Genomic DNA, 917,132 nt, shown 5'->3' with positions numbered 1-917,132 from the left:
GGCGGCGGCGCCGATCTGGTCGCGATGGCCTCGGCGCAGCGCGCCCTGGGCGTCGCCGATCCGTCCACGGCCATCGCCCTGAACATGCACTCGTTCACCGTGGGGCTGATGGCCGACTACTGGCGGCGCCACCGCGACACCAGCTGGATGCTCCTTGAAGGCATCGCGGGTTCGCACGCCCTCGTCGCGTCGGCGTTCGCGGAGCCGGGGGGCAGCCCCAACTTCATGAGCAGCCGGTCGACGGCGGTCCAGACCGACAAGGGCTACCTGGTCTCCGGGGTCAAGTACCCGTGCTCGCTGGCGTCCACGGCCACGCTGGTCTGCCTGACCGCCCGCGTCGAGGCGACCGGCGAGACGATCCTCGCGCTGTGCCCCGCGGCCTCGCCGGGTCTCACCGTGGAGGGCGACTGGCCGTCCCTGGGCATGACGGGCTCGGACACGGCCAGGCTGGTGCTGAAGGACGCGGAACTCGACGACCGTCTCGTCTTCCACCGCGGCCCCGCCGACGTCATCGACGACACCGTGATCTCCGGGATGGTCTGGTTCGCGGTGCTGCTGAGCGCCACCTACCACGGGGTCCTCAGCGCCCTGCTCGACACGGCGTACCGGCAGGTGACCGGCGCCGGCCGTTTCGGCCAGCGCGTCCCCCTGCTGGGACGCGCGACACGGGAGCTGCTGACGCTCGGCGGCGCCTGCCGCCAGCTCGGCCGGGACTTCGAGGACGGCCTGGTGTCCGGTGACGCCGCCCTCGCCGCGGCCGTCGCGCTGCGCGCCACGCTCAGCGACGTGCGGGACCGTGTCGTGGCGGCCGTCACCCCCGTCGTCGGCGGCCGCCTGTACACCCGCGACCAGCCCGCCGCGAGGCTCCTGATCGACTCGCTGGCCGCCCACCACCATCCACCGAGCCTGCTGGTCTGTGACCAGGTGGTCGGAGACCACTGCTGCGGCCGGGAGATCACCTTCGACCCGGCCGTGTGAAGGTCATGGCCGCCCGAGAGGCCCGGCCGTCCGAAAGGAGAGTCAGAAATGCCCTATGTCGAGGTCAGCCTGCGGATCGAGTCGCCCGTCGAGGAGACCTGGCGGGCCGTCACCAGGCTGGAGGACTACGCCACGTACATGGACAACGTCGAGTCGGTCGACGTGCGCGGCGAAACCGAGGACGGCAAGCGCGTGAGCGAGTGGGCGGTGCTCCTCAAGGGCTCGGTGCTGGAATGGGTGGAGGTGGACGAGCTCGACGAGGCCACCCGCACGATGACGTTCGACCAGGTCTCGGGGGACCTGGACCAGTTCACCGGCTACTGGCGGGTCGATCCGCAGGACGACGGCGCGTCCGTGGTGACGTTCTCCGTGGACTTCGAGATCGGCATCCCGCTGCTGGCCGACATGCTCAACCCCGTCGCCACCAAGGCACTGCGGGAGAACTCCGAGCAGATGCTCCGGGCGATCGAAAGGAGGCTCGTCGTCTCGTGACCTCCTCCCAGCGCATTCTCGTCACGGGCGCCACCGGAGCGGTCGGCAGCGCCATCGTGCGCCGGCTGACCGCGGCGCGTCACGACGTGTACGGGGTCAGCAGCCGGGGCGGCCCCTCCCCGCGCCAGCTCGCCTGGCGCATCGGCGCCGAGGAGCCCCCCGGGGAACTCCGCGGTCCCTGGGACGCGGTGGTCCACTGCGCCGCCGACACACGCTGGAGCCTCACGGTCGAAGAGGCGGAACAGGCGAACGTGGCACCGTTGCGCGCCCTGCTGAAGTGGATGGACGACGACACCCACTTCGTCCACCTGTCGACGTCCTACGCGACCGGGCTGACCGGCAGCGTGGAGCCCACCTCGGCGGACGCGTACCGCAACACCTACGAATGGTCCAAGGCCGCCGCCGAACGGCTGATCACCAGCGAGCGCGCGTCGGCCGATATCGTCCGCTTCCCGATCGTGATGGGAGCCCGGGACGACGGCTTCCTGGAGCGGTACAGCGGGTTCTTCTGGCTGCCCGCCGCCATGTGCAGCGGCGCCGTCCCCGCGCTCGTCGCGGAGAAGGACGCCTACCTCGACATGGTCAGCACCGACGATGTGGCCGAGCACGTCCGCGCGCTGGCCGGGCAGGGCCCGCCGGGCGAGGTCAGGCTCGCGATCCTCGGCGGCGGCGACGGCGCCCCGCGGATCGTGGAGACATTCGACACGGTCCTGGCCGCCATCAACGGCTGGCGCGAGGAGAACGGCATCCCGGAGATCCGGCCGCTTCCCTACGTGACGATGGACCAGTGGAACCGCTTCTATCTCCCCTTCGCACGGGAATACCTGGACCGGGTGCAACTGATGCGCGTCACGGCTTTCCAGGCATATCAGGGATATCTGTCGGTGACCGAGCCTTTCGACGTCACGCACAGCGTGGAGCCGATCGTCCCGACCATTTTCCGCTCCATTCGCCGCTGGGCGGAGAAGCACGAGTCGACCGCACGCCGAATCCCCCGGCCGTGGCGCCCCTGAGCGCGTCGGATCCGCCGCGGCGGCGCCGGGCTCACTGCGCGGTCGAACTGTAGGAGCCGAGGTGGAAGAGCAGCGCCCGGTCTCCATCACCCGGCACGGCGGCGCTCACCCTGCCGACCACGATCCAGTGGTCCCCACCGCCGAACACCTCCTCGACCGTGGCGTCCAGCCAGGCGGCGGCCCCCGCCAGCCGGGGGGCGCCGTTGCCGGGACCGCAGGTGAACCCCACACCGGCGAACCGGTCGACACCCGCCTCGGCGAAGGTCCGTGCGATCTCCGCCTGCTCCGCGGCCAGCACGTTCACACAGAAAGCACCGGCGGCCCGGATAACAGGCCAGGTGCCCGAGAGCCGCGCAACGTTGAACGAGATCAGAACGGGGTCCAAAGACAGCGACGTGAACGACTGACAAGTGAATCCGACCGGCCCGCTCCCGGACATCGCGGTGATCACTGCGACACCGCTGGGAAACCTCCCGGCCACGGCCCGGAAGACGGAGGAGTCGGCCATCGTCGTCGTGAACGTCATCAGACCCTCAGCGCCGGAGAAATGGATATCGAGGTCACTCGCCACACTTCTCCAAGTATGCATCAGATTCGAGAATATGGCATCATCGAGCAACGAATGGCGCCCCGGGCTCCCGCGGGATGCGACCGCGGCCGGGCCGCTGACCCGGCCGGGTCCTCCAGGCGGCGGGTCAGCCGTCCAGGGGAATGTGGGTCGAGCCGGTCTGGGTGAGCTTCTGGATGGCGTAGACCTCGGATCGGCCGGGGCGGGTCGAGTCGGTGAACTGGAACACCGCGCGTCGGCGCACGACCTCTGTGCGGAGGTCGGCCGGGTTGACCAGCTCGACACGCTGCGCTTCCGGGCCCCAGGCGAAGCGCGGGCACTCGACGTGCGTGCGGTCGCCGACCGCCTGCTTGCGCAGAAGGGCGTACGCGGCCTCGGTCGCGGGGATCACGGGAGCCTCGACGATGGTGATGTCGAGCTGCACCACCGCCGGCTTCACCGGGCCCGAGTCGACGTGCAGGACGAGCCGTAGACGCTCGCCAGGGGTGAACGGGCCGTTCGCCTTCTGGAGTGCCGCCAATGAGAGCTCATACAGTTTGCCCGGGTCGAGTGTTTGCGGCCCGCCTGCGGCGTTCGGGTTCGTCAGCTCGCGCGGGGTCTGATCCAGGTCGATCTTCTGGAGTGTGAGCGTGACCCTCGGGCTGCCCGGGGGTGCTTCGTCCCAGTCGAAGCGGATGGCCAGCGTGCTGCCGGGGTTGCACTCCCGCCGCTCGGCGGAGAGGGTGATGACGCGCTGCGGGCTTGTGCCACCCGCTGCCTGCTGCGGGAACTGCACCGAGACGCTCGCGTGGGCGGACGGCGAGGCGAGCCGCCGGTTGTATTCAGGGTCTTCGAAATGGACGTAGCGCGGGACGAGGGGCAGGTAGGGCGCGCTCGGGTCGGCCACACGGAGCGGGAAACGCAGCACATGGCTGTAGCCGTCGTGATACGGCTCCGCGCCGGGCTCGCGGGGGGCGAACCGCGCTCCGACGCGGGCATGGATCGTCGCGCCGGGCGCCATGCCGGCGATCAGCCCGCGGGCCCGGTCGGCGCGGGTCTTCGCGTCGCCGGGGAGCCCGAACTGGTGGATCGACAGCTTCGCCGTCTCGACGGTGTCGACCTCCGGGCCCGGCAGGGGCACGCCGACCGCGGCGAGCTGGGCCCGCAGGGCCGGTGTCAGCGCCAGGGTCGGGGTGGTGATGTTCTCAAGCGCGGTGACCCGCCCGGCGCCTACGAGCTCCAGGGCCAGGCCCCAGTCGGCGATGCGGGTCTCCGGTGTCTCCGGCTTCTGCCCGCCGACCAGCGGGATGGCGCCGTCGACCCGGTAGACGAAGGTCAGGACTCCGTCCCAGCCCACGTCCAGTGCGGAGCGGTCGACTGCGGCGAGCTGGAGCCGGAGGCGCTGGGCGGTCGGCCGGTACGTCGGATTCTCAGGCGGGTCGTCGAAACCGGCGCGGAATGCCTCATCGGCCGGGGACGACGTGACCAATGCCGGCTTCTCGGGGTCGAAGTGGCTTGCCCAGGTGCGCAGCGCGACTCCCTGCCGGCCGTCGACATTGGCCGGCAGTGGCACGGGACGCGGGGTCCGGTGCTGAACCGGGAGCCCGCCAGAGAGCATGGCGAGGCCGCGCGGGCGTGGGTGCTCACCGGACAAGGTGATGCCGCTCTGGCGCAGGACATGGTTGCGGAGCGTCACGAACACACCGGGACGCGCGCCGCTGACCAGATAGCGCAGCCCGCCGGGCAGGACCGGCTGCCAGCGTTCCAGGGCCAGGCCCTCCGGGATCCCCGGCTGCCGGCCGTCCGGCTTGGGGAGGTCGGGCTGATCGAACAGCGGCCCGGTCAGCGCCGGCAGTGGCGGGTCGGGCGGTGCGGGGAGCAGGCTGCGGACGGCCGGTGCGCGGAAGCGCCGCGGCAGGCCGCCGGCCGGCCGGCCGGTGTGCAGGGCCGAGCGGAACTGCACCGTGCGCTGGACGGTCTGCCACCAGAGCGTCTGGCCCGCCGCACCGGGGGTGGCGGCGCCGATGACGCCCCGCTGTCCCTTGGTGTAGTGCACGCTGACGCGCAGCGCGCTGAGACCCCAGGGCCACGCGGGCAGGTCCTCGCGCACCGGGCGCCGGGTGAGGTGGAGCGGCTGCACCCCGGCCGTCTGCGGCGGCGCGAGCTCGAAGTCGCGGGGGCTCGCGGGGATCGCCGCGACATGGCACTGGCCCTCGCGGTAACGCAGGCCGGCGAGTCCCGGGCGGATGCGGAACAGCCGCTTCGCCAGTGGCGACGTGGTCGTCACCCGGACGAGGGCGAAGGCGTAGCCCGTGGTCAGGGCCGCCTCCCCCACGTCGTCCGGGCGGGTGTTGTCACTGATCGTCCGGTAGCGCAGAACAGCGATCGGCGACTCCGGCGCCAGGAGGCGCTGGGACTGGACGGCCCAGCTCTGGGCCTGGGCACGCAGCTGGTCCTCGTCGGCCAGCTCGGGCGTTTCCGGCCGGACGCTCCACATGCGGCTCGCGACGGGCTGCAGCCGGGTGGTACCGGGTGCGAGGCAGAGCAACTCGGCCACCAGCAGCCGCGGTTGCAGCGGCGAAGGACCGCCCGCCGGGACCGTCGGAGCCGGTCGCCACTGGAGCCCCAGGTACGGGCTGACCACGATGTTCAGCGGACGCGGGTTCTCCGCCCCGTCGACAGTCAGCGGCGCGGGGATGAGAGTGGCGGCGGGATAGCGGCGAGGGTCCTGTCCGTCGGCGGGCGCCTGGCCGAGCAACCCGCTGCCCGTGATGAGCGCGGCGGCCAGGGTCCAGCCGTAGGGCGGCTTGTTGGTCGGCGCGAGAGTGCTCACGGCTTGGGTCAGCAGCAGCCCGTCCTCACGCCAGACAGGGTCGGCGTAGGGGGAGGGTTCGGGGAGGGCCGGCCGGCTGTCCGGCTGTGGCGGGTAGACGGAGCGGCGCGGGTCGAAGGCCCGGCGCAGGGCGACCGGGCGGCTCAGCCGGGCCGGTGTCTCGGGGAGGGCCGCGAGGATGCTCTGCAGGAGGGCGTCCTGCGGTTCGGGGGGCGGGTTCTGAGCCCGGAACCAGCTTTCCTCCAGAGCCAGGGGATCGAGCCGGGCGAAGCTGCGTCCGACGACGGTGTCCAGGCTGGCGAAGGTGACGGCCAGAGGGGTGCTGTCCGCCCAGCCGGAGAGGGCGAGGGCCAGGGCGGGCAGGGCGGTGGCGGGGGCCGCGGCGCGCAGGCGGGCGATGAGCAGCAGCGGGTCGATCTGCAGCGGGCCGGCCTGCCCGGCGGCTGGTTGGGCCAGGTCACGGGCCGTGTCCTGGAGCCTTCCCACGAAGGGCATGGTCAGCAGCAGCCAGCGCGGGTCGGCCGGGTCACTGGGCGCGTAGTCCGCCGGGCTGCTGAGCAGGGCGCCCTGGCTGCCGGTCGGGAGGAACTGCAGCGTGGTGGCCACGCTTTCCGCGACGGGCGTCTGCCTGATCAGGTGGTGGGCGCTCGCCTCGATGAGCAGTGTGTCCCGGGGCAGTGCGTCGAGCGCCGCCCCCGAATCGGCCAGCAGGGCCGACAGCCCGGCGCCCAGGTAGCCGGCGCTCACGCTGCCGAGCGGGCTGACGCCTTCGACGGGGTCGGTGGTCTTGAGGGCGGCCATGGCGCGGAGGAACTGTGCGGCGCGCTGGGGTGCGAGCAGGCGCACCTCCTGCACGGCCGTCCAGCGGGCCTCGCGGCCGAGGGTCCCGCCGCTCGCGTCGGACGCCGGCGTCACCTCGACGAGCTGGTGCTCGACCAGGGCCAGGGTCTGCCAGCTCTGGCCCTGGGCGAAGGTGAACAGCAGGGGGCCCTCGGCGCCGGTCAGGACGGAGCCGGGCAGTTCGTGCTGGTTCAGCAGCACCCTGATCGTGTGACGCATATGCGTCAAGGGCGGGGGCCCGGCGGCGCGTGCCGCCGGCAGGGTGATGCGCGCGGCGACCGGGTCGTGGTTGAGCTGCTGCGGCCAGGAGACAAGGTTGGTCGCGGTCAGCATCCCGTTGAACAGGAAGCCCTCCTGCCAGTCGGAATCCTGCAGCCGCGAGGTGAAGCCCACGACGAGGTCTCCGGCCGAGGAGCCGAACAGCTCTGCCGCGTCGGCGCTTCGGCCCGGACGGGGATCATGCAGCGAGCGGCCCCAGTGGGCTATGAGCAGGGCCTCCACGAAGGCGCCGGTCAGGGGCAGCTTCGGCAGGTCGTCCGGCCGGGCGGTGGCGCGGAACGTGACGGTGGCGAAGCCGGGGGCGGCGCGTCCGCTCAGGCCGGGCGTCTGGGCATCGGCGAGGCGCATGCCGGGCAGCAGCTGGACGCCCTCGGGCTGTGCCGCGCTGTAGCCGTGCCAGCCGAACTGCAGCGTGGTGTCGTCGGCCAGGGCGGCGGGCGAGCCGTCGGGGAGCTCGACGGCGAGGGCGAGGTCGCCGAAGAGGCTCGCGGAGTCGAGCGTGAAACGATCCGCCCCCTTCGCCATGAGATCGAAGGTCAGCGCGGCCGCGACGGCCTCGCCTCTGGTCGTGGCGGGCACCGCCGCCGGACCCGCGCCGAAGCGCGCGGCCACCTCCTCGGCGGTGAGGGCACGGTCGTGGACCGCGAGCATGCGGTAGGTGCCCAGCCAGGCACGGCCGCCCGTGATCTCATCGCCGAGGGCCAGTTCGAACCGGTCGTCCCACGCGGCCAGGGTCCCGCCCACGTCGTGCTCGGCCTTGAGCTGCCCGTTGATGTAGATCCGGGTCCGGCCGTCGGCGGAGCGTGTGCAGGCCAGGTGGGTCAGGGACGTGCCGAGCGAGCCGGCCGGGGTGGCGAGGTCGGGGGCGCCCTCGTCGCTGGTGACACCGGTGCGCAGCCACAGGTCGGCGAAGGACGAATCCAGCAGTCCCTTGCGCTGCTGAAGGGCCACGTTCCGGTGCCCGGCGTCGGACGAGACGGTGACGATGGTGAATTGCCCGCCCGTCAGCCCGCCGGTGACGGGCTTCACCCACGCCTCGACGCTGATCTCGTTGCTCGCCTTCACCGCGGCGTTCAGCTTCGTGGCGGGGACGCCCGAGCGGATGAGCGTCGCTTTGGTGAGGGTCAGGCCGTTGGGGCTCCAGCTCAAGCCCTGGGTCGTGGCCGCGCTCAGGTGCAGCGGCTCCCCGATGCCGGAGGAGTCGTGGACGATCGCGCCGCCGCCCTCGTCGAAGCGGTAGAGGGCCCGCAGGCCGGTGGGCGGTCTGCCGACCCGCACGGCGAGGGTGAGCTTCAGTGTGTGCTCGCCGCCGGTCATGTCGAGGCCGAGGGCGACCCGCTGCGGCACGATCGGGTCCGGGCTGGACGCGCCGGACAGGGTGAAGGGCGGCGTCGTGGGACCGGGGAAGCCGATCGGCGGCAGGGCGGCCGTCCACTCCACCCGGAACAGGTGGAAGGAGAGCCGCACCTGCCCGGCGGTGAGCCCGGCACCGCCGGACGCCAGTGCGATGCCGCCGACCCGCAGGCGCGGCGCGTCACCGGCCTCACCGGCGGAGACGGCCAGCGGCCACTCCAGGGCGCCGCCGTCCAGGCCGATGGCGCTGAGGTTCAGCGCGGTGCCGCCGCCGGAGAAGGTCAGCCGCACGCAGTTGCCCAGTTCGGCCTGCTCGTCACCGGAACCGGCCACCGGGAGCTGCAGCCGCCCTATCACGTCCACCGTGGTCACGCCGTCACCGGCGAAGACCACGCGGTCGAGGACCAGCGGGAAGAACCGCAGGCCGAACAGGTCGAGGCCGGGCGGGGGCGCGTCGGGGTCGTCGTCGAGCGGGCGCAGGCGCCACTCGTACCCGGTGCGGTGCTCGTAGTCGCTGCTGCGCGCCTCGGGGTCGTTGGCGTCGAGGTCGAGCTCGACGGCCTTCGGCGAACGGGCGGAGGCTTTGCTGTAGGTGGCCCCCTGGGCGGGCAGGTCGCGGAACCAGAGCCGCCAGGACGCCGCGCCGTGGCCGAGGGCAAGGGGCACGCGGGTGGTCGTCAGCTGCACGTCACCGGCCGTGGGATGGCCCAGCGGAGTCCTGATCAGGTTGGACGTGGGCAGGCTCGCGCCGCGTACCAGGCCGCGCTGGTCGGCGAAGCCGCCGTCACCGGCGAGGCGGGCGGCCATGCTTCCGGCCGTCAGCCGGTACCGGGCCGGGTCCGCGGGCGTGTCCGGGGGCAGGCGGCGCAGGCCGCCCGCTCCATCGGCGAAGTCGCCGTCGATCCCGAGCAGGGCCGCCTCCCCCGTCAGCGCCAAGGGGGCGCTCGGGGCGGGGGCGGCGTTGTCCAGGCGGAGTTCGCCGGGATATCCGTCCAGGGCGAGCGTCGCCTGGACCGGCCAGGCGTGGATCGAGGCCAGGTGGCGCAGCACGGTCCGGCCGTCCTGCCGGGCGAACGCGGCGACGCCGTCGGCGGCGGCGAGGCCGGCGCGCTCGGCGAGGCGCCGCCAGTGGCCGGCGTAGTCCGCGCGGGTGAGCGGACGCGGTGGCTCGGGCCGCGCCGTGTCGGGCAGCGGAGAGCTCTCGCGAGGATCTTTGAGGATCTTGGGAAGCTGGGCCAGGGCCCGGACCTCGTCGGTGTAGGGCAGGTCGTAGCGGTACTGAAGGGGCAGGCCGAGCGCGGCGTCGTTCTGCGGAGCGTCGCCGTCGGGACGCGGGTCGAGCACCAGGCCGGGCAGCGACAGCGCCGTCAGGGGCAGGTCGTACAGCTTCGCCTCGTCCGTGCCGAGCCATTCACGGGCGGGCGAGAGGGCGCCGCCGTAGCGCGGCCAGCCCTCGGCGCCCTCCGCCGCGAAGCGCCACCCGGCAGGCAGATCGATGCCGTCCTGGCGGGTCACCGGCAGCTCGAACGGGACGAGCTGCCGGCCGGCGATCGGCACGTTGGGCGGGCTGACGCTCTGGGTGAGCGCGAGGGCCTGCACCATCGGCAGAGCCGGGTGGCGGCGCCAGACGAGAGGCAGGGCGGCGCCGAGGGTGTCGGACGGCAGGGCACCGGCGTCCACGAGGGCCCGCAGCAGCGCCGGGTCGACACCGTACTGGAAGGCCCAGGCGCTGAGACCGGCCGAGGGGACGGGCTTGCTCCGCCATGCGAAGCTGATCGTCTCGAAGGCGAGCCGCACGAGGGGCGCGAACAGCTCGCGTCCGGTGACGGTATGCAAGGGCAGGGTTTCCAGGCCGCCGATCCAGTCGTCGAGACCGGGCAGGGCGTCGGCCGCGGTGGGCGCCTCGGTGCTCAGCCAGAACAGGCCGTTGAGCGCCACCTCGGGGGCGTCCAGCGCCAGCTCGGCCGACTGGAGCCGGTACTCCTGGCCGCTCGGGGCGAGCACCCACGTGGCGGTCATGCGCTGGGCCGCGGCGAGGGTCAGGCTCCAGGGCTGCTCGCCGGGGACCCGGCCGCCCCCGGCCGGGTCGTCATTGCCGAAGCCGACGGCGCCGAGCAGCAGGTTGCCGGGCGGCGGGGCGGGCTCCTCCCGGGCCGCTCCCGCGTCGAGGTAGACCTGCTCGGACAGGTTGGGCAGCGGAAGCTGCGCCCAGCCGTCGTCCAGCGGCGTGAATCCCCACAGCACGGCCGGCGTGACGGGGCGGGTGCCGCCTTCCGCCGCCCGGGTCCAGGACGGCTCGGGCTCCCGCAGTGTGGCGCGGAGCCGGCGCGCGGCCTCGTTGGGGTCGAAGGCGAGCGTGGTGGCGGCGAGGGTGACCCGTTCGCTCCAGCCCGTGCCGTCGCGGGCGGCCTGGTAGCCGAGCACGCCGGTGGAGCCGGCCGGCGGCCCGCCCGCCTTCAGCTCCACCCGCAGTTTCGCGCCGTCGACGGCCACGCGCGCGCTCGCGGGCGTGATCCGGGCGAGTGTGTCCGGCTGGGCGGCCGGGTCGTAGGGCCGACGATCACTGAGGAGCACGCCGAACTCGTCCCCGGCGAAGCCGATCGGACGTGTGCCGGGCTGCTCCTGCCAGGGTGCGATCTCCCAGAAGAGACGCGGGATCGCGAGCGGGTTGGCGAGCTCCAAAGTGGCCCATTCCGGCATGGGCAGCGGCTCGGCCAGGCCGTTCAGCGGGTTGTTCGGGTTGAGATAGCGGTTGAGGCGCCGCCAGGAGGCGATGACCGCCGCGCGCTCGCCCTCCGTCAGCCGCTCCGCCTCGATCGTCATCCGGAAGCCTCGCACCGCGGTCCCCGCCGGCACGGGGTCGGGGACGACCCGCGCGAGCTGGAACACGGCTTTGACCGGCGCGCCGTCCCAGAGCAGGCGGATCTGGCCGAAGGCCGAGAGGCCGCCGGCGTGGACGGCGAGGGCACCGAGCAGGCGGGCCGGCCCGGTCCGCTGCGTGATCGCCGCCGGCTCGATCCCCAGCGCGGTGTACAGCTTCTGCGTGGCGCTCGCCTGGGCCGTCATCGGATCGAGGATGATCTCGCCGCCGAGGCAAGTGAAGGTCGGCAGCTTGCCGGCGACGCCCTTCGCCCAGCCGTCGGCCGGGGCCTGCAGGAGCAGCAGGCTGGCGGTGCCCGCGCTGATCGCGGCGCGGATCGCCTGCGGTGAGAGCTTGCCGTCGGGCTTGTTCCCGCTGCGCTTCCACACGTACTGCGGTGTGCCGCCGCTGGTCGGGCTGATCGTGACGGCGGTGACGTAGACCAGCGCCAGCAGGGAGCCCGGCAGCAGCACGTCGTCCTCGCCGGCGGCCTGGCGTGGCGTCGTGTCCGCGAACAGGGTGCGGAACGCGAGGTTGGTGGCCGGGTCGGCCAGCCGGATCACCTCGGCCTCGGCCGCCCAGAAGGGGCCCGCGATCTTCAGCTTCGGCAGCTCGGGGAGTTTCGCCATCTGCTGCTCCTGGTCCGCTCATGGCCCCGGGGGCCGCCGTCAGAGGCCGTTCCGCCTACACGTCCGCGGGGTCGATCGGCCGCGGCCCGCTCGGCGCGGCGCTGCCGCGGCGGGCGCGGACCACCAGGGATCGGCCGCGCATCCCGCTCCCCTGGCTCGCGCGGTGCAGTCGCCTGAGGGCGAGCTGGTCGGGCCGTCCGGGGTAGGACGGCAGCAGCGCGGCCGGATCGTCCGCGCGCATCATGCCGTGGTACCGCATCAGCACGGCGCCGAGCAGCAGCTTCTCGGCGAGGACGCCGCTGAGCCCGGCCTGGATGGGGCGCACGGCGACGGTGAAGGGGACCGTGACCGACGGCGCCTGCGCGTCCCCCGCGGCGGCGTCGCGGACTGCGACGATCAGTTTCTCCACGGCTTCGGCGAACTCGGGGAACCGGGCCCAGCGCCGCAGAGCGGCGATGTCCGCCGTGGTCATCGCGCCGCTCCACCCGATGGCGGTGTACTGCGTCCCCGGCGCGTTGCGCGCGAGTTCCGCCTTGCCCTGGAGCTCGTCGGGGATCTGCTCCGGTCCGGCGGGGATCTCCACGCGGGTGACGGTGTCCGGGCCCGCGCCCGCCGCCTGGGCGACGATCTGCGCGATCGCCCCGGTGAAGGCGCTGTCGCCGGGGAGCCGCCGCAGATCCTCCGCGGCGGCGTCCGACGGCCCTTCCCAGACCAGGGTCAGGGTCTGCGTGGGCAGGAAGTCGATCAGCGTGCCGAGCCGGCCGGGCAGGGCCCCGGCGGGGGCGCCCACCGGCTCGGTGGCGTACCAGCCCTCGAACAACTGCCGGATCTTCGCCGCGTCCGCCTCGCTCATGAGCCCGGCCAGGGCGTCGCGGTCTCCCCTGGTCATCACACCGGCGAACAGCAGGCGTCCATGCTCGTCGATGGCCGTCCGGTTGCGCGTGTCGAGCGGCAGGTCCGCCGTCGAGTAGCCGTGGCCCAGCTGCTCCTCGCTCACCTGGACCAGATCGACCATCAGCGGGAAGTCGCCGAGAGCGCCGGCCGGGGGCATCAGCGTCGTCCGCGCCACCAGGAAGCGCTCGCCGAGCTGACGGTGGGCGAACCTCTTGGCGACGGGGTCGTAGAAGCACTCGGCCTGCACCTCGATGTTGCCGCTGAACAGCTCGACGATCTGGTAGACGACCTCGGGGTCGGGCAGAGCGCCGGGCTTGCGCGCCGTCGCCCCGCCGGTCACCGGGTCGGGCTGCTCGGCGGGCCAGCGCTGCTGGGCCTCGTCGGAAAGGCTGTCCCAGAACCGGCGCAGCGGGATGGCGATGCTGCGCACACGGGTGTCGGGCTGGAGCGGGGCGTCGCCGGGTATCGCGTCGGGGAAGGGCGGCAGCCGGTGCCACACGATGTCCGCGCCGCTCACGGTGGCGCTGGGCAGGGGCGAGCGGTACGTCAGGTCGCGCTGGGTGACACTGTTGATCTTCGAGACGGTGCCGTCGGTCTGGGCGATCACCAGCAGGCGATGGTCGTAGTAGAACGGCAGGGCCCGCCACTGCAGGGCGAGGACGCCCTGCGAGAAGTCGCCGACGCGTTCGGGGAGGTCGAGGCCGCGCAGCTCGTCCTGGTCGGCCGCGCCGTCGAGGACGAGATGGTCCGGCCGGTCCGGCAGGTGGTCCGGGATGTCCGGGTATTCGTCCTCGACAAGGCGCACGGGCAGCTCACGCTGGTTGTCATGGGCGAAGCCGCGCACCCAGTGGTACCAGCTCGTGTAGCCGAACCGGCGCAGCAGGCTGAAGGCGATCTGGCGGAAGGCGAGCCGGCGGACGAGGGTCTGGTTGTGCTCGGCCAGGGTCTGCTCATGGTGCTGGGCGACGATCACCTCCCAGATCGCGCCGGGCGCCGGCGGGCGGGCCGGGGTGGCCGGCTCATCGAGCCGGCGCGAGCCGAGTATGAGCGGGGCGTCGACGGCCTGCGTGCGCTCGATCACCACGTCGAGCCCGCCCGCGGCGGGGTCCACCTTGACGGCCGGGACGTCGATCTCGGCGGCGGCGCGGCCGGGGAAGAGCGTGGGCGATCGGCGAAGGCTCTGCCAGAGCAGGTCATAGCGGCCGTAGGGCTGGAAGTAGTAGCGCAGCGTATGGGCCCAGCGGTCCTCAAGCAGCTGGGTGTAGGTCAGGCGTCCGCCGGCGTCGGGCGTGGCCGGCGCGGGCGATCCCGCGCGGGGGTAGGCCGTGGCCGCCCAAGGCCCGGCGCCGGTCGCGGCCATCCCGCCCTGCCCCGCATACACCGCGCCGCCGGCGTCGAAGAAGCGCGCCGTCCAGGCCAGCACGTCGGGCAGCACCTTGGCGATCTCGGCCTCGCCGGTGGGGAGGCTGACCTTGCCGGTGTCCGGCACCTTGGGGTCGTTGCTGTTCAGCGTCTCCAGGTAGTACTTGAGCCGCAGCCATTGGACGTGCTCGGGCACGTCGTCGTCCGCGGTGGCGAACACCTTGGCCAGCGCGCCGGTCGCGACGGTGAAGTGGTTGGCGCGCTCGTCGGTCGGGCCGAACTCCTCGCTCCGCACCGTCCCGGCGAGGCTCTCCACGGCCTGGAGGTCGGCCGGGGCAAGGGAGGGACGCAGAAGCTTGATCTGGTCGGCGCTGAGCATGGTGCGGGCGCGGAGCAGCTTGCGGGCCGGGTCGTAGTCCAGCAGGGGCGCGACCGCCGGGTCGAAGGGTTTCGGTTCCGCGCTCAGCTTGGCCGACGGCCGTACCTCGATCGTCGCGGGGAGCGCCGCACCGCGCAGGAGCAGGGCGGCCTCGCCGTTGAGCGGCAGCCTGATCGTGCGGGTGAGCGGGGACGGCTGCGGTTCGAGCTCCACCTGGCCGGTCCCGCCGTCGGGCCGGCCGACCAGGCTGCACGGCGCGGTGAGCGTGAAGCGCACCTCGACGTCGGTGTTCGAGCGCCCGCTGATGGTGACGGCGCGGTAGCGCAGCCGCTGCCGGACGGTGGGCCGCAGGCTGATCTGGACGAGGGCGAGAAGATCGTCGCCCGCCGCAGGCCGCTCGCCGAGCTGGATGCTGCGTCCCGGCTGGAAGAGCAGTTCCACATGGAGGTGACGGCGGACGGCGGCGAAGGCCGCGGTGTCGGGGTCGGCTTCGGGGTCGGCGATGACCTCGCCGCTTCCGAGCTGCGCGAAGAGCCCCTGGAGCAGTTCCAGCAGCTTCGGGCCGCGCACGGCGCCCGAGATGGGGTCGTGGAGGCTGAAGGTCACCGCCAAGCCGAGGCGCTGGAGCACACCCCAGCCGTACCGGTCCGCGCCAGGCGGGCAGCTGGCCAGGAAGTCGGCCAGGTCGTTGGGCAGCGTGGGCGGGCTGACCTGCAGTGCGGCGGCGTAGCCGTCCGATATCCGGCCTTGCGGGTCGGTGACGCTGCCGGGGCGCATCGCGCGCAGCCGCTCCACCAGCCGTTCGAGCAGCGGATGCAGCGCGGTCTCACGCTTCCCGCCCGGCCGGGTGACGCCTTCCCACGTCGGCCACTCCAGATAGGAGTCCTGCCAGGAGTACCAGGGGCCGCGCTCGTCCTGGACGCCCTGGGCGGAGGGATCGGGCCGGCGGCGGCGCTGGACGGCGCCGGGGTACCAGGCCTCCCACTGGCTGGTGTTCAGTGTGTCGCCTGGCACGAGCGGCAGGTCGTCGGCCGGGAGCATCTGGACCTCTTGCAGGAGCCGCAGCTCCTCGGCGAGCCGCGTGGCGCTGGCGAAGGTGTCGGTGGTGGCCGCGTCGATGTCCAGCTCGTACAACCGGTAGCCGGCGTTCAGCTCCAGAGGGTAGGCGGCGTCACCGCTCGGGCCCTGGTTCCAGCGGAAGCGGATCGCCCGGATCCCCAGGGGATGCGGGCGGAACCCGACGATGGCCCCGATATCACCGGTGAAGACGAAGGGGTCCGGGCCCGCCGCCTCCGCGTCGGATCGAGTGATGTCCTGGAGCGGCATCGGCGCGTGGGCCAGGCCCGGCTCCGCCCGCTCGTCCTCGGGCCTCACCACGTCGAAGCCGGCCGGGCGCGGCAGCCACTCCAGCTCGGCCGGGCGGCGTTCCTCACGCGGGTTGCCCGAGTGCTCGATGCGGTCGTCCGGCGCGGGGGACGCGGGCGGCGCGGCCACCGCTTCGGCGGCGAGCCTGAGCTGCACCGGCGCCAGCGCCGAGGGCACGTCGCGGTCGGAGACGGTCTGGAAGTAGACCCGCCACGCCTCGGGACGCCAGGCCCCGTCGGGCAGCACGCCCCGCTCGCGCAGTGTGGCGACCGGGACCACTGCGGCGCGCGCGCCGGGCGGCCCGAAGACGTGATCGAGATCGATCTTGATGTCGGCGGGCAGGGGCCGGGCGTTCGACGTCGGCAGCCCGGTGGTGCGCCCGCGCTGGGTCGTGCTGTCCAGCCCGTAGGAGCCGATCGGCACGGTGCTCTCGCGGCGGAAGATCAGCCGGTGGGTGCGGATCGGCACCGCGGGGCCGTTCTGGCGGGCCGGCTCGCTCCACTCGACGTAGACCTGGCGCGGTGGCATCACCTCCGGGGTCGCCGCGCTTCCCGCCGGATCGAGGTCGGACGGGGCGATGCTGTAGGCCACCGTGAGGTCGCCGTCCACCGGTACGGCGGGCGGGGTGTTCGGGTAGCGCGTCGCGATCAGGGTGAGCGGGCGGCCGGAGCCGCCGGAGAAGTCGACGGGGGTGATCGTGTAGACGTAGCCGCGCCCCTCGCGCGGGAGCGCGGCGCGGTCGTCCGCCGTGTCGGGGAAGTGGTCGACCACCTGGAAACGCGGCTGGAGCAGCGAGAGGGTGTCGGTCGGCGTGGCCTGGTCCGCCCCTTCGGCGCCGGCCACGTCGGTCGTGTGGCGGTGCAGCACCTTGACGGGTTTCACCGTGGTGGTGTGCTCGGCCTCGTCGCCGTCGAGGGCGCGCCTGCGGACGAGATAGTGGGCCAGGTGGTGGTCGGGGTCGTTCTGGGCCCGGCTCGTCCCCGGCATGGCCTGACGTCGCCAGCCCAGGTCCCAGGTCAGGGCGATCGTGCTCGCGTCACTGTACTGGCGCACCTGCTCGAACTCGGGCGGGAACAGGCTGAACTGCGCCTGGGCGACGTTGAAGGCGCGCACGCCTTCGGCCGCCGGGCCGGGTCCGGTCGCCTCGGGCCGCTCGCGCTGGCTGATCGCCGGCTGGGCGTCCAGGCCGGTCGCGACCTGGTCGAGCCAGGCGGGACGGCGGTTGTCGGCGGTCCGCACCGCGAACACCAGCCCCATCTGGAAGGCCGTCGAGCCGGCGACCAGCGTGTCGCGCCTGGCCTGGTCGCCCTCGGCGTGGAAGGCGCGCAGGTCCGAGATGATGTCGTGGATGATCACACCGCGGAGCTGGTGGGCCTGCTGGTCGGCCTGGACCGGGCCGACGGCGCCGGGATCGCCGTCGTCGTGCGCGGCGCCGTCGGCGGCGTAGATCGTCGTGCGCGGGTCGAAGGCCGACTCCAGGAGTTGCCCGTAGAGCTCCTGCGGGTCGCGCTTGAGGAAGGGCGAGCCGCTGAACTGCTCGTAGGCGCCGCGCACGGCCGCCTCGAAGGAGCTGTCGGAGGGGTTCTGCACCCGCGGGTCGCTGACCGGGGGACGGTAGCCGGGCAGCGCGCCGGGGTCGCCGACCGGGCGGGCGGTCGCGCCTTCTCCCGCACCGGCGTAGTGCTGCTTGAAGGCGTTGGCGAGGTGCTGCGCCAGGCTGAGGCCGTTCTCCAGAGGCACGGGGGCACCCGGTGCCCCCGTGGCCTGGTTCACGACGCGGCGCTCGGCGGAGCCGTCGGTGTAGAGCCGCGCGGCCCAGTTCACCGCCCAGGTGATCGGCTGACCGGCGGCGACCGCGTTGCTCACGTCGACGAACCGTTGTCCGGCCAGGGGCTCGTAGTGCAGGAGCGTGTAGTTCTCGCCGTCCGCCGGCTTCGGCACGCGCAGGGCGAAGTCCTTCCCCACGACGGTGCCCTCGGCGGGAGGCGGCGGCAGGAAGCCCGGTTCGGGCTCCGCCACCGGGAAGCCCTCCTCGTCGAGGACGAGCCGTCCCTGCGCGTCGCGGTGCAGCCGTTCACCCTGCGGCAGCAGCACGAAGTAGATCTTGTGCTCGCCGTCCCAGCCCGGCGGCTCGCGCAACACGAAGATGACGTAGCCGGGCACATGGAACACGTCGGCTTCGGCCGGGGCCGGCGCCTCGCCGATCACGGCCGCGAGGGCGCGCGGCGGCAGGGCCGGGCGGCGCGCGGACTGCAGGCGCGTGAAGGCCGGCGCGGCGGCCGGCGCGCCCTCGGTGCCCGGCACCGGCTCGACCTCGGTGGCCTCCAGCCCCAGGGACAGGAACTCCTTGGTCCGGTCGAGGGCGGCCTGGACGTTGTCCTCCTCGAAGGCCACCCTGACGGTGGCCTGGAGGCTGTGGCCGCAGCAGGAGACGCCGACGGTGCCGACGCCGCGGACGCCGGGCACGCTCAGCCCCTTGACGCCGATCTCAAGGCCGGCACTGAACGTGATCTCAAGGCTGAAGCGGAAGGAGAGCCTGATGGTGGTGAAGACGAGCGGGATCTTGATCCAGAACTCGATGGCGAAGGAGACCTGCACCTCCAGCCCGATCGCGCCGTAGACGGCCGACTCGCCGGTGGGGTCCCGGAAGTCGATCACGCCGATGTAGCGCGCTCCGAAGGCCACCCGCGCGGTGGCGCTGATGCGCATGCCGACCAGCCCGAGGTCCACGCCGGCGCTCAGCTGGAGTCTCCCGCGGGCCAGGAAGCTCGTCCCGAGGACCATTTCCGTGGTCGAGACGCGGAAGATGAACCCGCCTTCGACCTCCACGGCCAGCGGGCCGAGCTCGGTGTGCCAGCGGAGCATGTTGGGCCAGCCCAGCTCGTAGTGGAACAGGCCCGGCTCGATGAGCAGCGTGGCCGAGAAACGGCTGTCGGCGATCGCGTCGCGGACGAAGTCGGGCAGCGGCGGGTGATCGCCCGGCTTGCCGCCCTCGGGCTTGGAGATGTGGGCCAGGAAGCGCTTCTGGCGCGGTGAGAGCAGCACGAAGCCGCTCAGGATGGGGTTCTCGCGGGCACCGTCCCGGTTGCCGACGTAGTCGGCGTAGTTGGTGTTGAACCAGCCGCGCACCGACATGAAGAAGGTCAGGTCGCTGCGGAAGGCGATGATCGCGTCGACGAGGAAGACGCACGCGAGATCGGCCTCGGCGAACGCCTCGTAGCGCAGGGGCGAGGCCGACGCCGACGTCTGCGAGATCATCGCCCGCAGCACGATCGTCCAGCGCGGGTCCTGGCCGGCCTCCTCCAGGTCCACCGCCCAGCGGTCGCGTTTGGACAGGTCCCCCTGCGTGCGCGAGAGGCCCTCCAGGGTCTTGAGCAGCTTCCGGACGTCGTTCTCGGCGTCGGCGGCCTTGATGGCGGCGATGGTGAAGCGGTAGCCGAAGCCCATGCCGATCTCGCGCAGGTAGATCTGGATGACCGGGATCATGAAGCTGACCTGGCGGATCTCCAGGTAGAGGAACCAGGCGCGCAGCCATGGCAAGCCGGCGCCGCGGCGCACGCGCAGGAAGCCGAAGCTGGCCGCGATGGCGGGCAGGCCCTGGATCTGGACGAGGCCCTCGCCGACCAGCCCGGTCTGGTCGGGCTCGTCGACGAAGTCGACGACGCCGTTGAGCCGGAAGGCGGCGCCGATGGCCAGGTTCACCGCCAGGCGCGTGAAGTGGATGCGCGGCACGAACTCGCCCGGCAGCGGCAGGCCGATGAACAGCTCGTGGTAGTCGGGCCGCGAGTCCGGCGTGTCGCCGGGGCCCTGGGCGAACTTCAGCTGGCCGGTCACCAGCATGGCCCCGTCGCCGCCGAAGAACTCGCACTGCGGCACGAAGCCGATCGCGCGCAGTTCCATCTCGAAGCAGCCGAGGAAGCCGAACGACGTGGGCTTGGGCAGCTCGATCAGGAACTTCACGTGCTTGCCGATCACCCGGGCGTCACCGGTGAGCGGGCATTGGACGAGGTCGATGCGGGTCTTGCCGAGCAGCGCCAGCGGGCCGTCGGGATCGTCGCCGGGGGCCGGGACGAACTGGGCGGAGCCGGTGACGGTGAAGTAGAGGTGGAAGGCGCCGTCGTCGACGAAGCGCAGGCCCAGGGCGTCGACGGAGAACTGGAAGCGCGTGCCCTTGCAGTCGAGCAGCTTGACGCCGCGCAGGTTCGCGGCGCCCTGCACGAGGGTCAGGTTGCCGCCGTCACGCTGGGCGAACTGCAGGGCGATGTCGGCCGTGGCGTCGCCCACGAGGTCGGGTGGCAGCGGGCCCGAGCCGGCGATGGTGAAGTCGGCGATGCGGTTCTCGCGTATCACGAAGCCGCTGTCGGTGAAGCGGAAGCGCGTGCGCAGGCCGTTGAGGCGGGCCGGCCGGTCGGTGACGGTGGCGGCGAGGGTGACGCCCTTGGGCGTGAGGGCGAAGTCCCGCACGCTGAAGGTGATCGGCTCCTCGCTGGCCCGCGTGAAGTCCAGTTCCAGCGCGGCCCCTTGGGGCTGCTGGATCTGGTAGTGGTAGTCCTTGGTGGCGATGGTGAAGTAGTGGAAGGTCTTGTCGCCCAGGTCCTTGCCCTTGAACCGCCAGCGCAGCCCGAACAGGTCGGGGAACTCGCGCTCGGACTCCGGGGAGCGCAGCTCGATCCCCCGGTCATGGTCGACCTTGAGGGCGAAGGTGCCGAGGTCGAAGGTCAGGCGGCACAGCAGGTCGAAACCGAGGCTCAGGACGCGCAGCCGCACGCCGATGTCGAAGCCGACCTCGCCCTGGGGCAGGGTGATCGGCAGCCCGGTGAGCGGTGTGGGGGTGTAGAGCTGCAGGAACTGGGCGTCGCCGCCCTGGCCCTGCTTGAGGAAGGGCAGGGTGAACGCCCCGCCGCCCGCGTCGATGTTGACGCTCAGCTGGGCGCTCCAGCCCTCCTGGAGGTCTGCCGGGTCGAAGACCACGGGCGTGCAGAGGGCGGCCGGGTCGTTGAGGTCGAGCGGGGCGATCGGCGTGGTGAGCTGGCGGAAGAAGCCGGGCAGCTTCGGCTCGCCGAGGGCGACGTCGAGCAGCACCACGCTGCGCGGCCCGTCCGCCGGTTTGAGGGTGACGCTGAAGAGGGGCTTGTCGGGCGGCTGGGGTGGCTCGTCGTTGTGCAGCTCGCGGTCGCCGTCGCGGCCCCAGGCGAAGGTGCTGCCCGCCGTCACCGGGTCGCCCCCGGTCAGGGTGACGACGAAGGCGGCACGGCCGAGGCCCGCGCCCTGGCGCAGCAGCAGAAGCGAGAAGCGGCCGGTGGCCGGCACGCCCACGCTGAGGCCGGGAAGGGTGAAGGCGGCGCCGGGAGCGGCGGCCTGCCAGTCGAGGCGCAGCTCTTCCGGGCCGTCGCCGCCGATGATCAGGCGGAGGGTGACCTGCTGCTCGCCTGCCGGGCTGCGGTCCCCCAGGTTGGGGACGAGCCCGCCGAGCAGCCGGTTGAGGGCGCCCTCCTTCCACTGCAGGACCAGGCACGCCTTGCCGCCCGCGCGGTGGAAGCCGACCGCGGCGCCGTCGACCACCAGCCCGGTGTCGCCGATCATCACGGGGTACGGGAGCTGGGCCGTGAACGGCGCGTCGAACGTGATGCCGTCCCGGCTGGCCCTCCCGCTGAGCTTCGGCACGTCGAGCTGGACGAACGGGCGTCCGGGGTCGGGCTCGTAGCGGGCGTCGCCGCCGCCGGTCACCTTGCGCATGGGACGCAGCAGCTTCGGGCCGAAGCGCAGCGCGACGGGCATGTCGGTCACGCGCAGGACGGTCTGCGGCAGTATGTCGATCCCGAGGCTCAGCCCGACGGGCGCGCCATCGCCGCTGCCGGGGGCCAGCACGAGGCTCACCGCGTCTAGGCCGGGCAGGCCCAGCACGAGTTCCCGCTCGAAGAGCAGGCGCGTGGTGAGGCTGACGTCGTCGGGCTTGGCGGTGATCTGCGGCGGCTCCAGCCAGACATGGTCGAGCACGGCGGGGTCGGGCGGCCTCGGCAGGAAGTCCGGCCACTTGTCGCCGAGGTAGTCGTTGACGGTGACGAACATGCTGCTCACGGCAGGCAACCCCCCCACGGCTGGCGCGAGTCGACGTCGACGTAGCGGTCGCGGCGTTCCTTGTCACGGGCGCTGAGCACCGTTTCCGCGGTGGGGAGCACGACGGTGGTGATGGTGGACGGCACGCCGACCCCGCTGCCCGGCGTGCCCCAGGCGCTGTTCCAGACGTTGAGCGCCTTGTCGATGTCGGCGATCTTCTGCTGGTCGGCCGGGGTCTGCAGGCCGAGATGATCGCTCCAGAGCCGCACCCGGTACTGCCGTGCCAGCACGTCGTCCTCGTCGAGGATGCCGACCGAGTGCTCGATATCGCTGTAGAGACTGCGCTGGAAGGCGTTCGCCGAGCCGATGATCACCCAGTGGTCGTCGACGATCGTGCTCTTGGTGTGGACGACCACGTTGCGGCTGAACATGCGCACCCGGTTGCGCTGCTGGTCGTTCAGATCGTGGAGCAGGCCGTTCCAGAGCGAGACCTTCGCGTACGGAGGGTAGTGCGAGTCGTTCGGGTCGGCGATCCCGGTGAACAGGATCACCTTGAGATCGTCGCGGGCCTTGAGGGCGGCCCTCAGCCAGATCATGACGTCCAGGCTCCAGAAGCCCTGGTCCTCGATATAGACATAGCGCTCGGCGGCGAGGATGGCGTTGAACCAGGCGGAGCGCACCTCGAACAGGCCGTCCGGGGCGAAGGAGATCTTCTTGTTCTCCGGCAGGAGATTGAACGTCGTGTAGTTGAAACGAGGAATGGTGCGCAGCGACTGGACGTGATGCTTGCCCACGGGCGTGGCCGGCAGGACGCGCGCCGGCACGAGGGGTGTGGTGGGCGTGTGGCTATAGACCTTGGCGTCGTCATAGCGGAAGGGTTCGGGCTCGCGTGCCTTGACCTCGTTCCACATTCCGCGATAAAGGTCGTACATGGCCTGCACCGCCGGGCCCTCGACCTTCGCTTGGACGTCGTGCCATTGCAGGCGAGGGTGCGGCTGGCTGCCGTGGCGGTCGCCCACCAGGTCGAGCCCGCCGGTATAGCCGATGACGCTGCTGCCGTTGCCGACGAGCACCATCTTGGTATGGGACGCGCCGGCCGAGTGGGCGATGATGTTCAGGCACGCCTTCTCGGCGAGGGCGGGTTCCTTGCGCAGCTCGCGGATGGACGCCAGGGTGCCCACGTTGACATTGCGGATGTCGACGGCCCCCGACTGGATCGCCGGGCTCAGGATGAAGTAGTCGCTCATGATGGAGAACGAGATCCAGCCCAGGACACGGACGTCGACTCCGGCGGCCGCCTTGGCCTTGAGCAGGTCGATCAGGTGGTTCGGGGCTCCGGGGCCATCGAGTGAGAACGGCTGCCCCAGCCCGACCGAAGGCCCGGTCGAGGCTCCCTGGGAGCCGGGCGCGGGATTGACCTCGCCGCCCATCAGATGAAGCCACCAGCCGGCGATGTAGAGGAACTGGCCGCCGTTCTCGCTCGGAGTCCCGTTGCCCAGGGCCGCGATCTGCGTGGCGAGGTCGCTGAAATAGCCGACGCCGTCGATCAGCGGGGTGACCCGGCAGCCGCTGAACGTGGCCGGCAACGGCTCCGAAGGGGGATCCGTATCGTCGGGCTGAACGAAGTACTTCTTTCTCAGAGCATCGATGTCAGCCACCGGATGGCCCCCGAAACTAGAAGCGACCGCACAACAGAATTCAGCATCCCGATCGCATGGGAAAACGGCAGGCGGGTTATCGGCTGGGAACGACTATCGCACCACGGAACGATGAGGGCGGGACGAGCGAGGGCTCAACTTTCTCACGAGGGGCACACCTCCACAACTGTCCGGCCCGATCCGGTCGCCACGGTTTCACTGACGGATTGCGACCATCACCCGCCCGACAGCTGATTGTGTCGGCTCCAAGTCTTGTAGAACTCGGGGTAACCCCCATCACATCCGGTCTCCACAGTGAATCGAGAAAGGGGCACACCAGGACCGCCACCGGACGGCCCTGAGAACAATCGGCCCGCCGGGGTATCGCTCCGCCTCGTCCCGTTTTAAGCCGTTTATACCGAATGAAGGCAGGGATGCCGCCGGTGCACTCGGCCCCTTTTCGTTTCAGTCGGCGTGGCAGGCTTCGGTGCCCGAGGCAGGGACGTCGAGCGTGGGGTTGGTGTCGAAGAAGCCCACGGGCTTGAGGATGAAGCCGCAGGTGTCGACCGGCATGACCGGCCAGTCCTCGGGGCGGGGGAAGTGGGTGGCGCCGAAGGCGTGCCAGACGACCAGATCCTGTTCCTCCAGAGGACGGTCGCCGGCGATGAAGGCGGGAAGCCCCTGGCCGGGCGGGCTCTGGTTGACGAACTCCCCCGCCGGGAAGCGCTCGTCAGGGTCGTACTGGGTGACCCACAGATGGTGCCCGGCGAAGGCGGCGCGGCCGCGGATGGATGCGCCTTCGGCCGCCAGCAGCGGCGGGCGGGCGTCCGGCAGCAGGACGTAGCCGACCGGCCGTCCCAGGCGGTTCAGCGAGCCGGGGTTGGTGATGTGCCAGGCCCGTCCGCTCACCGGGTCGGCGTCGCGGACGGCCTCGGACTCGGTGCGCAGCGGCGTGACCTTGTAGGTGAAGGCGTTGCCGTAGCGGTTGCCCGGCCCGATGGGGACCCGCTCGACCTCGTGCTCGGCGATCGAGTTGGCCGTCCCGTCGACCGTCATGTCCAGCCTGGCGCAGTACAGGTGCTGGTGGAAGGCCGCGGCCAGCCCGGGGGCGACATGGGCGGCGTGGCGGCCGCCCTCCACGTGCGCGGAGGTGAACAGGATGCCGGTGGCCTTGACCTCCAGCTGGATGGCGCCGTCGAGGTACAGGTACCAGTAGAAGCCGTAGTCGTAGTTGCCGACGGTGAGGAAGAAGGAGATCACCAGGCGCCGCTGGCGGCGCACCTCCTCCGAGCCGGTGAAGATGTCGGTGTGCTTCCAGAGGATGCCGTGATCCTCCTCGTGCAGGCAGATGGCGTTCTCGATCACCTTCGGCCGGCCGTCCCCGTCGGCCAGGACGGCGTCGAAGTAGTGGATCTCGCCGAGGCAGTCGCAGCCGAGGCTGAGGGAGTTGGTGGACTGGCCGAGCAGGTACTCGCCGGCGTCGAAGTAGTTCTGCCAGAAGCGCGTCGGGCTGGGATCGCCGTACGCCACGACCATCTCCGCGATCGAGGCCCGGTAGACGAGCGGCCGGCCGGCGAACGAGAGCTGGTGCAGCGTCAGGCCCTCGCGGGCGTCGAAGCCGATCCGGAAACGCCAGTTCTCCCACTCCACGACGTCGTCGGTGACGGTGAACGACGCGCCCTCCGGCTGGGTGATCTCGATGGGCTTCTGCGTGTCGCGCAGGCTCGCCGGACGGTCGAAGTTGCCTTCCTCCGCGGGGATGGGCAGGTCCTCGTGGTCGTGGAACTCGGTCACCTTGCGGGCGATGACGTCCACGTAGGCCACGACACCGTCGATCGGGTGGGCCCAGCAATGGTCGTCGGGACGGTTCTGGAGGAACATGAGCGCGCGCAGCATCCGGCGTCCGCTCTCGCCCTCGATCCCGTAGTCACCGGCCGACAGCGGCGCCACCCTGACCAGGTCGAGGTCGGTGACACCGCGCCGGCCCATGGCCTCGGTGAACCGGGGATCGGCCTTGACGATCTCCTCGACGGCCGGGAACTCCTCCATGAGCACCGGGGGCCGTCCGCCGGTCACCGCATCGACCCGGTCGATGGCCCCGCGCGTCAACGACGCGATCACGGTCCGGGCGTCGCCGGTCGCCAGGTCGAGCAGGACGGCCCGCACCCGCCGGTCGATCGGATCGCTCTCCTTGCGGGCCAGCACCTCGGCCTTCGGCGGCTCCTCCAGTCCCAGGTAAGGGAAGCGTGTCGTCTCGGTGACCAGTCCCTCCGCCTCCAGCAGGGCGCGCGCGGCGATGATCTCGTCGGCGGTGAGACGGGCGAGCGGGCTTGCCATGATGCCTCCGTTTCGGAACGTGGACGCGCGGGGCGGCGGCGGGTCAGCCCCGGAGAGGAGTCCATGAGCCGTGCGCACCCGAGCGCAGCAGCGAGGACAGGCCCGCGTCGTGGAAGGCGCGCTCGATGTCGGCGCGCGAGCTGCTGAAGTGCTCCCAGCCGTCGTGATGGGCGGCGATCACCACCGGCTCCCCCAGGATCACGGCGGCGGCGCAGACCCCGGAGCCGTCCAGTGTCAGGGGCCGGCCCTCGAAGAGCATCGGGACGCGCGCCGACCCGCCGAACAGGACCGCCGCGTCGATGGCCGGCACCCGCCCGGCGATCTCGGCCACCGTGCCCAGGGACGCGTTGTCGCCGCTGACGTATACCGTGGGCAGGCCGTCCCCCGACAGGACGAAGCCGGTCACCTCGCAGAGGACGTTGCCGTCGGCGTCGCGGGGCGCGTCCACGGGCCCGTGGACGGCGGGCACGGCCAGCACGTCGAGGTCACCGCCGCCGTCCGGACGCGGCACCCGATGGACGGTCCAGACCGGCAGGCCGACCGCCGGGGGGCCCAGCCGGGCGGCCGTCAGCGGCCCGGTGAGGATCAGGGGCGACGCCAGGGCGAACTCCCTCCCCCGGTCGTCGAGGTTGTCGGGGTGCTCGTCGTGGCTGATGAGCACGAGATCGACCGCGCCGAGCTTGTCCTCGGCGACGGCCGGGCCCGCCGTCTTGGCGACCGGCCCGTGCCGGCCCGGCTCGTCGAAGGTCGGGTCGACGACGATGCGGAGACCGCCGAGGTCGAGAACCGTGGTCGGGCCGCCGAGGACCATCGCCGCGCAATCCTGCCGTTCCAGCATGTCGTCGTCACCGATTCCTTTGGGAGTCATGGCCGCTCATCACGGTTCATGCCCAGAAGGAATGGATGCAAGGCATGGGGACCGCATGCGGTCCTGAGCGACCAAAACCCTCAGTCCGGCGCGGACCTTACGCTAAGGAGCACGTCGGGCGGCGCGGGTTTACCCGGTGGTCCGTGGTCGGCGGCGACGATGCGGTCGTGGTCGCTCACGGACAGGCACCGGGACGGAACTCCATGCGGGTTCTCACAACCAGGCGGAAATAGCACGAATTAAGGTGCAATCCGCAATTTTCCCCTTTTCGACTTCCGAAGTCGCACTCCAGGATCATCGGGTGCCGGGCGACGTCAATGTGCGGCCACCGCGGCTTCATTCCCGGCCCGGCCGCCTGAACCGCGTCACTCACGCCCTCAGGGGGAGGCGTCGTCCGGGGGCGGGGAGACCGAGTTGGCGTTGCTGAGGAGGAGGCGCGGGCCGCCGGGCCCGGAGGCGGGGACCGTCCAGGTCTGGTTGGTCCCGTCGCTGAGCTGGAGGGCGTAGGCGATCGTGCGCTCGTCCAGCCAGACCGGCTGGTCGTCGACGCTCCGGCTCTCGGCGAGCCGGGTGGTCCTGAGTGTGGCGAGGTCGAGCGTGGACAGGCGCCAGCCTCGCTTCGGGTCGCCGCCGACGGCCGCCTTGTAGGCCAGGCGGGTGCCGTCCGGTGACAGGGACGGGCATTCGACGTTGCCCGCGAGCGTCCGGATCGTCCGGGCCGCGAGGTCGCCTTGGACGAGGTAGCGGTGCCCGCCGGTCGACAGCGTCGCGTAGAAGCGGTTGTCGTCGGCGGTGAAGGTGACGCCCCAGAAGTTGACGTCCTTGTTGCGGTACGGGACGCCGTCCTTGGTGATCGTGAAGTCCTCCAGGGTCTTGACGAGGTGGCCGGAGCGGGTGTCGAGGATGCCCGCCTGGGTGGAGAACCCGGTGGTCGCGTACGAGTGGCCGTCGATGAAGAGCGTCCAGGCGACCATCCGTCCGCTGGCCGACACCCGCAGGCGGTTGGGGAACCCGGTGAGCGGGATCCGCCGCCGTTCACGCAGGCGGGCGTCCATGACGACCAGCGCGCCGGAGCTCAGCGCACCGACCGGCCGCAGGCAGGCGACCGTCCCGGCGGCCGCGTAGGCCCGGTCGCACTCGACCGGCGTCACCTTGCGCGGGCCTGCGGGGAGCGTGTACGAGAGGCGGCCGTTGGTGAGGAGCTGGAGGTGCCGTCCGGCGGCCCCGTCGTTGGCGGGAGCGGGTCGGGCGCCGTGGAAGACCGTGTAGAGGACGGCCGCCACGACCAGGACCACGGCCGAGGCCGTCAGGGCGATGACGCGGGAGCGCAGGTTCATGGTGTCGCCTTTGCGGAGGGACGGAGCAGGACGGCGGTTCCGGCGAGGGCGATGACGCTGATCACCGCGGCGGTGAGGAGGGCGGGACGGATCCCCCACAGCTGCCATGCCACGCCGAAGAGCACCGAGGAGACGAGGTAGGCGGTGGCCTGCCCGCTCTGGACCAGCGCGATGCCGGTCGTCCGCAGCCCGGGCGGCAGCAGCGGCGCGGCGAGCGCGATCTGCCCTCCGTCGGTCGCGGCGTAGAACGTCCCGTGCAGGACGACGACGGCGCCGACGAGCCAGAGCCCGCCGGGTGCCCCGGCGAGCAGCAGGTAGGTGGCGGTGAGGGTCAGGTAGCCGCCGAGCACCACGGGCATCCGCCCGATCCGGTCGGCGAGCATGCCCGCGGGCGTGGCGAGGAGCAGGTAGACGCCGCTCGTGGCGACCGCGAGCAGCGGGAACCAGCCGAGCGCGAGATCCGCGCGCTTCTGCAGCAGCAGGTAGGTGAAGCCGTCGCCGATCGTGGCCAGCCCGAGCAGGCAGGACGCGGGGACCAGCCGCTTCGCGCCGGGCCCGCCCAGCAGGGCCCGCCATCGCAGTGCCTCGCGGGGCGGCTTCGGGCCGGGGGTGTCGCGGACGAAGAGCGCGAGGACCATCACGCCGAGGAGGGCGACGCAGAAGCTCGTCATGATGACCGAGTCATAGGAGCCTGGCGCCGCGGCGAGGACGGCCAGCGCGACGAGCGGGCCCGCGAAGGCCCCGGCGGCGTCCATCGTCCGGTGGACGCCGAAGGCCCGGCCGAGGTGTTCGGGCGGGGTGCACAGCGTGATGAGCGCGTCCCGCGGTGCGGTGCGCAGGCCCTTGCCCGCGCGGTCAGCGGTGATGGCGAGGCCGATCCCGACGCCGGAGCCCGCCGCCGCGAGCAGGCCGAGCTTGGCGACGGCGGACATGCCGTAGCCGAGGAACGCCACGGGCTTGCGCCGGTCGGAGAGGTCGGCCACGTAGCCGCCGACCAGCCGGAGCAGCACCGTGGCCCCGGTGTAGACGCCGTCGACGGCGCCATAGGCGGCGGGGCTGAACTGCAGGCCCACCACGAGGTAGAGCGGCAGGATCGCGGTGACCATCTCGGCGGAGACGTCGGTGATCAGGCTGACGGCGCCCAGGGCGACGACGTTGGCCGCGACGGGGCCCGCGCGGCCCCCGGCCGCCGGGCGCGAAAGGGTGGACAGGTACACACCGGCTCCTCGGGAGGGCCCGGCACGTCGCCGTGCCGGGCCCGGACGATCAGTGACAGCTGGTGGTGCCGCTGTCGGCGTAGGTCTTGCCGGCCTCGGGGACGAACTGCCAGTCGTAGCTGCCGGAGTGCAGCGTCAGCTTGAGGACGCCGTAGGTGTCGCTGTTGCGGGCCTGGCTGTTGGGCTGGATGGTGCCGAAGGCGTAGTGGCTCGCCCCGCCCATCCCGGCGACGAACTCCCGGATGCCGCGCGCGGGGTCGGAGGCGCCACTCGGGTTCATCGGCGCGAACCGCTCGTACTGGTGGTTGTGGCCGGTGACGATGACGTCGGCGTTGTTGTCGTAGAGCGCCTGGACGAGCGGGCCCACCGCGGTGCTGGGGGCGTGGTTGGCGCCGGACGTCCACCGGGGGTGGTGCCAGTAGGCGATGGTGCAGGGCCTGGCATTGGCGGCGAGGTCGGCCCGCAGCCACTGCTCCTGGGCGCCGCCCGCGCCGCAGCCGCCGCTGATCGACCCGCAGTTGGAATTGAGCGCGACCACGTGCCAATTCGAGCCGATGTCGTAGGAGTAGTAGCCCTTGGACGGGTCACCGGCGGCGGCGCCGAAGTAGCCGTAGTAGCCCGTCGCGCCGCTGGTGTTGTAGTCGTGGTTGCCGGGCGACGGGCGGGTGCGCGCCTTGTGCCGTCCCCAGGTCGGGTTGTAGTAGGTGGTGAATTCGCTCGCCGTGCCGTTGTCGTAGACGTTGTCGCCGGCGGTGAAGACCGTCCCGGGAATGTTGTCGAGCAGCGCCGCGGTGGCGGTGTCCCCGGAGCCGGAGTTGCTGATGTCGCCGGCGCCGACCAGCACCGGGTCGCCGCCCGGCGGGGGCGTGGTCGCGGTGGTGACGACGAGCTGCGGCGCGAGCGCCCCGGCCTCACGGGAGTCGTAGTCCGCGCCGTCGCCGCTGGAGGAGGTGACGCCGATGCTGTACGTCCCGTTGCCGGTGACCAGCGACGTCACGTCGACCTCGTACCAGGTGTTGCGCGCCACCGAGCCGAGCGAGCCGAGCGTGGCGCCGTTGATGGCGGGCTGGTCGTCGTAGGTCACCCCGGTCTCGGACCACGCGGTGTCGGTCATGGCCTTGAAGGTGCCGCCGTTGTTGCTGACGGCTCCGGCGGAGTCGTCGGTGTGCACGCGCAGCTTCACGCTGCCGACCGTCCCGGTGACGCCGCTGACGGTGAACTTGAGGAAGGTCCTCTTGACCGGCGAGTTGTCGATCCCGAGGGTTCCGGCCGTGCCGAAGTTGCTGCCGGCGGCGTCGCCGGCGACGTGCGTGTCGGCCACGGGGGTGAAGGTCTGCACGGCCGCCGACGCGGCGCCGCCGGACAGCGTGAGCGCCACCAGGGCGGACGCGCCGAGGACGCCCGTCAAGGCGGCCGCGAGCACGCTTCTGGTTGGGGACATGTCCACTCCTCTGCGGGGGATCGGGCAGTCCGGAGAGTAATTTCACCAGTGCACGTTTCGGCGGTTTCTGAGCGAGCGGACGTCGTCCACCGGGTGAATGACCTCGTTTATCAATGGCTCGTAAGAAACGACAGTCATGAAGGGGATGCCGGCGCCACCCGAGACGGTGATCCAAAATTTCAAGGCACGTTTTTCCGCGTGAATTCCGACCGCCAGGCCGGACCAATGGCGCGGGTCAGAATCCCGGCGGACGCCGGAACCCGCCGATCACCTCGGCGAGGCACTGGACGAACCGGACCGCTGTGCGGTCGTGCAGGTAGGGCGCTATCACCTGGATGCCGACCGGAAGCCCGTCCCGGGTCGTCCCGGCAGGCGCCACCGCCGCGGGCAGGTAGTTGACCGACGCCGGCGCCACCCACGTGAGCATCTCGCCATACGCCCGGTCGGTGCCGTTGACCTTGAGGGTCCGGACGGACCAGCCGGGATCGGGCCGCTGGTCGTGGGGGAAGGCGGCCGTGGGGCTCACCGGGCACAGGAGCACATCGACGTCCCGGAAGAACCCGGCCCAGCGGCGGCGGGAGTGTTGCCGCCGTTCATCGAGCGCGTGCCAGTCACGGAAGCCGACCGTCATGTCCGATGCGAACCCGCCCTCGGCACCCTCCGCCGCGGCGAGCCCCAGAAGCGCGGCGTACGACTCCTCCGGTTCGATCAGCCCGCTCTGCGCCATCAGCAACGGCAGATAGAGGGCCATCGTCTCTTCGAGCCCGACCGGCCCGGCGCGCTCGGCCACGGCGGCGCCCTCGGCGCGCACCGCCTCCAGCACGGCCTGCATGATCGCGGCCGGCTCGCCGTCGACGGGGCAGAACGGGTCGTCCAGCCAGGCCGCGACCCGGAACCCCCGCAGGGTGTCCGCCCTCGGCGCGGGCAGTTCCAGCCGCCATGCCGGGGCGTGGTCCCGGTCCGCCCCCGCGAGGACGTCCAGCCCCAGGTCGAGGTCGTCGGCGTGCCTGCCGAGCGGGCCGAGTACCGCCATGTCGAACTCCGCGAGCGAGCCGGGAGCATGGCCCGAGACGCTCCCGTGCCTCGGCACGATCCCGTACGACGGGCGCAGCCCATAGACGCCGCAGAAGTGGGCGGGCACCCGGATCGAGCCCGCCGTGTCGCCGCCGAGTTCCAGACCGGTCAGCCCCGCGGCGAGTGCCGCCGCGGACCCGCCGGACGAGCCGCCGGGTCCGCGCGCCGGGTCCCACGGATTGTTCGTGGTCCCGTAGATCTCGTTGTAGGTCTGCCAGTCCCGGGCGTCGGCCGGCAGGTTGGACTTGCCGAACACGACGGCCCCCGCGTCCTTCAGCCGCGCCACCGCCTCGGCATCGGCGGTCGAGACGTGATGTCCCCAGCGGGCCGATCCTCCGGTCGTCCGCATGCCCGCGACCTCGATGCTGTCCTTGATCGTCACGGGGACGCCGTGCAGGCGGCCGAGCGGCCCGCCCTGCGAGACCGCCCGGTCGGCCGCCAGCGCCGCCGCCCTCGCCCCCTCCTCGTCCCGGGCGACGATGGCGTTCACCTGCGGATCGAGCCGCTCCACCCGGGCGAGGTAGTGGTCGAGCAGCTCGACGCTCGACACCTCCTTCGCCGCGACGGCGGCAGCGAGTTCGCCCGCGGAGCGGAACGTCAGATCGGTCATGCGAACCTCCTGGAGAGCCTGGGCCGGTGCTGGGCGCGGGTCGTGGTGACGGTCACGGACGGGAGGGCCGAAGCTCAGCCGAGCAGGATGCGCAGCCGGTACGCCTCGTGCGGAGTCTGGATATCCGTCGCCACCAGCTCACCCCGGGCGTTGCGATAGGCGCCCGTGCCACCGGTGATGGCCATGGTCAGAGGATCGGCCCCCCGCACCCACAGGGACTGGACGGTCAGCGCGCCCCGCGGAAGCCGGAGCGAGATCACGCAGTTGGTGGTGATCTTCTCGCCCTCGACGCACGTTCAGGTCGAGGACGCGGCTCCCGCCCCTGTCGCCGTCGGCCTGAGCGGACGTCATCCAGGCGGCCATGGTCCCCCCGAGCACCATGGCCGACGCCACGACGGCACCTCTTGCGATGAACGCTCTCATGTCCTTCTCCTTCGTTGGGCGTCGCACGCCTCGGCGCGCAACCACCAGGTCACCGGCCCGGCCTCTGCACGTCTCCGGCACCGTGAACCGCGAACGCCGGACGAACCAGCCCCCTTTTCCGGCGGGCGGAACGAACCGGCGGGTGTCCCGCCCCTCGGAACGACCGTGTTGCGTCGAAGCGCGTCGAGCCCGGGTAATCCGGTTGACGGTGGGAGGTGCCCGGCGATCTCCTCGTCGCGTGGTCAAGATGCATGCGGACGAGGTGGACATCGACGCGGATCTCGTCAGGCGGCTGGTCGGCGGACGGTTCCCGCAATGGGCGGACCTGCCCGTCGAGCGGCTGGCCTCCGGCGGAACCGTCAATGCGATCTACCGCCTCGGTGACGCGCTGACGGTACGGCTTCCCCTCACCGCCGGAGGGGTCAAGGCGCTGAACCGGGAGAACCGCTGGCTACCGCACCTCGCGGCCGCTCTGCCCGTCACGATCCCGACCGTGGTCGGGGTCGGCGAAGCCGCGGAAGGGTATCCCTTCGCCTGGTCGGTACACCGGTGGATCAGTGGTGAGAACCCGATCGAGGGGCGGCTGACCGAGGCCGGACCATTGGCTCGCGACCTCGCAGTATTCGTCAAGGCATTGCGGGGTATCGACGCGAACGGCGGCCCGTCCAGTTATCGCGGTGTGCCGTTGTCGGATGTCGATGCGGAGACGCGCACCGCGATCGGGGAATTGCGGCACATGGATGAGCCTTTCCACGCCGATGCCGCCTTGGCGGCGTGGGAGGAGGCGCTCACCGCCGCGCCTTGGACCTCAAGCCCCTGCTGGGTGCACGGCGACCTCATGCCCAGCAACCTCCTCGTTGCCGGAGGCAGGCTCGTCGCCGTACTGGATTTCGCCGCCGCCGGAACCGGCGATCCCGCCTGTGACCTGATCCCCGCGTGGAACCTCCTCCCGCCCACGGCTCGGCGCGTATTCCGGGATGTGCTGGAAGTCGATGACGAGACCTGGATGCGCGGACGTGGGTGGGCGCTGTCCATGGCCCTCGTCCAACTCCCGTATTACCGCGACACCAACCCGGTCGTCTCCGCCAACGCCCGCCACGTTCTCCGCGAGATCCTCGGTTCCCAGGGCGCGCCACCGTCCCCGGGCGCCAAGAGGTAGGCGGCCACCAGCACCCGGTGCGCGCCGTCCGTCCAGCAGCCGTGCCACCGCCCGCACGTCGGCCAGCCCGCGAGATCGCGTGGGCCGCGCGCCACCGCAAGCAGCGTCGGGACGCGGTGGCCCTTTCACCCGGCCCGGCGGTCATCCTCCGGCGTCCGCTCCGGCCACCGTGACCACCCGCGGGTCACAGGCCAGCCGGTAACCGCGTTTGACCACGGTCTCGACGATTCCCGGGCGCCCTAGGCCGCGCCGCAGGCGGGCGACCGCCATCTCCACGGCGTGCTCGTCGGCTTGCGGCCGGCCGTCCCGTGGCCAGGGGCGGCCGCCGACGTTGAGCCGGCTCGGGAGCACGTCGCACAGCTCGGCCCGCGACACCACGTGCCCGGGACGCCGCGTGAGGGCCCGCAGGATCGCCATGGGCGCGGGGGCGATCGGACGCAGCAGCCCGTCCATCACGACGGCGTGCCCGCGCAGTTCCAGCGAGACCCCGCGCACCTCCAGCAGCTGTGACCGGCGCCGGGGAAGGTCCGACACGAGCGTCCGCACCAGCGAGCCGAGCCTGGCCCGCTCCGGCTCCATCGTCGGCACGCCCCGTCTGACCAGCGGCTCCACCGTCACCTGGCCCACGCAGGCCGCGATGACCCGCGTGCGCAGGGCCTCCAGGAGCGGCTCTTCGAGCCCGTCCTGCGCGGCCACCGCGAGCGTCGCGACCACCGCGGGCGCGGAGGTGAACGTGATCGCGTCGACCGTCCCGGCCACCGCCTGCCCGACCAGCCTGCGCAGCGGTGTGGAGTCCCCGGCGCGCGACCATCGGTACACCGGGATCTCGATCACCTCGGCCCCGGCCGCGCGCAGTGCCTCACGGAACTCCGGGACTTCCTCGCCGTACAGCTGGAGCGCCACGCGCCTGCCTCGCAGGTCCTGCTCCAGCAGGTGCTTCAGCACCTTCGCGCAGCTCTCCGACTCCGGCGACCAGCGCTCCTTCAGGCCAACCTGACGGATCGCGCCGCGCGCCTCGGGGCCGCGGGCCAGGATGCCCGCGCGGCCGAGCGCGTCGATCAGCCCGTCGTGCATCCCCCGGCCGTCGGCGGTCTCCAGCCAGGCCCGGAACCCGATGCCGGTGGTGATGACCACATGGTCGGGCGGGCGGCCGACGCATTCGGCGGTGGCCCGGACCAGAGCGGCGTCGTCCGCGAGCGGGACCAGCCGGATCGCGGGAGCGCTGACGACCCGGGCCCCGCGGCGTTCCAGCAGCGCGGCCAGTTCCTCGTGGCGGCGGGCGGCCGTCACGCCGACGGCGAATCCGGCGAGGGGCTCACTCTCGGTCTTCATACGGAAGCGCCACCTCCACGCGGTCTCCGTCCGGGACCCGCCGGATCACGAAGGTGGGCAGCGCCGGCTCGCCCAGGCAGCATCCGGTGCGCGAGTCGCAGACCCGCTTGAACATGGGCGAGGCGACGGCGGGAACGGTGCCGCGGGTACCGAGGATCCCTCGCGATATCACGTACGCGTCGCTGAACAGGCCGAGGTCGGGCGTGGCGAACAGCTCGCCCTCGAAGGTCCGGAAGAGGGACCACCTGCACGCAGTCCGCCATCGCGGACCTCGCGGGCGCGTCTCCTTCGTCGTCCATGAGCCGATCCTCATCGGAAGCCGTTTCGCGGTTGCGTCCGCTTTGTCACCGGCGTGTTAAAACACGCTCACGCCGACCTGGAACCGTGGTCATCTACAAGCGCCGCACGAAACAATTCCTGATCCTTTTCTGGATGCGGGCCCGCGCCTCTGTTCCCGGGTACGGTTCCGCGCCCGGCTCGCCGCCCTCCGGCTCGTCCGGTGGGCCCATGGACTCAGGGCGCGGGGACCGATTCCTGCTCGGTCAGCCACGAGACGATTCCCTCGACGGCGTCCCGGCGGCCGCCGCAGCCCGTCCGGCGCAGGTCCGCGCGCACACCTCGTCGGCCGTCCAGGCATCGTCCTCCCGTACTGGGAGCACTCCCCGATCGCGGCTGGATGGCCGACCGGCTCGGCGGGGCCAAGGTCACCTTTTGGAACTTCGTGGCGATGGGGCTGCGGCCCCACGCCAACGGCTCGCTGTCACCGACGGCGGCGGACCGTGACCGCCGAGGACGATGCCCGGCGTATGACCGGTGCGCTCCTCGGCATCGCGGGCGCGTTCGGCGGGGTACTGGTCAGCATCGCCTTCTACCACTGTGTTTCGTGTTGACCTGGCTCGTTTACCTCCGTGCCCACCTCGAGAAGCTGGCGGGAGTCTGAGGCGGGCGGATGTCATTCGCCCTTTGTCAATCCCGTCCCGCCTCGACGATCTTCTTCGCGAGCCTTTCGGGATCGGTGAAGAGCACCTCGTGACCGCCGGGCATCTGAACAAGGCGGTAGAGGCCGAGGCGCCCCGACATGCGCGGATGCCAGCCCCATTCGCCGGGTGGGAGCGCGATGTCCTCGGTGGCGTTCAGATAGCTCTTCGCAATTTCCAGCTGGTAGAACTTCGACAGGTCCAGCTTCTCCAGAAACGGTCGGTACGGCTCCGGGGAGAGCTGTTCATAGGCGGATTTCGCGAGTTCGAGGTCGGCGTCCTGAATGAACGTCTCCCGCCAGATCGGGAACGGCAGCGTCACCGTGTCGTCGTCCGACTCGGCGGCGAGGCGGGCGAACAGTTCCCGATAGTGCGGGGGGATGTCGTCGTTGACGCTGCCGCCCTGCCGGAGTACGAACGCGTTCCAGAAGACCAGGCGCCGAAGCAGCTCGGGGATCTCTTCGGCGACCCGGGCGATCACCGTCCCGCCGAAGCTGTGCCCCACCAGCACCACGTCGGAGAGATCCTTGTCGACGATGTACCGCACGACCGACTGCACACAGTCGTCGTGTCCGACCGCCTTGTCGACGTCCTTGCCGTGCCCAGCGAGCGTGGGCGCATAAGCGGTATGGCCGAGCTCCTCCAAACGGCCGGCGACCTGCGTCCAAGCCGAGCCATCGTGCCATGAGCCATGCACAAGTACGAAAGTCGTCACCTTTGCCACCATCCGAACGGTAGTCAGCTCAGGTCTGAGACGCACGAAGTCCCCGGTTATGTACGCGGATGAAATCACTGATGGGGGCGGTCGCCAAAAGGTCATACCGTGAAGAATTCGTGTGTCCGCGGGCTTGACCGGCGCTCATGGCGGTGATCGCGGATCGGGCCCGCGGTCGACCGTGGTGAACGGTCTGATGGGCTTTGGCTGTGGGAGGATCTGCCCGTGTCCGAAACCGCGTCCGAGGCCGTGGAGGTCGGCGCTCCCAAGGTGCGTCCGCAGTCGCTGACGCTGACGTTCCTGGGCAACTACGTGCTCGGACGCGAGGTCGCGGTGTTCTCCGGGAGCTTCATCGAGGTGCTGGGGCGGCTCGGGGTCGGCGAGCACGCCGTCCGCTCCACGCTGGCCCGGATGGTGGCGCGTGACCTGCTGGCCCGCTACCGGGACGGCCGCCGCATGTTCTTCGGGCTCACCGAGCGGTCCCGCCGGATCCTGGCCGACGGGGAAGAGCGGGTCTGGCGGCGCAGCGTGGTCAATGACGACTGGGACGGCCACTGGACCGTCCTGGCGTTCTCGCTGCCGGAATCGTGGCAGAGCCGTCGGCACGAACTGCGCTCGCGGCTCACCTGGGCCGGGTTCGGCCCCGTCGGCAACGGCCTGTGGATTTCGCCCGCCCGGGTGGACGTCACGGAGGTGACCGCCGACCTCGGCCTGGACGCGCACGTCAGGGTCTTCGACGGGCCCGCCGTCGCGCCCACCGACGAGGCGGGCATGATCCGGGACGCGTTCGACCTGGACGCGATCGCCGCCGGCTACCGGGCCTGGCTGGACCGCTGGGACCGGCCCGCGCCCGCGCCCGAGGCCGCCGACGACCTGATCCGCTATCTGCTCCTGGCCACCGAGTGGCTCGACCTGGTCCGGGTGGACCCGCGCATCCCGTTGTGCCACCTGCCGGCCGAGTGGCCCGCGATCCGCGCGCAGGAGCTGCTCTCCGCGCTGCGCGACCGGTACCAGGCCGCGGCACGGGATATCGCCGACCGCACGATCACGCTGATCGAGGTCCCCTGAGCCGCCTGCCGCAGCGCGGGATGCAGGCCGTCCCCCACGGCTCGTGCGCCGGTGACGCCACCGCCTATATTCGGCACCTTCTTGACTGTTGCTAGATTTTTGCCGAGTATTACGTCCTGGCCATCGGAGGTCCGTTTGACGACGACACTGGTTGACGAGCACGGCGAGACGGCGGTCCTGAGGATCTGCCGGGCGGCCAAGCGCAACGCCCTCGACGACGCGACGCTGCTGGCGGTGGAGGGGTTCTTCGCCGCGCCACCGCCGCACGCCCGCGCGATCGTGCTGGCCGCGGACGGCGGGCACTTCTCGGCGGGGCTGGATCTGGCCGAGCTGACCGGGCGTTCGACCGAGGAGGCGCTGGAGCACTCACTCATGTGGCACCGGGTCCTGGACCGGATCGAGCAGAGCCCGGTCCCCGTGCTGGCCGTGCTGAAGGGCGCGGTCGTCGGCGGTGGCCTGGAACTGGCGGCGGCCGCGCATCTCCGGGTGGCCGAGCCGACGGCGTTCTACGCGCTGCCCGAGGGGCAGCGCGGGCTGTTCGTGGGAGGCGGCGGCTCGGTGCGTCTGCCCCGGCTGATCGGCGCGCACAGGGTGGCCGACATGATGCTGACCGGCCGGGTCCACGACGCCGAACAGGGCCAGGCGATCGGGCTGTCGCACTACCTCGTGGGCGAGGGCGAAGGGTTGTCCAAGGCGCTGGAGCTCGCCGGACGCGTCGCGTCCAACGCGCCCTTGACCAACTTCGCGGTGCTGCGGGCGCTGCCGGGCATCGCCGAGGCGGCACCCGCGACCGGCTATCTGCTGGAGTCCCTGATGGCCGCGGTCGCGGCGAGCAGCGACGACGCCAAAGCGCGGACGCGGGCCTTCCTGGAACACCGAGCGGCGAAGGTGGCACGATGACCGGGCCGGCGGCACCTCCAGGGGACGGGCCGCAGGCCGACGCGCCCGGGCAAGCCGAGACCCTCAGTGTCCCCGACCCGCGGACGCTGGCGGGCAGCCGGCTCGGGGGGTATCTGCGCTGGCTGGAGACAGAGCGGGGGGCGTCCTTCGGCGACTACGACGAGCTGTGGCGATGGTCGGTCGGTGATCTGACCGGTTTCTGGTCCTCCATCTGGTCGTACTTCGGGGTCCGCGCGCACACGCCGCCCCGCGCCGTCCTGGGCCGTCATGCCATGCCGGGGGCCACCTGGTTCCCCGGCTCGACCCTCAACTACGCCGAGCACGCCGTCGGCTCGCCTGAGGACCGGGACCGCCCGGCGGTGATCGCCCGCTCACAGAGCCGTCCGCCGGCGGAGCTGACCTTCGGTGAGCTGCGCGACCAGGTCGCGCGGGTCCGGGCGGCGCTCCGGCGGCTGGGCGTACGCGAGGGCGACCGGGTCGCGGCGTATCTGCCCAATATCCCCGAGACGCTGGTGGCGTTCCTGGCCACCGCGAGCCTGGGCGCGATCTGGGCGAGCTGCGCCCCGGAGTTCGGGCCGCGTGCCGTGATCGACCGGTTCGCCCAGCTCGAACCCGCCGTCCTCCTCACCGTCACCGGGTACCGCTACGGCGACCGGGACATCGACCGGCGCGCGCAGGTCTCGGTGATCCGGTCCGCGCTGCCGACGCTGCGGCACACCGTCCACGTCCCCTACCACGACGCCGACGACGGCCTGCCCGGCGCGCCCTCCTGGCACGATCTGCTCGCCGGGCCCGCGGAACCGGGATTCGAGCCGGTGCCTTTCGACCACCCGCTGTTCGTGCTGTTCTCGTCCGGGACCACCGGACGGCCCAAGGCGATCGTGCACGGCCACGGCGGCATCCTCGTCGAGCACCTCAAGAACCACGCGCTGAGCTGGGACCTGCGCCCGGGCGACCGGATGCAGTGGTTCAGCACCACCGCCTGGATGCTGTGGAACGCCCAGGTGTCGGCCCTGCTGCTGGGCGCCTCGATCGTGATGCTCGACGGGAACCCCCAGTACCCCGACCTGGCCGAGCAGTGGCGGGTTGCCGCCGAGACCGGCGCCACGCTGATGGGGGTGAGCCCCGGCTACGTCATGGCGTGCCGCAGGCAGGGTCTTCGCCCGGCCCGCGAGTTCGACCTGACGGCGCTGCGGCAGCTGGGCGTCGCCGGCAGTCCGCTTCCTCCCGACGGGGCCCGCTGGGTGGCCCGGGAGTTCGGTGAGCGGGTCCTGCTCAACGTCGGCAGCGGCGGCACGGACGTGTGCACCGGGCTGCTTCAGGGCGGGCCGATGCAGCCGGTGCACGCCGGCGCCATCTCCGGCCCCTGCCTGGGCGTCGCCGCCCGCGCCTACGACCAGAAGGGCGAACCGGTCGTCGGGGAGCTCGGCGAGCTCGTCATCACCGAGCCCATGCCCTCCATGCCGGTGGGTTTCTGGGGTGATCAGGACGGCTCCCGCTACCGCGCGGCCTACTTCGACCAGTACCCGGGTGTGTGGCGGCACGGTGACTGGGTGCGCTTCGACCCCGCAGGCCACTGCGTCGTCGCGGGACGGTCGGACGCCACCTTGAACCGGGGCGGCGTGCGGCTGGGGACCGCCGAGTTCTACGCCGTCGCCGAGAACCTGCCCGGGATCGAGGACAGCCTGGTCGTCCACCTCGACGACCCCGACGGCGGCGGCGGCGAACTGCTGCTGTTCGTGGTCGCCCCGCGAGGGCTCGACGACGGCCTGCGCCGCGATCTCGCCCGCGGCCTGCGGGACGCGCTGTCCCCGCGCCACGTCCCCGACCTGATCATGGCGGTGCCCGCGATCCCCCGGACGCGGACCGGCAAGAAGCTGGAGGTCCCGGTGAAACGCATCCTGCTCGGAGCGCCTCCCGATCAGGTCGTCGATCCCGATTCCCTGGCCGATCCCGGCGCGCTGGCGGCCTTCACCGCCTACGCGCGCCGGCGCGGCGCGGGCCCCGCCGAGGACGCTCCATGAGGGTCGCGGTCGTCGGCACCGGCGCGATCGGGGCGAGCTGGACACTGCTGTTCCTGCGCCACGGCCACCGGGTCGTGGCCACCGACCCCGACCCGTCCGCCGAGCAGCGGCTGCGCGCCTGGATCGACGCCCACGACGACACCCCGGACGCGTCCGTGCGGCAACGGCTCGCCTTCGTCTCCGACCCCGCCGAGGCCGTGCGGGAGGCCGACTTCGTGCAGGAGAACGGGCCGGAGCGCATCGAGGCCAAAGCCGAGATCCTCGCGGCACTCGACGGCTCCGCCGGGCCGGACGCCATCCTGGCCAGCAGTTCCTCCGGCCTGATGCCGTCCCAGCTTCAAGAGCACTGTCCCCGCCACCCCGAACGCGTCCTGGTCGGGCACCCGTTCAACCCGCCGCATCTGATCCCGCTCGTCGAGGTCGTCCCCGGCCGGCGGACCGGCGAGGCGGCGGTCCGGTCGGCGCTGTCCTTCTACACCGCGCTCGGCCGGCGGCCCGTCCTCGTGCGCCAGGAGCGGCCGGGCCATATCGCCAACAGGTTGCAGGCGGCGCTGTGGCGCGAGGCGTACGCGCTCGTCGGCAGCGGCGCCGTGTCCGTGGCCGACATCGACGCCGCCATCGCCCACGGCCCCGGCCTGCGGTGGGCACTGCTCGGGCCGTTCCTCACCCAGCACCTGTCCGGCGGCCCCGGCGGGATCGCCCACATCCTCGACCACCTCGGCCCGCCGATGCAGACCTGGTGGGACGACCTCGGCGACGTGCGGCTGACGCCCGGCCTGGTGGACAGCGTCGTCACCGGGGTCCGGGACGCGCTGGCCGGGACGGACCAGGCCGCCCTCCTCGCCGACCGCGACGCGCTGCTCGGCCGGCTCATCGCCGCCAAGGCCACCACCACGACACTGTGAGGCCGCCGTGCATCCCACCGCCCTGCGGGCGATCGACTTCCACGTCCACGTCGAACAGGACGCCCACGGAAACCTCGCCCTCGACCACGAGCTGATGGACGCCTCGGCCCGCTACTTCAGATCCGGCACCGACCGCACGCCCACCCTGGAGCACATCGCCGACCACTATCGCCAACGCCGGATCGGCGCGGTGGTGTTCACCGTGGACGCCTCGCACGCGCTCGGCCGTCCCGCCTTGTCCAGCGAGGACATCGCCGATGCCGCCGCCCACCACGCAGACGTGCTCATCCCCTTCGGCTCGGTCGACCCGCACGACCCGGCCGCCGCGGACCGCGCCCGGAGCCTGGTCAACGACCACGGCGCGCGCGGCTTCAAGTTCCACCCGAGCCTGCAGGACTTCAGCCCCGACCACGAGCGCCACTACCCGCTCTACGAGACCATTCAGGAGCTGGGCGTCCCGGCACTCTTCCACACCGGCCAGACCGGCATCGGCGCCGGGCTGCCCGGCGGACGCGGCATCAAGCTGGGCCGGTCGAACCCGATGCTGCTCGACGAGGTCGCCGCCGACTTCCCCGGCCTCACCATCGTCCTGGCCCACCCCTCGGTCCCCTGGCAGGACGAAGCCATCGCCATGGCCACCCACAAGGCCAACGTCTACATCGACCTGTCCGGCTGGTCCCCCAGGTATTTCCCGCCCCAGCTCGTCAAGGCCGCCTCCACCTACCTCAGTCACAAGGTGCTGTTCGGCTCCGACTTTCCCCTCCTGACGCCCGAACGCTGGCTCAGCGAATTCAACGACCTCGAAACCATCACACCCGAGGCCAGATCACTGATCCTCAAGAAGAACGCCCAACTCGTCCTCGGCTTGGACGAGGCCGCCCTCGAACTCGACAGGGAGTGACGAGGCGCACCGCTGGACGACATCTCCCCAAGACCGCCACCTCGATGGACCCCTGCGGCGGAGAAACGATCGGCGCCGTGAACAATGGACCTTGAATTGCGTCACCTGCACACCGTGTGCGCGATCGCCGAAACCGGCAGCCTGACGAAGGCCGCCGCGGCCATGCACATATCCCAGCCCGCGCTGACCGCGAGGCTCAAACAGATCGAAGGCGAACTCGGCGCCGCGCTGTTCGACCGCAGCAGCCGCGGGATGCTGCCGACACCGGTCGGCGAGCTCGTCCTCCTGCAGGCGCGCGCGATCCTGCACGGCGTCGCCGGGCTCCGGGGCAGCGTCACGCGATCACGGCAGTCCGGTGGCGCGTCCATCAGCCTCGGCGGCGTATGCAGGGGCCACCTCGCGATCGGCCTGGCCGAACGGCTCGGCGACCACCTCGACGGCGCCGACGTCCGGCTGACCCTGCACTACTCCCCGTCGCTGCTCTGGGACCTCGTCGGCGCCGGCCGGTTCGACCTCGCCACGACGGTGGACTACCGAGGCTACGAACTGCGGCCCTCCGCGGAGGTGCGGTGCGCCACGATCGTCCGGGAACCGATCTTCCTCGCGCTGCCCGCGGCCGACCCGCTCGCCCGCCTGAGCGAGGTCCCGCTGGGCGATCTCGCCGACCGGACCTGGATCATGGGTCCCCCGGACGGCGCGGGCTGGCCCGACTGCTTCATCGCCACCTGCGGGCAGGCCGGATTCGAACCCCGGGTGCGCTACATCACCCCGAGCCCCGACTCCGTCCGCGCCCTCGTGGCGGCCGGACGGGGCGTCGCCGCCTGCCAGGCCGCCTGCGGTCCCGCTCCCGGACTCGCCATCCGGCCGATCGCCGGGCGTCCCCTCACGCTGCGGCACGTCCTCCTCAGCCCCCGGGACGGGCGGCTCGCCGACCGGATGACCACCATGCTGGAACTGGCGCGGGCAGCATACTGGTCCCATATCCGCGACCAAACCGACTTCTACCACCTGCTGCGCACAGAGCCGAGCATCGCCCACGGCGCCTGACAAGCCGGCCTATCATCGGCCGCCGTAAACCGATCCGGGATCAGCGCACCCGAATAAAAGAATCCGATGCCGTATATCGGCACCGTTCTTCCATCGAGGTTCGGGATCACAAGCGATCGAGTGTCCTCTACCCAAGCCCAGGCCATACCGAAATCGATTCGTTCGGTTTATGCCAAAGAGAAGTTCCTGCTCAACGCGCCGACGCCCGGCTTCGCATTCCGGATGACATGATCAACCGTTGACGGCGGGCCGGGCGGTCGCCTACCGTCCGGAGGCGAAGGAAACAAATCCCGGGAGTAGCCCCCCGCTGATGCGCCCGCAAAGGCGCATCGAACTTCACCCGAGGAGATTCATGAAAATGCGAACCGGCGTGGCGATCGCCGCTTCGGCGGCATTGCTGGGCATGACGGCCGGCATGACGCCGGCGTCGGCCCGGGAGACCCGCCTGGCCGAGGTGATCAAGGACGTCGCCTACGCTCCCGCGCAGCCCGCGACCAGCAAGGGCCACCTGCTCGACCTCTACCTGCCGGCCGGCGGCGAGGCCCGTCCGCTGGTGATCTGGACGGCGGGTTCGGCCTGGCAGCGCGACGACGGCAAGTCGCGTGCCGACAGCTTCGCCGGCGTCCTCAACGCCAGGGGGTACGCCGTGGCCGGGGTCAGCATCCGGTCCAGCTCGCAGGCGCAGTTCCCGGCCCAGGTCTACGACTTCAAGGCCGCGATCCGCTTCCTGCGCGCGAACGCCGCCAAGTACCGGCTCGACCCGAAGCGGTTCGCCTACATGGGCGACTCGTCCGGCGGCTGGACCACCCAGATGGCCACCCTCACCGGTGGCGAGGAGTCCCTGGAAGGCGACATCGGCACCACCGGCCAGCCCAGCAACGTGCAGGCCGGTGTCGCCTTCTACGGCGTCAGCGACCTGAGCAAGCTGGGCGGCGGCGGGGGCAACAGCCCGCAGGAGAAACTGCTCGGCTGCGCTGTGACCGCCTGCAAAGAGAAGGCCGCCCAGGCCAGCCCCATCACCCACGTCGACAAATCCGATCCGCCGCTGATGCTCCTGCACGGCCAGGCCGACAGTGTCGTCAACCACGAACAGTCGGTGATGCTGTACCAGGCCCTCAAGGCGTCCTGCCGCGAGACCCAGTTCATCTCCGTGCCCGACGCCAACCACAACATGAACGACGTCATGAACCCGTCCCGCTTCGGCAAGCAGACGGGCTACACGGTCAGCAACTGCAAGGAGACCGTCAGCAACGGCAGTCCCAATCCCACCTGGGATCACATCATCACGTTCCTCGATACCGCACTCGGCACCGGCGTCACGCGGTCACACGACCACGGTTAGAACCCGTTCGGCGGACCCGTCCAACGCCCTTGACCGCGCTCAGTGGGGCGGCCCGCCTCGCCGCGTGAGGCACGTGATGCCGACACGCGAATGAAGAACGCCGGTGCCACCGCCGGGGCCACAGCCCGGCGGTGGCACCGGCGCTGTCAGCGCCCAGCCCCGCCACGAGGACTGCCCAAGCGAGGCCCACGTCTCGGACGCGAACGCGACCGTCGCGACGCCTGCGATGAGCGCTCCGTTATCCCCGCGAGTGGCGTCCGAGACCCGCGCCGAGGATCGGGCCCGAGCAGATCTGCGTGGTGAACAGCGCAAGGCCCAGGTGGGAAGAGGCCGAGATGATCGAGGTCGAGGCCGACTTCACGCCAAGCCGCTGCGGCGGTTCGATCTCGCTGACGCCCCGGCCCATGTCCAGCGTCAGGAAGGCGATCCGGATCTGTTCGCGGGCATGGGTGTGCCCGGTCCAGCTTCCCTACCCCTGTAGAGAGAGGCCGGACCGGGCACGTTCTGACTGTGTTAGTGGTCGCTGCTGGTGGTGTCCCGGATCGCGGTGTCAGCGGATCCGGGTGGGGTCAGGACCGCCTGCTGGTGGCAGGTGGTGCCTGGGGGCTGACGGCGACCTTCCACAGGGCGTGGGCGATCGCGTCGGAGCAGCGGTCCAGGGCGGTGGTGTCGATGTTGTCGGGGTAGCGGTCGCAGGCCTGGTGGTAGCAGCGGTCGAAGGCCTGGTTGGCGGTGCCGCCCCATTTTTGTGCCTGGGCGGCGGATTTTTTGGCCGGGGCGCCGGTGAACAGGAAGGTGGTGGCGATGCCGGCGTCGCGGAAGGAGCCGTCGTCGCTGCAGCATTCGGCGACTTCTTCGGTGGGGATCTTCAGGGTGTCGAAGTATTCCTTGAGGTTGCCGGCCAGGGGGGTGCTGAGGTTGTCGATGAAGTAGCCGGGGTTGGGGGAGCCGACCATGTCGAAGTTGAAGTAGCCCTTGATCTTGGTCTTTTCGGCGGCGGTGAGGCGGCCGACGTAGGATTTGGAGCCGCGCAGGCCCTGTTCTTCGTCGGTCCACCAGCCGAAGCGGACGTGGTTGAGCATGGCGGGTTTGGCTTTGGCGAGCTGGAGTGCGACCTCCAGCTGGGCGGCCGAGCCGGTGCCGTTGTCGTTGATGCCCGGTCCGGCGGCGACGCTGTCGAGGTGGGCGCCGAACATGTAGACGGTGTTGTCGTTGCCGCCGGGCCAGTCGGCGATCAGGTTGGGTCCGGCGCCGCTGGTGCAGCCGGAGGTGCAGGGCTGGCGGGCCACGGTGAACCCGGCCTCTTTGAGCTTGCCCTCGATGTAGGACACCGAGCCGGTGTAGCCGGCGCCGGTGGAGCGGCGGGTGCCGCCGTTGGCCGTCGCGATCGTCTGCAGCTGCTGCAGGTGCGCCTTGACGTTCTCGACAGGGACGTCAGGCGCCGCCGTTACTTTTGGGGAACCACCGCCGATCGTGTAGGCGCTCGTGTCGCCGACACCCGGGGTGCAGGTCGGGTCACCGGACTGCGCGCCCAGCTGGACGGCGTCCCACGCCGCCTTGACCTTGTTGAACTGCTCACAGGTCTTGTCGAGGTTCTTCGCCGCGGTCAGCGTCAGCGTCCGGTACTTGGGGTAGCTCGTGCCGGAGGTCTTGAGCATCATCGCGTTGTAGAAGATCTTCGCGGCGTTCATGACGCCGATCCCCGTCAGCTGGCCACCGGCGCAGACCGGGCTGTTCGGCTTGCCGTTGCCCGGGCTGGAGCCCTCGGCGAGCAGGTAGAACCAGTGGTTGCCCGGACCGGCCGCCTTGTGGACCTCCATCCGCGGGACGGAGGCGGAGTAGCAGTTCGGGTCGTTGTTGACCTGCGACGGGTTGTACATGTTGCGGATCGGGCCGTTCCCGACCAGGTTGACGAGCTCACCGACGGTGTAGTCGGGGGTGTCGGCCGGGTTGTTGAGGAAGTGCTCGACGACCGCGCCCCACACGTCTCCGACGAACTCCTGGGTCCCGCCGCCGGACATGCCGCCCGGGGTGAAGTTGTCCAGGCCGTGGCCGAACTCGTGGTCCACCACGTCGGTCGAGGTGATCCACTGGTTGCTCTGGTTGTGGCCGAAGCTGGCGTCGGAGCCGTTCCAGTAGGCGTTGACCTCGTTGAGGCCGACCTTCGCCGGGGCCCACTGGTTGTTGCGCAGGCCGGTACGCCCGAAGCTCTTCAGCAGGTCCCAGAAGCCGGCGGCGGCGTACATGACGTCCACGCAGCCGGCTTCCTTGTCGGTCTTGGACGTGCTGCCCCAGGTGTCGTCCGGGCCGGTGAAGATCCGGTTGCCGCTGTGGTCGGCGCACGTCATGCCGGCCCGGTTCGGGTCGCGCATCGTGTAGCTGCCGCCGGACTGCGTCGTCCCGATGGTCAGGTTCGGGCCCTCCCAGATACCGGTGCCCGTACCCGCGTGGATGGTCTCCTGCTCATCGAAGCGCTTGCCGGTCTGGGCGTCGATGTAGACCTTCTTGCGGCTCGGCTGCTTGCCGTCGCGGCCGGAGACGACCGTCTCCCACGCGAGCCGGGGCTTGGACAGCGCGTGCACGACCAGGCGCGGCTTGAGCTCGGTGCCGTCGGGCTTGGTCAGCGCGCTGCGGGAGCTGCCCGCGGCCGCGGACTCGCTGACCTTCGGGGTGACGCCGACCGTGATCTGCTGCTTCTGCGCCACCGACAGGGTGCGCACCTGGCCCTTCCCGTCGGTCGCGACGACGAAGTCGCCGCCGACCACGGGAAGGCCGTGGTACGTGCGCTCATAGGCGACGTAGTACTGGTCCCACGGCGTGCCGACCACCTGCGACCGGATGTACTTCTCGTCCTTTCCGGTGTGCAGGTCGGCGGCGTTCTCGGCGATCAGCCGGTCCGCCGACGCCATCGCGGCCGCCTTCGGATCGGCCTTCTTTCCTTGGCTGCTCTGGGTGGACGTCATGGCGGGAGCCGCCATGCCCGTGACCGCGAGCGCGGTGACCACGGTGGTCACGAGGAGATGATTTCTGCGTTTCACAGCCGCATGCCTCCATCAGGGCGGGGGTGAGGCCGCCCCGTGGGGTCGGGGCGGCGGCCGACGCGACGACGGAACCGGGAATGGCGACGCGCACACGGACTGGGGAGCTGTGCGGCGCGTGGACGGTCATCGCGTCTTACGCAGATGAGATTGACATCTCATGAACGCTTGGGGGCCCTCGCATTTGGGCATAGCTCCGCGGCTATACGGCTTGAGCTGCGCGGCTTTCGCGAAAACTGCCAAATTGCCGCGGCGGGCAGGGTCGCGCGCACCGCCGCAGACCCGGCCGTTCCCAGCCCGCGCCGCCTGTGAAGGCTTGCCGTATCGAATAGGCGTTCGCCGCATCACCCTTCCGCTTGAGGGCCGATCGAGTCCCATCCGGATGATCGTCATGGCCCTGCTGCAATGGGCCCGGCACCATTCCCGATTGCGACGGCCCCACTCCCCGGGTGAGGCCGTCGTCCGGCATTACGCAGACGGGGAGGCCGAAGTTCGGGATCCGGCTCCGGTCATACTGGGGGCCGACGAGCAGATCCCCGGGGAGCGGCCGCATGCCCATCGACGAGCGTACGAACGTCGTCCCCGGCGGCCCGCCGTCCGACGCCCCCGTGCCGGACGCCGCGTCGAACGGGATCGGGCTGGCCCGCCGCCGCGCCGGCGCCACCGGACTGGACGGCGCGCAGCCGGCCGCGTTCGCCGGCGCCGCCGATGTGGTCGGCTGGTTCGGGGCGCTGCAGTCGCAGGACTACCACCCCGCGAAGTGGGCCGTCGCGCAGCGGCTCGGCACCGGGGTCACGGACGCCGGCCTGGATCGCGTGTTCGACGACGGCGGCATCCTGCGCACGCATGTGCTGCGTCCGACATGGCACTTCGTGGCCCCCGCCGACCTGCGCTGGCTGCTGGGGCTGACGGCGCCGCGGGTGCACGCGCTCAACGCCTATCCCTACCGCCGCAGCGAGCTCGACGGCCCGCTGCTGCGCCGATCCACCGATCTGATCGCGGACGCCGTCGCCGGCGGAAACCACCTGACCCGCACGGAGGTCGCGGCGCTGCTCGCACGCCACGGCATCGCCGCGGCGGGTTTCAGGCTCGGATACATCCTCATGCACGCCGAACTGGAGCGGGTGATCTGCAGCGGACCGCTGCGGGGCAGGCAGCACACGTACGCCTTGCTTGAGGAGCGGGTCCCCCAGGCGCCGCACCTGGAACGCGAGGCGGCGCTGGCCGAGCTCGTCCGCCGGTACTTCACCGGCCATGGCCCGGCGACGGTGAAGGACCTGGCGTGGTGGTCGAGCCTCACCCGTGCCGACATCTCCGCTGGTCTCTCCCTTGCCGCCGAAACGCTGGAGAGCATCGACATCGGCGGCGTCACCTACTGGTCGGCGCCCGGAGAGGCTCCCGCGCCGGCGCCGTCCCCGTCGGTGCGGCTGTTGCAGGGGTACGACGAGTTCATCGTCGGCTACAGGCAGAGCAAACACCTGCTCGACCTCGCCGGTCTGGCGTCGGCGGCATCGGAGGAGACCTCCCTCCCGAACGGCGTCATCCTGGTCGACACGCAGGTGACAGGCCGCTGGAAGCGCACGGTCAGGGCCGGAGGCGTCGCGGTCGAAGCGGCGCTCTACCGGCCGTTCGACGCCGCCGAGACCGCCGCGCTCCAGGCCGCGGCCGACGAGCTGGGCGCGTTCCTCGGTGTCCGCGCAGTCGTTTCGACGAGGCTGTTGTAAAGCCGGTCCCGGCGACCGCTCCGCCCCGGACGTTCGTCACGGCTGCGCGGCGTCGACGGTTCTGCGGGAACATTCGTTCAAGACCGGCAGGCGGCCGTCCACGCATCATCCCTTCCATGAGTGAGTACGACGTCGAGTCCCCGCATGGGATGCACGTGGTCCACGACGGCCCGCGGCACGCGCCCGCGCTGGTGCTCATCCACCGATCGGGGGCCGCGGGAACCTTCTGGAGCCCGGTGGTCCCTGCGCTTGCCGAACATCACCACGTCATCCGCGTCGACCTTCCGGGCTGCGGCCAGTCCCCTCCCGCACCGTCGTACGAGGTGCCCCGCCAGGCGGACCGGGTCGCCGCGCTGCTCGACGACCTCGGGCTTCGCCACGTCACCGTGGTCGGGCACTCCAGCGGCGGCTACGTCGCCACCTCGCTCGCCGAGCGGCGCCCCGGGCTGGTGGGCTCGCTCGCGTTGATCAGCACCGGCCCGAGTACCGGCGCGCTGCTCCCCGAGCCGCCGATCCTCAGGTTCCTGCTGGGCCCGCCGCTCGGCCCGCTGCTGTGGACACGGCGTTCGGACGCGCGGATCCGCAGCGCGATCGACGCGACGGCCGCGCGCCCGGTCGACCTCCCGGACGATCTGGTCCGCGATGTCCAGAGGATCACTTACCGCGCGTTCAGGGCGGTGTTGCGCTGCTATGGCGCGTACCTCGCCGAGCGGAGCGTGCCCGAGCGCCTCGCCGCCCTCGGCGTCCCGGTGCTGGTGATCTTCGGTGATGCCGATCCCCGCTGGGACCCGTCGTCGGCCCGCCAGTACGACGCGGTGCCGGGCGCACGGGTCGAGATGGTCCCCGGCGTCGGGCACCTGCCCGTCTTCGAGGCGCCCCAGGCCACGGGCGGGCTGCTGCTGGACTTCGTGGCGGCGGGCCGCGACGCCGGCGGGCCCGTGGCCCCCAAGGGTTAGTCTCGGCACATGCCGCCGAGCGGAGCATCATTCGACTGGACGTGGGTGGACGTGGCCGTCCCGCGCCGGACGCATCGCCTGCCCGGGGTCGGCATGGCCGGATTCCGTCAGCGCTTCTCCGCGCCCGTGGACATCGCGATGGTCGCGCATCCGTCCGTCACCCTGATCGTGGATCTGAGCGAGGACGGGGGCATCGTCCACGACGCGCACGGGCGGCGCCGGCGGGGCAGCTTCGTCGCCGGGCTCCTCCCGGACCGGCTCCGGGCGGGCGGGCGGAGCGGCGAGTGCCTCCAGATCCGCCTGTCGCCGATCGCCGCGGCGGCGGTGCTCGGCGCATCGGCCGAGCTCAGCGGGATGGTGGTCCCCCTGGAGGACGTCTGGGGCCGCGCCGCCGGGCGGTTCGAGGAGCGGCTGCGGGCCGCCGCGTCGTGGGACGAGCGGTTCGCGATCACGAGGGACCTCCTCGTCCGGCGGCCGGCCCTCAGGGACGTCGATCCCGAGGTCGCCCACATCTGGCGCCGGACGCTCGGCGGCCGGGGACGCGTCAGGGTCGACGAGCTGGCCGGCGACGTCGGGTGGAGCCGCAAGCGCCTGTGGTCGCGCTTCCGGACCCAGCTCGGCATCACGCCCAAACGCGCCGCCCGGCTGGTGCGCTTCGACCACGCCGCCCATCTTCTCGCGGCGGGTCACGGCGCCGCGGCCGCCGCCGCCCGGAGCGGCTACGCCGACCAGGCCCACCTCCACCGCGAGGTCACGTCGTTCACCGGGCTCACGCCCACGGCCGTCGCCGACGCGCCCTGGCTCGCGATCGACGACGTCGCGTGGCCGGACTCATGGCCGGGCCGACCTGCGACGATCCCCGCCGTCCGCTGAACGGCCCGGGCACGAGGCGGGGCCGCCCCGCGCCCACCGATCCCGGCAGCCATAGGGTGATGCTTTCGCGGCCGGACGAATTGGCCGACTATCTGGTCCGGGCCTCCGCCGTCGGCCCGCCGCCCCTTTCCGCCTTTTCGAAATCGAGATGCGCGGCCCGCACCGGGACAGTAGCGTTGCGCCTCGTCACATGAGGGGGAGGACAATACCGGTGGCGAAGCTGAATCAGATCATCGCGGTCGAGAAGGGCGCGAAGTCGCGCGCGCAGCGTGAGCTGACCGACATCCATCACCGCGTTCAGAAGATGCCGCTGCTGACGGGGATCTCCCGGACCTACCAGCCGCTCGACGACGAGGGCGAGGTCCTGCCGCCCGAGTCGACGCGGGTGCAGGTGAAGGCCGAGGAGATGCTGGCCGAGGCGGCGAGGGCGCTCACCCGGCTCTTCGACGTCGTGGCGACGAAGGACTGGGCGAACTGCGACGCCCGCGCCGACGTGGTCGTGGACGGGCGGACGATCCTCGCGCAGGTCCCCGTCTCGTATCTGCTCTTCCTGGAGAAGCAGCTCACCGACCTCCACACGTTCGTGGACAAGCTTCCGGTGCTGGACGCCGCCGAGTCGTGGACGTTCGACGAGTCCGCGGACGTGTGGCGGACCGAGCCGGTGAAGACGACGCGGACCAAGAAGATCCCGCGTGCGCACGTGCTGTACGAGGCGACCACGGAGCACCCCGCGCAGGTGGAGACCTACACCGAGGACGTCATCGTCGGGACGTGGACGAAGACCGCGTTCTCCGGCTCACTTCCTGCCCGGCGCGTGAACGAGCTGCGTGAGCGCGTCGCCAAGCTGCAGTCCGCGGTGAAGTTCGCGCGCGAGGAGGCCAACGGCATCGAGGTGACCGACAGGAAGGTCGGCGAGGCGGTGTTCGCCTACCTTTTCTCCTGACCGAGGACTCCCCCGCTGGAGCGCGGGGGCCGGGGCGCAGGCCCCGGAAGCTGAGAATGAAGTTCAATCTGAAACGCGGTGACAGTGGAGGTTCGAGTCCTCCCCCGGGCATTCGGGCCCGGGTGGCCCAACAGGCAGAGGCAGCCCGTCACACTCAGATTCTCGCTCCAGACTCAGCACTCTCCGCTCATCGCCGGATCGAGCGGAGGCGGACGGCACTCGCTGGATGCCAGTTCGAATCTGGCCCGCGGCTCTTCCTGCCGCGGTAGCTCAAGGGCAGAGCACAGCGGCCTCAGGACTGATCCGCCTCCTTAAACGCCGTCGGCGTGTGCACGTGGGCGGAACACCGAGGGCCCCGGAGCATGGGCATGCTCCGGGGCCCGCTGCCGTCACGTGCGAGGAGTCTCAGAGCGCCCGCCCTTGACCGTGCCGCGCCGGGCGGCGCCTTCTCCTGGACGAGCATCGCGCCCCCACCGGAGAGTGCCGGTCGGAAGGAGCTTCGGCCATGCCGCGCGTCTTCTCCAGCCGGTGACGCCGGGATGAGGATTCATTCGATGGATCACGCGGACATGAAACGATCGCGTCATGCTGGACGAGGTGGACCGCGGCCTGGTCCACGCGCTGCACGTCGACGGGCGGGCGCCCTTCAGCAGGATCGCCGACGTCCTCGGCGTCTCCACGCAGACCGTGGCCCGCCGCTACCGGCGCCTGCGCGCGCACGCGGGACTGCGGGTGGTGGGCCTCGCCGAGCGGGACAGGGCGGGCCTTTCCTCATGGGTCGTGCGTCTCACGACCACGCCCACCGCCTCCCAGGCCGTCGCGCACTCGCTGGCCCGGCGCGCCGACACCTCCTGGGTCAAGCTGACCTCCGGTGGCACGGAGATCTTCGCGGTCGTCCAGGCGCCGCACGACGCCGACGCGTCGCGCTCGCTGCTGCTGCACGACATCCCGCGCCGAGGCGGGATCACCGCGGTGTCGGCGCACCTGATGCTGCACACGTACCTCGGCGGCCCCACCACCTGGCGCGGGCGGCTTCGGGCACTCACCCCCGCGCAGCAGGAACGGCTCGCGCCCCCCGCCGTCCCCCCGGGCGGGCATGCACCGCCGCCCGCCGACGCGGACCGGCGTCTCATCGAGGCCCTCGGGCAGGACGGCCGCGCCTCCTACTCCGTCCTCGCCGCGGCCACCGGCTGGTCCCAGGCCACGGTGGCGCGCCGCCTCACCGGCCTGCGCGCCTCCGGTGCCCTCTTCTTCGACGTCGAGATCGACACCGCCGTCTACGGGGTCACCACCCAGGCCCTGCTGTGGATGTCGATCGCGCCCGCCCACCTTGAGGACGTGGCGTCCGCGCTCGCGACCCACGACGAGCTCGCGGTCGTCGCGGCCACCACCGGCCCCACCAACCTGCTCGCCCAGGCGCTGTGCGCCTCCCCCGCCGACCTCTACCACTACCTGACCTGCAAGCTCAGCGCGCTCGAACAGATCGGCGCGATCGAGACCGCGCCGGTGCTGCGGACCGTCAAGGCCGCCGGGACGCTGCCCGGCGGGCGGCCGCCGAGGTGAGCGGCGCGACGGCCCCGGCCGCCGACGGACGCTCCTCCCCTCCGGGCGCCGCCCGCCACGTACCCCGCCGGGTCGCCTGTGCCCGGGTCGCCGGGGTCAGCGCTCGAAGCGCCAGCGGGTCGCGCCGTGAGGTTCGGCGGTGGCCACTCCGAAGGCGACGTCGAAGGCGAGCCGGTAGAGATACCAGGGCGGGGGTCCCGCACTGGGCGCGCTGAAGGGGGCGGTCAGCGCGTCGCCCTCCGCTTCGGCGGGCCAGCCGCTCTCGCTGTAGGCGCGCGCGACCCTCTGCACCGTCGCGCCGTCGGTGACCCTGGTCGCCTCGCCTTCGAGGACCAGGTCCATCCCCTCCAGCCGCAGGGAGAGCGTGCACGCCGGGTTGGACGCCAGGTTGCGCGACTTGCGGGTGCGCGGCCCGCTGGTGAAGTAGATGTCATCACCGACCTTCAGGGCGCCGATCCCCGTGGAGTGGGGACGGCCGTCGGGCCCCGCCGTCGCGAGGAACCCCGCGGTCTCCATCTTGGGCAGGTCGGCTTCCACCCGGTTCCATGCCCTGCTCCAAGGCAGCGGCTTGTTCCCGTAGCCGTCGAGGTTGGTGGTCTGGACGGGCTCGTGCGCGGCCATGTGATCACCTCCGGTCGAATCGCGTGTCAAAGGGTGGACCATCACGCGACCCAGAAGTCATCGGAATCGGAACGGATGGCGGCGGCCGGGCGACCGTCCCCGGGGCGCGCGTGCCGCCGGACTCCGTGGGACCGGCCGACGGCCGGGTGTCCTCTTGCGGGCAATCCGGACTGACCGGGCGCCGAAGACGGGCCGGGGCGGGCATTCTGGCTTTCCGGAATCGGATGACCACTGGGGGGTGTCTGTCGTGGGCGAGGAGCGTGCGGCGCTGAACGTCATCGCGCTGGGTGCGCCCGGCGCGGGCAAGACGACCTATCTCGCGGCGTTGCACAACGAGGTGAAGAGCGATCCGTTCCCGGGTGTGGCGGTGTCACTGGCCCAGTCGGCGCAGGCGGCGGAACTCGACCGGATCCACCGGCAGGCCGCGGATCCGTGCCAGGAGTGGCCGGCGAGCACGCTGACGGGCGAGGGGATCAGGGAGTTCACCTTCCGCCTGGTCGTCGAGGCGTCGAGGATCACCTGGCGGAACCAGCTCGTCGGCAGCAGGTATCCGGTGCTGACGCTGACCTACCTCGACTACGCGGGCGAGTTCCTCCCCGACGCCGACCTGTTCCAGGAGGAGGCGGCCGAGTTCGACGAGCGTCTCGCCGCCGCGGACGCCCTGCTGGGCATCATCGACGGCCACCAGTTGCTGAAGTACATGCTGCGCTCCGGGCCGCGGGACGAAAAGGCGTTCCTGGACAACCTGGCGCGGGTGGTCGGGCGTCTCAAGGGCGCCGCGCAGCCCGTGCACTTCCTGGTGACCAAGTGGGATCTGTTCGAGGGTCGCTTCACGTTCACCGAGGTGCGCGACGCGCTGCTGGCCACGCCGCCCGAGACGGGGTTCGCGGTGTTCGTCGCCAACCGCACCTCCCGGCGCCAGCGGTTCAGGAAGTCGCTTCTGGGCCGGGTGCGCCTGATCCCCGTGAGCGGCTATGGCGGGGTCGCGTTCCTCGGCGAGGATATGACCGTGCAACGTGATCCGGGCGGGCGCCTCAGCCGGCAGAACGTGATCGTCCCGCTGGCGGCGGCCGTCGCCGACATCACCGACCACTTCGTGCAGATCGCGACCGTCCCGCGGGACCCGGCGGAGATCGAGGCGGACCGGCGCGCGGCCGTCGAGTTCGGGCGGGCGGCGCAGTCGGCGTCGGAACTGAAGGTCGGGCCGACCGGCGTGCACATCAACGTGTTCGCGGTCCTCACCGCGGCCCTGGTGGGGGTGCCCAAGGTCGGGCGGCTGCTGGTCGTCCCCGGCATGGCCCTCGGCCGGTCGGCGCGGCGGCAGTACCGCAGGGTCCGGGCGCGGCGGCTCGCCGGGGTGCGTACCGTGGAGGGCGCCGCGTTCTATCTCGCGAGCCTGATCGACGAGGAGATGCAGGCGTTCGACGCCCGCTTCCAGGAGTCGAAGCTGACCTACGAACCGCCCAGGCGGAGATGAGGGGGGCGCGCCGGTGGACGAGGGGGCGGTCCCATTCCTGCTGGCCCGCCGTTACTCGGTGGGCGAGCGGCTCATTCTCGGCCCGGACGGGGACGCCGGGCATGACCTGCGCCGGGCCGTCTCCCGGAACACCGGACGGGCGTTCCCCGCGGACCCGCGCTACCGCGTCGTCCCCTACGGATCCGGGCACCACGCCGTCTACAGGGAGATCGAGCTGACGGCGGCGGACCTCGATGTCCCCGGCCCCGTCCGGGACGAGCACGGACGCGCGATCCGCGCCATCGAGGGGCTCGCCGTCGCCGGGGAGCCGTCCTCGGTGGGCGCCGCCGACCTCGTCGCCGCCCACGAGCGCGGGCTCCGCAGGTATGCCGAGCTCTGGCGGGCCGAACGGGCCGAGCGGACACCCCGGACCCGTCCCGTCCCCGTGCCGGCGCGCCCCCGGGAACCGGAGCCCGCCGCCGCGCCGTCCCGCCCCGTGTGGATCTGGATCGTCCCGCCGGTGGCCGGGCTCGCCCTGCTCCTCCTGGTCATCATCCTGGTCCGCTGAGCACGACGGCCGCCGGGACGCCGGCCCGCTCACCACCGCGCCGCCGCGCGAGCGTGCCCGCGCCGGGACAGCAGCGACTCCAGCACCACGAGCCCGCCGAGGACGAGGACGGCCACGCCGATGACGCGCAGCCCGTCCTGCGCGGCTGAGACGAACGCCATGACGACGACGTCGTGCCCCGCCGCCGTCGTGCCGAGCGCCTGCGCCACGGTGTGCGGATCACCACCGGCGCGGACGTCCGGGGGGAGCGCGGCGACGAACCGCGCGGTGAGCACGCTGCCGATGACGGCGACGCCGAGCGCGCTGCCGAACTCGCGGGTGGTGGCCTGCAACCCGGCTCCGACCCCGGCCTGGGCGGTGGGCAGCGAGTTCGCGATGGCGCCGGAGAGCGTCGGCAGGGCCAGCGTCACGCCGGTCCCCGTCACGACGAGCCACGCCGCGTACGCGGCGTACGGGGTCCCCGCGCCGCCCGTGGACAGGCCGAGCAGCCCGCAGCCGACGAACAGGAAGGCCAGGGCGGTGGTGCTTTCGAGGCCGATGCGCCGCGACAGGCGTCCGGCGTGCCGCGTGCCGCAGATGATGGGGACGGTCATCGGGACGATCCCGAGGCCGGTCCGGAGGACGTCGAACCCCTTGCCGTACTGCAGGAACGACGCGTTGACGTAGAAGAGCGCGAACATGCCGAAGAAGATCGCCGTCATGCCCAGGCAGGCGCTGCGCAGTCCCGGGAGCCGGAACAGCCGGGGATCGACGAGCGGGTGCCCGACCTTCAGCTCCACGAGCGTCCACGCCGTGAACAGCAGGGCGGAGCACGCGAACCCGCCGATGACGACGGCGCTGCCCCAGCCCGCCTCCGGGCCCTGGACGATGCCGAGCAGGAGCGCGATCGACGCGCCGACGAGCAGGGCCGTGCCGAGCGGGTCGAGGCGGCGGTCATGGCGCGGCGACACCGGCGCGACGCGTCCGACGAGCACGGCGAGGGCCAGCGCGACGGGCACGGCGGCGGCGAACAGCCAGCGCCATGAGCCACCCGACAGGACGGCCCCGCCGCCGACGTTGCCGACGATCCCCCCGATGCCCGTCATCGACGCCCACGTCGCGATCGTCGTGTTCCTGCGCCCGGCGGGCACGGCGTGCAGCAGGACGGCGAGCGTGTTGGGCAGGACGGCGGCGGCACCGACCCCCGTGATCGCCCGGCCGGCGAGGAGCACCGGCACGTTCGGGGCCGCGGCCGACATCAGCGCGCCCGCCGCGAACAGGACCAGGCCGCAGAGGAGGACTCCCTTGCGCCCGAAGCGGTCCCCGGCGGCACCGCCGGGGATCACCAGGCAGGCGAAGAAGACCACGTAGGCGTCGACGATCCACACGAGCGCCGACGCGGACGGCGCCAGCGCGCTCGCGGCGAGCATGGGGACCGCGAGGTTCACGGCGGCGACCATCCCGATGACGAGCACGACGCATGCGCACATGACCGTCAGCAGGCCGCGCCGCGGGGCCGGGCGCGCCACCGGGTCCCGCGGCTCCGGAGCATGATCGCGGCTAGGGCTGTTGAGCTGCATGACCACGACGCTAGGGACATCTAGGAACATCGCGCCACGCAACCTCGGCAACGGCCTCTTGCGTACGATGCAACTATGGCGGACCATCTCGACTTGAACCTGCTGCGCGTGTTCGACGCGCTTCTCCAGGAGGGCGGCGTCACGGCCGCGTCCGAGCGCCTCCACCTGTCCGTCCCGGCGACCAGCCGGGCGCTCGGACGGCTGCGGCGGGCGATGGGCGATCCGATCCTGGTGCGCGCGGGCCGCGGGATGGCCCCGACACCGTTCGCGCTCCGCGCCGCCCCGCGGGTGCGGTCGCTGCTCGACGAGGCGTCGGCGCTGATCAGCGCCGACCGCGAGGTCACTCCCGCCGAGCTGGAGCGCACGTTCACGATCCGCATCAACGACGGAGTGGCCGCGACCCTTGTCACGGCGGCGGTCGAGGCCACGGCCGCCGCCGCACCCGGGGTGACCCTGCGCTTCGTCGCCGAGGGCGGCGAGAGCGACGAGGCCCTGCGCGGCGGCTCGGTCGACCTGGACATCGGCGCCGGCGACGTCACGGCCCCCGACCTCCGCACGGCCGTGCTGTACAGGGACCGGCACGTCGGGATCGTCCGCGCCGGCAGCCCGCTGGCCCGCCTGCGCCGGCCGGCCCTGGAGGACGTCTGCCGGTATCCCCACGTGTCGGCCTCCCGGCGCGGGCGGGCGCGCGGGCCGCTCGACGCCGTGCTGGACGCGGCGGGCCTCCAGCGCCGCGTCGCCGCCGTCGTCCCCACCTTCGCCGTCGCCGCACTCCTCGTCGCGTCCAGCCACTATGTCGGGCTGGTCCCCCAGCGCCTCGCCGAGCAGCACGGCCGGGCCCTCGGCATCACCTGGTTCCCCATCCCCGCGACGCTTCCGGCTCTCGACGTGCGGCTGCTCTGGCACGCGCGGCTCGATGCCGATCCCGCGCAACGCTGGCTCCGCCGGACGATCCTCGATCAGGCGTCCCTTCCCCGGGGCGCAGGGGCCGGTGGCCGCTGAGGGACCGTCCCCGCGGGCCGGGTCACCGCCACGGCCGGCCGAACCCGATATCACACGGTATTGGCGCCCGATCGGGCGGAGCCGCACGCCGATCGCCCATCGACTTCCTCTGAACGATGTGCGCACGCGACCATTGCTCTAGGTCATTGCGAAGTGACAGGTGACGGCCCTGGAAATCGGCATCGACGCACGTCGTTGACAGCGATGCCCAGCGTGCCGATCCCCGGCCATAGCGTCACCGCGAGGCTGGTCTTAATGGTAACAACCTGTTCGTCCCGACTCGAACAGCACGGTCGTCTTGGCAGGGATCACCGGCCGAACGGACAGCATCCCCTCCCCCACCAGCACAAAGACGGAGGCACGATGTCACATCCCGTGTCCGGGAGGAGTGGGTCCCGCCATTCCAGGGATGCGCGCCCTGCACGCCCACACCCCGGGGACGGCGCTTCGGAATGCCGGGACATTTGATGGAACGGTCCTTTGTCAAATTTGGACATTGACATTCGATAATCGATGATCAAGTTGAACGGGGCACTCCCATTCGTCGACTCAACGCAAATCGAAATAAGTGGAAAGTTCGCGATTGACATCACTTGGCATGAAAGTTACTCTCCGTTGAGATCCTGGATCTATCGCCATTCACGGCGCTTGTTCAATCCGGAAAAACCGGCGCCGACCTCTTCGGCAACGAAGAAAAAAACGCGTCCACTCTCCAGCGAAGAGGACCCTATGCGTAAAGGGATCGCCATTTCCGCTGCCGCCGCCGCCACCCTGGCCGTGACCGCGACGTCCGCTGCCCCGGCCGTCGCGTCCGAACCCCTCCTCACCCGCGGTCCGGATGGGGTCACGATCGAGATCGCGACCGTCAACGGCTCCGGCTGCCCGCTCGGCACCGCCGCGATCGCCGTATCGGAGGACAAGGAGGCATTCACCGTCACCTACAGCAGCTACATGGCCCAGGCAGGAGGCTCGGCACCGCCCACGGACTTCCGCAAGAACTGTCAGATCAACATGAAGGTGCACGTCCCGCAGGGCTTCACCTACGCCATCGCGTCGACGGACCACCGCGGCTTCGCCTACCTCCAGCCGGGCGCGTCCGCCGTCCAGCTGGCCAGCTACTACTTCCAGGGCAGCAAGCAGACGGCGGAGGTCCCGCACCACCTGCCCGTCGGGCCCTACAACAAGAGCTGGCAATTCACCGACGACGTTCCGGTGGAACAGCTCGTCTGGAAGGCATGCGGCGAGGAGCGGAACTTCAATATCAATACGCAACTGCGAGTGGACAAGGGAAGCTCGGACGCCTCGAAGGTCAGCTTCGCCACCATGGACTCCACCGACGGCAGCATCAAGACGACCTACCACTTCGCCTGGAAGCGCTGCCCGTAGTCCGCGAACCCCCACCCTGAAGGAGAAGAATCCATGCGTAAAGGATTGGCTGTTTCGGCAGCATGCCTGTCCGCTCTGACACTGACCGCGGGAATGGCCCCCGCCGCGTCGGCGAGCCTGAAGGCCGACCCGCCGCCCCCCGGGCGGATCACCCTTCAGGTCAACACGGTGAACGGCTCCGGCTGCCCGGCCGGGACCGCGGCCGTGGCCGCGTCGAGCGACAACACCGCCTTCACCGTCACCTACAGCGACTACCTGGCGCAGACGGGCGGCAGCTCGAAGCCGACGGACTTCCGTAAGAACTGCCAGCTCAGCCTGGGCGTCCACATCCCGCAGGGCTTCACCTACGCGATCGCGAGCGCCGACTACCGCGGCTTCGCGAGCCTGGCGGACGGCGCGTCCGGGTTGGAACGCGCGAACTACTACCACCAGGGCATGCAGCAGTCGACGCCCGTCAGCCACACCGTCCGCGGCAAGTACTCCGACAACTGGCAGTTCACCGACCGGACGCCGGTCGCGGAGCTCGTCTGGAAGCCGTGCGGTGAGGAGCGCAACTTCAACATCAACACCGAGCTGCGCGTCGACAAGGGCACCTCGTCGCCCGACGAGACCAGCTTCATGTCCTTCGACTCCACCGACGGCAGCGTGAAGACCGTCTACCACTTCGCGTGGAAGAAGTGCCCCGGACACTAGTCCGGTCCGGCCAGGCCGTGCCCTTCCCGGAGGGGCGCGGCCTGGTCCGCCCTCCCGCCTCGATCTTGACGGAGCCGGAGACGCCCTTGGCGGGCGGTGGCGATCAGCATCGCCATGAAGCCGTTGTCGCCGTCGCCGTGCACGGTCGGCGCGAGCCGCATCACGGACGGCCGGACGCCGCGGGAGGCTAGGGAGAGCGTCCTCCTCGCGGTGGCGTGCCGGTCGCCGAGGCCGCCGTATTCCGCCGGGTCCCGCCCGTCCTCCTCGGTCGCGACGCGTCCCGGCGCGATCCCGAGCAGCCCGGACGCGATGACCAGCGGGCGGCCGGTGCCGGCGAGCGCGTCACCGAGGGCCTCGACGGCGCGGCGGTCGGCCAGGGCGGCGTCCTGGAAGCCGCCCGAGAAGGCGAGGTCGTGCTTGAACGCCAGGTGGATCACGCCGTCGGACCCGGCCGCCTGAGAGCGCAGGACGGCGAGGTCGTCGAGCGTCCCGCGGCGCACCTGCGCCCCGGCGGCGGCCAGGGCCGCGGCGAACCTCCTGGGAGACCCGGCCTTCCTGGGCGGAAGGAGATCTGTCGAGCGCGGCGTCACCGAACCGGCCGCGACCCTGACCGCGGAGGCGGGGATCGCCGTCTTCAGGGTGGCGTTCGAACGCTGGGTCGGCGAGGCGGGCGAGAACAGCCTGGGCGCGGCACATCCGGGAGTCGCTCGACATGCTCGTCGCCGTCACCGCGGAGACCGCGCCTCGGTGACGGACGCCGGATGCCTCCGGCGTCCAGGGCCTACCGTGATCGTCCCGGAAGCGTTCAGTCCTCACCGAGGACGGCACGCAGCGGCGTGACGAACCGGGCCGGGTCCTCGGCGAAACCGGTGTGATCCCCGGGGAACATCGTGGGCTCGATGCCCAGGGCCGCGGCGAGCGCCCGGGAGGTGCGGTCGCATTCCTGACCGGCGGAATCCTCGCCGATGCCGATCACGATGCGGGCCGGGGTGGAGCGGAGCGCGTCGAGGTCGGGGCTCCAGCGGGTCGTCCCGCGCAGTTCGTGGGCGAACCAGCGGCGCTCGTCGGCGACCTGCCGCGGGTCGCGTTCACCGCCGAACATCTGCTCCAGGACCTCGCGGGGGATGCCGATGCCGGCGTTGGCCATGAACGCCGCCCAGGCGCCGATGACGTCACCGGCCAGGTAGGTGCCGATGACGTCGTCGGTCTGCGCGCGGATCCGGTCGCGGTCGTCGAGCAGGTCGACCACCGGCGGCTCGTGGGCGATGACGGTGCGGAGCTGATCCGGGCGGGTCTGGGCGAGGGCCAGCGCGGTGACGGCACCGCCGCTGGACCCCAGGATCGTGGCCGGCCCGGCGTCCAGGTGGGCCAGGAGCCGGGAGAGGTCGTCGGCGCGCAGCTCGGGGGTGGAGTCCTGGCCCGGGTCGTCCAGGACGCTGCGGCCGATCCCGCGCGGGTCGGTGGTCAGCACCGTGTGATCGGCGGCGAGCAGGTCGGCCAGCAGCGCGAAGGAGTCGGCGCCCATGGGGGCGCCGACGAGTGCCACCAGGGGCCCCTTCCCCCGCACCTCGTAGTGCAGGCGGGCTCCGGGGACCCGCAGGGTCCGGACGGTCACGTGGGCGGTCGACGCGGAGGCCATCGTCTCTCCTTGGAACGGTCGTGTCAGTGAAACTGAACTGTACTGTACAGGACAGTTGTTCCTGTACTCAAGAGTTCAGTTGGAGAGGGGACGGGGTGCGCCGACCGGCTGGGCTCGGCTCGGCCCGTGCGCCGCGCGCCTCATGTCGCGGGACGGAAGCGGTAGAGCCTCGCGCGGGCGCCGCCGTCCGCCTCCTCGGGGACCGGGACGTCGAACACCAGCGTCACGGGGTCGCCGATGCGCACCTCCGCCGGGTCGCTGTCCACGATGTTGGTCAGGATCCGGGGCCCCTCGGCCAGCTCGACGTAGGCCACGACGTAGGGGGTCAGCTCGCGGTACTCTCCGCGGGCCTTGCGCACCACCGTGTAGGAGTAGACCGTCGCCTCGCCCGACGCCGGCGACCACGTGAGGTCGCGGCCGCCGCAGCGGGGGCAGAACGGCCGCGGGTACCAGAACGGCTTCGCGCATGACTCGCAGCGGGGAAGCATCAGCCGTCCCTCGGCCGTCGCCGCCCAGAACGTTCCGTCCGCTCCGGCCGGTGCGGGACCGGCCCCCGGAAGCGCCGCGCTCATGCGTCCTCCCGTCCGAGGATCAGTGTGGCCGCGGAGCTGCGGGTGGCCAGCCGGCCGCCCGAGCCGTGCACCACCGCCAGCCGGCAGTCGGGGACCTGCACCTCCGCCGCGGCCTCGCCGCGCAGCTGGCGCACCGCCTCGATCATCCGCGCCATCCCTCCCCGGTTGTCCGGCTGGTTGTTGCACAGCCCGCCGCCGTCGGTGTTCATGGGCAGCCGGCCGTGCGGGGCGACCAGCGCGCCGTCCTGGACGAACCGTCCGCCGTGGCCCTTCTCGCAGAAACCGAGGTCCTCCAGCGCCATCAGCGCGGTGATGGTGAAGGAGTCGTAGATGGAGGCGTAGTCGATGTCGGCCGGGGTCACGCCCGCCTCGGCGAAGGCGGCGGGTCCGGACCGGACCGCCGCGGTGCACGTCAGGTCCGGACGGCCGCCGCCGGTGCCCTTGGCCGCCTCGCCGTGGCCGAGGACCGCGGCCGCGCGGCGCGGGAGCAGCCGCGCGACCTCCGGGGCCGCCACGACCACCGCGCCGCCGCCGTCGGTCATGACGCAGCAGTCCAGCCGGTGCAGCGGGTCGCTGATCATCGGCGAGGACACCACGTCGTCGACGGTGACCGGCGTGCGCAGGAACGCGTTCGGGTTGTGCCGCGCGTGCAGCGACGCGGCCACCTTCACCTCGGCGAGCTGCCGGGCGGTGGTGCCGAACTCGTGCATGTGCCGCATCGCTGCCAGCGCGTAGTTGTGGACGGTGTCGGTGATCCCCCAGCGCGTCTCGTAGGGCGTCTCGGGCGCCCCGGACAGGTCGGGTCCGGAGGCGCGCCGCAGGCTGCGCGGGCGTCCGCCCATGACGCACAGCGCGACCCGGCACTTGCCGGCCGCGACGGCGGCGGCGGCGTGCCCGACGTGCGACAGGTACGACGCGCCGCCGGTCTCGGTCGTGTCGAGGTACCGGCAGCGCAGACCCAGGTACTCGGCCATCGACAGCGGCCCGACCCCCGGTGCGTCGGAGTCGCAGAAGTACGCGTCGACGTCCGACGGCGACAGCCCGGCGTCGTCCAGCGCGGCGAAGGCCACCTCGGCGTGGATCTCCGCCACCGACAGGTCGGGGATGTCGCGGCGCGGATGCTCGTGGGCTCCGACGACGAAGGCCCTGGCCCGTGCCGTCATGGCGCGGCCCCGTCGAGCCCGCCGGCGGCGTCGAAGTCCTTCACCCAGCGGTCGAAGCGTTCCGCGAAGTCCGGGATCTCCTCCATCGGGTAGTGCCCGATGCCCGGCATCAGCTCGAAGGCCGCGTGCGGGACGAGGCCGGCGATGCGCCGGACGCGGCTCGGGGGCACGAAGAAGTCGTCCTCGCCGGTGAGGATCCGCACCGGGCAGGTGATGGCGGCCAGCGCCTCGCGGATGTCGTGGGTGAGGGCGCCGTGGATGTCGCTGACGGTGATGTGCCAGTCCTCGCGGCAGTGCATCTGCGCGATCAGCTCGGCGCGCTCGGCCGGGACCGACCGGCCGCACGCCTCGATGGTGCCGAAGTAGGTGCGGTCGCGCATGCTCGGGGACGCGGAGTCCTCCAGGGCCGGGGGCCGCGGCGGGCCGTCATCGCTGGGGAGCACCCCGGACGGGTCGAGGGCGACCACGCCGGACAGGCCGCCCGGCATCCGCGTGGCGATGTCCAGCGCGATGCTGCCGCCGATCGAGCAGCCCAGCAGGTAGGGGCGCTCCAGCTCCAGCGCGGCCATGAGCCGCATGCACCAGCCGGCGTACCAGGACAGGTCGCTGACCGGCCCGCCGGGCGCCGGCTCGGACCGGCCGTGGCCGGGCAGGTCGGCCACGACCACCCCGAAGCCCAGTGCCGCCAGCCCGTCGGCGACGTGCCGGTACTGCACGCCGCTCTGCCCGGCGGTGTGCACGCACAGGACGGCGGGGCGGCCGCCCGGCCAGGTCTCGACGAACGCGAGCCGGCCGTCGATCTCCATGTAGTCGGCGTTATGCACCGGTCGCCTCCGCCGTGACCTCGTGCGCCGTCCCGCGGGCCAGGGCGCGGGCGTGATCGATCATGATCATGACCGCCTTGATCATGCGGAGGTACTGGTAGCCGCTGCCGGAGACGCGGAACCGGCCGTCGCTGGTGCGGCGGACGAAGTCGTTGGACGCGGCGGTGAGCAGCCCGACCCACGCGAGGTCGGTGCCCTCGATGACGAACGTGGCGCCGTCCAGGGACTTGCGCGCGACGTCGATCACCGCGCCGCGGTAGATGCGCAGGTGCACCTGCCGGTCCGCGGCCGCGAACGCGATCACGCCGTCGAAACTGCGCGTGGTGCGGGCGAACCGGGGGTCGCCGGCCAGCCGCTCGCGCAGCCGCCCGCCCCAGCGCACGGACGCGAAGTCGGCGGCGTCCCACTCCGCGGCCGTGTCCGGGGAAAGCGCGACCGGCGTGCTCCAGGCCACCGACGCGCCCGCGCGCACGCGGTCGCGGTCGTCCACGACGTCCACCGACTGGTGGATCGTCGCGCGCGCCGGGTCCGCGCCGGGGACCCGCCGGGTGACGGTGGCCTCCAGCCGCACCGCCGCGCCCGCGGTGCCGCCGCCGGTGCCGGGCGGTCTCCGGTCCCAGCGCAGCGACACCAGTTCCGCGTCGCACGCCGGGCGCACCTGCTCCAGCAGCCGCAGCAGGACCGGCAGCCCGGCGGCGAACGGCGGGTCGTCCGCGGCGTCGGGGCCCGCCGTGACATGCCGGGCACTGCGCGAACGCGCGCCGACGGCGGGTGCGGCGTCCTCGGGCATCGGATCCCCCTCTGTGGTCGGGTTCGGGACGGGGCCGGGACGTGTTCTCACGCGCCCTCCATGGGGGTGTCGGGGGTGCCGAGCTCCCGGGACAGCGCCTGCGCGCGCGATGCGACGAGCTTCCCGATCGTGTGGACCTGCGCGTCCGAGATCCGGAACGTCGGGCCGACGACGCTGACCGCGGCGGCGACGCTGCCGTCCGGCCAGTGGACGGTCGCGGCGATGGCGGTCACGCCGTCCTCCAGGGTGTGGCTGGCCGTGACGTAGCCGGACTCGCCGCACCGGTCCTGCAGCGCGGTGCCGATCGCGGTGCCCTTGAGCGGCACGGTCTTGCCGAGCCAGCCCCGGTGCCGGATCGACTTGTCGCTCTCCGCCAGGCGCGCGTACAGCACCGTGTCCTGCGGCCCGGCGACGCCCAGGTAGGCGCTCTCCCCCACCTCGTCGCGCAGTGCCGCGAGGTGCGGTTCCGCGAGCCGGTACAGCGGGACGCTGCTCATGAACCGGGCCGCCACCTGGATGAGCCGGCTCGCACCGTGGTACGCGCCGTCCTCCTCGCGCCGGACGAACTCGGTCGCCTCCAGCGTGCGCAGCAGCCGTGACGCGGTCGCGGGGCTCAGGTTGACCCGCCGCGCGAGCTCCACCAGGCCGAGGCCGTCGTTGGTGGCGACCTCCACCAGCAGCGTCAGAGCCCGTTCCACGGTGCGCGTCGGCACCCGACCGTTGTCTGTCGACACCCTGTTCGTCCTCCGTGGTCGTCTTGCACCGATTGCTTGCCCTGGCACTCGGCCGTGTGCTTTCATCTAGTGACCTTCGATTTTTACTAGATGACAGGGTGGCAGATGAGCGGCGAGCTGTCCAGCGGCGGGACACCGACACGGGTCGACCTCGTGATCGCCCACGCGGCCGAGGTGCTCACGTGCCGGCCCGTGTCGGGACGGGGCGTCCGCGGCGCCGCGCTCGGCCGTCCCGAGCGCATCGCCGACGGCGCGCTCGCCATCGACGGCGGCCGCATCATGACGGTCGGCGCCTCCGCCGAGGTGCTCGCGCGCTTCGCCGGACGCGAGGTGCTCGACGCCACCGGCAAGCTGGTCACGCCCGGGTTCGTGGACACGCACACGCACCTGGTGCACGAGGGTTCCCGGCACGAGGAGTGGGGGCACAAGGTGCTCGGCACCGCGCCCGGCACGCTCGCCGGCGGCATCGAGCACACCGCCCGCACGACCGGGGCGGCCGGGTTCCGGCGGCTGCGCGAAGGCGCGCTCGCCCGGCTGGACACGATGCTGGCGCACGGCACGACCACCGCGGAGGCGAAGTCGGGCTACGGCCTGACGCCCGCGTCCGAGCGCCGGATCCTGGAGGTCACCGCGGCCCTCGACCATCCGGTCGACCTGGTCGGAACGTTCCTGGGCGCGCACGTCCCGCCGGAGGGCACGCCGCGCGGCCGCCACCTCGACGGCGTCGTCGCGCAGCTGGCCGAGGTGCGCCACCTGGCGGAGTACTGCGACGTGACCTGCGACCCGGCGGGCTTCACCCCCGCCGAATGCGAGCGGATCGCCCGCGCCGCCCGCGAGCACGGGTACGGGCTGCGCGTCCACGCCGACCAGACGGGCTACGGCGGCGGCGCGGAGATGGCGATCGAGGCGGGCGCCGCGTCGGTGGACCACCTGGAGCACGTCTCCGACCGGGCCATCGGGATGTTCGCCGACTCGGGCACCGCCGCGACGCTGCTGCCCGGCGTGACCTATCACCTCATGGACATGGTGCCCGGGCCCCGCGGGGGTTCGTGGTCGGACGCCCGGCACCCGCGGCTGGCCGAGCGCTACCGGCGGCTCATCGACTCCGGTGCGCTGGTCGTGCTCGCCACCGACTACAACCCCGGCAGCAGCCCCACCCTCTCGATGCAGGCCGTCATGCAGCTCGCGGCCCGCCTCTACCGGCTCGGCTACGGCGAGGCGTGGCACATGAGCACCATCAACGCCGCCGTCTCGCTGGGCAGGGACGCCGACATCGGCAGCTTGGAAACGGGCAAGCGGGCGGATGCCGTGGTCTGGAACGTTCCGTCCCACGAGATGGTCGTCAACCGCTTCGGAGCCAACCTCGTGTCATCGGTGATCAAGGACGGTGTCGTCGCACGCGGCGGGGCACGGCGCCCGGTGACCGTCGCGGGCCGCACGGACGCGGAGGCCCGGGCATGACCGCGCGGAGACGACCCCCGGTGGCCGAGGGCGGTGCGCGGTGAGCGATCAGGCACGGGGACCGCACGGGCCCGCCGCGCTCGGCGGCATCAGGGTGCTCGATCTCGGGCGTGTGCTGTCGGGTCCCCTCTGCGGCCGGATCCTCGCCGACCTCGGCGCCGAGGTCATCAAGATCGAGCCGCCCGGGGGCGTCGACGCCCGGCGGTTCGGGCCGTTCTACCAGGGCACCAGCAGCTACCACCGGCTTCTCAACCGGAACAAGTTCGGCATCACGCTGGACCTGAAGTCCGACGGGGGTCGCCGTGCGCTCACCGGGCTCGTCCGGCGCTCCGACGTGCTCGTCGAGAACTTCCGGCCCGGGGTCATCGACCGGCTCGGCTTCCCGCCCGAGCGGCTGCTGGAGATCAACCCGCGGCTGGTGGCGGTCAGCATCAGCGGCTACGGCCGCACCGGGCCGCTGTCCGGCCGGCCCGCCTACGACCTCATCGTCCAGGCGGCGTCGGGGCTGATGTCGGTGACCGGGCCGGACGGCGGGCCGCCGGCGCGGGCCGGCGTCAGCGTCGGCGACGTCGTGCCCGGCCTGTACGCCGCGACCGCCGTGCTGGCGGCGCTGCACGAGCGGGCGAGGACCGGGCGCGGCCAGCACGTCGACGTGGCGATGTTCGACGGGCTGCTGTCCATCCTGGAGTCCGTCGCGATGCGCGCGCTGCTCACCGACGAGCCGATCGGGCCCGCCGGCAGCCACCACGCGATCAGCGCGCCGTTCGGCACCTTCGCCACCCGCGACCGGCCGGTCGCGATCGCGGTGGCCAACGACCCGCTGTTCGCCGCGCTCGCGTCGGCGCTCGGCCACCCCGAGTGGACCCGCGACGCCCGCTTCCGCACCGACGACGAGCGCGGACGGCACCGGCGCGACCTGCAGAAGGAACTGGAGGCGGAGCTCGCCGGCCGGACGCGGGACCAGGTCATCGAGGTGCTGTCGGCGGCGGGCGTACCCTGCGGGCCGGTGCTCGGCGTCCGCGAGGCACTGCGCCACGGGCAGGCCGAGGCGCGCGGCATGGTGCGCGCCGAGACCGACGGCTTCCCGACGCTGGACAACGGCTTCCGGGTGACGGGCTCGCGCCAGGACGCCTTCCCGGCGCCGGAGCCGGGCCAGCACGACCACCTCGTCGCCGGGTGGATGGACGAACCGGTGCGCACCGGGGGCGGACGGGAGGACCACGATGTTTGACCTGCTCGACGACCAGCGGCAGGAGTTCCGCGCCACCCTGCGGGAGTTCTGCCGCAAGGAGGTGATGCCCGGCGCGGCGCGGCGGGACGCCGAGGCGGAGTACCCGGCCGAGCTGGTCGGCCGGCTGGCCGGCATGGGGCTCATGGGCATCACGGTCCCCGAGGAGTTCGGCGGCCTGGGCCTGGACATGGTCACCCAGGTGCTCGCGATGGAGGAGGTCGCCTACGCCGACGCGTCGCTGGGATCGGTGTTCGCCGGCCACTACCTCGGCATGGAGACGCTGCGCGGGTTCGGCTCGCCCGAGCAGCGCAAGCGGTACCTGCCCGGCCTCGCCGCCGGATCGTTCCGGGCCGCCTTCGCCCTGACCGAGCCGGACGCCGGCTCCGACATCAGCCGGATCCGGACCCGCGCCACGGCCGGGCCGGACGGCTGGACGCTGACGGGCGGCAAGACCTTCACCAGCAACGCCCGCGAGTCCGACGTGCTCGTCGTGTTCGCCATGACCGAACCCGGCGCGGGCTTCCGGGGCATCACCGCGTTCCTCGTCCCCACCGGCGCCGAGGGCCTCGGCTTCTCCTCACCCATCGAGAAGCTCGGCATCCGCGGCGAGCACGCCTACGAGGTGTCCCTCGACGGCGTCCGGGTGGAACGGTCCGCCACGCTCGGCGATCCGGGCGAGGGCGGCCGCATCGCGCTGGAGGTCCTCAACAGCGCGCGCATCGACGTGGCGGCGCTGGCCAACGGCGTCGCGATGCGGGCCCTGGACCTCGCGACCGGATACGCGTCCACGCGGATCCAGTTCGGCCGCCCGATCCGCGAGCTCCAGGCGATCCAGCTGCTGCTCGCCGAGATCGACACGCTGGTCCGGTCGGGGCGCCTGCACGCCTACCACGCGGCGGCGCTGCGCGACCGGGACGAGGACGTCCGGCGGGAGGGCTCGATCGCCAAGTACGTGGCGAGCGAGAACTGCTTCCAGGCCGTCGACAAGGCCCTCCAGATCCACGGGGGCTACGGCTACGTGAAGGAGAGCGAGATCGAGCGTCTCTACCGGGACTGCCGGATCTTCCGGATCTACGAGGGCACCTCGCAGATCCAGCTGCTCACCATCGCGAAACTGCTGGCCCGGCTCCACGACAGGCACGGAACCGTGGTCTAGCCACGAGCGGACCATGGTCCCGGCCGCGCGGGGCGGCCGGCCACGACAACGAACAGGCAGATCCACAACAGACGGCGTGGCACGGGAGAGGCGCCACGCCTTGGGCGAGACGTGCCCTGCGGGCCGTCCCCCGCGGTGGCGCGCCCGCCGCGTGATCGTCGATCCCTTCTTGGAGTTCGGGTGATGGTGGAGACAGTGAGAGAACCGGTGACCGGGCGGAGCGTCTGGACGGCGGCCGACATCGGCGACGAGGAGTCCTACGCGCGGAGGTTCACCGAGGACGACCTCCTGGAGTTCGACCGGGCGCTGGCGGGCGTCCGGGACACACCGGCGCAGGGGCTGTCCAAGCGCGACTTCCCGCTGCCGGGCTTCGCGGAGAAGGTCCGCGACGTCGTCGACGAGCTCGAGCACGGCACCGGGTTCGTGCTCCTGCGGGGCCTGCCGATCCACGACCGCTACAGCGTCGAGGAGGCCACGAAGATCTACTGGGCCATCGGCCTGCACATGGGCGAGCTGGTCCCCCAGAACCGCAAGGGCGAGCTGATCGGGCACATCCGGAACCTCGGCGCCAAGGGCCACAACGCGCGGGGGTACGCGACGGCCTCGGCGGCCGCGTTCCACACCGACCAGACCGACATCGTCGGGCTGATGTGCCTGAACCAGGCGCGGAGCGGGGGCATCAGCCTCGTCGCCAGCGCGATGACCGCCTACAACATCGTGCTGGAGGAGCACCCGGAGTGGCTCGACATCCTCTACAAGCGGTTCCCGACCGACTGGGTCAGCGAGGAGCCGCCCGGCAGCCCCGGCTGGTACTACTCGCGCCTGTACTCCTCCGTGGACGGCCTGCTGTCGGCCGCCTACCGCACCGGCCGGATCATCAGCGCGACCCGGTTCCCGGACGTGCCGCGCCTCAGCGCGCGTGAGGTGTCGTGCCTGCTGTTCCTCGACGAGATCCCGACCCGGCCGGGGATCGCGCTGGACATGACGCTGGAGGTCGGCGACATCCAGTTCGTCAACAACTTCGTGACGGTGCACAGCCGCACCGGCTTCGTGGACGACCCCGACGACCCGCGTTTCCAGCGGCACCTGCTGCGCCTGTGGGTCAGCCGCCCCGACACCGGCCGGGTCGTGTGCCCCGAGTACCACTACTGGCGCAGCGGCATCCCGCGCCTGGAGTGGGCGCGGTCGGCGTGACCCCCGTCCCCGCAGCGATCAGGAGTTCATCGTGAGCACGCAAGTACTGAACCGGCCGGTGACCGGCCCGAACGTGTGGACCGCCGCCGACCTGCCGTCCGACGAGGCGTTCGTGCGGCACCTCACCCCCGCCGAGCTGGACGCCGCCGACGAGGCGCTCGCCGCGGCGGCCGGCCGCCCGGTCCACGGGCCGGCGCGCGGGGACCTTCCCGCCCCCGGCCTCGCCGGGTTGGCCGCCGACCTGGTCGAGAGGCTTGAGAACGGCGCGGGCTACGTGGTCCTGCGCGGCCTCCCGCTCGGGACGCGGTACTCGCCCGAGCAGGCGTCGCGGATCCAGTGGACGCTCGCCCGGCACATCGGCGAGGTCGTGCCGCAGAACCGCGACGGCGACCTGGCCGAGGTCCTGGAGGACCCCCGCCACCCCGCCCAGCGGAGCGGGAGCCACGCCAGCAAGGCGGGCGCGCCGTTCCACACCGACCCCGCCGACGTCACGGGCTACCTGTGCCTGGCCCCGGCCCGGAGCGGCGGCGCACGCGTGGTGGCCAGCACCGCGACGATCTACAACGCCCTGGTCGCCGAGCATCCCGAATGGCTGGAGCTGGTCTACCGGGACTTCGCCACCGACTGGGACGGCCGGCAGCCCGACGGCGAGCCCGGCTGGAGCCCGCGGCCGATCTTCTCCGTCGCCGGCGGCGCGCTGACCTGCTCGCTGTCGCCCAAGCGGATCATCAGCGCGATGCGGTTCGAGGAGGTCCCGCGGCTGAACGCCGAGGAGATGACCTGCCTGATGTACCTGGAGTCGCTGCTGCGCCGCCCGGGGACGGCGGTCCACGTGGAGCCGCGGCCCGGCGACATGGAGTTCGTCAACAACCACACGGTGATCCACTCGCGTACCGGGTTCGTCGACGACCCGTCGGACCCCGGCCACCGGCGCCGGCTTCAGCGCCTGTGGATCAGCCGCGGCGCCGACGGGCGGCCGCTGGTGCCGGCCCTGCGGCGGTGGCGGGCGGGGATCGCGTGAGGACCCCGGCGGCACCTCACCGCGGCGGCCGCGCGGGCGGCCCCTCGAAGGTCATGCGCGCCTCCGACCACTCGTCGAGCGGCCGGGCGGCGTGGTCGGCCCACTGCCGCAGCCACGCCATGCCCTCGGTCACAACGTGGCGGGGGGCCGAGCCGAGCGCGGCGGCGAGGTCGAGGGCGGCCGCGAGCGCCTGCCCGGCGGGCACGGCGTCGGTGACCAGGCCGTGCGCCGCGGCCTCCTCGGTGTCGAAGTACCGGCCGGTCAGCGCCCAGCGCAGCACGACGTCCGGCCGGACCCGGCGGACCACGTTGGGCACCGCGCCCATCGGGAAGTATCCGGACCGCGCCTCGGGGAACCCGAAGCGGGCCGAGGAGCCGGCCACGGCGTACGTGCACGCGCCGGCGAGGCCGAGCCCCAGGCCGAGCGCCCAGCCCTCGACCGCGGCGACGACCGGCAGCGCGGTGGTGCGCACGGCGCGGAGCAGCCGCGCATGAGGTGTCTCGCGCCACGGGACGGCCGCCGGGTCCGGCGCGGGCTCGCCCGTGTCGGCCCCCGAGGAGAGGTCGCCGCCCTCGCCGCACAGCACGATCGCGGTGACGCCGGGGTCGGCGTCGAGGCGGGCGACCGCCTCGGCCAGGAGCGTCGCGGCCGCCGAGTCGATGGCGTTGCGCCGGTGCGGCCTGCGGATCTCGACCAGCCCCACCGGGCCGTTCACATCGGTACGCAGCGGTTCGGTACTCACGCGCTTCTCCTCGCGGTCGGGCGGCGCGGTCGATCGTACCCACAGGCGACGACCGAAGTTCGCCGCAATGGACAACGCAATCGACCAAAAGGCTGTAATCGAAGGGGCGATTCGAAGTGAGTGAACCGCATATCACCGCTGAATCGTCGAACGCCGTGGCGATCGGCGCGCTGCTCGCGGCCGGGCTCTCCCTCTCCGAGGAGGAGATCGGCCGGATCACCGCGGGGCACCCCGTGCTGCGTGCGAAGGCCGACGCGCTGGCGGCCCTGGACCTGCGCGAGGACCCGCCGGCCGACCCCGTCGCCATGACGCTGACCTCCGCGCTGCCCGGAGAGGACGGGCACCCGCGATGACACCGCCCCTGCCGCTGACCATCGAGGACGCCGCCGCCGAGCTGCGCGCCGGCACGGTGACCTCGGCGGACCTGACGCGGACGGTGCTCGACCGGATCGCGCGGCTCGACGGCGGGCTGGGCGCCTACGTCACCGTGTGCGGGACGGAGGCGCTCGCGGCGGCGGAGGAGGCCGACGCGGACTTCGCGCGCGGCCGCGACCGGTCGCCGCTCCAGGGGATCCCCCTGGTGGTCAAGGACGTCATCGCCACCCGCGACGCCCCGACCCGGGCCAACAGCGAGGTCCTCGACCCCGGCTGGGGCGGCGGCGCGGACGCTCCGGCCGTGGCGCGGCTGCGCGCGGCGGGAAGCGTCCTGCTCGGCAAGGCCACGACGAACGAGTTCGCCTGCGGCCTTCCCGCCGAGCCCGCGCACGGCGGCACGGCGCGTTTCCCGTTCCCCCGCAACCCCTGGAACCCCGGCCACACGCCGATGGGGTCGAGCTCGGGGACGGCCATCGCGGTCAGCGCGGGGCTGGCGCTGGGCGGGCTCGGCACCGACACGGGCGGGTCGGTGCGCGGCCCGGCCGGCGCGAACGGCCACACCGGGCTGAAGGTCACCTTCGGCCGGGTGCCCAAGAGCGGCGTCGTCCCGTGCGCGTTCAGCCTCGACACCGTCGGGCCGATGGCCCGCAGCGCCTACGACTGCGCGCTGATCCTCGACGCCGTCGCCGGCCACGACCCCGGCGACCCGTACTCCTCGCCGGTTCCGGCCGGCCGCTACGCCGAGCACACGCGCGGGGGCGGGGCCGACGGCATCCGGATCGGCGTGCCGACACGGTACTTCCTGGACTCGCCGCTGCTCGACGGCGAGGTCCGCGGCGGCGTGCTGCGCGCCGCCGGCGAGCTGGCGCGGGCCGGCGCGACGCTCACCGACGTCGTCGTGGCCCACGCGCAGGAGGCGAACGACGCGAACAACATCACGTTCCTCTCCGAGGCGTTCGCCTACCACCGGAAGAACCTGGTGGGCAGGTGGGACGAGTACGGGCGGTCGACCCGCGAGCTGCTCGCGCGCGCCGCGTTCTTCACCGGCGCCGACTACGTCCAGGCCCAGCGGGTCCGGGCGCTGTTCCGGCGGGTCCTGGCGAAGGTCTTCGCGGAGGTCGACGTCCTCCTCACACCGGTGGCGCTCACCGCCGCCGCGCCGATCGCGTCGGCCGACATGGCCGCCGCGCTGACGCGGCCGGGATTCCACGGACTGTGGAACGCCGCCGGGCTCCCCGCGGCCGCCGTGCCCTGCGGCTTCACCGCGACCGGACTGCCCCTGTCGTTCCAGGTGGTGGGCCGGCCGTTCGGTGAGAGCACGGTACTGCGCGTCGCCGACGCCTACCAGCGGAGCACCGACTGGCACCTCAGGGTGCCGCCGGCCGCCCGCGAGGGGGTCGCGCACCAGAGTCCGGCACACCAGAGGGTCGCGCACCGGGAGATCGCACGGTCATCGCACACGGCACGAGAAGGAGCAGGATGACATGTCTTCCCAGAGAATGCACGCCCGCGGCGGGCGCGAGAGGCCCGGCCGGCTGACGGTCCTCGTGGCGGGGGCGCTCGCGGCGGCCGTCGCGGCCACGGCCGCCGGCTGCGGTTCGGGCTCCGACTCCGGCGGCGGCTCCGGCCGCACCCTGGTCATCGCGGGCTGGGGCGGGTCGTTCACGGCCGCGAACAAGGAGTTCTTCTACGACCAGTTCGAAAAGGACACCGGGATCAAGGTGACCATCGCCACGCCCGGCGGCGGCTTCGCGGCCAAGGTCGCCGCGCAGCGCGCCGGGAACAACGTCGAGTGGGACCTGCTGGAGGCGCCGGGCGGGGACACCTCGAAGCTCGTCCTGGACGGCAACCTCGAGAAGTTCCCCCCGTCGCTGGTCACCGACATCTCGCCCGTGGTCGCCGACGGCGCGATCCGGCCCAGCCCCTCGGAGCCGTACTACCTCGACCACGGCGGCACGGTGAACCTCATCGGCTGCAACACCAAGCTGGTGAAGAAGTGCCCCACGAACCCGCGTGAGTTCTTCGACGTGAAGTCCTTCCCCGGGACGAGGGGCATCACCGCGAACAACCCCATCTTCACCAGCCTGTTCGCCTTGGAGGGCGACGGGGTCGCGCCCCAGCAGTTCTTCCCCGTCGACGTCCCCCGGGCGATGAACGCCCTCAAGAGGATCAAGCCGAACGTCCCGGTGTGGTCGACGAGCCCGGCGCAGATGCAGCAGGCCGTGGTGGACGGCGAGGTCGCGATCATGCAGGCGCCGAACACCGTGCTGGTGTCGGCGATGAAGCAGGTCCCGGAACTGAAGCTCTTCTGGAACGGCGGCCTGCTCTTCGACGAGGGCTGGTGCGTCACCAAGGGCGCCAAGAACAAGGACGCCGCCTTCGAGTTCATCAAGTGGTACGCCAACCACCGGGAGAACCAGGCGAAGTTCACCGAGAAGATCTACAGCGGCACCGGCGGGCGCGACATGGAGAAGTACCTGTCGCCCGAGGTCGTGAAGAACCTGCCGATCAACAAGACCGGCGTCACCCTCGTCGACGGCAAGGCCGGGGCCAAGCAGCAGCAGGAGCTCGGGAAGGCGCTCCGCGAGATCCTCGTCGGCTGACGGCGGGCGTGCCGGCGGCGAACGGGATCCGCCACCGGCACGCCGCGCCGGCCGGGCCGCCCCTCAGGGCGCGCCCCGCGCCGCGCGACGCCCGGCGACGAACCGTCCACCGACGAGCCCGGATGGGAGATGACCAGGAGATGAGCACATGCTGCGGATGAGCCGCCGAACACGCACCAGGGGATGGCAGTCCACGTTCTCCGGCCTGACCGGGCTGGGGCTGATCGCACCGTTCCTCGTCGCCGCCGGCGTGTTCATCCTCTACCCGTTCGTCGAGCTGCTGCGGACGGCCTTCGGCGAACCCGACGGATTCGGGAACTTCAGCGACTTCTTCCACAGCCCGGCGGCGCGGCGCACGCTGTGGACGACCTGCGTCACCTCGCTGATCGTCACGGTGATCGTCGTGGTGGTCGGCGCCGTGCTGGCCTGGTCGCTGCGCACGACCAGGAGCCGGGCGACCCGCATGGTCATCGCGCTGGCGGTGTTCATGCCGCTGTGGATGGGAGCGGTGATGAAGATCTACGTCTTCACCGTGCTCCTGGAACGCTTCGGCGTGGTCAACCGGACCCTGACGTCGCTCGGCGTCATCGACGAGCCGATGCAGCTGCTGCGCACCCGGTTCGCGGTGGTGGCCGGCATGACCTACCAGATGCTGCCCTACGCGGTGCTGCCGCTGTACGCGGTCTACGTCACCATCGACCTGAACCTCGTCCAGGCCGCCGAGAGCATGGGCGCCTCGCGGGTGCGGGCGCTGCGGGACGTGGTGGCGCCGCTGGCGCTGCCCGGGCTGCTGGCCTCGACGGTGATCGTCTACGTGATCTGCATCGGCTACTACCTGACACCCGTCCTGCTCGGCGGGGCCACGGCGCCGTTCACCGCGAGCCTCATCGCCGACGACATCTTCAACCTGTTCGAACCCCAGCAGGCCGCGGTGGCCTCGGTGCTGCTGCTGATCGTCGCCGCCCTGGTCATCCTCGGCGGGCTGCGCCTGGTGGGCAAGGAGCGGATGCGGAGGGCACTCGGATGACGACCGGCATCCTGCGGCCGGCGGCCGCAGCCGACACCGCCCCGCGGACCGTGCCCGACACGGCGGGGCGCCGGGCCCTCGCCCGCGGCGTGAAGGTGGCCGACCTCGTCGTGCGCGCGGCCGCGGTGCTGTTCCTCGGCGTCCCGATCCTGTGCGTCGTCGTGCTGTCCTTCTCCAACGCCGAGGTGCTCCAGTTCCCGCCCGAGGAATGGGGGCTGCGGCAGTACCGGTCGTTCTTCGGCTCGGGCACCTGGATCGACGCGATGGTGCTGTCGTTCAAGCTGGCGACCGTCTCGGCGGCGATCTCGCTGCTGATCGGCATCCCGGCGGTGTTCGCGCTGCACCGGTCGCGGCTGCCGCTGAAGGGGCTGCTGCAGGCCATCGGCCTGAGCCCGCTGGTCATCCCGGGCGTCGCCTACGCCGTGGCGCTGTACACGCTGTTCGTGCAGTTCCGGCTCACGAGCAACCTCGGGGCGCTCGTGCTGACCTACGCGGTGCACGGGCTGCCGTTCGTGCTGCTGATCCTCGGCTCGGCGATGGCCCGGCTGCCCGCGGAGACCGAGCTGGTCGCGATGACCCTCGGCGCGTCACGGCCGCGGGCCATGGTCGGGATCACCCTGCGGCAGCTGCTGCCGGCCATCGGGGCGGCCTACATCTTCGCGTTCATCACCGGCTTCGACGAGGCGGTGCTCATCAACTTCCTCGGCGGGCCGGGGACCGTGACGCTCCCGAAGGCCATCTTCGACAACGTCAAGACCGGACTGGATCCCAACATCACCGCGATCGCGACCCTGCTCATGGCGGGCACCGGAGTCGTCGGCTCGCTCGCATTCATGCTGCGGAGGAAGGTATGAACGTCAGGGCACGGAAGGAGCCGCGGCAGGAGGCCGGGACCGGACCCGGACCCGCCGCGACACCCGCGCCGGCCGGGCTGGAACTGCGCGGCCTGATCAAGCGCTTCGGCGGCACCGAGGCGCTGCGCGGCATCGACCTGGTCGCCGACCGCGGCAGCTTCGTCACGGTCCTCGGGCCGAGCGGCTCGGGGAAGACAACGATCCTGCGGGTCGTCGCCGGGTTCCTCGCCCCCGACCGCGGCGAGGTCCTCATCGACGGCCGGGACGTCACCCGTGTGCCGCCGGCGTCGCGCGAGATCGGGATGGTGTTCCAGAACTACGCGCTGTTCCCGCATATGACCGCCGCGGACAACATCGCCTACGGGCTGAAGATGCGCCGCCGGCCGAAGCAGGACCGCGAACGGCGGGTCGCCGAGATGCTGGAGCTCGTCGGGATGGGCGCGCTGGGCGGCCGGCTGCCGCGGGAGCTGTCGGGCGGGCAGCAGCAGCGGGTGGCCGTCGCCCGCGCGCTGGCCTTCCGGCCGCAGCTGCTGCTGATGGACGAGCCGCTCGGCGCGCTGGACCGCGAGCTGCGCATGCGCATGGCCGTGGAACTGCGCCGGCTGCACCAGGAGGCGGCGGCGACGACCGTCTACGTCACCCACGACCGGGAGGAGGCGCTGACCCTCTCGGACTGGATCGTCATCATGCACGACGGGCGCATCGACGCGACGGGCACCGCCGAGGAGCTCTACACCCGCCCGCGCAACGGGTTCGTCGCGAGCTTCTTCGGCGGGCACAACGTCGCCGAGGCCACCCTCGCCGGCGTCACCGGCGGCCGGGCGCGCGTCGGGTTCGCGGGCCGTGACATCGAGGTCGCGTGCGGGCAGCCGCTGGAGTCCGCCGAGCGGGTCGGCCTCAGCATCCCCGAGGAGGCGCTCAGCCTGGCGCCGGCCGGGTCGGCGCCGGCCCGCCTCGACCTGCACGTGCTCGACGACCTGTACCTGGGCAACGCCGTGCGCGTCACCGTCCGCACCGCCGAGGGCGTGCCGCTGCGCGCCACCCTCCCCCGCGACGCCCGGGAGTCGATCCGGCACGGCGGCACGCTGACGGCCTACCTCGACACGACCCAGGTGGTGGCGGTGCCCCATGAGCGGTAGCGGCCGGACCTACCGCCAGCCCGCGCTGGCGGACCTGCTCGACCCGAAGAGCATCGTGATCGTCGGGCTGTCGGCGCGGCCGGGCTCGACCGGCGGCCGGATCCTCGGCAACCTCCGGCGGTCGGGCTTCGGCGGCGCGGTCTACGGCGTCCATCCGAGCGGCCGGGACGTCGGCGCCGTCCCGGTGTACCGGTCGCTGGCCGAGGTGCCCGACACCCCGACGGTGGCGCTCGTCTGCACACCCGGCGACAGCGTGGCGGGGCTGGTCGAGCAGGCCGGTGAGAAGGGCTGCCGGGGTGTCGTCGTCTACGCCTCGGGGTTCGAGGAGACCGCCGGCGGCGCGGAGCGTGCCGCCCGGCTGCGGGAGCTGGCGGGCCGCTACGGCATGAGCCTGGTCGGCCCGAACTGCATGGGGGTGTTCAACCCCGGCCGCGGCCTGTGGCTGACCGGGGCCGGCTACGGCGCGGACCTGCGCCCCGGGCCGGTCGCCGTGGTGTCCCAGTCGGGCTCGGGATGCATCCTGCTGGCCGGTTCCGGGCGGCTCGGGTTCTCCTACGTCGTCTCCAGCGGCAACGAGACCGTGACCGGCCTGGCCGACTACCTCGACTACCTCGTCCAGGATCCGTCCACCCGGGCGGTCGGCCTGGTGGTGGAGGGGCTCAGCGACGCCGAGGGCGTCATGGCCGCGGTCCGGAAGGGACACGACCACGGCGTCGCGGTGGTGGCCCTGAAGGTGGGCCGGACGGAGCTGGGCGCGCGCAACGTCGCCTCCCACACCGGCGCGATCGCCGGGGACGCGCGGGCCTACGAGGCGTTCTGCCGGCGGGCCGGGATCGTCGCGGCCGCCGACTTCGACGAGCTGACCGAGGCGCTGGTGGCGCTGTCCACCCTGCGCACCCGCCCCGCCGGGGACCGGGTCGCGTTCGTCGGGCTGTCCGGTGGCGAGACGGGTCTGGTCGCGGACGTCGCCGCCGATTTCGGGGCCCTGCCTGGCGACGCGGGAGACCGTCCCGCCGACGACGAGGGCGGCAGGGGCGGCGGGGGCGGCGGGCCGCTGCGGCTCGCGCGGCTGTCGCCGGGGACCCGCGATGAGCTCGCGCGGATCCTGCCGGACTTCGCGACGATCGCCAACCCGCTCGACGGGACCGGGCAGCTGGTGGGCGATCCCGAGCGGTTCGGGCGGCTCGCGGCGGCCGTGGCCGCCGACGAGGGGGTCGACCTCCTCACCGTCATCCTGGACGCGCCGCCGTCACTGGGCGAGCGGCTGGCCGGCTCCTACACCCGCCTGCTGGAGACCCTTCCGGGCGTCCGGCGGAGCACGGGCACGCCGGTCATGGTGCTGTCGAACTACGGCGGCGGGCTGCACCCGTTCGCCGCCGTGGCGCTGGCCGGATCGGACATCCCCGTCGTCCACGGCACCCGCGCCGGCATGGCGGCGGTGGCCGCGGTGACCACCGTGGCGGCGCACGCCCGCGCCGCGCCGGACGGCGCACCGTCCGCGGCGGTGGCCGACACGGCGGCAGGCGCGGCGGCCGACGACGGGCGGCGGGCGGCGTCCCTGGCGGCGGTGCGGCAGGCGCTCGACGCCTCCCCCGCCGGGCAGGTGCCGCACGACGTGCTCGCCGACCTGGCCGGGCGGTACGGGCTGCGGCTGCCGCGGCGGGTCATCGCCGAGTCGGCCGGCGGCGCGGCCGCGGCGGCCGGCTCGGTCGGGTACCCGGTCGTGCTCAAGACCGCGTCGCCGAAGGTGGTGCACAAGAGCGACCTCGGCGGCGTCGCGGTCGGGCTGTCCACGCCGTCGCAGGTGCGCGGGGCCTACGAGGCCGTCACCGCGTCGGTGGCGCGGCACCTCGGCGAGCCGGCGCCGCGGGTCATGGTGGAGGAGATGGTCACCGGCGGCGTCGAGGCGTTCGTCGGGTGCGGGCTCGACCCGGTGTTCGGGCAGGTGCTGGCGCTCGGCGCCGGCGGGACGCTCGTCGAGCTGCAACCGGACCCGGCGCTGGCGCTGCCGCCGGTGTCGTCCCGCGAGGTGCGGCGGATGGTGGACGGCACGCCGCTGGCGCGCCTGTTCGCCGGCTACCGCGGTGCCCCGCCGGCCGACGCCGACGCGTTCGCCGGCCTCGTCCTTCGCGTCGCGCGGATGGCCGCCGACCTACGCGAGGCCGAGGTGGAGATCGACCTGAACCCGGTCGCCGTGCTGCCGGAGGGACAGGGCGTGCGGGTGCTCGACCTGCGGATCGTCGCCGCGTCCGGGCGGACGGCGCCATGAGCGGCCCGGCACCCGCACCCCGCGCCGGCCGGGCGGACGGCGACGGCCACCGGACCGTCGTCCGAGAGCAATCCGGCGGCACCAGGGCGTCCCTGGGCGGAAGCACCGCCCCGGCCCTGTGCCCGCCGCAGACACGTGAGGAACACACCCCCGTGGACTACGCAACGATCCTGTACGAGGTGGACGACGCCGTCGCCACCATCACCCTCAACCGGCCCGAGGTCATGAACGCCCTGTCGTTCGACCTGGAACGGGAACTGCACGACGCCCTGCGCCGCGCCGGCGCCGACCCGGACGTCCGCGCGATCGTTCTGACCGGGGCGGGCCGGGCGTTCTGCTCCGGCTACGACATGTCCGCGGCCACAGGCCAGAACCAGTCCGGCCCCGCGTCCCGCTACCCGTCGGACGTCATCGCCGACTGGTACGAGCGCAACTACGAGGAGCTCGACCACCTCAGGGAGATCTGGAGCCTGTCCAAGCCGGTGATCGCCGCGGTCAACGGCTGGTGCATGGGCGGCGGGTTCTGGTACAGCCTGGCCTGCGACATCACCATCGCCTCCACAGACGCGGTCTTCGCCCAGCCCGAGGTGCGGATGACCTCCAGCTCCATCTTCCTGTTCGCGGCGCTGTGCGGGTGGAAGAGCGCCAACCGCTACGCCCTGACCGGCGACCACTTCGACGCCGCCGAGGCGCTGCGCATCGGCGTGGTCAACGAGGTCGTCGAGCCCGGCGAGCTGCTGGCGGCGGCGCGGCGGCTGGGCCGGCGCATCGCGCTGGTGCCCGAGGCGTCGGTGCGGCTGAACAAGGCGATCACCATGCTGGGCCTGCGCGCGGCCGGCCTCGACAGCGGCCTGCTGCTCAACGGCGCGCTCAACGCGCTGGCCCACTCCTCCTACGGGCCGCAGCGCGAACGGCTCAACGAGGCGAAGGCCGAGGGCGGCCTGCGGGCGTTCCTCGGCGCCCGCGACGACCCGTTCCGTCCCGAGCCGTTCGGGCCGAGGTCCGCGAAGCCGGGCGAATAGGTGGCAACCCACGTGAGCGGAGGAGAGTCGATGACGGGAACGGCGGGAGCACGGACGGTCAGGGCGCCCCACGGCGGCGACCTGACCTGCCGGGGCTGGGCGCAGGAGGCGGCCCTGCGCATGCTCATGAACAACCTGGACCCCGACGTCGCCGAGCGCCCCGGCGACCTGGTCGTCTACGGCGGCAACGGCCGCGCCGCGCGGTCCTGGCGGGACTTCGACGCGATCGTCGACACGCTCCGCCGGCTGGGCGGCGACGAGACGATGCTGGTGCAGTCGGGCCGCCCGGTGGCCGTGTTCCGCACGCACGAGTGGGCGCCGCGGGTGCTCATCTCCAACGCGATGATCGTGCCGGAGTGGGCGACGCTGGAGGAGTTCCGCCGTCTTGAGGACGCCGGGCTGACGATGTTCGGGCAGATGACCGCGGGCTCGTGGGCCTACATCGGATCGCAGGGCATCCTCCAGAGCACGTTCGAGACGTTCGCGGCCGTGGCGTCCCGGCGCTTCGGGGGGACGCTCGCCGGGACGCTGACCGTCACCGCGGGCCTCGGCGGCATGGGCGGCGCGCAGCCGCTGGCGATCACCATGAACGGCGGTGTCGCCGTCTGCCTGGAGGTCGACCAGGCGAAGATCGCCCGGCGGATGCGGCTGGGCTACCTCGACGTCCAGGCCGACGATCTCGATCACGCCCTGGCCCTGGCGCGGACGGCCCGTGACGAGCGCCGGGCCCTCTCGATCGGGTTGCGCGCCAACGCCGCCGAGGCGCTCCCCCAGATCGTCGCCCGCGACGTCGCCGTCGACATCGCCACCGACCAGACCTCGGCGCACGACCCCCTGCTGTACGCCGTGCCCGGCCTGACGCCGGAGGAGGCCGGCCACATGCGCGCGCACGACCCCAAGACCTACGTGATGCGCGCCCGCGCGAGCATGGCCGACCACGTGGAGGCGCTCTGCGCGCTTCTGGACCGCGGCGCCGAGGTGTTCGAGTACGGCAACGGGATCCGCGTGGAGGCCGACCTCGGCGGGTTCAAGCGGGCCTTCGACTACCCGGGGTTCATCGTGGCCTACATCCGCCCGCTGTTCTGCGAGGCCAAGGGGCACTGCCGCTGGATCGCGCTGTCGGGCGACCCCGCCGACATCGCCGTGATCGACGCCGCGATGCTGGAGGAGTTCGCCGGCGACCCGTCGGTGACGCGGTGGCTGCGGCTGGCCGGGCGCCACGTCCGCGTGCAGGGCCTGCCCGCGCGCACCTGCATGCTCGGCTACGGCGAGCGCGCCCGCGCGGGCAGGGTCATCAACGACCTCGTCCGCGACGGGAAGGTGCGCGCGCCGGTCGCGATCGGGCGCGAGCACCTCGACGCGGGCTCGGTCGCCTCGCCCTACCGGGAGACCGAGGCGATGGCCGACGGCAGCGACGCCATCGCCGACTGGCCGGTGCTCAACGCGCTGCTCAACGCCTCCAGCGGGGCGACGTGGGTGGGCGTCCAGCACGGCGGCGGCACGGGCGTCGGCCGTTCGGTCCACACCGGGATGGTGGTGGTCGCCGACGGGACGGCGCTGGCCGCGCGGCGCGTGGACCGGGTGATGACCAACGACCCCGGCAGCGGCGTCGCCCGCCACGCCGACGCCGGGTACCGGCGCGCCGTCGAGTTCGCCGCCGAGCAGGGCATCTGGATGCCGAGCCTGGACACCACCGTGATCCGGGACGGCCAGGGCACGGGAGAGGTGACCCCATGAGCGCCGCGCCCCTGAGCGGCATCCGCGTCCTGGAGTTCGGCCACTACATCGCCGGGCCGTTCTGCAGCCAGATCCTCGCCGACCAGGGCGCCGACGTGATCAAGGTGGAGCCGCCGGAGGGCGACGCCAGCCGGGGCACCGAGCCCCTGTCGTATAACGACGTCTACTTCCACGCGCTGAACCGCAGCAAGCGCAGCGTCATGCTCGACCTGAAGTCCGACGGCGGGCAGGAGTCGCTGCTCACCCTGCTGCGCTCGGCCGACGTGGTGGTCACCAACTACGCCGTCGGCATCCCCGAGCGCCTCGGCTTCGGCTACGACCGCGCCCGGGAGATCAACCCGCGGCTGGTCTACGTGCACGCGAGCGGCTTCGGCAACGACAGCCCGTACGCGCGGCGGCCCGCCTTCGACGGCATCATCCAGGCGATGTCGGGCCTGGTGCACCTGACCGGCGAGCCCGACGGGACGCCGATGCAGGCCGGCCTGTTCGTACCCGACCACGTCACCGGCCTGTACGCCGCGCTCGCGGTGATGTTCGGGTTGAGCAGGCGGCAGGCCACCGGCGAGGGCTCGTTCACCGATCTGAGCATGCTCGACAGCATGATGTCGCTGCTCGGGCCGTGCCTGGCCGAGGCGCTGCAGCTCGGCGTGAGCCCGACCCGGGTCGGCAGCAAGGTGCGGCGGTCCTACGCCGGCACCTACACCGCGTCCGACGGCTACGTGTACCTCGCGCCGATGACCCTGCGGATGTGGACGGCGCTGGCGGGGGTGGTGGAGGCGCCGCGGCTGCTGGCGTACTTCACCGGCGCGGGCGCCGACACCCGCCTCGACCACCGCGACGACCTGGACGGCGTCATCGAGGAGTGGACCCGCGCGCACCCGGTGGCGGAGGTCGTCGCGAGGATGGGCGAGGTCGGCGTGCCGTGCAGCCCGATCTTCAGCGTGGACACGCTGGTGTCCGACCCGCATGTCCGGCACCGCGGGATGGTGCGGTCGATCCCCCTGGAGAGCGGGTCCGGCGAGGTGGTCGTGCCGGGTTCGCCGCTTCCGGTGGTCGAGTCGGCGTTCACCACGGGGCCGCCCTCGGTCGGCCAGCACACCGAGGAGATCCTCGGCACCGGCCCCGACGACGCCGGCCGCCCCTTGGAACCACTGTCCCGCCCCTCCCGAACGGAGTAACCGTTGCTCGCCGCCTACGCGACCGCACCCGACCCGGACGACCCGCTCTCGGCGCTGGAGGTGGGAGAGCGCCCCGATCCCGTGCCCGCCGACGGGTGGACCACGGTGGCGGTGCGCGCCGCCGGCCTCAACCACCACGACCTGTGGACGCTGCGCGGCGTCGGCATCGCCCCCGGCCGCTTCCCGATGATCCTCGGCTGTGACGCGGCCGGGGTGGACACGGCGACGGGCGAGGACGTCGTCGTGCACGCGGTCGTCGCCGGCCCCGGCTGGACGGGGGACGAGACGCTCGACCCGGCCCGCACGCTGCTGAGCGAGAAGCACCAGGGCACGCTCGCGCAGTACGTGAGCGTGCCCGCGCGCAACGTGGTGGCCAAGCCGCCCGAACTGTCCTTCGAGGACGCCGCCTGCCTGCCGACGGCGTGGCTGACCGCCTACCGCATGCTCTTCGCGAAGGCCGGGGCGCGACCGGGCCAGACCGTGCTCGTCCAGGGCGCGTCCGGCGGCGTGGCCGGCGCCGCGATCGCGCTGGGGCGCGCGGCGGGCCTGCGGGTGTGGGCCACCGCGCGCACCGAGGCCAAGCGCGCCGCGGCGCTGCGGCTCGGTGCGCATGAGGCGTTCGAGCCCGGCGCGCGGCTGCCCGGGCGCGTCGACGCGGTCATGGAGACCGTGGGCGAGGCGACGTGGGCGCACTCGATGAGGGCGCTGCGTCCCGGCGGGCGGCTGGTGGTCTCCGGCGCCACCACGGGTGCGGCGCCTCCGGCCGAGCTGAACCGGCTGTTCTTCCTGCAGCTGGAGGTGGTGGGCTCCACCATGGGCAGCAGGCAGGAGCTGGAGGACCTGATGTCCCTGCTGGTCCACACCGGCCTGCGTCCCACGATCGACCGCACGCTCCCCCTGGCCGAGGCCGCCAAGGGGCTGGCGGCGCTGCACGCCGGGGAGATGATCGGCAAGATCGTCCTCACGGCCTGAGAGGCGCGTGGTCCCCGGAACGCCCGGCCGGGAAGATCCGGCCGGGCGGTCCGGGGGATGTCAGACGCCGGCGATGGTGCGGATCCAGGCGCGGCTGGGGGCCACGCTCCCGTACGTCTGCTCCGACTTGCCGTCGGCGGTGGACGCGACGGCGACCTGCTTGTCGTTGTACCGCTGCGGGCCGCCCGAGTCACCGCTCCAGGCGGCACCGTTGATCTTGGTGCTGCAGATCGCCGGGCCGTAGCGGTGGTCGTAGCAGGTGGTGGACGTCACTTTCACGTCGGCGCACTTGAGCTGGTCCGAGAACGGGCCGTTGTAGCTGGTCTTGCCCCACCCGCAGATCTGGTTGGTCGCGTCGACGGGCGGATCGGCGTCGGCGAGCTGCGAGTAGGTGGTCTCGTGGGGGCTGGCGAGATGCACCAGGGCCAGGTCGCCCTTCGGCGCCACCTGGTAGTCGCTGACGTTGATCGTGGTGGCGCGCGACCGGTAGACGCTGCCGACGTTCACCGTCAGGCCGCTGCCGACGCAGTGCGCCGCCGTGAGGACCCACGTCGGCGCGATGATGGTGCCGGAGCAGGTGAACGCCCCGCCCTTGTTGATCGATACGGCCCACGGGGCGTCGGTGACGAGATAGCCGCCGATGATGGGGGCCCGGAGGTCGGCGGACGGGGGGCGGGGCGGTTCCGCCGTGGACGGCAGGGCCGTCCCGAACAGCAGTGCCAGGGTGGCACCTGCCAGGGTCATGGCGCGACGGGGGGGCATGCACAGCTCCTTTGCCGGTATGCACAAAGCCTCGTCAAAATAGACCGGCGACCGGCTTCCGGAGTCCTTCCAGCACGCACCAGTTTTTCAGACTTGATTCTCTTCCCTTAGAAGACCGCTCTTCAAGATCATGTTTCTTTGATCGAAGCACCCCTCGGGAAACAATTCCTCAGCCCTTTTTCGAGTTTCGCCGCTATCGCATAGTCGATCTCGGCATCGCGATAGAAGACGCGGGAGGGGCGCTTCAGCCCATCAAGACGATTTTCCCGCGGGCATGGCGGCTCTCGCTCAGCTCATGCGCGGACGCGGCCTCGGCGAGGGGGAACACCGCCGCGACCGGGATCCGGAGCCGTCCCCGGCCGGCGAGGTCGGCCGCGATGGCGAGGCCGTGGGCCGCCAGCGGATCGGCGTCGGTCACGAGGGCCTCGCCCGTCTCACCGGCCGGGGCCCCGTGCGACAGGTGCACGCCGTGGGCGGCCGCGGTGAAGTCGGGAGCGATCGTCACCACGCGCGCCGGGTCGCCCGCGATGGCGACGAGGTCGGGCAGCGCTCCCCCGGCGCAGTCGAACACCGCGTCCACCCCGGCGGGTGCCAGCGCGCGGACCCGTCCGGCGAGCCCCGTCCCGTACGTCGTCGGCCGCGCTCCGAGCGAGCGGAGGAGGTCATGGTTGTGCTCGCTCGCCGTGCCGATGACGGTGGCACCGCGGGCGGCCGCGAGCTGGACGGCGATCGTGCCCACCCCTCCGGCCGCCCCCTGGATCAGCACGGTGTGCCCGGCGCCGACCCCGAGCCGGTCGAGGACCCGGGTGGCGGTCTCGGCGCCGCCCGCCTCCTCCCAGCTCCACGCGGCCGGTTTCGGCGCCCAGATGGACAGGACCGCGTGATCGGCGTTCGCGCCGCGCACGGTCATGCCGGTCATGCCGAACACCTCGTCGCCGATCCCGGTGCGGGTGACGCCGTCGCCGACCTCGTCCACCACGCCCGCCGCGTCGAAGCCCGTGCGGTACGGGAGCGTCGTGGTCACCACGTCGCGGAACGCCCCGGAGCGGATGTAGGTCTCCCCCGGCGAGACCCCCGACGCCCGGACGGCGACGCGGATCTCCCCCGGTCCGGCATGCGGCTCCTCGACCTCCGCGACGTGCAGGACGCGGGCCGGTCCGTACTCGGAAAACTGAACGGCTCTCATACCCCCGGACCGTAACGGAACACCCCGTCCGCTTGGCTAAAGTGAGAGCGGTGACGGCCCAAGTCGCTCGGAAGCTGCGCTCGGACGCCCGGGACAACCGGGACCGCATCCTCGACGTGGCCCGCGAGGCCTTCGCCGCCGAGGGGCTCGACGTGCCGATCCGGGAGATCGCCCGGCGCGCCCAGGTCGGCGCGGCCACGGTCTACCGGCGCTTCCCGACCAAGGAGGCGCTGCTCGCGGCCGCCTTCGCCGAGCAGATGGCCCTGTGCATCACGATCGTCGACGAGGGCCTCGCCACGGCCGATCCGTGGCGGGGGTTCCGCCTGGTCGTCGAGAGGCTGATGGAGGCGCACGCCCTCGACCGGGGCTTCGCGCGCGCCCTCCTCTCGCAGTATCCCCGGGTGTTCGACCTCGCCGAGCACCGCGACCGCACGCTGCGGGGGCTGGTCGAGCTCATGCGGCGCGCGAAGGAGGCCGGCGGGCTGCGGAAGGACGTCGTGCTGGAGGACGTCGTGCTGGCGCTGATGGCGAACGAGGGCATCCGCGCCGAGTCGCGCGGGACGCGGGTCGCGGCCTCCCGCCGTTTCGCGGCGCTGATGATCCAGTCGTTCCACGCGGAGCCGGTCCCCGCGCCGCTGCCGCCCGCCGTCCGGCTGCCCCTTCCGGGGAACGGATGACGCGCGCGGGCGCCGGGCCTCAGGGCTTGCGGCCGACGCCTCCGGCGCAGGCGACCTCGGGAACCGCCTCCTCCGGGCCGGGATCGGGCCGCCACCGGGTGACCGGGACGACACCGGGTTCCACCAGGTCGGTGCCGGCGAAGAAGGCGGCGATCCGCTCCTGGCCGCGCGGGGTATAGGGGACGACGCCGGGACGGGCGTTGTGGGCACTGATGGCCGCGGTGTACGCGGGGTCGGTGTCGGTGCCGTCGTAGAGGGCGAGGTGACTGCCCGGCGGCAGCGCCTCCAGGAGCCGCGCCACGACCGCGCGCGCCTGGTCGTCGTCGCCGATCAGCCCGAGGATCCCCATGAGCATCAGCGCGACGGGACGGTCGAGGTCGAGCGTACGGCCGGCCCGGGCCAGGATGGCCCCGGGGTCGCGCACGTCCGCTTCGAGGAAGTCGGTGGCGCCCTCCGGGGTGCTGGTCAGCAGCGCCCTGGCATGCGCTCCGACCATCGGGTCGTTGTCGACGTAGACGACCCGCGACCCCGGCGCCAGCCGCTGCGCGACCTCGTGGGTGTTGTCCATGGTGGGGAGCCCGGTGCCGATGTCCAGGAACTGCCGCATACCCGCTATGCCCGTCAGGTACCGCACCACCCTGGTGAGCATCCGCCGGGACTGGCGGGCCATGTCGACCATGCCGGGAAAGGCCGTGAGGACCTGCTCTCCGGCCGCCCGGTCGACGGGGTAGTTGTCGGTTCCACCCAGGAAGAAGTTCCAGATCCGTGCGGAGTGCGGCACCGTCGTGTCGATCTGGTGCTGTGGGTCCATGGTCGGCGGCTCCCCCGCGTCCTCGTGACTGCCTACGCGTCTGGTACCCACTCCGGTTCCTTCGTCCCCGATCTCCGGCCGGGCGCCTGAACCGGTCAACCTGCGGCAACACCAAGTGCAAACAATCGGTCACTTTGCGTGATGGAACTCCTCCGCGCAGCCAGACTCCTGAGCGTCCGTACCTCGACCGGAAGGGGTCTCGTGAGGAAGACCGCACTGCTGGCATCCGTGATCGCGCTGTGGACGGCGCCTGCCGTCCCCCTGGCGACGGCCGTGGCCGCCGAACCCGCGCCGCCCGCCGCGGGCGGCCCGGTCCTGAAGGCCGGTGATGATTACCCCTACCGCAACGGCGACTGGGACAAGCCGGACCGCTGGAACTTCTTCCAGCGGGAATGCACGTCGTTCGCCGCGTGGCGGCTGAACCAGCGCGGCGTCCGCTTCAACAACAACTACAAGGGGGTGCGCTGGAGCAACGCCAGCAACTGGGACGACGCCGCACGACGCGCGCGGATCAGGGTCGACAAGAACCCCACGGTGGGCTCGATCGCCCAGTGGAACAGCGGCAGGTTCGGCCACGTCGCCTATGTCGCCCGCTCCAGCGGCGGCACGGTGCTGGTGGAGGAGTACAACCGGCGCGGGACGCACCGGTATGGGCAGCGGGAGATCAGGGTCCGGGAGGTGGAGAACTTCATTCACATCGCCCGCTGAGACCGCGCGCGGCCCCGGGTTCCGCGTCGCCGGAGCCCGGGGCCGCGCCGTCCGGCCGGACCGAGGAGCCTCCGAGCACGCCTTTCATGAGAGCCGGGACGGATTTTCTGCTCCGGCCGATGAGTTTTCGCGTCGCCCCGGGTCTCTTCCGGCATGACCTCCACACATGAACCCGCAGACGAGCCGCGCGGCGGCCTGAAGGCCCGCGCGCGCCGCCAGGCCGCGGACGGCGGACGCCCCCGGTCCCGCACGACGCCCGCCGTGGTCCGGTTGCTGGTGCTCGCCACGTTCGTGGTCATCCTCAACGAGACGATCATGATCAACGCGATCCCGCGGCTGATGTCGGACCTGGACGTCACCGAGCAGGCGGCGCAGTGGCTCTCGACCGCGTTCATGCTGACGATGGCGGCGGTGATCCCGGTGACCGGCTGGTTCCTCCAGCGCGTCAGCACGCGCGGGGCCTACGCCACCTCCATGGTCGTCTTCCTCACCGGGACGGCGCTGGCCGCCGCCGCGCCGGTCTTCGAGGTGCTGCTGCTCGCGCGGATCGTCCAGGCGGCCGGGACCGCGGTGATGATGCCGTTGCTGATGACGACGCTGATGACGGTCGTCCCGGAGGAGGACCGGGGCAGGGTGATGGGCAACGTGACCATGGCGATCTCGGTCGCGCCGGCGATGGGCCCGGCGGTGTCGGGCCTGATCCTGCAGCTCGGCTCGTGGCGGCTGCTGTTCGCGGCGGTGCTGCCGATCGCGGCCCTGATCACCTGGCGGGGGCTGGCGCGGCTGGAGAACGTCGGGGAGCCGCACGCCGGCACCATCGACTGGTTCAGCGTCGTGGCCGCGGCCGCCGGGTTCGGTTCCCTGGTGTACGGGCTGAGCCGGTTCGGCGGGGACGGGACGGCGGCGCCCACGGCGATCGTCTTCACGGGCCTGGCCGCGATCGGGGTGTTCGTGCTCCGCCAGCTCCGGCTGCAGCGCCGCGGCACCCCCCTGCTGGACCTGCGCATCCTCCGGCACACCACCTACGCCCTCTCCCTGCTGCTGATGTCGCTCGGGTTCATCGCGATGCTCGGCTCGATGATGCTGCTGCCGATCTACCTGCAGAACCTGCGGGGCCTCAGCCCGCTGCAGACCGGGCTGCTGGTGATGCCCGGCGGCCTGGCGATGGGGCTGCTCGGCCCGACCGTCGGACGCCTCTTCGACCGCTTCGGCGGGCGGAGGCTGGTCATCCCCGGGTCCGTCGGCATCGCCCTGGCCCTGCTCGGCTTCACCCAGGTCTCGGCGACGATGCCCTACTGGCAGATCCTCGGCCTGCACGCGCTGCTCATGGTCGCGCTGGCCACGACGTTCACGCCGGTGTTCACGCTCGGCCTCGGGGCCCTGCCCGCGCCCCTGTACTCCCACGGCAGCTCGATGCTGGGCACCCTCCAGCAGGTCGCCGCGGCGCTCGGGACGGCCCTGGTGGTGACCGTGATGACCGGCCGGGCCGAGGCCCGGATCGCCGACGGTGTCACCGAGACCCTCGCCCAGCTCGACGGGATGCGGCTGGCGTTCGCCGTCGCCACCCTGCTGTCCGCCGTCATGGTCGGGATCGCCTTCCTCCTGCCGAAGCGGGCGGGGTCGGCAGGCGGCAGCGGCCCGGCCCCCTCATCGCCCGGCGCCGGCGAGGACGAGGCGACCGGGCTGAACCTCGAACCGGCTCGCTGACCCCCGCGGACCGGCGGGACGATGCCGCAGACGAGGCCGCGGCGCCCGGGCGTGAACAGCCCGGGCGCCGCGGCGGACGTCATCGGTAGAGGGCGTTCCAGAAGGCGTAGTGGTGCTCGTCCGCGAAGTCCACGTGCCGGATGCCGCCCTTGCCGGGTGCCAGCACCTGAGCGGGGTTCCCGCCTTCACGCCACGTCGGCGAGCCCGGGCCGTTGGGGTCCCCGGTGCGGGCGAACCGCGTCCAATAGTCCGTCATCTGGTCGGCGAGGCGCCGCTGAACGGCGCTCAGCCGGCTCCGGTCGAAGTAGTCGGTGTCGAACTGGTACTGCAACTCGGCGGCGTGGAAGGCGCCGGTCGGGAAACCGGGCGTCTCCACACCTTTCACCCACGGAGCCCCGGCGTCGGCGAACTCGTAGGCGTAGACGGGGACCCGTCCCCTGATGGACCGGGTGACGTCGGTGACGGAACGGGCGAACGTCGCGTCGGTGACGAGGGCGGACCACGCCTCGCTCGGGGAGCGGTAGTCCCGGAGCGGGTACCGGGCCAGCACCTTGGGCGCCTTGCCCGCCCCGACGTAGGTGCGCACACGCGCGGCGTACTCCGCCTCGTCCTTCATCGGCGGGACGCCCATCAGCTGCTGCGCGGCCTCGAACGTGCGGTGCTCGTCGCGGGTCATGCCGTGCATGACCGGCACCTTCGAGAACGCGCCCCGGGCCAGGGCCTCCTTGGGCGAGCGCGGGAGCACGCCCCCGCCCCCGTAGACCGGCGCGAACCCGTACTCCGACTCCTTGAGCAGCGTCGAGGTCGGCAGCGCGCGCAGGCACGCCGCGGCCGTCGCGGGATCGGCGCAGCCGAGCCTGGCGGCCACCGTCAGGCCCTGGCGCTCGGCGAGGCGCCTCGGCCGCGGCAGCCAGCTTCCGGCCGGGTCGGGCGTGCCGTCGAAGTCGGGCCAGTTCGCGACCGTGCACGGCCCGCTCTGGACGATCGCCCGCTGGAACAGGCCCCGGGCGCCCGGGGCGGTGAGCTGCGAGCACGTGCTGACCCCGCCCGCCGACTCCCCGAAGACCGTGACGTTGCCGGGGTCGCCGCCGAACGCGCGGGCGTTGGCCCGCACCCAGCGCAGCGCCGCCTGCTGGTCCTCCAGGCCGAAGTTCCCCGAGCGGTTCCGCGCCGGGCCGCCGTCCAGGGACGGGTGGTCGAGGAACCCGAAGAGCCCCAGCCTGTAGTTCACCGTCACGACGACGACGTCCCCGCGGACCGCCATGTCCCTCGGCCTGTACAGGGCACCGGAGCCGTTCCGGAATCCGCTGCCGTGGATCCAGACCATCACCGGCCGCCGCGTGCCGTTCGCGGGACGCCGGGGCGTGGTCACGTTCAGGAAGAGACAGTCCTCGCCGTCGCTGGCCTTCTCCCCGAAGAAGCCCGCGTTCTGGGCGCAGGCGCTGCCCGGCTTCGTCGCGTCCCGGGGCTCCTTCCAGGGCTTCGCCGGCTGGGGCGAACCCCACCGGACGGGCGGCGCGGCGTACGGGATGCCGAGGAACTCCCGGTGGTCCGCGCCTGCGTTGCCCCGCACCGGGCCGTCGCCGGTGACCACCAGCGCGCCGTCTTCGGCGGCCGCCGGGACGGCCGGCGTGGCGGCGCCCGCGATCCCGATCGCCGCGACGCCTGCCAGCGCGGCGAAGGTGACTCCCGGCGTGCGCCGCTTCCGAGCTGCGTTCATGACATCTCCCGTTCGGTGGGGTGGCTCCCTCCAACCGTGGCGGGGACGCCGCGCGGGCACACGGGTCCTTCCTCTAGGACGGCGGTGGGTCTAGACCCACCGTCCGGAGGCCCTCACCGGCGCCGCGCGTCGAGCTCGCTCTGCCACAGCAGGTCGGTCAGCCGCTCGATCCCCGCGAGCAGATGGCGGCGGTAGGTCGTCATCGGCAGGCCGAGCAGCCCCGCCGCGAGCTGCTGGGTGCCGGCCGGGCGCAGGTAGGTGTGGTGCAGGGCGCGGAAGGCCCGCCGGTCGCGGGGCGACGCCTCCAGCAGGCCGGCGCGCTCGTGGATCGTGTCGCGGAGCGCGGCGGCGCGGTCGGTCCCGCCGCCGGGAGGGTCCGCCAGGCTCGTCCGCAGCAGGGGGGAGTCCCGCAGCCCGTCGGCGCGGCCGAGGTCGCGCAGCGCGGCCCGCACCGCCTCGGCGAACGCCGTCCGGTCCAGGGGCGGCTCGCCCGCCGCCGGGGGCCTGGCCTCCCGGTCGGCCATCAGCGACAGCCACGCGAGCGGCGGCACCCGGCGCCAGTCGTGGCCGTACACGCCGTAGCGGCGGCCGCCGATCTCGGCGTCGGCGGACGGGATCCGGTGGTAGTCGAGGTGGCCGCACCCGTCCGCCCAGAAGTCCGGGTCGCGGAAGGTGAGGAACGTCCCGGCGAGGAAGGGCGTGGACAGGTACGACCTGGACAGCTGCAACGTGATGAAGGTCTGGACGCGGGAGATGTCCTGGAAGGCGTCCCGGTCCATCCAGAAGCGGACGAGCCTGGCGGTCTCCGGCCCGCTCAGCCCGCCGTCCCGCTCCAGGTGCGCGGCCACCGCTGCGGCCACGGGGTCGGCGCGCCGGTCGCGGTCGTCCATGTCCTCGACCGCGAGCTGGAACGAGAAGCCCGCCGGTTCGCCCGCCTCGTCGCGGACCACCAGGATGCCCCCGGGCTGGCGGGCGGCCCAGTGGTCGAACAGGGCGGCGGCCTCGGCGCCCTCGTGCGCCGCCACCCATGACCGCAGTAACGGGCGGTCGCCGTCCGCCGCCGCCGTCGCCTGCAGGGTGTCGGCGTCGGTGCCGCCCGGTCCGAGGTTCCCCAGGAACGGTTTCAGGACGGACCTGTCACGGTGCAGGTAGGCGAAGTCCAGGAGCAGGTTCCGCTGCGCGGCGGGTTCGGCGCGCTGGAACTGCGCGCGGTAGTAGGCGGCGGCCCGGCGCTGCGCGGCGGCGTGGCCGTCGGGGTTCCGCCAGCGCGCCTCGGCGGCGAGGACCTCGCGGACGAGGTCGTGCGGGTACAGCCCGCGCGTCCCGTGCTCGATGATCGACAGGTCGCGGAGCCAGTCGAACAGCGGCGCGGTGCCGGGACGGTCGAGCATGGCCGCCAGCAGCGGTTCGGTGAGCCCGAGGACCTGGGCGCACGCTTCGAGGGCCGCGCGGTGGCCGGGGGACGGGACGGTGTCCACGAGGGTCCGCAGCAGCGCCGCGATGACGTCGGGGGCGGCCGGGGCGACGGCGGAGCCGCGCTGCGCGCGGGCGTCCGCCACCAGGGCCAGCGCCAGCGGATGGCCGCGGGTGAAGGCGAGCGCGGCGTCGCCGTCGGCGTCGGGGAAGCCGCGCGCGGCCAGCATCCGGCGCCCGTCCGCCGGGTCGAGGTTGCCCAGCGGCATGGTCTCCAGCAGCTCCCGCCATCCGGGGTCCGCGCGCCACCCGAGCGAGGGCCGGTCCCGGCCGGACAGGACGGCCAGCGCGTCCGCGGGCAGGCGGGGCATCAGCTCCTCGCGGAGCCAGCGGTCCAGCGGCGCGAGGGCCTCCAGCGTGTCGATGAGGAGCAGCAGGCCCGGGACCTCCCCGATCGCGGCCGGCGGGTCGCCCCCGGGTTCGCCGAGCTGCGCGCCGAGGGCGGCGGTCACCGCTGACGTCACCGGGGCCAGCTCCCGTCCGTCCAGCCGGACGAGGCGGCGCCCCTGCCGCTCCCCCAGCCATCCGAACTGGTGCAGCAGCGCCGTCTTGCCGACGCCACCGGGCCCGTGGACGAACACCACGCGCGGGGCGTCCCGGTCGGCGAGGAGCTCCCGGAACCTCGCGAGCTCGCCGTGCCGGCCGACGAAGCCGCGGCGGCGGGCGGTGGCGAGACGGTCGGCGAGTCGCTGGGCCATATCCGGTGCCCCCTCGGCCACGACGGCTCCCGGTGGTTCCACCAGGACATCGCCCATCCTCCCGGCATCCCGCCTTACCTGGCAGAGACCTCAGCCTCACCGGCGTGCGGGCCCGCCGCCCCCGCGGCGGGCCCGCACGGCGCGCTCAGGCCGTGTCGATGCTGAGGAGGTTCAGGTACACGCTCGTCGTGCCGTTGTTCTTCGCGCACGCGGTGTAGTCGCCGGGGCCCTGCCAGTTGTACCAGCCGGCCTGGGTCTGCGCCCCCCAGGCGGTCACCGGCCCGGGCGAGCCCGTCCCCGTCACCACGCTGCCGCCCTGGCCGATGAGCTTGAACTTCAGTCCCGGCTGCCTGGCGCTGCCCGTGGCCGTCACCGAGGTCTCGGCGTGCGCCGCCGTGCACGCCTCGCCGCCCGGGTTCAGCACGATGTTGGACAGCGAGCCGCCGCTCGCGTGCGCCGCTCCCGGCAGGGCCAGGACGCCGAGTGCGGAGGCGCCGGCCAGCGCCAGCCCGGTGGCGACGCGGCGCCCCCGTCCCGGCCGCCCGTCCCGGTCATCGGTCGTGGTCATCGTTCAGTCCTCTCTACGGTCCGGTCCGGGCCGAGCCCGCGGACCGCCGGTCGTCGGCCGTCCGTCCCGCTGACGTCCGGCCCGTCGTGCGATGGCAGGAAGGTACGGACGGGCGGCGCCCGTCCTGCAGACCGTTCCGCCGCCGCTTTCCGTCCGATCCGCATCCACCGGCCGGGGGCGCCCTTCCGGTCGCTAGGGGTGGGTGATTAGGGGTCGTCCCCAGCTTCAAGATCACGTACGGTGATCTTGAAGTTAGGGACGGAACTCCCCGCAGGAGCGGTCCTCCACGAGGGCCCCCGTCCGGTTCTGCGCCCGCTCCTCGACCTCCTGTCATCGCGCAGAAGGGAAAACAGGTGAGGCGTCTGAGAACGGCCCTGATCAGCGGAGCCACGCTCGTGGCACTCCTCGTTCCCGTCCACGCGGCCGCGGCCGCCCCGGACGGTGCCACCCCGGGAGGGGCCGCCCGGCCACCGGTCCCCGTCCCCCCGGGTCCCGCCTTCGAACTCGGCCACAGCAGGATCAAGGCCCCGGCGCGCAAAGCCGGGTCCGCGGACCACACGATCACCCTCCGCGGCATCGACATCGACGGCACGAGGGTCGCCCCCCTGGCCGTCCTCATCGACCTGGCCACGGGCGCCGAGATCGGGCTGACCGAGAGCGGGGACACGCTCACCGGCAGCGCGCCGCCCGGGGACTACAGCCTGACCGGCATCGTGCTCACGGGCGCCCGGGACGCCCCCCGGGACCTGGCCCTCTACGGCGATCCCACGTTGTCCGTGCACGGCGACGTCGACCTGACCCTGGACGCCCGGACGGCGGCGGAGCTCAAGGCGGTCGGCCCGTCCGCGGCCGCCACCGAGATCCACAGTCACGCCCAGCTCGTGCAGACGATCGCCGGCCAGCAGATCACGGCGACGATCAGCGGCAGGCCCGAGGTCGGCCTGCGCGCGTGGCCGTCCGCCGCGACCACCCGCCCGTACCACTTCCTGTACGTGGAGAGCCAGTCGGAGCCGCCGGCCACACGGCCCTCGCCACGCGTCTACAAACTGGCGTTCCCGACGACGGGCCGCATCCCGGCCGCGCTGACCTTCACCGCCGCACCGGCCGGCCTCGCACTGGTGAACACCACCTACGCGTCTCAGGGAGTGGCCTCCACCGGGGCGGGCCCCCACGTCGTGATCGCCGACTTCGACGGCGTCACCGGCGAGTCCCTGGGGCTCACGCACCTCGCCTCCGCGCCCGGCACCCAGCGGGTCTACTACACCGCGAACGGCGTGAAGTGGAGGGGGGACTTCTTCTACACCGTCGGCCCGATCCAGGTGGCCGAGCGGCAGTCCGCGTTGCGCTCGTTCACCGCGGGCGCCACCTACTCCGAAGTCTGGAACAAGGCCGCGTTCGGCCCCACGATGAAGGTCGGGCACGGTCAGGGGCTGCTCCTCGCCCGTCCGCTGCTCGGCGACACCGGCCAGGTGGGACGCGAGAATCTCGCCGGCAACTACAGCACCGGCACGACGGGGAAGCTCACCCTCTTCCGCGACGGGCAGAAGGTCGGTGAGAGCGACAACCCCCTCGCCGGAGACTGGACGGTCCCCGCGGAGGACGCCGCGTTCCGGCTCGACCTGACCATGAGGCGCAAGGTGGCCTGGTCGAACTACGTCACCGGCATCGACGCCCGCTGGGGCTTCCGCTCCGCCGAGCGGCCCGGCGACCCGTTCGAGGACCAGCGGCGCCTGCTCCAGCCGCGGATCACCGGCGGCTTCGACAGCGCGGGCCGCGCGCCGTCGGGGACCACGTTCCCGCTCGACGTCGGCGTGGAGCGGGAGGTGGACGGAAGCGCGGTGACGTCGGCGTCGCTGGAGGCGTCCTTCGACGACGGCGTCACCTGGAGCACCGTGCCGCTCACCTCCGGCGGCACCGACCGGTGGACCGCGAGGGTCGCCCACCCCGCAGCCCACAACGGCTACGTGGCCCTGCGCTTCAAGGCGGCCGACGGTTCCGGGAACTCCGTGGAACAGACGGTGACCCGCGCCTACGGCCTGCGCTGACGCCCGCGGCGGCGGTCCCGGGTGCCCGGCCGGGCGCGTCCTCCGCGCCCGCATCGCTCACCCGGCCGCGCCGGGGCGGCCCGGTCCGGAATCCCGGCCGCCCCGGCGCGGGGTCATTCCGCCTCGACGACGGCCGCGACCGGCCCGCCGCCCGACGGGCCCTGGTGCACCGCGGCGACCGACACGAAGACCGCGGGATCGCCGGTGACCGCGGCGGTGACCCCGCCGACGGTGGCCTTGATCTGCCGGTGCCAGTGCACGTCGGAGTCGTCCAGCATGACGGTGCGGCGCCCGCGCACCCGCCCGGTGGGGTCGGCCTCGCACTTGAGGAAGACGTTCACCAGGCGGCCGTCCAGGTCGTCGGGGTGCGGCCGCTCGGGCAGGTCCAGACCCGCCGAGCGGATCGCCTCCCAGATCCCGTCGGCGTCCAGGGCGTCCTTCATGACGCTGTGGCCGATGCGGTAGCGCCCGCCGACACCGCGCGCGTTGCCCACCACGACGATCTGCGCCCGGTCGAGCTCGACGCCGGACGAGCACGAGGCGACCGAGGAGTACAGGGACAGGTCCTGGTGGATCTGCCCCGCGTCCGGCATGGAGATCTCGCCGAGCGCGACCGCGATGCCGAGCGCGGTCGTGGAGTTGGAGACGTCCATCGACTTCAGGGTGTCCTCGGTCCACACGTCGAAGCCGCGCGCCTTGGCGTCGTTGACGGTCTCCAGGACCAGCAGCGGCGTCTTGGTCTGCACGTAGTGCACGTCCGCGGGGTCGGTGATGCCCGCGGCCTTCATCGCCGCGCGCACCCCCTCGGCGACCTTCTCGACCATCGCCGGGCGGCCGATGTCCTCCGGCCGGATGGGCTCGCTCATCGCGACGCCCACGACCACCCGCGGCTCGTCGGTGGGCTGGTAACGGCCCACCGGCGCGTAGGCGAACACGGTCGCGTGCGGCGAGATGACGCCGTCGGTCCCGCCGGACCAGACGAGCGGCACCTCCTTCACCGCCGCCTCCGAGCGGGTGCCCTTCGCCGTGAGCACCTCGCGGAAGGCCCGGTCGGCGAGGATGCGGGTGTAGTCGTTGACGCCCCCGTTGCCCTCGGTCTTGCCGATCACGGCGAGGACGTCGTCGGCGGCGAACACGCCGTCGTCGATGAGCCGGGCCAGCCCGGACGCGTCGGTCACGCTCTCGATGGCCACCTTGTGGACCTCAATCGGCCTCGGCACCTGTTCCACCTCGTTCTCTCGTTGTTCCTTGGTCATGGTCTTGCCGGATGTTGTTTCCATCGCCGGGTCCCGGGATGTCAGGCGTCGCGGTCCTCCACGACGGTGCCGCCGCCCTTCTCCACCGCGTCGGCGATCCGGCCGAGCGATGTGATCACGGCGCGCCGGCCGCCGTCCTCCACGAAGCGGACCGCGGCCTCGACCTTGGGGCCCATGCTGCCCCCGGTGAACTGCCCGGCCGCGGCGAAGGCGCGCAGCTCGGCCGGGGTCGCCCGCTCGATCGGACGTTCCCGGACGGTCCCGAAGCCGACCATCGCGTAGGGCACATCGGTCGCGATGACCAGGACGTCCGCGCCCACCTCCGTGGCGAGCAGCGCGGCGGTCAGGTCCTTGTCCAGGACCGCCTCCACGCCCGCGCCGCCGTCCGCGGCGACCGGGATCCCCCCTCCCCCGGCGGCCACCGCGACGAACCCCGCCGCCAGCAGGGCGCGGACGGCGTCGGCGTCGGCGATGGCGACCGGCTCCGGCGACGGGACGACCCGCCGCCAGCCGCGGGCGCCGCGGTCCTCCCAGTGCTGGCCGAGCGCGATGAGGCGCTCGGCCTCGGCGCGCGGAAGATACCGGCCGACCGGCTTCGTGGGCCGGCCGAACGCGGGGTCACGGGAGTCGACGAGGGTGCGGGTGACCACCGCGGCGACCGGTTCCGCCCGTCCCCGGCGGCGCAGGGCGTTCTCGAGCGCGGAGACGATCGTGAACCCGAGCGTCCCCTGGGTCTGCGCGACGCACCAGTCCAGCGGCACGGGCGGGACGACGCCCGCGGTCATCTCGTTCTTCACCAGCAGGTTGCCGACCTGGGGGCCGTTGCCGTGGGTGAGGACGACGCCGCGCCCGGCGGCCACGAGGTCCGCGACGCATTCCATGGCCGCCTCGATCGCGGAGCGCTGCGCCTCCGGCGTGGCGCTCCCGTCGGGTCCCGTCATGGCGTTGCCGCCGAGGGCGACGAGCACGCGTCCGGGCTCGGGAATCGGCATGCTGTGGGCTCTCCTGTCGTGATCCGGGGCGGTCCCGCCCCGGCCGGGTGTCAGTGGGCGGTGGGGTGACCGGGCCCCGGCCCGGACGGGGCGTAGCGCGCCAGGCGCGCGGCGCGCCGCTGGTCCGCGGGGCGGTTCAGCAGGCCGGCCAGCTCGTACTCGACGACGCGCGCGAGGCGGGCGAGGAAGTCCGCCGGCTCGTCCGCGGCGTCGGGACGCTCGGCGACGACACGGTCGACGACGCCGTCGCGCAGCAGGTCGAGCGAGCGGATGCCCTGGGCCCGGGCGATCTCGGCCGCGCGGCCGGGCGTGCGGTAGCGGATGGCCGAGGCGCCCTCGGGCGGCAGCGGCGACAGCCAGCCGTGCTGGGCGCACAGCACCCGGTCGGCGGGCAGCAGGGCGAGCGCGCCGCCGCCCGCGCCCTGCCCGAGGATCAGGCAGAGGGTCGGCACCGGCAGGGTCACCATCTCGGCGAGGCAGCGGGCGATGCCGCCCGCGAGCCCGCCCTCCTCGGCCTCCTTGCTCAGCGCGGCCCCGCCGGTGTCGACGACGCTGAGCAGGGGCAGGCCGAGCTCGGCGGCCAGGCGCATGCCGCGCCGGGCCACCCGCAGCGCGGCCGGTCCGAGCGGGCCGTGCCTGTCCTGGCGCTGCCGGTCCTGGCCCAGGACGACGCACGGCGCCCCGCCGAAGCGCGCCAGCGCCAGCAGGAGGCCGGGGTCGCTTTCGCCCTCGCCGGTGCCGTGCAGGGGGACGGTGTCGGCGGCGTACCGCAGGAGCGCGCGCACTCCCGGGCGGTCAGAACGGCGGGACCGTTCCACAGAGGTCCAGGCGGGGATGTCCGCCAGTTCCTCCAGAGGCACCGCGACGGCCTCGGGCAGCCCCTCGCGCCGGGCGCCGGCGATGTCCAGCACGCGGGCCGCGACGGGCCGCAGCCCGGCGGGCTCGACGACCGCGTCGAGGATCCCCCGCGCGTGCAGGTTCTCGGCGACCTGGACGCCGGGCGGGAACGGCTCGCCGTGCAGCGCCTCGTAGACCCGCGGGCCGAGGAAGCCGATCAGAGCCCCCGGCTCGGCGGCCGTGACGTGGCCGAGCGACCCCCAGGAGGCGAGCGCCCCTCCGGTCGTCGGGTGGCGCAGGTAGGTGAGGTAGGGCAGCCCGGCGGCCCGGTGCGCGGCGACCGCCGCGGAGATCGGGATCATCTGCACGACCGCGCTGGTGCCCTCCTGCATGCGGGTGCCGCCGGACGTCGGCGAGGCGAGGAGCGGCAGGCCCTCGGCGGTCGCGCGCTCGACGGCCGCGATCAGCCTCCGCGCCGCTGCGATGCCGATCGACCCGGCCAGGAAGGAGAACTCGCAGGCGATGACGGCGACCCGCCGGCCATGCAGGAGCCCCTCGCCGGTGGTCACGGACTCGTCGGCGCCGCTGCGCTCGCGCGCGCCGCGGAGCTCGTCGGCGTAGCCGGCGTCCAGGCCGGCGGGCTGGGCGGGCGGGGTGTCCCACGTGCGCCAGGTGCCCGCGTCCAGGACGAGCCGGATCAGCTCCATGGCACCGGTGCGCCCGCGGCGTGCCGCCGAGGCGGCCTGCGCGTGCCCGGCGTCGCAGGGCCGGGCAGGGGCGTTCACGCGCCCACCGCCGCGGTGCCGCGCCCCTGCCGGGCGGCGGCGTGCTGCTCGCGGGCGTCCTCGGCGTCGAGCCAGTCCAGGACCGCGTGCGTGTGCTGGCCCAGGGCAGGGGGCGCCTCGTGCCGGCGACGGCCGCCGCCGTCGAGGCGGACGGGCGGGCCCGGGATGCGCACCCGCCCGAGCGTGCTGTGCACGAGGTCGAGCACCAGCCCCTGGGACCGCGTCTGGTCCCACTCGTACACCCGGTCCAGGGTGCGGACCTCGCCCGCCGGGATCCCGGCCTCGGCCAGTTCCGCCAGCAGCTCGTCCACGCCCCGGCCGGCGAACGCCGCGTTGATGGCGTCGGTGAGCTCGTCGCGGTTGGCGACGCGGTCGGCGTTGAGGGCGAACCGCGGGTCGTCCGCGGCGAGCCCGACCAGCGGGGCGAAGCCCTGCCAGAGCCGCTCGCCGCCCACGGCGACCTGGATGACCGCGTCCCGGCACCGGTAGGAGCCGTAGGGCTGGAGCGAGGGGTGCAGGTTGCCCTGCGCGCGCCCGACCTTCCCGGCGACCGTGTAGTTCGTGCCCTGGAAGGCGTGCACGCCGACGATCGCGGCCAGCAGCGAGGTGCGGACCACGCGCCCGGCGCCGGTGCGCTCGCGCTCGTGCAGCGCGGCCAGCACGCCGTACGCGCCGTACATGCCGGCCAGGACGTCCCCGACCGGCACGCCGATGCGGGTCGGCTCGTCCGGGCCGGGCCCGGTCAGGCTCATCAGCCCGGCCTCACCCTGGGCGATCTGGTCGTAGCCCGGCCGCCCGCCCTGGGGGCCGTCGTGCCCGAAACCGGTGATCGACAGGACCACCAGGCGGGGGTTGAGCCGGTGCAGCTCCTCCATCGGGAAGCCGAGCCGGTCCAGGACGCCGGTGCGGAAGTTCTCGACCAGCACGTCGCTGCGCCGGACCAGCCGGGTCAGCGTGCGCCGCCCCTCGTCGGACTTCAGGTCCAGGAGCACGGACTCCTTGTTGCGGTTGCAGGACAGGAAGTACGTCGACTCGCGGGCGTCCTCGGGCCCGACGAACGGCGGCCCCCAGCCGCGGGTGTCGTCCCCGCCCCGGGGGTGCTCGACCTTGATGACGCGGGCGCCCATGTCGCCGAGCATCATCGCGGCATGGGGGCCGGCGAGGGCGCGGGAGAGGTCGAGGACGACGAGGTCGCACAGTGGTCCGCTCACGTCGGGGTGTCTCCTTTCTTGCGAGTGGCCCGGCGCACGGGGGCATCGGGCCGGACGGTGGGGAGGTCCTCAGGCTAGGCAGGCGGGAGTTCGGCGCACGTCGTCAATATCTGCCCGAGGTTCGCGGTTTCTTTGGCTGATTCCGCGAACCCCGGGCGCGCCGTGCCTGCTCGGGGACGATGCCCTCAGCCGTGGGGGAAGGGCGTCCTCGCCGGGCGCACCAGATCGTCCGCGTAGTGGCGGACGAGTTCCAGGTTGCGGTCGGCGAGATGGTCGAACACCTGGGGGACGCTCGACCCGGGGGTGAGCCCGGCGAGGGCGCGGGACGGGTCGAGGCGCGCCGTGACCCACCCCTCGTGGGAGGACCCCCGGGCGACCACCTCCGCCCCGGGCGTGACGATCATCGAGTTGCCGAAGTAGAGCACCCCGGCGGGGTCGGCGCCGGTCGCGTTGGCCCCGACCACGTACACGTGGTTGTCGTAGGCGCGGGCCCGGCAGGTCAGTTCCCACAGGTCCGCCGACCGCAGCAGCGCCGAGGGGCGGCAGATGACCTCCGCCCCCCGGACCGCCTGGATCCGGCTCAGCTCCGGAAAGTCGCCGTCGAAGCAGATGATCATGCCGATGCGCCCGAGGGCGGTGTCGGCGACCGTGACCCTGTCCCCCGGGACCACCCACCCGCCGTTGGACCGCCGCTCGCCCCCGAAGGGATGGGTCTTGCGGTAGACGCCGAGCACCCGGCCGTCCGGCCCCGCCAGCACCGCCGCGTTGTGGACCGTTCCGCGTCCCTGGCCGCGCTCATAGGTGCCCCACACCAGGTGCACCCCCAGTTCGCGGGCGCACTCCTGGAACGGCTCGGTGAGCGTCCCGGGCACCTCGTCGACGAGGTCCCAGAGGGCCTCGGCGCCGATCCCCGGGGTGAAGCCGGTGGTGACGCTCTCGGGCAGCACCACCAGCTCCGCGCCGGTGGACTCCACGCATCTCCTGGTCCAGGCGAGGGCGTGGACGGTGTTGTCCTTGACCACGGCCGGGGTGAGCGGGCCGGGCCTCGGGGCGACCTGGACGGCCGCCGCGGTGAACGCGCGCATCGCGATCGTTCCTCCTTGCGTCGGGCCTGCTGGCGTAGGGGCCTGCCGGCGTCGGGCGTGCTGCCGTCGGGGCCTACGTCGAGGGGTGCGGCGCGTTGACCGCTCCGGTGGGCGGGGGCTCGGCGCCCGTCCGGCCGTCCGCCGCGGGCTTCGGGCCGCGGGTCCGGGCCAGGGCGCGCAGGACGTGGTACGAGACCAGCGTGATGATCGTGCCGAGCGCGATGCCCTGGACGGTGAAGTCGTCGGAGAACTTCAGCGTGACGCCGCCGATGCCCATGATGACCCCGGCGGCGACCGGGATGAGGTTGACGGGGTCGCCGAAGTCCACCGCGCCCTCGAACCAGATCTTGACCCCGAGCAGGCCGATCATGCCGTACAGGACGACCGTCACTCCGCCGAGCACCCCGCCCGGCGTGGCGGCGATGACCGCCCCGACCTTCGGGCAGAAGCCGATGAGGATCGCGACGAACGCCGCGACGTAGTAGGCGGCCGTGGAGTAGACGCGCGTCGCGGCCATGACGCCGATGTTCTCGGCGTAGGTGGTCGTCGGGGAGCCGCCCACGCCGCTGGCCACGGCCGTCCCCAGGCCGTCGGCGAAGATCGCCCTGCCGAGGCTGCCGTCGAGGTCGGTGCCGGTCATCTCGGCGACCGCCTTGACGTGGCCGGCGTTCTCGGCGATGAGCGCCACGACCGCCGGGAGGGCGAGGAGGATCGCCGAGGTCTTGAAGTCCGGCGCGTGCGTCGTCGGCAGCCCGAACCAGTCGGCCCCGCCGACCGCCGACAGGTCGATCCGGTCGTGCGCGAACGCCTTGCCCCCGTTGGCCCCGGGGATCACGGAGGTGATCGGGCCGAACAGCCCGTCGAAGGCCCACGAGAGCGCGTAGCCGAGGACGAGGCCGAGGAAGACCGCGATCCGGCCCCAGAAGCCGCGCAGCAGCACGATCATCGCGATGACGCCGATCATGGTGATGAACGCGATCCACTGGTCCTGCGGCCAGTACGTGGAGGCCACGACGGGCGCCAGGTTGAAGCCGATCAGCAGGACCACGGCGCCGGAGACCACCGGCGGCAGGACCTTGTTGATCGCCTGCGCGCCGACCGCGCGGATCAGCAGCCCCGCGAGCGCGAGGACGACCCCCGCGACGAGGATGGCCCCGGTCACGGTGGCGCTGTCGCCGCCTCCCGCGCGGATGGCCGCCACAGCGCCGAAGAACGAGGCGCTGGTGCCGAGGTAGCTCGGGACCTTGCCCTTGACGATGAGCAGGAACGCCACGGTCGAGACGCCCGACATCAGGATCGCCAGGTTGGGGTCGAGCCCCATGATGATCGGGAAGACGAACGTCGCGCCGAACATCGCGACGACGTGCTGGGCCCCCAGCCCCATGGTGCGGCCCCAGGAGAGCCTCTCGTGCGGGAGCACGATCTCGCCGGGACGCGGCGTGCTGCCGTCCCCGTGTAGTTTCCAGCCGAAGCCGAGTGCCATCTTCTGCCGCCTTCCAGGCATGTGGGGTGTGTGAGGGCATGGGCACCTCGCACCGCCCGGCACCAATGAGTGTGGAGACCTGCGGAACGCCTTCAGGCGCCGAGGTGGGGGCAACGCTACGAGCGGTTTTTGGAAGCGGCATGAGCTGTATCTGCCATGTCCCCGCCGGATCTGTTGGCAGAATCGTCCAAGGACATCGCATGGCCGCCGGGACGGCCGGCTCAGGGCCGTCCCGATACCGGGTCCGGCCCCCTGTGACCGGGCCGCGCTCGCTCAGGACGTCGTGATATCTGCCAACCGCGGCCCGTCCTCGTTGGCACTGTGCGCTGTCGCTGACCGCATATGCGCTGGTTAGCGTCGCCTACCAAGCGTGAGCAAGGTGTCGTGCGGGAAGGCGGGGCATCCGCCAACCGGGACGTCGCCGGCTGACCGGCGCAGGCACCACCGGCCGGACCTCTCCACGCGCCCGTGGAGAAGCGAAAGGAAGAAACCGAGTATGGCTGCAGATCAGGATCCCCCGTTCGACCTCGTCGTCCGCGACGCCCGGCTCCTGGACGGCCGGGTGGTCTCGCTCGGGATCCGCGGCGGGCGCTACGGGGCCATCGCCGAGGATCCCGCCGGCGCGGCGGCGATGCGCGGCGACGCGGTGATCGCGGCGGAGGGACGCCTGGTCACCGAGTCGTTCGTCAACGGCCACATGCACCTCGACAAGGTGTACACGCTCCCCATGGCCGGCGAGGCCGCGCTGCGCGAGTACACCTCGGGGGCGATGGGGGCGGCGATCCGCTCGATCGTGGAGTCGGCGTCCGCCGTCAAGGCGCGGTACGACCGGGCGTGGATCATGCCCAACGTCCGCAGGGCCCTCGACGAGGCCGTGCTGAACGGGGTACTGCACATCCAGGCGTTCGTGGACGTGGACACCACCGCCGGGCTTGAGGGCATGGAGGCGGTGCTCGCCGTCCGGGACGAGTACGAGGGGCTGCTCGACCTCCAGGTGGTGGCCTTCCCCCAGGACGGGCTGCTGCGCGACGAGGGCGCCGCGAAGCTGTGCGAGCAGGCGCTGCGGATGGGCGCGGACGTCGTCGGCGGGATCCCGTGGATCGAGCACTCGGACAGGGACTCCCGCGCGCACGTCGAGTGGGCGTGCGAGCTGGCGGCCGGCAGCGGCAAGCGCGTGGCGATGCTCGTGGACGACGCGGGCGACCCCTCGCTGCGGACGACCGCGATGCTGGCCGAGGCGATGCTGGACCACGGGCTGGCCGGCCGCGGGGTCGCCTGCCACGCCCGCGCCGTCGGCCTGTACCCGCTCCCGACCGTCCACCGGCTGATGGACCTCGCCACGGCCGCCGGGCTCGGGTTCGTCTCCGACCCGCACACCGGCCCGCTCCACCTGCCGGTCCGCGAGTTCCTCGACGGCGGCCTGCCGGTGGCGCTCGGCCAGGACGACATCGAGGACGCCTACTACCCGTTCGGCCGGCACAACATGCTGGAGGTGGCCTTCCTCGCGGCCCACGCCCTCGGCTTCCTGTCCGCCGGGGAGCAGGCCGACCTGATGGACATGGTCACCGGCCGCGCCGCGCGCGTCCTCGGGATCGGGGGGCACGCTATCGCGCCGGGGAATCCCGCGAACCTCTGCGTCCATCACGACGAGCGGGTGGTCGACGTCCTGCGCGAGCACGCCAGGCCGCGCTGGGTGGTGCGCGACGGACGCGTGATCGCCGAGACCGAGCGCAGCAGCCACATCGTGAGGTGAGAGAACCGGCGCCACGGCGGCCGTTCCCCCTGGGGGACGGCCGCCGTCGTCGTGTGCGGGGACTTTGTCCGCGACGCGGGCACCGCCGTGCCGTCCGCCCGCACAACCGGAAAGGCCCCGGCCCCGCACCCGTCCCGGGGACGTAGGGACGGACGCGGGGCCGGGGTGCTCGCGGGGCCGGGGCCACAGGGGCGGTTACAGCGGCGGCGCCGCCTCGGCCAGGGCCTCGATCGCCGCGGTGAAGCACACGGCGGGAGGCGTGACCAGCCCGGCGCCGACCTGCCCGGTGCCGGGCACCCGGCCGGCGATCCCGGTGTTGATCTGCGGCAGGATCCCGGTGCGGACGACCCTGGTGACGTCGATGCCGGTGGGCGTGCCCCGGAAGTCCAGCACCGGGACCTGGTAGGCCGGGTTCTCGGTCAGCGTGATCTCGTACATGCGCCGGGTCGCCGCCAGCGCGTCGTCCACCTGCCCGCCGACGAACCGCACGATCGCCGGTGCCGCCGCCATCGCGAACCCGCCGATGCCCGCCGTCTCGGTGATCGCCGAGTCACCGATGTCGGGATTGGCGTCGCCGGGCCCGTACGCACCCAGGTACAGCCCTTCGGGGACCGCGGCCGGGCCCGTGAACCAGCGGTCGCCGGTGCCCGACACCTGGATGCCGAAGTCGGTGCCGTTGCGGGCCATCGCCACCACCAGGGTGGAGCCCGGAACGTCCCGGGCGGCGTCCATGGCCAGCTTGCAGGCGGGCATGTCCAGGTTGAGGAAGAAGTGGTCGTTGCCGCCGACGAAGCGCACCGCCGCGGCCACGTCGGACGACGGGGCGCCGCTCTCGACCATCGCGGGCACCAGGTCCCGCAGCAGCATCAGCGTGCCCGCTCGGTTGCGGTTGTGGCCCTCGTCGCCCATCTGGAGCATCTGCGCGATGATCGTCCGGATGTCGAGGGGGCCGTGCGCGCGCACCGCGGAGCGCAGCAGCGGCCCGAGCACGGCCGACATCCAGCCGAGCCGCTCCAGGACCTCCGGGCCGTACGCGCCGTAGCGCAGGACCTTGCCGAGCCCCTCGTTGAGGGAGCACCAGGCGCGGGTGCCGTGGGTGGTGTCCAGCAGTTCGAGCATCCACATCGAGGGGCTGACCACGCCCGCCATCGGGCCGACGGCGCGGTGGTGGTGGCAGGGGTCGAGCTCGGCCCGGCCGGACTCCAGGTACGCCTGCGCCTCCTCCGGGGTGTCCGCCAGCCCTTCGAACAGGACCGCGCCGATCAGCGCGCCGCGCAGCGGACCCGACGCGCGCTCCCAGTCCACCGGCGGCCCGGCGTGCCGGAACTGGCCCGGCGCGAGGCCGAGGGCGTCGGCCGCGGGACGGACGTCGACGAGGTGCGGGGTGGAGGCGAGCACGCGGGCGACGGCGCGCGCGTTGGCGTCCTCGCGGCGCGGGTCGGCCAGGACCCGGGCGGCGGCGGCCTCGGTGCCCGGCATGGGGGGACGCCAGTCGACCGGCGTGACCGGGACGGCCTGCGCCGACAGCGCGTCGGCGAACATGGCGGCCCCCACGGTGACCACGGACGGGTCCCGGGAGAGGAGATCGTTCTCGGTCATGCGCGCGGCCCTTCTGCGCCGGATTCCTCGATGAGCGCCACGGCCCGGCGGGCGGCCTCGGCGTTGGACAGGTACACCTCGGCCCCGGCGTCCGCCAGGGCGCGGGCCTGCGCGTGCAGGCCCTGCGCGTCCAGGTCGGTGCCGCACAGCGACACGACGACGGGGGGCGCGCCCGGGCCGGCCGCCCGCAGCGCCGAGGCCACGCCCGCCGCCGGATCGGGGTGGGCGCCCGTCCCGATGACCACGTCCAGCAGGACCGCGCCGGTCGCCGGGTCGGCGAGCTCCTCGGCCAGCCGCTCCAGGCGCAGGCCGGGGTCGATCATGGGGTGCGCGCGGCCGGCGGTCAGCGCGTCGTCCCCGAAGTCGATCATGAGGTGGCCGCCGGGCCGGTGATCGGGAGGAAGCGCCCAGCCGGGCTCCAGCGGGATGTTCGAGGCGATCGGGCCCAAAGCGCCCGCGGCGATCACCATGGCCTCATCGCACAGCGTCCCGCCGCAGAACAGGCCGCGCAGCGCACCGGGCCTCGGGGCCGGCGGACGATCCGGCAGCCACGAGGGCCAGCCCGGGTGACCGTGGCCGAGCGCGGCCAGGGCCTTGGTCGCCGCGGCGGTCAGATCGTCCTGGCCGCGGCCGAGGAACGCCAGTTGCACGGGAGTCGACAGCGTCGCCGCGAACCGGGCGACCTCGGCGGCCACCGCGGGGGCCGGGGGCTTGGACACCACGACGATCAGCCCGGTCCCCGGGTCGGCGTCCAGCAGGGCCAGCGCCTGCCGGGTCGAGCGGCCCCCGACCTGCTCCGACAGGTCACGGCCGCCCACGCCCAGGCAGTGGCCGACTCCCGAGCCCGCCGCGTGCAGCAGGCACATGAGCTGCTGCGCGCCGGTGCCGGAGGCCGCGACGACGCCCACGGGGCCCGGCCGCACGGCGTTGGCGAAGCCGAGCCCGACCCCGCCGACGACCACCGTGCCGCAGTCCGGTCCCATCACCAGCCGCCCGCGCGCGCGGGCGGCCTCCTTGAGGCGCACCTCGTGCCCGACGGGCACGTTGTCGCTGAACACCAGCACGTTCAGCCCGGACTCCAGCGCGTCCATGGCCTCGGCGAACGCGTGCCGGCCGGGGACCGACACCAGGGCGAGGCTGGCGCGCACGGCCGCCGCGGCGGCCGTGCGCACCGTCCGGGGCGCCTCGCCGCCGCGGGCGCCGTCGCGCGGCGGGGCCGGCACGGGCGCGTCCAGGACCTCTTCCAGCACCTGGCGGGCCCGGCCGAGCGTCTCGTCGTCGGCCGCCCGGATCGCGATCAGCAGGTCGTTGGGGCCCGCTCCGTCCGGTGCCTCGAAACCCATCCCGGCCAGCAGGGCAAGGTTCAGCTCGGTCGCCATGGCCACCAGGGCCTGGTCGACTCCGTCCACCGCGGTGACCGAGCGGCTCACCTCCATCAGGCTCACCGAATCGCGGTATGTTCCGCGGCGCACTTCCAAAGCGCTGCTCACGAAATTTCCTCTCCTAGGGGATATGGGGGTACCGGGCCGGCAAGGGGGGTGTCCGAGGCCGCCCTGGACGGGCACCGGACGAGCGGCCACGGCGGGCCGGGGCGGGGCGCGGGGGGCGGCGCGTCCGTGCCCAGCACCGCCCGGGCGGCCGCCGCCACGCCGAGCGCGAGGTCCGCGCCCGAGGTGTGGCCGACCGGCAGCAGGTCGCCCAGCCGCGAGGCCACGGACGCGTGGCCGGCGACCGCCTCGACCAGCCCGATCAGCTGCGGGCAGCCCTCGCCCCGGGCGGCGTGCCCGAGCAGGTCCGCCGAGAGCGCGGTCGTCCGGCCGTCCGCCACGGCGCCGAGACGGGCGGCGAGCGCGCCGGCGAAGCCGGCGAGCGGGTGCGCGGGCGGCGTCAGGTGGCGGTGGGCGACCAGGAAGCCCGCCAGGACGTCGTCTCCGCTGGGCGTCAGCCCGGGGCCGAGGCCGACCAGGCGGGACGCCGCGCGCGCCGCGCGGTCGAGATCGCCCTGCCCCGCGCCGCCGACGAGGCCGTCCAGGTCCGCGAGCGCGGCCTGCGGCAGCCCGCTGGGCACCATGGCGGCCTCCAGGACGCCGAGGCCGGCGCCCAGCGCGTCCGTGCCGGACACCGGAAGCGGGCGGCGGGGCGTCCACCAGCGGGTCACGGTCACCGCCAGCGGTCCCGCGCGCAGCCTCCCGGCGCCCAGCCACGCCGGGCCGGTGACCTCGACGTCCGCGAACGGGGCGGCCGCGCGGGGCGCCGCGAGCACCACCGAGTTCGGCAGCCGGACGGCGTCCGTGGCGCACACCGCGACCACCGCGCCGCCCTCGTGGAGCAGGTAGACCACGGCCGGGAAGACCCCGAGCACCCGGGCGGGACGGAGCGGGCCCATCAGGACCGCGCGCAGCCGCCGCGAGGCGGCGCCGGGCATCGCACGCCGTGCGGAAGGGCCCGCAAGGGCCTGTGGCCGGAGCTGTCTGACCGGGTACACGCGGTGCCTCCCGTGGCTGTGATGAGGGCGTGGTGCGCCTGTTGCGCAAGTTCGGCTACCGGACGGTCAGATCGGTGACGGTCCAGTGGACTGACCGCTCAGGAGTCCGCTTTTTCGGCAACGGACGTGTGGAGCACCTGGTGTGAACGTAGTCGAGGCGTTACGGTGCACCCATGGGCAGATTTGCCAACCAAAAGCCGGATACTTTGCGGATTGTGCCAACAGGTCATGAGGAAGCCCACTCTGACCCGTCGTCCGGCGGCACCGAGGTCAGGCCGTTCCACAGCGGCACGCTCGGACGCGGCGTGCCCGTCAGCGAGGTGCTCAGCGTGTCCAGCCTGGCGGGCGCGCAGCTGGTCGCCGGGGCGAGCGGCCTGCACCGCACCGTCCAGCGGCTGAACGTCATGGAGGTGCCCGACATCCTCCCCTGGACCAAGCCCAACGAGCTGCTGCTCACCACCGGCTACCCGCTGCGCGAGATCCCGGACCGGCTCGCCGAGCTCGTGGCCCAGCTGCACGCGCGCCGCCTGGCCGCCGTCGGCGTCAAGCTCGGCCGGTACCTGGACCGGCTCCCGCCCGAGATGCTGGAGGCCGCCGACCGGGTCGGGCTGCCCGTGATCCGGCTGCCCGACGACGTCGCGTTCGACGACATCATCAACCAGGTGCTCACCGACATCCTCAACCGGCAGGCCGCCGTCCTCGCCCGCTCGGAGGAGGCGCACCGCGCGCTGGTCGAGGTCGTCCTGGCCGGGGGCGGTCTCGACGCCATCACCGACCAGCTCAGCCAGATCCTCGACGGCACCGCGCTGGTCACCACGCCGGGCGGCCAGGTGCTGGCCCAGTCGCCTCCCCCGCAGGAGGACTGGCCGGCGGGCGGCCCCGACCTGTGGGATCCCGACGGGCGCCTGCGCGTCGAACGCCTCAAGCACGGCACCGGCGTCCCGGAGGAGCGCGGCGCCCCCGTCGCCATGGTGCCGATCATCGCCGGGGCCCTCGACCACGGGTGGATCGTGCTCGTCGCGGGCGGGCGCCTGCTGGAGGAGAGCGACGTGCACGTGCTGGAGCGGGCCGCGGCCACGGCCGCGCTGGTCATCACCAAGGAGCTCGCGGTCAGCGCCGTGGAGAGCAAGTACCGGGGCGACTTCCTGCACGACCTCCTGGCCGGCCACGCGGGCGACACCGGCCACGCGGTGCGGCACTGCGCCTCGCTCGGCTGGGACATCGACCGGCCGCTGATCGTCCTCGTCGCCCAGCTCGACCCGGGCGAGGCGCCCGGGCCCCACGCCCGCGACCTGCGCTCGGCGACCGAGCGGTTCGCCGCCACCTGGCGCCGCGTGGTGGCCGAGCACGACCCGAAGGCGGCCGTCGTCGGCTACAGCCAGGAGCTGGTCGTCGTGATGGGCGTACCCGCTCGCGGGTCGCCCCGCGAGACGGTGCGCCGGATGGTCGCCCAGCTCTCCGGCGACGGCGGTGTCATGGGACCGTTCTCCACCGGCGTCAGCCGGGTCGTCACCGAGCCCGCGCTACTGCCCCAGGCGTACGCGCAGGCGCGGCGCGCGGCCACCGTGGGCCAGCGGATGCACGGGCCGGGATCGGTGGAGGACTTCGACGGCCTCGGCGTGTACCGGCTGCTCAGCCTCGTCCCGGACTCCGCCGAGCTGACGGGCTTCATGCGGGAGACGCTGCGCGACCTGGCGTTCGGCGACGACCCGGAGACCGCCGACCTGCGCACCACGCTCCAGGTGCTCCTCGACACGAACAACGTCGCCGAGACGGCGCGGATCCTGCACTTCCACTACAACACGCTGAGGTACCGCGTCGGCAAGCTGGAGCGGCTCCTCGGCCCGTTCACCACCGACCCGCACCTGCGGCTGAACCTGATGCTCGCGCTCCAGGTCCAGCGCATGCAGGGCCTCTGACCCCGGGCGGGACGCCCGCGGATCCCTGTTGTCAGGGCCGGGCGGCGGGCTCCGGCGGCAGGTGGATGCCGACCAGGCAGGTGTCGTCGTCGGTGTCGGCGTTGCTGTGGGTGAGGAGGTGGTCCAGGCGCGCCTCCAGGTTGATGGCCGGCTGCCGCGCCGTCGACAGCAGGTGGGCGAGCGCGTCCTGCTCGGAGCCGTCCCTGCGCTCCACGAGCCCGTCGGTGTACATCAGCAGGACGTCGTCCGCTTCCAGGTCGATCGTGCCCTCGTCGTACTCGCTGTCCTCCAGGGCGCCGAGCAGCATCCCGCCGACGGCGGGCAGCGCGCCGGCCTCCCCGCCGCGGACCAGCACGGGCGGCGGGTGGCCGGCCCGCGCCCAGCGCAGGACGCGGGTCCCGGGGTCGTAGAGACCGCACAGGGCGGTGGCGGTGACGTGGTCGGTGAGGTGATGGGCGACGAGGTTGAGCCAGCCCAGCAGCTGGCCGGGGCCCGCCCCCGTGGCCGCGAGGCCGCGCATGGCGTTGCGCAGCACGACCATGCCGGTGGCGGCGTCGATGCCGTGCCCCGCGACGTCCCCGACGCCCAGCAGGATCTCGCCGGACGGGAGCCTGACCGCGTCGTACCAGTCGCCGCCGACCAGGTGGTCGTGCTCGGCGGGACGGTAGCGGACCGCGACGCGCAGCCCGGCGGCCTCGACCGGTCCCCGCGAGGGCGGCATGATGGCGCGCTGGAGCTGCAGGGCGAGGCGGTTGCGCTCAGCGGCCTCCTGCTCGCTGTGGGCGAGCCGGTCGCGGGTCGCGGCGAGCGCGACCTCCGTCCAGTGCTGCGCGGAGACGTCCTGGTAGGCGCCGCGGACCGCGAGCAGGTGGCCGGCGCCGTCGAGCACGGGCTCGGCGACGACCCGCAGGTGCCGGACGATCCCGTCGGGACGCTGCAGGCGGAACGCCGCCGACGCCGGTTTGCAGTGGTGCAGCAGCGCGCGCAGGAACCGGCCGATGGCGGGCTCGTCGTCGGGATGCGCGTGCGCCGGCAGGGCGGTGAGCGGCGGCGGAGGGGCGTCCTTGGCCAGCCCGTAGAGGTCGTAGAGCTGGCCGTTCCAGGTGATCTGCCCGGTGACGCGGTTCTCCTCGAAGCCGCCGATGCGGCCGAGGCGCTGCGCGTGCTGCAGGAGGCTCGCCAGGCGGGTGGCCTCGTCCTCCACCCGCGAGACGAGCAGGACCGCGCCGGCGTGCCGGATGATGCTGACGTCGGCGACGGTCTTCAGCGGCACCTCGTCGACGAGGGCGGTGAGCGTCATCTTCCCGGCGCGGAACGGCTCGCCGGTCGCGTGGACCCTTTCGATCTTCTCCAGCAGCCCGCCGTGGTCGGCGGCGAACGGGTACGCCTCCAGCAGCAGCGATCCCATGACGGAGCCGCGCGGCCGTCCCGCGAGGTCGACGAAGTGGTCGTTGACATGGTGGATGCGGAAGTCGGCCAGCCCTCCCGCGCCGTCGTGGTGCGGGACGAGGACGAAGGCGGGGTCGTGCAGCGCGTCCGCCAGGTCGACCAGCTCCCCCAGCCCGGGCCGCGGGTCCCCCGCGTCCGCCGGGCCGTCCCCCGGCCAGGTCTCCAGGGTGCGGGCGCACAGTTCGGCCAGGGCCTCCACCTGCCGCTCGATCCGCGGGGAGCGCGGCTCCGGCGGGCCGGGCCAGCAGATCTCCAGGACGCCGATGATGCGGCCGCCCGTCCCGGCGGGGACGGTCACCCGGCCGCCGCCCGGCAGCGCGGGGTGGCCGATGGAGGGAAGGCCGTCCCCGGCGCCGGGGACCGACCACACCGGCGACCGCTCCACGAGCGCCGTGCGCGCGGGCGTCGCCACGCCGGGCGGGACGTAGCGCCAGCGGGCGGCCTCCTCGGCGCCGAACCCCGCCGCCCCCGCCAGCGTGAGCGACGCGTCGGCGCCCGCGGCCCAGACGGCGACGGCGACCGCGCCGAGCGGCCGCAGCGCGTGCTCCAGCAGCGACTCGGCCACCGCCTGGGCGTCGGGGGCGGCCAGCACGCCGCTCTCGGCGGTGCGCAGCCGCGCGGCGACGGCGGCGGCCCCGCCCGAGGCGCCTTCCGGCCCGTTCGGGTCGGCGTCGTCCGCGGTCAGCCGGAGGAAGCTCTGCGTCGCCTCGGTGACGCGGTCCCGGGCCGCCTGGTTGATGATCTCCGCGGCGAGCTCCAGCGGGGCCAGGCCCGCGTCGGCGGCGAGGGCCTCCAGATGCCGGGCCGCCTCCGCCGGGCCGCAGCGGAGCCGCTCCACCAGCACGCCCTTGGCCAGTTCGAGGACGCCCCGCCCGTCCGCGGTCGCCTGGGCCTGCTGGACCTTCCTCCGGAGCCGGTCCACCGTGGCGGCGAGACGCCCGACGTTCGAGGCGTCCCCGTCCACGCCGAGGGCGTCGGCGGGCGGGACGGCCGACGCGGCCGGGGTCTCCCCCGGGCTCCGCGGGGACGTCCCGTTGGCGTCCTCGGTCATCCGGTGCCGCCGTCCGGCGGAGCCGGCTCGGCCCCGTTCGGACGCGCCGGGCCGTCCGGATGCTCCGGGCCGGGCGCGGCGCCGTTCTGGAGGCAGCGGCGCACGCACGCGATGAGGTCGTCGGCGTCCAGCGGTTTGGTGATGTAGTCGGTCGCGCCCGAAGCGAGGCTCTTGTCCTGGTCACCCGGCATGGCCTTGGCCGTCACCATGATGATGGGCAGGTCGGCGTGCTCGGGCATCGTCCGGATGAGCGTCGTCGCGGTGTAGCCGTCCATCTCCGGCATCATCACATCCATCAGGACGAGGTCGATACCCGGGTGCTCGGCGAGGGCCTGGAGTCCCTTGCGGCCGTCGTCGGCGTGCAGCACGCGGATGCCGTGCAGCTCCAGGATGCTGGTGAGGGCGAAGACGTTGCGGGAGTCGTCGTCCACGATGAGGGCGACGCGTCCCGCCAGCGACGTGTCGGCCTCGCGGGCCGGCCCCTGGCGGGGGGCGCCGGCGCGCACGAGCGGGAGGACGTCGCCGGGCTGCTCCGCCGCCAGGTGCAGCGCGATCCGCTCGCGCAGCTCGTCCAGGCTCCGCAGCAGTTCGAGCGGCTGGGTCCGGGCGCGCTCCCGGAGGACGCGCTCCTGCTCGGCGTCCAGGCGCCGGTTGTCGTGCGCGAGGACGGGGAAGCCCCGCAGCGCCGGGTCGCCGTCCATCGCCTCCAGGAAACGCAGCGCGGCGCCGCCGGGCATGTCGAGCTGCAGGACGACGCAGTGGCACGGATCGGCCGCGAGGACGGCCGCGGCCTCCTCGGCGCCGACCGCGGTGACGATCTGGACGCCGCCCCCGTCGCCGGAGGCGTGGCGGCCGTCGGCGACGGCGCTCTCGGCGACCAGGGACATCAGGCCGCCCTGCCGCTCCTCGATCACCAGCAGCCGGCGCGGCCGGGCCCGGGACGGCGCGGACGCGGCCCGCGGGCGGGGCGCCGGCCCGTCCCCGGTCTCCTCCGCGGCTTCGGGAGCGGCGGCTGGCTGCGCGTCGGGACCGGCCGTGGCGGCGGTCTGGACGGTCAGGACACCGGCCTGGAAGTCCGGGCGGGCGACGGGCATGTAGAAGGTGAAGGTGCTGCCCCGCCCGGGAGCGCTGTCGGCGTGGATGACGCCGCCGAGCAGGAAGGCGAGCTCCCGGCTGATCGACAGGCCGAGCCCGGTCCCGCCGTACTTGCGGCTGGTGGTGCCGTCGGCCTGCTGGAACGCACCGAAGATCGTTTCGAGCTGGTGCTCGGCGATGCCGATCCCGGTGTCGATCACCCGGAGGGCCAGGGCCCGGCCGTGCATCCGCATCGTGGCCGGAAGCTCGGCCGGGTCGGCGGTCTCGATCCGCAGCTCGACGCCGCCGCTGTCGGTGAACTTCACCGCGTTCGACAGCAGGTTCCGCAGGACCTGCTGGAGCCGCGAGCCGTCGGTGAGCACGTGCTCCGGCACCCCCGGCTCGGTGACGATGCGGAAGTCGAGGCTCTTCTGGGAGGTCAGCGGGCGGAACGTGGCCTCGACGTACTCCAGCAGGTGGCGGAGCGGCACCCGCTCGGGGGTGAGGTCCATCATGCCCGCCTCGACCTTCGACAGGTCGAGGATGTCGTTGATGAGCTGGAGCAGGTCCGACCCGGCGGAGTGGATGATGCCCGCGTACTCGACCTGCTTGGGGGTCAGGTTGCGCGACGGGTTCTGGGAGAGGAGCTGGGCCAGGATCAGCAGCGAGTTCAGCGGGGTCCGGAGCTCGTGGCTCATGTTGGCGAGGAACTCGCTCTTGTACTTGGACGCCAGGGTCAGCTGCTGGGCACGCGCCTCCAGTTCCTGCCGCGCCTGCTCGATCTCCAGGTTCTTGGTCTCGATGTCGCGGTTCTGGCTGGCCAGCAGCGCCGCCTTCTCCTCCAGCTCGGCGTTGGAGCTCTGCAGCTCCTCCTGCCGGGCCTGCAGCTCCTCCGAGCGGACGCGCAGCTCCCCGGCCAGCCGCTGGGACTCGGCCAGCAGCTCGTCGGTGCGGGCGTTGGCGAGGATGGTGTTGACGTTGACGCCGATGTTCTCCCGCAGCTGCTCCAGCAGGTCCCGCTGCACGGCGCTGAACGGCCGCAGCGACGCCAGCTCGATGACGCCGAGGACCTGGTCCTCGACCACGATCGGCAGCACGATCACGCTGGCGGGCGCTCCGGCGCCCAGGCCGGAGGAGATGGTGACGTACCCGGCGGGTACCTCCTCGACCACGATCGTGTGGCGGCTGCGGGCCGCCTGCCCGACCAGCGAGCGCCCGGACCGGAACCGGGTGGGCCGGGACGCGGCGGCCGGGTCGCCGTCCTCCGGGTAGCCGTAGGAGCCGACCAGCTCCAGCTCCAGGCCGCCGTTGTCCTCGGCGAGGTAGAACGCCCCGTACTGGGCCGCGACCAGCGGCGTCAGCTCGTCCATGATCAGGTCGGCGACCACGGGGAGCTCCCGGTGGCCCTGCATCAGGCCGGAGATCCGCGCGAGGTTGGTCTTCAGCCAGTCCTGCTCCTGGTTGGCGCGGGTGGTCTCGCGCAGCGACTTCACCATCAGGTTGATGTTGTCCTTGAGCTCGGCCACCTCACCGGAGGCGTCCACGGTGATGGAGCGCGTCAGGTCGCCGGAGGTCACCGCGCTCGTCACCTCCGCGATGGCCCGGACCTGCCGGGTCAGGTTCCCGGCCAGCTCGTTGACGTTCTCGGTGAGCCGCTTCCACGTCCCCGACACGCCTTCGACCTCGGCCTGCCCTCCGAGCCGCCCCTCGCTGCCGACCTCGCGGGCCACGCGGGTCACCTCCGCGGCGAACGCCGACAGCTGGTCGACCATCGTGTTGATCGTGGTCTTCAGCGCCAGGATCTCGCCGCGGGCGTCCACGTCGATCTTCTTGGTCAGGTCGCCCTGCGCGACGGCGGTGGTGACCTGGGCGATGTTGCGGACCTGGTTGGTGAGGTTGGTCGCCATCGAGTTGACGTTGTCGGTGAGGTCCTTCCACGTCCCGGCGACGTTGGCGACCTGCGCCTGCCCGCCGAGCTGCCCCTCGGTGCCGACCTCGCGGGCGACGCGGGTGACCTCGCCCGCGAACGCCGACAGCGTGTCGACCATCGTGTTGATCGTCTGCGCCAGCGCGGCGACCTCGCCCTTGGCCTCCACGGTGATCTTCTGCGACAGGTCGCCGCGGGCCACCGCCGTGGCGACCTGCGCGATCGACCGGACCTGCCCCGTCAGGTTGGAGGCCATCACGTTGACGTTGTCGGTGAGGTCCTTCCACGTCCCGCTGACGCCCCGGACGGTGGCCTGCCCGCCCAGGTTCCCCTCGGTGCCGACCTCGCGGGCGACGCGGGTGACCTCGTCGGCGAACGACGACAGCTGGTCGACCATCGTGTTGATGGTCGTCTTCAGCTCCAGGATCTCGCCACGCGCGTCCACGGTGATCTTCTGCGACAGGTCGCCCTGCGCGACCGCGGTCGCGACCTGCGCGATGGACCGCACCTGGCCGGTCAGGTTCCCGGCCATGAAGTTCACCGAGTCGGTCAGGTCCCGCCAGGTCCCCGAGACGCCCTGCACGTCCGCCTGGCCGCCGAGCCGTCCCTCGCTGCCGACCTCGCGGGCCACGCGGGTGACCTCGTCGGCGAACGACGACAGCTGGTCGACCATCGTGTTGACGGTGTCCTTCAGCTCCAGGATCTCACCGCGCGCGTCCACGGTGATCTTCTGCGACAGGTCGCCGCGGGCGACCGCGGTCGCCACCTGCGCGATGTCGCGGACCTGGGTCGTCAGGTTCCCCGCCATGGCGTTCACCGAGTCGGTGAGGTCCTCCCACGTTCCCGACACCCCGGGGACCTCGGCCTGCCCCCCGAGCCGTCCCTCCGTGCCGACCTCGCGGGCCACGCGGGTGACCTCGGAGGTGAAGAGCGCGAGCTGGTCGACCATGCCGTTGAACACCACGGCGATCTCACCGAACAGTCCCTCGCCGTCGCCGGGCAGCCGGGTGCCGAAGTCGCCGTCGCGGACCGCGGTCAGCCCGTCCAGCAGCCGCCGCAGCCCCGCCTCGTCGGCGTCCGCCCGCCCTGTGGAACCACCGGCCGGGATCTTCGGCGTCCCAGGAATATCAGCCATGTCGAATTTCCGATCTCCTCAGCGGCGACCCGGCCGGGGGCCGGTCGGGGCCTGCTGAACCGCGGGCGGGGGACAGATCACGCGGTCATTATAGGAGAGTTTTTTGATGAATAAATTTTCACGTAATATATTGACACCTTCACCGGGCGCCCGGTGACCTGCCGCCGCCCGGACGCGGCAGGGCGCATGCCGTGACGGCATGCGCCCTGCCCTGTCGATACGTGCCTGCGGGGACCGCCCGGCGTCAGCGGCGCGCGCCGCCCGCCGAGGGCGTCCTCGGGCTGTCTTGCGTCAGGGCGTAGGACTTGCCTCCGAAGGTGAGGATGAAGTTCGAGGGCGTGACGATGGGGAGCTGGTAGCTGAGAGCGACGGTGGCCGTGCCGCCGTTGGGGATGCTGGAGGAGTTCGGGACGGTGAGGGTGCCCCGCTGGAAGTCGCCCTTGAGGCCGCCGACGTTGCTGCCGGAGTGGCCTGCCTGGACCGAGAGCGTCCAGCCGGACTGCTGGGTCATCGTGGCGGGGGCCGAGGTGCCGTAGTCGAACTTGAAGACGGCGCCGCCCGGGATGGTCTGGCCGGAGTTGTTGGTGATCCGCAGCTTGGGCGTGATCGGGTAGTTGTTGTCACCGACCGGGAAGTTGACGAGGTCGAGCTTCACGTTGAGGACGTCGGTGGGCATGGTGTGGTCGGACTTGAGGTTCTGGTACGGGGCGGCGGTCTTGAGCTTGTCGTCGATCAGCGTGGTGAGGGTGTTGCCGATGAAGTACTCGCCCTTGCCGTCGTTGCGCGCCGGGTCCCAGGCGTAGTCGCCCGCGAGCTCCCAGAACATGACGCCGCCGATGCCCTTGTCGACCACCCACTTGAGCTTGGCGGCCACCGACTGGTCGTCCTCGGTGGACAGGAACACCTTCTTGGTGCTGTTCCACAGCCACGGCGAGGCCATCGTGTTGTCGTACTGGCGCGTGTAGGTGCCGGTGAGCCGGTCGTCGGGGTCCTTCTCCGGGTCGAGGCCGTAGGCGCCGATGTAGCTGCCGGGGAGGCCCTTCTCAAGGTTCTTGGCGTGCCACATCGGGTTGCTGCCCGACGCCATTTCCTTGCCCTTGTCGTCCAGGTCGTGCCACAGGTTGTCGAGGCCGATCGCCCCGTTGCCGCACGGCGTCGTGGAGCCCACGTTGCCGCCCGTCCCCGGGGGGCACTGCTTCTGGTCGGGCAGCGCGGCCTTGCCCCACAGCCCGTTCGTGCCGCCGGTGACGCCCTGCCATCCGCGGGTGTAGAAGGGCAGGCCGATATTGATGCGACCGGCCTGCATCGCGCCACGGAAGTAGTGGTACGCCCAGTCGGTGTTCAGATATCCCATTCCGTAGGTGCTGTAGACGGCACCGTCGACCTGCTCGTTGTCCTTGCCGTCGTCGAAGAGCGCGGCATTGGGGCCGACGAAGTGGTTCCAGGAACCGTGCAGGTCGTAGGTCATGATGTTGGCGTAGTCCAGGTACGGGACGACCTGGTAGCTGTCGTGCCCGCGCAGGATCCAGCCGGACGCCGAGACGGCCGCGGTCAGCATGTAGTACTTGCCGTCGGCGGCGCTCGCGGCGTCCAGCTTCTCGCGCAGGGTCTTCATCAGCGACACGTAACCGGCCATCAGCTTGGCGCGCCGCGCGTTCGAGAACGTGAAGTCGTCGGGGTGCCCGGCGAACTTCATCGAGGTGGCGTACTCGTAGTCGATGTCCGCGCCGTCGAACCCGTACTGGCGGAGGAACGAGACGACCGAGTCGGCGAAGGTGTTGATGGTCGACTGGTTGTCGGTCATCGTGTAGAAGCCGCCGGAGGCGACGCGCTTGCCGCTGTCGTCGATGTAGCCGCCGGACTCCGCCCAGCCGCCGATCGAGATCAGCGACTTGACGTTCGGGTGCTGCTTCTTGAACTTGTTGAGCAGGTTGAAGTGGCCCTTGTACTTATAGGCCGGGTCCATCTCCGCGCCCTTGACGTTCGGCCACTCCATCCCGATCGCCGGGTTGCCGGGAGAGTCGCCGCCGACCGAGACCTTGTTCTGGCCGTCGATGTGCGCGAACGCGTAGTTGATGTGGGTCAGCTTCTCCCACGGGATGTCGCTGGCGAGGTAGCGCGGGGTGTTGTTCTTCCCGTCCCGCCATCCGGTGAAGTAGCCGATGGAGCGGCGCGGGTGGCCGGTGCCCATCTTCTCCCGGCCGTCGTTGTCGTAGACCGAGCAGTAGGGCGGCGTGACGCCCGGCGTCTGGTAGAGCCCGTCGGGGCGGCAGTCGGCGGCGCTGGACGGGGCCGTCGTGGCCCCCGTGGGGGCGGTCACGGCCATGGAGAGGCCGAGCATCAGGAGGAGCGCGGTACATCCAGTGAGGATCATCCGGAGTGGAGAGCGGCTTGTGGCCACAGCAATCCGGTCCCTTCTATTAGGAAACTATACTAATTATTCGGACCATAACCGCACTTCAACCGGTGGGCAAGAACTGAAATTTCACCGACGTTGTCCACAATGGATCGATCCAGCCAGAAATCCGCCCGCTGAAAACACCACCGCGGAAGCGTGGTCTCGGACGCGACCCTGACGGGGTCGCCGCCACTGCCAGAGGGGCCCGGCGGGGACGCAGGCGCGGGTCCGGGCCGTATGCGCCCCCGGATCCACTGTGCGGCGAGCGCCGCCTGTGACAGCTGTTTCGACAGGGCCGTGACGCTTCGGCCCGCCATGGATACGGACGGCACCGCGCGGTTGCGGCGTCAGCCGGACCCGTCGTCGTCCAGGAGCACCTGCGCCCGCTCCATGAGGAGTTCGAGCAGCGCGAGGGTGGCGGCCCTGCCGCCGAACGCCTCGGGGAGCCGGCCGGCGGGCGGGGTGGGCGGCTGGGGCGGCAGCGCGGCCCAGGCCACGCAGAAGGTCTCCTTGTTCTCGACCAGGAGCGGCTCGAACTCCTTCTTGTCGATCAGGCCCATCCCCCAGCTGACCACGCGCCCGTACACGTCGTCCGACACGATCAGCGCCAGGTCGCCCTGCTCGAAGCGCGCACGCAGGATGGGCGCGTCGAGCAGCCGGAACAGCATGTTGAGATCGGGTCCGACCACCCCGTGCTCGTCGTGCACGATCTCGCCGTGATGCACCGCCATCCGCAGGCGCAGGCGATGGTCGGCGGGCAGGGTCTTGTTGACCCGGCCGAGGCCGCCGCGGACCAGGGGCGCGAGCGGGTCGACCAGGCTGTGGACGCTGTAGCCGGGAGGCGCCAGCAGATACAGCCCGTCGCCCCGGTCCTCGCGCTCGCAGTCCGCCCACGACATCTGCGCGGCCTCGGCCGCGCCCCGCACCACGTCGTACATGCAGCGGCGCATGTGCCGCATCACATGGGGATCGCCGGTGTCCCCGAAACCGCATATGTCGAACGCGACCATCGCGCGGTATTGGGGCGGTTCCGCGGGAACCGCCGGGCGGGCGGTGCTCCGTTTGATCGGGTCGTGAGGAGTTTCGATCGAACTCACCTTTTCCCGTGCAGTGCCTGACGTCCGGATGGTGCCGCGCCAATGCTGCCACACCCAAACGGTCATGGTGCCCTATTACGAGAGGATCGGAATTACGCCCCCGAGAACCGGATATGCAGGTCAGCAGCCCGTCAAACACATCTTCTGCGTCCCATGACACACCAGAACAAGGCACACAGGCACACCGGGCCCTCAGACCGGCGTCAATCAGAAAGGGTATTTCTCAACAGAAACATATATGTACTGGTAAGTCCCATATTTCGGCCATAGTGTCGCAATCAGCGGGCGGGGACGCCCTGCCGGCGCCGCGCCGGGGGCCTCGTGCCGCGCGCCGTGAGCGCCAGCGCGGCGACGGTCATCACCGACAGGAGGGCCCAGGCCGGGGCGAAGCCGTGGGTGACGTCCCGGAGCAGGCCGAGCACCGGCGGCACCAGGACGATGGCGACCTGGGTGACGGCCATGACCAGGCCGAGAACGGAGCCCGTTCTGCCCGGCGGCGCCGATTCGGCGACGTGCGCGACCCATGGGCCGTACCAGCCGATCCCGAAGAAGCCGAGCCAGAGGAACAGCGGGCAGGCCGCCGCAGGCGCGTGCCCGAGGGGCGTCGTCAGCGCGGCCGTCCCCGCGGTCGTCGCGACCATGCAGGTCATGACGGTGCCGTGGCGTCCGAACCTGCTGCGGTCGCTCCAGGCCGCCAGGCAGATCCGTCCCGCGACACCCGCGCCCTGGGCCGCCACGAGCACGAGGGCCGCGGCGCCCGCCCCGAGCGAAGCCGTCTCGTGGAGGTGCAGCACGGTCAGGACGTTGATGCCGCAGTGCACCGAGACGAGGGCGGTCCCCGACAGCACGATCTTCACGATGGCCGGTTCACGGAGCGTTCGCAGGCCGGAGGCGAGCCGCTCCCCTGCCCGCGCGTCGTCACCGGCGCCCGCCGGGAGATCGCTTGCGGAGGGCGGCGGGCGATGGAGGCAGAGGAAGACGGCCGCGCCGAGGAGGGCGGCGGCGCCTCCGGCCACGAACGTCGCCCTCCACCCGGCGGACGCCGCGAGGAGGGGCAGAAGGGCCGCGGCGAGGACACCGCCCAGCGGCACGCCCGCCTGGCGGATGCCCATCGCCAGCCCCCGCTGTGAGCCGGCGAACCAGGACGCCACCGATTTGCTCCCACCCGGCTGGACGGTGCTGTATCCCGCGCCGACGATCAGCAGGACGCCGAGCAGCGGCACATACCCGGGGGCGAGGCTTCCCAGCCCCAGGCTCAGGGCGACCACGAAGGTGCCCGTGCCGACGACCCACCGTTCGCTGTAGCGGTCGAGGAGTTCCCCGGCCACCAGCAGCCCGGCCAAAGGGACGATCTGCGTCGCCGAGAGCAGGAAGCCGAGCTGGGCCGTGCTCAGGTCCAGGCCGCGTTGCAGGTGGATGCCCATCGCCCCGATGCCCTGCACGAAGAAGCCGGACGCGGCCTGGGTGAAGGTGGCGGCGCCGAGGATCGTCCACCGGTACCGGTCCGCGCGGTGGGGTCCGCCGGACGGCGCGCGGCCTCCCGCCCGGTGCGGCCGGACGTCCGTCATGGGCGCCAGCAGAGCGCCGGGTCGGGATGGTCGAAGAAGCCGAGTTCCCGGTAGAGCGGTTCTCCCCCGTGCGAGGCGTACAGGTCGACCCGGGCGGCTCCGCCGGCGCGGAACCAGTCGAGCAGGCTCCGCATGATCGCGCGGCTGTGACCGCGCCGCCGGTACGCCGGATCGGTCACGACCCCGATCACGTGCCCGACCCGCCCGTTGCGCGAGTGCGGGCCGGGGAACCACTGCTCGATGGTGCCGATGCCGCAGGCGGCCAGGCCGTCGTCGCCGTCCACCACGAGGATGCGCGCGTCGTCGGCCGCCAGCTTCTCCTTCAGGACGACGGCGAGCGCGGCCCGCCAGTCGTCGCCCGCCGACGAGGGGTTGAAGAAGTCGCCGCCGAGGGTCTCGAACAGCAGTGCGCGCAGGCGCACGAGCTCCGGGACGTCGTCCTCCACGGCCTGTCGTACTCGGGTGTGGTGCGTCATGCGGGCCAGCCTGGTGTAATGGGCTTATGCACCTCAACCCTTACGGCGAGGACGCCGTGAACCTCGCCGCGGACCTGGCCAACCGGCGGCCGGGGGACGCCGCGGAGCTCGCGGACCGGTGCCGCACCGCCGGGCTCGTCCTGGAGCGCCCGGTCACGCCGGGCGACCTGGAGCTGACCCTGGCCGTCCTCGACGCGTGGGAGAAGGTCGTCGACGCCGGGGACGATCAGGAGCGGGCCGGGCTGCTCAACCGGATGCTGGCGGCGGCGTCGGCCTATCCGCGGCTGACCGACCACACGGGCGGCGGCTGGCATCTGCACTACCGCGGCGACCGGCAGCCGCTCGGCCCGGTGCTGTCCTCCCTCATCTCCGTGGGCACGGCGCTGCACCTGGCCGGACGGGGCATGCACCGGCTCCGGCGCTGCGCCGTGGACGAGTGCACCATGATCTTCGCCGACACCACGCGGACGGGACGGCAGCGCTACTGCTCCCATCCGTGCGCCAACCGCGACGCGGTGCGCCGGCACCGCGCGCGCACCAGGGACACCGGTCGCGCCGCGCGGTCACGGGCACTCCCCGCCGACTCCGGTCACCAGCAGCAGCCCTGACCGCCGTTCCATCCGGGCCTCTCGCGCAGATACAGCGTGTCTACGGCGCCGGGCGGGCGAGACGGGAAGGTGTGGCCTCCACCGTGCTCCGCGGTGCACGGTGGAGGCCACGCGGACGCGGCCGCCGACGTGGACGGCCGCGCTAGGCGCGGGCCGGGTCGGCCGACCAGACCGGGGCGCCGTCAGGACGGTAGATCACCACGTTCGCGTCGTCCTGGACGACGAGGTGGGAGCCCGGGTGCCCCCGGGTCCCGGAACGCCACACGACGGCGCCGCCGGGACGGTAGACGACCAGGTCGCCGTCGCGTTGCATGACGCAGACGCCCGGCGTGCCGCCGGCGGTGCCCGAGGACCACAAGGGGCCGTCCTCCCCGGAGAGGACGAGGTCCCCGTCTTCCCGGAACCCGAACGTGCAGCTGCCATCGGGGGACGCGATCGACTGCCCGGGCAGCAGCACCTCGTCGGGCCGCATCTCGCGGCCCTCCGCCTGGGGGCCGGTGAGGTGGGCGAACTCCAGCACGCGCGTGCAGTCCTCGCCGCGGCAGCCCGTGTCCGGGCAGACGAGGGAGACGTTGCAGTCGCCCTGTCTCTTGAAGTCGTTCTCGCCGCGCACCAGGATGCCCTCGACCTGGTGGGTGACCGAGTTGAACACCGGCGACCCCGAATTGCCGCCGTAGGTGTCGAGGTTGGCGACGAAGAAGGCCGCCGGAGTGTTGTCGCGCACCCGCGACCCCGCGGCGAACTTGGCCGGCAGGCCGTTGGGGTGCCCGATGACCTGGACCCGGGTCCGGTCGGCGATCCTCCCCGTGCGGCGCAGCGAGACGGTGCGGTGGTCGGGCACCCGCCGGTCGAGCCGCACCAGCGCCCAGTCCGGCCCGTCCTCCACGTTCCGCATCCCGATCAGCGCGGCGCCGCTGTAGATCTGGTCGTTGGGGATCACGGTGGCGGCCGTCTCGCGGTCCCGCATCCTGAACCCGAAGACGAAGCGCAGGTTGGTCACGTCGTTGACGACGGCCGTGCAGTGGCCGGCGGTGGCGATGACGTCCCGGGCGACCAGGAAGCCCGAGCAGAACGCCCCGATGGGCTGGTCGCGGAACGGCTCGCCGGCGCACAGCCGGTAGCGCGAGCCGTACTCCTCGGTGAACAGCGTGGACGTGCCGTCGCCGTTGTCGGTGATGTCGATGCCCTGGAAGATCGCGACGACGCTGTCGGCGTCCGCGAGGTCGGCCGGGTTCCTGACCTGGAAGATGTCGAGCCGGTCGTCCACCCCGTAGATGACCTTCTGCTTCTCCCGGAGAACCTTGATGAGGGAGGCGTCGTCGACGCCGTCCAGCCATGCGGCCGATGACGCCGCCACGGCCCCCTTCTCCCGCGCCTCCCGCCTTTCCAGTTCCTCTTTCAGCTCGTCGATCGACATGTCCTGCAGTCGTGTCGCATCGGTCATGAACCGTGCCCCCGTTCCCGAATGCGCGGCGGCCGCCCCCGGCCGTCTCGCCCATGGAGCCGCGGCCTTCACCGCCACGGCCCTCCAGCTTCTGAGTCAGGACCTTCTGTGACGGATCCCGACCACCCCTGTCAGAAAGACAAACGGTGCAGGCGTGTTCCCAGTGGCCCGATAGGCGTCTTCCGGCCGGGAATGGCCAGTGCACCGCTCCAAGGCACGTGGAAGACAATCCGGGCGCTATTCTGCGCCCCCGTCACTCCGGCCCCCCGGCCGGCGGAGCGGTCAGAGCTGGTCGTCGTCGACCGCGAAACGGCGCGGGGCCGTCTCCGACCGCGATCCCGCGTCAACGGCGGGCCGCCGGTCCACGACGGTGATCCCCGGCCGGCCCGCCTCGACCTGGAAGCGGGCCGCGGTGGCGGCCGTCGTCCCGTCGGGCCTCCATACCGAATCGACGGTCCGGAGCGAGGCCAGGAGCCGGTCCGGTCCCACGTCGCAGACGACGTACCCGCGCTGGTTGCCGATGTACTTCCAGTGCGGGCTCTCCGCCATGATCGGGTCGAAGGTGCGGTGGAAGGAGACGGGGTCGGCGTCGCCGCCCGAGCTGACCGACGTCCCGGTGATCTCCGCGCCCACCACCGGGGACGCCGGGTCGTCGAAGTCCGGCCGCAGATCGCACACCCAGGTGGCGTGCCGGTCGCCGGTGAGGACCACCGGGTTGGAGACGAGGCCGGACCCGAAGAACTCCAGCATCCGGCGGCGCTGCACCCGGTAGCCGTCCCAGTTGTCGAAGTCGAAGACCTGCTCGGGCCCCGCCTTGCGGTCGTTGGACGCCCACATCACCTGGTTGGCCAGCAGGTTCCAGCGGGCTCCCGAGCGGGCCAGGCCCCCGGTCAGCCACCTCTCCTGTTCGGTGCCGGTCATCGTGCGGCGCGGGTCCCCGGCCTCGGCGAGGGTGTCCGGCTGGTCGCTGCGGTACTGCCGGGTGTCGAGGACGTGCACGGCGGCGAGCCGGCCGAAGCCGAGGCGGCGGTGCAGCCGCATGCCGATGCCGTGCGGGACGGCGGGCCGGCGCAGCGGCATGTGCTCGTAGTAGGCCTGGAACGCCGCGGCCCGGCGCGCGAGGAACTTCTCGCGCGGCTGCCGGTCGGGGTCCTGCGGGATCTCGTCGGCCCAGTTGTTGTCGACCTCGTGGTCGTCCCAGGTCACGATCCAGGGGAACGCGGCGTGCGCCGCCTGCAGCGCGGGGTCGGTCTTGTACTGCGCGTGCCGGTTGCGGTACTCGACCAGCGTGTACGGCTCGCCGGTGCCCTCATGGGCGCGGACGGTGTCGGTCCGCGGGACCGTCTCGTAGATGTAGTCGCCGAGGAAGGCGACGAACGCCAGGTCCTCCTGCGCCAGGTGGTGGTAGGCGGTGAAGTAGCCGTCCTGCCAGTTGTGACAGCTCGCGAAGGCGAACCGCAGCCGCCGGTTGCCGGCCCCGGGCCGGGGGGCCGTGCGGGCGCGGCCGACCGGCGAGATCTCCGGGCCGGCCCGGAACCGGTAGAAGTACTCGCGGTCCGGCCGCAGGCCGCCGGCCTCGACGTGCACCGCGTGCCCGTGCTCGGGCCGCGCGGTCGCGACACCCGCCGCCCGGATCTGGCGGAACCGCTCGTCGTCGGCGATCTGCCAGGCCACCGGCACCGCGCGGTCGGGCATGCCCCCGCCGTCGACGGGCCGCGGCGCCAGCCGCGTCCACAGCACGAACCCGCCGGGCGACGGGTCGCCGGACGCCACGCCGAGGGTGAAGAGGCCGGCCGGCACCGGGGCGCCTCCGTGGGCGCGGACCGCGGCGACGGCGCCGTCCGGCCCGAGCAGGACCGGGCCGAGGAGCACCTGGCCCGCCGTGACGAACGAGGCGGCTCCGCCCGTGGCGAGGAACCGGCGGCGGGGGATCCCGACGGACATACATCCTCCAGAGGTCGCCTCAGGAGGATGACCGGGCACCGTGAACAAGAACAAGGGCACAAACCGACACAAAGTCAACAAGGACACGAACATCATCCGGACGCGGCGGCTGGACCGGCCCGGGCCGTTCGGGAAGTGTGGGGGGTCGTCCCCCCGCAGGTGACGGGCCCGGTCCCAGAAACTCCGGAGGCCGTGTCGATCCGCCTCGTTCCCGTTCGACCTGGGGATGAGAGGCTCCGAGACAGGGGCCCGGACGATCGAGGAGACGAGACCATGAAGTACATGCTGATCATGCGCGCGAGCGACGAGGCCTACGCGGGGATGGCCGAGGTCGACTTCACCGAGATGATCGAGACCATGGGGCGGTACAACGACGAGATGATCCGGGCCGGGGTGCTGGTCGCCTCGGAGGGGCTCGACGACGCCGCCGAGGGCGTGGTCGTGGACTACTCCGCCGAGCCGCCCGTGGTCACCGACGGCCCGTACGGCGAGACCAAGGAGCTGTTCGGCGGGTTCTACATCCTCAACGTGGCGTCGAAGGAGGAGGCCGTCGAGTGGGCGAAGCGCTCGCCCGTCACCGGCGCGGGCTTCAAGACCGAGATCCGCCGTGTCACCTCGATCGACGAGTTCCCGCAGGACAACGAGTGGATCCAGAAGGAGCGGGCGTGGCGCGAGGCCACCGGGCAGCTCTGAGCGGGCGGGACGGCGGGCAGGGCGGCGGACATGACCGATTCCACGGGCCGTGAGGCCGTCGCCGCCGTCTGGCGGATCGAGTCCGCGCGGATCGTCGGCGCGCTCGCGCGGTACACCGGCGACTTCGCGCTGGCCGAGGACCTCGCGCAGGAGGCGCTGGCCGAGGCGCTGGTGAGCTGGCCGCGCGACGGCGTCCCCCGCACGCCCGCGGGATGGCTCCTCACCGTCGGCCGGCGCCGCGCGATCGACGCGTTCCGGCGGCGTTCCGCCCGTGACGAGAGGTACGCCGCCCTCGCCCACGGCCTGGGCGAGGGCGGCGCCGTCACGGGGAGGCCGCCCGGCGCGTCCCGGGACGAGGACGTGCTGTGGGATCCGGACCAGATCGACGACGACGTGCTGGCGCTGATGTTCATCTCCTGCCATCCCGTGGTCGCGCGGGAGGCGAGGGTGGCGCTCACGCTGCGGGTGGTCGGCGGGCTGACGAGCGATGAGATCGCCCAGGCGTTCCTCGTCCCCACCGCCACCGTGCAGGCCCGGATCACGCGGGCGAAGAAGACCCTCGGCGCGGCCCGGGTGCCGTTCGGGGTGCCGCCCGCCGGGGAGCGGGCCGGGCGGCTCGGCTCGGTGCTCAGCGTCATCTACCTGATCTTCACCGAGGGCTCCTCGGCCAGCTCCGGCGGCGATCTGATCCGCCTCGACCTGGCGGGCGAGGCGCAGCGCCTCGCCCGGGTGCTGGCCCGGCTGATGCCGGACGAGCCCGAGGTGCACGGGCTGCTGGCGCTGCTGGAGCTGACCGCCGCGCGCTTCCCCGCCCGGGTGGGGCCGGACGGGGAGCCGGTGCTGCTGGAGCGGCAGGACCGCCGCCGCTGGGACCGCGCGTCGATCCGCCGGGGGCGCGCCGCCCTCGCCGCCGCGGAGCGGCTCGGACGCGGGCTCGGCGCCTACGGCCTGCAAGCGGCGATCGCCGAATGCCACGCGGTCGCCCCGTCGGTCGGCGCGACGGACTGGGAGCGGATCGTGCTGCTCTACGAGGCCCTCGGCCGCCTCGCGCCGTCGCCGGTCGTCGATCTGAACCGGGCGGTGGCCGTCTCGATGGCCCGGGGACCGGCGGAGGCGCTGCCGATCGTGGACCGGCTGGCGGCCGCCGGGGCGCTGGCGAGCTCGCATCACCTGCCGAGCGTCCGCGGGGAGCTGCTCACACGCCTGGGACGCGACGGGGAGGCCCGCACCGAACTGGAGGCGGCCGTGCGGCTGTGCGGCAACGAGCGTGAGCGGGCCGTCCTGGAGCGCAAGCTCGCCGCACTCGGCTGACCGGCGGGGCGCGCGGGCGTCCCCTGCCGGTGACCCAAGGTGGCCAGCGGCGAACGGGGAGTCGGAGGCGGGCGTCCCAGTTCCGACGCCCCCCGCCCCGGACTCGCGCGGGAGTGGGCATGTTCCTTTCCAGCAGGCTGGCGCCGCTGCTTCTGCTGCCACTGAGCGGATGCTCCTTCGTCGGGGGCGCGACCTACCAGCCTCCGGTCCTGCCCCTGGTGTTCAGCATCGACCAGGACGGGAGGTTCGCCGCGAAGCTGGTCGGCGGCGTCACGACGCCGCTCGGGCGGTTCGCGATCGAGGGCGGCCTCAAGGAGGCCGGCGACGACGAGATGGTGATCGGGATCTCGCGGGACGGGGACCTCGGCGAGCAGCGGTTCCTGCTCAAGGGGCGCGCCAGGGTGGCCGTCTGCTCGGACGGCCCGTCCATCACCTACGTGACGGCCGGCGCGGTGCGTGTGAACGTGCGGCGGACCGCGACCACGGTGCGCGTGGTGCGGGCGGACCGGGTCATGGCGGACTGCGCGGGGGGCACGCCCGCGGCGGCGGTGCCGGGCGGAGGAGGCCGGAGCATTCCGCGGGAGCCGGTGGCCGGGGGGCGGCTGGACCCCGCCGAGACCGCGACCGTGATGGTCGCGCTCGGGGGCGGCGTCCACCGCATGGCGCTCGCGGACACCCCGCGGAAGACCTCGCTGGGAATGATCGGCTGGACGCGCGCCGACCTGGGTGGACGCGCCGGGATGCTGTACCGGTACCCCGCGCCCGGCTACGGATCGCACGTCATCGGGGGCTACACCTTCACCACGGACCTGCTGTTCTTCGACGCCGGCGGGCGGCTCATCCGCGGGTTCACGGGGCAGCCGTGCCCGCTCGGGTCGCCGTCGTGCCAGCGGTACGACCCGGGATTCCCGTTCTCCTACGTCATCGAGGCGCCCAACGGGAACCTGCCCATCCTGCCGCTGGGAAGCCTGCTGCGGTTCTAGGCCGCGCGCCCGCCGGCGCGTCCCCCGCCACGGCATGCGGCCGGGGAGCTGGGAGCGCCGCGCCCGGGAAGGGCGCCCGCCCGGCGGCGACTGGACCGGTTCAATGGCACGCCGCGCAACACAGATGATCACCGCGGCGGGCCGCCCGGCACGGCCGCGCGCCCGGGCCATTCGACGCCAACTTTGTACAATGTGGAAATACGAATAGCGCTATTCATCCAGGTCGCGGCGCTCCGCGTCCGGCACGCCTTGGATTATGTCGTATTATTGGACGCATGCTCCGGCGTCCGTTTCCCCCGTGTGCGCCGTGGTCGGAACGGTCCGACCCGGACGGCACGTGAATTGCGGGGCCGATAGGCGTGGAGAGTGATCGTCCATGAGGGCCGACGCGGCACTGGAACAGCGGTCGAACGCCGTGCGGGTGATCATCGCCAGTGACAATCCGGTGGTGCGGATCGGCCTGCACGCGCTGCTGCGGTCGGCGCCGATGGTGGACGTCGTCGGCAACGGGGCGATCGGCGACTCCATGGGCGAGGTCCGCCGGCAGGAGCCCGACGTGGTGCTGCTGGACTCCTCCCCGCCGTCTCCCGCCAGCATCGGCGCGCTGGCACGCGTCAGAGGCGGCAGCCGCATCATCGTGGTGACCGCGGCGGAGGATCCGTGCCTGCTCGTGCAGGCAGTGCTGGCGGGTGCCTGCTGCTGCCTCGTCTACGGGCACTTCGAGCCGCAGGGCCTCGCGGACGTCGTGCTGGCAGCCGACCGCGGCGAGGCGCACCTGTCGCAGCCCGCCGTGACGGCGCTCGTGCAGTGGATGCACGAGGGCCATCCCTCCCACGAGCAGCACGATCCGGGGCTCACACCGCGCGAGGTCGAGATCCTGGAACTGATCACCGCGGGTCTCACGAACCGGCAGATAGCGCGGCATCTCGTCATCTCCGAGAAGACCGTGAAGAACCATGCCCACCAGATCTATAAGCGTCTGGGAGCCGACGGAAGGGAACACGCCATCACCCGCTGGCGGGAATTGAATTCGGCAGCTGCCGGGGATGGCACCGGACTGACATAAAAGGTGCCACCCGGATGCGGCCACCGGGTAGCCCCTGCACAGGAGAGTCCTAGGACCGGGCCCACGGCAAGATAGGCCCCCGTCCGTCTTTACTTCAAGATCCGCGTACCTCATGCTCTGGTAGCTGAGTTCCAAACCCCCCTATTTCATTACCGACCGCGGATGTGAATCGCTGTGAAATTCTACGAACCGGCCGGGGAGGCATCATGAGAGCCGCCCGCCGTCCCGCTCTCGGCGCACTTTTCGGTGTGCTGACCGCGGCCGCACTCACCGTCTGCCCGCAGGCGTCCGCCAAGGCCGCCGGCCCCCGGATCGACCTCCAGGTGCTGGTCGTCACCAACGGAAGCGCCTCGGTGACCGCCGTCGCCGAGCAGCTGCGCACCGAGGGCGTCCCGTACAAGACCGTCGACCTCCGGCAGAGCAACAGGCCGGTGATCAACGAGGCCTTCCTGTCCGACACGGTCGACGGGACCCCCCGCGCCAAGTACCAGGCCGTGGTGCTGCCCAACGCGGTGCCGTTCGAGAACGCCGCCGAGGCGACCGCGCTCGCCGCGTACGAGACGAAGTTCGGCATCCGCCAGCTCGACGCCTACGCCTACCCGGCCGACAACGTCGGGCTCAACGCGCCCAGCTTCTCCGGCCAGCTCGACGGCGCGACGGCCACGGTCTCCCCCGCCGCGCGGGCGGACGCGTTCCGCTACCTCAAGGGTTCGCTGAAGTTCGACGACATCAACCCCACCGCGCAGGAGAGCTACGGCTTCCTCGCGACCCCGCTCCCGGACGACCCCGCCACGGGACGGTCCTTCCAGCCGTACGTGACCGCCACCATCGGCAACGCCACCGGGGTCGCCGCGGGCGTCTACACCCACGACGGCCGCAGCGAGCTGGTCCTGACCTTCTCCGCCAACAGCGACCAGCGGCAGTTCCGGGCGCTCGGCCACGGCCTGATCACCTGGCTCACCAAGGGCGTGCACCTCGGCCACAGCCGCAACTACCTCGGCGTCCACGTCGACGACGTGCTGCTGCCCGACGCCCGCTGGAGCGTCGAGGACAACTGCACCCCCAGCGAGGACTGCCCCAGCGACGTCACCACGCCGCCGATCCGCATGACCCCGGACGACGTGAAGTACGCCGCCGACTGGCAGACGCGGAACCGGCTCGTCCTGGACATGGCGTACAACGCCTTCGGCAGCGACGACGCGATCGCCAAGAACGGCTCCGACCCGCTCACCGACGCGTACCTGGAGGCCAAGGACCGGTTCCGGTGGCTCAACCACACCTACGCGCACGCCTTCCTCGGGTGCGTGCAGAACAACACCGTCAAGCCGTGGCGCTGCAGGGTCGACGAGGACACCGAGGAGATCGAGTACGTCAGCGAGGACGTCATCAAGCAGGAGGTCACCAAGAACCTCGCATGGGCGTCCAACCACAACATCACCCTCGACAAGAGCGAGCTGGTCACCGGTGAGCACTCGGGCCTGCGCATCCTGCCGCAGCAGCCCGACGACAACCCCAACCTCACCGAAGGGCTGTCGGGCACCGGGGTCAAGTGGCTGGCCGGGGACGCCTCCCGCGACAAGGGGCAGCGCGCGATCGGCTCACTGCGCACCGTCCCGCGCCACCCGCTGAGCGTCTTCTTCAACGTCGCCACGCAGGAGGAGGAGGTGGACGAGTACAACTGGATCTACACCAAGCGGGACGACGGCGGCAGCGGCATCTGCGAGGACAACTCCAACACCGTGACGTGCATCGACCCGCTCGACCCCAAGACCGGGTTCGGCTCGTACATCGTCCCGACCGACGCGAGGATCACGCTCTCGCACGTGCTCGCCAACGACCCGCGGCCGCACTACGCGCACCAGTCGAACCTCACCGAGGGACGCATCCTCTACCCGGTGCTGGAGCGGACCCTGTCCGACTACCGCGCCCTGTTCGCCGACAACACCCCGGTCATCTCCGAGTCCATGTCGGTGCTGGGCACCGAGCTCCGCAGGCAGGAGCTGTGGCGCGCGGCCCTGAGCGGCGGCGCGATGGACAAGGGCACGCTGACGGCCTACATCCAGGACGGCAAGGTCACCGTCCGTCCGCCCTCCGGGCTGGACGTGCCGGTCACCGCGCCGGAAGGCACGCGGGAGGGCTCGGGCTCCGACCCGTTCGGCCAGGGCTACGCAGGTGAGCGGTCCGCCTACAAGGCCGGGGAGTTCACGCTGACCCCGCCCGGGAACTGATTTTGGATATCACCCTTGTGACCGAGGGGACCTATCCGCACAACTTCGGTGGTGTGAGCGTCTGGTGCGACCAGCTCGTCCGGGGGATGCCCGAGCATTCCTTCCGGGTCCTGGCCATCACGGCGAGCGGGGCCGAGCCCGTGGTATGGGATCTGCCCGGCCATGTCACCGCCGAGTCCGTGCCGATGTGGGGGCCGCCCGCCGGGCGGCCCCCGTCCCGCGGCGCGGCGCGGCGCTTCGAGCGGCTGTGCCGCGCGTTCCTGCACGCGATCCTGTCCCCCTCCGGGCCGGAGGCCGAGGTGTTCCCGCACATCCTGCGGGCGCTCTTCGAGTACGGGCAGACCGACGACCTGCAGGGCGCGCTGCGCAGCGAGGGCCCCGTGCGGTGGCTCATGGACGCGTGGCGGGCCCGCAAGGCCGAGTTCGACAAGATCGGCGTCCGGCCGACCGTCCATGACGCCCTCACCGCCATCGACCTGCTGGAGCACCAGCTCCGCCCGTTGATGCGGCCGGCTCCGCGCGGGGACGTCACCCACGCGGTGTCCAACGGCATCCCGGTACTGCCGGGGCTGGCCGCCAAGTGGACCTACGGGACACCGCTGTGCCTCACCGAGCACGGCATCTATCTGCGCGAGCGCTACATCGGGTTCCAGCGCTCGCCCTACCCGTGGCCGGTCAAGTCGGCGCTGCTCGGCTTCCTGCGCCTGCTGTGCGGCACCGGCTACCGCGCCGCCGACCTCGTCACGCCGTCCAACCTGTACAACCAGCGGTGGCAGGTACGGTGCGGCGCCGACCCCGGCAACCTGGAGACCGTCTACAACGGGGTCGATCCCGCCTGTTTCCCGGCGGCGGGCGCCGAACCCGCCGTCCCCACGATCAGCTGGGCGGGGCGGGTGGACCCGATCAAGGATCTGGAGACCCTGATCCGGGCGTTCGCGCTCGTCAAGGAGGAGGTCCCGGAGGCGCGGCTGCGCATGTTCGGCGGGACGCCCAAGGGAGGTGAGCGGTACCGCGAGCGCTGCGAGACGCTCGCCGCCGACCTGGGGCTCGCCGAGGACGCCACTTTCGAGGGCCGGGTGGACGACATCCGGGACGCCTACGCGGCGGGGACCGTGGTCGTGCTGTCGAGCATCTCCGAGGGCTTCCCCTACACCCTCATCGAGGCGATGACCTGCGGCCGGGCGACCGTCGCCACGGACGTCGGCGGGGTCACCGAGGCGGTCGCCGACACGGGACTGGTCGTGCCGCCGCGGGATCCGCGCAAGATGGCGGACGCGTGCGTGCGCCTGCTGAACGACGAGATGTCCCGCCGGCGCCTCGGGCACGCCGCCCGGGACCGGGCCCTGGAGCTGTTCACCGTCGACCGCGCCGTCGAGGCGTTCCGGTCGATCTACCACGGGCTGGGCGAGATGCCCGCCGAGTCCGTGCCGGGCTCGGCGGCCGCGCCGTCCAAGACCTCCGCGGCGTCGGCGGCGTCCGTGTCCGAGCGCCGGCCGGCCGAGACGAGGAGGCTCGCATGACCGTCATCGCTCCGGACCGGACCGACGAGCTCCTGGAGCGCATGGAGGAGCTCTGCGCGAACGCCGTCGACCCCCTGGAGGTCACGGCGGCGCTGGAGGCGGACGGGATCAACGACGAGGCGGCCCGAGGCTACGGCCACCCGGACGTGTTCGCGCTCGCCGAGGACCTGTACGACCGGACGCCGCGGCGGCCGCCGGCCATCGGGGTCTCGGACTCGCCGTGGCGGGCCGTGCCGTGGAGGCATCTGCTGCGCGGCGTCCTGTTCGGCATGCCCGGGCTCTGCTTCGTGGCCGTGCAGCCGGTGCTGGCCCGGTCCGGCGCCGGCGTCCTGCTCGTGCTGTCGCTGCTGCTGTCCTGGACGGTCAGCCAGGGGACGGCCTACCTCGGGTACGTGCGGCTGGGCCTCGGGGACCGGGCCTCGGCGGCGCGGGTGCTCAGGTACGGGCTGGCCGCCGGGGTCCTGGTGGTGGTGCCGGTGACCGTCGCGGCCGGGTCGCTCCTCGCGGCCGGGAAGGCGGCGACGGCGCTGGCCGCGGGCCTGTGCGCCTACCTGCTGTCGGCGATGGTGGCGCAGGTGAACGGCGCCGAGCGCCGGCTCCTGCTCGCGCTGCTGCCGGGCAGCGCGACCGTGGTGGTCTACTTCGCCCATCGGGGCGGCCTGTCGGCATCCGGGAGCGTGCCGACCGGTATCTGGATCGCCTGGCTCGTGACGCTGGCGGCCACGGTCGTGCTGGCCCTCGTGTGCACGTCCGGGGCCGGCCGCCCGCGGCGCCCGGTGGGCGCCCTCCGCGACATCGCCTCGGCGCTGCCCTTCGCCGTCTTCGGGCTGCTGACCGGGGGCCTGCTGACCTTCACGCTGCTCTGCGCGCTCGCCGGGCGGCCGGTGCCGCCCGGGCCGACGACCGTGGCGGTGCTCGCGCTGTCGGTCTCGATGGGCGTCGCCGAGTGGATCCTGTACGCCTTCCGCAAGCGCGTCCACCACCTGCTGCGCGTCCACTCGGACATCGCGGGCTTCGCGCGGGCGGCCCGGGTCGCCCTGGCGACGGCCCTCGGGCGGTATCTGGCGGCGCTCGTCGGGCTCGTCGCGGTCGCGGCGCCCATCGCCGGGCTGTCCGCCACGCTGGCGACGCTGCGGCTGCTCGCGGGTTTCCTCGGGCTGGGCGGCGCGTTCTTCCTCGCCCTGGTGCTGCAGGCCTGCGGGCGGGTGCGCGTCGTCCTCGGCGCGTCCGCCTGCGCCCTGCTCGCCGAGGTCGCCTCCGCCGTGGGCGTCCCGGCGGCGGAGCCCGCGACGGTGCAGATGACCGTGGCCGGGGCCCTGCTCCTGACCCTCTCGATCTACGCGGGCACGGTGCTGTCCCGCGCGACCTCCCATCGATGAACCCTCGCTGAAAGGCACGAATCCGATGAAGAGCATGGTGGCCGTGACGGGAGCCGACGGATTCATCGGCTCCCACCTCGTCGAGCTGCTCGTGGAACGGGGCCATCAAGTGCGGGCCATGGTCCAGTACAACTCGTTCGGCACCTGGGGCTGGCTCGACACGCTGTCACCGGACGTCATGGACTCCGTCGAGGTGCTGCCGGGCGACGTCCGGGACCCGGAGTCGGTGTACGACCTGATCAGCAAGGCCGACGCCGTCTACCACCTCGCGGCGCTGATCGCGATCCCCTACTCCTACCGGGCGCCGCAGTCGTACGTGGAGACGAACGTCCTCGGCACGCTGAACGTCCTGGAGGCCGTGCGGAGCCTCTGCACGCCCCGGATGGTGCACACCTCGACGAGCGAGACCTACGGCACGGCCCGCGAGGTGCCGATCGCGGAGTCGCACCCGCTCCAGGCGCAGTCGCCGTACGCGGCCACGAAGATCGGGGCGGACAAGCTGGTGGAGAGCTACCACGCCTCCTTCGGCCTGCCGGTGGTGACGCTGCGGCCGTTCAACACCTTCGGGCCCCGCCAGTCCGCCCGCGCGTTCATCCCGACGGTGATCAGCCAGATCGCCGCGGACGCCGACGTCGTCAAGGTGGGCGCGCTGGAGCCGACCAGGGACTTCACGTTCGTCAAGGACACCGCCGAGGCGTTCTTCACCCTCGGGACCGCCCCCGAGCAGGCCGTCGTGGGCGGCCTGTTCAACTCCGGGACCGGACACGAGATCTCCATGGGCCGGCTCGCCCGCACGATCGCCGAGCTGATGGGCGCCGACACCGAGTTCCGCTCCGACGCGGCCCGGGAGCGGCCCGCGGCCTCGGAGGTGATGCGGCTGGTCTGCGACAGCGGCAGGCTGCGCCGCGACACCGGCTGGCGGCCCCGGTACACGCTGGAGGAGGGGCTGAAGGACACCATCGAGTGGTTCCTGGACCCGCTCAACCTGGCGCGCTACCGGCCGTCCCTGTACAACATCTAGCACGGAGAGGAATCATGCACGCCGTTATCCTCGCTGGCGGCAAAGGGGTGCGGCTGCGGCCGTACACGACGACACTGCCCAAACCGCTCGTCCCGATCGGCGACGAGTACGCGATCCTCGAAATACTGCTGCACCAGCTCTCCCGCCAGGGGTTCCGGACGGTGACGCTGGCGATCGGGCATCTCGGGCATCTGATCCGGTCGTACGTCGGGAACGGGAGCCGGTGGGGGCTGCGCATCGACTACGCGGCCGAGGAGGCGCCGCTCGGCACGATCGGCCCTCTGCTGACGCTGCTCGACCGTCTCCCGCCCGACTTCCTGGTGATGAACGGCGACGTGCTCACCGACCTGGACTTCGCCGGGCTGCTGGACGAGCACATGGCGACCCGTCCCCCGCTGACCGTGGCCACGTACGCGCGCCAGGTGGACATCGACTTCGGCGTGCTCACGACCAAGGACGGCCGGGTCGTGGAGTTCAGCGAGAAGCCGACGCTCGACTACCAGGTGAGCATGGGCGTGTACGGGGTCTCCAAGGAGGCCCTCGGCAAGTACGAGCCGGGCATCGCCCTCGGCTTCGACGAGCTGGTCCTGGACCTGCTCGCGGAGGGACGCCACCCCCGCGAGTACCGGTTCGACGGCTACTGGCTGGACATCGGCCGCCCGGACGACTACGACCGCGCCAACGCCGAGTTCCCGCGCCTGCGCCCGCAGCTGATGGAGGGCCGGGACCGGGTGGTGGCGGCCGGCGGGCGCGGCGAGCAGCCCGCCCGCAAGGAACCGGTGATCCGGCGATGAGCCGTGTCCTGCTGATCGGCGCGACCGGCTTCGTCGGCCGGCACGTCCGGGTGCGCGCCGCCGCGGCGGAGGTCGAGGTCGTCGCGGCCGCGCGTTCCCCGGAGCCGGGAGGGCGGGAGCTGGACCTGGCCGCCGGGCCCGCGGCGATCGCCGAGACCATCGCCGACGTCGCGCCGGACGCCGTCATCAACTGCGCCGGGGTCACCGGCGGCACTCCCGGGGAGCTGGTCAGGGGGAACGTCGTCGGGGTGGCGAACCTCGTGACGGCGCTGACGTCCGCGTCCGCGCCGGTGCGGCTGGTCCACGTGGGCTCGGCCGCCGAGTACGGCGAGGTGGAGTACGGGACGCCGGTGACCGAGTCGGCCCCGCCGCGTCCCCTCGGGCTGTACGGCGTGACGAAGCTGGCCGGGACGGAGCTGGTCCGCGCGGCCGCCGAGACCGCGCTGGACGCGGTCGTCCTCCGGGTGTTCAACCCGATCGGCCCGGGCTCGCCCGGGTCCACGCTGGCGGGGCGCCTCGTCAACGAGCTGCGCCGCGCGGGCACCGACGAGGACGTCCGCGTGGGGCCGCTGACGGCGAGCCGGGACCTGGTGGACGTCCGAGACGTCGCCGACGCCGTGCTGACCGCCGCCCTCGCCCCGGGGCGGCTGCCCGTCGTCCTCAACGTGGGCAGCGGCCGGGCGACGCGGCTGCGCGACCTGACGGCGCTGCTCCAGCGCGTCACCGGGTCGAGGCGCCGGATCCTGGAGGCCGCCGCGCCCGGCTCCGAGCGCTCCTCGGGCGTGGCCTGGCAGCAGGCCGACATCCGGGCGATCGGCCGCGCCCTCGGCTGGAAGCCCGCGACCGACCTGACGACCTCGCTGCGCGACCTCTGGGCGGAGACGGTATGCCCGGGCTGACCGGCCGGGTCGGCTCGGTGGCGGTGCCCGCCTACTTCCATCCGGCCGCTGTGGACTGGGCGGACCTCGCCGACGCCCGGCTGGGCGTCGTCGTGCTCAACGTCGACAGCGGGGCGGGCACCGTCCGGGACCGCGAGTTCGCCGCCGTGGCGGACCGCACGTCCGCCGCCGGGGTGCGGCTCGCGGGGTACGTGGACACCGCGTACGGCCGCCGCCCGCCCTGCGAGGTCGAGGAGGAGCTGAGGCGCTACCGGACGTGGTACGGCATCCGGATGGCCTTCCTCGACCAGGTGTCCGCCGAGCCGGGGCACGTCCTGCGGTACAGGCGGATCACCGCCGGGGCGCGGGGCCGCGGCATGGAGTACATCGTCTTCAACCACGGCACCTACCCCGACGCCGCCTACTCCGGGCTCGCCGACCTCCTGGTCACCTTCGAGGGGCCGTGGTCGGCGTACCGCCGTCTGCGTGCGCCCGCGTGGGCGAGGCAGCTCCCCGCCGAACGCTTCTGCCATCTGGTGTACGCAGCACCACGTCCCGTGCTGGCGCGCGCGCTGGCGCGGGCGCGCCGGTGCAACGCGGGGGTCGTGTACGTGACGGACCGCAAGGGCGCGAACCCCTGGGACGGCCTCCCTGAGTACTTCTCCCGCGAGCTGTCACTCGTCTACTCCCAGCAGTGAGCCGGCTCAGGACGGATACCGGTAGACGAACACGGGTTCCGGCGCGGGGGCCTGCACTGCCTCGGTGACCGGGTCCCGGACCAGGTGGTGGTCGGGTGACAGGGAGCAGGCCGGGTCGGTGCGCGCGGCGTCGCCGGTCAGCGCGTACGCCTGGCAGCGGCAGCCGCCGAAGTCGGTCTCACGGCGGGGGCAGCCGCCGCACGGGCCGGTCATCCATGCGGTGCCCCGGTAGGCGTTGAAGGCCGCCGACTCCGTCCAGATCCAGGACAGCGGACGGTCGCGGACGTTCGGCGGCGCCAGGTCCGCGATCGCGTAGGCGGCGGGGCACGGGAGCGCCGTGCCGTCCGGGCCGACGGTGATCGAGCGCATGCCCCAGCCGCCCATGCACGGCTTCGGGAGCCCCTCGTAGTAGTCGGGCATGACCCACACCAGCTCGGGCCCGCCGCCGGCGTCGTAGGCGGCGACGGTGGCCTTGGCACGGTCGAGCTGGTCCCTGGTGGGCAGCAGCGCCGCGCGGTTGCGGAGCGCCCAGCCGTAGAACTGGGTGTTGGCGAGCTCGATCCTGCCCGCCCCCCAGCGGGCGCCGAGCTCGATGATCTCCGGGAGGTGGTCGAGGTTGTGCCGGTGCAGGACGACGTTCAGCCCGAAGGGCAGCCCGGAGGCGCGGATCACCTCGGCGGCGTGTTCCTTGGCGGTGTACGAGGCGGTCCCGGCGATCAGGTCGGAGCCGGGGCGGCGGGCGTCCTGGACCGAGAGCTGGACGCTGTTGAGCCCGGCCTCCGCCAGCCCGCCGAGCCGGTCGGCGGTGAGGCCGAGGCCGCTGGTGACGAGCTGGGTGTAGACGCCGGCCCGGTGGGCGGACGCGACGATCTCCGGCAGGTCGGGGCGCAGCAGCGGCTCGCCTCCGGAGATGTGGGACTGCACCACGCCGAGGTCGGCCGCCTCGGCGAAGACGCGCGCCCAGTCGCCGGCGGACAGCTCCGCGCTCTTACGCACCAGTTCCAGCGGGTTCGAGCAGTACGGGCAGTGCAGCGGGCACGCGTGGGTGACCTCCGCGAGCAGCGCCCAGGGTGCGGGGAGGTTCCGCGCCTCCTGGCCGGTCGCCGTGGCCGGGCCGGTCACCGGAGCCAGCCTTCCTCGCGGACCCGCTCCAGGAAGGCGGGCACCTCGTCGGACAGCGGCGCGTCCGGGAACGCCCGGCTCAGCTCGGTGATGATGCCGTCGACGGTGCGACTGCCGTCGCACAGCCGCAGGATCCGGCCGCCGGTGCCGCTGAGCCGCACCGCGCGCTCGGGCATGAGCAGCAGGTCGGCGCCGCGGACGCGGTCGTACCGCAGCACGATGGAGTCCTCCAGCGCCGGCCGCCAGTGGTCCTCAGACGGCATCGGACGGTCCCCGCGCGTGCTCCGCGGCCTTCTCGCCCGCGCGCTCGACCGCGTCCAGCAGGGACCAGAGCACGTCGCACTTGAACGCGACCGCCTCCAGCGCGAGGTTCTCGTCGGCGCGGCGGCCGCGCGTCCAGCGCTCGACGAGGGCCAGCGCCTCCTCGGCGTCGCGGCGGCCCTGGCCGACCCGCATCTGGAAATACCGCAGGCCCTCCGGCTCGACCCACGGGTAGTGGCGTTCCCACGCGGCGATCCGGGTCGTCATCAGGTCGGGCGCGAACAGCTCGGTCAGCGAGGACGCGACGGCCTCCAGCACCGTGGCGTTGCGGCAGAAGTTCACGTAGCCGTCCACGGCCAGCCGGACCGCGGGCAGCACGCCCTCGCCGGACATCAGCAGCCCGCGCTGCAGGCCGGCCGCCTCGCCGAGCCGCAGCCACCGCTCGATCCCGCCGTCCTGCGCGGGACGGCCGTCCTCCCCGGGCACGCCGTCGTGGTCGTGGATGCGGCGGATCCAGGACTGCCGCAGCTCGCGCGTGCCGAGCTTGGAGAGGATCAGCGCGTCCTTCACCGGGATGTGCCGCTGGTAGTGGAACCGGTTGAGGATCCACGTGCGCAGCTCGTCCGGGGACAGCAGCCCCTCGTGCATGCGGAGGTTGAAGGGATGCCGGTGGTGGTACCGGTCCGCCCCCAGCCTGCGGAGGCGTTGCTCCAGCCCGTCCACGGGCCGTGCCGTGCTCACAGTTCGATCACCGTTCTCTCGCTGGCCACCTCGATCCCGGCCGCGGCGAGCCGCCGGTGTCCTTCGTCGGACGGGTCGATGAGGGGGTTCGTGTTGTTCAGATGGGTGTACAGGCGCCGTTCGGCGGGCAGGGCCGCCAGCCGCTCCTCCGTCCCGTTCGGGCCGGTGATCGGCAGGTGGCCCATCTCGGTGGACGTCCGGGTGGAGCATCCCGTCCGGCGGGGCTCCTCGTCGTCCCAGAACGTGCCGTCCACGAAGACGCAGTCGGCGCCGCGCAGGACGCCGTCCAGCTCGTCCGGCCAGGCGGCGAGCGCCGGCGCGTACACGACGACCTTGCCGTCCCGGGCGTCGCGGATGCGCAGGGCGACCACCCAGGCGTCACCGGCGTCGACGTCCTCGTCCACCGCGTAGCGGGGCCGTTTGCCCGACACCCGGATGCCCTGGACCTCCAGCGGCCCGCCGTCCAGCGGCTCGGGCGCGTGTTCGGGGAGGGTCGTCCAGGACAGCGCGGTGTAGGGGGCGAGGACGCGGTCCAGGCGGAGTCCGCGCGACAGCGCGGCGCGCACCGTGGCGGTCGCCACGACACGCACGCCCGACGCCTCCCGCAGACGCGGGAGGCCGAGCGTGTGGTCGAGCTCGGCGTCGGTGAGGATCACACCCGCGACGGGCGTGTCGCGCCGGCCGGGGCCGGGGTGCAGCTCGCCGCACTCCTCGATCTGCTCGCCGATGTCGGGCGTCGCGTTGACGACGAACCACCGTCCCCCGCCCGCCTCGACGGCGATCGAGGCGTGACGGCGACGCCATGTCGGCTCGGCTCGGGCGGCGGCGCACCCCCGGCATGCGCAGTTCCACTGGGGCACGCCGCCGCCCGCCGCGGTGCCGAGGACCAGCAGCCGCATCGCGGCCGGGTCAGATCTCGACGCCGAAGTAGGCCGTGACCTCGAGTGACGTCTCCACGATCTGGTAGTCGGGCGTCACCCACAGAGTGTCGCCGTCGTTCCGTTCCGTTGTTCCGGTCATGGGAGCACCTTCCTCTGGGTTGACCCGGAGCGTATGCCCGCCCGCCCGCCGTCCCCTATGCACGGAGTGCCAGGAACATGGGCCCCAGTGACCACTTGGCTTCTCCGGGACTTGACTCGGAGCCGCAGAGGGGCCACCTTACTAAAAGGAAAGTTTCCTTTGAGTTGGTTGCCGGGCCGGCTCGACTCCGCCTCCAGGTACTCGTACCTCCCCGCCAAGGAGAAGCAGGATGCCAAGGAAGTCCAGTCTCGCCGTAGCCGCCACCATCGCCGTCGGCCTGCCCGTGGTGATCGCGGTGCCGGCGTGGTCGCACGGCTTCACCACATCGCCGCCGAGCCGCAGCTATCTGTGCGGCACGCACAAGGTCCAGGACTGCGGCGAGGTCCAATGGGACCCCGACGGCGTCGAGGGCCCGAAGGGGTTCCCGGCCTCCGGCCCCCGCGACGGCACCATCTGCGCCGGAGCGGACGGACGCTGGTCGCCGCTCGACGACCAGCGCGGCGGCACCGGCTGGCCCGGGACGAAGGTCACGAGCGGCTCCGCCCTCAGCATCAAGTGGCAGTTCACCGCCCCGCACTCCACCTCCTCCTTCCGCTACTTCATCACCAAGGAGGGCTGGAACAGCAGCCAGCCGCTGACCCGCGCCGCGCTGGACCTCACCCCGTTCGTCCAGCAGAACTACAGCGGCAAGATGCCGTCCAACCCGACGACCCACAACGGCACGCTCCCGCAGCGCACGGGTCGCCACATCATGCTGGCCGTCTGGGACATCGCGGACACCGGCAACGCCTTCTACCAGTGCTCCGACCTCGACTTCAGCTGACCTCCGGTAGCTGACCGAGACCGGGACGGGAGGCCGCGCCAGGGCTACGCGCGGCCTCCCGTCCCATGTTCGGCGGGCGTTCCATGTTCGGTAGCGTCGCCTTCATGCGGCTTCACGTGGGATGCGCGATGTGGACCCACGCGCCCTGGCAGCGGCGCTTCCTGCCCCACCCGCTTCCGCCGGACGAGCGCCTGCGCGCGTACGCGACCTGGTGCAACGCGGTCGAGGGCAACACCACCTTCTACGCGACCCCCGCGAGGACCGCCGTGGAGTCGTGGGCACGGCAGACGTCCCCGGACTTCCGGTTCGTGGTCAAGCTGCCCAAGGCGATCACGCACGAGCGCCGCCTCAACGGCGCCGACGACGAGGTCCGCGCGTTCCTGGACGCGGTCGAGCCGCTCGGGCCCCGCGTCCACGCGCTCTGGATCCAGCTGCCGGGCTCGTTCGGGCCGGCCGACCTCGGCGGCCTGGCGCGCTTCCTGCACCGGCTCCCCCGCTCCCACGCCCGCGCGGTCGAGGTCCGCCACCGCGCCTTCTTCGAGGACGCGCGGTCCGAGCGGCTCCTCGAACAGGTCCTCACAAGTGCCGGCGCCGAATGGGTGCCCTTCGACACCACCACCCTCTTCCGGAGCCGCCCGACCAGCGACGCCGAACGGGACGCCTGGACGAAGAAGCCCCGCGTCCCCCGGCGGTCGCGGGCCCTCACGGGCCGCCCGATCGTCCGCTACCTCGGCAGGGACGACACGTCCGGGACGGTCGAGGGCTGGCGCGACTGGGCGGGGACGGTCGCGGGGTGGCTGCGCGAGGGCCGTTCGCCGACCGTGTTCGTCCATACGCCCGACAACGCCGAGGCGCTTCCGCTCGCCCGCCGCTTCCACGACGACGTGCGGGCCCTGGTGCCGGAGGTCGAGCCGCTGCCCGAACCGGAGCCGGCCGAGCCCCCCACCCTGTTCTGAAGCAGTTCCGCCAGAGACAGGGGATTTGGAACGCCGCACTCCCCCGGCCACGCGACGGCGCGGTTGAGTAGGGGTTGCTCATGCGCGCCCGGCCGCCGAGGGCACAGGGTCGGGGCATGGACACCTATCTGGCGAAAGCCGACGCCGCGCGGGCCTCGGAGCTCGCCGCGACGGACTCCCCCTTCACCATCGAGATCCGCTTCCTCGGCGGGCTCTCCGATGAGCAGCAGGCCGCGTTCGCGGGGGCCGCGGACCGCTGGGCGCGCGTCATCGTCGGGGACCTGCCCGACATCGAGATCGACGGCGACCTCATCGACGACGTGCTGATCCTCGCGCAGGGACAGGCGATCGACGGCGTCGGCCACGTGCTCGGCCAGGCGGGGCCGACCCACGCGCGCCGCGCCGCGGACGGCACGTGGCTCCAGCCGTGCAAGGGGCACATGGCCTTCGACACCGCCGACCTCGGGCAGATGGAGGCCGAGGGGACGCTGCTCGACGTCATCACCCACGAGATGGGGCACGTCCTCGGCATCGGGAGCATGTGGGGGCTGAAGGGCCTGGTCAGCCCCCCGGCGGACGCCCCGGACGCGCTCGTGAACCCGGTGTTCACCGGGCCCGCGGCGATGGCCGAGTACGGGCGGCTGCTCGGCGGCGGGCCGCTCCCCGTCCCGGTGGAGAACCGCGGCGGCGGCGGCACGGCCCGCGTCCACTGGCGGGAGAGCGTGTTCGCGAACGAGCTGATGACGGGCTTCGTCGGGGCGGCCGGGAACCCGCTGAGCCGTCTCACCATCGCGGGCCTCCAGGACCTGGAATACCAGGTCGACCTGGAGGCGGCCGACGAGTACGCGCTGCCCGACCTGCTGTCGCTCGCCCAGGCCGGGTCGCTGGTCACGCACGTCGCGCCCGTCGACCACGGGTTCATGCTCCCGACGATCCCGGTGCCGGTGGAGGCGAAGTAGCGGCGGGGGTCCCGCCGCCGCGGGCACGGAGCGCGTTGAGGTAGCCGTCGATCGCGTCCCTGTTGCGGGTCAGGCAGGCGATGCGGACGGTCATCTGGTCGCGTTCCCGTTCGAGGGTGGCGATCATCTCCGGTGTCGCGCCGGTGAGGTGGATGACCCGCGGCCCGTCGAGGCACGGCAGGATGTCCCTGATGATCCTCGTCGGCAGCCCGGCGCCGAGGAGGCCGCGGATCTGGGCGACCCGGTCCACGAGCCGCTCGTCGTAGTCGCGGTAGCCGTTCGCCGAGCGGGCGGGGGTGATCAGCCCTTGCTCCTCGTAGTAGCGCAGCAGGCGGGGTGTCGTACCGGTGCGCGCCGACAGCTCTCCGATCCGCACGTGCCCCGCCCCCGTCCGGCCCCCTGAACGCGACGGTTCGAGAATACGTATCCGGACGGACCCGGCATACTCCCTGGCCGGAACTGTAGGGTTCGTCCGTGGACCATCACCCTGAGGCCGTCACCACCGCCGGGGCGGTGCGCGGCAGGCGGGAGGACGGGCTCGCCGTCTTCCGCGGCGTCCCGTTCGCCCGCCCGCCGGTCGGCCCGCTGCGCTTCGCCGCCCCGGAGCCGCCCGAGCCGTGGGAGGGCGTCCGTCCCGCCGAGGCGTTCGGCCCGCCCCCGCCGCAGTCGCCCGGTCCCGGCCCCGCCCGTCCGGTGGCCACCGGCGACGACTGGCTGACCTGCAACGTCTGGTCGCCCGACCTCGGAGCCGGCGGCCTCCCGGTGATGGTGTGGATCTACGGCGGCGCCTACCTGTCCGGAAGCTCCGGCGACCCGGGTTACTCCGGCGCCGTCCTCGCCCGTGAGGGCGGTGTCGTGGTGGTGACGTTCAACTACCGCGTCGCCATGGAGGGGTTCGGGCAGATCCAGGGCGCCCCCGCCAACCGCGGGCTGCTCGACCAGGTCGCCGCGCTGACCTGGGTCCGCGACAACATCGCGGCCTTCGGCGGCGACGCCGGTAACGTCACCGTCTTCGGCGAGTCCGCCGGCGCCGGCTCGATCGCCGCGCTGCTGGCGATGCCCCGCGCGGCCGGGCTCTTCCGGAAGGCCATCGCGCAGAGCGTCCCGGGCACGTTCCTCTCCCTCGCCCTCGCCGACGACATCGGCGCCGCCATCGCCGCCGAGGCCGGAGGGCCGCCCACCGTCGAGGCCCTGTCGGCGCTGACGCCCGGCCGCCTGCTGAAGGCCGTCGAGGCGGTGACCGCCACGATGCCGTCGAGGGGGCGCTGGGGGCTCGTGGCGCGCACCCCGACCCCGTTCTCCCCCGTCGTCGACGGGGACGTCCTGCCGCGCACGCCCTGGGACGCGCTCGCCGCCGGGGCCGCCCACGACGTCGCGCTCATCGCCGGGCACAACCGCGACGAGTACCGCTTCTTCCTCGTCCTGCAGGAGCTCCTCGGGAAGGTCACCGACGAGCAGGCCGCGGCGGCGCTCGACGCCTTCGCGCCCGATCCGGCCGCCTTCCGCGCCGCGTTCCCGGACGCCTCGGCGGACGACCTGTACGAGACCGTCCTGTCCGACTGGCTGTTCCGCATGCCCAGCCTGCATCTCGCCGAGGCCCAGGCCGCGGGCGGCGGGCGGGCGCACCTGTACGAGCTGGCCTTCCCGGCCCCGGGGCTGGGCGGGGTCTTCGGCGCGTGCCACGTCCTGGACGTCCCCCTGGCGTTCGGCAACCTCACCGGCGGACCGGCGGACCTGCTCATCGGCGACGGCCGGGCGGCGGCCGAGCCGGTGTCGGCCGAGATCCGCCGGGCGTGGACGCGTTTCGCGACGTCCGGCGACCCCGGCTGGCCGGTCTACGACCCGGACCGCCGCCCCACCCAGATCTTCGACACGGAACCCGCCGTCACGCCCTATCCGGAGGGGACGTCGCGTTCGCTGTGGGCGTCGCACACCTTCCCCGAGCTTCCCCTCCTCCCCTGACGGCGGCCTCGGCCCCCGGTTCCGTCGGTGCCCCCGGCTAGCATCGGACGATGTCATCGCGCTTCCGTCGGCGGGAATCACCATGATCGAGAAAGACACGCTCCAGCGGGTGCAGGAGATTTGCCTGGCCCTCCCCGAGGCGGCGGAGAAGCCGTTCGGCGGTCATACGGCCCCGTCCTTCAGGATCCGCGAGAAGCTGTTCCTGATGACGAGCGAGGACGGCCTGTCGATGATGTTCAAGGCCGGGCCCGGGGTCCAGGAGGCCCTCGTCGGCGAGAGCCCCGAGCGCTTCTTCGTCCCCAAGTACGTCGGGAGCAAGGGCTGGGTGGGGGCGCGGCTGGACGTCGAGCAGGACTGGGCGGAGCTCGCCGAGCTCATCGAGGACAGCTACCGCCTCATCGCCCCCAAACGCCTGTCCGCCCTCCTCGACCAGCGCTGACGACCGCCCCGGCGGCCCCCGGTCACCCCGGCCGCCGGTAGGCGAGGACGGCCCGGACCCGGCGGTGGCCGTCGTCGTCGAGGGCGAGGCCGAGCGTGGCGAAGACACCGCCAACGCGCTTGTGGACAGCGTTGTGGGCGATGCCCAGCCGTCCCCAGCGGGCTGGTGCGCCGGACGATGCCGACGAGGGCCGCCACGCGGCGGCGGATCCCGGCGATGCCGGTGCCGCGACGCTCGTCGGCGCCGCCGATCCCGGCGTCGCTCACCCAGACCGTCAGCCGGGCCCCGTGTGCCGGACGTGGACGTCGGCGCCGGTGGGGCGTCCGTGCCTGGCGGCGTTCGCGAGGGCCTCGGCGACCCCGAAGCAGGCCACCGCCTCGACCGCCGCCGGGACCGCGTCCAGCGGCCCGGCGTCGAGCCGGGCCAGCACACCGGATCCCGCCGACCAGCGCCCCGCCCAGGCCACGGTCGGCGAGGATCGACGGGTAGGCGGACCGGACCACGCCACGCAACTCGGCCATGGCCTCCTCGACGTCCTCGTACGCCTCCCCCACAAGGCCGCCGCCGTGGCACCGCTGAGCGACTCACGGCCACGGCGAGCCGCACCACCACGACCACCAGCCGCGCCTGCACGCGTAATGCAGGTCGCGCTCGTCCTCCGCAGCTCGGCGCCGTGGGCGTCGAAACCCCCGCCCGCGTGCGGGTCAGCGTCTCCACCCGCTGGGACAGCCGCTCACCGGCCGAGGGCGACGTGGCCCGGGCCGCCGCGCACACGCCGTACGAGGTCGGCGGCGGCCTCCGGCCACCGGCCGTGGTCGAACGTGAAGCCGGCCTCCAGCAAGCGACCTGGGACGACGCGGCGGCTCTTCAGCAACAGCTCGGTGTCCGAGCGCAGCGCGAGCGCACCGAGCTCCGCCATCCACCGCGTCGCGGGAAGCCCGACCGGGACGCCCCACGCACCACGCAGCTCACGCATGAACGCCCGATGGGGCAGCGGAGAGGGAGCGGCGAGGTTCACCGGCCCGGCGAGATCGTCCCGTGAGGCCAGGAACTCGACCGCGCGGACGAAGTCACGGTCATGGATCCACGACACGTACTGCGCGCCGCCCGCCACGGCACCGCCGAGGCCGAGCCGCGCCAGCCGCAACAGCACGTCGAAGACACCACCGCGATCGGGGCTCATCACCATGGCGGAGCGCAGCGCGACCTTCCGTGTGGACGGCGTCTCGGCCCGCTCCTGCTCCCGCTCCCACGCCTTGGCGATCGCGACGCTGTAGGCCCAGTAGCCCGGGACACCGGCCTCACCACCGCCGATCACACCCGCCGCCTCGTCGTTGGCCGCGTCGAAGCGGTGGGCATAGATGGTGGCGGTGCTCATCTGCAACCAGACGCGGGGAGGCCGCGCGGAAGCCGCGATCGCCTCCCCCACGACCCGGGTCGAGAGCACCCGCGAATCCATCATGGCCTGCAGGTTGGTCGGCGTGTAACGGCAGCTGACACTGCGCCCGGCCAGATTGACCACGACGTCGGCGCCATCGATCACCTCCGCCCAGGAGCCCGGCGTCGCTCCGTCCCACCCGACCTCGCGTTCGCGTGCCGGCCTCCGGGTCAAGACCACGACCTCATGCCCCGCAGCGCTCAGGGCACGATCCAGGATCCCGCCGACCTGCCCGGTCCCCCCGGGCATCACGATCTTCATCGCCTCACCCCACGCGGCCACCCTAACGCATGACTTGAACACGTTCAAAAATGCGGCGGACACCACACGGGAACAGCCGGATGCCAGAACCAGTAGCCCACACCCGGGAGCATGCCGCGCGCGAGCAAGCACGCCATCTGCGCCGCCGCATCGGAGCGAGAGTGACGTGCTCCGACATCACCCCAGCCAATACAAGGGCGACCGGCCGAGTGTGATGATTGCCTTCATGGCATCCTCCGAACCGGCCTCCTCAGTCGACGGCTACCTCCTGGACAACGCCCGGCCAGAGGCAGGCACCCGCTTCGATGCGCTGAGCGAGCTGTTCGACCCGTCCACGTTCCGGCACATCGAGCAGCTCGGCATCACCTCGGGGTGGCGCTGCTGGGAGGTGGGGGCGGGCGGTACCTCGGTGGTGACCTGGCTCGCCGACAAGGTCGGGCCGACAGGCCAAGTGGTGGCGACCGACATCGACACATCGTGGATCGCCGGAACGGCCGGAGGCGCGGTGAAGGTCCTGCGCCACGACGTAGGACGTGACGCGCCCCCCGAAGGCGGCGGCTTCGACCTTGTGCACGCCCGCCTAGTGCTTGTGCATGTCACCGGCCGGGAACAGGCCCTGCGCACGATGGCCGAATCACTGCGGCCCGGTGGCGTGCTCCTATTGGAGGACGCAGACCCGGCGTTGCAGCCTCGGATCTGTCTCGATGAATACGGTCCCGAGCAGGCGCTGGCCAACAAGCTGCGCAATGCCTTCCGTTCATTGCTGGCCTCCCGTGGCGGCGACTTGGCCTATGGACGCAAGCTCCCCCGGCTCCTACGGGAGGCAGGACTGGACGACGTCCGAGCGGACGCGTACTTCCCGATCACCTCGCCCGCTTGCGACATCTTGGAAGCGGCGACGGTCCGCCACGTCCGCGATGCCCTCGTCGCCGCAGACCTCGCGACGGACACGGAGATCGACACCCACCTGGCGAACATCGCCACGGGCCACCTGGACCTGTCCACCGCCCCCATGATCTCCGCCTTGGGCCGCCGCCCCTAGTGGGCGACGCACCACCACCCCATCGAAGCCAACAGACCACGCACGACGTCCACCCACCACACCGCCGGACGCCCGCCCAGGCCCCACGCGCCGTCCACCCACCCCGACGAGGACACCGGCAATAGCACCGGGCCCGGCATCGGCACCGGCATCGGCATCGGCATCGGCATCGGCCGAATCAACCCATAAGCGGCCACTGAGCACAACCCAACAGCGGCCGCACGCGAACTCCGCTCCCGCATGTGGAGACGCACCACATCGATCGCCGAAGCCCGCGACCCCGTGCACGCCCGGCGTCTGCACACCACACCGCTCGCACCAGAGCACCGCGGCGGACCACCGCATCACCGACCCACATCCACGCCGGACGCACACCGACGCGATGCGGAAGCCGTACTGGCTTCGTCGCGAGAAGCGACAACGTTCGCCGGTCACCTCGGACAGCAGTCAGCGATCTTGGGTCGGGAAGACGCCGATGGGACATGAGAGCGTTCGCCGCCCTGGCAGGCCATCCGCCCCGCTGGCAGGTTTTGCCTTTCTTGCATCGGTAAGTATAGACTAACGGTTCGTGGCCACTTACCGATCAGACGACGACGCATGGAGCGCGCTGGGCGATCCGACGCGGCGGACGATCGTCACGACCCTGGCCGAGCGTCCGCGCTCGGTCGGGGAACTCGCCGACGAGCTGCCGGTCAGCCGGCCCGCGGTGTCGCAGCATCTGAAGGTGCTGAAGGACGCCGGGCTCGTGGACGAGACCGCCGCGGGCACCCGCCGGATCTACCGGCTGAACCCGGCGGGCGTGGCGGCGCTCCGCGATCAACTCGACCTGTTCTGGGACCGGGCGCTGTCGGGTTTCCAGGACGCGGCCGAGCGGGACCGTCCGGCCGTTCCGGACCAGCACGAGGAGCAGTCATGACACAGACGGCCGTGAACCGGAGCGTCGTGATCGACGCACCGGTCGAGCACGCCTTCAAGGTCTTCACCGAGCGGTTCGGCGACTTCAAGCCGCGTGAGCACAACCTGCTCGCCTCACCCATCGCCGAGACCGTCTTCGAGGCCAGGATCGGCGGGCACATCTACGATCGCGCCCAGGACGGCAGCGAGTGCCGGTGGGCGCGGGTCCTGGCCTACGAGCCGCCCTCCCGCGTGGTGTTCTCCTGGGACATCGGCGTCCAGTGGCAGATCGAGGAGGACACCGCCAACACCAGCGAGGTCGAGGTCCGCTTCATAGAAGAATCGCCCTCCCGAACCAGGGTGGAGCTGGAGCACCGGCACATCGACCGGCACGGGCCCGGCTGGGAGTCCCTCGCTGAGGGCGTCGGCAATGACCAGGGCTGGCCGCTCTACCTGGACCGGTACACCGCACTCTTCGACTGAGCGCACGTCCGTGGTCCTCGCGCAGGCGGTCGGCAGCATCAGCGCCCGGCCGCCTGCCGTACGTCCGGCCTGGAGAGCACCTTCAACTGACCACACGCAGAGGCTCGTGTGCCTGCGAGCGACGGCTACGTGCGGGTGGCGGTGATCCAAGTGAAGTGCTACACGGCGCCGCAGGGAGGTGATGCTCGGCTGCGGAGGCGGCCAGGGCGGCGGCCGAGACGTCCAGGACGATCACGTCGATGTGACCTGCGGCGGCCGAGACGTTCAATACGGTCCCGTTGCTGGGACTGGCGGCGGCAAGGCGGGAGGACAGCGGGCTCGCCGCGCCGCCGACATCGATGCCCGCGCCGCGGGACCCGAGCCGACCGCCCGGCGGATGAGATCCAGGGACGGTGCCGGGTCAGCCTGGTACCAGGAGACCTCGTCGGGAGCCTTGCGGACGTAGAGATCCTTCCATTGGTGCTGTGGTTCCTGGCTCATCGCGGTCGGCCTCCTTCGCCCACCACGGCAAGGACTCTTGGAGGGATGGTGGGGAGCGAGCCGAAGACCGTGCTGTGGCAGCAGTTCGCGCGGTCGCCAAGGTGCTGGCGTCGCCGTCGCGGCTGATGCTCCTGGATCTGCTCCCCCAGGGCGAGCACCGGGTGTGGACGCTCGCGGCCGCTGCCAAGTTGCGGGCGTCGAACTCACCGGCTCACCTGAAGGTCTTGGCCGCAGGGGGCCTGATGGACTCGCGGCGGTCGGGGACGCGGGTGCTGTATCGGGTGGGCGATAGGCGGGTGACGGTCCTGGCCGAACAGCTCAAGCGCCTCGCGGTCGAGGTACTGCCCGCCGCCGACACGGCCGCCCGCAGCCCGCTGGATCCTGACGCGCTTTCGGTGGACCGGACCGAGCTGAACGCGCGGCTCGCCGACGGCAGCGCGGTCGTGGTGGACGTGCGACCGGCCACCGAGTACGCCGCAGGCCACATCGACGGCGCGCCCTATATTCCCCTGCACGAGCTGGAGGCGCGGCTGGGCGAGCTTCCTGAGCATGCGGAGATCGTCGCCAACTGCCGGGGCCGGTACTGCGTCCTGTCGGCCGACGTCATCGTCGTACCGTACGCGCACGGCCGCACCGCCCGGATCCTGGACGGCGGCATCGCCGAATGGGCCGCCGACGGCCTGCCCACCGCATTCACCGTGTGAACACGGCGCCGGTAGTCATCGTCGGTTCTCACGCCTGCAGAGAACGCCGTCCAGGCAATCACCCCTCGCGACATCGCCCGCTGCCAGGTCAATTGGGCCATTCACGGTGGCGGTCGGGGGCCTGCTGGTGGTGGATGGGCACGGTGCCCAGTTGCGCTTCTCTCTGCACGTGTGCCTTGCGTTGGGATCATGCGGATTCCGGCTCCTCAGCCCAGTGATTGCCAGAGCAGTTGCAACAGCTCACTGCACTGGCATCACTGCGGCGGCCTGGTTGCGGCTTGGGCGTAGCGGCGGTGGTAGCGGGCGGGCGTGGCAGCGTTGGTAGCGACGTGGGCGCAGCGGCGTTGGTAGCGACGTGGGCGCAGCGGCGTTGGTAGCGGCGTGGGCGCGGCGACGGTGGTAGCGGCGTGGGCGCGGCGACGGTGGTAGCGGGTCGGTGCGGTGGCGTGAGTAGCAGGCGGGTGCCGCGGCCGGGGGGCAGCGGCGTTGGCATCTGGTGGCCGTGGCAGCGTTCGTAGCGGCGTGGGCGTGGTGGCGCTGCCGCAGCGGCTGGGGGCAGCGGCGTCGATAGCGGGTGACGTAGTGGCCTGGGCGCGGCGGCGGTGGTAGCGGGTCGGTGTAGCCGCGTAAGTAGCAGGTGGGTCCGGCGGCCGGAGGGCCAGCCGCATTGGTAGCGGGTCGTCATGGCAGCGTGGGCGCGCGAGGCTTGGACGCGGCCACGCTGATAGCAGGCGGGCGTGGGGGCCGGGCCCGGCGGCGTGGGTAGCGGGTCGCTATGGCGACCTGGGACGGCGGCGGTGGTAGCGGGTGCGTGGGCGTGGCGGCGGTAGTAGCGGTGGGGGCGGCGGGGTTTGGGCGGCGGGGTTTGGGCGGCGGGGTTTGGGCGGGCGGGTTTGGGCGGGCGGGTTTGGGCGGCGGGGTTTGGGCGGCGGGTTGGTTGCGGGTGGGTGTGTCGGTGGTGTTGTCGTGAGGCGGGGGTCGTGGCTGATGGGCTCGTCTGTCTCGGGTGCGGGGCGCTTGCCCTTGTGGCTGGTCAGTGGATTCGGGATCGGCGGGGGCGGCGGGAGAGGGAGGCCAGGCGGGTGGCGATCTCGTCCATGGTGGCGTCCTCTGGGTTCCAGCCTCGTTTCAGCAGTGCGGTCAGCAGGGCTTCGAGGTAGGGGGCCGGGCGGGACAGGAAGTCCTTGGTGACGGGAATGATCTCCCAGCCCTGACTCTTCCGGAGCCATTCGCGGCGGCGGTGGTCGTGGGCGCGGGCCTTGGGGCCGGTGTGGTGACGTTCGCCGTCGTACTCCATTCCGACGCGGTAGCCCGGGTAGCCGAGGTCCACGTAAAGGTGGTGCCCGTGTGGGCCCATCACCGGGACTTGCGTGGCGGGACGTGGGAAGCCCGTGTCGACCACCGTTACGCGCGTCCAGCTCTCGGCGGGGGACGCGGCGCCGCGGTCGCCGAGACGGATGATCTCCCGGAGGCGCCTGTTGCCGCGGTAACCCGGTAAGGCGCGTGCCATCCCGGAGAGTTCGGCGGCTTCCACGCCGCGGCGGAGGAACTGGTCGAGCGCGGCGACCGCCTCGGCGCGGGGCAGCCAGCGGGCGCAGTCGAGCGCCGTGCGGTGCAGGGACGTGACACGTACATCGTCCTCCTCAAGGACGTGCTCTGGCGGGAGATCGACGGTTCCGGGGGCGAGCGCGGGCGGGTCGGGCGCGGTGTCGACCGGTCTCGGGGTGATGAGCTCCACGCTCCAGTCGGACTCGCTCATGCCGGGCGGGAGAACGTCCAGCCCCCATATCCACGCGGCGGTGCGCCGGGCGACGACGGCCTCCGCCGGAAGGACGGAACGGAACGCCTTTGCGCGAGTCCTGAACGAAGACTGCTGGGCGGGAATGAATCGGGTGCCCGGCCCGACGGGGCTGATGGAGCCGGTGGGGTCGCGTTGCCAGGTGATGTTGTTCATGTCATCAAGGGTGGCGCGGCGGAAGAGGCGGCGGAAGGGGACTGCGAGATTGTGGATAACTTGCGTTTTCGCAGGTCTATGAAGGTTGACGAGCGGGGGCGACAGTGGTTGACGCCCAAGCTCCGATGCGGTCGATCAGGGCCGGGGACGCGGCCGCCTCCGCATGCCCGAAGCCCGGCTCGATCCACAGTTCGCGCGGATCCCCGGCCGCTTCGTACAGCTGCCGGCCGTGCTCAAGCGGAAAGAACGGGTCCGCGTCTCCGTGGACGACCAGGAGCGGCGCGGGCGCGATCCGCCCGGCGACCTCGTGGGGCGCCTCGGGGGTGGGGTCCCAGCCCTTCGGTGCGACTCGGGTGCCTCGCGCCAGGCGTACCGCGAGCCGTCCGGCGCGCCTTTCGATCGCCCAGTGCACGCGCCGCATCGGCACCGTGCCGCGGTAGTACCAGCGGGCGGGGGCGCTGACGGAGACGACGGCGTCCACCCCGCCGTGCAACGCCGCGTGCCGGACGGCGATGGCCCCGCCCATCGAGAATCCCGTGACGGCCACCCGGTCGTAGCCCCGGCGGCGCGCGGCGGCGACCGCGGCCTCCACGTCGAGGATCTCGCGGTCGCCGACCGTCGAGTGTCCGCCCGATCTGCCGTGGCCGCGGAAATCGAGGCCGATGACGCCTCCGTGCCGGTGGAGGGCACCGGCGATCCCCCGGAGCGCCGGTTGCCGCCACGAGCAGGTGAAACCGTGCGCCAGGACGAAGCACAGGGAGCCGTCGCCCCGGAGATGCCCCGCGTCGATACGGACGCCGTCGGGGGTGTAGAGGGTCAGCGGCTCCGGAGTCTGCACAGCGTCAATGATGCGCCATCGCGGCCGGGCCTCACTCTCCCGCGCGGTAGTGGTAGCCGGCGATCTCGGTGAAGCCCGCCCGTTCGTAGAGGCGGAGCGCCGGGGGGTTGGCGCGTTCCACCTGGAGGTACATGCGGTCGGCCCGGCTCGCGGCCCAGCCCGCGAACGCGGTGATCAGGTCGCGGGCCGCGCCCTTTCCCCGGGCCTCGGGAAGCGTGGCCATGCCGAACAGACCCACCCAGCCCGTGTCGGCGACCGCGCGGCCCACGGCGACGACGTCGTCTCCGAGCGTCGCGCTGGCGTAGGCGGACGGCTGCCGTATGCGGTCCAGCATGTCCCATTCGGCGCGGCGGTCCCGGCCGTGTCCGAGCACGGTGTGCCAGATCTCGAACCACGCGTCGTTCGGACGGTCGTCCAACCGGACCCGCAGTGCCCCTGCGGGCGCCTGTTCCAGTATGTCGGTGGCCAGGGCTACCTGGAGCGACATCAGGCTTTCGCGCCTGTAGCCGCGTTCGGCCAGGAGCGTGTCCAGACCGTCGGGGCACGCCGGTGGGCTGATCTCGAACCGCGCGATCATGTTGTGACCGGCGTAGTACCGCTCGGCCTCGACGATCCTCCGGAGCATCTCGTCCGGCCCGGCGTGGCCGTGCGGCTGCACCGTGCCCGCCCACCAGGCACAGCCGGGTGCCCGTCGCAGCGACCACCCTCCGACGTCCTCGACATGCTGGGCCGGAAGGGCGCGAGCGGCCCGCTCGTGCAAACCTCTCAGCGTTTCCGCACTGCTCGTCACTGGGAGCACATCGACACCCGCACCTTCTCCAAAAATCAACCAACGTCCGAGTGACTCTAGGTCGCACCTATCAAGCCCACATCCGAATTTCGTCCCTTTTGGCACATTTGTGGTGCTAGTGACGAGGTCAGCAGCGGTTTCGATGTGGGCCAGGGCCTGAATAGTGTGGTTACTGGGTAGATAGAGCAACGTGTCGAAAAGGCTGGTCGTTCGACGAGCCCGGGCGTCAGGTTCGCTGTTATGGGCAGTGACGACCGCGCGCTTCGGGTGAGGACCCTGAACAAGCTTCCCGCTCGGACGCGCCGGAGCGGGCGGGGGGACGACGTCTGCGCGGACGAGGACGTCCGCGCCGCCGACACCGTCCGCGAGCGGCGAAAGCCCAGTTCACGCGGTGCACGCCTGAAGGGTGGCGAAGGTCCGGAGCAGGGCCCGTCGCGCGGCAAGAGCCGTAAGAGGGCGGCCACGGCCGGACGAGATGCGCGCGCCGGTGTCGAGGCCGACACCGTGGTGAGGGCTGCGGCAGGCGGCAATCCGAAGGCGCGTTCGGCGCCGGGCACCGTACGGGGCAGAGGGCGTTCACGACCAGCGGCCAAGAAACGCCGGAAGTCGGACGCGGCGTCTCCAAGTGCGGGCATCAAGGTCGAGGAGCGCTTTGGCCTGGACGAGGTGCTCCGCAAGGCCGGTGAGGTCCCGATACCACCGGCCGCCGACCTCGGTCTGGGTCCCGGCACGGCGGAGGATGTGTTCCGCGAGGTCGATGAAGTCTGCGACGTCGCGTTCGGAGGCGACGTCGCGTTCGGAGGCGACGTCGTCGACCGGCCCGGCGCGACGTCGTTCGAGGGGTCCGCCGGAACCGAGGCTTTCGGCGGATGGCCGGCGGAAGACGTCGCCGATGACCGCGGCGCGGCCGTGCAGGTGTACCGGGGCCGGGTGAGACGCGGGTGCGGGAAGTACGCGCTGGAGGCCATGATCTCTTCGGCCCGCGCCCACGACCGGGCGGCGGCACTGCTGGAGTGGATGGCGGACGCCCATCCGGAGGAGGCGGAGGCGCATCTGGAGTCGGCCGCGCGGCATCGGAGGTGGGCGGTGAACGACCGGGTGCTGGCCGAGGAGCACGCGCCGGAGGGCGGGGCGTGCTGAGGGCCTTTGTCATCGGGCGGATGGCAGTGCAGGGTGGGTGCTACGTCCGACGTGAGGAGCAGCGCCGTGGATCCGAAGACTCTGGGGACGACCCGCCGTTCGTTGCACGGGGTGGCGGAGCTGGTGCTGGCCGGACCGCAGTACCGGGAGAGCGGGACGATCCGGCTGCGGATCGTCCCCGGTGGGTTCGCGACGGTCGGGGCTCCGGAGCTCCGGGTGAACGTGACGGAGCTCGTGGCCGGTGACCGTGCGGTGCCCTTGAACGGCTCCACCTGCCGGGAGCTCGCCACGGCGGCCGGGACCGAGGCGGAGGCCGCGGACGTCTACGCGGATGGCAGCGGGGTCGGGCCGGACGACACGCTGGGCGTGGACGCGGAGGCCGCGGCGCACATCCTGGAGTCCTTCGGGCGCGGGCAGGAGGCCCTGGTCCGTTTCATGCCGGACGCGACGCCCGTCCTATGGCCCGAGCACTTCGACTTGGGGATCTCCGTGGACGAGGTCAACTATGGCGTCTCGGCAGGGGACACCTACCTCGGCGAGCCGTACGCGTACGCGGGGCCTTGGAAAGCGAGGCAGGGCGCGTTCTGGAACACCCCGTTCGGGGCGGCGCATCCAATGCGGCTCCTGGCGGACGACAGGGCGTTGCTGGACTTCTTCGAAGAGGCGAGGGAGCGGGCCGCGCAGGATCCCGTCGAGCGTTCCTGAACCGGCTGCCTGGCCGAGGCGGGATACAGCCAGCGAGCCCTGTAGGTAGGCCGGGGTTCGCCCGTACGATGCGACGCAAGTGTCGCAGGCCATCTGTCGCGGACGAGGCGCGGCGCAGCGCGGGTCGGCTCGGCTAGGTCAGGGCGCGATCAGCTCGTAGAGGTTGCCGCTGGAGTCGGAGAAGTACAGGCCGCGCCCGCCCAGGGGGTGGCCTGTGTCGACCTGTCCGTTGTCGGGGTGGGCCGGGTCGTCGCCGTAGGGGATCTCGCGGGCGCGCAGGCGGTCGAGGATGTCGTCGAACGTGGCCGCGTCCACGTCGAAGGCCAGGTGGTGGCCCTGCGGGTAGGCGACGCTCATGAAGTCGAGGGTGAGCGCGCCGTTCACCTTGATCGGGATGAAATGGCGCGCGTGGGGGTGCGGCCCCGTGTAGGCGAGGCCCATGACGGTGGCGAAGAAGCGGGCGGCCTCGTCGTTGTCGGCGGCGGTCACGATCGTGTGGTTCAGGGTGATCGTCATTCGGGGTTCCCTTCCTTGAGCGCGCCGTGCAGGAAGACGTCCAGGTACTCCTCCAGGGAGGGACCTTGCGTGCCGGGCCCGGCGGGCGGGCGGGCGCGGGTGAACGCTAGGCCCATGAAGAGGCCCGCCACCTGCTGTGCGGGCAGGCGCAGGCGGTCGCGGTCGGGTTCCAGGAGTGCGGCGAGGGCGTCGCGGGTGCGGCTCATGGCGGCGTCGCGGCCGGATTCGCCGGGCGGGCCGTGGCTCCGCGGGCGGGGGGCCTGACCACGGCCGGTGGCGTGGAGCGCGCCCAGGACGGTGCCGATGCGCGCCAGGTACGCCTCGATCGCGGAGAACGCCTCGGCCAGGCGGTCCCGCAGGGGCTGGTCCAGCGGGACGGCCTCGATCTCGGCGAGGACGTGGTCGGTGCGCAGGGCCTCGGCCACGCAGGCGTCGAGCAGCTCGTCCTTGTCGGCGAAGACACGGAAGACGGTCGCCTCGCCGATGCCCGCCGCGCGGGCGATCTGGCCGGTGGTCACCGCGGTGCCGTGCTCGGCGACGAGGGGCAGCGCGGTCCGGACGATCATCTCGCGGCGCCGCTCGGGGGTCATTCCGGGGGCGCGTCTGCGGTTCATGCCCGCCACGGTACGGAGTGAGTACTCACTCCGTCAAGATGGGAGTGAGTACTCACTCCGGGGAGGGAGCGGAACCGGACTCACCGGCTGATAACGTTGCAGATCAAGCGCGCCCTGGAGCGAAGTCCGGTGCGAACCCGGCGCTGTCCCGCAACTGTGGTGCCCCTCCCCGAGTGGCCTAGCCAGGTCGTCTCCGCGCGCGCCGACGACTCTCGACCTCGTGGAAGGCGATCCGTCATGTGCGGGCCCCCGCCCTCCCGGCAGCCAGGAGGCTCCTGTGAGATCCGTACGTGCCCTCGGCGCGGCCCTCGCCCTCGGTGTGGTGACGCTCGCGGCCGGCTGCGGCGGCGGGGACGATGACGGCGAGGGGGCGCCCGCGTCCGGAGCGGAGGTCACCGTCCAGGCCGCCAACGGCGCGGTGACGGTCCCGGAGCGTCCCCGGCGGATCGTGTCGCTGTCGCCCACCCACACCGAGTCGCTGTTCGCCATCGGCGCCGGGCCGCAGGTCGTGGCCGTGGACGGCTACTCCACCCACCCGGCGAACGCGCCGAGGACGAAGCTGTCGGCGTTCAAGCCGAACGCGGAGGCGATCATCGGGTACAAACCGGACCTCGTCGTCGTGTCCGACGACATGGACGGCATCGTCAAGGCGCTGGCGAAGCTGAAGGTGCCCGTCCTGCTGGAGCCCGCGGCGGCGAACCTGGACGAGGCGTACGACGAGATCGGGGACCTCGGGCTGGCGACCGGGCACGCCGCCGAGGCCAAGCGGGTCACCGACGACATGCGGGCCAGGATCCGGCAGACGGTCGCGGCGTCGCCCGGGGGCAAGGGCCGCAGCTACTACCACGAGCTGGACAACCAGCTGCACACGGTGACGTCCAAGACCTTCATCGGCCAGGTCTACGGCCTGTTCGGGCTCCGCAACATCGCCGACGGGGCGGACAAGGCGACCGGCGGATACCCGCAGCTGTCGCGCGAGTACCTGGTCAAGCAGGATCCGGACCTCCTCTTCCTGGCCGACACCAAGTGCTGCGGGCAGAACGCTGCGGCCATCGGCAAGCGGCCCGGATGGGCGGCGCTGAAGGCGGTCGAGCGGCAGGGCGTGATCGAGCTGGACGACGACATCGCCTCCCGCTGGGGGCCGCGCCTGCCCGAGTTCGTCAAGGCGATCGGCGACGCGATCCAGAAGCCGCGGTGACGGGCGGACGTCCCGGAGGGCGGCTGTGAAGCCGCACGGCGCCCATCCGCGGGCCGCCCGGCTGCGTGCGGTCCCGCTGGCGGTCACGGTGGCGGCGCTCGTGGTGACCCTGCTGGGCGGTCTGCTCGTGGGGGCGGCGGACCTGCCGGCCGGCGGGGTGCTGAAGGCGCTGCTCGACCGGGTCCCGTTCGTGCGCGCCGACTCGGGGCTCAGCGCGATCGAGGAGAACGTGCTGTTCCAGCTCCGGGTGCCGAGGGCGCTGATGGCGGCGCTGGTCGGGGGGATGCTGGCGATGGCGGGCGCCGGGTACCAGGGGGTGTTCCGCAACCCCCTGGCCGATCCGTACCTGCTCGGCGCCGCCGCGGGCGCCGGGGTCGGCGCGACGCTGGTGATCGTGCTCGTCCCGGGCGACCCGGCGTACGGGGTGCCGCTGGCGGCGTTCGCGGGCGCGCTCCTGGGGGTCTTCCTCGCGTACGTGCTGGGCCGGACGGCCGGGCAGTGGAACGGCGCGGCGACGCTGGTGCTGGCCGGGGTGGCGGTGTCGTCGTTCCTCGCGGCGGTGCAGACGTTCCTGCAGCAGGTGAAGGCCGAGGAACTGCAGCGGATCTTCTCGTGGATCCTCGGCGGGGTCGGCTCGGCGGACTGGCGCCAGCTCGCGCTCGTCGCGCCGTACGCGCTGGTCTCCGCGGTGGTCCTGCTCGCGCACGGGCGCCTGCTGGACGTGCTGGGCGTCGGCGACGACGAGGCGGCGTCACTGGGCCTGTCGGCGCCGCGGGTCCGGATGGTCGTGCTGGTGGCGGCGTCGCTGGCGACGGCGTCCGCGGTCGCGGTGAGCGGGCTCATCGGGTTCGTCGGGATCGTGGTGCCGCACGCCGTCCGCCGGCTGGCGGGCGGCTCGTACCGGATCGTCCTGCCGCTGTCGCTGGTCGGCGGGGCGGCGTTCCTGGAACTGGCCGACCTGGTCGCGCGGACGGTGATCTCGCCCGGAGAGCTGCCGCTGGGCGTCGTGACGGCGTTCGTCGGCGGGCCGTTCTTCGTCGCGGTGCTGCGCGCGAGCCGCCGGCAGGTGGAGGCGTGACGGTCGTGGTGCGCGGCCTGGACGTGGCGCTCGGCGGGCGGCCCGTCCTGCGGGGCGTGTCCCTGGACGTGCCGGGCGGGTCGTGGACGGCGGTCATCGGCCCTAACGGGGCGGGCAAATCGACGCTGCTGCGCGCCGTGCTCGGGCTGCTTCCGTCGGACGGAGACGTCACCGTGGCGGGCACGGACCTGGGGCGGCTGAAGCCGAGGCAACGGGCACGGGTGGTCGCCTACGCTCCGCAGAATCCGAATCTCCCACCCGGGATGACCGTGTTCGACTACACGCTCCTAGGGCGCTCCCCCTACATCCCGCATCTCGGACGTGAGGGGGCGCGCGACCGGGCCATCGCGTCGGATGTGCTCGACCGGCTCGATCTGACCGCTTTCGCAGGCCGCCCTCTGGATCACCTGTCGGGTGGTGAACGGCAGCGTGTCGTGCTGGCGCGCGCGCTGGCGCAGCAGACGTCCGTCCTACTGCTGGACGAACCGACCACGGCGCTCGACATCGGCCACCAGCAGCAGGTAATGGAGCTGGTCGACCAGCTGCGGCTGTCCGACGGGCTGACGGTGGTGACCACGATCCACGACCTGACCCTCGCCGGGCAGTACGCCGATGACCTGGTCCTCCTGTCCCGAGGGCGGGTCGCCGCGGCCGGCGCGCCGTCCGACGTCCTGACCCGCGAGGCGGTGGAGGAGCACTTCGGCGCGCGCGTGCACGTCTCCTCCGGGCCCGGTGGACGGCCCGTCCTCTCCCTGGAGCGCGAGTGAGACTGGAACTGACCTGGCGCGAGGAGGACGGCACCCGCCTCGCCTCGACCGTGTGGCGTGCGGGCGGCGGGCTGCGGATGATCTCCTCGGCGATGCTCGGCGGCGGGATCGGGCCGTCGGGCTGGGTGCTGAACGCGCAGGTCGCGGGGACGTACGCGCGCACCGACCCGGTCGCGCACCTGGCGGAGCTCGCGGCGTCGCACGGGCTGGACGGTCCCGGAGTCGGGATGCTCACCGCCGCGCCGGTAGCGCGGACGGTGCGGCGGGACGACGAGGGCGTGCGCGTCTCGGCGACGGTGGGGCTCCGGGTGCCGACCTGGGCCGCCTCCCCCGCCGGGACGCCCGATCCCGAGCTCGCCCCCATCGCCCTCGACGGCGCGGGCACGCAGGACGCGCCGCCCGGGCCGCGGCCGGGGACGATCAACGTCGTGGTCGCGGTGCCCGCCGCGCTGAGCGACGCCGCGCTGGTGAACGCGGTCGTCACGGTGACCGAGGCGAAGACGCAGGCGCTCCTGGAGGCCGGCTACCCCTGCACGGGCACCGCGTCCGACGCGGTCTGCGTGGCCGCGCTCGCGGACGGCGAGGAGGAGCCGTTCGGAGGGCCCCGCTCGACGTGGGGCTCACGGATGGCCCGCGCGGTCCACGCCGCCGTGCACGCGGGCGCGCTCGGCTACACCGCCCATCTGCACGCCCTGGGCATACCGGCCGCCGCACCACCCCGGTGCGGTGCGGCGGCCGGTTCAGGGCCAGTGCAGTGACGGTGGCCTCACCTCCTCGTGACTCACATCAGCCGGAATTGGGCAAGTGTTGGCCGTTGCGCCTGCGCGGGTCGGCGGCCGTGGGGGCCCCGTTGAAGGGGCCGAGCGGGTGCAGTCCCGTCGGCGGCTCCCGGTCGATGCCGGGGCGCGGGCCGGGCGGGCCGGGCGCCTGCCTCGGGCCGGGCGGGCGGGTGAGCGCGTCGACCTGCCGCCGCGCGCGGTCGGCCTCGGCGCGGGCGGCGTCACGCTCGGAGGTCAGCGCCTTGACGGCGGCGCGCAGCTCGTCGGCGATGCGGGCCAGCTGCCAGTTGTGCTGCTCGAACTCGCTGGCCCGCGCCTGGATCTGATCGCGGTCGGCGACGGCCTGGCCCCGCTTGGCCTCGGCGTCGCGGACGGCGGAGCGCAGGTCCTCGGCGGTCCGCAGGGCGATCTCCGTCTCGGCGCGGCGCTCCTCGGCGCGGGTCTGCGACTCCGCCACGCGCGCGTGCAGGGCGACCAGGTCGGCGCGCGCGGACTCCAGGGAGGCGACCAGCTCGCCCTCCCGGGCGGCGACCCGGTTGCGGTCGCTCTCGGCGGCGAGCCTGGCCGCGGCGGACGCCTCGGCGACGTCCTCGGCCTCCTGGCGTTCCTGGCGGGCGACGTCGAGCTCGGTGGCGGCGCGAGCCGCCTCGGCGCGGATCTCCGACAGCTCGGACTCGGCGGCCTCCGCGCGGGAGCGGGCGGTCGCCGCGTCCCGCCACGCCAGCTCCGCGCGCCGCTGCGACGCGTCGCGCTCCCGCTGGGCGACGGCGATCTGCTCGGCGGCCTCGGCGCGGGCCTCCGCCACCCGCCGCTCGACCCCGGCGACGCTCAGCTCCGCGGTGAGCGACCCGGCGAGCCGGTCGGCGACGCTCTCCAGCCGCTCGACCATCTCCCAGGTCCAGGCGACCTGGCCGGTGAGGCCGGGGGCGTCCCGCGCGTCGTCGCGGCCGGCGTGCGCGGCGCGCTCGCATCCGCCGTCGCTGTCCTCGCAGTACCTGACGGTCCGGGCGCCGCGCACCGGCTGCGGTACGGGCCTTCCGCAGCCGGCGCACGGCCAGATCGCGACGGGTTCGCCTGCGGGGGCGTTCCCGTCGCGAGGTTCCCGGGCGGGCGCGTTCTCGCCCGCGGCGGGGTCGGGGACGATGGGAAGGTCGGTCATCGTCGGGGAGGCGGGGGTCGGGGTGACGGTGGGGAACGGGGCGACCTTCTGGTCCTTCATGTGCGGTTGTACGCACACGTCGCCGGGGACGTTCGACCGTTCCGGGGACGAGTTTGCCGAAAAGCCCTCGACCTCGCCGTCGTCGCAGGCAGGAGGCCCCGAGGCGGCCCCGGGCGAGCTGGCCGGAGGGGGTGTGCAGGAGCGCGCCGCCCCTCTGGAGGCGGCCCGTGGCCCGTCAGGGGGCGGCGGCCTCCAGGGCGGCGCGGGCCATGGCGTGCAGGAGCGCGGCCATGTCGGCACGGTCCAGGCCGGCGGCGCTGCGGGGGGTGGAGTTCAGGAGGCCGAAGCAGGCGTGGACGGCGGCGCGCGTCCGGGCGTCGGGGAGGCCGGGGCGCAGGCGGCGCAGCACGGCGACCCATTCCTCCACGTAGGCGCGCTGGAGACGGCGGACGCGGTGGCGGTCCGGCTCGGGGACGTTGTCCAGCTCCCGCTCGTGGACGGTGATCAGCGCCGGGTTGTCGAGCGCGAACGCGATGTGCCAGCGCAGCAGGGAGTCGAGGGCCCCCGCGGGGTCGGATCCGGCGGCGCGGCGGGCGCCCTCGGCGAGCAGGCGCTCGCTGATGTCGAGCAGCATCTCGGCGAGCACGGCCTCCTTGCCGCTGAAGTGCCGGTAGAGCGCCGGTCCGGTGAGGCCGACCGAGCGGCCGAGGTCGCCGATGGACACCCCGTGGTAGCCGCGGCGCGCGAACAACTCGGACGCGGCGGCGAGGATCTCCGCCCGGCGCGGGTTGGCCGGTCCGGCGCCCCCGGCCGGATCCGGGCGCCGCGCCGCCTCGGCGGGGTGGGACGTCATGGCACGCAGTCTAGACTAGAGTTGTTAATGAGCGTTAACATCGGCTTTGTTAACGGGCATTAACAGGGGAAGGGGAACATGACCGGACCCGAGATCGGCTCCCGCGCCGACACCGCGGGCGAGGCGTTCAAGGCCAACGCCGCGCACAACGAGGCCCTCGCCGCGGAACTGCGCGAGCGCGTCGACCGGGCCGGGCGCGGGGGTCCCGCGCGGGCCCGCGAGCGGCACGTCGCGCGCGGCAAGCTGCTCCCCCGCGACCGGGTCGACACACTCCTCGATCCCGGCTCGCCCTTCCTGGAGCTGTCGCCGCTCGCCGCGGACGGCATGTACGACGACGAGGCCCCCGGCGCGGGGATCATCACCGGGATCGGGCGGATCTCCGGCCGAGAATGCGTGGTCGTCGCCAACGACGCCACCGTCAAGGGCGGCACCTACTACCCGGTGACGGTGAAGAAGCACCTGCGGGCGCAGGAGGTGGCGCTGCACAACCGGCTGCCGTGCGTCTACCTGGTCGACTCCGGCGGCGCGTTCCTGCCGAGGCAGGACGAGGTCTTCCCCGACCGCGAGCACTTCGGCCGGATCTTCTACAACCAGGCCACGATGTCCGGGCGCGGCATCCCGCAGATCGCCGCGGTGCTGGGCTCGTGCACGGCGGGCGGCGCCTACGTCCCGGCCATGAGCGACGAGGCCGTCATCGTGCGCGGCCAGGGGACGATCTTCCTCGGCGGCCCGCCCCTGGTGAAGGCGGCGACCGGCGAGGTCGTCACGGCCGAGGAACTGGGCGGCGGCGAGCTGCACTCCCGCACGTCCGGGGTGACCGACCACCTCGCCGAGGACGACGCGCACGCGCTGCGGATCGTCCGCGACATCGTCGGGACGCTCGGCCCCCGCGCGCCGCGCCCGTGGGAGGTCGCGCCCGCCGAGGACCCGGCGGCGGACCCGGCGGAGCTGTACGGGGTCGTCCCGCCCGACCCGCGCACCCCCTACGACGTGCGCGAGGTCATCGCGCGGATCGTGGACGGCAGCCGCTTCCAGGAGTTCAAGAGGGAGTACGGGACGACGCTGGTCACCGGGTTCGCCCGCGTCCACGGGCACCCGGTGGGGGTCGTCGCCAACAACGGCATCCTGTTCGGCGAGTCGGCGCAAAAGGGCGCGCACTTCATCGAGCTGTGCGACCGGCGCAGCGTCCCCCTGGTGTTCCTGCAGAACATCACCGGGTTCATGGTCGGGCGCGAATACGAGGCGGGCGGCATCGCCAAGCACGGCGCGAAGATGGTCACGGCCGTGTCGTGCGCGCGCGTCCCCAAGTTCACCGTCGTGATCGGCGGGTCGTTCGGCGCGGGCAACTACGCGATGTGCGGGCGGGCGTACGCGCCGCGCTTCCTGTGGATGTGGCCGAACGCCCGCATCTCGGTCATGGGCGGCGAGCAGGCGGCGAGCGTGCTCGCGACCGTCCGCCGCGACCAGATGGAGGCGCGCGGCGAGCAGTGGCCCGCGGACGCCGAGGAGGCGTTCAAGGCGCCGATCCGCGAGCAGTACGAGGCGCAGGGCCACCCGTACTACTCGACGGCACGGCTCTGGGACGACGGGGTGATCGACCCGCGCGACACGCGGCGCGTGCTGGGGCTCGGGCTGTCGGTCGCCGCCAACGCACCGCTGGAGCCGGTCGGCTACGGCGTCTTCCGGATGTGAGGGACCCCATGTCAGCCCGAAGCGGAGAATCAGCGTCCGCCCCGATGTTCGGCAGCGTGCTGGTCGCCAACCGGGGGGAGATCGCCGTCCGCGTGTTCCGCACGCTGCGGCGCCTCGGCGTGCGGTCGGTGGCCGTCCACACCGGCGCCGACGCGGGGGCGCGGCACGTCCGGGAGGCCGACGAGTCCCTGCTGATCCCCTCCTACCTCGACATCGGCGCCGTCATCGGCGCGGCGCGGGCGGCGGGCGCCGAGGCCGTCCACCCCGGCTACGGGTTCCTCGCCGAGAACACGGCGTTCGCCCGCGCCTGCGGCGAGGCGGGGCTGGTGTTCATCGGCCCGCCCGCCGGGGCGATCGAGGCGATGGGCGACAAGATCCGCGCGAAGCGGACGGTCGCCGCGGCGGGCGTGCCCGTCGTCCCGGGACGCGACGAGCCCGGCCTGACCGACGCCGAGCTGGAGGCCGCCGCGCTGGACATCGGGCTCCCGGTGCTGCTCAAGCCGTCGGCGGGCGGCGGCGGCAAGGGGATGCGGCTCGTCCGGGACGCGGCGGACCTGCCGGAGGCCATCGCCTCGGCCCGCCGCGAGGCGCGCGGCTCGTTCGGCGACGACACGCTGCTCGCCGAGCGGTTCGTGGAGAACCCCCGGCACATCGAGATCCAGGTGTTCGCGGACGGGCACGGCAACGCCGTCCACCTGGGCGAGCGCGAGTGCAGCCTCCAGCGCCGCCACCAGAAGATCATCGAGGAGGCGCCGTCGCCGCTGCTGGACGCCGCGGCCCGCGACCGGATGGGGACCGCCGCCGTCGCCGCCGCGAAGGCCGTCGGCTACGTGGGCGCGGGCACCGTCGAGTACATCGTGTCCGCCGACCGGCCGGGCGAGTTCTTCTTCATGGAGATGAACACCCGCCTCCAGGTCGAGCACCCGGTGACCGAGCTGGTCACGGGCCTCGACCTCGTCGAGCTCCAGCTCGCGGTGGCCGCGGGCCGCCCCCTCCCCCTGGCCCAGGACGACGTCCGGCTGGACGGCCACGCCGTCGAGGCTCGCGTCTACGCCGAGGACCCCGCCCGGGGCTTCCTGCCCACCGGCGGGCGCGTCCTCGCGCTGTCGGAGCCGGACGCGCGCGTCGACTCCGGCCTCGACGTCGGGACGGACGTCGGCGGCTCCTACGACCCCATGCTCGCCAAGGTGATCGTGCACGGCGCGGACCGCGCCGAGGCGCTGCGCCGCCTCGACCGCGCGCTGGCCTCGTACACGCTGCTCGGCGTCGCGACGAACGTCGGGTTCCTGCGCGCGCTGCTCGGGCATCCCGCCGTCGTGGCGGGCGCGCTCGACACGGGCCTGGTCGAGCGCGAGCTGGACGGGCTGCTGTCCGGCGCGGCCGTCCCGCCCGAGGCGTTCGCCGCGGCGGCGCTGGAGCGGATGCGCGCCCTGGAGTCCGGCGACGACCCGTGGACGATCCCGGACGGCTGGCGGCCCGGGGCGCACGCCTGGACACCGTGGATCATCACGCCGTCCGGCGGCGTCCCGGTCGAGGTCCGCGTCCGGGGGCGCGCCTCGTCCGCCGAGGTCAGGATCGGGGACGCGGAGCCGGTCGCGGCGTCGCTGGCCGGGTCCGTGCTGACCTACGGCGGCAGGACGGTCGCGTTCGCGTCCGCCCGCGACGGCGACACGCTCTGGCTCGGCCGCGAGGGGCACGCGTGGGCGCTGAGCGAGCACGTCCGCGCGGAGGGCGGCGCCGCGTCGGCCGCGTCCGGCGACGGCGTGCTGCGCAGCCCGATGCCCGGGACGGTCCTCGCCGTCAAGGCCGCCGAGGGCGACCGGGTCGAACCGGGCCGGCCGCTGGTGGTCGTCGAGGCGATGAAGATGGAGCACACCGTCACCGCGCCGCTGGCCGGGGTCGTGACGCGGCTGCCGGTCCGCGCGGGCGCGCAGGTCGCGCTCGACGCGGTGCTGGCCGTGATCGAGGAGGCATGATGCGGGCACCGCTGCCGGGCCTGCCGGACCGCGTGACGATCTACGAGGTCGGGCCGCGGGACGGCCTGCAGAACGAGAAGGCGATCGTCCCCGCCGCCGTCAAGGCCGAGTTCGTGACGCGGCTCGCGGACGCGGGCCTCCGCACGATCGAGACCACGGGCTTCGTGCACCCCGCGTGGGTGCCGCAGCTCGCCGACGCCGAGGAGCTGCTCGGCGTCCTGCCCCGCTCGCCCGGGCTGCGCTACCCCGTCCTCGTCCCGAACGAGCGGGGCCTGGACCGCGCACTCGCCAACGGCGTCACCGAGATCGCCATCTTCGGCAGCGCCACCGAGACGTTCGCCCGCCGCAACCTCAACCGCACCGTGGACGAGTCGCTCGCCATGTTCGCCCCCGTCGTGGAACGCGCGCGCGCAGACGGACTCTGGGTCCGCGCCTATGTGTCGATGGTGTGCGGGGACCCGTGGGAGGGCGACGTCCCCCTAGAGCAGGTCGTGTCCGTCGCGTCCCGCATGATGGACATGGGCTGCTCCCAGCTCAGCCTCGGCGACACGATCGGCGTCGGCACGCCCGGCCAGGTGACCGCGCTCATCGAGGCGCTCGTGGCCGCGGGGATCGGCACGGACCGGCTGGCCGTCCACTTCCACGACACCTACGGCCAGGCCCTCGCCAACACCCTCGCCGCGCTCCAGGCCGGCGTCACCGTCGTCGACGCCTCCGCGGGCGGCCTCGGCGGCTGCCCCTTCGCCGAGAGCGCGACGGGCAACCTGCCCACCGAGGACCTCGTGTGGATGCTCGACGGCCTCGGCGTCGCCACCGGCGTGGACCTCGGCGCGCTCGCCGCCACCAGCCGGTGGATGGCCGGGCACCTCGGCCGTCCCAGCCCGTCCCGCGTCGTCCAGGCCCTTTCTCCCGGAACGGAGTGACCAATGATCGACTTCACGCTCGGCGACGAGCAGGAGGAACTGCGGAGCACGGTGGAGCGGTTCGCCCGTGAGACCGTGGCGCCGGTGATCGGCGACCTGTACGAGCGGGGCGAGTTCCCCTACGAGATCGTCGCCGCGATGGGCAAGATGGGCCTGTTCGGGCTGCCGTTCCCGGAGGAGCACGGCGGTATGGGCGGCGACTACTTCACCCTCTGCCTGGCTTTGGAGGAACTGGCGCGGGTCGACTCGTCGGTGGCCATCACGCTGGAGGCGGGCGTCTCACTGGGCGCGATGCCGATCTACCGGTTCGGCTCGGAGGAGCAGAAGGCGCACTGGCTCCCGCAGCTCACCTCCGGTGAGAGGCTCGCCGGATTCGGCCTGACCGAGCCGGGCGGCGGCTCCGACGTGCCCGGCGGCATGCGCACCACCGCCCGGCTGGACGGCGACTCCTGGGTGATCAACGGGTCCAAGGCGTTCATCACCAACTCCGGCACGGACATCACCGCGTTCGTCACCGTGACGGCCTTCACCGGGGACGGCGAGATCTCCACGATCATCGTCCCGAACGGCACGCCGGGCTTCACGGTCGGACGCAAGTACTCCAAGGTCGGCTGGTCGGCGTCCGACACCCGCGAGCTGTCGTTCGACGACGTGCGGGTGCCCGCCGCGAACCTCGTCGGCGAGCGCGGCCGCGGCTACGCCCAGTTCCTGCGCATCCTGGACGAGGGCCGTATCGCGATCGCCGCGCTGTCGGTGGGCCTCGCGCAGGGCTGCGTGGACGAGTGCCTGCGCTACGTCCGCGAGAGGGAGGCGTTCGGCAAGGAGATCGGCCGCTACCAGGCGGTGCAGTTCAAGGTCGCCGACATGGAGGTCCGCGCGCACACCGCCCGCCTCGCCTACTACGCGGCGGCGGCGCGGATGCTCGCCGGGCTGCCGTTCAAGAAGGAGGCGTCGATCGCCAAGCTCGTCGCGTCCGACGCCGCTATGGACAACGCCCGCGACGCGACGCAGATCTTCGGCGGCTACGGCTTCATGAACGAGTACGCGGTCGGCCGCTTCTACCGCGACGCGAAGATCCTCGAAGTGGGCGAGGGCACCTCGGAGGTCCAGCGCATGCTCATCGCCCGCGCCCTGGGACTCCCCCCGTCCTGACGCGTCCCGTCCAGGACGCGCCCTGTCCTTGAGGCACCTGTCCGCGCGCGTCCCGCATGGCGCACTTGACCCACTTGCTTGATCGTAAACCGTAGGATGGCAAGTCTCGCTAATGTGTGAACGCGTGCCAACGCCGACCTCTGGGGGCCTCCGATGCCGGACACACCAGACCGTGAGCCGTCCTCGGCGGAGCTCAACACCGACGTGGCGCACTCGGCCCGGGTCTACGACTACCTCCTCGGAGGCAAGGACCACTATGCCGCCGACCGCGCGGCGGCGGAAGAGGTCGTGAAGGTCGCCCCCTACATGCGGACATCCGTGCGCGCCAGCCGCAACTTCATGGTGAGGGTGGCGCGTCACCTGGCCGCCGAGCGCGGTGTGCGGCAGTACCTGGACATCGGGACGGGCCTGCCGACCTCGCCCAACCTCCACGAGATCGTCCAGGGCGTCGACCCCACCTCCCGGGTGATCTACGTCGACAACGACCCCATCGTGCTCGTGCACGCCCGCGCGCTGCTCACCAGCACCCCCCAGGGGCGCTCCCGCTACATCGAGGCGGACGTGGGCGACCCGGACGCCATCCTCGGCGCGCCCGAGGTCCGGGAGACGCTCGACCTGGACGAGCCGGTGGCGCTGTGCCTGATCGCCGTCCTGCACTTCATCCACGACGAGGACCGCGCCCGCGGCATCGTCGAGCGGCTCATGGAGCCGCTCGCCCCGGGCAGTTTCCTCGCCCTGTCCACGATCGCCAGCGACAGCGCCCCCCAGCAGGTCCGCGCCGCCGTCGCGAAGTACAACTCCCGGGGGATCAAATCCAAGGCCCGTCCGAGGGCCGACATCGAGAAGCTGTTCGGCGACCTGGAGATGGTCGAGCCCGGCGTGGTCCCCGTCCACCACTGGCACCCGGACGCCGAGGCCCGCGCGATCGACGACTCCCAGGTCTCGATGTACGGCGGCCTGGCCCTGAAACGCTGACCGCTTTCCCGCCCACAGGTACCGAGGCCCCGGAGGCAGGGGTCACTGCTCGTGGCCGGGAACGTTCCCTGTGGTCGACGTCGACCGACGTCCGCTCCCGGCCAGCGGGAGCGCTTGCCGCCGAAGGGCGCCGTCACAGCGGTGACGGCCCTCAAGGGCGGCCGAATGTGGAAACGCTCCTTCTGTCCTAGCGAGTACCACATAGCTAGGATTTCACTGCTTCCCGCCATTACCCACCACGGGGGACGGTGTAATGCGGACCTTGTCGCGACTCCTGGCCATCTCCACCGAGGCCGGCCGGCCCGCGCCGGCTCCGGAGACCGCTGCGACCGACCTGGGACCGGACGGCACCGCCGCCCTGGTGCTCCGGCCGCACGACCATTCCTTCGCCGAGCCGGACCTGCTCACGCTCCGGGAGCGGGTGCTGACCGGGAAGGGGCTGTCGGAGCTGTCGGCGCCGTTCGCCGGTGTCGCCGCCGAGAACGGCGCGCTCACCGCGGCCACGGACTGGCTCGGGATGCGGCAGCTCTACGGGATCCAGGGTGAGGGATGGGCGGCCATCGGGACGTCCGCCCGTGAGCTGGGCCTCCTCGCGGGGCGCGGGCCGGACCACGAGGCGCTCGGCGTCTACCGGCTGGTCGGCCACTTCCTCGACCAGGACACCGCCTTCGACGGGGTGACGACGCTGCGCGCCGGGCACGGCTGGACGCTCGCGGACGGGAGGCTCACCGAGAACGAGATCCAGCCGGGCGACTTCCGCGCCGAGCGGGCCCCCTCCGCCGAGGAGGCGGTGCGGGAGCTCGCCGAGGTGCTGCGGGCGAGCATGGAGCACCTGCTGGACGAGTATCCGGACGCGGTCCTCCAGCTGTCGGGCGGCCTGGACACGCGGCTGGTGCTGGCGGCGATCCCCCCGGCCCGCCGGGTGGGGCTGGGGACCCTCACGCTGAGCGCGAGCGACAGCGGCGACGCCGCCACGGCCGCCCTGCTCGCCGAGAGGACCCGGATGCGGCGCGAGGTCATCGACCTGGCGGAGCTGGAGCGGCTCGACCCGCCCGAGGTGCACCGGCTGGTCCTGGAGGCGTCCCGGCGGCACGAGCAGATCCTCAACCCCCTGCACCTGGCGCTGCTCGACTGGGTCGAGGAGCGGACGGACGACGCGCCCCGCATCAGCGGGCTCGGCGGGGAACTCGCCCGCGGCATGTACTACCCGATGCAGCGCCAGCACCCGGGGGTCACGCCGAAGCTGGTCGACCGGCTGGCGAAGTGGCGGATCTTCAGCCTGGACCCCGTCGACGCCGCGTGCCTGGACCCCGTCTTCGCGCGCGAGTCCACGGCCGCCACCATGTCGCGCCTGCACGACATCTTCGGCGGCATCACCGGCGACTGGCTCTCGGCCACCGACGCCTACTACTACCGGCAGCGGTACCACCGCGCGGTCGGCGGGGTCATCACGAGCTCCTGCACCGAGCACACGGGGCTCAACCCGCTGCTGCATCCGCGGTTCGTCGCCATCGCCGAGACGCTGCCGCCGTCCGTCAAGCGCGGGTCGCGGTTCAACGCCCGGCTGCTCTCGGCGCTCGACCCGGACCTCGCGTCCCTGCCCATGGACACGGGCGTGCGCCCGTCGGCGCTGATGGCGCCCCGGCCGCTCGCCCTGGTCCGGACGGCGCGCGACAAGGGCACCAAGATCGTGCACAAGACCCGGCAGCGGCTGTCCCGCCGCGGCGACGCCGGAAGCGTCCACAGCGCGCTCGCGCGCTCGCTCGTGGCGCACTGGCGGTCGGAGCCCCGGCTGCTGGAGCCGGTCGCCGCGAGCGGGCTCGTGGACCTCGGGTGGATGGACCGCCTCCTCGCCGGACCGGACGTCCCCGCCCCCGCCACGACCGGGTTCATCGCCCTCCTGGAGGCCGCCCTTAGCCCAGGCTGAGCCTGCGTCACACCGGCCGGGCCGCAGCGCCGCCGGTGTCGCATGCGTCACACCGGGCCGACCTCGACCAATGGCGAGGTCGCAGCCTGGAACACGTGGAACTGGAGTGATCCGGCCTGAACTGTCAGACCCTGCCGGAATACTCCTGAAGGCGGCGGAGTTAAACCGTTCGCGAAAGTGTCAGTCTCTGCAGTATTTTGCTGCGGTATCCCCCGAGAACGTTCCCCCGGTCCCCGCGCGCCGCCCCGACGTGCGGACCCTTGACGATTGGAAAGAGAGTTGACCGCTCCCGCGTCACCCACGACGGCGGACGGCCCGAAGGAGGCCCCGGCCTCCGGCGGGGGCCTCGACCGCGGCGTGCTCGCGGTGGCCATGGTCGTCGTCCTCGGCGCGATCATGTCCATCCTGGACGTGACCGTCGTCAACGTCGCCATCAACGACCTCGCCCGGGAGTTCGAGACTCCCCTGTCCACGATCCAGTGGGTGGCCACCGGGTACACCCTGGCGCTGGCCACGGTGATCCCGATCACCGGCTGGGCGTCGGCGAGGTTCGGCACCAAGCGCCTGTACATGATCTCGATCGCGCTGTTCGTCGTCGGCTCGATGCTGGCGGGCCTCGCGTGGTCGGCCGAGTCGCTGATCGCCTTCCGCGTCCTGCAGGGACTGGGCGGCGGCATGATCATGCCCGCGGGCATGACGATCCTGACCCAGGCGGCCGGGCCGCAGCGGGTCGGCCAGGTGATGAGCATCGTCGGCGTGCCGATGCTGCTCGGCCCGATCCTCGGTCCCATCATCGGCGGCTACCTCGTCGACGACGTATCCTGGCGCTGGATCTTCTTCATCAACCTGCCCATCGGCGTCGTGGCGCTGCTGCTGGCCGCGCGGATCCTCCAGCGCGACACCCCGAAGCCCGCCGAGCGGCTGGACGCCATCGGGCTGGTCCTGCTCTCGCCCGGGCTGGCCTCGCTCATCTACGGCCTGGCCAAGGGCGCCGAGCTGAAGGACTTCCTCGCGGCCGACTCGCTGATCTACACGGCCGTCGGCGCGGTGCTCACCCTCGGCTTCGTGTTCCGCGCGCTCAGCGCCACGAACCCGCTGATCGACCTGCGGCTGCTCAAGCGCCGGTCGGTGCTGGCGGCCTCCGGCACGATGGTGCTGTTCATGGCCGCGTTCATGGGCGCGATGCTGCTGCTGCCGCTGTACTACCAGACGGTCCGCGGCGAGGGCGCGCTCGAGTCCGGCCTCCTGCTGGCCCCGCAGGGCCTCGGCGCGATGATCACGATGCCGGTCGGCGGCAGGCTGACCGACCGGATCGGCCCGGGCCGGGTCGTCCTGGTCGGGATGGTCGTCGTCGTGGCGTCGGTGTCGGGCTTCGCCTCGATCCTTGAGGCCGACGCGTCCTACTGGGCGCTCAGCGGGGTGCAGTTCGTCATGGGCCTCGGCCTGGGGATGACGATGATGCCCACGATGGCCGCGGCGATCCAGACCCTCGCGCACGAGGAGGTCCCGCGGGCGAGCACGATGCTGAACATCATCCAGCAGGTGTCGGCGTCCCTCGGCACCGCGCTCATCTCGGTGCTGCTGGCCAACAGGCTCGCGTCCAACCTCGGCGGCGGCGCCGGGGGCGAGATCGGCTCCACGCAGAAGATCCCGCCCGCGGTGATGGAGAAGATCGCCGGTCCGATGTCGGACGCGTTCCAGCACACCTACTGGTACGCGGCGGGCCTGCTGCTGTTCGCCTTCCTGCCGGCGCTGCTGCTGCCGCGCAGGAAGCCGGAGACCCCGGCGGCCGACGCGCCCATGCCGATGCACTGACACGCTGACGCCGATGCGCTGAGGCGCCGCCAGGGCGCTTCTGGCGCGTTCCAAGCCCCGGTCCGGGATCTCGTTCCCGGGCCGGGGTTTTCGCCGTTCCGGTCCTTGTGAGCGCTTGCGGGGCGTCCGCCCTGCGGTCGCCCCGGCCTGCGCCGCCGCGTCTCACCGGTCGCGGCGGTGGGATGGTACCCCGCCGGGTTCCGTCGCGGGATCAGACGAGGATGTGGTCGAAGTCACCGTCCTTGGCCCCGCCCACGAACGCCTCCACCTCCTCGCGCGTGTAGACGAGGACCGCACCTTCGGGATCCCGGGAGTTGCGCACGGCGATCTCCCCGGTGGGGAGTTCGGCCATCTCGACGCAGTTGCCGCTCGGATTGCTCCGCCGGCTCTTCTGCCAGACGAGACCGCTACGCCGGATGCCCGGCATCTGTTGGCCGTCCATCTTTGCCCCCTCAAGGCGTTCTCGGCCTCCATGCGGGAGACCTCGATCTCGCCCCACCCCACACAATGGTACGAGATGCACGTGCATTCGTTCTTGCATTCGTTCATGCAGACGGTCTTGCATCTGCACGACTTGGGGAGCAAGATAGCGAACCATCGCCGGTGCACCATCCGCTCGCCTCTGAGGTTTGACAATGACCCTTGACCAGGCAGACGACGTCGCAGCTCTCGCCGCCAAGGGAGGACGGCGGACGCGGCACGCCGCGGCCGCCCATACGACCTGGCCGGATTCGCCCCCGCACGCGCCCGCGCGCACCCACGCCCCCGCGGCGAGGCCCGCACCCGTGCCCGCGCCCGGGCTCCCCGGACTCTGGCCCACACCCCACGAAGGCGCCCCGCGGACGGCGCGCCGCGTCCTGCCCGCGGAGATGGGCGCCCCCCGGACGGCGCGCGACTTCGTCCAGGCCACGCTGCGCGAATGGGCCGTGGGCGGGGACCGCGAGAACGTCGTCATCGCCGTCTCCGAGCTCGTGACCAACGCGCTGCGGCACGGCATGGACGGGCTCCCCCGTCCGCTGCCGCCGTGCCCCATCCAGGTCGTGCTCCTCGGCCACCCGCGGCGCCTGGTCGCCGTGGTGAGCGACCCGGGCCTCCGGGTCCCCGAGCCGGTCGCGCCCGAGCCCGACCGGTTCGGGGAGGGCGGGCGCGGCCTGCTCGTCGTCGGCGCCGTCAGCGACACCTGGGGATGGGCGCGGCTCGCCACCGGCGGCAAGGCCGTCTGGGCGGCCTTCGACCTGCGGGTCAGCCCTCCAGCACCGCCTCACTGAGCGGAGGCGCCGGGACGGGGTGCGCCGGGTTCTCCAGCTCGCTGAGGAACTCGCGCGCCCAGCGGTCGACGTCGTGCTCGATGACGCGCCGGCGCATCGACCGCATCCGCCGCGCCTGCTCCGCGGGCTCGGCGTCCAGCGCCGCCAGCAGCGTGCCCTTGAGCCCGTCGATGTCGTAGGGGTTGACCTGGAAGGCGCCCCGCCTCAGTTCGGCGGCGGCGCCGGCGAACTCGCTGAGGACCAGGGCCCCGCGCATGTCGCGGCGGCATGCCACGTACTCCTTGGCGACCAGGTTCATGCCGTCGCGCAGCGGTGTGACCACCATCACGTCCGCCGCGAGGTAGAGCGCGGTCAGCTCGGCCCGGTCATACGAGCTGTGCAAATAATGGACGACCGGAAACCCGATCTCGCCGTACTCGCCGTTGATCCGCCCGACCTGCTGCTCGATCTCCTCCCGGAGCAGCTGGTACTGCTCCACACGCTCGCGGCTCGGCGTGGCGATCTGCACGAACACGGCCTGGCCCGGTTTCAGGTCCCCGTCGCCGAACAGCTCGCCGAACGCCTGGAGCCGCTGCGTGATGCCCTTGGTGTAGTCGAGCCGGTCCACGCCCAGCAGGATGGTCGCGTCGCCCAGGTCAGAGCGGATCTCCTGCGCCCTGTCCAGCACGTCCTCACGCTCGATCAGATCGTTCAGCTCGTCGACGTCCACAGAGATGGGGAAGGCGCGCGCGCGGACGATCCTGTCGTCCCAGTACACGTCGTGCCTGACGTAGCGCGCGTCCAGGAGGCGCTTGCAGAGGCGGACGAAGTTGGCGGCGGCGCCCGGCAGCTGGAACCCGACCAGGTCGGCTCCCAGGAGCCCTTCGAGGATCTGGCGGCGCCACGGCAGCTGCCAGAACAGCTCCAGCGGAGGGAACGGAATGTGCAGGAAGAAGCCGATCCGAAGGTCGGGACGCAGCTTGCGCAGCATCGACGGCACGAGCTGGAGCTGGTAGTCCTGCACCCAGACGATGGCGTTCTCCCCGGCGACCCGGGCCGCCGCCGCCGCGAACCGCTCGTTGACCCTCACGTAGGCGTCCCACATGGCCCGGTCGTAGACGGGCGGGGCGACGACGTCGTGGTACAGCGGCCACAGTGTCGCGTTGGAGAAGCCTTCGTAGTAGAGCTCGACCTCCTCGGCCGACTGCGCGATGGGGACGAGCGCCATGCCGTCCTCCTCGAACGGCTCCAGGTCCTCACCGGGCGCCCCGGTCCAGCCGATCCATGTCCCGTGCCTACGCCGCATCACGGGGGCGATGGCACTGACCAGCCCCCCGGGGCTGCGGCGCCATGCCGGCTCCCCGTCCTGTCCGATGATCCGGTCGACCGGCAGCCTGTTGGCCACCACCACGAACTCACTACCGCGCGACACCAGCGACCCGCCTCTCCAGGAAACCTTGGGACCACCATGCCCAGAAACGGTCATCAGGAACATCTTGTCACTTCGACGTAAAGACCAGATGTCAGAAAGACCGGGTGTCAGGAACTCGGGGCGTCCGCTCTGCGGGATTGGAGCGGGCCATATCCCTTTCGATGCAGGTGACCGTTGTTAACCGTTTTGTCACCTTTGGGTGATTTATGGCAGAAAGTTACTTTCGTCACAGATCACCGTCACAGATCACCGTCACGATGCCGTCCACCGTCCGGGGCGTGCCGCCCGGGGCCGGGACGACGCGGCCCCGCGCCGGGGCGGAACGGCCGCCGGCGCGGGGCGCGGTCGAGGCGGGGCGGGCCCCGCACGGGATACGGGATCAGGCCGCCGAGTGCCGGGGGGCGGCCTCCTCACGTCCGCGGAACAGCAGGGCGTCCACGGAGAACCGCCCGCCGCCCGCGAGGGCGAGCAGCACCGCGAGGGCGCCGAGCGCGAGCACCAGCTCGTACCCGCCCTTGTCGGCGAACAGGCCCTTGTCCATGTGGACGAACCAGAACGCGCCCGCCATGTCCACGGCGAGCAGCAAGCCCACGACCGGGAGCAGGACTCCCGCGATCAGGGCGATGCCCCCGACGAGCTCCACCCAGGTGGAGAAGGCGGCGGCCACGCCCGGCATCGGGATGCCGAGGCCGTCGAACATGGCGGTGACACCGGCGTGCCCCATGTCGTCCAGTTTCTGCCAGCCGTGCGCGATGAAGACCACGCCCAGCGCGAGCCTGCCGATGAGCAGGCCCGCGTCGGGCAGGAGGGGGTACCGGCGCGCGGGATGCATAGGCTCTCCTCTACTTGAAGGTTCAAATCTGAACGAACCTACGCCAGCGAGGTGGTTCAAATCCATACCATCTAGAATCTTTCACCAGATCAGAGGCCAACTAGAATCATCTTCATGACCGAAGCGGACGGGGGCGGGTCCCTCGACGGACGGGAACTGCGCGCCTGGGTGGCGTTCCTGGCCGCCGGGCACCTGATCGACCACGAGATCGAGCAGCAGCTGCGACGGGACGGCGGGCTCTCGCACCCCGAGTTCGAGGTGCTGGTGAAGCTGCGGATGGCCGAGGGCGGCCGGCTGCGCATGTCGGACCTGGCGCGCCAGGTGATGGTCTCCAAGAGCCGGCTCACCTACCAGGTCACGCAGCTGGAGCGGGCCCGGCTCGTCAGGCGCACCGGCTGCGAGACCGACCGGCGCTCGGTGTGGGCCGAGCTGACCCCGGAGGGCGCCGCCACGCTCGACCGCGTGCGGCCGGGCCACCGGCGGGTCGTCCGCGAGACCCTGCTCGACGTGCTGTCCCCGGAGGAGATCGACCTGCTCGGGGACGCCTTGAGCCGCGTGGCCGACCGGCTGCGGAGCCGGTAGGGGTGCGCGACTTCGGCGGCGTCGTCGAGCGCTCTCCGGCCCGGGTCGTCCGGCCGGAATCACCGGAGGAGGTGGCCGCCGCGGTCCGCGAGGCCGCGGTTCTCGGCCTGGACGCGGTGCCGCGCGGCCTCGGCCACTCCACGTTCGGGCAGTCGCTGACCACCGGCCTCTGCCTCGACATGCGCGGGCTCGCCGGGGTGACCGAGGTCGGCCCCGGCCACGCCGTCGCGGGCGCCGGCACGACCTGGCGGGAGGTGCTGGAGGCGACCCTGCCGCACGGCCTCGCGCCGCCCGTCCTGACCGACTACCTGGACGTGACGATCGGAGGGACGATCTCGGCGGCCGGCGTCGGCGGTTCCTCACATCTGCACGGGACCCAGGCGGACAACGTCCTCGCCCTCGACGTCGTGGCCGGCGGAGAGCCGGTGACCTGCTCCCCCGGTGTCCGGCCGGAGCTGTTCGACGCCGTCCGGGCGGGGCTGGGCGGGCACGGCGTGATCACGGGGGCGACGCTGCGGCTCGTCCCCGTCCCCGGCCGGGTCCTGTCCTGCACGATCCCCTGCCGCGACGCGGCGGACCTGCTGCGCGTCCAGCGGGAGGTCCGCGCCGACCACCTGTCCGGGCAGGTCAGGCCGTCCGAGGACGGGTGGGTGTTCGAGGTCAAGGCCGCCCTGTACTCGGGCGGGCCGCCGCCGGGGGCGGTGGAGGCCGAGCACCTGCCCTTCCTGGAGCACGCCGACCGGCTCCGCCCCGACGTCGAGGAACTGATCGGCCTGGGCGAGTGGGCGCGCCCGCATCCGTGGGGCATGGTCTTCCTGCCCGCGTCCCGCGCCACGGAGGTCATCGGGGCCACGCTCGCGTCGATGACGCCCGCCGACATCGGCCTCAGCGGCGTCGTCCTGGTCAAGGCGCTGCGCGTGGGGCATCTGCCGATGCTCGGCGCGCCCGCCGACCCGGTGCTGTTCAGCCTCCTGCGGACGGCCTCGCCCGGGTCGGCGGCGGTCGGGGAGATGCTCGCCGCGAACCGCGCCCTGCTCGCCCGTGCCGAGGCCGCAGGCGGCTCCCGTTACGCCGTGGACTCCGTCCCGCGCTGATCCGGCGGACCCGAACCCTGGCCGTCCCGGGCGCGGCCCCGCCGCGGGATCACTGGGCGAGGGCGATGACCTGCGCGCCGGGCAGCGCCGCGAGCGCCTTGCCCGGGACCAGCAGCTTGGACGCGCGCAGCCCGCTGCCGATGACCACGTGGGGGGCGGCGGCGACGGCCTCGTCCACCAGGACCGGCCAGCCGCCGGGGAGGCCGACGGGGGTGATGCCGCCGTACTCCATCCCGGTCAGCGCGGTCGCCTCGGCCATCGGCGCGAACGACGCCTTCCGGGCGCCCAGGTGCCTGCGGACGACGCCGTTGACGTCGGCGCGGCCGGTGGCGAGGACCATGCAGGCCGCGTAGGTGACCTCGCCGCCGCGCTTGGCCGCCACGACGACGCAGTTGGCGCTGACGTCCAGGGGGACGTCGTAGTGCTCGCAGAAGGCGGCGGTGTCGGCCAGCGCGGGGTCGATCGCAGCGACCTCCCCGCCGACCGGGCCCACGGCGGCGGCCACCGGGTCCGCGAGCAGGTCCGGGCGGTCCCCCGCCGGTGTCCAGTCGAGTGTTCCGACCATGCCTCTCCCTCGTCCCGTCCCGCCGGAGCCGCCGCGGCGGCGCGGTCCCGGGCCTGATCGCCGTCGTCCGCCGCGTCCCAGCCTGCCACGGTCAGGAGCCCAGGTACCGCAGGACGGCGAGGACGCGGCGGGCCGTAGCCGGGCCTTGGTGCCGTGCCGGGCGGACCACGCCTCCGTCCGGTCGAGGTCGGCGAGCCTGACCACCGGCAGCCGCGCCCAGCCGGTCCATCAGGTCGGTCGCCCAGCCCGCGACGCCACCGGCGCCGGGACGCCCGGCCGCGCACCGCACCCCCGCACTGCGGAAAACCACACCCCCGCCGCCCCGGCCAAGTCATGGCAAACGCCGCTGACCCCCCGCTATCGTGCGGTTGCGCACAACTGAAGGGGCGGCGAATGCGGGGGCGGACGGCGGCACGCGTGCTCCTCGTCGGCGGTTGCCTGGCCGTCCTGTTCGGGCCGTCCGGCGCCCCGGCCGAGGCGGACGACAAGGACGCGGCGGACGCCCGCGCCGTCTACTGCCTGGCACGCGACCATCGCGCCGGTCTCGCGGACGCGGCCGTGTCGCTGCGCCTGGCCACGGCCTCGCCCCGGCCCGGCCACGTCGTCGCGGACGGCGCGGACCTGGACCTGGACGCATGGCGCGCGAAGCACGCCAAGTCCTTCGAACGGGCGTGCAGGGCCTTTTACACCGCGTCCAAGGAACCGGCGGCCGCCCCCGGCGGGCCGGGCGGCGGGCTCGGGCTCATGGCGCTGGTGGCCGTCCTGCTGCCGGTCGCCGCCGGCGCCGCCCTCACCCTGCTCACCACCGAGTGGCGCGCCGCCCGCGACGCCGGCCGCCTGCGCGCGGACGCGCTGCGGAGCGCGGCCCGCGCGTTCGCGGAGGCCGCGACCGGATACGCGCAGGCGTGGACCGAGCACAGCATCGGCCCCCAGCCGCCCGACCGGGAGGTCGCCCGCGCCCGCGCGGAGCTGGACGCCCGGCTCCGCGAGACCGAGGTGCTGCGCCGCCGGTGGACGGCGGTCCCGGCCCTGCGCGCCGCCATGGCGTCCGGCCCGCTCGGCGCGGCGCTCGCCGAGGGCTGGCGGGACCTCGGCCCGGACGAGCGCCGGACCCGCGCCGAGGGCGTGCGGGACGCCGCCGACGACCTGGGCGCCGCCTGCGGGCGGACGGCGCGGGCGCTGGAGCGCCCCGGGCGCCGCCACGGCGCGATGAGGACATGAACGGAGGAGGAACGCGGTTGAACCCCTTTCCCGGCCTGGAGCCCCTGTGCCCCTGGGAGTCGCCCGAGCACACCGACCACTACGCCGAGGTCGACCATTCCAAGCCCGCGTTCGAGGAGTTCCAGAAGGCCCTCGCGGACGGCTCCAGGGTCGTGCGCCACGGCCTGGTCGTGCTCACCACGGGCGGCAGCGGATGCGGGAAGACGTCGCTGATGCACCGGTGCGCGGCGTGGGTCAAGGGCGCGCCCCCGCCCGGCCACGCCGCGCAGATCGTCGATCTCACCCGCGAGGGCCGGAGCGGCTGGGACAGCGAGCGCCGGGTCCGGCATCTGTTCGAGCGCCTCGCCGACGAGCTGGAGTCGCTGTTCGACGATGACGCCATGAGGATGCTGGACGAGCGGCGCGGCGACCCCGACCGGGTCGCGCCGGCGCTGTCCAAGGCGCTGCGGGCCGCGTCGGAGATCGCCGTCGTGCTGCTGCCGCCCTCGGAGGTGCCCGACGAGGTCGTCAGGATCGCCGGGCTCACCGGGAAGAGCATGCTCCTGCTCGCCGAGACCTCCGTCGAGCAGGTGGCCGCGGCGTGCGCGCACACGCTCGGCCCCGCGTGCGCGACCCCCGTCCCGCAGCTGCGCGTCGGCGAGCTGGCCGCCGAGGACGGATGGCGGTACGTCAGCCACCACTTCGCCCGGCACCGGCACCGGCACGGCGGCGGCGCGTGGCGGGACGTCACCGAGGACACGATGCGCACCCTCGTCGAGAAGCGCGGGCGGATGTCGGTGAAGGAACTCCAGATGCTCCTGCACGGCAAGTACCAGGAGATCGCCGACTCGGGGCAGGCGAACGGCCCGGACCTCACCTTCGAGGACTTCAGCGAGTACTACTTCCGGACGGCGCGCGGGATATGAGCCGCGGCAACCCGTTCCCGGCGGCGGCGGTCGCACGGCTGTCCGACACGGCCCTCAACACGATCACGATCCCCACCCAGGCCGTCCAGCGCGCGCTCGGCTTCGTCGACGCCTACCTCGCGGGCGACCGCGCCGGGGGCGGGTCCGCGTCCGGCAACGTCATCGCCGTCGTCGGCGAGTACGGCACCGGCAAGACCCACCTGGCGCTGGAGATCATCCGCCACATCTCCCGGCCCGGCGACGCCCACGTCCGCCACCTGTACCTGGACGCGCCCGCCGACACCTTCCTCGCCCTGTACCAGCAGCGTTTCGTGGTCGAGCTGTCCAAGACCGACGTGCGCGCCCGCGTCGGCGAGTACTACGCCGACATCGTCGCCGCGTCCCTCGGCCGGTCGGAGCTGACCCAGGAGGCGGCCCGGCGGCTGCGCGAGCGCGAGGTCGACGCGGAGGACGTCGTCAGCGGGCTCGGGCTGATGGAGAGCGACCTGCTCCGCGATCTCCAGGAGCGCCTCCGCGTCGTCACCGAGAACGACGCGTTCGGGACGGCGCTCACGCTGTTCCTGCGCCCGGAGTTCGAGGACGCGGTGTGGGAGTGGCTGCGCGGCGTCCCGCCCGACCGCGTCCTGGTCGAGCGGGGCATCACCACGGCGATCGACACCGACACCGCCGCGCTGGAGGCGATCGGCGTCTTCGCCCTCCTGCACGGCGGGCAGAACCGCCGCTTCGTCCTGGTCATCGACGAGCTGGAGAAGGTCCTCTCCCCGCCGCACCCGCCCGCCGCCGACGCGATCCTCGCGTTCAAGAAGCTTTTGGAGATCTTCACCGGGGCGCGCGCCTTCCTGGTCCTGTGCGGCCTTCCCGACTTCCTGGAGGCCCTCCCGGAGGACGCGCGGCAGCGGATCGGATCGATCGTCCGGCCGTCCGCGCTCGGCCTGGAGGAGACCCGCGCGTACATCCTGGACGCGCAGGAGCGCGCGGGCGCGGGCCGCACCCTCGGCCCGTTCGACGACGACACCCTCGCCTACCTGGTGGAACTGGCCGGCGGGACCGCACGCAAGATCATCAAACTCTGCTACCACGCCTACCAGAACGCCGCCGCCGCGGGCACCGCGGTGACCCGCCCGATGATCCGCGAGGTGGCGCGCGAGCAGTTCGAGCTGACCAGCCGCGACGACGTGCGCGCCGCGATCGCCCGGGTGCTCGACGCCGGCGGCTGGCTGTTCGAGACCGACCACGCGCCCGGCGGCCGCAGGGACGCCCGCGCCGACTTCTGGGTCCCCGAGGGCGAGGACGGCTCCGGATGCGCGGTGCTGCTCAGCGACTCCGTCCTGTACGAGCAGCAGGTCGACGGGCTCGCGCGGCGGGCCGAGGCCATCCGCGGGGACGATACGGCCCGCGCGGTGCTGATCGTCGTCAACGGGCACCTCGCCGACGCCCTCGCGCCCCGGCTCGCCGGGACGGGCGACCGGCCGCCGCTCGTCTACAGCGCCCGCCGCTTCGCCGAGGACTTCGACGCCGCCGTCAAAGGGATCATGCAGCGGCTGGAGAGGGCCGTCCACGAGGACGCCCTGACCGCCCTGCGCGACCGTGTCGAACGCCTCGGCCGCCAGCAGGCGCTCGTCCTGGAGACGGTCACCGAGCTGCGCCCGGCGCTGCACCACCTGGAGAACGAGCTCGTCGGCCAGAAGGCCCTCCTGGTGGAGGGGCGGGAGCTGTACCAGGCCACCCTCGCCAGCGCCGAGCGGAGCGCCGAGATGATCCGCGCCCTGGGCGACATGCCCGTGCCGCAGGTCACCGAGCCCGCCCCGGCCGAGAGATCCGGCCGCAGGAGGCTCAGGGGCCCGCGGCCCGAGGACACGCCGGACGAGGCCGCCGAGGCGGAGGAAGGCGGGCAGGACGGACCGCTGCCGCCGCGGATCGCGGTGGAGTTCGACGTCACGATGGGACTGCTGGAGAAGCTCGACGTCCTCGCCCGCGACTCCGAGCGCCGCTTCAGCGAGGGCAGGCTCGTCGAGGCCCCCCGCTTCTCACGCGACGCGGTGACGGCGCTGGGCGTGCGGGCCGCGCTCCAGTCGGCGGCCGAGCAGTTCCGGGCGGCGGCCGAGCGGTGGTTCGCCGAGTCCTGGCCGACCGACGACTCCAGCGGGTTCGTGGGTCTCTGCGAGACCTACGACGACACCTACCTGGCGCTGCCCGTGCACACGCTGCCCGCGCTGCTCGCGCGCAGGCCGGACGGCAGCACGCCGCTCCAGCCGCGGCTGCGCCCGGCCGACGTCGAGGGGCCGGACTCCCTCCTGTTCAGCCTCGGGCCGCGGGTCTACAGGGCCCTCCAGGCGGAGATCCGCGACCTCCCGGACGAACCCCGTGGAGACGGGGCCTAATCCGGCGGCGGGACGGCGCGCGCGAGGGCATGCGATGGCGGGCGCGGCGGCGGGACGGCGCGTCCGGCGAGGTGGGAGGCGCGTCCCGCGAGGTGGGAGGCGCGTTCCAGCTCGTCGTCGAAGGCGATGACCGTCATGTCGGGGGACGCGGGCTCCGGGCGGACCAGCAGGTAGGGGACGCCGCCGCGTTCGGCGAGGTAGGCGGTCCCGTCCTCGCCGTGCTCGTAGAGCCGGGCGCCGGTGAACCGGGCGAGCACCTCGTCGTGCGGGGCGGTCTCCTCGCGCATGGGGTCATTCCCGCATCACCGCGTGTCGCGGCCCTTGCGCCGGGGTGAAGGCGCGCCCAACTCCAGGCGTCCGCCGCCCGCGCCGCGTCGGCCGCCGCACGTCCTGCCACGGCGGGGGCCTGATCACCCCGGATTCAGCGGTCAGTGAAACCGGAGCCGCCCGCCGTATGGTCGCCAGGACGGCCACGCGTCCCGGATCTCCCAGGCAGCAGGGGTTCTGGCCCCTGGTTGGGCCTGGTTTCGGACACCGGCCCCGCCGCGACTCGCGCAAAGAATCTTTTCTGATCGACTTTTCCGTTAAGACCCTTTCTTGTAGCGTTCGCAGCGTTTTGTGAAGTGAATTCATGATCGGACTTTCCCGCCACAAGATCATGTAAGGACGCCGCGATGCCCATGGCGACAGGCTTGGCCGCGGCCGTGCTCCTCGGTCTGCTGACGCTGCTGGCAGCCGCACGGCGCGGCCGGCGCCGCCACCGCTCCCCCGACGCGCATCCCGAGTCGCTGACGGCCGTCCTCGATCCGGGCGACGAGGAGTACCTCGCCTGGCTGGCCGACCACCACTGGCCTGCCGACGAGTACCTCGACCTGGAGCAGGAGTGGCGCGGTGAACTGGACCCCGGCGGCCCGTCCGAGGACTACGAGTCCCCGATGTGCCCCCAGTGCAATCTCCGCCGCGAGGACGTGTGGCCCTGCCCGCAGTGCGGCCGGCTCCTGCACTCCTCGTGCGGGCACGGGATGCGGCGGCGCCGCGTGGACCGCCCGTACCGCACGCACAGCACCAACCCCGAGGCGGTCATCGCGGAGTGGATCTGCACGGGATGCACTTCCGTCGTCGGCCTCGACGTCGACCACGGCGACGAGCCGGACGGCGGGCTTCTGCACTGAACGTCCCTAAATGCCCGATCTTGCCGTGATCCACACACCGCGCAAGGTAAAGAATTCCCCATCCACTTGCATATTTCGGACGAGCGACGGCAGGCTTCAACTATGTCCTTAATCACTAGGGACACCGTGGAGGAACCCGTGACCGCTCAACCCCGGCCGATCTGCCCGCACCAGCCGCCCTGCCCGACCCCGGACGCGCTGGACCGCGAGGCCGCCCGCACCGTCGCCAACCACCCCGAGCAGGGGTGGAGCCTGCTCTGCAACGGCATCGTCGTCTTCGAGGACACCGGCGAGCTCCTGCCCGACGGCCGCGTGATCGCACCGCACCGTCCGACGACGGCCGCCTAGACACCGGCGGCGCCCCGCCCTCCCCCCGCGCGCAACGGCCACCTCCCCCCGACCGCGCCCGTCCACCCTTTGCGCCGCGCCCACCCTCACTGCGTCGCGCCCGCTTTCTTTCTGCGCCGCGCCCGTGCCAGGTCCGGTCGCACACTCGCCGAGTCCCTCGCGGATCCCCGCCGCCCCGCCCGATCCCGGGCCCGCACTCTGGGCGATCATGCCCTCACCCTGCGCGATCTTGTCCGAGCCGGTCGGTATCGTGCCGTTGCCGCACGCCCGCCCGCGCGCCCGCCGCATCGCCTGCGCCGCCGCCCGCGTGTCGTGGCACCGCGGCGCGAGGATCGCGTCAGCCTGGGGAAAGGGGGTCCGGACGGCCCGAGCCCGCCCGCGCCCGCCCGGGGGGCACGGCGGACCGATCGTCTCCGTCGTTCCGCATGTCGGGGCTCCCATCCGCTAGATCATCCAGGTAGCGTTCAAGTGTTTTGCTCCTTACGCAAGAATCATGTGGAACTCGACCGCGAAAGGACGGGGTGGTGTGATCACAGTCCTGGTCCTCGTATCACTGGTCGCCCTGTTCGGCCTGTGCCTGCCCAACCTGTTCCGGCCCATGGCGTCCCCCCTGCCCGAGACCGCTCCCCCCGTGATCCCCGCCGTCCACCCCGAGTCGATGACCGCCGAGCTCGACCAGGGCGACGAGGAGTACCTCGCCGGCCTCGCCGACGAGCTCTGGCCCGACGACGAGTACCTGGAGATGGAGCCCAGCGACGGCGAGGAGGAGCCGGGCGGCAGCGGCATGCTCCGCGACCGCTAGGCGGCCGTCAGGGCGCGTCGAACAGGGCGCTCACGGACTCGCCGTCGTGGATGCGCCGGACGGCCTCGGCGAGCGCGGGGGCGATCGAGAGGATCTTCAGCTTGCCGTCCCCGTCGGGGACGGGCACGGTGTTGGTGCAGACGATCTCCAGCACGTCGGGCTGGGCGGACAGCCTCCGGAGGGCCCCGGCGGCGAACAGCCCGTGCGTGCAGGCGACCCGGATCGACCGGGGGCCGAGCTCGCGCAGGCGGTCCAGCAACTCCAGGACCGTGCTGCCCTTGGCGATCTCGTCGTCCAGGACGATCAGGTCGCGGCCCGCGACGTCCCCGATGACGGCGCTGATCTGGACGCGGTCGTCGGCGAAGCGCTGCTTGGCCCCGGCCGCCACCCGCACCCCGAGGAGCCGGGCGAAGGCGGCGGCCTCCTTGGCGTTGCCGAGGTCCGGGGAGACGACGGTCGTCCGCGACAGGTCGTACCGGCGGAAGTGCTCGGCCAGCTCGCGCAGCGCGTGCAGGTGGTCGACGGGGACGGAGAAGAAGCCGTGCACCTGCGGCGAGTGCAGCGTCATCGCCAGCACCCGGCCCGCCCCGGACGCGACGAGCAGGTCGGCGACCAGGCGCCCGCCGATGGAGATGCGCGGCGCGTCCTTCTTGTCCGAGCGCGCGTAGGCGTAGTGCGGCATCACGACGGTGATCCGGCTCGCGGACGCGCCGCGCGCCGCGTCGCACATCAGCAGCAGCTCGACGAGGTGCTCCTGGACGGGCGCGACGAGCGGCTGGACCAGGAACACGTCCCGCTCACGGCAGTTGGCCTGGAGCTGCACCTCCAGGCAGTCGTTGGCGAACCGGTCGACGCGGACCGGGCTCAGCGGGACCCCGAGGTGCGCGCACACCTCCGCCGCCAGGCCGGGATGGGCGCTCCCGCTGAACACGACGATCTCTCGCACCGGCGGCCCCCAAGTGATCGACTCCGGCCGGGGCCATGCTAGTGCCCGCCGTCCCGGAGCGGCCGGCGTCAGGACGCGGCCAGAGGGGTCCGGCGGGCGTGGACGACGCGGTGGGTGATCCGCCAGCCCTGGGGGGTGCGGGCGAGGACGTCCCGGTAGGTGACGCTCGCACACGTGCCGTCGGCGCGGACGCCGAGGCCCTTGGACGTGGCGCGGGCCCCGCCGCCGGGCGTCCCGGCGATGATCACGTTGGTGACGTGGTGCGCGACCGGGTTGCCGTCGCCGAGGGCCAGCGCGGCTTCGCGGAGGGCGTCGAGGCCGACGATCGGGCCGGAGCCGAGGTCCGTGACGTCGTAGGTGACGTCGTCGGTGAAGACCTCGCCCATGCGGCCGAGCTCCCCCTCGTCGACGAGATGGCCGTGGGAGGCGATCAGCTCGGCGATGGCCGTGCGGTCTTCCTGGGTGAGCGGCATGGCGGCGTCCTCCGGAAATAAATGGGGAGTTCCCCGTTTACGTTAACGGGGAACCCCCTCCGGGGCAATCGCGCCCGCGCTCACGCGGCCGGCGCCCCCTCGCCGAGGGGCCGGCCGGTCTCCAGCAGCGTCTTCAGCGCCGAGACGATCTCCGGCCAGCCGCCGCCGACCATGCCGCGCAGCGTCGGCCCGGCGTCGGCGTGGGTGACCGTCAGCTTCACCGTGCCCTTCCCGTCGAGCTGCTCGATCTCGAAGGTGACCTTGGAGCGGCCCTCGGCAGCCAAGTCCGCGCGGACGTCCTCGCCCACGCCGGCCGCCTCCGCCCACTCCGGGGTGAAGGTGTGCCAGGTGTAGGACAGGCGGCGGTGCGGCTCGGACTCCAGGACGACCTGGTCCGGATCGGTGATCGTCACGCCACGCTCCGTCCAGGCCATCGCCGAGCCCGGCCGCCAGTCGGTCTCGAAGGCCGCCCCCCAGTACCGGCTGGTGAAGGCCGGATCGGTCAGGGCCTGCCAGAGCCGCTCCGGCGTGGTGTCGATGTAGATCGTGTAGACGAACGGGCCGTCCGGCATGGGGGCCTCCTCAAGAGCGGTCTTCAGGTCGGCGAGCACCTGGACCCGCGCGCGGTCGTACCGGCTGATCCAGCGCTCGGCTATGGCGTTGATCGGGACGGCGTTGAGATGGTGCAGCTTCTCTCTGCCCCGCCACACCGTTGTCACCAGATTGGCGGCCTCCAGCACGGCCAGGTGCTTGCTGACCGACTGCCGGGCCATGTCCAGCCCGGCGCACAACTCCCGGAGGGTCTGCCCGTTCCGGGCGTTGAGGCTGTCCAGCAGCCTGCGGCGGCTGGGATCGGCCAGCGCCTTGAACACCTCGTCCATCCTCGTCCCATCAACATGCAGCCGTTCGGCTGCATGAGTGACTATAGGCAGCCGTACGGCTGCATGTCAAGGCGGCGGCAAAGCACCGGCGCGCCAGGACGGGCCGTCGTAGCATCGTCCAGGGGCCGTCCTCCGCGACACCGCGCAGAGAGCAGACATGACAGCCGCAGTCGAGCAAGCCGACCATGGTCGCCACCGGGCCTCGGAGGCAGGGCCGTCGGTCCCGCGCATGGTGCTCGGCGCCCAGCTGCGGCGGCTGCGCGAGGCGGACGGGTACAGCCTGGAGGATGCCGGCGCCGCGCTCCGCATGCCCGAGGACTGGATCAGCGGGCTGGAGGTCGGGCGGATCCGGCTCCGGCTCCGCGAAGTCGCCGACCTGTGCACGGCGTACGGGGTCACCGACCATGCCGCGCGCGCCACACTGCTCGGCCTCGCCCGCCAGGCGAACGTCCCCGGCTGGTGGTCGGCCTTCCAGGACGTGATCCCGCCGTGGCAGGAGCCCTACATCGGGCTGGAGCAGTCCGCGAGCGTGATCAGGACGTACGAGACGCACGCCGTCCCGGAACTCCTGCAGACCACCGACTACGCCCGCGCCGCGCAGTGCCGCGGCCTGCCCCGGGCCACGGCGGACCGCCTCGTCCGGCTGCGGGCGCGGCGGCAGGGCATCCTGCACCGGTCCCCGCCGGTGCGGCTCTGGGCGGTGATCGACGAGGCGGCCCTGCACCGGACGTTCGGGAACCGCTCGGTGGCGTTCGCGCAGCTGGAGCACCTGATGGACGCCTGCGACCTGCCGCACGTGACGCTCCAGGTGGTGCCGTTGAACGCGCAGGCGCCCGTGGTGCCCGGAGGCTCCTTCACGCTGCTGCGCCCGCCCGAGCCCGAACTGCCGGACGTCGTGTACCTGGAGCGGCTCAACGGCGCCGTGTACCCCACCGATCCCGAGGCGGTGACCTGCTACTGGCACGTCATGAACTGGCTCGTGGTGAAGGCGGCCCCCGCCCGCGCCACGCAGTCGATCCTCCTGGGCCTCCTCCGCGACCTGTAATAGCCACAAACGGCTACGAACATCGTGAATCGGGGCGTTCACCACCCTCCCGGACTGCCATGACCGGCGCACAGAACGAGACAGGACAGCTCATCAGGGCGGCGCGCCCCCGGACGTCCGATACGCCTGGCAGCATGACGATAGAGACCATGGTCCGCAGGCACGGACAATGAGGACGACCAGACATGACCGACGACAGCGCCCGGCCCACGGGGCCGGAAGACTTCATCGCCGAACTCAACGCGTTCTACGAATCCTGCAACCGGCCTCCCTACCGTAAGCTCGCCGAGACCTCCGAGCACCTGGGCGAGCTGTACGGGAGGCGCGGCCTTCCCGTCCTGTCGGCGACCGCGGTGTTCGAGGTCCTGGCGGGCCGCCGGAAGCGGGTGCCGACCTCGGCCTGGGTGGCCAGCTTCATCCTGTGCTGCCAGCGCCGCGCCTGGGAGACGGGCGTCCGTTCGTCCGACCCCGGCATCAGCACCCTCCCCCACTGGCAGTCCCGGCTCCGCGCCGCCCAGGGGCCGCCCTCCGCCCCGCCGTCCGCACCTCCACCGGACGCCACGGAGACCGGCGGTCCCCCCGGCCTGATCCCCGAACCCCGTGTGGCGGGCACCGTCCCCGCGCCGGAGGCCCCGCGAGGACGGGACTTCGACCGGGCCGCGGACGGGCCGGGCGCACCGGGCGCGACGGTGCCGGTGCGGCTGACGGTGTCGCAGCGGGCGGCGGTCGCCGACTACGGGGAGCACGGGCGGGAGCTCGTCGAGCGCGCGGCGGAGGGTGACGCCGACGCCGTCTACCGGGTGGCGGTGCTGATCGGCACCGACTCGACGCGGGGCCCCGAGGCCGTCGCGCTGCTGATCGAGGCCGCCGCGGGCGAGCACCCGCAGGCCCTCGACCTGCTGGACGCCAGCCCCAACGGGCTCGACCACCATCAGGCGGCGCAGCACGCCTTCCGGCTCGGCGAGGCGGCGGCCGGGGCCGGCGCGCCGGCGACGGCGCTCGCCTACTACAAGGCCGCGGTCGGAGGCGGGCTGCTGGACGCCGCCTTCAAGATCACCGAGATCCTGCAGGGGACCGGGGCCGCCCTCGCGGACCCGTCGTGGTTCGCGCCCGCCGGGGGGCCGGAAGGCGCCTGACCGTGCCAGGCGACGGCTGATCGAGGTGCGGGCGGACGTGAGGGGGACCCCGGCTAGGGCTTGCGGCCCAGGCCGCCGAAGGCGTCGACGGCCTCCGGGGGCTCCCCAACCGTCACCTCGGGCCGCCAGCGCGTCACCGAGACGACGCCGGGCTCCAGCAGCTCCAGCCCGTCGAAGAACCGGGTGATCTGCTCGGGGCTGCGCAGGACGAGGCCCGCGTTGCCCGAGGCGTTCCACACCTCCACGATCCGGTCGGACGCCTCGCCATGGACGACGTTCGTCCCGTCGTACATGGCGAAGTAGCTGCCGGAAGGCAGCCCGTCCAGCAGCCGCCGCACGATCGAGTAGGCCTCGTCGTCGTCGGTGATGAACTCCAGGATGCCCATCAGCGTCAGCCCGATCGGCCGGGAGAAGTCCAGCGTCCCGGCGGCGGCCTCAAGGATGTGGCCGGGATCGCGCAGGTCGGCGTCGATGTAGGCGGTCGCGCCCTCGGGGGTGCTGGTGAGCAGCGCCTGGGCGTGGGCGAGGACGAGCGGGTCGTTGTCGACGTAGACGATCCGCGACTCGGGCGCCGCCCGCTGGGCCACCTCGTGGGTGTTGTCGACGGTGGGCAGGCCCGTCCCGATGTCGATGAACTGGCGGATGCCGGCCTCGGCCGCCATGTGCCACACCACCCGGTTGAGGAAGAGCCGGGACGCGCGCGCGAGCCGCGCCACGTCCGGCAGCATCCCGAGGATCTGGTCGCCGACCTCGCGGTCCACGGGGTAGTTGTCCTTGCCGCCGAGCCAGTAGTTCCAGATGCGCGCCACGTGCGACACGGTGGTGTCGATCTCCGGTTCCGGACCCTGGTCGCTCATGCGCGCCTCCCCTGCTCGCGGTGTCACCGGTGGTGTCCATCCTCACCCCGCGGCGCCCGCGGGGACAGGGCGGACACGTCCCGCCGCCACAGTCGGCCATTTCCCCCTCACACCGCGTTTCAGTCCTCGTCCACCGCGGTCGCGGGCGCCGCCCGCTATCCGAGGAGCTGGCGGGCGATGACCAGCCGCTGGATCTGGTTGGTCCCCTCGTAGATCTGGGTGATCTTGGCGTCGCGCATCATCCGCTCGACCGGGAAGTCGCGGGTGTAGCCGTACCCGCCCAGCAGCTGCACCGCGTCCGTCGTCACGTCCATCGCCACGTCCGACGCCAGCGCCTTGCACGCCGACGAGACCAGCGTCAGATCCGCCACCCGCTCCCCGCGCATCGCCCGCTCCGACTTCACCGCCGCGTGGTAGGTCAGCTGCCGCGCCCCCTCCAGCCGCATCGCCATGTCCGCCAGCATGAACCGCACGCCTTGGAAGTCGCCCACCGGGCGCCCGAACTGCCGCCGCTCCCGCACGTATCCCAGCGCGAAGTCCAGCGCCCCCTGCGCGATCCCCAGCGCCTGCGCCGCGATCGTGATCCGCGTGTGGTCCAGCGTCGCCAGCGCCGTCTTGAACCCGGTCCCCTCCGCCCCGATCATCCGGTCGCCGGGCACCCGCACGCCCTCCAGCACCACCTGGCGCGTGGGCGACCCCTTGATCCCCAGCTTGCGCTCCTTCGGCCCGAAGGACACGCCCGGGTCGCCGGCCTCCACCACGAACGCCGAGATGCCCCCGGCGCCCTTCTCGGGATCGGTCACCGCCATCACCGTGTAGTACCGCGACTCCCCCGCGTTGGTGATCCAGGACTTCACCCCGTCGAGCACCCACCCGTCGCCGTCGCGCACCGCCCGCGTCCGCATCCCGGCCGCGTCGGAGCCCGCCTCGGCCTCCGACAGGGCATAGGAGAACATCGCCTCCCCCGAGGCCACCGGCCCCAGGTACCGCTCCCGCAGCTCCGGCGACCCCGCGAGCAGCAGCGGCACCGTCCCCAGCTTGTTCACCGCGGGGATCAGCGACGACGACGCGCACACCCGCGCGACCTCCTCGATCACGATCGCCGCCGCCAGCGCGTCCCCGCCGACGCCCCCGTACTCCTCGGGCACGTGCACCGCGTGCAGCCCGTGACCGACCAGCGCGTCCAGCGCCTCCTGCGGGAACCGCGACTCCTCGTCCACCTCGGCCGCGAACGGCGCGATCTTCGCCTCGGCCAGCTCCCGCACCGTCGCCCGCAGCAGCTCGTGCTCCTCCGACGGCGCGTACATGGGAAAGTCGCTCATCATTCCTCCGCGGGGCCACGTCGGGGCGTATTACTTGGACGACCAATATTTGGACGCCAAAATAATCGAGCCCTCCGCGCCCCGTCAAGCGCCGCGACCACCCCCGCACGCGGCTCACTTTCCTGGCCAAAGCCGGACACATACCGGTATCGGCCCAGTCCAGTGACGACTGATGTGCCCAGAGTTACCGTCATTTGTGCCGGTCACGCCGGCGCCGGCGGGTGGCGCCGGCGAGGGAGAGGGAACCCCATGCCATTGAGCCTCATCAAGGGCCAGTACCGCATCCTCCGCACCGAGCCCGACGGCGACTCCGTCCGGTTCGTCCCGGACGACCGCGAGGCGTTCACCAAGATCCGGCTGAGGGCGCGGGTGAACAAGACCGGCGGCGCGCAGCTCCGCCTCGACGCCATCGACGCCCTGGAGACGCACTACGCGCCGACCACCCACGGCGGGCACTCCCACCACCAGCCCCTGGACCTGGCGCACGCCGCCCGCGACCGGCTGCTCGGCCTGCTCGGCTTCCAGGAGGTGCGGCACGACGGCGAGCGGGTCGTCCAGGCGTCGCCGGAGCAGGCGCCCGGATACATCCTCACGCGCTTCGCCGACGTCCACGGCCGGCCGGTGTCGTTCGCGTTCGCCGGGGAGGCCGACCACGACGACCTCGCACCGGTCCGCGTCGACGCGGCCCTGCTCAGGAAGAGCGCCAACCACAGGCTCGTCGCCGACGGCCTCGTCTACCCGACGTTCTACAGCAAGCTCTTCCCCGACCTCCGCGAGGAACTGACCGCGGCGACCGAGAAGGCCCGCGCCGCCGGGACGGGCGTGTGGGCGCGGGACGTCACCACCTCCGGCGCCACCATCACCGAGGTCGCCGACCTGGACGAGCGGCTCGTCCTGCTGCCCAAGCTGTACCGGCGCCTCGCCGACTACTTCGCGCTCGGCGGCGGGGATCCCGGCCTCGACGGGTTCGGCGCGTTCCTCGCCACGCGGGACGACCGGCTCTACGTCATCTCCGCCGCCCACGCCACCGGGCTGGACACGGTCGTCGAGGTGGACGGCCGGACCGTCCGCCTGACCCGCCCGCCCGAAGATCTGATCTTCGTCGAGGCGTAGCCGGGACCGTCCGATCGGCACGGGGCGGAGCGGCGAGAGTGCCCTCCGGCGGACGGTGGCGTCCGTTCCGCCAGGGCACGGGTGGACCGGCCGGGGGTCGTTACTCCCGCCGGTCCAGTCCAAGAGCCGTACTCGGGAATCGAACCCGATTCTCCTGGGTGGAAGCCAGGTGCCTCACCATTTCGGCTTGTACGGCGTGCGCGGGGCCCTCGGTCCCGCAGCGCCCCCACCAGGACTCGAACCTGGGGCCTTCGCGTTCGTAGCGCGACGCTCTCATCCACTGAGCTATAGAGGCATGAAAAAGAAACAGGCCGCCGGGATCTCTCCCTGGCGGCCTTGGTGGAGCCTGTCGGCCCTATCCAGAGGCGTCCGAGGGAGCGACGCGACCGCCATGCGGGCGGGTCCCGGAAAGGCGCCGCATTCGCTTGGCGATGATCCCGTTCATCTTCGCGGCTCCTTTCCCGCTCGGTCCGTCATCACTATGGTGCGGCACGCCGCACGGCCGGAGCAAAGGTTTTTCCCTCATCGGTCACGCGTGAGGGGAGAAGGGGCCCAGCGCCCCTTCTCCCCTTTTTCACGCGTCCGTCAGGCGGCTCTGCGGCGGCTGGTGCGCGAGCGTGCCGGGCGGCCCCGCCCCGGGGACAGAATTCGGCCGAGGACGCGGAACGGCAGGGTCACGACACTGATGATCGTGCCGATGACCGCGCTGAGCGCTGCGGTGATGCGGCGCATGGACTTTCACTCCTTCGATCGTCGTCTGTCTCCGACCCCATACCCGGTCAGGGATTTCTAATCGGAATCGTGCCGATGACCACGGTCGAGTAAAGCTCTTCCGACCGTGCGACCTCGATCTGCATGCCCGCGGCCGCCACGATTCCCGCCGCCGCGGGGACCTGCCGCTCGCTCACCTCGGACAGCAGGCGCCCGCCGCGCGCGAGCCAGCGCGGAGCCCCGTCCGCGACCCGGCGCAGGACCTCCAGGCCGTCCGCGCCGCCGTCGAGCGCGATCCGAGGCTCGTGCGCCCGGGCCTCGGCGGGCAGCAGCGCCACCTCCCCGGCCGGGACGTAGGGGACGTTGGCCAGCAGGACGTCCACGCGGCCCTCCAGCGTGCCGGGCAGCGGCGCGAACAGGTCGCCCTCGTACACGCGCCCGGCGGCGCCGACGTTGCGGCGGGCGCACCGGACCGCGGCGGGCTCGATGTCGGCGGCGTGCAGCTCGGCGCCGCCCAGCGCGGCGGCCAGCGCGAGCCCGAGGGCCCCCGAGCCGCAGCACAGGTCGAGGACGACGGCGCGGCGCGGCGCCCGGGTGGCGGCCTGCCGGACGAGGAACTCCGTGCGGCGGCGGGGGACGAAGACGCCGGGGTCCACCTCCACGCGCAGGCCGCAGAACTCGGCCCAGCCGAGGACGTGTTCGAGGGGCAGGCCCCCGGCGCGCCGCTCCACCATGGCGGACAGCTCGTCCGGCGTACGGGCGGCGGACATGAGGAGCCGTGCCTCGTCCTCGGCGAACACGCATCCGGCGGCGCGGAGACGGGACACGACGGTTTCGGAACAGGGTGCTGGCATCGGGTGCCCTTCAGGGAAGCCTCGCGGGCGCGCCGCCCTAGCCCCTGCGGCGGGACGGGAGCGCCCGGCCTGTACGTGCGGGAACGGGACTCACCTCCTCGCCTGATCGCCGATCGACGGGAAAACCCTACCGCGGCCGCAACGCACGGTACCCGGCCGGGGTTCAACGGATATGAGCATCTACGCGAGCAGGGTCGCGCGTGGCGACTGGGACGCGCTCGGCCGCGAGGTCGACGCCTACGGTTTCGCCGTGACGCCCGAGCTGCTGGCCGAGGACGAGTGCGCGGACGTGGCCGCCCTGTACGAGGAGGCGGGACGTTTCCGATCCACGATCGATATGGAGCGCTACCGCTTCGGGGCCGGACAGTACCGGTACTTCGCCGAGCCGTTCCCGGAGGCGGTCCGTGAGTTGCGGACGGCGCTGTACCCGCGGCTGCTGCCCATCGCGCGGGACTGGGCCGGAAGGCTCGGACGCCCCGCACCCTGGCCGGACACCCTGGAGGAGTGGCTCGGCATGTGCCACGCGGCCGGGCAGTCCAAGCCCACGCCGATCCTCCTGCGATACGGGCGGGACGGGTGGAACGCGCTGCACCGCGACCTTTACGGGGACCTGGTGTTCCCGCTCCAGGTCGTCATCGGCCTGGACGAGCCCGGCGCGGACTACACCGGCGGAGAGTTCCTCATGGTCGAGCAGCGGGCGCGGGCCCAGTCGCGCGGGACGGCGACGCTCCTCCCCCGGGGCCGCGGGCTGATCTTCACGACGCGCGACCGGCCCGTCCGGACGAAACGGGGGTGGTCGGCCGCCCCGGTCCGGCACGGCGTCAGCGTGGTCAGGTCCGGGCACCGGCGCACGCTGGGACTGGTCTTCCACGACGCGGCCTGACACGGCGTCATCGGGTTCGACACGGCGCCCTCGCGCCTGACGCGGCGCCGCGGCCCTCGGGGGATGGCCGGAGCGTGTGAACGGGCGCGCGGACCGGCGAATAGCATGGTGCGGTGCCGGGGCTGAAAGCGGATTGCGCGCGCTGTTTCGGCTTGTGCTGCGTGGCGCTCCCCTTCGCGCGGTCGGCCGATTTCGCCTTCGGCAAGGACGCCGGGGAGCCCTGCCGGAACCTGCTGGCCGATTTCCGATGCGGCGTCCATACCGATCTGAGGGGACAAGGATTTCCCGGTTGTGCCGTTTTCGACTGCTTTGGGGCAGGTCAGAGGGTCTCCCAGGAGACGTTCGGCGGGCGCGACTGGCGTCAGGGCGGCGCGTCCGAGATGTTCGCGGCCTTCTCGGTCATGCGGCGGCTCCACGAGCTGCTGTGGTACCTGCGTGAAGCACTGGCGATGCCCGCCGCCGGACCGGTCGGCGGCGATCTCCGGCGGGCGGTGGCGCGGGTCGAGCGCTTCTCCGGCGGCGGTCCCGGCGACCTCGCGGCCGTGGATCAGGAGGCGCTCTGGAAGGCCGTCGATCCCCTGTTGCGCAGGGTCAGCGAGCTGGCGCGCGGCCCCGGCGGCAAGGACCTGCGGCGGGCCGACCTCATCGGCGCCGTGCTGGAAGGCGCCGACCTGCGCGGCGCGAGCCTGCGGGGCGCCCGGCTGATCGCGGCCGGTCTCCGCGACGCCGACCTGCGGGACGCCGATCTGCTCGGGGCCGACCTGCGGGACGCCGACCTGCGCGGCGCGGACCTGCGGGACGCGCTGTTCCTCACGCAGGCGCAGGTCAACGCTGCCAGAGGCGACGGCGCGACCCGGCTTCCGGCGGCCCTGGAGAGGCCCGCGCACTGGACATGAAGCCGTTTAGCGGCTGAACGGGGGGTATGCCCGCGGAACATGGCATGTACAGGGCCATGTCCGTTCCGGGGGGCCGGGTGACGCGGGTCAGATGGTGGGGCACCGGTCTCGTCGCGTGCGTGCTGCTCGTGCTCGGGGCGGGGTTACCGCTGCTGGACGCGGCACTGGGCGCCGGCGGGCGGCCGGTCCGCCCGGGGACGGTGCTGTCGGTCGGGACGGAGCGCGACGGCACCCGGCCGGTGTCGTTCGCGGTCCCGTCCGCGGGCTGGACGCTCAGCGAGGAACGCTCGTTCCTCGGCGGGAACGCGTTCCTGACCAGGGATGAGGTCGCGTTCAACATCAGCGTGGTGGTCCCGCTCGCGCCGCTGGACGCCCCCGCGCTGTGGGACGGCCTCGCGAAGCTCGTCACGGTGGGCCGGGACAGGCGGCTGGGCACGGCACCGGCCACGATCACCACCGTGCACGGGCTGAGGGGCCTCACCGGACACCTCACCGGGGACGGCCGGGCCGGGACCGCCGCCGTGTTCGCGACCAGGAGGCTCGGCGCGACGGTCACCGCGTCGGGACCGCCCGGGGCGTACCGGCGCGTGGCGGCGCAGGTCGACGCCATGATGCGGACCGTGCGGATCTCACCGTGACCGGCCGTCCGGCGTTCTGGCTGTGGGCGGCCACCTGCCTGATCGGCGCCTGGGTCGCCCGCGACGCGCTCCAGGCGCAGGTCCGCGCGTTCCCGGCCGGGGCGCTGGCGGGGTTCGCGCTGCTGACGCCCGTCCTCGTCGGCGGGATCTGGGTGCTCCGGCGGCTGCACCCGGTGCGGACACGCCCGCTCGGCCACGCGCTGATCGCCGTCGGATGGGGAGGGCTGGCCGCGTTCGGGCTGGCGCTGCCGGTCAACGCCGCCTTCCAGGCGGTGCTCGGCAAGACCGCGGGCCCGGACTTCGGCGCGACGTGGGGCGCGGCCATCATCGCGCCGGTCGACGAGGAGATCCTCAAGCTGCTCGGCGTGGTGGTGCTGGCGTTGATCGTGCCGCACGCCGTCCGGGGGCCGCTGGACGGCTACGGGTACGGGGCGCTGGTGGGCCTGGGCTTCCAGGTGTCGGAGAACTTCCTCTACGTGCTGAACACGATCGTGCTGACCGGCGCCACGCAGGACGCGAACGCGGCGTTCTTCTCGTTCGGGAGCCGGATGGTCGGCGGGGCCTGGGCGAGCCACTGGGCGATGACGGCGGTCGGCGGCGCGGGCCTCGGCTGCGTGCTGGGTCGCGCGTCCCGGTGGTCCGTGGCGCTCGCGTGCGCCGCGGTCGTCCTGGCGATGGCGCTGCACTCGTGGTGGGACGCGCCGGTGATGCCCGGTGTGGCGCTGCTGCCGTTCAAGGGCGCGCCGATCCTGATCGTCGCGGTGGTGACCTACCGGGCCGCGCGGTACCGGTACATGGTCCGGTTCCGGCGGGCGGCGAACGCCGAGACCTTCCGGGGCGTCCTGGTCCCGGGTGAGAGCCACGTCCTCACCTACCGCAAGTGGCGGCGCAAGGAGCGGTGGGACGTCCCGGCCGGTGAGCCGCGGCGGCTGCTCGCCCGGCTCCGGGCCGCCGAACTGGACCTGCTCGACGACGGTCTCGGCGGCCTGGAGCCGGATCCGGGGGCGGCGGAGCGACTGCGCGCCGACATCCGGGACCTGCGGCACCTCCTCAAGGCGGCCCAGCGCCCCCGGCTCGCGTGACCACGGCGCCCGCCTCCACCGGCCCGCGCGGATGACGCGTTCGGAATAGCCGAAAGATTTCGCCTCGTTGTCGGTGCATGGAGCTGCGCCAGCTGCGGACGTTCGAGGCCGTCGCCGAGCACGGGACGGTCACCGACGCCGCCAACGCGCTCGGGCTCGCGCCCTCGTCGGTGTCGGAGCAGATCCGGGCCCTGGAGCGGTCGCTGGACGTGGCGCTGTTCGACCGGGGCCCGACGGGCATGCGGCCGACCGCCGCGGGCGAGCGGCTGCGCGGCTGGGCCGGGCGGCTGCTGCTGCAGGCGGAGCAGGCGCGCCGGGACGTCGGCGGAACGTGGCCCGCGGTGCGGCTCGGCGCGCTGGAGACCATCGCCGCGACGCACGTGCCCGGCGTGCTGGCGCGGCTCGCCGAGCGGCGGCCCGGGCTGCGGGTCGAGGTCCGCTCGGACGTCGCCCGCGACCGGCTCCTGGCCGGGGTCGCCGCCGGTGACCTGGACGCCGCGCTCCTGCTCGACCGCGGCGCCGGGCTCGGCGGCCTCGGATTCGCGCCGCCGTCCGCGCCGCTGGACTTCGTCGACCTGGAGCCCGTCCCGCTCGCGCTCGTCGCCGCGCCCGGGCATCCCCTCGCCGGGGCCCCGCCCCTGGCCCCGGAGGATCTGGACGGGGAGAGGCTGCTGGTCAACGTCCCCGCCTGCTCGTTCCGGCTGGCGGGCGAGCGCCTGCTCGGGCCGGGCGTCGAGCGGGTCAGGGCCGGGAGCGTGACCGTGATGGCCTCCTGGGCGGAGCGGGGGCTCGGCATCGCGCTCCTCCCCGAGTCCGCCGTCCGGGAGCGGCTGGACGCGGGGACCCTCGTGCGGCTCGCGCTGGACGCGCCCAGCCTCAGCCTGCGCCTGGTCTGGCGCGGCGACCGGGAGTCACTTCCCGGGCTGCGCGACGTCCTGTACGCGGCGCATTCCGGTAGGCCCGCGGCGTCCCCAGGACCGTGACGAGGTCGGCGGACGCGACCAGCGGGCACACCCGGCTGCGGATCGGATACGCCTGGGCGGCGATGGGCCGTCACACGGTCTGACGGCCGGGCTGTACGGCGGGCGCTGAGGCGCCGCCGTTTGACCATCCCGGCCCCGGGTATCGCAGATCACCGTAACCCAGCTGGCCAGGGAGAACGCTCATGGCGGCACGGAACGGCGGGGCGGCCGCCGGGAGGCTGACCGGGGATCTCGCACGGGGTGTGGACGACCGGCTCGGCGCCGCCGGGTTCCTGAGGCGGAACCTCCGCAAGGCGTTCCCGGGCCACTGGTCGTTCCTGCTCGGCGAGATCGCCCTGTACTCGTTCGTCGTCCTGCTGCTCACCGGCGTCTACCTGACGCTGTTCTTCCAGCCCAGCTCGGCCCCCGCCGTCTACGACGGGTCGTACGCGCCGCTGCGGGGACTGCGGGTCAGCCAGGCGTACGCGTCCACGCTGCACCTGTCGTTCGACGTGCGCGGCGGGCTGCTGATGCGGCAGATCCACCACTGGGCCGCGAACGTCTTCGTCGCGGCGATCTGCGCGCACCTGCTGCGGATCTTCTTCACCGGCGCGTTCCGCCGTCCCCGCGAGATCAACTGGCTGATCGGGGTCACGCTGTTCACGCTCGCGCTCGCCGAGGGCTTCGCCGGGTACTCGCTGCCGGACGACCTGCTGTCGGGCACCGGCCTGCGGATCGCGCAGGGCATCATGCTGTCGATCCCCGTCGCCGGCACCTACGTGAGCATGTTCGTGTTCGGCGGCGAGTTCCCCGACGAGGACTTCATCCCCCGGCTGTTCACGGTGCACATCCTGCTGGTCCCGGGCCTTCTGCTCGGCTTGATCACCGCCCACCTGATGATCCTCTGGCACCAGACGCACACCCAGTTCCCCGCGAAGGGGCGCCGCGAGTCACGCGTCTCGGGCCATCCCGCGTACCCGCACTTCGCCGCGCAGAGCGGCGCCTACTTCCTCTACACCCTCGGCGTCCTGGCCGCGATGGCGACGTTGCTCCAGGTCAACCCGGTGTGGCTGTACGGCCCCTACGAGCCCTCGCAGGTCTCGACCGCCTCGCAGCCGGACTGGTACGTGGGGTTCCTGGAGGGCGCGCTGCGGATCATGCCGCCGCTGACCACGACGGTGGCGGGCCACACCGTTGGCTGGAACGTGTTCCTGCCCACGATCGTGCTGCCCGGGGCGTTCTTCACATGCATCGCCCTCTACCCTTTCGCCGAGCGCTGGGCGACCGGGGACCGCCGCGTCCACCATCTGCTGGACCGGCCGCGCAACGCGGCCACCAGGACCGGCATCGGCGGCGCGGTGATCGCCTGGTACGGCAACCTTTGGGCGGCCGGGGGCAACGACGTCCTCTCCTACACCTTCGGCCTTCCGCTGTACGCGACGACGTGGTTCTTCCGCGTGGGCTTCTTCGTCTTCCCGTTCCTGGCCTTCGCGCTCACCCGGCGGGCCTGCCTGAGCCTCCAGCGCCGCGACCTGCGCGTCCGGGAGGAGGGCGTGGAGACCGGGCTGGTCAGGCTGACACCGGACGGCGGGTTCGCCGAACGTCACGAGCCGCCCTCCGACGAGGAGGAGGCCGTCCTCCTGACCCGCAGGCCGCAGGAGCTGGTGGCCTCCTATCCGCGGCACATCATCCCGCTCCCGACGCCGGGCCGCGCCCGCGCCCAGGTCCGCACGCGCCTGAACCGGTTCTACTTCGACTACCAGTGCGAGTCCCGCGGCGGCGGCCAAGGCGACCACGAGCACGCCGGCCATGAGGGGCACGACGGGCATGACGGGCAAGCCGGGGGCCCCGCGACGCCGGACGGGCGGCCAGGGGACTAGCCGGCCCGGCGGCGCGCTCAGCCGTACGGCGGGGGCTGGGGAAGCGCGGGCTCGGCCTCCTGGGGCGGCTCCGCCGGCGGGTAGTGCAGGTCGAACGCGGGCCGCAGCGACCTGATGCGCGGCATCGCGGTGAAGTTGTGGCGGGGCGGCGGGCAGGAGGTCGCCCACTCCAGCGACCCGCCGAAACCCCACGGATCGTCCACGCCGACGCGCTCGCCCCGTTTGTGCGTCCGCCAGATGTTCCACAGGAACGCGAACGTGGACGCGCCGAGGACGAACGAGCCGATCGACGACACCATGTTCAGCGTGGCGAACCCGCCGGCGTAGTCGTCGACGCGGCGGGGCATCCCCTCGGCGCCGAGCCAGTGCTGGACGAGGAACGTCGTGTGGAACCCGGCGAACAGCGACCAGAAATGGATCTTCCCCCAGGTCTCGTCCAGCTTCTTGCCCGTCATCTTGGGCCACCAGAAGTAGAAGCCGCCGAACATCGCGAACACGACGGTGCCGAACAGGACGTAGTGGAAATGTCCGACCACGAAGTACGAGTCGGTGAGGTGGAAGTCCATCGGCGGTGAGGCCAGGATGACCCCCGTCAGGCCGCCGAACAGGAACGTGACGAGGAACCCCAGGGCCCACAGCATCGGCGTCTCGAACGTCAGCTGCCCCTTCCAGATCGTCCCGACCCAGTTGAAGAACTTGATGCCGGTCGGCACGGCGATCATGAAGGAGGTGAAGGAGAAGAACGGCAGCAGCACCTGGCCGGTCGCGAACATGTGGTGGGCCCACACCGTCATCGACAGGCCCGTGATCGCGATCGTGGCCGCGACGAGCGCGAGATACCCGAAGACCGGCTTGCGGGAGAACACCGGGAGGATCTCGGTGACGATGCCGAAGAACGGCAGCGCCACGATGTACACCTCGGGATGGCCGAAGAACCAGAACAGGTGCTGCCAGAGCAGCGCTCCCCCGTGACCGGGGTCGTAGACGTGCGCGCCCAGCCTCCGGTCGGCCTCCAGGGCCAGCAGCGCGGCGGCGAGCACGGGGAAGGCGATGAGCACCATGACGCTGGTCAGCAGCACGTTCCAGGTGAAGATCGGCAGCCGGAACATCACCATCCCCGGCGCGCGCATCGTGATGATCGTGGAGATCAGGTTGACCCCGGTGAAGATCGTCCCGAAACCGGACAGGACGAGGCCCATCACCCACAGGTCGCCGCCGTGCCCCGGCGAGAACGTCTCCGACGACAGCGGCGTGTAGGCGAACCAGCCGAACGACGCCGCGCCGCCCGGCACGACGAAGCCCAGCAGCACCATCAGGGCGCCGAACAGGAACAGGTAGTAGCTGAGGGTGTTCAGCCGCGGGAACGCCACGTCCGGCGCGCCGATCTGCAGCGGGACGATCACGTTCGCGAACCCGGCGAACAGCGGCGTCGCGAACAGCAGCAGCATGACCGTGCCGTGGATCGTGAACATCTGGTTGTACCGCTCGTCGGTCACGACCTGCATGCCCGGCCTCAGGAGCTCCGCGCGCATCACCATCGCCATGACACCGGCGATCAGGAACATCGTGAACGAGGTGGCTAGGTAGAGGTACCCGACGACCTTGTGGTCGGTGGTGGCGAGGACGTCGCCGAAGCGCGTGCCCTTCCGGTGCCGCTCCAGCGCGTCCGCGACGCCGGTGTCCCGCCGGTCCTGGACGGCCGTCATCCGGCACTCCCCCCCTCGCCCCCCTGTGGTGACTTGCCGGAAGGACGGGCGTTCAAACGCCGGGGCGCGCCTACCGGGCGGCGGCGACCCTCAGCCGCCGCTCCGGGCGGACGGGGACCGGGGGTGGCAGGGACCCCGTCCCCTCGGCGGGCGTGAACGGCGAGCCGACGGGGCGCCCGGCGGTCAGGGCGTCCAGCCGGTGCAGGAAGATGCCCTCGCGGAGCGCCCACGGGCAGACGTCGAGGGCTTCGAGCGAGAGGACGTCCATCACCGCCTCGGCCACGATCGCCCCGGCGAGGATCTGGTGGGCGCGGGACTCCCGGACCCCGCGCAGGCCGGCCCGCTCCTCGTTCGACAGCGTCGCGAGCCGGGGAATCCAGTCTTGCAGGTCGCGCCGCGCCAGCCTGCGGGCCGCGTACGGGCCCGCCTTGCTCTTGGGGGCGCCGCACAGCCGCGCGAGCTGGGTGAACGTCTTGGACGTGGCGACGGCCCGCACCGGCGCGGGGCGTTCGGCGATCCCGGCCGCCGTCTCGGCGAGGACGGACCGGACATGCCTGCGCAGGGCCTTGCGCCTCTTCTTGGGGACGGGCGGGCGGGCGGGCAGGTGGTGGCGCGTGAGGCGGCCCGCCCCGAGCGGCAGGGACAGCGCGATCTCGGGCTCCTCACCGGCCCCGTAGGCCAGCTCCGTCGACCCGCCGCCGATGTCGGCGAGCAGCACCGGCCCCGCCGACCAGCCGTACCAGCGGCGCGCCGCGAGGAACGTCAGGCGCGCCTCCTGCTCGCCCGACAGGAAGCCGATCGAGATCCCGGTGGCGGCGCGGACCTCCGCGGCGACGGCGTCGCGGTTGGCGGCGTCCCGCAGGGCGGACGTGGCGAGCGGGACCAGCTCGTGGACGTCGCTGACGGCGGCGGCGACGGCGGCCTCGCGCACCGCGCCGACCAGCCGGCCGACGGCCGGGCGCCCGATCACGCCCTCCCGGTCGGTGGCCTCGGCCAGCCGCACGGCGCTCTTGACCGACCGCACGGGGGCCGGCCCGTGTCCCGGGCTGAGGTCGGCGATGCGCAGGTGAGCGGAGTTGGAACCGATGTCGAGGACTCCGAGGCGCAGGCGGGGGTGGTCCATGGCCCAGCCTTTACCCCCGTTTGACCAATCCAGTCCGGAAGGCCGGAACCAGGGGCGGCGCGACGGTAGAAGCCGTCATCTTCGGGAAGGCCGCGGGAAGACCCGTCCGTTCGAAGGAGTCCCGGTTTTGCGACAGGACAAGCCGACCTCGCGGCCCTGGGAGGAGGCCGGGCGGGGCCCGGCGGCCGCCCGGCGCCCGGGGGGCCGCGACACCGGCGTCACCACCGGCGTCACCACCGGCGTCAAAGACGCGCGCGACGAGGCGGCCCGCGCGCTCGCCGCCCTGGACACCGCGTACAGGCGCAGCGTCCGGGCCCGCCGGGCGGGAGACGGCGTACCGCCCGCGATGGACGACGGCCGGCTCACCGAGGCCGCCCACGCCCTGGCGCAGGCGGCCCGTGACCTGGCCCGGACCCTGCACGTCCAGGACCGGCCCGCCGCCCGGCCCTCCGCTCCGTCCCGGGCGAGGCGCCCGGCGGACAACGAGCCGCTCGTCACACTGGACCTCGCCCACCGCATCGGCCCGGGCTGGCGGCTGTGCCAGTTCACCCACGCCGACCGCGACGCCCACCGCTGGCACGTGCGGCACGACGGGCACGTCGCCGGGATCGTCACGCACTACCTGAACCTGCGCGGCGAGCGGGCGGGCTGGGAGGCGCACGACGCGCGCGGCTTCCGGCTGCGGCCCGGCACCGGCCACACGTCCGGGCGGCCCCCGGCGCATCTGTGGGAGACCCGGGTGGCGGCCGTGCGCGCGGTGGCCGACGTCCACCCGTGCCCCGAACCCCGACCACCGACCCCGAGAGGAAGGCGGCGATCATGAAGGCGCTGACCTGGCACGGCAGGCGGGACGTCCGCGTCGACACCGTGCCCGACCCGGCCATCAAGGAGCGGGACGACGCGATCATCCGCGTCACCTCGTCCGGGATCTGCGGTTCGGACCTGCACCTGTACGAGGTGCTCGGGCCGTTCCTCGAAGAGGGGGACGTCCTCGGCCACGAGCCGATCGGCGTCGTCGAGGAGACCGGGCCCGAGGTCACCCACATCTCCCCCGGCGACCGGGTGGTCATTCCGTTCAACATCGCCTGCGGCCACTGCCACATGTGCGGGATGAAGCTGTTCGCGCAGTGTGAGACCACGCAGGTCCGCGAGCACGGGATGGGCGCCGCGCTGTTCGGCTACACCCGGCTGTACGGGCAGGTGCCGGGCGCACAGGCGGAGTACCTGCGGGTGCCGCAGGCCCACTTCGGCCCGATCAGGGTCCCCGAGGGGCCGCCGGACGAGCGGTTCGTCTACCTCTCCGACGTGCTGCCCACCGCGTGGCAGGCCGTGGAGTGGGCGGAGGTCCCCGACGGCGGCTCGGTGACCGTGCTCGGCCTCGGCCCGATCGGGCAGATGGCCGCCCGCATCGCGCGCCACCGCGGCCACCGGGTGATCGGCGTCGACCTCGTCCCCGAGCGGCTGGAGATGGCCCGGCGCAACGGCGTGGAGGTGATCGACTCCGACGAGGCCGACGACGTCGCGGACGCCGTCCGGCAGCTCACCGGCGGCCGCGGCACCGACTCGGTCATCGACGCGGTCGGCATGGAGGCGCACGGCTCGCCCGGCGCCAAGTTCGCGCAGGCGCTCACCGGGCTGATGCCCGGCAACGCCGCCGCCCCGCTGATGCAGCGCGTCGGCGTGGACCGGCTCGCCGCGCTGGCCACCGCGATCGAGGTCGTCCGCCGCGGCGGGACGATCTCGGTCAGCGGCGTGTACGGCGGCATGACCGACCCGCTGCCGATGCTGCGGATGTTCGACAAGGGCATCGCGCTGCGGATGGGCCAGGCGCACGTCAAGCGGTGGATCGGCAAGCTGATGCCGCTGGTCGCCGACGACGCCGACCCGCTCGGCGTGATGGACCTCGCCACCCACCGGGTGTCCCTGGACGAGGCGCCCGCGGCGTACGAGATGTTCCAGAAGAAGCAGGACGGCGCCATCAAGGTGCTCGTCCAGCCGGGCGCCTGAGGGCGGACGCCCGAGGGGCGTGCGCGTCGCGTCACCCGGCCCCCGCGTGCCCGGTCCGTCGCCGATCTCCGGGAGGGGACTCTGACATCCTGTCCGCAGGACCAGTCAAGGAGGTGGGCCGATGCACCCGCTGCGCGCGGCCGTCGAGCGGGGCGACATGGACGCCGTCCCGGCGCTGCTGGCCAAGGACGTCACCTTCCTCAGCCCGGTGGCGTTCGCGCCGTACGACGGCCGGGAGATGGTGAGCGCCATCCTGCGGGGCGTGATGCGGGTCTTCGAGGACTTCCGCTACGTCCGGGAGATCGGCGACCCCGCCGGACGCGACCACGCGCTGGTGTTCAAGGCGCGGGTCGGCGACCGGGAGGTGCACGGCTGCGACTTCCTGCGGCACGACGCCGACGGCCTCATCGACGAATTCTGCGTGATGGTCCGCCCGCTGTCGGGCGCGAACGCGCTGTCGGAGGCGATGGCGGCGCAGTTCGAGGCGATCCGGCGCGAGGCCGGGACGCCCTGACCCGCCACCGGGAGCGCGGTGGCCCGGTGGCGGGGGCCCGGAGGGCGGCCGTCAGGCGGGGACGTGGTCCTTCCGGCGGGTCCAGTGCCGGTGCGCGGCGACCGCCTTGACCAGCTCGTCGGTGAAGTCGCCGCCCGCTCCCTCGGCCGTGACGACGCCGGTGTCGGAGACCGTGTCGCCGTCGGCGAACCGCACCCCGGTGATCCCGGCCCGCTCCAGCAGGCCGATCCCCGCGTCCAGCGCGCCGACGGCCTTGCAGTGCACGAACGCCTCGGCGACGAAGTGGACGGCGTCGCCGTCCTGCGCGAGCGTGCGGACGCTCTCCTCCCCGCCCGGCACCACCACCGCGTCGTAGAGGACGGACGCGACGGTCGGCATCGCCCTGGTCACCTCCACCCGCCCGCCGTTGGCGGCCTGGATGAAGCCGTCCTGCGCGGCGAGCACCTCGCACACCGCGCCCGCCCCGGTCAGCGCGTCCCCGACCGCCGCGACGGCGCCGGAGTCGACGCCGTCGGCCGCCAGGATCGCGATCTTGCGGCCCTGGACGGAGTCCTTCGGCGCGTTGTCCTGGCTCAGCGCGGGCGACACGCGGCCGTGGTTGGCGGTCACCGGGGCCTGCGGCGGCTCCACCCCTACGCCCTGCGCGACCTGGACGGCGAGATCGTGGTCGACATGGGCGAGGTGCCCGATCACGCCCTCGCGGACGTGCTTGTGGTCGCACTTGCCGAGCTCGAACCGGAACGCGCCGACGATGTGCTCCTTCTCCCAGTCGGACATGCTGTTCCAGAACAGCGTCGCCTGGGAGTAGTGGTCGGCGAAGCTCTCGCTGCGCTTGCGGATCTTGTTGCCGTCCACGCGCTCCTGGAAGTGCGTGTAGGAGCCCTCGCCGCCGACGGCCGGGCAGCCGCCCGACAGCGAGTTCTTGTGGTAGGCCGACTGCCCCCGCTGGATCGCCATCTGGTGGTAGCCCTCGCGGTGGTGGTTGCGGACGTCGGCGACGGGCCGGTTCACCGGGATCTGCGGGAAGTTCGGGCCGCCGAGCCGGATGAGCTGCGTGTCCAGATAGGAGAACAGCCGGGCCTGGAGCAGCGGGTCGTTGGTGAAGTCGATGCCCGGCACGACGTTGCCGAGGTGGAAGGCGACCTGCTCGGTCTCGGCGAAGAAGTTGTCGGGGTTGCGGTCCAGCACCAGCCGGCCGACCGGCCGCACCGGCACCTCCTCCTCCGGAATGATCTTCGTCGCGTCGAGGAGGTCGAAGTCGAACCGGTGCTCGTCCTCGGCCGGGACCAGCTGGACGCCGAGCTCGTATTCGGGATGGTCGCCGTCCTCGATGCGGTCCCACAGGTCGCGGCGGTTGAAGTCGGGGTCCTTGCCGGCGATCTTCTGCGTCTCGTCCCAGGCCAGCGAATGGGTGCCGAGCTTGGGCTTCCAGTGGAACTTCACGAACGTGCCGCGTCCCTCGGCGTTCACCAGCCGGAACGTGTGGACGCCGAACCCCTGCATCATCGCGTAGCTGCGCGGCAGCGCCCGGTCCGACATCAGCCACATCATCATGTGCATGGTCTCGGGCTGGAGCTGCACGAAGTCCCAGAGCGTGTCGTGCGCCGAGGACGCCTGCGGGATCTCGTTCGGCGGCTCCGGCTTCACGGCGTGGACGAAGTCGGGGAACTTGATGCCGTCCTGGATGAAGAACACCGGCATGTTGTTGCCGACGAGGTCGAAGTTGCCCTGGCGCGTGTAGAACTTCGTCGCGAAGCCGCGGACGTCGCGGACGGTATCGGCCGAGCCGCGCGAGCCCGCGACGGTGGAGAAACGCACGAACACCGGCGTCGTCAGCGAGGTGTCGCACAGGAACTCGGCGGTGGTGTACTCGGCGAGCGACTCGTCGAGATGGAACCGGCCATAGGCCCCCGCGCCGCGCGCGTGGACGACACGCTCGGGAATCCGCTCGTGGTCGAAATGGGTGATCTTCTCGCGGAGATGGAAGTCCTCCATCAGGGTCGGCCCGCGCTCGCCGGCCTTCAGCGAGTTGTCGGTGTCGTCCGGCCGGATGCCCTGGTCGGTGGTCAGCGCGGTCCCCTCCGGGCTCACCCTGTACTGCTCCAGCTGCTCCTGCTTCGGGTCGTCCCGCCCGGCGGGGTCGGCCATGATCCAGCTCCCTCGGTGGTGATGTGGTTCCGTCGCACCCGCTACCCGGCACCGTTCGCGACATGCACGGTTTGACCGGAACTTGAGTTCCGCCGGGAACAGCACTGTCGTACCGCGAACGCCGTGCCCCTGTCCGCGCCGGCGGCCCGTCCCCCATGTCGCGACTGCCGTTTCCCGTGTCGCCCGCGCGCATGGCGTCATGCCGGGGCCCGGAATCCGCTACGGTCAAGGTCGCCGCGTCGGCAAGGGAAGGAAGTCAGAGCACACATGGCCGAGAAGGTCATTCGCGTGGACGACATCGACGGCTCCGAAGGGGACGATGTCGCAAAGCGAGACTTCGAAGTCTTGGGTCGGACGTTCACGATCGACTTGAGCGATGACAACTACAAGCGCCTGAACGGGATGCTGGACGCCCTCGCGCCCTTCATCGGCAACGCCGTCGAGGTGAAGCCCGCCGGGAAGGGCCGCAAGTCGGCACGGGCCGCGAAGATCAAGGGCTACACGAACGGCGATGTCCGCGCCTGGGCATTGCGGGAGGGCAACGAAGTCTCCGAACGTGGCAAGATATCGGATGAGGTCTATGCTGCATTCATCGAGGCCCATCCGGACGCGAAGCCGGACGCATAGCTAGTAGGGAGTCCCCGCATGGCACAGAAGGTCGAAGTCCTTCTCGTGGACGACATCGACGGCGGCGAGGCTGACGAGACCGTCAGCTTTTCGCTCGATGGCACCACTTACGAGATCGACCTGAGCAAGAAGAACGCCGCCAAGCTCCGCGGCGGTCTCGAACCGTTCGTCGCCGGCGCGCGCAAGGCCCGCAAGACGACCGGCCGGGCGGGCCGCACCCGCACGACCAACAGCCGCGAGCGGTCCGCCGAGATTCGCGAGTGGGCGAAGAGCAACGGCATCAAGGTCAATGAGCGCGGCCGTATCCCCGCCAATGTGATCGAGAAGTACGAGGCTGCGCACTAGCACCGGCCGCGGAGTCGGCGGCGTTCCGGCGACGCGCCGGGGGCCGGGGTGGAAATCTCACCCCGGCCCCTTGCGTATGTCCACGCGGGCGAATCGGCGCGAAGGAATTACGCATCACAGAGATCAACCGCTAGGCCCTCCTTAATGGGGCGAATTGGGCGAAGGAGGCAGAGCCGGTTGGCTCGAGCGACGCGCCGGGACCGGGTCCGGTACTGGTTCGACACGACCATGTCCAAGGGCACTCCGGCGCTCATCGGCTGGCTCGCCCTCGCCTCGGCCGCCCTCGTGCTCGTGGTCGCCACCGGCGCCGTCCTGATCGCCCCGCGCGACAGCGGCGCGCACGGGCACTGGCCCGGCATGGTGTGGCGGAGCCTGCTGCGCACGCTCGACCCCGGCACGATGGGCGACGACACCGGCACGGGACCGTTCCTGGCGCTGATGCTCGTCTCCACCATCGGCGGGATCTTCATCGTCAGCTCGCTGATCGGCGTGCTCACCACCGGGCTGGAAGCCAAGATCGGCGAGCTGCGCAAGGGCCGGTCGCGGATCGTCGAGCACGGCCACACCGTCCTGCTCGGCTGGTCGGAGCAGGTCTTCACGGTGGTCGCCGAGCTGGTCGAGGCCAACCAGAGCGAACGCCGGTCCTGCGTGGCGATCCTCGCCGACCGCGACAAGGTCGCGATGGAGGACGCGATCCGGGCCCGGGTCGGCGACCTCGGCCGCACCCGGATCGTGTGCCGCACCGGCAACCCGCTGAAGGTCGCCGACCTGGAGCTGGTCAGCCCCGGCACCGCCCGCTCGATCATGGTGCTGTCGCCGGAGGTCCCCGACGCCGACACCCACGTCATCAAGGTGCTGCTCTCGCTCGGCGCGCGGGCCTGGGACCTGCGGCGGCCGCACGTCGTCGCCGCCGTCCACGACTCGGCCAACCTGCCCGCGGCGCGGCTGGCGGGCGGCCCCGCAGCCCGGGTGATCGACGCCGACGACATCGCGATCCGGCTGATCGTCCAGTCGCACCGGCAGTCCGGGCTGTCGCAGGTCTGCACCGACCTGCTGGACTTCGCCGGCCACGAGTTCTACATGCGCCGCGAGCCCGCCCTGGCGGGCACGGCTTTCGGCGCGGCGCTGTCGGCCTACGACCTCGGCGTCCCGGCGGGGCTGCGGCGCGGCGACGGCACCGTCCTGCTGAACCCGCCGGCCGGCACCGTCATCGCCGACGACGACGAGATGATCGTGCTGGCCGAGGACGACCTGCTGATCCGGCTCGGCGGCACTCCGCCGCCCGTCCGGGAGGAGCAGATCACCATCGCGACGCCCCGGGCGCCGGTGCCCGGACGCACGCTGCTGCTCGGCTGGAACCACCGCGCCCCGAAGATCATCGAGCTGCTGGACGACTTCGTCGCGGCGGGCTCGGAGCTGGTCGTGGCCGCCCCGCGCGAGGACCCGACCGGGGACCTCGGGCCGTTCGCCAACCTCAAGGTCGGCTTCGCCCGCGCCGAGCCCACCGACCGCCCGTCCCTGGAGTCCCTGGACGTGGGCTCCTACCAGCACGTCGTCGTGCTCTCCGACGCCGGCTTCGGCCGCGAGCACGCCGACGCCCGCACGCTGGTGACGCTGCTGCACCTGCGCGACATGGAGGACGCGCTCGGCGACCCGTTCTCGATCGTCAGCGAGATCAACGACGACGCCAACCGGGAGGTCGCGCAGGTCACCAAGGCCGACGACTTCGTGGTCAGCGACAAGCTGATCAGCCTGATGCTCACCCAGCTCAGCGAGAACCGGCACCTGTACGACGTGTTCGCCGACCTGCTCGACCCGGCCGGGTCGGAGATCTACCTCAAGCCCGCCGGCGACTACCTCATCCCGGGCGGCACCGCCGACTTCGCGACGCTGATCGAGTCCGCGCGGCGGCGCGGCGAGATCGCGCTCGGCTACCGGCTGCACGCGCGGTTCCACGAGCCGCCCGGCTACGGCGTGGTCCTCAATCCGGACAAGACCGAACCCCTCGTCCTCGCCGCCGAAGACCGGGTCATCGTCCTCGCGGAGAACTGACCGGGTTTCGGGCCGTCCGCTAATCGCTCATGCGGAAAAAATGATGTGCGAAAACGCACGGTAATCGCGCACAATCGTCACACGGGGTGATCATTGTGGGCGAGCAGATGCTGACACTCGGAGCACGGATAGCGGAGATCGAGGCCCTGTACACCTGCGTCCTGGACGCGGCCGGCACGCCTGCCCGGCGCCGGTTCCTCGCCGAGCTCGCGGAGGCGGGCGCCCGGCTGGCGGACGAGGCCGCGGGCCACACGGGGCGGGCCGTCGCACCTCTGCCCGGCCCGGCCGGGCCGGGCGGCGGCGCCCGGCCTCCCCGGCCGCGTCCCCGGGCGAGGGTGCGGCGCCGCATCGCGCGGACGCAGCGCACCGCCGACTGGATCATCGCGCGCACGGCGCGCCGGGCGGGCTGATCCGGGCGCTCAGCGTTCCGGCTCCGCCGGGACCGTGAGCTCGTGCCCGGCGCGCAGCGCGACGGTGATCCGCTCGCGCAGGGCCGTCTCCGCGCGGCGGGCGTCCTCGGCCATGCCGTGGATCTCGGCGCCGGCCATCGCGTCGCCGACGGTGCTGGCGAGCAGATCCCGGTAGCGGGCGTTCTGCCCGGGCAGGTCCTGCAGCACCTGCGACTCGTGGAAGGCGTCGTCCGCCTCGCCCGCACGGCGCGCGTAGGACTCCAGCGCCTCGATCCGCCGGGTGACGGAGCCGACCGACAGGCTCAGGGCGCGGTCCTGCGGCTCCAGGAGCGCGCGCACCCGGGCCGAGAGCCGTTCGGGCTGCTGGGCGCTGCGCTCGCGGCGCAGCCGGGTGTGCTCGGCGAGCGCGACGGCGATCGACCACTCCTGCCGCGGCAGGACGACCGCGTTGTTGACGTCGTCGAGCAGCCCGGCGGCGTGCGCGCGCGAGCCGAGGACGGCGTCGATCGCCCGCTGCGCGCGCGTGAGCAGCCGCGCGGCGGGACGGTCGAAGTCGGCGGGCAGCAGGTAGGAGCCGTGGTGCTCGCGCGCCGCGCGGGCGGCGGCCGGCTCCCGGACGTACCGGAGCGCGCCGATCGCCCAGCCGGTGAAGCTCGCCGCCGCCAGCGCCAGCGCGGCCTCGGGCTGCCCCAGCAGGATCAGCAGGATCTGCAGCGCGGGGGTGAGCATCATCGCGAGGACGGGCCGCCGGCCCCAGCGCTCCGCGCCGCCCAGCAGTTCGTCCTGGTCGAGGGAGGCCAGGAAGAACAGCCGCAGCCAGCCGCCGGGCAGCACGCCGTAGAAGAAGGCGAACGCCGGGATCCAGACGAGCCTGGCGGCGGCGGTCGCGGCGCTGACGCGGGCGCGGGGCGGCGCGGGCGCGCAGGCCGCGACGAGCCGTCCGGGCTCCCCGGTGAGCAGCGCGCGGTCGGGCGCGGGGATCTCGGGGTCGAGCACCGGACGGGGACGGCTCTCTTCGTTCATCGGCTCTCCCCACCGTGTCAGGGGACCATTCGCCCGCGTCCCCCCGTGCTATCACGCGGGCCCCGGCACTCTCCAGATTGTCACGGGATCCGAACATTCACCGGATGTCATCCGGTGAGTCCATCGTTCCCGGATCCTTTAGCCATGTCCTAAATAACTGCCCAGCGCGTGGGGTCCCGCGGTGGGGTGGCGGCATGAACGTCGCCCTCGCCGTGATCCTCGCCGGAGCCCTGCACGCCGTGTGGAACGCCCTCGCCAAGGGCGCCGCCGATCCCTGGGCGGCGTTCGCGCTCATCGGGCTCGGGCAGACGGCCGCGGTCGCGCCGCTGCTGGTGTCCGGCAGCGCCCCGGACACCGCGGCGTGGCCGTGGCTGGGCGCGTCGTCCGCCGTCCACCTCGTCTACATGGGTCTGCTGCTGAAAGCCTACGAGCTCGGCGACTTCAGCCAGGTCTACCCACTGGCCCGCGGCAGCGCCCCGCTGATCGTGACCCTCGCGGCGGCGGCCGCGCTCGGCGAGCTGCCCTCGCCCGCGCAGGCCACGGGGATCGCCGCGGTCTGCGCGGGGCTCGCCGGGCTGGCCTTCGCCGGGCCGGACGCGCGAGCGCCCCGCGAGCCGAGGGCGGTGGCCGCCGCGCTGCTCACCGGTGCGGCCATCGCGTCCTACACCATGCTGGACGGTGTCGGCGTGCGCGCCGCGGGCGGCGCGGTCTCCTACACCGCGTGGCTGTTCGGCCTGGAAGGGCCGGCCACCGTCGTGGCGGTGCTGGCGCTGCGCGGGACCGGGACGCTCACCGGCCTGCGGCCGCGGGAGTGGGCGGCGGGACTCTCCGGCGCGCTGATCGCGATCAGCGCGTACGGGATCGTCCTGTGGGCGCAGACCCGCGGCGCGCTGGCGTCGGTGGCGGCGCTGCGCGAGACGGGGGTGGTCTGGGCCGCGGTCATCGGCGCGGTGTTCTTCTCCGAGCGCCTCGGGCCGCGCCGGATCGCGGCCGCGTGCGTTGTCGCGGCGGGCGCCGTCCTGATCACCGCGCGCTAGGGGCCGGGACGGGGCGGGCGGTGAAGCCGAGGGCCCGGCGGAGGGCGGCGGCGACGCCCGCCCGCGACGGGCGCGGCAGGATCGCGGCCAGGTGCGCGTCGGGCCGGACGAGCCAGACCTCGCCGGGCCGGAGCCCGAGCGTGGTGGCGAGCCCTCCCCCGGGGTCCAGGTCGGCGGGGCGCAGGACGCGGAGCGGGACACCGGCGGCGGTCTCCGCCAGGCCGGCCGCGAGGTCGCCCGGCACGTCGGCCGCGAGCAGCAGGGTGAAGCCGTCGCGCAGCAGCTCGCGCAGCCGGGTCCGGCCGGGCAGCGGGGCGTCCGGCACGATCACGCCCGGGGCGGGCGGGTGGACGGCGCCCTTGGGCGGGCGCCCGGTGGGCGGCCTCGTCGGCTCGGGCGTGGTCAGCGGCGACGCGGTGTACCAGAACGGCTCCGCGAACCGCCCGGAGTCGATCGCCGTGGCCGCGGCGGGGTCGGCGGCGGCGCGTTCCAGGGCGCGCCGGCGCGCCGTCCAGCCCGGCTCGGACTGCGGGACGAGGAAGCGCATGGTCGCCGACGTCACCTCCAGGTTCTCCAGGGCCGCCGCGCGGCGCTCGGTGTCGTAGCTGTCCAGCAGCTCCGGCGGGGCCCATCCGCGCAGCACGAAGGCGATCTTCCAGGCGGCGTTCTCGGCGTCGGGGACGCCGGAGTTCAGGCCGCGGGCTCCGAACGGCGCGAACTGGTGGGCGCAGTCGCCCGCCAGCAGGACGCGCCCGCGGCGCATCCGGTCGGCCACCCGGGAGTGGAAGGTGTACACCGAGGCCCAGCCCACCTCGTACGGGCGGGGCCCGATGATCTGCCGGATGCGGCGGTCGAGGCCGGGGCCCATCTCGTCGGCGAGGGAGAAGCCCGGCGGCACCTGCCAGTCGATCCGGTACCGGGAGTCCGGGCAGGCGTGGATGAGCACCTGCCGCCCGGGGTTCCAGGGCGGATCGAAGTAGAAGCGGCGCTCGTGCTCGAATCCGGGAAGGTCGGCGTGCAGGTCGACGATGAGGAAACGGTCGTGGAAGCTCTCTCCCGGCAGCCCGATGCCGAGCGACTCGCGGATCCCGGGCCGTCCCCCCGGGCACGCGACCACGTAGGGGGCGCGGACGGACGAGCCGTCCGCGCAGCGCAGGGTGACGCCGTCGGCGTCCTGGTCGAGGCCGGTGACGTCGTGGCCCCAGCGGATCTCGATGAGGTCCTCGGCGGCCGCGCGCTCCTCCAGGATCTCCTCGGTGCGGGACTGGGAGATGTTCACGCACGGGGGCAGCGTCCCGGCGTCGTCGAACCGCCAGGAGAACAGCTCGCGGGTGCGGTAGAAGGTGCGCGCGGTGGTCCAGGCGAGTCCCTCCTCGGCGATGGCGCCCGCCCCGGCCGCGGCCCAGATGTCCAGGACGTCCCGCTGCTGGCAGATCGAGCGCGACCCGATCGCCTCCCGGACCGGCCGCCGCTCCAGCACGACCGAGGGCACCCCCCACCGGGCCAGCAGCAGCGCGGTGGTCAGGCCCACCGGCCCCGCGCCGACCACGGCGACGGGATCGGCCCCGGTCAATCCTGGAGCTCCGCCCAGACCTCGCGGTCCCGGTCGGCCGTCCAGACGCGGGGCCGCTCCACGCCGGACAGCTCGTCCCAGAGGCGGGAGACGTCGAACGGCAGGCAGTGCTCGAAGATCGGCCAGCCGCCGTAGGCGGGGGCGAGGGCGGTGTGCACGGCGGAGAACGCGTCCTTGAGCGTCCCGCCGGCCTCGTGGACGCGGCCGGTCTCGCGGAGCATCGTCTCCAGGAAGTCGCGGGTCTGCTCGACGGCGGCGCGGGCGGCGGCGCGGCCGTGCGCGACGGCGCCGCGCCCGCCGACGAGCGTCTCGGCGCCGAAGGAGGCGACGTGGTCGAGGGTGCCGGAGGCCCACTCGCGGTGGAAGGCGTCGCCGGTGTAGAGCGCCGCCTGCGTCTCGACGAGGTCGCCGGCGAACAGGACCCGCTGCCGGGGCAGCCACGCCACGATGTCGCCCTCGGTGTGGCCGCGGCCGCAGTAGGCGAGGTCCAGGTCGCCGCGGTCGCCGCCGAGGTCGATGGTGAGGGTGCTGGAGAAGGTGACGGTCGGCCAGGTCAGCCCGGGGATGGACTCCGGCTCCTTGAACAGCCGCGGCATCCTCCCGAACTCGGACTCCCAGTCCTGCTTGCCGCGCTCGGCGATGAGCGCGCGCGTGCGGTCGTGCGCGATGACCACCGGTGCCCCGAAGGCGCTCGCGCCCAGCGTCCGCACCGCGTGGTGGTGCGACAGGACGAGGTAGCGGATCGGCTTGTCGGTGTGGGCGCGCAGCACGGCCAGCCAGTCGCGGGCCGCGGCGGGCGTCGCGAGGGCCTCGAAGCAGACGAGGAAGTCCTCGCCCTCGACGGCCCCGACGTTCGGGTCGCCCTCGGCCGTGAGCGCGTACACGCCGTCGGCCAGGACCTCCAGGGTCTGGGTCTTGTCGTCCAGGTCGGCGGACGACGCGAACGGTCTGGGCACCGCTTGCCCCCTCGCACTCGTGGCCGTGCCATGCCACTTCGGCCACGGCCGTTCCCGTGGAGGTTTTCATTCCACATCGAGACGTTCGATAACCGTCGAAGCCGGATCTTCGCGACCGTGGGGGTGCGGTCCGGGGAAGGGGTAGGAAGATCTTGGACAGTGGGCGGGACGGCAGTCACGGAAGGGGAACGGTGTCCGGCAAGACCGGCGGCCGGGGCGGGACGCGCCCCAGTGGGGGACGCGCGTGAACGCCCTTCTCGGACTGCTCGCCGTCCTGGTGCTGACCGCCGCGACCGGGTACTTCGTCGCGCAGGAGTTCGCGTTCGTCACCGCCGACCGCCCGCTGCTCGACCAGCGCGCGGCGGAGGGCGACCGGGCGTCCGCGCGGGCGGTGCGGGTGATGGAGCGGCTGTCGTTCATGCTGTCGGGGGCCCAGCTCGGGATCACCGTCACGGCGCTGGTGGTCGGCTTCATCGCCAAACCCGCGCTCGCCGACCTGATCGCCCCGGCGGCGCGGGCCGCGGGGGTGCCTCCGGCGGCGTCCGGCGGGGTGGCCGTGGCGATCGGTTTCGCGCTGGCCACGATCGTCCAGATGGTCTTGGGCGAGCTGTTCCCCAAGAACCTGGCCTTGGCCAAGCCCGAGCCGCTGGCGCGCGCGCTGGCCGCGTCCACCCTCGTCTACCTGACGGTGGCGTCACCGCTGATCCGGCTGTTCGACGCATCGGCGAACCGGCTCGTCCGGGCGGTCGGCATCGAGCCGGTGGAGGAGCTGCACCACGGCGCGACGCTCGAAGAGCTGGGGCACATCATCGGCGAGTCCGGTGAGCAGTTCCAGGAGGGCCACGCCGACCTCCTGGAACGGGCATTGGTCTTCTCCGAGCGCGACGCCGAGGAGGTCATGGTGCCGCGGGTGGACGTGGTCACCGTCCCGGCGTCCGCATCGGCGGCCGGGCTGACCGAGGTCATCACGGCGAGCGGGCACTCGCGCTACCCGGTCGTCGGCGAGAGCGTGGACGACGTCGTCGGCGTGGTGGGCCTGGAGGACCTAGTCCTGCTGGACCCGGACGAGGCGGCCCGCACTCAGGTCCGCGCGCTCGCCTCGCCGCCGCTGCTGGTGCCCTCCAGCCTGCCGCTGCCGGACCTCGTCGCCCGGCTGCGCGGCGCGGACGCGCCGCTGGCCTGCGTCGTCGACGAGTACGGCGGCTTCGCCGGCATCGTCACCTGGGAGGACGTCGCCGAGGAGCTGGTCGGGGAGATCGCCGACGAGCACGACGCCGAGGAGGACCTGGCGGTCCGGCGCGGCGAGTGGTGGACGACGGACGCGGGGCTCCGGGTCGACGAGGTCGCCCATGAGACCGGCATCGCGCTGCCGGAGGGCGACTACGAGACGGTCGCGGGCCTGCTGCACGAGCGGCTCGGCCGGGTCGCGCGGCCTGGCGACGTCGTCACCGTCGAGCTGCCCCCCGGCGGGATCGGCGACCCGCCCCGCGCCGCCGTGGTGGAGGTGCTGACGATCCACCGGCACGTCCCGGAGCTGATCCGCGTCCGCACCGTCCGGGAAGGGGGCCCGGGCCGGTGAACCTCACGCTGGGCGCACCGCTCACGCTGGCGCTGCTGGCCGGCAACGGCTTCTTCGTCGCGGCGGAGTTCGCGCTGGTGGCGGCCAAGCGGCCGCGGCTGGAGCGGGCCGCCGCGCGGGGCAGCCGGGCGGCGGCCGCCGCGGTGGCCGGCATCGGCGAGCTGCCGCTGACCCTCGCGGGGGCGCAGCTCGGCATCACGATGTGCTCGCTCGGCCTCGGCCTGGTCTCCGAGCCGGTGTTCGCCGGGACGCTGACCCCGCCGCTGCACGCCGCGGGGCTGCCCGGGGGCGCCGCGCACGCCGCCGCGTTCGTGCTCGCCCTGGCGGTGGTCACGTTCCTGCACATGGTGGTCGGCGAGATGGCCCCGAAGTCGTGGGCCATCGCGGGCCCGGAGCGGTCGGCGACCGTGCTGGCGCCGCCGTTCCGCGCGTACACCGCGCTCGTCCGCCCCGTCCTGGCGGTGCTGAACGGCGCCACGAACCTGATGCTGCGCGCGCTCCGCGTCGACCCGGACGCCTCGCGGGACGTCTCGCGGACCCCCGAGCAGCTGCGCAGCATCGCGGTGGAGTCGCGGCGGCTCGGGCTGATCGAGGAGAGCGATCTGTCGCTGCTCACCACCGCCCTCGACGCGCCGCGCGCGCCGCTGTCGGAGCTGCTGATCCCGGTCTCGCGGATCGTGTCGGTGCCTCCTGCGGCGACGCCCCAGGAGGTCCTCGACACCACCGCCCGCACCGGCCGCACCCGGATCATGCTGCGCGGCGTCTCGGCGCCCGTGCAGGCGCGGATGGTGCACGTCCGCGACGCCTACGTCGCACGCGCCCGGGGGCGGGAGACGCCGGCCCGGGAACTGGCGCACCCGGTGCCCGCGATCCCCGTCGGCACCCCGGTGGGAGAGGCGGTCGCCGTGCTGCGCGACCACCACAGCAGGCTCGGGCTCGCGGTGACCCCCGACGGCCGGATCGCCGGCCTGGTCAGCCTGGACGACCTGCTCACGACCTTGCTCACACCGTCCTGAGCCCACCTGGACCGTCAACGTCGGTTGACATGCTCCATCTGTCAACCTACATTGACACCATGAGCGATGGAGTGACGCTCGCCAAGGAGGCGGGCAGCAGGGACCCCGCGGTCGGGCTGCGGGCGGTGCGCGCCCTGCGCGAGCTGGCCGAGCGGCTGGAGGCGCTGCAGGTCGCCAGCGCCCGCGAGAAGGGCTGGTCCTGGCAGCAGATCGCGGAATGCCTCGGTGTCAGCCGGCAGGCCGTCCACAAGAAGCACGGCGGCGGACGCCGCCTTCTGAAGAAGGAGCGGTAGGAGGATGTTCGAGCGTTTCACCGACAGCGCGCGGCAGGCCGTCAAGGGTGCTCAGGGTCAGGCGCGCGCCCTGGGGCACCACCACATCGGCCCAGAGCATCTGCTGCTCGCCCTCCTGGAAGGCGACGGGCCCACGGGCCGTGAGCTGCGGCGGCACGGCCTGGAGACCGAGGACCTGAAGGCCCGGCTCACCCGCATGAGCGCCGATCCCCTCGACCCGGACGCGCTGCGCACCATCGGCATCGATCTGGAGGCCGTGCGGCAGGCGACGGAGGAGACGTTCGGCGAGGGGGCCCTCGACGTTCCCGCCGGGCGGTCCCGCCCCTCCCCCGGCGGCCATGTCCCGTTCTCCCCGCAGGCGAAGAAGTCCCTTGAGCTGGGCCTCCGTCACGCGCTGCGGCTCAAGCAGAAGCACATCGCCGCCGGGCACGTGCTGCTCGGCGTCCTGCACGACGACGGGTCCCTCGCGGCACGGCTGGTGACCGACGCGGGCGCCGACGCCGACGCCCTGCGCGCGGGCGTCACCCGCCTCCTGACCTCCGAGGCGGCCTGACCTGGGGGAAGGTCACCGGCCGAACGTGCCCATGAGGACGGCGGCGCAGGCGCCCCTGCGCCCCGGATCGTAGGGGAAGCGCCTGAAGCACTCCGCGGCGACCCACGGTGGCGTCCGCTGCTTGGCGGGCGCCTTGGGGGCCTTGTGCGCCCGGGGACGAGGCGCGGGGCGCGGCCGGGGGGCGCGCGCGGAGCGCGGACGCGGCGCGGCGGCGCCGGATCCGGAACGCCCACCCGGACCCCCCGTCGGCTTCGCCGTGGACGGGCCGCCCGCCGGGGGCCGCCCCCCGCCGGGCGAGGACGCCGCCGGAGCGGACCCGGCCGTCCCGGACGGCGCATACGGCGGCGAGGACGCGGCCGCAGGCGGTGACGGAACGGACGGCGGCGGAACGGACGGGACCGTTGGGACCGCGTCCGGCGTCACCCGGTGGGGCGGGGCCGGGCGGAGCAGGCCGTAGCCGGCGGTCAGCACGACACCGGCCGCCAGCACGACCGCGAGCACGACGGCCGGGAGCGGCGAGCCGGCCCGGTACGGGCGGCGGCGCGGCGGGGCGGGCGCGGCGCGCGTGTAGCCCGCCGGCGGGAAGTCGCGAGATTGACGCACAGGACGATGGTCACGCCCCGCGCCCGTCCAGACACGGAGAATCGCCGCGACCGTTGCGTCCTCGATACAGAATCACGGTCCGAATTAGCCCTTAACCAGGCTAAATACCTCGATCTAACATCAGCCCATCACACTTCCTTCCTGACATCTTGGTCAGCTTATGGCAAAGGTCCTTGACCCAATCGGTAAACGGACGCACCATCTTCACGGCGCGCCTCATCCCGCTTCACCACCCCCTGTGAGGAACATGCCATGAGGCCCTTCCGGCGGATGGACCGTGCCGCTGAAACGGCGGCAGAACGCCTGCTGAGAGCCGGTACGCTGCTCAGACAGGCCGAGACGACACCCGATCTGCGCGCCGAGTACCGCCGCGACGAGATCGTCAACGACTCTCCCTATCGTGAGCGCTGGGCACACGACCGCGTCGTCCGGTCGACCCACGGAGTGAACTGCACCGGCTCATGCTCATGGAAGGTGTATGTCAAGGACGGATTGATCACCTGGGAAACCCAGCAGACCGACTATCCGAGTGTCGGGCCCGACCGTCCGGAGTATGAGCCCCGCGGCTGCCCGAGGGGCGCGGCCTTCTCCTGGTACACCTACTCGCCGACCCGGGTGCGCACGCCCCACGCGCGCGGTGTGCTGGTGGAGATGTACCGCGAGGCCCGGCGGCGGCTGGGCGACCCCGTGGCCGCGTGGGCGGAGATCACCGGCGACCCGGTCAGGCGGGAGCGCTACCAGTCGGCGCGCGGCAAGGGCGGGCTGGTCCGCGTCGGCTGGGACGAGGCGCTGGAGATCGCCGCCGCCGCGCACGTGCACACCATCCGCGAGCACGGCCCCGACCGGGTGGCGGGCTTCTCTCCGATCCCGGCCATGTCGATGGCCTCGCACGCGGTGGGGGCCCGGTTCATGGCGCTGATCGGCGCGCCCATGCTGTCGTTCTACGACTGGTACGCCGACCTGCCGGTGGCGTCACCGCAGGTGTTCGGCGACCAGACCGACGTCCCCGAGTCCGCCGACTGGTGGGACGCCGCCCACCTGATGCTGTGGGGCTCCAACGTCCCGGTGACCCGCACGCCCGACGCGCACTGGATGGCCGAGGCCCGCTACCGGGGCCAGAAGGTCGTGGTGGTCTCGCCCGACTACTCCGACGCCACCAAGTTCGCCGACGAGTGGGTGCACCCCCATCCCGGGACGGACGCGGCCCTGGCCATGGCCATGGGGCATGTGATCCTCACCGAGTCCTTCGTCGAACGGCCGGTCCCCTACTTCACCGACTACGTCAAGCGCTTCACCGACCTGCCGTTCCTGGTCGAGCTGGAGGAGCGGGACGGCGCCCACGTTCCCGGGCGGTTCGTCCGCGCCGCCGGGCTCGCCACCGCGACCGGCACCGACGCCGACCGGTGGAGGCCCCTGCTCATCGACGCCGCGACCGGGGAGCCCGCCTCCCCCAACGGCACGGTCGCCGACCGCTGGGGCCCGGAGGGCGAGGGCCGCTGGAACCTGGACCTCGGCGACGTCGAGCCGCTGCTCACCCTGTACGCCGGCGAGGACGGCGACGCCGCCGAGGTCGTGCTGCCGCGCTTCGACGTCCCGGACGCGACGGTCCGCCGCGGCGTCCCGGTCCGGCGGGTGGGGGGCCGCCTCGTGACGACCGTGTACGACCTGCTGCTCGCCCGCTACGGGGTGGGCCGCCCGGGGCTGCCCGGCCGGTGGCCCGGCGGCTACGAGGACGCCGCGGAGCCCGGCACCCCCGGCTGGCAGCAGGAGATCACCTCCGTGCCCGCCGCGCAGGCGGTGCGCCTCGCCCGCGAGTTCGCCGGGACCGCGGAGAAGACCCGCGGCCGGGTCATGATCGTGATGGGCGCGGGCACCAACCACTGGTTCCACTCCGACACGATCTACCGGTCGCTGCTGTCGCTGCTGATGATGACCGGCTGCCAGGGCGTCAACGGCGGCGGCTGGGCCCACTACGTCGGGCAGGAGAAGATCCGGCCGCTGGCGGGGTGGCAGCAGCTGTCCACGGCCGCCGACTGGGCGCGCCCCTCCCGGCAGATGGCCGGGACCCCGTACTGGTACCTCCACACCGGCCAGTGGCGGTACGAGCGGTACCCGGCGGACGCGCTGTCAGCAGCCACGGGCCGCGGGCTGTTCGCCGGGCGGCACACCGCCGACCTCGTCGCCGAGTCCGCGCGGCGCGGCTGGATGCCGTCCTACCCGACGTTCGGCGCCAACCCGCTCGACCTCGGCGACCGGGCCCGCGCCGCCGGAGGCGACCCCCGGCGGTGGGCGGCCGCGGAGGTCGCGGCGGGCCGGCTGCACTTCGCCGGGGAGGATCCCGACGCCCCCGGGAACTGGCCCCGGGTCCTGACGGTGTGGCGCGCCAACCTGATCGGGTCCTCGGCCAAGGGCAACGAGTACTTCCTGCGGCACCTGCTCGGCGCGTCCGACAACGCCACCGCGGCGGAGGCGCCGCCGGGCGACCGGCCGCGCACGGTGGCGTGGCGGGACGACGCGCCGCGCGGCAAGCTCGACCTGCTGCTCGCGCTGGACTTCCGGATGACGTCCACGACCCTGCACGCCGACCTGGTGCTGCCCGCCGCGACCTGGTACGAGAAGCACGACCTGTCGTCCACCGACATGCACCCCTACGTCCACGCGTTCTCCCCGGCGATCGACCCGCCGTGGCAGGCCCGCACCGACTTCGAGATCTTCCACGGGCTGGCGCGCAGGTTCTCCGGGCTGGCCGCCGAGCACCTGGGCACCCGGCACGACCTGGTCGCCACGGCCCTCCAGCACGACACCCCGGACGAGCTCGCGGAGCCGGACGAGGCCGGGCCCGGCGACGCGTTCCCGTCCGTCGCGCTGGTCGAGCGCGACTACACCGCCGTCGCCGACCGGCTCGCCGCGCTCGGCCCGCTGCCGGAGCGGGCGGGCATGACGGTGAAGGGCGTGACGGTCCGCGCCGGCGCCGAGTCGCGGTGGCTCGCCGCCCGCGGCGGGACCGTGCAGGACGGCGCGGCGCGCGGCCGGCCCCGGCTGGACACCGACGTCCTGTTCTGCGAGGCCATCCTGGCACTGTCGGGCACCACCAACGGCAGGATCGCCGCCGAGGGCCTCGAGCGCCTCGCCGAGCGCTGCGGCGCCCCGGGCCTGCGGGAGCTGGGGGCGTCCGTCGCCGAGCGCCGGGTGGTGTTCTCCGACACCCAGCAGCGGCCCGTCGCGGTCGGCGCGAGCTTCGAGTGGTCGGGCAAGGAGGCGCCCGGCCGGCGGTACTCCCCGTTCACCATCAACACCGAGAACGGCAAGCCCTGGCACACGCTGACCGGCCGCCAGCACTTCTTCCTGGACCACGCGTGGATGGCCGAGCTCGGCGAGCAGCTGCCGGTGTACCGGCCCCCGCTGGACATGACCGCGCTCGGTGAGGGCGGCCGGGCGGAGGGCGACGCCGGCGCGGACGGCCCGTCAGTGACCGTCCGGTACCTGACGCCGCACTCCAAGTGGTCGATCCACTCGGAGTACCAGGAGAACCTGCTGATGCAGACGCTGGCGCGGGGCGGGCCCGTGATCTGGGTCAGCGTCGAGGACGCCGCCGCCATCGACGTCGCCGACAACGACTGGATCGAGGCGGTCAACGCCAACGGCGTCGTCGTGGCCCGCGCGATCGTCTCCCACCGGATGCCGCCCGGCACGGTCTTCATGTACCACGCGCAGGACCGGCTGGTGAACGTCCCGAAGTCGCAGGCGACCGGACGGCGCGGGGGCACCCACAACGCCCTGACCAAGCTGCTCATCAAGCCCACCCACCTCATCGGGGGCTACGCCCAGCTGTCGTTCGCCCCCAACTACTACGGCCCCACCGGGAACCAGCGGGACGCGGTCACGGTGATCCGCCGCCGCTCACAGGAGGTGCGGTACTGATGCCCGGCCGCGACGCGCCCCGCGTGATGGCCCAGATCGCGATGGTGATGAACCTCGACAAGTGCATCGGGTGCCACACCTGCTCGGTCACGTGCAAGCAGACCTGGACCAACCGGCCCGGGACCGAGTACGCGTGGTTCAACAACGTCGAGACCCGCCCGGGTCAGGGCTACCCGCGCGGCTACGAGGACCAGGACCGCTGGAAGGGCGGGTGGCGGCGCACGGACGCCGGGCGGCTGAAGCCACGGTCGGGCGGGCGGGGCCGCCGCCTCGCCCGGCTGTTCTCCAACCCGGAGCTGCCGGCGCTCGACGACTACTACCAGCCCTGGACCTACGACTACGGCAACCTCACCGGCGCGCCCCTCGGCGACGACCTGCCCACCGCCCCGCCCCGCTCGCTGATCGACGGGCGGCCCACCGAGGTCACCTGGGGTCCCAACTGGGACGACGACCTCGGCGGCGGCCCCGGGCATCTGGCCGGGGACCCGGTGCTGCGGCAGGTGGCCGACAAGGTGCGGCTGGAGTACGAGCAGGCGTTCATGTTCTACCTGCCGCGCATCTGCGAGCACTGCCTGAACCCGTCGTGCGTGGCGGTGTGCCCGTCCGGCGCCCTGTACAAGCGCATCGAGGACGGCATCGTCCTCGTCGACCAGGACCGGTGCCGCGGCTGGCGCATGTGCGTGAGCGGCTGCCCGTACAAGAAGGTCTACTTCAACCACCAGACGGGCAAGGCCGAGAAGTGCACGATGTGCTACCCGCGGATCGAGGCGGGCGAACCGACCGTCTGCTCGGAGACCTGCGTGGGGAGGCTGCGCTACCTCGGGGTGATCCTCTACGACCCCGACCGCGTCGGCGAGGCCGCCTCCGTGGAGGACGAGAAGGACCTGTACGAGGCGCAGCTCGGCTGCTTCCTCGACCCGCACGACCCGGCCGTCGCCGCGGCGGCCGAGTCGAGCGGCATCCCGCACGACTGGGTGGAGGCCGCCAAGCGGTCCCCGGTGCGCGCGCTGATCAGCGACTACCGGGTCGCGCTGCCGCTGCATCCCGAGTACCGCACGATGCCCATGGTCTGGTACGTCCCGCCGCTGTCGCCGATCGTGGAGGCGCTCGCGGAGGGCGGGCACGACGGCGAGGAGACCGGGAACCTCTTCGGCGCCATCGACGCCCTGCGGATCCCCGTCGACTACCTGGCGGGCCTGTTCACCGCGGGCGACCCGGCACCGGTCGAGGCGTCCCTGCGGACGCTCGCCGCGATGCGCTCGCACATGCGCCGCGTCAACCTCGGCGAGCCGCCCGATCCCGCCATCGCCGCGAGCGTCGGCATGGACGAGGCCGGGATCGAGGCGATGTACCGGCTCCTCGCCCTGGCCAAGTACGAGGAGCGGTACGTGATCCCCACCGCGTACACGGCCGGGGCCGCGAGCGGCGAGGAGTTCGGCGGCTGCGGGCTCGACGGGCCGGGCGGCCCCGGGATGATGGAGGAGTCCTTCCACGCGCCGCTCGTCACCCCGGCCCCGGCGGGCGCGGCGGCTTCGACGGGCACGGCGGGCACGGCCGCGGCCGGGAGCCTGCGCGGGCGCGTGAACCTGCTCGGCTGGAACGGCCGGGGGCGCCCCAAGGGGCTGTTCCCCGCGCGCGAGGAGGAGGACCGGTGATCGAGGTGGTGATCCGGCAGGCGGCCTCACTGCTGCTGCGCTATCCCGGGCCCGGTTGGGCGGAGACCTTGCGGCTCGTCCGCGACACCGCCGGGGGGCTTCCCGACGGGCGGTGCGCATCCCTGCTGCGGTTCTGCTCGGACGTCGCCGCCGTCCCGCCGCTGGAGCTGGAGGCCCGCTATGTCACGACGTTCGACCGCAGCCCCCGCCGGACGCTGCACATGACCTACTACACCGATGGCGACACCCGCCGGCGCGGCGCGTCCATGGCCGGGCTGAAGGGCGAGTACCGGCGGCGGGGCTGGCGGCCGCCCGACGACCAGCTGCCCGACTTCCTGCCGGTGATGCTGGAGTTCGCGGCCCGGTGCCCGGAGGCCGGGGAGCGGCTGCTCGCCGGTCACCGGCCCGGGCTGGAGCTGCTCCGCCTGGCCCTGCGCGACCACCGCAGCCCCTACGAGCGGGTGATGGAGGCGGTGTGCGGGACCCTTCCCGGGCCGTCCGTCCGCGACCGGCGGGCGGCTCTGGAGCTGGCCCGCACCGGTCCGCCGGCCGAGGCGGTCGGCCTGGAAGGGTACGGCGCGCACGCCCGGCCCGTCCCCCTGGGAGGCCGGCCGTGAACCATCTGCGGGTGACGCTCTGGGGCGTCCTCCCCTATGTGTCCTTGATCCTGTTCGTCGCGGGCTCCCTCTGGCGGTACCGGTACGACCGGTTCGGGGTGACGACCCGTTCGAGCCAGCTGCACGAGAGCCGCCTGCTGTCGGTCGGCGGCCCCCTCTTCCACTTCGGGCTGCTGTTCGTCCTCGCGGGGCACTTCGTGGGGCTGGTGGTCCCCGAGTGGCTGACGGAGGACGCGCACGTCAGCGAGCACCTCTACCGGGCGAACGCGCTGGTGGTCGGGGGCATCGCGGGGACGGCCACGGCCACCGGCCTGGCCGTCCTGCTCTGGCGCCGGATGCGGGTGCGGGCGGTCCGCGCCGCGACCGGCCGCACCGACCGCGTGCTGTACCCGGTGCTGGCCGCGGTCGTGCTGGCGGGCCTCACCGCGACCCTGCTGGGCCCGGTGTCCGGCAACTACGACTACCGGCTCGGCGTGTCGGTGTGGTTCCGGAGCGTGTGGGAGCTGGACCCGGACGTGTCGGCGATGGCGTCGGCGCCGCCGGTCTACCAGGTGCACGCGCTGCTCGGCATGGCGCTGTTCGCGCTCTGGCCGTTCAGCCGGCTCGTCCACGCCTTCGCGGCGCCGGTCGGGTACGTGGCCCGGCCCTACGTCGTCTACCGGTCGCGGGGCGACGCGCGGCGGCCGGTGCCGCCCGGCGAGGTCCGCCGGAGCGGCGGGGTCACCCCGGGTTGACCGTGAAGCGGCGGAGGGCCAGCGCCGGGTTCCTCTCCCGGACGGCGGCGACGCGCTCGGGGGCGACGTCGCCGGACGCGACGCCGGTCCCCTCGCCGAGCGAGGCCACCACCACGCCCATCGGGTCGACGATCATGCTGTTGCCCGCGCCGGTCGGGGCGCACTGGTCCGCGGCGGCCACGTAGATGGTGTTCTCGATCGCGCGGGCCCGCACCAGCGTCCGCCAGTGGTCCTCCTTGAGCGGCCCCGGGACCCATTCGGCGGGCAGCGCCAGCACGTCGGCGCCCGCGTCGACGATCCGCCGCGTCACCTCCGGGAACCGCACGTCGTAGCAGGTCTGCATGCCGAACGTGACGCCGTCGGCGGTGAAGGTCTCCGGGTCGGCGATCTCACCGTGCCGCACCAGCGAGGACTCCTTGTACCCGAACGCGTCGTACAGGTGCATCTTGCGGTACACGGCCGAGATCGCGCCGTCCGGGCCGACCGCGACGAGCGTGTTGGAAATGCGCCCCGGATCGTCGAGCCGCTCGTTGACGCCCGCGACGACGTACACGCCGTGCCGCCGCGCCGTCTCCCCCAGCCCGGCGGTGTACGGGCCGTCGAGCGGCTCCGCGGACTCCACGAACCGCTCGTCCATCTTCGGCGCCGTGAACATCGCGAACTCGGGCAGCACCACCACCCGCGCGCCGCGTCCGGCCGCCTCGCCCACGAGCTTGCGGGCGGCGGCCAGGTTCCCGTCCTTGTCCTCACCCGGCGCGAACTGCGCCACGGCGACATGCACCACGGTCATCCCCTCCCCATCAGAGCCGGTCGACGGCCGTCACACGGATGACGGCCTCCCCCTCCTGGTCCGATCCCGCCAGGTCGACCTCCGCGGAGATACCCCAGTCGTGGTCGCCCTCGGGATCGTCGAAGACCTGCCGGACGCGCCACAGCGCGTCCTGCGGGACCTCCTCGATCTGCAGCAGCTTCGGCCCGCGCGCGTCGGGCCCGGTGAGCAGCTCGTCATGCTCGGCGAAGTAGCCGTCCATCGCCTCCCGCCAGGCGTCGCCGCCGAAGTCGGGATCGAGCTCCGCCAGGTCGCCGTACCGCTCGGTCGCGGCCAGCTCCACGCGGCGGAACAGCGCGTTGCGCACCAGCACCCGGAACGCGCGCGCGTTCGCGGTCACCCTCGTGACCCGCTCCTCGATCGGCTCGTCCACCTCCTCGGCCGGGTTGGCGAGCTGCTCCCACTCGTCCAGGAGGCTGGAGTCCACCTGCCGGACGAGCTCGCCCAGCCATTCGATCAGGTCGATGAGGTCATCGGTCTTGATCGACTCCGGGACGGTCTGCTGGAGCGCCTTGTACGCCCCCGACAGGTACCGCAGGACCAGGCCCTCGCCCCTGGCCAGCTCGTAGAACGCGATGTACTCGGTGAACGTCATCGCCCGCTCGTACATGTCGCGCACCACCGACTTCGGGCGCAGCGGATGGTCGCCCACCCACGGGTGCCCCGCCCGGTAGATCTGGTACGCGGCGTCCAGCTCGTCCTCCAGCGGCTTCGGGTGGTCGACGTCCTGGAGCAGCTCCATGCGCTCCTCGTACTCGATGCCCTCGGCCTTCATCTCCTGGACGGCCTCGCCGCGCGCCTTGTTCACCTGCGCCGCGATGATCTGCCGGGGGTCGTCCAGGGTCGCCTCGATCACCGACAGCACGTCCAGCGCGTACGAGGGCGAGGCGGGGTCGAGGATCTCGAACGCCGCGAGCGCGAACGTCGACAGCGGCTGGTTGAGCGCGAAGTCCTCCTGGAGGTCCACGGTGATCCGCGCGTACCGCCCGGCGTCGTCGGGCTCGGGCAGCAGTTCCACGACGCCGCCCGCCAGCAGCGAGCGGTAGATCGCGATGGCCCGCGAGATGTGCCGCCGCCGCGCCGCCGGGTCCTCGTGGTTGTCGGTCAGCAGGCGCTTCATCGCCTGGAACGCGTTCCCGGGCCGCGCGATCACCGACAGCAGCATCGCGTGGCTCACCTGGAACCGCGACCGGAGCATCTCCGGCGCGGCCTCCTGGAGCTTGGCGAAGGTGTCCTCGTCCCACCCGACGAACCCCTCCGGGGGCTTCTTGCGCTGCACCTTCCGCCGCTTCTTCGGGTCGTCCCCGGCCTTGGAGAGGGCCTTCTCGTTCTCCACGACGTGGTCGGGCGCCTGCGCCACCACGAACCCCACGGTGTCGAACCCGGCGCGCCCGGCCCGCCCGGCGATCTGGTGGAACTCCCTCGCGCGGAGCCTGCGCACCCGGTGCCCGTCGTACTTGCTGAGCGCGGTGAACACGACCGTCCTGATGGGCACGTTCACGCCGACGCCCAGCGTGTCCGTCCCGCAGATGACCTTCAGCAGGCCCGCCTGCGCCAGCCGCTCCACCAGCCGCCGGTACTTCGGCAGCATCCCCGCGTGGTGCACCCCGATCCCGTGCCGGACGAACCGCGACAGGTTCCGCCCGAACCTCGTCGTGAACCGGAAGTTCCCGATCAGCTCGGCGATCCTGGCCTTCTCCGACTTCGTGCACACGTTGACGCTCATCAGCGCCTGCGCGCGCTCGATCGCCGCCGCCTGCGTGAAGTGCACCAGGTAGACCGGGGCCTTCTGCTCGGCCAGCAGCTCCTCGATCGTCTCGTGCAGGGGCGTCACCCGGTAGTCGTAGATGAGCGGGACGGGCCGCTCCGCCGACGTCACCAGGGCCGTCGGGCGTCCCGTCCGCCGTGTCAGGTCCTTCTGGAAGAACGCGACGTCGCCCAGCGTCGCCGACATCAGCAGGAACTGCGCCTGCGGCAGCTCCAGCAGCGGGATCTGCCACGCCCAGCCCCGCTCGGGCTCGGCGTAGAAGTGGAACTCGTCCATCACCACGACGCCGATGTCGGCCTCCGCGCCGTCCCGCAGCGCGATGTTCGCCAGCACCTCCGCCGTGCAGCACACGATCGGCGCGTCGGCGTTCACGCTCGCGTCCCCGGTCATCATGCCGACGTTCTCGCGCCCGAACATCGCGCACAGGTCGAAGAACTTCTCCGACACCAGCGCCTTGATCGGTGCCGTGTAGAACCCCACCTGCTCCTTGCCCAGCGCCGCGAACAGCGCCCCGGCCGCCACCAGGCTCTTCCCCGACCCGGTCGGGGTCGAGAGGATCACGTTGGCGCCGGAGACCACCTCGATGAGCGCCTCCTCCTGCGCCGGGTACAGCGTGATCCCCCGGCCCGACACCCATCTCTCGAACGCCTCGAACAGCGAGTCGGGATCGGCGTCGTTTCCAGAGGGCAGCTCATCGATAAGGCTCACCCCTCCATCCTGCCCCCGCCCGCGCACTCCCCGTGTCACCGCCGCCTCCTCCAGCGCCCCAGGGCGGTGACGGCGCCGATCCCGGCCGCCACCACGTTCAGCACGCCGCCGATCATCGGCGCCAGCTCCACGATCGTCCCCATGCCCATCACTCCCGTCGCGTCCTTGCTGACAGGAGCAGCCTGTGCCGCCGCGCACACCGGTGTCTGTGACCGCCTGTGACCCGCTGCGAGCGCACCCAGCATCACGGCTCTGACCTGCGATCTCCCTGCCTACGACGGCACGCTCGCGCACACCTGGCGCACACCCGCTACGGGAGCCGGGGCACCCTCCGCAGCCCCTCCGCGACCCTCTCCTCGACGTCGGGGACCTTCATCCCCAGCCACCGCAGCCGAGCCGCCGCCTCCTGCACGCCGATCCCCAGTTTCCGCGAGACCCGCAGCAGATGGAGGAGCGGAACCGGGAAATAGGACTCCAGCCAGAAGGCGCTCTTATGCCTGACGTACCGGAGCAGCACGAGGTCGGCGGGGTCCGCGACCTCCGGTATGTCGCCTTCCGGCAGGGTGAATCCGAGGGACGCCAGCCGCCCGGCGGCCTCCCGGGGGCCGATGCCGAGTTCCACAGACGCCTGGACGAGGTGCCTGCGCGGCACGGGGGCGTCGACGTCGAGCAGCCTCATGCTGCGCCCGTAGTTGTCCGTCATCAGGCGCAGTGTCGGGTCGTCGATCGCGGCCGGAAGGTCTCCGGAAGGGACGTCCATCCCGTACTCGGTGAGCCGCGCCGCCACCGCCTCCGGCGCCAGCCGCGCCTTCCCGCTGGTGAAGAGCAGCTCAGGCAGGCGGATCCGCGCGCCGACGGGCCAGCAGGACCCGAGCAGGGCCCCGTAACGCCTGAGCACCTGCAGATCAGGCTCTTCGACGCGCTCCGGCAGCCCGTCGGGCACCGGCACGCCGTAAGCGGCCAGGCGGGCCGCGACCTCCGTGACCGGCACCCGCAAATCGAGAGCCGCCCGCACGAGATGACCGGGCGCGAGTGGCAGGGCAGGGTCGATCTCCTTCTCTTCAAAGGCGAGCTGCCAGTTGAAGAGCGTGCGGTCCTCGGCGGAAGGGCGGGCCGGAAGCGCGCTGCCGTCCACACGGAAACCGAACTCCGACAGGCGGGCGCAGACATCGGCTGTCGGAAGCCCCAACTCCCATGCGCATTGGACGGCATGCGACGCCGGAAGAGGGAACTCCCGGCTTTCGATGGGGAGTTCGGGGTCCACCGACCAGCTCAGCAGCCGCAGGTCCTGCGGGGACACCTTTCGCGACGGGACGTCCTCGGCCGGCAGGAGATGCCCATAGGACCTCAGTCTCGTTTTGAGCTCTGGCACCGGGATGCCGTATTGGAGGGAGAGGGCAGCCAGATGGAACAGAGGGACTACATCGGTGCTCCTCCACCACATGGGCCGACCCGTGCGTTGCGTGCTGAGAAGAGCGAGATCCCTGCCGTCGACCTCGGGGTCGGCCGAGAAGCGTGCCGGGTCGACGTCGAGGCCCAGGTCCAGCGCACGCTGAGCCGCCTCCCTCGGCGAGGTCCCCGTCAGCATCGCGATCCAGGACATATGGCCGGGGTAGGTGGTGACGTCGTCGAAGGCCCAGCCCCATTCGGTGATGGAAAGCCCCTGCGGGGAATTGATGAATTCGTTATTGAATGCCAGCAGGAGGACGTCGGAGGGAAGGGCGGGCCGGACGGCCCCGGTTTCAACGGCCCCCAAGGCGGCGAGTTCCTCCTGCGCCCCGCGCGCGATGAGCCTCCAGAGCAAAAGGTGATCATCGATGTGCACACCGAAGTCCCACGTCGCAAGGTCGGGCGCCACCGCGGCCCCGCCGATGCCCTCCTCTTTCACACCCAGGAGGTGGGTGTCCTGCAGGAAGCATCCGGTGCTCGCGACATCGATCTTTCCGTCTCCGTCGGCGAACGGGCGGCCGGCCTCGGCGGCCTTCTCCGTGACGAGGTCGGCCAGGCGCGGGTTCGCCGCCCCCACCGCGCTGACCCAGCCGACGTCCAGAAGCTCCGTCCCCGAGGTCATGAGCTCACCGGCCGCCGCCGCGAGCAGCCGCTCGACCGTGCCGGAGGCGTCGGACAGCACCGTCCGGCGGTCCACGGACAGCCGCGCGGGCGCGGACGCGCCGGTGAGATTGACGACCGCGCCGCGCAGATCCCCGTCGCCGATCCCGGCGAGGACGCCGCGGCGCAGGGCGGGACGGGCGTAGATCCCGTCGACCAGCAGCCCGCCGCCCTTCTCGCACCAGACGACCTGGCCGCCGTCCGCGTCCCGCCAGTGGACGAGCCTGCCGTGGGCGTCGAGCCCGTCCTCCTGCCATGACGGGCGGACACGCGGCTTGAGCACGCCCGGTTCCCAGTGCTCGTCCTGGTCCTCGCGCCTGGCCCTGGTCTCGAACTCGGCGATGCCCAGCAGGCGGCGCAGTTCGTCCACGCAGGACGGCGCGTCCTCCCCTTCGCGGAGGTAGAGCCTCACGCGCGTCCCGGCGGGCCGGTCGGCGGGGAGATGCTCGATCCGGAACAGGTGGCCCGGCCCGAAGATCGATACCTTGAGGGTCGGATGGGGGCGGTTGCCGCGGTCGAGCGGCCGGGTGACGACCTCGATCTCGTCCGCGATCATGAAGTAGCTCAGGACGCCGATGCCGAAGCGGCTGTTGGCGTGGAACGGGATCGGCGGGTCGGAGCTCCTCCATTCGGCCGACTCGACCAGGAATTCCGCGGTGTGGGTGAAGCGGGTGCCCGCCTGGGAGAAGACGTCGGTGAGGACGGTCTCCGTCATGCCGATCCCGTTGTCGAGGCATTCCAGGTAGGCGCGGCCGTTGGCGTCCACTCCCTGGGTGAGGAGGATGCGGCCCCTCCAGTCGTCCTGCCAGTCGCCTTGGCCCCGGTAGGCGAGACGGGCGCGGCGGTAGCGGCAGGCGTCCAGCGCGTTCTGGTACAGCTCGCGGATGGCCAGGCCGCGGTCCTGGTAGAGCTGCTCCCCCATCAGCAGTTCCTGGACGCGTCGCTCGTCGAGCCGGAACCGGCTGACCCGCTGGAAGAGCGCGCGGCCGTCGTCGTCGGTGGCGGCTTCGACGCCCTCGGCCGACGCCCGGGCGGGCAGGTCCGCGAGCACGTTCAGGGTCGGATGGTCACCGCGGCCCTGCCGGACGGTGTGCAGGAGGGCGTCCACTTGGACCGCGTACTGGCGCAGCCCTTCGAGTTCCGCGGGGTGGCGGCATTCGGCGCTCAGGACCAGGCAGTCCAATCGGCGCACCCAGTTCGCCCGGTCCAGGACGGTCGCCCGCAGCTCGGGCAGCGTGACCGGATGCGGGATGCCCAGGTGCCGGGCGACGACGTCGGGGAGCCGGGCGAGATCGAGCGTCAGGGCGTGGGAGACCGTGAGGACCTGGCCGATCAGCAGTTCCCTGACGCGCTGCTCATGCGGCTCACCCGCGAACAGCACGGCCTCGAACTGCGGCGCGTTCTTGCGTCCGGTGTCGCCCAGCTCGGACAGGTCGAGCCGCAGCGTGGCGAGGAACCTCTGGACCGTCTTGGCGTCCAGGATCCCGTCGCGCATCCGCGGGTCGGGGACGCCCGCGTCGTCCAGGAGGTCCCGGACGGCGCCCAGCCGGTAGGAGGGCGGGAAGCGCGTGGCCCAGCGGCGGAACAGCCACCAACCGATCTCGGTGGCGGCGGTGTCGCGGTCGGGCAGGGTGCGGGCCCGGGCCCGGTCGACCATCTCCCGCTGCCCGCCGAGGAAGGACTCGTACTCCCGGCGGGGGCCGTCGCCCAGGCCGGTGCCGAGGTCGAGCGGGCCGACCTCGCGGAGCCCGGCGAGCGTCCGGGCCAGATGGGCGTGGTGCAGCGGCGGCACCAGCGCCAGCAGCGCGGCCTCGGCCGGTGAGAGATCGCTCAGGGAGCCGGCGAAGGTGGTCCGCAGCAGCCAGTCGGTCCACTTGGTGAAGCGGCCGGCGAGACCGGTGTCGAGCCAGGGATCGTCGTCGAGGTCCGCCTCGGCCTCGGAGCAGAGCACCCCGAGGCGTTCGGCGAGCGCGGCCGCCGCCCCCCGGAAGGGCGAGGCGTCGCGCCGTTCGTCGACCAGCGTCCAGGCGGCGTGCCCTTCGGCCTGGGCCGTCCACGGGTGCGGGGACGGCTCGGCCCTGGCCGACCTCGCCTCCTCGTACAGGCGGACGGCGGCGCGGACGTCGCCGTCGCCGCCGTCCATGGCCCGGACGAGGTGTTCGAGCTGCCGCCCGTCGACCGGGAGCCGCAGGCCGCGCAGCCAGTCGTTGATGTAGGACGCCGACTCGATGTGCATCTGCGCGCCGATGTCGCGGCGGCTCTTCTGGCCGTTGTCGCGGTGGACGCGGTCGAGGAGTTCCAGGAGGCGGCGGTGCGGGCCGTCACCGGGCCAGTTCGTCCGGTCGATCCGCTGCCCGCGCCCCACGCCGCCTCCCCGTTGCCGCCCGGGAACCTCTCTACACCTCCGATAGGCGGCAGACCACCCGAATCCGTCAACGCGGGCCCGGGGAGCGGGGCACGGGGCGTCCTTCTTGCAGCGGCGTCAGGACTCCACTTCGGTGCGGTCGCCGCCCCAGAGGGTGTGGAAGGAGCCCTCGCGGTCCACGCGGCGGTAGGTGTGGGCGCCGAAGAAGTCGCGCTGGCCCTGGGTGAGGGCGGCGGGCAGGCGGACGGCGCGCAGGGAGTCGTAGTAGGCCAGGGCGGTGGAGAAGCCGGGCGCCGGGATGCCGAGCCGGGCGGCGGTCGCGACGACGTCGCGCCAGGCGCCCTGGGCGTCGCCGACGGCCTCGGAGAAGTGGTCGTCCGTGAGCAGGGTGGGGGTGTGGGGGTCGGCCTCGTAGGCGGCGCGGATGCGGTCCAGGAAGCGGGCGCGGATGATGCAGCCGCCGCGCCAGATCGTGGCCATCGCACCGGAGTCGATGTCCCAGCCGTACTCGGCGCTGCCCGCCTGGATCTCGTGGAAGCCCTGCGCGTAGGCGACGATCTTCGAGGCGTAGAGGGCCTTCTCGACGGCGTCGGCGAAGGTGGGGTCGGCGACGCGGGCGCGGGGCGGACCGGGGAGGTTCCGGGACGCGTCGCGCAGCGCCGCGTGGCCGGAGACCGAGCGGGCGAACACCGCCTCGGCGATGCCGCCGACGGGGACGCCGAGGTCGAGGGCGGTCTGGACCGTCCAGCGGCCGGTGCCCTTCTGCTCGGCCTGGTCGAGGACGACGTCCACGAACGGCCGCCCGGTGGCGGCGTCGGTGTGCGCGAGGACCTCGGCGGTGATCTCGATGAGGTAGGACTCCAGCCGCCCGGTGTTCCAGGTGCGGAACACCTCGGCGATCTCGGCGGGGGTGAGGTCCGCGGCGTACCGCAGGAGGTCGTAGGACTCGGCGATCAGCTGCATGTCCGAGTACTCGATGCCGTTGTGCACCATCTTGACGAAGTGGCCGGCGCCGTCCGGGCCGACGTGGGCGCAGCAGGGGATGCCGCCGACCTTGGCGGAGATGTCCTCCAGCAGCGGGCCGAGGGCGTCGTAGGACTCCGCGGAACCGCCCGGCATGATGCTGGGGCCGTGCAGCGCGCCCTCTTCGCCGCCCGAGATCCCGGCGCCGACGAAGTGGACGCCGCGCTCGCGCAGGGCCGCCTCGCGGCGGCGGGTGTCGGCGAAGTGCGCGTTGCCGCCGTCGACGATCATGTCGCCGGGCTCCAGGAGGGGCGCGAACTCGTCGATGACCGCGTCGGTGGGGGCGCCCGCCTTGACCATCATGACCAGGCGGCGGGGACGTTCGAGGGAGGCGACGAACGCCTCGGCCGTCTCGGCGGGCAGGAAGGCGCCCTCGTGCCCGAACTCCTCCACCAGGGCCTTGGTCCGGGCGGGGGTGCGGTTGTGGACGGCCACGGGATGACCGTGCCGGGCGAGGTTGCGGGCCAGGTTCCGGCCCATCACGGCCAGACCGGTGACGCCTATGCGCGCCTTCTCCATTGGCTCTCTCCTCCTGTTGTGCGAACCTGGCCAAGGGTGGTACGCGGGGGACCCGTCCCCCGTTCGAGCGCGACCGTCCCGCGCATGGCGTTGTTCCAGGCGGGAACGGGATCACGCGACGACTCGTCCGATACTGACATTTCAGGGGGTGCGGATGCTGGGACTGCCCGACGATGCGCAGGCGTGTCTCTTCGATCTCGACGGGGTGCTGACCGACACGGCGGCCGTGCACGCCGCCGCGTGGAAGGAGATGTTCGACGGCTTCCTGCGCGAGGGATCGGAGCGGACGGGCGAGCCGTTCGTCCCGTTCGATCCCGTCAAGGACTACGGCTCCTACGTCGACGGCAAGAAACGCGAGGACGGCACGCGGTCGTTCCTCCAGTCCCGCGGCATCGGCCTTCCCGAGGGGAGCCCGGACGACCCTCCGGGGAAGGAGACGGTGCGGGGGCTCGGCAACCGCAAGAACGCCCTCGTCCTGCGGTTCATCAAGGAGAAGGGCGTCACCGTCTTCGACGGATCGGTGGACTATGTCCGCGAAGTCCGCAAGGCGGGGCTGAAGACGGCCGTGGTGTCGTCCAGCGCCAACACCGTCCAGGTACTGGAGACGGCGGGCATCACCGGCCTGTTCGACGCCCGTGTGGACGGCGTGGTGGCGGCGGAGCGGAACCTCCCCGGCAAGCCCGCCCCGGACATGTTCCTCGCCGGCGCGCGCGAGGTTGGGGTCCCCGCCGAACGGGCCGTGGTGTTCGAGGACGCGCTCGCGGGCGTCGAGGCGGGACGCGCGGGAGGGTTCGCCTTCGTGGTGGGCGTCAACCGGGTGGACGCGGCGCACGCGGCGGCGCTGTCCGAACACGGCGCGGACGTGGTGGTGGCCGACCTGTCCGAACTGCTGGAGGGCGAGTGACACAGAGCGAGGGGCAAGCCGACCGCCCGGTGTACCTGGTGGAGCCGTGGTGCGTGCGGGAGCCCGAGCTGCGGCTGGACCGGCTGGCGCAGAGCGAGTCGGTGTTCGCCCTGTCGAACGGGCACCTCGGCATCCGCGGCAACCTGGACGAGGGCGAGCCGCACGGGCTTCCGGGCACCTACCTCAACTCCTTCTACGAGCAGCGGCCGCTGCCGCAGGCCGAGGCCGCCTACGGCTACCCCGAGTCCGGCCAGACGGTGATCAACGTCACCAACGGCAAGGTGATCCGGCTGCTGGTGGACGACGAGCCGTTCGACGTGCGCTACGGCCGCGTCCACCATCACGAGCGGATCCTGGACCTGCGGGCGGGCACGCTCACCCGCCACGTGGAGTGGACGTCCCCGGCCGACCGGCGGATCAAGGTCACCTCGGTGCGGATGGTGTCGCTGACGCAGCGGGCGGTCGCGGCGATCTGCTACGACGTCGAGCCGGTGGACGCGGCGGCCCGGGTCGTCGCGCAGTCGGAGCTGGTGGCCAACGAGGCGCTGCCGGGGGGCGGCAAGGATCCGCGCGCGTCGGCGATCCTGGAGAGCCCGCTCGTCGGCGAGGAGCACGTCGCCAACGGGACGAAGGTGCTGCTGCTGCACCGCACGCGCAAGAGCGGCCTGCGGATGGCGGCGGGCATGTCGCACCACGTCGAGGGCCCGGGGTCGATGGCCGTCGAGACCGAGAGCTCACCGGACGTCGGGCGGCTGACGGTCGCGACGCGGCTGGAGCCGGGACAGCGGCTGCGGATCATCAAGTTCCTGGCGTACGGGTGGTCGAGCCAGCGGTCCCGGCCCGCGCTGCACGACCAGGTGGTCGGGGCGCTGGCGGGCGCGCGGCAGACGGGATGGGACGGCCTGCTGGAAGAGCAGCGCACCTACCTCGACGACTTCTGGTGCGGCGCGGACGTCGAGGTGGACGGCGACGCCGAGATCCAGCAGGCGGTCCGGTTCGGGCTGTTCCACATCCTGCAGGCGGGCGCGCGCGCAGAACGCCGGATGATCCCGGCCAAGGGCCTGACCGGCCCCGGCTACGACGGGCACACCTTCTGGGACACCGAGACGTTCGTCTTGCCCGTCCTGACGTACACCTCCCCCGGCGCCGCCGCCGACGCGCTCGCCTGGCGGCACATGACCCTGCCGCTGGCGCGCGAGCGCGCCGCCCAGCTCGGCCTGCGGGGCGCGACGTTCCCCTGGCGGACGATCCGGGGCCACGAGTGCTCGGGATACTGGCCGGCGGGGACCGCCGCCTTCCACGTCAACGCCGACATCGCCGACGCCGTCGTCCGCTACGTGGACGCGACCGAGGACGAGCGGTTCGAGCGGGAGATCGGGCTGGAGACGGTCGTGGAGACCGCGCGCCTGTGGCGCAGCCTCGGCCACCACGACGTCGGCGGCGTGTTCCGCATCGACGGGGTCACCGGCCCCGACGAGTACAGCGCCATCGCGGACAACAACGTCTACACCAACCTCATGGCGCGCCGGAACCTGGAGTCGGCCGCCGAGATGGCGATGCGCCATCCCGACCTCGCCGACAGGCTGGGGGTGACGACGGAGGAGGCCGCGTCCTGGCGGGACGCGGCGGCGGCCATGCTGATCCCCTACGACGAGCGGCTGGGTGTCCATTCGCAGAGCGAGAACTTCACCAACCACGCGCGCTGGGACTTCGCGGCGACCAAGCCCGACCGCTATCCGCTGCTGCTGAACTACCCCTATTTCGACCTGTACCGCAAGCAGGTCGTGAAGCAGGCCGACCTCGTCCTCGCGCTCCACCTGTGCGGGGAGGCGTTCACGCCGGAGCAGAAGGCCCGGGACTTCGAGTACTACGAGGGCCTGACCGTCCGGGACTCCTCGCTGTCGGCGCAGACGCAGGCCGTCGTCGCCGCGGAGGCGGGATACCTGGACCTGGCGCACGACTATCTGGGCGAGACGGCCCTGCTCGACCTGCACGACCTCAACCACAACACCCGCGACGGCCTGCACATCGCGTCGATGGCGGGCGGATGGAGCGGTCTCGTGGCGGGATTCGGCGGGATGCGCGCGCGGGACGGGACACTGCGGTTCGCGCCGCGGCTGTGCGGCGGCATCAGCCGGCTGGCGTTCCGGATGCGGTACCGGGGCAACCGGCTGCGGGTCGAGGTGACCGCGGAGTCCGCCCGCTACGAGCTGCTCGACGGGCCCGGCCTCAAGCTCTGGCATCACGGCGAGGAGGTCACGCTCGCCGACGAGCCCGCCGAGCTGCCCATCGAGCCGGTGCCGTCCCGTCCCGCCCCGGCGCAGCCGGCCGGGCGGGAGCCCGCGCCCCGCCGCGTCGACCCGCACGGCCGCGACGCGCGCCGGGCCTGAGCACGCAGGCCGGGGCCCGTCTCTCACGGCGGCCCCGGCCATCGCGCCATGGGCCGGACGTCGCAGCGCCGCCGCTACCCCTCGGGGGTGCAGGCCGGGGCACAGCCGTCCGGCAGGCCGTCCTGGACGGCCGGCGTCCCGACCGGCGTGCCGCCGCCCTCGCCGCCGGTGCCGTGACCGGAGTCCTGTGCGGGGCGGGGCCCGGCGGCGTCGTCGCCGTGGCCGCACGGCCCGCCGGGGACGACGAGCCGGCGCGGCCCCGGTCCCTCGTCGCCGAGCCGGTCGTAGGGGTTGGCGAGCGCGCACTTGCTGATGGACAGGCAGCCGCAGCCGATGCATTCTGTGAGGTCGTCGCGGAGCCGTTCGAGCTGGGAGATGCGGGCGTCCAGGTCGGTGCGCCACGCCTCCGACAGGCGCGCCCAGTCCGCCACGGTCGGGGTGCGCTCCTCGGGGAGGGTGGCGAGGGCGTTCTTGATGTCGCTCAGCGGGATCCCGACCCGCTGGGACACCTTGATGAACGACACCCGGCGCAGGGCGTCGCGGGCGAAGCGCCGCTGGTTGCCCGCGGTGCGGCGGCTGCTGATCAGGCCCTTGGCCTCGTAGAAGTGCAGCGCCGAGACGGCCACGCCGCTCCGCTCGGCGAGCTGCCCGACGGTCAGTTCGTGTACCCGGTGCTCCAGCCGTGTCATGCCCCGCATCCTATGCGGGCTCAACCTCGGTCGAGGTTCGCCGGCGGGCCGCTGGAACGCCGTCCGGACGCCGCCTGGACGCCGCCCGGGGCGCCGCTAGTACGCCGCCGGCCGCGCGCCGCCCACACCGTGCCCGGCCCGCGCGTCCCTGCCCAGCTTGCGCAGCCGGAACGCCGCCCCGACCATGACGGCTCCGAACACGATCGAGCACAGGCCGATCAGCCAGACGATGGCGACCGCGCCCGACGCCGGCCAGGCGAACAGCAGGATCCCGAACACGACCGAGACCACGCCGGTGAGCGCGTACCCCCACTCGCCCTGGATCTCCTTGCGCAGCGCGAACGCGGCGATGATCTCCATCACGCCGGTCGCGACCGCCCAGGCGGCGATCAGCATCAGCAGGACGAACGCCGTGACCCCCGGCCACGCCATCGCCGCGATGCCGAGCGCGATCCCGGCGACGCCGGACAGCACGAGCAGCCCCCGGGGCTGCCCGCGCGTCCCGCGGAACGCCGCGGCCAGCGCGAACACCCCGTCCACGAGTGCGTAGGCGCCGAACAGCACCACCAGCGCCCACACGGTGATGTCGGGCCAGACCCAGGCGACGACACCGAACAAGATCGCGAATGCGCCCCGCAGGGCGAGGACCCACCAATGGCGGGTCATCAGTTCGAACATGTCTGCCTCCCCCCGTTCAAAGGGCCCTTCCCCGATTTCGGCCCCTCACACGGCGGCGCGCCCGCCGGGGCAGGGCCGGCGGGCGCGTGACGGACGACTTGCGGGCCTCTACTCCTCCAGGCGCCGGACCAGGCCGTGGTACTCGTCCCACAGCGCCTTGGGCAGGTGGTCGCCGAAGGTCTCGAAGTGCTCGGGGACCAAAGCGGCCTCCTGCCTCCAGACCTCGGTGTCGACCGACAGGAGGGTGTCGAGGTCGGCGTCGTCGATGTCCAGGCCCTCGGTGTCGAGCGCCGCCCGCGTCGGCAGGTGCCCGATCGGGGACTTGACGGCGTCGGCCTGCCCGTTGAGCCGCTCCACGATCCACTTCAGGACGCGGCTGTTCTCGCCGAAGCCGGGCCAGATGAACGCGCCGTCGGCGTTCTTGCGGAACCAGTTGACGTAGTAGATCCGCGGAAGCCGCTCGGCGTCGGTGGCCTTGCCGATCTCCAGCCAGTGGCCGAAGTAGTCGCCCATGTTGTAGCCGCAGAACGGCAGCATGGCGAACGGGTCGCGGCGCAGCTCGCCGACCTTGCCCTCGGCGGCGGCGGTCTTCTCGGACGCGACGTTGGCGCCGAGGAACACGCCCTGCTGCCAGTCGAAGGACTCGGTGACCAGCGGGACGGCCGAGGCGCGGCGGCCGCCGAACAGGATCGCCGAGATCGGCACGCCCTTCGGGTCCTCCCACTCGTCGGCGATGATCGGGCACTGGCCGGCGGGGGTGGTGAAGCGCGCGTTGGGGTGGGCGGCCGGGGTATCGGAGCCGGGCGTCCAGTCGTTGCCCTTCCAGTCCGTCAGGTGCGCGGGCGGCTCGTCGGTGAGGCCCTCCCACCACACGTCGCCGTCGTCGGTGAGCGCGACGTTGGTGAAGATGCTGTTGCCCCACAGGGTCTTCACGGCGTTGGCGTTGGTGCTCGCGCCGGTTCCGGGCGCGACGCCGAAGAACCCGGCCTCGGGGTTGATCGCGTAGAGGCGGCCGTCGTCCCCGAACCGCATCCAGGCGATGTCGTCGCCGATCGTCTCGACCTTCCAGCCCGGGATGGTCGGCTCCAGCATGGCGAGGTTGGTCTTGCCGCACGCCGACGGGAAGGCCGCCGCGACGTAGCGGGTCTCACCGGTGGGCGGGGTGAGCTTCAGGACGAGCATGTGCTCGGCCATCCAGCCCTCGTCGCGGGCCATCGTCGAGGCGATGCGCAGCGCGTAGCACTTCTTGCCCAGCAGCGCGTTGCCGCCGTAGCCGGACCCGTAGGACCAGATCTCGCGGGTCTCGGGGAAGTGCGTGATGTACTTGGTGGAGTTGCAGGGCCATGCGACGTCGGCCTGGCCGGGCTCCAGCGGCGCGCCGACGGAGTGGACGGCCTTGACGAACGAGCCGCGCTCCTCGATCAGGCGCAGCGCGCCGGTGCCCATCCGGGTCATGATCCTCATCGAGACCGCGACGTAGGCGGAGTCGGTGATCTCGACGCCGAGCTGGGAGATCGGGCCGCCGAGCGGGCCCATGCAGAACGGCACCACGTACATGGTGCGGCCCTTCATACAGCCGTCGAACAGCCCGTCGAGGGTCTGCCGCATCTCGGCGGGCGCGATCCAGTTGTTGGTGGGGCCCGCGTCGGCCTCGCGCTCGGAGCAGATGAACGTCCGGTCCTCCACCCGCGCGACGTCGGTGGGGTCGGAGGCGGCGTAGAAGCTGTTGGGCCGTTTGGCCGGGTCGAGCCGCGTGAAGGTGCCCTGCTCGACGAGCAGGCCGGTCAGGCGCTCCCACTCCTCGTCCGAGCCGTCGCACCACTCGACGCGGTCGGGCCGGGCCAGCTCGGCGATCCCGCGGACCCAGTCAATCAGTTCGGTGTGACCGGTTGGGGCCTGGTCAAGGCCGGGGACCTGGTGGGACACGGGCTACTCCTTCAGCGGTTCGCAGGATCTTTGCATGATGAACAAGACCGGCTGTTTTTGCCATTTGGTCTGGACCAATCCCGTCGCTTTTGGGCCTTCTCGCCCGGTTTTGTGACTGATATCACGAAGGCACGGACACCGTGGCGATGGAGGGCCGCCACCCGGTATGCACGCCCTCAAGCTGGGTAAACGTGAGTCTCGGTGGCCTTCACGGCCGCCCATACGACGCTGCCCTCGGACAGGCCGAGTTCCGCGACGGCCGCCGGGGTCACCTCCGCGACCGCGGCGAACGGCGGCGCCGAGAGCTGCACCCGCACGCGGTGCCCCTGCTGCTCGACGGCGGCGACGCGGGAGCGCCAGAGGTTGCGGGGGCTGCCGTCGGGACGGGTCCGGTACAGCGCCACCGAGGATGGCGCGAACGCCAGGAATACATCACCTTCGAGTGAGTCCACAGTGTCGATGCTGGCGGTCCCGTCGCCGATCAGGACCGTTCCCGCGTCCGCGCGGCCCCGGTAGAGGTTCAGGCCCATGAGCCGCGCGACGTAGTCGGTCCGGGGCCGCCGCGCCACCTCGGCGGGCACCCCCTCCTGGACGAGCCGTCCCCCTTCCAGGACGACGATCCGGTCGGCGAGCACCATCGCGTCCAGGGGGTCGTGGGTGACGAGGACGGCCGCGCCGGAGAAGCCGGCGAGGTGACGGCGGAGCGCGGCGCGGATCTCCAGCCGGGTGTGGGCGTCGAGCGCGGCGAGCGGCTCGTCCAGCAGGAGCAGCCGGGGCCGGACGGCCAGCGCGCGGGCCAGCGCGACGCGCTGTGCCTGCCCGCCCGACAGCTGCGCGGGCCGGGCGCCGGCGTGGGCGGCGAGCCCGACCCGTTCCAGCCACCCTGCGGCGCCGCGGCGCGCGGCGCGGCGGCCCTCGCCCTGGGAACGCGGCCCGAACGCGACGTTCTCCAGGGCGCTGAGGTGGGGGAACAGCAGGTAGTCCTGGAACACCATGCCGACGGCCCGGCGCTCGGGCGGGAGCGGGCGCAGGTCTGTCCCGTCGACGGTCAGGTGCCCGCCCGCCATCGGGACGAGGCCCGCGAGGGCGCGCAGGGCGGTGCTCTTGCCCGCGCCGTTGGGGCCGAGCAGCCCGACGACCTCGCCGGGCGCGACGGTCAGGGCGAGGTCGAGGTCGAACGCGCCCCGCCGCACGACGAGCCGCGCGTCGAGGCCGGCGGGCGACGTCACGGCGCGCTCACCCACCGGTCCCTGAGAGCGGCGAGCACCAGCACCGAGACGGCGAGCAGCACCAGGCTCAGCACGATCGCGGCCTGCGGGTCGGTCTCCAGCGCCAGGTAGACCGCCAGCGGCATGGTCTGCGTGCGGCCGGGGAAGTTGCCCGCGAACGTGATCGTCGCGCCGAACTCCCCCAGGGCCCGGGCCCAGCAGAGCACGGCGCCCGCGGCGATGCCGGGCGCGACGAGCGGCAGCGTGACCCGCCGGAAGATCGTCCAGCGGGAGGCGCCGAGCGTCGCTGCCGCCTCCTCATAGCGCGGATCGGCGGCCCGCAGCGCCCCCTCGACGCTGATCACCAGGAACGGCATCGCCACGAACGTCTCCGCGAGGACGACCCCGGCCGTGGTGAACGGCAGCGTGATCCCGAACGCCTCGTCCAGCCACCGCCCGGCCAGCCCGCGCCGGCCGAGCACCAGCAGCAGGGCCACGCCGCCGACGACCGGCGGCAGCACGAGAGGCACGGTGACCAGGGCCCGGACGAGGCGGACGCCGGGGAACGGCACGCGGGCCAGCACCCAGGCCAGCGGCACCCCGAGCAGCACGCACAGCCCGGTGGCGAGGGTGGCGGTGAGCAGCGACAGCCGCAGCGCCTCCAGGACCGGCCCCTCGCCCAGCCGGGTGCCGAGCGTCGGCCACGGCGCGCGGATGAGCAGCCCGGCCAGCGGCAGCACCAGGAACGCGAGCCCGGCGAGGGCGGGCAGCAGCAGGATCCAGGGCGGGCGCGCGGACGGGTTCACGGGAGGGCTCACCGCACGTCCCACCGCACGGCCCGCCGTGCGCTCGCGGCCGGGGTCACGGCGCCTCGAACCCCGCGCGGGCCAAGGCGTCCCTCCCCTGCGCGCCGAGGACCAGCGCGATGAACTCCTTCGCCAGCGCGGGCCTCGGCGCCTTCGCGACGCGGGCGATCGGATAGTCGTTGATCGCCTTGGCCGACTCCGGGAACTCGATGCCCTTCACCTGCGTCCCGGCGGCCTTCGCGTCGGTGCGGTAGACGAGCCCGGCGTCGGCCTCACCAAGGCGGACCTTGGTCAGCACGGCCCTCACGTCCTGCTCCTGCGACGCGGGCTTCACCGTGACCCCGGCGGCGCCCAGGGCCTTCTTCGCGGCGGCGCCGCAGGGCACCTGCTCGGCGCACAGCACGATCTTCAGCCCGGGGCGGGACAGATCGGTGATCGCGCCGACCTTGCCCGGGTCCTTCGCCGGGACGGCGATGACCAGGCGGTTCCTGGTGAAGACCTGGGGCGGGCCGGCGGCGTCCCCGGCGTCCGTCACCGTCTTCATGGTGGCGGGGCTGGCGGCGGCGAACACGTCGGCGGGCGCGCCCTGCGTGATCTGCCGGGCCAGGGACGAGCTGCCGCCGAAGTTGAACCTGACCTTCACCCCCGGATGCGCGGCCTCGAAGTCCTTGCCGAGGGAGGTGAAGGTCTCCGTGAGCGAGGCCGCGGCGAACACCGTCAGCGTCCCGCCCCCCGACGAGGCGGACGAGCCGCCGGTGTCGCCGCAGCCCGTCACGATCACGAGCAGCAGGGCCGCCGTGGCGGCGGCGGCCGGGGTGCGCTTGGGCACGGTTCCTCCAGAGGGGCCGGGGGTCAGCCCGGGTCGGCCAGTTCGACGACGACGTTGGTGGACTTCACGACGGCCTCGGCGACGACGCCGGGGTGCAGCCCGAGGTCGTCCGCGGCCTCCCGGCTCATCAGCGAGACGACGCGGAAGGGGCCCGCCTGGATCTCCACCTGGGCCATGACCCCGTCCCGGACGACCTCGGTGACGATGCCCCGCAGCCGGTTGCGCGCCGAGGAGAACCGCTCGCCGGGCTCGGGCTCGGTGCCCCGCCGCGCCTGGTCCCGCACGAACGCGGCGAGATCCTCCCCCGGCACGCGCCGGTGGCCGTTCCCGTCGCGCGCGGCCGGGAGGCGCCCGCCGTCCACCCAGCGCCGGACGGTGTCCGCGCTCACGCCGAGCAGCGCGGCCGCCTCACCGATGCTGAACGTCGTCATCGGTTGATCCTAGCCGCTCGCACATGCCAGGCATATTCGTACAAACCAAAGGAAATACGAGCCAACCCATACAAGAACTCTGGCAGATGCGACGAACGGCGGGCTGGGAGCGCCAGATCGGGCCCGCGGGTGCGAGATTTGACCTGAAGTCTGCTTGAGGTCCTAGCGTCGGCGCCGTCCCCATGAAGACCGCGGAAGGAGAACGACCATGACCGCGACGGACCCGTTCACGGCGGCGGAGCGCGCCTACCTGGCGGGGAACGCCCTCGGGCGGCTGTCGACCATCGGCCCGGGCGGCCCGCACGTCCGGCCGGTCGGCTACCGGCTGAACGGCGACGGCACGATCGACATCGGCGGACCCGCCAACGCCGCCAGCCGCAAGTACCGCAACGTGCAAGACGACCCGCGGGTGTCGTTCCTCGTCGACGACATGACCGCGGCGGACGACCCGGACGCGCTCAGGCCCGGATGGGGGCGCGGCGTGGAGGTCCGCGGGCGCGCGGAGCTCGTCAAGGGCCGGATGCACATCGGCGAGGGCTTCTTCAGCGACGACCTGATCCGCGTCCACCCGGTCCGCGTGATCAGCTGGCACATCGACCCCGCGCATCCGGACCAGCTGTCCCGGACGGTCGCCTGACCGCCGAGCCGCCGCCGGGCCGCCGCCGGGCCGCCGCCGGGCCGCCGCCGGGCCGCCGCCGGGCCGCCGCCGGGCCGCCGCCGGGCCGCCGCCGGGCCGCCGCCGGGCCGCCGCCGGGCCGCCACTGAGCCGCCGTTCCGGGCGCGGCGCCCGCGCTTGGAGCGGTCCGGCCCGGGTAGGGGTGACCGGACAGGATCACCTCACCCGGGCTGGAGGAGCGATCATGACGGGGACCATGCGGGTACCGCGCAGCCGGGGCGGCGTCAGCGGCGTCCTGCTGGTCCTGCTGGGCCTGTGGGGCGGCCTGCTGCCGTTCGCCGGGCCCTACCTGGACTTCGGATTCGCCCCGGACGACCCCTGGGTCTACGACACCGACCGGCTCCAGCTCAGCGCCGCGCCCGGCGCGGCGACGGTCCTCGGCGGCCTGATCGTGCTGTTCTCCGCCAACCGCGTGCTCGCGATGTGCGGCGCGTGGCTGGCGGCGCTCGGCGGCGCCTGGTTCGCGGTCGGCGGCCCGGTGGCCGCGCTGTGGGACGTGCCAGGCGTCGGCTCCCCGCTCGGCACCGAGGAGGGACGCCGGGTCGCCGAGCAGCTCGCAGGGTTCACCGCCCTCGGCGTGGTCATCGTCTTCCTCGCCGCGCTCGCGCTCGGCCGGTTCACGGTCGTCGGCGTGCGGGAGACCGCAGGCGGGGACGACGACGACCTGCCCGGCGAGTCCGGATCGGCGCCGCCGCCGGTGTACGGGCGTTACGCGCGCCAGAACCCGCCGTCCGCCCCGCCCCTGTACGGGGCCCCGCAGAGCGGCACCGCGGGCGACCAAGGCCGGTAACGGTAAGGCCCCAGGTCAGCGGTCGCGGTCGCGCATGTTGCGGACGCTCGTGGACGTCTCGCAGGCGTCCTTCTCGTCGGCCACGGACACCTCGTCACCGTCGGTGAACATGGCGATGAAGGCGACCAGGAGCCCCGCGCCGCCGATCCACGGCTGCTTCCAGGCGAAGCCCAGCACCACGCAGACGACGGCACAGGCGATGAGCAGCAGAAGCTTCACGTCGCACCCCTCGGCCCGCGCCCTGGGACGGCCCGGGCCCCGTCACCGCGACACCGGGTAAGGGGCAGCTTACATCGTGCGGCTACCTCTTGGGCTTGCCGCGCTTCTCGCGGATCTTCATCGCGATGTCGAGGGGCGTCCCCTCGAAGCCGAACTCCTCCCGCAGCCGCCGCTCGATGAACCGCCGGTAGCCCTCCTCCAGGAACCCGGACGTGAACAGCACGAACCGCGGCGGACGCACGCCCGCCTGCGTCGCGAACAGCACACGCGGCTGCTTGCCGCCGCGCACCGGATGCGGATGGGAGTTGACGAGGTCGGCGAAGAACTGGTTGAGCTTGGACGTCGGGACGCGGGTGCTCCACCCCTCCAGCGCCGTCTCGATCCCGGGCACCAGCTTCTCCATGTGCCGCCCGGTCTTGGCGGAGATGTTCACCCGCGGCGCCCAGCGCGCGTTGTGCAGCTGCCGGTCGATCTCGCGCTCCAGGTAGTGGCGGCGCTCCTCGTCCAGCAGGTCCCACTTGTTGTAGGCGACGACGAGGGCCCGCCCGGACTCGACCACCATCGTGATGATCCGCAGGTCCTGCTCGGCGAGCGGCTCGTCGGCGTCGACGAGGACGACCGCGACCTCGGCCCGCTCCAGCGCCGACCGCGTCCGCAGTGTCGCGTAGAAGTCCGCGCCCTGGTTCTCCCGGTGCCGGCGCCGGATCCCGGCGGTGTCGATGAACCGCCACGTCCGCCCGCCCAGCTCGATCATCTCGTCGACCGGGTCGCGGGTCGTGCCGGCCACCGCGTCCACCACGGCCCGGTTCTCCCCCGCCAGCTTGTTCAGCAGGCTGGACTTGCCGACGTTCGGCCGGCCCAGCAGCGCGACCCGCCGCGGGCCGCCCGGCTCGTCGAACGTCTCGGCCGGGGCCTCCTCGGGCAGCGCGTCCAGCACCGCGTCGAGCAGGTCGCCGCTGCCGCGCCCGTGCAGGGCGCTGACCGGGTGCGGCTCGCCGATGCCGAGCGACCACAGCAGCGCCGCGTCCGCCTCGGCGCCCACGTCGTCGACCTTGTTGGCGACCAGCACCACCGGCTTGCCGGAGCGGCGCAGGATCTCCACCACGGCCTCGTCCACGTCCGTCGCCCCGACGGTGGCGTCGACCACGAACATCACGACGTCGGCCAGCTCGACCGCCAGCCGGGCCTGCTCGGCGATGGCCGCGGCCAGGCCGGACGCGTCGGGCAGCCAGCCGCCGGTGTCCACCACCGTGAACCGCCGCCCGGACCAGGTCGCGTCGTAGGCGACGCGGTCCCGGGTGACGCCGGGCACGTCCTCCACGACCGCCTCGCGGCGGCCGAGGATCCGGTTGACCAGGGTGGACTTGCCGACGTTCGGGCGCCCGACCACCGCCACGACCGGCGCGGGACCCGCGTCCTCGGCGACGTCGCCGGCGGCCTCCGCCGTCTCGATCTCGTATTCAGTCATTCCGTGTACCCCGCGGGGCTCATCCCGTCTCTTTCGCGAGGCGGACGACCGCCTCGATGACCTCGCCGAGCCCGAGCCCGGTCGAGTCGATCTCGTGCGCGTCCGCCGCCTTGGCCAGCGGCGACGCGGCGCGGGTGGAGTCCAGCCGGTCCCGCCGCGCCTGCTCGGCCCGGGTGAGGGTCACCGACGCGCCGGGGTCGGCGGCCGGGTCCTGCGCGCGGCGCCGGGCGCGGACCTCCTCGCTGGCGGTCAGGTACACCTTGACCTGGGCGTCCGGCGCGACGACGGTGCCGATGTCGCGGCCCTCCACCACGATCCCCCCGATGCCGATGATCTCACGCTGCAGCGCGACGAGGCGCGCCCGGACCGCCGGGACGGAGCTGACCGCGCTCACCGCGTTGGTGACCTCGCGGGAGCGGATCGGGCCGGACACGTCCTCGCCGTCCACCGTGATCGTCGGCGCGGCGGGGTCGGTGCCGGACTCCAGCGCGGGTTCGAGGGCGCGGGCCGCGACGGCGCCGGGGTCCTCGACGGGCACGCCGTTGTGCAGCATCCACCACGTCATCGCGCGGTACATGGCGCCGGTGTCGAGGTAGCGCAGGCCGAGCGCGGCGGCGACGCCCTTGGACGCGCTGGACTTCCCCGAACCTGACGGGCCGTCCATGGCGATGACGAGCGGCACGATCGCTCCCTTTCCTCGGGCGTCGGAGTGCCCGCCGGCGTGGGCGGCGGGCGAAGCGGCTGCGGTGCGTACGTGTCCCCCGTACGGGTCCCAGCGCACCAGGCTACCGGCCCCCCGGCGCCCCCGGGACCGACCGGCCGGGCCGCGCCGGGCTAGCCCGGAACCGACCAGCCCCGGGCGCGGAGCTCGGCGGCCAGCCGCTCGGCCTCCTCCGGGACGACCGCGATCTCCAGGACGCCCAGCGGACGGCCGGGCGAGTGCTCGATCGTGACGTCCTCGATGTTCACCCGGGCGATCCCCGCCGCCTGGAAGATCATCGCCAGCTCGCCGGGGCGGTCGGGGATGACCACCTGGACGGTCGCGTACGCGGACTGGTCGCCGCCGTGCTTGCCCGGGATGCGCGACCGGCCCGCGTTCCCGCGCAGCAGCAGGTCGGCGACATGGGTGGCGGCCTCCTCGCTGCCGTCGCGCAGCAGCGACGCCGCAACGGCCAGGTCGGTGGCGACGGCCTCCAGCACGTCGGCGACGGGCGCCGCGTTGGCCGACAGAATGCCGATCCACAGCCGGGGATCACTCGCGGCGATCCGCGTGACGTCCCGGACGCCCTGCCCGGACAGGCCGAGCGCCACGTCGTCGGCGCCGGTCAGCCGGGCGGCGACGGCGGCCGACACCACGTGCGGGGCGTGCGAGACGAGCGCGACCGCCCGGTCGTGGTCGGCGGCCGCCACCGGGACGGGCGTCGCGCCGCAGCCCCGCGCCAGCGCGGTGACGATCTCGACCGTCGCGGGCGTGGCCTCGGGCGGCGCGCACAGCGCCCAGGGCCGTCCGAGGAACAGGTCCGCGCGGGCCGCCGACGGCCCCGACCGCTCGCTGCCCGCCAGGGGGTGGCCCGCGACGAACACCGACAGGTCACATCCCAGCTCGGCGGCCTGCTCCAAGGGCAGCGCCTTCACGCTCGCCACGTCGGTGTAGGCGGTGGCAAGGCTGCGCTTCTGCGCGTCCAGAAGGGTCACGGCCACCGCGGCGGGCGGCACCGCGAGCACCGCGAGATCGGCGGGACCGCCGGGACCGCCGTCGGGGAGCGGATCCCCCGCGCCCAGCTCCACGGCCAGCGACAGCGCCGCCGCGTCCCGGTCGGTCAACAGCACCTCGGCGCCGCGCTCGCGCATCGCCAGCGCGATCGACGTGCCGATCAGCCCGGTGCCGACCACGACGACGCGCCGGCCGGCCATCTCCTCGTCCACCATGTCACCCTATCGGCGGCGAGCACCCGCCCGCGCTGCCGCACCACTCCCGGGCGCGCAGTTGAACACCGGCCTCCGCCTAGGGGTGCACTACCGCACCCCACCCTTGGTGCACTACCGCACCCCACCCATGGCGCACTACTGCGCGATGTCCAGCCGGAGCGCCGTCGCGCCCCGCAGGTAGACGTGCTGGACGTCGGCGCGGGGCCGCGCGGTCTCGACGTGCGCCATCAGGCGGATCACGCGGGGCAGCGCGTGCGGGACGCCGATCTCCGTCGCGCACAGCAGCGGGACGTCGTGGAAGCCGAGCTTGCGCGCGGCGAGCGCCGGGAACTCCGCCGTCAGGTCCGGCGTGACCGTGAAGATCACGCTGATGACGTCGTCGGTGCCGAGCGCGTTGCGGGCCATCACCTCGGTGACCAGCTCCGTCGTGGCCTCCAGGATCTGGTCCCGGTCGTCGGCGTCGATCTGCGTCGCCCCTCTGACCGCGCGTACCGCCACTGTCGTCCCCCTCCGTCGGTGGTCTCCGGCCCTGCTCGTCGGTGCCCCTCTACAGTCCCACGGCCTTGTAGAGCTCGCCGACCTCCCGGACGGTGAGGGCGCGCATCGTGCCCGGCTTCAGCGAGCCCAGCTTGATCGGCCCGAACTCGACCCGGGCGAGCTGCTGCACCGGGAAGCCGACCTCCTTCAGCAGCCGCCGGACGATGTGCTTGCGCCCCTCGTGCAGGGTGATCTCGACCAGGACGCGCCGCCCGGCCTGGTCGAAGATGCGGAACGCGTCGGCCTTCGCGGGGCCGTCGTCGAGCGTCACCCCGGCCTTGAGCCGCCTGCCGAGGTCGCGCGGGATCGGCCCGTGCACCTCGGCGAGGTAGGTCTTAGAGACCCCGTAGGAGGGGTGGGTGAGGCGGTGCGACAGCTCCCCGTCGTTGGTGAGCAGGATCAGGCCCTCGGTGTCGGTGTCGAGGCGGCCGACGTGGAAGAGCCGCTCGGGGACGTCCACGAACTCGGCGAGGGACTTGCGGCCGCGCTCGTCGGCCATGGTGGACACCACCCCGCGCGGCTTGTTGATCGCGTAGTAGCGCATCTCGGCGCGGGTCTCGACGCGCCGGCCGTCGACGTGGATGACGGCGCGGCGGGGGTCGACGCGCTCACCGAACCGGAACACCCTCTTGCCGTCGACGGTGACGCGGCCCTCGCCGATCAGTTCCTCGCAGTGGCGGCGGCTGCCGATCCCGGCCTCGGCCAGGACCTTCTGCAGCCGCACGCCCTCGTTGTCGCTCACGTGTCCTCAACTATGTCTTCTGGCAGGTCGTCGGGAAGGTAGGGGGCGAGCTCGGGCAGCTCACCGAGGTCGCGCAGGCCCAGCCTCTCCAGGAAGTACCCGGTGGTGCGGTAGAGGTGCGCCTGCGTCTCCGGCTCCTGCCCGGCGTCCTCGATCAGGCCGCGCAGCGTCAGCGTCCGCATGACGCCGTCGCTGTTGACGCCCCGGATCGCCGACACCCGCGCGCGGCTGACCGGCTGCCGGTAGGCGACGACGGCGAGCGTCTCCAGCGCGGCCTGGGTGAGCCGCGCCTGCTGGCCGTCGGTGACGAACCGCTCCACGACCGGGGCGCACACGTCCCGGGTGTAGAACCGCCAGCCGCCGGCGACCTCCCGGAGGTCGAACCCCCGGCCCTGCCCAGTGTATTCCGCGGCCAGCTCCCGCAGGGTCGCCGCGATCTCGCCGCGGGGCCGCTCCAGCAGCTGCGCGAGGGTGATCTCGGCGACCGGCTCGTCCACGACCAGCAGGATCGCCTCGATCGACGCCCGCAACCCGGGCAGCTCGGGGTGGCCGTCCCCGGCGGGCCCGTCAGTCATCGTCCACCCCGTCCTCGCCGCGCCCGTCGGGCGCGCCGTCCTTGTCCGGCTCGCGGGAGCCCTCGTAGTCGTCGCCGACCTCGACGTCGCCGTCGTCGGCGCCGGTCCAGGTGACGTGCAGCTCGCCGAGCGGCTCCAGCTGCTCGAAGGTGACCGCCCGCTCGCGGTACAGCTCCAGCAGAGCCAGGAACCGGGCGACGACCTCGTAGGTGCCCTCGGCGTCGGCGGCGAGGACCCGGAACGTCGTCGTGCGGAGCCGCCGCAGCCGCTCCACGACGATCGCGGCCTGCTCCTTGACGCTGGCCCTCGGCTGGTACATGTGCTCGACCGACACCGACGGCGGCGCCTTGGGTGCGAGGGCCTTGGCGGCCAGGCGCGCGAACTCCTCCGGGCCGAGGCCGAGCAGCACCTCCGGCAGCAGGTTGGCGAACTTCGGCTCCATCGGCACCAGCCGCGGGAACCGCCGGTTCTGGTCGGCGATGCGCCCGGCGATGACCTTCGCGACCTCCTTGTACGCGCGGTACTGCAGGAGCCGCGCGAACAGCAGGTCGCGGGCCTCCAGCAGCGCCAGGTCCTCCTCGTCGTCGACCTCCCCCGACGGCAGGAGCCGCGCCGCCTTGAGGTCCAGGAGGGTCGCGGCGACCAGCAGGAAGTGGCTGGCCTGGTCGAGGTCCCACTCCTTGCCGAAGGAGCGGATGTGGGCGATGAAGTCGTCGGTGACCTTGTGCAGCGACACCTCGGTGATGTCGAGCTTGTGCTTGGAGATCAGCCCCAGCAGCAGGTCGAAGGGGCCCTCGAAGTTGTCCAGGTGGACGCGGAACCCGTGCTCGTCCTCGCCCTCGCCGGGGTTCGGCGGCGTCTCGTCCACGCCGCTCACGGTAGCGGAGCCCACCTCAGGAGGTCTCGCGCCCGGTCATCCGGCGGATCAGGTCCCGCACCTCGGCCTGGGTGAACCGGCCGCTGATCGTCAGGGCGCCGCCGGTGATCGGGCCGCCGGCGATCTCCGGCGCGGCCAGGACCGTCCCGCCGGTGACCATGGCGATCTGCCGGGACGGGGAACCCTGCGGGTTCTGCGCGGCCTGCCCGCTGAGCCGCGCGAACCCGGCCGCGTCGGCGGTGTCCAATTTCAGCAGGACGCCCCACTGCGTCTGGCCGGTCGCGGCGTCGGGCGCGGCCACCCTAATGTCCTTGACGTGCGTCACGGACATGCCGCCGGAGGCCGCCCGGTAGCAGGAGGTGCCCTTGGTGTCGGGGAGCGTCCCGGCGGCGCAGGGCGGGCGGGTGACCGCCTCGACCTGCTGGAACACCAGCGGCTGGCGCAGGTCGGCGGGACCGGAGATCTCGGCGTCGGCGTCCCCGTCCCGCAGGAGCAGGTAGCCGGCGACGCTCGCGATCAGCAGGAGCACCACGGCGGCCACGGTGGACAGGACGACGAGGAGACGCCCCGGGCCGCGCGGTGCGGGCGGGGGCGGTGGCGGCGGGAAGGCGCCGGGCGGTCGAGGCCCGTACGGCGTTCCGGGGGGCTGGGCCATCTCGATCCCTACCGGCGGCGGTCCCTCACTCGGCGTCCGCCCACCGCACGAGGACCTCCCGCGCGAGGCCGCGGTAGGCGTTCGCGCCCATCGAGTTCGAATCGAAGTAGGTGATCGGCTCGCCCGCGACGGTCGCGTCGGGGAACCGCACGGTCCGGTTGATGACGGTGTGGAAGACCTTGTCGCCGAACGCCTCGACGATGCGGCCGAGGACCTCGCGGGTGTGCAGGGTGCGGGAGTCGTACATGGTGCCGAGGACCCCGTCGATGACCAGCTCGGGGTTGATCCGCCCCTGCACCTTGTCGATGGTCTCCATCAGCAGCGCGACGCCGCGCATCGCGAAGTACTCGCACTCCAGCGGGATCAGCACGCCCTCGCTGGCGGCCAGCGCGTTGATGGTGAGCAGGCCGAGCGACGGCTGGCAGTCGATGAGGATGTAGTCGTAGTGCGGGACGGCCGACTTCAGCGACTGCTGGAGGATGTACTCGCGCCCGACCTCGTGGACGAGCTGGACCTCGGCGCCCGACAGGTCGATGTTGCTGGGCAGCAGGTCCATGCCGTCGACGCCGGTCTCGATGACGACGTCCTCCCACTCGGTGTCCTTCTCCAGCAGCATGTTGTGGATCGTCAGGTCGAGCTGGCGCGGGTCGCCCTTGCCGAGCCCGACCGACAGCGCCCCCTGCGGGTCGAAGTCCACGAGAAGGATGCGGCGGCCGTACTCGGCGAGCGCCGCGCCCAGGTTGATGGTCGTGGTCGTCTTGCCGACGCCGCCCTTCTGGTTGCAGACGGCGACGATCCGCGCCGGTCCGTGTTCCGCGGGCGGTTCGGGTTCCGGGAAGACGGGCACGGGTCGCTGAGTGGGGCCGAGGGCCCGACTCGGATCGGTCTCTATGGTGGCGGAGGAGAGCACTCCCTCCGCACCCTTTGTGTTGGTCACCAGATCCCTCCCCGGACGGGCCGGAAACGCCATCCAGAACGGGGACTCTAAGCCCCCGCCTCCCGCGGCTCAAGCCGACGCGCGCCGATCGTCGGGAATTGTCAGCTCCGCGCGCGGGGATGCGAGGTGGCGTAGACCTCGCGCAGCAGCTGCACCGTGACCAGAGTGTAGACCTGTGTGGTCGTCACGGAGGCGTGTCCGAGCAACTCCTGGACGACGCGCACGTCGGCGCCGCCGTCCAGCAGGTGGGTGGCGAAGGAGTGCCGCAGCGTGTGCGGGGAGACGTCCGACAGGCCCGCACGTCCGGCGGCGGCGCGCAGCACCATCCAGGCGCCCTGCCGGGAGAGCCGCCCGCCGCGCGCGTTGAGGAACAGCGCGGGGACGCCGCGTCCCGCGCGCACGAGCGCGGGGCGTGCGCGGACGAGATAGGCGTCCACCGCCTGCCTCGCATAGTCGCCGATAGGAACGATACGGGTCTTCCCCCCTTTTCCCGCGACACGGGCGAATCCATCCCGCAGGTCGAGGTCGTCGACGTCCAGGCCGACGGCCTCGGAGATCCGGGCGCCGGACCCGTACAGCACCTCCAGCAACGCGCGGTCGCGGAGGCCGCGGGCGGTGTCCTCGCCGCCGTCGGACGCGGCGAGGAGCCGCTCGACCTCGTCCAGGGAAATGGCCTTGGGCAGCCGCCGGGGCGGCGTCGGCGGCTTCACGTCGTGGGCGGGGTCGCCCGCGCTGAGGCCCTCCCGCAGCGCGAACCGGTGCAGCCCGCGGACGGCGACGAGCGCCCGCGCCGCCGAGCCCGCCGACAGCGGCGGATGGTCCTCGTCGCCCTCGCGCAGCCCCACCAGGAACGCCCGCACGTCGTCCTCGGTGATCTCCCCGACGGACACGCGTCCCCGCGCGTCCTGGACGAGCGCGTAACGGCGCAGGTCACGGCGGTAGGAACTGAGGGTGTTGGCGGCCAGCCCGCGTTCGACGGCGAGGTGCCCGAGATAGGTGCGCACGGCCGAGTCAAGCGGGGAACCCGCGCCGGCGTCCTCCGCGGGGGGCGACGCGGCGCTCCGGCCGGTCGTGCTCGTGGACAGTGCGGCACCTCTTCTGACGCTCTGGGCGGGGCCGGTCGGCCGTACCGGTCGTGCCCATCATGCCCCCTCCCGCGACCCCGGGAGACCTCATCCCCCCGGGCGGGCCCGTCAGCCCTCGGGCGCGTCGACGGGCCGCAGGTCGCGGTAGCCGCCGGCGCGGGCGGCGTGCGCGGCGAGGATCCCCGCCGCGGCGACCATGTTGTGCACCTCCCCCGTGAGCACCTTCCGGACGGCCTCCTCCAGCGGGACCCACACGACCGGCATGTCCGCCTCCTCGTGCACCCGCTCGAAGTCGATCTCCTCGGCGGGCACCTCGGTGAGGTCCCGGGCGAGGAAGATCCGGACCCGCTCGTCCGACATGCCGGACGAGGGGAACACGTCCACGAGGGTGTCCCAGCGGTCGGCGCGGTACCCCGCCTCCTCCAGCAGCTCCCGCTCGGCGAGCTTGTGCAGCGGCTCCCCCGCGACGTCGCGGAGCCCGGCGGGCGCCTCCCACAGCAGGTGGCCGACGGGGTGCCGGTACTGGCGCAGCAGCAGCACACGGTCCCGGTCATCAAGGGCGAGGATGCCGACGGAGCCCGGGTGCACGATCACGTCCCGCCCGACGACCTCGACGCCGTCACCGCGCGGCATCTCCACCTGGTCACGGCGGACATCGAACACATGCCCCTCGAACACGGTCTCCCGGCCGGTGACCGTCCACCGCTCCGGGACGTCGCGCACGGGCCCGCTCACGGGGCGACCTCCCCGCGCGCCTCGGCGTAGTCGAGGGCCGCGGACACCAGCCCGGTGAACAGCGGATGCGGGCGGGTCGGCCGGGACCGGAACTCCGGATGCGCCTGGGTTCCGACGAAGAACGGATGCTGGTCGCGGGGCAGCTCGACGTACTCGACGAGCCGCCCGTCCGGGGACAGGCCGGAGAACCGCAATCCCGCCCGCTCCAGCCGCTCACGGTAGGCGTTGTTGACCTCGTACCTGTGCCGGTGCCGCTCGGAGACCTTCGCCTCCCCGTACAGGTCCCGGACGGACGAGCCCTCGGCGAGGTCGGCCGGGTAGAGCCCCAGCCGCATCGTCCCGCCCATGTCGCGCTCCCCCGCGATGACGTCGAGCTGGTCCGCCATCGTCGCCACGACGGGATGCGCCGTGGTCGCGTCGAACTCGGCGCTACCCGCGTCGGCGAGCCCACCGAGCGCCCGCGCCGCCTCGATCACCATGCACTGCAGGCCGAGGCAGATGCCGAGCAGCGGGACCCGGTTCTCGCGGGCGTGCCGGATGGCGCCGAGCTTGCCCTCGATGCCGCGGACCCCGAACCCGCCCGGGACGAGCACCCCGTCCACGCCGTCCAGCTCGCGCTTGGCGCCCTCGGGGGTCTCGCAGTCGTCGCTCTTCACCCACCGGATGCGGACCCGCGCGTCGTTGCCGAACCCGCCGTGCCGCAGCGCCTCGGTGACCGACAGGTACGCGTCGGGCAGGTCGATGTACTTGCCGACCAGCGCGATCGTGACCTCGCGCGCGGGCTTGTGGACACGCCGCAGCAGCTCGTCCCAGGCCCCCCAGTCGACATCGCGGAAGGGCAGCCCGAGGCGCCGCACCACGTAGGCGTCCAGCCCCTCGGAGTGCAGCACCTTCGGGATGTCGTAGATGCTGGCCGCGTCGACCGCGGACACCACCGCCTCCCGGTCCACGTCGCACATCAGGCTGATCTTGTGCTTGAGCCCGTCGGTGATCGGCCGGTCCGACCGGCACACGATCGCGTCGGGCTGGATGCCGATGGACCGCAGCGCCGCGACCGAGTGCTGCGTCGGCTTGGTCTTCAGCTCACCGGACGGCCCGATGTAGGGCAGCAGCGACACGTGCAGGAAGAAGCAGTTGTCACGGCCGATCTCGTGCCTGATCTGCCGCACGGACTCCAGGAACGGCAGCGACTCGATGTCCCCGACCGTCCCCCCGACCTCGGTGATCACGATGTCGACCTCCGAATCGGCGGCCATGCCCCGGATCCGGTCCTTGATCTCGTTCGTGATGTGCGGAATGACCTGCACGGTATCCCCGAGATACTCGCCGCGCCGCTCCTTGGCGATCACGTTCGAGTACACCTGGCCCGTGGTGACGTTCGCGGACCCGTGCAGCTCCGTGTCCAGGAACCGCTCATAATGCCCGATGTCCAGATCGGTCTCGGCGCCGTCGTCGGTGACGAACACCTCGCCGTGCTGGAAGGGGTTCATCGTCCCCGGGTCGACGTTCAGGTAGGGATCCAGCTTCTGCATGGTGACCCGCAGGCCACGAAGCGCCAGAAGCCGCCCAAGGCTGGACGCGGTCAGTCCCTTGCCGAGGCTAGAGGCGACACCGCCGGTGACGAAGAGATGCTTGGTAGACCGAGTGCTACCAGTCGCTGCCGAAGGCAAGAAACGCTCCCGTGGTCGTTGCGAGGCGGAACAGACCCCCTGTCCACGGAGCACCAGCTTATTGCATTGTCCTCGGCGGTCGGGCGCTGAGCGCCCTCCCTTCCACGGACAATGCGGCGATCGCTGCATCGCTCCGACTCGCCCAGGGGCTCGCTGCGCGATCAGGTTCTCGCAAGCTCGAACCTGGCTTCGCACGCGATCGCAACGCCCCCCGGTCCCTCAGGCTTGGGCCCTGGCGGATCTCGGTGGCCAACCTCAGCGCCCGAACTACGCCGGACAAACGCACCAACCCCGGCCCTTGCCTCAGCCCCAGCGCCCCGAGCGTGTGATCGCGTCCGAAGGCAGGTTCGAGCGAAGCCAGAACCTGATCGCGCAGCGAGCCCCCCGGGCGAGTTCGGAGCGATGCAGCGATCACCGCAGTGCCCGCCGAAGGGAGGGCCCCCAGGCCCGACCGCCAAGGGCACTGCGGTGAACACGGTGATCGCGTCCGGAGGCAGTTGCGAGCTTGCGAGCAACTGATCGCGCAGCGAGCCCCCTGGGGCGAGTTCGGAGCGATGCAGCGATCACCGCGGCGCCCGTGGAAGGAGGGCCCCCAGGCCCGACGCCGAGGGCTCCGCAGTCAACACAGCGATCACTGCATTGTCCGTGGAAGGAGGGCCGCCGAGGCCCGACGCCGAGGGCAATGCTTAGAGTCTCGGAGCGGCTGTGGGCATGATGGTTCTTAGTTGGCGGGTGAGTTCGTCGATCAGGGATCGGGCCTGGTCGGCGGCGTTGCGGGCGGCGTCGCGCTCTTGGGAGAGTTCGGCGATCGAGGCGCGCTGTTCGGTGACGGCCTGGGCGAGCTGGTCGACCCATTGGTCGCGTTCGGCGAGCTTCTCGGCGACGGCGTCGCGTTCGGCGGCCATCTGGCGCATCCCGGCGACGGCCTTGTCGCGTTCTCGGCCGGCCTGGTCGGCGCGGCCGCGGGCGAGGGTCAGCTCGGACTCGGCGCGGGCCTGGGCCTGGACGGCGGCCTCACGGGTGCGTTCGGCGGACTCTCTGGCTTTGGCGTTGACGTCGCGTTCGCGTTCGGCCTTCTTGGCGGCCTCCAGTGACTGCGCGGCGGTGTCGAGGGCCTGCTGCCGCTCGGTCTCGGCGGCGTCGGCGCGGGCGGCGGCCTCCTGGGCGCGTCGTTCGGCGTCTTGCGCGCGTCGTTCGGCGTCCTGGGCGCGGCGTTCGTTCTCTTGGGCGCGCCGTTCGGCGGCCTCGGCGCGGCGGCGGCTCTCGTCGGCCTCCTTGCCCGCGGAGACGACGGCGTGCTGGAGGTTCTGGGCGGTCATCTCGGCGTCGGTGACCTTGGCGCGCAGGGTCGCCAGCTCGCTGTGCGCGTTCTCCAGGGCGCGCGACAGCTCCGCGGCCTGTTCGCTGACGCGGTCGCGTTCGGACTCGGCGGAGCGGCGGCCGCCGACGGCGTCCTCGACGGCGCGGAGGGCGTCGTCGCGGGCCTCGCTCATGGCGTCGCGCTGCTGGATCGCCTGCCGGACGGTGGCCTCGGTCTCGGCGACGCGGCGTTCGGCCTGCTCGACCTGCGCCTTGAACTGCTCCATCTGGGCGCGGGCCTGGTCGGCCTGCGTGCGCGCCTGGTCGGCCTGGACGCGGGCCTGTTCCGCCTGGCCGCGCAGTTGGTCGGCCTGCGCGCGGCCCTGCTGGGCCTGGTTCCAGGCGGCGGCCGCGTCGCGCTGGGCGGACTCCTTCTCCGTCTGGAGCGCGGCGATCTGGGTGACGGCCTCGTTCTGCACCTCGGCGGCGCGGCGCTCGGCCTCGCCGACCTTGCGTTCGGCCTCGACGGCGCGGCGGTCGGCCTGCTCTGCCTGACCCCGGGCGCGCTGCACCTCACCCCAGGCGGCGGCCGCGTCCCGCTGCGCCGACTCCTTCTCGGCCTGGACGGCGGCGACCTGCGCGGCGGTCTCGGTCTGCGCCTCGGCGACGCGGCGTTCGGCCTCGACGGCGCGGCGGTCGGCCTGCTCTGCCTGACCCCGGGCGCGCTGCACCTCACCCCAGGCGGCGGCCGCATCGCGCTGCGCCGACTCCTTCTCGGCCTGGACGGCGGCGACCTGCGCGGCGGTCTCGGTCTGCGCCTCGCTGACCTTGCGCTCACCGGCGGCGAGGGCGTCGCCGATGAGGTCGGCCATCTGGCGGAGCCGCTCGACGATGTCCCAGGGCTGCGCCTCGGGTTTCTCGGTCTCGGGGCGCGGCTCGGGGAGCGCCGGCTCGCCGGGCAGCTGGGGCTTGGTCATCTGTATCGGCTGCTGGGCGGCAGGGACGGGCACGTCGGTCCCCCTGCCGGGGTCGCGCCCCATCGCGGGCCAGGGGGAGCCCGCGTCCGGGACCCCGCGCGAACCACCCGATCCGTTCAGCTCACTCACGTTGTTCCTCGCCTGGCGGCTTGCGGGGCTGCCATGGACATGGTGCTCGCTTCACTCCTCGCCCTGCGGCTCGTCGCTTCGCTCACGAAAGGCACTCTAGTGCCGAGCCGCGCAGCGTTTGCCCAGTTTGGGGTTTAGTTTCGTGATCCTCGTGGCGCGTTCGCGCACGCCGGACGCCTGATCAACGCCCGAGCGGGGCCCGGACGGCCGTTCCGACGGTGCGGCGGGTCACATTTCGAGGGCGCGGGAACGCGGCGGAGGGGGGCTCCGGTGGAACAATCACGCCCCATGGAGCCTCGCACCCTGTACCCGCCGATCGAGCCGTACGACTCCGGGCTGCTCGACGTCGGCGACGGAGACCGGATCTACTGGGAGGTCTGCGGGAACCCCGCCGGGAAGCCCGCGGTGATGCTGCACGGCGGGCCCGGCGGCGGGTGCAGCCCGGCGCATCGCCGGCAGTTCGACCCGGATGCGTACCGGATCGTGCTGTTCGACCAGCGCAACTGCGGGCGGAGCCTCCCGCACGCCAAGGACCCGGAGGTGTCGCTGGAGGCGAACACCACCTGGAACCTCGTCGCGGACATGGAGCGCCTGCGCGAGTTCCTGGGCATCGAGCGCTGGCTGGTGTTCGGGGGAAGCTGGGGCAGCGCGCTGGCGCTGGCGTACGCGGAGACCCATCCGGAGAGGGTCACGGAGCTGGTGCTGCGGGGCGTCTTCACGCTGCGGCCGTTCGAGCTGTACTGGTTCTACCAGGAGGGGGCGTCGCTCATCTTCCCCGACCTGTGGGAGAGGTACGTCGCGCCAATCCCGGAGAACGAGCGGGAGGACCTCATGTCCGCCTTCCACGAGCGGCTCAACTCGCCCGACCGGGAGGTGCGGGTCGCCGCGGCCAAGGCGTGGGCGACGTGGGAGGGCTCGACGATCACGCTGCGGCCGGACGCGGCGATCGCGGGCGAGTTCGAAGAGCCGGACTACGCGGTCGCGTTCGCCCGCATCGAGAACCATTACTTCGTCAACGGGGGCTTCTTCGAGGACGAGCAGCTGATCCGGGACGTGGGCAAGATCCGGCACATCCCGGCCGTCATCGTCCAGGGCCGCTATGACGTGTGCACGCCGGTCGCGACGGCGTGGGATCTGCACCGCGCGTGGCCGGAGGCGGAGTTCCACATCGTCGACGACGCCGGGCACGCCTACAGCGAGCCGGGGATCCTGCACCGTCTGGTCGAGGCGACCGACCGTTTCAAGAACGATCGCTGAATGTCCGCTGGAAGCATTCTGGAAGGACGCCGAGCGCCGTCTGACCGGATGCGGCAAGCCGTCATTCCGGGGCCGCCGCGGCGGAGCAGGGAGCGGGCCCGGAATGGACCTAGGACTTGCGTGATCCTGGAGAGCACGAACCGTTGCCAGGACGATCCGAAATCACCGCTTCACTTACCAGCAGGCAAGTGAAGCCTTACTCAGATATAAGCCAAGTGTTGATCGGGGGAGAGTGTGACGTCCGTCCCGCAACCCGTGTGGGCGCCTTGATCCCCATCCGCCCCAGGACGCGCGCGACCGGCCCGACCTCCGCAGACATGTGACGACGCCCGCACACAGGGCCGCGTTGTCAGCGAATCTCAGTGATTCACCTCACACAACTGATACACAAAACCACTCCCATCACTCGGGGGATTCACTAGAGTGACCCGCAGGTCGACCACTAGAGGTACCGACGGCCCATTCCGCAGTCCCGCCTGCGTAGCGCGGGGAAATGCACGCTTGGGGTCCGCCGTAACATGGCCGAAATACCCCCGGATTTAGCAAGCGTACTGCCATACCCGTTACGGCTGTGGATCAAACATCCTGCAGATAACATTCCAGAACGATCACCTCGCGGGGTTCGCTAAGTTGCCTGGATATGGCTGCGCAATCCCTGGAATCACCGACCCGACGCCCCGACGAGACGAACGCGGACGTGCAACTCCAGGAGCCGAGCCTCGCCGACGGCCCCGGGCTCTGGCGGATCGCCCGTGACACCCGCGTCCTGGACGTGAACTCGCCCTACAGCTACGCGCTGTGGTGCCGCGACTTCGCCGAGACGTCCGTGGTGGCGCGTGACGGCGGCGTCCCCTGCGGGTTCGTCACCGGCTACGTCCGGCCGTCGAGCCCGGACACGTTCTTCGTCTGGCAGGTCGCCGTCGACGAGGCCCACCGCGGACAGGGGCTGGCCCGGCGCATGCTGGACCGGCTCGCCGCACGGCTGGTCCCCCGCGGGCACCGCTTCATGGAGGCGACCGTGACGCCGGGGAACACCGCCTCCGCCGCGATGTTCGAGTCGTTCGCCCGTGACCACGGCGGCGCCCTCGTCCGCGGCCCGCTGTTCGGGGCGGAGCACTTCCCCGAAGAGGGACACGAGCCGGAGGTCCTCTTTCGGATCGGGCCGCTCACCGCCGCGGGCTGACCGCGCGTCCGCGGCGTCAGGCCCGGCCCCTCACCGACCCCGCACAGACCCCGCTCCCATCCACACCTGCCGGAGGCAGATCATGGACGTTTTCGCCCGTATGGAATCGGAAGTCCGCGGCTACTGCAGAGGCTGGCCCACGGTGTTCACGACCGCCCGGGGCAGTCACATGACCGATGAGAACGGACGCACCTACCTGGATTTCTTCGCCGGTGCGGGGACGCTCAACTACGGGCACAACCACCCGCAGCTCAAACGCCGGCTGATGGACTACCTCGCCGGTGACGCCGTCGTGCACGGCCTGGACATGTACACGGCCGCGAAACGCGATTTCTTGGAACGGTTCAACGACTACGTGCTCGCCCCGCGCGGTCTCGACTACAAGGTGCAGTTCCCTGGCCCGGCGGGCAACCACTCGGTGGAGGCCGCGCTGAAGCTGGCGCGCAAGTACACCGGCCGTGAGACGGTCGTGAGCTTCACCAACGCCTTCCACGGCATGACCCTCGGCGCGCTCGCGGTCACCGGGAACTCGATGAAGCGGATCGGCGCGGGCGTGCCGCTCGGGCACGGCGTCGCGATGCCCTACGACAACTACCTGGACGGCCGGACGCCCGACTTCCTGCTGTTCGAGACGATGCTGGAGGACAGCGGCAGCGGGCTGGACAAGCCCGCCGCCGTGATCGTGGAGACCGTGCAGGGCGAGGGCGGCATCAACGTCGCCACCGCCGAGTGGCTGCGGGGCCTGCAGGACCTGTGCCGGCGGCACGACATCCTGCTCATCGTCGACGACGTGCAGATGGGCTGCGGCCGCACCGGTCCGTTCTTCAGCTTCGAGGACGCCGGGATCGTCCCCGACATCGTCTGCCTGTCCAAGTCGCTGAGCGGCTACGGGCTGCCGTTCGCGATCACTCTGCTGCGCCGTGAGCTGGACGTGTGGGAGCCCGGCGAGCACAACGGCACCTTCCGCGGCTTCAACCCCGCGTTCGTGACCGCCGTCGCCGCGCTGGAGGACTTCTGGACCGGCGCCGGGCTGGAGAAGCAGACCCTCGCCAAGGGCCAGCAGATCGAGACGGCGCTCGACCAGATCGCGCTCGCGCACGCCGGGGCCGTCGATTCGGTCCGCGGCCGCGGCATGGCCTGGGGCCTGGTCATGTCGGACGCCGACCTGGCGCCGAAGGTGTGCGCGGAGGCGTTCAACCGCGGGCTGCTGATGGAGACCTCGGGACCGGAGAGCGAGGTGGTCAAGCTGCTGCCGCCGCTCACCACGACCGAGGCCGACCTCGGCCGCGGCCTGGAGATCATCGCGGAGTCGGTCGAGGCCGTCCGCACGGCGGTCTCGGTCTGACCTGCCCCGGAACCGCCCGTTTCAGGGGTGTGGGGGTCGTTCCCCCACAAGAGACCGGCCCGGCATCTGCGAAAGAGGAGATTCATGATCGTTCGTTCCCTTGACGAGATCATCGGCACCGAGCGCGACGTCCAGGCCGAGACCTGGTGCAGCCGCCGTTTCGTCCTGGCCAAGGAGGGCGTGGGGTTCTCGCTGCACGAGACCATCCTGTACGCCGGCACCGAGACGAAGATGTGGTACGCCAACCATGTGGAGGCCGTGTACTGCATCGGCGGTCAGGGGGAGCTGATCAATGAGGAGACCGGCGAGAAGCACCGCATCGAACCCGGAGTGATGTACCTGCTGGACGGGCATGAGCACCACACGCTGCGTGCTCACACCGACGTGCGGACCGTCTGCGTCTTCAACCCGCCCTGCACGGGCCGGGAGGTCCATGACGAGAACGGCATCTACCCGCTGCTCACCGAGGAGGACGCCTGATGAGCATCATCGAGTCCCACCCGACGATCGACGACGCCTACCCCACCCGCAAGGCCGCCGAGGCCGCGCTGCTGTACCGGCAGGACCCGGTCGTGTACGGCGGCCCGCAGGACGGCCCCATCGACGCCGCCACGCTCGACTCGTTCGACGCGAACGGCTATCTGTCGGTCCAGGAGCTGCTCGCGCCGGCGGAGGTGGAGGACTACCGCGCCGAGCTGCGCCGGCTGGCCTCCGACCCCGAGATCCTGGCCGACGAGCGCACCGTCACCGAGCGCGGGTCGGACGAGGTCCGCTCCATCTTCGAGGTCCACAAGATCAGCGAGGTCTTCGCCACGCTCGTCCGCGACCCCCGCGTCGTCGGACGGGCCCGGCAGCTCCTCGGCTCCGAGGTCTACGTGCACCAGAGCCGGGTCAACTACAAGCCGGGGTTCACCGGCAAGGACTTCTACTGGCACTCGGACTTCGAGACCTGGCACGCCGAGGACGGCATGCCGCGTATGCGCGCGGTGAGCATCTCCATCGCGCTCACCGAGAACTTCGTGCACAATGGCGGGCTAATGATCATGCCTGGCTCGCACAAGACGTTCGTGGCCTGCGTCGGGGAGACCCCGTCCGACCACTACAAGGAGTCCTTGCGCGGCCAGGAGATCGGCACACCCGACCCCAACAGCCTGTCGATCCTGGCCGACAAGCACGGGATCGAGCTGTTCACGGGCCCGGCGGGCTCGGCGACCATGTTCGACTGCAACTGCATGCACGGCTCGAATGGGAACATCACCCCGTTCCCCCGCTCCAACGTGTTCATCGTGTTCAACAGCGTCGAGAACACGTGCGTCGAGCCGTTCTCAGCGCCCGCGCCGCGTCCCTCGTTCATCGGGGCGCGCGACTTCACGCCGGTCGCCTGACAACAATTCGATAACCCCGACCCATCGGCCCCGCGCCCGCGGGGGGCTCCGGCCCCCCTCGGGCGCGGTGGCGCACCTTCCAGGAGTTCAACGATGACTTCCTCGAGACGCGACTTCCTCCGCACCGCCGTGCTGCTGTCCGCCGCCGTCCCGCTGGCCGCGGCGGGCTGCTCCACGACGGATCCGGACGAGGAGAAGTCGGGCGGCGGCTCGCTGCAGAAGGCCAAGGACGCGGGCAAGATCACGGTCGGCTTCGCCAACGAGGCCCCGTACGGCTACACCGACAAGTCGGGCAAGCTGACCGGGGAGGCGCCCGAGCTCGCACGGGTGGTCTTCAAGGAGCTCGGCATCGGCAAGGTGGAGGGCGTCCAGGTCGACTTCGCCGGCCTCATCGGCGGGCTCAACGCCAAGCGGTTCGACGTGATCGCGGCAGGGATGTTCATCACCCCCGAGCGCTGCGGCTCGGTGGCGTTCTCCGACCCCGAGTACGTGGCCAAGAGCGCCTTCATGGTCCGCAAGGGCAACCCCAAGGGGCTGACGAAGCAGGACGATCCCGGCAAGAAGGGCGCGAAGGTCGGCGTTCTGGAAGGCGCCGTCGAGCAGGGGTACGCCGAGAAGAGCGGCGTCAAGAAGGGCGACGTCAAGGTCTTCCCCGACCAGGCGAGCGCCTTCGAGGGACTGAAGTCCGGGCGCATCGACTGCATCTGGCTGACCCGCATCTCACTGGCCGACCTGCTGTCCAAGCACCAGGGCGAGCCGTACGAGGTCACCCCCCCGTTCACGCCGGTCATCGACGGCAAGGAGCAGCTCGGCGCCGGCGCGTTCGCGTTCCGCAAGGCCGACACCGAGCTGCTGAACGCCTTCAACGGCAAGCTCGCCGAGCTGAAGAAGGGCGGCCGGCTGCTGCCGATCATCCAGCCGTTCGGGTTCACCCAGGCCGAGATCCCCGCCCCGGACGACACCGCCGCCAAGTTCTGCAAGGGTTGATCGGGTGTCAGAGGTCCTCGACGGCTACGAGCAGTGGCTGAAGGGCGCGTGGCTCACCCTTCAGCTCACCGTCTACGGCAGCGGCGTGGCGCTGGTGCTCGCGCTGGTCTTCGGGCTGGCGGGCACCTCGCGGCACGGCGGGGTCCGCGCGCTGAACCGGATCTACGTGGAGTTCTTCCGCGGAACCGCGACGCTCGTCCTGCTGTACTGGTTCTTCTACGCGCTGCCCCTGGTCGGCATCAAGCTCACCTCGACGATGGTCGCGGCGGTGCTCGCGCTCGGCCTGAACGTCGGCGCCTACGGCGCGGAGGTGGTCCGCGGCTCGATCAAGGCGGTGCCGCGGGCGCAGTACGAGGCGACGGTCGCGCTGAACTTCACGCCCTTCCAGCGGCTGCGGCGGGTGCTGCTCCCGCAGGGGTTCGCGCTGATGCTGCCGCCGTTCGGCAACCTGCTCATCGAGCTGATGAAGGGGACGGCGATCGTCTCGCTGGTCGGCCTCGTCGACCTGACCAAGGTGTCCAGGAATCTGCAGGGCAGCACGGGCGAGACCGTCGCCGCGTTCACCGTGGTCCTCGTCCTGTACTTCGTCGTCGCGCAGGTGCTGCAGCAGTTCGTCCGCCTCGCCGAGCGCCGCGTCGACCGGATGCTCGGGCGGCGCCCCTCCCGTGAGCCCTCGCTGGGAACGATCTCGGCGGGCGCGCCCGGAGCGGGGGTGTCCAGCTGATGGAATGGGACTGGCATTACACCGGCGACATCATCCCCGACCTGCTGAGGGGCCTGCGCTACACCGTCGTCGCGACGCTGCTCGGCTACGTGATCGCCGTGCTGCTCGGCCTGGTGTGGACGCTGCTGCGCCGCACGCCCAACGTCCTCGTCCGGCAGGCGGTGCGGTGGGTCACCGAGTTCATCCGCTGCACCCCGCTGATCCCGCAGCTGTTCTTCGTCTACTACGTCATGCCCGTGTGGGGGGTGACGCTCTCGTCGCTGACCGCCGGGGTGATCACCCTGGGGGTGCACTACTCGACCTACACGGCCGAGGTGTACCGGGCGGGCATCTCCGACGTCCCGCGCGGGCAGTGGGAGGCGGCGACCGCGCTGAACCTGCCGAGGTCGCGGGTGTGGCTGGACGTCGTGCTGCCGCAGGCGGTCCGCAAGGTGATCCCGACGCTCGGCAACTACCTGATCGCGATGTTCAAGGACTCGCCGCTGCTGCTGGCGATCGGCGTCACCGAGCTGCTCAGCACCGCGCAGTCCATCGGGTCCAGGACCTTCGAGTACCTGGAGCCGATGACCATGGTGGGCGTCCTGTTCATCGTGGTCAGCGTCATTTCCTCGATCCTCGTCCGCCGCCTGGAGAGGCGTTATGCCACCAACTGACACCCCACCAGAGAAGGGCGCGGTCCTGCCGCACGGCGACGCCCCGGGGATCCGCTTCGAGAAGGTCGTCAAGCGGTTCGGCGGCAACGTCGTGCTCCGCGGCCTCGACTTCACCGTCGCGCCGGGCGAGCGGGTCACGCTCATCGGGCCGAGCGGGTCGGGCAAGACCACGATCCTGCGGCTGCTGATGACGCTGGAGAGACCCGACGAGGGCCTCATCTGGGTCGGCGACGACACGCTGTGGCACATGGACCGCGGCGACAAACGCGTCCCGGCGAACCAGAAGCACCTGCACGAGATGCGCAAGCGGATCGGCATGGTGTTCCAGCAGTTCAACCTGTTCCCCAACATGAACGTGCTGCGCAACCTCACCGAGGGGCCGGTGCGTGTGCTCGGGGTGCCCAAGGACGAGGCGGTCGAGCGCGCGCGGGGCCTGCTCGACATGGTCGGCCTCTCCGACAAGATCGACGCGCATCCGTCGCAGCTGTCGGGAGGGCAGCAGCAGCGCGTGGCGATCGCGCGGGCGCTGGCGATGGAGCCCAGGGTGCTGCTGCTGGACGAGGTGACGTCCGCGCTCGACCCCGAGCTCGTCGTCGGCGTCCAGGACCTGCTGCGCGACATCGCCCGGCAGAGCGACCTGACGCTGCTGTGCGTCACCCATGAGATGACCTTCGCCAAGGACATCTCCGACCGGGTCCTGATGTTCGACGAGGGGCAGATCGTCGAGGAGGGCCCCCCGGAGCAGATCTTCGGTGAGCCGTCCGAGCAGCGCACCCGGGACTTCCTCCAGGCCGTGCTCGCCTCCTAGCGGCTCCCGGCCCGACCCGAGCGTCGCCCGTGTCCCCGTCGCCCCGGGGACGCGGGCGATCCCGGGCTCAGCCGGTGCGGGCGAGCCAGGTGACCTGGGTGCCGTTGTCGAACTCCTCGCGGGCCGTGGGGGTGAACGGGGCCGGCCCGAACCCGCCCGCGAAGACGGGGACGCCGGCGCCGGCGACCACCGGGTAGGTCTTGATGATCAGCTCGTCGATCTCGGGCAGCAGGGACGCGGCGAGCCGGCCGCCACCGGCGAGCCAGATGTCGCCGTCACCGTCCGCGGCCTTGAGGGAGCGGACCAGGCCGAGGGGGTCGCGGACGAGCGTCACGGCGGGATCGGCGATCTCCGGCAGCGTCGTGGACGCGACGTACTGGCGGACGTGCGCGTACGGGCTGGTCACGCCGATGTCAAGGGCGGGCCGGTAGGTGCCGAGGCCCATGACGAGGGTGTCGAACCGCCGGTTCGGCGCGTCCTCAAGGCCGAGCTTGGAGCGGATGTGCGTGGGGAGGGTCTCCGGGTAGCTCTCGGTGATCCAGCGCATCATCTGGTCGCTGACGGGATAGAAGTCGATCTCCCCGCCGGGACCGGCGATGTAACCGTCAAGACTGATCCCGACGTAATAGACGAGCGCGCGCATTATCGACTCCGTTTATAGTACTCTACTTGAAGTGGTTTGAACGTAGTACTACAAGCGGAGTGGTGTCAAGTGCGCAAGAACGCCGAGCGCAGGGCGGCCCTGGTGGACGCCGCGATCGAGGTGCTGGCCAGGGAGGGTGCCCGCGGGCTGACGTTCCGCGCGGTCGACGCGGAGGCCGGGGTGCCCATCGGCACGGCCTCCAACTACTTCGCCCGACGGGACGACCTGTTCACGCAGGCGGGCGGGCGGATCTACGAGCGGCTCCAGCCGGACGCGGCGACGCTCGGCGGGATGGCGGAGGGGCCCCGCGACGTCGCCCAGGTCACCGCGCTGCTCCGCGACGCGGTCGGGAGGATCTCGGCGTACCGGACGGGCTACCTCGCGCTGCTGGAGCTGCGGCTGGAGGCGACCCGGCGTCCGGAGCTCCGCGCCGTCCTGACCGAGCGGGTGCGGGAGGACGTGGAGGAGAACGTCGCGCGGCACCTGGCGTCGGGGATGCCCGGTGACGCCACCTCGGTCCGGCTCCTGTACCTCGCGCTGAACTGGCTGATCGTCGAGCACCTCACCCTGCCGGGGGTGTTCGCCGAGGAGGACGTGCGGCGGCTCGTCGGCGAGGCCGTGGAGCGGGCGCTCCCCCGCGAGGAGACCCGGCCCCGCTAGGAGAGCCGGCGGCCGGGGCCCTTCTTGATCTGCTCGATGAACAGGCCGGCGAGGGCGTGCTGGCCGTTCACGGTCGGGTGGTAGCTGCGCGCCTCGGCCTGGAATGCCGACAGGTTCAGCGTCAGGCCGTTCATGTACGGGTCGGAGCTGCCCACCTCGTGTCCGGCGAAGGCGCTGTAGGCGTCGACGAACTCGACGCTGCCCTGCCCGCGCCGGGCGGCGATCCGCGCGTCCGCCTCGGCGGCGGCCTGCCGGACGAGCTGGCCCAGGTCGTAGGCGCGCGCGTTCAGCCACTGCTGCTCGGTCACGCTGATGTTGTCGCCGCTCGTGCCCTTGACCTCGGAGAACGCCTTCGGGTAGCCCATCAGCACGATCCGGGCGCGCGGCGCGCGGGCGTGCACCTCGGCGATCAGCGCGGGCAGGTTGCGGCGCAGATCCGACATTTTCCCGGCGATGTCACCGCCCTGCCGGGTGCAGCTACCGCTCCACGGGAGCTTCACCACGCACCCGGCGACGACCTTGGAGAAGCCGATGTCGTTGCCCCCGACGCTCATCGTGACGAGGCTCGTGTCGGCGCCGATCCGCCCGAGCTGCGAGGGCTCGCCGTGCCGGCCGTCCCGCACGTCCGCGGTGGTGGCCCCGGAGCACGCCCAGAACGCGGAGCCCTTCGGGAAGGCGAACGCCTTGGAGACCTCGTGGTAGTACGCCTTGGACGTCCGGTGGCAGCGCTCAAGGGGGTTCTGGTCGGCGATGGACGCTTCGGCGCCGACACCGGCGGAGTAGGAGTCGCCGAGCGCGACGTAGGACCCCCACGTCGCGGCCTCGACGGGGGTGAGGCCCTTCCCGGGCGCCGACACCGGATCGGCGCGCACCTCCTCAGGCCGGGGTTCACGGCAGCCGCCGCCGAACACCTCGCACCGGACGGCGGGCAGCGCCACCAGGGGCACGCCCCCGAGCGCCAGCAGCCCCGCCATCGCCGCGACGGCGAGACCCCGCTCGCCGAGACGGCCCCGCACCCATCGCACCCACGACCCCGGGCTCGTCATCGCTCTCCTTCGGCTCCATCGGGCAGACGTCCGCGGGGCGCCACGGGTTCCCGCCTTTACGTTGTAGATTTATTTCAGGGACACGGGCGGGGTCAGCCGCGTCCCACGGGCCCACGATACGCGCGGAGGGCGCCCGGCCGGAGGCGCTCAGGCGGACGGCGCCCACATCACGACGCGCGGGCCGAGGTCGTGCAGGCCCGCCTCGATCTCGGCGTCCCAGTGGGCACGCAGACCCGGCCCCCAGCGCTCCTCGGGGAGCTCGGCGAATCCGTGCCGGGCGTACCAGGGCCCGTTCCAGGGGACGTCCCGGAACGTCAGCAGGCTGACGCCCGGCGACCCGGCGGCCGCCGCGCGGTCCAGGACGGCTTTCAGCAGCCGGACGCCGATCCCCCGGCCCACCAGATCGCCCCGCACCGAGATCTGCTCCAGGTGCGCGGCGCCGTCCACCCGCCCGACGGCGGCGAACCCCACCGGCGGGTCCCCGGCCACGAGGATCTCCGCGTCCGTGCCGGTCAGCTGCTCGACGACGGTCGGCCCCGGCGGGAAGACGATCCCGAGCGGGGCGAACATCGGGTCCGCCGAATCCTCGATCGCCGGCAGGTCCGCGAAATCCGCAGGGCCCGCCAGGCGCACCTCGTGCTCCATACCGCGATCGTAGGACCCCGCGCCGGTCCCTCCGAGGCCGTCAGGGCGGCGCCGTCACCGGCAGGGCGACGTCCCGTGCCCCGCCGCACCACCGCGTGAATGCGGTCGCCAACGCCGAGAGCGGGGAGACGCGCAGCAGGTGCATCTGCCCGCCATCGCGTCGCCCGCGCCGAGGCAGAACATGAGCGCAGGAACCGACCGTTGATGACGCTCCGGGGTGCCCCCGCGCTCCACCGGGCGGCGCGTACAGGAAGACTCTTCCTGGTGACGATGCTGCCGGACCCCGCCGCGCCGCGGCGGCGACCGGCTGGACGTCCCGTCCGCCGATCGGTGGACCCGCAAGAGAAGGAGCCGCATGATCTACGCCGAGACCCCGCTGACCGGCCCGATGCGGGAGGCGGTCCGGCGGTCGTGGGGCCACCCGGCGGGCGGCCCCGCCGAGCGCCTGTTCGGCGGCGAGGAGTCGGCCGCCTACCGCCTCGGCGACGTGGTGGTGCGCGTCAGCCCCGCCTGGCGGGGCGAGGCCGAGACCGAGTGGTGCCACGCGGTCGCCGCGCACGCGGCGGCGCGGATGCCCGAGGCCGTGGCGCCGCTGCGCGCCCGGGACGGCGCCACGGTCGTCCGGGTGGACGGCCGCCCCCTGTCGCTGTGGCCGCACGTCGAGGGCGAGTGGCCCGACGAGGACGATCCCGGCATGCGGACGCTGGCCGCCGGAGTCCTCGCCCGGCTGCACCGCGCGCTGGCGTCGTACCGCCCCCCGCCGCGCCCGGCGGCGTCCTTCGCGGCGACCGGCATGGACGGCAAGCCGCCCGAGGACGTGCCGGGGCTCGCCGACCCCGCCCTCGACCGGTGGCTGGCGGCCTTCCACGGCCGGGGGACCGCGCGGCAGGTCGTCCACGGCGACTACTACTCCGCCAACACCCTCGCCCGCGGCGGCCGCCTCGTCGCCGTCCTGGACTGGGACGAGTGCTTCGTCGCGGCCCCCGAATACGAGGTCGCCGCGGCGGCCCTGGAATGGACGGACGCGCCCGCCGGGACGCAGGAGCAGCGGCGCCGCTTCGTCGCCGACTACCACCGGGCGGGCGGCACCGCGGGCCCCATGGACGACGAGACCGTGGCCCAGCTCATCCGGCACCGGCTGCGCCGGGAGGCCGCCTACTTCGAGCTCGCCAGGCGGCGCGGCGTCCAGCACGACGAGGACGATCTCGCCTACCACGAGGAGCGCAACGCGGCCTTCTTCAAGCTGAGGCCGTGACACGGCGGAAAACAGGATGCGGCCACAAGAAGCGGACTCCCATCATGGGGGATGGGCTGGACGCTGACGGACGACGCCGAGGAGTTCGCCGCGGGCGCGGAGACGTTCCTGCGTGAGGACCCCATTGGCAACACGGTGCTGCTCACCGTGCTCGGGAGCCTTCGCACCAGCGGCCGGGACGGCCCTGCGGTGAAGTTCGGCTGGTGGTCGGAGGGGGCGGGCACCGGCGGGGCGTTCGTGCTCACCGGGACACGTCCCTTGCTGCTCAGCGCGCTGGCGGTTCGGGCCGCCCGCGAACTGGCTGAGGAGCTGCGCTCGCGCGGCGTGTCCTTGACGGCGGTCAACGCGGGCGAGCCGACCGCGGAGGGCTTCGCGGACGCGTGGGCGCGGCGCACGGGCGCCACGGCCACGGTGCGTAGACGGATGTCCCTGTACCGGCTGGACCGCCTCCGGCACCCGGACCCGATGCCCCGGGGCGCCGCGCGCGTCGCGTACGGCCCCGACCGCGGACTGCTGATCGACTGGTACGCGGCCTTCACCGCGGACACGGGCGAGCCCGGCGGCCCGGCCTCGGCGGCGATCGACGACAAGCTCGGATACGGCGGACTCCTCCTGTGGGAGGTGGACGGGACCTCCGTGGCCATGGCCGGGCGGACGCGGGCGGCGGCGGGCGTGGCACGGGTCGCGCCGGTCTACACGCCCGCGCGGTGGCGCCGCCGGGGGTACGGCGCCGCCGTGACCGCCGCCGTCACGGCCTCGGCCCTGCGGGACGGCGCGAACGACGTGGTCCTGTTCGCCGACGCCGCGAACACGACGAGCAACGGCGTATACCGCCGGCTCGGCTACCGCGCCGCCCGCACGTGGTCCATCGTCGCGTTCACCTGACCCCAGACCCACGAACCCCGGAGACCGAGGCTCCCAGAGACCCCGGCTCCCGAGAACGCGGAGACCCGAGAACCCGGGAACCCGGAGACGCGAAGAGTCTGGGGACTCCGAGGACCTGGGGACGCGGGAGCGTGAGAACGCGGGGATCCGGAGACGCGAAGACCCGGGGACCCAGAGAGCCGGAGAACCAGAGAGCCGGGACTCGGAGACCCGGGGACCCGGGAACACGGTGTACCCGGGAGACGCGGGGACGCGGGGACGCGGAGAGCCGGGGACCCGGGAACACGGTGTACCCGGGAGACGCGGGGACGCGGGGACGCGGAGAGCCGGGGACCCGGGAACACGGTGTGCGGCGGTTCGGCGGCCTCCGCGCGCGGGAGACGGGCGTGGGTTGCGCGGGGTTGCGCGTTGGCTGTCGGCTTGCCTTGGAGGACCGCTTCCCTGCGGCCGCGGACGTCGTGTGGGCGGCCGTCGCGGGCGTGGTCAGCTGACGCCGGCCTCCTTCATGTCGCGGAGTTCGCGCTTGAGCTCCTTGATCTCGTCGCGGAGGCGGGCGGCCAGCTCGAACTGCAGGTCGGTGGCGGCCTGGTGCATCTGGTCGGTCATCTGCCCGATGAGGCCCTCCAGTTCCTCGCGGGGCCGCTCGCCGACGAGGTCGGCGGCGTGCCGGCCGACCTCCTTGGTGCGGGAGGCGAGGCCGGGGACGGGGGCCTTGCCGCGGCTGCGCTGGCGGCCGGCGCCGCCGATGAGGGTCTCGGTGTCGGCGTCCTCGCGGGCGAGGGAGTCGAGGATGTCGGCGATCCGCTTGCGCAGGGCCTGCGGCTGGATGCCGTGCTCCTCGTTGTAGGCCTGCTGCTTGGCGCGGCGGCGGTTGGTCTCGTCGATCGCGCGTTCCATGGACGGCGTGACCGTGTCGGCGTACATGTGGACCTGGCCGGAGACGTTGCGGGCCGCGCGGCCGATCGTCTGGATGAGGGAGGTCTCGGAGCGCAGGAAGCCCTCCTTGTCGGCGTCCAGGATCGCGACGAGGGAGACCTCGGGCAGGTCGAGGCCCTCGCGCAGCAGGTTGATGCCGACCAGCACGTCGAACTCGCCGGCGCGCAGCTCGCGGAGCAGCTCGATGCGGCGGAGCGTGTCGACCTCGCTGTGCAGGTAGCGGACCTGGATGCCGAGTTCGAGGAGGTAGTCGGTGAGGTCCTCGGCCATCTTCTTGGTCAGGGTGGTGACGAGGACGCGCTCGTCGCGTTCGGTGCGCAGCCGGATCTCGTGGATGAGGTCGTCGATCTGGCCCTTGGTGGGCTTGACGACGATCTCCGGGTCGATGAGGCCGGTGGGACGGATGACCTGCTCGACGACGTCGCCCTTGACCCGGTTCATCTCGTAGGTGCCGGGCGTCGCCGACAGGTAGACGGTCTGGCCGATGCGGTCGAGGAACTCCTCCCACTTCAGCGGGCGGTTGTCCATCGCGGACGGGAGCCGGAACCCGTGCTCGACCAGCATCCGCTTGCGGGAGGCGTCCCCCTCGTACATCGCACCGATCTGCGGGACGGTCTGGTGCGACTCGTCGATCACCAGGAGGAAGTCCTCGGGGAAGTAGTCCAGGAGGGTGTTGGGCGCCGTACCGGGGCCGCGGCCGTCGATGTGGCGGGAGTAGTTCTCGATGCCGGAGCAGGTGCCGACCTGCCGCATCATCTCGATATCGTAGGCGGTGCGCATCCGCAGCCGCTGCGCCTCCAGCATCTTGCCCTGCCGCTCCATGACGGCGAGGGTGTCCTCCAGCTCGGCCTCGATGGCGCCGATGGCCCGCTCCATGCGCTCGGGCCCGGCGACGTAGTGGGAGGCGGGGAAGACGTACAGCTCCTCGTCCTCGGTGATGACCTCGCCGGTCAGCGGGTGCAGGGTCGCGAGCTTCTCGATCTCGTCGCCGAACATCTCGATGCGGACGGCGAGCTCCTCGTACTGCGGGATGATCTCGATCGTGTCGCCGCGGACGCGGAAGGTGCCCCGGGTGAAGGCCAGGTCGTTGCGCGTGTACTGCATGCCGACGAGCTGGCGGAGGAGGTCGTCGCGCTCGATCTCCTGCCCGACGCGCAGCCGGACCATGCGGTCGACGTACTCCTGCGGGGTGCCGAGGCCGTAGATGCAGGACACCGACGCGACGACGACGGTGTCGCGGCGGGTGAGCAGCGAGTTGGTCGCCGAGTGGCGGAGCCGGTCGACCTCGTCGTTGATCGAGGAGTCCTTCTCGATGTAGGTGTCGGTCTGCGGGATGTACGCCTCGGGCTGGTAGTAGTCGTAGTAGGAGACGAAGTACTCGACGGCGTTGCCGGGCATCATCTCGCGCAGCTCGTTGGCGAACTGGGCGGCGAGGGTCTTGTTCGGCTGCATGACCAGGACGGGCCGCTGGAGCTTCTCGACCAGCCACGCGATGGTGGCGGTCTTGCCGGTGCCGGTGGCGCCGAGCAGGACGGCGTCCTTGGCGCCGCCGCCGATGCGCTCGGCGAGCCCGGCGATGGCCTGGGGCTGGTCGCCGGACGGCGTCATCTCGGTGACGACCTCGAACGGCGCCACCCGGCGCCGAAGATCGGTGACTGGCCGCATGCCGGCTCCCCCTCCTCTGGCTACTCCCCCACTGTATGCAGGGACTACGACAATCGCGGACGCCCCAATATTTCCGCAGGTCAGGAGGCGGGAAGCGGGAGCCGCGCGCGGACCGCGTAGCCGCCGTCGGCGCCCGGCCCGGCCTCGAAGCTGCCGCCGAGGGCGGTGACCCGCTCGCGCAGGCCCACCAGGCCGTTGCCGCCGCTCGGCAGGCCGTGGTCGGGCGGGGCGGTGGGGGCGCAGTTGGCGATCTCGACCTCGACGGCCTCGGGGAGGAGCCCGAGGTCGATCCGGGTGTCGGCGGCGCCCGCGTGCTTGTGCACGTTGGTGAGGGCCTCCTGGACGAGCCGGTAGACCGTCCGCCCGACGGCGGTGGGCATGGGACGCTCCTCGCCGCGGATCGCCAGGTCGACGCGGAGCCCGGCGGCGCCGGACTGGCCGACGAGCTCGCGGACGTGGGCGAGGGTCACCGCCTCCTGCGGCAGTGCCTCCTCGCCCTGCCGCAGCACGCCGATGACGTGGCGGAGCTCCTCCAGCGCCTGGCGGCCCATGTCGCCGATCACCCCCGCGGTCTCGGCGGCGCGGGCGGGGTCGCGGACGGCGATGGCCCGGAGCGCGCCCGCGTGGACGACCATGACGCTGATGCGGTTGGCGACCACGTCGTGCATCTCGCGGGCGATGCGGGTACGTTCCTCGCCCCGCGCGCGCTCCGCGAGGAGGTGCTGTTCGCGCTCCAGCCGCGCCGCCCTCTCCTGGAGGGAAGCGAGCAGTTGCTTGCGCGCCCCCATATAGAGGCCCAGGAGGACGGGGACGGCGGTGAAGGCGACGCCGAAGACGACCTGGGCCAGGAGCGGCTGGTCGCTCGCGGTGGGCCCCGGGAACGCGAGGGCGACCGCGAACCCGATCGCCGCCAGCCCCCACGCGGTGCGCCGGGACGGGGCGTAGGCGGCCAGCGAGTAGAGGATGACGAGCCCGGTGAACATGCCCGCGCCCGTGACGGTCGCGAAGGCCATCGCGAAGACGGTGAGCCGGACCGGGTGGCGGCGGCGGAAGACCAGCGCCAGGCCCATGATCACGCTGCACGCCGACACGACGGGCGGCGGAAGCCAGAACTTTTGGTCGGCGAACCACAGGGCGATGCCGTCCACGGTCGCCAGCGACACCGCGAGGGTGATGTCGAGCGCGCGTGAACGCCGCGCCGGCCACGCCGCCGACCACCAGCCCCGCAGCTGCATGCGACCGAGTCTATGGGCAGGGCGGGGACCAAGGTCGTTTTGGGAAAAGAAGGTGATGCGCGGCACCCCGCGCCCGGCCCGCCCCAGGTCGTCCCGGGGAGCCCGGAACGCCTGACCTGCAGGGGCTTGCGCACGGTGGCCGCCTTCCCGGTGCTGTGGTTACGATGACGGCGCCGACAAGGACTGGGGTAACCGCATACAATGACCCGTTTCGCCACCTGGCTCGGGAAGAACGCCGACGCCTTCATCGCGCTGGTCCTGGCCATCGCCGTCGCGGTGCTCGGCGTCGGGGTGGACCTGCCGCACGAGGACGACGTCACCAACAGCGCGATCCTCGCCGTCATCGGCCTGCTGGCGACGTCGGTGCTGCGCGACCGGGGGCGGCGCATCCCCGTGGAGGCGGAGGTGCGCGACACCCTGCGGGCCTCGTCGGCCACGCTGGACGACCTGAGCGGCAAGCTGACCCACATCGAGGCGTTCGAGGGCGTCCTGTCCGACACCAAGCGAGCCCTGGACGAGACCACCGTCGTCCGCGTCATCGGCGGCGCGCAGGTGGCGCACGTCCTGGCGGAGGCGCGCCGCGACACCGACCGCTGGTTCTTCAAGGGCGGCACCGGGACCTATATCCGCGCCAAGACGCTGCCCGAGTGCGTGGCGGCGGCCCGCCGGGAGCGGCGGACGCTGCTGTTCCGCCTGGAGATCATCGACCCGACGGACGTGGAGGTCTGCGAGGCGTACGCGCGGCACCGCCGCTCGGTGGCCGACGGCCCGGACGCCACCGGCGAGCCGTGGACGGTGGAGCGCACCCGCAAGGAGGCGTACGCCACGCTGCTGGCGGCCTGCTGGCACAAGCAGCGGTTCGGGATGCTCGACATCGACATCGGCCTGGCGCGGACGATGACGACGCTGCGCTACGACCTGTCGTCGTCGCGGGTGGTCGTCACGCGCGACGACCCGCGCGGCGAGGCGCTGGTCATCGACAGCACGAAGTTCTACTACAGCTGGGTGAGCGCCGAGCTGCAGACCAGCCTGGACCAGGCGCGGCGCGTCCCGGTCGAGCAGGCGAGGCTGGCGCCGCTGGACGACGAGCCCACCGTCGAGGAGGTCCGCGAGCTCTTCAAGGTGATCGGCATCGACCTCGCCCAGGGCTACACCGACCGGGACGTCATCGAGATCATCAGGAAGGCGCTGCGGGCCAAGGACCCGTACGAGTGAGACCGCCGAGTGCGGCAGCGATCGATTGCGAGCGATTGCGGGCGATGAGGTACGAGGAGATCCGCGGGGAGATCGGCGCCGGGACCGCGGCGCGCACGCTGCCGCCCTGGGCGCGCCGGGTCCTGGAGGAGGTCGCCGCGGGGGAATCCCCCGTCCCGGCCGTCCGCCATCCGCTGGGATTCCTGTGCCTTCCCGTGGAGCGGACCGGCGACTACGGGGTGTGCCTGCACATCTGGACGCCGGAGGTGGAGCCGGCCCCGTCGACGACCTCGTCCGTGCACTGCCACAGCTGGGATCTGATCAGCTTCGTCCTGTACGGGACGGTGCGGAACGTCCGGATGGACGTGCACGACGGCCCGGACGGCGCGGCGCGGCAGGTCTTCGAGGTGGTCAGCCGGGGCGACGTGGACGAGCTCAGGGCCACCGGCCGGGCCGTGCACTGCTCCCCCGGCCCTTCCACCACCCACCGGACCGGGGAGTCCTACACCCTCCCGGCGGGCGTGTTCCACAGCACGCTCATCGAGGACGGTCAGGACGCGGCGACCGTCGCGCTCGGCCGCCAGACGCCCGGGGGCGGCGACCTCTCGCTGGGCCCGCTGGACATCGCGTCCCATCGGGTGCATCGTTCTCGGTCCGACCCCGGTGAGGCCGTGCGCGCGCTCCGGCGGTCGGCGCGCCGCATCGCCGACGCGCATCCGCCCGAGGGCGGCCCCCCGGCCGCCGACCCGTCCCCGGACCCGCCCGGCGGGCCCCGACCGTCCGTCCCGCACCCGCGGCGTCACCGCTCGGCGCGCCGGTAGGGCGCGCCGGACATCCCTGGAGAGGCCATGATGAGATCCGGCTCCCCGTCACCGGCCCCTCCGGTCGATCTCGCCGAGGCCCGGCGGGTGGCGGTCGGCGCCGCGGAGGCCGCCGGGGCCCTGCTCCGGGCCGGGACGGGCGGTCCCGTGGAGGCCCGCCCCAAGGGCGACGGCGGGGACGTGGTGACCGCCCTGGACACCGCCGCCGAGGAGCTGATCCTGGGACGGCTGCGCGCCGCGTACCCGGGGCACCGGATCATCGCCGAGGAGTCGGGGGTGCTCGACGGGGCCGCGGACGCGGACGGGTCGGGCAAGGACCTGGTGTGGCTGGTCGATCCGCTGGACGGCACCAACAACGTCGCGATCGGGATGCCGGTGTACGCGGTCGGTCTCGCGTTGTGCGCGCGCGCCGTCCCCGTCTTGGGGGTCGTCCACGACCCGGTGTCGGGACGGACGTGGTCGGCGGTGCGCGGTGAGGGTGCGCTGGGCCCGGACGGCTCACCGCTGACGCTCGCGGTGCGCCCGCGTCCGGGGCGGGAGAGGAACCCGGTGCTGGCCTGGACGCAGGGGCACCAGGTCAGGTCCGACGATCACGTGGCGTTCGCGCTCCGCTCGGCGCTGGAGATGCGCTGCTCGCGGATGCTCCAGCTGTGGGCGCCGCTGGTGGCGTGGGTGATGCTGGCGCGCGGTGACATCGACGGGATCGCCGGGTACCTGCCCGAGATCGTGGACCTGCCCCCCGGCGCGCTGCTGGCCGCCGAGGCGGGCGTGGAGCTGCGCCGCCTGGACGGACGCCCCTACGAGCTGGGCATCGACCGCACGCCGTCGGAGCTGGGGTTCGTGGCGGCCCGGCCGGAGCTGCTGGACCGCCTGCTGGAGACGACCGGCGCGGTCCTGGGCGAGGTCGGCGGCGCGGGCGGGGACGGCCGCACCCGCCGCACCCCCCTCGCCCGGTGATACCCGGCACCCGGTAACGCCGGACGGCCGCGGGTCGCTGCTCAGCCCGTCGCCAGGAGGGCGCCGACCGTGGCCGCGCAGCCCAGCACGGCAAGCACGGTGCCGGTCAGGACGAACTTGCGCATCGGCACGCGCACGTCCCACCGGCGGCACCATTCGAACCACAGCAGCGTGGCCAGCGACCCCCACGGCGTGATGACGGGGCCCACGTTCGTCCCGATCAGCAGGGAGAGGAGCTGGTCCCTGTTGGAGACGGGGACGGCCGACTCCCCCGCGACGTAGGCGGGCAGGTTGTTCAGGACGTTCGACAGGCCCGCGCCGGCGAAGCCCGCCCTCAGCGCGCCCGCCACACCGTCGTCGCCGCCGACGAGGGAGCGCATCACCTCGTCCAGCCCGTAGCGTTCGAGCGTGGGCACCACCAGGAACAGGCCCGTCACGAACACCATGAGCTGCCAGGGGATCAGGGCGGGCCGCAGCGCCGACCGGTCCCGCACGGCGAACGCGGCCACGGCCAGGACGGCGGCCACCGCCGCCGCGACGCCGAGCTGGACGCCGGTGTGCACGCCCGCGAGGATCGCCCCGATGAACAGCAGGCAGGCGATGCCCGTCGCGGAGAACAGGACCTTGTCCCGCACGGGGGCGACCTCGGGCAGGTCGTAGGACTCGGCCCCGCGCATCCCCCGCCGCCAGAAGAACACCCACAGCAGCGCCATCGTGACCGCCAGGACGGCCACCTGCGGGAACCACATCCGGGCGGCGAACGCGGGCGTCTCCAGGGCGACGCGGTCGGCGGCGAGCAGGTTGGTCAGGTTGGACACCGGCAGGAGCAGGCTCGCCGTGTTCGCGAGCCACACCGTGGTCATCGCGAGCGGGAGCGCCGCGATCCGCGCGCGCGCCGCCAGCGCCAGCATCACCGGCGTGAGCAGCACGGCGGTCGTGTCCAGGTTCAGGAACACGGTGATGACGGACGCGAACGCCACGCACATCAGGAACAGCGCCGCATAGTTGCCGCGTCCCGCGCGCGCCATCCGCTGGGCGATGGCGTCGAAGACCCCCGCCTCCTTGGTCAGCTCCGCCAGCACGATGACGCTGAACAGGAAGAGCAGGAGCGGCGCGATGCGCCCGACGCTCGACCGCGCGGTCTCCGCCGGGAGCAGTCCCGTGGCGACGAACACCAGCCCGAGCGCGAGCACCCCGGCGCGCACCCAGTCCAGGGCGCCCAGCGAGCGGGCGGCCCTGCGGAGGGAGGCGTTCGCGGACGGCACCGCGACATGATCCCATAGGGAGCGGGCACACCCTCTTCGCGGCCGGGGCACGCGATACTTGCCGTATGACACCCCCCGGCGACCACACCCGGCAGGAGCGCCCGACCGACTTCTTCATCAGCTACTCGCCCGCGGACGAACGGTGGGCGTCCTGGATCGCGTGGCAGCTGGAGGCCGCCGGGCACCGGACGATGATGCAGGCGTGGGACTTCGTGCCCGGCACCAACTTCATCGACTTCATGGACCGGGGCCTGTCGGAGGCGAAGGCCGTCGTGGCGGTCCTGTCGAGCAACTACCTCAGGTCGCGGTACGGGCGGCTGGAGTGGATGGCGGCGCTGCGCGCCGACCCCGACGACCCGGCGCGCAAGCTGGTCACGGTCCGGATCGAGGACTGCCCGATCGACGGCCTGCTGTCCACGATCACCTACGTGGACCTGGTGGGGGTGGACGACCCGGACGAGGCGCGCGGCCTGCTGATGCGGCGCATCCAGGAGGCCCTGGCGGGCCACGCGCGGCCGGTGAACGGCCCAGGCTTCCCCGGCGGGGGCCCCGGCCGCGCGGACCGCGCCCCGCTCGTCGGCCACGTCGAGGGCGGCGGGAACGGCGGCGGAACGGGGGGGAACGGCGGGGGCGGGCTGCCGGACCCGGCCGGGGAACGGCCCGTCCGCCGCGCCCCCGTGGCCGCTCCCGCGTTCCCCGCCCGCGAGGGCTCCCCGGACCTGGAGCGCGAGCACGTGAGCGTCCTGCACGTCTCCGGGCCCCGCTTCGGGCGGACGCTGGCCGAGCCCGGCGAGCCGACCACGGCCGCGGAGCTGCAGGACCGCATCTGGAGCGACGTGACGCGGCTGGCCGACTCCGGCGTCCCGCGTCCCGACCTGCTGGTGGTCACCGGCAACCTCACCCACTCCGGCAGCCGCAAGGAGTTCACCGAGGCGCTGTCGTTCCTGACGAGCCTGCGGGCGCTGCTGGGCCTGGAGGCGCAGCGCGTCATCGCCGTCCCGGGCACCCACGACGTGACGCGGGCGGCCTGCCAGGCGTACTTCTCCAGCTGCGAGGCCGACGACATCGAGCCGCAGCCGCCCTACTGGCCGAAGTGGCGGCACTTCGCGGGCCTGTTCAAGGAGTTCTACCAGGGGCTGGACTCGCTCATCTTCGACAGCGCCCAGCCCTGGACCCTGTTCCCCGTCGCCGACCTGAAGGTCGTCGTGGCCGGGCTCAACTCCACCCTGCCGCAGACCCACCGCCCGGAGGACCGCCACGGCCGGATCGGGCAGGCGCAGGCGGCGTGGTTCAACGAGCGGCTGCGGCACTTCGAGGACGAGGGGTGGCTGCGGCTCGGCGCCGTCGAGCACACGCCCGTCGCCGGCGAGCCGGGCGCGCTGCGCGACCCCGAGACCGTCGAGACGCTGCTGAGCGGGCACGTCCACGCGTTCTTCCAGGGCGCGGAGTCGGAGCTGCGCGCGATGCCGCTGCTCGGATCCGGCGTCCCGTGCGTCCCCGCGCTGGGGCCGGGCCGCCACCAGATCGTCGTGCTGCGGCGGGACGGCCTGGAGCGGTGGGTGCCCGAGGACGCGGCGCGGCGCGGGCCCGAGCGTCTCGGCGTGGCCTGGGCGGACGCGGGCGGAGCGTTCCCCCCGCCACGAGGTCAGGCACCGCCCGCGGGACCCGCGCCCCAGCTCGGCGCCGGGCCGGAGGCCGGTGCCGGGGCCGCCGGCGCCGACCCGGCCCCCGGCCCGACCGAGCGGCTGCTGGACCGGTTGACCGAGGCGTGCGAGACACGCTTCGAGCGCGCCACGATCCGGCGCGTCGTCCCCCCGCCCCGCGCCGACGGGCGGACCGACCCGCCGCACCTGCTGCTCACCCACATGGAGGACGGCTTCGTCCGGCAGTACCGGATCGGCGCGCACGTCGGCCAGGTCACCGGGGACGACGTGGACGCGTTCGTCCGGCACGTGCACGCCGACGGCGCCGACCACGGGTCGGAACTCGTCTACCTCGGCCCGGCCCCGGCCCGGTCCCTGCGCGACGACGCGCTCCGGCGGGGCATCCGGGTGCGCAGCCTCACCGAGTTCCAGGGGCTCCTCGACCTGTCGGAGTACGTCACCGCGCAGACGGGCCGGCTGTCGGCCGGCGACCTGTACCCGCCGTCGCTGTACGTCCCGCAGCGCTACCGGGAGCTGGACCGGTTCCGGCCGGCGGGCCCGTCCGACGCCGACGACGCCGCGGACCCCGGCGACGGCGGCGAGGTCCATGACGACGTCGTCGGCGAGATGCTGCGGCTGCTGGCCGCCGACCACGGCCGGTTCCTGCTGCTGCTCGGCGACTTCGGGCGCGGCAAGACGTTCTCGCTGCGGGAGCTGGCCCGCCGGATCCCCGGGGAGCTGCCGCACGTCGTCCCGATCCTCATCGAGCTGCGCGCCCTCGACAAGGCCCACTCGGTGGACGGCCTGGTCGCCGCGCACCTCGCGAACCACGGCGAGGAGCTCATCGACCTCAAGGCGTTCCACTACATGCTGCGGCAGGGCCGCATCGTCCTGCTGTTCGACGGGTTCGACGAGCTCGTCACCCGGGTGACCTACGACCAGGCCGCCGACCACCTCGACACGCTGCTGCGCGCCGCCCAGGACAAGGCGAAGATCGTCGTGGCGAGCCGCACCCAGCACTTCAAGTCGCAGGCGCAGGTGCTGACCGCGCTCGGCGAGAAGGTCGGCGTGCTGCCGCACCGGCGCGTGCTCGGGCTGGAGGAGTTCACGCCCGCGCAGGTCCGCTCGTACCTGGTGAACCGGTATGGCGACGAGCAGGCCGCCGACGACCGGCTCGGCCTGCTGTCGGGCGTCGAGGAGCTGCTGGCCCTCGCGCCCAACCCGCGGATGCTCAGCTTCATCGCCGACCTGCCCGAGGAGCGGCTCCGCGCCGTCGCGCAGGCCCGCCGCGCGGTCAGCCCCGCCGACCTCTACCAGGAGATCCTGTCGTCCTGGCTGGCGCACGAGGCCGAGCGGGTCCGGCCCGCGGGCGGCCCGTCCGGGCTGCGGGAGGAGGACATGTGGGAGGCGGTCGGCACGCTCGCGCTGCGGCTGTGGGAGGGCGACGAGCAGTTCCTGCGCCTGGCCGAGCTCACCGACGTCGCCGACGCCCTCACCGGCCTCGCCGACGGGCGCCTGTCCCCCCACCAGGTGACGCACGCCGTCGGCGCCGGGAGCCTGCTCGTCCGGACGAACGAGGGCCTGTTCGGCTTCATCCACACGTCCGTCATGGAATGGCTCGTCGCCCGGCACATCGCCGGCGCGTTCCGCGGTTCCGGCGCGCCGGCGGCGCTCGCGCGGCGCGCGCTGACGCAGCTCACCGTCGACTTCCTGTGCGACCTCGCCGACACCCGCGCCTGCCAGGAATGGGCGGACGGGGTGCTCGCCGACCCTGGCGCCGGCGACGTCGCCCGCGCGAACGCCATCCGGATCACCACGCGGCTGCGCACCCCCGCCCACACCGACCTGCGCGGCGCCCGCCTCCAGGGCGAGGACCTCTCCTACCGCGACCTGCAGGAGGTCGACCTGACCGGCGCCGACCTCACCGACGCGCAGCTCGTCGGCGCGAACCTGTCGCGGGCCGTGCTGCGCGACGCCTCCCTCGCCGGCGCCCGCCTCGACGAGGCGCGGCTCACGGGCGCCGACCTGCGCGGCGCCGACCTGTCCCGCGCCCGGCTCGCCCGCGCCGACCTCCGCGACGTCGCCGTCGAGGGGAGCCGCTGGACGCGCGCCGCGCTCGTCGACGCCGCGCTCCCGAGCCGGATCGCCGCGGCGCCCGAGCTGCGCGAGGCCGCGATCGCGCCGGGCCGTCCCGTCGAGATCCAGGTCGCGCCCGCGGCGGTCGGCGTCCCCTACGGCTTCCACTTCCAGACGAGCCGCCTCCCCCAGCCGCTCGCCTACAGCCCCGGCGGATCCGTCCTGGCCGTCGGCAGCGAGGACGGCGGCGTCCTCATCTGCGACGCGGTCACCGGAGTGCCCATCCGCACCCTCCAGGGACACCGCGACCGCGCCTACGCCGTGGCGTTCGACGCCGACGGCAACCTGCTCGCCAGCGGCTCCGCCGACGGCACCGTCCGCATCTGGGACCTCGCCACCGGGGATTGCGCGCACGCCCTCGACGTGCACCCCGAGGGCGTCTGGCCCGTCGTCGCCGGTGGCCCCGGCCTGGTCGCCGCAGGCGCCGCCGACGGGACGATCCGCGTCTGGGACGCCGCCACCGGCGCCCCCCTGCACGAGCTGCGCGGCCACACCCCGCCCGTCTACACGGCCGTCTTCGACCCCGCCGGAACGCTGATGGTCACCGGCGACGCGGGCGGGACGCTCCGCGTGTTCGACCTCGCCACCGGCGCCCTCCGCCGCGAACTGACCGGCCACCGCGGCGCCGTCTTCCGCGCCGTGTTCCACCCCGGCGGGTCGCTGCTGGCCGCCGGGGACGAGGCGGGCGTCGTCCGGCTCTGGGACATCCGCACCGGCGAGATCCGGCAGGAGCTGCTCGGCCACACCGGACGCGTCTACGCCATCGCCTTCCACCCGGGCGGGCGCCTCCTCGTCACCGGCGACACCGACGCGTCCGTGCGCCTGTGGGAGGACGGCGTCCACCGCGCCACCCTCACCGGGCACGGCGGCGCCATCTACCAGGCCGCCTTCAGCCCCGACGGGAGCCGCCTCGCCACCGCCGACGGCGCCGGGTCCGTCCGGCTGTGGGACCACGAGACCGGGCGGCAGCGCCTCGAACTCGCCGGGCACCGCGGCGCCGTCTGGCCGTTCGCGTTCCGCCCGGACGGCGCGCAGCTCGCCACCAGCAGCAACGACGGCACCGCCCGGCTGTGGGACGCCGGGACCGGGCAGTGCCGCGTCGTGCTGCGCGGCCACGGCCGCCGCGTCACCGGGGTCGCGTTCAGCCCCGACGGCGGGCTGCTGGCCTCCAGCGGCAACGACGGCCTCGTCCGGCTGTGGGACCCGCGCTCGGGACGGCTCGTCCGCGAGCTGCGCGGCGTCGCCGACAACCTCACCTCCGCGCTGTTCAACACCCGCGACTCCCAGCTCGCCACCGCCACCAACGACGGCGGCGTCCACCTGTGGCAGGCCGGGACAGGCGCGTTCGAACGCGAGCTGAACGTCGAGACCGACCACGTGTGGGCGCAGGCGTTCGCGCCCGAGGGCGACGTCCTCGCCACCGCCAACGACGACGACAGCGTCCGCCTCTGGTACTGGACGACCGGCCGGGAGATCGTCAACCTCGCCGCCCACAAGGGCCGCGTCCGCTCGATCGACTTCCACCCGTCCGGCGCGCTCGTCGCCACGGGCTGCGACGACGGGCTCGTCCGGCTCTGGGACACCGGGACCGGCGCCCTCACCGCCACCCTCCGCGGCCACACCGCCCGCGTCTACCGGGTGGTGTTCTCCCCGTCCGGCGGCGTCCTCGCCAGCAGCAGCAACGACGGCACCGTCCGGCTCTGGAACCCCGGCACGGGGGCGACGCTGCACGTCCTCACCGGTCACGCCGGCCGCCTCTGGACGGCCGCGTTCCACCCGTCCGGCACCATGCTGGCCAGCGCCGGCGACGACATGGCGGTGCGGCTGTGGGACCCGTCCACCGGTGCCCTCCTGCACACCCTCACCGGCCACACCCGCCGTGTCTGGTCCGCGGCCTTCAGCCCCGACGGCGCCCTCCTCGCCACCGCGGGCGACGACGGCGCCGTCATCCTCTGGGACGTCGCCGGGCCGTCCGCCCCCGAGCGGCGCGCGACCCTCCTCGGACTCGCCGGGGGCTGGGCCGCGCTCGCGCCCGACGGCCGCTACAAGTGGGAGGGCGACGCGACCGCCGAGTTCTGGTACGCCGTCGGCATGTGCCGCTTCGAACCCGGCGAGCTCGACACCTACCTTCCCGAGGTCCGCCAGATCCCCATGGAAAGCAGTTTCTGACAAGGCCGGCGCCTGCGTCTCCGGCCCCAGGCTCGTCCCGCGACACGTCATCCGCGGGCGGTGAGGGCCTTCCAGAGGGCGTCGACCTGGGCCTTGAGGTCGTCCAGGGTGCCGGAGTTGTCGATGACGCGGGTGGCGATGGCACGGCGCTCCTCGGAGGTGGCCTGGTTCGCCATGCGGGCGCGGGCGTCCTCCTCGGTCATGCCCCGCCGGGACGCCAGGCGGCGCAGCCGCGTCTCCTCGGGCGCCTCGACGACCACGACCTCGTCGTACATGGAGGCGAGGCCGTTCTCGGCGAGGAGGGGGACGTCGTAGACGACGACGGCGTCCGGGGGCGCGGCGTCCATCAGCTCCCGCGTCCGCTCCCCCACCAGCGGGTGGACGATCGCGTTCAGCGCCTTGAGCCGCTCGGGGTCGGCGAACACGATCGAGCCGACCTTCGCCCGGTCGAGCGCCCCCGACGGCAGCAGCACGCCCTCGCCGAACTCGGCGGCGACGGCGGCGAGGCCGGGCGTGCCGGGCTCGACGACCTCGCGGGCGATCCGGTCGGCGTCGATGACCACGGCGCCGTGCCCGGCCAGCAGCGCCGACACCTCGCTCTTGCCCGATCCGATCCCGCCGGTGAGTCCCACTTTCAGCACGGGTTCACCCTAAGCCTCACACCGTCCCGGCCGGGACGAGGGACTTGCGCATGTGGACGAGGGTCAGGTGCGCGGCGACGCGCTCGCGGTGGGTCTCGGTGTAGCCGAGGCGCCTGTACAGCCGCAGGTTCGACTCGCTGAGGTGGCCGGTGAACAGCACGCACGCGTCGGCGCGGCCGGTGATCTCCTCTTCGAGCGCCCGCATGAGGAGGGCGCCGAGGCCGCGGCCCTGCATGTCGGGGACGACGACGAGCCGTCCGACGAGGCAGGTGTGGTCGCTGAACTGGGCGCGGACGGCGCCGACGAGCCGCCCGTCCAGGGTCGCCTTCAGCACGACCGCGTCACCGGCGAGGACCTTGCCGAGCTGGTCGAGGGACTCGACGAGCGGCGGGATGAACGGGTCGCCGTACAGCTGCGCCTCGGCGACGTAGGCGGCGCGCTGGACGGTCAGCAGTTCGCCCGCGTCCGGCGGGGCGGCCCGCGCGACGGCGACGGTCGGTTCGCTCATGCGCCCGACCCTAGTGCCGTCCGCCGTCCCGGTCCCCTCACCGCCCGATCCGGACGGTCACCGCTACGGGATAGTGGTCGGACGCGTCCGATCGCGGCACGTCGTAGTCGGTGAACATCAGCCCGTCGGAGCCGAGGACCTGGTCGACGCGGCGCCCGTCGGACGTCGTCGGGGGGGTGTCGGCGCCGAGGGCGGCGCTGCGCAGGTCGGTGTCCACCAGGCCGCCGAGCTCGGGGCTGCCGGGTTCGGCGTTGAAGTCCCCGCCGATGACGGTGCGGGGGGCGCCGCCCCAGGCGCGGACGAGCGCGGACACCTCGCGGGCCCGCTCGTCGGCCTGGTCGCCGCCGCCCTCCAGGTGGGTGGACCACACGTCCATGGTGGTCGGCCCGACGGCGAGGCGCGCCCACACGTAGCCGCGGATCTGCGACCAGTCGCCCTTGGCCATCCGTCCCGTCCCGGACGAGCGGACCGGCAGGGAGGTGAGGATCGCGTTGCCGAACTGGCCGTCGGCGGCCGGGCCCCAGATCAGCTTCATGCCGAGGCGGCGCGACAGCCACACCCCGACGTCGGTGGTGCCCGACAGCAGCGACCCGCGGCTCGCCTCCTGCAGCAGGACGACCTGGGCGCGCTGCGCCTCGATGGTGCGGGCGACGCCCTCCGGGTCGAGCCGCCCGTCCTGGTTGACCGAGTCGTGGATGTTGTAGCTGAGCAGCCGCACCTGGCCGGGGACGGGCCCGGCCTTGGCGGTCCCGTCCGGCGCGGCCACGGTGAAGATCAGGGTGCCGGCCAGCAGGAGCAGCGCGGCGGCGCCGGCGGTCAGCGCGCGCAGCGGCGCCCGGGCCGGCAGCGGCCCGCCGCGGGCCGCCGCGGCGGCGGCGAGCGCGCCCAGCAGGATCCCGGCGAGGCCCGGCAGCACGTTGTTGGGGAACGGCAGCGGCGAGACGGCGCTGACCTGGTACGGGACGAGGATCAGCGCGACGAGCAGGCCGCCGAGGGCGGCGCCGACGTCGATCCGCCAGACCGGGCCGCCCGCTCCGGCGCGGCGCAGCGGCGCCCGGCACGCCACGGCCAGCAGCCACGCCGACAGCACCTGCCCGACGATCACGATGGGGACGACCTCGATACCGGACACGGCGTAGGTCCCGGCGACCGCCCCCGCGCCGACGCCGAGCAGGGTGCCGCCGAGCACGCACACCCCGCCGGGCACGGCCCGGACGGCGAGGCCGGAGGCGAGGAACGCGAGGGCGAGGCCCTGCCCCACGACCACGACCACGTGCGCGGCGGTCAGCGACCGCCAGCCGGAGGACGCCACGAACGCCGGGCTGGACAGCACCAGCACCTGCAACGCCAGGAACGGCCCGATCGCCGCCGCGCCCAGGGCGTCCCGCCAGGAGATGCCGGGCGCGGTGACGGGGCCGGAGGCGATCTCACGGTAGACGGCGGCGGCGCCGAGGCCGACGAACGCCAGGCAGGGCAGCCACGGCGCGACCCCCTGCCGCCACACCGGGTCCCAGGTGGCGAAGCACATCCGGACGGCCGAGTCCGCGGAGAGGCCCGCGACGGTGGCGGTGGCGAAGCCGACGCCCGACAGCCCGCGCGCGCCCTCGAACAGCGCCGCCACCGCGATCATGCCGATGGCGGTGCCGGCGAACGCCAGCCAGGTCTGCGGGCCGATGGCCTGGGCGAGCAGCCGCACCGCGAACAGGCCGCCGACCCCGGCGAGCAGCAGTCCGCGGGGCCCGGCGGCGCGCCGGATCGCCGGCGCCGCGAAGCCGGCGAGGTAGACGGCCAGTACCGCCAGCGCGGCGACGGCCGTTCCGGTGCCGTCGGCGAAGTGGTCGAGCTGGGGCAGCGAGAAGCGCAGGGTCTGCGCCAGCACCGCGACCGTGATCGCGATCAGCGCGAGGCGGGCGGGCCCCTGCGGGACGATCGAGGGTCCGGCCGCGGCCGGGCCGCCGGTCTTGGTGCCTACGTCTGTGCTGGCCAATTGAACGAGTGCTCCCGGGGACGAGCGGACCTACGGGTGACGGCGGTTCCCGCGGCTCCGGGGGACCACCGCGGCGGCGCGAGCGCGCCGCAGGGGGACTCTATTGCCCCGGCGGGTGGTTCCGCGCGTGAAACCGGCCACGGCCGGAGCGCGATCCCTGAAGATCGTGCTCCGGCCGTGGCCAGGATGTCATCGGCGCGCCGGTGGGCGGTGACGGGTCACTGACCGCCGGACAGCTTCTCCCGCAGGGCCGCGAGCGCCTCGTCGGTGGCCAGCGCGCCACCGGTCGACTCGCTCTCGCCGCCGCCGGAGTAGGACGTCTCGCCGCCGCCTCCTCCGCCGCCGCCGCCCGCGGGGGCCGTGTCGGCCTCCGCCTCGGCCTTGCGGGCCTCTTCGATCTGCTTGCGGTGGGCGTCGAAGCGGGCGCGGGCCTCGGCGTACTGCCGCTCCCAGGTCTCGCGCTGCTCGTCGAAGCCCTCCAGCCACTCGCCGGTGTCGGCGTCGAAGCCCTCGGGGTACTTGTAGTTGCCCTGGTCGTCGTACTCGGCGGGCATGCCGTACAGCGTCGGGTCGAAGTCCTCTTCCTCGATGCTGGCGGCGCCCTCGTTGGCCTGCTTGAGCGACAGGCTGATGCGGCGCCGGTCGAGGTCGATGTCGATGATCTTCACGAAGATCTCGTCGCCGACCTGCACGACCTGCTCGGGGATCTCGACGTGGCGCTCGGCCAGCTCGGAGATGTGGACCAGGCCCTCGATGCCCTCCTCGACCCGGACGAACGCGCCGAACGGCACCAGCTTGGTGACGCGGCCCGGCACGACCTGGCCGATCTGGTGGGTGCGGGCGAACTGCTGCCACGGGTCTTCCTGGGTCGCCTTGAGCGACAGGGAGACGCGCTCGCGCTCCATGTCGACGTCCAGGACCTCGACCGTGACCTCCTGGCCGACCTCGACGACCTCGGAGGGGTGGTCGATGTGCTTCCAGGACAGCTCGGAGACGTGCACCAGCCCGTCCACGCCGCCGAGGTCGACGAACGCGCCGAAGTTGACGATCGAGGACACGACGCCCTTGCGGACCTGGCCCTTCTGCAGCGTGTTGAGGAAGGTCTGGCGGACCTCGCTCTGCGTCTGCTCCAGCCAGGCGCGGCGGGACAGGACCACGTTGTTGCGGTTCTTGTCCAGCTCGATGATCTTGGCTTCGAGCTCGCGGCCGACGTAGGGCTGCAGGTCGCGCACGCGGCGCATCTCCACGAGGGAGGCGGGCAGGAAGCCCCGCAGTCCGATGTCCAGGATGAGGCCGCCCTTGACGACCTCGATGACGGTACCGGTGACGATGCCGTCCTCGTCCTTGATCTTTTCGATCGTGCCCCAGGCGCGCTCGTACTGGGCGCGCTTCTTGGACAGGATCAGCCGGCCCTCCTTGTCCTCCTTCTGGAGGACGAGGGCCTCGACGTGATCCCCGACGGCGACGACCTCGTTGGGGTCGACGTCGTGCTTGATGGACAGCTCGCGCGAGGGGATGACGCCCTCGGTCTTGTAGCCGATGTCGAGGAGGACCTCGTCACGATCGACCTTGACGACAGTGCCCTCGACAATGTCGCCGTCGTTGAAGTACTTGATGGTCTCGTCGATCGCGGCGAGGAAGGCTTCCTCTGACCCGATGTCGTTGACCGCTACCTGCGGGGTGGTCGAGGTGGCCTCGGTGCTGCTCGTCATGTGTCGGCTGGCTCCGGTACGGACATGGTAGTCGTATGGGTTATGCGCGGAGGGCCGTTATCCGCCCTGCCGAGGACCGGAAGGAGACGCGGGCGGAGCCGCGTCGAAGAACCGAACCGAAGTCGCCGACCTGACCGAGCGCGAGCCTGCTCCGTCCGAAGCGCGCGCAGGCCCACAGCGCAGCGATCAGGATATGGGACCAATCTCTCGTGGTCAATCCGGTACCGGCGCGTCCGGCTAGTAGAGCCGCCCCCAGTCCCTGTACTCCTTGGCCAGCCGGTCCTCCGAGGTCTTCGGAAACGTGATCGTATTCGGATCACCGTCAGAGGTGTACCGCTCCGCCGGGTTCTTGTCCAGATGCTCCAGCCAGGCGGTGGAGCAGAACCGCGTGCAGTCGTTCTCCTCGATCTTGCCCTCGGACCGCACCCGGTTGATCGCCCACCGGTCGAACGAGCCGTCGAACGGGGACTCCGACGGCTTCCACCCGGCCAGGAAGATCCCCCTGAACCCGTAGCGCCCGTCCTGCCTCTGCGCCCACGCCTTCTTGCGGGGCGCGGACCCGAACGGGTAGGCCAGCGTCGTCGTGTGCGCGCCGGTGATCCCGACGATCTGGTCCTCCATGCCGCCGATCTCCGCGCGCACCGCCTTCTCGGACATGCCGGAGAGGTCGGGATGCGTCGAGGTGTGGTTGCCCAGCTCGAACCCGTGCTCGGCGAGCCACCGCAGGCCCGCCGCCGCCTGGGCGCCGGTGAGCTGGAACAGGTCCTTGTTCAGGTAGAACGTCGCCACCGGGCGGAACCCGGGGTTCTCCCGGGCCACCCGCTGGATGATCGCGACCGCCGTCTCCGGCAGCGGATTGCCCTGCGGGTCGAGGGCGAAATGGCCGGGCGTGCTGTCGTCGAACGTCAGCACCACCGGATGCCTCCCCGCCGGAATGTCGATCCGCCCGGCTACGAACTCCGCGGCCGTCACGGGGACGTACCCGCCCTTGGCGAGCCGGGTCAGCTCGTCGTAGAGCTCCTTGCCCGTCCGGTCGAGGGACAGCTCGGCCTTCTTCATGATCCGGTGGTACATCAGCACCGGCACCTGGCCGAGCTCGTTGGCCTTGGCCGCCACCGCGGCGGGCGCCGCCGCCGCGATCGGCCGCGTGACGGGCCGCGCGGCGCCTCCCTGCCCCGGCGGCGCCGGGGCGCCCGCCCCGGGCCCGGCGCGCGCGGGCGGCGTCGCCCGGGAGGCCGCTCCGGCCTGGGTCGCGGTGGCCCCCCTGTCCCTCCCCCGCCGCTCCGCGGGCAGGGCCAGCCCCAGGATCACGGCGCAGACGATCACGACTCCAGCGATCTTGTGAAGGAGAGGCATCGTTCCTCCCGCCGGTCGACCCGAACAGGACCAGGGGACAGCGTACGGCGCCCCGGACATCCACGGACACCTACTCGCTTACCCGTCCGATCCCCACGCACCACCCCCACGCCGCCCCGCATCCGCTCAAGTCCAAAAAGCCCCCGGTAAAACCCCACCTTCCCCACACCCGAAACCCCGGATCCCCCCGCCCCAAAAAGAACAAACCAGACAAACAAGAACCCGAAAATCCCCCCACACCACCAAAACGCACAAATCAGCCAAACAACCCGACCGAACACTCCTGCAGACCAGAGCACGCCAGGAAGTTCACAAAGAAGTCACCCAAGAGCCCACGCGAGCGCCCCACGACCCGAAGACGAGCCGCAGAGCGCGCCTCCAGCGGGGCGAGGCGGAAGCGAATGCGTGAGCCGTATCAGTGGAGAGCTGACCGCCGCGCAGGCCACACCAGCAACGCGGAGACGAGCCGCAGAGCGCACGCCCAGGCGGGAGAAGCCGCCTTCAGGTGCGGGGAGACCTCAAGTGGCACGCGAGCGCGCTACCAGCCCGCGTGAGGCAAAGCCGAAGGCGAGCCTCACGCGGGCTGATCGCGAAGCGATGACGCGCTCGCCCCAAGCACGGTCAGGGTCCGAGCCGCCAGGCGAGGACCCTGGGCCGGGATTGCATTTAATGAGCAGCGTCTTGCCAGGTGCGGCCGGTGCCCATGGAGACGCCCAGGGGGGCGCGCAGTTCGTAGGCGCCCGCCATCTCCTTGCGGACGAGGGTCTTCAGCGCGTCCAGTTCTCCGGCGGCGACCTCGAAGACGAGTTCGTCGTGGACCTGGAGGAGCATGCGGGATTCCAGGGCGGCGGCGCGGAGGGCGCGGTCGACGTTGAGGCTGGCGACCTTGATGATGTCGGCGGCGGAGCCCTGGATGGGGGCGTTGAGGGCCATCCGCTCGGCCATCTCGCGGCGCTGGCGGTTGTCGGAGTTCAGGTCGGGCAGGTAGCGGCGGCGGCCGAGGATGGTCTCGGTGTAGCCGTCCTGGCGCGCTTTGGCGACGACGTCGCGCAGGTAGTCGCGGACGCCGCCGAACTGCTGGAAGTACTCCTCCATGAGGCCGCGCGCCTCGTCGGGGGAGATCCGCAGCTGCTGGGACAGGCCGTACGCGGAGAGGCCGTAGGCGAGGCCGTAGTTCATCGCCTTGATGCGGGCGCGCAGTTCGGAGTCGATCTGGTCGGGCGGCAGCCCGAAGACGCGGGAGGCGGTGATGGTGTGGAAGTCGGCGCCGGAGCCGAACGCCTCCAGGAGCGCCTCGTCCTCGGACAGGTGGGCCATGATGCGCAGTTCGATCTGCGAGTAGTCGGCGGTCAGGAGCGACTCGAAGGGGGCGCCGACGACGAACGCCTCCCGGATCTGGCGGCCCTCGGCCGTGCGGATCGGGATGTTCTGCAGGTTGGGGTCGGTGGAGGAGAGGCGGCCGGTGGCGGCGACCATCTGGTTGAAGGTGGTGTGGATGCGCCCGGCGTCGTCGGCCATGGGGATGAGGGAGTCGACGATGCTCTTGAGCTTGGCGACCTCCCGCCAGCGCAGGATGTGCTCCAGGACGGGGTGGCCGTCCTTCTCCAGGAGGGTGGTGAGCGCCTCGGAGTCGGTGGTGTAGCCGGTCTTGGTGCGCTTGGTCTTGGGGAGGTTCAGCTCGTCGAAGAGGACCTGCTGCACCTGCTTGGGGGAGCCGAGGTTGAACTCGTGGCCGACGGCGTCGTGGGCGCGCTGCTCCTGCTCCTTGACCTGGCCGCCCAGGGAGGCGGAGAGGCCGGCGAGGTGGTCGGCGTCGACGGCGATGCCGGCGCGCTCCATGGCGGCGAGCACGCCGACGAGGGGCAGCTCGACCTCGTGGAGGAGGCGGGTGGCGCCGCGCTTGTCGAGGTCGGCGTCCAGGACGTCGGCCAGCTCGGCGACGGCGCGGGCGCGGACGGCGAGGGCCTCGGCGGCCTCCTCCTCGCCGGAGCCGTCGAGGGTGAGCTGGCCGGAGTCCTCGGTCTCGTTGCGCAGCTCGCGGTGCAGGTAGCGCAGGACGAGGTCGGACAGGTCGAACGTGCGCTGGCCGGGCAGGGCGAGGTAGGCGGCGAGGGCGGTGTCGCTGGTGACGCCGTCCAGGGTCATGCCGCGGGCGGCGAAGGCGAGCATCGGCCCCTTGGCCTCGTGGATCGCCTTGGGGCGCGCCGTGTCGGCGAGGTAGGCGGCCAGGGCCCGCTCGTCGTCCTCGATGAGCCCGGCCGGGTCCAGGTGGACGGCGGGGCCCTTCTTGGACGCGAGGGCGATGGCGGTCAGCTCGCCGGTGCCGCGGCCCCAGGCGCCGGTGACGGCGATGCCGAGCCGGTCGCCGGAGCCGGCCTCCAGCCAGGAGCCGAGCGCCCCGGGCTCCAGCGCCTCCAGGTCGACCTCGAAGCCCTCGTCGGCCTCGGGCTCGGCGGCGGAGATGGTGGAGTACAGGCGTTCGCGCAGGACCCGGAACTGCAGCGAGTCGAAGAGGGTGTGGATCTCCTCGCGGTCCCACTGGCCCATGGCGAGCTGCGGCGGCGTCAGCTCCAGGCCGACCTCGGTGTCGAGCTTGTTGATCTGCTGGTTGCGCAGGACGCCGGCGAGGTGCTCGCGCAGGTTGTCGCCCGCCTTGCCCTTGATCTCGTCGACGCGGGCGACGAGGGTGTCGAGGTCGCCGTACTTGACGAGCCATTTCGCGGCGGTCTTCGGGCCGACGCCGGGCACGCCGGGCAGGTTGTCGCTGCTCTCCCCCACCAGCGCGGCCAGCTCGCGGTACCGCTCGGGCGGCACGCCGTACTTGGCCTCGACGGCGGCCGGGTCCATGCGCGCCAGCTCGGAGACGCCCCGCACGGGGTACAGGATCGTGACGTCGTCGTTGACGAGCTGGAACGCGTCCCGGTCGCCGGTGACGATCAGCGTCTGGAGGCCGGCCGCGGTCGCCTGGACCGACAGCGTGGCGATGATGTCGTCGGCCTCGTAGCCCGCGACCGACAGCCGCGGGATGCGCAGGGCGTCCAGCACCTCGAAGATCAGGCTGACCTGGCTGCGGAACTCGTCGGGCGTCTTCTGGCGGCCCGCCTTGTACTCGACGTACTGCTCGTGCCGGAACGTCGGCTCGGAGCGGTCGAACGCCACCGCGATGTGGGTGGGCTGCTCGTCGCGCAAGACGTTGATGAGCATGGACGTGAAGCCGTACACGGCGTTGGTGGGCTGCCCGTCGGTGGTGGAGAAGTTCTCCACGGGCAGCGCGAAGAACGCGCGGTAGGCCAGGGAATGCCCGTCGAGCAGGAGGAGCCGGTCGCGCTTGCCAGGGGTCGATGCTGTCTTCGCCACACCAGGACTCTAGTCTGCGCGTGGGACAGATTTGCGGAGGCTTGAGTGGGCGACACCGGTGACGGGCCGGCGCGGGAACCGCTGGCGGAGATCTTCTCCGGCACGGACGACGCGCACGGCGACTTGGCGCGGTCCATGGGCGTCGAGTACGTGGAGGGGACGCCGGAGCGGGTCGTGGGCCGCATGCCCGTGAACGGGAACACGCAGCCGTACGGGCTGCTGCACGGCGGCGCGTCCTGCGTCCTGGCGGAGTCGCTCGGCTCGGCGGGTGCGGCGCTGCACGCCGGCCCGGGGCGGATCGCGGTCGGCATCGAGATCAACGCGACGCACCACCGGTCGGTGACCGGCGGATACGTGACGGGCGTCGCGACGCGCGTGCACGGCGGGCGGACGCTGGCCACCTACGAGATCGTGATCACCGACGAGCAGGACAGGCGGGTCTGCACCGCGCGGCTCACCTGCATGCTCCGCGACCGTCCCTGAGCTTTTCTTTGCGATGCACCGCCCGGGGTCTGTAGCGTGGATCGGAACGGCCCGGGATCACCGAGTAGACAACGTACGCGCCCGGGGAAGGTTCGTACGGCCCCAAAGGTGATCCCGGGTCAGCACGTGTCCGGGGAGGCCGCGGCCCCGCGACACCGGCAAGAGCGCGTCGGTGGTCGCGGTTGGGTTGCGATCTCCCCCGGGGCGTTCACCCGGACCGGGCTCCGGCCGTACGTTCCCCTCATGCCTCCACGTTCCGTCCTCGCGGGCGCGGCACTCGTCCTCTCCGCCGCCGCGCTGGCGGGCTGCTCCGGCTCCGGGGACGGCGACGCCCGCCCCGGCTACCGGATCCCGTCCGAGAGGGCGCGCGAATCGGAGATCGCCACGGAGGGCAAGGCGGGGCGCAGCGCCGACATGCGGTTCACGGTCATCGGGTTCCGCGAGGGGATCACCGAGGTGATGGGCACCCACGCCGCCATGGGGGCGCATGGCACCTTCACCCGGATCCGGCTGATCGCGGAGAACACGGGCCGCGACATCCAGGTCTTCGACACCTGGAAGCAGCGCCTCGTCACCACCGACGGCGCGGTCCACGAGCCGGACGTCAACGCCACGATGATCAAGCGGCAGCCCGAGCGGCTGTCGGTGGGCGCGGCGATGCGCTGCGAGTTCGACGTGTGGTTCGACGTGCCGCGCGGCGCGCGGACCAAGGCCGTCCGCCTCTACGGCTCACCGCCGGTGGGCGCGGTCGGCCAACCGGACCCGGCCGAGATCCCGCTCCCCTGACCGGAACGCGGAGCGCCCGCCGGGTCCGGACGGACCGGACCCGGCGGGCGCCTGGAAGCGGACTCGCCGTCCTACCCGGCGGGATCCTTGCCCGTGTCACCGGTGGGCGTGCCGTCCGGCCGGGTGTCACCGGGGCCGGGGGCGTCCAGCGGGGCGTCCTCCGGCGGTCCGGCGCCGTCGTCCGGCGGGGCCGTGCCGCCCCCCGCCGCGGCGGCGCCGAGGTCGCCGCCGAGGTAGGCGGCGCGGACCTCCGGGTCGTCCAGCAGGTCGGCGGCGGGCGCCGACTTCACGACCCTGCCGGTCTCCAGCACGTACGCGCGGTGCGCGATCTGGAGGGCCTGCTGGGCGTTCTGCTCGACGAGCAGGACGGTGACGCCGCGCCGGTTGATCTCCTGGATGATCGTGAAGATCTGCTGGACGAGCATGGGCGCGAGGCCCATGGACGGCTCGTCCAGCAGGAGCACCTTCGGCTTGGCCATCAGCGCCCGGCCGATCGCGAGCATCTGCTGCTCGCCGCCGGACATCGTGCCGCCGGCCTGCGACTTGCGCTCGGCGAGCCGCGGGAACAGCTCGTAGACCTCGGCGAGCTCCTTGGAGGGGTCGTCCTTGCGGGCGTAGGCGCCCATCTGGAGGTTCTCCTCCACCGTCATGCCGGGGAAGATCCCCCGGCCCTCCGGTGCCTGCCCGATCCCCGCGAGGACCCGCTTGTGGCCCCGCATGGCGCTGATGTCGGCGCCGTCGAAGCGGATCGCCCCGGACGTGAGCGGCCGCAGCCCCGAGATCGTCTTCAGCGTGGTCGTCTTCCCGGCGCCGTTCGCGCCGATCAGCGTGACGATCTCGCCCTGGCCGACGGAGGCGGTGATGCCCTTGAGCGCCGCGATCTTGCCGTAGTGGACGTGGATGTCCTCGATCTCAAGAAGCATCGGCCGGAGCCCCCAGATACGCCTCGATGACCCGCGGGTCGTTCTGCACCTCGGCCGGCAGCCCGTCGGCGATCTTCTGGCCGAAGTCCAGTACCGCGATCCGGTCGCTGATGCCCATGACCAGGCTCATGTCGTGCTCGATGAGCAGCACCGTCACGCCCGTGTCACGGATCTTGCGGATCAGCTCCTGGAGCGCGACCTTCTCCGCCGGGTTCATGCCGGCCGCCGGCTCGTCCAGCAGCAGCAGCTTCGGGCCCGTGCCGAGCGCCCGCGCGATCTCCAGCCGCCGCTGGTCGCCGTAGGGGAGGTTCTTGGCGGCCTCCCCCGAGCGGTGCGGGATGCCGACCAGCTCCAGCAGTTCCCGGGCCCGCTCGCGGCCCTGGCGCTCCTCGCGCCGGTGCCACGGCAGGCCGAGCGACGCGCCGGCGAGACCCGTCCGGTGGTGGGCGTCGGTGCCCACCAGGACGTTCTCCAGGGCGGTCATGTTGTGGAACAGCCGCACGTTCTGGAAGGTGCGGGCGACGCCCAGCTTGGTGACGGCGTAGCGCTTCTTGCCGTCGATCCGCCGGCCGTCGAACACCACCTGGCCCTCGGTCGGCCGGTAGACGCCGGTGGTCACGTTGAACACCGTGGTCTTCCCGGCCCCGTTCGGGCCGATCAGCGCGAAGATCTCGCCCTCGCCGACCGTGATCTCGACCTTGTTGAGCGCGACGACGCCGCCGAAGCGCATGACGACCTCACGCAGCTCCAGCACCGGGGTCCGCTCGCTCGTCCCGCTCACTTGCCCACCTCCGCGGCGGCGGCGGACTGTCCCGGCCCCGCGACCTCGGCTCCCATGCTGCCCATCCCGCCGGTGCCCTCGGCCAGCTCGGCCTTGCGGCGGCGGGACGGCCACAGGCCCTCCGGACGGAAGATCATCATGACCACCAGCGCGGCACCGAAGATCAGCATCCGGTAGTCCTGCATGAACCGGAACCGCTCGGGCAGCCACGCCACCAGGAACGCGCCGAGCATCACGCCCGGGATGTTGCCCGAGCCGCCCAGCACCACCCCGGCGAGGATCAGCGCCGACACCAGGAACGTGAAGTTCTCCGGGTTGATCGACGTCTGCTTCGCGGCGAACACGACGCCGCCGCTGCCGCCGATCGCCGCGCCGATCGCGAAGGCCGCGAGCTTGAACTTGAACGTGGGGACGCCCATCAGCTCGGCGGCGTCCTCGTCCTCGCGGATCGAGGCCCACGCCCGGCCGACCCGGGACTTGTCGAGCCGCCGGACGAAGATGATCGTCAGGATGATGAAGGCGAGCAGCAGGTAGTAGTACGGCCGCGAGTCCAGCAGCCCGTACTTCAGCGGCTGCACGCCCATGACCTCGAACTCCGACAGCGTCGGCGGGTGCGGGATCCCCTGCACGCCGCGCGGGCCGTTGACGTAGGAGCTGTTCTGGGCGGTCGTCTTGACGATCTCACCGAAGCCGAGCGTGACGATCGCGAGATAGTCGCCGCGCAGCCGCAGCGTCGGCGCGCCGAGCAGGACCCCGGCGAGCGCGGAGAAGGCGATCGCGAGGACGAGCGTCTCCCAGAACGTCCAGTCGTACTTGGTGGCGAAGATGGCGATCGTGTAGCCGCCGACCGCGTAGAAGGCGACGTACCCGAGGTCGAGGAGGCCGGCCATGCCGACCACCACGTTCAGGCCGAGCGCCAGGAGCACGTACACGGCGATCTGGTCGCTGAGCATCGTCGGCCAGTCGCTGCCGCTCGGGGCCATGAGGTTCCCGACCGGCTGGCTCGGCAGGAAGATCCCCGCGACGATGACCAGGAGGTAGACGGCCCAGCGCGCCCAGCCGGGCGCCTCGGCCCAGCGGTCGCGCACGGCGTCGAGCGAGAGGGCGGGCGAGCGCCCCTTTCCGTTCTTCGAGGGGCTCATGCGCGCGCCTGCTGGAGGGACTCACCGAGGATGCCGGTGGGACGGAACATCAGGACGAGGATGAGGATGGAGAACGCGACGACGTCCCTCCAGCCCGAGCCGAACAGGCTGGAGCCGTAGGTCTCCAGCAGCCCGAGGAGGAAGCCGCCCGCGAGGGCGCCGCGGATGTTGCCGATCCCGCCGAGGACCGCCGCCGTGAACGCCTTGATGCCGAGCAGGAACCCGACGAAGTAGTTGGTGGTCTCGAAGCGCACCATGTACAGGGCCGCGGCGACGCCCGCCATGATGCCGCCCACCAGGAACGTCACCGTGACGACACGGTCGATGTTCACGCCCATGAGCACCGCGGTCTCCGGGTCCTGGGCGGTGGAGCGGATGCCGCGGCCGAGCTTCGTCCGGTTCACGAACTGGTCGAGCGCGATCATCATCAGGACGGCGCCGAGGAACACGATCAGCTTGTCGTTGCTGATCTGGATCGGCCCCGCGTCCACCACGTTGGTGAGCTTCTTGAAGTGCTCGTTGACGTCGAGCTTGCCGCCCTCCTTGGAGGTGCCGAACACCTTGTGGATGATCACGGTGCCGAAGAGCTGCTGGATGAAGATGGACGCGCCGATCGCCGAGATCAGTGCCGCCAGCCGGGACGCCCCGCGTTTGCGCAGAGGGCGGTAGGCCGCCACCTCCAGCAGCATCGCGCCGCCGCCGGACACCGCGCCGGCCACGACCGCCATCAGCACGACCGCGCCGATCAGCGCGATCCCGCCCACCTGGTCGAAGCCCGCGGTCCGCACGGTCCACAGCGCGGCGAAGGTGCCGACCATGAAGATGTCGGCATGGGCGAAGTTGATCAGCCTCAGGACGCCGTAGACCATCGTGTAGCCGAGCGCCACGAGCGCGTAGATAGCGCCCAGGGACAGCCCGTCGATGGTCGACGGCCAGAATTGATTGATGAAGTCGTCGAGCACCTTTGGTCGCCTTTGGTAAAAGGAGCGGGAGCGCTGTAGCGCTCCCGCTCCCGCTCCATCAGTGGCCCCCGGAGCGGGGGACGGTCGGTAAGGCGGGGTGACGCCTTACGAGACCTTGGCCTCCTTGCTGTTCCCGAGCAGCGGCAGCGTGTTGCCCTTCACCTCGTAGATGAAGATGTCCTGCGCCGCCAGCTCGCCGTGTTCGTCGAACTTGATCGGCTTGCCGACGCCCTCGAAGCTCAGCGTCTTGAGGAATCCGTTGATGTCCTCGGTCGAGGTCTTGCCGGCCTTGAGCGCCTCGATGAAGGCCGACGCCGCGTCGAAGCCCTCGGTCGAGTAGATCGCGACCTCGGACCCGTACTTCGCCTTGTAGTCGGCGGCGAACTTCTTGGCCTTCTCGTTCGTCTTGCCCGCGGCGTCGATGAGGCAGCCGCAGCTGAGCAGGGCGCCCTGGGCGTTCTGCTGGCCCGCGCCCTCGATCAGGCCGGCCGCGAGGGACCCGTCGCCCGACATCATCTTGCCCTTGTAGCCGCCCTCGCGCAATTGCTTGAACAACCGTCCCGCGACCGCGTAGTAGCCGCCGAAGTAGACCGCGTCGGGCTTGAACTGGTTGATCTGGTTGACGGTCGAGGAGTAGTCCGCCGCCTTGTCGTTGACGGCGTCGCTCTTGACCTGGGCACCCGGGACGGCCTTTCCGACGGCGTCCGCGAGCCCCTTGCCGTAGTCCTGGTTGTCGGAGACGGTGAAGAGCTTCTTGACGCCCGCGTTCGCGAGGAACTGCCCGGCGCCGGCGCTCTGCACGGCGTCGTCGGCCACCACGCGGTGCCAGTACGTCCAGCCCTTCTCCGCGAGCGTGATCTGCGTCGCCGACGGCGTCACGCTCGGCACCTTGGCCTCGTTGAGGATCGGGTTGACCGCCTGGGACTCACCCGAGAACGCGGGACCGATCAGGCCGACGATCTTGTCCTGCTTGATCGCGCCCTGCACGAGGGTGGTGGCCTGCTCCGGCTTGCCCTGGCTGTCGTACTTCTTGAGGGTGATCTTGACCTTGGGGTTCGTGGCGTTGTACTGGTCGACCGCCAGTTTCGCGCCCTGGTAGGGCGGGACCACCAGGCCCGAGTTCTCGCCGGTCAGGTCGCCCATGAACCCGATCGTGACCCCGTCTCCGCCGGAGCCGCCATCGTCGTCGCTGCACGACACGGCACCGAGCGCGAGCACCGCGCTCACCGCCACCGCGCCGGTCACCCTCATCTTATTGCGCCGCAAGGTGCCCAACCTTTCCATCCGGATCCGGGAGGGGATCGGGTACGAGTCATGCCCCGACGCCGACCTCTGGTGGAGGAATCGGTCACTCGGGGACCAGCTATGTCGTACACCGTGAGGCACACCCAGATCAGCACCCCCGCATAGAAGGGTTACTCGTTCGTTACTCCGTCGTGCTCATCGGATATATGGCATTGCCAGCGACGATTACGGAGTGCGAGGGGAACCCATCGCGCACGGTGCCCGCCTGAGACCCCCGTGACACAAAGGGTGACAGGGGAGGATCAGGCACGCTGTGACAAGGGAGGTCAGCCCGCGGCGGGCCCGTCCCCTCCGGGCGCCCCGCCCGTGGCGCCGGCGACGACGGCCTCGGCGACGGCGCGCATGGTGAGCCTGCGGTCCATGGAGGTCTTCTGGATCCAGCGGAACGCCTCGGGCTCGGTCCACCCGTTGGCCTCCTGGAGGAGGCCCTTGGCGCGGTCCACGAGCTTGCGGGTCTCCAGCCGGTCCTGGAGGCCGGCGACCTCCGACTCCAGCGCGCGCAGCTCGGTGTAGCGGCTGAGGGCCATCTCGATCGCGGGCGCGAGATCGGTCTTGGTGAACGGCTTGACGAGGTAGGCCATCGCGCCCGCGTCGGTGGCCCGCTGGACGAGCTCGCGCTGGGAGAACGCGGTGAGGATCACGACGGGGGCGATCCGGTCGGCCGAGATCCTCTCGGCGGCGGAGATGCCGTCCAGGACGGGCATCTTCACGTCCAGGATGACGAGGTCCGGCTTGAGGTCGCCGGCCAGCCGCACGGCGGTCTCGCCGTCGCCCGCCTCGCCCACGACGTCGTAGCCGTCCTCCTGGAGCATCTCCTTGAGGTCCAGCCGGATCAGGGCCTCGTCTTCCGCGATCACTACTCGCCGAGCGGTCTCCACGCGCACGAGCCTACCGGGACCCGCTACGCTGGTCTGCGGCAGGGCGCCCCGGGGCTCCCGCCCGCGCGATATGGCCATGGTGTCCGATTTGATCGGACATAGGCCCCGATATCCCAATGGCAGAGGAAGCGGTCTCAAACACCGTTTAGTGTGGGTTCGAATCCCACTCGGGGCACCCCGTCATCGCCTTCCCCTCCCCCGTGCCCGCCCGTTCCCGAGGCGGCCGCGGCGACCCGCCCGGCCGGCGGGTCTCCCGGAGCGACGTGCAAACGAGACCGCCCGGTGATCGCCGCGCGACCGGCGGGGCCGCCCGGATCAGGGGGCGGCCATCGAGATGGTGTCCCCGATGTTGTGGACGCGCAGCGCGTTGGTGGAGCCGGGGGTGCCGGGGGGCGAGCCCGCCACGACGACCACGCGGTCGCCCTTCTGGCAGCGTCCGATCTCCAGCAGCGCCTGCTCGACCTGGGCCACCATGTCGTCGGTGTGGTCGACCTGCGGGACGATGAAGGTCTCCACGCCCCACACGTGCGCCAGCCGCCCGCGGACGGCGGGCACGGAGGTGAAGGCGAGCAGCGGGATCGGGGACCGGTAGCGCGACAGCCGCCGGGCGGTCTCGCCCGACATCGTGAACGCCACGAGCGCCTCGGCGCCGACCGTCGCGCCGACCTCCGCCGCGGCCCGGGCGATGGCGCCGCCGACCGTCTCGGGGATGCGGTCGAGGGTGTGGGTGGCCTGCAGCGAGGCCTGCTCCGCCGTGCTGACGATGCGGCTCATCGTCAGCACGGACTCGATGGGGTACTGGCCGACGCTCGTCTCGCCCGACAGCATCACGGCGTCGGCGCCCTCGAAGACGGCGTTGGCGACGTCGGAGGTCTCGGCGCGGGTGGGCCGGGGCGCGGAGATCATCGACTCGAGCATCTGGGTCGCGACGATGACCGGGCGGGCCTTCTCGCGGCACAGCTCGATGGCGCGCTTCTGCACGATCGGGACCTGCTCCAGCGGCAGCTCGACGCCGAGGTCGCCGCGCGCCACCATGATGCCGTCGAAGGCGGCGACGATCTCGGGGAGCCGCTCGACGGCCTGCGGCTTCTCGATCTTCCCGATGAGGGGGACGCGGACGCCCTCCTCCTCCATGATCTGATAGCAGATGTCGGCGTCGGCGGGGGTGCGCACGAAGGAGAGGGCGACCAGGTCGACGCCGAGGCGCAGCGCCCAGCGCAGGTCGGCCTCGTCCTTCTCGGTCAGCGCGGGGACGCTGACGGGCACGCCCGGCAGGTTCAGTCCCTTGTTGTCGGAGACCATGCCCCCGACGGTGACGGTGGTGCGCACGCGGGGCCCGTCCACCTCCTCGACCTGCAGGGCGACCCTGCCGTCGTCGATGAGGACGGTGTCGCCCGGGGTCACGTCGCCCGGCAGGCCCTGGTAGGTCGTGGAGACCTCGCGGCGGCTCCCGGGGACGGCCTCGGTGGTGATGGTGAACTCGTCGCCGAGGGTGAGGCGGACGGGACCGTCCGGGAACCGGCCGATGCGGATCTTGGGGCCCTGCAGGTCGGCGAGGATGCCGACGCCGCGTCCGGTGGCCTCGGCCGCGGCCCGGATCCGGTGGTAGACCTCCTCGTGGACGGCGTGCTCGCCATGGCTCATGTTGAGCCGGGCGACGTCGACGCCGGCCTCGACGAGGGCGTTGATCTGCTCGACGCTGGAGCAGGCGGGTCCGATGGTGCTGACGATCTTCGCTCGACGGGTCACGTGCACAACGGTACTTAGTTACCCGCCGGTACGGATATTCGTGCAGGATGTGGTGGTCTCCCCTGCGCGGATTGGTCTAGCTCAGAGGTCTAGACCACATGTGGCCGATCAGCCCGTGAACGCCTCGATCGCCGCCCGGCCGAACGCCTTGAGGTCGTCCGGCCGCCGGCTCGTCACGAGGACGTTGGGCCCGGATCGGCAAACCTTCACCTCCTCGTCCACCCAGGTGGCACCCGCGTTGAGCAGGTCCGTCCGGAGGCTCGGCCAGGACGTCATGGTGCGGCCCCGCACCACGTCCGCCTCGATGAGCGTCCACGGGGCGTGGCAGATCGCCGCGACGGGCTTGCCCGCGTCGAAGAACGACCTGGCGAACGCGACGGCCCCCGGCTCGGTCCGGAGGAAGTCGGGGTTGGCGACGCCGCCGGGCAGCACGAGCGCGTCGAACTCCTCGTGGCCGGAGACGTCCACGGTCGTGTCGACCGGGAAGGTGTCGCCCTTGTCCAGATGGTCGAACGCCTGGATGCGCCCGGACTGGGTGGAGACCAGCCGGGGACGTCCTCCCGCGCCCTCCACGGCCTTCCACGGCTCGGTCAGCTCGACCTGCTCGGTGCCCTCGGGCGCGCAGAGGAAGGCGATCGTCTTGCCCTGCAGTGCTGTCGACATGGGATCCTCCGTTCTCTCCTAGGGCCCTTGCCCAGGGATATGGGTGATATGCAGGGATATGTGAACCCCACCGGCTACCGCGAGCTGCCGGCCCCGCGCCGGAGCGGGCTCGTGTGCTCCTGGACGGCCGCGCTGCCGCCGGACGCCGCGCCCTTCGTGCAGCGCGTCCTGCCGGACGGGTGCGTCGACCTGATCTGGTCGGACGCGGGGATCCTGCTGGCGGGACCCGACACCGGCCCGATGCCGGCCGCGATGCGTCCCGGCGACGCGGTGGTGGCGGTGCGGTTCGCGCCGGGCCTGGCGCCGCCGGTGCTGGGCGTGCCCGCCGACGCCGTCCGGGACGGGCGGCTCCCGCTGCGCGAGGTGTGGGGCGCCGACGCCGACCGGCTCGCCGCCGAGGTGGCGGCGGCCGTGCCGGACGCGCGGCCCGGCGTCCTGGTCGCCGGGGTGACGGCGCGCGCGGCGCGGGCCGCGCCCTCGGACCCGCTGGTGCCGGCCGTGGTGAGCGGCCTCGCGCGGTCCTCGGTCCGCGCGGTCTCCGACGCCCTCGGGCTCGGCGAGCGGCAGCTCAGGCGCCGGTCGCTGGCGGCGTTCGGGTACGGGCCGAAGACGCTCCAGCGCGTGCTGCGCTTCCAGCGGGCGCTGCGGCTGGCCCGCGCCGGGCGGCCCCTCGCGGACGTGGCGCTCGCCGCGGGCTACGCCGACCAGGCGCACCTCGCCCATGAGGTCCGCGACCTCGCGGGCGAGCCCATCCGCGGCCTCCTGTGAGCCATGCCCCGTGGCGGGCCGGCGGTACCCGGGGCGCGGCCCGGGGACGCGCGGTCAGGGCTTGAGCCGCCCGTAGGCCCGGAGCGTCCTGAGCCGTTCGACGGTCGTGCGGCCGCGCCATTCGGGGCGGGTGATGGGCGTCCAGATGAGGAAGCCGACGTCCCAGCCGCCGTCCTCGCCCTGCGCCTCGATCAGGGCGTCCAGGTGCGCGTCGACGACGTCGTCGGTGAACAGGCGCCGGCCGAGGCCGCCCGGTGCCGGGGCGAGGTCGAGCGGGGTGGGCCGGTCCTCCTCGCCGGACGGGCCGGAGACGGCGGGCGCGGCGAGCGCGTCACGGTGCCGGGCGAACGCGGCCTCGGCGCGGTCCCGGTCGGGGACGTGGTCGAGGAAGGAGAGGACCGCCAGGACGTCGTAGGGGCCGGGTTCGGCGGCCGCGCCCTCCAGGTACCGCCAGCAGAACGCGGTCGCGGGGCCGAGCCACGGGTGGGCGGACCCGGCGCGGTAGAGCATCCCGGCGAGCGTCGCGGTGGGATTGATGTTGCCCGGCGGGTCGTCGGGGGTCTGCCACCACGGCGCGTGCGGGGTCTCCCGCACGGACGGCAGGACGAACGGCACTCCCCCGTCGTCGCCCGTGATGGACGCCAGGTAGTCGCCGATGCGGGTGACGGCCGGGTCGTCGTTCGCACCGGCCTGGTCGATGAACTCCAGCGCGTGCTGCGCGGGAACGGGCTGGCTGCCCTCGCCCCGCAGGTCGGGTTCGAGCGCGTGGCCGTATCCCCCGTCCGGGTTCTCGTACCCCCTGAGGGCGGCGAGGACGGGCGCCGCCGGTCCTCCGCGGAAGTGCAGCGCGAAGAGACGGCGGTCTATGAGACGGCCGTTGAGCCGCATGAACTCCTCGGCGCGGGCCAGGCCGGTTTCTCGCAGGACTCTCATGCGCCCAACGCTAGGACGGGCGTGGAGCAGCGGTCTTGTAGGAAACGGACACGCGCGCGGGCGGCCGTGGACGCGGGCGGGCCCGGCCACCCCAGCGGTGGGTGGCCGGGCCCCTGATGTCCCGCGTGCGGGGTGCGGGAGACTCCGCGGCCGGCCGGCGGCGCGGTCCGCACGGCGGACGGCCGGCGACCGGCCGTCGCGTCGCCGAACGTAGCCGACCGCCCGGGGGAGCACAAGGGCGGGCACGCCGGACCGGCGTGTCACCCGGCCGGCCCGTGACCAGCACCAAGATCATCCGGAAGGTGCGGGCCCCGGAGGCGGGCGCCTCCGGGGCCGTCGATCACACCGCCGCCCAGGCCCTCGCTCAGGCCATCGGCCGTGCCGTGGGCGGGATCGGGTACGGCAGGGCCGTCTCGCCGCTGAGGAACGCGTCGACGCCGTGCGCGGCGGCGCGGCCCTCGGCGATGGCCCAGACGATCAGCGACTGGCCGCGGCCCATGTCACCGGCCGCGTAGACCCCCTCGACCGAGGTCCGGTAGTCGCGGTCGCGGACGACGTTGCCGCGCTGGTCCAGCTCGACGCCGAGCTCGTCGAGCAGGCCCTCGCGCTCGGGGCCGAGGAAGCCCATGGCGAGGGTGACCAGCTCCGCCGGGATCTCCCGGTCGGTGCCCTCGACCGGCTGGAAGCCCGTCTGGGGGCCGCCGACCTCCACGAGCCGCAGTGCGCGGACGTTCCCGTCGGCGTCGCCCAGGAACTCGGTGGTGGACACCGCGTACACCCGGTCGCCGCCCAGGTCGGCGAGCTCCTCATGGGCGCTCTCCACCTTGAACAGCATCGGGTAGGTCGGCCACGGCTGGGCGTCGGGGCGCTCCTGCGGCGGCCGCGGCATGATCTCCAGCTGGGTGACGGACGCGGCGCCCTGCCGGATCGCGGTGCCGACGCAGTCGGCGCCGGTGTCGCCTCCGCCGATGACCACGACGTTCTTGCCCTTGGCGGAGATGGGCGACTCCTCGTAGTCGCCCTCCTGCGCCTTGTTGGACGGCGGCAGGTACTCCATCGCCTGGTACACGCCCTTGAGCCCGCGGCCGGGGACGGGCAGGTCGCGCCAGGCGGTGGCGCCGCCCGCGAGGACGACGGCGTCGTGGCCGTCGCGCAGCTCCCGCACGGAAAGGTCCACGCCGACGTTCACCGACGTCCTGAACTCGGTGCCCTCGGCGCGCATCTGGGCGATGCGCCGGTCGAGGTGCCGCTTCTCCATCTTGAACTCGGGGATGCCGTAGCGCAGCAGGCCGCCGATCCGGTCGGCGCGCTCGTACACCCGGACGTCGTGCCCGGCGCGGGTGAGCTGCTGGGCGGCGGCGAGCCCGGCGGGCCCGGAGCCGACCACCGCGACCTTCTTGCCGGTCTTGACGGCGGGCGGGCGGGGACGCACCCAGCCCTCGGCGAACGCCCGGTCGATGATCTCGACCTCGACCCGCTTGATCGTGACGGGGTCCTGGTTGATGCCGAGGACGCAGGCGCTCTCGCACGGGGCGGGGCACAGCCTCCCGGTGAACTCCGGGAAGTTGTTGGTGGCGTGCAGCCGCTCGATCGCCTCGTGCCAGTCCTTGCGGTACACGAGGTCGTTCCACTCGGGGATGAGGTTGCCGAGCGGGCATCCCTGGTGGCAGAACGGGATGCCGCAGTCCATGCAGCGGCTCGCCTGCTTCTCCAGGCGGTCCTTGCCGAAGTCCTCGTAGACCTCGGACCAGCTCCTGATCCGGACGTCGACCGGGCGGCGCTTCGGGAGCTCCCGCCGGACGGTCAGGAAACCCTTCGGGTCGGCCATGGGAATCCCCCTCTCAGCTCTGCGCGGCGGCCATGACCGCCTCGTCGACGTCGCGTCCCTCGGCCCGGGCCCTGGCCATGGCGTCCAGGACGCGCCGGTAGTCACGCGGCATGATCTTGGTGATGCGGGCGGCGGCGCCGTCCCAGCCGGCGAGCAGGCGCCCGGCGACCCGCGACCCGGTCTCGGCGAGGTGCCGCTCGACCAGGGGCCGGAGGAACTCCAGGTCGTCCTCGTCGAGGGGCTCCAGGTCCACCATCTCGCCGTTGACCCGCTCGGGCACCAGGTCCAGCACGTAGGCGATGCCGCCGGACATCCCGGCCGCGAGGTTGCGGCCGGTCCGCCCGAGGATGACCGCGCGGCCGCCGGTCATGTACTCGCAGGCGTGGTCGCCGACGCCCTCGACGACGGCGGTCGCGCCGGAGTTGCGCACGCAGAACCGCTCGCCGACGACCCCGCGGGCGAACAGCTCGCCCGAGGTGGCGCCGTACAGGATGACGTTGCCGCCGATGATCTGCTCTTCGGCGGCGAACGCCGCGTCGGCGTGCGGCCGCAGCGTCAGCCGCCCGCCCGACAGGCCCTTGCCGACGTAGTCGTTGGCGTCGCCGGTCAGCCGGAGCGTCACCCCGCGCGGCAGGAACGCGCCGAAGGAGTTGCCCGCCGAGCCGGTGAAGGACACGTCGACGGTGTCGTCGGGCAGGCCCGCGCCGCCCCACTTCTTGGTCACCTCGTGGCCGAGCATGGTGCCGACCGTCCGGTTGACGTTGCGGATCGGCAGCTCAAGCCGCACGGCGTCGCCGAAGGCGAGGGCGCCCTCGGCGAGCTGGATGAGCGTGTTGTCCAGCGCCTTCTCCAGCCCGTGGTCCTGGGCGGTGACCCGGTGCAGGGCCGCGTCCGCGGGACGGTCCGGGACGTGCAGGATCGGCGCGAGGTCCAGCCCGGCCGCCTTCCAGTGCTCCACGGCCTCGCGGGTGTCGAGCATCTCGACGCGCCCGATCGCCTCGTCCAGCGAGCGGAACCCGAGGGCCGCCAGGTACTCGCGGACCTCCTCGGCGACGAACTCGAAGAAGTTGACGACGAACTCGGGCCTGCCCGAGAACCTCCGCCGCAGGACGGGGTTCTGCGTGGCGACGCCGACGGGGCAGGTGTCCAGGTGGCAGACCCGCATCATGACGCAGCCCGACACCACCAGCGGCGCGGTCGCGAACCCGAACTCCTCGGCGCCGAGCAGCGCGGCGACCACGACGTCGCGGCCGGTCTTCATCTGCCCGTCGGCCTGCACGACGATGCGGTCGCGCAGCCCGTTCAGCAGCAGCGTCTGCTGGGTCTCGGCGAGGCCGAGCTCCCACGGGGCGCCCGCGTGCTTGAGGGAGGTCAGCGGCGAGGCGCCGGTGCCGCCGTCGTGCCCGGAGATGAGCACCACGTCGGCGTGCGCCTTGGACACCCCGGCCGCGACCGTGCCGACCCCGACCTCGGCGACGAGCTTGACGTGCACGCGCGCCGCGGGGTTGGCGTTCTTCAGGTCGTGGATGAGCTGCGCCAGGTCCTCGATCGAGTAGATGTCGTGGTGCGGCGGCGGGGAGATCAGGCCGACGCCGGGGGTGGAGTGCCGGGTCTTGGCGATCCACGGGTAGACCTTGTGGCCGGGCAGCTGGCCGCCCTCGCCGGGCTTGGCGCCCTGCGCCATCTTGATCTGGACGTCGTCGGCGTTGGTGAGGTACTCGGAGGTGACGCCGAACCGGCCGGACGCCACCTGCTTGATCGCGCTGCGGCGCAGGTCGCCGTTCTCGTCCGGGACGAACCGGGAGGGGTCCTCGCCGCCCTCGCCGGTGTTGGACTTGCCGCCGAGCCGGTTCATCGCGATGGCGAGCGTCTCGTGGGCCTCGGCGGAGATGGAGCCGTAGGACATCGCGCCGGTGGAGAACCGCTTGACGATCTCCGACACCGGCTCGACCTCGTCGATCGGCACCGGCTCGCGCTCGCCCTCCCTGAGCCTGAACAGCCCGCGGAGCGTCATCAGCTCCTCGGCCTGCGAGTCGACCGCGGAGGTGTACTCCTTGAAGATCTCGTAGCGGCGGGTGCGGGTGGCGTGCTGGAGCTTGAACACCGTGTCCGGGTTGAACAGGTGCGGCTCGCCCTCGCGGCGCCACTGGTACTCGCCACCGACCTCCAGGGTGCGGTGCGCCGCCTCGTTGCCGCCCGCCGGGTAGGCGCGGCGGTGCCGCTCGGCGACCTCGCGGGCGAGGACGCCGAAGCCGACGCCGCCGAGCCGGGAGGTGGTGCCGGTGAAGCAGCGCGCCACCACGTCCTCGCCGAGGCCGATCGCCTCGAAGATCTGCGCGCCGGTGTAGGAGGCGACCGTGGACACGCCCATCTTGGACATGATCTTCAGGACGCCCTTGCCGTAGGCCTTGACGAGGTTGCGGACGGCCCTGTCCTCGTCGGCGCCCGGCTCCAGGCCCTCGATGCCGCCGCCGCGGACGAGGTCCTCGACGGTCTCGATGGCCAGGTACGGGTTGATGGCGGACGCGCCGTACCCGATGAGCAGCGCCATGTGGTGGCACTCGCGGGCCTCGCCGGTCTCGATCACCAGGCCGACGCGGGTGCGGGTCTTCTCGCGGATCAGGTGGTGGTGGACGGAGCCGGTGAGCAGCAGCGACGGGATCGCCGCGCGGGCGGAGTCGGCGCCGCGGTCCGACAGCACGATGATCCGCGCGCCGGCGCGGATGGCCCGGCCCACCTCGGAGTTGATCTCCTGGAGGCGCGCCTCCAGGGCGTCCCCTCCCCCGGCGACGTCGTAGAGGCCGTGCACGACGTAGGCGTGCAGGTGCGGCAGCGAGCCCTCGTCGTCGATATGGATGATCTTGGACAGCTCGTCGTTGTCCAGGATCGGGGTGGGCAGGACGAGCCGGCGGCACGAGTCCGGGCCGGGCGCGAGGAGGTTGCCCTCGGGGCCGAGCGTCGACTGCAGGGAGGTGACCAACTCCTCGCGGATCGCGTCCAGGGGCGGGTTGGTGACCTGCGCGAACAGCTGCTTGAAGTAGTCGAACAGCAGCCGCGGGCGCTTCGACAGCACCGCGATCGGGGTGTCGGTGCCCATCGACCCGATCGGCTCGGCGCCGGTCCGGGCCATCGGCCCGAGGATGATCCGCTGCTCCTCCAGCGTGTACCCGAACGTCTGCTGCCGCTTGACGAGCGTCTCGTGCGTCGGGATCTCCCGCTCGCGCCGCGGCAGCTCCTCGAACCGGACGAGGCCCTCGTGCAGCCACTGCCGGTAGGGGTGCTCGGCGGCCAGCTCGGCCTTGACCTCGTCGTCCTCGACGATCCGCCCGGCGGCGGTGTCGACCAGGAAGATCTTTCCGGGCTGCAGCCGGCCCTTGCGGACGACCTTGGCGGCGGGGATGTCCAGCACGCCGGCCTCGCTGGCCAGCACGACCAGCCCGTCGTCGGTCACCCAGTAGCGGCCGGGGCGCAGGCCGTTGCGGTCCAGGACGGCGCCGACGACGGTGCCGTCGCTGAAGCTGACGCTGGCCGGGCCGTCCCACGCCTCCATCAGCGTGGAGTGGAACTCGTAGAAGGCGCGGCGGTCGGCGTCCATCTCGGCGTGGTTCTCCCACGCCTCGGGGATCATCATCAGCACCGCGTGCGGCAGCGACCGCCCGCCGAGGTGCAGCAGCTCCAGGCACTCGTCGAACGAGGCGGTGTCGCTGGCCTCGATGTCGATCACCGGGTAGGTCCGGGAGAGGTCCCCGGGGATGAGGTCGGACTCCAGCAGCGCCTCGCGGGCGCGCATCCAGTTCCGGTTGCCCTTCACCGTGTTGATCTCGCCGTTGTGGGCGATGAACCGGTACGGGTGGGCCAGCTCCCAGGCGGGGAAGGTGTTGGTCGAGAACCGCGAGTGCACGAGCGCGATGGCGCTGGCGAACCGCCGGTCGGACAGGTCGGGGAAGAACGGCTCCAGCTGCGGGGTCGTCAGCATCCCCTTGTACACGATCGTCCGGCTGGACAGGCTCGGGAAGTAGACCGGCACGTCCTGCTCGGCGCGCTCGCGCATGCAGAACACGGCCCGATCCAGCTCCAGGCCCGTCTTCCCGGCGTGCGGGCCGCCGGCGGCGGGGGCGACGAACAGCTGGGCGAAGTGCGGCATGACCCGGCGCGCGGCGGGGCCGGTGAACTCGGGGTCGTGCGGGAGCTCCCGCCAGCCGAGGACGGTCAGGCCCTCCTCGACGCAGAGCGTCTCGACGTGGGCGACCGCGGCGGCGCGCTCGCCGGGGCCCGCGGGCAGGAAGGCGATACCGGCCGCGTAGCCGCCGGCGTCGGGTAGCGCGAAACCGCACACCTCGCGGAAGAACGCGTCGGGGATCTGGACGAGGATGCCGACGCCGTCGCCGTCGTCGGGCTCGGCGCCGACGGCCCCGCGGTGGTCCAGGTTCTTCAGGACGGTCAGGGCGTTCTGGACGATGTCGTGGCTCTTGCGCCCGTGCAGGTCGGCGACCATGCCGACGCCGCAGGCGTCGTGCTCGTTGGCCGGGTCGTACAGCCCCTGGGGGCGGGGGCGGCCCGGGGGCCCGGCAGCAGGTGTGAGGGCAGCAGCAGCCATCAACCCTCCCGTCGTCGTCGTGTCGTGTCACTGCGTCGATGTCAGTGCAGTCCGGGACGACGTTGGCCCTGCTGCGGTGAGATGACATTACATCACTGCCGGGATCATGCCCGTGTGCACCGGATCGCGAAACTCATCCGCGGCGATCGGCTGTGCGTCATCTCCCAGTGGTTTAGACCATGGTACCGGGCGGCGCCGAGGGCACCCGGCCGCTGACCTGGTGAGGATCATCACCGGAGGGCGATGTTTACCTTGTGGGGACGGACATGTGCTCATTTCCCGGCCGGCCGGTGCCCGCGCCGGGCCCTCAGGACGAGGGGCGGCCTGAGGCGCGTGCCGCGCGGCCGAGCACCGCCGGGGCCTTGCCGCCCTCGATCAGCAGCGACAGCAGCGTCTCGTCCCGCTCGTCGCCCGTGCCGTCCAGGCGCTGCGCCCAGGAGACGACGGCGAAGTGGCCCATGGCCAGGCCGCGCGCCATCCCGAAGTCCCGGCCGAACGAGGCGAGCGGCGCCGGGGCCTCCAGGGGGCGGACGAAGCCGCCGCCGCGGGTGCGGTCCAGGAGATCGACGAAGCGGTCGGCGTCCGCCGAGCCGGCCAGGTTGAACACCGCGACGGCCAGCCCGTAGCCGCGCCGGGTGTCGGAGTAGATGCCCCGGACGGCCTGCGTGCACCCGCCGCGCCTCAGGTCCCCGGCGACGGTCGCGCCCCACACGGCGGCGGTGCAGTCGCCGTCCACCCGCCTGGCGCGCAGCGTCAGGGAGACGCCGCCGGGCACGGTCGTCCTCTCCGCGGAGGACGGGAACGCCTCACCGGCCGTCAGCGGCGCGGGGTCGGCGGTCCGCTGGGCGATGCCCGCGTACGCCGCGGACGTGGGCGAGCTGGAGTAGGAGGCGGGCGAGGGGCCGCTGCTCGCGGCGGCGCCCAGGACCGCGGCGGGGGCGCGCCGGGCGACCGGGTCGTCACCGTCCCGGAGCAGGACGGCGCCGCCGGTCGCGGCGGCCCCGACGGCGATGAGCGCCCCGGCCGCCCAGAAGTAGGCCCTCGGGCCAGGCGCCCTGGTCCGCCGCCGGGGTTCGGGCCCGCCGTCCGGGACGGGTGCGGCGCCACGGCCGCGTGGCTCGTTCCGCCCCACCGCGGAGCCGCGCCCGCCAGGGCGCTTCGTTCCCTTGGCGGACGGCCGCGGGGTGTGCGGGAGGTCGGGGTAGGTGGCCTCCGGGAGGCCGTCGCGCGGGGAAGGGGCCCGGCCGGGGGCCCGTCCCGGGTTCCGGCGGGGGGCGGCCCGTCCCCGGCCGGATCGGCTCACCGGGGCTCGGCGGGGGCCGCGTCCGCGGCGGGGGTCATCGGGATCCACGACGGGGCAGACTACCCGCCGGGGGCGGGTGGCACGCCCCCGCGCGCATCGGTCACCGCCGCTGCCCGCCGCCGGCGAGGTCGAGGCGTCCCCACACGAAGTCGGCGGGCTTCTCGATCACCAGGCTCACGTCGATCATCTCGTTCAGCGAGGCTGGCTGGACGCCCCCGGCCCGCTCGACCCAGGTGATGACGGCGTAGTGGCCGTAGGTCTTGGCGTAGGCGGCGCTGAACCCGGCGCCGAACGCCGGGACGCCGGGCGCGTTCAGAGGCCGCACCCAGCCCGCGCCGGTGGCCTTGTCGAGGTCGCGCTGGACCTGCTTGACGCCCTCCTCGCTCGCGAGGTTGACCACGATGAACTGGCCGACGTACTTCTTGTCGGAGCTCACGTACGCGCCGCGCAGGACCTGCGAGCAGCCGTACTTGGCGAGGTCGCCCTGGAGCCGGGCGCCCCACGTCACGCTCTTGCAGTCGCCCGTGAGGTTCGAGGCCGCCAGGGTGAAGGTGTACTTGCCGGAGGTGAGGCTCTTGGCGTCCCCGCCGAGCGCCTCGGCCTCGGTGACGGGCCGCTTGTCGGCGTCCCGCGAGGCGATCCGGGTGAAGCCCTCGCCGCTGAAGTCGGGGGTGTAGGCCGTCGGGAGGACGTTCTTCGGGGCGCTCCCGCCGTCCCCGCCGCCCAGCAGCACCATGGCCGCGACCGCGGCCACCACGACGGCCACCAGGGCGGCCCCGCCGTAGAGGATCTTGGGGTTCGGGCGTTTGCGGCCGGTCTCCGGCCTGTCGGCGGGCCAGAAGTCCCGCCCGCCTTCGGGCGCGGCCCCTGGGGAACCTGAGTCACGAGCCTCGATCACGTCCCGGAGCTTAGCGGTCCCGCGGGCCCCCGCGTGGCCAAAAGGGCGTTTCATCCGGGTTCATCGAGGGTCAGACGCCGTTACCGCCGATGAGCGCGCCGACGCCGTAGGTGATCGCGGCCGCGGCGGCGCCGAACGCCAGCTGCCGGAGCCCGCCGTACCACCAGGCGCGGGTGGTCACCCGCGACACCAGCGCCCCCGCGCAGAACAGCCCGACCGCCGCGACCGCCGCCGCGGGCCACAGGCTGGCGCCGCCCAGCAGGTACGGCAGCACCGGCAGCAGCGCGCCCACGCCGAACGACAGGAACGACGAGACCGCCGCGAGGACCGGTGAGGGCAGGTCGCCCGGGGTCACCCCGAGCTCCTCACGGGTGTGCACCTCCAGCGCCTCGTCGGGGTCGCGGGACAGCTGCCGCGCGACCTCCGCGGCCGTCGCGGGGTCGACGCCGCGCGCCTCGAAGACCTCGGCGAGCTCGCGCTCCTCGGCCGCGGGGTGGCGGGCCAGCTCCAGCCGCTCCACCTCGATCTCGGCCGCCGCCAGCTCGCTCTGGGACGCGACGGAGACGTACTCCCCCGCCGCCATCGAGAACGCGCCCGCCGCGAGCCCGGCCAGGCCCGCCAGCAGGACGACCTTCTGGCTCGCGTGCCCGCCGGCGATCCCCGCGATCAGCGCGAAGTTGGACACCAGGCCGTCCATCGCGCCGAACACCGCGGGCCGCAGCCACCCGCCGCTCACATCGCGGTGCTCGTGGTGGTGCTCGCTCGTCCCGGACACCTCTGCCGCTTCCTACTTCCCGTCTTTGACGGGCTCTCCCTTCCCCGCGCCGCCGGACGCGCCGGGGGCGTCATCGCCCTCATCATCCCCGGTCCGCGACCCGGCGGTGCCCTCGGGGGCCGCGTCCTCGTCCTCGGTGCCCACGGCGGCGCCCGTCTCGGACTCCCCGGGCCCCCCGGGCTCGGGCTGCGCGGACTCGGGCTCGGGCTCCGGCTCGGGCAGAGCGGCCTTGGGCTCGGGCTCGGTGGCCTCGGGCTCCCCGGCCCCGGCCCCGGCCTGCTGCGCTTCGGGGCGCTCGGTCTCGGTCTCGTCCGGATCCGGCTTCTCGAACGGCTCCTGCTCCGCCTCGTCCTTCCCGGCCTCCTCGCCCTCCTGGCCGCCCTCGTCGTCCTGGTCCTTCTCGGCCTTCTCCGGCTCCGGGCCGGCCGCCGTGCCGGACGGGCCGTCCGCGGGGACCTGGCCGACGTTCTCCACGCCGGTCTTGCCGCGGGCCAGGTAGAGGTAGGCGACGGCGCCGAGGAAGACGACGATCGACGTCCAGTCGTTCAGCCGCATGCCGAGGAAGTGGTGGGCGTCGTCGATGCGCAGCGCCTCGATCCAGAACCGGCCCACCGTGTAGGCGGCGACGTACAGGGCGAACGCGCGGCCGTGGGTGAGCCCGTACCGGCGGTCGGCCCAGATCACCAAGATCGTGACGCCGACGCACCACAGCGACTCGTACAGGAACGCCGGGTGGTAGGTCGCGACGTCGGCGTACTTCGGGTCGAGGGGGGCGAGGCCGTCGCCGGACAGCCGCGGCCGCTGGTCCCGGTCGATCTCCAGGGCCCAGAAGGCGTCGAGCGGGCGCCCGTACAGCTCCTGGTTCCAGTAGTTGCCCCAGCGGCCGATGGCCTGCCCGAGCGCGATCCCGGGCGCCACCGCGTCGCCGAGGGCCAGCACCGAGATGCCGCGGCGGCGGCAGCCGATGACCGCGCCGACCGCGCCCAGCAGGACGGCGCCCCAGATGCCGAGGCCGCCCTCCCAGATCTTCAGCGCCCTGACCGGGTCACCGTCGTCACCGAAGTAGCGCTGGTAGTCGGTGATGACGTGGTACAGGCGCCCGCCGACCAGGCCGAACGGGACCGCCCACACCGCCACGTCGACGATCACCCCGGGCGTGCCGCCCTTGGCGGCCCAGCGCCGCTCGCCGAGCCACACGGCGACGACGATGCCAAGGATGATCATGATGGCGTAGGCGCGGATCGGGAGGGGCCCGAGGTGCCAGACGCCCTGCGAGGGACTCGGGATGGAGGCGAGCGGCTGCATGGGCGTGAACGTTACCGCGTCACGGCGGTCCCCGTGGCACTCCCGCCGCGGGAATCCGGCGCGCCCGTCCCGGCCTCCGCGACGGCCTCGCGGAGCGCGTCCGGCGAGCCGAGGACGTCGTCTCCGGCCTTCCTGCCGTCCAGCGCCAGGTACGGGGTCGAGTTGACCCCGGCCTTCCCCGCGTGCGCGGTGACCTGTTCGACCGTCTCCATCCGCTCGGCCCCGTTGACGCAGTCGGCGAAGTCGGCGCCGGTGATGCCGGACTCCCCCGCCCACGTGATCAGCTCCGGGTTGGTGAAGCCGGTGTCGCCCTCGTCGGGCTGGTGGGCGTAGAGGGTGTCGTGGTACTCGACCCACCGGTCCGCGGGGGCGCACGCGGCGGCGTTCGCGGCCCGCCGGGAGTTGGACATCAGCGGGTCCTGCTGGAAGAGCTGGAACGGCCGGTAGACGACTTTGGCCTTGCCCTGCGCGGCGAGTTCCTTGAGCGTGCCGCCCTGCCGTTCCTCCAGCGCCAGGCAGGCCGGGCACTGGAAGTCCTCGTACAGTTCCAGGACGGGGCCGGTGACCCCGGGCTGCGCCATCGCGATCGATCCGTCGGACTGCCGGACGGCTGGTGCGAGGGCGCCCTCGTAGTCCCCGATCGCCGTGCCCTCCCGCCCGCCGACCACGATCACGACGGCGGCGACCGCGGCGGCGGCGACGGCCACCGTCCCGGCGACGACCACCAGCGCGCGCCTGCGCCGCCCCCGCGCCGCCGCCCGCGCCCCGCCGTCCGCGAGCCGGTGGCGCGCGCTCTCCTTGCCTTCGGCCTTGCTCATCGGTCCCTCGTTTCGGCCCGTCATCGGTTCGCTACGCAGCGTACGAGCACGGGCCCCCGGAACGGCGGCGCCGCGCCGTCCCGGGTGGGACGGCGCGGCGCGGCGACGCTGGAGCGAACGGACCTCAGCGCGTCACTTGCCTCCGCCCGCGGCGGCGACGGCCGCCTTGAGGGCGTCACCGTTCATGAGCTGGCTCTGCAGGTCGAGGGGCTTGCCGTCCAGGAAGACGGTCGGGGTGCCCTCGACCTTGCGGGTCTCCAGGGCGTACTTGGTCATCGCGTCGACCTGGGGCTTCTTCTGCTCGTCCCGGACGCACTTCTCGAAGTTCGGGTCGGTGACACCGACGTCCTTGCCCCACTTGACGAGGTCGTCGGGCGAGAAGCCCTTGGAGCCCTCGGCGGGCTGGAACTTGAAGAGCGCGTCGTGGTAGGAGATCCACTTGTCGGCGGGCACGCACAGCGCGGCCTCCGCCGAGCGCAGCGAGTTGATCTTGACCGGGTCCTTCTGCTGGCCGAACAGGTGGAACGGCCGGTAGACGACCTTGACCTTGCCCTCGGCGGCCAGCTGCAGGACGGTCTTGCCGCTGCTCTCCTCGAACTGCTTGCAGATGGGGCACTGGAAGTCCTCGAAGATCTCCAGCACCGGTTTGGTCACGCCCGGCTTGGCCATCACGATGGAGCCGTCGGCGTCGCGGCTGAGCGGGGCGACCGCGCCCTGGTGGACCTCGGCGCGGCCGTTCTTGTCGCGCTGGTCCATCACGATGACGACCGCGACGACGATCACCGCGACGGCGACCACCGAACCGACGACGATGGCGAGCAGCCGCCGCTGCTTCTGCCGCGCGGCCTGCCGCTTGCGCTCGGCGGCCAGGCGCTCCCGCGCGGACCGCTCTCGTGCGGCCTTGCTCATGGGTCGATCTCCTATGGGTGGGGGCCGCGACTGCCGCGCGGCGCGGGTTCCGGCGAGATTAGTCGACGTGACCGATCCGCTGGAATTCGTCGAACAGGACCAGGAAGAACAGGAGCACGGTGACGGCGTGCACCCCGGTGCACCACAGGCAGATCTTGTGCAGGATCGCCAGTTCGACGGTGACCAGGTACACGACCATCAGCACGCCGGCGGACACGGCCGCGAGCCGCGCCCACCGCAGTTGCGGCCACGGCGACCGCAGCGCCCAGGGGCTGATCAGCGCCGCGAACGCGACGAAGAACGCCAGGCCGAGCAGCGGCATCGGGATCCCGGCGAGCGTCGAGTACTTGCTGGTGGTGACGGCGTGGCAGTCCACGGTCCCGGACGCCGAGCACACCAGCGTGCCCTCGTCGTAGTGCGAGATCGTCAGGTAGACCGAGATCCCGAACCCGATGATCGTCAGCAGCCAGGCCACGGCCTGGAACCAGAGGGGCCGGGACGGGCCGGGCGCCGTCCCGTCCCGCTCCCCGGCCGTCATCTCTTGCGTCATCACGATCCTTCCGGGAGCCCGCCTCGCTGCTTCGGCGAACACACCCTACGGGAGAGCGCGGGCGTCACAAGCAACAACCTGGTAGGGGCCGCGGCGAGTTCCCGGACGGACGTAAAACCCTCTCAGCGGCCCTTGCGGACCCCGGCGGCGAGTTCCTCGGTGAGCGCGCGGACCCCGGCCACGCCGGAGGCGAGGTCGGGCGCGTCCAGGAGCCGCCGGATGTACGCCGAGCCGACGATGACGCCGTCGGCGAACCCGGCGACCTCCGCGGCCTGGGCGCCGTTGCCGACGCCGAGGCCGAGGCCGACCGGCAGTTCCGCGCCGCTCCGGGCGATGATCTCCCGGGTGCGCTCCACGAGCCGCGGCGCGCCGGTGTCGAGGGCGTTGCGGGCACCGGTCACGCCCATCAGCGACGCCGCGTAGACGAACCCGCGGCACGCGCCGGTGATCGTCTCGATGCGCTCGTCGGTGGAGCTGAGCGCGACGAGGAACACCCGGTCGAGGCCGTGCCCGTCGGACGCCTCAAGCCACGCGCCGCCCTCCTCCGGCGTCAGGTCGGGCGTGATCAGCCCGGTGCCGCCCGCGGAGGCGAGGTCGCGGGCGAAGGCGTCCACGCCGTAGTGGTCGACGGGGTTCCAGTAGGTCATCACCAGCGTCGGCGCGCCGGTGGCGGCGACGGCCTCGACCGTGCGGAACACGTCGGCGACGCGGACGCCGCCGACGAGCGCCTGGTGCACGGCGTCCTGGATGGTGGGCCCGTCCATCATCGGGTCGGTGTAGGGCAGGCCGATCTCGATGACGTCGCAGCCCGCGTCCACCATGGCCTTCGCGGCCTCGACGGCGCCGTCGAAGGTGGGGAAACCGGCGGGCAGGTATCCGACGAGCGCCGCGCGGTCCTCGGCGCGGGCCTTGTCGTAGGCGCTGCGGACGCTCACTCGCCCGCTCCTTCCGGCACCAGGCCGAAGAAGCCGGCGGCCGTGTGCATGTCCTTGTCGCCCCGCCCCGACAGGCACACCACGACGGTGGCGTCCGGGCCGAGCTCCGCGCCGACCTTGAGCGCTCCCGCGAGCGCGTGCGCCGACTCGATCGCGGGGATGATCCCCTCCGTCCGGCACAGCAGCGCGAACGCCTCCATCGCCTCCGCGTCGGTGATCTCCCGGTACTCGGCCCGGCCGGAGTCGCGCAGCCACGAATGCTCGGGGCCGACACCGGGATAGTCGAGCCCCGCCGAGATCGAATGCGTCTCCTGGGTCTGCCCGTCGTCGTCCTGGAGCAGGTAGGTGCGCATGCCGTGGATCACGCCGAGGGAACCGCCGACGAGGGTCGCGGCGTGCCGGCCGGTGTCCACGCCGTCCCCGCCCGCCTCGAACCCGTACAGCCGGACGGACTCGTCCGGGACGAACGCGTGGAACGCGCCGATCGCGTTGGACCCGCCGCCGACGCACGCGACGACGGCGTCGGGGAGGGCGCCGGTCAGCTCCAGGCACTGCCGCCGCGCCTCCTCGCCGATGATCCGCTGGAAGTCGCGGACCATCATCGGGAACGGGTGCGGGCCCATGACCGAGCCGATGCAGTAGTGGGTGTGCCCGACGCTGGCGACCCAGTCGCGGAACGCCTCGTTGCACGCGTCCTTGAGCGTCCGGCTGCCGGTCCGCACGGGGACGACCTCGGCGCCGAGCATCCGCATGCGGGCGACGTTGAGGGCCTGCCGCTCGGTGTCGACCTCGCCCATGTAGACGGTGCACTCAAGCCCGAGCAGCGCCGCCGCCGTGGCGGTGGCGACGCCGTGCTGGCCCGCCCCCGTCTCGGCGATGACCCGGGACTTGCCCATCCGCCGGGTCAGCAGCGCCTGCCCCAGCACGTTGTTGATCTTGTGGGAGCCGGTGTGGTTGAGGTCCTCGCGCTTGAGCAGCACCCGGGCCCCGGCGTGCTCGGAGAAGCGCCGGGCCTCGGTCAGCAGGCTCGGGCGGCCCGCGTACCCGGCGAGCAGGCCGTCCAGCTCGGCGACGAAGCCGGGGTCGCGCTTGGCGGTCTCGAACTCGCGGGTGAGCTCGTCCAGCGCCGCCATGAGCGCCTCGGGGGCGAACCGCCCGCCGAACGGGCCGAAGTGGCCCGTCTCATCGGGCACGGCAGAGGTATCGATGGTCATGGGAGAAACGCGTCCTGTCGAAGGTAGGGGCCGATCCGGTCAGCGGGAAATGGGATGGGCCCGCCATCGCTCCCGCAGCGGCTCCACCGGCACGGCCGTCAACTTCCCTGCCTCAGGGCCGGATGCGCGCCCGCGGCGACAAGGTCGGCGACGGCGGCCCGCGGGTCCTTGCCGATCACCAGGCTCTCCCCCACCAGCACCGCGTCGGCGCCGCTGGAGGCGTAGGCGAGCAGGTCGTGCGGCCCCCGCACCCCCGACTCGGCGATCTTGACGACGTCCTTGGGGATCAGCGGCGCGACCCGCGCGAACACCCCGCGGTCGACCTGGAGCGTCCGCAGGTCACGCGCGTTCACGCCGATCACCCTGGCGCCCGCGTCCACCGCGCGCGCCGCCTCCTCCTCGGTGTGCACCTCGACCAGCGGCAGCAGCCCGATCGACTCGGCGCGCTCCACCAGCGACACCAGCGCGTCCTGCTCCAGCGCGGCGACGATCAGCAGCGCCATGTCCGCGCCGTACGCGCGTGCCTCCCACAGCTGGTAGGAGGTGACGATGAAGTCCTTGCGCAGGACGGAGACCTCGACGTTGGCGCGCACCTCGGCCAGATCGTCCAGGCTCCCCCCGAATCGGCGCCGCTCGGTCAGCACGCTGATGACCCGCGCGCCACCGGCCTCGTAGTCACGGGCCAGCGCCGCCGGGTCGGCGATGGCGGCGAGCGCCCCCTTGGACGGGCTGCTGCGCTTGACCTCGGCGATGACCGACACCCCCTGCCCCCGCAACGCGCCGAGCGCGTCCCGCGGAGCCGGAGCGGCCGCCGCCTTCTCCTTGAGTGCGTCGAGCGGGACCTCTCGCTGCCTGTCCGCGAGATCGGCCCGGACGCCCTCGATGATCTCGTCCAGCACGCTCAAGGTGATAGGCCCCCTATTTCAGGTCGTTCCGTGCACCGATCGTAGCCGCAGCGGATTTCGTTTGGAGGGCCGACCCTGTTTTCCTGGGGGGCGACGCCCAGACCCCCGGCTGCGCGGCACGGGTCGCCTCCATTCCGCTCGCTGCACTCGCTCCATTGCGGGGACGCGGCGCGCCGGGCATGCCCGCTGCGCTCGCTTGCGCTCGCTCCGCGTGCCTGTCCCGTAACCGGTGGCCGGGGTTCGAACCCCGTGGTCGAGGTTCAAGCCGTCGTGGTGGAGGTTCGATCTTCAGGGGGCCAGCGCCTGCCCGAAGGGGAGGTTGCGCACGATCCAGAAGACGAGCAGGACACCGACGAGCCCATAGGCCGCCACCGGCCGGAGCAGCTGTGACTGCATCGGCCGGCCCCGCGCCGCCAGGACCGTCCACCGGACGTACAAGTACCCGAACACGGGCAGGAGCAGGAAGACCACCGGGTTGAAACCGAACGCCGTCCCGACGTCCCCGTGTGCGAGCGCGTGGACCAGCCGCGTGGCCCCGCACCCCGGGCAGTAGTACCCGGTCAAGAACAGGAACGGGCACCCGGGATAGTGGCCGGGCTCATTGGGATCCACCTTGGCGACGACCAGCACCCCGGCCGCGACCCCGCCCAGCACGACCCCCTGCCGCCACAACCCCCGCAAAGACGCAAGCGTCACCCCTCAACCGTAGAGGACCCCCAACGATCTCCGAACCCCGACCACAGCAGCTTGAGCCTCAACCCCGGCAGGTTGAGCCTCAATCACCGGTTTCAGGAGGCACGCGGAGCGAGCGCCAGCGAGCGCAGCGGGCCTCCCCCGGCACGCCGCGTCCCCGCAACGAAGCGAGCGGAGCGAGCGCAATGGAGGCGACCCGTGCCGCGCAGCCGGGGGGTATGGGGGGCGCCCCCCAATGAGAACCAGCCCCCAGCTAACCGTCCAGCACGTAGCCGACTCCTCGGACTGTGCGGATGGGGCTGGCCTTGCCCAGTTTGGCGCGGAGCTGGGCGACGTGGACGTCCACGGTGCGGCTGCCTGCGCCGGCGCCGGGGCCCCAGGCGGCGTCGAGGAGCTGTTCGCGGGTGAAGACGCGGCCGGGGTTGCCCATCAGGAATTCGAGCAGGTCGAACTCGGTGACGGTGAGGGCGATCTTGCGGTCGCCGATGGTGGCGGAGCGGCCGTGGGTGTCGAGGGCGACCTGGCCCGCGTGGAGGAGGCCGGGGGGCTCGGGGGGGCCGGTGCGGCGGAGGGCCTCGGCGACGGCGGTGATGAGGACGCGGGGGGCGAAGGGGCGTTCGACGTGGTGGTCGCCGAGGGCGCGGAGGGCGGCGGGGTCGAGGGGGGCGGTGACGGCGATGACGGGGGCGGGCGCGGCGGCGTCGGCGACGCGGTGGTAGAGGTCGGCGGGCAGGGCGGTGGTGGACAGGTCGAGGACGACCGCGTCGGGACGGGTCTTCGCGGCGGCGGCGGGGGCGCGGGCGGGGTCGGGTTCGATCTCGACGTCGAAGCCCTCGCGGGCGAGGTAGCGGCGCTGGAGCTCGGCGACGGCGGGGTCGTGCTCGGCGACGAGGACGAGGCCGCCACCGTCGGCGGTCACGGGCGGCCGTTCGGGCGGGCCGTCGGGTCCTCGCCGCGGTCGAGGGACTTCCACAGGGCGGACGGGTCGTCGGGGGCGGCGGGCTTGGGGGCGCGGTCGTAGCGGGACGACAGGCCGGGCCAGCGGGCGCCGCGGGCGAGGGTGAGCAGGCCGCCGGCGGCGAGGACGACGCCGCCGGTCACCGAGGCCATCCACCAGAGGTTCACGTCGATGCCGGGATGTCCGTCCAGGCTGAGCAGGGTGCTGCGGCCGGCGACGGCGGACAGGACGTGGGAGCGCTGGACGGAGGCGGCGGAGGCGTAGGCGATCCCGGCGCCGAACGCGGCGATGAGGCCGCCGACGGCGGCGCGCGGGCGCCCGGACGTGGCGAACAGGGCGGCGAGCCCGGCGAGGGCGGCGAGGGCGAGGGCGGCGGACGTCCCGCCGAGGTCGCGGCCGCTGAGGTGGTGCGCGACGGGGGTGATGGAGTCCCCGGCGTGCACGGTGGCCCAGGTGCGGCCGGCGGCGAGCAGCGCGAGCCCGGCGCCGGCGGCGCACAGCAGCGCCGTCAGGCCGCGTTCACGGCCGGGGGTCATGAGCCGGTGTCAGGGCGTTCCCCGACCACGGCGTCCAGGACGTCGGCGTCCCAGCAGGTGCGGTCGCCGGTGTGGCAGGCGGCGCCGACCTGGTCGACCTTGACGAGGATGGCGTCGGAGTCGCAGTCGAGCGCGACGGACTTGACCCACTGCTGGTGCCCCGAGCTCTCGCCCTTCACCCAGTACTCCTGGCGGCTGCGGGACCAGTAGGTGCAGCGGCCGGTGGTGAGGGTGCGGTGGAGGGCCTCGTCGTCCATCCAGCCGAGCATGAGCACCTCGCCGGTGTCGTACTGCTGGGCGATGGCGGGCAGGAGGCCGGCGGGGTCGCGCTTCAGGCGCTCCGCGATCGTGGGGTCCAGGTTGGACGGTCGGGCTGACATGCGGTCCATTGTGCCGGGTGCGGTGCCGGGACACGAAAGGGCCCGGCCCCCCGGGAGGGGGGACGGGCCCTGACGTACGACTGCGGGTGTTACAGGGGGACGACCTGGTCGGCCTGCGGACCCCGGTTACCCTGCGTCACCTCGAACTGGACGCGCTGGTTCTCGTCCAGCGTGCGGTATCCGGAGGACTGGATCGCCGAGTAGTGCACGAAGACGTCCGGTCCGCCGCCGTCGACGGCGATGAAACCGAAGCCCTTCTCGGCGTTGAACCACTTCACGGTGCCCTGCTGGGGCATGTCTTTCTCCTTGCGGCAAAACACGGGCCCACACCTCGCGGGCCCGGCGCGGTCGCTGCGGAACGCCCTCGCCCCCGGTACGGTCCCGGAAAAGCCAAAACGCCCGCTGCCATCAGTCCGCGGGCGTCTGGACAAACGATCGAGAACCACGACTGCAACCGACGGGCCCACCGTATCACCGGTTCCGCGTAAAGCGGAGGAGCCGCAAGGCTTGCGTTTCTTCTCTTGGCGAACCCTGCCGTTACCTGCCCGTTAAAGACTCCAACCGGTCTCGGTCAGGGTCTTGACAGAGTCCGTGGCGCCCGTGAGGCGGACGCGCGCGACGTCCCCCCGGCCCAGGGCCCACAGGACGAGTTCCCCTACGGGGCCGTGCACGCGCACCGGGCCCCGCGCACCGCCGCGTCCGGCCCGCCCGGCGCCGGAGACCCGCACGCTGCGGCCGTCCGGCTGGACGAGTGTTACCTCAACGTGAACTTTTCTTAGGACAAAGCGGGCAATTTTTATCCTTCGCCAGAGAAGCTCCTCGAGTTCGGCGGGCAGCTCCCTGGGCTGCCAGTCCGGACGTGCCCGCAGGATGTCCTCGTGGTGGACAAAGAACTCGACCGCGTTGGCGATTTTGTCCACACCGGGAAGCGTGTAGGGGGAGAACTTCGGCGGACCTTGCCGAAAGCGTTCCACCAGCTTGTCGAAGGGGACGGCACGCGCCGTGCGGCGCCGGACGCGCTCGGTGTAGAAGGCGAGCGGGGGCAGGAGTATTCCGGCCCCGGCGTCCGGGCGGCCCTCGCGGACGACCAGATGGGCCGCGAGGTCGCGGGCGTCCCAGCCGACGCACCGGGTGGGCGCCCCGGGACCCGCCTCGGCGAGGGCGGCGGCCAGCAGCCGGCGCTCTCCGCGCACGGGGTCGGTCACGGTCGCGCTCATTACTTGATCGTAAGCCGCGCCCGCGCGGCCGGGAATAAGCACCCGGCGGCGGTGGTAGGCATATCCAGGCCCGCAAACCCCCCGAGCGCGGAACTCAGGGGGCATTCCCCCCGGGTCACCGCCGATCGAGGAGTCGCCGTGCCACCTGCGTCCAGACGCGCCGGGCCGTCCGTGTTGCGCGAGGGAATCCGCGTGCTGGGGGTGGCGGTCCGGGCCGAGCCCCGGGTCTTCACGATCTCCGTCCTCGCCAGCGCGCTGTACGCGGTGACGACGGTCGCGACCGCGCAGGTGCTCGGCTGGGCGACCGAGGAGGTGATGCTCCCGGCGTTCAGGTCGGGGCACACGACCGCGGGGGCGCTGACCGGGGCCGCGCTGGCGATCGTGGGCGTCGCGGCGCTCAAGGCGCTCGGCGTCGCGGCACGCCGGTTCTACGCGGGCCTCATGCAGTACCGGATGCAGGCCGCGTACCGGCGCGCGGTGACGCGGCAGTACCTGCGGCTGCCGCTGGCATGGCACCAGCGGCATCCGACCGGGCAGCTGCTGTCGAACGCCAACGCCGACGTGGAGGCGGTGTGGGCGCCCATCGCGCCGCTGCCGATGGCGGTCGGCGTGGTGTTCATGCTGCTGATCGCGGCGGTGTCGATCCTGGTGACCGACATCGCGGTGGCGGCGGTCGGCTTCCTGATCTTCCCGGCGATCGCGCTGGTCAACGTCGTCTACCAGCGGCGGCTGGCGCCAGTAGCGACGCGAGCGCAGCAGCTGCGCGCCCGGGTCAGCGAGGTGGCGCACGAGAGCTTCGAGGGCGGCCTGGTCGTCAAGACGCTCGGCCGCGAGGCGTCGGAGACCGCGCGGTTCGAGGCGGAGGCGGCGGCGCTGCGGGACGCGAACGTGGCGGTCGGCCGGATCAGGGGGCTGTTCGACCCGGTGCTGGAGGCGCTGCCCAGCCTGGGCGTGCTCGCCGTGCTGCTGATCGGGTCGCTGCGGCTGGAGGCGGGCGCGATGACCGCCGGCGACCTGGTGCACGTGGCGTACCTGTTCACGCTGTTGGCTTGGCCGATCAGGGCGCTGGGCTGGGTGCTGGCCGAGGTGCCGCGCAGTGTCGTGGGCTGGGAGCGGGTGCGGGGCGTCCTGGACGCCGGAGGCTCCCTCCCGTTCGGTGACGGCACGCTCGGCGGGAGCGGGGCGGCGGCATTGGAGGTCCGCGGCGTGCGCTTCGCCTATGAGAGCGCCAACGGCGCGCGGCGGGTGCTGCACGATGTGTCGTTCGGCGTGTCCGCGGGCCGGACGGTCGCGGTGGTGGGTCCGACCGGGTCGGGCAAGTCCACGCTCACCTCGCTGCTGGTGAGGCTTGTCGATCCGGGCGACGGATCCGTCCTGCTGGACGGGGTGGACGTGCGGGAGGTGCGGCGGGGCGGTGTGGCCGCCACCGCCGCCCTGGTCCCCCAGCAGACGTTCCTGTTCGACGACACCGTCCGCGGGAACGTCACGCTCGGTTTGGACGTCCCGGACGAGCGGGTGTGGGAGGCCCTCCGGCTCGCGCAGGCGGAGGGTTTCGTCGCGGCGCTCGCGGACGGCCTGGACACGAAGGTGGGCGAGCGCGGGGCGACGCTCTCCGGCGGTCAGCGGCAGAGGCTCGCGCTGGCGCGCGCGCTGGTGCGGCGGCCGCGGCTGCTCGTCCTGGACGACGCGACGTCCAGCGTGGACCCACGTGTGGAGGCGCGCATCCTGGAGGGCCTCCGGGAGGCGCGCTCGTCCGGTGACGGGTCGGGATCGACCGTCGTGGTCGTCGCCTACCGCAAGGCCACGATCGCCTTGGCCGACGAGGTGGTCTACCTGGAACACGGCCGTGTCATGGGGCGGGGATCCCACGCCGAGCTGCTGGAGCGCTCCACGGGCTACCGCGACCTCGTCAACGCCTATGAGCGCGCCGAGGCGGAGCAAGAGGCGATCGAGGGCGGCGAGGAGGCTCTGGCATGACGGTGTCGGACAGGACGGCTCCGAAGGGCACCGCTCCGGAGAGGGCGGCCCCGGGCGGGACGGCCCCCAGGAGCACGGGCCTGAGCGGGCAGGCCGCGGAAGAGGGCGCGCTGAGCACGCTGCGGCGGGGGCTGCGGCTGAGCCCCGAGTTCCGGGCGGGGCTGGCGGGGACGCTGGCGCTGGCCCTGGCCTCGACGGCGGGACGGGTGGTGGTCCCCATCGCCGTCCAGCAGACGATCGACAAGGGCCTCGGCCGTCCCGGCGGCCCCGACATCGCGTTCATCCGGACGGCGGTGCTGCTCTGCGGGGCCGCGGTCCTGCTGACCGCGCTGTGCGCGTACGCGATGAACGTGCGGCTGTACCGGACGTCCGAGGGCGGCTTGGCGGGCCTGCGGGTGAAGGCGTTCCGGCACGTCCACGACCTGTCGATGCTCACCCAGAGCGGGGAGCGGCGCGGCGCGCTGGTGTCGCGGGTGACGGGCGACGTCGACCAGATCAGCACGTTCATGCAGTCCGGCGGGCTGATGTTCATCGTGTCGATGGGCCAGCTGGTGGTGGCGAGCGTGCTGATGCTGGTGTACTCCTGGCAGCTCGCCCTGCTGGTGTGGGTGGCGTTCCTGCCGCTGGTGTTCGCGCTGCGCCGCTTCCAGCGGATCGTGTCCGCCGCCTACACGCGGGTCCGCGAGCGCATGGGCGACCTGCTGGCGGCGGTGAGCGAGTCGGTGGTCGGCGCGCCGGTCATCCGCGCGTACGCGTCGGAGGAGCGCACCGGGCGGCGGGTGGACGAGACCGTGGAGGCGCACCGCACGGCGCAGACGCGCGCCCAGGGGCTGGTCGCGCTCACCTTCCCGGTGAGCGAGCTGGTCGCCGCGCTGGCCACGGCCGGGGTGGTCGTCGTGGGCGTCCTGCTGGGCGTGGACGGGCGGCTGACGGCCGGTGAGCTGGTGGCGTTCCTGTTCCTGGTGACCCTGTTCGTCAGCCCGCTGCAGACCGCCACGGAGGTCCTCAACGAGGCGCAGAACGCCATCGCGGGATGGCGGAGGGTGCTCGGCGTGCTGGACACCGTCCCCGACGTGGCGGACCCCGGCGAGGACGGCGAGGTGCTGCCGCGCGGCCCGATCGAGGTGCGGTTCGAGTCCGTGGGCTTCGCCTATCCGGGCGGGCCGCCCGTCCTGCACGGCGTGGACGTGACGATCGAGCCCCGCAGCCGCGTCGCGATCGTCGGGCAGACCGGGTCGGGCAAGACGACGTTCGCCAAGCTCCTCACGCGGCTCATGGACCCCACGTCCGGCCGGGTGCTCGTGGACGGGGTGCCGCTCGGCCGGGTGCGGTTCTCGTCGCTGCGGGAGCGCGTCGTCATGGTCCCGCAGGACGGCTTCCTGTTCGATGCCTCGCTCGCCGACAACGTCCGGTACGGAAGGCCCGGCGCGTCCGACGAGGACCTGGTCCTCGCCATGACCGAGCTGGGGCTGGCCGACTGGCTGGACGGGCTCCCCGAGGGCCTGGACACGCCCGTCGGCCAGCGTGGCGAGTCGCTGTCGGCGGGCGAGCGGCAGCTGGTCGCGCTGGCCCGGGCCTACGTCGCCGACCCGGACCTGCTCGTCCTGGACGAGGCGACCTCCGCCGTCGACCCCGCCACCGAGGTCCGCATCCAGCGGGCGCTGGACGGCGTCACCCGGGGGCGGACGGCGATCTCCATCGCGCACCGGCTGTCCACGGCCGAGGCGGCGGACGAGGTCATCGTGTTCGACGCGGGCCGGATCGTCCAGCGCGGCCCGCACGCCGAACTGGTGGCCGAGCCGGGCGTGTACGCCGGCCTGCACGCCTCCTGGACCGCCCAGCGGGAGGTGTGATGCCGGGTGAGGACATCACGACCTGGGGTAAAGCACTTGCCCGTTATCTGCTTGAGTGCGCATTCTGCTTGAGTGAGCAATGAGGTCGTCTTGGAATCGGCGGGCACGCTGCATGGTCAACTGCAGCGGGGGCTGGGCAGGGCCGCGCGGCGCGCGGCGGAGCGCGCGGGGGCGGGCGAGTACGTCTACGACTGCGTCCGCCGGGATCCCCGGTGGGATCCGCGGTGCGAGTCGCGCGGGCTGTACTACGCCCGGCTGATGGTCGATCTGGAGCTGCCGGCCGGTCCGGTGGCCGAGCACCTGTTCGATCCGTCCGACCATACGGATCAAGGCGACTGGCGGGTCGAGCTGGCCCTGGACGTGCTCTCCCGCCTGGTGCGGCTGAGCCGCCGCGAGGCGGCGCCGATCCTGCGCCGGTACGCCGAGGAGGGGGCGCACTGGTTCGACGCCCTGGACACGCTCGTGGAGCTCGGGGACCCCTCGCTGACGATCGGGCTCGACGAGCTGGCCGCGGCCCGGTGCGACGACCGCGCGCTCGGCATGCTCATCCCCGCCGGGTACAACCCGGTGATCGAGACGTGGGCGGCGCGGCAGCCGCGGATCGCCGAGGCGCTCGCGCGGCGGCGGGAGGCCGGGCGCGCGCGCAGGCCGGCGGGCGCGGCGGCCGACCGCGGGGAGCGCACCGAGGCCGAACTCCTGGACCTCGCCCGGCGCCAGGGCGACGGCGCCATCGGCGCGATCTTCGAGCTGGGCCGCAGGAGGACCCTCGCGCTGCTCGACCTCGCGGAGGAGCTGCTGCCCGCCAGACCCAGCCGGTTCGGCGGGGCCGTGTGCCGGGCCTTGCGCGAGTACGGCCCTGAGACGCTCCCTCGTGCGCGCGTGTGGGCGGCCCAGAGGGGCGGCTGCGAGGACATGGGACTGCGGATCCTCGCGCGCTATGGGACACGCCAGGACATCCCCTTCCTCATGGACGAGCTGCGCGGCGCCGTGGGCCGGAGCGAGTGGCACGACGCGGCGAGCCCGATCGAGGGCCTTGGACGGCTGCGCGCCGGTGAGGCCGTCCCGTTGCTGAAGACCGCTTGGACCGAGTCGACCTACGCCTACCTTCGCCCCCGGATCCTGACGGCCCTGACGAGGACCGCGCCGCACACCGCCGAGTCCTACACCGTCGAGGGGCTGTGGGACTGCGAGGAGGGCGTCCGCCTGGAGGCGGTGCGATCCGCGCCGCTCACCGAGGACACGCGGATCCGCCTGCAGCGGCTGCACCTCGACACCGCCGAGGAGCCCGGGATCCGGGCCGCCGCCGCGACCCGCGGCCTCTGAGCCGCCGCCGGGACCGCCGCCCGGGCCGGCACTGAACCCCGCCCGAGGCGGGATGCGTATTGCACCGTCGGAATCGCGCATCTCACCCGGGAGGAACGGCCATGGGCTCCACGCACCACCTCGGAGCGATCAGGACTGGGCTGCTGTGCGGCGTCGCCGCGCTCACGCTGCCGCTGGCGGCGGGCTGCTCCGGCAAGTCCGAGGCGTCCGGCGGCGGCTCGGAGAGGGAGGGCACCCCGGCCAGCCTCGACCAGCTCGCCTCACGGACCGGGTGCACGCTGACCGGGCAGCGCAAGGCCCAGGAGCTTGAGCAGGGCAACTGCACGAACTCGCGCGGGCGGTACGTCCTGGTGAGCTTCACCTCCGACAAGGGCATGACCGCCTGGATGGAGGAGGCCAAGCCCTGGGGCGGCTCGTACCTGGTCGGGACGCGGTGGGTCGCGGTGAGCACCCCGGCGACCCTCCAGTCCCTCCAGAAGGACCTGGGCGGCCGCATCACGTCCGGCGAGTCGCACGGCGAGATGCCCGGGATGAAGCACAGCTAGGACGGCCGGCCCCTCCGGCGACGCCGTCACAGGGCTTGCCTCACGGGGGTGCGCCTCACAGGGCGCGCCTCACGGGGAGCGCCTCACGGGGTGCGGACGCCTCCGTCCCCGATGCCGTCGGCGTCACCGGCACCGTCGCCGTGCCCGGCGCCCCCGCTGACCAGGAGGGCGCCCCACCGCTCCAGCGCGGGGCCGGTGCGGGCCAGGACCCGGCGCGCGGCGATCCCGCGGGCCACCGTCCCCGGGTGCAGCAGCGGATGCCCGGGTCCATCGACGACGACGCGGACGGCGGCGACCGGCCTGCCTCCCGCGCGGGCGGCGATCACGGCCGACTCCATGTCGGCCATGCGCGCGCCCCCTGCCGCCCAGAGCGCCCGCTCCGCGCGCCCCACGATGTGGTCGGTGGTCACCAGCGGCCCGACCTGCACGCTGAGGCCGTCCCGGATCAGCTCGCCGGCCAGCATGTGCGCGGCGCGGCACGGCACCGGCCCGGCGCCGCCGCGGATCTCGTCCGCGACCAGGACGTCCCCCGGGCGGAGCCGCTCGTCGAGCGCGCCGCCGAACCCCATCGCCACGAGGGCGGCGCACGCCGCCGGCAGCCGGTCGGCGCGGCGGGCACGGTAGCCGACCACCACGACCGGGATGCGGGTCAGGCCGCGCCGCACCGCGCGCGCCTCCATCCGCAGCCCGGCGCACACCACCGGCCCGACCATCGGCCGCCAGGCGTCTTCACAGGTCATCCCCCCAGCGAAACACGGTGCCCGGCGAAGATCCAGCTCGCGCGCCGACGACACGGCGTCACCGTGGAGGACTACCCGCCGCCCGGTGAATCCCGCCCGCGGGAGGACGGGCGGAGGGCCCCGCGGCCTCTAGACTCGCCGGCATGACCTCCTCCGTACGCCGGAAGCTGGCCGTCCTGCCCCTCCTGCTGCTGCCCCTCGGGGGCCTCGCCGCCTGCGGCGGCGAGAACAGCAAGACCGACTGCAACGCCAACTCGTGCACGGTGACGTTCGACCGGGGCGTCGACGCGAGCGCCTCCGTCCTCGGTGTGAAGACCGAGCTGGTGAGCGTCCAGGGCAACACCGTCACCCTGAAGGTCGCCGGCCAGACGGTGACCGTGCCGCGGGGCGGCGGCGACCAGGCGGAAGGGTTCGACGTCTCGGTCCAGTCCGTCACCAAGGACAACGTCGTCGTGAAGTTCTCGCACAGCGGCTGAGCGCGGCCGGGACCCCGCCGGGCAGGGCGCCCGCTCCGCGTAGTATTCGTTCATGCGTTCGATGACCATCGCCGAGCGGCGCGCCCGGCTGGGCGTCCGGCACCGGCTGGCCGCCGCCGGGCGGACCGACGACGTCGCCGGGATCGCCCGGTCCCTCGTGGTGCTGCACGCCACCGACCCGGCCACGGTGTTCCTGTCCGTGGCGGCCCGCAGCGTCCGGGCCGTGCCGGCCATGGTGGAGCGGGCCCTGTACGACGACCGGACCCTGCTGCGGATGCTGGCGATGCGCCGCACGATGTTCGTCGCGCCGGTCGAGCTCGTCCCGGTCCTGCAGTTTTCCACCGCGAACGCGCTGGCGGCCAAGCAGCGCCGCACCTACACCCGGTTCATCGGGCAGGCGGGCGTCGTCGAGGACGCCGCCGCGTTCTTCCGCGAGGTGGAGGAGGGCGCCCACCGGGCGCTGCTGGCCCGCGGCGAGGCGACCGGCGCGCAGCTCGGCGCCGACGAGCCGCGGCTGCGCACGCAGGTCGACCCCGCGCCCGGCAAGTCCTACTCGCGGCCCACCAACATCACGACGTGGGTCCTGGTCACGCTCGGCTGCGAGGGCCTGATCGTCCGGGGCCGCCCGAACGGCTCGTGGATCAGCAGCCAGTACCGGTGGTCGCCGGTCGAGGCGTGGCTGCCCGGCGGGATCCCCGCGATGCCCGCCGACGACGCCCGCGCCGCGCTCGCGGAACGCTGGCTGCGCGCGTTCGGCCCGGCGCCCATCGGTGACCTGCGGTGGTGGACGGGCTGGACCCTCGGAGAGGTCCGCAAGGCCCTGGCCCTCCTGGACGTGACCGAGGTGGACCTCGGCGGCACCACGGGCCTCGTCATGGCCGACGACCTGGAGCCCGCCGCCGAGCCCCAGCCGTGGGCGGCGCTGCTGCCCGCCCTCGACCCGACGCCGATGGGCTGGCAGGAACGCGACTGGTTCCTCGGCCCCCACCGGCCCGCGCTGTTCGACCGGAACGGCAACATCGGCCCGACCGTCTGGTGGGACGGCCGCATCGTCGGCGGCTGGGCCCAGCGCGCGGACGGCGAGATCGCCGTGCGGTTCCTGGAGGACGTCGGCGCCGACGCCCGCGCCGCCGTCGACCGTGAGGCCGCGCGGATGGCCGCCTGGTACGGCGACGTCCGCGCGATCCCGCGTTTCCGCACTCCCCTGGAACGCGAGCTCACGGCATGACCCTGCCCGCGGGCTCCCGGCCCCGCGGCGCGTCAGACCGGTGCCGGACGCTGGGCGTCGCCGGTCACCCCGGCACGCCGCGAGGGCGCCGCACGGGCGATCAGGGCGGCGATGACCTGGGCGGTCTCGGGGGGCTGCGCCGACAGCCAGCGGAGCACCCGCCGGTCGTAGTCGCCCAGCTCGATTCCGTGCTCGGCGCAGACGCGCAGCAGCAGGTCGAGCGTCCGGGCCTGCATCACACCGCGTTTGCCGAACCCGGCGTAGATGTCGCGCACCTCGGTGAAGGCGTCGTCCTCGGTCTCGTACGGTCCGCTCACGGCGGTCACCTTCCGTCCCGGCGCACCGCGCGGCGGCGGCGCCGTGCCACCGGGCGGCGTGGCCGTCCGCTTCCACCCTCCCCGGTCGGGCATTTCACAAAACGCCCTTGGCCGCCCATGGCAGGAATCCCGGGCGGCGACGCGTCAGTAGGGGTACGCGCGCGCGGCCGCGGCACGGCGCTTGGCGTTGCCGCGCCGTACCGGCAGGAAGATGAACGCCAGGATGGCCAGGACGCCGAGGAGCACAGCGCCCAGGACGGCGACGCCCAGGTAGAAGTCCGCGGTGTCGTCGGGCGTCACCAGCATCCGGGCGCCGGTGCCGCGGCAGGTCAGCAGGGCCGTCCCGTTCAGCGGGGCCTCGAACGTGGCGGCGTAGTCGTAGCCGGCGTGGTCGGAGGCGCTCCAGGAGTTCCTGCGGGTCAGCGCGACGGTGCCCGTCTCCGTCCCCTGCCGCAGCGAGCACGAGTAGGGGACGGGCGAGCCGTCCCGGACGTAGACGAAGTAGGTGTGCCCCTCGGTCAGCTCGACGCGCAGGCCCGCCCGCGGGTCGCCGGACGCCGACGGGCCCTCGGCGACGTTGGAGTCGTCCAGGAAGAGGGCGAGGACGACGGCCAGGCCGACCACGGCCACGAGCGTGAACAGGACCGGCAGGGCGTACCATCCGGCGCTCGGCTTGACCGGCGGCGGCGGTGACCACGGCGGGCCCGCGGGCGGCGGGCCCATGGGCGGCGGTCCGATCGGCGGATTCGACCCGGGCCACATCGTCGTTCTCCCCCTAGCCGTGTCGTCGAGCGCCACGATCTCAGAGAAACGGCCGGCCCGCCAGCGGCGGGGACGGCCGGTCCAGGTCCGCCGGTCAGCGGACGGGATGCCCCGCGGCGCCGAGCGCGGCCTTGACGTCCCCGATCGTCAGCTGCCCGAAGTGGAAGACGCTCGCGGCGAGCACCGCGTCGGCGCCCGCGTCCACGGCGGGCGCGAAGTGCGTCACGTCCCCGGCGCCGCCGCTGGCGATGACGGGCACCGTGACGGCCTCGCGGACACGGCCGAGCATCTCCAGGTCGAACCCGGCCTTGGTGCCGTCGGCGTCCATGGAGTTGAGCAGGATCTCCCCGACGCCGAGCTCCTGGCCCCGGCGGGCCCACCCGACCGCGTCGATGCCCGTCCCCTCCCGGCCGCCGTGCGTGGTCACCTCGAAGCCCGACTCCGTGCCCGCGGCGCGCCGGGCGTCCACCGACAGCACCACGCACTGCGACCCGAACCGCCGCGCGGCCTCACGCAGGAACTCCGGCCGGGCGATGGCGGCGGTGTTGACCGACACCTTGTCGGCGCCCGCGCGCAGCAGCCGGTCGACGTCGTCCACCGTGCGGACGCCGCCGCCGACCGTCAGCGGGATGAACACCTGCTCGGCCGTGCGGCGCACCACCTCGTACGTGGTGGACCGGTCGCCGCTGGAGGCGGTGATGTCGAGGAACGTCAGCTCGTCGGCGCCCTCCGCGTCGTAGCGGCGGGCCAGCTCGACGGGGTCGCCGGCGTCGCGCAGGTTCTGGAAGTTGACGCCCTTGACCACCCGCCCGGCGTCCACGTCCAGGCACGGGATGACCCGCACGGCGACGCTCACTTCACGGCCTCCAGTGCCTCTTCCAGCGTGAACGCCCCCGCGTACAGCGCCTTCCCGACGATCGCGCCCTCCACGCCGTCCGGGACGAGCCCGGCGAGCGCGCGCAGGTCGTCCAGCGACGACACGCCCCCGGACGCGATGACGGGCCGGTCGGTGCGGGAGCACACCTCGCGCAGGAGGCCGGTGTTGGGGCCGCGGAGCGTGCCGTCCTTGGTGACGTCGGTGACCACGTAGCGGGGGCAGCCGTCGTCCTCCAGCCGGTCGAGGACCTCCCACAGGTCGCCGCCCTCGCGCGTCCAGCCGCGGGCGGCGAGGGTCGTGCCGCGCACGTCCAGCCCCACCGCGATCCGCTCGCCGTGCGAGGCGATGATCTTCCGGCACCACGCGGGGTCCTCCAGCGCCGCGGTCCCGATGTTGACCCGGGCGCAGCCGGTGGCGAGCGCCGCCTCCAGCGAGGCGTCGTCGCGGATGCCGCCCGACAGCTCCACCCGCACGTCCAGCCGCCCGGTCACCTCGGCCAGCAGCCCCCGGTTGGAGCCCCGGCCGAACGCCGCGTCCAGGTCGACCAGATGGATCCACTCCGCCCCCGCCTCCTGCCAGGCCAGCGCGGCGTCGAGCGGCGCGCCGTAGGAGGTCTCGGAACCGGCCTCGCCCTGGACCAGGCGCACGGCCTGGCCGTCGGCGACGTCGACCGCGGGAAGGAGCGTCAGAGTCATGCGGGAACCCAATCGATGCGGATGGCAGGGCGGACGGACGGTCAGGCGAGGCCGGTGAGCCAGTTGCGCAGGAGCGCCGCTCCGGCGTCGCCGGACTTCTCGGGGTGGAACTGGGTCGCCGACAGGGGGCCGTTCTCCACCGCGGCGACGAACGGGCCGCCGTGCTCGGCCCACGTGACGAGCGGCGGCTCCAGGCGCCCGGCCGGGTCGGGCTCCAGGTCCCAGTGGCGGACGGCGTAGGAGTGCACGAAGTAGAAGCGGGTGCCGGCGTCCATGCCGTCGAACAGGACGGATCCGGACGGGGCGTCCACCGTGCTCCAGCCCATGTGGGGCACGACGGGGGCCTCCAGCCGGTCGACGGTGCCGGGCCACTCGTCGCAGCCCTCGGTGGTCACGCCGTGCTCGATGCCCTTGGTGAACAGGATCTGCATGCCGACGCAGATGCCGAGGACGGGACGGCCCCCCGCGAGGCGGCGGCCGATGATCTGGTCGCCGCGGACCGAGCGCAGGCCCGCCATGCAGGCGGCGAACGCGCCGACGCCGGGGACGACCAGCCCGTCGGCGGCGAGCGCGGCGTCCCAGTCGGCGGTGACCGTGACGTCGGCGCCGGCGCGGGCGACGGCGCGCTCGGCCGAGCGGAGGTTGCCCGAGCCGTAGTCCAGGACGACGACCTTCCTCACAGCCACATCACACCCCCCGCGAACGCCAGGCACGCCAGCACCAGCACGGCCAGCGCGGCGATCTTCAGTCCCTGCTTGACGAAGCTGTAGACGCCCGCCAGCAGGAACAGCGCCACCGCGAAGATCGCGACGTTGCCGAAGGTGAACTCCACGCCGCCGGCCTCCACCGCTACAGCGCCCCCTTGGTGGACGGGACGCCGTGCACCTTCGGGTCGAACGCCACCGCGTCGCGCAGCGCGCGGGCCAGGGCCTTGAACTGCGCCTCGACGATGTGGTGGGCGTTGCGCCCGTACGGGACGTGGACGTGCAGGGCGACCCGCGCGTTCGCGACGAACGACTCGAACACGTGCCGGGTCATCGTGGTGTCGTACTCGGGGCCGATCATCGGGGCCATGCGCTCGGGCTCGACGTGCACGAGGTAGGGGCGGCCGGACACGTCCACGGTGACCTGCGCGAGGGCCTCGTCCAGCGGGATCGAGGCGTCGGCGAAGCGCCGGATGCCGGCCTTGTCGCCGAGCGCCTCCCGGAACGCCTGGCCGAGCGCGATGGCGGTGTCCTCGATGGTGTGGTGGCTGTCGATGTGCAGGTCGCCGGTGGTCTTGACGGTCAGGTCGAACGACCCGTGCTTGCCGAGCTGGGCCAGCATGTGGTCGAAGAACCCCACGCCGGTGGCCACGTCGACCTGCCCGGTGCCGTCGAGGTCGATCTCGACGAGGACCCGCGTCTCGCTGGTCCCCCGCTCGACTCGTCCCTTGCGCGTCACAGACTCTCCCTCGGTGCTTCTCGGAGGACTTCTTCCAGGGCGGTGCGGAACGCGGCCATCTCCTCGGGTGTGCCGACGCTGACCCGCAGCCACTCGGGCGGGCCCACCTCCCGGATCAGCACGCCGCGGGCGAGCAGGCCCTCCCACACCCGCCGGCGGTCGGGGAACGTCCCGAACAGCACGAAGTTGGCGTCGGAGTCGGCCACCGCCAGGCCGCGGCCGCGCAGCCACGCGACGACCGCGTCGCGCTCGCCGCGCAGCGCCTCGACGCCGCCGAGCAGCTCCTCGCCGTGGGCGAGGGCGGTGCGCGCCACCGCCTGGGTGACGGCCGACAGGTGGTAGGGCAGCCGGACGAGCAGCAGCGCGTCGATCACGGCGGGCGAGGCGGCGAGGTAGCCGAGCCGCGTCCCCGCCATCGCGAACGCCTTGGACATCGTCCGGGTGACGATCAGGCGCGGGTACCGGTCCAGCAGGGTCAGCGCGGACGGGGTGCCGCCGCGGCGGAACTCCGCGTACGCCTCGTCGACCACGACCATGCCCGGCGCGGCCTCCAGGACGGCCTCGATCGCCTCCAGCGGCAGGGCGGTGCCGGTCGGGTTGTTCGGCGAGGTGAGGAACACGACGTCGGGCCGGTGCCCGCGCACCGCCTCGACCGCGCGGCCGGGGTCGATGCCGAAGTCCTCGTCGCGGAAGGCGTCCACCCAGCGGGTGCCCGACACGCGGGTGATGATCGGGTGCATCGAGTAGGACGGCTCGAAGCCGACCGCGGTGCGCCCCGGCCCCCCGAACACCTGGAGGATCTGCTGGATGATCTCGTTGGAGCCGTTCGCGGCCCAGACGCGGCGGCCGGTGAGCCCCACGCCGGGCGTGTCGGCGTTCAGGAAAGCCGCGAGGTCCTCGCGGAGCGCGGACGCGTCGCGGTCGGGGTAGCGGTTGAGCGTCCCGGCCACGTCCATGACCGCCTCGCCGAGGGCCTTCACCAGCCGCTCGGACGGCGGGTAGGGGTTCTCGTTGGTGTTCAGCGCGTACGGGACGTCGAGCTGCGGCGCCCCGTAGGGCTCCAGGCCGCGCAGGTCGTCGCGGATCGGCAGGCCGGGGACGGTCACGAGGGGACCTCCCAGCCGAACCGGGCCTTGAGGGCGGCGCCGTGCGCCGGCAGGTCCTCGGCCTCGGCGAGCGCGACGACCCGGCCGGTGGCCTCCGCGAGGGCGTCCCGGTCGTACTCGACGACGTGCACGCCGCGCAGGAACGACTGCACCGACAGGCCGGAGGAGTGGCAGGCGCAGCCGCCCGTCGGCAGCACGTGGTTGGACCCGGCGAGGTAGTCGCCGAGCGGCACCGGCGCGTACGGGCCCACGAAGATCGCCCCGGCGTTGCGGACGCGGGCGGCGACGGCGGCCGCGTCGGCGGTGTGGACCTCCAGGTGCTCGGCGGCGTAGGCGTCCACGACGGCCAGGCCGTCGCCGAGGGAGTCCACGAGCACGATCCCGGACTGCCGCCCGGCGAGGGCCTCGGTGATCCGCCCGGTGTGCCGGGTCCGGGCGACCTGCGCCTTCAGCTCGGCCTCGACCTCGTCGGCGAGCCGGACCGAGTCGGTGACGAGCACCGCGGCGGCGAGCACGTCGTGCTCGGCCTGGCTGATCAGGTCGGCGGCGACCCGCACCGGGTCCGCGGTGGCGTCGGCGAGGATCGCGATCTCGGTCGGGCCCGCCTCGGCGTCGATGCCGATCACGCCCTTGAGCAGCCGCTTGGCGGCGGCGACGTAGATGTTGCCGGGGCCGGTGACCAGGTCGGCGCGGGGGCACTCGTCGGTGCCGTAGGCGAACATCGCGATCGCCTGGGCGCCGCCCGCCGCGTGCACCTCGTCCACGCCGAGCAGCGCGCAGGCGGCGAGGATCGCCGGGTGCGGCAGGCCGCCGTGGTCCTTCTGGGCGGGCGAGGTGACGGCGAGCGACCCGACGCCCGCCTCCTGCGCCGGGACGACGTTCATGACCACGCTCGACGGGTACACGGCGAGGCCGCCCGGCACGTACAGCCCGACCCGGCCGACGGGGATCCACCGTTCGGTGACGGTCCCCCCGGGCACGACCTGCGTGGTGACGTCGGCGCGGCGCTGGGCGCGGTGCACGGCGCGGGCGCGGCGGATGCTCTCCTCCAGCGCGTCCCGGACGGCGGGATCGAGGTCCGCGAGGGCCCGTTCGATCTCCGCGGGCGCGACGCGGGTGCTGTCGAGCTCGACCCCGTCGAAGGCCCGCGTGTGCTCCCGGACCGCCTCCGAGCCGCGATGGCGGACGTCCTCGCAGATCGGCCGCACCTTGTCCAGGGCGGCGTCGACGTCGAGTTCGGCGCGGGGCAGCACGGAGCGCGGGTCGGCCGGAAGGCCGCCGCGCAGGTCGATACGGGATATCACCCGCCCAGTCTACGGAGTGCCCCCGGTGGCCCGCGCACCGTCTCACGTGCCGAGACCCCGTGTCGCGGCAGGCCCGTCAGACCGCGAGCGTCCCGTCCAGGACGGTGACCGCGGTGCCGGACAGGGACACCCGGCCGCCGCGCAGCGCCACGCGGACGTGCCCGCCGCGCGCCGACGCCTGGTAGCCGGTCAGTTCCGCGCGGCCGAGCCGCTCCGCCCAGAAGGGGGCGAGCGCGCAGTGCGCCGAGCCCGTCACCGGGTCCTCGCCGTCGCCGGGCAGCACCCGCACGGCGAAGAACCGGGAGACGAAGTCGTGGCCGCGGCCCGGGCCGGCGGCCGCCGTGACGATCACGCCGCGGCCGTCGATCCGGGCGAGTCCCGCGAGGTCGGGGGCCAGGCCCAGCACCGACGCCTCGTCCGCGACCTCCACCAGCAGGTCGTCCTGGAAGTTCCTGCCGGTCCACAGCACAGGCACGCCGAGCGCCTCGGCGAGCCCCGCGGGGGCGTCCACGGGCGCGGCGGGCCCGGCCGGGAAGTCCATCGACAGGGTCCCGTCCGCCGCGCGGGTGACGGTGAGCACGCCGCTGTGGAGCGTCCGGAAGCGGATCGGCCGGTCCGCCGCGACCGTCCCGGTGCCGTAGAGGGCGTGCGCGCTCGCCAGCGTGGCGTGCCCGCACAGGGCCACCTCCACGACCGGCGTGAACCAGCGCAGTTCGTAGTCCGCCTCCGCGTCCTCGACCGGGCGGACGAACGCCGTCTCCGAGTGCATCATCTCGATGGCGACCCGCTGCATCCAGGCGGGTTCGGCGGGCTCCGTGAGGAGGCACACCCCGGCCGGGTTGCCGGTGAACGGGCGGTCGGTGAAGGCGTCCACGACGAGCATCCGCATGGCCCGACGGTACCCGCCGCCACGCGCCCGCCCTCAAGGCCGATCGCGGGAAAGTGGCCCGCCGCTTCAGATTGTGAGAATTCCAGGCATGTCAAGATCATCGTCAGGCACGTACCCTGGCGCACGGGGCGTCGTCCCGGAGGCGCCCAGGAGCGTGGGAGAACCTGTGACCGAGAGGCTCGCCCTGTTTCCGCTGGGCACCGTGCTGTTCCCGGGCCTGGTGCTGCCGTTGCACCTGTTCGAGGAGCGCTATCGCCTGCTGATCGGTGACCTGCTCGAACGTCCCGAGCCGCGCCGGTTCGGCGTGGTCGGCATCGAGCTCGGCCACGAGGCCGGCGACGAGGCCGGGCACCGGCTGGCGCCCGTCGGCTGCGTCGCCGAGGTGCACGACGTGACACCCCACCCCGACGGGCGGTACGACATCGTCACCGTCGGGACCAGCCGGTTCCGGCTGAAGGGGCTCGACCGGTCCCGCCCCTACCTGCAGGGCGAGGTCGAGTTCCTGCCCGAGGAGCCCGGCTGCGGGCCGGGGGCGCCCGCGCGCCGCGTCCGGCGGCTGTTCCAGGTCTACCGGCACCGGCTGGCCTCGGCCGGCGCCGGTCCCGCCGAGGACGTCGACCTGCCCGACGACCCGGTGCGGCTGTCCTACCTCATCGCGGCGTCGGTCGTCCTGGACGGGCACGAGAAGCAGCGGCTCCTGGAATGCGAGGACGCCACGCTCCGGCTGGCCGCCGAGCGGGACCTGCTCGCCCGCGAGAACCGCATCCTGGACGCGCTGCCGATGATCCCGGCGGGCCAGTTCCTGGACGGCTCGTTCCACCCGAACTGACACCCGGCAGACTGTCCCCCATGAGCACTGCCAGATCCGGTGCCAGAGGCCCCGGCTCCAAGGGCGGCAAGGGCACCCCGGCCACCGTCGCCGCGACCAGGGCCGGGATCGACTTCACGCTGCACGCCTACGAGGCGAGCCCGGACGCCGCGTCCTACGGGCAGGCCGCCGCCGACGCCCTCGGCGTCGACCACGGCCGGCTCTTCAAAACCCTGCTCGCCGAAGTGGACGGGCGGCTCACCGTCGGCGTCGTGCCCGTCTCCTCCACCCTCGACCTGAAGGCGCTGGCCGCCGCGGCGGGCGGCAAGAAGGCGCGGATGGCCGACCCGGGCGACGCCGAGCGCGCCACGGGGTACGTCGTCGGCGGAATCAGCCCGCTCGGGCAGCGCAGGCGGCTCCCGGCCGTGATCGACGCGTCGGTGTCAGAGCTCGCGACCGTCTACGTCTCGGCCGGACGGCGCGGCCTGCAGATCGAGCTCGTCCCCGCCGACCTCGTCCGCCTCACCGGCGCCCGCCTCGCCCCCATCGCCCGGGGCTAGCCGGCCGAACAGCAGCTCCAGCAGCCCGTACGCGGCGACGGACGCCAGCGGCCAGAACACCAGCACGCCCTTGGCCCGCAGGTCGGCGACACCCGTGACGGCGGCGCCGTCCCGGCCGTGCCGCGCCGCGTCCCGGAAGGCGTCCAGCCCGATCAGGTGGCCGGTCCGCCAGGCGAGCACCGCCGCGGCGGCACCGCCCGCCGCGATGCCGAGCACCAGCGCAAGGTCGGTGAAGCGGCGGCCCGCCACGTACGCGGCCACACCACAGGCGACCCCGGCGGCGAGCGCCAGCAGCGCGAACCGGGCGTCGATGCCGATGGGGCCCTGCCCCTCCGGATCGGCGAGCAAAGGCTCACCCTGCACTATTACGTATGTCACCCTGGGGACGGTCTTCGCCCAGAGCAGCCCGGCGGGCGGCCCGAGCAGCGCCACGATGGCGGCGGTGACGATCCAGGTCGCGAAGAGCCTCCCGGCCGGTCGCCGCACCTCGTACGCTCCTTGGTGGAAGTCCCATCCGACAGCGAAAGCCTAGCCTGCCGAGGTCGGCCGAATCGACCACCCGATGGTGCCCGATTCCCGCCCACAACCGCCCCGATCACTGGGATAATGTGCCCGACATGTCCGGATTCAGTCCTGCGTTCGAACGCCTCGGCGCCGCCCAGGCGGCCGTCGTCCTGCAGCGGCAGGAGACACTCGCCGAGTTCCTCCCGCGCGAGGACTGGAGCGCCGACCTGACGGCCCGCACCTACGCCAGCGGCGGCGTCACCGTCCGGGTGTCGCTGCTCGGCAGCTACGCCGCCCGCGAGCGCACCTGGCTGTGGGGCTGGGCGAACCCCCAGTTCGGCGCCGCCCACCCCGCCGTCGGCCCGACCCTGGTCATCCGGACCCTCGGCGAACGCCTCGGCATCACCGAGTTCACCACCCCCGAAGTCGACCTGTCCTGGTACGAGGGCCCCGCCGGACACGGCGGCGAACTGATCGCCATGGCCGCCGGCGGCGTGCTCGGCGGCGCCGGATACATCGGCGCCGGATACGAAGGCGGCTCCGCCTACCTGCACGTCGACGACCCCCAGGCCCCGCCCGCGGTCTGGGACCCCATCCCCCTCCCCCGGCTCCTGTCGAACGCCGCGAGCCTCTTCCCCCACGAACCCCGCCTCACCCTCGCCGGGTTCCTCTCCCACCACCGCGTCCCCTACCGCCAGACCGACGCCCTCACCGAACTGCGGCCCCCCGGCGGCGGCACCGCCCGTGCCCACTTCGACGGCCTGGGCCGCTTCATCGACTGGGAGTGGGTCGTACTTTCTGGCAGTGCCCTTGGCGTCGGGCCCTAGAGGGCCCTCCTTCGGCGGGCACTGCGGCCCCCGGACCCAGACACCTCAACCCCATCCCGATCCCGATCTTGGGGGTGGGTAGCTTCCTCTCATGATCTACCGATTCGGGGTGCAGCTGGCGCCGGGGGCGGACGGGCTCGGCGATGTTCTGGGCCTCGCGCGGCTCGCCGACGAGGACGGGCTCGACCTGCTCGGTGTGCAGGACCATCCGTACGCCTCCGGGCTGGCCGACACGTTCGCGGTCATCGGCGCGGTCCTTGCCGGGACCGAGCGGATCCGGGTGTTCCCGGACGTGGCGTGCCTGCCGCTGCGCGGGCCCGGGGTGCTGGCCAAGCAGGCGGCCACCCTGGACCTGCTGAGCGGGGGACGGTTCGAGCTCGGGCTCGGCGCCGGGGGGTTCTGGACCGCCATCGCGGCGATGGGCGGCCCGCACCTCACGGCCTCCCAGGCGCTGGTCGCGCTGGAGGAGGCCATCGCGATCATCCGGGCGATGTGGCGTCCCGGCGAGACCGTGAAGGTCAGGGGCAAGTACCACACGGTGGACGGCGTCCACGCGGGACCGGCGCCCGCCCACCCGGTCGGGGTCTGGCTCGGCAGCCAGGGCCCGAAGGCGCTCGCGCTCACCGGCCGCGTCGCGGACGGGTGGGCGGCGCCGATCGCCCGCTACCTGCCGTACGAGAGGCTGCGGTGGGCGCAGGACGTCATCACGCGCGCCGCCGGGGACGCCGGGCGCGACCCGGCCGCGGTCACGCGTATCGCGCAGCTCGTCGGCGAGATCACCGACGCGCCGCGGCCCGTGCGCCTCGAAGGCGCGGAGCCCGTCCGCACGGATGTGGCGGGGTGGGCGGACGTCCTGGCCCGCCTCGCGGGCGAGACCGGGTTCGACACCTTCGTCTACTGGCCCGTAACCACCGGCGAGACGCAGCTGCGCCGCTGGTCACGGGAGGTGGTCCCGGCCGCCCGGGCCTTGATCGCGAAGCGTTGATCGCCGGGATCGATGCTTCCGGTCAGCTCAGGCAGGACGGGCCCAGGAGTTGCTTGAGGTCGCCCATGAGCGCGGGTGACGGGGCGACGCGGAGCTTGTCGTCCAGGCGGACGACGGTGGTGCGCGGGCCGTTCTGCAGGTGCAGGTGCACCTCGGCGGTGCCGGGGTGGGTGATCAGCACTTCCTTGAGGCGCGTGACGGTCGGCGGGGTGCAGCGGCCGAGGGGCAGGGTGACCGACAGCGGGCCGGTGGCGTCGGTGATGGTGAGGTCGGGCTGGGTGACCTCCATCGCGATGATCTTCGCGACGTCCTCGCGGCGGTCCAGGCGTCCCTTGACGACGAGGATCGCGTCCTCGGCGAGGAGGGTGGAGCACAGCTGGTAGGACGAGGGGAAGCACATCACCTCGATGGAGCCGCCGAGGTCCTCCAGCTGGAACATCGCCCACGAGTTGCCCTGCTTGGTGACCTTGCGCTGCAGGCCCGACAGCAGCCCCGCGACGATCACGACCTGGCCGTCGGGGCGCTCGCCCCCGTTCAGCACGGCGATCGTGCAGTCGGCCTCGCGTTCCAGGATGTGCTCGACGCCGAGGAGCGGGTGGTCGGAGACGTACAGGCCGAGCATCTCCCGCTCGAAGGCGAGGAGGGTGGTCTTGTCCCACTCCTCGCCCTCGGGGATCGCGACGGCGAACGCGTCGTCGCCGCCGTCGTCCTCCAGGGCGCCGAACAGCGAGTCCTGGCCGATGGCCTCCTTGCGCTTGATGTCGATGACCGAGTCGATGGCCTGCTCGTGCACCATCAGCAGCGCCTTGCGCTGGTGGCCGAGCTCGTCGAAGCCGCCCGCCTTGATCAGCGACTCCACGACGCGCTTGTTGCAGACGATCGGCGGGACCTTGTTGAGGAAGTCGTTGAAGTCGGCGTAGGCGCCCTTCTCGCGGCGGGCCGCGACGATGCCGTCCACCACGTTGGTGCCCACGTTGCGGACGGCGGACAGCCCGAAGCGGATCTCGGTGTCGCCGAGCGGCGTGAAGTCGGCCTCGGAGGTGTTGACGTCCGGCGGCAGCACCTTCAGGCCCATCCGGCGGCATTCCGACAGGTAGAGGGCGCTCTTGTCCTTGTCGTCGCCGACGGAGGTGAGCAGGCCCGCCATGTACTCGGCCGGGTAGTTGGCCTTGAGGTAGGCCGTCCAGTAGGAGACCAGCCCGTACGCGGCGGAGTGGGCCTTGTTGAAGGCGTAGTCGGAGAAGGGGACGAGGATGTCCCACAGCGTCTTGACGGCCTCCTTGGAGAAGCCGTTGTCGATCATGCCCTGCTCGAAGCCGACGAACTGGGCGTCCAGCTCGGCCTTCTTCTTCTTGCCCATGACGCGGCGGAGCAGGTCCGCTTTGCCGAGCGTGTACCCCGCCACCTTCTGCGCGATGGCCATGACCTGCTCCTGGTAGACGATCAGGCCGTAGGTGGTGTCGAGGATCTCCCTGAGCGGCTCCTCCAGCTCGGGGTGGATCGGCGTGATCTCCTGCTGGCCGTTCTTGCGGAGCGCGTAGTTGGTGTGGGAGTTGGCGCCCATCGGGCCGGGCCGGTACAGGGCGCCGACGGCGGAGATGTCCTCGAAGTTGTCGGGCTTCATCAGCCGCAGCAGCGAGCGCATCGGGCCGCCGTCGAACTGGAAGACCCCGAGGGTGTCGCCGCGGGCGAGGAGGTCGTAGGTCGGCTGGTCGTCCAGCGGCAGGGCGAGCAGGTCGACCTCGACGCCCTTGTTCTTCTTGATGCCCTTCAGCGCGTCGTCGATGATCGTCAGGTTGCGCAGGCCCAGGAAGTCCATCTTCAGCAGGCCGAGCGTCTCGCAGGTCGGGTAGTCGAACTGCGTGATGATCGCGCCGTCGGCGTCCCGGCGCATGATCGGGACGTGGTCGGTGATCGTCTCACCGGACATGATGATCCCCGCGGCGTGCACGCCGGTCTGGCGGATCAGCCCCTCCAGGCCCTGCGCCAGATCCATGATCTGCTTGACGTCGGTCTCCTCCTCGTACAGCTTCCGCAGCTCACCGGCCTCGCCGTGGCGCGGGTGCTTGTCGTCGAAGATGCCCGACAGCGGGATGTCCTTGCCCATGACGGCGGGCGGGAACGCCTTGGAGATGCGGTCGCCGAGGGCGTAGGGGAAGCCGAGGACGCGGCCGGCGTCCTTGATGGCGGCCTTCGCCTTGATGGTGCCGAACGTGGCGATGAAGGAGACCTTGTCCGCGCCCCACTTCTCGGTGGTGTAGCGGATGACCTCGGCCCGCCGGTCTTCAGGGAAGTCGATGTCGATGTCGGGCATGGACGCGCGCTCGGGGTTGAGGAACCGCTCGAAGATCAGCCCGTGCGGGATCGGGTCGAGGTCGGTGATGCCCATCGCGTAGGCGATCAGCGACCCCGCGGCGCTGCCGCGGCCGGGGCCGACGAGGATGCCGTTCTCCTTGGCCCACATGATGAAGTCGGCGACGACGAGGAAGTACGACGGGTACCCCTTGCCGAGGATGACGCCCATCTCGTACTCGGCCTGCTTCTGGTAGCCGTCGGGCAGCCCGTCGGGGAAGCGCCGCTCCAGCCCCTTCCAGACCTCCTTGCGGAACCAGGTCTCCTCCGTCTCGCCCTCGGGGACGGGGAAGCGGGGGCTGAGGTCGCGGTACTCGAACATGCCCGCCGGGTCGACCCTCTCGGCGATCAGCAGGGTGTTCTTGCAGCCCTCCTGCCAGACGTCGGAGGAGTCGATCGCCCGCATCTCGTCGGCGGTCTTGATGTAGTAGCCGCTGCCGTCGAACCGGAACCGGTCGGGGTCGGCGAGCTGCTTGCCCACCTGGACGCAGAGCAGCGCGTCGTGGGCGGTGGCCTCCGACTCGTGCGTGTAGTGCGAGTCGTTGGTGACGACCGGCCGGATGTTCAGCTTCTTGCCGATGTCGATGAGGCCCTGCCGGACGCGGCGCTCGATGTCGAGGCCGTGGTCCATCAGCTCCAGGAAGTAGTTGTCCTTGCCGAGGATGTCCTGGAAGTTCGCCGCCGCCTTGAGCGCCTCGTCGAACTGGCCGAGCCGCAGCCGCGTCTGCACCTTCCCTGACGGGCAGCCCGTCGTGGCCATCAGGCCGTCGGCGTGCTCGGCGAGCAGTTCCTCGTCCATCCGCGCGTACTTGAAGACGAAGCCCTCGGTGTAGGCGCGGCTGGACAGCTTGAACAGGTTGTGCAGGCCGTTCCTGTCGCGCGCCCACAGCGTCATGTGGTTGATGAGGCCGCCGCCGGAGACGTCGTCGCGCTTCTGGCTCGGCTCCCCCCACTGGACCTTCTTCTTGTGAAAGCGCGACTCGGGCGCCATGTACGCCTCGATGCCGATGATCGGGGTCACGCCCGCGGCCGTCGCCTGCCGGTGGAAGTCGTAGGCGCCGTGCATGTTGCCGTGGTCGGTCATGGCGATGGCCGGCATCTTCTGGCGGGAGACCTCGTCGAACATCTGCTTCAGCCGGGCGGCGCCGTCCAGCATGGAGTACTCCGTATGGACGTGCAGATGAACGAACGAGTCCGCCATGCCTGATGCGCCTCCTGCTCGTCGACATGCGACCGCCCACGTGCGGGCGGCACGTGTCGTCGCCATCGGTCCCGGGGGAAGATCGTCAGCCCGGACGGGGCGCCGGGATGACGCGGTCCTGAGAGCCTAACCCGCCGGGCCGACACCGCGGGCCCCGACACACCGGATGCCTCGTCCGCCCCATTTGCCCCACTATGGATGGTCGGGGCGCTTCGCTGCGCTCTGGTAGGCGCCCGGCGGGACGCCCACGGTCCGCTTGAAATGGCGGGTCAGATGGGCCTGATCGGCGAAACCGGTGCGGGCGGCGACCTCCGCGGGCCGCAGCCCCTCGTCGAGCAGCGCGCGGGCGGCCCGCACGCGCACCTGGTTGAGGTAGGCATGCGGCGGCAGGCCGACGGTCGCCCGGAACGCCCGCAGCAGCGGGAAGGGCCGCGTGCCCACGGACGCGGCGAGCTCTTCGAGGGACGGCGGCCCGAGGAGGCTCGCGTGCAGGATGTCGCGGGCGTCGCGCACCGCGGGCGGCAGGGCGGCGGAGCCGTCGTCGCCCGGAACCCGCCGGGCGTGCCGGGTCAGGAGCCTGGCCAGGGCCGTCCGCAGCGTGGTCGAGGCCGCCAGGGTGTCCCCCGCCTCCCCCGCCCGGTGGAACGCACGCAGCGACCTGGCCGCGGCCGGGTCGTCGAGGACGGGCGCGGAGAACGAGAGCGTGCCGCGCGGCGCGCCCAGCTCGGCCGCGATCGCCTCCACCACCTCCACCGACGGGTAGATCACCCGGTACGTCCACCCCTCGGGCGTGCCCGCGTGCCCGGTGTGGACGACGTCGGGGTTGACGACCGCGATGGAGCCGGGGCCCGCCCGCTCGACGCCGCCCAGATGCTCGAACTCCTCCACGCCCGCCTCGATCAACCCGATCGTGTAGCCGGGGTGGGTATGGCGGCTGAACCGGTGGGTGACGAAACGGGCCCGCAGCAAATCGACGTCCGGCAGCGACGGATGCCGGAAATAATGCGCGATCTCGCCCCCCATGTCGGACATGCTACTGGCGGGGATCTCACGGGCCGAGACGATCCGTCCGGGAGTTGACGCGCCCCCGGCGGCCCGTCCTACGATCGGGCGCATGGAACGTCGCCGATTCAGGTTTACCAGGCCGGCTCCGGGCGAGCCGGCCGTCGCCCCGACCTGAGCGACGACCCCGGAGCCGGCCGAGGCAGAGACCCCCACGGGCTCTGCCTCTTCTCATGGGCGGGAACGCCCCGTGTACGAGCGCGGCCCGGGCAGGGGACCCTTGCGCGAGCGGCCGCCGCAGGAGAGGGAACCCACATGCACGAGAAGGTCATCGACGCGTCCGGAGCCGAGCATGTGCCCGGCGCCGAGCACGCGGCCGGTGAGATGCGCGTCCGGCTGCCGTCCGCGGCGGACATCACCACGCTCGCCGAAGCGCGCGCCGCGATCGACGGCCTGGACGCCGCCCTGGCGACGCTGCTGGAGCACCGGGCGGCGGTCGCCGCGGTCGTCCAGGGGCTGAAGCCCGTCGGCGGCTTCGCCGGGCGCAGCCCCGAGCGGGAGCGGCAGATCGTCGAGGCGATGGCCGAGCGCGCCCCCTCCCTCGGCCCCGAGCACCTGGCCCGCATCATGAACGCCGTCATCGAGGCCGGCCTGGCCGCCGCCGAACGCCGCTGACCCGGCCGCGCCGCACGTCACGCGACGAGGCGCAAGAACGTTCAAGACCATCGGCGTCCGGACGGCCTACGTTCACGGCCATGAGTGCGACGGAATGCGGGCCCGCCGCCGGGGAGGCGCCGTCCGCCCCGGCCGGGGACCGGCGGGCGGCGGTGCGGGACGGCCTGGGCGTCGGGGTCGCGGTGGGGCTGTCCGGCCTGGCGTTCGGCGCGGCCGCCGTCACCGCCGGGCTGTCGCCGCCGCAGGCGTGCGCGCTGAGCCTGCTGGCGTTCACCGGGGCGTCCCAGTTCGCGCTGACCGGGGTGATCGGCGGAGGAGGCGGGCTGGTCGCCGGGACGCTCGGGGCGGTCCTGCTCGGCGGCCGCAACGCCCTGTACGGGCTGCGGCTCGCGCGGACGCTGGAGGCGCGGGGCTGGCGGCGGGCACTGGCCGCGCAGGCCGTCATCGACGAGACGACGGCCGTGGCGACCGCCCAGGAGGGCCGGGACGCGGCGCGCGCCGGTTTCTACACCACCGCCGTCACCCTCTATGTGATGTGGAACCTGACCACGCTGCTGGGCGCGGCCGGCGCCGCCCGGCTCGGCGACCCGGAGGCCATCGGCCTCGACGTCCTCGGGCCCGCGGTGTTCCTGGCGCTGCTGTGGCCGCGGCTGACCGCGGACCGGGCCGGGGCCGGGGTGGCGATGGGCGCGGCCGTGATCGCGGTGGCGGCGACCCCGCTGCTGCCGCCGGGGGTGCCGGTGATGCTCGCCGCGGCCGCCGCCCTGCCCGCCCTGGTCACCCGCGGGGGCGCCCGGTGAACGTGTGGATCGCGATCGTCGTCACCGGGCTCGGCTGCTACGCGCTGAAGCTCGGCGGGCTCGTCGCCCCGCAGCGGGTCCTGGACGACCCCCGGGTGCGCCGGTTCACCGGGCTGGTCCCCGTCGCGCTGCTGACCGCGCTGGTCGCCGTTCAGGCGCTGGCCGACGGCCCGTCCCTGGAGTTCGACGGCGCCCGCGTGGCGGGCCTGGGCGCGGCCATGGCCGCGCTGCTGCTGCGGGCGCCGTTCCTGGTGGTGCTCGGCGTGGCCGCCGGTGTCGCCGCGGGGCTGCGGCTGCTCTGACCACCCCGGCGGGGACCGTCCTGGGGCCCGTCCTGGCGGCGCCCCGTCCTGGTGGGGTCAGGACTCGTCGGAGACGATCTCCAGGGCGCGTGCCAGGTCGTCCGGGTACGGGCTGCGGAACTCGACCCAGTCGCCTGTGGCGGGGTGCTCGAATCCGAGCCGCGCCGCATGCAGCCACTGGCGTGTCAGGCCCAGCCGCGCCGCGAGCGTCGGGTCGGCCCCGTAGGCCATGTCCCCGGCGCACGGATGCCGGATCGCGGACATGTGCACCCGGATCTGGTGCGTCCGCCCCGTCTCCAGGTCGATGTCGAGCAGCGAGGCCGCCCGGAACGCCTCCACCGTGTCGTAGTGGGTCACCGACGGCTTGCCGCCCGCCACCACGGCGAACCGGCCGTCGCCCGACGGGTGCCGGTCGATCGGCGCGTCCACCGTCCCGCGGAAGGGGTCGGGGTGCCCCTGGACGAGCGCCTGGTAGCGCTTGTCGACGCGGCGCTCCTTGAAGGCCCGCTTCAGCCGCGAGTAGGCGATCTCGCTCTTGGCGACGACCATCGCGCCGGTGGTGTTGGCGTCGAGCCGGTGCACGATGCCCTGCCGTTCGGACGCGCCGCTGGTGGCGATGGTGTGCCCGGCGCCCAGCAGCCCTCCGAGGACGGTCGGCCCCGTCCAGCCGGTGGTGGGGTGGGCGGCCACGCCGACCGGCTTGTCGACCACGACGACGTCGGCGTCCTCGTACAGCACGCCCATGCCGGGGACGGGCTCGGCGACCGGCGCGGGCGGTGCGGGCGGCGGCGGGAGCGTGACCTCCAGCCAGGCGCCGGCGTGCAGCCGCTCGGACTTGGTCGCCACCTCGGCGCCGTCCAGCAGGACGTCGCCCGCGGCGATGATGTCGGCGGCGCCGCCCCGGGAGAGCCCGAACAGCCGGGCGAGGGCGGCGTCGATCCGCTCGCCCTCCAGGCCGTCGGGGACGTGGAGGCCGCGGACCTCGCCCATCAGGACTTCTCCCCGCTCTCCTCAGGGGCACCCTTCGCCGCGTCCTTCGCGGTCACCTCGGCCGAGGTGTCCGCGGAGGCATCGGCAGGGGGATCAGCGGGGGCGTCGGCAGGGACGGCGGGGGCGTCGGCGTCCTTCGCGGGGGGATCGGCGGCGGCCTCGGCGGGGGCGTCCCCGGAGGCGGGCTCCTCGGGCTCCGGATCGGGGTCGCCGTCCCCGGTGAGGCGCGTCCCGTCGATCTGGAGACCGCGGGCGGCGAGCGCGACGGCCAGGAAGCCCCCGCACACGATCGCCGAGTCGGCCATGTTGAACACCGGGAAGTGCGGCACCTGGATCCAGTCGACGACGTGGCCCTTGAACGGCGCCGGGGCGCGGAAGATCCGGTCGATGAGGTTGCCGATCGCGCCGCCGAGCAGCAGGCCGAGGCAGATCGCCCACGGCAGGCTCCGCAGGTTGCGGGCCGTGCGCAGGATCGCCACGACCACGCCGCACGCGATCAGCGTGAACACGATCGTGTAGCCGGTGCCGATCGAGAACGCCGCGCCGCTGTTGCGGGTCTCGCGGAGCTTGAGCAGGCCGCCGAGGAGCTCGATCGGCTCCTCGTCCTGCAGCGTGGCCACGACGGCCGTCTTGGACAGGATGTCGGCGGCGAGCGCGGCCAGCGCCACGATGATCAGCACGCCGACGCGGCGCGGCCGAGGAGATCCCGTGGATTCCCCGGCCCCGCCCTCTGGGTTCGTTGAGTCGCTCAGCGACGTTCCTCGCGTTGTTTGCATGACACACACAGGGTGGCACGCGGAAAGACCTGGAGGCGCGCCTTCCCGATCGGCTTGGCGCAGGACTCGCAGATCCCGTACGTGCCGGCGTCCATCCGCTGGACGGCCCGCTCGATTTGGGCGAGCAGGTCCTGCGAATTGTAGGACAGCGCGAGCTCGTGCTCGCGCTCGTAGGTCTTGGCCCCGGCGTCGGCCTGGTCGTCGCCGGCGCCCTCGCTGGTGTCGCCCTCGGCGATCTGGCTGGCGGACGCGGCGATCTCCCTGCGCAGCGCGCCGATCTGCTCCTCCAGCCCCGCCCGCACCTCGGCGAGCTCGGACGCGGTCCAGTGGCCCTCGCCCTCGCGGACCGGCAGCTTCGCCGCCTTGGCGGCCTTCGCCGCCTGCCCGGCGCCGCGCTTCGCGGCGGATTTCGCCCCGGGCTTGGACACGGGCTTGGCGGGCCGGGCCGTGCCCTCCCCGCCCCCCGGGCGGGTGGAGGGCGCCTTCGCGGCGGCCTTCTTCGCCTGGGACGGCCTGGTGCCCCTCGCCTTCTTCCCCGGGGGCGGCGTGCCCCTCCCCGCGGCGGCCATGTCGGCCTCCCTCGCGCTGATCGCCTCGACAGGCAGTGCGGGCAGCATAGGTCCCCTTTCTCGGGCACGGCAAACGACCTGGCGTCGTTACCGACCGCTTATGCCCGGTAGCCGATCGTCGAGAAACCCCGCAGATCGCAGAATCTCGGAAAGGAACCGGGCACCGGCCGCCCCGCCGGGGCCCGGACCCGGCGATAACGGGAAGTGGATCCGCGTCCGGTGCGTTAAAGTCGGCAGGAGCAGTCGAACGGCAGGCGCTGAAGGGGACACCTGCCGCCGCACGCAGCCATGAGCGACCCGGGGACGGTGCGAGCCCGGGGGCGAGCCCGGCGGCCTGATCACCCCGGAGCCGCCGGAAGAACCGCCCCGGACCCCGTCCGCGGCGCAGTAGACCCGGTGGCCGAGACTCGAACGAAGCGGGCCGCGCCGTCTCCCGGCGCGGTCAAGGAGGGTGGTACCGCGGGGGCCCGTCCGGACATCCGGGCAGGCGTCTCGTCCCTCCGGTCCACGTGCAGTGCCCGTCCGCGGCGTCCCACGCGCAGCGCTTGCACTGAACAGTCCACGTCGATCCGGAGGTCCGCCCAAGTGAGCCGCCGTAGTTTCCGGCCGCTGCCCGCGCAGGTCGATCTGCCCGCCATGGAGCGGGACCTGCTGCGCCGCTGGCGGGAGAGCAAGGTCTTCGAGCGGTCGCTGGAGCGCACCGCGTCCGGTCCCCGCTGGGTGTTCTACGAAGGGCCGCCCACCGCCAACGGCATGCCCGGCGTCCACCACGTCGAGGCCCGCGTGTTCAAGGACGTGTTCCCGCGCTTCAAGACCATGAAGGGCCACCACGTCCCCCGCAAGGCGGGCTGGGACTGCCACGGGCTGCCCGTCGAGGTGGCCGTGGAGAAGGAGCTCGGCCTCACCGGCAAGAAGGACATCGAGGAGTACGGCGTAGCGGAGTTCAACGACCGCTGCCGCGAGTCGGTCCTGCGCCACGTGGACGCCTTCGAGGAGATGTCCGAGCGGATGGGCTTCTGGGTCGACACCGACCAGGCCTACCGCACGATGGACCCCGAGTACGTCGAGGCCGTGTGGTGGTCCCTGAAGGTGGTCTTCGACAAGGGCCTGCTGTTCCGCGACTTCCGCATCACCCCGTACTGCCCGCGCTGCGGGACGGGCCTGTCCGACCACGAGCTGGGCCAGCCGGGCGGGTACGAGACGGTCACCAGCCCGTCGGTGTACGTGCGGATGCCCGCCACGTCCGGGCCGCTCGCCGAGATGGGCGCGGCCCTGCTCATCTGGACGACGACCCCGTGGACGCTGGTGTCCAACACCGCCGTGGCCGTCCACCCCGACGTCACCTACGTCGCCGCCCGCCCGGCGGGCTCCGACGAGGTGCTCGTGGTCGCCGAGCCGCTGCTGGACCAGGTCCTCGGCGAGGACGCCGAGCGGCTCGCCTCGTTCCAGGGCGCCGACCTGGAACGCACGACCTACACACGGCCGTTCGACCTGGTCGACATCCCCGACGCGCACTACGTGGTCCTGGGCGACTACGTCACCGTCGAGGACGGCACCGGCCTCGTCCACCAGGCGCCCGCGTTCGGCGCGGACGACATGACCGTCTGCAAGAACTACGGGATGCCGATCGTCAACCCCATCGGGCCGGACGGACGGTTCCTGCGCGACGTGCCGCTCGTCGGCGGGAAGTTCTTCAAGGACGCCGACGAGGCCCTGACCGACGACCTGCGCGCGCGCGGGCTGCTGTTCCGCGGCGGACACTTCGACCACAGCTACCCGCACTGCTGGCGCTGCCACACACCGCTGCTGTACTACGCGCTCCCCGCCTGGTACATCCGCACCACGCAGATCAAGGACCGGCTGCTGGAGGAGAACGAGAAGACCAACTGGTTCCCCGAAACGGTCAAGCACGGCCGGTACGGCGAGTGGCTGCGCAACAACGTCGACTGGTCGCTGTCGCGCAGCCGCTACTGGGGCACGCCCCTGCCGCTCTGGGTGTGCGGCGAGGACGAGGACCACATCACCTGTGTCGGCTCCCTGAAGGAACTGGGCGAGCTGGCCGGGAAGGACATGTCCGCGCTCGACCCGCACCGCCCGTACGTCGACGACGTCGCCTTCCCGTGCCCGAGCTGCGGCGCCGAGGCCCGCCGCGTACCCGACGTCATCGACGCCTGGTACGACTCCGGCTCGATGCCGTTCGCCCAGTGGGGTGCTCCACACCGCAACAAGGAGGTCTTCGAGACCTCCTACCCCGCCCAGTACATCTGCGAGGCCCAGGACCAGACCCGCGGGTGGTTCTACTCACTCATGGCCGTCGGGACGCTCGTGTTCGACCGGTCGTCCTATGAGAACGTCCTGTGCCTCGGGCTGATCCTCGCCGAGGACGGCCGCAAGATGAGCAAGCACCTCGGCAACGTCCTGCGCCCCATCCCGCTCATGGACCAGCACGGCGCCGACGCGGTCCGCTGGTACATGCTCGCCAGCGGGCTGCCCTGGGCGTCGCGGCGCGTCGGGCACGCCGCGCTGGAGGAGATCGTCCGCAAGGTGCTCCTCACCTACTGGAACACCGCGTCGTTCTTCGTGCTGTACGCCAACGCCGCCGAGTCGCAGGGGCGCGCCTGGACGCCGGACCGGCTGGCGGAGGCGCCCGCCCCCGCCGACCGCCCGCTCCTCGACCGGTGGGCGCTGGCCGAGCTGCACCGCACCGTCGGCGAGGTGGACGCCGCGTTGGAGCAGTACGACACCGCGCGCGCGGGACGGCGGCTGGCCGAGTTCATCGACGACCTGTCCAACTGGTACGTGCGCCGGTCCCGCAGGCGCTTCTGGGAGGGCCCGGAGACGCCCGCGGGCGCGTCGGCGTTCGCGACGCTCTACGAGTGCCTGGAGACCCTCACCCGCCTGATGGCGCCGATGGTCCCGTTCGTGACCGACCACGTCTGGGACGTCATCCGCCCCGAGGGCGGACCGGAGTCGGTGCACCTCGCCGACTGGCCGTCCGCCCGGGAGGACCTCCTGGACGAGGCCCTGGGCGCGCAGATGGCGCTCGTCCGGCGCCTGGTGGAGCTCGGCCGGTCCGCCCGTGCCGCCAGCGGCGTCCGCACCCGCCGGCCCCTCGGCCGCGCGCTCGTCGGGGCGCCCGGCTGGACGGCGCTGCCGGAGCAGCTGCGCGCCCAGATCTCCGAGGAGCTGAACGTCCTGGCCTTCGAGGAGCTGTCGTCGATCGGCGGCGACCTCGTCGAGTACGAGGTCAAGCCGAACTTCCGGGAGCTCGGCAAGCGGTACGCCAAGGACACCCCGAAGGTCGCCAAGGCGGTGACCTCCGCCGACCCCGCGGCCCTCGTGCGCGCACTGCGCGAGGACGGCGCCGCCGAGGTCGAGGCCGCGCTCGGCGCGGACGGCCCCGGCACCGTCCGGCTGTCGGCCGACGACGTGATCGTCACCGAGCGGCCGCGCAGCGGGTGGGCCGTGGAGAGCGCCGCGGGCGAGACCGTCGCCCTCGACCTCACCGTCACGCCCGAGCTGCGCCGCGCGGGCCTGGTGCGCGAGGCGGTCCGCCTCGTCCAGGAGGCCCGCAAGGCCGCCGGGCTCGACGTCACCGACCGCATCGAGCTGTGGTGGGAGGCCGCCGGCGACGACCTCGCCGAGGCGCTGCGCGCCCACGGCGGCGAGGTCGCGGCGGAGGTGCTCGCCACGTCGGTGACCGAGGGCCGCCCCGGCGGCCTCACGGCCGGCCGCGACGACGAGCTGGGGCTCTCCTACTGGCTCCGCAAGGTCTGAGCGCCCCGGCGTGCCGTCCCCGTCCCGGGCGGGGACGGCACGTCCTGCGCGAAACTCCTCCGAAGGGGTTTTTCGCGACACATCGCGTTTGCGATGATGGGTGGGTGAATCTTCCCGAGCAGCCCCCCGGCTCCCCGCCCTCAGCGCGGCTGCGCGCGTCGGACGCCGACCGCGACCAGGTCGCCGACCGCCTCCGCGAGGCCCTCGCGGAGGGCCGCATCACGCCGGAGGAGCACGCGGAGCGCATCGACGCCGTCTACAGCGCCAAGACTTACGCCGACCTGGAGCCCGTCCTCAGCGACCTGCCGGGCCAGGACGCGCCGAGGCCGCGCGTGGACCTGCGCAAGGAGGCGCCGCTCCCGCCCCCTCCCCCGCAGTCGTCCACCCTGGCGGCGGTGTTCTCAGGGGTGGAGCGCAAGGGACGCTGGCTGGTCGAGGAGCACACCACCGTCGCGTGCGTGTTCGGCGGCGCGGACCTGGACTTCCGGCAGGCGGTGCTGAGCCGCCGGGAGGTGACGGTCACCATCACCTGCCTCTTCGGCGGGGTGAACATCATCGTCCCGCCGGGCGTGCGGGTGATGTCGTCCCTGTTCGCGGTCTTCGGCGGGACCGACACCCCCGAGGACGACGTCCTCGACCCCGAGGCCCCGGTCATCCGCCTGACCGGCATGCTCGCCTTCGGGGGCGTGTCGGTGGAACGGCGCGAGGCGGGCGAGTCCCGCAGGCGGCGCGACCGGCACGGCTCCGCCCGCGAACGGCATCTGGAGGGGCACGAGCGGCATCTGGAGCGGCACGAGGAGCACATGCGCCTCCGTGAGGAGCACCTCCGCCATCGCGAGGAGCGCCGGGACCGGCGCCGGGACCTCCGCGCGGAGCGCCGCCGCGACCACTGACCCGCGGGCGGGGTCAGTCGCGGGCGTGCTCCCGGTCGGGCTGGCAGACCAGGCAGGGGGTGCAGCCGCGGGCCATGGCCTCGGCGCGCGACAGGGCCTCCAGGTCCTCGGCCTCGTCGCCGATGTCCTCGATCAGCGCGCAGTCGATCCGGTGGTAGCGCCTGGTGCCGCTGAGGATCCGGACCTGCGGGCCCTCGTCCTCGGACGCCTCGGCGGCGGGCTCCGCCTCCGGGGACGCGGCGGGCCGGTCACCCTGCCCGCCGGCGTCGCGCGGACGGGGCGCCGCGGTGCCGTGGACGTTCAGGGGGTCCTCCGCCGTCGGCCCGGTCGCCTCCTCCGCCGCGGACACGCTCCCAGCGGGACGTTCCGGTGCGAGGGGTGACTGGGCCTCGGCCGCGGCGGGCACGGGCCCCAGCGGGGCGGTGAGGGGGTCTTCGCGCCGGTCGGCCGCGGGCCCGGGCTCCGGCTCGGCGCCGGGGGCCTCGGCCGGCTTGTCGAGGCTGAGCGGCGGCACGGACGGGGCGGACGCAGCCGGCGGGGCGCCGGACGGGGCGAGCGGATCGGAGGCGGGCTGGGACGGGCCCGCCTGTCCGCCCTCCGCGCGGGACGGCGCGGAGCGGTCACCGCCGGGCTTCGGAGGCTCCGCCTTGCCCGCGCCGGTCTTCGGCGCGGTGGACGACACCGCGGCGCGCGCCGCCAGTGCGGTGTCGGGCATGCAGGCGGTACAGGGGCTGAACCCCTCCTCCTTGGCCTCGGCGTAGGTGAGCTCCTCGGTGTCGCGCCCGGCGACCTGCCGGCAGGTGTCCAGGTGGTACCGCTTGCGGCCGCGGACGACGAACACCAGCGCGTCCTCGGGGACGTCGGCCGGCGGGGCGGGGATCTCCACCTCGTCGTCGGCGGGCTCCGGCTTGGTCCTGGCCGCCGATGGGACGGTCGGCGTGCCCTTGGCCGGGACGGTGTCCCCGGCCGGTGTGGCGCCCTTGGCCGGGACGGGGGGAGCCGGGCGCTTGCGCTTGGGGCTCTTCGCCCTCCCGGCGGAGGGCGGCGCCCCCGGGCCGAACAGCTCCTTGCGCCGCAGGAACACCCCGATGGCGAGGCACAGCGCGGACACGATGCTGACGGCGATCGATATGTAGATCACCACCAGCGCGTCCAGGCCGAACACCTGGGCGCTGTCTCCGTTGCCGGCGACGATCCCCGCGACCAGCAGGGCGATGGCCGCCACCACGAGAACGCCACTCAGGATGATCACAGGGCCTCTTCCCCTCGTTCAGACCGCTCGGCTCCGGGACGTGCGAGACCCGGTGGTCGACCCGCCGGCGCCGCCGGGACGGCGGCGCGGCCGTCCCCGGCACGGCGATCGGGACGACACTATCGCCTGCGGTGCGGCGTCAGCGCCTCTCGTGCGGCGGGTTGTCGCCGCCGCCCGAGTGGAACGCGCCGGTCGCCGAGTGCTGGATCTGCTGGGCCGGCTCGGCGGGCTGCGGGAACGGCGACGGGCCGGACGGGGCGGCCCCGGCGGCGCCGTTGCGGTTCTCGGCGTGGGGGACGACGCTCTGCGGGCCGGTCTGCGGGCTGCCCTGGGGCGCGGCCTGCTGCGCGGCGGCTCCCGGGACGGCGGCGAACGCGCCGGTCTCGGTGCTGCCTGCCTCCAGGTCGCGCAGCTGGCCCTCCAGGTACACCTTCAGGCGGCTGCGGTACTCGCGCTCGAACGCGCGCAGGTTGTCGACCTCGCGTTCGAGCTCCTCGCGCTGCTGCACGAGCGAGCCCATGACCTGGCGGTGCCGCTCCTGGGCGTCGCGGTCCAGGGCCTCGGCGCGCGAGCGGGCCTCGCTGACGATCTGGTCGGCCTGGCGGCGCGCCTTGCCGAGGATCTCCTCGGCCTCCCGGCGGGCGCGGCCGAGCGTCTCGTCGGCCTCGCGGCGCGCGTCGGCGATGGCCTGGTCCGCGGTCTGCTGCGCGAGCGCGAGGACGCGCGCGGCGGTGTCCATGTTGTCCTCACCGGTGGGCGCGGGCGCCATGCCGAGGCCCATGACGGGCTCCGGCTCGGGCTGCGGCTGCGGCTCCGGGCGCGGCGGCTCAGGGATCTTCTGGACGTCGGGCTTCGGCTCCACGATCGGGGCCGCCATGGCGGGGACCTTGCCGCGCAGGCACTCGGCGAGCTTGGCCCGAAGCTCCTCGTTCTCCTGGATGAGGCGGTCCAGCTCGGCCTCGACCTCGTCGAGGAAGGCGTCCACCTCCTCCTCGTCGTACCCCGGCCTCAGCCTGGTGGTACTGAACTGCTTGTTCCGCACATCGGCGGGTGTCAGCGGCATGTTCGTCTCCTTGGCGCGCTTGGAGTCTTGTCCCCAAAGGACGGTATCCGATCAGAGCCTCTGCACGAAGATGATCATGACCCAGACCACAAGGATGAGGAAGGTGAAGCTCAGGTCCAGCGCCACGTTACCCAGCCGGAGGGGCGGGATGAAACGCCTCAGCAGTTTCAGTGGCGGATCGGTGATGGTGTAGGTCGCCTCGGCGATCACGAGCACCACCCCGGTCGGCTTCCATTGCCGGGCGAACGACTGCAGGACTTCGAGGATCAACCTCCCGATGAGAAAGAGGAGGAAGAAGTACAACACGTACAGCAGTACGTCTCCGACGATGTTCACGGACTCTCTCGCTTGTGGCTGTCAGCTTTGGTTGAAGAACCCTCGTTCTGCCATCCGGGCCTTGTCCTCCGCCGTCACCTCCACGTTGGCGGGCGACAGGAGGAACACCTTGTTGGTAACACGCTCGATGCTCCCGTGCAGGCCGAATACGAGACCTGCCGCGAAGTCGACCAGACGCTTGGCGTCGCTGTCGACCATCTCGGTCAGGTTCATGATCACCGGCGTTCCCTCACGGAAGTGCTCCCCGATGGTCCTTGCCTCGTTGTAGGTCCTAGGGTGCAGCGTAGTGATACGCGCAAGGTCGGTGGTACCGGACTCGTAGAGCGCCACGGAGCGTCGCTCGACGGTGGACGTGGCGTGATGATCGCGATCGCGGTCCGGCGCGTCCTCGGCTCGGGTAAGCTGACCGCCGGATTCGTCCTCGCGGCGGCGGCCCTGACCGGTGTCGGTCTCCTCGTCGTAGACCTCGTACTCGTCGTAGTCGTCGTACTTGCCGTACTTGTCGTCGTAGCGGTCGTCCTCCACGAGGCCGAGGTACACCGCCATCTTGCGCATCGCGCTGGCCATACGCCCCTCCTGTGGCCGCGGCGGCCGGCGCGTCCGGCCGCCGTTGGACTGGTCCGTCTACGTGGTCCGCTTTCCGGCAGGTACCACTGGGGGGACATTACCTGACGATTGCCCGTCGGCCTCCGAGCAACGCCGTACCGACCCGCAGGTGTGTCGCGCCGCACGCGACGGCCTCCTCCAGATCACCGCTCATCCCGGCCGACAGCACGGTCGCGGACGGGTGGTCCCGGCGCACGGCCTCGGCGACCTCGGCGAGCCGGGCGAAGGCGGGCAGCGGGTCGGCGCCGAGCGGCGCGACCGCCATCACCCCGCCGAGCTCCAGGTGCGCCGCGCCCGCGACGGCGTCGGCGAGCCGCGGCACGGCGGACGGGGCCGCGCCGCCGCGTCCCCCTCCCTCCTGCGGGGGCGGCTCGTCGAGCGAGACCTGGACGAGACAGCGCAGGGTGCGCCCGGCACGGCCGGCGGCGTCCGACAGCGCGGTGACGAGCCTTGCCCGGTCGACGGAGTGGACGACGTCCGCGTACCCGGCGACCGCCCGGGCCTTGTTGGTCTGCAGCCGCCCGACGAAATGCCAGGTCAGCGGGAGGTCCGCGCACGCCTCGGCCTTCGGCCGCGCCTCCTGGTCGCGGTTCTCGCCGACCTCGGTGAGACCGAGACCGGCCAGCAGCCGCACATCGGACGCGGGGAAGGTCTTCGTCACCGCGATCAGCGTGACGTCGCCGGGGTCGCGCCCGGCGGCGTCGCACGCGGCGGCGATGCGGGCCCGGACCTCGGCGAGACCCTCCGCCAGCTCGGCGCGGCGCCCGTCCGGGACCGCCGCCGGGCGCGGGCCGGTCATCGGCCCTCCCGGACCATGGGCGCCTGCGCGGCGAAGGCGGCCGGAGCGGCGGCAACGGCCGGGACGAGCACGGCCGGGGCGAGTGCGGTCGGGACGAGCACGGTCGGGGGCGGTGCGGTCGGGGTCACTCAGCCGTCCTTGAGCCAGACATATCCGGCGAACCGGCCGGTGCGGCCGTCGCGGCGGTAGGAGAACAGGCCGCGGGTCTCGATGGTGCAGCGGGGGTCGACCCGGATGTCGCCGACGCCTCCGGCGGCGAGCTGCGCCACGATCCCGGCGCGGATGTCGAGCCCGGGGGTGCCCCTGGACGTGGTGGCGTACGCGGCGGGGACGACCGCGGCGACCTCGTCGCGCATCTCCTCGGGGACCTCGTAGCAGCCGCCGCACGCGGCCGGGCCGATCGCCGCGCGGATCCGGGCGGGGTCGGCGCCCCGCGCGCACATCTCCTTCAGCAGCGCCGGGACGACCCCGGCGGCGGTGCCGGGACGGCCCGAGTGGGCGGCGCCGACGACGCCGGCGGCGGTGTCGGCCAGCAGCACGGGCGCGCAGTCGGCGACGAGGACGGCGAGGGCGAGGCCGGGGACGGTGGTGACGACCGCGTCGACGGGGTCGGGGAGGGCGGGGGCGGTGACGAAGGCGACGTCGGCGCTGTGCACCTGCCGCATCCAGACGGTGCGGCCGGGGTCGATGCCGAGGGCCGCGGCGGCGTGCCGCCGGTTGGCGCCGACCGCCGCGGGGTCGTCGCCGACCGCGCCGCCGAGGTTCAGGGAGTCGTAGGGGGCGGTGCTCACTCCGCCGGCCCGGCCGGTGAACCCGGCGCCGGCGCCGGCGCCCAGGGCGACGGCGGTGATCACGTCGTGCCGGATCACTTCAGGAAGTCGGGGACGTCGAGGTCGTCGTCCTCGTCGAACACCACCGGGCGGCGGCGCTGCCCGGTGGCGGCGGGGCCGCCGTCGTTCTCGCCGGCGTGCACGCGGGAGGGGGACGGCTCGGCCACCGGGCGCGGCGCGGGCGCCCGGGGGGCGGGCTCGCCCGGCGGGACGTCCCGGTCGGCGGGAACGGGGGCCGGGAGCGGGGCCGGCGGAGGCTCGGCGCGGGCGGGCTCGTTGTGCGCGGCCGCCGCGGCCCGCCCGTCGCCGGCGCCCGGCCGGGGCCGCTCGGGCTCGGGCCGCGGCGCGGCGGGCGCCGAGGTCGCGGACGCGTGCGGCGCGGCGGCGGCGGCCTGCGCCACCGACTGCTGCGGCGGGACGGACTGCTGCGCGCCCGGCGACCCCGGCTGCACGGCGGGCGCGTCGGACCGCCCGACCCTGCTCGGGATCGGGTTCTGCGGCGCGGGCGGGGGCGGCGGGGCGGGCCGGGGCGGCGGCGGCAGCCTGCGGGACTCCGGCTCGGGCGACGGCTTGGCCGGGCGCCCCTCGTCGAAGCCCGCCGCGATCACGGTGACCCGGACCTCGTCGCCGAGGGCGTCGTCGATGACCGCGCCGAAGATGATGTTGGCGTCGGGCGCGGCGGCGTTGGAGACCAGCTGCGCCGCCTCGTTGATCTCGAACAGGCCGAGGTCGGAGCCGCCGGAGATGGACAGCAGCACGCCGTGCGCGCCGTCGATGCTGGCCTCCAGCAGCGGGCTGGAGATGGCCATCTCCGCCGCCGCGACGCTGCGGTCGTCGCCGCGCGCGGAGCCGATGCCCATCAGCGCCGACCCGGCACCGGACATGACGGACTTGACGTCGGCGAAGTCCAGGTTGATCAGGCCCGGGGTGGTGATCAGGTCGGTGATGCCCTGGACACCGGACAGCAGCACCTGGTCGGCCGCCTTGAACGCGTCCAGCACGCTGACCTGCCGGTCGGAGATCGACAGCAGCCGGTCGTTGGGGATCACGATGAGGGTGTCGACCTCGTCGCGCAGCGTCTCGATGCCGGCCTCGGCCTGCATCGCGCGGCGCTTGCCCTCGAAACTGAACGGGCGGGTGACCACGCCGATCGTCAGCGCCCCGAGCGAGCGCGCGATGTTGGCCACCACGGGCGCGCCGCCGGTGCCGGTGCCGCCGCCCTCCCCCGCGGTGACGAAGACCATGTCGGCGCCCTTGAGGACCTCCTCGATCTCCTCCCGGTGGTCCTCGGCGGCCTTGCGGCCGACGTCGGGGTTCGCCCCGGCGCCGAGTCCCCGGGTGAGCTCGCGGCCCACGTCCAGCTTGACGTCGGCGTCACTCATCAGCAGCGCCTGGGCGTCCGTGTTGATCGCGATGAACTCGACGCCCTTGAGTCCCTCTTCGATCATCCGGTTGACGGCGTTGACGCCGCCGCCGCCGATCCCGACGACCTTGATGACCGCGAGGTAATTCTGCGGTGCTGCCACGACGAGGGGCCTTTCCGCTCTATCCGACCGCCCTGCCCGGTCTGCCGACCGTGCCGCCGCGGTGTTCCTGACCTGTGTGCACTTCTGGCGGGGCCGGAGACGGGAACCGGCCGGTACGCCGGGCCGCCCTCCAAACCCTCACCCTCAACTTGAGGCTTACAGTTATGTCAACCTGAGGACTGATACGGACAGTAGGGCGGCCTTACCGCCAGGGTCAACTAACCTCCCCCGAACTCCACCGGCGTGTCGCACTGAACCCGGGTCGCCCTGGTTGCCCTGGTTGACCGAGGAACGTCCACCGTCCATGGTGCCGTCCGCCCTTCCTCGTCCGCGGGACGCCCGTCGAGCGCGCCCGCCACATCCAGCGTGCCCCATCGGGCGGCCGGAATCGCCGCGACACACGCACCGGCCCCGAACCGCGGCCGGGTTCACCGTGTCGTGACGACCTCGGGTGAGCTCACGTCGATGGTGCGCGCCGAGCGTCCGGCCGCGGTGCGCCGGAGCGCCTCCAGCAGCCGGACCTTCTCGAGTGCCCGTTCCGGGGCCCCCCACACCACCGTCGGGCCTTCCCGCAGGTGGAGGGTGACATCGCCGGGGCCGGTCGCCGTCACGTCCGTCAGCCTCGTCCGGAGCCGCTCCGGGAGGCCGGTGAGCACGTTCAGGGCCGCGAGCGTCGCCGGGTCGGACGGGCCGGCGGACGCGACGGTCAGGGTCGGCAGCCCCGCCGGGCGGGACGCGCCGTCGGCGACGGTCACCCCGTACCGGTCGATCCGCTGGTAGCGCCCCGCGCGGAGCACGGCGGCCACCGGGACGCGCTCGCGCACGGTGATCCGGACGGTCGCCGGCCAGTGCCGCTCGACCTTCGCCGACTCGACCTCCCGCAGCCCCTCGACCCGCGCCCGGACCTCGCCGGTGTCGAGCCGCACCATCGGCACGCCGAGCCGGATGCCGGCCGCGGCCACGACGCGGTCGGGCGACGCGAGGCCCGCGCCGGCCACCTCGACGTGCCGGACCACCAGCAGCCGCGAGCCGAGCAGCACCCACGTCACGGCGCCGAGCACGCCCAGCACCAGCAGCGCGACGAACACCGCCTTCCACCGGCTCGGGCGCCGCCGCCGCACAGGCCCGGCGGGCGGGGCGGGCGGGGCGGCGTCCCCCGCCCGGCTCGTCGCGGCCTCGGTCATGACCCCAGCTTGACAGTGATCCCCCCGAAGACCGCCCATAGCGGGCGGCACGGCGTGTTGGGCCGGGCGTCACGCCCCGGCGAGACGCTCCAGGATCCGGGGACCGAGCCGGGTGACGTCGCCGGCGCCCAGGGTGATGACCACGTCGCCGGGCCGGGCCAGGTCCGCGACCACGCCGGGCACCTCGTCGCGGACGGGCGTGTACACGGCCCGCGTCCCGTCCGGGATGGCGTCGGCGACCAGCGCGCCCGTCACGCCGGGCTCGGGGTCCTCGCGCGCGCCGTACACGTCCAGGACGACCGCGACGTCGGCGAGCCCGAGCGCCGCGCCGAACTCCGCCGCGAAGAAGCGGGTGCGGCTGTACAGGTGCGGCTGGAACACCGCGACGATGCGTCCGCCCTCCCCGGCGGCGGCCGTCTTCTCACCGAGGTAGTCGCGGGTCGCCTCCAGGTCGGCGGTCAGCTCCGTCGGATGGTGGGCGTAGCTGTCGAACACCTCGACGCCGCCCGCCGCGCCCTTGGGCTCCAGCCGCCGCATCGCCCCGCCGAACGTGGCGAGCCCCACCCGCACGGCCTCCTCGTCCACCCGCAGGGCCTGCGCGACGGCGACCACGGCGGTGGCGTTGAGCGCGTTGTGGCGGCCCGGGACCGCCAGCGCCACCTCGCCGACGCCCTCGATCACGAAGCGGGACCCGAGGCCGCGCGGGGTGAAGCCGGTGACCCGCAGGTCGGCGCCGGCCGCCTCGCCGTAGGTCAGGACGTTCAGCCCCCGCGCCCGCGCCCGCGCGGCCAGCTCCATCGCGACGGGGTCGTCGGCGCCCGCGACCAGCGCGCCGCCCGGCTCGATACGTTCCACGAACCGCGCGAAGTTCTCCTTGACCATCTCGAAGCCGCCGTAGTTGTCGAGGTGGTCGGCCTCGACGTTGGTGACGACCGCGATGTGCGGGCTGTACATGAGGAACGAGCCGTCGCTCTCGTCGGCCTCGGCGACGAACACCTCGCCCCGGCCCTCGTCCGCGCCGAGCCCGGTGGTGACGAGCTGGCCGCCGATGCAGTAGGACGGGTCGGCCCCGGCGTGCTGGAGCGCGACCGTCAGCATCGAGGTGGTGGTGGTCTTGCCGTGGGTGCCGGCGACGGCGACGGCCCGGCGCCCGGCCATGAGCGCGGCGAGCGCGGCGGAGCGGTGCAGGATGCGCAGGCCGCGCTCGCGGGCGGCGACCAGCTCGGGGTTGCCCTCGCGGATCGCGGTGGAGACCACGACCGTGTCGGCGTCGCCGACGTGCGCGGCGTCGTGCCCGACGAAGACCTTGGCGCCGAGGTCGCCGAGCTGGCCGAGCAGCTCGGAGTCGCGGGCGTCGCTGCCCGACACGGCGATCCCGCGGCGCAGCATGATCCGCGCGATGCCGGACATCCCGGCGCCGCCGATGGCGATGAAGTGGACCCGGCCGAGGTCCCCGGCCGGGACGACCTCACCGGGGCTGATCAGGCTCATCGGGCGCCGGCCGCGCCGGCGGCACCCACGACGTCATGGACCATCTTCGCCAGCGCCACGTCGGCGTCCCGCCGGCCCATCCGCCCGGCCGCCTCGGACATGTGCGCGACCCGGCCCGGATCGGCCAGGACGGGCAGCAGGTTGTGGGCGATCCAGTCGGGTGACAGCTCGGCGTTGTCGACCAGCATCCCGCCGCCGCCCGCGACGATCGGCTCGGCGTTGAGCTTCTGCTCGCCGTTGCCGATCGGGAGCGGCACGTACACCGCCGGGAGGGCGACCGCGGCGAGCTCGGCGCAGGTCATCGCGCCGGCCCGGCACATCGCCATGTCCGCGGCGGCGTAGGCGAGGTCCATCCGGTCGCAGTAGGGGATGGTGACGTACTGGGGGCCGCCGGCGGCCGGCTCGGGCTCCTCGGTGTTCTTGGGCCCGACGATGTGCAGGACCTGGATGCCCGCCTGCCGGAAGTAGGGCGCGGCGGCGACCGCGGCCTGGTTGAGGGACCGGGCGCCCTGCGACCCGCCGAAGATCAGCAGCGTGGGGAGGTCGGGCAGCAGCCCGAAGTAGGACCGGGCCTTGTCGCCCATCGCCAGCCGGTCGAGCGCGGCGATCTCGCGGCGCAGCGGGATCCCGACGAACGTGGCGTTCGGCAGCGGCGAGTCGGAGTGGGAGACCGCGACGTGGTCGGTGAAGCGGGCGCCGAGCTTGTTGGCGAGGCCGGGCTTGGGGTTGGCCTCGTGCACGATGATCGGCACCTTGCGCTTGCGGGCGGCGAGGTAGCCGGGGGTGGCGACGTAGCCGCCGAAGCCCACCAGGACGTCGGCCCTGGCCTGGTCGAGGACGGAGGCCGCCGCGTTGATGGCGCCGCGCAGCCGGCCGGGGACCGACAGCAGCTGCGGGGTCAGCGTGCGCGGCAGCGGCACCGGGGGGATCAGGGCGAGTTCGTAGCCCCGCTGCGGGACGAGCCGGGTCTCCAGGCCGCGTTCCGTCCCGAGGCAGGTGATCCCGACGTTCGGGTCGTTGCGGCGCAGCGCGTCGGCGAGGGCCAGCGCGGGCTCGATGTGTCCGGCGGTGCCGCCGCCGGCCAGGACAACCCTCATGCTCGTTGACAACTCCTCAGCGTGTTCGACTTGTCGGGTGCCACGCCCCGCGGCGCGGGACGGCGTTCGCGGGCGCCGGATCCGCCGGCACCCCGGAGGGGGGTTTCAACGCCGTGCCAGGCCCAGCCAGCTTAGAGCCCTCACGACCGGTCCGGGACCCCGTGCGGAGAGTGCCTGCCGCGCGCCCGGCTCGCGTTTGGCGAAGGCGAGCAGCATCCCGAGCGCGAGGAGCGTCGGGATCAGCGCCGAGCCTCCGTAGGACACCAGCGGCAGCGGGATGCCGGTGATCGGCAGCACGCCGATCACCGCGCCGATGTTGACGATGGCCTGCACCACCAGCCAGGCGGTGGCGCCCGCGGCGGCGAGCCTGGTGAACGGGTCCTTGACGCGCCGGGCGATCCGCAGCCCGGCGTAGGCGAGCAGCCCGAACAGGCCGAGCACGACGAGCGTGCCGACGAGCCCGAACTCCTCCCCCACGATCGCGAAGATGAAGTCGGTCTCGGCGTGCGGCAGGTAGTCCCATTTGGCGCGCCCCTCCCCGAGGCCGGTGCCGAACAGGCCGCCGGAGGCGACCGCGAACAGCCCCTGGATGCCCTGGTAGTTGCTGGTCAGCTCGTTGCCCGAGGGGTCGAGGAAGCCGGTGAGCCGCTGCATCCGGTACGGCTCGACGATGATGAGGATCGACACCAGCAGGCAGACCAGCCCGGCGATGCCGAGGAACAGCCGCCCGGGGGCGCCGACGACCCACAGCAGCGCCAGGAAGATCGTCAGCAGGACGAGCGTGGTGCCGAGGTCGTTGCCGAGCATCACCAGCAGCACCAGCACCCCCGCCCCGGGCAGCAGCGGGACGAGCAGCGGCCGCCACTCGGTGAGCTGCCCCAGCCGCTCCTTGCGGGCCAGCAGGTCCGCGCCCCACAGCACCAGGGCGAGCTTGGCGGGCTCGGAGGGCTGGAGCTGGAAGGGCCCGAAGCTGATCCAGCGGGTCGCGCCGCCCGCGCTGCGCCCGAGGCCGGGGATGAGCACCAGCGCCAGCGCGACGACCGACAGCAGCAGCAGCGGGTACGCCAGCGCGCGGAACGTCCTGACGGGCAGCCGGGACGCCAGCCACATGCCGGGCAGCCCGATCGCCATCCAGATGGCCTGCTTCTGGAACAGCGTGTACGCCGAGCCGGTCGCCTGGAGCTGCTTGACGCTGGACGCCGACAGCACCATCGTCAGGCCGAGCGCCAGCAGCATCACCGAGCAGCCCAGCACCAGGTAGTAGGAGGTGAGGGGGCGGTCGAGCAGGCCGACGGCGGCGGCCACCTGCTCGCGCGGCCCGGCGCGCCCGCCGCCCTCCTCCTGCGCCGGTACGGCGGCCATCGCTACCGCGCGTCCCCGGCGAGCCGCTCGACGGCGGCGATGAAGGCGTCCCCGCGGGCCGGGTAGTTGGCGAACATGTCGAAGGAGGCCCCGACGGGGGCGAGCAGCACGGTGTCGCCGGGACGGGCGAGCCCGGCGGCTTCGGTGACGACGCGGTCCATGGCCCCAGTGTCGGTGTCGGCGACGTCCACGACCGGGACATCCGGGGCGTGTCGCGCGAGTGCCGCGGCGATCCGGTGCCGGTCGCGTCCCATGAGCACCACGCCGCGAAGCCGCCCGGCGCAGGAGCGCACCAGGTCGTCGACGTCCAGGCCCTTGAGGAGGCCGCCCGCGATCCACACCACCGGCTCGTAGGCGGCCAGGGACGCGGCGGCGGCGTGCGGCTGCGTCGCCTTGGAGTCGTTGACGTAGGAGACGCCCGCGACGTCGGCGACGTGCTGGATGCGGTGCGGGTCGGGGACGAAGGCCCGCAGCCCCTCCCGGACGGCCTCGGGCGGCACGCCGAACGCCCGCGCGAGGCCCGCCGCCGCCAGCGCGTTGGCGACGTTGTGCGGCGCGAACGGGCGGACGTCGTCCAGCGCGGCCAGCTCGGCGGCCTCGTGCGCCGGGTCGGCGGTGAACGCCCGGTCGACCAGCAGGTCCTCGACGACGCCCAGCTCCCCGGGACGCGGCGTCCGCAGGGTGAAGCCCGCCCTCCGCGGCACGCCCTCCGCCTTCTCCGCCAGCGCGGCGGACGTGGCGTCGTCGGCGTTGTAGACCGCGACGGCGCCCGGCGCGAAGATCTTGGCCTTGGCGGCGACGTAGGCGTCCATGGAGCCGTGCCAGTCGAGGTGGTCGGGCGCGATGTTCAGCACGGCCGCCGCCGCCGGGGCGAGGGAGCTCGACCAGTGCAGCTGGTAGCTCGACAGTTCCACGGCCAGCACGTCGTAGGGCTCGGGCGCGTCACCGGGGCCCCCTCCGCCGTCGCCGGCGACGGCCTCCACGATCGGCGTCCCGACGTTGCCGACGGCGAGGGCACGGTGCCCCGCGGCGGTGAGCATGCACGCCAGCATCCGCACGACGGTGGTCTTGCCGTCGGTCCCGGTGATGGCCAGCCACGGCGCCGCCCCGTGGGCGGGCCGCAGCCGCCACGCCAGCTCGACCTCGCCGATGATCTCGACGCCCGCGGCGGCCGCCGCGGCGAGCAGCGGCGCGTCCGGGCGCCAGCCGGGCGAGGTCACCACCAGGGCGGTGCCCTCGGGGAGGGTCTCGCCGTCGCCGAGCCGGACGGTGACGCCGTGCCCGGCGAGCCCGGCCGCGTGCCGCCGCCACTCGTCGTCGTCGCGGGCCTCCACGAGGGTGACGCGCGCGCCGCGCGCCGCGAGCGCCCGGGCCGCCGCGCGGCCCGACACGCCGAGGCCGGCGACGCAGACGTCCAGGCCGTCCCAGGGGCTGGTGGTCACTTCTTGGGCATCCATTCCAGGTAGAACAGGCCGATGCCGATCGCGACGAACAGCGCCGACATCAGCCAGAAGCGCACGACGATCGTGGTCTCGGCCCAGCCGGACAGCTCGAAGTGGTGCTGCAGCGGCGCCATCTTGAACACGCGTTTGCCGGTCAGCTTGAACCCGCCGACCTGGATCATCACCGACAGGGTGATCATCACGATCAGCCCGCAGAGGATCGCGAGCAGGAACTGGGTGCGGGTGAGGATCGCGAGGCCCACCAGCACGCCGCCGAGGGCCAGCGAGCCGGTGTCGCCCATGAAGATCTTGGCGGGCGGGGCGTTCCACCACAGGAAGCCGAACACGCCGCCGAGCACGGCCGCGGCGACCACCGCGAGGTCCAGGGGGTCGCGGACGCTGTAGCAGTTGGGGGCCAGCGCGAAGTCGTAGCAGCTGTTGCGCAGCTGCCAGTTGCCGATGATCACGTAGGCGGCGAGCACCATCCCGGCGGGACCCGCCGCGAGGCCGTCGAGGCCGTCGGTCAGGTTCACGCCGTTGGACATGGCGGCGATGAGCAGCAGCGCCCACACCACGAACAGGTACGGGCCGATCGAGGGGCCGAAGTCGCGGAGGAAGGACAGGTGGGGGTCGGCGGGGGTGATGTCGTAGCCGTTGGGGAAGTTCAGCGACGCGACCGCGAAGACCACGCCGACGAGGACGATGCCGATCATCTTGGCGCCGCTGCGCAGGCCGAGGCTGCGCTGCTTGAACACCTTGATGTAGTCGTCCACGAACCCGACCAGGCCGAGGCCCGTCATCAGGAACAGCACGAGGATGCCCGAGACCGTCGGGGCGTTCCCGGTGAACAGGTGCGCCGCGGCGTAGCCGACGAGCGAGCCGACGATGAAGACCGTCCCGCCCATCGTGGGGGTGCCGCGCTTGGTGAGGTGCGCCTCGGGACCCTCGTCCCGGATCATCTGGCCGTAGCCCAGCCGGTTGACGATCCGGATCCACACCGGGGTGCCGACCATGACGAAGATCAGCGCCACCCCGGCGGCGATGATGATGTTGGTCATCGGGCGGCCTCCCCGGCGCGGCCGTCGAGGATCGCCTCGGCCACCCGCTCCAGGCCGGCCACGCGGGAGCCCTTCACCAGCACGACGTCCCGCGGCCGGAGCCGCTCGCTGAGCGCGGTCACGGCCGCGCCGACGTCATCCACCTGTACGCACTCTCCCGTCCATGACGCCACCTGCCCGGCCCCTTCGGCCATCGGCGCCGCGTTCGCGCCGACGACGATGAGGCCGGCGAACCCGCTGCGCGCGACATGCTGCCCGATCTTGGCATGTTCCGCCACAGACGCGGCGCCCAGTTCGGCCATCTCCCCCAGCACCGCGAACGCGCGCCGGCCCCGGGCGAGGTGGCCGAGGGTGTCGAGCGCGGCGAGCGTCGAGTCGGGGTTGGCGTTGTAGGCGTCGTTGACGACGGTCACGCCGTCGTCCCGCTCGGTGACCTCCATCCGCCAGCGGCTGGCGGTCCGGGCCTCCGACAGCGCGTCCGCGACCGTGTCCGGCGCGAGGCCCGCCGCGCGCGCGGCCGCGGCGGCGGCCAGCGCGTTCGGGACGGCGTGCGCGCCGTGCAGGCGCAGCGCGACCGGCGCCGCGCCCTCGGGCGTGACGAGGGTGAACCGGGCGCGGCCCCGGTCGTCGAGCGTCTCGTCCACGGCGCGGACGGCCGCCTCCGGCGAGCGGCCGAAGGTGACGACCCGTCCCCGCGTCCGGGACGCCATGGCCGACACCAGCGGGTCGTCGGCGTTGAGGACGGCGGTGCCGCCCGGCGGGACGGCCTCGACGAGCTCGCCCTTGGCCAGGGCGATGTTCTCCCTGCTGCCGAACTCGCCGACATGGGCGGTGCCGACGTTCAGCACGACGCCGACGTCGGGACGGGCGATCCCGGTCAGGTAGGCGATGTGGCCGATGCCCCGGGCGCCCATCTCCAGCACCAGGTGCCGGGTGCCCTCGTCGGCGCGCAGCACGGTGAGCGGCAGCCCGATCTCGTTGTTGAAGGACCCGGGCGGCCACACCACGGGCCCGGCGCGGGACACGACCTGCGCGATGAGGTCCTTGGTGGAGGTCTTGCCGGCCGAGCCGGTGACCGCGGTGACGGTCACGTCCGGCAGCCGCCCGAGGACGCCGCGGGCCAGCCGCCCGAGCGCCTCCCGGACATCGGCGACGACCACGGCCGGGCCGTCCACGGGGCGCTGCGCGAGCACCCCGGCGGCGCCCGCGGCGAGCGCGCCGGGGACGAAGTCGTGCCCGTCGGCGCGGTCGCCCTTCAGCGCCGCGAACAGCGTCCCGGGCCCTGCCGCCCGGGAGTCGATGACCACGGGCCCGCTCACCACGGCGCCGGGGGGCCCGTGGAGGGCGCCCCCCGTCATCTCCGCGATCGTCGACAGCGGAAGTGGGATCACGCTCGCGTCCCGTCCCCTCTTGTTCCCTCGTCCTGGCGGCCGCCGCGGCGGCGCAGCGCCTCGCGGAGGACCTCGCGGTCGTCGAACGGCTGCACCTCGCCCGCCGCGTACTGGCCCTGCTCGTGTCCCTTGCCGGCGATGACCAGCACGTCGCCGCGCCGGGCCCGGCCCGCGGCCAGCGCGATGGCGGCGGCGCGGTCGGGTTCGACGACGATGTCGGCCCGCTGCGCCTGCGGCACCTTCAGCCCGCCCTCGACCATAGCGGCGAGGATCGCCAGCGGGTCCTCCGACCTCGGGTTGTCGTTGGTGAAGTACGCCATGTCGGCGAGCCGGGCCGCGGCCTCGCCCATCAGCGGGCGCTTGCCGCGGTCGCGGTCGCCGCCGCAGCCGAGCACCACCGTCAGCCGGCCCTCGGTGACGCGGCGCAGCGCGGTCAGGACGGCCTCGACCGCGCCGGGCTTGTGGGAGTAGTCGACGAGCGCGACGAACTCCTGGCCCTCGTCGACGCGCTCCAGCCGTCCGGGGACGCCCGGCAGCGAGCCGACCCCGCGCACCGCGGCGGGCAGCGGGATGCCCGCCTCCACCAGCGCCACGATCGCGGCGAGCGCGTTGGCGACGTTGAACGGCCCGGCGAGCTGGACGGCGGCGTCGGCCTCGATCCCGCCCGGCCCGACGATGCGGAAGACGCTCCCGTCGGCGCCGATCCGCACGTCCTCGGCGCGCCAGTCGGCCGCCGGGTCGCCGGTGGCCGAGAACGTCGTGGTCGGGACGGTGGCGGTCTCCAGCAGCCTGCGCCCGTAGTGGTCGTCGAGGTTGACCACGCCCACCCGCGAGTACTCCGGCGTGAACAGCCTCGCCTTGGCGGCGAAGTAGTCCGCCATGGTCGGGTGGTAGTCGAGGTGGTCCTGGGACAGGTTCGTGAAGATCGCGACGTCGTAGTGGGCGCCGCCGACGCGTCCCTGCGCGAGGGCGTGGCTGGAGACCTCCATCGCGGCGGCGCCGACGCCGCGCTCGCGCATCATCGCGAACAGCGCGTGCAGGTCGGTGGACTCGGGGGTGGTCAGCGAGCTCTCGACGCGGGAGTCGCCGACCCGGATCTCGACGCCGCCGACGAGGCCCGTCTCGATCCCCGCGGCGCGCAGCCCGGCCTCCAGCAGGAACACGGTGGTGGTCTTGCCGCTGGTGCCGGTCGCGCCGATGAGCAGCAGGTCGCGCGCGGGCTCCCCGTACACCCAGGCGGCGGCCTCGCCGAGGCGGGCGCGGACGTCCGCCACGGCGAGCACCGGCAGCCCCGTGGCGGCCGCCTCGTCGTAGCCGTCCGGGTCGGTGAGGATCGCGACCGCGCCGGCCTGCGCGGCCTGCGCGGAGAACTGGGCGCCGTGGGCGCGCGCTCCCGGCAGCGCGGCGTACAGGTCGCCGGGCATCACCGCGCGCGAGTCGTGCGTGATCCCCGTCGCGGCGATGCCGGCCCAGATGCCGCCCCCGCCGCCGGACCGGCCTGCGCCGCCGTCGCCCCGCTCGATGCCGAGAAGCGCCGCGAGCCCGGTCAGCGGACGGGCCGGATTGGTGGTGGGACGCATGGCGTTTCTTTCGTTGCGAGCGGAACGGGACTGCGGGGACACGGGTCGTGAACTCACGGCGAGGAGGGTACTCGCTGGGCTCAGCCTCCGGCGTAGATCTTGGCGATCGGCGGCCTGCTCCCCGTCGGCGGGATCTTCTGGGTCTGCAGGGCGAAGCCCATCACGTCCCTGAAGACCGGCGCGGCCGCATCGCCACCATAGTGGCTGCCCCGCCTGGGGGCCTGCAGGACGACCTGGACGACGAGCTGGGGATCGTCGGCCGGGGCGAACCCGGCGAAGGAGGCGGTGTACCCGCCGCCCCGGTAGCAGCGGCAGCGCGGGTTGACGATCTCGGCGGTGCCGGTCTTGCCCGCCACGCGGTAGCCGGGGATCTGCGCCTTCGGCGCGGTGCCCTCGTCGGTGGTGACGCCTTCCAGCATGTCGCTGATCTGCCGTGCCGTGGCGGCGCTGATGACCTGCTTGCGCTCGGGCGGGGGCGCGGGCGTGAAGCGGTCGTTCTCGCCGACCGTGCCCGCGACGAGGGTGGGGGCGACGCGCACGCCGCCGTTGGCGATGGTCGCGTAGACGCTCGCCATCTGCACGGCGTTGACCGAGACGGTCTGGCCGAAGGCGATCGGGTAGCGGTCGGTGCCCGACCACCGGGACGGCGGCTGGAGCAGCCCGGGCGTCTCGCCCGGCAGCGGCAGGCCGGTCTTCTGGCCGAACCCGAAGTCGCGCAGCGTCTGGTAGAGCTGCTGGGAGGTGATCTGCTCGCTGGCCATGATGGTGCCGACGTTGCTGGACTTGGCGAGCACCCCGGCGAAGGTGAGCCGCTCGGGCGCGTGGGTGTGCGAGTCGTGGAAGACCTGGTCGTACTTGCGGATCCGGTCGGGGACGAGGAACGTCGTGTCGGGCCGGATCCCGCCCTTCTCCATCGCGGCGGCGGCCGTGACGACCTTGCCCGTGCTGCCCGGCTCGTAGGCCTCCTGCACCAGGGGGCTGCCCCACCGGTCGGGGTCGGTGCGGCCGTAGTCGTTGGGGTCGTAGCCGGGCGCGGACGCCATCGCCAGGAGCCGGCCGTCGCGCGGGTCCATGACGATCACCGTGCCGCCGCGCGCGCCGGTGGCCCTGACCTGCTTCTCGATCGCCCGCTGCGCCTCGAACTGCAGGTCGCGCATCAGCGTGAGCCGGACGCCGGTGCCGGGCACCGACGGGCGCCGCTGGTCCTCGCCCATGGGGATGTGCTGGCCCTCAGGACTGATCTCCACCTGCTGCCAGCCGGCCCGCCCGGCGAGCACGCCGTTCATGGAGTGCTCCAGCCCGGCGGCGCCCTGCCCTTCACCGTTCACGAACCCTATGACGCCCGCACCCACCGCGTTGTTGGGGTATTCGCGGCGGTATTCCGGCAATGTCCCGATGCCGAGGAGCCGCCAGGACGTGATGAGCCGCGCCTGGTCGGGCCGGACGCCGTGCGCGAGGTACACGAACCGGGTGCCGGTCCTGCTGATGGCCTTCATCACCGAGGCCGGGTTCAGCCCGAGCGTGGGGGCGAGCGCGTTCACGACGGCCTGGCGCCGCTCCGGCCTGATGACGTAGGGGTCGGCGAAGATCGCGCGGGCCTCCACCGTCATGGCGAGCGGGTGGCCCTGCGCGTCGGTGATCCCGCCGCGGACGGCCGGCAGGTCGATCCGCTGGAGCCGCTGCCGCATCGCCTTCTCGGTGTACTTGCCCGACTCGATGGTCTGGAGCTGGACGAGGCGCCCGGCGAACAGGGACAGCACGAACGCCACGACGAGCAGGCCGACGTTCAGCCGCTTGAGCGGGTCGCGGCGGTGGAACGGCGTCCGGGTGCGCGGCCTGCGGACGGGAGGGCGCCGTCCCGAGCCCGCGCCTGCGCCCGCGGCGGGACGGGGCGGGCGTCCGGCGCCGCCCTGGCGCGGGCCCTCCCGGCGTGCCCCGGGCTCCCGCGCCGGGGCCCTGGACCCCGGCCTGGCCTCCGACCTCGTACCGGTCCTGGTGCCGGATTTGGCACCGGACTTGGAGCCGGGCTTGGGTCCCGGCTTGGATCCCGGCTTCGGTTTGGGTTTCGGCTTGGGCTTCGACTCGGCCTTCGCGGGGGGTTTGGGTTCGGCGGGCTTCGCACCGGACGGCTTCGCCCCCGTGGTGCCCTTGCGGGACGGAGGGACGGCGCCCCGGCCCGGACGGCGGGGCCCGGCGCCCTTCTTGCCCGCGCGGCCCGCTCCGTCGGCCCGTCCCCCGGACGGGCGCGGGCCGCCGGTCTGACGCCCGGCGGTCCCGCGTCCCGGGCGCTTCGTCACCGCGCCACCCGCTCCCCCGGGGCGCCGCCGGCCCTCACGGCGCGTCCGTCCCCGCCGGGGCGCCGTGGGCGCGCGGATCGCCGGGGACGACGGTGCCGGGGATGCCGAGGACGCTCGCCGCGCCCGCCGACGCCGCCGCCGAGTGCGGCACCGGCCGCAGGCTCGGGCCGCTGGTCCGGCCGGTGTCGCCGTCGACGAACGCCATCCCCTCCCGCGGCTTCATGCCGAGGTTCCTGGCCTTGCCGGCGATCGACTGCGGGGAGTCCTCGCGCGCGATCTCCTCCTCGTACGCCTGACGCTGCTGTTCGAGCATCTTGTTGCTCTGCTGCAAACGCGTCAGGGTGAAGGCGTCCTTGGCGAGCACGGTGTTGAGCAGCAGCAGGCTTACCAGCGCGCCGCCGAGGAGCCCGCAGATGAGCAGCACGAACGGGGCGCGCGGCGGGGCCTGCCTCGCGGCGCGTCCCGCCTTGCGGGCGCCCGCGGCCGGCGCCTTCGCCGTCTCCTTCGCCTTGGGCGCGGGTTCGGGCCTGACGGGCGCGGCCTTCGCGGGCGTGGCCCGCGCGGCCCCGGCGGCTCCCCCGGCGGGCCTCGCCGGCGCCTTCTTCTCCGGTGCCTTCTTCTCCGGCGCCTTCCTTGCGGGCGGGGCAGCCGGCGGTCGTCCGGTCGTCGTGGTCATGTCGCCTCCCGGACGCGCTCGCCGGCGCGCAACCGCGCCGATCCGGCCCGTGGGTTGGTCGTGGTCTCCTCGTCGGACGGCAGCTCGGCCCCGCGCGTCAGGAGCCGGAAGCGCGGCTCGTGCTCGGGCAGCGGGACGGGCAGGTCCGGAGGGGTGGTGTCGGCCGCCTGGGCGGCGAGGACCTGCTTGGTGACGCGGTCCTCCAGGGAGTGGTAGGCCAGGACCGCGACGCGGCCGCCGACCGGGAGTGCGCCGAGGGCCGCGGGCAGCGCCCGGCGCCAGGCGTCCAGCTCGCCGTTGACCTCGATGCGCAGCGCCTGGAAGGTACGTTTGGCGGGGTTGCCGCCCGTGCGGCGGGTCGCGGCGGGGATGGCCGTGCGGACGAGGTCGGCGAGGCGGCGGGTGGAGTCCAGCGGGGCGCGCTCGCGCTCGCGGACGATCGCCGAGGCGATCCGCTGGGCGAAGCGCTCCTCGCCGTACTCGCGCAGGATCCGCGCGAGGTCGGCGGCGGGATAGCCGTTGACCACCTCGGCGGCGGTGCGCCCCCGCGTGCGGTCCATCCGCATGTCGAGCGGCGCGTCGTAGGAGTAGGCGAAGCCGCGGTCGGCCTCGTCCAGTTGCGGGGAGGAGACGCCGAGGTCGAACAGGACGGCGTCCACCACGGGGACCCCGAGCCTGCCGAGCACCGCGGGGATCTCGTCGTAGACGGCGTGTTCCAGGGTCGCGCGGCCGCCGTACGGGGCGAGCCGGCGGGCGGAGCGCTCCAGCGCGGTGGTGTCGCGGTCGAGGCCGATGAGGCGCAGCCGCGGATGGGCCGCGAGCATCGCCTCGGCGTGCCCGCCCATGCCGAGGGTGGCGTCGAGATAGACGGGGTCGCGGCCGGTGACGGCGTCCACCGCGGGGGCGAGAAGTTCCAGGACGCGACCGAGCATGACCGGTATGTGACCGGCCTCGGCCGCGTGGTCTCCCACGTCCATGGTTCACCCCCTGCTGTGCTGCCACTCGCTCGCGGACTGCGTGGCATCGCCGGACCGGACCTGCCGCCTGCGGAGGGCGACCCCCGTTGCCCCCCGGGACGGGCCGTCCCTGTGTCCCCCGGCGGCGGCCTCGCCCGGCCAGGTCCCCATCCGCTGCCCTAGAGGAAGAACACCGCGTTTGTCGCGCGGGGGGTCGCCGTCTGGCACCGGGGAAGCTGCGCCAGCTGGCTCGGAGAGCGGCTGGAGACCTGGCCGAACGTGGGCCAGTGCCGGTCAACGGACCGACGAGTCGATTCTCAGAGGATCCCTGGCAACACCTCCTCCGAGACGTCGGAGAACGCCTGTTCCTCCTGCTCCAGGTAGGACTCCCAGGCGCGCGCGTCCCAGATCTCCAGACGCGTGTTGGCACCGATGACCGTGCAGTCGCGGGAAAGGCCCGCGTAGGCCCGCAGCGGTGGCGGGATGGTGACGCGGCCCTGCTTGTCGGGGACCTCGTCGGAGGCGCTGGCGAAGAAGACCCTGCTGTAGGCGCGGACCGTCTTCTCGGTGACCGGCGCGGCGCGCAGAGCCTCGGTGATGCGCTGGAACTCCGCCATGGGGAAGACGTACAGGCAGCGTTCCTGGCCCTTCGTGATCACCAATCCCCCCGACAGCTCCTCGCGGTACTTCGCCGGCAGGAACAGTCGTCCCTTGTCGTCGAGACGCGGCGAATGGGTGCCGAGGAACACCGGCCCCACCTCCCGCGCCGCATGGGGCGCTACTGCTCCCCACGGCGCCCCACTCTACTCCACTCTTCCCCACCGTCAACAAGAAAAACACCCTTCCGACGATCAGTTCGTCTAGAAAGACGCAGGTCAGAAGGGGTGGTGTGGAGTGGGGTGCGCCGGGGCCCCTCCGCGTGCCGCGTCCGCGGGGCGCGGTGGCAGCACGGAACAGAACGGGCCGCGGACGCCACTCCGCGCAACGCCGCCGCGGCGGGAGCGGCCGGGGTGGAGGGAAGTGGCGCGGTGCGCTCTTCCGGCTGTGACCGCGATCTCTGTGGAGCACAATGGGCTCGCGTTCCGCATGAACATCGCGATGGGCGTTCCGACAACGTACTGTCGGTTGGGCGGGCACTTAATAAGCGCCGTACCGGCTCGCCGGAAAGGCCGGCCCCCTTCGTTCGGGGGGCGGGCCCCGTCAGGGGCCTTCAGGCACACCACACCGGCCGGGACGGCTGAGGAGGGTTTGGTGGCAGTAGGCACGCATGGCGAGTCGTTCAAAGAGGCCGACCCCCCGGCATCCCCGCACTCCTCCCCGCGCGACGGCACCGGCCGTCCGGGGCCGGACCGCGGCCTGGACGGGCTCGCCCAGGTCGCCAACAAGATCCGGGACGCGGTGGAGTCGGTCATCGAGGGCAAGCCCAAGGTCGTCCGGCTCGCGCTGACGGTGCTGCTGGCGGAGGGGCACCTGCTCATCGAGGACGTGCCCGGGGTCGGCAAGACGATGCTCGCCAAGGCGCTCGCGCGCTCGGTCGACTGCTCGGTGCGGCGGGTGCAGTTCACACCCGACCTGCTGCCCAGCGACATCACCGGGGTGAGCGCCTACAACCAGGAGCTGCGCGAGTTCGAGTTCAAGCCCGGGCCGGTGTTCGCCAACATCGTCGTCGGCGACGAGATCAACCGCGCGTCCCCGAAGACGCAGTCGGCGCTGCTGGAGTGCATGGAGGAACGCCAGGTCACGGTGGACGGCACCACCTACGCGCTGGAGCGCCCCTTCATGGTGATCTCCACGCAGAACCCGGTGGAGATGGAGGGGACCTACCCGCTGCCCGAGGCGCAGCGGGACCGCTTCACCGCCCGCATCTCGATGGGCTACCCCGACCCCGCCGCCGAGCTGGAGATGCTCGACGCGCACGGCCAGGCGTCGCCGCTGGACCGGCTGTCCCCGGTCGCGCACGCCGCCGACGTCCGCGACCTCATCGAGGTGGTGCGGCACCAGCACGTGGCGCAGTCCGTCCGGCAGTACGCCATCGAGCTGGTCTCGGCCACTCGCGCCCACCCCGAGCTGCGGCTCGGCGCGTCGCCGCGGGCCACCCTGCACCTGGTGCGGGCGGCGCGGGCGTACGCGGCGCTGGACGAGCGCGACTACGTCGTCCCCGACGACATCCAGGACCTGGCCGTCCCGGTCCTCGCCCACCGGCTGCTGCCGACCGCGGAGGCGCAGGTGGAGCGCCGCCGTCCCGAGCAGGTCGTCGCCGACCTCGTGCGCCGGCTGCCGGTCCCCTCCCCCCGGAAGTGACCCGGTGAGGCGAGCGCTGGCCGGTCTCACCACCCGCGGGCGGTCCTTCGTGGCCGCCGGTGCGACCGCGATCGTCTGCGCGTTCGTCCTCGGCGAGCGCGACCTGCTGCGCGCCGGGGTGCTCGTCCTGGTGCTGCCGCTGCTGTCCACCCTCGCGGTGTCGCGCACGCGGTACCGGCTCGCGTGCGCGCGGCGGCTCGCGCCCGGGCGGCTGCCGGTGGGCCACGAGGCCCGCGTCGACCTGCGGCTGGAGAACGTGTCGCGGCTGCCGAGCGGGCTGCTGATGGTGGAGGACCAGGTCCCCTACACGCTCGGCGGGCGGGCCAGGTTCGTGCTCGACCGCATCGAGCCGCGCGGGTCCCGCGAGCTCGGCTACCGGATCCGCTCGGACGTGCGCGGCCGCTACCGCGTGGGGCCGCTGACCGTCCGGCTCGCCGACCCGTTCGGGATGGTGGAGCTGGTGCGCTCGTTCAGCCTGTCCGACCGGCTCACGGTGACGCCCGCGATCGTGCCGCTCCCGGCGGGACGGCTCGCCGGCGCCTGGACGGGCGGCGGCGACAGCGTCGCCCGCGCGGTGTCGGCGGCGGGCGAGGACGACGTCGCCCCGCGCGAGTACCGGCACGGCGACGACCTGCGCCGCGTGCACTGGCGGTCCACCGCGCGGCACGGCGAGCTGATGGTGCGGCGCGAGGAGCAGCACTGGCAGAGCAGCGGCACGCTGTTCTTCGACACGCGCCGCGGCGCGCACTGGGGCGACGGGCCTGGCGGCTCGTTCGAGCAGGGCGTGTCGGTCACCGCGTCCATCGGCGTCCACCTGGGGCGGACGGGGATGAGCCTGCGCTACGTCACCGACGCCGGCGAGGTGCTGCGCGCGGTCGCCTCGGTCGACGGCGCCTTCGAGGGGCTGCTGCTCGACCGGCTCGCGGTCTGCGACCTGTCGAGGAACCCGGCCCTCACGCAGGGGCTGGCGGAGCTGCGCGGCTCCCTCGGCAGCGGCCGGGAGGGCGACGGCCTGGTCGTCGCGGTCTTCGGGTCGCTGACGGCGGAGGAGGCGCGCTCGGTGGCCGCGGCACGGCGCGGCACGGCGACCTGCGTCGCGGTCCTGGTCGGCGTGGCCGCGCCCGAGGACGGCGCGGCGCCGGCGGGGGACGCGGCGGACGCCGCGCGCGCCGCGGCCGAGGCCGCCGCGGGACTGCTGCGCGCCGGAGGCTGGCGGGTCCTGACCGTGCGGTCGGCGTCGGAGCTGGCCGCCGCCTGGTCCCAGGCGGGCCGGGCCGAGCACTTCGCCGGAGGCGCCTCGTGAGGATCCGGATGACGCTCATGGCGGGGCTGGCCACGCTGGCCGGGTCCGCCGGGCTGTACCCGCTGTTCGAGAGCAACGGCTGGTTCTGGGCCGGGCTCGGCTCGGTGCTGGCCGTCGCGGGCGGGGGGCTGCTGGCGCGCCGGTTCCGGCTGCCGGCCGTCGTCAGCCCGCTCGCCGGTCTGGCCGCGCTGCTGGTCTACCTCACCGCCGTGTACGCCCGGGACAGCGCGTGGCTGTGGGTCGTGCCGTCGCCCGCGTCGCTGCGCTACCTCTCCGACCTCGCGGCGGAGGGCTGGGACGCGGCGAACCGGTACGCGGCGCCGGTGCCGCTCGTCCCGGGCATCGCGCTGCTGGCCTCCGCGGGCGTGGGCGCCGTCGCGACGCTGGTGGACCTGCTGGCCGTGCGGCTGCGCCGCGCCGCCCCCGCCGGGCTGCCGCTGCTGGCGATGTACAGCGTGCCCGCGGCGGTCCGCGACGACGGGGTCGGCTGGATCGCGTTCGGCGTCGGCGCGGCCGGCTTCCTGGCCCTGCTGATGGCCGACGCCCGGGAGCGCGTCGGCGGCTGGGGCCGGACGGTCACCGCGCGGCGCCGGGCCGGGGACGTCCCGATGGCCGGGGCGCAGGCGCCGGAGGAGCCCCGGCCGCGCGCGGACGGGGCGGCCCTCGCCGCCAGCGGCCGCCGGATCGGGGCCGGCGCGGTCGCGGTGGCCGTGGCGCTGCCGATGGCGGTGCCGGGCATCCACCCGCGCGGCATGTTCGGCCTGGGCGAGGGCTCCGGCGGCGGCACCCAGACGGTGACGACGCCCGACCCGCTCGTCAGCCTGAAGCGGGAGCTGACCCGGGTGGACGACTCGGTGGTGCTCACCTACCGCTCCGACGACCCGGCGGGCCCCGACTACCTGCGCCTGTACGCCCTGGACCGGTTCGACGGCGACCGGTGGACGTACACGGCCCTGAAGAGCAGCTCCAAGGACCGGCTGTCGGACCGGGACATCCCCGCGCCGCCGGGCCTGGAGGTCGCCCCCGCCCACGAGGTGACGACGCGGGTGCGGGTGCGCCCCGAGGTCCGGAACATGACGTTCCTGCCGGTGCCGTACGCCCCCTCCCGCGTGTCGATCAAGGGCGACTGGCGGGTGCACCCGGCGTCGCTGATGGTGTACTCGCTGCGCGACTCCGCGGGCGGGCGCTCCTTCACCGTGCGGAGCCTGCGCGCGCAGCCGACGGCGGCGAACCTCGCGTCCGCCGGGGGCTTCCCCTATCCGGCCGAGATCGCCTCGCGGTACACCGCGGTCCCGCGGAACGTCCCGCCGGAGGTCAGGGCGCTGGCCCAGAAGGTCACCGCCGGGGCGTCGACGATGCACGGGCAGGCGGTCCGCCTGCAGCGCTGGTTCACCCAGACCGGCGGTTTCGTCTACGACCTGGCCGCGCCGGCGCCGCAGCACGGCAGCGACCTCGTCGACTTCCTGCTGCACAGCAAGCGCGGCTACTGCGAGCAGTACGCGGCGGCGATGGCGCTGCTGGCGCGGATCCTCGGCATCCCGTCGCGGGTCGCGATGGGCTACACACCCGGAACCGAGACGCGGCCCGGCGAGTGGACGGTGCGCTCGCGTGACGCGCACGCCTGGCCGGAGCTGTACTTCGCGGGCTCCGGATGGGTGCGCTTCGAGCCGACGCCCTCGGGCTCGTCCGGGCAGGGGACGGCCACCACGCCGGTCTACAGCCAGCCCGCGGTGCCGGGCGGCTCGCAGCAGAGCGACGGCTCGTCCGACATCCCGTCGTCGGACTCCCCCGAGGACGACCCGACGGCGACGGCGGGCGCCGGGCCCCGGCACCGCCAGGACGACGAGGGGCCGGAGAGCGCCCCGGTCGGCGCGGAGGAGGACGGACGCGGGTTCTCCGCGGCGCCGTGGCTGGCCGGCGCGCTCCTGGTGGGGCTGCTGATGGCGGTGCCGATGCTGCTGCGGCTGCTCACCCGGCGGCGGCGCTGGGCGGTGCTGGTCCCGCCGCCGTCCGCGGGACCCGCCGGGCCGCGCGCCCCGGCGGCCACCGATCCCGCGGGGGCCGCGCACGCGGCCTGGCGGGAGATGCGCGCCGACGCGCTCGACCACGGGCTGGACTGGCCGCCGAGCGACACCCCGCGCGCCGCCGCGCGGCGGCTCGGGGAGCTGCTGGAGCTGGACGCGGCGGGCTCGGAGGCCCTCGGCCGCATCGCCCGCGCCGAGGAGCTGGCCCGCTACTCGCGGTCCCTGCCGCCCGCGCCGCCGGAGCGGCTGCGCGCCGACGTGCGGACGGTCCGGGAGGCGTTCGCCGCGTCCGTCGGCCGGCGGGCCCGCTGGCGCGCCCGCCTGCTGCCGCCGTCCACCCTGGCGGAGGCGCGGGGCACGCTGCGCTCCGCTGGCGGCCGCGCGGCGGAGCTGACCGAGTGGCTGAACGGGCTTCCGGCGCGGCTTCGGCGCCGCTGACACGCGGCACGGGAGAGACGAAGATCACACCCGCGCGGCGGGAGGAGGCGGGGCGAGGGTGGGGCCGCCGGGGCGGTCCCGCCCTTGAAAGCGTCGCGTCCTGGCCCGCCGGGCGGGCCAGGACGGTCGGAGCCGATCGGGGTCCCGGTCAGTCGCCTTCGGTGCGGCGACGCCAGCGCTCTTCCATGCGCTCCATGAACCCCGCCTTGGCGGGACGGGCCTGGCGGCCCCGCTTGGCCGGCTCGTTGCCGATGCCGGTCATGCGCTTCCAGCTCGTCAGCGCCCACACGCAGCAGACGACCATGAGCAGGAAGCCGGTCACGCTGACCGCGATCGTGGCCGTCCCCGCGTTGATCACCAGGCCGGCCATCAGGGCGCAGACGCCCAGCACGAAGCCGAGGGCCGCCTTGACGATCCTGCGCTTGTAGTGGACCTGGGGGTTCGTGGAACGGACCGCGTGAGCGAACTTCGGATCCTCGGCGTACAACGCCGACTCGATCTGTTCGAGCATGCGCTGCTCGTGCTCAGAGAGCGGCACGGCGCCTCCCAACGACAGCCCCGCGACGGGGTATCCGGTGCAGGACGGGAACCTCAACGGTGATATGCCCAGAATACGAGCCCCGACGAGCGTGCGGAAGCGAACAGCCGACCGAGGGTCCCTTGCCGGTCACCTCACCGACCCCTTTCTCGCGTCGCGCCACCGCCGTCACCCGCGTCCCGCCCGTCCGCGGGACGCATCAGCGCGGCGGGACGGACGGCGCCCCGGCCGAACCGGTCCGCCACCTGATCCATCGCGCGTTCGGCCTCGCGCCAGCCGTTTTCCGGCTCGTCCAAGGCCAGCTGACGGGGGGCCTCGTCGGCGGGACCCAGGTTCTCCACCCGGACCCCGACCAGACGGAGTCGTACCCGATCCAGCCCGGCCCCCTCATAGAGCTCGCAGGCTGTGATGTAGATCACACGCGCGAGATCCGTGGGCTCGCGGAGCGTGCGCGCGCGGGTGATCGTCTTGAAGTTCGCCATCCGGAGTTTGACGCTCACCGTCCGTCCCGCGTTCCCGGACCGGCGCAGGCGGGCGCCGACCCGCTCGGACAGCCGCAGCAGCTCGCGGCGGATCACCTCGGGGTCGTCGACGTCGGTGTCGAACGTCTCCTCGGCGCCGATGCTCTTGTCGGGGGTGTGGGGGACGACGGGGCGGGGGTCGCGGCCCCACGCCAGCTCGTGCAGATGGGCACCGGCCGCGTTGCCCAGCTCCCGCCGGAGCGTCGCGGGCGGCACCTGGGCGAGCTGCCCGACCGTCCGCAGGCCCAGCCGCGCGAGCGTCTGCTCCGTGCGCTCCCCCACCCCCCACAGCGACGCGACGGGCAGCGGGTACAGGAACCCCACGACGCCGTCGGCGGGCACGACGAGGAGGCCGTCGGGCTTGCAGCGGGTGGAGGCCAGCTTCGCGACGAACTTCGTCCCGGCGACGCCGACCGAGCAGGTAATGCCCTGCTGGGCGCGGACCTGCTCGCGGATCTGCCGGGCGATCTCCGCGGGCCGGCCGAGCCGCCGCACCGCGCCCGCCACGTCGAGGAACGCCTCGTCCAGGGACAGCGGCTCCACCAGCGGCGTCACCGACCGGAAGATCTCGAACACCGCCGCGGACACCCGCGCGTAGTCGGCGCCGCCGACGGGCAGGACCACCGCCTGCGGGCACAGCCGCAGCGCCCGCGACATCGGCATCGCCGAGTGGACCCCGAACCTGCGCGCCTCATAGGACGCGGCGGACACCACGCTGCGCGGCCCCGCACCCCCGACGACGACCGGGCGGCCCCGCAGCTCGGGCCGCTCCAGCAGCTCCACGCTGACGAAGAACGCGTCCATGTCGACGTGCAGGATCGCGCAGCCGGTGTCGTCGGCCGGCGGGCCGGGCTGCGGGCCCGGCCGGTGCAGCTGCTGCTTGCGGCTCACGCGGCCTCCCTCGGGGGACGGCCGCACGCGCGCCCCCGGCGGTCCCGCTCACGGGACCGGCTTGTCGGCCACCAGGTGCAGCTGGGTCGCGAGGTCCCGCAGCACGGGGTGGACGGCCGCGACGGACTCCAGCGCGATCAGCGCCTCGGCGGAGTCGGCGTCGGCGTCGGCCAGGCCGCTCGGCACGAGGTCGGCGAAGATCCGGACGCCGTGCAGCTCGGCGACGCGCAGCCCCGCGCCGCGCACCAGCGACGACAGCGTCTCCCGGGTGAACCGGCGGGGCATCCGGTCGCCCTCGCCCCACCGCCCGGACGTGCCGGTGAGCACCCGGCGGGCGTCGTCGAAGTGCCCGGCGATCGCGCGGTGCAGCGCGGCCGCGACCTGCCCGGCGGTCAGCAGGCTGACCGAGCCGCCCGGGCGGACGGTGCCGGTCAGCGCCGCCATCGCCGCGGCGGGGTCGTCGACGTACTCCAGCACGCTGTGGCACAGCACCAGGTCGGCGGTGTCCTGGCCGAGCAGGTCGGGCAGGTCGACCGCGTCGCCCTGGACGGAGCGGACCCGCACCCCGGACTCGGCGGCGCGGCGCTCCAGCGCGGCCAGCGCGTCGGGGCTGGAGTCGACCACGGTGACGCGGTGGCCCAGCTCGGCGAGCGGGACCGCGAACCCGCCGGTGCCGCCGCCCACGTCCACGACGTCGCGGGGGCCGTCCTCGGGGGCGATACGGTCCAGGACGGTGCGCAGCGCGTCCCACAGGACGGCGCTGCGCACCCGGCCGCCGCCTCGCGGCCGCTTCTGCTGCCGCCCGTCCACGGCCACTCCTTTAACGTCGCTCATCCCCGCCCACCCTAGCCGTCTCCCGCCCCGGACCGGGCGCGAAGCCGCTGCGGAGGGCACCGGCGACGGGACCCGGGAAGCCCGCGGCCCTGCCCGGCGCCGCCGAGGCGCGGGATTACAGCGACAGCGAGGGCTTGAGCCGCTGGAGGCGCGACAGCAGCCCGTTGACGAAGCGCGGGGACTCGTCGGTGGACAGCTCGGTCGCCAGCCCGACCGCCTCGGCGACCGCGACGCCGTCCGGCACGTCCCCGACCCACAGCAGCTCGAAGGCGCCCATCCGCAGGATGTTGCGGTCGACGACGGGCATCCGCTCCAGCGTCCAGCCGGTGGCGTAGGTGGCGATCAGCTCGTCGATCCGCTCGCGGTGCTCCTGCACGCCCTCGATCAGCCGGACGGCGTGCGGGTACTCGGCGAGCTCGTCCTGGTTGGGCCGTCCCCGGGCCTCCAGCACCGCGGACGGCTCCTCCTCCCGCAGCTCGGCGGCGAAGAGGATGTCCAGGGCGAGTTTGCGGGCCTTGGTCCTCGCGGCCATCAGCCGCGGCCGAGGTACTCGCCGGAGCGGGTGTCGACCTTGACCTTCTCGCCGGTGGTGATGAACAGGGGCACCTGGATCTGCGCGCCCGTCTCCAGCGTCGCGGGCTTGCTCCCGCCGGTGGAGCGGTCACCCTGCAGGCCGGGCTCGGTCTCGGTGATCTGCAGGACGACGGCCGCGGGCAGCTCGACGTACAGCGGGTTCTCCTCGTTGAAGGCGATCACCGCGTTCTGCTCGGGGAGCAGGTAGTCCGCGGCGCTGCCGACGACGCCCGCGGGGATGTGGGGCTGGTCGTAGGTCTCGGTGTCCATGAAGACGAAGTCCTCGCCCTCGCGGTAGAGGTACTGCATCTCCCGCTTGTCGACGCTGGCCACGTCGACCTTGGTGCCGGCGTTGAAGGTCTTGTCGACGACCTTGCCCGACAGCACGTTCTTGAGCTTGGTGCGGACGAACGCGCCGCCCTTGCCGGGCTTGACGTGCTGGAACTCCTGGACGGTCCACAGCTGGCCGTCGAGGTTCAGCGTCATGCCGTTCTTGAGGTCGTTCGTCGTCGCCACTGCGTCATTCTCCCGGTCGCGGTCCCGCGCGCTCTACAGAACGAGCAGGTCCCTGGTCGTCGTGGTGAGGAGTTCCGGGCCGTCCGCGCGGACCACCAGCGTGTCCTCGACGCGGACCCCGCCGCGGCCCGCGAGATAGACCCCCGGCTCCGCCGTGATCGGAACCCGATCCACCAGCCTACCGGTCCGGTCGTACCCCATGAGCGGAGCCTCGTGGATCTCCAGGCCGACGCCGTGCCCGAGCCCGTGGGTGAACGCCTCGCCGTACCCGGCGGCGGTGATGACGTCGCGGGCGGCGGCGTCGACGGCCTTGGTCTCGGCGCCCGGGACGGCGGCCTCGACCGCGGCGCGCTGCGCCTCGCGGACCAGGTCGTACACCTCCCGCTGCCACTGCGCGGGCTCGCCGATCGCGACGGTGCGGGTCATGTCGGCGTGGTAGCCGCCGTACAGCGCGCCGAAGTCCAGGGTCACGAGGTCGCCGGGCTGCAGCTCGCGGCCGCCCGGGTGGTGGTGCGGGATCGCGCCGTTCGGGCCGGAGGCGACGATCGAGGCGAACGCGGGCCCCTCGGCGCCGAGGTCGACCATCCGCCGTTCGAGCGCGATGGCGACGGCCCGCTCGGTCACGCCGGCGCGGATCTCCGGGAGGACGTCGTCGAACGCGCGGCAGGTGATCGCGCACGCCTCCCGCAGCAGCGCGATCTCCTCGTCGTCCTTGACGCGGCGCAGGTCCTCCACGGGACGGCCGAGGTCGGTGAACGTCACGTCCGCCCGGGCCTTGAGCTCCTCGTGGCGCTCGACGGTGAGGTCGTGGGCCTCGAACCCGAGCCGCCTGGCGCCGGTGCCCTCGGCGAGGGCGGCCAGCGCGGCGGCGGCCTGCCGGTCGACGACGACCTGGAGCCCGGGGCAGACCTCGGCGGCCATCCGGGCGTAGCGCCCGTCGGTCGCCAGCACGGCGGGGCCCTCGGACGGGACGAGCAGCGCGGCGTTGGAGCTGTCGAGGCCGGTCAGGTAGCGGACGTTGACCAGCCGGGTGACCAGCAGCGCGTCCGCGTCCCGCTCCGCGACGAGCGCGGCCAGCCGGCGGCGCCGTCCGATGTGCGACTCACCCATGGACAGGACTCTAGGCGGTGCCCGGCGCCCGGCGGCGGCCGCGTCCGGCCGCCGCGCCCGTCCCGCGGCCCTCACAGGGCGTCGGCCATCTCCCGGATCTTCTCGATCAGCGCGAGGCGGCCCGCGTGGTCACCGGCGATCGGGGTGACGTTCAGCGTGGTGACGCCGGACTCGCGCATCGCGGCGAGACGCTCGCGGACGTGCCCCTCGGGGCCGATGAGGGACATCTTCTCCAGCAGTTCGTCAGGGACCCTGGCGGCGGCCTCGTCCTTCTTCCCGTCCAGGTAGAGGTCCTGGATCTCCTCGGCCTCCTTCTCCCAGCCGTAGCGGCGGCACAGGTCGTTGTAGAAGTTCCTGCCCTTGGCGCCCATGCCGCCGATGTAGAGCGCGGCCATCGGGCGGCCGAATTCCAGGAGCCCCTGGACGTCCTCGCCGATGGCGAGCGGGGCCTGCCCGACCACGTCCAGGTCGCCGAGGGACGGGTCGCGCCGGGCCCGGCCCGCGGCGAGGGACGGCCCCCACACGTCCGCGGCCCGCTCGGGCAGGTAGAAGATCGGCTCCCAGCCGTCGGCGAGCTCCGCGGTGAGCTCGACGTTCTTCGGGCCGATCGCGGCGACCAGGATCGGGATGTCGGCCCGCACCAGGCGATTGATGATCTTCAGTGGCCTGCCGAGGCCGGTGCCGCGGTCCGCCGGCAGCGGCAGCGTGTAGTGGCGGCCCTCGTACCGCAGGACCTCGCGGCGCCACGCCTTCCGGCAGATCTCGATGACCTCCCGGGTACGGCCGAGGGGCGCGGTGTAGGGGACGCCGTGGAACCCCTCGACGACCTGCGGCCCGGAGGCGCCGATGCCGAGCGTGAACCGCCCGCCGGAGACGTGGTCCAGGCCCGCGGCGGTCTGCGCCAGCGCGGCGGGCGTCCGCGAGTAGATGTTGAGGATGCCGGAGGCGATCTCCACCCGCTCGGTCTTGGCGGCGATGTAGCCGAGCTGGCTCACCGCGTCGAAGCCGTACGCCTCGGCAACGTAGACGATGTCGAGTCCGGCCTTCTCGAAGTCGGCCAGTTCCTCGACGGCCTCCGTGAAGCCGTCCGAGTACTTCAGCGCCATACCGATGCGCATGCCGCATCCCTCCTCGACCGAATCCGGTTCAGCCGACGGTAGCCGAGGGCCCGTGTCAGGGGAACACCGGCCCGCGCAGCGCCTCCAGCGCCTCCCGGTACATCCCGGCGCGGATCCTCCCGACGACCGCGCCGTCCTTGCCCGCCATCGACGCGGCGAGCCCGGCCGCGGCGGGCAGGACGCCGTCCTCGGCCGCGGTGTGCTGGACGATCCCCGCGTCCCGGGCCTGCTCGGCGGTGTAGCGGCGGCCGGTGAGCATCGCCTCGTGCGCGGCGGCCGCGGGCAGCCGCGACCGGATCAGCGCCGACATCCCCGGCGTGAAGCCCATCCCGAGGTCGACCTCGGGCAGGCAGAAGTACCCGCGGTCCTCGCGCATCACCGCGAAGTCGTGCGCGAGGACGAGCATCCCGCCCGCGGCGAACGCGTGCCCGTTGACGGCGGCGACCGTCGGCATCGGCAGGGCCAGAAGCCGCGCGTACAGGCCGTGGACGCGGCGCAGGTGGTCCTCGATCCTGTCCTGGTTGCCTTCGAGCCACTCCACGTCCAGGCCGTTGGAGTAGAACCGGCCCGTCCCGGTCGTGACGAGGGCGCGCGGCCCGCCGCTCTTCTCCGCGGTGTCGAGGGCGTCCTCGACGGCGTCGAGGAACTCCGGGCCGAAACGGTTCTCGCCCGCCTCGAACCGCAGCACGAACACGTCCCCGTCACGCTGGAGGTCGATCACGAAGGTCTCCTTCATCCGTTCCCGGGACCGACCCTACTAGCTGGTAACGACGGCCGCGGCGCGGTCCGTCCGGGAGCGGCGGCGGCCGGCCCCCGGTGTCACGGTGTCAGGAGGACTTCTCCCGCGCGACGAGGTCGGCCACCGCCTGGAGGGCGAGGACGTAGGAGGACAGGCCGAAGCCCGCGATGGTGCCGGTGGCGACGCCGGCGACCACCGAGGTGTGCCGGAACTCCTCCCGCGCCGCCGGGTTGGAGATGTGCACCTCGATGAGCGGGGCGGTGCGCTGGGCGAGCGCGTCCCGCAGGGCGTAGGAGTAGTGGGTGAACGCGGCGGGGTTGACCACCATGGGCAGCCGCTCGTCGGCGGCCTCGTGGACCCAGCGGATCATCTCCGCCTCGTCGTCGGTCTGCCGCACCTCGGCGTGCAGGTCCAGGCGCCGCCCCGCGTCGCGGCAGAGCGCCTCCAGGTCCTCGAACGTGGCCGAGCCGTAGACGTCGGGCTCGCGGATCCCGAGGCGGCGCAGGTTGGGCCCGTTCAGGACGAGCACGCGGGTCATCGGGAGACCTCCCGGTAGGCGGCGGCGAGCAGGTCCTCGGCCGGGCCCTCCAGGCGCCCGGGTCTGGCGAGGCCGTCCAGGACGACGAAGCGGAGCGTCGTGCCGCGCGCCTTCTTGTCGATCGTCATGGTGGCGCGCAGCCCCGGCCAGTCGGCGCCGTAGGAGACCGGCAGGCCCACGGAGGTGAGCACGGCGCGGTGCCGCTCGACGAGCGCCGCGGGGAGCCGCCCGGCGAGGCGGGCGAGCTCGGCGGCGTAGACCATGCCGATGGCGACGGCGTGGCCGTGCCGGAACCGGTAGTCCTCGGCCTTCTCGATGGCGTGGGCGAGGGTGTGGCCGTAGTTGAGGATCTCGCGGAGGCCGCTCTCCTTCAGGTCGGCCGACACCACGTCCGCCTTGACCTGGACGGCGCGCTCGACCAGCTCCCGGGTGTGCGGGCCGTCCGGGGACGCGGCGCCCGCCGGGTCGGCCTCGACCAGCTCCAGGATCCGCGGGTCGGCGATGAACCCGGCCTTGATGATCTCGGCGAGGCCGCTGATGTAGTCCTCGCGGGGCATCGTGACCAGCGTGGCGAGGTCGCACAGGACGCCCGCCGGCGGGTGGAACGCGCCGACGAGGTTCTTGCCCTCGGGGATGTTGATGCCGGTCTTGCCGCCGACCGCCGCGTCCACCATGCCGAGCAGGGTCGTCGGGACGAGCACCGCCCGCACCCCCCGCAGCCAGGACGCGGCGGCGAACCCGGCGAGGTCGGTGGTGGAGCCGCCGCCCACGCCGACGACCACGTCGGTGCGGGTCATGCCGGCGGCGGCGAAGCCCGACCAGAGCCCGGCGAGGACGCCGATCTCCTTGGCGGCCTCGCCGTCGGGGACGGGGAAGGCGTGGACGGTCAGCCCGGCCTTCTCCAGCGCCCGGCACACCGGCCGGGCGATCTCCGGGAGGCCCTCGGCGTGGACGACGGCGGCGGCGCGGGCGCCCTCCCCCGCCATCGCGGGCAGCTCGCCGAGGACGCCCGTCCCGACGACCACGTCGTAGGGGCCGGCGCCGCCGACGTGGATCCGCGAGCCGCTCATGTGCCGATCTCCTCGACGATCTCCTCGACGATCTCCGCGGGCTCGCGGCCGTCGGTGTCGACGTGCAGGGTGCCGAGCCGCTCGTAGATGGGCAGCCGCTCCTCCAGCAGCCTGCGCATCTGCGCGCGCGGGTTCAGCACCAGCAGCGGCCGCGCCGACGCCAGCCCGACCCGGTTGATCGCCTCCGCCAGCCCGACCCGCAGGTAGACGACGGTGTGCCCGGCGAGCAGCTCCTGGGTCCGCGCCGCGAGGACGGCGCCGCCGCCGAGGGCCAGCACGCCCTCGTGCCCGGCCAGCGCGGCGGCGACCGCCGCGCGCTCCAGCTCGCGGAAGCGGTCCTCGCCGTCGTCGACGAAGATGTCGCCGATCGGCTTGCCCGCCGCCGCCTCGACGTCGGCGTCGGTGTCGCGCAGCGGGACGCCGAGCCGCTCGGCGAGCGCGGCGCCGACCGTGGTCTTGCCCGAGCCCGGCGGCCCGATGAGGACGGCCTTCGGTCGCGTCATGTCCACTCGATTCGGAGGATCACTTGATCGTCAGCGAGGACACGTAGCCCCGCAGGTTGCGGGCCGTCTCCTCGGCGGTGTCGCCGCCGAACTTCTCCAGCGCCGCGTCGGCGAGCACCAGCGCCGCCATCGCCTCGGCGACGACGCCGGCCGCGGGCACGGCGGTGACGTCGCTGCGCTGGTTGATCGCCTTGGCGGGCCCGCCGGTCCTGACGTCGATGGTGTCCAGCCGCCGCGGGACGGTCGAGATCGGCTTCATCGCCGCCCGCACCCGCAGCACCTCGCCGGTCGTCATGCCGCCCTCGACGCCGCCGGCCCGGTTGGTGCGGCGGCGGATCCCGGCGGGGGTGGCGTCGATCTCGTCGTGCGCCCGCGACCCGGGGCGCCGGGCGGTGGTGAACCCGTCGCCGAGCTCCACGCCCTTGATCGCCTGGATGCCCATGAGGATCCCGGCGAGCCGCGCGTCGAGCCGCCGGTCCCAGTGGACGTGGCTGCCGAGGCCGGGCGGCAGCCCGTACGCCAGGACCTCCACGACCCCGCCGAGCGTGTCGCCGGCCTTCTTGATCTCCTCGATGTGCGCGACCATCGCCTCGGACGCGGCGGGGTCGAAGCAGCGCACGGGGCTCGCGTCGACCCGTCCGAGGTCACCGGGGCCGGGCAGCGCGCCCTCCGGCGCCTCGACCTCGCCGAGCGCGATCACGTGGCTGAGGACGTCGACGCCGACGGCCTGCTTGAGGAACGCCTTGGCGACCGTCCCGAGCGCGACCCGCGCCGCCGTCTCCCGCGCGCTCGCCCGCTCCAGGACGGGCCGGGCGTCGTCGAAGCCGTACTTCTGCATTCCGACCAGGTCGGCGTGGCCGGGCCGGGGCTGCGACAGGGGGGCGTTCCTGGCCTGCGCGGCGAGGACGTCGGCGTCCACGGGGTCGGCGGACATCACCGTCTCCCACTTGGGCCACTCGGTGTTGCCGACCTCGATCGCGACCGGCCCGCCCTGCGTCACCCCGTGCCGGACGCCCCCGAGGATCCGCACCTCGTCCTGCTCGAACTTCATCCGGGCCCCGCGCCCGTACCCGAGCCGCCGGCGGCGCAGCTCCTCGGCGATGTCCGCCGAGGTCACGCGCACACCGGCCGGCAGGCCCTCCACGATCGCGGACAGGGCCGGGCCATGGGACTCACCCGCGGTCAACCAGCGCAGCATGGCTCAGATCCTATTGACTCCCCGGCACGCCCCGTGACCGCGTCCACCATCTGAGAGCCCGCGCCGCGCGGGCGGCGGCGGGCGGAGGCGCGTCAGGGGCCGTGCAGGAGCACCGCGACGAGCGTGCCGGCGAGCAGGAACGAGCCGTACGGGATCTGGGTCTTGCGGCCGCCGCGGCGGGTGACGAGCAGGCCCAGCGCCACGGCCAGCGTGAGGACGCACGTGGCGGCGACGCCGAGGATCCAGGCGTTCCAGCCGAGCCAGCCGAGGTGCATGCCGAGCAGGCCGGCCAGGGTGACGTCGCCGAACCCGTAGGCCCCTTCGGGCAGGAGCAGCCACTGGACGCCGAAGAACGCGCCGAGCCCGGCCATGCCGTACAGCGCGTGCCCGAACCGGCCGCCGCCGTCGGCGGTGAACGACGCGGCGGCGCCGAGCAGCAGCACACCGGCGGCGTAGGACGGCAGGGTGAGGGGCTCGGGCAGGCGCTTGAGGGTGGCGTCGACGATGCCGAGGAGGGTTCCGGCGAGGCCGAGCCACAGGAAGGCGGGCAGCTCGGGACGGGGGCCGATCCGCCACGCGAGGGCGGCGAGGACCGCGGCGCACAGCAGTGCGACGGGCACCGGATGCCGGCGGAGCGGCACGGCCCAGGCCGCGTGCACCGACCAGGACTCGCCGGGCGGCTCGGCGGGCAGGTCCACGGAGGCGGCCCGGGTGCCGAGGGCCTCGGGGACGTCGGGGGCGGCGGCGTCAGGGGCGGCGGCGTCGGGGGCGAGGGTGTCGGGAGCGGCGGTGTCGGGGACGGGGGCGTCGGGAGCGGGAGCGTCGGAGGCGTCCACGACGCCGACCTTACCGGCGGACGACGCTCAGCTCGACGCCTCCGACGATCCGGCCGCGCAGCAGCGAGGCGAGCCGGTCGGAGACGCGCTGGACGGTGAGCCGCTCGTCGTGGCCCGGGACGACGGCGAACCGGACCGCCAGCTCGGCGGCGGTGCCCGCGGTGACGCGGACGCCGCTGACCGCCTGCTCGGAGCCGAACGCGGCCTCGACGGCGGCGAGGACGTCGGGGTCCTCGTGCGGCGGAGGGACGGGCCTGCCCTCGGCGAGCAGGTGCAGCCGCAGCCCGTCCACGGCGAACGGGACGGGCCCGGCGACGTCCACGACCAGGGCGTGCGCGCCCTCGTCGAGCGCCGCGCGGCACGCCTGCCGGGCGTGCACCGCGACCGGGCGGGCGTCGGCCCGCCACGCCCGCATGGTCTCGGCGCAGGTGAATCCGGGGACCCCCCGCCGCCCGTCCTCGCCGACGAGGGTGGGCAGCGCCATGTCGCTCGACTTCTCCCGGCGCAGGCCGCCGGGCGCGGCCGGCTCCTCCTCGGTGAGGACGGCGACGACCGGGACGAGCAGCCGGGCGCCCTGGAGCCGGCGCAGGACCGCGTGCTCGCCGACGCGTCCCGCGGCGTACCCGGCGAGGGCCTCGCACAGCCGGGGGTCGGCGGCGCCGTCGTCCCCGGGGAACTGGGGTTCGGGAATGGTCAGTCCGGACACGGCAGGAAGGCTATAGCCTCCGGCGACCGCCGTGGGTGGCATCACCGATACTCCCGGTCACCGGGCGGCGTCAGCCGAGGCGGGCCAGCCGGGCGACGGCCTCGTCGATGACCTCGTCCTTCTTGCAGAAGGCGAACCGGACGAAGTGCGTCCCGGCCTCGGCGTGGTCGTAGAACACCTGCGTCGGGATCGCGACGACGCCCGCCTTGCCGGGCAGGGCGCGCGCGAGGTCCATGCCGTCGTCGAAGCCCAGGGGGCGGATGTCGGCCTGCACGAAATAGGTGCCCTGCGGGCGGTACGCGGCGAACCCGGCGGCCTCCAGGCCGCTGACCAGGCGGTCGCGTTTGGCCTGGAGCGACGCGCGCAGCTCCTCCACCCAGGCGAGCTCGTTGCCGAGCGCGTACGCGGCGGCCCGCTGGTAGGGGGCGCTGACGGCGAAGGTGAGGAACTGCTTCACCGTCTGGACGGCCCGGACGTACCGGGCCGGGGCGGTCACCCAGCCGGTCTTCCAGCCGGTGACCGAGAACGTCTTGCCGGCCGACGACACCGACACCGTCCGCTCGCGCATCCCGTCGAGGGTGGCGAGGGGGATGTGCTCGGCGCCGTCGAAGGTGAGGTACTCGTAGACCTCGTCGGTGACGGCGGTGAGGTCGTGCTCGCGGCACAGGCCGGCGATCGTCTCCAGCTCCGCGCGCGTGAAGACGGTCCCGGCGGGGTTGTGCGGCGAGTTCACCAGGATCAGCCGGGTGCGGGGGCCGACGGCGGCGCGCAGCTCGTCGGGGTCGAAGGTGAAGCGGCCCCCGGCCGGGCGGAGCGTGACGGGCCGGCGCACCGCCCCGGCGAGCGCGATCACGGCGGCGTAGGAGTCGTAGTACGGCTCGAAGACGACGACCTCGTCGCCGGGCCCCGCCAGCGCGAGGACGGACGCCGCGACGCCCTCGGTGGCGCCCACGGTGACGAACACCTCCGACGCCGGGTCGTACTCCAGCCCGTACCGCCCGAGCCGCTGCGCCGCGACCGCCTCGCGCAGCTCCGGCAGGCCGGGGCCGGGCGGGTACTGGTCCTCGCCCGCCCGGATGGCCTCGACGGCGACCTCCAGCATGGCCTCGGGCCCGGCGACGTCGGGGAACCCCTGGCCGAGGTTGATCGCTCCGGTCCGCACGGCGAGCGCCGACATCTCCGCGAAGATCGTCTCGCCGAACTCCTGCATACGCGGTACGAGAGGCTCATCCACGCGGTCAGCGTAACCCGCCCGGGCGCGGGCCGGGCGTCCGTCCCGCGCGGCGGGCGTCAGTCCTCGCCGAGGCGGGTCTTGACGACCTTGCCCATGGCGTTGCGGGGCAGCGAGCCGACCAGGTGCACCACGCGGGGGCGCTTGTGCACCGACAGCCGCCCGGCGACGAAGTCGATGAGCTGCCGCTCCCCGACGCCGTCGGCGACCACGTAGGCGGTGACCTGCTCGCCGAGGTCGGCGTGGGGCGTGCCGACGACGGCGGCCTCGCGGACGCCCGGATGCGCGAGCAGCGCGTTCTCGACCTCGCCCGCGCCGATCCGGTAGCCGCCGCTCTTGATGAGGTCGGTGGAGGCGCGGCCGACGATGCGGTGCCGGCCGTCCGCGTCGGCGCACGCGATGTCGCCGGTGCGGAACCAGCCGCCGGGGGCGAACGACCGGGCGGTGTCCCCGGGCCGGCCGAGGTACCCCTTGAACAGCTGCGGGCCCCGGACGTGCAGCTCCCCGGGCGTCTCCCCGTCCGGCGGGACGGTGCCACCGTCGTCGCCCACCAGGCGGGTCTCGACGTCGCGGAGCGGGGTGCCGACCCATCCGGGGCGCCGGTCGCCGTCGGCGCGCGCGCTGATCGTGATGAGGGTCTCGGTCATGCCGTACCGCTCGACGGGCCGGTGCCCGGTGAGCTCGGCGAGCCTCTCGAAGACGGGCACGGGGAGGGGCGCGCTGCCGGAGACGAGGAGCCGCGCCCCGCGCAGGGCCTCCGCGGAGGACGGGTCCGCCACCGTCCTCGACCACACGGTGGGGACGCCGAAGAAGAGGGTCCCGGCGTGGTCGTGCGCCGCCGCCGCGTACGCCTCGGGCTTCGGCCGCCCGGTGTGCACGAGCGGCGATCCCACGCGCAGCGGCCCGAGCACGCCGAGGACGAGGCCGTGGACGTGGAAGAGGGGCAGGCCGTGGACGAGGACGTCGCCGGGGGTCCACGCCCACGCCTCGGCCAGCGCGTCCAGCCCGGCCGCGATCGCCCGCCGGGAGATCGGCACGCCCTTCGGCGGGCCCGTCGTGCCGCTGGTGTAGAGGATCAGCGCGGTCGCGTCGCCGGGCACGGCCTCCTCCGCGTGCGGCCCGGCGGGGGGCAGGTCGTCCACCGGGACGAGCGGCGGGCCGCCGGTCCCGGCGCCCGTCCCGGTGCCGCGCGCGGCCAGCAGGAGGCCGGCGCCCGAGTCGGCGAGGATGTGGGCGCGCTCGTCGGGGCCGGAGTCGGGCGGGAGGGGCACCACAGGGACGCCCGCGAGGAGGCCGCCGACGACCGCCACGACCGTCTCCAGGCTCGCCGTGGCGTGCACGGCGGCGGCGCCCGCGCCGCGGATCTCCGCCGCCACCGCCGACGCCCGGCCGAACAGCTCGCCGCGGCCGAGTTCCCGGCCCGCGACCCGTACCGGGCCGCCCGTCCCCCCGAGCAGGTCCATCGCTCGCCCCTCTCCCGTCCGTCCCGGTCATGGCGCGACCGTGCCGCCGGGCGGGCCGGGCACGGCGTCCTCCGGCGGCGATCGGTCACCTGGAAGTATGCCGTGCGTGCCGACCCTCACCCATCCCGCTCTGGCCGCGCGGCTGCTCACACTGCCGCCGAGCTGCGGGCCGGCGCGGCTGGCGGCCGTCGACGGCCCGAGCGGGGCGGGGAAGTCCACCTTCGCCGGGTACCTGGCGGCCGTGCTGCTCGGCGCCCCGGTCATCCGCTCGGACGACTTCCGCGTCCCGTGGGACGCCGACCCGCTCACCTGGTGGCGGCCCCTGGAGGAGACGGTGCTCGCGCCGCTGCGGGAGGGCCGCCCCGCGCTCCTGCGGCGCTACGACTGGCACCGCGATCGGTACGGCCCCGAGGAGGAGGTCCCGCCGGCGCCGGTGCTGATCGTGGAGGGTGTCGGCGCCGCGTGGGCGGGGTCGCCCGCGGCCTTCCGCATCTGGATCGACGCCCCCCGCGAGCTGCGGCGCGCCCGCGCGCTCGACCGCGACGGCCCCGGGTACGCGGCCGCCTGGGACGCCTGGTCGGCCCGCGAGGCGGACCTCTTCTCCGCCGACGGGACGAAGGCGCGGGCAGACCTGCTCGTGGACGGCACCGGCTTCACCCCGCACCGCTTCCGCGCCTACGTCCGGGGGCCGGGCGGCGCCTGAGGGGCGGGCGGGCCGAGGGCGTCCACGTCGGCGGACGCGGCGCCGCCCGACAGCAGCGGGTAGCCGGGGCCGCGGTCGAAGAAGGGGGCGGGCCCGCGCTCGGCGCGCAGGCGCGCGCGCAGCGCCGCGGTGGCCTCGGCGTCTGCGGATCCTCCCGCGAGGACGACGCCGTAGTCGTCGCGGGCGCCGCCGGGCGAGACCTTGCCGTCCCGGACGTCGCGGGCGACGCGGGCGGGGTCGCGGTCCAGGGGGTCGCCCCATCCGCCGCCGCCCGTCGTCCGGATGCGGATGACCTGCCCGGCACGGACGGGGTGGCCGTCCACGAGGCCGTCCATCTCCTCGCCGTCGACGTCCACCCGGAACGGGCGGCCCGCGCGTCCCCCGTTGACGCCCCAGCACGACAGGATCGACCGGTCGGCGATCGACATGAAGTGCGCGTCGCGGAGCATCCGCAGCCGCTTGTCGTAGCCGAGGCCGCCGCGGTGCTCGCCCGGCCCGCCGGAGTCGACCGCGAGGCCGAGGTGCTCGACGACGAACGGCCAGCGGGCCTCGGCGAACTCGACCGGGATGTTGCGCGAGTCGGGGACGATGTGGATGGTGTCCTCCCCGTCGGCGTAGTAGCGGCCGCCCGAGCCGCCCCCGAGGACCTCCCGCATCAGGTACGGGCCGCGGTCGTCCACGCCGTGGACGCCGGTGTAGCGGATGGTCTCCTGGTCGGCGGGCATCCGGCCGCCGGTCGCCTTGGCGAGCACGCCCGCGAGGACGCCGAGCAGCCGCAGGATCACGAACGTGCGCGCGTTCGTCGGCGCGGGGAAGACGGGCGTGAGCAGGGTGCCCTTCTCCGGGAAGCGCATCTCCACCAGGGGCACCACGCCCTCGTTGACGTCCAGCTCGGCGGCCCGCTCGGGGCTGTCGGCGAGGTTGCGCAGGACCGGCGCCAGCCACTTCTTCAGGAACGCCCCGCCCGCGTAGTCGCCCGCGTGGTTGATGGGCCCCTTGGCCTGCGGGGACGTCCCGGTGAAGTCGATGACGAGGGGGACGTCCGCGGACTTGTCGACGGTCAGCGTGATGCGCTGGGCGTGCAGGCGCGGCGGGTCCACCCCGTCGTGCTCGGCGTAGTCCTCCCAGACGAACGTCCCGTCGGGGATCTTGGCGAGCAGCTCGCGGCGGAACGTCGCGGTCGTCCGGTCGATGAGGGCGTCGAAGCACGCCTCGACGGCGCCGCGCCCGTAGCGGGCGAACAGCTCGCCGAGGCGGCGGGCGCCCATCTGGCACGCCGCGCACTCGGCGTCCAGGTCGCCCGCGAGGGAGTCGGGCATCCGGGAGTTGCGGGTCATGATGGCGAGGGCGGCCTCGTTGGGGACGCCCCGGTCCCACAGCCTGATCGGCGGCACCATCAGGCCCTCCTCGAAGGCGCTGCGCGCGCGGCTCGGCATCGACCCGGGCACCGCGCCGCCGATGTCGTCGTGATGGCCGAACGCCTGGACGAACGCGACGACCTCGCCGCCGTGGAACACCGGGACGGTGACGCACAGGTCGGGCAGGTGCCCGATGCCGCCCTCGGACAGGTACACGTCGTTGTGGAAGAACACGTCGCCCGGGCGCATCGTCCCGGGCGGGAAGTCCCGCGCGACCGGGTCGACCAGCGCCGAGTACGAGCGCCCGGTCAGCTTGCGGAGCCGCCGGTCGTGGACGCCCGCGCGGAAGTCGTGCGCGTCGCGGATCATCGGGGAGCGGGCCGTCCGGGCGATGGCGGTCTCGACCTCCCGCTCGACGGACGCGAGCGTGCCCTCGACGATCTCCAGCAGCACCGGGCCGGCGGCCGGGGTCACCGGGTCACCACCAGGTTGCCGAGGCCGTCGCACCCGGCCCGGAACCCGGGGTGCAGGGGCAGCGTGGAGCCGAACTCCTCGATCACCGCCGGGCCCTCGACGACGTCGCCGGGCGCGAGCGCGTCCCTGCGGTAGACCACCGCGTCCTCCCAGGAGCCGAAGTGGACCCGCCGGGCGCCGGTGCGGGCGCGGGACGGGTCGCCGTCGCCCGGCGGGCGCCTCCGCGGGCGGGGCCGGGTGATCGGGCCGATGCCCGAGACCCGCAGGTTCACCCACTCGACCGGGTGCCGGGGGTCGTCGCGGTGGCAGTACCCGTACAGGGCCTCGTGGGCGTCGTGGAAGCGCCGCACCACCTCGGCGCGGAACGCCTCGTCCGGCGGGCCGCCGGGGGCGGGGACGCGGACCTCGGACGCCTGCCCGTGGTAGCGCAGGTCGGCGGAGCGGGCGTAGCGCCGGTCGTCGCCGAAGCCCTCGCGGGCGAGCGCCTCCGCCGCCTCCCCCTCCAGGTCCGCGAACACCCTCGCCATCGCGTCCGGGTCGGCCTCCGCGTCGCGGACGACGCGGGTGCGGACGTGGTCGCTCCGCACGTCCACGGTGAGGAGCCCGAACGCCGAGAGGTTCCCCGGGCCGGCCGGGACCACGGCGGACGGCAGGCCGAGGACGTCCAGCAGCCGGCAGGCCAGCAGCGGCCCCGACCCGCCGAACGCGACGAGCGGATAGTCGCGGACGTCCAGCCCGCGCCCGACGGTGATCCGCCGGATGGCGTTGGCCTGGTTCCACGCCGAGATCTCCAGGATCCCGGCGGCGGCGCGCTCGACGTCCAGCCCGAGCGCCTGCGCCAGCACCCGGAGACCGGCGCGGGCGGCGTCCACGTCCAGGGGGACCTCACCGCCGAGCAGGTGCGGCGGGATCCGGCCGAGGACCGCGTGCGCGTCGGTGACGGTGACCTCGGTGCCGCCGCGCCCGTAGCAGAGCGGGCCGGGGTCGGCCCCGGCGCTGCGCGGCCCGACCTTCAGCGCCCCCTCCGGCGACCGCCAGGCGACCGACCCGCCGCCCGCCCCGACCGTGACCACGTCGATCATCGGGATCTTCACGGGGTGGCGGCCGACCACGCCCTCGGTGGTGAGGGCCGGCTCACCGTCCACGACGACCGCGACGTCGGTGGAGGTCCCGCCGCCGTCGAGCGTCACGACCGACCCGCCGACGGCGAACGCCGCGCCGAGCGCGCCCGCCGCCGGGCCGGACAGCACGGTCGTGACGGGCCGCCGGGCGGCCTCCGCGGCCGACAGCACGCCGCCGTTGCTCTGCATCACCAGCAGCCGGGACGCGACGCGCCCGGCGATCCGCTCCAGGTAGCCGTTCATCGCCGGTTTGACGGCCGCGTCGACCAGCGTCGTCACCGACCGCTCGTACTCGCGGTACTCGCGCAGCACCTCGCACGACAGCGACACCACCGCGTCCGGGTGCTCGCGCCGCAGCACCTCCCGCATCGCCAGCTCGTGCGACGGGTCGGCGTAGGAGTGCAGGAAGCACACCCCGATCGCGCGGATCCCCTCCCCGCGGAACCAGCGCGCCGCCGCGACCGCGGACTCCTCGTCGAAGGGGCGCAGTTCCGCGCCGGTGTGGTCGAGCCGCCCGCCGACGCCCCGCACCCGGTGCACCGGGACGATCCTCGGCGGCTTCACCCAGAAGTAGCTGTTGCCGTAGCCGTCCGGGACGCTCTGCCGGGCGATCTCCAGGACGGCCTCGAAGCCCTCCGTCGTGATGAACCCCAGGTCCCCGACGCGGTCCTCCAGCAGCCGGTTCGTCGCGACGGTCGTGCCGTGGACCAGCGCCGCCACGTCCCCCGGGCCCGCGCCCGCCAGGCGCAGCACCTTGGCCGCGCCGTCGGCGAAGCCCTCGGCCGGGTCGGCGGGCGTGGACGGCGTCTTGGTCGTGACGATCTCGCCGGTGTCCTCGTCCAGCGCGACGACGTCGGTGAACGTCCCGCCCGTGTCGATCCCGATCCGCAGCCGCCGTCCCATGACAACGGTCTACAGGATCGCGGCGACCTGGGGAACCGCCGCGATGTGACGACGGGCCGGGCGTTCTCCGGCGACACGCGCGGCACTAGGCTGGGCACCTTCACCGTCCGACACGACCGCTGGAGCCCGTCCATGGCGCTTGAACGCCCCGAGATCGACTTCCCCGAGGGACAGCCGCCCGCCTACCTCGACATCACCGACATCAACGAGGGCGACGGCCCGGAGGCGGCCAAGGGCTCGAATGTGTCGATGCACTACGTCGGCGTGTCCTGGTCCACGGGCGAGGAGTTCGACGCGTCCTGGAACCGCGGCGGCACCTTCGACTTCCCGCTCGGCGGCGGACGCGTCATCAAGGGCTGGGACATGGGCATCGTCGGGATGAAGGTGGGCGGGCGGCGCAAGCTCGTCATCCCGCCGCACCTGGCCTACGGCGACCGCAGCCCGAGCCCGGCCATCAAGCCCGGCGAGACCCTCATCTTCGTGGTGGACCTGGTCGCCGTGAACTGAGGCCGCGCGGCCGGGGGCCCCGGCCCCGGCGGCGGGTCGTCCGGAGGTGAGGTCCGTCCCGGGTGCCCGCCGCCGTCCCGCGCCCGGTCAGCGGGCGCGGCGGCCCAGGGCGTAGCCGGCGGCCACGCCCGCGAGGGCGGCCAGGCCGCCGGCGGCGAAGGCCGCGGCCATCGGCCAGGCCGGTGCGGACGCGCGTGCGGCAGGCGCGGCGGCGCTCCCCGTGTAGACCGGCCCCGGTGTCGGCGGCGGCGCGGACGACCCGGCTGATCCCGCGGCCACGGCGGACTCCGCGGACGGGACGGACTCCGCGGACGGGACGGACTCGGCGGACGGGACGGACTCGGCGGGCGCGGTCAGGTCCTGCTCCACCGCGGCGAAGAACTCGGCCGCCGTCCGCTTCGCGACGCTGCCGAGCATCCGCTGCCCGACGCCGCCGGCCATCCCGCCGACGACGGCGTCGGCGTCGTAGTCGACGCGGGTGGTGCCGCCGCCGTCGCTCAGCCGGACGCGGACGGTCGCGTCGACCGTGCCGGGCGCGCCCTGCCCCCGGGCGCGCAGCGTGAACGCGCGCGGCGGGTCGGGGTCGGCGAGCTCCACCCGTCCCACGTAGGTGCCCTTGATGGACGCGACCCCGGCCGTGACCGTCATCCGGTAGGTGGCGGGCGCCGTCTCCTCCAGCGAGACGCATCCGGGGATCGTCCGCGCGAGCACGGCGGGGTCCTGGAGGGCGTCCCAGACCCGGGCGAGCGGTGCGGCGACGCTGGCGCTGCCGGTGACCTGCATGGTCCGACTCTAAGGGTTCCGGCGCGGACACCGAAGGGCAATGTGTGCCGAGGGCGCGCCGAGGATCGGGCGGTTCCGGCGGCGAGGGGGCGGGCATCGCCACAATGTCCGGTAGGTCCCGTGACCCCGCGCGAACCCACGGCCGTTCCGGCGCGTCAACCGTTGCGGGACCACACTCCCCCCGACTGGAACGGAGAACGCGGCTGATGCGAGGGAAGACGCCCGTGATCGCCATGGTGGCCGCCGGAGTGCTCGGCGCGGCCGCGGGCGGCTGGCCCGTGGTGCGGGCCCAGACGGGCGGCTCCGGCCCGTCCGTCCGGACGGAGCTGAGCGCTGCGCTCGCCGACCAGAAATGGGCGACCCCGAAGCCCGGGTCCTGGACGATGCCGAAGCCGTCCCCCGACGGGCTGCCGCCCGTCGTCAACCACATCGACACCCAGGAGCGCGTCGTCTTCCTGACGATCGACGACGGCTACACCTACGACGCCGAGTTCGTGGACCTCGTCCGCAAGGAGAAGGTCCCCATCATGACGTTCCTGACCTCGACGTACATCAAGGGCCAGGGGCAGTATTTCTGGGCGATGCGCAACGCGGGCTCGGCGATGGAGAACCACACCGTCAGCCATCCCAACATGGCGACGCTCAGCCCCGAGGCGCAGAAGCGGGAGATCTGCGACTCCTCCACCGCCATCGCCGGGCAGTACGGCCGCCGCCCGCAGATCTTCCGGCCGCCGTTCGGCAGCTTCAACGAGACGACCCGCAAGGCCGCCAAGGAGTGCGGCATCAAGTCGGTCCTGCTGTGGTCGGCGGAGTTCTACAACGGCACCTCGGGCCCCGGCGTCGGGTTCAACGGCTTCGCCCGCGGCGACGGGGGCAAGGGCTTCCGGCCCGGCGACATCGTCCTGATGCACTACCGCAAGGGTCTCGCGCAGCAGTTCCAGATGATCCTGGGGTGGATCAGGCAGCAGGGCTTCCGGCCCGCCGCCGTGCAGAACTACCTGCCTGTCTCGCTCGGCGGCAACGTCCCCGACCCGCCGGCGGGCGGCTGAGCCCCGTCCCGCCCGCGCCCCGGCGGCGCCTCCGCCGCGTGCCCGCCGCGGAGGGCGTGCAGGCCGTCCGGGGACAGGGGCATCGCGTCGATCCGGATGCCCTCGGCGTCCTCGACGGCCGACGCCACGACCGCCGACACCGGGATGACGCCCGCCTCGCCCGCGCCCTTGATGCCGAGGGGGTTGAGCGGCGAAGGGGTCTCCAGGTGGTCGGTCTCGATGCGCGGGATCTCGGTGGCGTAGGGCATCAGGAAGTCCGCGAACGAGGCGTTCAGCAGCTGCCCCGCCTCGTCGTAGACCATCCGCTCGTACAGCGCGCCGCCGATGCCCTGCGCGACGCCGCCGTGGATCTGCCCCTCGACCACCATCGGGTTGACGAGCCGCCCGCAGTCGTGGACGACGGCGTACCGCAGGATCGCGATCTCGGCGGTGTCCGGGTCCACCTCGACGATGGCGGCGTGCGCCCCCGCGGCGAACGTGGACCGCACGGGCGAGTAGTAGTCGCGCCCTTCCAGGCCCGGCTCGTCCCCGGGCGCGACGGGCGCCTCGTCCGGCGGCCGCCCGACCGCGAACTGGGTCGCGGCGGCGGTCTCCTCGTCGAAGGCGTACCGCAGCGGGTTGGACAGCACCGCGACGGTCCGCAGCGGGACGGAGGCCGACATGTCGCCGCGGACGTGCACGACGCCGCCGGTGATGTCCAGGTCGCCCGGGTCGGCCTCCAGGGCCTCGCCGGCGATGCGCAGCGCCTTGCCGCGCACCTTCCGGCACGCCAGCGCGATCGCGTTGCCGCTCATGACGGCCGCGCGGGACGCGAACGTCCCGACCGCGTAGCCGAAGCGGCGCGTGTCGCCCGTCGTCACATGGACGTCCTCCAGGGGGACGCCGAGCTCCTCCGCGGCGATCTGGGCGAACACGGTCTCGTGGCTCTGGCCCTGCGAGGTCAGCCCGGTCGAGACATGGACGCGGCCCGCGGTGTCGATCTCGACGTGCCCGCCCTCGTACGGGCCGACGCCGGTGCCCTCGACGTAGATGCCGATGCCGATGCCGAGGCGCCGCCCCCGGGACGCGGCGGCGGCGCGCTCGGCCTCGAAGCCGTCCCAGCCGATGGCGCGGCGCGCCCGCCGGAGCAGCTCCGGGTAGTCGCCCGAGTCGTAGATCACCGGACGGCCGTCCTGGAAGGTCAGACCCTGGTCGTAGGGGAACTCGCCGGGCTGGATCAGATTCGCGGCGCGCACGTCCGCGCGGTCCAGGCCGAGGTGCCGCGCGATGCGGTCCATCGTCCGCTCCATGCAGAACACGCCCTGCGGGCGGCCCGCGCCCCGGTACGGCGTGACGATGACCGTGTTGGTGTACAGGCTCGTCACCTCCGCCCGGTACGCGCCGATCTTGTACGGGCCGGGGAGCTGCGTGGACGTGATGATCGGGATGATGATCCCGTACGGGGTGTAGGCGCCGTGGTCGTGCCGGATCCGCACGTCCAGGCCGAGGACGCGGCCCTCGTCGTCGAACCCGACGCGCACGTCCTGGACCTGGCCGCGCTCGTGCGCGGCGGACACGAAGTGCTCGCGGCGGTCCTCGGTCCACTTCAGCTCGCGGTCCAGCAGCCGCGCCGCCCAGGGGACCAGCACCTCCTCGGGCCACGGGTGGACGATCTTGACGCCGAACCCGCCGCCGACGTCCGGGGCGACGACCTCCACCTTGCCGTTCGGCAGCCCGAGCCGCGCGGCGACGGCGGCGCGGACGCCGGTGGACGCCTGGGTGGAGGTGTACACGCGCAGCGAGCCGTCGTCGGCGTCCCAGCGGGCGTAGACGCCGCGTCCTTCGAGGGGCATGGACGCGCTGCGCTCGATCGCGAGCCGGAACTCCAGCGTGTGCGGCGCCGCCTCGACCGCGGCGGCGGCGTCCCCGTTCTCCTGCACCACGACGGCGGCGACGTTGCCGGGGACGTCGTCGTGGACGAGGCGGTCCGCGCGGGCCGCCGCCTCGATGCCGACGACGGCGGGCAGCGGCTCGTAGTCCACCCGGATCCGCTCGGCGGCGTCCTCGGCGAGGTAGCGGTCGCGGGCCACGACCATCGCGACGGGCTCGCCGACGTGCCGGACGACGTCGCGGGCGAGCGGGTACCCGGTGCGGCCGTGGGTGAGCGCCGGGTGCGGGATCAGCAGCGGCAGCGGCTCCCCGACCCGTCCCGGCAGGTCCTCCCAGGTGTAGACGGCGATGAGGCCGTCCACGTCCAGCGCTCCGGACACGTCGATGTCGGCGATGCGGGCGTGCGCGTGCGGCGACCGGACGAACGCGGCGGCGAGCGCGTTCCGGCCGAGGTCGTCGAGGTAGCGGCCGCGTCCGGCGAGGAGCCGGGCGTCCTCGCGGCGCCTGACCGGCTCGCCGAACACCCGCGTCCCCATCTACGCCGTCCCTTCGCCCGCGGACCCGGCGAGCAGCTCGGCGGCGCGGTGCACCGACGCGACGATGTTCTGGTAGCCGGTGCACCGGCACAGGTTGCCGGAGATCCCTTCGAGGACCTGGTCCCGTGTCGGGCGGGGCGTCTCGCGCAGCAGCGCGGTGACCGTGCACAGGAACCCCGGCGTGCAGAACCCGCACTGGAGCCCGTGGCACTCGCGGAACGCGCGCTGCACCGGCGACGGCGTCCCGTCGGTGCCGGCGAGCCCCTCGACGGTGGTGACCTCGTGGCCGGCGGCGGTGACGGCGAGCATCAGGCACGACCGCACGGGCTCCCCGTCCAGCAGCACCGTGCAGCACCCGCACACGCCGTGCTCGCAGCCGACGTGCGTGCCGGTGAGGCCGAGGTCGTGCCGCAGCAGGTCCGACAGCAGCCGCCGGGCGGGCGCGCGGGCGGTGCGCGGCGTCCCGTTGACGGTCAGCGCGATGTCGTGGATCTCCTCCATCGGTCCCGTCCCCTCACTCGCCCGCCGCCGGCAGCGCCCGGGCGGCGGCCGTGCGCAGGGCGCGCCCGGTGAGGACGCCGGTCAGGTGGCGGCGGTAGTCGGCGCCCGCGTGCACGTCCCCCTCCGGGTCGATCCGCTCGCGGACGTGCGCGGCGGCGGCCGCCCAGTCGCCGTCCGGCCCGGCGGGCCCGGTCAGGTCGAGGACGAGCGGCGTCGCGGCGACGCCCAGGTACGCGGCGCGCGCGGCGGCGACCCGCAGGCCGGCGTCCAGGGTCACGAGGGCGGCGACGCCGGCGAGCGCGTAGTCGCCGTGCCGGCGGGCCGTCTCGGCGAACGCGGTGCCGGTGCGCGGCGGGACGGCCGGGAAGAACGCCGACACCGCGATCTCGCCGGGCTCCAGCGCGGGCTCCATCGGGCCGCGGAAGAACGCGCCCGCGGCGACGGTGCGGCGGCCCGCCGCCGAGGCGGCCTCGACGGTGCCGCCGAGCAGCGCCAGCACGGCGGGCATCTCGGCGGCGGGATCGGCGTGCGCGAGGCTCCCCACGACGGTGCCGCGGTTGCGGACGGCGGGATGCGCGACGTGCCGCAGCGCCGACCGCAGCAGCGGCTGGACGGCGGCGGCCTCGTCCGAGCGCTCCACCCGGGCGTGCCGGGCGAGCGCGCCGGCCCGCACCCCGTCCGCCCCGACGCGCAGGGTGTCCAGCTCGGCGACGCGGTTGATGTCGACCAGCGCCGACGGCGCGGCGAGCCGCATGTTGAGCAGCGGGATGAGGCTCTGCCCCCCGGCGAGGACCTTCGCCGACGGGTCGGCGGCGAGGGCGTCCAGCGCCTCGCCCAGGGTGCGCGGGGCGTGGTAGGCGAACGGCGGCGGCTTCACCCGGCGGCCCCGCCGGCCGCGTCGGCCGCGCGCCGGGTCGCGGCGCGCAGGACGTGGTAGCCCACCAGGACCGCGATGGTGCCGAGTGCGATCCCCTGGAGCGGGAAGTCGTCGGTGATGTCCAGTGTCACGTTCCCTATCGCGAGGATGATGCCCGCCGCCACCGGGACGAGGTTGACCGGGTCGCCGAAGTCGACCCGGTTCTCCACCCAGATCTTCGCGCCGAGCAGCCCGATCATCCCGTAGAGCATCACGGTGATCCCGCCGAGGACGCCGCCGGGCGTCGCGGCCACCAGCGCGCCGAACTTCGGGCACAGCCCGAACAGGACCGCGACCGCGGCGGCGACGTAGTACGCGGCGGTCGAGTAGACGCGGGTCGCGGCCATGACGCCGATGTTCTCGGCGTAGGTGGTGGTGGGCGACCCGCCGACCCCGGTGGCGAGCGCGGTCGCGGCGCCGTCGGCGGCGAGGGCCCGGCCGAGGACCGGGTCCAGGTTCTCGCGGGTCATCTCCGCGACGGCCTTGACGTGCCCGGTGTTCTCGGCGATCAGCGCGATGACCGGCGGCAGCGCCAGCAGGACCGCCGAGGTCCTGAAGTCGGGCGCGTGCAGGCCGGGGAAGCCGAACCAGTCGGCCGCGCCGACCGCCCCGAAGTCCAGCCGGTCGTGCGGGAACGCCGTCGCGACACAGTAGGGGCCCTCGGCCGGGCAGGGCTTGCCGGACGCGTCCAGCAGGTTCTGCCCGGGCAGCACGGAGGTGATCTTCCCCGCGGTCGCGTCGAGGAGCCAGGAGAGCGCGAACCCGAACACCAGCGCCAGCAGGATCGCGATGCGCGCCGGGAACCCGCGCGGCAGCACCGTGCACAGGACGGCGAAGCACAGCGTGAGCAGCGCCGTCCACTGGTCCTGGGGCCAGTAGACGGTGGCGACGACGGGCGCCAGGTTGAACCCGATGAGCATGACGACCGCGCCGGTCACCACGGGCGGGAACACCCGGTGGACGACCGCGCCGCCGAGCAGGTGCACGGCCACGCCGACGGCCGCGAGCACCAGCCCCGAGACCAGGATCGCGCCGGTCACGGTCGCGCTGTCACCGCCCGCCGCGCGGATCGCCGCGACCGCGCCGACGAACGAGGCACTGGTGCCGAGGTAGCTCGGCACCCGCCCGCCCACGATCAGCAGGAACAGGATCGTCGCGACCCCGGACATCATGATCGACAGGTTGGGGTCCAGGCCCATCACGACGGGGAAGACGAACGTCGCGCCGAACATCGCGACCACGTGCTGGGCGCCGATGCCGGCGGTGCGCGGCCAGGTGAGCCGCTCGTCCGGCCGGACGACCTCTCCCGGCGGCGGCGTCCGCCCGTCGCCGTGCAGCTTCCAGCCGATGGACATCGGGCCCCTCCCCGCTCATCCGCCCGCGCTCATGCGGGCAAGGTAGATCTACCCAGGTGAGAGGGCATCGGCGACATCTGCCAAAGCCCGCGGCCGCGTTTGTGGGCACCGTTGATCAAGGCGTCCGGCCGGTACCGCCTTCCTGCGGCCTGATGCCGCGTGGGGAGCGTGTCGGGCGGGACGGCGCATGCCGTCCACGCTACCGTCAGATACCGCGCATGCGCAGTACGTGCAGGGCGAGGGTGAGGTTGAGCCGCAGATGCGCGTCCTCGGTGAACGCTCCGAGCATCCGTTCCAGTTTCCCGATGCGGTAGCGCAGGGTGTTGTAGTGGAAGTGGAGCCGGCGCGCCGTCTCGGCGACGTTGAGGTTGGTCTCCAGCAGCACCTGGAGGGTGCGGCGCAGGTCGACCAGCTCCGGCTCGTCGTCGGTGGCGAGGTCGCCCAGCGTCTCGCGGACGAAGGCGTGCAGCTCGTCCGGATCCGACACCAGGCTCAGCAGCCGGTAGACGCCGAGCTGGTCGAAGTGCGCGCGGGCGCCGGCGCCGTGCAGCTGGCGGCCCACCCGGACGGCCTTGACGGCCTGCTCGTACGCCTCCGGCAGCGCCGCCGGGGTCGTGACCGTGCGGCTGATCCCGGTGGAGAACGTCCGACGTACCGCCAGGTGCTCGGCGAACACCGACGCCGCCTCCTTGACCATCGCCTGGACCGGTCCCGACGACAGTTCCGCGGGGTCCCCGCCGTCCGCGCCGATGATCGCGACCACCTCGTGGGCGAAGCTCGCGACCGCCGCGCCCTTGTCGTGGCGGCGGACGGCCGTGGTCCACGCGGCGGCCAGCCGCTCCTGCGCGGAACGCTCCTCCGCGCCGCGGACGCCGCGCGTCCCGGGATCGGGTTCGGCGCCGCGGCGGCGCCCGTCGCGCGCCGCCGGGCGCCCCTCGGGGGACTCGGCGGGCGGCGGGACGACGCCGCGGGGACGCCCGTCCAGCTCGGCCACGAGCACCACCACCGGGCGGTCCAGGTCCCAGCCGAACCCGTCGCAGTGCGCGACGACACGGTCGTCGTCACCGGCGCGCCCGGCGAGGATGTCGCGCAGGAAGTCGGCGCGGTACTTGCTCTCCACCGCCGCGACGGCCTGCTGCTTGGTCACCACGAGCGCGGCCACCGTGGCGGCACGCTCCAGGATGCCGAGGTCGGTGCCGCGCAGGTTCCCCGCGGGGCTGAACGCGATGATGCGCCCGTGGTCGAAGCCGCCCGCGACGACCGGCACGACCAGGTGGTCGGAGGTGCCGTGCGCGCCGGTGATGCCGCAGCCGCCGCGCCCGCACGCCGTGTGCCGGCCCGCGTCGAACGCGCGCATCGCCTGGACGTGCTCCTCGGGGCCGGCACCCGCCAGCACCCGCTGCTCGCCGTCCAGCACGACGACCGCGACGTCCAGCAGCGTCGCGACCTCGTCCACGACCTCCTGGAGGCCGCCGCCGCACAGCACGATCTGGACCAGCGCCCGGTGCACCTCCTCGGTGCGCGCGAGCACGGCCGCCTGCCGGTTGAGGATGTCGGTCAGGACCTGGTTGAGGATGTCGTCGAAGCCGACGTCGTTCGGGAGCAGGATCAGGGGGAAGCCGCGACGATCGGCCTGGGCGATCATCTCGGCGGGGAGCGATTCCAGGTAGCGGCCCAGTTTGATGGCCAGGGCCGCGAGGCCGCGCTCGTCCAGGTCCGCGACCAGGTTGTCGAGCGACTGGGGGGTGTTGCGCAGGGGGTAGCCGGTGGTGAGGAGCAGTTCGTTCGGCTTCACCCAGGACAGGATGTCGGGGACCTCCATCACGTTGAGGCGCTGGACGATCCGGTCGAGTCCGGCCCGTCCGGCGATGAGGCGCGCGCCGTTGAGGGTGCTGACGCCCAGGACCTCGCCGACCGACAGGCCGTAGGTCAGTGTTCCGGTGCTCGCGAGCCTGAGGGCCGGTGGGCCCGGGTCCGCAGTGGTGTAACTCATGCCAGGGGTCACCTCGCCTTTTGGTGCGTACATCGCCCAGGGAGGCGAGATCGCTACCGCTTTCTGATCAAGCCTGACAATAAAGACGAACGATGACAACCAGTCTTGGCACCTTTTCCCATACGTCCGCCGCGCGGCCTGGATCTACCGTCTCGGCAGGGGCCGGACCGTCCACGGGGCGAGACAACCGACACCGGCCCCGGGAGGATCCGTGACTGCCCTCGTGCGCGAACCGATCCCGCTGGGCGCGGGGGCGCGGCCCCAGACGGCCGGTGCCGCCAGCCTGGCGCTGCGCCCGCTGCTCGACCCGCCGCGCCGCGCCGCGCGCGTCCTCGCGGTGTTCCCGTCGGCGCTGTACCTGGAGATGCGCGGCGAGCGGGAGCCGCGGGTGCTGGCCGTCGTCGGCTCCGACGCGAACCGGCTGCCGAACGCGGTGGTGGTCGTCGCCGCCCGCCGCGACCAGCCGTTCCGCTCCGTCCGCGAGGGCGGCGAGGCGTGGGTCGGCGACGGGCGCGTGGACGTCGGGCTGCTCAGCGTGCGGGTCCGCCGCTGGTGGGACCCCTCCCCCGTGCTCGGCGCGATGCCGCCGTCCGCGCTGGCCCGCGGGGTGCGCGCCCTGGAGACCGCGCTCGGCGCCGCCGGGATGACCGGCGGCGGCCTGGCGGGCCACCCCGATCCGGTGCGCCTCGCCGAGTGCTGCGCCGTCGGCGACCTCGCGGGGGCGGTGGAGGCCGCCGAGCGCATCGTCGGCCTCGGCCCGGGGCTGACGCCGAGCGGTGACGACATCCTGTCCGGGCTGCTGGTCGCGCTGCGGCTGGTCGGCGGCGCCGTCCGCGACGGCGGCGCGGCGGTGCGGCTCGCCGACTGGCTCGGCGCCGCCGTCACCGCGGACGCCGGGACCCGCACCACCGCGCTCGCCGCGACGCTGCTGCACTGCGCGGCCGCGGGCGGCGCCGGCGGCGAGGTCGCCGCCGTCCTGCGGTCGGTCGCGGGCCACGAGCAGGCGGCCCCCGCCGTCCGCCGGCTGCTCGCGGTGGGCCACACCTCCGGCGCCGACCTGGCATGGGGCGTCCTCGCCGGCTGCCGCGCCGCCCTCGCCCTCACCGTCCCCGCCCGGCACGCCAGGAGGGTGACAGCATGAGGCTCCGCGGGGAACACAGCATGAGCGGGCCGGAGGGGCGCGGCGCGGCCTGGACTGAGGAGCGAGGAACGAGCGACGAGGGAAGGCCGCGCCTCAAGGCGCCCCGCAGGCTCCGCGGGGAACACAGCATGAGCGAGGAGTGCGGTGGGGGCGGCCTGTGAGGGAGCGATGCCGGTGAGGCACTGGGTCGAGGTGCGGCGGGGGGCCTACCGCGATTCGGTGACGCTGATGCGGGTGTCGCGCCTGGTGTCCGCGCGGGACGGTGTGGACGGCGCGATGGCCGCGATGGGCACCCCGCTCAACGCCGGGGTGCTGGAGCGCATGGGCTTCACCGTCCCGGACGGGGCGGGCGCCGGTGACCTGGTCGTCGCGATCCGCGCGGAGGACGACGATGCCCTGGAGGGCGCGCGCGAGGCGCTGGAGGGGCTGCTGCGCGAGGAGGCCCGTGCCCCGGAGGGCGGCGGGCTCCTCGGCGCGCCGCCCGCGCCGCGGACGATGGCGTCGGCGGCGGCCCGCGGGGACGCGGGCGTCGCGCTGCTGTCGGTGCCCGGCCCGCACGTGTTCCCCGAGGCGATGGACGCGCTGGACGCGGGCCTCAACGTGATGATCTTCAGTGACAACGTGCCGCCGACGCAGGAGATCGCGCTGAAGGAGGCGGCGGCGCGGCGCGGGCTGATCGTGATGGGGCCGGACTGCGGCACCGCGTCGGTCGGCGGCGTCGGGCTCGGGTTCGCCAACGCGGTGCGGCCGGGGCCGGTCGGGATCGTCGCGGCGTCCGGGACGGGCGCGCAGCAGCTGATGTGCCTGCTGGACGCGGCGGGCGCCGGGGTGAGCCACGTCCTCGGCGTCGGCGGGCGGGACCTGTCGGCGCGGGTGAGCGGCCGCTCGGCGCTGTCGGCGCTCGCGGCGCTGGACGCCGATCCCGGCACCGGGCTGATCGTGCTGGTGTCCAAGCCGCCCGCGCCGCAGGTCGCGGACCTGATCCGGGAGGCGGCACGGCGGCTGGACACGCCCGTGCTGTTCGCGCTGCCGGTGCCGGGCGAGGACGACCTGACCCGCACGGCGGAGAAGGCGCTGACGGCGCTCGGCCTGAAGGTGCCGGAGTGGCCGCGCTGGCCCGCGGAGCGCCGTCCCGCGCCGCGGCGGGGCACGGCGCTGCGGGGGCTGTTCGCGGGCGGGACGCTGTGCGACGAGGCCGAGGTGATCGCGCGGGAGGCGCTCGGCTGGGACCTGGAGGCGCGCGGCCACGCCTTCACCGACTTCGGCGCCGACGCCTACACCCGGGGACGCGCCCACCCGATGATCGACCCGACGCTGCGGCTGGAGGCGCTCGCGGGGGCGGCGGCCGATCCCGCGACGGGCGTCCTGCTGGTGGACGTGGTGCTCGGCTTCGGCGCGGAGGACGATCCGGCCGCGGCGCTGGCACCGGTGCTCGCCGCGGCCCTGAGGGACCGTTCCGAGCTGGCCGCCGTGGTGTCGCTGTGCGGGACGCCCGCCGACCCGCAGGACCGCGACCGGCAGGCGGCGGCGCTGCGGGACGCGGGCGCCGACGTGTTCGCGTCCAACGCGCAGGCGGCGCGGCACGCGGCCCGGCTGGCGGGGGCCGCGGGGCGGGACGGGGCGGGCCACGCGGAGGAGGCGCCGTGACGGGCGGCGAGGCGCGGCCTCCCCTCGGCGGGCTGCTGGCGCGCGAGCCGCGGGTGGTGACCGCGGGCGTGGAGGTGCTGGCGGACGCGCTGGCGCGGCAGGCGGTGCCGGTGGAGGCGGTCGACTGGAGGCCGCCGCCGCCCGGGACGGAGGCGGCGCTCGCCGCGGTGCTCGGCGCCCCCGGCCACGCGGAGGCCAACGCCCGCGCCGTGGAGCGGATGGTGACCGCGCGCCCGCATCTGGTGGACGTGCGGCCCGCGCGGGAGGTGCTCGGGCTGGAGCCCGGCGCGTTCCTGCACGCCGGGCCGCCGCTGGAGTGGGAGCGGGCGTCCGGGCCGATGCGCGGCGCGCTGATCGGCGCGATGCTCCTGGAGGGCTTGGCGGAGACGCCGCCCGGGGCGGAGCGGGAGCTGGCGCGGGGCGGCGTGACGTTCGAGCCGTGCCACCACCACGGCGCGGTCGGGCCGATGGCGGGGGTGGTGAGCCCCTCCATGTGGATGCTGGTCGTCGAGGACGCCGAGCATGGCGGCACGTCCTACTGCTCGCTGAACGAGGGCCTCGGGAAGGTCCTGCGGTACGGGGCGTACGGGCCGGAGGTGATCGCGCGGCTGGCGTGGATGGGCGAGGTGCTCGGCCCGGCGCTGCGGGCGGCGGTGCGGGCGCACGGGCCGCTGGACCTGCTGTCGATCATCGCGCAGGCGCTCCAGATGGGCGACGAGCTGCACAACCGGAACCGGGCGGCGACGTCGCTGCTGCTGCGCGAGCTGGCGCCCGACCTCGCCGCCGCGTCCGAGGTGCCCCGCGAGCGGGCCGCCGAGGCGCTGAGGTTCGCGGCGGGCAACGACCACTTCTTCCTGAACGCGGGGATGGCGGCGGCGAAGGCGGCGGCGGACGCGGCGCGCGGCGTCCCCGGCTCCAGCCTGGTGGTGGCGATGGCCCGCAACGGCACCGACTTCGGCATCCAGGTGTCGGGGACGGGCGACCGCTGGTTCACCGGCCCCGCCGGCGTGCCCGACGGCCTCTACCTGGGCGACCACGGCCCGGCGGACGCCAATCCCGACATCGGCGACTCGGCCATCACCGAGACCGCCGGGATGGGCGGGTTCGCGCTCGCCGCGGCGCCGGCGATCGTCCGGTTCGTCGGCGGCGAGGTGCCCGACGCGGTGGCGGCGACGCAGCGGATGTACGAGATCACGCTCGCCGAGCACCCGGCGCTGCGGATCCCGCTGCTGTCGTTCCGCGGCACGCCCGTGGGCGTGGACGTGACCCGCGTCGTCCGCACCGGGATCCTGCCGGTGATCGACACGGGCATCGCCGGGCGGGAGGCCGGCACGGGCCAGGTCGGCGCGGGGCTCGTCGAGCCGCCGGGGGGCATCTTCACGGACGCGCTGCACGCGCTGGCCGAGACGGTGTGAGGACGCCCGGCCGGGGGGTACGTCGCGCACATGGCCGAACCGGATCGACCGCGGCCGGTACGCCTGCCGGGGCCGGGTCTACCGGCTCGACGTGTCGGAGCCGGACAAGGACTGCGCCGTCCATGGCCTGGTGCGCTGATCGCCCCGGACGGCCGATGTCAGGCGAGACGGCCCGCGATACGCGTGAGCAGGGCCGTCAGCAGGGCCAGGTCATCGCGTCCGACGGTGGCGCCGAGGCGGTCCCACTCGGCCTGGACGGCGCCGGAGAGCGTCTCGTGCGTCTCGCGTCCGCGCGGGGTCAGCAGGACCAGGACGCGGCGGCGGTCGGCGTCGTCCACGCGGCGGTGCACGCGGTTGGCGGAGACCATCCGGTCGATCAGCTTGGTCAGGGTGGGGGCCGGGAGCATCGCGTACTCGGCGATCTCCGTCATGGCGTGCCCGCGCCCGTCGGCCAGCAGCGAGAGCACGCGCCACTCGTCCACGCCGCAGCCGGCGGTGTCGAGTACCTCGTTCAGCCGTGCCACGACACGCCTTTCGGCGAGCGCCAGGAGCTGGGACAAGTCCCTTTCACGGCTTTCGGTGCTTATTGCCTCCATCGATGTCACAGGGTACCGTTCACAGACGATTTATTCACCTCTCACCCATTCGGACCAAGCGATGGTCACGTCGGTCGGACGCCCGGGGACGCTCACGATCGCGCTGGTGATACCGCTGCAGGGTCCCGCGGGGATCTTCGGTCCCTCGTGCGAGCTGTGCGCGCTGCTGGCCGCTGAGGAGGTCAACCAGGAGCGCGGCGTGCTCGGCCGCGAGGTGCGGTTCACCGTGGTGGACGGCGGCGCCGCGCCGGGCCGGGTCGCGGCCGAGGTCGACCGCCTGGTCTCCTCCGGCGCGGTCCAGGCCGTCACCGGCTGGCACATCTCCGCCGTGCGCGAGGTGCTCGCGCCCACCATCGCGGGCCGGGTGCCCTACGTCTACACGCCCCTCTACGAGGGCGGGGAGCGCGCGCCCTGGGTGTTCCTCACCGGCGAGACGCCGGGCCGCCAGCTCCGCCCGGCGCTGCGCTGGTTCGCCGGCGAGCTGGGCGTGCGGCGGTGGGCGATCGTCGGGGACGACTACGTCTGGCCGCGGCTCACCGCGGGCGCGATCCGCGGCTACCTGGACGGGCTCGGCGGCGAGGTGTGCGCGGAGTTCTTCGTCGGGCTCGGCACCCAGGACTTCCGCGGCGTGCTGCGGAGGCTGGCGCGCAGCGACTGCGACGGCGTGCTGATGCTGCTGGTCGGCGACGACGCCGTCGCGTTCAACCGGGCGTTCGCGCGCGCCGGCCTCGACCGCGACCAGGTCCGGTTCAGCCCGCTGATGGACGAGAACATGCTGCTGGCGACCGGTGCCGACAACACCCGCGGGCTGTTCGCCGCGGCGGGCTACTTCGAGTCGCTGCCGACCGCCGGCGGGCTGGACTTCGGCGCCCGCTACCACGGCCGCTTCGGCCCCGACGCGCCCGTCCTCAACAGCCTCGGCGAGTCCTGCTACGAGGGCGTGCGGCTGTTCGCCGAGCTGGCGCGCCGGGCGCAGAGCCTGGACGCGCGCCGGATGAGCACCGTCTCGGACGGGCTCGGCTACGACGGCCCGCGCGGGCCCGTCGAGCTCCGCGACCGGCACCTGCGGCAGCGGGTCTTCCTCGCCGCCGCCGACGGCCTGGAGTTCGACGTCATCCACCGCCTGTAACCGCCGCCCGCGCGCACGATCCGGCCTCCCGGACGGCGCGCCGGCGGCGCGGCGACCGCCGCCACCGCGGCGCTGTGACAGGTCTCTACCTGTGCGTACACCTCATCCGTCAGCCAAACCGGCCATTGACAGGTACTTCCGCACGAAATAGTTTCTGTAGGAAGTAATTCGGCTGGGAGGCCCGTCATGGTGACGTACCGATACCGCTGCTCCGGCTGCGGCCCCTTCGATCTCACGCTTCCGATGGGCCACGCCGGCCCCGAGCGCCCCTGTACGGAATGCGGCGGCGACGCGCGCAGGGTCTTCACGGCCCCGTCCCTCGGCCGCCCGGGCGACCCGCTGACCCGGGCCCTGGACGCGCAGGCGGCGTCCGCCCACGAACCCCGGGTCGTGTCCCGCCCGGCGCAGGCGCCCGCGCGGCCCGCGCCACCGCGGGACCCCCGCCACGCCAAGCTGCCGCGGCCCTAGGCGGGGGGCCGGTCATGGGAAACGTGGGCCTGCTGTACGTCGGCGCCGTCCTGTTCGTCAACGCCCTGATGCTGCTCGGCCGCGTCGAGGCGCGGGCGGCGGCGGTGCTCAACCTGTTCGTCGGGACCATGCAGGTCATCCTGCCCACGCTGCTGCTGGTGAGGGCGGGCGACGACCTCGCCGCGATCACCGCGGCCGCGGGCGTCTACCTGTTCGGGTTCACCTACCTCTACGTCGGCATCGGCCTGCTCGCCGGGCTCGACACCACCGGGGTGGGCTGGTTCTCGCTGTTCGTGTCCATCGCGGCGATCGTCTTCTCCGCGATCAACTTCTTCGATCTCAAGGACCACCCGTTCGGGGTCATCTGGCTCTGCTGGTCGTTCCTGTGGTTCCTGTTCTTCCTGCTCCTCGGCCTCAAACGCGAGGAGCTCACCCGCTACACCGGCTGGGTCACGCTCGTCCTGGCCTGGGGCACCTGCGTCCTGCCGGCGTTCCTGCTGCTGACCGACCACTACTCCACCTCGGCGGCGTTCGCCGTCACCATCGCCGCCTGCGCCGTGGTCGCCTTCGCGGTCCTGTGGCTCGTCACGGGCCCGCGGCGCACGCCCGAGCAGCCGTCCCCCGCCACCTGAACCGAGCACGCCCACGCATCGCAACGGAGGAACTGATGCCCGAAGTAGTGTTCAGCGTCGACCAGGCCCGGTCCATGCGCGACCAGGCCCACCCCGGCCACAACCGGTGGCACCCCGGCATCCCCGCGGCGGCGACCGTCCGCCCGGGCGCGGAGTTCCGCGTCGAGTGCCGCGAGTGGACCGACGGCCAGATCGGCAACAACGACTCGGCCAACGACGTCCGCGACGTCGACCTGTCGCCCTGTCACATGCTCAGCGGCCCGATCGCCGTGGAGGGCGCCGAGCCCGGCGACCTGCTGGTGGTCGACATCCTCGACATCGGCCCCGTGCCGCAGGAGACCGGCCCGTTCCCCGGCCAGGGCTGGGGGTACACGGGGATCTTCGCCAAGCAGAACGGCGGCGGCTTCCTCACCGATTACTACCCGGACGCCTACAAGGCGATCTGGGACTTCCACGGCCAGCAGGCGACGTCCCGCCACATCCCGGGCGTGCGCTTCACGGGCATCACCCACCCGGGCCTGTTCGGCACCGCCCCGTCACCCGATCTCCTGGCCCGCTGGAACCGGCGGGAGCAGGCGCTCATCGACACCGACCCGGGCCGGGTCCCGCCGCTGGCGCTGCCGCCGCTGCCGGAGGGCGTGCTGGCCGGGACGCTCAGCGGCGACGAGCTGGCCACGGTCGGACGCGAGGGCGCCCGCACCGTGCCGCCCCGCGAGAACGGCGGGAACCACGACATCAAGAACTTCACCCGCGGCGCGCGCGTGTTCTACCCGGTGCACGTCGACGGCGGCCTGCTGTCGGGCGGCGACCTGCACTTCAGCCAGGGCGACGGTGAGATCACCTTCTGCGGCGCGATCGAGATGGGCGGGTTCATCGACTTCCACGTCGACCTGATCAAGGGCGGCATGGAGAAGTACGGCGTCACCAACAACCCGGTCTTCATGCCCGGCAACGTCGAGCCCCGGTACTCCGAGTTCGTGTCGTTCATCGGCATCTCGGTCGACCACGACAGCGACACCAACCTGTACAACGACGCGACCGTCGCCTACCGCAACGCCTGCCTCAACGCCATCGAGTACCTCAAGAAGTTCGGCTACAGCGGCGAGCAGGCGTACCTGCTGCTCGGCGCCGCGCCGATCGAGGGCCGGGTCAGCGGCGTGGTCGACATCCCCAACGCCTGCTGCTCGCTCTACCTGCCCACCGAGATCTTCGACTTCGACATCCGCCCGACCGCGGACGGGCCGCGCCGGGCCGACCGCGGCAGCTGCGCGGTCTCGTCCTGACCGAGCCGAACCGACCGCGCCGACTGACCGAGCCGGACTGACCGAGCCGGACTGACCGGATCGGCCCGACCGCGCCGGGCCGGCCACGCCGTCGTGATCCGACGCCCTTTGCAGGCGGCCTTCCCCGCACTCGGCACGGGAAGGCCGCCGTGTCCCACAAGCCTGGCCCGGGAGGTGAACCCTCCCGGGCCAGGCTCATGCGAGAAGGTCCCAGGCGGCTTCGCAGGCGACGGCGTCGTGCATCCGGTCGTCTCAGAGGGCCGACCGTCCTCCGGAGCCCCGCCGAACGGGTTCCCCCCACCCCGTGACATGGGGGATCATGGTGGGGTGAACCTCAGCGTCTCCTCGTTCGACGACCTTTCCGCGCGCATCGCCGCCGCCCGCGCCGAGCACGGCGAGCGCCGCCCGGGGCCCGCCGAGGGCCGCCAGCCGGTGCACACGGTGTACGTCCCGGCCGACCGGTTCTCCCGGTCGACGCCCGCCGACTTCGGCGCCGAGGCGCTGCGCCTGCTGAACACCCACACGCCCGGCGCGGGCTCGTTCGGCGCGGCCTTCGGGCTGGACCCGGAGATCGCCGCCCCCGTCCGGGAGCGGGTCGCGGCGAAGCTGGCGGCCGAGCCGGTCGAGGACGTGCGGATCGACTTCGAGGACGGCTACGGCGTGCGCTCCGACGAGGAGGAGGACGCGCACATCGCCCAGGTCGTCGAGGCCGTCGCCGCCGCGTACCAGGTCAAGGGCCTCCCCCACTACTGGGGCGTGCGGATCAAGTCGTTCGCCGACGGCGGCCACGACCGCGCGATGCGGACGCTGGACGGGTTCCTCACCTCGCTGCGCGACCGGCTGGGACGGCTGCCCGGCGGGTTCACCATCACCTTCCCCAAGGTGGTCACGGCCGGGCACGTCACGCTGTTCACCGAGTACCTGGAACGGCTGGAGACCGCGCTCGGGCTGCCGTCCGGCATCCTGCGGTTCGAGGTCCAGGTGGAGACCCCCGAGGCGGTCATCGACCCGGAGGGCCGGGCGGCGCTGCCCGCGATCGTCTCCGCCGCCGCGGGCCGGCTCACCGCCGCGCACTTCGGCGTCTTCGACTACACCGCCGCGCTCGGGCTGCCCCCGGACGAGCAGCGCCTCGACCACCCGGCCTGCGACTTCGCCCGCCACGTCATGCAGGTCTCGCTCGCCGGCACCGGCGTCCGCCTCTCCGACGGCTCGACCAACGTGATCCCCCGCAACGACGGCCCGGACGAGGTCAACGCCGCCTGGGCGGTGCACGCCGCGCACGTCCGGCACTCGCTGCGGCACGGCTTCTACCAGGGCTGGGACCTGCACCCCGCGCACCTGCCGAGCCGGTACGCCGCCGTCTACGCATTCCACCTGAGCGGCGTCGACGACGTGATCGGCCGCGTCCGGGCCTGGCACGAGCACGCGGTCCGCCCGGGGGGCGGCGTCCTGGACGAGCCCGCCACGGTCTCCGCGCTGGTGGCCCGGCTCCGCCGCGCGGTCGACTGCGGCGCCCTGGACGAGAGCGTCCTGCCCGCGTCCCAGCCCGGCTGAGCGTCCCCGCACCCTCCGGCGGCCGCCTCCGGCGGTTGCCGGTGAGCGCACACTCGGCTAGATTGAGTGAGTACTCACTCAATGGAGGGATCATGGCAACGGGAACGGCGGAGGAGCAGCAGGTGCGGACGGCCGGCGAACGCTGGGCGGACGCCGAACGGCGGATGGACACCGGAGCGCTGGCGGACCTGCTCGACGAGGACTTCCGCGGCGTCGGCCCGGTGGGCTTCGTCCTCACCAAGGAGCAGTGGCTGGCCCGGTACGAGGGGGGCCTGTCCATCACCGGGTTCGACTGGCGGGACGTCGGCGTTCGCGTCTTCGGCGCGACCGCCGTCGCCATCGGCACCCAGGTGCAGGAGGCGACCTATCAGGACCACCCGTCGTCGGGCAGGTTCCGCGTGACGCAGGTCCTCGTGCGCCGCGACGGCGCCTGGCGCGTCGCCGGCGTCCACCTCTCACCCCAGCAGGCGCCCTAACCGGGACGGCCCGCCCGTGCGGGCACCGTCACCGGGCCAGGCACCGTCACCGGGCCCCGTCGCGGCGGGTGAGCGCGGCGAGGTCCTCCGGGGTGTCGATGTCGGCCGGGGACGCCACGTCGTCGCACGGCACGCCGGTGACGAGGTCCGGATGCGCGCGCAGGAAGGCCCGCGCGCCCCGGTCGCCCTCCGCCGCCGCCGCGACGTCCGCGAAGTGCGCGGACCGCAGCAGCACGGGGTTGCGCGGGGCGCCGCCGTAGGTCGCCGCGGCGATCCCGGCGCCCGCCTCGTACGCGGCGATCAGCCGGGCGGCCGCCGCCGCGGTGACCAGGGGCTGGTCGACGAGCGCGACGACCACGGCCGGGCAGCCGGGCGGCAGCGCGGCGAGACCGGCCCGCAGGGACGAGCCCATCCCGTCCCGCCAGCCCGGGTTCGGGACGACGACGGCGCCGATCACCTCGACCTGCGCGGCGCCCGCCACCACGAGCACCGGGGAGCAGCCCGCGTCCCGCAGCATCCGCACGCCCCGGTCGACCAGGCGCTCGCCGTCCAGCTCCAGCAGCGCCTTCGGGCGGCCGAACCGGCGGCCCTCCCCCGCGGCCAGGAGCAGGCCGGCCGGGGGCTCCGCCCCGTGGGGGCCCAAACCGTGCCGGCTCATCCGGTGCCGCGCCCTCTCCCGCCGTGCTGGGTCATCAGGCGAGGGTAACCCCGTCAGCCCGGCCCGGCGTGGATCCTGCCGGTGGTGTCGGTGAGCGGGCGCCCCGAGCCGCCCCAGCGGAGCTGGACGAGCTCGGCGGCGATCGACACGGCCGTCTCCTCGGGCGTCCGGGCGCCGAGGTCGAGCCCGATGGGCGAGCGCAGCCGCGCCAGCTCCGGCTCGGCCAGCCCCGCCTCGCGGAGCCGGGCCAGCCGGTCGTCGTGGGTGCGGCGCGAGCCCATGGCGCCGACGTACCCGGCGCCGGCGCGGAGGGCCACCTCCAGCAGCGGCACATCGAACTTGGGGTCGTGGGTGAGGACGCAGATGGCGGTGCGCCCGTCGATGACGGTGCCGGGGTCCTCCAGGAACTTGTGCGGCCACCGCACCACGACCTCGTCGGCGTCGGGGAAGCGCTTGGGGGTGGCGAAGACGGGCCGGGCGTCGCAGACCGTCACGTGGTAGCCGAGGAACTTGCCGATCCGCGCGACGGCGGCCGCGAAGTCGATCGCGCCGAACACCAGCAGCCGCGGCGGCGGCGCGAAGGAGTGCACGAACACGGCCAGCTCGTCCAGCCGCCGCTCCCCCTCGGGGCCGTAGTGCCGCTGCCCGGTGAGCCCCTGGGCGAGCATGCCGCGCGCGTCGTCGTCGACGGCGGCGTCCAGGCGGGCCGCGTACGGGGCGCCGGGCGCGAGCGTCCCGGACGCCCGGTCGTCCCACACCACCCGCCGCGCGCCGATCCGGCCGGGGCCGGCGACGACCGTGGCGACGGCGACCGGCTCGCGCGCCCTGATCGAGGCGGCGACCTCGCCGAACTCCGGGAACGTCGCGGGCCCGACCGGCTCCACCAGCACGTCCAGGATGCCGCCGCAGGTCAGTCCCACGGCGAACGCGTCGTCGTCGGTGACCCCGTAGCGCTGGACGACCGGCTCGCCGCTCTCCAGCACCGACCGCGCCAGCTCGTACACCGCGCCCTCGACGCAGCCGCCGGACACGCTGCCCGCCACCTCGCCGCCCGCCGACACCGCCATCGCGGCGCCCGGCGGCCGGGGCGCGCTCCTGAAGGTGTTCACGACGGTCGCCAGGCCGAACGCCTCCCCCGCCGCGTACCACCCGGCGATGTCCTCCAGCACGTCACGCATGCGCGTCTCCCCTTCCGGCGCCCGCCACCAGGCGCGCGAGATCCTCCAGTGCGGCGAGGCTGTGCCCGGACGTGAAGTCGTCGACGTGCGGGAGGGCCGCGGCCATGCCCGCCGCCAGCGGCTCGTAGCCGGGCCGCGCCTTGTGCGGGTTGGCCCACACCACCCGGTGCGCGAGCCGTCCCAGCCGCGCCATCTGCTCCCCGAGCAGGGCCGCGTCGCCGCGCTCCCAGCCGTCCGACGCGATCACGACGACGGCCCCGCGGGCCAGGCCGCGCTGCCCGAACCGGTCGAGGAACTCCTTGAGCTCCTCGCCGAGCCGGGTGCCGCCGCTCCAGTCCGGGACGGCCTCCGACGCCGCCGCCATCGCCGTGTCCGGGTCCCGGTGCCGCAGCTCGCGGGTGAGCCGGGTCAGCCGCGTCCCCGCGCTGAACACCTCCACGGCCCGCCCGCCGGAGCGGGCGGCGGCGTGCGCGAACCGCAGCAGGGCGTCGGCGTAGGGGCCCATCGACCCGCTGACGTCGACGATCAGCACGACGCGGCGGGGCCGGGTGCGGTGCGCCCGGTGCCGCAGCAGCGCGGTCTCGCCGCCGCGGCGGAGCGTCTCCCGGACGGTCCGGCCGGGGTCGAGGCGCCCGGCGGGCGCCGGCGCGAACCGGCGGGAGCGGCGCCGCTCGGCGCCCGCGTCCATCAGCGCGATGAGACGGGCGACCTCGGCGCGCTCGGCGGCGGTGAGCCGCGCGACGTCGCGCTCGCGCAGGACCTCGGCCGCGGACGCCGCGGCGGCCTCAGGCGCGCCGGGCTCACCGGACGCGCCGTCCGGGGCGCCCGGCAGGGCCGTCCGGCGCACCACGGCGGGCGGCGGCCTGCGTCCCGGGCGGGCCGTCGCGCCGGAGAAGTAGGCGGCGAAGCAGCGGTCGTAGCGGGCGAGGTCGCCGGGGTCGGCGCACAGCGTCAGCCGCCCCGCCCAGTACACCGCGGACGGGTCCAGGACGTCGAGGTGGTCGAGCGCGGCCAGCATCGCCTGGACGCGCTCGGGCCCGGCCGTGCCGCCCGCCGCGCGCACCGTCCGCGCGAATCCGACCATGGTCTCGGTGACGTCCCGCATCGCCTCACCCGCCATCGAGCAGGGCTTCCAGGCCGCCGGCGAGCACGCGCTGCTGGTCCTCGCGGTACTTCAGGACGGCGCCGAGGGTGACCGCGGCCGTGCCCGGGTCCAGTTCGCGGGCGCCGAGCGCGACCAGCGCGCCGGTCCAGTCCAGGGTCTCGGCGACGCCGGGCGGCTTGAGCAGGTCGCGCTCGCGGAGCCGCTGCGCGGCGCGGGCGACCTGCCCGGCCAGCCGCCCGGCCGCGCCGGGCAGTCGCCGCCGGATGATCGCCACCTCCCGCTCGAACGAGGGGTGCTCCAGCCAGTGGTAGAGGCAGCGCCGCTTGAGCGCGTCGTGCACCTCGCGGGTGCGGTTGGACGTGACGACCACGACGGGCGGCCGCTCCGCGCGGATCGTGCCGAGCTCGGGGACGGTGATCGTGAAGTCGCTGAGGACCTCCAGGAGGAACGCCTCGAACTCGTCGTCGGCACGGTCCAGCTCGTCGACGAGCAGGACGCTCGGGGTGGTCTCCAGGGCCCGCAGCAGCGGCCTGGCCAGCAGGAACCGCCGGTCGTACAGCTCGCCCTCCAGCCGGGCCACGTCGGCGACGCCCGCGGCCTCGGCGGCGCGCAGGTGCAGCAGCTGGCGGGGGAAGTCCCAGTCGTAGAGCGCCTGGGAGGCGTCCAGGCCCTCGTAGCACTGAAGCCGGATCAGCGGCGCGCCGAGCACCCGCGCCAGCGTCTTGGCCAGCTCGGTCTTGCCGACCCCGGCCTCGCCCTCCAGGAACAGCGGGCGGCCCATGCGCAGCGCGAGGAAGCACGCCGTCGCGAGCCCGTCGTCGCAGAGATAGGCGTGCCGGTCCAGCAGGCCCGCCAGCTCCGCGGGCGAGGCGACCTCTTCCGCCGTCGTCGGCGCGCTCTCTCCCACGCCCCTCAGGCTACTCAGCCGGACGGTGAACTCGCATGTCAGCATATTTCAGCGTTACCCAGTAGGGAATATTGACTTTCATCCCGTCACTCACCAGCATCGTGCACATGCGATTCGGTGACCGGGACGACGCCGCCCTGACCGACGAGGCGGCCTACGAGCACGTCCGATCCATGACGCGGCGAGGTGTGCTGCGCCTGTCCGCCGGCGCCGGGCTGGGCGCCGCCATCGGAGCGGCGCCCGCCGCGGCGGGCCGGGCGCCCGCGGTGGCGGCGGCCACCACGGCCGCGGACGTGGCCGCCACGGGTATCGTCAAGCCGCTGCCGCCCGAGCTGTTCATCGAGCACGGCACCAACGCCGAGATGCGGTGGGAGGCCATGTCCGGCCAGGGCCACCTCACCCCGGCCGACCGGTTCTTCGTCCGCAACCACGTGTCCACACCGCTGATCGACCCGCGCACGTGGCGGCTCAAGCTGTGGGGCACGGGCCTGCACGGCGCCCCCGCCGAGGACCGCCCGGTCGAGTTCTCCTACGCCGACCTGCTCGGACTCCCCTCCGAGACCCTCACGGCGGCCATCGAGTGCACCGGCAACGGGCGCGGCTTCTACACCACCCAGCAGGGCCAGCAGGTGTCGGGGACGCCGTGGCGGCTGGGGGCCGTGGGCGTCGCCCGCTGGCGCGGGGTGCGGCTGGCGCACGTCCTGAGGCGCGCGGGTCTCACCCGCGGGGCCGTGGACATCCTGCCCCGCGGGCTGGACGCTGACTACGTGGACAAGGGCGAGAACCTCGGCCGCGTCCGGCGCCCGCTCCCGGTCGCCAAGGCGCTCAAGGACGTGCTGCTGGCGTACGAGATGAACGGCGCGCCGCTGCCGCCCGACCACGGCTTCCCCGTCCGGCTGGTCGTCCCGTCCTGGGTCGGCATCGCGTCCGTCAAGTGGGTCGGCGACATCCAGGTCGCCGACGAGCCGCTCTTCTCACCGTGGAACACGCGCTACTACCGGCTCTTCGGCCCCGGCTACCCGCCGGAAGGCAGCGCGCCGCTCACGCGCATGAACGTCAAGGCGGCCTTCGAGCTCCCGTGGGACGGAACGCTCCAGGCCGGGCGCCGCCACGTCCTGAAGGGCCGCTCCTGGTCGGGCAACGGCCGTGTGCACCGGACCGAGGTCAGCGTGGACGGCGGCAGGTCGTGGCACCGGGCCCGCCAGCACGACGCCCACGCCGCCGACACCGGATGGGTCCGCTGGGAGTTCCCCTGGCGCCCGGACGCACCGGGCCGCCACGAGCTGCTCGCGCGGGCCACCGACGTGACCGGCGCATCCCAGCCGTCCACCGCGGCCTACAACACGCTCGGCTACCTATTCGGCGCCGTCGTCCGGCACCCGGTCACCCTCGTCTGACAGCCCGTCTGAAAGGAAACCCATGGCACTGTGGAAGCCCGACCCGACGTTCTACGCCTCGCCTCGCGACGCGGTCTCCGCCCCGCCCGAGAAGCTGGCCTACGTCGCCGCGTTCGACCGTGCCGCGGAGAAGCCCGACGCGATCGCCGTTCTGGACGTGGACCCGGACTCGGGCTCCTACGGCGACGTCGTCGGCTGGACGGAGCTGCCCTACCTCGGCGACGAGCTGCACCACTTCGGCTGGAACGCGTGCAGCAGCGCCCTGTGCCCCTACGCCCCGCACCCGCACGTCGAGCGCCGCTACCTGATCGTGCCGGGGCTGCGCTCGTCGCGGGTCTACGTCATCGACACCAAGGACGACCCGGTCACCCCCAAGATCGTCAAGATCCTGGAACCGGACGAGCTGGCCAAGCGCGCCGGGTACTCCCGCCCCCACACCGTCCACTGCGGGCCCGAGGGCCTCTACCTCACCGCGCTGGGCGGCGCGAACGGCGAGGACGGGCCCGGCGGCATCGCCCTGCTCGACCACACCTCCTTCGACGTCCTCGGCCGCTGGGAGGTCGACCGGGGGCCGCAGTACTTCGCCTACGACGCCTGGTGGCACATCGCCCACGACGTGCTCGTCACGTCGGAGTGGGGCACCCCGTCGATGATCGAGGACGGGGTCGTCGGGGAGCTGCTCCTCGGCCGCAAGTACGGGCACGCGCTGCACTTCTGGGACCTGCGCAAACGCCGCCACGTCCAGACGGTGGACCTCGGTGACGAGCACCAGATGGTCCTGGAGCTGCGGCCCGCGCACGACCCGACCAAGCAGTACGGGTTCGTGGGCGTCGTCGTCAGCGTCGAGGACCTGTCCGCGTCCGTCTGGGTCTGGCACCGGGACGGGGACGCGTGGGCGGCGAAGAAGGTCATCTCGATCCCGGCCGAGCCCGCGGACGCCGCGTCCCTGCCACCGGTGATCGCGCCGTTCGGGGCCGTCCCGCCGCTGGTCACCGACATCGACCTGTCGGTGGACGACCAGTGGCTGTACGTCTCCTGCTGGGGCACGGGCGAGCTGAGGCGCTACGACGTCAGCGACCCCTTCCACCCGGTCGAGGCCGGCTCGGTGCGCCTCGGCGGCATCACCGGCCGCGTCCCGCACCCGGCCGCGCCGGACCTGCCCCTCGCGGGCGGCCCGCAGATGGTCGAGGTCAGCCGCGACGGCAGGCGCGTCTACGTCACGAACTCCCTGTACGGCGCCTGGGACGACCAGTTCTACCCCGACGGCGTCGGCGCCTGGATGGCCAAGCTCGACTCCTCTGCCGACGACCGCGGCCCCGGCGGGTTCACGCTGGACGAGCGGTTCTTCCCGAACGGCGACGCCTTCCGGGGCCGCCGCCCGCACCAGACGCGCCTCCAGGGCGGCGACGCGTCCTCCGACTCCTACTGCTATCCGTGACCGACGGCTCGCTCGCCGCCCTCGTCGCCCTGGGCGCCTTCCACGGCCTCAACCCCGCCATGGGCTGGCTGTTCGCGGTGGCCCGCGGCCTCCAGGAGCGCAGCAGGGCCCTCGTCCTGCAGTCGCTCCCGGCCATCGCCGCGGGCCACGCCGCCTCGGTCGGCACGGTCGCCGTGCTCGTCGCACTGACCCGCTCGGTGGTCGCGACGCGGATCCTGGCCGCGGCGGGCGGCGTCCTGCTCGTCGGCTTCGGCCTCTGGCGGCTGCTGTCGTCCCGCCACTTCCGGTGGGTCGGCATGCGGATCTCGCTGTGGCAGCTCGCCGGATGGTCGTTCCTGATGTCGTCGGTGCACGGCGCGGGGCTGATGCTCCTGCCCGTCCTCACGTCCCCGGGGACGGCCCCGGCGGGCCACGACCACGGCCTGTCCTCGTCGGGGAGCGCGCTGACCACCGGGTTCTTCGTGACGGCCGTCCACACCCTGGCGATGTTCGCCGTGGCGGGCGCCGTCGCCGTCGCCGTGTACGAGATCGTCGGGCTGGCGGTCCTGCGCCGCGCCTGGTTCAACCTGGACCGCCTCTGGGCCGCCGCGCTCATCGGCGCGGGCACCTTCACCCTGCTGACCGCCGTGTGATCGCGAACCGGTTGCGGCGCCCCCGCCGTGCTGGGAGCCTCGTGGGGGCTTTGTGCGATCTACGGGAAACGGGGATGCGATGCGGCGTTCGGCGCGGTCTTCAGCACGGTGGACGGGACGATCCGCGATGGCCGTCGCCGTCGCGGCACCGCTCGTGGCCTTGCCCGCCGCCCCGTCGCAGGCGGCTCCCGCGGCACGCGCCGCCGCCGGGCCCGCGGGCGTCGCCGCGAAGTCGGCGTACCTGTTCGACTCCGGCACCAGGAAGACCCGGTGGTCCCGCGCGGCGACCACCAAGCGTCCCATCGCCAGCATCACCAAGGTGATGACCGCGCTGGTCGTCCTGCGCGCCGGGAAGCTCGACCGCACCATCACGGTGAAGCAGAAGTACATCGACTACGCCGTCCGGCAGGGCGGCAGCATGGCGAACCTCCGCGCGGGCGACAGGCTGACCGTCCGGCAGCTCCTCAACGGCCTCATGCTCCCGTCCGGCTGCGACGTCGCGTACGCCCTCGCGGACGTGTACGGGCCGGGCTGGAAAGGGTTCGTCACCAAGATGAACAAGACCGCCGCCCAGCTCGGCATGAAGCACACCAAGTACGCCAACTTCGACGGGCTGCCCTGGCCGACGGCCACGTCCACCTACTCGACGGCCTACGACCAGACCCGGCTCGCCTACTACGCCCTCAAGCGCGCCGACTTCCGCGCCGTCGTCGCCCGCCGCGCCTACAAGCTCGCCAAGAGCACGACGCACGGCGCCTACTCCTGGACGAACACCAACCGGCTCCTCGGCTCCTACACCGGCGCCGCGGGCGTCAAGACCGGCACCACCGACGCCGCCGGCTACTCCCTGATGTTCACCGCCCGCCGCGGTACCCGCACGCTGGTCGGGATCGTCCTCAACAGCTCCACCACCGACGAGACGGCCCGCTTCACCGACGCGGCCCGCATCCTCGACTGGGGCTTCGGCGCCAAGTCCGCCGGCGTCCTGCGCGTCCCGCCGGTCCCCGCCGGCGCCAACGTCGACTGATGCGCACTCCCCCGGCCCTGGCCGCCGCGCTCCTCGCCGTGCCCCTCCTCGCCGCCTGCGGCGGCTCCGAAAAGAAGGAGCCGCCGGGCCACCCGTTCGCGGGCACCTGGCGCAGCGGCGGAACGGCCTCCGCCGGATCCGGCGGCACCACCCTCACCGTCGCCGCGGACGGCGCCGTCCGCTTCAAGAGCAGCCTCGACTGCAAGGGCACCGCCGCCCCGTCCGGCGGCGGCTACCGCTTCAGCATCGACTGCGGCACCTCGAAGTTCACCGGCACCGCCCCACCCCCGAGGTCCGGCACCTTCACCATGACCTGGACCGACGGCGACACCACCGAATACCACGCCACCTGAAGATTCACCCCGCCCGCCGCCCCACCGCCGTGAGGTCGATCTCGATGTCGAACGGCACGGTCACCTTGAGGGAGTCGTGATGGATCCCGGTCAAGGCGTACCCACCGGTGGCCGGATCGAGCTCGTACACGTACGCGACCGTCTTGCCGGCCTCGTTCTCTACACGCCAGAAATGACGGATGCCGGCGGCCGCATACTTCAGCGGTTTGGTTTCGCGGTCACGCTCGACCGACTCCGGCGAGACGGCCTCCACGGCGAGCACCACATCCGCTGGAAAGTAGAACGTGGACGGATCATCACGGTCGAACGCCTCGGCACTCACCACCAGGACGTCCGGCTCGGGCACCTGACGCTTGGCCAGCTTGACAGCCATCTCACTGTCGCCGCGGAGACCCTGCGGGGCCTGCCTGTCCAGTTCATGGGCGAGCATGTGTATGACGCGCTTATGCCACTTCTCTTGCGGGCTCACGAAGACGAGGCTCCCGTCGATCAGCTCCGTGTGCCGGGGGGTGTCCATCCGTAGGAAGTGATCGGCGGTAAAGCCGCCCGGCGGGGGGAACACCCAGTCTGGCAGTGAGTCGGCACTCATGTGGCTACTTTCCGCAGTTACCTCGACACTCTGAGCGCTCATAGTCACACTGTCGCACAGAGCCAGAGTCCGGGTACTCAGCTTAGGACAAGTGCCTCAGGTGGGGTTGGGGGCCTCGCCTCGGGTGTGGACGAGGGCGCGCAGTTCCGCGAGCTGGCGGGCGGCGAGGGTCTTCTCGGCGCCGTTGATGCCCATGGCGCCGATGGACGTGCCGTCGGCGAGGTCGAGGGTGGGCCAGGGCTCGCCGGCGGACATGGTGACGCCGAGGACCTCGGGCCATTCGAGGCGGCGGGTGCGGAAGGCGTTGACGACCGTGAGGCCCGTCTCGTCGGCGAGGACGCGGCAGCGGGCCAGCATGTGCAGGATCCAGGCGACGAAGAGGCCGAACGCGACGAGGAGGACGCGGTCGAGCACCTTGAAGCGGGGTGTCACCACCACGGCGAGCACGATCATGCCGAGCACGATGGTGCCCGCCGTGGCGTAGGCGACGATCCGGGTGGTGCGGGGACGCCACACGACCGGCAGCGCCGGGACGTCAGTCAACGATCTTCGAGATGGGGATTTCGAGGATGTCGTGGGCGCCGGCGGCCTTCAGCGCCGGGATCAGGGTGTTGACGCCGCGCTTGGCGACCACGGACTCCACGGCGCTGGACTCGCCGCCGGCGAGGGAGGTGACCGTGGGCGAGGACATCGCGGGCATGATGTCCAGGACGGCCCGCAGGTCGGCCTCGGCGACGTTCAGCTTGAGCAGCACGTTGCCGCGGGCGCGGATCGCGCCCTGGAGCAGGAGGGAGACGTCCTCCATCGCGGCGCGCTTGCCGGCGTCCTCGTACGCCTCGCGGTTGGCGACCAGCTCGGTGTAGCTGGTCAGGAGCGTGTCGAGGATGCGCAGGCCGTTCTTGCGCAGGGACGACCCGGTCTCGGTGAGGTCGACGATCGCGTCCACGATGTCGGGGACCTTCGCCTCGGTGGCGCCGTAGGACGGGACGACCGTCGCCTTCACGCCGTGCTCGTCGAGGAACCGCTTGGTCATCGCGGGGAACTCGGTGGAGATCCGCACGCCCTCGGGCAGGTCGGACACACGCTGCCAGGGCGCGTCCTCCGGCACCGCCATGATCACCCGGACGGGGTTGGAGGTCGCCTTGGAGTACTGGAGCTCGCCGAGGCTCACCACGTCGGAGTCGGTCTCGGTGATCCAGTCGCGGCCGGTGATGCCGAGGTCGAACAGGCCCTGCTCGAGGTAGGTCGGGATCTCCTGCGGGCGCAGGACCCGGACCCGGTCGATGCGGGGGTCGTCGATGGACGCGCGGTAGTCGCGGTCCGAGGCGCGGCGGACGGTGAGGTCGGCGGCGTCGAAGAGTTGCAGGGTCGCCTTCTCCAGGGAACCCTTGGGCAGGACGAGTGACAGCACGGAAAAGCCTTTCGATGGGTGCGGACGGGGATCCGGGGTCGTTCAGGAGCCGGGATGCTCCTGGACGTGCCCGGTGTGACCGTGATGCCGCAGACCTCGCAGGGTCAGTGCCGTGTCGAGTGCGGCCACAGTCGCCTCCCATCCCTTGTCCTCGTGGCTGCCGGGCAGCCCGCTGCGGTCCAGTGCCTGCTCAATGGTGTCACATGTGAGCACCCCGTTGCCCACCGGAGTCGCCTCGTCGAGCGCGACACGGGTCACACCGGCGGTGACGGAGTCGCAGACGTAGTCGAAATGGGCGGTCTGACCGCGGATGACCGCGCCGAGGCAGACGACGGCGTCGAGGTCGCGGGCCAGCTGCTGGGCGACGACGGGGATCTCCAGCGCGCCGGCGACGCGGGCGACGACCGGCTCGTCGACCCCGCACGCCTTCGCGGCGGCGAGGGCGCGGTCGAGCAGGCGGCCGGTGACCCGCTCGTGCCAGCGGGTGCAGACGATCCCGAGCGTGAGCCCGGCCGCGTCGACGGTGGCGTCCTCCGGGCGTCCCGCGCCGCTCATGCGATCCCCTCGATCCGGTGTCCGAGACGGTCCCGCTTGACCGTCAGGTACCGCCGGTTGTGCTCGGTGACGACCACGGGCATCGCCTCGCGGCCCCGCACCTCCAGGCCGAAGCCCTCCAGGCCCCTCAGCTTGGCGGGATTGTTGGTGAGCACCCGGATCGAGCGTACTCCCAGGTCGCGCAGCATATGGGCGGCGTTGGAGTACTCGCGGGCGTCGGCGGGCAGCCCGAGCTCCAGGTTGGCGTCCACGGTGTCGGAGCCGTTGTCCTGCAGGGCGTAGGCGCGGAGCTTGGCGAGCAGGCCGATGCCGCGCCCCTCGTGCCCGCGCAGGTAGAGGACGACGCCGCGCCCCTCCTGCGCGATCCGCTCCATGGCCGCGTCGAGCTGGGTGCCGCAGTCGCAGCGGTCGGAGTGCAGGACGTCGCCGGTGAGGCATTCGGAGTGGGCGCGGATCAGCACGTCCTCCCCGTCGGACAGGTCCCCGAGCACGAGCGCGACGTGCTCGCCGCCGTCGATCGAGCTGGAGAAGCCGACGGCGCGCCAGGTCCCGTAGCGGTTGGGGACGCGCGTCTCCACGACGCGGGTGACCATGGGCTCGCTGCGCTTGCGGTGCTCGGCGAGCTGCTCGATGGAGATCAGCTTGAGGCCGTGCTCCTTGGCGAACACCTGGAGCTCGGGCAGCCGCGCCATGGTGCCGTCCTCGTTGACGACCTCGGCGAGGACGCCGGCGGGGGCGAGGCCCGCGAGCCGCGCGAGGTCCACGGCCGCCTCGGTGTGGCCGCGGCGGCGCAGCACGCCGCCCTCGTGGTAGCGCAGCGGGAAGATGTGGCCGGGCCGCACGAGCTCGCGGGGCTCCGTCGCCGAGTCGCACAGGGTGCGGATGGTCCTGGCGCGGTCCGCGGCGGAGATGCCGGTGGTCACGCCGTCCCGCGCGTCCACGCTCACCGTGTACGCGGTGCGCATGCGCTCGGTGTTCTGCGCGGTCATGAGGGGGATCTGGAGCCGGTCCAGCTCCGAGCCCACCATCGGGACGCAGATCACGCCGCTGGTGTAGCGGATCGTGAACGTCAGCAGCTCGGGCGTCGCCTTCGCGGCGGCGAAGATGATGTCGCCCTCGTTCTCGCGGTCCTCGTCGTCGACCACCACGACGGGACGTCCCGCCGCGATGTCGGCGACCGCCGCCTCGATGGAGTCGAAGATCCCCTCGTCGATCCCCTCGTCGTTCATGACGCGCCTCCCGCGTTCCTCATACCGCCACCGCCTTGTTCCGCGGGACCCGGGCGCCCCGGGACTCCCTGAGCCAGTTCCTGAAACCGGCCATCACCAGCACGAAGAAGATCCCGTAGACCGCGCCGGAGACGTACAGCCCGGACTTGAGGGCCAGCGGGACGCCGACGAGGTCGACCAGCACCCAGACGACCCAGAAGTCGACGAGGGCGCGGCTCTGCGCGAACGTGGCGACGGCGCTGCCGACGAAGATGTAGGCGTTCGCCCACGGCGACCAGGCGATCTTCAGCCAGTCCAGGTGGACGAACAGCTGGGCGACGACGGCCGTGCCGAGGACGAGCGCGCCGATGAGCAGGGCCCGCTCGCGCGGCGTGGCCTGCCGGACGGCCAGCCCGTCCCGCGCCGCGCGGCCCCGGCTCCAGGTCGCCCAGCCGTACACGGCGAGGACGCAGAAGAGGACCTGCTTGAGCGCGTTGCCGGGCACGTGCGCGTGCAGGGACGCGGCGAGCAGGAGCGCGGCGCCCGCCATCTGCACCGGCCACGTCCAGAGGGTCTTGCGCATGGCGAGCCAGACGACGGCGAGCGAGAGCGCGTTGCCGGTGAGGTCGGTCCACAGGACGTGCTCGCCGAACAGTGTGAAGCCGGCGTCGAGGCCGCTCACGGCCGGTCGCCGATCATGCGTTCGACGTACTTGGCGACGACGTCGACCTCAAGGTTCACCGGGTCGCCGGGCTTCTTGTGGCCGAGCGTGGTGAGGGAGAGCGTGGTCGGGATGAGCGCGACGCTGAACCGGTCGCCGCCGGCCTCGACGACGGTGAGGCTGACCCCGTCCACGGTGATCGAGCCCTTGCCGACCAGGTAGCGGGACAGCCCGGGCGGCAGGGAGACCGTGACGACGTCCCAGCGCTCGCCGGGCTCCCGGGAGACGATCTCGCCGACCCCGTCGACGTGGCCCTGGACGAGATGGCCGCCGAGCCGGTCGGAGAGCCGCAGGGGCCGTTCCAGGTTGACCTTGGCGCCCGGTCCCAGCCCGCCGAGGCTGGACCTGTCGAGGGTCTCCTTGACGGCGTCGGCGGTGAAGACCTCGCCCTTGACGTCGACCACGGTGAGACACACGCCGCTGACGGCGATCGAGGCGCCGTGCACGGCGTCCTTCGTGACGAGCGGACCGCGGACGGCGAGGACGGCGGAGTCGCCGTGGTGCTCGATCGCCACGATCTCGCCGAGTTCCTCGACGATGCCGGTGAACATCTCCCGGGGCCTCCTAGCTAGGGCTCCGGGGATCATGCGTGTGTGACGACAGCTCCCCCTGTGCAGGGGTGCACGGCGCGCTGCCTCCCATCCGGACTTTCACCGTCGGTCCCGGAGTTCCACCGGGTCAACCGGCCGATGGCTTCGGCCGGGTCGCGGACTGTCACCGCCGGTTCGGAATTGCACCGACCCCGGAGCACGCGTTCACTGCTTGGCAACCAGTGTGCCACGCCCGTCATTCCCGCTCCCATGTGAGGAAGGCCACGGTCGCGCGGCCCCGGACGGTCCCCTGCCGTCTCACCGGCCGGGCGGCGACCGGGCGCCGGGCTCCGCGCAAGGGGCCGTTCCCGGAAGCTGTCAAGGGCCGCGGTGTGCCGGAGCCTCGCCGTCGCGGCCGTTGGCGGCGGACCTTGAAGGGGGCGGCGGACGGGAGTCAGACTCGGTGTGGAGTCCCCCCCGTCCACCCGGAAGGCCCCATGGCGAAACTGATCCTGTCGCCCAAGATCCTCAACGTGCTCGACTTCGGCACCCCGTCCGCGGAGCGCGACATCTCCCGCGGGCTGGAGAAGTACTTCGTCGAGTCCGCCGCCTACCAGCGCCTCCGCTCGGGGGCCAAGACGATCCTGATGGGCAACCGCGGGGCCGGGAAAAGCGCGATCTTCAAGGTGCTCGCCAAGCGGGAGCGCGCCGCGGGCAGCCACGTCATCGAGCTGTCGCCCGAGGACTACTCCTACGAGCTGCTCAGCTCGACGCTGGCCGCCGAGTCCGCGGGCTCGTGGGTCAAGCAGGGCGCCTACGCCGCCGCCTGGAAGTACCTGATCTACATCCTGGTCATGAAGGAGCTGGCGAAGAAGGGCATGCGGCTGACCAAGGGCGGCGGCCGCGAGATCCACCGCTACATCCGCGACCACCACGGCGCCCGGCAGCTGGGCACGCTCGCGCTGCTCGTCTCGTATCTGAAGCGGCTGGAGGCGGTGAAGCTCGGCCCGATCGAGGCCGGGCTGCGGACGCACGAGCTGGACCGGCTCTACAAGCTCGAAGAGATCCACGACCTGCTGCCCTCGCTGTGCAGGGTCCTCGACGACCAGCGCGTGGTGATCTTCGTCGACGAGCTCGACCGTGGCTGGGACTCCTCCGAGGACGCCAAGGCGTTCGTGTCGGGGCTGTTCCAGGCGTGCGTGTCGATCAACGGGCTGCATCCGAACATGCGGGTCTACGTGTCGCTGCGGCAGGAGCTGTACGACGACATCCCCGCCCTGTACGAGGACGCGCAGAAGCACCGCGACCTGATGGAGAAGATCTCCTGGACGGAGGAGTCGCTCCTGGAGCTGATCGCCAAGCGGATCCGGTACTCGGCGCGCGAGAAGGGCTTCGAGGCCGACGCGCTGGAGCGGGCCGAGGATCGCGTCTGCTGGTCGGCGGTGTTCGCGCCGCCTCCGGGCACGTCATGGGACGGGTCGTTCGCCTACATGGTCGACCGGACGCTGTACCGGCCGAGGGAGCTCATCCAGTTCTGCTCGGAGGCCCTGGAGCAGGCCAGGGAGCGCACCACGAGGCTCCCCGTGCCGCACTCGGCGATCGAGCGGTCCGAGTACGGCTACTCCGCCGAGCGTGCCAAGGACATCGCCGCCGAGTACCGCTCCCAGTACCCGGGCCTGCTGAGCGTGTTCGAGGTCTTCCGCGGCCGCCCGCCCGCGTTCGGCCGCGACGAGCTGGAGCTGCTGTGCCTCGAGCTGGCCTGCGGCGACATCCCCACGCGCGGGACCGCGTCGTGGCTGGCGTCCTGCGACCCCGACGACCTGATCGAGATCCTGTGGCGGGCGGGCCTGCTGGCCGCCCAGCCCGCCCCCGGCGGCCGGTTCCTCGGGAGCCACCAGGTCCAGCACCTCAACCTCGGGGCCGTCCGGCGCTTCCGTGTCCACGAGATGTTCCACGCCTCCCTCGGCATCGCCGAGCGGACGGGGTGACCGGGCCGCGCGGTGGCGGCCCGGCCGGGGAGGACGGCCTCAGCCGGTGGTGAGGGCCAGGCCGGACGGCGTGAGGGCGACCCGGGTGAGGTCGCGGACGCGGTGGTGGGCGGCGGTGAGGGCCCCGCCGGGGTGGCTGGTGGCGACGGCGACGACGGTGGCCCCGGCGGCGCGGCCCGCGGCGATGCCCGCGGGGGCGTCCTCGATGACCACGCAGCGGGCGGCGTCCACCCCGAGGCGCCCGGCGGCCAGGAGGTAGCCGGACGGGTCGGGCTTGCCGCGCGGGACGTCCTCGGCGGTGACCACGGTGGCCGGGGGCGTGATGCCGGCGGCGCGGGCGCGGGCGGCGAGCTGGCCTGCGTCCATCGAGGTGACGAAGGCGCAGGGCAGGCCGTCCACGCTCGCGAGGAGGTCCAGGGCGCCGGGGAGGGCGGTGACGCCGTCGGTCCCGGCGGCTTCGAGGGCCTCCAGGTGCTCGGTGGCGGCGCGGACCCGTCCGGGCGGCAGGAAGTCGGCGACGCGGTCGGCGGTGCGGCGGCCGTGGGCGCCGGAGAGGAACTCCTCGGCGTCGATGCCGTAGCCGACGGCCCACTCGCGGGCCGCGCGCTCGATGAGCGGCGTCGAGTCGACGAGCGTGCCGTCCACGTCGAGCAGGAGGGCGGCGCAGGGGATCACCACGTGGCCGCGGCCTCGGCCTGCGCGCGCAGCCCGCGGACGGCCTCGGCGGGGTCGTCGGCGCCGTAGACGGCGCTGCCCGCCACGAACACGTCGGCGCCCGCCTCGGCGCACCGCTCGATGGTCGCGGCGCTGACCCCGCCGTCCACCTGGAGCCAGACGGGCAGGTCGCGGCCCTTGATCAGCTCGCGGGCCCGGCGGACCTTGGGCAGGACGACGTCGAGGAACGGCTGGCCGCCGAACCCGGGCTCGACGGTCATCAGCAGGAGCATGTCGATCTCGCCCAGGAGGTCTTCGAAGCCGTCGACCGGGGTGGCGGGGTTCACGCCCAGCCCGGCGCGCGCGCCCGCGGCGCGGATGGTGCGCAGCGTGCGGACGGGCGCCTTGGCCGCCTCGGCGTGGATGGTGACGCTGCCCGCGCCCGCCTCGGCGTACTGCGGGGCCCAGCGGTCCGGGTCCTCGATCATCAGGTGGCAGTCGAGCGGGAGGGCGCTGTGCTTGAGGAGCGCCTCGACGACCGGCAGGCCCAAGGTCAGGTTGGGCACGAAGTGGTTGTCCATGACGTCGACGTGGACCCAGTCGGCGGTGTCGGCGATGAGCGCGACGTCCTCGGCGAGCCGGGCGAAGTCGGCGGACAGGATGCTGGGTGATATCTGCGGAGCCATGATGACCCGAGTCTATTGGCGCAGTTCGGCGGGCTCGCCACCCGGCCGTGTGACGGGACGGGTGGGACGGCGCGCCAGGCCCAGCCGTACGAAGACCTCCGGCGCGCCTGCGGTGGCCCAGAGGCCGATCAGGGTGTGCACGGCGAACGCCTGCACGGGATGGGAGCCGCCGTAGTGCTCGGGCAGGTAGAGGACCACGGCTCCGGCGATGCCCACGGGAAGGCGCGCCATGCGCCGCCATGGCGCGCCGCCGGGGTCGAACCAGCCGCGGGACGACAGCAGGGACACGCCCGCGAGGACGCCGCAGAGGCCCCCGCAGGCGGCCGACACCTCGTTCAGGGTGATGGGGCGGGTGCTGCCGCCCGCCCGCTCGATGGCCCGCGCCCAGACGTCCGGCCAGTGCCAGCCGCTGAGCGAGTCGACTGCCGTCCAGGCCACGCCCACGCCGATGAGCGACACCGCGAGCGCCATGGCCATCTGCGCGGCCAGCGGACGGCGCGTCCACCACGGGACGACCATGGGCTCCAGTCCCAGCGCGGCGACGAGCAGGACGAGCCCGGCCGCCCAGCCCGCGAGGACCTGGCCGGGCGAGTGGACGCCCAGGTACACCCGCGAGACGCCGATCAGGACGATGGCGGCCGCGGCCGCCGCCCACAGGATCCGGCGGCGCGTGCGGGTGGCGAAGAACCCCCACACCGGCACCGCGTTCTGCGCGTGGCCGGACGGCATCCCGAAGGAGACCTTGGACTCCCGCCCGGTGACGCCGGGATCCGTCCAGTAGGGCCTCGGCGCGTGGAACACCAGCTTCAGGACGGTGTTGGCCACCGACCCGAGCGAGAGGATGACCGTCGCCCGCGCCGCGAGACGCGGGTCGAAGCACCAGTACAGGACCACAAGCAGCGGGATGTAGAACCCGGCGCTTCCCAGGTCCGACACCACGTGCATGAAGCCGGTGAGCATGGCCTGCCGGTCAGTCCTTCCGTCGGAGGAGTGCGAGGAACATCGCGTCGGTCCCGTGACGGTGGGGCCAGAACTGCGCGTGCGGGCCGTCGCCCAGGCCGGTCAGCCCCGGGACGGCCGACGTGAGGACCGCCGGGGAGTCGAGGCTCTCGACGTCCTGGCGCGCGCGCAGGACGTCGTCCACGACGACGCGCGTCTCGGCCAGGTGCGGCGAGCAGGTGACGTAGGCGACGACGCCGCCCGGCCGGACCGAGTCCAGCGCCGCCGCCAGCAGCCCCCGCTGGAGGGGCCCGAGCTCGGCGACCGCCTCGGGTCCGCGGCGCCAGCGCGCCTCGGGACGGCGGCGGAGCGCGCCCAGGCCGGTGCAGGGCGCGTCGACCATGACGCGGTCGAACGCCCCGGGCCGCCACGCGGGCGCCGTGCCGTCCGCGACGACCACACCGGCGCGGTCGTCGACGGCGCGGGCGACCAGCCCGGCGCGGTGGGGCTGGACGTCGGCGGCCAGCAGCCGCGCGCCGCGTCCGGTCGCGAGGGCCGAGAGGAGCCCCGCCTTGCCGCCCGGCCCCGCGCACAGATCCGCCCAGCGGGCGTCGGGCCCGTCCAGGGGCGTCTCCGCGAGCGCGAGGGCGACCAGCTGGCTGGCCTCGTCCTGCACGGCGGCGCGCCCTTCGCGGATCGCCGCGATGCCCGCCGGGTCGCCCTCGGGCAGCAGCGCCGCGTAGGGCGAGTAGGGCGACGGTTCCGCGCCCGCCTCGTACAGCTCGTCCACGGTGGCGCGGCCGGGCCGGGCGACGAGCGTCACCCGGGGGCGCGCGTTGTCGGCCGCCAGGAGGGCGTCGATCTCGTCGCGGTCGGGGCCGAGGGCGTCCCGGAGCGCGGACACGATCCACTTCGGGTGGCTGTGCGCGATCGACAGGCGGGTGGTGGGGTCCGCGTCGGGAGGCGCGATGATCGCGAGCCAGGCGTCCAGGTCACGGCCGGCGACCTTGCGCAGGACGGCGTTGGCGAACTTGGCCTGGCCCGGCCCCGAGACGGTGCGGGCCAGCTCCACGGCGGTGCCGACGGCGGCGTGCGGGGGGATGCGGGTGGCGAGGATCTGGTGCGCGCCGAGCCGCAGCACGTCCAGGAGCGGGGCGTCGACCCGGCGCAGCTCACGGTCGCTGCACAGGGCGAGGACCGCGTCGTAGGTGCCGCGGCCGCGCAGGGTGCCGTAGGTCAGCTCGGTGGCGAGCGCGGCGTCGCGGCCGGTGAGGCCCCGGTCGCGCAGGCGGGCCGGCAGCAGGAGGTTGGCGTAGGCGTCGCGGGTGGCGACCGCGCGGATCACGTCGAACGCGGTGCGCCGCACGAGGTCCTGGGGACGGCCCGTGTGGCGCGGCCCTCCCGGCCTGCGGTTCCCGTCGCGGCTGCCTCGGCGGTGGCGAGTGGGGGGCATCAGTGCAGCGCGTCCTTGCCGATGAGGTTGACGCCGCGGATCCAGTCGGCCGCGGCCATGCGGCGCTTGCCCTGCGGCTGGACCTCCCCGAGCGCGACGGGATGCGTGGCGGTGCCGACGAGCACCGCCTTCTTGCCGGGGAGGATCTCGCCGGGGCTCAGCTTGCCCGCGTCCGGCATGGGACGGACCGGACCCAGCTTCAGGCGCGTCTCGCGGAAGTTCGTCCAGGCGCCCGGCGCCGGCGTGCAGGCGCGGACCAGGCGGTCGATGTGCAGCGCCGGGGAGCGCCAGTCGACGTGGCCGTCCTCGGGGCCGAGCTTGGCGGCCTGGGAGACGCCTTCGGCGGGCTGGGGGCGCGGCTCCAGGACGCCCGCCTCGATCCCGTTCATCGTGTCCAGCAGCAGGCCCGCCCCGGCCGTGGCGAGCCGCCCCAGGAGGTCGCCCGTGGTGTCGTCCGGGCGGATGGGCTCGGTGAGGACGCCGTAGACGGGGCCGGTGTCCAGGCCCTCCTCGATCTCGAACGTGGCCGCGCCGGTCACCTCGTCGCCGTGCAGGATCGCCCGCTGGACGGGCGCGGCGCCGCGCCAGGCGGGCAGCAGCGAGAAGTGCAGGTTCACCCAGCCGTGCCGGGGGATGCCGAGCGCCTCGCGGGGCAGCAGCGCCCCGTAGGCGACGACCGGGCAGCAGTCGGGCGCGATGGCGCGCAGCCGGTCGAGGAATTCGGGGTCGCGGGCCTTGACGGGCTTGAGCACCTCGACGCCCGCCTCCGCGGCCCGCTCGCCGACCGGGCTGGCCACCAGGTGCCGCCCCCGGCCCGCGGGGGCGTCCGGGCGGGTCACGACGGCGGCGACCTCGTGCGAGGACTCCAGAAGCGCGTTCAGGGAGGGCAGGGCCGTCTCGGGGGTCCCCGCGAAGACGAGCCTCACTCAGATCGCCTTCCCGAAGGTCCGGTGCGGCGACTCCCGCACCACGGGGGCGGGGTCGCCGAACCACTCGGCCTCCCGGATCGCCTTCATCGCCGCCTTGCGCTGCTCGGGGTCCATCCGGTCGATGAAGATGATCCCGTCGAGATGGTCGGTCTCGTGCTGGACGCAGCGCGCCAGCAGGTGCGTGCCCTCCAGCGTGATCGGCTCGCCGTGCATGTTGTGGCCCTTGGCCACCACGCCCACCGACCGGGGGGTGGGGAACGCCAGCCCGGGCAGCGACAAACAGCCCTCGTCGTCGGTCTCCTGCTCGTCCGACAGGTCCAGGGTCGGGTTGACCACGTGCCCGAGACGGTCGTCGACGTAGTAGGTGAACACCCGCAGGCCCACGCCGAGCTGGGGCGCCGCCAGGCCCACGCCGGGAGCGTCGATCATGGTGTCGGTGAGGTCCTTGACGAGCTGGCGCAGCTCCTTGTCGAAGTCCTTCACCGGCTCCGCGGGCGTGCGCAGCACAGGGTCGCCGAAGAGGCGGATGGGCTTGACGGCCAACGAGGGCTCCGTTTTCTGCGGTGGTTTCCGGACCGGGCGCTGTGAACGCGACCCCAGTCTACGGAGGCGGCACGGCTTCCTCACACGCCGCCGCGCTCACTCTGGCGCGCCGACCGCGCCTTGTAGGCGGCGGTACGGGCGGCCTTGGCGGTCCCCTTGTCGGGGTGGTGGTCGCCGAGGGCCTCCAGGACGTCGGCGACGTCGCCGTGCTGGGTGCGCCACAGCTCGTCGATCATGGCGACCAGCTCGGCGCCCGGCGGCGCGTCGGCGAGGGCGGCCTCCACCGCCTCGGCGGGCTCGGCCGTCTCCAGCATCCCGGCGACGGTGTCGACGAACACCCAGAGGTACTCCTCGCGGGCCAGCTCCCGCCCGGACGGGTCGTCCACCGCGTTCAGCCAGAGGACGGCGTAGGGCGACACGAGCGGATGCTCCCGCGCGGCGCGGACCACCGGCGCGGCCTCGGGGCCGATCCGGTGCAGGACGGCGGCGGCGAGGTTGCGGGCGCCCGGGCCGCCGGTGCGCATCACGTCCAGCAGGTCGGCGGCGGCGTCCTTGGCGTCGTGGGAGGCCAGCCAGCCCGCGATCTCCTCGTCCGCGGTGTCGGGGCGGTGCCAGGTGAGGCCCTCGACCAGCTCGGCGGCCCGCGCTCCCGCCAGCTCCCCCACCAGCGGCGCGGTGAAGCCGTCCGCGAGCAGCAGCTGCCGCACGGCCCACACGCCGAGCGGGGTGAGCGCGCGGCCCCCGTCCCCGGCGGGGACGAGGACGCCCCACTCCTCCAGGATGGCCAGCTCCAGGGAGAACGCGTCGGTCACCAGCGCCGACATGGCGTTCTGGTCGGAGAAGTCGTAGCTCTCGGCGACGTGGTCGCGCAGCGCCTCCAGCAGCTCGCGCGGCGGGGTCGGCGCCTCCTGCTCGTACAGGTGGATGAGCACGCCGGTCAGCTCGTTCTGGACGAGCTCGATCGCGTCCAGGCCGTCCTCCGGGTCGTGCTCGGGCACCACGACGGCGTCGAACAGCGGCAGCCACGCCGCGAGCAGCTCCGCGTCGTCGGCCGACCGGAGGCCCTCCAGCGCCGGGCCGGGCGCGGCGGCGCCGCCGGCGGCCGTGATCACCTCCGCCTCGACGGCGGCCCACCACAGGCGCTCCAGCGCGGCCTCGTCCTCGACCCGGCCCGAGGAGCGCGGCTCCTCCAGCCCGAGCGCGCGCCTGGCCTCCCGCGCGTCGGCCTCGGTGAGCTGGTCGTGCTCGGTGAGCGGCCGCTCGCCCGTCCAGTCCGCCAGCGCGAGCACCTGCGCGGTCAGCGCGGACGCGCGGGCGGCGGCGGCGAGGTCGGCCTCCGGGGCCAGCCGGACGGGCGGGACGACCAGCTCCTCGGCCTGCCGCAGGTACTCCTCCGTGCGGGTGTAGCGCTCGTCCTCGGGCAGCGCCTCGAACTCGCGGACCCACTTCTCGACGGCGTCCTGGTCGTCCAGGGGGACGCCGTCGGCGCGCATGAGCCCGGCGATGACCTCGGCGGCGACCTGCCGCTCGGCGGTGTCGGCCTCGGCGACCGCCTCGGCGAACCCGGGCGCGGCCCCTTCCACCGCATCCGCCAGCTCCGCCGCCGCGGCGGCGGGGACGGCGCCGGTGTCGCGCAGGAACGCGACGATGCCGCGCAGGGTGTCCAGGACGGCGGGGACCTCGTCCGTGCCGGCGACCACCGACTCGGGGAACACCTCCAGCAGGAGCTCGCGGACGCCGTCCGGGGTCAGCTCGCCCGGGCCGGCGAGCCCCATCTCCTGCCGGACGAGGTCGAGCAGGAGCCGCGCGCCCTGCTCGTCGAGCGTCTCGCCGCGCTCGTCCGCCCACAGCCGCAGTTCGCCTGCGGTCGTCTCCACCCAGTTGTCGGCCACGCGAAGAACCTTATTGGTCAGATCAGCTCCAGGGGGTCGATCTGAACACGTACGGTTTCTGCCACTTTCCGGGCACTCCGGACACCCTGGGCCTCCTTCAGCGCGCGCGCCAGCGCGAACCCGGCGGCCCTCGGCACGCGGATCAGCGCACGCTCCTTGTCCAGCCCGTTCCTGCCCGGCCCGTCCGCGGCGCCCGCCTGAGGCGCGGGGACGGGCCCGAGCACCTCCGCCCCATCGGGCAGCCTCGTATCTGCCAGAAGCTCCCGTATCGCCGCCGGGGACGCGGTGAGCGAGGCCATCAGCGCGGCCGGGGGGAATCCCACCTCCCGGCGCTCGGCGAGCTCCCGTTCCGCGTAGGTCACCGGGTCCCACCGGACCAGCGCCTGCACGGCCGGGAGGGAGCCTTCTGCCGCGACCACCACGGGACACCGGGCACGGACGAGCGACGCCGCGTTCATCCACCGCCTGAGCGTCTCCTCGCCTGCGCGCAGGTCCGGACGCCCTAGCAGCACCCAGCCGTCCAGCAACAGCGCGGCCGTGTACCCGCCCTCTGCGGGCGGCTCCGCACCCGGTGTGGAGACCACCAGGGCCCGTTCGGCGCCCACCCCGCCCAGGACGGCCTCCCGTCCCGACGTGCGGACCTGCACGCCCGGGAACGCCCTGCCCAGTTCCTCGGCCGTGCGCTTGGCCCCCACCACGAGGGCCCGCACTTGGAAGAACCCGCATTCGGGACAGTGCCAGTCGCCCGCGATACGGCCGCACCACCGGCAGTACGGTGCGCCATGGGAGGACGGCAGCGACAACGGCCCCTGGCACGCCACGCACCGCGCGGGGGTCCGGCACCGGCCGCAAGCGATGCCCGGCACGTAGCCGCGCCTGGGCACCTGCACGAGCACCGGGCCCTCCTCCAGCGCGCTCCGGGCCACCTCGAACGCCACGTTCGGCAACCGGGCCGTGCGGGCGGCCGCGTCGCGGGCGAGCTGCCCGTCCTCGCCGACATAGCGGACGCGGGGCGCCGCCTCCCTGACGCGTGCCCGGGCGGCCGCCAGGGAGTGAGCCCAGCCGCTCTCCACCAGCCGCATGGCGTCCGTGGTCCGGGTGAACCCGCCGAACAGGACCGCCGCGCCCGCCCTGTGGGCGCGCAGCGCGAGCACCTCCCGCGGATGCGGGTACGGCGCGTGCGGCTCGGAGTGGACGTCGTCGCCGTCGTCCCACAGCACGACCAGGCCCAGGCCCGCGACCGGCGCGAACATCGCCGCCCGCGTCCCGACCACCGCGCGCGCCGAGCCGCGCAGCACGGCCAGCCACCGGCGGTACCGCTCGGCGGGGCCCAGCTCCGCCGTCAGGGCGACGTGCCGCCCCTCCCCCAGCTCGCCCTCCAGCGCCGCGTCGACGCGCGCGACGTCGCGTCCGTCCGCCATCACGACCAGCGCGCCGCGCCCGGAGTCCAGGACGACCGCCACGGCCCGGGCGATGTCCGCCGCCCACCCGGGGCCGGGCAGCGCCGTCCACACCGCCCGCGGCGCCCTGCCCGTCTCCAGCGCCGTCAGGAACGACTCCCCCGCCGGATACTCCCCCCAGCCCCCGGGCTCGCGGCGGACCGGCGCCTCCGGAGGCGCCTCGGCGTCCACCCCAGCCTCCGGGACGGGCTCGGCCTCGACCCGCGCGTGGCGGGGCGGGACGGCCAGGCGGACCACGTCGGCGAACGTCCCCGCGTAGCGGTCGGCGACCTCGCGGGCCAGCGCCGCGACCTCGGGCGTGAGGACGGGCTCCGGCGAGGTCACCCGCTCCAGGTAGGACAGGCGGCCCTCGTGGTCGCTCTCCGCGGCACGCTCCAGCAGGAAACCGTCGACGAGCTGGCCGGCGAAACGCACCCGGACCCGGCATCCCGGGACGGCCTTCGCGGCGAGTTCCGACGGCACCAAATAGTCGAAGGGACGGTCCAGGTGCGGCAGCGACATGTCCACGGCGATCCGGGCCACGGGCAGGTCCTCCGCGGGGCTCCGCGCGCCCTTCCGCGCCTTGCCCCCGGCCTTCTTCCCGCCCGCGGCCCTGCCGTCCGCAGGCTTCGCCACGGGGGCGCGGGGGAGGTCGTCCAGCCCCGGGATCAGCCCCGTGGCCCGCTCGGTCCCCCCGCCGTCCTTGGTCACGCCCCCGTCCTACCAGATCAACCCGACAGTCACCGCCGCGCGCTAGTGTGAATGGTCCGCCCAAGGGGCCGCGTGATCGCCGGACCGCCGTCCGGCAGCCCGCGCCCCCTCGCCGTCCGACGAGCCCGTGCAGGCGATGTGACCACAGCACATACCCCAGAACGGACGGACGCACCGGTCCAGCACGGACCGTCGCGCCGTCCTCCGCGTCCCTCCCCGCCCTCCTGGCGGCGGTGGGCGAACCCTCGCCACCCCGTGGTCGCCGCCACCGTGGCCGCCGCCGTCATGCACCTGGTGTGGGCGCTCGCCCTCGCGACCGAGGGCGGCGACCTCGCCGCCCAGGCCGCCTGGACCGACTTCGCCTGGAAGCACCCCGACACGGCCTACAACTTCGCGTGGTACGGCGGGATGCACCCCGCCTCCTACAGCGTCCTGTCGCCGTACCTGATGGCCGTGTTCGGCATCCGGACGGTCGCGGTCCTGACGGGCACCCTCTCGGCGACGCTGACGGCGTACCTGCTGCGGCGGTTCCGCGCCCCGGTCGCGCTGCCCGCGTCGCTGTGGGCGGCGTTCGCGCTGTCCTGCAACAGCGCGTCCGGGAGGGTCACGTTCAGCCTCGGCCTGCTGTTCGCGCTCGCGGCGGTGATCCTCGCGTTCACCGGCCGCGGGACCCCGGCGCTGCGCGCGGCGGGCATGGTGCTGCTGGGCCTGCTGGCCACCCTCGCGAGCCCGGTCGCGGGGCTCTTCCTCATGGTGCTCGCCGCCGCACTGATCCTCACAGGGCGCCGCCGCGCCGGGATCTGCATCGCGGCCGGCCCGCCCCTGGTGGTGGGCACGACGAGCCTGCTGTTCCCGTTCAGCGGCGTCCAGCCGATCTCGCTCACCGCGATCGTGCTCCCCACGATCACCAGCGTCGTCGCGGTGCTGCTGTGCGCCCCCCGCGAATGGAGGATCGTCCGGGTCGGGGCGGGCGTGTACCTCGCCGGCATCGCGCTCACCTGGCTCATCCCGTCGCCCGTCGGCAGCAACGTCGAGCGGCTCGCGCTGCTCTTCGGCGGGATGTTCCTGCTGTCCTCGGTGGCGCGCGCGCACGGACGGGTCCGGATCGCGGTGCTGTCGCTGGCGTTCATCGTCACCGCGTCCTGGCAGGTCGTGAAGCCCGTGGACGACGTGATCCACACCGAGCCCGCCGCCGCGGCCGCCCGGCATGCCCGCGGGCTGATCGCGGAGATGGACGCGCTCGGCGCGAAGGGCTCCCGCATCGAGGTCGTCCCGCTGCGCTCGCACTGGGAGGCCGCCGGCCTGAGCCGCCACTTCGTCCTCGCGCGCGGCTGGAACCGGCAGGTCGACGCCGAGCGGCACGCGCTGTTCTACGAGAAGGGCGCGCTGACCGCCGCCTCCTACCACGACTGGCTGCACAAGTGGGCGGTGCACTACGTCGTGCTGCCCGCGCAGGAGGCCGACTGGTCCGCGCGGGACGAGGCCGCGATCGTCAAGGCCGGGCAGCCGTACCTGACCGAGGTCTGGAGCGACGAGCACTGGCGCCTGTTCCGGGTGTCGCGTCCCACGCCGCTGGCCGGCCGCCCGGCCCGGGTGACGCGCCTCAACGCCGGTGAGATGGTCGTCGACATGCCCGCCGCCGGGTCGGCGCTGCTGCGCATCGCCTGGTCGCCGTGGCTCGGCGTCACCGGCGGGGACGGCGCGCCCGGCTGCCTCGCGCGCGACGGCGAGTTCGTCCGGATGACCGTGCGGGGCCCCGGCCGTTACACCATCGCCGCGCGTTACGGCCTGCACCGCGGCGCCCACTGCCGGACATAGGAAGGCCCCCGGACCGGCCGGGGGCCTCCTCAGAAGCGGGTCAGAGTCCGGCGGCGCGGGCCAGGTCCTTGGCGCGGTCGGTGGACTCCCAGGAGAAGTCGGGCTCCGGCCGGCCGAAGTGCCCGTAGGCGGCGGTCTGCTGGTAGATCGGCCGCAGCAGGTCCAGGTCGCGGACGATCGCGGCCGGGCGCAGGTCGAAGACCTCGGTGACGGCGGCCTGGATCTTGTCGACGGGGAGCCGCTCGGTGCCGAAGGTCTCCACGAACACCCCGACGGGGTGGGCCTTGCCGATCGCGTAGGCGACCTGGACCTCGGCGCGCTCGGCGAGCTGCGCGGCGACGATGTTCTTGGCGACCCACCGCATCGCGTACGCGGCGGACCGGTCGACCTTGGAGGGGTCCTTGCCGGAGAACGCGCCGCCGCCGTGCCGGGCCATGCCGCCGTAGGTGTCCACGATGATCTTGCGGCCGGTGAGCCCGGCGTCGCCCATCGGGCCGCCGATCTCGAACCGACCGGTGGGGTTGACCAGCAGCCGGTAGCCGTCGGTGTCGAGGTCGAACTCGGCGAGCACCGGGTCGACGACGTGCTCCTTGACGTCCGGGCTCAGCAGTTCCTTGAGGTCGATGTCGGGGGCGTGCTGGGACGACACCACGACCGTGTCGAGGCGGACGGCGCGGTCGCCGTCGTACTCGATGGTGACCTGGGTCTTGCCGTCGGGGCGCAGGTAGGGGACGTCGCCGGTCTTGCGGACGTGCGAGAGCCGCTGGGCGAGCTTGTGCGCCAGCGTGATCGGCAGCGGCATCAGCTCGGGGGTCTCGCCCGTGGCGTACCCGAACATCAGGCCCTGGTCTCCGGCGCCCTGCCGGTCCAGGTCGTCCAGGCCCTCGCCCTCGCGGGTCTCGTAGGCGTCGTCGACGCCCTGCGCGATGTCGGGCGACTGCGCGCCGATGGACACCGACACGCCGCAGGAGTGCCCGTCGAAGCCCTTCTTGGACGAGTCGTAGCCGATCTCGAGGATCTTCTCCCGGATGACGCCGGGGATGTCCACATAGGTCTCGGTGGTGACCTCACCGGCCACGTGCACCTGGCCGGTCGTGATCATGGTCTCGACGGCGACCCGGCTCTTCGGGTCGTCCTTGAGCATCGAGTCGAGGATCGCGTCGCTGATCTGGTCCGCAATCTTGTCCGGGTGTCCTTCGGTGACGGACTCGGAGGTGAACAGGCGGCGAGACACGTACGTGAACTCCTTGCAGCGGCTGCTGACTGACGTCGCAGGACGGATGTCTTGTCGAGTCCGGCGGAGGGACGCCGCCCCTCCCCCAGGTAATTCCCTACAGGTCTGGTGGCGAGTCTAGCGGGATCGGGCTCGGGCACCGCCAAAGCGGCGCCAGAGCGGCGTGCGCCCCGTCACACGGGCGGTGACCCGTCACTCGCACCCCGGGGTTCCAGGCGCGCCGCGACGAGGTCCCACACGGTCTCGGCGAGGGCCTCCTTGGCACCGCGGGGGACGTCGGTGCGTGATCCGTCCGCGCCGAGGACGACCGCGGCGTTGTCGGGCCTGCCGAAGGTCAGGTCCTCTCCGACCTGGTTCACCACGAGGAGGTCGCTGCCCTTGCGGGCGAGCTTCGCGCGTCCGTTCTCCAGCACGTCGTCGGTCTCGGCGGCGAAGCCGACGATCACCTGCCCGGGGCCCCGCACACGGCCGAGTTCGGCCAGGATGTCGGCGTTCCTGCTCAGCCTGATCGGCTCGGGCCCCGCGTCCTCGCTCTTCTTGATCTTCGAGCCGCGGTACTCGGCGGGTCGGAAGTCGGCGACGGCGGCCGCCATGACGACCGCGTCCGCGTCCGCGGCGGCCTGCAGGACGGCCTCGCGCATCTCGGCGGCGGATCCCACGGGCATCACGCGCACTCCGGCGGGGTCGGGCAGCGCGACGTTGGCGGCGACCAGGGTCACGCGGGCGCCGCGGGCGGCGGCGGTGCGGGCGAGGGCGTAGCCCTGGAGCCCGGAGGACCGGTTGCCGATGAAGCGGACCGGGTCGATGGGTTCGCGGGTCCCCCCGGCGGACACGACGACGTGCCGCCCGGCGAGGTCGCGCCCGTCCGCGCCGCGTGCGAGGACATGCCGGGCGACCTCGAACAGCTCGGCGGGGTCGGGCAGCCGCCCGGGACCGGTGTCCTTGCCGGTGAGCCGCCCGGAGGCGGGGTCGATGACGACGGCGCCGCGCGAGCGCAGCGTCTCGACGTTCGCGCGGGTGGCGGGGTGCTCCCACATCTCGGTGTGCATCGCGGGGGCGAACACGACCGGGCAGCGCGCGGTGAGAAGGGTGTTGGTAAGGAGGTCTCCCGCGAGACCGTGCGCGGCCTTGGCGAGCAGGTCCGCGGTGGCGGGCGCGACGAACACGAGGTCGGCCTCTTGTCCAAGCCGGACGTGCGGCACCCCGGCGACTCCGTCCCACACCTGCGAGGAGACCGGGTTGCCCGACAGCGCCGCCCAGGTGGGCTCCCCGACGAACCGGAGCGCATCGGCGGTAGGCACGACGTGCACGTCGTGCCCGGACTCGGTGAGCCGCCGCAGGAGCTCGCACACCTTGTAGGCGGCGATCCCGGCCCCCACCCCCAGCACCACACGCGGCCTAGCGGAACTCACACGCCCTCAGCCCTCTCCGAACACCCACGCCACACATTCTCACCCGCCACACGACCACAGGTCACGCCAGCCCGCCCAGAAGCACCCCAGCACACCTCACCCGCAACGACCAGCGAGCCGGGACACGGAGCGAAGCGACCTGGCCCACAAGGTACGTACCTGAACTCAAGCGGACCGGACACGTTGCGATCGCGTGCGAAGCCAGATCCGAGCGAAGCAAGGATCTGATCGCGCAGCGAGCCCTCTGTGGCGAGTTCGGAGCGATGCAGCGATCGCCGCAGTGCCCGTGGAAGGAAGGCGCGCCAGCGCCTGACGCCAAGGGCACTGCAATAAAACCTAACTACCCCTCGATGGGCTCGGCGTTGAGGAGTCCTTCGCGGGTTTCGCGCAGGGCGATGGAGAGGGGCTTCTCCTGGACCTGCGTCTCGACGAGGGGGCCGACGTACTCCAGCAGGCCCTCGCCGAGCTGGGCGTAGTAGGCGTTGATCTGCCGCGCGCGCTTGGCCGCGATGCTGACGAGGCCGTACTTGGTGTCGACGACTTCGAGGAGCTCGTCGATCGAGGGGTTGGTGATGCCCTCACTGCTGGCTGCCACTCGGTGGCCTTCCACTAGACGGCGATCCCCGTCCGCCGACGAGGCGGCGGGTCACTGACGGTCAGCCATCAAGGCTAGCAGCTCATTGCACACGTCCTGGACGGAGGTGTTGACGAGCGTGACGTCGAACTCCTTCTCGGCGGCCAGTTCGACGCGGGCGGCGTCGAGGCGGCGTTCGATGACGTCGGGGGGTTCGGTGCCGCGGCCGGTGAGGCGGCGGACGAGTTCGTCCCAGGAGGGGGGCGCGAGGAAGACCAGGCGGGCTTCGGGCATGGTCCGGCGGACCTGCCTGGCGCCCTGGAGGTCGATCTCCAGGAGGACGGGCTCGCCGCGGGCGAGGCGGTCCTCGACGGGGCGGCGGGGGGTGCCGTAGCGGTTGCCCGCGAACTCCGCCCATTCGAGCAGCTCCCCCTCGGCGACGAGCCGGTCGAAACCGGCGTCGTCGACGAAGAAGTACTGCACACCGTGGCTTTCACCCGGCCGGGGGGACCGGGTGGTCACCGAGACCGACAGCCACACCCGGGGGTGTGAGCGCCGGATCTCGGCGACGACCGTGCTCTTGCCGACGCCTGACGGCCCGGAGAGGACCGTCAGCCGCCGGTGGAGCGGGCCTAGTGGCTTGGAGCCGTCCGGCGCAGGAATGGGTGCGCCGGAGCCGGACGGGATGGAGCCGGCCTGGGATGGACCCGAGCCGGCCGCGGCGGACTCGCCGCCGCGCCCGTCCGTGAGTCGCGCGTCAGCGGTTCGCACTTCCGCCGAACTCACGCTCCAGGGAGGCGCGCTGGTTCGCGCCGAGGCCCCGCACGCGGCGGGACTCGGCGATACCCAGACGCTCCATGATCTGCTTCGCACGGACCTTGCCCACGCCGGGCAGCGATTCCAGGAGGGCCGAGACCTTCATCTTTCCGATGACGTCGTCGGACTGTCCCTCCTTGAGAACCTCGGCGAGAGAGGTTCCCCCGTGCTTGAGCTTGTTCTTAACCTCGGCCCGCTCCTTGCGCGCCTTGGCAGCCTTCTCCAAGGCTGCGGCGCGCTGTTCGGGGGTTAGGGGCGGAAGAGCCACGCCGGGTCACCTCAGGTTTCCACTCGACGGAGTCGGACGGGTTGGGAAACTAGCGAGTTCACGCCCCTTTAGGCAACGTGAAGTGCCGTTTAGCCCGCCACAAATTCATGAAAATCACTCCCCGGAGTGTCCTGAATACGGATTGTACACAACTCAGGACCGTCGGCACCCCATCCCCATGCCTTGCTGGGACTTTCGCATGATCGTGAAAATCCCCCCTTTCTGACCCGATTTGCGGCACCAAGTACCCAATTGCCGCGGCGACCGGGCCGTGTACGGGGCCGCACGACCATGATCCCGGCACTCCCCCGGGCCCGCGCACCGGCCCCCGCGGAGGCGTGGATGTGACGTCGAACACACGTCGGGGACGGCTAGTGACGCTCGTCACGCCGGGCCGTTCCGCACGTCGGGGCCGCACCGCGCCTGCCATCCTCGTCACAATCCGCCCGCCAAGATCGTTTCGCCCCCTGGAGGCGCCGCCGCGTCCCGCTCCCCGCTCCCCTTCGCTCCCGCCCTCGGCCGCGCCTCCTCCGGAGGCCGCCGCCGCGCGGAAACGATTCCAACGGAACCGCCGTGACAACTCGGAGTAACGGTGCCGGCAAACCCCGTGTCCAGGTGAACGAGTTCGGCCGTTCGCCACGTACCGGATTGTGGAAGACGGCGCCGCCCCATTGGCATTGAGAAGAAACGACTAAGAACGATCCAGCACGCCTGAGTGGGGTCGGCGCTAAACGCTGCCCAGAAAGCAGAACCCACCATCCCGGCACACGTGCGCCACTCCCGTCCCGAGGGCTACGGGGCGCCGGCGGAGGTGCGCCGCAGCGCGGCCGCGATGCCCGCGGCGGCGGCGCCGGGGTCGGGCGCGCCGGTGATGGGCCGGCCGATGACCAGCAGGTCCGCGCCCGCGGCGAGGGCCTGCTCGGGGGTGGCGACCCGCGCCTGGTCCTGGGCGTCGGCGCCCGCCGGGCGGACGCCGGGGGTGATGAGCGCGATGTCCGGGCCGACCTCCGCGCGGACGGCGGCGGCCTCCTGCGGGGAGCACACGAGCGCCTGGGCGCCCGCCTCGACGGCGAGGACGGCGAGGCGGCGGACGGCGTCGGGCGCGGGGCCGTCGAGCCCGATCGCGGTGAGGTCGGCCTCCCGCAGGGACGTCAGGACGGTCACGGCGGCGATCGCGGTGGACGGGGCCGCCTCGACCGCCGCGCGGATCATGGCGGGCCCGCCGGCGGCGTGCACGGTCAGGTAGGCCGGCTTGAGCCGCGCGACGGCGCGGGCGGCGCCGCTGACGGTCGCCGGGATGTCGTGCAGCTTCAGGTCGAGGAACACCTGGACGCGGCTGGCGCCGCGGACGCTGGCGATGACGTCCGGCCCGTACCGCAGGTACAGCTCCAGGCCCACCTTGACGGTGGAGACGTGCGGGGTGACCAGGGTGGCCCAGCGCGCGGCCGTCTCCAGGTCGGGGGCGTCCAGGGCGACGGCGATGGGGGCGGCGGTCACAGGGTCTCCTTCTCGGGCTCTTGGGGGCGCACCTGGGGCGGCACGTAGCCGGCGGGCTTGTGCGCGAGGCCCACGGCGTCGGCGAGGCGCGCGATGCGGCGCGCCGCGAGGGCCTCCTCCAGTTCGCGGAGCACCCGCGGCCCGGCGTTCGGGTCGTGGAACAGCGCGGTGCCGACGGCGACCGCGGAGGCGCCGGCGAGGATGAACTCCAGAGCGTCCAGCCCGGAGGCGACGCCGCCGACGCCGACGATGGGCGTGCTGGGCAGGGCGGCGTGCACCTGGTAGACGCAGTGGACGGCGACCGGCCGGATCGCGGGCCCGGACAGGCCGCCCGACACGCCGGTGAGGCCGGGCCGGAGCGTCCCCGGGTCGATGGCCATGCCCTCCAGCGTGTTGATCAGCGTGAGGCCGTCGGCGCCGGCGTCCACGCACGCGAGGGCGATCGTGACGATGTCGGTCACGTCGGGCGCGAGCTTGGCCAGGACGGGCACGCCGGGCCTGGCGTGCGCGCGGACGGCGCGGACGACCGCGGCGGCGGCCGAGGGGTGCCGGGCGAACATCCGGCCGCGGTCCTCGACGTTGGGGCAGGCGACGTTGACCTCGATGCCGGCGACGCCGGGGACGTGGCGGAGCCGCAGGGCGAGGTCGCCGTACTCCTCGACGCTGTTGCCCGCGAGGGACACGATCACGCGGACGTCCTGCTCGATCAGCCACGGCAGGTCACGTTCCAGGAACGTTTCGATCCCGGGGCCGGGAAGCCCCATGGCGGTGAGCAGGCCGCTCGGTGTCTCGGTCACGCGGGGGGTGGGACGGCCCGCGCGCGCTTGGGCCATCACCGAGGTGGTGACGAACGCTCCAAGGCGGCTCAGGTCGAAGAACTGGGCGAGTTCCCGTCCCGTCCCACCGCAGCCGGAGGCCGTCAGGACGGGATTGGGGAGCTCCAGGGCCCCGAGGGTGGTCCGGACCCGGTCGCTCACTGGGAGCCCCCTTCGGAGACGCTGAGGACGCGCGGCGCGCCGAGCGCGTCGAACGGGATGGTGCCGAGGTCGCCCCAGCGGACGCGGTCGCCGCGCAGGACGGGCCCGTCCGCGCAGGCGCGCACCATGCGGGTCACGCCGTCGTCGCCGTGGACGGGGAGCATGCACGTCATGCACACGCCGGTGCCGCAGGCGCCCGTCCGCTGGAGGAACTCCTCGACCGACACCTGGGACGGCAGCCCGAACTCCCCGGCGGCCTGCGTGACGGCGCGCAGCAGGCCGGTGGGGCCGCACCCGTACACGACGTCGGCGCCGGTCTCGCGCAGGACGCGGGGCAGCACGTCGCGGACCGTCCCCCGCTCGCCCATCGAGCCGTCCTCGGTGGTGACGGTGGCGGAGTCGCCGATGCGCTGCGCCATGCGCGATCCGAACACGGCCTTGGCGTGGGGCCCGCCGAGGACGAAGTGGATCTGGCAGCCGCGCCGCAGGAGCGTGTCGGCGAGCGCGAACACGGCGGCGCCGCCGGGGCCGCCGCCGACGAGCAGGCAGGTGACGGGGTCGCGCGGGAGGCGGAACGGGCGGCCGAGCGGCCCGAGCAGGTCGACCTGGTCGCGGGAGCGGCGCCCGGCGAGCCAGGCGGTGCCGGGCTCGGTGTCGGCGAACACGATCTCGACGGTGCCGCCGTAGTCGGACTTGACCTCGTGCACGCCGAAGCAGCGGCGCGCCAGCCGGGAGGTGTGCTCGCCGCCGATGGCGAGCGCCAGGAACTGGCCGGGCCTGAACCGCTCGGCGACGGCGGGGGCCACCAGCGTCATCGCGTGGTAGTCCTGCACCTGGCGGACCGTCAGGACCGTCGCCGACGTCTGCACCGGTGTGTCGGACACCCGCTCTCCCTCTCCTCGTTGGGCCCGCCGGGCGGGCCGGGCCGACCGCCCGGCCCGCCCGGCGGCCGTCACCGCGTCCCGGAGCGGCCGTGGGCGCCGCTGAGCCGCTCGGCGTGCTCCTGGAGGGAGCGGACGCCGACCTGGCCTCCGGCGACGGCCTCGATGCCCTGGACGGCCGCTGCGAGCCCCTGGACGGTCGTCACGCACGGTACGCCCCGCAGCACGGCCGCGGTACGGATCTCGTAACCGTCGAGCCGGGGCCCGGACTGGCCGGGGCTGCCGAAGGGCGTGTTGACGATGAGGTCCACCTCGCCGTCCAGGACGCGCCGCACGATGGTGGGCTCCCCGTCCGGGCCGGGGCCTTCGCCGTGCTTGCGCACGATCTTGGCACGCACGCCGTTGCGGCGCAGGACCTCCGCGGTCCCTTCCGTGGCAAGAATCTCAAAGCCCAGGTCAGCGAGGCGCTTGACCGGGAAGATCATGTGCCGTTTGTCCCGGTTCGCCACCGACACGAACGCGCGTCCCTTGGTGGGCAGGGAGCCGTAGGCGGCCTGCTGGGACTTGGCGTAGGCGGTGCCGAACACCTCGTCGATGCCCATGACCTCGCCGGTGGAGCGCATCTCCGGGCCGAGGACGGTGTCGACGCCCTGCCCCTGCTCGTTGCGGAACCGGTCGAAGGGCAGGACGGCCTCCTTCACCGCGATCGGCGCGTCCAGCGGCAGGGTGCCGCCGTCGCCCGCCTCGGGCAGCAGGCCCTCCGCGCGCAGCTGCGCGATGGTGGACCCCATCATCACGCGGGCGGCGGCCTTGGCGAGCGGCACGGCCGTCGCCTTGGACACGAACGGGACCGTCCGGGACGCGCGCGGGTTGGCCTCCAGCACGTACAGGACGCCCGCGGAGAGGGCGTACTGGACGTTCATGAGGCCGCGCACCCCGACCCCGCGCGCGAGGGCCTCGGTGGACTCGCGGATGCGGCGGATGTCGTCGTGCCCGAGGGTGATCGGCGGGAGCGCGCACGCGGAGTCGCCGGAGTGGATGCCGGCCTCCTCGATGTGCTCCATGACGCCGCCGAGGTACAGTTCCTCGCCGTCGAACAGGGCGTCCACGTCGATCTCGATGGCCTCGTCCAGGAACCGGTCGACCAGCACCGGATGCTCCGGGCTCGCCTCGGTGGCCCGGGCCATGTACGACTCCAGCGTGACGTCGTCGTACACGATCTCCATGCCGCGCCCGCCCAGCACGTACGACGGGCGGACGAGGACGGGATAGCCGATCTCGCCGGCGATCTCGCGGGCCTCCGCGTAGGAGGTCGCGGTCCCGTGCTTGGGCGCGAGCAGCCCGGCCTTGTGCAGGACACGCCCGAACGCGCCGCGCTCCTCGGCCAGGTGGATGCTCTCCGGGGAGGTGCCCACGATCGGCACCCCGGCGTCCTTGAGCTTCTGGGCGAGGCCCAGGGGCGTCTGGCCGCCGAGCTGGACGATGATGCCCGCGACCTCGCCGGACTGCTGCTCGGCGTGGACGACCTCTAGGACGTCCTCCAGGGTGAGCGGCTCGAAGTAGAGCCGGTCGGAGGTGTCGTAGTCGGTGGAGACGGTCTCGGGGTTGCAGTTGACCATGACGGTCTCGTAGCCGGCCTCGGCCAGCGTGAACGACGCGTGGACGCAGGAGTAGTCGAACTCCACCCCCTGCCCGATGCGGTTGGGTCCGCTGCCCAGGATGAGCACCTTGGGCTTGGCGCCCGGGGGCACCTCGGTCTCCTCGTCGTAGGCCGAGTACAGGTACGGGGTCTGCGCCGCGAACTCGGCCGCGCAGGTGTCCACCGTCAAGTACACCGGGCGGACGCCCAGGGCGTGCCGCAGTTCCCGGACGACCTCCTCCGACAGGTTGCGCAGCTCACCGATCTGGGCGTCGGAGAAGCCGTGCCGCTTCGCGCGCAGGAGCTTGTCCTTGGTGAGCGCGTCGTCGGCCGTGCGGATCTCCTCGGCGATCTCGTTGATGGCCGCGATCTGGTCGAGGAACCACGGGTCGATGCCGGTCGCCTCGTAGACCTCCTGGATCCCTGCGCCCGCCCAGAGCGCGCGCTGGACGTCCCGGAGGCGCCCGTCGTGCGGCCTGCTCGCCGACTCGACGAGGGCCGCGATGTCGGTGTCGCCGGTCCAACTGAACGACGAGCCCTTCTGCTCCAGCGACCGCAGGGCCTTCTGGAGGGCCTCGGTGAAGCAGCGCCCGATGGCCATGGCCTCGCCCACCGACTTCATGTGGGTGGTGAGCGTGCCGTCCGCGCCGGGGAACTTCTCGAACGCGAACCGCGGGACCTTGACCACCACGTAGTCGAGCGTCGGCTCGAACGAGGCGGGCGTCTCGCGGGTGATGTCGTTGCGGATCTCGTCCAGGGTGTACCCGATGGCGAGCTTGGCGGCGATCTTGGCGATGGGGAAGCCGGTGGCCTTGGACGCCAGCGCCGACGACCGCGACACCCGCGGGTTCATCTCGATGACGATCATCCGGCCGGTGCCGGGGTGCACGGCGAACTGGATGTTGCAGCCGCCGGTGTCCACGCCGACCTCGCGGATCACCGCGATCGCGACGTCCCGCATGTTCTGGTACTCGCGGTCGGTCAGGGTCAGCGCGGGCGCGACGGTGATCGAGTCGCCGGTGTGCACGCCCATCGGGTCGAGGTTCTCGATCGAGCAGACGATCACCACATTGTCGCGGCGGTCGCGCATGACCTCCAGCTCGTACTCCTTCCAGCCGAGGATCGACTCCTCCAGGAGCACCTCGCTGGTGGGGGACGCGTCGAGCCCCGCGCCGGCGATGCGGCGCAGGTCGTCCTCGTCGTGGGCGAAGCCGGACCCGGCGCCGCCCATCGTGAACGAGGGCCGCACGACGACCGGGTACCCCAGCTCGCCGGCGGCGGCCAGGCACTCGTCCATCGTGTGGCAGATGAGCGACCGGGCCGACTCGGCGTTCAGGCCGCGCTCGCGCGCGACCTTGGCGACGACCTCCTTGAACTTCTCGCGGTTCTCCCCGGCCTGGATCGCGTCCACGTCGGCCCCGATCAGCTCGACCCCGTACCGCTCCAGGGCGCCGCTCTCGTAGAGCGCTATGGCGGTGTTGAGGGCCGTCTGGCCGCCGAGGGTGGGCAGCAGCGCGTCCGGCCGCTCCTTCGCGATGATCTTCTCGACGACCTCGGGCGTGATCGGCTCCACGTAGGTGGCGTCCGCGAACTCGGGGTCGGTCATGATCGTGGCGGGGTTGCTGTTGACGAGCGTCACCCGCAGGCCCTCGTCGCGCAGCACCCGGCACGCCTGGGTGCCCGAGTAGTCGAACTCGCACGCCTGGCCGATCACGATCGGCCCGGAGCCGATCACCAGGACGGACGTCAGGTCTTCACGGCGCGGCATTACCTCGACCCCTCCATGATCTCGCAGAAACGGTCGAAGAGACCGGCGGCGTCGTGCGGGCCCGCCGCCGCCTCCGGGTGGTACTGGACGCTGAACGCCGGCCGCTCCAGGAGCCGCAGCCCCTCCACGCACCCGTCGTTGAGGTTGACGTGGCTGACCTCGGCGCGCCCGTAGGGGGTGTCGAACGGCCCGTCGGTGGGCGCGTCCACCGCGAAGCCGTGGTTGTGGGCGGACACGTCGACCTTGCCGGTCGTCCGGTCCTGGACGGGCTGGTTGATGCCCCGGTGCCCGAACCTGAGCTTGTAGGTGGGCAGGCCCAGCGCGCGCCCGAAGATCTGGTTCCCGAAGCAGATGCCGAAGAACGGCTTGCCCGCGTCCAGGACTCCCCTCAGCGCGTCCACCGCGTACCCGGCCGCCGACGGGTCTCCGGGGCCGTTGGAGAAGAACACCCCGTCCGGGCCGAGGGCGAGGATGTCCTCGGCCGTGCTGGACGCCGGGAGGACGTGGACCTCGCAACCCCGCTCGGACATCCGGTACGGGGTCATGGACTTGATGCCGAGGTCCACGGCGGCGACCGTGTAGCGCTTCCCGCCGTGCGCCGGGAGCACGTACGCCTCGGACGTGGAGACGTGCTGGGCCAGGTCCGCGCCCTCCATGGACGGGCTCTTGCGGACGCGTTCCAGAAGCGCCTCCTCGCCGGGGGCGAGCGCCTCGGGGCCGCTGAAGATGGCGGCACGCATCGCGCCCTTGTCCCGCAGGTGCCGTGTCAGCGCGCGCGTGCCGGGCATCGCGATGCCCACGACGCCCTGGTCGCGCAAGGCGGATCCCAGCGAGCCGGTGGCGCGCCAGTTGGAGGCCACCCGCGCGGGCTCGCGGACCACGTAACCGGCGACCTGGATGCGGCGCGACTCCGGATCCTCGTCGTTCACTCCGGTGTTGCCGATGTGGGGGGCGGTCATGGCCACGATCTGCCGTGCGTACGACGGGTCGGTGAGCGTCTCCTGGTAGCCGGTCATGCCGGTGTTGAAGACGATCTCGCCGAAGGTCTCCCCCTCGGCCCCGTACGCGACCCCGTGGAACACCCTGCCGTCTTCCAGAACGAGCAGAGCAGGGTTCATTGGAGCTTCCCTTCGAGGACGGTCGGCCTGCCGCGCAGGAACGTGGCGACGACCCGTCCGGGGAGCTCCAGCCCCGCGAACGGGGTGTTGCGGCTCTTGGAGGTCATCGCCGACGCGTCCACGGCGCGGCGCGGCGACGGATCGTACAGCGTGATGTTGGCGGGCGAACCGGCCTCCAGCGGACGACCCTGTCCAGAGAGGCGGCCGATGCGCGCGGGGGCGGACGACATCCGGTCGGCGACGCCGGCCCAGTCGAGCAGGCCGGTCTCCACCATGGCCTCCTGGACGACGGGCAGCGCCGTCTCCAGGCCGATCATGCCCATGGCGGCCACGGCCCACTCGGTCTCCTTGGCCTCGACCGGGTGCGGGGCGTGGTCGGTGGCGACGCAGTCGATCGTCCCATCGGCGAGGGCGTGCCGCAGCGCGGCGACGTCGTCGGTGGTGCGCAGCGGCGGGTTGACCTTGTAGATCGGGTCGTAGGTCCCGGCGCGGCCGTCGTCGAGCAGCAGGTGGTGCGGGGTGACCTCGGCGGTCACCGGGCAGCCCTTGCTCTTGGCCCACCGGATGATCTCCACCGACCCGGCGGTGGAGACGTGGCAGACGTGCAGCCGCGACCCGACGTGCTGGGCGAGCAGCACGTCCCGGGCGATGACCGCCTCCTCGGCGACGGCGGGCCAGCCCGCCAGCCCGAGCGCCGCCGACATCTCGCCCTCGTTCATCTGCGCGCCCTCGGTGAGCCGCGGCTCCTGCGCGTGCTGGGCGACGACGCCGTCGAACGCCTTCACGTACTCCAGCGCCCGCCGCATGATCACCGCGTCGGAGACGCAGTGCCCGTCGTCGGAGAACACCCGCACGCGGGCGGCCGAGTCGGCCATCGCGCCGAGCTCGGCGAGCTGCTCACCCGCGATGCCCCGCGTGACGGCGCCGACCGGCTGGACGTCGCAGTACCCGGCCTCGCGGCCGAGCCGCCACACCTGCTCGACCACGCCCGCCGTGTCGGCGACCGGGTCGGTGTTGGCCATCGCGTGGACGGCCGTGTAGCCGCCCATCGCGGCGGCCTTCGTGCCGGACTCGACGGTCTCGGCGTCCTCCCGGCCCGGCTCGCGCAGGTGGGTGTGCAGGTCGACCAGCCCCGGCAGCGCGACGAGGCCCGCGGCGTCCACGACCTCGGCGCCGGAGGCGTCGAGACCGGACCCGACCGCGGTGATCTCCCCGTCCCGCACGAGGATGTCGGCGGGCGCGCCGCCCAGGATCCGGGCGCCCCTGATCAGGTGGTTCATTCGGAGACCTCCTTGCCGATGGCGGGCTCGGAGCCCCCGAGCAGCAGGTAGAGCACGGCCATCCGGGCGCTGACGCCGTTGGCGACCTGCTCGACGATCGTGGAGCGGACGGAGTCGGCGACGTCCGCCGCGATCTCCACGCCCCGGTTCATCGGGCCGGGGTGCATGACGATGGCGTGCTCGGGGAGCGCCGCCATGCGCTCGCCGTCCAGCCCGTACCGGCGGCTGTACTCGCGCACCGTCGGGAAGTAGGCGGCGTTCATGCGCTCCTGCTGGACGCGCAGCATCATGATGACGTCGCTCTTGGGCAGGACGGCGTCGAGGTCGTAGGAGACCGCGCACGGCCAGGTGTCGATGGCGACGGGCAGCAGCGTCGGCGGCCCGACCACGGTCACGTCGGCGCCGAGCGTGTCCAGCAGCAGCACGTTGGATCGTGCCACACGGCTGTGGAGGACGTCGCCGACGATCGTGACCTTCCGGCCCTCCAGGTCGCCCAGGCGCTTGCGCATCGTGAACGCGTCCAGCAGGGCCTGCGTCGGGTGCTCGTGGGTGCCGTCGCCCGCGTTCACCACGCTGCCCCGCACCCAGCCCGCGAGCCGGTGCGGCGCGCCCGAGGCGCCGTGCCGGACGACGACGCCGTCCGCGCCCATCGCCTCCAGGGTCAGCGCGGTGTCCTTCAGGCTCTCGCCCTTGGACACGCTGGACCCCTTGGCCGAGAAATTGATCACATCGGCGGACAGCCGCTTGGCGGCGGCCTCGAAGGAGATGCGGGTGCGGGTGGAGTCCTCGAAGAACAGGTTGACCACCGTCCGGCCCCGCAGGGTCGGCAGCTTCTTGATCGAGCGGCCCGCGACCTGGGCCAGCTCCTCGGCCGTGTCCAGCACGAGCAGCGCGTCGTCCTTCGTCAGGTCGGCCGCCGAGATGAGATGGCGCTTCATTTCACTCCTCCGGCCGGGCCCAGCAGCACCGCGTCGCGCCCGTCGTTCTCGCTCAGCAGGACGCGCACGGTCTCCCGCATGGAGGTGGGCAGGTTCTTGCCGACGTAGTCGGCGCGGATCGGCAGCTCGCGGTGCCCGCGGTCCACCAGCACGGCCAGCTGGACGGCGCGGGGCCGCCCCAGGTCGTTCAGCGCGTCGAGCGCGGCGCGGACCGTCCGCCCGGAGAAGAGCACATCGTCGACGAGGACGACCACACGGTCGTCGACGCCGCCGGGGGGAACCTCGGTACGTCCCAGGGCGCGCGCGGGACGCATCCGCAGATCGTCCCGGTACATGGTCACGTCCAGGGAACCCCAGGGGACCTTCCGGCCCTCGACCTCGCCCAGGAGGCCCGCCAGCCGCTCGGCCAGCGTCACCCCTCGGGTCTGGATGCCGAACAGCAGGACGTCGTGCCCGCCTTTGGTGCGTTCGAGAATCTCGTGCCCGATCCTCGTGAGCGCGCGTCGGATGTCCGGTTCCTCCAGGACGGCCTTCGGCCGGGGGTCACCGTCTGCCACGCGCGCCTCCGCCGGCCCGTCCGGCCGGGAGGCAGCATTCACCACCGAAACCTCCTTTCCCGCCTCACAGGACGGGTCTTAAAGGACGCCTTGTCCCCGACACCGTAGCAGCCGGGCCCCGCTCGCCCGCACCGGGCGTCCCCCCGTCTTCCCTGGTGAGAGGGGTCACACTCGAACAGGCCGCGCTCTCGGAATGGGGCACGGGAACGGTCCGCCCGGCCGTGCCCGCCGGGCTTCCGGGCGATCCGGGCGGCCCGGATCGAGACCGGTTGATTCGACCGCTTTTTTCCAATCGGCTTGACCTGAAGCCGTCCCCGTTTTACCGTCACTGTCCGTAACCATCCCTGGGGGCGGATTCCCGAGGCCAATGGCTTCGAGAAGCCGTCCACTCCCGGCGACCGCCGGGGTCCGACGACGACGAAAGTGAGCCTGGGGGGCCGCAGAATGCCGTCTGAATACGCTAAGGCTCTCGGCGCGCGCCTGCGCGCCATCCGCACCCAGCAGGGCCTGTCCCTGCACGGTGTGGAGGAGAAGTCCCGCGGCCGCTGGAAGGCCGTCGTCGTGGGTTCGTACGAGCGGGGCGACCGCGCCGTCACCGTTCAGAAGCTGGCCGAGCTCGCCGATTTCTACGGCGTGCCGGTTTCCGAGTTGCTGCCCGGCGGAGCCGCGCCGAGCCCGCTCGGGCCTACACCCAAGCTCGTGATCGACCTCGAGCGGCTGCAGCAGCTTCCGAAAGACAAGGCCGGTCCTCTCGCCCGTTACGCCGCGACGATCCAGAGCCAGCGGGGCGACTACAACGGAAAGGTTTTGTCCATCCGCCAGGAAGACCTGCGTTCACTCGCGGTCATCTACGACAAGTCCCCGAACGAGCTGACCGAAGAGCTCATCACCTGGGGCGTCCTCGACCCGGAGGCGCGCCGCGCCGTCGAGTCGTTCTGATCCGCCCGCACCTTCGCACCAACCGGGGCCTGCCGTATCGCGGCGGGCCCCGTTCGATTGCGCCACTACGGGCCGATCGGACATACCACCCCGTGTCGGACGATGACGGGGTCCGCGGCCGGTGACGGCGGGCCGGAAACGCCCTCCCCGGCCCGCAGAGGCCCCCAGGCGCCCGACAGCCCCCGCGGGCACCACTGGGATCACCCGGCGCGCTCAGACGGCTCCTACGGCCGCTCTGCGGCTTCTCCGCGTCCCCCGGGGCCGGGACGCCGCCGGATGAACCACTCACGTCCCAGCAGGAGCCCGAAGACGGGCACGGGAAGCCGGACGGCCGCGCGCATCACCGCCGCGCCGCGTCCGTCCCCGCGCAACGCGGTGCCGTGCGCGGCGAGGGCCGCCTGCTTCTGCCGGGCGAAGCGGCCGACGTCCACCCGGTGCGTGATGGCCGAGGCCGGGCTGTAAGCGGCCCTGAGCGCCCCGGCGTCGTACGGGAACGGGATGCGCGCCAGCCGGATGAGGCGCGCGAGCCGCTCGACCGCGTCGCGCGGCATCGTCGCCTCCAAGACCGTCCGGACCCCCGCCATCTCGGCGGCGCGGTGGCCCACCTCGTGCACCTTGACGTGGTCCCGGTGGCCGTAGCCGCCGTTGGCGTCGTAGCCGAGGAGCGCGTCGGGCCTCTCCTCCCGCAGGACGGACGCCAGCCGCGCCGCGGCCTCTTCGGTGTCCGCGCGGACGAACCGCGTCCGCCCCGGCGGGTCGGGGTAGAGCACCGCGCCGTGGCCGCTGTCGGCGTAACCGAGGTGCTCGACCCGGTGGGCGCCGAGGATCGCCGCGCTCGCGCGCAGCTCGTCCAGCCGGACCCCGGACGCGGCGCCCATGACGCCGTCCGTGGCCACCACGATCACCACGCGATGCCCCTCCGCCGCCGCGCGGGCGAGGGTGCCGCCGGTGAGGAGCACCTCGTCGTCGGGATGGGCGTGGAACGCCACGATGGTCGCCATCGCCCCATTGTCAGGGCCCGGCGTCACGCCCCTGCGGCGTCCCCGCACGCCAGGACGTCCACGGTGTGCTCGCCCAACGCGGAAGCAGGAGCGCGGCGCGGGGAGCGCGGCGCGGGGAGCGCGGCGCGGGGAGCGCGGCGCGGGGATGATCCGGGGTCGGGTCGCGGCGGCGGGGCGGCTTGGTGGAGCGGGCGCCGCTGGGGCGATCGTCACGGGGGGCGCCGGAGACCGGGGGCGCCGCCCGTGGTGGGAGACGGCGGGGCGGCGGCCCCGGTCTTCGGCATGGCCGTCCCTAAGGAGGTCGGAGGGACGGCCCGGGAGCGGCTCAGCTCGCTTCGGGGATCGGGAGGGTGGGCTGGCTGGTGACGCCGAGGGTGTCCTCGACGAGGGAGACGAACACGCCCGCGTCGTGCAGGAGCTCCTCGGCCTCGCGCGGGGTCACCGCGCGCGGGAGGCCCGCCTCGGCGGCGGCGCGCTTGTCGGCGCCGGCGGCGAAGAAGGCGGCCCACTCGCGCAGTGCCGGCTCGGCCTCGGGCAGCAGCACCCAGACGCTGCGGGGGCGGCCGCGGCGGTGCGTCTCCAGCGGCTCCCTGGACGCCAGGACGGCCGCGGCGGCGCGCAGCGCCGCCAGGTGGGCGCAGACGTAGCGGACGGCGGGCGAGGTGGCCTCGGCGGCCTCGGCCAGGCCCATCCGGGCGGCCTGGATCTGCCCGACGGCGGTGTGGGCCGGGCGGGGTGCGGGCATCGGCCGGTGGCGCGGGCTCGGCGGGACGGACTGGGCGGCGGAGTGGACTCCGCGTGCGGTCGTCGTTCCGGACATGACTGCCTCCTTCCGGGGCTCGGGCCGGCCGGGCGGAGAGCTTCCCCTCACTCCGCCCGGCCGTCCGTCCCGCCCGGCGCATCGCGCTGCCTCCGGGCGGGGACGTCGCCCTGGCACGGGCCGCGAGTCCCGCACCACGTCGAACATAAGTTCGACGCATTCACAGTAAACCGTCCCCGGAGCGATTCGTCAACGTGTTCGAACAGGTGACGGTTTCCGCAGGTCAGAGGGGTGATGACGGCGCGTCACGCCGGGCGGCGGACGTGGACCGGGACACCCGTGCCGACCAGGCGCGGGAAGTACCCGGCGACGTGCATCGGCATCCGCACGCAGCCGTGCGAGGCCGGGAGGCGGGGCACGTCCAGGGCGCCGTGGAAGGCGATGCCGCCGTTGAAGTACACCGGGTTGTAGAGCCGTCCGAGCGGCGAGGTCTCCCAGCCCGAGGCGCGGCGGCCCGTCCGGAAGTCGCCCGTGCCGGTCGTGGCGTAGCGGCAGCGGGGGACGGTCGCACCGCGGTCCTTCGCGCAGTAGTACTCCCCCGACCCGGACGAGATGTGCGTGATGAGCCGCGGCTTCCCGTCCTTGTAGAGGACGAGGTACTGGCGGCGCAGGTCCACGTCCACACGGTCGGCCTCATGGCGCCTGGCCATGGGACGCGGTTGCCGTGGGTGGTCCAGGGCCTTCCAGAAGCTCTTGCCCAGCGTGCCCGTCTGCTTGAGGCGGTTGACGGCTTGGAACGCCCACACCGCGAGCCGTGTGGACGGCCCGTACTGCCCGTCCGCCTTGCCCGGGTCATAGCGCAGGTCTGTGAGGCGGCGTTGGAGGGCCTTGACGTCGGGGCCCTCCGCACCGGGCTTGAGCGTGCGATGCGTGGCCGGGCGCTTGGGCCGGGGCCGCTTGGAGGACGACCGTTCCGGCGCGGGCGAGGCGGCCTCGCCCGCCCTCTCCTTCACGGGCTCGCACGCGCTTGCCAGCAGGACGATCGGGATCAGCAGTGCAGCGCTCTTCCGCATACCCATCGGTCTCCTCGCTTACCGCTGACCTTAAAGTGCTTCCCATGCATCCGAATGCCGAACGTGTCGCGCGGGCGCTGGAAGGTCAAGGGGCGGCCGGGAAGATCGTGGAGCTGCCCGGCTCGGCCCGGACGGCGCAGGCGGCCGCCGACCAGCTGGGCTGCGAGGTCGGGGCCATCGCCAACAGCCTGGTCTTCGACGCGGACGGCGTGCCGCTGCTGGTGCTGACGAGCGGCGCGCACCGGGTCGATACCGCCCGGGTCGCCGCGCTCGTCGGCGCGGAGAAGGTGCGGAGGGCGACGCCGGAGTTCGTCCGGGACGCGACGGGGCAGCCGATCGGGGGTGTCGCGCCGCTGGGGCATCCCGCGCCGATCCGTACGCTCGTGGACGTCTGGCTGGACCGGTACACCGAGGTCTGGGCCGCGGGCGGGCATCCGCACACCGTGTTCCCGACCTCGTACGGGGAACTGCTGAAGATCACCGGGGGCACCCCGGCGGAGGTGGGCTGACGTGGGATCGGGCGGAGACGGCATGGAGATCTGGCACAATCCGCGCTGCTCGAAGAGCCGCGCGGCGAAGGCGGCGCTGGACGAGGCGGGCGTCGAGTACACCGAGCGCCGCTACCTGGACGAGCCGCCCGCCGCGCGGGAGCTGGACGCGGTCCTCACCCGGCTCGGCATGGAGCCGTGGGAGGTCGCGAGGCTGAACGAGCCCGCCGCCAAGGAGCTCGGGTTGAAGGATCTGGAGCACGACCGGACGCGGTGGATCGAGATCCTCGTGGCGAACCCGGTGCTGATCCAGCGTCCGATCGTCGTGACCGGCGGGGGCGCGGTGGTGGCACGTGATGCCGAATCGGTACGGCGGGCCCTCGACAGCCAGTGACGCCGGTGTGATTCTGGGGAACTGAGCCACGACGTCCGGTGACCTCGGAGGGGCGATGACCGCGCAGATGCGCACGGGCCCGGCCGCGCGCGACCCCGCGTTCCGCGGGATCGATCCGCCCGCGCTCAACCAGGTGATCAAACAGCTCCAGGACGCGCAGAACGCGATCCAGGGGTGGCTGAACGGGCACCGGCCGCCGCCGGGCGTGCAGACGACGGGGTACCGGCAGGCCGACCAGGTGGCGCAGTGGGCCGCGGACCAGCTCGGGATGCTGACCCGCCGCTACAACTACGCGATCACGCACCCGGACGGCGGCGGCCCCGACAAGCCGCCGGTCCCGGCGCCCTCGCCGTCGCCCTCGGCCGGTGTGCCGAGGCCCGGGAAGACGGGGGCGGCCCACCCGGTCCGCCCGCCGAGGCGCCAGGCGCCGCCCACGTCGAGGGGCGCCGGCGACCTGGGCAACTTCCCGGACCGGCAGACGGCGTCCAAGGCGGCCAAGAGCGACGCCTTGGCCGTGGCGGCGGCGATCCAGGACGGGCGGCCCGTCCCCGGCCAGGTGTGGAAGCATCTCAAGGCCAACAGCGACGACCCCGACTACACCGAGAAGCTGTACGAGCGGCTCGGCCCCGCCGCCACCGCGGACCTGCTGAAGGCCCCGCACGGCGACAAGGCGCTGGTCAGGGTCGTCCAGGAGTCGCTCGGCACGGCCAGCCACCATCTGACGATGGACGTGAAGTGGCTGCGGGCGTTCCTGGCCGAGGCCGACCGTGCCGGGGTGAGGCCGGTCGCCGTCCAGGTGCTCACCGGGGCGGACATGAGCCAGAGGACGCGCGAGGCCGTCGCGAAATTGCACCTCCGGCGAGAGGACGGATGACATGGCCGCTCCGCCACCCCCCGGCAGCCTGCCGCCGCCGATCGACGCCGTCACGGCCGTCCGGCTGCCCCCGACCGAGCGGCCCAACCCGGACTACGGGCGGCTCTACCAGGCGTACGCGGACGCCTACGGGAGCATCGACCGGCTCAGGCAGGCCCTGGACGCGCCGGTGCGGACACTGGGCGCGACGGACGCGTGGCTCGGACCGGAGGCGCGTCAGTGGGGCGGGCAGCTCGACACCAACCGCGGTGCGCTGAAGAAGGCCGCCGACCGCATCCTCTGGGACATCTACGACGTGCTTTCCGCCACACAGAGGACGGTCACGCGGGTCTAGTCTCTGTGTGGTGAGGGACCCGAAGCTGCGCGAGATCGACGAACGCGCCTTCCTGCGCAGGCTCAACCCGATGCTGGACGTGTACGCCGCCGCGATGGAGCCGCCGGCGGAGCAGCTTCCCGGCCGTCACGCCATCATGGAGCGGCACGCCGCCTACCCGGCCTTCCGCGCGTTCGTCGCCGAACGGCGCGGGGCGCTGCCGGGCCTGGCCGGACCGGTCCAGGGGTTCGCCTACGGGTTCCACGGCACCCGCGGCCAGTGGTGGCACGACGTCGTCTACCAGGCGCTGTGCGACGTCGGGGGGTCGGACCACGCGGAGATGTGGCTGGAGGACCCGTTCGAGGTGGCGGAGCTGCACGTCCACCCCGACGCGCAGGGCAGGGGCCTCGGCCGCGGGCTGCTGACCGCGTTGTGCGACGGCAGGCAGGAGCGGACGGTCGTGCTGTCCACCCTGGACCTCCGGCCCGACAGCCCGGCACGGCGGCTCTACCGGTCGGTGGGCATGGCGGACCTGCTGACCGGCTTCGAGTTCCCCGGCGGCGGGCCCCGCTACGCGGTCATGGGCGGGACGCTGCCCTTGGCCCCGTACCCGGCGCCGTCGAGCAGCCCGTAGACCTCGCGGGTCGCCGTCGACTTGTTGAACGTGATGAAGTGGATGCCGGGCACGCCCTGGTCGAGCAGTTCCCCGCACAGCTCGGCGGCGTGCTCGATGCCGAGCCGCCGCACCGCCTCCGGGTCGTCGCCGACGGCCTCGAACCGGGCGCGGACCTCGGCCGGGAACGGCGCGCCGGACAGCTGCTCGGAACGGTCGATGGTGCTGAGCTGGGTGACCGGCATGATCCCGGGGATGATCGGGATGTCGCAGCCGGCGGCGTCGACGCGGTCGCGCAGCCGGAAGAAGTCCTCCGCGCGGAAGAACATCTGGCTGATCGCGTAGTCGGCCCCGGCGCGGCACTTGGCGACGAAGTGCCGGGTGTCGCTCTCGACGTCGGGCGAGCGCGGGTGCTTGTAGGGGAACGCCGCCACGCCGACGCTGAAGTCGCCGTAGGACCGGATCATCCGGACGAGGTCCGCGGCGTACTCGACGCCGTCGGGGTGCTTGACCCACTCCCCCATGGGGTCGCCGGGCGGGTCGCCGCGCACCGCGAGGATGTTGCGGACGCCGACCGACGCGAACCGCCCGATCAGCTGCCGCAGCTCGGCCTGCGAGTGGTCGACGGCGGTGAAGTGCGCGACCGGCGTGAGCGTGGTGTCGGTGGCGATCCGCTCCACGATGTCGACGGTCTTGTCGCGGGTGCCGCCCCCGGCGCCGTACGTCACCGACACGAAGGCCGGGTGCAGCGGCTCCAGTTCGCGGACCGTCCGCCACAGGTTCCGCGCGCCCTGGTCGGTCTTGGGCGGGAAGAACTCGAACGAGAAGGACCGGCCGGAGGCCAGCAGCTCTCGGACGGTCGGGGGCCGGTCGGGGCGCAGGCGTCGCATCACCCCAGCCTACAGAAGCGCCGCGACCCCGGGGCAGGGGTGATCCCGGACACGTCCCTCACCCCGTAAGGCCCTGTTCCGCGCGATCTGGTGACATCTCCCGGTAAGGCCGCCCCGGCGCGCTGGATACGATCACGGCATGTCACCGAGCCGCGTCCGCAAGCAGGTCGACGGCGCGCTGCTGTCCTTCGTCGCCCGGCAGCGCCCCGGCCTGCTGGCCATCAGCGACGACCTCGCGCCGGTGATGGCCGCCCTGGACGCGCTCCTCGGCGAGGGCAAGCGGCTGCGCCCCGCGTTCTGCTACTGGGGCTGGCGCGCCGCGGGCGGCGACCTGGACGAGGGCATCGTGAACGCCGCCGCCTCCCTGGAACTGCTGCAGGCCAGCGCGCTCATCCACGACGACGTGATGGACTCCAGCGACACCCGCCGCGGGCAGCCGTCCGTCCACCGCCGGTTCGAGGCCCTGCACCGCGCCCAGGACTGGCCCGGCGACGCGACGGCGTTCGGCGAGGGCACCGCGATCCTGCTCGGCGACCTGTGCCTGGCCTGGTCCGGCGAGATGTTCGAGACCTGCGGCCTGGACGACGACCGCCGCCGCCGTGGCCGCGCCGTCTACGACCTGATGCGGACCGAGGTCATGTGCGGCCAGTACCTCGACATGCTGGAGGGCACCCGCGGCGGCGCGACCGTCGAGACCGCCCTGCGCGTCGTCGAGTACAAGAGCGCCAAGTACACGATCGAGCGCCCCCTGCACCTCGGCGCCGCCCTCGCCGGCGGCGGCCCCGGCGTCGCCGCCGCCCTGTCCGGCTACGGCCTCCCCCTCGGCATCGCCTTCCAGCTCCGCGACGACGTCCTGGGCGTCTTCGGCGACCCCGCCGAGACCGGCAAGCCCGCGGGCGACGACCTGCGCGAGGGCAAACGCACCGTCCTCGTCGCCCTGACCCTCGAACGGGCCACCCCCGCCCAGGCCACCGCCCTCCGCCGCCGCCTCGGCGACCCCGACCTCGACCGCCCCGGCGTCGCCGAGCTCCGTGCCATCATCGAGGAGACCGGCGGCCTCGCCGCCTGCGAATCGATGATCGCCGAATACGCCCACGAAGCCGACCGCGCCCTCGCCGCCGCCCCCATCACCCACGAGGCCCGCGACGCCCTCGCCGCCCTGGCGGTAGCCGCAACCGCAAGAAGCACGTGATCTACCTGGGGGGGCGCCCCCCACCCCCCGGCTGCGCGGCACGGGTCTCTTTCAGCGCTGCCCGTCCTGTGACCAGTGGCCCGGGTTGGCCTGCTGCGGCCTTACGTGGTGTTCGCGTTGAACGTCCTGGGAGTCCGGGTGGAGGGCGGCTGAGGCAAAAGATCGGGGTTCCGCTGCCGTGCGCGGCGGTGGCGCGGTACAAATGAGGAAATCTTCGTCCGTCCCCGCCGAGTCGGAGTCCCCCAGTGCCGCACGACACCTCCCGCGGGAGGACGAATCCCCATCCCGCGCGTCCCGCCTCCGCCCGTCCCGGCGTCAAGGCGGGTGGAGCCCAGGCCGCGCGCCCGGCGCGCGCGGCCAGGCCGGCGCGGACGCGGCGGCCCGAGTTCCCGCTCGGGCCGGACGATCCGCGCGGCCTCGGCGGGTACACGCTGCTCGGGCGGCTCGGCGAGGGCGGCCAGGGCGTCGTCTACCTGGGCCGCGACGCCGACGGCGGGCTCGTGACCGTCAAGCTGCTGCGCGGCGGGATCGCGGCGGGGCAGCGCGCACGGAGCCGGTTCGTCAAGGAGGCGGACGCGGCGCGGCAGGTCGCCGGGCGGCACACCGCCCGCGTGCTGGACGCCGACGTGACCGGCGACCGCCCCTACATCGTCAGCGAGTACGTCGAGGGGCCGTCGCTCCAGCAGGTCGTCGACGAGCGGGGGCCGCTGCCGGCGCCGCGGCTGCGCAAGGTCGCGCTGCGCACGGCGGGGGCGCTCGCCGCGATCCACCGCGCCGAGATCGTCCACCGCGACTTCAAGCCGGGCAACGTGCTGCTCGGCCCGGACGGCGCCAAGGTCATCGACTTCGGCGTCGCCCGGACCGCCGACGCGGCGCCGCTGACCACCGGGCCCGTCGGCACACCCGCCTACATGGCGCCCGAGCAGATCGAGGACGAGCCGGTCGGCCCGCCCGCGGACGTTTTCGCCTGGGGTGCGACGCTGGTGTTCGCCGCCACCGGGCAGCCGCCGTTCGGCACCGGGCCGAGCGCCGCCGTCATGCGGCGCGTCACCTCCCGGCAGCCGGACCTCGGCGGCCTGGAGGGGCCGCTGCGGGAGCTGGTGGCACGCTGCCTGGACAAGAACCCGGCCGCGCGGCCGACGGCGCGGCAGCTCGTCCGGGCGCTGCGGGACGGGCAGGCGCCCGCGCCGAAGCCGCGGCCCACGCGCATCCCCCGCTACCGGTGGCGGATGATGCTCGCCCTGGCCGCGGTCGTCGCCGCGGGGTTCGCGCTGGGCGTGCTGTTCTAGAAGGTCACCAGTGCGGCGGGCGCTCCTCCAGGAGGCGGTCGTCGTCGCTGCCGCCGCCGCGCCACTCGCCCCAGCCGGTGTCGGTGTCGTCGGACGTCTGGTCGGGCAGGACCTCCAGGTCGTCGTCCAGGTCCACGGGCCGGTCGTCGTCGGGTCCCTTGCTCATGATCCCCATTGTCGGTCATGCCGGGCGCCGCGCGGGCCGCGGGGTCAGGCGAGGCGGCGTGCGAGCGCGGCGGCCGCGGCGCCCGGGTCGTCGGCGCCGGTGATCGCCCGGACCACCACGACACGGGAGGCCCCCGCGTCCAGGACCTCGCCGAGGTTGCCGAGGTCGATGCCGCCGATGGCGAACCACGGGCGGGACCCGCGCCGCTCGGCGACGTACTCCAGCAGCTTCGGGCCGGGCGCGGCGCGGCCCGGCTTGGTCGGCGTGGGCCACACCGGGCCGGCGCAGAAGTAGTCGACGCCGGGCTCGGCGGCCGCGGCGGACGCCTGCTCGCCGGAGTGGGTGGAGCGGCCGATCAGGACGTCGCCGCCGACGACTTCGCGGGCGGCGGCGACGGGCAGGTCGCCCTGACCGAGGTGCAGGACGTCGGCGCCCGCGGCGCGGGCCACGTCCGCCCGGTCGTTGACCGCGAGGAGGGCGCCGTGCCGCTCGCAGGCGGCGCGGAAGACCTCCAGGTACTCCAGTTCCTGCCGCGCCTCAAGGCCCTTCTGCCGGAGCTGGACGACGTCCACCCCGTTGCCCAGCGCCGCGTCGAGGAACTCCGGAAGGTCACCCTGCCGCTCCCGCGCATCCGTGCAGAGGTAGAGACGGGCCCGGTCGAGCCGGGCGCGGAGCGCGACGGCCCGGTCGGAGGGGAGGTGCCTGGACACGGTGGGGCCGTCCTTCCGGATGCGGTTCGCGGGGCACGCACGGCGGCATGGTGCCGCCGCGCGTGACCCGCGACCTGTCACGTGCGTTCTGCTCCGTCGAGCCTAGGGCCTGTTCTGGCCGGTCAGAAGGCCAGCGCCTGGGCGCGGCGCCGCACCTCGGTGCCCCGGTTCTCGCTCAGCGCCTGGACGGGCGTGCCGGGCAGCGTGTCGTCGGCGGTGAACAGCCAGCGGACCGTCTCCACCTCGTCGAAGCCCGCGTCCGACAGGAGCGTCAGGGTCCCCGACAACCCCTTGATGACCTGGCCGTCCTTGATGAACGCGGCGGGCACCATCGGCTCGCCGTCGCGGCGGACCGACAGGAGCCGGCGCTCGCTGATGAGCTGCTTGATCCGGTTGGGCTTGATCCCGAGGCGCTCGGCGGTCTGCTTGAGGGAGAGCCACTCCCCGGCCAGGGCGTCGGTGCGGGGGTCCAGTGCGCTGTCAACGGCTGCGTGCATCTGCGTCACGCCCCCTGCCTACCACGCCTTCGGAACGCTCAAACCCGCCCGGCGCCCGTTCCGGCCGGTCGCCTTCCGCTACGCGCGAACAGCCTGGCGGACGGGCACGCCGGGGTCGGCTAGCGCGGACGGGTCGACGGGCGTTCGGGCGGCGATCACGCGCCTGGCCTGCACGAGGTCCCGGGGGCGGTTCACGGTCAGGATCGCGTCCAGCCGGTCGCCGGTGAGCCACGCCACGGCCCACCCGGCGCCCGCCGGATCCCCCCGGTGGACGATCCGCTCCGACCCGGTGTGGCCGCCCGCGTACTGCACCATGCGGCCGAACTGCTCGGACCAGAAGTAGGGCACGGCGTCGTAGACCGCGTCCTGGCCCAGCAGGGTCGCGGCGGCCGTCTCCGGCGCGTTCAGGGCGGTGTCCCAGTGCTCGACGAGCAGCCGCCGCCCGTACCGGCCCGACCACCAGGCGGCGCAGTCGCCGACCGCCACGATGTCGGGGCGGGGCGCCCCGTCCTGCGTGAGCACGCGGAACGAGGCGTCGGTGGCGACACCGCGCTCCAGCAGCAGGCCGGAGCCCTCCAGCCAGTCCAGGACGGGGCGGACGCCGATGCCGGCGACGACCTCGTCCGCCTCGATCCGGCCGCCGTCCGCGAGGGCGAGGCCGCCGTCCTCGACGGCCGCGACCTTGACGCCGGTGCGCAGCCCGACGCCCGCCTCGGCGTACCAGGGCGCGGTGAGCGCGCCGGCCTCGGGCCCGAGGGCGCCGGCGAGGGGGGTGTCCGCGGCCTCGGCGACGGTGACCGCGCAGCCCCGGTGCGCGGCGGCGGTCGCGACCTCCGCGCCGATCCAGCCCGCGCCGACGATCACGATGCGGGCGCCCGGGGTGAGCGCCGCGCGCAGGCCGCGGGCGTCGTCGATGGTGCGCAGGACGCGCTGGCGCCCGTCCCCGGGCAGCCGGATCGGCGCGGCGCCGGTGGCGATCACGAGGCCGTCGAAGGGCAGGTCGCCCGCCGTGGACGTGACGACGCCGCCCCGCGCGCCGGGGCGCAGCCCGGTGGCGCGCTCGCCCAGCAGCAGGTCGCAGCGCAGCGCGTCCCAGTCGGCGTCGACGGTGGTGTCGTCCGTGTCACCGGCGAGGACGGCCTTGGACAGCGGCGGCCGGTCGTAGGGCCGGTGCCGCTCCGCCGAGACGAGCGTGAGCGCGCCCGTGTGGCCCCGGGCCCGCAGCGCCTCGACGGCCCGCACGCCGGCCAGCCCGCCCCCTACGACGATCACCCTGTCCATGCCGGTCACCCTAACGAAGCGACCTAAGGGGACGAACGACGAGGTGTCCGGACAACTGCGTACATCGCGGGGGTCGTACAGTGGAGGGGCAAAGGCGCGGGAGTCCGGTGCGACCGGGCTGAGAGGGCGGCTGAACGGGCCGCCGACCGCCACGACCTGATCCGGATCATGCCGGCGAAGGGAGCGCGCGTGGAGATCGTCATCATCGGGGCCGGGGTCATCGGGCTCGCCACCGCCTGGCGGGCGGCCGCGGGCGGCGCCGCCGTCACGCTGGTCGACCCCCGGCCGGCGGGCGGGGCCTCGGCGGTCGCGGCGGGGATGCTCACCCCCGTCAGCGAGCTGACCTACGGGGAGGAGCCGCTGCTGCGGCTCGGGCTGGCGTCCCGGGAGCGCTACGGCCCGTTCGTCGCCGAGCTGGAGGAGGCCACCGGGCTCGGCACCGGCCACCGCACCGACGGCATCCTGGAGGTCGCGTTCGACTCCGGCGACCTCGGCTACCTCGACGACCTGCGGCGTTTCCAGGAGGGCCTCGGCATCCCGACCGAGGCGCTCACCGGACGGCAGTGCCGCGAGCACGAGCCGATGCTCGCGCCCGGGGTGCGCGGCGGCCTGCTCGCCCCCGAGGACGGCTCGATCGATCCGCGCCGCCTGACCCGCGCGCTGCTCGCGGCGGCCGAGGGCCTCGGCGTGCGGCTCGTGCGGCGGCGCGCCGCGGGCGTCCTCGTCGAGGCCGACGCGGCCGCCGGGGTGCGGCTCGACGACGGGACGCGGATCCGCGCCGACAAGGTTCTGCTGGCGGCGGGGGCCTGGTCCGGCGACGTCGAGGGCCTGCCGGACGGGATCGTCCCACCCGTCCGCCCCGTGAAGGGCCAGGTCATCCGGCTGCGGACGCCGGTGCCGTTCCTGCGGCGCTCCACCCGCGGCCTGGTGCGCGGATCGTCGGTCTACCTGGTCCCGCGCACCGACGGCGAGGTCGTCGTCGGCGCGACCCAGGAGGAGATGGGCTTCGACACCCGCGTGACGGCCGGGGGGCTGTGGGAACTGCTGCGCGACGCCCGCGAACTGCTGCCCGGCATCACCGAGCTGGAGTTTACCGAGGTCTCGGCGGGCCTGCGGCCCGGCTCGCCCGACAACGCCCCCGTCATGGGGCCCACGGCGCTGCCGGGGTTCCTCCTCGGCACCGGCCACTTCCGCAACGGCGTCCTGCTCGCCCCGGTGAGCGCCGACATCCTCGCCGCGATGCTGCTGGACGGGCCCGTCCCCGAGGTCGCCGCCCCCTTCACCCCCGACCGCTTCCCCACCGAGGTGCGCTCATGAAGATCATGGTCAACGGCGAGCCGCGCGAGGTGCCCGACGGCACCAGCGTGGCCGAGGCCGTCGCGTCCGTCACCGCGGCCGGGTCGGGGGTGGCCGCCGCGCTCAACGACGAGGTCGTCCGGCGGTCGGCGTGGGACGACACGCCGCTGCGCGAGTCCGACCGCCTTGAGGTCCTCACCGCCGTGCAGGGAGGCTGATGTGAACGCCACGGACACCGATGCGGGGGCCGGCGGCACCGGCCCGCTGGTCATCGCGGGCGAGGAGCTCGGATCCCGCCTGATCATGGGCACCGGCGGCGCGCCCAGCATGCGCGTCCTGCGCGAGGCGCTCACCGCCTCCGGGACGGAGCTGACCACGGTCGCGATGCGCCGCGTCGACCCGTCCGCCCGCGGCTCGGTGCTGGACGTGCTGAAGGAGTGCGGCATCCGGGTGCTGCCCAACACCGCGGGCTGCTTCACCGCCGGCGAGGCGGTCCTCACCGCCAAGCTCGCCCGGGAGGCGCTCGGCACCTCCTGGGTGAAGCTGGAGGTGATCGCCGACGAGCACACGCTGCTGCCCGACCCGATCGAGCTGGCCGAGGCCGCCGAGCAGCTCGTCGACGACGGCTTCACCGTCCTGCCGTACACCAGCGACGACCCCGTCCTCGCGCGCCGGCTGGAGCAGATCGGGTGCGCCGCGGTGATGCCGCTCGGCTCCCCGATCGGCTCCGGGCTCGGCATCCGCAACCCGCACAACATCGAGCTGATCGTCGAACGCGCGGGCGTCCCGGTCATCCTGGACGCGGGCCTCGGCACCGCCAGCGACGCCGCCCTGGCCATGGAGCTGGGCTGCGACGCGGTGCTCCTCGCCACCGCCGTGACCCGCGCCCAGTCCCCCGCCCGGATGGCCGCCGCCATGCGGCACGCCGTCGAGGCCGGACGGCTCGCCCGGACGGCCGGCCGCATCCCCAGGCGCCGCCTCGCCCAGGCGTCCTCCCCGTTCGAGGGCCTCGCCACGGGCGGCTGACCCCACCCCGGATGTAGCGGAACTAAAAGATCACCTGAAGAAATAGTCGCTGGACCTGAACAGTCGGGACACCCAGACTGGGGCCGTCCACCCCGGGCAGGCGCCGCCGCAACGGCGCGCCGTACTTCGGTGTTGATGGAAACGTCCCCGACCTAAGGTGCAGGACATGGATCAACCGGACGCCGCACCGGCCGCGGCCGCCCCGCCGCGCGTCGACAGGCTCGCGGTCGCCGCCGCCACCGTCACCGTCGTGCTCTGGGCGTCGGCGTTCGTCGCCATCCGCAGCGCCGGGGACGACTACGGCCCCGGCGCCCTCGCGCTCGGCCGCATGCTCGCCGGGACGGCCGTGCTCGGCGTGATCTGCCTCCTCCGGCGCGAGGGCCTGCCCGCGCGCGGGGCCTGGCCCGGCATCGTCACCGCCGGGCTGCTGTGGTTCGGCGCGTACATGGTCGCCCTGAACTGGGGCGAGCAGCTCGTCGACGCCGGCACCGCCGCACTCGTCGTCAACATAGGGCCGATCCTCATCGCGCTCCTCGGCGGCTGGCTCCTCAAGGAGGGCTTCGCGCCCCGGCTGCTCGCCGGCATGGCCGTGTCGTTCACCGGCGCCGCCGTCGTCGGCCTGTCGATGTCCGGTGAGGGCCGCGCCTCGGTCGGCGGCGTCCTGCTGTGCCTGGTCGCCGCCGTCACCTACGCGGCGGGCGTCGTCAGCCAGAAACCCGCCCTGCGGCACGCCTCGGCGCTGCAGTTCACCACGTTCGGCTGCGCGATCGGCGCCCTCGCCTGCCTGCCGTTCGCCGGGCAGCTCGTCACGCAGGCCGGGGACGCCTCGGCGTCCGCGACGCTCAACATGGTCTACCTCGGCGTCTTCCCGACCGCGCTGGCGTTCACCACCTGGGGGTACGCGCTGGCCCGCACGTCCGCGGGGAAGATGGGCGCCACCACCTACGCCGCCCCGGCGCTGGTCGTGGTGATGTCGTGGCTGTTCCTCGGAGAGGTCCCCGGGCTCGTCACCCTCGCGGGCGGCGTCCTCTGCCTCGCCGGCGTCGCCGTGTCCCGCAGCAGGCGCCGCCAGGGCCGCGGCGGCGCCGATCCGGCTCCGGCCGCCCCCGGCCACGCGGGCGCCGCGGCCCGCTGACCTCCGCCCCAAGGCGAATTCATGCTCATACTCGCGAGTGATGAGATCCGCGCCGATCACGGCCTAAACTCGCTCTGATGGACACGACGGTTGCAGATCTCCTCGTCGGGCGGGTGCTCGACGGGCGCTACCGCATTGAGTCCCGGATCGCGCGCGGCGGCATGGCCACCGTGTACGTGGCGCGCGACATCAGGCTCGACCGCATCGTCGCGATCAAGGTGATGCACTCGGCGCTGGCCGCGGACGAGGACTTCGTCGCCCGCTTCATCGGCGAGGCCAAGGCCGCGGCGGCGCTCTCCCACCCCAACGTCGTCGCCGTCTACGACCAGCGCACCGACGGCGAGCACGTCTTCCTCGTCATGGAGTACGTCGAGGGCGCTACGCTGCGCGACACGCTGACCGCCGTCGGCAGGCTCGGCCCCCGCGCCGCCCTGGAGATCATGCAGCCGGTGCTGGCGGCCCTCGGCGCCGCGCACCGCGCCGGTCTCGTGCACCGCGACGTCAAGCCCGAGAACGTGCTCATCAACGAGGACGGCCAGGTCAAGGTCGCCGACTTCGGCCTCGCCCGCGCCGAATCGGCGAGCAAGCTCACCAAGACCGGCGTGATCATCGGCACGGTCGGGTACCTGGCGCCCGAGCAGGTCGTGTCCGGCACCGCCGACGTCCGCTCGGACGTCTACGCCGCGGGCGTCATGCTGTTCGAGCTGGTCACCGGGCGGCTGCCCCACCAGGCCGACACCGCGCTCGCCGTCGCCTACAAGCACGTCAACGAGGTCGTCCCCCCGCCGTCCAGCGTCGCCCCCGGCATCCCCCAGGCGGTCGACGACCTGGTCACCGACGCCACGAGCCACGATCCCCGGCGCCGCCCGAGGGACGCCGGCCAGTTCCTCGCCGAGGTCGCCGAGGCGTTCAACGGCCTCCCCCGCGACTTCGACCGGCGCGCCGCCGAGGCGGCCGGCACCACCGCCGTCATGGAGTCCGCGGCGCCGCCGCACACCGCCGTCCTCGACGCGGGCACGCTCCCGCGCGAGATGGCGCCCGCGCGGACCCGGGCCGACCGCGCCGCCGGCGCCGCCACCGGCCGCTACGCCCTCGTCGCCGTCGGCGTGGTCGTCGCGGTGATCTTCGGCTGGGCCGTCTGGTACCAGACGTCCGGCCAGTACGACCACGTCCCCGAGAAGATCATCGGGATGCGGCTGGAGGACGCCCGCTCCGCGCTGCGCGACGGCGGGCTGGACGTCCGCGTCGCCAAGGCCGTCTACAGCGACCGCGTCCGCAAGGGCGAGGTGGCCCGGTCCGACCCGCCGGCCGGCGCCCGCGTCGCCAAGGGCGAGACCGTCACGCTGACGCCCTCCCGCGGCCGCACCCCCCGCGAGGTGCCCGACGTCGAGGGCAAGCCGCTGGACGAGGCGAGGCGCACCCTCCGCGACAAGGGCTTCACCCTCGGCCAGACCAGCACCAGCACCTCGCAGACCGTCGCCAAGGACCGCGTCATCGGCACCGACCCGCCCGCCGGCGAGCGGCGGTCGCCGGACGAGCCCGTCGACATCGTCGTCAGCAGCGGCATGTCCATGCCGGGCCTCATCGGCACCGGCGGCGACGCCGCCGCCAACCAGCTCCGGTCCATGGGCCTGGAGGTCAAGGTCGAGAAGCGCAAGGTCGACGGCAGGCCGGCCGACACGGTGATCAGCCAGGACCCGTCCGAGGGCACCGGCGTGTCCCGCGGCGACAAGGTCACGATCGTGGTCAACAAGCGCGACTGCATCGTGGACGCGGGCCCCTTCCAGTTCGGCTGCGACGACGACGGCGGCGCGACCCGGAACATCCCCGTCCCCGACATGACCGGCCGGGCCGTGGACGACGCCAGGGCCGCCCTGGAGGACTCCGGGTTCAAGGTCACCGTGGCGGGCTTCGGCGGCAAGGTCCGCTTCCAGAACCCCAGCAGCGGACAGGCGCCGCGGGGCTCGACCATCACGCTCGTCCGGGGCCCGTAGGCTTAACCGCCTATGACCTCACCGAAGAACCCTGTCGGCGCGCACGTCCCGGTGGCCGGCGGCCTCGCCACCGGTGGCCTGAAGTACGCAGCCGAGATCGGCGCCGAGGCGGTCCAGGTGTTCGTGGCCAACCCCCGCGGGTGGGCGCTGCCCGAGGGCAGGCCCGCCGAGGACGCCGCGCTGCGGGACCGCACCGACGTCCCCGTCTACGTGCACGCCCCGTACCTGGTGAACTTCGGCTCCCCCAGCGAGGACACCCTCGCCAGGTCGCTCGCGACCGTCCGCCACTCCCTGACCCGCGGCCGCGCCGTCGGCGCCCTCGGCGTCGTCGTCCACACCGGCTCCGCCGTCGGCCGCCCCTACGACGACGCCATGGCGCAGATCCACGAGCACGTCCTCCCCCTCCTGGAGGAGATCCCCGAGGACGGCCCGGACCTGCTCCTCGAACCCATGGCCGGCCAGGGCGCCATGCTCTGCGCCAAGGTCCAGGACCTTGGCCCGTTCTTCGACAGGCTCGAACACCACCCGAAGCTCGGCGTCTGCTTCGACACCTGCCACGCCTTCGCCGCGGGACACGACCTGGCCGCCCCCGGCGGCGTCAAGGAGACCCTCGACGCCCTGGTCGCCACCGTCGGCGAGGGCCGCCTCAAGCTCGTCCACGCCAACGACTCCAAGGACCCCTGCGCCTCCGCCAAGGACCGCCACGAGAACATCGGCGCCGGCCGGATAGGCGAACCCCCGTTCGCCGACCTCTTCCGCCACCCCGCCGCCGCGGGCGTCCCCTTCATCATCGAGACCCCAGGCCGCGCCCCCGAGCCGCACGCCAAGGACATCACCACCCTGAAGCGCCTAAGAGATCGTATTTAATGCAATCCCGGCCCAGAAGGACTCGCCTGGCGGCTGTGTTCACTGCAACCCCGGCCCAAAGGACTCGCCTGGCGGCTCGCCCTTTGACCATGCTTGGGCGGGCGCGGCATCGCTTCGCGATCAGCCCGGTGGGGGCTCGCCTCCGGCTTCGCCCCCACCGGCCTGGTAACGCGCCCGCGTGACCGCTGAGCCACACTCCCCCACGCGTACGAACTCAAAGGCGGTGAGTAGGACGGGGGGCTTACGCACAACCGGTGCATATTTGGGTTGTTGGTGAGGCTGGGGGTGGGGGGCGTGCGATCGCGTCCGAAGGCAGATCCGAGCGAAGCAAGGATCTGATCGCGCAGCGAGCCCTCTAGGGCGAGTCGAAGCGATGCAGCGATCGCCGCTTTTCTTAAGGTCGTCGGGCCCCCAAGGCCCGACGACCTTAAGAAAAGCAATAAACAAGACTCGGACGTCGCTGAACAACCCCCCGACTGTTCAGCGACGCCCGAGCCACAGGTCACCGGATCCCACCCCCCCGGTACGGGATCCAGCGACTCACGATCCGGCGTTCCACTTGCGTGCGCCGGATCTCCGGATTTGCTCTTGTGGGAGGTGCGGGGCGGCGGGTGGTGTGCCCGTGCCCGTCCTCCGGTGGCGGTGGTGCGTCTGGTGCCACTGAGAACACTAGGGGTCTGGTGCCACCGATCGGGAGGCGGAAAACGCGGGGCTCGATGAGCGGTACGTAGCGGGAGATGTACGTAGCGTGGTCGCGCGACGAGTGGTCGGAGGTGGGCGACGAGCGGTCAGGGCGAGCGGACGGGAACGGTCCACTCTCGGTGGGCGGGGGTGGCGGCGGGCTCCGGCACGTCCGGCGGGGGCCGTCATCGGGCCTGCACATCTTCGGGGAGGTGGAGGCGGGCCAGCGCCCGGTCGGCCCAGCGGGGGGTGCGGTGGCGGGTCAGCAGGGAGACGGCGGCCATGGTGGTGAAGGAGAGGGGGGCGAGGACCATGGCCGGGTGCGCGAGGAGGGCCGCGGGCCAGCCCGTCCAGGGGCCGCAGAACAGCCGGGCCACGCCCGCGGCGACGGACAGGCCGCCGCCGAGCAGGAGGCCCGCGGCGGCGCCGGAGGCGGTCAGGCCGCGCCACCAGATGCCGAGGACGAGCAGCGGGCAGAGGGAGCAGGCGGAGACGCACAGCGCCATCGTGACGAGGGTCGCGGCGCCCTGCGGGCCGACGCGCGGGAGGAGCGGCAGCGGCGCGGCCAGCGCGAAGACCACCCCGATGCGGAACGCGGTGATCCCGGTGCGGCGACGGGCGCACTGGGACAGCGTCCCGGCGATGGCGACGACGATCCCGCAGGAGGTGGAGATGAACGCGGCGAACGCGCCCGCGGCGACGAACCCGGTGAGCAGCGCCCCGGCGGCGCCGGGGACCATGCGCCGCGGGAGCAGCAGGATCGTCGCGTCGAGGTCGCCGGTCAGGAGCAGTTCGGGCGTGTAGATGCGTCCGAGCGTCCCGTACAGGACGGGGAAGACGTAGAACAGCGCGAGGAGGCCGGGGACGAGCGCGGCGGTTCGGCGGGCGGTGCTGCCGGAGGTGTTGGTGTAGAAGCGCATCAGGATGTGCGGCAGTCCCATGGTGCCGAGGAGGACGCCCAGCATCGCCGAGTAGCCGCTGTAGAGGCCGTGGCCCTCGCTGCGTCCGATCGGCATCGCCCAGGTGGCCCCGTCCTGGACGGGCAGCTGCCGGGCGTGCGGGACGGGCGCGCCGGAAGGGAAGACCACGTTCGTGCCGGGGCCGATGGTGTGGGGCCCTGCGGGCAGCCGTAGCGGTCCGCCGTCGTGGCGGGTGCCGTCCACGGGTCCCCGCGCGGCGACGACGGTGTCGGCGGGGACGGACACGGCGAGGCGGTCGCCGACGAGGACGCGGGTGTCGCGGGAGAAGTGCGGGACGTCGCCGCTCGCGGGGTCGCCTCCGTCCAGGCGCCACAGGGCGAGCAGCGCCACGGCGGGGACGGCCACCGCGGCGAGCTTCACCCAGAACTGGACGGCCTGGACGGCGGTGATGCTGCGCATCCCCCCGGACACGACCACGGCCAGCGCCGCCACGACGACGAGGACCCAGCCCGCCCAGCCGGGCGCGCCCGTCAGCACGCGCAGCGTCACGCCGGCGCCCTGGAACTGCGGCAGGAGGTAGAACCAGCCGATGAAGCAGACGCAGCCGGTGACGATCCGCCGGACGCACCGGGACCCGAGCCGCCATTCGGCGAAGTCGGAGATCGTGTAGGCGCCGGACCTGCGCAGCGGGGCGGTGACGAAGGCCAGCAGCAGGACGTACCCGGCGGTGGCGCCGACGGGCAGCCACAGCATGTCGGCGCCGTAGGCCAGGACGAGCCCGGCCGTGCCGAGGTAGGCGGCGGCGGAGAGGTACTCGCCGCTGATCGCCGAGGCGTTCCACCAGGGGGTGACGCCGCGGGAGGCGGCGATCAGCTCGGAGCCCGGCGCGCCGGTGCGGCGGCCGGGGCGACCGAGGACGGCCGTGAGGCCCAGCACCGCGGCAAGGGCGCCGAGGGCGGCCGCCACGGCCATCACGGTCACGAAGGGCCCGCCGGCCCCGTGAGGTCCCGTTCGGCCCGCTCGGCGCGCCGCAGGTGCAGCACGGACGCCGCGGCCCACAGCGGCTGGACGCCGAAGGCGAGGACGAGCCAGACGACGGGGACGCCGCACATCCGCAGCCGCCCGAGCGCCGGGGCGAGGGCCAGCAGCGCCGGCAGGCCGGTCACGACGGCCAGGACGGCGGCGCCCGTGGTGAGGGCCGTCCGCAACTGGGTGCGGATGAGCGCCCGCGCCTGGGCGGGCCCGGTGCCGTGCCACCCGCCGCCGGGGCCGTCGGACCCGCCGGGCGGGACGGGCCGGGACGGGCCTGCCGGATCGGGCGGGTCGGTGCCGGACGGCTCGCCTCCCGCCGGGTCGGAGCCGGAGGCGGAAGGCCCGGTGTCCGGCGCGGTGTCCGGGGCGGGGGCGGGCGCCGCGGCCTGGGCGCGCAGGACCCGGGCGCGGGCGGACGGGCCGGAGACGGCGGCGCGGCGCTCGTCAGTCATGGGGGCCGTCCTCGGGGTCCCCGGGGCCCTCCGCGTCCTCGGGCAGGTCCCCGGGCCGGTCCTCGGCGGGATGGTGGAACTTGCGGATCAGCAGGTCGCGGACCTCCCGGGTGTGGCGGCGGCTCACCGGGAGCAGCTCGTCGCCGATCTGGACGGCCGCCCGGCCGCCGTCGAAGTGCAGCTCGGTGATGTGCGCGGACGCGACGAGGGTGCTGCGGTGGATGCGGATGAACCCGGCGGCCTCCCACCGCTTGGTCAGCGCGGTCAGCGGCATCCGGACCAGGTAGCCGCCGTCGGCGGTGTGCAGCCGGACGTAGTCGCCCTGGGCCTCCACGTGGGTGACGGCGCGGCGGGAGACGAGCCGGGTGCGGCCGCCGAGCTCCACGGGGATCATCTCGTCGTCGGCGCGGCCGTCCTCGCCCGGCGGCCCGGCGCGGCCGACGGCCTCGGCGACCCGGCGGACGGCCTCGGCGAGCCGCTCGGGCCGGACGGGCTTGAGCAGGTAGTCCAGGGCGCCGAGCTCGTAGGCGGTGACGGCGCAGTCGTCGTGCGCGGTCACGAACACCACCTGCGGCGGCGCGGCGAAGCCGGTGAGCAGGCGGGTGAAGTCCAGCCCGTCCAGCCCCGGCATCCTGATGTCGAGGAAGACCGCGTCGAGGCGGTCGCCCGCCACGAGCATCCGGCTGAGGTCGCGCAGCGCCGACGCGGCCTCCCCCGCCCCGCAGACCCGCCCGATCCGCGGGTCCTTGCGGAGCAGGTAGGTGAGCTCCTCCAGGGCGGGGCGTTCATCGTCGACGGCCAGGACGCGAAGCATAGGGGCGACTTTGCCGCGATTACCGTCTGTCCGCAATCGGTTTCGAAATGTGAGTGGCGTGTCGCGCGCCGGTCGTCAGCCCGGAAATACTCCGGGCCGGTACTTCGGGACACGCAGATTCACCTTCGTCCCGGCGCCCGGCGCGGTTTCGACGGTCAGCCCGTACTCGTCCCCGTAGACCTGGCGCATCCGCTCGTCGACGTTGGCGAGGCCGATCCCGGCGCCGTCGCCTCCGGACTCGGCCCCCGGGGCGTACCCGCGGCGGCCGGAGGACGCGCCGCCGCGGCCGGGTGGGCGGGACCTGCCGGGCGGCGCGGAGAGGATCTGCTGGAGCCGTTCCGGGTCCATGCCTGCGCCGTCGTCCTCGACGCTGATGGCGGCCTCGGCGCCGGAGTCGCGGGCCACGATCGAGATGTGGAACGCGCCGGCCGCGCCCTGCATGCCGTGCCGGATGGCGTTCTCGACGAGCGGCTGGAGCGCCAGGAACGGGACCGCGACCGGCAGCACCTCGGGTGAGACCTCCACGCTGAACCGCAGCCGCTCGCCGAACCTGGCCCGCTCCAACAGCAGGTAGCGGTCGATGGAGCGCAGCTCGTCGGCGAGCGTGGTGAAGTCGCGGGGGTTGCGGAAGGAGTAGCGGGCGAAGTCGGCGAAGTCGAGCAGCAGCGCCCGCGCCCGCTCGGGGTCGGTCCGGACGAACGAGGCGATGGTGGTGAGGGAGTTGTAGACGAAGTGGGGGGAGATCTGGGCGCGCAGCGCCCGCATTTCTGCCTCGGCGAGGCGGATGCGGGACGCGTCGAGCTCGGCCAGCTCCAGCTGCCCGGTCACCCAGCGGGCGGCCTCCCCGACGGCCTTGACGCGGGCGGTGGAGGGACCCGGCCAGTACGCGGCGAGCGCGCCCTCCACACGTCCCTCGACGGTCAGCGGGGCGATCATCACGACGCGGATCCGGCAGCGGGGGTCGTCGCACGACAGCGCCTCGGGGACGACCACGCGGGGGCGGCCGGAGGCGAGGACCGGGAGGGCGTGCCGGACGGCGTCGCCGCCGTGCCGGTCGCCGCCCGCGCCGTCCCAGGCGAGCAGCCTGCGGTCGGGGGCGGGGCCGGCGACGGCGCGCCCGGGCCCCGAGCGTCCGGCGCGGGCGGCGGCGAGGGCGTCGCCGCGCTCACCGGGATGTCCTGCATGGCCGGAGTGACCGAAATGATCGGGGTGGTCGGGATGGTCGTCGCCCGCGTCGTCGTCGGAGGGCGGCCGGACGGCGATCAGGGCGACCGCCTCGGCGCCGAGCAGTGACCGCAGGTGCCGGGCGGATCTGCGGGCCGAGTCCCGGCTCAGCCCGGCGCGCAGCGGAGGGGAGGCGCGCGCCATCGTGTGCAGGGCCGCGAACCGCGCCTCGTCGACCGTGGCGCCGGGGCCCCGGCGCAGGGCCGGGAACCAGCGGCGCAGCGCGCAGGCACCGGCGGCGGCTCCGGCGGCGGAGGCGCACGCCAAGACGTCCACAACGGACGGTAGGACCATGACAACTCACGGTAACGGCTGTCTCGCCGTCAGGTCCGTCCGTTGCCCAGATACGAAGGTCTCGGATGGGCCACGCCGGGGTCAGGCGGGCGGGAACTCCCCCGCGTCCTCCTGGTAGGAGTAGCGCTGCTCGTGCCACGGGTCGGCGACGTTGTGGTAGCCGCGCTCCTCCCAGAAGCCCCGGCGGTCCTTCACCAGGTACTCCACGCCGCGGACCCACTTGACGCTCTTCCACGCGTACAGGTGCGGGACGACGATGCGGGTCGGGAACCCGTGGTCGGGGCTGAGCCGCTCGCCGTCGCGGTGCGTGGCGAACATCGTCCCCTCGGCGAGGAAGTCGGTCATCCGGATGTTGGCGCTGTAGCCGTACTCGGCCCAGACCATCACGTGCGTGACGTCCGGGGCGGGCGGCGCCAGCTCCACGATCGCCGTGCCGGGAACGCCCAGCCACTCGTTGTCGGGGATCGTGAACTTGGTGACGCAGTGGAAGTCCGCGACGGCGCCGGCCTTGGGCAGGGCGTCGAACTCCTCCCAGCTCCACCGGTACTGGCCGCCCGACTCGGTGGCCCCGAAGACCCGGAAGTCCCAGTCACCGGGGCGGAACTTCGGCACTGGCCCGTAGTGGAGGACCGGCCAGCCCCGGGGGACGTACTGGCCGGGCGGGAGGTCCCGCGGCTGCGGTGTGGGCTGCTCGGGTGGGGACATGACGCGGCCATCCTGCCATCCGGCGTGAGCTGAGCCATATTCGGCCCCCGCGCGTCCGGCGCTCCCGCCGCATCGGCTACGCTGACCCCGTGCGCGACGTCGTGTATTTCTTTTGGTTCGACCAGCCCGGGCGGCTGGTCTGCCAGACGTTGCGCTGACAGACCACAAGGCGACAAGCCCCGGGCCGGACTGGCCCGGGGCTTTCGTCGTTCCAGGGCACGGTCGCGGGACCGCGGGGCCCGTGTCACGAGGAGAGGCAGCACACCAATGGTCGTCGTCATGGCCCCCGAGGCCAGCGAAGCGGATATCCGGGCCGTCGTCTCACTGGTCGAGACGGCGGGGGGCGACGCGTTCGTCAGCCGCGGGGTGGAGAGGACCATCGTCGGGCTCGTCGGCGACGTCCAGCGGTTCGACGCGCTCAACCTGCGCGCGATGCGGGGCGTCAGCGACGTCGTGCGCATCTCGGTGCCCTACAAGCTCGTGAGCCGCGAGAACCACGCCGAGCGGTCGGTGGTGCGGGTCGGCGGCGTCCCCATCGGCGCCGGGACCATGACGCTGATCGCCGGGCCCTGCGCCGTGGAGACGCCCGAGCAGACGCTCGGCGCCGCGGAGATGGCGAAGGCCGCCGGCGCGACCCTGCTGCGCGGCGGCGCGTTCAAGCCCAGGACGTCCCCGTACGCCTTCCAGGGGCTCGGCGAGGCGGGGCTGCGCATCCTCGCGGACGTGCGGGCCGAGACGGGGATGCCGATCGTCACCGAGGTGGTGGACGCCGCGGACGTCGAGCTCGTCGCGTCCTACGCGGACATGCTGCAGATCGGCACCCGCAACGCGCAGAACTTCGCGCTGCTCCAGGCCGCCGGCGAGTCCGGCAGGCCCGTCATGCTCAAGCGCGGCATGAACGGCACCATCGAGGAGTGGCTGATGGCCGCCGAGTACGTCGCCCAGCGCGGCAACCTCGACATCGTGCTGTGCGAGCGGGGCATCCGCACGTTCGAGCGGGCGACCCGCAACACCCTGGACATCTCCGCGGTCCCGGTCGCCCAGCGCCTGTCGCACCTGCCGGTGATCGTGGACCCGTCCCACTCGGGCGGCAGCCGCGACCTGGTCCTGCCGCTGACCCGCGCCGCGATCGCGGTCGGCGCCGACGGCGTGATCATCGACGTGCACCCGCACCCCGAGACCGCCCTGTGCGACGGCCCGCAGGCCCTCGTGGACGGCGACCTGCGCGAGCTGGCCAAGGTCGTCCGCGAGCTGCCCCCGCTCGTCGGCCGCTCCCTCACCGAGGCCCGCGGCGACGCCCTCGCCCAGGCTCCCGGAGGCGCCACCGCCTGACCCGACGCCCGCGCGCTGACCTGCACCGCCCGCCCCGGTGCCGCTCCGGCCGTCACGCCGGCCGCCGTTCCGGGGCCCGCGCGCCGCAGGTCGGCGCCGACGGCGGCTGGTATCGTCGGCGCCATGGCGTACTGGACCTCGGACTGCGGCCCGCCCCGCTCCTGACGGGGCGCGGCGACACCACCCTCCGAGAACCCGCGGGGCCCGGCGTGTGATCACGCGCCCGGCCCGCCCTCTCCTGCGCCCCGAATCCGGATCCTCCCTTCCCGGTTCGAGCCCAGGAGCGTCCCCTCGTGTCAGCGCGCACGTCTAGGCACCGCACGTCCAGGCAGCACACCTCCAGCCGGCACACCCCCGAGCCGCACACTTCCGGACACATCCAGCAGGAGCCTTCCGCGGCCGTCCGGCGCGGGCCGCCGGGCGGCGGCAGCACCGACATCCTCGTGGCCGCGTCCCTGTGGGGGACGACCGGAACCGTCCGGACGCTCGCCACCGGGGCGTCCAGCGTCTCGGTCGGGGCGGTCCGCATCGTCCTCGGCGCGCTGGTCCTGCTCGCCTTCGCCACGCTCACCCGCCGCGGCGGCCTCCGCCGTGGCGCGGGGCTGCGCCGTCTCCTCCGCGACCGGCGGTCCTGGCCCGCGGTCGGGCTCGGCGCCGCCGCCGTCGCGGTGTACCAGACGGCGTTCTTCGTGGCCGCCGCCCGCACCGGAGTCGCGGCCGGGACCGTCGTCACGATCGGCGGCGCCCCCGCCTTCACCGGCCTGATCGGCGCCGTGACGCGGCGCGCGGCGCCGTCCGGGCGCTGGGCGCTCGCGACCGGCGGCGCCGTCGCCGGATGCGCCGCGCTCATCGGTGGCGGGCGGGACGCCGGGATCGAGCCGGGCGGCGTCGCGCTGGCCCTGCTGGCGGGCCTGTCCTACGCCGTGTACGCGACCGTGGCGTCCGCCCTCATCACCCGCGGCGAGGACGAGCGCGCCGTCGCCGGCGCCATGTTCGCGACGGCGGCGCTGATGCTGCTCCCCGTCCTGCTCACCTCACCGCCCGGATGGCTGCTGACCTGGCCCGGCGCGCTCATCGCGCTCTACCTGGGGACGGTGACGACGGGCGGCGGTTACATGCTGTTCGCGCGCGGCCTGCGCAGTACCCCGGCCACCACGGCGACGACGCTGACGCTGGCCGAGCCCGCCGTCGCCGCGGTCCTCGGGACGGCCGTCCTGGGCGAGCATCTCGGCGCCGTCGCGCTCGGCGGGCTGGCTTTGCTGGCCGCGAGTCTCCTCGTGCTCGTCCTGCCTGCCGGAGCCCCCTGGAAACGCGTACGCGGCCGTAACAAATTGGTCTGAACCACTCGCCAGACGGGGCCGTGGCGAGGATGATGTCCCGCATGACTATGGGCGATGGGGACGCCGGAGGGCGGCTCTTCCCGGACGACCTCGACGGCGTCGACCCGGTCGCCGCGGTGATGCTGGCGGACGCCTGCCGCTCCATCGCCGCCTACCCCGAGCTCGTCGTCGTCGGGCCGCTGTTCACCGCCGCCGAGCACGTGCCCGGCGGCTGGCAGGTCGTCTGCCCCTGCGACCCGCTGCCACAGGGCGCCCGGGAGCTGCTCGCCGACCACCTGGACGACCGGGCGGCCCTCACCGGCGGCCCGTCCGGCGACGAGCTGCGGGAGGCGGCGGCCGCCCTGCGGGACGAGCCCGCCGACGCCGTGACCGTGCCCGGCGGCCGCTTCCGCGTCGTCCGGATCGAGCAGCTCGTCCGCACCGGCCCGGACGGCCCCGAACCACCGCGCCCCACCGACCTGGACCCGCCGCCCGGTGACCGGCGGCCCGTCCCGTCCCGCCCGTACGACCTGCTCCCCGAGGACCGGCCCGCCGCCGACCTCACCACCGCCGAGCTGCTGTGCCAGGTGCTGGACGCGGCCGCCGCGACGGGCAACGAGCCGTCCGGCGCGTTCCTCACCCCGCTCGCGCTGGCACCCGCGTTCACCGTCGCCGAGCGCACCGGCGGCCGGTGGCGCCCGGTCGGCCGCCTGCACGAGACGCCGCGCCAGGCCCGCGCGGCGCTGGTCACCTACTTCCGCCACGTGGTGCCCGCGGTGGAGCAGCCCGGCACCGTCGACTCCGCCGCCTACGCCGAGGCGGCGGACCTGATGGCCGACGAGACCCGCCGCAACGGCATCGAGGTCGTCGGCCGCCGCTTCCGGATCGTCCGCATCGAACGCATCACCCTGATGGGCCCGGACGGCCCCGAACCCCCGCGCCCCGACGACTTCGACTCGTATTAATTAATTGCAACCCCGGCCCAAAGGACTCGCCTGGCGGCTGTGTTCACTGCAACCCCGGCCCAAAGGACTCGCCTGGCGGCTCGCCCTTTGACCGTGCTTGGGCGGGCGCGTCATCGCTTCGCGATCAGCCCGGTGGGGGCTCGCCTCCGGCTTCGCCCCCGCCGGGCTGGTAGCGCGCCCGCGTGGCGCCTGGGGTCGAGTGACAGGAATGCGTGGCGACGCGCGGACCTTGCGCGCCGGAGGACGGGTCAGGTGGACGTGTCGCCGTAGACGGGGCGGTGTTCCTGGACGGAGGCGGCCAGCTGGTCGGCCAGCTCCCCGACGTCGAGGCGCTTCTCGATCTGCCGGAGATCGTCGATCTTGGCCTTGGTCTCGGCGCGGCGGGGCGCCAGCAGCGTGCAGCAGTCCTCGTCGGGCAGCTCGGAGATCGTCAGGGTCCGGATCCGGCGGGCCTGGTCCATGATCTCGACCTTGTCCATGCCGACGAGGGGGCGCAGGATCGGCAGCTCCACCGCGTCGTCCAGCGCGGTGATGTTGGTGAGGGTCTGGCTGGAGACCTGGCCGAGCGCGTCACCGGTGATCAGCGCGGCGCCGCGCAGGCGGCGGGCGAGGACCTCGCCGGTGCGCAGCATCAGCCGGCGCTGCGCGATCACCGCGAGGCGGTCGGCGCCGGACGACTTGATCTGCTGCTGGGCCTTGCCGAACGGGACGACGAACAGCCGGGAGCCGCCCTGGAACTTGTCCAGCTCGCGGACCAGCGCGTACGCCTTGTAGATCGACTCGGGGCCGGTGAACGGCATGCCGGAGAAGTGCAGGTAGTCGACGCGCAGGCCGCGGCGCATCATCCGGTACGCGGCGACGGGCGAGTCGATGCCGCCCGACATCAGCACCAGCGCGCGGCCGCTCATGCCGACCGGGAGGCCGCCCTGGCCGGGGAGCCCGCCGGAGAACACGAACACCTCGTCCCGGTCGACCTCGATCGACAGGGTGTGGTCGGGGGCCTTGAGCCGCACCGGCTGCCCGTACCGGGCGGCGACGAGCGCGCCGATGTGGCGGTCCAGCTCGGTGGAGGTCATCGGGAACCGCTTGTCGCGGCGCTTGGACCGCACCGCGAACGTGCCCGTGCGGCCGTCCATCAGCTCCAGGGCGGCGCGCTCGACGCTGGCGAGGTCCTTGCCGACGCGCCAGGCGCGGTGCGCCCACACGATGCCCATGACGTCGGTGATCCGCTGCGCGATCCGGTCCATGGTCGCGAGGTCGGCGTCCTGCCTGCGGACGATGAACACGCCGTGCCGCCTGATCACGTCCACCCGGGCGATGGGACGGCAGGCGAGGCGGACGTTGTCGGCGAGGCGCCTTTCGAACAGCTCGCGGTTCTTGCCCTTGAGGACGACCTCGCCCAGCTTGAGCAGCACGCACGGCTCGCCGTCGACCGGCGTCTCCCGGACGCCCGCGGGCGCGGTGTCGAGCGTGGTCATGCGTGATCCTCCTGGCGGGAACCGGAACCGGGGCGGGTCTCTAGTGTGGCCCAGACAGAGCAACGCCGCGACCGTGAATCCCTGTTCCCGCCGGGAGGGGGCGTCAGCCGAAGAAGACCTCGGACTCGGAGTAGCGCTCCAGCGGGACGGTCTTCAGCTGCTTGGTCGCCTCGTCGAGGCCGACCCGGACGATGCCGGTGCCCTGGAGGGCGACCATCTTGCCGTAGTCGCCGTCGCGGACGGCGTCGATCGCCTGCAGGCCGAAGCGGGTGGCGAGGACTCGGTCGAACGCGGTCGGGGTGCCGCCGCGCTGGATGTGCCCGAGGACGGTGGCGCGGGCCTCCTTGCCGGTGCGCTTCTCGATCTCGTCGGCGAGGTTCTGGCCGATGCCGCCGAGGCGGACGTGGCCGAACGCGTCCCGCTCGCCGGTCTGGAGCTCCATCTGCCCGTCGATCGGGTGGGCGCCCTCGGACACCACGATGATCGGCGCGTAGCGGGTCTTGAAGCGGCTCTCGACGTACTGGCAGACCTTGTCGATGTCGAACGGGCGCTCGGGGATGAGGATGACGTTGGCGCCCGCGGCCATCCCGACGTGCAGCGCGATCCAGCCCGCGTGCCGTCCCATGACCTCGCAGATCAGCGCGCGGTGGTGGCTCTCGGCGGTGGTGTGCAGCCGGTCGACCGCCTCCATGCCGATGTTGACCGCGGTGTCGAAGCCGAAGGTGTAGTCGGTGGCGTCGAGGTCGTTGTCGATCGTCTTCGGCACGCCGACGACGTTCACGCCGCCGGCGTACAGCTCGCGCGCGACGCCCAGGGTGTCCTCGCCGCCGATGGCGATCAGCGCGTCCACGCCGAGCCCGGCCAGGTTGTCCTTGATCCGCTCGACGCCGCCCTCGACCTTGACGGGGTTCGTCCTGGACGAGCCCAGGATCGTTCCGCCGCGCGGCAGGATGCCCCGGACGGCCTGCACGTCCAGGGGCACGGTGTCGCCTTCGAGGGGGCCGCGCCAGCCGGCCCGGAACCCCACGAACTCATAGCCGAAGACCTGCACGCCCTTCCGGACGACCGCGCGGATCACCGCGTTCAGTCCCGGGCAGTCCCCGCCGCCGGTCAGCACTCCGACGCGCATGCCGTCTCCCTCTCCCGCCACCGGGCTCCTCCCTCGCTCCACGGCCAGACTAGTGGCCCCCACATGGCCCCACACGGCATTCACCGGGCACACCGGCGTGCCGCCATTGGTCTAGACCATAGCCGTCCGGGGCCCTACCCGCCCTCCTGATCGAGACCTTTCTCGATGGCATAGCGGACGAGTTCCACCCGGTTGTGGAGCTGGAGCTTGCCGAGGGTGTTCTGCACGTGGTTCTGCACCGTCCGATGGGACAGGACGAGCCGCTCCGCGATCTGCTTGTAGGTCAGGCCCTTCGCGACGAGCCGCAGGACCTCGGTCTCGCGGTCGGTCAGCCGCGGCGCGCCGTCGTCCTCGCGGGCGGGCGCGGCGGCCAGCCTGCGGTACTCGCCGAGGACGAGCCCGGCCAGGCCGGGGGTGAAGACGGCGTCGCCCGCGCCGGTGCGCCGGACGGCGTCCAGGAACTCCTCGCGCGCGGCGGACTTCAGCAGATACCCGGTCGCGCCCGCCTTGACCGCCTCCAGGACGTCCTGCTGCTCGCCGCTGGCCGACAGCACCAGCACCCGGACGGGCGGGTCGGCCGCGGCGAGGTGCCGCGTGACCTCGACGCCGCTGATGTCGGGGAGCTGGAGGTCGACCACGGCGACCCCGGGGCGCGCGGCGGCGGCGATGCGGACCGCCGAGCGGCCGTCGCCGGCGGTCGCGACCACCTCGTGACCCGCCTCGGCCAGGTCGCGCGCCACCGAATCGCGCCACATCGGGTGGTCGTCGACGACCATGACCCTGAGGGGAACGTCGTTCACGGTCTCACCCTACGGCCCCGCGCCGCGCCTCACCCCCGGCGGACGCGGCCGCCGGGCCGGGAACGGTCATCTCGATCTCCGTGCCCTCACCGGGCGCGGAGACGATCGACACCGAGCCGCCGAGGTCGCGGATCCGGCCCCGGATCGACTGGGCGACGCCGAGCCGCCCGTCGGCCGCCGCCGCGGCGAGCCGGTCCGCCGGCATCCCGGGCCCGTCGTCGCGGACGCTGACGGTGACCGCCCCGGCGCCGTCGTCCTCAAGCAGCACCCACGCGCGCGCACCGTCGCCGCAGTGCCGCCGGACGTTGTCCAGCGCCGCCGCCACCGCCGCCTCGACCTCCCGGGCGGCGTGCTCGGGCATCCGCACCTGCGTCGCGGGCGCCGACACGGTCACCGAGGTGGACCCGTGCCCGGCCAGCAGGGGCCGCAGGTCGACCGTCCGGCCGGGCCCGCCCGCCGCGTTCCCGTCCGCCGTGCCCGCCGCCGCGGTGATCGGTGCCGCGGTGCCGATCATGGCGCGCAGCGCCGCCTCCTGCTCCCCCGCGAGCCGTCCCAGCTCGGCCGCCTCGCCGCCCAGCTCCCCGCCGCGCCGCTGCACCATCGCCAGCACCTGGAGCACCGAGTCGTGGATGCGGCGCGCCAGCCGCTCCCGCTCCCGCGTCGCCGACTCCATCTCCACGGCCCGGGCCAGCCGTGCCTCCGCCTCCAGCGCCAGCCGCACCACGTGCCCCACGACCAGGCCCGTGAGCAGCAGCAGCACCACGCCGTTGAAGGTGCCCCGGCCCATCCCGGCGGTCGTCCCGGCGACGACGTGCACCAGCAGGTTCGCGACGCCCAGCGTCAGCGCCGCGGCGATGCCGGCCCGCCGCCCGCCCGCCACCGCCCACGACAGCACCGCCGCCGCGACCCACGAGATCGGCAGCGTCGGCCGCCCGTGCCCGATGTTCGACGCCGTCTCCACCCACGCGGTCGCGAGGATGCAGCCGAACGCGACCGCCAGGTCGGCCGCCAGCAGCGGCCGGCCCTTCCGGTGGCCGCCGCGGAACGCGGGCACCGCGTACACCGTCCAGGCCGTCATCACCGCGAGGACGGCCCAGCCGCCCCACGGACGCGCGTACCCGTCGGAGTTCACCGCGATCACCAGGGCGGCGTAGGCCAGCGACGCGACCCGGTACACCGCGACCGCGCGCCACAGCGCGGCCGCCAGGCCCGGGCCGCCCCCCGCCCCGTTCACCGCGGCCCGCCCTCAGCCATCGTCGCCCAGCCCGCCGTCGTCGTCCGCCGGGCGGACCTCCCGGCCCGCCATCTCGGCCTTCACCTCGGCCGCGTAACGGTCCACGTACTCCTGCCCGGACAGCTCCCGGATCGCCCGCATGATCTCGTCGGTGATCTCGCGCAGCACCTCGCGGTCGTCCTCCCGGCCGTAGTGGCGCGAGAAGTCCAGCGGCTCGCCGAAACGGACCCCCGGCCGGATCCCCAGCCGCGGGTACGGCCGTCCCGGCGGCATCAGCTCGAACGTGTTGATCATCGCCATCGGGATCACCGGCGCCCGCGACTTCAGCGCCAGCCGCGCCACGCCCGTCTTCCCCCGGTAGAGCCGGTTGTCGGGCGCCCGCGTGCCCTCGGGGTAGATGCCGAGCAGCTTGCCCTCGCCGAGGATCCGCAGCCCCGTCTGCAGCGCCGCCTCGGCCGCCGACCCGCCCGTCCGGTCCACCGGCACCACGCCCACGCCGGTGAAGAACCCCCTGCTGATCAGGCCCTTGAGCCCCGTCCCGGTGAAGTACTCGCCCTTGCCGATGAAGAAGATCGGCCGCAGCAGCGGCAGCGGCCCGAAGAAGTGGTCGGCGAACGACAGGTGGTTGCTGACGAGCAGCGCCGGCCCCCGCTTCGGGACGTTGCGGACCCCCTGGTTCCGCGGCCACCACCCCAGATACAGGATCGGCGACAGAACGACCCTGAGAAGGATCCAGAACCAGAGCATGCGCGGGCCTTCCTCCGAGCGGCGGCCCAGGTGACGGGCACGTCCGGCTCCCTGTCGGACGGGAGATGATGGCACATCCTCGCACTCCCCGTCCCCCGCCTCTACCGGCCGGTACGCGCGGCGGCCGCCCGGCGGCCGCCCCGGCACGGCGCCGGTGCCGCCGGAATGAACGTAGGCTCTGAACGGTAAATCTCAATCGGGTGCGCCTCAGGGCTTGTCCCGCGCGGCGCAGCGAATACCGTGGGACACACGTTTCAGGGTGTCCGGGAGTGCCGCCGCGTCCGCCGGCGCGACCGGGCACACGTCAATTGGGGGAGCGGAGGCCGTCATGCCGGAGCTGTCGGTCACTCCGGAGTCGTCGAAGGAGCCGGCCCCGTGAATCGCCGTGGCAATGGACTGTCAGCCGACACCTACGCCCCACTGGTCGACCTCGCCCCGCATCTCGCCGACGCGATGCTCGCGGCGCTCGGCGAGGCCGGCGTGGCCGCCTACGCCGCCTCGCCGTCCGACCTCGCCGAACTGGCCGACCTGCCCGACCTCGCCGCCGCCGAGCCCCCGTCCGGCGACGTCCTCGACCGGCTCTACGTCGACGTCGACATGAAACCCGCCGCCGAGGGCATCCTGCGCGCCCACCTCGCCCACCTCCGCGACGCCTCCGCCCGCGGCGCCGACACCGACACCGACCTCGCCGGCGACCCGCCCGCGCCCGACGCCGAGACCCCCGAACGCGACGAGGACGCCATCTGGGCCGAGATCGTCGCCGGGTTCGACACCACCCCCGAGGACGGCGACACCCCCTGGCCCGATCAGGAGAACATCGACGAACCGGGCGAACCCCCGGACGAGGGCGACGACCGCACCGGCCGCCTCCCCCGCGTCCGCATGATCAAACCGACCGAGACCGCCGACCTGCCGCCCGACCCCGACGACGAGGGCCACTACGTCCCGCCCCCTCCCCCGCCGCTCCCGAGCGCCGACCCCCTCACCAAGGGCGCCTGGATCGCCCTCGTCGGCGGCCCCGTCTACCTCCTCATCACCGTCATCCTCGACTGGGAGGTCCCCGGCTGGGCCGCCTTCCTCGCCGTCGCCGCCTTCATCGGCGGCTTCGTCACCCTCGTCCTCCGCATGGGCGACGAACCCCGCGACCCCGACGACGGAGCAGTCGTCTGACCGGTTCTTTCGCGGTCAGGTCTTCGGGGGGTCGGGGAGGTTCAGGGTGGCTTGGACGGGGCGGTGGTCTGTGGCCTGGGGGTAGTCCTCGGCGGGGTGCGCCGGGACGCCGCAGGTGACGACCTCTATCGTCGTGTCGGCGAAGACGGCGTCGATGCGGCGGCGGGGGTTGCGGGAGGAGAAGGTCAGCTCCTCGCCTTCCGGGGCCACCGCGTAGGCGTCCTGGAAGCGGTCCGTGAAGAGGGTCCACGTGGGACCGCCGGGTTCCTCGTTGATGTCGCCGGTGAGGACGACGGGGGCGTCGTGGCGGCGGCGGGCGCGGTCGAGGTGGGCGAGGACCTCGGTGGCGTGCCTGCGGCGCGGGGCGGTCATCAGGTCCAGATGGGTGCAGGCGGCGACGAGGCGGGTGCCGGCCGTCTCAAGGACGGCGATGGCCAGGGCGCGGCGGTGCAGGCCGGGGACGGGGCTGAGCAGGTGGAACTCGCGGCCCACGCGGCGGACGCGGGGGGCCGTCAGGATCGCCAGGCCGCAGGCGCGGCGGCCCGCGGCGATGTCCATGCCGCAGTCGCGGGCCAGGCGGCGGCGTTTGACGCGCCAGTCCCAGAAGCGCGGGACCTCCTGCAGGCACAGGACGTCCGGGTCCAGGGCGCGGACGACCCGGGCCACGGCGGCGGGGTCGTCGCGCAGGGACCGGACGTTGTAGGTCAGGACGCGGACCGGGGTCACACGACCGCGTCCTGGCGGGGCCGGGCGCGGGCGAGGTCGGCGGCGCCGACGATGCCCGCGGCCGAGCCGAGCTCGGCGATGCGGATGTCGGGCAGCGGGCGGTGCCCCCGGCCGGTCAGCGCGTCCTCGAACGCGCCGCGGACCGGGTCCAGGAGAAGGTCGCCGGCGTCGGAGAGGCCGCCGCCGATGATGAAGGCGCCCGGGTCCAGGATGGCGCTGAGGTCGGCGAGGCCCTGGCCCGCCCAGTGCGCGACGGTGCGGAAGCACTCCAGCGCCGCCTTGTCGCCCTCCCGGGCCGCCTGCGTCACCTCGGGGCCGCTGATGCCGTCGGGACGGCCGTCGCCGAGCTCCAGGAGGCGGCCCGCCATCGCCGGGGCGACGCGGGCGAGGTCGCGGGCCTCGTGGACGAGGGCGTTGCCGCTGGCGTACTGCTCCCAGCAGCCCCGGTTGCCGCAGCCGCAGCGCCGCCCGTCGGGGACGACCCGGAAGTGGCCCATCTCCGCGCCGATGCCGAACTGGCCCCGGTAGAGCTCCCCGTTGATGATGATGCCGCCGCCGATGCCGGTGCCGAGCGTCACCAGGACGATGAAGTTCTCGCCGCGGCCCGCGCCGAACCTCGCCTCGCCCCACGCGGTGGCGTTGCCGTCGTTCTCGACCACGACCGGGAGCCCGACGAGGCTCTCGACCTTCTCCTTGATCGGCTCGTCCCGCCAGGCGAGGTTGGGGGCGAACAGCACGGTGGAGCGCGTCTCGTCGACGAAGCCGGCGGTGCCGAGGCCGACCGCGGAGACGTCCTCGAACTTGCCCTTGAGGAGGTCGACGACCTCGGCGATGACCTCGGCGGTCTCCTTGGGGTTCGTCGAGGGGGTCGGCCTGCGGACCTTCTCCAGGATCGTCCCCCGGTCGTCGACGACCCCCGCGGCCACCTTCGTGCCGCCCACATCCACGCCGATGGTCAGGGCCATGTAATGCTTCCTCCTCCTCACGTGCCCCTGCCGGAGCCCGTACCGCACTACTCGTTGGGGTCGCCGCCGGTGGCCGCCGACCACGCGTCGCCCCGCCCGGGGACGCGTCCGCCGGACGGCGGGCCCGACCGCTCGGACGTACCCGCCCGAGGGGGCGCCGACGCCTTCCCGCGCGTGCGGTCGAAAGCGGCCACGACGTCCAGCGCCGCCGCCAGCAGCGACCGGCCCGCCTCCCGCACATGGCGGCCGACGTCCGCGCCCGCCTCACGCCGGGCCGCAATCACTCGACATATCGGGCAATCACGGCATTCGGCGGCTCCGGTGGCGATGCCCGGGGCGTCCTCGGCGGTCGCCCGGCCCCACACGTCGCCGGCGGGATCGCCGCCGGGATCGCGTCCGCCCATCCGCCTGCGCAGCGCGTCGAAGAGCTTGGCCGCCTCGTCGAGGACGTCGCCTGGCTGCTCGGTCATGACAACATCTTCCATCCCTTGTCGGCGTGAAACGGTATCGCCCCCACGACCTGGCGAGAAGCGCTCAGCGCTCCAGGTGCCGCTTGAGTCCCTTGAGCGCGGAGTCGATGATCCGTTTCTCGCCCTTGCGCCGGACCATGCCGATCATGGGGACGCGGACGTCCACGGTCAGCTCGTAGGTGACCTCGGTGGCGCCGCCCGCGTCGGCGAGCGCGTAGGAGCCGTGCAGGCCGGTCACGACGTTGCCCTTCTCCACCAGGTCCCACGTCACCCGGTCGTCGCCCTCCCAGGTGTAGGCGAGGCCGACGGTGTCGCTGAACGGGCCGCCGTCGAAGGTCAGCCGGGCGCGGGCGGCGCGCCCGTCGGGGCCCGTCTCCTGGACGGTGAACTCCCGGATCCCGCTGGCCCACCGGGGGTAGCCCTCCAGATCGGCGATCACCGCCATGATCTCGGGCCTCGGGGCCTTCACCGTGATCGAAGAGCTCGTTCGGTCGGCCATCTGCATCCCTCCGGCTGTGTCCTCCCAGAATGTATCCCTCAGACCGACAGGACGTAGGGCGCCCCACTGGCCCTGAAGTGGCCCACGTTGACGCATTCGGTCCGGCCGATGCGGATCCGGCGTGCGAGCGGCTGGTGGACGTGCCCGAACAGCACGTACTTCGGCCGCGTCCGGCGGATCGCGTCCAGGATCGCCTCGCTGCCCCGCTCGAACCGGCGCGCCACCGTGTCGTACAGCAGCTCCGGGACGGCGGGCGGGATGTGCGAGCAGAGCACGTCCACCGCGCCGACCGCCTCGACCTTGGCCGCGTACTCCTCGTCGTCCAGCTCGTAGGGGGTCCGGTACTCGGTGCGCAGCCCGCCGCCCACGAACCCGAACGTCAGGCCGCCCAGCTCGGTGGTCTCACCGTCTAGGACGTGGTGGCCGTCGCGCAGGTGCGCGCCCCACATGCGGGGGATGTCGACGTTGCCGTAGGTGAGATAGGCGGGGGTGGGCATGGCCGCGAACAGCTCCGCGTACTGCCGGTCGACCGCCCGCTCGATGTGCGGCCACGCCTCGCCGTCGAGTCCCGCCCACAGCGCGCGGGAGAACTCGCGGGCCTCGCCGAAGCGCCTGAGCGTCCGCAGCTCGATGAAGCGGTCGGCGTTCTCCCGGCCGAACAGCTCCGCGAAGATCCCCTGCGCGTGGTCGGAGTAGTCGATGAACAGGAGCAGGTCCCCCAGGCAGATGAGCGCGTCGGCGCCGTCGCCGGCGCCGCGCAGCGCCTCCGCCCGGCCGTGGACGTCGCTCACCACGTGGATCCTCATGAACCGACTCTAATAGGGCCGGCCTGGGACGAATACGCCGCCGGAGTCAGCCGGCGGCGGCGGCGACCAGGGAACGCCAGTCGCCCACCAGCGCGGGGTCGACGGGGGCGTCCCAGCCGCCGTCGGGCCGGACGGCCGTGCCCACGTGGAACGCGGTGACGCCCGCCGCCGCGAGGAGCGCGACGTGCTTGCGGCGCAGCCCGCCCCCGGCCATGATCATGCGGGCGGAGTCACGGTCCTCGGCGGCGCGCCGGACGAGGACGTCCACGCCGGTGTCCACACCGCGCGGGGAGCCCGCCGTGAGGACGGTGTCGAGGCCGCCGCCCAGGTGCCGGACGGCGTCCCACGCCTGCGCGGGGTCGGCGGCGTGGTCCACGGCCCGGTGGAACGTCCACGGCAGGGGGTCGGCGACGGCGGCGAGCTTGCCGGTGGCGGCCACGTCGACGTGGCCGAGGGGGTCCAGGAAGCCGAGCACGAAACCGTCCGCGCCCGCCCGGGCGAGGGTGCCCGCGGCGTGCCGCAGCCGGTCGAGCTCGGCGCCGGTGGTGCGGAATCCGGCGTTGGCCCGCAGCATCACCCGCAGGGGCAGGGACGTGGCCTCGCGGATCGCCTCGACGACGTCCGGATCGGGGGTGAGCCCGTCGGCGGCCATGTCGGCGACGACCTCGATCCGGTCGGCGCCGCCGTCCTGCGCGGCGCGCGCGTCGTCGGCGGTCAGCGCGATCACCTCGAGCAGCGACATGGCGATCCCCCGAATCCCAGATGTCCGGCCAGACCAGGGTAGGCCAACCCGCGCCGCCGTCCCGGGGGCGACCGGCCCGTCTTTGCCCTGCCGTTAACCTGGGGCGCGAGGGAGCGGCGTGCGCGTGACCGGCGGACGTCTTCCCTACTCGTGGGTATCATCGGCGTCGGAGGAGCCGGAGAGGCTTGTCCGCCGTCCCGGAAGCCCGATGACAGGAGTGGGCCGTGCGCGAGCTCAGCGTCCCCGCGATGGTGGAGGTCCCCGACTCCGCCAATCTGACCGACGCGCCCTTCAGCCGTGCCGCCGAGGACCCCGGCGCCATCGTGCTCCGCCGCCGCGCCGTCGGCGCCTGGAGCGCCGTCACCGCCGCCGACTTCGCGGCGGAGGTGACCGGGGTGGCCAAGGGCCTGGTGGCCGCGGGGATCGAGCCCGGCGACCGGGTGGGGCTGCTGTCGCGGACGCGCTACGAGTGGACGCTGCTCGACTACGCGATCTGGGCGGCGGGCGCGGTCGCGGTGCCGATCTACGAGACGTCCTCGGCCGAGCAGATCGAGTGGATCGCCGGCGACTCCGGCGCCAAGGCCGTGTTCGCCGAGACCGCGGCGCACGTCACGGCGGTCGAGGAGGTCCGGGGTTCGCTCCCGGGTCTCGCCCACGTCTGGGGCATCGACACCGGCGGGGTCGCCGAGGTCGTCCGGCTCGGCAAGGAGGTCCCGGACGACGCGGTGGCCGAGCGCCGCGCCGCCCGCGGCGCCGACGACACCGCCACCCTCATCTACACCTCGGGCACGACCGGGCGCCCCAAGGGCTGCGAGATCAGCCACGGGAACCTCGTGCGGACCGCCCGCAACGCCATCCAGGGCGCGATCTCCGAGGTCACCGTCGAGGGCAGTTCCACGCTGCTGTTCCTGCCGCTGGCGCACGTGTTCGCGCGCCTCATCGAGGTCGCGTGCGTCGAGGGCGGCATCGTCCTCGGGCACAGCGACGTCCCGAACCTGCTGCCCGACCTCGCGACGTTCCGCCCCACGTTCCTGCTGGCGGTGCCCCGCGTGTTCGAGAAGGTCTACAACGGCGCCGAGCAGCAGGCCGCGGCGGGGGGCAAGGCCAAGGAGAGGATCTTCCAGGCGGCGGCCGCCACCGCCATCGCCTACAGCCGGGCGCTGGAGTCGGGCCGCCCGGGCCTCGGCCTGAGGGCCCGGCACAGGGTGTTCGACGCGCTGGTGTACCGCAAGCTGCGCGCGGCGGTCGGCGGGCGGGTGGAGTACGCGGTGTCGGGCGGCGCCGCGCTGGGCGAGCGGCTCGGCCACTTCTTCCGCGGCGTCGGGATCACGATCCTGGAGGGCTACGGCCTCACCGAGACGACCGCGCCGGTGAGCGTCAACCGCCCCACAGCGATCAGGATCGGGACGGTGGGCGGGCCCATCCCGGGGGTGGACGTGCGGATCGCCGAGGACGGGGAGGTCCTCGTCCGCGGCATCAACGTCCTGCGCGGCTACTGGAACAACGAGGCCGCCACCAAGGAGGCCCTGGAGGACGGCTGGTTCCACACCGGCGACCTCGGCTCCCTGGACTCCGACGGGTTCCTGCGGATCACCGGCCGGAAGAAGGAGATCCTGGTGACCGCGGCGGGCAAGAACGTGGCGCCCGCCCCGCTGGAGGACGGCCTCCGCGCGCACCCGCTGGTCAGCCAGTGCCTGGTCGTCGGCGACGGCCGCAGGTTCGTCGCCGCGCTGGTCACCCTCGACGAGGAGGCGCTCGGCCCCTGGAAGCAGCGGCACGGCAAGCCCGCCGCGATGACGGCGGGCGAGCTGCGCCGCGACCCCGACCTCACCGCCGAGATCGACGCCGCGGTCGCCGCGGCGAACCGGCCCGTCAGCCACGCCGAGGCGATCAAGAAGTACGCCGTGCTCGACGTGGACTTCACCGAGGAGGCGGGGCACATGACGCCGAGCCTGAAGGTCAGGCGCGCCGTGGTGATGCGGGACTTCGCCGACGAGATCGACGCCCTCTACGACACCTGATCCGCACCGGACCCGCCGGACCCGCCCTGCCCCAGGCGGGCGACGGCGTCCCGGATGGGCGTGTCCCCGTTGAGGAGGTCGAGGGTGCGGTGGCGGACGGCGGGCGCGTCGAGCAGCGCGACGACGGTGGCCGCCACGTCGTCGCGGGTGACCGCGCCCCGTCCGAGCGGCGGCCCGGCGAGCGCGACGAGGCCGGTGCCGGGGTCGTCGGTGAGGCGGCCCGGACGCAGGATCAGCCAGTCCAGGGCGTCGCGGGAGCGCAGGTCGTCCTCGGCCTCGCCCTTGGCCCTGATGTAGGCGGCCCAGACCTCGTCGCGGCCCGGGGCGGGCGGCGCGCCCGCGCCCATCGCGGAGATCTGGACGAAGCCGCGGACCCCGGCGCGCTCCGCCGCGTCCGCGAGCAGCACCGAGGCGGCCCGGTCGACGGTGTCCTTGCGCGCGGTGCCGCTGCCGGGCCCCGCCCCGGCGGCGAACACCACCGCGTCCGCCCCGGTCACCACGTCGGCGACCGCCCCGGCCACCGCCGACTCCAGATCGCACACGACCGGCCCGGCGCCGGCCGCGCGCACGTCCCCGGCGTGGGCCGGGTCGCGGATGACGCCCAGCACGGTGTCCCCCCGCGCGGCCAGCAGCCGCGACAGCCGCAGCGCGATCCGCCCGTGCCCGCCCGCGATCACAACGTTCATACCGGCGATCCTACGGACCGGGGCGGCCGGGGTCGCGCGGGCGCGGCCGGTGAGGGGCGCCGGGGGGACGTCCTCACCGGCCGCGGGCTCGGTCGGCGCTCGCGCTCAGCAGCGGCGCCCGGAGTTGATGCAGCCGACGGCCTGCTGCATCAGGTTGCGCGACATCACGTTGATGAAGTCGGCGTGGTCGGTCACCGGGTCGTGCAGCTGCTCGGGGAAGCTGTCCAGCGCGAACGCCTGCGCCCGTGCCGGCACGTTGTAGGTCAGCGTCATCTGCAGCTGCGGGACGGGCCGCCGTCCCGGCGGGCACGCGCCCGTCCGCTCGTCGGCGAACAGCACGTGGTCGCGGTGGTTGGCGCTGTCGGAGTTGCGGCCGTCCCAGCAGCTCGGGAATTCCAGGACCCGCGCCACCTGGCTGCCCTGCGGGCAGAGCGGGTACCTGTCGGTGAAGCCGCGGTTCAGGAACCCGGTGCAGGACCACAGGGCCTTGGCGTTGGCCGTGCCGTTCGTCCCCGCCTTGGCGTCTCCCATGAGGACGCGCATGAAGGGGGGCATCGCGGTCACCTTGCTGCGGGCGTTGCCGTTGAACTGCAGTTGAACCGACGACGGCGTGACGACCGAGCCGATGTTGCCGTCCGCCGTGCTCTGGCGCGCCGCGGCCGAGTTGTCCCGGCCGGCGCGGAGCCGCATCACCGGCCAGTAGTAGGTGGACTTGTCACCGTTGGTACAGGTCGTCCCGGACGCGGCGAGGCTCTCGTCGGTGGAGAATCCGTCGGTCGACTTGTTGCCCACGTAGTCGTGCGTGTGGTGCGCGCCGTTCTGGACGCCGGGGGCCACGATGACGTTGTCGGGGTTGCTGTGCTTCTGGCCCTCGTTCCGCCCGCACTTGGACGTGAACGTGCCGGCGGAGCCGCGCTGGCCGTTCGCCGCCCGCGGCAGCGCGGGCGCCTTCCGGATGTCGGCGAACAGGGCGCGGCTCAGGCCCTGGCCGCCTCCTCCCTGCCCGGGGCCGGCGAAGTTCTGCGGGTCCCGGCTCCGGCCGCCGTTCCACCGCCCGTTCCCGTCCTGGCCGTCGCCGGTCCGGCCGCCGTCCGGGTCCTGCCCGGCTCCGCCGGGGTCCGCCGAACCGTCGCCCGGAACTCGCGGGACGCCGCCGGGGTCGCCGGATCCGCCTCCGCCGGGGTCGGTGCCGCCTTCACCAGGCGGCTCGGACGGGTCGGCGGCGAGCCCGGCGCGCTCACCGGGCCGCGGGGCCGCGGCACCGGCGGGAGCCGTCTCCACCGCCGTCGCGACAAGGACGAGCGCCGGGATCATCACGGCGAATGCCTTTTTCTTTCTTCTCATTGAGAGAACTCCCTTTATGCGGGGTGGGATGTTCGTCGGTGCTGCGTCGGTGCTTCCGTCAGTGCAGGGCGTTCTTGTCCACCAGGCCCGTGCTCTCCAGCAGCGACATATGGGTGTTGACGAACTTCATTCCACGTTCGGCGAATGCGCGGATCTCAGTGTTCTGGGTCTGCGCGCGGACCTTGGCGATGATGCCGAAGACCTGCCCGTGCGCGGAGCGCAGCCGCAGCACCCAGGTGCGGTCGTAGTCCGCCCCGAACTTGGTCGACATCTCCCGCAGATAGCTCTGCTGCGTGCCGTTGGGCTCGTTGGGCAGCAGCACGCCCAGGCGCTGCGCGGTCAGGCGCGTGTCGGCGTCCAGCTGCATGTGCTGTTGCATGATCATGGCGCCGACCTCCTTCACCCTGGGGCTGGCGGCGCGCTGCTGCGCCTGCTGGCCCGCGGGCATCTCCCACAGGCCGGCCTGGCGGACCTTCACCAGCAGGCTCCGGTCGAGGGCGCTGAGCGGACCCCAGCGCGTCTGCGTGGTGCCGCCGTCCCGCGCGCCGTCGGCGGTCGCGCCGTCGGCGGGCGCGGTGCCGTAGACCGGGCGGAGCACCACTACGAGGGCCGCTCCGACGGCGGCCACCGCGGCCAGCGCCAGGAGGCCGCGGGCGGGGCGGCGGCGCTTGCGCGCCCCCGCGAAGCCATAACTGCCGCGTTTTTTCCTCAAGGGATGTTCCCTCCTCTCGGAATGTCACCGGACGGACCCGGCGCGGGTCGCCAGGAGGTACGCACCACGCGGGGTCGGGGGTTCATCGGGATCCGTTCTTTTTTATTGTTAATCCGTGCCCGGAATTCACCGCGCGCGTCGGTCAGGAACGGCGGGCGGGGCTTCCCGGGACGCCTCCGGTGACGCGCAGCGCGAGGGCGGGGCACATGGCGACCGCCTTCTGCACGTCGCGTTCCATCCAGGCGGGGATGTCGGTGCCGAGCACCACCGGGAAGCCGTAGCGGTCGAGCTGGATCAGCTCCGGCACGAGGTAGGCGCACAGGCCGTGCCCGTCGCACCGGCTCCAGTCGATCGCCACCCTCCCCTCGTCACCGGTCGGGACGGGCAGCGGCAGCACCCCGAAGGTCGGCTGCCCGCACGTCCCGCCGTACCGGTGGACGTCGATGTCGGCGGTGAACGCCTCGACCGCCGAGAGGACGAACCTGGCGGTCCCGTCGGGGTGGGTGCAGGCGCCGCGGCCGCGCCCGACGCTCGCGGCGCGCCGGACGTCCTCGACCGTCCCCGACCCGTCCGACAGCGAGTTCAGCGACCGGACGACGTCGGGCAGCCCGAGCCGGCACGGCCCGCACTGCCCCGCCGACTGCGCGGCGAGGTAGGACGCGATCCGCGTGACCTCGCCGAGCGGGCAGGTGCCGCGGGTGAGCGGCAGGATGATCCCGGCGCCGACGGTGCCGCCGACCCGCCGCATGCCGGCGCGCGACAGCACGGCCTGCTGGACGCCGGCGGGGTCCAGCCACATGCCGTGGTAGCCGCCGACGAGCACGCCCGGCGACGGCGGGACCTCGCAGCGTTCCAGGACGGCCCGCAGCGGCGTGCCGAGCGGCGCCTCGACGACCTTGGTGCCGCCGACGGTGAGCAGCGTCGTGCCCGGCTCGTCCTCGGTGCCGGCCGAGGCGTACAGGTCGGGGCCGAGGGAGACCAGCACGGCGAGCTGCGCGAACGTCTCGGTGTTGGACAGCAGCGTCGGGAACCCGTCGACGCCGGAGTCGGAGGCGCGGACCTTGACGCCCGGCGGGATCGGGATCTCCCCGTTGATCGCGCGGATCACCGCGCCGCTCTCCCCGGAGATGAAGCGCTCGGTCAGCCGGACGACCCGGGCCGGCATCCGCCGCTCGCCGATGGCGGCCCGGACGGAGCGGGCGGCCTCGTCGTCCTCGACGGCCACCACGATCCGCTGCGTGCCGAGCGCGGACGCGGCGATCTGCGCGCCGTCCAGCACCAGGTGCGGGGCACGGCTGAGCAGGACCTTGTCCTTGGAGCTGCCGGGCTCGCCCTCGGCGCCGTTGACCACGACCACGGCGTCCTCGCTGGAGCCGCGGTCGCCGCGCTTCTCCCCCGGCAGCAGCGCCTCGTCGGAGCCGGGGTAGTTCACGCGGGCGGCGACGGCCATCAGCTTCCGCGCGAACGGGAAGCCGGCCCCGCCGCGGCCGCGCATGTCGACCTGCTCGGCCATCCGGACGATGTCGTCGAGCACGGGCGCGCGCAGCTTGCCGTGCACGGCCATGTGCCGGTCGAGGTCGAGCCGGTCGAAGCGGTCGAACCCGAGCGTCAGCCGGGGGCCGCCGATGTTGGTGACGGCGATGGCGGAGCTCATCGGAACACCTCGGTGTCACCGCCGCGCCGCTCGCGGGGCACGCGCATCCCGCGGGGGTCGGCGACGGTCGCGCGCGGGTCCTTGTCGCGCTCGGCGGCGCGCTCTCCCGCCAGCGCGTGCTCGCGGGCGCGGTCGGCGGCCATGGCGCGCTCGCGGGCGACGGTGCGCTCGCCGACGTCGTCCCCGACGCGCCGGACGTCGCGCGGCTTGACCACGACGATCATCCGGGCGAGCAGCGCGAGCGCGACGCCGCCGACGCTCATCACGTAGCTGAGCACGACCCAGTTCGCGGCGACCCGCCCGGCGGTGAGGCCGTGCACGATCGCCAGCGGCCAGGAGACGTAGGAGACGGCGTGCATCGACCGCCACACCCAGGGGTGGCCGCGGAACGCGAACCGCGCGCGCATCATCCCGGTGATCACGATGAGGACCATCAGCTCGAACGCGAGCGTGCCGAGCCCCACCGGGCCGACCCCGGGCACGACGATCTGCTCCGGGGTGGCGAGCCCGCCGAGGACCTTCACCGCGATGTGGGCGACGACCATCGCCATCGCCAGCACGGCGGAGGCGCGGTGCACGCCCTGGGCCATGACGCGGTGCCGGATGCCGAGGATGAGCCTGTCGGTGGCCAGCAGCCCGCTCATCACGGCGGCGGTCATCGCCAGCAGGGTGAAGACGCCCGCGTAGAAGGACAGGAAGTACTGCACCTTCGCCGCGATGACGGCGCCCGGCGGGGTCGCCGCGCCGACCAGGACCAGCACCGCGGCGGCGAGCACCGCGCGCAGCACCCAGCTCGGGATCACGGGATCATCACTGTTGCGTGTTCGCACCGCTCGGACTCCTCTTCTGTAGCGCGGGGAGCGCCGGAGCGTCCCCCGGGTCTGCGCCGTCCCCCGGCTCGGGGCCGGGGTCGGGCGGTGAGGGCGGGACGTCTGTGGCGGGGACCGCGCCGAAGTTGGGCAGCCGACCGCCGGGAAGGACCTGGAGTTCGCCGCGCTCCGCGTAGCCGAGAAGGGGCTTGGCCCGTTCCCGGAACGTCCATCCGCCGAGCAGCGCCCCGTCGAGGGGGACGCGCTCGGCGCCTCTGCGCAGGTCGAACTCGATTTCGGGACGGGCGGCGGGCGCCCCTCCGCAGGGCCGGTCGGAGCCGGTCCGGCCGAGGGGCTCGCCGCGCTGGACGACGCTGCCGTCGCGCAGCTGCGACACCGAGCGCACCCGGTAGTAGGTGGTGGCGAGGCCGCTGCGGTGGATCACCATGACGAGCGCGCGGCCTTCCTGGTCGGCGCAGAACCGGTAGAGCCGGCCCGCGCCGGAGGCGAGGACCCGGCCGTCCCCGCCCCAGAAGGCGAGGGAGCCGAGGGGGCGGACGGACGCGCCGCCGTCGCCGGTGCCCATCGACCAGGTGGTGCCGGACTTCCACGGCAGCATCAGCCCGTCGCCCTTCGTCCCGGCGTGGGACTGGACGATGGCCTGCGGGGCCGTGAGCGCGCCGTAGCGGCGCAGCAGCCGGCCCTCGTCCGCCGACATCACGGTCGCGGGCAGCCGCGCCAGCAGCCCGTCGAAGCCGCCGCCGCCCGACAGGGCGACCTTCCACCGGTCGTGGCGCCACTGCGCCGCGAAGAACGCGACCTCGGGGTTGGCTCCGCTGGTGTCGGGCACCGGGATCGCCGTCGTCCCGAACGCCCAGGTCTTGTCGGGGCTCGTGCGGGCCACCTGAACGATCGGCGGGCGGGTGGGCGCGGCGCCGTAGGTCTGCCGGGCGGCCGCGCCGCGCTCGGCCTGCGCGAGCCTGCGGACCTGCGCGGTGAGCGCCTGGACGTCGGGGCCCGCCGGGGCCCCGGGGGCACCGGACGGGGCGGGCCGCCGCGGGGGGTCCTCGCGGCGGCCGGGGGCCGCGCGCTCCTTGCGGTTCTTGGCGGGCCGCTCGGCGCTCGCCGGGCCGGACGCGCCGATGGTCCCGCCTTCCAGCAGGGCCCGCTCGGCGAGGCCGAGCAGCGACAGGCCGACGACGCACGACAGCGCGATGGCGCCGACGCTCAGCCGGTCGACGGGGCGGCGGCCGCCGCGGGGATGGGTGCGCGGGCGCGCTCGGGGGCCGGGGGGCCGTGCCTCGGACCGGGTGGACGGGCGGCGCCGTGTCTCCGGGCGCTGCCGGGCATGCCGCCTGCCCGCGGCATGCGGGTTCTCACGCCGGCGTCGCGGCCCGGGCCGCGGGGATCGCTGCCCGTTCTCGGCCCAGCCGGACTGTTCCGCCCACCAGGACCCTTCGGGCCACTGGGGCTCCTCGGCCCGGGTCCCTGGCGGGGGCCCCGGTCTCGACGAGGGGCGCGCGGGCGTGTCCGCCCACGGTGAAGCATGCGGATAGCTCCGGGACGCATGCCGGGTCTCGCGTCGCGCCATGCCCTCTCCTGTGGAGGAGGTGGAGGGCAGGGTGAACGCAGCCAGGCTCCGTGCCGCCCGGGCGGGGAGCCCGGCGGCCTGTTCCGCTGAGACATCGGGATCACGGCGCCGGGAGCCCGCTCCGCTCCCACCGCTCACCCACGGGCCCTGAGGGGACCCGCTCGATCACCCGGGAGCATACGCCCCGAAGGCCCTTCGGATAGGCGATGGCGAAAAATCGTTTCAGTCGGTGCCTTCCGCCGGGCCGCTTCCGGTCCCGGTACGCGCGTGCGTCACGGCGCGTTCACCCGCCGTGCCGGGCGCGCAGGAACCTGGCGGCCAGGGGGGCGGCGACCTCCGGCCCGGAGCCGCCCGCGGGGACGAGGACGGAGAACGCGACGCCGTCCTGGAACCCGATGAACCAGGCATGGGTGCCCTCGCCGAACTCGGCGGTGCCCGTCTTCCCGGCCGTCCCGCCCGGAAGCCCGGCGCCCGCCGCCGTGCCATCGGTGACGGCGGAACGCATCATCGCGCGCAAGGCCGCCGCGCCGGGGACGGGACGGGGCGGCGGTGTCCGCCCGCCGCCTTCGCGGATCCGCGCGGGCTCCAGGAGCCGGGGCGGCCGCCAGGAGCCGTCCGCCACGGCCGCGGCGACGGTGGCCATCAGCAGCGGGCTCGCCAGGACCTCGCCCTGCCCGATCCCCGCCTCCGCGAGCGCCGCCCCGCTGCGGATGCCGGGGAACGCGGGGGACGCGGCCTGCACGCCGGGGGTGAGCCGCTCGCCCCAGCCGAACCGCCCGGCGCTCGCGGCGAGGCCCTTCGCACCGGCCTCCTCGACGGCGAGGCGCGCGAACGTGGTGTTGCACGACTGCGCGAAGGCGTCGCGCAGGGTGGTGCGGCCGAGGGCGCGGTTGCGGTCGTTGTGGATGGTGCGCTGCCCGGTGACGACGACCGCGGGGCAGTCGGCGCCGGAGCCGGGGTCCATCCCGTCCGCCAGCAGGGCGCCCGCGGTGACCACCTTGAACGTGGAGCCGGGCGGGTACTCGGAGACGAACGCGCCGAGCCCCCCGAGGCCGTCGGCCACCGCGAGGATCTCACCGGTGGACGGGCGGATCGCCACGATCGACGCCTGGCGGCCCCCGACCGCCTCCTCCGCCGCCGCCTGCACGCGCCGGTCCAGCGTCGTGCGGACCTTCTCGCCGGGCTTCACGCCGAGGACCTTCACCCGCTGCGGCGGGCCGCCGCCGTCGCGGAGCTCGACGGCCCACCCGGTGCCGTCCTCGCCCTCCAGCCCGTCGGTGAGCGCGGTGAGGTAGGGGGCGAGGGGCCCGTCGCCGGAGAGGGCCTTGCCGTCGCGGGCCACCAGTGTCAGGGAGGGGACGGTCACCTGCGTCAGCGACCACGTCCCCTTCCCCTTCAGCCCGGGGTACAGGGTGGAGGGCGTCCACAGGACGCGCCAGCGGCCGTGCACCCGGCCGAGCCTCAGCACCGAGCGGAACGACCAGTCGCCGTGGAGGCCCACGTCCCGCGTGACCGTGAACTCCGCCTGCGCCGCGCCGGGGCCGGACCGGACGACGGGCCGGGGGGCCAGCGAGATCCTGGTGACCGACAGCCCGCGCGACAGCGCCCGGTGCTGGTCGGCGAAGTCGGCCGGCGGGTCGGCGACCAGCCCGCCCATGGTCTTCAGCGCTCCCCGGCCCCAGGCGTCGAAGTAGTCGGCGGCCGTCTTCTCGGGGCTGCCCTCGTCCTCGCCCGGCCAGAGCCAGACCGTGGCCGTGCCCGCCGCCAGAACCCCCGCCACCAGCACCGCGAGCGCGGCGGTACCCCGTGATCGCACGCGTCGTCCCCCCGCTCTGTCTGGGCGGAACTCGATCATCTCAGCTCCCGCCGCCGGTGCCTATGCCCCAAAAGTCGGACATTCGGCGCGGCAGGGGCGGACGGCTTAGCGTTGACTGATCCGTCCCTTAAGTCCGGTTTAACGCGGGTGCCGGGAGCCCCCCGGGCGCCTAGCTTCTGACACGTCGGCGACCGAACGGTGGCAGGAGGTGCCCCGCGATGTTGATCCCCCCGCCGGGGCCCGCCCACTCCGCCGCCCGTCGCCGCACACCCGGCCGTGCCGCGGCCGGGTGCCCGGCCGGGGCCGCGCCCCGCACTCCCGTCCACGCCGCATCCGATCCGGCCCCCAGGCCGGCCCTCCCACGGCGCCCAGGGGCGCCGGGCCGGCCGGCGCCCGGATCGCCTCCCCCCTCGGCAGGGGCGGCGCGTGGAACTGGTCTCCGGGAGCGGCGCGCGACCCCGGCCGGCCCGCCGGCCCCGAGCTGGGGGCCCCGCCCGCGGCGCGGGGGTGGGGTCCCCGTCCCGGGGCCGTGCGGGAGGCGGCCCGGCGTGCCGCGTCCCCGCGGCTGACGGCAGCGGGTCAGCAGGTCCAGGGCAGCCGGACGCCTTCCAGCTCCGGATCGGCCAGGACCGCCTCGACCAGCGCCGTCGGGCCGACCACCTTCGTGCCCCACAGGTCCCAGTCGCAGTACACGACCCACGACCGGTCGGCCGACCACAGGTCGGACGGGCAGCTCGACATCGCCGGATGGTCGTACAGGCGGGCCGCGTCGCCCAGCCGCCCCGCGAGCACGGTCTCGTTGTCCCAGTCGGCGGTGACGAGCGGGCAGTAGTAGGCCAGGCAGCGCGTGTCCGCGCCGGCCGGGCTGTGCCGCAGCAGGACCCTCATCAGCCGGTGCCAGCTCTCGCGGTCGAGGCAGCCCTCCGCGGGCGGCTGGATCGCCGCCGACCAGCTCCCGGCCGGGTGCCCCTGGCGCAGGCAGCGGTTGCCGGGCAGCTCCCCCTCCGGGACGACCGGCTCCCCGAACCCCCGCGCGAGCTCCCGCCACCGCAGGCGCCGCCAACCCGCGCCCGGGTCGCCGCTGCGCCCGAGCTCGGTGCCGGTGACGATCGCGCCCTCCAGCAGGTCGCCCACATCGCCCGGGGCCTCGGCCGCGGGATCGGCCGGCTCGATGAGCCCGGCCGCCGTCACCGACTGGTGGACGTCGTCGTGGGTGGTGGTGACCAGGCCCTCCTCCCACGCGTACATCGCGTGCAGGAGCCAGGCGGAGTCGGGGTTGCGCGGCGGCTCGAAACCCGAGTAGCAGTGGTCGGGATCGAGCTCGTGCAACCAGCGGGCGGCCTCCCCCGGAGCCCGGGCCCAAGCGTCCTCGATGTCCGCGTTCTCCATATCGGCATCCTGTCACCCCGGCCACATCCCGCGATACGCGGCATGACCTCAGGATTCCCACTCCTGACCGGGAGGCCACATCTCACTGCCCGAGAAATGCGCCGAGCCTGGCGGCCTGGAGGTCCCACCGCCATTCGCGCTCGACCCACGCGCGCCCCCGCCCCCCCATCGCCCGGGCCGCCGCCGGATCGGCGAGCAGCCCCGCGACCGCGGCGGCGACACCGGCCACCGAGCGGCCCGGCACGACGACGCCGGTCTCCCCGTCCAGGACGGCGTCGGGCGCGCCACCCGAATCCCCCGCGACGACCGGGACCCCCGTCGCCGACGCCTCCAGGTAGACGATGCCGAGCCCCTCCACGTCCAGGCCCCGGCGCCGGGTGCGGCACGGCATCGCGAAGACGTCGCCCGCGTCGTGGTGCGCCGGAAGCTCCTCCCACGGCACGCCGCCCGTGAACACCACCGAGCCGCCCACCCCGAGGGACTGCGCCAGCCTCCCGAGCTCCGCGCGGTACGGGCCGCCTCCCACCAGCAGCAGCGCCGCGTCCGGGACCTTCGCAAGGACGCGCGGCCAGGCATGGATGAGCGCGTCCTGGCCCTTGCGCGGCACCAGGCGCGACACGCACACCGCCACCGGACGATCGGACAGGCCGTGCCGCCGGCGGATCTCCTCGCCGCCGGCGCCGGGACGGAACGCCCCCTCGTCCACACCCGGCGCGAGCCGCGCCATCCGGGACGCCGCGTCCGGGGACAGGGCCCGCGCCATCCGGGACCGCGTGTACTCCCCCAGGTAGGTGAGCACGTCCACGCCGTCCCCGATGCGGCGCAGGACCCGGGCCGCCACCGGCAGCGACGCCCAGCCGGCCTCGTGCCCGTGGGTGATCGCGACCAGCCGCTCCGCGCCGCGCCGCCGCAGCGCCGGGGCCAGCAGCCCGAGCGGGGCCGCCGCGCCGAACACCACCGTGTCGCAGCGCTCCGCGCGCAGCACGTCCGCCGCCCGCCGCAGCACGCCGGGCACCGGCAGCATCAGCGTGCCCGGATGCCGGACGACCGGGAACGGCTGCCGCGCGTCGAACTCCGCCGCGCCCTTCCAGGCGGGGGCGTACACCACCACCGAGCCCTCGGGACGGCGGGCCGCCAGGCCGTGCACGAACGCCTGGATGCCTCCCGGGCGCGGCGGGAAGTCGTTGGTGACGAAAAGCGTCCTGGTCATCGCCGCCAGCATAGGAAGGGCCCGCCGCCGGACGTCCGGCGGCGGGCCCCTTCCCGTCCTCGTGGCGGGCCGGTCAGTGGCTGAGCTGCCGGGGCTCCTTGCCGCCCTCGACCTCGCCGTGCTCCTCGTGCCCGTGTTCCTCGACGGGGACGTCGTCGAACGTCCAGGCCCGGTTGAGGCGCGAGCGCAGGTGCCCGATCGGGCCCTTGGTGGCGGGCGCGGGGATGCCGTTGGCGTCCCGCGCGGGCGCCTCGGGCCGGGTGTTCTCCTTGGACAGGATGACCGCCCGCTCCTGCTCGCGCGCCGGCTCGTGCCGCTCGGTGTACTTCCCGTCCGGCGACATCATGATGATGCCGCTCTCCACGCCGTGCCCGATGACGGCCGCGTCCTTGCGCTGGAGCCCCAGGCAGATCCGCTTGGTGACGACGAACGCCAGGAACGGCCCGATGAAGATCGCGAACCGGAAGAACCACGTCGTGGCGAACAGCGACACGTGGAACTTGTCGGCGAGGACGTCGTTGGCGCCGGCGATCCACAGCAGCCCGTAGAACGTCACCGCCGCCATGCCCGTCGCGGTGCGGACCGGGGCGTTGCGCGGCCGCGTGTTGACGTGGTGATGGCGCTTGTCGCCGGTCACCCACGCCTCGACGAACGGCCAGGCCGCCGCGCCGCCGAAGATGATGCCGAGCGGGACCAGCGCCGGGATCAGCACGTTGAAGCTGACCGTGTGGCCCCAGGCGGAGACCTCCCAGTTCGGCATGATGCGCAGCGCGCCCTCCAGCACGCCCATGTACCAGTCGGGCTGGGAGCCCGCCGAGATCGCGCCCGGGTCGTACGGGCCGAACAACCAGATCGGGTTGATCTGGACGAACGCCCCCATCAGCGCGAGCACCCCGAAGGTGAACAGGAAGTAGGCGCCCGTCTTGGCCATGAAGACCGGGTAGAACGGGTAGCCGTACACCTGCTGCTCGGTCTGGTTCTTGACCGGCATCGCGGTGTGCTTCTGATGCCACATGATCATCATGTGCGCGGTGACGAGGCCCAGGATCAGGCCCGGGATCAGCAGGATGTGCAGCATGTACAGCCGCGGCACGATGTCCTGGCCGGGGAACTCCCCGCCGAACAGGAACATGTAGATGTAGGAGCCGACCAGCGGGATCGACTCCGCCACGCCCTGGGTGATCCGCAGGCCGGTGCCCGACAGCAGGTCGTCCGGCAGCGAGTACCCGAACAGGCCCTCCAGCATGCCGAGCGTGAACATCCCGATGCCGATGAGCCAGTTCAGCTCGCGCGGCTTGCGGTACGCGCCGGTGAAGAACACCCGGAGCATGTGCGCCAGGATCGACGCCATGAACAGGATCGCGGCCCAGTGGTGGATCTGCCGCATCAGCAGCCCGCCGCGCACGTCGAAGCTGATCTCCAGCGTGGACGCGTAGGCCTGCGACATCTTCACGCCGTTGAGCTTGGTGTACGAGCCGTTGTACACCACCTCCTGCATGCTGGGCTGGAACCACAGCGTCAGGAACGTCCCGGTCAGCAGCAGGATGATGAAGGAGTACAGGGCGATCTCGCCCAGCATGAACGACCAGTGGTCCGGAAAGACCTTCTTCATGTTCCGCTTGAAGAAGGTGGTGGAACCGAGGCGGTCGTCGAGGAAGGTCAGCGGTGCCTCGACCGCCTTCGGGGCTGTCGCCTCGCTCATCCGCGCTCCCAGAAGCTCGGGCCGATCGGCTCGTGGTAGTCGCTCGTGGCGACCAGGTACCCGTTCTCGACCGCCAGCGGCAGCTGGGGCAGCGGGCGGGCGGCCGGGCCGAACACGACCTTCGCCGCGTCGGTGGCGTCGAAGGTGGACTGGTGGCACGGGCACAGGATGTGGTGCGTGGTCTGCTCGTACAGGGCCGCCGGGCAGCCGACGTGCGTGCAGATCTTGGAGTACGCCACGATCCCGTTGACGTGCCAGTTCTCCCGGCCCTTGGCGGGCTTGAACTCGTCCTCGGGGATGTTGATCAGGATGGTGACCGCCTTGGCGGTCTGGGTGAGCACCTGGTCCTCGGGGACGAGCTCCTCGATGCCCTCCGGCAGGACGGTGATCATCGAGCCTGGCGCGGAGAAGTCGCTGACCTTGAGCGGCTTGTTGGTGCCGTCCACGACCAGCCGGACGCCCTTCTTGCCCTGCTTGCGGGCCTCCTCGACGGCCTCGGCCCAGAACGTGGTGCGCAGGCGCTTCTCCGGCAGCGGGCCGAGGTCGCGCAGCAGCACCAGCGGGGCCAGCCCGAGGGGCGCGGCCGCCAGCAGCAGCGTGCGGCGCAGCAGCGGCCGCTTGGTGATGCCGCTGTCGTCGGCGCCCTCCAGGAAGTCCCTGGTGAAGCCCGCGCGGGTCTCGGCGTCGGCGGCCAGCTCGTGCCGCTCCTGGACGATCGGCTTGCTCGTCATCAGGCGGCGGACCCAGATGGTGACGCCGATGGCGAGCGCCAGGAACGACAGGGCCATCATGCCGCCGAGCCAGAAGTTCGACTCCCGGGCCCGGCCGACCCCGTGCATGCCGCCGTCGCGGCCGCTCCAGCCGATGTAGTAGGCGATGAACGCCACGCTGCCGGCGAAGGCGAGCAGGAAGAACGCCGCGACGACGCGCTCGGCCCGCTTGGCCGCCGCCTCGTCCAGCTGCTCCCCCGCGCCCGCCGGCGCCGAGATGTCGTCCTCGGCGAGCAGCGCCTTGTCCCGCGCCGGGGACGGGGTGCCGATCACGCGCCCGCGCGCGCCCTCGCGGGGCTCCTTCGAGCCCGCGGTGTCCTTGTTCTCGTCGCTCATGGCTTCTTCAGCTTCTTCGGCTTCTTCGCGGTGATCCACATGGCCGCCAGCACCAGCAGGCCGATTCCGATCAGCCATCCGGCCAGGCCCTCCGACACCGGCCCGATGCGGCCGAGGCCGTTACCGCCCGGGTTCGGCTCCTCGCGCGTCTGGACGAGGTAGGCGATGATCGCCTGCTTGTCCTTGGGCGTGAGCGTGCTGTCGTTGAACACCGGCATGGCCTGCGGGCCGGTCAGCATGGCCTCGTAGATCTGGGTGGGCGTGACGTCGCTGTTGTTCAGCGGCGGGGCGTACTTGCCGCCGGTCAGCGCGCCGCCCTGGCCGGTGAAGTTGTGGCACTGGGCGCAGTTGGTGCGGAACAGCTTGCCGCCGAGCGCGACGTTCCCGGTCTTCGGGTCGACCGCCGAGGCCGGGGGGATCTCCGGCCCGCCGCCGAGAGAGGCGATGTAGGCCCGCAGGTCCGCCAGGTTCTTCTCCGCCTCGGCCTTCCGCCGCTCGGCCTCCTCCCGCTTCTCCTTCTCCTCGTAGTCGGTCTTGATCGAGGTGTCGAAGGGGGGGATCGGCTCCTTGCGCGGCATCTGCGCGCCGGGGTTCATCGCGGGCATCCGGCCCGTGCTGACCTGGAAGTCGACGGATGCGGCGCCCACGCCGATGAGGCTGGGGGCGATCGGCTTGCCCTTGCCGTCCTTGGTGCCCTCGGCGTTCAGCCCGTGGCAGCTGGCGCAGTTCTTGTTGAACAGCTGCTTGCCGTTCGCCAGGTCCTGCGCGGCATGGGCGGTGCCCTCCGCCTCGGCGCGGCCGGTCTGCGGCGAGAAGCCGGCGTAGATGACGCCGATCGCCGCCAGGGCCGCCAGCACGACGGCGTAGCCCGCCCACGGGCGCCGGCGCCATGCGGTGAACCTTTTCACGGAAATCCCCGTTCGGGTCATGTCGTCTGGTGGGTCGAGCAGGTCACTGGGTCACGTCACATGTCGAGCAGGTAGATGGTGGCGAACAGGCCGATCCACACCACGTCGACGAAGTGCCAGTAGTAGGACACGACGATCGCGCTCGTCGCCTGCTCGTGCGTCCATCGCTTCGCGGCGTAGGTCCTCCCGAGGACGAACAGGAAGGCGATGAGCCCGCCGGTGACGTGCAGTCCGTGGAAACCGGTGGTCAGGTAGAAGACCGAGCCGTAGGCCGAGGACGAGAGGGTGAGCCCGTCCTTGGTGACCAGGTTGTAGTACTCGAACGCCTGACCGCCGACGAAGTAGGCGCCCATGAGGAAGGACAGCACGTACCACTCGCGCAGGCCCCACCGCCGGAAGTCCAGCAGGCCGCCGGCGCGGCCGACCTGGCCGGCCTCGGCCTTGAACACGCCCATCTGGCAGGTCACGGAGGACAGCACGAGGACGGTCGTGTTGACCGCGGACAGGGGCAGGTCCAGCGGTGCGCCCGGCCAGGAGCCGTGCCCGGACTGGCCGATCGTCACGGAGCGGATCGTGAAGAACATCGCGAACAGCGCCGCGAAGAACATCAGCTCGGACGACAGCCAGACGATCGTCCCCACACTGACCAGATTGGGACGGTTCGCCCGTGCGTGAGGTGGTGTCTCTATCGCGGATGCTGTCACGGGCAGCATTATTGCGCCCCTATCCACTGAGTGACGCATGACCCCCCTTCTTGGGTTCCCCGAGCGTGTCTCCCCAGCCCGCACCCGGTACCCTTCGGTGGCATGAGCACCACCGCCCCGGAGAGCCCGATGAAGGTTCTCGTCTACAGCGACGACGCGAACACCCGCGCCCAGATCCGGATGGCGATCGGCCGCCGCCCCGCCGCCGACGTCCCGCGGGTCGAGTTCGTCGAGCGCGCGACCCAGCCCGCCGTGGTGGAGCGGCTCGACGAGGGCGGCATCGACGTGCTGATCGTGGACGGCGAGGCGCAGCCCGCGGGCGGGCTCGGCGTGTGCCGGCAGGCCAAGGACGAGGTCTACGACTGCCCGCCGGTCCTCGCGATCATCGCCCGCCGCGACGACGGCTGGCTGGCGACCTGGTCGCGGGCCGACGCCGTCGTGGGCCTGCCGCTGGACCCGATGGTCCTGGCGACCACCCTCGCCGGGCTCATGCGCGGGCGCGCCGGGAACCGCCTGCCGGCCCTGTAGGGCCCTCGACGCGGGGCTCTCGCCGAGGGACCCGGGACGCCCCCCGCCGGGACGTGTGGCCGAGACATGTGGGAGAGACATGGACGCCCGTAACACCTGGCCCGCGCTTCTCAGTGCCCTTCTGGCCGGCGAGTCGCTGACCAGCGAGGAGACCGCCTGGGCGATGAACCGGATCATGTCCGGGGAGGCCACCGACGTGCAGATCGCGGGCTTCGCGGTCGCGATGCGCGCCAAGGGCGAGACGGTCGCCGAGGTCTCCGGCCTCGCCGAGGGCATGATGGACAACGCCACCCCGATCTCGGTGCCGGACCGCTTCGCCGACCTGGTCGGGACGGGCGGGGACCGCGCCCACACCGTCAACATCTCCACGATGGCGGCGGTGGTCGGCGCGGCGGCCGGGGTCAAGGTCGTCAAGCACGGCAACCGGGCCGCCTCGTCGTCCTGCGGCGCCGCCGACCTGCTGGAGCACCTCGGCGTGGCCATCGACCTGCCGCCCGAGGCGACCGCGCGGGTCGCCGAGGAGACCGGCATCACCTTCTGCTTCGCGCCGCTGTTCCACCCGGCGCTGCGGTACGCGGCCAAGGCCCGCAGCGAGCTCGGGACCCCCACGGTGTTCAACTTCCTCGGGCCGCTGACGAACCCCGCGCGGCCCGCGGCGCAGGCGGTGGGGGTGTTCCACCCGCGGATGGCGGGCGTCATCGCGGGCGTGTTCGCCGCGCGGGGGTGCTCGTCGCTGGTGTTCCGCGGCGACGACGGCCTGGACGAGCTGACCACCACCGGCACCTCGACGGTGTGGGTGGTCCGCGACGGGACGGTGACGGAGACGGCGTTCGACCCGTCCGACCTCGGCATCGCCCCCGCCGGCCCGGACGACCTGCGCGGCGCCGACGCCGCGTTCAACGGCCGGGTGGCCCGCGAGGTGTTCGCCGGGCGGCCCGGGCCCGTCCGCGACATGGTGCTGCTGAACGCCGCCGCGCTGATCACGGCCTACGAGGGCGCGCCGCCGGCGGCCGGGCTCACCGCGGCGCTGCGCGCCGGGTACGGGCGCGCCGCCGCCGCGGTCGACTCGGGCGCCGCGAGCGCCCTCCTGGACCGCTGGGTGGAGGTCTCGCAGGGCCTCAGGGGCTGACCGGGCCCCGGCGGGCCGTCCGGCGGGTCAGGGGACGGTGCGGGTGCCCGACAGGCGCCTGGCGAGCAGGATCGGGATCACCGACAGGACGATCAGGGCGGCCGCCAGCACGTTCACGACCGGCGCCTGGTTCGGCCTGAACAGGTTGGTGAAGATCCAGATCGGCAGCGTCTCGGTGCCGGGACCCGCGGTGAACGTGGTGACGATGATCTCGTCGAAGGACAGCGCGAACGACAGCAGCGCCCCGGCGAGCAGCGCCGGGCGCAGGGCCGGGAGCGTGACGTAGCGGAACGTCTGGAGGCCGCGGGCGCCGAGGTCGGCGGACGCCTCCTCCAGGACGGTGCCCGTGCGGCGCAGCCGGGCGAGGACGTTGTTGTAGATCGTCACGACGCAGAACGTGGCGTGCCCGACGACGACGGTGAACAGCCCGAGCCCGACGCCGAGCGGCTTCAGCACGACCTGGAACGCGTTGCTGAGCGCGATGCCGGTGACGATGCCGGGCAGCGCGATCGGCAGGACCACGACCAGCGACACGGCCTCCCGTCCGAAGAAGCGGTACCGGCCGACGGCGAACGCGGCCATCGTGCCGAGGACCAGCGCGGCGGCGGTGGCGCCGATCCCGGCCTTGAGGCTGGTGAGCACGGCGCGGCGGGCCCCGGCGTTGTCCGCGGCCTGCGCCCACCACCGGCCGGTGAGGCCGGACGGGGGCCAGCCGAAGGCCCTGTCGGCGTTGACGGAGTTGACCAGCACCACCAGCAGCGGCACGTAGATCACCGCCAGGCCGAGGATCATCACGGCGCGCAGCGCGGCCCGCGCGGCGGGCGAGAGGGTCATCACAGCTCCCTGAGGGCGCCGGCGCGGCGGGCCGCGGCGAGGTAGGCCAGCATCACCGCGACCGGGACCGTGGCGACGGCGGCGGCGAACGGCAGGTTGTTGGCGGCGCCGACGTTGTCGTAGACGACGTTGCCGAGCAGCTGGCCCCGGCCGCCGACGATCTTCACGGTGAGGTAGTCGCCGAGCGACAGCGAGAACGTGAAGAGCGATCCGGCCACCAGCGACGGGAAGATCATCGGCAGCACGACGGAGAGGAACGTGCGCAGCGGGCGCGCGCCGAGGTCGCCCGAGGCGTCCAGCAGCGGGCCGGGCAGCCGTTCCAGCCCCGCGTAGACGGGCAGGATCATGTACGGCAGCCACAGGTAGGACAGCACGATCACGGTCGCGGTGAGGCCGTAGCCGGGCCCGGAGGCGCCGAACGGCCTGAGGGCCTCGTCGATGAGGCCGCCCTCCGCGAGCATGACCCGCCACGCGTACGCCTTGACGAGGTAGGCCGCCCACAGCGGCGCCAGGACGGCGGCCACCAGGTACGGGCGGTGCGAGGGGCGGGCGACCTTGGCCATGTAGAAGGCCATCGGCAGGCCGAGGGCGGTGTCGATGGCGGTGACGGCCGCGGCGACGCCCACGCTGCGCAGCGCGATCGTCCGGTAGACGGGCTCGTCTCCCAGCATCTGGAAGTTGGCCAGGGTGAACCGGTGGACCACCTCGCCGGTGAAGGTGTCGGTCGTCCAGAACGCGGTCAGGAAGATCGCGGCGAGGGCGCCGAGGTAGACGGCGGCGAGCCAGGCCAGCGGCGCCGGCAGCAGCAGCGCCAGGCGCAGCCGCGGCCGGCGGTGCAGCAGGGCGGCCGCCCGGCGCCGGGGGGCCCGCGCCGGGCGGCCCGCCGCGGTCAGCCCTTGATCGTCGTCCACGCCTGGGTCCACCTGCTGTAGTCGACGCACCGGACGTCCGTGCGCCCGTCGAGGCACTGCGCGATCGGCGTCGTCCAGAAGTGCACCTTCGAGAAGTAGGTCTCGTCGGTGGCGTGGAAGGTGGCGCAGAACCGCTTGTCCGAGGTGAGGCGGCACGCCTTGGCGTTGGCGGGCGCCTCGCCGAACCACTCGGCGACCTGCGCGTTCGCCTTCGGCGAGACGATCCAGTTCAGCCACCTGTAGGCGCAGTTCGGGTGCTCGGCCTTGGCGGCGACCATCCAGGTGTCCGACCAGCCGGTGGAGCCCTCCCTGGGCAGCGTGACCTTCACCGGCGCCTTCTCGGCCTTCGCGAGGTTGGCGATGACCTGCCAGGTCGTGCCGAGGACCGAGTCGCCGCTCTTGAACGCCTGGACCTCCTTGGTGTAGTCCGACCAGTACTCGCCGACGAGGCCGCGCTGGGTCTTCAGGAGCGCGACGGCCGCGTCGAACTGCCGCCGGTCCAGCGCGTACGGGTTCCTGATCCCGAGGTCGGGACGGGCCGACATCAGGTAGAGCGCCGCGTCCGCGATGTAGATCGGCGAGTCGTAGGCGGTGATCCTGCCCTTGTACGGGGAGTTCGCGTCGAACACCGCGCCCCAGGAGTCGGGGGCGGGCCTGACCTTGTCGGACCGCCACATGAGCAGGTTGGCGCCGCGGCCGTGCGGGATCCCGTAGGGGACGCCGTTCACCGAGTTCCACGGCTTGAGCTTCAGGCCGGGGAACACGTCGGCGTAGTTCGGCACGAGGGAGGTGTTGACCGGCGCGACGGTGCCGGAGGCGATGAGCCGGAGGGAGGCGTCGCCGGACGCGGAGACGGCGTCGTACTCGCCGGTCCTCATCAGCGTCACCATCTCGTCGGACGTCCCGGCGACCTTGGTGGCGACCTTGCAGCCGGTGGCCTTCTCGAAGGGGTGGACCCAGTCGGCCGTCTTGTCGTTGGAACCGTCCTCGGCGTACCCGGCCCAGGCGACCAGGTTGACGCGGCCCTCGCCCGCGCCGAGCGACCGGTGGGCGGCGAGCCGGGGGACCGTGAAGCCGCCCTGCCCGGTGCCGGTCGCCGTGTCCGCCGTGCCGCCGTCGCCGCAGGCGGCGGCCAGTCCGATCGCCAGCGTCGCCACCGCGGCGAGCGCCATGCGCGTGGACCACATGAGGAACTCCTTGTGTCGGGGGTTGGGGAAGGAGACACCGCCGGCCGGGTCAGGGCGCGTGCGCCCGCGCGGATCCGGCGTCCACCTGGAACTCGTGGGCCGCGTGCCAGGTGATCCGGACGCGGGCGCCGCGGTGGCGCATCGCGTCCGAGGAGGTGCCGAGGTTCTGCTGGAGCGCCACGACCCGGTCCCCCGACTCCAGGTCGACGACGAGCCGGGTGACGGCGCCCGCGTAGGCCACCTCCGCGACCGTGCCGAGCGCGTGCCGCTCCCCGCGGCGGCCGTCGTCCCCCGGCCCGTCACCGGCCCCCGCCGGCGCCGCGACGCGGATCTTCTCCGGCCGGACGCACACGCCGCCGATGCGGTTGGTGGTGCCGACGAAGCCCGCGACGAACGGCGTGGCCGGGTGCTCGTACACCTCGGCGGGCGTGCCGACCTGCTCGATCCGCCCCCGGTCGAGGACGGCGACCCGGTCGCTGAGCGTCAGGGCCTCCTGCTGGTCGTGGGTGACGAACACGAACGTGATGCCGGCCCGCCGCTGGATGGCCTTCAGCTCGACCTGCATCTCCTCGCGCAGCCTGAGGTCGAGCGCGCCGAGCGGCTCGTCCAGCAGCAGCACCCTCGGCTCGTTGACGAGGGCGCGCGCGAGCGCCACCCGCTGGCGCTGGCCGCCCGACAGCTCCGCCGGGCGCCGCGCCTCCAGACCGTCCAGCCGGACGCCGCGCAGCGCCTCCAGGGCCCGTTCCCTCCGCCGGGCCCGCGGCACCCGCCGCACCTTCAGGCCGTACTCGACGTTGCGGAGCACGTCGAGGTGGGGGAACAGGGCGTAGTCCTGGAAGACGGTGTTGACGTCGCGTTCGAACGGCGGGAGGCCCGTCACGTCCCGCCCGCCAAGCTCGACCGTCCCCGCGGTGGGGCGCTCGAACCCGGCGATCAGCCGCAGCACGGTGGTCTTGCCGGAACCGGACGGGCCGAGCATCGAGAAGAACTCGCCGTCCCCGATGTCGAGGCCGATGCCCGCCACCGCCTCGACGGCGCCGAAGGTCTTGCGCAGGTCGCGGATCCTCACCGCTGAAGCCGGCATGACACGAAAACATATGGATTCAGATGTTTTAGTTCAAGTGAGGATCCTGTATCACTGTGTCAACGCTGGTGGGAGAGGGGGGCGATGGACAGCTCGCGCCTCGTCGTGTTCGCTCCGGTCGACAACACCGCGCGGGTGCACGCGGTGGTCCGCCGCCTCAGCGACGCCATCGCGCTGGGGCTGCTCGCCGACGGGGAGCAGCTGCCCAGCGAGGCCGACCTCGCGGGCCATCTCGGCGTCTCGACGGTCACCCTGCGGGAGGCGCTGATGGCCCTGCGCCAGCAGGGCCTCATCGAGACCCGGCGGGGGCGCGGCGGCGGCAGCTTCGTCCGCACCCCGGCCCGGCCGTTCGACCTGGACGGGCGGCTGCGCCCGCTGGCCGCCGAGGAGCTGCGCGACCTCGGTGACCACTACGCGGCCATCGCCGGGGCCGCGGCGCGGCTCGCGGCGATGCGGTCGCTGCCCGGGGACGTGGAGCGGCTGCGGCGCTCGCTGGCGGAGTTGTCCGCCGCGGGCGGCGGCGCGCGCACGTGCCGGCTGGACGGGCGGCTGCACCTGGAGGTGGCGGCCGCGTCCCAGTCCGTCCGGCTCACCCGGGAGGAGATCCGGCTCCAGGCCGACATCGGGCCGCTGATCTGGACCGTCCACGACCATCCCCGGTGGCGCGGGCGGGCCCGCCGGGAGCACGCCGCGCTCGTCGAGGCCGTCGGACGCGGTGAGGACGCCCTCGCCCGCGATCTCGCTGAAAGCCACGTCGCGTGTGCGGTAGAACATCTCATTGAACGTCGGCTCTCCCTCTGACGTCCACCAGAGCAACCCGGAGGTGATCCATGCCCTCCGAGCCCCCCGCCATCGGCGCGGCCGCCGCACGCGTCCACGCCACCCTGGACGGCGTGTTCGCGACGGTCGAGCGGGTCCGCGACGCCTCGGCCCGGTGTCTCGCCGGGGCCCGCGCCACCGGCCGCGAGCCGGTCGCCGGGGACCTGGCCGCGCTGCGCCCCCTGCTGTCGGCCCATCTCGGCGCGCTGGTCTCCGGCACGGGGTTCATCGCCGCCCCGGGGATGCTCGCCGACGCGGCCTGGTACCTGGAGTGGTGGCAGACCGGCCCGTCCGGCGACCCCGCCCGGTTCCTGCCCGACCTCGACCCCGAGAACAGCGCCCTGTACGACTACACCGGTTGGGAGTGGTTCACCGGGCCGGCCGGCGGCGCCGAGAGGACCGTGTGCGGCCCGTACGTCGACTACTTCTGCAGCGACGGGTACGTGCTGACGCTGTCGGCGCCGGTGCGCGTCGGCGGCGTCTTCGCCGGGGTGGCCGCCGCCGACGTGTACGCGCGCACCTTCGAGAACGCGATCGTCCCGGCGCTGCGCGAGATCCCCGCGCCCGCGTTCGTCGTCAACGCGCCCGGCCGCGTCATGGCGTCCAACACCGCCTCATGGACCCCGGGCGCGGCCTACCGCGGCGGCCGGGGCTTCGAGACCCGCCCGTGCGGCGACCTGCCCCTCTCCGTCGTCACCGCCGGTCAGTCGGCGTCGGCGAGGCCGAGGGCGAAGGCGACCTCCAGGTCGTGCTGGGAGTAGGTGCGGAACGCGATGTGCGTCTCGGTGCCGACGATGCCGGGGACCTTGTTGAGCCGCCCCGGGATCACGTCGTTCAGCTCCTCGTGGCGGCGCACGCGGACCATCGCCACGAGGTCGTGCTCACCGGTGATGGAGTAGACCTCGCTCACCCCGTCCAGGGCGGCGATCGCCTCGGCCACCTCGTGGATGCGCGCGACGTCGGCCTTGACGAACACGATCGCGGTGACCATCTCTCACCCTCCCCACAGTCCGGACCCTCGACCCTACCGGCCACCTCACCGCGGCTTTCCACCGGTGCCACCGCGACCCGAAACGTTGCGATCGCGTCCGAAGGCAGTTGCGAGCCTGCGAGCAACTGATCGCGCAGCGAGCCCTCTGGGGCGAGTCCGGAGCGATGCAGCGATCGCCGCGGTGCCCGCCGAAGGAAGGGCCCCCAGGCCCGACCGCCAAGGGCACTGCAATGAACACAGCGATCGCGTCCGAAGGCAGTTGCGAGCCTGCGAGCAACTGATCGCGCAGCGAGCCCTCTGGGGCGAGTCCGGAGCGATGCAGCGATCGCCGCGGTGCCCGCCGAAGGAAGGGCCCCCAGGCCCGACCGCCAAGGGCACTGCGATCAGACCAGTGCGACTGGTTTGCGTGCGGTTCCGGTTCGGCGGGCCAGGAGTGCGAACAGGACACCCGCGGCGAAGCCGTAGATGTGCGCGGTGTAGGCGACGTTGCTCTCGTCGTCGCCGAGCGACAGCCATTGCAGGACGAACCAGTAGCCCAGCACCACCCACACCGGCAGCCGGACGACGATGACCGGCGGGACGTAGCTGACGATGCGGCCGCGCGGGTTGAGGATCACGTAGGCGCCCATCACCCCGGCGATGGCCCCGGACGCGCCGATCAGCGGCACCGTCGAGTCCGCGGAGGTGTAGGCGAACCCGTAGACGGCGGCCAGCCCGAAGAACAGGTAGGCGAGGAGGTAGCGCAGCCGTCCGAGGCGGTCCTCCAGGCCCATGCCGACGACGAACAGCGCCACCAGGTTGCCCAGCAGGTGCAGCGCCCCCGAGTGCAGGAACATCGAGGTGAACGCCGACGTCCAGGGGGCCTTCCGGAAGTCCCCGGGCCCGCACTGGCGGACGACGTCCGACGGCAGCGGCTGCTGCTCGCCGGTCGTCAGCTCCTTGGGGACGGCGCCGTACTCGTAGGTGAAGTGCGCCGCCCTGCACTCGCGGACCCCGTTCTCGCCGTACCAGGTGGCGAAGTTGGACATGGGGGTGAGCAGGAACACGACCACGTTGGCCGCCACCAGCAGATACGTCACCCAGGGGACGCGCCTGGCGGGCTGGCTGTCATAGAGAGGGAGGGCCATGCCGGGGTCGTCCTCTCCATCACGGGGCTTCCCACGTCACCTTAGTGGGCGGGCACGTTCCGCCGAGTCGGGGTCGTGGCGTGTGTAGGCGTTGTCGATCCAGCGGCGCAGCCCCTCGGCGCCGTGGGCGGGGCACGTCCATTCGCCGTCCAGCTCGACGAGCCGGACGCCGGGCAGGTCGAGCCAGCGCAGGACGCACTCCATCTCCTCGGCGGTGGCCCCGGCGGACGGCGCGGCGCCGAGGGCGACGCCTCCCGGGGCGCCCCCGGCGGGCGGGAAGACGGTCTCGGCGGTGGCGGTGAGCGCGCGGACGTAGGGCCACGGGTCGGCGCCCGGCGGGACCGTTCCGGCGGCCGCGAGCCTCCCGTACCGCACGACCGCCAGCTCCCAGCCGTTGTCGAACGCCGGGCGGGCCGCGACCATCTGCGGCAGCCGGGCCAGCGCGCCGAGCCGCTGCCCGCGGGCGGCGGCGCGGACGAACGCGGCGAGGCGGTCGCGCTGGGCGGCGGCCTCCTCGTAGCGCAGCTCGGCGGAGAGCCGGTCGATGCGGACCTGGGCGGCGGCGACCACGGGCCGCACGTCCCCCTCCATGATGGTCCGGGCGGTGGTGGCGTGGACGCCGTAGTCGCCCTCGGACTCGCGGCCGTCGCAGGGCGCGCCGCACCGGCCGATCTCGGCGAGGGCGCAGGCGCGGGCCCGGCCGCGCTCGATGAGCCGGAGCGTGAGCCGCTGCGTGCACTGGCGCAGCGGGACGGCCTCGTGCAGCGCGGCGCGCGCCTCCTCGGCCTGCCGCCGCGAGGAGATCGGGCCGAGGTAGCAGGCGCCGTCGTCGCGGCACTCGCGGACGATCGACAGCCGCGGGAACTGCTCGGCCGTCAGCTTCAGCCAGATGGCCCGCTCGGGGAACTTCGAGCGGCGGTTGTAGCGGGGCTTGTGCTCGGCGATCAGCCGCAGCTCGCGGACCTCGGCCTCCAGCCCGGTGGCGCACGCGATCGTCCGGACGCGTTCGGCGAGGCCGACCATCTCGCGGACGCGCCGGCGGGTCTCCGAGCCGGTGAAGTAGCTGCGCACCCGGGAGCGCAGGTCGCCGCTCTTGCCGACGTAGAGCGCCTCGCCCGCGTCGTCCTCGAAGAGGTACACGCCGGGCACGCTCGGCACGTCGTCGGCGAGGTGGCGTTTGCGGCGCTGCTCGGGCGTGGGCGCCTTGGCGAAGCCGCGCATCTCCTCCAGCGACGTCACGCCGAAGGAGCCGAGCCGCTCGATCAGCCCGTGCAGGACCTCCACGGTGGCGCGGGCGTCGGCGAGGGCCCGGTGCGTCGGCTGGTTGACGGTGCGGAAGAAGCGCGCGAGCGTGCCCAGCTTGCAGTTGGGCACCTCGTCCTTGGACAGGACACGGCGGGCGAGGTCGACGGTGTCGACGACGGTGAACCCGGGCCAGGGATAGCCGTGCACGGCGCAGGCCGCCTTCAGGAACCCGATGTCGAACGGCGCGTTGTGCGCGACCAGCACGCAGCCGCGCGCGAACTCCAGGAACGCGGGCAGCACCGAGTCCATCCGCGGCGCGGCCGTCACCATCGCGGTGGTGATGCCGGTCAGCGCGGTGATGAACGGCGGGACGGGCCCGCCCGGGTCGACCAGCGTGCCGAGCTCGCCGAGCTCCGCTCCCCCGCGCACCTTGACCGCGCCGATCTCGGTGATCGCCGAGTCGGCCGCCGAGCCTCCCGTCGTCTCCAGGTCGACCACCACGAAGGTGACCTCGGACAGGGGGGTGCCGAGGTCGTCCAGGGTGCCCTGGACGTGCGCAGCAGTCATGCCCCGGGACCGTAGAGGACGCCACCGACAGAAGTCCGTGCCGCTAGGGTTGGGGGTGCGCCGGCGCGTCCCGCCGGATCGGGGCCACCGGGGGACGGGCTCCCGGGTGCGGCGCGCCCGGCCGGTCTCCGGACCCGGGCCGGGCCGTCCCGCGTTCCCGCTGGTTAGGGCGCGTGCCGCCCGGGAAGACACAGGCCACCGGCGGCACTGCCCGGAAGGAGCGGGACCATCGAAAGCCCCGAAGCGACGTGCGACGGCTCCGAGCGGCTGGACGGGCCTCTGCCCGAGGCCGTCCGGCAGAGCGTGGTGGAGGCCGCCGCCGAGCTGATCGGCGCGCTGCCGCCGGACGAGGTGCCCATGCCGCTGCGCCGGTTCGCGCGGTTCGAGCGCCGCAAGCGCGCCAAGCTCGCGGGCCCGCCCATCGCCGCGCTGCTGGAGAAGGACGCGGGCTTCCGCGAGCGGGTCGCCGAGCCGCTGCGGGAGGCGCAGCCGGAGCTGGCGGAGGCCGTCGCGGGCGGCGGCGTCCCGCCCGCGGCCGACCCCGTCCGGGTCGCGGCGCTGGCCTACCTGCTGCGCCCCGGCGGGTGGACCGGCCTGGTGGAGGCGGCCCGCGCGGAGCTGGAGCGCTCCGCCTCGGCGTCGGAGGAGGAGGCGGCCGAACGCCGCGTCGCCGCGCTGAAGGAGGAGCTGGCGGCCGCGCGGACGGCACGCGCCGGCGAGGTCGACAAGCTGCGGGCGGACCTGCGCGACACCAAGGCCGAGGTGGCCGAGCTGCGGCGCAAGCTTCACGAGGCGCGGACGCGGGCGCGCGCCGCGCAGGAGCGCGCCGAGGCGGTCGCCGCCGAGACCGGGCGCGAGCTGGCGGCCGCGCGGGAGTCGAGCGCCGCCGCCGACAAGGAGCTGCGCAAGCTGCGCGCCCGCGCCGCGCAGGCCGAGGCCGCGGCGGAGGCCGCAAGGCGCGCCGCGCGCGAGGGCCGCAACGTCGACGACGTCCGGCTCCGGATGCTGCTCGACACGCTCGCCGACGCGGCGCAGGGCATCCGCCGGGAGCTGGCGCTGCCGTCCACGATCGGGCGCCCGGCCGACACCGTCGGCGCGCTGGAGCCGGACCGGCTCGCGCACCGGGCGCTGCCGGGGCGGGCGCTGTCCGACAGCGACCCGCAGCTTCTTGAGCGGCTGCTGACGCTGCCGCAGGTGCACCTCGTCGTGGACGGCTACAACGTCACCAAGACGGGGTACGGGGAACTGCCGCTGTCCGACCAGCGCAACCGGCTCGTGTCGGGGCTCGGCGGGCTCGCCGCGCAGACCCGCGCCGAGGTGACGTGCGTGTTCGACGGCGCCGAGCTGGACGCGCCGGTGGCCATCGGGGCGCCGCGCGGGGTGCGGGTGCTGTTCAGCCGCCCGGGGCAGACCGCCGACGAGCTGATCGGGGACCTGGTGCGTGCCGAGCCGCCCGGCCGGGCGGTGGTGGTGGTCTCCGCCGACCGTGAGGTGGCGGACGCGGCGCGCCGGGCCGGCGCGCGCCCCGCACCGTCCACGCTGCTGCTCCGCCGGCTGGGCCGGTCCTGAGCTGGGCGGACGCGCCCCGACGATGCGTGATCTTGAAATCACGGAAAGTGGGCGTTCGATGGAGAAGTCAATCAAGATGTGACGTTTCGGTTGTGACGGGTGTTGCCCCTCGCTAGTGTCGTCCGCTGATGTCGTGGACGAGAGGGGCGAATTCGACCGTGGCCAGTGAACTCATCGGGGGCACAGCGCAATCGCGCGATCGGCGGGGTCTCCTCGCGGGTCGGAGCGCGACCCGCCGCATGGTGGCCGTCGCCTGCCTCGCGGCGACGACCTCCTTCGCGTTCCCCCCGGTGGTGGCGCACGCGGCGGCGCCCAAGCCCAGCGCGGGCGAGGTGCGCAAGAAGCTCACCAAGCTCAACGAGCAGGTCGACCAGAACGTCGAGAAGTTCAACAAGGTCAACGAGCAGCTCAAGATCGCCAAGAAGAAGCTCGACGCCGCCAAGCGGTCGAGCCGTGGCGAGGAGGCCGCCTTCGAGCAGCAGCGCTCCAAGATCGCGCAGATGGCGGCGACCGCCTACAAGAACGGCGACTCCACCGACGTGACCGGCTTCGTCGGCAGCAACGACCCGCAGTCCATCCTGGACCAGGCGGCGGTCTTCACGCACCTGTCCCAGGAGCGCGGCTCCCAGCTCACCCAGTTCCTCGCCACCGCCCAGCGGCTGCGCCGCGAGCAGGCGCAGGCCCAGAACGCCTACAACGAGGTGGCGGGCAAGGCCAAGGAGCTGCGGGACAAGAAGAAGGAGCTCGACAAGCAGGTCGAGCAGCAGAAGAAGCTGCTGCGCAAGCTCGGCGTGAGCACGCCGGGCGGCGGTGGCAGCGGCGGCGGTGGTGGCACCGGCGGCTCCTACAACGGCCCGGCCAGCGGCTCCGCCCGCAAGGCGCTCAACTTCGCCTACGCGCAGCTCGGCAAGGCGTACTCCTACGGCGCGGCGGGTCCGAACACCTTCGACTGCTCCGGCCTGACGATGACCGCCTGGGGCGCCGCGGGCGTCAGCATCACCCGCACCACCAACTCGCAGTACGCGGCCACGAAGCGCGTCGACAAGAGCGCCCTCCAGCCCGGCGACCTGGTGTTCTTCAGCGGCCTCGGGCACGTCGGCATGTACGTCGGCGGCGGCAAGATGATCCACGCCCCGCACACCGGCGATGTCGTCAAGATCAGCGACATCACTTCCGGCTACTACCTGTCCAACTACTACGGCGCCGGACGCCCCTGACGCTCCCCCGGAGCGCGTCACGCGCACCTCACCGACAACGGACCAGGCTTTGACCTGGTCCGTTGTTAATTTTGTAGGGGTTTGCCTTCTGATGGGGCTTTGGTACCTTGTCAGCACTCAAGGCGCCCTCCAGGCGCCCGAGTCCCGCGGTGCCCACCAGGCACCACGGCCCCGCGCGGCGCATCCAGCCGCCGCGCCCCGGCGGTGCGATCCACGTGCCGCCTCCCCCCGGCCGGCCCGGCCGACCGTGCGCACGCCGAAGCGTGCATGGCGCTGAGAGTGCGCCACGGCGGCCCACGAGGGCTCCGGCCACGGGCGGGTCCCCACGACGGGGATGCCGCCCTCACAACATCAACGCCGCTCCTTCGCACGCGGGACACAGGGTCCCGCGCCGGGCCCCATCGCGCCCTCAGGATCGCAGCGGCAACGCCGAGTCCGCCACGAGCGGAGCCGGGGACCCAATCGCCGGAGTCCGGGAACCGTCCCGGACGGGCAATCCGGCCCCCGGGGTGAATCGGCGACTCCCGCCGCCCGGCGGGAGCCCGCCGTAGGGCCACTTCCACGCCCGAACCCGTCAGCTAACCCGGTAGGCGTTTGGAAGAAGGAGAGATTTGTCAGGTAACCCTCATCGACACGCCCCGGCATGCCCGGACGCCGGGCGGCCAGTCCGCCGCCGCGTCCCGCACCCGGGCGTTCCACGACAGACCCAGCGGAACGTCGAGACCGACCCAGGCCGGACGGCACCGTCCGCCGGCGCCGTGCGGCGCGTGTAGCCGCCGGCATCGCGGGCGTGGCCGCCCGATGACCGTGCGGCCGCGCCCGCCCGCTCCGCGACGTCCGAGCCGGGAGCGCGACACCCCCTGACCCGTCCCCCAGCGGCGCCCGCCCGGGCGCCCGCACGCCCCCGGGGGCGCATCGCCCTGCCCTCGGGCCTCCCGGGCCGCCTCCGCGCCCGCCCCGTCGGCCGACCGGTGGGCGGCACGGAAGCCAAGGAGACCCCCGTGGCAGGCAAGCACCGCAGACCCCGCCGCACCGCGCCCGCCTGGCGCGCGACCAGCCCCATGATCATCGGCGCCGCCGTGCTCGGCACCGCCGCGGCGACCGCGCAGGCGTCGGTCCTGCCGTTCGGCCCGTCCGCCCCGGCCGCCGCGACCACGCACGCGGCCACCGGCGGGGGCACGAAGACGGCGTCCCTCACCAAGTCCGGACGCGGAGCCGCACGCGGGAAACCCGGCCGCGGAGCACCGCCGTCCACGTCCCGGAAGAAGGCGCGGCCCACCGCCGAGCAGGCCATCGGGCTCGCCCGCTCCCAGGTCGGGATCGCGGAGGACCGGGGCGGCGGGACCAAGTTCCAGCGGTGGTACATGGGCACCTCCCGCGCCGGGGAGACCGTCGGCCGCGACGGCGGCTCGATCGGCTTGTACGGCGACGCCAACTGGTGTGACATGTTCGTCTCCTGGGTCGGCGACCGGCTCGGCTTCAGCTACTCGATGGGCTGGGACGCCTGGACCGTCGCCCACGCCCGCTGGTTCCAGGACCAGGACCGCTGGGGCACCCGGCCGAGGCCCGGCGCCGTCGTCTTCTACGACTGGCGGGGCGGTGGCGCCGTCAGTGGCATCGACCACGTCGGCATGGTGATCCGAACGAACCGCGATGGAACGATCCAGACCGTCGAGGGCAACACCGGCGACGCCGTGAGGGTCAAGACCCGTGCCACGGACAAGGTCGTCGGCTACGGATATCCGGCCTACGCGTCATGACGGCCCGCCCCCACCGGCCCGCTGCATAGGATCGCGCGCATGGAGGACGGTTCCCGCGGGGTGGAACACGCCGCCTCGGACGGCGCTTCCGAGGCGGGCGCCCTCTCACGCCGCAGGCTCCTCGGCCTGGGCGCGGGAGGAGCCGCCCTGCTGGCGGCCGGGACCGCCGGACTGCTCCGCGCGCGCTCTGCCGGTCCCCCGGGGGCCTCTACCAGCGCGACCAGGGCGGCCGGGGCATTCCATCCGGACCTGGCCGGAACCATCCTCGCCAGCCGGGCCCGTGCCGTCGCGGACGGCGACCGCGCGGCGTTCCTGGCCACCGTCGCCTCCGCGCCCCCCGCGTTCCAGGAGGCACAGGCCCGCGTCTACGACAACCTCCGCAAGCTCCCCCTGGAGGGCTGGCGCGAGCGCCTCGTCCGCACGCAGCCCATCGACGGCGACTCGGGCGAGGCCGTCGTCCAGGTGGAGGTCCGCTACAAACTGCGGGACTTCGACCGCGACGAGGTGGCCCGCACCCGCTTCCTGTCCCTCGGCCCCCGCTCCGGCGGCTGGGTGATCGTCGGAGACGGCTCGGCGCACGGGCTCGACGGCGACTCCGACATCTGGGACGGCGGGCCCCTGACCGTCGTCCGCGGCCGGGCGGTCCTGGTCATCGGCGACGCCGCCGGGCTCGACGGCATCGCCGGGCGCCTGGACGCCGCGGTGCCCATCGTCACCGGGATCGTCGGCGGCGGCTGGGCGCGGCGCGCCGTCGCCCTCGTCCCCGCCGCCCCGCGCCTCGCCACCGCCCTCGCCGGGCAGGGGCCCGATCTCGGCGAGGTCGCGGCGCTCGCCACCGTCGTCCCCTCCGCCGGCGGCGGCCGCGGCGAGGACCGCGTCATCGTCTCCCCCGCCACCTTCGGCCGCCTCAACGCCCTCGGCCGGGACGTCGTCCTCACCCACGAGCTCACCCACGTCGCCACCGGAGGGGCCCGCGACCGCACCACCCCGCTGTGGCTGATCGAGGGCTTCGCGGACTACGTCGGCTACTCGCGGGCGAAGGTCGGCGTCCGCTCGGCCGCCCGGGAACTGGCCCGCGAGGTCGCCGCCGGGCGCGTGCCGCCCGCGCTGCCCGGCGCGGACGCGTTCGCCGGGACCTCGCCGGGTCTGTCGCGGGCCTACCAGGAGTCCTGGCTCGCCAGCCGGATGGTCGCCGGCCGGTACGGTGAGGCGACGCTCGTGCGGCTGTACCGGGCCGCCGGGCGCGTCTCCGAGGCGGCCGCGCTGCGGGACGTGCTCGGCCTCACCCGGGACCGCTTCACCGCCCAGTGGCGCGACTACCTGAAGAAGGAGCTCCGTTGAGCCGACGCCCCCGGATCGCGGCCGCGGCCGCCGCCGCCGTGCTGTTCGCCGCGGTCGGCGCCGTGCTGGTGCTCACCACGCCCTGGAACCCGCTGCCCGGGGACGTTCCGGGCGGCCGCGTGAAGGCCGACCCGGCGCTGGACTTCTCCCCCGCCGAGATCGCCCGCTCCCGCGCGTTCGACTCGGCCGTCACCCCGCCCGCCTACGCCGGTCTCCTCACCGGCCTGGTGCTGATCCTCGTCCTCGGCCTCACCCCCCTCGGCTCCCGGTTCATCGCCTGGACGACGGCCAGGGTCCGCCGGTGGCCGCTGCGCGTGACCGTCGCCGCCGTCGCGCTGACGACGCTGCTGCGGCTGGCCGGGCTCCCCTTCGACCTCTGGAGCGAGTCCGTCCTGCGCCGGTACGGGCTGTCCACGCAGAGCCGCCCGGAATGGCTCCTCGACCAGCTCAAGTCCCTCGCCGTCACCTGGGTCATCTACACGATCGCGCTGCTGCTGCTCTACGCCCTGATGCGGCGCTTCCCGCGCTACTGGTGGGCCGGGGCCGCCGCGGCGGGGTCCGTCCTCGTCATCGCCGTGTCGTTCCTCTACCCGGTGGCCGTCGAGCCGGTGTTCAACACGTTCCACAAGCTGCCGCAGGGCCGCCTGCGCAGCGACCTGCTGGCCATGGCCGAACGCGACGGCGTGCCCGTGAAGGACGTGCTGGTCGCCGACGCCTCCCGCCGGACCACGTCGCTGAACGCCTACGTCTCCGGGTTCGGGTCCACGCGGCGGATCGTCCTGTACGACACGCTGCTGAAGTCGCCGCCCGCGCGGATCGAGTCGATCGTCGGGCACGAACTAGGCCACGCCAAGCGCAACGACGTCCTGTGGGGCACGCTCGTGGGCGCGATGGGCGTCGCCGGGGCCGTGTGCCTGCTCTACCTTCTGCTGACCTCTCCGCGCCTCCTGAGGCGCGCCGGGGTTCCTCTGGCGGCGCCGGACGGGCCACCGAATTCCGCCGGATCACCGCCCGACGGACCACCGCCCGCCGAACCACCCTCCGCAGGGGCGACAGCCGCCCGGAAGGCGAGGGGCACCGGGGCCGCCGACCCGCGGTCCCTGGCCCTCCTCCTGGCCCTCGTGGCGGCCGGGACACAGATCGGCACACCCGTCCAGAACCTCGTCAGCCGCCGCATCGAGGCCCGCGCGGACGCCCACGCGCTCGACCTCACCCGCGACCCGTCGACGTTCATCGCCATGCAGCACGAGCTGTCCGTCCGCAACATCTCCGACCTGAACCCCGACGCCCTCGAATACCTTCTGTGGATGACCCACCCCGCCGGCCCCGACCGCATCGCCATGGCCAGGAACTGGAGTGGTATTCATGGCGTCGCTGTATTTATTGCAGCGCCCTCGGCGTCGGGCGTTGAACGCCCTCCTTCAACGGGCACCGCAGTGATCGCTGTATTTATTGCAGCGCCCTTGGCGTCGGGCCTTGGCGGCCCTCCTTCAGCGGGCACCGCGGTGATCGCTGCATCGCTCCGAACTCGCCCTTGAGGGCTCGCTCCGCGATCAGTTGCTCGCTAGCTCGCAACTGGCTTCGCACGCGATCACGGCGATCTCTCCGGTTGTTGGAGGTCGCCTTAGTTGCGTGCTGTTTGCTGTTGGGCTCCGGTTTGCGACTGGGCTGAGAGGGTCGCGGCGTCGGTGTGCGGGGCTGTCGTGACCGACCGCTTGAGGGCGCTGCCCTTGACCCAGTCGCCCCAGCTCAGCTGCCAGTAGCCCCAGCCGTTGTCGGGCTCCAGCGGCCGGGTGGTGCCCGTCACCGTCACCGGGTCGCCCCGGTATGCGTGTTTGTAGAACCACGTGGCGTTGGACGGGCTGATGTTGATGCAGCCGTGGCTGACGTTCTCGTGCCCCTGGCTGCCGACCGACCACGGGGCGCTGTGCACGTACTCGCCGCTGTCGGAGATCTGTACGGACTTGTACACGGTCAGGCTGTAGTAGCCGGGGCAGCCTGGCCCGCAGCCCTCCCACTCCGAGGTCATCGTGGTGGGGTCTTCCTTGGCCATCGTCAGGTGGACGCCGTTGGTGGTCGTGTACTTGCGGACCCCGCCACGGCCCATGCTGGTGGGGATCGTCCGCACCTTCTTGCCGTTGAACTTCACCACCATCTTGTGGTTGTCCTCACCGACGGTGGAGACGTGCTCGTCCCCGACTTGGAAGTCGACGGTGTAGTTCTTCTTGCCGTACACGCCGTTACCGGTGTGGACACCGCTCAGGTGGGCGCGGAAGCTCACCTTGGTATGCGCGGGCCAGTACTGCTTGGGACGGAACACCACCTCCGGCCCCTCGTCACCCTGGAACCAGTGCCAGGCCCCCTCGACGGGCTTGTCGGAACGCACCTCCAGGGCGCGCTCCACCGCGGCCTTGTCGGCGACCTTCCCGGCGAACCGGAGGATGATCGGGATGCCGATGCCGACCGTCTCTTTGTGAAACGGGGCCTCCATGTCCGTCTTGACCGTTTTCTGCACCGTCGCGGTGGCGAACCGGGTGCCGACCGTGCGGCTCCTGCCGTCCTTGCCGATCGCCGTGGCGCTCACCGTGTAGTTCTGGCCCGGGTCGAGCGTCCAGCGCGAACGCCACTGCGTCCTGTCCGCGCTGAGCTCGCCCTCCACCGGGGCCCCCTTGGTGGCCACCGTGACGTTCTCGATCGTGCCGCTGTGCGCCCGGACGGCGATCTGGCCGTCCGGTCTGAGCACGGCGCCGCCGTTCCCCGGCGTCACCGCGAGGTCGACGGCGTCCTTGCCGTCGGCGCCGTCGCCGGAGCAGGCGGCGGCGGTTCCCGCCGCCAGCGCCGCACCGGCGAGCACCGCGGCGGCCCGCCTTCCCCGGTCTCCTGCTCCTGAGCCACCGACCCGCACTGTGGACCCCCCGGTCGTCCGCTGGGCGAGTGAATCGTCTTGCCCAGCCCCGAAGCCGGAACGACGCCCAGATGAAAAGGCCGGTACCCACAAAAATGTCGGTACCGGCCCCTCTTGGGCTTCTTTTACTGCTCAGTGGGCGAAATGACCCCGGTAGTACTCGAAGACCAGACCGATCGTCGTCATGATGCACGCGGAGGCGCCGAGGATGACCAGCCACCAGCCGAACACCACGCCGAGGGCCACGCACGCGGCCGACATCGCCAGGTACAGCGGCCACCAGCTGTGGGGGCTGAAGAAGCCCAGCTCGCCCGCCGCGTCGGCGATGTCGCCCTCCGGGTCGTCCTCGTACAGCGGGCCGTTGTTGGCCCGCTCAAGGCGCCGGACGGTGAAGTGGATGTAGAACCCGATGAGCCCGGCGAGGCCGATCGCGAGGGCCAGGGCGGTCGTGCCCGTCCAGTCGCCGGACCACAGCCAGTACACGATGTCGGTGGCGAGGAAGAAGACCGCGCAACCGTAGAACATGAACGCCTGGACGCGCATCGGCTACTCCCCCCTCGTCCCGGCCAGCTCGCCCTTCGCACCCACGTGCGGGTGGTGCAGGTCGAACGCGGGCCGCTCCGAGCGGATCTTCGGGATCGAGTTGAAGTTGTGCCGCGGCGGCGGGCACGTCGTCGCCCACTCCAGCGAGGACCCGTAGCCCCACGGGTCGTCGACCTCCACGCGCTTGCCCTTCTTCGCCGTGATGTACACGTTGTAGAAGAACGGCAGCAGCGACAGGCCGAGGACGAACGAGAAGATCGTCGAGACCTCGTTGAGGCCCTGGAACTCCTTGGCGTAGTCGGCGTACCGGCGCGGCATGCCCTCGGCGCCCAGCCAGTGCTGGATGAGGAACGTGCCGTGGAAGCCGATGAACAGCATCCAGAAGTGGATCTTCCCGAGGGTGTCGTTCAGCATCTTCCCCGTCCACTTCGGCCACCAGAAGTAAAAGCCCGCGAACATCGCGAACACCACGGTGCCGAACACGACGTAGTGGAAGTGCGCCACGACGAAGTAGGAGTCGGAGAGCTGGAAGTCCATCGGCGGCGACGCCAGGATGACGCCGGTGAGCCCGCCGAACAGGAACGTCACCAGGAAGCCCAGCGACCACAGCATCGGCGACTCGAACGTCAGCTGGCCCCTCCAGATCGTCCCCACCCAGTTGAAGAACTTCACCCCCGTGGGCACGGCGATGAGGAACGTCATGAACGAGAAGAACGGCAGCAGCACCTGGCCGGTCACGAACATGTGGTGCGCCCACACCGTCACCGACAGGCCCGCGATGCTGATCGTCGCGAACACCAGGCCGATGTAGCCGAACACGGGCTTGCGGCTGAACACCGGCAGGATCTCGGTCACGATGCCGAAGAACGGCAACGCGATGATGTAGACCTCCGGATGCCCGAAGAACCAGAACAGGTGCTGCCACAGCAGCGCGCCGCCGTGCGCCGCGTCGAACACGTGCGCGCCCAGCTTCCGGTCGGCCTCCAGCGCCAGCAGCGCCGCGGCCAGCACCGGGAACGCCAGCAGCACCAGGATCGAGGTCAGCAGGATGTTCCACGTGAAGATCGGCATCCGGAACATCGTCATGCCCGGCGCGCGCATGCACAGGATCGTCGTGATGAAGTTGACCGCGCCCATGATGGTGCCGAAGCCCGACATCGCCAGGCCCATCACCCACATGTCACCGCCGACGCCCGGCGAGCGGACCGCGTCCGACAGCGGGGCGTAGGCGAACCAGCCGAAGCTGGCGGCGCCGCCGGGGGTCAGGAAGCCCGCGATGACGATCAGGCTGCCGAACAGGAACAGCCAGTACGCCAGCATGTTCATCCGCGGGAACGCCACGTCCGGCGCGCCGATCTGCAGCGGCATGATGACGTTGGCGAACCCCGCGAACAACGGCGTCGCGAACATCAGCAGCATGATCGTGCCGTGCATGGTGAACAGCTGGTTGAACTGCTCGTTGCTGACGACCTGCAGCCCCGGCCGGAACAGCTCGGCGCGCATCACCAGCGCGAGCACGCCGCCGATGAGGAACATCACGAACGACGTGATCAGGTAGAGGTAGCCGATCACCTTGTGGTCGGTGGACGACATCCACGAGGCGAGGATGCGCCCCTTGCTCGTCCGCGACGCGGCGACCGGCGCGCTCGGTGCGTGACTGATCGTGGTCACTGGGCACCCCCCGCGGCCAGCGCGGCCTTCGAATCGGCGATGAACTTGGCGTACTGCTCGGGGGACACGACCCGCAGCTGGAACAGCATCCGGCTGTGGTCGACGCCGCAGAGCTCGGCGCAGCGGCCCTCGTAGGTGCCCTGCTTGTCCGCGGTGAACTCGAACTCGTTGGTGTAACCCGGCATGACGTCCTTCTTGTAGAGGAGCGCCGGGACCCAGAACGAGTGGATGACGTCGTTGGCGTGCAGCCGCACCCGGACCGTCTTGCCCGCCGGGATCGTCATGACCGGCTTGGCGCCCGTGGAGGCGTTCGGGGCGACCGGCTGGCCGACCACGGAGGCGACGGTCTTCTCCTGCCCGCCGACCTTCTCCTTGTAGTCGAACTGCCAGCTCCACTGGAAGCCCGTGACGTCGACGACGACCGCCGGGTCCTTCGTGGTCTTCTCGACGTAGTCCTCGTCCCGGACGGTGAAGAAGAACAGCACCGCGATGATGACGAACGGGACCGCCGTGTACAGGATCTCGATCGGCATGTTGTACCGCACCTGCGGGGGCAGGTCGTCGGAGCGCTTGCGGTGGAAGAGCACCGCCCAGATGATCAGGCCCCAGACGACGGCACCGACGGCGAACGCCGCGATCCAGGACCCCTGCCAGAGCTTCAGCATGCGCTCTGCCTGGGGTCCGATCGGCTCGGGCATGCCAAGGCGGGACGCCTCGCCGCCGCACGCGGTGGCGGTCAGCGACAGCAGCCCCAGCGCGCAGGCGCTTTTCAATGCGCGGCGACCGCGCACAGGCGTACGCCGCTCCCTAGAGCGGGTCGGACTCACGGAATGCCTTCCCCACGGGTGAATGCCCGGTCTGCCGGGCGGGTGAGAACACTTGGTACACGTGCGTTGGACACACTAGCGCGAGGGTCGCCCGAACCCCCGATCGGGTGCCCGGTTAGTGTTCTGGCGTGGCCGACTTCAGCGCGCCGGGCTCGTACTTCGACGCCGCCTCCACCGAGCCGCCGCACCCGGCGGCCCGGACGGCGCTGCTGGAGGCGCTCGACGCGGGCTGGGCCGACCCCGCCAGGCTCTACGGGACGGCCCGGAGCACCCGCATGATGCTGGACCGGGCCCGCGCGCGCGTGGCCGGCGTCCTGGGCGCCCGTCCGGACGAGGTGTCGTTCACCTCCTCGGGCACCCAGGCGGTGCACCTGGCGGTCCTCGGGGGACTCCAGGCGCGCCGGCGGGCCGGGCGGCACCTCGTGGTGGGCGCCGTCGAGCACTCCAGCGTCCTGCACGCCGCCGAACTGCACGAACACGACGGCGGCGAGGTCACCACCGTCGGCGTCGACCGCACCGGCCGGGTCGACCCCGCCGAATTCGCCGCGGCGCTGCGCCCGGACACAGCGCTCGCCTGCCTCCAGTCCGCCAACCACGAGGTCGGCACCCTCCAGCCCGTCGCCGAGGTCGCCCGCCTGTGCCGCGACGCCGCCGTACCCCTCGTCGTCGACGCCGCCCAGTCCCTCGGCCGCGCCGACGTCCCCGGCGGCTGGTCCCTCCTCACGGGCAGCGCCCACAAATGGGGCGGGCCCGCCGGCGTCGGCGTCCTCGCCGTCCGCAAGGGCACCCGGTGGCGCTCCCCCCTGCCCGCCGACGAACGCGAAGGACGCCGCGTCCCCGGCTTCGAGAACGTCCCCTCCATCGCCGCCGCGGCCGCCGCCCTGGAGGCGTACCGCGCCGAGATGGACCAGGAGGCGCCGCGCCTCTCCGCGCTCGTCGACCTGATCCGCGAACGCGTCGCCCGCGACGTCCCCGACGTCGAGATCGTCGGCGACCCCCGCCACCGCCTGCCGCACCTCGTGACCTTCTCGTGCCTCTACGTAGAAGGTGAGGCACTTCTCACTGAACTGGACAGGCTGGGTTTCGCGGTTTCCTCAGGTAGCTCGTGCACGGCGGATACGCTGCGACCCAGTCACGTGCTGGAGGCGATGGGAGTGATTACCCATGGGAACGTGCGGGTATCGCTGCCGCGGGGCACCGATCCCGCGGACGTCGGGCGATTCCTCGACGTCCTCCCCGGCACCGTCGCCCGGCTGCGCCGGACGACGTCGGACACGCTAGAGACAGGGAGGCGGTCGCGCCCATGAGGTTCCGAGGCCGCGCCAAGAGCGAGGAGCCGCCGCCCCCCGCAGAGCCCGCGGGACCGCCGCCGGTCCTGGTCATCGACGCGCTCGGCCGCAAATGCCCCATCCCGATCATCATGCTCGCCGAACGCATCCGCGAGGTCCCCGTCGGCGAGATCGTCGCCGTCCTCGCCGACGACGCCGCCGCCCGCACCGACGTCCCCGCCTGGTGCCGCATGAAATCCCAGGACTTCGTCTGGGAGGAGACCCTCGCCCAAGGCGGCTGGGGCTTCCACATCCGCCGCACGTATTGATGGCGCCGCCTCCGGCGTCGCGGCGGGGGGCGCTTTATGCGCCGCCTTCCCTCGTCGGGCGCTCGCTTGCACCTACTCATTGCCTCGCCTCCGCTCGGCGGCGGGGGGCGCTTTATGCGCCGCCTTCCCTCGTCGGGCGCTCGCTTGCACCTACTCATTGCCTCGCCTCCGCTCGGCGGCGAGGGGCGCTTTATGCGCCGCCTTCCCTCGTCGGGCGCTCGCTTGCGCTCGCTTCCTCCTCAGTCCAGGCGACGCGCGCCCCCCGCTTCCACCTCCCGCACGCCATAGGCACTTCACCCGCCGCCCTCCCCATCAGGCGCTCGCTTCCACCTTCCGCGTGCCAGGGGCGGGCTGCGGAGGGGTGGAAAACGGATGGCCGCGCCCTTGTGGGCGCGGCCATCGTCTGTGCGTGTGTGCTTGCTGCCGCTTACGGGGTGGGGCAGGCCAGGTGGGGGGCCACCTCGTCTGCGGCGTCGCTGCCGTAGGTGGTGGCGAAGCGGTCCAGGAAGGCCCGGCCGGAGAGGGTGTACTCCTGCGGGCCCGCGGCCTCTAGGGCGTGGGCGGCGATGGCGTTGCCGACCTGCGCGGCGCGCTCCAGGGGGAGGTTCCAGGCGGTGGCCGACAGGAACCCGGCGCGGAAGGCGTCGCCGACGCCGGTGGGGTCGACGACGTTCTCCACGGACACCGCCGGGACGTGCAGGCCCTCCTCGCCCTCGCGGTCGATGACGACGCCCTTGGCGCCGAGGGTGGTGACGCGGACGCCGACGCGGGAGAGGATCTCCTTGCCCGGCCAGCCGGTCTTCTCCTCGCAGAGGGCCTTCTCGTACTCGTTGGTGAACAGGTACGCGGCGCCGTCGATGAGGCGGCGGACGTCCGCGCCGTCCATGCGGGCGAGCTGCTGGGACGGGTCGCCCGCGAACGGGATGCCGCGGGAGCGGCACTCCTCGGTGTGCCGGAGCATGGCCTCGGGGTCGTTGGGGCTGACCACGACGAGGTCGAGGCCGCCGACGCGGTCGGCGACCGGGCCGAGCTCGATGGAGCGGGCCTCGCTCATCGCGCCGGCGTAGAACGTGGCGATCTGGTTCTGGTCCTGGTCGGTGGTGCACAGGAACCGGGCGGTGTGGTGGATCTCGGACACGTGCACGGAGGCGGTGTCGACGCCGTGCCGGTCGAGCCAGGAGCGGTAGTCGGCGAAGTCGTCGCCGACGGAGCCGACGAGGATCGAGCCCTTGCCGAGGCTCCCCATCCCGAAGCAGATGTTGGCGGCGATGCCGCCGCGGCGGATCTCCAGCTCGTCCACCAGGAACGACAGCGACACCTGATCGAGCTGATCGGGCAGGAGCTGGTCGGTGAACCTTCCGGGGAAGGTCATCAGATGGTCGGTGGCAATGGAGCCAGTCACGGCGATGCGCACGGCGTCGCTCTCCTCGTCGTGGTCGTCCGGCTGTTCACCGGCTGTTTCAACCCGGAAAGACTACTTCCCATCGGACCACACCTCGCCGCCGCGCGCACCCCGCGACGGCGAAGGGCGGCCCGGAAACAATCGTCCGGGCCGCCCTTTGCGTGACGCTTGCGCCGCGCTCAGTTGAAGGAGTCGCCGCAGGCGCAGGAGCCGGAGGCGTTGGGGTTGTCGATCGTGAACCCCTGCTTCTCGATCGTGTCGACGAAGTCGATGGTGGCGCCGGTCAGGTACGGGGCGCTCATGCGGTCCACCCGGACCGCGAGGCCGCCGAAGTCCTGGACCTGGTCGCCGTCCATCTCCCGTTCGTCGAAGAAGAGCTGGTAGATCAGACCGGAGCAGCCCCCCGGCTGCACGGCGACACGCAGCGCAAGGTCGTCACGGCCCTCCTGCTCAAGCAGGCCCCTGGCCTTCTCGGCGGCGGCGTCGGTGATGATGACGCCCTGCTGCGTGGTCTCCTGCGTCGTCTCGCCTGAAACCGTCATGTGTTCAGCTCCCGGGTCTGCCGCGCCGCGGGTGCGGCGAACTGTCGCTTGTGTCCGAGGACGTCGAACGACCTCACTCCGTTAGGACAACGTACCTCGCCACAAAGCCATTCCGCTTCCCGGCCCGGTTTAACTCCCCCGGGCGGTGCGGTCTACGTCACACCGCCAGACTTGCCCGGATGTGCCATGATTAGTCGTCAAAGCGACGATAAGCCCCGTCGCAGGAGGGAGACTCCCGTGACCACCCCGGTGCGCGACCTTCCGCTGCTGCTGCTCGGCAGCGGCGCCGACCCGGCCAGCGAGCGCGGCGTGGACTGTCCCGGCGAGCTGCCGCCCGCGTCCGACCCCCGGCTGGTCGAGCGCGCCGCCGCGGCGAAGGCGGCGCTCGGCGACCGCGTGTTCGTCCTCGGCCACCACTACCAGCGCGACGAGGTCATCCGGTTCGCCGACGTCACCGGCGACTCGTTCAAGCTCGCCCGGGAGGCGGCGGCGCGGCCCGAGGCGCCCTATGTGGTGTTCTGCGGCGTGCACTTCATGGCGGAGTCGGCCGACATCCTGACCGCCGCCCACCAGCGGGTGATCCTGCCGGACCTCGGCGCGGGCTGCTCGATGGCCGACATGGCGACGTTCGACCAGGTCGAGGAGTGCTGGGACGTCCTGGAGGACGCCGGCATCGCCGACGACGTCGTCCCCGTCACCTACATGAACTCCTCCGCCGACATCAAGGGCTTCGTCGGACGGCACGGGGGCGTGGTCTGCACCTCCTCCAACGCCAAGCGCGCCCTGGAATGGGCCTACGCCAAGGGTAAGAAGGTCCTGTTCCTGCCGGACCAGCACCTCGGCCGCAACACCGCCGTCCTGGAGATGGGCTTCTCCCTGGACGACTGCGTCGTCTACAGCCCGCATCGCCGCGACGGCGGGCTGGCGCACCAGGACCTGCGGGACGCCAAGATGATCCTCTGGCGCGGCCACTGCTCGGTGCACGGCCGGTTCAGCAAGGAGTCGGTGGACGACGTCCGGGCCCGCGTGCCCGGCGTCAACGTCCTCGTCCACCCCGAGTGCCGGCACGAGGTCGTCACCGCCGCGGACCGGATCGGGTCGACGGAGTACATCATCCGGACGCTGGAGGAGGCCGAGCCCGGGTCGTCGTGGGCCGTGGGCACGGAGCTGAACCTCGTCCGGCGGCTGGCGGGCGCCCACCCGGACAAGAACGTGATGTTCCTGGACAAGACGGTCTGCTACTGCTCGACGATGAACCGCATCGACCTGCCGCACCTGGTGTGGTCGCTGGAGTCCCTGGTGCGCGGCGAGGTCGAGAACGTCATCCAGGTGGAAGAGGAGACGGCCCACTACGCGCGGGTGGCCCTTGACCAGATGCTCGCCCTGCCGTGATCGTCCGGGTTCACAGGCCGGGGGCGTCCCAGACGGGGAACCGGCGGGCGGTGTCCTGCTCGATCGGCAGCTCCCCGGAGAGGGCGTCGCGGACTCGGGCCTCCAGGGCGCCGTCGCGGTGCCGGGCTTCCCCTGGGCTGGGCGCGAACGGGTAGAACGTCCCGCGTCCGTGCGGGTGGACGAGGAGCAACGGCCGCGCGGAGCCGTCCCTGCGGAACCCCACCACCGTGCACAGCAGGTAGGGGCCGTATCCGGCGGCGTCCAGGGTCGCGTTGACCAGGTGCAGGTCGCCCACGAGCCGTCCGAGGGCGCCGGGCGGGTGGGCGACGTGCACCCAGACCCAGCCGTGGGGGCCTCCGCTCGTCCCGGCCTCGCACGGCCCGCCCGCGGCGGCGGGGTGCCCGAGCAGCCGGGTCACCTCGCGCTGCGCCCGCCCGAACGCGCCGAACGGGCCGCCCTCCACGAGGCGGTGGCAGACGGCGCCGCCGCCGGTGGGGACCAGGCCCGTCGCGGCCTCCAGCGCCGCCGCGGCGCCGGGCAGGGCGAACAGCCGGTCCAGGTCGGGGACGGCGGGCGCGGGACGGCCGAGCAGCCCGTCCAGGAGGCCCACCGAGTCAGCCTCCGCTCGCGAGGCGGCGGGAGATCGCGGTGAGCCGCTCCGTGCGCCGCGCCAGCGTCGGATGGGTGGACAGGAGCCCGGCCGCGCCCTCCCCGCGCGCCGCCGCCACGCACAGGGCCCGCACGGGACGCAGCGCGCGCCGCTCGTCCCTGGACGCGTCCCGCAGCCCGTCGTCGACCTTGCCGAGGGCGGACGCGAGGTCGGCGGGCCGTCCGGTCAGCAGCGCCCCCGTCGAGTCGGCGCACAGCTCCCGGTGCCGCGACAGCGCCAGGCCGACCAGCGTGCCCGCGCCGTGCAGCAGGGCCGCCGCGACGGCCGCCGGCAGGAGGAGGAGCCCGGCGCCCCACGCGGCCGCGCGAGCGGCTCCCCGCCGGCCGCCGCGGAACAGGTCCGTCCACCGGCCGAGGAACAGCCCGGCGGCCAGGGCCGGGAAGGAGGCGACCGCCGTGACGAGCACGTCCCGGTTGGCGACGTGCGCGGTCTCGTGGGCGAGCACGGCGGCGACCTCCGCCGGTTCGAGGCGGGCGCGCAGGCCGTCGGTCACGCACACCACCGCCGTGCCGGGCCCCGACCCGGCGGCGAAGGCGTTCGGGATGCCGAGCGCGGAGACGGCCAGGCGCGGCTTCGGCAGCCCCGACGACATGCACAGCCGGTCGAGGACCGCGTGCAGGTCCGGCTCCTCGTCCGCGTCGACGAGGCGGGCGTCCATCGCGTACAGCGCCAGCCGGTCCGCCCACCGCGACGACGCCACCGCGAGGGCGGCGGCGACGGCGGCCGCCGCGGCCCCCCAGGCGGGGCCCGCGAGGAACGCGGGCAGCACCGCCGCCGCGTACACGACGGTGACGAGGGTCATGGTGGCGAGCATCCGCCAGGTCAGCCCGGAGTCGGGCGCGTCACGCGTGGGCCCCATGGGCCGACGTTAGGGCGGCGGCCGCCCGGCGATCAGCGTCGCATGACACAGAAGGACTCGACACCGCGGGCGAACCGGCCGGTCAGGGGCCGGTCAGAGGCCCGGGGCGCCCCAGACGGGGAACCAGCGGCCGAGGTCGTCCTCGAAGGGCAGGTCGGCGCCGACCGCGCCGCGCACCTGGAGTTCGAGCGCGTTGTCGCGCTTGTCGCCGGGCAGCGGCGCGAACGGGTAGAAGGTGCCGCGTTTGTAGAGGTAGACCAGCGCGAGGCGCCGCCCGTCCGGGCCGGTGAATCCGGCCAGCGAGCACAGCAGGTGCGGCCCGAACCCGCCCGACTCCAGCGTCGCGTTCACGGCGTGCAGGTCGGTGACGAGGCCGGGCAGGTCCTCGGGCGGGTGCGCGGCGAGCAGCCAGGTGTAGCCGTAGGAGTCGGTGCTGATCTCGACCTTGGGGCCCTCGTCGGCGTCCAGCAGCTCCTGGACGTCGCGCTGGAGCCGCGCGAACGCGCCCCCTTCGGCCGCGCGGAAGCACACCGAGCCGAGCCCGGTCGGCGTGAACCCGGTCGCCGCCTCCAGTGTGATCGCAGCGTTGGACAGCGCGAACAGCCGGTCGAGGTCGGGCTTGACCGGCTTGGACCGGCCGAGCAGCGTGTCCAGGAATCCCATCAGGCTCCCCTGCCGAGCTGGTCGGAGATCGCCGACAGCTGCGCGAGCCGCCGGTCCAGCGGCGGGTGGGTGGAGAACAGCGAGGAGATGCTGAAGCCCTTGCCGAACGCCGGGGTGAAGAAGAAGGCGTTGAACGCCTGGGCCGAGCGCAGGTCGTTCGTCGGGATCCGGGCGATCTCGCCGGTGACCTTCGTCAGCGCGCTGGCCAGCGCGGACGGGCGGCCGGTGAGCAGCGCGGCGGCCCGGTCGGCCGACAGCTCCCGGTAGCGCGACAGGGCCCGGGTGAGCAGGAAGCTGACCGCGTACGCGACGGCGCTGACCGCGATCACGGCGAGCAGGACGAGGCCGGTGTTCTGGTCGCCGTCGCGGCGGTTGAAGCCGCCCCACAGGCCCCATTCCAGCCCGAACCGGGTGATGAGGCCCGCGCAGATGCCGAGGAAGGAGGCGATCGTCATGACCGCGACGTCCTTGTGCGCGATGTGGGCCATCTCGTGCGCGAGGACGCCCTCCAGCTCGACGGGGTCGAGGCGGCGCAGCAGCCCGGTCGTGACGCAGACGACGGCCTTCTTCTGGTTGCGGCCGGTGGCGAAGGCGTTGGGGACGTCGGTGTCGGCGATCGCGACCTTCGGCTTCGGCGCGTCCGACATGGCGCAGATGCGGTCGATGACGCCGTGCAGCTCGGGCGCCTCCTCGGCGGAGACCTCCCGGCCGTGCATGGCGAACATGGTCAGCCGGTCGGAGAAGAAGTACTGGGCCAGCAGGAACAGGACCGCGACGCCCAGCGCGATCATCCCGAACTTCGGCGTGATCACGAAGAACGCCGACACGAAGACGACGTAGACCAGCCCCAGCAGGAACATGGTCACGAGCATGCGCGACGTCAGCCCCCGGTCGGAGGCGTAACGCGTCCGGGCCATTGCGAACCCCCCAGTTCTCCCGCTTTCAGTCGTAGGAACGCACGAGACCGGGTTTTTGTGCCTGGACCGCCCTGTGGAGCGGTCCCACGGCCGTCGGCCGCGGCACCGCCTAGTCGGGGATCAGCCCCTCGTCGCCCAGCATGGAGCGGACCTCGTCGATGTGCGCGTCCGCCGGGGGCAGGATCAGCTCGGACGGCGCCAGGCTGTCGGCCGGGAGCGGGGTGCCCACCTTGCGGACGTTGTCCAGCAGGGCGTGCAGCGCGGCGCGGAAGGCCGTCTCGTCGCCGGACTCGATCGCCGACTCCAGCTCGGCGTCGAGGGTGTTCAGCGCGGACAGGTCGTCGGCCGCGACGTCCAGCTGGCCCTCGCCCATGAGGCGGACGATCACTGCGCACCCCCGGGGTTCTGCGGCCACGGCGCCTGCTGCGGGGTGTCGTGCGGCTGCTGCTGGGGCTGCGCGGTCGGCGTGCCCTGGCTCAGCTCCTTGGGCGCGGGGCCCTGGCCCAGCTCGGCCTTGAGCCGCTCCAGCTCCAGATCGACGCCCGGGCCGGAGCCCATCCGGTCGAGCTCGGCCTGGATGTCGTCCTTGGGCCCGGAGAAGTCCTCCAGGGCGCCGGACGCCAGCAGCTCGTCGATCGCCCCGGCGCGGGCCTTCATCGTCTCGGTCTTCTCCTCGGCGCGCTGGATCGCCAGACCCACGTCGCCCATCTCCTCGGAGATGCCGGAGAACGCCTCGTTGATCTTCGTCTGCGCCTCGGCGGCGGTGTAGGTCGCCTTGATCGTCTCCTTGCGGGTACGGAAGGAGTCGACCTTGGCCTGCAGCCGCTGGGAGGCGAGCGTGAGCTTCTCCTCCTCGCCTTGGAGCTGCTGGTACTGCGCGCGCAGGTCGCCGAGCTGGCTGTCGAGCCCCGCGCGGCGGGTGAGCGCCTCGCGGGCGAGGTCCTCGCGGCCCACCTGCAACGCCTTCTTGCCCTGTTCGGTCAGCTTGGTCTGCTGGCCCTCGAGCTGGTTGATCTGCAGCTCGAGACGCTTGCGCGAGGTGGCGACGTCGGCGACCCCCCGACGGACCTTCTGCAGCATCTCCAGCTGGCGCTGGTAGGAGTAGTCGAGCGTCTCGCGAGGATCCTCCATGCGGTCCAGGGCCTTGTTCGCCTTGGACTTGAAGATCATCGACATTCGCTTCATCACGCTCATCGCGCGGCGCCGGTCCCTTCGTGCTGTCGCCTCAGTCGCAAACTGGGCTTAATGACCACTGCTGGGGTTCTTATCACCCTACGCGTTAACGCGCGAGGCAGCCACGATGTTCGCAGCCGGTAGGCTGAGCCCGTGTTCAAGCGTCGTACCCCGGAAGCCCCGGCGAATCCTCCTCAGGTAGTAAAGCCGGGAGGAAAGGGCCGCCCCACGCCCAAGCGCAGCGAGGCCGAGAAACGCCGCCGCCAGCCCATCACCGCGCCCTCCTCCCGCAAGGAGGCGTACAAGAAGGTCAGGGCGAGGCAGGCGGACGAGCGCGTCAAGGCCCGCGCCGGCATGGCCAGGGGCGAGGAGAAGTACCTGCTCAAGCGGGACAAGGGCCCCGTCCGCAGGCTCGCGCGCAACTACGTCGACGCCCGCCGCACCTTCGGCTCGTACCTGATGTACGCGCTGTTCGCGATCGTGATCCTCAGCCTCCTGCCGATCCCCGCGGCGCGGCTGCTGGGGCTGTTCGCGCCGCCGGTGGTGCTGCTCATCGTCCTCGCCGAGGGCGTGTTCCTGAGCCGGGGGGTCAAGAAGCTCGCCGCGGAGCGCCACCCCGGCGAGGACACCCGGGGCGTCGGGCTGTACGCGGCCATGCGCGCCATGCAGATCCGCAGGCTCCGGATGCCCGCGCCGGCGGTCTCGCTGGGTGAGAAGGACAAGGTCTGACGCGCCGGTACCGTTCCACGTCCGGCTAGGGTTCGTGCCCATGGAGTTCCGATACCTGGGCCGGAGCGGTCTGAAGATCAGCGAGATCGCGTACGGCAACTGGCTCACCCACGGCTCCCAGGTCGAGGAGGACGCCGCGCACGCCTGCGTGCGCGCGGCCCTCGACGAGGGGATCACCACCTTCGACACCGCGGACGTGTACGCCGGGACGCGCGCCGAGGAGGTCCTCGGGCGCGCGCTCAAGGGGCAGCGCCGCGAGGGGCTGGAGATCTTCACGAAGGTCTACTGGCCCACCGGTCCCGGGCAGAACGACCGGGGGCTGTCCCGCAAGCACATCAGGGAGTCGATCGACGGCTCGCTCCGCCGGCTCGGCACCGACTACGTCGACCTGTACCAGGCCCACCGGTTCGACCGCGAGACGCCGCTGGAGGAGACCCTCAGGGCGTTCGACGACCTCGTCCGCCAGGGCAAGGTGCTGTACGTGGGCGTCTCGGAGTGGCGCGCCGACGAGATCGAGCGGGCCCTGAAGATCGCCGACGAGATGGGCCTCGACCGGATCGTCTCCAACCAGCCGCAGTACTCGATGCTGTGGCGGGTCATCGAGGAGGAGATCGTCCCGCTGTCCGAGCGCGAGGGCGTCGGGCAGATCGTCTGGTCGCCGATCGCGCAGGGCGTGCTCACCGGCAAGTACAAGCCGGGCCAAGCGCTGCCGGAGGGGTCGCGTGCGACCGACGAGAAGGGCGGCGCCGACATGGTCCGGCGCTACCTGAACGACGACGTGCTCACCCGCGTGCAGAACCTGCGCCCGATCGCCGACGAGCTCGGGCTGTCGATGGCCCAGCTCGCCGTCGCCTGGACGCTGCAGAACCCGAACGTGTCGGCGGCGATCGTCGGGGCGTCGCGTCCCGAGCAGGTGGCCGACAACGTGAAGGCGGCCGGTGTCAGGCTGGACGCCGAGGTGCTGAAGCGTATCGACGACGTCCTCGGCGACGCCGTCGTCCGCGACCCGGCCAAGACGGTCAGCCCGAGCACGCGCCCCTGAGCGCGAGGGCCGCGGGGTCCGGCCCCGCGGCCCGGTGCGCCGGCGCCGCGCCGCCCGGGCCGCCGCGGGCGGGCCGTGTCAGACGGGGTCGTCGAGGCTCATCCCGTAGACGGCCGACTCGCCGTCCAGCAGGGTCACCTTCTCGACCTCGTCGGCGCGCAGGGCGCGCCAGTTCTCGCCCAGCCAGCTCTCCGCGTCCGCCTGGGTGGAGAAGGTCTCCTCCGACTCCCCCGCGGGCCGCCCGTCGGCCCTTTCCAAACGCCAGCTCCACGCCATCGCTGTCGACCTCCCTCGTCGCGGTGAGACTAGTCCCTCCAGGCGCCGCCTGATCAGGACGCGGCCTCGACCGCGCGGCGCAGCGTCTCGGGCGAGGCGGTCTCGGCCGAGCCGAGCATCCGCCCGTTCACCCTGACGCTGGGCGTGCCCTGGAGGCCGGACGCTATGTACCCCTTGCTGACCACCGTGACCTCGTCCGCGTACCGCTGGCCCGTCACGCAGTTCCGGAAGCCGTCTCCGGTCAGCCCGAACGGCGCGGCGTAGGCGACGAGGTCGGACGTGGCGTAGCCCTTCTCGCTCAGCGAAGGCGGCTGGTGCGCGTACAGCGCGTCCTGGTAGGACAGCCAGCGCGCGCCGTCCGGGACGCAGCGCAGCGCCGCTGCCGCCCGCAGCGAGTTGCCGTGCGCGGGCTCGTTGCCCGCGCTGAAGATCACGACCGGGCGGAAGACCACCTTCGCGCGGCCGGACACCGCGAGTTCCTTGAGCATCGGGTCGTGCAGGCGGTCGAACGCGCCGCAGTGCGGGCATGCGAAGTCCTCGTAGACGTCCACGACCGGGCCGGTGACGCCCGGCCGCGCCATGGTGAGGCTGCCGTCGGGGCCGGGGGTGGCGAGCGCGCCGCCCTTGATCTCACCGGTCTTCGCCCGCGCCTGGGCCCCGCCTGCCCCACCTCCTCCGCCGCCGCCGTCCCGCCCGGCGAGGACGACGGCCGCCACCACGATCAGGACGAGGACGAGCCCGCCGGTGGCGAGGGCGATAGCCAGCCCGGCCCCCGTCCGCCGGGGAGGCGGGCCGGGCGGGATCGGCGGGACGGGACTCCAGCCGGGCCCGTGGCCTCCCGGCGGCATGGACGGCGGCGGCATGGAGGGCGGCGGTGTGGAGGGCGGCGGCCCGTAAGGCGGGCCCGGCTGCTGCCACGGTGTGTTCGGGGGAATGCCCACCGGGTCTCCTCAGAGGACGTCGCGGACTTCCAGGTGAGGGTATCCAGCGGAGGGCCGGTTCCAGCGCGGCCGTAGAGTTCCGATCGACATGGACATCGAGCTTCGCGCCTTCGCCGGCCCGCGGGGATGGCCCGCGACCGGCTGCGTCTGCGCCTCCTGCAACCGGCTGCGCCTCGCCGGGATCCGGCACGAACCGGCCAGCGTCGTGATCGACGGGGTGCCGCTGGAGGACTGCGCCCGCGTGCGCGTCCCCGGCGGCCACGACGTGACGGGCGCGGGCGGCGGACGGGCCCTGGTGGCGTCCGGGCCGGGGGCGGCCCCTGAACCGGCCGCGGGCGTGGAGTACGACGCGGTCCTGCTGGACCTCGCCGGTTCGCCCGAGCACCTGGGACGCCTGCGCCATGTGGGTGCGGCCACACCCAAGACGGAGGTCATGGCCGTTCACGTTGACCACCGCATCTCCTCTCCTGCCGAACTGGAACGCCGGATGGCGTTCTGGGAACGCCCTCAGGGCGGTCCGTCGCGGACGCTGCTCCTGGGCGGCACGCGGTCGGGCAAATCCGCCGAAGCCGAACTCCGCCTGGCCGCGTGCCCGGACGTGACATACGTGGCGACCGGCCTGGCCCGCGACGACGACCCCGAATGGAACGCGCGGATCGCCGCGCACCGCGGCCGCCGTCCCGCGTGGTGGCGGACGGTCGAGACCACCGATCTCCCGGGCGCCCTCGCGGCGGCGACGGGCGCGGTGCTCGTGGACGGGATCGGCACGTGGCTCACGGCCGCGATCGACGAGGCCGGCGCCTGGGACGACCCGTCGCGCGTGCGCCCCCGGCTGGAGGAGGTGGTCGCCGCCTGGCGCGGCACCCGCGCGCGCGTGGTCGCGGTCAGCGACGAGGTCGGGCTGTCGCTGGTGCCGGCCACGCCGTCCGGGCGGGCGTTCCGGGACCTGCTCGGCCACCTCAACCAGCGCCTCGCGGCGGAGTCCGAGGAGGCGGCGCTGGTCGTGGCCGGACGCGTCATGGACCTGCCGTGAAGGACGGAGACGCCGCGAAGGCGGGCCTGCGGCTGGCGGTCACCTTTCTCACCATCGTCCCGCTCCCCGCGGGCGGCGGGGCGGAGCGGGTGGACCGGGAGGCCGCCCGCGCCGCCATGCTCCTGGCGCCCGCGGTGGGATTGATCACGGGCGGGGCCGCCGCGCTGGTCCTGCTCGCGGGTGACGCGCTGGGCCTGTCGCCGCTGCTGCGGGCGGCGCTGGCCGTGGCCGTGACGGCGGTGCTCACCCGGGCCCTGCACCTGGACGGGCTGGCCGACCTCGCCGACGGCCTGGGCAGCGGCCGCCCGGCCGCCGAGGCGCTCACGATCATGAAGCGGTCCGACATCGGGCCGTTCGGCGTGGTGACGCTGGTGCTGGTCCTGCTCGCGCAGGTCGCGGCGCTGGCCTCCGCCCCGCACGCCGTGACCGCCGTGCTCGTCGCCGCCGTCACCGGGCGGCTGGCGCTCCCCTGGGCGTGCCGCGCCGCCGTCCCCCCGGCGCGGCCGGGCGGGCTGGGCGCCCTGGTGGCGGGGACCGTGCCCGTCCGCGCGGCGCTGGCGGTGACGGCCGTGGCGATCCTGGCCGCCGCCCTCGCCGGGGCCGCCGCCGGCGGGACCGGCGGCGGCGTGCGCTCCGCCGCCGCGGTCGTCGCGGGCCTGGCGGCCTCCGCGCTCCTGCTGCGTCATGCCGTCCGCCGCCTGGGCGGTGTCACCGGCGACGTCCTCGGCGCCCTGGTCGAGTGCGCCGCGACCGCCGCCCTGGTCACCCTGGCCCGCTGACCGCGGGGCCGGCCAGGCCCCGGCGGGCGTAGGCGCGGACGTCGGCGTCCGGATCCGTCCGGGCCCGCGCCAGCGCCTCGGCGACCTCGGGGAGGGCGGCGTCGCCGTGCAGGAGGCGGGCGGAGCGCAGATGGTCGGACAGGGAGATGACGGCGGCCTTGCGGACGTCCAGGTGCGGGTCGTCCAGGGCCTTCACCAGCGGCCCCGCGGCGATCTCAGGGGCGGCGGGGGCCAGGCCGCGGGCGGCGCCCGCCCGGACCTGCCAGGCCGGGTCGTGGAGGGCGTCCACGGCGGAGGCGTCGAGCGGCGGCGGGCAGCCGACGCCCGCGAGGGCCTCCAGGGCGGCGGCCCTGACCAGGTCGTCCCCGTCCCGGACGAGGACGGCCAGCGCGTCGCCCGCGCCGGGCTCGCCGATGGTGCCCGGCTCGCCGATGGTGCCCGGCTCGCCGATGGTGCCCAGGCCGTGCGCCACGGCCACCCTCACCTCCCGGGAGCCGTCGCGGGCGGCCCGCGCGACCGCCCCGGCCGCGTCGTGGGAGACCAGCCCGCGGACGGCCTGGAGGCGGACGCGGTGGTCGGCGTCGCCCAGGGCCCCGGCGAACACCTCGGGGGTCCCGAGGCGCAGGGCGCGCAGGACGTCCAGGACGGCCGCGCGCACCTGGGCGTCCCGGCCCGTGAGCGCGCACGACAGCGCGACCCGCACGTCCGGGGTGGCCGGGATCACCTCGACCAGTTCCCGCAGCGCCGTCGCGGCGGCGCGGCGCACGGAGCCGTGGGTGTCGGCGAGCGCGACGGCGAGGGCTCCGGCCACGCCCTCGGGGGCCACCTCGGTCAGCGTCGCCACGGCCGCGCGGCGGACCTTCGGGTCCGGGTCGTCCAGGTAGGGGGTGATCGCCCCGACGGGCGGCTCCGTCTCGGCCAGCCGCTGGAGCTCCAGCAGCCGCGGGGATCGTCCGATGGCCATGGCCGGGCGCGCGCCCCCGGCCGCGCCGCCGCCACCCTCCGGTCCGCCCAGTCCGGCGGCGCGGAGGGGCTGCGCGGACGGCGCGAGCACGACCGGCTCGCCCGCGGGCGGGACGGTGAAGCCCTCGACCGGCACCAGGTAGGGCGCGACCGGGCGCTTGACGAACTCCATCGCCCCGTCGTCGCGCCGCCGCAGGTTCAGGTGGTACATCCAGGACGCGTCGTCGCGCTCGGGCAGGTCGGCGCGGTCGTGGTAGAGGCCCCAGCGGCTCTCGGTGCGGGTCAGGGACGAGCGGGCGGCCATCTCCGCGCAGTCGCGGATGAACGACACCTCGGCGCAGCGCATCAGCTCGTGCGGGGTCCGCGCGCCCATCGCCGCGATCTCCGCCTCCATGCGGGTGAACGTCTCGACGGCGATGTCGAGCTTGGCCCGGGTCTTGGGCGGTGCGACGTAGTCGTTGACGAAGCGGCGCAGCTTGTACTCCACCTGCGGCTGCGGCGGCCCGTCCGGATGGCGGAGCGGCCGGTAGATCAGCTCGTGCGCGGCCGCGATCTGGTCCTCGGGCAGCGCCGCCGCGGCCCCCGCGTCCTCCGCCGTGCCGGAAGCGCCGTCGCGGTGGGCGGCGCCGTGCCGGGAAGCGCCGTGGTGGGTGGCGGCGTGCGCGCCCGCCAGGTCGCCGAAGACGAACGCGCCGATCATGTAGTTGTGCGGGACGCAGGCCAGGTCGCCCGCCGCGTACAGGCCGGGGACGGTGGTGCGGGCGTTCTCGTCCACCCAGACGCCCGACGCGGAGTGACCGCCGCACAGCCCGATCTCGGAGATGTGCATCTCCACGTCGTGGGTGCGGTAGTCGTGGCCGCGGCCGCTGTGGAAGGTGCCCCGGGTAGGCCGCTCGGTGGTGTGCAGGATGTCCTCAAGCGCGCTCAGCGTCTCGTCCGGCAGGTGGGTGAGCTTGAGGTAGATGGGGCCGCGTGCGGAGTCGATCTCGCGTTTGACCTCCGACATCATCTGCCCGGACCAGTAGTCGCAGTCCACGAACCGCGTGCCCTCGGCGTTCACCTGGTACCCGCCGAAGGGGTTGGCGACGTAGGCGCACGCGGGACCGTTGTAGTCCTTGATGAGCGGGTTGATCTGGAAGCACTCGATGCCGCTGAGCTCGGCGCCCGCGTGGTAGGCCATCGCGTGGCCGTCACCGGCGTTGGTGGGGTTCTCGTACGTCCCGTACAGGTAGCCGGACGCGGGGAGGCCGAGCCGTCCGCACGCGCCCGTCGCCAGGATCACCGCACCGGCCGACACGGTGACGAACTCGCCGCTGCGGGTGTCGAACCCCACGGCGCCCACCGCGCGGCCGCCGGAGGTGAGGACGCGCACGGGCATCACGCGGTTCTCGATCTGGACCTTCTCCCGGATGGACCGCTGGCGCAGGACCCGGTACAGGACCTTCTTGACGTCCTTGCCCTCCGGCATGGGCAGCACGTAGGCGCCCGACCGGTGGACGCGGCGCACCGCGTACTCGCCGTGCTCGTCCTTCTCGAACTTCACCCCGTAGCGTTCGAGGCGCTTCACCATCGCGAAGCCGCGGGTCGCGGTCTGCCGGACGGTCGCCTGGTCGACGATGCCGTCGTTGGCCCGGGTGATCTCGGCGACGTAGTCCTCGGGGGTGGCCTTGCCGGGGATGACCGCGTTGTTCACGCCGTCCATCCCCATGGCGAGGGCACCGGAGTGCCGGACGTGCGCCTTCTCCAGCAGCAGCACGGTAGCGCCGTGCTCGGCCGCGGTGATCGCGGCCATCGTGCCGGCGGTGCCGCCGCCGACCACCAGCACGTCACAGCGCAGCTCGCGCCGCTCCGCCACGGACGGGACCTCCATCAGACCGCCTCCCTCTCGGTGCGCGCCCCGGGCGCGCCCAGCGCCGCGAGGACCCGGTCGCGGGACACCGGGACGGGGAACTCCGCGGCGACGCCCTCCGCGCCCAGCACGACGATCCGGTGGCCGAGCAGCAGCGCCTCGTCCACGTCGTGCGTGACGAACACGACGGTGGCGGGCGTGTCGGCGAGGACGTCCACCAGCAGGCGCTGCATCGCCGCGCGGGTCTGCGCGTCCAGGGCGCCGAACGGCTCGTCCATGAGGACGGCGCGGGGGCGCGCCGCCAGGGTCCGGGCGATCTGGACGCGCTGCCGCATCCCGCCCGACAGCTCGCGCGGGAGCCGGTCCGCGGCGTCGCCGAGCCCGACCCGTTCGAGCCAGCCCAGGGCGGCGGCACGGCGCGCGGGACGCGGGACTCCGCGCAGCGACAGCGCCAGCTCGACGTTGCGGCGGGCCGTCCGCCAGGGCAGCAGCGCGTCGTCCTGGAAGACGAGCGCGCGGTCGGCGGAGGTGCCGGTGACCGGCTCGCCGTCGGCGAGGACGCGCCCGGACACCACCGGGAGCAGCCCGGCGAACGCCCGCAGCAGCGTGGACTTGCCGCAGCCGGACGGGCCGACGACGACCAGGACCTCCCCGGCCGCGACCGCCAGGTCCAGGCCCGCCACGACGGTGCGGCCGCCGTACCCGAGGCCCACCCCCTCGGCCCGCAGGGACACCGCGCCGCGCCCGCTCCGCGGCGGGACGGCCTTCCACGCCCCCTGTCCGGTCCGGCCCCTCATGAGCGGTCCTCCCTCGGCAGCCACCGGGTGAGCCTGCGGCCGGCCAGCTCCACCGAGGCGGAGGTGAGCCAGCCGAGCAGCCCGATGACCGCCATCCCGACGAGCACGCCGGGGTAGTCGACGATCGTGTACGCCTGCCAGGTGCGGTAGCCGACCCCGAAGTCACCGGAGATCATCTCCGCGGAGATCACGCAGATCCACGCGACGCCCATGCCGATCGACAGGCCGCCGAACACGCCGGGCAGCACCCCCGGCAGCACGACGCGCGCCAGCACCCGCGCCCGGCCCGCGCCGAGCGTGCGCAGCGCGTCCTCCCAGACGAGCGGCAGCGCGTGCACCGCGTGCCGCGTGCTGACCAGGACGGGGAAGAACGCCGCGACGAAGGTGATGAAGACGATGCCCTGCTCGTTCGCGGGGAACAGCAGGATGGCCACCGGCACGAGCGCGATGGCGGGGATCGGGCGGGCCACCTCGAACAGCGGCTGGAGCAGGTCGCCCGCCCAGCGCGAGCGGGCGGTGGCCACGCCGAGCACGACCCCGAGGACCGCGGCCAGCGCGAACCCGGTGAGGATCCGCACGAGGCTCTGCGCGACGTCCTGCCAGAACTGGCCGTGCTCGACCTGCCGCCCGAACTCGCGCAGGACCTCGGCGGGGCCGGGGAAACGGTCGAAGCGGACCCAGAGCCGCACGTCGGCGGCGGTGAGGACCTGCCACAGCACGAGCGCCGCGGCGAGGGACGCCGCCCGCACCGGCCAGCGCAGGAGCCTGGTCATGCGCGTCGCACCGCCTCGTCGTAGGTGACGACCTTGGCACCCGAGTGGGCGGACACGTACTTCTCCGCGCCCTCCCGCGTGGCGAAGGGCTTGAACCTCTTCTCCGCGGCGGCGGACGGGTCCTCCACCCAGACGTCCTTGTCGGCGAACCAGCGCGTCCCGGCCGCGGTGTCGGGGATGTAGACGGCCCGGAGCTGCTTGCCCTCGCCCTTGAGCGCGCGCACGTTCCGCAGCAGGCAGACGGGATCGGCGACGGGACGCGTCGCAGGCTCGCCCTGCACCCACACCTCGCCCGCAGTGGCGGGGTCGTCCACCTTCTTCTTGCAGACCCCGTCGGTGCCGGTGATGGCGGCAGGGTTCGCCGTGGACGCGGCGGCGCCGTCGTAAGAAGGGCCCACGGCCTTCCTGATGTAGGCGTCGTTGACGAAGGGGTCGACCTTCAGCGGCGTCTGGATGACGCCGATCGACTTCAGGAAGGGGACGTCCTGGACGAACGCGTCCCTCAGCGGCTTCTTGATGGTCGGGTCGAACGTCGCGACACCGCCCGCGCCGTTGTAGAGGTAGACCGTCTCCACCGGCAGCCCCGTGCTGGACGCCACCGACTCGGCGGCCTCCACGGGACGGGCGTGCAGGTAGGCGGTCGCGTCGATCTGCGCGCGCAGGAACGCCTGGACGATCTTCTCGTTCTCCCGCGCGTACCGCTTGCGGACGACGACCCCGTGGAACGTCGGCACGCCGAGGTCGCCGCCGTCGTACAGCAGCCTGGCCTGCCCCTTGTCCACCAACAGCCCGGGCCAGGCGACGAACTGGGCGAGAGCGGCCACGCTCCCCGCCTGGAGCGCCGACGCGCCCACCGTGGGCTGCTGGTTCTCGACCTTGAGGTCCTTGGCCGGGTCGAGGCCGTACTTGCGCACGGCCTGGACGAACGTCCCGTGCCCGGCGGACCCGACGCTCGCCGACACGGTCTTGCCTTTCAGGTCGCGCAGCGTCTTGGCCTTGGAGTCGTGGGGGACGACGACGCCGTTCAGCGAACCCCGCAGGTTGTAGCCGGTCACCGACACCCACTCGGTCTCGGCGTCGGGCCCCTGCGCCTGCGACCGCGACCCGTTGATCAGCAGCGGGTAGTCGCCCATCGAGCCGATGTCGATCTTCCCGGCGAGCATCTGCGCGGTGATGGGGGCGCCGGTGTCGTAGTCGCGCCACACGACCGAGTACTTCTTCCCGTCCGGCCCGCCCAGCTCCTTCAGCCGCTTCTCGAAGAAGCCCCGCGAGCGCAGGAGGGTCCCGGCGGTGACCGTGTTGATCGTCTTGGACTGGTACCCCACGACGATCTGGCCGGCGCCGCCGCCGGAGGCGTTGCCCGCGACGGTGCAGCCGGCCAGGAGCGGTACCAGGGCGGCTCCGGCCGCCAGTGTTCTGTTCATCGCAGGCCCCTTAGCGCAGCAGGTACGGCATGTTCACGGTCACGGCACCGGTGGGACACCGGTCGGCGCACGGGCCGCAGTACCAGCACTCGTCCACGTGCATGTACGCCTTGCCGGTCTCGGGGTGGACGGCGAGCGCGTCGAGCGGGCAGACGTCGATGCACAGCGTGCAGCCGTCGATGCAGAGGGCCTCGTCCACGGTCACGGGGACGTCGGCGCGGTGGTCCACAAGGGACATGGGCATCTCCAGATTCGGCGGTCTGGGGCCGGACTCCGGCGAGGCGCGCCCCGCGCCCCGGGAGCGGGTCAGATCCGCGGTCGGTCCGGCGCTCGTGGCCGGTGGTGTCAGGAGCGGCTCATCGAGCCGCTCATCGTGATGCGGTCGCCGCGGAACCGGATGAACTCCAGGTCGACGGGACGGCCGTCCGCGAGGTGCGTCAGGCGCTCCAGCATCAGCAGCGCGGTGCCGCGCGGGGCGTCGAGGGTCGCGGCGGAGTGCGGGTCGGCGTTGACGGCCTCCAGCGTGACCTCGGCCCGGCCGAGCGGCTGCCCGGCGATCCGCTCCAGCAGCACGAAGATGTCGTTGTGGGCGAGGTCCTCGGCGAGCAGCGGCTCGCCGAGGTCGCGGGACACATAGGTCAGGTCGAGCGAGAGCGGCAGCCCGTCGAGCCGCCGGATCCGCTCGATGTAGACGACCGGCTCCCCCTCCGGCAGCGCCAGCCGCGACGAGATCTCCCGGGACGGCGCGATCAGCCCGGTCGTGCGGACCTCGTTGGTGACCACCCCGTGCTCGCGCAGCGTCTCCGCGAGGCCCCGGAGCCGTTCCAGCCCGTGCGGATATTTCTCGGCGACCGCGAGCGTCCCGACGCCCGGGCAGCGTTCGACCAGGCCCTCGGCGCGCAGCAGGTCCAGCGCGGCCCTGACGGTGTTGCGGGACGTGCCGAACTCGCGGACGAGCTCGGCCTCGGCGGGAAGGGCGCCGCCGCGGAACCCGCCGTCCAGCACCTGGCGGCGCAGCACGTCGGCCACCTGCCGGGCCCGGTCGGCACGCAGCCGCCGCGCGTCGGTCAGTGTCAGCGCCTCAGCGGCGGTGTCTCTCCTGGTCACGGGCTTAACCTACTAAAACCATCGGAATAGGTGAATAGGGTTCCCGCTACGCCACCCGGACAATGTGCGAACCGGCGCACGACCTGCGGCGGGACCCTCGCGCGAGGGCGTTCCGCCACCCCTGGCGCGGTCCCGCGCACCTTTGCGGCGCCGCGCCCGGCGCCCCGCGCGCGTTCCGGGAGGGTAAGGCTTGATCCAAAAGGGCGAAACCGGTCACGGGGAGGACTACCATCGTGCTACGTGACGAGCATCAGCCTTGACAGCGCAGCCCCGGCCACACTCGACGTCGACGCGATCGTGATCGGCGTCTCCCCAGCCGAGGCGGGCGCCGTCCCGGCCGCCGGTGCCGAGGGCCTCGACAAGGCCCTGGACGGGCGGCTCGCGGACGCGCTGCGCGCGCTCGGCGCCACCGGCAAGGCCGGCGAGGTCGTCAAGCTCCCCACCCTCGGCGCCGTCCCCGCGACGGTGATCGTGGCCGCCGGGCTCGGCGAGCGCCCCGCCGCCGAGGACCTGCGCCGCGCCGCCGGAGCCGCCCTGCGCGCGCTCGCCGGCAGCACCCGGGTCGCCGTCGCGCTCCCCGCCGCCTCCTCCGGCGAGGTCGAGGCCGTCGCCCTCGGCGCCCTGCTCGGCAACTACTCCTTCGACGCCTTCCGCACCGGCGACGGGCGCAAGACGCCCGCCGAGGAGATCCGGTTGCTGGCCCCCGCCTCCGAAGAGGACGCCGTCGGCCGCGCGCGGATCCTCGCGGCCTCGATCAACCTCGTCCGCGACCTCGTCAACACCCCGCCCTCCCACCTGTCCCCCGAGGACCTCGCCGGCGAGGCCGAGCGGGTCGCCGGGGAGGCGGGCCTGGACGTCGAGGTGCTCGACGAGCGGGCCCTGGTGGAGGGCGGCTACGGCGGCATCGCGGGCGTCGGGCAGGGCTCGGTCAACCCGCCGCGCCTCGTCCGGCTCGCCTACTCCCACCCCGAGGCGTCCAAGACCCTCGCGCTGGTCGGCAAGGGCATCACCTTCGACTCCGGCGGCCTGTCGCTCAAGCCCTCCGAGGCCATGGACTGGATGAAGTCCGACATGGGCGGCGCGGGCGCGGTGCTCGGCGCGCTCCAGGCCATCGCCGGGCTCCGCCCCAAGGTCAACGTCGTCGGCTACCTGGCCATCGCCGAGAACATGCCGAGCGGCACCGCGCAGCGCCCGTCGGACGTGCTGCGCATCTACGGCGGCAAGACCGTCGAGGTCCTCAACACCGACGCCGAGGGCCGCCTCGTCATGGCCGACGCCATCGTCCGCGCCGGCGAGGACTCCCCCGACCTGCTGGTGGACGTGGCGACGCTGACCGGCGCGCAGCTCGTCGCGCTCGGCACCCGGACCACCGGGGTCATGGCCAACGACGACGCCGTCCGTGAGAAGGTGGTCGCGGCGGCCGGCCGCGCGGGGGAGGCGTCCTGGGGCATGCCGCTGCCCGCGGAACTGCGCAAGGGCCTGGACTCCGCGGTCGCCGACATCGCCAACATCAGCGGCGAGCGCTGGGGCGGCATGCTGGTGGCCGGGGTCTTCCTCCAGGAGTTCGTGCCCGACGGCGTGAAGTGGGCGCACCTCGACATCGCCGGCCCGTCCTTCCACAAGGGCGAGCCGTACGGGTACACCCCGAAGGGCGGCACGGGCGCGGCCACCCGCACGCTCGTCCAGATCGCCGAGGACCTCGCCGACGGAACCCTTTAGGGGCCGCCGTAGGTCACCGGGGTGACAAGCTACTAGGTTTGCTTGTGGCGGAGGGGCCCGGCGCCTGCGCGCCCCGCCCCGCCCAAGGCGCCGCGGCCCACGTGGCGCCAAGACCGGGAAAGGGAGCGTCCAGTGGCCAACAGCGGCCCCTTCGACATCGTCGTCCTCGGTGCCGGCAGCGGCGGGTACGCGTGCGCGCTGCGCGCCGCCGAGCTCGGCAAATCGGTCGCGCTCGTCGAGCGGGACGAGTCCCTCGGCGGCACCTGCCTCAACCGCGGCTGCATCCCCACCAAGGCCCTCCTGCACGCGGCCGAGGTCGCCGACCAGACCCGCGAGGCCGCGAGGTTCGGCGTGAAGGCGGCGTTCGAGGGCATCGACGTCGCGGGCGTCAACGCCTACAAGGACAAGGTCGTCTCGACGACCGTCAAGGGCCTCACCGGGCTGATCAAGTCCCGGGGCATCGAGGTCGTGCACGGCACCGGCCGCCTCACCGGCCCCACCACCGTCGAGGTCACGACCGGCGACGGGCGGGTCCGGGCGCTGGAGGGCGCCCACATCGTCCTCGGGACGGGCTCGGCGCCCAAGTCGCTGCCCGGCCTGGACATCGACGGCGAGCGCGTCATCTCCAGCGACCACGCGCTGCGCCTGGAGCACGTCCCCGGCTCCGTGGTCATCCTCGGCGGCGGCGTGATCGGCGTGGAGTTCGCCAGCGTCTGGCGCTCGTTCGGCGCCGAGGTCACGATCGTCGAGGCGCTCCCCCACCTGCTGCCGCTGGAGGAGGAGTCCAGCTCCAAGCGGCTGGAGCGGGCGTTCCGCAAGCGCGGCATCAAATACGAGCTCGGCACGCGCTTCGAGAGCGCCAAGCCCACCCAGGGCGGCGTGTCGGTCACCCTGGAGGGCGGCACGACCATCGACGCGGAGATCCTGCTGGTCGCCGTCGGCCGCGGCCCGGTCTCCGACGGCATCGGCCTGGCCGAGGCGGGCGTGGAGACCGAGCGCGGCTTCGTCAAGGTCGACGAGTTCTGCCGGACGAGCGTCCCCACGATCTCGGCGGTCGGCGACCTGATCCCGACGCCGCAGCTGGCCCACGTCGGCTTCGCCGAGGGCATCCTCGTCGCCGAGCGGCTCGGCGGGCTCACCCCGCCCCCGATCGACTACGACGGCGTGCCCCGCATCACCTACTCCGACCCCGAGGTCGCGTCGGTGGGCATCACCACCGCCGTCGCCCGGGAGCGCGGTTACGAGGTCAAGGAGGTCACCTACGACCTGGCCGGCAACCCCAAGAGCAAGATCCTGGGGACGCAGGGCGAGGTCAAGGTGATCGCCGCAGTGGACGGCCCCGTCCTTGGCCTGCACATGGTCGGCGCACGCGTCGGCGAGCTCATCGCGGAGGGTCAGCTCATCTACAACTGGGAGGCGTTGCCCGGCGAGGTCGCCCAGCTGATCCACCCCCACCCGACCCAGTCCGAGGCGGTCGGCGAGGCGCATCTCGCGCTCGCCGGCAAGCCACTGCACGTGCACGGCTGAACGCCGCGCAGTATTACTCGAAGGAGTCGCTGAGAGCCATGCCGGTCTCCGTCACTATGCCCCAGCTCGGAGAGAGCGTCACCGAGGGCACCGTCACCCGCTGGTTGAAGAAGGAGGGTGAGCGCGTCGAGACCGACGAGCCGCTTCTCGAGGTATCGACCGACAAGGTCGACACCGAGATCCCTTCACCCGCCTCCGGCGTCCTGACCAGCATCACCGTCGCCGAGGACGAGACGGTCGAGGTCGGGGCCGAACTCGCGATCATCGGTGACGAGGGCGACGCGCCGTCCGGCGGCGGCGCCCCGGCCGGGCAGGAGGCCCCCGAGCAGGAGGCCGCCCCGCAGGACGCGCCGCGGCAGGAGGCGCCGGAGCCGCCCGCGCAGCAGGCGCCCCAGCAGCAGGCGCCGCAGGGCCCGCCGCCCGCCTCGTGGCCGCCGCCCGCCCAGCAGCAGCCCCCGGCGCCCCCGGCGCCCGCTCCGGCACCGCAGCAGTCGGCGCCCGCGCCGGCCCCGGCGGCGCAGCAGCCCCCGGCGCAGGAGGCCGCCCCCTCCGGCGACGGCCCGTACGTGACGCCGCTGGTCCGCAAGCTCGCCGCCGAGCACGAGGTCGACCTGACCACGGTGAAGGGCACCGGCGTCGGCGGACGCATCCGCAAGCAGGACGTCCTGGAGGCCGCCCGCGCAGCCCAGGCCGCCCGGCAGGCCGCGCCCGCCGCCCCGCAGGCCCCCGCCGCGCCCGCGGCGCCCGCCGCGCAGGCCCAGCCCGCCCAGCAGGCCGGCCGGCACGCCGCCCCGGCGCCCGCGGGCGCCCCGGCCGAGCAGCTCGCGCTGCGCGGCCGCACCGAGAAGATGTCGCGGATCCGGCAGACGATCGCCCGCCGGATGGTGGAGTCGCTGCAGGTCTCCGCGCAGCTCACCACCGTGGTCGAGGTGGACATCACCAAGATCGCCCGGCTGCGGGACCGCGCCAAGGCCGACTTCCAGGCCCGCGAGGGCGTCAAGCTGTCGTTCCTGCCGTTCTTCGCGCTGGCGGCGGTCGAGGCCCTCAAGGCGCACCCGAAGGTCAACGCCGTCATCGACAGCGAGACCAACGAGGTCACCTACCACGACGTGGAGAACCTCGGCATGGCCGTGGACGTGCCCGAGCGCGGCCTCATGGTCCCGGTCGTGCACAACGCCGGCCAGCTCAACCTCGGCGGCCTCGCGCAGCGGATCGCCGACCTCGCCGAGCGGACCCGCACCAACCGGGTGAGCCCCGACGAGCTGTCGGGCGGCACGTTCACGCTGACCAACACCGGCAGCCGCGGCGCGCTGTTCGACACCCCCATCCTCAACCAGCCGCAGGTCGGCATGCTCGGCACCGGCGCCGTCGTCAAGCGCCCCGCCGTCATCGACGACCCCGACCTCGGCGAGGTCATCGCCGTCCGCTCGATGGTCTACCTGGCCCTGACCTACGACCACCGCCTGATCGACGGCGCCGACGCCGCCCGCTTCCTCGGCACGATCAAGCACCGCCTGGAGGAGGGCAACTTCGAGGCCGACCTCGGCCTGTGACACCGGCCTGACACGGCGTCCGCGCCCCGGACGCCCCCGGAGACCCGCCGCTCCCGCGCGGAGCGGCGGGGTCCGTGTGTCCGGGAAAACCCTGGAAGGGCGGGAACCTCCCGGGATGGTGGACGGCGTCGGCTTAGGCTGGGGACCATGAAAGTGACCGTGACGGGCTCTTCGGGCCTGATCGGGTCCGCGCTCGTGAGGTCGCTGCGCGCGGACGGACACGACGTCGTGCGGCTCGTGCGGCGGGAGACCACCGCCGCGGACGAGGCGCGGTGGTCCCCGCCCGACGGATGCGTGGAGGCGGCGGCCGTGAACGACGCCGACGCCGTCGTGCACCTGGCCGGCGCGGGCGTCGGCGACCGTCCGTGGACGGCGGCCTACAAACGGCGGATCAGGGAGAGCAGGCTCGTCGGCACCCGGACGCTCGCCGAGGCCATCGCGGCGGCGGACCGGCGGCCCCCCGTGCTGGTCTGCGGGTCGGCGATCGGGTACTACGGCGACACCGGCGGCCGGGCGGTCGACGAGAAGGCGGGCATGGGCCGCGGGTTCCTCGCCGAGCTCGTGCGCGACTGGGAGGCCGCGGCGACGCCCGCCCGGGAGGTCGGCGTCCGGGTCGTCCACCCGCGGGCGGGCGTGGTGCTGGCGCGGACGGGCGGCCTCCTCGGCCGCACGCTCCCGCTGTTCCGGCTCGGCCTCGGCGGCAGGCTCGGCGACGGCCGGCAGTGGACCAGCTGGATCTCCCTGGACGACCAGGTCGCGGCGCTGCGCTTCCTCCTCGACCGGGAGATCGCGGGGCCGGTGAACGTCACCGCGCCGAACCCGGTGACGAACGAGGACTACACGCGGGCCCTCGGCCACGCGCTCGGGCGGCCCGCCCGCCTCACCGTCCCGAAGTTCGCGCTGCGGGCCGCGCTGCGCGGGTTCGCCGACGAAGGACCGCTGGTCAGCCAGCGGGTCCTGCCGCGGCGGCTGGAGGAGGCGGGGTTCCGGTTCGCGCACGCCGAGCTCGGCGCGGCCCTTGACGCGGTCCTGTGACTCTCAAGAAACGTCAAAGTCGGGCCCGGTCCCGATCAGCGGCCATACGGTGACAATGAGACACCGGGCCCAGAGGAGGGTGAATGAGCACCGACGGACAGCCGCACATCCTCGCGATCGGCGGCGGGACCTTCGTCCCGGACGGCCGGGAGGGACTGTCCCCGAGCCCGCTGCTGCGCTACGCGCTGGACCTGACCGGCCAGGACCGTCCGAGGGTCTGCTTCCTGACGACGGCGGTCGGTGACGGCGACGCCTACATCGCGCGCTTCTACGCCGCGTTCTCCTCGATGGACGCCGAGGTCAGCCACCTCGCGCTGTTCCCGATGCCGAACGTGCCGGACATGCGCGCCCACCTGCTCACCCAGGACCTGGTGTACGTGTCCGGCGGCAGCGTCGCGAACCTGCTCGCCCTGTGGCGCCTGCACGGCCTCGACGAGATCATGCGCGAGGCGTGGCACGAGGGCGTGGTCCTGTCCGGGCAGAGCGCGGGCGCGCTGTGCTGGCACGTGGGCGGCAACACCGACTCCTACGGCCCCCAGCTCCGTCCGCTGACGGACGGGCTCGGGTTCCTGCCGTACTCGTGCGGCGTGCACTACGACAGCGACCCGCAGCGCCGCCCGCTGCTCCAGCAGCTCGTCGGCGAGGGAACCCTCCCCGGCGGGTACGCGGCGGACGAGTCGGTCGCCCTGCACTACGTCGGGACGGAGTTCGTCCAGGCCGTGTCGTACCGGCCGGAGGCGGGCGCCTACCGGCTGGAGCCGGACGGCCCGGGCACCGCCAAGGAGGCCCGCCTGGAGCCGCGGCTGCTGGCGGCCCTGTAAGTAAGCTGGCGGGCGTGAGCGATGTAGACGTACGCGAGGCGCCCCAGTCCATCGGAACCGCCGGGGAGCGGCCGCCCGGTCCCGGGCCCGGTCCCGGCACAGGCGGGCTGGTGGTCGTCCACGTGGGGTTCGGGACGGCCGCCGTCCCGTACATGGACGGCTGGGCTCTGCAGAAGCGCACCCACGCCCTGCGGATCGCCGAGGAGATCCCCGACACCGTCCTGCTGATGGAGCACGAGCCGGTGTACACGGCCGGCAAGCGCACCGGGGCGGCCGACCGCCCGCTCGGCGACCCCGGCGCCCCCGTCGTGGACGTCGACCGCGGCGGCAAGATCACCTGGCATGGCCCGGGGCAGCTGACCGGCTACCCGATCGTGCGGCTCCCCGACCCCGTCGACGTGGTCGCGTACGTGCGGCTGCTGGAGGAGATGATGACGGGCGTCTGCGCCGAGCTCGGCCTGGACACCCACACCGTCGAGGGCCGCAGCGGGCTGTGGGTCTCCGGGACCCCCGACCGCAAGATCGGCTCCATCGGCATCCGGGTCTCGCAGGGCGTGACGATGCACGGCTTCCAGCTCAACTGCGACAACGACATGGGCTGGTTCGACAAGATCGTCCCTTGCGGGATCCGGGACGCGGGCTCCACGAGCCTCAGCCGCGAGCTTGGCCGCACGGTCACGGTCGCTGAGGTCACCCCGCTGGCCGAGCAGCACCTGGCCCGGGTCCTCGGGGCCGCGGGCACCGTCCACCGCCCCGTGGGCTCGCTCCCGGCGCGGTGACGCCCGGCGGGCCGCCGGGGCGGGGTCAGGACCGGGGGGCCATCACCTTGTAGACGGCCTGGCCGCCGGTCGCCGCCGCGGTGAAGAAGGCGGTCAGGCCCTCGTAGGCGGGTTTGAGGACGCGGTCGCGGGCCGCGTCGTCGAGGTCGCGGGCGTCCTGCACCCCCGCCTCGGCCATCGCCGCCGGGTCGTACCGCCCGGCGACAGCGCCGAACGGCGTCGCGGCCAGGTGGTCCGCGGCGGGCTTGACGCGCTCGGGCGCCAGGAAGATCACGTCCATGCCGAGCTCGTCGGCGCCGTCCTCGGTGAGGAGCCGCCCGCCGCACACCGCGTCCGCCTCGGGCTGGCGTCCCTCCCAGGGGTCGCCGGTGACGAGGTAGTGCATCGCCTGCCAGGCGGCACCGAGATCGAACAGCTCCGAGGCGCTCCGGCGGCGCCAGTCGGGGGTGCCGAAGATGTGGCGGGCGATGCGGCCGGGATCCGGCTCCCCCTCCAGCACCGGCGGCACCCTGAGGTACGACATTGCCAGACCCACTGCGGTCCTCCTGCTAACGCTGTTGCGTGACGACAGGGAGTCACCCTAGAGAGATCCACTGCCGCCAACGACGGAAACACGCGAATCGGCAAGGCGAAACCGGGTCTTGTCACGCGTTCGAGATCGCTCCGATACGTCTTCGAGCCCGGACGGGCGCGGCGGGGGCCGGATGTGCCGGTGCCGCCGGCCGCGACGTACCCTGAACGGGTGACGACGGTGACACCTGAGGGGCGCAGGCTCCTGCGCATCGAGGCCCGCAACAGCCAGACCCCCATCGAGCGCAAGCCCGAATGGATCAAGACGCGGCTGAAGATGGGCCCGCAGTACCGGGAGCTCACGGGCCTGGTGAAGTCCGAGGGCCTGCACACGGTGTGCCAGGAGGCGGGCTGCCCCAACATCTTCGAATGCTGGGAGGACCGCGAGGCCACCTTCCTCATCGGCGGCGACCAGTGCACCCGCCGCTGCGACTTCTGCCAGATCGACACGGGCAGGCCCGCCGAGCTCGACCGGGACGAGCCGCGCCGCGTCGCCGAGTCCGTGGCGACGATGGGCCTGAAGTACGCCACCGTCACCGGCGTCGCCCGCGACGACCTGGAGGACGGCGGCGCCTGGCTGTACGCCGAGACCGTCCGGCGGATCCACGCGGCGGTCCCCGGCTGCGGCGTCGAGCTGCTGATCCCCGACTTCAACGCCGACCCCGGGCAGCTCGCCGAGGTCTTCTCGTCCCGCCCCGAGGTGCTGGCGCACAACGTGGAGACCGTCCCGCGGATCTTCAAGCGCATCCGCCCCGGGTTCCGCTACGAGCGCTCCCTGGAGGTCATCACCCGGGCACGCGAGGACGGGCTGGTCACCAAGTCCAACCTGATCCTCGGCATGGGCGAGACCCGCGAGGAGGTCTCCGCCGCGCTGCGCGACCTGTACGAGGCCGGGTGCGAGCTGATCACCATCACCCAGTACCTGCGGCCGAGCCCCCGCCACCACCCGGTCGAGCGGTGGGTGAAGCCGGAGGAGTTCGTCGAGCTGTCCGCCGAGGCCGAGGAGATCGGGTTCGCCGGTGTCATGTCGGGGCCGCTCGTCCGGTCGAGCTACCGCGCCGGGCGCCTCTACAAGCAGGCGATCGAGGCCCGCGAGGGGTGACGGCCCGGCGCCCCGGGGAGGGGCCGGGGCGGTCGGAACGGGGCCTTCGGCACGACTATCCTTGATTGCATGACGAAACAGCCCACGGACGGGGCCCAGGAGCGTCCGGGCCGCCTCAAGCAGATCCGCATGGTCGCCCAGGTCCTCCGGCAGGCGGATCCGAAGGCCCTCCCGATCGTCTTCGCCTCGGCGATCGGCACCCTGGTCGTCGTCGTCCTGGTCGGGCTGTTCATCGGCCAGCTCTGGTTCTTCGTCCCGCTCGGGATCCTCGCGGCGTTCGCCGTCGGCATGATCGTCTTCGGCCAGCTGGCACAGCGGGCGCAGTACAAGGTGATCTCCGGGCAGCCGGGCGCGGCCGCCGCGATCCTGAAGAACATGCGCGGCGGCTGGACGGTCACCGAGGCGGTGAGCGGCAACCGCAACCTCGACATGGTGCACCGCGCGGTCGGCCGCGCGGGCGTGGTGCTGGTGTCGGAGGGCCCCCGCAACCGCGTCGGTCAGCTCCTCGGCGCGGAGAAGAAGCGCATCTCCCGCGCCGCCCAGCAGGTCCCGATCTACGACGTGCAGGTCGGCGAGGACGAGGGCCAGGTCCCGGTCGACAAGCTGCAGCGGCACCTGATGAAGCTGCCGCGCAACCTCACCAAGGGCCAGGTGTCGGAGCTGAACGACCGGCTCCAGGCGCTGCCGCGCTCCATGCAGATGCCGAAGGGCCCGATGCCGAAGGGCGCCAAGATGCCGAAGGGCCCCAAGCCGAAGATGCGCTGAGCACGGCCCAGCGTGGGCGCGGCCCTACAGGCCCACGACCACGGTGTTCGCCGCCCGGTCGTGCAGGCCGCGGTAGTCCCGGTCCCACAGCAGCGCGGGGATGACCAGGAGGAGCAGCGCCGCCCGGGCCAGCGACCAGCCGAGCCCCACCGGGCGCCCGTCCACCCGGACGACCCGGATCCCGCACAGCCGCTTGCCGAGCGTCGTGCCCGCGGCGCCGGTCAGCAGCCACGCCTGGATCCCGAAGATGATCAGCGTCCACAGGCTGCGCTGGGACGGCGACCAGTCCAGCGTCCGCGCGAGCAGGCTCGCGACGAGCATCGACAGCCCCCAGTCGACGAAGAGCGCGACCAGCCTGCGTCCGTAGCCCGCGACGGCCCCGCTTCCGCTCCCCGGAAGCCCGAGCCGCTCCCCCGGCTGTCCGAGATCGGCCCCCGCCGCGCGCGCGCCGCTGAGCCAGGTCTGCGTCCACCGCGCGTCCCGCTGCTTGCCACTGGTCATGTCCCTACGCTATCCGGTCACTCCACGGGGTTCCGCCCCACCGTCCCGGGGCAGAGATCAGGCTGTGACGGCGTAACACGGCCGAAACACATGGGACACGGCCGGGAAACGGCGCGTCCGTAGCCTGCAGAAACCCCCACGAGCGCCCCAAGGAGGCGGCATGTTCAGCAGCGCCGAAGAGGTCCTGGGCTTCATCAGGAACGAAGGAGTCCGGTTCGTCGACTGCCGGTTCGTGGACCTGCCGGGCAAGATGCAGCACTTCACCTTCCCGGTGGAGAGCTTCGGCGAGAGCGTCTTCAGCGAGGGGCTGATGTTCGACGGCTCGTCGGTCCGCGGATTCCAGGAGATCCACGAGTCCGACATGCTGCTGCTCCCCGACCCGTCCACCGCGGTGGTCGACCCGTTCCGCCAGCACAAGACGCTGATCCTGAACTTCTTCGTCCACGACCCCCTGACGGGCGAGCCCTACAGCCGCGACCCCCGCAACGTCGCCAAGAAGGCGCAGGACTACCTGCGCGGCACCGGCATCGCCGACACCTGTTACTTCGGGCCCGAGGCCGAGTTCTACATCTTCGACGACGTCCGGTTCGAGACGAAGCAGAACGCCGGCTACTACTACCTCGACTCCATCGAGGGCGCCTGGAACACCGGACGCGAGGAGAGCGGCGGCAACCTCGGCGCCAAGCCCCCCTACAAGGGCGGGTACTTCCCCGTCCCGCCGATGGACCACTACACCGACCTGCGCTCGGAGATGGTCGCGCAGCTCCTGACGTCGGGCATCCACGTCGAGATGCAGCACCACGAGGTGGGCACCGCGGGCCAGGCGGAGATCGACTTCAGGTTCGACACCCTCCTGCAGACCGCCGACCAGCTCATGCTCTACAAGTACATCGTCAAGAACGTCGCCCGCGACGCGGGCAAGACCGTCACGTTCATGCCGAAGCCGATCTTCGGCGACAACGGCTCCGGGATGCACTGCCACCAGTCCCTCTGGAAGGACGGCTCGCCGCTCTTCTACGACGAGGTCGGCTACGCGGGCCTGTCCGACAGCGCCCGCTACTACATCGGCGGCCTGCTCAAGCACGCCCCGTCCCTGCTGGCCTTCACGAACCCGACGGTCAACAGCTACCACCGCCTCGTCCCGGGCTATGAGGCCCCGGTCAACCTGGTCTACTCCCAGCGCAACCGCTCGGCCTGCATCCGCGTCCCGATCACCGGTTCCAACCCCAAGGCCAAGCGCATCGAGTTCCGCGTCCCCGACCCGTCCTGCAACCCGTACCTGGCCTTCTCCGCCATGCTCATGGCCGGCCTGGACGGCATCAAGAACAAGATCGAACCCGCGGACCCGGTCGACAAGGACCTCTACGAGCTCCCACCCGAGGAGGCCCGCGCCATCCCGCAGGTCCCCGGCAGCCTCCCCGAGGTCCTCGCCGCCCTGGAGGCCGACCACGAGTACCTCCTCGAAGGCGGCGTCTTCACCCCCGACCTCATCGACACCTACATCACGATGAAGAACGAGTTCGAGATCGACCCCATCCGCCTCCGCCCGCACCCCCACGAGTTCGAGCTCTACTACGACATCTAGGACCAAGGGGCGCGCTGACCTGGCCGAACATCAGCGCGCCCCTACCTGGTTCCGGCTCAGTTAGGCGCGAGCCACAAGAACCGCGTCGACTGCCGCGCGGGTCGACTCGTCACGGATGCGCGTAGATGTCCAGCGTCGTCTTGGCCGACGCGTGCCGTAGAGGCGCCTGGACGGTCTTCACGTCGGCACCCGGCGCGATCAACAGCGACGCGAAGTAGTGCCGCAGGTCGTGAAGGCGGAAGTCCGCGGGGATGTCCGTCACGTCCGCGTCCTTGTCCTTCTTGCGCGCCTTCGCCGCGTCAGCACGCACGCTCGCCCTGACGCTTCGCATCTGACGTTCTAGCGTCCAGAGCGGAAGCTGCTGTCCCCACGCATTCGTCAGCAGGTCTCGGCCGGATACTCGGCCACCTGTACCGACAGCTCTACCGCGAGCGGCAGGCATCGGGATCCCTGTCCGACCTCCATCGGACCATCCCCGCGTACATGGGGAGCACGTCTCACTCGGCCAGGCGCTGATCCCGACCGGCGGACCATCCCCGCGTGCGCGGGGAGCACCAGACGACCTCGCGGCGGCCGTGGACGATCTCGGGACCATCCCCGCTTGGCGGGGAGCACTTGAGCATGGACGGGGTGGCGTTACGGGTGCCGAGATTATCCCAGCGTGAGCGAGGAGCACGGTGAGCCCGCTTTTAAGGCGGGTGCGTCGCCGGGACCATCCCCGCGTGGGCGGGGAGCACGCCCTGCGGCGCCCGCGCGAGACGGGTGGGCGGGGACCATCCCCGCGTGCGCGGGGAGCACCTGGCCGGTCGGCTTGTCCTTCTTCTCTGTGAGGGACCATCCCCGTGTGCGCGGGGAGCACTCGTAGACGCGCTCCATGGTCGGCGCCTTTGGGGGACCATCCCTGCGTGCGCGGGGAGCACGATGCCGCGATCGGGTAGCCCGTACGCGAGGAGGGACCATCCCCGCGTGCGCGGGGAGCACGCCTGCACGACGTGCACGAAGGTCGTGGCGAGGGGACGTTCCCCGCGCGCGCGGGGAACACTGCGCAGGTCAGAGCTAGATCAAGTCGGACGCCGGACCATCCCCGCGTGCGCGGGGAGCACTTGCCGACGCCCTGACCGGACAGCCTGACCTCGGGACCATCCCCGCGTGCGCGGGGAGCACTCGTCCCCGCCCCGCTTGGGCAGATTGCAGGGGGGACCATCCCCGCGTGCGCCGGGAGCACTGATCGGGCTCCGGTCAGCGGAGCCGGGCCAGGGGACCATCCCCGCGTGGGCGGGGAGCACTGGACCTACCTGGCGCAGCCCGCCGTCCTGGAGGGACCATCCCCGCGTGGGCGGGGAGCACGCCAGGTCAGGGTCGGCCAGGTGGAAGGCCAGGGGACCATCCCCGCGTGGGCGGGGAGCACACCATCGACGTGGCGCGGGCCGTCCTGCGCACGGGACCATCCCCGCGTGGGCGGGGAGCACAGCATGTCCCGGCCAGCTGCGGTGAAGCGATAGGGACCATCCCCGCGTGGGCGGGAGCACCCGCCGCCGCTGCTGACGGCTCTGGTCGGCGGGGGACCATCCCCGCGTGTACGGGGAGCGCCGCCCAATGATCGCGATCGTCGTGGTCTACGCGGGACCATCCCCGCGTGTGCGGGGAACACGGTCACTCACCGGAGGCCCAGCTCCCGTTCGAGGGACCATCCCCGCGTGTGCGGGGAGCACGGACCGGGGTCGACGTGGATCTCGGGGTGGATGGGACCATCCCCGCGTGGGCGGGGAGCACATCCCAGGATGTCGCCCAATGATCACCGTTGTGGGACCATCCCCGCGTAGGCGGGGAGCACCGGTCCCGCCGCCCGTCGACCACGCCGGACACGGGACCATCCCCGCGTGTGCGGGGAGCACCCGAGGGGCCGGACGGTGAGGTGGTGTGGAGTGGGACCATCCCCGCGTGTGCGGGGAGCACTTCACCACGAGCGAGACGTCGTTGCGCATCCAGGGACCATCCCCGCGTGTGCGGGGAGCACGAATACCGCACCACCCGTACCGGCACCCCCGAGGGACCATCCCCGCGTGTGCGGGGAGCACAGCCACCACAGCCCGCCGAGCTGGTGCAGCGCGGGACCATCCCCGCGTGTGCGGGAGCACTCTTACTGACCTGCGGGTTCATCGAACGATCGTGTTGTTTTGAAGCACTTTGCCAGGCTCCGAGGCCTCGGACGAGCAGGCAACAAAGCGTACTGGTCAACTCTTGCCGAGGGGTCATGATCATCATCTGGGCTCGGCCCCGGGTCTGCGAAATCAGGATCTTGCCGCGGCAGGGCGGCCCCAATTGGGCCGTCCCTGAGACGAGGATCGGCCACACACCCTGGCTCGGTGGAGATCCGTCGTGTAGCGCGTCCGGGGCGGAACCGGGGGCGGACGGACGTCCGGTGATTGCGCCGCCGGTACGCGCCGAGCCGCTCGGCCTCCATGACTCGGGAGTGCACCACGTCGGCGGGCGGCTGGCCAGCAGTATGCGACCGGTTCGAAGAAGTATGCCGTGGCCCCGGGTGGACCCATCCGGACCCGGGGCCACGGGGTCTAGCGCTGGAGCCGCCGGGCGACGTCCAGGTGCGGGTCGGGGAGGTGCGCCGGGACGAACAGGCGGGTCACCCGGCCGTGCAGGATCCCGCGCCACCAGCGCGGATCCCCCTCCTCGGCGTAGGCGGCCCCGACGACGTCACCCGACTCCGCGTCCACCATGACGAACATCGTGGTGTCGCCGACGAGCTCATAGCCCGCGCTCACCGGTCGCCTCGTCGTGGCCGGGACGCGCGGCGGCGGGAGGGGCGGTCCTCCCGCCGCCGCGCGGGCGGCCGGGCCATCGGGTGGACGTGGCGGGGCCCGCCCAGCAGCCACCACCACGTCCACGACCCGCCCATCGGATCCTCCAAGGGAGCGGCATAGGAGCGGCGCATCAGTTGCCCCGGGCCCGTGGCATGCCGTCGTCCCGGACGGTCATGCCCTCTAGCAGGTGCCGGACCTGCCCGGCCAGGTCGTCCACGGTCTTGGCCTCGACCAGGCGGTACCCGTGCTCGCTCCACGGCCAGGGCAGCATGGCCCAGTAGCGGCCGGTGGCGTTGCCGTGCCAGTACCGCACCCGGCTTCCGAGCGGCACGGTGCCGGGCGTGCCAGGGGCGCCCGGGATCGGCGTGCCGCTCATGACGCGCTCGCGGCGGCGACGTGCCGCACGGCGGCGTCCACGTCGTCGATGGGACCGATCTCCTCGCCCATCCCCCAGCGGAACACCCCGCGCGAGCAGACGACCACCAGCTCGCGCCCGTTCTCACCTGCGACGATCACGTTGGTGGCGAACACCCGGGCCGCGATCCCGCGCCCGTCCAGCCCGGCGGCGAGCGCGCGCAGCGCCTCCTCCTGCCTGTTCACCGCGCGGCCTTCCCGTCCTCGGCGGCGCCGACCTTGCGCAGTTCCTCGCGGAGCTCCTCGGCGGTATCGGCCGCCAGATCGGTCACCACGCCCGCCCCGTACGAGCCGTCCGGCCGCGCGCGCCGGACGGGCCGCGTCGCCCACCACCGCCCGGTGTCACTGGTGTAGATGATCGACCAAGAGGAGAACTCCTCCCGCAACGCCGCCTTCCGCTCCGCGACGGCGTCCGCTCCCGGCGGCTGTTGTACCTTGCCCATAGCCGGACCTCGTTTCCGGTCAGACCCCGGGCACCCCCGGTGTTCCCGCACCGGGCCGGGGTCGTTTTGTCGCAACGGCTCCCAGCGATCACGCGCCTCCGGGAGGCGGAATCCGATCGCGACACCACGAAACCGCGGCACGACGTCCACGGGCCAGAGCACGGCCGGTGCATCATTAGGGCAACATTGAGGCATCCTGCGGTTTGACCAGCGCCGACTCCTCAAATGAGGTCTCATTGAAAGACCAGCACGAGGAGGCATGATGACGTTAAAGCGGCGACGGCTCGCCTTGCGCCGACGATCGGTGGGATACAGCCAAGAGCAACTGGCCGATCGGCTCGGTGCAGAGCGATCAACGGTCGGCCGCTGGGAGCGCGCCGAAACCGACCCTATGCCCTGGATTCGTCCTAAACTCGCCAAGGAACTAAAGATCAGTCTGGACGAATTGGACGAGCTCCTCCGCAACGTCGAAGCAGATCCCAGGGATCGGTCTATCCAGGGCCATACTGAAGCGGGTACCGTGACGTTCATCTGCAATCCCGACTTCTGGGACGACGATGTGAAACGCCGTGAGCTGCTTCAGGACACCACGACCCTGACCGTGGGCGCCGCCGCTGCCCCGGTCCTGGCCGCCCTCTCCCAAGGCTGGCGCGACAGCGAGCCGTCCCTCCCCGGGGCCAGCGTCTCCCGGGGGATGATCGACGATTGGGAGAACGTCTACGACGTCCACGTGGCCAGCTACGTGCACGACCCTCCCCTGGTGGTGCTGGAGGCCCTCGCGGCGGATTGGGCCGATATCGCGCCCCACCTTCGCCGGAACCAGCCGCCCGACGTCGACCTCGCGCTGGCCCACGCGGCCGCCCGGCACGCGTTCCTGATCGCGGGGGGACTCGTGGAGATCGGGGACCGCCGTCACTCGCGACGCTGGTGGGACAAGGCCCGGTCTCTCGCGGACAAATCCGAAGATCAGAGTCTCGCGTCGTACTCCCGCAGCTGGGAGGTCACCACCCGGCTCTCCGATGATCGTGAGGATCCGGCCCGCCTCATCCCACTCGTCCAGGAGGCACGACGGCTGGCGGGGACCCGTCCCACGCACTCTCTCATCTACGCGGTGGCCGTCGAGGCTGAGGCGCACGCGGCGGCCGGGGACCTGCGAGCCGCAACCGCCGCCATTCGTGATGTCGAAACGCTCTTTCCGAAGCTTCCCACGACCGGACGGCAATGGGGCGAAGATCGTCTGCGGTACGTCCAAAGCCAGATCTACGCATGGGCGGGTGATGCGAAGCGCGCCGGTGAGGCACAGGATGCCGCTCGTCCTCTCTTCAGGTCAGGTCAGCACCAAACGGTTCAACTCAAGCTGCATGTTCCTGTGATCCACGCGCGAAACGATCCGGAACAGGCCCTTGCCCAGGCGCTCGGCATCATCGACGCGCTTCCTGAGGAACGGCGCGTCGCGCGGATCAGGTCGAACGCCCGGCGCGTCATCTCCGTGCTGCCGGAGAAGGCGCGAACCCTCCCGGCCGCGCGGGATTTGCAGGCGCTGACCTCTGGGATCTGACCAGGCCGCACGTGAGCGTGGGAACATAGACCCGTTTAGCGGGTTTCTGGCGACAGAACAGGCATTTGCCATTTTTCGGCAATGGGCCGCATGGCGGAACTACCAGGAAAGCGTCCTCTCACCTCCTTGGGGTGTATCGCTTTGGCTCCAAAAGACTACGATCCGGAGTGAAGTGAACACACACCGCAAAGGAGTTCGTCGCATGAAATCGATGCTCGCCCCCGCCCTCCTGGTGGGTGGCATCCTCGGCGCCACCCTGGCAGGGACCGCGCACGCCGCCGATCTCGAACGCACGGCCGGGCCGGAGTACCTCGTCCTGTACTCCGAGCCCGACCTGAAGGGCTCGAACAAGCCGATCGAGACGAAGCCGGGGTGCGTGCCGGTCAACCCGCCCTTCCGCGCCAAGTCCGCCGGCATCAGCTCGCCCCAGTTCAAGGCGATCCTGTTCGGCACCGGCAACTGCACCGGGACCCCCCAGGCCGAGCTCGGTCCCGCGAGCTGGAAGAACCTGCCCAAGGAGATCTCGGTCGGCTCGGTCTCCTTCGTCCACAGCGTCTGACAGGCCGAGGACCGGCTCCCCCGCGAATTCAATGATCATCGGCGCGCGTCTCGCCGCTGGCGACCGCCACGGGCTCCCCCAACGCCGCCCACGCTCATCCCCACGCGTTTCTGAACACATCCCGGCGCGGGCACATGAGATCGACATGTGCCCGTGTCGGGCCCCGGGGGCTTTTGGAACCGTCTCAGCAGCTCGAATCGCTGTTCTCCGCCGGTCGTCGTCACGGAGAACGCCGACTGCGCGGTCACCGTGGCGTCATGCGAAAGCCCGCATCCGAGGTGCTGACGTGCAGCGGCGAAGGCCCTCGTGAGTTCTCACGGATCCCGGTGACCGCTTCCTTCTGCGATGCCCTCCGGCCCGGCCGCAGGGAGTGATCGCGCCTTCTCCAGGTCGGCACCGTGATGTCGAGGAGGGGGTGGGGATCGTCGCCGGGGACGGCCATGCCGTCCGGTGCCTGCCACGGCGACGGCGCTCACAGAGCAGGTCTGCGGCGATCGCATGTGCGGCACGGCGTGTGTGTTCGGTGGTTCGGCCGCAGCGGTGGTCGTGGCGTCCCGCCGACGAGATCGGAGGCGACTCGATTGCGAGGGTGAGAGGCGACTCGATCGCGGGGGTGAGAGAAGGTCTCGGTGGCTTGGGCTGTGGCGGGCCCGCGTCCGGACACCGGTTCCGTGTCCGAGCGTTGCCGCGGGCCCGCCACGTCTTACCGCACTGCGGGTGGGTCCGCGAGGGGATCGGCGGGGAGCCGGCCGGGTGTCGCCCTCTCCCGCCGGTGACCGATCCGCCTCGCGGGTCTCACCTGGTCATCCGTGGTTGCCGACGCCCTGGGCGGCGCACGTGTCCGTGTTCTGGTTCGCGGTGGGAACGAGGACGACGGGCACCGAGAGCACGGGCACGTTGTTGCCGCACAGCCCGAGGTTCAGGTTGGCGAGGCTGTTGCCGTTGGACTGGATCGGCCCGGTGTCGGCCTGGGCCTGGGGGGCGACGGCGGGGGCGAGGGTGAGCAGGGCGGCGCTGGCGAGGCCGCCTATGGCGATGGAGACACGGCGCTTCATGTGTCGACCACTCCTTGTAGTTGTCGGGAGGCTTTAAGTTACTGGCCCGGCGATGGTAACAGAAAGTGACGTCATAGCAACTGATCGCTGCATCTTGGTCAGGAGGCTGTGACCTTGGTGGATAGTTGAGGCAGGGTTGGACAAGGCGGCACTGGAGATACTCATGTGTTCTGACCCTCCGCGACGGGAGATCACCCCACTCGTACCGCTATGTCCCGCAGCGTCGGCCGACGAGGGCGCCGTAGCGTCCGCACGGGTCTTCTCGGCGTGGCGCGATGGCATGATGTGGCCGAACAAGTGAGGAGTGTCGGGTCTTGAGCGGTGCCGAGCCGAAGGAGCTTCTGAGGAGCGGGCGCGCACTGCTCGACGCGGCCCGCGGCCTGCTCTCCGACCACCGGCACGCCCTCGCCGAGGTGCACCGGGCGCTCGAACCGCTCAGGCAGGACGGCGCGCGCGAGCAGCTCGCCTCGATCCCGGTCGCCCGTCTCAAGGACGTGACGGACGGGCGCCTGCGTCTCGCGCCGCTTGAGCAGGGCGGGTTCTCCACCGTCCTGGACGTGCTGGACGGCACCCCGTACCGGCTCCAGCTCCTTCCGGGCATCGGCCCGCAGACCGCGCGGCAGGTCCACGCGGCGGCGCAGCAGCTCGCGGACGCGGCGGCGCGGACCGCCGGGATCCGCCTCGACGCGGAACGGCGGGACGAGCGGACGACACCGCTGGTCATCGCCCTGCACCGGCTGGTGGGCGCCGGGCCGGAGCTGCCGTACGCCAGGGCCGCCGCCGCGCGGCTGGAAGAGTTGCTGGGCCCGCTCGTCCACGACGCGCGGCCCGAGGCGTCGTGGTGGCGGAGGCTCGTCGCGGGGGCGGCGAAGCGGGAGCGGGCGCGGGCGGCGCTCGGCGGGCTCGCACAGGTCGTGGACGCGGAGGCCGCGCGCGGCACCGGGCTGCTCCTCGCGCAGCCGTCCGCCGACCTGCTGCGCCCCGGCGTCTCCCCGGACGAGGCGTGGATCGACTTCGAGCTGCGGGCGTCCGATTACCAGACCCTCCTGGCGGAGCTGGCCGCGCTGGAGCCCGAGCGGGACGCGGCGGAGGGGTTCCTCCCCGGGGACCTCGCGGCGAGGGTGAAGGCCCAGCCGCTGGACGACGCGCACCGGCGCGTGTCGCTGCGCGGCTACCAGTCGTTCGGGGCGCGGTTCGCGCTCGTCCAGAGGCGGGTCATCCTCGGTGACGAGATGGGCCTCGGGAAGACGGTGCAGGCCATCGCCGCCATGGCGCACCTGCGGTCGGAGGGCTGGACCCACTTCCTCGTGGCGTGTCCCGCCAGCGTCCTGATCAATTGGGTGCGGGAGATCGAGACGCGGAGCACTCTGGGGGCGCATCCCCTGCACGGGCCGGGGCGCGCGGCGGCGACGAAGGAGTGGGCGGCGTCCGGCGGCATCGCGGTGACGACCCTGGACTCGCTGCACACGCTGGACGTCCCCGAGGACGTCGCGCCCGGGATGTTCGTCGTGGACGAGGCCCACTACGCCAAGAACCACGAGACGCGGCGGGCGAAGGCCGTCGCGGCCTGGTGCGCCCGGACCGAGCGGGTGCTGTTCCTCACCGGCACCCCGATGGAGAACCGCGTGGAGGAGTTCCGGAGCCTGGTGGCGCATCTGCGGCCGGAGCTGGTCCCCGGCGTCCGCCCGACCGACGCGGCGGTGGGGCCGGAGGCGTTCCGCAAGGCGGTCGCGCCCGTCTACCTGCGCCGCAACCAGCGGGACGTGCTCGTGGAGCTGCCCGAGGTCGTGCACGTGGACGAGTGGGAGGAGTTCAGCCCGGCGGACGAGGCGGCCTACCGCGCGGCCGTCGCGGAGGGCAACTTCATGGCGATGCGCCGCGCGGCGTACGCCGTCCCGGAGCGGTCGGCCAAGCTCGGGCGGCTGGCGGAGCTGGTGGAGGAGGCCGCCGCGAACGGGCTGAAGGTCGTGGTGTTCTCCTATTTCCGGGACGTGCTGGCCGCGGCCGCGGACGTGGCCGCGGCCGCGGACGTGGCCGGGCCGGAGGTGCGGGGCCCGATCGACGGCCGGACGCCGGCGGCGCGGCGGCAGGAGCTGGTGGACGCGTTCGCCGCGGCGCCCGGCCACGCGGTGCTGCTGGCGCAGATCCAGGCGGGCGGGGTCGGGCTGAACGTCCAGGCCGCGTCCGTGGTGATCATCTGCGAGCCGCAGGTGAAGCCCACCATGGAGACGCAGGCGGTCGCCCGCGCCCACCGGATGGGGCAGGTCCGCACGGTGCAGGTGCACCGGCTGCTGACGCCCGGCGGCGTCGACCGGCGGATGCTGGAGATCCTCGCCGTCAAGACGCGGCTGTTCGACGAGTACGCGCGGCGCAGCGACCTCGCCGAGCGGAGCCCGGACGCGGTCGACGTCTCCGAGCAGGCCCTCGCCCGGCGGATCGTCGAGGAGGAGCAGGAGCGGCTCGGCACCGCCGCCCCCTGACCCGTGGCCGGCGCGGCCCGGGCGGGGAAGAACCCGCGGGGCGCCCGTGTTGCGATGGTCGGACGTCATCGAGATCAAGGGGGATGTCATGGCCGAGGTCCGGGTGGAGCGCACCGGCGGCGGGTTCCGGGCGGTCAACGACCGGGGCGCGGAGGTGGCCGTCGGCGACGGGGAGACCGCGGGCGCGTTCACGCCGGTCGAGCTGCTGCTGGCGGCGCTCGGCGGCTGCGAGCTGGTCACCGTGGAGCCGCTGACGGCCAAGCGCGGGCACCGGATGGCGCGGCTCGCCGCGTCCGTCCGGGCCGACAAGGTCGCCACGAGCACGCTCGGCACGATCACGATCACCTACGACGTCGAGCTCCCCGAGGGCGACGCGAAGGCCGCGGAGGTGCTGGCGGCGGTCGCCGGGCGCGTCCACGAGAGCTACTGCACGGTCGGCAACGCCCTCAAGGAGCCGATGAAGGTGGAGCAGGTCGTCTAGGAGGCGGGCCGCAGGCGGCACCGGCCGCGGGCACCCGCCCGTCGAGGAGGTAGGCGTCGACGACGCGGCGGACGCACGCGTCCCCGGTGTCGTAGGCGCCGTGGCCCTCCCCGTTGAGGGTGAGGAGGGTGGCCCGGCCGCCGAGCGCCTCGGTGAGCCGCGGCGCCCACGCGTACGGGGTGGCCGGGTCGCCGGTGGTGCCGACGACCAGGATCGGGGCGGCGGACGGCGCGGAGACGTCCCGCGCGGTGTCGTCGCCCTTGTAGGGCCAGCCGGTGCACCGCAGAAGGCCCCACGCCATCGCCGCGCCGAAGACCGGCGAGGCCGCGCGGAACCGGGGCAGCAGCCTGCGGACGTCGGCGGTCGTGTACCGGTCGGTGCCGTCCGCGCAGGAGATCGCGGTGTGGGCGGCGGCCAGGTTGCTGTAGGTCCCGTCCTCGCGGCGTCCGTTCTGCAGGTCGGCGAGGACGCGCAGGAGGGTGCCGTCGCGGCGCTTGGACGCGTCGACGAGGCCCTGCGCGAGCACCGGCCAGGCGCGCCGGGAGTAGAGGGCGGCGGCGACGCCGCTGGTGCCGAGGCTCTCGGTCAGCCGGCGGCGGCCCCCGGCGGGCAGCGGGGCGCGGTCGAGCCCGGCGAGGATCCGGCCGGTGGACGCGGCGACCTCCGTCCCGTCGCGGCCCAGCGGGCAGGAGCGGCGGCCGAGGGCCGCGCAGGCGGTGCCGAAGGCGCCGAGGGCGCGCTGGAACGCCGCGGCCTGCTGGAGTGCCAGGTCGGCGCCGGTGAGCCGGGTGTCCACGGCGCCGTCGAGGACGGCGCGCCCGACGTCGCCGGGGTGCTGGTGGGCGTAGCTGCCGCCGAGCCAGGTGCCGTAGGAGACGCCGAAGTAGTGCAGCTTCGCGTCGCCGACCGCCCGGCGGATCATGTCCATGTCGCGGGCGGCGCCGGCCGTGCCGACGTGGGGCAGGAGCCTGCCGGAGCGTGCCTGGCACTCGCGGACGTAGGATTCCGCGTCGTCGGCCAGCGCCTTCTCCTCCGCCGCGTCGTCGGGGGTGGAGTCCCGCGCGGCCAGCCGGTCCATTTGGCGGCCGTCGACGCAGGTCACAGGGGCGCTGCGGCCGACGCCGCGCGGGTCGAAGCCGATCAGGTCGTAGCGGGTGTTCAGGTTCCGGTACTCGCCGGCGGACTGCGCGAGGGTGCCGACGCCCTCGCCGCCGGGGCCGCCGAAGTTCATCAGCAGCGAGCCGGCACGGGGGCCGCCGCCGGTGGCGGGGACGCGGATCACGGCGATGCCGATCGTCTCCCCGGACGGTTCGGCGTAGTCCAGCGGCACCGCGACGGTCGCGCAGCGGATCCCGGCGGGCGGCGGTCCCGCGTCCGGCGGGGGCGAGGGAAGCCCGGTGCACCGCCGCCATTCCACCGGCCGTACGGGTGGTGGCCCAGGGGATGGTGCGGCGGATGGGCCGGCCGAGGCGCGCGGACGGCCCGGCGCGCCGCCCATGAGCAGTCCGGAAGCGGTCAGGACGGTGGCACCGACGACCACAATGCCTGGTATCGATGCAAACCGGCGCATATGTCCCCCTGTTCGATTCACAGGGGGCCGGTCGGGACCTACCCCTCGCCTCCTATGCTGATACCTGATCAACTTCATAGGCTCCGCGCGGGGAGCGGCCCTTGGGGGGGATCCCCCTGAGGACCCCTCCCCCGAAAGTCCGGACACCGCATCAGGGTTGTACTACTCAGGTCTGAGATGAAGACCATTCGGTGCGGTGATCTCAATCAGGGGGCCGCGAGGCAAAGATAGGTAGCATGGCCCAGACCGCCCCCCCAGCAGCCCGCCAAGGCCAGGCCGGACCGGCCCGGCGAGGCGAGCCGCGCACGACCGCCGCGACGACGCGGCGAAGGGTGCTCGCCGCACCGCCGGTGTGGCGTGAGCTCATGCTCATCGTGCTCTTCTACACCGGCTATACGCTGACCCGCATCGTCCTGGTTCAGGACGGCACCGCGTCGGCGTTCGCCCACGCCGACCAGATCCTCGGGGTGGAGCGGTTCCTGGGCATCGATGTGGAGCTGGGCCTGAACCAGACGCTGCTGGGCGTGCCCTGGCTGGCGCGCACGGCCAACATCTTCTACGCCACGATGCACTTCATCGTGACGCTCGCGATCGTCGTGTGGCTGTACCGGTACCGGCCGCAGGACTACCGGTGGCTGCGCACCTCGATCATGGTCGCCACCGGGATCGCGCTGCTCGGCTTCTGGCTCTACCCGCTGGCGCCGCCGCGGTTCCTGCACAGCGAGGGCTTCGTCGACCCGGTGACCGCGCTGCACTCGCTCGGCCTGTACGCCAGCGACGCCTCGGGCAGCCTCACCAACCAGTACGCCGCGATGCCGTCCATGCACGCCGGATGGGCGCTGTGGTGCGGGTTCATCCTGGTCAGGCTCGCCACCCAGCGCTGGGCCAAGATCGTCGGCGTGCTCTACCCGGCCACGACGGTCTTCGTGATCCTGTCCACCGCCAACCACTACGTCCTGGACGCGGTCGCCGGGATCGCGCTGATCGCCGGGTCCCTCGGGCTCTCCTGGGCGCTGTACATGCGCTGCCCCAGGCAGATCCTGGAGCTCCGGCACCGGGTGGCCCAGGGCATCGCCGAGCGCCTCCCCCAGCGGGCGGACCAGCGTCCCGCACGGCCCGCGGGACGCCCCAGGCCCGGGACCCGGGCCGACTCGGCGGCGGCCGGGGGTGCGTCCGGGTCCGGCATTTGACACGATAGGAAGAGTGGCCAGCCCGGCACCTCTTCCCGGGACCGGCCGCGGCGTGGCCGGCGGCGCGGCGGGCGGGCGCCGTGCTGCCCCGTCCAGGCCCCGCCTGTGGCCCGAGATCCTGCTGCTGGTCCTCTGCTACCTCGCCTACCAGGCGGTGCGCAACCTGGTGCCGGCCGAGCACGCGATGGCGGCGCACCGGGCCTACGAGATCCTCGAACTGGAGTCCTCACTCCACCTGGACGTCGAGTACGACCTGAACCGGATGTTCACCGCGCACACGGCGCTGGCGGTCACAGCGAACTACTTCTACGCGGTCATGCACTTCGCCATGACGATCGGCGTCATGGTGTGGCTCTACCTCCGCCGCCCCGCCCGCTACGCGGGATACCGGACGCTGCTGTTCACCACGACGCTGCTGGGCCTCGCCGGGTTCTGGGCCTATCCGCTGGCCCCGCCGAGGATGCTGCCCGGCTTCACCGACACCGTGATCGCCTTCGGCACCTGGGGGATCTACGACTCGGGGGCGGGCGCCTCGGTCACCAACCAGTACGCCGCGATGCCGTCCATGCACACCGCCTGGTCGCTGTGGTGCGCCGCGGCGCTCATCGCGGCGGCGCGGCGGTGGTGGACCGTGGTCCTCGCGGCCCTGTACCCCGCCGTGACCATCGTGGTGATCATGGGGACGGCGAACCACTTCCTGCTGGACGCGGCGGGCGGCGGCCTCGCCCTGGCCGGCGGCCTCGCCCTGTCCCGCGGCGCGTTCCGCGTGGCCGCCCACGCCAGGCAGCCCGGTCACCCGCCCGCGCCGTAGAACACGCGTTCGACGACGGTGCGGGCGCGGCGGGCGTGCCTGCGGTAGTCCTCCAGCAGCTCGCCCGTCCCGGAGTAGCCGAGGACCTGGCCGACCGCGCTGCGCTCGCGGTGGTGGTCGGTGGGCAGCAGGTCGGACGCCCGGCCCCGCACCAGCGTGATCACCCCGCGGATCCGGGTGGCCAGGCGCCACGCCTCGGCCAGGACGGCCGCGTCGTCCTCGTCCAGCAGCCCGGCGGCCACCGCCGCGTCCAGGGCCGCGAGGGTGCGGGTGGTGCGCAGCGCGGGGGCGGCGTGGGCGTGCCTGAGCTGCAGCAGCTGCGCGACCCACTCCACGTCCGAGAGGCCGCCGGGGCCGAGCTTGAGGTGCCGCCGCCGGTCCACCCCGCGCGGCAGCCGCTCGGACTCCATCCGCGCCTTCAGCCGCCTGATCTGCCGGACGGCGTCCTCGCCGACGCCGTCCTCGGGGAAGCGGATCGGGTCGATCAGCGCGCGGAACCGCTCGCACAGCCCGGGATCGCCGATCAGCGGGTCGGCGCGCAGCAGCGCCTGCGCCTCCCAGGGCTCCGACCAGCGGGCGTAGTAGGCGGCGTAGGACGACAGCGTGCGGACGAGCGGCCCCTGCCGCCCCTCGGGGCGCAGGTTCGGGTCGATCTCCAGCGGCGGGTCGGGGGCGGGCAGCGACAGCAGCCGCCGCAGCTCCTCGGCGACGGCGTGCGCGGCCCGGCCCGCCGCCCGCTCGTCCGCGCCGGGCAGCGGGTCGTGGACGAACATGACGTCGGCGTCGCTGCCGTAGCCGAGCTCGTGGCCGCCGAACCGGCCCATCGCGACCACCGCGACGCGCGTGGGCAGCGGCCCGCCCGTCGCCGTCTCGACCTTGCCCTCCGCGGCCCGCAGCGCGGCCTCGACCGTCACGGTGGTGATGTCGGTGAGCGCCTCCCCCACCACCCGGACGTCGGCGAGGTCCAGCAGGTCGGCGACCGCCACCCGGAACAGCTCCCGGCGGCGCAGCGCCCGCACCACCGCGACCGCCTCCTCCGGGGCGGGGACGCGGGGCGCGGCGGCCCCGGCGGGCACGTGGCGGCGGACGGCGGCGAGGGCCTCCGAGCGCAGCGCCTCCGCCGGGCGGGGCGCCAGGCCGGTGGTGCTGCCGAGCATCGCGACCGCCTCCGGCGCGCGCAGCAGCAGGTCGGTGGCGTAGCGGCTGGAGGCGAGCACACACGCCATCCGCTCGGCCACCGTCACCTCGTCCCGCAGCAGCCGCAGGTACCACGGGGTGGTCCCGAGGGCGTCGCTGACCTGCCGGAACCCGAGCAGCCCGGCGTCGGGGTCGGGCGCGTCGGCGAACCAGCCGAGCATGACCGGCAGCAGCGTCCGCTGGATCGCGGCCCGCCGCGACACCCCCGCGGTGAGCGCCTCGATGTGCCGGAGCGCGCCCGCCGGGTCGGCGTAGCCGAGCGCCTCCAGCCGGGCGCGGGCGGCCTCGGGCGTGAGCCGCGACTCCTCCCCGGGCAGCCGGGCGACGGCGCGCAGCAGCGGCCGGTAGAACAGCTTCTCGTGGATCCGGCGGACCTCCCGGGCGTGCCGCCGCCACAGCGCGGTGAACTCGCCGACGGGGTCGGTGCGCAGGCCGAGCGCGCGCCCGAGGCGGCGCAGCCCGGCCTCGTCGCCGGGCACGAGGTGGGTGCGGCGCAGCCCGCGCAGCTGGACGAGGTGCTCGACGCGCCGCAGGAACCGGTACGCCGACGCCAGCGCCGCCGCGTCGTCGCGTCCGACGTAGCCGCCCCGCGACAGCTCTGACAGCGCGTCCAGGGTCGCCCGGCTGCGCAGCCCCTCGTCGGCGCGGCCGTGGACGAGCTGGAGCAGCTGCACCGCGAACTCGACGTCGCGCAGCCCGCCGGGACCGAGCTTGAGCTGCCGCTCGGCCTCGGCGGTCCGCTGGTTGAGGTCGGCCTCGACCCGGCGCCGCATGGCCTGGACGTCCTCGACGAAGCCCTCGCCCTCGGCGGCCTTCCACACGAGCGGGACGATCGCGTCCATGTAGCGGGCGCCGAGCCCGGCGTCCCCCGCGACGGGCCGGGCCTTCAGCAGCGCCTGGAACTCCCAGGTCTCGGCCCAGCGGTCGTAGTAGGCGCGGTGGCTGGCGAGGGTGCGCACGAGCGGCCCCGACCGGCCCTCGGGGCGCAGCGCCGCGTCCACCTCCCACAGCGCGCCCTCCGCCGTGCTGGACGAGCAGGCCCGCATCATCGCCGATGCCAGCCGGGTCGCCTCGCGCAGGGCGGCGTCCTCCCCACCGGCGCCGCCGGCGTCCTCGCGGGCCTCCGCCACGAAGATCACATCGACGTCGGAGACGTAGTTGAGCTCCCGGCCGCCGCACTTGCCCATCCCGATCACCGCGAGCCGGCACCGGCCGTGCCCGGGGACCTCGGCGCGGGCGACGGCGAGCCCGGCCTCCAGCGCGGCGGCGGCGAGGTCGGCCAGCTCGGCGGCCACGTCCGCGACGTCGGCGTTGCCGATCAGGTCGCGGCCGGCCAGGTCCAGCACCCGGCGCCGGTAGGCGGCGCGCAGCGCGGTGAGCGTCTCCGGGCCCGGGCGGGCGGCGACCGGGTCGTCCGCGCCGGGATCGGCGCCGACCGCCTCCAGCAGGTCCGCGCGCAGCTCCGCCGCGGCGGGCCGCCGGGCGGGCGGCCCGTCCTGGAGCGATCCATCGTCGCGCAGGACCCGCCAGTCCCCCGGATGCCGGACGAGGTGGTCGGCGAGCGCGGCGCTCACCCCGAGGACCGTGGTCAGCCGCTCCCGGGTGCCGGGCTCGGCGCCGAGCGCGGTCCGCAGCGGGCCGTCCTCGCCCCGCTCGGCCGCCGCCGTGAGGAGCCGCAGCAGCCCGTCGAGGGCGAGGTCGGGGTCGGCGGTGGCGCCGAGCGCCTCCAGCAGGTCGGGGCCGAGGGCGGCGCCGGCGGCGCCCTCGGCCTCCAGGATCAGCCGCCCGGCGCGCCCGGCGTCGGTGAATCCCAGCCTCGCCAGGCGCCCGGTCAGGGAGGGACGGCGGTCGGTCCATGGCTCGCTCACGGCCTCAACCGTAATCCGGCGGCGCCCCCGGCACCTACAGGACGGCCAGGAGCCGCTTGCGCTCGAACGCCGTCACCTCGCGCCGGTACTCCTCCCACTCCTGGCGCTTGTTGCGCAGGAAGAAGTCGAAGACGTGCTCGCCGAGGACGTCGGCGACCAGCTCGCTGCGCTCCATCGCCCGGATCGCCTCGTCCAGGTTCTGCGGGAGCGGCTCGATGCCGAGGGCGCGCCGCTCGGCGACCGTGAGCGCCCACACGTCGTCCTCGGCGCCCGGGGGCAGCTCGTAGCCCTCCTCGATGCCCTTCAGCCCGGCGCCGAGAATCGCCGCGAACGCCAGGTAGGGGTTGGCGGCGGTGTCCAGGGAACGGAACTCGATGCGGGTCGAGTGGCCCTTGTGGGGCTTGTACATCGGCACCCGGACGAGCGCGGACCGGTTGTTGTGCCCCCAGCAGATGTAGGACGGGGCCTCTCCCCCGGCGCCCGCGGCCGACCCGACGTTGCCCCACAGGCGCTTGTAGGAGTTCACCCACTGGTTGCACACGGCGGTGATCTCGGCGGAGTGCCGCAGCAGCCCCGCGATGAACGCGCGCCCGGCCTTGGACAGCTTGAACTCCGCGCCCGGCTCGTAGAAGGCGTTGCGGTCGCCCTCGAACAGCGACATGTGGGTGTGCATGCCCGAGCCGGGGTGCTCGGTGAAGGGCTTCGGCATGAACGAGGCGAACACGCCCTGCTCCAGCGCCACCTCCTTCATCACGAGCCGGAACGTCATGATGTTGTCGGCGGTGGTGAGCGCGTCGGCGTAGCGCAGGTCGATCTCCTGCTGGCCCGGGGCGCCCTCGTGGTGGCTGTACTCCACCGAGATGCCCATGGCCTCCAGCATCGTGATCGCGTTGCGCCGGAAGTCGTGCGCGGCGCTGTGCGGGGTGTGGTCGAAGTACCCGCCCGCGTCGGCGGGCTCGGGCTCGCCGCCGTCCTCGGGACGGTCGTTGAGCAGGAAGAACTCGATCTCGGGGTGGGTGTAGAAGGTGAAGCCGAGGTCGGCGGCGCGGGCCAGCGCCCGCTTGAGGACGTAGCGGGGGTCGGCGAAGCTCGGCGTCCCGTCCGGCATGAGGATGTCGCAGAACATCCGGCCCACGCCGGGCGACTCCGACCGCCAGGGCAGCACCTGGAACGTGGACGGGTCCGGCTTGGCGATCATGTCGGCCTCGTAGACGCGCGCGAAGCCCTCGATCGCCGAGCCGTCGAAGCCGATGCCCTCCCCGAAGGCCCCTTCGAGCTCGGCGGGCGCGACCGCCACCGACTTCAGGAACCCGAGCACGTCGGTGAACCACAGCCGGATGAAGCGGATGTCGCGCTCCTCCAGCGTGCGGAGCACGAACTCCTGCTGTCGGTCCACTGCCCTCTCCCTCGATGGTGCCCGGCCGGCCCGGAGACGGCTCCTGGACCGGCTACCCTGCAGTATGCCCGTCGGCTGTTACCGCGACGTTACGCGAGGGCTCCTCTTGACCGGAACATATCCGACGACTCACCCCTCACCATCCCCGACCCGGGTGGCGGCGGGATCCAGGACCCGGGACAGGAACGCGCGCGTCCGCCCCTGACCGGGGTCGGTGATCATGCGGGCGGCCGGCCCCTCCTCGACGACCACGCCGCCGTCCATGAACACCACCCGGTCGGCGACCTCGCGGGCGAAGCCCATCTCATGGGTGACCACGAGCATGGTCATCCCCTCCTCGGCCAGGGCCCGCATCACGCCGAGGACGTCGCCGACCAGCTCGGGGTCCAGCGCGGACGTCGGCTCGTCGAACAGCATCACCTCGGGTCCCATCGCGAGCGCCCGCGCCATCGCCACCCGCTGCTGCTGCCCTCCGGACAGCTGCGCGGGATAGGCGCCGACCTTGTCGGCGAGCCCGACCCGGTCGAGGTTCTCGCGGGCGATTCGCTCGGCCTCGGCGCGGCCCCGGCGCAGCACCTTGCGCTGGGCGAGCGCGACGTTGCCGAGGGCGGTCAGGTGCGGGAACAGGTTGAACGACTGGAACACCATGCCGATCCGGCGGCGGACCGCGTCGATGTCGACCTCGGGGCCGGTCACCTCGGCGCCCGCGACGCGGACGGTCCCCGCGTCCGGCTCCTCCAGCAGGTTGACGCAGCGCAGCAGCGTCGACTTGCCCGAGCCGGACGGGCCGATGACGCACACCACCTCGCCGCGCTCCACGTGGAAGTCGATGCCGCGGAGCACCTCGTTCGCCCCGAACGACTTGCGGAGCCCGCGGATCTCGATGGCGCGGCCGCCGCCGGCGGCCGCCGCGGGCATGCCGGGACCGGTCATCGCTGCCCCCTGCGCTGGCGCGCCTCCAGCCGCCGGGCCAGCAGGCTCAGCGGGATCGTGATGATCAGGTAGCAGATGCCCGCCACGATGATCGGGGTGGTGTTGCCCTCCTGCCCGGCCAGGTCGCGGCCGAACTTGGTGAGCTCCCGCTGCTCCAGCGTGATGCCGAGGAACAGCACCAGCGAGGAGTCCTTGCACAGCAGCACCAGCTCGTTGGTGAGCGGCGGGACGATGATCCGGAACGCCTGCGGCAGGATGACCGACCGCATCGCCCGGCCGTGCGACATGCCGAGCGACCGCGCGGCCTCCATCTGCCCCCTCGGGACGGCCTGGATCCCGGCCCGGATCGTCTCGGCCATGTACGCCGCGGCGGCCAGCCCGAGCGCGAGGCCGGCCTGCCCGACGGCGCCGCCGGGGATGGTCGTCCCGGGGAAGGCCAGCGGCACGCCGACGCCCACGAAGATGAAGATCAGCAGCAGCGGCAGGCCGCGGAACGTCTCGATGTAGGCGGTCGCGAACCACCGGTACGGCGGCGCCGACGACAGCCGCATCAGCGCGACGACCAGGCCGCCGGCCAGCCCGAGCCCGAAGCCGACCGCGGTGTAGACGGCGGTGTTGCGCAGCCCGACCGTGATGATGTCGGGGAACAGCTCCTTGGCGACGCCCCAGTTGGCGAAGTTGAGCCGCAGCGTCGGCCAGTCCGCCAGCAGCACGACGGCCAGCACGACGGCGGCGAACAGCGCGTACTGCGCGCCCAGCGAGAGCCGCCGGCGGCGCCGGCGGGACATCCCCGCCGGTGGCGCCGCCTGCGCGGACTCCGCCGTCACGACGGGCGGCCCGGTGCCGGCATCGGGCCGATCCATTTTTCGTAGATCTTCTTGTAGGTGCCGTCGGCCCTCGCCTGCGCGATGGCCTGGTCGGTGAGCTGGACGAGCCGCGGGTTGTGGCCCTTGCGGATCCAGAAGCCGTATTGCTCGCCGGTGTTGAGGTTGGCGACGATCTCGTAGCCGGTGTTCGCCGGGTCCTTCAGCCAGCCCTTGACGACCGGGTAGTCCTGCACGATCACCTTGACCTGGCCGGTGCGCAGGCCGTCCAGCTCGGCGTTGGAGTTGTCGAAGGACGCCGGGTCGAGGCCCTTGCCCTTGACGTAGTCCTCCCCGGTCGTCCCGGCCTGGGAGCCGAGCTTGAGCTTCCTGGACTTCACGTCGTCGAGGGAGGTGATCCCGCTGCCCTTCTTCGCCAGCAGCGCCTGGGTGGCGTCGAAGTAGGGCCGCGACACGTCCATGAACGTCGTGCGCTCGGGGGTGATCGTCATGCCGCCCATCACGATGTCGCATTTGCCGGCGTTCAGCGCCGCGCCCGTCTTCATCGTCTCGAACTGGGTGTCGACGACCTTCTGCGTGACGCCCAGCTTCTTCGCGACCAGGTCGACCAGGTCGACGTCGAGGCCGACGACCTTGCCGCCCCGCTCCACCTGGAACGGCGGGTACGGCAGGTGCGTGCAGGACGTGAGCCTGCCCTTCTCGACGAGCTTGACGCCCTGCACCGTGGCGCCCTCGTCCCCGCCGCACGCCGACGCGGTCAGTGACAGGGCGGCCAGGCCGGCGCCCAGGGCCCAACGCGTGGTCCGTCTGGACACGTCTCCTCCTGAGTCGATCGTGATCAAGCACTATGTCACGGCCGCCGGGGGGACCGGCAGACTCGCCCGTGACCGTCCCCACATACCCTTTTCCCCAAGAATTGACGTGGCGATCATGGGCCCGGCCGGGCCCGGTCACTAGCGTGGGCCGGGTCGTGGACATCTCACTTCTTCTCTCGACGACCGACCGGGCGGCCCCGCTGGCCGCCCCGTCGGTCATGCATCCGGAGTCGTGGCAGCTGTGCGCGCAGGTGGAGTCCTGGGCGCGCGGCCGGGGACTGGTGCTCGGCGACCCCGACACCTCCCCGCTCGGCCGGGCCAGGTGCGAGCGGCTCGCCGCGCGGGTCTTCCCCGACGCCGAGCTCGGCGCCGTGGACCTGTTCGCCCGCTGGCTGACGTGGGCGCTCGCGCTGAGCGACACGCTGGACCACCCGCCGCTCGCCGACAGCGGCAGCGCCGTCCACGGGCTGTACGACGACCTGCTGCGCGCGATGCGGCGCGGTCACGCCCGTCCCGGCGCCCGCCCGCTGGAGGCGGCGCTGGTGGAGCTGTGGCCGGCCACGTCCCGCGCCATGAGCCGCGACTGGCGCCGCCGGTTCATGCTGCACCTGGAGGCGCACCGCGACGGCTGCGCCGAGGAGGCCGTGAACCGCCGCATCGGGCACACCCCGGAGCCCGCCGAGTACGCGCCGCTGCGCCGCCGGGCCTGCGGCCCGTTCCTGTTCGACCTGATCGAGCCGGTGCTCGGCGTCGAGCTGTCGCCCAGGTTGCTGCGCACCCCCGACTGGAAGACCCTCGCCGACAGCGTCGCCGACGTCGTGGCCTGGGCGAACGACCTGGCCTCGCACGACCTGGAGTCCGGGCGCGGCGACGTCCACAACCTGCCGGCCGTCCTCGCCGCCGCCCACGGGGTGGACATCGCGCGGGCCGGCGACATGGTCGTGGAGCACATCGAAGACCGGCTGGAGGCGGCGTGGAAGGCGGCCCGCAGGCTGCCCGACATGCTCGACCGGCTCCAGCTGACCGTCGCGCAGCGCGCCGCCGCCGCGCAGGTCGTGAAGGTCCTGCTGGACACGCCCCGCGCCCACCTGGACTGGCTCGCCGAGTCCGGCCGCTACGAGTCCCAGGGCACCCCGTCCTCGATCCGCCTGGACGCACTGGCCTCCCTGCGCTAACACCCCGGGGCCCGTCTCAGGGCGACCTCTCCGTGACGCGTGCGCGCCCGGGCCGAGGCCGCGGCGGACACGGCGAGGGAGTCGCCCTCCGGGGTGCGGACGTAGAGGACGCGGCGCCCCAGCCGGTGCCCGGTGACCAGGCCGCAGGCGCGCAGCACACCAAGGTGCTGGCTGACGGCCCCCGCGGTGACGCCCATCCGCTCGGCCAGCTCCGTCGTGGACGCCGGGGTGGCGAGCACGGTGAGCAGCTCGGCGCGGCGGCGCCCGATGAGCGCGGCCAGCGCGCCCGGCGCGCGGCCCCCGCCCGGACCGGGCGGCCCGCCGGACTCCCACAGCGTCGCCACGCCGGTCGGCGGATAGCTGAGCATCGCCTGGTAGGGCGGCAGCATCACCGACACGCTCGGCCACACGAACACGCTCGGGACGAGCAGCAGCCCCCGCCCCGCGAGCCCGCCGCGGAACTCCCAGCGCCGGTCGATGGACAGCGTCCCGGCGCGCCACCCGACCGCGTCGTGCAGCCCGGCGAACACGCCCTCGGCGCCGCGCGCGGCGAGGGCGTGGGCCCGGCGCAGGACGTCGCCCTCCAGCAGATCGCGGACGCGCGGCCAGAACGGCTCCAGCGCGGCCGCCCAGTACCGTTCGAGGAGGTCGGCGACGGTCTCCAGGGTCCGCGCGGGGTCGTCGGCCATCGCCAGCCGCCCGGGTACGGCGCTGTCGCCGCGCTCGGTCCAGCGCAGCTCGGCGGCGACCACCTCGGGCGGCGTCGCGCGGACGGCGTCCAGCTCGGCGCCGAGGTCGGGCAGCGGGGTGACGGGCGGCGGGGTGAGGAAGTCGGGGATGTACCCCCAGGACGGGACGAGCTCATGGAGCGGTCCGAGGTCGAGCCCGCGCAGCCGGGGGCGGACGGTGCGGGCCCACGGCAGGTGCAGCGCGTGCCCGGACGGGTCGGCGAGGACGCGCAGGCTGCGCACCATCTCCCACAGCGGGGAGAACGCGAACCGGACGCGGGCGACGTCGTCCGGCGCGAACACCAGCTCGATCATTTAGTCCAGCCTAAATCAGTGTCGCGCGACGCGGGACCCCCCGACCATCGGGTGAGTGACCAGCCTGGAAGACACTCCTGTCGGCCCCCGTCCGGGCAGGGTCGCGGCCTTCCTCCGGGAACGCGTCGGCGGCCTCCCCCGGCCCTTCTGGGTCCTGTGGACGGGCACGCTGCTCAACCGGCTCGGGACGATGGTCGGGCCGTTCCTCGGGCTGTACCTGACGACGACGCGCGGCCTGTCGCTCGGTGAGGCGGGCGTGGTGATGGCCGTCCTCGGCGCGGGCACGTTCGCGGGACAGCTCGCGGGCGGCGCGCTCGCCGACCGGATCGGGCGGCGCGCCACGCTGACGTCCGCGACCGTCGGCAGCGGCGCGGCGATGCTCGCCCTCGGCCACGCGCGGACGCTGCCCGCCCTCGTCGCGGCGGCGCTGGTGCTCGGCGTGCTGCTGGACATGTACCGTCCCGCGTCGCAGGCGATGGTGGCCGACCTGATCTCCCCGGCGGACCGGCCGCGGGCGTTCGGCCTGCTGTTCTGGGCGGTCAACCTCGGCTGGGCGTTCGCGATGGTGCTCGGCGGGACGCTCGCGCGGCAGGGCTTCCTGTGGCTGTTCTGGATCGACGCGCTGACCTGCGCGACGTTCGGGGTGCTGGTGTGGCGCGCCGTCCCGGAGACACGGCGGCGGACCGCGGGCGGCGCCCGCGGCGGGTTCGGGCGGGTCCTGCGCGACCGGGTCATGGTCGCGTTCGTGCTGATCACGGGCGTCTTCGCGTTCGTGCTGACGCAGTGCATGACGACCCTGCCACTGGCGATGAAGGAGGAGGGCCTCGGCCCGCAGGCGTACGGGATCGCCATCGCCGCCAACGGCGTGCTGGTCGTCGTCGTGCAGCCGCTGGCCGGCGCATGGCTGAGCCGCCGCGACCACAGCCTGGTGCTGGTGGCCGGGTTCGCGCTGGCCGGCGTCGGGAACGGGCTGACCGCGCCGGCGTCGTCGCTGCCCGCGTTCGTCGGCGCGATCCTGGTGTGGACGGCCGGGGAGATCATCGCGGCGGCCGTCCTGCAGGCGGTCGTCGCCGACCTGGCGCCCGCCGACCTGCGCGGACGCTACAGCGGCATGTACGGGCTGGCGTGGTCGGCGGGGTTCCTGCTGGCGCCACTCGGCGGCACCCGGCTGCTGGAGGCCGGCGGCCCGCCCGCGCTGTGGCTGACCTGCATGGCGCTCGCCCTGGTCTCCGCCGCGGGGCAGCTCGCGCTCGCCCCGGCCATCCGCCGCCGCCGCGCCCTCACCCTCGCCACCCTCTTCTCGTCAAAGTGACGAGACTGGGGCGAGGACCTAGGCTGGGGTGCGTGGCACAGCTCAGGATCGCGCTCGCGCAGGTGAACCCGACCGTCGGCGACCTCGACGGCAACGCCGACCTGATCGTGGAATGGACCCGGCGCGCCGCGGAGGCGGGCGCCCACCTGGTCGCCTTCCCCGAGATGATGCTGACCGGGTACCCGGTCGAGGACCTCGCGCTCCGCGCGTCGTTCGTCGAGGCGTCCCAGCGGGCGCTGGAGCGCGTCGCGCGCCGCCTCGCCGGCGAGGGCCTCGGCGACCTGCCGGTCGTCACCGGCTACCTCGACCGCCGGACGGTCGGGCTCGTCCGCCCCGGCCAGCCCGCCGGGTCGCCGCTGGACGGCGCCGCGTGGCTGCACGGCGGCGAGGTGCTCGTCCGGTCCGCCAAGCACCACCTGCCGAACTACGGCGTCTTCGACGAGTACCGGATCTTCGTGCGCGGCGACCGGCTGCCCGTCGTGCGGGTGCACGGCGTGGACGTCGCCACGGTCATCTGCGAGGACCTGTGGCAGGACGGCGGGCCCGTCGGCGTCACGGGCGCGGCGGGCGCCGGGCTGCTCCTCGCCATCAACGCCTCCCCCTACGAGCGCAACAAGGACGACGCCCGCCTCGACCTGTGCGCCGAGCGCGCCCGGGAGGCGGGATGCGCGCTCGCCTACGTCAACATGGTCGGCGGCCAGGACGAGCTGGTCTTCGACGGCGACTCCGTCATCGTCGCCGCCGACGGGACGCTCCTCGCCCGCGGCCCGCAGTTCACCGAGCACCTGCTCGTCGCCGATTTGGCGCTGCCCTCCGCCGACCCGTCCGTCCGGCCGGGGCGCACGCCGGTGGACGCGCGGGACGGCACCACCATCACCGTCGACCGGCACGAGCTGTCCGCGCGGCCCCTGCCCGCCTACGCCGTCGAGCCGCAAACCGTCGCCCCTCCCCTGGACGACCACGCCGAGGTGTACGCGGCGCTCGTCCTCGGCACCCGCGACTACGTCCGCAAGAACGGCTTCCGTTCGGTCATCCTCGGCCTGTCCGGCGGCATCGACTCCGCGCTCGTCGCGACCATCGCCTCCGACGCGATCGGCCCGCAGAACGTGCACGCCGTCCTGCTCCCGAGCCGGTACTCCTCCGAGGGGTCGGTCACCGACGCCGAGGACCTCGTGAAGCGGCAGGGGATCAGCTCGCGGATCGTGCCCATCGGCGGCATGGTCGAGGCGTTCGAGGCCGAGCTCGACCTGCACGGCCTGGCGGAGGAGAACCTCCAGGCCCGCATCCGCGCCAACGTGTGGATGGCGCTGTCCAACGAGCACGGCCACCTCGTGCTGACCGGCGGCAACAAGAGCGAGCTCGCCACCGGCTACTCCACCCTCTACGGCGACTCCGCGGGCGGGTTCGGCCCCATCAAGGACCTCACCAAGACGATGGTGTGGGAGCTGGCCCGCTGGCGCGACACGCAGGCGGGGGACGGCGGGCCGCCGTTCCTGCACCCGTTCGCGCAGGAGCCGATCCCCGAGGCGATCATCCTCAAGGAGCCATCCGCCGAGCTGCGCCCCGGCCAGCTGGACCGCGACTCGCTGCCCGACTACGCGGTGCTCGACCCGCTGCTCGTCGACTACGTCGAGCGCGACATGGGCCGCGACGCCCTGGTCGCCGCCGGCCACGAGCCCGCGCTGGTGGACCGGGTGATCCGCCTGGTCGACCTCGCCGAGTACAAGCGCCGCCAGTACCCGCCCGGCCCGAAGATCACCCCGAAGAACTTCGGCCGCGACCGCCGGCTGCCCATCACCAGCCGCTGGCGCGAGCGAGGGCCGTCCGCGCGCTGACCGTCCCGCCGGGGAGGGCCGGGCCGCTCAGCGGTGGTGGCTCTCCCCCGGCCAGGACGAGACCTGCTCGGACGGGTCGGGGTCCACGCCCGGGACGATCTGCTCGCACCACACGACCTTGCCCGCCGCGGTGCGGCGGGCGCCCCACCGGTGGGCGAGCTGGCTGACGACGAGGAGCCCGCGGCCGTTCTCGTCGTCGTCCTCGGCCCGCCGCAGCCGGGGCAGCGCCGCAGAACGGTCCAGTACCTCGCAGACGAGCGTCCGCTCCAGCAGCAGCCGAAGCTCGATGGGGCCGTGCGCGTACCGCAGCGCGTTCGTGATGAGCTCGGACGCCAGCAGCTGGGTGGTGTAGTCCAGGTCCTCCAGGCCCCACTCCTCCAGCCGGGAGCGGACGAGGCCCCGCGCGCGGCGGACGGCCGCCGGGTCGGCGGGCAGCGTCCAGGAGGCGTAGCGGTCCTCGGGCAGCCGCCGCAGCCGCGCGATCAGCACGGCGATGTCGTCGCGGTGCTGGTCGGCGTACACGCCGTCGAGCGTGGCCTTGGCGAGGTCCTCCATGGGACGGTCCACCGACCCCGGGCCGAAGATCTTCTGGAGCCGCGCCAGGCCGTCGTCGATGTCGCGGCCCCGGTTCTCCACCAGGCCGTCGGTGTAGATGACGAAGAGGCTGCCGTCCTCGACGGTGAACTCGCGGCTCTCGATGGCCGCGCCCCCGGCGACGCCGAGCGGCGGCGCGGGCGCGACCTGGAGGTACTCGTTGTCGCCGCCGGGGCCGGCGAGCAGCGGCGGCAGGTGCCCGGCCGAGGCGATCTCGATCGTGCCGCTCGTCGCGTCGTACACCGCGTACACGCAGGTCGCGAAGTGCGGCTCCTGCTCGCCCAGCTCGATCATCAGCTCGTGCATGACGTGCAGCGCGTCGGCGGGCGGCAGCTCCAGGTTCGCCAGCGTGTGCAGGGCGGTGCGGAGCCGGCCCATCGTGACGGCGGCGCGCACGCCGTGCCCGGCGACGTCCCCGACGATCAGCGCGACGCGGGCGCCGGGCAGCGCGATCGACTCGTACCAGTCGCCGCCGACCTCGACGAGCTTGCTGCCCGGCAGGTAACGGTGCCGGACCTCCACCGAGGACGGCGCGGACAGCCGGTTCGGCAGCAGGCTGCGCTGGAGCGCCAGCGCGGTCGCCCGCTCGCGGCTGAACAGCCGCGCGTTGTCGATGACGATCGCGGCGCGGGAGGCGAACTCCATGCCGATCTCGACGTCGTAGGCGTCGAAGCGGCGGAACCCGGGCACCCGCGTGCAGGCGATGAAGCCGAGCAGGGTGTCGCGCGCGATCATCGGCAGCAGCACCATCGACACGCCCGCGAGCAGCTCGCCCGCCGGGGTCCGCCGCCACTTGCTGCCGATGTCGCCCGCCAGCTCCGCGCCGATGTTCGGCAGGTGGACGGGCCGCGCGGTGTCCATGACCTGGCGGTACGGGGTGCCCTCGGGGAACACCAGCACCTCCCCGACCGGGAACGTGGACGTCCACGCCGGGTTGCCGTCGTCGGAGGTCACGGCGATGCGGCGCAGCACCGCCGAACCGGACTCGCTGTGCACCTCGTCGGCGGCGACGAGGCTCTCCAGCACGAGCACCGAGGCCGCCGTGCAGAAGTGCGGGACGACGACGTCGACGAGGCCCCGCGCGGACTGGTCGAGGTCGAGCGAGGCGCCGAACCGGGTGACCTGGTCGTCCATCAGCGCGCGCCGCATCAGCGCCGGATCCTGGTAGCGCTCGCTCGGCGGCAGCGCCACCCGGACGAACAGCAGACCGGCGGGGCCGCCGCCGTCCGCGCCGCCGACCATGGGCTGCGCGGTCACCACCGCGTCGGCCGCCGCCCGGTCGGACCCGCGCAGCACCGGCAGCACGGCCGTGCGCTCCTGCCCGGCGCCGATCGCCTCCAGCAGGCCCTCCAGCTCGGCCTTGCCCTCGTCCCCGACCAGGTCGGCGGCGGGACGGCCGAGCAGGTCGTCGGTGGTACGCGCGATGACGGCGCCCACGTTCGGCCCGCACTGCACGATCCGCCGTGCCCCGTCAATGCCGATGACCAGGGTCCGGGACGCGGAATCGGCGGCGGGCGCATCGCCTCGCGGCGCCATGACGGATCTCACCTGACGCGCTCCAGAAAGCCGTTCGTCTTAGCACTACCCAGCGACAGTATGGGGCATGACACCGGGCTGGGGGGAGAAGATCACGCTTACGACGTGGAAATCCGGCGAACGACTCACTCCGGAGGGGCGCCGATCCCCCGCAGCAGGGTGTCGACGACCGCCTCGGCGTACCCGTCCGGCAGCCCCTCGCCCGGCGGCCTGGTGGTGAGCGGGCCGATCAGCATCGTCACCCCGACCTCCAGGTCGAGGTCGGCGCGCAGTTCCCCGGTCTCCACGCCCCGGCTCAGCACCCCGCGGATGACCGCGCGGCGCGGCTCGATGATGTCGTGCCGGTAGCGGGCGTACAGCTCGGGGTACTTCTCCGCGCCGCCCGCCACGTTCCAGAAGCACTTGGCGTGCTTGCGCTTGCGCTCAGCCCCGAGCGTGCTGGCCAGCTGCAGCAGGTCGGCGCGGACGGACCCGCCCGACGGCTCGGGCAGCGGCCGCTTGACCGCCGCCAGCGCGTGCACGATCAGCGCCTCCTTGTTGGGCCAGCGCCGGTAGATCGTGGTCTTGCCGACCCCGGCGCGGGACGCGACGGCCTCGATCGTCACGCCCGCGACCCCCGACTCGGCGGCGAGCAGGTCCAGCGTCGCCTCGACGATGGCCTTCTCGGCCCGCTCGCTGCGCGGCCGTCCCGCCCGCCGCTCGGTCGCTGCTTCCGTGGTCATCCCTGTCACGTTCTCACACCTTGGCCGGCTCCTGCTCGGACGCCTCGGAAAGGATCTCGTCCTCCGGGGCGGCGTCGCGGGCGGGCATCCACTTGAGCACGACCAGCGCGCCGAGGAACGCGACGACGGCGGCGGCGATCGACGCGGTGTGCATGGCGTGCACGAACGCGGCGTCCGCGTGGTCGATCAGCGTCTGGCCGCCGGCGCGGGACGCGACGGCGTGGGCCCCGGCGATGGACTCGCCCGCCGCCTCGCGCGCGCCCGCGGGGAGGGCGGCAAGGTCGCCGCGCAGGTCGCCGCGGTAGACCGAGGCGATGACGGAGCCGAGCACGGCCACGCCCATCGCGACCGCCACCTGCCGGGCGGTGTTGTTGATGGCCGACCCGGCGCCCGCCTTCTCGCGGGGCAGCGCCGACATCACCGACTCGGTCGCGGGCGGCATCACGTTGGCCATCCCCGCGCCCTGGACGAAGAAGATGGCGCCGAGGATCCACAGGGGCGTGTCGGTGCCGACGAACTGGTAGCTGCCGAGCGCGACGGCCACCAGCATGAGCCCGGCCGTGCAGACGGCCTTGGCGCCGAAGCGGCGGACCATCCCGCCGCTGCGGGTCGAGAAGATCAGCTGCGCGGCGGCGAACGGCAGGACCATGGCGCCGGACTCCAGCGGCGTCAGGCCGCGCACCGACTGCATGTAGAAGTTGGCGAAGAAGAACACGCCCGCGGCGGCGAAGAAGCACAGCGCGATGGAGGCGACGGCCGCCGACATCCGCGCGTCCTTGAACAGCCCGACGTCGAAGGCGGGCGAGTCGCTGCGGGCCTCGTGCCAGGCGAACAGGGCGAGGACGGCGGTCCCGGCGCCGATCGGGCCGAGGACGGCGGGCGCCAGCCAGTCGCCCCTCTCGCCGCCCTGGATGATCCCGTAGGACAGCACGACGAGGCCGATCACCGAGAGCACCACGCCCAGCGGGTCGAGCCGCCCCGGCCGCGGGTTGCGCGACTCGGGCACGAGCACCGCCATCAGCACGACCCCCGCCGCGATGACCGGCACGTTGATCAGGAAGACCGAGCCCCACCAGAAGTGGGCGAGCAGCAGCCCGCCGGTGATCGGGCCGATGGCCACGGCGAGCCCGACGGCGCCGGCCCAGATGCCGATGGCGCGGCCGCGCTCGTGCGGCTCGAAGACGTTGGTGATGATCGACAGCGTCTGCGGCATCACCGCGGCGCCGCCGAGTCCCATCAGGGCGCGGGCGTAGATGAGCTGCTCGGGGGACTGCGCGTACGCCGAGGCGAGGGAGGCGACGGCGAACACCGCCATACCGGCCATCAGGACGCGCTTGCGGCCGAACCGGTCGCCGAGCACCCCGAAGGTGAACAGCAGCCCGGCGAAGACCAGCGTGTAGGAGTTGATCGACCACTCGAGCTGGCTCTGGGTCGCGCCGAGGCCCTTGTCGGGGTCGGCGATGGTCTTGAGCGCCACGTTGAGGATGGTGTTGTCGAGCACCACCACCAGCAGGCTCACGGTCAGGACGCCGAGGATGTACCAGCGGCGCCGCCGGATGGTGTCCGGGTCCAAGGTGCCCCTCTCTATCGATACGTCTGCGTTGCGTAATGAGCGTACGCCTTGTCACTGCGATACGCAACGGTATCGTTTCGGAATTCATTCCCCGGATCCGGGGAATGGCGCGGGGTTCCCGAATCGTTCTCCAAGTGGCACGATCGGTTCCGTCCGGGTACGCCGCAGTGGCGCCTCGAGACCGGAGGTACTCCATGTCTGCAACTGTCACGCCCGCGCAGGCGACCGCGCTCTACGGCGGTACGAGCGGGCGGCGGGTCACCGTGCGCGACATCGCGGCCGCCAAGGCGCGGCACGAGAAGTGGCCCATGCTGACCGCCTACGACGCCCTCACCGCGCGGATCTTCGACGAGGCCGGGATCCCCGTCCTGCTCGTCGGCGACTCCGCCGCGATGGTCGTCTACGGCTACGACTCCACGATCCCCGTCACCGTGGACGACCTCATCCCGCTGACCGCCGCCGTCGTCCGCGGCTCCAAGCGCGCGATGGTCGTCGCGGACCTGCCGTTCGGCTCCTACCAGGCCGGCGTCGCCGACGCGCTCGCGACCGCCACCCGCTTCCTCAAGGAGACCGGCGCGCACGCGATCAAGCTGGAGGGCGGCCGCCGGGTCCTGCCGCAGGCCGAGGCGCTCGTCGCGTCCGGCGTCCCGGTGATGGGCCACCTCGGCCTCACCCCCCAGTCGGTGAACGTCTTCGGCGGGTACCGGGTGCAGGGCCGCGGCGAGTCCGGCGAGGAGCTGATGGCCGACGCCAAGGCGCTGGAGGCCGCGGGCGCGTTCGCGGTCGTGCTCGAATGCGTCCCCGAGGACCTCGCCGCCCGCGTCACCGCCTCCCTGTCCATCCCGACGATCGGCATCGGCGGCGGCAACCAGACCGACGCCCAGGTCCTCGTCTGGCAGGACATGGCCGGCCTCACCCCGCACACCGCGAAGTTCGTCAAGAGGTTCGCCGACATGGGTGCGCTGCTCGGCGACGCCGCCCGCGCCTACGCCGACGAGGTCGTGAACGGCGTCTACCCGGCGCCCGAGCACTCCTACCGCTGAGCTGTGTTCACTGCAATCCCGGCCCAGAGGGACTCGCCTGGCGGCTCGTCCCGCTGACCGTGCTCGGGCGAGCGCGTCATCGCTTCGCGATCTTCCCGGTGGGGCTTGCCTCCGGCTTTGCCCCACCGGTCAGGGCGCGCGCCCGCGTGACGCCTGGGCTGGTCCGAGGGACACGGCCGGGTGGGCGAGCGGGTTACCGGTCGGGGTTGGCCCGGGCCAGCTCGGGGCGGTGACCGCCGTTGCCGGCCTCGTCCGCCTGCCCCTCGCGGGGCGGCGGCACGGGCCGCGCCCCGCCGCCGTCCACCGTGATCTCCGCGCCGAGCGTCTGGACGGCCGACCGGAGCACGTCCGGTCCCGCCACGTTCATCAGCAGCAGCCCGAGGTTGAGGGCCATCTGCCCGTCGGTCATCTCGCTGCCCGCGAGGGCGTCCACCGCGGTGCGCAGGTCGGCCTGGTCCTCGGCGGAGACGTTCTGCAGCAGCCCGAGGCAGTAGGTCGGCAGCGCGAGCCGCGACTTGCGGAACGAGACGCCCCGCATGATCTCGCCCGCCTCCTGCGCGCGGGTCTTGGCCTGCATCCGGTCCACGCCACGGTCGGCGGCGGCGAGCAGCGAGGTGAGCAGCGTGCTCGGGCCGACCGCGACGTCCTCGTCCCCGACCCGGACGGTGAACACCGCGCTGCGGAACACCATCATCGAGCCGAGGCTCGCCACCAGCACCTGCGTCGCCCCGGCCACGTCCGCGGCCTGGACGCCGAACCGCCAGTCGAAGGTGTGCAGGAGCAGCAGGGACCCCGCGCCCGCGCCCCCGTTGATCAGCACGTACGCCCAGGTGCTCGGCACGCGCACCAGCGTGGTGGGCCGGTCCCGGTACCGGCTGACCAGCTCGGCGACGCCGACCAGGCAGCTCAGCGAGACGGCGACGACGTATCCGATCATCCGGCCCCGTTCATCCCTCGGTCAGCCTCACGACCTCGTCGATCTCCCGCTCGACCTCGACCAGCCCGCGTCCGCGCAGCGCGTCGACGGCGTCGGCGACCTCCAGCAGCCCGAGACGGGTGGCGTGGTGGATCTGCTCCAGCGACAACGGGCCCCGCGCGGCCCTCAAACGTTCCAGGACGCGGTGGCACGCGTCCTCGCCGCCGGGATCGTCACCACCGCCGGGCGCGCGGCCCGGCTCTCCGGAGGACGCCGCGCCGGACGGCGTCACCCCCGGGGCACGCCCCGACGGGGCGAGAAAGGTGCTCCACGGGTCCGCCGACCGGTTCTGCCTCATCTCCACCTGCCCTATCGCACACCGATCATAAGACGACAGCACTTGGACGCGCCGCCGACAGCTACCGCTCCCGCCAGTTTTCACTACTTTCGTCCGGATCGCTGCCCCGGAGGACCGGTCCGGTTCCTTGTGGGGGACGACCCCCACACCCCCCGGACCGGCCCGGTCAGACGTCGGTGACCCGGAGGCCCGCGTGGGACTTGTAGCGGCGGTTGATGGAGATGAGGTTCGCGGTGAACGCCTCGACCTGGTGGGCGTTGTGCAGCCGCCCGCCGTACACGCCGCGCATGCCGGGGATGCGCCCCGCGAGCGCCTGCACCAGGTCGGTCGCCTCCCGGTCGTCACCGAGGACGAGGACGTCCAGCTCCATCGCGTCCACCCCCGGGTCGAGCAGCAGCTTCGCCGACACGTGGTGGAACGCGGCGACCACGCGGCTGTCCGGCAGCACGGCGGCGGCCTGCTGGGCGGCGCTGCCCTCCTCGACCGGCAGCGCGTAGGCGCCCTTGCCCTTCTCGAAGCCGAGCGGGTTCACGCAGTCCACGACGATCTTCCCGGCCAGCTCGGCGCGCAGCGACTCCAGCGTGGCCCGGTGGCCGTCCCACGGCACCGCGACGATCACCACGTCGGCGTCTCCCGCGGCCACCGGGTTCTCGGCCCCGGAGACCGGGAGGCCCGCGCCCAGCTCCTCGGCGGCCTCCCGCGCCCGGTCGGCCTTCCGCGACCCGATGACCACGCGGTTCCCGGCCATCGCGAACCGGCGCGCGAGGCCCTTGCCCTGGTCGCCGGTGCCGCCCAGGATCCCGATGGTGAGGCCGCCGGCGTCCGGAAGGTCGCCGGGACCCTTCTGCTGTTCGGTCATGCCGCCGAGTCTGCCAGGCGACATTCCCCCCGGAAGCACCCGGCTCCCCGGGAAGGGCCTGCGCGGCGGCGCCGGGTGCGGCACGATGGTCGGGTGGACGCCGAGCAGGTCACGATGTTGCGCGAGGTGCTGTCGGCCACCGGCTGGCTGGAGCGGACGCGCGAGTTCGGGCGGGCGCTGCGGGTGACGTCCCGCACGGCGGGCGGGCTCCTGCTCGTCGGCACGCCCGGCGACGATCCCTGGCACCTGGCGGCGCACCTGGACGACGAGAGCCGCCTCGGTGACGCGCCCGGCCTGGCCCCCACGCTGGTGCGCTGGTCGCCGCCGCCGGACGCGCCCCCGCACCTGCGGGTCGGGCTGGAGCGGCTGGAGGCGGCCGAGCGGGGCGAGACGCTGTTCGTCGTCGCCGAGGAGGACGCCCCCGCCCCCCTGCTGGAGCGGGTCGACGACGCCCGCCGCACCGGCGCGCGCGTTCTCGCGCTGGAGGGGGGCGACCGTGAGCTGCGCGGCCTCGCGCACGAGGCGCTGACCGTGCCGCCGGGCGAGGCGGTCCTGTCCTTCGACGGCGCCCAGCACCTGGTCAGCGCCGCCGCGGGCGCCGAGCCGGGACGCGGCGTCCGCGGCCTGCGCAGCCGCCTCGCCCGGCTCCTGGAGACCGTCAGCGGTCCCGTCGTCGACTGACCGCCGCCCGTCTGACCGCCGCCCGCCCAGCCGCGGCCCGCCCGGCCGGTGCCCGCCTGATCAGTGCTCGTCCTGGCGACGCCAGGTCTCGTTGCGCTCCCGGGCCGTCTCCAGCGCGGCCGCCGCCGCGCCCTCCGAGTCGTAGGGCCCCATCCGGTCCTTGTTCGGGCAGCCCGGCCCGTGCTCGACCTTCATGTGCTTCAGGCAGAACCACCAGTCACCGTCCTTGCCGGCCATCGGCCTCCCCTTCGATCACGCTTCGGCACGGGATTCGTGCCCCGGACACGCTGACTACACTCCATGACTATGACGACCCAACTACTCCGGCCCGGCACCGTCTCGCCGATGCGGAAGGTCCCCGCGCACATCCCGCGCCCGGAGTACGTGGGGAAGAAGCGCCCGCGGACGGGCGAGCCGGACGTCAAGACCCCGGAGATCATCGAGCGTATGCGGGTGGCGGGCAGGATCGCCGCGCAGGCGCTCGAAGAGGTCGGCAGGCACGTCCGGCCGGGCGTCACCACCGACGAGCTCGACGTCATCGGGCACGAGTTCCTGCTCGACCACGGCGCCTACCCGTCCACGCTCGGCTACCGCGGGTTCCCGAAGTCGCTGTGCACCTCGCTCAACGAGGTGATCTGCCACGGCATCCCCGACGACACGGTCCTGCGCGACGGCGACATCATCAACGTCGACATCACCGCGTTCATCGACGGCGTGCACGGCGACACCGACGCCACGTTCCTGTGCGGGGACGTCGACGAGGAGTCGCGGCTGCTGGTCGAGCGCACCCGCGAGGCGACGATGCGGGGCATCCGCGCGGTCAAGCCCGGGCGGGCGCTGAACGTCATCGGCCGGGTCATCGAGTCCTACGCCAAGCGGTTCGGGTACGGGGTCGTCCGCGACTTCACCGGCCACGGGATCGGCACGACGTTCCACTCGGGCCTGGTCGTCCCGCACTACGACGACCCGAACGCCACGACGGTCATCGAGCCGGGCATGACGTTCACCATCGAGCCGATGCTCACGCTCGGCGCCCACGACTACGACATCTGGGCGGACGGCTGGACCGTGGTGACCAAGGACCGCAGGCGCACCGCGCAGTTCGAGCACACGATCCTGGTCACCGGCGACGGCCACGAAATCCTCACCCTGCCGTGACGACCCGCTGATCTAGAGTCCGAACCACCGCACCTCCGGCCGGGAGACCCGCCAGATGAACGCCCCAGCTCCGTACGACCCGAGGGTTCCGTCCGACAGCATGCCGCCGGGGCGGGCGGCGCTGAGCGCGACGTGGGCGGCGCTGCCGCTTCTCACGGTCGGTCTCGTCACCCCGTTCTCGTTCGCGGCGGCGGCCCTGTGGCGGCGCAGCGCGGACCTGTGGATCTCGTCCGCCGTCTACCTGGCGCTCTACACGGCGATCCTGCTCATGGCGCCGGGCTCGGCCGGGTTACTGCTGATCCTGCTGGGCCTCGTCGGCTGCGGGCACGCGTTCCTGATCCGGCGGCGGGTGTTCGACCCGCACGGGCTGTCGGGCGTCGACAACGACGCCGTCGTGGAGCGGGTCCGGCGGCAGCGGCTCCTGCGCGACAAGGCGCGGGAGCTCGCCGCGTCCGACCCGGGGCTCGCCAGGGAGCTGCGCATCGGGCGCCCGGACCTGCCTCAGCAGTACAACGACGGCGGGCTGGTCGACGTCAACCACGCCCCGGCGGAGGCGCTGTCGCTGCTGCCCGGCATCACCCCCGAGCTGGCGGCGCAAATCGAGCGGGTGCGCGCCGAGACCGGCGGATTCGTCTCGGCCGAGGAGCTGTCCGCGGTCGCGGGCCTGCCGCCGGCCCTCACCGCGGACGTGGCCGACTACGCCGTCTTCATCCGCTGAGCGGACGCCCCGCGGGCGGCACTCCCCCGGGGCGAACGCCCGAAGGGTGGTCCGCGCGGGGTGGGTAGGTAGCGGCCGTGACCCCGAAGAAGGACGCGAAGAAGGACGCGAGGGCGCCGGGGAAGGGCGACCGGCTCGCCGAGTACCGGAGCAGGCGCGACGCCGGGAGGACGCCCGAGCCCGTCCCCGAGGAGAGGGCGCTGCCGCACGGCGACGACGACACCTTCGTCGTCCAGGAGCACCACGCGAGCAGCCTCCACTGGGACCTGCGCTTCGAGCGCGACGGGGTGCTGGTGTCCTGGGCGGTGCCGAAGGGCCTGCCGTGGAGCCCGGAGACGAACCACCTCGCCGTGCACACCGAGGACCATCCGCTGGAGTACGCCACCTTCGAGGGCGACATCCCGCGCGGGGAGTACGGCGGCGGCGCGGTCCACATCTGGGACCGCGGCACGTACGAGACGGAGAAGTGGTCCGAGCGCGAGGTGAAGGTCGTCCTGCACGGCTCGCGCGTGTCCGGCAGGTACGTGCTGTTCCGGACCCGCGGCAGGAACTGGATGATCCACCGGATGGACCCGCCGGCCGATCCCGGCGCCGAGCCGCTCCCGGAGTCGCTGCCGCCCATGCGGGCGTCGGAGCGGTCCCGGCTGCCCCGGGACGGGACGGCGTGGGCGTTCGAGTTCGCCTGGGACGGGCGGCGCCTGCTCGCCTACGTCGAAGGCGGCCGGGCCCGCTTCACCGGCGACGGGGGCCGGGCGGCGGACGGCCCCGCCCGCCTCGGCTCCCGGCTCGGCGCGGCGCTCGGCGCCCGCCCGGCGCTGCTGGACGGGGAGGTCGCCGTCCTGGAGGGCCGCGAGACCTACCTGATCTTCGACGTGCTGCACCTGGACGGCAGGCCGCTGCTGGACGTCCCGTACCGGGAGCGCCGGGAGACGCTCGACGGCCTCGGGCTGTCGGGCCCGCTCTGGCAGACGGCGCCCTGGTACCCGGGCGAGGGCGGCGCCGTCCGCGAGGCGGCCCGCGCCCGGGACCTGCCGGGCGTGGTCGCCAAGCGCCTCGACTCCCGGTACGAGCCGGGCGGGGAGTCGGACGCCTGGCGGCTCGTCCCTAGTAGGCGACGGTGATGCGGCGGCCCACGGCCTCGTTCTTCTCCAGCTCGTCCACGAGGGCGACGGCGTAGTCCTCGGCGCTGATGAAGCTCTTGCCGCCGGCGTCGGTGAGCAGCTGGTCGCCGCCGACGCGGAACGCCCCGGTGCGCTCGCCGGGCTCGATCCCCGCGGCGGGCGAGATGTAGGTCCAGTCCAGGTCGCCGGCCTCGGCCCTGACCACGGCGAGCAGCTCGCCCTGCGCGAGCGCCTCGGCCTTGTAGAGGTCGGGGAACTCGGGGGTGTCCACGAGCCGGACCCCGGGCGCCACCTCCAGGCTGCCGGCACCGCCCACCACGACCAGGCGGCGCACCCCGGCGGAGCGCAGCCCGGCCAGCGTGCCGCGGCCCGCCGCGACCAGCGGCCCGGCGGCCTCGGAGCCGTCGCGGGGCGGCGCCACCGCGAGGACGACCGCGTCGTGGCCCTCGGCGAGCGCGGCCACGGCCGCCGCGTCGGACGCCTCGGCCTGGGCGGTGCCGTCCTTTCCGCTGCGGGTGACACCGGTCACCTCGTGGCCCCGGCGGCGCGCCTCGTCGGCCACCCGCTGTCCGATCATCCCGGTCGCGCCGATCAGCAGAATCCTCATGTCAGATCTCCTTGACTGTGGTCGAGAGGGCGGAGGCCACCGCCCGGGCCGAAAGTATCCATCGGATACCGGTTACTTCAACGATCCATTGATATCCTTCGGAAACTATGAGAGGCGACGCGTTCGATCCCGACTGCCCGACCCGGCTGATCCTCGACCGGATCGGCGACAAGTGGTCGGTGCTGGTCGTGCTGACCCTTGCCGGCGGCCCCCGTCGTTTCACCCATCTGCGCGACACCATCGGCGGCGTCACACCCAAGGTCCTTACCCAGACGCTGCGGGCCATGGAACGCGACGGCCTGCTCACGCGGCACGTCTTCGCCGAGGTCCCGCCCCGCGTCGAGTACGCCCTCACCCCTCTCGGCCTGTCCCTGCAACGCCCGATCGAGGCCATCACCGAGTGGGCGCAGGAGAACGTCGGGGCAGTGATCACCGCGCGGGACCACCACGACGCCGCCGCGGCCGTCTGACGCGGAACCACCCCGGGCCGTCCGCCATCAAATGGACGTGGTGGCCGCTTCGGCGCGTCGGCGCTGAAAACACTCGGTAGCGGGCTAGAGTCCGGCCGTGCTGGCGAAACGGGTGGGAAGTCGGGGGTTCCGGGCATGATGGGGAAGACGCACGCGCTGAGCGGGGCACTCGCGTGGCTGGCCGCCGTGCCCGTGATCGCGCAGGAGCGGCTGCTCGGCGACTTCGCGGTGTCGCTGTCGGCCGAGCAGGTCACGGCGGGCGCGGTCGTGTGCGCGGGCGCGGCGATCCTGCCCGACATCGACCATCACAACGGGCGCATCGCCAACACCTTCGGCCCGATCACCCACCACATGTGCAAGTGGATCGGGAAGCTCTCCGGCGGGCACCGGGAGGCCACCCACTCGATCCTCTTCGCGGTCGGCGTCGGCTGGGCCATGGACGCGCTCGCCACGCACGTCGTGTACGCCTGGTGGGCCTGCCTGTTCATGATCGTCGGGCTGGGCCTGCGCGGCGTCGGGCTGGACTTCGAGGGCAAGGAGCCCCAGTCGGCCCTGGCCGACTGCGCGCTCGCGGCCATCGCCGTGTGGCTGATGCACGACCTCGACATGAGCTTCGTCGGGTTCGCGGTGACACTGGGCTGCCTCGCGCACGTGGCCGGGGACTGCCTGACACCGCGGGGCTGCCCGGTCCTCTGGCCGATGAGCTGGCGGGTCGACGTGCCCGTCATCCCGCGCACCGACGGGAAGATGGAACGCTGGGTGGTCGCGCCGGTGCTCACGCTCGGGATCGCGATCCTCGCCGTGCGCTCCGTGCTCGGCGACGTCACCACCCAGTGGCTGACGAAGGGCTGATCAGCCGAGCAGGTCACGGAACCGGCCGCAGGTCAGGACGCCCCACGCGTTCCCGCCGGTCCCGGGCGCGCCCCGCAGCCCGACCCGGTCGATCCCGGTGATCGCGTCCGCGGTGCAGGCGATCTGTGCCAGTGCGGCGCGTGAGAGGGTGGGGCGGCGGCCGGGGCCGGGGACGACGTCCACGATCAGCGTCGACGGGTCGTCCGACACCCGGGCCACCAGCGTGCCGCGGACCTCGGTGCGCAGGCCGAGGCGTTCCTCCTCGGACGTGGGCGGACGAGCGCGGCGGCGCCCGCGTCGAACCGGCTGATCTCGATCAGGTGCTCGACGAGCCGCCCGAGCCGCCGGGTCTCGCAGGCGACGAGCGGCGCCGCGCCCTCCCCCGGCCCTGCCTCCTCCGCCAGCACGTCCGTCGCGGCGATCGAGGTCAGCGGGGTGCGCAGCTCGTGGGAGACGTCGGCGACGAACCGCCGCGACGCCTTCTCCATCGCGCGCGGCTCCGTCACCGTCCGCTCCAGCGCCTCGGCCGTGCGGTTGAAGGTGCGGGCGAGGTCGGCGAGCTCGTCACGGCCGCGCACCGACACCCGCGTCTCCAGCCCGCCCTCGCCGAGCGCGCGGGCCGCCGCGCCGAGGCGCCGCACCGGGCGCAGCACGCCGCGGGTCGCCAGCAGCGCCAGCGCGAGCGCCGGCACCAGCGCCGGCGCGTTCTCGATCATCAGGACGCGGGTCAGCAGCGCGAGGTCGGCGGCCTCGCGGCGCAGGCTCGCGGTGACGTACACCGTCGGCGGCGTGGTCCGGGCCGCCCTGCCCCCGCCCGTCCGGTAGCCGGTGACGCGCGCGCCGACCAGCAGGTACGGGGTGCCGTCGCGGACGACCCGCTGGAACACCACACCGGTCTGCGCCCGCCGCGCGAAGGCCGCGCCGACCGGCACGTCCAGCCGTCCCGGCGCCGGGATGGGCGGCGACCCGCCGGGCGGCGCCGGCACGGCCGCCGCCTTGCGTCCCGGGGGCGCGGCGAGATCCTCCTCCAGCTGCGCGCCGAGCAGGCCGCCGGCGTCGGGCGGCAGCTCCGGCGGCACCTGCCGGGCGAGGGTCCGGCGGACGTCGGTGAGCACCGCGTCCTGGGCGCGCTGGAGCGTCGCGCGCCGTAGCAGCACGTAGGAGACGCCGGAGGCGACCATCGAGGACAGCAGCGCGACCGCGGTGAACGCCGCCGCGAGCAGGTGCCGGCGGGGCAGCGCCCGCCCCGCCCTGCGGGTCAGCTCCAGCAGCAGCCGCAGCTCGGTCGGGGTGAGGCGGATGTCGGCGCCCGCCTTGGTCACCTTCAGCGACGTCCGGTCGATGACGAGGTCGCCGTGGGCCGTGCGGTCCAGGCGGGTCTGGTCGGCGCGGCGCAGGACCGCCCGGATCCGGGCGTCCAGGACGCGCGGCTCGACGGGCTTGACGACGTAGTCGTCGGCGCCGGCCTCCAGTCCGAGCACCACGTCCAGGTCGTCACCGCGGGCGGTGAGCAGGATCACCGGGAGCGCCGCGCCGCCGCGCAGGTCGTCACGGCGGATGCGGCGGCAGACCTCGACCCCGTCCACGCCCGGGAGCATCACGTCCAGGATCGCGATCTCGGGCGGCCGGGCCCGCAGCGCCTCCAGCCCCTCCTCGCCGGTGGCGCGGGAGGTCACGCTGTGCCCGAACCGGGCGAGCGCGAGCTCCAGCGCCGCCCGGGCGGACGGGTCGTCCTCGACGAAGAGAATGCTCGCCACCCGGACATTATTCGACACCGGCGGCGCGGCTCCCCGCCGTGTCACGAGATCCGGACATTTCCCGGACACGGGACGTCCCCCGGGGCATGTTGGCCGGCGCATCCGCCGGGCCGGCTCCCCTACCCGGGGCGCAGATGGCCGGTCGGCCGGGTGAGCCGGCACGACCCGTCGTGCGGCCGCCGCCCGTAGCGCCGGGCCACGGCGGGCCGGACGGGTGTCAGAAGCGGGTGACCAGGGCGATGCGCTCGTGGTCGACCAGGAAGCCGTCGGCCACGAACGTGACGTCGCCGCCGTACTCCAGCGCCGTCTCGATGACATCGTCGACGGCGTCGTCCACCACGTCCGCGCCGTGGAGCACGCCCGGCATCCCCTCGACCGGGACGAGCTCGCCGCGCGTGCGCACCGCGGGCGCGTAGTACCCGCGCTCGACGACCAGGTGCTCGCCGCGGCCCTCCTCCACCAGCCGCGCGACCTCGCACAGTCCCCCGCCGTAGCGCTGGATGCTGCGGGCCGCCTCCAGCTCCGCGAGCACCCCGACCTCGCGGAGGTCCTCGTAGGCGGCGAGCGCGGGACGGGCCGCCTCGGCGAGCGTGCCGGCGGAGGCGCCCTCGTAGCTGCCGTCCACGCGTCCCGCGACGGCGGTGTGCGGACCGGCCGCCTCGTCGAAGAACGCCTGGTGGCGGGTGACGCCCGCGACGATCAGCGGCCTGCGGTCGCGGGCGAGGACGTGGTCGAGGGCGGCGGAGACCTCGCGCATCATCCGGCGGTGCCGCTCGTCGCCGTTCTGGCCGCCACGCGGCGAGTGCCGTCCCGAGCCCTCCTCGGCGGCCGGCGCGGGCTCGACGGGGAAGCCGTCGGCGGTGTGCTCGGCCAGCTCGGCGCCCTGCCCGTCCCAGAGCCGCGAGCCCTGGTCCGACAGCGACAGCAGCCAGTAGCGCCGGACGCGCGAGTGGGCGGCGACGAGGTCGCGCGTCGCGAACCCGGTGTCGACGATCACCCGCTCGTCCACGGGCTGCCCGATCGCGAAGGTGTGGTGCTCCCCGCCGGGCGCGGCGAACAGCACGAGCGCGTCCTCCGCGTGCCGCGGGTCGGCGTCCTCCACCGCCCGTTCCAGGCCGCGCACGACCTCGTCGGCGGTGTCCGCCGGGACGCGGGCGTCCTCGTGCAGACGGCGGCGCGCCTCCGCGAGGAGGTTGCGGAGCCGGATCGGGTCCTGGCGGTTGCCCGGGGCGGTGCGGTGCGTCGGCATCAGCACCGAGACCGCCGGGTAGGCCCGCGGCTTGCGCAGTTCGGACAGGGTGGCAGCGTCCATATCCCTTTTCTACCGAACCGTAGGTAAATGAGGTGTAAGTACCAGTTGAGTTCTGGGCCGTCCGGAAATCAGCGGAGACGGGCGATGACCGGGCCGAGGACGTCCATGAACGGCGAGTGCACGGTGATGTAGGAGAAACCGAACCGGTCGCGCCGCTCCCGGAGCTGCTCCGCGATCTCCGCCTCCGTGCCGATCAGCACGAACGGGGTGTCCAGGATCTCCTCCACGCCCAGGTCCCCGAGCTGGGCCGCGTGCAGCCGCCCGGCCTCCGCGCGGCGGTCGCCGGTCACCGCCACATGCTGGACCAGGAGGTTCCACTCGATCTCCCGCACCCGGTCCCCCGCGTGCTCCCGGACGAACAGGACCCGCCCGGCGGCCTCCTCCGCCGTGCCCAGCCGGAACGTCCCGGGCGGTGCCCCCCTCACCTGGTACGCGCCCGCGATCCCGACGATGTCGGCATGCGCCGCGGCCGTCCGCAGCACCGTGTCGCCGGTGCCGCCGACCAGCAGCGGCGGCCCCGACCCGCCGAACCCGGTCCGCTGGACGGGGGTGAGCGCGGCCAGGCCGAAGTGCTCGTCCAGCGCCCGGCGCTGCTCGTAGCCGCCGGCGCGGAACAGCCGTCCCAGCTCCGCGACCGTCTCGGCGAGGCGGGACGCGCGGGCGCCGAACGGTTCCCACCCGATCCCGGCCGCGTCGTACTCCCACTTCATGTGCCCGGCGCCGAGGCCGAGCTCCAGCCGCCCGCAGGTGAGGCGGTCGGCGGTGGCGACCTCGCGGGCCAGAAGATGCGGATTCCAGAACGGGGCGTTCAGGACGAGCGTGCCGACGCGCAGCCGCCCGCACGCCTCCGCGACCGCGACCATGGTCGGGAACGGCGCCGGGGAGCCCAGATGGTCGGGGACGAGCGCGACGTCGTACCCGTAGTCCTCGGCCCGGCGGCACCGTCCGGCGAGTTCGCCGCGGGAGCCGATGTCGAAGAGGTTGAATCCGAAGCGGAAGTCCCTCATGGCCTCATCCTGCACCGTTCAGCCCGGTGTGATGAAGCCCGTCTCGTAGGCGAAAATGACGGCCTGCGTGCGGTCGCGGGCCCCGAGCTTGCCGAGGATGTTGCCGACGTGGGTCTTCACCGTCTGCGGGCTGACGAACAGCTCCCCGGCGATCTCGGCGTTGGAGTGGCCCTTCGCCATCAGCGCCAGCACGTCCGCCTCCCGCTCGGTCAGCCGCCCGTGCCAGCGGACGGCGCGCCCGGCGCCCGCGGCGGGGCCGTGCGCGGCGGCCAGCGCCCGGATCGCCGCCGGGAACAGCAGGGTGTCGCCGTGCGCGACCATCCGGATCGCCTGGAGGATCTCCTCCGGCCGCGTCCGCTTGAGCAGGAACCCGTTCGCGCCCGCCTTGAGCGCGTCGTAGACGTACTCGTCGTTCTCGAACGTCGTGACGACGATGATCCGCGGCGGCCCGGGGACGGTCTCCAGGATGCGCCGGGTGGCCTGGATGCCGTCCAGCCTCGGCATCCGCACGTCCATCAGGACGACGTCGGGCCGCAGCCGGGCCACCTCGCCGGCCACCCCGGCGCCGTCCTCGGCCTCGCCGACCACCGCGAGGTCGTCCTCGGCGTTGATGATGGCCGCGAGACCCGCGCGGATCAGCCGCTCGTCGTCGACCAGCAGCACCGTGACGGTCATGCCCCGGACCTTAGCGGGAGCGAGACGCGGACCCGCCAGCGGTCCGCGTCACCGTCGGGTCCCGCGGCCATCTCACCGCGCAGCACGGTGACGCGCTCGCGGATGCCGTCCAGGCCGCGCCCGCCGCCGTGGCCCGCGACGCCCGGCGCGCCCAGCGGGTTGCTGATCTCCATCTCCAGCCGCTCCCCCGCGACGGCGAGGCGCAGCCGCACCGGGACCCTGCCCGCGTGCCGCAGCGCGTTCGTCAGGCCCTCCTGGACGATTCGGTACGCCTCCCGGGACACCGCGGCGGGCACGTGCCCGACCTCCGGCGCCACGTCCGAGTCGAGCGTGACCCCGGCGATCCGGGTCTGCTCCAGCAGCCGGCCGAGATCGGCGAGCGTCGGCTGCGGGGCCGTGCGGGACGGGTCCTCCCGCAGCAGCCCGAGGACGTGGTCGAGGTCCTCCAGCGCCGCGCGCGCCGACTCCTCGATCGCGCCGAGGGCCTCCCTGGCGAACGCCGGGTCGCTGTCGAGGACCCGCCCGGCCGCGCCCGCCTGGAGCGTCACGACGCTCAGCGCGTGGCCCACCGAGTCGTGCAGCTCGCGGGCGAGCCGGTTGCGCTCGGCGAGCGCGACGGCCCGCGCCTGCACGTCGGCGAGCCGCTCGGCGGCCGACGGGCCGAGGAACCACGGCGCCAGCCGCGACAGCAGGGCCCCCGCCAGCACGATCAGCGCGAGCAGCGCGGCCAGCGACGCCAGGCCCGCGAACGGCACCGTCCACTGCGGCCAGGCGTCCCGCATCCCCCCGATCCGCAGGAACTGCGCGTCCCAGCCCACCAGCGGCGCGACGATCAGGACGAACGCGAACGGCGGCACCGCCAGGCTGAGCCCGCTGACGACCACGCCCGCGAACAGGTGCAGCCCGAACCAGGCGCCGGTGCGGGCGCGGCTCTCCCACGACCGCGCGGGGCCGGGGACGAGCGCCGCCGCGGGCCCCGCCAGCAGCTCCCTGGCCAGCGAGGTCTCCAGGAGCCGCACGGTCGGGACGAGCCCGGTGACGAACGTGGCGGCGCCCGGCAGCACCAGCAGCATCAGCAGGATCTTGACGGTCTGGCTGCCGAACGGCAGGACGGGGGTGAGGCTGATCGCGAGGAACCAGTACGGCATGAGCAGCGCGCCGCCCACGACCAGGTGGGACCACCGCCGCCAGGTCGTCCGCTCGATCAGCGGCCGCAGTGGACGTGTCACGTCCCCGATGTTCGCAGATCACGGCGCCCCGTCACTCCCCCGGAAGAGGGAGGCCCGCGCGCGAGGGGGACCCGTGAGAGGGAACGCCCGGCAGGGGGCGCCCGGGAGGGGCGCCTGGCCGCGCTAGGGCGTGGTCGTCCCGCCGTCGCCGTCCTTGGCCAGCCGGTCCCGCTCGGCGAGCTTGGCCAGCCGCGCGTTGTAGGCGGCCAGCTCGTCCTCCTCCGGGCCGCCTCCGGCCGCCTCCGCGCGGTCGGCCTTGCGGTCCATGCGCCGGGCCTGCCGCTGGTCGTCGAAGTACCACTGGAACGCCAGGAAGATCAGGACGATGAACGTGGGGATCTCACCGAAGCCCCAGGCGATGGCGCCGCCGGTGTGCTGGTCGGCCAGGGCCGTGCCGCCCCACGGCGGGTCCACGGCGGTGTACCAGCCGCGCGCCAGCGGCTGGCTCAGGTTCATCAGCGCGATGCCGAAGAACGCGTGGAACGGCATCGTCACGAACAGCAGCAGCAGCCGTCCCGGGTAGGGCAGCCTCCGCGGCGCCGGGTCGACGCCGAGCAGCACCCAGAAGAACAGCGACCCCGCGAGCAGGAAGTGCAGGGTCATCGCGATGTGCCCGAGGTGGTTGCGCATCGCCGATTCGAACAGCGAGGTGAAGTACAGCACGAACGTGCTGGCCACGAAGATGATCGTGGCGACCGCCGGGTGCGCGACGATCGCGGTGAACCGGCTGTGCAGCGCCGCGGTCAGCCATTCGCGCGGCCCCCGGTCGCCGCGGACCGCGGCGGGCTTCAGCGCCCGCAGCGCCAGCGTGACGGGCGCGCCCACGACCAGGAAGATCGGCGTCAGCATGTTCAGGACCATGTGCTGGACCATGTGGACGCTGAACAGGATCGGCGCGTACTTGGCGACGCCGGTCTCGGTGACGGCCACGATGGTGAGCAGGCCGGCGAACCAGGAGACGGTGCGTCCGAGGGGCCAGGAGTCCCCGCGGCGGCGCAGCCGGACGACGCCCGCGAGGTAGACCCCGCCGAGGACGGCGACCAGCACGGCGAAGAAGAAGTCGAACTGCCACAGCGTCGCCAGCCGCGCCGGGGTGAGCGCGGGCGGCATGTCGTACCCGATCAGCGCCTTGACCGGGGTCTCCTCCCCGGCGGGGGCGGGCGGCGCGGTGCGGGCGAGCGCGACGGCCAGGCCCATCGTGGCGGCCATCACGGCCACCTCGACGCCCGCCAGCCGGGTGAACGCCCACGGCCTGCGGCCGGCCAGGGCGGGAAGCGTCCGGGTGCGGTGCCACCAGCCGAACCAGCCCAGCGCCGCGAACAGGACGATCTTGCCGAGGGCGAGCCGCCCGTAGTCGGTGTTCACCAGCTCGGCCGGGTCGGGCAGCCGGGAGATCACGTTCACGAACCCGCTGACGCCGACGACGGCGTAGCACCACAGCGCCATGCGGCTGAACCGCTCCGCCATGACGGGCAGCTTGTCGCGGCGGAGCAGCGCGTGGGTGGCGACCACCGCGAGCCCGCCGACCCAGGGGGCGATGGCGGCGACGTGCAGCGCCACCCCGGTCACGGCGACGGAGTGGTTCGCGGCGGACGCCGAATGCCCGGTCAGCGGCGGCGGCAGCAGCGCCACCCCCGCCATGGCCAGCAGCCCGAACGCGGCGGCGGGCGTGGTCGTGGTGCGGGCCAGCAGCGCCACGACCACGGCGAGCAGGACCACCAGCATCAGCGCGGTGCCCTGCGGCAGCGACCCGACGTAGCTGCTCAGCTCGCTGCCGGTGAGGACCTCCCCGACCGGCTGGCCGAGGACGTCCGCGACGGTGAACACCAGCGTGGCGGCCGCCGCGGCGGCCCAGGCGCTCGCGAGCCAGGACGCGGCGCGCAGGTACCCGACGGCGTCCGCCGACAGCGTGCCCGCCCCCTGCCGGCCGCCGCGTCCACCCTCCAGCGGCAGCAGCGCGGCGGCGGCCAGGAGCGCGCCGACGGTCAGCGCGGCGCCGAGGTCCATCACCATCCGGGAGACCGGCAGCCCCCACCGGGTGACGACGCCCGCGTCGCCGAGCCCGGGGATGACCTTCTCGGTGACCGACCCGCCGAGGACGAGGCCCGCCACCAGGACCGCGACGGCCGCGGCCGCCGCGATCACGGCGGCCCACGCGACGGCCGTGCCGCCGCCGCTCCTGACCGCTGCCTTGCTCATGCGCCGCCCTTCCTCACCGCCGCCTCATTCGCCGGCGGCCACCTGGTGCTTGCGCTTGGCGCGGAACACGATGCCCACGCCGATGCCGACGCCGACCAGCACGCCCGCGCCGATCAGGACCCACATGACCATGCCGGAGCCGCCGTCGTCCTTCGCGGCCTGCTCCTGGTCGATCTTGAGCGGCTGCTCGTTGGACGTGGCGGCGGCCCCGGTCTGCTCCTGGGCGCCGACCCCGCCGGTGGACGGCGCGGCCTGCGGCTGCTCGCCCGTCCCGCCGCCGTCGCCAGCGGCGGCCGTGAAGGTCAGCCCGTCACCCTCGATCGGGTGGCCGTCCTCGCCCACCACCCGGTAGGCGACCGTGTAGGACCCGGCGGGCAGCGCGCCCGTCAGCTTCTGCGTCACGGTCGTCCCCGCCCGGACGGCCTCGCCCGCCTGGTACGTCTTGTTCGCCTTGTCCTTCACGACGACCTTCGCGACGCGGATCTGGTCGCTGAAGACGAGCTTGATCTCCGTCACCGGGCCCGCGGTCGCGCCCTTGGCGGGCGTGCTGCTCACCAGCTTGGTGTGGGCGAGCGCGGGCGAGGCGGTGACGGCGCCGAAGGCGACGGCGAGCGCGGCGACGAGGCCGAGCCGGCGCAGCGGGCGGCGGGACGTGTGGATCTTCATAGGGGCCGGGTTCTCCAGTGGTGTCGGGGTGGCGGCCCCCAGCCTACTGACGCCCCGGCGCCGAGACGCCCGGGGCCGGGAATCCCGCTGATCGAATACCGGCGATCAGCAGTCGCAGCCGCAGTCGCAGCAGTCACATTCGCAGCAGTTACAGCAACCGCAGTCGCAGTCACAGCCGCCGTCGCAATGGCGGGTGCACCAGCAGCGGTCGGTGCAGCCCTGGCCGTGGTACTTGCTCCATTCCGGCTGGAACACCCCGCAGGTGAAGCAGACGGCCGTCCCGGTGAAACACGGGATCGGCCAGCCCGGACGCCGCCCCGGGTCGCGGTACCCGTGCCCCCCATGACCGCCGTGCCCCCCATGACCCCCATGACCGCCACCGAAGCCTCCGTGCGGCGGAGGCGGGTACTGCCCAGGAGGCGGGTACTGGCCGGGCGGCCCGTATGGAGCGTTCCCGTGCGGCGGCTGCCCGGGGGCGGGCGGGTAGGCGGCGAACACCTGGCCGACCGAGCGGCGCACCTCGCGTCCGAGCAGCGCCCGGACGAGCCGTGGCTCGCGCATCTCCACCTCCGCCAGCGCGAGCCGCAGCCCGTGCAGCGCGTCGTCGGCGTACCGGCGCGCCTCCGCGGGCGTGGTGCCGGTCGCGAGGAGCGGGTTGAACGCGCCGGACGCCCGGTCGCCGTCCCTGTCCTCGACGGCGTCGATCAGGTGCGCGAGGCGTCCGAAGAACCGGCCCGCCTCCGCGAGCGGCGCGGCGTTGCCCTCCTTGCCCGCCAGGACGGCGGTGTGCGCGAACACGGCGGCGACCGCGGTCTCGGTGGGCTCGGTCAGCGCCGTCAGCCCGGCCCCCGGCGCGGACTCCAGCCCCGGCTGCCGCGCCACCGCGTCCCGCAGGACGGACGGGTCGAAGCCGACCGCCGCGCCCGTCCTGCCGCCCGCGGCGTCCCAGCGCCCGGCGACTCGGCCCGCGGCGGCGGCGACCAGGCGGCGCGAGAAGACGCCGTCACCGTCCTCGACGTGGTCGCGGGTCCTGCCCGCCGCGAGCAGCAGCGACGTCGCGGCGGCGAGCCGGGCGCCCTCGGCCCGCGCGCTGACGACCTCGGCGGTCCGCATGCCCCGCAGCGCGCACGGCCCGGCCTTGCGCCGCGGCGACAGTTCCGGCGCCTGCGCCTCCACCAGCACCGAAACCAGCAGCCCGTCGTAGTTGGTGACGAGCCGCGCGGCGTGTCCGTGCTCGGCGCGCAGCGTCAGGCAGAGCCCGCACAGATGGGCCAGCCAGCCCTTGAACAGCGACCCGCACAGGACATGCCTGCACGGGCGTACGACACCGAACATCCGGACAACTCCCCACCTCAGGCGACTCGCAGCAATAATCATGGACGCCGCGACCCCCGCCCCGGTTCACACCGACCAGGACAAACCCCCAGGCGAGCATGGAGACAGCGAAGCCTCACGGATGGCCTCAGCCGTCACGCGGGCTGATCGCGAAGCGATGACGCGCTCGCCCAAGCGCGGTCAGGGTCCGAGCCGCCAGGCGAGGACCCTGGGCCGGGCTTGCAAATAAATTCAGACTCCGACGCAGGTGAGGGCGCGGCGGTAGGCGGCCATGCGGGGTTCTCCGGCCGATCCCGTCTCCGCGAGCACTTCGGCGAGGTCGAACCACGCCTGCGCGGCCTCCCGGGAGGACTCCATCTCCTCCAGGCAGGTGGCGGCGCGGGTGAGGACCTCGGCGGCGCGCTCCTGCCGGCCGAGCCGGACGCACGCCTCGCCGAGCACGGTCAGCGCCCCGGCGGTGGCGCGGCGCGGCGCGTCCCCGAGCAGGTCGATGGCCTCCTCGGCGAGCCGCACCGCCTCCGCGGGGCGTCCGAGGGCGGTCTCGGCGCGGGCGAGCTCGGTCAGGCACCAGGCGACGTCGATCTCCCCGGCGGAGCTGGCGCTGATCTCGGCGCGCACCCGGTTGAGCAGCTCGCGGGCGCGGGCGGCCTGGTCGGGCCGGGCGCGCAGCAGCAGCCCGGCGTAGATGACGCGGAGCCGGTTGAGGTTGCGGGGGTCCTCGCCGTCGCCGGCGAGCATCAGCGCGCGCTCGGCGAGGGTGACGCCCTCGCCGTACTCGCCGCGGATCTCGGCGACGTAGGCGGCCTCCCAGTACGCGACCATGCGGGCGCGGGGGGTGCCGATCCGCTCGGCGCGCTCGACGAGCTGCGCGGCCAGGTGCCGGGCGCGGACGAGGTCGCCGCGCTCGATGAACGCGGCGAGCAGCGCGGCGCCGAGGTGCACGGCGGCGTCGGTGGAGTCGGCGCCGGTCGCGATGAGGTGCCGCAGGGCGCCCTCGGCGGCCTGCACGCCCGCGCTGATGTCGCCGCGTTCGCGCAGGCAGCGGCTGAGCGCGACGTGCACCTTCGCCCAGTGGTCGAGGTCGGCCTCGGCGGAGGCCTCCTCGGTGAGCTCCAGCAGCCCGGTGATCGCCTCCTCCAGCTCGCCCGCGGCCTCCAGCGCGAGCGCGTAGCCCCAGCGGGCCTGGTGCAGCATCTCCGGCAGCGCCACCGCGTCGGCGTTGGCGAGGACCTCGGCGAACCGGGCCCGCGCCTCGGCCGCCGCGCCGTTCTGCAGCGCGATCTCGGCGTAGTCGAGGGTGACGCGCAGCTCGTCCACGACGTCCTCGCTGACGCCGCTGACCAGGTACGTGGCCGAGCAGTTCAGCTTCGCCGCGAGCAGGTCGACGACGCTCGGGGCGGGCACCCGCTTGTCGCTCTCGATCAGCGAGATGTAGCTGTCGGACAGCTCGGGGAAGGCGAGCTGCGCCTGGCTCACGCCCTGCCGGATCCGCAGGGCGCGGATGCGCTGCCCCAGTGTCTCCCGGTCCATCGTTTGACCACCGCCTACCAGGTGCTCGCCTGGCGCGTCGCGCGCAGGGCGAGGAAGAAGTCGACTCGATCCTCTAGTGTGCCGAGGTCCCGGCCTGTCAGAGCCTCTATTCTGCGGATCCGGTACCGAAGCGTGTTCACATGGACGTGCAGCCGTGTCGCGCTCCGGCTCCACGACCCGGAGCAGGCCAGGAAGACCTCCAGTGTATGGACGAGGTCGGACTGCCGGCTGGTGTCGTACTCCTCCAGCGGCCCGAGCATCCGCTCGCGGAACGTCCACCGCGTCCGCTCGGGGACGGAAGCGAGCAGGCCCGCGTAGGAGTCACGCACCGCCACGTCCGCCGATTCCCGCATTCGCACCTCGGCAGGCTATAGCGGACGCGATGGGTCACGCAGCGCAGGCCGGGAATCACCCTCCCGGATTCCCCGGGCCGTCCGGGCACGGCGTGTGACGGGGGGTTACCCTGTCCTCGCCCTTTCGAGATCATTCCGTTGGAACCGGAGCTCCCGTCATGTCAGAGTCCCCGACCGCCACGGCAGGCGATTCCCCTCCCCCCGGCGGGCGCGGGCCGCTGGACCGGCTGTTCGACCTCACCGGACGGCGGACGAGCGTCGCGCGGGAGCTGCGCGGCGGCGTCACGACGTTCTTCGCGATGGCGTACATCATCCTGCTGAACCCGATCATCCTCGGCGGGGCGAAGGACGTCACCGGCGCGACGCTGTCGATCCCGCAGCTCACCACCATGACCGCGCTCTCCGCCGCCGTCACGACGGTGATCATGGGCCTGGCCGGCAACGCGCCGATGGCGCTCGCCGCCGGGCTCGGGATCAACGCGGTCGTGGCGTTCCAGGCGGCACCGGTGATGACCTGGCCGCAGGCGATGGGCCTGGTGGTGATCGAGGGGCTGGTCATCATCGTGCTGGCGCTCACCGGCGTCCGCGAGCGCATCATGAACGCGATCCCGCTGGCGCTCAAGCACGCCATCGCCGTCGGCATCGGCGCGTTCATCGCGCTGGTCGGCCTGTACGACGCGGGGTTCGTCACGTCCGCCGCGGCCAGCCCGCCGCTGATGCTCGGGACCGGCGGGCACCTGGAGACCTGGCCGTCGCTGGTGTTCGCGCTGACCCTCGTGCTGATGATCGTCCTGTTCGTCCGGCGGGTGCCGGGCGCGATCCTGATCGGCATCGTCGCCGGGACGGTCGCGGCGGTGATCGTCCAGGAGGCCGTGACGGTCCCCAGGGGCGGCTGGGGCGTCGTCACCCCCGACATGCCCGACAAGCTCTTCGCCGCGCCCGACTTCGGGCTGTTCGGGGAGGTCGACCTGGTCGGCGGGTTCGGCAGGGCCGGGGTGATCACGGCGCTGGTCGTGCTGTTCACGCTGGTGCTGTCGGGGTTCTTCGACGCGATGGGCACGATCCTCGGCATCAGCGACGAGGCCGGCCTGGTCGGCGAGCACGGCGAGGTCCCCCGCCTCGGCCGCATCCTGTCGGTGGACGGCCTGTCGGCCGCGTTCGGCGGGCTGACCAGCTCGTCCGCCAACACGGTGTTCGTGGAGTCGGCCGCCGGCGTCGGCGAGGGCGCCCGCACCGGCCTGGCCAACATGGCCACCGGCCTGCTGTTCGCGGCGACGCTGTTCCTCACCCCCCTGGCCGCCGTCGTCCCCGCGCAGGCCGCCGCCCCCGCCCTGATCGTCGTCGGCGCCCTGATGATGACGCAGGTCGCCAAGGTGGACTGGGACGACCTGGACATCACGATCCCCGCGTTCCTGACCATCGTCCTGATGCCGTTCACCTTCTCCATCACGACGGGCATCGGCATGGGCATGGTCGGCTACGCGGTCATCAAGCTGGCCCGCGGCAAGGCCCGCGAGGTCTCGATCTGGCTCTGGCCCGTCGTCGCCCTTTTCCTGGTCTTCTTCGCCATCCACCCCATCGAGGAGTGGCTCGACGTCCGCTGACCCGGGCGTCTTCCGTTCAAGCCGGGCCACGGTCTTTTCGGTGACGGGCGGAAATCGTTCGCCCAATCGAATCGTGCCGCCAATCGCCCGCCCGCGGTCGTCGAGTTGTCGGCGGGGAATTCGTCATTGGAGTTCGAAGACGAACTGACGCGGCGTGTGCCGGACGGAATGGGCACGATGACCGGCAGGCCGCGCGGTGCGTCCAGAGCCCGTTCGTCATGCGCGGTCGGGGGAGGCGTTGAGGGGTCCGGAATGCCCGTCCTACAGCTGGATGGGGTGTCGGTGTGGTTGTGGCCTGTGGTGCCGCTGTTTCTGCTGTTCTTCGCGTTTCGCCCCCTCGTGGAGTCGCCGGACGAAAAATAACGGTCCTCCGGACGCGGGCTCTCTGCGGGTTCGGGTGTCCCGGAAGGCGTTCCGGGTGTCAAATAGTGCCGTCATGGCGTAAGCAGAAGGTAGGGCCTTACCTCCCCCGGCGTGAAAGGCGTGGCTGTGGCGTCCGCGGAATCTCCCCCCCATCCGCCTCCGCGCGGTCACGTCCTGCTGGCGCCCGGCAGGTTCCCCGGGGCGCTGACCGCGGCGGAGGTCGCGCGGCATCTGGCGGCCGGGCTGCGCCGCGCCCGGCCGGGGATCCCGCTGGTCGAGCTGCCCGTGGCCGACGGCGGCGACGGGACCGTGGACGCGGCGGTGGCGGCCGGGTGGCGGCGGGTCGAGGTGGAGGTGGCCGGGCCGACCGGGAAGCCCGTCAGCGCCCGGCTGGCCCTCAACGGGCGCAGCGCGGTGGTGGAGCTGGCGGAGGCGTGCGGGCTGCGGCGGCTGCCGGACGGCAGGCCCCGGCCGCTCGTCGCCTCCAGCGTCGGGGCCGGGCAGCTGGTCGGGCACGCGGTGCGGCTCGGCGCCCGGCGCATCGTCCTCGGCCTCGGCGGCGGCGCGTGCACCGACGGCGGCGCGGGGCTCGTGCAGGGGCTCGGCGGGCGGCTGCTGGACGCGCTCGGCAAGGACCTGCCGCCCGGCGGCGCCGCGCTCCGCTCGCTGCACGCGCTGGACCTGCGCGGCCTGCCCGACATGTCGGGGATCCAGGTGGTGGTGGCGGCGGAGTCCGCCGGGCCGCTGCTCGGCCGGGGCGGCGCGGCCGCGGTGGACGGGCCGCGGCGGGGCGCGAACCGCGACGAGGTGCGGCTGCTGGACGCGGGGCTGCGCCGCTGGGCCGACCTCGCCGAGGCGGCGTCCCGGCGGGCCGCGCGGGACCTGCCGGGCGCGGGGACGTCGGGCGGCGTCGGGTTCGCCGCGCTCACCTTCCTCGGCGCGACGATCGAGCCCGGCGCGTCGCTGATGCTGGACCTGCTGGGGTTCGCCGAGAAGGCGCGCGGCGCGCACCTGGTCGTCACCGGCGAGGGGTCGCTGGACACCCGGTCGCTGCGCGGCACCGCGCCCATGGGCGTCGCGCGCGCCGCGGCACGCGCGGGCGCCCCGGTCATCGCGGTGGCGGGGCAGCGCGGCCTTACCGGCGAGCGGCTGCGCAAGGCCCGCATCCAGGCGGTGTACGCGCTGGCCGACATCGAACCGGACGCCGGACGGCGCCTCCGCAGGGCCGGGCCGCTGCTGGAGGAGCTGACGGTCGCGATCGCGGACGAGTGGCTGCCGCGGTCCGCGCCGTGATGGGATCGCTCCACCTGCGGCTTTTTACACAATGTCATGGAAAGACCGGATGACTTTGCAGCCTGCTCATGGCGGGGTGCCGCCCGGGGCCCGCACGCTGGAGGCGTACCTACCGGTCACCCCCATGGTCAGCAGCGGCGGAGGAGCTCTCGTGAAGATCGGCGTCCCGAAGGAGATCAAGAATCACGAGTACCGGGTGGCGATCACCCCCGCGGGCGTGCACGAGCTCACCCGGCACGGCCACGAGGTGTTCGTCGAGCACGGCGCGGGCCTCGGCTCCGCCATCCCCGACGACGACTTCACCTCCGCCGGTGCGAAGATCCTCGACGGCCCGGAGGCGGTCTGGGCCGAGGGCGACCTGATCCTGAAGGTCAAGGAGCCGATCGCCGCCGAGTACCACCGGATGCGCCAGGGCCAGACGCTCTTCACGTACCTGCACCTGGCGGCCTCCCGCGAGTGCACCGACGCGCTGCTGTCGGCCGGGGTGACCGCCATCGCCTACGAGACCGTCCAGCTCCCCGACCGCTCGCTGCCGCTGCTGGCCCCGATGTCGGAGGTCGCCGGGCGGCTGGCCCCGCAGGTCGGCGCGTACAACCTCATGGCCTTCAACGGCGGGCGCGGCGTGCTGCCCGGCGGCGTGCCGGGCGTGGCCCCCGCCAAGGTCGTGGTCATCGGCGGCGGGGTGTCCGGGCTGAACGCGGCCCAGATCGCCGTCGGCATGGGCGCCGACGTGACGGTGCTGGACGTCAACGTCGACCGGCTCCGCCACATCGACGCCATCTACCAGGGCCGGCTGAAGACGCTGGTGTCCAACGCGTACACGGTCGAGCAGCAGGCGCGCGAGGCCGACCTCGTCATCGGCGCGGTGCTGATCCCCGGCGCGAAGGCCCCCACGCTCATCTCCAACGATCTCGTCGCCCGGATGAGGCCCGGCTCGGTGCTGGTGGACATCGCGATCGACCAGGGCGGCTGCTTCGAGGACTCCCGCCCGACCACGCACGCCGACCCGACCTACCGGGTCCACGAGTCGATCTTCTACTGCGTCGCGAACATGCCTGGCTCGGTGCCGAACACCTCCACCCACGCGCTGACGAACGTCACGCTCCCCTACGCGGTCTCCATTGCCGACAAGGGCTGGCGGCAGGCGCTGCGGGACGACGCGGCGCTGGCGCTCGGCCTCAACACGCACGCGGGCGCCGTCGTCTACGACCACGTCGCCGAGGCGCACGGCCTCCCCCGCACCCCTCTCGCCTCGGTCCTGGACTAGCGCGCGGCCCTCTACAGTGGGCCCATGGGGGAGCTGATCATCCTGCGGCACGGCGAGACGGAGTGGAGCCGGGCCCGCAGGCACACGGGTCGCACCGACCTGCCGCTGACCGCGCGCGGCGAGGAGCAGGCGCGCTCGCTCCGGGCGGCGCTGGAGGGGCGGCGGATCGTCCGCGCCGTCAGCAGCCCCGCCGAGCGCGCGCGGCGCACCGCCGAGCTGGCGGGGCTGGCCGTGGACGCGGTGGACCCCGATCTCTGGGAGTGGGACTACGGCGGCTACGAGGGGATCAGCACGGCGGCGATCCAGGAGCGGCGCCCCGGCTGGTTCCTCTGGGACGACGGCGTGGTCCCGGGCGACGCCGGGCACCCCGGGGAGGACGTCGGCCGGGTGGGCGCGCGGGCCGACGCCGTGCTGGGCCGGGTGCGGCCGGATTTGGACGAAGGCGACGTCGTGCTGATCGCGCACGGGCACGTCCTGCGGGTGCTGACGGCACGCTGGCTCGGCCTGGAGCCGCGGCTGGGACGGCTGTTCGCCCTGGACACCGGTACCCTCTCGACGCTGGGCACCGAGCACGACCGGCCGGTGATCGCGTCGTGGAACGTGCCCGGCCACACCCGATGATCGCGGTCCATACGTCCCCGAACACATAGGATACCCCTAGGGGGATAACCCCCGAGGGGTACCCCCCGCGAACCGCCCCGAGATCGATTGCGAGGACGGAGATGGCCACCAGCGAGACCCCCACCCGCGGGTACACCGCCACCAAGGACCAGCTCCAGACCCGGCTCCGCCGGATCGAGGGCCAGGTGCGCGGCATCGAGCGGATGGTCGAGGACGACCGCTACTGCATCGACGTGCTCACCCAGATCAGCGCCGTCCAGGCCGCCCTGGACAAGGTGGCGCTCGGCCTGCTGGACGGGCACGTGCGGCACTGCGTCGCCGAGGGCGCCGAGGAGGGCAAGGGCGAGGCGATGTCCACCGAGCTGATGGCCGCCGTCGGCCGGCTGATGCGGCGCGGCTGATGCGCGCCGGCCGGGCCTGCGCGGCCGCGACGGCGGGGACGGCGCTCCGGTCGCCGGCCCCCTCGGGTCGCGCGCCCTCAGGAGGCGACGGGCCAGGGGCCCGGGGCCGCCTCGTGCTCGCGTGTGAGGCGCCTGGCCCGCCGGGCGTCCGGCGAGTAGCGGTAGCGCTCGGGGACGGCCCGGGTCGTCCGGTACAGGCCCTTGAGCGCCAGCGTCGCCGCCAGGTCGGACGTCGGCAGCCCCGGAAGCCCGTACATGCGGCGCGCCCACCGCGGCAGCGTCGCGACGACGAGCGTCCCGACGCCGGGCGCGGCCAGCTTGAGCGGCAGCAGGTTCCGCGGGACGGCGGGGCTGAACATCCGCCACAGCCCGTCACGGGCCTCCCGGCACGCCCAGATCCGCCGGCGCATCCCGTCGTAGTAGTCGCGCATCTCGGCGACGGTGGCGGGCACGCCGGCGGGGTCGAGGCCGACGACGGCGGCCGCGCGGCGCTGCTCGTCCACGAACGCGTCGGCGTCGGCGGCGGTCAGCGGGACGCCCGCCCGGCGCGCGACGCCGAGGTAGGAGTCGACCTCGCCCATGTGCACCCAGAGAAGGTTCTCCGGGTCGTCCACCCGGAACACCTCGCCGGTGCGGCGGTCGAGGCCGGCCAGCTTGGAGTGCAGCTTGCGGACGCGGCGGCCGATCCGGTCGACCTCGGCCTCCGTCCCGTAGGTGCGCACGCGGACGAACTCGACCGTCCGCGCGAGCCGGGACCAGGCGGCGTCGGGGTTCATCAGCTCGGAGTTCTGCGCGGTGCCCCACATCGTCCGGGGGTGCAGCGCCTGCAGCAGCAGCGCCCTGATACCGCCGACGATCAGCACCGGCTCGCCCATCACGTGCCAGGTCACCGAGCCCGGCCCGAACAGCCCGTGGTCCTCGTGCGGCCCACCGTCCATGCCGGCCCCCTCTCCTCCGCACCGGCGGAGTCCGCGACCAGGGTAATCGATTGCTTATTACCCCGTCATGACGCACGTCACACCGGTCACGGGGGCCTCCCCCGCCGGGGCCGGGGGCCGGGTCAGTCCTCGGGCTCGTCCACCGCCTCGTCGAGCCCGCCGGGCTCGGTCTGCTCGGCCAGCCACGCGAGGTAGTCCATGCTGCCCGCCACGACGGGCGTCGCGATGATCTCCGGGGTGTCGTAGGAGTGGCCGTCGGTGATCAGGGAGGCCAGCTCGTCGAAGCGGTCGGCGGTGGTCTTGAACACCACCATCCACTCCTCGGCGGACTCGATCTCGCCCTCCCACCAGTAGGTGCTGGCGACGGGGCCGACGAGCTGGGCGCACGCCGCGAGCCGCTCGGCGACGGCCGACTTCGCCAGCTCGGCCGCCTCCGGGCGGGAGTCGGTCGTGGTCGTCACCTGAACGTAAGACTGCGCCATGGCACGACTCCTTCCCCTTCGCGGTCAGGGCACGCCTCACCAGCGGTTTCCTAGCGGGCCGGGTTCACCACCATCGCGCTGCCGCCACCTCGGCGGACCGGTTCGGCGACGGCCTGGACAAGCCCCGGGCCGAGGAACTCCAGCGCGGTCGCGGCCCCGATCGTCGCCTTCGGCGGACCGGGGAACGGCGCCAGCAGATGGCCGCGGGCGGCCAGCCCCTTGCCGAACGCGTCGATGAACGCGGGCTCGGCGAAGACCTGCGGGGTGTTGCGCTGCGTGGCGCGCGGCGCGGCGAGGGCGTGCGGCAGGTCCATGCCGAGGTCGATCCGGTTCACCAGGATCTGCAGGACGGTCGTGATGATCGTGGACCCGCCCGGGGTGCCGGCGGCGAGCCTCGGCCGGCCGTCCTGGAGCACGATCGTGGGCGCCATGCTGCTGCGCGGGCGCTTGCGCGGGCCGGGCAGGTTCGGGTCGGACGGCGCGCCGGGCGCGGGCGGCTGGAGGGTGAAGTCGGTCAGCTCGTTGTTGAGCAGGAACCCCCTGCCGGGGACGGTCAGGGCGCTGCCGCCGAACTGCTCCAGGGTGACGTTGTAGGCCGCGACGTCGCCCCACTTGTCGGCGACGACCAGGTGCGTGGTCTGCGGCCCCTCGTACGCCAGCGCCCGCGTCTGGGTACCCGGCGGGACGCACGGGCCGTAGCGCCCGTCCGGGGTGCCGGGGGCGACTGGCGCGGCGGCGGCCCGGTCCGGTCTGATCAGGCAGGCGCGCTCGCGGGCGAACCCGGGCGAGAGCAGCTCGTCCAGCGGCACGTCCACCTGGGCCGGGTCGCCCACATAGGCGCCCCGGTCGGCGTAGGCGAGCTTGGACGCCTCCAGGTAGTAGTGCAGCGCGGTGACGGGGTCCTTCGGGTCGAGCCGGAAGTTGCCCAGGATGTTGAGCGCCTCGCCGACCGTGGACCCGCCGGACGAGGACGGCGGCTCCCCGTACACGTCCAGGCCCCGGTAGGCGACGTGGGTGGGCTCCTTCGGCAGCGCCCGGTAGGCGGCGAGGTCGGACGGCTTCAGCAGCCCCGGGCGGACCTTGCGCTTCGCGGCGGGGTCGACGGGCGGCTTCGCGACCGTCCGGGCGACCTCGCGGCCGAGCCCGCCCTCGTACATCCACTCCGGGCCGCGCTCGGCCAGCTCGCGGTAGGTGCGGGCGAGGTCGGGGTTGCGGAAGACCGAGCCGACCTCGGGCGGCTTGCCGCCCGGCAGGAACAGCTCCCGGGTCGGGACGATGTCGCGGAACCGCGCCTCGTTCTCGACGGTCTGGGCGCGGAACTCCGCGTCCACGACGAAGCCCTTCTCGGCGACCCTGATCGCGGGCTTGAGGAGGGCGCCCAGATCACGGGTGCCGAAGCGGCCGAGCGCGAGGTCCCATTGGGCGAGGGTCCCGGGGACGCCGACGCTCAGCCCGCTGGTGACGGCCTCCTCGAACGGCATCGCCTTCCCGGTCGCCGGGTCGACGAACGAGCCGGCCCGCATCGCCTTCGGGGCGGTCTCCCTCCCGTCGAACGCGTGGACGCGGCGCTTCTTGGCGTCGTAGTAGGTGATGTATCCCCCGCCGCCGATCGCGGCGACGTAGGGCTCGGTGACGCCGAGCGTCGCGGCGGCGGCGACGGCCGCGTCCATCGCGTTGCCGCCGTGCTTCAGGACGTCGAGCGCGGTCCGGCTGGCGTCGGGGTCGACGGTGGAGACCGCGCCGCCGTGGCCGGTGGCGACCGGCAGCCGGCCGGGCGGGGACGGGTCGGACCCCGGCCCCGGGGCGGGCGCGGCGCCCGCGCCGGCGGGGACGGCGAGCGAGGCGATCACGGCCAGCGCCGCCGCGGCGGCGGTGTGGCGGAGGGCGGGCGGGGACGACGCGCTGCGGGACACCGAACCTCCAGAGGGACGCGGCGCCACCACCGTGCCATCGATCCATCCCTCGCGCCAGCGTCCCCACCGGCCGACCCTGGACGCGCCCTCTCACTTCCCTCACGCGTCCCTCGGACGACCCTCGCGCGTCCCTCGCACGACCCTTTGCGGACCCCCCGGAAAGGCGCGGCATGATCGAAAAGGGGACGCGGGCCCGTCCGGTGTTCGCCCAGCGTGAGCGGCCCGTGCCAGCTTGACACCGGGACGCGGCCCGTTCCCCGCGAACGGCATCAAGACGACATCAATCGTGAGCAAATCATTGCGATTATGCTCAAACCTGGTGAATTCTTAGGGACTTCGACCAGCCCATCTCTCGCGAACAGCGGCGCGGGTTCCGGCCTGGGGGGACAAACCTATGACCTGGGACATCCGCATGCGCACCAACATGTTCCGGCGCCTGCCCGTCGAGCAGGCGACCGGCCGCCTGTACGGGGGCCGGCACCGGCTCCGCGTGGTCTACCGGACGCGCGACCTGATCGTGCTCGGCCTTGGAGTGATGATCGGGTCCGGGATCTTCAAGATCGCCGGCGAGCAGGCCACCGCGACCGCCGGACCCGGGGTGCTCGTCTCGTTCCTGATCGCCGGAGGCGTGTGCGTGCTGGCCGCGCTCGCCTACGCCGAGCTGTCCTCGATCATCCCGGTGGCCGGCAGCGCCTACTCCTTCAGCTACGTCGCGTTCGGCGAGGTGTGGGCGTGGATCGTCGGCTGGTCGCTGGTGATGGAGCTGCTGCTCGCGTCGTCGGTGCTCGCGCGGGTCTGGTCGCTGTACGCGACGCAGGCGCTGCACGACTTCGGCGTCCCCGTCCCGGCGTGGCTCGGCGACGTCATCGGCCAGCAGAAGGGGCCGGACGTGTTCGCGTTCGGGATCCTGCTGCTGCTCATCGTCATGCTCGCCACCGGCAGCCGCATGAGCCTGCGGACGCTGTGGTTCATGGTCATGGGCAAGATGATCGTGATCGGGCTGGTCATCGCCACCGGCCTGAAGTTCTTCCACCCCTCCAACCTCACCCCGTTCGTGCCGCCCGCGAAGCCCGCGCCCCAGGGGGACCAGACGGTGCTGGACGCGGTGCTCGGCGCGGTCGGCGGCGGCACCCCGCACGTCTTCGGCGTCTGGGGGCTGTTCGCGGCGGCGCCCGCCATCGCGTTCGCCTACATCGGGTTCGACCTGATCGCCACCGCGTCCGAGGAGACCGACGACGCGCCCCGCAAGGTGCCGCGCGGCATCCTCACCGCGCTGATCACCGCCATCGTGGTGTACGCGGCCGTGGCGGTCGCGTTCGTCGGCATGGTCGGCATGGACGGCTTCGCCAAGCTCAACTCCGACAAGCTGCTGCTCGCCGCCGCGTTCGACTCGGTCGGCGCGGGCGCCATGGGCAAGATCGTCGACGTGGGCGCGATGCTCGGGCTCACGACCGTCATCCTGGTGCTGCTGGTCGCCCTGAGCCGGGTGGTGTTCTCGATCTCGCGGGACGGGCTGCTGCCGCGCGGGCTCGCCGAGATGAGCCGCTACAAGGTGCCGACCCGCGCGACGCTGCTGTCGGGCGCCGCCGCCGTGGTGGCCTCGCAGACCCTCGACGTGCTCACCCTGGAGCAGCTCGTCGTCATCGGGACGCTGTTCGCGTTCCTGTTCGTGGCGGCGGCGGTGCTGGCGCTGCGCCGCGACCGCCCCGACCTGCACCGCCCGTTCCGGGTCCCGGCGGCGCCGGTGACCGCGGTCGTCACGATCATCGCGGTCGGCTGGCTGATGCTGAACCTCAAGGTCCAGACGTGGGGCTACTTCACGATCTGGATGGTCGGCGGGCTCATGCTGTACCTCGTCTACGGGCGCCGCAAGAGCCACCTGAAGCTGCTGCTGGAGTCGCCCCCGGCCTCGCGCCCGGTGGCCGCCCAGATGGCGGCGCCCCCGCCGCCGCCCGGCTCCGCGCCGTTCCCCACGACGTCGCAGTCCGCCCCCGCGCACGCCGCGCCCGTCCCGTACGGGACGGGGCAGCACAGCGCCCAGCCGACCGGCGGGTACCGCGGGCTCGGGCAGCAGGGTACGGGACAGTACCCCGCAGGACAGCCCGGGGCGCAAGGATCCGGCACGCACGCATCCGGGGTGTATGGGACCGGGACGCATGGGACCGGGTCCTACGAGACCGGCGGCTACGGGCCGGGAGCGCAGGGATCCGGCACGCACGCGTCCGGGTCCTACGCGCCCGGCGCGTACGGAGCCCCGGCGGGCTCCTTCGATTCCGGGTCTCACGGCGCGGGGTCGGGTTCCTTCGGGTCCGGGACGCCCGGCTCGGGAGCCTACGGGTCCAGGCCGTACGAGCCCGGTGGCCGGCAGCCGGGCGGCCGCCACTCGGGCGCCTACGAGTCCGGCGCCTACGGGTCCGAGTCGTCCGAGACCGGCTCGTTCGGGTCCGGTTCCGTCCGAGGCGAGTCCTTCGGAAGCGGCTCCTTCGGCTCCGGGGCGTTCGGCTCCGGGTCGTACGGGTCAGGGGCCTTCGGGTCGGGCGCGTTCGGGTCCGGTTCGTACGGGCCGGAGAACTTCGGGCCGGAGAACTTCGGGTCGGGGCAACGGCCGGCGGAACCGCCGCAGGGATCGCAGCAGAGCGGACAGTACCCGGGCAGCCGCTACTCCTCCGGCCAGTTCGCGGCCGACCAGTCCTCGGCCGGACGGTGGCAGGGCGAGAACCCGGGTGCCCCGGGCGCCTCCGGCCGTCCGGAGGACACGTTCGGGTCCGCGGCACCGTCCGAACCCTTCGAGCCCTTCGAGCCCTTCGGGTCCGGCGGTCACGCGCCCGGCCCGCGCCATCGCGGCGGCGGTTCCTGGGACGACGAGGAGTCCCAGGAGCCACCGCCCTCCCCCGGCGGACGCCACCGCCGCTGACCGCCCGCCCCCAGCACCCGAGAGCGCCGCCTCCCCTCCCCGGGAGGCGGCGCTCTCGGCTTTCCGGGCCCGCCCCTCACGGGTCCGCCGGTCCCGGGCTGGACAGAGGCAGCGCTGTCCATTACGTTGTTCTCATACCGAGATAGACTCTTCCTGAGACTTACTCAGCCTGAGCCGAACCGGAAGGGACGAAGGCGGATGACCCCGGACCCGCGGCACGACGAGAGCGAGTTCCTGGCGAACTACGATCCGCGCGCCTACGACCCCGTCGCGGTGACCGTGGACGTCGTCGCCCTCACGATCCGCGACGGCGCCCTGCACGTGCTGCTCGTCCGGCGCGGCAACGCCCCGTTCGCGGGGATGTGGGCGCTGCCCGGCGGGTTCGTCCATGCCGGGGGCGTCGTCCGCGGCACCGAGGCCGAGGACCTGCCCGAGGCCGCGGTGCGCGAGCTGGCCGAGGAGACCGGGCTCAGCGCCAAGGGCGGCGCGCTCGGCCGCGTCCACCTGGAGCAGCTCGGCACCTACGGCACGCCCGGACGCGACCCGCGCATGCGCGTCATCTCCGTGGCCTACCTGGCGTTCGCGCCCGAGCTGCCCGATCCCGAGGCCGGCGGCGACGCCGCCGACGCGGCGTGGGTCACGGTGGACGCGCTGGGCCTGTCCGAGGCGGGCGACCAGCGTCCGGGCACCACCCGGCGGCTGGCCTTCGACCACGCGCGGATCCTGTCGGACGGGCTGGAGCGGGCCCGCGCCAAGCTGGAGTACGCGCCGCTCGCCACGGCGTTCTGCGGGGGCGAGTTCACGATCCCCGAGCTGCGCGCCGTCTACGAGGCCGTGTGGGGCGAGGAGCTGCACGCCGGCAACTTCCACCGGAAGGTCCTGTCGGTGCCCGGCTTCGTGGAGAGCACGGGCGCGACGTCCGACAAGGGCGGACGTCGCGGTGGCCCCCGGCCCCGCCTCTACCGCGCGGGCGACGCCCGCCTCCTGCACCCCGCCCTGCTGCGCCCCAGCCGCGAGGAGGAGATCCGATGACGGCACCGCCGCGTACACCGTCCCCCGCCCCGGCCGGCACCCTCGACGACGCGCTGGCCCGGCTCGCCGGGGCGCGGACCCCCGCCGGCCTGTTCGGCGACGACGCCGAGGAGGCCGCGCAGCGGTACCGGCGGCTGGCCAGGCTCGTCCACCCGGACGCGACGGGCGGCCGGACACGCGAGGCGTTCATCAGGCTGAACGAGCTCTGGCGCGCCTACACCGACGCGGATCCGCACGTCGTCACCACCCGCCGCCACTCCTACCGCCTCGACGGCGACCCCATCGGCGGGGACCTCGCGGAGCTGTACGCCGCCGAGCCGGGGACCCCGCCGCGCCGGATGCTGCTGAAGATGCCCCGGGACCCCCGCGACAGCGACCTGATCGAACGGGAGGCGGTGGCGCTCCGCCAGCTCCCCAAGGACGGCGACGGGCGGTTCCTGCCCTACGTGCCGCGCATCGTCGAGTCATTCCGGCACCGGGACGCCTCCACCGGAGCGCTCCGCCAGGTGAACGCCCTGGTGGCGCTCGACGGGTTCCACACGCTGGCCGAGGTCGGGCGCGCCCATCCCGGCGGGCTCGACCCGCGCGACGCGGCCTGGATGTGGCGGCGGCTGCTCGTCGGCCTGGGGTTCGCGCACCGCGCGGGCGTCCTGCACGGCGCGGTGCTGCCGGACCACGTCCTGGTCCACCCCGGCGAGCACGGCCTCGTCCTCGTCGACTGGTGCTACTCGGTGCCCGGATGCTACGCGGGCACCGACCCGTCCGGGCGCGTCCCGGCCATGGTCGGCCGGTACGAGGACTGGTACCCGCCGGAGGTACCGGCGCGGCAGGCCGCGTCCCCGGCCACCGACATCTTCATGGCCACCCGGTGCATGACCCGGCTCATGGGCGCCGAGGCGCCCACGGCGATGCGCTCGTTCGCCCGCGGGTGCCTGCTGCGGGCGCAGAACCGGCGCCCCGCCGACGCCTGGCGGCTGCTGGCCGAGCTCGACGAGCTGCTCGAACGGCTGTACGGCCCGCGCCGCTTCCGCCCCTTCCGGATGCCCGGCGCCTGACCCGGCCCCCGCCCGGGGCCTCACCCGGCCACAGTGCCCACCACCGCCCTCACCATCGAAGGAGACGATCATGGGAAGCGGGAACTGGTCCACCGACGTCTACACCGCCCGGCGGAGCTACCGCGCGGCGACCGGCGCGAGCGCCTTCGCCTACAGCGACGGCGGCGCCACCACCGTCCACCCGGCCCTCGACCCGCGCGGCGTGACCGTCCGGGAGAGCCGCGACTCCGACGACCACCCCGAGTCGCTCGCCATCGGGGTGCTGTTCGACGTGACGGGCTCGATGGGCGGCATCCCGCGGGCCCTCCAGGCCAAGCTGCCCGACCTGCTCGGGCTGCTGCTGCGCAAGGGCTACGTGGAGCACCCGCACATCCTGTTCGGCGGGGTCGGCGACGCGACCTGCGACCGGGCGCCGCTCCAGGTCGGGCAGTTCGAGGCCGACAACCGGATGGACGACGACCTCGGCCGGATCCTGCTGGAGGGCGGGGGCGGCGGCCAGATGACCGAGTCCTACGAGCTGGCGATGTACTTCATGGCCCGGCACACTGCGATCGACTGCTTCGAGAAGCGGGGCAGGCGCGGCTACCTGTTCCTCATCGGCGACGAGCTCGCCTACCCGAAGGTGTCGCGGCGGGAGATCGCGCGGGTCATCGGGGACGAGGTCGAGGAGGACGTCCCGGTCGCCGACATCGTCCGCGAGCTCCAGCGGATGTACGAGGTGTACTTCATCATCCCCGAGGGCGGCTACCACGCCGGGAGCCGCAAGCTGCGGGACTTCTGGCAGGGGCTCCTCGGCCAGCACGTCCTCTACCTGGACGACCCCGCCGCGGTGTGCGAGACGATCGCGCTGACCATCGGGCTCGGCGAGGACGCCATCGACCTCGGCGAGGGCCTGGAGCACCTGGAGGAGGCGGGGTCCGACGCGGGCGCGGCGGTCTCGCGGGCCCTGGCGCGACTGGACGCCTCCCGCGCGCCGGTCGCGGTGTCGGCGGCGCCGCCCGGGCTGGGCGCGTCCGGCCCGTCCGCGACCACCCGGCTCTGAGCCGTCCCGCGGTGAGGGGTCATGTCATCGTCGTGGACCTCGGCTTCGGGGACGCGGGCAAGGGCACGGTCGTCGACCACCTGTGCGCCGCGTCCGCGGGGGCCCGCGGCGCGCAGGTGGTCGTCCGGTTCAACGGCGGCGCGCAGGCCGCGCACAACGTCGTGGCGGGGGACGGCCGGCACCACACGTTCGCGCAGCTCGGCTCGGGGACGTTCACGCCCGGCGTCCGGACGCACCTGTCCCGGTTCGTCCTGGTCGACCCGCTCGCGCTCGCGGCCGAGGCCGCCCATCTGCGGGCGGTCGGCGTGCGCGACGCGCTCGCCCGGCTGACCGTCGACCGGGACGCGCTGCTGACGACCCCTTACCACCGGGCCGCCAACCGCGCGCGGGAGACGGCGCGCGGCGCGGCCCGGCACGGGTCGTGCGGGATGGGCGTCGGCGAGACGGCGTCCTACGCCCTCGCGCACGGCGACGCGCCGCGGGCGGGCGACTGCCTCGCGCCCGCGCGGCTGCGCCGGCGCCTCACCGCACTGCGCGACTGGTATCACGACACGTTCCCCACCGGCGAGGACGTCCCGGACGTGGACGACTGCGCCGAGGCGTTCACCGCGTTCGCCGAGCACGTCCGGGTCGTGGGCGGCGAGCACCTCCACGCCCTGCTGCGGGAGGGGCGCGCGGTGTTCGAGGGGGCGCAGGGGGTCCTGCTGGACGAGTGGCACGGTTTCCACCCGTACACGACCTGGTCGACGACCACGTTCGCCAACGCCGAGACCCTCCTGGACGAGGCCGGCGAGACCGCGATCCGGCTCGGGGTGCTGCGCACGTACGCGACACGCCACGGCCCCGGCCCGTTCGTCACCGAGGACGCGGCGCTCACGGCCGCGCTCCCCGATCCGCACAACGGGACCGGTCCCTGGCAGGGCGCGTTCCGCGTCGGCCACTTGGACGCCGTCGCGCTCCGCTACGCGCTGGACGTGACCGGCGGCGTGGACGGCCTGGCGGTCACGCACCTGGACGTCGCGGGGGCGCGTCCAGACCTGCGTCTCTGCCACGCCTACGAGATGGACGGCGAGCGGGTCGCGCGCCTCCCGGCCGGGCCCGCCGACGCCGGGCCCGCCGGCCTGGACCGCCAGGCGGCGCTCACCCGCCGCCTGCTCGCCGCCCGTCCCGTCTACCGCCCGCTGGACGACCCGGTGGAGGCCGTCGAGGACGCGCTCGGTGCCAGGGTCGTCCTCCGCTCGTACGGCCCGGCGTCTGCCGACAAGCGCGCGGCGGCAGGGTTCTTGGAGGGAGCGCACGCGGCGGCGGGACACGTGGAGGCAGGGCGCGCGGCCGGCGGGCGCGCGGCCGCCGCGGCGCCGTGAAACGGAGATGAGATGATCGGATCATGCTGCAGGTCTGCCCGAACGGAGCCCGGACCAGGACCGACCACCTCGGCGTGCCCATCGCCCCGGAGGAGGTCGCCGCCGCCGTCCGCGCCGCCTCCGAGGTCGGCGTGCGGGACGCGCACATCCACTGCAAGGACGACGCGGGCGGCGACACCATCGACCCCGGCCGCGTCGCCGCGACCGTCACCGCCGTCCGCGCCGCCGCGCCCGCGGTCGCCGTCGGCGTCACCACCGGCGCGTGGACCGCGCCCGACCCGGGTGAGCGCGCCGCGCTCGTCCGGTCGTGGACGGTGCTGCCCGACCACGCCTCGGTGAACTTCCACGAGGACGGCGCCGAGCTCGTCGCCGAGACCCTCCTCGACCGCGGCGTCGGCGTCGAGGCGGGCGTCTTCTCCGGCACCGTCGCCACCGAGCGCTTCCTGGCCTGGCCGCACGCGGGCCGCGTGCTGCGCGTCCTCGCCGAGGTCACCGACACCGGCGCGGAGACGGCGAAAGAGACCGCCAAGGAGCTGCTGCACGCCCTCGGCACCGGGCACGGGCGCCCGATCCTGCTGCACGGCGAGGAGGACGGCGCCTGGCCCGTCCTGCGCCTCGCGGCCCGCCGCGGCCTGGACACCCGCATCGGGCTGGAGGACACCCTCGCCCTGCCGGACGGCGCCACCGCGGCCGACAACAGCGCCCTCGTCCAGACCGCGCAGACGCTCATCGCCTCGGTCTGACGGCCCGGCCCGCGGCCCGAATCGGCCGGGGCCCGACCATTCGGGGGCGCCGCCGCGTATCCCCGGGTATGACCGAGACGGCACAGCACACCCCAAAGCGGGCGCGGAGGCGGGCGGTCGCCGCCGCGGCGCTCGCCGCCGCGCTCCCCTTGGCGGGCGCCTGCGACCTCGACGGCGGCCTGCCCGGCACCCCCCGGCCCGCGGCCCAGGCCACCTCGGACGCGGGCGGGGAGGGGCAGGCCCGCGGCTTCGACGAAGCCGAGTTCCAGGAGGACCTGCGCAGTGCCGCGACCGTCACCAACGGTTTCTGGCGGCGGCACTGGCAGGGGCTCTTCACCGGCACCTACCGGCCCCCGCGCGTCCGCGGCCTCTACGACGGCCGCGACCCGGGCTCGGCGCCGCGCTGCGGCGGGAAACCCCTCGAACCCGGCAACGCGGCCTACTGCCCCGGCGGGGACTACGTCGCCTGGGACGCCCGGCTCATGCGGTCCGGCTACGCCCGCGGCGACGCCTGGGTCTACCTGGTCGTCGCGCACGAGTGGGGGCACGCCATCCAGAACCGGCTGCGGCGGAACCTGGTGTCCGCCGCCTCCGAGCTCCAGGCCGACTGCCTCGCGGGCGCCGCGCTGTACGGCGCGTCCAAGGACGGCAGGCTGACCTTCGAGAAGGGCGACCAGCAGGAGATCGTCGCGGCGTTCAAGGTCATCGGCGACAAGTCGCCCTGGACCAGGCCCGGTGACCACGGCACGTCCTCCCAGCGCCTGCGGAGCTTCTCGCGCGGCGGCAACGGCGGCGCCAAGGCGTGCTTCTCCTGACCGGCGCCCGCCCCGCGCGGCGCCCTCCGCCGCGCGCGCCCCTGCGGCGTCCGCCCACGCGAATCCGACCGACTTCCGCGAACGGCTTGGCAACGGTGCGTATCCACGCGATGCTTCTGGGTCACCGGCCACCCGGATGCGAGGTCATGATGAAGGACGCCGCCGTCGACATGGTCGTCGTGAACGCCGAACGGCACACCGTCGTGCTGCTGAGCGGAGAGATGGACCGCGCGTCGGCGCCGCGCGTCCGCATGCGGCTGCGGGACCTCGCGCGGCGGCCCCTCGTCCTGGACGTCGCGGGCGTCTCGTTCTTCGACGCCGAGGGCGTCCGCACCGTCTCGGCGTGCGCCCGCGAATGCGAGGCGCACGGCGCCGCCCTCGCGATGGTCGGCATGCGCCCGTTCGCCGCGCGGATGTTCCGCGTCCTCGGCCTGGAGGACCGCATCCCGCTGTGCAGCACGACGGACGAGGCCCTCTGGTGCGTCCTCCCCCGCACCGACGCCGAGATCGGCGCCTGGCTCGCCGGAAACTGACACCCCGGCCCGCGCGCGGACGCCACGCACTCGCTCCCAAGGCCAGCCGCCGCCAGGACGGCACTCGTCAGGACGGCACTCGTCAGGACGGCACTCGTCAGGACGGCACTCGTCAGGACGGCACTCGTCAGGACGGCACTCGTCAGGACGGCACTCGTCAGGACGGGCCGTCGGCCAGGTGGCGCTCCACGGACGCGACCTTGGCGTCCAGCGCGCCCGTCACCCCCGGGCGCAGGTCGGCCTTCACCACCAGGCTCACCCGGGGCGCCCGCGCGGCGACCGCGTCGGCCGCCGCCTTGACCACCGCCATCACCTCGTCCCACTCCCCCTCGATCGTGGTGAACATCGCGTCGGTCCGGTTGGGCAGGCCGCTGGCCCGCACCACCCGCACCGCCTCCGCGACGAGTTCACCGACGTCCTCCCCCGTGCCGAGCGGGGTCACCGAGAAAGCGACGAGCACAGCGCACCTCCTGGACGGCTACACCACCTGCCGTACCACGATCTCATTCAGCCGCCGCTCCACGATCACACCCACCGGCCAGTCGCGCACCAGGCAGCGCAGCAGCGCCGCCTCGTGCTCGGCGAACGACGGGTCGCAGCCCTGCTGCTCCAGGCTCGACCGGATCGCCTCGACGTAGTCCGCGCCCGTGAAGCCGGGCACCTCCCGCACCATCGCGGTGGTGGTCGCGCGGTGCGAGTTGAGCCCGGCGAACGAGCGGCCGCAGCCGCAGCCGCCGTCCGGGTCGTCCCGGTCGCGGGCGCACACGATCCCGATGTGCACCAGCTCCCCCTCGACGCACCAGTCGAAGTCGTTCTCGCGGTATCCCTGGCTGGAGTCGGTGGCGGTGAGCAGTTTCAAGGCCATGCCTCCTCGGCAACCCCGTCAGCGCGTCCGTGGACCCGGCCACCGTACGACGCGGGTCCGACATCCGGCCCCCCTTTCCGCCCGGTTCCGGCCAGGTTCCAGCCCGGTTTCCGGGGTCTCGGGCGTCCCGCCGCAGGAGCCCCTCCCGGTTTTCGGCCCGGTGTCCGGAACGTCCCGCCCGTGCGTCCGGCACGGCCGTGACGTAACGTCACGGACATGAGCGAAGCCAGCGATGTCCTCGTCGAGCGCGACGGCGCGTTCACCACGATCACGATGAACCGGCCGCGCCGCCGCAACGCCCTGTCGCGGGAGTTCCTGATCCAGCTCACCGGCGCGTTCCGGGAGGTGGCGGCCACCGACGCCCGCGGGATCGTGCTGGCCGCGAACGGCCCGGTGTTCTCCGCCGGCCACGACTTCGCGGACGTGGCCGGGGCGTCCCATGCCGACGTCCGCGACCTGCTGCGGACGTGCACCGAGCTGATGCGGACGATCCAGTCCGTCCCGCAGGTCGTGGTCGCCCGCGTGCACGCCCTCGCGACGGCGGCGGGCTGCCAGCTCGCCGCGAGCTGCGACCTGGCGGTGGCGGCCGAGAGCGCGGGCTTCGCCGCGCCCGGCGGCAAGGGCGGCTGGTTCTGCCACACCCCGCTCGTCGCCATCGCCCACAACGTCGGCCGCAAGCGCGCCGCCGAGATGGCGCTGACCGGCGAGGTCGTGGACGCCGCGACCGCCGCCGACTGGGGGCTCGTCAACTACGCCGTCCCCGACGACGACCTCGACAAGGCCGTCATCGGCCTCCTCCAGCGCGCCACCCAGGGCAGCCCGCGCAGCAAGGCCCTGGGCAAGCAGGCGATGTACGCCCAGTTCGACCGCACCGAGGAGGACTCCTACGCCTACGCGATCGAGGTGATGGCCGCCTCCAGCCAGACGCCCGAGGCGCAGGAGGGCATCGGCGCGTTCCTGGAGAAGCGCCGCCCGGACTGGCCCGCCTGAGACGCGGGTCAGCGCCCGCCCTCGCGCCGCTCCAGCTCGCCGAGGAGGATCGGGACGCCGACCTCCAGCGTCTGGAGCCCGATCGTGCTCGCGATCTCCAAGACGCCGGCGATCTCGTCCGCCGTGGCGCCGTGCCGGACGGCGTTGCCGATGTGGACCTTCAGCCCGCCGGTGAACAGGTGCGTCGCCGAGGCGTCGACGGCGATGTAGACCAGCTCCTTCACCTTCGGCTCCAGCACCCCCGGGCTCCAGGGGAGCGCGGAGAACCGCAGGTAGGCCGCGAAGAACCCGGGGGCGTGGCGGAGCACGTCCTCCCAGGCGGCTTCCCAGTAGCCGCGCCGCCGGACGAACTCGGCCTTGACCTCCTCCCGGCGGCGGACGCCGTCGGCGCCGTCCGGGTCGTCCTGGCCGTCCTGCGCGGACGCTCCGGGAGCCGCCGGCAGGCCGTTCAGCAAGGGGAAGCCCGTGCTCGCCGCGTGGACGCCGATGGTCGCGGCGAGCTGGAGGGTCTCCATGATCTCCTCGCGGGTCGCGCCGTGCTCCAGGGCGCCCCGGACGTGCCGCCGGATGCCGGGTTCGTGCAGGTGGGTGACCGCCGCGTCCAGGGCGAGCGCGACCAGCTCCCGGATCTTCGGGTCCAGTGCGGCCCGCCGCCGCGGGGCGTCGGCCAGCGCGGCGCAGGCCGCGTACAGCTCCGGGTCGAGGCCGTGCGGGGGGAACCCGGGGCCCGCGCCCTCCTGCTCCAGCGGCATGGGCGCGCTCACCGCCGCCCGACGAGGCCGAGGAACGGCAGCGCCTTGGTCAGCAGGTAGTACTCGCCGTGCGGCTTCGGCCACTGGGTGACGTTCCGGCCGGTCTCGGAGTGGTAGTAGTTCGTGCAGTTCGCCTCCATCGCGGACGCGTGCCGGGCGAGCTGCCGGTCGACCCACCGCACCCACCGCTCGGCGGCCGCCGGGCGGGTGTCGACCGCGCGCAGCCCCCGGCGCCGCATCCGGGCGACCGTCCGGGCCGCGACCTCCGCCTGCCGTTCGAGCTGCGCGATGATCGAGAAGCCGCCGTTGGTGTTGGGGCCGTACAGCATGAAGAAGTTGGGGTAGCCGGGGACGGTGATGCCGAGGAACGCCGTCGGGTCGTTCTTCCAGGTGTCGTGGATCTCGACGCCGCCGACGCCGCGCACCTCCAGGGACGCCAGGAAGTTCGTCGCCTGGAACCCGGTGGCCATTACGAGGACGTCGATCCCGTGTTCGGTGCCCGTGGAGTCGACGATCCCCGTGCGCGTCATCCGCGTCACCGCGTGCGGGACGAGCCGGACGTTCGGCCGGTTGAGCGCGGGGTAGAAGCCGCTCGCCAGGACCGGGCGTTTGCACCCCCAGGGATAGTCGGGGGTCAGCCGCGCGCGCAGCTCCGGGTCGTCCACCGTCTTCTCGATGTACTCCCGGCACTGGCGCAGGTTCTGCTGCTGCCGCTTCCCGTGCAGGTCATAGCCTTTGAACATGACACGGAACCGGTAGAACAGCCATGCCCGCCGCAGCTTCTGCAGGACGGGCAGCCGCCGGAACATCGCGCGCTCGCGGGGGGTGAAGTCGCGCTCGCCCTTGGGCAGGATCCAGCTGGGCTGCCTCTGGAAGACGTAGAGCCGCTCCACCCGCCCGGCGATGGCGGGGACGACCTGCGTGGCGGTGGAGCCGGTGCCGACGACGGCGACGCGCTTGCCGGCCAGGTCGTGCGCGGGCTCCCAGCGGGCGGTGTGGAACTTCGGGCCCTCGAAGTCCTCCAGGCCGGGCCAGTCCGGGTGGCGCGGGTGGTTGAGCAGGCCGAGGCAGCTGATCACCACGTCGAACGGCTCGGTCGTCCCGTCGTCCAGCCGCACCTCGTAGCGGGCCGCGTCCTCGTCCCAGGTGGCCGACTCGACACCGACGCCGAACCGGCAGTGCCGCCGCAGGCCGAACCGGTCGAGGACGTGCTCGGCGTACCGCTGGAGCTCCTCCTGCCCGGCGTGGGTGCGGCTCCAGTCGTAGGTGAGGAACGAGAACGAGTACGCGTGGGAGGGGATGTCCACCTCGCAGCCGGGATAGCGGTTGTCCCACCACGTGCCGCCCGGGCCGTCCGACCGCTCGAAGATGGTGAAGCGCGTAATCCCCTTCTTCTTCAGTTTCACGCCGGTGGCGATTCCGCCGAATCCGCAGCCGACAATGGCGACCCGCGGGCCCGTCCTGCGCCGCCCGTTCCGTTTCCGGTTCATCGGCCCTTCACCAGTCTCATAGGGATATCAGCCTCCGCATGACCCGTACGCCGAATCGCAGTGCCTCCACCGGGCAGCGTTCGTCCACGCCGTGGAACATCGCCGGATAGTCGTATCCGGGGGGAAGCAGCATCGGCGTGAATCCGTACGTCTCCATGCCGAGCGTCCGGAACCATTTGTTGTCGGTGCCGCCGCTGAACACGAAGGGCGCGACCTCGGCTCCGGGGCACTCCTGCCGCAGCACGCCGGTGAGCAGCCCGAACCACTGCCCCTCGTGGTCGGACAGCGCGGGCGGGCTGCGCCGCAGCAGCGACACCTCGGTGCCGCCGCCGTGCACGGAGGTGAGGTGCTCGTGCAGCTCCTCCTCGTGGCCGGGGACGAACCGGCAGTCGAAACGCGCCCACGCCTCGCCGGGGATGACGTTCTCCTTGTGGCCGGCGCCGACCCTCGTCACGTTGACGGTGCCGCGGATCCCGGCGGTGAGCATCCGCGCGAACGGGCCGGTCCTGGTCGCGAGGACGTCCGCGACCTCCTCGTCCCCGGTCACGGGACGGCCGGCCAGCCGCGACGCCAGCACGCGCATCGGCTCGGTGACCGTGTAGGGCCGCTCCGCCGACACCAGCCGCAGCGTCGTCTCCGCGAGCCGCGGGATCGGGTTGTCCCGCGCGATCATGCTGCCGTGCCCGGCGACGCCCCGCTCCCGCACCTCGTACCAGCGCAGGCCCTTGTCGGCGACGGAGACGACGAAGACCGGCGGGCCGGACGGGGCGGGCACGTTGAAGCCGCCGACCTCGCCGATCGCCGCGCGGCACCCCTCGAAGAGGTCCGCGTGCTCCGCCACCAGATGGCCGGCGCCGAGCCGCCCGCCGGTCTCCTCGTCGGCGACGAACGCCAGGACGAGGTCGCGGCGCGGGCGGCGGCCCGCGGCCAGCTCGGCGCCGACCGCGGCGAGCGTCATCGCCACCGCGTTCTTCATGTCCACGGCGCCGCGGCCCCAGACGTGGCCGTCCGCGATCTCGCCGCCGCGGGGATGGCGCGTCCAGCCGCCGGGGTCGGCGGGGACGGTGTCCAGGTGGCCCTGGACCAGCAACGCGGGCGCCTCCGGGTCGGTGCCCGCGACCCGCGCGACGACGTTGGAGCGGCCGGGCTCGGCCTCGATGACGCGCGGGTCCAGCCCCATGCCCGCCAGCAGCCCGGCGACGTACTCGGCGGCCTCGCGCTCGCGCCCGCCCGGGTTGCTCGTGTCGAACCTGATCAGGTCGGAGCAGATCTCCTCGACCGGCGCGGGCGGCTCAGTCATCCGCGCCGCCGCCCAGGGAGCCCGCGCCCGCCGAGCCCGCAATAGCCGAGCCTGCGGCCGCCGACCCCGCGTCCGCGGAACCCAGGGTGAGGGCCGCGACGGCGTAGGTCCGCACGGCGGCGAGGTAGTCCTCGACGACGACGGACTCGTCGTCCCAGTAGCAGTCCATCGACCCGGGCCCGTAGGTGACGGCCCTGATGCCCGACTCCCAGAAGATCGGCGTGTCCGGCCAGGCCCGGTGGACGTCGTACGCGGCGGCGCCGCCGGTGCTGCGGCGGTGCGCGGCGGCGACGTCGGCGAGCAGGCCCTCCCCGTCGGGCACCCGGAGCGAGCTGCGCGGGTTCTTCAGGCAGGTCGCCTCCAGCGCGACGTCCACGGGGAACTCCGGGAGCAGGTCGAGGGCGCGTTCCACCGCCGCGCGCACGTCGCGCAGGACGTCGTCCTGCGTCTGCCCGGGCGGGAACCGGAAGTCGAAGGTGATCCCGCACAGCTCCGGGACGAGGTTGTGCGCGACCCCGCCGGAGATCTGCGCGACGTTGCAGATCTTGACCTCGTCGAGAACGCGGCCGCCGGCGGCCGTGATGGGCATCGCGAGGACCTCGCGCACGACGTCCGCGGCCCGGGCGACGGCGTTCACGCCGACGTCGAGGGCGGTGGTGTGGGCGGCGCGGCCGCGCACGTCCACGTTGACGTAGGCGATGCCGCGCTGGCCGGTGAGGACGCGCAGGTCGCTCGGCTCGCAGTTGATCGCGTAGGCGCCGCGGAGCCCGTCGCGCAGCGCCTGCCGCGTGCCCTCGCCGCCCTCGAAGTGGTTCGGGACGGCGAGGACCACGACGTCGCGCGGCAGCGCGACGCCGGACCGCGCGAGCATGGCCGCCGCCATCGTCATCGCGGCGGTCCCGGCCTTCATGTCCGCGACGCCCACGCCGTAGATGCGGCCCTCGTCGATCTCCCCGCCGAACGGGTCGCGCCGCCAGGACCGGGACGGCGGGTAGACCTCCATGTGGCCGTTGAAGATCAGGGCGTCGTCCGCGTCGCCGGTGCCCGAGCCGGCCCTGGCGAGCACGTTCGGCATGCCGCCGGTGCCCGAGCCGGGGAGGGCGACCGTGAGCCCGGCGTCGGCGAGGGGGGCGGCGAGGTACTCCGCGGCGGCCGTCAGCGCCGGGCCGTCCCCCCAGACGCTGGGAATGCGCAGGAAGTCGCGGAGAAAGGCGACGAGTTCCGGCTCGTGTTGATCGATGAGGGCGATCACGCTCGCGATGTCGTCGTCCGTCACCGGGGTGGCCTTGGGCTTCGTCCGTTCCATGGGATGCGTCCGTTTCATGCGATTCTGTTCGAGCCTAGAAGTGATGTCACAGGTCGTCTTGAGGGTGTCGGGCCAAAGAATTCGCGGGACGACTATGGGGTGCGCACAGGCGCTATTCGGGTGTGCTTCCCGGCTGCGGCCAGAGACCGGACGGGCCGAAAACGCGCTCGTGGAAGCGCTCCCCGATGCGGCGGTAGCCGTCGGCGTTGGGGTGCAGCCCGTCGTAGAGGTCGCCGGCGTCGGCGGCGCCGAACAGCGAGCGCCCGTCGAGGTAGGCCAGCCGCGGGTCGCCGTCCGCGCGGACCGCGACCACCTCCTCGATCAGCTCCCGCATCCGGACGAGGCTCAGCGCGGACGGCGAGGTGTCACCCTTCGCGACATACCTCCCGGTGGCGTCCTGCACGGTCGGCCCGGCGCGGTGCTCGGCCGTGGGGCAGAAGATCGGCGACACGACCAGCAGCGGGGTGTGCGGATGGCCGTCGCGCACGGTGTCCAGGAAGCCGTGCAGGACGGGCCCGAACGTGCGGACCTTCAGCGAGTCGAGGTTCTGCACGTTCACGGCGACCTTGAGCGTGATGACGTCGGCGGGCAGGTCGCGGATCGTCCGGGCGACGAAGGGGTCGAGGTGGCAGTTGCCCGCGAACGCCAGCGACGTCAGGTCGAGCCCGGCGCTCCGCGCGACCCGCGCGGGCCAGGTGCGGGTCGGTCCGCCCGCCTCCGCGCAGTGGCTGATGGAGCTGCCGTAGTGGACCCATTTGCGCCGCGGCGGCCGTCCGGGGGTGACGGTGCCGTCGGCGCGCAGCGCCCGCAGCTCGACGACGGCCGCCTGCGGCAGCCACACCTCGACGTCCTTCCAGCCGGTGCCGAGCCCGTCGAACCGGATGGTCTCGGGCTCGCCGGGCTCGGTCCCGGCGACCTCGCCCGCCCGGACGACGCACAGGTCACCGCGGCGCGCCGGGCGGGAGACGACCCGCGTCCCGCCGACGACCGCGTCGAACTCGACGGGGAAGAGGGGGAAGTGGGCGTTGCGGAACCGGGTCACGAAGACGTCCAGCTCCAGGGCGTCGGCGTCGGTGCGCAGGACCAGCCGCACCCCGGCCGGCCGCGGGACCATCAGGCGCATGTAGGGGTCGGTGATCCTCGGCCGGGTCCAGGCGGGCAGGCGCCGCGGGACGAACCCGGTGGCGGTGCGCTCGACGTCGAGCGCGCCCGCGAGCGTCACCGCGCCGCCGGGCAGGTCGAGGGTGCGCGGCCCGGGCTGCTCTGGCATGGCGGCTACTCCGTCCGGGTCGTCGGGTCCGGGGGGCGGCGCGGCTCCTCGGCGAGCCACCGGTCCACCAGGTGGTCGTGCTCGCCGTGCGCGGGGGCCGGGCGGAACTCCCCGACCGTCCCGGTCGTGCGGACGCCGCCGGCGAGGGTGCGGAACCCGTCGGGCTCGTCGACGACGAGCCCGCGGGCGAGGGCGTGCGGGTGGGACAGCGCCTCGCGGACGCCGAGGACGGGGCCGCACGGCACGCCGCCGCCGGTGAGCCGGCCGAGGGCCTCCTCCCGGGTCAGGTCCGCGAGTGCCGCCTCGATCTCCCGGCGCAGGTCCTCGCGGTGGCGGCCGCGGAGCGCGTCGGTGGCGTACCGGCCGTCGGCGAGCCAGTGCGGCCGGTCGAGGACGGCCGCGAGCCGGGCGAACAGCGCGTCCCCGGCGACGGCGACGGCGACCGGCCCGTCCTTGGCGGCGAACGTCCCGTACGGTGCGCTGATCGCGTGGTGACCGCCGGTCGGCCGCACGTCCTCGTCGGTGTGCAGCGCCCGCATCGCGACCGACTCCAGCACCGAGACCAGCCCGTCGAACATGGACACGTCGATGTGCTGCCCGCGGCCGGTGGCGTCGCGCTGGCGCAGCGCCGACAGCACCGCCACGGCCGCGTACAGGGCGGGCACGACGTCGCCGATGCTGACGCCGACGCGCACGCCCGGCCCGCCGTCCGGGCCGGTCACCGACATCAGCCCGGACATCGCCTGCACGATGAGGTCGTAGGCGGCGCGGTCCGCGAGCGGCCCGGTGCGGCCGAACCCGCTGATGCTCACCGCGACGAGGCCGGGGTTCAGCCGCAGCAGCTCGGCGGGCGGGAACCCGAGCCGGTCGAGGACGCCCGGCCGGAAGTTCTCGACGAGCACGTCGGAGCGGGCGACGAGGGCGGCGAGCCGGTCGCGTCCGGCCGGGTCCTTCAGGTCAAGGACGATGCCGAGCTTGTTGCGGTTCAGGTGCCGGTGGAAGGTGCTGTCGCCGCCGGTGAACGGCCCGAAGTGGCGGCCGTCGTCGCCGCCCGGCGACTCCACCTTGATGACCTCGGCCCCGAGGTCGGCGAGCATCCGCGTGCACAGCGGTCCGGACAGGACCCGGCTCAGGTCCAGCACGCGGACGCCCTCCAGCGCCGGGGGCTCCGGAGCCGGCGGGGGCTCCGGAGTCCCCGGGGGTTCCGGGACGCTCATCCGAACCACCGCAGCCCGCTGTCGCGGACGGCGTCGGCCGCCGCGGGGTACCCGGCGTCGGCGTAGCGCATGATCCCGATGCCGGTGTCGGCGGTGAGCGCCGCGGCGATCCGCTCGGCGGCGGCCGGGGTGCCGTCGGCGACGAGGGTCACGCCGGCGCTCTGCATGTACCCGGCGTAGCCGCCGCCACCGGCGTGGATCGCGACGAGGTCGGCGCCCGAGCCCGCGTTGAGCAGCGCGTTCAGCAGGGGCCAGTCGGAGACGGCGTCGGATCCGTCCGGCATGTTCTCGGTCTCGCGCAGCGGCTGCGACACGCCGCCCGCGTCGAGGTGGTCGCGGGTGAAGGCGACCGGCCCGCGGATCTCGCCGCGCCCGACGGCCTCGTTGACCAGCAGCGCGAGCCTGGCGCGCTCGCCGTGCGCCAGCCACGAGATGCGCGAGGGCAGCCCGGCCTGCCGCACGTGCTCGCGCGCCACCGGGATCCACCGCTGGACGAGCGGGTTGCCGGGGAACTCCCGGACCACCATCGCGTCGATGAGATCGATGTCGGCGGGGTCGCCGGACGTGGCCACCCACCGGAACGGGCCGAGACCGCGGCAGAACAGCGGCCGGATGTAGCGCTCGATGAAGATCGGGATGCGGAAGGCGTCCACGCCGTTCTCGGCGGCCTGGGCGCGCAGGTTGTTGCCGTACTCGAAGACGACGGCGCCGTCGTCCTGCCAGCCGAGCATGCACTCCACGTGCGCGGCGATGGACGCGCGGGCGCGGCGGCCCAGCTCGACGGGGTCGCCGTCGCGCATCGCGGCGGCGTCCTCGGGCGACATCCCGGCGGGGACGTAGCCGTACAGCAGGTCGTGCGCGGACGTCTGGTCGGTGACGACGTCCGGGACGAGGCCGCGGGAGCGCAGCTCGGGCAGCACCTCGGCGGCGTTGCCCAGCAGCCCGATGGAGCCGGGCGCGCCCGCCGCGGCGCGTTCGCGCGCCCACGCGAGGGCCTCGTCGACCGACTCGGTGCCGCGTTCGAGGTAGCCGCTGTCGATCCGCCGGGCGATCCGCGCCGCGTCGACCTCCACGCACAGGGCGACGCCGCCCGCCATCACGGTGGCCAGCGGCTGGGCGCCGCCCATGCCGCCGAGGCCGGCCGTCACCACGAGCCGCCCGGCCAGGTCGCCGCCGAAGTGCTCGTCGGCCACGGCCGTGAACGTCTGGTAGGTGCCCTGCACGATGCCCTGCGACCCGATGTACTGCCAGTCGCCCGCGGTGTAGCCGCCCCAGGCGATCAGGCCGCGCCGCTCCAGCTCGTAGAAGTGCTCGCCGGTGGCCCAGCGGCCGATCAGGTTGCTGTTGGCCATGAGGACCAGCGGTGCCCGCGGCCCGGTGGGGAACACCCCGATCGGCTTGCCGGACTGGACGACGAGGGTCTCGTCCTCCTCCAGCTCCGACAGCGCCTCGATGATCTTCTCCAGGGCCGCGTGGTCGCGCGCGGCCTTGGCGAGGCCCGCGTACACGATCAGCTCGCCGGGCCGCTCGGCGTGCGCGAGGGTGTTCTCGAGCATCCTGAGCAGCGTCTCCTGGCGCGGTCCGCGGCAGCGCAGCGCCTTCTCCCGGTCATGACCCGGGAGGCCGGTCATCACCATGCACGTCTCCTTCCACTCCGCCGCGGGCGAGCGCTCCGGTCACGCCCACCTCGCCGACGTCCCGCCAGAACGACAGGCACGCCGCCTCGATCCGCACGCCCAGGACGAGCGGCGCGACCCGTTTCTCCAGGTCGGGCACGGTCCCCAGCCGCTCCAGCGTCTTCTGGAACTCCGCCAGGCGCTCCTGGTGGTAGCGGATCTGCGTCTCGGCGAGCCGGGGCACGGTGTCGTCGTCGCCCAGCTCGCTGAAGAACAGCTTCAGCTCCGCCTCGTTGCGCACCTGGAACACCTCGGTGCCGGGGTCGCCGAGCCAGTCGCGCAGCGCCTGCCGCCCGAGCGGCGTCAGCGAGTACGTCCGGCGCCGCCGTCCCCCGGTCTCCGCCGACTCCTCCAGCAGCCCCGCCTCGGCCAGCCGCTTGGGCTCGACGTAGAGCTGGCTGTGCGGGAACGGCCAGAAGTAGCCGATCGAGCGTTCGACGGCCCGCTTGAGCTGGTACGACGAGCTGGGCCCGCGCAGCCCGATCAGCCCCAGCACGAGGTAGGAGCTGGACGAGAGGTTGATCGTCATGTTCCGAACTGTACCATCCATTTCGGACGGTCATCGAGCAGTCCCCTTCCACGGGCGCCGCCGGCGGGCGGCACGGTCCCGGGGTCGTGTCAGCCCAGCAGCCGCTGGCGGCCGGCCCGCCGCTTCATCGGCGCGAGCGCGGTCAGGTCGATCTCGATCAGGGACGGTCCCGTCCCGGCGGCCGAGCGGGCGAACGCCTCGTCGAACGCCGCGGCGCCCGACACCCGCTCGCCGGGCACGCCCATCGCCTCCGCGAGCGCCACGAAGTCGGGCGTGTGCAGGTCCACGTCGTTGCGGGCGCCGTCGAAGGTGGCGGACTGGACGTCGCGCAGCACGCCGTAGCCGCGGTCGTTGAACACCAGCACCGTCACCGGCGCGCCGGCCTGGGCGAGCGCCGCCAGCTCGCCGACCGACAGCATGATGCCGCCGTCGCCGTGGACGACGACGGTCCGCCGCCCGCCGCCGACCGCGGCGCCGAGCGCCAGCGGCAGCCCCGGCCCGATCGCGGCCGAGGCCGGGTGCAGCGACGTGCGCGCCGCCAGGATCGGCAGCAGCCGGTCGCCCCAGGCGTAGGCGGGCACGGTCGAGTCGCGGACGATCACGCCGTCCCGCGGCAGCGACCGGCGGATGGACTCCACGAGCGCGCGGTGGTCCGGGCCGAGGGCCTCCAGCGAGGTCTCGCGCGCCTCGGCGGCGGCGCGGCGGGCGGCCGCCGTCCAGCCCGGGTCGGCGGCGCCGGTGGCGACCCGCCCGTCGAGTTCGCGCAGCGTCTCCCGGGCGTCGCCGTGCAGCGCCACCTCCGGCGGGTACGTCCGGCCGAACACGCCCGCGTCGGCGTCGGCGTGGATCAGCCGCCCGCCGATCCGCAGCCGCCACTGGTCGGTGGTGTACATCTGGAAGCGGGCGCCCACGGCGAGGACGACGTCGGCGTCCTCGACGATGCCGCGCAGCGGCGGCACGGCGGCCAGCGGCCCGAGGCACAGCGGGTGGTCCTCGGGGAGCGCGCCGCGGCCCTGCACGGAGGTCACCACCGGGATCTCCAGCCGGTCGACGAGGCGGCGCAGCCCGGGCCAGGCTCCGGCGCTCAGCACCCCGCCCCCGGCCCAGATCAGCGGCCGCGCGGCGCCCGCGAGCAGGTCGGCGGCGGCGCGGAGGCGATCCTCGGGCGGCACGGGGCGGAGCACGGGCGCGGGCCCGGCGACCTCCACGGTGTCGGGCACCCGCGCGTACTGCAGGTCGATGGGGATCTCCACGGCCGTGGGACGGGGCGGCCCGGTCACGGCCGCGCGGCCCGCCGCGACGACGGTCTCGCCGGCGTCCTGGGCGCGCCGCACCGTCCACGCCTCGCGGGTGAGGGTCCGCAGCATCGGGAGCTGCTGCTCCGCCTCGTGCAGGTAGCCCTTGGACCGGCCGTAGTAGCGGATCTCGACCTGCCCGGTGAGGAGCAGGACGGGCGAGCCCGCGAACTGCGCCTCGAACAGCCCGCCCATCGTGTTGGCGGTGCCCGGCCCGGTCGAGGCCAGGGCGACGCCGAGCCGCCCGGTGACGCGGGCGTGGCCGTCCGCGGCGTGCACCGCCGCCTGCTCGTGCCGCGTGGTGACGACGGTGATGCCGCCGAGCCGGTGGATCGCGTCGAGGATCGGCAGGTTGTGCACGCTGGCGACGCCGAAGACGTGCTCGACGCCGAGCGCCCGCAGCGCCTCGGCGACCAGGTCACCGCCCGTCCGCCCGTGCCCGCACGGCTCGGCCCCGCCCGGCCCGGGCCCGCCGTCCGGCCCGGTCATCGCGCGGCCGCCGTCCGCCGCTGGATCGCCTTCAGCTCGGTGAACTGGGCGATGCCGTGCACGCCCAGCTCGCGCCCGTACCCGGACTGCTTGTAGCCGCCGAACGGCGCGAGGCCATTGAACGGGGCGCCGTTGATCTCGATGCTGCCTGCCTCGATCCGCTCCGCGATCCGCAGCGCGTGCTCCTCGTCGGCCGACCAGACCGCGCCAGCGAGCCCGTACTGGGTGCCGTTCGCGATGGCGACCGCCTCGTCCTCGCCGACGTAGGGGATGACCGCGAGGACCGGCCCGAACACCTCCTGCTGCGCGAGGACGATGCGGGGGTCGGACACCGCGAACGCGGCGGGCCCGGTGAAGAACCCGGCGCGCGGGAGCTCCTCGGGCGGGTGGTCCCAGATCGTGCGGGCGCCGTCGACGAGCGCCCGCTCCAGGTGGTCGTTGACGCGGTGCCGCTGGTTCGCGCTGGCCAGGGGCCCGATGTCGGCGTCGGGGTCGCCGGACGGCCCGACGCGGTACCCCGACATCGCGAGGGTCACCAGGTCCTCGGCGTCGGCCATCGCCTCGAAGGGCACCAGCAGCCGGGTCAGCGCGGTGCAGGTCTGCCCGGTGTTGATGCACACGGTGCGGACGACCCGCTCGACCGCCGCGGCGAGGTCGCCGTCCGGCAGCACGACCGCCGCCGACTTGCCGCCGAGCTCCAGCGTCACCCGCTTGACGGACGCGGCGGCCAGCTCGGCGACGCGGCGCCCGGCGCGGGTGGAGCCGGTCAGCGACACCATCGCGGTGCCGGGATGGCGGGCCATGTACTCCCCCACGTGCAGGCCGTTGCCGAACAGCAGGTTGAGCGCGCCGGGCGGGGCGCCCGCGGCGTGCACGGCCTCCGCCAGGACGTAGGCGTCCAGCGGGGTGATCTCGCTGGGCTTGAGCACGACCGGGCAGCCCGCGGCGAGCGCCGGGCCGACCTTCGCGGCGGTCTGCAGCAGCGGGAAGTTCCACGGGGTCATCGCGGCCACCACCCCGACCGGCTCGCGGAGCACGTCCGAGCCGCCGATCCGCTCGGTGAACGGCACATCGGCGACCGCCCGCGCGGTGTTGCGGAACGTTCCGATCGCGGTCCGCACCTGGTAGTCCGCGCAGTGCTTGCGCGGCATGCCCATCTCGCTGGAGATCAGCTCGGCGAGCCCGCCGGCGCGCGCCTCCAGCTCGCCGGCGATGCGCTCCAGCAACGCGGCCCGCTCGCCCGGCGGCATGGCCCGCAGGACGGGCCTGGCGCGGCCGGCGGCCTCGATGGCCGTGTCCATGTCGCCGGTGGAGGACTCGCGGACCGTGGCGACGCACTGCCCGGTCGAGGGGTCGATGACCGCGATGACGTCATCGCCATTGTTCTCGACCCACTGCCCGCCGATGTATGTGTCCGCACGATGGTCCATGTCGCTCCGCTCACCAGTCCTGGGCGATGGGACTCGAAGCCTAGGATCAACCGGCGGATACCTGACCGGCCTGCGCCACCAAAGAATCGGGGCCGCCATTATGTGCCCGGCACAGGACGTCCGGCATCGGCGCCGGCGGCCGTCGCCCGGCGGGCCCTCGCGGCGCTCGGGTCAGGCGAACAGCCGGGCGCGCAGATCGGTGCGCGCCTCTTCCCGGTCCCGGCGCATCTGGATCGCGTCGTAGGCCATCAGCGCGACGTTCAGGTCGCCGATGTCGGTGATCCGGCGCATGTCGCGTCCCGTGAGCGTCGCGATCTGCCGCAGCCGGTAGGCGACCGTATTCGGATGGACGACGAGCTCCTCCGCCGTCCGCTGGAGCGCCATGTCGCAGGAGATGTAGACGCGCAGGGTGTCGAGCAGATGCGGTTTCTCGACGAGCTGCCCGATCCGCGTCTCGATGAGCCGCTTGGACACCCACCGGTTGTGCGCCAGCAGGACCTCCAGGATCACGTCGGTGCACTGGGTGACCTGTCCGCGCTGGTCGCGGTAGATGCTGATCTCCAGTGCCGACAGCGCCTGCCGGCAGCTGTGCCCGGCGGCGGGCAGCGTCGCGCCCGGCTCGCCCGCCGACACGAACAGCGACCGGCCGGGCTCGTCGTCCAGCATCCGGGTGAGCAGCTCCACCAGGCCGGGCCCGGCGCGGTCGATGGGCACCAGCGCCAGCAGCAGGCCGCGCCGCTCGCGGATGAGGATCTCGCGGCGGGGGTCGTGCCGCCACAGCACCTCCATGATCCGCCGCCGGGCCCGCACCCACTGCTGCGCCGTCGGCGCCGGGTCGTGGTAGGCGGCGACGGCCCGGAACCGCTGGTGGGGGTTGATGTTGAGCATCCGGGCCTGGTCGTTGACGGTGCTGGCGTCGACGGCGGGCCCGGCGATCAGGCAGCTCAGCAGGTCGGTGCCCACCCGCGCCTGCCAGCCGGCGAGCTCGTTGTAGGTGCTGGTGAACGACTCCAGCTCGCGGGTGCAGAGCACGTCGAACAGCTCGGCGAGCCGCCCGAGCACCGCGCGTATCTGGTCCCTCCCGGCGGTGGCGTGGCCGAGCACGTGGTCGGCGACGACCCGCTCCAGCAGCCGCAGCCACTCGACGGCCTCGGCGACCGGCTTGCCCTGGAGCGCGACGCGGGCCCCGCGTCCGGCCGGCAGCTCCGCCCCGGCCCCGCGGTCGGCGAGGCCGTCGGCGCACAGGCCGATGACCCGCACCGCCATGTCGAACGCCTCGACCGGCGCCTGACGGTCGACCGAACCCGATTCGGTCGTGCTGACGTACTGGCGGACGAACTCGTTGGCGAGCGCGGTGGACGCCGATTCCAGGTCGCGCGCCACGGTCGTCATGTGATCGGTGATGGTGGCGGACATGTCGGATGGTGCCATGATCACCCTCCAGAAAGCCGGGTCATGGAGATCCGCATCACCCTCCGGACCCAGGTCGTGGACATGTACCACGCCGCGTCCTCCCACGTCAACGGCGTGTGAGGGGCGCCCGAGGCCCCCTCAGGGCGCACGGCGGCCCCGGGGAACTGTGTTCCCGGCACAGGGGCCCCCAGGGACTTTTGTGATCGGGCACCCATGACATGGAGCACACCGCGAACGTTGACTGTGTCGACATGCGGGGCGGGCTTTCCGGCCTCCGCGGAACCGCGTGCCACCCCTTCCGGGCGGCCCGCGGGAACGGGTGCACGAACGATCGGAGGGACGGTGAACCATGACGGCGCGTACCACCGTCACGAGGCGCCCCCCGGGGGATGATCTCCGTCCGGGCCGGGTCCCGCCGAGAAGGCGCGCCCGGCGTCCGGGCTTCGTGACGATGGCGCTCGGGCTGCCGGTCGCCTTCATGGCGATCGTCTACGCCTATCCGGTCGGCGCGATGCTGCTGAAAAGCGTCACCGAACCCGATCCGGGATTCGGCAATTTCACCAAGGCGGCCACCGACGGCGCGATCTGGGAAGTGCTCGCGATCACCGTCCGGCTTTCCCTGGAAGTGGCCGTCCTCACCGTCGTCCTCGGTTTCCCGGTGGCCTATTTCCTGTCCCGGACGTCACCGCGCCGGGCGCGTTTCCTGGCCCTTCTCGTCGTCATCCCCTTCTGGACGAGCATTCTCGTGCGGTCGTTCTCCTGGATCGTGCTGCTCGGCGACAACGGGCTGGTGACGCGGCTGATGGAGCCGCTCACCGGGAACTCGGAGGGGATGCTCTACAGCGAGAGCGCGGTCGTCATCGCGATGACGCACATCCTGCTGCCCTTCCCCATCCTCATCATCAAGGGGACGCTGGACCAGATCGACGCGTCGCTGCCCCGCGCGGCGCGGTCCCTCGGCGCCGGGCCGGTGCGCGCGTTCGCCCAGGTGTACCTGCCGCTGGCCCTGCCCGCCGTCGTCAGCAGCGGCATGCTCGTCTTCATCATCGGGCTCGGCTTCTACGTCACGCCCGCGCTGGTCGGCGGGCCGAAGCAGAGCACGATCGCCGTGGTGATCGCGCAGAGCGTCCAGGTGAACTTCGACTGGGGGCTCGCGGCGACGCTGGCGACGATGCTGCTGGTGCTGGCGACCGCGCTGACGCTGATCGTGCGGAGGCTCACCAAGGTCAAGGGGCTGGTGTCGCTGTGAGCGCGATCGGCGTGGGCTCCGCCGCCGGCGGGGCGGGGGCACCGGCGCGGAGCCGTCCCGGGCCCCCGGCGCGGCGCCGGAAGCGGCTGCCGGCGACACCGGCGGAGCGCGTGCTGCACTGGGCCCTGGTGGGCGTGGTCACGCTGGTCTTCGCGTTCCTCGTGATCCCGATCGTGATCGTGGTCCTGGAGTCGTTCAACAGCGCCGACTACCTGTCGTTCCCGCTGGAGGGCTGGTCCCTGACCCACTACCGGCGGTTCTTCGCCGACTCGGCGTGGGTGGACGCGACGCTGCTCAGCGCGCGGATCGCGCTGCTGGCGGCCGCCATCGCGACCGTGGTCGGCACCACGGCCGCCTGGGGCCTGGCCCGCGGCACCGGCCGGGGCAAGGGCCTGGTCTTCGCGCTGCTGTACTCGCCGCTGGTCATCCCGATCATCGTGCTGGCGATGGCCTACTACTTCACCTTCGCCGACCACCGGCTGATCGGCCAGTGGCAGATGGTCGCGGTCGCGTACTCGGTGATGGGCATCCCCTACGTCCTCGTGTCGGTGTCGAGCGCCCTCCAGCAGTTCGACCCCGAGCTGGAGAACGCGGCGCGGACGCTCGGCGCCGGGCTGCCCCGGACCCTTCTGCGGATCACGCTGCCGTCGCTGACCTCGGCGATCTCGGCGGGCGCGCTGTTCGCGTTCGTGATCGCCTTCGACGAGGCGGTGATCATCCTCTTCGTGGCCGGCAACGACTCGGTCACCCTCGCGCGCAAGCTGTGGGACAGCGTGCGCTACGACCTCACGCCCACGCTCGCGGTCGCCGGAACGATCCTCATCGCCGTCTGCGTCGGGCTGTTCGTCCTCTCCGAACTGATCAAGATCCTCCGTGAACGGCGGGAGCGCCGATGACCGAGCAAGGACGCACCGGGCTGCGGGCGCCGGTGGCCGGCGGACGGCCCGCCGGCCCGGACCCGGACGCCGGGACCGACCAGGTGGTCTTCGAGGGCGTGCACAAGTGGTACGGCGACGCGCCGGCCGTGCACGACTTCAACCTGGCCGTCCGCAAGGGCGAGTTCGTCACCCTGCTGGGGCCGAGCGGCTCGGGCAAGACCACCAGCCTGCGCATCCTCGCGGGCCTGGAGTCGGCGACCGCCGGAGAGGTCTTCCTGGCGGGCCGCGCGGTCACCGACGACGTGCCGGAGAAGCGCAACATCGGGCTGGTGTTCCAGAACTACGCGCTGTTCCCGCACATGACCGTGGCACAGAACATCGCGTTCCCGCTGCGGATGCGCCGGATGAGGAAGGCCGACGCGCGGCGGGAGATCGACCGGGTGCTGACGATGACGCGGCTCACCGGTTTCCAGGACCGCTATCCGCGGCAGCTGTCCGGCGGTCAGCAGCAGCGGGTGGCGCTCGCGCGGGCGTTCGTCTTCGACCCGAGCGTCCTGCTGATGGACGAGCCGCTCGGCGCCCTCGACCGCAACCTGCGCGACCACATGCGGCTGGAGCTGAAGTCCCTCCAGCAGCGGATCGGCGCGACCGTCCTGTACGTCACCCACGACCAGGACGAGGCCCTGGCGCTGTCGGACCGGATCGGCGTCATGCACCAGGGCGTCCTCCAGCAGACCGCGCCGCCGGACGAGCTGTACGAGGAGCCGGTGAACTCGTTCGTCGCCCGGTTCCTCGGCCAGTCGATCTGCCTGCCCGCCACGCGCGTGGAGAAGGGCGCGCACACCGTCGTCGAAGTGGAGGGGATGGCCGGGCGCGTCCTGGTCGACAAGGACAACGACTGCTCCGAGGACGCCGGCGGCGAGTTCATGATCCGCCCGGAGCGGATCCGGCTCGGCGCCGACCGCCCGGACGCGGCGGAGCGCAACGCGGCCCGCTGCTCGGTCGTGACGCAGGTCTACCTCGGCCCCCAGATCGAGGTGCACCTGCGGACCGACCAGGGAGCCGAACTGCAGGTCATGGTGCCGTCCGAGGCCCGGGCCGACTACGCGGCGGGCACGTCGCACTGGCTGAGCTGGGCCCCCGGCGACTGCCGCTTCCTCGCCCGCGTGAACTGAACCGGCGGCCCCGACGGGGCCGTCTCCCGCCTCCCGCCGCGACCCGTGTTCGTCATGCCCTGAACCGCATCGAAAGGCGAAGTCATGGAACTGCCGGCACTCACGTGCTGCACCTGGCACATGGACGGCGACGTCGGCGTGCTCACCCTGAACCGCCCGGAGCGGCTCAACGCCATCGCCAACCGCGACATCGACGAGCTGGACCGCGTCATCATGCGGGCGGGCAAGGACCCCGGCGTGCGCGCGCTGGTGATCACCGGTGCGGGGCGCGGGTTCTGCTCGGGCGCGGACGTCAAGGAGTGGGCCGCCCGCTCCGACGCCGGCGAGGAGTCGTGGCCGGCGAAGATGCACCGCACGATCGCGCGGCTGTACTGGCTGCCGAAGCCGGTGGTGGCGGCGGTGAACGGGGTGGCGGCCGGGTCGGGCTTCGACATCGCGCTGACCGCCGACATGCGGTTCGCGTCGGCGTCCGCCCGGTTCGGGCAGGTCTACGCGCAGCGGGGCATCTGCCCGGACGCCGGCGGCTCCTACCTCCTCCCCCGGATCGTCGGGGAGACCCGCGCGGCCGAGCTGATCTACACCGGCCGCATCATCGACGCCGACGAGGCGCTGCGCATCGGCGTGGTGAGCGGGGTCGTGCCGCCGGAGAAGCTGATGGACCGCGCGCTGGACCAGGCGCGGACCTTCGCCGCCGGCCCGACCGTCGCGATCGGCGAGGCCAAGCAGAACATCCGGCTGGGCCACGGGATCGGCATCGAGGAGGCGCTGCGCAACGAGCAGCGCGGCGCCCGCATCTGCGCCGCCACCGAGGACAAGGCCGAGGGCCTGGCGGCGGCGATCGAGAAGCGCCGTCCCGTCTTCGTGGGGCGATGATGGCGGGGCTGACGAGCGGCCAGGCGACCGCACAGACGACAGGGCACGCGACGGGGCAGGCGGGCGGGCAGGCGGGGCACCGCCTCGACCGGCTCTTCCGGCCCGGGAGCGTCGCGGTCGTCGGCGCCTCCCCCAAGGGCGGGTACGGGCTGCGGACGCTGCGCAACACGCGCGGCGCCGGGTTCGAGGGACGCCTGTACGCCGTCCACCCGACGCGCGCCGAGGTCGACGGGGTGCGCGCCTACCCGTCGCTGAGCGACCTGCCCGAGGTGCCCGACGCGGTGGCCGCCGCGATCCCCGCGCCCGGGATCCCGGCGCTGGCGGCGGAGGCGGCCGGGCTCGGCGCGGGCTCCATGGTCGTGTACGGCGCCGGGTTCGCCGAGCGGGACGCGGCGGGCCGCCGCCTCCAGGACGAGCTGGTCGCCGCCGCCGGCGGCCGGCTGCCGCTGATCGGGCCCAACTGCCTCGGCGTGGCCAGCTTCCGCGGCCGCGCCGCCCTCTGGGGCATCGAGCTGCCGCTCCTGCACGCCGGCGGCGACGGGGTCGTGGCGCTGGCGGCGCAGAGCGGCAACATGGCGCTGACCACGATGCTCTCCGGGCGGCTCCCGTCGGTCGCCTACGGGGTGTCCGCAGGCAACCAGGCCGTCCTCGACCTGTCGGACTGCCTGGAGTACTTCCTCACCGACCCCGGCGTGCGGGTCGTGTGCCTCGTCCTGGAGGGCCTGTCCGACCTGGCGCGGTTCCGTGCCCTGGCGGAGCGGGCGGCGGAGCTCGACGTCGCGGTCGTCGCGTTGAAGGTGGGGCGCTCGGCCGGCGGCGAGGCCGCGACCGTCGCGCACACCGGCACGCTGGCCGGGCGGGACGCCGCGTACGAGGCGCTGTTCCGGCAGACCGGCGTGCACCGCGCCGACGACCTCGACGAGATGGTCGCGCTGTGCTCGCTGCTGGCCGCGCCGCGCAGGCCGCGCGGCGCCTCCGCCGCCGTCTTCGCCAGCTCGGGCGGCGAGTGCGGGCTGGTCGCCGACCTCGCGGAGGACACCGGCGTGCGGCTGGCGGATCTCGACGCCGCCGCCGAGACCGCGCTGGCCGCCGTGCTGCCGCCGTCGATGGCGGTGCGCAACCCCCTGGACCTCGGCGCGAACGCGTGGGGCGACCGGGACGCCTACCGCGCCGCCGCGCTCGCGATGGGCGGCGCGCCGGGCGTGGACGTGGTCGCGTTCGCGGGCGACGCGCCCACGCACTCCGAGCCGCTGGACGAGGTCGGCTGGCCGGAAATGATCGAGGGCGCGGGCGAGGCCGCCGCCTCATTGGACGTGCCGGTCGTGCTGATGACGACGACCACCGACGTCACCCCGGGCCTGACCGCGCTCGCCCGGCGGAACGGCGTCGTCCTGCTGGCGGGGGTGCGGCCCGCGCTGCGGGCCATCGCGCTGGCGGGCGCGCCGCGTCCGGTGGCGCGCCGCACGGGGCCGGGCGCCGTGCCCGCCGCCGACCCGGAGAGGCGCCGCCGGGCCACCGCGATCCTGGGGGCGCCCGGCGCGGCGCGTCACGGGACGCCACTGCCCGAGTGGGAGGGCAAGCGCCTGCTGTCGCTGTACGGGGTGCGGTCGCCGGCCGGGGGCGTCGCGGCGGACGCCGGCACCGCCGCCGGGATCGCCGCCCGCATCGGCTACCCGGTCGTGTGCAAGGTCCACGCGCCCGGCATCGCCCACAAGTCCGACATCGGCGGCGTGGAGGTCGGGCTGGACGGCGAGGAGGCCCTCCGCGGCGCCTTCCACCGCATCATGCGCCGCGCCGCCGCGGCCCTCGACGGCCCCGCCGGCCGGGGCGGTCTCACGGACCGGGACGGGGACCGGCCGCCGCCGGGGGTGCTCGTCGAGCGGATGGCGGGCCCCGGCACCGAGCTGATCGTCGGCGGCCGCAACGACGCCGCCGGGTCGCTGGTGGTCATCGGCGCCGGGGGCGTCCTCACCGAGCTGCTCGGCGACTCCGCGGCGCTGCTCTGGCCGTTCGGGCGCGAGGACGTGCTGGCCGCGCTCGGGCGGCTGCGGATCGGCGCCCTGCTCCGCGGCCACCGGGGGTCGCCCGCGGCCGACACCGAGGCGCTCGCCCGCACGGCCGTCCAGGTGGGACGGCTGCTGGCCGAGCTGCCCGAGGTCGCCGAGATCGACGTCAACCCGCTGCTGTGCGGGCCAGGGGACGAGGGGTGCCTGGCGCTGGACGCGCTGGTCGTCCCCGCCCGGCCGGGCGGCGCATCCGAACAGACCGGGGCATCCGGACAGACCGGGGCATCCGGACAGACCGGGATATCCGGACAGGCCGGGAGAGGACGGCAGGACTGATGGACTTCACGATCCCCGACCACCTCGTGGAGTTCCGCGAGACGGTCCGCAGGTTCACCGAGACGGAGCTGATCCCCCACGAGGACTACGTGGAGGAGCACGACGGCCTGCCCGAGGACGTCGAGCGCCGGATCCGGGAGCGGGCCCGCGCCATCGGGCTGAACTCGATGGGCATGCCCGAGGAGGTCGGCGGGGCGGGCCTGGACGTGCTGTCCCAGGTCCTGGTGACCGAGGAGCTGTTCCGCGCGCTCGGCGGCGTCGCCGAGGCCGTCCCGACGACGCCCGGTGTGCTGCTGGCCTGCGAGGGCGAGCAGCGCGAGCGGTTCCTCGTCCCGTGCGTCCGCGGCGACCTCCAGTGGTGCTTCGCGCTGACCGAGCCGGACACCGGCTCGGACGCCGCGGGCATCACCACCCGCGCCGAGCTCCGCGACGGCTCCTGGGTGATCAACGGCCGCAAGCGATTCATCAGCCACGCCGACTCGGCGGACTTCGCCATCGTCTTCGCGCTCACCCACCCGGACCGCGAGCAGGACCGGATCACCGCGTTCCTCGTGGAGAAGGGCACGCCCGGGTTCGCCGTCGGGCAGCTCCACAAGACGATGGGCCACCGGGGCTACCGGCAGGCCGAGCTGGTCTTCGACGACTGCGCCGTCCCGGAGGCGAACGTGCTCGGCGAGCCCGGACGCGGCTTCGGCATCGCCCGCGGCGGGCTGAGCAGCGGGCGGATCATGACCGCCGCCCGGTGCCTCGGCCCGATGGCGCGGCTCATCGACGACGGCGTCGCATGGGCCGGGCAGCGCGTGCAGTTCGGCCGCCCGATCGCCGACTACCAGGCGATCCAGTTCATGCTCGCCGACTGCGCCACCGACCTGCACGCCGCGCGCCTGATGACCTACAACGCGGCCTGGGCCGCCGACCAGGGCGAGGCGCCCAAGGTGGTGCACGCCCGGGCGTCCGCCGCGAAGCTGTTCGCCAGCGAGGCGCTCGGCCGCGTCGCCGACCGGGTGCTGCAGATCTTCGGCGGCACCGGCTACATGAACGAGACCTTCGTCGAGCGCGCCTACCGCAACGCGCGGATCGAGCGGATCTGGGAGGGCACCTCCGAGATCCAGCGCATCATCATCGCCCGCCACCTGCTCAAACGCGGCATGTTCCGCTGACCCGCCCGCCCGCCCTCGCGTCCCGCCCGAAGCCCGGTCACCAGCCGATCCCCGCGCCCACCCCACGAAGGACGACCGACCATGAAGATCTCCGGCAGTCACCCAGGTCCCTCACTCTCCCGCCGCGGCGTCCTCAAGGGCGGCGCCCTCCTCGCGGGCGGCCTCGCCGCCGCGCCGGTCCTCGGCGCGTGCGGCGGCGGCTCCGGCGGCGGAGGCGGCGGCAAGCGCGTCGTGGTCGCCGACTGGGGCGGCGCGCTCGTCGAGGCCGAGAAGAAGTACATCTTCGAGCCGTTCAGCAAGGAGACCGGCATCGAGGTCGTCGTCGCGGGCCCGCCGACCGGCGCCAAGATCAAGGCGATGGTCGACACCGGGAACATCGAGTGGGACCTCATCGCCGGCGGGCCGGGCACGGTCCTGCCGATCGGACGGAACTACTTCGAGCAGCTGCCCGATTCGCTGCTCAACATCCCCGGCATCGACCCGTCCTACGTGGACAAGAACTGGCTCACCTACTACCTGTTCTCGGTCGTCATGGCCTGGAACACCTCGGTGCTCGGCGAGGGGAAGAAGCTGACGGGCTGGGCCGACTTCTGGGACACCCAGAAGTTCCCGGGACGGCGGTCGCTGCGCGGCGCCGACAACGGCGTCCCCCCGGACATGGAGTTCGCGGTCCTCGCCGACGGCGTCGACACGAAGGCGGTGTACCCCCTCGACATCGACCGCGCGTTCCGCAGCTTCGGCCGGATCAAGGGCCAGGTCCCGCAGTGGTGGGTGTCGGGGGCGCAGCCCGGCCAGATGCTCGTCAGCAAGCAGGTGGCCGCCACCAGCATCTTCTCCGGCCGCATCGGCGAGCTGAAGAAGAAGGGCGCGCCACTGGACTTCACCTGGAACGGCGGCATGTTCGAGCTCGCGAGCTGGTCGGTCGTCAAGGGCGCCCCGAACAGGGAGAACGCGTTCAAGCTGATCGAGTACTCCGTCCGGCCCCAGGTGCAGGCGACGGTCTGGAGCAAGTACCCCAACGGCCCGGCGAACTCCAAGGCCCTGGAGCTGATGGACAAGGAGTTCGCGAAGACGCTGCCGTCCCACCCGGCGAACCTGGAGGTGCAGTTCCTCCAGAACAGCGAGTGGTGGGGCCAGAACCGCGACACCGTCCTGAAGCGGTTCCAGGCGTTCGCCAAGTCCTGACCGGCCCGACGGCTCGCCCGTCCCACCACCGCGGCGCGCGTCGGCGCACGCGGCACCGCACGCATCGAGGAGAACCCTGTGGAATCACTGGCAGGCCGCGCCTTTCTCGTCACCGGAGGCGGCACCGGCATAGGCGCGGCCACCGCCCTCCGCCTCGCCGGGCTCGGTGCGTCGGTGACCGTGGTGGGGCGCCGGAAGGAGCCCCTGGAGACGGTCGCCGCCGAGGTGGCGCGCCGGGGCGGCGACGCCCTGGCGCACACCGCGGACGTCCGCGACCCGGACGCCGTCGACGCTGCCGTCGAGGCCGCGGTCGACCGGTTCGGCCGGATCGACGGGCTGGTCAACAACGCCGCCGGCAACTTCGTGGCGGCCGCCGAGGACCTGTCGCCGAACGGCTGGCGCGCGGTCGTCGACATCGTCCTCAACGGCACGTGGAACTGCACGTCGGCGGTCGCCCGGAGGCTGATCGACACGGGGCGGCCCGGCTCGTTCGTCAACGTGGTCGCGACGTACGCCTGGACGGGCCACCCCGGCACCGTGCACAGCGCCGCCGCCAAGGCCGGCGTCGTCACCATGACCCGGACCCTGGCGGTGGAGTGGGCGCGGTACGGCATCCGGCTCAACTGCATCGCCCCCGGCCCCACCGAGACCGACGGGGCGGGCAGCGCGCTGTGGGCCGCGCCGGAGGACCGGGAGCGGGTCGTGTCGTCGGTGCCGCTGCGCCGCTTCGCTGGCGCCGAGGAGATCGGGGACCTGACCGGCTTCCTGCTGAGCGACCGCGCCGGGTACGTCACCGGCGCGGTCCTCACCGCCGACGGCGGGCAGTCACTCGGGCGGCAGGTCTACGGCCCGCCCATCGGGGACGGGGCCGTGGCCCGGGGCTGACGGCCCGGCGGGGAAGCCGGGCAGCCCCGGCTCGGGGCGCACGCCGAGGGCGTTCAGGGTCACCGCGACCGTCCAGTAGCGGCCGACGACGGCGATCAGGTCGATGACCTGGGCGTCGTCGTAGACCCGCGTCAGGGCCGCCCACGTGGCGTCAGAGAGCCGGGCGTCGTCGTGCAGCTCGTCCACGGCCCGCAGCAGGACGGCCTGGAACGCCGTCCAGCCCTCGGCGTCCGGGCCGAGCGGGACGCGCCCGACCTCCTCGCCGGTCAGCCCGGCGGCACGCCCCATCCGGGTGTGCTGGCCGAACGCGTACTCCGAGCCGCGGCGCCACGCCACGCGCAGGATCGCCAGCTCGCGGTCGCGGGCGGGCAACGGCGACCCTTGGAGCAGGTACTCCTGGAGGGGCCGCTGCGCCTTCATCAGGCCGGGGGCGCGCGCCCACGTCCGGGAGACGTGGGCGGTGCCGGTCAGGGCGCCGTCGCCGAACAGCTCGCGTTCGAGCCGGTGGTACTCCTCGACGGGGACCGGCGGGATGCGGGGCTCGGCGGCGCTCATGGGACATCGTGCCCGACCGTCGCGCGGACACGCCCGTCCGGGCCGCGGTCCACGCCGACGACGGTGGGGATGGGGAAGTGCGGCGCGAGGATCACCGCCCCCCGGTCCGCGGCGAGCGCCGCGATCCGCTCGCGGCTCCGCACCGACCGGGCCGGGTCGTGGTCGATCGACGGCAGCCAGCAGGGGTGCTCCACATGCACGGGATGGTGGACGAGGTCGCCGGCGAGGATCGCCATCCGGCCCCCGGACTCGACGGCGACCGACACATGCCCCGGCGTGTGGCCGTGCGTGGGCAGGACGGTCACCTCGTCCGACAGCTCCAGCCCCCCGTCGAAGGGGCGCAGCAGGCCCGCGTCCGCGACGGCCTCCAGCCGCGGGCGCACCGCGTCGGCCATGACGCGGTTGGTGGGGATCGCGTCCACCTCGTCGCCCGTCCAGTACGCCAGTTCCCGCTCGTTGACGTGGACGGCCGCGTTCGGGAACGTGAGCGTGCCGTCATCGTCCTTGATGAGCCAGCCGCAATGGTCGGCGTGCAGGTGCGTCTGGACGATCCGGTCGACGTCTTCCGGCCCGATGCCGAGCGCGGCCAGCCGGGCGGGCATCTCGCCCGCGCCCGTCATGCCGGGTTTCTCGGCCGCGCGGTGGCCCCAGCCGGTGTCGACGAGGGTGACGTGGCCGTCGCCCGTCACCGCGAACCCCCCGAACGTCATCGTGAACGGGGTGTCGGGGTCGGTGACGCCCACGGCGGGCATCCACTCCCCCGGTTCCGCCCCGGTGAACCAGTAGCGGCGCGGTCCCCGCGCCACCCCGTCGCTGACGTGCGAGATCCTCATGCGCCCGATGTCCACCGTGGCCGACGTCCCGGAAGGCACGCGGCACCACCCCTCTCCGCTGTCGTCCTGCGCTGTCTTCCCCCGCCACCCACCCGGTCAGCCCGCCCGCCGGTATTTGGCCCGCCAGTGCACCCGCCGGCCCTCCCACGCCCGCGGCCCCGGCGTCAGCGCGGCGCCGGACGGCGAGCCCGCCGGCTCGGCGTCCTCCGCCTCGTAGACCGCGTTGTACCGGGGGCAGCCCGGCGCAGGGTGGGTGAACTCGTGCCAGAGCCGGAAGCGGGTGCCCCGGTCGTAGCCGAAGCCGGAGACGATCTCCGGCAGGTGCGTGCGGGTGTAGAAGTCGTCGAACTCCGCGACCTCGGCGTCCGTCGCGCCGGGCGCGGGATCCATGCCGATCATCGCGATCCGGCCGGGGACGAGGTCGTCCGGTCCCGTCGACCCGGTGTTGCGCCAGATCATCCGCCAGACGGTCGTCGCGCGGGTCCACGCGGGCGGGCCCGGGGAGTAGGTGACGCGTCCCTCGGCGGGGCCGCGAACGCGTGCGAGGAAGCGGCGCGCGGCGTCCTCGTCCTCGATGCCGTAGACCGCGAGCCAGTACGGGACCGGGGCCGTGCCCGCCGGGGGGTCGGTCAGCTCGTACCGGGCGGCGCTGACGAACCCGTCGTTGCGCTCGACGACCTCGGCGAGGTGCACGGTGTCGTAGAAGCCGGCGAACGCGCGCGTCTCCTCGGCGGTTTCGCCCGGCCGGGTGTCGAGCCCCACGGCGAAGAAGAACGGGCAGCTCAGCGGTTGTCTCCCCATGGGACGGTCGCCACCTCCACTCCGCAATGGTTCAGAATGAACCATGCAGTTCGAAGGGTAGCAACCGGCGGACCGGGCGCCATACGGCGGGGCCCCGGATACGGCGAGGCCCGCCGCGCCTCTAAAGGCACGGCGGGCCGTGAGCGCTCTTGCGGAGTCCCGCTACATCAGGTCTCGCCCTGGGGAGCGAGGCGGGGTCAGTGCCGGCCCGACCTGGCGCCGCGCGGCACCTCGCAACCGGGCCGGTTCAGGTCGAGCACGGTGCCGGGGGCGATGCACGTGGCGAGGTTGTAGGTCTGCTGGGCGTAGCCGATGTTCGAGCGGACGGTGACCTTGCCCGCCTCGTCCACCTCGCACGGGTTGTTGAGCGTGCAGCGGCCGCCGCTCTCGTTGATGGTGTTGTTGGCGCCGACGACCTTGCCGGTCCCCGCGTCGATGACCGGCGAGCCGGAGGTGCCGCCGATGACGTTGCAGGAGGACGTGTACCGCAGCGAGTCCTTCCACGTCCACTCGGCCTCGCGGACCCGGTAGGCGAATCCGTCCAGCTTGCAGGAGTAGATCCGCTTCCAGTACCCGGAGACCACGCGCAGGTCCGCGCCCGTGGTCGGGTGGTCGGTCTGCATCACCAGCGCCGGGGTGTTGTAGCTCTGCTTGATGGCGGCGTAGGTGGTGTTGAGCTTGTACAGCGCGGCGTCCGTGTCGGTCATCGTCGCGTACAGCACCGTGGTCGCGCGCAGGGTGGCGAGCGTGCGCTGGCCGGAGGAGTCCAGGAGGCTGAACGTCCGGCTGGACGAACGGTTCGTGATCACCTGGCCCGCGCCCGGCTCACCGCCCTCCCAGCAGTGGCCGTTGGTGAGCACCATCGCGGGGTCGGTGTCGGCGGCGGTGGGGGTGCGCACCAGGGAGCCCGAACAGTTGTTGAGCGCGACGATGCTGGTGAAGTCGATGGCGGCCTTGGGCGGCGCCGGGACGGGCGGCGCCGCCGACGCCATGGTGGCGGCGGCGGTCACCGTCGACGCACCGATCACCGCGGCCGCGATCACGCCGAGAAGGCGTCTGGACATGGCGGGGGGTCCTCTCGATGGGGGTAGACGAGCAGGCTGGGAGGACGTGGGGCTACACCGGTGCCGCGTCACGGTCCGACATCGTCCACTCCGGCGCGATGGTAGCCGCGAACCCGCCGGTCGAGAAGACCGGCTTCAACCGACCTGCGAAGACTCCCCGGATTTGGCACGCATTGCCTATCCGCCCCCGGAACCGGGCGGAGGCGGGACGGCGGTCGGTGGGGCGGGCGGGACTCGAACCCGCGACCCGAAGATTATGAGTCTCCTGCTCTGACCAGCTGAGCTACCGCCCCCGTGGCCCGTCCCGGCGGCTACCGTCGGCGGCCGGGGGCGTGCCGCGTGTCATCTTAGCGGCGGGCCATCGGCCGGGGCCACCGACAAAAGGGACCGCTTCGGCCCCGGGAATCACTCTGGAGGACGAGGAGAATCAGACCTCCTGCCGAGTGACGGCGAGATGACCCGTCGGTAGTGTCCGGCGTATGTCACGACGCTTCCTCGCCCTCGCCCCCGTGCTGCTCGCGCTGGTGGCGGCCACCGCCTGTGACAGAGGCGGGTCCGGGCCGGCCAAGGCCGACTTCGACGCCGCGGGGACGCTGCGGCAGGCGTCGGCGGCGATGGCGGCGGTGACGAGTGTCGGGCTCACGATGGACTCGGAGGGCGAGCCGCCGGTCTCCGTGCGGGGCGGCGACATGAAGCTGCTGCGCAACGGGGACGCGCAGGGGACGCTGACGATGCGGCAGTCCGGGATGAACGTGGAGATGAAGGTCGTCGCGTCCGGGAGCAGCGTGTACCTCGACGCCGGGACGGGCGGCTGGCAGAAGGTGCCGCGGGCGCTGGCGGCGCTGAAGTACGACCCGTCGGCGGTGCTGGATCCGGAGCGGGGCATCGCGGGGCTGCTCGGCTCGCTCCAGGCGCCGAAGGCGGAGGCCGTCGAGAAGGTGGACGGCAAGGAGGCGTACCGGGTGGCGGCCCGGCTGCCGAAGGACCGCGTGAAGGGCCTGCTCCCGGGCGTCGAGACCGACGTCGACGGGAAGGTGTGGGTGCGCAAGGCGGACGGAAGGCTCGTCAAGGTGCGGGGGACGTTCCCCGGCGGCAAGGGCACGGTGGTGGTCGCGTTCACCGAGTTCGACGTCCCCTACAAGATCAGCGCGCCGAAGTGAGCGGACGGCGGCGCGTCGCGGTCGGGGCCGGCGGGGCGGTGGTGCTCCTCGCCGCGCTGGACGCCTACGTCGTCACGACGATCCTGGTCCCGGTGATCAAGGATCTCGGGATCCCGGTCAACCGGCTGGAGCGGCTGACGCCCGTCCTGAGCGGGTTCCTGCTGGGGTACGTGGCGGCCATGCCGCTGCTCGGGCAGCTGTCCGACCGCTTCGGGCGGCGGCCGGTGCTCCAGGCGTGCCTGTTCGTTTTCGGCGCGGGGTCGGTCGTCACGGCGCTCGCGCAGGACGTGCCGGTCCTGACGGCGGGGCGCGTCGTGCAGGGGGTCGCGGGCGGCGCGCTGCTGCCGGTGACGATGGCGCTGGCCGGGGACCTGTGGGGGGAACGCCAGCGTCCGGTCGTGCTCGGCGCGGTCGGCGCGGCGCAGGAGCTGGGCAGCGTCCTCGGGCCGCTGTACGGGGCGGGGGTGGCCGCGGCGCTGGACTGGCGGGCGATCTTCTGGATCAACGTGCCGCTCGTCGCGGCCGCGATGGCGGCGGTGCGGTACGCGGTGCCGGGCGAACGGGTGCCGGGCGGACGGGGGCCGGGTGGGCCGGGGCGGGGCCCGCGGCCCGGCGTGGACGTCGTCGGCGGGCTGCTGCTGGCGCTCGGATTGAGCCTGCTCGTCGTGGGCGTGTACAACCCGGAGCCCGCGGAGTCGGCGCTGCCGCCGTGGGGGCCGCCGCTGCTGGGCGCGGGCGGGCTGGCGCTGGCCGGGTTCGTGGCCTGGGAGGTCCGGGCGCGGACGCGGCTGCTGGACCTCGGCGGCGTCCGGCGCGGGCCGCTGCTGGCGACGCTGGGCGTGAGCATGCTGTCGGGCGCGGCGCTGATGGTGACGCTGGTCGACGTGGTGCTGGTGGCGAAGACGCTGCTGGACAAGGACTCGGTGGACGGCGCGCTGGTCCTGACGCGGTTCCTCGTGGCGCTGCCGGTCGCGGCCGTGATCGGCGGCCTGGCCGCGCGGCGCGTCGGGGAGCGGTGGCCGATGGCGGCGGGGATGGCGGTCGCGGCGGCGGGGTACCTGCTGATCGCCGGGTGGCCGGCCGACCTGGAGGGCGCGTCCTACGGGCCGCTGCCGCGGATGGACACCGACCTCGTGGTGACGGGCCTCGGGCTCGGGCTGGTGATCGCGCCGGTGTCGTCGGCGGTGCTCGGGCTCGTCCCGGCCGCGCGGCACGGCACGGCGTCGGCGGCCGTGGTGGTGGCGCGGATGATGGGGATGCTGCTCGGCGTCTCGGCCCTCACCGCGTGGGGCCTGCACCGGTTCCACGCGCTGACGGCGGACCTCAGGCCGCCGCTGCCGTTCGGGATCGCCGACGAGGAGTTCGGGCGGCGCCTCGCCGTCTACAACGCCGCCGTGCGGGAGGCGCTGCGCACCGAGTACCGGGAGATCTTCCTGATCACCGCGGCGATGTGCCTGGCGGGGGCGGTGCTCGCGCTGGCCGTGGGGACGCGGCGGGACGACCCGGAGCCGTCCGCGGCGTCGGAGGAGAGCCTGCTTTCCACGGGATGACGCGCGTGCCCAGGGGGGCGGACGCCGTTTCCGCCGCCATGGCGACCGACCGATTACGGCCATCACACCGGTATAACGACCCAGTTCGGGGAAGGATTCGGTCACAGACCATGTGCCGATCAACGAACTCGGGAATATCCTGGGAAATGTAGGCTAAAGAAGCCTCTTGCCGGGAGGGCACTCCCCGGGGAGGTGACACGGATGCGCAGGTTCGGCATCGGCTGCGGAGGCAGGCCGCTCGCACGGCTGCGCCGGCGGCTCGGGCTGGAGCGCAGCGAGCTGCGCCGGCGGGTCGACCGCGTCCAGCGCCTGGTCGCGCTCGGGCTGCTCGCGCTGCTGCTCGCCACGGCCCCGCCGCTCGCCGCCTGGGCGTGCGGCTGGTCCTACGACTCGGGCGTGCGGGCCGAGCGGGCCGAGCGGGCCGCCCGCCACCAGGTCGTGGCCACCGTGACCTCCACCGGCGGCATCGGGTCGGCCGGTGACCGCTACATCCACGAGACCGTCCAGGCCACCTGGCCCGGCCCGGACGGCAAGCCCCGCGCGGGGACGCTGCCGAGCTGGAAGAACGCCAAGGCCGGCGCCCAGCGGACGATCTGGGTCGACCGCGACGCCGAGCCGACCGTCCGCCCCCGCCCGCACAGCCGCACCGTGACCGACGCCGCCTACGCGTCCGCCGCGACCGTCCTCGGCCTGTCGATGCCGCTGCTGCTGGTGTACGCGCTCGTCCGGCGGCGCTGCGACCGGTACCGCGACGAGATGTGGGAGGCCGAGTGGGCCCGGATGGACGCGGACGCCAATCCCCGCTCCTGACCCGCGGGCCCAGGGCCGCCGCCGGGCGCTGAGGCACCCGCCGCGTCCGCGCGTCCTCGGCGGCGGCCGTCAGTCCTCGGCGACGAGGCGGGCGGCGATCCTGTCGAGGGCCGCGAGGTCCTCGGGCGACAGCGCGTACAGGGCGGGGGGCGGCGTGTCGAGGATGCGCTGGGCCTCCGCGGCCGCGGCCCGCCCGGCCGGGGTCACCGAGACGATCTTCGAGCGGCGGTCGGCGCGGTTGGGGGTGCGCTCGACCAGCCCCCGCTCGACCAGGTCGTCCACCACGAGCGTCGTGTAGGGGCGGTCGGTGAGCAGTTCCTCGGCCAGGTCGCGCAGCGTCATCGGCCCGGCGGCGAGGCGCCGCAGGGCCCTGATCCGGGCGAAGCTCATCCCGAGCGCCTCGGTGGCCTCGTGCCGGCGGTCGCCCCGCTCGTGCAGCAGGATGCGCAGGTTGTGCCAGGCGCGGGCGGCCGGGTGGGGCTCGGTCATCGGGTGCTCGCTCCGCTCACGGGGTGCCGCTCGGGCCCGGTCTCGAACAGGGCGGACACGCGCGCGGCGCTGCGGGCGGCGCGGCGTCCTGTGGTGAGGGTGCCGAGCACGAGCACGGCGGCGGCGCACCCGGCGAGGACCCAGTATGCCGGGCGCGCGGCGCCGACGAAGCGGGACGCGGCGTCCGGCCCCGGGCCCGTCCCCGCCGCGAGGACGGCGCCGATCACCGCGACGCCGAGCGCCTGCCCGACCTGGCGGCTGGTGGAGGCGACGGCCGCCGCGACGCCCGCCTGGGCGCGCGGCATCCCCGACACGGCGGTGTTGGTGATCGGCGCGTTGACCATCCCGAACCCGAGCCCGAACAGCACGTACGCGGTGAACAGCGACACGGTGCCGGTCTCGGCGTCGAACAGCGCGAACATCAGCCCGCTGGCGAGCATCGCCGCACCGGCGATCTGCAGCGGCAGCCGGGGGCCGCGGGCGCCGACCAGGCGGCCCGACAGCGGCCCGAAGGCGGCGGTCATGACGGCCATGGGCAGCAGGAACAGGCCGGCGCGCAGCGCCGACAGGCCCCGCACGTTCTGCAGGTAGAGCGCGTTGACGAACAGGAACCCGGCGAGGGCGGCGAACCCGCAGACGGCGATGACGGTGGCGCCGGAGAACGGGACGCTGCGGAAGAACCGCAGGTCGATGAGCGGCTCGGCGGCCCGCCGCGCATGGGCGACGAACGCGGCGAGCGCGGCGGCGGCGACCAGGGCGCCCCCCGCCACGGCAGGCGAGGTCCACCCCGTCCCGGGCGCCTCGATGATCGCGAAGGTCAGCGACGCGAGCGTGACGATCATCAGGCCCTGTCCCAGCGGGTCGACGCGGCGCGGGCGCGGCGCGCGCGATTCGGGGACGAACAGGGCCGTCAGCACCAGCGCCGCCGCCCCGATCGGCAGGTTGAGCCAGAAGATCGCCCGCCATCCGACGGAGTCGACGAGCAGGCCGCCGGCCAGCGGGCCCAGGGCCATGCTCAGCCCGACGACCCCGCCCCACACCCCGATGGCGCGGGCGCGCTCGCGCGGCCCGGTGAACACGTTCGTGATGATCGACATCGCGACCGGGTTGAGCATGGACCCGCCGACGGCCTGGACGACGCGCGCGGCGACCAGCCATCCCAGGGACGGCGCGAGGCTGCACAGCACCGACCCGGTGACGAACAGCGCGAGGCCGGTCTGGAAGACCCGGCGCCGCCCGATCCGGTCGCCGGTGGACCCGGAGAGGATCAGCAGCGAGGCCAGCGTGATCAGGTACGCGTCGATCGTCCACTGGAGGCCGGGCAGCGACGCGTGGAAGTCGCGCTGCAACGCGGGCAGCGCGACGTTGAGGATCGTGTTGTCGATGCTGACGATCAGCAGGCTCAGGCAGCAGATGCCCAGCACCAGCAGCCGGCGGCGGGGGGACAGGTCCGGCAAGGTGCCTCCAATGGTTATATGGATACAACCATTAGGGACATACAACTATTCCGGAAAGGATATGGCAACGGGGTGATCAGATCCGTCCCGTCCGGCGTTCGGTCACGAGGAGCCAGACCAGGTACCCGCCGCCGAGGAGCCCGGTCACCACGCCGACCGGGAGCTGATGCCCGGGGAAGGCGCGCTGCGCGGCCCAGTCCGCGGCCACCAGCAGCGCCGCGCCCATGCACGCGGCGGGCAGCAGGTTCGGGCCGGTCGTGCGGGTGAGGCGGCGGGCGAGCTGCGGCGCGGTGAGCGCGACGAAGGACACCGGCCCGGCGGCCGCGGCGGCGAGCGAGGTGAGCAGCACGGCCGCGGCCAGCATGATCAGCCGGGCCCGCGCGATCGGGACGCCGAGGCCGTGCGCCGCGTCGTCGCCCATCTCCAGCATCCGCAGGGCACGCCCGCAGCCGACGAGGACGAGGGGCCCGAGGACGGCCAGCGCCGCGAGCACCGGCGCCGCGTCGGCCCAGTCGCGGCCGTCCAGGCTGCCGGTCAGCCACAGCACGGCGCGGGCGGCGTCGATGATGTCCGCCTGGGTCAGCAGGTAGCCGTTGACGCCGGTGAGGATCGCCGCGACGCCGATGCCGACGAGGACGAGCCGCTGGCCGTGCGCGCCGCCGCGACCGGCGGCGGCGTACACCAGCAGGCCGGTCGCGATGCCGCCGGCGGCGGCGCCGGACGCGACCGCCGCGCTGCCGCCGCCGGCCAGCACGATGACGGCGAGCACTCCGGTCGCGGCGCCCTGGGTGAAGCCGAGGATGTCGGGGCTTCCGAGCGGGTTGCGGACGAGCGACTGGAAGATCGCCCCGGCCAGGCCGAGCGCCGCGCCGACGGCGAGCCCGGCGGCCACGCGCGGCAGGCGGATCTCGTTGACGATGAGCGAGTCCGCGGGCGAGCCCCGCCCGGCGAGGGTGCGAACCACATCGGCGGGGGCCATCGGGAAGTCGCCGCTGCCGATCAGCACGACACCGAGGCCGAGCGCCACCAGAAGGCAGACGGCGGAGACGGCGAGCGCGCGCGGGCGGAATCGAAACGACAGCCCCCCGGGCGTCCGGACGACGGCGAACCGCTGCGTCCGCCCCGGGTCGCCCCCGCTCACGCCGCGGCCGCCCTGCCGCGCGGGCGCCGGACGAAGTACAGGAAGACGGGCCCGCCCAACACGACCATCACGATGCCCACCTGGAGCTCGGACGGGCGGACGAGGACACGTCCGAGCACGTCCGCGCCCAGCATCAGCGCGGGCGAGAGCACCGCGCAGTAGGGCAGCAGCCAGCGCAGGTCGGGGCCGGTCAGCGCGCGGACGAGGTGCGGCACCATCAGCCCGACGAAGACGACGGGCCCGCATGCCGCCGTCGCGGAGCCGCACAGCAGCGTCACCGCGGCGATGGCGGCGATCCGGGCGCGTCCCGGGCGGGCGCCGAGCGAGCGCGCCGCGTCCTCGCCCATCGCCATCGCGTTCAGCGGCCGGGCGAGCAGCAGGGCCAGGACGAGGCCGGCCGCCACGAACGGGGCGACGCGCACGACCGTGGAGGGCTGCGCGGCGCCGAGGGAGCCGACCGTCCAGAACCGCATGCGGTCAAGCGACGCGGTGTCGAGGAGCTGCACCGCGTTGACGTAGGAGAACAGCGCGGCGTTCAGCGCGGACCCGGCCAGCGCGAGCCGCGCGGGGGTCGCGCCGTGCCCGCCGCCGACGGCGTAGAGCAGCACGGCCACGACGCCCGCGCCCGCGAACGCGAACCACACGAACCCGGCGAACGAGGAGATCCCGGCGAACGAGATCGCCGAGACCACCGCCGCGGACGCGCCCGCGTTGATGCCGAGGAGCCCGGGATCGGCGAGCGGGTTGCGGGTGAGCGCCTGCATGACCGCGCCGGCGAGGCCGAGCGCGACGCCCGCGAGGAGCCCGAGCAGGGTCCGGGGCAGGCGCATCTGGTGGACGACGGTGTGGCTTCCGGAGCCGCTGTGGACGAGACCGTCCCACGCCTCCGCGGGCGACAGCGGCTTCGCGCCGACCGCGAGGCTCAGGACGAGGACCGCGAGCAGGAGCAGCAGCGCGCCGGCCAGCCCGGCGGCGCGGGCGGAGCGGGAGCGCACCGGCCGGGCCGCGCGAGCGCCCGAGGCCGGGGCGGGGCCGCCCGTGCGGCGTGCGCGCGGCGGGCCGGAGGCGTCCGCCTCGGCCTGCGTGGATCTCGTCGAGGGCACGAACGGGGCTCCGGGAGGACGGGCCGGGGACGCCGGCGGCCCCCCGCTGGGACAAGACTTAGGTTAGGTTAACCTAAGCTCCGCACGGGTCGGAATCCGACCACCGTAATACGGCTGGAGAACGAACCGAAATGTCGATCACCGGTGTCCGGCACCTCACCCGCCGCGGCCTCCTGGGCGCGGGCGGCGCCGCCGCCCTCGGGGCCCTCGCGAGCGCGTGCGGCGGCGGGAACGGCGCCGCCTCGTCCGGCGGCGGCGCGTGGACCTTCACCGACGACCGCGGGACGAAGGTCGGGCCGAAGGCCCGCCCGAGACGCGTCGTCGGCTATGTCGGCACCGCCGCGGCGCTGTACGACTTCGGAGTCGAGCAGCAGCTGGTCGGCGTGTTCGGCCCGACGCGGCTCAAGGACGGCAGGCCCGACCCGCAGGCCGGGGACCTGCCCGTCGGCCGGCTGATGGTCATCGGCAACGCCTACGGCGAGTTCGACATCGAGAAGTACGCGGCGCTGCGCCCCGACCTGCTCGTGGCCAACATGTTCGTCGAGGACGAGCTGTTCTACGTCCCCGCCGAGAGCAAGGACAAGATCTTCGCGCTGGCGGAGAGCGTCGCCATCTCCACCGGCGCGGTCCCCCTGCCGAAGCCGATCGAGCGGACCGCCGCGCTGGCCGCCGCGCTCGGCGCCGACCTGAAGGCGGCCAGGGTGACCGCGGCGAAGGCCCGGTTCGACAAGGCGTCGGAGGCGCTGCGCGCCGCCGCCGGGGCCAACCCGGGGGTGAAGGTGCTGGCCGCGTCCGCGAGCCCCGACCTGTTCTACGCCTCCAGCCCGGCCAAGAACACCGACCTCATCTACTTCAGGGAGCTGGGCGTGGACCTCGTCGTCCCGCGCAGGCTCGGCCAGAACGGCTACTTCGAGAACCTGAGCTGGGAGAACGCCGACCGGTACCCGGCCGACGTGATCATGCTCGACAGCCGCACCCAGGCGCTCCAGCCGAAGGACCTCGGGTCCAAGCCGTCGTGGCGGGACCTGCCGGCGGTGAAGGCGGGACAGGTGATCCCGTGGCAGCCGGAGCCCCGGTTCTCCTACGCGGGCTGCGCGCCGATCCTCGAAGCCCTCGCGAAGTCCATCCAGTCCGCCAAGAAGACCGGCTGAGGAGAACACGATGACGGCTCCCGCACATCCCTTCGGCTTCTTCGAGCTGCACGTCCTGCGGGTCGCGCGGCTCGGCCCGTCCATGGCCCGGATCACCTTCGGCGGGGCGTGCCTGGACGCCTCGGCGCGGGGCACCGGCGCGTTCGTCACCGGCGGACGCGACCAGCGGTTCAAGCTGTTCCTCCCGCACCCGCACCAGGACGCGCCGCTGATGCCGGACGACTGGTCGCCCGACACCTGGTTCGCCGACTGGCGGGCCCTGGACCCGGCCGAGCGCGGAATCATGCGCTCCTACACCGTCCGCGGGCAGCGCCCCGGCGAGCTGGACGTCGACTTCGTGCTGCACCTGGACGGGGCGTCCGGCCCCGCCGCGCGGTGGGCCGCGTCCGCGCGTCCCGGCCACCGCGTCGTCGTGCTCGGGCCGACCGGACCCGACAACGGCGGCTACGACTTCCGCCCGCCGCCCGGCGTGCCCGTCCTGATCGCCGGTGACCTGACCGCGCTGCCCGCCATCGCCGGCAACCTCGCCTGGCTGCCCGCCGGGACGCCCGCGCGGGTGTGGATCGAGGTGCCCGGCGACGGCGACCGCCAGGACCTGCCGACCGCCGCCGACGCCGAGATCGCCTGGGTCTCCCCCGGCACGCTGCTGGACGCCGTCCGCGCCGCCGAGCTCCCCGACGGGCCGTACGCGTGGATCGCGGGCGAGTCCGCCACGGTCAGGGCGCTGCGGCGGCACCTGGTGAACGAGCGGGGGCTCGACCGCCGCTCGGTCACCTTCACCGGCTACTGGCGCCGCGGCGCGACCGAGGAGGACCTGCTCGCCGAGGTCGTCGCGGGTGGCGGCCCGGCCACCGGGGAGTGACCCGCCCGGCCGCGCGGCGGCGTCACCGGGGGTCGTCCGCCCCGGGGCCGCCGCGGGCCGTCGCCGGGTCGCCCGCGCCCGGCGCGGGGCCGGCGGCCGACGCGCGGACGGTGTCCTGGTGCCCCGGCCACCAGGCGGCGTGGCCGAGCAGGACGGTCACCGCGGGGACCAGGAACATCGACATCACGAACGCCGCGAGGATCACGCCGAGCGCCACCGTCGTCCCCATCTCCTGCATCGCGTCCGCCTCGGCCAGCAGGAACGTCGCGAAGCTGCCCGCGAGGATCAGCCCCGCGGACGCCACGGTCGGCGCGGCCTGCTCGAACGCGTGCCCGACGCCCCGCCGCGGCGGGTGCCCGGCCCGCGCCTCCTCGCGCAGCCGCGCGATGACGAGGATGTTGTAGTCGGTGCCGAGCGCCGTCACGAACAGGTACACGATCAGGGGCAGGAAGAAGATCACGCCCGTGTGCCCCTCGCCCCACTGGAACAGCGCGACGCTCGCGCCGATCGTGCCGAGGAAGCTCAGCACCACCGCGATCATCAGGTAGACCGGCGCGACGACGCTGCGCAGCAGCACCCCGAGGATGATCGCGATGAGCAGCCCCGCGATCGGGAACACGACCCGGTAGTCGCGGTTCATCGCCTTCTGCAGGTCGACCATGACCGCGGTCTGCCCGCCCACGATCACCTCGGTGCCCGGCGGCCCGGAGGCGTGCGCGGTGTCCCGGACGGGCCCCGACACGGTCTTCATCGCCGCCTTGGACAGCGGGTCGTCCGCCAGCTGGACGTTGACGAGCGCCGTCCGCCCGCCGGCGCCCCGCTCCGGCGGCTCGACCACCGCGACGCCCTTCGTGGTCCTGAGCCTCGCCGCCACCGTCTCGGCCGCCCCCGGCGGGAGCGGCCCGCCGCCCGTGCCGGTGACGAACACCTGCGTGGCCTCCTGCACACCGGCGGGGAAGCCCTTCTCCAGATCGTCCAGCCCCTTGGCGGCCTCCGTGCCCGCCGGCGCGGACGCCATGTTGAAGTTCGCGCTGAACCCGAGCGCGCACACCGACAGCGCGACGAGCACGGCGCCCGACACCAGCGCCACCTGCCACGGGCTCCGCCCGATGAAGCCGCCCAGCCGCGCCGCCTTGCGGTGCGGCGGCTCGGCCCGCCACGACTTGCTCGGCCAGAAGACCTTGGACCCGAGCAGCGACACCACGGCCGGGATCAGCGTCAGCGCGGCCACCAGTGTCGTCGCGACCGCGATGCCCATCGCCGGTCCCATCGACTTCAGCATGCCGAGCGACGCCAGGATCAGCGCGCTGAACGCGACGATCACCGCGCACGCCGCCGAGGCGATCACCTCGCCGACCCGCTCGACGGCCGACACCATCGCGGTCTTGCCGTCCTCACCCGCCCGCAGCCGCTCCCGGTACCGGAACAGCAGGAACAGGATGTAGTCCGTCCCCACGCCGAACAGCACGATGGGCATCAGCGACTGCGTCAGGCTGTCGCCCTTGAGGTCGAACGCCGCGTTCACGCTGCCGATCAGCGCCAGCGCCACCATCATCACCAGCCCCACCGTGAGCAGCGGCAGGAACGCCGCCACCACGCTGCGGAACGTGAAGATCAGCAGGACGAAGATCACCACGACGGTGGCGCCGAGCGTGATCGAGTCGCTGCGCTCATAGGACTCCTGCGCGTCGGCGTTGATCGCCGCGTTCCCGGTCACCCGCGCGGTGAGGCCGGTCCCCCGCGTGCCCTCCGCGAGCGTGTCGCGCATCTCGTCGATGCCCTTGGCGACGTCCGGGTCGTCGAAGCTCTCCGACGTGAACCGCGCGTTGATCATCTCGACCTCGCGGTTGGGCGAGACGGGCCCGGGGAGCACCTGCTGGACGCCCCGGGGCCGCTCGTCCTCCAGCGTCCGGGCCAGCCGCGCGGTGACCGCCTGGTCCGCCGGGGTCAGCGCCCCGCCGTCCGAGCGCGTCACCGCGACGATCGCGTTCTGCCCCCGCGTCTGCGGGAACGCCTCCCGCGTCAGGTCGAACGCCCGCACCGACTCATAGGAGCCGGGCAGGAAGTCCGTCTGCTCCGAACTGGCCTTGAACCTCGGCGCGAACCCCGTCAGCAGCACCGCGGCCACCACCCACGCCGCGATCACCCACCAGCGGCGCCGCACCACGAAGCGTGCCAGTCCCCCGAACATACCGACCCCCGATCACGGCATTCCGGCGACCTCCTACCCGCGGTTATGAAACAGACACATCCGGCGACTGCCGGACATCTTCGCGACACGCTCCCCCACCAGGGAACGGAGCGAAACGTGATGTAAATAAAGGTCAAAATCACCAAATGAAACCATATTTGGGACGAGCCTCAACCCGTGTCCACCCCGCGACAGTGGAACGCTCCCGACCGCACGGCCGTCTTCTCCCCGAGGTCACTAACGCGACCCTCGACGGAAACATAGGATCCTTCCCGTCCGGTCACGTACTTCCGAGGAGTCGACGTTGTCCGCTTCTGGCACGTCTCCCACTAACCCGCCCGCGAATCTCCCTCCCCATTTGCCCCAATATGCCGCAGAACGGTTTCGAACCGACATTCCATCCCCGGCGCGGGCGTGGAACTACTGGCTCGGAGGCAAGGACAACTACGAGGTCGACCGCACGATCGGGGACGCCACCGCGGCGGTGAACCCCGAGGTCGTCACCATCGCCCGGCAGTCCCGCCTTTTCCTCGTCCGTGCCGTGCGCCACCTCGTCTCCGACGTGGGGATCCGCGACTTCCTGGACATCGGGGCGGGGTTGCCGACACAGTCCAACACCCATGAGATCGCCCAGCGGGTCGCGCCCGAGGCCCGTGTCGTCTATGTCGACAACGACCCGATGGTGCTGGCCCATGCGCGGGCGCTGCTGCGCGGTACCACGCCCGAGGGCGTCACCGACTACCTCGACGCCGACTACCACCATCCCCGGCAGATCCTCGACGAGGCCGCCAACATCTTGAACTTCGGACGGCCCATCGCGGTGATGTTCATGGGCGTCATGGGGTTCTGCCAGGACTACGCGACGGCAAGGCAGATCGTCGCCGACACCATGGCGGGCGTCCCCTCGGGCAGCCACCTTGTGTTGTGGGACTGCACCGACACCACCGACGCCGCCCGGCGCAGCACCGAGACGTACGCCGAATCGGGGACCCTCCCCTACCATCTGCGCAGCGTCGCGGAGATCGACGGGTTCTTCGACGGCCTGGAGAAGATCGAGCCGGGCACGGTCTCCATCACGCAGTGGCGGCCGGACCCCGCCCGGGACGGCGGGCCCGGCCACGTCAACGGCTACGGCGCCGTCGCCCGCAAGCCCTGACCGGCACGCGGGGGCGCCTGGTGCAGGACCTCCCTCTGCCAGTGCTCCCGCGGCTGGACGTGCAGGTCCCAGTAGCGTTCGGCGATCAGATCGGGATCGAAGGCGGTGCCCGGGGCGACGGCGCCGTCCACCGTCACCGAGGCCACGTGCACACCCTCGGGCCCGTACCGCAGGTGCAGCAGCTCCACGAGCGTGCGCACGCCGGCCTTGCCGAGCGACAGGCTCACGTACTCGGGCCTCGGCTCGGGCATCCCGCCCGTGACCAGGAACGACCCGGTCCCGCGCCGCGCCATCGCGGGCACCGTGCGCGCCGCGGCCGTCAGCGCCCCGACCACGTTGACCGACCACGCCTCCAGCTGCGCCCGCGCCGGCAGCCCGCCCACCTCATCGGGCCGGACGACCGCGGCGTTGTACACCACCGCGTCCGGGACGCCCAGTTCCCCCGCGGCCACGTCGAGCGCCCCGCACAGTGCCGTCTCGTCGGCGCTGTCGGCCGTCAGGGGCACCACCCGCACGCCCAGCGCGGCCACGTCGTCCGCCACGGCCCGCACCGTCGCCTCCGACCGGGCCACCAGCGCCACCGGCAGCCCCTCCCTGGCGAACCGCCGGGCGACCGACCGCCCGATCCCCGGCCCCGCCCCGATCACCACCACTCCCGGCATCGAACGCCCCTTCCCCGTGATTATGCGGCCTGTGAGTATCCGGCCCGTGAGTATGCGGCCCGTGAGTATGCGGCCTCTGGATATCCAGCCAAAGAACGGCCTTCTCCACGGATGACCGCAGACGGTTCGGACGTTAGAGCCTCACATCGTGTGAGGGTCAATCGTGCGAGGGCCAACGGAGGCGGGACGAGCATGAGGATCGGTGAACTGGCCGACCGGACGGGCGTGAGCCCGCGCCTGCTGCGCTACTACGAGCAGCAGGGCCTGCTGCGACCGGCCCGCCTGGGCAACGGCTACCGCGAGTACCGCGAGGCCGACGTCACCGCGGTCCGGCGCATCCGCGCGCTCCTCGACGCGGGCCTGCCCACGTCGGTCATCGCCGTCGTCCTGGACTGCGTCCACGAGGACGGCGGCACGCTGATGCCCCGGCCGTGCCCCGGCATGGTCACGCACCTGAGACGGGAGCAGGCCCGCGTGACCGACACGATCACCCGTCTCCAGGCGTCCCAGCGGACCCTCGACGCATGGCTTTCGTCCCTGTCGTCTCTGTAGTCCCTGACGCCTGACGCCTGACGCGCGGCACCTCCGAACACCGGAGACCCGACCGCCGAAAGGAGGCGCCAGGCGAGCCGTCACCGTCTCCTTAGTCGTCTCACTCCTCCTCTGAGAGCACCCGTTCTCCTCCTTCAGAACCATGGCCGGGCCGCCCGCTCGTACGCGTTTCTCAGTAGCGGAATGCCTTGACACGCATGATTACGGGAGAGGGCGCGGCCGGAGAGCCTTAGGGGGTTCCCGAACCAGATACGGAGACCCCTTTCATGGCGACCTTCCTCTACAGGCTGGGACGCGGGGCTTTCAGATGGCGTCGCTGGGTGACGCTTCTGTGGCTCGCGGTCCTGGCCGCCGTCTTCTTCGGTGCGCAGAACGCGGGCAAGGCCCCGTCCGACTCGGTGTCGATGCCGGGGATCGAGTCCCAGAGGGCGTTCGACCACATCAACGACACATTCCCCGGCGCCGCGGCCGACGGCGCCGACGCGCGGGTGGTGTTCGTCGCCCCGGACGGCCAGAAGGTCACCGCGCCCGGGAGCCGGGCGGCCATCGATGCGCTGGTGGCCCGGGTGTCCAGGGGGCCGCAGGTCGCCGGCGTGGAGAGCCCCTTCGACGAGGACGCGGTGAGCGACGACGCGTCCACGGCGTTCGCCACCGTCACCTACAAGACCACGGCCGAGGACCTCACCGACGCGAGCAAGACGGAGCTGAAGGACGCCGTCGACCGCGCCCGGGAGGCGGGGCTGACCGTCGAGCTCGGCGGATCCGCGCTGGAGACGGAACCGGCGGGCGCCGTCGGCGAGATCCTCGGCGTCGGCGTCGCCGCGGTGGTCCTCCTGATCACCTTCGGATCGCTGGCAGCCGCCGGGCTGTCGCTGGTCACCGCCCTCGTCGGGGTGTTCGTCAGCCTCCTGTCGATCACCGCCCTGCAGAGCGTCCTCGACCTGTCCTCGACGACGGGCGAGCTGGCCATGATGCTCGGCGTCGCGGTCGGCATCGACTACGCCCTGTTCGTGGTCTCCCGCTACCGGGAGGAGCGCGCCGCGGGACGCGAGCCCCGGGAGGCGGCAGGGCTGGCCGCGGGCACCGCCGGCACCGCGGTCGTGTTCGCCGGGCTCACCGTCGTCATCGCGCTGGCCGGGCTGGCGGTGGTCGGCGTCCCGATGCTCACGAGGCTGGGGATGGGTGCCGCGGGCGCGGTCGTCGTCGGCGTCCTGGTCGCGCTGACCCTCGTCCCGGCACTGCTCGGCTTCCTCCCCGACGCCGTCCTCCCGCGCCGCACCCGCACGCGGGGCCGCGCCGGAGGAGGCGGCGAGATGGGCGCCCGGTGGGCGCGGTTCGTCCTGCGGCGGCCCGTGCCCGTGCTGCTCGCCGCGGTCGCCGCCCTGGGCGCCGTCGCGGTCCCGTCGCTGACCATGCGGCTCGGCATGCCCGGCGACGAGACCAAGCCCACCTCGACCACCGAGCGCCGTGCCTACGACGCCCTGGCGGACGCCTTCGGCCCCGGGTTCAACGGCCCGCTCACCCTGGTCGTGGACGCGGGCGGCGCCGCCGACCCGAAGGCCGCGGTCGCGAGGGTCTCCGCGAGCATCGCCCGCACGGACGGCGTGGTCTCGGTGTCCCCGCCCCGCTTCGACAAGGCGGGGCGGACCGCGGTGCTGTCGGCCACCCCGTCCACGGCGCCGACCAGCGACAGGACGAAGGACCTCGTCCGGGACATCCGCGCGGGCCGTCCCGCGATCGAGTCCGCCGCCGGCGCGACCTTCGAGGTCACCGGCACCACCGCGCTGAACATCGACGTCGGCGAGAAGATGCGGAAGGCGCTCGTCCCCTACCTCGCGACCATCGTGGGACTGGCCTTCCTGCTCCTCCTGCTGGTGTTCCGCTCCGTGCTGGTCCCCTTGAAGGCCGCCCTCGGTTACCTGCTGTCGGTCGGCGCCGCGTTCGGGGCGCTCGTCACGATCTTCCAGGAGGGCCACGGAGCCGGGATCTTCGGCGTCGACCAGCCCGGCCCGATCATGAGCATGATGCCGATCTTCCTGGTGGGCATCAGCTTCGGGCTGGCCATGGACTACCAGGTCTTCCTCGTCTCGCGGATGCGCGAGGCGCACGTCCACGGGGAGCCGCCCGGCCAGGCCGTCGTCACCGGCTTCCGGCACAGCGGCCGGGTCGTGATGGCCGCCTCCCTGATCATGATGTCGGTGTTCGGCGGGTTCATGACCGGCGCCGGGACGATGATCAAGATGGTCGGCTTCGGGCTGGCGTCCGCCGTGCTGTTCGACGCCGTCGTCGTCCGCATGGTGATCGTGCCCGCCGTCCTCGCCCTCCTCGGCAGGCGCGCCTGGTGGCTGCCGCGATGGCTGGATCGGCTGCTGCCGCGCGTCGACGTCGAGGGCGAGTCCCTGCGCCGCGGTCCGGCGCCGCCCACCGCCGTGCCGGACGGTCCCGAGCGCCACACCGCGCACGCCTGACGCGCATCCGGGGGCCGTCCGCACACCCGCGCGGGCGGCCCCCGCCGCTCCGTGCCCCACCATGGGTACAGGGAACCCGGGAGACAGCCTCATGATCACGGCATGGCGGCGGTTCGCCGACCATCACCCCCGCCTCGTCGAGGCGGCCTTCCTGCTGCTGGTCTACGCGGCGTCCGGCTGGCAGTACGCCGAGGACGCGCACGGCTGGTGGCCCGGGGCGCTCCCGGCGACCGCCGCGTGCCTCGCGCTGCTGTGGCGCCGCCGCCGTCCGGCCATGGCCGCCGCGTGCGTGTCGGCGTGCGTCGTCGCCGCGGGCGGCCTCGGGTATCCCCTCGACCACCTCATGCTCGTCCCGCTCATCGTCGCGTTCTACGAGCTGGGCGTCCGCGTCCCCGAGCGGATCGCCCGCGTCCACGGCCTGGCCGCCATCGCGACGTTCGCCGTGGCGGCGCAGCTGACCATGGACGACGACGAGGCCCAGAAGCTCGCGACGTTCGCCCCCGCGTTCTGGATCATCGTGGCGGTCGTCTCGGGTGCCGCCGTGCGGGGCAGGCGCGCCTACCTGGACGCCGTGCACGCCCGCGCCGAGTACGCCGAGCGCACCCGCGAGGAGGAGGCCCGGCACCGCGTCGCCGAGGAACGCGTCCGCATCGCCCGCGAACTCCACGACGTCGTCGCCCACCACATGGCCCTGGCCAACGCCCAGGCGGGCACCGCGGCCCACCTCCTGCGCACCCGTCCCGAGCAGGCCGCGCGGATCCTCGACGAGCTGACCAGCACGACCGCCTCGGCGCTGCGCGAGCTCCAGGCCACCGTCGGCCTCCTGCGCCGATCCGACGATCCGCAGGACCCCCTGGAACCGTCCCCCGGGCTGGCGCGCCTCGACGACCTGGTCTCCGACTTCGGCTCCGCCGGGCTCCGCGCCACCATCACCGTCGACGGGGAGCGGCGCCCGCTCTCCCCAGGCGTCGACCTGGCCGCGTTCCGCATCGTCCAGGAGGCGCTCACCAACGTCGCCAAGCACGCCGGTGCGGACACGGCCGACGTGACGCTCACCTACAAGGCCGACACCCTGACCCTCACGATCAGCGATGACGGCGGCACCGTCCCGCGCCCCCCGGCTCCCGGCGGCGGGTTCGGCCTCATCGGGATGCGCGAACGCGCCCAGTCCGCCGGAGGACGTCTCCGGGCGGGCCGCCGCCCCGGAGGGGGCTTCGCCGTCACCGCCGACCTGCCCATCCACCCCTGATCACCGGAAGGCCCGGATGACCATCAGCGTCCTTCTCGCCGACGACCAGACCCTGCTGCGGGCGACCTTCCGCATACTGATCGACTCCTGCGAGGACATGGAGGTGGTCGGCGAGGCCGCGGACGGCGGGCAGGCCGCCGAGCTCGCCCGCGCGCACCGTCCCGGCATCGTCCTCATGGACATCCGCATGCCCGGCGTCGACGGCCTCACCGCGACCGAGGCCATCTGCGCCGACCCGGACCTGCGGGACACCCGCGTCCTCATCCTCACCACGTTCCAGACCGACGAGCACGTCGCCCGGGCCCTGCGCGCCGGGGCGAGCGGCTTCCTCGGCAAGGACGTCTCCGCCGACGGCCTCCTCACCGGCATCCGCACCGTGGCCGCGGGCGACGCGCTGCTGTCCGGCGCGGCCACCCGCTCCCTCATCAGCCGCTTCCTCACCACCCCCGAACCCGGCGCGGAACAACCGTTCCCGTCCGAGGTGTCCGCCCTCACCGCCCGCGAACGCGAGGTGACGATCCTGGTCGCGGACGGCAAGTCCGACACCGAGATCGCCGAGGAACTGTTCCTCAGCCCCCTGACCGTGCGCACGCACGTCCAGCGGGCGAAAACAAAACTCGGCGTCCGCGACCGCGCCCAGTTGGTCGTCGTCGCCTACCAGTCCGGCCTGGCAAGAACCCCGTGGTCGTGAACACACGAAGCGGTCGTTCTAGCAAACGAAGCCCCGGCCCAGCTGACCAAGACTCACCGTCCGGGCGGTCAGCGCTTCAACACCGCCACCAAGCCCGCGAACTCCCCACACCCCACCACCAACCGGGGCCCATCCGGATCCTTGGAGTCACGGACGGCGACCGCACCCGCCACAGAAGCCAGTTCAACACAAGCGCCGCCGTTGTTCGTGCTCCGGCTGCTCTTACGCCACAGCGCATCACTCACGTCCACTTCTCCTCAACCACCTTACGGATCAGCTCTTCGGTGTCGCGGGTCAGGGTAGGCGCGCCGGTTCTGCCTCAGAAGGTCAAAGGACCAACAACCGTCGTCCTTGATCGGCCGTCTCATGGGCGGATTCGCAGGCTAGGCTCCGCCCTCGATGACCCGGGTCGTCGAGCGGACGTCCGTCCTGTTTCCCTGTTCGGCCGAAGGGAGCCCGCCGGGATGAGCACGGTGCATCGGTCGATCGTGTGCGCCGACATCGAGGGTTTCGGCGACCCCCTGAGGTCCGACGCCGACCGGGTGGTGGTGCGCGGCGGACTGTACGAGGCGTTGTCCAAGGCGTTCGACGGTTCGGCGGTGCCGTGGGACGACTGCTATCGGGAGGATCGCGGCGACGGGGCCCTGGTACTCGTGTCATCCGAGATACCCAGGAAGGTTCTCGTCACCGATCTCCCAATTCTGCTCGCCAAGGAATTGGCCGCCTACAACCAGGAATGCGAGTGGCAGGCTCGGATCCGGTTACGGATAGCGATGAATGCAGGTCACATCCAGTATGACGAACACGGTGTCGTCGGGAGCGCGATCAACCTGACGTTCCGGATATTGAACGCCGAGCCGTTCAAGCAGGCACTGGCGTGTTCCTCGGGGCTTCTCGCACTCGCGGTCTCCAATTCCTTCTACGCGGAGGTCGTCCGGCACGAACGGCGAAGCTCGCCCTTCTCGTATCGCCGGGCGCGGGTGCTGGAGAAGGAGACCAAGACCGACGCGTGGGTGTGCCTGCCCGACCGTCCCTTCCCGGACGACGCGGACCCCGCGACGCTCCCGCCGCTGCCAACGCCCCGGCCGGTGAACGACAACTGGTCTCCTCCACGGCAATTGCCCGCGGACACGGCGCATTTCACCGGTCGGGACGACGAACTGTCGCGGCTCCTGCACCTCGCCGCGGACGGGCGGCGTCCTGCGGGCGTGGCGGCCATCTCGGCCATCGACGGCATGGCCGGGATCGGCAAGACGGCCCTCGCCGTGCACGCGGCCCACCTCCTCGCCGATCGGTTCGACGACGGATGCCTGTTCCTGGATCTCCACGGGCACACTGACTCGGTCGACCCGGTAAGTCCCGAGGACGCGCTCGAACGGCTGCTGCGGGCGTTGGGGGTGCCCGGCGAGCGGATCCCCCACGACGTGCACGAACGCGCCGCGCTCTACCGCAGCCGGCTGGCCGGGACCCGGACGCTGATCGTGCTCGACAACGCCTCCGGCGCGGAGCAGGTCCGGCCGCTGCTGCCGGGGGAGGCGGAATGCCTCGTGCTGGTGACGAGCCGGCGACGGCTGATCTCCCTCGACGAGGCCCTGCCGATCTCGCTGGACGTGCTGGCCCCCGCCGACGGGCTGGCCGTGCTCGTCGCCGGTGCCTCACCGCGCCGTATCGGCGCCGACGAGATCGACGCGGCAAGGCGGGTCGTGGACCTGTGCGGGCGGCTGCCGCTTGCCGTCCGGATCGCCGCCGCGCACCTGCGTTCGCGTCCGGCCTGGACCGTGACGTACCTGGCCGGACGTCTCGCCGAGCATCGCGGCGCGCTCACCGTCCTGAACGACCGGGAACGCGACGTCGCCGCGGCCTTCGCGCTGTCCTACCGTGCCCTCACGCCCGACCAGCGGCGGATGTTCCGGCGCCTCGGCCTGCACCCCGGAGCGGACGCCGACGTCCACGCCGCGGCCTCGCTCGCGGGCACGACCGCCGAACAGGCCCGCCGCCTGTGCGAGGACCTCCTCGACGTCCACCTCCTGCACCAGCCCGCGCTCGGACGCTACCGGTACCACGACCTGACGCGGGCCTTCGCCGCCGAGACCGTCGCGGCCGAGGAGTCCCCGGACCGGTGCCGCGCGGCCCTTACCAGGCTGTTCGACCACTACCTGGGCACCGCGGCCGCCGCGATGGACGTCCTGTACCCGGCCGAGAAGGACCGCCGTCCCCGCGTCCCGGCGGCCGAGACGCCCGGCGCGCCGGTGGACGAACCGGCCGCCGCCCTCGCCTGGCTGGACGCCGAACGGCCCAACCTCGTCGCCGTCTGCGCCCACGCCGCCGCGCACGGCCTGCCGGAGCATGCGACCCGCCTGGCCGCCACCCTGTTCCGCTACCTCGACATCGGCGGCCACCTCACCGACGCGGAGAACCTCTACGGCCATGCCCGCCGCGCGGCCGCGGCCTCGGGCGACCGAGGCGGGGAGGCGCACCTCCTGACCAGCCTCGGCGGCGTCCACTGGTACCAGGGCCGCTACGAGCGCGCCGACCAGATCGTCCAGGAGGCGCTGGCGATCTTCGAGGCGACCGGCGACCGCTACGGGCAGGCCCGCGCCCTGAGCAGCCTCGGCATCGTCCACTGGCGCCAAGGCCGGTACCGGCGGGCCGCCGACGGCAACCGGCGGGCCCTCGCCCTCTACCGCGAGATCGGCGACCTGCCAGGGCAGGCCCGCGCTCTCGGAAACCTCGGCCTGGTGCGCTGGCGGCAGGGCGCCTACGCCGAAGCGGTCAGCGCCCTGTGGGAGGCTCTGGCCCGCAACCGCGGGCTCGGCGACCGGCGCGGTGAGGCGCGCATGCTGGGCAACCTCGGCAACGTCCACCACCATGAGGGCCGGTACACGCAGGCGGCCGACCACCACCTCCGCGCCCTCGCGCTGTACCGCGAGATCGGCGACCGCATCGGCGAGGCGGACGCCCTGACCAACCTCGGGCTTCCCGTCCGGCGGCAGGGCCGACCCCGGCGGGCCGCCGACCACCACCTCCGCGCCCTCGCGCTCTTCCACGAGCACGGTGACCGCAACGGGCAGGCCCGCGCGCTCAACGGCCTCGGCGAGACGCTCCACGACCTCGGACACGACGGCCGGGCCCGCGTCCAGCACGAGCTGGCCCTGGCCATCGCCCTCGAAACGGGCGACCGCTACGAGCTCGCCCGCGCCCACACCGGCCTGGCCGTCATCCATCTCGGCGCCCCAGCCTCCGGCCACGACCGGGACCACGCCCGCCACCACGCGCGGCAGGCCCTCGCGATCTACACCGACCTCGACGTCCCCGAAGCCCGCGACGTCCAAGCCCTCCTCAAGGGCGACCACCCGACCGATACCGCCACAGAACCGCCATGATCCCGTTCCGGCGGGAAGCACCACACTCACTCATAGGTGAGGGGCAGGCCGAAGGAAGCGAACAGGGCCTGGTCGATGAAGCTCGAAATGTGGACGATCCCGGCACGCGAGACGGTGAGCACCTGGATGGAGTGCGCGCGCAGTAGCCCGTCCTCGCCTCGCAGGTACATGCCGAACGCCGGCTGGCCGTTCGCGCGGGTGGGGACGAGCCGGTTGCCGCCGGGACCCGAGGACAACCGCTCGGTGAGGAGCCGCCCGATGGAGTCCCTGCCGCTGAACCACTGCGGGACGGGCGGCATCTCCCAGGCCGCCTGCTCGGTGAGCAGCCGCGTGATCGCGGGGACGTCGACGGCCTCGAACGCCTTGGCGAACCGGTCGAGCAGCTCCCGCATCTCCGGTTCGTCCGGCTCGGTGATCTCGTCGCTGGCGGGGACGAGCCGCTCCAGCCGGGCACGGGCGCGCAGCAGCGTGCTGTTCACCCCCGTGCCCGTCATGCCCAGCAGCTCGGCGACCTCCGCCGCCGGCCACGCCAGCACGTCCCGCAGGATCACCACCGCCCGCTGCCTGCCCGGCAGGTACTGGAGCGCGGCGATCAAGGCCAGCCGCAGCCCGGCCCGCGCCGCCACCACGGCGGCCGGGTCGTCCGGCGCGCGTCCGATCAGCCTGTCGGAGAACGGCTCCAGCCAGGTCACCTCGGGTGCGCGCGAGCCGACCGGCGGCACGTCGTCGGACGGCGCTCCGAGGCCGGAGGGCAGCACCCGCCGGCTGCTGTGCTCCAGGGCGTTCAGGCACGCGTTGGTGGCGATCCGGTACAGCCACGTCCGCAGCGACGCCCGGCCGTCGAACCCGGCGTAGGAGCGCCACGCGCGCAGGTACACCTCCTGCACCAGGTCCTCGGCGTCGTGCACCGAACCCAGCATCCGGTAGCAGTAGGCCAGCAGCTCCCGCCGGAACGGATCGGACAGCCGCGCGAACTCGTCGGGATTTCTCTCATCGGTCTGCATAGGACGCACCTCCCCTTGTACTGACCGGCGGTGCCCGTCGAAGTCGTCGGCCTCCGCCCGCCGAATCCGCGGCGCCGCCCGGTCTGTACAGGCGACCGATGGAATACCGAGGAACGCAACCCGGAGGAAACGCGCATGTCCCAGAGGACAAGCGGCTGGCTGCTCGGCCTGACCGCGGCGGCGTCACTGATGGTGGCCCTGGACGCGACGGTGGTGGCGACCGCGCTGACCAGCATCCGGCTGGACCTGTCCGCCACCATGGAACAGCTCGAATGGACGGTGAACGCCTACACCCTGAGCTTCGCCGTCCTGCTCATGACCGGCGCCGCGCTCGGCGACCGGTTCGGGCGCAGGCGGATGTTCGTGGGCGGGATAGCGCTGTTCACGGCGGCATCCGCGGCGTGCGCCCTGGCCCCCGGCATCGGTTGGCTGATCACCGCCCGCACCGTCCAGGGATGCGGTGCGGCGCTGGTGATGCCGCTCGCGATGGCGCTGCTCAGCCACGGTTTCCCGCCCGAACGACGCGCCAGGGCCCTGGGCGTCTTCGCCGGGCTCATCGGCCTGGCGGTGGTGGCCGGCCCCGTGCTCGGCGGGATCGTCACGGAGGGCCTCGCCTGGCAGTGGATCTTCTGGCTCAACGTGCCGATCGGGGTGGCCGTCATCCCCCTGGTGCTCCGCCGCGTCCCGGAGAGCCGTGGCGCCGCGGCGTCCTTCGACCTCGGCGGCGTCGCCCTGGTGACCGCCGGCGCGCTCGGACTGGTCTGGGGCCTGATCCGCGCCAACACCACCGGCTGGACGGCCCTGGAGGTGGACGGTGCCCTGGCGGCCGGCGCGGTGCTCCTCGCGGGCTTCGTCGCGTGGGAGCTCCGCGTCCGGCAGCCGATGGTGCCGATGCGGCTGTTCCGTTCGCGCGGCTTCTCCGCCGGCAACGCCGCCGCGCTCTTCATGTACGCGTCCCTCTACGGCTCCCTCTTCTTCATGGCGCAGTTCCTCCAGACGGCCCTGGGCGACGGGCCACTGGCCGCCGGGCTGCACCTCGTCCCGTGGACGGCGACGGTGACGGTCGTCGCCCCCCTCGCCGGAACGCTGGTGAACCGCGTGGGAGCCCGCACGCTGACCGTCACCGGCCTGACCATGCAGGCGGCAGGCATGGGATGGATCAGCCTCGAAGCAGGCCCGTCACTCGCGTTCCCCCACCTGATCGTCCCGATGATCCTGGCGGGCGCCGGGATCAGCATGGCGATGCCCGCCGCCCAGACCTCCGTCATCAACGCCGTCGCGCCCCAGGAGATCGGGACGGCCTCCGGCGTCTTCAATACGCTCCGCCAGTTCGCCGCCGTCCTCGGCGTGGCCGTCCTCGCCGCGGTCTTCGGCGCCAAGGGCGGCTACGGCACCGCGCAGACCTTCTCGGACGGCTTCGCGCCCGCCATCGCCGTCAGCGGCGCGCTGTCACTGGCCGGCGCGTTCGCCGCCGTCCTCCTCCGTCCGGCCCGGCCCCGGCCCGGGCCGGCCGATCCGCCGGCCTCCGCCTCAGCCCGTCCCGCGGCGCGGCGCCGTCCCGTGCCCGGGCCTCGCTGAACCGGCCGCGAAGGCCCGCCAGAGCGACGGCCCATTCCCACTTCATCCGAACAACGAAGGCACGACGAGAATGGCTCGGGCACAAACCCGCAGGTCACAGCGCGCTCCTTGCCAAGCGGCCACTATCAGATGGCGGAACGCGACCTCGGAGGATACAGGTGGTAGCGTGCGTTTGACGTGCCGACTCCTTCAAAGGAGACGAAGCCCATGCAAGCCGATGAACCACCGGGGGATCTGGCATTAACGGGCGACGACACCGACGCGCTCGACCTGCGCACCTTCAACCCGTTCGGCCCGCATATCGGCTCGGCCTACCGTTTCCTGGAAAAGGCCCGCGCACAGGAACCCATCTTCTTTTCCGAGGCGCTGCAGTCCTGGTGCGTCACCCGATACGACGACATCAAGCAGATCGCCGCTGATCCGAAGACGTTCTCCTCCAGCGATTCGTTTCCCAGACCCGTCGGGCTGCCGGACGAAGCGCAACGGGCGGCGGATCTCCTGTTCGACAACACCATCGTGACGGTCGGCGATCCGCCACGGCATACCGATGTGCGCCGGATCGTGCACAAGGGCTTCAAGCCCGGCGCCATCGCCGCGTTCGAGCCGTCGATCCGCGAGATCATCGCGCGGAACGTCGACCGGCTCCCCTCGTCCGGCGCCTTCGACCTGGTGAGCGAGTTCTCCGATGTCGTGCCGCTGGAGGTCGTCATGCACGTGACCGGCTTCCCCTCCAGCGAGCACGACCAGCTCCGGCGGTGGATCACCCACGAGATGGCCTTGTTCGCCGGGACGGCGGGGCTCGGCGAAAGCGAGCTGATCGTCCACGGCCGGGGCTTCACCGAGGCGATGGCCTACCTCCGCGACCTGGTGGAGACCCGGCGGGCGCAGCCGGGCGACGACCTCATGTCGGTGATGATCCTCGGAGACCCGCACGGACGTGTGCTCACCCCCGACGAGATCGCCGCCCAGACGATCGGCCTGATCGCCGCCGGATGGGAGACCACCGGCAACGCCATCACCAACATCGTCCGCGCCCTTCTCGAACACCCCTCCCGCTGGGCGGCCCTCGTGCGCGGGGACGTCGCCGCCGACCAGGTCGTCGCCGAGGGCCTGCGCTTCGACACCTCCGTGTTCGGACTGTTCCGCACGGCGACACGAGAGACGACCGTCGGCGAGGTCACGTTCGCCAAAGGCGACAGGCTCTTCCTCTTCTACGCCTCGGCGAACCACGATGCCGACCATTTCTCATCGCCAGGAGAATTCAGACTCGACCGGGCCAACGCGAAACAGCACCTCAGCTTCGGCCACGGAATCCACAACTGCATCGGCGCCCCCCTCGCCAGACTCGAACTCGAGATCGCCCTGGAGCTTCTGGCCGGGCGCTACCCCGGGCTGCATCTGGAAGACGGTGAACGGCCCCCCGTTTACAGACCCTTCAGCCAGTTCAAGGGCCCCGCGACACTACGGGTCGTCCCATGACGGCGACCGAGGACGCCTGAAAGGGCAGGACCGCCTTAGCCGAACCGCACCACCCGGATATCGGCCCGCCCACCCACCGGATCAATTCAGTAGCTGAAGGTGGTGGCGCCCTCGTCGCCGATCCACTCCCACATCGGGACCGTGCCGCCGAGCTCGGCGCCAGCGATCAGGCCCTTCTCGTCGAGCTTGCGGGAGTTGAAGCAGATCGGGCAGACCAGGAACCGGCCGCCGGCCGCGGTGTAGCGGGCGACCAGGTCGGCGAGCGGCGGGCAGCCGTCGCAGGCGACCCCCGTCGCCACCCCCTCGACGGCCAGCCGCGCGGCCTCCTTGGTGAGGAACATCAGCGTCGGACGCCCCTGCTCGGCGGCGCCGACGGCGACCAGGAACGCCACGGTGACACGCTCCGGGTCCTCCAACCCGGTGATAAGACTGACCACGGCTTTTCCGGACATGATCTCGCTCCTTCGCTCGTCCTGCCGACGATCCTTCGGCATGGCCCGGTCCCGAACCAGTACATTTTCTGTAGTGCAGGACATCGGCGAACGGAGGCGGGGACGTGGATCGTCACGGTCACCAGTGAAGCGCTACGGCCAGTACTGCCCGGTCGCCCGCGCGGCCGAGATCCTCGCGGAGCGCTGGACGCTGCTCGTCATCCGCGAACTGCTGTGGGGCCAGGACCGGTTTAACGCCATCGCGCGGGCCGTGCCCCGGATGTCCCCGACGTTGCTGGCCGCCCGGCTGCGCCAGCTCCAACGGGCCGGGCTCGTCGAGCGTCACCTGGTCGACGGTGAGGCCCGCTACCGGCTGACCCCCGCGGGCGAGGAACTGCGCCCGGTCCTGGAGCTGATGGGCGCATGGGGCGTCCGCTGGATGCAGGAGGTCCTGCCGGAGGAGTACGACCCGGCCCTGCTGATGCTCGACATCGGCCGCGCGTCCGATCCGGAGCGCATGCCCGAGCGCCCGGTCACCGTCCAGGTGCACTTCGCGGACGCCTCAGCCGGTCAGGAGTACTGGTGGATGGTGCTGTCCCGCTCCGAGGGCGCCGACGTCTGCGACACCGACCCCGGCCGCCCGGTGACCATCTGGCTGGACACCGACGTGCCCGTCCTCACCCGGATCTGGATGGGCGACCTGACCTGGTCGGCCGCCCTCCAGACCGGGTCCCTCCGCCTCACCGGCGACCGCCCGTCCTGCCGCGCCCTGCCCACCTGGCTGCACGTCAGCGGCTTCGCGGCCGTCCCCCGCGCAACCTCGCCCCTACCCCGCTGACCACCCGGGCCTGCGAGCCCCACCCAAGACCGCAACCACGTCCCCGCCGAGTGCTCCCACGAGGCCGGACGGGACATCTGCCGCCACGAATCGCAGGCCCGCCCGAACGAACAACACCACGGAGCCGAACCGCATCGTCGAACGACATCGGCGGACCGGAGCCAGACAGAATGTCGCGCAGACACGGAAACGGCCCCGCTCCGGCTTCACGGATGGGGCCTGAACTGCGACGATGAGAAGATCCTCTTGCTCCCGCGATTGGACTCGAACCAATAACCTGCCGGTTAACAGCCGGCTGCTCTGCCGATTGAGCTACGCGGGATCGTGCCTGCCGGGCCCGGGGGCGTACCGGCGGGTCTAGGTTAGCGCATGTCCAGGGCTGTTCGCGCACGCGTTGCGGGCGGTGTGGATGGAGGCGCCGATCGTGGGTATGGGTGTGGGACCTTACCGCCAGGACCTGGGAGTTGACATGAAATACGCGTTCATCGCCGGCGCCGCGATCGGCTACGTCTTCGGGACGAGGGCGGGGCGCGAGCGCTACGAGCAGCTGAAGGAGTGGTCGCGGCAGGTGTCGGAGAACCCGAACGTCCAGGAGGCCACGGAGAAGCTGCGGGCCAAGGGCAACGAGGTCGCCGGGGTCGCGCGGGGGAAGGCCGAGAGCCTGACGTCGTCGGCCAAGGACAAGGCGCCTGAGCAGGTGCAGGGCGGAGAGGGCGCGAAGGCCGGCGCGGAGCCGAACGCCTATCCGGGTTGACCGGCTCCGCTGGTCAGAGGCCGGTCTGGCGGCGCAGGTCCTCGAGGATCTGCTCGGCCTGGGCCCGTAGGCCCGGGTCGGCGGGGTCGAGGCCCGCGCCGAAGACGAAGGACCAGCGGACCTCTCCCCCGGCGGCGGGACGGCGGCCGGCGATCCGGACCTTTCCGCCGCCGGGGAGCCTGGCCTGGTGGCTGACGGCGATGGTCGCGGTGACGCGTTCGCGGACGGTCTCCGGGACGGAGCCGGGGTCGGTGAGGCGCACGTGGTGCTCGGCCCCGGCGGAGGTCTCCTGGACGTGGAGCCAGCCGTCCTTCCAGGACGCCTGGTCGACGCGTTCCCAGGGGATGCGGGTGAAGCCGCCCTCGGGGGTGGGGACGTGCAGGGCCGTGGTGGTCGCCGTGACGTGGGAACCGCCGCGGGTGGGGGCCGTGGCGAGGACGCGTTCGCCGCGTTCCAGGGCGACGCCGGCGGGCACCCGGCCTCGGAGTAGGCGCATTCCCCCACGGTAGGCGATCAGGCGGCCTGCGGGGCGCGGCGGGCACCGAGCAGGTCCAGGACGAGCGCCGCGGACCAGGAGTGGTCGTGGGAGCCGCGGCCCGTCCCGTCGAAGGGGTCGAAGAACTCGCGGAAGCCGGACTGGCGGACGAGGCGCATGGTCGACCCGTAGAGCAGGTCCGCGACGACCGGGAGCCCGTGGGCGAGGGAGCCGTACCAGAGCAGCCAGTTCGTGCTGATCCAGGTGGGTCCGCGCCAGTATCCGCCGCGGTCGAAGGCCGGGGCCTGGATGTCGCAGGTGGGGACGGGGTAGCCGGCGGCCCCGGCGAAGCGGGCCGACAGCAGGAGGTCGACCAGGTCCCGGACGATCGGCGCCGGCAGGTCGGGGTCCAGGAGCGGGCCGAAGGAGGCGGCGGTGACGACCGGCAGGAGCCGGTCCTCACGCAGGTCGCGGGCCCGGAAGCAGCCGGCCTCGGTGTCCCAGAGGCGTTCGCGGAGCGCGGCGTGGACGTGCCCGGCGCGCTCGCGATGCGGGACGGGGTCACCGCCGACGAGCGCGGCGATCTCGGCGAGGGCGTGCGTGGAGGCGATGTAGGTGGCGTTGACCAGGGGGTCCTCGACGGCGAACGGATGCGAGTCGCGGAGGTAGCCGGGGTCGTAGCCGGCCTCGCGCATGAGGATGGCGAGCCGGACGTAGCGGTCGTAGTCCTCGCCGGTCGGGAGGGTCCGGGGGACGTGGGCGGGCGCGTAGGCGGTGGGCGGGAGCCGGAGCCGCCCGAGGGGCCGGTCCCAGGCGGGGCTGTTGTCCAGGCCCGACTCCCACGGGTGGCAGATCGCGATGAGGCCCCCGCCGGCCAGGTCCCGGGTGCGGGCGAGGTGGCGGTGCTGGGCGGCCAGCAGCGGATAGAGGCGGGCGAGGAACGCGCGGCTGCCGTCGGCGTCGGGGGCGCACTTGTGGAGGCGGAGGGCGGCGAGGGCGTGCAGCGGGGGGTGGGTGAGCCCGGAGGTGTGGACGCCCCGGGGCGCGCCGGGCTGATGTTCGCTGCGCCACAGTTCGGGGCCGGGGAAGAACGCGTGCCGGGCGAGGCTGCTGTTGAATACGAGGTGCGGGAGCATCCCGTCCGCCCACTGGCCGCGGAACAGCGACAGCAGCTCGGCCTCGGCGCGGTCGGGGCGGTGCCGGGCCAGGCCCATGCTGATGAACGCCGAGTCCCAGCTCCACTGGTGCGGGTAGAGCCCCGGGGACGCGGCGGTGGCGGCGCCGGTCCAGTTGGCGTCGAGCACCCGGGCCGCGGCCTGCCACAGCGCGGTCTCGTCACCGGTGAGACGGGTGCTCATGTTCTCAGGGCGCCCTCCCTGGTCGTGGCCTCACCGTGATTGTGACCGCGGAAACGGGCCGCGACGACCCCTGGCGGCCGGTCGATTCTCCACGCGCGGGTCGCGCGTCCGGTGATTTATTCCGACGCGACGAGATCGAGCAGCCGGCCTGCGATCTCCTCGCCGGCGGCGATGCCGCGGGACGCGGTCACGATGGCGGTGGCGGACGTCCAGCCGGTGTCGTGCAGTTCGCCGTGGGCGGGCCGGACGGCGACGTCGGCGGCCTCTAGGAGGTCGAGGTCCAGGAGGGAGTCCCCGGCGGCGATGGTGCGGGACGCGCCGGTGCGGCGGGCGACTTCGGCGGCGGCGGCCGCCTTGGTCAGGGAGGCGGGCAGGCAGTAGACCTTGCGGCCTTGCAGGGACGTGCGCCAGCCGCGCTCCCCGCACCAGCCGGTGAGGTCCTCCACCCAGCCCGCCGGGAGGGCTGTGCGGTCGACGACCGTATAGGCGAACAGGTCCGAGGCGGTCCTGCGCTTGAGGACGAACTCGCCGCCCAGGCGGATCAGGTGGTCTTGCACTTCCGTAAGGGGCGCGCATGCGGACGCGACCCGGGAGCGGACTTCGGACGACCACGCAGGGTCGTCCACACCGTCCACGAGGAGGTGCCCGCCGTTCGCGCAGATCGCATACTCGGGCGGTTTCTCCAGCAGATGCACGCGACGGTACTGCTCGGGAGTGCGTGTCGTGGTGGGGACGAACGTGGCGGCTCTGGCGAGGGCCTCCAGGGTCTGCGCGGCCGTCTCGGTGACGTAGGAGAGCGGCGCGCCCTGGTAGAACTCGACGCAGAGTAGGCGCGGCATCGCCTCGTCGGGGCCGTCCAAGGCGAACGCGGCCGCAGAGTAGATGAGCGTGCGGTCGAGGTCCGAGCACACCAGGACGGTCACTGCACCGCTCCCTTGCCGAATCGGGGGTGGATGAGGCCCATGCACGCGTACGGGATGTCGTCCACGTCCAGTACGGGCACGCCGCGTTCCTCTGCCAGCAGCCGGATGTGCGTCAGGTCCGCCTGCGCGCCGGTCCGCGCGAGGACCTTCCAGGGGACGCGGCGTAGCAGGACCCGGGTCGTCTCCCCGACGCCCGGCTTGATGAGGTTGAGGTCGTCCACGCCGTGCGCGGCTCCGACGCGGCGGACGGCCTCCCAGCCGGACCAGTCGGGGGCCCTGTCGGAGGCGCGCAGGTCCGGAAGGTCTTTCGCGACCCGCTCGGCGACGTCCGCGAAGCGCGCGCAGACGGTGTCGAGGAAATGGGCCGACACGTCGTCCGCGGCCAGGTCCGCATAGAACTTGGCGCCGTGGAAGTCACCGGGTCCGATCAGATCGTCGTTCAGGACCGTACGGCTGACGAGACCCGACACCGTGGAGTTGAGGCAAGCGGACGGGATGAGGAAGTCGTCCCGTGTGCCGTACAGGGTGGTGCACCGTCCCGGGTCTGCGAGAACGGCGAGATCGTCGGGGAACCGGGCTCCGGAGTACGCCGACAGCGCGGCCGTCAGCTCACGGGAGATCGCGCCCTTCCCCGTCCATCCGTCCACGAACATCACGGTGGACGGGTCGTGGCGCCCGGCGAGGTACCGGAGCGCGACGGTGTCGATGCCACGGCCCCGGACGATGCTGACCGCGTAGTGCGGGAGGTCCAGGCCATGCGCGAACCGCGCCCAGCGGCGGACGAGGATCCCGACCGGGGTACCCGCGCGCGCCAGCGAGACCAGGACGGTGTCCGGCCCGCGCTCGGCGAGGACCATCCCGGTGAGGAGACCCGTCGCATACGCCAAGCGCTCCGCGGACTCCTTCAGAGCCGCGGCGAACAGCCGCCGGTACTCCGGGCCCGGCTGGTACTCCACCGGCAAGGACTCGGCGTAGTGGGCACGACCCGCCTGAATGGCCGCCTCACGCTCCTCGGTCGGAGCCTCCAAGCGCGCATGGGACAGGTCCTTGAGCAGCCACGCGACGTCCTCGGCGGCGTAACTGCCGAACGCCGGGCCGTAGAGCGGCTCGGGCAGGGCCGAGGGCGGCGTCACGGCTCGCTCCTGCTCAAGGTCCGCTCCTGCTCAAGGTCCGCTCCTGCTCAAGGTCCGCTCCTGCTCAAGGTCCGCTCCTGCTCAAGGTCCGCTCCTGCTCATGGCTCACTCCTGCTCATGGCTCGCTCCTGTAGGACGGGATCGTCGCGAGCAGCACCGGCGCAAGCGCGCGCAGCCGCTCCAAGAGTCCCTTGGAGAGCTCCTCGGTGTCGCCTATGTCGTCCACTACGAGCACGATGCGATCGAACGAGGCGTCCACGTTGTAGGCGTAGCGCTCCCCCGGTCCGTCGGACGGGTCGTCATGCGAAGGGAACGCCAGACGCGTCCTGATCGCGTACCCCGGGTCGTCCACCGCGAGGACGGGCGAGCGGGTGGTGGTCGAATACCGGACGTCCACCTCCGGTATCAGATCGGCGAGCGCCTCGGCCAGCCGCAGCGGCGCGTACATCAGTTCCTCGAACCCGAGCACCAGCACACGTCCGGCACCGCTCAGAGGGCCCGCGAGGGCGTCACCCATACGCGGGAGGTCTTTCTCCAGCCGTGTCCTGTGGACGGGAAGGAAACCGTGGCGTCCTCCGTCCGGCACCCCACTCGGCCACTCCAGGTCCACCCGGGTCACCTCGAACCGGCCAGGGGCGTCCTCCCGCACGACCTGGGTGGACAGATCCTCCACGAGGCTCCGCCCCGCGCTCAGGATGCCCTCGGGCAGTTCCACGCGGCCATGGGCGAGCGCGACGATGTCGATCCGCGTATTCAGCCGCCGGGCGAGGGCACATACACGGGCCTCGTCGTCCTCGCCGCGCAGGTCGACCAGGACCGCCACCACGTACCGCCGGTGGGGGCGCGCGGCGTGGAGCGCCTCGATCGTGTTGAGGACGGTCTTCCCCGTCGACAACTCGTCGTCCACCAAAACGACGGGCACGTCCCGGTCAAGCGCCGTCGGGTCGCCGGGTAGCAGCAAATGGCTCGTCGCGTGGCTGTGCTCTTCCTCGAACCCTCCGTAGGGGATGAAGCCCGGTACCGCGCGGCGCGTGGAGTGCAGGTAGTAGGCGCCGCCCAAGGCGTCCGCGACGGAATGCCCCAACGCCGTCGCCGTTTCCGCATAGCCGAGGACGACGGCGTCGACAGACGCGCACGGCTCCCGCAGAGAGTCACGCAGGCCCGCAGCGGCCGCCTTCACGCCCAGCAGCGCATCCGCCAGGTAGGCACCTCCGTAGGAGGCGTCCGCGCCGCGCAGGCGCGCGCGCACAAGGTCCCCCAAGAGGAGACCCGCCCCGTACACGAGCCGAGGGTCGGTGGGCACATGCTTGCCCAGCACGGCCGACACCAGCAGATGAGCGCGCTTCGGGTTCCGCCGGACGGCCAGCCCCACCAGATCGGCCAACCCCACCAGGTCGGCCGACCCCGCCAGGTCGGCCGACCCCACCAGATCAGCGAGCCCCACCAGATCCGCCGGATCCGCGCTATCGACCAGCCGCACGCCCAGGCGGGACGCCACCCACGTGCCCCGCCACGGCACCTCGCCCGCCCCCGTCAACGGCTGCCCGCCGCTTCCAGCAGCTCGACGAAGGTCACGCCCTCGGCCGCCACCCCGAACACCCGGGCGCGCAGCATCAGCCGCTCCGCCCACGCGCGATGCGGTTTCGCCTCGTTCATCTTGTTCGCATACGAGCTGGCCATCGCGCCTCCACCCGCGACCCCGAGGATGTCGGCGGCGTCGCAGTACTCCTCGTGCGTCACGACCGACAGCGCGTGGACGGCCGCCACATGGCTGGGATGGATCACGGTCTTGCCGGTGAGCCCGTTGGCCTTGTCCAGGTGCACCTCGCGGATCAGCCCGTCCAGATCGGAGGTGATCAGCCGCTGCCGCAGCGGCGCGGCGTGCTGCGCGTCGAACGGCGACTGGCGCAGTTGCGGCTTGAACATCCGCTCCCCCGCCGAGAAGTACTCCCAGACCGGGCCCGTCACGACGAACCCGGTGCCGTCCGCGCGGCCGAGGATGTTGACGACGTCGCAGATCACGCCCGCGACGGGACGGATGTCGTAGATCGTCAGGTCCGGGGGCCGGCGCAGCCCGTAGGCGGCCGACATGTCGGCGGCGCCCAGCCGGACGGCGAGGATCCGCTCCCGGTGCTTGGCGAGCAGCCGCGCCACGTCGTGCAGCATCTCGGTGCGCGTCTCGGCGTACACGGCCTCGGGGCTCTCGATCACCGGCATGGCGAGGAGCCGGAGCCCGGTGCGGGCGGAGGTGTCCGCCAGCGCGTCGAGGAACGCTCCACCTCCCGCCGGGCCGAACTTCGGGAGGACGAACCCGCTGACGAGCGGCGCGGCGTCCCCGAGCCGGTCCACCAGGTCGCCGATCTGCTCGGGCTCGCGGACCCGGACGAACAGCAGCGGCACGTCCGCTCCCCGCCCCCGCAGCGCCCGCAGCTGGGCGACCGCGTTGGCCTCCCCGGCGGCGACGTCTGCGTCGGCGATGGCGTCCTCCAGGCAGACGACCATGCTCATCACGCCCCGCCGCGACGCCTTCTCGATGTCGTCGGCGAGGACGGGGCGGGTCGCCGGGCTGTAGAGCGTCGCGCCGAGCGCCACCGCCAGCACCGCGGGATCGTCGTGACGTTCGAAACGCCGCGGATGCCGGTAGAAGAGGTGCTTGCGATGGGCGGTGTCAATGTGATCGAAATGCCGCATTCACAAAGTTCCCCTCAGGATGCGACCGCCGACACGCGGATCGTCGGCCCCTGCCCGGGTCGTCCCCCGGAACGATTCAACACTATCCGCCGCACACAACGATTCACCGGCGGAGGCGTCCGGCCCAGGGCAGGGGGCGGCGCCGCCGGGACGGATCGTCACGGCGTCAGGAGAGGTGCGTCACAGATGCGTCGCCACCGCCGGGAGGAGGTGCTGGAACGTGCGGCCCGTCGCGGTGGCGCCGATCGCGGTCATGGACCAGCCGTCCCCGTCCCGCGCCACCTTCGCCATGATCTGGGCATTGTGGCGGCCCGCGCCGGTCAGGTCGTAGCGGGCGATCTCCTCGCCGGTGGCCTCGTCCACGAGCCGGCAGAAGGCGTTCTCGATCTGCGAGAAGTCCTGGCCGGTGAAGGAGTTGACGGTGAACACCAGCTGGACGACGTTGGCGGGCAGGCCCTGCAGGTCCACGTTGATGACCTCGTCGTCGCCCTCGCCCGCGCCGGTCAGGTTGTCGCCGGTGTGCTGGACCGAGCCGTCCTTGCTGCGCAGCTGCCGGAACCAGACCTGGTCGGCGAGGTTGCCGGCGGCGTCGAACAGCAGGCAGGACGCGTCCAGGTCGATGGACTGGGCCTTGGACCGGCCGAACCGGCCCTTCTTGGCGACCGCGTCCCAGCCCAGGCCCATCCGGACCCGGGTGAGCGTGCCTCCGCCGGGCTTGGCCAGGGAGACCTTCTGCCCCTTCTGCAGCGAGATCGACATGGTGGGTGGGCTCCTTACGGTGTGATGCGCGTCGCGGGGTGCGGAGCGTGGTGGAGCCGCGGCCGCCGCGGGCCGCGGACCGGACCCGGGCCGTCCGGGTCCGGCGCGGGTCAGACCTTGCCCGCGGGCAGCCGTTCCCCTTCGCCGGCCCCGGCGGAGGCGTCCTGGCCGTCGCCGCGGTTGCGCACCACCGACGACACGAACGCCGCGATGATCAGGCCGGCGCCGAGCCCCCCGGTGATCCACTCGGGGACGTGGTGGCCGATCGAGACCAGCATGCAGACCGCCAGCGCGCCGATCGCCCAGTGGGCGCCGTGCTCCAGGTAGACGTACTCGTGCAGGGTGCCCTTGCGGACCAGGAACACCGTCAGCGACCGGATGTACATGGCGCCGATGCCCAGGCCCAGCGCGATGATGATCGGGTCGGTGCTGATGGCGAACGCGCCGATGACGCCGTCGAAGCTGAACGAGGCGTCCAGCACCTCCAGGTACAGGAACAGGAAGAATCCCGCCTTGCCGGTGGCCAGCGCCAGCGAGCTCGGCCCGGACCTCCCGGACGCGCCCTCCCCCGCCGCGACGCCCGCGGGACCGTCCTCGCCGGCGTCCTCGTCGTCCTCGTCACCGCCCGCCTCGGAGAACAGCTCCCCGAGCCCGTTGACCAGGATGTAGGTCACCATGCCCAGTACACCGGCGATCATGACGTCGCCCGGGTCCTCGGCGTACAGGCCGGCCACGAACGCCAGCGCGCCGCCCGCGACGACCACCGACAGCTGGTCCAGCTTGCCGATGCGGGCGAGCGGCTTCTCCAGCCACGGCAGCCACTTGTCGGCGCGCTCCTCGAACACGAAGTCCAGGAACAGCATCATCAGGAACATGCCGCCGAACGCCGCGATCATCGGGTAGGCGTCGGTCATCAGCTCGTGGTAGCGGTGCGAGTCGTTGATCGCCAGGTCGAACGCCTCGTAGGGGTTCAGCTTCGCGGTGATCCCCACGATCAGCAGGGGGAACACCAGCCGCATGCCGAACACGGCGATGGCGATGCCGACGGTCAGGAAGATCTTCTGCCAGAACGGGCTCATCCTGTCGAGCACCTTGGCGTTGACCACGGCGTTGTCGAACGACAGCGAGATCTCAAGGACGGCCAGCACCGCCACCAGCGCCAGGCCCGTCGCCCCGTCGTACAGCAGGGCGATCAGCAGGCCAAGGGCCGTGACGGCGAAGGACCACCCGAAGGTGCGAAGAATCATGCTCGTGTCTCTGACTAGGAGGACGACCGGGAAGGCCGCCGTGCGGGGTGCGCCGGCCGTCAGCCGACGTTGACGCCGAAGTCCAGGGCGATACCGGCCAGTCCAGAGGCGTACCCCTGGCCGACGGCCCTGAACTTCCATTCGCCACTGTGGCGGTAAAGCTCGCCGAACACCATGGCCGTCTCGGTGGAGGCGTCCTCGGTGAGGTCGAAGCGGGCGAGCTCGTTGCCGTCGGCGCGGTTGACGATGCGGATGAACGCGTTGCGGACCTGGCCGAAGTTCTGGTGCCGGTTGTCGGCGTCATAGATCGACACCGGGAACACGATCCGCTCGCACTCCGCCGGGACGCCGGTGAGGTCCACGTTGATCGACTCGTCGTCGCCCTCGCCCTCCCCGGTCAGGTTGTCGCCGGTGTGCTCCACCGAGCCGTCCGGGCTCTTCAGGTTGTTGAAGAACACGAAATGCTGGTCGGACATGACCTTGCCGGTCCCGGCGAGCATCAGCGCCGAGGCGTCCAGGTCGAAGTCGGCGCCCGTGGTGGCGCGCACGTCCCAGCCCAGCCCGACCGACACGGCGCTGAGGTTGGGTGCGGCCTTCGTCAGCGAGACGTTGCCGCCCTTGGCGAGTGAGACTCCCATGTTCGGGCCACTCCCTTCCCGGTGGTGGGGTCCGGTGGAACTGATCAGATGTTGACGCCGAAGTCGGTGGCGATGCCGGCGAGCCCCGAGGCGTACCCCTGGCCGACCGCGCGGAACTTCCACTCCGCGCCGGACCGGTACAGCTCCCCGAACACCATCGCGGTCTCCATCGAGGCGTCCTCGGACAGGTCGTAGCGCGCCAGCTCCGCGCCGTCCCCCTGGTTCAGGACGCGGATGTAGGCGTTGCGGACCTGGCCGAAGTTCTGGCCGCGGCCGTCCCCGTCGTAGATCGACACCGCGAACGCGACCCGCTCGGCCGTGGCCGGCAGCGCCCCGAAGTTGACCTTCAGCTGCTCGTCGTCGCCCTCGCCCGCGCCGGTGGTGTTGTCGCCGGTGTGCTCGACGCCGCCGTCCGGCGTGCGCAGATTGTTGAAGAACACGAAGTGCTGGTCGGTGAGGATCTTCCCGGAGGCGTCCAGAACCAGCGCGGAGGCGTCCAGGTCGAAGTCCGTCCCCGTCGTGGTCCGCACGTCCCAGCCGAGCCCGACGGTGACCGCGGTCAGCCCCGGTGCCTGCTTGGTGAGCGAGACATTGCCGCCCTTGCTGAGACTGACACCCACAGTACGCCTCCAGGATCGCATGCCGTATCGGACGCCGACCCGGCGCCACGTTATATCGACGTAGCAGTGATGCTATCCGTTCCCCACGTTGCAAAGGCATCACCTCGGAGGGCCTCGCCACACGGCCCGGGCCCGGCTACGCGAAACCGCGCCGCCTGCGCCAGACTGGGCAGGGAACGAAGGGAGGCGGCGTTGCGGGGACCGGGCGACCAGCGCCGGCGGGGCCGGGGGACGCAGGCTGCCGCCTCGGCGGCGGTCGAGGCGCGCGAGGCGGCCGCGGCCGCCTTCTACGAGATGGATCAGGCGCAGAAGTACCTCGACGGCCGCGTCACCGTCTTCGAGGACCTGGACGCCTCCGCGGCCGCCCCCGCGCGCCGCGAGTTCGCCGGGCTGTCCGAGGCCGCCGACGCCGCCTCGGTGGCCTACATCTCCGTCCTGGACGCCCACGACCTCGATGATCAGGACCGGACACCCGCCCAGCTCGACGCCGCACGCCGCGCGTTCATCGGCTCCGCCGACCGGCTCCGGGAGATCACCGGGAGGCTGAACGGGTTCGCCGAGCGCCTCTCACCGGGCATGGCGCGGCTGGAGGCCGCCCTGGACCAGCTCCCGCCCCGCCTGACCGCCGCCCGCGACGCCGTGGCCGCCGCCGACACCGCCATCGCCGCGGCCCGGGAGGCGGGCATGGACGCCTCCGATCCCGAGGCGGAGGTGGCACGCGCCAAGGAGGCGCTCGCCCAGCTCGGCTCGCAGGGCCTCGGCGGCCTCGGCCTCGACGGCGCGCTGAAGAAGGCCGACGAGGTGCGCGCCATCGCCGCCGCCGCCCGGGAGGCGGCCGAGGAACTGCCGCAGATGGCCGGGAAGGTCCGCAACTCCCTCGCCTCGGTCCGCACCCGCGTGGACGTCGTCGCAGGCCGCGCCGAGCCCGTCAGGCAGGCGATGAAGGCCCTCCTGCGCGGCTACGCGCAGGCGTGCTGGCAGGACCTCCGCGGCGCTCCCGAAGCCATCGAGTCGGGCGTCACACGGGCCCGCGAGCGCCTGAACGAGGCGTCCGCGCACGTGGCCCGCAACGAATGGAAGCAGGCGCAGCAGGCCCTCACCGCCGCGCGCACCGAACTCAACGCCGCCGACCGCCGCGCCGCACAGGTCACCGGACGGGTCACCGAACTGGAATCGGTCGCCGCCGACCCCGCCAAGCCCGTCGAGGCCGTCCGCTTCGCCATACGCGACGCCCAGCGCCTCGCCATGGCCCAACCAGGCGGCGCCGCACCCCAGCACGCCCGCGTCCTCGACTCGCTCGTAGAACGCCTCGAAAAGGCCCCCGGCAAGCTCACCGCCCCCCACCCCGACTACTGGGCCTACCTGCAAGAACTAGAGTCCATCAAAACCGCCGCCGGCGACGTGGTCACCAGAATCCGCGCCGAACGCGCGGGTTGATTGCAGTGCCCTTGGCGTCAGGCGCTGGGGCGCCTTCCTTCGGCGGGCACTGCGCGCGATCGCTGCATCGCTCCGACCTCGCCCTAGAGGGCTCGCTGCGCGATCAGGTTCTCGCTCCGCTCGCACCTGGCTTCGCACGCGATCGTGGGTTCCCGCTTGGGTGGGGGCGGGGTGGGCAATGTCACGTGGTTGAGGCCGCCGGGGGGCGGGGGTGGCTACTTGAAGAGGGTTTCGCCCCAGAAGCCGCCTTCTTGGACGCCTGGGGGGCATGCGTAGATGCCCGAACCCACGTGCTGGACGTATTCGTTCATCGCGTCGGCGGCCAGGGACTGCTGGATCCGGATGAAGCCGGTGCGCGGGTCGCGCTGGAAGGCGATGAAGAACAGGCCCGCCTCCAGGCGTCCCAGGCCGTCCGAGCCGTCGGTGAACGAGTAGCCGCGCCGGAGGATCTTCGAGCCGCCGTTGGAGTCGGGGTGGGCGAGCCGGACGTGCGCGTCCGGCCTCATCCGCGCGAGGACGATCTTGTCGCGTTCCTTGCGCGCGCCCGCCGGGGCGCCCTCGCCCTTGTCGCGGCCGAAGATCTCCTCCTGCTCGCGCAGGGACGTGCGGTCCCACGTCTCGATGTGCATCCGGATCCGGCGCGCCACCATGTACGAGCCGCCGGCCATCCAGTCCGAGCCGTCGCCGGCCGCCGCCCACACGTGCCTGCCGAGCAGGGCCGCGTCGGTCCCGGGGATGTTCTCGGTGCCGTCCTTGAACCCGAACAGGTTCCGGGGGGTCTGCGCCTCGGGCGTCGTCGAGGACGTCTTGCCGAACCCGAGCTGCGACCAGCGGACCGCGACGACCCCGAACCCGATGCGCGCCAGGTTCCGGATGGCGTGCACGGCCACCTGCGGGTCGTCCGCGCACGCCTGCACGGCGATGTCGCCGCCGCCGCGGTCGGGGTCGAGGTTGTCGCCGGGGAAGTGCGGCAGGTCGACGAGCGCCTGCGGGCGCCGCGCCTTGAGGCCGAACCGGTCCTTGCCGTCCTTCTCGAACAGCGTGGGACCGAAGCCGATCGTGAGCGTCAGCCGGGACGGCGGCAGCCCCACGGCCTCGCCGGTGTCGTCGGGCGGCGCGACGGCGGGCCCGCCGACCGCGCCGTGCCCGACGGACCTGCCCGCCGTCATGGCCGCCGCGGCGGCCGTCCATTCCTGGAGCATCCGGACCAGCTTCGCGCGGTCGCCGGTGGTGACGTCGAACGCGGCGAAGTGCAGCCGGTCCTGGACGGGCGTCGCGATCCCGGCCTGGTGCGCGCCGTGGAAGGCGATGGCGCCGCCCGCGGAGCGGTCCTCCTCGGCGGAGGCGACCCGGTCCAGGCCCACACCGGCGGCGGCGCCGACGAGCAGGCTGGCGCCGCCGAAGCCGAGCATCCGCCGCCGCGACGGGCCCAGGGCCGTACCCTCCGCCGCGCCTTCCCGTCCCTCAGAACCGGCTTCGGTCATTTACTTCGCCACCACTCCAGCGAGTTTCGACAGGGGCTCACCCAGCGCGTTCACGGCGTCGGCGAGCTTCTTGCGGTCGCTCTTGCCGACCGTGTCGTACGAGACGTAGCCGTCGCCCTTCTCGTACTTCTTCAGCAGCGCCTCGACGGCGGCGAAATTGTCGTCGAGGTCCTTGGCGAGCTGCGCGTCCTTCTCCTGGACGACCGGCTTGAGCAGCTCGTACACCTTCTTGGCGCCGTCGACGTTGGCCTTGAAGTCGACGAGGTCGGTGTGGCTGAACGCCTCCTCCTCGCCGGTGACCTTGCCGGTCGCGACCTCGTCGAGCAGTTCCTTGGCGCCGGCGGCCATGTCGTTCACCGGGTCCAGGGTGAGGCCGGGCAGCCGCCCCTTCAGGACGCCGAGGTCCTCCAGGAGGCGGTCGCCGTACTTCTCCTTGCCCTTGACCGAGCCGTCCTTCCAGAGGGCCTTCTCCAGCAGGTGCCAGCCCGACCAGTCCTTCTTCTCCGCCGGGCTGAGGTCGGCCTCGCGGGCGTCGACCTTCGGGTCGATGTCGCCGAACTTCTCCGCGACGGGCTCGATCGACTCCCAGCCGACGCGGGACGGCGCGTACAGCTCCTTGGCCTTCTCGACGTCGTTCTTCTTGACCGCGTCCACGAACAGCCGCGTCTTGGCGATCGTGTCGTCGAGGCTCGTGATGACGTAGGACTTGTAGTCGGCGGCGGCCTTGGTGAGGCGCTGGTCGCCGACGCCGTTGGCCTGGCCGCTGACCGTGATGTCCTGGGTCGGGCCCTTGCCGGTCTGCCCGGCGCTGCACAGCAGCTTGTACGCGCCGGCGGGAAGGTTCACGACGAAGTCGACGGTGGTGCCGGGGCCGATGTTCTCGCGCTCGGACAGGATCTTGCCGTCCGGCTTCAGCACCTCGAACTCGTTGACCTTCGAGCCCTTGTTGGCGACCTTGAAGGTGGTCTTGCCCGCGGGGAGGTCCTTCTTCGCCACCTCGCACGAGTCGTCGGTGGCGGTCACGGCGACGGCGTCCGCGGCCTCCGCCTTGCCGTCGTCACCGCCGCACGCCGAGAGGAGGGACATCGACACGGCGGCCACGCCGGCGATGGCGAGGACGGGGACAGGACGCATGGGTAAACTCCAGGGCGCAATGGTTAGGCTTGCCTAAATTAGCCAAAGCTAACCTCAGTACGTCAAGTCGCCCCCTCGACAGTGGGTCATCCCACGTCCGGCCAGTTGATCGAGTGGCTTGATCGACGAGCCCCGCCGTCCTCCGCGGACCGCCCGGAAACCCTTCTCCAGCGCCTCTCCCGGCCCCTTTGAGGCGCATTCGCGGCATTCGGCGCGCGGCCGTCGCCGACGGGCGTCCGCCGCGCCGTCCGGACGGTGCGTCCAGAAGCGGTCAGCGGGGGCGATCGTGCAGGCCCATGGTCAGATTGCGCGCGGCCATCGGCGGGCCGCCCGGCTGCGGGTCGCCATACGGGGGCATCTGCCCCTGATGTCCCTGCGGGATGGGGTGCTGCTGCGGCATCTGCTGCATGTGGTCGCGAGCCTGGCCCGCGGGCTCGGCCCAGACGGCCGTCCCGTACGCGCACACCTCGTAGCCGCCGCCGACCGCCGCCGTGTCGAACCGCATTCCGACGACCGTGTTCGCGCCCTTGTGGCGCGCCTCCTCGCCGAGCCGGGCCACCGCCTCGCGGCGCGCCGCGGCCAGCCCGGCCGGGGGCTGCTCCCCGGTCACCCGGAACGTGGCGCTGCTGCCCTGCCCGTGCGGCCCCGCCGCCCTGGCCTGATCGGTCTGGACGGCCGTCCCCTGGACCTCGCCGAGCACGCTGCGGATCTCGTACCCGGCCACGCCATCAGTCGTCACGATCAGCATGCGTCAACGGTAATCCACGACACGGACGAATGGTGCCACTCGGACCGGTCCGTCCGGTCGGCCCAGCGTGCCCGGATCGCCTGCTCGGCGCATGCCTCCTGGTCCCGGCCGCATGCCCGTCCGGTCGTCCCCGCCAGTCCTCCCTGCCAGTCCTCCCTGCCAGTCCTCCCTGCCAGTCCTCCCTGCCAGTCCTCCCTGCCAGGCGCCCCCGCCAGTCCTCCCTGCCAGAGCACCCAGCAAGTCCTCCCCGCCGGCGCTTCCGTCTGGCCCTCCCGGCCGGCGACCGGGAGGGCCACCGCGTCAGTCGAGGTATTCGCGCAGCATCTGCGCGCGGGACGGATGGCGCAGCTTCGCCAGGGTCTTGGACTCGATCTGGCGGATCCGCTCCCTGGTGACGCCGAACTCCCGGCCGACCTCCTCCAGGGTCCGCGGGTGCCCGTCGGTCAGGCCGAAGCGCAGCTGGATGATGCGCTGCTCCCGCTCCGAGAGCGTGCCGAGGATGTCCTCAAGCTGGTCCTGCAGCAGGATGAACGCGGCCGCCTCGATCGGGACGACGGCGTCGGCGTCCTCGATGAAGTCACCGAGGTCGGAGTCCTCTTCCCCGATCGGCGACTGGAGCGACACGGGCTCCTGGGCGATCCGCTGGATCTCCACGACCCGGACGGGCGACAGGCCCATCTCCAGGCCGATCTCCTCGGGGGTGGGTTCGCGGCCGAGATCCTGGTGGAGCTGGCGCTGCACGCGGACCAGTTTGTTGATCGTCTCCACCATGTGCACCGGGATCCGGATGGTCCTCGCCTGGTCGGCGATGGCACGGGTGATCGCCTGCCGGATCCACCAGGTGGCGTAGGTGGAGAACTTGAACCCCTTCGTGTAGTCGAACTTCTCGACCGCACGGATCAGACCGAGATTTCCCTCCTGGATGAGGTCGAGGAAGAGCATCCCCCGTCCCACATAGCGTTTCGCGATCGAGACCACCAGCCGCAGGTTGGCCTCGATCAGGCGTTGCTTCGCCCGCACACCATCGCGGGCGAGCAGTTCGAGGTCGAGGCGCTCGCCGCGGGCGAGGATGGCGACGTGCGCCATCTTCTCCTCGGCGAACAGCCCCGCCTCGATCGATTTCGCGAGTTCTACTTCATCTTCTGCCGTGAGAAGCGGTACGCGACCGATCTCTCTCAGGTAGATCCGAACCAGGTCGCTCGTCGGCGCCCGCTTGCCGAGGTCTCCCTCATCCGCTCGCGCGACGTCCTCGGTCTCCTGCTGAGATTCGAGGACCTCCACCCCCTGCTCTGCGAGCATCCGGACGACCCGTTCGAGGGAGTCGTCCGGCAAGTCCGAGCGATCGAGCGCGGCAGCGACGTCATCGACGGTCACACCGCCGCGTTCTCTGCCACGTGCGACGAGGTCCGCCACCTGATCAACCGATGGCGCCTCGCTAGGCAGCACCGAAGGGCCCACGCAGACAGTTTGCGTCAAATAGGGGCTAGATCACAGGACCTATTTTGCGGACACTTGACTTACTGGGCCCCAAGTCCGCGCTCCCGCAACACCCGTCTCTGCTGCTCAAGCGCGACAAGATCGCCGAAGAGCCGCGGGTACTCCTCCGGGGCCTCGTCCGGATTCAGCCGCTGGAGTTTAGATTTGGTGTCCGCGATCATGCGGGTGAGCTGGCGCTCCTGTATTCGGGCCAGCAACTCGACCGCATAACGGTCGTCCGATTCCTGGGCGGACCGTACCGGTTCGACTCCGAGCTTGGTGACCAGATCCCGGACGGGGTCGTTCGGCGCCCGCTCCAGGAGCAGCGCGACCCACTCGGCGACCGCGCCCGCCGCCGTCACCCCGCCCGCGTCCGCGATCACCGCGCGCACCGCCGCGTGCGGCGGCGCGATGAACGCCTCCGCCGGAACGTCGTCGAACGCCGGCCCCAGCACCGCGGGCCGCTGGACGGCGAGCTTGAGCAGCTCGCGCTCCCGCTGCACCTCGGGGTCGTTCGGATCGTAGGCGGGCCGCCCGCCTCCGGGACCGTTCGCCGCACCGGGACCGTTCGCCCCTCCGGGTCCGTTCGCCGCACCGGACTCGCGGCCACCCGCGCCACCGGGCCCGTTCACCGCGCGCCCGTCGCCCGTCCGCGCGCCTTCCCGGCCGTTCCCCGCCTGGCCGCCACCCCCGCGGCCGCCGTTCGCCCGCCCGCCGTTCGCCCGCCGGCGGGCCTGACGGCGGGCGGCCAGGTCACGGACGCGCGCCAGCACGAACTGCTCGTCCATGATCCCGAGCCAGCGGTCGAGGCTGACCGCGTACATCTGGCGGAGCGCCCGGTCCTTGATCGCGGCGACGACGGGCGCCGCCGCGTCCAGCGCGCCGAGCCGTCCCTCGGCGGTGTCGAGGTCGTGCTGCTCGATCGCGCTGCGCACCTTGAACTCGAACAGCGGCAGCCGCGAGGCCACCAGGTCGCGGACCGCCGCGTCGCCGTGCCGCACCCGCAGGTCGCAGGGGTCGAGACCGTCCGGCTGCACGGCCACGAACGTCTGCGTGACGAACTTCTGCTCGTCCTCGAACGCGCGCAGCGCCGCCTTCTGCCCGGCCGAGTCGCCGTCGAAGGTGAAGATCACCTCGCCGCGGAACTCGTCCTGGTCCATCAGCAGCCGGCGCAGGATCTTGATGTGGTCGTCGCCGAACGCCGTCCCGCACGTCGCGATCGCGGTCTGCACACCGGCCAGATGGCACGCCATCACGTCGGTGTAGCCCTCGACGACCACGGCCTGCCGCCGCCGGGCGATCTCCTTCTTCGCCAGGTCGGCGCCGTACAGCACCGAGCTCTTGTGGAACAGCGGCGACTCGGGCGTGTTCAGGTACTTCGGGCCTTCGTCGTCCTCGTACAGGCGGCGGGCCCCGAATCCGATGACGTCGCCGCTCAGGTCGCGGATCGGCCACATCAGCCGGCCGCGGAACCGGTCCATCGGCCCGCGCCGCCCCTCTTTGGCCAGCCCGCCCGCGATGATCTCGCGGTCGGCGAAGCCGCGGCCGCGCAGGTGCCGGACGAGCCCCTCCCACTCCCTGGGCGCGAACCCCACCCCGAAGTGCGCGGCGTCGGCCGCCTCGAAGCCGCGCTCGGACAGGAACGTCCGCCCGATCGCCCCTTCGGGCGAACCGAGGTTCCCGACGTAGAACTCGGCGGCCGCCTTGTGCGCCTCCAGCAGCCGCGCACGCTGCCCGCCGTCCCGCCGGGGGCCCCCGCCACCGCCGTCCTCGTAGCGCAGCTGGACGCCCGCCTGGGCCGCCAGCCGTTCCACCGCCTCCGAGAACGACAGGTGCTCGATCTCCTGGACGAACTTGATGACGTCGCCGCCCGCCTCGCAGCCGAAGCAGAAGTAGAGCCCGCGCGAGGGCGTCACGTTGAACGAGGGCGACTTCTCGTCGTGGAAGGGGCACAGGCCCTTGAGATTGCCGCCGCCCGCGCTGCGCAGCTGCAGGTACTCGCCGATGACGGCGTCGATGGACGACCGCTCCCGGACGAGCGCGATGTCCTCATTGCGAATGCGGCCTGCCACGACGAAGGAGTCTACGGCGGCGCCACGACATCCGGCGCATCGCGCCGGAACCGGCATCGCGGCGGCCGCCACACGATACTGGGGGGATGACGAGATCGCTGGTGTGGGTGAAGCCCGAGGGCGCGGAGGTCGCGGACGTCGAACTGGACGCCGGGCGGATGGCGGCGACCGGGTCGGCGATCGGCGGCGGCCCGATCCCCTACCGGCTGGAGTACGAGCTGACCACCGGCGAGCGGTACGTGACGGCCCGGCTCGCCGTCCGGGCGCACGGCACCGACGCGGAGGCGGGGCCCTGGCGGCGGTGGCTGGAACTGGTCAACCGGCCCGAGGGCGAGTGGACGGTGACCGCCCGCGCCGAGGGGCACGTGGCGCTCCCGCCCCCGGGCGGCGACGCGGCGGCGCTGCGCGGCGCGCTCGACTGCGACCTCGGGTTGTCGCCGCTGACGAACACGATGCCGGTGCTGCGGGGCCGCCTCCTCGACGGCCCCCCTCCCGGTGGCTCCCCGGACGACGGCGCCCCGGACGACGGCGCCCCTGACGATGGCCCCTCGGACGACGGTGCGCCGAGCGACGGCGCGCCGGTGGAGCACCTGATGGCCTGGGTGTCGGTCCCGGACCTCGTGGTGACACCGTCCCGGCAGACGTACAGGTTCGTCCGCCGGGACGGCGACCGCCGCGTGGTGCGGTTCTCCAGCCCCGGGTTCACCGAGGAGATCGTCTTCGACCAGGACGGCCTGGTCGTGGACTACCCCTCGATCGGGCGCGCGGTCAGCGGACCCTGAACCGGTCGAACAGCCGGTACATGAACTCCGTGCCCTGGCGGAGTGCGGCCACGGAGATCCTCTCGTCGTTCCCGTGCATGGTGACGAGCTGGTCGTTGTCGAGGACGTACGGGTAGACGCCGTACCCGGGGATCCCGCGCGACGTCCACGGCGACAGGCTCGTCCCCGCTTCGAACAGGGCCGGAGCGAACACCGCGTCCGGGTAGGTCTTCCCCGCGGCGGCGCCGATCGCCTGGTAGAGCGGCGAGTCGATGCTGGACGGCGGCTTGGCGAACGTCTCGTCCAGGCGCTTGAGGGCGTCCTCCTCGGACTCCCCTGGGGCGCCGATGAGCTTGACCGTCACGTCCCTGTCCTTGAGCCGCCCGCGGAAGTCCGCCAGGAAGTCGCGGGGGCGCTGGCCGCCCGGGACGCCCCGGCAGTTGATCCGGAGGGTGGCGGTCGAGGGGATGACGTTCTCCTTGTAGCCCGCGTTCTCGATGACGAACGAATGGGTCGTCCGGAGGAGCGCGCGGTGCAGCCACGGGTAAGAACTGCGCTTGACTACCAGCGCAGCAGCCCGCTCACGGGCCTGCTGCGAGCGGGCGGAGAGCAGCAGCTCCAGGGCCCGCTTGAACCCGTCGTCCTGGGTGGCCTTGGCCAGCGCGGAGAAGTACTCCCGGGTGACGGGCGTCAGGGTGACGGGCGCGAGCCAGGTGTCGACGGCCGTGACGGCGCGCGAGAGCTTGGCTATGGCCGAGTCGGGATTGGGCTTGGACGAGTGGGTGGCCGTGCCGTCCGCGACGAGGTCGATATTGAAGTAGACCTTGTCCTGGCGCGTCACGGTGATGAGCATCGGCGTCGTGCGGTCCTTCTGGGCGAGGAACCAGCCGCCCTCCGTGAGGACCATCCCCGCGTTGATCTTGTCCCAGTGGTGCTCGGCGAGCCACCGCGACCCGTACGGCCCGGACTCCTCGTCGCAGTCGGTGAGGACGATGATGTCCCGGTCGAAGCGGCCGCCCTCTTTGAGGTGGCGCAGCAGCGCGGTGACGAACGCGGCGTTGGCGCCCTTCATGTCGAGGGCCCCGCGCCCGTAGATCTCACCGCCCCTGACGACCCCGGCGAACGGATCGACGGTCCATTTGTCGCGTTCCACCGGCACGACGTCGGAATGCCCGAGCAGCAGCAGCGGAGCGGCCGCCGTGGTGCCCTCGATCCGCGCGATGAGGTGGACGTTGTCCTTCTTGGGAGTGGGCACGATCTCGGCGGGGACACCCGCCGACCCCCAGACGGCCTTGAGCATCTCGGCGTGCGGGCGCGTGACGCCGCCGTCCCCGAAGTTCTGGGTGTCGAACGCCAGCATCCGCTTGAGCAGGACGAGCGGATCGAGGTCCGCCGGTCCGATCCGCGCCGCGGCCTGCCGCACGGGAGCGGCGGCGGCCGTGCCCCCCGCGAGGACGCCACCCGCGAGCAGGACGGCACCCGCACCGGTGCGGTGCAGAAAGGCCCGCCGGGTGACACCACCAACGCCCGCAGGGAACACCCCAGCTACACGGGACGGTGTTGCATCGGCCGGTGTTGCATCGGCCGGTGTCGCATTCGACTGCGTTGCATCGCACTGCGTTGCATCGCACTGCGTTGCATCGCACTGCGTTGCATCGCACTGCGTTGCATCGCACTGCGTTGTATCGCACTGCGTTGGATCGGACGGTGCTGCACTGAAGTGCGTTGCGCCGGACGCGCTCGCACGAAATGTGCTCGCCTGAGGTGCGTTCCCCTGAGGTGCGTTTCCCTGAGGTGCGTTTCCCTGAGGTGCGTTCCCCTGAGGTGTGCTCCCCTGAGGTGTGCTCGCGCGGGACGTGCTCGCGTGGGATGTGCTCGCACGGGATGTGTTCGTGGGTGAATCCGCTGATTGGGAGTCGGCCGGTGAACTGCCGGCGGGTGGGAAGTCGGACATGGGAGCTCCTCCTTCGGACCCTGGTCGGGGCCGGACGGAGCGACACCGCCGGACGCGGGCCGGCCTCCGCCTCGATCAGCAGCGTCGCACGGCGGTTTCGCGATCTCCAGTCGGACCCGCGAACACGAGAACGGCCTAGACACGCCCCGTCTCAGCACCTGGCCGCACCCGGACCGGTTAACGGCGAGTAATCCCAGGCTGACTATGGACAAACCGTCCGGCGCGCGATGGGATAACGCACCCAGATCCTGCCCACCCTCAGGCGGCACCCGATGACGGATGTTGTGCTCGACGGCGTTGACAAGGTCTATCCCGGCGGACAGATGGCCATCCGTAACGTCCGGCTTCGCATCGACCACGGGGAGCTGTTCGTCCTGCTGGGGCCGTCCGGATGCGGCAAGTCCACGATCCTGAGGATGATCGCCGGCCTTGAGGAGATCACCGCGGGCGAGCTCTGGCTGAACGGCGCTCTCGCCAACGACCTCCAGCCGCGTGATCGGAACGTGGCAATGGTGTTCCAGGAAGGCGCGCTTTACCCGCACCGCACCGTCAAGGGCAACATGATGTTCCCGCTGGAGGCGGCCCGCGGGGACCGCACCGCCGCCACCGCGAAGGTCGTCGAGCTGGCGCGCGCGCTGGGCCTCAGCACGATGATCGACCGGCTGCCGCAGACGCTGTCGGGCGGCCAGCGTCAGCGGGCCGCGATCGGCCGGGCGCTGATCCGCGAGCCGTCGCTGTTCCTCCTGGACGAGCCGTTGTCCAGCCTGGACGCGGGCATGCGCACCGAACTGCGCGTCGAGATCGCCGCGTTGGTACGCGCCAGCGGCACCACCACCGTCTACGTCACCCACGACCAGGTCGAGGCGATGACGATGGCCGACCGGATGGGAGTGCTGCGCGACGGCGTCCTGGAAGACGTCGGAACCCCCGAGCAGATCTACGCGGACCCGGCGACGGTGTTCGTCGCGGCGTTCCTCAGCAACCCGCCGATCAACCTGCTGCAGGCGACGCTCTGGGCGGTCGAAGGCGAGGGCATGATGCTCGACCTCGGCTCGCAGCGACTGGCCCTCCCCTGGGACGATCCCCGCGCGTCCTGGCTGATCACCCACCACGGAAAGCCCGTCATCGTGGGTATCCGCCCCGACATGCTGGCCCCGATCGCCCCCGGCTCCCCCGCGGCCCCCGGCACCACTCTGTCCGGGCAGGTACGCGCACTGGAGTTCCACGGACACGAATGGCTCGCCTACGCCGAGGCGGGCATGCCGACAGTGGACGCGAACGACATCGGCGCGACCCGGCCCCCCGATCCCCCGGCCCACTCCGAACCGGCCGGTCTCATGGCCCGGCTGCGGACGCGCCTGCACCGCCCGTCATTCACGGACGAGACCCCGCAAGAGAAGCACGCCGGCCACCACCGCCGCTCCGACCTTCTGTTCCGCATCGCCTCCGGCGACCGTCCGAACCACGGCGACCACGTCGCCCTGACCGTCGACTTAGAGCGCATCCTGCTCTTCGCCGCCGACGGCCGCCGAGTCACCCCCGTCCAGCGCTAGCCCCGCAGCACCCCAGGCTGACGCCCCGACGACGGCAAGCCACTCCCTTCGGCCAGCGCCACCCGCCTTCGGGTGAGCACCAGTCCCGCCAACCGGACGCTCAACGCGGCCACCCTGGTCGCTCACGTCAGGTCATCCCAGCCCCGCGACGATGTCGCATAGACGTGCGAGACCCACATCGATCTCCGGCCGAGCCACGGCGCCATAGCCGAACACCAACCCGAGGACGGACGGACCATCGACGGCGAACTCCGACAGCGCGAACAGACCGACGCCCTCCGCGAGCGCCCGCCGGACGAGCGCCGCGTCGTCCGTCCCGTCCGGGAGGGTCGCGCTCAGGTGCAGCCCCGCCGCGGACGGGACGAGGGTGAGACCCGGCCAGTCCCCGACCAGCTCGGCGACCCGCTCGTGCCGCGCCTGATACTCCCGTCGCGACCTGCGGATGTGTTGCGCGAGCAGCCCGTCGTCGATGAACCGGGCCAGCGCGGCCTGCGACGGCAGCTCCGCGTGCCAGGACGAGACGTACCGGGCGATCCGGAACGCGCGGTGCAGCGACGGCGGCGCCACCAGGAACCCGAGCCGCAGCACCGGTCGCATGATCTTGGAAAACGTGCCCAGGTAGAGGACCCGCCCATCCTCATCGATGCTCTGCAGCGGCTCGATCGGACGGCCCCCGTAGCGATATTCGGTGTCGTAGTCGTCCTCGACGACCACGACGTCCCGCCGCCGCGCCCAGTCGAGCAGCTCCCGCCTCCTCGGCAGCGACATCGGCATACCCAGCGGGAACTGATGAGACGGCGTGACATAGACCGCTCGCGTGCCGTCCGGCAGCGCGTCCACCCGCAGCCCCTCGGCATCGACCGGGACTCCCCGCACCCGCATGCCCGCCGCCTGGAACAGCAGCCGCGCGGGCGGGTACCCCGGATCCTCCACGGCGACCACGTCACCCGGCTCCAGCAGCACCCGGACGATCAGGTCCAGCGCCTGCTGGATCCCCGAGGTGACCACGACATCATCGGCGGACGCCCGCACGGACCGCGAAACCCCCACATGCCGGGCGATGGCCCGCCGCAGATCCGGGAGACCGGCCGGGTCGCCCGCCGCGGCGGCATCGTCCAGCGCCGAGGGCCGCAGCCGCCCCGCCATGATCCGCCGCCAGGACTCGTACGGGAACAGCCGCACGTCGGGCAACCCGGCGCGGAAATCCCACCGGACACCCGGCGTCCACGTCGGCCACACGGATACCTCGTCCCAGATCGCCCGCGGCCTCAGCGGCGACGCTTCCGGGGCACCGCGCGGCACCGGCCCCGCCTCCTGGACGAACGTCCCGGCGCCCACCCGCCCACGCAGAAACCCTTCCGCGATAAGCCGGTCATACGCCACGGCCACCGTGTTGCGGGAGATCTCCAGCCGCCGCGCAAGCTCCCTGGTCGGCGGCAGCGCCTCGCCGACGCGGAGCCGCCCGTCCAGGATCGCCGCGCGGAGCTGCCGGTAGATCTGCCCGGCGAGATCGCGGCGCCCCACGAGGCTCACATGAAGATCCACCCGCCGACCCTAAATCGGCTCAGTCATTTCCTGCAATTTTGGCCCTGTACCTGGGCCTCTCGGCCTTCCTACCGTGAGGCACATGCTGACCGAGCTGCTCGACACCGACTTCCGTCCGCTCGACCTGAAGGCGCTCGACCTCTACCTCTCCACGGTCGCGCAGGTACGGCCCGACCAGCTCACGCTGGCGACGCCCTGCCCGGACTGGACGCTGCACGGCCTCCTGCGCCACCAGGTCAGCCAGGACCAGGGCTTCGCCGCAGCCGCCCGCGGGGACGGCGCCCGCCTCCGGAACTGGCGGAACGGCGATCTCGGCACCGACCCCCTGGCCGCTGCGAAGACCTCCGCCGACCTCGTCACCACCGCCTTCGCAGGGGCGTCACCCGACCAGGAGTTCATCCTTCCCGAACTCCTCGACAGCGGCGGCTTCCCCGCCGCCCTGGCGATCAGCTTCCACTTCGTCGACCTGGTCGTCCACGCCTGGGACGTCGCCACCACGATCCAAGTGCCCTGGGAGCCGTCCGAGGAACTCGTCACCGCCTCCCTCAAGGTCGCCGCCATCGTCCCCACCGACGACCGCGGCCCCGGCACCGCCTTCGACGAGCAAGTCCCCGTCCCGGACGACACCGCTCCCCAGAACCGCCTGCTCGCCCTCCTCGGCCGTACCCCATGAGAACCCAATGGCGTCCAGGGCCCGCGAAGGCGGAAGGTTCCGTCCTGATCAGCGTCACCGATTTCACCGGCACCGCCCGAGACTTGCCCTCCATCTACAGAGCGGGCCTGTCACTCCGCCGCGCTTGGCCCACCCTCGAAGGCGCCGTCGGCCTATGGCTGTGGTCCAACCCCCTGCAACGCCGCAGCGGTTCCGTCTCGGTCTGGACGACCGCCGCCGACCTGAACCGCTTCGTCGCCTGGCCACCACACGTCGCCATCATGCGCCGCTTCCGGACACGCGGCCGAATCCGCTCCCATACTTGGACCGCCGACCGCTTCGACCCATCCGAGACCTGGGCTCACGCACAAGCACTACTCGACTCCCGGCAGCCCGCAGACAGCCGACAACAATGACAGACGAGCCCGAGCCGCCCACGATCCAGCGCGCAATGCACACCGAAGCCACCCGGCGCACAGATCGTCCACCCGGCCAGGCACGCCCGGGACAAGGCCCGGACGCGCGCAAGCAGTAGGTCTGAGCTCTCAGGACGTGAGTGGTTGCGGTGCGTAAGCGGGCGGGGGCATAGGGCCTGTCGCAGATTGGCCTCAGCCGCCGCGCAAGCCGCGTTCCCCGATCAATGAGGTGCTACCGGAGGCGAACACCGGGCCTCGGGGTTCGGGCCTCGGGCCTCGGGCCACACCAGGCGTATCGCGAAGCAACGTCGCGCTCGTCCAAGCACAGCTCTGACGTGCGGGCCACCGGGGCGGAGGGTCGTTATGGGGTCCGTTGCGGAGGACCGGAGGGTCGTTATGGAGGGCCGTTACAAAGGGCCGGATCTCGAGACACCGGCTGATGTCGGTCACCCAGGCCGAGTCGGTCACCCAGGCCGAGTGAGCCACCCAGTGAGTGAGCCACCCAGGCCGAGTGGAGAGGCCGAGCGGGGCACACAGGCCAAGCGGGGCACACAGGCCGAGTGGGTGGGCATCAGAGACAAGCGGAAGAGGCGGTGCTGGGCACGCAGGTGGCCAGCAACTGCGGAAGTCGGCTGCTCTTCAGGCCAGCGTGGTCTCGCGGAAGGCCCCTTGGTAGATGCCTATCTTCCACTGGATCTGCTCCTGCTGCTCCCGCAACTTGGCGATCTGGTCCTCCACCCGCCGGTCGTGATCCTGCAGAATTTCGAGCCGCTCCTGGACGGTCTCCTCCCCACCCCGGGCGAGCTCCGTGTACCGCAGCATCTCCGCGATCGGCATACCGGTCTCCCGCAGGCAACGAAGCATCCCGAGCCATGACAGGTCATCGTCGCTGAAGACCCGTCGGCCCGATGCGTTCCGCGCGATCCCCGAAAGCAAGCCGATCTTCTCGTAGTAACGCAGCGTGTCGATGCTGAAACCGGTCTTCTCGGCGGTCTCAGCTGGAGAGTATGAACTCACGCGCCCAGAATCCCACCTGGAGCGCACTCCAGGTCAACAGTCCTTCATGCTCGGTTCCCCCGGACCTGCGTGGTGAGAGTTGCAGACGATGACCTCACGACTCTGCACAGGTTGTCTGAACTGCCCTCTCGGATAATCGTTGAATCTCCCTCGCTGGTAGCGCGGACCACAAAACCCATATCGATTTCGGGATGGTGCGGTGCAAGGTGATAGATCGAGTAGTCAAAGTTGCCAGAGCCATCTATCCACGGGCGCCCGAAAAGACTGCGTTCTTCCTGGACGGTGGGGGCGGCGCTGCGTACGGGGCCGCCCCTCCAAAGTCAAGGGCGCTTCGCGTCGCTACGCGATGGGACTCCGTCCCACCCTTGACTTCGGAGCCTCTGCGGCCCCTGGGTGCAGCTTTCATCGGGCAGGCTCCGCCTGCCCCCGCCCGACGCGCCGCCCCCACCGTCCCCCGTCCGCCAAATCAACCGGCAGTCCCGTTTCGTCATACGTGACCAGGCCAACGCCACGGCGGAGTCGCGTTGATCGCGGAGTAGCGGACGTGGCGGAGTAGCGGGGCTGGCGAAGTAGTGAGCAGTGGCGCTTCGTGGTCAGTCCAACCAGGTCAGCATGGCATCGCCTCGACCGGCTGCGGCCCGGAAGAACGGTTCGAGATCCTCGAACCAGCCACGCACCCATTCGAGCGCGTCCTCGTCGTCCCAAATAGACGGATAGATTTCCGCAGCTGACAGATCCGCAGGAGCCACCTCGGCGATCAGATCGTTGTATGAAAGGTTCGCAAGCGCATCTGCTGCTTCCCTGACCCGCTCGGGGGTCAGATACCTCGGCGGACCATAACCCCAGTCCTCATCGGTGAGAGCCTGGTCACCGTAGACGATATAGTCGCGAAAGCCAGCGCGTTCCAGCAGGAAAGCGATCGCATGCCACGCTTTATGCGTGGTCATGCAGCGAGCCTCAGCAGGGGGCCGCTGGGGCTCTCCCTCCGCATCCATGACCTGGTAAGCCAGTTTCAAGGCCCATCCCGGTTCTTTGATCGCCTTGTCGAGCTGCGCAGCTGTGACCGCCAGGTACTCCCCGTTCATGCTCATGGGCCCAGAGCATGCACCACCGCACCGACACTCCAAGGCGCGTCCACACTTCGCGTCCCAGGGCAAGTCGAGCGGCTGACCTCGCGAGTACGCTTCCTTGCTCACCTTGCGCTACCAAGGGCTGTCACGTAGCTCGCAGGCCGGATGGGCCGTTGCCAACTGCGTCAGGACGGGTGCAACAGGCGGTGGCGGTTAGGTTGTGGGGATAGGCGATGCCAGCCGGGGTGTCCCGCAGGGTGTGCCCTTACGACGGCGGTCGCGCAGGGTCTTCCGGTTCTTCGGCCCGACCAGGGCTCGTCCGGTTCGGGCGCGGACGCTGCGGTGCATGGAGTTGAAATCTGCCAGGGCTCCCGGGCGCCGCTGCCGCAGGGCTTGCCGCCGGGAATGATCACACCGGGGTTGCCCTGGCGGGCGCCGTCGGTCATCACATGCCGCCCACGCGGGGTTTGGTCGATCACCGAGCCGCAGTGGGCTTGCAGTCGTCATGGTTGGCCGACAGCGGGGCGCCGGCCGCGGCCATCAGGCATGTGTCGGCATCTGATGGCGATCTGTGTGTTGGCCTAGTAGTCGGTTCTTGCTGCGCTCGGCCAGGGGCCGGTCTCGCACGGGCACCAGCGCGCCATCCACGATGTTCACCTTCTCCAAGCCGTGGCGCCGCACGGGTGCTGGCGCCAGTCAGAGCGACAGCGTCTCCAGCACGCGGTGCGCCAGTACACCGCCTCCGACAGGGCGCAATCGGTTAGCGGTGACGCCCACGGACACCGGGCCGCTCATCGGCGATCTACGCGGCGCCCGCTCGGCCATCACCCGCACCAGCTTGCACCTTGCCCACCTGCCGGTTGGTGTTCGCCGACGCAAGTTTCGCCGAACGCCTGCTGGGCTCCCGCCGCTCCGGCGCCGCCAAGCAGGACGGCGGGCGGGGCGGACCCGCGACAGCCTGTGCACCACGATCGGCTTGTCCGCAAGCCTGCGAATCGGGAGGGGTTCGCCGTGCTCCCGCGCCGGTGGGCGGTCGAGCGGCTCTGGCATGGCTGACCGCACACCGGCGGCTGGCACGCGACCACGAACGCGATCCCGCCACCAGCGAAGCCATGATTCGGTGGGCCGCGATCGGCCTTATGACCCGCCGCCTGGCACGTGGCGGACGGCCCGCCGTCCGCCAAGGCCGACGCATTCTCGAGTGCCAATAAAAGGATCGATCAACACGCACTGAGAGGGCGGATGGCGGGCAGCGGTTGGTGGCATGCCACGGTTGAGAGGTAGGCCGCTCCAATTGACCGGTTGGGGGGACATCGGCTTGGTGGCGTGGCCTTTCGGTGGGGTTGACGCGAGTCATAGCCCCTCGGAATCCATTCTCTGCCTGCGGACGCTTCCTGGCGGCGGCAGGACACGGTAGATGTAACGGCCGTCCGCACCTCGGCTGATTCGGATCTGTTCAGCGTTGGTGTGTTTGAAGCGGTTGTGCCATCCGCAGCACAAGGCAAGCTTGTCGATGTCGGTTGGGCTGTTGCCGAGCGCCCAGCCGTCCACGTGGTCAATCTCGCACAGAGTGCCCGGAATCTCGCAGTCATGAACGGCGCAAGTGGAGTAGAGGGTCTCCAGTACCCGGCGTTGCCCGGGGCTCGCGAAGCGGTGCCGGTGGCCAAGGTACAGCGGAACGTGGCCGCGCCCGAGGATGAGAGGGGACACCCCGGCCGACAGAGCGATGCGGCGGGCGTGTTCGGCGGGTATGGGAGTGCCGTCGGTGAGGCGGGCGGGGGCCGTGCCGCCGGTGAGGGTCTCCAAGTCACAGATGACGGTGACCTTGGTGGCGGTGTGCCCGCCCGCCAGGACGGAGGTCACGGCGGCGGCGGTGCGCTCGGGCAGGTCGCGATGGTCGTCGGCCCCGGCAGGTGCCGCCAGCGGCGCCACGGTCCCTTCCCACACCGCCGCGTCTTCGGCGTTGAGCCAGCCCTTGAGGTAGCGGCCGCCGTCCAAGGAACGAGTACAGGTGATCCATGAGCGGGTGTAACCACGGCTCGACTCCGGGTCGACCTGACCGGTGCCGTCTCGCTCGGCTATGACATCGCGGATGCGGCGGCCGAAGGAGGCCAGCTTCCCCGGAGAGAACCCCTGGCTGGTCATGTCGAGCAGCAGGCTCTCCGCCGCACCGCAGTCGGAGTCGTCCAGGCGGGCGACGGCGTCGGAGATGGTGGCCGCGTAGTCACTGGACAGTTCTCCCGCCGCCCAGAGCTTCGTGGTCTGGGGCAGGCGGTGGCGCTGACGCGCAGAAGTGAGGCGCTGCTTGGCGTTGTGGTCACGCATGCCCAACCGTGAGCGGAGCCAGGCTCGGGTGGAAGGCAACCCCCAACGCTGCACCTCGCCATGGGTGTCGACACGTCCGATGAACCCGGCAAGGACGCTTTCGCACAGGTCGCTGGCGGCTGCGAGGGTCTCGGTGAGTTCCATACACGCCGCTGACGAGTCGGGCGTGGGCCGCTGTGCGAGTTCGGCAGCGATCATCGAGAGAGCGTTCACCATTTCCGCGGTGGACGCCTCATCAAGATCGATCGCCATCGAACGCATATTCGAATGATATCGCCTCCCGGTCAAGATCAACGCTTAAATCAGGTTCGTCTATTGTCACCTTCGCGACAGGAAAACATCCGAGCACCACAGCTGTCTGAATTGAGATGAATTATCCCCACTTTTGGCATTGATGGGGCGGTGGGGGCGGCGCGTCGGGCGGGGGCAGGCGGAGCCTGCCCGATGAGAGCTGCACCCAGGGGCCGCAGAGGCTCCGAAGTCAAGGGTGGGACGGAGTCCCATCGCGTAGCGACGCGAAGCGCCCTTGACTTTGGAGGGGCGGCCCCGTACGCAGCGCCGCCCCCACCGCGAATCTCCAATTTCGAATATCCGATCCTCGATACTCGGCATAGAAATTTGAAAGTCAGATGATCGCCGAAGCATTTTACAAGCCGAGAAACTTCGGTGGGCCAATTAGGTGGCAGTCACGGACCACAGGCCGGGGCGTCCGCCGGGACGTCAGCCCATCTCGCCGACGCAGCCGGGCACCGTCCTGCATCACGCACACACATCGGCGAGCACCCAAAGCGCCGGATTGCACATGCACCGCCGGAACGCACATGCACAGCCGGATCACACATGCGCCACCGATTCACACACTTGACGCATCACACTGGGCAGCAACGTCCAGCCGGGCAGTGGCAGGCGCAGCATGATCGTTCGTGTGTACCGCGAGGCCCATCGCGCAAGTCGGTGTCTCTACGGACACGACGAGATCGCTCGGGACCAGGGTTGCTGCGCCCGTCTGGCGGTACAGACGAGGAGGAGGGCGAAGGCCGAGGCTTGACCTGGAGCGCACTCCAGCTCGCATAGTTGTCTCCGATATTCGGTCTGCGAGCTCGCGAAGCACATGACGAACGTGAGGATCTGCCATGCATATCGGACTGCAAGTCCCCAGTTTCACCTTTTCCGGCGGACCTGAACAGATCGGGCCGACATTCGGTCGCATCGCCAAGGAGGCCGACGAGGCCGGACTGCGTTCCTTCTGGGTGATGGACCACTTCTTCCAGATCAACGTGGTGGGCGCGGCCGAGGAACCGATGCTGGAGGGTTATTCGGCACTGGCGTACGCGGCGGCGCTGACCAAGCGGATCACCCTCGGAACGATGGTCACCGGCGTCACCTACCGGCACCCGGGGCTCCTGGTGAAGACGGTGACAACGCTGGACGTCCTCTCGGGCGGACGGGCCTGGCTTGGCATCGGCGCGGCGTGGAACGACGAGGAGTCGCGGGGTCTCGGCGTCGCGTTCCCGCCCACGGCGGAGAGGTTCGAGCGGCTGGAGGAGACGCTGAAGATCGCCCACCAGATGTGGCAGGGCGACGAGTCGGCGTTCGAGGGCGAGCACTACCGGCTGGAGCGTCCGTTGAACTCTCCGCCCGCGCTTCAGCGGCCGCATCCGCCCATCCTGATCGGCGGAGGCGGCGAGAAGAAGACACTGCGGTTCGTCGCAAAGCACGCCGACGCGTGCAACCTCTTCGACGGCGAGGAACTGCCCCGGAAGCTGGAGGTCCTGCGGGAGCACTGCGAACGGGAGGGACGCGACTATGCCGACATTCAGAAGACCGCGCTGGCTTTCCTCAGGGACGGAACATCGGTGGACGCGGCCGTCGACACCGTCGGGCGGCTCGCCGAATCCGGGATCGATCAGGTGATCTTCTCCCAGGCCACCGGTCAGGACCTTGCGGGCGTCCTGGGCGAGGCGGTGGCGCAGACCGAGAAGATCGTCCCTGCAGGGCGGTGAGGACGAGGCATGTCCGTCGGCACGTCCGTCGCTATCCGGCCCGCCCAGGCAGACCCTGAAGGGCGGGCTCAGTCTCGGACGGGCGGCCTGAGTTTCAGTGGCACTCCGAACAGGTTGAGCGCGTTGATCAGAGACACAAGTCCGACAAGGTCTCCGAGTTCACGGTCGTTCGGATAGTGCTCGCGCAGCGTGTCCCAAAGTTCGTCGCTGACCGGTTCGCGACGCGTGACGGCCTCTGTGTAGGCGAGCGCGGCGCGTTCCGGCTCTGTGTAGAGGTGCGATTCGCGCCAGATGGTGGTGTGGTGGATGCGCTCCTCGGACTCACCGAGCGTGCGTGCGTCCCGGATGTGAGCGTCCACGCAGAAGGCGCATCCGTTCAGCTGTGACGCGCGGATCTTGATCAGGTCCTGAACCCGTCGATCAAGAGGGCCTTTGCGGATCACTCGGCCGATGTCCATGAAACCCTTGTAGACCTCGGGTGTGGCCTCACCCAGAAGTATGCGTGCCATCGTCGTTCTCCCTTCGTCACCAGGAAGACGACGTTGCCGACCACGCTGTGACTGTGTGGAGCGGTAGGCAGAAGCAGAGCGGTGCGGTGCAGAACGGAGCGGTGCAGGGCGGTGCGGCTTCTATGGGAACGACGACGTTGCCGCTGGGGGCAGTTGCAGCTCAGGGAGTTGAGGCGATTGGTGCGCGGCTCCCTGCGTGGCGGTTGTGCGCGTGCCACATGCGGAGGAGCAGTATCAAGTTGCGGCCACCCACCGCGGAAAGGACGAGCGCAGGGTCATCGAGACACTTGTCTTTTACAGCTCGCCGTCAACAGACGCATTGGGTAGGCGGTGTTCAGTATGGACGGCGCACGGCTGGGTGCGTCTCCCATCCTGCTCGACGGCACTCGACGGCACTCGACGGCAGCGGCCGCCTCGCCGCGACGGCGGCGTCCGTCCTTGGATCAGGACTGTCGGCCAGATGATGAGATCAGCTGCGCTCCGGTAGACCATCGCCGCCGCCTGCGGCGCGAGAAGGTTGAGGATGAACAGGGTCAGCCAGAACAGCGCTGCTAATGGTTGAGTGGGGGCCACACCTGCGCATCGGGTAGGCGGACGGTTCCCGGTCACCGGGGCGACGGGGCACCGGCGGGTGATCCTCTAGTCAGCAGGTCGCTCGATGCGCCGACGACGCGGAGGGCGCTGGCACGGTATCTAATGAGGGACGCGGCGAGCCAGTTCAAGAGTCGTCGCAGAGCAGAGGGCCGCAAGCCGCTGCTGGTCCGGTGCCGGGAGCCACTCGGTGGCGGATGGCATCGCGTCCGCTCTGAGGCTCTGGGACTGGCACCAGGATCTGCGGGTGACCAGGGCTGCGGAGGAGGACGGCGGTCCGTGATTGTCGCGGCGATCCGTTGTGTCGAGGGCGGGTGGCCCATCGCCGTCTGACGTGGCCGCCCGGCTTGCGGTCGCCTCGACCAGGTCGTTCGGAGTCTGCCTTTGCTGTTCGGCTTCGCTTCAAGGGCGCGTCCGCTGTCCGGACCGGACGGGCAGGCAGGCGCCCTTGAGGGGCGAGCCCGTCATGGGGCGGTTCAACTGGGCCGGGCGTGGCTGGCGGAGCCGACCGGGGGTGTGCTGGGCCGCCAGGTGAAATGGCTGGCCTGGCTTGTTCGCGGACGCGGTCTTGTCTAGGCGGTTCGAGATCCTAGTGGTGGAGGTGATTGGTCAGGGGGGCGAGTTTGTCGGGATTCAGGACGCGGCGGTAGGCGGTTATGCGGCCCTTCTGGATCTCTATCGTGTCGACGCCGGTCACGCGGCCGTCCGTGTGGACCAGCAGGGCCGGTTCGCCGTTGACTTCGGCGGGAACGAGACGTACCCGGTGGCGCGCGCCCACCCTGAGCAGGGTGTTGATGACCCGCGCCGCGCCGACGATGATCTTGCGGGCGGCGAAGACCTTGCCGCCGCCGTCGGTGGTGTACGTCGCGTCCGGGTCGAGCAGGTTCATCAGCGCCGCGCCATCACCTTCCTCGTATGCGGCGCGGAAGGCCGTCAGTACCCTCTCGCGTTCGGCGCGTGAAGCGGGACGGGCGGGCTGGGCGGCGGCGACCTTGCGGCGGGCCCTGGACGCGAGCTGCCGGCAGGCCGCGGGCGACTTGCCGAGCACCTCGGAGATCTGGTCGTAGGGCACCTGGAATGCCTGGTGCAGGACGAACGCGACTCGCTCGGGGGGCGTCAGTTCTTCCAGGACCAGCATCATCGCGGTGCCGACGGTGTCGTCCACGAGGACCTTGTCGGCCACGTCCGGGCCGGTCAGGAGGGGTTCGGGCAGCCACGGGCCGACATAGTCGACGCGGCGGGCACGGGCGGTGCCGAGGACGTCGTAGGAACGGCGCGCGGCGACGGTGAGTAGCCAGGCGCGCAGGTCGCGGATGCCATCCAGGGATTCCTGGGCCGCGGCGCGCAGCCACACGTCCTGGACGATGTCCTCGGCGTCGGCGACGCTGCCGGTGATGCGGTAGGCGGCGCCGAAGACCGCCGACCGGTGCTGGGACCATTCGTCGTCAAGGCGGCTCGGCCGGTTCCGGAGAGGCGTGCTCATGGTGTGTACGACCCGATCTCCGCCCTGGGCATTCCCAGCAGAAGCGGAGGATGCCAAGGCGGTCAGGAAGGGCAGGCGGTCAGGAAGGGCAGGCGGTCAGGAGGAGCAGGCGGTCAGGAGGAGCAGGCGGTCGGGAAGGGCGGAGGCAGGGTGCCGCCGGTCAGGGCGACCCTTCGCAGGGCGCGGGATGCCAAGCGGCAGGCAGATAGGCGACTGACAGGTAGGGCTGCGGGTTGCAGGCTCAGTCGTCAGGCGGCCGCGTGGGTGAAGACCCACTTCTTGTACGACCAATAGCGGAACGCCGCGCCGAGGCCGACGCCGGCGAGCAGGCCGAGGTTGTAGGCGACGCCGCCGTGCAGGCCGAGGGTGTAGTAGGTGAATCCGGTGCACAGGACCTGGATGAGCAGGCCGACGCCGTTCAGCGCGAAGAAGACCACGACCTCGCGGCCGGAGCCGTCGCTGTCGCGGTGCCGGAACGTCCAGAAGCGGTTGGCCAGGTAGGAGGTCAGGGTGGACACCACGGTGGGCACGACGACGCTCGTGACGGGGCTGCCGCCGAGCCAGGCGCGCATCAGGTTCGCGCCGAAGATCATGATGAGCGTGCCGACGAAACCCACGAAACCGAAACTGAGCAGTTCGCGAAGGAACGTGCGGTAGGCCGGGGCGGACGAGACCGTTCTGACCGGTCTTGACCGCTGCATGGTGTTCACTCGCCCAGACCTTACCGGAGCCGGACATATGCCATGGTCACAACCTGGGCAAAAGATCAGCACGCGGCGCGCCGGGTCGGGTGGCGGTTCAACGCCCGGCCGTGGCGGCCGCCGGAGCCAGCAGGAAGATCAGGCCGACGAGACCCACCGGGACGGCGAGTGCCCAGCCCAGGCCGATCCCCTGTGCGACGAAACCGATGATGGGCGGTCCGCCGAGCAGCCCGGCATAGCCGACGCCCGTCACTCTGGAGATGCCCGACGCGGCGGGGACGCCGGGCACGTTGCCCGCGGCGCTGAAGGTGACGGGCGCGACCACGGCGATGCCGAGGCCGAACAGTGTGAAACCGGCCACGGCGGCGGACGGGTCACGGACCGCGAGCCCAAGCCCGAGTCCCACGGCGGCGGCCAGGGACCCGGCCCGCAGTACCGGGACGGGACCGAAACGCGCCACGACCTTGTCCCCTGCGAGCCGTCCGATCGTCATGGCGACGGCGCATCCGGCGAACCCGAGGCCCGCGACGCCGGGGCCGGTGCCGAGGCTCTCCCGCAGGTAGATCGCACTCCAGTCGGCCATGGCCCCCTCACCGACGAACGAGCAGAGGCCGATGATCCCGAGCATCGCCAGGAGCCAGCGCCCAGAGCCACCGGCCGGTGTTGGGGTGGGGATGGCCTTGGGCGTGGTGGAGGGACCGTCCGGCTTGCTCGGTGTTCTCGGCTCCTCGGGCTCCTCGCGGATGGGGTCGTGGGTGGGGTCGTGAGTGGGGTCGTGGGTAGAGGCATAGGCGGGGGTGGCGGAGACAAAAGTGCCTGGTGAGTCGAGGGTGCCTGGTGAGTTGAGAGGGTCGGAGGAGTCGAGGGTGTCGGCGGAACGGTCCATGAGGTTTCGGCAACCGAGCAGCAGGACCATCATCAGCACGGCCGCCGCCAGGGACAGGTGCACCGGCACCGGGACGTCCTTGTGGGCCGCGGCGGACCCGATCAGGGCGGCTATGAGGGTCCCGATGCTGTACGCGCCGTGCATTCCGGACATCAGGGGGCGCCGGTAGAGGCGCTCGACGGCGACGCCCTGGGCGTTCATGGCCACGTCCATCAGGCCCAGAGAGGCGCCCAGCACCGCCAGAGCGCAGATCAGCGCGGCGAGGTTCCAGGCCAGTCCGAGGGGGACGAGCGACAGCGCGCCGGTGATCCCGCCGCCGATGGTCGTCGCGCGACTTCCCCAGCGCGCGACGATCATGCCCGCGAACCGCACGGCCACGGCGACGCCCACGGGCGCGCCGAGGAGGGCCACGCCCATCGCGCCCTCGCCGAGGCCGAGATGCTCCTTGATCTGCGGGATCCGGGTCACCCAGGCGGTACCGGCCAGGCCGTGGACGGTGAACGCCACCGTCACCGACGTCCGTGCCCGGACGGGCGGCGTGATCTTCTCCGTCACCACCCGGACGACCTTACGTTGCTGACATCCCCGGTGGAATGCTCTCAGGCGGATCAGCGGCGACGAGGTGCCGCGTCCAGGTGGTTGGTCAAACCTGGTGGCTCAGACCTGGTGGTGGCCCAGGCCAGGTGGTTGGTCAGGTTAGGTGGCTCAGCTCTGGTGGCTCAGACCAGGTCGGCCAGGGGGGTCGCCGGGTCGGCTAGGCGGGTGGTGTCGACGGGGCGGCCGGACCTGATCAGTGCTTGCACGTCACCGGTCACGTCCCACACGTTGACGTTCATCCCGCCGACGACGCGTCCGCCGGACAGCCAGAAGGCGATGAACTCGCGGCCCTCGACGTCTCCCCGGAAGACGACCTCGTCGTACTCCCCCGGGGTCGCGATGCCGGACATCTCCATGCCGAGGTCGTACTGGTCGCTGAAGAAGTAGGGGACGCGGTCGTAGGTGACGTCCTGGCCGAGCATGGCACGTGCGGCGGCCGGGCCGCCGTTCAGGGCGTTCGCCCAGTGTTCGACGCGGATCCGGCGGTCGAGGAGCGGGTTGTAGGCGTTGGCGACGTCGCCGGCGGCGTAGATGTCGGGGTCGGACGTGCGGAGGGAGGCGTCGACGAGCACGCCGTTCGAGACTTCCAGCCCGGCCTCTTCGGCCAGTCGCGTGTTCGGGCGGGCGCCGATTCCGACGATCACGACGTCCGCGGGGATCTCGGCGCCGCCGGAGGTGACGACGGCCGAGACCTGCCCGGCGCCCCAGAATCCGGCCACGCCCTGGTCGAGGCGCAGGTCGACGCCGTGTTCGCGGTGCAGCGCGGCGAAGACGGCGCCCAGTTCGGGGCCGAGGGCGGCGTGCAGCGGCGCGGGTTCTGGCTCGATCACGGTGACGTCGTTGCCGTAGGAACGGGCCGCGGCGGCGGTCTCCAGTCCGATCCACCCCGCCCCGGCGACGACGACGCGGCGGCCGCCGGGTGCGAGCGCCTGCTTCAGGGCGGCCGAGTCGGCCATCGTCCGCAGGTAGTGGATGCCCTGGAGCCTGGATCCGGGGACCTCCAGTTGCCGCGGGGACGCCCCGGTGGCCAGGAGGAGCTTGTCGTAGCCGATCGGCTCCTTGGTCGACAGGCGCACCTGGTGCGCGGCGCGGTCGATCGCCGCGACGGAGACGCCGAGCCGCAGATCGACCTCGTGCTTGTCGTACCAGTCGGCCTCGTGGACGTGGGCCTTCTCCCTCTGTTCCTTGTCCAGCAGGAAGCCTTTGGACAGGGGCGGCCGCTCGTACGGGCGTTCGATCTCCTCGCCGATCAGCACCACGCGGCCGGTGAAGCCCTCCTCGCGGAGCGTCTCCGCCGCCTTGGCACCGGCCAGGCTGGCGCCGGCGATGACGAACGTCTCCTCGGGCATGGCGACCTCCTGTAGATGACTTCTTGCTATCACTACAGCGGCCCCTCCGGAGAGACAAGGGTCGGCGCTGGGCGCGTCGGGCCTACCTGGGCGCGCCGGGCCTACCTGGGCGCGCCGGGGGCCGCAATGGATCGCTAAGTGGTGGGTCAGGACCTGCCAGACGAGACGGTGGGCGGAGACCTGGTGGAGGACGGGCGAGAGCTGGTGGAGGACGGGCGAGAGCGGCTGGAGGGCGGGCGAGGGCTGTTAAAGCGGCAGGCCGGCCCTGCTGGTCGGACGGGGCAGGGCTGCGAAAGGGGACCGCAAGGCCGCCGACCGTGCGGGGGTCAGTGGCAGAGGACGGGCGAGGGCTGAGCTGGGAGAGGGGACGCAAGGCCGCCGATCGTGCGGGGTCAGTGGTCGCGGTCGCTCAGCATCGCGTGCCGGGTGGTGGCCGAGAGGTCGGTCAGGGACGCGATCTGGTCGACGACGGCGCGCAGGCGGGCCGCGTCGTCATCGGCGTCGGTGAAGGCGGCGCGGAAGCCGGGGTCGAGCGTGCCGGGGGCGCCGGCGAGCATCATCTCGGCCAGTTCGGTGATCAGCGTCCGCTGGCGGGCGCGGATCTCCTCGTGGCTGATCCACACGTAGTGCGCCGTGATGCCCTTGAGCAGCGCGTTCTCCAGGCGCTGCTCGCGCGGGACGATCAGCTCCGCCGCGTACCGGGTCAGGGGGCGGTCGCCGTAGGCGTCGCGGGTGGCGGTCTCGGCGGCCACGCAGAACCGGCCGATCAGGGTGCTGGTGAGGTTCTTGAGCGCGGCGAGGTCGCGCGGGGTGCCGTCGTAGTGGTCGGGCCAGCAGGGCTCGGCGAGCAGCACGGCGAAACGCTCCTCCAGCTCGGCGAGGTCGGCGTCGGCGCAGTACAGCTTGATCGCGGTGGCGGCGACGAGGCGCCGCTCGGCGGGGTCGGCGAGCCGGGCGAAGTCGATGTGCCCGGCGACCAGCGCGTCCTCCAGGTCGTGGACGGAGTAGGCGACGTCGTCGCTCCAGTCCATGACCTGGGCCTCGAAGCAGGTGCGGCCGGGGTGGGCGTCACCCCGGACCCAGCGTGCCACGTCCACGTCGTCGGCGTAGATGCCGAACTTCCCGTTGACGGCGTCGGCCTCGGTCCACGGGTACTTCATCGCGGCGTCAAGTGCAGCGCGCGTGAGGTTGAGCCCCACGCTGCGGCCGTGGAGGGGCGGTCCGTCCGGCGCGAACGACTTGGGTTCCAGCCGGGTGAGGACGCGCAGGCTCTGCGCGTTGCCCTCGAATCCGCCGCAGTCGCGGGCGACGACGTCCAGCGCGGCCTCGCCGTTGTGCCCGAACGGCGGGTGGCCGATGTCGTGGGACAGGCACGCGGTCTCGACCAGGTCGGGGTCGCAGCCGAGGGACTTGCCCAGCTCACGGCCCACCTGTGCGCATTCGAGGGAGTGGGTGAGCCTGGTGCGCAGGCTCTGCACGGTGTCGGCCCCGGCGTCCGCGCCGGGCGAGGCCACCTGTGTCTTCGCGGCCAGCCTGCGCAGGGCCGCGCTGTGCAGGACGCGGGCGCGGTCGCGTTCGAACGCCGTCCGGTCACGGCGCTTGGGCGGTTCGGGCGCCCAGCGCTCGCGGTCGGACGGGCTGTAGCACTGCGCGGTCTGAGGGTGCGCGGTCTGAGGAGGCGCAGGGTGAGGGGGCGCCGTGTGAGGGAGCGTGCTGCCAGGGGGCGCAGTTTGAGAGGGCGCAGGGTTAGGGGGCGCAGTGTTAGAGGGCGCAGTGTGAGGGTGCCCTGCGGGGTTGTTCGCGGTGGAGCCGTCCGGGGCTTGACCGCGGTCAGGATAGTTGGTCATGTGCTTCCAGGATAGGCGGCCACGGTGACGTTGAGATGACCTTCGAGGAAGGTGTTCGCCTCACGGGCCGGGCGTCCCGGAGGACGGGCCCGTGGGCGTGCCCGTCTGCGCCGGGTCGCCATGGATGATCTTGATCGTTTCGCTGGGCGTCTTCACGCTCTTGCCCAGCAGGACGTACGAGAGGTATCCGCCCGTCTCCCGGACGATGTAGTGGAGCTGGGTGTCGCGGGTCTGGACGCTGGGGCCGCTGCGGGTCGGCGAGGCGGCGGCCTTGATGCCGTTGGCCTCGGCCATCCGCTTGGAGCGCAGGCCGTGCCAGGGGTCGGTGACGATCACGCCGGACGACCAGCGCAGCCGCTCGAACTCCTTGCCGACCGCCTCGAAGCTCTCCAGCGTGTCGCGGCCGACGGGCACCGCGACGACCTTGGCGGCCGGGACCCCGCCCCTCTGCACCAGCCAGCGGCGGCCGGACTCGGCCTCGGTGAAGTTGTCGCCGGGGGCCTTGCCGCCGACGGTGACGATCGCGGGCGCCACGCCGGCGCGGTAGAGGTCGAGCGCGTGCTGGAGCCGCCACCGCAGGGTCGGCGAGGGGACGCCGTTGTACTGGGCCGCGCCGAGCACGATGATCGCGTCGGAGCGGGGCCGCTCGTCCTGGCGCGCCTGGTACCAGATCCGCGCCCCGACCGTCAGCGGCGTCAGGACCACGATCGCGATCACGCCGCTGAGGACGCTCACCGGGATCGTGAACCAGAGCGAGCGCCTGCCCCGCTCGCGCCGGCCGCGTCCGCGGCCCCGCCCCCGACCCCGGGTACGCGGGCTCTCATCCTCTTCGTCCGGTTCCAGGTCCGGCAACTCCACTTCCAACGTCATCGCCTTGGCCACGTTACTTAGATGGTCCGGCGCGCGCGCGAAGTTCACAAGTCCGGCGTGTTGTCCCCGCCACTTTCCGCATGCTCCGTGGCGGGGACCAGGCGTTCAGCGGCTGTCGCTCCCCCCGGCCGCGCCGCCCTCCGCGCGTGCCGCCTCGATCGCGGCGCGGCCGGCCTCCAGGCGGGCGACCGGGATGCGGAACGGGGAGCACGACACGTAGTCGAGGCCGACCTCGTGGCAGAAGTGCACCGAGTCGGGGTCGCCGCCGTGCTCGCCGCAGATGCCGAGCTTGATGCCCGGACGGGCCTTGCGCCCCTCCTCGGCGGCGATGCGGACGAGCCGCCCGACGCCGTCCCGGTCGAGGGTCTCGAACGGGGACACCCCGAAGATCCCGAGCTCCAGGTAGCGGGAGAAGAACGCCGCCTCGACGTCGTCGCGGGAGAAGCCCCAGGTGGTCTGGGTGAGGTCGTTCGTCCCGAAGGAGAAGAACTCGGCGGCCTCGGCGATCTGCCGGGCGGTCAGCGCGGCCCGCGGTAGCTCGATCATGGTGCCGATCAGCGCGGGCACGTCTACGCCAGTGGCGTCCTTGACCTCGTCCAGGATGCCGCGCGCCTCGTCCCGGACGGCCTCCAGCTCCTGGACGGCGCCCACGAGCGGGATCATGATCTCCGGGCGCGGGTCGCCGCCCGCGCGGCGCCGCGCGGCGGCCGCCTCGGCGATCGCGCGAACCTGCATCGAGAAGAGCCCGGGAATCACCAAACCGAGCCGCACGCCGCGCAGTCCCAACATAGGGTTCTGCTCGTGCAGTCGGGTGACTGCGTCGAGCAGTCTCCGGTCCTGCGGGTCCGCGCCGTCGCCGGCGAGGCCCACCTTGACCGACAGCTCGGTGATGTCGGGGAGGAACTCGTGCAGCGGCGGGTCGATGAGCCGGATGGTGACCGGCAGCCCGTCCATGGCCTCGAAGATCCCCTCGAAGTCCTGCTTCTGCAGCGGTTCGAGGGCGTCCAGGGCGGTCTGCCGCTGGCCGGCGTCCTCGGCGAGGATCAGCTCCTCGACGAGGCGCCGGCGGTCGCCGAGGAACATGTGCTCGGTGCGGCACAGCCCGATCCCGGCGGCGCCGAAGCGGCGGGCCCGCGCGGCGTCCTCGGGGTTGTCGGCGTTGGCGCGGACGTCCAGCGCGGCGCGCCCGTCGGCGTGCCGCATGATCCGGTCGACGGCCGCGACCAGCTCGTCGCCGCCGTCGGCGGCCAGCCCGCCCTCGAAGTAGCGGACGACGGGCGAGTCCTCGACGGGTACCTCGCCGAGGTAGACGTCGCCGGACGAGCCGTCGATGGAGATGACGTCGCCCTCCTTCACGGTGATGCCGCCGGGGGCGGTGAAACGCCCGCCCTTGACGTCGACGTCCAGGTCCTCCGCACCGCACACGCACGTCTTGCCCATGCCGCGGGCGACGACGGCGGCGTGCGAGGTCTTCCCGCCGCGGGACGTCAGGACGCCCTTGGCGGCGACCATCCCGGCGAGGTCGTCGGGGTTGGTCTCGCGCCGGACGAGGATGACGTCCTCGCCGCGCCCGGCCAGCTCCACGGCCCGTTCGGTGGTGAACACCGCCTTACCGACGGCCGCGCCGGGCGAGGCGTTCATGCCCCTGACCAGCTTCTTGACGGCGTCCGAGCCCTGGTCGCCCGCGGCGAAGCGCGGGAACATGAGCTGGGCGAGCTGGTCGCCGGTGACGCGGCGGGCCGCCTCGTCCACGTCGATGAGATCCTGGTCGAGGAGCTGGCAGGCGATGCGGAACGCGGCGGCGGCCGTCCGCTTGCCGACCCGGGTCTGGAGCATCCACAGCTTGCCGCGCTCGATCGTGAACTCGATGTCGCACATGTCGCGGTAGTGGTTCTCCAGCGTCTCCATGATCTCAAGGAGACGGTCGTAGGAGTCCTTGTCGATCCGCTCCAGCTCGGTCAGCGGCACCGTGTTGCGGATGCCGGCCACGACGTCCTCGCCCTGCGCGTTCTGGAGGTAGTCGCCGTAGACGCCCTGCTGCCCGGACGCCGGGTCGCGGGTGAAGGCGACCCCCGTCCCGGAGTCGGCGCCGAGGTTGCCGAAGACCATCGAGCAGATGTTCACGGCGGTGCCGAGGTCGACGGGGATGCGTTCCTGGCGGCGGTACAGGATGGCGCGGTCGGCGTTCCAGGAGTCGAAGACGGCCCGGACGGCGAGGTCCATCTGCTCGCGCGGGTCGGAGGGGAAGTCCCGTCCCGCCTGCTCGCGGACGATGGCCTTGAACCGCTCGACGAGGCCGCGGTAGTCCTCGGCGCGCAGGTCGGCGTCGTCCTTGGTGCCGCGGGCGTCCTTCGCCGCCTCGACGGCGTCCTCGAAGAGGTCCCCGTCGATGCCGAGGACGGTCTTGCCGAACATCTGGATGAGCCGCCGGTAGGAGTCCCACGCGAAACGCTCGTCGCCCGACTGCTCGGCGAGGCCGTGGACGGACTCGTCGTTCAGGCCGACGTTGAGGACGGTCTCCATCATCCCCGGCATGCTGAACTTGGCGCCGGAGCGGACGCTGACCAGCAGCGGGTCGTCGCTCTGCCCGAGCCGCTTGCCCATCTGGGCCTCCAGCGCGGCGAGGTGCCGGTCCACCTCCTCCGCCAGTCCCCCGGGCGGGTTCCCGTGTTCGAGATAGTGCCGGCATGCCTCCGTGGTGATCGTGAACCCCGGGGGCACGGGCAGGCCGAGGTTGGTCATCTCGGCCAGGTTGGCGCCTTTGCCGCCCAGCAGATCCTTGAGGTCCTTGTTTCCCTCAGTGAAGTCGTACACGAACTTCGGCACGGGGAGCTCCTTCTCGCTCCGGTTCCACCCAGCGGCAGTGCCGGACCCGCGCGGCCGGGAACGCGCGGCGTCGCGTTTTCCCAGGCGGCGGCGGGTTCGCTGCCCTGTTTGCCCGGACTGTACCCGCGCCGCCGAGTATTGCTCGGCGCCCGGTCGCCATCAGAGCGTCTGCCCAGCTCAGAGCCGGGATAGTGGTCTAATCCAGTCCGGCGTCCCCGTCGCGCCGGAGGGGCGGAGGACACTCCGCCCGCCATGACGTACCCACCGAGCGAGAGAGGGAATGATGGTTCAGGGAGGTGAGGTTGTGAGGCCGAAGGTCGCCGGCGGCCGGGCGGGAGATCCGTTCGCCCCCATCGCCGATTTCGGGTTCCTGTCCGACTGCGAGACGACCGCGCTGGTCGCCCCCAGCGGCAACATCGAGTGGATGTGCCTGCCGCGGATGGACTCGCCCAGTGTGTTCGGCTCGATCCTGGACCGGGACGCCGGGTACTTCAGGGTCGGCCCGGCGGGCGTGGAGGTGCCCGCGGCGCAGCGCTACATCCCCGGGACGATGGTGATGGAGACCACGTGGTGGGTGCACGGCGGCTGGCTCGTCGTGACCGACGCCCTGCTCATGGGGCCCTGGCACCACGAGACCGAACGGTCCCACACCCATCGCAGGGCGCCGACGGACTATGACGCCGACCACGTCCTGCTGCGGATGGTCCGGTGCGTGAACGGGCAGGTCCAGGTCAGGCTCGACTGCATGCCGGTGTTCGACTACGGCCAGACGCCCGCGCGGTGGGAGCACACCGGCGCCGGCTACCACGAGGCCGTCGCGCGCGGGAACGGCATCGGGCTGCGCCTCACCACCGACATGAACGTCGGGTTCGAGGGGTCGCTCGCCACGTCCAGGACGCTGCTGAAGCAGGGCGAGGCGCGGTTCGTCGCGCTGTCGTGGAGCGAGCACCAGGCGCCGTCCAGCTACGAGGAGGCGCAGGAACGGCTCGTCTGGACCGTCCACCACTGGCAGCACTGGCTGGACCGCGGCCGGTTCCCCGACCACCCGTGGCGCAGCCACCTGCAGCGCAGCGCCCTGACCCTGAAGGGTCTGACGTTCGCGCCGTCGGGGGCGGTGGCGGCCGCGGCGACGACGTCACTGCCGGAGACGCCGGGCGGCGACCGGAACTGGGACTACCGCTACACCTGGATCCGCGACTCCACGATGGCGCTGTGGGCCTTCTACACCCTCGGATACGACTGGGAGGCCAACGACTTCTTCTACTTCATCACCGACGTGGCCGAGGCCGCCGAGGGAAAACTGCAGATCATGTACGGGCTGGACGGGCGGGAGGAGCTGCCCGAGTCCACGCTGGAGCACTTGTCCGGCTACGACAACGCCCGCCCGGTGCGCATCGGCAACGAGGCGTACATGCAGGCCCAGCACGACGTGTGGGGCGCGATCATCGGGTCCATCTACCTGTTCGTGCGCAAGCGGGACCGGCTCGACGACCGGCTCTGGAAGATCGTCGTCAAGCAGGTCGAGGACGCCCTCGCCAACTGGCGGACGCCCGACTGCGGCATGTGGGAGGTGCGCGGGGAGCCGCAGCACTTCACCTCGTCCAAGATCTTCTGCTGGGTGGCGGCCGACCGCGGCGCGCGTCTCGCCCGGGTCCGCGGCGACCAGGAGCGGGCGCTGCGCTGGCAGGCCGCGGCGGACGAGATCCACGCGGACGTGATGGCGAACGCCCTCGACGAGCGGGGCGTGTTCACCGCGCACTACGGCGCGACGGCCCTGGACGCGTCGGCTCTGCTGATCCCGATGCTCGGCTTCCTGCCCGCCGACGACAAGCGGGTGCGCGAGACCGTTCTCGCCATCGCCGACGAGCTGTCGGAGGACGACCTCGTCCTGCGCTACCGGGCGACGGAGACCGACGACGGGTTCGAGTCGGAGGAGGGCACCTTCACGATCTGCTCGTTCTGGCTGGTCAGCACCCTGGTGATGATCGGTGAGCTGGAGCGGGCGCGGGCGCTGTGCGAGAAGCTGCTGTCGTACGCGAGCCCGCTGCAGCTGTACGCCGAGGAGATCGACCCGCACACCGGCCGGCACCTCGGCAACTTCCCGCAGGCGTTCACGCACCTGGCACTGATCAACGCGGTCATGCAGGTGATCATGGCGGAAAGCGACGAGGACCAGCCGCCGCTGGCCTGAACCCGCGACCGCGAGGACGCGGCGAAGGTCCCGTGGCCGGGGCGTCCCGGCCACGGAGCCCGGCAGAGCCGTCAGGCCGGGCCGTGGGGAACCGGGCAGTCACGGGGCAGAACTGTCACGTTCCCATGATCACAACTTGACTACGAACTTTGCGTATCTTGCGGCTTTTGTCGGGGGCCCTCAATAGCGTCCCCGGGGTGAGCACACCACCCTGCCACCTGTCCGCTCACAACGGCAGGCGCCTGAGTGCGCCGCTCCTCCCCCCGCCAATCCGTACCTGAAGGCACCAGCACAGTGGACGACGACCCCCCGGAGAAGCCCCTGGAGAAGCCCGAGCCCGCACCGGGCTGGGCCCTCCCGCTCCCGCACCCGCTCCCGCCCACGGCCGGGTCAGCCTCCATGGCCGAGCCCCCTCCCCCGCCGACGCCCCCTCCCCCGGCAGCGTCTTCTCCCCCTGCAGCGTCTTCTCCCCCTGCCACGCCTTCTCCTCCGGCGACGCCTTCTCCTCCGGCGGCACCTCCCCTGGCAGCGCCTACTCCCTTCGCGACGCCTCCTCCTTTGGCAGCGCCTACTCCTCCAATGACACCGCCTTCCCTGGAAGCGCCTACTCCCCTGGCGACGCCGCCGCCCATGGCCGCGTCATCCTACGGCGGGGCGTCATCGCCTCCGGCCGCGCACCTTCCTTTGGCGACGCCACCGTCCATGGCGGCGCCGCCGCTCACGCCGCGGGGTCGTCCCGGCGGGGAGGCGGCGTCGCGTCCGCCGGTGCCGTCCTCACCGTTTGACGGGCCTCCGCCGGACCTCCTGCCGCGGAAGAACAGGCTCGCGATCGTCACGCTGGTCACGGGGCTCACCGGGCTCGTGCCGTTCGCGGTCGGGTTCGGCGTCGCGGCGCTCGTGCAGATCGCGCGGCGCGGGGAGGCGGGCAAGGGGATGGCGGTGGGCGGCCTCGCCGCATCCGCCCTGTGGCTCGTGGCCTGGTCGCTCGCCGTGGTCCTGGCCATCGGCTCGCTGTTCTCGCCGGACCGCGACGACGCCGGTCACATCCGCGGCAGCGGCAAGGTGTTCATTGCGACGCTGCGGGTCGGCGACTGCTTCACCGGATTCAGCGGGAGCACCGGTGACCGCCTCGTCACGGCGCTGCCGTGCCGCCGCCCCCACGACGGTGAGGTCGCCGCCAAGACCCGGCTCGTGGACGGTCCGTACCCCGGCGAGCGGGAGACCCTCCGTCAGGCGACCGACGCCTGCCACAAGCGGCTGACGTGGGTGCGGAAGAGCCGCCACTCCGACGACCTGGAGCTGTACTCGCTCCAGCCGGACAAGCGGGCGTGGCGCGACGGGGACCGGGAGGTCCTGTGCATCCTGCGCTACACCGGTCCCGGCATGCTCACGACGCCGTTGTCCGCGACGGTCGACGGCAGCACCCGCACCCTCGCGGAGCTAGTTCCCGGCGACTGCTTCGGGAAGTGGAACAACGCGTCCTCGGTCCAGCGCAGGGTCGCCTGCACCACGCCGCACTGGGTGCAGATCTTCGCCGTCCACGTCCTGCCCGCCGAGCCGTTCCCCGGGCGCAAGGCGGTCGAAAGGAAGGCCGGCATCGCATGCGCAAAGAGCAGGAAGACGATCTTCAAGGGGCGGAGGGGCCCGGAGGACTACTCCTTCGTCTATCCGCTCAAGGACGACTGGGACGACGGCCACCGGAAGATCGCCTGCCTCGCCGAGAGCGTGAGGGCTCCGATGAGACGGTCGATCCTGCCCCGCTGACACCGGGCCCCTCTTGCCGGGCCCCTCTTGCCGGGACCGGTGTCAGCGGGGGCCGTCAGACGACGGCGCCGGAGTCTCCCGGCGCGCGGCCTGCGCGTCGCCGCGTCGGTTCCGGGACCGGTGGCGCGTCAGGCGGCGGGGCCGGGGAGAACCGCTCGAAGACGATCGCCAGCGGTGTCGCGGTGAAGACGCTGGAGTACGTCCCGACGCCGATGCCGACCAGGAGGGCGATGGCGAAGTCGGTGAGGGAGTCACCGCCGAGCACCGCCAGCGCCGCGAGGATGAACACGGCGCCCATCCCGGTGTTGACGGTACGGGGGACGGTCTGCAACGCGCCCAAGTTTGCGACGCGCGCGAACGGCGTCCGGGGCCGCGCGCGCCGCAATTCCCGGATCCGGTCGAAGACCACGACCGAGTCGTTCACCGAGTAACCGATGACGGTGAGCAGCGCCGCGAGGAACACCCCGTCGATCGGCTTGTCCAGCCACGCGAAGACCCCGGTGACCACGAGGACGTCGTGGAGCATGGCGAGGACGGCGCCGGCGCCGAACGTCCAGCGGAACCTGATCGTGAGGTAGGCGAGCTGCACGGCGAGGGCCACGCCGAGCGCGACCATCGCCTTGGTGCGCAGCTCACCGCCGAGGCTCGGGCCGATCAGCTCGTCGCGCTGCTTCACCGCGCCGCCGCCCTTCGCCGCGAGCGCGTCCTGGACGCGCCTCGCCTCGGCGTCGCCGATGGCGGACGTCCGGACGGAGATGCCGTTCTCCCCCGACGCCTGGACGACGGCACGCGGGAACCCGGCACCGGCGACGGCGGAGCGGGCGGTGTCGATGTCCACGGGGCGGGCCGTGGAGTACTCGACGAGCCGCCCGCCGGTGAACTCCACGCCGTAGTCGAGGCCGCGGGAGGCGATGCCCGCCACCGCGAGGACGACCGCGAGGGCCGAGACGCCGAGCCACAGCCGGCGCCGCCTCATCAGGTCGGGTTCGTGTTCCTCCAGCCACCGTCGGATCCGGCCGGGCGTCCCGAGCCCGCCCGCCCTCGACCGGCCCAGCCGGGGCAGGCGCGCGAGGGCGGTGTCGGTGAGGACACGGCTGATCAGCATCGCCGAGACGAGCGAGCCGAGGACGCCGATCGTCAGAGTGACGCCGAAGCCCCTGACCGGGCCGGACGCCAGGAAGAACAGCAGCCCGCCCGCCAGCAGCGTCGTGACGGCGGAGTCCGCGACGGCCGACCACGCCTTCGTGAACCCGGCGGCCAGCGCCGCCCTCGGGCCCCGTCCCGGCGCCGCGGCGCGCTCCTCCCTGGCGCGCTCGAAGGCCAGCACGTTCGCGTCGATCGCCATCCCGACCGCCAGCACGAACCCGGCGAGGCCGGGCAGGGTCAGCGTCGCGCCGACCGCGACGAGCGCGCCGTAGGAGATGAGGGCGTACCCGGCGAGCGCCACGGTGGCCAGGAGCCCCGCCAGCCGGTACACGGCGACGATGAACAGGCCGGTCAGCAGCACGCCGATGACGGCGGCACGCGCGCTCGCCTCGATCGCGGCCTCGCCGAGCGTCGGCCCCACCACCCGCTGCTCGATGAGCTTCACCGGCACCGGCAGGGAGCCGCCCTCCACCAGCGCGGCGAGGTCCTTGGCCTCCTTGGGACCGAAGTCCCCGGTGATCTGCGTGGATCCGCCCGTGATGCCGACCCCGCAGGCCACGCCGGTGGTGACCTGCGGTGAGGAGATCACCTTGCCGTCCAGGACGATCGCGATACGCCGCTCGTCCCCGGCGGCGCACGCGGCCTTGGCGGTGAGCCGCTCCCAGATCGCGCCGCCGTCGCCCCTGAAGCGGATGTCGACGGTCCAGCCGCCGAGCCCCTGAGGATCGTAGGAGGCGGACGCCGAGCCGATGCCGTCCCCGGTAAGAGCGGCGGGGCCGATCGTGAGGGGGCGGCCTGACTCGTCCGGGATCGTCCTGTCCGCGGAGGCGCCGCCGGGGGCGCTCCCGGGAGGTCTGACGGGGTGGGCGGTGAGCTGGGCGGTCTTGCCGAGCAGCGCGGCGGCCCGGGCGGGATCCTGGACGTCGGGCAGCTCGACGATCAGCCGGCGATCCCCGGACCGGGTGATCGACGCCTCGGCGACGCCCAGCGCGTCGACCCGGTGGCGCAGCACCTCGCGCGCCCGGTCCGTGGACTCCCGTCCGGCCTTCACTGCGGGCGAGTCCTGGGTCTCAAGGACGATCTGGGTGCCGCCGCGCAGGTCAAGGCCGAGGCGGGCGGGTTCGGACAGGGCGAAGTACAGCGATGCGGCGAGCACGGCGAACGCCAGTACCGCCCGCACCACGGTGGCGCGAGACAAGGGGAACCTCCACACGGAAATCCGGCGCCGCCGCCTCAGGGCAGTGCGGCACCGCGGACAGGAACGTCAGATCCGCGTGGAAAGGGGCGGGGCGCGCCCGCGCGGCACACCCCGGGGCGCGAGGGCAGGCGGTATGGGGGCGGCGACCGGGCGGGCGATTCGGAGGAACTGCGGCGCGGCGGGGCCACCGGGCTCCGGCGGCGTCGCGTACGGGATCTGTGCGGGTGCCCCAGCGATGTGGCGTGCCGCGGCGGCCAGGACGGCGGCGGTGTGATCGCGGGTGTCGAGGCGGGGAGTGGACCCCCGGCTCCCGGACGACGCGTTCTGGGCCGTCCCGCCCCGCACGCCGACCCCCACGCCCGCCGACACCGGAACGCTCGCGCCAGCAGACGCAGCGGCAGACGCGTTGGCGGGCGCCGCAGCGGCGGGCGCAGCCTTGGACACAGCGGCGGGCGCCGCGGCAGGCGAAGCGGCGGGGGCGTTGGTGGACGCGGCAGCGGGCGCGGCTGTGAACGCAGTGGGGGGCGTTAGGGCGGGCGTGGGTGCTGCTAGGTAGGCGGTCAATCCGAGTGCGGCGACCAGCAGCCGGGTCAGGCGCCGGGTGGGCGTCGGGGGGCGGCCTCGGTCGTGCTTGCCGGACACGCGGAGCCCTCCCGTCGACCGGTCGGTGGTCGTCGCTGTCGGTGGTCGTCGCTTCTGCGTGCACCCGCCTGGCAGGCGAGGGTGCCTGTTCGGCCAACCTAGCCCAGTCTGTGGCGTGTCGGCGCCTGGCCCGGTGCCGGGGACGTCCCGTCCGTCGGCCGGGTCTCGTAGGCGAGAGTTTCGTGGACAGGGGTCTCGTAGACGGAAGGCGGGCCGTCCCCTCAGGGGCGGCCCGCCTTGGGTGTGCGTGGTGCGGTCAGCAGCCGACGAGCTGGGCGGCCAGGAAGGACTCGACCTGGCCGATCGAGATGCGCTCCTGGCTCATCGAGTCGCGCTCGCGGACGGTCACCGCGTCGTCCTCCAGGGTGTCGAAATCGACGGTGACGCAGAACGGCGTGCCGATCTCGTCCTGGCGGCGGTAGCGGCGGCCGATGGCCCCGGCGTCGTCGAAGTCGACGTTCCAGTTGCGGCGCAGCCGGGCGGCCAGGTCGCGGGCCTTCGGGGACAGGTCGGTGTTGCGCGACAGCGGCAGCACCGCGACCTTGACGGGGGCGAGCCTGCGGTCCAGCCGCATGACGGTGCGCTTCTCCAGCTTGCCCTTGGCGTTGGGCGCCTCGTCCTCGGCGTAGGCGTCCATCATGAACGTGAGGGTGCAGCGGTCGACGCCGGCGGCGGGCTCGATCACGTACGGGGTGAAGCGCTCCCCCGACTCCTGGTCGAAGAACGACAGGTCGGTGCCGGACGCCTTGGAGTGGGTCGACAGGTCGTAGTCGGTGCGGTTGGCGACGCCCTCGAGCTCGCCCCATTCGCTGCCGACGAAGTCGAAGCGGTACTCCACGTCCACGGTGCGCTTGGAGTAGTGGGACAGCTTCTCGGCGGGGTGCTCGTACAGCCGCAGGTTCTCCTTGCGGATGCCGAGGTCGACGTACCACTGGAGGCGCTCGTCGATCCAGTACTGGTGCCATTCCTCGTCACTGCCGGGCTTGACGAAGAACTCCATCTCCATCTGCTCGAACTCGCGGGTCCGGAAGATGAAGTTGCCGGGCGTGATCTCGTTGCGGAACGACTTGCCGATCTGCCCGATGCCGAACGGCACCTTGCGGCGCGCGGACTGCTGGACGTTCAGGTAGTTGATGAAGATGCCCTGTGCCGTCTCGGGGCGCAGGTAGGCCAGGCCCGACTCGTCCTCGACGGGGCCGAGGTAGGTCTTGAGCAGGCCGTTGAACATCTTCGGCTCGGTGAAGGAGCCCTTGACACCGCAGTTGGGGCAGGAGATGTCGGCGAGGCCGTTCGCCGGCGGGCGGCCGTGCTTCTCCTCGTACGCCTCCTCCAGGTGGTCGGCCCGGAAGCGCTTGTGACACGACTGGCATTCGGTCAGGGGGTCGACGAACGCCTGGACGTGGCCGCTGGCCTCCCAGACCTCCCGCGCGAGGATCACGCACGAGTCGAGGCCGACCACGTCGTCGCGGCCCTGCACCATGGACTTCCACCACTGGCGCTTCACGTTGTTCTTCAGCTCGACTCCGAGCGGGCCGTAGTCCCAGGAGGCGCGGAGCCCGCCGTAGATCTCGCTCGACGGGTAGACCAGGCCCCGGCGCTTGGCGAGGTTGACGATCGTGTCCAGCACATCGGAACGGCGTGCCATGAATATTCTCCATCCGGCTGGCGGTCGGCGGGACAGTGATTGCGCCCCCGGTCCCCGCCAGAGCGGCGGGCGGCGGCGAGTGCGATCCCCGGTGATGACGCATCGCGGCACTCCGGCGCCGCGATGCAGCCGCGGGGCGCGGTCGTCCGGCGCCCCGAGCATTCCCCAGCTTAAGGCACGTCGCCGGGTCAGTAGACGAGGCCGTCGGCGATGTTGCTGTCGATGTTGATCGTCACGCCGCCGTGCCGTTCCCTGTGGCCGCCGCGGTACTGCTTGATCCGCCGGTGCGGGGCCCACAAGGAGTCCGGCAGGTGCGGGTCGCCGTAGATGCGGGCACGGCCGTCCCAGTTGGCGAACCAGATGCAGGCGGGTTTGCTGATCCCGTCCGCCCGGCCCACGTCGCGGATGCCGGAGCGGACGCTGCTGTACAGGCACGGCTTGTAGTCCTCGGCTCGCAGCCCCCGGACCCACGCGTCGACGAACCTCAGCACCGCGTTCCTGCAGGATCCGGTCCTGGCGGTGTAGGCCTCCATGTCGAAGTAGATCGGCCGGTGGCGCGGGATTCCGAGCGCGTCGGCCCGGCGTGCGGCGTCCACGGCGGCCCTGCCGCCCTCGACCGCGGCGTTCCCCGCGGTGAAACGCTGTGTGCGCTCGCCGCAAGGCGCCTGGAGGCCGACGTAGGTGGGCGTGATGCGGTAGCCCATGCGGCGCACCTCCCTCACCCACCCCCTGGTCAGGTTGGGTTGCGCGCAGCCGCGCGCCGCGCCGCCTATGTAGATGTTGGTGACCTTGAACGAGGGCCGCCATGCCCTCATGGACGCGAGCGCCGGTGCCGTGCAGGTGTCGAAGCCCCTGCCCGAGACCCACGCCCCTTCCACCTCCTCGTCGATTCCGTCGGGGACCTCCGGTGCGTCATCGGGGTCGATGAGGGACGGCAGGTTGATGGACGGCTCGTCCGGGTCGGTGGTCGGACCCGGGCCCGCCCCTGGACGGGCGTCCGGCCGAGGCGGGGACACGCCCGGGGACGGCTGGTGCTGCCGGCTCTGCTGTTCGGGTTGTTCGGGCTGTGCGGGCTGCCCGGGTTGTGCGGGCTGTTCGGGCTCTTCGGGCTGTGCGGGCTGTTCGGGCTGTGCGGGCTGTTCGGGCTGTGTTGCGTCTTTCGGCCAGGTTGCGGTCAGGCGGGCGCCGCGGAGCACCCGCTGGAGCCGCGCCGGATCCGTCCCGTACACGCCCGTGATGCTGACCCCGGCCTCGGGCAGCGTGAGCGTCGTCTCGTGGTCCGTCGTCGGCCGGACGGTGACGGAGGCGAGTTTGTCGCCCTTCACCGCCTTGCGCGATGCCCTGCCGTCGCCCAGCGGCGCGACGTGGAGGGCTTCCGTGCGGCCGACGACGCGGGCGGGGCAGTCGGGCTGGGGGCCGGGGTGGCCGAGGTAGACGGCGTGCCGGTCGTAGCGGACGCAGCGGGTCGGGTCGCGGTCGAGCCGGTGGACCGTCCAGCCCTCCGGAACGGGCACGCGCACCCCCCGGTACCGGACGACCCGGGCATCGCCCCCGTCTTCGCCGACGGCGCGGGTCAGCGCGGCGGCCTCGTCTGCCGGGGCCCCCGTGGCGGCCGGCCAGAGGCCGGCGACGAGGGGAGCGACGGCCGCCACTCCGAGGACTCCGCTGAGCAGGACGGCATGGCGCATCACATCTCCCCCGAAGAACACCCCGGCCGACCCGCGGTCCTGTCCCCCGCGCGGCGCGGCATGATCGTGATGCGGCAAAGATGACCATGGCCGGGTGGGACGAAACCGGGCCCGGCGCCTTCTTGCCCAGCGGTTGCCCTTATCTGGACCGGCCGGACCCGGACGGGCCGGATCCGGACGTACCAGCCACAAGCAATCCGAATGCAGGCAGGACACATGCAGGCAGGACAGACGCGGGTGACCCGGGTGACCCGGGGGCAGGAGGGCTTATCGGCCCGCGGGGGCGAGGGTGGGGGCCGGGGCCAATCAGGCGGAGCTGACGACCTCGTACGCGCCGGGCTCGTCCACCGCCAGCGCGGCCAGCGGCATGAACTCCAGGCGCACCTCGTAGGCGCCAAGGGCACGCCGGTAGTAGCCCGCGCCGTCCCACTCGGTGACGAGCGCCCACAGGCCCGGGTCGTCCACCGTCCTGGCGAGCCGTCCGGAGCGGAAGCCGGGGCTCGCCGACAGCGCCCCGAGCACCGAGGTCATGCGCGCGGCGAAGCCGTCGGCGTCCTCACCTGGCACGCGGTACCGGGTTATCGCGATCATCGCTCCATCCTGGCAGTACCTTGGGCGCGTGAGCACACGAGACGGACGGCGGGGGCCTTCGGCGAAGGGGACACCGGCGAAGGGGACCTCGGCGGACGGGACACAGGCTGACAGGACACAGGCTGACAGGACACAGGCGTCGGGGATGCGGGCGGCGGTCGAGCGCTGGAGCGCCGCGCCGGTGGTCTACCTGCACCGGATGCCGCGCGGCCTGCTGCTGGCGGTGGTGTTCGTCCTGCTGGTCATCGGGATGGTCGGGACGGGGTGGGTGGCGGCCGCCGGGCTGCTGGTCCTCGCGGCCGCGCTGGGCTGGTTCGCCTACCTGAACTGGCCCGCGCTGAAGGTCCCGGGACGGGTGTTGCGTGTGGTGGCCCTGCTCGCCCTTACCGGGTTTGCCCTGGCACGGGGCATTGGCCGGTTTTGACAATCATTTTCATCTTCATCCATAATTATGGTGTGCTGACCTCCCGGAACACCGCTCCACGCCCGCTGTCCACCACGACCGCCGTCCTCGCCGTCGCGGGCCTCACCGGGCTCGCCGGGCTGACCGCCTGCGGTGGCGCCGACGCCGGTTCCGGCAAGGCGGAGGTCGTCGCGTCCTTCTACCCGGTCGCCTGGCTGGCGCGGGAGATCGGCGGCGCCGACACCGCCGTCCACACGCTCACCAAGCCCGGCGCGGAGCCGCACGACCTGGAGCTCACGCCCCGGCAGATCGCCGACGTCGGGAAGGCCGACTTCGCCGTCTACGTCAAAGGCGTGCAGCCCGCGGTGGACGAGGCCGTCGCCAAGCACGCCAAGGACAAGTCGCTGGACGCCGCGAGCGTGGTGAAGACGCTCCCGCCGCCCGCCGGGGGCGAGGAGGAAGAGGAGCACGAGGGCGACCACGGCCACGCCGAGGTCGGCTACGACCCGCACGTCTGGCTGGATCCGAACCGCATGGCCGTGATCGCGACCGCGCTCGGCGACCGGCTCGCCAAGGCGGACTCCGCGCACGCCTCCGCCTACAAGGAACGCGCCAAGGCCGTCGCCGCGAAGCTGGGCGCGCTGGACCGGCAGTTCCGGGACGGCCTGAAGAACTGCAAGCACACGTCGATCGTCACCGCGCACGCCGCCTTCGGGTACCTGTCCGAGCGCTACGGCCTCCGGCAGGTGTCGATCGCGGGCGTCGACCCGACCAACGAGCCCTCGCCGAAGCGGCTGGCGGAGCTGACCGGGCAGATCAAGTCGGCGGGCGCGACGACGGTCTTCACCGAGACGCTGGTCAGCCCCAAGATCGGGCAGACCCTCGCCCGGGAGGCGGGGGTGCGGACGGCCGTCCTGGACCCGGTGGAGGGCGTCGCGGACGGCTCGTCCGACGACTACATGACGATCATGCAGAAGAACCTGCGGACCCTGCGCCCCGCGCTGGAGTGCTCATGACGACATCCGCACCATCACCGGAATCCGCGCCGGAGCCGGCGCCGCCTTTCGCGATGTCCGGCGGGCTCGTCCGGCGGGACGGCCGCACGGTGCTCGCCGGTGTCGACCTGCGGGTGGGGTCCGGCGATGTGCTCGCGGTCCTCGGGCCGAACGGCGCCGGCAAGTCCACGCTGGTCAAGGCACTGCTGGGGCTGATCCCGCTCGCCGCGGGCCGGACCGAGATCTACGGTGCGCCGCCCGCCCGGTTCCGCGACTGGAAACGCGTCGGGTACGTGCCGCAGCGGCTGCCGATGGGCGGCGGTGTCCCCGCCACCGTCCGGGAGGTCGTCGCGTCCGGGCGCGTCGCCCGGCAGTCCCGCTGGCGGCCGGGCTCCGCCGCGGACCGCGCCGCCGTCGACCGCGCGCTGGAGGCGACCGGCCTCACCGGCCTGGCCCGCGACTCGGCGCACCTGCTCTCGGGCGGGCAGCAGCAGCGGGTGCTGATCGCCCGCGCGCTGGCCGGCGAGCCGGACGTGTTCGTCATGGACGAGCCGACCGCGGGCGTGGACGTCGGCAGCCAGGCGGCGCTCGCCGAGACGCTGCGGGACCTGGCCGCAGCAGGCCGGACCGTGGTCCTCGTGGCGCACGAGCTCGGCCCGATGGAGCCGCTCATCACCCGCACCGTCGAGCTTGAGCACGGCCGCATCGTCCGGGAGACCCCGCTCGGCACGGCCGAGAGGAAGACGGCATGACCGCCGGGAACGGACACCGGGCGGCCACCTCCGACCGGACGGGGCACAGCGCATGATCGAGATGCTGCAGTACGACTTCATGCGGATCGCGCTGGTCATGGCGGTGCTGATCGGGCTGACCGCACCGGCCGTGGGCACGTTCATCGTGCAGCGCCGGCTGTCGCTGCTCGGCGACGGCATCGGCCACATCGCGCTGACCGGCATCGGGATCGGGCTGCTCACCAGCACCTCGCCCGTCCTCGGGGCGCTGGTGGTGTCGGTGCTGGGCGCGGTGGCGATCGAGGTCCTGCGGGCCCGCAGCCGCAGCGGCGCCGACGTGGCGCTGGCGCTGCTGTTCTATGGCGGCCTCGCCGGCGGTGTCCTGCTGACCAACGCGCAGGGCGGCGGGACGAGCCTGCAGTCCTACCTGTTCGGGTCGATCAGCAGCGTGTCGATCGGCGACCTGTACGTCGTGGCCGGCCTGGCGGTCGTGGTCCTGGGGATCGTGGCGCTGTTCGGCCGCGAGCTGTTCCTGCTGTGCCAGGACGAGGAGGTCGCGCGGGCGGCGGGCCTGCCGGTCCGGTTCCTCAGCGTCCTGATCGCCGTCACCGCGGCCGTCACCGTCGTGATCGCGATGCGCGCGATCGGGCTGCTGCTGGTCAGCGCGCTGATGATCGTGCCGGTCGCGGCGGCGCAGCAGCTCACGCGGGGTTTCCGGAGCACGATGCTGCTGGCGATGGCAGTCGGTGTACTGTCGGCCGTATCGGGACTGGCGGGCTCCTTCCAGTACGATCTTCCCCCGGGACCCTCGATCGTGCTGCTCGCGCTGGTCCTGTTCGTCGCCGCCGTCGCCGGGGGGACTCTGGTGCGGCGCAGACGTGCACGGGCCATGGCAGGGGGGAGGATCCCTGCCGTGAGGCCCGGAGTGGACGCCGAAGCGGAGGTGCTGAGGGGATGACGACGGCGCGCCGGGACGCGGTGCGGGAGATGCTGGCAGGCTGCGACGGTTTCCGCAGCGCGCAGGACATCTACGCCGACCTGCGCGCGGACGGTTCCAAGATCGGCCTCACCACGGTCTACCGGGCGCTCCAGGCGCTCAGCGACTCCGGTGAGGTCGATGTGCTGCGCACCGACGAGGGCGAAGCCGTGTACCGGGCCTGCCGCACCGAACAGCACCACCACCATCTCGTCTGCCGCGGCTGCGGCCGGACGGTCGAGGTCGAGGGCCCCGCCGTGGAGCGCTGGGCCGACACGATCGGCGCCGAGCACGGCTTCGTGGACATCACGCACACCGTCGAGGTCTTCGGCACGTGCGCGGACTGCGCCCCCCGCTGACGGCCCCCCGCTCAGGACGGCGGCCATCGTGATCGACACGGCTCCGCTCCCCCACCCGGGGGTGGGGCGTTCGGGCGGCCGGTGATCCGTCCACCCGCGCGATGGGGAAGAATCGTGGCCATGGCTACGACACGTACCGCTAACGCGCACTGGGAAGGGCCGCTCCTCAGCGGCCAGGGCACCGTCTCCCTGGACTCTTCGAAGACCGGCACGTTCGACGTCACCTGGGCCTCCCGCGCCGAGGAGCCGAGCGGCCGGACGAGCCCCGAGGAGCTCATCGCCGCCGCCCATTCGACCTGCTACTCGATGGCCCTCTCCCACGGTCTCGCGGGCGCGGGGACGCCCCCGGAGAAGGTCGACACCAAGGCCGAGGTCACCTTCCAGCCGGGCGAGGGCATCACCGGCATCCACCTGACCGTCCGCGCGACCGTCCCCGGCCTGTCCGCGTCCGATTTCGAGAAGGCCGCCCAGGCCGCCAAGGAGGGCTGCCCGGTGAGCCAGGCCCTGGCCGGCACCACCATCACCTTGGACGCGGCGCTGGTCTGATCCGGCCCGCCCCCGCCGTAGGGCCTGGCGGCCCTCCTTCAACGGACGATGCGGCGATCACCGCCACATCCGCCAGAAGAATGGGCCGTCAGGACCCACCACCCGAAATGACCACACAACGTCCACAACCACAACAATCCCGGCCGAGCAAAGACGCCGAGGGATCACGCTGGACGCCTGCGATCGATGTGTGAACCCCCACCACCAACAAGCGAAACGTTGCGATCGCGTCCGAAGGCAGGTTCGAGCGAAGCGAGAACCTGATCGCGAAGCGAGCCCGCTAGGGCGAGTTCGAAGCGATGCAGCGATCGCCGCAGTTCCCGCCGAAGGAAGGCGCGCCAGCGCCTGACGCCAAGGGAACTGCATCAAACAACAGCCCCTCCGTAGCGGCGGTCGCGGGATGCGTAGAGCTCGCAGGCCTGCCAGAAATGGCGGCGGTCGAAGTCGGGCCACAGCGTGTCCAGGAAGACCATCTCCGCGTACGCGGACTGCCAGAGCAGGAAGTTGGACGTGCGCTGTTCCCCGGAGGAGCGCAGGAAGAGATCGACGTCCGGGATGCCGGGTTCGTCGAGGTAGCGGGCGAACACCTTCTCGTTGATCTTGTCGGGGTCGAGGCGGCCGTCGCGGGCGTCGCGGGCGATGGCTGCCGCCGCGTCGGCGATCTCGGCGCGGCCTCCGTAGTTCACGCAGAACTGGAGGGTGAGGACGTCGTTGCCGCGCGTCATCTCCTCGGCGGTCTCCAGCTCTTTGATGACGCTGCGCCACAGCCTCGGCCGCCGCCCGGCCCACCGGACGCGGACGCCCATCGAGTGGAGCTGGTCGCGGCGGCGGCGGATCACGTCCCGGTTGAATCCCATGAGGAAGCGGACCTCGTCCGGCGAGCGCTTCCAGTTCTCCGTCGAGAACGCGTACGCCGACAGGTACGGGACGCCGAGCTCGATGGCGCCCATGATCACGTCGAAGAGGGAGTCCTCGCCGCGTTTGTGCCCCTCGGTGCGCGGCAGTCCCCGCGACTTGGCCCAGCGGCCGTTGCCGTCCATGACGATGGCGACGTGCCGCGGCACCAGGTCCGCGGGGATCGGGGGCGGCGTCGCGCCGTCCCGATGCGGTTCCGGAGGCGAAACGGCCCTTCTCAAACTCTCTCCCTGTTGGTGTCGTCGTCGTTGTCGCGCTCCACATGGCGCAGGGAGCGGATCCCGTGCTCCAGGTGCCATTGGAGGTAGGCGGCCACGAGGCCGCTGCATTCGACGCGGTGGCGCGGCTCGCTGCCGTCGGCGTACTCCCAGTCGCCGCGCAGCAGCGCCAGCATCAGCGCGAAGGTCGGCGGCGCCGGGGTCGCGGCGCCGGGCTGGCGGCAGCCCGCGCAGACCGCGCCGCCCGCCGCGATGGCGAACCCGCGCAGCCCGCCGCGGTTGCCGCAGCGGCAGCACTCGTCCAGTGCCGGGGCCCAGCCGGCGACCGACAGCGACCGCAGCAGGTAGGCGTCCAGGACGAGCCGGGGGTCGTGGGCGCGCTCCACCAGCGTCCGCAGCCCGCCCACAAGCAGCAGGAACTGCCGCAGCGCGGGCTCGCCCTCCTCGCTGGTGAGCCGTTCGGCGGTCTCCAGCATCGCGGTGCCCGAGGTGTAGCGCGGGTAGTCGGAGACCAGCGCCTCCCCGTAGGGGCGGAGCGTCTCCGCCTGGGTGATCAGGTCGAGTGAGCGCCGCTCGTACAGCTGGAGGTCCACGTGGGTGAACGGCTCCAGCCGCGCCCCGAATCGGGACTTGGTCTTGCGGACCCCCTTCGCCGCGGCGCGGATCCGTCCGGTCCGGCGGGTCAGCACCGTCACGATGCGGTCGGCCTCGCCCAGCTTCTGGGTGCGCAGGACGATGCCTTCGTCGCGGTAGAGGGTCACCTGCCCATTCTCGCGTACTCCGCCGCGTGCCTCGATGCCGCCCGGGCATCTCCCCAGGATCTTCACATGCCGCACAGATCGTCCCGCTGTGCTCAGGAGTCATCACGTATCGTGACCGGATGCGGCCGCATCGGCGGGCCGAAAACCGTGGTCCGGATCACTCCGAAGTGGCAGCGTTGAGACATGAGATGCCACATCGTGCCGCCGCACATGCTGGAACGCATCGCCCGTGACGCCGGGGACCCGGCCCTCCGTGACCGCGCCCGCCGCACTCTGGCCCTCACGTCCGCCTACCGCTCCGAGCGGCGGACGCTGCAGGTCACAGCCCCCGCCCCCAACGAGGACTTCGTTCCCAACCGGACGATCCGGGACGCCGGGCACCGCGAGGAGCTGCCCGGCGAGGCCGTCCGCGCCGAGGGCGAGCCTGCCACAGGTGACAAGGTCGCCGACCAGAACTACGACTGGCTCGGCGCGACGTTCGACTTCTTCGAGGCCGCCTACCGCCGCAACTCCATCGACGGCGCCGGGCTCCCTCTGATCTCCACCGTCCACTATGGCGACAGCTACGACAACGCCTTCTGGAACGGCCAGCAGATGGTCTACGGGGATGGCGACGGCACCCTGTTCACTGAGTTCACCGGCCCCCTCGACGTCACCGGCCACGAGCTCACCCACGGCATCACCCAGTACACCGCCAACCTGGAGTACTACAGCCAGCCCGGCGCGCTCAACGAGTCGATCTCCGACGTGTTCGGCTCGCTGATCAAGCAGTGGCATCTCGGGCAGAGCGCCGACCAGGCCGACTGGCTCATCGGCGCCGGCCTGCTCGCCGAGGGTGTCAACGGCGTGGCGCTGCGCTCGATGAAGGAGCCCGGCACCGCCTACGACGACCCGCAGCTCGGCAAGGACCCCCAGCCGGGCCACATGGACCACTACGTCGAGACCTACCGCGACAACGGCGGCGTCCACGTCAACTCCGGCATCCCCAACCACGCCTTCTACCTGGCGGCCACCGCCATCGGCGGCAACGCCTGGGAGAAGGCCGGCCGGATCTGGTACGACACCTTGACCGGTGGCACCCTGGAGACCGACACCGACTTCAAGGGCTTCGCGGCCGCCACCCTCGAGACCGCGACCCGCCTGTACGGTGCGGACGGCGCCGAAACCGGCGCGGTACGCCAGGCGTGGACGGGGGTAGGCGTCTCACCGTGAGTGGGCCGGAACGGAAACAGCAGTGAAGGTGACGGTCGTCCGCAGCGGAGGCTTCGCCGGCATCGAGCAACGGGCCGAGTCCGACAGCGCCCGCGATCCCCTGCTGGCCCGGCTCGTCGCCCGGGTCGATCTCGGCCGGGTCCCGCCGCCCGGCCGGATCCCCGACCAGTTCCTGTACGAGATCGACATCGACGGTGTCCACACCACCGTGGGAGAGGCCCAGCTCAACGGCCCCCTGCGCGAACTGGTGCACCACGTCCTGGGCCACGCCCGCTGACCGGGGCGGCCCTCCCGACCTGGGCCGCCCCACCCGGGGGATCACCCCCGGCGATCTCAGCTCACGCGGTTGACGGCCGAGAGGATGGCCTTCAGGGAGGCGGTGACGATGTTGCCGTCGATGCCGACGCCCCAGACCGTGGTGCCGTTGACGTCGCATTCGACGTAGGCGGCGGCGCGGGCGTCGCCGCCGGCGCTCATGGCGTGCTCGGCGTAGTCGAGGACGCGGACGCCGATGCCGACGGAGGTGAGGGCGTCCTCGAAGGCGGAGACCGGGCCGTTGCCGACGCCCTCGATCTCGCGGATCTCGCCGTCCACGCGGATGTCGCAGCTCAGGGCGTCCTTCTCGTCCACGCGGGACGTCGCGCGGTGGGCGAGCAGGCCGACGCGGGGGCCGTTGTTGAGGAACTCGGCCTGGAAGATCTCCCACATGCGCTCGGCGGTGACCTCGCCGCCCTCGCTGTCGGTGTGCTCCTGGACGACCCGGGAGAACTCGATCTGGAGGCGGCGCGGCAGCTCCAGGGCGTGCTCGGTCTTCATGATGTAGGCGACGCCGCCCTTGCCGGACTGGCTGTTGACCCGGATGACGGCCTCGTAGGTCCGGCCGACGTCGTGCGGGTCGATCGGCAGGTACGGGACCTCCCAGCGGTAGTCGTCCACGGGCGTCCCGGCGGCCTCCGCGTCGCGCCTGAGGTGGTCGAAGCCCTTGTTGATGGCGTCCTGGTGGGAGCCGGAGAACGCGGTGTAGACCAGGTCGCCGCCGTAGGGGTGCCGCTCGTGGACGGGCAGCTGGTTGCAGTACTCGACCGTCCGGCGGATCTCGTCGATGTCGGCGAAGCCGATCTGCGGGTCGACGCCCTGGGTGAACAGGTTCAGGCCCAGGGTGACCAGGCACACGTTCCCGGTGCGCTCGCCGTTGCCGAACAGGCAGCCCTCGATGCGGTCGGCGCCCGCCATGTAGCCCAGCTCGGCGGCGGCGACGGCCGTGCCGCGGTCGTTGTGCGGGTGCAGGGACAGGATCACCGAGTCGCGGTAGGCCAGGTTCCGGTGCATCCACTCGATCTGGTCGGCGTACACGTTGGGGGTGGCCATCTCGACGGTCGCCGGCAGGTTGACGATCACCTTCCGGTCCGGGGTCGGCCTCCACACGTCGTTGACGGCGTTGCAGACCTCCACCGCGTACTCCAGCTCGGTGCCGGTGAACGACTCGGGCGAGTACTGGAAGTAGATCTCGGTGTCGCCCATGTCCTCGGCGAGCTTGGCGCACAGCTTGGCGCCCTCGACGGCGATCGCGGTGATCCCGGCCCGGTCCTGCCCGAACACGACGCGGCGCTGCAGCGTGCTGGTCGAGTTGTACAGGTGGACGATCGCCTGTTTCGCGCCGCGCACCGACTCGAAGGTCCGTTCGATCAGCTCGGGCCGCGCCTGCGTCAGCACCTGGATCACGACGTCGTCGGGGACGCGGCCCTCGTCGATGATCTGCCGGACGAAGTCGTAGTCGGTCTGGCTGGCCGCCGGGAACCCGACCTCGATCTCCTTGTAGCCCATCCGTACCAGCAGCTCGAACATCTTGAGCTTGCGGTGGGAGTCCATCGGGTCGATCAGCGCCTGGTTGCCGTCGCGCAGGTCGACCGCGCACCAGCGGGGGGCTTCGGTGATGACCCGGTCGGGCCAGGTGCGGTCCGTCAGCCGGACCGGTTCGAACGGGCGGTAGCGTTCGAAGGGCATGCCAGAAGACTGCTGTCGCGGATACATCTGTGGTGGTCCCTCTGCTCTGATCCTGCGGCCGACGTCCGACACGTCAACGCCCCGCAGCGAGGGAGCCGACCGGTTACAGGCCCCCGCTGCGGCCGCTAAGGAGGAGCAGCTCACGCGACACGTCTGCCAAGTTAACAGATCCCCTCCGCGTTGCGGTAACGACGTCCCGCATGATGAGACACACGAGGCTCCCGGGCCACGGGTCAGGGGACGAGGACGGACAGGCAGGTCACGCACCCTTCGAGGGCCTCGAACTCGCTGATGTCGACGCGGGTGACGCGGAGCCCGTCCGCGGCGAGCTGGCCCGCGGTGCGCGGCGCGGACTCCGACAGCAGGACGTGCCCGGGCCCGAGGACCACCACGTGCGCGCCCGCCGGCTCCGGGACGACCCGCATGCACGGCAGCACGGAGGTGTCGACCAGGTCGGGGACGCCGATGATCGTGCCGTCGGGCAGCGCGGTGATCGCCGATTTCAGGTGCAGGCAGCCGCTGGTGTCGACGGGGACGACCTTCCGCCCGCCCAGCAGGTGGGCGAGCTGGCAGATGCCCTCCTCGTTGGTGCGGGCGCCGCGCCCGACGTAGACGGTGTCGCCGACGCGCAGGACGTCGCCGCCGTCGAGGGTGCCGGGGGCCTTGATCCGCTCGATCCGCAGGCCCAGCTCGCGGACCGCCTCCTCGGCGCCGCGGACCTCGCCCCTGCGGCGCGTCTCACCGGACCGGCCGAGGACCGCGAGGTCCCCGCAGACGACCACGGCGTCCTCGACGAACACGGCGTCGGGGTGGGCGTCGGCGGGCGCGACGGAGCGGATGCGCCAGCCCGCTTCGCGGAGCGCCGCGACGTAGTCGCCGTGCTGGCGGGCCGCCAGCGCGGTGTCCACCGGGCGGCGGCCGATGTGGGTGACGATCCCGTCGGCGAGGCGCGGCCCGGGATCGCGCACGAGCGCCGTCCCGGCGCTCCCCGTCACCGTGCCGCCCCCTCGGTGGTCACGATCACGCCCAGCGCGTACGCGCGGGACATGCCCAGCAGCTCGGCGATGCGGTGCAGGATCCGGCGTTCCCTGTCGCCGAGCGGCCCGTCCGCCAGGCCGATCCGCACGGCCTGCGCGAGGAACCACTCCTTGGCCTCGACCGCGAGGTGGGAGCCCGCCTGGGCGACCTCCCGCTCCAGGAACTCGGGGCGGAGCCCGAGGTCGGCCTCCATGTCGGCGTCGCCGTAGACGGGTTCGCCGTAGCCGAGGACGGTCTCGACGGCGCGGGCGCGGGCGGTGCCGTCGGACGGGTCGTCCGCGCGCAGGACGAGTGTGGCGGCCGCGCGCATGCCGGCGGGCAGCGCCGCCGCCATCTGCTGCGCGGTCGGCGTCCGCAGCGCGGAGACGGGGAAGCGGCGGCGGCAGGTGCGGCACTCGGCGGCCTGGCCGAGGCGCCACAGCGGGACCAGCGGGACGAAGAAGAAGGTGAACCAGCGCCGCCCCGCCCGCCTCCGGTAGGCACGATCACCACCGCAGTGCGGGCAGTGGAACGTCCCCTCGCTGACCGTGCGGAACACCGCTGTCAGGCCGAAAACGAGCAACACCGGGCCTCTCCTCCCATACCGGACTCTCCCCAAACTACCGACCCGCGTGCTCCGCCGTGGCCGACCCGGGCAATGCGGGCCCTCCCCTTACGCTGGGTCCATGACCGGTGACCTGGGTTCCGACGCGGACGGCGCGCGGTCGCGCCCGACCTTCCTCCCGCCCGACGACGGTTACCCGCCGCAGGACCCGCCCGTGGATCCGGTGGACCACGCGCCCGACGCCCGGCCGGCGGGACGGCGGGGCGTCCTGTGGGACCTCATCATGATCATCATCGGGGGTGTGCTGCTGGTCGCGGCGTTCCTGCCGTGGGCGCGGGCCCAGGTGGTCGTCGACCTGCTCGGCCGCCCGCTGTCGCGCGACCTTGGCAGCGTCGCGGGCATCGACGCCGACGACCTGGTCGTCGCGGTGCCGGTGCTGGCGGTGATCGCGATCGTGCTGGCGTTCTGGGACCTGATCGCGCGGGACTCCCGGATCGGCGGCCTCGCGGCCGTCCCGGCGGTCCTGGCGCTCCTGACCTGCGGTGTCTTCGTCCTGCGCCTCAGCGGCGTGCGCGACGACCTCCCCGGCGACGCGCTGCCGGAGGACGGCCTGGACGTCGGCTACGAGATCTCCGTCCGGTACGGCTGGTACCTGGCCGTCGCCGCGTGCCTGCTGCTGATCGCGGTCAGCCTGGCCCGCCCCCTCACCGAACGCCTCGCGCCGTCGCGGCGGTACGGCCCGTACGCCCAGCCGTCCTACGCAGAGCAGTCCTATACAGAGCAGTCCTATACAGACCAGACCTACGCTGAGCAGGCCCATTCGGAGCAGTCCTCTCCTGAGCCGTCCTACGCGGGGCAGGGTCACGCGGAACCGTTCTTCGGGGAGGCCCCTCCGCAGCAGGCTTCCCCGGAGGGGGTCGTCAGCGGCGGGGCGGAGGAACAGGCCGGGCCGGAAGAGGAGCGGCGCTCCGCCTCAGGTGAGGAGGCGGGAACGCGGCGGGACGAGGCTTCGGAGCTCCGGAAAGATCAGTCGTAGAAGCCCAGCCTGCGCAGCTGCTTGGGGTCGCGCTGCCAGTCCTTCAGGACGCTGACGCGCAGGTCGAGGAACACCTTGGTGCCAAGCAGCGCCTCGATCTGGCGGCGGGCGGCGGCGCCGACCTCGCGGAGCCGGGTGCCCTTGTGGCCGATGATGATCCCCTTCTGGCTGGGGCGCTCGACGAACAGGTGGGCGTAGACGTCGACGAGGTCGTCGCGGCCCTCGCGCGGGCCCATCTCGTCGACCACGACGGCGATCGAGTGGGGCAGCTCCTCGCGGACGCCCTCCAGCGCGGCCTCGCGGATCAGCTCGGCGACGAGGACCTGCTCGGGCTCGTCGGTGAGGTCGCCCTCGGGGTAGAGCGGCATGCCCTCGGGCAGGTGGCCGATCAGCAGGTCCCCGGCCAGCCCGACCTGGAAGCCGGTCTCGGCCGAGCAGGGCACGATGTCGGCGAACGCGCCGAGCCCGCCGACCGCGAGGAGCTGCTCGGCGACCCGCTCGGGCGGGGCCAGGTCGGTCTTGGTGACGATCGCGACGACCGGTGTCTTCCGGACGGCGGCCAGCTCGCGGGCGATGTACCGGTCGCCGGGGCCGACGGGCTGGTCGGCGGGCACGCAGAACCCGATCACGTCCACCTCGGTCAGGGTGGAGCGGACGAGGCTGTCGAGGCGTTCGCCGAGCAGCGTGCGGGGCTTGTGCAGGCCGGGGGTGTCGACCACGACGAGCTGCGCCCCGGGCCGGTGCACGATGCCGCGGATGGCCCGGCGGGTGGTCTGCGGACGGCTGCTGGTGATCGCCACCTTGGTGCCGACCAGCGCGTTCATCAGCGTGGACTTGCCCACGTTCGGGCGGCCGATGAAGCAGGCGAATCCGGCACGGTACTCCCCGTCCGGACGTCGGGCCGTGGTGTCTCCCAGCGTCGTCACCCCCCAATTGTCGCCCACCCGGCCGCCCGCCCCGTCCATCGCTCAGGCCGCGGGGGTACCGAGGCCGGCCAGGGCGGCCTCGGCCTTCTCGCCCCACTGGACGGCACCGAGGCGCGCCGAGACCTCGGCGGCGGCGCGGTAGTGGCCGGCGACGACGTGGGTGGGGAGCTCCAGGAACAGCGCCAGGTCGCCGAGGACGTGCGCGACCGGCCCGATCGTGGCGAGGGCGGTGGCGCCGCCGGTGACGTGCCCGGCGTACGGGAGCAGCTCGGCGTAGACCTCCTCGGCCAGCCCGCGTTCGCCGAGGGCGATGGCGCGCAGGCCACGGGCCGACATGGTGAGGTCGAAGAAGTAGTCGCGGCGGACGGGCCCCACCCCGGCGACGATCCGCCGGGCCTCGGCGGCGCGCCCGGCGGCGACCAGCGCGAGGGCGTGGACGTCGGCGGTGGCCCCGACGTGCGACCACTGCCGGTGCAGCCAGGCGGCCTCCTCCACCATCTCCGCGGCCCGGCCCTGGACGAGCCGCAGGCAGAACGCGCCGAGGAACAGCATGCCGCGCTCGCTGAACCAGATCCTCGTCCGGCCGATGGCGCCGCCGACCTCCTCGTAGGCGCGCTCGGCGGCGTCGAAGCGGGCGGTGAAGGCGTGCACGAGGCCGCTGTGCCAGTCCGCGATCTGCGCGAGCAGGGGCAGGCCGTACTGCTCGGCGAGCCTGCGGCCCTCCTCCAGGTGCCGGTCGGCGGCCGGCAGGTCGAGCGCGGCGACGGCGGTCTGCTGGAGTTGCAGGTGCGCGAGGACGAGGTAGGTGCCGAGGTCGTGCTCGGTGGCGAGGCCGAGCAGCTCGGTGGCGATCCGCCGTCGCCGGCCGAGGCCGTCGGCGGTGCGGTAGGCGTTGATGTAGCAGCCGTTGAGCGCGAGGGCGATCAGCTCGGGGACGCCGAGGGAGCGGGCGGCGGCGAGCGCCTCGTCGGACGCGGTGACGCCGCGGTCGTGCTGCTGGCCCTCCAGCTCCATCGCCAGCGTGGTGAGAAGGCGCACCCGCAGCTCCGCCTCGTCCGCGGGAAGGCGGGCGAGGGCCTCGTCGGTGGCCTCGACCACGTCCAGGTCGAGGGACCCGTACTCGCGGCTGGTCCAGAGCGTGGGGACGTCGAAGCTGGCGATGACCCGGGCCAGCGCGCGGACGTCGCCGGACGCGCGGGCGTCGGCGATGGCGGCGAGGCGCCGCTCCCGGGCGGCGACGACGTCTCCGGAGAGGGCGGTCGCGCGGATCGCGGCGACCTCGGTCTCCAGCCGCTCGCGGGTCGCGTCGGGGCCCTGCGCGCGGAGCGTCTCCACGGCGCGGGCCCACAGCGACGCCGCCGCGCCGTGCGCGAAGCGGGCCTCGGCGGCCTCCGCGGCGAGCCGCGCGTACCGGACGGCCTTGCCGGGGTCGGCGCCGGACTCCAGGTAGTGGTGGGCGATGGCGGCGACCTCGTCGGGGGTGTGCCGCTCCAGCGCCGCCGCGACACGGCCGTGCAGGCGGGTCCGGCGGGCACGGGAGACGCCGGTGTAGAGGGTGTCGCGGACGAGCGCGTGCGCGAACCGCATCCGCCCGGGTGCGGGCTCGGTGACCAGCCCGGACGCCAGGCCCGCCTCGACGGCGTCGAGGACGGTGTCCTCGTCGCCCGCGAGGTCGGTGAGGACGCCGAGGCCCGCGTCCCGTCCGACGACGGCCGCGTCCCGCAGGACGGCCTGCGCGGCGGCGGGCAGCCGGGCGATCCGGCGGCGCAGCACGTATCCGACGCCGGCGGGCACGCGGCGGGTGGCGGCGGGCAGTCCCTCGGCCTCCAGGAGCCGGGCGGTCTCGCGGGTGAAGAACGGGTTGCCGCCGGTCCGCTCGGCGATGGCCGACAGCTCGGCGTCGTCGAGGCGGGCGTCGCAGGTGTCGCGGACGAGCACGGCGACCTCGGCGGCGGAGAGACCGCCGAGGTCGATGCGGGCCGGCTCGAAGCGGGCGAGCGCCGCGAGGGCGGCGGCGAGCCCGTCGGGGACCTCCGTCTGCCGGAACGTGGCCAGCAGCAGGGCGGGGCGGCCGCGGAGCCGGTCGGCGAGCCGGACCAGCAGCGCGAGGGTCTCCTCGTCGGCCCAGTGCAGGTCCTCAAGGACGAGCAGCAGCGGCGCCCGGCCCGCGACGCCGTCGAGGTAGTCGCCCACGGCCAGGTGGAGCCGGAACCGGCCGCTGCCGGCGTCGGCCTCGGCGCGTCCGGTGGCGGTGTCGTCCAGGAGCGGGCCGAGCCGCCCGGCGAGGCCGGGTTCGGGCGGCGCCGCGGCGGTCAGCTCGCGCAGCAGCTCGGCCCAGGGCCAGGCCGCCGGGGCCCCGGCGGTCTCGGCGGCGCGCCCCCACGCGCGCGTCCAGCCCCGTCCGCCCAGGGTGATCGCGAACCGTTCGGCGAGGGCGGTCTTGCCCATGCCCGCCTCCCCGCCGACGAGGACGACGCCGCCGCGTCCCGCCGCCGCGGACCGGGCCGCCTCGTCCAGCCGCGCCAGCTCCCGCTCCCGCCCGACGAACGCGGACCGGCCCGCGCGGCCGCCCCTGGCCGCGGGCTCCCCGCCCGGCGGCCCGGGGGGCTCGGGCGCGAGCCGCAGCGGCGGGCGGCGGGCGTGGCCGGTCTCCGCGGCCGGGTCCCCGGCGCCCACAGGACGGTCCGCCGTGTCCAGGGAGGGCGCCTGGGCGAGGATGTCGGACTCCAGGCGGCGCAACCGGGGGCCGGGATCGACGCCGAGTTCCTCGGTGAGGGCGGCGCGGGCCCGGCGGAGCGCCGCGAGGGCGTCGCCCTGGCGTCCCGCCCGGTAGAGCGCGAGGGCCAGCAGCCGCCACGCGTCCTCGCGCAGCGGCTCGGCGGCGGCGTGGGCCTCCAGGTCCGGGACGGCCTCGGCGGCGGCCCCGAGCCGGAGCATGGCCTCGGCGCGGCGCTCGACCGCGAGGCGGCGCCGCTCGTCCAGGCGGGCGGCCTCGGCGGCGGCCCACGGCAGGACCGCGAACTCGGCGTAGGCGGGCCCGCGCCACTCCGCCAGCGCGGCCTCGGCGCGGCCCCGCGCGGAGGCGGGATCACCGGCGTCCAGCAGCGCCGCGGCCTCGTCGATCAGGGCGTCGAACCGCCAGGCGTCGACGTCGCCGTCCGGCAGCCGCAGCGCGTACCCGGGCGGCTCGGTGACGAGGATCCGCGCGGGCGTGCGGGGCGGGCGCGCGGGTTCGAGGGCGCGCCGCAGATGCGACACGAACGACTGGAGCCCGGCCGCGGCGCGCGGCGGCGCCGTCCCCGCCCACAGGTCCTCGACGAGCCGGTCCGCCGGCACCATCCGGCCGTGCGCGGCGACGAGACGCGCCAGCACCGAGCGCTGGCGGGGACCGCCGAGGTCGGCGGGCACGCCTGCCACCGCCACGCCGAAGGCGCCCAGCACGCGCACAGCAGTCGTCATGTCCCGTTCAGCGTAACGGGACATGACGGACGGCCGCGCGGACCTAGCCGGTGATCACGCCGGGCTGGGCTGGGGCCGCTTCTCCGCGTCCGCGCCGTGGCCGGAGCCGCCGTGCAGGCCGATGTCCGGCAGGACACGGGCCAGCGGTCCCGGCAGCCACCAGTTCGCCCGTCCGAGCAGCGCCATCACGGCGGGCACCAGCAGCAGCCGCACGATGGTCGCGTCCAGCGCCACCGCGACCGCGAGCCCGACGCCCATCTGCTTGATGACCACGCCGGGGTCCATCGCGAAGCCGAGGAACACCGCCACCATGATCAGTGCCGCGCTGGTGATCACCCGGCCGGTGGCGGCCAGCCCGGTGATCACCGATCCGCGCGCGTCGCCGCCGGCCAGCCATTCCTCCCGGACCCGCGAGAGCAGGAACACCTCGTAGTCCATCGACACCCCGAACAGCACCGCGAACATCAGCAGCAGGATGAAGCTGGACACGGGCACGGCGTGCGGGAGGCCGAGCAGCCCGGCGCCCCACCCCCACTGGAACACGGCGGTGAGCACCCCGTACGCGGCACCGATCGACAGCATGTTCATCGCGGCGGCCTTGAGCGGCGCCAGCACCGACCTGAACACGATCATCAGCATGATGAACGAGGTGGCGACGACCACGCCGATCACCGGCCACAGCCGTTCCGACAGCACCCGGGACAGGTCCACGTAGACGGCGGTCAGCCCGGTGACCTCCGCGCCCGGCGGCAGCGCGTCCGCGCGGACGCGGTCGACGAGCCCGGTGACCCGCTCGTCCTGCGGCCCGTACGCCGGGGTCACGACTATCACGGCGGCGCGGCGGTCCGGGGACGGCAGCGGCGGCGCGACGGCCGTGACGCCCTGGACCCTGGAGAGCCGCTCGCCCAGCGCGCCCAGCGACGCCGGGTCCACCTTCGTCAGGTCGGCGGCGACGAGGAGGGGACCGTTGGCGCCGGGCCCGTAGCCGTCCGCGACCAGGTCGTAGGCCTTCCTGACGGTGTTGGACGACGGCTCGCTGCTGGCGTCGCTCGGCCAGGTCCGCATGCCGAGCATCGGCGCGGCCAGCGTCAGCATGAGCACGAGCCCGGCGAGCAGCCAGGGCCACGGGCGGCGCCCGACGTGCTCGGCCCACCGTCGCACCAGCGGCGACTCGGCGGAGATCCGGGCGCCGGGCGCCCGGTCGCGGCGGCGCAGCACCCGCCCGCCCGCGAGACCCAGCACGGCGGGCAGCAGCGTGACGGCGCTCAGCACCGTCGCCGCGACCACCAGCCCGGTGGCGAACCCCATGGTCATGAACACCGGGATCCGCGACAGCACCAGCCCGCAGAGCGCCAGCAGCACCGTGAACCCCGCGAAGATCACCGACAGGCCGGCGGTCGCGATGGCCCGCCCCGCCGACTCGGGGACGTCCAGGCCCTCCGCGAGTCCCTCACGGTGCCGGGTCAGGATGAACAGGGCGTAGTCGATGCCGACCCCGAGCCCGACCATGATCGCCAACGTGGGCGCGGTGTTCGCCACGTTCGTGAACGCGGCGAGCAGCGTGATCCCCGACACCCCGGCGCCGAGCCCGGCGAGCGCGACGATCAGCGGCAGCCCCGCCGCGACGACCGACCCGAACGCCAGCAGGAGGATCACCAGGGCGGCCCCGACCCCGACGCCCTCGGCGACCCCGCCGGGCGCCGTCACGTTCTCCGGCACCTGCCCGCCGAACTCCACCTGGTACCCGGCCTCGCCGAGGTTCGCGGTGGCGTCCCGCAGCAGGTCCAGGGTCGGCTTGGGAGCGAGGTCGGTCACCGGCACCGAGTACCGGACGGTCATCAGCGCGGTCGAGCCGTCTCGGGACGGCCGCGGGGGATCGACCGCGCTGACGTTCGGAAGCCTGCTCAACTTCGCGCTCGCCGCGGCGAGGGCGGCCTGGTCCACCCTGCCCGACCGGGCGTGCACCACGACCCGCGCGTCCGCGCCCGACAGCGCGGGGAACCGCTCCTCCAGCAGATCCGTGGCCTTCTGCGAGCCCGATCCCGACAGCGTGTAGTCGTCGTGCAGGGCGCCCCCCGCGACGCCGGCGAGCCCGGCCATCGCGCCCACGAGCACCAGCCACACCGCGACGAACCGCCAGGGCCGCAGCGCGGCGGCCCTCCCGAGGCGATAGAGCAGACGGGACATCACTTCTCCCCAGGACATCGTCTTCGACGCACCGAGGGTCGCCCGCGGCCCTTGCCGCCCACTTGGCGGCGACTTGCGACGCCCCGCCGGGGCACTTGCGGACGGGATGCGCCGCGCGGCCCCGTACGCTTGTCGCGTGAGCGAGCTGAACCCCGAGGACGCGAAGATCATCACCCTGGCACGGTCGTCCAGGGCCCGCACGGGCGCCGCCGAGGGCGCCGCCGTCAGGGACGAGACCGGCCGCACCTACGCGGCGACCAGCGTGGACCTGCCGTCCCTGAAGCTGTCGGCCCTCAAGGTCGCCGTGGCGATGGCGGTATCGAGCGGCGCCGAGGACCTGGAGGCCGCCGCCCTGGTCACCACCGCCCCCACCCCCGACCCGTCCGACGTGACCGCCGTCCGCGACCTGGGCCCCAAGGCCACCGTCCTGCTGGCAACCCCAGACGGCACCCTACAAACCACCCTCTAACCCCCACACACGACTCGCACGCTCTCACGAAGCAGCCCCGGTAACCGCAACCAGGCGACAACCTCAGGCGGGCGATCGCGTGCGAAGCCAGGCGCGAGCGAAGCAAGCACCTGATCGCGCAGCGAGCCCCCAGGGCGAGTTCGAAGCGATGCAGCGATCGCCGCAGCGCCCGCCGAAGGAAGGCGCCCCAGCGCCCGACGCCAAGGGCACTGCAATAGACACAGCGTGCGATCGCGTGCGAAGCCAGGTTCGAGCGGAGCGAAAACCTGATCGCGCAGCGAGCCCCCAGGGCGAGTCGAAGCGATGCAGCGATCGCCGCGGACCCGTTGAAGGAAGGCGCTCTAGCGCCTGACGCCGAGGGTTCGCCGAACAAGTACAGTCCCGACGCGGTTGCGGCGGCCGGCTATGGTCTCGGCTTTCAGGGACAGGACGGCGCCGTTGTCGGCGGAGCCGACCTCCGCGGTGGAGCCTTCGATGGGGACGCGACCGAGGGCGTGGGCGAGGAGGCCGCCGACGGTCTCGACCTCTTCGACGTCGATCTCGGCGTCGAAGAGCTCGGCGAGGTCCTCCACGGGCAGCCGGGCGGTCACGCGGGCGGCGTCGTCGTCGAGCCAGGTGACCGGGGGGATCTCCCGGTCATACTCGTCGGTGATCTCGCCGACGATCTCCTCCAGGATGTCCTCGATAGTGACGAGTCCGGCGGTGCCGCCGTACTCGTCGATGACGATGGCGAGGTGGATGCGGCGGGCCTGCATCTCGCGCAGCAGCTCGTCGATGGGTTTGCTGTCGGGGACGTAGGTGGCGTCGCGCATGACGGAGTCGACGGTCTCGACGCCTTCGCCTTCGCGGTGTTCCTGGCTGCGGCGGACGACGTCCTTGAGGTAGGCGATGCCGACGACGTCGTCCTCGTTCTCGCCGACGACCGGGATGCGGGAGAAGCCGCTGCGCAATGCCAGCGACATCGCCTGCCGGAGGGTCTTGCCGCGTTCGATGAAGACGATGTCGGTGCGCGGCACCATCACCTCGCGGACGAGGGTGTCGCCGAGCTCGAACACGGAGTGGATCATCTCGCGCTCGTCCGGTTCGATGAGGCTGCGCTGTTCGGCGAGGTCGACCAGGTCGCGCAGCTCGGCCTCGGACGCGAAGGGGCCCTCCCGGAAGCCCTTGCCCGGCGTCAGCGCGTTGCCGAGGAGGATCAGCAGCCGCGGGAGGGGCCCGAACACCCGTGTCACCGGGTGGATCACCGCGGCGCCGGCGAGGGCGATCCGGTCGGCGTGCTGGATGCCGAGGGTGCGGGGCCCGACGCCGATCACGACGTAGCTGACCACGATCATGATCGCGGCGGCGACGACGTAGGCGCGCCACGTCTCGTCCAGCCAGGAGACGCACAGGTCCGCGACGATGACGGTGGCGACCAGCTCGCAGCCGATGCGCAGCAGCAGCACCATGTTGACGTAGCGGGCGGGGTCGGCGACGACCTCGGCGAGCCGCCGCGCGCCGCGGCGGCCCTCCCGGACGACCTCGTCGACGGTGACCCGCGACACCCGCGCAAGCGCCGTCTCCGTGCCGGCCAGCAGCCCGGCGAGCAGCACCAGGACCACCGCCAGGGCGGACAGCCATCCCTGCGCGGTGCTCATGACCGGGTCGCGGCGGTCATGACCGGCCGCGTTTCTCCTGCCAGGAGGTGAGCAGGTCGGCTTGGAGGCCGAACATCTCCTTGTGCTCCTCCGGCTCGGCGTGGTCGTAGCCGAGGAGGTGCAGGATGCCGTGCGCGCACAGCAGTTCCAGCTCGTCCCCGGTGCTGTGCCCGGCCTCGCGGGCCTGCCGTTCGGCGACGGCGGGGCAGAGGACGACGTCGCCGAGCAGCCCCGGGTCGGCGTCGCCCTCCTCGTCGGCGCCGCCCGACATGTGGCCGGGGCGCAGTTCGTCCATGGGGAAGGACAGCACGTCGGTCGGGCCGGGCTCGTCCATCCACTTCTCGTGGAGCTCGGCCATGGCGGTCTCGTCCACGAGCAGCACCGACAGTTCGGCGAGCGGGTGGACGCGCATGCCGTCGAGGACGTGGCGGGCGAGGTCGGCGAGGTCCTTGACCGCGACCTCGGCGCCCGACTCGTTCAGCACCTCGATGCTCACTACCGCCCCCGCTTGCGGGACCCGCCGCGCCCGGCCGCGCCCTGCTTGATCGCGGGGACCCTGGCCTCGTCGTAGCGGTTGTAGGCGTCGACGATGTCGGTGACGAGCTTGTGGCGGACGACGTCGCGGCTGTCCAGGCGGCAGAAGTGGATGTCCTCGACGCCGTCGAGGATGTCCTGGACGACGCGGAGCCCGCTGAGCTGCCCGTTGGGCAGGTCGACCTGCGTGACGTCGCCGGTGACCACGACCTTGGAGCCGAACCCGAGGCGGGTGAGGAACATCTTCATCTGCTCGGGCGAGGTGTTCTGCGCCTCGTCGAGGATGATGAACGAGTCGTTCAGGGTGCGGCCCCGCATGTACGCCAGGGGGGCGACCTCGATGGTGCCGGCGGCCATCAGCCGGGGGATCGAGTCGGGGTCGACCATGTCGTGCAGCGCGTCGTACAGCGGCCGCAGGTACGGGTCGATCTTCTCGTACAGCGTTCCCGGCAGGAAGCCGAGCCGCTCCCCCGCCTCGACGGCGGGCCGGGTCAGGATGATCCGGTTGACCTTCTTGTCCTGGAGGGCGCGGACGGCCTTGGCCATCGCCAGGTACGTCTTGCCGGTGCCCGCCGGGCCGATCCCGAACACGATCGTGTGCTTGTCGATCGCGTCGACGTAGCGGCGCTGGTTCAGCGTCTTCGGGCGGATCGTGCGGCCCCGGCTGGACAGCACGTCCAGGGTGAGCACCTCCGCCGGGCGGGCGCCGCCTTCGGCGCGCAGCATCGCCAGGCTCCGCTCGACGGCGTCGGGGGTGGGCTGCGCGCCGCCCTTCAGCAGGTCGAGCAGCTCGGTGAAGAGCCGGGAGACCAGCCCGGTCTCGTTCTCGGGGCCGGTCACGGTGATCTCGTTGCCCCGGACGTGGATGTCGATGTCGCTGCCGAACGCGCGCTCGATCGCGTGGAGCGACTCGTCCCGGGAGCCGAGCAGGCTCACCATCGAATGGTCGTCCGGCACAACGATCTTGATTTGGGTGCGCTGGCCTGCGCGGTCTTCGCGCCTCGCGTGAGTTGATTCGACCATCAGCCGGGCCTTGCGGCCTCTCGGACCTGCTTTCTGTCTGCTCCGGTGTCCAGCGTGTGTCGCTTCCATGGTACTGGCGACCCACGACGGGACGCCGCCATATTCACCCCGTCCGGACGCCGCCGTTGAGGGCGGACGCTGGCGGGCGCGGGCACGAGGAGAGGGCGGCGCAGGGACGGCCGCGAGGGCGCGACGGGGCCGCCGCGGATGGCCCGCAGGCGCCTGGACGCAGGGGTTCCGGGACGCCTGGGCTTGGAGGCTCCGGGATGCCGGGGCCCCGGGCGGGTCAGCCCGGCGGCCAGTTCAGGCCACGGCCGCCGAGGACGTGCGCGTGGACGTGGAAGACCGTCTGGCCCGCCTGGGCTCCGGTGTTGAACACGAGCCGGTAGCCGGTGCCGGCGATGCCCTCGTCCTCGGCGACGCGATGGGCCTCGCCCACGAGCTCGCCGAGGAGGCCGGGGTCGGCGGCGGCCAGCCCGGCGGCCGTCGGGTGATGCTCCCGGGGGATGACCAGCACATGCGTGGGCGCCTGCGGGTTGATGTCGCGGAACGCGATCACCCGTGCGCCCTCGCGGACGATCTCCGCGGGCACGTCCCCGGAAACGATCTTGCAGAACAGGCAGTCGGTCATCAGTCTCCTCCCCAGCGGCCGTGACCGCCTTGGAATCCTATCGAGACGGTCACAAGGATGGTCCGCACGGCCACGTCCTGTATAGGCTCGCGAAGATCGATGTCCGGCCGTCGGGCCGCATTTCGACCGGCCGCTCGTTAAGGTTGTCAGCTCAAGGCGTACCCCCCGGATCGCAGGCATCGCGGCGCGCCTCCACCGGATGGGAACGCCCGATTAATGCCGTTGCGGAGGAACCGTCCGAATGGATGGCCGGGGGACGGCAAAGGCGGCGGATAGGTGACCGAGGCAGACCAAGAGATGCCCTTTCGTAAACCCGACGAGGAGGGCGCGCGTCCCACTGACGTGACCGAGACCCTTGTGGCCAGGGGCACGCCGGCGGCCGCTGTCGTCGTCGCCTGGGATGCCGATCAGGCGGTGACCGCGCTGTACAGCGCCAACTACCGCTCGCTCGTCCGTCTCGCCGCCATGCTCGTACGGGATTCCGGGACGGCCGAGGAGGTCGTCCAGGACGCGTTCGTCGCGATGCACGGGGGATGGCGGCGGCTGCGCGATCCGGACAAGGCCCTGTCGTACCTGCGCCAGTCGGTCGTCAACCGGTCGCGATCGGTGCTGCGGCACCGCGCCGTGGTGGAGAAGTACGCGCCGAAGGGGCTGCCGGACGCCCCGAGCGCGGAGGCCGGGGCCATCGGGGAGCTGGAGCGCTCGGCCGTGATCGAGGCGCTGTCCGGCCTTCCCGCCCGCCAGCGGGAGGCGCTCGTCCTGCGCTACTACGCCGATCTTTCCGAAGCGGAGATCGCCCGCACCATGGGGATCTCCCGCGGCGCCGTGAAGAGCCATACGGCGCGCGGCATGACCGCGCTACGCAACGTCCTGGAGCAGTTCTCATGACCACCGAGCCCCACGACGAGCACGGCGAGATCCTCCGCCGCGCCCTGCACGCGGAGGCGGACTCGGTCACCCCCGCGGAGGACGGCCTGGAACGCATCCGGGCCCGGATCGCCGACGGCGGAGGCCGCCGCCGCTTCGGCCTCGACCGGTTCGGGCCGGCCTGGTTCGGGCCGGACCGGTTCGCGGTGAACTGGACGCGGCCCGTCCTGGCCGTGGCCGCCGCCATCGCCATCGCCGGGATCGGCGTGACCGCCCCGCAGACGATCGACCTCATCCAGCAGTCGGTGAGCGGCAGCGGTCCCTCCGGGGACGGCGGCGCCGACACCGACGGCGACCGCACCGACGCGCAGGGCCGCCCGATCCCGCCCGGCGACCCGGCCGCGCCCGATCCCAGCGCGCCCGGCTCCCCCAGCATGCTCGGCACGCCCACCGCCTCCGGCACGCCGGGCTCGTCCTCCTGCGCGATCCCGTCCGCCGCTTCTCCCTCGGCCCCCGCCACACCGACGAAGCCGAAGGAGAAGGAGAAGGAGCCCGACGCGAAGCCGTCCGCGACGCAGTGCCCTGGCGCCACCCCGACGCCTCCGGCGAGCCCGACGCCGACGCCGCCGACGTCCAGCAACCCCACCGAGCCGGTGCCGACCGACAAGCCGACGGCTCCGACGTCCAGTGAACCCTCCACGACGTCCGAGCAAGGCTCCGCGGAAACCCCTTGAGGGATTCCTGAGGCTTCTTGAGGGATTCCTGAGGCTTCACCCCGTGTCGGGAGCTCGCGCGCCCTCTGCGGCGTTTGCGCGGAGGCTCGCGTGGGCTCTGCCCGTGAGGCTCTGAGGGGCTTCGGGAGCCTTGAGGGGACCGTAGGCCGTCCTCAGGGCGCTTTAGGGGGCTTTCGGACTCACCAGCGTCCGGTGGCCGCCAGGAGGACGGCCGCGGCCGCGACGCCCGCCGTGGACGTCCGCAGGACCGTCGGGCCCAGCCGCGTGGGACGGCCCCCCGCCGCGCCCAGCCGCTCCAGTTCCTCGCCGGTGATGCCGCCCTCGGGGCCGACCACGAGCACGATCTCCCCGTCCGCGGGCGGCTCGACGGCGCTCAGCGGCGCGTCGGCCTCCTCGTGCAGGACGAGGGCCAGGGACGCCGCCGCGAGCCGCTCGGCGACCCTCGCCGTGGACGCCAGGTCCGCGACGTGCGGCAGGCGGCTCCGGCGGGCCTGCTTCCCCGCCTCGCGGGCGGTGGCGCGCCAGCGGCCGAGCGCCTTCTCACGCCGCTCCGGGCGCCACTGGGTGACGCAGCGGGCCGCCGACCACGGGACGATCTCGTCGACGCCGACCTCGGTCATGGTCTCCACGGCCAGCTCGCCCCGGTCGCCCTTCGGAAGGGCCTGCACGACGACGAGCCGCGGCCGGGGAGGCGGCTCCCGGTGCCGGGCCAGCACGTCGAGCGTCAGGGAGGCGCGGTCGACCGTGGTGACGACGCACTCGGCCAGCAGGCCCGCGCCGTCGGTCAGGTCGACGCGCTCGCCCGCACGCAGCCGCCGGACGGTGGCGGCGTGCCGTCCCTCCGGGCCGTCCAGCAGCACCCGCTCGCCCTCCAGCGCCTCGGTCGAGGCGAGGAACACCGGCGGGCTCACGGGCCCTCGCGGCGGCAGGAACACACCGCACGGCGGGCGGCGTGACCGTCAGGACGGCGGGCGACGGGGCCCGCCGGGCGGGTCGCGGTCAGGCGGGACGCGGTCAGCAGGCGGGTCACGGCCGGGCGGCTGGACTCGGCCGGGCGGCTGGACTCCGTCGGGCGGCTGGACTCGGTCGGGCGCATCCCTAGCCGGGGTGCTGGTTGAAGACGTCGCGGAGCCGTGAGAAGACGCTCCGCTGCCCCGGCGCGAACTTGCCGGGCGGGCGCTCCTCGCCGCGGAGCTTGGCCAGCCGCCGCAGCAGCTCCTCCTGCTCCTCGTCCAGCTTGCCGGGGGTCTCCACGTTCACGTGGATCATCAGGTCGCCGCGGCCGCTCTCGTTGAGGTGCCGGACGCCCCGCCCGTAGAGGGTGATGACCTGGCCGGACTGCGTGCCCGGCTTGATGTCGACGCCCTCGGCGGCGTCCAGGGTCTCGATGGTGACGTTCGTGCCGAGCGCGGCGGCCGTCATCGGGATCTCGACCGTGCAGTGCAGGTCGTCGCCCTCCCGCTCGTAGATCGGGTGCGGCTTCTCCACGATCTCCAGGAACAGGTCGCCGGGCGGGCCGCCGCCCGGCCCGACCTCGCCCTCGCCGGCGAGCTGGATGTGGATGCCGTTCTCGACGCCCGCCGGGATCTTGACCTTGACGGTGCGGCGGGTGCGGACCCGGCCGTCACCGGAGCACTCGGCGCACGGGTTGCGGATCACCGAGCCGAAGCCGCCGCACGCCGGGCACGGGCGGGCCGTCATCACCTGGCCGAGGAACGAGCGCTGCACCTGCTGCACCTCGCCGCGCCCGTGGCACGTCTCGCACGTCTCGGGGTGGGTGCCGGGCGCGCAGCCCGAGCCCTCGCAGCTCGTGCAGGCGACCGCCGTGTCGATGGACAGCTCGCGGGTCGTGCCGAACGCCGTCTCGGACAGGTCGAGCTCGACCCGCAGCGTGGCGTTGCGGCCGCGCCTGGCGCGGGAGCGGGGACCCCGCGAGGCGGCGGTGCCGAAGAAGGCGTCCATGATGTCGCTGAACGGGAACCCGGCGCCGCCGAACCCTCCGGCGCCCCCACCGGCCCCGCCTGCCGCGAACGGGTCCGCGCCGAGGTCGTACATCTCGCGCTTCTTCGGGTCGGAGAGCACCTCGTACGCCTGGGTGATCTCCTTGAACTTCTCCTGGGTCTCCGGATCGGGGTTGACGTCCGGGTGGAGCTCGCGCGCGAGCCGGCGGTAGGCCTTCTTGACCTCGTCGGCGCTGGCGTCCCGGCGGACGCCCAGGGTCGCGTAGTAGTCGTTGGCCACTTACGACCCCGCCAGGATCTGTCCCACGTAGCGTGCCACTGCCCGTACCGCTCCCATCGTGCCGGGGTAATCCATGCGTGTCGGCCCGAGCACTCCCAGCCGGGCCAGTGTGAGGTCGCCCACGCCGTAGTCGGCGGCGACGACCGAGGTCGACCGGAGCCCCTCGTCGGGGTTCTCGGTGCCGATCCGCACCGTAAGAGTAGAGGAATCGCCGGTCTCGCCGAGCAGCCTCATGAGGACCACCTGCTCCTCCAGCGCGACCAGCACGTCCCGCAGGCTCTGCGAGAAGTCCACGGCCGCGAGGTTCGCCGCGCCCGCGAAGACGATCTTCTCCTCATGCTTGTCGACGAGCGTCTCCAGCAGCACCGACAGGACGGCCGCGGCGACCGGCCGGTCGTCGGCGCCGACCTTGTCGGGCAGGTCCGCGACGGCGGTCGGCACGTCGCCGAGGCCGAGCCCGTCCAGGCACGTGTTCAGCAACGCCCGCAGGTGGCCGATCGATTCCTCGGACACCACGCCGACGGTCTCGATGACCCGCTGCTCCACCCGCCCCGTGTTGGTGATCAGCACGAGCAGCAGCCGGCCCTCGGCGACCGGGACCAGCTCCACGTGCCGCACCGACGAGCGGGTCAGCGACGGGTACTGCACCACCGCGACCTGACGGGTGAGCTGCGCCAGCAGGCGGACCGTCCGGCCGACGACGTCGTCGAGGTCGTAGGCGCCGGACAGGAACGTCTCGATCGCGCGGCGCTCGGCGACCGACAGCGGCTTGATCGTGGACAGCCGGTCGACGAACAGGCGGTAGCCCTTGTCGGTGGGCACGCGGCCCGCGCTGGTGTGCGGCTGGGCGATGTACCCCTGCTCCTCCAGCACGGCCATGTCGTTGCGGATGGTGGCCGGGGACACACCGAGGTTGTGACGGTCGGCCAGGGCCTTGGAACCCACCGGCTCATTGGTGGAGACGTAGTCCTCGACTATGGCGCGCAGGACCGCGAGTTTCCGGTCGTCCAGCACGTGGTCACCTCCTTCATCCCCTGCCACGGGCCCCCATAGGTCCGGGCCACCGGCCGCCGCCGCTGGCACTCCGTACTCCCGAGTGCCAAGTGTACGGCCAGCGGGCGCGGTTCTGGAGTGCCCGCGGCCCGCACACCGTCCCGGCGCGCTGACGGGTCGACCGGCGGGAAGCGCCGGGGGCGCGCTTCCGGACGGCTGCGCGATCTTATCCTTACGGTTAATGTGCGGAGCTGTGCGGAGCAAGAAGTACGGAAACGACGTGCTGTCCGGCGATTGGCGGCGGCCCCGCAAGGGCCGGATACCCGAGATCGCGGCCGAACCCGGCCTTGTGGCGGAGGATCCCGACAGCGGCTTCTGCGGCGCCGTGGTCGGCTGCGACAAGTTCGGCGTCACCCTGGAGGACCGGTTCGGCAAGAGGCGGGTGTTCCCCCTCACGAAGGCCGGGTTCCTGATCGACGGGAAGCCGGTCACGCTGGTCCGGCCGGACGCCATGCCGGGGGGCGGCGCCGCGGCGGGCACCGCGGGGGACGCCGCCGACGGCGGCCCTGCCAAGGGTGCCACTGCCGAGGGCGCAAGCGGTAAGGGCACAAGCGGGAGAGGACCGGCCCGGTCGGCGTCCGGTTCGATCGCGGTCCAGGGGCTGCGCGCCCGGGTCGCCAAGGAGAGCCGCATCTACGTGGAAGGCATCCACGACGCCGAGCTGGTGGAGAAGATCTGGGGCCACGACCTGCGCGTCGAGGGCGTCGTCGTGGAGTATCTGGAGGGCGTGGACGACCTGCCCGCCATCGTCGAGGAGTTCGGCCCGGACGAGGGGCGGCGGCTCGGCGTCCTCGTCGACCACCTCGTGGAGGGTTCCAAGGAGAGCCGGATCGCCGCGCGGGTCACGTCCCCGCATGTGCTCGTCACCGGCCACCCCTTCATCGACATCTGGGAGGCGGTGAAGCCGTCGGCCGTCGGAATCCGCGCCTGGCCCCGGATCCCGCGCGGCGTACCCTGGAAGGAGGGGGTCCTCGCCGAGCTCGGTTGGAGGGAGGACGTGCGTGCGGGCTGGAAGCGGATTCTCCGCTCCGTGAACACCTACACCGACCTCGAACCCGCCCTTCTAGGACGCGTCGAGGAGCTCATCGACTTCGTGACCGCCCCCGCACCCTGACGCCGGCCCGCCCGGTGGCGGCGCCGGGAAGGAGCACCGCGATGACGCACGGGCAGCCGGATCCTCAGGGCAACCCGCAGGGCAATCCACAGGGCAATCCACAGGGCCAGGAGAACCCTGGTCAGAGCCAGGGAGAACAGCCAGGCTACGGTCAGCAGCCCGGATACCCGGGAGGTCAGCAGCCCGGATACGGGCAACCAGGGTATGGGCAGTCAGGCTACGGGCAGTCAGGTTACGGGCAGCCCGGACAGCAGCCCTATGGTCAGCCCGGATATGAGCAGCCCGGATACGGCCAGTCGGGGTACGGCCAGTCGGGGTACGGGCAGTCGGGGTACGGGCAACAGGGCTACGGGCAACCTGCGTATGGCCAATCGGGGTCCGGCCAGGCTGGATCCGGTCAGCCCGGATACGAGCAGCAGCCTGTGTACGGGCAGCAGCCGCAGGGTTACGACTACGGCGGGCAGGTGCAGCCGTACGGTCCGCAGGGCGCGCACAGCATGACGACCTCCGATGAGCGGACCTGGGCGATGATGGCCCACCTCGGGCAGTTCCTCCTTGGGGTCATCGCCCCGCTGCTGGTCTACCTGATCAAGAAGGACGAGTCGGCGTACCTGCGGCACCACGGCGCCCAGGGCCTCAACTTCGCGATCACCCAGTTCGTCTACTTCATCATCAACCTGATCTTGCTCTTCGTCCTCATCGGGTTCGTCACGATGATCGCGACCGCCATCGCGTCGATCGTCTTCCTGATCATGGCGGGGCTGGCCGCCAACCGGGGCGAGTGGTACCGCTACCCCTCTTTCATGGCCTGGCCGATGATCAGCTGACGGACGGGCCCACCGTTCAGGCCAGGTCAGGGCAGGGCAGGTGAGGTAGATCAGGTCAGGTCGCGGACGACGGCGTCGGCGAGCAGGCGCCCGCGCAGGGTGAGCACGGCGCGCCCGTCCTCGTAGGGGCCCGGCTCGATCAGGCCGTCGGCCATGGCCCGGCGGGCGGACGCGCCGTCCAGCAGCCCCGCCGGGCAGCCGTCCGCGAGCCGCAGCTCCAGCATGATCCGCTCGATGCGGCGATCCTCGGCGTCGAGGATCTCGCGGGCGTGGGCAGGGGTCGTCCCGTCGGCGAGACGTGCGGCGTAGGCGGCGGGATGCTTGACGTTCCACCAGCGCGTCCCACCGACGTGGCTGTGGGCGCCGGGGCCGACACCCCACCAGTCCGCGCCCGTCCAATAGAGAAGGTTGTGGCGGCATGCGGCGGCGGGGTCGGTGGCCCAGTTGGAGATCTCGTACCAGCGCAGGCCGTGCGCGGACAGCAGTTCGTCCGCGATGAGGTAGCGATCGGCCATGGCGTCGTCGTCGGGCGGGGTCAGTTCACCACGGCGCACCTGCGCCGCCAGGCGGGTTCCGTCTTCGACGATGAGCGCGTACGCCGACACGTGGTCGGGCTCGGCCTCCAGGGCGGCCTCCAAGGAGGCGCGCCAGTCGTCGTCGGTCTCTCCTGGGGCTCCGTAGATGAGGTCCAGGTTGATGTGCTCGAAGCCCGCCTTGCGCGTCCAGTCGACGACCTGTGGGACGCGTCCAGGGGTGTGGGTCCGTTCCAGGACGGCCAGGACGTGCTCGCGCGCGCTCTGCATGCCGTACGAGACGCGGGTGAATCCGGCTTCCCGCAGCTTTCCGAGGTACGCCTCGTCCACCGATTCCGGGTTGGCCTCGGTGGTGACCTCCGCGCCGGACGCGAGCCCGAATTCGGCGTCGACGGCGGCGAGGATGCGGCCGAGGTCGTCCGGTGGCAGGAGGGTCGGGGTGCCCCCGCCTACGAACACGGTCTCCACCGGCAGGCCGGCGTCGCCCAGTACCCGGCGCGCCATCCGGACCTCGGCGATGGCGGTGTCCGCATAGGAATCGCGGCTCGCGCCAGGGCCCAGCTCCGTCGCCGTGTAGGTGTTGAAATCGCAGTAGCCGCACCGTGTCACACAGAACGGGACATGGATATAGAACGCGAACGGCCGCGTCCCCAGCCCCTCCAGGGCGCTGCCGGGCAGCGCACCGTCGGCGGGTACGGGATCACCATCGGGCAAGGTAGCGGGCACCCCTCAAGTCTGCCCTCACCCGGACGGTGTTCCGGCCCTCCGTGATCACGCGCGCGCCGCGGGCGCGATCACGCTCGCGGCCCGTCCCGGCGATCACGTCCGACTGCCGACGACGGGGGTCACGCCTCGTTGAGCTTTTCGCGGAGCCACTCCGGAATGTGCTCGTCCGTGCGGGGGAACCGGTCGAGGTCCAGTGCGTAGGCGGACGGCGTCAGAGGCGGGGTGAACTCGGGTTCGCCCTCGTAGTCGAACTCGGCGCTGAACCGTCCCGAGCGCTCGACCTCCAGGCGGGCGGTGAACCAGGCGCCCTTACCGCGCCGGTACATGACGCGGCGCAGCTCGTCCATCCGCCCGACGGCCTGACCAGGCGGCATGGCCTTGCGGCGCCGTCCGTCCGCGCCCTGGACCTCGAAGGACGCGCTGTCGATCCCGACCGTCGCGCGGAACTCGAAACCGAGCCGCTCCCAGCCCGCGGGAGCGGCGGACCGCAGCGCGCGGACGGCGCCGTTCACCGCCTCCCGCTCCGCCGGGGAGCGCAGGACCTGCTCGGAGTGGGTCACGCGAAAACCTCCGGAGGTCGGATCTGCCGGTCGACTGGGCCGAAAGGCACGGTACCCCGTCACGGCCGCTGCCCTCCGACCGTACCGACATCTCGGGCCAGGCCAAGCAGCGCCGCCGTGTCGCGGCAAAACCACCGGGCCGGACACGGACCCCCGCGGGACGATCTTGGTCGAGCCGGGCGCGCCCCAGGTCGGCGGCCGGAACGGGGCGCCGGTCCCGGGGGTGTTCGCCGGAGGCGCGCCGGGACACGCCCGAATGGAATGTGCTGCGCCTCTTGGGCGGATAGGGTCGTCCGAATGCGGAATGAGGAGGCGGGCCGGGGGCGGGTGCCCGCGCGTGTCCTGCTGCGCGGCGAGCCGGACGGCTGGCACTGCGTGGTCGTGGCCGACTCCGGCGCGGTACGGCGCTGGGACCTCACCGGGGCCGGCACCCGCTGGCAGACCGGCGCGGGGTCTGGACCGGAGCCGCCCTGGTGGCACCGGCGGCTGTGCGAGACGGCGGACGCGCTGCGCGAGTCGGTCGGCGAGCGGCTGACGGACGCGACGTTCCGCGACCTCGGCGCCGAGGCCGCGATCACCTGGTTCGCCGTCGACGAGCCGGTCGAGTGGGAGGGCCTGGTCACGCTCCGGGAGCCCGACCCCGCGCGGTTCCCCGGCCGCGTGCCGCCGTTCGTCATCACCCTGGACCCCGGTCGCGGTGCCCTCCTCCCGGAGGCCGACCTCCTGTTCTCGACCCAGGCGCCGGACGCCTGGACCGCCCTCGCCGCCATCGCCGAGCGGTGCGGCACCCCGCCGCCCAAGGCGTCGTTCCTGTGCGGGTGGGCCGACCACCGGAGCGTCCGGGTGGGACGCGGGCGGCTCGCGCTGTCCACCGAGCGCGGCGAGGACGGCGCCGAGCGGCTCGCCGACATCTTCGGGACGCGCGCCCCCGGCTGGAGCGGCAACCCGGAGATGAGGTTCCGGCTCGACGGCATCGACCTGCTCGACGAGCCCGCCGCGGACGTGGTCGCACTGTTCCGCGGCCTTCGCCATGACGTCGTCCGGCGAGGGCGGACGGTACGGCTGCCCTCGATCGGCCTCACCCTCTACGAGCCCGAGTCGCACGCCCCGGCGGAACGGTTCACGGGCGTCTCGCTCCAGCTTCCGAGCACGCTGGCGGCCATCCGCACCATCGTCTGACGCCGTCCAATGGATGACCGCGCTCAAACGGATAACGCCGTCCAGCGGAGGGCGCCGCTCAAACGGATGACGCCGTCCAGCGGATCGACGCAAGAACGAACACGTGTGAAGGACGCGCATACGGGACGTGCAGGCGTGACGCGCATGTAGGGCTCGCGCGCAGGATGTGTTTAAAGGAGCAACACAGACTCCCGAACAGTTGCGCTGGGACGTGACTGAGCAGCCTGTCCGGCGGGCCCGGCGGGACGTTTGGCAGGGCACGGGGGCTTTGAGGGGGCGGCAACAGTCTCGACACTCATGGGGGACCGGCGCGTCACCTGAAAGCAACCCCGCCGTCCTAGGTTCGCCGATCATGAGAAGCCGTGCGCGTCACGCCGTCCTCGCCCTGACCGCGACAGCCCTACTGGGCACCCCGCTCGCCCTCTCCCCCGCCCACGCCGTCTCCCCCATCCACGCCGTCTCGCCCATCCACGCCGTCTCCCCCACCTACGCCGCGCCGTCTGCCCTCACCCTGTCTCCCCACCTCGCCGGGGCTCCCGACCTCGCTGCGGCGTCGGGCACGGTCGTGGTCCGGCGGGACGGTCCCGCCCGTTCGCTGACGTTCATCGCCCGGCAGGGCGGCGAGGCCGTCGTCGGCTTCGAGGCCGCTGCCCCCGGGATCTCCTGGGACCGTAAGGGCGCCGAGTCCGCCGTGGTGTCCATCGCGGTGGACGGCCGTCATGTGACCGATCTCGTCGTCCCCTCGTCCGAACCGACGCCGCGCAGCCTCGGCCTTGGGCATGTGCGCCCCGGGCGGCACAAGGTGACGCTGCGGTTCGCGCGAGGCAGCGCCCCGGCGGCGCGGCGCGTCCTGCTCACCCGGCCCCGCATCGGCGTGCCGCGCGCGGACCAGGTCGCCCTGCGGCACGCCCCCGTCATCATCGGCCGGACGACGGGACCCCTGAACGATCCGTACCAGAACGCCACAACGGACACGCCGCTGATCGCCTGGCACGAGACCAGGCCCGCCGAGACGCCCGGCCACCAGGTCATCGAATACTCGGTGGTGTGGAGCAACGAGGACGGCGGCACCGACTCGCCGGCGCTGATGGCCCGCTGGGGCCGGACGACCGACATCGAGTGGATCTACCGGGTCGAGGTCGACGCGTCCGGGAGGCGGGTGGACGGGACGGGCGTCTACCAGGCACCCGAGCACGCGACGCTGAAGTTCACCGGCCGCTACGAGGCCGACCACCCGCTGCTGCAAACGTGTACGCAGAACAACAACATGTGCGACGCCGTCTCCAAGGACGCGCCGCTGCGCTTCCTCCCGGACGTGCGAGCCGAGCGGCCCGCCGGACGGGCCCGCGAGGTCGTCATGGACCGCGAGCCATGGACATACCGGGTCATGGCACAGGAGATGGTCCGCGAAGAGAAGATCGAGGAGCCGTCCGATCCCTCCACCCGGGAGGTCGGCGACCAGCGCGCGTACCTGTTCGCCGAGTTCGCGAAGACCACCGGCAGCCCGGCGGGCACCGGCTCGGTGCCGGGGGTCGCACTCGGCGTCCGGCTGAAGTCAGATCCGTCGCGCCTGTACCGGTCCGACCACGACCAGCCGACGTGGTCGATCGAGCGGGACGGGGCCGTCGCCACCACCGTCGAGGTGCCCGAGGGCACGGCGCTCTCCGACATCGTCTCCGTCGAGGCGATCCGCCGTCCGGTCGGCGCGGGCGACAATGGCGCGTCCGCGACCGTCACGGCCGTCAACCGCGGCTTCTTCCTGGACGGGTCGTACCTGCCGCTGCCGTCCGGCATCAGCTGGACGGGGTCGGTCGCACTCTCGAAGGAGCGGCCGTCGGCCGTTCTCTGGCGTCCCTGATCCGCCGCGCACCGCCCGGCCCGTGACACGAACCGGTCACGGGCCGGCGAACGGCGGAACCCGGGTGAACTCGCGGTGCGTCCTAGGAGTCGTACAGGTCGTAGACTTCGCCAACAGCGTCGTTCAGTGAACCCGGAGAGGACACGCGCCATGGCCTACGGGCCTCCTCCGCAGCCCGGCCAGGGACAGCAGCCCGAATGGCAGCAGCAATCCCCGTGGCAGCAGCAACCCCAGCAAGGTTCCCAGTGGCAGCAGCCGCAGCAGCAAGCCGGTTCGGCTTGGCAGCAGCCGCCTCAGGGAGCGGCGTGGCAGCAGCCGCACCAGGGCGGGCCGCATGCTCCGGGCACGTCGCAGATGCCGGGGCACTTCGGCCCGGTCAGCGATGACGACAAGACGTGGTCGCTCATGGCCTACGTGGGCCAGTTCCTGGTCGGCGCGATAGCACCGGCGATCGTGTTCTTCGCCAAGGGGCGGTCGCCTTTCGTCCGGCGGCACGCGGCGCAGGGGCTGAACATGGGCATCGCGGCCATCGCCGTCTGGTTCGTCTGCGGGCTGCTGTCGCTGGCGGTGGAGGTGCTCATCTGGGCGCCGCTGCTGTTCACGGGCGTCGTGATGTTCTTCCTCGTCTACGCGGCGAGGGCGGCCAACCGCGGCGAGTTCCGCAAGGTGCCGACCGTGGTGGCCTGGCCCATCCTCAAGTAGCCGCTCGCGTGTCAGCCGTCCGCGGCCTCGGGCGCCGGTGGTGCGGCGTCGGCGGCGGGCCTCGGCCTGATCACGCGGACGATGCCGGATTCGAACGGCTCCCCCGCACCGGGCGGTCCGTCGGCACCGCGCGCGGCATCGCTCCCGGACCTCTCCTCGCTCTTGGGCAGCGCGTTGCCGGTGACCCCAGCGCCGTTCTCGGACGCGGCCCGGGATGCGGCATCGGACTCCGGCTTGCTCGCGGGGGCGGGGAGGACCGTCATCGTGCCGGGCTCACCCGGCGGCTGGTCCAGCCTGACGACGCGGCCCGGGTAGGCGCGCTGGGCGATCTCCACGTCCCGCTCGTCCCACTCGCCGTAGAACACCGGGCAGCCCTCCCAGAGCTCGACCTTCTCCGCCCCCGTCGGCCAGCGGCCGCGGAAGACGTCGAACCGGATCGGTTCCTCGGGGTACGGCATGCCGGGACCGGCGGCATCGTCGGCGGGCAGATCGGGCATGGCGGCTCTCCTCATCGGGACGGCCCGGCGGGGCGGCCGGAAGATCTCCTCGGGCGTGAGCACGATGCCGAACGGCCGGGACAGCCGGAGGGACGCGCCCCACGGCACCCGTTCCCGCGCGGCGTACCGTCCCTCGCCCGGGGACTCGTGGACGACCACCTCCGGCTCGCCGCCGCCGGTGTCCACCACCCAGTACGCCGGCACTCCGGACCGGGCGTACAGGTCCCGCTTGGCGAGCAGGTCGGCCTCGCGCGACGCCGGGGACACGACCTCGATGGCCAGAGCCGGAGCGCCCGTGACGTGACGGGGGCCGCCCTCCGCCCGCTCCCTGGGGAACACCATCAGGTCGGGACGCAGGAAGGTGCCGCCGGCGAGATGCGCTCCGAACCCCGTCAGGCACTCATGTCCGGGCTCCTGCGCCAGGCCGACGGGTACCACCAGGTCCGAGACGAGAAACTGGTGCAGCAACGTGTGGCTCACGACACCCAGTGTCCACGTGCGGACGCAACGTCACCACCGGTTCGGGCAAGCCCGCCGGATTACTTACGCCCCAGCCACGTCCGGCCCAGTTACTTCCGGCCCAGTTACTTCCGGCCCAGTTACTTCCGGCCCCGTTACTTCCGGCCCTTGTCGGTGGACTCCCCGCCGGTGGACAGCGCCGCGACGAAGGCCTCCTGCGGGACGTCCACCCGCCCGATGGTCTTCATCCGCTTCTTGCCCTCCTTCTGCTTCTCCAGCAGCTTGCGCTTGCGGGAGATGTCCCCGCCGTAGCACTTGGCGAGGACGTCCTTGCGGATGGCGCGGATGTTCTCGCGCGCGATGATGCGCGAGCCGATCGCCGCCTGGATCGGCACCTCGTACTGCTGGCGCGGGATCAGCTCCTTGAGCTTCGCGGTCATCATCAGCCCGTACTCGCGGGACTTGTCCCGGTGGACGATCTGGCTGAAGGCGTCCACCGACTCGCCCTGCAGCAGGATGTCGACCTTCACGAGGTCGGCCTCCTGCTCGCCGCTCGGCTCGTAGTCGAGTGAGGCGTACCCGCGCGTCCGGGACTTCAGCTGGTCGAAGAAGTCGAAGATGATCTCGGCGAGGGGCAGCGTGTAACGGATCTCGACGCGGTCCTCCGACAGGTAGTCCATGCCGAGCAGCACCCCGCGCCGCCCCTGGCACAGCTCCATGATCGCGCCGATGTGCTCGGCGGGCGACAGCAGTGTCGCCTTGACGACCGGCTCGTGCACGCCGCCGATCTTGCCCTCGGGGAACTCGCTGGGGTTGGTGACGGTGTGCTCGGACCCGTCCTCCATGACCACGCGGTAGATGACGTTCGGCGCGGTCGAGATCAGCGAGAGGCCGAACTCGCGTTCCAGCCGCTCCCGGACGATCTCCATGTGCAGCAGCCCGAGGAACCCGCAGCGGAACCCGAAGCCGAGCGCCGCCGACGTCTCCGGCTCGTAGATCAGCGCGGCGTCGTTCAGCCGCAGCTTGTCGAGCGCGTCGCGCAGCTCGGGGTACTGGTCGCCGTCCATCGGGTACAGCCCGGAGAACACCATGGGCTTCGGGTCCTGGTACCCGCCGAGCGCCTCGGGCGCCGGGCGGTTCGCGCCGGTGACGGTGTCGCCCACCCGCGCCTGCCGGACGTCCTTCACCCCGGTGATCAGGTAGCCGACCTCGCCGACGCCGAGGCCCTGCGCCGGCAGCGGCTCCGGCGAGATCACCCCGACCTCCAGGGTCTCGTGGGCGGCGCCCGTCGACATCATCAGGCTCTTCTCGCGCCGCGACAGGTGCCCGTCCATGATCCGGACGTAGGTGACGACGCCCCGGTAGGTGTCGTACACCGAGTCGAAGATCAGCGCCCGCGCGGGGCCGTCCGGGTCGCCGACCGGCGCCGGCACGTCCCGCACGATCTTGTCGAGCAGTTCCCGGACGCCCTCGCCGGTCTTGCCGGACACCCGCAGCACCTCGGACGGGTCGCAGCCGATGATCCCGGCCAGTTCCTCGGCGTACTTCTCCGGCTGCGCCGCCGGAAGGTCGATCTTGTTCAGGACGGGGATCAGGTGCAGGTCGGCCTCAAGCGCGAGGTAGAGGTTGGCGAGCGTCTGCGCCTCGATGCCCTGCGCGGCGTCCACCAGCAGGACCGCGCCCTCGCACGCCGCCAGCGACCGCGACACCTCGTAGGAGAAGTCGACGTGCCCGGGGGTGTCGATCAGGTTGAGCACGTAGTCGCGGCCCTCGGACGCCCACGGCAGCCGCACCGCCTGGCTCTTGATCGTGATGCCGCGCTCGCGCTCGATGTCCATGCGGTCGAGGTACTGGGCGCGCATGCGACGCTCCTCGACGACTCCGGTCAGCTGGAGCATCCGGTCGGCGAGCGTCGACTTGCCATGGTCGATGTGCGCGATGATGCAGAAATTGCGGATGATCGCGGGATCGGTCTTGTCAGGCGCGGGCACCGGGGTCCGTTCGAAACTCACTGGTGGACGTGGACTGGGAATCTCGGGAATCGACTGCGTCTCCCATAGTCCCATGCCGGACGCGATGCTCCGTGCACCTTTCGGTTTGGGGCGGGCGCCCGCGGTTGGTAGGCTGTGCGACTGCGTGTGGCGTAGCGTCGTGCCCCGGGGCACCGTCCGCCCCCGTCAGACCTGTCATTAGAGCCTGCCGTCGAGGGCAGGCGAGGATCGCGACCAAGCTGAGGCACTACGACGTGGCTAACATCAAGTCCCAGATCAAGCGCAACAAGCAGAACGAGAAGGCCCGGCTGCGCAACAAGGCCGTCAAGTCCGAGCTGAAGACGGCGATCCGCAAGTTCCGCGAGGCCGCCGAGGCCGGGAACGTCGACGAGGCCACCGCCGCGCAGCGTCACGCCGCCCGCAAGCTGGACAAGGCCGTCAGCAAGGGCGTCATCCACAAGAACCAGGCCGCCAACCGCAAGTCGGCGATCGCCAAGCAGGCCGCCGCCCTGCAGGCCAAGTAGGACGCGCACGCCCGGGGCCGGCACGCGCCGGCCCCGACGCATGTCCATGGACGAGCGCCGCACGGTGAAGATCTCCAAGTATCTCGCCAAGCACCTCCGGCACCGCCCCGAGCGGATCGGCCTCACGCTCGACGCCGCGGGCTGGGCGGACGTCCCCGAGCTGCTCGACGCCGCCGCGCGCCACGGCTTCCCCTTCACCAGGACGGAACTGGAGCACGTCGTCGCCGTCAACGACAAGCGGCGCTACGCCCTGGACGGGGACAGGATCCGCGCCGTCCAGGGCCACTCGATCGAGGTCGAGCTGAACCTCCCCGTGGCCACGCCACCGGACCTGCTTTACCACGGGACCGCCGAGGGCGCGGTCGCCGTGATCCGCCGCGAGGGCCTGCGGCCCATGGGCCGCCACGCCGTCCACCTCTCCCCCGACCACGACACGGCGCGCCGCGTGGGCGCCCGCCGTGGCGTGCCCGTCGTCCTGACCGTCCGGTCCGGGCGGATGGCGGCCGACGGCCACCTGTTCCATCTCAGCCCCAACGGCGTCTGGCTGACCGCCCGGGTACCGCCCGAGTACCTCCGCTGACCCTGGCCGCCCGCCTCAGCGGACGTCCAGCCCGATCTCGGCGGCCGCCGCCCAGTCGGGGACGTGCCGCACCCCTCCGGGCGCCTCCTGCGGCCCGAACAGGTATCGGTGCGCGACGATGCCGTCGATGGCCCGGTGCACGTCCAACCGATCGTCGATCATGTGCGTGATCCCGAGCTCCGCGCAATGCCGCGCCTTCTCGGCGCGCTTCCGGCAGAACCGGACGTTCCCGCGCGGCAGGCCGGCCCGCTCGTAGAAGTCGTGGTGGTCGAGCCAGGCCAGCGTGCGCCGCCGTACCCGCTCCCCGCACTTGGAGATGATCCAGGCCCGTCCCCCGAACGCCTCGATCAGCCCCGGCAGGACGTCCCACATCCCCTCCGTCGCCGGCGAGGCGAGCGCCTCCTCGAAGTCACCGCCGAGGAACACGGTGTCGGCGTCCCCGGGCGCGAGCGGTCCGCCATGGATGACGCGACCGAAATCGATGCCCAGCCGGGCTTCAGCGTCCATGCACCCAACGATGAGGGCCACATCCCTAAAGCAGAACTATCAACAAGCCGGACAACTATAGTTTCCGCCTATGGAACTCGGCCGCCTGTCAGCGGACGCCCTCGCGTCGTTCGCCGTGTTCGCCGACCACCTCAACTTCACCCGCGCCGCCGAGGCCCTCCACATCTCCCAGCCCGCCCTGCACGTCAAGGTGCAGAGGCTCGCCGAGACCCTCGGCCACCCGCTCTACCTGCGCCAGGGCCGCCGCCTCGTCCTCACCCCCGAAGGTGAGGCGGTCGCGCGCTTCGCCCGCGACCTCGACGCCCGCGTCACGGCCTTCCTCGCCGAGATCCACGGCCGTTCCCCCGCCCGCACCCCTACCCTCGCCGCCGGCGAGGGCGCCTACCTCTACCTGCTGGGCGACGTCGTCCGCCCTGGCATCCACCTGGTCAACGGCGACCGCGCCCACACCCTCACCGCCGTCCGCACCCGCCGCGCCGACCTGGGCGTCGCGGTCCTGGACGTGCTCCCCGCCGGCATCGACGCCGTCCTCCTGGCCTCCTACCCCCAGACACTCGTGATGCCGGAGGACCACCCGCTGGCCGCCCTCTCCTCACTGACCCTCGCGGACCTGGCGGGCAGCGCCCTGGTCGTCCCGCCCCCCGCGGGCCCCCACCGCATCGCCCTCGAACGCGCCCTCCGCGCCGCCGAGATCCCCTGGACCCTCGCCGTCGAGGCCGAGGGCTGGCCGCTCCTGCTGCACTTCGTGTCCCTCGGCATCGGCCTCGCGGTCGTGAACGGCTGCGTCACCCCGCCACCGGGTCTCGTCCAACGCGAGATCACCGACCTCCCCGCGGTCCCGTACTACGCCCTCCACCTCCCCGACCGCGCCGACGATCCCCTGGTCACCGACCTGCTGTCCGAAATCCGCACGACCTTGAGAAGACGGCCCTGAACAGATGCTCCAAACGCGCCAGCCGAGACCACCCAGGGACGGAAGGAGGAATCAGCCGCGGGCGGCGACGATGTCGGCGACCGTCTTCTCCAAGGCGTACGCGGGATCCGCCGCGCCGCCCTTGACCTGCGCGTCGGCTTCGGCGACGGCGGCCAGCGCGCGTGCCACCCCGTCCCCCGACCAGGCACGCAGCTGTTTCTGGACGCGTTCTATCTTCCACGGGGGCATGCCCAGGTCCTTGGCGAGCGCCGCACCACGCGCGCCGCGGGGCGCGCCTCCGACCCTCGCGAGACCCCGCACCCCCTGGGCGAGGGCGCTGACGATCAGCACCGGCGCCACGCCGGTCGCCAGCGCCCACCGGAGCTGTTCCAGCGCTTCCGCGAGGCGCCCCTCGATGGCCTTGTCCGCCACCGTGAAGCCGCTGACCTCGGCCCGGCCCCGGTAGTACCGCGCGACGGCCGCATCGTCGATCTTGCCGCCGGTGTCGGCGACAAGCTGGCTGCACGCCGCGGCCAGCTCGCGCAGATCGTTGCCGACGGCGTCGAGCAGCCCCCGGGCGGCGTCCGGGGAGATCTTCCCGCCCGACCTGCGGATCTCGGCCCGGACGAAGTCGACGCGCTCCCCCATCTTGGTGACCTTCGGGCACGAGACCTTGCGTGCCTTGAGCTTGGTCAACCCGTCCACGAGGGCCTTCCCCTTGGCGCCGCCGTGGTGGGCGGCCACGAGGACCACGTCGTCCGCCGGTGTCCTGGCGTACTTGAGCACCTCGGCGGTCAGGTCCTTGCCCAGGTCCTGCGCCGATCTCAGCACGAGGACCTTCCCGCCACCGAACAGCGAGGGCGACGTCAGCTCCGCCAGCCGTCCCGGCTCCAGCCCGCCCGGCGAAAGATCGATCACCTCGGCTTCCGGGTCCTCCGCGCGCACGGACGCGACGACATCGCCGATCGCCCGCTCCACCAGCAGTTCCTCGTCCCCCACGATCAGGGTGATGGCCTCAACCGACACCCCTGCAGCATGCCACGCCCCCGCCCCCGCCCGCGCCCCAACAGCCGCGCGTCCGAGCCACAGAAGCACCACCGAAACATGCATTGGCGGTTGCATCTTGTACCTGTGTACGGGCTTACCGTCGTGGTGTGGCCGCCGCGGGTCGGCCAGTCTGGGAGCGGAGAGATGACCGAGTCCGAGGTGCCGATCATGTGCACCCTGTCGCCGAACAACATGGTGGAGCGCCTGACGCGGTTCGAGAGTCTGTTCGCCGAAGCCCTGACAGCGGTCGAGCGGAAAGCGCTGTCTCTACGGCTGACCTTCGATGCCGACGCGGAGAAGGAGGCAGCAATTCGGGACCTGTTCGCTTTGGAACAGCAGTGCTGTGCGTTTCTGACCTTGACCTGCACTCGTACCGCTGCGGGCCTGATAGTGGACGTGACCGTGCCACGGGATGCGGAACCGACGCTGGACGGCATACAGACCCTGGCCGGGCGCAACGCGCCACCGGAGATCGTCGCGCAGGGCTGGACCGGATGACCGGCCAGTACGAAGGACTACGGTCCGGCCAGCTCGCCGAAGCGGCGGGCGTGAACCCGCAAACGCTGCGGTACTACGAACGGCGCGGCCTGCTGGCCGAACCGGAACGCACGCTGGGCGGCCATCGGCTGTACCCCGCCGAGGCGGTCACCGTGCTGCGGGTGATCAAGACCGCGCAGCGGCTCGGGTTCAGCCTGGACGAGGTCGCCGACCTGCTGGAGACCACGTCGCATCGGCACGGCGACCGGGACGCCGGACTGGCCGAGCGTGCACGGGCGAAGCTGATCGAGGTCGAACAGCGGATCACCGACCTGGAACTCGTGCGCGCCACGTTGCGGGAGGCTGTCGACGCCGGTTGCGACGATCTCATCGCCTGCGCCCGGCAACCGCGCTGCCCGCTGCCGTTCACTGATCTCACCCCCGCCGACGCGAAGAAGCCGTGAACCCCTCGTTCACGAGCTGTATCGGGCCCGGTGGGCTGGCCGCTGCCGACGGTGTCGCCCACGACGTGGCATCGGCGGGCGGGTGCGGGCATGGACGCGGGTGTGCGCCACCGGGCATGACCTGCGGAGAGCGGCGGGTACGGTTCGGGGCATGACGGTCGCCCGGTCCCTGGCTGTGTTCGCGCTCGCTGCGGTCGCCGAGATCGGGGGCGCCTGGCTGGTCTGGCAGGGCGTGCGGGAGAACAAAGGAGCCTGGTGGATCGGCGCAGGGGTGATCGCCCTGGGCATGTACGGATTCGTCGCGACCTTGCAGCCCGATGCCCACTTCGGCCGGATCCTGGCCGCCTACGGTGGTGTGTTCGTCGCCGGATCGCTGGCATGGGGGATGGTGATCGACGGGTTCCGGCCCGACCGGTGGGACGTCATCGGGGCCCTGGTCTGCCTGGCCGGTGTCGTGGTCATCATGTACGCGCCCCGCTCTTGACGCGCTTAAGGCGCCGGACAGAAGAGTGATGAGCGCCCGGGTGATGCGTGACGCCGACCATGTCGATCCGCGCCGCGCCCTTGTTCAATGGCGGGCGACGGCGGCTACGCCGGTTGTAGTGCGGATCACGGCGATGTCTCCCTCCTGGTCAGTGCGGTGGATCTGGGTGTGCGCCCGTTCGAGGAGGGCGAGCGTGAGGGAGGACGGGTGGCCGTAGTCGTTCTCCTTGCCGACGGAGATGAGCGAGATCGCGGCGTGGGCGGCCGTGATGAAGGCGGGATCCTGGCTTCTGGAGCCGTGGTGCGGGACTTTCAGCACCTGGACGGAAGGGATTGTCGCTGACAGGGCCCGCTGGGCTTCGATCTCGACGTCTCCGGCCAGGAGCGCACTGAAGCCGGGCCGTCGGGCCACCAGGACGATGCTCGCGTTGTTGACGGTGGTGCCGTCGTCGCCCGGGGTGAGGACAGGCGCAGCAGCCAGGGGGCCAAGGATCGAGAGCGTGAGGTCTCCTACCGTCCACCGCTGGTCGGTCAGGGCGGGACGGGGGCGGAGCCAGGGGATCTGCCGTGCCTCTCGTCCGGACGTGCGCGGGGTGGTGAGGACCTCGTGGACGGACCGGCCCTGACGTACGCCGGGGGCGCCGTCGATGTGGTCTGCGTGGGGATGGGTCAGGATGAGCAGGGGAACGTCGCGGACGCCCAGGCGCCGGAGGCAGCCGTCGATCGGCGCGGGATCCGGGCCGGCGTCCACGACCACGGCCTGACCGGGACCGGCGGCCAGCGCCAGGGCGTCGCCTTGGCCGACGTCGCAGGCGACCATCTGCCATCCGGGCGGCGGCCAGCCCGGGGCGACGACGCGCAGGGCGACGACCGCGACCAGCACGCCGACCATGGCGGAGGCCGCCGTCAGGCGTAGCCTCGGGCTGCGCAGGATGAGGAGGGCGATCCCGCCCGCGAGCAGGACCGTGACCGCGCCGAGCCCGCCGGCCGTCCAGGGGATCGTCGCATACGGGAGGGCCGAGGCGGTGCGGGCGACCCGGATGATCCAGCCGACGGCGAAACCGGCGGGCCAGACCACGAGCCGGGCGGCCGGCGGGGACGCGAGCGCGGTGACGGTGGCGAGCGCGCCGAGGAGCGTGGCCGGGGCCACCGCCGGGGCGGCCAGCAGGTTGGCGAACACCGAGACCACGCCCAGTTCGCCGGAGATCATCACCAGGACGGGCGCGACGGCCACCTCGGCGGCGGCCGTGACGGCGAGGGCGTCCGCCAGCGGGCCGGGCATCCTGCGGGCGAGCCGTTCGCGCCAGGGGGGAGCCAGGACGAGCAGCCCGGCGGTGGCCAGGACCGAGAGCGCGAACCCGTACGAGCGCGCGAGCGTGGGATCGATCAGGACCAGCAGCAGGACGGCCGCCCCCAGCGCGGGGAGCCCATGACGCTGACGTCCTGTGAGCAAGGCGAGGAGGCCGATCATCCCCATCACCGCTGCCCGCAGGACGCTCGGCTCGGGCCGCGCGATCACGACGAAGGCGAGCACGGCGAGCGCCGCGACGGGTGGAGCGCGCCGCCGTCCAAGGCCCGCCAGGCGGCACAGGCCGAGGACCGCGGCGGTGACGATCGCCAGGTTGGCGCCCGAGACCACCAGCAGGTGGGTGAGACCGGCGACCCTGAAGTCCTCGGCGAGTTCCTCGTCGAGCCCGGAGGTGTCACCGACGACCATGCCGGGCAGGACGGCGCGCTGGTCGGGCGGGAGGTGCCCGACCGAAGCCCGGAGCCTCCCGCGCACGTGCTCGGCTGCGCGTTGCGCGGTGGACGGCGGGCCGAGCAGGGTGGGCGGGCCACGGACCAGCACGACGGCGGCGAGGAGCTCGGCCTGGTGCGGTGTCCGGAAGGTGCCGATGAGCCGCACACGCCGGCTGGGCACGAGGCGGAGCCACTGGGGATGGCCCGCGATCAGCAGCACGGGGACCCGCACTCTGGCTCCGGGCACCGTCTCCACCCGGGCCCTCAGGATGACGATCCGCCGTCCGGCGCCCGGTTTCGATCGCGGATCGCCGGTCACGACCGCTTCGGCGGTGGCGGTGCGCCCGGTCCGTGCCAGCTCCCGCACCGGCCCGGTCCCGACGGCGGCCGCCCGGAGCGCCACACCGCCCGCGGACGCGGCGGCGCACATCAGGACCACCCCGACCAGCATCCGCCGTGGCTTCGACTCATCTCGGACCGCCTTTCGGGTCGTGAGGCAGTAGAGGGCCGGGACGGCCGTGGCGAGGGTGAGCGCGCACGCGAGGGTCGGGGACAGGCCGAGGGTGAGGGCCGCTGAGAGCCACACGGCCAGGGCCGGGGCGACCAGGCGGAGGTCGGTTCTCATACGCGGACCATCGGTTTGAGGTCGGCGAAACGCCGGGCGCCGATGCCGGTGACCTCCTGGAGCTGCTCGACCGAGCGGAAGCCGCCGTTCTGTGTGCGGTAGTCGAGGATGCGCTGGGCGAGGACGGGGCCGACGCCGGGCAGTTGGTCGAGTTGCGCGACGGTCGCGGTGTTGAGATCGAGCGGCGTCGCTCCGGCCGCTCCGCCGGGGGGAGCCGTGCCGGGGGGAGCCGCGCCGGAGGGAAAGGCGCCGGCTGGGGATGGCGGGCCGCCGCCGGGGGGTGGGCGGATGCCGACCGGGATCTGCTCGCCGTCCACGACCTTGCGGGCGAGGTTCAGCGCGCCTGTTCCGGCTCCCGGGCGGACACCACCGGCCGCCTTGATCGCCTCGGCCACCCGGGAGCCGGACGGCAGCGTGATCACTCCGGGGCGGCGGACCTTGCCGAGGACGTGCACGACGACGCCGGAGGCGGCGACCGGCGTCACCGTTGTGGTGGAGGACGGGTCACGGGACAGCGAGGCGCGCGCGACGGGCTGCGGGGCGGGCTGGGGACGCGGGCGGGCCAGCAGGAGGTAGCCCGCGGCCACGAGGAGCGCGGCCACTCCGACGGCGATGAGCACGCGGACGTTGGACCGGTCGGGACTCGCACGCAACCGGGAGGACAGCGGCTCCCGCAGCGGGCCCATAGTGATCTTCAGGCGGTCGGCCAGGGTCTGACGGCGATCGTGATCGGTGGTTCGCATGCTTCGACGCTAGGCGTGGCCGCATCGACACAGAGGGTGCGCGGAAGATTGTGGATAACTCGCGGAAGGCGGAGGCGGGCCTGCGGAAGCCTGTGCGCGTTACTCGTCGTCTATCAGGAGCCCGATGACGCTCAGCGGGTCAGAGCCGCTGGTCGGAGGCCAGCTTCTTGTAGGTGAACTCGTTTGCCGGGGTAGCCGGGGACGAATATCCGTTCGCGAACACGCTCACGTTCACGGTCGAGGGCTTGCCTACACCGCTGTGACCGGGCGCGGGCACGACGATCTGGGCGGGCGGGGTGAACTGGACCGGCCTGGCGGCGACGTCGCCGAAGTAGACCTTGGGCGGCGGCGTGCACGGAACACCGGAGCTGAAGTTCACGCCGGTGATGGTGACCGGGGTACCGGCCGATCCACTGTCGGGGCTGATGCCGGTGACCACCACGGGCGCGGGACCACCGTAGGCGAACTGGCCGAACGGGACGGCCGGGGAGGTGCCCAGGTCGGTGGTGACGCGGACCGCGACGACGCCGACGCCCCGGGGCGCGTGGGCGGTGATCTCGGTGCCGTCGTCGTTGACGGAGAACCGGGGGCAGGGCACCGTGCCGAAGTCGACGACGGTGCCGGTCCCGAAGCCGCTGCCGGTGATGGTGATTGTGGTGCCCTCCGCGCCGGCACCTGGGCTGATGGTCGTCACCACCGGGCCTGGTGGAATGTCGGGCGTGCCGAGCAGGCCGAGGTAGGTGGAGTTGGCGTGCTGGAAGGCGACCTGGCCCATGAAATCCTCCAGCGACTTCTTGACCACGCTGGGGTCGTAGGCCCCGCCCTTGTAGTCGTGGTTCAGGGAGAAGGCGTCCCCCGGCTGCGCGTAGACGTTGGGGCCGGGGAGGCCCGCGATCGCCGAGATGACCCCTTTGACTTCAAGGTTCGCCGCCGGGCCGGGCGGATCGGGGTAGTAGTTCTCCCTGGCGCAGTCAAGGTCGGTCCAGGCCTGCGGCACGAGGTCCCAGACGTTGAAGCAGCGCTCGTTGGCGACCCAGTCCACGGAGTCGACGTAGGAGGCGAAGTCCGGGCCGCCGGCGGAGGGCGCGGCGAAGGTGTGGAGCGCGAACCGCGGGGTCGTGCCGGGCCAGGTCTGTGCCTGGAGGTAGGGCGCGACCATGGTGGCGATACAGCCGCCGAGACTGTGGCCGGTCACGTAGACCGTCGGGTCCGGCCGCGCCTGCCGCAACACGCCGGCGAGCGCTTGCACCAGGGAGACGCCCCCCGGTTCCATGGCGATGACTTGGGTGAACGCCTCCATCGCCCCTTTGGAGACCGAGACGGGGACGGGTCTCGGCGGCGATTCGACGGCCGTGAACGGGACCATCGTGCCGACGCCGAGGTCTTCGAGGAGGTCGGCCACGTTGCCGACCGTGCCGCGGATGACCACGGCGAACTCGTTGGAACCGTCGGTGTTCGCCGCCAGGTACGCCATGTTCGCGTTGTCCACGCTCAGCCCGACCCACTGCAAGGTCCAGGTGCCCTGGGTGGCGAGGGAGGAGTCGGCCAGCCGCTGGAGTATGCCCAGGGAGGTGCGGTTGCTCTGCTGCGCCAGCGTCTCTCCCGACGGGCGAGGGGTGGCGGCAGTGGCCGCGATCGCCGCGAGCGTCATGGTCACCTGGCGCGCCGTCGGCTGGAGCGGTTCGTTCGACATGCTCACTCCCCTGGGCCCGCGAACGAGCCGGGTTCGGTCTCGGACGCAGACGCGCTTCCCTGGAACTCCGGAACGTCATCCTATCGTCACTTAGCGCAGCGGGCAGCGGTGGCGCATAGACGATTAGTGCGGACGGGGCGTCGGTGCAAGCAGATCATCGGGACGCTGCCGGGTGTGGGTCCTTCCGGAGCGGCTTCGACGGTGCCGATGTCACCTTCGTCCCGCCTGATACTGCTCACGGTGGATCGCGGGAGACGGCGGTGAGTGCGGTGCTGTTCTGGGAGCCGGGTGGGAAGCAGGCCCTGAATCCATGACGGCTGTCGGCTGTACACCTCGCGAAAGGGAAGTACTTTTCCCACCTGGTTATGAAATGTCCGTCACAGATCCCGTGGACCGATCGGACTGCATTTCGGCACGGATGTGCCGGGATGGCGTGGAGGTGCTCCGCCTGGAATTCGGAGGCGGGTTCCGCGCGGAGGATCGGCGTTTGCCGCGCCGGGTCGATCGTGGTGGGTTCAGGGCCGCAGGAGGGTGGGTCCTCAGGCTTGGACGGGAGTGCCGCCTCGCCAGACGCGTAGGGCGCGGAGGCCGAACGCCCAGGCGAAGGCGCCTTCGTGGTCGGCGTCCCAGAGGACGATGTCGGCGAGCATGCCGGGGGCGAGGGATCCGCGGTCGCCGACGCGCATGGCGGCGGCTCCGCCGAGGGTGGCGGCGCGGAGGGCCTCGGTGACGCTGAGGCCGAACATGGCGACGGACAGGCCGATGACCAGTGGCATGGAGGTGATGCCGCACTGTCCGGGGTTGTGGTCGGTGCCGAGGGCGACGGTGACGCCGCGGTCGAGCATCTGCCGGACGGGTGCGGGGGCGCGGCTGCTGTTGAGGGCGCTGCCGGGGCAGACGGTGGCGGTGACCCCGGCGTGGGCGAGCGCCTTGATGTCGTCGTCGTTGGCCTGGGTGAGCAGGTCCGCGGACGCGCAGCCGACCTCGGCGGCGACCTGCGCGGCGCCGATGCGCTCGTTGGCGCAGGCGTGCATGCGGGCCCTGAGCCCGGCGCGCTTGCCGGTGAGCAGCAGGGCGCGGGCCTCTTCGGCGGTGAAGTGGCCTTCGTCGCAGTAGACGTCGATGCTGTCGGCGCCCGCGACGGCGGCGTCGCCCGCCCAGAGGCGGACGGCCTCGATGTAGTCGCGGCGGCGGCCGAAGAACTCGGGCGGCAGGATGTGCGCGGCGAGGAACGTCGCGTGGATGCGCGGCATGGACGGTTCGCCCTCCAGGGAGCGAAGCATCCGGATGTCGGCGAGTTCGCCGTCGCGGGTGAGGTGGTAGCCGGTCTTGGCCTCGACGGTGGTGGTCCCGGCGAGGATCCACTGCCGGAGGCGTTCGCGGACGCCGTTGCACAGCGTCCAGGGATCGGTCCCACGGGTGACGGTCACGGTGGAGTTGACACCGCCGCCCGCGGCGGCGATGGCGGAGTGGGACGAGCCGCTGGTGCGCATGGCCAGTTCGGCCCAGCGGTTGCCCGCGTAGACCGGGTGGGAGTGCGCGTCGATGAGTCCTGGTGTGACCAGGCCGCCGCCGAGGTTCTCCACGTGGTCGACGTCGACGATGTCGTCGATGATGCCGGGGACGCTCTGGGGGAGGTCGGAGGCGGGTCCGGCCCAGACGATCCGGTCGTCGTGGATGAGCACGGCGGCGTTGCTGCATACATCGGTACCGGTCCAGAGCCTGCCGATGTTCGTCAACAGCCGTACCGTCATAGGGTCACCGACCTGGGTGGAGCTTCGCGCCCGTGGGCGCGGTACCGGGTGCCATGGAGGGTCGTGTCACGGCGGGCCGTGTCACGAGGTGGGGTGTCGCGGGGCGCGGTGTCACGGAAATGCGGGGTGGGCCGCCCACCCTCGTGCCGATGTGCGGATCTGACATGGAGTGGGCCACCTGCTCTCGATCCGAAACACCGACTGGCGGCCGGCGATTCACCGTTGGAGGGTCGGGTGATCGGGTGACCACCACTGGCAACGAGACCGGAGATATCGGTTTCGTCACGGTAGTGCACTGAGGGCCCGACCGACAACCTCTGGTCGTACCGCATCGACAGCCATCACCCCAGCCCCTTAGCTCTACGACCGTACGGAATTCAACGGAACCGTCAAGCCAAATGGAGAAGCTGTCACCGTTCAGCGACCAGGTTCGCGATCCGACCCACTTTCGGACGCGTCCGAAAGTGGGTTCCGGTCCTTTGGCTGGCGACCGTCAGACGGTCGGGGCCAGCACCTCGTACCCGGACAGCTCGCCGGCGAGGTCCTCCGGCACCCGGGCATGCAGCTTAGTGCCCTCGGCGACGTGCTCCTGCTTGAGCACCTCGCCGCGCTCGTGCGTCCGCGCGACCAGGTCGCCCCGGTCGTAGGGCACCAGGACGTGGAGCTCGCTCTCCAGCCCGGGGAGGTCGGCCTCGATGGCCGCGCGCAGTTCCTCGATGCCGGACCCGGTGCGGGCGGACACGACGACGCTGTGCGGCTCGCGGCGCTGGAGGCGGGCCACGGCGAGGTCGTCGGCCGCGTCGGCCTTGTTGATGACGACGAGCTCGGGGATCTTGTCGGCGCCGATCTCGCGCAGCACCTCCCGGACGGCGTCGAGCTGTGCCTCGGGGTCGGGGTCGGAGCCGTCCACGACGTGCAGGACGAGCCCGGCGTCGGTGACCTCCTCCAGCGTCGAGCGGAACGCCTCGACGAGCTGGTGCGGGAGGTGCCGGACGAACCCGACGGTGTCGGCCAGGGTGTAGGCGCGGCCGCCCGGCGTCTCGGCGCGCCGGACGGTGGGGTCGAGGGTCGCGAACAGCGCGTCCTCGACCAGCACCCCGGCGCCGGTGAGCCGGTTGAGCAGGGACGACTTGCCGGCGTTGGTGTAGCCGGCGATGGCGACGGCGGGCACCTCGTTGCGGCGGCGCTCGCCGCGCTTGGTGTCGCGGGCCTTGGACATCTCGGCGATCTGGCGGCGCAGCTTGGCCATCCGGGTGCGGATGCGGCGCCGGTCCAGCTCGATCTTGGTCTCGCCGGGTCCGCGGCCGCCGATGCCGACGCCGCCCGCGGCGCGTCCGCCGACCTGCCGGGACAGGTTCCCGCCCCAGCCGCGCAGGCGCGGCAGCAGGTAGTTCAGCTGGGCGAGCTCGACCTGGGCCTTGCCCTCGCGGCTCTTGGCGTGCTGGGCGAAGATGTCCAGGATCAGCGCGGTCCGGTCGATCACCTTGACCTGGACGGTCTCCTCCAGGTGCCGCAGCTGGCTCGGCGCCAGCTCGCCGTCGCAGATGACGGTGTCGGCGCCGGTGGCGATGACGACGTCGCGCAGCTCCGCCGCCTTGCCGGAGCCGATGTAGGTGGCGGGGTCGGGGCGCGATCTGCGCTGGACGAGCCCTTCGAGCACCTCGGAGCCGGCCGTCTCGGCGAGGAGCGCGAGTTCGCGCAGGGAGTTCTCGGCCATGTCGGACGTGCCCTCGGTCCACACGCCGACGAGGACGACCCGCTCCAGGCGCAGCGCGCGGTACTCGACCTCGGTGATGTCGGTCAGCTCGGTGGACAGGCCCGCGACACGGCGCAGGGCCCTCCGGTCCTCCAGGTCGAGTTCCCCGGTCAGGGGGTCGTTCTCGAACTCGTCCGGGGTCTGGTCTGCAGAGAAAGGTTGAGTCATATGTCCTCAGTCGAACGCCGCGGCCCGGCCTTTTCTTCCCGTCGATCGTCTCACGGCCCCACCAGCGGGGTCACGCGAATAACACGAGGTTGACACGGGCGCGCGCGGGGAGGTGGCGGACGTGGCAGGGGCCGTTGCGGGGACGTGCGGCGGGACCATGACCCCGCTTTGACCGGTCTCGACGGCGGCGAGTAGCGTTCTCCACAAGACAGAAGTGCATTTTCGCTATACGAAAGGGCAAGCGATGGCTGGACCTGAAGGCGTCGAGGTGACCGGACCCCTCGGCGAGCGGTACGAGGAGATCCTGACCCCCGAGGCGCTCGGCCTCCTCGCGGCCCTTCAGCGCGAGTTCGGGGCGCGGCGCAAGGAGCTGCTGGCGGCCAGGGCCGAGCGGCAGCGCCGCCTCTCGGAGGGCGGGACGCTGGACTTCCTGCCCGAGACCGCGGACGTCCGCGCCGACGACGCCTGGCGTGTCGCCGAGCCCGCGCCCGGCCTGGAAGACCGCCGCGTCGAGATCACCGGCCCGACGGACCGGAAGATGACCATCAACGCCCTCAACTCGGGCGCGAAGGTGTGGCTGGCCGACTTCGAGGACGCCAACACCCCGTTGTGGACGAACATGATCGAGGGGCAGCTCAACCTGCGGGACGCCCTCGACCGCACCATCGACTTCACCGACGCCAAGAGCGGCAAGTCCTACGCCCTCAAGGACGACGCCGAGCTCGCGACCATCGTCGTGCGGCCGCGCGGCTGGCACATGGAGGAGAAGCACCTCCTCGTCGACGGCGAGCCCATGTCCGGGTCGCTGTTCGACTTCGGGCTGTACTTCTTCCACAGCGCCCGCAGGCAGCTCGCCAAGGGCAAGGGCCCCTACTTCTACCTGCCCAAGATGGAGAGCCACCTTGAGGCACGGCTGTGGAACGACGCGTTCAACCTGGCCCAGGACAGCCTGGGGATCCCGCGCGGCAGCATCCGGGCGACCGTGCTGATCGAGACGATCCCGGCCGCGTTCGAGATGGAGGAGATTCTCTACGAGCTGCGCGACCACTCCGCGGGCCTGAACGCGGGCCGCTGGGACTACCTCTTCTCGGTGATCAAGAAGTTCCGGGACCGGGGCGCCGACTTCGTCCTGCCCGAGCGGAACGCGATCACGATGACGGCGCCGTTCATGCGCGCCTACACCGAGCTGCTCGTCCGAACGTGCCACAAGCGCGGCGCGCACGCGATCGGCGGGATGGCGGCGTTCATCCCGTCCCGGAGGGACGAGGCGGTCAACAAGGTCGCGCTGGAGAAGGTCAGGGCGGACAAGGCCCGCGAGTCCGGCGACGGCTTCGACGGCTCCTGGGTCGCGCACCCCGACCTGGTCCCGGTCTGCCGCGAGGTGTTCGACGGCGTCCTCGGCGACCGGCCCAACCAGCGCGACCGGCTCCGTGAGGACGTGAAGGTCTCGGCGTCCGACCTGCTGGACGTCGCGTCGACGCCCGGTGACATCACCGAGGCGGGCCTGCGCAACAACATCGACGTGGCGCTGCGGTACCTCGCCACCTGGCTGGACGGCGCGGGCGCGGTCGCCATCCACAACCTGATGGAGGACGCCGCCACCGCGGAGATCGCCCGGTCCCAGGTCTGGCAGTGGATCTACAACGGGATCTCGCTCAAGGAGGGCCCCGAGGTCACCCGGGAGCTCGTCGAGCAGATCATGGACGAGGAGCTCGCCGGCATCCGCGCCGAGCTGGGCGCGGCCTTCAACGAGCCCCGCTACGAGCAGGCCGTGGCGCTCTTCAAGGAGGTCACCCTGGCCGACCAGTACTCGGAGTTCCTCACCACCCCCGCCTACGAGCGCATGGACTGAGCGTCCCGCGCGCGCTCCGGCCCCCTGATGTCAGGGGGCCGGGGCGATATTGCGGGCGTTGCGGGGTTGGGGGGAGGGTGGAGGGGATGGAAACGGAACTGTCCGAAGCGGCCCGGCGCTTCGAGGCGCTGCTCGGCACGGACCGGGTCGTCACCGACCCGGTGCGGTTGCGGACGTACGAGTGCGACGGGCTGACCAACCACCGGGCCACGCCGGGCGTCGTCGTCCTGCCCGGCACGGCGGAGCAGGTCGCGGCGATCGTGCGGGAGTGCGCCACGGCCGGGATCCCCTACGTGGCGCGCGGATCCGGGACGGGACTGTCCGGCGGTGCGCTGCCCCGCACCGACGGCGTGCTCATCGTCACCTCCCGGATGCGGCGGATCCTGGAGATCGACATCCCGAACCGCCGGGCCGTGGTCGAGCCCGGGGTGGTCAACCTGGACGTCTCCCGCGCCACCAGGCCGCAGGGCTACTACTTCGCGCCCGACCCCTCCAGCCAGCAGATCTGCTCCGTCGGCGGCAACGTCGCCGAGAACTCCGGCGGCGCCCACTGCCTGAAGTACGGGTTCACCGCGCACCACGTGCTCGCCTGCGAGGTCGTCACTCCCGACGGGGAGCTGGTGGAGCTGTCGGCGGACGACCCCGGGTACGACCTGCTCGGCGTGTTCGTCGGCGCCGAGGGCACGCTCGGCGTCACCACCAAGATCACGGTGCGGCTGACGCGGGTGCCCGAGACCGTCCAGACGCTGCTCGCGGCGTTCGGCTCGATCGAGGCGGGCGGCGCCGCCGTCTCGGCGATCATCGGGGCGGGGGTCGTCCCGGCGGCGATCGAGATGATGGACGCGCTGTCGATCGAGGCCGCCGAGGCGGCGGTGCGCTGCGAGTACCCGCCCGGCGCGGGCGCGGTGCTGATCGTGGAGCTGGACGGCCCCGAGCCGGAGGTGGCGGCGCAGTTCGCCGAGGTGGAGCGGCTGTGCCGGGACGCCGGGGCCTTCGAGATCCGCATCGCCGCCGACGACGCCGAGCGGGCGCTCATCTGGACCGGGCGCAAGTCCGCGTTCGCCGCCGTGGGCCGGATCAGCCCCGCCTACCTCGTGCAGGACGGCGTGATCCCGAGGACGGCGCTGCCGCGGGTGCTGGCGCGCATCGACGCGCTGTCGGCGGAATCGGGCGTGCGCGTGGCGAACGTCTTCCACGCGGGGGACGGCAACCTGCACCCGCTGGTCCTGTTCGACGACGCCGAGCCCGGCGCGGCGGAGCGCGCGGAGGAGGTGTCGGGGGCGATCCTCGACCTGTGCATCGAGCACGGCGGGTCCATCACTGGCGAGCACGGCGTCGGCGTGGACAAGTCGCGTTACATGCCGCGCATGTTCACCGACGCCGATCTCGACACGATGCAGATGGTCCGCTGCGGCTTCGATCCGGATGGGCTGTGCAACCCGGGCAAGGTCTTTCCCACCCCGCGTCTGTGCGGGGAGGTTCCGGGAGTGCGCAAGGGCCCGCACCCGTACGAGGGAAGGGCGGACATCTTCTGATGGGGCCTCTGGACGCCTTGGCGAGAGTCTGCGGCGACGTCCGCCCGGGTGAGCCCGCCGAGGGGGTGCTCGGCGTCGAACCGGCGATGGTGGCGGCGCCGGCGTCCCTGGACGAGGCCGCCGCGGTCATGGGGGTGGCCGCCGGACGGGGCCTCGCCGTCGTCCCGCGTGGAGCCGAGACCCGCCTGGACTGGGGAACGCCTCCGGAACGCTGCGACCTCCTCGTGGACACCCGCCTCCTGGACGGGCTGGTAGAGCATGCCTCGGGCGACCTCGTGGTAAAGGCGCAGGCGGGGCTTCCAATGGACCGGCTCGGCGAGATGCTGGCCGAGAAGGGGCAGCGCCTGGCCCTGGACGTGCCGCTGCCCGGCTCCACGGTCGGAGGGACGGTCGCGTCGGGCGCCGCGGGCCCGCTCCGCTTCCTGTACGGGACGCCGCGCGATCTGGTCATCGGGCTCACGATCGTCCGGGCGGACGGCCGGATCGCCCGTTCCGGCGGGAAGGTCGTCAAGAACGTCGCCGGATACGACCTGGGCCGGCTCTTCTGCGGTTCCTACGGGACGCTGGGCCTGATCGTGGAGGCCACCTTCCGGCTGCATCCTGTCCCGGACGCGCGCGCGTGGGTGTGCTGTCCGGTGGGTGATGCCGGGGAGGCGTACGAGGCGGTCCAGACCGTCCTGCATTCGACGATCGCTCCGAGTTCGGTCGAGTACCTCGGCCCCGGGACGATCGCCGTCCTGCTGGAAGGCGTACCCGATGGTGTCGCCGCGCGCGCTCGGCAGGCCGCAGACCTGCTCGGTGGCCAGATCTCGGAAAACGCTCCAGACGGATGGGGCTCCTACCCCGAGGGCACCACACTCCTCGATGTCAGCGCCCCGCCCACCGCGCTCCCCCACCTGATCAATGCGGTACAGGAGACGGGACCGGAGACCGGCGTGACGTGGAGCGGCGACGGGCACGGCCATGTCGGGCTGCCCGCCAGTCTGGCACCGGACGAGGTCGCCGCCGCAGTGGACGCGATACGGGCCGCCCTTGCGCCGCACAAGGGACGCGCCGTCGTCCGCTACGCGCCGCAAGAGGTACGCGGCGCGCTGGACCTCTGGGGGCCGCTCCCGGCCCTCACGCTGATGCGGCGCGTCAAGGACCAGTTCGACCCTGACCATCGGCTGTCTCCCGGTCGTTTCGCGGGAGGCATCTGATGGTTGCGCGGAGTTCCAGAGGTCGCGGGGAGTACCTGATGTTCGCGGGAGGTATCTGATGAGTACCGGGGACGACCTTCCGAACCTGCTCGGCGACTGCGTGCACTGTGGTTTCTGCCTGCCGACGTGCCCGACGTACGTCCTGTGGGGCGAGGAGATGGACTCTCCCCGCGGCCGCATCCACTTGATGCAGCAGCACGCGGAGGGGTCACCGCTCAGCGGGCCGATGGTCGAGCACTTCGATCGCTGTCTGGGGTGCATGGCGTGCGTCACGGCCTGCCCGTCGGGCGTGCAATACGACCGCCTCATCGAGATGACCCGGGCCGACGTGGAACGCGAGCATCCCCGTCCGCTGCGGGAGCGAGCCGTACGGGAGGCCATCTTCCGCCTGTTCCCGTACCGGCGGCGTCTCCGCGCCCTGCGCGGGCCTTTGCGCGCCTACCAGCGGACGGGCTTGGACCGTCTCGTCCGGCGTACGGGCGTGCTGGAGCGCATCTCGCCGTCCCTGGCTGCGATGGAGCGGCTCGCGCCGCCGCTCGGCAGGGCGCCGCGGCTGCCCACCCGGGTCGCGGCACGCGGTGGGCACCGCGCCACCGTCGGGATGCTGACCGGCTGCGTCCAAGGTGAGTTCTTCCCCGGCGTCAACGCGGCCACGGCACGCGTCCTGGCTCTGGAGGGCTGCGACGTGCTGATCCCTAAGGGCCAGGGCTGCTGCGGGGCCCTTTCCCTGCACGCCGGACGCGAGGACGAGGCGCGCGCGTTCGCCCGCCGCACGGTCGAGACGTTCGAGCACACGGACGCGATCGTGGTGAACGCGGCGGGCTGCGGGTCGGCGATGAAGGACTACGAGAAGCTGCTCGCCGATGACCCGGCCTGGTCTCGCAGGGCGGCCGCCCTGTCTGCCAAGACACGCGACCTGACGGAGTTCCTCGTGGAACTGGGGCCACGCGCCGCGCGCGCGCCGCTGCCGGTCACCGTCGCCTACCACGACGCCTGCCACCTCTCCCACGCCCAAGGGATCCGGAGCCAGCCCCGCGCCCTGCTGGCGGGCATCCCGGAGCTGACCGTCCGGGAGATCGCCGACCCCGAGATCTGCTGCGGCTCCGCCGGGACCTACAACCTGCTGCAGCCGGAGGCGGCCGCGGAACTGGGCGACCGTAAGGCGGTGAACGTGGACGCGACCGGGGCCGAGCTGCTGGTCGCCGCCAACCCCGGCTGCTCCATGCAGATCGCCACCGCCTTGCGGCGCCGCGGCGCGGACATCGCGGTCGCGCATACCGCGCAGGTCCTCGACGCCTCGCTGCGGGCGCTCGGCCGCGACGCCCTCGTCGAGCACGCTTCGTAGCGTCCCGGTCGACTCCCTCACCGATTTCCTCTTTTCGGACGGCCATCAACCATCGATCCGGGCGTCCGCTATTCTGGCTGACCCCGGCCGGAGGACGCGCTCATCGAGGCAGCCCACAGGATCCGGGTGGACGGAGACCCAAGCCGTTAAGGCCCGGATCGGCCCGGATCGGCACGGTTCGGCGTACGCGATTCAAACAGGCGCGGGTCGGCGGGCGCGGGTTCGGCAGGCGCGGGTCGGCGGGCGCGGGTTCGGCAGGCGCGGGTCCGGCAGGCGCGAGCGAGCAGGGAGGACCATGCACAGCAGTCACCGGCCGCCCGGTGGCCATCGCTCGCACCGCCGGCGGAAGCGCGGCGCCGGGCGGCTCGGCCTCGCCGGGGCGCTCACGGGCATCGTCGGCATCGCCGCTGTGGCCGCCGGGATCATGTACCTCCGGGCGGACCCCGGCCCGTCCGGCGGGACCGACAGGCCGTCACAGACCGCCCAGAGAGACACCGGAGCCCGGATACCGACAGGGGACGCACCCCAGACCGGACCCCCGCTGAGCATCACCACTCCGGAGGGGTACGGCTACAACCTCGCCGCCGTGATGGCGGGGACGTCCACGCGGCCGCTCGGCGCCACGCAGGCTCCGCCGCCGGGGACGACCTACGCCTACGCCGACTACGTCCTCACCAACAGCCAGCGCCGCCCCGTCCTGCTGGATTTCCCCGCCGACCTGTTCATGCCACGGGCGCAGGTCCCCTCGTCCGCGCAGGAGCGGTGCATGCCGCAAGCGGGTGTCCCGGACGAATGGTGCACGCTCCCCAACCACAGCTCGATCACGGCCCGGGTCGGCGGGGCGCGGGCGCCGGTGGACGAGGACGGCACCACGATGATCCCGGCCGGCGCCTCTTACGTCGTCCGGATCGCCTCCGAGCTTCCGGTCAAGGACAACCTGTCCTCGGACGATCTGCGGCTCTACGTGTGGAACGCCCGTTTCACGAGCGACCGCAAGGGCATCGGCCTCGCCTTCCCTTGATCATCCACCTTCTTCGGCAGGACATCCTCCATCGGTCCTACCCCAATGGCCCTTTCCAGTGGCCCTTTCCCAGTGGTCGCTTCGCCCGGCCTTTGCGCACTGCTGCACGGGGGCCTGGAGGAGGGGCCGACCGCGCTGCTCACCTTGCCCTGGTGAAGCCGATGTCCTGATAGGCGGGTTCGAAGAACCCGCAGGCGCCGATGTTGGCCAGGTCCGCGCGCGTGGCGACGATCTGGGGGCGCTGGTAGAGCGGCAGGACGGACGCCTGGTCCCAGATCAGCCGGTCCGCCTCGTTCACCAGGGCGTGGGTTCTCGCCGGGTCGATCTCGGCTATCGCGCGGTCCATGGCCGCGTCGATGGCGGCCGTGCCGGTACGGGAGTAGTTCTGCTGGATACGGTCGCCGTGGGGGCGCGCGAAGACCGATTTCATGGGTGAGATGGGGAACGACGTGCCGAGCCACGAGAACGGGACGATGTCGAAGTCTCCGGGCGTCACGTACCGGTCGAAGACGTCGTCGGCGGGGACGGTCTCGATGTCCACCCTGACACCGACGCGTTCGAGTAGCGCGCGCGCCAGTTCCCCCTCTTGCTTACCGCCCGGCACTCCGGACGGGACCACGAACCGCAGCGCGAGCACCCGCCCGTTCTTGGTGCGGTACTCGCCACTGGTTCTCCAACCCGCTTCGTCCAGGAGCTTCCGGGCGCGTGCGGGGTCGTAGCGGCCGAGTTCCCCGGAGTTGTCCTGGTAGCCGTCCTGGGTGTTGACGTAGAAGTGGTTCCCGAGCGTCTGCACGGGCACCCCCAGCCCGGACAGATCGGAGCGGGCGATGGCCCTCCGGTCGATGCCCAGCATGACGGCCCGCCGCACCCGCGGATCGGACAGGACCGGCCCCGCGGCGTTGAACGTGAAATGCCGCCAGTCCGGTCCGCCCGCCCTCCGGACGGTGGCGCCGCGGACTTGTTCCGCACGCCGCAGTGCCCCGGCGTCCAGGCCGACGTCCATCAGGTCGATCTCGCCGTTGGCGAACGCTCCCGGGATCGCGCTGCCGTCGATCGTGCGGTAGACGATCCGGTCGAGTTTCGCGGGCGCACCCCACCAGGCGGGGTCGCGCACCATCGTGACGGTCTTCGCCGTCTGGTCGAGCTCTTGCAGCTTGAACGGCCCCGCCGTGACGGGCAGGCGATCGACCCATCCGGTGTTGAACGCGGCGGGGCCGGAGTAGGCGGACGCCGGGTACAGGGGGCTGAACAGGCTCCGCCAATCCGCGTACGTCCCCGCGAAACTGACTCTGACGACGTTGGCCCCGCTCCCCCGTTCGATCCGGGTGATCTGCCGGTAGCCGGTGATGGTCGAGACCTGGAACCGTGGGTCCCGTCCGGAGAGGGCATGGGCCTGCGCAGCGAAATCGGCGTATCCGATCGGCCGCCCGTCAGACCATCTGGCCTTCGGGTTGAGCCGGTAGGTGACGACCTGGCCGCCCTCGGCGCGCTCCAAGGCGGCCGAGAGGAGGTACTCCGGGACGGGATGCGGCACGGCCTTGTCATCGGCGCGCATCAGGTACGGCAGCGCGCCCTGGACGACGTGCTCGACGACGCCCTTCGTCCCGTTGACGTGGTTGAAGTTCCACTGGGACGGGAACTCGGGCAGGGGCCACCGCAGCGTCCCGCCGTCTGTCACGCGGTCACGCGGAGTGGGGTTGACGTCGTAGGTGGCAAGCCGCCCGGGCGCCCGTGTCGCTCCCTCGCCCACCGCGCCGCATCCGGTACCGGCCGCCGCCACGATCCCCGTCATGACCATCGCCATCGCGGTGGTCGCGAGACGCCGCATCGGTCCTGGGCCCCTCGATGCCCTGTGTTTCCTCAGGGCAGCCTGCTCCCCGCACGTTCTGTGCTCGTCCAACCCCGCGTGCTCGCCCGACCCCGCGTGCTCGTCCAACGCGCTGTGCCCCTTGGCCGTGCTGCGGCTCCGGGCCGTCCTGAGTTTCCTCATCGTGCTGCCCTCACGGCGACGAGCGGATGGTGGCAGGCGACCGCCCGGTCGGGTTCGGGGCCCACGGCGCGGGTCTGCGGATCGTGTTCGTCGCACACGCGGCCCTCGACCGCCGTCAGCATGGAATAGCGAGGGCAGCGCGAACGGAAGCGGCACCCCGCGGGCGGATCGGTCGGATCGGGTGGCTCGCCTTGTAGCGGGACGCGGCGGCGTCGTCGTTCCAGGAAGGGGTCGGGCAGCGGGACCGCGTCGAGCAGCGCGCGCGTGTACGGGTGGGCGGGCTCGCCGTACACGTCGTCCACAGGCCCGATCTCCACGATGCGCCCCAGGTGCATGACGGCGACCCTGTCGGCGATGCGCCGGACGACGGCGAGGTCGTGTGCGACGAAGAGGTACGCCAGGCCGAGACGGGCGCGCAGGTCCTCGAAGAGGTCCATGACCCCGGCCTGCACTGACACGTCCAGAGAGGCGACTGGCTCGTCCAGAAGAAGCAGACGTGGTTCCAAGGCGAGTGCTCTGGCGATGCCCACGCGCTGTCTTTGCCCGCCCGAGAGCGCGTGCGGGTAGCGGTCGGCCTGGGTGGTGTCCAGTCCCACGATGTCCAGCAGTTCCTCGACGCGGCCCTTCGCCGGGAGGCCATGCGTGGTGAGCGGCTCGGCGAGGATGTCGGCGACGCGCATCCGCGGGTCCAGCGACGTGAACGGATCCTGGAAGACCACCTGGACGTCGCGGCGCAGCGCCTTGCGACGGGCGGGCCGTAGCGCGGCCGTGTCCTCGCCGAGGACGGCGACCCGCCCGCGCTGCGGGCGTGACAGGCGCAGGATCTCCATCAGCGCCGTGGTCTTGCCGCAGCCCGACTCGCCGACGAGGGCGAGGGTCTCCCCCTCCCGCACGTCGAAGGCGATGCCGTCCACCGCGTGCACCGTGCCCGCACGGCGCCGAAGAAGCGTCCCCCGGTACAGCGGGTAGTGGCGGACGAGATCGTGCACCTCCAGGACGATGGGGCGCTCCTGGCGGGGTCTGCGCGGCCGCGGCGGGGCGGGTGGGTCGAGGACGGGGAAGACCGTCGCGGGATCCGCGGTCGCGGCGGTGTTGACGCACGCGGCCGTGTGCCCGGCCGGTCCGACCGGGACCGGTTCCGGCTCGCCGTGCGCGCACTCCGCCGCGGCGACGGGGCAGCGCGGCAGGAACGGGCATCCGGCGGGCACCGCCGACGCGTCGGGCGGCCCGCCCTCGATCGGCGCCGTGCGCGCGCCCCAGGGAGGCTTCCCCGCCCCGTCCACGCCGGCCGCGCCGTCGATGCGCGGGAGTGACTGGAGCAGCCCGATCGTGTACGGCATGCGGGGGCGCCGGTAGATCTCGTCGACCGGGCCGGACTCCACGGCGCGGCCCGCGTACATCACCATCACCCGGTCGGCGAAACCCGCGATCATGGCGAGGTCGTGGGTGATGAGGACGATCGCGGCGCCGGTGGCCTGCCTGGCGGCGCCGAGCACGTCCAGGACCTGCGCCTGGATCGTGACGTCCAGCGCGGTGGTCGGCTCGTCCGCGACGATCGCGACCGGGTCGTTGGCGATGGCCATCGCGATCATCACCCGCTGCCGCATGCCGCCGGAGAACTCGTGCGGGTACGCGCGCGCCCGCCGCGCCGCACCGGGTATGCCGACCAGGTCGAGCAGCTCGACCGCCCGCGCGCGCGCCGCCGCGCGTGTGGCGCCCGCATGGATCCGGATGGTCTCGGCGATCTGGTCGCCCACCGGGTACACGGGGGTGAGCGCCGACAAGGGGTCCTGGAACACCATCGCCAGGTCCCTGCCGCGCACCCGGGACAGCTCGGCGTCCGACCGTCCGAGCAGCTCGGCGCCGCGCAGCCGCACCGAGCCCGTCGCCACGCCACCCGGCGGGAGCAGCCCCATGATCGCAAGCGCGAGCGCGGTCTTGCCGGAACCCGACTCGCCGACGACCCCGAGCACCTCGCCCTGCCCGACGTTGAAGCACACTCCGCGCACGGCGCGCACGTCCGGTGCGTAGCGGACGTGCAGGCGGGCGACCTCCAGGACGTTCACCGTCCTGCCTCCGACCCGGGGTCGAGGAGGTCGCGCAGGCCGTCCCCGAGCAGGTTGACGGCCAGCACGATGAGGACGAGCAGTGCGGCGGCGAACCCGAACGGCCACGGGTACGTGGTCGCGGTGCTGCGCCCGTCGGCGATGAGGGTGCCGAGCGAGACGTCGGGCGGCCGCACCCCGAACCCGAGATAGGACAGCCCGCTCTCGGCGATGACGGCGACGCTGACGGTCAGGCTCGCGTCCACGACCAGTAACGACGCCAGCTGGGGCAGGATGTGCCGGACGATCGTCCGCGGAGCGCCCACGCCGAGGAAGCGGGCCGCCAGGACGTACTCGCGTTCCCGCAGCGAGATGGTCATGGCGCGCACGACCCGGGCGGTGACCATCCAGAGGAACGCAGCGAGCAGCGGGACCAGCACGGGCCAGCCCCCGGGCACCCGCGACGACAGGACGGCGAGGACGAGGAACGACGGCAGCACCAGCAAGAGGTCGACGCCCCACATCAGGGCGCGGTCGGGCCAGCCGCCCGCGAACCCCGCGACGGTGCCGACCACGGCGGCGAGCCCGGTCGAGACCAGCGCGACCCCCAGGCCGATGAGAAGGGACTTCTGTGTCCCGCGCAGGGTGAGCGCGAAGACGTCCCGGCCGCTCTGCGTCGTGCCGAACCAGTGCTGGGAGGACGGCCCCTGGCGGAACGCGGCGAAGTCGGTCTCGTCCCAGCCCCAGGGCGACAGGAGCGGCCCGGTGAACGCCAGCGCGAACAGCAGGACGAGCAGGATCAGCCCGCACATGGCGCGCCGGTTCCCCGCCGCGCGCCGCGCGCGCGCCGATACACGCCGCGTGCCGACCCAGGCGCGCGTGCCGGCCTCGGCGCACCGGGTGCCAGCCGCCGCCTGCCGCGCGCGCGCCGCGTTCACGCCGCCGTCCCCGTGCGGACGCGTGGGTCGAGGATTCCGTACAGCACGTCTGAGGCCAGCCCCGCCAGCAGTACCGCGACCGCGGCGAGGCAGTTGACGGCCGCGACCACGTTGACGTCGCCCCGGGTCACGGAGTCGACCAGCCACTCCCCCATCCCGTGCCAGCCGAAGATCTTCTCGGTGAAGACGCCGCCGAGGAGCAGCAGCCCCGAGGTGTAGGCGAAGTAGGTGGTCATCGGGATCAGCGCAGTGCGCAGGCCGTGCCGCAACAGCGCGTCGCGCCGCCGCAGCCCCTTGGCCTGTGCGGTCCGCACGAAGTCGGCGTGCAGGACGTCCAGCATCATGCTGCGCTGGTAGCGGCTGTAGAGGGCGAGCTGGACGAGCGCGATCGTGGCGGTGGGCAGCAGCAGGTGGCGTGCCCGGTCGCCGAGCCCGCCCAGCGCGCCGAACGGTCCCTCCGACGCGCCGGGGGTGGTCTCGCCGACCCATTCGAAGACGCGAAGTCCCGTGACGTCGTTGGTCCGGCACGCGACGATCTGCAACAGGACCGCCAGCACGAACACCGGCACGGCCAGCAGCAGGTAGGAGAGGAGGGTGATGAGCCGGTCGGCCGTACGGCCGCGCCTGACGGCGGCGTAGGCGCCCGCCAGGACACCGAGCACACCGCCGAGGACTGCCCCCAGGGAAACCAGCCGCAGGCTGACGCCGACGCGGCGCCACAGTTCGTCGGCGACGCGCTCACCTTGCCAGGTATGCCCGAGGTCGCCATGCGCGAGGCCCGCGACCCAGGTGCCGTAGCGCACGGCCAGGGGGGTGCGGTCGTTGAGGTTGAACCGGGTGAGCTGGGCGTCGATGACGGCCTCGGACGGGCGGGGGGCGCGGCCCTCGAAGTTGGCGCGCGGCCGGAGCGCCGCGGCGGCGAGCAGGTAGGCCAGGCTCGACGCGAGCACGACCAGCACGGCGTAGTTCGCCAGCCGGCGCAGCAGGAACGCCGCCATGTGCCCCCTCCCGGCCGTGATTCCAGTCACAGAATGCTACTGACTGATCACTGTCGGCGCGACGAAACGCCGGAGCGCGCCCATTCCGGGGAGAGCTGGAGCGGCGGGAGCGGCGGGAGAGTCGCGAGGGGGACAGCGGAAACTGGCGGGCCGGCCTGGGAAGGCAGGCCGGTCCGCCACATCCTGGGTACGCGGTCCCGCCCGCGGCGGGTTCAGCGGCGCGCTCAGACGAGCGCCGGCTCGCGTTCGACGGCGGGCTCGCCCTCGCCGCGGCCGCGCAGCCCGGCGGCGGCCAGCAGGGCGAAGCCCGCCGCCGCCCAGGCCAGCAGGACGGTGAGCGGCGCGGCCGCCCCCGCGCCGTCGAAGAAGGCCGTGGAGCGCAGGAGGGTGACCGCCGCGCCGGGCGGGAGGAACTGGCCCAGCCCGCCCCACGGCTGCGGCAGCAGCTCCGGCGCCGACGACGCCGCCGACAGCGGGTTGCCGACCAGCAGCATCAGCAGCGCGCCGGCGGCGATGCCCGCGCGTCCCGCGAAGGCACCGAGCCCGGCCACCGTGCCGGCCACCGCCAGGATGGACAGCGTCATGACCCCGGCGAGCGTGAGGTAGGAGCCGGGCAGCAGCGACAGCCAGCCCTGGGCGATGCCGGCCGCCCCGAATCCGCCCAGCAGCGCGAACATCACCATCCCCGCGGCACGCCACGCGCGCACGGGGATCGCGAAGGTCAGCAGGACGGACGCGGCGATGCCGGACATGATCAGCGGGAGGACGAGGGCGCCGAAACCGGCGCCGCGCGGGTCGTCGGGATCGGCGGCGACCACGTCCTGCACGGCCGCCGACGGGCTCTGTGCCGAGGACGGTGCGCCGCTCCGGGCCGGTGCGCTTCCGGCCGGGCCCTCCTGTGCCGGTGCGCCCTGTTCCTGCGCCATCGTCTGGGCGAGCTGCCCGAGTTGCTGCGCGACCATCGGGGAGGCGGCGGAGGCGGTGAGGACGCGGGCCCCGGCCGGCGTCGTGACGATGGCGCCGTATGCCTCGCGGTCGGTGAGCGCCGCGCGCGCGGCGGCCTCGTCCTGGCGTGTCTCGATGTCGAAGGCACCGGGCCGGGCGCGGTCGAGGCGCTCGGCGACCGCCGCGGCCTGGGGACCGGTCACGACGATCGGCACGTCGTGCGGGCCGAGGCGGGCCGACGGCCAGGCGAACGCGGTGATCATGATCAGTTGCAGCAGCGCCGCGCCCGCGGCGACGCCGAGGGCACGCGTGGCGAGAGTGGGCCTCACGGCCGCCTCCAAATAAAGCGAATGTTCGTTCTCTTTGATTCCCAGGCTGGCACCGGCCGCTGAGCTTGTCAAGAAACGGACGTTCGTTTTATGTTGTGGACATGCCGCGAGTCAGCCCTGAGCACCTGGAACGGCGCCGCCGCCAGATCATGGACGCCGCCCGCACGTGCTTCATCCGCAAGGGCATCCACGAGACGTCCATGCAGGACGTCTTCACCGAGTCCGGGCTCTCCGCCGGCGCCGTCTACCGCTACTTCAAGAGCAAGAACGAGATCATCGAAGCCGTCATGTCCACCGTGATCGGCGACCTGCTGACGTTCTTCGCCGACCTCGCGGAACGCGACCCGCTCCCGCCCCTGGACGAGATGGTCGAGCATCTCGCGAACAAGATCGTCAGCCTCTCCGGCGAGGACGGCCCGCTCCGGCTCGCGCCCCAGGCGTGGGGTCTGACCATGCACGACGCAGAGCTCGGCCACTACGTCCGGGAGAACGTCAGGGCACTGCGGGATACGTGGACGGGCTACCTGCGGCGCCTCGTCGAGGCCGGGCTGCTGCCCGCCGGGACGGACGTCGAGGCCGCGGGCAAGACGGTCTTCGGCCTCATGCCCGGATTCATCCTGCAGCGGCTCATTCTCGAGGACGTCACCCCGGAGGACCTCCAGAGGGGGATGCGGGCGCTGGCCCGCAGCAGCGCGCTCACCGTTCCGGCCGGTTCCTAGCTAGAAACCCGGGTTCTTGAAAGTGAACATCGATCAAGGGTCGCCGAAGCGTCTCGTCTGAAGGCTGTGCTCGTGTGAAGGCTGTGCTCGTCTAAAGGCTGTGCTCGTCGCGGCCCGGACGTGCGTCCTACGGCTTGACTGTGTCGTTCACCGTAGAGGTAGGCCCATGTCCGTTGCGACGTTCAATGTCGCGTTCAATGTTAATTCGAGCACTTTGTCCGGTCTGTACTGTCCGGCCGGCGCCGGCGGTGCTCCGAACCCGCCCCTGTTTGAGCTCGGGAGGCGCCGCCCGCGCCGCTCGGCCGGACGCCGGCGGCGGACACCGCCCCGGACGCCGGGCCTCTCCCCGCCCACCGTCCCTGACCTGCGCCTACGGTGCCGCCAGCCGGTTCCCATGGTTACCATCGCGGCACGTGCACGCACGCCGCGACGAAGACAGTGTCCGCAGCAGGGGGTCCCGGTGTCCTGAGGCGGACGCCCCTAGGACTCCAGGACAGGAAGCAGGACGTTTTAACATTCCATTACTTTTGGTTCAGGAGTGGCGACGATGCAGACGGTGGAACACGACCGCGGGGCGGGACGCGCGGCGGTCCTGCTTGCCCTGGCGGCGGTCCTGACCGTCGCCGGATCGCTGATCCTCGGCCTCTGGCTTCCCGGCGGCCGCCGGGTCGTCTGGTGGCACCCCGAGATCGTGATCGCGCTCTTCTGGACGCCCGTGGCCGCGACCCTGCTGCGGCACCGGCCGGGCCTGAGGGTCGGCTGGCTCATGCTCGGGTCCGGCTTCAGCGCGGCCCTGTACATCCTGGCGCTCAACCTCGGTCCCTGGTTCGACCTGCACGGCTGGGCCGGGGCGGGCTTCTTCACATGGCTCGGGACGTGGCTGTGGGCCATCGACACGTTCGCGCTCACGCTCGTCCTTCCCCTGATCTTCCCTGACGGGCGGCTCGTGTCGCGCTGGTACCGGCCCGTGCTGGTCATGGCCCTCCTGGTCCCCGTCGTCGTCTGCGCGCACCTGACGGTCGACCCCGGCGCGCGGCGCTTCCACAACGGGGTGTCGGTCTACCCGTTCCAGGAGATCCCCCTGCCGATCAGCGCGCTCATCATCGGCACGCTGGTGGGCGGCCTGGCGTCGGTGGTCGTGCGGTTCGTCCGCTCGCCCCCCGACGTCCGGCGGCAGATCGCCTGGGTGGTCTACCCGGGGGTGCTCGCGCAGACCATCATCTACGTGGGCGAGAACAGCCCGATCGGCGACCCGCTGCGCAACATCACGATCGCCGCGGTCCCCATCTGCATCGCGATCGCGATCACCCGCTACCGGCTCTACGACATCGACCTGGTGGTCAGCCGGACGCTGGTGTACGCCGGGCTCGTCGTGGTGATCACCGGGGTGTACTTCGCGCTGGTCGGCGCGGCGAGCCTGCTCGCGCACGGCCGCGGCACCCTCGCGGGGCTGGCCGGGGCGGTCGCGGCCGGCGCGGTCTTCGAGCCCGTCCGGCGGCGGCTCCAGCGCGCCGTGGACGGGCTGATCCACGGCGAGCGCGACCCGTACCGGATCGCCGACCGGCTCAACCGTCGGCTGCAGACCGCCGCCGACCCCGGCGCCGCGCTCGCGGTCGCGGCCGAGGTCGCGCGCTCGGCTCTGCACGCGACCGGCGTCCTGATCGAGGTGCTGGACCGCGACGGCCGCACGATCTCCGCCGAGGACGGCGAGCTCGGCGACCGTCCCCAGCTCATCCCGCTGGTGTGGCACGGCGAGCCGGTGGGGCGGCTGCTGTTCGGCGTCGCCCGCCCGCCGGACGCGAGGCTGTCGGGCATCCTGGCGCGCAACCTGGCCGAGCTCGCGAACGCGGCGCGGCTGGCGGCCGACGTGCAGCGCTCGCGCGAGCGCATCCTGCGCACCCGCGAGGAGGAGCGCCGCCGCCTGCGCCGTGACCTGCACGACGGGCTCGGTCCCACGCTCGCCAGCCTGGCCATGACGGTGGACGCGGCGCGCATCACGCTGAAGACCGACCCCGAGGCCGTGGACGCCCTTCTGGAGACCCTGCGCGCGACGATGGGACGGACGATCGGCGACATCCGCGACCTCGTGTACGGGTTGCGTCCCCCCGCGCTGGACGACCTGGGTCTCGCCGGGGCGATCCAGGCCCTGGGCGGTGTCGTCGCGACGGGGGACGGCCCGAAGGTCGACGTGCATGTCGAAGGGGATCTGGAGCGGCTTTCCGCGGCCGCGGAGGTCGCCGCGTACCGGATCGTGCAGGAGGCCCTCACCAACGTTCACAGGCATGCGAAGGCCGACTGCGCGGAGGTCCACCTCTATCTGAACGGTGACTTGCATGTCACTGTTGATGACGACGGTGTGGGGCTTCCGCCACGGGTGCGCTCCGGCATCGGCATGTCCTCGATGCGTGAGCGCGCCGCCGAGCTGGGCGGCTCCTGCACGGTGGGGCCCGGACCCAACGGCGGGACGTCCGTGCGTGCCCGGCTGCCGGTCAACGGCAATCATCCGTAGCGTTCACATGTCCGCCGCACATCGTCGGCGCTGATCGACCGGTTCGCGCGCCGCGGCTGCGGATCGCGCAGGCCGTGGCCACCGGGAGGCCACCCGGTGGGAGGGCCGGTGACCGCCCCCCGCCAAGAAGGTCGCCACCGGCCCTCGGGCTCCGTACGGCGCCGGGGCTCCCATCCCGGTCCATACGGGCCATTCACCAGAGGGTGTGCAAGAAGAAAGTTATCCGCTTCGGGTCCCGTTGGAGAGGGACACTAGTCCCGTTCGATCCGGGACGCCCTCCGGGTGACCGAAATAGCTGGTCGGGCCCGGTTTGTCAGGTATCGGTCAGAGGGCTGTCAAAGCCAGCCGGGACGGGTCTCCCCCTCGGCCACGAGGACCGCCGGTCCCCGCAGGAAGCCGGTCCCGGCGTCGAGGATCACGGTCACGCGCCCACCGGGCACATCCACGGTCCACTCCGCGCCCCCCTGGACGGGCACGGATCCTCCCTCGGCAGGCGCGGACCGTGCAGGTCCGGACGGCTCAGCACCCTCCGCAGCCGCCTCTGCGGCCGCCGCGGCGGCGACGGCCACCGTCCCGGTGCCGCAGGATCGCGTCTCACCGGACCCGCGCTCGTACACGCGCATCTCCACGTGCCGCTCACCGACGGTGCGATAGAACTCGACGTTCACACCGTCCGGAAAGACGGCCGGATCGAAGCCCGGAGCGCGTGAAAGGTCGAGCGCGGTGACCGGACCGTCCACGGCGCAGGCAAGGTGAGGGTTCCCCACCGACACGCGCCGCCCCTGGAACACCTCACCCGCGATGGACGCCTCCCCCTGGCCGAGCAGCCGGGGCGGGCCCATGTCCACGGTCACGTCACCGGACGCGCCCAGCGCGACCCGCCGGAGCCCCGCCCGGGTCGCCACGTCCCACTCGCCGGGGGCCGCCAGACCCGCCTCCACCAGGTAGCGGGCGAAGACGCGGATGCCGTTGCCGCACATCTCGGCGACGCTGCCGTCGGCGTTGCGGTAGTCCATGAACCACTCGGCGTCCGTGTCTGCTCCGTGGGTCTCCTCCGCGCCCGTGTTCACAGCCGTGTTCAGAGCCGTATTCACAGACGTGGCGTACATCGCCTTGGTCCTGACGACGCGGAGGACCCCGTCGGCGCCGATCCCGGCCCTGCGGTCGCAGAGCCGCGCCACGGCCTCGGGGGTGAGATCCAGGGTGCCGTCCAAGTCGGGCAGGATCACAAAGTCGTTCTCGGTGCCGTGCCCCTTTACAAACCGCATCCTTCGATCGTATTGCCTGCGCCCGGCGCCTCAGCTGACGAGGGCCAGTGCACGCTCGGCCAGGTCAGAGGCGTTGTAGGGCAGCCATTGGACGCGCGGGTCACGGCGGAACCAGGACTCCTGGCGCCGGGCGAAGCGGCGGGTCGTCCGGATGGTCTCCGCCTTGGCCTGCTCCTCGTCCCACTCCCCCGCGAGGAACCGGAGCACCTGCGCGTACCCGAGGGCACGGCCGGCGGTCAGACCGTCCCGCAGTCCTAGCTTCTCCAGGCCCCGGACCTCGTCGACCAGGCCCGCCTCCCACATCCGCTCCACTCGCAGTGCGATCCGCTCGTCCAGCTCGTCGCGTGGTACATGCAGCCCTATCTGCACGACCGCGTCATAGCGGTAGTCGTGCGCGGGCAGGGTGGCGCTGAACGGGCGGCCGGAGACCTCGATCACCTCCAGGGCGCGGACGATGCGGCGGCCGTTGCTGGGGAGGATCGCCTCCGCCGCCGCGGGGTCGAGCGTGCGCAACCGTTCGTGCAGGACGCCGGAACCCACCTCGGCCAGCTCGTCCTCCAGGCGGGCGCGGACGCCCGGGTCCGTACCGGGGAACTCCAAGCGGTCAAGGGCGGCCCGGACGTACAGGCCCGATCCGCCCACGAGCACCGGCATGCGGGCGCGCGCGCGGATCCCGGCGATCACGTCCGCGCTGAGGCGCTGGTACTCGGCGACGCTGGCGGTCTCGGTCACGTCCCAGATGTCCAGGAGGTGGTGGGCCACGCCGCGCATCTCGTCCGGCGACAGCTTCGCGGTGCCGATGTCCATGCCGCGGTACAGCTGCATGGAGTCGGCGTTGACCGCCTCCCCGCCGAGACGCAGGGCCAGGTCCACGGCGAGGTCGGACTTGCCGGCGGCGGTCGCCCCGACGACCGCGATCACATCTGGAGAGGTCACAGGCTTGATTGTGGCAACAGAACGGGTATAGCCGTGATGTACGGGTGTCGCGCGAGGTCGCGCGGCGCCGTCGGGACGAGGGATCCGGGGGGATGCCGAATGTCCATCGTCGACAAGGTCAAGCAGATGCTCGGCCAGCACCCCGACAAGGCCAGGAACGCCGTCGACAAGGGCGGGGACATGATCGACCGGAAGACCGGCGGCAAGTACGCCGACAAGGTCGACAAGGCCCAGGAGAGGGCCGGCGACTACATCGACAGGGGCGGCGAGGGCGGCCAGTCCGGCGGCACGCCGGGCGGGGGCACGCCGGGCGGCGGCCCGGGAGGCGGTCAGCCCTCCTAGACCGGCCCTGCGGTGAGGGCGGGGACGGCCCTCACCCAGCTCGCGACGAGGTAGCCGACGCCATAGGGCGCCTCCTCGGCGAGGAGGCCCGCTGAAAGGCCGCTGGTCATCGGGATCCCGGCGACGGCCGTCCGGGCGCCACCGGCATCCTGAGGGCCGCCCGTGGCCCCTGCCGCGCCGGCGAGCACCTGCCATGCCGCGCGTCCGGCCGCCTGAAGCTCCCGGGACAACCCGGCGTCCAGCGCGGCCAGGGCGGCGGCGTCGCCCTCGCCCAGAGCGCGTGCGACGGCCTCGTCGTAGGGGCGTGCGCGTTCATCGAGGTATCCGGGTGCCTTCTCTGAGCGGCATGCCGAGCCGTCGCCCATGACCAGCAGGGCGACACGTTCGGCCGTGTCGGCGAGTTCCCGTCCGAGTTCAAGGCACTCCTCGGGCGGGTCATCGAATCCGACCGCCTGGTAGAGCGCGCCTGCATCGGCGTCCTGCCGCTGCAGAAGCCAGTGCCCGATCGTCAGCGAGAGGGGCAGCGGCTGCCTGCCGGCTTCCGTGGTGTCAGTGGCATCCGTGGGCGCGACCGGGCTCGTCCACTCAAGGCCGTATGGGCGGAGCGTCGCATAGGCGCCGGGGCCATAGGTGCGTGTCTCCGGGGCCCCTCCGACGACGATGAGGGCGTCCACGGTGGACGCGCGCATCCGCGGAGGTCTGACGGTCACGTCCGTGTAGGCGACTCCAAGGCGGCGGACGGCCTCGTCGCATGCGGCGCGCACGCCGTCCATTTCCGGCGCGGCCTCTCCCGCCATGGCGGGCACGAGGACGGGCGGGTGCGGGCATACCGCCGCCGAAATCAGCACATCGCTTCTTCCTGCGCTGCCTCTTCCTGCGCTGCCTCTTCCGGCACTGCCTCTTCCAGCACACTGCCTCCTTCGGCGCGGGTGCCTCCGATCATGCCGGAGTTCAGGAGCAGGTGGCGCAGCCGGACACGGCCGTCCCGGACGAAACCGTCCCGGCTGAGGCCGGACGTCCGATCGAGGGCATCCCGAGCGCGACGCCCTTCTGCCCCCCGCGCGCGCCGTCTCCGCTGGGCTTGCCCTGGCGTGCTTCCCAAGCGTCCCCCGCGCGCGTGCGGCGGACGCCCTGCGCGGCCTTGTCAGCGACCAGATGGTGCGGGGCGGCGTAGGTGACCTCGACGGTGACCATGTCGCCGGGACGGACCTGCTCGTCCGGGGCCTGGAAGTGAACGAGACGGTTGTCGGGCGCGCGTCCTGAAAGCCGGCGGGTCACGCCGTCCTTGCGGCCCTCGCCTTCGGCCACGAGGACCTCAAGCGTCCTGCCCAGCTGCCTCTTGTTCTCCGCCCAGGAGACCTCCTCCTGGAGGGCGACGAGGCGCTCGTACCGTTCCTGGACGACTTCCTTGGGCAGCTGGCCGGGCATGGTCGCCGCCGGGGTACCGGGACGCTTGGAGTACTGGAACGTGAACGCGGAAGAGAACCGCGCCTCGCGCACGACGTGCAGGGTCTGCTCGAAGTCGGCCTCGGTCTCGCCGGGGAAGCCGACGATGATGTCGGTGGTGATCGCCGCGTCAGGGATCGCGGCCCGGACCTTCTCGATGATGCCGAGATAGCGCTCCTGCCGGTACGAGCGGCGCATGGCGCGCAGCACCGCGTCGGATCCCGACTGCAGGGGCATGTGCAAGGACGGCATCACGTTCGGCGTCTCCGCCATCGCCGCGACGACGTCGTCGGTGAAGTCCTTGGGGTGCGGGGAGGTGAACCGGACGCGCTCCAGGCCCTCGACTCCCCCGCACGCGCGCAGGAGCCCGGCGAACGCCGACTGGCCGCCCGCGGTCATCGCGCGGACCTCGTCGGGCGCCGCGGAAAGGGCGCCGAAGCCCGAGCCGTACGCGTTCACGTTCTGCCCGAGGAGGGTGATCTCAAGGGCGCCCTCGCCCACCAGCGCCTCGATCTCGGCGAGGATCTCACCGGGACGGCGGTCCTTCTCCTTGCCGCGCAGCGACGGGACGATGCAGAACGTGCAGGTGTTGTTGCACCCGACCGAGATGGAGACCCATGCCGCGTAGGGCGACTCCCGCCGGGTGGGCAGCGTCGAGGGGAAGGTCACCAGGGACTCTTCGATCTCGACCTGCGCCTCGTCGCGCACACGTGAGCGCTCCAGCAGTGCGGGCAGCGAACCTATGTTGTGCGTGCCGAACACCACGTCCACCCATGGTGCGCGCTTGACGATGGTGTCGCGGTCCTTCTGCGCGAGGCAACCGCCCACGGCGATCTGCATGCCGGGACGGCCATCCTTGACGGGTCGCAAATGCCCAAGGTTGCCGTACAGGCGGTTGTCGGCGTTCTCCCTGACGGCGCAGGTGTTGAACACCACGACATCGGGCTCTGCATTCTCCGCACGGACGTACCCGGCCGACTCCAGGAGGCCGGACAGCCGCTCGGAGTCGTGGACGTTCATCTGGCACCCGTAAGTACGGATTTCGTACGTGCGGGGGCCCATCTCCATAGGCGCACTCATGACAGTCACCAAGGGTACGCGCCGCACCCGGGTCGCCGGGCATGATCACCGAAGGGTTACCGGCGGGTCACGAAACGGCCGAGGCGCCGTGTCGGGCCCGTTCCGGCCCGTCCCGGCCCGTGGTCCGCCAACGTGCGGAAACCGCCCGCCGACATGCGTATTCGTGATCGTATCGGTACCCACCGGAGTCTTGCCGGTCCGCGCGGATGACGTAAAGTCCGAGCGCATGACAGGCAGCGAAGGCGGGCCCGACCTCACCGGGGGCGGCGGGCCGGATGACTCCGTTCCGGAGCGGGCCACCGCGGGCGCCGGGCCCCTCGTCGTGGTGGAGCACGTCGACAAGCACTTCGGCGAGCTGCACGTCCTCAAGGACATCAACCTCACCGTGGACCGCGGTGAGGTCGTCGTCGTGATCGGCCCCTCGGGCGGCGGCAAGTCGACGCTGTGCCGGTCCATCAACCGGCTGGAGCCCATCGACGGCGGCACGATCCTCGTGGACGGCAAGGAGCTGCCCAAGGAGGGCAAGGAACTGGCGAGGCTGCGGGCCGACGTCGGCATGGTCTTCCAGTCGTTCAACCTGTTCGCCCACAAGACGATCCTGGAGAACGTCACGCTCGGGCCCATCAAGGTCCGCAAGCAGGGCAAGCAGGAGTCGGAGAAGCACGCGCTGGAGCTGCTGGACCGCGTCGGCATCGCCAACCAGGCCCAGAAGTACCCCGCCCAGCTGTCCGGCGGACAGCAGCAGCGCGCCGCCATCGCGCGCTCCCTCGCCATGAAGCCCAAGGTGATGCTGTTCGACGAGCCCACGTCGGCTCTCGACCCGGAGATGGTCAACGAGGTCCTGGACGTCATGACCGGACTCGCCAGAGACGGTATGACGATGATCGTGGTCACCCATGAGATGGGCTTCGCCCGCAGGGCCGCGCAGAAGGTCGTGTTCATGGCGGACGGCCAGATCGTGGAGGAGAACACGCCCGACGAGTTCTTCACCAACGCCCGCACGGACCGCGCGAAGGACTTCCTTTCCAAGATCCTCACGCACTGAACCCTTCCGCCCGACGTCACACAACAGCAGAGGTAGACGAGAGCATGCGAGCACGTCGTATCGGCGCCCTCATCGGCGCGGGGATGGCGCTGTCCCTGGCGCTCAGCGCCTGTGGCAGCGACAAGGAGAAGACCGAGGCCAAGTCCGTCGTCCAGAAGGCCAAGGACGAGAAGAAGCTGACGATCGGCATCAAGTTCGACCAGCCCGCGCTGGGCCTGAAGAAGCCGGACGGCTCCTACGACGGCTTCGACGTGGACGTCGCCAAGTACGTCGCGCAGAAGCTGGGCGTCCCCGAGAACGGCGTCACCTTCAAGGAGACGACGTCGGCGAACCGCGAGTCGTTCCTGGGCGGCGGGCAGGTCGACCTCGTCTTCGCGACGTACTCCATCACCGAGGCCCGCAAGGCGCAGGTCACCTTCGGCGGCCCGTACTACGTCGCGCACCAGGACACGATGGTGGCGGCCAGCAACACCTCCATCAAGAAGCCCCAGGACCTCAAGGGCAAGAAGCTCTGCAAGGCGGCCGGGTCCAACTCCTTCCGCCGCATCACCGAGGGCCCCCCGGACGGCAAGCTCGACATCAAGGGCGTCACCACGGTCGACGCCAGCAGCTACTCCGACTGCGCCGCCAAGCTCCAGGCGGGCGCCCTGGACGCGGTCAGCACCGACGACCTCATCCTCGCCGGCTTCGCCAGCCAGCAGAAGGGCAAGTTCAAGGTCATCAACGCGCCCTTCACCGACGAGAAGTACGGCGTCGGCATCAAGAAGGGCGACAAGGAGACCTGCGAGGCGGTCAACACCGCCATCACGCAGATGTACTCCGACGGGACCGCCAAGACGCTGCTGGAGAAGCACTTCTCGGGCACGGGGCTGAAGCTCGTCACGACCGTGCCTCAGATGGAAGGTTGCGCCTGATCCGAGGCCGAGCCCGTCACGCCGGTGCGTCCCGGGGAGGCGAACGCCTTCCAGGACGCGCCGGTCTGGCCCCGACCGTCTGGAACGCCATGGAACAGCTAAGCAATGTTTGACTTCGGCCCGTTCTTCGACAACATCGACCAGATCCTCGAAGGATTCTGGGCGACGATACGGCTCGCCGCGCTCTCCGCCGTGCTGTCCCTGCTGATCGGGACCCTGCTGGTGAGTTTCCGGGTCGCGCCCGTCCCGTTGCTGCGCGTCGTCGGCACCGGCTACGTCAACATCGTGCGCAACACGCCGCTGACCCTGGTGCTGCTGATGTGCAGCCTCGGGCTCAACGACGTCCTGGCACTGAAGTTCTCCGACAACCCCTCGACCACGTACTACTGGTGGGCGGTCCTGGGCCTGTCCGGATACACCGCGGCCTTCGTCTGCGAGTCGCTGCGCGCGGGCATCAACACCGTGCCGCTCGGACAGGCCGAGGCGGCGCGGTCGGTCGGGCTCACCTTCAGCCAGTCGCTGCGCATCGTCATCCTGCCGCAGGCGTTCCGCTCGGTCATCGCGCCCCTGGGCAGCGTCATGATCGCGATGATCAAGAACACGACGGTGGCGTCCGCCGCGAGCTACGCCGAGGCGGCGGCGGTCATGAAGGACCTCCTGGACCAGCCCTCGTTCACCAGCGGCGCGCTCCCGCTGTTCATCGGCGTCGCCATCGGATTCATGATCCTCACACTGCCGACCGGGTTCTTCTTCGGATGGCTGCACAAGCGAATGGCGGTGGCGCGATGAGCAAGGAAGCGACCGTCCTGTTCGACGCCCCCGGGCCGAGGGCGCGCGCGCGGAACACGATGGTGACCGTCGTCGCGTCGATCGTCCTCCTCGGCATCCTCGCCGCGTTCCTCTGGCGCTTCAACGACAAGGGCCAGTTCGCGGGCGAGCTGTGGAGCCCGTTCACCAAGTGGACGGTGTGGGACAAGCTGATCCTGCCCGGCCTGTGGAGCACGCTGAAGGCCGCGGCCGTCGCGTCCGTCCTGGCCCTGCTGTTCGGTGTGGTGTTCGGCCTGGCGCGGCTGTCGGACCACTGGTGGGTGCGGGTCCCGGCCGGAGTCGTGGTGGAGTTCTTCCGGGCGATTCCCCTGCTCATCCTGATCTTCCTGGCGTTCTTCATCCCCAACAAGATCAGCCCCACCATCGCCGACTCCGCGTTCGGCACCTTCCAGCGCGTGCTGGTGGACAACGTCTTCTCGGTCTTCGGCGTGGAGATCAACGCCGGGACCATCACGGTGCCCGCGTTCGCGGCGGTCGTCTTCGGCCTCGTGCTGTACAACGGCTCGGTGCTGGCCGAGGTGGTGCGCGCGGGCGTCCTGTCGATCCCGAAGGGGCAGGCGGAGGCCGCGTACTCGGTCGGCCTGCGCAAGAACGGCGTCATGCGCCTGATCCTGCTGCCGCAGGCGGTCACGGTGATGATGCCGGCGATCGTCAGCCAGCTCGTCGTCCTGCTCAAGGACACCGCGCTCGGGTTCATCATCGCCTACTCCGAGCTGCTCAGCGCCGGCTTCCGGCAGGTCCCCGCCAACTACCACAACAACAAGATCCAGGCGGGGATCGTGGTCGCGGTCATCTACATCGCGATCAACATGGCGGTGAGCCGGTTCGCGACGTGGCTGGAGGCGCGCAGCCGCCGCAGCCGCAAGACCGAGGCGAAGACCATGGGCGCCGACGTCGTCGCTCCGCCCGCGCCGGGGATGGCCGCAGGCGGCGCGGCCTCCGGAGTGTGAGATCGACCTCAGCCGCGCCTTAGGGGGCGCCGCCGGCCGCCGCCGGTCGGTGCCCCTTCGCGCGGGGAGGGCCCGTCCCTACGCGCGAACGGGTCGTTACCCGCGGGTCGCCTGGTGACCGGCTTGTATCTTTCCGAAGTCAAACCGCCCGTCACGGCCCCAACCCATCCCCGTTTGCGAGACGATTCCTGTTATGACCGCTCGTGCGCCCCTCCCCTACGGCTCCTGGCCCTCACCCATCTCCGCGGCCGATGTCGCCCGCGCCCGGCTGCGCCTGAGTTTCCCGACCGTCGCGGGCGATGACGTGTGGTGGCAGGAGGCCCGACCAGAGGAGGGCGGGCGGACCACGGTCGTCCACCTCCAGGGCGGTCACCGGACGGATCTGCTCCAGGCCCCCTGGGACGCGCGCACGCGCGTGCACGAGTACGGCGGGCGGTCATACCTGCCGGTCCGCTCCGCCGAGGGCCCGTCGCTGGTGTTCGCCAACTACGAGGACCAGCGGCTGTACCGGGTCGACGAGCGCGACCCCAAGCCGTACCCGCTGACGCCCGAGCCGGCCGTCCAGGCGGGGCTGCGCTACGCCGACTTCGTGCCGTCCCCGGACGGAACCGAGATCTGGTGCGTGTGCGAGGGGCACATCGCGGCGTCCGGCGAGGGCGAGGAGGGCGTCGCGGGCATCCGCCGCGCCATCGTGGCCGTCCCGCTGGACGGCAGCGCGGCCGAGAACGCCGGGGCGATCCGGGAACTGGTGACCGGCGCCCACTTCTACGCCGCCCCCACACCGTCCCCCAGCGGCGGTCACCTGGCGTGGGTCCAGTGGAACCACCCGCGCATGCCCTGGGACGGCACAGAGCTGCGCGTGGCCGCGATAGAGGACGGCAAGACGGTCGCCCCCCGTACGGTCAAGGGCGGGCTCACCGAATCGGCGGTCGCCCCGCTGTGGCGCGACGACCAGTCCCTGTACGTCATCTCCGACTGGCCCGGCTGGTGGAACATCTACCAGGTCGGCCTGCACGGTGAATCCCCGCAGGCGCTCTACCCGGCCGAGGAGGAGTTCGCCGGTCCGCTCTGGCAACTGGGAGGCATGCCGTACGCGCTGCTGGGGGACGGCCGGCTCGCCGTCCTGCACGGCGAGGGCGACATGCGGCTCGGCATCTACGACCCGGAGACGCTGGACCTCGTCGACCTGGAGGTCCCCTACGACCACTGGCTGCCGCAGCTGTCGGCGGACGGTACGACCATCGTGGGGATCGGCGGTGCGCCCGACGTCCCGCCGTCCGTCGTCCGGATCGACTCGACGACCGGGCGCGTCGAGGGACTGCGCCGCGAGCTGCCGGAGCTACCGGACGTCGCGTACCTGTCCAAGCCGCGCGCCGAGCGCCTGGAGGGGCCGTTCGGGCGTCCCGTCCACGCCTACGTCTTCCCGCCGACCAACCCGGAGGCCACCGCCCTAGAAGGGGAACTGCCGCCGTACGTGGTGTTCGTGCACGGCGGACCCACCGGGCGGGTCTCCACGGTGCTGAACCTGGAACGGTCGTACTTCACCAGCCGCGGCATCGGCGTCATCGACGTCAACTACGGCGGCTCCACCGGCTACGGCCGCGCCTACAGGGAGCGTCTGCGCCGCCAGTGGGGTGTGGTGGACGTGGAGGACGCCGTCGCCGCCGCGCAGGCGCTCGTGGACGGCGGGATCGCCGACCCCAACCGCCTGGCGATCCGCGGCAACTCCGCCGGGGGATGGACGACGCTCGCGTCGGTCACCCAGACCGACGTGTTCAAGGCCGCCACGTCCTACTTCGGCATCAGCGAGCTGCAGAGCTTCGCCGAGGCCACCCACGACTTCGAGTCGCAGTACCTGTTCGGCCTGATCGGCCCGCTGCCCGGTTTCGAGCGCGCCTACGAGGAGCGCTCACCGCTGAACCACGCGGACCGCACGGCGTGCCCGGTGCTGCTCCTGCAGGGCCTGAACGACCCGGTGGTGCCCCCGGACCAGTCCGAGCGGTTCGCCGTGGCGCTCGCCGAGAAGAAGATGCCGTACGCCTACCTCACCTTCGAGGGCGAGTCGCACGGCTTCCGGCGCGCGGAAACGGTCATCGCGTGCCTGGAGGCCGAGCTGGCCTTCTACGGCCAGACCCTCGGATTCGAGCCGCGCGGCGTCGATCCGATCGACCTGACCGTCGGCTGACGTCCGCCCCGTCCGTCACCGGGAGGAACACCCGCTGGCGGACGGGACCCGCGCACGGCGGGATCAGCACGGTGCAATCAGCACGGTGCAATCAGCACGGCGGGATCAGCGGGCGAACTCGATGGCCCGTGACTCCCGCACCACGGTCACGCGGATCTGCCCCGGGTAGGTCAGCTCGTCCTCGACCTGCTTCGCGATGTCCCGCGCGATGACCTGCGCCTGGATGTCGTCCACCGAGTCGGGCTTCACCATCACACGGATCTCCCGGCCCGCCTGCATCGCGAAGACCTTCTCCACGCCCTCGTGCCTGTCCCGGGCGATCTCCTCCAGCCGCTCCAGCCGCTTGACGTACGCCTCCAGGGACTCCCTGCGCGCGCCCGGGCGGCTGCCGCTGACGGCGTCCGCGGCCTGGGTGAGCACGGCCTCCACCGTCCGCACCTCGACCTCGTTGTGGTGCGCCTCGATCGCGTGGACCACGTCCTCGTCCTCGCCGTAGCGGCGCGCGATCTCCGCTCCGATCAGCGCGTGACTGCCCTCCACCTCATGGGTGAGCGCCTTGCCGATGTCGTGCAGCAGCGTGCACCGCTTGGCCACGTCCACGGGCAGCCGCAGCTCGCTCGCCATGATCCCGGCGATGTGCGCGGACTCGATCAGGTGCTTCAGGACGTTCTGCCCGTAGGACGTCCTGTAGCGGAGCTGGCCCAGCAGGGCGATGAGCTCCGGGTGCATGTCGGCGATGCCGACCTCGACCAGCGCGTCCTCGCCCGCCCGCACGCACAGCTGCTCGACGTCGCTCTTGCTGCGCTCGTAGATCTCCTCGATCCGCTGCGGGTGGATGCGCCCGTCCAGGACGAGCTTCTCCAGGGTCAGCCTGCCGACCTCCCGGCGCACCGGGTCGAAGCAGCTCAGCAGGACCGCCTCGGGGGTGTCGTCGATGATGAGGTTCACGCCGGTGGTCGTCTCGAAGGCGCGGATGTTGCGTCCCTCGCGCCCGATGATGCGGCCTTTCATCTCGTCGCTCGGAAGGTGCAGCACCGACACCACCGACTCGGCGGTCTGCTCGCTCGCGACCCGCTGGATCGCCAGCGTCACGATCTTGCGGGCGCGCTTCTCGCCCTCGGCCCGCGCCGAGTTCTCGATCTCCCGGGTGATCGGGATGGCCTCGCGCTTGGCCTGGTTCTCGATCGCGGTGACCAGTTCGCCCTTGGCCTGCTCGGCGGTGAGCCCCGCCGCGCGCTCCAGGACCTGCCGCCGCTCCTCCTCGACCTTGGCCAGCTCCTGCTTGCGGCCCTCCAGCGCCCGCTTGCCCTCGGCGAGACGGCCGGACCACTCCTCCAGCCGCCGGAACTCCCCGTCCAGGCGCTGCTCCCGCTCGGCGAGGCGGCTCTCCCGGCGCTCCAGATCCTCCCTGAGCGTCCGCAGGTCCTCCCGGAGGGCCCGGCCCTCCTCCTCCAGCTCCGCGCGCGTCTCCGCCGCGATCCGCCGCGCCTGCCCCTCGGCCTTCTCCAGGACGGCTTGCGCGTCCCGCTCGGCCCTGGCCCGCGCCTCGTCCGCCTCGCTGTGCGCCCGGGCCATCTCCGCCGCCGCCCGGCCCGGCATGCCGGGCCGGCGGAGGACGACGATGACGAGAGCGACCAGGGTCACCAGCAGCGCTGCACCCAGCAGGACGCTCTCCATGAGGCAGATCCTTCCTCGCCGCGGGCCCGCCCGTCGGGGCCCTCCATGCGAGGACTTACTCGCGCACGGCCGGGGCGCGCGTCATCACCGGACGGCGGCGCGCACCTCCCCGGTAACTCGGCCGAATCCGGCCAACGATCCCGCCTCTTGTGCCTCTCAGCTGCTCGAACGTACTCGGCCGTATAGCAATCCGCGAGACGCGGAGTAACTCCTCACTGCCGTAACGGTAAGCGGCATAGAGGTAATGAGCAAGCAACCCTCGGGCATTCCGGACTAACCGAACGCCCGCGTGACTCCTTACTTACCGCCCTCCTTGACACCGCGCACCCCTGTCTGCCTGCCCGCCGAAGCCGGGGCGGGGTCTGGGCGAACTCACCCTCCGCTCATCCTTGTGCCACCTCCGGTATGTCACTTCCCGGAGGTCGGAGCGGGCCGTGAGTGAGGAGCACCCCCTGAGGCGGGGGCGCGCGGTGGGATGTCGGGCATCGTGTGAGAGCGCGAGGCGTGTGAGGTGACACGTGCGTCAAAGGCGAGGGCGTGCGGAGCGGGGGGCGTGCGCGAGGCGAGGGTGCGTGAGGTGAGGAGGCTGGAGGAAGGGCCGTGGGGTTCTTCAATCGGGGGGTGGTTCGGGGAGGTCTTCCAGGGTGACGCCCTCTTCGGCCAGGGCCTCGTTGACCACGCGATAGGAGAGGGCCGGGGAGTAGCCCTTGCGGGCCAGGAGGCCGATCAGGCGGCGGGTGCGTTTGACGGGGTCCAGGTCGCGGGTGGCGCGGAGCCTGCGGTCGATCAGGGCGCGGGCGGTCCGCTCCTCCTGGGCCGGGTCCAGGGAGTCGACGGCGTCGCTGACGGTCTCGTCGGCCACGCCGCGGCGGCGGAGCTCGGCGGCCAGGGCGCGCCGGGCGAGGCCGCGGCCCGTGTGCCGGGATTGGACCCAGGACCGCGCGAACGCCTCGTCGTCGATGAGCCCGGCGTCGGTGAAGCGGGACAGGACGCGATCGGCCACCTCGTCCGGGACGTCCTTGCGCCGCAGGGCGTCCGCGAGTTGCGCCCGGGTACGTGGGGAGGCCGAGAGCAGCCGCAGGCACAGCTCCCGCGCCGCCGCCTCCGGGTCGGCGGGCCGCCCCCCGGCGGCCTTTCCTCCGGCGGCCTTCCCCCCGGCGCCGCGCCTTTCGACGCCGCGCCTTTCGACGTCACGCCCTCCGGTGCGGCCGGTCATGGCCGCCGCCGGGTGCCCCGGCCGCCGAGCCTGGCCGGCTCGGCGCCCGGGCCCATGGGAGCGGCGGCGCCATCGGGGAAGGTCCGTCCACCGGCAGGCCGGTGCCGGGTAAGGCGCCGCCGCCCTACACACGAGATCATCGCTTACTCTTCGTCAAGAGTCACCCGTATCGGGGGATTCGCCGTCAGGAATCACCCGATTTGACCACTTTGGCGGACTTCTTCCCGGCGGTGCTCTTGACGGCGGGGGCGGGCGCGGGCGGGGCCGCCGGTGCGGCGGGCGCCGCGCCGGGCGCCGCGCCGGGGGCCGCGGGCTCGGCCTCCTTGTCGACCTTCGGGCCGATGCCCAGCTTCTCCTTGATCTTCTTCTCGATGCCGTCCGCCATGTCGGGGTTGGCCTTGAGGAAGTTGCGGGCGTTCTCCTTGCCCTGGCCGAGCTGGTCGCCGTCGTAGGTGTACCAGGCGCCGGACTTGCGGACGAAGCCGTGCTCCACGCCGAGGTCGATCAGGCCGCCCTCGCGGCTGATGCCGAGGCCGTAGAGGAGGTCGAAGTCGGCGACGCGGAAGGGCGGGGCCATCTTGTTCTTGACGACCTTGACCCGGACGCGGTTGCCGACGGCCTCGGTGCCGTCCTTGAGGGTCTCGATGCGGCGGATGTCCAGGCGGACGGAGGCGTAGAACTTCAGCGCGCGGCCGCCGGTGGTGGTCTCCGGGGAGCCGAACATGACGCCGACCTTCTCGCGGAGCTGGTTGATGAAGATGGCGGTGGTCCGGGTCTGGTTGATCGCGCCGGTGAGCTTGCGCAGCGCCTGCGACATGAGGCGCGCCTGGAGGCCGACGTGGCTGTCGCCCATCTCGCCCTCGATCTCGGCGCGGGGGACGAGCGCGGCGACGGAGTCGATGACGACGATGTCGATCGCGCCGGAGCGGATCAGCATGTCGGTGATCTCCAGGGCCTGCTCGCCGGTGTCGGGCTGGGAGACCAGCAGGGCGTCGATGTCGACGCCGAGCCTGGTCGCGTACTCGGGGTCGAGGGCGTGCTCGGCGTCGACGAACGCGGCGATGCCGCCCTTCTTCTGGACGCTGGCCACCGCGTGCAGCGCGACGGAGGTCTTGCCCGAGCCCTCGGGGCCGTACACCTCGACGACCCGGCCGCGGGGCAGGCCGCCGATGCCGAGCGCGATGTCGAGGGCGATGGCCCCGGTGGGGATCACCTCGACCGGCGCCCGGGCCTCCTCGCCCATCCGCATGACCGAGCCCTTGCCGAACTGCCTCTCGATCTGGGCGAGTGCGGTCTCGAGAGCCTTCTCCCGGTCGTTCGCTGCCATCAGATGTCCTTCTCGTCGTGACTGCCGGCTCTCGGCCGCTGACTGCGATGTCGAGGGCGACGTTACGGCGGGCCGCCGACACTTTCGAACCCCCGGCGCGGTTGTGGACGGCGCCGCGGACCCGGACAGCTTACCGAACATCAGTTCGATCAACGTCCCGCACGCCTATTTGGGCCGGAATCTCCGTGCGTATGTTGGTCCGGACACCGTACGCTGGCGCCGTCCACGGAGGGTTCCATCATGACGCTGACCGTCCTCTTCTGCGTCGATCCGCTCCACCCACGGCGCGTTGACCCGCACTTCTCCCGCGAGGCGGCGGCCGTGCGGGACCACTACGGCGAGATCGCCCTGCTCGACCACGACGCGCTGCGGCGCGGGGACGTGGAGGCGGCGGTGCGCGCGGTGCCGGCCGACATGGGCCCCGTCTGGTACCGCGGCTGGATGCTGACGGCCGCCGAGTACGCCGCGGCGGCGGTCGCCATGAAGCAGCGCGGGACGTTGCTGCTGACCCACCCGGACGACTACCGGCGGGCGCACGAGCTGCCGGGCTGGCACGACACGTTCGCGGGCCTGACCCCGCACAGCGTCTGGCGCCCGCTGACGGCCGGCCAGGATCCGGGCGACCTGAACGAGCTGAGCGAGCTGGTCCGGCCGCTGCCCGGCGGACCCGGTGTCATCAAGGACTACGTGAAGTCGCGCAAGCACGAGTGGGACGAGGCGTGCTACGTGCCGGACGTGAAGAACCTCGTCCAGCTGCACGACATCGCCGCCAAGATGATCGCCTTGCAGGACGACCATCTCGCGGGCGGCCTCGTCGTGCGCGAGTACGAGCCGTACGACGGCGAGGGCGAGGCGCGTGTGTGGTGGGTGGACGGGGAACCCGCCCTGGTGGGGCCGCACCCCGACAGCCCGGAGGTGGAACCGGATCCCGACCTCACCGGCGTCGCCCCGGCCGTCCGCGCGCTCGGTTGCCGGTTCATCACCACCGACCTCGCGCGTCGCACGGACGGTGCGTGGCGTGTGGTGGAGGTCGGCGACGGGCAGGTCAGTGATCTGCCCACGTCCGTGGATGCCATGGACCTTTACGCGCACCTGCCCGTCCCGGACTGACGTCCGGCGGGCGTCCATCGAAGCCCGGTACTGGAGACCGGTCCTGTTTACGGTGCGGTCGGCTGCTGCTTTGAGGATGTGACGGAACCGGAACGTGCGTCCCTTCCGTCGCATGTCAGCCGCCCCTAGGCTATGGCTCCGCATACCGGATTCCTTCTGTTCGAGGCGTCCGACCATGCAGTCCGGAACCTTCCGGAAGCTCGCCGCATCGTTTCGAAGGACGTGTTCTCCTTGCCCCCACAGGAGCCCACTCGCCGGCTCAGTTCCCGCGCCGTGAAGGTCGGGATGCTGAGCGCGCTGTCGCTCACCCTGGTCGCCTGCGGGTCCAAGTCGACCACCGCGTACTGCGTGGACCGCAGCGCCCCGGTGATCGGCAAGGCCCAGGGCGGCTACAGGGTGGTCTCGGATGGCCTCTGCGACGCGGACGACATCGACCGTGGGCGTAGCTCGTCCTACAACCGGTACTTCTGGTACTACGGCGGCAAGCGCGACTCCAGCGGCTTCGCGTCGGGCGGCAGCAGCTTCCGGCCGAGCAAGGGCAAGGTCAAGTCCAGTAGCGGGCGGACCCTCAGCCGCGGCGGGTTCGGCGGCGGCGGCCGGAGCGGGAGCTGATCCGGTGCGCCGTGCCCGTTCGACGCCCCGGGACGGCTGGGCGGAGAAGATCGAGGCGCAGGGCTTGGCCTTCCACAAGACCGCGCACCCCGAACACCTGTCCCGGCCCTACTGGGACGAGTCCGTCCACTACGTCTTCGACATGGACGAGGTCCTCGCCCTGGAAGAGGTCGTCGAGGAACTGCACCGGATGTGCTTGCAGGTGGTGGAACACGTGGTCACGACCGGGCGCTACCACGTCCTCGGCATACCGGAGTGGGTCGCGCCGCTGATCGAGGAGTCGTGGCGGCGCGGTGACCCGCATCTGTACGGCCGGTTCGACCTGCGCTACGACGGCGACGGCCCGGCCAAACTGCTGGAGTACAACGCCGACACCCCGACCGCCCTCGTCGAGAGCTCGATCGTCCAGTGGTACTGGCTACAGGACGTCCATCCGGGTGACGACCAGTGGAACTCCATCCACGAGCGGCTGGTGGCCCGCTGGAAGGAGATCGCCCCCAGGGTGACCGGAGGACCGGCGCACTTCGCCTGGACGAACGGCGACGAGACCGGTGAAGAGGTCATGACGATCGCCTACATGCAGGAGACCGCCGAGGAGGCGGGCCTGCCCGGCGTGGCCATCGCCATGGAGGACATCGGCTGGGACTCCGGCCGCGGGCGGTTCGTCGATCTGGACGAGCAGGAGATCCGCACGCTCTGCAAGCTCTATCCCTGGGAGTGGCTCGTCACCGAGCCGTTCGGGCGCCACATCCCCGGCACGCCCACGTCGTGGATCGAGCCGATCTGGAAGATGGTGCTGTCGAACAAGGCGCTGCTGGTGCTGCTCTGGGAGTTGTTCCCGGGGCACCCCAATCTGCTGCCCACCTACCTGAACACACCCGGGGGCCTCACCTCGTACGTGCAGAAGCCCCTGCTCGGCCGGGAGGGGGCGAGCATGCGCATCGTCACCCCGGACGGCCGAGAGCAGCGCACCCAGGGCGACTACGGCGCAGAGGGTTTCGTTTTCCAGGAGTTCTGCGCGCTGCCCGACTTCGACGGTGAGCATCCGGTGCTCGGCGCATGGGTCGTCGAGGACGAATCCGCAGGGGTCGGCATCCGCGAGACCTCGGGCCTCATCACCGACGACACCTCCTCCTTCGTCCCACATCGAATCCCCCTGTAGCCACCCCCTCTGTAGCCCGAGAGTGCGCCGGTCTTTTCCGGCCCCTGAAGCCTCCGAAACCCCCCTTGCAGCCCTAAGGAGAGCCATGACAACCCTGGCGGCGAACGATGACGGCCTCGGCCAGATCCTCCTGGAGGGGACCGGAGCGCTCTTCGCGTACGCCGGAGTCGGCCTGGCGCTGTTCATCATCGGCTTCTACATGACGGACTTCGCCACGCCGGGACGCCTGATCACGGTGATCCGCGAGCACCGCAACCCGAACGCGACGCTGCTCGCGTGCGCGGCCACGGTCGGCGTGGGGATGATCGTCGCCATGTCGATCTTCGCGTCGGGCGGCGACCTGGCCGAGGGCCTGAGCAGGACGCTGGTGTTCGGCGGTGTCGGGATCATCGCGCAGACGGTCGCGACGGTGGTCTTCGACCGCCTGGTCGGGATCAGCGTCGGGACGATGGCCGACGACGCCGACGACCGGCTGGAGCCCGCGGCGATCCTGCTCGCGGTCGCCAACCTGATGATCGGCTTCGTCATCGCCGTGGCGGTCTACTGATCCGGGCCCGTGCGCGGGCCTTTCCCGAGCGCCGGAGCCCTGGGCTACCGGGGCCCTGGGCTGCCTAAGCCCTGAACTACCGGAGCTGGGAGGGGACGTCGAAGGTCGCCACGACGGCCTGCCAGATCCGCTTGGCGGGCTCGCCGTCCGCGAGGGCCTGCTCGATGGTGCGGCCGTCCAGCTCGGCCATGACGTAGTCCTTGGCCACGCTCGCCGCGTAGCCCTCTCCGAACTGCTGGTTCATCCGATCCCAGAACACTGTGAGCCGCACCCGTCCACGCTATCCGACGGCCGGCCCGCCAAGGACGCCGTGACCTCGTCCAAGGCCGCTGCGGCCTCACCCGGGGCTCCCGGCGCCCGTCCGGGCAGATGGCTGGCTATAAGTGCTTGCTTACGCGTGATGCGGGCCACGTCGGCGCGTTCTGTCGGACCCGCGAGGCAGGATGGTCCTCATGAGGGGTGACGTCCTCGAACGCTTCTCCCCGGCGACCCGCGCGTGGTTCACCGGGGCGTTCGCCGCGCCCACTCCCGCGCAGGAGGGGGCGTGGGAGTCGATCGCCGCGGGCGACGACACCCTCGTCGTCGCGCCGACCGGGTCCGGCAAGACCCTCGCCGCGTTCCTGTGGTCGCTCGACCGCCTGGCGGCGGGCGAGGCCGCCGGGGAGGCCGCTCCGGAGCCCCTCAAGCGGTGCCGCGTCCTGTACGTCTCCCCGCTCAAGGCCCTCGCCGTGGACGTCGAGCGCAACCTGCGCGCCCCGCTGGCGGGCATCCGGCAGGCGGCGCGGCGCCTCGGCCTCCCCGAGCCCGATGTGCGGGTCGGGATGCGGTCGGGCGACACCCCGGCCGACGAGCGCCGCAGGCTGGCCGTCCGGCCGCCCGACATCCTCATCACCACGCCGGAGTCGCTGTTCCTGATCCTCACCTCGCGGGCGCGCGAGTCGCTGCGCGGGGTGGAGACCGTGATCGTCGACGAGGTGCACGCCGTGGCCGGCACCAAGCGCGGGGCCCATCTGGCGCTGTCGCTCGAACGGCTCGACGCGCTCCTCGAACGTCCCGCCCAGCGGATCGGGCTGTCGGCGACCGTCCGTCCCACCGGCGAGGTCGCGGCGTTCCTCGGCGGGACGCGCCCCGCGTCCGTCGTCCAGCCCCCTTCGGACAAGGTCTTCGACCTCGACATCGTCGTCCCCGTGGAGGACATGGGCGAGATCGGCCAGTTCGTGGACGACGCGGGCGACGCCGATCCCCGCCAGCGCAGTATCTGGCCGCACGTCGAGCATCGCCTGCTGGACCTGATCGAGTCGCACCGCTCGACGCTGGTGTTCGCCAATTCCCGGCGCCTCGCCGAGCGCCTCTGCGGGCGGCTCAACGAGCTCGCCTACGAACGTGCGACCGGGGAGCCGCTGCCCGAAGACCACTCCCCCGCGGCGACCATGGCCCAGGCCGGCGCCGGAAGAGGGGCGCCTCTGGAAATAGCCCGCGCACACCACGGATCAGTCTCCAAGGAGGAACGCGCCGGCATCGAGAACGCCCTGAAAGAGGGCCGGCTCCCGGCCGTCGTGGCGACGTCCAGCCTCGAACTGGGGATCGACATGGGCGCCGTCGATCTGGTCGTCCAGGTGGAGTCGCCGCCCTCGGTGGCGAGCGGCCTCCAGCGTGTCGGACGCGCGGGCCACCAGGTGGGGGCGGTGTCGAAGGGCGTCATCTTCCCCAAGTACCGGGGCGACCTCGTGCAGACGGCGGTGGTGTCGGAGCGGATGCGCAGCGGCGGGATCGAGGAGCTCCACTACCCGCGCAACCCACTGGACGTCCTGGCGCAGCAGATCGTCGCGATGGTCTCCATGGACGAGTGGACCGTCGACGACCTGGAGACGCTCTGCAAGCGCGCCGCCCCGTACGCGACGCTCCCCCGCTCGGCGCTGGAGGCGACGCTGGACATGCTCGCCGGGCGGTATCCCAGCGACGAGTTCGGCGAGCTGCGGCCCCGCCTGGTCTGGGACCGCGTCACGGGCGTCCTGCGCGACCGTCCCGGCGCCCAGCGGCTGGCGGTGACCAGCGGCGGCACCATCCCCGACCGGGGGCTGTTCGGCGTGTTCCTCGTCGGCGAGAAGTCCTCGCGGGTGGGCGAGCTGGACGAGGAGATGGTGTACGAGTCGCGCGTCGGCGACGTCTTCGTGCTCGGTGCCAGCTCGTGGCGGATCGAGGACATCACCCCCGACCGGGTGCTGGTCTCACCGGCCCCGGGCCAGCCCGGCAAGCTGCCGTTCTGGCACGGCGACGCGCTCGGCCGCCCGGCCGAGCTCGGGCGCGCGCTCGGCGAGTTCACCCGCGAGCTGGCCGGGCTCCCCGCCGACGCCGCGCGCGAGCGCGTGTCCGCCGCGGGGCTGGACGCGTGGGCCGCCGGGAACCTCGTCTCCTACGTCGGCGAGCAGCGCGAGGCCACCGGGCACGTCCCCGACGACCGGACCCTGGTCGTCGAGCGGTTCCGCGACGAGCTCGGCGACTGGCGCATGGTCGTCCACTCGCCGCTGGGCGCGCGCGTGCACGCCCCCTGGGCGCTGGCCATAGCCGGCCGCCTGCGCGAGCGGTACGGCGACGCGCAGGCCATGCACGCCGACGACGGCATCGTCATCCGCGTCCCCGACTCCGACGAGCCGCCGGGCCTCGACACGGCGGTGTTCGACGCCGACGACATCGAGCGCGTCGTGGTGGACGAGCTGGGAGGGTCGGCGCTGTTCGCGGCCCGGTTCCGCGAGTGCGCTGCACGGTCCCTGCTGCTGCCCCGGCGCCGCCCCGACAGGCGCATGCCGCTCTGGCAGCAGCGCCAGCGCGCCGCGCAGCTCCTGGCGGTCGCGAGCAAGTACCCGTCGTTCCCGATCGTCCTGGAGACGATGCGCGAGTGCCTCCAGGACGTCTTCGACGTGCCCGGCCTGGTGCGGCTGATGCGCGACATGTCCGGGCGCAAGGTCCGGATGGTGGAGGTGGAGACGCCCGAGCCGTCCCCCTACGCCCGTTCCCTCCTGTTCAACTACGTCGGCGCGTTCATGTACGAGGGCGACTCCCCCCTCGCCGAGCGCCGCGCCCAGGCGCTCGCGCTCGATTCGGCGCTGCTGGCCGAGCTGCTGGGCCAGGCCGACCTGCGCGAGCTGCTCGACCCGGAGGCCGTCGCCGACACCGAGCGCGAGCTCCAGCGCCTCGCCGCCGACCGGCGCGCCCGCGACGTCGAAGGCGTCGCCGACCTCCTGCGCGCCCTCGGCCCCCTCACCACGGCCGAGGTCGCCGAGCGCACGGTGCCAGGCCCCGGCGAGGGCCCATCCCTCGCGGGACGGTGGCTGGTGGAGCTGGAAGGGGCCCGGCGGGCGATACGCGTCCGCCTGGGCGGTGCGGAGCGCTGGGCCGCCATCGAGGACGCGGGACGCCTCCGGGACGCCCTTGGCGCGCCGCTGCCCGTCGGGATCCCCGAGGCGTTCCTCGAACCGGTGGACGACCCGCTCGGCGACCTGATCTCCCGCTACGCGCGCACGCACGGCCCGTTCCGCCCGGGCGACCCGGCCGCGACGTTCGGGCTCGGCACCGCCGTCGTCGTCGAGACACTGCGGCGCCTCGCCGGTCAGGGACGGGTCGTCGAAGGCGAGTTCCTGCCGGTCGAGTCCGTGTCGGGCCCGCTGACCAGCGAATGGTGCGACACCGGCGTGCTGCGGACGCTGCGGCGCCGGTCGCTGGCCCGGCTGCGCGCCGAGGTCGAGCCGTCCCCGCCGGAGTCCCTCGGCCGCTTCCTCCCCGCCTGGCACGGCGTCTCGGGCGGGTCGCGGCTGCGCGGGATCGACGCGCTCGTCCAGGCGATCGAGCAGCTCCAGGGCGCGGCGGTGCCCGCGTCCGCGCTGGAGTCGCTGATCCTGCCGTCCCGCGTGCCCGGCTACACCCCCGCCATGCTGGACGAGCTGACCTCCGCGGGCGAGGTCGTGTGGGCGGGCCAGGGCGCCCTCCCCGGCGGCGACGGGTGGGTGGCGCTGTACCTGGCCGACACCGCGCCGCTCCTCATGCCGGAACCCGTGGAGATCACTCTCACGCCGGCGCATCAGGCCGTCCTCGACGCGCTGGGAGACGGCGGCGCCCTGTTCTTCCGCACGCTGTCCGACCGGGTCAACCAGCGGACCACCACCGCCGACGCCGACCTCGTCACCGCCCTGTGGGACCTCGTGTGGGCCGGTCACCTCACCAACGACACCCTCGCGCCGCTGCGCGCCGCGCTCGGTTCGGGCCGTCCGACGCACCGCTCCCGGACGACCCGCCGGGGACGCCCTGTCCTGCCGTCCAGGACAGGGCCGCCCACCGTCGCCGGGCGCTGGTGGCCGCTCCCCGGGCGTGAGGAGGAGACGACCTTGCGCACCCACGCGCTGGCGGAGGCGCTGCTGGAGAGGTACGGCATCGTCATCCGCGGCGCCGTGGCCGCCGAGCGGATACCCGGCGGGTTCTCCGCCGTCTACCCCGTCCTGCGCGCGTTCGAGGAGAGCGGCCGGTGCAGGCGCGGCTACTTCGTCGAAGGGCTGGGGGCGGCCCAGTTCGCGCTCCCTGGGGCCGTGGACCGGCTCCGGGCGCTCCGCCCGTCCGCCGCTTCCCCCGATGACCTCGCCGCCCTGTGGGAGACGCAGGTCAAGGCCCCTGTCCGGGCCCTCGTCCTCGCGGCCGCCGACCCCGCCAACCCGTACGGCGCGGCCCTGCCCTGGCCTGCGCGGGAGGACGAGGTCGCCAGCGGCCACAAACCCGGGCGCAAGGCGGGCGCGCTCGTCGTCCTGGTGGAGGGCCGCCTCGTCCTCTACGTCGAACGCGGCGGCCGCACGCTTCTGACCTGGGACGACGACTCCGGTGTCCTGCAGCCCGCCGTCGATGCGCTGGCCTTGGCCGTCCGCGAGGGCGCCCTCGGCAAGCTGACCGTCGAACGCGCCGACGGCGAGTCGATCGGCGACTCCCCGCTGGCCGCAGCCCTGGAGTCCGCCGGATTCCACCCCACTCCTCGCGGCCTCAGGCTGCGTTGACTGCAACCCCGGCCCAAGGGGGCTCGCCTGGCGGCTCGTCCCCTTGACCGTGCTTGTGTGAGCGCGACATCGCTTCGCGATCATCCCGCGTGGGGCTCGCCTCGGGCATCGCCTCACGCGGGCTGGTAGCGCGCTCACGTCACGGTTGGTGCTTGCCTCCCTAGTGCCGGCGTTTGAACATGGCCACCAAGCCGCGGAAGGCGCGTTCGTCCAGGGAGCCGAAGGGGTTGTCGTGGACGAGGTAAGTCCAGGTGGCGGAGGGGCGTATGAGGCCGGCGGCGTCCAGGTCGATGCCGTCCTCGGAGGCGGTGAGGGATTCGAAGGCGGTCACCGACCGTGCCCCGGCGTCGGCGAGGAGGCGTTTGCCCGCCGGGACGGCCTCCCGGTTGAACTCGATCAGCGGGTCGAGGCCGCGGCCGAGCGAGCGCAGGTGGATGCCCTCCCGGAGGTCGGCGAGGAACGCCAGGTGCTCGGCCCAGCAGCGGTCCAGCTCGAACAGGACGATCTGGCGCGCGGCCTCCGCCACCGCGTCCGCGCCGGCGATCCCGGTCAGCTCGGCGTGCTTGGCGGGGGCGCCGTCGGCGAGCAGCCGGTCGGCGCGGTCGCCGCTCAGGACGGCCTCGCGCTCGGCGAGGACCTCGCGGCGCTGGAGGCCGATCAGGTGGTTGTAGCGCCAGGTGTTGCGGTGGATCTCCAGGTCGACGCCCTCGGCGACGCGCTGGGCGTGCCCGACGATCCAGTGGGCGCCCTTGTCGCCGACGCGTCCGTCCTCGGCGGCGCCCGCCTTGCCGCGCGCCGGCTTCTCATCGGGCGCGTAGCGGGTCACGAGATCGTCTTGGAGGCTGGTGAAGAAGACCGAGCCGCCGGGGTCGCCCTGGCGTCCGGCGCGGCCTCTGAGCTGGTCGTCCAGGCGGCTGCTGTGGTAGCGGCCGGTCCCGATCACCAGGAGTCCCCCGGCGGCCGCGACGACGTCGCGGCCGGAACCGGCCGCCTCGGCGGGCGCGGTGCCCGGGGCCTTCGGGGACGGGCTGCCGCCCAGGCGGATGTCGGTGCCGCGCCCGGCCATCTGGGTCGAGACGGTGATCGCGCCCTCCGCGCCGGCCTCGGCGATGATCGCGGCCTCCTCCGCGTCGTTCTTGGCGTTGAGGACGACGCGGTCCAGGCCCGCGCGGGCGAGGCGGCGCGCGAGGCGCTCGGACTCTGCGACGTCGGCCGTGCCGACCAGGACGGGCCGCCCGGTCGCGTGCGCCTCGGAGATCGCCTCGACGATCGCCACCTCCTTGTCGGCGGTGGTCGCGTAGAGGCGGTCAGGCTGATCGTCGCGGACGCAGGGCCGGTGGGGCGGGACGACCGCGATCTCCAGGGAGTAGAACTCGGTGAGCTGCCCGGCGACGGCCATCGCCGTGCCCGTCATCCCGCAGCGGACCGGGTACCTCCCGACCAGCTCCTGGACGGTGATCGAGTCGAGGATCTCGCCGCTGGGCGAGGCCGCCAGGGCCTCCTTCGCCTCGACGGCCGCCTGGAGGCCGTCCGGCCAGCGCTGCAGCAGCGCCACGCGGCCGCGCGACTCGCTGATCAGCTTCACCGCGCCGTCCCGGACGATGTAGTCCACGTCGCGGTGGAGCAGGACCTCGGCGTGCAGCGCCACGTTCACGGCCGTGAGGGTCCCGAGGTGCCCGGCGGCGTACAGGTCGACGCCGAGCACGCGTTCCACCTCGCGCGCGCCCGCAGGGGTGAGCTGGACGTTGCGGGCCTCGTCGTCGGCGGAGTAGTGCAAACCGGGCCGGAGCCGCCGCACCAGGTCGGCGTACCGGGGGTCGGCCTCGTCGAGGCCGGAGGCCCCAGCGAGCACGAGCGGGACCATGGCCTCGTCCACCAGCACGGAGTCGGCCTCGTCGACCAGCGCCACGGACGGCTCGGCCAGCACGACGTCGGCGGGGTCGGTGACGAGGCGGTCGCGGAGCAGGTCGAAGCCGATCTCGCTGACCGGCGCGTAGGTCACGTCGGCGCGGTACGCCTCGCGGCGCTCCTCCGGGGTGGACGCCTGACCCACCCAGGCCACCGACACGCCGAGCAGGTCGTAGAGCGGGCCCATCCACCCGGCGTCGCGGCGGGCGAGGTAGTCGTTGACCGACATCACGTGCACGCGGCGGCCGCGGAGCGCGTGCCCGGCGGCGGCGAGGGCGCCCGCGAGGGTCTTGCCCTCGCCGGTGGCCATCTCCGCGACGTGCCCGGACAGCAGCGCGAGCGTGCCGACGAGCTGGACGTCGAACGGCCGCTCCCCCAGCGCCCGCCGGGCGGCCTCGCGGCCGAGCGCGCAGAACTCCGCCAGGTCCTCCCCATCGCGCAGGGCGGACACGGCCGCCGTCAGCCCGGCGTCGTCCAGGTCACGGACGCGGGCCTCGCGCTCTCCCGCCTCGTCCACGATCGCCTGGAAGGGCGCCAGGTCGACGCTCCCCGGCTTCTGGACGAGCCGCCGCAGCCGGTCACGCAGAGCCATGGCATCCCCTCGGTTCCTCGGTCACGGACCCCAACGGGCGGGTGGGGGGCCGCGTTCCCCTCATGATCGCAGCGGGGCGGCCGGGCGCCCAGGGGGGAAACCCCGCCATAAGCCCTCCCTAGAAGGTCTGACCTCGACTTCATCCCCAAGACGGATCCCCGGGACGCCGCCGTTTGAGAGCATGAGGTCCTACGGGGTTGCGGTGACCAGGGGAAAGCGTCACCGCGGAACGGGGTTTCACCATGACACCTACGGCACGATGGGCCGCGGCGCAGCGCCGCAAGCGCCAGATCATCAGCCAGACGGTCATCGACCGCGCGTTGAACGACCCGCGGCGCCATGACCACGACGCGGAGGCCACGGCGTCCGCCAAGTAGCTCTTCCGCCGCACACCGCCACGCATTCCACCACTCCTTCCGCCACAATGAGGGCCCCCGCCGCGAGGCGGGGGCCCTCGTCCGTCTCCGCCCGCGGACCGTCCCGGCCGGGAGCCGGGCCGGGGAGCCGTGCCCTCAGCCCTTCTCCGCCGAGAACACCTCGTCCCGTGCCTGTTCGAGCGCGGCGTGCAGGGCGCCGCGCAGGACCGGGTTGCCCTCGACCTCCGTCACCGCGACGGACGGGCGGGTCGGGCTGATCCGCCCGACCGCCCGCTCGATGCGGGTGGCCAGGGGCATGCCCCCGGCGCGGCCGAGATGCCCCGACAGCACGACGAGCCCCGGGTCCAGGACGATGTTGACCGACGTCACGCCGTAGGAGATGCGGTTGGCCAGCTCATCGAGGAAGGTGCCGCCGCGCGCCTCGTCCGCCGCCGCGGTCCGCACGCAGTCCACGGCGGTCGGCTCGCTGAAGCCGTGGGCGTGGGCGAGTGCCCGGACGGCGTCCGCGCCGACGAGCGACCCGTAGCCGCCCGCGAGGGTCGGGATCCCCCACGTCGTGGATTCGGTCACGCCCTCGTCCTCCTGGCCACGTCTGGCCGTTCCGAGCGGCAGCGGCGCCCCCGGGACGGGCAGGTAGCCGATCTCGCCCGCGCCGCCGGACCGGCCGCGGTGCAGCCGCCCGCCGAGCATCACCGACAGGCCGATGCCGCGGTCGAACCACATGAGCGCGAAGTCGTCGGCGTCGCGCGCGGCGCCGAAGGCCCGCTCGGCGATCGCGGCGAGGTTGACGTCGTTCTCGATCGTCACAGGGCGGCGCAGGTCGGTCCGCAGCGCCTCCAGGACGCCCTCGTGCCAGGCCGGGAGGTCGAAGGAGAACTGCACGTCACCGGACCGCGGGTCGACCACGCCGGGGGTGCCGATGACGAACGCGCTGAGCCGCGACAGCGCCACCCGCGCCGACCGGCACGCCTTGACGACGGCGTTGTGCACCATTTTCACAGGATCGTCCGCACCGTTGGGGTCGACGGTAACCTGGGCGATGATGCAGCCGGTGATGTCGGCGACCCCGGCGGTCACGCCGTCCGGCCCCACTTCCAGCCCGGCGACATAGGCCGAGGCGGGGACCACCGCGTACAGGGCGGCGTTGGGCCCCCGTCCCCCGGCCTGCTCCCCGACCACCTCGACCAGACCACGCTCTTCGAGCCTGGACAGCAGTTGGGAGGCGGTGACCTTCGACAGCCCGGTGTGCTCGCCGATCTGCGCGCGGGTGAGCGGGCCCTGCTCGACGAGCAGGTCCAGCGCCGCGCGGTCGTTGAGCTCACGCAGCAGCCGCGGTGTTCCCGGGCGTCTGGCCATCCTTGTACCCCTCGATGTCTCAATCCGCTAACGGGCGGTTTTGTTTAGGAAAGTTTCTTGTTAGTTTACGCCCAAGCGCCAACCGTTCCCGTACCCGGGAGGGTGGCGCGCGCAGAACGCCGAGTGGCGAGCAGGGCGCCGCGAGCGATGCGACGTCGAGTGGGGCATGGCTGGACCCTAAAGGGTCCGGTCACGCTCCACTCGCACCGCAGGCCACAAGGCCGCGCGAGGCGATGCCGGAAAGGATCCCCAGTGAAGTACATCAAGGTTGCGGCAGTGACGGCCGCAATTGCCCTGGCCGCCTCGGCCTGCGGCGGCGACGACAAGGATGACAAGTCCGGCACGGGCAAGGACCCGGCGCAGCTGAAGGTCTGGATGATGGGCGAGGGCACGCCCGAGCAGACCAAGTTCCTGGACACGGTCGAGACCGAGTTCAAGCAGAAGCATCCGAACACCGACGTCCAGATCAAGTACGTGCCGTGGCCGCAAGTAGCCACGACCTTCCAGAAGGCCGCCGCCGGCGGTGAGGGCCCGGACGTCACAGAACTGGGCAACACCGACGTGCAGTCGCACATCGAGCAGGGCAGCCTCGCCGACATCAGCGACAAGTTCTCCGGCTGGGCCGACGGCAAGACCCTGAACAAGACGGCGATCGGCAACGACCAGGCGGGCGGCAAGACCTACGCGGTGCCGTGGTACGGCGGCGTGCGGGCCATCTGGTACCGGACTGACTGGTTCCAGCAGCTCGGCATCCAGCCCCCCAAGAGCTGGACGGAGCTGAGCGCGGCCGCCAAGAAGATCCAGGACGCGCGGAAGATCCCCGGCATCGGCGTGCCCAGCGACCAGACCAACGCGCTCGTCAGCTTCATCTGGGGCAACGGCGGCGAGGTCGCCACCAAGGACGGCGGCAAGTGGGTGGGCAAGCTCGACCAGCCCCAGGCCGTCGAGGCCGTGAACTTCTACACCGGCCTCGTCACCAAGGACAAGGTCGCCCCGGCGAAGTACATCGGCAAGAACGAGCTGGAGGGCCCGCAGCGCGACTTCGCGCTCGGCAAGCTCGGCATGTACATCGACGGCAGCTGGTCCCTGAAGGAGATGAAGAAGATCTCCGACAAGGACGCCGACAAGTGGGCGGTCTTCCCGATCCCGAGCAAGGCCGGCGGCAACGCCCCGGTCATGGCGGGCGGCTCCGACCTGGCCGTGTGGAAGGACAGCAAGGCCCCGGACGCGGCGTTCGACTACATCACGATCTTGAACAACGCCAAGAACGCCTCCGCGTGGGCCGACTACAGCGGCTTCTCCTCCATGCGCTCGGACGTGAAGTTCTCCGACCCGAAGCTGGCGATCTTCACCGAGATCGCGGGCAACACCAAGTTCACACCGATCAGCTCCGGCTGGGGCGAGTTCGAGCAGGCCAAGAAGGTCCTCCCGAACGCGATGAAGGCGATCATGCAGGGCAAGCCCGCCGACGCCGAGCTGAAGAAGGCCAACGAGCAGGCCAACACCCTGCTCAACCCGTAAGGACCCGGTCCCGGCCGCCCGTCCGCGCCGCGGGCGGCCGGCGCCGGGAGGCCACCCGTCCCCGCTGATCGGAAACCTCCTCATGCTCGACACCGCTCCCGCGGTCAGAGGAACGCCCGGCCGGAAACCGCCCGGCCGGGCGCGTTCCCGCCGCAGGCCCCGCTTCGGGCCCTACCTGCTGATCGCGCCCACCGTGGTCGTGATCGCCCTGCTCATGTTCTGGCCCATGGTCCAGATCGGGATCATGTCGTTCCAGAAGGTCGGCAACCGCCAGCTGCGCGGGGAGCCGGCCGAGCCGGTGGGCACCGAGAACTTCCGCACGATCTTCGACGACCCGTTCTTCTGGCAGACGCTCCGGCACACGGTGATCTTCGCCGTGGTCGCGGTGTCGCTGACCATGCTGGTCGGCACGCTGGTGGGGCTGCTGCTCAACAAGCTCGGCAAGAAGATGTCGAACTTCGTCGCGGGCGGCGTCATGGTGGCGTGGGCGACGCCGCCGGTCACCGCGGCGATCATCTTCACCTGGCTGTTCGGCACCACCGGCGGCGTCGTCAACTGGTCCCTGGACCTGCTGCCCGACTTCCTGGTCGGCAGCGGCTGGGACGACTACAACTGGTTCGCCAAGCCGCTGTCCACGTACACGGTGCTGACCGTCTGCGTGGTCTGGCAGGCGTGCCCGTTCGTCGCCGTGTCCGTCCTGGCCGGCCTGAAGAGCGTGCCCGGCGAGCTCTACGAGGCGGCGCGGGTGGACGGGTCGGGCCCGTGGCGGACGTTCTGGAGCATCACCTATCCGATGCTCAAGCCCATCTTCCTCGTCCTGCTCGTCATGTCGATCATCTGGGACTTCAAGGTGTTCACCCAGCTGTTCGTCATGGCCGGCATGGCCAACCGCGACTCGTTCAACCTCTCGCTGTACGCCTACAGCGAGGCGTTCGGGTCCATGAACCCGAAGCTCGGCATGGGCTCGGCCATCGCGCTGGTGCTCACGCTGATCCTGCTCGTCGTCACGGCCTTGTACGTGCGGGTCATGGTCCGCCAAGGGGAGACCCGATGAAGCGCTCCCTCACCCGCAGGATCGTCCTCAACGGGACGGGCCTGCTCGTCTTCGTGTGCGCGGTGTTCCCCGTCTTCTGGATGGCCTCCACCGCGTTCAAGCCCAACAACGAGATCTTCAGCACCACGCCGAAGCCCTTCCCGTCGCATCCGACGCTGGAGCACTTCGACCTGGTGCTGAACGGCGGCATCGCGGAGGTGTCCTTCTGGGAGTACTTCCGCAACAGCGCGATCCTCGCGCTGGTCACGGTCGTGGCGTCGAGCCTGCTCGCGCTGCTGGCCGCGACCGCCGTCGCCCGGTTCCGCTTCCGGTTCCGCACCACGTTCCTGATCATGCTCCTGGTGGTGCAGATGGTTCCGCTGGAGGCCCTGGTCATCCCGCTGTTCCTGGACCTCAAGAAGCTGGACCTGCTCAACACCCTGCCCGGACTGGCGATCGTCTACATCGGCTTCGCCGTCCCGTTCGCGATCTGGATGCTCCGCGGCTTCGTCGCCGCGGTGCCGCGCGAGCTGGAGGAGGCCGCCGCGATCGACGGCGCCGGGCCCGTCCGGACCTTCTTCAAGGTCATGCTCCCGCTCGTCGCGCCCGGACTGGTCGCGACCAGCATCTTCTCCTTCATCACCGCCTGGAACGAGTTCATCTTCGCGTTCACCTTCCTGGACGACCAGGAAAAGTACACCCTGCCGATCATGCTGCAGTTCTTCTTCGGCCGCAGCGGTAACGCCTGGGGGCCCATCATGGCAGCGTCGACGCTGCTCACCATTCCCGTCATCGCCTTCTTCCTCCTCGTCCAGCGCCGAATGGTGTCCGGACTGACCGCAGGGGCGGTGAAGGGGTGATGACCGACGACATCGCAAGGCTCGCACGGGGCACGCTCCTGCCGTCCTTCCCCGGCCCGACCGCGCCGCGCTGGCTGCTGGACGAGCTGGAGGCCGGGCTCGGCGGCGTGACGCTGTTCGCGCTGACCGGCAACGTGCCGAGTCCCGAGTCCCTCGCCGCCCTGACCGCGCAGATGCGCAAGGCCGGCGACCCGTTCGTGACCATCGACGAGGAGGGAGGGGACGTCACCCGGCTCGGCGGTCACGCCACCGGCAGCCCCTACCCCGGAAACGCCGCCCTCGGCGCGGTGGACGACCCGGAGCTGACCCGGCGCGTCTACCGCTCGCTGGGCGCCGAGCTGGCCGAGGTCGGAGTCAACTTCAACTTCGCGCCCTCGGTCGACGTCAACACCGCCGACGACAATCCCGTGATCGGGACCCGCTCGTTCGGCCCCGACCCCGAGCTGGTCGCGCGGCACGCCGCGGCGGCCGTGACGGGCACGCAGGAGGCCGGCGTGGCCGCGTGCGCGAAGCACTTCCCCGGGCACGGGGCCACCGTCGAGGACTCCCACCTGTCCGTCCCCCTCGTCGACGCCGACCTGGAGCTGCTGGACCGGCGCGAGCTGGTCCCGTTCCGGGCGGCGATCGAGGCCGGCACCCGCGCGGTGATGACCGGGCATCTCAACCTGCCCGCGATCACCCGCGGGGTGCCGGCCACCCTCTCCGCCGCCGCGATCACCGGGCTGCTCCGCGAGCGGCTCGGCTACCGGGGGGTGATCGTCACCGACGCGCTCGACATGGAGGGCGCGAGCGGTGAGATCGGCATCCCCGAGGCGTCCGTCCGGGCGCTGATGGCCGGGGCGGACCTGCTGTGCCTCGGCCCCAACGAGCACGCGGAGACCCTCTCGGCGACGCTGGAGGCCATCTCGGCGGCCGTGCGGGCGGGCCGGCTGGCCCCGGAGCGCCTCGCGGACGCCGCGGAGCGCACCGGCGCCCTGAAGCGCTGGCTGGCCGGGCACAGCCCCGCCGTGATCGACCGCGCCTCCGGCCTGGAGGCGGCACGCCGCGCGATCCGCGTGTCGGGCTCGCTGCCCGGCTGGAACGGCGCGCCGCTCGTGGTCGAGCTGGAGGCGACCGGCAATATCGCGGTCGGCCCGACCCCGTGGGGGTTGAACCCGTGGGCACCCGACGCCGTACAAGCCGACGGGGCCGAAGGGGAGGCAGACCGTGTCCTGGAACGTGCCACGGGCCGCGGATTGGTGGTCGTCCTGCGGGACGCGCACCGCCACGCGGGACAGCGCGCGCTTACCAACGCGCTCCTGACGGCCCGTCCCGACGCGGTCGTGGTGGAGATGGGACTGCCCGTCTGGCGACCCGGCTCCGCGGTCTATCTGGCCACCTACGGCGCCGCCGCGGCCAACGCCCAGGCGGCCGCCGAGCTCCTCGGCCTGACGACCGCCGCCTGAGGCCCGCCCGCCGGGTGGCACCTCCCCCTCCCGGCGGGCGCTCGGCCCGTGGCGTGCCCGCCGGACGAGAGCCCGGTTCCGGCGGGCACGCCGCGCCATGTGAACTCCCCGGCCACACTGCCCGAACCCCCCGCCACACCACCCGAACTCAGGAGTCAGAGCGGGGTAAGACGAACCAGTCCGATCGGCAAGGGATAATACGAGCATGCGATTGTCCGCCCGGGTCGACTACGCGCTGCGTGCCGCCGCGGAGCTGGCTGTCGCCGGAAGCCATCCGGTGACCGCCGTCCAGCTCGCGGAGGCCCAGCAGATTCCGCCCAAATTCCTGGAGAACATTCTCGGACAGCTTCGCCGGTCCGGCCTCGTCCGGAGCCAGCGCGGCCCCGAGGGCGGCTACTGGCTGGCCAAGCCGGCCGAGAAGATCTCCCTCGCCGACATCATCCGCGCGATCGACGGGCCGCTGCTCGGCGTCCGCGGAGAGCGGCCCGAGCACATCGGCTACGAGGGCCCCGCGCGCTCCTTGCAGGACGTGTGGATCGCGCTGCGCGCCAGTGAGCGCTCCATCCTCGAGTCGGTCTCGCTCGCCCACATCGCCGAGGGCGAGCTCCCCAATCCCGTCCGCAAGCTCACCGAGGACCCGACGGCCTGGGAGAGCCCATCCCTGATCTGACCCTCTGAGGCATCCATGCCGGAAGGCGACGTCGTCTGGCTGGCCGCCCGGCGCCTGCACGAGGCGCTCGCCGGGCGGCCTCTGTCGCGCTCGGACTTCCGCGTCCCCCGGCTCGCCACCTCCGACCTGCGCGGCCGGACGGTGCTGTGCGCGATGTCGCGCGGCAAGCACGTCCTGGTGCGTGTCGAGGGCGGGCTGACCGTCCACACGCACCTGCTGATGGAGGGACGCTGGCAGATCCGCCGCGCCGGGCCCGTCCCCCACGACCACCGGATCCGGCTCGTGCTCGCGAACGCCGAGTGGCAGGCGCTCGGCTACTCCCTCGGCCTGGTGGAACTCCTGCGCACCGCCGATGAGGACAAGGCCGTCGGCCATCTCGGCCCGGACCTGCTCGGTCCTGGCTGGGGTGACGGCCAGGCCGCCGAGGCCGTCCTGCGGCTGCGCGAGCGGCCCGGGCGGGCGATCGGCGAGGCGCTGCTCGACCAGTCCCTGCTCGCCGGGATCGGCAACGTGTACAAGGCGGAGATCCTCTTCCTGCGGGGCGTCCACCCGTGGACGCCCGTCGGCGAGGTCGCGGACCTGCCCGCGATGGTCGGGCTCGCCCACCGGCTCCTGGAGGCCAACAAGGAGCGGCACGGCCACATCACCACCGGCGACCGGCGGCGCGGGCGGGAGCACTGGGTGTACGGGCGGGCCGGGCAGCCCTGCCGCCGCTGCGGCGCCCGCGTCCACCGCGCGGCGCAGACCTCCGATGTCGGGGACCGGACCACGTACTGGTGCCCGCGGTGCCAGCCCTCTCCTGAGGCCCCTGAGAGCCTCTGAGAGCTCCTGAGGGGCCTTGAGGCCCCTTGAGGGCCCTAGAGGCTCCGGCGGCGGCCGCGGGTCGGCGCCCGCCCGGGTCCGAGGCCGCCGGACGGGTCGCCGCCTGTTCCGGGTCGCCGGATCCTGCGCCCGCGCCATCGATCGTCCGCGAACGGCACGGGGTGCGCCTGACCGTCCACCCCGCGCACGTGCTAGCGGACGGTCACCCGGCCGTCCGCCACGACCAGCCCCGCCTGGGGCGGCCCCTCGCCGCAGTGCGGCCCGTTGGGGAACGTGACCCGAGGGGTGAGATCGACCCGCCGGTCGAGCAGCCGACGGCCCCGGCCATCGCGGAGCACGAGGAAGGCTTGCACCGGCGTCCTCGGCAGGCCCTCGACACGCGCGAACCCGCCTTGTCCGCCATCGGGCGACATCGAGGCACCGCACGCGGCGTCGGGCCCCTCACCGTCGCAGCCCGCCGAGACCGCCTTCGAGGTCCGGGTCAGCTCGACCCGCGGGCTCTGGCACGCCCTGTCCCAGCAGACCCGCAGAGACACGGAGGCGACGCGGGCCGCGAAGGGAGGCCGGACGTCCACGCTCACACCGGGGACGGCGCCCACCAGCGTGCAGGGCCGCCCGCTTCCGGCGGACTCGGAACCGCAGGCGGCCAGGGCGAGCATCGCACCGGCGAGCACCACGGTCTTCGTGAGGAGGGCCATCCCCCATGATCATCACACCGCGGACGCCCACGGACCCCGAACGCATGAAGACCCCGGCACAAAACCGGGGTCTTCACACGCGGGCACATCACCACTGCCGGGGGTCGGCCGACTCTGATCCCGCGAACCGAGCACGAGCAAAGAACCGGCCTTGACTGGAACGCGAGCGCGCTACCAGTCCGGTGGGGGCGAAGCCGAAGGCGAGGCCCCCACCGGACTGATCGCGAAGCGATGTCGCGCTCGCACAAGCACGGTCAAGGGCGAGCCGCCAGGCGAGCCCTTGGGCCGGGGTTGCCTACAACTGAGCCTGGAACATCCAGTGCTGCTTCTCCAGCTCGGCCGCGAGGCCGATCAGCAGGTCCTGGGTGACGGGGTCGGATTCGTCGGTCTCGGTGATCCGCTCCCGGAACCGGGCGATGATCTGCGCGAGGGCGTCGGTGATCGCGGCGACGACCTTGTCGCCGGCGAGATAGCCGGCCTCCAGCTGCGGCAGGTCGGTGCGGTCGGCGACCGTGCGGGCACGGCCGTCGGGGTTGATGCCGATCGTGATGGCGCGCTCGGCGACGTCGTCCTGGCCCTGCCGTGCCAGGTCGACGATCTCGTCAAGGTGCTCGTGGACGACCTTGAAGTTGCGCCCGGTCAGGTTCCAGTGCGCCTGCTTGGCCACCAGGGCGAGATCTATGAGGTCCACCAGAGCACCCTGCAAGGCGTTGCCGGTGACCTTCTGGGCCGTCTCGGTGAGCGGGCTCTTGACCGCCGCCATTGTGGGGCTCCTTCCGCGTCGTTACGGTTATCCGCTACAACACGGAACGATCCCCTCAAATGCCGCGCTCATGCGTGAGACCGCGCACACCCGCGGCCCCGGTGGGCATGGGCGCGTCCCCGGCGTGCCATCGGAGGGTCAGGCCGCGACCATGTCGGCGCGGAACTCCCCTGTGATCTCCTCGGGCGTCTCCGGGATGCTCTCGGCCGTGATGCGCTCGTGCTCCGGCGCGCCCGCCATGACGGGCTCGTGCTGCAGCTCGGCGAGGGCCAGTTGATCCGCCACTTCCCTGAGCACGTGCGACAGCGGCACACCTAGGGCTTTGCAGATAGAGGAGAGCAACTCGGAAGAAGCCTCTTTCTGCCCTCGCTCGACCTCGGAGAGGTAGCCGAGGGAAACCCGTGCCGCCGCGGACACCTCACGGAGGGTGCGTCCCTGGCGCAGCCGCAGCTGCCGCAGTACGTCACCGAGCAGCTGGCGAAGCAGGACCATCGTCTCGCTCCCTCCCTCAGTTCGGACCATCTGCCGGTTCCACCGTACCCGCCTTGACGGTGGCCGTGGCAGACCGTTGATTTCGTGTTCGCTTGGAACGTAACGCTGTAATCAGCCGCACTCTTCCCGACCCGCCCGCGCGTCCCCGTCCCCGTCCACCGGGCCAAGCCCGAGCAAAGTGCGTCTTAGCAGGTCAAGGGCATGCACGACGGTCATTCTCCGGATCACCGCACGGATCTCCGGTCCGCTCCCGGGCACCGGGAGTCTCGGTTCGGCCACGGTGCGCAGATTTCCAGGTCCGGCCAGGCCGATATAGACCGTTCCCACGGGACGGCCGTCCTGCGGCTCCGGTCCCGCCACGCCCGTGACGGAGAGCCCGTACGCGGCGCCGAGCCGGTCCCGGACGCCCGCCGCCATCGCCGCGGCGACGTCGGGGTGGACGGCCCCGTGCTCGGCGAGGAGGTCCTCCGGGACGCCGAGCAGCCGCGCCTTCAGCTCGGTCGCGTAGGAGACGATCCCACCCGCGTAGGTCGCGGACGAGCCGGGCATCGCGGTCAGTTCCGCGCCGATGAGACCCCCGGTGAGCGACTCCGCGACCGCGACGCCCGCGCCGCGTTCGGCGAGCAGCCGGTGCACGACCCGGTCGAGCGTCTCGTCATCGGTCCCGTACACGGCCGGGCCGAGCAGCTCGCGGACGCGCGTCCCGGCCGTCGCGAGACGGCCGGGCGCGTCCGGGCCCGCGGCGGTGATCCGGATCTTCACCTCGGCGGGATCGGGGAGATAGGCGAGCCTGATGCCGTCCATGGCCTCGACCTCGGCGAGCCGTGTCGCGACCACCGACTCCCACAGGCCGGCGGTGCGCAGCGTGCGGCGCGCGACGGCGGGCAGCCCGGCGATCCCCGCCAGCTCCGGCAGGACCACCTCGTCCATGATCGTGCGCATCTCGAACGGGACGCCGGGCAGCGCGTAGGCGACGCCGCCGGGAAGCTCGACGCGCAGGCCGGGGGCCGTCCCGGCGGAGTTGTGCAGCAGCCCGGCGCCCTCGGGGACCTCGGCCATCCGCATCGCCATCGGCTGGAGCCCGCGCCCCGACGCGGCGGACCGCTCGCGCAGCCGCCGCTCCAGTGCCGGGTCACGGACGAGCGCGACCCCGGCCGCCTTGGCCAGCGCGTCCCGGGTCAGGTCGTCGTAGGTGGGCCCGAGGCCGCCGGTGGTGATGACCGCGTCGGCACGTCCCAGAGCGGACGTGACGGCCTCGACGATGACGTCGGTCTCGTCGCCGACGACCACGCTGCGGGTCACCTCGACGCCGTGGTCGGCCAGCCGCCGCCCGAGCCACGCCGCGTTCCCGTTGACCGTGTCGCCGAGGAGCAGCTCGTCCCCGACGGTGAGCAGTTCGACCCGCATCGTGCCCCTGTCCTCGTCCTGGTGCCGCACACGTCCCGGTGCCGCACGGCGCCCCGAATCTACAGCCGCCCTCCGACGGGGGCCGGGCCCGGCCGGTCGGCGAAGGCGGCGGCCGCATCAGGACGGAGGGCGGGATCACGGCGAATGGGGAACGTGCCACCAAACGACATCACGGGCATATCTCATTCCCTCGGGGAAAATACAGCGGACCGTCGTATTGTGCTCCGGACCGGGGCCGGATCGTCCACTGCGCGCGGGTGGGAACGTACCCAAAGCGCGCTTCGTCGGTACACCGCGTCGTATATCTCCGGCACGGCTCCCGACTCGCGAGGGCCCGCCGGTCACATTGTGAGTCAGAACTCATGGGCCGCGGCTCAAAGCACGGCCATTCACAGGGATAATTGCCTCGGGGCCGCGAGACCGGGCTGCGGGGCCACGACCGGGGTGGGCGTGGCCTCGCAGCCCACCCGCCCTCGCAATCTGACGAATCCGTGTCAGGTACCGCCCCGTTCCCTGGCCACGGCGCACCCGCCGGCCCTACCGTCCGACGCATGATCGCTGTCGTCGCCGGGCTGAACCTCTTCCCGATCAAAAGCGCGGGCGCGGTCGCGGCGCACGAGGCCGGCGTGACGCCCGCCGGGTTGCGGCATGACCGGGAGTTCATGCTCGTCCGGCCGGACGGGCGTCATCTCTCGCAGCGGGAGGTCCCGGAACTGGCGCTGCTGCGCCCCGCGTTCGACGGCGTCAAGCTGACCGTCCACACGCCCCTCGCGAGCGCGCCGCTGGTGTGGGAGGCGGCGGACGGCCCCGCTCGCGACGTGACCGTGCACGGCCGTCCGTGCCAGGGGGTGGACCAGGGCGACGAGCCCGCCGGCTGGTTCGGCGCGGCGCTGGGGCTCCCCTGCCGGCTCGTCCGCTTCACCGGGACGCGTCCCACCCGCCTCGGCGGCGGCACGCTGGCGTTCGCGGACGGCTACCCGGTCTCGGTCCTGTCCGGCGAGTCACTGGACGACCTGAACCGCAGGGCGGGCGCCCCGCTCCCGATCGACCGGTTCCGCGCCAACATCGTGCTGGAGGGGCTCGGCCCGTACGGCGAGGACGGCGTGACCCGGCTGCGCGGTACCGCCGTCGAGATCGAGCTGGTCAGACCGTGCGGGCGCTGCGTCATCATCAACACCGACCAGGAGACGGCCCGCCGCGCCCCCGGGCCGCTGCGGACCCTCGCCGGCTACCGGACCGAGCGCTTCGACGGCGAGCGCGGGATCATGTTCGGCCGCCTCGGCATCCCCCGCGCCCCCGGCACACTCCGGGTGGGCGACGCTCTCAGCGCTTCCTGAGCACGGGCCCTCCGCACGGGCCCTCCGCACGGGTCCGCCGGTACCGGGCGTGCCCGTCAGGCGGTGCCCTTGCGGCGCAGTTTCCATGCCTGGACGACGTAGTCCACGCCCGTGACGACCGTGACGGCGAGGGCCGCGCCCATCGTCACCCACCGCACGGGGTCGAGCGGCCCGGGAAGGATGTAGAACCCGATCGCGAAGACCTGGAGCGTCGTCTTCAGCTTGCCGCCCTTGCTCGCCGGGATCACCCCGTGGCGGATGACGACGAACCGCATCAGCGTGATGCCGATCTCCCGGACCATGATCACGATCGTCACCCACCACCACAGCTCCCCCATGATCGAGAGGCTGACGAGCGCGGCGCCGGTGAGCGCCTTGTCGGCGATCGGGTCGGCGATCTTCCCGAAGTCGGTGACCAGGCCCCGGGCGCGGGCGAGGTCGCCGTCGATCTTGTCGGTGAGGGACGCGACGGCGAACACCGCGAACGCCGCCACCCGCCACCCGGTGCCGTCCAGGAACAGCGTCCAGACGAAGAGCGGGACCAGCGCGATCCGGACGAGCGTCAGCGCGTTCGCGATGTTGTAGACGCTCGCCGGGGGCGGGTCCGGGGACCCCGCCACCGGGTCGGGCGCGCCGGAGATCATGACACGTCCGCGACGAGGTCCACGCCGTCGCTGCCGGTCACCAGGGCCGTGACGATGTCGCCGGCGGTGAGGCCGGGGCCGCGCACGAGGACCGTCCCGTCCACCTCGGGCGCCTGGTGCTCGGCGCGTCCCTCGAACGCGCCGCCCCCGGCGTCCTCCTCCAGCAGGACCCGGACCCGCGAGCCCACGCGGTCCTCGGCGCGCTGCGCGGTCAGCTCCTCGGCGAGGCCCGACAGCTCCTCGACGCGGCGGGCGACCTCGTCCAGGTCGAGCTTGCCGTCCAGCCCCGCGGCCTCGGTGCCGTCCTCGTCGGAGTAGCCGAACACGCCGACCGCGTCCAGCCGCGCCGCGGACAGGAACGCCACCAGCTCCTCGAAGTCCTCCTCGGTCTCGCCGGGGAAGCCGACGATGAAGTTGGAGCGCACGCCCGCCTCGGGCGCCTGCGCGCGGATCTGGCCGAGCAGGTCCAGGAACCGCTCGCGGTCGCCGAAGCGCCGCATCGCGCGGAGCACGGGGCCGCTCGCGTGCTGGAACGACAGGTCGAAGTACGGCGCGACGCCGGGCGTGCCGCAGATCGCCTCGATGAGCCCCGGGCGGGTCTCGGCGGGCTGGAGGTAGCTCACCCGGACGCGTTCGACGCCGTCGACGGCGGCGAGGGCCGGGAGCAGCCCCTCCAGGGCCCGCAGGTCGCCGAGGTCCTTGCCGTAGGACGTGGAGTTCTCGCTGACGAGGACGAGCTCGCGCACGCCGTGCCCGGCCAGCCAGCGCGCCTCCTCCAGCACCTCCGCCGGGGGCCGTGACACGTACGCGCCGCGGAACGCGGGGATCGCGCAGAACGTGCACCGCCGGTCGCAGCCGGACGCCAGCTTCAGCGGGGCGACCGGACCGCCGCCGAGACGCCGCCGCAGCACCCGGGGGCCGGACGCGGGCGCCACGCCGTCGGGCAGGTCGTCGTGCCCGCCGTGCCCGGGGATCGCCACCGCGGCGCCGGCCGTGGTGCGCTCGACCGGGCTGATCGGCAGCAGCTTCCGCCGGTCCCGCGGGGTGTGGGCCTCGCGGGGCCGGCCCGCCATCACCTCGTCCAGCCGCTCGCCGATGGCGGTGTAGTCGTCGAAGCCGATCACCGCGTGGGCCTCCGGAAGGGCCTCGGCCAGCTCCTTGCCGTACCGCTCGGCCATGCAGCCCGCCGCGACGACTTTCGCTCCGGAGTCGTGCGCCGCCAGCAGCGTGTCGATGGAGTCCTTCTTCGCCGCCTCGATGAAACCGCAGGTGTTGACCACCACCACGTCGGCGCCGGACGCGTCGCCGTCGGCCAGGTCCCAGCCGGCGTCCTCGATGCGGGCGGCGAGCTCCTCGGAGTCGACCTCGTTGCGGGCGCAGCCGAGCGTGATGAGTGAGACCTTGCGGCGTATGGGCATGCCCCTAAGGTAATGGGCGCGGGGGCCGCGCCCGACCAGCGGGCGGCCGCCCCCCGGGCCGGTCAGGCGGTCTTCGGGTCGCCGCGTCCGAAGTCCATCCGCTGCACGCCCCTGCCCTTGCCGGGCGCGCCGATGTCCTTGCCGTTGACGGTCATGCGGACGCCGCCGCCGACGCCGACGACGATGCTGATCTTCTTCTTGGAGGTCCAGCGCTTCCGCTCGCCCTCGCGCAGGATCCCGTTGAACAGCACCTTGCCCTTGTCGCCCTGGACGCTGACCCAGGTGGTGCGCCGGGCCTGGACGGCCAGCTCGACGGTCTTGCGCGGGGCGGCGACCACCGGGTCGCTCTTCTTCGGCGGGACGCCCGCGGGCGCCCGGGGCGAGGCGGCCGGGGTGCCCGCGACCTGCTGGGCGGTGCGGTGCTCACGGCCGCCGCCGTGCCCGATGACCTGGACGATCCCGTAGATCACCACGAGGGCGAGGGCGAGCGCCATCGCGGCGCTCCAGTTCGGGGAGCGGCGCTCGCGGAACGCCACGGGCTGCTCGGGCTCGAACGCCGACACGGCCGAGACGGGCTGCGGGGCGCCGCCGTGCGTCGCGTCGAACTCGCTGACGAGCGGCTCGGGGTCGATGCCGATGACACGGGAGATGCTGCGGATGTGGCCGCGGGCGTAGAAGTTGCCGCCGCAGGTGGAGAAATCGTCGGCCTCCATGCCGCGGATGACGGTCTCCCGTATCCGCGTCTGGAGGCTCACCTGGGTCACCGAGAGACCGGCTTGCTGACGCTCCTTCGCCAAGGTCTCACCGATGCTCACGCCGAGCCTCCTTTGCGCGCGTCCATGCCCGACCCCACACTCCAGCGACACCAGTCTAGGAACCGCAATGCCCGCTCGGCGACAGCCAACACGTTCGAAACTGGGCAAGATTTCGCATCATTCCGCCATCGCCCGGCCCGCACGACTTCCGGCCGGAGAGACCCGGCCGGTCTCGGTAACGGGACACGCGGGGGACGATCCGCGGAACACGGCTCACCCTCCGCGCAACTCGGCCAGGACCCCGGGCAGGTCGTCGGGTTTGGCGAGGACGTCGCGGGCCTTGGACCCCTCGCTCGGGCCGACGATGTCGCGGCTCTCCATGAGGTCCATGAGACGTCCCGCCTTGGCGAACCCGACGCGCAGCTTGCGCTGGAGCATCGACGTGGACCCGAACTGGGTGGACACCACCAACTCGATCGCCTGGACCAGCAGGTCCATGTCGTCGCCGATCTCCTCGTCGATCTCCTTCTTCGGCGCGTTGGACTCGGCGACGTCCTCGCGGTAGACCGCCTCCATCTGCCCCTTGCAGTGGTCGACGATCCCGTGGATCTCCTTCTCGGCCACGTAGGCGTTCTGGATGCGCATCGGCTTGCTGGCGCCCATGGGCAGGAACAGCGCGTCGCCCTGGCCGACGAGCTTCTCGGCACCGGGCTGGTCGAGGATGACGCGGCTGTCGGCGAGCGAGGACGTCGCGAACGCCAGCCGGGACGGCACGTTGGCCTTGATGAGCCCGGTGACGACGTCCACGGAAGGGCGCTGGGTGGCCAGCACCAGGTGGATGCCGGCGGCGCGGGCGAGCTGGGTGATGCGCACGACCGAGTCCTCGACGTCGCGCGGCGCGACCATCATCAGGTCGGCGAGCTCGTCCACGATGACGAGCATGTACGGGTAGGGGGTGTAGACGCGCTCGCTGCCGGGCGGCGCGGTCAGCTTGCCCGCCTTGACCGCCTTGTTGAAGTCGTCGATGTGCCGGAACCCCGAGGCGGCGAGGTCGTCGTAGCGGCGGTCCATCTCGCCGACGACCCAGTCCAGCGCCTCGGCGGCCTTCTTCGGGTTGGTGATGATCGGTGTGATGAGGTGCGGGATGCCCTGGTACATCGTCAGCTCGACCCGTTTGGGGTCGACCAGGATCATCCTGACCTCGTCGGGCGTGGCGCGCATCAGCACCGAGGTGATGAGCCCGTTGATGCAGGTCGACTTGCCCGCGCCGGTGGCGCCGGCGATGAGGATGTGCGGCATCTTGGCCAGGTTCGCCACGACCGTCCGGCCCTCGACGTCCTTGCCCAGCCCGACGATCATCGGATGGTGCTCGTTGGTCGCGGCGGGCGAGCGCAGCACGTCGCCGAGGCTGACGATGTCCTTGTCGACGTTGGGGATCTCGACGCCGATCGCGGACTTGCCGGGGATCGGGGAGATGATCCGCACGTCCGCGCTCTTGACGGCGTAGGCGATGTTCTTGGTGAGCGCGGTGACCTTCTCGACCTTGACGGCCGGGCCCAGCTCGATCTCGTACCGGGTGATCGTCGGCCCGCGGGTGAAGCCGGTGACCTGCGCGTCGATGTCGAACTGCTCCAGGACCCCCGTGAGCGCGTTCACCACGGTGTCGTTCGCCTTGGTGCGCGGCTTGGCGGCGCTGCCGGGCCGCAGCGCCGACGGGTCGGGCAGCACGTAGATCTCGCCGGACGAGGAGAGCGGCAGCTGCTCGGAGCTGCGCGGCGCCGGGGTGGGGTCGGGCGCCTCGTGCGCGCCGGGCGGCGCAGGGTGGTCGAGCGGGCCGGGCAGGTCGGGGAGGTCGTGCTCGCCGGGCGGCGGGACCTCGTCGTCCAGCGGCGGCGCGGGCGGAGGGACGTCCCCGCCGAACGGGTCGGGCTCGAACAGCTCGTCGGCGAGGTCCCGCTTCGGGCGGGCGCCCTTCTCGGTCTCGTCCTCTAGAAGCGGCGTGTCGTACGGCTTGGAGTGCTCGCCGACCTCCAGCTCTCCCTCGCCGCCTTCGCCGTCGCCCTTGGACTTGGACTTGCGGCGGCGCTTCTTCGGGGCGTCGCCGTCCTGCTCCTCGTCCTTGGACGGACGTTCCGGGCGTCCTTGGAGCGTCGCCATCGACCACAGGTCCGTGAACCGCTCGGGGACCTTGTTGATGGGCGTCGCGGTGATGACGAGCAGCCCGAAGAAGGCCAGGAGAAGCAGCAGCGGGACCGCCACCCAGCCGCTGAGCCCGGCCTCCAGCGGTGCCGAGACCAGCCAGCCGACGACGCCGCCCGAGCCGCGCACGCCCGGCATGTCCTTGGACGGGGACGGGACGCCCGCGGCGATGTGCAGGATGCCGAGCACGCCGACGCCGAGGGCCGTGCAGCCGATCACGACGCGGCCGGTGTCCTCGTGCTGGTCGGGGTGGCGCAGCGTCTGCCAGGCCAGCAGCGCCAGCAGGACGGGCAGCACCACCGCCATCAGCCCGAGGCCGCCGCGCACGACCTTCTCCAGCGCGATGGTGACGACGCCGTCGGGACGGAACCAGGTCACCGAGGCCAGCACGATGGACGAGCCGAGCAGCGCCAGGCCGAGCCCGTCGCGGCGGTGCTCGGGGTCGAGGTTGCGGGCACTGGTGCCGTACGCGCGGAACACGCCGCCGACGGTCACCGCCGCGAGCTGGTAGAGCTTGAACAGCAGCCGGGCGAACCCGGAGATCACCTGGACGATCGGATGGGGCGCGCGCGCGGAGCGCCCCCTGGCGGAGCCGCGGGCGCCGCCCTTGGCCGGGCCGCGCGCGCCGCCCTTCGCCCCGGCCCGCTGGCCGGTGCCGGTCCGCTTGCGGGGGGCGGGGCCGGCCGGCTTCCGGCCCGCGCTGCCCCCGGCACGCGAGGTGCTCTTCGGTCCGGACGCACGTGTGGCCATGATGATGAGAGTAGCCAAGGACCCCCGGGGTTCCAGGGATGGCGGAGCGGCGTGTTGCACCACCCGTGACGGACGGGGCACCACCCGGCGTCCCCCGGCGGAAGGCCCGCCGTAGGCCGCCGCGTGGTGGCCCGTCCGTCTGGAGCGGTCCTATACCTCGACGATCACAGGAATGATCATCGGGCGGCGGCGGTAGTTGTCGCTCACCCACTTGCCGACCGTGCGGCGCACGAGCTGGCTGATCTGGTGCTGGTCGTTGACGCCGTCCCCGGCGGCGTCCCGCAGCACCTGGTCGATCCGCTCCAGGATCTCGTCGAAGTCCTCGTTGACGATGCCCGCGCCGCGCGCGTGGATCTCCGGCCCGGCCACGACCTTGCCGGAGGTCGAGTCGATGCCGACGACGATGGAGACGAAGCCCTCCTCGCCGAGGATCCGCCGGTCCTTCAGCGACGTCTCGGTGACCTCGCCGACCGACAGCCCGTCCACGTACACGTACCCGGCGGGGACGGCGCCGACGATGCTCGCCTGCCCGTCCACGAGGTCGACGACCACGCCGTCCTCGGCGATGACGATGTTGCGGTCGGGCACGCCGGTCAGCGACGCGAGCTTGGCGTGCGCCCGCAGGTGCCGCCACTCGCCGTGGATCGGCATGAAGTTGCCCGGCTTGGTCATGTTGAGCACGTACAGCAGCTCGCCCGCGGAGGCGTGCCCGGACACGTGCACGAGCGCGTTGCCCTTGTGGACGACCCGCGCGCCCCACCGGGTGAGGCCGTTGATGACGCGGTTGACCGCGTTCTCGTTGCCGGGGATCAGCGACGACGCGAGCATCACCGTGTCACGGTCGGTGATCCGGATCTGCTGGTGGTCGCGGTTGGCCATCCGCGACAGCGCCGACATCGGCTCCCCCTGCGAGCCGGTGCACACCAGCACGAGCCGGTCGGCCGGGACGTCGTCCAGGTCGCGCGGGTCGACCATGATGCCCTCGGGCACGTCCAGGTAGCCGAGCTCGCGCGCGACGCCCATGTTGCGGACCATCGACCGGCCGATGAAGCAGACCTTGCGGCCGTTGGCGACGGCGGCGTCCAGGACCTGCTGGACGCGGTGGACGTGCGAGGCGAAGCAGGCGACGATGAGCCGCTCCTGCGCCGTGCGGAACACCTCGTCGACGACCGGGCCGATGTTGCGCTCGCTGGGGACGAACCCGGAGACCTCGGCGTTGGTGGAGTCCGACAGCAGCAGGTCGATGCCCTCGGCGCCGAGCCGGGCGAACCCGGGCAGGTCGGTGAGGCGGCCGTCCAGCGGGAGCTGGTCCATCTTGAAGTCGCCGGTGTGCAGCACGAGGCCCGCGCGGGTGCGGACGGCGAGCGCGAGGGCGTCGGGGATGGAGTGGTTGACCGACAGGAACTCGCAGTCGAAGGGCCCGTAGCTGCGCCGCTCCCCCTCGGCGACGACCTCGGTGACGGGTTTGATGCGGTGCTCGGTGAGCTTGGCCTCCAGCAGCGCGAGGGTGAGCTTCGAGCCGACCAGCGGGATGTCGCGGCGCTCGCGCAGCAGGTACGGGACGGCGCCGATGTGGTCCTCGTGGCCGTGCGTCAGGACGACGGCCTCGATGTCGTCGAGGCGTTCCCTGATGTACTCGAAGTCGGGCAGGATCAGGTCGATGCCGGGCTGCTCGGTCTCGGGGAACAGGACGCCGCAGTCGATGACGAGCAGGCGGCCGCCGTGCTCGTACACCGTCATGTTGCGGCCGATCTCCCCGAGCCCTCCGAGCGCGACGATGCGCAGGCCGGACTCCGGCGGTGGCGGCGGGTCGGACAGCTCCGGGTGAGGATGACTCACCGGGCGACCTCCGGGATGGCTGCCTCGGGCACTTTTACTCCCCCTATCGTCAGGTCTTCACGCAGGCGCGCCGCGAACTCCGGCGTGGCCTCCACCAGGGGCGCGCGCAGCGGGCCGCCTCCGGGGAGGCCGAGCAGGTTCAGCGCTGCCTTGACGGCGATGGCGCCCTGCGTACGGGTCATGATCGCGGTGACCACGGGCAGCAGCCGGCGATGGATGTCCAGCGCCCGCCCGTGCTCACCGGCGAGATATGCGTCGATCATCTCATGGAGCTCGGCGCCCACGACATGGCCGACCACGCTGACGAACCCCGCCGCGCCGACCGACAGCCAGGGCAGGTTGAGGTTGTCGTCGCCGGAGTACCAGACGAGGTCCGTCGCGGCCATCACCCTGGACGCGCCGAACAGGTCGCCCTTGGCGTCCTTGACGGCGGCGATCCTCGGGTGCTCGGCGAGCTGCAGCAGCGTGTCGTTCTCGATCGGCACCCCGGCGCGGCCCGGGATGTCGTACAGCATGGTGGGCAGGCCGGTGGCGTCGGCGACCGCGGTGAAGTGGCGGACGAGCCCCTCCTGCGGGGGCTTGTTGTAGTACGGCGTGACCACCAGCAGCCCGTGCGCGCCGGCGGCCTCGGCCTGCCGCGCGAGTTCCAGGCTGTGCTCGGTGTGGTTCGTTCCGGCACCGGCGACGATCACCGCGCGGTCCCCGACCGCCTCGATGACCGCGCGCAGCAGGCGCCCCTTCTCGTCGTCGCTCGTCGTCGGCGACTCGCCCGTCGTCCCGTTGACGACGAGGCCGTCATGACGCCGCTCGTCGACCAGGTGGGTCGCGAGGCGCGCGGCGCCGTCGTAGTCGACGCCACCGTCCGGCAGGAACGGTGTGACCATCGCGGTCAACATCCGCCCAAATGGCGCGTCGGTCGTTGTGCTGGGTGCCATGCATCGAACGGTACCGTTCCGGCGGGTCGCCTTGGACCCGCAGGTCCCTCCCAGTCAGGGAATCTCCCGCCCTGGTCGGCCGGGCCGCCGGCGGCGGGGCCGTGCGGGGGCCTGGACCGGGCAGCATAGAAGCCGCCGCCACACGCTCGGGGGTACGCGTGGCGGCGGCTCCATCACCACATCGTTGCACGCAAATGCGACGTTACGGGGTCAGTCCGGCCACACCCCGGACTCGGTTGGATAACGTGACCATGGTCGTCACGGTCCCGGTCACGGCCCCGCCGGAGGCCCGGGGACGCCTACGCGCACCCCTCGGCGGTGGTGAGTTCGTGCGGCGTGAGTTCGTGCAGACGGACGCGCAGCTCCTCGACGTCGGGCGTCCGGACGAGATCGTTCCCCCGGACGGCCCACCAGTGGCCGGAGCCGCCCCGGCCGATCCGCCATCCGGCGAACTCGGCCGACAGCTCGCTGAGCCTGTCGGTTTCGTGCCACGCGGTCTGCTCAATGCCCATCGGCTGCCCCAATCCCTCTGTGTACCGCTCGGGCCTGGACTTCGCATCCGTGCCTACCCCGGGGAAGCCCGGCTATCCGACCGTTTTCACCTGCGGGGACACGGAAATCGGCCTGTCACGGACAGGCTTTCCTAACGGCCGGAATCAGCTATCGCGGAGGGAAGCCATATAGCGCGGTAACGGGCCCATTCGTCGGGGCCGGTAGTCCAGTCCGCGTACACGCCGACGCCGTACGGCCGTTTCGGAGGCCGGTCCAGATCGTCGATGCCGCGCCGGACGCCGCGCAGCGCGACGGCGAGGTCCTCGGCCCAGCCCAGGCGCGGCCGGTAGGTGGGAACGCCCATGAACACCGTCGTCCTGTCCCCGATCAGCTCCAGGGTCCGGCGGGTGTGCCGCGCGTAGTGCCATCCGGCGAGCGACCGCGTCGGCAGCGACACGTCATAGGTCATGATCGCGACCTGGTCGGCGCGGTCGGCGATCGCGCGCAGGAAGTCCCCGGTCGGCCGCGGCGGGTAGTGGACGGGCCCGTGGCGCGGGATGAGCGCCTTGTAGACGGGCTGGAGCGCATCGAACAGCGGGGGCTGTTCCAGCGCCACCGACAGCAGCCGCCTCCGCGCCCGGGTCAGTTCCCGCGTGCGGTCCATGAGCGTCAGGAAGGCGGTGTCGTCGGGGTAGATGGGCTCGAAGTCGTAGTGGATCCCGTCGAACCCGGCGTCGAGGAGGGCCATGTCGGCCTTCAGCACCCGCTCCCGCACGGCGGGGTCGTCGAGGTCGGTGACACCGTGGCCGTCGACCGTGCGGATCTGCCCCAGGTACGCCTGCGCGCGCACCCCCGGCGCGTACTTCCGGACGGCCTGGATGAGCTGCCCGGCATAGCGGTACCTGGACGGCGGGACCGTCCCGTCCGCCTCGAAGGGCCCGGCGTGGAAATAGACGTCGCTGATGCGGTTCCGCGTGAGGAGTTCGCCGAGCGCGCGGTACTCGGCGTCGGAGTGCGGTTCGCCCACCCACTGGTGCCGCGCCCAGAGCGCGTTCACCTCCGTACCCCGCGCAGTGGGTTCGTCCTGCCACCACACCCACGCGCCACTGAGAACAAGCGCGATGAGTCCGAGCACGTACGCCGCCGCCCAGCCCGCCCATCGCGCCGCGCGCCGCATCCCCAAGCCACGCATCCCCGTCATTCACCAATGATCGCGGATCAACCCGGCAGTCCAGACGCGATCGGCACGCCCAGGCCATGGAACGATCATGCTTTCGCCGGGATCGCGCGTCGCGCGCGCGGTTCGTTGACATCAGGGGAAGGATGTGGTGACCAGGCGGTCCAGAGGACCGGGGGCCCGGAGCAGGGGACCCGTCCGCCGCTCCCCGCCGGGTCCGAACCCCGCCAGCGGGATGGAGGTCGAGCCGACATGCGAGTACGACCGAACCAGACCGAGCCGAAACCCCTGATCACCACCCGGGCCCTCGTCATCATCATCGCGGCGATCGGCGCGGCGGCACTGTGCGCCGCCGCCCCGGACGCCGCCATCCCGATCGGCGTGGGCGTGGGCGTCATCACGCTCCTCGTCCAGATCGTCCGGGACTGACGACCGGGTCCCCGGCACCGCCGGGGACCCGGTCCACCGACGATGACACCGGTTATGGTGGTTGCATGCGTGCGACTGCGACCGGACGGGTGCTGCACGACCCCAAGGGCGGGTCGTTCCGGTTCGACGCCGGCGCGGTCTGCCTGGACTTCGCCCACACCGGCGGCGAGGGCCGCTACGCGGTGTTCGAGACCCTCCACGAGCCCGCCGACCTGGGTGGATGGCTGGCCCAGCCGCCGCTCGGCGCCGTCCTGACGGTTCCGGCGACGACGCGCGATCTCATCGCGGCCAAGGCTCTCCGCCAGGCGATCTGGGACGCCGCTCACGCGCAGGCGGCACACCGCCCGCTTCCCGCCACCACGGTGGCGGCCATCAACCGCGCCGCGGCCGCGGCGCCGCTGGCCCCCGCGCTGACCGCCGCCGGTACCGCGGAGTGGGCGGCCCCGGTGCGGGCGGCGCAGGCACTGTCGGCGCTGGCCCGGGAGATGATCGAGCTGCTGTCGGGGCCGCTCTCCGCCCGCATCCGCGAGTGCGCGAGCGACAACTGCCCGCTGGTGTTCGTCGACTCCTCCCGTCCCGGCGCCCGGCGCTGGTGCTCGATGGAGCGGTGCGGCAACCGCCACAAGCTCCGCGCCCTGCGCGCCCGACGGGACGCGGCGGCCCACTCCCCCGGCGAGGAGAACACCCCACCGCGTCCCTGAAGGATCGGCGCCCCGCGCTCAGCGGCGCGGCGCGTCCGAGAGCAGGAACCGATGGGCCTGCGCACGCATCAGCTCGAAGTCCCAGTCCGGCGCCGCCCGGACCCACCACCACAACTCAGGGGACAAGAACACCGCGCTGCCCCGGTACCGCCTGCTCACAGCCCCGCCTCCCGCTCCGCCTCGGCGACCTCCCACAACCGCTCCCGCAAGAGCGCGGCCGTATCCGCATCGACCTCGGTCACGACACGCACGCCCCGCCATCCCTTCACCGGCGGCCACCGGATCGCCCACCAGCGCCCCGTGTCACGAGTCAAGATCATTGACCAGCCCGGAAACTCCGCCTGAAGCTCCGCCTTCGCCGTTTCATCGTCAATATCGAGGTGCTTCTGCGTCACGCGTCCCAGGTTCGGTGCGGCCACCCCAGACCGAGGACAGAAAGCTGTCCCTACCTAAACCAGCAATCCAATCCGATCCGCCAGCTCTCGGGCATTTCGCCGTAGCCCGGCCGGGCCGTCCGCCAGCTCCTTGGTCATGCGCCTGGCGTGGGTGTTGTAGCGGATCGTCTCCGGCGCCTCCCTATACGCCTGTTCCAGGGCATGCAGCTCGACGCGCTGGTCCCCGGCGATCCGCCACGCCCGCGCGACCTCGATCAGGTGACGGCCCCGGCGCGGCTGCGAGGGGATGGCGACGGCACCGGCCCGCTGCGCCTGCTTGCGCGCCTCCCCGCCCTGCCGGAGTTCCACGGCGACGGTCACCGCATGAGCGCCCATGATGACCCTGGAGAAGGACGTCATCGGGTCGTAGTGGGCGGCGGGAAGGCTCTGGGCGATCCGATCGGCCTTGTCCCACCAGCGCCAAGCCGTGGCGCTCTGCCCCGCACACGCCGCCGTGTACGCCACCTCATGATGCAGCGCCCCCCACATCGCGCGCAGATCGTCGTCCGCCTCCTGGATGTGGGGTGCGATCAGCTCCAGGCCCTCGCGGTTGAGCGTCTCGGCGGCATCGAAGTCGCCCGCGTCGCGGTGCGCCTGGGCCGCCAGCCACACGGCACCACCGAACGCCTTGGGGCTCCCCGACTCTTCGGCGGCCATAAGGGACCGCTCGACGACCCGCCACAACAGGTCCGCCGACGGCTGGTAGGCGATGAAGAACTGCGCCAGGTTGTAGACGCCCGCGAGAACCGCGAGCGCCCGCCGCCGGTCGTCGCCCTGGTACTCGCGGACGGCGTGCTTGGCGTCGCGGATCAGCCCGGGCAGCAGGCCGCCGACGACCGTCCGGTGATGGGGGCTGGCGTGCCGGGCGCGCCACGCGGCATCGAGCCGCGCGCGCAGGTGCCCGAGCGGGTCCGGCGGCCCGGACGCGGAGACCGCGACCGCGTTGATCGCGTCGCGGACACCGGCCAGCGCCGGATGCCCCGGGCCCCGGAACATGGTCATGGGCAGGGGCCCGTCCCCGCCGGTGAGGGCGGACACGTCCCGCAGTCGCAGCGCCTCCGCCAAGGCCAGGACGGCGGGGATCTTCAGTTCCTGGATCTCGCCGCGCTCGACCGCCTTGACCCATCTCGTGCTCTTACCGACGAGGCCGCCGAGCACCTCGCGGCTCATCCCCTGCCGCTGCCGGAAGAACCGCACCCTCTGACCGACGGTCAGGCCGGGGTCGGCGGGATCGATGTCACGGTCGCCCATGCGCCATGCACCTCCGGGGAGTTCGACCTTTCCAGGCTACGGGGAGGGGGTCCTGGCGTCAGCGGGAACGGGGCAGGTCTTTCGCGGCGCTGAAGCCGGGCGGCGCGGGACATGTAAGGCCAGGTCAGCACGTGTTTGGACAGTTTGGCCAAGTGCGGACATGGTGATCTTCTTGATGTCGCACCGGCGATGATCGTTAATCGATGGAGAACGAAAAGGACATCGATCTGGGGAGGATCGAATGAAATTACGAGGATCTCGTCGGCTCGCGGTCATCGCGGGGACGGCGGTGCTGGCCACCGCTCTGGGCGGCGCGCCTGTCGCGTCCGCCGATCCCGCCGAGGACGGCTGCGGCCCGGAGGTCGAGCTCGGCTCCGTCCTGTACAAGGGGTGCAGTGACGCCCTGCTGGTGGACAACGGCCAGTACGGCACCATGGCGCTGCTGTACGCGCAGAACCGCGGCATCGCCGAAGTCCAGGTGTCCGTGAGGATCGAACGCTGGAACTACACGACGAGCGCCTGGGAATTCGATTCCGGCGGCTCGAAGCCGATCGCGGCGGGTGGGGACACCCGCTACTTCAGTCCGTCCAACATCTGGTCGTGCGGGCAGGACGCACGCGAACGGGTACGGGCGACCACCGCCGTCGGGACCGGAGACTGGTCCGAGGTGGTCACCCCGGCACCCTGCTGATCGAGCGGCACATCCATCGATCCGCTTCCTACCGACCGGCCGCGTCCGTTGACGCGGCCCTCCCACCGCACGTGTTCCCGCTGGTCTCGGCGCCCTGGGCATGGCGCATCCCAGACCGGGCGGAGTTCGAGGTAGCGCGGTGACCGGACCCCCGCGCACGGGCCATTCCCACCTTGCAGGTAGGTGGTCGGTGCCGTGCGCGGGGGGGCCGGGCGCCGGAGGTGTGTCAGTCCTCGGCCCAGGGCACCGGGACCGCGGGGAAGTCGAGATCGGTCTGTGCGACGGAGTTGAAGTAGTTGGTGAAGACGTTGAGGGCCACCGCGCCGACGATCTCACCGATCTCGCCGTCGCCGAACCCGGCGGCGCGCACCTCCGCGAGGTCCTCCTCATTGACGAAGCCGCGCGTGCGGACGACCCGGCGGGCGAAGCGCAGCGCGGCGGCTGCCCTGGGGTCTGCGGCCTCGCCGCGTGCGTTGGCGCCGATCTCCTCGTCGCTGAGCCCGGCGCGGGCGCCGAAGGTGGTGTGCGCGGCCAGGCAGTATCCGCATTCGTTCTCGGCCGCCAGCGTCAGGGCCAGTTGCTCGCGCAGGGTCGCCGAGAGGTGTCCCCCGGCCAGGGCGCCGCTGAAGGCCAGATAGGCGTCGAGGACGGCGGGGGACGTGGCCATGGTGAGCAGCATGTTCGGCCTCGACCCCAGGGCCTGCTCCACGCGGTCGAGCAGGGCCGCGGCGCGGGGTTCGGTGGTGTCCGGGGGGACAGCCGCGAGTCGGGACATGATCCGCCTTTCTCGATTTACTGAGGAATCCTAAGCTTAGGTGTCCTCAGTAAAGTAGGGAGCCGGTTCCCATCGTGTCAAGGCTTATGCTTAGGACTGCTGAGGATCGGAGGGAACGTGCAGGCCGAGGGCGAACTGCCGATCGACACCGCCCTGCCCGTGGCGCACGGTGGCGGGGATCTCGACCGCCGGCTGGTGGCCGCGCTGGAGCGCGCCGGTCACGTCGTCCGCACGCTGCTGTGGCGGCAGGCGTACGCGAACGGGCTCAGCCCCATCCAGACGCAGCTGCTGATGCACCTGGTGGGCCGTGCCCGTCCGCCGCGGGTCGGCGAGCTCGCCGCCGAGTTCGACGTCACGATGGCGACCATGAGCGACGCGCTGGCGGCGCTGCGCCGCAAGGAACTGGTCCGGCGCGACTCCGATCCGGGTGACCGCCGCAGCCACGTCTTCTCCCTCACCGAGACCGGTGCCCGGCTCGCCGCCGACCTGGCGCACTGGTCCGACCCGGTGACCGGGTGGCTGGCCGCCGAGCCGGAGTCCGACAAGGCCGACACGCTGCGCTTCCTGCTCGACCTGGTCGGCCGCCTCCACGACACCGGCGTGCTCGCGGTCGCCCGCACCTGCGTGACCTGCCGGTTCTTCGTCCGGGACGCCCACGACGACCCGGCGCGCCCCCACCACTGCGCGCTGCTCGACACGCCGTTCGGGGACGCGGCGCTGCGCGTCGACTGCGCCGAGCACCAGGAGCGCGATCCGTCGAAGGCGTGAGGCGATGCCCGTCAGGCGATGCCCATCAGCAATGCCCGTCAGGCGTCGGCCGCGGAGTCGGGTGCCGGCGCGTAGAACCGGCGCGCCCAGCGCCGGTAGACGCCGATCCCCTCGTCTCCGTGGGTCAGGTGGGGGTGGTCGAGGTGCCGCTGGTGGTTCCAGATCGGGACGTCCTCACGGACGACCTTGACGGCGAGCCGCAGGAAGATCCAGGCGAGGACCTTGTTCGCCAGGGTCACGCGGCGGCCGCCGATCATGCAGGCGAACGCCACCCGCACCCGGGTGCGCCCGGGGTCGACGGGCGTGGCCGTGATCCACAGGTGCAGGGTCAGGCGCGGCCGGGACACGCGGATCTTCGTCCGCAGGCATCCGAGGCCCTCCAGCCACGACGAGATCTCCGAGCCGGTGAACGGGCGGGCCCATCTCCGGTCGGCGACGGACATGCGCATCTGCGTGTGCAGCCTGTGCCCGTCGGGTTCGACCACGAGCGGCTCGGCCGAGCGCAGGCCGTGGAGCGCGCTCAGATGCCGGTAGTCCACGAGGTTCTCCGAGACGTCCTGCACGTGGGCGCGGAGCCGGGTCGTCCAGCAGGAGGTCGGCGCCAGGTCCGCGCCCAGTGAGCGCGGGGGTTCGAAGCCGGGGGTGCCGTCTCCGCCGTGCCAGGCGAACACGAATCCGTCGCTCTCGGCCACCGGATGGTGTTCCAGCCGTCCGCGGATCACCGCGCCGTCAGGGGCTCCGGCGCAGGACCCGTCGGGGGCGAAGGCGAAGCGGTGGAAGGGGCACACGAGGTCCTCTCCCTCCACCTTGCCGCCGTGTCCGAGGTGGGCGCCCAGGTGAGGGCAGTGCGGCCGTACCGCGTGCGCGCTCCCGGAGCGGGTGCGGTAGAGCACGACGTCCTCCCCGGCGAGCCGCCGCCGCAGCACCGCCCCGCGGGCCAGCTCACTGGACAGCGCCAGGGCGAACCATCCGCTCGGATAGTCCAGAGCATGCTCGCGGCCGGCCGCAGCGCGGCGCCGCCGCGGCCCGGTCCGGGCGGAGGCCGGGACCGCACGCGCCCGGTGATCGGTTCCGACGTCCATAACCGCCCATTACCCGTGACCGTCTCACTGCACACGGTGACGAGCGGGTCCACTTGGGTGTCCTAGAAGACCGGGATGATGTCCTCCGGGTCGATGACGGTGACGTCCACGCCGGAGATGTCGAGTTCGGGGATGGCGGGGAACTCGATGCCCCAGCGTTCCACGATCGCGCGGACGCGGGCTATGGCCTGTTTCCAGTTCTCCGCCTGCTCCTCGAAGGACAGGACGCCCAGGCCCGCGTCGCGGGCGTGGGCCATGAGGACCCGGTGGTTGGGAAGGAAGTAGGGCGGCAGCTCCCAGAAGCCCTCGGGCGGCTCCCAGAGGATCATCGACAGGAACACGAACCCGGCGCGGAGCTGCTTGGTGATCTGGCCCTTGACGTCGTCGGTGAGGCCCGGCCACTCGTTCTCCAGGATCGTCATGCAGATCTGCAGGTGGCGCGACTCGTCCCGGCCGATCCTGGCGAACATGTCGCCGAACAGGGGGTGGCGGGTGCCCGAGGCCATCCCGCGAAAGAGGGTCGAAGCGGCCATCTCGCCCATCATGAAGCTGGTGAACAGCACGGCGAGCGAGTACTTGCCGACGGCGGACTTGTAGCCGTGCCAGTAGCGGCCGCCGTTGTGGTACAGCCACCCGATGTTGTTGTGCGCGGCCTTCTCCAAATCCGTCCTCGGGTTCCACGCGAGGGGGCCGCCCGGCCAGATCGCGGCGATGGAGCGCTGGCAGCACTCCTCGTGGTTCATCTCGTCCCGGGTGATCGAGAAGAAGCACTTGCGGACGGGGTCCTCCTCGTGCTGCTCGAACGCCTGGATGGTCGCGCGGGCGAACACGGCGGGGCCCGAGGCGTCGAAGTTGGCCAGGACGGCGAACCAGTACATGATGCCGAGGCGCTGCTCCGGCGTGTGGTCGCCGGGGCGGAGGGCGTCCCAGGGCAGGTCGGCGGGGTTCCAGACGGTGCGTTTCGACTTCTCGTAGATGGCGGCGAGCTTGTCGGTCTCGACCCTCCACTCCATCGGGTAGATGTTCGGCTGCGGGATCTCCGGGGCGGGCCAGAAGCCGCCCTCGGGGATGGTCAGTTCGTCGGCCATGCGCTGCTCCTCGAAAGCCGCGGCGCGGTGACGTCGTCCCTGTCCGTCACGGCGCGCGAGTCGTCTCGGATACGGCGTACCCGCGTCCGCTGGGTCAGTGCGACGCAGACGAGGACGCCGACGGCGGCGAACGCGGTGGTCGCGTCGATCCGCTCGTCCAGGAAGACGCCCGCCCAGACCAGGGTGAGGACGGGCTGGGCCAGCTGCACCTGGCTGGCGCGGGCGATCCCGGCGCGCGCGAGGCCCTCGTACCAGGCGAAGAAGCCGAGGTAGGCCGAGAAGGCGGTGACGTAGCCGAAGCCGAGCGCGGCGCGTCCCGTCCAGTGGGGGCCGGTCGTGGCGAGCAGCCAGGCCGTGACGGGGACGGTGACCGGCGCGGCCAGCACCAGCGCCCAGGAGATCACGCGCCAGCCGGGCATGGCGCGGGTGAGCCGGGCGCCCTCGGCGTATCCGGCCGCGGCGGCCAGCAGCGCGGCGAACAGCAGCAGGTCGGCGGCGGTGACGGACCCGGCGCCGCGGACCAGCGCGAAGCCGGTGACGCAGGCCGCACCGGCGCCACTGGCCAGCCAGAACGCGCGGGACGGCCGCTCCCCCGCGCGCAGGACCGCGAGCACGGCGGTCGCGGCGGGCAGCAGGCCGATCACCACCGCCGCGTGCGCGGACGAGGCGCCGTGGTCGAGCGCGAGCGTGGTCAGCACCGGGAAGCCGAAGATCACCCCGGCGCACACGACCGCCAGCCCGGCCCACTGGCCGCGGTGCGGCGGACGGGCCCGCACCGCCACGAGCGCTACGCCCGCGAGCGCCGACGCGGCGGCGGAGCGTCCGATGCCGATCAGGTAGGGGTCCAGGCCGTCCAGCCCGAAGACCGTGGCCGGGAAGGTGAACGAGTAGATCAGGACGCCCAGCGCCGCGAGCCAGAGACCGCCGAGCGCTATCCGCGTGGAGGCAGTAGCGCTATCCTCATTTCTCATGCAACACGATAGCAGTGTGCTCTCCCTGGCCGATCGGCTGCGTGCCGAGGTGCGCCGCCTGGGGCCCGGTGAGCGCCTGCCGTCCAGCCGCGCGCTGGTCGAGCGGCACCGGGTCAGCCCGGTCACGGTGTCGCGGGCGCTGGCGCTGCTGGCCGCCGAGGGGCTCGTGGTGACCCGTCCGGGCAGCGGCACGTTCGCCGCCGAGCGCCCCGTGCCCGCCGCGGGCCCGGCCGACCTCGGCTGGCAGGCGGTGACCCTCGGGGACCGCTCGGTCGACGCGGCCGGGGTGGCGGGGCTGCTCACCCCGGCACCGGAGGGCGCGTCCGCGCTCAGCGGCGGCTACCTGCACCCGACGTTGCAGCCGGCGCGCGCACTCGCGACGGCCGCGGCACGGGCCGCGCGGCGGCCGGACGCCTGGGAGATGCCGGCGCTCGGCGGGATGCCGGAGTTGCGCGCCTGGTTCGCCCGGGCGGTCGGCGGCGGCGTCGTCCCGTCCGACGTGGTGATCACCAGCGGCGGGCAGCAGTCGCTGACGACGGTGCTGCGGGCGCTGCTGCCGCCCGGCGCGTCCCTGCTGGTCGAGTCGCCGACCTACCTGGGCGTCCTCGCCATCGCGCGGGCGAGCGGGATCCACCCAGTGCCGGTCCCGGCCGACGATGACGGCGTCCGCCCCGACCTGCTGGCCGAGGCGTTCGCGATGAGCGGCGCGCGCGTGCTGTACTGCCAGCCGACCTTCGGCAACCCGGCGGGGACGGTGCTGCCGCCGCGGCGGCGCGAGCAGGTCCTCGCGGTGGCGCGGGCGGCGGGCGCGTTCGTGGTGGAGGACGACTTCGCGCGCCACCTCGGCATCGACCCGCCCCCGCCGCCGCTGATCGCGCTGGACGGCGAGGGCCGCGTCGTGCACATCGCCTCACTCACCAAGGCCACCGCGCCGAGCCTGCGGGTCGCGGCGGTCATCGCACGCGGCCCGGTCGCGGAGCGGATCCGCGCGACGCAGCTGGTGGAGGAGTTCTTCCCCGCCCGTCCCCTGCAGGAGACCCTGCTGGAGCTGGTCAGCTCCCCCGGCTGGCCGCGTCATCTGCGCGCCGTCCGCGCGGCGCTGCGATCGCGGCGCGACGCCGTCCTGTCCGCGTTCGCACGCGACCTGCCGGAGCTGCGCCCGAACCGCCCGGCCGGCGGGTTCCACCTGTGGGCCCGCCTCCCGGACGGCGTCGACGACGTCGAGCTGGCCGAGGCCGCCCTGCGGGCCGGCGTGCTCGTCAGCGCCGGGCGCCCCTTCTTCCCCGCCGAGGCGCCGGCGCCCTATCTGCGCATCAGCTACGGGACGGCCGCGAACGAGGCCGAGCTGTCCGAGGGCGTCCGCCGCCTCGCCGCGGTCGTCCGCCGCTGACGCACCGGCGCGTCCGCCGCGCCGTCCCGCCCTCAGTGCAGGGTGGTGAAGCAGAACTCGTTGCCCTCGGGGTCGCGCCAGACCCGGAACGGGTACCGCGGGTCGCCCATCGGCCCACCGGCGGGCGACGCGCCGAGTGCCGCCGCACGCTCGCCCGCGGCGTGTATGTCGGGCACGTCCAGGTCCAGGTGCAGCCTGTTCTTGATCGTCTTCCGCTCGGGGACGAGCTGGAACGACAGGAGCGGGCCGCCCTCGCCGAGCGGCCCGAGATCGAGCCAGTCGTCCTCCCGGCACGTCTCCTCCATGCCGAGCAGCCCGCCCCAGAACGCCGCCATCACGTCGAGGTCGGCGCAGTCGATGACGATGTTGGTCACCTTCGGGGTCACCGGGCACCCCCGGACCGCGCGCGGCCGAACCGGTGCGCGATGCGCTCGGAGTCACGGGCGCGGGCCGCAAGGCGCGCCTCCACGATGTCGGCGTGCAGCCGCGCGTACTCGTGGCGGGCGCCCGGGTACCGGTGAGGCAGGCGGCCCGCCAGGCTGGCCAGATAGGGCAGCGCGTTCATCCGTCCTCCGTTCGTAGACACCAGCTAAACCGTAACGCTGGTGTTGGATCGTTGCAACCACCGAAGGACGAACACCGGTGTCGATATTGGTAGGGTGGATCGCGAACAGGTCAGGAGGGCTCATGGCCGAGGCTCGTCCCGGCGAGGGCGCCGCGGCGCTGTTGCGGGACTTCGTCAACACGCTCGACGTCGACTCCGGCACCGACGGGCTCGCGACGCCCGCCCGGCTCGCCGAGTGGCTGGCCGGGCACGGTCTCATCCCCTCCGGGGCGGCGGCCGGGGAGTCCGACCTGGCCGGGGCGATCACGCTGAGGGAAGGGCTGCGCGCCGCGATGCTGGCCCACCACGGCCCGCCCGTTCCTGCCCCAGACAGCCTTCCCCCGGGCAGTCCCGCCCCTGACGGCGGCGGACCGGCCGACGGCCTGGACGGTGCCCTCGCCGCACTCCCCCTGCGGATCGGGCTCACGGGCCCCCGGCCCGCGCTCGTCCCCCTCGGCCCGCCCGGGACGGCCGCCACCGCCCTCGCCCGCCTCGCCGCCGCGATCATGGAGGCGTCGGCGGACGGCACGTGGACCCGGCTGAAGGTCTGCCAGGAGGACACCTGCCGCTGGGCGTTCTTCGACACCTCCAAGAACCGCTCCCGCGCCTGGTGCTCGATGCGCGTCTGCGGCAACCGCACCAAGACCCGCGCCTACCGTGCCCGCCGCCGTCCGCCGTCCGGCGCGGAGCCGGGCACGGGTGCGGCGCCCCCGCGCTGACCGGCGCGCTCTAGGGTGGACGGTGATCCCCGACGAGAGGACACCCGACCTCATGGCCGATGTGGGCGTGCGCCCCGCACGGCGCGCGGACGCCGCCGCCGTCGCCGACATCCAGGTGCGCGCGTGGCGGCAGGGCTACCGCGACCTCCTCCCGGCGGGCGTCCTCGACCGCGTCACCGGCGCCGAGGCGCTGGCGGCGTGGCGGCAGCGGTGGGCGGAGGCCGCGGCGTCACCGCCGAGCCCCAGGCACCGGCTGCTGGTGGCGGTCGCGGCGGACCTGGTCGTCGGGTTCGCCGCGCACGGCCCGGCCGAAGACGCCGACCTCGACCCGGCGGTGACGGCGGAACTGGTGGCGCTGCTGGTCGACCCCCTGCACGGCCGTGCAGGGCACGGCAGCCGGCTGCTGGCCGCGTCCGCCGACCTCCTCCGCGAGGACGGGTTCGCAACGCTGATCACCTGGGCGTTCGAGGACGACGAGGTCATGCGGACGTTCCTCGGCTCCGCGGGCTGGGCCCCCGACGGGACCGCCCGGACGCTCGACATGGGCGAGCCCGTCCGCCAGATCCGCCTCCACACCGACATCCGGGGTGACGGCACGTGACACACCGTGTCCCGGGGACCTTTCGCAGGGGTCGGTGAGCGGCGCGGCACGTCCGGCCATATCTTTGAAGTCGTGCCCGAGTCCACTTCCCTGACCCCGCCGCCGCAGGCCACGGCGGGGACGCCGCGCACCGGCCGCCGCCGCTGGCTCGGCATGGTCGTCATCAGCCTGGGCGTCTCGCTCATCGTTGTGGACGCCACGATCGTGGGCGTGCTCCTGCCCCGGATCGTCACCGACCTCGGCCTGACGACCACGGACGCCGAGTGGGTCACCTCGGTCTACTCGCTGGTGTTCGCCGCGCTGCTCATCCCCTTCGGCCGGGCCGGGGACCTGTTCGGGCGGCGGCGCCTGTTCGTCACCGGGGTCGCGGTGTTCGCCGCGGCGAGCCTGCTCGCGGCCGTGGCGGGCGGCGGCGGGGCCCTGATCGGCGCGCGCGCCCTGCAGGGCGTCGGAGCCTCGATGATCCTCCCGGCGACGCTGTCGACGGTGAACGCGATGTTCACCGGACGGGACCGCGCCGTCGCGTTCGGGATCTGGGGCTCGCTGATCAGCGGCATGGCCGCGCTCGGCCCGCTCGCGGGCGGCGCGCTCGCCACCGGGGGCGGCTGGCGCTGGGCGTTCGGGGTGAACCTGCCGCTCGGCGCCGCGCTCATCGCGGGGGCGCTCACGCTGATGCCCGAGACGCGCAGGGAACGCTCCGGCAGCGCCCGCCGCGAGATCGACTGGGTGGGCGGGCTGCTGTCGGCACTCGGGCTCGGCGCCCTGGTGTGCGGGCTCATCGAAGGCCAGGCGTACGGCTGGTGGACGTCGACACGTCCGTTCTCGATGGCCGGGCTCGACTGGCCCGAGTCCGGGCTGTCGCCGGTCCCGGTCGTCCTCGGCCTCGGGATCGCGCTGATCGCGGCGCTGGTCGTCGTCGAACGGGCGCGGGCCGCCGCCGGACGCGCCGTGATGCTCGACCTGGAGCTGTTCCGCATTCCCAACTTCCGGCACGGGAACCTGGCCTCGTCGCTGATCAGCGTGGGCGAGCTGGGGCTGCTGTTCGTCCTGCCGCTGTTCCTGCTGGGCGTGCACGGGACGTCGCCGCTGCAGATCAGCGTCGCGATCCTGCCGCTGGCGATCGGCGCGTTCCTGTCGGGCGGCTACGCCGGCCGTCTGGCGAACCGGCGCGGCGCGCACCGGGTCGTGCAGATCGGCATGGTGCTGGAGGTCGCCGCGGTGGTCGCGCTCGGCCTGACCGTCTCGGCGTCCACGACCGGGTTCGGGCTCGCGCCGTGGATGCTGCTGTACGGGCTGGGGCTCGGCCTGACGTCCGCGCAGCTCACGAACGTCTCGCTGGCGGACGTGCCGCCCGCGCTGGCCGGGCAGGCGTCCGGCACCCAGTCCACCGCCCGGCAGGTCGGCTCCGCGCTCGGCATCGCGCTGATCGGGACGGTGTTCGCGACGAGCCTCGGCGGCGCGATGACCGACCGGCTCGCCGGTTCCGGGCTGCCGCCCGAACGGCAGGCCGCCGTCGCCCGCGAGCTGCGGGAGAGCGCCGGGACGTACGGGCGCGACCTGCACCGGACCCCGGGCATGGCCGTCGAGGCGCGGGCCGCCGACTCCAGCCTGGCCGTCGCGACCAGGCACGGGGCCCTGGCCACCGCCGCGATCCTGGCGCTCGGGCTGGCCCTGTCGCTGCGGCTGCGCCCGAGCACTCATGATCATCGGGAAGAATCAAGGGGTTAGTCCCCTGTCGTCCCACGAGAACACGCGGTAACTGTGGCCACGCTCTCCCAATGGGTCGCCGGATCCCGGCCCCGCACCCTGCCCACGTCCCTCGTCCCCGTCGTCGTCGGAACCGGTGTCGCGATCGGTGAGGACCACGCCGTCTGGTGGCGCGCCCTGCTGGCCGCGTTCGTCGCGCTCGTCCTCCAGATCGGCGTGAACTACTCCAACGACTACAGCGACGGCGTCCGCGGCACCGACGAGGACCGCGTCGGGCCGTTCCGGCTCGTCGGCTCGAGGGCGGCGCCGCCCAAGCAGGTCCTCGCGGCCGCGCTCGGCAGCTTCCTCGCCGCCGCCGTCGCCGGGCTCGTCCTCGCCGCGGTGACGACGTGGTGGCTGCTCCTGGTCGGCGGCGCGGCGATCCTGGCGGCCTGGTTCTACACCGGCGGCAAGATCCCCTACGGCTACCGGGCGCTGGGCGAGATCTCGGTGTTCGTGTTCTTCGGCCTGGTCGCCGTCGTCGGGACGGTCTACGTCCAGGTGGAGGGCCTGCCCTGGGAGGCGTGGGCGGCGGCCGTGCCGATCGGGCTGCTGGCCTGCGGCCTGCTCGTCGCCAACAACCTGCGCGACATCCCCACCGACCGGGTCGCGGGCAAGCGGACCCTCGCCGTCGTCCTCGGCGACCGCTGGACACGGATCATGTACGCCGTCTGCACCGCGCTGCCGTTCATGATCGTCCTGGCGCTGGCGGCCCCGCACCCGTGGGTGCTCATCGCGCTGCTGGCCGCGCCGCTGTCGGTGCCCCCCACGCAGAAGGTGCTGAACGGCGCGTCCGGCCCCGCCCTGATCCCGGTCCTGGGCGAGACCGCCCGTCTCCAGATCGTCTACGGCGTCCTGCTCGCGGTCGGCCTGGCCCTCTGACCACGATCGCCCCGATGGCCGCGGTCATCCGGAGCTTGCCGTCCGAGAACCTCAGCCGTCACGCGAGCGCGCTACCAGCCCGCCGGGGCGAAGCCGGAGGCGAGCCCCGACGGGATGATCGCGAAGCGATGACGCGCTCGCCCAAGCACGGTCAAGCGGGCGAGCCGCTAGGCGAGCCCGCTTGGGCCGGGATTGCAATGAACACAGCCGCCAGGCGAGCCCCTCTGGGCCGGGATTGCCGTTAGGACCGCCAGTCGATCTCGGGTTGGCCTGCGTCGACGAGTGCCTTGTTCACGGCGCTGAAGGGGCGGGTGCCGAAGAACTTCTTGGCGCTGAGCGGGCTCGGGTGCGCCGACTCGATCACGGTGTGCTGCGGGCCGGTGATCAGCCGGGCCTTCTTGCGGGCGTAGGCGCCCCAGAGGACGAAGACGACCCGGTCGGTCTTGTCGTTGAGGGCGCGGATCGCGGCGTCGGTGAAGTCCTCCCAGCCCTTCCCGGCGTGCGAGCCCGCGTCGCCGGCGCGGACGGTCAGCACCGCGTTGAGCAGCAGGACGCCCTGGTCGGCCCAGCGGGTGAGGTCACCGGACGTGGCGGGCGGGATCTCCAGGTCGCCGGCCAGCTCCTTGTAGATGTTGCGCAGCGACGGGGGCAGCCGCACCCCCTCGCGGACGCTGAAGCTGAGGCCGTGTGCCTGGCCGGGGCCGTGGTAGGGGTCCTGGCCGAGGATCAGGACGCGGGCCCGGTCGAAGGGGCAGTGCCGGAAGGCGTTGAACAGGTCCTCGCGCGGCGGGTAGATGGTCTGCCCGTCGTACTCCCCCGCCACGAAGGCTTCGAGCGCCGCGGTGGCGAGCGGGTCGAGCAGCGGGTCGAGCCGCTCCCGCCAGTCGCCGGGCAGCTGTTCCATCAGGTCGAGGGGCATCGTCGGGCCTCCGGAAGGGGGATCTCGGTTGGCCCGAGATTAGCCCGCGGCACTGACACGCCAGGCCGGAATCACGGGAGCCGATGCCCCTCCACCCTAAGATCTGGTCATATGCCCGACTCCCCCGGTCGGCGGCGTCTCCGGGCGCCCGCCCTGCTCGCCCTCCTCGCCCTGCCGGTCCTCCTGGCGGGCTGCGGCGGGTCGTCCGGGCCGGTGACGCTCACCGTCCTCGCGGCCTCGTCGCTGACGGAGGCGTTCAGCGAGATGGGCGTGGCCTACACGCAGGCGCATCCGGGTGTGCGGCTGCGGTTCGAGTTCGGCGGCTCGCAGGAGATGGCCGAACGGCTGTCCGACCATGATCCCGGTGATGTGCTGGTGACGGCGGACGCGGAGAGCATGCGGGAGGCCGACCGGTACCTGACGGGGCCGCGCCCGATCGTCGCCCACAACTCCCTGACCATCGCGGTCGGGCCGGGGAACCCGCGGCGCATCCAGGGACTCCAGGATCTGACGAGGCCGGGACTGCGGGTCGTGGTCGGCGCCGGGACCGTCCCGGTGGGCCGGTACACGCGGCAGGTGCTGGGACGGGCCGGGCTGACCGTCCGGTGGAGGTCGGAGGAGATCAGCGCGCGCGCCGTGCTGGACCGTGTCCGTGCCGGGGAAGCCGACGCTGGGCTCGTCTACATCACCGACCTGGCCTCCGCCGGGGCCGCTGCGAGCAGCGTCCCCATTCCGGCGAGCCTGAACGTCACGGCGGCGTATCCGGCGTCGGCGGTGAAGGACGGCCCCCACGAGGACGCGGCGGACGCTTTCGTGTCCTGGCTGGTCACGCCCGCCGCGCAGAGGCTGTTCAACAAGTACGGCTTCGCGAGTCCCGGGACGGCGCGCTGACGGCCCGTCGCCGCCCCGCTGAACCGCTCGCCCTGGGTGAGGCGGACGCGGCCGGGCCCGGCGGGCTCGATGCGGAAGTAGTGCTCGCCGGCGGATCATGATGGCCTCTCTGGTTAGCTTGATTCGCTTGTTAGCTAATCTCTTTACCTGAGAGGCTAGCTAAGGACATTAGCTTTGGTGGGCGGGGAACGTCCTGGATCCGCGCGCCGTTTACCTCGCGGAGCCCGGCCGGGCTCCCGTGACCCGCGTTCTCGCGGTCGCGCATCCGGGAAAATCTTGATCACCCGGCCCGGGGGCCGGGTGGGTGGACGGGGGGAATGTCAGTCGTGCCGTCCAAGCGACCCGCGCCGCAGCCGAGCGAGGCGAGGGCGCGCCGTGCAGGTCCCGGCGAGCCCGACAGACGCCAGTCGGTGCCGCCCCGCAACGATCCCGACCAGCCGTGGCGCGCCGAAGGGGTGCCCGAGCGGCGCCCGCGGCGGCGGGTGCCCGGCCTCGGCGGCGGCTGGAGGCCCGGCCGCAACACCTCCCTGTTCTGGCTGCTCCTGCTGGTCGTCTTCGGGCTCAGCTACGCCTCGATGCACATCACCGGCAAGCAGGAGAAGGTGACCGTCCCCTACACGGCGTTCACCCAGCAGGTGTCCGCGGGGAACGTCAAGGACGTCTACACCAAGGGCTATCAGATCCAGGGCAAGCTCAGGAGCGCCCAGCAGGTCCCCGGCCAGGGCGACGCGAAGAAGACCTACACCGCGTTCGAGACGCTGCGTCCCGCCTTCGCCGATGACAAGATCTACACGGAGATGGTCGCGAAGGGCGTCCAGGTCGAGGCCAAGCCGGTGAACGAGGACCGCGGGCTCCTCGCCAACCTGATGCTGTCCCTGCTGCCGACGTTGCTGTTCGTCGGTCTGTGGATCGGCGTGATGGTGTGGCTCCAGCGCCGGATGGCGGGCGGTGGCGGTGGCGGCATCATGGGCGGCTTCGGCCGGTCCCCCAAGCCCGTCCGGCCGGACGAGAAACGCGCCACGTTCGCCGACGTCGCCGGGATCGACGAGGTCGAGGCCGAGCTCAGCGAGATCGTCGGCTTCCTCAAGGACCCCGGCAAGTACCGCCGGATGGGCGCCCGCGTCCCCCGCGGCGTGCTGCTGACCGGCCCGCCCGGCACGGGCAAGACGCTCCTCGCCCGCGCCGTCGCCGGGGAGGCCGACGTCCCGTTCTACTCCGCCGCCGCGTCGGAGTTCATCGAGATGGTCGTCGGCGTCGGCGCCGCCCGCGTCCGCGAGCTTTTCACCGAGGCGCGCAAGACCGCCCCGTCCATCATCTTCATCGACGAGATCGACACCATCGGCCGGACCCGCGGCAGCGGCGCCAGCATGGGCGGGCACGACGAGCGCGAGCAGACCCTCAACCAGATCCTGACCGAGATGGACGGCTTCTCCGGCTCCGAGGGCGTCGTCGTCATCGCCGCGACCAACCGCCCCGACATCCTGGACGCCGCGCTCATGCGCCCCGGCCGGTTCGACCGGCAGGTCGCCGTGTCCCCGCCCGACCTGGAGGGGCGGATCGCGATCCTGCGCGTCCACACCCGTGAGGTGCCGCTCGCCGCCGACGCCGACATCACGGCCGTCGCCAAGATGACGCCGGGCATGACCGGCGCGGAGCTCGCCAACCTCGTCAACGAGGCCGCCCTCCTCGCGGTGAAGCGGGAGAAGGGCGCGGTCGACATGGCCGACTTCCATTCCGCGCTGGAAAAGGTGCAGCTCGGCACCCGCCGGTCCGTGGTCATGCCCTACGAGGAGCGGCGCCGGACCTCCTACCACGAGTCCGGGCACGGCCTGCTCGGCATGCTCCAGCCGGGCGCCGACCCCGTCCGGAAGATCACGATCGTGCCGCACGGCCGCGCGCTGGGCGTCACCGTGTCCACCCCCGAGGGCGACCGGTACGCCTACGACGAGCGCTACCTGCGCGGCCGCATCATCGGCGCGCTCGGCGGGATGGCCGCCGAGGAACTCGTCTTCGGCGTGATCACCACCGGCTCCGAGAGCGACCTGGAGCAGGTCACCAAGATCGCGCGGGGCATGGTGGGCCGCTGGGGCATGTCCCAGCGCGTCGGCCCGCTGTCGATCCTGCCTCCCGACGGCATGGACCCGATGGGCCAGTACGCCGCGCAGGGCACCCTCGACGCGGTCGACCTGGAGGCCCGGCGCATCGTGGACGAGTGCTACTCCGAGGCCCTGGACACCCTCCGCGCCCACCGTGACAAGCTGGACTCCCTCGCCGGCGTCCTCCTCGAACAAGAGACTCTGGACGAGGAGGCCGCCTACGCCGCGGCCGGCATCGTCCGCACCGTCCCGGTCGACATCTCGAAGGTCCCCGGGTGACGGCCGAAGGCTGACGGTCGGGGGGCAACGGCCGGGGTCAACGGTCCGGCTGCGGTCAGTCCGGCCGGGGCACGCCGATCGGATTGGGGAAGGGCATGTCGCCCCTCTCCGCGACGGACCTGGTGAACGGCACGAGCGCCCGGTGGAGGGCCTCGGGGTCGTCCAGTGCCCGGAAGGGCGGCTCGGCGAGGGCATCCGTGCGCCGCTCGATCTCCTCCTTGAGGGCCCGGCCGTCCGCGGTGATCCCGTCGCCGTCCACGAGGCCCCGGTCAGCGAGCGCGGTGACGGCGTGGTCCCAGTCGTTGTGTGACCAGCCGCGGCTCTCCCGCAGCCATTGCGCCGGAACGTTCCCCGCCGCAGCGGCCAGGACGTTGGCCTGCAACCCGCTGAGCCCCTCGGACGTCAGCACCGCCACGTGCCCGTCGCCCCGGTGCTCCCGCAGCGACGTCGCCAGCTGCCAGAGCGCCTCCACGGGCTCGTCCGGCACGTCAAGGTCCCGGTTGGCCGCGAACAGCGCACGCCCGGCCCCGTCCGCCGCCTCGACGACCGTCCGCAGCGGCCCGACCACGTCCGGCGCCACGTCCTCGATGCCCGGCGCGATCCGCCGCAGCGCCTTCGCCGCGGCGCGGCCCCGCGCCCGCAGGATGCCGTCCGGCGACGCGAACGTCCACGCGTCCGGCACGGCACGCCGTACCCGCTCCGGATGGAACCCGAAGAACGTCGCCTCGATCACCCCGGGCCCCACCGCGCCGAGCGGCGCGCCCCGGCTTCCGAAATACCCCATCCAGAAGCCCCTGAGGCCGACGTCCTTGCTCGCCTCAAGGCACTCGGGCGAGAAGTAGGTCACCGCGTGCAGCGGCTCCAGCACCGTCCACATACGCCGCGCGACCGGCCCGTCCGCGTGATCTCGTCCCACACCGCCGAACGCTAGGCCCGCCCCCACCACGGCACAACCCCGGCCCCACGCTGTTTCCCGTCCGGATCACGGATTCTGGGTACGCTGACTACCCAGGGACTCTACGATGATGGGAGCCGAACGTGACGGAGGAGTCACCTAAAGTGAGCATCGTCGCCACCAGTCACCATTATCGCGAGCTCCCCGATACCCCCTACAACCTCTGGATGCGGGACGAACTCGCCGACCTGCTGGAGCTTCCCCACGACGGCACCCGAGCCGAAATCATCGATGGGGAGATCGTCGTGTCGCCAGGGCCGGACATCGCCCACAACTTCATCGTCCAGGACATCTGGCACGCCTTCTCGGCGGCTCGTGTCGTGGACGCGTCGTTCCCATGGCGCTGCGTCGCCACCCAGGATGTGAACCTCAGCGAGATCCACGATGGCTACATCCCGGACCTCTGCTTCCTTCGCCAGGAGACCGCCGCCGGCATCCGGCGGGCACAGATCAAAAAGGCCCTCCCGGAACACCTCGGCCTCGTGCTGGAGGTCACCTCCCCGACCAACGCCTCCGACGATCGCCTGCCGGGGAAGCGGCGGGCGAAGCCGACCAAGTGGAACGGGTACGCGCGGGCGTGCATCCCCTACTACCTCCTGGTCGACCGTGACCCGGAGGTCGCGCAGGTGACCCTGTACAGCGAACCCGAGTTCGCCGTCTGGGAGTACAAGGAGTCGACGAGCTGGGCGTTCGGGGAGACCATCGCCCTGCCTGAGCCCTTCGCCCTGGAGATCCCCACGGACGAGTGGGAGCCCTGGCTGCGCCACGGTTTCTGAGGCCGCCTTGTCACATCTCCGCGGCCTGGCTCGTCAGACCACCGACACAGCCGAGCGAGGGGGACGTGGCGGATGGACGAGCGGGACTTTCTGGCGGAGCGGTTCGAGGCGCACCGGGGGCATCTGAAGGCCGTCGCGTACCGGATGCTGGGTTCGCTGGCCGAGGCGGACGACGCCGTGCAGGAGGCGTGGCTGAGGCTCAGCCGGACCGACGCCGACGCGGTCGAGAACCTGGGCGGGTGGCTGACCACGGTCGTCGGGCGGGTCTGCCTGGACATGCTCCGCTCGCGCACCTCCCGCCGTGAGACCGTGCTGGACGAGCGGCTTCCCGACCCGGTGATCAGTCCCGCGGACGGGGTCGACCCGGAGCAGCGGGCGCTGCTGGCGGACTCGGTCGGGCTCGCGCTCCTGGTCGTGCTGCAGTCCCTCGGGCCCGCCGAGCGGCTGGCGTTCGTCCTGCACGACATGTTCGCGGTGCCGTTCGAGGAGATCGCGCCGATCGTGGGACGGTCCCCCGCCGCGGCCCGGCAGCTGGCCAGCAGGGCCCGGCGGCGGGTGCGGGGCTCGGTGCCGGTGCCCGAGCGCGACCTCTCGCGCCAGCGGCAGGTCGTGGACGCGTTCCTCGCCGCCGCCCGCGGCGGCGACTTCGAGGCGCTCGTCGCGGTCCTCGACCCGGACGTGGTGCTGCGCGCGGACCAGGGCGCCGTCCCCGGGGGCGGCTGGACGGAGATCCACGGCGCGGAGGCCGTGGCGGGGCAGGCGCTCCTGTTCCGGCGGGCCGCGTTCGACGCGCGGCCGGCGCTGGTCAACGGCACGGCCGGGACGGTCAACATCGCCGGTGGGCGGCCGCAGTCGGTGCTGTCCTTCACGATCGCGGACGACCGGGTCGTGGCGATCGACATCCTCGCCGACCCCGGCCGGCTCGACGGCCTCGACCTCACGAACCTCCGCTGACGCGGCCCTCCGCGCGACGTCCCGGCGTGGTCAGCCGAGGGTGGTGGGGAGGGTGGCGGATTTCAGCGCGTCCAGGACGGCGGGCGGCGGGACGGCGTGGACCGTGGGCAGGATGGGCGTGTCCGGGTAGGCGAGGCGGTCCTCCGAGGCGGAGAAGGCCAGGTCGGTGCCTCGCGGGTCGAGGCGGACCCACCGGTCGTCGACGAGGATGGCGGTGAGGCCGTGCAGGACGTCGAACCGCTGGTAGCACAGGCCCGCCTGGACGCCTCCGGCGCGGAGCAGCGCGACGTAGGCGTGGGCCTTGGCGAAGCAGAGGCCGGTGCCCTGCGCGAGCGCGTCGGACGCCCGCCACGCCGTCGCGTCGAGGGAATGGGCGATGTGGTCGCGGACATACTCGAACGCCGACCGGGCGTAGGCGATGTCGTCGCCGGTGCGGAGCCGCGCGGCGGTCGACTGGACGAGCGGATGCTCGATGTCGATCGCCTCGGACGCCCCGAGGTAGTCCCACGGGTCGGCGGCGAAGTCCATCGCGGGCCGAGGGTCCGTCACAGGCCGAGGAGCGACTCGATGCCGAGGGTGAGGCGGTCGGGACGTCCGGCGACCTCACGGACGGCGAGCAGCACCCCCGGCATGAAGGACGCGCGGTTCATCGAGTCGTGGCGCATGGTGAAGATCTCGCCGTGGCCGCCGAGGAGGACCTCCTGGTGGGCGACCGCGCCGGCGAGGCGCACGGCGTGGACGTGCACGCCGTCCACGTCCGATCCGCGGGCGCCGTGGAGGCCGGAGGTGGTGGCGTCGGGCGAGGGCGCGACCCCCGCCTCCGCGCGGGCGGCGGCGATCAGCTCGGCGGTGCGGTGGGCGGTGCCGGACGGCGCGTCGGCCTTGTTCGGGTGGTGCGTCTCGACGATCTCGACGGACTCGAAGAACGGTGCGGCCTTCTGCGCGAAGTGCATCATCAGGACGGCGCCGACGCCGAAGTTGGGCGCGATGATGACGTTGCCCGGCGCGTCGGTGAGCCAGGAGCGGACGGTGTCGAGGCGGGAGGCGTCGAAGCCGGTGGTGCCGACGACGGCGTGGAGGCCGTTCTTGACGCACCACTGGAGGTTGTCCATGACGACGCCCGGGTGGGTGAAGTCGACGACGACGTCCGCCGCGGTGAGGGCGTCGAGCGCGTCGCCCTCGTCGACGGCGGCGGCGAGCTCAAGGTCGTCCGCGCCCTCCACGGCCCGGCACACCTCGCCCCCCATGCGGCCCCGTGCGCCCAGCACCCCAACCTTGATCACGTGTTCCCCTCCCTGCCGGCGTGCGTCGAGCCTACCGGTCGGGGGCGTCGTCCCCGACGCGGTCCCCGCCCACGAACAGGTTGAGCAGCCAGCTGACGACGCCGATGATGATCGCGCCCCAGAACGCGGGCCAGAACCAGTCCACGTGGAAGGGCAGGTCCAGCTTCTCCGCGATCCAGCTCGTCAGCATGAGCAGCGCCGCGTTCACCAGCAGGGCGAACAGGCCGAGCGTGAGGATGTAGAAGGCGCAGCCGAGCACCTTGATGACCGGTTTGAGCACGGCGTTGACGACACCGAAGATGGCCCCGACCGCGAGGAGGGTCAGCGCCCGCTCGCCGGTGCTCCCGGCGGTGAGGTCGATGCCGTCCACCACCGCCTGCGCCACCCACAGCGCCACCGCGGAGATCACGATTCTGATAAGGATCTTCACCTGGGGCCGATACCCGATCATGGGCGCGGTCTAACGGCCTCCGGGTCGAGGGCCGCGGCGGCGCGGTCCACCGCTTCCCGCTGGTGGGCGGCGAGGTCCTGGCCGGGGACGGTCAGCAGGGAGCCCAGGAAAGGGTCGGTGACGGGGGTGCGGACGCCGGAGAGGGTCTCGACGACGGCGAGGCCGCAGAAGGGGACGTACTCCGGGGAGTAGCCGCCCTCGTGGGCGACGACGACCGGGGCGCCCAGGGACAGGACGCGGGAGGTCAGCCACCGGTACGCGTCGGAGTGCAGCGACATCCGGGCGAGCGGGTCGAACGCGCTCGCGTCGAAGCCGGAGGCGACGAAGACCAGATCGGGCCGGAACGCCCGGACGGCGGGCTCGACGACACGGTCGAACGCGTCCAGGTACGCGCCCGAGCCCGAGCCCGCCGGGAGGGGGACGTTCACCGTGAACCCCTCCCCCGCGCCGATGCCGCGCTCGGTGACGGCACCGGCGGCCTCGGGGAACAGCCCGTCCTGGTGCAGCGAGACCGCGAGCACCCCCGGGTCCGCCTCGAAGATCGCCTGGGTTCCGTTGCCGTGGTGGACGTCCCAGTCGACGACGGCGATCCGCCCCACCCCGCGCGAGCGGGCGTGCTCGGCGGCGACGGCGATGTTGCCGAACATGCAGAATCCCATGCCCCTGTCCGGCAGGGCGTGGTGCCCCGGCGGGCGGACGAGGGCGTAGGCGTTGGAGACCGTCCCGGACAGGACGGCGTCGACCGCGGTGATCACACCGCCTGCGGCGAGCGCCGCGATCTCGTAGGAGCCGCGGCCGAACGGCGAGCCACCGTCTCCGGCGTCACCGCCACCGGACTCCGACAGTTCCCGCATCCGGGTCACGTGCGCCTCGGTGTGGACGCGCAGCAGCTCGTCCTCGGTCGCCGGACGCGGCTTCAGCGGCACCAGCGCGTCCAGCAGCCCGCTCACCTCGACCAGGTTGCGGAACCGCCGCTTGGTGCCGGGGTGGTCGGGGTGCCGCAGCGGCTCCAGGTGATCGGCGGACGCGCCGAGGGGCGCGGTCCCGGTGTCGTGCCAGAAGTACCGCTCGTGGCACACCCACCCCGTCGCCATGCCGGGCCGCCCGTCAGGCGGAGAAGTCGCGGTCGCCGACCGGGCCGATGACCGTCAGGGCCTGGGGCGCGTCCAGCACGTCACGGGCGATGGCCCGGACGTCGTCGAGCGTGACCGCCTCGATGCGCGCGAGGACCTCCTCGACCGGCAGCAGCGACTCGTACACCAGCTCGCTCTTGCCGATGCGGCTCATCCGGGAGCCGGTGTCCTCCAGGCCGAGGACCATCGCGCCGCGCAGCTGGCCCTTCCCGCGCTCCAGCTCCTCCTCGGTGAGGCTCTCCCCGACGACCTTGCCGACCTCGTCCCGGCAGATCGACAGGACCTCCTCGACCTTGCCGGGCTGGCAGCCCGCGTACACCCCGAAGATCCCGGAGTCGGCGTACTGCGCGGTGTAGCTGTAGACGGAGTAGGCGAGGCCGCGCTTCTCCCGCACCTCCTGGAAGAGGCGGGACGACATGCCGCCGCCGAGCGCCGCGTTCAGCACGCCGAGCGCGAAGCGCCGCTCGTCGGTACGGCTCACCCCCGCGGCGCCGAGCACGATGTGCGCCTGCTCGGTGTCCTTGTCGATCACCCGGGTGCGGGGGTCGACGGGCGCGGGCGCGCCGTTCAGCCGCGGCGCGGCCGGAGCGGCGTCACCGGTGAGGTGCCCGGCGAACGCGCGCGACACCAGCCGGACGACCTCGTCGTGGTCGATGTTGCCCGCGACCGACACCACGAGGTTGGACGGGACGTAGTGCTCGCGGTAGTAGCCGTGGATCCGCTCGCGTGACAGCGCGTTGATCGAGTCGACGGTGCCGAGGATGGGACGGCCGAGCGGCGTGTCCCCGTACAGCGCGATGGCGAACTCGTCGTGGATGAGGTCGCCGGGGTCGTCGTCGCGCATGTGGATCTCTTCGAGGATCACCCCGCGCTCGGCCTCGACGTCCTCGGGGCGGTTCACCGACTCCGCCACCATGTCGGACACGATGTCCACGGCGAGGGGGAGGTCGGAGTCCAGCACCCGCGCGTAGTAGCAGGTGTACTCCTTGGCGGTGAACGCGTTGAGGTCGCCGCCGACCGCGTCGACCGCCGCGGAGATCTCCAGCGCCGACCGGGTCCTGGTGCCCTTGAACAGGACGTGCTCCAGGTAGTGGCTGGCGCCCGCGTCGGGGACGGCCTCGTCGCGGGAGCCGACGCCCGACCAGATGCCGAACGCCGCGGACCGCACGGTCGGCATCGTCTCGGTGATCACGCGCAGCCCGCCGGGCAGGACGGTGCGGCGGACCGCCCCGGCACCCTCGGTGTGGATCGTGGTGGTGGTGCCGGGCTCCTGCGCCCGCGCCGGAAGGGTCAAAAGTGCTCCTTTGCAGTGTCCTCGGCGTCGGGCGCCGGGCGCCCTCCTTCAACGGACACTGCGGCGATCGCTGCATCGCTTTCGACTCGCCCCGGAGGGCTCGCTTCGCGATCAGGTTCTCGCAAGCTCGAACCTGCCTTCGGACGCGATCGCACCGTGGCCGATCGTTGACGGCTGAGGCGGTGACTGGGGATGTCGGCCCGCGGTATCCGTGGTGGTGCCGGGCACCGCGGGCACGTGTCGTGCCGCTCGCGCCGCCCGCCGGAGACGGGTGCTGGACCCCTCTCCGGCGGGCGGCGCGGCGATCGCTGCATCGCGGCCGGTCAGGAGTTGTGCTGGCCGGAGTCGCCTTCGCCGCGGCGGGTGCGGCGGCGGCGCGGTGCGCGGCGCTCGCCGTCGTCGCGGCGCTCCCGGGGCCCGCCGTCGTCGTCTCCGGCGGCGGCGGCCGGGCCCTCGCCCGCGTCGGCGTCCCCGGCGCGGTCGGCGGACTCGCGGTCGACGACCTCGACCGGCACCAGCGACAGCTTGCCGCGCTGGTCGATCTCGGTGACCTCGACCTGGATCTTCTCGCCGACCCCGATGACGTCCTCGACGTTCTCGATCCGGGCGCCGCCGTGCAGCTTGCGGATCTGCGAGACGTGCAGCAGGCCGTCCTTGCCGGGCAGCAGCGACACGAACGCGCCGAACGTGGTGGTCTTGACGACCGTGCCGAGGAACCGCTCGCCGACCTCCGGCATGTGCGGGTTGGCGATGGCGTTGATCGCCTGCCGCGCCGCCTCGGCGGACGGGCCGTCGGTGGCGCCGACGTAGATGGTGCCGTCGTCCTCGATCGTGATGTCGGCGCCGGTGTCGTCCTGGATCGAGTTGATCATCTTGCCCTTGGGGCCGATGACCTCGCCGATCTTGTCGACCGGGACCTTGATCGTGATGATCCGCGGCGCGTTCGGGCTCATCTCGGCGGGCGCCTCGATGGCCTCCTGCATGACGTCCAGGATCGCGAGCCGGGCGCCCTTGGCCTGCTTGAGCGCGGCGGCCAGCACCGAGGCGGGGATGCCGTCGAGCTTGGTGTCCAGCTGCAGGGCGGTGATCACGTCGCGGGTGCCGGCGACCTTGAAGTCCATGTCGCCGAAGGCGTCCTCGGCGCCGAGGATGTCGGTGAGCGTGACGTACTCGCCGCCCTCGTGGATCAGGCCCATCGCGATGCCCGCCACCATCTGCTTGAGCGGGACGCCCGCGTCCAGCAGCGACATGGTGGACGCGCAGACCGAGCCCATCGACGTGGAGCCGTTGGAGCCGAGCGCCTCCGACACCTGCCGGATCGCGTAGGGGAACTCCTCGCGGGTCGGCAGCACCGGGATCAGCGCGCGCTCGGCGAGGGCGCCGTGCCCGATCTCGCGGCGCTTCGGCGAGCCCACCCGGCCGGTCTCGCCGGTGGAGTAGGGCGGGAAGTTGTAGTTGTGCATGTAGCGCTTGGTGCGCTCGGGGTTGAGCGTGTCGATCATCTGCTCCATACGGAGCATGTTCAGCGTGGTCACGCCCAGGATCTGCGTCTCGCCGCGCTCGAACAGCGCCGAACCGTGCACCCGGGGGATCACGTGGGCCTCGGCGGTGAGCTGGCGGATGTCCTTCAGCCCGCGGCCGTCGATGCGCAGCCCGTCGCTGATGACGCGCTCGCGGACGAGCTTCTTCGTGACGGCGCGGAACGCGGCGGAGATCTCCTTCTCGCGGCCCTCGAACTGCTCGGCGAGGCTCTCCTGGGCGCCGGCCTTCAGCTCGTCCAGCCGGGTCTCGCGCTCTTGCTTGCCGGCGATGGTCAGCGCCTGGGCGAGGTCCTTGGCGATGGCGGCGGTGACGGCGTCGAGGACGTCGTCCTGGTAGTCGAGGAAGACCGGGTACTCGGCGGTCTCCTTCGCGGCCACCGCGGCGAGGTCGCTCTGCGCCTTGCACAGCACCTTGATGAACGGCTTGGCCGCCTCCAGGCCCTGCGCGACGGTCTCCTCGGTGGGCGCGACGGCGCCCTCGCCGACGAGCTTCAGGGTGTCGCGGGTGGACTCGGCCTCGACCATCATGATCGCGACGTCGCCGTCCTCCAGCGTCCGGCCGGCGACGACCATGTCGAAGGTGGCGCGCTCGAGCTCGGGGTGCGTCGGGAAACCGACCCACTGCCCGTCGATCAGCGCGACGCGCACGCCGCCGATCGGGCCGGAGAACGGCAGCCCGGCGAGCTGGGTGGACATCGAGGCGGCGTTGATCGCCACGACGTCGTACAGGTGGTCGGGGTGCAGGGCCATGATCGTCTCGACGACCTGGATCTCGTTGCGCAGGCCCTTGGCGAACGACGGGCGCAGCGGCCGGTCGATCAGCCGGCAGGTGAGGATCGCGTCCTCGGACGGGCGGCCCTCGCGGCGGAAGAACGAGCCGGGGATGCGCCCGGCCGCGTACATCCGCTCCTCGACGTCCACGGTCAGCGGAAAGAAGTCCAGGTTGTCCTTGGGCTTCTTGGACGCGGTGGTCGCGGACAGGACCATCGTCTCGTCGTCGAGGTAGGCGACGGCGGATCCGGCCGCCTGGCGGGCCAGCCGGCCCGTCTCGAACCTGATCGTCCGGGTGCCGAACGTGCCGTTGTCGATCACGGCCTCGGTGCTCTGCGCACCGTCGATGCGCACGGCTTCAGTCACGGGAAACCTCCTCAAGGTTCCTTCGTCGGTCCCCGCGGCCGTTTCCCGTGGCTTGTCACGCTGCCGGTCTTCGATCGAAGCACCCGGATCGGGGCCCGCCGGTGCGGCGGGCGGATCCGGAAGCCACTACCGAGGACCGGCCCGCACCAGCGGTGTCCGCGAGGCTTGTCTCCAGTTTGGCGGCCCGCCCCGGCCGTGGTCGGCCGGGCGGCCGTTGTCCCCGGGGCCGGGCCGTGCGGCCGGGCCACCGGGAGGCCGGGCGGGGCGCCGTGAACCGGCGCGGCCCCTCCCGGCCATAAAGAGAGGGAGTGGCCCGCCGGGCCACTCCCTCACCGTGCTAGCGGCGCAGACCGAGTCGCTCGATCAGCTTCCGGTAGCGGTTGATGTCCTTGTTGCTCAGGTACTTCAGGAGCCGGCGACGCTGGCCGACCAGCAACAGCAGCCCGCGGCGGCTGTGGTGGTCGTGCTTGTGCTCCTTGAGGTGCTCGGTGAGATCGTTGATACGCCGGGTCAGCAGCGCGACCTGGACCTCCGGGGATCCGGTGTCACCCTCAGTGGTCGCGTACTCGGCGATGATCTGCTTCTTCGTAGCGGTGTCGAGCGACACGTGGCTCCTTCAGTGAGGTCGTCACCCGCAGATCCCGGGCCCGGTGGGCGCGCGGGTCCGCATGGTGCGTGTTCAAGAGAGTGGCGAGCCGCATGAGGGTGCAGCCAGCCGCGCCGGGGCCCTTCCCGGCGACTATTCACCGTACCATGCCCGAAAGCCACCCCGTC

At 73.0% G+C, this 917,132-nt stretch carries 805 protein-coding genes, 5 tRNA genes, 5 pseudogenes, 2 CRISPR repeat arrays and 2 riboswitches (1 of these 819 only partly in view); of the genes and pseudogenes, 339 read left to right on the top strand and 476 right to left on the bottom strand.

The window, feature by feature from the left end; genetic code table 11:
• The 3 genes in view from AGRA3207_RS36230 to AGRA3207_RS36220 are tightly spaced (at most 48 nt apart) and all read left to right on the top strand, a layout consistent with a single transcriptional unit that may run on beyond the window.
• Positions 1-978, top strand: partial view of an acyl-CoA dehydrogenase family protein gene (locus AGRA3207_RS36230; RefSeq protein WP_231331828.1) — the 3' portion only. 153 nt of this gene lie to the left of the window's left edge; the window shows 978 of its 1,131 coding nt (coding positions 154-1,131); its start codon lies beyond the left edge, outside the window; its stop codon occupies positions 976-978.
• Between the two features lie 48 nt (positions 979-1,026).
• Positions 1,027-1,470 (top strand): type II toxin-antitoxin system RatA family toxin, encoded by a 444-nt coding sequence (locus AGRA3207_RS36225; RefSeq protein ID WP_231331827.1) that lies wholly within the window; start codon positions 1,027-1,029, stop codon positions 1,468-1,470.
• Positions 1,467-2,483: an NAD-dependent epimerase/dehydratase family protein gene (locus AGRA3207_RS36220; protein ID WP_231331825.1), complete on the top strand. Its 1,017-nt coding sequence runs from the start codon at positions 1,467-1,469 to the stop codon at positions 2,481-2,483. The genes AGRA3207_RS36225 and AGRA3207_RS36220 overlap by 4 nt, the downstream gene beginning before the upstream one ends.
• 31 nt (positions 2,484-2,514) lie before the next feature.
• On the opposite strand, the gene AGRA3207_RS36215 is transcribed toward AGRA3207_RS36220, so the two are convergent.
• The 11 genes from AGRA3207_RS36215 to AGRA3207_RS36165 all read right to left on the bottom strand — a co-directional run bounded on the left by AGRA3207_RS36215 (position 2,515) and on the right by AGRA3207_RS36165 (position 32,677).
• On the bottom strand, positions 2,515-3,102 hold the full coding sequence (locus AGRA3207_RS36215) for a flavin reductase family protein (RefSeq protein ID WP_231331823.1): 588 nt from the start codon (positions 3,100-3,102) through the stop codon (positions 2,515-2,517).
• A gap of 76 nt (positions 3,103-3,178) precedes the next feature.
• Complete coding sequence (locus AGRA3207_RS36210; RefSeq protein WP_231331821.1) at positions 3,179-11,824, bottom strand: LamG domain-containing protein; 8,646 nt, start codon at positions 11,822-11,824, stop codon at positions 3,179-3,181.
• 55 nt (positions 11,825-11,879) lie between these two features.
• Positions 11,880-21,902, bottom strand: a complete 10,023-nt coding sequence (locus AGRA3207_RS36205) for a hypothetical protein (protein WP_231331820.1) — start codon at positions 21,900-21,902, stop codon at positions 11,880-11,882.
• Positions 21,899-23,539, bottom strand: coding sequence for a phospholipase D family protein (locus AGRA3207_RS36200; protein ID WP_231331818.1), 1,641 nt, complete (start codon positions 23,537-23,539; stop codon positions 21,899-21,901). Before AGRA3207_RS36200 ends, AGRA3207_RS36205 begins: the two co-directional genes overlap by 4 nt.
• Positions 23,540-23,983: 444 nt before the next feature.
• The gene (locus AGRA3207_RS36195; RefSeq protein WP_231331816.1) at positions 23,984-25,855 is read right to left on the bottom strand and encodes a primary-amine oxidase; all 1,872 of its coding nucleotides are present in this window, start codon (positions 25,853-25,855) and stop codon (positions 23,984-23,986) included.
• A gap of 43 nt (positions 25,856-25,898) precedes the next feature.
• Positions 25,899-26,723 (bottom strand): MBL fold metallo-hydrolase, encoded by an 825-nt coding sequence (locus tag AGRA3207_RS36190; RefSeq protein ID WP_231331815.1) that lies wholly within the window; start codon positions 26,721-26,723, stop codon positions 25,899-25,901.
• Between the two features lie 377 nt (positions 26,724-27,100).
• Positions 27,101-28,060 (bottom strand): TolB-like translocation protein, encoded by a 960-nt coding sequence (locus AGRA3207_RS36185; protein WP_231331814.1) that lies wholly within the window; start codon positions 28,058-28,060, stop codon positions 27,101-27,103.
• Positions 28,057-29,277, bottom strand: coding sequence for an MFS transporter (locus AGRA3207_RS36180; protein ID WP_231331813.1), 1,221 nt, complete (start codon positions 29,275-29,277; stop codon positions 28,057-28,059). Before AGRA3207_RS36180 ends, AGRA3207_RS36185 begins: the two co-directional genes overlap by 4 nt.
• A gap of 49 nt (positions 29,278-29,326) precedes the next feature.
• Positions 29,327-30,718 (bottom strand): CBM96 family carbohydrate-binding protein, encoded by a 1,392-nt coding sequence (locus tag AGRA3207_RS36175; protein ID WP_231331812.1) that lies wholly within the window; start codon positions 30,716-30,718, stop codon positions 29,327-29,329.
• A 235-nt stretch (positions 30,719-30,953) separates the two neighbouring features.
• On the bottom strand, positions 30,954-32,402 hold the full coding sequence (locus AGRA3207_RS36170; protein ID WP_231331811.1) for an amidase: 1,449 nt from the start codon (positions 32,400-32,402) through the stop codon (positions 30,954-30,956).
• Between the two features lie 74 nt (positions 32,403-32,476).
• Complete coding sequence (locus tag AGRA3207_RS36165) at positions 32,477-32,677, bottom strand: allene oxide cyclase barrel-like domain-containing protein (RefSeq protein ID WP_420830927.1); 201 nt, start codon at positions 32,675-32,677, stop codon at positions 32,477-32,479.
• Between the two features lie 395 nt (positions 32,678-33,072).
• Between AGRA3207_RS36165 and AGRA3207_RS36160 the strand changes: the two genes are divergently transcribed.
• A complete protein-coding gene (locus AGRA3207_RS36160; protein ID WP_231336501.1) occupies positions 33,073-33,984 on the top strand; it encodes an aminoglycoside phosphotransferase family protein in 912 nt (303 codons plus the stop codon).
• A 141-nt stretch (positions 33,985-34,125) separates the two neighbouring features.
• On the opposite strand, the gene AGRA3207_RS36155 is transcribed toward AGRA3207_RS36160, so the two are convergent.
• From AGRA3207_RS36155 to AGRA3207_RS36145, 3 genes are all read right to left on the bottom strand, one after another.
• Positions 34,126-35,316 carry a uroporphyrinogen-III synthase gene (locus AGRA3207_RS36155; RefSeq protein WP_231331809.1) on the bottom strand — a complete coding sequence of 397 codons (1,191 nt, stop codon included), beginning with the start codon at positions 35,314-35,316 and terminating at the stop codon, positions 34,126-34,128.
• Positions 35,300-35,629 (bottom strand): nitrite reductase (NAD(P)H) small subunit, encoded by a 330-nt coding sequence (locus AGRA3207_RS36150; RefSeq protein WP_231331808.1) that lies wholly within the window; start codon positions 35,627-35,629, stop codon positions 35,300-35,302. Before AGRA3207_RS36150 ends, AGRA3207_RS36155 begins: the two co-directional genes overlap by 17 nt.
• A gap of 653 nt (positions 35,630-36,282) precedes the next feature.
• A complete protein-coding gene (locus tag AGRA3207_RS36145) occupies positions 36,283-37,017 on the bottom strand; it encodes an alpha/beta fold hydrolase (RefSeq protein WP_231331807.1) in 735 nt (244 codons plus the stop codon).
• A gap of 216 nt (positions 37,018-37,233) precedes the next feature.
• On the opposite strand from AGRA3207_RS36145, the gene AGRA3207_RS36140 reads away from it, so the two are divergent.
• The 7 genes from AGRA3207_RS36140 (at position 37,234) to AGRA3207_RS36110 (ending at position 45,195) form a co-directional block, all read left to right on the top strand.
• A complete protein-coding gene (locus tag AGRA3207_RS36140) occupies positions 37,234-38,076 on the top strand; it encodes a PaaX family transcriptional regulator (protein ID WP_231331806.1) in 843 nt (280 codons plus the stop codon).
• 135 nt (positions 38,077-38,211) lie between these two features.
• On the top strand, positions 38,212-38,976 hold the full coding sequence (locus AGRA3207_RS36135; protein WP_231331805.1) for a crotonase/enoyl-CoA hydratase family protein: 765 nt from the start codon (positions 38,212-38,214) through the stop codon (positions 38,974-38,976).
• Positions 38,973-41,000, top strand: coding sequence for an acetoacetate--CoA ligase (locus AGRA3207_RS36130; protein ID WP_231331804.1), 2,028 nt, complete (start codon positions 38,973-38,975; stop codon positions 40,998-41,000). Before AGRA3207_RS36135 ends, AGRA3207_RS36130 begins: the two co-directional genes overlap by 4 nt.
• On the top strand, positions 40,997-41,905 hold the full coding sequence (locus AGRA3207_RS36125; RefSeq protein ID WP_231331803.1) for a 3-hydroxyacyl-CoA dehydrogenase NAD-binding domain-containing protein: 909 nt from the start codon (positions 40,997-40,999) through the stop codon (positions 41,903-41,905). The genes AGRA3207_RS36130 and AGRA3207_RS36125 overlap by 4 nt, the downstream gene beginning before the upstream one ends.
• A gap of 7 nt (positions 41,906-41,912) precedes the next feature.
• On the top strand, positions 41,913-42,806 hold the full coding sequence (locus AGRA3207_RS36120) for an amidohydrolase family protein (RefSeq protein ID WP_231331801.1): 894 nt from the start codon (positions 41,913-41,915) through the stop codon (positions 42,804-42,806).
• 84 nt (positions 42,807-42,890) lie between these two features.
• Positions 42,891-43,853: a LysR family transcriptional regulator gene (locus AGRA3207_RS36115; protein WP_231331800.1), complete on the top strand. Its 963-nt coding sequence runs from the start codon at positions 42,891-42,893 to the stop codon at positions 43,851-43,853.
• A 352-nt stretch (positions 43,854-44,205) separates the two neighbouring features.
• The gene (locus tag AGRA3207_RS36110) at positions 44,206-45,195 is read left to right on the top strand and encodes a prolyl oligopeptidase family serine peptidase (RefSeq protein ID WP_231331799.1); all 990 of its coding nucleotides are present in this window, start codon (positions 44,206-44,208) and stop codon (positions 45,193-45,195) included.
• A gap of 569 nt (positions 45,196-45,764) precedes the next feature.
• Here the strand turns inward: AGRA3207_RS36110 and AGRA3207_RS36105 are convergent.
• Entirely contained in the window at positions 45,765-48,209 is a 2,445-nt protein-coding gene (locus AGRA3207_RS36105; RefSeq protein WP_231331798.1) for a M28 family peptidase, read from the bottom strand.
• Between the two features lie 575 nt (positions 48,210-48,784).
• On the opposite strand from AGRA3207_RS36105, the gene AGRA3207_RS36100 reads away from it, so the two are divergent.
• The 5 genes from AGRA3207_RS36100 (at position 48,785) to AGRA3207_RS36080 (ending at position 54,292) form a co-directional block, all read left to right on the top strand.
• Entirely contained in the window at positions 48,785-49,957 is a 1,173-nt protein-coding gene (locus AGRA3207_RS36100) for a winged helix DNA-binding domain-containing protein (protein WP_231331797.1), read from the top strand.
• A gap of 116 nt (positions 49,958-50,073) precedes the next feature.
• Positions 50,074-50,913, top strand: a complete 840-nt coding sequence (locus tag AGRA3207_RS36095; protein ID WP_231331796.1) for an alpha/beta fold hydrolase — start codon at positions 50,074-50,076, stop codon at positions 50,911-50,913.
• Positions 50,914-50,922: 9 nt separating this feature from the next.
• Positions 50,923-51,786, top strand: a complete 864-nt coding sequence (locus AGRA3207_RS36090) for a helix-turn-helix domain-containing protein (protein WP_231331794.1) — start codon at positions 50,923-50,925, stop codon at positions 51,784-51,786.
• A gap of 211 nt (positions 51,787-51,997) precedes the next feature.
• Entirely contained in the window at positions 51,998-52,729 is a 732-nt protein-coding gene (locus AGRA3207_RS36085; protein ID WP_231331792.1) for a DUF7873 family protein, read from the top strand.
• A gap of 585 nt (positions 52,730-53,314) precedes the next feature.
• Entirely contained in the window at positions 53,315-54,292 is a 978-nt protein-coding gene (locus AGRA3207_RS36080; protein WP_231331791.1) for an Lrp/AsnC family transcriptional regulator, read from the top strand.
• 96 nt (positions 54,293-54,388) lie between these two features.
• Here AGRA3207_RS36080 and AGRA3207_RS36075 read toward each other — a convergent pair whose 3' ends face one another.
• Positions 54,389-54,913: a pyridoxamine 5'-phosphate oxidase family protein gene (locus tag AGRA3207_RS36075; RefSeq protein ID WP_231331789.1), complete on the bottom strand. Its 525-nt coding sequence runs from the start codon at positions 54,911-54,913 to the stop codon at positions 54,389-54,391.
• 247 nt (positions 54,914-55,160) lie between these two features.
• Between AGRA3207_RS36075 and AGRA3207_RS36070 the strand changes: the two genes are divergently transcribed.
• Entirely contained in the window at positions 55,161-56,390 is a 1,230-nt protein-coding gene (locus tag AGRA3207_RS36070) for a hypothetical protein (RefSeq protein ID WP_231331788.1), read from the top strand.
• Between the two features lie 13 nt (positions 56,391-56,403).
• A complete protein-coding gene (locus tag AGRA3207_RS36065; RefSeq protein WP_231331786.1) occupies positions 56,404-56,937 on the top strand; it encodes a hypothetical protein in 534 nt (177 codons plus the stop codon).
• A gap of 29 nt (positions 56,938-56,966) precedes the next feature.
• Here the strand turns inward: AGRA3207_RS36065 and AGRA3207_RS36060 are convergent, their stop codons facing one another.
• Positions 56,967-58,496, bottom strand: coding sequence for an MFS transporter (locus AGRA3207_RS36060; RefSeq protein ID WP_231331784.1), 1,530 nt, complete (start codon positions 58,494-58,496; stop codon positions 56,967-56,969).
• A gap of 75 nt (positions 58,497-58,571) precedes the next feature.
• Here AGRA3207_RS36060 and AGRA3207_RS36055 point away from each other — a divergent pair, with 75 nt between their 5' ends.
• From AGRA3207_RS36055 to AGRA3207_RS36045, 3 genes are all read left to right on the top strand, one after another.
• Positions 58,572-59,498, top strand: coding sequence for a LysR family transcriptional regulator (locus tag AGRA3207_RS36055; RefSeq protein WP_231331782.1), 927 nt, complete (start codon positions 58,572-58,574; stop codon positions 59,496-59,498).
• Between the two features lie 729 nt (positions 59,499-60,227).
• Complete coding sequence (locus tag AGRA3207_RS36050) at positions 60,228-60,884, top strand: DUF4360 domain-containing protein (protein WP_231331781.1); 657 nt, start codon at positions 60,228-60,230, stop codon at positions 60,882-60,884.
• Between the two features lie 33 nt (positions 60,885-60,917).
• Positions 60,918-61,577, top strand: a complete 660-nt coding sequence (locus AGRA3207_RS36045) for a DUF4360 domain-containing protein (protein ID WP_231331780.1) — start codon at positions 60,918-60,920, stop codon at positions 61,575-61,577.
• Here the strand turns inward: AGRA3207_RS36045 and AGRA3207_RS36040 are convergent.
• The 7 genes from AGRA3207_RS36040 to AGRA3207_RS36010 form a co-directional block, all read right to left on the bottom strand.
• Positions 61,574-62,167, bottom strand: coding sequence for a Rossmann-fold NAD(P)-binding domain-containing protein (locus AGRA3207_RS36040; RefSeq protein ID WP_231331779.1), 594 nt, complete (start codon positions 62,165-62,167; stop codon positions 61,574-61,576). The genes AGRA3207_RS36045 and AGRA3207_RS36040 overlap by 4 nt on opposite strands.
• Before the next feature lie 215 nt (positions 62,168-62,382).
• Positions 62,383-63,216: an alpha/beta fold hydrolase gene (locus AGRA3207_RS36035; protein ID WP_231331778.1), complete on the bottom strand. Its 834-nt coding sequence runs from the start codon at positions 63,214-63,216 to the stop codon at positions 62,383-62,385.
• A 140-nt stretch (positions 63,217-63,356) separates the two neighbouring features.
• Positions 63,357-63,788: a Zn-ribbon domain-containing OB-fold protein gene (locus AGRA3207_RS36030; RefSeq protein WP_231331777.1), complete on the bottom strand. Its 432-nt coding sequence runs from the start codon at positions 63,786-63,788 to the stop codon at positions 63,357-63,359.
• Complete coding sequence (locus tag AGRA3207_RS36025) at positions 63,785-64,951, bottom strand: thiolase domain-containing protein (RefSeq protein ID WP_231331776.1); 1,167 nt, start codon at positions 64,949-64,951, stop codon at positions 63,785-63,787. The genes AGRA3207_RS36030 and AGRA3207_RS36025 overlap by 4 nt, the downstream gene beginning before the upstream one ends.
• On the bottom strand, positions 64,948-65,775 hold the full coding sequence (locus AGRA3207_RS36020) for an alpha/beta hydrolase (protein WP_231331775.1): 828 nt from the start codon (positions 65,773-65,775) through the stop codon (positions 64,948-64,950). Before AGRA3207_RS36020 ends, AGRA3207_RS36025 begins: the two co-directional genes overlap by 4 nt.
• Positions 65,768-66,565, bottom strand: coding sequence for a hypothetical protein (locus tag AGRA3207_RS36015; protein ID WP_231331774.1), 798 nt, complete (start codon positions 66,563-66,565; stop codon positions 65,768-65,770). The genes AGRA3207_RS36020 and AGRA3207_RS36015 overlap by 8 nt, the downstream gene beginning before the upstream one ends.
• Before the next feature lie 47 nt (positions 66,566-66,612).
• Positions 66,613-67,278 (bottom strand): IclR family transcriptional regulator, encoded by a 666-nt coding sequence (locus AGRA3207_RS36010; RefSeq protein WP_231331773.1) that lies wholly within the window; start codon positions 67,276-67,278, stop codon positions 66,613-66,615.
• Between the two features lie 111 nt (positions 67,279-67,389).
• On the opposite strand from AGRA3207_RS36010, the gene hutI (AGRA3207_RS36005) reads away from it, so the two are divergent.
• The 5 genes from hutI (AGRA3207_RS36005) to AGRA3207_RS35985 all read left to right on the top strand — a co-directional run bounded on the left by hutI (AGRA3207_RS36005) (position 67,390) and on the right by AGRA3207_RS35985 (position 73,362).
• Positions 67,390-68,760 (top strand): imidazolonepropionase, encoded by a 1,371-nt coding sequence (gene hutI, locus AGRA3207_RS36005; RefSeq protein WP_231331772.1) that lies wholly within the window; start codon positions 67,390-67,392, stop codon positions 68,758-68,760.
• A gap of 40 nt (positions 68,761-68,800) precedes the next feature.
• On the top strand, positions 68,801-69,991 hold the full coding sequence (locus AGRA3207_RS36000) for a CaiB/BaiF CoA transferase family protein (RefSeq protein ID WP_231331771.1): 1,191 nt from the start codon (positions 68,801-68,803) through the stop codon (positions 69,989-69,991).
• Positions 69,984-71,147 (top strand): acyl-CoA dehydrogenase family protein, encoded by a 1,164-nt coding sequence (locus AGRA3207_RS35995; RefSeq protein ID WP_231331770.1) that lies wholly within the window; start codon positions 69,984-69,986, stop codon positions 71,145-71,147. Before AGRA3207_RS36000 ends, AGRA3207_RS35995 begins: the two co-directional genes overlap by 8 nt.
• A gap of 183 nt (positions 71,148-71,330) precedes the next feature.
• On the top strand, positions 71,331-72,341 hold the full coding sequence (locus tag AGRA3207_RS35990; protein ID WP_231331769.1) for a TauD/TfdA family dioxygenase: 1,011 nt from the start codon (positions 71,331-71,333) through the stop codon (positions 72,339-72,341).
• A 31-nt stretch (positions 72,342-72,372) separates the two neighbouring features.
• On the top strand, positions 72,373-73,362 hold the full coding sequence (locus tag AGRA3207_RS35985) for a TauD/TfdA family dioxygenase (protein ID WP_231331767.1): 990 nt from the start codon (positions 72,373-72,375) through the stop codon (positions 73,360-73,362).
• Positions 73,363-73,378: 16 nt separating this feature from the next.
• On the opposite strand, the gene AGRA3207_RS35980 is transcribed toward AGRA3207_RS35985, so the two are convergent.
• Complete coding sequence (locus AGRA3207_RS35980) at positions 73,379-74,104, bottom strand: enoyl-CoA hydratase/isomerase family protein (protein ID WP_231331766.1); 726 nt, start codon at positions 74,102-74,104, stop codon at positions 73,379-73,381.
• 116 nt (positions 74,105-74,220) lie between these two features.
• On the opposite strand from AGRA3207_RS35980, the gene AGRA3207_RS35975 reads away from it, so the two are divergent.
• The 11 genes from AGRA3207_RS35975 to AGRA3207_RS35925 all read left to right on the top strand — a co-directional run bounded on the left by AGRA3207_RS35975 (position 74,221) and on the right by AGRA3207_RS35925 (position 87,280).
• Positions 74,221-74,457, top strand: a complete 237-nt coding sequence (locus AGRA3207_RS35975) for a hypothetical protein (protein ID WP_231331765.1) — start codon at positions 74,221-74,223, stop codon at positions 74,455-74,457.
• Complete coding sequence (locus tag AGRA3207_RS35970) at positions 74,454-75,962, top strand: amidase (protein WP_231331764.1); 1,509 nt, start codon at positions 74,454-74,456, stop codon at positions 75,960-75,962. Before AGRA3207_RS35975 ends, AGRA3207_RS35970 begins: the two co-directional genes overlap by 4 nt.
• Before the next feature lies 1 nt (position 75,963).
• On the top strand, positions 75,964-77,082 hold the full coding sequence (locus tag AGRA3207_RS35965; RefSeq protein WP_231331763.1) for an extracellular solute-binding protein: 1,119 nt from the start codon (positions 75,964-75,966) through the stop codon (positions 77,080-77,082).
• 157 nt (positions 77,083-77,239) lie between these two features.
• Entirely contained in the window at positions 77,240-78,109 is an 870-nt protein-coding gene (locus AGRA3207_RS35960) for an ABC transporter permease (protein ID WP_231331762.1), read from the top strand.
• The gene (locus tag AGRA3207_RS35955) at positions 78,106-78,963 is read left to right on the top strand and encodes an ABC transporter permease (RefSeq protein WP_231331761.1); all 858 of its coding nucleotides are present in this window, start codon (positions 78,106-78,108) and stop codon (positions 78,961-78,963) included. The genes AGRA3207_RS35960 and AGRA3207_RS35955 overlap by 4 nt, the downstream gene beginning before the upstream one ends.
• On the top strand, positions 78,960-80,102 hold the full coding sequence (locus tag AGRA3207_RS35950; protein ID WP_231331759.1) for an ABC transporter ATP-binding protein: 1,143 nt from the start codon (positions 78,960-78,962) through the stop codon (positions 80,100-80,102). The genes AGRA3207_RS35955 and AGRA3207_RS35950 overlap by 4 nt, the downstream gene beginning before the upstream one ends.
• Positions 80,092-82,371 carry an acetate--CoA ligase family protein gene (locus AGRA3207_RS35945; protein ID WP_231331757.1) on the top strand — a complete coding sequence of 760 codons (2,280 nt, stop codon included), beginning with the start codon at positions 80,092-80,094 and terminating at the stop codon, positions 82,369-82,371. The genes AGRA3207_RS35950 and AGRA3207_RS35945 overlap by 11 nt, the downstream gene beginning before the upstream one ends.
• A 152-nt stretch (positions 82,372-82,523) precedes the next feature.
• Positions 82,524-83,393: an enoyl-CoA hydratase/isomerase family protein gene (locus tag AGRA3207_RS35940; RefSeq protein ID WP_231331755.1), complete on the top strand. Its 870-nt coding sequence runs from the start codon at positions 82,524-82,526 to the stop codon at positions 83,391-83,393.
• A gap of 30 nt (positions 83,394-83,423) precedes the next feature.
• The gene (hutU, locus tag AGRA3207_RS35935; protein ID WP_231331753.1) at positions 83,424-85,130 is read left to right on the top strand and encodes a urocanate hydratase; all 1,707 of its coding nucleotides are present in this window, start codon (positions 83,424-83,426) and stop codon (positions 85,128-85,130) included.
• Positions 85,127-86,308 carry a CaiB/BaiF CoA transferase family protein gene (locus AGRA3207_RS35930; RefSeq protein WP_231331751.1) on the top strand — a complete coding sequence of 394 codons (1,182 nt, stop codon included), beginning with the start codon at positions 85,127-85,129 and terminating at the stop codon, positions 86,306-86,308. Before hutU ends, AGRA3207_RS35930 begins: the two co-directional genes overlap by 4 nt.
• 3 nt (positions 86,309-86,311) lie before the next feature.
• A complete protein-coding gene (locus AGRA3207_RS35925) occupies positions 86,312-87,280 on the top strand; it encodes a zinc-binding dehydrogenase (RefSeq protein WP_231331749.1) in 969 nt (322 codons plus the stop codon).
• A gap of 60 nt (positions 87,281-87,340) precedes the next feature.
• Here AGRA3207_RS35925 and AGRA3207_RS35920 read toward each other — a convergent pair whose 3' ends face one another.
• Entirely contained in the window at positions 87,341-88,042 is a 702-nt protein-coding gene (locus tag AGRA3207_RS35920; RefSeq protein WP_231331747.1) for a S1 family peptidase, read from the bottom strand.
• A gap of 244 nt (positions 88,043-88,286) precedes the next feature.
• Positions 88,287-89,228, bottom strand: coding sequence for an NADP-dependent oxidoreductase (locus AGRA3207_RS35915; protein WP_231331746.1), 942 nt, complete (start codon positions 89,226-89,228; stop codon positions 88,287-88,289).
• A gap of 50 nt (positions 89,229-89,278) precedes the next feature.
• On the opposite strand from AGRA3207_RS35915, the gene AGRA3207_RS35910 reads away from it, so the two are divergent.
• A complete protein-coding gene (locus AGRA3207_RS35910; RefSeq protein ID WP_231331745.1) occupies positions 89,279-89,905 on the top strand; it encodes a TetR/AcrR family transcriptional regulator in 627 nt (208 codons plus the stop codon).
• Between the two features lie 19 nt (positions 89,906-89,924).
• On the opposite strand, the gene AGRA3207_RS35905 is transcribed toward AGRA3207_RS35910, so the two are convergent.
• A complete protein-coding gene (locus tag AGRA3207_RS35905) occupies positions 89,925-90,716 on the bottom strand; it encodes an SAM-dependent methyltransferase (RefSeq protein ID WP_231331744.1) in 792 nt (263 codons plus the stop codon).
• Between the two features lie 201 nt (positions 90,717-90,917).
• Between AGRA3207_RS35905 and AGRA3207_RS35900 the strand changes: the two genes are divergently transcribed.
• Entirely contained in the window at positions 90,918-91,424 is a 507-nt protein-coding gene (locus tag AGRA3207_RS35900) for a CHAP domain-containing protein (protein ID WP_231331743.1), read from the top strand.
• Positions 91,425-91,577: 153 nt separating this feature from the next.
• The gene (locus AGRA3207_RS35895) at positions 91,578-93,131 is read left to right on the top strand and encodes an MDR family MFS transporter (protein WP_231331742.1); all 1,554 of its coding nucleotides are present in this window, start codon (positions 91,578-91,580) and stop codon (positions 93,129-93,131) included.
• Between the two features lie 79 nt (positions 93,132-93,210).
• Here AGRA3207_RS35895 and AGRA3207_RS35890 read toward each other — a convergent pair whose 3' ends face one another.
• The 3 genes from AGRA3207_RS35890 to AGRA3207_RS35880 form a co-directional block, all read right to left on the bottom strand.
• Entirely contained in the window at positions 93,211-94,851 is a 1,641-nt protein-coding gene (locus AGRA3207_RS35890) for a carboxylesterase/lipase family protein (RefSeq protein WP_231331740.1), read from the bottom strand.
• A gap of 113 nt (positions 94,852-94,964) precedes the next feature.
• The gene (locus tag AGRA3207_RS35885; protein WP_231331738.1) at positions 94,965-97,022 is read right to left on the bottom strand and encodes an ATP-binding protein; all 2,058 of its coding nucleotides are present in this window, start codon (positions 97,020-97,022) and stop codon (positions 94,965-94,967) included.
• A gap of 145 nt (positions 97,023-97,167) precedes the next feature.
• The gene (locus tag AGRA3207_RS35880; protein ID WP_231331735.1) at positions 97,168-97,590 is read right to left on the bottom strand and encodes a hypothetical protein; all 423 of its coding nucleotides are present in this window, start codon (positions 97,588-97,590) and stop codon (positions 97,168-97,170) included.
• 353 nt (positions 97,591-97,943) lie between these two features.
• Between AGRA3207_RS35880 and AGRA3207_RS35875 the strand changes: the two genes are divergently transcribed.
• The gene (locus tag AGRA3207_RS35875) at positions 97,944-99,635 is read left to right on the top strand and encodes a hypothetical protein (RefSeq protein WP_231331733.1); all 1,692 of its coding nucleotides are present in this window, start codon (positions 97,944-97,946) and stop codon (positions 99,633-99,635) included.
• Between the two features lie 113 nt (positions 99,636-99,748).
• Here the strand turns inward: AGRA3207_RS35875 and bar are convergent, their stop codons facing one another.
• The 6 genes from bar to AGRA3207_RS35845 form a co-directional block, all read right to left on the bottom strand.
• Positions 99,749-100,855, bottom strand: coding sequence for a barbiturase (gene bar / locus AGRA3207_RS35870; RefSeq protein WP_231331731.1), 1,107 nt, complete (start codon positions 100,853-100,855; stop codon positions 99,749-99,751).
• Positions 100,856-100,932: 77 nt separating this feature from the next.
• A complete protein-coding gene (locus AGRA3207_RS35865; RefSeq protein WP_231331729.1) occupies positions 100,933-101,883 on the bottom strand; it encodes a carbamate kinase in 951 nt (316 codons plus the stop codon).
• A gap of 50 nt (positions 101,884-101,933) precedes the next feature.
• Positions 101,934-103,427 (bottom strand): carboxyl transferase domain-containing protein, encoded by a 1,494-nt coding sequence (locus AGRA3207_RS35860; RefSeq protein ID WP_231336500.1) that lies wholly within the window; start codon positions 103,425-103,427, stop codon positions 101,934-101,936.
• 74 nt (positions 103,428-103,501) lie between these two features.
• Positions 103,502-104,716, bottom strand: coding sequence for a CaiB/BaiF CoA transferase family protein (locus tag AGRA3207_RS35855; RefSeq protein WP_231331727.1), 1,215 nt, complete (start codon positions 104,714-104,716; stop codon positions 103,502-103,504).
• Between the two features lie 185 nt (positions 104,717-104,901).
• Positions 104,902-105,801 carry a carbon-nitrogen hydrolase family protein gene (locus AGRA3207_RS35850; protein WP_231331726.1) on the bottom strand — a complete coding sequence of 300 codons (900 nt, stop codon included), beginning with the start codon at positions 105,799-105,801 and terminating at the stop codon, positions 104,902-104,904.
• Between the two features lie 73 nt (positions 105,802-105,874).
• Positions 105,875-107,284, bottom strand: coding sequence for a uracil-xanthine permease family protein (locus AGRA3207_RS35845; protein WP_231331725.1), 1,410 nt, complete (start codon positions 107,282-107,284; stop codon positions 105,875-105,877).
• A 496-nt stretch (positions 107,285-107,780) separates the two neighbouring features.
• Between AGRA3207_RS35845 and AGRA3207_RS35840 the strand changes: the two genes are divergently transcribed.
• On the top strand, positions 107,781-109,037 hold the full coding sequence (locus AGRA3207_RS35840) for an amidohydrolase family protein (RefSeq protein WP_231331724.1): 1,257 nt from the start codon (positions 107,781-107,783) through the stop codon (positions 109,035-109,037).
• Positions 109,038-109,232: 195 nt separating this feature from the next.
• On the opposite strand, the gene AGRA3207_RS35835 is transcribed toward AGRA3207_RS35840, so the two are convergent.
• The 3 genes from AGRA3207_RS35835 to AGRA3207_RS35825 are packed head-to-tail and all read right to left on the bottom strand — an operon-like array spanning position 109,233 to position 113,061.
• A complete protein-coding gene (locus tag AGRA3207_RS35835) occupies positions 109,233-110,636 on the bottom strand; it encodes a YlbE family protein (RefSeq protein ID WP_231331723.1) in 1,404 nt (467 codons plus the stop codon).
• Positions 110,633-112,126, bottom strand: a complete 1,494-nt coding sequence (locus tag AGRA3207_RS35830; RefSeq protein WP_231331722.1) for an FdrA family protein — start codon at positions 112,124-112,126, stop codon at positions 110,633-110,635. The genes AGRA3207_RS35835 and AGRA3207_RS35830 overlap by 4 nt, the downstream gene beginning before the upstream one ends.
• Positions 112,123-113,061 carry an oxamate carbamoyltransferase subunit AllH family protein gene (locus tag AGRA3207_RS35825; protein WP_231331721.1) on the bottom strand — a complete coding sequence of 313 codons (939 nt, stop codon included), beginning with the start codon at positions 113,059-113,061 and terminating at the stop codon, positions 112,123-112,125. The genes AGRA3207_RS35830 and AGRA3207_RS35825 overlap by 4 nt, the downstream gene beginning before the upstream one ends.
• Positions 113,062-113,336: 275 nt before the next feature.
• Between AGRA3207_RS35825 and AGRA3207_RS35820 the strand changes: the two genes are divergently transcribed.
• Positions 113,337-115,040 carry a PucR family transcriptional regulator gene (locus tag AGRA3207_RS35820; protein WP_231331719.1) on the top strand — a complete coding sequence of 568 codons (1,704 nt, stop codon included), beginning with the start codon at positions 113,337-113,339 and terminating at the stop codon, positions 115,038-115,040.
• A 31-nt stretch (positions 115,041-115,071) separates the two neighbouring features.
• Here AGRA3207_RS35820 and AGRA3207_RS35815 read toward each other — a convergent pair whose 3' ends face one another.
• From AGRA3207_RS35815 to AGRA3207_RS35790, 6 genes are all read right to left on the bottom strand, one after another.
• Positions 115,072-117,540 (bottom strand): SpoIIE family protein phosphatase, encoded by a 2,469-nt coding sequence (locus tag AGRA3207_RS35815; RefSeq protein WP_231331717.1) that lies wholly within the window; start codon positions 117,538-117,540, stop codon positions 115,072-115,074.
• On the bottom strand, positions 117,537-121,676 hold the full coding sequence (locus AGRA3207_RS35810) for a HAMP domain-containing protein (protein ID WP_231331714.1): 4,140 nt from the start codon (positions 121,674-121,676) through the stop codon (positions 117,537-117,539). The genes AGRA3207_RS35815 and AGRA3207_RS35810 overlap by 4 nt, the downstream gene beginning before the upstream one ends.
• Before the next feature lie 244 nt (positions 121,677-121,920).
• Positions 121,921-124,050: a glycosyl hydrolase family 18 protein gene (locus AGRA3207_RS35805; RefSeq protein ID WP_231331712.1), complete on the bottom strand. Its 2,130-nt coding sequence runs from the start codon at positions 124,048-124,050 to the stop codon at positions 121,921-121,923.
• Between the two features lie 371 nt (positions 124,051-124,421).
• Positions 124,422-125,084, bottom strand: a complete 663-nt coding sequence (locus tag AGRA3207_RS35800; protein WP_231331710.1) for a hypothetical protein — start codon at positions 125,082-125,084, stop codon at positions 124,422-124,424.
• Positions 125,085-125,449: 365 nt separating this feature from the next.
• Positions 125,450-126,739, bottom strand: a complete 1,290-nt coding sequence (locus AGRA3207_RS35795; RefSeq protein ID WP_231331709.1) for an MFS transporter — start codon at positions 126,737-126,739, stop codon at positions 125,450-125,452.
• Positions 126,736-127,215 (bottom strand): GNAT family N-acetyltransferase, encoded by a 480-nt coding sequence (locus AGRA3207_RS35790; RefSeq protein ID WP_231331708.1) that lies wholly within the window; start codon positions 127,213-127,215, stop codon positions 126,736-126,738. The genes AGRA3207_RS35795 and AGRA3207_RS35790 overlap by 4 nt, the downstream gene beginning before the upstream one ends.
• A 26-nt stretch (positions 127,216-127,241) precedes the next feature.
• Between AGRA3207_RS35790 and AGRA3207_RS35785 the strand changes: the two genes are divergently transcribed.
• Positions 127,242-127,823 carry a CGNR zinc finger domain-containing protein gene (locus AGRA3207_RS35785; RefSeq protein WP_231331707.1) on the top strand — a complete coding sequence of 194 codons (582 nt, stop codon included), beginning with the start codon at positions 127,242-127,244 and terminating at the stop codon, positions 127,821-127,823.
• A gap of 142 nt (positions 127,824-127,965) precedes the next feature.
• On the opposite strand, the gene AGRA3207_RS35780 is transcribed toward AGRA3207_RS35785, so the two are convergent.
• A complete protein-coding gene (locus AGRA3207_RS35780) occupies positions 127,966-129,267 on the bottom strand; it encodes a trypsin-like peptidase domain-containing protein (RefSeq protein WP_231331706.1) in 1,302 nt (433 codons plus the stop codon).
• A 282-nt stretch (positions 129,268-129,549) separates the two neighbouring features.
• Complete coding sequence (locus tag AGRA3207_RS35775; RefSeq protein ID WP_231331705.1) at positions 129,550-131,211, bottom strand: alkaline phosphatase D family protein; 1,662 nt, start codon at positions 131,209-131,211, stop codon at positions 129,550-129,552.
• Positions 131,212-131,484: 273 nt separating this feature from the next.
• On the opposite strand from AGRA3207_RS35775, the gene AGRA3207_RS35770 reads away from it, so the two are divergent.
• The 11 genes from AGRA3207_RS35770 to AGRA3207_RS35720 all read left to right on the top strand — a co-directional run bounded on the left by AGRA3207_RS35770 (position 131,485) and on the right by AGRA3207_RS35720 (position 143,782).
• Entirely contained in the window at positions 131,485-131,904 is a 420-nt protein-coding gene (locus AGRA3207_RS35770; RefSeq protein ID WP_231331703.1) for a YciI family protein, read from the top strand.
• A 30-nt stretch (positions 131,905-131,934) separates the two neighbouring features.
• Positions 131,935-133,215: an RNA polymerase sigma factor gene (locus tag AGRA3207_RS35765; protein ID WP_231331702.1), complete on the top strand. Its 1,281-nt coding sequence runs from the start codon at positions 131,935-131,937 to the stop codon at positions 133,213-133,215.
• Positions 133,216-133,334: 119 nt separating this feature from the next.
• Positions 133,335-134,198, top strand: a complete 864-nt coding sequence (locus AGRA3207_RS35760) for a DUF192 domain-containing protein (protein ID WP_231331701.1) — start codon at positions 133,335-133,337, stop codon at positions 134,196-134,198.
• Positions 134,199-134,574: 376 nt separating this feature from the next.
• The gene (locus AGRA3207_RS35755) at positions 134,575-135,264 is read left to right on the top strand and encodes a LuxR C-terminal-related transcriptional regulator (protein WP_231331700.1); all 690 of its coding nucleotides are present in this window, start codon (positions 134,575-134,577) and stop codon (positions 135,262-135,264) included.
• Between the two features lie 206 nt (positions 135,265-135,470).
• Positions 135,471-137,492: a response regulator gene (locus AGRA3207_RS35750; RefSeq protein ID WP_231331699.1), complete on the top strand. Its 2,022-nt coding sequence runs from the start codon at positions 135,471-135,473 to the stop codon at positions 137,490-137,492.
• Positions 137,493-137,509: 17 nt separating this feature from the next.
• Positions 137,510-139,012: a GT4 family glycosyltransferase PelF gene (gene pelF, locus AGRA3207_RS35745; protein ID WP_231331698.1), complete on the top strand. Its 1,503-nt coding sequence runs from the start codon at positions 137,510-137,512 to the stop codon at positions 139,010-139,012.
• Positions 139,009-140,391 (top strand): hypothetical protein, encoded by a 1,383-nt coding sequence (locus AGRA3207_RS35740; RefSeq protein ID WP_231331697.1) that lies wholly within the window; start codon positions 139,009-139,011, stop codon positions 140,389-140,391. Before pelF ends, AGRA3207_RS35740 begins: the two co-directional genes overlap by 4 nt.
• Before the next feature lie 43 nt (positions 140,392-140,434).
• Positions 140,435-141,412, top strand: coding sequence for a GDP-mannose 4,6-dehydratase (locus tag AGRA3207_RS35735; RefSeq protein ID WP_273699969.1), 978 nt, complete (start codon positions 140,435-140,437; stop codon positions 141,410-141,412).
• A gap of 14 nt (positions 141,413-141,426) precedes the next feature.
• Positions 141,427-142,206 (top strand): sugar phosphate nucleotidyltransferase, encoded by a 780-nt coding sequence (locus tag AGRA3207_RS35730; protein WP_231331695.1) that lies wholly within the window; start codon positions 141,427-141,429, stop codon positions 142,204-142,206.
• Entirely contained in the window at positions 142,203-143,105 is a 903-nt protein-coding gene (locus AGRA3207_RS35725; RefSeq protein ID WP_231331694.1) for an NAD-dependent epimerase/dehydratase family protein, read from the top strand. The genes AGRA3207_RS35730 and AGRA3207_RS35725 overlap by 4 nt, the downstream gene beginning before the upstream one ends.
• Positions 143,093-143,782: a spherulation-specific family 4 protein gene (locus tag AGRA3207_RS35720; protein ID WP_231331693.1), complete on the top strand. Its 690-nt coding sequence runs from the start codon at positions 143,093-143,095 to the stop codon at positions 143,780-143,782. Before AGRA3207_RS35725 ends, AGRA3207_RS35720 begins: the two co-directional genes overlap by 13 nt.
• A 6-nt stretch (positions 143,783-143,788) precedes the next feature.
• Here the strand turns inward: AGRA3207_RS35720 and pqqE are convergent, their stop codons facing one another.
• The 5 genes from pqqE to pqqA are packed head-to-tail and all read right to left on the bottom strand — an operon-like array spanning position 143,789 to position 146,926.
• Positions 143,789-144,904, bottom strand: a complete 1,116-nt coding sequence (gene pqqE / locus AGRA3207_RS35715) for a pyrroloquinoline quinone biosynthesis protein PqqE (RefSeq protein WP_231331692.1) — start codon at positions 144,902-144,904, stop codon at positions 143,789-143,791.
• Positions 144,901-145,167 carry a pyrroloquinoline quinone biosynthesis peptide chaperone PqqD gene (gene pqqD / locus AGRA3207_RS35710; RefSeq protein WP_231331690.1) on the bottom strand — a complete coding sequence of 89 codons (267 nt, stop codon included), beginning with the start codon at positions 145,165-145,167 and terminating at the stop codon, positions 144,901-144,903. Before pqqD ends, pqqE begins: the two co-directional genes overlap by 4 nt.
• Entirely contained in the window at positions 145,157-145,906 is a 750-nt protein-coding gene (gene pqqC / locus AGRA3207_RS35705; protein ID WP_231331689.1) for a pyrroloquinoline-quinone synthase PqqC, read from the bottom strand. Before pqqC ends, pqqD begins: the two co-directional genes overlap by 11 nt.
• Positions 145,903-146,805, bottom strand: coding sequence for a pyrroloquinoline quinone biosynthesis protein PqqB (gene pqqB / locus AGRA3207_RS35700; RefSeq protein ID WP_231331688.1), 903 nt, complete (start codon positions 146,803-146,805; stop codon positions 145,903-145,905). Before pqqB ends, pqqC begins: the two co-directional genes overlap by 4 nt.
• Before the next feature lie 10 nt (positions 146,806-146,815).
• Positions 146,816-146,926: a pyrroloquinoline quinone precursor peptide PqqA gene (gene pqqA / locus AGRA3207_RS35695; protein ID WP_231331687.1), complete on the bottom strand. Its 111-nt coding sequence runs from the start codon at positions 146,924-146,926 to the stop codon at positions 146,816-146,818.
• Between the two features lie 229 nt (positions 146,927-147,155).
• Here pqqA and AGRA3207_RS35690 point away from each other — a divergent pair, with 229 nt between their 5' ends.
• The 3 genes from AGRA3207_RS35690 (at position 147,156) to AGRA3207_RS35680 (ending at position 149,664) form a co-directional block, all read left to right on the top strand.
• Positions 147,156-147,749: a lytic polysaccharide monooxygenase auxiliary activity family 9 protein gene (locus tag AGRA3207_RS35690; RefSeq protein WP_231331686.1), complete on the top strand. Its 594-nt coding sequence runs from the start codon at positions 147,156-147,158 to the stop codon at positions 147,747-147,749.
• A 104-nt stretch (positions 147,750-147,853) separates the two neighbouring features.
• Complete coding sequence (locus AGRA3207_RS35685; protein ID WP_231331685.1) at positions 147,854-148,705, top strand: DUF72 domain-containing protein; 852 nt, start codon at positions 147,854-147,856, stop codon at positions 148,703-148,705.
• 116 nt (positions 148,706-148,821) lie between these two features.
• Complete coding sequence (locus tag AGRA3207_RS35680) at positions 148,822-149,664, top strand: leishmanolysin-related zinc metalloendopeptidase (protein ID WP_231331684.1); 843 nt, start codon at positions 148,822-148,824, stop codon at positions 149,662-149,664.
• Here AGRA3207_RS35680 and AGRA3207_RS35675 read toward each other — a convergent pair.
• Positions 149,624-150,040 (bottom strand): MerR family transcriptional regulator, encoded by a 417-nt coding sequence (locus AGRA3207_RS35675; protein ID WP_231331683.1) that lies wholly within the window; start codon positions 150,038-150,040, stop codon positions 149,624-149,626. The genes AGRA3207_RS35680 and AGRA3207_RS35675 overlap by 41 nt on opposite strands.
• A 98-nt stretch (positions 150,041-150,138) precedes the next feature.
• Here AGRA3207_RS35675 and AGRA3207_RS35670 point away from each other — a divergent pair, with 98 nt between their 5' ends.
• Positions 150,139-151,626 carry a carboxylesterase/lipase family protein gene (locus AGRA3207_RS35670; RefSeq protein WP_231331681.1) on the top strand — a complete coding sequence of 496 codons (1,488 nt, stop codon included), beginning with the start codon at positions 150,139-150,141 and terminating at the stop codon, positions 151,624-151,626.
• Between the two features lie 82 nt (positions 151,627-151,708).
• On the top strand, positions 151,709-152,065 hold the full coding sequence (locus AGRA3207_RS35665) for an MmcQ/YjbR family DNA-binding protein (RefSeq protein WP_231331680.1): 357 nt from the start codon (positions 151,709-151,711) through the stop codon (positions 152,063-152,065).
• Positions 152,066-152,339: 274 nt separating this feature from the next.
• Here AGRA3207_RS35665 and AGRA3207_RS35655 read toward each other — a convergent pair whose 3' ends face one another.
• Positions 152,340-152,531: a hypothetical protein gene (locus AGRA3207_RS35655; protein ID WP_231331679.1), complete on the bottom strand. Its 192-nt coding sequence runs from the start codon at positions 152,529-152,531 to the stop codon at positions 152,340-152,342.
• A gap of 267 nt (positions 152,532-152,798) precedes the next feature.
• Positions 152,799-153,764, bottom strand: a complete 966-nt coding sequence (locus AGRA3207_RS35650; protein ID WP_231331678.1) for a DUF1731 domain-containing protein — start codon at positions 153,762-153,764, stop codon at positions 152,799-152,801.
• Positions 153,765-153,990: 226 nt separating this feature from the next.
• Between AGRA3207_RS35650 and AGRA3207_RS35645 the strand changes: the two genes are divergently transcribed.
• From AGRA3207_RS35645 to AGRA3207_RS35630, 4 genes are all read left to right on the top strand, one after another.
• Positions 153,991-154,806, top strand: a complete 816-nt coding sequence (locus AGRA3207_RS35645) for a class I SAM-dependent methyltransferase (protein WP_231331677.1) — start codon at positions 153,991-153,993, stop codon at positions 154,804-154,806.
• A gap of 568 nt (positions 154,807-155,374) precedes the next feature.
• Positions 155,375-155,722 (top strand): ArsR/SmtB family transcription factor, encoded by a 348-nt coding sequence (locus AGRA3207_RS35640; RefSeq protein WP_231331676.1) that lies wholly within the window; start codon positions 155,375-155,377, stop codon positions 155,720-155,722.
• Positions 155,719-156,183, top strand: a complete 465-nt coding sequence (locus AGRA3207_RS35635; protein ID WP_231331675.1) for an SRPBCC family protein — start codon at positions 155,719-155,721, stop codon at positions 156,181-156,183. Before AGRA3207_RS35640 ends, AGRA3207_RS35635 begins: the two co-directional genes overlap by 4 nt.
• Before the next feature lie 554 nt (positions 156,184-156,737).
• Positions 156,738-157,367, top strand: a complete 630-nt coding sequence (locus tag AGRA3207_RS35630) for an ArsR/SmtB family transcription factor (protein WP_231331673.1) — start codon at positions 156,738-156,740, stop codon at positions 157,365-157,367.
• A 1,033-nt stretch (positions 157,368-158,400) separates the two neighbouring features.
• On the opposite strand, the gene AGRA3207_RS35620 is transcribed toward AGRA3207_RS35630, so the two are convergent.
• The 3 genes from AGRA3207_RS35620 to AGRA3207_RS35610 form a co-directional block, all read right to left on the bottom strand.
• Complete coding sequence (locus AGRA3207_RS35620) at positions 158,401-159,321, bottom strand: hypothetical protein (RefSeq protein WP_231331671.1); 921 nt, start codon at positions 159,319-159,321, stop codon at positions 158,401-158,403.
• 76 nt (positions 159,322-159,397) lie between these two features.
• Positions 159,398-160,159: an alpha/beta hydrolase gene (locus tag AGRA3207_RS35615; RefSeq protein ID WP_231331670.1), complete on the bottom strand. Its 762-nt coding sequence runs from the start codon at positions 160,157-160,159 to the stop codon at positions 159,398-159,400.
• A gap of 31 nt (positions 160,160-160,190) precedes the next feature.
• Entirely contained in the window at positions 160,191-160,919 is a 729-nt protein-coding gene (locus AGRA3207_RS35610; protein ID WP_231331669.1) for a GNAT family N-acetyltransferase, read from the bottom strand.
• A gap of 270 nt (positions 160,920-161,189) precedes the next feature.
• Between AGRA3207_RS35610 and AGRA3207_RS35605 the strand changes: the two genes are divergently transcribed.
• Positions 161,190-162,089 carry a hypothetical protein gene (locus AGRA3207_RS35605; protein WP_231331668.1) on the top strand — a complete coding sequence of 300 codons (900 nt, stop codon included), beginning with the start codon at positions 161,190-161,192 and terminating at the stop codon, positions 162,087-162,089.
• 66 nt (positions 162,090-162,155) lie between these two features.
• A complete protein-coding gene (locus tag AGRA3207_RS35600; protein ID WP_231331667.1) occupies positions 162,156-162,794 on the top strand; it encodes a hypothetical protein in 639 nt (212 codons plus the stop codon).
• A 138-nt stretch (positions 162,795-162,932) separates the two neighbouring features.
• On the opposite strand, the gene AGRA3207_RS35595 is transcribed toward AGRA3207_RS35600, so the two are convergent.
• Both AGRA3207_RS35595 and AGRA3207_RS35590 read right to left on the bottom strand, forming a co-directional pair.
• Positions 162,933-163,310, bottom strand: a complete 378-nt coding sequence (locus AGRA3207_RS35595; RefSeq protein ID WP_231331666.1) for a VOC family protein — start codon at positions 163,308-163,310, stop codon at positions 162,933-162,935.
• Positions 163,307-163,924 carry a TetR/AcrR family transcriptional regulator gene (locus AGRA3207_RS35590; protein WP_231331665.1) on the bottom strand — a complete coding sequence of 206 codons (618 nt, stop codon included), beginning with the start codon at positions 163,922-163,924 and terminating at the stop codon, positions 163,307-163,309. Before AGRA3207_RS35590 ends, AGRA3207_RS35595 begins: the two co-directional genes overlap by 4 nt.
• 277 nt (positions 163,925-164,201) lie before the next feature.
• On the opposite strand from AGRA3207_RS35590, the gene AGRA3207_RS35585 reads away from it, so the two are divergent.
• From AGRA3207_RS35585 to AGRA3207_RS35570, 4 genes are read left to right on the top strand one after another with little or no spacing between them, the layout of a single operon-like run.
• Positions 164,202-165,122, top strand: coding sequence for an ABC transporter substrate-binding protein (locus AGRA3207_RS35585; protein ID WP_231331664.1), 921 nt, complete (start codon positions 164,202-164,204; stop codon positions 165,120-165,122).
• 25 nt (positions 165,123-165,147) lie between these two features.
• Positions 165,148-166,200 carry a FecCD family ABC transporter permease gene (locus AGRA3207_RS35580; RefSeq protein WP_420830832.1) on the top strand — a complete coding sequence of 351 codons (1,053 nt, stop codon included), beginning with the start codon at positions 165,148-165,150 and terminating at the stop codon, positions 166,198-166,200.
• Positions 166,197-166,967 carry an ABC transporter ATP-binding protein gene (locus AGRA3207_RS35575; RefSeq protein ID WP_231331663.1) on the top strand — a complete coding sequence of 257 codons (771 nt, stop codon included), beginning with the start codon at positions 166,197-166,199 and terminating at the stop codon, positions 166,965-166,967. Before AGRA3207_RS35580 ends, AGRA3207_RS35575 begins: the two co-directional genes overlap by 4 nt.
• Before the next feature lie 2 nt (positions 166,968-166,969).
• Entirely contained in the window at positions 166,970-167,725 is a 756-nt protein-coding gene (locus AGRA3207_RS35570) for an adenosylcobinamide amidohydrolase (protein WP_231336498.1), read from the top strand.
• A gap of 28 nt (positions 167,726-167,753) precedes the next feature.
• On the opposite strand, the gene AGRA3207_RS35565 is transcribed toward AGRA3207_RS35570, so the two are convergent.
• Together AGRA3207_RS35565 and AGRA3207_RS35560 are read right to left on the bottom strand one after the other, a co-directional pair.
• Positions 167,754-168,965: a chromosome segregation ATPase gene (locus AGRA3207_RS35565; RefSeq protein WP_231331662.1), complete on the bottom strand. Its 1,212-nt coding sequence runs from the start codon at positions 168,963-168,965 to the stop codon at positions 167,754-167,756.
• 175 nt (positions 168,966-169,140) lie between these two features.
• Positions 169,141-169,758 (bottom strand): SACE_7040 family transcriptional regulator, encoded by a 618-nt coding sequence (locus AGRA3207_RS35560; protein WP_231331660.1) that lies wholly within the window; start codon positions 169,756-169,758, stop codon positions 169,141-169,143.
• A 78-nt stretch (positions 169,759-169,836) separates the two neighbouring features.
• On the opposite strand from AGRA3207_RS35560, the gene AGRA3207_RS35555 reads away from it, so the two are divergent.
• The 7 genes from AGRA3207_RS35555 to AGRA3207_RS35525 all read left to right on the top strand — a co-directional run bounded on the left by AGRA3207_RS35555 (position 169,837) and on the right by AGRA3207_RS35525 (position 180,218).
• Positions 169,837-171,450, top strand: coding sequence for a carboxyl transferase domain-containing protein (locus AGRA3207_RS35555; protein ID WP_231331658.1), 1,614 nt, complete (start codon positions 169,837-169,839; stop codon positions 171,448-171,450).
• A gap of 44 nt (positions 171,451-171,494) precedes the next feature.
• The gene (locus tag AGRA3207_RS35550) at positions 171,495-173,426 is read left to right on the top strand and encodes an acetyl/propionyl/methylcrotonyl-CoA carboxylase subunit alpha (RefSeq protein ID WP_231331657.1); all 1,932 of its coding nucleotides are present in this window, start codon (positions 171,495-171,497) and stop codon (positions 173,424-173,426) included.
• A complete protein-coding gene (locus AGRA3207_RS35545) occupies positions 173,426-174,349 on the top strand; it encodes a hydroxymethylglutaryl-CoA lyase (RefSeq protein ID WP_231331656.1) in 924 nt (307 codons plus the stop codon). The genes AGRA3207_RS35550 and AGRA3207_RS35545 overlap by 1 nt, the downstream gene beginning before the upstream one ends.
• Positions 174,350-174,352: 3 nt before the next feature.
• Positions 174,353-175,501: an acyl-CoA dehydrogenase family protein gene (locus AGRA3207_RS35540; RefSeq protein ID WP_231331655.1), complete on the top strand. Its 1,149-nt coding sequence runs from the start codon at positions 174,353-174,355 to the stop codon at positions 175,499-175,501.
• A gap of 153 nt (positions 175,502-175,654) precedes the next feature.
• Positions 175,655-176,476, top strand: coding sequence for an SAM-dependent methyltransferase (locus AGRA3207_RS35535; protein ID WP_231331654.1), 822 nt, complete (start codon positions 175,655-175,657; stop codon positions 176,474-176,476).
• A gap of 262 nt (positions 176,477-176,738) precedes the next feature.
• Positions 176,739-178,403: an asparagine synthetase B family protein gene (locus tag AGRA3207_RS35530; protein WP_231331653.1), complete on the top strand. Its 1,665-nt coding sequence runs from the start codon at positions 176,739-176,741 to the stop codon at positions 178,401-178,403.
• Between the two features lie 279 nt (positions 178,404-178,682).
• Positions 178,683-180,218, top strand: coding sequence for a DHA2 family efflux MFS transporter permease subunit (locus AGRA3207_RS35525; RefSeq protein WP_231331652.1), 1,536 nt, complete (start codon positions 178,683-178,685; stop codon positions 180,216-180,218).
• 211 nt (positions 180,219-180,429) lie between these two features.
• Here the strand turns inward: AGRA3207_RS35525 and AGRA3207_RS35520 are convergent, their stop codons facing one another.
• The gene (locus AGRA3207_RS35520; protein WP_231331650.1) at positions 180,430-180,660 is read right to left on the bottom strand and encodes a DUF397 domain-containing protein; all 231 of its coding nucleotides are present in this window, start codon (positions 180,658-180,660) and stop codon (positions 180,430-180,432) included.
• Between the two features lie 193 nt (positions 180,661-180,853).
• Here AGRA3207_RS35520 and AGRA3207_RS35515 point away from each other — a divergent pair, with 193 nt between their 5' ends.
• Positions 180,854-181,486: an ATP-binding protein gene (locus AGRA3207_RS35515; protein WP_231331649.1), complete on the top strand. Its 633-nt coding sequence runs from the start codon at positions 180,854-180,856 to the stop codon at positions 181,484-181,486.
• Here AGRA3207_RS35515 and AGRA3207_RS35510 read toward each other — a convergent pair.
• Both AGRA3207_RS35510 and AGRA3207_RS35505 read right to left on the bottom strand, forming a co-directional pair.
• A complete protein-coding gene (locus AGRA3207_RS35510; protein WP_231331648.1) occupies positions 181,461-182,897 on the bottom strand; it encodes an alpha,alpha-trehalose-phosphate synthase (UDP-forming) in 1,437 nt (478 codons plus the stop codon). The genes AGRA3207_RS35515 and AGRA3207_RS35510 overlap by 26 nt on opposite strands.
• Positions 182,898-183,276: 379 nt before the next feature.
• A complete protein-coding gene (locus AGRA3207_RS35505; protein ID WP_231331646.1) occupies positions 183,277-183,729 on the bottom strand; it encodes a DoxX family protein in 453 nt (150 codons plus the stop codon).
• A gap of 114 nt (positions 183,730-183,843) precedes the next feature.
• Between AGRA3207_RS35505 and AGRA3207_RS35500 the strand changes: the two genes are divergently transcribed.
• Complete coding sequence (locus AGRA3207_RS35500; RefSeq protein ID WP_231331645.1) at positions 183,844-184,311, top strand: MarR family winged helix-turn-helix transcriptional regulator; 468 nt, start codon at positions 183,844-183,846, stop codon at positions 184,309-184,311.
• Positions 184,312-184,313: 2 nt separating this feature from the next.
• Positions 184,314-185,405, top strand: coding sequence for an FAD-binding protein (locus tag AGRA3207_RS35495; protein WP_231331644.1), 1,092 nt, complete (start codon positions 184,314-184,316; stop codon positions 185,403-185,405).
• 49 nt (positions 185,406-185,454) lie between these two features.
• Here AGRA3207_RS35495 and AGRA3207_RS35490 read toward each other — a convergent pair whose 3' ends face one another.
• Positions 185,455-185,970 carry a YbaK/EbsC family protein gene (locus AGRA3207_RS35490; RefSeq protein WP_231331643.1) on the bottom strand — a complete coding sequence of 172 codons (516 nt, stop codon included), beginning with the start codon at positions 185,968-185,970 and terminating at the stop codon, positions 185,455-185,457.
• A 393-nt stretch (positions 185,971-186,363) separates the two neighbouring features.
• Between AGRA3207_RS35490 and AGRA3207_RS35485 the strand changes: the two genes are divergently transcribed.
• Genes AGRA3207_RS35485 through AGRA3207_RS35475 form a run of 3 tightly spaced genes read left to right on the top strand, consistent with a single transcriptional unit; the run spans position 186,364 to position 190,477 of the window.
• The gene (locus AGRA3207_RS35485; RefSeq protein WP_231331642.1) at positions 186,364-187,191 is read left to right on the top strand and encodes a hypothetical protein; all 828 of its coding nucleotides are present in this window, start codon (positions 186,364-186,366) and stop codon (positions 187,189-187,191) included.
• A gap of 17 nt (positions 187,192-187,208) precedes the next feature.
• Entirely contained in the window at positions 187,209-188,096 is an 888-nt protein-coding gene (locus AGRA3207_RS35480) for a hypothetical protein (protein ID WP_231331641.1), read from the top strand.
• Positions 188,093-190,477 carry a P-loop NTPase family protein gene (locus tag AGRA3207_RS35475; protein ID WP_231331640.1) on the top strand — a complete coding sequence of 795 codons (2,385 nt, stop codon included), beginning with the start codon at positions 188,093-188,095 and terminating at the stop codon, positions 190,475-190,477. Before AGRA3207_RS35480 ends, AGRA3207_RS35475 begins: the two co-directional genes overlap by 4 nt.
• Here the strand turns inward: AGRA3207_RS35475 and AGRA3207_RS35470 are convergent.
• On the bottom strand, positions 190,474-190,764 hold the full coding sequence (locus AGRA3207_RS35470; protein WP_231331639.1) for a hypothetical protein: 291 nt from the start codon (positions 190,762-190,764) through the stop codon (positions 190,474-190,476). The two genes, AGRA3207_RS35475 and AGRA3207_RS35470, sit on opposite strands and share 4 nt — an antisense overlap.
• Before the next feature lie 393 nt (positions 190,765-191,157).
• Between AGRA3207_RS35470 and AGRA3207_RS35465 the strand changes: the two genes are divergently transcribed.
• The 3 genes from AGRA3207_RS35465 to AGRA3207_RS35455 all read left to right on the top strand — a co-directional run bounded on the left by AGRA3207_RS35465 (position 191,158) and on the right by AGRA3207_RS35455 (position 192,799).
• Positions 191,158-191,649, top strand: a complete 492-nt coding sequence (locus AGRA3207_RS35465) for a hypothetical protein (RefSeq protein WP_231331638.1) — start codon at positions 191,158-191,160, stop codon at positions 191,647-191,649.
• 159 nt (positions 191,650-191,808) lie between these two features.
• Positions 191,809-191,997 (top strand): DUF5999 family protein, encoded by a 189-nt coding sequence (locus tag AGRA3207_RS35460; protein ID WP_067462513.1) that lies wholly within the window; start codon positions 191,809-191,811, stop codon positions 191,995-191,997.
• Positions 191,998-192,523: 526 nt separating this feature from the next.
• On the top strand, positions 192,524-192,799 hold the full coding sequence (locus AGRA3207_RS35455) for a hypothetical protein (protein ID WP_231331637.1): 276 nt from the start codon (positions 192,524-192,526) through the stop codon (positions 192,797-192,799).
• Between the two features lie 7 nt (positions 192,800-192,806).
• Here the strand turns inward: AGRA3207_RS35455 and AGRA3207_RS35450 are convergent, their stop codons facing one another.
• The 3 genes from AGRA3207_RS35450 to AGRA3207_RS35440 all read right to left on the bottom strand — a co-directional run bounded on the left by AGRA3207_RS35450 (position 192,807) and on the right by AGRA3207_RS35440 (position 195,099).
• On the bottom strand, positions 192,807-193,745 hold the full coding sequence (locus tag AGRA3207_RS35450) for a ribose-phosphate diphosphokinase (protein WP_231331636.1): 939 nt from the start codon (positions 193,743-193,745) through the stop codon (positions 192,807-192,809).
• Between the two features lie 68 nt (positions 193,746-193,813).
• On the bottom strand, positions 193,814-194,218 hold the full coding sequence (locus tag AGRA3207_RS35445; protein ID WP_231331635.1) for a nuclear transport factor 2 family protein: 405 nt from the start codon (positions 194,216-194,218) through the stop codon (positions 193,814-193,816).
• A gap of 80 nt (positions 194,219-194,298) precedes the next feature.
• Entirely contained in the window at positions 194,299-195,099 is an 801-nt protein-coding gene (locus AGRA3207_RS35440) for an ArsR/SmtB family transcription factor (protein WP_231331634.1), read from the bottom strand.
• A 157-nt stretch (positions 195,100-195,256) separates the two neighbouring features.
• Here AGRA3207_RS35440 and AGRA3207_RS35435 point away from each other — a divergent pair, with 157 nt between their 5' ends.
• Together AGRA3207_RS35435 and AGRA3207_RS35430 are read left to right on the top strand one after the other, a co-directional pair.
• On the top strand, positions 195,257-196,144 hold the full coding sequence (locus AGRA3207_RS35435; protein WP_231331632.1) for a helix-turn-helix domain-containing protein: 888 nt from the start codon (positions 195,257-195,259) through the stop codon (positions 196,142-196,144).
• A gap of 185 nt (positions 196,145-196,329) precedes the next feature.
• Positions 196,330-197,280 (top strand): hypothetical protein, encoded by a 951-nt coding sequence (locus AGRA3207_RS35430; protein WP_231331630.1) that lies wholly within the window; start codon positions 196,330-196,332, stop codon positions 197,278-197,280.
• Positions 197,281-197,333: 53 nt separating this feature from the next.
• On the opposite strand, the gene AGRA3207_RS35425 is transcribed toward AGRA3207_RS35430, so the two are convergent.
• Both AGRA3207_RS35425 and AGRA3207_RS35420 read right to left on the bottom strand, forming a co-directional pair.
• On the bottom strand, positions 197,334-198,137 hold the full coding sequence (locus AGRA3207_RS35425; protein ID WP_231331628.1) for an SAM-dependent methyltransferase: 804 nt from the start codon (positions 198,135-198,137) through the stop codon (positions 197,334-197,336).
• 155 nt (positions 198,138-198,292) lie between these two features.
• Positions 198,293-199,459: an acyl-CoA dehydrogenase family protein gene (locus AGRA3207_RS35420; protein ID WP_231331626.1), complete on the bottom strand. Its 1,167-nt coding sequence runs from the start codon at positions 199,457-199,459 to the stop codon at positions 198,293-198,295.
• A gap of 249 nt (positions 199,460-199,708) precedes the next feature.
• Between AGRA3207_RS35420 and AGRA3207_RS35415 the strand changes: the two genes are divergently transcribed.
• Positions 199,709-200,572 (top strand): hypothetical protein, encoded by an 864-nt coding sequence (locus AGRA3207_RS35415; RefSeq protein WP_231331624.1) that lies wholly within the window; start codon positions 199,709-199,711, stop codon positions 200,570-200,572.
• Positions 200,573-200,696: 124 nt separating this feature from the next.
• Here AGRA3207_RS35415 and AGRA3207_RS35410 read toward each other — a convergent pair.
• From AGRA3207_RS35410 to AGRA3207_RS35395, 4 genes are all read right to left on the bottom strand, one after another.
• Positions 200,697-200,768 (bottom strand) — tRNA-Gly (locus tag AGRA3207_RS35410).
• 25 nt (positions 200,769-200,793) lie between these two features.
• Positions 200,794-200,867 (bottom strand) — tRNA-Arg (locus AGRA3207_RS35405).
• Positions 200,868-201,157: 290 nt separating this feature from the next.
• Positions 201,158-201,304: an LPFR motif small protein gene (locus AGRA3207_RS35400; protein WP_231331622.1), complete on the bottom strand. Its 147-nt coding sequence runs from the start codon at positions 201,302-201,304 to the stop codon at positions 201,158-201,160.
• Positions 201,305-201,351: 47 nt separating this feature from the next.
• Entirely contained in the window at positions 201,352-202,137 is a 786-nt protein-coding gene (locus tag AGRA3207_RS35395; protein WP_231331620.1) for a putative protein N(5)-glutamine methyltransferase, read from the bottom strand.
• A 172-nt stretch (positions 202,138-202,309) separates the two neighbouring features.
• On the opposite strand from AGRA3207_RS35395, the gene AGRA3207_RS35390 reads away from it, so the two are divergent.
• From AGRA3207_RS35390 to qcrB (AGRA3207_RS35365), 6 genes are all read left to right on the top strand, one after another.
• Positions 202,310-203,020, top strand: coding sequence for a 2OG-Fe(II) oxygenase (locus AGRA3207_RS35390; RefSeq protein WP_231331619.1), 711 nt, complete (start codon positions 202,310-202,312; stop codon positions 203,018-203,020).
• Between the two features lie 113 nt (positions 203,021-203,133).
• On the top strand, positions 203,134-203,916 hold the full coding sequence (locus AGRA3207_RS35385; RefSeq protein WP_231331618.1) for a pentapeptide repeat-containing protein: 783 nt from the start codon (positions 203,134-203,136) through the stop codon (positions 203,914-203,916).
• A 56-nt stretch (positions 203,917-203,972) separates the two neighbouring features.
• Positions 203,973-204,554, top strand: coding sequence for a hypothetical protein (locus AGRA3207_RS35380; RefSeq protein ID WP_231331617.1), 582 nt, complete (start codon positions 203,973-203,975; stop codon positions 204,552-204,554).
• Complete coding sequence (locus tag AGRA3207_RS35375; RefSeq protein ID WP_231331616.1) at positions 204,551-205,636, top strand: PrsW family intramembrane metalloprotease; 1,086 nt, start codon at positions 204,551-204,553, stop codon at positions 205,634-205,636. Before AGRA3207_RS35380 ends, AGRA3207_RS35375 begins: the two co-directional genes overlap by 4 nt.
• Positions 205,637-205,713: 77 nt before the next feature.
• On the top strand, positions 205,714-206,619 hold the full coding sequence (locus AGRA3207_RS35370) for a LysR family transcriptional regulator (RefSeq protein ID WP_231331614.1): 906 nt from the start codon (positions 205,714-205,716) through the stop codon (positions 206,617-206,619).
• 182 nt (positions 206,620-206,801) lie between these two features.
• Complete coding sequence (gene qcrB / locus AGRA3207_RS35365) at positions 206,802-208,478, top strand: cytochrome bc1 complex cytochrome b subunit (RefSeq protein WP_231331613.1); 1,677 nt, start codon at positions 206,802-206,804, stop codon at positions 208,476-208,478.
• Positions 208,479-208,495: 17 nt separating this feature from the next.
• Here qcrB (AGRA3207_RS35365) and ctaD (AGRA3207_RS35360) read toward each other — a convergent pair whose 3' ends face one another.
• Both ctaD (AGRA3207_RS35360) and AGRA3207_RS35355 read right to left on the bottom strand, forming a co-directional pair.
• Positions 208,496-210,184: an aa3-type cytochrome oxidase subunit I gene (gene ctaD / locus AGRA3207_RS35360; RefSeq protein WP_231331611.1), complete on the bottom strand. Its 1,689-nt coding sequence runs from the start codon at positions 210,182-210,184 to the stop codon at positions 208,496-208,498.
• A gap of 70 nt (positions 210,185-210,254) precedes the next feature.
• Positions 210,255-211,307, bottom strand: a complete 1,053-nt coding sequence (locus AGRA3207_RS35355) for a Ppx/GppA phosphatase family protein (RefSeq protein ID WP_231331609.1) — start codon at positions 211,305-211,307, stop codon at positions 210,255-210,257.
• A 127-nt stretch (positions 211,308-211,434) separates the two neighbouring features.
• On the opposite strand from AGRA3207_RS35355, the gene AGRA3207_RS35350 reads away from it, so the two are divergent.
• The 3 genes from AGRA3207_RS35350 to AGRA3207_RS35340 all read left to right on the top strand — a co-directional run bounded on the left by AGRA3207_RS35350 (position 211,435) and on the right by AGRA3207_RS35340 (position 213,828).
• A complete protein-coding gene (locus tag AGRA3207_RS35350; protein ID WP_231331608.1) occupies positions 211,435-212,130 on the top strand; it encodes a hypothetical protein in 696 nt (231 codons plus the stop codon).
• Entirely contained in the window at positions 212,127-213,314 is a 1,188-nt protein-coding gene (locus AGRA3207_RS35345; RefSeq protein ID WP_231331607.1) for a zinc-dependent alcohol dehydrogenase, read from the top strand. Before AGRA3207_RS35350 ends, AGRA3207_RS35345 begins: the two co-directional genes overlap by 4 nt.
• Positions 213,315-213,435: 121 nt before the next feature.
• Positions 213,436-213,828 carry a nuclear transport factor 2 family protein gene (locus AGRA3207_RS35340; RefSeq protein WP_231331606.1) on the top strand — a complete coding sequence of 131 codons (393 nt, stop codon included), beginning with the start codon at positions 213,436-213,438 and terminating at the stop codon, positions 213,826-213,828.
• Between the two features lie 51 nt (positions 213,829-213,879).
• Here the strand turns inward: AGRA3207_RS35340 and AGRA3207_RS35335 are convergent, their stop codons facing one another.
• Positions 213,880-215,976 (bottom strand): catalase, encoded by a 2,097-nt coding sequence (locus AGRA3207_RS35335; protein WP_231331604.1) that lies wholly within the window; start codon positions 215,974-215,976, stop codon positions 213,880-213,882.
• A gap of 267 nt (positions 215,977-216,243) precedes the next feature.
• Between AGRA3207_RS35335 and AGRA3207_RS35330 the strand changes: the two genes are divergently transcribed.
• From AGRA3207_RS35330 to AGRA3207_RS35315, 4 genes are all read left to right on the top strand, one after another.
• Positions 216,244-216,603: a histone-like nucleoid-structuring protein Lsr2 gene (locus tag AGRA3207_RS35330; RefSeq protein WP_231331602.1), complete on the top strand. Its 360-nt coding sequence runs from the start codon at positions 216,244-216,246 to the stop codon at positions 216,601-216,603.
• An 18-nt stretch (positions 216,604-216,621) separates the two neighbouring features.
• Positions 216,622-216,948 (top strand): histone-like nucleoid-structuring protein Lsr2, encoded by a 327-nt coding sequence (locus AGRA3207_RS35325; protein WP_231331600.1) that lies wholly within the window; start codon positions 216,622-216,624, stop codon positions 216,946-216,948.
• A gap of 177 nt (positions 216,949-217,125) precedes the next feature.
• Entirely contained in the window at positions 217,126-219,000 is a 1,875-nt protein-coding gene (locus AGRA3207_RS35320; RefSeq protein ID WP_231331598.1) for a CASTOR/POLLUX-related putative ion channel, read from the top strand.
• Between the two features lie 86 nt (positions 219,001-219,086).
• Positions 219,087-219,410, top strand: coding sequence for a hypothetical protein (locus AGRA3207_RS35315; RefSeq protein WP_231331596.1), 324 nt, complete (start codon positions 219,087-219,089; stop codon positions 219,408-219,410).
• Between the two features lie 9 nt (positions 219,411-219,419).
• Here AGRA3207_RS35315 and AGRA3207_RS35310 read toward each other — a convergent pair whose 3' ends face one another.
• Positions 219,420-220,433, bottom strand: coding sequence for a hypothetical protein (locus AGRA3207_RS35310; protein WP_231331595.1), 1,014 nt, complete (start codon positions 220,431-220,433; stop codon positions 219,420-219,422).
• 194 nt (positions 220,434-220,627) lie between these two features.
• Between AGRA3207_RS35310 and AGRA3207_RS35305 the strand changes: the two genes are divergently transcribed.
• Positions 220,628-221,470 carry an EamA family transporter gene (locus tag AGRA3207_RS35305; RefSeq protein WP_231331594.1) on the top strand — a complete coding sequence of 281 codons (843 nt, stop codon included), beginning with the start codon at positions 220,628-220,630 and terminating at the stop codon, positions 221,468-221,470.
• On the opposite strand, the gene AGRA3207_RS35300 is transcribed toward AGRA3207_RS35305, so the two are convergent.
• Both AGRA3207_RS35300 and AGRA3207_RS35295 read right to left on the bottom strand, forming a co-directional pair.
• On the bottom strand, positions 221,457-223,043 hold the full coding sequence (locus tag AGRA3207_RS35300) for an FAD-dependent monooxygenase (RefSeq protein ID WP_231331593.1): 1,587 nt from the start codon (positions 223,041-223,043) through the stop codon (positions 221,457-221,459). The two genes, AGRA3207_RS35305 and AGRA3207_RS35300, sit on opposite strands and share 14 nt — an antisense overlap.
• Positions 223,040-223,999 (bottom strand): MBL fold metallo-hydrolase, encoded by a 960-nt coding sequence (locus AGRA3207_RS35295; RefSeq protein ID WP_231331592.1) that lies wholly within the window; start codon positions 223,997-223,999, stop codon positions 223,040-223,042. Before AGRA3207_RS35295 ends, AGRA3207_RS35300 begins: the two co-directional genes overlap by 4 nt.
• 244 nt (positions 224,000-224,243) lie before the next feature.
• Between AGRA3207_RS35295 and AGRA3207_RS35290 the strand changes: the two genes are divergently transcribed.
• Genes AGRA3207_RS35290 through AGRA3207_RS35275 form a run of 4 tightly spaced genes read left to right on the top strand, consistent with a single transcriptional unit; the run spans position 224,244 to position 227,440 of the window.
• Positions 224,244-225,578 (top strand): hemolysin family protein, encoded by a 1,335-nt coding sequence (locus AGRA3207_RS35290; protein WP_231331591.1) that lies wholly within the window; start codon positions 224,244-224,246, stop codon positions 225,576-225,578.
• The gene (locus tag AGRA3207_RS35285; protein WP_231331590.1) at positions 225,575-226,594 is read left to right on the top strand and encodes a CNNM domain-containing protein; all 1,020 of its coding nucleotides are present in this window, start codon (positions 225,575-225,577) and stop codon (positions 226,592-226,594) included. Before AGRA3207_RS35290 ends, AGRA3207_RS35285 begins: the two co-directional genes overlap by 4 nt.
• 59 nt (positions 226,595-226,653) lie before the next feature.
• Complete coding sequence (locus AGRA3207_RS35280; RefSeq protein ID WP_231331588.1) at positions 226,654-226,887, top strand: helix-turn-helix domain-containing protein; 234 nt, start codon at positions 226,654-226,656, stop codon at positions 226,885-226,887.
• A gap of 4 nt (positions 226,888-226,891) precedes the next feature.
• Positions 226,892-227,440 carry a Clp protease N-terminal domain-containing protein gene (locus AGRA3207_RS35275; protein ID WP_231331587.1) on the top strand — a complete coding sequence of 183 codons (549 nt, stop codon included), beginning with the start codon at positions 226,892-226,894 and terminating at the stop codon, positions 227,438-227,440.
• A gap of 12 nt (positions 227,441-227,452) precedes the next feature.
• On the opposite strand, the gene AGRA3207_RS35270 is transcribed toward AGRA3207_RS35275, so the two are convergent.
• Entirely contained in the window at positions 227,453-228,043 is a 591-nt protein-coding gene (locus AGRA3207_RS35270; RefSeq protein ID WP_231331586.1) for a hypothetical protein, read from the bottom strand.
• A gap of 252 nt (positions 228,044-228,295) precedes the next feature.
• Here AGRA3207_RS35270 and AGRA3207_RS35265 point away from each other — a divergent pair, with 252 nt between their 5' ends.
• The 4 genes from AGRA3207_RS35265 to narI are packed head-to-tail and all read left to right on the top strand — an operon-like array spanning position 228,296 to position 234,970.
• A complete protein-coding gene (locus AGRA3207_RS35265) occupies positions 228,296-231,964 on the top strand; it encodes a nitrate reductase subunit alpha (protein ID WP_231331585.1) in 3,669 nt (1,222 codons plus the stop codon).
• Positions 231,964-233,619, top strand: coding sequence for a nitrate reductase subunit beta (narH, locus tag AGRA3207_RS35260; RefSeq protein ID WP_231331584.1), 1,656 nt, complete (start codon positions 231,964-231,966; stop codon positions 233,617-233,619). Before AGRA3207_RS35265 ends, narH begins: the two co-directional genes overlap by 1 nt.
• Entirely contained in the window at positions 233,616-234,236 is a 621-nt protein-coding gene (narJ, locus tag AGRA3207_RS35255; protein WP_231331583.1) for a nitrate reductase molybdenum cofactor assembly chaperone, read from the top strand. Before narH ends, narJ begins: the two co-directional genes overlap by 4 nt.
• Positions 234,233-234,970, top strand: a complete 738-nt coding sequence (narI, locus tag AGRA3207_RS35250) for a respiratory nitrate reductase subunit gamma (RefSeq protein ID WP_231331582.1) — start codon at positions 234,233-234,235, stop codon at positions 234,968-234,970. Before narJ ends, narI begins: the two co-directional genes overlap by 4 nt.
• Here the strand turns inward: narI and AGRA3207_RS35245 are convergent.
• The 4 genes from AGRA3207_RS35245 to gndA form a co-directional block, all read right to left on the bottom strand.
• A complete protein-coding gene (locus AGRA3207_RS35245) occupies positions 234,957-235,754 on the bottom strand; it encodes a carbon-nitrogen hydrolase family protein (RefSeq protein ID WP_231336497.1) in 798 nt (265 codons plus the stop codon). The two genes, narI and AGRA3207_RS35245, sit on opposite strands and share 14 nt — an antisense overlap.
• 16 nt (positions 235,755-235,770) lie before the next feature.
• Positions 235,771-238,275, bottom strand: a complete 2,505-nt coding sequence (locus AGRA3207_RS35240; RefSeq protein WP_231331580.1) for a DEAD/DEAH box helicase — start codon at positions 238,273-238,275, stop codon at positions 235,771-235,773.
• Between the two features lie 310 nt (positions 238,276-238,585).
• Entirely contained in the window at positions 238,586-242,749 is a 4,164-nt protein-coding gene (locus AGRA3207_RS35235) for a wHTH domain-containing protein (protein WP_231331578.1), read from the bottom strand.
• Between the two features lie 117 nt (positions 242,750-242,866).
• Positions 242,867-244,291: an NADP-dependent phosphogluconate dehydrogenase gene (gndA, locus tag AGRA3207_RS35230; RefSeq protein WP_231331576.1), complete on the bottom strand. Its 1,425-nt coding sequence runs from the start codon at positions 244,289-244,291 to the stop codon at positions 242,867-242,869.
• Positions 244,292-244,445: 154 nt separating this feature from the next.
• Here gndA and AGRA3207_RS35225 point away from each other — a divergent pair, with 154 nt between their 5' ends.
• Together AGRA3207_RS35225 and AGRA3207_RS35220 are read left to right on the top strand one after the other, a co-directional pair.
• Positions 244,446-245,195, top strand: coding sequence for a beta-phosphoglucomutase family hydrolase (locus AGRA3207_RS35225; RefSeq protein ID WP_231336496.1), 750 nt, complete (start codon positions 244,446-244,448; stop codon positions 245,193-245,195).
• Positions 245,192-247,585, top strand: a complete 2,394-nt coding sequence (locus AGRA3207_RS35220; RefSeq protein ID WP_231331574.1) for a glycoside hydrolase family 65 protein — start codon at positions 245,192-245,194, stop codon at positions 247,583-247,585. Before AGRA3207_RS35225 ends, AGRA3207_RS35220 begins: the two co-directional genes overlap by 4 nt.
• Before the next feature lie 233 nt (positions 247,586-247,818).
• Here the strand turns inward: AGRA3207_RS35220 and soxR are convergent.
• From soxR to AGRA3207_RS35185, 7 genes and pseudogenes are all read right to left on the bottom strand, one after another.
• Positions 247,819-248,274: pseudogene (gene soxR / locus AGRA3207_RS35215) on the bottom strand (redox-sensitive transcriptional activator SoxR); the annotation flags it as partial.
• Positions 248,275-248,370: 96 nt separating this feature from the next.
• Positions 248,371-248,952 carry an HdeD family acid-resistance protein gene (locus AGRA3207_RS35210; RefSeq protein ID WP_231331573.1) on the bottom strand — a complete coding sequence of 194 codons (582 nt, stop codon included), beginning with the start codon at positions 248,950-248,952 and terminating at the stop codon, positions 248,371-248,373.
• A 108-nt stretch (positions 248,953-249,060) separates the two neighbouring features.
• On the bottom strand, positions 249,061-250,878 hold the full coding sequence (locus AGRA3207_RS35205) for a phosphoenolpyruvate carboxykinase (GTP) (protein WP_231331572.1): 1,818 nt from the start codon (positions 250,876-250,878) through the stop codon (positions 249,061-249,063).
• A 176-nt stretch (positions 250,879-251,054) separates the two neighbouring features.
• A complete protein-coding gene (locus AGRA3207_RS35200) occupies positions 251,055-252,107 on the bottom strand; it encodes an ABC transporter ATP-binding protein (protein WP_231331570.1) in 1,053 nt (350 codons plus the stop codon).
• On the bottom strand, positions 252,104-252,904 hold the full coding sequence (gene modB, locus AGRA3207_RS35195) for a molybdate ABC transporter permease subunit (RefSeq protein WP_231331568.1): 801 nt from the start codon (positions 252,902-252,904) through the stop codon (positions 252,104-252,106). Before modB ends, AGRA3207_RS35200 begins: the two co-directional genes overlap by 4 nt.
• A gap of 43 nt (positions 252,905-252,947) precedes the next feature.
• Complete coding sequence (modA, locus tag AGRA3207_RS35190; RefSeq protein ID WP_231331566.1) at positions 252,948-253,721, bottom strand: molybdate ABC transporter substrate-binding protein; 774 nt, start codon at positions 253,719-253,721, stop codon at positions 252,948-252,950.
• Positions 253,722-253,744: 23 nt separating this feature from the next.
• Entirely contained in the window at positions 253,745-254,152 is a 408-nt protein-coding gene (locus tag AGRA3207_RS35185; RefSeq protein ID WP_231331565.1) for a TOBE domain-containing protein, read from the bottom strand.
• Between the two features lie 208 nt (positions 254,153-254,360).
• Between AGRA3207_RS35185 and AGRA3207_RS35180 the strand changes: the two genes are divergently transcribed.
• The gene (locus tag AGRA3207_RS35180) at positions 254,361-254,789 is read left to right on the top strand and encodes a PPOX class F420-dependent oxidoreductase (RefSeq protein ID WP_231331564.1); all 429 of its coding nucleotides are present in this window, start codon (positions 254,361-254,363) and stop codon (positions 254,787-254,789) included.
• Positions 254,790-255,012: 223 nt separating this feature from the next.
• A complete protein-coding gene (locus AGRA3207_RS35175; RefSeq protein WP_231331563.1) occupies positions 255,013-255,618 on the top strand; it encodes a hypothetical protein in 606 nt (201 codons plus the stop codon).
• Positions 255,619-255,633: 15 nt separating this feature from the next.
• Here the strand turns inward: AGRA3207_RS35175 and AGRA3207_RS35170 are convergent, their stop codons facing one another.
• The 14 genes and pseudogenes from AGRA3207_RS35170 to AGRA3207_RS35105 all read right to left on the bottom strand — a co-directional run bounded on the left by AGRA3207_RS35170 (position 255,634) and on the right by AGRA3207_RS35105 (position 269,452).
• Positions 255,634-255,837, bottom strand: coding sequence for a hypothetical protein (locus AGRA3207_RS35170; RefSeq protein ID WP_231331562.1), 204 nt, complete (start codon positions 255,835-255,837; stop codon positions 255,634-255,636).
• Between the two features lie 82 nt (positions 255,838-255,919).
• Positions 255,920-257,314, bottom strand: a pseudogene (der, locus tag AGRA3207_RS35165) (ribosome biogenesis GTPase Der); the annotation flags it as partial.
• 10 nt (positions 257,315-257,324) lie between these two features.
• Positions 257,325-257,987, bottom strand: a complete 663-nt coding sequence (gene cmk / locus AGRA3207_RS35160; RefSeq protein WP_231331560.1) for a (d)CMP kinase — start codon at positions 257,985-257,987, stop codon at positions 257,325-257,327.
• Between the two features lie 152 nt (positions 257,988-258,139).
• Complete coding sequence (locus tag AGRA3207_RS35155; RefSeq protein WP_231336495.1) at positions 258,140-259,219, bottom strand: prephenate dehydrogenase; 1,080 nt, start codon at positions 259,217-259,219, stop codon at positions 258,140-258,142.
• Positions 259,220-259,369: 150 nt separating this feature from the next.
• Positions 259,370-259,732: a chorismate mutase gene (aroH, locus tag AGRA3207_RS35150; RefSeq protein ID WP_231331558.1), complete on the bottom strand. Its 363-nt coding sequence runs from the start codon at positions 259,730-259,732 to the stop codon at positions 259,370-259,372.
• Positions 259,733-259,781: 49 nt separating this feature from the next.
• Positions 259,782-260,513 carry a pseudouridine synthase gene (locus tag AGRA3207_RS35145; protein ID WP_231331556.1) on the bottom strand — a complete coding sequence of 244 codons (732 nt, stop codon included), beginning with the start codon at positions 260,511-260,513 and terminating at the stop codon, positions 259,782-259,784.
• Positions 260,510-261,088 carry an SMC-Scp complex subunit ScpB gene (gene scpB / locus AGRA3207_RS35140; protein WP_231331554.1) on the bottom strand — a complete coding sequence of 193 codons (579 nt, stop codon included), beginning with the start codon at positions 261,086-261,088 and terminating at the stop codon, positions 260,510-260,512. Before scpB ends, AGRA3207_RS35145 begins: the two co-directional genes overlap by 4 nt.
• The gene (locus AGRA3207_RS35135) at positions 261,081-261,956 is read right to left on the bottom strand and encodes a segregation and condensation protein A (protein WP_231331552.1); all 876 of its coding nucleotides are present in this window, start codon (positions 261,954-261,956) and stop codon (positions 261,081-261,083) included. Before AGRA3207_RS35135 ends, scpB begins: the two co-directional genes overlap by 8 nt.
• A 25-nt stretch (positions 261,957-261,981) precedes the next feature.
• The gene (locus tag AGRA3207_RS35130) at positions 261,982-262,620 is read right to left on the bottom strand and encodes a SecDF P1 head subdomain-containing protein (protein WP_231331551.1); all 639 of its coding nucleotides are present in this window, start codon (positions 262,618-262,620) and stop codon (positions 261,982-261,984) included.
• 25 nt (positions 262,621-262,645) lie between these two features.
• A complete protein-coding gene (locus AGRA3207_RS35125) occupies positions 262,646-263,557 on the bottom strand; it encodes a ParA family protein (protein ID WP_420830830.1) in 912 nt (303 codons plus the stop codon).
• 101 nt (positions 263,558-263,658) lie between these two features.
• Positions 263,659-264,561 (bottom strand): site-specific tyrosine recombinase XerD, encoded by a 903-nt coding sequence (xerD, locus tag AGRA3207_RS35120; protein WP_231331550.1) that lies wholly within the window; start codon positions 264,559-264,561, stop codon positions 263,659-263,661.
• Between the two features lie 189 nt (positions 264,562-264,750).
• A complete protein-coding gene (locus AGRA3207_RS35115) occupies positions 264,751-265,377 on the bottom strand; it encodes an NUDIX domain-containing protein (RefSeq protein ID WP_231331549.1) in 627 nt (208 codons plus the stop codon).
• A complete protein-coding gene (locus AGRA3207_RS35110; protein ID WP_231331548.1) occupies positions 265,374-267,047 on the bottom strand; it encodes a CTP synthase in 1,674 nt (557 codons plus the stop codon). Before AGRA3207_RS35110 ends, AGRA3207_RS35115 begins: the two co-directional genes overlap by 4 nt.
• Positions 267,048-267,733: 686 nt before the next feature.
• A complete protein-coding gene (locus tag AGRA3207_RS35105) occupies positions 267,734-269,452 on the bottom strand; it encodes a coiled-coil domain-containing protein (protein WP_231331547.1) in 1,719 nt (572 codons plus the stop codon).
• A gap of 288 nt (positions 269,453-269,740) precedes the next feature.
• On the opposite strand from AGRA3207_RS35105, the gene pip reads away from it, so the two are divergent.
• From pip to ehuA, 9 genes are all read left to right on the top strand, one after another.
• The gene (gene pip, locus AGRA3207_RS35100) at positions 269,741-270,709 is read left to right on the top strand and encodes a prolyl aminopeptidase (RefSeq protein ID WP_231331546.1); all 969 of its coding nucleotides are present in this window, start codon (positions 269,741-269,743) and stop codon (positions 270,707-270,709) included.
• A gap of 640 nt (positions 270,710-271,349) precedes the next feature.
• Positions 271,350-271,892: a diaminobutyrate acetyltransferase gene (gene ectA / locus AGRA3207_RS35095; protein WP_231331545.1), complete on the top strand. Its 543-nt coding sequence runs from the start codon at positions 271,350-271,352 to the stop codon at positions 271,890-271,892.
• An 82-nt stretch (positions 271,893-271,974) separates the two neighbouring features.
• Positions 271,975-273,237 (top strand): diaminobutyrate--2-oxoglutarate transaminase, encoded by a 1,263-nt coding sequence (gene ectB / locus AGRA3207_RS35090; RefSeq protein WP_231331544.1) that lies wholly within the window; start codon positions 271,975-271,977, stop codon positions 273,235-273,237.
• Positions 273,238-273,321: 84 nt separating this feature from the next.
• Entirely contained in the window at positions 273,322-273,717 is a 396-nt protein-coding gene (locus AGRA3207_RS35085) for an ectoine synthase (protein WP_231331542.1), read from the top strand.
• Positions 273,717-274,622 (top strand): ectoine hydroxylase, encoded by a 906-nt coding sequence (thpD, locus tag AGRA3207_RS35080; RefSeq protein WP_231331540.1) that lies wholly within the window; start codon positions 273,717-273,719, stop codon positions 274,620-274,622. The genes AGRA3207_RS35085 and thpD overlap by 1 nt, the downstream gene beginning before the upstream one ends.
• Before the next feature lie 93 nt (positions 274,623-274,715).
• Positions 274,716-275,609, top strand: a complete 894-nt coding sequence (ehuB, locus tag AGRA3207_RS35075) for an ectoine/hydroxyectoine ABC transporter substrate-binding protein EhuB (protein WP_231331539.1) — start codon at positions 274,716-274,718, stop codon at positions 275,607-275,609.
• Positions 275,610-275,613: 4 nt separating this feature from the next.
• Positions 275,614-276,333: an ectoine/hydroxyectoine ABC transporter permease subunit EhuC gene (ehuC, locus tag AGRA3207_RS35070; protein ID WP_231331538.1), complete on the top strand. Its 720-nt coding sequence runs from the start codon at positions 275,614-275,616 to the stop codon at positions 276,331-276,333.
• A complete protein-coding gene (ehuD, locus tag AGRA3207_RS35065; RefSeq protein ID WP_231331537.1) occupies positions 276,333-276,986 on the top strand; it encodes an ectoine/hydroxyectoine ABC transporter permease subunit EhuD in 654 nt (217 codons plus the stop codon). The genes ehuC and ehuD overlap by 1 nt, the downstream gene beginning before the upstream one ends.
• On the top strand, positions 276,973-277,794 hold the full coding sequence (gene ehuA / locus AGRA3207_RS35060) for an ectoine/hydroxyectoine ABC transporter ATP-binding protein EhuA (RefSeq protein WP_231331536.1): 822 nt from the start codon (positions 276,973-276,975) through the stop codon (positions 277,792-277,794). Before ehuD ends, ehuA begins: the two co-directional genes overlap by 14 nt.
• Before the next feature lie 67 nt (positions 277,795-277,861).
• Here ehuA and AGRA3207_RS35055 read toward each other — a convergent pair whose 3' ends face one another.
• Positions 277,862-278,437 carry a dihydrofolate reductase family protein gene (locus AGRA3207_RS35055; protein WP_231331535.1) on the bottom strand — a complete coding sequence of 192 codons (576 nt, stop codon included), beginning with the start codon at positions 278,435-278,437 and terminating at the stop codon, positions 277,862-277,864.
• 69 nt (positions 278,438-278,506) lie between these two features.
• On the opposite strand from AGRA3207_RS35055, the gene AGRA3207_RS35050 reads away from it, so the two are divergent.
• Complete coding sequence (locus AGRA3207_RS35050) at positions 278,507-279,097, top strand: TetR/AcrR family transcriptional regulator (protein WP_231331534.1); 591 nt, start codon at positions 278,507-278,509, stop codon at positions 279,095-279,097.
• On the opposite strand, the gene AGRA3207_RS35045 is transcribed toward AGRA3207_RS35050, so the two are convergent.
• Complete coding sequence (locus AGRA3207_RS35045; protein WP_231331533.1) at positions 279,094-280,143, bottom strand: SGNH/GDSL hydrolase family protein; 1,050 nt, start codon at positions 280,141-280,143, stop codon at positions 279,094-279,096. The genes AGRA3207_RS35050 and AGRA3207_RS35045 overlap by 4 nt on opposite strands.
• A 147-nt stretch (positions 280,144-280,290) precedes the next feature.
• A complete protein-coding gene (locus AGRA3207_RS35040) occupies positions 280,291-280,788 on the bottom strand; it encodes a GNAT family N-acetyltransferase (protein WP_231331532.1) in 498 nt (165 codons plus the stop codon).
• A gap of 355 nt (positions 280,789-281,143) precedes the next feature.
• Between AGRA3207_RS35040 and AGRA3207_RS35035 the strand changes: the two genes are divergently transcribed.
• Both AGRA3207_RS35035 and AGRA3207_RS35030 read left to right on the top strand, forming a co-directional pair.
• Positions 281,144-282,043: a phosphotransferase gene (locus AGRA3207_RS35035; RefSeq protein ID WP_231331531.1), complete on the top strand. Its 900-nt coding sequence runs from the start codon at positions 281,144-281,146 to the stop codon at positions 282,041-282,043.
• A 51-nt stretch (positions 282,044-282,094) separates the two neighbouring features.
• Positions 282,095-282,928, top strand: a complete 834-nt coding sequence (locus AGRA3207_RS35030; protein ID WP_231331530.1) for a GNAT family N-acetyltransferase — start codon at positions 282,095-282,097, stop codon at positions 282,926-282,928.
• A 483-nt stretch (positions 282,929-283,411) separates the two neighbouring features.
• On the opposite strand, the gene uvrB is transcribed toward AGRA3207_RS35030, so the two are convergent.
• The gene (gene uvrB, locus AGRA3207_RS35025) at positions 283,412-285,529 is read right to left on the bottom strand and encodes an excinuclease ABC subunit UvrB (RefSeq protein ID WP_231331528.1); all 2,118 of its coding nucleotides are present in this window, start codon (positions 285,527-285,529) and stop codon (positions 283,412-283,414) included.
• A gap of 80 nt (positions 285,530-285,609) precedes the next feature.
• Entirely contained in the window at positions 285,610-286,764 is a 1,155-nt protein-coding gene (locus AGRA3207_RS35020) for a sensor histidine kinase (RefSeq protein ID WP_231331527.1), read from the bottom strand.
• Between the two features lie 201 nt (positions 286,765-286,965).
• On the opposite strand from AGRA3207_RS35020, the gene AGRA3207_RS35015 reads away from it, so the two are divergent.
• Genes AGRA3207_RS35015 through AGRA3207_RS35005 form a run of 3 tightly spaced genes read left to right on the top strand, consistent with a single transcriptional unit; the run spans position 286,966 to position 289,736 of the window.
• Positions 286,966-287,979, top strand: a complete 1,014-nt coding sequence (locus AGRA3207_RS35015) for a hypothetical protein (RefSeq protein WP_231331526.1) — start codon at positions 286,966-286,968, stop codon at positions 287,977-287,979.
• Positions 287,980-288,023: 44 nt separating this feature from the next.
• Entirely contained in the window at positions 288,024-288,779 is a 756-nt protein-coding gene (locus AGRA3207_RS35010) for a hypothetical protein (RefSeq protein WP_231331525.1), read from the top strand.
• A gap of 27 nt (positions 288,780-288,806) precedes the next feature.
• Positions 288,807-289,736, top strand: coding sequence for an inositol monophosphatase family protein (locus AGRA3207_RS35005; protein ID WP_231331523.1), 930 nt, complete (start codon positions 288,807-288,809; stop codon positions 289,734-289,736).
• 41 nt (positions 289,737-289,777) lie between these two features.
• On the opposite strand, the gene AGRA3207_RS35000 is transcribed toward AGRA3207_RS35005, so the two are convergent.
• On the bottom strand, positions 289,778-291,001 hold the full coding sequence (locus tag AGRA3207_RS35000) for an ArsB/NhaD family transporter (RefSeq protein ID WP_231331521.1): 1,224 nt from the start codon (positions 290,999-291,001) through the stop codon (positions 289,778-289,780).
• A gap of 65 nt (positions 291,002-291,066) precedes the next feature.
• Here AGRA3207_RS35000 and AGRA3207_RS34995 point away from each other — a divergent pair, with 65 nt between their 5' ends.
• The gene (locus AGRA3207_RS34995) at positions 291,067-296,949 is read left to right on the top strand and encodes a WD40 domain-containing protein (RefSeq protein WP_231331519.1); all 5,883 of its coding nucleotides are present in this window, start codon (positions 291,067-291,069) and stop codon (positions 296,947-296,949) included.
• Between the two features lie 47 nt (positions 296,950-296,996).
• Here the strand turns inward: AGRA3207_RS34995 and coaE are convergent, their stop codons facing one another.
• The 6 genes from coaE to polA all read right to left on the bottom strand — a co-directional run bounded on the left by coaE (position 296,997) and on the right by polA (position 306,510).
• On the bottom strand, positions 296,997-297,590 hold the full coding sequence (coaE, locus tag AGRA3207_RS34990; protein WP_231331518.1) for a dephospho-CoA kinase: 594 nt from the start codon (positions 297,588-297,590) through the stop codon (positions 296,997-296,999).
• 16 nt (positions 297,591-297,606) lie between these two features.
• Positions 297,607-298,098 (bottom strand): GNAT family N-acetyltransferase, encoded by a 492-nt coding sequence (locus AGRA3207_RS34985; protein WP_231331516.1) that lies wholly within the window; start codon positions 298,096-298,098, stop codon positions 297,607-297,609.
• Positions 298,099-298,135: 37 nt separating this feature from the next.
• The gene (locus tag AGRA3207_RS34980) at positions 298,136-300,085 is read right to left on the bottom strand and encodes an endonuclease/exonuclease/phosphatase family protein (protein ID WP_231331515.1); all 1,950 of its coding nucleotides are present in this window, start codon (positions 300,083-300,085) and stop codon (positions 298,136-298,138) included.
• Positions 300,086-300,303: 218 nt separating this feature from the next.
• Complete coding sequence (gene rpsA / locus AGRA3207_RS34975) at positions 300,304-301,797, bottom strand: 30S ribosomal protein S1 (RefSeq protein WP_231331514.1); 1,494 nt, start codon at positions 301,795-301,797, stop codon at positions 300,304-300,306.
• A 237-nt stretch (positions 301,798-302,034) separates the two neighbouring features.
• The gene (locus tag AGRA3207_RS34970) at positions 302,035-303,153 is read right to left on the bottom strand and encodes a polysaccharide deacetylase family protein (protein ID WP_231331513.1); all 1,119 of its coding nucleotides are present in this window, start codon (positions 303,151-303,153) and stop codon (positions 302,035-302,037) included.
• A gap of 666 nt (positions 303,154-303,819) precedes the next feature.
• Complete coding sequence (polA, locus tag AGRA3207_RS34965) at positions 303,820-306,510, bottom strand: DNA polymerase I (RefSeq protein ID WP_231331512.1); 2,691 nt, start codon at positions 306,508-306,510, stop codon at positions 303,820-303,822.
• Positions 306,511-306,645: 135 nt separating this feature from the next.
• Between polA and AGRA3207_RS34960 the strand changes: the two genes are divergently transcribed.
• Together AGRA3207_RS34960 and AGRA3207_RS34955 are read left to right on the top strand one after the other, a co-directional pair.
• Positions 306,646-306,993, top strand: coding sequence for a PaaI family thioesterase (locus AGRA3207_RS34960; RefSeq protein ID WP_231336493.1), 348 nt, complete (start codon positions 306,646-306,648; stop codon positions 306,991-306,993).
• Positions 306,994-307,236: 243 nt separating this feature from the next.
• Positions 307,237-307,779, top strand: a complete 543-nt coding sequence (locus AGRA3207_RS34955; protein WP_231331511.1) for a DUF4352 domain-containing protein — start codon at positions 307,237-307,239, stop codon at positions 307,777-307,779.
• Positions 307,780-307,850: 71 nt separating this feature from the next.
• Here the strand turns inward: AGRA3207_RS34955 and AGRA3207_RS34950 are convergent, their stop codons facing one another.
• The 6 genes from AGRA3207_RS34950 to AGRA3207_RS34925 all read right to left on the bottom strand — a co-directional run bounded on the left by AGRA3207_RS34950 (position 307,851) and on the right by AGRA3207_RS34925 (position 313,704).
• Positions 307,851-308,702: an ABC transporter ATP-binding protein gene (locus AGRA3207_RS34950; protein WP_231331510.1), complete on the bottom strand. Its 852-nt coding sequence runs from the start codon at positions 308,700-308,702 to the stop codon at positions 307,851-307,853.
• Positions 308,692-309,432 carry an ABC transporter ATP-binding protein gene (locus tag AGRA3207_RS34945; RefSeq protein ID WP_231336492.1) on the bottom strand — a complete coding sequence of 247 codons (741 nt, stop codon included), beginning with the start codon at positions 309,430-309,432 and terminating at the stop codon, positions 308,692-308,694. The genes AGRA3207_RS34950 and AGRA3207_RS34945 overlap by 11 nt, the downstream gene beginning before the upstream one ends.
• 47 nt (positions 309,433-309,479) lie before the next feature.
• Complete coding sequence (locus AGRA3207_RS34940) at positions 309,480-310,625, bottom strand: branched-chain amino acid ABC transporter permease (protein ID WP_231331509.1); 1,146 nt, start codon at positions 310,623-310,625, stop codon at positions 309,480-309,482.
• Positions 310,622-311,587: a branched-chain amino acid ABC transporter permease gene (locus tag AGRA3207_RS34935; RefSeq protein WP_231331508.1), complete on the bottom strand. Its 966-nt coding sequence runs from the start codon at positions 311,585-311,587 to the stop codon at positions 310,622-310,624. Before AGRA3207_RS34935 ends, AGRA3207_RS34940 begins: the two co-directional genes overlap by 4 nt.
• Positions 311,588-311,692: 105 nt before the next feature.
• A complete protein-coding gene (locus tag AGRA3207_RS34930; RefSeq protein WP_231331506.1) occupies positions 311,693-312,853 on the bottom strand; it encodes a branched-chain amino acid ABC transporter substrate-binding protein in 1,161 nt (386 codons plus the stop codon).
• Positions 312,854-313,158: 305 nt separating this feature from the next.
• Complete coding sequence (locus AGRA3207_RS34925) at positions 313,159-313,704, bottom strand: ANTAR domain-containing response regulator (RefSeq protein WP_231336491.1); 546 nt, start codon at positions 313,702-313,704, stop codon at positions 313,159-313,161.
• A gap of 168 nt (positions 313,705-313,872) precedes the next feature.
• Between AGRA3207_RS34925 and AGRA3207_RS34920 the strand changes: the two genes are divergently transcribed.
• Positions 313,873-313,945, top strand: a tRNA-Leu gene (locus AGRA3207_RS34920).
• A gap of 140 nt (positions 313,946-314,085) precedes the next feature.
• Here the strand turns inward: AGRA3207_RS34920 and pyk are convergent.
• Complete coding sequence (gene pyk, locus AGRA3207_RS34915; protein WP_231331504.1) at positions 314,086-315,519, bottom strand: pyruvate kinase; 1,434 nt, start codon at positions 315,517-315,519, stop codon at positions 314,086-314,088.
• A 108-nt stretch (positions 315,520-315,627) separates the two neighbouring features.
• On the bottom strand, positions 315,628-316,182 hold the full coding sequence (locus tag AGRA3207_RS34910) for a type 1 glutamine amidotransferase domain-containing protein (protein WP_231331503.1): 555 nt from the start codon (positions 316,180-316,182) through the stop codon (positions 315,628-315,630).
• Between the two features lie 48 nt (positions 316,183-316,230).
• On the opposite strand from AGRA3207_RS34910, the gene AGRA3207_RS34905 reads away from it, so the two are divergent.
• On the top strand, positions 316,231-316,950 hold the full coding sequence (locus AGRA3207_RS34905; protein ID WP_231331502.1) for a helix-turn-helix domain-containing protein: 720 nt from the start codon (positions 316,231-316,233) through the stop codon (positions 316,948-316,950).
• Between the two features lie 54 nt (positions 316,951-317,004).
• Here AGRA3207_RS34905 and AGRA3207_RS34900 read toward each other — a convergent pair whose 3' ends face one another.
• From AGRA3207_RS34900 to AGRA3207_RS34810, 19 genes are all read right to left on the bottom strand, one after another.
• Positions 317,005-317,883: a hypothetical protein gene (locus tag AGRA3207_RS34900; RefSeq protein ID WP_231331500.1), complete on the bottom strand. Its 879-nt coding sequence runs from the start codon at positions 317,881-317,883 to the stop codon at positions 317,005-317,007.
• A 364-nt stretch (positions 317,884-318,247) separates the two neighbouring features.
• Positions 318,248-319,711, bottom strand: coding sequence for a glutamate synthase subunit beta (locus tag AGRA3207_RS34895; RefSeq protein WP_231331498.1), 1,464 nt, complete (start codon positions 319,709-319,711; stop codon positions 318,248-318,250).
• A 13-nt stretch (positions 319,712-319,724) separates the two neighbouring features.
• The gene (gene gltB, locus AGRA3207_RS34890; protein ID WP_231331496.1) at positions 319,725-324,308 is read right to left on the bottom strand and encodes a glutamate synthase large subunit; all 4,584 of its coding nucleotides are present in this window, start codon (positions 324,306-324,308) and stop codon (positions 319,725-319,727) included.
• Between the two features lie 307 nt (positions 324,309-324,615).
• Positions 324,616-325,611 carry a hypothetical protein gene (locus AGRA3207_RS34885; RefSeq protein WP_231331494.1) on the bottom strand — a complete coding sequence of 332 codons (996 nt, stop codon included), beginning with the start codon at positions 325,609-325,611 and terminating at the stop codon, positions 324,616-324,618.
• A 100-nt stretch (positions 325,612-325,711) separates the two neighbouring features.
• Positions 325,712-326,509: a hypothetical protein gene (locus AGRA3207_RS34880; protein WP_231331492.1), complete on the bottom strand. Its 798-nt coding sequence runs from the start codon at positions 326,507-326,509 to the stop codon at positions 325,712-325,714.
• Between the two features lie 70 nt (positions 326,510-326,579).
• Positions 326,580-327,284, bottom strand: a complete 705-nt coding sequence (locus AGRA3207_RS34875) for a VIT1/CCC1 transporter family protein (protein ID WP_231331491.1) — start codon at positions 327,282-327,284, stop codon at positions 326,580-326,582.
• Positions 327,285-327,296: 12 nt separating this feature from the next.
• Positions 327,297-328,589 (bottom strand): prolipoprotein diacylglyceryl transferase, encoded by a 1,293-nt coding sequence (lgt, locus tag AGRA3207_RS34870; protein WP_231331490.1) that lies wholly within the window; start codon positions 328,587-328,589, stop codon positions 327,297-327,299.
• An 11-nt stretch (positions 328,590-328,600) separates the two neighbouring features.
• Positions 328,601-329,407 carry a DsbA family protein gene (locus AGRA3207_RS34865; protein WP_231331489.1) on the bottom strand — a complete coding sequence of 269 codons (807 nt, stop codon included), beginning with the start codon at positions 329,405-329,407 and terminating at the stop codon, positions 328,601-328,603.
• 132 nt (positions 329,408-329,539) lie between these two features.
• Positions 329,540-330,316: a DsbA family protein gene (locus AGRA3207_RS34860; protein WP_231331488.1), complete on the bottom strand. Its 777-nt coding sequence runs from the start codon at positions 330,314-330,316 to the stop codon at positions 329,540-329,542.
• Between the two features lie 58 nt (positions 330,317-330,374).
• The gene (locus AGRA3207_RS34855) at positions 330,375-330,866 is read right to left on the bottom strand and encodes a vitamin K epoxide reductase family protein (protein WP_231331487.1); all 492 of its coding nucleotides are present in this window, start codon (positions 330,864-330,866) and stop codon (positions 330,375-330,377) included.
• 122 nt (positions 330,867-330,988) lie between these two features.
• Entirely contained in the window at positions 330,989-331,801 is an 813-nt protein-coding gene (gene trpA, locus AGRA3207_RS34850; RefSeq protein ID WP_231331486.1) for a tryptophan synthase subunit alpha, read from the bottom strand.
• Positions 331,798-333,015, bottom strand: a complete 1,218-nt coding sequence (gene trpB / locus AGRA3207_RS34845; protein ID WP_231331485.1) for a tryptophan synthase subunit beta — start codon at positions 333,013-333,015, stop codon at positions 331,798-331,800. The genes trpA and trpB overlap by 4 nt, the downstream gene beginning before the upstream one ends.
• Positions 333,016-333,113: 98 nt before the next feature.
• Positions 333,114-333,920 (bottom strand): indole-3-glycerol phosphate synthase TrpC, encoded by an 807-nt coding sequence (gene trpC, locus AGRA3207_RS34840; protein WP_231331484.1) that lies wholly within the window; start codon positions 333,918-333,920, stop codon positions 333,114-333,116.
• Between the two features lie 288 nt (positions 333,921-334,208).
• Complete coding sequence (locus AGRA3207_RS34835; protein WP_231331483.1) at positions 334,209-334,616, bottom strand: DUF2752 domain-containing protein; 408 nt, start codon at positions 334,614-334,616, stop codon at positions 334,209-334,211.
• Positions 334,617-334,866: 250 nt separating this feature from the next.
• The gene (locus tag AGRA3207_RS34830) at positions 334,867-335,532 is read right to left on the bottom strand and encodes a winged helix-turn-helix transcriptional regulator (RefSeq protein ID WP_231331482.1); all 666 of its coding nucleotides are present in this window, start codon (positions 335,530-335,532) and stop codon (positions 334,867-334,869) included.
• Positions 335,529-336,107: a Trp biosynthesis-associated membrane protein gene (locus AGRA3207_RS34825; protein WP_231331481.1), complete on the bottom strand. Its 579-nt coding sequence runs from the start codon at positions 336,105-336,107 to the stop codon at positions 335,529-335,531. Before AGRA3207_RS34825 ends, AGRA3207_RS34830 begins: the two co-directional genes overlap by 4 nt.
• A complete protein-coding gene (hisI, locus tag AGRA3207_RS34820) occupies positions 336,104-336,487 on the bottom strand; it encodes a phosphoribosyl-AMP cyclohydrolase (RefSeq protein ID WP_231331480.1) in 384 nt (127 codons plus the stop codon). The genes AGRA3207_RS34825 and hisI overlap by 4 nt, the downstream gene beginning before the upstream one ends.
• Positions 336,488-336,576: 89 nt before the next feature.
• The gene (locus AGRA3207_RS34815; protein ID WP_018657218.1) at positions 336,577-336,783 is read right to left on the bottom strand and encodes a cold-shock protein; all 207 of its coding nucleotides are present in this window, start codon (positions 336,781-336,783) and stop codon (positions 336,577-336,579) included.
• Between the two features lie 252 nt (positions 336,784-337,035).
• Complete coding sequence (locus AGRA3207_RS34810; protein ID WP_231331478.1) at positions 337,036-337,704, bottom strand: TIGR03085 family metal-binding protein; 669 nt, start codon at positions 337,702-337,704, stop codon at positions 337,036-337,038.
• A gap of 138 nt (positions 337,705-337,842) precedes the next feature.
• On the opposite strand from AGRA3207_RS34810, the gene AGRA3207_RS34805 reads away from it, so the two are divergent.
• The 4 genes from AGRA3207_RS34805 (at position 337,843) to AGRA3207_RS34790 (ending at position 343,402) form a co-directional block, all read left to right on the top strand.
• The gene (locus tag AGRA3207_RS34805; RefSeq protein WP_231331477.1) at positions 337,843-339,681 is read left to right on the top strand and encodes an ABC transporter ATP-binding protein; all 1,839 of its coding nucleotides are present in this window, start codon (positions 337,843-337,845) and stop codon (positions 339,679-339,681) included.
• Positions 339,678-341,534: an ABC transporter ATP-binding protein gene (locus AGRA3207_RS34800; RefSeq protein WP_231331476.1), complete on the top strand. Its 1,857-nt coding sequence runs from the start codon at positions 339,678-339,680 to the stop codon at positions 341,532-341,534. Before AGRA3207_RS34805 ends, AGRA3207_RS34800 begins: the two co-directional genes overlap by 4 nt.
• A gap of 72 nt (positions 341,535-341,606) precedes the next feature.
• A complete protein-coding gene (locus tag AGRA3207_RS34795; protein WP_231331475.1) occupies positions 341,607-342,857 on the top strand; it encodes a hypothetical protein in 1,251 nt (416 codons plus the stop codon).
• A gap of 101 nt (positions 342,858-342,958) precedes the next feature.
• Positions 342,959-343,402: a hypothetical protein gene (locus tag AGRA3207_RS34790; protein WP_231331473.1), complete on the top strand. Its 444-nt coding sequence runs from the start codon at positions 342,959-342,961 to the stop codon at positions 343,400-343,402.
• Between the two features lie 83 nt (positions 343,403-343,485).
• Here the strand turns inward: AGRA3207_RS34790 and AGRA3207_RS34785 are convergent, their stop codons facing one another.
• Positions 343,486-344,142 (bottom strand): phosphorylase family protein, encoded by a 657-nt coding sequence (locus AGRA3207_RS34785; RefSeq protein ID WP_231331472.1) that lies wholly within the window; start codon positions 344,140-344,142, stop codon positions 343,486-343,488.
• A gap of 143 nt (positions 344,143-344,285) precedes the next feature.
• Between AGRA3207_RS34785 and AGRA3207_RS34780 the strand changes: the two genes are divergently transcribed.
• Complete coding sequence (locus AGRA3207_RS34780) at positions 344,286-344,618, top strand: hypothetical protein (protein WP_231331471.1); 333 nt, start codon at positions 344,286-344,288, stop codon at positions 344,616-344,618.
• A 52-nt stretch (positions 344,619-344,670) separates the two neighbouring features.
• Positions 344,671-345,846: a winged helix DNA-binding domain-containing protein gene (locus AGRA3207_RS34775; protein WP_231331470.1), complete on the top strand. Its 1,176-nt coding sequence runs from the start codon at positions 344,671-344,673 to the stop codon at positions 345,844-345,846.
• A 32-nt stretch (positions 345,847-345,878) separates the two neighbouring features.
• On the opposite strand, the gene AGRA3207_RS34770 is transcribed toward AGRA3207_RS34775, so the two are convergent.
• The 10 genes from AGRA3207_RS34770 to AGRA3207_RS34725 all read right to left on the bottom strand — a co-directional run bounded on the left by AGRA3207_RS34770 (position 345,879) and on the right by AGRA3207_RS34725 (position 353,239).
• Positions 345,879-346,163: a hypothetical protein gene (locus AGRA3207_RS34770; RefSeq protein ID WP_231331469.1), complete on the bottom strand. Its 285-nt coding sequence runs from the start codon at positions 346,161-346,163 to the stop codon at positions 345,879-345,881.
• A gap of 144 nt (positions 346,164-346,307) precedes the next feature.
• On the bottom strand, positions 346,308-346,886 hold the full coding sequence (locus AGRA3207_RS34765; RefSeq protein WP_231331468.1) for a hypothetical protein: 579 nt from the start codon (positions 346,884-346,886) through the stop codon (positions 346,308-346,310).
• Positions 346,887-347,019: 133 nt separating this feature from the next.
• Entirely contained in the window at positions 347,020-347,781 is a 762-nt protein-coding gene (hisF, locus tag AGRA3207_RS34760; protein ID WP_231331467.1) for an imidazole glycerol phosphate synthase subunit HisF, read from the bottom strand.
• Positions 347,778-348,497, bottom strand: a complete 720-nt coding sequence (gene priA, locus AGRA3207_RS34755) for a bifunctional 1-(5-phosphoribosyl)-5-((5-phosphoribosylamino)methylideneamino)imidazole-4-carboxamide isomerase/phosphoribosylanthranilate isomerase PriA (protein WP_231331466.1) — start codon at positions 348,495-348,497, stop codon at positions 347,778-347,780. Before priA ends, hisF begins: the two co-directional genes overlap by 4 nt.
• A gap of 41 nt (positions 348,498-348,538) precedes the next feature.
• Positions 348,539-349,177 (bottom strand): imidazole glycerol phosphate synthase subunit HisH, encoded by a 639-nt coding sequence (gene hisH, locus AGRA3207_RS34750; RefSeq protein WP_231331465.1) that lies wholly within the window; start codon positions 349,175-349,177, stop codon positions 348,539-348,541.
• A complete protein-coding gene (locus tag AGRA3207_RS34745; RefSeq protein ID WP_231331464.1) occupies positions 349,174-349,329 on the bottom strand; it encodes a hypothetical protein in 156 nt (51 codons plus the stop codon). The genes hisH and AGRA3207_RS34745 overlap by 4 nt, the downstream gene beginning before the upstream one ends.
• A 17-nt stretch (positions 349,330-349,346) precedes the next feature.
• Entirely contained in the window at positions 349,347-349,940 is a 594-nt protein-coding gene (gene hisB / locus AGRA3207_RS34740; RefSeq protein WP_231331463.1) for an imidazoleglycerol-phosphate dehydratase HisB, read from the bottom strand.
• Positions 349,937-351,046, bottom strand: coding sequence for a histidinol-phosphate transaminase (locus tag AGRA3207_RS34735; RefSeq protein WP_231331462.1), 1,110 nt, complete (start codon positions 351,044-351,046; stop codon positions 349,937-349,939). Before AGRA3207_RS34735 ends, hisB begins: the two co-directional genes overlap by 4 nt.
• Complete coding sequence (gene hisD / locus AGRA3207_RS34730) at positions 351,043-352,350, bottom strand: histidinol dehydrogenase (protein ID WP_231331461.1); 1,308 nt, start codon at positions 352,348-352,350, stop codon at positions 351,043-351,045. Before hisD ends, AGRA3207_RS34735 begins: the two co-directional genes overlap by 4 nt.
• Positions 352,351-352,426: 76 nt before the next feature.
• Positions 352,427-353,239: a PhzF family phenazine biosynthesis protein gene (locus AGRA3207_RS34725; protein WP_231331460.1), complete on the bottom strand. Its 813-nt coding sequence runs from the start codon at positions 353,237-353,239 to the stop codon at positions 352,427-352,429.
• Positions 353,240-353,405: 166 nt separating this feature from the next.
• Between AGRA3207_RS34725 and AGRA3207_RS34720 the strand changes: the two genes are divergently transcribed.
• Positions 353,406-354,068 (top strand): LON peptidase substrate-binding domain-containing protein, encoded by a 663-nt coding sequence (locus tag AGRA3207_RS34720; RefSeq protein WP_231331458.1) that lies wholly within the window; start codon positions 353,406-353,408, stop codon positions 354,066-354,068.
• A 20-nt stretch (positions 354,069-354,088) separates the two neighbouring features.
• A complete protein-coding gene (gene ybaK / locus AGRA3207_RS34715) occupies positions 354,089-354,607 on the top strand; it encodes a Cys-tRNA(Pro) deacylase (protein WP_231331456.1) in 519 nt (172 codons plus the stop codon).
• Here ybaK and AGRA3207_RS34710 read toward each other — a convergent pair.
• Complete coding sequence (locus AGRA3207_RS34710; RefSeq protein ID WP_231331454.1) at positions 354,491-355,093, bottom strand: hypothetical protein; 603 nt, start codon at positions 355,091-355,093, stop codon at positions 354,491-354,493. The genes ybaK and AGRA3207_RS34710 overlap by 117 nt on opposite strands.
• 131 nt (positions 355,094-355,224) lie before the next feature.
• On the opposite strand from AGRA3207_RS34710, the gene AGRA3207_RS34705 reads away from it, so the two are divergent.
• Together AGRA3207_RS34705 and AGRA3207_RS34700 are read left to right on the top strand one after the other, a co-directional pair.
• On the top strand, positions 355,225-355,938 hold the full coding sequence (locus tag AGRA3207_RS34705; protein ID WP_231331453.1) for a DUF6882 domain-containing protein: 714 nt from the start codon (positions 355,225-355,227) through the stop codon (positions 355,936-355,938).
• Positions 355,939-356,029: 91 nt separating this feature from the next.
• Entirely contained in the window at positions 356,030-356,923 is an 894-nt protein-coding gene (locus AGRA3207_RS34700; RefSeq protein ID WP_231331452.1) for an LLM class flavin-dependent oxidoreductase, read from the top strand.
• A 22-nt stretch (positions 356,924-356,945) separates the two neighbouring features.
• On the opposite strand, the gene dnaE is transcribed toward AGRA3207_RS34700, so the two are convergent.
• Both dnaE and AGRA3207_RS34690 read right to left on the bottom strand, forming a co-directional pair.
• Entirely contained in the window at positions 356,946-360,476 is a 3,531-nt protein-coding gene (gene dnaE, locus AGRA3207_RS34695; RefSeq protein WP_231331451.1) for a DNA polymerase III subunit alpha, read from the bottom strand.
• A gap of 192 nt (positions 360,477-360,668) precedes the next feature.
• Positions 360,669-361,499 carry an AraC family transcriptional regulator gene (locus tag AGRA3207_RS34690; protein WP_420830829.1) on the bottom strand — a complete coding sequence of 277 codons (831 nt, stop codon included), beginning with the start codon at positions 361,497-361,499 and terminating at the stop codon, positions 360,669-360,671.
• Positions 361,500-361,793: 294 nt separating this feature from the next.
• On the opposite strand from AGRA3207_RS34690, the gene AGRA3207_RS34685 reads away from it, so the two are divergent.
• From AGRA3207_RS34685 to AGRA3207_RS34675, 3 genes are all read left to right on the top strand, one after another.
• Positions 361,794-362,153 (top strand): chorismate mutase, encoded by a 360-nt coding sequence (locus AGRA3207_RS34685; RefSeq protein ID WP_420830828.1) that lies wholly within the window; start codon positions 361,794-361,796, stop codon positions 362,151-362,153.
• An 80-nt stretch (positions 362,154-362,233) separates the two neighbouring features.
• The gene (locus AGRA3207_RS34680) at positions 362,234-362,953 is read left to right on the top strand and encodes an AzlC family ABC transporter permease (RefSeq protein WP_231331449.1); all 720 of its coding nucleotides are present in this window, start codon (positions 362,234-362,236) and stop codon (positions 362,951-362,953) included.
• Positions 362,950-363,255, top strand: coding sequence for an AzlD domain-containing protein (locus tag AGRA3207_RS34675; RefSeq protein WP_231331448.1), 306 nt, complete (start codon positions 362,950-362,952; stop codon positions 363,253-363,255). Before AGRA3207_RS34680 ends, AGRA3207_RS34675 begins: the two co-directional genes overlap by 4 nt.
• Positions 363,256-363,312: 57 nt before the next feature.
• Here AGRA3207_RS34675 and AGRA3207_RS34670 read toward each other — a convergent pair whose 3' ends face one another.
• The 3 genes from AGRA3207_RS34670 to AGRA3207_RS34660 all read right to left on the bottom strand — a co-directional run bounded on the left by AGRA3207_RS34670 (position 363,313) and on the right by AGRA3207_RS34660 (position 365,374).
• Complete coding sequence (locus tag AGRA3207_RS34670) at positions 363,313-364,245, bottom strand: RluA family pseudouridine synthase (protein WP_231331447.1); 933 nt, start codon at positions 364,243-364,245, stop codon at positions 363,313-363,315.
• Entirely contained in the window at positions 364,245-364,925 is a 681-nt protein-coding gene (gene lspA / locus AGRA3207_RS34665) for a signal peptidase II (RefSeq protein ID WP_231331446.1), read from the bottom strand. The genes AGRA3207_RS34670 and lspA overlap by 1 nt, the downstream gene beginning before the upstream one ends.
• Before the next feature lie 68 nt (positions 364,926-364,993).
• Positions 364,994-365,374 carry a TraR/DksA family transcriptional regulator gene (locus AGRA3207_RS34660; RefSeq protein WP_231336489.1) on the bottom strand — a complete coding sequence of 127 codons (381 nt, stop codon included), beginning with the start codon at positions 365,372-365,374 and terminating at the stop codon, positions 364,994-364,996.
• Between the two features lie 852 nt (positions 365,375-366,226).
• On the opposite strand from AGRA3207_RS34660, the gene ileS reads away from it, so the two are divergent.
• Positions 366,227-369,367 carry an isoleucine--tRNA ligase gene (gene ileS / locus AGRA3207_RS34655; RefSeq protein ID WP_231336488.1) on the top strand — a complete coding sequence of 1,047 codons (3,141 nt, stop codon included), beginning with the start codon at positions 366,227-366,229 and terminating at the stop codon, positions 369,365-369,367.
• Positions 369,368-369,471: 104 nt separating this feature from the next.
• Complete coding sequence (locus AGRA3207_RS34650) at positions 369,472-370,260, top strand: DUF1707 SHOCT-like domain-containing protein (RefSeq protein WP_338028241.1); 789 nt, start codon at positions 369,472-369,474, stop codon at positions 370,258-370,260.
• 13 nt (positions 370,261-370,273) lie between these two features.
• On the opposite strand, the gene AGRA3207_RS34645 is transcribed toward AGRA3207_RS34650, so the two are convergent.
• The 20 genes from AGRA3207_RS34645 to mraZ all read right to left on the bottom strand — a co-directional run bounded on the left by AGRA3207_RS34645 (position 370,274) and on the right by mraZ (position 391,955).
• Positions 370,274-371,512, bottom strand: a complete 1,239-nt coding sequence (locus AGRA3207_RS34645; RefSeq protein ID WP_231331445.1) for a hypothetical protein — start codon at positions 371,510-371,512, stop codon at positions 370,274-370,276.
• 139 nt (positions 371,513-371,651) lie between these two features.
• Entirely contained in the window at positions 371,652-372,575 is a 924-nt protein-coding gene (locus AGRA3207_RS34640; RefSeq protein WP_231331443.1) for a DivIVA domain-containing protein, read from the bottom strand.
• Between the two features lie 51 nt (positions 372,576-372,626).
• On the bottom strand, positions 372,627-372,911 hold the full coding sequence (locus tag AGRA3207_RS34635; protein ID WP_067462848.1) for a YggT family protein: 285 nt from the start codon (positions 372,909-372,911) through the stop codon (positions 372,627-372,629).
• Between the two features lie 21 nt (positions 372,912-372,932).
• Entirely contained in the window at positions 372,933-373,478 is a 546-nt protein-coding gene (locus AGRA3207_RS34630; protein ID WP_231331441.1) for a cell division protein SepF, read from the bottom strand.
• Positions 373,479-373,575: 97 nt separating this feature from the next.
• A complete protein-coding gene (locus AGRA3207_RS34625; protein WP_231331439.1) occupies positions 373,576-374,316 on the bottom strand; it encodes a YggS family pyridoxal phosphate-dependent enzyme in 741 nt (246 codons plus the stop codon).
• Positions 374,313-374,444: a hypothetical protein gene (locus tag AGRA3207_RS40005; RefSeq protein WP_273699968.1), complete on the bottom strand. Its 132-nt coding sequence runs from the start codon at positions 374,442-374,444 to the stop codon at positions 374,313-374,315. The genes AGRA3207_RS34625 and AGRA3207_RS40005 overlap by 4 nt, the downstream gene beginning before the upstream one ends.
• Complete coding sequence (gene pgeF / locus AGRA3207_RS34620; protein WP_420830827.1) at positions 374,445-375,185, bottom strand: peptidoglycan editing factor PgeF; 741 nt, start codon at positions 375,183-375,185, stop codon at positions 374,445-374,447.
• Positions 375,182-376,672 carry a cell division protein FtsZ gene (gene ftsZ / locus AGRA3207_RS34615; RefSeq protein WP_231331437.1) on the bottom strand — a complete coding sequence of 497 codons (1,491 nt, stop codon included), beginning with the start codon at positions 376,670-376,672 and terminating at the stop codon, positions 375,182-375,184. The genes pgeF and ftsZ overlap by 4 nt, the downstream gene beginning before the upstream one ends.
• Before the next feature lie 428 nt (positions 376,673-377,100).
• On the bottom strand, positions 377,101-377,856 hold the full coding sequence (locus AGRA3207_RS34610) for a cell division protein FtsQ/DivIB (protein ID WP_231331436.1): 756 nt from the start codon (positions 377,854-377,856) through the stop codon (positions 377,101-377,103).
• Between the two features lie 69 nt (positions 377,857-377,925).
• Entirely contained in the window at positions 377,926-379,347 is a 1,422-nt protein-coding gene (gene murC, locus AGRA3207_RS34605) for a UDP-N-acetylmuramate--L-alanine ligase (protein WP_231331435.1), read from the bottom strand.
• Positions 379,344-380,444 carry an undecaprenyldiphospho-muramoylpentapeptide beta-N-acetylglucosaminyltransferase gene (murG, locus tag AGRA3207_RS34600; RefSeq protein ID WP_231331434.1) on the bottom strand — a complete coding sequence of 367 codons (1,101 nt, stop codon included), beginning with the start codon at positions 380,442-380,444 and terminating at the stop codon, positions 379,344-379,346. The genes murC and murG overlap by 4 nt, the downstream gene beginning before the upstream one ends.
• A 105-nt stretch (positions 380,445-380,549) precedes the next feature.
• Positions 380,550-381,806 carry a putative lipid II flippase FtsW gene (gene ftsW, locus AGRA3207_RS34595; protein ID WP_231331433.1) on the bottom strand — a complete coding sequence of 419 codons (1,257 nt, stop codon included), beginning with the start codon at positions 381,804-381,806 and terminating at the stop codon, positions 380,550-380,552.
• Positions 381,807-381,808: 2 nt separating this feature from the next.
• Entirely contained in the window at positions 381,809-383,263 is a 1,455-nt protein-coding gene (gene murD / locus AGRA3207_RS34590; protein WP_231331432.1) for a UDP-N-acetylmuramoyl-L-alanine--D-glutamate ligase, read from the bottom strand.
• The gene (mraY, locus tag AGRA3207_RS34585; RefSeq protein ID WP_231331431.1) at positions 383,245-384,306 is read right to left on the bottom strand and encodes a phospho-N-acetylmuramoyl-pentapeptide-transferase; all 1,062 of its coding nucleotides are present in this window, start codon (positions 384,304-384,306) and stop codon (positions 383,245-383,247) included. Before mraY ends, murD begins: the two co-directional genes overlap by 19 nt.
• Positions 384,303-385,697: a UDP-N-acetylmuramoyl-tripeptide--D-alanyl-D-alanine ligase gene (locus tag AGRA3207_RS34580; RefSeq protein WP_231331427.1), complete on the bottom strand. Its 1,395-nt coding sequence runs from the start codon at positions 385,695-385,697 to the stop codon at positions 384,303-384,305. Before AGRA3207_RS34580 ends, mraY begins: the two co-directional genes overlap by 4 nt.
• On the bottom strand, positions 385,694-387,277 hold the full coding sequence (locus tag AGRA3207_RS34575; protein WP_231331426.1) for a UDP-N-acetylmuramoyl-L-alanyl-D-glutamate--2,6-diaminopimelate ligase: 1,584 nt from the start codon (positions 387,275-387,277) through the stop codon (positions 385,694-385,696). The genes AGRA3207_RS34580 and AGRA3207_RS34575 overlap by 4 nt, the downstream gene beginning before the upstream one ends.
• Positions 387,278-387,357: 80 nt before the next feature.
• Positions 387,358-389,067 (bottom strand): peptidoglycan D,D-transpeptidase FtsI family protein, encoded by a 1,710-nt coding sequence (locus tag AGRA3207_RS34570; RefSeq protein ID WP_476692285.1) that lies wholly within the window; start codon positions 389,065-389,067, stop codon positions 387,358-387,360.
• Positions 389,068-389,608: 541 nt separating this feature from the next.
• Positions 389,609-390,250, bottom strand: coding sequence for a cell division protein FtsL (gene ftsL / locus AGRA3207_RS34565; RefSeq protein WP_231331424.1), 642 nt, complete (start codon positions 390,248-390,250; stop codon positions 389,609-389,611).
• Positions 390,247-391,227, bottom strand: a complete 981-nt coding sequence (rsmH, locus tag AGRA3207_RS34560) for a 16S rRNA (cytosine(1402)-N(4))-methyltransferase RsmH (protein WP_231331423.1) — start codon at positions 391,225-391,227, stop codon at positions 390,247-390,249. The genes ftsL and rsmH overlap by 4 nt, the downstream gene beginning before the upstream one ends.
• Positions 391,228-391,523: 296 nt before the next feature.
• On the bottom strand, positions 391,524-391,955 hold the full coding sequence (mraZ, locus tag AGRA3207_RS34555) for a division/cell wall cluster transcriptional repressor MraZ (RefSeq protein ID WP_231331422.1): 432 nt from the start codon (positions 391,953-391,955) through the stop codon (positions 391,524-391,526).
• A 607-nt stretch (positions 391,956-392,562) separates the two neighbouring features.
• Between mraZ and AGRA3207_RS34550 the strand changes: the two genes are divergently transcribed.
• The 3 genes from AGRA3207_RS34550 to AGRA3207_RS34540 are packed head-to-tail and all read left to right on the top strand — an operon-like array spanning position 392,563 to position 397,272.
• The gene (locus tag AGRA3207_RS34550) at positions 392,563-393,507 is read left to right on the top strand and encodes an AAA family ATPase (RefSeq protein WP_231336486.1); all 945 of its coding nucleotides are present in this window, start codon (positions 392,563-392,565) and stop codon (positions 393,505-393,507) included.
• Between the two features lie 4 nt (positions 393,508-393,511).
• Positions 393,512-394,810 (top strand): DUF58 domain-containing protein, encoded by a 1,299-nt coding sequence (locus AGRA3207_RS34545; protein WP_231331421.1) that lies wholly within the window; start codon positions 393,512-393,514, stop codon positions 394,808-394,810.
• A gap of 8 nt (positions 394,811-394,818) precedes the next feature.
• Positions 394,819-397,272 carry a transglutaminase TgpA family protein gene (locus tag AGRA3207_RS34540; RefSeq protein ID WP_231331419.1) on the top strand — a complete coding sequence of 818 codons (2,454 nt, stop codon included), beginning with the start codon at positions 394,819-394,821 and terminating at the stop codon, positions 397,270-397,272.
• 148 nt (positions 397,273-397,420) lie between these two features.
• Here AGRA3207_RS34540 and AGRA3207_RS34535 read toward each other — a convergent pair whose 3' ends face one another.
• The 16 genes from AGRA3207_RS34535 to AGRA3207_RS34460 form a co-directional block, all read right to left on the bottom strand.
• The gene (locus tag AGRA3207_RS34535) at positions 397,421-397,810 is read right to left on the bottom strand and encodes a DUF3040 domain-containing protein (protein WP_231331418.1); all 390 of its coding nucleotides are present in this window, start codon (positions 397,808-397,810) and stop codon (positions 397,421-397,423) included.
• Between the two features lie 134 nt (positions 397,811-397,944).
• Positions 397,945-399,222 carry a DNA polymerase IV gene (locus tag AGRA3207_RS34530; protein ID WP_231331417.1) on the bottom strand — a complete coding sequence of 426 codons (1,278 nt, stop codon included), beginning with the start codon at positions 399,220-399,222 and terminating at the stop codon, positions 397,945-397,947.
• Positions 399,223-399,270: 48 nt separating this feature from the next.
• Positions 399,271-400,056: a methyltransferase domain-containing protein gene (locus AGRA3207_RS34525; RefSeq protein ID WP_231331416.1), complete on the bottom strand. Its 786-nt coding sequence runs from the start codon at positions 400,054-400,056 to the stop codon at positions 399,271-399,273.
• 115 nt (positions 400,057-400,171) lie between these two features.
• On the bottom strand, positions 400,172-400,588 hold the full coding sequence (nusB, locus tag AGRA3207_RS34520) for a transcription antitermination factor NusB (protein WP_231331415.1): 417 nt from the start codon (positions 400,586-400,588) through the stop codon (positions 400,172-400,174).
• Positions 400,588-401,145 carry an elongation factor P gene (efp, locus tag AGRA3207_RS34515; RefSeq protein WP_231331414.1) on the bottom strand — a complete coding sequence of 186 codons (558 nt, stop codon included), beginning with the start codon at positions 401,143-401,145 and terminating at the stop codon, positions 400,588-400,590. Before efp ends, nusB begins: the two co-directional genes overlap by 1 nt.
• A 33-nt stretch (positions 401,146-401,178) precedes the next feature.
• A complete protein-coding gene (locus tag AGRA3207_RS34510) occupies positions 401,179-402,255 on the bottom strand; it encodes a M24 family metallopeptidase (protein WP_231331413.1) in 1,077 nt (358 codons plus the stop codon).
• Between the two features lie 71 nt (positions 402,256-402,326).
• On the bottom strand, positions 402,327-403,373 hold the full coding sequence (locus AGRA3207_RS34505; protein WP_231331412.1) for an LLM class F420-dependent oxidoreductase: 1,047 nt from the start codon (positions 403,371-403,373) through the stop codon (positions 402,327-402,329).
• 55 nt (positions 403,374-403,428) lie between these two features.
• The gene (locus tag AGRA3207_RS34500) at positions 403,429-404,094 is read right to left on the bottom strand and encodes an enoyl-CoA hydratase-related protein (protein ID WP_231331411.1); all 666 of its coding nucleotides are present in this window, start codon (positions 404,092-404,094) and stop codon (positions 403,429-403,431) included.
• A 106-nt stretch (positions 404,095-404,200) separates the two neighbouring features.
• Positions 404,201-404,650 carry a type II 3-dehydroquinate dehydratase gene (aroQ, locus tag AGRA3207_RS34495; RefSeq protein ID WP_231331409.1) on the bottom strand — a complete coding sequence of 150 codons (450 nt, stop codon included), beginning with the start codon at positions 404,648-404,650 and terminating at the stop codon, positions 404,201-404,203.
• On the bottom strand, positions 404,647-405,720 hold the full coding sequence (gene aroB, locus AGRA3207_RS34490; RefSeq protein WP_231331407.1) for a 3-dehydroquinate synthase: 1,074 nt from the start codon (positions 405,718-405,720) through the stop codon (positions 404,647-404,649). The genes aroQ and aroB overlap by 4 nt, the downstream gene beginning before the upstream one ends.
• Positions 405,717-406,223: a shikimate kinase gene (locus tag AGRA3207_RS34485; protein ID WP_231331405.1), complete on the bottom strand. Its 507-nt coding sequence runs from the start codon at positions 406,221-406,223 to the stop codon at positions 405,717-405,719. Before AGRA3207_RS34485 ends, aroB begins: the two co-directional genes overlap by 4 nt.
• A gap of 19 nt (positions 406,224-406,242) precedes the next feature.
• On the bottom strand, positions 406,243-407,421 hold the full coding sequence (gene aroC / locus AGRA3207_RS34480; RefSeq protein WP_231331403.1) for a chorismate synthase: 1,179 nt from the start codon (positions 407,419-407,421) through the stop codon (positions 406,243-406,245).
• Between the two features lie 92 nt (positions 407,422-407,513).
• Positions 407,514-408,257, bottom strand: coding sequence for a prepilin peptidase (locus AGRA3207_RS34475; protein WP_231331401.1), 744 nt, complete (start codon positions 408,255-408,257; stop codon positions 407,514-407,516).
• A gap of 10 nt (positions 408,258-408,267) precedes the next feature.
• The gene (locus AGRA3207_RS34470; RefSeq protein ID WP_231331400.1) at positions 408,268-408,963 is read right to left on the bottom strand and encodes an SseB family protein; all 696 of its coding nucleotides are present in this window, start codon (positions 408,961-408,963) and stop codon (positions 408,268-408,270) included.
• Positions 408,964-409,033: 70 nt separating this feature from the next.
• Positions 409,034-410,197 (bottom strand): pyridoxal phosphate-dependent aminotransferase, encoded by a 1,164-nt coding sequence (locus AGRA3207_RS34465; RefSeq protein ID WP_231331399.1) that lies wholly within the window; start codon positions 410,195-410,197, stop codon positions 409,034-409,036.
• A 56-nt stretch (positions 410,198-410,253) separates the two neighbouring features.
• Positions 410,254-411,657 (bottom strand): acyl-CoA synthetase, encoded by a 1,404-nt coding sequence (locus AGRA3207_RS34460; RefSeq protein ID WP_231331398.1) that lies wholly within the window; start codon positions 411,655-411,657, stop codon positions 410,254-410,256.
• 106 nt (positions 411,658-411,763) lie between these two features.
• Here AGRA3207_RS34460 and AGRA3207_RS34455 point away from each other — a divergent pair, with 106 nt between their 5' ends.
• Positions 411,764-412,360: a uridine kinase family protein gene (locus tag AGRA3207_RS34455; RefSeq protein WP_420830826.1), complete on the top strand. Its 597-nt coding sequence runs from the start codon at positions 411,764-411,766 to the stop codon at positions 412,358-412,360.
• Here the strand turns inward: AGRA3207_RS34455 and AGRA3207_RS34450 are convergent.
• Positions 412,333-414,192, bottom strand: coding sequence for a hydantoinase B/oxoprolinase family protein (locus AGRA3207_RS34450; RefSeq protein ID WP_231331396.1), 1,860 nt, complete (start codon positions 414,190-414,192; stop codon positions 412,333-412,335). The two genes, AGRA3207_RS34455 and AGRA3207_RS34450, sit on opposite strands and share 28 nt — an antisense overlap.
• Positions 414,189-416,216, bottom strand: a complete 2,028-nt coding sequence (locus AGRA3207_RS34445; protein ID WP_231331395.1) for a hydantoinase/oxoprolinase family protein — start codon at positions 416,214-416,216, stop codon at positions 414,189-414,191. Before AGRA3207_RS34445 ends, AGRA3207_RS34450 begins: the two co-directional genes overlap by 4 nt.
• Positions 416,217-416,348: 132 nt before the next feature.
• Here AGRA3207_RS34445 and AGRA3207_RS34440 point away from each other — a divergent pair, with 132 nt between their 5' ends.
• Positions 416,349-416,723, top strand: coding sequence for an FKBP-type peptidyl-prolyl cis-trans isomerase (locus AGRA3207_RS34440; protein WP_231331394.1), 375 nt, complete (start codon positions 416,349-416,351; stop codon positions 416,721-416,723).
• Positions 416,724-416,810: 87 nt separating this feature from the next.
• On the opposite strand, the gene AGRA3207_RS34435 is transcribed toward AGRA3207_RS34440, so the two are convergent.
• Positions 416,811-417,506, bottom strand: coding sequence for an SRPBCC family protein (locus tag AGRA3207_RS34435; protein ID WP_231331393.1), 696 nt, complete (start codon positions 417,504-417,506; stop codon positions 416,811-416,813).
• Between the two features lie 206 nt (positions 417,507-417,712).
• Here AGRA3207_RS34435 and AGRA3207_RS34430 point away from each other — a divergent pair, with 206 nt between their 5' ends.
• Complete coding sequence (locus AGRA3207_RS34430; RefSeq protein WP_231331391.1) at positions 417,713-418,555, top strand: polysaccharide deacetylase family protein; 843 nt, start codon at positions 417,713-417,715, stop codon at positions 418,553-418,555.
• Here the strand turns inward: AGRA3207_RS34430 and cutA (AGRA3207_RS34425) are convergent.
• The 5 genes from cutA (AGRA3207_RS34425) to AGRA3207_RS34405 all read right to left on the bottom strand — a co-directional run bounded on the left by cutA (AGRA3207_RS34425) (position 418,501) and on the right by AGRA3207_RS34405 (position 425,725).
• A complete protein-coding gene (gene cutA / locus AGRA3207_RS34425; protein WP_231331389.1) occupies positions 418,501-420,960 on the bottom strand; it encodes an aerobic carbon-monoxide dehydrogenase large subunit in 2,460 nt (819 codons plus the stop codon). The genes AGRA3207_RS34430 and cutA (AGRA3207_RS34425) overlap by 55 nt on opposite strands.
• Positions 420,961-421,461 (bottom strand): (2Fe-2S)-binding protein, encoded by a 501-nt coding sequence (locus AGRA3207_RS34420; RefSeq protein ID WP_231331387.1) that lies wholly within the window; start codon positions 421,459-421,461, stop codon positions 420,961-420,963. It abuts the gene before it with no gap.
• A 13-nt stretch (positions 421,462-421,474) separates the two neighbouring features.
• Positions 421,475-422,338, bottom strand: coding sequence for an FAD binding domain-containing protein (locus AGRA3207_RS34415; RefSeq protein WP_231331385.1), 864 nt, complete (start codon positions 422,336-422,338; stop codon positions 421,475-421,477).
• Positions 422,335-423,732: a uracil-xanthine permease family protein gene (locus AGRA3207_RS34410; protein ID WP_231331384.1), complete on the bottom strand. Its 1,398-nt coding sequence runs from the start codon at positions 423,730-423,732 to the stop codon at positions 422,335-422,337. Before AGRA3207_RS34410 ends, AGRA3207_RS34415 begins: the two co-directional genes overlap by 4 nt.
• Positions 423,733-423,937: 205 nt before the next feature.
• The gene (locus AGRA3207_RS34405; protein ID WP_231331383.1) at positions 423,938-425,725 is read right to left on the bottom strand and encodes a PucR family transcriptional regulator; all 1,788 of its coding nucleotides are present in this window, start codon (positions 425,723-425,725) and stop codon (positions 423,938-423,940) included.
• A gap of 211 nt (positions 425,726-425,936) precedes the next feature.
• Here AGRA3207_RS34405 and AGRA3207_RS34400 point away from each other — a divergent pair, with 211 nt between their 5' ends.
• The 3 genes from AGRA3207_RS34400 to AGRA3207_RS34390 all read left to right on the top strand — a co-directional run bounded on the left by AGRA3207_RS34400 (position 425,937) and on the right by AGRA3207_RS34390 (position 429,928).
• Complete coding sequence (locus AGRA3207_RS34400) at positions 425,937-426,866, top strand: oxamate carbamoyltransferase subunit AllH family protein (RefSeq protein ID WP_231331381.1); 930 nt, start codon at positions 425,937-425,939, stop codon at positions 426,864-426,866.
• A gap of 174 nt (positions 426,867-427,040) precedes the next feature.
• A complete protein-coding gene (locus tag AGRA3207_RS34395; RefSeq protein WP_231331379.1) occupies positions 427,041-428,513 on the top strand; it encodes an FdrA family protein in 1,473 nt (490 codons plus the stop codon).
• Entirely contained in the window at positions 428,510-429,928 is a 1,419-nt protein-coding gene (locus AGRA3207_RS34390; RefSeq protein WP_231331377.1) for a YlbE family protein, read from the top strand. Before AGRA3207_RS34395 ends, AGRA3207_RS34390 begins: the two co-directional genes overlap by 4 nt.
• A gap of 158 nt (positions 429,929-430,086) precedes the next feature.
• Here the strand turns inward: AGRA3207_RS34390 and AGRA3207_RS34385 are convergent, their stop codons facing one another.
• On the bottom strand, positions 430,087-430,488 hold the full coding sequence (locus AGRA3207_RS34385) for a MarR family winged helix-turn-helix transcriptional regulator (protein ID WP_231331375.1): 402 nt from the start codon (positions 430,486-430,488) through the stop codon (positions 430,087-430,089).
• 97 nt (positions 430,489-430,585) lie between these two features.
• Here AGRA3207_RS34385 and AGRA3207_RS34380 point away from each other — a divergent pair, with 97 nt between their 5' ends.
• From AGRA3207_RS34380 to AGRA3207_RS34355, 6 genes are all read left to right on the top strand, one after another.
• Positions 430,586-431,653, top strand: coding sequence for a substrate-binding domain-containing protein (locus AGRA3207_RS34380; RefSeq protein ID WP_231331373.1), 1,068 nt, complete (start codon positions 430,586-430,588; stop codon positions 431,651-431,653).
• 186 nt (positions 431,654-431,839) lie between these two features.
• Entirely contained in the window at positions 431,840-432,121 is a 282-nt protein-coding gene (locus AGRA3207_RS34375; protein WP_231331371.1) for an FmdB family zinc ribbon protein, read from the top strand.
• A gap of 14 nt (positions 432,122-432,135) precedes the next feature.
• Entirely contained in the window at positions 432,136-432,753 is a 618-nt protein-coding gene (locus AGRA3207_RS34370; protein WP_231331370.1) for an AmiS/UreI family transporter, read from the top strand.
• Positions 432,754-432,788: 35 nt separating this feature from the next.
• Positions 432,789-434,036, top strand: coding sequence for a formamidase (fmdA, locus tag AGRA3207_RS34365; RefSeq protein WP_231331369.1), 1,248 nt, complete (start codon positions 432,789-432,791; stop codon positions 434,034-434,036).
• A gap of 327 nt (positions 434,037-434,363) precedes the next feature.
• The gene (locus AGRA3207_RS34360) at positions 434,364-435,590 is read left to right on the top strand and encodes a DUF6986 family protein (protein WP_231331368.1); all 1,227 of its coding nucleotides are present in this window, start codon (positions 434,364-434,366) and stop codon (positions 435,588-435,590) included.
• Positions 435,591-435,682: 92 nt separating this feature from the next.
• Positions 435,683-436,066, top strand: a complete 384-nt coding sequence (locus AGRA3207_RS34355) for a nuclear transport factor 2 family protein (protein ID WP_231331367.1) — start codon at positions 435,683-435,685, stop codon at positions 436,064-436,066.
• A 46-nt stretch (positions 436,067-436,112) separates the two neighbouring features.
• Here the strand turns inward: AGRA3207_RS34355 and AGRA3207_RS34350 are convergent, their stop codons facing one another.
• From AGRA3207_RS34350 to AGRA3207_RS34335, 4 genes are all read right to left on the bottom strand, one after another.
• Positions 436,113-436,709: a nucleotidyltransferase family protein gene (locus AGRA3207_RS34350; RefSeq protein ID WP_231331365.1), complete on the bottom strand. Its 597-nt coding sequence runs from the start codon at positions 436,707-436,709 to the stop codon at positions 436,113-436,115.
• A gap of 68 nt (positions 436,710-436,777) precedes the next feature.
• Positions 436,778-437,902, bottom strand: coding sequence for an XdhC family protein (locus AGRA3207_RS34345; RefSeq protein ID WP_231331362.1), 1,125 nt, complete (start codon positions 437,900-437,902; stop codon positions 436,778-436,780).
• Complete coding sequence (locus tag AGRA3207_RS34340) at positions 437,895-439,007, bottom strand: vWA domain-containing protein (protein ID WP_231331360.1); 1,113 nt, start codon at positions 439,005-439,007, stop codon at positions 437,895-437,897. Before AGRA3207_RS34340 ends, AGRA3207_RS34345 begins: the two co-directional genes overlap by 8 nt.
• A gap of 4 nt (positions 439,008-439,011) precedes the next feature.
• Positions 439,012-439,914: an AAA family ATPase gene (locus tag AGRA3207_RS34335; RefSeq protein WP_231331358.1), complete on the bottom strand. Its 903-nt coding sequence runs from the start codon at positions 439,912-439,914 to the stop codon at positions 439,012-439,014.
• 107 nt (positions 439,915-440,021) lie between these two features.
• Here AGRA3207_RS34335 and AGRA3207_RS34330 point away from each other — a divergent pair, with 107 nt between their 5' ends.
• The 5 genes from AGRA3207_RS34330 (at position 440,022) to AGRA3207_RS34310 (ending at position 444,761) form a co-directional block, all read left to right on the top strand.
• On the top strand, positions 440,022-441,311 hold the full coding sequence (locus AGRA3207_RS34330; RefSeq protein ID WP_231331356.1) for a sulfite oxidase: 1,290 nt from the start codon (positions 440,022-440,024) through the stop codon (positions 441,309-441,311).
• Positions 441,312-441,333: 22 nt separating this feature from the next.
• Entirely contained in the window at positions 441,334-442,749 is a 1,416-nt protein-coding gene (locus AGRA3207_RS34325; RefSeq protein ID WP_231331354.1) for a selenium-binding family protein, read from the top strand.
• Positions 442,746-443,381: a hypothetical protein gene (locus AGRA3207_RS34320; protein ID WP_231331352.1), complete on the top strand. Its 636-nt coding sequence runs from the start codon at positions 442,746-442,748 to the stop codon at positions 443,379-443,381. Before AGRA3207_RS34325 ends, AGRA3207_RS34320 begins: the two co-directional genes overlap by 4 nt.
• Positions 443,382-443,508: 127 nt before the next feature.
• Entirely contained in the window at positions 443,509-444,408 is a 900-nt protein-coding gene (locus AGRA3207_RS34315) for a D-alanyl-D-alanine carboxypeptidase family protein (RefSeq protein WP_231331350.1), read from the top strand.
• On the top strand, positions 444,408-444,761 hold the full coding sequence (locus tag AGRA3207_RS34310) for a hypothetical protein (protein ID WP_231331348.1): 354 nt from the start codon (positions 444,408-444,410) through the stop codon (positions 444,759-444,761). Before AGRA3207_RS34315 ends, AGRA3207_RS34310 begins: the two co-directional genes overlap by 1 nt.
• 4 nt (positions 444,762-444,765) lie before the next feature.
• Here the strand turns inward: AGRA3207_RS34310 and AGRA3207_RS34305 are convergent, their stop codons facing one another.
• The 7 genes from AGRA3207_RS34305 to AGRA3207_RS34275 form a co-directional block, all read right to left on the bottom strand.
• On the bottom strand, positions 444,766-445,350 hold the full coding sequence (locus AGRA3207_RS34305; RefSeq protein WP_231331347.1) for a Uma2 family endonuclease: 585 nt from the start codon (positions 445,348-445,350) through the stop codon (positions 444,766-444,768).
• 96 nt (positions 445,351-445,446) lie between these two features.
• Entirely contained in the window at positions 445,447-445,893 is a 447-nt protein-coding gene (locus AGRA3207_RS34300) for a PH domain-containing protein (protein WP_231331345.1), read from the bottom strand.
• Entirely contained in the window at positions 445,886-446,761 is an 876-nt protein-coding gene (gene hisG / locus AGRA3207_RS34295) for an ATP phosphoribosyltransferase (RefSeq protein WP_231331343.1), read from the bottom strand. Before hisG ends, AGRA3207_RS34300 begins: the two co-directional genes overlap by 8 nt.
• A gap of 42 nt (positions 446,762-446,803) precedes the next feature.
• Positions 446,804-447,316: a 6,7-dimethyl-8-ribityllumazine synthase gene (gene ribH / locus AGRA3207_RS34290; RefSeq protein WP_231331341.1), complete on the bottom strand. Its 513-nt coding sequence runs from the start codon at positions 447,314-447,316 to the stop codon at positions 446,804-446,806.
• On the bottom strand, positions 447,313-448,545 hold the full coding sequence (locus AGRA3207_RS34285) for a bifunctional 3,4-dihydroxy-2-butanone-4-phosphate synthase/GTP cyclohydrolase II (protein ID WP_273699967.1): 1,233 nt from the start codon (positions 448,543-448,545) through the stop codon (positions 447,313-447,315). The genes ribH and AGRA3207_RS34285 overlap by 4 nt, the downstream gene beginning before the upstream one ends.
• A 19-nt stretch (positions 448,546-448,564) precedes the next feature.
• Positions 448,565-449,206, bottom strand: a complete 642-nt coding sequence (locus tag AGRA3207_RS34280; protein WP_231331339.1) for a nicotinamide mononucleotide transporter family protein — start codon at positions 449,204-449,206, stop codon at positions 448,565-448,567.
• Positions 449,203-449,796 (bottom strand): riboflavin synthase, encoded by a 594-nt coding sequence (locus AGRA3207_RS34275; RefSeq protein WP_231331337.1) that lies wholly within the window; start codon positions 449,794-449,796, stop codon positions 449,203-449,205. The genes AGRA3207_RS34280 and AGRA3207_RS34275 overlap by 4 nt, the downstream gene beginning before the upstream one ends.
• A 75-nt stretch (positions 449,797-449,871) precedes the next feature.
• A riboswitch (FMN riboswitch) is annotated at positions 449,872-450,000 on the bottom strand.
• Positions 450,001-450,272: 272 nt separating this feature from the next.
• On the opposite strand from AGRA3207_RS34275, the gene AGRA3207_RS34270 reads away from it, so the two are divergent.
• A complete protein-coding gene (locus AGRA3207_RS34270; RefSeq protein ID WP_231331335.1) occupies positions 450,273-451,763 on the top strand; it encodes a P-loop ATPase, Sll1717 family in 1,491 nt (496 codons plus the stop codon).
• A gap of 39 nt (positions 451,764-451,802) precedes the next feature.
• Here AGRA3207_RS34270 and AGRA3207_RS34265 read toward each other — a convergent pair whose 3' ends face one another.
• The 8 genes from AGRA3207_RS34265 to AGRA3207_RS34230 form a co-directional block, all read right to left on the bottom strand.
• A complete protein-coding gene (locus AGRA3207_RS34265; RefSeq protein ID WP_231331334.1) occupies positions 451,803-452,441 on the bottom strand; it encodes an HAD-IA family hydrolase in 639 nt (212 codons plus the stop codon).
• Complete coding sequence (gene rpe, locus AGRA3207_RS34260; RefSeq protein ID WP_231331333.1) at positions 452,435-453,103, bottom strand: ribulose-phosphate 3-epimerase; 669 nt, start codon at positions 453,101-453,103, stop codon at positions 452,435-452,437. The genes AGRA3207_RS34265 and rpe overlap by 7 nt, the downstream gene beginning before the upstream one ends.
• A 12-nt stretch (positions 453,104-453,115) precedes the next feature.
• Positions 453,116-454,063: a phosphatase PAP2 family protein gene (locus tag AGRA3207_RS34255; protein WP_231331329.1), complete on the bottom strand. Its 948-nt coding sequence runs from the start codon at positions 454,061-454,063 to the stop codon at positions 453,116-453,118.
• A gap of 10 nt (positions 454,064-454,073) precedes the next feature.
• Positions 454,074-455,495, bottom strand: a complete 1,422-nt coding sequence (locus tag AGRA3207_RS34250) for an RsmB/NOP family class I SAM-dependent RNA methyltransferase (protein ID WP_231331326.1) — start codon at positions 455,493-455,495, stop codon at positions 454,074-454,076.
• Complete coding sequence (fmt, locus tag AGRA3207_RS34245; protein ID WP_231331324.1) at positions 455,495-456,421, bottom strand: methionyl-tRNA formyltransferase; 927 nt, start codon at positions 456,419-456,421, stop codon at positions 455,495-455,497. Before fmt ends, AGRA3207_RS34250 begins: the two co-directional genes overlap by 1 nt.
• Positions 456,422-456,967, bottom strand: coding sequence for a peptide deformylase (def, locus tag AGRA3207_RS34240; protein ID WP_231331323.1), 546 nt, complete (start codon positions 456,965-456,967; stop codon positions 456,422-456,424).
• Positions 456,968-457,047: 80 nt separating this feature from the next.
• Positions 457,048-458,859, bottom strand: a complete 1,812-nt coding sequence (locus tag AGRA3207_RS34235) for a hypothetical protein (protein ID WP_231331321.1) — start codon at positions 458,857-458,859, stop codon at positions 457,048-457,050.
• Positions 458,860-458,876: 17 nt separating this feature from the next.
• Positions 458,877-461,009 (bottom strand): primosomal protein N', encoded by a 2,133-nt coding sequence (locus AGRA3207_RS34230; RefSeq protein ID WP_231331320.1) that lies wholly within the window; start codon positions 461,007-461,009, stop codon positions 458,877-458,879.
• A 255-nt stretch (positions 461,010-461,264) separates the two neighbouring features.
• Between AGRA3207_RS34230 and AGRA3207_RS34225 the strand changes: the two genes are divergently transcribed.
• Complete coding sequence (locus tag AGRA3207_RS34225; protein WP_231331318.1) at positions 461,265-462,827, top strand: MFS transporter; 1,563 nt, start codon at positions 461,265-461,267, stop codon at positions 462,825-462,827.
• Between the two features lie 40 nt (positions 462,828-462,867).
• On the opposite strand, the gene metK is transcribed toward AGRA3207_RS34225, so the two are convergent.
• The 13 genes from metK to pyrR form a co-directional block, all read right to left on the bottom strand.
• Positions 462,868-464,061: a methionine adenosyltransferase gene (gene metK, locus AGRA3207_RS34220; protein ID WP_231331317.1), complete on the bottom strand. Its 1,194-nt coding sequence runs from the start codon at positions 464,059-464,061 to the stop codon at positions 462,868-462,870.
• Positions 464,062-464,234: 173 nt separating this feature from the next.
• The gene (gene coaBC, locus AGRA3207_RS34215) at positions 464,235-465,452 is read right to left on the bottom strand and encodes a bifunctional phosphopantothenoylcysteine decarboxylase/phosphopantothenate--cysteine ligase CoaBC (protein WP_231336484.1); all 1,218 of its coding nucleotides are present in this window, start codon (positions 465,450-465,452) and stop codon (positions 464,235-464,237) included.
• Positions 465,453-465,813: 361 nt separating this feature from the next.
• Positions 465,814-466,068: a DNA-directed RNA polymerase subunit omega gene (rpoZ, locus tag AGRA3207_RS34210; protein ID WP_026405772.1), complete on the bottom strand. Its 255-nt coding sequence runs from the start codon at positions 466,066-466,068 to the stop codon at positions 465,814-465,816.
• 51 nt (positions 466,069-466,119) lie between these two features.
• Positions 466,120-466,710, bottom strand: coding sequence for a guanylate kinase (gene gmk / locus AGRA3207_RS34205; RefSeq protein ID WP_231336483.1), 591 nt, complete (start codon positions 466,708-466,710; stop codon positions 466,120-466,122).
• A 94-nt stretch (positions 466,711-466,804) separates the two neighbouring features.
• Complete coding sequence (gene mihF, locus AGRA3207_RS34200) at positions 466,805-467,131, bottom strand: integration host factor, actinobacterial type (protein ID WP_021597647.1); 327 nt, start codon at positions 467,129-467,131, stop codon at positions 466,805-466,807.
• A 792-nt stretch (positions 467,132-467,923) separates the two neighbouring features.
• Positions 467,924-468,628 carry an orotidine-5'-phosphate decarboxylase gene (gene pyrF, locus AGRA3207_RS34195; protein ID WP_231331316.1) on the bottom strand — a complete coding sequence of 235 codons (705 nt, stop codon included), beginning with the start codon at positions 468,626-468,628 and terminating at the stop codon, positions 467,924-467,926.
• The gene (locus tag AGRA3207_RS34190) at positions 468,625-469,605 is read right to left on the bottom strand and encodes a dihydroorotate dehydrogenase (protein ID WP_231331314.1); all 981 of its coding nucleotides are present in this window, start codon (positions 469,603-469,605) and stop codon (positions 468,625-468,627) included. Before AGRA3207_RS34190 ends, pyrF begins: the two co-directional genes overlap by 4 nt.
• Positions 469,602-470,489 (bottom strand): iron-sulfur cluster-binding protein, encoded by an 888-nt coding sequence (locus tag AGRA3207_RS34185; RefSeq protein ID WP_231331313.1) that lies wholly within the window; start codon positions 470,487-470,489, stop codon positions 469,602-469,604. The genes AGRA3207_RS34190 and AGRA3207_RS34185 overlap by 4 nt, the downstream gene beginning before the upstream one ends.
• Before the next feature lie 68 nt (positions 470,490-470,557).
• The gene (carB, locus tag AGRA3207_RS34180) at positions 470,558-473,893 is read right to left on the bottom strand and encodes a carbamoyl-phosphate synthase large subunit (protein ID WP_231331312.1); all 3,336 of its coding nucleotides are present in this window, start codon (positions 473,891-473,893) and stop codon (positions 470,558-470,560) included.
• Positions 473,893-475,011, bottom strand: coding sequence for a glutamine-hydrolyzing carbamoyl-phosphate synthase small subunit (carA, locus tag AGRA3207_RS34175; protein WP_231331311.1), 1,119 nt, complete (start codon positions 475,009-475,011; stop codon positions 473,893-473,895). Before carA ends, carB begins: the two co-directional genes overlap by 1 nt.
• Complete coding sequence (locus tag AGRA3207_RS34170) at positions 475,008-476,291, bottom strand: dihydroorotase (RefSeq protein ID WP_231331309.1); 1,284 nt, start codon at positions 476,289-476,291, stop codon at positions 475,008-475,010. Before AGRA3207_RS34170 ends, carA begins: the two co-directional genes overlap by 4 nt.
• Positions 476,288-477,229, bottom strand: a complete 942-nt coding sequence (locus tag AGRA3207_RS34165; protein WP_231331307.1) for an aspartate carbamoyltransferase catalytic subunit — start codon at positions 477,227-477,229, stop codon at positions 476,288-476,290. Before AGRA3207_RS34165 ends, AGRA3207_RS34170 begins: the two co-directional genes overlap by 4 nt.
• Positions 477,226-477,786: a bifunctional pyr operon transcriptional regulator/uracil phosphoribosyltransferase PyrR gene (gene pyrR / locus AGRA3207_RS34160; RefSeq protein ID WP_231331305.1), complete on the bottom strand. Its 561-nt coding sequence runs from the start codon at positions 477,784-477,786 to the stop codon at positions 477,226-477,228. The genes AGRA3207_RS34165 and pyrR overlap by 4 nt, the downstream gene beginning before the upstream one ends.
• A 444-nt stretch (positions 477,787-478,230) precedes the next feature.
• Between pyrR and bldD the strand changes: the two genes are divergently transcribed.
• Complete coding sequence (gene bldD / locus AGRA3207_RS34155; protein ID WP_067463081.1) at positions 478,231-478,725, top strand: transcriptional regulator BldD; 495 nt, start codon at positions 478,231-478,233, stop codon at positions 478,723-478,725.
• A 224-nt stretch (positions 478,726-478,949) separates the two neighbouring features.
• Here the strand turns inward: bldD and AGRA3207_RS34150 are convergent, their stop codons facing one another.
• The 3 genes from AGRA3207_RS34150 to AGRA3207_RS34140 form a co-directional block, all read right to left on the bottom strand.
• Positions 478,950-479,726, bottom strand: coding sequence for a PIG-L deacetylase family protein (locus AGRA3207_RS34150; RefSeq protein WP_231331303.1), 777 nt, complete (start codon positions 479,724-479,726; stop codon positions 478,950-478,952).
• A 325-nt stretch (positions 479,727-480,051) separates the two neighbouring features.
• Entirely contained in the window at positions 480,052-480,546 is a 495-nt protein-coding gene (locus AGRA3207_RS34145; protein WP_231331300.1) for an SAV_6107 family HEPN domain-containing protein, read from the bottom strand.
• A 245-nt stretch (positions 480,547-480,791) separates the two neighbouring features.
• Positions 480,792-481,559 (bottom strand): L,D-transpeptidase family protein, encoded by a 768-nt coding sequence (locus AGRA3207_RS34140; RefSeq protein WP_231331299.1) that lies wholly within the window; start codon positions 481,557-481,559, stop codon positions 480,792-480,794.
• Positions 481,560-481,603: 44 nt separating this feature from the next.
• Here AGRA3207_RS34140 and AGRA3207_RS34135 point away from each other — a divergent pair, with 44 nt between their 5' ends.
• The 5 genes from AGRA3207_RS34135 to AGRA3207_RS34115 are packed head-to-tail and all read left to right on the top strand — an operon-like array spanning position 481,604 to position 484,262.
• A complete protein-coding gene (locus AGRA3207_RS34135) occupies positions 481,604-482,068 on the top strand; it encodes a YbaK/EbsC family protein (protein ID WP_231331298.1) in 465 nt (154 codons plus the stop codon).
• 22 nt (positions 482,069-482,090) lie between these two features.
• Positions 482,091-482,441, top strand: a complete 351-nt coding sequence (locus AGRA3207_RS34130; RefSeq protein ID WP_231331296.1) for an arsenate reductase family protein — start codon at positions 482,091-482,093, stop codon at positions 482,439-482,441.
• 55 nt (positions 482,442-482,496) lie between these two features.
• Positions 482,497-483,315 carry a hypothetical protein gene (locus tag AGRA3207_RS34125; protein ID WP_231331294.1) on the top strand — a complete coding sequence of 273 codons (819 nt, stop codon included), beginning with the start codon at positions 482,497-482,499 and terminating at the stop codon, positions 483,313-483,315.
• A gap of 1 nt (position 483,316) precedes the next feature.
• Positions 483,317-483,649 carry a hypothetical protein gene (locus tag AGRA3207_RS34120; protein WP_231331292.1) on the top strand — a complete coding sequence of 111 codons (333 nt, stop codon included), beginning with the start codon at positions 483,317-483,319 and terminating at the stop codon, positions 483,647-483,649.
• A 10-nt stretch (positions 483,650-483,659) separates the two neighbouring features.
• The gene (locus AGRA3207_RS34115) at positions 483,660-484,262 is read left to right on the top strand and encodes a GNAT family N-acetyltransferase (protein WP_231331291.1); all 603 of its coding nucleotides are present in this window, start codon (positions 483,660-483,662) and stop codon (positions 484,260-484,262) included.
• Here AGRA3207_RS34115 and metF read toward each other — a convergent pair.
• On the bottom strand, positions 484,199-485,131 hold the full coding sequence (gene metF, locus AGRA3207_RS34110) for a methylenetetrahydrofolate reductase [NAD(P)H] (RefSeq protein WP_231331289.1): 933 nt from the start codon (positions 485,129-485,131) through the stop codon (positions 484,199-484,201). The two genes, AGRA3207_RS34115 and metF, sit on opposite strands and share 64 nt — an antisense overlap.
• Before the next feature lie 139 nt (positions 485,132-485,270).
• Here metF and AGRA3207_RS34105 point away from each other — a divergent pair, with 139 nt between their 5' ends.
• Positions 485,271-486,323, top strand: coding sequence for a polyprenyl synthetase family protein (locus AGRA3207_RS34105; RefSeq protein ID WP_231331286.1), 1,053 nt, complete (start codon positions 485,271-485,273; stop codon positions 486,321-486,323).
• A 245-nt stretch (positions 486,324-486,568) separates the two neighbouring features.
• Positions 486,569-487,612 (top strand): serine/threonine-protein kinase, encoded by a 1,044-nt coding sequence (locus tag AGRA3207_RS34100; RefSeq protein ID WP_231331284.1) that lies wholly within the window; start codon positions 486,569-486,571, stop codon positions 487,610-487,612.
• Positions 487,613-487,616: 4 nt separating this feature from the next.
• Here AGRA3207_RS34100 and AGRA3207_RS34095 read toward each other — a convergent pair whose 3' ends face one another.
• The 4 genes from AGRA3207_RS34095 to AGRA3207_RS34080 all read right to left on the bottom strand — a co-directional run bounded on the left by AGRA3207_RS34095 (position 487,617) and on the right by AGRA3207_RS34080 (position 490,266).
• The gene (locus AGRA3207_RS34095) at positions 487,617-487,778 is read right to left on the bottom strand and encodes a hypothetical protein (RefSeq protein WP_231331283.1); all 162 of its coding nucleotides are present in this window, start codon (positions 487,776-487,778) and stop codon (positions 487,617-487,619) included.
• Between the two features lie 44 nt (positions 487,779-487,822).
• Positions 487,823-488,488: a thiamine phosphate synthase gene (gene thiE / locus AGRA3207_RS34090; protein ID WP_231331281.1), complete on the bottom strand. Its 666-nt coding sequence runs from the start codon at positions 488,486-488,488 to the stop codon at positions 487,823-487,825.
• Between the two features lie 122 nt (positions 488,489-488,610).
• Positions 488,611-488,985 (bottom strand): Rv2175c family DNA-binding protein, encoded by a 375-nt coding sequence (locus AGRA3207_RS34085; protein ID WP_231336482.1) that lies wholly within the window; start codon positions 488,983-488,985, stop codon positions 488,611-488,613.
• 78 nt (positions 488,986-489,063) lie between these two features.
• Positions 489,064-490,266, bottom strand: a complete 1,203-nt coding sequence (locus AGRA3207_RS34080) for an NAD(P)/FAD-dependent oxidoreductase (protein ID WP_231331279.1) — start codon at positions 490,264-490,266, stop codon at positions 489,064-489,066.
• A gap of 168 nt (positions 490,267-490,434) precedes the next feature.
• Here AGRA3207_RS34080 and thiO point away from each other — a divergent pair, with 168 nt between their 5' ends.
• The 6 genes from thiO to AGRA3207_RS34050 all read left to right on the top strand — a co-directional run bounded on the left by thiO (position 490,435) and on the right by AGRA3207_RS34050 (position 496,584).
• Positions 490,435-491,583, top strand: coding sequence for a glycine oxidase ThiO (thiO, locus tag AGRA3207_RS34075; RefSeq protein WP_420830824.1), 1,149 nt, complete (start codon positions 490,435-490,437; stop codon positions 491,581-491,583).
• The gene (thiS, locus tag AGRA3207_RS34070) at positions 491,580-491,780 is read left to right on the top strand and encodes a sulfur carrier protein ThiS (protein WP_231331273.1); all 201 of its coding nucleotides are present in this window, start codon (positions 491,580-491,582) and stop codon (positions 491,778-491,780) included. The genes thiO and thiS overlap by 4 nt, the downstream gene beginning before the upstream one ends.
• A gap of 85 nt (positions 491,781-491,865) precedes the next feature.
• On the top strand, positions 491,866-492,588 hold the full coding sequence (locus tag AGRA3207_RS34065; protein ID WP_231336481.1) for a thiazole synthase: 723 nt from the start codon (positions 491,866-491,868) through the stop codon (positions 492,586-492,588).
• A 166-nt stretch (positions 492,589-492,754) separates the two neighbouring features.
• Positions 492,755-493,723, top strand: a complete 969-nt coding sequence (locus tag AGRA3207_RS34060) for a DMT family transporter (protein WP_231331272.1) — start codon at positions 492,755-492,757, stop codon at positions 493,721-493,723.
• A gap of 77 nt (positions 493,724-493,800) precedes the next feature.
• On the top strand, positions 493,801-495,717 hold the full coding sequence (gene pknB, locus AGRA3207_RS34055; RefSeq protein WP_231331271.1) for a Stk1 family PASTA domain-containing Ser/Thr kinase: 1,917 nt from the start codon (positions 493,801-493,803) through the stop codon (positions 495,715-495,717).
• Positions 495,718-495,729: 12 nt separating this feature from the next.
• Entirely contained in the window at positions 495,730-496,584 is an 855-nt protein-coding gene (locus AGRA3207_RS34050; RefSeq protein WP_231331269.1) for a deoxyribonuclease IV, read from the top strand.
• A gap of 866 nt (positions 496,585-497,450) precedes the next feature.
• Here AGRA3207_RS34050 and AGRA3207_RS34045 read toward each other — a convergent pair.
• The 5 genes from AGRA3207_RS34045 to AGRA3207_RS34025 all read right to left on the bottom strand — a co-directional run bounded on the left by AGRA3207_RS34045 (position 497,451) and on the right by AGRA3207_RS34025 (position 502,706).
• Positions 497,451-499,157 (bottom strand): sodium:solute symporter family transporter, encoded by a 1,707-nt coding sequence (locus tag AGRA3207_RS34045; RefSeq protein WP_231336480.1) that lies wholly within the window; start codon positions 499,155-499,157, stop codon positions 497,451-497,453.
• Positions 499,158-499,162: 5 nt separating this feature from the next.
• Entirely contained in the window at positions 499,163-499,669 is a 507-nt protein-coding gene (locus AGRA3207_RS34040) for a hypothetical protein (RefSeq protein WP_231331267.1), read from the bottom strand.
• Entirely contained in the window at positions 499,662-500,483 is an 822-nt protein-coding gene (locus tag AGRA3207_RS34035; protein WP_231331265.1) for a LytR/AlgR family response regulator transcription factor, read from the bottom strand. The genes AGRA3207_RS34040 and AGRA3207_RS34035 overlap by 8 nt, the downstream gene beginning before the upstream one ends.
• A 75-nt stretch (positions 500,484-500,558) precedes the next feature.
• A complete protein-coding gene (locus AGRA3207_RS34030; RefSeq protein WP_231331263.1) occupies positions 500,559-502,001 on the bottom strand; it encodes a histidine kinase in 1,443 nt (480 codons plus the stop codon).
• A gap of 81 nt (positions 502,002-502,082) precedes the next feature.
• A complete protein-coding gene (locus AGRA3207_RS34025; RefSeq protein ID WP_231331262.1) occupies positions 502,083-502,706 on the bottom strand; it encodes a molybdopterin-dependent oxidoreductase in 624 nt (207 codons plus the stop codon).
• Positions 502,707-502,973: 267 nt separating this feature from the next.
• On the opposite strand from AGRA3207_RS34025, the gene aroF reads away from it, so the two are divergent.
• From aroF to AGRA3207_RS34010, 3 genes are all read left to right on the top strand, one after another.
• On the top strand, positions 502,974-504,038 hold the full coding sequence (aroF, locus tag AGRA3207_RS34020; RefSeq protein WP_231331260.1) for a 3-deoxy-7-phosphoheptulonate synthase: 1,065 nt from the start codon (positions 502,974-502,976) through the stop codon (positions 504,036-504,038).
• Between the two features lie 293 nt (positions 504,039-504,331).
• Complete coding sequence (locus AGRA3207_RS34015; RefSeq protein ID WP_231331259.1) at positions 504,332-505,378, top strand: DMT family transporter; 1,047 nt, start codon at positions 504,332-504,334, stop codon at positions 505,376-505,378.
• Positions 505,379-505,419: 41 nt separating this feature from the next.
• Positions 505,420-506,322 carry a DUF5954 family protein gene (locus AGRA3207_RS34010; RefSeq protein WP_231331257.1) on the top strand — a complete coding sequence of 301 codons (903 nt, stop codon included), beginning with the start codon at positions 505,420-505,422 and terminating at the stop codon, positions 506,320-506,322.
• Positions 506,323-506,570: 248 nt separating this feature from the next.
• On the opposite strand, the gene thiI is transcribed toward AGRA3207_RS34010, so the two are convergent.
• From thiI to AGRA3207_RS33985, 5 genes are all read right to left on the bottom strand, one after another.
• Complete coding sequence (thiI, locus tag AGRA3207_RS34005) at positions 506,571-507,800, bottom strand: tRNA uracil 4-sulfurtransferase ThiI (RefSeq protein ID WP_231331256.1); 1,230 nt, start codon at positions 507,798-507,800, stop codon at positions 506,571-506,573.
• Positions 507,801-507,903: 103 nt separating this feature from the next.
• Entirely contained in the window at positions 507,904-508,929 is a 1,026-nt protein-coding gene (locus AGRA3207_RS34000; protein ID WP_231331255.1) for a 6-phosphofructokinase, read from the bottom strand.
• Positions 508,930-509,063: 134 nt separating this feature from the next.
• On the bottom strand, positions 509,064-509,705 hold the full coding sequence (locus AGRA3207_RS33995; protein WP_231336479.1) for a response regulator: 642 nt from the start codon (positions 509,703-509,705) through the stop codon (positions 509,064-509,066).
• A 28-nt stretch (positions 509,706-509,733) separates the two neighbouring features.
• Positions 509,734-510,963, bottom strand: a complete 1,230-nt coding sequence (macS, locus tag AGRA3207_RS33990) for a MacS family sensor histidine kinase (protein WP_231331253.1) — start codon at positions 510,961-510,963, stop codon at positions 509,734-509,736.
• Positions 510,964-510,975: 12 nt separating this feature from the next.
• Positions 510,976-511,710: a lysophospholipid acyltransferase family protein gene (locus tag AGRA3207_RS33985; protein WP_231331252.1), complete on the bottom strand. Its 735-nt coding sequence runs from the start codon at positions 511,708-511,710 to the stop codon at positions 510,976-510,978.
• 375 nt (positions 511,711-512,085) lie between these two features.
• On the opposite strand from AGRA3207_RS33985, the gene AGRA3207_RS33980 reads away from it, so the two are divergent.
• Positions 512,086-512,880 carry a hypothetical protein gene (locus AGRA3207_RS33980; protein ID WP_231331251.1) on the top strand — a complete coding sequence of 265 codons (795 nt, stop codon included), beginning with the start codon at positions 512,086-512,088 and terminating at the stop codon, positions 512,878-512,880.
• A gap of 15 nt (positions 512,881-512,895) precedes the next feature.
• Here the strand turns inward: AGRA3207_RS33980 and AGRA3207_RS33975 are convergent, their stop codons facing one another.
• The 6 genes from AGRA3207_RS33975 to AGRA3207_RS33950 all read right to left on the bottom strand — a co-directional run bounded on the left by AGRA3207_RS33975 (position 512,896) and on the right by AGRA3207_RS33950 (position 517,088).
• The gene (locus AGRA3207_RS33975; protein WP_231331250.1) at positions 512,896-513,606 is read right to left on the bottom strand and encodes an endonuclease/exonuclease/phosphatase family protein; all 711 of its coding nucleotides are present in this window, start codon (positions 513,604-513,606) and stop codon (positions 512,896-512,898) included.
• Positions 513,603-514,571, bottom strand: coding sequence for an ROK family glucokinase (locus tag AGRA3207_RS33970; RefSeq protein ID WP_231331249.1), 969 nt, complete (start codon positions 514,569-514,571; stop codon positions 513,603-513,605). The genes AGRA3207_RS33975 and AGRA3207_RS33970 overlap by 4 nt, the downstream gene beginning before the upstream one ends.
• Before the next feature lie 47 nt (positions 514,572-514,618).
• A complete protein-coding gene (locus AGRA3207_RS33965; RefSeq protein ID WP_231331247.1) occupies positions 514,619-515,041 on the bottom strand; it encodes a hypothetical protein in 423 nt (140 codons plus the stop codon).
• 64 nt (positions 515,042-515,105) lie between these two features.
• On the bottom strand, positions 515,106-515,540 hold the full coding sequence (locus tag AGRA3207_RS33960; protein WP_231331245.1) for an SRPBCC family protein: 435 nt from the start codon (positions 515,538-515,540) through the stop codon (positions 515,106-515,108).
• Between the two features lie 38 nt (positions 515,541-515,578).
• Positions 515,579-516,346, bottom strand: coding sequence for a metallophosphoesterase family protein (locus AGRA3207_RS33955; RefSeq protein ID WP_231331243.1), 768 nt, complete (start codon positions 516,344-516,346; stop codon positions 515,579-515,581).
• A gap of 46 nt (positions 516,347-516,392) precedes the next feature.
• Positions 516,393-517,088 carry a copper homeostasis protein CutC gene (locus AGRA3207_RS33950; RefSeq protein WP_231331241.1) on the bottom strand — a complete coding sequence of 232 codons (696 nt, stop codon included), beginning with the start codon at positions 517,086-517,088 and terminating at the stop codon, positions 516,393-516,395.
• Between the two features lie 224 nt (positions 517,089-517,312).
• Between AGRA3207_RS33950 and AGRA3207_RS33945 the strand changes: the two genes are divergently transcribed.
• Positions 517,313-519,109, top strand: a complete 1,797-nt coding sequence (locus tag AGRA3207_RS33945; RefSeq protein WP_231331239.1) for an AMP-dependent synthetase/ligase — start codon at positions 517,313-517,315, stop codon at positions 519,107-519,109.
• Here the strand turns inward: AGRA3207_RS33945 and AGRA3207_RS33940 are convergent.
• From AGRA3207_RS33940 to ctaE, 13 genes are all read right to left on the bottom strand, one after another.
• Positions 519,097-519,795, bottom strand: a complete 699-nt coding sequence (locus AGRA3207_RS33940; RefSeq protein ID WP_231331237.1) for an SDR family oxidoreductase — start codon at positions 519,793-519,795, stop codon at positions 519,097-519,099. The genes AGRA3207_RS33945 and AGRA3207_RS33940 overlap by 13 nt on opposite strands.
• Positions 519,796-519,900: 105 nt before the next feature.
• On the bottom strand, positions 519,901-521,139 hold the full coding sequence (locus AGRA3207_RS33935) for a DUF1996 domain-containing protein (protein ID WP_231331235.1): 1,239 nt from the start codon (positions 521,137-521,139) through the stop codon (positions 519,901-519,903).
• 58 nt (positions 521,140-521,197) lie between these two features.
• A complete protein-coding gene (locus tag AGRA3207_RS33930; RefSeq protein ID WP_231331233.1) occupies positions 521,198-521,851 on the bottom strand; it encodes a DUF4142 domain-containing protein in 654 nt (217 codons plus the stop codon).
• Between the two features lie 142 nt (positions 521,852-521,993).
• Complete coding sequence (locus AGRA3207_RS33925; protein ID WP_231331231.1) at positions 521,994-523,505, bottom strand: NADH-quinone oxidoreductase subunit NuoF family protein; 1,512 nt, start codon at positions 523,503-523,505, stop codon at positions 521,994-521,996.
• Positions 523,502-524,335, bottom strand: a complete 834-nt coding sequence (locus tag AGRA3207_RS33920; RefSeq protein ID WP_231331229.1) for a ferric reductase-like transmembrane domain-containing protein — start codon at positions 524,333-524,335, stop codon at positions 523,502-523,504. The genes AGRA3207_RS33925 and AGRA3207_RS33920 overlap by 4 nt, the downstream gene beginning before the upstream one ends.
• Positions 524,316-525,905, bottom strand: a complete 1,590-nt coding sequence (locus AGRA3207_RS33915; RefSeq protein ID WP_231331228.1) for a YML083C domain-containing protein — start codon at positions 525,903-525,905, stop codon at positions 524,316-524,318. The genes AGRA3207_RS33920 and AGRA3207_RS33915 overlap by 20 nt, the downstream gene beginning before the upstream one ends.
• A gap of 283 nt (positions 525,906-526,188) precedes the next feature.
• On the bottom strand, positions 526,189-527,721 hold the full coding sequence (locus AGRA3207_RS33910) for a penicillin-binding transpeptidase domain-containing protein (protein WP_231331226.1): 1,533 nt from the start codon (positions 527,719-527,721) through the stop codon (positions 526,189-526,191).
• A 579-nt stretch (positions 527,722-528,300) separates the two neighbouring features.
• Entirely contained in the window at positions 528,301-529,110 is an 810-nt protein-coding gene (locus AGRA3207_RS33905; RefSeq protein WP_231331225.1) for a hypothetical protein, read from the bottom strand.
• Between the two features lie 82 nt (positions 529,111-529,192).
• Positions 529,193-530,320, bottom strand: a complete 1,128-nt coding sequence (locus AGRA3207_RS33900; RefSeq protein ID WP_231331224.1) for a glycosyltransferase family 4 protein — start codon at positions 530,318-530,320, stop codon at positions 529,193-529,195.
• Between the two features lie 73 nt (positions 530,321-530,393).
• Positions 530,394-532,022 (bottom strand): cytochrome bc1 complex cytochrome b subunit, encoded by a 1,629-nt coding sequence (gene qcrB, locus AGRA3207_RS33895; RefSeq protein WP_231331222.1) that lies wholly within the window; start codon positions 532,020-532,022, stop codon positions 530,394-530,396.
• The gene (gene qcrA / locus AGRA3207_RS33890) at positions 532,019-533,128 is read right to left on the bottom strand and encodes a cytochrome bc1 complex Rieske iron-sulfur subunit (protein WP_231331220.1); all 1,110 of its coding nucleotides are present in this window, start codon (positions 533,126-533,128) and stop codon (positions 532,019-532,021) included. The genes qcrB (AGRA3207_RS33895) and qcrA overlap by 4 nt, the downstream gene beginning before the upstream one ends.
• Complete coding sequence (gene qcrC / locus AGRA3207_RS33885) at positions 533,125-534,036, bottom strand: cytochrome bc1 complex diheme cytochrome c subunit (RefSeq protein ID WP_231331218.1); 912 nt, start codon at positions 534,034-534,036, stop codon at positions 533,125-533,127. The genes qcrA and qcrC overlap by 4 nt, the downstream gene beginning before the upstream one ends.
• A 56-nt stretch (positions 534,037-534,092) precedes the next feature.
• Entirely contained in the window at positions 534,093-534,677 is a 585-nt protein-coding gene (ctaE, locus tag AGRA3207_RS33880; RefSeq protein WP_231331216.1) for an aa3-type cytochrome oxidase subunit III, read from the bottom strand.
• Between the two features lie 165 nt (positions 534,678-534,842).
• On the opposite strand from ctaE, the gene AGRA3207_RS33875 reads away from it, so the two are divergent.
• Positions 534,843-535,268 (top strand): hypothetical protein, encoded by a 426-nt coding sequence (locus AGRA3207_RS33875; protein ID WP_231331214.1) that lies wholly within the window; start codon positions 534,843-534,845, stop codon positions 535,266-535,268.
• Positions 535,269-535,347: 79 nt separating this feature from the next.
• Entirely contained in the window at positions 535,348-536,397 is a 1,050-nt protein-coding gene (gene trpD, locus AGRA3207_RS33870; RefSeq protein WP_231331212.1) for an anthranilate phosphoribosyltransferase, read from the top strand.
• 27 nt (positions 536,398-536,424) lie between these two features.
• On the opposite strand, the gene AGRA3207_RS33865 is transcribed toward trpD, so the two are convergent.
• Genes AGRA3207_RS33865 through AGRA3207_RS33850 form a run of 4 tightly spaced genes read right to left on the bottom strand, consistent with a single transcriptional unit; the run spans position 536,425 to position 540,413 of the window.
• On the bottom strand, positions 536,425-537,231 hold the full coding sequence (locus tag AGRA3207_RS33865) for an ABC transporter permease (protein WP_231331210.1): 807 nt from the start codon (positions 537,229-537,231) through the stop codon (positions 536,425-536,427).
• Entirely contained in the window at positions 537,231-538,142 is a 912-nt protein-coding gene (locus tag AGRA3207_RS33860; RefSeq protein WP_231331208.1) for an ABC transporter permease, read from the bottom strand. The genes AGRA3207_RS33865 and AGRA3207_RS33860 overlap by 1 nt, the downstream gene beginning before the upstream one ends.
• Positions 538,121-539,329, bottom strand: a complete 1,209-nt coding sequence (locus AGRA3207_RS33855) for an ABC transporter substrate-binding protein (protein ID WP_231331206.1) — start codon at positions 539,327-539,329, stop codon at positions 538,121-538,123. The genes AGRA3207_RS33860 and AGRA3207_RS33855 overlap by 22 nt, the downstream gene beginning before the upstream one ends.
• A 49-nt stretch (positions 539,330-539,378) precedes the next feature.
• A complete protein-coding gene (locus AGRA3207_RS33850) occupies positions 539,379-540,413 on the bottom strand; it encodes an ABC transporter ATP-binding protein (RefSeq protein ID WP_231331204.1) in 1,035 nt (344 codons plus the stop codon).
• A gap of 84 nt (positions 540,414-540,497) precedes the next feature.
• Between AGRA3207_RS33850 and AGRA3207_RS33845 the strand changes: the two genes are divergently transcribed.
• On the top strand, positions 540,498-541,214 hold the full coding sequence (locus AGRA3207_RS33845) for a FadR/GntR family transcriptional regulator (RefSeq protein ID WP_231331203.1): 717 nt from the start codon (positions 540,498-540,500) through the stop codon (positions 541,212-541,214).
• A 29-nt stretch (positions 541,215-541,243) separates the two neighbouring features.
• Complete coding sequence (locus AGRA3207_RS33840; protein ID WP_231331200.1) at positions 541,244-541,993, top strand: cache domain-containing protein; 750 nt, start codon at positions 541,244-541,246, stop codon at positions 541,991-541,993.
• Here the strand turns inward: AGRA3207_RS33840 and AGRA3207_RS33835 are convergent.
• The 3 genes from AGRA3207_RS33835 to AGRA3207_RS33825 form a co-directional block, all read right to left on the bottom strand.
• The gene (locus AGRA3207_RS33835) at positions 541,936-542,223 is read right to left on the bottom strand and encodes an Lrp/AsnC family transcriptional regulator (protein WP_231331198.1); all 288 of its coding nucleotides are present in this window, start codon (positions 542,221-542,223) and stop codon (positions 541,936-541,938) included. The two genes, AGRA3207_RS33840 and AGRA3207_RS33835, sit on opposite strands and share 58 nt — an antisense overlap.
• 383 nt (positions 542,224-542,606) lie before the next feature.
• Entirely contained in the window at positions 542,607-543,350 is a 744-nt protein-coding gene (locus tag AGRA3207_RS33830; RefSeq protein ID WP_231331197.1) for a rhomboid family intramembrane serine protease, read from the bottom strand.
• A gap of 36 nt (positions 543,351-543,386) precedes the next feature.
• Positions 543,387-545,162 (bottom strand): DEDD exonuclease domain-containing protein, encoded by a 1,776-nt coding sequence (locus AGRA3207_RS33825; protein ID WP_231331196.1) that lies wholly within the window; start codon positions 545,160-545,162, stop codon positions 543,387-543,389.
• 303 nt (positions 545,163-545,465) lie between these two features.
• Between AGRA3207_RS33825 and AGRA3207_RS33820 the strand changes: the two genes are divergently transcribed.
• The 5 genes from AGRA3207_RS33820 (at position 545,466) to AGRA3207_RS33800 (ending at position 552,587) form a co-directional block, all read left to right on the top strand.
• A complete protein-coding gene (locus AGRA3207_RS33820; protein WP_231331194.1) occupies positions 545,466-546,731 on the top strand; it encodes an NYN domain-containing protein in 1,266 nt (421 codons plus the stop codon).
• Between the two features lie 239 nt (positions 546,732-546,970).
• Positions 546,971-547,948 (top strand): C40 family peptidase, encoded by a 978-nt coding sequence (locus tag AGRA3207_RS33815; RefSeq protein ID WP_231331192.1) that lies wholly within the window; start codon positions 546,971-546,973, stop codon positions 547,946-547,948.
• Positions 547,949-548,365: 417 nt separating this feature from the next.
• Positions 548,366-548,556: riboswitch (cyclic di-AMP (ydaO/yuaA leader) on the top strand.
• A gap of 393 nt (positions 548,557-548,949) precedes the next feature.
• Positions 548,950-549,708, top strand: coding sequence for a CHAP domain-containing protein (locus tag AGRA3207_RS33810; protein WP_231331190.1), 759 nt, complete (start codon positions 548,950-548,952; stop codon positions 549,706-549,708).
• A gap of 39 nt (positions 549,709-549,747) precedes the next feature.
• Positions 549,748-551,049 (top strand): basic secretory family protein, encoded by a 1,302-nt coding sequence (locus tag AGRA3207_RS33805; RefSeq protein ID WP_231331188.1) that lies wholly within the window; start codon positions 549,748-549,750, stop codon positions 551,047-551,049.
• A complete protein-coding gene (locus AGRA3207_RS33800) occupies positions 551,046-552,587 on the top strand; it encodes a M48 family metallopeptidase (RefSeq protein ID WP_231331187.1) in 1,542 nt (513 codons plus the stop codon). Before AGRA3207_RS33805 ends, AGRA3207_RS33800 begins: the two co-directional genes overlap by 4 nt.
• Before the next feature lie 86 nt (positions 552,588-552,673).
• Here the strand turns inward: AGRA3207_RS33800 and AGRA3207_RS33795 are convergent, their stop codons facing one another.
• The 4 genes from AGRA3207_RS33795 to ctaC all read right to left on the bottom strand — a co-directional run bounded on the left by AGRA3207_RS33795 (position 552,674) and on the right by ctaC (position 556,959).
• Complete coding sequence (locus AGRA3207_RS33795; RefSeq protein ID WP_231331184.1) at positions 552,674-553,903, bottom strand: L,D-transpeptidase; 1,230 nt, start codon at positions 553,901-553,903, stop codon at positions 552,674-552,676.
• A 183-nt stretch (positions 553,904-554,086) separates the two neighbouring features.
• Positions 554,087-554,497 (bottom strand): cytochrome c oxidase subunit 4, encoded by a 411-nt coding sequence (locus AGRA3207_RS33790; RefSeq protein WP_231331182.1) that lies wholly within the window; start codon positions 554,495-554,497, stop codon positions 554,087-554,089.
• A 3-nt stretch (positions 554,498-554,500) separates the two neighbouring features.
• Positions 554,501-556,168 carry an aa3-type cytochrome oxidase subunit I gene (gene ctaD / locus AGRA3207_RS33785; RefSeq protein ID WP_476692274.1) on the bottom strand — a complete coding sequence of 556 codons (1,668 nt, stop codon included), beginning with the start codon at positions 556,166-556,168 and terminating at the stop codon, positions 554,501-554,503.
• On the bottom strand, positions 556,165-556,959 hold the full coding sequence (gene ctaC, locus AGRA3207_RS33780) for an aa3-type cytochrome oxidase subunit II (RefSeq protein WP_231331180.1): 795 nt from the start codon (positions 556,957-556,959) through the stop codon (positions 556,165-556,167). The genes ctaD (AGRA3207_RS33785) and ctaC overlap by 4 nt, the downstream gene beginning before the upstream one ends.
• Before the next feature lie 164 nt (positions 556,960-557,123).
• On the opposite strand from ctaC, the gene AGRA3207_RS33775 reads away from it, so the two are divergent.
• Both AGRA3207_RS33775 and AGRA3207_RS33770 read left to right on the top strand, forming a co-directional pair.
• Positions 557,124-558,302 (top strand): cysteine desulfurase family protein, encoded by a 1,179-nt coding sequence (locus tag AGRA3207_RS33775; RefSeq protein WP_231331178.1) that lies wholly within the window; start codon positions 557,124-557,126, stop codon positions 558,300-558,302.
• Positions 558,299-558,592: a sulfurtransferase TusA family protein gene (locus tag AGRA3207_RS33770; RefSeq protein ID WP_231331176.1), complete on the top strand. Its 294-nt coding sequence runs from the start codon at positions 558,299-558,301 to the stop codon at positions 558,590-558,592. Before AGRA3207_RS33775 ends, AGRA3207_RS33770 begins: the two co-directional genes overlap by 4 nt.
• Before the next feature lie 427 nt (positions 558,593-559,019).
• Here the strand turns inward: AGRA3207_RS33770 and AGRA3207_RS33765 are convergent, their stop codons facing one another.
• Together AGRA3207_RS33765 and AGRA3207_RS33760 are read right to left on the bottom strand one after the other, a co-directional pair.
• Complete coding sequence (locus AGRA3207_RS33765; protein WP_231331174.1) at positions 559,020-560,006, bottom strand: carbohydrate kinase family protein; 987 nt, start codon at positions 560,004-560,006, stop codon at positions 559,020-559,022.
• Positions 560,007-560,173: 167 nt separating this feature from the next.
• On the bottom strand, positions 560,174-560,536 hold the full coding sequence (locus AGRA3207_RS33760; protein WP_231331172.1) for a HesB/IscA family protein: 363 nt from the start codon (positions 560,534-560,536) through the stop codon (positions 560,174-560,176).
• 237 nt (positions 560,537-560,773) lie between these two features.
• Between AGRA3207_RS33760 and nadA the strand changes: the two genes are divergently transcribed.
• Entirely contained in the window at positions 560,774-561,928 is a 1,155-nt protein-coding gene (nadA, locus tag AGRA3207_RS33755) for a quinolinate synthase NadA (protein ID WP_231331170.1), read from the top strand.
• A 10-nt stretch (positions 561,929-561,938) separates the two neighbouring features.
• On the opposite strand, the gene pspAB (AGRA3207_RS33750) is transcribed toward nadA, so the two are convergent.
• From pspAB (AGRA3207_RS33750) to AGRA3207_RS33725, 6 genes are all read right to left on the bottom strand, one after another.
• Positions 561,939-562,538: a PspA-associated protein PspAB gene (gene pspAB / locus AGRA3207_RS33750; RefSeq protein ID WP_231331169.1), complete on the bottom strand. Its 600-nt coding sequence runs from the start codon at positions 562,536-562,538 to the stop codon at positions 561,939-561,941.
• A 4-nt stretch (positions 562,539-562,542) separates the two neighbouring features.
• The gene (locus AGRA3207_RS33745) at positions 562,543-563,457 is read right to left on the bottom strand and encodes a M48 family metalloprotease (protein ID WP_231331168.1); all 915 of its coding nucleotides are present in this window, start codon (positions 563,455-563,457) and stop codon (positions 562,543-562,545) included.
• 93 nt (positions 563,458-563,550) lie between these two features.
• Positions 563,551-564,120: a PspA-associated protein PspAB gene (gene pspAB / locus AGRA3207_RS33740; protein ID WP_231331167.1), complete on the bottom strand. Its 570-nt coding sequence runs from the start codon at positions 564,118-564,120 to the stop codon at positions 563,551-563,553.
• Positions 564,120-565,037 (bottom strand): zinc metalloprotease HtpX, encoded by a 918-nt coding sequence (gene htpX, locus AGRA3207_RS33735; RefSeq protein ID WP_231331166.1) that lies wholly within the window; start codon positions 565,035-565,037, stop codon positions 564,120-564,122. The genes pspAB (AGRA3207_RS33740) and htpX overlap by 1 nt, the downstream gene beginning before the upstream one ends.
• Before the next feature lie 109 nt (positions 565,038-565,146).
• A complete protein-coding gene (pspAA, locus tag AGRA3207_RS33730; protein ID WP_231331165.1) occupies positions 565,147-565,425 on the bottom strand; it encodes a PspA-associated protein PspAA in 279 nt (92 codons plus the stop codon).
• The gene (locus AGRA3207_RS33725; RefSeq protein ID WP_231331164.1) at positions 565,422-566,231 is read right to left on the bottom strand and encodes a PspA/IM30 family protein; all 810 of its coding nucleotides are present in this window, start codon (positions 566,229-566,231) and stop codon (positions 565,422-565,424) included. Before AGRA3207_RS33725 ends, pspAA begins: the two co-directional genes overlap by 4 nt.
• 132 nt (positions 566,232-566,363) lie before the next feature.
• Here AGRA3207_RS33725 and AGRA3207_RS33720 point away from each other — a divergent pair, with 132 nt between their 5' ends.
• Positions 566,364-566,939 (top strand): DUF3043 domain-containing protein, encoded by a 576-nt coding sequence (locus AGRA3207_RS33720; protein ID WP_231331163.1) that lies wholly within the window; start codon positions 566,364-566,366, stop codon positions 566,937-566,939.
• 40 nt (positions 566,940-566,979) lie between these two features.
• Positions 566,980-567,981 carry an aldo/keto reductase family protein gene (locus tag AGRA3207_RS33715; protein ID WP_231331162.1) on the top strand — a complete coding sequence of 334 codons (1,002 nt, stop codon included), beginning with the start codon at positions 566,980-566,982 and terminating at the stop codon, positions 567,979-567,981.
• Between the two features lie 78 nt (positions 567,982-568,059).
• Here the strand turns inward: AGRA3207_RS33715 and AGRA3207_RS33710 are convergent, their stop codons facing one another.
• Both AGRA3207_RS33710 and AGRA3207_RS33705 read right to left on the bottom strand, forming a co-directional pair.
• Positions 568,060-568,257: a hypothetical protein gene (locus tag AGRA3207_RS33710; protein WP_231331161.1), complete on the bottom strand. Its 198-nt coding sequence runs from the start codon at positions 568,255-568,257 to the stop codon at positions 568,060-568,062.
• Between the two features lie 53 nt (positions 568,258-568,310).
• Positions 568,311-569,198, bottom strand: coding sequence for a DsbA family protein (locus AGRA3207_RS33705; RefSeq protein ID WP_231331160.1), 888 nt, complete (start codon positions 569,196-569,198; stop codon positions 568,311-568,313).
• An 88-nt stretch (positions 569,199-569,286) separates the two neighbouring features.
• On the opposite strand from AGRA3207_RS33705, the gene AGRA3207_RS33700 reads away from it, so the two are divergent.
• Positions 569,287-570,231 carry a bifunctional adenosylcobinamide kinase/adenosylcobinamide-phosphate guanylyltransferase gene (locus AGRA3207_RS33700; RefSeq protein WP_231331159.1) on the top strand — a complete coding sequence of 315 codons (945 nt, stop codon included), beginning with the start codon at positions 569,287-569,289 and terminating at the stop codon, positions 570,229-570,231.
• Positions 570,228-571,010, top strand: a complete 783-nt coding sequence (locus AGRA3207_RS33695) for an adenosylcobinamide-GDP ribazoletransferase (protein WP_231331158.1) — start codon at positions 570,228-570,230, stop codon at positions 571,008-571,010. The genes AGRA3207_RS33700 and AGRA3207_RS33695 overlap by 4 nt, the downstream gene beginning before the upstream one ends.
• On the opposite strand, the gene AGRA3207_RS33690 is transcribed toward AGRA3207_RS33695, so the two are convergent.
• From AGRA3207_RS33690 to AGRA3207_RS33665, 6 genes are all read right to left on the bottom strand, one after another.
• Positions 570,994-573,843 (bottom strand): fumarate reductase/succinate dehydrogenase flavoprotein subunit, encoded by a 2,850-nt coding sequence (locus tag AGRA3207_RS33690; protein WP_231331157.1) that lies wholly within the window; start codon positions 573,841-573,843, stop codon positions 570,994-570,996. The two genes, AGRA3207_RS33695 and AGRA3207_RS33690, sit on opposite strands and share 17 nt — an antisense overlap.
• Positions 573,843-574,619 carry an ABC transporter ATP-binding protein gene (locus tag AGRA3207_RS33685; protein WP_231331156.1) on the bottom strand — a complete coding sequence of 259 codons (777 nt, stop codon included), beginning with the start codon at positions 574,617-574,619 and terminating at the stop codon, positions 573,843-573,845. The genes AGRA3207_RS33690 and AGRA3207_RS33685 overlap by 1 nt, the downstream gene beginning before the upstream one ends.
• On the bottom strand, positions 574,616-575,392 hold the full coding sequence (locus AGRA3207_RS33680; protein WP_231331155.1) for an ABC transporter permease: 777 nt from the start codon (positions 575,390-575,392) through the stop codon (positions 574,616-574,618). Before AGRA3207_RS33680 ends, AGRA3207_RS33685 begins: the two co-directional genes overlap by 4 nt.
• Entirely contained in the window at positions 575,389-576,816 is a 1,428-nt protein-coding gene (locus AGRA3207_RS33675; protein WP_231331154.1) for an ABC transporter substrate-binding protein, read from the bottom strand. Before AGRA3207_RS33675 ends, AGRA3207_RS33680 begins: the two co-directional genes overlap by 4 nt.
• Before the next feature lie 10 nt (positions 576,817-576,826).
• The gene (locus AGRA3207_RS33670; protein WP_231331153.1) at positions 576,827-577,054 is read right to left on the bottom strand and encodes a 4Fe-4S dicluster domain-containing protein; all 228 of its coding nucleotides are present in this window, start codon (positions 577,052-577,054) and stop codon (positions 576,827-576,829) included.
• Positions 577,055-577,161: 107 nt separating this feature from the next.
• Positions 577,162-577,923 (bottom strand): GntR family transcriptional regulator, encoded by a 762-nt coding sequence (locus tag AGRA3207_RS33665; protein WP_231331152.1) that lies wholly within the window; start codon positions 577,921-577,923, stop codon positions 577,162-577,164.
• 240 nt (positions 577,924-578,163) lie between these two features.
• On the opposite strand from AGRA3207_RS33665, the gene AGRA3207_RS33660 reads away from it, so the two are divergent.
• From AGRA3207_RS33660 to lipB, 6 genes are all read left to right on the top strand, one after another.
• Positions 578,164-579,642: a leucyl aminopeptidase gene (locus AGRA3207_RS33660; RefSeq protein ID WP_231331151.1), complete on the top strand. Its 1,479-nt coding sequence runs from the start codon at positions 578,164-578,166 to the stop codon at positions 579,640-579,642.
• A 132-nt stretch (positions 579,643-579,774) separates the two neighbouring features.
• Positions 579,775-581,169, top strand: a complete 1,395-nt coding sequence (gene lpdA / locus AGRA3207_RS33655) for a dihydrolipoyl dehydrogenase (RefSeq protein ID WP_231331150.1) — start codon at positions 579,775-579,777, stop codon at positions 581,167-581,169.
• Between the two features lie 38 nt (positions 581,170-581,207).
• Positions 581,208-582,722, top strand: coding sequence for a 2-oxoglutarate dehydrogenase, E2 component, dihydrolipoamide succinyltransferase (sucB, locus tag AGRA3207_RS33650; RefSeq protein WP_231331149.1), 1,515 nt, complete (start codon positions 581,208-581,210; stop codon positions 582,720-582,722).
• 147 nt (positions 582,723-582,869) lie between these two features.
• Positions 582,870-583,757: a TIGR01777 family oxidoreductase gene (locus AGRA3207_RS33645; protein ID WP_231331148.1), complete on the top strand. Its 888-nt coding sequence runs from the start codon at positions 582,870-582,872 to the stop codon at positions 583,755-583,757.
• A gap of 83 nt (positions 583,758-583,840) precedes the next feature.
• On the top strand, positions 583,841-584,578 hold the full coding sequence (locus AGRA3207_RS33640) for a Type 1 glutamine amidotransferase-like domain-containing protein (RefSeq protein ID WP_231331147.1): 738 nt from the start codon (positions 583,841-583,843) through the stop codon (positions 584,576-584,578).
• 152 nt (positions 584,579-584,730) lie between these two features.
• On the top strand, positions 584,731-585,357 hold the full coding sequence (gene lipB / locus AGRA3207_RS33635; protein WP_231336477.1) for a lipoyl(octanoyl) transferase LipB: 627 nt from the start codon (positions 584,731-584,733) through the stop codon (positions 585,355-585,357).
• 25 nt (positions 585,358-585,382) lie between these two features.
• Here the strand turns inward: lipB and AGRA3207_RS33630 are convergent, their stop codons facing one another.
• Entirely contained in the window at positions 585,383-585,892 is a 510-nt protein-coding gene (locus tag AGRA3207_RS33630; RefSeq protein ID WP_231331146.1) for a YfbM family protein, read from the bottom strand.
• Positions 585,893-586,099: 207 nt separating this feature from the next.
• Between AGRA3207_RS33630 and lipA the strand changes: the two genes are divergently transcribed.
• Positions 586,100-587,029 carry a lipoyl synthase gene (gene lipA / locus AGRA3207_RS33625; protein WP_231331145.1) on the top strand — a complete coding sequence of 310 codons (930 nt, stop codon included), beginning with the start codon at positions 586,100-586,102 and terminating at the stop codon, positions 587,027-587,029.
• Positions 587,030-587,098: 69 nt separating this feature from the next.
• A complete protein-coding gene (locus AGRA3207_RS33620; protein ID WP_231331144.1) occupies positions 587,099-587,794 on the top strand; it encodes a DUF4191 domain-containing protein in 696 nt (231 codons plus the stop codon).
• Between the two features lie 24 nt (positions 587,795-587,818).
• Here the strand turns inward: AGRA3207_RS33620 and AGRA3207_RS33615 are convergent, their stop codons facing one another.
• Positions 587,819-588,295 carry an RDD family protein gene (locus tag AGRA3207_RS33615; protein ID WP_231331143.1) on the bottom strand — a complete coding sequence of 159 codons (477 nt, stop codon included), beginning with the start codon at positions 588,293-588,295 and terminating at the stop codon, positions 587,819-587,821.
• Positions 588,296-588,455: 160 nt separating this feature from the next.
• Between AGRA3207_RS33615 and glnA the strand changes: the two genes are divergently transcribed.
• Positions 588,456-589,880, top strand: a complete 1,425-nt coding sequence (glnA, locus tag AGRA3207_RS33610) for a type I glutamate--ammonia ligase (RefSeq protein ID WP_231331142.1) — start codon at positions 588,456-588,458, stop codon at positions 589,878-589,880.
• A 109-nt stretch (positions 589,881-589,989) separates the two neighbouring features.
• Here glnA and AGRA3207_RS33605 read toward each other — a convergent pair whose 3' ends face one another.
• From AGRA3207_RS33605 to AGRA3207_RS33580, 6 genes are all read right to left on the bottom strand, one after another.
• Positions 589,990-590,190, bottom strand: coding sequence for a tyrosine-type recombinase/integrase (locus AGRA3207_RS33605; protein ID WP_231331141.1), 201 nt, complete (start codon positions 590,188-590,190; stop codon positions 589,990-589,992).
• Between the two features lie 398 nt (positions 590,191-590,588).
• Positions 590,589-591,349: a CRISPR direct-repeat array (repeat unit 29 nt).
• A 91-nt stretch (positions 591,350-591,440) separates the two neighbouring features.
• Positions 591,441-591,958: a CRISPR direct-repeat array (repeat unit 29 nt; unit sequence GGGACCATCCCCGCGTGTGCGGGGAGCAC).
• Positions 591,959-592,453: 495 nt separating this feature from the next.
• Complete coding sequence (locus AGRA3207_RS33600; protein ID WP_231331140.1) at positions 592,454-592,660, bottom strand: hypothetical protein; 207 nt, start codon at positions 592,658-592,660, stop codon at positions 592,454-592,456.
• A complete protein-coding gene (locus tag AGRA3207_RS33595) occupies positions 592,657-592,806 on the bottom strand; it encodes a hypothetical protein (RefSeq protein ID WP_231331139.1) in 150 nt (49 codons plus the stop codon). Before AGRA3207_RS33595 ends, AGRA3207_RS33600 begins: the two co-directional genes overlap by 4 nt.
• Positions 592,807-592,829: 23 nt before the next feature.
• Complete coding sequence (locus tag AGRA3207_RS33590) at positions 592,830-593,075, bottom strand: hypothetical protein (RefSeq protein WP_231331138.1); 246 nt, start codon at positions 593,073-593,075, stop codon at positions 592,830-592,832.
• Positions 593,072-593,299 carry a hypothetical protein gene (locus AGRA3207_RS33585; RefSeq protein WP_231331137.1) on the bottom strand — a complete coding sequence of 76 codons (228 nt, stop codon included), beginning with the start codon at positions 593,297-593,299 and terminating at the stop codon, positions 593,072-593,074. The genes AGRA3207_RS33590 and AGRA3207_RS33585 overlap by 4 nt, the downstream gene beginning before the upstream one ends.
• Entirely contained in the window at positions 593,296-593,556 is a 261-nt protein-coding gene (locus AGRA3207_RS33580) for a hypothetical protein (RefSeq protein WP_231331136.1), read from the bottom strand. Before AGRA3207_RS33580 ends, AGRA3207_RS33585 begins: the two co-directional genes overlap by 4 nt.
• A 262-nt stretch (positions 593,557-593,818) precedes the next feature.
• Here AGRA3207_RS33580 and AGRA3207_RS33575 point away from each other — a divergent pair, with 262 nt between their 5' ends.
• Entirely contained in the window at positions 593,819-595,114 is a 1,296-nt protein-coding gene (locus AGRA3207_RS33575) for a helix-turn-helix transcriptional regulator (RefSeq protein WP_231331135.1), read from the top strand.
• A 202-nt stretch (positions 595,115-595,316) separates the two neighbouring features.
• A complete protein-coding gene (locus tag AGRA3207_RS33570; RefSeq protein WP_231331134.1) occupies positions 595,317-595,673 on the top strand; it encodes a hypothetical protein in 357 nt (118 codons plus the stop codon).
• Positions 595,674-596,476: 803 nt separating this feature from the next.
• Here the strand turns inward: AGRA3207_RS33570 and AGRA3207_RS33565 are convergent.
• On the bottom strand, positions 596,477-596,728 hold the full coding sequence (locus AGRA3207_RS33565; protein ID WP_231331133.1) for a hypothetical protein: 252 nt from the start codon (positions 596,726-596,728) through the stop codon (positions 596,477-596,479).
• Between the two features lie 314 nt (positions 596,729-597,042).
• Between AGRA3207_RS33565 and AGRA3207_RS33560 the strand changes: the two genes are divergently transcribed.
• Positions 597,043-599,208, top strand: coding sequence for a DEAD/DEAH box helicase (locus AGRA3207_RS33560; RefSeq protein WP_231331132.1), 2,166 nt, complete (start codon positions 597,043-597,045; stop codon positions 599,206-599,208).
• Positions 599,209-599,254: 46 nt separating this feature from the next.
• A complete protein-coding gene (locus tag AGRA3207_RS33555) occupies positions 599,255-599,689 on the top strand; it encodes an OsmC family protein (RefSeq protein WP_231331131.1) in 435 nt (144 codons plus the stop codon).
• On the opposite strand, the gene AGRA3207_RS33550 is transcribed toward AGRA3207_RS33555, so the two are convergent.
• The gene (locus AGRA3207_RS33550; RefSeq protein WP_231331130.1) at positions 599,655-601,106 is read right to left on the bottom strand and encodes an alpha/beta hydrolase; all 1,452 of its coding nucleotides are present in this window, start codon (positions 601,104-601,106) and stop codon (positions 599,655-599,657) included. The two genes, AGRA3207_RS33555 and AGRA3207_RS33550, sit on opposite strands and share 35 nt — an antisense overlap.
• Before the next feature lie 389 nt (positions 601,107-601,495).
• On the opposite strand from AGRA3207_RS33550, the gene AGRA3207_RS33545 reads away from it, so the two are divergent.
• Together AGRA3207_RS33545 and AGRA3207_RS33540 are read left to right on the top strand one after the other, a co-directional pair.
• Entirely contained in the window at positions 601,496-602,449 is a 954-nt protein-coding gene (locus tag AGRA3207_RS33545) for a phosphatase PAP2 family protein (protein WP_231331129.1), read from the top strand.
• A gap of 13 nt (positions 602,450-602,462) precedes the next feature.
• The gene (locus tag AGRA3207_RS33540; RefSeq protein WP_231331128.1) at positions 602,463-603,260 is read left to right on the top strand and encodes a phosphatase PAP2 family protein; all 798 of its coding nucleotides are present in this window, start codon (positions 602,463-602,465) and stop codon (positions 603,258-603,260) included.
• On the opposite strand, the gene AGRA3207_RS33535 is transcribed toward AGRA3207_RS33540, so the two are convergent.
• The 5 genes from AGRA3207_RS33535 to AGRA3207_RS33515 form a co-directional block, all read right to left on the bottom strand.
• Positions 603,242-606,325, bottom strand: coding sequence for a bifunctional [glutamine synthetase] adenylyltransferase/[glutamine synthetase]-adenylyl-L-tyrosine phosphorylase (locus AGRA3207_RS33535; RefSeq protein ID WP_231331127.1), 3,084 nt, complete (start codon positions 606,323-606,325; stop codon positions 603,242-603,244). The two genes, AGRA3207_RS33540 and AGRA3207_RS33535, sit on opposite strands and share 19 nt — an antisense overlap.
• 34 nt (positions 606,326-606,359) lie before the next feature.
• Complete coding sequence (locus AGRA3207_RS33530) at positions 606,360-607,721, bottom strand: glutamine synthetase family protein (RefSeq protein ID WP_231331126.1); 1,362 nt, start codon at positions 607,719-607,721, stop codon at positions 606,360-606,362.
• A 129-nt stretch (positions 607,722-607,850) separates the two neighbouring features.
• On the bottom strand, positions 607,851-608,654 hold the full coding sequence (locus AGRA3207_RS33525; protein ID WP_420830822.1) for an amino acid ABC transporter ATP-binding protein: 804 nt from the start codon (positions 608,652-608,654) through the stop codon (positions 607,851-607,853).
• Positions 608,651-609,517 (bottom strand): amino acid ABC transporter permease, encoded by an 867-nt coding sequence (locus AGRA3207_RS33520; protein WP_231331125.1) that lies wholly within the window; start codon positions 609,515-609,517, stop codon positions 608,651-608,653. Before AGRA3207_RS33520 ends, AGRA3207_RS33525 begins: the two co-directional genes overlap by 4 nt.
• Positions 609,478-610,293, bottom strand: a complete 816-nt coding sequence (locus AGRA3207_RS33515) for a substrate-binding periplasmic protein (RefSeq protein WP_231331124.1) — start codon at positions 610,291-610,293, stop codon at positions 609,478-609,480. The genes AGRA3207_RS33520 and AGRA3207_RS33515 overlap by 40 nt, the downstream gene beginning before the upstream one ends.
• 155 nt (positions 610,294-610,448) lie before the next feature.
• Between AGRA3207_RS33515 and AGRA3207_RS33510 the strand changes: the two genes are divergently transcribed.
• Positions 610,449-611,468, top strand: coding sequence for a terpene synthase family protein (locus AGRA3207_RS33510; protein ID WP_231331123.1), 1,020 nt, complete (start codon positions 610,449-610,451; stop codon positions 611,466-611,468).
• On the opposite strand, the gene AGRA3207_RS33505 is transcribed toward AGRA3207_RS33510, so the two are convergent.
• Positions 611,465-612,511 (bottom strand): ArsR/SmtB family transcription factor, encoded by a 1,047-nt coding sequence (locus tag AGRA3207_RS33505; RefSeq protein ID WP_231331122.1) that lies wholly within the window; start codon positions 612,509-612,511, stop codon positions 611,465-611,467. The genes AGRA3207_RS33510 and AGRA3207_RS33505 overlap by 4 nt on opposite strands.
• Before the next feature lie 55 nt (positions 612,512-612,566).
• Here AGRA3207_RS33505 and AGRA3207_RS33500 point away from each other — a divergent pair, with 55 nt between their 5' ends.
• Both AGRA3207_RS33500 and AGRA3207_RS33495 read left to right on the top strand, forming a co-directional pair.
• A complete protein-coding gene (locus AGRA3207_RS33500; protein ID WP_338028240.1) occupies positions 612,567-613,823 on the top strand; it encodes an MDR family MFS transporter in 1,257 nt (418 codons plus the stop codon).
• A gap of 32 nt (positions 613,824-613,855) precedes the next feature.
• Entirely contained in the window at positions 613,856-615,658 is a 1,803-nt protein-coding gene (locus AGRA3207_RS33495) for an NAD+ synthase (protein WP_231331121.1), read from the top strand.
• A 27-nt stretch (positions 615,659-615,685) separates the two neighbouring features.
• Here AGRA3207_RS33495 and AGRA3207_RS33490 read toward each other — a convergent pair whose 3' ends face one another.
• The 3 genes from AGRA3207_RS33490 to AGRA3207_RS33480 all read right to left on the bottom strand — a co-directional run bounded on the left by AGRA3207_RS33490 (position 615,686) and on the right by AGRA3207_RS33480 (position 620,083).
• The gene (locus AGRA3207_RS33490; protein ID WP_231331120.1) at positions 615,686-617,788 is read right to left on the bottom strand and encodes an ATP-binding SpoIIE family protein phosphatase; all 2,103 of its coding nucleotides are present in this window, start codon (positions 617,786-617,788) and stop codon (positions 615,686-615,688) included.
• A 125-nt stretch (positions 617,789-617,913) separates the two neighbouring features.
• A complete protein-coding gene (locus tag AGRA3207_RS33485) occupies positions 617,914-618,510 on the bottom strand; it encodes a TetR/AcrR family transcriptional regulator (RefSeq protein ID WP_231331119.1) in 597 nt (198 codons plus the stop codon).
• Positions 618,511-618,523: 13 nt separating this feature from the next.
• Positions 618,524-620,083: an MFS transporter gene (locus tag AGRA3207_RS33480; RefSeq protein WP_231331118.1), complete on the bottom strand. Its 1,560-nt coding sequence runs from the start codon at positions 620,081-620,083 to the stop codon at positions 618,524-618,526.
• A 194-nt stretch (positions 620,084-620,277) separates the two neighbouring features.
• On the opposite strand from AGRA3207_RS33480, the gene panB reads away from it, so the two are divergent.
• On the top strand, positions 620,278-621,126 hold the full coding sequence (gene panB, locus AGRA3207_RS33475) for a 3-methyl-2-oxobutanoate hydroxymethyltransferase (RefSeq protein WP_231331117.1): 849 nt from the start codon (positions 620,278-620,280) through the stop codon (positions 621,124-621,126).
• Between the two features lie 193 nt (positions 621,127-621,319).
• Here the strand turns inward: panB and AGRA3207_RS33470 are convergent, their stop codons facing one another.
• The 3 genes from AGRA3207_RS33470 to npdG all read right to left on the bottom strand — a co-directional run bounded on the left by AGRA3207_RS33470 (position 621,320) and on the right by npdG (position 623,259).
• Positions 621,320-622,063, bottom strand: a complete 744-nt coding sequence (locus tag AGRA3207_RS33470) for a hypothetical protein (RefSeq protein WP_231331116.1) — start codon at positions 622,061-622,063, stop codon at positions 621,320-621,322.
• 10 nt (positions 622,064-622,073) lie between these two features.
• Entirely contained in the window at positions 622,074-622,406 is a 333-nt protein-coding gene (locus AGRA3207_RS33465) for a hypothetical protein (protein ID WP_231331115.1), read from the bottom strand.
• A 160-nt stretch (positions 622,407-622,566) separates the two neighbouring features.
• The gene (gene npdG, locus AGRA3207_RS33460) at positions 622,567-623,259 is read right to left on the bottom strand and encodes an NADPH-dependent F420 reductase (RefSeq protein WP_231331114.1); all 693 of its coding nucleotides are present in this window, start codon (positions 623,257-623,259) and stop codon (positions 622,567-622,569) included.
• Positions 623,260-623,352: 93 nt separating this feature from the next.
• On the opposite strand from npdG, the gene AGRA3207_RS33455 reads away from it, so the two are divergent.
• Positions 623,353-623,940 (top strand): hypothetical protein, encoded by a 588-nt coding sequence (locus AGRA3207_RS33455; protein WP_231331113.1) that lies wholly within the window; start codon positions 623,353-623,355, stop codon positions 623,938-623,940.
• A gap of 60 nt (positions 623,941-624,000) precedes the next feature.
• Here the strand turns inward: AGRA3207_RS33455 and AGRA3207_RS33450 are convergent, their stop codons facing one another.
• The gene (locus AGRA3207_RS33450; protein WP_231331112.1) at positions 624,001-624,177 is read right to left on the bottom strand and encodes a hypothetical protein; all 177 of its coding nucleotides are present in this window, start codon (positions 624,175-624,177) and stop codon (positions 624,001-624,003) included.
• Between the two features lie 69 nt (positions 624,178-624,246).
• Between AGRA3207_RS33450 and map the strand changes: the two genes are divergently transcribed.
• The 3 genes from map to AGRA3207_RS33435 all read left to right on the top strand — a co-directional run bounded on the left by map (position 624,247) and on the right by AGRA3207_RS33435 (position 626,937).
• The gene (gene map / locus AGRA3207_RS33445) at positions 624,247-625,098 is read left to right on the top strand and encodes a type I methionyl aminopeptidase (RefSeq protein ID WP_231331111.1); all 852 of its coding nucleotides are present in this window, start codon (positions 624,247-624,249) and stop codon (positions 625,096-625,098) included.
• 55 nt (positions 625,099-625,153) lie between these two features.
• Entirely contained in the window at positions 625,154-625,816 is a 663-nt protein-coding gene (locus tag AGRA3207_RS33440; RefSeq protein ID WP_231331110.1) for a ComEA family DNA-binding protein, read from the top strand.
• Between the two features lie 77 nt (positions 625,817-625,893).
• Positions 625,894-626,937: a DNA polymerase ligase N-terminal domain-containing protein gene (locus tag AGRA3207_RS33435; RefSeq protein WP_231331109.1), complete on the top strand. Its 1,044-nt coding sequence runs from the start codon at positions 625,894-625,896 to the stop codon at positions 626,935-626,937.
• Here AGRA3207_RS33435 and AGRA3207_RS33430 read toward each other — a convergent pair.
• The gene (locus tag AGRA3207_RS33430) at positions 626,921-627,544 is read right to left on the bottom strand and encodes an NAD(P)-dependent oxidoreductase (protein ID WP_231331108.1); all 624 of its coding nucleotides are present in this window, start codon (positions 627,542-627,544) and stop codon (positions 626,921-626,923) included. The genes AGRA3207_RS33435 and AGRA3207_RS33430 overlap by 17 nt on opposite strands.
• Positions 627,545-627,651: 107 nt before the next feature.
• Here AGRA3207_RS33430 and AGRA3207_RS33425 point away from each other — a divergent pair, with 107 nt between their 5' ends.
• Both AGRA3207_RS33425 and AGRA3207_RS33420 read left to right on the top strand, forming a co-directional pair.
• Positions 627,652-628,014 carry a winged helix-turn-helix transcriptional regulator gene (locus AGRA3207_RS33425; RefSeq protein WP_231331107.1) on the top strand — a complete coding sequence of 121 codons (363 nt, stop codon included), beginning with the start codon at positions 627,652-627,654 and terminating at the stop codon, positions 628,012-628,014.
• Between the two features lie 135 nt (positions 628,015-628,149).
• Entirely contained in the window at positions 628,150-628,866 is a 717-nt protein-coding gene (locus tag AGRA3207_RS33420) for a metal-dependent hydrolase (protein WP_231331106.1), read from the top strand.
• Here the strand turns inward: AGRA3207_RS33420 and AGRA3207_RS33415 are convergent, their stop codons facing one another.
• The 11 genes and pseudogenes from AGRA3207_RS33415 to AGRA3207_RS33360 all read right to left on the bottom strand — a co-directional run.
• On the bottom strand, positions 628,867-629,076 hold the full coding sequence (locus tag AGRA3207_RS33415) for a hypothetical protein (RefSeq protein ID WP_231331105.1): 210 nt from the start codon (positions 629,074-629,076) through the stop codon (positions 628,867-628,869).
• Positions 629,052-630,623 (bottom strand): response regulator, encoded by a 1,572-nt coding sequence (locus tag AGRA3207_RS40000; RefSeq protein ID WP_273699966.1) that lies wholly within the window; start codon positions 630,621-630,623, stop codon positions 629,052-629,054. Before AGRA3207_RS40000 ends, AGRA3207_RS33415 begins: the two co-directional genes overlap by 25 nt.
• Before the next feature lie 217 nt (positions 630,624-630,840).
• Positions 630,841-631,935 (bottom strand): baeRF3 domain-containing protein, encoded by a 1,095-nt coding sequence (locus AGRA3207_RS33400; protein WP_231331104.1) that lies wholly within the window; start codon positions 631,933-631,935, stop codon positions 630,841-630,843.
• 68 nt (positions 631,936-632,003) lie between these two features.
• A complete protein-coding gene (locus AGRA3207_RS33395; protein ID WP_231331103.1) occupies positions 632,004-632,942 on the bottom strand; it encodes an LLM class F420-dependent oxidoreductase in 939 nt (312 codons plus the stop codon).
• 18 nt (positions 632,943-632,960) lie between these two features.
• Positions 632,961-633,617: a response regulator transcription factor gene (locus AGRA3207_RS33390; RefSeq protein ID WP_231331102.1), complete on the bottom strand. Its 657-nt coding sequence runs from the start codon at positions 633,615-633,617 to the stop codon at positions 632,961-632,963.
• On the bottom strand, positions 633,614-634,846 hold the full coding sequence (locus AGRA3207_RS33385; RefSeq protein ID WP_231331101.1) for a sensor histidine kinase: 1,233 nt from the start codon (positions 634,844-634,846) through the stop codon (positions 633,614-633,616). Before AGRA3207_RS33385 ends, AGRA3207_RS33390 begins: the two co-directional genes overlap by 4 nt.
• A 123-nt stretch (positions 634,847-634,969) precedes the next feature.
• Positions 634,970-637,045 (bottom strand): bifunctional copper resistance protein CopD/cytochrome c oxidase assembly protein, encoded by a 2,076-nt coding sequence (locus AGRA3207_RS33380; RefSeq protein ID WP_231331100.1) that lies wholly within the window; start codon positions 637,043-637,045, stop codon positions 634,970-634,972.
• Positions 637,046-637,069: 24 nt separating this feature from the next.
• Positions 637,070-637,711, bottom strand: a complete 642-nt coding sequence (locus tag AGRA3207_RS33375) for a copper resistance CopC family protein (protein WP_231331099.1) — start codon at positions 637,709-637,711, stop codon at positions 637,070-637,072.
• A 105-nt stretch (positions 637,712-637,816) separates the two neighbouring features.
• On the bottom strand, positions 637,817-639,046 hold the full coding sequence (locus tag AGRA3207_RS33370) for a DUF5685 family protein (protein ID WP_231331098.1): 1,230 nt from the start codon (positions 639,044-639,046) through the stop codon (positions 637,817-637,819).
• 231 nt (positions 639,047-639,277) lie between these two features.
• Positions 639,278-640,576 (bottom strand): helix-turn-helix domain-containing protein, encoded by a 1,299-nt coding sequence (locus AGRA3207_RS33365; protein ID WP_231331097.1) that lies wholly within the window; start codon positions 640,574-640,576, stop codon positions 639,278-639,280.
• Positions 640,577-640,590: 14 nt separating this feature from the next.
• Positions 640,591-640,899: pseudogene (locus tag AGRA3207_RS33360) on the bottom strand (PucR family transcriptional regulator); the annotation flags it as partial.
• 188 nt (positions 640,900-641,087) lie between these two features.
• Here AGRA3207_RS33360 and AGRA3207_RS33355 point away from each other — a divergent pair.
• From AGRA3207_RS33355 to AGRA3207_RS33335, 5 genes are all read left to right on the top strand, one after another.
• Positions 641,088-642,533 (top strand): NCS2 family permease, encoded by a 1,446-nt coding sequence (locus AGRA3207_RS33355; protein WP_231331096.1) that lies wholly within the window; start codon positions 641,088-641,090, stop codon positions 642,531-642,533.
• Between the two features lie 489 nt (positions 642,534-643,022).
• Positions 643,023-644,189 carry a glycerate kinase gene (locus tag AGRA3207_RS33350; protein WP_231331095.1) on the top strand — a complete coding sequence of 389 codons (1,167 nt, stop codon included), beginning with the start codon at positions 643,023-643,025 and terminating at the stop codon, positions 644,187-644,189.
• Positions 644,190-644,340: 151 nt separating this feature from the next.
• Positions 644,341-645,456, top strand: coding sequence for an alanine dehydrogenase (gene ald / locus AGRA3207_RS33345; protein WP_231336473.1), 1,116 nt, complete (start codon positions 644,341-644,343; stop codon positions 645,454-645,456).
• 24 nt (positions 645,457-645,480) lie between these two features.
• A complete protein-coding gene (locus tag AGRA3207_RS33340) occupies positions 645,481-646,077 on the top strand; it encodes a histidine phosphatase family protein (RefSeq protein WP_231331094.1) in 597 nt (198 codons plus the stop codon).
• A 101-nt stretch (positions 646,078-646,178) separates the two neighbouring features.
• Positions 646,179-646,478: a metal-sensitive transcriptional regulator gene (locus AGRA3207_RS33335; protein ID WP_231331093.1), complete on the top strand. Its 300-nt coding sequence runs from the start codon at positions 646,179-646,181 to the stop codon at positions 646,476-646,478.
• Positions 646,479-646,555: 77 nt separating this feature from the next.
• On the opposite strand, the gene AGRA3207_RS33330 is transcribed toward AGRA3207_RS33335, so the two are convergent.
• From AGRA3207_RS33330 to ggt, 3 genes are all read right to left on the bottom strand, one after another.
• The gene (locus AGRA3207_RS33330) at positions 646,556-647,416 is read right to left on the bottom strand and encodes an oxygenase MpaB family protein (RefSeq protein ID WP_231331092.1); all 861 of its coding nucleotides are present in this window, start codon (positions 647,414-647,416) and stop codon (positions 646,556-646,558) included.
• Positions 647,417-647,538: 122 nt separating this feature from the next.
• A complete protein-coding gene (cutA, locus tag AGRA3207_RS33325) occupies positions 647,539-647,898 on the bottom strand; it encodes a divalent-cation tolerance protein CutA (protein ID WP_231331091.1) in 360 nt (119 codons plus the stop codon).
• A 50-nt stretch (positions 647,899-647,948) separates the two neighbouring features.
• Positions 647,949-649,811, bottom strand: coding sequence for a gamma-glutamyltransferase (ggt, locus tag AGRA3207_RS33320; protein WP_231331090.1), 1,863 nt, complete (start codon positions 649,809-649,811; stop codon positions 647,949-647,951).
• A 394-nt stretch (positions 649,812-650,205) separates the two neighbouring features.
• Here ggt and AGRA3207_RS33315 point away from each other — a divergent pair, with 394 nt between their 5' ends.
• The 8 genes from AGRA3207_RS33315 (at position 650,206) to AGRA3207_RS33280 (ending at position 659,309) form a co-directional block, all read left to right on the top strand.
• Positions 650,206-652,725, top strand: coding sequence for an amino acid permease (locus AGRA3207_RS33315; RefSeq protein ID WP_231331089.1), 2,520 nt, complete (start codon positions 650,206-650,208; stop codon positions 652,723-652,725).
• A gap of 198 nt (positions 652,726-652,923) precedes the next feature.
• Positions 652,924-653,757, top strand: coding sequence for an NUDIX hydrolase (locus tag AGRA3207_RS33310; RefSeq protein WP_231331088.1), 834 nt, complete (start codon positions 652,924-652,926; stop codon positions 653,755-653,757).
• Entirely contained in the window at positions 653,754-654,812 is a 1,059-nt protein-coding gene (locus AGRA3207_RS33305; RefSeq protein ID WP_231331087.1) for a molecular chaperone DnaJ, read from the top strand. Before AGRA3207_RS33310 ends, AGRA3207_RS33305 begins: the two co-directional genes overlap by 4 nt.
• Before the next feature lie 70 nt (positions 654,813-654,882).
• Complete coding sequence (locus AGRA3207_RS33300) at positions 654,883-655,854, top strand: hypothetical protein (RefSeq protein ID WP_231331086.1); 972 nt, start codon at positions 654,883-654,885, stop codon at positions 655,852-655,854.
• Between the two features lie 11 nt (positions 655,855-655,865).
• Positions 655,866-657,218 carry an adenylosuccinate synthetase gene (locus AGRA3207_RS33295; RefSeq protein WP_231331085.1) on the top strand — a complete coding sequence of 451 codons (1,353 nt, stop codon included), beginning with the start codon at positions 655,866-655,868 and terminating at the stop codon, positions 657,216-657,218.
• A 23-nt stretch (positions 657,219-657,241) separates the two neighbouring features.
• Complete coding sequence (locus tag AGRA3207_RS33290) at positions 657,242-657,961, top strand: 3-keto-5-aminohexanoate cleavage protein (RefSeq protein WP_231331084.1); 720 nt, start codon at positions 657,242-657,244, stop codon at positions 657,959-657,961.
• Positions 657,962-658,029: 68 nt separating this feature from the next.
• Positions 658,030-658,776 carry a neutral zinc metallopeptidase gene (locus AGRA3207_RS33285; RefSeq protein ID WP_231331083.1) on the top strand — a complete coding sequence of 249 codons (747 nt, stop codon included), beginning with the start codon at positions 658,030-658,032 and terminating at the stop codon, positions 658,774-658,776.
• A 146-nt stretch (positions 658,777-658,922) separates the two neighbouring features.
• A complete protein-coding gene (locus AGRA3207_RS33280; protein ID WP_231331082.1) occupies positions 658,923-659,309 on the top strand; it encodes an STAS domain-containing protein in 387 nt (128 codons plus the stop codon).
• A 157-nt stretch (positions 659,310-659,466) separates the two neighbouring features.
• Here the strand turns inward: AGRA3207_RS33280 and AGRA3207_RS33275 are convergent, their stop codons facing one another.
• Both AGRA3207_RS33275 and AGRA3207_RS33270 read right to left on the bottom strand, forming a co-directional pair.
• On the bottom strand, positions 659,467-659,769 hold the full coding sequence (locus AGRA3207_RS33275; protein ID WP_231331081.1) for an MTH1187 family thiamine-binding protein: 303 nt from the start codon (positions 659,767-659,769) through the stop codon (positions 659,467-659,469).
• A gap of 18 nt (positions 659,770-659,787) precedes the next feature.
• Positions 659,788-660,174 carry a DUF7715 family protein gene (locus tag AGRA3207_RS33270; RefSeq protein WP_231331080.1) on the bottom strand — a complete coding sequence of 129 codons (387 nt, stop codon included), beginning with the start codon at positions 660,172-660,174 and terminating at the stop codon, positions 659,788-659,790.
• Between the two features lie 216 nt (positions 660,175-660,390).
• Here AGRA3207_RS33270 and AGRA3207_RS33265 point away from each other — a divergent pair, with 216 nt between their 5' ends.
• Positions 660,391-661,164, top strand: coding sequence for an enoyl-CoA hydratase-related protein (locus AGRA3207_RS33265; protein ID WP_231331079.1), 774 nt, complete (start codon positions 660,391-660,393; stop codon positions 661,162-661,164).
• Between the two features lie 8 nt (positions 661,165-661,172).
• Here the strand turns inward: AGRA3207_RS33265 and AGRA3207_RS33260 are convergent, their stop codons facing one another.
• The 11 genes from AGRA3207_RS33260 to AGRA3207_RS33210 all read right to left on the bottom strand — a co-directional run bounded on the left by AGRA3207_RS33260 (position 661,173) and on the right by AGRA3207_RS33210 (position 675,349).
• Complete coding sequence (locus tag AGRA3207_RS33260; protein WP_231331078.1) at positions 661,173-661,916, bottom strand: carboxymuconolactone decarboxylase family protein; 744 nt, start codon at positions 661,914-661,916, stop codon at positions 661,173-661,175.
• 8 nt (positions 661,917-661,924) lie between these two features.
• The gene (locus AGRA3207_RS33255; protein ID WP_231331077.1) at positions 661,925-663,406 is read right to left on the bottom strand and encodes a flavin-containing monooxygenase; all 1,482 of its coding nucleotides are present in this window, start codon (positions 663,404-663,406) and stop codon (positions 661,925-661,927) included.
• Positions 663,407-663,422: 16 nt separating this feature from the next.
• Positions 663,423-664,706, bottom strand: a complete 1,284-nt coding sequence (locus AGRA3207_RS33250; RefSeq protein WP_231331076.1) for a M20/M25/M40 family metallo-hydrolase — start codon at positions 664,704-664,706, stop codon at positions 663,423-663,425.
• Entirely contained in the window at positions 664,699-666,012 is a 1,314-nt protein-coding gene (locus AGRA3207_RS33245; RefSeq protein ID WP_231331075.1) for a M20 family metallopeptidase, read from the bottom strand. Before AGRA3207_RS33245 ends, AGRA3207_RS33250 begins: the two co-directional genes overlap by 8 nt.
• A gap of 112 nt (positions 666,013-666,124) precedes the next feature.
• Positions 666,125-667,282: an SGNH/GDSL hydrolase family protein gene (locus tag AGRA3207_RS33240; RefSeq protein WP_231331074.1), complete on the bottom strand. Its 1,158-nt coding sequence runs from the start codon at positions 667,280-667,282 to the stop codon at positions 666,125-666,127.
• 5 nt (positions 667,283-667,287) lie between these two features.
• The gene (locus tag AGRA3207_RS33235) at positions 667,288-668,499 is read right to left on the bottom strand and encodes a CaiB/BaiF CoA transferase family protein (RefSeq protein WP_231331073.1); all 1,212 of its coding nucleotides are present in this window, start codon (positions 668,497-668,499) and stop codon (positions 667,288-667,290) included.
• Positions 668,496-670,136: a urocanate hydratase gene (locus AGRA3207_RS33230; protein ID WP_231331072.1), complete on the bottom strand. Its 1,641-nt coding sequence runs from the start codon at positions 670,134-670,136 to the stop codon at positions 668,496-668,498. The genes AGRA3207_RS33235 and AGRA3207_RS33230 overlap by 4 nt, the downstream gene beginning before the upstream one ends.
• Positions 670,108-670,704, bottom strand: coding sequence for a PadR family transcriptional regulator (locus tag AGRA3207_RS33225; RefSeq protein WP_231331071.1), 597 nt, complete (start codon positions 670,702-670,704; stop codon positions 670,108-670,110). The genes AGRA3207_RS33230 and AGRA3207_RS33225 overlap by 29 nt, the downstream gene beginning before the upstream one ends.
• Positions 670,705-670,793: 89 nt before the next feature.
• Positions 670,794-672,488 carry a thiamine pyrophosphate-binding protein gene (locus AGRA3207_RS33220; RefSeq protein WP_231331070.1) on the bottom strand — a complete coding sequence of 565 codons (1,695 nt, stop codon included), beginning with the start codon at positions 672,486-672,488 and terminating at the stop codon, positions 670,794-670,796.
• Positions 672,485-673,918: an aldehyde dehydrogenase family protein gene (locus AGRA3207_RS33215; protein ID WP_231331069.1), complete on the bottom strand. Its 1,434-nt coding sequence runs from the start codon at positions 673,916-673,918 to the stop codon at positions 672,485-672,487. The genes AGRA3207_RS33220 and AGRA3207_RS33215 overlap by 4 nt, the downstream gene beginning before the upstream one ends.
• Positions 673,919-674,089: 171 nt before the next feature.
• On the bottom strand, positions 674,090-675,349 hold the full coding sequence (locus AGRA3207_RS33210) for a PucR family transcriptional regulator (protein ID WP_231331068.1): 1,260 nt from the start codon (positions 675,347-675,349) through the stop codon (positions 674,090-674,092).
• A 331-nt stretch (positions 675,350-675,680) separates the two neighbouring features.
• Between AGRA3207_RS33210 and AGRA3207_RS33205 the strand changes: the two genes are divergently transcribed.
• From AGRA3207_RS33205 to AGRA3207_RS33170, 8 genes are all read left to right on the top strand, one after another.
• Positions 675,681-676,580: an ABC transporter permease gene (locus AGRA3207_RS33205; protein ID WP_231331067.1), complete on the top strand. Its 900-nt coding sequence runs from the start codon at positions 675,681-675,683 to the stop codon at positions 676,578-676,580.
• Complete coding sequence (locus tag AGRA3207_RS33200; protein WP_231331066.1) at positions 676,577-677,476, top strand: ABC transporter permease; 900 nt, start codon at positions 676,577-676,579, stop codon at positions 677,474-677,476. The genes AGRA3207_RS33205 and AGRA3207_RS33200 overlap by 4 nt, the downstream gene beginning before the upstream one ends.
• Positions 677,473-678,633, top strand: a complete 1,161-nt coding sequence (locus tag AGRA3207_RS33195) for an ABC transporter ATP-binding protein (protein WP_231331065.1) — start codon at positions 677,473-677,475, stop codon at positions 678,631-678,633. Before AGRA3207_RS33200 ends, AGRA3207_RS33195 begins: the two co-directional genes overlap by 4 nt.
• Positions 678,634-678,717: 84 nt before the next feature.
• Positions 678,718-679,506: an enoyl-CoA hydratase/isomerase family protein gene (locus AGRA3207_RS33190; RefSeq protein WP_231331064.1), complete on the top strand. Its 789-nt coding sequence runs from the start codon at positions 678,718-678,720 to the stop codon at positions 679,504-679,506.
• Positions 679,506-681,848, top strand: coding sequence for an acetate--CoA ligase family protein (locus AGRA3207_RS33185; protein ID WP_231331063.1), 2,343 nt, complete (start codon positions 679,506-679,508; stop codon positions 681,846-681,848). The genes AGRA3207_RS33190 and AGRA3207_RS33185 overlap by 1 nt, the downstream gene beginning before the upstream one ends.
• Positions 681,848-683,008, top strand: coding sequence for an acyl-CoA dehydrogenase family protein (locus AGRA3207_RS33180; protein ID WP_231331062.1), 1,161 nt, complete (start codon positions 681,848-681,850; stop codon positions 683,006-683,008). Before AGRA3207_RS33185 ends, AGRA3207_RS33180 begins: the two co-directional genes overlap by 1 nt.
• A gap of 81 nt (positions 683,009-683,089) precedes the next feature.
• Positions 683,090-684,193 carry an ABC transporter substrate-binding protein gene (locus AGRA3207_RS33175; protein WP_231331061.1) on the top strand — a complete coding sequence of 368 codons (1,104 nt, stop codon included), beginning with the start codon at positions 683,090-683,092 and terminating at the stop codon, positions 684,191-684,193.
• Positions 684,194-684,271: 78 nt separating this feature from the next.
• Positions 684,272-685,078: an SDR family oxidoreductase gene (locus tag AGRA3207_RS33170; RefSeq protein WP_231331060.1), complete on the top strand. Its 807-nt coding sequence runs from the start codon at positions 684,272-684,274 to the stop codon at positions 685,076-685,078.
• Here the strand turns inward: AGRA3207_RS33170 and AGRA3207_RS33165 are convergent.
• The 5 genes from AGRA3207_RS33165 to AGRA3207_RS33145 all read right to left on the bottom strand — a co-directional run bounded on the left by AGRA3207_RS33165 (position 685,019) and on the right by AGRA3207_RS33145 (position 688,624).
• The gene (locus AGRA3207_RS33165; protein WP_231331059.1) at positions 685,019-685,633 is read right to left on the bottom strand and encodes a carboxymuconolactone decarboxylase family protein; all 615 of its coding nucleotides are present in this window, start codon (positions 685,631-685,633) and stop codon (positions 685,019-685,021) included. The two genes, AGRA3207_RS33170 and AGRA3207_RS33165, sit on opposite strands and share 60 nt — an antisense overlap.
• Positions 685,630-686,466: an MBL fold metallo-hydrolase gene (locus tag AGRA3207_RS33160; protein WP_231331058.1), complete on the bottom strand. Its 837-nt coding sequence runs from the start codon at positions 686,464-686,466 to the stop codon at positions 685,630-685,632. Before AGRA3207_RS33160 ends, AGRA3207_RS33165 begins: the two co-directional genes overlap by 4 nt.
• Before the next feature lie 96 nt (positions 686,467-686,562).
• Positions 686,563-687,267: a hypothetical protein gene (locus AGRA3207_RS33155; RefSeq protein WP_231331057.1), complete on the bottom strand. Its 705-nt coding sequence runs from the start codon at positions 687,265-687,267 to the stop codon at positions 686,563-686,565.
• Positions 687,268-687,464: 197 nt separating this feature from the next.
• Positions 687,465-688,331, bottom strand: a complete 867-nt coding sequence (locus AGRA3207_RS33150) for a S1 family peptidase (RefSeq protein ID WP_231331056.1) — start codon at positions 688,329-688,331, stop codon at positions 687,465-687,467.
• A 219-nt stretch (positions 688,332-688,550) separates the two neighbouring features.
• Positions 688,551-688,624: transfer RNA gene (locus AGRA3207_RS33145), tRNA-Ile, on the bottom strand.
• Between the two features lie 186 nt (positions 688,625-688,810).
• Between AGRA3207_RS33145 and AGRA3207_RS33140 the strand changes: the two genes are divergently transcribed.
• From AGRA3207_RS33140 to AGRA3207_RS33130, 3 genes are all read left to right on the top strand, one after another.
• On the top strand, positions 688,811-689,491 hold the full coding sequence (locus AGRA3207_RS33140; protein WP_231331055.1) for an LppX_LprAFG lipoprotein: 681 nt from the start codon (positions 688,811-688,813) through the stop codon (positions 689,489-689,491).
• Complete coding sequence (locus AGRA3207_RS33135; protein ID WP_231331054.1) at positions 689,488-691,041, top strand: MFS transporter; 1,554 nt, start codon at positions 689,488-689,490, stop codon at positions 691,039-691,041. The genes AGRA3207_RS33140 and AGRA3207_RS33135 overlap by 4 nt, the downstream gene beginning before the upstream one ends.
• Positions 691,042-691,242: 201 nt before the next feature.
• Positions 691,243-691,851: an Rv1733c family protein gene (locus AGRA3207_RS33130; RefSeq protein WP_231331053.1), complete on the top strand. Its 609-nt coding sequence runs from the start codon at positions 691,243-691,245 to the stop codon at positions 691,849-691,851.
• 69 nt (positions 691,852-691,920) lie between these two features.
• On the opposite strand, the gene AGRA3207_RS33125 is transcribed toward AGRA3207_RS33130, so the two are convergent.
• From AGRA3207_RS33125 to AGRA3207_RS33110, 4 genes are all read right to left on the bottom strand, one after another.
• Positions 691,921-692,340 carry a MarR family winged helix-turn-helix transcriptional regulator gene (locus tag AGRA3207_RS33125; protein WP_231331052.1) on the bottom strand — a complete coding sequence of 140 codons (420 nt, stop codon included), beginning with the start codon at positions 692,338-692,340 and terminating at the stop codon, positions 691,921-691,923.
• Positions 692,337-693,797, bottom strand: coding sequence for an MFS transporter (locus AGRA3207_RS33120; RefSeq protein ID WP_231331051.1), 1,461 nt, complete (start codon positions 693,795-693,797; stop codon positions 692,337-692,339). Before AGRA3207_RS33120 ends, AGRA3207_RS33125 begins: the two co-directional genes overlap by 4 nt.
• A 76-nt stretch (positions 693,798-693,873) precedes the next feature.
• Positions 693,874-694,938, bottom strand: a complete 1,065-nt coding sequence (locus AGRA3207_RS33115) for a FecCD family ABC transporter permease (protein WP_231331050.1) — start codon at positions 694,936-694,938, stop codon at positions 693,874-693,876.
• The gene (locus tag AGRA3207_RS33110; protein WP_231331049.1) at positions 694,935-696,041 is read right to left on the bottom strand and encodes a FecCD family ABC transporter permease; all 1,107 of its coding nucleotides are present in this window, start codon (positions 696,039-696,041) and stop codon (positions 694,935-694,937) included. Before AGRA3207_RS33110 ends, AGRA3207_RS33115 begins: the two co-directional genes overlap by 4 nt.
• A 131-nt stretch (positions 696,042-696,172) precedes the next feature.
• Between AGRA3207_RS33110 and AGRA3207_RS33105 the strand changes: the two genes are divergently transcribed.
• Positions 696,173-697,192, top strand: coding sequence for an ABC transporter substrate-binding protein (locus AGRA3207_RS33105; protein ID WP_231331048.1), 1,020 nt, complete (start codon positions 696,173-696,175; stop codon positions 697,190-697,192).
• A gap of 10 nt (positions 697,193-697,202) precedes the next feature.
• Positions 697,203-698,054 carry a siderophore-interacting protein gene (locus AGRA3207_RS33100; RefSeq protein WP_231331047.1) on the top strand — a complete coding sequence of 284 codons (852 nt, stop codon included), beginning with the start codon at positions 697,203-697,205 and terminating at the stop codon, positions 698,052-698,054.
• A 22-nt stretch (positions 698,055-698,076) separates the two neighbouring features.
• On the opposite strand, the gene AGRA3207_RS33095 is transcribed toward AGRA3207_RS33100, so the two are convergent.
• Complete coding sequence (locus tag AGRA3207_RS33095; protein ID WP_231331046.1) at positions 698,077-700,245, bottom strand: MMPL family transporter; 2,169 nt, start codon at positions 700,243-700,245, stop codon at positions 698,077-698,079.
• Positions 700,246-700,603: 358 nt separating this feature from the next.
• Between AGRA3207_RS33095 and AGRA3207_RS33090 the strand changes: the two genes are divergently transcribed.
• Positions 700,604-701,401, top strand: coding sequence for an SAM-dependent methyltransferase (locus tag AGRA3207_RS33090; RefSeq protein ID WP_231331045.1), 798 nt, complete (start codon positions 700,604-700,606; stop codon positions 701,399-701,401).
• Here the strand turns inward: AGRA3207_RS33090 and AGRA3207_RS33085 are convergent.
• Positions 701,374-702,063 (bottom strand): SDR family NAD(P)-dependent oxidoreductase, encoded by a 690-nt coding sequence (locus tag AGRA3207_RS33085; RefSeq protein ID WP_231331044.1) that lies wholly within the window; start codon positions 702,061-702,063, stop codon positions 701,374-701,376. The two genes, AGRA3207_RS33090 and AGRA3207_RS33085, sit on opposite strands and share 28 nt — an antisense overlap.
• 192 nt (positions 702,064-702,255) lie before the next feature.
• Here AGRA3207_RS33085 and AGRA3207_RS33080 point away from each other — a divergent pair, with 192 nt between their 5' ends.
• The 4 genes from AGRA3207_RS33080 to AGRA3207_RS33065 all read left to right on the top strand — a co-directional run bounded on the left by AGRA3207_RS33080 (position 702,256) and on the right by AGRA3207_RS33065 (position 707,023).
• Entirely contained in the window at positions 702,256-702,615 is a 360-nt protein-coding gene (locus AGRA3207_RS33080; protein WP_231331043.1) for a MerR family transcriptional regulator, read from the top strand.
• Between the two features lie 320 nt (positions 702,616-702,935).
• The gene (locus AGRA3207_RS33075) at positions 702,936-705,083 is read left to right on the top strand and encodes an MMPL family transporter (RefSeq protein WP_231331042.1); all 2,148 of its coding nucleotides are present in this window, start codon (positions 702,936-702,938) and stop codon (positions 705,081-705,083) included.
• Between the two features lie 91 nt (positions 705,084-705,174).
• Positions 705,175-706,332: a sensor histidine kinase gene (locus AGRA3207_RS33070; RefSeq protein ID WP_231331041.1), complete on the top strand. Its 1,158-nt coding sequence runs from the start codon at positions 705,175-705,177 to the stop codon at positions 706,330-706,332.
• 16 nt (positions 706,333-706,348) lie between these two features.
• A complete protein-coding gene (locus tag AGRA3207_RS33065) occupies positions 706,349-707,023 on the top strand; it encodes a response regulator transcription factor (protein ID WP_231331040.1) in 675 nt (224 codons plus the stop codon).
• Positions 707,024-707,091: 68 nt separating this feature from the next.
• Here the strand turns inward: AGRA3207_RS33065 and AGRA3207_RS40400 are convergent, their stop codons facing one another.
• Positions 707,092-707,196 carry a DUF397 domain-containing protein gene (locus tag AGRA3207_RS40400; RefSeq protein WP_420830925.1) on the bottom strand — a complete coding sequence of 35 codons (105 nt, stop codon included), beginning with the start codon at positions 707,194-707,196 and terminating at the stop codon, positions 707,092-707,094.
• Positions 707,197-707,487: 291 nt separating this feature from the next.
• Here AGRA3207_RS40400 and AGRA3207_RS33055 point away from each other — a divergent pair, with 291 nt between their 5' ends.
• Positions 707,488-710,406 carry an ATP-binding protein gene (locus tag AGRA3207_RS33055; protein ID WP_231331038.1) on the top strand — a complete coding sequence of 973 codons (2,919 nt, stop codon included), beginning with the start codon at positions 707,488-707,490 and terminating at the stop codon, positions 710,404-710,406.
• A gap of 26 nt (positions 710,407-710,432) precedes the next feature.
• On the opposite strand, the gene AGRA3207_RS33050 is transcribed toward AGRA3207_RS33055, so the two are convergent.
• Positions 710,433-711,410, bottom strand: coding sequence for a sigma-70 family RNA polymerase sigma factor (locus AGRA3207_RS33050; protein ID WP_231331037.1), 978 nt, complete (start codon positions 711,408-711,410; stop codon positions 710,433-710,435).
• Between the two features lie 135 nt (positions 711,411-711,545).
• On the opposite strand from AGRA3207_RS33050, the gene AGRA3207_RS33045 reads away from it, so the two are divergent.
• Both AGRA3207_RS33045 and AGRA3207_RS33040 read left to right on the top strand, forming a co-directional pair.
• Positions 711,546-712,988, top strand: coding sequence for an MFS transporter (locus AGRA3207_RS33045; protein WP_231331036.1), 1,443 nt, complete (start codon positions 711,546-711,548; stop codon positions 712,986-712,988).
• Between the two features lie 207 nt (positions 712,989-713,195).
• The gene (locus AGRA3207_RS33040) at positions 713,196-714,467 is read left to right on the top strand and encodes a cytochrome P450 (protein WP_231331035.1); all 1,272 of its coding nucleotides are present in this window, start codon (positions 713,196-713,198) and stop codon (positions 714,465-714,467) included.
• Between the two features lie 86 nt (positions 714,468-714,553).
• On the opposite strand, the gene AGRA3207_RS33035 is transcribed toward AGRA3207_RS33040, so the two are convergent.
• A complete protein-coding gene (locus AGRA3207_RS33035) occupies positions 714,554-714,919 on the bottom strand; it encodes a DsrE family protein (RefSeq protein ID WP_231331034.1) in 366 nt (121 codons plus the stop codon).
• Between the two features lie 124 nt (positions 714,920-715,043).
• Between AGRA3207_RS33035 and AGRA3207_RS39995 the strand changes: the two genes are divergently transcribed.
• Positions 715,044-715,736, top strand: a complete 693-nt coding sequence (locus tag AGRA3207_RS39995) for a winged helix-turn-helix transcriptional regulator (RefSeq protein ID WP_273699965.1) — start codon at positions 715,044-715,046, stop codon at positions 715,734-715,736.
• A gap of 249 nt (positions 715,737-715,985) precedes the next feature.
• On the opposite strand, the gene AGRA3207_RS33025 is transcribed toward AGRA3207_RS39995, so the two are convergent.
• Positions 715,986-716,058 (bottom strand) — tRNA-Asn (locus tag AGRA3207_RS33025).
• A gap of 147 nt (positions 716,059-716,205) precedes the next feature.
• Between AGRA3207_RS33025 and AGRA3207_RS33020 the strand changes: the two genes are divergently transcribed.
• Positions 716,206-716,490, top strand: a complete 285-nt coding sequence (locus AGRA3207_RS33020; protein WP_231331033.1) for a YtxH domain-containing protein — start codon at positions 716,206-716,208, stop codon at positions 716,488-716,490.
• 13 nt (positions 716,491-716,503) lie between these two features.
• On the opposite strand, the gene AGRA3207_RS33015 is transcribed toward AGRA3207_RS33020, so the two are convergent.
• From AGRA3207_RS33015 to AGRA3207_RS32970, 10 genes are all read right to left on the bottom strand, one after another.
• On the bottom strand, positions 716,504-716,986 hold the full coding sequence (locus AGRA3207_RS33015) for a hypothetical protein (RefSeq protein WP_231331032.1): 483 nt from the start codon (positions 716,984-716,986) through the stop codon (positions 716,504-716,506).
• A 17-nt stretch (positions 716,987-717,003) separates the two neighbouring features.
• Positions 717,004-718,323 carry an MGH1-like glycoside hydrolase domain-containing protein gene (locus AGRA3207_RS33010; RefSeq protein WP_231331031.1) on the bottom strand — a complete coding sequence of 440 codons (1,320 nt, stop codon included), beginning with the start codon at positions 718,321-718,323 and terminating at the stop codon, positions 717,004-717,006.
• A 116-nt stretch (positions 718,324-718,439) separates the two neighbouring features.
• The gene (locus AGRA3207_RS33005; RefSeq protein WP_231331030.1) at positions 718,440-719,246 is read right to left on the bottom strand and encodes an HAD family hydrolase; all 807 of its coding nucleotides are present in this window, start codon (positions 719,244-719,246) and stop codon (positions 718,440-718,442) included.
• Positions 719,243-720,379, bottom strand: coding sequence for a cysteine protease StiP family protein (locus tag AGRA3207_RS33000; RefSeq protein WP_231331029.1), 1,137 nt, complete (start codon positions 720,377-720,379; stop codon positions 719,243-719,245). The genes AGRA3207_RS33005 and AGRA3207_RS33000 overlap by 4 nt, the downstream gene beginning before the upstream one ends.
• 115 nt (positions 720,380-720,494) lie before the next feature.
• Positions 720,495-721,877 carry a phosphoribosyltransferase family protein gene (locus tag AGRA3207_RS32995; RefSeq protein WP_231331028.1) on the bottom strand — a complete coding sequence of 461 codons (1,383 nt, stop codon included), beginning with the start codon at positions 721,875-721,877 and terminating at the stop codon, positions 720,495-720,497.
• Between the two features lie 35 nt (positions 721,878-721,912).
• A complete protein-coding gene (locus AGRA3207_RS32990; RefSeq protein WP_231331027.1) occupies positions 721,913-723,070 on the bottom strand; it encodes an HpcH/HpaI aldolase/citrate lyase family protein in 1,158 nt (385 codons plus the stop codon).
• A gap of 180 nt (positions 723,071-723,250) precedes the next feature.
• On the bottom strand, positions 723,251-723,829 hold the full coding sequence (locus AGRA3207_RS32985) for a TerD family protein (RefSeq protein WP_231331026.1): 579 nt from the start codon (positions 723,827-723,829) through the stop codon (positions 723,251-723,253).
• 110 nt (positions 723,830-723,939) lie between these two features.
• Positions 723,940-725,076, bottom strand: a complete 1,137-nt coding sequence (locus AGRA3207_RS32980) for a DUF475 domain-containing protein (protein WP_231331025.1) — start codon at positions 725,074-725,076, stop codon at positions 723,940-723,942.
• 59 nt (positions 725,077-725,135) lie between these two features.
• The gene (locus AGRA3207_RS32975) at positions 725,136-725,714 is read right to left on the bottom strand and encodes a TerD family protein (RefSeq protein ID WP_231331024.1); all 579 of its coding nucleotides are present in this window, start codon (positions 725,712-725,714) and stop codon (positions 725,136-725,138) included.
• 44 nt (positions 725,715-725,758) lie between these two features.
• A complete protein-coding gene (locus tag AGRA3207_RS32970; protein ID WP_231331023.1) occupies positions 725,759-726,334 on the bottom strand; it encodes a TerD family protein in 576 nt (191 codons plus the stop codon).
• Between the two features lie 192 nt (positions 726,335-726,526).
• Between AGRA3207_RS32970 and AGRA3207_RS32965 the strand changes: the two genes are divergently transcribed.
• Positions 726,527-727,771, top strand: a complete 1,245-nt coding sequence (locus tag AGRA3207_RS32965) for a molecular chaperone DnaJ (RefSeq protein WP_231331022.1) — start codon at positions 726,527-726,529, stop codon at positions 727,769-727,771.
• Positions 727,772-727,986: 215 nt separating this feature from the next.
• Here AGRA3207_RS32965 and efeB read toward each other — a convergent pair whose 3' ends face one another.
• From efeB to dnaG, 5 genes are all read right to left on the bottom strand, one after another.
• On the bottom strand, positions 727,987-729,255 hold the full coding sequence (efeB, locus tag AGRA3207_RS32960; protein ID WP_231331021.1) for an iron uptake transporter deferrochelatase/peroxidase subunit: 1,269 nt from the start codon (positions 729,253-729,255) through the stop codon (positions 727,987-727,989).
• Positions 729,256-730,389 (bottom strand): iron uptake system protein EfeO, encoded by a 1,134-nt coding sequence (gene efeO / locus AGRA3207_RS32955; RefSeq protein WP_231331020.1) that lies wholly within the window; start codon positions 730,387-730,389, stop codon positions 729,256-729,258.
• 271 nt (positions 730,390-730,660) lie between these two features.
• Positions 730,661-731,137, bottom strand: coding sequence for a YbjQ family protein (locus AGRA3207_RS32950; RefSeq protein WP_231331019.1), 477 nt, complete (start codon positions 731,135-731,137; stop codon positions 730,661-730,663).
• Between the two features lie 300 nt (positions 731,138-731,437).
• The gene (gene rpoD, locus AGRA3207_RS32945) at positions 731,438-732,583 is read right to left on the bottom strand and encodes an RNA polymerase sigma factor RpoD (RefSeq protein WP_067461849.1); all 1,146 of its coding nucleotides are present in this window, start codon (positions 732,581-732,583) and stop codon (positions 731,438-731,440) included.
• Between the two features lie 71 nt (positions 732,584-732,654).
• Positions 732,655-734,685 carry a DNA primase gene (gene dnaG, locus AGRA3207_RS32940; RefSeq protein WP_231331018.1) on the bottom strand — a complete coding sequence of 677 codons (2,031 nt, stop codon included), beginning with the start codon at positions 734,683-734,685 and terminating at the stop codon, positions 732,655-732,657.
• 86 nt (positions 734,686-734,771) lie between these two features.
• Here dnaG and AGRA3207_RS32935 point away from each other — a divergent pair, with 86 nt between their 5' ends.
• Positions 734,772-735,467, top strand: coding sequence for a putative glycolipid-binding domain-containing protein (locus AGRA3207_RS32935; protein ID WP_231331017.1), 696 nt, complete (start codon positions 734,772-734,774; stop codon positions 735,465-735,467).
• Here the strand turns inward: AGRA3207_RS32935 and AGRA3207_RS32930 are convergent.
• On the bottom strand, positions 735,454-736,986 hold the full coding sequence (locus tag AGRA3207_RS32930; RefSeq protein ID WP_231331016.1) for a M20/M25/M40 family metallo-hydrolase: 1,533 nt from the start codon (positions 736,984-736,986) through the stop codon (positions 735,454-735,456). The genes AGRA3207_RS32935 and AGRA3207_RS32930 overlap by 14 nt on opposite strands.
• A gap of 5 nt (positions 736,987-736,991) precedes the next feature.
• Positions 736,992-737,327, bottom strand: a complete 336-nt coding sequence (locus AGRA3207_RS40395; RefSeq protein ID WP_420830820.1) for a pentapeptide repeat-containing protein — start codon at positions 737,325-737,327, stop codon at positions 736,992-736,994.
• Positions 737,328-737,672: 345 nt separating this feature from the next.
• Here AGRA3207_RS40395 and AGRA3207_RS32925 point away from each other — a divergent pair, with 345 nt between their 5' ends.
• Positions 737,673-738,953 carry an ABC transporter ATP-binding protein gene (locus AGRA3207_RS32925; RefSeq protein WP_231331015.1) on the top strand — a complete coding sequence of 427 codons (1,281 nt, stop codon included), beginning with the start codon at positions 737,673-737,675 and terminating at the stop codon, positions 738,951-738,953.
• Between the two features lie 132 nt (positions 738,954-739,085).
• Here the strand turns inward: AGRA3207_RS32925 and pdxR are convergent, their stop codons facing one another.
• Entirely contained in the window at positions 739,086-740,498 is a 1,413-nt protein-coding gene (gene pdxR, locus AGRA3207_RS32920; RefSeq protein WP_231331014.1) for a MocR-like pyridoxine biosynthesis transcription factor PdxR, read from the bottom strand.
• 82 nt (positions 740,499-740,580) lie between these two features.
• On the opposite strand from pdxR, the gene AGRA3207_RS32915 reads away from it, so the two are divergent.
• Positions 740,581-741,171 carry a TIGR03086 family metal-binding protein gene (locus AGRA3207_RS32915; protein WP_231331013.1) on the top strand — a complete coding sequence of 197 codons (591 nt, stop codon included), beginning with the start codon at positions 740,581-740,583 and terminating at the stop codon, positions 741,169-741,171.
• Between the two features lie 1,034 nt (positions 741,172-742,205).
• Here AGRA3207_RS32915 and AGRA3207_RS32910 read toward each other — a convergent pair.
• Together AGRA3207_RS32910 and AGRA3207_RS32905 are read right to left on the bottom strand one after the other, a co-directional pair.
• Complete coding sequence (locus AGRA3207_RS32910) at positions 742,206-742,583, bottom strand: MerR family transcriptional regulator (RefSeq protein ID WP_231331012.1); 378 nt, start codon at positions 742,581-742,583, stop codon at positions 742,206-742,208.
• A 593-nt stretch (positions 742,584-743,176) separates the two neighbouring features.
• A complete protein-coding gene (locus tag AGRA3207_RS32905; protein WP_231331011.1) occupies positions 743,177-743,674 on the bottom strand; it encodes a YfbM family protein in 498 nt (165 codons plus the stop codon).
• A gap of 954 nt (positions 743,675-744,628) precedes the next feature.
• Here AGRA3207_RS32905 and AGRA3207_RS40390 point away from each other — a divergent pair.
• Positions 744,629-744,864: pseudogene (locus AGRA3207_RS40390) on the top strand (hypothetical protein); the annotation flags it as partial.
• 142 nt (positions 744,865-745,006) lie between these two features.
• On the opposite strand, the gene AGRA3207_RS32900 reads toward AGRA3207_RS40390, so the two are convergent.
• Positions 745,007-746,239, bottom strand: coding sequence for an HNH endonuclease signature motif containing protein (locus tag AGRA3207_RS32900; protein WP_231331010.1), 1,233 nt, complete (start codon positions 746,237-746,239; stop codon positions 745,007-745,009).
• An 872-nt stretch (positions 746,240-747,111) separates the two neighbouring features.
• Here AGRA3207_RS32900 and AGRA3207_RS32895 point away from each other — a divergent pair.
• Positions 747,112-747,981 carry an LLM class F420-dependent oxidoreductase gene (locus AGRA3207_RS32895; RefSeq protein ID WP_231331009.1) on the top strand — a complete coding sequence of 290 codons (870 nt, stop codon included), beginning with the start codon at positions 747,112-747,114 and terminating at the stop codon, positions 747,979-747,981.
• 68 nt (positions 747,982-748,049) lie between these two features.
• Here AGRA3207_RS32895 and AGRA3207_RS32890 read toward each other — a convergent pair whose 3' ends face one another.
• The 8 genes and pseudogenes from AGRA3207_RS32890 to ppdK all read right to left on the bottom strand — a co-directional run bounded on the left by AGRA3207_RS32890 (position 748,050) and on the right by ppdK (position 759,640).
• Positions 748,050-748,490 (bottom strand): carboxymuconolactone decarboxylase family protein, encoded by a 441-nt coding sequence (locus AGRA3207_RS32890; RefSeq protein WP_231331008.1) that lies wholly within the window; start codon positions 748,488-748,490, stop codon positions 748,050-748,052.
• A 1,180-nt stretch (positions 748,491-749,670) separates the two neighbouring features.
• Entirely contained in the window at positions 749,671-750,564 is an 894-nt protein-coding gene (sigJ, locus tag AGRA3207_RS32885) for an RNA polymerase sigma factor SigJ (protein WP_231331007.1), read from the bottom strand.
• A gap of 248 nt (positions 750,565-750,812) precedes the next feature.
• Positions 750,813-751,181 carry a GtrA family protein gene (locus tag AGRA3207_RS32880; protein ID WP_231331006.1) on the bottom strand — a complete coding sequence of 123 codons (369 nt, stop codon included), beginning with the start codon at positions 751,179-751,181 and terminating at the stop codon, positions 750,813-750,815.
• A gap of 181 nt (positions 751,182-751,362) precedes the next feature.
• Positions 751,363-752,709: an MFS transporter gene (locus AGRA3207_RS32875; RefSeq protein WP_231331005.1), complete on the bottom strand. Its 1,347-nt coding sequence runs from the start codon at positions 752,707-752,709 to the stop codon at positions 751,363-751,365.
• Between the two features lie 161 nt (positions 752,710-752,870).
• Positions 752,871-754,097, bottom strand: a complete 1,227-nt coding sequence (locus AGRA3207_RS32870) for an NAD(P)/FAD-dependent oxidoreductase (protein WP_231331004.1) — start codon at positions 754,095-754,097, stop codon at positions 752,871-752,873.
• 392 nt (positions 754,098-754,489) lie between these two features.
• Positions 754,490-755,740 (bottom strand): annotated as a pseudogene (locus tag AGRA3207_RS32865) (deoxyguanosinetriphosphate triphosphohydrolase); the annotation flags it as partial.
• A gap of 264 nt (positions 755,741-756,004) precedes the next feature.
• Positions 756,005-756,679, bottom strand: a complete 675-nt coding sequence (locus AGRA3207_RS32860) for a YdcF family protein (RefSeq protein ID WP_231331003.1) — start codon at positions 756,677-756,679, stop codon at positions 756,005-756,007.
• A gap of 240 nt (positions 756,680-756,919) precedes the next feature.
• Complete coding sequence (gene ppdK, locus AGRA3207_RS32855) at positions 756,920-759,640, bottom strand: pyruvate, phosphate dikinase (protein WP_231331002.1); 2,721 nt, start codon at positions 759,638-759,640, stop codon at positions 756,920-756,922.
• 304 nt (positions 759,641-759,944) lie between these two features.
• Between ppdK and AGRA3207_RS32850 the strand changes: the two genes are divergently transcribed.
• On the top strand, positions 759,945-761,831 hold the full coding sequence (locus tag AGRA3207_RS32850) for a glycoside hydrolase family 15 protein (RefSeq protein WP_231331001.1): 1,887 nt from the start codon (positions 759,945-759,947) through the stop codon (positions 761,829-761,831).
• Positions 761,832-762,596: 765 nt separating this feature from the next.
• On the top strand, positions 762,597-763,595 hold the full coding sequence (locus AGRA3207_RS32840; protein ID WP_231336472.1) for a DUF4190 domain-containing protein: 999 nt from the start codon (positions 762,597-762,599) through the stop codon (positions 763,593-763,595).
• Between the two features lie 55 nt (positions 763,596-763,650).
• Here AGRA3207_RS32840 and secD read toward each other — a convergent pair whose 3' ends face one another.
• The 4 genes from secD to AGRA3207_RS32820 all read right to left on the bottom strand — a co-directional run bounded on the left by secD (position 763,651) and on the right by AGRA3207_RS32820 (position 770,505).
• On the bottom strand, positions 763,651-765,939 hold the full coding sequence (gene secD, locus AGRA3207_RS32835) for a protein translocase subunit SecD (protein WP_231331000.1): 2,289 nt from the start codon (positions 765,937-765,939) through the stop codon (positions 763,651-763,653).
• A gap of 898 nt (positions 765,940-766,837) precedes the next feature.
• Positions 766,838-768,226, bottom strand: a complete 1,389-nt coding sequence (locus AGRA3207_RS32830) for a glycine--tRNA ligase (RefSeq protein WP_231330999.1) — start codon at positions 768,224-768,226, stop codon at positions 766,838-766,840.
• Positions 768,227-768,414: 188 nt separating this feature from the next.
• Complete coding sequence (locus tag AGRA3207_RS32825; RefSeq protein WP_231330998.1) at positions 768,415-769,914, bottom strand: DUF1906 domain-containing protein; 1,500 nt, start codon at positions 769,912-769,914, stop codon at positions 768,415-768,417.
• A 306-nt stretch (positions 769,915-770,220) separates the two neighbouring features.
• Entirely contained in the window at positions 770,221-770,505 is a 285-nt protein-coding gene (locus AGRA3207_RS32820) for an antibiotic biosynthesis monooxygenase family protein (protein WP_231330997.1), read from the bottom strand.
• A 28-nt stretch (positions 770,506-770,533) separates the two neighbouring features.
• Between AGRA3207_RS32820 and AGRA3207_RS32815 the strand changes: the two genes are divergently transcribed.
• From AGRA3207_RS32815 to AGRA3207_RS32790, 6 genes are all read left to right on the top strand, one after another.
• Positions 770,534-770,929, top strand: a complete 396-nt coding sequence (locus AGRA3207_RS32815; RefSeq protein WP_231330996.1) for a DUF6703 family protein — start codon at positions 770,534-770,536, stop codon at positions 770,927-770,929.
• A gap of 32 nt (positions 770,930-770,961) precedes the next feature.
• Complete coding sequence (locus AGRA3207_RS32810; protein WP_231330995.1) at positions 770,962-771,924, top strand: metal ABC transporter substrate-binding protein; 963 nt, start codon at positions 770,962-770,964, stop codon at positions 771,922-771,924.
• Positions 771,921-772,655: a metal ABC transporter ATP-binding protein gene (locus AGRA3207_RS32805; protein WP_420830819.1), complete on the top strand. Its 735-nt coding sequence runs from the start codon at positions 771,921-771,923 to the stop codon at positions 772,653-772,655. Before AGRA3207_RS32810 ends, AGRA3207_RS32805 begins: the two co-directional genes overlap by 4 nt.
• A gap of 52 nt (positions 772,656-772,707) precedes the next feature.
• The gene (locus AGRA3207_RS32800; protein ID WP_231330994.1) at positions 772,708-773,592 is read left to right on the top strand and encodes a metal ABC transporter permease; all 885 of its coding nucleotides are present in this window, start codon (positions 772,708-772,710) and stop codon (positions 773,590-773,592) included.
• Positions 773,589-773,969 carry a Fur family transcriptional regulator gene (locus tag AGRA3207_RS32795; protein ID WP_231330993.1) on the top strand — a complete coding sequence of 127 codons (381 nt, stop codon included), beginning with the start codon at positions 773,589-773,591 and terminating at the stop codon, positions 773,967-773,969. Before AGRA3207_RS32800 ends, AGRA3207_RS32795 begins: the two co-directional genes overlap by 4 nt.
• A gap of 120 nt (positions 773,970-774,089) precedes the next feature.
• On the top strand, positions 774,090-774,515 hold the full coding sequence (locus tag AGRA3207_RS32790; RefSeq protein ID WP_231330992.1) for an OsmC family protein: 426 nt from the start codon (positions 774,090-774,092) through the stop codon (positions 774,513-774,515).
• A 365-nt stretch (positions 774,516-774,880) separates the two neighbouring features.
• On the opposite strand, the gene AGRA3207_RS32785 is transcribed toward AGRA3207_RS32790, so the two are convergent.
• A complete protein-coding gene (locus tag AGRA3207_RS32785; protein ID WP_231330991.1) occupies positions 774,881-775,651 on the bottom strand; it encodes an isoprenyl transferase in 771 nt (256 codons plus the stop codon).
• A complete protein-coding gene (gene recO / locus AGRA3207_RS32780) occupies positions 775,648-776,409 on the bottom strand; it encodes a DNA repair protein RecO (protein ID WP_231330990.1) in 762 nt (253 codons plus the stop codon). Before recO ends, AGRA3207_RS32785 begins: the two co-directional genes overlap by 4 nt.
• 183 nt (positions 776,410-776,592) lie before the next feature.
• On the opposite strand from recO, the gene AGRA3207_RS32775 reads away from it, so the two are divergent.
• Together AGRA3207_RS32775 and AGRA3207_RS32770 are read left to right on the top strand one after the other, a co-directional pair.
• Positions 776,593-777,621 carry a M4 family metallopeptidase gene (locus tag AGRA3207_RS32775; RefSeq protein WP_231330989.1) on the top strand — a complete coding sequence of 343 codons (1,029 nt, stop codon included), beginning with the start codon at positions 776,593-776,595 and terminating at the stop codon, positions 777,619-777,621.
• Positions 777,622-777,643: 22 nt separating this feature from the next.
• Positions 777,644-777,898: a protealysin inhibitor emfourin gene (locus AGRA3207_RS32770; RefSeq protein ID WP_231330988.1), complete on the top strand. Its 255-nt coding sequence runs from the start codon at positions 777,644-777,646 to the stop codon at positions 777,896-777,898.
• 56 nt (positions 777,899-777,954) lie between these two features.
• Here the strand turns inward: AGRA3207_RS32770 and leuA are convergent, their stop codons facing one another.
• The 3 genes from leuA to AGRA3207_RS32755 form a co-directional block, all read right to left on the bottom strand.
• Complete coding sequence (gene leuA, locus AGRA3207_RS32765; protein WP_231330987.1) at positions 777,955-779,652, bottom strand: 2-isopropylmalate synthase; 1,698 nt, start codon at positions 779,650-779,652, stop codon at positions 777,955-777,957.
• Positions 779,653-779,858: 206 nt separating this feature from the next.
• Entirely contained in the window at positions 779,859-780,620 is a 762-nt protein-coding gene (gene ddaH / locus AGRA3207_RS32760; protein WP_231330986.1) for a dimethylargininase, read from the bottom strand.
• The gene (locus AGRA3207_RS32755; RefSeq protein ID WP_231330985.1) at positions 780,617-781,228 is read right to left on the bottom strand and encodes a TerB family tellurite resistance protein; all 612 of its coding nucleotides are present in this window, start codon (positions 781,226-781,228) and stop codon (positions 780,617-780,619) included. Before AGRA3207_RS32755 ends, ddaH begins: the two co-directional genes overlap by 4 nt.
• Before the next feature lie 100 nt (positions 781,229-781,328).
• On the opposite strand from AGRA3207_RS32755, the gene AGRA3207_RS32750 reads away from it, so the two are divergent.
• The gene (locus tag AGRA3207_RS32750; RefSeq protein ID WP_231330984.1) at positions 781,329-782,243 is read left to right on the top strand and encodes a hypothetical protein; all 915 of its coding nucleotides are present in this window, start codon (positions 781,329-781,331) and stop codon (positions 782,241-782,243) included.
• On the opposite strand, the gene era is transcribed toward AGRA3207_RS32750, so the two are convergent.
• From era to AGRA3207_RS32735, 3 genes are read right to left on the bottom strand one after another with little or no spacing between them, the layout of a single operon-like run.
• Positions 782,234-783,169 carry a GTPase Era gene (gene era, locus AGRA3207_RS32745; RefSeq protein WP_231330983.1) on the bottom strand — a complete coding sequence of 312 codons (936 nt, stop codon included), beginning with the start codon at positions 783,167-783,169 and terminating at the stop codon, positions 782,234-782,236. The genes AGRA3207_RS32750 and era overlap by 10 nt on opposite strands.
• Positions 783,170-783,211: 42 nt before the next feature.
• Positions 783,212-786,628: an ATP-binding protein gene (locus tag AGRA3207_RS32740; RefSeq protein WP_231330982.1), complete on the bottom strand. Its 3,417-nt coding sequence runs from the start codon at positions 786,626-786,628 to the stop codon at positions 783,212-783,214.
• Positions 786,629-786,682: 54 nt separating this feature from the next.
• Complete coding sequence (locus AGRA3207_RS32735) at positions 786,683-788,815, bottom strand: MMPL family transporter (protein ID WP_231330981.1); 2,133 nt, start codon at positions 788,813-788,815, stop codon at positions 786,683-786,685.
• A 136-nt stretch (positions 788,816-788,951) separates the two neighbouring features.
• On the opposite strand from AGRA3207_RS32735, the gene AGRA3207_RS32730 reads away from it, so the two are divergent.
• Positions 788,952-789,284 carry a cytidine/deoxycytidylate deaminase family protein gene (locus AGRA3207_RS32730; protein ID WP_231330980.1) on the top strand — a complete coding sequence of 111 codons (333 nt, stop codon included), beginning with the start codon at positions 788,952-788,954 and terminating at the stop codon, positions 789,282-789,284.
• A 341-nt stretch (positions 789,285-789,625) separates the two neighbouring features.
• On the opposite strand, the gene AGRA3207_RS32725 is transcribed toward AGRA3207_RS32730, so the two are convergent.
• The 4 genes from AGRA3207_RS32725 to AGRA3207_RS32710 form a co-directional block, all read right to left on the bottom strand.
• Positions 789,626-790,921: a hemolysin family protein gene (locus AGRA3207_RS32725; protein ID WP_231330979.1), complete on the bottom strand. Its 1,296-nt coding sequence runs from the start codon at positions 790,919-790,921 to the stop codon at positions 789,626-789,628.
• Between the two features lie 16 nt (positions 790,922-790,937).
• On the bottom strand, positions 790,938-791,417 hold the full coding sequence (gene ybeY, locus AGRA3207_RS32720) for an rRNA maturation RNase YbeY (RefSeq protein ID WP_231330978.1): 480 nt from the start codon (positions 791,415-791,417) through the stop codon (positions 790,938-790,940).
• Complete coding sequence (locus AGRA3207_RS32715; protein ID WP_231330977.1) at positions 791,417-792,478, bottom strand: PhoH family protein; 1,062 nt, start codon at positions 792,476-792,478, stop codon at positions 791,417-791,419. The genes ybeY and AGRA3207_RS32715 overlap by 1 nt, the downstream gene beginning before the upstream one ends.
• A 286-nt stretch (positions 792,479-792,764) precedes the next feature.
• On the bottom strand, positions 792,765-793,109 hold the full coding sequence (locus tag AGRA3207_RS32710; protein WP_231330976.1) for a histidine triad nucleotide-binding protein: 345 nt from the start codon (positions 793,107-793,109) through the stop codon (positions 792,765-792,767).
• A 342-nt stretch (positions 793,110-793,451) separates the two neighbouring features.
• Here AGRA3207_RS32710 and AGRA3207_RS32705 point away from each other — a divergent pair, with 342 nt between their 5' ends.
• Both AGRA3207_RS32705 and AGRA3207_RS32700 read left to right on the top strand, forming a co-directional pair.
• On the top strand, positions 793,452-793,997 hold the full coding sequence (locus tag AGRA3207_RS32705) for a SigE family RNA polymerase sigma factor (protein WP_231336470.1): 546 nt from the start codon (positions 793,452-793,454) through the stop codon (positions 793,995-793,997).
• The gene (locus AGRA3207_RS32700) at positions 793,994-794,710 is read left to right on the top strand and encodes a hypothetical protein (protein ID WP_231330975.1); all 717 of its coding nucleotides are present in this window, start codon (positions 793,994-793,996) and stop codon (positions 794,708-794,710) included. The genes AGRA3207_RS32705 and AGRA3207_RS32700 overlap by 4 nt, the downstream gene beginning before the upstream one ends.
• A gap of 179 nt (positions 794,711-794,889) precedes the next feature.
• Here the strand turns inward: AGRA3207_RS32700 and AGRA3207_RS32695 are convergent, their stop codons facing one another.
• From AGRA3207_RS32695 to hrcA, 3 genes are all read right to left on the bottom strand, one after another.
• On the bottom strand, positions 794,890-795,621 hold the full coding sequence (locus tag AGRA3207_RS32695) for a 16S rRNA (uracil(1498)-N(3))-methyltransferase (RefSeq protein ID WP_231330974.1): 732 nt from the start codon (positions 795,619-795,621) through the stop codon (positions 794,890-794,892).
• 187 nt (positions 795,622-795,808) lie between these two features.
• Positions 795,809-796,951, bottom strand: coding sequence for a molecular chaperone DnaJ (dnaJ, locus tag AGRA3207_RS32690; protein ID WP_231330973.1), 1,143 nt, complete (start codon positions 796,949-796,951; stop codon positions 795,809-795,811).
• Complete coding sequence (gene hrcA / locus AGRA3207_RS32685; protein WP_231330972.1) at positions 796,952-797,965, bottom strand: heat-inducible transcriptional repressor HrcA; 1,014 nt, start codon at positions 797,963-797,965, stop codon at positions 796,952-796,954.
• Between the two features lie 232 nt (positions 797,966-798,197).
• Between hrcA and AGRA3207_RS32680 the strand changes: the two genes are divergently transcribed.
• Both AGRA3207_RS32680 and AGRA3207_RS32675 read left to right on the top strand, forming a co-directional pair.
• Entirely contained in the window at positions 798,198-799,118 is a 921-nt protein-coding gene (locus AGRA3207_RS32680; RefSeq protein WP_231330971.1) for a DUF3097 domain-containing protein, read from the top strand.
• Between the two features lie 422 nt (positions 799,119-799,540).
• Entirely contained in the window at positions 799,541-799,945 is a 405-nt protein-coding gene (locus AGRA3207_RS32675; RefSeq protein ID WP_231330970.1) for a DUF4870 domain-containing protein, read from the top strand.
• A gap of 50 nt (positions 799,946-799,995) precedes the next feature.
• On the opposite strand, the gene hemW is transcribed toward AGRA3207_RS32675, so the two are convergent.
• Positions 799,996-801,204: a radical SAM family heme chaperone HemW gene (gene hemW / locus AGRA3207_RS32670; RefSeq protein ID WP_231330969.1), complete on the bottom strand. Its 1,209-nt coding sequence runs from the start codon at positions 801,202-801,204 to the stop codon at positions 799,996-799,998.
• A gap of 119 nt (positions 801,205-801,323) precedes the next feature.
• Entirely contained in the window at positions 801,324-801,764 is a 441-nt protein-coding gene (locus tag AGRA3207_RS32665; RefSeq protein WP_231330968.1) for an antitoxin YezG family protein, read from the bottom strand.
• A gap of 297 nt (positions 801,765-802,061) precedes the next feature.
• On the opposite strand from AGRA3207_RS32665, the gene AGRA3207_RS32660 reads away from it, so the two are divergent.
• From AGRA3207_RS32660 to AGRA3207_RS32650, 3 genes are all read left to right on the top strand, one after another.
• Complete coding sequence (locus AGRA3207_RS32660; protein ID WP_231330967.1) at positions 802,062-802,943, top strand: hypothetical protein; 882 nt, start codon at positions 802,062-802,064, stop codon at positions 802,941-802,943.
• 352 nt (positions 802,944-803,295) lie between these two features.
• On the top strand, positions 803,296-804,801 hold the full coding sequence (locus tag AGRA3207_RS32655; protein WP_231330966.1) for a hypothetical protein: 1,506 nt from the start codon (positions 803,296-803,298) through the stop codon (positions 804,799-804,801).
• Positions 804,802-804,927: 126 nt separating this feature from the next.
• Positions 804,928-805,503, top strand: coding sequence for a DUF4870 domain-containing protein (locus tag AGRA3207_RS32650; protein WP_231330965.1), 576 nt, complete (start codon positions 804,928-804,930; stop codon positions 805,501-805,503).
• A gap of 11 nt (positions 805,504-805,514) precedes the next feature.
• Here the strand turns inward: AGRA3207_RS32650 and AGRA3207_RS32645 are convergent, their stop codons facing one another.
• Both AGRA3207_RS32645 and lepA read right to left on the bottom strand, forming a co-directional pair.
• The gene (locus AGRA3207_RS32645; RefSeq protein WP_231330964.1) at positions 805,515-806,480 is read right to left on the bottom strand and encodes a Uma2 family endonuclease; all 966 of its coding nucleotides are present in this window, start codon (positions 806,478-806,480) and stop codon (positions 805,515-805,517) included.
• A 134-nt stretch (positions 806,481-806,614) separates the two neighbouring features.
• Positions 806,615-808,450 carry a translation elongation factor 4 gene (gene lepA, locus AGRA3207_RS32640; protein WP_231336469.1) on the bottom strand — a complete coding sequence of 612 codons (1,836 nt, stop codon included), beginning with the start codon at positions 808,448-808,450 and terminating at the stop codon, positions 806,615-806,617.
• Between the two features lie 254 nt (positions 808,451-808,704).
• Here lepA and rpsT point away from each other — a divergent pair, with 254 nt between their 5' ends.
• Positions 808,705-808,974 carry a 30S ribosomal protein S20 gene (rpsT, locus tag AGRA3207_RS32635; protein ID WP_231330963.1) on the top strand — a complete coding sequence of 90 codons (270 nt, stop codon included), beginning with the start codon at positions 808,705-808,707 and terminating at the stop codon, positions 808,972-808,974.
• Positions 808,975-809,014: 40 nt separating this feature from the next.
• On the top strand, positions 809,015-809,554 hold the full coding sequence (locus AGRA3207_RS32630) for an RNA 2'-phosphotransferase (RefSeq protein ID WP_338028238.1): 540 nt from the start codon (positions 809,015-809,017) through the stop codon (positions 809,552-809,554).
• A 15-nt stretch (positions 809,555-809,569) separates the two neighbouring features.
• Here AGRA3207_RS32630 and AGRA3207_RS32625 read toward each other — a convergent pair whose 3' ends face one another.
• On the bottom strand, positions 809,570-810,061 hold the full coding sequence (locus AGRA3207_RS32625) for a hypothetical protein (protein ID WP_231330962.1): 492 nt from the start codon (positions 810,059-810,061) through the stop codon (positions 809,570-809,572).
• A 70-nt stretch (positions 810,062-810,131) separates the two neighbouring features.
• Here AGRA3207_RS32625 and AGRA3207_RS32620 point away from each other — a divergent pair, with 70 nt between their 5' ends.
• Positions 810,132-810,995 carry a LysR family transcriptional regulator gene (locus AGRA3207_RS32620; protein ID WP_231330961.1) on the top strand — a complete coding sequence of 288 codons (864 nt, stop codon included), beginning with the start codon at positions 810,132-810,134 and terminating at the stop codon, positions 810,993-810,995.
• Positions 810,996-811,046: 51 nt separating this feature from the next.
• On the opposite strand, the gene holA is transcribed toward AGRA3207_RS32620, so the two are convergent.
• Positions 811,047-812,000, bottom strand: a complete 954-nt coding sequence (gene holA, locus AGRA3207_RS32615) for a DNA polymerase III subunit delta (protein WP_231330960.1) — start codon at positions 811,998-812,000, stop codon at positions 811,047-811,049.
• Positions 812,001-812,165: 165 nt separating this feature from the next.
• Between holA and AGRA3207_RS32610 the strand changes: the two genes are divergently transcribed.
• The 3 genes from AGRA3207_RS32610 (at position 812,166) to AGRA3207_RS32600 (ending at position 813,446) form a co-directional block, all read left to right on the top strand.
• Positions 812,166-812,519, top strand: a complete 354-nt coding sequence (locus AGRA3207_RS32610) for a hypothetical protein (RefSeq protein WP_231330959.1) — start codon at positions 812,166-812,168, stop codon at positions 812,517-812,519.
• Positions 812,516-812,962 carry a MerR family transcriptional regulator gene (locus AGRA3207_RS32605; protein WP_231330958.1) on the top strand — a complete coding sequence of 149 codons (447 nt, stop codon included), beginning with the start codon at positions 812,516-812,518 and terminating at the stop codon, positions 812,960-812,962. The genes AGRA3207_RS32610 and AGRA3207_RS32605 overlap by 4 nt, the downstream gene beginning before the upstream one ends.
• 151 nt (positions 812,963-813,113) lie before the next feature.
• The gene (locus AGRA3207_RS32600; protein WP_231330957.1) at positions 813,114-813,446 is read left to right on the top strand and encodes a YnfA family protein; all 333 of its coding nucleotides are present in this window, start codon (positions 813,114-813,116) and stop codon (positions 813,444-813,446) included.
• A gap of 84 nt (positions 813,447-813,530) precedes the next feature.
• On the opposite strand, the gene AGRA3207_RS32595 is transcribed toward AGRA3207_RS32600, so the two are convergent.
• The 5 genes from AGRA3207_RS32595 to hflX form a co-directional block, all read right to left on the bottom strand.
• Positions 813,531-815,810 (bottom strand): ComEC/Rec2 family competence protein, encoded by a 2,280-nt coding sequence (locus AGRA3207_RS32595; RefSeq protein ID WP_231330956.1) that lies wholly within the window; start codon positions 815,808-815,810, stop codon positions 813,531-813,533.
• Positions 815,807-816,553 (bottom strand): ComEA family DNA-binding protein, encoded by a 747-nt coding sequence (locus AGRA3207_RS32590; protein ID WP_231330955.1) that lies wholly within the window; start codon positions 816,551-816,553, stop codon positions 815,807-815,809. Before AGRA3207_RS32590 ends, AGRA3207_RS32595 begins: the two co-directional genes overlap by 4 nt.
• A gap of 139 nt (positions 816,554-816,692) precedes the next feature.
• The gene (locus tag AGRA3207_RS32585; RefSeq protein WP_231330954.1) at positions 816,693-818,246 is read right to left on the bottom strand and encodes an IPT/TIG domain-containing protein; all 1,554 of its coding nucleotides are present in this window, start codon (positions 818,244-818,246) and stop codon (positions 816,693-816,695) included.
• 539 nt (positions 818,247-818,785) lie between these two features.
• A complete protein-coding gene (hutI, locus tag AGRA3207_RS32580; protein ID WP_231330953.1) occupies positions 818,786-820,000 on the bottom strand; it encodes an imidazolonepropionase in 1,215 nt (404 codons plus the stop codon).
• Positions 820,001-820,493: 493 nt separating this feature from the next.
• Positions 820,494-821,924: a GTPase HflX gene (gene hflX / locus AGRA3207_RS32575; protein ID WP_231330952.1), complete on the bottom strand. Its 1,431-nt coding sequence runs from the start codon at positions 821,922-821,924 to the stop codon at positions 820,494-820,496.
• 244 nt (positions 821,925-822,168) lie between these two features.
• On the opposite strand from hflX, the gene aceB reads away from it, so the two are divergent.
• The 5 genes from aceB (at position 822,169) to AGRA3207_RS32550 (ending at position 828,876) form a co-directional block, all read left to right on the top strand.
• A complete protein-coding gene (aceB, locus tag AGRA3207_RS32570; protein ID WP_231330951.1) occupies positions 822,169-823,776 on the top strand; it encodes a malate synthase A in 1,608 nt (535 codons plus the stop codon).
• Positions 823,777-823,862: 86 nt separating this feature from the next.
• On the top strand, positions 823,863-825,311 hold the full coding sequence (locus AGRA3207_RS32565; RefSeq protein WP_231330950.1) for an FAD-linked oxidase C-terminal domain-containing protein: 1,449 nt from the start codon (positions 823,863-823,865) through the stop codon (positions 825,309-825,311).
• Positions 825,311-826,510 (top strand): FAD-binding oxidoreductase, encoded by a 1,200-nt coding sequence (locus AGRA3207_RS32560; RefSeq protein ID WP_231330949.1) that lies wholly within the window; start codon positions 825,311-825,313, stop codon positions 826,508-826,510. The genes AGRA3207_RS32565 and AGRA3207_RS32560 overlap by 1 nt, the downstream gene beginning before the upstream one ends.
• Before the next feature lie 58 nt (positions 826,511-826,568).
• Positions 826,569-827,855, top strand: a complete 1,287-nt coding sequence (locus AGRA3207_RS32555) for a (Fe-S)-binding protein (RefSeq protein WP_231330948.1) — start codon at positions 826,569-826,571, stop codon at positions 827,853-827,855.
• A 295-nt stretch (positions 827,856-828,150) separates the two neighbouring features.
• Positions 828,151-828,876, top strand: a complete 726-nt coding sequence (locus AGRA3207_RS32550) for a hypothetical protein (RefSeq protein ID WP_231330947.1) — start codon at positions 828,151-828,153, stop codon at positions 828,874-828,876.
• 139 nt (positions 828,877-829,015) lie between these two features.
• On the opposite strand, the gene AGRA3207_RS32545 is transcribed toward AGRA3207_RS32550, so the two are convergent.
• The 5 genes from AGRA3207_RS32545 to AGRA3207_RS32525 all read right to left on the bottom strand — a co-directional run bounded on the left by AGRA3207_RS32545 (position 829,016) and on the right by AGRA3207_RS32525 (position 836,121).
• Complete coding sequence (locus AGRA3207_RS32545) at positions 829,016-830,704, bottom strand: ABC transporter family substrate-binding protein (RefSeq protein WP_231330946.1); 1,689 nt, start codon at positions 830,702-830,704, stop codon at positions 829,016-829,018.
• A gap of 158 nt (positions 830,705-830,862) precedes the next feature.
• Positions 830,863-832,932 carry a dipeptide ABC transporter ATP-binding protein gene (locus AGRA3207_RS32540; RefSeq protein ID WP_231330945.1) on the bottom strand — a complete coding sequence of 690 codons (2,070 nt, stop codon included), beginning with the start codon at positions 832,930-832,932 and terminating at the stop codon, positions 830,863-830,865.
• On the bottom strand, positions 832,929-833,723 hold the full coding sequence (locus tag AGRA3207_RS32535; RefSeq protein ID WP_231336467.1) for an ABC transporter permease: 795 nt from the start codon (positions 833,721-833,723) through the stop codon (positions 832,929-832,931). The genes AGRA3207_RS32540 and AGRA3207_RS32535 overlap by 4 nt, the downstream gene beginning before the upstream one ends.
• A gap of 122 nt (positions 833,724-833,845) precedes the next feature.
• Entirely contained in the window at positions 833,846-834,847 is a 1,002-nt protein-coding gene (locus AGRA3207_RS32530) for an ABC transporter permease (RefSeq protein WP_231336466.1), read from the bottom strand.
• A 224-nt stretch (positions 834,848-835,071) separates the two neighbouring features.
• Entirely contained in the window at positions 835,072-836,121 is a 1,050-nt protein-coding gene (locus tag AGRA3207_RS32525) for a hypothetical protein (protein WP_231330944.1), read from the bottom strand.
• A gap of 101 nt (positions 836,122-836,222) precedes the next feature.
• Between AGRA3207_RS32525 and AGRA3207_RS32520 the strand changes: the two genes are divergently transcribed.
• Together AGRA3207_RS32520 and AGRA3207_RS32515 are read left to right on the top strand one after the other, a co-directional pair.
• Positions 836,223-836,840 (top strand): TetR/AcrR family transcriptional regulator, encoded by a 618-nt coding sequence (locus tag AGRA3207_RS32520; RefSeq protein ID WP_231330943.1) that lies wholly within the window; start codon positions 836,223-836,225, stop codon positions 836,838-836,840.
• A gap of 547 nt (positions 836,841-837,387) precedes the next feature.
• Entirely contained in the window at positions 837,388-839,349 is a 1,962-nt protein-coding gene (locus tag AGRA3207_RS32515; protein WP_231330942.1) for a sensor histidine kinase, read from the top strand.
• A gap of 335 nt (positions 839,350-839,684) precedes the next feature.
• Here AGRA3207_RS32515 and dapF read toward each other — a convergent pair whose 3' ends face one another.
• Positions 839,685-840,617 carry a diaminopimelate epimerase gene (dapF, locus tag AGRA3207_RS32510; protein ID WP_231330941.1) on the bottom strand — a complete coding sequence of 311 codons (933 nt, stop codon included), beginning with the start codon at positions 840,615-840,617 and terminating at the stop codon, positions 839,685-839,687.
• Positions 840,618-840,647: 30 nt separating this feature from the next.
• Positions 840,648-841,538 (bottom strand): tRNA (adenosine(37)-N6)-dimethylallyltransferase MiaA, encoded by an 891-nt coding sequence (gene miaA, locus AGRA3207_RS32505; protein WP_231336465.1) that lies wholly within the window; start codon positions 841,536-841,538, stop codon positions 840,648-840,650.
• Between the two features lie 114 nt (positions 841,539-841,652).
• Here miaA and AGRA3207_RS32500 point away from each other — a divergent pair, with 114 nt between their 5' ends.
• Positions 841,653-841,895 (top strand): antitoxin, encoded by a 243-nt coding sequence (locus tag AGRA3207_RS32500; RefSeq protein WP_231330940.1) that lies wholly within the window; start codon positions 841,653-841,655, stop codon positions 841,893-841,895.
• On the opposite strand, the gene AGRA3207_RS32495 is transcribed toward AGRA3207_RS32500, so the two are convergent.
• Together AGRA3207_RS32495 and miaB are read right to left on the bottom strand one after the other, a co-directional pair.
• Positions 841,892-842,743 carry a class III extradiol ring-cleavage dioxygenase family protein gene (locus AGRA3207_RS32495; protein WP_231330939.1) on the bottom strand — a complete coding sequence of 284 codons (852 nt, stop codon included), beginning with the start codon at positions 842,741-842,743 and terminating at the stop codon, positions 841,892-841,894. The genes AGRA3207_RS32500 and AGRA3207_RS32495 overlap by 4 nt on opposite strands.
• 103 nt (positions 842,744-842,846) lie before the next feature.
• Positions 842,847-844,361: a tRNA (N6-isopentenyl adenosine(37)-C2)-methylthiotransferase MiaB gene (miaB, locus tag AGRA3207_RS32490; RefSeq protein ID WP_420830816.1), complete on the bottom strand. Its 1,515-nt coding sequence runs from the start codon at positions 844,359-844,361 to the stop codon at positions 842,847-842,849.
• Positions 844,362-844,743: 382 nt separating this feature from the next.
• Between miaB and AGRA3207_RS32485 the strand changes: the two genes are divergently transcribed.
• The 5 genes from AGRA3207_RS32485 (at position 844,744) to AGRA3207_RS32465 (ending at position 850,343) form a co-directional block, all read left to right on the top strand.
• Positions 844,744-845,466, top strand: a complete 723-nt coding sequence (locus tag AGRA3207_RS32485) for an amino acid ABC transporter ATP-binding protein (RefSeq protein WP_231336463.1) — start codon at positions 844,744-844,746, stop codon at positions 845,464-845,466.
• Positions 845,467-845,510: 44 nt separating this feature from the next.
• Positions 845,511-846,380 (top strand): glutamate ABC transporter substrate-binding protein, encoded by an 870-nt coding sequence (locus AGRA3207_RS32480; protein WP_231330938.1) that lies wholly within the window; start codon positions 845,511-845,513, stop codon positions 846,378-846,380.
• 105 nt (positions 846,381-846,485) lie between these two features.
• The gene (locus AGRA3207_RS32475; RefSeq protein ID WP_231330937.1) at positions 846,486-847,169 is read left to right on the top strand and encodes an amino acid ABC transporter permease; all 684 of its coding nucleotides are present in this window, start codon (positions 846,486-846,488) and stop codon (positions 847,167-847,169) included.
• Positions 847,166-848,158 carry an amino acid ABC transporter permease gene (locus AGRA3207_RS32470; protein ID WP_231330936.1) on the top strand — a complete coding sequence of 331 codons (993 nt, stop codon included), beginning with the start codon at positions 847,166-847,168 and terminating at the stop codon, positions 848,156-848,158. Before AGRA3207_RS32475 ends, AGRA3207_RS32470 begins: the two co-directional genes overlap by 4 nt.
• 193 nt (positions 848,159-848,351) lie before the next feature.
• Positions 848,352-850,343 carry a S9 family peptidase gene (locus tag AGRA3207_RS32465; RefSeq protein ID WP_231330935.1) on the top strand — a complete coding sequence of 664 codons (1,992 nt, stop codon included), beginning with the start codon at positions 848,352-848,354 and terminating at the stop codon, positions 850,341-850,343.
• A 105-nt stretch (positions 850,344-850,448) separates the two neighbouring features.
• On the opposite strand, the gene rny is transcribed toward AGRA3207_RS32465, so the two are convergent.
• The 3 genes from rny to recA all read right to left on the bottom strand — a co-directional run bounded on the left by rny (position 850,449) and on the right by recA (position 854,563).
• Positions 850,449-852,020 carry a ribonuclease Y gene (gene rny / locus AGRA3207_RS32460; protein ID WP_231330934.1) on the bottom strand — a complete coding sequence of 524 codons (1,572 nt, stop codon included), beginning with the start codon at positions 852,018-852,020 and terminating at the stop codon, positions 850,449-850,451.
• 610 nt (positions 852,021-852,630) lie between these two features.
• Positions 852,631-853,236 (bottom strand): regulatory protein RecX, encoded by a 606-nt coding sequence (locus tag AGRA3207_RS32455; protein WP_231330933.1) that lies wholly within the window; start codon positions 853,234-853,236, stop codon positions 852,631-852,633.
• A 184-nt stretch (positions 853,237-853,420) separates the two neighbouring features.
• Positions 853,421-854,563 carry a recombinase RecA gene (gene recA / locus AGRA3207_RS32450; protein WP_231330932.1) on the bottom strand — a complete coding sequence of 381 codons (1,143 nt, stop codon included), beginning with the start codon at positions 854,561-854,563 and terminating at the stop codon, positions 853,421-853,423.
• Between the two features lie 240 nt (positions 854,564-854,803).
• Between recA and AGRA3207_RS32445 the strand changes: the two genes are divergently transcribed.
• From AGRA3207_RS32445 to AGRA3207_RS32430, 4 genes are all read left to right on the top strand, one after another.
• Positions 854,804-855,673, top strand: a complete 870-nt coding sequence (locus AGRA3207_RS32445; protein ID WP_231330931.1) for an ATP-grasp domain-containing protein — start codon at positions 854,804-854,806, stop codon at positions 855,671-855,673.
• A 231-nt stretch (positions 855,674-855,904) separates the two neighbouring features.
• Positions 855,905-856,285: a hypothetical protein gene (locus AGRA3207_RS32440; protein ID WP_231330930.1), complete on the top strand. Its 381-nt coding sequence runs from the start codon at positions 855,905-855,907 to the stop codon at positions 856,283-856,285.
• Between the two features lie 4 nt (positions 856,286-856,289).
• Complete coding sequence (locus AGRA3207_RS32435; RefSeq protein WP_231330929.1) at positions 856,290-857,447, top strand: glutathionylspermidine synthase family protein; 1,158 nt, start codon at positions 856,290-856,292, stop codon at positions 857,445-857,447.
• Between the two features lie 85 nt (positions 857,448-857,532).
• Entirely contained in the window at positions 857,533-857,994 is a 462-nt protein-coding gene (locus AGRA3207_RS32430) for a DUF350 domain-containing protein (protein WP_231330928.1), read from the top strand.
• A 76-nt stretch (positions 857,995-858,070) separates the two neighbouring features.
• Here AGRA3207_RS32430 and AGRA3207_RS32425 read toward each other — a convergent pair whose 3' ends face one another.
• On the bottom strand, positions 858,071-858,265 hold the full coding sequence (locus AGRA3207_RS32425; RefSeq protein WP_231330927.1) for a DUF3046 domain-containing protein: 195 nt from the start codon (positions 858,263-858,265) through the stop codon (positions 858,071-858,073).
• A 181-nt stretch (positions 858,266-858,446) separates the two neighbouring features.
• Here AGRA3207_RS32425 and AGRA3207_RS32420 point away from each other — a divergent pair, with 181 nt between their 5' ends.
• Positions 858,447-863,027 (top strand): ATP-dependent helicase, encoded by a 4,581-nt coding sequence (locus AGRA3207_RS32420; RefSeq protein WP_231330926.1) that lies wholly within the window; start codon positions 858,447-858,449, stop codon positions 863,025-863,027.
• Positions 863,028-863,187: 160 nt separating this feature from the next.
• On the opposite strand, the gene secA2 is transcribed toward AGRA3207_RS32420, so the two are convergent.
• A complete protein-coding gene (gene secA2 / locus AGRA3207_RS32415) occupies positions 863,188-865,527 on the bottom strand; it encodes an accessory Sec system translocase SecA2 (RefSeq protein WP_231330925.1) in 2,340 nt (779 codons plus the stop codon).
• Between the two features lie 242 nt (positions 865,528-865,769).
• On the opposite strand from secA2, the gene AGRA3207_RS39990 reads away from it, so the two are divergent.
• Positions 865,770-865,904, top strand: coding sequence for a hypothetical protein (locus AGRA3207_RS39990; RefSeq protein WP_273699964.1), 135 nt, complete (start codon positions 865,770-865,772; stop codon positions 865,902-865,904).
• 135 nt (positions 865,905-866,039) lie between these two features.
• On the opposite strand, the gene AGRA3207_RS32410 is transcribed toward AGRA3207_RS39990, so the two are convergent.
• Positions 866,040-867,260 carry an ROK family transcriptional regulator gene (locus AGRA3207_RS32410; RefSeq protein ID WP_231330924.1) on the bottom strand — a complete coding sequence of 407 codons (1,221 nt, stop codon included), beginning with the start codon at positions 867,258-867,260 and terminating at the stop codon, positions 866,040-866,042.
• A 276-nt stretch (positions 867,261-867,536) separates the two neighbouring features.
• Here AGRA3207_RS32410 and AGRA3207_RS32405 point away from each other — a divergent pair, with 276 nt between their 5' ends.
• The 6 genes from AGRA3207_RS32405 to AGRA3207_RS32380 all read left to right on the top strand — a co-directional run bounded on the left by AGRA3207_RS32405 (position 867,537) and on the right by AGRA3207_RS32380 (position 873,611).
• Complete coding sequence (locus AGRA3207_RS32405; protein ID WP_231330923.1) at positions 867,537-868,781, top strand: extracellular solute-binding protein; 1,245 nt, start codon at positions 867,537-867,539, stop codon at positions 868,779-868,781.
• A gap of 82 nt (positions 868,782-868,863) precedes the next feature.
• Entirely contained in the window at positions 868,864-869,835 is a 972-nt protein-coding gene (locus tag AGRA3207_RS32400; RefSeq protein WP_231330922.1) for a carbohydrate ABC transporter permease, read from the top strand.
• Positions 869,832-870,674 carry a carbohydrate ABC transporter permease gene (locus AGRA3207_RS32395; RefSeq protein ID WP_231330921.1) on the top strand — a complete coding sequence of 281 codons (843 nt, stop codon included), beginning with the start codon at positions 869,832-869,834 and terminating at the stop codon, positions 870,672-870,674. Before AGRA3207_RS32400 ends, AGRA3207_RS32395 begins: the two co-directional genes overlap by 4 nt.
• A complete protein-coding gene (locus tag AGRA3207_RS32390; RefSeq protein ID WP_231330920.1) occupies positions 870,674-872,119 on the top strand; it encodes a glycoside hydrolase family 3 protein in 1,446 nt (481 codons plus the stop codon). The genes AGRA3207_RS32395 and AGRA3207_RS32390 overlap by 1 nt, the downstream gene beginning before the upstream one ends.
• Before the next feature lie 205 nt (positions 872,120-872,324).
• Positions 872,325-872,789: an RrF2 family transcriptional regulator gene (locus tag AGRA3207_RS32385; RefSeq protein ID WP_231330919.1), complete on the top strand. Its 465-nt coding sequence runs from the start codon at positions 872,325-872,327 to the stop codon at positions 872,787-872,789.
• A gap of 15 nt (positions 872,790-872,804) precedes the next feature.
• Positions 872,805-873,611, top strand: a complete 807-nt coding sequence (locus AGRA3207_RS32380; RefSeq protein ID WP_231330918.1) for a DNA-formamidopyrimidine glycosylase family protein — start codon at positions 872,805-872,807, stop codon at positions 873,609-873,611.
• Positions 873,612-873,802: 191 nt separating this feature from the next.
• Here the strand turns inward: AGRA3207_RS32380 and AGRA3207_RS32375 are convergent, their stop codons facing one another.
• The 4 genes from AGRA3207_RS32375 to AGRA3207_RS32360 all read right to left on the bottom strand — a co-directional run bounded on the left by AGRA3207_RS32375 (position 873,803) and on the right by AGRA3207_RS32360 (position 876,971).
• Positions 873,803-874,309 (bottom strand): hypothetical protein, encoded by a 507-nt coding sequence (locus AGRA3207_RS32375; RefSeq protein ID WP_231330917.1) that lies wholly within the window; start codon positions 874,307-874,309, stop codon positions 873,803-873,805.
• 295 nt (positions 874,310-874,604) lie between these two features.
• The gene (locus AGRA3207_RS32370) at positions 874,605-875,072 is read right to left on the bottom strand and encodes a Dps family protein (protein WP_231330916.1); all 468 of its coding nucleotides are present in this window, start codon (positions 875,070-875,072) and stop codon (positions 874,605-874,607) included.
• A 138-nt stretch (positions 875,073-875,210) separates the two neighbouring features.
• Positions 875,211-875,564 (bottom strand): helix-turn-helix domain-containing protein, encoded by a 354-nt coding sequence (locus tag AGRA3207_RS32365; RefSeq protein ID WP_131937264.1) that lies wholly within the window; start codon positions 875,562-875,564, stop codon positions 875,211-875,213.
• A 111-nt stretch (positions 875,565-875,675) separates the two neighbouring features.
• Positions 875,676-876,971, bottom strand: coding sequence for a CinA family nicotinamide mononucleotide deamidase-related protein (locus tag AGRA3207_RS32360; RefSeq protein ID WP_231330915.1), 1,296 nt, complete (start codon positions 876,969-876,971; stop codon positions 875,676-875,678).
• A 551-nt stretch (positions 876,972-877,522) separates the two neighbouring features.
• On the opposite strand from AGRA3207_RS32360, the gene AGRA3207_RS32355 reads away from it, so the two are divergent.
• Positions 877,523-878,308 carry an MOSC domain-containing protein gene (locus tag AGRA3207_RS32355; RefSeq protein WP_231330914.1) on the top strand — a complete coding sequence of 262 codons (786 nt, stop codon included), beginning with the start codon at positions 877,523-877,525 and terminating at the stop codon, positions 878,306-878,308.
• 56 nt (positions 878,309-878,364) lie between these two features.
• On the opposite strand, the gene pgsA is transcribed toward AGRA3207_RS32355, so the two are convergent.
• From pgsA to AGRA3207_RS32315, 8 genes are all read right to left on the bottom strand, one after another.
• Entirely contained in the window at positions 878,365-878,952 is a 588-nt protein-coding gene (pgsA, locus tag AGRA3207_RS32350) for a CDP-diacylglycerol--glycerol-3-phosphate 3-phosphatidyltransferase (RefSeq protein WP_231330913.1), read from the bottom strand.
• Positions 878,949-880,370 carry a 30S ribosomal protein S12 methylthiotransferase RimO gene (gene rimO, locus AGRA3207_RS32345; RefSeq protein WP_231330912.1) on the bottom strand — a complete coding sequence of 474 codons (1,422 nt, stop codon included), beginning with the start codon at positions 880,368-880,370 and terminating at the stop codon, positions 878,949-878,951. Before rimO ends, pgsA begins: the two co-directional genes overlap by 4 nt.
• A 62-nt stretch (positions 880,371-880,432) precedes the next feature.
• Positions 880,433-881,185 (bottom strand): helix-turn-helix domain-containing protein, encoded by a 753-nt coding sequence (locus AGRA3207_RS32340; protein ID WP_231330911.1) that lies wholly within the window; start codon positions 881,183-881,185, stop codon positions 880,433-880,435.
• A gap of 213 nt (positions 881,186-881,398) precedes the next feature.
• Entirely contained in the window at positions 881,399-884,074 is a 2,676-nt protein-coding gene (locus tag AGRA3207_RS32335) for a DNA translocase FtsK (RefSeq protein WP_231330910.1), read from the bottom strand.
• Between the two features lie 150 nt (positions 884,075-884,224).
• A complete protein-coding gene (locus AGRA3207_RS32330; RefSeq protein WP_231330909.1) occupies positions 884,225-885,913 on the bottom strand; it encodes a ribonuclease J in 1,689 nt (562 codons plus the stop codon).
• Positions 885,910-886,848 carry a 4-hydroxy-tetrahydrodipicolinate synthase gene (gene dapA, locus AGRA3207_RS32325; protein ID WP_231330908.1) on the bottom strand — a complete coding sequence of 313 codons (939 nt, stop codon included), beginning with the start codon at positions 886,846-886,848 and terminating at the stop codon, positions 885,910-885,912. Before dapA ends, AGRA3207_RS32330 begins: the two co-directional genes overlap by 4 nt.
• Before the next feature lie 299 nt (positions 886,849-887,147).
• Positions 887,148-887,360, bottom strand: coding sequence for a hypothetical protein (locus AGRA3207_RS32320; RefSeq protein WP_231330907.1), 213 nt, complete (start codon positions 887,358-887,360; stop codon positions 887,148-887,150).
• Between the two features lie 131 nt (positions 887,361-887,491).
• The gene (locus AGRA3207_RS32315) at positions 887,492-888,541 is read right to left on the bottom strand and encodes a glycoside hydrolase family 18 protein (protein ID WP_231330906.1); all 1,050 of its coding nucleotides are present in this window, start codon (positions 888,539-888,541) and stop codon (positions 887,492-887,494) included.
• A 228-nt stretch (positions 888,542-888,769) separates the two neighbouring features.
• Here AGRA3207_RS32315 and AGRA3207_RS32310 point away from each other — a divergent pair, with 228 nt between their 5' ends.
• The gene (locus AGRA3207_RS32310) at positions 888,770-888,946 is read left to right on the top strand and encodes a hypothetical protein (RefSeq protein ID WP_231330905.1); all 177 of its coding nucleotides are present in this window, start codon (positions 888,770-888,772) and stop codon (positions 888,944-888,946) included.
• A 65-nt stretch (positions 888,947-889,011) separates the two neighbouring features.
• Positions 889,012-889,647 carry a CGNR zinc finger domain-containing protein gene (locus tag AGRA3207_RS32305; RefSeq protein ID WP_231330904.1) on the top strand — a complete coding sequence of 212 codons (636 nt, stop codon included), beginning with the start codon at positions 889,012-889,014 and terminating at the stop codon, positions 889,645-889,647.
• Positions 889,648-889,665: 18 nt separating this feature from the next.
• Here AGRA3207_RS32305 and AGRA3207_RS32300 read toward each other — a convergent pair whose 3' ends face one another.
• The 3 genes from AGRA3207_RS32300 to AGRA3207_RS32290 are packed head-to-tail and all read right to left on the bottom strand — an operon-like array spanning position 889,666 to position 891,332.
• The gene (locus tag AGRA3207_RS32300; RefSeq protein ID WP_231330903.1) at positions 889,666-889,806 is read right to left on the bottom strand and encodes a hypothetical protein; all 141 of its coding nucleotides are present in this window, start codon (positions 889,804-889,806) and stop codon (positions 889,666-889,668) included.
• A complete protein-coding gene (locus AGRA3207_RS32295) occupies positions 889,803-890,042 on the bottom strand; it encodes a hypothetical protein (protein WP_231330902.1) in 240 nt (79 codons plus the stop codon). Before AGRA3207_RS32295 ends, AGRA3207_RS32300 begins: the two co-directional genes overlap by 4 nt.
• 54 nt (positions 890,043-890,096) lie before the next feature.
• Positions 890,097-891,332, bottom strand: a complete 1,236-nt coding sequence (locus AGRA3207_RS32290; protein ID WP_231330901.1) for a helix-turn-helix domain-containing protein — start codon at positions 891,330-891,332, stop codon at positions 890,097-890,099.
• Positions 891,333-891,573: 241 nt separating this feature from the next.
• Here AGRA3207_RS32290 and AGRA3207_RS32285 point away from each other — a divergent pair, with 241 nt between their 5' ends.
• Positions 891,574-892,023, top strand: coding sequence for a hypothetical protein (locus AGRA3207_RS32285; protein ID WP_231330900.1), 450 nt, complete (start codon positions 891,574-891,576; stop codon positions 892,021-892,023).
• Positions 892,024-892,249: 226 nt separating this feature from the next.
• On the opposite strand, the gene AGRA3207_RS32280 is transcribed toward AGRA3207_RS32285, so the two are convergent.
• Positions 892,250-892,798 (bottom strand): carboxymuconolactone decarboxylase family protein, encoded by a 549-nt coding sequence (locus AGRA3207_RS32280; RefSeq protein ID WP_231330899.1) that lies wholly within the window; start codon positions 892,796-892,798, stop codon positions 892,250-892,252.
• Positions 892,799-892,915: 117 nt separating this feature from the next.
• Between AGRA3207_RS32280 and AGRA3207_RS32275 the strand changes: the two genes are divergently transcribed.
• The gene (locus AGRA3207_RS32275; protein WP_231330898.1) at positions 892,916-893,566 is read left to right on the top strand and encodes a MarR family winged helix-turn-helix transcriptional regulator; all 651 of its coding nucleotides are present in this window, start codon (positions 892,916-892,918) and stop codon (positions 893,564-893,566) included.
• A gap of 38 nt (positions 893,567-893,604) precedes the next feature.
• On the opposite strand, the gene AGRA3207_RS32270 is transcribed toward AGRA3207_RS32275, so the two are convergent.
• From AGRA3207_RS32270 to AGRA3207_RS32260, 3 genes are all read right to left on the bottom strand, one after another.
• Positions 893,605-894,648 (bottom strand): aromatic ring-hydroxylating oxygenase subunit alpha, encoded by a 1,044-nt coding sequence (locus tag AGRA3207_RS32270; RefSeq protein WP_231330897.1) that lies wholly within the window; start codon positions 894,646-894,648, stop codon positions 893,605-893,607.
• Between the two features lie 62 nt (positions 894,649-894,710).
• Positions 894,711-895,736, bottom strand: a complete 1,026-nt coding sequence (locus tag AGRA3207_RS32265; protein WP_231330896.1) for a hypothetical protein — start codon at positions 895,734-895,736, stop codon at positions 894,711-894,713.
• Positions 895,721-896,707: a DMT family transporter gene (locus AGRA3207_RS32260; RefSeq protein ID WP_231330895.1), complete on the bottom strand. Its 987-nt coding sequence runs from the start codon at positions 896,705-896,707 to the stop codon at positions 895,721-895,723. The genes AGRA3207_RS32265 and AGRA3207_RS32260 overlap by 16 nt, the downstream gene beginning before the upstream one ends.
• On the opposite strand from AGRA3207_RS32260, the gene AGRA3207_RS32255 reads away from it, so the two are divergent.
• Positions 896,706-898,097 (top strand): aminotransferase-like domain-containing protein, encoded by a 1,392-nt coding sequence (locus tag AGRA3207_RS32255; protein ID WP_231330894.1) that lies wholly within the window; start codon positions 896,706-896,708, stop codon positions 898,095-898,097. The two genes, AGRA3207_RS32260 and AGRA3207_RS32255, sit on opposite strands and share 2 nt — an antisense overlap.
• A 32-nt stretch (positions 898,098-898,129) precedes the next feature.
• On the opposite strand, the gene AGRA3207_RS32250 is transcribed toward AGRA3207_RS32255, so the two are convergent.
• Positions 898,130-898,483 carry a VOC family protein gene (locus tag AGRA3207_RS32250; RefSeq protein ID WP_231330893.1) on the bottom strand — a complete coding sequence of 118 codons (354 nt, stop codon included), beginning with the start codon at positions 898,481-898,483 and terminating at the stop codon, positions 898,130-898,132.
• Positions 898,480-898,683, bottom strand: coding sequence for a hypothetical protein (locus AGRA3207_RS32245; protein ID WP_231330892.1), 204 nt, complete (start codon positions 898,681-898,683; stop codon positions 898,480-898,482). Before AGRA3207_RS32245 ends, AGRA3207_RS32250 begins: the two co-directional genes overlap by 4 nt.
• 101 nt (positions 898,684-898,784) lie before the next feature.
• On the opposite strand from AGRA3207_RS32245, the gene AGRA3207_RS32240 reads away from it, so the two are divergent.
• From AGRA3207_RS32240 to AGRA3207_RS32225, 4 genes are all read left to right on the top strand, one after another.
• A complete protein-coding gene (locus tag AGRA3207_RS32240; protein WP_231330891.1) occupies positions 898,785-899,420 on the top strand; it encodes a CGNR zinc finger domain-containing protein in 636 nt (211 codons plus the stop codon).
• 22 nt (positions 899,421-899,442) lie between these two features.
• The gene (locus tag AGRA3207_RS32235; RefSeq protein WP_420830814.1) at positions 899,443-900,021 is read left to right on the top strand and encodes a GNAT family N-acetyltransferase; all 579 of its coding nucleotides are present in this window, start codon (positions 899,443-899,445) and stop codon (positions 900,019-900,021) included.
• A 72-nt stretch (positions 900,022-900,093) separates the two neighbouring features.
• Positions 900,094-901,749, top strand: a complete 1,656-nt coding sequence (locus tag AGRA3207_RS32230; RefSeq protein WP_231330890.1) for an MFS transporter — start codon at positions 900,094-900,096, stop codon at positions 901,747-901,749.
• A gap of 33 nt (positions 901,750-901,782) precedes the next feature.
• Entirely contained in the window at positions 901,783-902,649 is an 867-nt protein-coding gene (locus tag AGRA3207_RS32225) for a 1,4-dihydroxy-2-naphthoate polyprenyltransferase (RefSeq protein ID WP_231330889.1), read from the top strand.
• 241 nt (positions 902,650-902,890) lie between these two features.
• Here AGRA3207_RS32225 and AGRA3207_RS32220 read toward each other — a convergent pair whose 3' ends face one another.
• A complete protein-coding gene (locus tag AGRA3207_RS32220) occupies positions 902,891-903,568 on the bottom strand; it encodes a uracil-DNA glycosylase (RefSeq protein WP_231330888.1) in 678 nt (225 codons plus the stop codon).
• Between the two features lie 111 nt (positions 903,569-903,679).
• On the opposite strand from AGRA3207_RS32220, the gene modA (AGRA3207_RS32215) reads away from it, so the two are divergent.
• Positions 903,680-904,459 (top strand): molybdate ABC transporter substrate-binding protein, encoded by a 780-nt coding sequence (modA, locus tag AGRA3207_RS32215; RefSeq protein WP_231330887.1) that lies wholly within the window; start codon positions 903,680-903,682, stop codon positions 904,457-904,459.
• A 326-nt stretch (positions 904,460-904,785) separates the two neighbouring features.
• Positions 904,786-906,834, top strand: coding sequence for an ATP-dependent zinc metalloprotease FtsH (gene ftsH / locus AGRA3207_RS32210; protein WP_231330886.1), 2,049 nt, complete (start codon positions 904,786-904,788; stop codon positions 906,832-906,834).
• A 55-nt stretch (positions 906,835-906,889) separates the two neighbouring features.
• Here ftsH and AGRA3207_RS32205 read toward each other — a convergent pair whose 3' ends face one another.
• Positions 906,890-907,750, bottom strand: coding sequence for an SCO6745 family protein (locus AGRA3207_RS32205; protein WP_231330885.1), 861 nt, complete (start codon positions 907,748-907,750; stop codon positions 906,890-906,892).
• A gap of 143 nt (positions 907,751-907,893) precedes the next feature.
• Between AGRA3207_RS32205 and AGRA3207_RS32200 the strand changes: the two genes are divergently transcribed.
• Complete coding sequence (locus tag AGRA3207_RS32200; RefSeq protein ID WP_231330884.1) at positions 907,894-908,565, top strand: Uma2 family endonuclease; 672 nt, start codon at positions 907,894-907,896, stop codon at positions 908,563-908,565.
• A gap of 72 nt (positions 908,566-908,637) precedes the next feature.
• On the top strand, positions 908,638-909,519 hold the full coding sequence (gene sigJ / locus AGRA3207_RS32195; protein WP_231330883.1) for an RNA polymerase sigma factor SigJ: 882 nt from the start codon (positions 908,638-908,640) through the stop codon (positions 909,517-909,519).
• A gap of 30 nt (positions 909,520-909,549) precedes the next feature.
• Here sigJ (AGRA3207_RS32195) and AGRA3207_RS32190 read toward each other — a convergent pair whose 3' ends face one another.
• The 7 genes from AGRA3207_RS32190 to rpsO form a co-directional block, all read right to left on the bottom strand.
• Complete coding sequence (locus AGRA3207_RS32190) at positions 909,550-910,068, bottom strand: transglutaminase-like domain-containing protein (protein WP_231330882.1); 519 nt, start codon at positions 910,066-910,068, stop codon at positions 909,550-909,552.
• Entirely contained in the window at positions 910,065-910,802 is a 738-nt protein-coding gene (gene dapB / locus AGRA3207_RS32185) for a 4-hydroxy-tetrahydrodipicolinate reductase (protein WP_231330881.1), read from the bottom strand. The genes AGRA3207_RS32190 and dapB overlap by 4 nt, the downstream gene beginning before the upstream one ends.
• A 31-nt stretch (positions 910,803-910,833) precedes the next feature.
• On the bottom strand, positions 910,834-911,253 hold the full coding sequence (locus AGRA3207_RS32180; RefSeq protein ID WP_231330880.1) for a phage holin family protein: 420 nt from the start codon (positions 911,251-911,253) through the stop codon (positions 910,834-910,836).
• The gene (locus AGRA3207_RS32175; protein WP_231330879.1) at positions 911,250-912,347 is read right to left on the bottom strand and encodes a class II histone deacetylase; all 1,098 of its coding nucleotides are present in this window, start codon (positions 912,345-912,347) and stop codon (positions 911,250-911,252) included. Before AGRA3207_RS32175 ends, AGRA3207_RS32180 begins: the two co-directional genes overlap by 4 nt.
• Before the next feature lie 13 nt (positions 912,348-912,360).
• Complete coding sequence (locus tag AGRA3207_RS32170) at positions 912,361-913,680, bottom strand: M16 family metallopeptidase (protein ID WP_231330878.1); 1,320 nt, start codon at positions 913,678-913,680, stop codon at positions 912,361-912,363.
• A gap of 323 nt (positions 913,681-914,003) precedes the next feature.
• A complete protein-coding gene (locus AGRA3207_RS32165) occupies positions 914,004-916,340 on the bottom strand; it encodes a polyribonucleotide nucleotidyltransferase (RefSeq protein ID WP_231336461.1) in 2,337 nt (778 codons plus the stop codon).
• A 355-nt stretch (positions 916,341-916,695) separates the two neighbouring features.
• Positions 916,696-916,965: a 30S ribosomal protein S15 gene (gene rpsO / locus AGRA3207_RS32160; RefSeq protein ID WP_067461705.1), complete on the bottom strand. Its 270-nt coding sequence runs from the start codon at positions 916,963-916,965 to the stop codon at positions 916,696-916,698.
• Positions 916,966-917,132: the final 167 nt, after the last annotated feature.

The organism is Actinomadura graeca, from assembly GCF_019175365.1.
GTDB classification, from domain to species: Bacteria; Actinomycetota; Actinomycetes; order Streptosporangiales; family Streptosporangiaceae; genus Spirillospora; species Spirillospora graeca.
The sequence above is the reverse complement of the archived record's forward strand: the minus strand, read 5'-3'. Positions and strand labels throughout refer to the sequence as shown.

Bases quoted from the DNA above. Each gene is read 5' to 3' on its own strand.
- AGRA3207_RS32660 (WP_231330967.1), top strand. From the start codon at position 802,062: ATGCGGAATGAGGAGGCGGGCCGGGGGCGGGTGCCCGCGCGTGTCCTG.
- AGRA3207_RS34775 (WP_231331470.1), top strand. From the start codon at position 344,671: ATGCGTTCGATGACCATCGCCGAGCGGCGCGCCCGGCTGGGCGTCCGG.
- AGRA3207_RS34410 (WP_231331384.1), bottom strand. From the start codon at position 423,732: ATGTCCATCGGCTGGAAGCTGCACGGCGACGGGCGGACGCCGCCGCCG.
- AGRA3207_RS36185 (WP_231331814.1), bottom strand. From the start codon at position 28,060: ATGAACCTGCGCTCCCGCGTCATCGCCCTGACGGCCTCGGCCGTGGTC.
- scpB (WP_231331554.1), bottom strand. From the start codon at position 261,088: ATGACTGACGGGCCCGCCGGGGACGGCCACCCCGAGCTGCCCGGGTTG.
- AGRA3207_RS35930 (WP_231331751.1), top strand. From the start codon at position 85,127: ATGAGCGCCGCGCCCCTGAGCGGCATCCGCGTCCTGGAGTTCGGCCAC.
- AGRA3207_RS32410 (WP_231330924.1), bottom strand. From the start codon at position 867,260: ATGGCCAGACGCCCGGGAACACCGCGGCTGCTGCGTGAGCTCAACGAC.
- aroF (WP_231331260.1), top strand. From the start codon at position 502,974: ATGGTCGTCGTCATGGCCCCCGAGGCCAGCGAAGCGGATATCCGGGCC.
- aceB (WP_231330951.1), top strand. From the start codon at position 822,169: ATGGCTGGACCTGAAGGCGTCGAGGTGACCGGACCCCTCGGCGAGCGG.
- AGRA3207_RS32870 (WP_231331004.1), bottom strand. From the start codon at position 754,097: ATGCCCGAGGAGACGTTCGTCATCGCCGGCGCCAGCCTGGCCGGTGCC.
- AGRA3207_RS33155 (WP_231331057.1), bottom strand. From the start codon at position 687,267: ATGGGGAGACAACCGCTGAGCTGCCCGTTCTTCTTCGCCGTGGGGCTC.
- AGRA3207_RS35535 (WP_231331654.1), top strand. From the start codon at position 175,655: ATGCCGGACACACCAGACCGTGAGCCGTCCTCGGCGGAGCTCAACACC.
- AGRA3207_RS34625 (WP_231331439.1), bottom strand. From the start codon at position 374,316: ATGACCGGCCCGCGCCCGGCGGCGGTCCCGGACGGGCGCCGCGCCGAG.
- AGRA3207_RS36045 (WP_231331780.1), top strand. From the start codon at position 60,918: ATGCGTAAAGGATTGGCTGTTTCGGCAGCATGCCTGTCCGCTCTGACA.
- AGRA3207_RS33020 (WP_231331033.1), top strand. From the start codon at position 716,206: ATGAAATACGCGTTCATCGCCGGCGCCGCGATCGGCTACGTCTTCGGG.
- AGRA3207_RS35970 (WP_231331764.1), top strand. From the start codon at position 74,454: ATGACACCGCCCCTGCCGCTGACCATCGAGGACGCCGCCGCCGAGCTG.
- AGRA3207_RS34825 (WP_231331481.1), bottom strand. From the start codon at position 336,107: ATGACCCCCGGCCGTGAACGCGGCCTGACGGCGCTGCTGTGCGCCGCC.
- AGRA3207_RS34405 (WP_231331383.1), bottom strand. From the start codon at position 425,725: ATGAGTTACACCACTGCGGACCCGGGCCCACCGGCCCTCAGGCTCGCG.
- AGRA3207_RS35305 (WP_231331594.1), top strand. From the start codon at position 220,628: ATGAACGTCGCCCTCGCCGTGATCCTCGCCGGAGCCCTGCACGCCGTG.
- AGRA3207_RS35420 (WP_231331626.1), bottom strand. From the start codon at position 199,459: ATGAGCGACTTTCCCATGTACGCGCCGTCGGAGGAGCACGAGCTGCTG.
- trpB (WP_231331485.1), bottom strand. From the start codon at position 333,015: ATGACCATCGATACCTCTGCCGTGCCCGATGAGACGGGCCACTTCGGC.
- AGRA3207_RS33195 (WP_231331065.1), top strand. From the start codon at position 677,473: ATGACCGAGCAAGGACGCACCGGGCTGCGGGCGCCGGTGGCCGGCGGA.
- AGRA3207_RS33875 (WP_231331214.1), top strand. From the start codon at position 534,843: ATGAGCACCACCGCCCCGGAGAGCCCGATGAAGGTTCTCGTCTACAGC.
- AGRA3207_RS34670 (WP_231331447.1), bottom strand. From the start codon at position 364,245: ATGGGCGAGGTCCGCGGCCTCCACGTCCCCGACGGCCTGGAGGGCGAG.
- modA (WP_231330887.1), top strand. From the start codon at position 903,680: ATGCCCGACTCCCCCGGTCGGCGGCGTCTCCGGGCGCCCGCCCTGCTC.
- AGRA3207_RS36210 (WP_231331821.1), bottom strand. From the start codon at position 11,824: ATGGCGAAACTCCCCGAGCTGCCGAAGCTGAAGATCGCGGGCCCCTTC.
- AGRA3207_RS33675 (WP_231331154.1), bottom strand. From the start codon at position 576,816: ATGAACAGAACACTGGCGGCCGGAGCCGCCCTGGTACCGCTCCTGGCC.
- AGRA3207_RS33420 (WP_231331106.1), top strand. From the start codon at position 628,150: ATGATGGGGAAGACGCACGCGCTGAGCGGGGCACTCGCGTGGCTGGCC.
- AGRA3207_RS33245 (WP_231331075.1), bottom strand. From the start codon at position 666,012: ATGGAACGGACGAAGCCCAAGGCCACCCCGGTGACGGACGACGACATC.
- AGRA3207_RS33280 (WP_231331082.1), top strand. From the start codon at position 658,923: ATGATGAAGGACGCCGCCGTCGACATGGTCGTCGTGAACGCCGAACGG.
- AGRA3207_RS34000 (WP_231331255.1), bottom strand. From the start codon at position 508,929: ATGCGCGTCGGAGTGCTGACCGGCGGCGGGGACTGCCCGGGACTGAAC.
- AGRA3207_RS35990 (WP_231331769.1), top strand. From the start codon at position 71,331: ATGGTGGAGACAGTGAGAGAACCGGTGACCGGGCGGAGCGTCTGGACG.
- AGRA3207_RS35045 (WP_231331533.1), bottom strand. From the start codon at position 280,143: ATGACGAGCCCGGGGTCGTGGGTGCGATGGGTGCGGGGCCGTCTCGGC.
- lgt (WP_231331490.1), bottom strand. From the start codon at position 328,589: ATGCAGCCGCTCGCCTCCATCCCGAGTCCCTCGCAGGGCGTCTGGCAC.
- AGRA3207_RS35500 (WP_231331645.1), top strand. From the start codon at position 183,844: ATGACCGAAGCGGACGGGGGCGGGTCCCTCGACGGACGGGAACTGCGC.
- narH (WP_231331584.1), top strand. From the start codon at position 231,964: ATGCCCGGCCGCGACGCGCCCCGCGTGATGGCCCAGATCGCGATGGTG.
- sigJ (WP_231330883.1), top strand. From the start codon at position 908,638: ATGGACGAGCGGGACTTTCTGGCGGAGCGGTTCGAGGCGCACCGGGGG.
- AGRA3207_RS32375 (WP_231330917.1), bottom strand. From the start codon at position 874,309: ATGGCCCTCCTCACGAAGACCGTGGTGCTCGCCGGTGCGATGCTCGCC.
- AGRA3207_RS33865 (WP_231331210.1), bottom strand. From the start codon at position 537,231: ATGACCCTCTCGCCCGCCGCGCGGGCCGCGCTGCGCGCCGTGATGATC.
- AGRA3207_RS35400 (WP_231331622.1), bottom strand. From the start codon at position 201,304: ATGCGCCGCATCACCGCAGCGCTCAGCGCGGTCATCGGCACGATCATC.
- AGRA3207_RS32975 (WP_231331024.1), bottom strand. From the start codon at position 725,714: ATGGGAGTCTCACTCGCCAAGGGCGGCAACGTCTCGCTGACGAAGGCC.
- AGRA3207_RS32750 (WP_231330984.1), top strand. From the start codon at position 781,329: ATGACCGGTGACCTGGGTTCCGACGCGGACGGCGCGCGGTCGCGCCCG.
- AGRA3207_RS32655 (WP_231330966.1), top strand. From the start codon at position 803,296: ATGAGAAGCCGTGCGCGTCACGCCGTCCTCGCCCTGACCGCGACAGCC.
- AGRA3207_RS35915 (WP_231331746.1), bottom strand. From the start codon at position 89,228: ATGAGAGCCGTTCAGTTTTCCGAGTACGGACCGGCCCGCGTCCTGCAC.
- AGRA3207_RS36155 (WP_231331809.1), bottom strand. From the start codon at position 35,316: ATGAAGACCGAGAGTGAGCCCCTCGCCGGATTCGCCGTCGGCGTGACG.
- AGRA3207_RS35800 (WP_231331710.1), bottom strand. From the start codon at position 125,084: ATGGTCGCGTTCGACATATGCGGTTTCGGGGACACCGGCGATCCCCAT.
- AGRA3207_RS32465 (WP_231330935.1), top strand. From the start codon at position 848,352: ATGACCGCTCGTGCGCCCCTCCCCTACGGCTCCTGGCCCTCACCCATC.
- AGRA3207_RS36170 (WP_231331811.1), bottom strand. From the start codon at position 32,402: ATGACCGATCTGACGTTCCGCTCCGCGGGCGAACTCGCTGCCGCCGTC.
- AGRA3207_RS35810 (WP_231331714.1), bottom strand. From the start codon at position 121,676: ATGGCTGATATTCCTGGGACGCCGAAGATCCCGGCCGGTGGTTCCACA.
- aroB (WP_231331407.1), bottom strand. From the start codon at position 405,720: ATGAGCGGCTCGCGGATCCACGTCGGCGGCGCCGGCCCCTACGACGTG.
- AGRA3207_RS35055 (WP_231331535.1), bottom strand. From the start codon at position 278,437: ATGCGCGCGCTCGTCTATTACGTCGGGATCAGTCTTGACGGTTACATC.
- AGRA3207_RS33565 (WP_231331133.1), bottom strand. From the start codon at position 596,728: ATGAAGCGCCGTGTCTCCATCGCCATAGGCGGCCTCGCCAGCGCCGCC.
- AGRA3207_RS35725 (WP_231331694.1), top strand. From the start codon at position 142,203: ATGAGCCGTGTCCTGCTGATCGGCGCGACCGGCTTCGTCGGCCGGCAC.
- AGRA3207_RS35280 (WP_231331588.1), top strand. From the start codon at position 226,654: ATGAGCGATGGAGTGACGCTCGCCAAGGAGGCGGGCAGCAGGGACCCC.
- AGRA3207_RS32935 (WP_231331017.1), top strand. From the start codon at position 734,772: ATGACGAGATCGCTGGTGTGGGTGAAGCCCGAGGGCGCGGAGGTCGCG.
- AGRA3207_RS35490 (WP_231331643.1), bottom strand. From the start codon at position 185,970: ATGGTCGGAACACTCGACTGGACACCGGCGGGGGACCGCCCGGACCTG.
- AGRA3207_RS35175 (WP_231331563.1), top strand. From the start codon at position 255,013: ATGACGGGGACCATGCGGGTACCGCGCAGCCGGGGCGGCGTCAGCGGC.
- AGRA3207_RS33265 (WP_231331079.1), top strand. From the start codon at position 660,391: ATGAGCGAAGCCAGCGATGTCCTCGTCGAGCGCGACGGCGCGTTCACC.
- hutI (WP_231331772.1), top strand. From the start codon at position 67,390: ATGACAGGGTGGCAGATGAGCGGCGAGCTGTCCAGCGGCGGGACACCG.
- AGRA3207_RS32310 (WP_231330905.1), top strand. From the start codon at position 888,770: ATGCGAGTACGACCGAACCAGACCGAGCCGAAACCCCTGATCACCACC.
- AGRA3207_RS39990 (WP_273699964.1), top strand. From the start codon at position 865,770: ATGACACCTACGGCACGATGGGCCGCGGCGCAGCGCCGCAAGCGCCAG.
- AGRA3207_RS33770 (WP_231331176.1), top strand. From the start codon at position 558,299: ATGAGGTTCCGAGGCCGCGCCAAGAGCGAGGAGCCGCCGCCCCCCGCA.
- AGRA3207_RS36080 (WP_231331791.1), top strand. From the start codon at position 53,315: ATGCTGGACGAGGTGGACCGCGGCCTGGTCCACGCGCTGCACGTCGAC.
- hutI (WP_231330953.1), bottom strand. From the start codon at position 820,000: ATGACGGTACGGCTGTTGACGAACATCGGCAGGCTCTGGACCGGTACC.
- AGRA3207_RS36055 (WP_231331782.1), top strand. From the start codon at position 58,572: ATGGCGGACCATCTCGACTTGAACCTGCTGCGCGTGTTCGACGCGCTT.
- leuA (WP_231330987.1), bottom strand. From the start codon at position 779,652: ATGTATCCGCGACAGCAGTCTTCTGGCATGCCCTTCGAACGCTACCGC.
- AGRA3207_RS33095 (WP_231331046.1), bottom strand. From the start codon at position 700,245: ATGTTCGGGGGACTGGCACGCTTCGTGGTGCGGCGCCGCTGGTGGGTG.
- AGRA3207_RS35645 (WP_231331677.1), top strand. From the start codon at position 153,991: ATGGCATCCTCCGAACCGGCCTCCTCAGTCGACGGCTACCTCCTGGAC.
- AGRA3207_RS32555 (WP_231330948.1), top strand. From the start codon at position 826,569: ATGAGTACCGGGGACGACCTTCCGAACCTGCTCGGCGACTGCGTGCAC.
- AGRA3207_RS34050 (WP_231331269.1), top strand. From the start codon at position 495,730: ATGACCTCACCGAAGAACCCTGTCGGCGCGCACGTCCCGGTGGCCGGC.
- rny (WP_231330934.1), bottom strand. From the start codon at position 852,020: ATGGAGAGCGTCCTGCTGGGTGCAGCGCTGCTGGTGACCCTGGTCGCT.
- AGRA3207_RS32905 (WP_231331011.1), bottom strand. From the start codon at position 743,674: ATGAGCATGAACGGGGAGTACCTGGCGGTCACAGCTGCGCAGCTCGAC.
- AGRA3207_RS34085 (WP_231336482.1), bottom strand. From the start codon at position 488,985: ATGCACGCAGCCGTTGACAGCGCACTGGACCCCCGCACCGACGCCCTG.
- pspAB (WP_231331167.1), bottom strand. From the start codon at position 564,120: ATGGGATTCCTGGACACGCTGCTCGGCCGGTCCAAGCCGGTCAAGCCC.
- AGRA3207_RS33240 (WP_231331074.1), bottom strand. From the start codon at position 667,282: ATGCCAGAGCAGCCCGGGCCGCGCACCCTCGACCTGCCCGGCGGCGCG.
- AGRA3207_RS33100 (WP_231331047.1), top strand. From the start codon at position 697,203: ATGACGGCTCCCGCACATCCCTTCGGCTTCTTCGAGCTGCACGTCCTG.
- AGRA3207_RS34970 (WP_231331513.1), bottom strand. From the start codon at position 303,153: ATGCCTCTCCTTCACAAGATCGCTGGAGTCGTGATCGTCTGCGCCGTG.
- AGRA3207_RS34940 (WP_231331509.1), bottom strand. From the start codon at position 310,625: ATGAGCCCCTCGAAGAACGGAAAGGGGCGCTCGCCCGCCCTCTCGCTC.
- AGRA3207_RS33375 (WP_231331099.1), bottom strand. From the start codon at position 637,711: ATGAAGATCCACACGTCCCGCCGCCCGCTGCGCCGGCTCGGCCTCGTC.
- AGRA3207_RS34460 (WP_231331398.1), bottom strand. From the start codon at position 411,657: ATGGACCTGCTCGGGGGGACGGGCGGCCCGGTACGGGTCGCGGGCCGG.
- AGRA3207_RS35730 (WP_231331695.1), top strand. From the start codon at position 141,427: ATGCACGCCGTTATCCTCGCTGGCGGCAAAGGGGTGCGGCTGCGGCCG.
- AGRA3207_RS34900 (WP_231331500.1), bottom strand. From the start codon at position 317,883: ATGAGAGTCCTGCGAGAAACCGGCCTGGCCCGCGCCGAGGAGTTCATG.
- AGRA3207_RS35825 (WP_231331721.1), bottom strand. From the start codon at position 113,061: ATGCCCGGCGCCGCCTCGCGGCGGCTGCGCGCGGTCCTGATGGGCCCG.
- AGRA3207_RS35965 (WP_231331763.1), top strand. From the start codon at position 75,964: ATGTCTTCCCAGAGAATGCACGCCCGCGGCGGGCGCGAGAGGCCCGGC.
- AGRA3207_RS33270 (WP_231331080.1), bottom strand. From the start codon at position 660,174: ATGGCCTTGAAACTGCTCACCGCCACCGACTCCAGCCAGGGATACCGC.
- qcrA (WP_231331220.1), bottom strand. From the start codon at position 533,128: ATGAGCGACGAGAACAAGGACACCGCGGGCTCGAAGGAGCCCCGCGAG.
- AGRA3207_RS34910 (WP_231331503.1), bottom strand. From the start codon at position 316,182: ATGTCGACAGCACTGCAGGGCAAGACGATCGCCTTCCTCTGCGCGCCC.
- thiO (WP_420830824.1), top strand. From the start codon at position 490,435: ATGCCGGCGAAGGGAGCGCGCGTGGAGATCGTCATCATCGGGGCCGGG.
- dapF (WP_231330941.1), bottom strand. From the start codon at position 840,617: ATGCGGTTTGTAAAGGGGCACGGCACCGAGAACGACTTTGTGATCCTG.
- AGRA3207_RS33395 (WP_231331103.1), bottom strand. From the start codon at position 632,942: ATGAGGGACTTCCGCTTCGGATTCAACCTCTTCGACATCGGCTCCCGC.
- AGRA3207_RS34690 (WP_420830829.1), bottom strand. From the start codon at position 361,499: ATGGGGGGCGAGATCGCGCATTATTTCCGGCATCCGTCGCTGCCGGAC.
- AGRA3207_RS34025 (WP_231331262.1), bottom strand. From the start codon at position 502,706: ATGTCCCCACCCGAGCAGCCCACACCGCAGCCGCGGGACCTCCCGCCC.
- AGRA3207_RS35275 (WP_231331587.1), top strand. From the start codon at position 226,892: ATGTTCGAGCGTTTCACCGACAGCGCGCGGCAGGCCGTCAAGGGTGCT.
- AGRA3207_RS34575 (WP_231331426.1), bottom strand. From the start codon at position 387,277: ATGCGTCCCACCACCAATCCGGCCCGTCCGCTGACCGGGCTCGCGGCG.
- AGRA3207_RS34905 (WP_231331502.1), top strand. From the start codon at position 316,231: ATGCAGGGATATGTGAACCCCACCGGCTACCGCGAGCTGCCGGCCCCG.
- glnA (WP_231331142.1), top strand. From the start codon at position 588,456: ATGTTCAGCAGCGCCGAAGAGGTCCTGGGCTTCATCAGGAACGAAGGA.
- AGRA3207_RS32790 (WP_231330992.1), top strand. From the start codon at position 774,090: ATGGCTACGACACGTACCGCTAACGCGCACTGGGAAGGGCCGCTCCTC.
- AGRA3207_RS33105 (WP_231331048.1), top strand. From the start codon at position 696,173: ATGTCGATCACCGGTGTCCGGCACCTCACCCGCCGCGGCCTCCTGGGC.
- AGRA3207_RS33935 (WP_231331235.1), bottom strand. From the start codon at position 521,139: ATGAGAAGAAAGAAAAAGGCATTCGCCGTGATGATCCCGGCGCTCGTC.
- AGRA3207_RS34790 (WP_231331473.1), top strand. From the start codon at position 342,959: ATGGGCTCCACGCACCACCTCGGAGCGATCAGGACTGGGCTGCTGTGC.
- AGRA3207_RS35780 (WP_231331706.1), bottom strand. From the start codon at position 129,267: ATGACCGATGCGACACGACTGCAGGACATGTCGATCGACGAGCTGAAA.
- AGRA3207_RS33645 (WP_231331148.1), top strand. From the start codon at position 582,870: ATGAAAGTGACCGTGACGGGCTCTTCGGGCCTGATCGGGTCCGCGCTC.
- AGRA3207_RS34375 (WP_231331371.1), top strand. From the start codon at position 431,840: ATGGTGACGTACCGATACCGCTGCTCCGGCTGCGGCCCCTTCGATCTC.
- ectB (WP_231331544.1), top strand. From the start codon at position 271,975: ATGGACGTTTTCGCCCGTATGGAATCGGAAGTCCGCGGCTACTGCAGA.
- AGRA3207_RS35345 (WP_231331607.1), top strand. From the start codon at position 212,127: ATGAAGGCGCTGACCTGGCACGGCAGGCGGGACGTCCGCGTCGACACC.
- AGRA3207_RS33670 (WP_231331153.1), bottom strand. From the start codon at position 577,054: ATGTCCCTTGTGGACCACCGCGCCGACGTCCCCGTGACCGTGGACGAG.
- AGRA3207_RS36060 (WP_231331784.1), bottom strand. From the start codon at position 58,496: ATGCAGCTCAACAGCCCTAGCCGCGATCATGCTCCGGAGCCGCGGGAC.
- AGRA3207_RS35995 (WP_231331770.1), top strand. From the start codon at position 69,984: ATGTTTGACCTGCTCGACGACCAGCGGCAGGAGTTCCGCGCCACCCTG.
- AGRA3207_RS35650 (WP_231331678.1), bottom strand. From the start codon at position 153,764: ATGAAGATCGTGATGCCCGGGGGGACCGGGCAGGTCGGCGGGATCCTG.
- AGRA3207_RS35225 (WP_231336496.1), top strand. From the start codon at position 244,446: ATGCTGGGACTGCCCGACGATGCGCAGGCGTGTCTCTTCGATCTCGAC.
- AGRA3207_RS35605 (WP_231331668.1), top strand. From the start codon at position 161,190: ATGGGCAGTGACGACCGCGCGCTTCGGGTGAGGACCCTGAACAAGCTT.
- pip (WP_231331546.1), top strand. From the start codon at position 269,741: ATGGAGCCTCGCACCCTGTACCCGCCGATCGAGCCGTACGACTCCGGG.
- AGRA3207_RS32830 (WP_231330999.1), bottom strand. From the start codon at position 768,226: ATGGCACGCCGTTCCGATGTGCTGGACACGATCGTCAACCTCGCCAAG.
- fmdA (WP_231331369.1), top strand. From the start codon at position 432,789: ATGCCCGAAGTAGTGTTCAGCGTCGACCAGGCCCGGTCCATGCGCGAC.
- AGRA3207_RS33315 (WP_231331089.1), top strand. From the start codon at position 650,206: ATGACCTGGGACATCCGCATGCGCACCAACATGTTCCGGCGCCTGCCC.
- AGRA3207_RS33950 (WP_231331241.1), bottom strand. From the start codon at position 517,088: ATGTCGCTGCTCGAGGTGATCGCGCTGACCGCCGACGACGCGCGCGCC.
- AGRA3207_RS35470 (WP_231331639.1), bottom strand. From the start codon at position 190,764: ATGCGCGAGGAGACCGCCCCGCACGACGAGGTGCTCGCCCGGTTCACC.
- AGRA3207_RS32270 (WP_231330897.1), bottom strand. From the start codon at position 894,648: ATGGACGTCGGAACCGATCACCGGGCGCGTGCGGTCCCGGCCTCCGCC.
- AGRA3207_RS33425 (WP_231331107.1), top strand. From the start codon at position 627,652: ATGAGAGGCGACGCGTTCGATCCCGACTGCCCGACCCGGCTGATCCTC.
- ybaK (WP_231331456.1), top strand. From the start codon at position 354,089: ATGAGCACTGCCAGATCCGGTGCCAGAGGCCCCGGCTCCAAGGGCGGC.
- ribH (WP_231331341.1), bottom strand. From the start codon at position 447,316: ATGAGCGGCGCGGGACGCCCGGAGGACGCCACCGTCGACGCGGCCGGG.
- ehuA (WP_231331536.1), top strand. From the start codon at position 276,973: ATGCCACCAACTGACACCCCACCAGAGAAGGGCGCGGTCCTGCCGCAC.
- ehuB (WP_231331539.1), top strand. From the start codon at position 274,716: ATGACTTCCTCGAGACGCGACTTCCTCCGCACCGCCGTGCTGCTGTCC.
- AGRA3207_RS34170 (WP_231331309.1), bottom strand. From the start codon at position 476,291: ATGAACCACCTGATCAGGGGCGCCCGGATCCTGGGCGGCGCGCCCGCC.
- AGRA3207_RS34765 (WP_231331468.1), bottom strand. From the start codon at position 346,886: ATGGGCCCGCCGCCCGCGGGCCCGCCGTGGTCACCGCCGCCGCCGGTC.
- AGRA3207_RS33380 (WP_231331100.1), bottom strand. From the start codon at position 637,045: ATGAGCAAGGCAGCGGTCAGGAGCGGCGGCGGCACGGCCGTCGCGTGG.
- AGRA3207_RS35555 (WP_231331658.1), top strand. From the start codon at position 169,837: ATGACCGGACCCGAGATCGGCTCCCGCGCCGACACCGCGGGCGAGGCG.
- AGRA3207_RS32600 (WP_231330957.1), top strand. From the start codon at position 813,114: ATGACGGTCGCCCGGTCCCTGGCTGTGTTCGCGCTCGCTGCGGTCGCC.
- AGRA3207_RS32455 (WP_231330933.1), bottom strand. From the start codon at position 853,236: ATGACCGGCCGCACCGGAGGGCGTGACGTCGAAAGGCGCGGCGTCGAA.
- AGRA3207_RS35595 (WP_231331666.1), bottom strand. From the start codon at position 163,310: ATGACGATCACCCTGAACCACACGATCGTGACCGCCGCCGACAACGAC.
- AGRA3207_RS32725 (WP_231330979.1), bottom strand. From the start codon at position 790,921: ATGAGCACCGCGCAGGGATGGCTGTCCGCCCTGGCGGTGGTCCTGGTG.
- rsmH (WP_231331423.1), bottom strand. From the start codon at position 391,227: ATGGACGTGGGAGACCACGCGGCCGAGGCCGGTCACATACCGGTCATG.
- AGRA3207_RS32370 (WP_231330916.1), bottom strand. From the start codon at position 875,072: ATGGCGGCGGTCAAGAGCCCGCTCACCGAGACGGCCCAGAAGGTCACC.
- AGRA3207_RS34010 (WP_231331257.1), top strand. From the start codon at position 505,420: ATGACTATGGGCGATGGGGACGCCGGAGGGCGGCTCTTCCCGGACGAC.
- rimO (WP_231330912.1), bottom strand. From the start codon at position 880,370: ATGCCCATACGCCGCAAGGTCTCACTCATCACGCTCGGCTGCGCCCGC.
- AGRA3207_RS34505 (WP_231331412.1), bottom strand. From the start codon at position 403,373: ATGCGCATCGGTATGGCGCTGAAGTACTCGGACGGCTTCACGGAGGCC.
- AGRA3207_RS34120 (WP_231331292.1), top strand. From the start codon at position 483,317: ATGGCCGCTCCGCCACCCCCCGGCAGCCTGCCGCCGCCGATCGACGCC.
- AGRA3207_RS32535 (WP_231336467.1), bottom strand. From the start codon at position 833,723: ATGTGCGGGCTGATCCTGCTCGTCCTGCTGTTCGCGCTGGCGTTCACC.
- AGRA3207_RS35765 (WP_231331702.1), top strand. From the start codon at position 131,935: ATGACCGATTCCACGGGCCGTGAGGCCGTCGCCGCCGTCTGGCGGATC.
- AGRA3207_RS34325 (WP_231331354.1), top strand. From the start codon at position 441,334: ATGGCACTGTGGAAGCCCGACCCGACGTTCTACGCCTCGCCTCGCGAC.
- AGRA3207_RS32380 (WP_231330918.1), top strand. From the start codon at position 872,805: ATGCCGGAAGGCGACGTCGTCTGGCTGGCCGCCCGGCGCCTGCACGAG.
- AGRA3207_RS33430 (WP_231331108.1), bottom strand. From the start codon at position 627,544: ATGAGGATTCTGCTGATCGGCGCGACCGGGATGATCGGACAGCGGGTG.
- AGRA3207_RS35720 (WP_231331693.1), top strand. From the start codon at position 143,093: ATGCCCGGGCTGACCGGCCGGGTCGGCTCGGTGGCGGTGCCCGCCTAC.
- AGRA3207_RS35395 (WP_231331620.1), bottom strand. From the start codon at position 202,137: ATGCCAGCACCCTGTTCCGAAACCGTCGTGTCCCGTCTCCGCGCCGCC.
- AGRA3207_RS35155 (WP_231336495.1), bottom strand. From the start codon at position 259,219: ATGGCCGGCCGGCGCGTCGTCGTGGTCGGCACCGGGCTGATCGGCACG.
- mraY (WP_231331431.1), bottom strand. From the start codon at position 384,306: ATGACCAACATCATCATCGCCGCCGGGGTGGCGCTGATCTTCGTCATG.
- murD (WP_231331432.1), bottom strand. From the start codon at position 383,263: ATGGATGCCCAAGAAGTGACCACCAGCCCCTGGGACGGCCTGGACGTC.
- AGRA3207_RS32255 (WP_231330894.1), top strand. From the start codon at position 896,706: ATGCAACACGATAGCAGTGTGCTCTCCCTGGCCGATCGGCTGCGTGCC.
- AGRA3207_RS34380 (WP_231331373.1), top strand. From the start codon at position 430,586: ATGGTCACGTCGGTCGGACGCCCGGGGACGCTCACGATCGCGCTGGTG.
- AGRA3207_RS35790 (WP_231331708.1), bottom strand. From the start codon at position 127,215: ATGACGCACCACACCCGAGTACGACAGGCCGTGGAGGACGACGTCCCG.
- AGRA3207_RS33940 (WP_231331237.1), bottom strand. From the start codon at position 519,795: ATGAACGTTGTGATCGCGGGCGGGCACGGGCGGATCGCGCTGCGGCTG.
- AGRA3207_RS36130 (WP_231331804.1), top strand. From the start codon at position 38,973: ATGACCGGGCCGGCGGCACCTCCAGGGGACGGGCCGCAGGCCGACGCG.
- AGRA3207_RS35435 (WP_231331632.1), top strand. From the start codon at position 195,257: ATGACAGCCGCAGTCGAGCAAGCCGACCATGGTCGCCACCGGGCCTCG.
- efeB (WP_231331021.1), bottom strand. From the start codon at position 729,255: ATGACCGAAGCCGGTTCTGAGGGACGGGAAGGCGCGGCGGAGGGTACG.
- AGRA3207_RS34895 (WP_231331498.1), bottom strand. From the start codon at position 319,711: ATGGCCGACCCGAAGGGTTTCCTGACCGTCCGGCGGGAGCTCCCGAAG.
- AGRA3207_RS34810 (WP_231331478.1), bottom strand. From the start codon at position 337,704: ATGAGCGCGACCGTGACCGACCCCGTGCGCGGAGAGCGCCGGCTGCTG.
- AGRA3207_RS34445 (WP_231331395.1), bottom strand. From the start codon at position 416,216: ATGGGACGGCGGCTGCGGATCGGGATCGACACGGGCGGGACGTTCACC.
- AGRA3207_RS33805 (WP_231331188.1), top strand. From the start codon at position 549,748: ATGGAGGACGGTTCCCGCGGGGTGGAACACGCCGCCTCGGACGGCGCT.
- AGRA3207_RS33790 (WP_231331182.1), bottom strand. From the start codon at position 554,497: ATGCGCGTCCAGGCGTTCATGTTCTACGGTTGCGCGGTCTTCTTCCTC.
- AGRA3207_RS32305 (WP_231330904.1), top strand. From the start codon at position 889,012: ATGCGTGCGACTGCGACCGGACGGGTGCTGCACGACCCCAAGGGCGGG.
- AGRA3207_RS32445 (WP_231330931.1), top strand. From the start codon at position 854,804: ATGACGCTGACCGTCCTCTTCTGCGTCGATCCGCTCCACCCACGGCGC.
- AGRA3207_RS34680 (WP_231331449.1), top strand. From the start codon at position 362,234: ATGAGTGCGACGGAATGCGGGCCCGCCGCCGGGGAGGCGCCGTCCGCC.
- AGRA3207_RS34255 (WP_231331329.1), bottom strand. From the start codon at position 454,063: ATGCTCACCGGCTTCATGCACGTGGTGTCGGACCTGGGAAGCGCCGGG.
- npdG (WP_231331114.1), bottom strand. From the start codon at position 623,259: ATGACCGAACAGCAGAAGGGTCCCGGCGACCTTCCGGACGCCGGCGGC.
- AGRA3207_RS32585 (WP_231330954.1), bottom strand. From the start codon at position 818,246: ATGTCGAACGAACCGCTCCAGCCGACGGCGCGCCAGGTGACCATGACG.
- AGRA3207_RS36095 (WP_231331796.1), top strand. From the start codon at position 50,074: ATGAGTGAGTACGACGTCGAGTCCCCGCATGGGATGCACGTGGTCCAC.
- thiI (WP_231331256.1), bottom strand. From the start codon at position 507,800: ATGACCACGCTCGACACCGCGCCCGCGGGCGTCCGGGAGACGCCGGTC.
- AGRA3207_RS33520 (WP_231331125.1), bottom strand. From the start codon at position 609,517: ATGGATCGGCCCGATGCCGGCACCGGGCCGCCCGTCGTGACGGCGGAG.
- AGRA3207_RS35265 (WP_231331585.1), top strand. From the start codon at position 228,296: ATGAGGCCCTTCCGGCGGATGGACCGTGCCGCTGAAACGGCGGCAGAA.
- AGRA3207_RS34275 (WP_231331337.1), bottom strand. From the start codon at position 449,796: ATGTTCACCGGCATCGTCGAGGAACTCGGCGAGATCGTGGCGATCGAG.
- AGRA3207_RS32175 (WP_231330879.1), bottom strand. From the start codon at position 912,347: ATGGCGACGGGGTGGGTGTGCCACGAGCGGTACTTCTGGCACGACACC.
- AGRA3207_RS35415 (WP_231331624.1), top strand. From the start codon at position 199,709: ATGCCATTGAGCCTCATCAAGGGCCAGTACCGCATCCTCCGCACCGAG.
- AGRA3207_RS35685 (WP_231331685.1), top strand. From the start codon at position 147,854: ATGCGGCTTCACGTGGGATGCGCGATGTGGACCCACGCGCCCTGGCAG.
- AGRA3207_RS34315 (WP_231331350.1), top strand. From the start codon at position 443,509: ATGGCCGTCGCCGTCGCGGCACCGCTCGTGGCCTTGCCCGCCGCCCCG.
- AGRA3207_RS35040 (WP_231331532.1), bottom strand. From the start codon at position 280,788: ATGGAGCACGAGGTGCGCCTGGCGGGCCCTGCGGATTTCGCGGACCTG.
- AGRA3207_RS34130 (WP_231331296.1), top strand. From the start codon at position 482,091: ATGGAGATCTGGCACAATCCGCGCTGCTCGAAGAGCCGCGCGGCGAAG.
- AGRA3207_RS35425 (WP_231331628.1), bottom strand. From the start codon at position 198,137: ATGAGCGACCAGGGTCCGGAACCGGAGATCGACACCACCGTGTCGCAC.
- AGRA3207_RS33140 (WP_231331055.1), top strand. From the start codon at position 688,811: ATGTCACGACGCTTCCTCGCCCTCGCCCCCGTGCTGCTCGCGCTGGTG.
- AGRA3207_RS36190 (WP_231331815.1), bottom strand. From the start codon at position 26,723: ATGACTCCCAAAGGAATCGGTGACGACGACATGCTGGAACGGCAGGAT.
- AGRA3207_RS33620 (WP_231331144.1), top strand. From the start codon at position 587,099: ATGACGAAACAGCCCACGGACGGGGCCCAGGAGCGTCCGGGCCGCCTC.
- AGRA3207_RS33175 (WP_231331061.1), top strand. From the start codon at position 683,090: ATGAAGATCTCCGGCAGTCACCCAGGTCCCTCACTCTCCCGCCGCGGC.
- AGRA3207_RS36225 (WP_231331827.1), top strand. From the start codon at position 1,027: ATGCCCTATGTCGAGGTCAGCCTGCGGATCGAGTCGCCCGTCGAGGAG.
- AGRA3207_RS33180 (WP_231331062.1), top strand. From the start codon at position 681,848: ATGGACTTCACGATCCCCGACCACCTCGTGGAGTTCCGCGAGACGGTC.
- AGRA3207_RS34955 (WP_231331511.1), top strand. From the start codon at position 307,237: ATGCCTCCACGTTCCGTCCTCGCGGGCGCGGCACTCGTCCTCTCCGCC.
- AGRA3207_RS35590 (WP_231331665.1), bottom strand. From the start codon at position 163,924: ATGAACCGCAGACGCGCCCCCGGAATGACCCCCGAGCGGCGCCGCGAG.
- AGRA3207_RS35085 (WP_231331542.1), top strand. From the start codon at position 273,322: ATGATCGTTCGTTCCCTTGACGAGATCATCGGCACCGAGCGCGACGTC.
- AGRA3207_RS32990 (WP_231331027.1), bottom strand. From the start codon at position 723,070: ATGCGGCATTTCGATCACATTGACACCGCCCATCGCAAGCACCTCTTC.
- AGRA3207_RS33830 (WP_231331197.1), bottom strand. From the start codon at position 543,350: ATGGCCCTCCCTCTCTATGACAGCCAGCCCGCCAGGCGCGTCCCCTGG.
- pqqA (WP_231331687.1), bottom strand. From the start codon at position 146,926: ATGACCGGAACAACGGAACGGAACGACGGCGACACTCTGTGGGTGACG.
- AGRA3207_RS35210 (WP_231331573.1), bottom strand. From the start codon at position 248,952: ATGTTCGAACTGATGACCCGCCATTGGTGGGTCCTCGCCCTGCGGGGC.
- AGRA3207_RS35325 (WP_231331600.1), top strand. From the start codon at position 216,622: ATGGCACAGAAGGTCGAAGTCCTTCTCGTGGACGACATCGACGGCGGC.
- AGRA3207_RS34610 (WP_231331436.1), bottom strand. From the start codon at position 377,856: ATGACCGAGGCCGCGACGAGCCGGGCGGGGGACGCCGCCCCGCCCGCC.
- AGRA3207_RS33840 (WP_231331200.1), top strand. From the start codon at position 541,244: ATGCCCTCCGAGCCCCCCGCCATCGGCGCGGCCGCCGCACGCGTCCAC.
- AGRA3207_RS33955 (WP_231331243.1), bottom strand. From the start codon at position 516,346: ATGAGGATCCACGTGGTGAGCGACGTCCACGGCCGGGCGGAGGCGCTG.
- AGRA3207_RS35485 (WP_231331642.1), top strand. From the start codon at position 186,364: ATGCGGGGGCGGACGGCGGCACGCGTGCTCCTCGTCGGCGGTTGCCTG.
- AGRA3207_RS34700 (WP_231331452.1), top strand. From the start codon at position 356,030: ATGATCTACCGATTCGGGGTGCAGCTGGCGCCGGGGGCGGACGGGCTC.
- ileS (WP_231336488.1), top strand. From the start codon at position 366,227: ATGGAGCGGGACCTGCTGCGCCGCTGGCGGGAGAGCAAGGTCTTCGAG.
- AGRA3207_RS32820 (WP_231330997.1), bottom strand. From the start codon at position 770,505: ATGATCGCGATAACCCGGTACCGCGTGCCAGGTGAGGACGCCGACGGC.
- AGRA3207_RS34035 (WP_231331265.1), bottom strand. From the start codon at position 500,483: ATGCTTCGCGTCCTGGCCGTCGACGATGAACGCCCCGCCCTGGAGGAG.
- AGRA3207_RS35960 (WP_231331762.1), top strand. From the start codon at position 77,240: ATGAGCCGCCGAACACGCACCAGGGGATGGCAGTCCACGTTCTCCGGC.
- AGRA3207_RS36075 (WP_231331789.1), bottom strand. From the start codon at position 54,913: ATGGCCGCGCACGAGCCCGTCCAGACCACCAACCTCGACGGCTACGGG.
- AGRA3207_RS35850 (WP_231331726.1), bottom strand. From the start codon at position 105,801: ATGCGCGCGTTCACCGCGGCGGCCGTCCAGGTCGCCCCGAGGCCCGGC.
- AGRA3207_RS34855 (WP_231331487.1), bottom strand. From the start codon at position 330,866: ATGACGCAAGAGATGACGGCCGGGGAGCGGGACGGGACGGCGCCCGGC.
- AGRA3207_RS32220 (WP_231330888.1), bottom strand. From the start codon at position 903,568: ATGCCCCTCGACCTGATGGAACAGCTGCCCGGCGACTGGCGGGAGCGG.
- AGRA3207_RS34985 (WP_231331516.1), bottom strand. From the start codon at position 298,098: ATGAGCGAACCGACCGTCGCCGTCGCGCGGGCCGCCCCGCCGGACGCG.
- AGRA3207_RS35795 (WP_231331709.1), bottom strand. From the start codon at position 126,739: ATGACGGACGTCCGGCCGCACCGGGCGGGAGGCCGCGCGCCGTCCGGC.
- AGRA3207_RS34065 (WP_231336481.1), top strand. From the start codon at position 491,866: ATGGGCACCGGCGGCGCGCCCAGCATGCGCGTCCTGCGCGAGGCGCTC.
- AGRA3207_RS35030 (WP_231331530.1), top strand. From the start codon at position 282,095: ATGGGCTGGACGCTGACGGACGACGCCGAGGAGTTCGCCGCGGGCGCG.
- AGRA3207_RS34095 (WP_231331283.1), bottom strand. From the start codon at position 487,778: ATGAGCAAGGGACCCGACGACGACCGGCCCGTGGACCTGGACGACGAC.
- AGRA3207_RS33545 (WP_231331129.1), top strand. From the start codon at position 601,496: ATGGCCCAGACCGCCCCCCCAGCAGCCCGCCAAGGCCAGGCCGGACCG.
- AGRA3207_RS34080 (WP_231331279.1), bottom strand. From the start codon at position 490,266: ATGGACAGGGTGATCGTCGTAGGGGGCGGGCTGGCCGGCGTGCGGGCC.
- AGRA3207_RS35750 (WP_231331699.1), top strand. From the start codon at position 135,471: ATGAGAGCCGCCCGCCGTCCCGCTCTCGGCGCACTTTTCGGTGTGCTG.
- qcrB (WP_231331222.1), bottom strand. From the start codon at position 532,022: ATGAGCGAGGCGACAGCCCCGAAGGCGGTCGAGGCACCGCTGACCTTC.
- AGRA3207_RS32430 (WP_231330928.1), top strand. From the start codon at position 857,533: ATGACAACCCTGGCGGCGAACGATGACGGCCTCGGCCAGATCCTCCTG.
- AGRA3207_RS33440 (WP_231331110.1), top strand. From the start codon at position 625,154: ATGAACGCCCCAGCTCCGTACGACCCGAGGGTTCCGTCCGACAGCATG.
- rpe (WP_231331333.1), bottom strand. From the start codon at position 453,103: ATGGCTCCGCAGATATCACCCAGCATCCTGTCCGCCGACTTCGCCCGG.
- AGRA3207_RS33855 (WP_231331206.1), bottom strand. From the start codon at position 539,329: ATGTGGTCCACGCGCATGGCGCTCGCCGCGGTGGCGACGCTGGCGATC.
- AGRA3207_RS35015 (WP_231331526.1), top strand. From the start codon at position 286,966: ATGACCCGTTTCGCCACCTGGCTCGGGAAGAACGCCGACGCCTTCATC.
- AGRA3207_RS36125 (WP_231331803.1), top strand. From the start codon at position 40,997: ATGAGGGTCGCGGTCGTCGGCACCGGCGCGATCGGGGCGAGCTGGACA.
- secA2 (WP_231330925.1), bottom strand. From the start codon at position 865,527: ATGGCTCTGCGTGACCGGCTGCGGCGGCTCGTCCAGAAGCCGGGGAGC.
- AGRA3207_RS32520 (WP_231330943.1), top strand. From the start codon at position 836,223: ATGCCGCGAGTCAGCCCTGAGCACCTGGAACGGCGCCGCCGCCAGATC.
- murC (WP_231331435.1), bottom strand. From the start codon at position 379,347: ATGAGCCTGATCAGCCCCGGTGAGGTCGTCCCGGCCGGGGACCTCGGC.
- AGRA3207_RS35550 (WP_231331657.1), top strand. From the start codon at position 171,495: ATGTTCGGCAGCGTGCTGGTCGCCAACCGGGGGGAGATCGCCGTCCGC.
- AGRA3207_RS33680 (WP_231331155.1), bottom strand. From the start codon at position 575,392: ATGACCAGGCTCCTGCGCTGGCCGGTGCGGGCGGCGTCCCTCGCCGCG.
- AGRA3207_RS33615 (WP_231331143.1), bottom strand. From the start codon at position 588,295: ATGACCAGTGGCAAGCAGCGGGACGCGCGGTGGACGCAGACCTGGCTC.
- cutA (WP_231331091.1), bottom strand. From the start codon at position 647,898: ATGGCGCAGTCTTACGTTCAGGTGACGACCACGACCGACTCCCGCCCG.
- aroQ (WP_231331409.1), bottom strand. From the start codon at position 404,650: ATGACCCGCGTGCTCGTCCTGAACGGGCCCAACCTGCGCCGCCTCGGG.
- AGRA3207_RS35865 (WP_231331729.1), bottom strand. From the start codon at position 101,883: ATGCCGATTCCCGAGCCCGGACGCGTGCTCGTCGCCCTCGGCGGCAAC.
- miaB (WP_420830816.1), bottom strand. From the start codon at position 844,361: ATGAACGTCCACGACTCCGAGCGGCTGTCCGGCCTCCTGGAGTCGGCC.
- AGRA3207_RS35945 (WP_231331757.1), top strand. From the start codon at position 80,092: ATGAGCGGTAGCGGCCGGACCTACCGCCAGCCCGCGCTGGCGGACCTG.
- AGRA3207_RS33815 (WP_231331192.1), top strand. From the start codon at position 546,971: ATGGTGGCCGTCGCCTGCCTCGCGGCGACGACCTCCTTCGCGTTCCCC.
- AGRA3207_RS34285 (WP_273699967.1), bottom strand. From the start codon at position 448,545: ATGAACGACGAGGGGATCGACGAGGGGATCTTCGACTCCATCGAGGCG.
- AGRA3207_RS36090 (WP_231331794.1), top strand. From the start codon at position 50,923: ATGCCGCCGAGCGGAGCATCATTCGACTGGACGTGGGTGGACGTGGCC.
- AGRA3207_RS34340 (WP_231331360.1), bottom strand. From the start codon at position 439,007: ATGCGGGACGTCACCGAGACCATGGTCGGATTCGCGCGGACGGTGCGC.
- AGRA3207_RS35840 (WP_231331724.1), top strand. From the start codon at position 107,781: ATGGCTGCAGATCAGGATCCCCCGTTCGACCTCGTCGTCCGCGACGCC.
- AGRA3207_RS35180 (WP_231331564.1), top strand. From the start codon at position 254,361: ATGACCGCGACGGACCCGTTCACGGCGGCGGAGCGCGCCTACCTGGCG.
- AGRA3207_RS32980 (WP_231331025.1), bottom strand. From the start codon at position 725,076: ATGATTCTTCGCACCTTCGGGTGGTCCTTCGCCGTCACGGCCCTTGGC.
- AGRA3207_RS33640 (WP_231331147.1), top strand. From the start codon at position 583,841: ATGAGCACCGACGGACAGCCGCACATCCTCGCGATCGGCGGCGGGACC.
- thpD (WP_231331540.1), top strand. From the start codon at position 273,717: ATGAGCATCATCGAGTCCCACCCGACGATCGACGACGCCTACCCCACC.
- AGRA3207_RS33370 (WP_231331098.1), bottom strand. From the start codon at position 639,046: ATGTTCGGTGTCGTACGCCCGTGCAGGCATGTCCTGTGCGGGTCGCTG.
- AGRA3207_RS34105 (WP_231331286.1), top strand. From the start codon at position 485,271: ATGTCACCGAGCCGCGTCCGCAAGCAGGTCGACGGCGCGCTGCTGTCC.
- AGRA3207_RS33580 (WP_231331136.1), bottom strand. From the start codon at position 593,556: ATGGGCAAGGTACAACAGCCGCCGGGAGCGGACGCCGTCGCGGAGCGG.
- qcrB (WP_231331613.1), top strand. From the start codon at position 206,802: ATGGCGGCACGGAACGGCGGGGCGGCCGCCGGGAGGCTGACCGGGGAT.
- AGRA3207_RS35035 (WP_231331531.1), top strand. From the start codon at position 281,144: ATGATCTACGCCGAGACCCCGCTGACCGGCCCGATGCGGGAGGCGGTC.
- AGRA3207_RS35775 (WP_231331705.1), bottom strand. From the start codon at position 131,211: ATGTCCGTCGGGATCCCCCGCCGCCGGTTCCTCGCCACGGGCGGAGCC.
- AGRA3207_RS34165 (WP_231331307.1), bottom strand. From the start codon at position 477,229: ATGAAGCGCCATCTCATCTCGGCGGCCGACCTGACGAAGGACGACGCG.
- hutU (WP_231331753.1), top strand. From the start codon at position 83,424: ATGACGGGAACGGCGGGAGCACGGACGGTCAGGGCGCCCCACGGCGGC.
- AGRA3207_RS32265 (WP_231330896.1), bottom strand. From the start codon at position 895,736: ATGGCCGACGAACTGACCATCCCCGAGGGCGGCTTCTGGCCCGCCCCG.
- AGRA3207_RS32630 (WP_338028238.1), top strand. From the start codon at position 809,015: ATGTCCATGGACGAGCGCCGCACGGTGAAGATCTCCAAGTATCTCGCC.
- AGRA3207_RS33160 (WP_231331058.1), bottom strand. From the start codon at position 686,466: ATGAGGATCTCGCACGTCAGCGACGGGGTGGCGCGGGGACCGCGCCGC.
- AGRA3207_RS33130 (WP_231331053.1), top strand. From the start codon at position 691,243: ATGCGCAGGTTCGGCATCGGCTGCGGAGGCAGGCCGCTCGCACGGCTG.
- AGRA3207_RS33205 (WP_231331067.1), top strand. From the start codon at position 675,681: ATGACGGCGCGTACCACCGTCACGAGGCGCCCCCCGGGGGATGATCTC.
- AGRA3207_RS32775 (WP_231330989.1), top strand. From the start codon at position 776,593: ATGAGATGCCACATCGTGCCGCCGCACATGCTGGAACGCATCGCCCGT.
- AGRA3207_RS34140 (WP_231331299.1), bottom strand. From the start codon at position 481,559: ATGCGGAAGAGCGCTGCACTGCTGATCCCGATCGTCCTGCTGGCAAGC.
- AGRA3207_RS32825 (WP_231330998.1), bottom strand. From the start codon at position 769,914: ATGCGCCATGCCGTCCTGCTCAGCGGAGTCCTCGGAGTGGCGGCCGTC.
- AGRA3207_RS32805 (WP_420830819.1), top strand. From the start codon at position 771,921: ATGACGACATCCGCACCATCACCGGAATCCGCGCCGGAGCCGGCGCCG.
- AGRA3207_RS35885 (WP_231331738.1), bottom strand. From the start codon at position 97,022: ATGGCCCAGCGACTCGCCGACCGTCTCGCCACCGCCCGCCGCCGCGGC.
- AGRA3207_RS33970 (WP_231331249.1), bottom strand. From the start codon at position 514,571: ATGGCCCTGACCATCGGCGTGGATGTGGGCGGCACGAAGGTGGCCGCG.
- AGRA3207_RS33905 (WP_231331225.1), bottom strand. From the start codon at position 529,110: ATGGAGAACGCGGACATCGAGGACGCTTGGGCCCGGGCTCCGGGGGAG.
- AGRA3207_RS36030 (WP_231331777.1), bottom strand. From the start codon at position 63,788: ATGAGCGCGGCGCTTCCGGGGGCCGGTCCCGCACCGGCCGGAGCGGAC.
- AGRA3207_RS33230 (WP_231331072.1), bottom strand. From the start codon at position 670,136: ATGGTGATGACCGGCCTCCCGGGTCATGACCGGGAGAAGGCGCTGCGC.
- AGRA3207_RS33150 (WP_231331056.1), bottom strand. From the start codon at position 688,331: ATGTCCAGACGCCTTCTCGGCGTGATCGCGGCCGCGGTGATCGGTGCG.
- AGRA3207_RS35185 (WP_231331565.1), bottom strand. From the start codon at position 254,152: ATGACGACGTTCAGCATCGGTGAGGCGGCCGCGCTGCTCGGCGTGAGC.
- AGRA3207_RS36025 (WP_231331776.1), bottom strand. From the start codon at position 64,951: ATGACGGCACGGGCCAGGGCCTTCGTCGTCGGAGCCCACGAGCATCCG.
- AGRA3207_RS33825 (WP_231331196.1), bottom strand. From the start codon at position 545,162: ATGACTGCTGCGCACGTCCAGGGCACCCTGGACGACCTCGGCACCCCC.
- AGRA3207_RS33185 (WP_231331063.1), top strand. From the start codon at position 679,506: ATGGCGGGGCTGACGAGCGGCCAGGCGACCGCACAGACGACAGGGCAC.
- AGRA3207_RS35740 (WP_231331697.1), top strand. From the start codon at position 139,009: ATGACCGTCATCGCTCCGGACCGGACCGACGAGCTCCTGGAGCGCATG.
- AGRA3207_RS33330 (WP_231331092.1), bottom strand. From the start codon at position 647,416: ATGGACGGTGGGCCGCACGAGGACCACGGGCTGTTCGGGCCGGGCTCG.
- AGRA3207_RS33900 (WP_231331224.1), bottom strand. From the start codon at position 530,320: ATGACCAGGACGCTTTTCGTCACCAACGACTTCCCGCCGCGCCCGGGA.
- AGRA3207_RS33850 (WP_231331204.1), bottom strand. From the start codon at position 540,413: ATGCCGGCTTCAGCGGTGAGGATCCGCGACCTGCGCAAGACCTTCGGC.
- AGRA3207_RS33300 (WP_231331086.1), top strand. From the start codon at position 654,883: ATGGGAAGCGGGAACTGGTCCACCGACGTCTACACCGCCCGGCGGAGC.
- AGRA3207_RS34045 (WP_231336480.1), bottom strand. From the start codon at position 499,157: ATGGCCGTGGCGGCCGCCCTCGGCGCCCTTGCCGCGGTGCTGGGCCTC.
- AGRA3207_RS32335 (WP_231330910.1), bottom strand. From the start codon at position 884,074: ATGGCCACACGTGCGTCCGGACCGAAGAGCACCTCGCGTGCCGGGGGC.
- nusB (WP_231331415.1), bottom strand. From the start codon at position 400,588: ATGGCCGCGAGGACCAAGGCCCGCAAACTCGCCCTGGACATCCTCTTC.
- priA (WP_231331466.1), bottom strand. From the start codon at position 348,497: ATGACTCTGACGCTCCTTCCCGCGGTCGACGTCGCCGACGGCCAGGCC.
- AGRA3207_RS35010 (WP_231331525.1), top strand. From the start codon at position 288,024: ATGAGGTACGAGGAGATCCGCGGGGAGATCGGCGCCGGGACCGCGGCG.
- aroC (WP_231331403.1), bottom strand. From the start codon at position 407,421: ATGCTGCGCTGGTTGACCGCGGGTGAGTCCCATGGCCCGGCCCTGTCC.
- AGRA3207_RS34540 (WP_231331419.1), top strand. From the start codon at position 394,819: ATGACGCTCATGGCGGGGCTGGCCACGCTGGCCGGGTCCGCCGGGCTG.
- AGRA3207_RS33010 (WP_231331031.1), bottom strand. From the start codon at position 718,323: ATGAGCACCCGTCTCACCGGTGACGAGACCGCGCTGTGGCAGGCCGCG.
- AGRA3207_RS35545 (WP_231331656.1), top strand. From the start codon at position 173,426: ATGCGGGCACCGCTGCCGGGCCTGCCGGACCGCGTGACGATCTACGAG.
- AGRA3207_RS35475 (WP_231331640.1), top strand. From the start codon at position 188,093: ATGAGCCGCGGCAACCCGTTCCCGGCGGCGGCGGTCGCACGGCTGTCC.
- AGRA3207_RS32950 (WP_231331019.1), bottom strand. From the start codon at position 731,137: ATGCTGATCGTGACGACTGATGGCGTGGCCGGGTACGAGATCCGCAGC.
- AGRA3207_RS35430 (WP_231331630.1), top strand. From the start codon at position 196,330: ATGACCGACGACAGCGCCCGGCCCACGGGGCCGGAAGACTTCATCGCC.
- gltB (WP_231331496.1), bottom strand. From the start codon at position 324,308: ATGGCTGCTGCTGCCCTCACACCTGCTGCCGGGCCCCCGGGCCGCCCC.
- AGRA3207_RS36195 (WP_231331816.1), bottom strand. From the start codon at position 25,855: ATGGCAAGCCCGCTCGCCCGTCTCACCGCCGACGAGATCATCGCCGCG.
- AGRA3207_RS33925 (WP_231331231.1), bottom strand. From the start codon at position 523,505: ATGAGCTCCGCCATCGCCGTCACCAACATCGGCGGCCCCCGGCTGACG.
- AGRA3207_RS34485 (WP_231331405.1), bottom strand. From the start codon at position 406,223: ATGACGCGACCGAAGGCCGTCCTCATCGGGCCGCCGGGCTCGGGCAAG.
- AGRA3207_RS35770 (WP_231331703.1), top strand. From the start codon at position 131,485: ATGAAGTACATGCTGATCATGCGCGCGAGCGACGAGGCCTACGCGGGG.
- AGRA3207_RS32795 (WP_231330993.1), top strand. From the start codon at position 773,589: ATGACGACGGCGCGCCGGGACGCGGTGCGGGAGATGCTGGCAGGCTGC.
- AGRA3207_RS32925 (WP_231331015.1), top strand. From the start codon at position 737,673: ATGACGGATGTTGTGCTCGACGGCGTTGACAAGGTCTATCCCGGCGGA.
- AGRA3207_RS33575 (WP_231331135.1), top strand. From the start codon at position 593,819: ATGACGTTAAAGCGGCGACGGCTCGCCTTGCGCCGACGATCGGTGGGA.
- AGRA3207_RS33690 (WP_231331157.1), bottom strand. From the start codon at position 573,843: ATGGAGGTCCCGTCCGTGGCGGAGCGGCGCGAGCTGCGCTGTGACGTG.
- AGRA3207_RS35330 (WP_231331602.1), top strand. From the start codon at position 216,244: ATGGCCGAGAAGGTCATTCGCGTGGACGACATCGACGGCTCCGAAGGG.
- AGRA3207_RS34310 (WP_231331348.1), top strand. From the start codon at position 444,408: ATGCGCACTCCCCCGGCCCTGGCCGCCGCGCTCCTCGCCGTGCCCCTC.
- AGRA3207_RS33845 (WP_231331203.1), top strand. From the start codon at position 540,498: ATGGACAGCTCGCGCCTCGTCGTGTTCGCTCCGGTCGACAACACCGCG.
- AGRA3207_RS34060 (WP_231331272.1), top strand. From the start codon at position 492,755: ATGGATCAACCGGACGCCGCACCGGCCGCGGCCGCCCCGCCGCGCGTC.
- AGRA3207_RS34150 (WP_231331303.1), bottom strand. From the start codon at position 479,726: ATGGCGACCATCGTGGCGTTCCACGCCCATCCCGACGACGAGGTGCTC.
- cutA (WP_231331389.1), bottom strand. From the start codon at position 420,960: ATGGGGACGCGGGTGTTCGGCGAGCCGGTCAGGCGCCGCGAGGACGCC.
- AGRA3207_RS34125 (WP_231331294.1), top strand. From the start codon at position 482,497: ATGACCGCGCAGATGCGCACGGGCCCGGCCGCGCGCGACCCCGCGTTC.
- AGRA3207_RS33225 (WP_231331071.1), bottom strand. From the start codon at position 670,704: ATGACGATCAACCTCTCGTCCAGCTCCTACCTCGTGCTGGGGCTGATC.
- AGRA3207_RS32320 (WP_231330907.1), bottom strand. From the start codon at position 887,360: ATGGGCATTGAGCAGACCGCGTGGCACGAAACCGACAGGCTCAGCGAG.
- AGRA3207_RS34865 (WP_231331489.1), bottom strand. From the start codon at position 329,407: ATGAGCAAGGCCGAAGGCAAGGAGAGCGCGCGCCACCGGCTCGCGGAC.
- AGRA3207_RS34270 (WP_231331335.1), top strand. From the start codon at position 450,273: ATGGCGAAACTGATCCTGTCGCCCAAGATCCTCAACGTGCTCGACTTC.
- AGRA3207_RS32395 (WP_231330921.1), top strand. From the start codon at position 869,832: ATGAAGCGCTCCCTCACCCGCAGGATCGTCCTCAACGGGACGGGCCTG.
- AGRA3207_RS35835 (WP_231331723.1), bottom strand. From the start codon at position 110,636: ATGACCGAGAACGATCTCCTCTCCCGGGACCCGTCCGTGGTCACCGTG.
- AGRA3207_RS33450 (WP_231331112.1), bottom strand. From the start codon at position 624,177: ATGGCCGGCAAGGACGGTGACTGGTGGTTCTGCCTGAAGCACATGAAG.
- AGRA3207_RS34780 (WP_231331471.1), top strand. From the start codon at position 344,286: ATGACCTCCTCCGTACGCCGGAAGCTGGCCGTCCTGCCCCTCCTGCTG.
- AGRA3207_RS34815 (WP_018657218.1), bottom strand. From the start codon at position 336,783: ATGCCCCAGCAGGGCACCGTGAAGTGGTTCAACGCCGAGAAGGGCTTC.
- AGRA3207_RS36050 (WP_231331781.1), top strand. From the start codon at position 60,228: ATGCGTAAAGGGATCGCCATTTCCGCTGCCGCCGCCGCCACCCTGGCC.
- AGRA3207_RS34345 (WP_231331362.1), bottom strand. From the start codon at position 437,902: ATGCGTGACGTGCTGGAGGACATCGCCGGGTGGTACGCGGCGGGGGAG.
- rpsA (WP_231331514.1), bottom strand. From the start codon at position 301,797: ATGACGAGCAGCACCGAGGCCACCTCGACCACCCCGCAGGTAGCGGTC.
- AGRA3207_RS35805 (WP_231331712.1), bottom strand. From the start codon at position 124,050: ATGATCCTCACTGGATGTACCGCGCTCCTCCTGATGCTCGGCCTCTCC.
- AGRA3207_RS35020 (WP_231331527.1), bottom strand. From the start codon at position 286,764: ATGCAGCTGCGGGGCTGGTGGTCGGCGGCGTGGCCGGCGCGGCGTTCA.
- AGRA3207_RS32800 (WP_231330994.1), top strand. From the start codon at position 772,708: ATGATCGAGATGCTGCAGTACGACTTCATGCGGATCGCGCTGGTCATG.
- AGRA3207_RS33485 (WP_231331119.1), bottom strand. From the start codon at position 618,510: ATGACCACGGAAGCAGCGACCGAGCGGCGGGCGGGACGGCCGCGCAGC.
- AGRA3207_RS32590 (WP_231330955.1), bottom strand. From the start codon at position 816,553: ATGCGAACCACCGATCACGATCGCCGTCAGACCCTGGCCGACCGCCTG.
- AGRA3207_RS34510 (WP_231331413.1), bottom strand. From the start codon at position 402,255: ATGGGTGAGTCGCACATCGGACGGCGCCGCCGGCTGGCCGCGCTCGTC.
- AGRA3207_RS32605 (WP_231330958.1), top strand. From the start codon at position 812,516: ATGACCGGCCAGTACGAAGGACTACGGTCCGGCCAGCTCGCCGAAGCG.
- AGRA3207_RS33725 (WP_231331164.1), bottom strand. From the start codon at position 566,231: ATGAGCGTGATGAAGCGAATGTCGATGATCTTCAAGTCCAAGGCGAAC.
- AGRA3207_RS35310 (WP_231331595.1), bottom strand. From the start codon at position 220,433: ATGAACGAAGAGAGCCGTCCCCGTCCGGTGCTCGACCCCGAGATCCCC.
- AGRA3207_RS35445 (WP_231331635.1), bottom strand. From the start codon at position 194,218: ATGCCGCTCACCCAGGAAGACCGCACGGCCATCGCCGAGCTGATCGCC.
- AGRA3207_RS34030 (WP_231331263.1), bottom strand. From the start codon at position 502,001: ATGGTCCTACCGTCCGTTGTGGACGTCTTGGCGTGCGCCTCCGCCGCC.
- AGRA3207_RS35560 (WP_231331660.1), bottom strand. From the start codon at position 169,758: ATGACGTCCCACCCCGCCGAGGCGGCGCGGCGCCCGGATCCGGCCGGG.
- AGRA3207_RS35950 (WP_231331759.1), top strand. From the start codon at position 78,960: ATGAACGTCAGGGCACGGAAGGAGCCGCGGCAGGAGGCCGGGACCGGA.
- AGRA3207_RS35005 (WP_231331523.1), top strand. From the start codon at position 288,807: ATGATGAGATCCGGCTCCCCGTCACCGGCCCCTCCGGTCGATCTCGCC.
- ectA (WP_231331545.1), top strand. From the start codon at position 271,350: ATGGCTGCGCAATCCCTGGAATCACCGACCCGACGCCCCGACGAGACG.
- AGRA3207_RS33290 (WP_231331084.1), top strand. From the start codon at position 657,242: ATGCTGCAGGTCTGCCCGAACGGAGCCCGGACCAGGACCGACCACCTC.
- AGRA3207_RS34925 (WP_231336491.1), bottom strand. From the start codon at position 313,704: ATGCTCCAGGAGGACGGCTACGACGTCGTGGGCGAGGCGGGCGACGGC.
- AGRA3207_RS33525 (WP_420830822.1), bottom strand. From the start codon at position 608,654: ATGACCGGTCCCGGCATGCCCGCGGCGGCCGCCGGCGGCGGCCGCGCC.
- recA (WP_231330932.1), bottom strand. From the start codon at position 854,563: ATGGCAGCGAACGACCGGGAGAAGGCTCTCGAGACCGCACTCGCCCAG.
- AGRA3207_RS35515 (WP_231331649.1), top strand. From the start codon at position 180,854: ATGACCCTTGACCAGGCAGACGACGTCGCAGCTCTCGCCGCCAAGGGA.
- AGRA3207_RS35785 (WP_231331707.1), top strand. From the start codon at position 127,242: ATGCACCTCAACCCTTACGGCGAGGACGCCGTGAACCTCGCCGCGGAC.
- gndA (WP_231331576.1), bottom strand. From the start codon at position 244,291: ATGGAGAAGGCGCGCATAGGCGTCACCGGTCTGGCCGTGATGGGCCGG.
- AGRA3207_RS34525 (WP_231331416.1), bottom strand. From the start codon at position 400,056: ATGAGCGACGTTAAAGGAGTGGCCGTGGACGGGCGGCAGCAGAAGCGG.
- AGRA3207_RS33045 (WP_231331036.1), top strand. From the start codon at position 711,546: ATGTCCCAGAGGACAAGCGGCTGGCTGCTCGGCCTGACCGCGGCGGCG.
- sigJ (WP_231331007.1), bottom strand. From the start codon at position 750,564: ATGAGCACGCCTCTCCGGAACCGGCCGAGCCGCCTTGACGACGAATGG.
- AGRA3207_RS35340 (WP_231331606.1), top strand. From the start codon at position 213,436: ATGCACCCGCTGCGCGCGGCCGTCGAGCGGGGCGACATGGACGCCGTC.
- AGRA3207_RS33960 (WP_231331245.1), bottom strand. From the start codon at position 515,540: ATGGCCGACCGAACGAGCTCTTCGATCACGGTGAAGGCCCCGAGGCCC.
- AGRA3207_RS32890 (WP_231331008.1), bottom strand. From the start codon at position 748,490: ATGGCACGCATACTTCTGGGTGAGGCCACACCCGAGGTCTACAAGGGT.
- AGRA3207_RS32420 (WP_231330926.1), top strand. From the start codon at position 858,447: ATGAGGGGTGACGTCCTCGAACGCTTCTCCCCGGCGACCCGCGCGTGG.
- AGRA3207_RS33590 (WP_231331138.1), bottom strand. From the start codon at position 593,075: ATGAGCGGCACGCCGATCCCGGGCGCCCCTGGCACGCCCGGCACCGTG.
- AGRA3207_RS35130 (WP_231331551.1), bottom strand. From the start codon at position 262,620: ATGGCCCAGCCCCCCGGAACGCCGTACGGGCCTCGACCGCCCGGCGCC.
- AGRA3207_RS35565 (WP_231331662.1), bottom strand. From the start codon at position 168,965: ATGAAGGACCAGAAGGTCGCCCCGTTCCCCACCGTCACCCCGACCCCC.
- AGRA3207_RS35880 (WP_231331735.1), bottom strand. From the start codon at position 97,590: ATGACCACGACCGATGACCGGGACGGGCGGCCGGGACGGGGGCGCCGC.
- AGRA3207_RS33070 (WP_231331041.1), top strand. From the start codon at position 705,175: ATGATCACGGCATGGCGGCGGTTCGCCGACCATCACCCCCGCCTCGTC.
- ehuD (WP_231331537.1), top strand. From the start codon at position 276,333: ATGGAATGGGACTGGCATTACACCGGCGACATCATCCCCGACCTGCTG.
- carB (WP_231331312.1), bottom strand. From the start codon at position 473,893: ATGCCGCGCCGTGAAGACCTGACGTCCGTCCTGGTGATCGGCTCCGGG.
- map (WP_231331111.1), top strand. From the start codon at position 624,247: ATGACGACCCAACTACTCCGGCCCGGCACCGTCTCGCCGATGCGGAAG.
- AGRA3207_RS33700 (WP_231331159.1), top strand. From the start codon at position 569,287: ATGGACATCGAGCTTCGCGCCTTCGCCGGCCCGCGGGGATGGCCCGCG.
- AGRA3207_RS32180 (WP_231330880.1), bottom strand. From the start codon at position 911,253: ATGATCGGGTATCGGCCCCAGGTGAAGATCCTTATCAGAATCGTGATC.
- AGRA3207_RS32530 (WP_231336466.1), bottom strand. From the start codon at position 834,847: ATGGCGGCGTTCCTGCTGCGCCGGCTGGCGAACTACGCCGTGCTGGTC.
- bldD (WP_067463081.1), top strand. From the start codon at position 478,231: ATGCCGTCTGAATACGCTAAGGCTCTCGGCGCGCGCCTGCGCGCCATC.
- AGRA3207_RS32290 (WP_231330901.1), bottom strand. From the start codon at position 891,332: ATGGGCGACCGTGACATCGATCCCGCCGACCCCGGCCTGACCGTCGGT.
- metF (WP_231331289.1), bottom strand. From the start codon at position 485,131: ATGCGACGCCTGCGCCCCGACCGGCCCCCGACCGTCCGAGAGCTGCTG.
- AGRA3207_RS34430 (WP_231331391.1), top strand. From the start codon at position 417,713: ATGCGAGGGAAGACGCCCGTGATCGCCATGGTGGCCGCCGGAGTGCTC.
- AGRA3207_RS32740 (WP_231330982.1), bottom strand. From the start codon at position 786,628: ATGACGACTGCTGTGCGCGTGCTGGGCGCCTTCGGCGTGGCGGTGGCA.
- AGRA3207_RS33250 (WP_231331076.1), bottom strand. From the start codon at position 664,706: ATGACTGAGCCGCCCGCGCCGGTCGAGGAGATCTGCTCCGACCTGATC.
- AGRA3207_RS32515 (WP_231330942.1), top strand. From the start codon at position 837,388: ATGCAGACGGTGGAACACGACCGCGGGGCGGGACGCGCGGCGGTCCTG.
- AGRA3207_RS32985 (WP_231331026.1), bottom strand. From the start codon at position 723,829: ATGTCGATCTCGCTGCAGAAGGGGCAGAAGGTCTCCCTGGCCAAGCCC.
- AGRA3207_RS33210 (WP_231331068.1), bottom strand. From the start codon at position 675,349: ATGGCACCATCCGACATGTCCGCCACCATCACCGATCACATGACGACC.
- AGRA3207_RS33080 (WP_231331043.1), top strand. From the start codon at position 702,256: ATGAGGATCGGTGAACTGGCCGACCGGACGGGCGTGAGCCCGCGCCTG.
- AGRA3207_RS33470 (WP_231331116.1), bottom strand. From the start codon at position 622,063: ATGATCGGATACGTCGTCGCCGTCTCGCTGAGCTGCCTGGTCGGCGTC.
- AGRA3207_RS33490 (WP_231331120.1), bottom strand. From the start codon at position 617,788: ATGGCGCCGCGAGGCGATGCGCCCGCCGCCGATTCCGCGTCCCGGACC.
- AGRA3207_RS33715 (WP_231331162.1), top strand. From the start codon at position 566,980: ATGGAGTTCCGATACCTGGGCCGGAGCGGTCTGAAGATCAGCGAGATC.
- AGRA3207_RS33220 (WP_231331070.1), bottom strand. From the start codon at position 672,488: ATGACCGGGCCGGACGGCGGGCCCGGGCCGGGCGGGGCCGAGCCGTGC.
- panB (WP_231331117.1), top strand. From the start codon at position 620,278: ATGTCTGCAACTGTCACGCCCGCGCAGGCGACCGCGCTCTACGGCGGT.
- AGRA3207_RS35760 (WP_231331701.1), top strand. From the start codon at position 133,335: ATGTTCCTTTCCAGCAGGCTGGCGCCGCTGCTTCTGCTGCCACTGAGC.
- AGRA3207_RS33305 (WP_231331087.1), top strand. From the start codon at position 653,754: ATGACGGCACCGCCGCGTACACCGTCCCCCGCCCCGGCCGGCACCCTC.
- AGRA3207_RS32360 (WP_231330915.1), bottom strand. From the start codon at position 876,971: ATGCGGGTCGAACTGCTCACCGTCGGGGACGAGCTGCTCCTCGGCGAC.
- AGRA3207_RS32240 (WP_231330891.1), top strand. From the start codon at position 898,785: ATGGCCGAGGCTCGTCCCGGCGAGGGCGCCGCGGCGCTGTTGCGGGAC.
- AGRA3207_RS34330 (WP_231331356.1), top strand. From the start codon at position 440,022: ATGCGATTCGGTGACCGGGACGACGCCGCCCTGACCGACGAGGCGGCC.
- AGRA3207_RS35505 (WP_231331646.1), bottom strand. From the start codon at position 183,729: ATGCATCCCGCGCGCCGGTACCCCCTCCTGCCCGACGCGGGCCTGCTC.
- AGRA3207_RS33085 (WP_231331044.1), bottom strand. From the start codon at position 702,063: ATGCCGGGAGTGGTGGTGATCGGGGCGGGGCCGGGGATCGGGCGGTCG.
- pqqB (WP_231331688.1), bottom strand. From the start codon at position 146,805: ATGCGGCTGCTGGTCCTCGGCACCGCGGCGGGCGGCGGCGTGCCCCAG.
- AGRA3207_RS35380 (WP_231331617.1), top strand. From the start codon at position 203,973: ATGTCCGTTCCGGGGGGCCGGGTGACGCGGGTCAGATGGTGGGGCACC.
- AGRA3207_RS34630 (WP_231331441.1), bottom strand. From the start codon at position 373,478: ATGGCCAGCGCGATGCGCAAGATGGCGGTGTACCTCGGCCTCGTGGAG.
- AGRA3207_RS34960 (WP_231336493.1), top strand. From the start codon at position 306,646: ATGGGCGTCGAGTACGTGGAGGGGACGCCGGAGCGGGTCGTGGGCCGC.
- uvrB (WP_231331528.1), bottom strand. From the start codon at position 285,529: ATGCGGCCAGTCACCGATCTTCGGCGCCGGGTGGCGCCGTTCGAGGTC.
- AGRA3207_RS35890 (WP_231331740.1), bottom strand. From the start codon at position 94,851: ATGAACGCAGCTCGGAAGCGGCGCACGCCGGGAGTCACCTTCGCCGCG.
- lipB (WP_231336477.1), top strand. From the start codon at position 584,731: ATGGACGGCTGGGCTCTGCAGAAGCGCACCCACGCCCTGCGGATCGCC.
- hisI (WP_231331480.1), bottom strand. From the start codon at position 336,487: ATGTCAGCCCGACCGTCCAACCTGGACCCCACGATCGCGGAGCGCCTG.
- AGRA3207_RS35540 (WP_231331655.1), top strand. From the start codon at position 174,353: ATGATCGACTTCACGCTCGGCGACGAGCAGGAGGAACTGCGGAGCACG.
- AGRA3207_RS35905 (WP_231331744.1), bottom strand. From the start codon at position 90,716: ATGGACCCACAGCACCAGATCGACACGACGGTGCCGCACTCCGCACGG.
- AGRA3207_RS33125 (WP_231331052.1), bottom strand. From the start codon at position 692,340: ATGACCGAGCCCCACCCGGCCGCCCGCGCCTGGCACAACCTGCGCATC.
- AGRA3207_RS34370 (WP_231331370.1), top strand. From the start codon at position 432,136: ATGGGAAACGTGGGCCTGCTGTACGTCGGCGCCGTCCTGTTCGTCAAC.
- AGRA3207_RS33710 (WP_231331161.1), bottom strand. From the start codon at position 568,257: ATGGCGTGGAGCTGGCGTTTGGAAAGGGCCGACGGGCGGCCCGCGGGG.
- AGRA3207_RS35335 (WP_231331604.1), bottom strand. From the start codon at position 215,976: ATGGCCGACCCCGCCGGGCGGGACGACCCGAAGCAGGAGCAGCTGGAG.
- AGRA3207_RS33965 (WP_231331247.1), bottom strand. From the start codon at position 515,041: ATGACCGAGCAGCCAGGCGACGTCCTCGACGAGGCGGCCAAGCTCTTC.
- pknB (WP_231331271.1), top strand. From the start codon at position 493,801: ATGGACACGACGGTTGCAGATCTCCTCGTCGGGCGGGTGCTCGACGGG.
- murG (WP_231331434.1), bottom strand. From the start codon at position 380,444: ATGAGGGTTGTCCTGGCCGGCGGCGGCACCGCCGGACACATCGAGCCC.
- AGRA3207_RS34145 (WP_231331300.1), bottom strand. From the start codon at position 480,546: ATGTCCGGAACGACGACCGCACGCGGAGTCCACTCCGCCGCCCAGTCC.
- AGRA3207_RS33915 (WP_231331228.1), bottom strand. From the start codon at position 525,905: ATGGCGCGACGCGAGACCCGGCATGCGTCCCGGAGCTATCCGCATGCT.
- AGRA3207_RS32710 (WP_231330976.1), bottom strand. From the start codon at position 793,109: ATGACCGACTGCCTGTTCTGCAAGATCGTTTCCGGGGACGTGCCCGCG.
- AGRA3207_RS35815 (WP_231331717.1), bottom strand. From the start codon at position 117,540: ATGACCGAGGACGCCAACGGGACGTCCCCGCGGAGCCCGGGGGAGACC.
- AGRA3207_RS33015 (WP_231331032.1), bottom strand. From the start codon at position 716,986: ATGCGCCTACTCCGAGGCCGGGTGCCCGCCGGCGTCGCCCTGGAACGC.
- AGRA3207_RS35465 (WP_231331638.1), top strand. From the start codon at position 191,158: ATGGCGACAGGCTTGGCCGCGGCCGTGCTCCTCGGTCTGCTGACGCTG.
- htpX (WP_231331166.1), bottom strand. From the start codon at position 565,037: ATGGCCCGGACGCGTTACGCCTCCGACCGGGGGCTGACGTCGCGCATG.
- AGRA3207_RS32400 (WP_231330922.1), top strand. From the start codon at position 868,864: ATGCTCGACACCGCTCCCGCGGTCAGAGGAACGCCCGGCCGGAAACCG.
- AGRA3207_RS33995 (WP_231336479.1), bottom strand. From the start codon at position 509,705: ATGGTCGTCGACGACCACCCGATGTGGCGCGATTCGGTGGCGCGCGAC.
- trpD (WP_231331212.1), top strand. From the start codon at position 535,348: ATGGACGCCCGTAACACCTGGCCCGCGCTTCTCAGTGCCCTTCTGGCC.
- AGRA3207_RS33255 (WP_231331077.1), bottom strand. From the start codon at position 663,406: ATGAACCGGAAACGGAACGGGCGGCGCAGGACGGGCCCGCGGGTCGCC.
- thiS (WP_231331273.1), top strand. From the start codon at position 491,580: ATGAAGATCATGGTCAACGGCGAGCCGCGCGAGGTGCCCGACGGCACC.
- AGRA3207_RS32260 (WP_231330895.1), bottom strand. From the start codon at position 896,707: ATGAGAAATGAGGATAGCGCTACTGCCTCCACGCGGATAGCGCTCGGC.
- AGRA3207_RS34785 (WP_231331472.1), bottom strand. From the start codon at position 344,142: ATGACCTGTGAAGACGCCTGGCGGCCGATGGTCGGGCCGGTGGTGTGC.
- sucB (WP_231331149.1), top strand. From the start codon at position 581,208: ATGCCGGTCTCCGTCACTATGCCCCAGCTCGGAGAGAGCGTCACCGAG.
- AGRA3207_RS35390 (WP_231331619.1), top strand. From the start codon at position 202,310: ATGAGCATCTACGCGAGCAGGGTCGCGCGTGGCGACTGGGACGCGCTC.
- AGRA3207_RS33190 (WP_231331064.1), top strand. From the start codon at position 678,718: ATGGAACTGCCGGCACTCACGTGCTGCACCTGGCACATGGACGGCGAC.
- AGRA3207_RS33335 (WP_231331093.1), top strand. From the start codon at position 646,179: ATGGCCACCAGCGAGACCCCCACCCGCGGGTACACCGCCACCAAGGAC.
- AGRA3207_RS35355 (WP_231331609.1), bottom strand. From the start codon at position 211,307: ATGGACCACCCCCGCCTGCGCCTCGGAGTCCTCGACATCGGTTCCAAC.
- AGRA3207_RS33685 (WP_231331156.1), bottom strand. From the start codon at position 574,619: ATGAGGGGCCGGACCGGACAGGGGGCGTGGAAGGCCGTCCCGCCGCGG.
- AGRA3207_RS35520 (WP_231331650.1), bottom strand. From the start codon at position 180,660: ATGGACGGCCAACAGATGCCGGGCATCCGGCGTAGCGGTCTCGTCTGG.
- AGRA3207_RS34945 (WP_231336492.1), bottom strand. From the start codon at position 309,432: ATGCGCTTCGGCGGCGTCGTCGCGCTCAACAAGGTCGAGATCACGGTC.
- AGRA3207_RS32915 (WP_231331013.1), top strand. From the start codon at position 740,581: ATGCTGACCGAGCTGCTCGACACCGACTTCCGTCCGCTCGACCTGAAG.
- AGRA3207_RS35895 (WP_231331742.1), top strand. From the start codon at position 91,578: ATGACCTCCACACATGAACCCGCAGACGAGCCGCGCGGCGGCCTGAAG.
- AGRA3207_RS36110 (WP_231331799.1), top strand. From the start codon at position 44,206: ATGAAAATGCGAACCGGCGTGGCGATCGCCGCTTCGGCGGCATTGCTG.
- AGRA3207_RS33760 (WP_231331172.1), bottom strand. From the start codon at position 560,536: ATGACGGTTTCAGGCGAGACGACGCAGGAGACCACGCAGCAGGGCGTC.
- AGRA3207_RS32315 (WP_231330906.1), bottom strand. From the start codon at position 888,541: ATGACGGGGATGCGTGGCTTGGGGATGCGGCGCGCGGCGCGATGGGCG.
- AGRA3207_RS32900 (WP_231331010.1), bottom strand. From the start codon at position 746,239: ATGCGTTCGATGGCGATCGATCTTGATGAGGCGTCCACCGCGGAAATG.
- AGRA3207_RS35440 (WP_231331634.1), bottom strand. From the start codon at position 195,099: ATGGACGAGGTGTTCAAGGCGCTGGCCGATCCCAGCCGCCGCAGGCTG.
- AGRA3207_RS33570 (WP_231331134.1), top strand. From the start codon at position 595,317: ATGAAATCGATGCTCGCCCCCGCCCTCCTGGTGGGTGGCATCCTCGGC.
- AGRA3207_RS35635 (WP_231331675.1), top strand. From the start codon at position 155,719: ATGACACAGACGGCCGTGAACCGGAGCGTCGTGATCGACGCACCGGTC.
- AGRA3207_RS32560 (WP_231330949.1), top strand. From the start codon at position 825,311: ATGGGGCCTCTGGACGCCTTGGCGAGAGTCTGCGGCGACGTCCGCCCG.
- ftsL (WP_231331424.1), bottom strand. From the start codon at position 390,250: ATGACCACGACGACCGGACGACCGCCGGCTGCCCCGCCCGCAAGGAAG.
- AGRA3207_RS32895 (WP_231331009.1), top strand. From the start codon at position 747,112: ATGCATATCGGACTGCAAGTCCCCAGTTTCACCTTTTCCGGCGGACCT.
- AGRA3207_RS33215 (WP_231331069.1), bottom strand. From the start codon at position 673,918: ATGGACCATCGTGCGGACACATACATCGGCGGGCAGTGGGTCGAGAAC.
- AGRA3207_RS32390 (WP_231330920.1), top strand. From the start codon at position 870,674: ATGACCGACGACATCGCAAGGCTCGCACGGGGCACGCTCCTGCCGTCC.
- AGRA3207_RS33055 (WP_231331038.1), top strand. From the start codon at position 707,488: ATGAGCACGGTGCATCGGTCGATCGTGTGCGCCGACATCGAGGGTTTC.
- AGRA3207_RS36035 (WP_231331778.1), bottom strand. From the start codon at position 63,216: ATGGCCTCCGCGTCGACCGCCCACGTGACCGTCCGGACCCTGCGGGTC.
- AGRA3207_RS35755 (WP_231331700.1), top strand. From the start codon at position 134,575: ATGAGGGCCGACGCGGCACTGGAACAGCGGTCGAACGCCGTGCGGGTG.
- AGRA3207_RS36100 (WP_231331797.1), top strand. From the start codon at position 48,785: ATGCCCATCGACGAGCGTACGAACGTCGTCCCCGGCGGCCCGCCGTCC.
- AGRA3207_RS35860 (WP_231336500.1), bottom strand. From the start codon at position 103,427: ATGGAGCTGATCCGGCTCGTCCTGGACGCGGGCACCTGGCGCACGTGG.
- AGRA3207_RS32480 (WP_231330938.1), top strand. From the start codon at position 845,511: ATGCGAGCACGTCGTATCGGCGCCCTCATCGGCGCGGGGATGGCGCTG.
- AGRA3207_RS33035 (WP_231331034.1), bottom strand. From the start codon at position 714,919: ATGTCCGGAAAAGCCGTGGTCAGTCTTATCACCGGGTTGGAGGACCCG.
- AGRA3207_RS34860 (WP_231331488.1), bottom strand. From the start codon at position 330,316: ATGAGCAAGGCCGCACGAGAGCGGTCCGCGCGGGAGCGCCTGGCCGCC.
- AGRA3207_RS34640 (WP_231331443.1), bottom strand. From the start codon at position 372,575: ATGCCGCTGACACCCGCCGATGTGCGGAACAAGCAGTTCAGTACCACC.
- AGRA3207_RS33235 (WP_231331073.1), bottom strand. From the start codon at position 668,499: ATGAGCGTCCCGGAACCCCCGGGGACTCCGGAGCCCCCGCCGGCTCCG.
- ftsW (WP_231331433.1), bottom strand. From the start codon at position 381,806: ATGGCCGCCGTACCGGCGCAGGAGGAGGGCGGCGGGCGCGCCGGGCCG.
- AGRA3207_RS36150 (WP_231331808.1), bottom strand. From the start codon at position 35,629: ATGAGGATCGGCTCATGGACGACGAAGGAGACGCGCCCGCGAGGTCCG.
- AGRA3207_RS33400 (WP_231331104.1), bottom strand. From the start codon at position 631,935: ATGGACGCTGCCACCCTGTCCGAACTGCGCAAGCCGCGGGCCTACCCG.
- AGRA3207_RS33985 (WP_231331252.1), bottom strand. From the start codon at position 511,710: ATGCTCTGGTTCTGGATCCTTCTCAGGGTCGTTCTGTCGCCGATCCTG.
- AGRA3207_RS34685 (WP_420830828.1), top strand. From the start codon at position 361,794: ATGCACGAGAAGGTCATCGACGCGTCCGGAGCCGAGCATGTGCCCGGC.
- AGRA3207_RS33355 (WP_231331096.1), top strand. From the start codon at position 641,088: ATGTCAGAGTCCCCGACCGCCACGGCAGGCGATTCCCCTCCCCCCGGC.
- AGRA3207_RS33745 (WP_231331168.1), bottom strand. From the start codon at position 563,457: ATGGGGCCCACGCGTGACGCGCCCGACTCCGGGCTGACCTGGCGGATG.
- AGRA3207_RS32620 (WP_231330961.1), top strand. From the start codon at position 810,132: ATGGAACTCGGCCGCCTGTCAGCGGACGCCCTCGCGTCGTTCGCCGTG.
- AGRA3207_RS33835 (WP_231331198.1), bottom strand. From the start codon at position 542,223: ATGGTCACCGCGATCGTGTTCGTCAAGGCCGACGTCGCGCGCATCCAC.
- AGRA3207_RS33365 (WP_231331097.1), bottom strand. From the start codon at position 640,576: ATGGACCGGGAGACACTGGGGCAGCGCATCCGCGCCCTGCGGATCCGG.
- AGRA3207_RS35370 (WP_231331614.1), top strand. From the start codon at position 205,714: ATGGAGCTGCGCCAGCTGCGGACGTTCGAGGCCGTCGCCGAGCACGGG.
- AGRA3207_RS32550 (WP_231330947.1), top strand. From the start codon at position 828,151: ATGCACAGCAGTCACCGGCCGCCCGGTGGCCATCGCTCGCACCGCCGG.
- AGRA3207_RS32470 (WP_231330936.1), top strand. From the start codon at position 847,166: ATGAGCAAGGAAGCGACCGTCCTGTTCGACGCCCCCGGGCCGAGGGCG.
- AGRA3207_RS35680 (WP_231331684.1), top strand. From the start codon at position 148,822: ATGGACACCTATCTGGCGAAAGCCGACGCCGCGCGGGCCTCGGAGCTC.
- AGRA3207_RS33340 (WP_231331094.1), top strand. From the start codon at position 645,481: ATGGGGGAGCTGATCATCCTGCGGCACGGCGAGACGGAGTGGAGCCGG.
- AGRA3207_RS35955 (WP_231331761.1), top strand. From the start codon at position 78,106: ATGACGACCGGCATCCTGCGGCCGGCGGCCGCAGCCGACACCGCCCCG.
- AGRA3207_RS32475 (WP_231330937.1), top strand. From the start codon at position 846,486: ATGTTTGACTTCGGCCCGTTCTTCGACAACATCGACCAGATCCTCGAA.
- AGRA3207_RS33260 (WP_231331078.1), bottom strand. From the start codon at position 661,916: ATGCCGCTGGAGCAGGAGGGCGCGGGCCCCGGGTTCCCCCCGCACGGC.
- AGRA3207_RS32285 (WP_231330900.1), top strand. From the start codon at position 891,574: ATGAAATTACGAGGATCTCGTCGGCTCGCGGTCATCGCGGGGACGGCG.
- AGRA3207_RS34950 (WP_231331510.1), bottom strand. From the start codon at position 308,702: ATGCTTCTTGAGATCGAGGACATCCACGTCCACTACGGCAAGATCGCG.
- dapA (WP_231330908.1), bottom strand. From the start codon at position 886,848: ATGGCACCCAGCACAACGACCGACGCGCCATTTGGGCGGATGTTGACC.
- dnaE (WP_231331451.1), bottom strand. From the start codon at position 360,476: ATGGCGGACTCGTTCGTTCATCTGCACGTCCATACGGAGTACTCCATG.
- AGRA3207_RS34440 (WP_231331394.1), top strand. From the start codon at position 416,349: ATGGCGCTTGAACGCCCCGAGATCGACTTCCCCGAGGGACAGCCGCCC.
- AGRA3207_RS32735 (WP_231330981.1), bottom strand. From the start codon at position 788,815: ATGTCCCGTCTGCTCTATCGCCTCGGGAGGGCCGCCGCGCTGCGGCCC.
- AGRA3207_RS32545 (WP_231330946.1), bottom strand. From the start codon at position 830,704: ATGCGGCGTCTCGCGACCACCGCGATGGCGATGGTCATGACGGGGATC.
- AGRA3207_RS35690 (WP_231331686.1), top strand. From the start codon at position 147,156: ATGCCAAGGAAGTCCAGTCTCGCCGTAGCCGCCACCATCGCCGTCGGC.
- AGRA3207_RS33050 (WP_231331037.1), bottom strand. From the start codon at position 711,410: ATGCAGACCGATGAGAGAAATCCCGACGAGTTCGCGCGGCTGTCCGAT.
- AGRA3207_RS33310 (WP_231331088.1), top strand. From the start codon at position 652,924: ATGACCCCGGACCCGCGGCACGACGAGAGCGAGTTCCTGGCGAACTAC.
- efeO (WP_231331020.1), bottom strand. From the start codon at position 730,389: ATGCGTCCTGTCCCCGTCCTCGCCATCGCCGGCGTGGCCGCCGTGTCG.
- AGRA3207_RS34995 (WP_231331519.1), top strand. From the start codon at position 291,067: ATGACACCCCCCGGCGACCACACCCGGCAGGAGCGCCCGACCGACTTC.
- AGRA3207_RS34355 (WP_231331367.1), top strand. From the start codon at position 435,683: ATGGCAACGGGAACGGCGGAGGAGCAGCAGGTGCGGACGGCCGGCGAA.
- AGRA3207_RS32355 (WP_231330914.1), top strand. From the start codon at position 877,523: ATGATCGCTGTCGTCGCCGGGCTGAACCTCTTCCCGATCAAAAGCGCG.
- AGRA3207_RS33065 (WP_231331040.1), top strand. From the start codon at position 706,349: ATGACCATCAGCGTCCTTCTCGCCGACGACCAGACCCTGCTGCGGGCG.
- AGRA3207_RS35920 (WP_231331747.1), bottom strand. From the start codon at position 88,042: ATGCCCCCCCGTCGCGCCATGACCCTGGCAGGTGCCACCCTGGCACTG.
- AGRA3207_RS34420 (WP_231331387.1), bottom strand. From the start codon at position 421,461: ATGGAGGAGATCCACGACATCGCGCTGACCGTCAACGGGACGCCGCGC.
- pgsA (WP_231330913.1), bottom strand. From the start codon at position 878,952: ATGATCTCCGGCGCGCCCGACCCGGTGGCGGGGTCCCCGGACCCGCCC.
- ctaD (WP_231331611.1), bottom strand. From the start codon at position 210,184: ATGACGGCCGTCCAGGACCGGCGGGACACCGGCGTCGCGGACGCGCTG.
- AGRA3207_RS33040 (WP_231331035.1), top strand. From the start codon at position 713,196: ATGCAAGCCGATGAACCACCGGGGGATCTGGCATTAACGGGCGACGAC.
- AGRA3207_RS32595 (WP_231330956.1), bottom strand. From the start codon at position 815,810: ATGAGAACCGACCTCCGCCTGGTCGCCCCGGCCCTGGCCGTGTGGCTC.
- AGRA3207_RS33285 (WP_231331083.1), top strand. From the start codon at position 658,030: ATGACCGAGACGGCACAGCACACCCCAAAGCGGGCGCGGAGGCGGGCG.
- AGRA3207_RS35845 (WP_231331725.1), bottom strand. From the start codon at position 107,284: ATGGCACTCGGCTTCGGCTGGAAACTACACGGGGACGGCAGCACGCCG.
- AGRA3207_RS33390 (WP_231331102.1), bottom strand. From the start codon at position 633,617: ATGACCGTCACGGTGCTGCTGGTCGACGACGAGCGGCTGATCCGCGCG.
- AGRA3207_RS34725 (WP_231331460.1), bottom strand. From the start codon at position 353,239: ATGCGGATGCTCGTCGTGGACGCCTTCACCGACCGCCCGTTCACCGGC.
- AGRA3207_RS35665 (WP_231331680.1), top strand. From the start codon at position 151,709: ATGATCGAGAAAGACACGCTCCAGCGGGTGCAGGAGATTTGCCTGGCC.
- AGRA3207_RS36015 (WP_231331774.1), bottom strand. From the start codon at position 66,565: ATGCCCGAGGACGCCGCACCCGCCGTCGGCGCGCGTTCGCGCAGTGCC.
- AGRA3207_RS36115 (WP_231331800.1), top strand. From the start codon at position 42,891: ATGGACCTTGAATTGCGTCACCTGCACACCGTGTGCGCGATCGCCGAA.
- AGRA3207_RS32280 (WP_231330899.1), bottom strand. From the start codon at position 892,798: ATGTCCCGACTCGCGGCTGTCCCCCCGGACACCACCGAACCCCGCGCC.
- pqqD (WP_231331690.1), bottom strand. From the start codon at position 145,167: ATGCCGTCTGAGGACCACTGGCGGCCGGCGCTGGAGGACTCCATCGTG.
- hflX (WP_231330952.1), bottom strand. From the start codon at position 821,924: ATGACTCAACCTTTCTCTGCAGACCAGACCCCGGACGAGTTCGAGAAC.
- AGRA3207_RS32625 (WP_231330962.1), bottom strand. From the start codon at position 810,061: ATGGACGCTGAAGCCCGGCTGGGCATCGATTTCGGTCGCGTCATCCAT.
- AGRA3207_RS32500 (WP_231330940.1), top strand. From the start codon at position 841,653: ATGTCCATCGTCGACAAGGTCAAGCAGATGCTCGGCCAGCACCCCGAC.
- AGRA3207_RS35620 (WP_231331671.1), bottom strand. From the start codon at position 159,321: ATGAACAACATCACCTGGCAACGCGACCCCACCGGCTCCATCAGCCCC.
- AGRA3207_RS33505 (WP_231331122.1), bottom strand. From the start codon at position 612,511: ATGATCGAGCTGGTGTTCGCGCCGGACGACGTCGCCCGCGTCCGGTTC.
- AGRA3207_RS32565 (WP_231330950.1), top strand. From the start codon at position 823,863: ATGGAAACGGAACTGTCCGAAGCGGCCCGGCGCTTCGAGGCGCTGCTC.
- AGRA3207_RS34040 (WP_231331267.1), bottom strand. From the start codon at position 499,669: ATGACTGACGAGCGCCGCGCCGCCGTCTCCGGCCCGTCCGCCCGCGCC.
- AGRA3207_RS32610 (WP_231330959.1), top strand. From the start codon at position 812,166: ATGACCGAGTCCGAGGTGCCGATCATGTGCACCCTGTCGCCGAACAAC.
- AGRA3207_RS36160 (WP_231336501.1), top strand. From the start codon at position 33,073: ATGCATGCGGACGAGGTGGACATCGACGCGGATCTCGTCAGGCGGCTG.
- carA (WP_231331311.1), bottom strand. From the start codon at position 475,011: ATGAACCCTGCTCTGCTCGTTCTGGAAGACGGCAGGGTGTTCCACGGG.
- AGRA3207_RS34135 (WP_231331298.1), top strand. From the start codon at position 481,604: ATGCATCCGAATGCCGAACGTGTCGCGCGGGCGCTGGAAGGTCAAGGG.
- AGRA3207_RS36175 (WP_231331812.1), bottom strand. From the start codon at position 30,718: ATGTCCCCAACCAGAAGCGTGCTCGCGGCCGCCTTGACGGGCGTCCTC.
- AGRA3207_RS33165 (WP_231331059.1), bottom strand. From the start codon at position 685,633: ATGAGCGCCGCCGAGCCCCGCATCCCGCCGGTCCCCGTCGAGGAGTAC.
- AGRA3207_RS32365 (WP_131937264.1), bottom strand. From the start codon at position 875,564: ATGGTCCTGCTTCGCCAGCTGCTCGGTGACGTACTGCGGCAGCTGCGG.
- AGRA3207_RS32385 (WP_231330919.1), top strand. From the start codon at position 872,325: ATGCGATTGTCCGCCCGGGTCGACTACGCGCTGCGTGCCGCCGCGGAG.
- AGRA3207_RS34250 (WP_231331326.1), bottom strand. From the start codon at position 455,495: ATGCCCCCCACTCGCCACCGCCGAGGCAGCCGCGACGGGAACCGCAGG.
- AGRA3207_RS32700 (WP_231330975.1), top strand. From the start codon at position 793,994: ATGACCACCGAGCCCCACGACGAGCACGGCGAGATCCTCCGCCGCGCC.
- AGRA3207_RS32715 (WP_231330977.1), bottom strand. From the start codon at position 792,478: ATGGTCGAATCAACTCACGCGAGGCGCGAAGACCGCGCAGGCCAGCGC.
- AGRA3207_RS34435 (WP_231331393.1), bottom strand. From the start codon at position 417,506: ATGCAGGTCACCGGCAGCGCCAGCGTCGCCGCACCGCTCGCCCGGGTC.
- AGRA3207_RS34800 (WP_231331476.1), top strand. From the start codon at position 339,678: ATGACGGTGTCGGACAGGACGGCTCCGAAGGGCACCGCTCCGGAGAGG.
- AGRA3207_RS34705 (WP_231331453.1), top strand. From the start codon at position 355,225: ATGTCCGGATTCAGTCCTGCGTTCGAACGCCTCGGCGCCGCCCAGGCG.
- AGRA3207_RS34305 (WP_231331347.1), bottom strand. From the start codon at position 445,350: ATGAGTGCCGACTCACTGCCAGACTGGGTGTTCCCCCCGCCGGGCGGC.